At 59.3% G+C, this 922,746-nt stretch carries 802 protein-coding genes, 2 tRNA genes, 36 pseudogenes and 2 riboswitches (2 of these 842 cut by a window edge); of the genes and pseudogenes, 376 read left to right on the top strand and 464 right to left on the bottom strand.

Annotated features, from left to right (window positions below; translation table 11 throughout):
- The 13 genes from J5274_RS23265 to eis form a co-directional block, all read right to left on the bottom strand.
- Positions 1-429: the 5' portion of an ABC transporter ATP-binding protein gene (locus J5274_RS23265; RefSeq protein WP_219275287.1), read on the bottom strand. It extends 573 nt beyond the left edge of the window; the window shows 429 of its 1,002 coding nt (coding positions 1-429); it begins with the start codon at positions 427-429; its stop codon lies off the left edge, out of view.
- 27 nt (positions 430-456) lie between these two features.
- The gene (locus J5274_RS23260) at positions 457-1,275 is read right to left on the bottom strand and encodes a carbohydrate ABC transporter permease (RefSeq protein ID WP_219275286.1); all 819 of its coding nucleotides are present in this window, start codon (positions 1,273-1,275) and stop codon (positions 457-459) included.
- On the bottom strand, positions 1,272-2,156 hold the full coding sequence (locus J5274_RS23255) for a carbohydrate ABC transporter permease (protein WP_219275285.1): 885 nt from the start codon (positions 2,154-2,156) through the stop codon (positions 1,272-1,274). Before J5274_RS23255 ends, J5274_RS23260 begins: the two co-directional genes overlap by 4 nt.
- A gap of 59 nt (positions 2,157-2,215) precedes the next feature.
- Entirely contained in the window at positions 2,216-3,547 is a 1,332-nt protein-coding gene (locus J5274_RS23250; RefSeq protein WP_219275284.1) for an extracellular solute-binding protein, read from the bottom strand.
- Between the two features lie 29 nt (positions 3,548-3,576).
- Positions 3,577-5,109, bottom strand: a complete 1,533-nt coding sequence (locus tag J5274_RS23245) for a putative N-acetylmannosamine-6-phosphate 2-epimerase (protein ID WP_224129128.1) — start codon at positions 5,107-5,109, stop codon at positions 3,577-3,579.
- Entirely contained in the window at positions 5,106-5,861 is a 756-nt protein-coding gene (nagB, locus tag J5274_RS23240) for a glucosamine-6-phosphate deaminase (RefSeq protein WP_219275283.1), read from the bottom strand. Before nagB ends, J5274_RS23245 begins: the two co-directional genes overlap by 4 nt.
- A gap of 11 nt (positions 5,862-5,872) precedes the next feature.
- On the bottom strand, positions 5,873-6,973 hold the full coding sequence (locus J5274_RS23235; protein WP_219275282.1) for an ABC transporter ATP-binding protein: 1,101 nt from the start codon (positions 6,971-6,973) through the stop codon (positions 5,873-5,875).
- Complete coding sequence (locus J5274_RS23230; RefSeq protein ID WP_219275281.1) at positions 6,970-7,779, bottom strand: carbohydrate ABC transporter permease; 810 nt, start codon at positions 7,777-7,779, stop codon at positions 6,970-6,972. Before J5274_RS23230 ends, J5274_RS23235 begins: the two co-directional genes overlap by 4 nt.
- Positions 7,779-8,651, bottom strand: a complete 873-nt coding sequence (locus J5274_RS23225) for a carbohydrate ABC transporter permease (protein ID WP_219275280.1) — start codon at positions 8,649-8,651, stop codon at positions 7,779-7,781. The genes J5274_RS23230 and J5274_RS23225 overlap by 1 nt, the downstream gene beginning before the upstream one ends.
- 59 nt (positions 8,652-8,710) lie before the next feature.
- Positions 8,711-10,003 carry a sugar ABC transporter substrate-binding protein gene (locus J5274_RS23220; protein WP_219275279.1) on the bottom strand — a complete coding sequence of 431 codons (1,293 nt, stop codon included), beginning with the start codon at positions 10,001-10,003 and terminating at the stop codon, positions 8,711-8,713.
- 53 nt (positions 10,004-10,056) lie between these two features.
- A complete protein-coding gene (locus J5274_RS23215; RefSeq protein ID WP_219275278.1) occupies positions 10,057-11,070 on the bottom strand; it encodes a Gfo/Idh/MocA family protein in 1,014 nt (337 codons plus the stop codon).
- Positions 11,071-11,443: 373 nt separating this feature from the next.
- Positions 11,444-12,226 carry a MurR/RpiR family transcriptional regulator gene (locus tag J5274_RS23210; RefSeq protein ID WP_257625741.1) on the bottom strand — a complete coding sequence of 261 codons (783 nt, stop codon included), beginning with the start codon at positions 12,224-12,226 and terminating at the stop codon, positions 11,444-11,446.
- Between the two features lie 67 nt (positions 12,227-12,293).
- On the bottom strand, positions 12,294-13,442 hold the full coding sequence (gene eis / locus J5274_RS23205; protein WP_219275277.1) for an enhanced intracellular survival protein Eis: 1,149 nt from the start codon (positions 13,440-13,442) through the stop codon (positions 12,294-12,296).
- On the opposite strand from eis, the gene J5274_RS23200 reads away from it, so the two are divergent.
- Entirely contained in the window at positions 13,442-13,678 is a 237-nt protein-coding gene (locus J5274_RS23200) for a hypothetical protein (RefSeq protein WP_219275276.1), read from the top strand. The two genes, eis and J5274_RS23200, sit on opposite strands and share 1 nt — an antisense overlap.
- Before the next feature lie 400 nt (positions 13,679-14,078).
- On the opposite strand, the gene J5274_RS23195 is transcribed toward J5274_RS23200, so the two are convergent.
- The 4 genes and pseudogenes from J5274_RS23195 to J5274_RS23185 form a co-directional block, all read right to left on the bottom strand.
- On the bottom strand, positions 14,079-14,225 hold the full coding sequence (locus tag J5274_RS23195) for a DUF1127 domain-containing protein (RefSeq protein WP_164049362.1): 147 nt from the start codon (positions 14,223-14,225) through the stop codon (positions 14,079-14,081).
- 128 nt (positions 14,226-14,353) lie between these two features.
- Positions 14,354-14,548: pseudogene (locus J5274_RS29020) on the bottom strand (hypothetical protein); the annotation flags it as partial.
- Positions 14,549-14,602: 54 nt separating this feature from the next.
- Entirely contained in the window at positions 14,603-15,220 is a 618-nt protein-coding gene (locus J5274_RS23190) for an RES family NAD+ phosphorylase (protein WP_219275275.1), read from the bottom strand.
- Positions 15,221-15,883, bottom strand: coding sequence for an XRE family transcriptional regulator (locus J5274_RS23185; protein WP_219275274.1), 663 nt, complete (start codon positions 15,881-15,883; stop codon positions 15,221-15,223).
- A 258-nt stretch (positions 15,884-16,141) separates the two neighbouring features.
- Here J5274_RS23185 and J5274_RS23180 point away from each other — a divergent pair, with 258 nt between their 5' ends.
- Positions 16,142-16,600: a VOC family protein gene (locus J5274_RS23180; protein WP_224129134.1), complete on the top strand. Its 459-nt coding sequence runs from the start codon at positions 16,142-16,144 to the stop codon at positions 16,598-16,600.
- Positions 16,601-17,019: 419 nt separating this feature from the next.
- On the opposite strand, the pseudogene J5274_RS23175 reads toward J5274_RS23180, so the two are convergent.
- The 7 genes and pseudogenes from J5274_RS23175 to J5274_RS23145 form a co-directional block, all read right to left on the bottom strand.
- Positions 17,020-17,196, bottom strand: a pseudogene (locus J5274_RS23175) (aldehyde dehydrogenase family protein); the annotation flags it as partial.
- Positions 17,148-17,651 carry an aldehyde dehydrogenase family protein gene (locus J5274_RS23170; RefSeq protein ID WP_224129177.1) on the bottom strand — a complete coding sequence of 168 codons (504 nt, stop codon included), beginning with the start codon at positions 17,649-17,651 and terminating at the stop codon, positions 17,148-17,150. The gene J5274_RS23170 and the pseudogene J5274_RS23175, both read right to left, overlap by 49 nt.
- 287 nt (positions 17,652-17,938) lie before the next feature.
- Positions 17,939-18,988, bottom strand: coding sequence for an ABC transporter ATP-binding protein (locus J5274_RS23165; RefSeq protein ID WP_219275271.1), 1,050 nt, complete (start codon positions 18,986-18,988; stop codon positions 17,939-17,941).
- A 9-nt stretch (positions 18,989-18,997) separates the two neighbouring features.
- A complete protein-coding gene (locus J5274_RS23160; RefSeq protein WP_219275270.1) occupies positions 18,998-20,512 on the bottom strand; it encodes a DUF4038 domain-containing protein in 1,515 nt (504 codons plus the stop codon).
- Positions 20,509-21,375, bottom strand: a complete 867-nt coding sequence (locus tag J5274_RS23155) for a carbohydrate ABC transporter permease (protein WP_219275269.1) — start codon at positions 21,373-21,375, stop codon at positions 20,509-20,511. The genes J5274_RS23160 and J5274_RS23155 overlap by 4 nt, the downstream gene beginning before the upstream one ends.
- Positions 21,372-22,271, bottom strand: coding sequence for a carbohydrate ABC transporter permease (locus J5274_RS23150; protein ID WP_219275268.1), 900 nt, complete (start codon positions 22,269-22,271; stop codon positions 21,372-21,374). Before J5274_RS23150 ends, J5274_RS23155 begins: the two co-directional genes overlap by 4 nt.
- Before the next feature lie 61 nt (positions 22,272-22,332).
- On the bottom strand, positions 22,333-23,571 hold the full coding sequence (locus J5274_RS23145) for an extracellular solute-binding protein (protein ID WP_219275267.1): 1,239 nt from the start codon (positions 23,569-23,571) through the stop codon (positions 22,333-22,335).
- Between the two features lie 231 nt (positions 23,572-23,802).
- Here J5274_RS23145 and J5274_RS23140 point away from each other — a divergent pair, with 231 nt between their 5' ends.
- The 8 genes from J5274_RS23140 to J5274_RS23105 all read left to right on the top strand — a co-directional run bounded on the left by J5274_RS23140 (position 23,803) and on the right by J5274_RS23105 (position 30,282).
- Positions 23,803-24,999 (top strand): ROK family transcriptional regulator, encoded by a 1,197-nt coding sequence (locus J5274_RS23140; RefSeq protein WP_219275266.1) that lies wholly within the window; start codon positions 23,803-23,805, stop codon positions 24,997-24,999.
- 161 nt (positions 25,000-25,160) lie between these two features.
- Entirely contained in the window at positions 25,161-25,361 is a 201-nt protein-coding gene (locus J5274_RS23135) for a type II toxin-antitoxin system VapB family antitoxin (protein WP_142831764.1), read from the top strand.
- Positions 25,358-25,741, top strand: coding sequence for a type II toxin-antitoxin system VapC family toxin (locus J5274_RS23130; protein WP_219275265.1), 384 nt, complete (start codon positions 25,358-25,360; stop codon positions 25,739-25,741). Before J5274_RS23135 ends, J5274_RS23130 begins: the two co-directional genes overlap by 4 nt.
- 459 nt (positions 25,742-26,200) lie before the next feature.
- Entirely contained in the window at positions 26,201-26,776 is a 576-nt protein-coding gene (locus tag J5274_RS23125; protein WP_257625694.1) for an alpha/beta fold hydrolase, read from the top strand.
- Positions 26,777-27,270: 494 nt separating this feature from the next.
- On the top strand, positions 27,271-27,618 hold the full coding sequence (locus J5274_RS23120; RefSeq protein ID WP_111217014.1) for a transposase: 348 nt from the start codon (positions 27,271-27,273) through the stop codon (positions 27,616-27,618).
- 62 nt (positions 27,619-27,680) lie between these two features.
- The gene (gene tnpB / locus J5274_RS23115) at positions 27,681-27,962 is read left to right on the top strand and encodes an IS66 family insertion sequence element accessory protein TnpB (RefSeq protein WP_257625801.1); all 282 of its coding nucleotides are present in this window, start codon (positions 27,681-27,683) and stop codon (positions 27,960-27,962) included.
- 77 nt (positions 27,963-28,039) lie between these two features.
- The gene (locus J5274_RS23110; RefSeq protein ID WP_142832615.1) at positions 28,040-29,698 is read left to right on the top strand and encodes an IS66 family transposase; all 1,659 of its coding nucleotides are present in this window, start codon (positions 28,040-28,042) and stop codon (positions 29,696-29,698) included.
- On the top strand, positions 29,698-30,282 hold the full coding sequence (locus tag J5274_RS23105; protein ID WP_219271068.1) for a plasmid pRiA4b ORF-3 family protein: 585 nt from the start codon (positions 29,698-29,700) through the stop codon (positions 30,280-30,282). Before J5274_RS23110 ends, J5274_RS23105 begins: the two co-directional genes overlap by 1 nt.
- 277 nt (positions 30,283-30,559) lie before the next feature.
- Here J5274_RS23105 and J5274_RS23100 read toward each other — a convergent pair whose 3' ends face one another.
- Positions 30,560-30,769, bottom strand: a complete 210-nt coding sequence (locus J5274_RS23100; protein WP_143123367.1) for a hypothetical protein — start codon at positions 30,767-30,769, stop codon at positions 30,560-30,562.
- A gap of 56 nt (positions 30,770-30,825) precedes the next feature.
- Positions 30,826-32,847 (bottom strand): methyl-accepting chemotaxis protein, encoded by a 2,022-nt coding sequence (locus J5274_RS23095; RefSeq protein WP_219275263.1) that lies wholly within the window; start codon positions 32,845-32,847, stop codon positions 30,826-30,828.
- Positions 32,848-33,536: 689 nt separating this feature from the next.
- Between J5274_RS23095 and J5274_RS23090 the strand changes: the two genes are divergently transcribed.
- Positions 33,537-33,962, top strand: a complete 426-nt coding sequence (locus J5274_RS23090) for a low affinity iron permease family protein (RefSeq protein ID WP_219275262.1) — start codon at positions 33,537-33,539, stop codon at positions 33,960-33,962.
- Between the two features lie 335 nt (positions 33,963-34,297).
- Here the strand turns inward: J5274_RS23090 and J5274_RS23085 are convergent, their stop codons facing one another.
- The 3 genes from J5274_RS23085 to J5274_RS23075 form a co-directional block, all read right to left on the bottom strand.
- Positions 34,298-35,716, bottom strand: a complete 1,419-nt coding sequence (locus tag J5274_RS23085) for a cytochrome c (RefSeq protein WP_219275261.1) — start codon at positions 35,714-35,716, stop codon at positions 34,298-34,300.
- A 2-nt stretch (positions 35,717-35,718) separates the two neighbouring features.
- Positions 35,719-37,359 carry a GMC family oxidoreductase gene (locus tag J5274_RS23080; RefSeq protein ID WP_142832260.1) on the bottom strand — a complete coding sequence of 547 codons (1,641 nt, stop codon included), beginning with the start codon at positions 37,357-37,359 and terminating at the stop codon, positions 35,719-35,721.
- Positions 37,360-37,502: 143 nt separating this feature from the next.
- Positions 37,503-38,048: a sorbitol dehydrogenase family protein gene (locus J5274_RS23075; RefSeq protein WP_142832259.1), complete on the bottom strand. Its 546-nt coding sequence runs from the start codon at positions 38,046-38,048 to the stop codon at positions 37,503-37,505.
- A gap of 480 nt (positions 38,049-38,528) precedes the next feature.
- Between J5274_RS23075 and J5274_RS23070 the strand changes: the two genes are divergently transcribed.
- The gene (locus J5274_RS23070; RefSeq protein ID WP_219275260.1) at positions 38,529-39,467 is read left to right on the top strand and encodes a hypothetical protein; all 939 of its coding nucleotides are present in this window, start codon (positions 38,529-38,531) and stop codon (positions 39,465-39,467) included.
- Here J5274_RS23070 and J5274_RS23065 read toward each other — a convergent pair.
- The gene (locus tag J5274_RS23065; RefSeq protein ID WP_219275690.1) at positions 39,361-39,600 is read right to left on the bottom strand and encodes a DUF4113 domain-containing protein; all 240 of its coding nucleotides are present in this window, start codon (positions 39,598-39,600) and stop codon (positions 39,361-39,363) included. The two genes, J5274_RS23070 and J5274_RS23065, sit on opposite strands and share 107 nt — an antisense overlap.
- Before the next feature lie 75 nt (positions 39,601-39,675).
- On the opposite strand from J5274_RS23065, the pseudogene J5274_RS23060 reads away from it, so the two are divergent.
- The 16 genes and pseudogenes from J5274_RS23060 to J5274_RS22990 form a co-directional block, all read left to right on the top strand.
- Positions 39,676-40,416 (top strand): annotated as a pseudogene (locus J5274_RS23060) (IS110 family transposase); the annotation flags it as partial.
- A gap of 359 nt (positions 40,417-40,775) precedes the next feature.
- Positions 40,776-41,065 (top strand): annotated as a pseudogene (locus J5274_RS29015) (IS21 family transposase); the annotation flags it as partial.
- A 581-nt stretch (positions 41,066-41,646) separates the two neighbouring features.
- Positions 41,647-43,992 (top strand): LuxR C-terminal-related transcriptional regulator, encoded by a 2,346-nt coding sequence (locus tag J5274_RS23050; RefSeq protein WP_219275258.1) that lies wholly within the window; start codon positions 41,647-41,649, stop codon positions 43,990-43,992.
- Between the two features lie 312 nt (positions 43,993-44,304).
- Positions 44,305-45,864 (top strand): ABC transporter substrate-binding protein, encoded by a 1,560-nt coding sequence (locus J5274_RS23045; RefSeq protein WP_219275257.1) that lies wholly within the window; start codon positions 44,305-44,307, stop codon positions 45,862-45,864.
- 121 nt (positions 45,865-45,985) lie between these two features.
- The gene (locus J5274_RS23040) at positions 45,986-46,990 is read left to right on the top strand and encodes an ABC transporter permease (protein WP_224129383.1); all 1,005 of its coding nucleotides are present in this window, start codon (positions 45,986-45,988) and stop codon (positions 46,988-46,990) included.
- Complete coding sequence (locus J5274_RS23035; RefSeq protein ID WP_219275255.1) at positions 46,990-47,880, top strand: ABC transporter permease; 891 nt, start codon at positions 46,990-46,992, stop codon at positions 47,878-47,880. Before J5274_RS23040 ends, J5274_RS23035 begins: the two co-directional genes overlap by 1 nt.
- Entirely contained in the window at positions 47,877-48,719 is an 843-nt protein-coding gene (locus tag J5274_RS23030) for an ABC transporter ATP-binding protein (protein ID WP_219275254.1), read from the top strand. The genes J5274_RS23035 and J5274_RS23030 overlap by 4 nt, the downstream gene beginning before the upstream one ends.
- On the top strand, positions 48,716-49,624 hold the full coding sequence (locus J5274_RS23025; RefSeq protein ID WP_219275253.1) for an ATP-binding cassette domain-containing protein: 909 nt from the start codon (positions 48,716-48,718) through the stop codon (positions 49,622-49,624). The genes J5274_RS23030 and J5274_RS23025 overlap by 4 nt, the downstream gene beginning before the upstream one ends.
- Positions 49,605-51,152: a hydantoinase/oxoprolinase family protein gene (locus J5274_RS23020; protein WP_219275252.1), complete on the top strand. Its 1,548-nt coding sequence runs from the start codon at positions 49,605-49,607 to the stop codon at positions 51,150-51,152. Before J5274_RS23025 ends, J5274_RS23020 begins: the two co-directional genes overlap by 20 nt.
- Positions 51,142-52,245: a DUF917 domain-containing protein gene (locus J5274_RS23015; protein WP_219275251.1), complete on the top strand. Its 1,104-nt coding sequence runs from the start codon at positions 51,142-51,144 to the stop codon at positions 52,243-52,245. Before J5274_RS23020 ends, J5274_RS23015 begins: the two co-directional genes overlap by 11 nt.
- Positions 52,246-52,256: 11 nt before the next feature.
- Entirely contained in the window at positions 52,257-53,345 is a 1,089-nt protein-coding gene (locus tag J5274_RS23010; protein WP_219275250.1) for a DUF917 domain-containing protein, read from the top strand.
- 454 nt (positions 53,346-53,799) lie between these two features.
- A pseudogene (locus tag J5274_RS29010) lies at positions 53,800-53,898 on the top strand (TetR family transcriptional regulator); the annotation flags it as partial.
- Positions 53,896-54,333, top strand: coding sequence for a TetR/AcrR family transcriptional regulator C-terminal domain-containing protein (locus J5274_RS23005; RefSeq protein WP_307877646.1), 438 nt, complete (start codon positions 53,896-53,898; stop codon positions 54,331-54,333). The pseudogene J5274_RS29010 and the gene J5274_RS23005, both read left to right, overlap by 3 nt.
- Positions 54,334-54,390: 57 nt before the next feature.
- Entirely contained in the window at positions 54,391-55,005 is a 615-nt protein-coding gene (locus tag J5274_RS23000; RefSeq protein WP_219275248.1) for an O-methyltransferase, read from the top strand.
- 373 nt (positions 55,006-55,378) lie between these two features.
- Positions 55,379-56,100, top strand: a pseudogene (locus J5274_RS22995) (alpha/beta fold hydrolase).
- 694 nt (positions 56,101-56,794) lie between these two features.
- Positions 56,795-58,009, top strand: coding sequence for a diguanylate cyclase (locus tag J5274_RS22990; protein ID WP_219275247.1), 1,215 nt, complete (start codon positions 56,795-56,797; stop codon positions 58,007-58,009).
- A 400-nt stretch (positions 58,010-58,409) separates the two neighbouring features.
- On the opposite strand, the gene lhgO is transcribed toward J5274_RS22990, so the two are convergent.
- The 3 genes from lhgO to J5274_RS22975 all read right to left on the bottom strand — a co-directional run bounded on the left by lhgO (position 58,410) and on the right by J5274_RS22975 (position 61,580).
- Complete coding sequence (lhgO, locus tag J5274_RS22985; protein ID WP_219275246.1) at positions 58,410-59,615, bottom strand: L-2-hydroxyglutarate oxidase; 1,206 nt, start codon at positions 59,613-59,615, stop codon at positions 58,410-58,412.
- Between the two features lie 247 nt (positions 59,616-59,862).
- Positions 59,863-60,702 (bottom strand): SDR family NAD(P)-dependent oxidoreductase, encoded by an 840-nt coding sequence (locus J5274_RS22980; RefSeq protein ID WP_219275245.1) that lies wholly within the window; start codon positions 60,700-60,702, stop codon positions 59,863-59,865.
- A 23-nt stretch (positions 60,703-60,725) separates the two neighbouring features.
- On the bottom strand, positions 60,726-61,580 hold the full coding sequence (locus tag J5274_RS22975; protein ID WP_219275689.1) for an NAD(P)-dependent oxidoreductase: 855 nt from the start codon (positions 61,578-61,580) through the stop codon (positions 60,726-60,728).
- A 217-nt stretch (positions 61,581-61,797) separates the two neighbouring features.
- Here J5274_RS22975 and J5274_RS22970 point away from each other — a divergent pair, with 217 nt between their 5' ends.
- The 8 genes from J5274_RS22970 (at position 61,798) to J5274_RS22935 (ending at position 69,655) form a co-directional block, all read left to right on the top strand.
- The gene (locus J5274_RS22970) at positions 61,798-62,805 is read left to right on the top strand and encodes a BMP family protein (RefSeq protein ID WP_142831234.1); all 1,008 of its coding nucleotides are present in this window, start codon (positions 61,798-61,800) and stop codon (positions 62,803-62,805) included.
- A gap of 128 nt (positions 62,806-62,933) precedes the next feature.
- Positions 62,934-64,463: an ABC transporter ATP-binding protein gene (locus J5274_RS22965; RefSeq protein WP_142831143.1), complete on the top strand. Its 1,530-nt coding sequence runs from the start codon at positions 62,934-62,936 to the stop codon at positions 64,461-64,463.
- A gap of 50 nt (positions 64,464-64,513) precedes the next feature.
- Positions 64,514-65,560 (top strand): ABC transporter permease, encoded by a 1,047-nt coding sequence (locus J5274_RS22960; protein ID WP_219275688.1) that lies wholly within the window; start codon positions 64,514-64,516, stop codon positions 65,558-65,560.
- Positions 65,548-66,495: an ABC transporter permease gene (locus J5274_RS22955; RefSeq protein ID WP_209186048.1), complete on the top strand. Its 948-nt coding sequence runs from the start codon at positions 65,548-65,550 to the stop codon at positions 66,493-66,495. The genes J5274_RS22960 and J5274_RS22955 overlap by 13 nt, the downstream gene beginning before the upstream one ends.
- A 15-nt stretch (positions 66,496-66,510) precedes the next feature.
- Positions 66,511-67,515: a nucleoside hydrolase gene (locus J5274_RS22950; RefSeq protein ID WP_142831140.1), complete on the top strand. Its 1,005-nt coding sequence runs from the start codon at positions 66,511-66,513 to the stop codon at positions 67,513-67,515.
- Between the two features lie 7 nt (positions 67,516-67,522).
- Positions 67,523-68,455, top strand: coding sequence for a nucleoside hydrolase (locus J5274_RS22945; protein ID WP_374108299.1), 933 nt, complete (start codon positions 67,523-67,525; stop codon positions 68,453-68,455).
- Between the two features lie 27 nt (positions 68,456-68,482).
- Positions 68,483-69,124 carry a cysteine hydrolase family protein gene (locus J5274_RS22940; protein ID WP_142831138.1) on the top strand — a complete coding sequence of 214 codons (642 nt, stop codon included), beginning with the start codon at positions 68,483-68,485 and terminating at the stop codon, positions 69,122-69,124.
- Positions 69,125-69,127: 3 nt separating this feature from the next.
- Complete coding sequence (locus tag J5274_RS22935; RefSeq protein WP_142831137.1) at positions 69,128-69,655, top strand: MarR family winged helix-turn-helix transcriptional regulator; 528 nt, start codon at positions 69,128-69,130, stop codon at positions 69,653-69,655.
- Between the two features lie 76 nt (positions 69,656-69,731).
- On the opposite strand, the gene J5274_RS22930 is transcribed toward J5274_RS22935, so the two are convergent.
- From J5274_RS22930 to J5274_RS22915, 4 genes are read right to left on the bottom strand one after another with little or no spacing between them, the layout of a single operon-like run.
- Entirely contained in the window at positions 69,732-70,316 is a 585-nt protein-coding gene (locus J5274_RS22930; RefSeq protein WP_142831136.1) for an amino acid synthesis family protein, read from the bottom strand.
- Positions 70,313-70,897 carry an amino acid synthesis family protein gene (locus tag J5274_RS22925; RefSeq protein ID WP_142831135.1) on the bottom strand — a complete coding sequence of 195 codons (585 nt, stop codon included), beginning with the start codon at positions 70,895-70,897 and terminating at the stop codon, positions 70,313-70,315. Before J5274_RS22925 ends, J5274_RS22930 begins: the two co-directional genes overlap by 4 nt.
- A gap of 26 nt (positions 70,898-70,923) precedes the next feature.
- On the bottom strand, positions 70,924-72,684 hold the full coding sequence (locus tag J5274_RS22920; RefSeq protein WP_142831134.1) for a hydantoinase B/oxoprolinase family protein: 1,761 nt from the start codon (positions 72,682-72,684) through the stop codon (positions 70,924-70,926).
- Complete coding sequence (locus J5274_RS22915) at positions 72,681-74,753, bottom strand: hydantoinase/oxoprolinase family protein (RefSeq protein WP_142831133.1); 2,073 nt, start codon at positions 74,751-74,753, stop codon at positions 72,681-72,683. Before J5274_RS22915 ends, J5274_RS22920 begins: the two co-directional genes overlap by 4 nt.
- A 459-nt stretch (positions 74,754-75,212) precedes the next feature.
- Between J5274_RS22915 and J5274_RS22910 the strand changes: the two genes are divergently transcribed.
- Positions 75,213-75,719 (top strand): MarR family winged helix-turn-helix transcriptional regulator, encoded by a 507-nt coding sequence (locus J5274_RS22910; RefSeq protein WP_142831132.1) that lies wholly within the window; start codon positions 75,213-75,215, stop codon positions 75,717-75,719.
- Here J5274_RS22910 and J5274_RS22905 read toward each other — a convergent pair.
- On the bottom strand, positions 75,675-75,998 hold the full coding sequence (locus J5274_RS22905) for a hypothetical protein (protein WP_142831131.1): 324 nt from the start codon (positions 75,996-75,998) through the stop codon (positions 75,675-75,677). The genes J5274_RS22910 and J5274_RS22905 overlap by 45 nt on opposite strands.
- 49 nt (positions 75,999-76,047) lie before the next feature.
- Here J5274_RS22905 and J5274_RS22900 point away from each other — a divergent pair, with 49 nt between their 5' ends.
- The 7 genes from J5274_RS22900 to J5274_RS22870 all read left to right on the top strand — a co-directional run bounded on the left by J5274_RS22900 (position 76,048) and on the right by J5274_RS22870 (position 83,312).
- Positions 76,048-77,358, top strand: a complete 1,311-nt coding sequence (locus J5274_RS22900) for an ABC transporter substrate-binding protein (RefSeq protein WP_257625693.1) — start codon at positions 76,048-76,050, stop codon at positions 77,356-77,358.
- Positions 77,359-77,507: 149 nt separating this feature from the next.
- Complete coding sequence (locus J5274_RS22895; protein ID WP_142831130.1) at positions 77,508-78,431, top strand: sugar phosphate isomerase/epimerase; 924 nt, start codon at positions 77,508-77,510, stop codon at positions 78,429-78,431.
- Positions 78,432-78,443: 12 nt separating this feature from the next.
- On the top strand, positions 78,444-79,349 hold the full coding sequence (locus J5274_RS22890) for a carbohydrate ABC transporter permease (RefSeq protein WP_224129379.1): 906 nt from the start codon (positions 78,444-78,446) through the stop codon (positions 79,347-79,349).
- A gap of 2 nt (positions 79,350-79,351) precedes the next feature.
- A complete protein-coding gene (locus J5274_RS22885) occupies positions 79,352-80,263 on the top strand; it encodes a carbohydrate ABC transporter permease (RefSeq protein ID WP_209186046.1) in 912 nt (303 codons plus the stop codon).
- Between the two features lie 16 nt (positions 80,264-80,279).
- A complete protein-coding gene (locus J5274_RS22880) occupies positions 80,280-81,368 on the top strand; it encodes a Gfo/Idh/MocA family protein (protein WP_142831128.1) in 1,089 nt (362 codons plus the stop codon).
- A 119-nt stretch (positions 81,369-81,487) separates the two neighbouring features.
- Entirely contained in the window at positions 81,488-82,510 is a 1,023-nt protein-coding gene (locus J5274_RS22875) for an ABC transporter ATP-binding protein (RefSeq protein ID WP_219275244.1), read from the top strand.
- A gap of 43 nt (positions 82,511-82,553) precedes the next feature.
- Complete coding sequence (locus J5274_RS22870) at positions 82,554-83,312, top strand: hypothetical protein (protein ID WP_219275243.1); 759 nt, start codon at positions 82,554-82,556, stop codon at positions 83,310-83,312.
- A gap of 309 nt (positions 83,313-83,621) precedes the next feature.
- On the opposite strand, the gene J5274_RS22865 is transcribed toward J5274_RS22870, so the two are convergent.
- Complete coding sequence (locus tag J5274_RS22865; protein WP_219275242.1) at positions 83,622-84,926, bottom strand: folylpolyglutamate synthase/dihydrofolate synthase family protein; 1,305 nt, start codon at positions 84,924-84,926, stop codon at positions 83,622-83,624.
- Positions 84,927-85,099: 173 nt separating this feature from the next.
- Between J5274_RS22865 and J5274_RS29420 the strand changes: the two are divergent.
- Positions 85,100-85,159 (top strand): annotated as a pseudogene (locus J5274_RS29420) (hypothetical protein); the annotation flags it as partial.
- Positions 85,160-85,218: 59 nt separating this feature from the next.
- On the opposite strand, the pseudogene J5274_RS29000 reads toward J5274_RS29420, so the two are convergent.
- A pseudogene (locus J5274_RS29000) lies at positions 85,219-85,452 on the bottom strand (exonuclease); the annotation flags it as partial.
- A 391-nt stretch (positions 85,453-85,843) separates the two neighbouring features.
- Here J5274_RS29000 and J5274_RS22855 point away from each other — a divergent pair.
- The gene (locus tag J5274_RS22855) at positions 85,844-86,467 is read left to right on the top strand and encodes a plasmid pRiA4b ORF-3 family protein (protein WP_219275686.1); all 624 of its coding nucleotides are present in this window, start codon (positions 85,844-85,846) and stop codon (positions 86,465-86,467) included.
- Positions 86,468-86,595: 128 nt separating this feature from the next.
- Here J5274_RS22855 and J5274_RS22850 read toward each other — a convergent pair whose 3' ends face one another.
- Complete coding sequence (locus tag J5274_RS22850) at positions 86,596-86,862, bottom strand: hypothetical protein (RefSeq protein ID WP_142832153.1); 267 nt, start codon at positions 86,860-86,862, stop codon at positions 86,596-86,598.
- 686 nt (positions 86,863-87,548) lie between these two features.
- Here J5274_RS22850 and J5274_RS22845 point away from each other — a divergent pair.
- On the top strand, positions 87,549-89,369 hold the full coding sequence (locus J5274_RS22845; RefSeq protein ID WP_219275241.1) for an ABC transporter ATP-binding protein: 1,821 nt from the start codon (positions 87,549-87,551) through the stop codon (positions 89,367-89,369).
- A gap of 142 nt (positions 89,370-89,511) precedes the next feature.
- On the opposite strand, the gene J5274_RS22840 is transcribed toward J5274_RS22845, so the two are convergent.
- Positions 89,512-90,360 carry a LysR family transcriptional regulator gene (locus J5274_RS22840; protein WP_219275240.1) on the bottom strand — a complete coding sequence of 283 codons (849 nt, stop codon included), beginning with the start codon at positions 90,358-90,360 and terminating at the stop codon, positions 89,512-89,514.
- Between the two features lie 93 nt (positions 90,361-90,453).
- Here J5274_RS22840 and J5274_RS29415 point away from each other — a divergent pair.
- Positions 90,454-91,421: pseudogene (locus tag J5274_RS29415) on the top strand (quinone oxidoreductase).
- Between the two features lie 70 nt (positions 91,422-91,491).
- Positions 91,492-92,412, top strand: a complete 921-nt coding sequence (locus J5274_RS22825) for a DMT family transporter (protein WP_219275237.1) — start codon at positions 91,492-91,494, stop codon at positions 92,410-92,412.
- Positions 92,413-92,426: 14 nt separating this feature from the next.
- Here J5274_RS22825 and J5274_RS22820 read toward each other — a convergent pair whose 3' ends face one another.
- The gene (locus J5274_RS22820) at positions 92,427-93,371 is read right to left on the bottom strand and encodes a LysR family transcriptional regulator (RefSeq protein WP_219275236.1); all 945 of its coding nucleotides are present in this window, start codon (positions 93,369-93,371) and stop codon (positions 92,427-92,429) included.
- Between the two features lie 84 nt (positions 93,372-93,455).
- Between J5274_RS22820 and J5274_RS22815 the strand changes: the two genes are divergently transcribed.
- From J5274_RS22815 to trpS, 3 genes are all read left to right on the top strand, one after another.
- Positions 93,456-93,761 carry a YciI family protein gene (locus J5274_RS22815; protein ID WP_224129375.1) on the top strand — a complete coding sequence of 102 codons (306 nt, stop codon included), beginning with the start codon at positions 93,456-93,458 and terminating at the stop codon, positions 93,759-93,761.
- A 1-nt stretch (position 93,762) separates the two neighbouring features.
- A complete protein-coding gene (locus J5274_RS22810) occupies positions 93,763-94,536 on the top strand; it encodes a sulfite exporter TauE/SafE family protein (protein WP_219275235.1) in 774 nt (257 codons plus the stop codon).
- A 242-nt stretch (positions 94,537-94,778) separates the two neighbouring features.
- Entirely contained in the window at positions 94,779-95,798 is a 1,020-nt protein-coding gene (trpS, locus tag J5274_RS22805) for a tryptophan--tRNA ligase (RefSeq protein WP_219275684.1), read from the top strand.
- A gap of 14 nt (positions 95,799-95,812) precedes the next feature.
- Here the strand turns inward: trpS and J5274_RS22800 are convergent, their stop codons facing one another.
- Positions 95,813-96,619 carry a helix-turn-helix transcriptional regulator gene (locus J5274_RS22800; RefSeq protein ID WP_219275683.1) on the bottom strand — a complete coding sequence of 269 codons (807 nt, stop codon included), beginning with the start codon at positions 96,617-96,619 and terminating at the stop codon, positions 95,813-95,815.
- Positions 96,620-96,727: 108 nt separating this feature from the next.
- Between J5274_RS22800 and J5274_RS22795 the strand changes: the two genes are divergently transcribed.
- From J5274_RS22795 to J5274_RS22785, 3 genes are all read left to right on the top strand, one after another.
- Positions 96,728-97,558 carry an SDR family NAD(P)-dependent oxidoreductase gene (locus J5274_RS22795; protein ID WP_219275234.1) on the top strand — a complete coding sequence of 277 codons (831 nt, stop codon included), beginning with the start codon at positions 96,728-96,730 and terminating at the stop codon, positions 97,556-97,558.
- Positions 97,559-97,587: 29 nt separating this feature from the next.
- The gene (locus J5274_RS22790; RefSeq protein WP_219275233.1) at positions 97,588-98,304 is read left to right on the top strand and encodes an SDR family oxidoreductase; all 717 of its coding nucleotides are present in this window, start codon (positions 97,588-97,590) and stop codon (positions 98,302-98,304) included.
- Between the two features lie 151 nt (positions 98,305-98,455).
- Positions 98,456-99,022 (top strand): RES family NAD+ phosphorylase, encoded by a 567-nt coding sequence (locus tag J5274_RS22785; RefSeq protein ID WP_219275232.1) that lies wholly within the window; start codon positions 98,456-98,458, stop codon positions 99,020-99,022.
- Positions 99,023-99,079: 57 nt separating this feature from the next.
- Here the strand turns inward: J5274_RS22785 and J5274_RS22780 are convergent, their stop codons facing one another.
- Both J5274_RS22780 and J5274_RS22775 read right to left on the bottom strand, forming a co-directional pair.
- Entirely contained in the window at positions 99,080-99,781 is a 702-nt protein-coding gene (locus J5274_RS22780; protein ID WP_219275231.1) for an IS6 family transposase, read from the bottom strand.
- A 47-nt stretch (positions 99,782-99,828) separates the two neighbouring features.
- The gene (locus J5274_RS22775; protein WP_224129372.1) at positions 99,829-100,194 is read right to left on the bottom strand and encodes a group II intron maturase-specific domain-containing protein; all 366 of its coding nucleotides are present in this window, start codon (positions 100,192-100,194) and stop codon (positions 99,829-99,831) included.
- Between the two features lie 244 nt (positions 100,195-100,438).
- Here J5274_RS22775 and J5274_RS22770 point away from each other — a divergent pair, with 244 nt between their 5' ends.
- Together J5274_RS22770 and hisN are read left to right on the top strand one after the other, a co-directional pair.
- Positions 100,439-101,242 carry a DeoR/GlpR family DNA-binding transcription regulator gene (locus tag J5274_RS22770; RefSeq protein WP_219275230.1) on the top strand — a complete coding sequence of 268 codons (804 nt, stop codon included), beginning with the start codon at positions 100,439-100,441 and terminating at the stop codon, positions 101,240-101,242.
- 59 nt (positions 101,243-101,301) lie between these two features.
- Entirely contained in the window at positions 101,302-102,081 is a 780-nt protein-coding gene (hisN, locus tag J5274_RS22765; RefSeq protein WP_219275229.1) for a histidinol-phosphatase, read from the top strand.
- 87 nt (positions 102,082-102,168) lie between these two features.
- Here hisN and J5274_RS22760 read toward each other — a convergent pair whose 3' ends face one another.
- Positions 102,169-102,840, bottom strand: a complete 672-nt coding sequence (locus J5274_RS22760; RefSeq protein WP_219275228.1) for a DJ-1/PfpI family protein — start codon at positions 102,838-102,840, stop codon at positions 102,169-102,171.
- 74 nt (positions 102,841-102,914) lie between these two features.
- On the opposite strand from J5274_RS22760, the gene J5274_RS22755 reads away from it, so the two are divergent.
- Complete coding sequence (locus J5274_RS22755) at positions 102,915-103,880, top strand: GlxA family transcriptional regulator (protein ID WP_219275227.1); 966 nt, start codon at positions 102,915-102,917, stop codon at positions 103,878-103,880.
- 173 nt (positions 103,881-104,053) lie between these two features.
- Here the strand turns inward: J5274_RS22755 and J5274_RS22750 are convergent, their stop codons facing one another.
- The 9 genes from J5274_RS22750 to J5274_RS22710 form a co-directional block, all read right to left on the bottom strand.
- Positions 104,054-104,503, bottom strand: a complete 450-nt coding sequence (locus J5274_RS22750; protein ID WP_219275226.1) for a HEPN domain-containing protein — start codon at positions 104,501-104,503, stop codon at positions 104,054-104,056.
- Entirely contained in the window at positions 104,493-104,882 is a 390-nt protein-coding gene (locus tag J5274_RS22745; protein ID WP_224129370.1) for a nucleotidyltransferase domain-containing protein, read from the bottom strand. Before J5274_RS22745 ends, J5274_RS22750 begins: the two co-directional genes overlap by 11 nt.
- Positions 104,883-105,417: 535 nt before the next feature.
- Positions 105,418-105,828, bottom strand: coding sequence for a DUF3830 family protein (locus J5274_RS22740; RefSeq protein WP_142831211.1), 411 nt, complete (start codon positions 105,826-105,828; stop codon positions 105,418-105,420).
- A gap of 163 nt (positions 105,829-105,991) precedes the next feature.
- Positions 105,992-106,720 (bottom strand): amino acid ABC transporter ATP-binding protein, encoded by a 729-nt coding sequence (locus tag J5274_RS22735; protein WP_142831210.1) that lies wholly within the window; start codon positions 106,718-106,720, stop codon positions 105,992-105,994.
- Positions 106,717-109,635: an FAD-dependent oxidoreductase gene (locus J5274_RS22730; protein ID WP_219275225.1), complete on the bottom strand. Its 2,919-nt coding sequence runs from the start codon at positions 109,633-109,635 to the stop codon at positions 106,717-106,719. The genes J5274_RS22735 and J5274_RS22730 overlap by 4 nt, the downstream gene beginning before the upstream one ends.
- 11 nt (positions 109,636-109,646) lie before the next feature.
- Positions 109,647-110,537, bottom strand: a complete 891-nt coding sequence (gene dapA, locus J5274_RS22725; RefSeq protein ID WP_219275224.1) for a 4-hydroxy-tetrahydrodipicolinate synthase — start codon at positions 110,535-110,537, stop codon at positions 109,647-109,649.
- A 17-nt stretch (positions 110,538-110,554) separates the two neighbouring features.
- Positions 110,555-111,247 carry an amino acid ABC transporter permease gene (locus J5274_RS22720; protein ID WP_219275223.1) on the bottom strand — a complete coding sequence of 231 codons (693 nt, stop codon included), beginning with the start codon at positions 111,245-111,247 and terminating at the stop codon, positions 110,555-110,557.
- A gap of 70 nt (positions 111,248-111,317) precedes the next feature.
- Positions 111,318-112,154, bottom strand: a complete 837-nt coding sequence (locus J5274_RS22715) for an ABC transporter substrate-binding protein (RefSeq protein WP_219275222.1) — start codon at positions 112,152-112,154, stop codon at positions 111,318-111,320.
- A 107-nt stretch (positions 112,155-112,261) separates the two neighbouring features.
- Complete coding sequence (locus tag J5274_RS22710) at positions 112,262-112,915, bottom strand: GntR family transcriptional regulator (RefSeq protein ID WP_219275220.1); 654 nt, start codon at positions 112,913-112,915, stop codon at positions 112,262-112,264.
- Between the two features lie 178 nt (positions 112,916-113,093).
- Between J5274_RS22710 and J5274_RS22705 the strand changes: the two genes are divergently transcribed.
- Entirely contained in the window at positions 113,094-113,711 is a 618-nt protein-coding gene (locus tag J5274_RS22705; RefSeq protein ID WP_219275219.1) for a GntR family transcriptional regulator, read from the top strand.
- A 199-nt stretch (positions 113,712-113,910) separates the two neighbouring features.
- Here J5274_RS22705 and J5274_RS22700 read toward each other — a convergent pair whose 3' ends face one another.
- The 5 genes from J5274_RS22700 to J5274_RS22680 all read right to left on the bottom strand — a co-directional run bounded on the left by J5274_RS22700 (position 113,911) and on the right by J5274_RS22680 (position 118,517).
- Positions 113,911-114,327 (bottom strand): DUF3830 family protein, encoded by a 417-nt coding sequence (locus J5274_RS22700; RefSeq protein ID WP_219275218.1) that lies wholly within the window; start codon positions 114,325-114,327, stop codon positions 113,911-113,913.
- Between the two features lie 5 nt (positions 114,328-114,332).
- A complete protein-coding gene (locus J5274_RS22695; protein ID WP_111223089.1) occupies positions 114,333-115,412 on the bottom strand; it encodes an IS630 family transposase in 1,080 nt (359 codons plus the stop codon).
- 68 nt (positions 115,413-115,480) lie between these two features.
- Positions 115,481-116,254 (bottom strand): amino acid ABC transporter ATP-binding protein, encoded by a 774-nt coding sequence (locus J5274_RS22690; protein WP_219275216.1) that lies wholly within the window; start codon positions 116,252-116,254, stop codon positions 115,481-115,483.
- Positions 116,211-116,735, bottom strand: coding sequence for an amino acid ABC transporter permease (locus J5274_RS22685; RefSeq protein WP_224130333.1), 525 nt, complete (start codon positions 116,733-116,735; stop codon positions 116,211-116,213). Before J5274_RS22685 ends, J5274_RS22690 begins: the two co-directional genes overlap by 44 nt.
- A 285-nt stretch (positions 116,736-117,020) precedes the next feature.
- Positions 117,021-118,517, bottom strand: coding sequence for an MFS transporter (locus J5274_RS22680; RefSeq protein ID WP_307877641.1), 1,497 nt, complete (start codon positions 118,515-118,517; stop codon positions 117,021-117,023).
- A gap of 145 nt (positions 118,518-118,662) precedes the next feature.
- On the opposite strand from J5274_RS22680, the gene J5274_RS22675 reads away from it, so the two are divergent.
- Entirely contained in the window at positions 118,663-119,592 is a 930-nt protein-coding gene (locus J5274_RS22675; RefSeq protein ID WP_219275215.1) for a LysR family transcriptional regulator, read from the top strand.
- Positions 119,593-119,982: 390 nt separating this feature from the next.
- Here the strand turns inward: J5274_RS22675 and J5274_RS22670 are convergent, their stop codons facing one another.
- From J5274_RS22670 to J5274_RS22645, 6 genes are all read right to left on the bottom strand, one after another.
- Positions 119,983-120,792 carry an ATP-binding cassette domain-containing protein gene (locus J5274_RS22670; RefSeq protein WP_219275681.1) on the bottom strand — a complete coding sequence of 270 codons (810 nt, stop codon included), beginning with the start codon at positions 120,790-120,792 and terminating at the stop codon, positions 119,983-119,985.
- 53 nt (positions 120,793-120,845) lie between these two features.
- Positions 120,846-122,810 carry a Fe(3+)-hydroxamate ABC transporter permease FhuB gene (gene fhuB, locus J5274_RS22665; protein ID WP_224128898.1) on the bottom strand — a complete coding sequence of 655 codons (1,965 nt, stop codon included), beginning with the start codon at positions 122,808-122,810 and terminating at the stop codon, positions 120,846-120,848.
- A gap of 11 nt (positions 122,811-122,821) precedes the next feature.
- Positions 122,822-123,706, bottom strand: coding sequence for an ABC transporter substrate-binding protein (locus J5274_RS22660; protein ID WP_224128896.1), 885 nt, complete (start codon positions 123,704-123,706; stop codon positions 122,822-122,824).
- A 6-nt stretch (positions 123,707-123,712) separates the two neighbouring features.
- Positions 123,713-126,178, bottom strand: coding sequence for a TonB-dependent siderophore receptor (locus J5274_RS22655; protein WP_219275211.1), 2,466 nt, complete (start codon positions 126,176-126,178; stop codon positions 123,713-123,715).
- A 92-nt stretch (positions 126,179-126,270) separates the two neighbouring features.
- Positions 126,271-127,215, bottom strand: coding sequence for a FecR family protein (locus tag J5274_RS22650; protein ID WP_224128894.1), 945 nt, complete (start codon positions 127,213-127,215; stop codon positions 126,271-126,273).
- A gap of 49 nt (positions 127,216-127,264) precedes the next feature.
- Positions 127,265-127,777, bottom strand: a complete 513-nt coding sequence (locus tag J5274_RS22645; protein ID WP_219275208.1) for an RNA polymerase sigma factor — start codon at positions 127,775-127,777, stop codon at positions 127,265-127,267.
- A 19-nt stretch (positions 127,778-127,796) separates the two neighbouring features.
- Here J5274_RS22645 and J5274_RS22640 point away from each other — a divergent pair, with 19 nt between their 5' ends.
- Positions 127,797-128,051 carry a hypothetical protein gene (locus J5274_RS22640; RefSeq protein WP_219275206.1) on the top strand — a complete coding sequence of 85 codons (255 nt, stop codon included), beginning with the start codon at positions 127,797-127,799 and terminating at the stop codon, positions 128,049-128,051.
- Between the two features lie 109 nt (positions 128,052-128,160).
- Here J5274_RS22640 and J5274_RS22635 read toward each other — a convergent pair whose 3' ends face one another.
- From J5274_RS22635 to J5274_RS22595, 9 genes are all read right to left on the bottom strand, one after another.
- Complete coding sequence (locus J5274_RS22635) at positions 128,161-129,234, bottom strand: porin (protein ID WP_219275204.1); 1,074 nt, start codon at positions 129,232-129,234, stop codon at positions 128,161-128,163.
- 483 nt (positions 129,235-129,717) lie between these two features.
- Positions 129,718-130,491: an SDR family oxidoreductase gene (locus J5274_RS22630; protein ID WP_219275203.1), complete on the bottom strand. Its 774-nt coding sequence runs from the start codon at positions 130,489-130,491 to the stop codon at positions 129,718-129,720.
- A 37-nt stretch (positions 130,492-130,528) separates the two neighbouring features.
- Entirely contained in the window at positions 130,529-131,323 is a 795-nt protein-coding gene (locus J5274_RS22625; protein WP_219275201.1) for an SDR family NAD(P)-dependent oxidoreductase, read from the bottom strand.
- A 189-nt stretch (positions 131,324-131,512) separates the two neighbouring features.
- Positions 131,513-132,403 (bottom strand): LysR family transcriptional regulator, encoded by an 891-nt coding sequence (locus J5274_RS22620; protein WP_219275199.1) that lies wholly within the window; start codon positions 132,401-132,403, stop codon positions 131,513-131,515.
- Positions 132,404-133,004: 601 nt separating this feature from the next.
- A complete protein-coding gene (locus J5274_RS22615; protein ID WP_219275197.1) occupies positions 133,005-133,811 on the bottom strand; it encodes an inositol monophosphatase family protein in 807 nt (268 codons plus the stop codon).
- A gap of 17 nt (positions 133,812-133,828) precedes the next feature.
- Positions 133,829-134,266, bottom strand: a complete 438-nt coding sequence (locus J5274_RS22610; protein WP_219275195.1) for a hypothetical protein — start codon at positions 134,264-134,266, stop codon at positions 133,829-133,831.
- Between the two features lie 20 nt (positions 134,267-134,286).
- A complete protein-coding gene (locus J5274_RS22605; protein WP_219275194.1) occupies positions 134,287-134,904 on the bottom strand; it encodes a uracil phosphoribosyltransferase in 618 nt (205 codons plus the stop codon).
- Positions 134,864-136,198: a 4Fe-4S cluster-binding domain-containing protein gene (locus J5274_RS22600; RefSeq protein WP_219275192.1), complete on the bottom strand. Its 1,335-nt coding sequence runs from the start codon at positions 136,196-136,198 to the stop codon at positions 134,864-134,866. The genes J5274_RS22605 and J5274_RS22600 overlap by 41 nt, the downstream gene beginning before the upstream one ends.
- A 696-nt stretch (positions 136,199-136,894) precedes the next feature.
- Complete coding sequence (locus J5274_RS22595; RefSeq protein WP_224128892.1) at positions 136,895-138,295, bottom strand: IS1182 family transposase; 1,401 nt, start codon at positions 138,293-138,295, stop codon at positions 136,895-136,897.
- Between the two features lie 117 nt (positions 138,296-138,412).
- Here J5274_RS22595 and J5274_RS22590 point away from each other — a divergent pair.
- Together J5274_RS22590 and J5274_RS22585 are read left to right on the top strand one after the other, a co-directional pair.
- Positions 138,413-138,940: pseudogene (locus J5274_RS22590) on the top strand (AAA family ATPase).
- Positions 138,867-139,061, top strand: a complete 195-nt coding sequence (locus J5274_RS22585) for a hypothetical protein (protein ID WP_219275701.1) — start codon at positions 138,867-138,869, stop codon at positions 139,059-139,061. The pseudogene J5274_RS22590 and the gene J5274_RS22585 overlap by 74 nt, the downstream one beginning before the upstream one ends.
- 190 nt (positions 139,062-139,251) lie before the next feature.
- Here the strand turns inward: J5274_RS22585 and J5274_RS22580 are convergent, their stop codons facing one another.
- The gene (locus tag J5274_RS22580) at positions 139,252-139,722 is read right to left on the bottom strand and encodes a VOC family protein (protein ID WP_219275188.1); all 471 of its coding nucleotides are present in this window, start codon (positions 139,720-139,722) and stop codon (positions 139,252-139,254) included.
- 100 nt (positions 139,723-139,822) lie between these two features.
- On the opposite strand from J5274_RS22580, the gene soxR reads away from it, so the two are divergent.
- Together soxR and J5274_RS22570 are read left to right on the top strand one after the other, a co-directional pair.
- Complete coding sequence (gene soxR / locus J5274_RS22575; protein ID WP_219275186.1) at positions 139,823-140,272, top strand: redox-sensitive transcriptional activator SoxR; 450 nt, start codon at positions 139,823-139,825, stop codon at positions 140,270-140,272.
- Positions 140,273-140,796: 524 nt separating this feature from the next.
- Positions 140,797-141,102: a hypothetical protein gene (locus J5274_RS22570; RefSeq protein ID WP_219275185.1), complete on the top strand. Its 306-nt coding sequence runs from the start codon at positions 140,797-140,799 to the stop codon at positions 141,100-141,102.
- A 124-nt stretch (positions 141,103-141,226) separates the two neighbouring features.
- On the opposite strand, the gene J5274_RS22565 is transcribed toward J5274_RS22570, so the two are convergent.
- Positions 141,227-142,441, bottom strand: a complete 1,215-nt coding sequence (locus J5274_RS22565) for an IS701 family transposase (RefSeq protein ID WP_142832624.1) — start codon at positions 142,439-142,441, stop codon at positions 141,227-141,229.
- A gap of 113 nt (positions 142,442-142,554) precedes the next feature.
- On the opposite strand from J5274_RS22565, the gene J5274_RS22560 reads away from it, so the two are divergent.
- From J5274_RS22560 to J5274_RS22550, 3 genes are all read left to right on the top strand, one after another.
- Positions 142,555-143,333 (top strand): IS5 family transposase gene (locus tag J5274_RS22560; protein ID WP_374108320.1). Its coding sequence is split into 2 segments (ribosomal slippage): positions 142,555-142,897 and positions 142,897-143,333, totalling 780 coding nucleotides; the frame shifts between segments, so codons are not numbered across the junction.
- Between the two features lie 45 nt (positions 143,334-143,378).
- Entirely contained in the window at positions 143,379-144,593 is a 1,215-nt protein-coding gene (locus tag J5274_RS22555; RefSeq protein WP_142832624.1) for an IS701 family transposase, read from the top strand.
- A gap of 161 nt (positions 144,594-144,754) precedes the next feature.
- A complete protein-coding gene (locus J5274_RS22550; protein ID WP_219275183.1) occupies positions 144,755-145,186 on the top strand; it encodes a hypothetical protein in 432 nt (143 codons plus the stop codon).
- A gap of 401 nt (positions 145,187-145,587) precedes the next feature.
- Here J5274_RS22550 and J5274_RS22545 read toward each other — a convergent pair whose 3' ends face one another.
- The 3 genes from J5274_RS22545 to J5274_RS22535 all read right to left on the bottom strand — a co-directional run bounded on the left by J5274_RS22545 (position 145,588) and on the right by J5274_RS22535 (position 147,234).
- Positions 145,588-145,923: a lysozyme inhibitor LprI family protein gene (locus J5274_RS22545; protein WP_219275182.1), complete on the bottom strand. Its 336-nt coding sequence runs from the start codon at positions 145,921-145,923 to the stop codon at positions 145,588-145,590.
- 238 nt (positions 145,924-146,161) lie between these two features.
- A complete protein-coding gene (locus J5274_RS22540; RefSeq protein ID WP_219275180.1) occupies positions 146,162-146,572 on the bottom strand; it encodes a hypothetical protein in 411 nt (136 codons plus the stop codon).
- 98 nt (positions 146,573-146,670) lie between these two features.
- Entirely contained in the window at positions 146,671-147,234 is a 564-nt protein-coding gene (locus J5274_RS22535; RefSeq protein WP_219275179.1) for a GNAT family N-acetyltransferase, read from the bottom strand.
- Positions 147,235-147,609: 375 nt separating this feature from the next.
- On the opposite strand from J5274_RS22535, the gene J5274_RS22530 reads away from it, so the two are divergent.
- Positions 147,610-148,890 carry an MFS transporter gene (locus J5274_RS22530; RefSeq protein WP_219275178.1) on the top strand — a complete coding sequence of 427 codons (1,281 nt, stop codon included), beginning with the start codon at positions 147,610-147,612 and terminating at the stop codon, positions 148,888-148,890.
- A 229-nt stretch (positions 148,891-149,119) separates the two neighbouring features.
- On the opposite strand, the gene J5274_RS22525 is transcribed toward J5274_RS22530, so the two are convergent.
- From J5274_RS22525 to rtcR, 6 genes are all read right to left on the bottom strand, one after another.
- Entirely contained in the window at positions 149,120-149,362 is a 243-nt protein-coding gene (locus tag J5274_RS22525) for a DUF1127 domain-containing protein (protein ID WP_219275176.1), read from the bottom strand.
- Positions 149,363-150,037: 675 nt separating this feature from the next.
- Positions 150,038-151,081: a DUF1963 domain-containing protein gene (locus J5274_RS22520; protein ID WP_219275174.1), complete on the bottom strand. Its 1,044-nt coding sequence runs from the start codon at positions 151,079-151,081 to the stop codon at positions 150,038-150,040.
- A 624-nt stretch (positions 151,082-151,705) separates the two neighbouring features.
- A complete protein-coding gene (locus tag J5274_RS22515) occupies positions 151,706-152,644 on the bottom strand; it encodes a LysR family transcriptional regulator (protein WP_219275173.1) in 939 nt (312 codons plus the stop codon).
- A gap of 245 nt (positions 152,645-152,889) precedes the next feature.
- A complete protein-coding gene (locus J5274_RS22510; protein ID WP_219275171.1) occupies positions 152,890-153,261 on the bottom strand; it encodes a DUF4440 domain-containing protein in 372 nt (123 codons plus the stop codon).
- Positions 153,240-153,776: an HIT family protein gene (locus J5274_RS22505; protein WP_219275170.1), complete on the bottom strand. Its 537-nt coding sequence runs from the start codon at positions 153,774-153,776 to the stop codon at positions 153,240-153,242. The genes J5274_RS22510 and J5274_RS22505 overlap by 22 nt, the downstream gene beginning before the upstream one ends.
- Before the next feature lie 336 nt (positions 153,777-154,112).
- Positions 154,113-155,720 (bottom strand): RNA repair transcriptional activator RtcR, encoded by a 1,608-nt coding sequence (rtcR, locus tag J5274_RS22500; RefSeq protein ID WP_219275169.1) that lies wholly within the window; start codon positions 155,718-155,720, stop codon positions 154,113-154,115.
- Between the two features lie 211 nt (positions 155,721-155,931).
- On the opposite strand from rtcR, the gene J5274_RS22495 reads away from it, so the two are divergent.
- Both J5274_RS22495 and J5274_RS22490 read left to right on the top strand, forming a co-directional pair.
- The gene (locus J5274_RS22495; protein WP_219275167.1) at positions 155,932-157,488 is read left to right on the top strand and encodes an RNA-binding protein; all 1,557 of its coding nucleotides are present in this window, start codon (positions 155,932-155,934) and stop codon (positions 157,486-157,488) included.
- Positions 157,489-158,279: 791 nt separating this feature from the next.
- The gene (locus J5274_RS22490) at positions 158,280-159,698 is read left to right on the top strand and encodes an RtcB family protein (protein WP_219275165.1); all 1,419 of its coding nucleotides are present in this window, start codon (positions 158,280-158,282) and stop codon (positions 159,696-159,698) included.
- A gap of 103 nt (positions 159,699-159,801) precedes the next feature.
- Here J5274_RS22490 and J5274_RS22485 read toward each other — a convergent pair whose 3' ends face one another.
- Positions 159,802-160,563, bottom strand: coding sequence for a metallophosphoesterase (locus J5274_RS22485; protein ID WP_219275164.1), 762 nt, complete (start codon positions 160,561-160,563; stop codon positions 159,802-159,804).
- 691 nt (positions 160,564-161,254) lie between these two features.
- Between J5274_RS22485 and J5274_RS22480 the strand changes: the two genes are divergently transcribed.
- On the top strand, positions 161,255-161,869 hold the full coding sequence (locus tag J5274_RS22480; RefSeq protein WP_219275163.1) for a LysE family translocator: 615 nt from the start codon (positions 161,255-161,257) through the stop codon (positions 161,867-161,869).
- Between the two features lie 50 nt (positions 161,870-161,919).
- Here the strand turns inward: J5274_RS22480 and nadE are convergent.
- The 4 genes and pseudogenes from nadE to J5274_RS22460 form a co-directional block, all read right to left on the bottom strand.
- Positions 161,920-162,750, bottom strand: a pseudogene (nadE, locus tag J5274_RS22475) (ammonia-dependent NAD(+) synthetase).
- Positions 162,751-162,873: 123 nt separating this feature from the next.
- Positions 162,874-163,209, bottom strand: coding sequence for a hypothetical protein (locus tag J5274_RS22470; RefSeq protein WP_219275161.1), 336 nt, complete (start codon positions 163,207-163,209; stop codon positions 162,874-162,876).
- Between the two features lie 226 nt (positions 163,210-163,435).
- The gene (locus tag J5274_RS22465) at positions 163,436-163,966 is read right to left on the bottom strand and encodes a LysR substrate-binding domain-containing protein (RefSeq protein WP_219275159.1); all 531 of its coding nucleotides are present in this window, start codon (positions 163,964-163,966) and stop codon (positions 163,436-163,438) included.
- Positions 163,967-164,142: 176 nt separating this feature from the next.
- Positions 164,143-164,835: a YafY family protein gene (locus tag J5274_RS22460; RefSeq protein WP_219275157.1), complete on the bottom strand. Its 693-nt coding sequence runs from the start codon at positions 164,833-164,835 to the stop codon at positions 164,143-164,145.
- Positions 164,836-164,940: 105 nt separating this feature from the next.
- Here J5274_RS22460 and J5274_RS22455 point away from each other — a divergent pair.
- The 3 genes and pseudogenes from J5274_RS22455 to J5274_RS22445 all read left to right on the top strand — a co-directional run bounded on the left by J5274_RS22455 (position 164,941) and on the right by J5274_RS22445 (position 166,942).
- Positions 164,941-165,404: pseudogene (locus tag J5274_RS22455) on the top strand (hypothetical protein).
- A complete protein-coding gene (locus J5274_RS22450; protein ID WP_224173207.1) occupies positions 165,404-166,324 on the top strand; it encodes a DMT family transporter in 921 nt (306 codons plus the stop codon). Before J5274_RS22455 ends, J5274_RS22450 begins: the two are co-directional and overlap by 1 nt.
- 231 nt (positions 166,325-166,555) lie before the next feature.
- On the top strand, positions 166,556-166,942 hold the full coding sequence (locus J5274_RS22445) for a VOC family protein (protein WP_219275153.1): 387 nt from the start codon (positions 166,556-166,558) through the stop codon (positions 166,940-166,942).
- 482 nt (positions 166,943-167,424) lie between these two features.
- Here J5274_RS22445 and J5274_RS22440 read toward each other — a convergent pair whose 3' ends face one another.
- The 7 genes and pseudogenes from J5274_RS22440 to J5274_RS22410 form a co-directional block, all read right to left on the bottom strand.
- On the bottom strand, positions 167,425-167,673 hold the full coding sequence (locus J5274_RS22440; protein WP_219275151.1) for a 2-hydroxycarboxylate transporter family protein: 249 nt from the start codon (positions 167,671-167,673) through the stop codon (positions 167,425-167,427).
- Positions 167,674-167,943: 270 nt separating this feature from the next.
- Positions 167,944-168,396, bottom strand: a complete 453-nt coding sequence (locus tag J5274_RS22435; protein ID WP_219275149.1) for a plastocyanin/azurin family copper-binding protein — start codon at positions 168,394-168,396, stop codon at positions 167,944-167,946.
- A gap of 36 nt (positions 168,397-168,432) precedes the next feature.
- Positions 168,433-169,311: a DUF4142 domain-containing protein gene (locus J5274_RS22430; RefSeq protein WP_219275148.1), complete on the bottom strand. Its 879-nt coding sequence runs from the start codon at positions 169,309-169,311 to the stop codon at positions 168,433-168,435.
- Positions 169,312-170,056: 745 nt separating this feature from the next.
- Positions 170,057-170,346, bottom strand: a pseudogene (locus tag J5274_RS22425) (DDE-type integrase/transposase/recombinase); the annotation flags it as partial.
- Positions 170,339-170,599, bottom strand: a pseudogene (locus J5274_RS22420) (IS630 family transposase); the annotation flags it as partial. The pseudogenes J5274_RS22425 and J5274_RS22420, both read right to left, overlap by 8 nt.
- 84 nt (positions 170,600-170,683) lie before the next feature.
- A complete protein-coding gene (locus tag J5274_RS22415) occupies positions 170,684-171,793 on the bottom strand; it encodes a hypothetical protein (RefSeq protein ID WP_219275146.1) in 1,110 nt (369 codons plus the stop codon).
- Between the two features lie 86 nt (positions 171,794-171,879).
- Entirely contained in the window at positions 171,880-172,605 is a 726-nt protein-coding gene (locus tag J5274_RS22410) for a hypothetical protein (RefSeq protein WP_219275144.1), read from the bottom strand.
- 181 nt (positions 172,606-172,786) lie between these two features.
- Here J5274_RS22410 and J5274_RS22405 point away from each other — a divergent pair, with 181 nt between their 5' ends.
- The 8 genes from J5274_RS22405 to J5274_RS22370 all read left to right on the top strand — a co-directional run bounded on the left by J5274_RS22405 (position 172,787) and on the right by J5274_RS22370 (position 187,602).
- Positions 172,787-173,872 (top strand): helix-turn-helix transcriptional regulator, encoded by a 1,086-nt coding sequence (locus tag J5274_RS22405; protein WP_219275142.1) that lies wholly within the window; start codon positions 172,787-172,789, stop codon positions 173,870-173,872.
- Positions 173,873-174,398: 526 nt separating this feature from the next.
- On the top strand, positions 174,399-179,318 hold the full coding sequence (locus J5274_RS22400) for a glycosyltransferase family 4 protein (RefSeq protein ID WP_257625739.1): 4,920 nt from the start codon (positions 174,399-174,401) through the stop codon (positions 179,316-179,318).
- 465 nt (positions 179,319-179,783) lie between these two features.
- Positions 179,784-181,445 carry a VPA1262 family N-terminal domain-containing protein gene (locus tag J5274_RS22395; protein WP_219275138.1) on the top strand — a complete coding sequence of 554 codons (1,662 nt, stop codon included), beginning with the start codon at positions 179,784-179,786 and terminating at the stop codon, positions 181,443-181,445.
- Entirely contained in the window at positions 181,442-182,872 is a 1,431-nt protein-coding gene (locus tag J5274_RS22390; protein WP_219275136.1) for a hypothetical protein, read from the top strand. The genes J5274_RS22395 and J5274_RS22390 overlap by 4 nt, the downstream gene beginning before the upstream one ends.
- 339 nt (positions 182,873-183,211) lie before the next feature.
- Positions 183,212-184,342: a CBASS cGAMP-activated phospholipase gene (locus J5274_RS22385; protein WP_219275134.1), complete on the top strand. Its 1,131-nt coding sequence runs from the start codon at positions 183,212-183,214 to the stop codon at positions 184,340-184,342.
- 170 nt (positions 184,343-184,512) lie between these two features.
- Positions 184,513-185,430 carry a cyclic GMP-AMP synthase DncV-like nucleotidyltransferase gene (locus tag J5274_RS22380; protein ID WP_219275132.1) on the top strand — a complete coding sequence of 306 codons (918 nt, stop codon included), beginning with the start codon at positions 184,513-184,515 and terminating at the stop codon, positions 185,428-185,430.
- Positions 185,430-187,145 (top strand): ThiF family adenylyltransferase, encoded by a 1,716-nt coding sequence (locus tag J5274_RS22375; RefSeq protein WP_219275130.1) that lies wholly within the window; start codon positions 185,430-185,432, stop codon positions 187,143-187,145. The genes J5274_RS22380 and J5274_RS22375 overlap by 1 nt, the downstream gene beginning before the upstream one ends.
- Positions 187,135-187,602, top strand: coding sequence for a Mov34/MPN/PAD-1 family protein (locus J5274_RS22370; RefSeq protein ID WP_219275128.1), 468 nt, complete (start codon positions 187,135-187,137; stop codon positions 187,600-187,602). Before J5274_RS22375 ends, J5274_RS22370 begins: the two co-directional genes overlap by 11 nt.
- Here the strand turns inward: J5274_RS22370 and J5274_RS22365 are convergent.
- On the bottom strand, positions 187,599-188,075 hold the full coding sequence (locus J5274_RS22365; protein ID WP_219275126.1) for a hypothetical protein: 477 nt from the start codon (positions 188,073-188,075) through the stop codon (positions 187,599-187,601). The two genes, J5274_RS22370 and J5274_RS22365, sit on opposite strands and share 4 nt — an antisense overlap.
- On the opposite strand from J5274_RS22365, the gene J5274_RS29410 reads away from it, so the two are divergent.
- The 4 genes and pseudogenes from J5274_RS29410 to J5274_RS28985 form a co-directional block, all read left to right on the top strand.
- Positions 187,975-188,703: a hypothetical protein gene (locus J5274_RS29410; protein ID WP_224128883.1), complete on the top strand. Its 729-nt coding sequence runs from the start codon at positions 187,975-187,977 to the stop codon at positions 188,701-188,703. The genes J5274_RS22365 and J5274_RS29410 overlap by 101 nt on opposite strands.
- A 186-nt stretch (positions 188,704-188,889) precedes the next feature.
- Positions 188,890-189,180, top strand: coding sequence for a hypothetical protein (locus tag J5274_RS22355; RefSeq protein WP_219275122.1), 291 nt, complete (start codon positions 188,890-188,892; stop codon positions 189,178-189,180).
- A 327-nt stretch (positions 189,181-189,507) separates the two neighbouring features.
- A complete protein-coding gene (locus tag J5274_RS22350; protein WP_219275120.1) occupies positions 189,508-189,900 on the top strand; it encodes a hypothetical protein in 393 nt (130 codons plus the stop codon).
- Positions 189,901-190,077: 177 nt separating this feature from the next.
- Positions 190,078-190,379, top strand: a pseudogene (locus J5274_RS28985) (integrase); the annotation flags it as partial.
- Positions 190,380-190,418: 39 nt separating this feature from the next.
- Here J5274_RS28985 and J5274_RS22345 read toward each other — a convergent pair.
- From J5274_RS22345 to J5274_RS22330, 4 genes are read right to left on the bottom strand one after another with little or no spacing between them, the layout of a single operon-like run.
- Entirely contained in the window at positions 190,419-190,760 is a 342-nt protein-coding gene (locus J5274_RS22345) for a hypothetical protein (RefSeq protein WP_209206969.1), read from the bottom strand.
- Positions 190,757-200,815: an S-layer family protein gene (locus tag J5274_RS22340; protein WP_257625691.1), complete on the bottom strand. Its 10,059-nt coding sequence runs from the start codon at positions 200,813-200,815 to the stop codon at positions 190,757-190,759. The genes J5274_RS22345 and J5274_RS22340 overlap by 4 nt, the downstream gene beginning before the upstream one ends.
- A gap of 2 nt (positions 200,816-200,817) precedes the next feature.
- Positions 200,818-202,572, bottom strand: coding sequence for a ShlB/FhaC/HecB family hemolysin secretion/activation protein (locus tag J5274_RS22335; protein ID WP_209206971.1), 1,755 nt, complete (start codon positions 202,570-202,572; stop codon positions 200,818-200,820).
- A 20-nt stretch (positions 202,573-202,592) separates the two neighbouring features.
- Complete coding sequence (locus J5274_RS22330) at positions 202,593-203,369, bottom strand: invasion associated locus B family protein (RefSeq protein WP_224128879.1); 777 nt, start codon at positions 203,367-203,369, stop codon at positions 202,593-202,595.
- 621 nt (positions 203,370-203,990) lie between these two features.
- Between J5274_RS22330 and J5274_RS28980 the strand changes: the two genes are divergently transcribed.
- The 5 genes from J5274_RS28980 to J5274_RS28960 are packed head-to-tail and all read left to right on the top strand — an operon-like array spanning position 203,991 to position 205,645.
- A complete protein-coding gene (locus J5274_RS28980) occupies positions 203,991-204,164 on the top strand; it encodes a hypothetical protein (protein WP_224128877.1) in 174 nt (57 codons plus the stop codon).
- An 18-nt stretch (positions 204,165-204,182) separates the two neighbouring features.
- Complete coding sequence (locus J5274_RS28975) at positions 204,183-204,311, top strand: hypothetical protein (protein ID WP_257623461.1); 129 nt, start codon at positions 204,183-204,185, stop codon at positions 204,309-204,311.
- A gap of 20 nt (positions 204,312-204,331) precedes the next feature.
- The gene (locus J5274_RS28970; RefSeq protein ID WP_257625481.1) at positions 204,332-204,730 is read left to right on the top strand and encodes an SNF2-related protein; all 399 of its coding nucleotides are present in this window, start codon (positions 204,332-204,334) and stop codon (positions 204,728-204,730) included.
- Positions 204,615-205,514 carry a DEAD/DEAH box helicase gene (locus J5274_RS28965; protein WP_307877435.1) on the top strand — a complete coding sequence of 300 codons (900 nt, stop codon included), beginning with the start codon at positions 204,615-204,617 and terminating at the stop codon, positions 205,512-205,514. The genes J5274_RS28970 and J5274_RS28965 overlap by 116 nt, the downstream gene beginning before the upstream one ends.
- Positions 205,511-205,645 carry a hypothetical protein gene (locus J5274_RS28960; protein ID WP_257623463.1) on the top strand — a complete coding sequence of 45 codons (135 nt, stop codon included), beginning with the start codon at positions 205,511-205,513 and terminating at the stop codon, positions 205,643-205,645. The genes J5274_RS28965 and J5274_RS28960 overlap by 4 nt, the downstream gene beginning before the upstream one ends.
- Positions 205,646-206,294: 649 nt before the next feature.
- Here J5274_RS28960 and J5274_RS22320 read toward each other — a convergent pair.
- Positions 206,295-207,707 (bottom strand): annotated as a pseudogene (locus J5274_RS22320) (IS701 family transposase).
- Between the two features lie 1,002 nt (positions 207,708-208,709).
- On the opposite strand from J5274_RS22320, the pseudogene J5274_RS22315 reads away from it, so the two are divergent.
- Together J5274_RS22315 and J5274_RS22310 are read left to right on the top strand one after the other, a co-directional pair.
- Positions 208,710-208,980: pseudogene (locus J5274_RS22315) on the top strand (WGR domain-containing protein).
- A 1,017-nt stretch (positions 208,981-209,997) separates the two neighbouring features.
- Complete coding sequence (locus J5274_RS22310; protein ID WP_219275116.1) at positions 209,998-210,276, top strand: HU family DNA-binding protein; 279 nt, start codon at positions 209,998-210,000, stop codon at positions 210,274-210,276.
- A 45-nt stretch (positions 210,277-210,321) separates the two neighbouring features.
- Here the strand turns inward: J5274_RS22310 and J5274_RS28950 are convergent.
- A pseudogene (locus tag J5274_RS28950) lies at positions 210,322-210,492 on the bottom strand (DUF736 family protein); the annotation flags it as partial.
- A 210-nt stretch (positions 210,493-210,702) separates the two neighbouring features.
- Here J5274_RS28950 and J5274_RS22300 point away from each other — a divergent pair.
- Entirely contained in the window at positions 210,703-213,144 is a 2,442-nt protein-coding gene (locus tag J5274_RS22300) for a DEAD/DEAH box helicase family protein (RefSeq protein WP_219275114.1), read from the top strand.
- Positions 213,145-213,180: 36 nt separating this feature from the next.
- Here the strand turns inward: J5274_RS22300 and J5274_RS22295 are convergent, their stop codons facing one another.
- From J5274_RS22295 to J5274_RS28945, 5 genes and pseudogenes are all read right to left on the bottom strand, one after another.
- On the bottom strand, positions 213,181-213,480 hold the full coding sequence (locus J5274_RS22295; RefSeq protein ID WP_024318408.1) for a DUF736 domain-containing protein: 300 nt from the start codon (positions 213,478-213,480) through the stop codon (positions 213,181-213,183).
- Positions 213,481-214,117: 637 nt separating this feature from the next.
- Positions 214,118-214,372, bottom strand: a pseudogene (locus J5274_RS22290) (transposase); the annotation flags it as partial.
- 33 nt (positions 214,373-214,405) lie between these two features.
- A complete protein-coding gene (locus J5274_RS22285) occupies positions 214,406-214,585 on the bottom strand; it encodes a hypothetical protein (protein WP_219275112.1) in 180 nt (59 codons plus the stop codon).
- Between the two features lie 165 nt (positions 214,586-214,750).
- Positions 214,751-215,151 (bottom strand): annotated as a pseudogene (locus J5274_RS22280) (type II toxin-antitoxin system HicB family antitoxin).
- A gap of 5 nt (positions 215,152-215,156) precedes the next feature.
- Positions 215,157-215,351: a type II toxin-antitoxin system HicA family toxin gene (locus J5274_RS28945; RefSeq protein WP_224128903.1), complete on the bottom strand. Its 195-nt coding sequence runs from the start codon at positions 215,349-215,351 to the stop codon at positions 215,157-215,159.
- 228 nt (positions 215,352-215,579) lie between these two features.
- Between J5274_RS28945 and J5274_RS22270 the strand changes: the two genes are divergently transcribed.
- On the top strand, positions 215,580-216,398 hold the full coding sequence (locus tag J5274_RS22270) for an alpha/beta fold hydrolase (RefSeq protein WP_209206983.1): 819 nt from the start codon (positions 215,580-215,582) through the stop codon (positions 216,396-216,398).
- 685 nt (positions 216,399-217,083) lie between these two features.
- Here J5274_RS22270 and J5274_RS22265 read toward each other — a convergent pair.
- The 3 genes from J5274_RS22265 to J5274_RS22255 all read right to left on the bottom strand — a co-directional run bounded on the left by J5274_RS22265 (position 217,084) and on the right by J5274_RS22255 (position 220,758).
- Positions 217,084-218,034 carry an ABC transporter permease gene (locus J5274_RS22265; protein ID WP_224128902.1) on the bottom strand — a complete coding sequence of 317 codons (951 nt, stop codon included), beginning with the start codon at positions 218,032-218,034 and terminating at the stop codon, positions 217,084-217,086.
- Between the two features lie 55 nt (positions 218,035-218,089).
- Positions 218,090-219,625 carry a sugar ABC transporter ATP-binding protein gene (locus tag J5274_RS22260; RefSeq protein WP_209229082.1) on the bottom strand — a complete coding sequence of 512 codons (1,536 nt, stop codon included), beginning with the start codon at positions 219,623-219,625 and terminating at the stop codon, positions 218,090-218,092.
- A 155-nt stretch (positions 219,626-219,780) separates the two neighbouring features.
- Entirely contained in the window at positions 219,781-220,758 is a 978-nt protein-coding gene (locus J5274_RS22255) for a sugar ABC transporter substrate-binding protein (RefSeq protein ID WP_142831633.1), read from the bottom strand.
- 303 nt (positions 220,759-221,061) lie between these two features.
- Between J5274_RS22255 and J5274_RS22250 the strand changes: the two genes are divergently transcribed.
- The 4 genes and pseudogenes from J5274_RS22250 to J5274_RS22235 form a co-directional block, all read left to right on the top strand.
- On the top strand, positions 221,062-222,090 hold the full coding sequence (locus J5274_RS22250; protein WP_142831584.1) for a LacI family DNA-binding transcriptional regulator: 1,029 nt from the start codon (positions 221,062-221,064) through the stop codon (positions 222,088-222,090).
- A gap of 117 nt (positions 222,091-222,207) precedes the next feature.
- Complete coding sequence (locus J5274_RS22245) at positions 222,208-222,900, top strand: GntR family transcriptional regulator (protein ID WP_219275110.1); 693 nt, start codon at positions 222,208-222,210, stop codon at positions 222,898-222,900.
- A 146-nt stretch (positions 222,901-223,046) separates the two neighbouring features.
- Positions 223,047-224,192, top strand: coding sequence for a Xaa-Pro peptidase family protein (locus tag J5274_RS22240; protein ID WP_142831586.1), 1,146 nt, complete (start codon positions 223,047-223,049; stop codon positions 224,190-224,192).
- A 22-nt stretch (positions 224,193-224,214) separates the two neighbouring features.
- Positions 224,215-224,973, top strand: a pseudogene (locus J5274_RS22235) (dihydrodipicolinate synthase family protein); the annotation flags it as partial.
- A 91-nt stretch (positions 224,974-225,064) separates the two neighbouring features.
- On the opposite strand, the gene J5274_RS22230 reads toward J5274_RS22235, so the two are convergent.
- Complete coding sequence (locus J5274_RS22230) at positions 225,065-226,066, bottom strand: LacI family DNA-binding transcriptional regulator (RefSeq protein ID WP_224128873.1); 1,002 nt, start codon at positions 226,064-226,066, stop codon at positions 225,065-225,067.
- Between the two features lie 172 nt (positions 226,067-226,238).
- Here J5274_RS22230 and J5274_RS22225 point away from each other — a divergent pair, with 172 nt between their 5' ends.
- The 5 genes from J5274_RS22225 to J5274_RS22205 all read left to right on the top strand — a co-directional run bounded on the left by J5274_RS22225 (position 226,239) and on the right by J5274_RS22205 (position 232,455).
- Positions 226,239-227,486, top strand: a complete 1,248-nt coding sequence (locus tag J5274_RS22225) for a sugar ABC transporter substrate-binding protein (RefSeq protein WP_219275108.1) — start codon at positions 226,239-226,241, stop codon at positions 227,484-227,486.
- A 106-nt stretch (positions 227,487-227,592) separates the two neighbouring features.
- Positions 227,593-228,504 carry a carbohydrate ABC transporter permease gene (locus J5274_RS22220; RefSeq protein ID WP_209186183.1) on the top strand — a complete coding sequence of 304 codons (912 nt, stop codon included), beginning with the start codon at positions 227,593-227,595 and terminating at the stop codon, positions 228,502-228,504.
- Positions 228,501-229,370: a carbohydrate ABC transporter permease gene (locus tag J5274_RS22215; RefSeq protein ID WP_209186140.1), complete on the top strand. Its 870-nt coding sequence runs from the start codon at positions 228,501-228,503 to the stop codon at positions 229,368-229,370. The genes J5274_RS22220 and J5274_RS22215 overlap by 4 nt, the downstream gene beginning before the upstream one ends.
- A 30-nt stretch (positions 229,371-229,400) precedes the next feature.
- Entirely contained in the window at positions 229,401-231,347 is a 1,947-nt protein-coding gene (locus J5274_RS22210; protein ID WP_219275106.1) for a glycoside hydrolase family 127 protein, read from the top strand.
- Positions 231,348-231,357: 10 nt separating this feature from the next.
- The gene (locus J5274_RS22205) at positions 231,358-232,455 is read left to right on the top strand and encodes an ABC transporter ATP-binding protein (RefSeq protein ID WP_142831592.1); all 1,098 of its coding nucleotides are present in this window, start codon (positions 231,358-231,360) and stop codon (positions 232,453-232,455) included.
- Positions 232,456-232,959: 504 nt separating this feature from the next.
- Here J5274_RS22205 and J5274_RS22200 read toward each other — a convergent pair.
- From J5274_RS22200 to J5274_RS22175, 6 genes are all read right to left on the bottom strand, one after another.
- Positions 232,960-233,829 (bottom strand): sugar phosphate isomerase/epimerase family protein, encoded by an 870-nt coding sequence (locus J5274_RS22200; protein ID WP_143123092.1) that lies wholly within the window; start codon positions 233,827-233,829, stop codon positions 232,960-232,962.
- Positions 233,830-234,024: 195 nt separating this feature from the next.
- Entirely contained in the window at positions 234,025-234,879 is an 855-nt protein-coding gene (locus J5274_RS22195) for a sugar phosphate isomerase/epimerase (RefSeq protein ID WP_142831594.1), read from the bottom strand.
- A 4-nt stretch (positions 234,880-234,883) separates the two neighbouring features.
- On the bottom strand, positions 234,884-235,879 hold the full coding sequence (locus tag J5274_RS22190) for an ABC transporter permease (RefSeq protein WP_219275104.1): 996 nt from the start codon (positions 235,877-235,879) through the stop codon (positions 234,884-234,886).
- Positions 235,876-236,877 carry an ABC transporter permease gene (locus J5274_RS22185; protein WP_219275103.1) on the bottom strand — a complete coding sequence of 334 codons (1,002 nt, stop codon included), beginning with the start codon at positions 236,875-236,877 and terminating at the stop codon, positions 235,876-235,878. Before J5274_RS22185 ends, J5274_RS22190 begins: the two co-directional genes overlap by 4 nt.
- Positions 236,870-238,384: a sugar ABC transporter ATP-binding protein gene (locus tag J5274_RS22180; protein WP_219275101.1), complete on the bottom strand. Its 1,515-nt coding sequence runs from the start codon at positions 238,382-238,384 to the stop codon at positions 236,870-236,872. Before J5274_RS22180 ends, J5274_RS22185 begins: the two co-directional genes overlap by 8 nt.
- 84 nt (positions 238,385-238,468) lie before the next feature.
- Complete coding sequence (locus tag J5274_RS22175; RefSeq protein WP_209206999.1) at positions 238,469-239,458, bottom strand: autoinducer 2 ABC transporter substrate-binding protein; 990 nt, start codon at positions 239,456-239,458, stop codon at positions 238,469-238,471.
- A gap of 230 nt (positions 239,459-239,688) precedes the next feature.
- On the opposite strand from J5274_RS22175, the gene J5274_RS22170 reads away from it, so the two are divergent.
- Together J5274_RS22170 and J5274_RS22165 are read left to right on the top strand one after the other, a co-directional pair.
- On the top strand, positions 239,689-240,747 hold the full coding sequence (locus tag J5274_RS22170; RefSeq protein ID WP_209186134.1) for a LacI family DNA-binding transcriptional regulator: 1,059 nt from the start codon (positions 239,689-239,691) through the stop codon (positions 240,745-240,747).
- Positions 240,748-242,282: 1,535 nt separating this feature from the next.
- Positions 242,283-242,799 (top strand): annotated as a pseudogene (locus J5274_RS22165) (SDR family NAD(P)-dependent oxidoreductase); the annotation flags it as partial.
- Positions 242,800-243,135: 336 nt separating this feature from the next.
- Here J5274_RS22165 and J5274_RS22160 read toward each other — a convergent pair.
- Positions 243,136-244,050 carry a LysR family transcriptional regulator gene (locus tag J5274_RS22160; RefSeq protein ID WP_219275679.1) on the bottom strand — a complete coding sequence of 305 codons (915 nt, stop codon included), beginning with the start codon at positions 244,048-244,050 and terminating at the stop codon, positions 243,136-243,138.
- Positions 244,051-244,222: 172 nt separating this feature from the next.
- On the opposite strand from J5274_RS22160, the gene J5274_RS22155 reads away from it, so the two are divergent.
- The 6 genes from J5274_RS22155 (at position 244,223) to J5274_RS22130 (ending at position 250,054) form a co-directional block, all read left to right on the top strand.
- On the top strand, positions 244,223-245,503 hold the full coding sequence (locus J5274_RS22155) for a serine hydrolase (RefSeq protein ID WP_209186133.1): 1,281 nt from the start codon (positions 244,223-244,225) through the stop codon (positions 245,501-245,503).
- 30 nt (positions 245,504-245,533) lie between these two features.
- A complete protein-coding gene (locus J5274_RS22150; protein ID WP_209186132.1) occupies positions 245,534-246,415 on the top strand; it encodes an NmrA family NAD(P)-binding protein in 882 nt (293 codons plus the stop codon).
- A 71-nt stretch (positions 246,416-246,486) separates the two neighbouring features.
- The gene (locus J5274_RS22145) at positions 246,487-247,314 is read left to right on the top strand and encodes an aldo/keto reductase (RefSeq protein ID WP_209186131.1); all 828 of its coding nucleotides are present in this window, start codon (positions 246,487-246,489) and stop codon (positions 247,312-247,314) included.
- Positions 247,315-247,536: 222 nt separating this feature from the next.
- Positions 247,537-247,965, top strand: a complete 429-nt coding sequence (locus J5274_RS22140) for a hypothetical protein (protein WP_219275099.1) — start codon at positions 247,537-247,539, stop codon at positions 247,963-247,965.
- 379 nt (positions 247,966-248,344) lie between these two features.
- Positions 248,345-249,019, top strand: coding sequence for a permease (locus J5274_RS22135; RefSeq protein ID WP_224128900.1), 675 nt, complete (start codon positions 248,345-248,347; stop codon positions 249,017-249,019).
- Positions 249,020-249,358: 339 nt separating this feature from the next.
- Positions 249,359-250,054 carry an alpha/beta fold hydrolase gene (locus tag J5274_RS22130; protein WP_209207002.1) on the top strand — a complete coding sequence of 232 codons (696 nt, stop codon included), beginning with the start codon at positions 249,359-249,361 and terminating at the stop codon, positions 250,052-250,054.
- Positions 250,055-250,322: 268 nt separating this feature from the next.
- On the opposite strand, the gene J5274_RS22125 is transcribed toward J5274_RS22130, so the two are convergent.
- The 7 genes from J5274_RS22125 to J5274_RS22095 form a co-directional block, all read right to left on the bottom strand.
- Entirely contained in the window at positions 250,323-250,613 is a 291-nt protein-coding gene (locus J5274_RS22125; RefSeq protein WP_219275098.1) for a hypothetical protein, read from the bottom strand.
- Between the two features lie 71 nt (positions 250,614-250,684).
- A complete protein-coding gene (locus J5274_RS22120; protein WP_209186127.1) occupies positions 250,685-251,113 on the bottom strand; it encodes a type II toxin-antitoxin system VapC family toxin in 429 nt (142 codons plus the stop codon).
- On the bottom strand, positions 251,110-251,349 hold the full coding sequence (locus tag J5274_RS22115; protein ID WP_209186126.1) for an Arc family DNA-binding protein: 240 nt from the start codon (positions 251,347-251,349) through the stop codon (positions 251,110-251,112). The genes J5274_RS22120 and J5274_RS22115 overlap by 4 nt, the downstream gene beginning before the upstream one ends.
- A 255-nt stretch (positions 251,350-251,604) precedes the next feature.
- The gene (locus tag J5274_RS22110) at positions 251,605-252,321 is read right to left on the bottom strand and encodes an IS6 family transposase (protein WP_219275096.1); all 717 of its coding nucleotides are present in this window, start codon (positions 252,319-252,321) and stop codon (positions 251,605-251,607) included.
- Positions 252,318-252,608, bottom strand: coding sequence for a hypothetical protein (locus J5274_RS22105; RefSeq protein ID WP_219275095.1), 291 nt, complete (start codon positions 252,606-252,608; stop codon positions 252,318-252,320). Before J5274_RS22105 ends, J5274_RS22110 begins: the two co-directional genes overlap by 4 nt.
- A gap of 484 nt (positions 252,609-253,092) precedes the next feature.
- Complete coding sequence (locus J5274_RS22100; protein ID WP_219275093.1) at positions 253,093-253,338, bottom strand: hypothetical protein; 246 nt, start codon at positions 253,336-253,338, stop codon at positions 253,093-253,095.
- A gap of 371 nt (positions 253,339-253,709) precedes the next feature.
- A complete protein-coding gene (locus tag J5274_RS22095; RefSeq protein ID WP_219275091.1) occupies positions 253,710-254,723 on the bottom strand; it encodes a LacI family DNA-binding transcriptional regulator in 1,014 nt (337 codons plus the stop codon).
- A gap of 124 nt (positions 254,724-254,847) precedes the next feature.
- Here J5274_RS22095 and iolG point away from each other — a divergent pair, with 124 nt between their 5' ends.
- From iolG to J5274_RS22075, 5 genes are all read left to right on the top strand, one after another.
- Positions 254,848-255,855 carry an inositol 2-dehydrogenase gene (iolG, locus tag J5274_RS22090; RefSeq protein ID WP_219275089.1) on the top strand — a complete coding sequence of 336 codons (1,008 nt, stop codon included), beginning with the start codon at positions 254,848-254,850 and terminating at the stop codon, positions 255,853-255,855.
- Positions 255,856-255,888: 33 nt separating this feature from the next.
- Complete coding sequence (locus J5274_RS28940) at positions 255,889-256,122, top strand: hypothetical protein (RefSeq protein WP_257625690.1); 234 nt, start codon at positions 255,889-255,891, stop codon at positions 256,120-256,122.
- 39 nt (positions 256,123-256,161) lie between these two features.
- A complete protein-coding gene (locus tag J5274_RS22085; RefSeq protein WP_257625689.1) occupies positions 256,162-256,800 on the top strand; it encodes a TIM barrel protein in 639 nt (212 codons plus the stop codon).
- A gap of 51 nt (positions 256,801-256,851) precedes the next feature.
- Positions 256,852-257,997, top strand: a complete 1,146-nt coding sequence (locus tag J5274_RS22080; RefSeq protein ID WP_219275087.1) for a Gfo/Idh/MocA family protein — start codon at positions 256,852-256,854, stop codon at positions 257,995-257,997.
- Positions 257,998-258,068: 71 nt separating this feature from the next.
- Positions 258,069-259,124, top strand: a complete 1,056-nt coding sequence (locus J5274_RS22075; protein ID WP_219275085.1) for a Gfo/Idh/MocA family protein — start codon at positions 258,069-258,071, stop codon at positions 259,122-259,124.
- Here the strand turns inward: J5274_RS22075 and J5274_RS22070 are convergent.
- The 19 genes from J5274_RS22070 to J5274_RS21980 all read right to left on the bottom strand — a co-directional run bounded on the left by J5274_RS22070 (position 259,121) and on the right by J5274_RS21980 (position 279,227).
- Positions 259,121-260,011, bottom strand: coding sequence for a MurR/RpiR family transcriptional regulator (locus J5274_RS22070; RefSeq protein WP_219275083.1), 891 nt, complete (start codon positions 260,009-260,011; stop codon positions 259,121-259,123). The two genes, J5274_RS22075 and J5274_RS22070, sit on opposite strands and share 4 nt — an antisense overlap.
- Complete coding sequence (locus tag J5274_RS22065; RefSeq protein WP_219275081.1) at positions 260,008-260,397, bottom strand: tautomerase family protein; 390 nt, start codon at positions 260,395-260,397, stop codon at positions 260,008-260,010. Before J5274_RS22065 ends, J5274_RS22070 begins: the two co-directional genes overlap by 4 nt.
- 22 nt (positions 260,398-260,419) lie before the next feature.
- Positions 260,420-261,232, bottom strand: a complete 813-nt coding sequence (iolB, locus tag J5274_RS22060) for a 5-deoxy-glucuronate isomerase (protein WP_219275079.1) — start codon at positions 261,230-261,232, stop codon at positions 260,420-260,422.
- Positions 261,229-262,158: a myo-inosose-2 dehydratase gene (gene iolE, locus J5274_RS22055; RefSeq protein WP_219275077.1), complete on the bottom strand. Its 930-nt coding sequence runs from the start codon at positions 262,156-262,158 to the stop codon at positions 261,229-261,231. Before iolE ends, iolB begins: the two co-directional genes overlap by 4 nt.
- Positions 262,159-262,185: 27 nt before the next feature.
- Entirely contained in the window at positions 262,186-264,021 is a 1,836-nt protein-coding gene (gene iolD, locus J5274_RS22050; RefSeq protein ID WP_219275075.1) for a 3D-(3,5/4)-trihydroxycyclohexane-1,2-dione acylhydrolase (decyclizing), read from the bottom strand.
- Between the two features lies 1 nt (position 264,022).
- A complete protein-coding gene (gene iolC / locus J5274_RS22045; RefSeq protein WP_219275074.1) occupies positions 264,023-265,960 on the bottom strand; it encodes a 5-dehydro-2-deoxygluconokinase in 1,938 nt (645 codons plus the stop codon).
- Positions 265,961-266,036: 76 nt separating this feature from the next.
- Positions 266,037-266,822 (bottom strand): TIM barrel protein, encoded by a 786-nt coding sequence (locus J5274_RS22040; RefSeq protein WP_219275072.1) that lies wholly within the window; start codon positions 266,820-266,822, stop codon positions 266,037-266,039.
- A gap of 8 nt (positions 266,823-266,830) precedes the next feature.
- Positions 266,831-267,841, bottom strand: coding sequence for a Gfo/Idh/MocA family protein (locus J5274_RS22035; protein WP_219275070.1), 1,011 nt, complete (start codon positions 267,839-267,841; stop codon positions 266,831-266,833).
- 1 nt (position 267,842) lies between these two features.
- On the bottom strand, positions 267,843-268,745 hold the full coding sequence (locus tag J5274_RS22030; RefSeq protein ID WP_219275069.1) for a sugar phosphate isomerase/epimerase family protein: 903 nt from the start codon (positions 268,743-268,745) through the stop codon (positions 267,843-267,845).
- A gap of 43 nt (positions 268,746-268,788) precedes the next feature.
- Complete coding sequence (locus J5274_RS22025) at positions 268,789-269,709, bottom strand: substrate-binding domain-containing protein (protein WP_219275068.1); 921 nt, start codon at positions 269,707-269,709, stop codon at positions 268,789-268,791.
- A 71-nt stretch (positions 269,710-269,780) separates the two neighbouring features.
- The gene (locus tag J5274_RS22020) at positions 269,781-270,791 is read right to left on the bottom strand and encodes an ABC transporter permease (protein WP_219275678.1); all 1,011 of its coding nucleotides are present in this window, start codon (positions 270,789-270,791) and stop codon (positions 269,781-269,783) included.
- A 34-nt stretch (positions 270,792-270,825) separates the two neighbouring features.
- Positions 270,826-272,364, bottom strand: a complete 1,539-nt coding sequence (locus tag J5274_RS22015; RefSeq protein ID WP_219275066.1) for a sugar ABC transporter ATP-binding protein — start codon at positions 272,362-272,364, stop codon at positions 270,826-270,828.
- Between the two features lie 68 nt (positions 272,365-272,432).
- The gene (locus J5274_RS22010) at positions 272,433-273,359 is read right to left on the bottom strand and encodes a sugar ABC transporter substrate-binding protein (RefSeq protein WP_374113765.1); all 927 of its coding nucleotides are present in this window, start codon (positions 273,357-273,359) and stop codon (positions 272,433-272,435) included.
- A gap of 280 nt (positions 273,360-273,639) precedes the next feature.
- Positions 273,640-274,668: a substrate-binding domain-containing protein gene (locus J5274_RS22005; RefSeq protein WP_219275064.1), complete on the bottom strand. Its 1,029-nt coding sequence runs from the start codon at positions 274,666-274,668 to the stop codon at positions 273,640-273,642.
- 600 nt (positions 274,669-275,268) lie between these two features.
- Positions 275,269-277,119, bottom strand: a complete 1,851-nt coding sequence (locus J5274_RS22000) for an ABC transporter ATP-binding protein (protein WP_219275061.1) — start codon at positions 277,117-277,119, stop codon at positions 275,269-275,271.
- Between the two features lie 2 nt (positions 277,120-277,121).
- Entirely contained in the window at positions 277,122-277,517 is a 396-nt protein-coding gene (locus tag J5274_RS21995; RefSeq protein WP_219275060.1) for a glyoxalase superfamily protein, read from the bottom strand.
- Positions 277,518-277,613: 96 nt separating this feature from the next.
- Positions 277,614-278,030 (bottom strand): hypothetical protein, encoded by a 417-nt coding sequence (locus J5274_RS21990; RefSeq protein ID WP_257625687.1) that lies wholly within the window; start codon positions 278,028-278,030, stop codon positions 277,614-277,616.
- A 63-nt stretch (positions 278,031-278,093) separates the two neighbouring features.
- The gene (locus J5274_RS21985) at positions 278,094-278,849 is read right to left on the bottom strand and encodes a dienelactone hydrolase family protein (RefSeq protein ID WP_219275058.1); all 756 of its coding nucleotides are present in this window, start codon (positions 278,847-278,849) and stop codon (positions 278,094-278,096) included.
- A gap of 168 nt (positions 278,850-279,017) precedes the next feature.
- Positions 279,018-279,227: a hypothetical protein gene (locus J5274_RS21980; RefSeq protein ID WP_219275056.1), complete on the bottom strand. Its 210-nt coding sequence runs from the start codon at positions 279,225-279,227 to the stop codon at positions 279,018-279,020.
- Positions 279,228-279,492: 265 nt separating this feature from the next.
- Between J5274_RS21980 and J5274_RS21975 the strand changes: the two genes are divergently transcribed.
- From J5274_RS21975 to J5274_RS21965, 3 genes are all read left to right on the top strand, one after another.
- Positions 279,493-280,209: a Crp/Fnr family transcriptional regulator gene (locus J5274_RS21975; RefSeq protein WP_219275055.1), complete on the top strand. Its 717-nt coding sequence runs from the start codon at positions 279,493-279,495 to the stop codon at positions 280,207-280,209.
- 178 nt (positions 280,210-280,387) lie between these two features.
- The gene (locus J5274_RS21970) at positions 280,388-281,158 is read left to right on the top strand and encodes a hypothetical protein (protein WP_219275053.1); all 771 of its coding nucleotides are present in this window, start codon (positions 280,388-280,390) and stop codon (positions 281,156-281,158) included.
- Positions 281,159-281,169: 11 nt separating this feature from the next.
- Positions 281,170-282,945 (top strand): HWE histidine kinase domain-containing protein, encoded by a 1,776-nt coding sequence (locus J5274_RS21965; RefSeq protein ID WP_257625686.1) that lies wholly within the window; start codon positions 281,170-281,172, stop codon positions 282,943-282,945.
- Positions 282,946-283,376: 431 nt separating this feature from the next.
- Here the strand turns inward: J5274_RS21965 and J5274_RS21960 are convergent, their stop codons facing one another.
- Positions 283,377-283,898, bottom strand: coding sequence for a DinB family protein (locus J5274_RS21960; protein WP_219275051.1), 522 nt, complete (start codon positions 283,896-283,898; stop codon positions 283,377-283,379).
- Between the two features lie 100 nt (positions 283,899-283,998).
- Between J5274_RS21960 and J5274_RS21955 the strand changes: the two genes are divergently transcribed.
- Complete coding sequence (locus J5274_RS21955) at positions 283,999-284,655, top strand: TetR/AcrR family transcriptional regulator (protein WP_219275049.1); 657 nt, start codon at positions 283,999-284,001, stop codon at positions 284,653-284,655.
- On the opposite strand, the gene J5274_RS21950 is transcribed toward J5274_RS21955, so the two are convergent.
- The 3 genes from J5274_RS21950 to J5274_RS21940 all read right to left on the bottom strand — a co-directional run bounded on the left by J5274_RS21950 (position 284,601) and on the right by J5274_RS21940 (position 287,089).
- A complete protein-coding gene (locus tag J5274_RS21950; RefSeq protein ID WP_219275047.1) occupies positions 284,601-284,954 on the bottom strand; it encodes a VOC family protein in 354 nt (117 codons plus the stop codon). The genes J5274_RS21955 and J5274_RS21950 overlap by 55 nt on opposite strands.
- Before the next feature lie 163 nt (positions 284,955-285,117).
- On the bottom strand, positions 285,118-285,852 hold the full coding sequence (locus J5274_RS21945) for an LON peptidase substrate-binding domain-containing protein (RefSeq protein WP_257625685.1): 735 nt from the start codon (positions 285,850-285,852) through the stop codon (positions 285,118-285,120).
- A 538-nt stretch (positions 285,853-286,390) separates the two neighbouring features.
- Entirely contained in the window at positions 286,391-287,089 is a 699-nt protein-coding gene (locus tag J5274_RS21940) for a DJ-1/PfpI family protein (protein ID WP_219275046.1), read from the bottom strand.
- 50 nt (positions 287,090-287,139) lie between these two features.
- Here J5274_RS21940 and J5274_RS21935 point away from each other — a divergent pair, with 50 nt between their 5' ends.
- Positions 287,140-288,132: a GlxA family transcriptional regulator gene (locus J5274_RS21935; protein ID WP_219275045.1), complete on the top strand. Its 993-nt coding sequence runs from the start codon at positions 287,140-287,142 to the stop codon at positions 288,130-288,132.
- Between the two features lie 54 nt (positions 288,133-288,186).
- Here the strand turns inward: J5274_RS21935 and J5274_RS21930 are convergent, their stop codons facing one another.
- The gene (locus J5274_RS21930) at positions 288,187-289,011 is read right to left on the bottom strand and encodes a dienelactone hydrolase family protein (RefSeq protein WP_219275044.1); all 825 of its coding nucleotides are present in this window, start codon (positions 289,009-289,011) and stop codon (positions 288,187-288,189) included.
- A 72-nt stretch (positions 289,012-289,083) separates the two neighbouring features.
- Positions 289,084-289,458: a hypothetical protein gene (locus J5274_RS21925; protein WP_219275043.1), complete on the bottom strand. Its 375-nt coding sequence runs from the start codon at positions 289,456-289,458 to the stop codon at positions 289,084-289,086.
- Between the two features lie 369 nt (positions 289,459-289,827).
- Between J5274_RS21925 and J5274_RS21920 the strand changes: the two genes are divergently transcribed.
- The 5 genes from J5274_RS21920 (at position 289,828) to J5274_RS21900 (ending at position 292,156) form a co-directional block, all read left to right on the top strand.
- The gene (locus J5274_RS21920) at positions 289,828-290,127 is read left to right on the top strand and encodes a hypothetical protein (protein ID WP_142831621.1); all 300 of its coding nucleotides are present in this window, start codon (positions 289,828-289,830) and stop codon (positions 290,125-290,127) included.
- Positions 290,127-290,558: a type II toxin-antitoxin system VapC family toxin gene (locus J5274_RS21915; RefSeq protein WP_142831622.1), complete on the top strand. Its 432-nt coding sequence runs from the start codon at positions 290,127-290,129 to the stop codon at positions 290,556-290,558. Before J5274_RS21920 ends, J5274_RS21915 begins: the two co-directional genes overlap by 1 nt.
- Before the next feature lie 359 nt (positions 290,559-290,917).
- Positions 290,918-291,232 carry a helix-turn-helix transcriptional regulator gene (locus tag J5274_RS21910; RefSeq protein WP_142831623.1) on the top strand — a complete coding sequence of 105 codons (315 nt, stop codon included), beginning with the start codon at positions 290,918-290,920 and terminating at the stop codon, positions 291,230-291,232.
- Positions 291,233-291,234: 2 nt separating this feature from the next.
- A complete protein-coding gene (locus tag J5274_RS21905) occupies positions 291,235-291,699 on the top strand; it encodes an SRPBCC family protein (protein WP_219275042.1) in 465 nt (154 codons plus the stop codon).
- Between the two features lie 40 nt (positions 291,700-291,739).
- Positions 291,740-292,156 (top strand): GFA family protein, encoded by a 417-nt coding sequence (locus J5274_RS21900; RefSeq protein ID WP_142831625.1) that lies wholly within the window; start codon positions 291,740-291,742, stop codon positions 292,154-292,156.
- Positions 292,157-292,492: 336 nt separating this feature from the next.
- On the opposite strand, the gene J5274_RS21895 is transcribed toward J5274_RS21900, so the two are convergent.
- Genes J5274_RS21895 through J5274_RS21880 form a run of 4 tightly spaced genes read right to left on the bottom strand, consistent with a single transcriptional unit; the run spans position 292,493 to position 297,701 of the window.
- Positions 292,493-293,920 (bottom strand): arabinose isomerase, encoded by a 1,428-nt coding sequence (locus J5274_RS21895; protein WP_209188196.1) that lies wholly within the window; start codon positions 293,918-293,920, stop codon positions 292,493-292,495.
- Positions 293,921-293,945: 25 nt separating this feature from the next.
- Positions 293,946-294,950 (bottom strand): ABC transporter permease, encoded by a 1,005-nt coding sequence (locus J5274_RS21890; RefSeq protein ID WP_219275041.1) that lies wholly within the window; start codon positions 294,948-294,950, stop codon positions 293,946-293,948.
- Positions 294,947-296,509, bottom strand: coding sequence for a sugar ABC transporter ATP-binding protein (locus J5274_RS21885; protein WP_219275040.1), 1,563 nt, complete (start codon positions 296,507-296,509; stop codon positions 294,947-294,949). Before J5274_RS21885 ends, J5274_RS21890 begins: the two co-directional genes overlap by 4 nt.
- A 22-nt stretch (positions 296,510-296,531) precedes the next feature.
- A complete protein-coding gene (locus J5274_RS21880) occupies positions 296,532-297,701 on the bottom strand; it encodes a sugar ABC transporter substrate-binding protein (protein ID WP_209188198.1) in 1,170 nt (389 codons plus the stop codon).
- Between the two features lie 185 nt (positions 297,702-297,886).
- On the opposite strand from J5274_RS21880, the gene J5274_RS21875 reads away from it, so the two are divergent.
- Complete coding sequence (locus J5274_RS21875; protein ID WP_219275038.1) at positions 297,887-298,774, top strand: AraC family transcriptional regulator; 888 nt, start codon at positions 297,887-297,889, stop codon at positions 298,772-298,774.
- 326 nt (positions 298,775-299,100) lie between these two features.
- On the opposite strand, the gene J5274_RS21870 is transcribed toward J5274_RS21875, so the two are convergent.
- The 9 genes from J5274_RS21870 to J5274_RS21830 form a co-directional block, all read right to left on the bottom strand.
- Positions 299,101-299,523 (bottom strand): type II toxin-antitoxin system VapC family toxin, encoded by a 423-nt coding sequence (locus J5274_RS21870; RefSeq protein WP_142831626.1) that lies wholly within the window; start codon positions 299,521-299,523, stop codon positions 299,101-299,103.
- Positions 299,520-299,774, bottom strand: coding sequence for a type II toxin-antitoxin system Phd/YefM family antitoxin (locus J5274_RS21865; RefSeq protein WP_142831627.1), 255 nt, complete (start codon positions 299,772-299,774; stop codon positions 299,520-299,522). Before J5274_RS21865 ends, J5274_RS21870 begins: the two co-directional genes overlap by 4 nt.
- Positions 299,775-300,287: 513 nt before the next feature.
- Complete coding sequence (locus tag J5274_RS21860; RefSeq protein ID WP_142831628.1) at positions 300,288-302,420, bottom strand: bifunctional diguanylate cyclase/phosphodiesterase; 2,133 nt, start codon at positions 302,418-302,420, stop codon at positions 300,288-300,290.
- A gap of 1,161 nt (positions 302,421-303,581) precedes the next feature.
- The gene (locus J5274_RS21855; protein WP_219275036.1) at positions 303,582-303,977 is read right to left on the bottom strand and encodes a RidA family protein; all 396 of its coding nucleotides are present in this window, start codon (positions 303,975-303,977) and stop codon (positions 303,582-303,584) included.
- A 62-nt stretch (positions 303,978-304,039) separates the two neighbouring features.
- Complete coding sequence (locus tag J5274_RS21850; RefSeq protein WP_219275034.1) at positions 304,040-305,842, bottom strand: ABC transporter ATP-binding protein; 1,803 nt, start codon at positions 305,840-305,842, stop codon at positions 304,040-304,042.
- Between the two features lie 2 nt (positions 305,843-305,844).
- Positions 305,845-306,708, bottom strand: a complete 864-nt coding sequence (locus tag J5274_RS21845) for an ABC transporter permease (protein WP_374108599.1) — start codon at positions 306,706-306,708, stop codon at positions 305,845-305,847.
- The gene (locus J5274_RS21840; protein WP_219275676.1) at positions 306,705-307,646 is read right to left on the bottom strand and encodes an ABC transporter permease; all 942 of its coding nucleotides are present in this window, start codon (positions 307,644-307,646) and stop codon (positions 306,705-306,707) included. The genes J5274_RS21845 and J5274_RS21840 overlap by 4 nt, the downstream gene beginning before the upstream one ends.
- Before the next feature lie 23 nt (positions 307,647-307,669).
- Complete coding sequence (locus J5274_RS21835) at positions 307,670-309,187, bottom strand: ABC transporter substrate-binding protein (RefSeq protein WP_219275033.1); 1,518 nt, start codon at positions 309,185-309,187, stop codon at positions 307,670-307,672.
- A 64-nt stretch (positions 309,188-309,251) separates the two neighbouring features.
- Entirely contained in the window at positions 309,252-310,733 is a 1,482-nt protein-coding gene (locus J5274_RS21830; RefSeq protein ID WP_219275031.1) for a M81 family metallopeptidase, read from the bottom strand.
- A gap of 756 nt (positions 310,734-311,489) precedes the next feature.
- On the opposite strand from J5274_RS21830, the gene J5274_RS21825 reads away from it, so the two are divergent.
- On the top strand, positions 311,490-312,353 hold the full coding sequence (locus J5274_RS21825; protein WP_143123079.1) for a MurR/RpiR family transcriptional regulator: 864 nt from the start codon (positions 311,490-311,492) through the stop codon (positions 312,351-312,353).
- A 148-nt stretch (positions 312,354-312,501) separates the two neighbouring features.
- On the opposite strand, the gene J5274_RS21820 is transcribed toward J5274_RS21825, so the two are convergent.
- From J5274_RS21820 to J5274_RS21780, 9 genes are all read right to left on the bottom strand, one after another.
- Positions 312,502-313,608: a branched-chain amino acid ABC transporter substrate-binding protein gene (locus J5274_RS21820; protein ID WP_142831701.1), complete on the bottom strand. Its 1,107-nt coding sequence runs from the start codon at positions 313,606-313,608 to the stop codon at positions 312,502-312,504.
- Between the two features lie 288 nt (positions 313,609-313,896).
- Complete coding sequence (locus J5274_RS21815) at positions 313,897-315,624, bottom strand: peptidase M14 (RefSeq protein WP_219275030.1); 1,728 nt, start codon at positions 315,622-315,624, stop codon at positions 313,897-313,899.
- Positions 315,625-315,628: 4 nt separating this feature from the next.
- Positions 315,629-316,477 (bottom strand): ABC transporter permease, encoded by an 849-nt coding sequence (locus J5274_RS21810; protein WP_142831703.1) that lies wholly within the window; start codon positions 316,475-316,477, stop codon positions 315,629-315,631.
- Positions 316,478-316,482: 5 nt separating this feature from the next.
- Positions 316,483-317,406 carry an ABC transporter permease gene (locus J5274_RS21805; protein ID WP_143123076.1) on the bottom strand — a complete coding sequence of 308 codons (924 nt, stop codon included), beginning with the start codon at positions 317,404-317,406 and terminating at the stop codon, positions 316,483-316,485.
- Between the two features lie 118 nt (positions 317,407-317,524).
- Positions 317,525-319,060: an ABC transporter substrate-binding protein gene (locus J5274_RS21800; protein WP_219275029.1), complete on the bottom strand. Its 1,536-nt coding sequence runs from the start codon at positions 319,058-319,060 to the stop codon at positions 317,525-317,527.
- Between the two features lie 40 nt (positions 319,061-319,100).
- A complete protein-coding gene (locus J5274_RS21795; protein WP_219275028.1) occupies positions 319,101-320,921 on the bottom strand; it encodes an ABC transporter ATP-binding protein in 1,821 nt (606 codons plus the stop codon).
- Complete coding sequence (locus tag J5274_RS21790) at positions 320,918-322,696, bottom strand: biotin carboxylase N-terminal domain-containing protein (protein ID WP_219275026.1); 1,779 nt, start codon at positions 322,694-322,696, stop codon at positions 320,918-320,920. The genes J5274_RS21795 and J5274_RS21790 overlap by 4 nt, the downstream gene beginning before the upstream one ends.
- The gene (gene pxpB / locus J5274_RS21785; RefSeq protein ID WP_219275024.1) at positions 322,696-324,297 is read right to left on the bottom strand and encodes a 5-oxoprolinase subunit PxpB; all 1,602 of its coding nucleotides are present in this window, start codon (positions 324,295-324,297) and stop codon (positions 322,696-322,698) included. Before pxpB (J5274_RS21785) ends, J5274_RS21790 begins: the two co-directional genes overlap by 1 nt.
- A gap of 50 nt (positions 324,298-324,347) precedes the next feature.
- Complete coding sequence (locus J5274_RS21780) at positions 324,348-325,115, bottom strand: LamB/YcsF family protein (protein ID WP_142831709.1); 768 nt, start codon at positions 325,113-325,115, stop codon at positions 324,348-324,350.
- A gap of 390 nt (positions 325,116-325,505) precedes the next feature.
- Here J5274_RS21780 and J5274_RS21775 point away from each other — a divergent pair, with 390 nt between their 5' ends.
- On the top strand, positions 325,506-326,117 hold the full coding sequence (locus tag J5274_RS21775; protein ID WP_244615512.1) for a GntR family transcriptional regulator: 612 nt from the start codon (positions 325,506-325,508) through the stop codon (positions 326,115-326,117).
- 215 nt (positions 326,118-326,332) lie between these two features.
- On the top strand, positions 326,333-326,455 hold the full coding sequence (locus J5274_RS28930) for a hypothetical protein (protein ID WP_257625683.1): 123 nt from the start codon (positions 326,333-326,335) through the stop codon (positions 326,453-326,455).
- 147 nt (positions 326,456-326,602) lie between these two features.
- Here the strand turns inward: J5274_RS28930 and J5274_RS21770 are convergent, their stop codons facing one another.
- Both J5274_RS21770 and J5274_RS21765 read right to left on the bottom strand, forming a co-directional pair.
- Positions 326,603-327,097, bottom strand: a complete 495-nt coding sequence (locus J5274_RS21770; RefSeq protein WP_257625682.1) for a GntR family transcriptional regulator — start codon at positions 327,095-327,097, stop codon at positions 326,603-326,605.
- A 122-nt stretch (positions 327,098-327,219) separates the two neighbouring features.
- A complete protein-coding gene (locus J5274_RS21765; protein WP_142831711.1) occupies positions 327,220-327,930 on the bottom strand; it encodes a GntR family transcriptional regulator in 711 nt (236 codons plus the stop codon).
- Between the two features lie 166 nt (positions 327,931-328,096).
- Between J5274_RS21765 and J5274_RS21760 the strand changes: the two genes are divergently transcribed.
- The 5 genes from J5274_RS21760 to J5274_RS21740 are packed head-to-tail and all read left to right on the top strand — an operon-like array spanning position 328,097 to position 333,853.
- Entirely contained in the window at positions 328,097-329,119 is a 1,023-nt protein-coding gene (locus tag J5274_RS21760) for an amidohydrolase family protein (RefSeq protein ID WP_142831712.1), read from the top strand.
- Entirely contained in the window at positions 329,116-330,006 is an 891-nt protein-coding gene (locus J5274_RS21755) for a VOC family protein (protein WP_143123075.1), read from the top strand. Before J5274_RS21760 ends, J5274_RS21755 begins: the two co-directional genes overlap by 4 nt.
- A 46-nt stretch (positions 330,007-330,052) precedes the next feature.
- Positions 330,053-331,615, top strand: coding sequence for a bifunctional 3-(3-hydroxy-phenyl)propionate/3-hydroxycinnamic acid hydroxylase (locus tag J5274_RS21750; protein WP_219275022.1), 1,563 nt, complete (start codon positions 330,053-330,055; stop codon positions 331,613-331,615).
- Positions 331,616-331,669: 54 nt separating this feature from the next.
- Complete coding sequence (locus J5274_RS21745; RefSeq protein WP_142831715.1) at positions 331,670-332,980, top strand: MFS transporter; 1,311 nt, start codon at positions 331,670-331,672, stop codon at positions 332,978-332,980.
- Between the two features lie 30 nt (positions 332,981-333,010).
- Positions 333,011-333,853 (top strand): fumarylacetoacetate hydrolase family protein, encoded by an 843-nt coding sequence (locus J5274_RS21740; protein ID WP_219275020.1) that lies wholly within the window; start codon positions 333,011-333,013, stop codon positions 333,851-333,853.
- A gap of 687 nt (positions 333,854-334,540) precedes the next feature.
- Here the strand turns inward: J5274_RS21740 and J5274_RS21735 are convergent.
- Positions 334,541-335,548, bottom strand: a complete 1,008-nt coding sequence (locus J5274_RS21735; RefSeq protein WP_142831744.1) for a LacI family DNA-binding transcriptional regulator — start codon at positions 335,546-335,548, stop codon at positions 334,541-334,543.
- A gap of 186 nt (positions 335,549-335,734) precedes the next feature.
- Here J5274_RS21735 and J5274_RS21730 point away from each other — a divergent pair, with 186 nt between their 5' ends.
- The 9 genes and pseudogenes from J5274_RS21730 to J5274_RS28925 all read left to right on the top strand — a co-directional run bounded on the left by J5274_RS21730 (position 335,735) and on the right by J5274_RS28925 (position 346,071).
- Positions 335,735-336,763 (top strand): ABC transporter substrate-binding protein, encoded by a 1,029-nt coding sequence (locus J5274_RS21730; RefSeq protein WP_219275018.1) that lies wholly within the window; start codon positions 335,735-335,737, stop codon positions 336,761-336,763.
- A gap of 70 nt (positions 336,764-336,833) precedes the next feature.
- A complete protein-coding gene (locus tag J5274_RS21725; protein ID WP_219275016.1) occupies positions 336,834-339,074 on the top strand; it encodes an iron ABC transporter permease in 2,241 nt (746 codons plus the stop codon).
- Positions 339,071-340,135, top strand: a complete 1,065-nt coding sequence (locus J5274_RS21720) for an ABC transporter ATP-binding protein (protein WP_142831719.1) — start codon at positions 339,071-339,073, stop codon at positions 340,133-340,135. The genes J5274_RS21725 and J5274_RS21720 overlap by 4 nt, the downstream gene beginning before the upstream one ends.
- Positions 340,136-340,184: 49 nt before the next feature.
- A complete protein-coding gene (locus tag J5274_RS21715) occupies positions 340,185-340,985 on the top strand; it encodes an inositol monophosphatase family protein (protein ID WP_219275015.1) in 801 nt (266 codons plus the stop codon).
- Between the two features lie 532 nt (positions 340,986-341,517).
- Positions 341,518-342,828 carry a sn-glycerol-3-phosphate ABC transporter substrate-binding protein UgpB gene (ugpB, locus tag J5274_RS21710; RefSeq protein WP_219275013.1) on the top strand — a complete coding sequence of 437 codons (1,311 nt, stop codon included), beginning with the start codon at positions 341,518-341,520 and terminating at the stop codon, positions 342,826-342,828.
- 63 nt (positions 342,829-342,891) lie between these two features.
- Positions 342,892-343,774 (top strand): annotated as a pseudogene (gene ugpA / locus J5274_RS21705) (sn-glycerol-3-phosphate ABC transporter permease UgpA).
- 9 nt (positions 343,775-343,783) lie between these two features.
- The gene (gene ugpE, locus J5274_RS21700) at positions 343,784-344,632 is read left to right on the top strand and encodes a sn-glycerol-3-phosphate ABC transporter permease UgpE (protein WP_219275011.1); all 849 of its coding nucleotides are present in this window, start codon (positions 343,784-343,786) and stop codon (positions 344,630-344,632) included.
- Entirely contained in the window at positions 344,632-345,687 is a 1,056-nt protein-coding gene (locus J5274_RS21695) for a sn-glycerol-3-phosphate import ATP-binding protein UgpC (RefSeq protein WP_219275010.1), read from the top strand. The genes ugpE and J5274_RS21695 overlap by 1 nt, the downstream gene beginning before the upstream one ends.
- Positions 345,688-345,783: 96 nt before the next feature.
- The gene (locus J5274_RS28925; RefSeq protein ID WP_257625681.1) at positions 345,784-346,071 is read left to right on the top strand and encodes a hypothetical protein; all 288 of its coding nucleotides are present in this window, start codon (positions 345,784-345,786) and stop codon (positions 346,069-346,071) included.
- Between the two features lie 248 nt (positions 346,072-346,319).
- On the opposite strand, the gene J5274_RS28920 is transcribed toward J5274_RS28925, so the two are convergent.
- Together J5274_RS28920 and J5274_RS21685 are read right to left on the bottom strand one after the other, a co-directional pair.
- A complete protein-coding gene (locus J5274_RS28920) occupies positions 346,320-346,574 on the bottom strand; it encodes a plasmid stabilization protein (RefSeq protein ID WP_257625738.1) in 255 nt (84 codons plus the stop codon).
- Positions 346,575-346,891: 317 nt separating this feature from the next.
- Positions 346,892-347,689, bottom strand: a complete 798-nt coding sequence (locus J5274_RS21685) for a transporter substrate-binding domain-containing protein (RefSeq protein WP_142831727.1) — start codon at positions 347,687-347,689, stop codon at positions 346,892-346,894.
- A 172-nt stretch (positions 347,690-347,861) separates the two neighbouring features.
- Between J5274_RS21685 and J5274_RS21680 the strand changes: the two genes are divergently transcribed.
- On the top strand, positions 347,862-350,159 hold the full coding sequence (locus J5274_RS21680) for a bifunctional diguanylate cyclase/phosphodiesterase (RefSeq protein ID WP_219275008.1): 2,298 nt from the start codon (positions 347,862-347,864) through the stop codon (positions 350,157-350,159).
- Positions 350,160-350,562: 403 nt separating this feature from the next.
- On the opposite strand, the gene J5274_RS21675 is transcribed toward J5274_RS21680, so the two are convergent.
- Entirely contained in the window at positions 350,563-351,657 is a 1,095-nt protein-coding gene (locus J5274_RS21675; RefSeq protein ID WP_219275006.1) for a GSU2403 family nucleotidyltransferase fold protein, read from the bottom strand.
- Between the two features lie 151 nt (positions 351,658-351,808).
- On the opposite strand from J5274_RS21675, the pseudogene J5274_RS21670 reads away from it, so the two are divergent.
- Positions 351,809-352,355, top strand: a pseudogene (locus J5274_RS21670) (ABC transporter ATP-binding protein); the annotation flags it as partial.
- Between the two features lie 228 nt (positions 352,356-352,583).
- Here the strand turns inward: J5274_RS21670 and J5274_RS21665 are convergent.
- A complete protein-coding gene (locus tag J5274_RS21665) occupies positions 352,584-353,486 on the bottom strand; it encodes a LysR family transcriptional regulator (protein WP_219275004.1) in 903 nt (300 codons plus the stop codon).
- A 132-nt stretch (positions 353,487-353,618) separates the two neighbouring features.
- Between J5274_RS21665 and J5274_RS21660 the strand changes: the two genes are divergently transcribed.
- The 3 genes from J5274_RS21660 (at position 353,619) to J5274_RS21650 (ending at position 357,844) form a co-directional block, all read left to right on the top strand.
- The gene (locus tag J5274_RS21660) at positions 353,619-354,806 is read left to right on the top strand and encodes an HlyD family secretion protein (RefSeq protein ID WP_219275002.1); all 1,188 of its coding nucleotides are present in this window, start codon (positions 353,619-353,621) and stop codon (positions 354,804-354,806) included.
- Positions 354,807-355,127: 321 nt separating this feature from the next.
- On the top strand, positions 355,128-356,747 hold the full coding sequence (locus tag J5274_RS21655; RefSeq protein WP_219259030.1) for an MDR family MFS transporter: 1,620 nt from the start codon (positions 355,128-355,130) through the stop codon (positions 356,745-356,747).
- Between the two features lie 161 nt (positions 356,748-356,908).
- Complete coding sequence (locus J5274_RS21650) at positions 356,909-357,844, top strand: NADP-dependent oxidoreductase (RefSeq protein ID WP_219275000.1); 936 nt, start codon at positions 356,909-356,911, stop codon at positions 357,842-357,844.
- A gap of 132 nt (positions 357,845-357,976) precedes the next feature.
- Here J5274_RS21650 and J5274_RS21645 read toward each other — a convergent pair whose 3' ends face one another.
- The 3 genes from J5274_RS21645 to J5274_RS21635 form a co-directional block, all read right to left on the bottom strand.
- A complete protein-coding gene (locus J5274_RS21645; RefSeq protein WP_219274998.1) occupies positions 357,977-358,342 on the bottom strand; it encodes a response regulator in 366 nt (121 codons plus the stop codon).
- Positions 358,343-358,402: 60 nt separating this feature from the next.
- Positions 358,403-359,422: a sensor histidine kinase gene (locus tag J5274_RS21640; RefSeq protein WP_374113764.1), complete on the bottom strand. Its 1,020-nt coding sequence runs from the start codon at positions 359,420-359,422 to the stop codon at positions 358,403-358,405.
- A gap of 302 nt (positions 359,423-359,724) precedes the next feature.
- Positions 359,725-360,126, bottom strand: coding sequence for a YciI family protein (locus J5274_RS21635; protein WP_257625679.1), 402 nt, complete (start codon positions 360,124-360,126; stop codon positions 359,725-359,727).
- Positions 360,127-360,128: 2 nt separating this feature from the next.
- Between J5274_RS21635 and J5274_RS21630 the strand changes: the two genes are divergently transcribed.
- From J5274_RS21630 to J5274_RS21605, 6 genes are all read left to right on the top strand, one after another.
- Positions 360,129-360,587: a metalloregulator ArsR/SmtB family transcription factor gene (locus J5274_RS21630; RefSeq protein WP_257625678.1), complete on the top strand. Its 459-nt coding sequence runs from the start codon at positions 360,129-360,131 to the stop codon at positions 360,585-360,587.
- A gap of 28 nt (positions 360,588-360,615) precedes the next feature.
- Positions 360,616-361,077, top strand: coding sequence for an SRPBCC domain-containing protein (locus tag J5274_RS21625; protein ID WP_209183078.1), 462 nt, complete (start codon positions 360,616-360,618; stop codon positions 361,075-361,077).
- A 169-nt stretch (positions 361,078-361,246) separates the two neighbouring features.
- Positions 361,247-362,011, top strand: a complete 765-nt coding sequence (locus J5274_RS21620) for a VOC family protein (protein WP_209183079.1) — start codon at positions 361,247-361,249, stop codon at positions 362,009-362,011.
- Positions 362,012-362,022: 11 nt separating this feature from the next.
- Positions 362,023-362,517, top strand: a complete 495-nt coding sequence (locus tag J5274_RS21615; RefSeq protein WP_209183080.1) for a VOC family protein — start codon at positions 362,023-362,025, stop codon at positions 362,515-362,517.
- A complete protein-coding gene (locus J5274_RS21610; protein ID WP_219274997.1) occupies positions 362,510-363,166 on the top strand; it encodes a dihydrofolate reductase family protein in 657 nt (218 codons plus the stop codon). The genes J5274_RS21615 and J5274_RS21610 overlap by 8 nt, the downstream gene beginning before the upstream one ends.
- A complete protein-coding gene (locus tag J5274_RS21605) occupies positions 363,160-363,819 on the top strand; it encodes a glutathione S-transferase family protein (protein WP_209183082.1) in 660 nt (219 codons plus the stop codon). Before J5274_RS21610 ends, J5274_RS21605 begins: the two co-directional genes overlap by 7 nt.
- Before the next feature lie 512 nt (positions 363,820-364,331).
- Here J5274_RS21605 and J5274_RS21600 read toward each other — a convergent pair.
- Positions 364,332-366,401: a DUF4139 domain-containing protein gene (locus J5274_RS21600; RefSeq protein ID WP_219274996.1), complete on the bottom strand. Its 2,070-nt coding sequence runs from the start codon at positions 366,399-366,401 to the stop codon at positions 364,332-364,334.
- Between the two features lie 1,173 nt (positions 366,402-367,574).
- Between J5274_RS21600 and J5274_RS21595 the strand changes: the two genes are divergently transcribed.
- From J5274_RS21595 to J5274_RS21580, 4 genes are all read left to right on the top strand, one after another.
- Positions 367,575-368,741 (top strand): Toxic anion resistance protein (TelA), encoded by a 1,167-nt coding sequence (locus J5274_RS21595; RefSeq protein WP_219274994.1) that lies wholly within the window; start codon positions 367,575-367,577, stop codon positions 368,739-368,741.
- A gap of 16 nt (positions 368,742-368,757) precedes the next feature.
- The gene (locus J5274_RS21590; RefSeq protein ID WP_219274993.1) at positions 368,758-369,453 is read left to right on the top strand and encodes a TerD family protein; all 696 of its coding nucleotides are present in this window, start codon (positions 368,758-368,760) and stop codon (positions 369,451-369,453) included.
- Between the two features lie 104 nt (positions 369,454-369,557).
- The gene (locus tag J5274_RS21585; RefSeq protein WP_219274992.1) at positions 369,558-370,463 is read left to right on the top strand and encodes a hypothetical protein; all 906 of its coding nucleotides are present in this window, start codon (positions 369,558-369,560) and stop codon (positions 370,461-370,463) included.
- 2 nt (positions 370,464-370,465) lie between these two features.
- Positions 370,466-371,242, top strand: a complete 777-nt coding sequence (locus tag J5274_RS21580) for a VWA domain-containing protein (protein WP_209183086.1) — start codon at positions 370,466-370,468, stop codon at positions 371,240-371,242.
- 191 nt (positions 371,243-371,433) lie between these two features.
- Here J5274_RS21580 and J5274_RS21575 read toward each other — a convergent pair whose 3' ends face one another.
- On the bottom strand, positions 371,434-374,031 hold the full coding sequence (locus tag J5274_RS21575; RefSeq protein ID WP_219274990.1) for a heavy metal translocating P-type ATPase: 2,598 nt from the start codon (positions 374,029-374,031) through the stop codon (positions 371,434-371,436).
- A 291-nt stretch (positions 374,032-374,322) separates the two neighbouring features.
- Here J5274_RS21575 and J5274_RS21570 point away from each other — a divergent pair, with 291 nt between their 5' ends.
- The 3 genes from J5274_RS21570 (at position 374,323) to J5274_RS21560 (ending at position 378,793) form a co-directional block, all read left to right on the top strand.
- A complete protein-coding gene (locus J5274_RS21570) occupies positions 374,323-374,946 on the top strand; it encodes a DUF433 domain-containing protein (protein ID WP_219275672.1) in 624 nt (207 codons plus the stop codon).
- 114 nt (positions 374,947-375,060) lie between these two features.
- Positions 375,061-375,321, top strand: coding sequence for a hypothetical protein (locus tag J5274_RS21565; RefSeq protein ID WP_142831734.1), 261 nt, complete (start codon positions 375,061-375,063; stop codon positions 375,319-375,321).
- Between the two features lie 1,042 nt (positions 375,322-376,363).
- Positions 376,364-378,793, top strand: coding sequence for a bifunctional diguanylate cyclase/phosphodiesterase (locus tag J5274_RS21560; protein ID WP_142831735.1), 2,430 nt, complete (start codon positions 376,364-376,366; stop codon positions 378,791-378,793).
- A 225-nt stretch (positions 378,794-379,018) separates the two neighbouring features.
- Here the strand turns inward: J5274_RS21560 and J5274_RS21555 are convergent, their stop codons facing one another.
- From J5274_RS21555 to J5274_RS21530, 6 genes are all read right to left on the bottom strand, one after another.
- Positions 379,019-379,771, bottom strand: a complete 753-nt coding sequence (locus tag J5274_RS21555) for a hypothetical protein (protein ID WP_219274988.1) — start codon at positions 379,769-379,771, stop codon at positions 379,019-379,021.
- A gap of 447 nt (positions 379,772-380,218) precedes the next feature.
- Positions 380,219-380,569 carry a hypothetical protein gene (locus tag J5274_RS21550; protein ID WP_142831737.1) on the bottom strand — a complete coding sequence of 117 codons (351 nt, stop codon included), beginning with the start codon at positions 380,567-380,569 and terminating at the stop codon, positions 380,219-380,221.
- A 744-nt stretch (positions 380,570-381,313) separates the two neighbouring features.
- Complete coding sequence (locus tag J5274_RS21545) at positions 381,314-382,084, bottom strand: MBL fold metallo-hydrolase (RefSeq protein WP_219274986.1); 771 nt, start codon at positions 382,082-382,084, stop codon at positions 381,314-381,316.
- Between the two features lie 69 nt (positions 382,085-382,153).
- On the bottom strand, positions 382,154-382,957 hold the full coding sequence (locus J5274_RS21540; protein WP_209183089.1) for an alpha/beta fold hydrolase: 804 nt from the start codon (positions 382,955-382,957) through the stop codon (positions 382,154-382,156).
- Positions 382,958-383,006: 49 nt separating this feature from the next.
- A complete protein-coding gene (locus J5274_RS21535) occupies positions 383,007-383,681 on the bottom strand; it encodes an alpha/beta fold hydrolase (RefSeq protein ID WP_219274985.1) in 675 nt (224 codons plus the stop codon).
- 53 nt (positions 383,682-383,734) lie between these two features.
- The gene (locus J5274_RS21530; protein ID WP_219274984.1) at positions 383,735-384,418 is read right to left on the bottom strand and encodes an HD domain-containing protein; all 684 of its coding nucleotides are present in this window, start codon (positions 384,416-384,418) and stop codon (positions 383,735-383,737) included.
- Positions 384,419-384,649: 231 nt separating this feature from the next.
- On the opposite strand from J5274_RS21530, the gene J5274_RS21525 reads away from it, so the two are divergent.
- Positions 384,650-385,618, top strand: coding sequence for a GlxA family transcriptional regulator (locus J5274_RS21525; protein ID WP_142831742.1), 969 nt, complete (start codon positions 384,650-384,652; stop codon positions 385,616-385,618).
- A 335-nt stretch (positions 385,619-385,953) separates the two neighbouring features.
- Here J5274_RS21525 and J5274_RS21520 read toward each other — a convergent pair whose 3' ends face one another.
- The 6 genes and pseudogenes from J5274_RS21520 to J5274_RS21495 form a co-directional block, all read right to left on the bottom strand.
- Complete coding sequence (locus J5274_RS21520; RefSeq protein WP_219274983.1) at positions 385,954-386,889, bottom strand: helix-turn-helix domain-containing GNAT family N-acetyltransferase; 936 nt, start codon at positions 386,887-386,889, stop codon at positions 385,954-385,956.
- 1,006 nt (positions 386,890-387,895) lie between these two features.
- A pseudogene (locus J5274_RS21515) lies at positions 387,896-388,502 on the bottom strand (IS3 family transposase); the annotation flags it as partial.
- Positions 388,503-388,807: 305 nt separating this feature from the next.
- Positions 388,808-390,079 (bottom strand): type II toxin-antitoxin system HipA family toxin, encoded by a 1,272-nt coding sequence (locus J5274_RS21510; RefSeq protein ID WP_209188287.1) that lies wholly within the window; start codon positions 390,077-390,079, stop codon positions 388,808-388,810.
- Between the two features lies 1 nt (position 390,080).
- The gene (locus J5274_RS21505) at positions 390,081-390,395 is read right to left on the bottom strand and encodes a helix-turn-helix transcriptional regulator (RefSeq protein WP_142832375.1); all 315 of its coding nucleotides are present in this window, start codon (positions 390,393-390,395) and stop codon (positions 390,081-390,083) included.
- 532 nt (positions 390,396-390,927) lie between these two features.
- Positions 390,928-391,896, bottom strand: a complete 969-nt coding sequence (denD, locus tag J5274_RS21500; RefSeq protein WP_209188288.1) for a D-erythronate dehydrogenase — start codon at positions 391,894-391,896, stop codon at positions 390,928-390,930.
- 732 nt (positions 391,897-392,628) lie between these two features.
- Positions 392,629-393,602 (bottom strand): annotated as a pseudogene (locus tag J5274_RS21495) (DUF932 domain-containing protein); the annotation flags it as partial.
- Positions 393,603-394,209: 607 nt separating this feature from the next.
- Between J5274_RS21495 and J5274_RS21490 the strand changes: the two are divergent.
- The 3 genes and pseudogenes from J5274_RS21490 to J5274_RS21480 all read left to right on the top strand — a co-directional run.
- Positions 394,210-395,592, top strand: a complete 1,383-nt coding sequence (locus tag J5274_RS21490; protein ID WP_219259052.1) for a Fic family protein — start codon at positions 394,210-394,212, stop codon at positions 395,590-395,592.
- Positions 395,589-396,251, top strand: a complete 663-nt coding sequence (locus J5274_RS21485) for a hypothetical protein (protein ID WP_257625677.1) — start codon at positions 395,589-395,591, stop codon at positions 396,249-396,251. The genes J5274_RS21490 and J5274_RS21485 overlap by 4 nt, the downstream gene beginning before the upstream one ends.
- Positions 396,203-396,617 (top strand): annotated as a pseudogene (locus J5274_RS21480) (SDR family oxidoreductase); the annotation flags it as partial. The gene J5274_RS21485 and the pseudogene J5274_RS21480, both read left to right, overlap by 49 nt.
- 19 nt (positions 396,618-396,636) lie before the next feature.
- Here the strand turns inward: J5274_RS21480 and J5274_RS21475 are convergent.
- The 4 genes and pseudogenes from J5274_RS21475 to J5274_RS21460 form a co-directional block, all read right to left on the bottom strand.
- The gene (locus J5274_RS21475) at positions 396,637-397,401 is read right to left on the bottom strand and encodes a sensor histidine kinase (protein WP_219275700.1); all 765 of its coding nucleotides are present in this window, start codon (positions 397,399-397,401) and stop codon (positions 396,637-396,639) included.
- Positions 397,334-398,365: a sensor histidine kinase gene (locus J5274_RS21470; protein ID WP_219274982.1), complete on the bottom strand. Its 1,032-nt coding sequence runs from the start codon at positions 398,363-398,365 to the stop codon at positions 397,334-397,336. The genes J5274_RS21475 and J5274_RS21470 overlap by 68 nt, the downstream gene beginning before the upstream one ends.
- Before the next feature lie 77 nt (positions 398,366-398,442).
- Positions 398,443-398,877, bottom strand: a complete 435-nt coding sequence (locus tag J5274_RS21465) for a PAS domain-containing protein (RefSeq protein WP_219274981.1) — start codon at positions 398,875-398,877, stop codon at positions 398,443-398,445.
- A 236-nt stretch (positions 398,878-399,113) separates the two neighbouring features.
- Positions 399,114-399,517: pseudogene (locus J5274_RS21460) on the bottom strand (SDR family oxidoreductase).
- A 673-nt stretch (positions 399,518-400,190) separates the two neighbouring features.
- Here J5274_RS21460 and J5274_RS29405 point away from each other — a divergent pair.
- The 5 genes and pseudogenes from J5274_RS29405 to J5274_RS28915 all read left to right on the top strand — a co-directional run.
- Complete coding sequence (locus J5274_RS29405) at positions 400,191-400,568, top strand: Abi family protein (RefSeq protein ID WP_374113752.1); 378 nt, start codon at positions 400,191-400,193, stop codon at positions 400,566-400,568.
- A 495-nt stretch (positions 400,569-401,063) separates the two neighbouring features.
- The gene (locus J5274_RS21450) at positions 401,064-401,405 is read left to right on the top strand and encodes a helix-turn-helix domain-containing protein (RefSeq protein WP_209186906.1); all 342 of its coding nucleotides are present in this window, start codon (positions 401,064-401,066) and stop codon (positions 401,403-401,405) included.
- Entirely contained in the window at positions 401,395-402,678 is a 1,284-nt protein-coding gene (locus J5274_RS21445) for a type II toxin-antitoxin system HipA family toxin (RefSeq protein ID WP_219274979.1), read from the top strand. Before J5274_RS21450 ends, J5274_RS21445 begins: the two co-directional genes overlap by 11 nt.
- Positions 402,679-402,893: 215 nt before the next feature.
- Positions 402,894-403,097, top strand: a pseudogene (locus tag J5274_RS29400) (hypothetical protein); the annotation flags it as partial.
- A pseudogene (locus tag J5274_RS28915) lies at positions 403,052-403,246 on the top strand (SDR family NAD(P)-dependent oxidoreductase); the annotation flags it as partial. The pseudogenes J5274_RS29400 and J5274_RS28915, both read left to right, overlap by 46 nt.
- Positions 403,247-403,506: 260 nt before the next feature.
- On the opposite strand, the gene J5274_RS21430 reads toward J5274_RS28915, so the two are convergent.
- Positions 403,507-404,199 (bottom strand): Crp/Fnr family transcriptional regulator, encoded by a 693-nt coding sequence (locus J5274_RS21430; protein WP_209186903.1) that lies wholly within the window; start codon positions 404,197-404,199, stop codon positions 403,507-403,509.
- Between the two features lie 572 nt (positions 404,200-404,771).
- Here J5274_RS21430 and J5274_RS21425 point away from each other — a divergent pair.
- Positions 404,772-405,302, top strand: coding sequence for an ROK family protein (locus tag J5274_RS21425; protein WP_209188295.1), 531 nt, complete (start codon positions 404,772-404,774; stop codon positions 405,300-405,302).
- Between the two features lie 64 nt (positions 405,303-405,366).
- Here the strand turns inward: J5274_RS21425 and J5274_RS21420 are convergent.
- Positions 405,367-406,136 (bottom strand): annotated as a pseudogene (locus tag J5274_RS21420) (SDR family NAD(P)-dependent oxidoreductase).
- A gap of 840 nt (positions 406,137-406,976) precedes the next feature.
- Between J5274_RS21420 and J5274_RS21410 the strand changes: the two are divergent.
- Positions 406,977-407,606, top strand: a complete 630-nt coding sequence (locus J5274_RS21410; RefSeq protein ID WP_219274978.1) for a recombinase family protein — start codon at positions 406,977-406,979, stop codon at positions 407,604-407,606.
- 366 nt (positions 407,607-407,972) lie between these two features.
- Complete coding sequence (locus tag J5274_RS21405) at positions 407,973-409,922, top strand: nucleoside-diphosphate sugar epimerase/dehydratase (RefSeq protein WP_219274977.1); 1,950 nt, start codon at positions 407,973-407,975, stop codon at positions 409,920-409,922.
- Positions 409,923-409,967: 45 nt separating this feature from the next.
- Here J5274_RS21405 and J5274_RS21400 read toward each other — a convergent pair whose 3' ends face one another.
- The gene (locus tag J5274_RS21400) at positions 409,968-410,792 is read right to left on the bottom strand and encodes a glycosyltransferase family 25 protein (RefSeq protein ID WP_219274976.1); all 825 of its coding nucleotides are present in this window, start codon (positions 410,790-410,792) and stop codon (positions 409,968-409,970) included.
- Positions 410,793-411,319: 527 nt separating this feature from the next.
- Here J5274_RS21400 and tauA point away from each other — a divergent pair.
- The 4 genes from tauA to J5274_RS21380 all read left to right on the top strand — a co-directional run bounded on the left by tauA (position 411,320) and on the right by J5274_RS21380 (position 414,335).
- Positions 411,320-412,291: a taurine ABC transporter substrate-binding protein gene (gene tauA / locus J5274_RS21395; protein ID WP_374113763.1), complete on the top strand. Its 972-nt coding sequence runs from the start codon at positions 411,320-411,322 to the stop codon at positions 412,289-412,291.
- Between the two features lie 58 nt (positions 412,292-412,349).
- On the top strand, positions 412,350-413,141 hold the full coding sequence (locus J5274_RS21390) for a taurine ABC transporter ATP-binding protein (RefSeq protein ID WP_219274974.1): 792 nt from the start codon (positions 412,350-412,352) through the stop codon (positions 413,139-413,141).
- Positions 413,138-413,992, top strand: a complete 855-nt coding sequence (locus tag J5274_RS21385) for an ABC transporter permease subunit (RefSeq protein ID WP_142831689.1) — start codon at positions 413,138-413,140, stop codon at positions 413,990-413,992. Before J5274_RS21390 ends, J5274_RS21385 begins: the two co-directional genes overlap by 4 nt.
- A 187-nt stretch (positions 413,993-414,179) precedes the next feature.
- Complete coding sequence (locus J5274_RS21380) at positions 414,180-414,335, top strand: hypothetical protein (RefSeq protein ID WP_219274973.1); 156 nt, start codon at positions 414,180-414,182, stop codon at positions 414,333-414,335.
- 70 nt (positions 414,336-414,405) lie between these two features.
- Here the strand turns inward: J5274_RS21380 and J5274_RS21375 are convergent, their stop codons facing one another.
- From J5274_RS21375 to J5274_RS21335, 9 genes are all read right to left on the bottom strand, one after another.
- Positions 414,406-414,597: a hypothetical protein gene (locus tag J5274_RS21375; protein ID WP_142831688.1), complete on the bottom strand. Its 192-nt coding sequence runs from the start codon at positions 414,595-414,597 to the stop codon at positions 414,406-414,408.
- 168 nt (positions 414,598-414,765) lie between these two features.
- A complete protein-coding gene (locus J5274_RS21370) occupies positions 414,766-415,515 on the bottom strand; it encodes a VOC family protein (protein WP_219274972.1) in 750 nt (249 codons plus the stop codon).
- Between the two features lie 54 nt (positions 415,516-415,569).
- Positions 415,570-416,172 (bottom strand): alkylhydroperoxidase domain protein, encoded by a 603-nt coding sequence (locus J5274_RS21365; RefSeq protein ID WP_142831686.1) that lies wholly within the window; start codon positions 416,170-416,172, stop codon positions 415,570-415,572.
- A gap of 9 nt (positions 416,173-416,181) precedes the next feature.
- Entirely contained in the window at positions 416,182-416,829 is a 648-nt protein-coding gene (locus tag J5274_RS21360; RefSeq protein WP_142831685.1) for a CMD domain protein, read from the bottom strand.
- A 27-nt stretch (positions 416,830-416,856) separates the two neighbouring features.
- Complete coding sequence (locus J5274_RS21355) at positions 416,857-417,906, bottom strand: putative FMN-dependent luciferase-like monooxygenase (RefSeq protein ID WP_219274971.1); 1,050 nt, start codon at positions 417,904-417,906, stop codon at positions 416,857-416,859.
- A 4-nt stretch (positions 417,907-417,910) separates the two neighbouring features.
- On the bottom strand, positions 417,911-419,605 hold the full coding sequence (locus J5274_RS21350; protein ID WP_142831683.1) for an ABC transporter ATP-binding protein: 1,695 nt from the start codon (positions 419,603-419,605) through the stop codon (positions 417,911-417,913).
- On the bottom strand, positions 419,602-420,510 hold the full coding sequence (locus J5274_RS21345) for an ABC transporter permease (protein WP_142831682.1): 909 nt from the start codon (positions 420,508-420,510) through the stop codon (positions 419,602-419,604). The genes J5274_RS21350 and J5274_RS21345 overlap by 4 nt, the downstream gene beginning before the upstream one ends.
- Complete coding sequence (locus tag J5274_RS21340; protein WP_209187807.1) at positions 420,507-421,451, bottom strand: ABC transporter permease; 945 nt, start codon at positions 421,449-421,451, stop codon at positions 420,507-420,509. Before J5274_RS21340 ends, J5274_RS21345 begins: the two co-directional genes overlap by 4 nt.
- Positions 421,452-421,504: 53 nt before the next feature.
- Complete coding sequence (locus J5274_RS21335) at positions 421,505-423,136, bottom strand: TIGR04028 family ABC transporter substrate-binding protein (RefSeq protein ID WP_374109208.1); 1,632 nt, start codon at positions 423,134-423,136, stop codon at positions 421,505-421,507.
- Between the two features lie 430 nt (positions 423,137-423,566).
- On the opposite strand from J5274_RS21335, the gene J5274_RS21330 reads away from it, so the two are divergent.
- Genes J5274_RS21330 through J5274_RS21320 form a run of 3 tightly spaced genes read left to right on the top strand, consistent with a single transcriptional unit; the run spans position 423,567 to position 426,164 of the window.
- Positions 423,567-424,538 (top strand): aliphatic sulfonate ABC transporter substrate-binding protein, encoded by a 972-nt coding sequence (locus J5274_RS21330; protein WP_374113751.1) that lies wholly within the window; start codon positions 423,567-423,569, stop codon positions 424,536-424,538.
- A gap of 16 nt (positions 424,539-424,554) precedes the next feature.
- On the top strand, positions 424,555-425,400 hold the full coding sequence (locus J5274_RS21325; protein ID WP_142831678.1) for an ABC transporter permease: 846 nt from the start codon (positions 424,555-424,557) through the stop codon (positions 425,398-425,400).
- Complete coding sequence (locus J5274_RS21320) at positions 425,400-426,164, top strand: ABC transporter ATP-binding protein (protein ID WP_209185840.1); 765 nt, start codon at positions 425,400-425,402, stop codon at positions 426,162-426,164. The genes J5274_RS21325 and J5274_RS21320 overlap by 1 nt, the downstream gene beginning before the upstream one ends.
- A 31-nt stretch (positions 426,165-426,195) precedes the next feature.
- On the opposite strand, the gene J5274_RS21315 is transcribed toward J5274_RS21320, so the two are convergent.
- Complete coding sequence (locus tag J5274_RS21315) at positions 426,196-426,777, bottom strand: alpha/beta hydrolase (protein WP_142831697.1); 582 nt, start codon at positions 426,775-426,777, stop codon at positions 426,196-426,198.
- Between the two features lie 222 nt (positions 426,778-426,999).
- Positions 427,000-427,170 carry a hypothetical protein gene (locus tag J5274_RS21310; protein WP_153816604.1) on the bottom strand — a complete coding sequence of 57 codons (171 nt, stop codon included), beginning with the start codon at positions 427,168-427,170 and terminating at the stop codon, positions 427,000-427,002.
- A 148-nt stretch (positions 427,171-427,318) separates the two neighbouring features.
- Here J5274_RS21310 and J5274_RS21305 point away from each other — a divergent pair, with 148 nt between their 5' ends.
- The 8 genes from J5274_RS21305 to J5274_RS21270 all read left to right on the top strand — a co-directional run bounded on the left by J5274_RS21305 (position 427,319) and on the right by J5274_RS21270 (position 435,911).
- Positions 427,319-428,074 (top strand): ABC transporter substrate-binding protein, encoded by a 756-nt coding sequence (locus tag J5274_RS21305; protein ID WP_244615510.1) that lies wholly within the window; start codon positions 427,319-427,321, stop codon positions 428,072-428,074.
- A 215-nt stretch (positions 428,075-428,289) separates the two neighbouring features.
- Entirely contained in the window at positions 428,290-429,711 is a 1,422-nt protein-coding gene (locus J5274_RS21300) for an LLM class flavin-dependent oxidoreductase (protein WP_219275671.1), read from the top strand.
- On the top strand, positions 429,711-430,478 hold the full coding sequence (locus J5274_RS21295) for an ABC transporter ATP-binding protein (RefSeq protein WP_142831675.1): 768 nt from the start codon (positions 429,711-429,713) through the stop codon (positions 430,476-430,478). Before J5274_RS21300 ends, J5274_RS21295 begins: the two co-directional genes overlap by 1 nt.
- Positions 430,479-430,487: 9 nt before the next feature.
- On the top strand, positions 430,488-431,369 hold the full coding sequence (locus J5274_RS21290; RefSeq protein ID WP_142831674.1) for a branched-chain amino acid ABC transporter permease: 882 nt from the start codon (positions 430,488-430,490) through the stop codon (positions 431,367-431,369).
- Positions 431,370-431,371: 2 nt separating this feature from the next.
- Positions 431,372-432,424, top strand: a complete 1,053-nt coding sequence (locus tag J5274_RS21285; protein WP_224128293.1) for a branched-chain amino acid ABC transporter permease — start codon at positions 431,372-431,374, stop codon at positions 432,422-432,424.
- Between the two features lie 86 nt (positions 432,425-432,510).
- Positions 432,511-433,851 carry an ABC transporter substrate-binding protein gene (locus J5274_RS21280; protein ID WP_142831672.1) on the top strand — a complete coding sequence of 447 codons (1,341 nt, stop codon included), beginning with the start codon at positions 432,511-432,513 and terminating at the stop codon, positions 433,849-433,851.
- Between the two features lie 19 nt (positions 433,852-433,870).
- On the top strand, positions 433,871-434,641 hold the full coding sequence (locus J5274_RS21275) for an ABC transporter ATP-binding protein (protein ID WP_142831671.1): 771 nt from the start codon (positions 433,871-433,873) through the stop codon (positions 434,639-434,641).
- A 37-nt stretch (positions 434,642-434,678) separates the two neighbouring features.
- Complete coding sequence (locus tag J5274_RS21270; protein WP_142831670.1) at positions 434,679-435,911, top strand: acyl-CoA dehydrogenase family protein; 1,233 nt, start codon at positions 434,679-434,681, stop codon at positions 435,909-435,911.
- Positions 435,912-435,945: 34 nt separating this feature from the next.
- Here the strand turns inward: J5274_RS21270 and J5274_RS21265 are convergent.
- From J5274_RS21265 to J5274_RS21250, 4 genes and pseudogenes are all read right to left on the bottom strand, one after another.
- Positions 435,946-436,167, bottom strand: a pseudogene (locus tag J5274_RS21265) (VIT1/CCC1 transporter family protein); the annotation flags it as partial.
- Between the two features lie 430 nt (positions 436,168-436,597).
- Positions 436,598-439,699, bottom strand: coding sequence for an efflux RND transporter permease subunit (locus J5274_RS21260; RefSeq protein ID WP_219274970.1), 3,102 nt, complete (start codon positions 439,697-439,699; stop codon positions 436,598-436,600).
- On the bottom strand, positions 439,696-440,829 hold the full coding sequence (locus J5274_RS21255) for an efflux RND transporter periplasmic adaptor subunit (protein ID WP_219274969.1): 1,134 nt from the start codon (positions 440,827-440,829) through the stop codon (positions 439,696-439,698). Before J5274_RS21255 ends, J5274_RS21260 begins: the two co-directional genes overlap by 4 nt.
- Entirely contained in the window at positions 440,826-442,427 is a 1,602-nt protein-coding gene (locus J5274_RS21250; protein ID WP_219275670.1) for an efflux transporter outer membrane subunit, read from the bottom strand. Before J5274_RS21250 ends, J5274_RS21255 begins: the two co-directional genes overlap by 4 nt.
- Positions 442,428-442,580: 153 nt before the next feature.
- Here J5274_RS21250 and J5274_RS21245 point away from each other — a divergent pair, with 153 nt between their 5' ends.
- Together J5274_RS21245 and J5274_RS21240 are read left to right on the top strand one after the other, a co-directional pair.
- A complete protein-coding gene (locus J5274_RS21245) occupies positions 442,581-443,264 on the top strand; it encodes a response regulator transcription factor (protein WP_209185833.1) in 684 nt (227 codons plus the stop codon).
- Complete coding sequence (locus tag J5274_RS21240; RefSeq protein ID WP_209207080.1) at positions 443,264-444,529, top strand: HAMP domain-containing sensor histidine kinase; 1,266 nt, start codon at positions 443,264-443,266, stop codon at positions 444,527-444,529. The genes J5274_RS21245 and J5274_RS21240 overlap by 1 nt, the downstream gene beginning before the upstream one ends.
- Positions 444,530-444,599: 70 nt before the next feature.
- Here J5274_RS21240 and J5274_RS21235 read toward each other — a convergent pair whose 3' ends face one another.
- Positions 444,600-446,009: an amidase gene (locus tag J5274_RS21235; RefSeq protein ID WP_219274968.1), complete on the bottom strand. Its 1,410-nt coding sequence runs from the start codon at positions 446,007-446,009 to the stop codon at positions 444,600-444,602.
- Between the two features lie 124 nt (positions 446,010-446,133).
- On the opposite strand from J5274_RS21235, the gene J5274_RS21230 reads away from it, so the two are divergent.
- Complete coding sequence (locus J5274_RS21230; RefSeq protein ID WP_142831664.1) at positions 446,134-446,700, top strand: TetR/AcrR family transcriptional regulator; 567 nt, start codon at positions 446,134-446,136, stop codon at positions 446,698-446,700.
- 140 nt (positions 446,701-446,840) lie between these two features.
- Here the strand turns inward: J5274_RS21230 and J5274_RS21225 are convergent, their stop codons facing one another.
- The 5 genes from J5274_RS21225 to J5274_RS21205 form a co-directional block, all read right to left on the bottom strand.
- The gene (locus J5274_RS21225) at positions 446,841-447,119 is read right to left on the bottom strand and encodes a hypothetical protein (RefSeq protein ID WP_142831663.1); all 279 of its coding nucleotides are present in this window, start codon (positions 447,117-447,119) and stop codon (positions 446,841-446,843) included.
- Between the two features lie 9 nt (positions 447,120-447,128).
- The gene (locus J5274_RS21220) at positions 447,129-447,428 is read right to left on the bottom strand and encodes a DUF982 domain-containing protein (RefSeq protein ID WP_142831662.1); all 300 of its coding nucleotides are present in this window, start codon (positions 447,426-447,428) and stop codon (positions 447,129-447,131) included.
- Between the two features lie 74 nt (positions 447,429-447,502).
- A complete protein-coding gene (locus tag J5274_RS21215) occupies positions 447,503-447,976 on the bottom strand; it encodes an Hsp20 family protein (protein WP_219274967.1) in 474 nt (157 codons plus the stop codon).
- 259 nt (positions 447,977-448,235) lie between these two features.
- Positions 448,236-448,526 (bottom strand): hypothetical protein, encoded by a 291-nt coding sequence (locus J5274_RS21210; RefSeq protein ID WP_142831660.1) that lies wholly within the window; start codon positions 448,524-448,526, stop codon positions 448,236-448,238.
- Between the two features lie 95 nt (positions 448,527-448,621).
- A complete protein-coding gene (locus J5274_RS21205) occupies positions 448,622-448,894 on the bottom strand; it encodes an usg protein (protein WP_142831659.1) in 273 nt (90 codons plus the stop codon).
- Positions 448,895-449,164: 270 nt separating this feature from the next.
- Between J5274_RS21205 and J5274_RS21200 the strand changes: the two genes are divergently transcribed.
- The 3 genes and pseudogenes from J5274_RS21200 to J5274_RS28910 form a co-directional block, all read left to right on the top strand.
- A complete protein-coding gene (locus tag J5274_RS21200; protein WP_142831658.1) occupies positions 449,165-449,479 on the top strand; it encodes a co-chaperone GroES in 315 nt (104 codons plus the stop codon).
- 53 nt (positions 449,480-449,532) lie between these two features.
- Positions 449,533-451,161 (top strand): chaperonin GroEL, encoded by a 1,629-nt coding sequence (groL, locus tag J5274_RS21195; protein ID WP_209187797.1) that lies wholly within the window; start codon positions 449,533-449,535, stop codon positions 451,159-451,161.
- 195 nt (positions 451,162-451,356) lie between these two features.
- Positions 451,357-451,575: pseudogene (locus J5274_RS28910) on the top strand (type II toxin-antitoxin system VapC family toxin); the annotation flags it as partial.
- Positions 451,576-451,675: 100 nt separating this feature from the next.
- On the opposite strand, the gene J5274_RS21190 reads toward J5274_RS28910, so the two are convergent.
- A complete protein-coding gene (locus tag J5274_RS21190) occupies positions 451,676-452,779 on the bottom strand; it encodes an alanine racemase (RefSeq protein ID WP_374113762.1) in 1,104 nt (367 codons plus the stop codon).
- 105 nt (positions 452,780-452,884) lie between these two features.
- Here J5274_RS21190 and J5274_RS28905 point away from each other — a divergent pair, with 105 nt between their 5' ends.
- From J5274_RS28905 to J5274_RS21165, 6 genes are all read left to right on the top strand, one after another.
- Positions 452,885-453,016 (top strand): hypothetical protein, encoded by a 132-nt coding sequence (locus J5274_RS28905; RefSeq protein WP_257625674.1) that lies wholly within the window; start codon positions 452,885-452,887, stop codon positions 453,014-453,016.
- A 128-nt stretch (positions 453,017-453,144) separates the two neighbouring features.
- Positions 453,145-454,284, top strand: a complete 1,140-nt coding sequence (locus tag J5274_RS21185) for an ROK family transcriptional regulator (protein ID WP_219274966.1) — start codon at positions 453,145-453,147, stop codon at positions 454,282-454,284.
- A complete protein-coding gene (locus tag J5274_RS21180) occupies positions 454,281-455,051 on the top strand; it encodes an ATP-binding cassette domain-containing protein (RefSeq protein ID WP_111221690.1) in 771 nt (256 codons plus the stop codon). The genes J5274_RS21185 and J5274_RS21180 overlap by 4 nt, the downstream gene beginning before the upstream one ends.
- A gap of 32 nt (positions 455,052-455,083) precedes the next feature.
- Positions 455,084-456,124 carry a sugar ABC transporter substrate-binding protein gene (locus J5274_RS21175; RefSeq protein WP_142831655.1) on the top strand — a complete coding sequence of 347 codons (1,041 nt, stop codon included), beginning with the start codon at positions 455,084-455,086 and terminating at the stop codon, positions 456,122-456,124.
- Between the two features lie 62 nt (positions 456,125-456,186).
- Complete coding sequence (locus tag J5274_RS21170; protein WP_142831654.1) at positions 456,187-457,182, top strand: ABC transporter permease; 996 nt, start codon at positions 456,187-456,189, stop codon at positions 457,180-457,182.
- Entirely contained in the window at positions 457,179-457,949 is a 771-nt protein-coding gene (locus tag J5274_RS21165; protein ID WP_142831653.1) for an SDR family oxidoreductase, read from the top strand. Before J5274_RS21170 ends, J5274_RS21165 begins: the two co-directional genes overlap by 4 nt.
- Positions 457,950-457,976: 27 nt before the next feature.
- Here J5274_RS21165 and J5274_RS21160 read toward each other — a convergent pair whose 3' ends face one another.
- The 3 genes from J5274_RS21160 to J5274_RS21150 form a co-directional block, all read right to left on the bottom strand.
- Positions 457,977-458,588 carry a TlpA disulfide reductase family protein gene (locus J5274_RS21160; protein WP_142831652.1) on the bottom strand — a complete coding sequence of 204 codons (612 nt, stop codon included), beginning with the start codon at positions 458,586-458,588 and terminating at the stop codon, positions 457,977-457,979.
- A complete protein-coding gene (locus tag J5274_RS21155) occupies positions 458,581-459,093 on the bottom strand; it encodes a hypothetical protein (protein WP_257625673.1) in 513 nt (170 codons plus the stop codon). Before J5274_RS21155 ends, J5274_RS21160 begins: the two co-directional genes overlap by 8 nt.
- 121 nt (positions 459,094-459,214) lie before the next feature.
- On the bottom strand, positions 459,215-459,655 hold the full coding sequence (locus J5274_RS21150) for a DoxX family protein (RefSeq protein WP_142831651.1): 441 nt from the start codon (positions 459,653-459,655) through the stop codon (positions 459,215-459,217).
- Positions 459,656-459,770: 115 nt separating this feature from the next.
- On the opposite strand from J5274_RS21150, the gene J5274_RS21145 reads away from it, so the two are divergent.
- Together J5274_RS21145 and J5274_RS21140 are read left to right on the top strand one after the other, a co-directional pair.
- On the top strand, positions 459,771-460,664 hold the full coding sequence (locus tag J5274_RS21145; RefSeq protein WP_142831650.1) for a LysR family transcriptional regulator: 894 nt from the start codon (positions 459,771-459,773) through the stop codon (positions 460,662-460,664).
- Positions 460,665-460,856: 192 nt separating this feature from the next.
- Positions 460,857-461,333 carry an Hsp20 family protein gene (locus J5274_RS21140; protein ID WP_142831692.1) on the top strand — a complete coding sequence of 159 codons (477 nt, stop codon included), beginning with the start codon at positions 460,857-460,859 and terminating at the stop codon, positions 461,331-461,333.
- Positions 461,334-461,394: 61 nt separating this feature from the next.
- Here the strand turns inward: J5274_RS21140 and J5274_RS21135 are convergent, their stop codons facing one another.
- The 8 genes from J5274_RS21135 to J5274_RS21100 all read right to left on the bottom strand — a co-directional run bounded on the left by J5274_RS21135 (position 461,395) and on the right by J5274_RS21100 (position 474,064).
- Positions 461,395-462,201, bottom strand: a complete 807-nt coding sequence (locus J5274_RS21135; protein ID WP_142831649.1) for an ABC transporter permease — start codon at positions 462,199-462,201, stop codon at positions 461,395-461,397.
- Positions 462,198-463,067: an ABC transporter permease gene (locus J5274_RS21130; RefSeq protein ID WP_142831648.1), complete on the bottom strand. Its 870-nt coding sequence runs from the start codon at positions 463,065-463,067 to the stop codon at positions 462,198-462,200. Before J5274_RS21130 ends, J5274_RS21135 begins: the two co-directional genes overlap by 4 nt.
- 59 nt (positions 463,068-463,126) lie before the next feature.
- The gene (locus tag J5274_RS21125; RefSeq protein WP_374113750.1) at positions 463,127-464,302 is read right to left on the bottom strand and encodes a PotD/PotF family extracellular solute-binding protein; all 1,176 of its coding nucleotides are present in this window, start codon (positions 464,300-464,302) and stop codon (positions 463,127-463,129) included.
- A gap of 67 nt (positions 464,303-464,369) precedes the next feature.
- Positions 464,370-465,428, bottom strand: a complete 1,059-nt coding sequence (locus J5274_RS21120; protein WP_142831646.1) for an ABC transporter ATP-binding protein — start codon at positions 465,426-465,428, stop codon at positions 464,370-464,372.
- Between the two features lie 2 nt (positions 465,429-465,430).
- Positions 465,431-467,488 (bottom strand): hydantoinase/oxoprolinase family protein, encoded by a 2,058-nt coding sequence (locus J5274_RS21115; RefSeq protein ID WP_219274964.1) that lies wholly within the window; start codon positions 467,486-467,488, stop codon positions 465,431-465,433.
- Complete coding sequence (locus J5274_RS21110; RefSeq protein ID WP_142831644.1) at positions 467,485-469,179, bottom strand: hydantoinase B/oxoprolinase family protein; 1,695 nt, start codon at positions 469,177-469,179, stop codon at positions 467,485-467,487. The genes J5274_RS21115 and J5274_RS21110 overlap by 4 nt, the downstream gene beginning before the upstream one ends.
- 109 nt (positions 469,180-469,288) lie before the next feature.
- On the bottom strand, positions 469,289-471,862 hold the full coding sequence (locus J5274_RS21105; protein ID WP_257625672.1) for a LuxR C-terminal-related transcriptional regulator: 2,574 nt from the start codon (positions 471,860-471,862) through the stop codon (positions 469,289-469,291).
- A gap of 501 nt (positions 471,863-472,363) precedes the next feature.
- A complete protein-coding gene (locus J5274_RS21100) occupies positions 472,364-474,064 on the bottom strand; it encodes a PAS domain-containing methyl-accepting chemotaxis protein (RefSeq protein ID WP_142831642.1) in 1,701 nt (566 codons plus the stop codon).
- A gap of 380 nt (positions 474,065-474,444) precedes the next feature.
- Here J5274_RS21100 and J5274_RS21095 point away from each other — a divergent pair, with 380 nt between their 5' ends.
- The 7 genes from J5274_RS21095 to J5274_RS21065 all read left to right on the top strand — a co-directional run bounded on the left by J5274_RS21095 (position 474,445) and on the right by J5274_RS21065 (position 480,954).
- Positions 474,445-476,187 (top strand): diguanylate cyclase, encoded by a 1,743-nt coding sequence (locus J5274_RS21095; protein ID WP_161990999.1) that lies wholly within the window; start codon positions 474,445-474,447, stop codon positions 476,185-476,187.
- Positions 476,188-476,353: 166 nt separating this feature from the next.
- The gene (locus tag J5274_RS21090) at positions 476,354-476,962 is read left to right on the top strand and encodes an outer membrane protein (protein ID WP_219274962.1); all 609 of its coding nucleotides are present in this window, start codon (positions 476,354-476,356) and stop codon (positions 476,960-476,962) included.
- A gap of 150 nt (positions 476,963-477,112) precedes the next feature.
- Positions 477,113-477,586, top strand: a complete 474-nt coding sequence (locus J5274_RS21085; protein WP_209187785.1) for a hypothetical protein — start codon at positions 477,113-477,115, stop codon at positions 477,584-477,586.
- A gap of 2 nt (positions 477,587-477,588) precedes the next feature.
- Complete coding sequence (locus J5274_RS21080) at positions 477,589-478,032, top strand: hypothetical protein (RefSeq protein WP_219274961.1); 444 nt, start codon at positions 477,589-477,591, stop codon at positions 478,030-478,032.
- A gap of 94 nt (positions 478,033-478,126) precedes the next feature.
- A complete protein-coding gene (locus tag J5274_RS21075; protein ID WP_219274960.1) occupies positions 478,127-478,849 on the top strand; it encodes a response regulator in 723 nt (240 codons plus the stop codon).
- A complete protein-coding gene (locus tag J5274_RS21070) occupies positions 478,846-480,174 on the top strand; it encodes an ATP-binding protein (protein ID WP_142832607.1) in 1,329 nt (442 codons plus the stop codon). Before J5274_RS21075 ends, J5274_RS21070 begins: the two co-directional genes overlap by 4 nt.
- Before the next feature lie 123 nt (positions 480,175-480,297).
- The gene (locus tag J5274_RS21065) at positions 480,298-480,954 is read left to right on the top strand and encodes a DUF3313 domain-containing protein (RefSeq protein ID WP_142831001.1); all 657 of its coding nucleotides are present in this window, start codon (positions 480,298-480,300) and stop codon (positions 480,952-480,954) included.
- 101 nt (positions 480,955-481,055) lie between these two features.
- On the opposite strand, the gene J5274_RS21060 is transcribed toward J5274_RS21065, so the two are convergent.
- From J5274_RS21060 to J5274_RS21000, 13 genes are all read right to left on the bottom strand, one after another.
- Complete coding sequence (locus J5274_RS21060) at positions 481,056-483,509, bottom strand: ATP-binding cassette domain-containing protein (RefSeq protein WP_203452799.1); 2,454 nt, start codon at positions 483,507-483,509, stop codon at positions 481,056-481,058.
- Positions 483,510-483,623: 114 nt separating this feature from the next.
- Positions 483,624-484,691: a substrate-binding domain-containing protein gene (locus tag J5274_RS21055; RefSeq protein WP_142830999.1), complete on the bottom strand. Its 1,068-nt coding sequence runs from the start codon at positions 484,689-484,691 to the stop codon at positions 483,624-483,626.
- A 25-nt stretch (positions 484,692-484,716) separates the two neighbouring features.
- Positions 484,717-485,712 carry an ABC transporter permease gene (locus J5274_RS21050; protein WP_219275640.1) on the bottom strand — a complete coding sequence of 332 codons (996 nt, stop codon included), beginning with the start codon at positions 485,710-485,712 and terminating at the stop codon, positions 484,717-484,719.
- A 154-nt stretch (positions 485,713-485,866) separates the two neighbouring features.
- Entirely contained in the window at positions 485,867-486,016 is a 150-nt protein-coding gene (locus J5274_RS21045) for a hypothetical protein (RefSeq protein ID WP_153816488.1), read from the bottom strand.
- Positions 486,017-486,332: 316 nt separating this feature from the next.
- Complete coding sequence (locus J5274_RS21040; RefSeq protein ID WP_219275639.1) at positions 486,333-487,391, bottom strand: ketopantoate reductase family protein; 1,059 nt, start codon at positions 487,389-487,391, stop codon at positions 486,333-486,335.
- A 104-nt stretch (positions 487,392-487,495) separates the two neighbouring features.
- Positions 487,496-487,795: a Dabb family protein gene (locus J5274_RS21035; protein WP_219275638.1), complete on the bottom strand. Its 300-nt coding sequence runs from the start codon at positions 487,793-487,795 to the stop codon at positions 487,496-487,498.
- Positions 487,796-487,812: 17 nt separating this feature from the next.
- On the bottom strand, positions 487,813-488,892 hold the full coding sequence (locus J5274_RS21030; protein WP_219275637.1) for a maleylacetate reductase: 1,080 nt from the start codon (positions 488,890-488,892) through the stop codon (positions 487,813-487,815).
- Between the two features lie 2 nt (positions 488,893-488,894).
- Positions 488,895-489,809: an intradiol ring-cleavage dioxygenase gene (locus J5274_RS21025; RefSeq protein ID WP_219275636.1), complete on the bottom strand. Its 915-nt coding sequence runs from the start codon at positions 489,807-489,809 to the stop codon at positions 488,895-488,897.
- A gap of 93 nt (positions 489,810-489,902) precedes the next feature.
- A complete protein-coding gene (locus tag J5274_RS21020) occupies positions 489,903-490,886 on the bottom strand; it encodes a zinc-binding dehydrogenase (protein ID WP_219275635.1) in 984 nt (327 codons plus the stop codon).
- A gap of 13 nt (positions 490,887-490,899) precedes the next feature.
- Positions 490,900-491,913 carry a Gfo/Idh/MocA family protein gene (locus tag J5274_RS21015; protein ID WP_219275634.1) on the bottom strand — a complete coding sequence of 338 codons (1,014 nt, stop codon included), beginning with the start codon at positions 491,911-491,913 and terminating at the stop codon, positions 490,900-490,902.
- On the bottom strand, positions 491,910-492,194 hold the full coding sequence (locus J5274_RS21010; protein ID WP_111221658.1) for a YciI family protein: 285 nt from the start codon (positions 492,192-492,194) through the stop codon (positions 491,910-491,912). Before J5274_RS21010 ends, J5274_RS21015 begins: the two co-directional genes overlap by 4 nt.
- 145 nt (positions 492,195-492,339) lie before the next feature.
- On the bottom strand, positions 492,340-493,413 hold the full coding sequence (locus J5274_RS21005) for a 2,3-butanediol dehydrogenase (RefSeq protein ID WP_142830992.1): 1,074 nt from the start codon (positions 493,411-493,413) through the stop codon (positions 492,340-492,342).
- A gap of 107 nt (positions 493,414-493,520) precedes the next feature.
- Positions 493,521-494,309, bottom strand: coding sequence for a glucose 1-dehydrogenase (locus tag J5274_RS21000; RefSeq protein ID WP_143123102.1), 789 nt, complete (start codon positions 494,307-494,309; stop codon positions 493,521-493,523).
- Positions 494,310-494,657: 348 nt separating this feature from the next.
- On the opposite strand from J5274_RS21000, the gene J5274_RS20995 reads away from it, so the two are divergent.
- On the top strand, positions 494,658-495,560 hold the full coding sequence (locus J5274_RS20995; protein WP_161990975.1) for an NAD(P)-dependent oxidoreductase: 903 nt from the start codon (positions 494,658-494,660) through the stop codon (positions 495,558-495,560).
- A gap of 96 nt (positions 495,561-495,656) precedes the next feature.
- Positions 495,657-497,363, top strand: coding sequence for an extracellular solute-binding protein (locus J5274_RS20990; protein WP_142830989.1), 1,707 nt, complete (start codon positions 495,657-495,659; stop codon positions 497,361-497,363).
- Positions 497,364-497,597: 234 nt separating this feature from the next.
- Here J5274_RS20990 and J5274_RS20985 read toward each other — a convergent pair whose 3' ends face one another.
- The 7 genes from J5274_RS20985 to ltnD all read right to left on the bottom strand — a co-directional run bounded on the left by J5274_RS20985 (position 497,598) and on the right by ltnD (position 505,296).
- On the bottom strand, positions 497,598-498,623 hold the full coding sequence (locus tag J5274_RS20985; RefSeq protein ID WP_142830988.1) for a LacI family DNA-binding transcriptional regulator: 1,026 nt from the start codon (positions 498,621-498,623) through the stop codon (positions 497,598-497,600).
- 118 nt (positions 498,624-498,741) lie between these two features.
- Positions 498,742-499,635, bottom strand: a complete 894-nt coding sequence (locus J5274_RS20980; protein ID WP_142830987.1) for an NAD(P)-dependent oxidoreductase — start codon at positions 499,633-499,635, stop codon at positions 498,742-498,744.
- 47 nt (positions 499,636-499,682) lie between these two features.
- Positions 499,683-501,185 carry a sugar ABC transporter ATP-binding protein gene (locus J5274_RS20975; RefSeq protein WP_142830986.1) on the bottom strand — a complete coding sequence of 501 codons (1,503 nt, stop codon included), beginning with the start codon at positions 501,183-501,185 and terminating at the stop codon, positions 499,683-499,685.
- Positions 501,186-501,246: 61 nt separating this feature from the next.
- Positions 501,247-502,173 (bottom strand): sugar-binding protein, encoded by a 927-nt coding sequence (locus J5274_RS20970; protein WP_142830985.1) that lies wholly within the window; start codon positions 502,171-502,173, stop codon positions 501,247-501,249.
- Positions 502,174-502,240: 67 nt separating this feature from the next.
- Complete coding sequence (locus tag J5274_RS20965) at positions 502,241-503,251, bottom strand: ABC transporter permease (protein ID WP_142830984.1); 1,011 nt, start codon at positions 503,249-503,251, stop codon at positions 502,241-502,243.
- Between the two features lie 355 nt (positions 503,252-503,606).
- A complete protein-coding gene (gene otnI, locus J5274_RS20960) occupies positions 503,607-504,380 on the bottom strand; it encodes a 2-oxo-tetronate isomerase (protein WP_142830983.1) in 774 nt (257 codons plus the stop codon).
- 1 nt (position 504,381) lies between these two features.
- Positions 504,382-505,296: an L-threonate dehydrogenase gene (gene ltnD, locus J5274_RS20955; protein ID WP_142830982.1), complete on the bottom strand. Its 915-nt coding sequence runs from the start codon at positions 505,294-505,296 to the stop codon at positions 504,382-504,384.
- Positions 505,297-505,554: 258 nt separating this feature from the next.
- On the opposite strand from ltnD, the gene otnK reads away from it, so the two are divergent.
- From otnK to J5274_RS20940, 3 genes are read left to right on the top strand one after another with little or no spacing between them, the layout of a single operon-like run.
- The gene (gene otnK, locus J5274_RS20950; RefSeq protein ID WP_142830981.1) at positions 505,555-506,838 is read left to right on the top strand and encodes a 3-oxo-tetronate kinase; all 1,284 of its coding nucleotides are present in this window, start codon (positions 505,555-505,557) and stop codon (positions 506,836-506,838) included.
- The gene (gene otnC / locus J5274_RS20945) at positions 506,831-507,472 is read left to right on the top strand and encodes a 3-oxo-tetronate 4-phosphate decarboxylase (RefSeq protein WP_142830980.1); all 642 of its coding nucleotides are present in this window, start codon (positions 506,831-506,833) and stop codon (positions 507,470-507,472) included. The genes otnK and otnC overlap by 8 nt, the downstream gene beginning before the upstream one ends.
- A 33-nt stretch (positions 507,473-507,505) precedes the next feature.
- Positions 507,506-508,399, top strand: a complete 894-nt coding sequence (locus tag J5274_RS20940; RefSeq protein WP_142830979.1) for an NAD(P)-dependent oxidoreductase — start codon at positions 507,506-507,508, stop codon at positions 508,397-508,399.
- Between the two features lie 62 nt (positions 508,400-508,461).
- Here the strand turns inward: J5274_RS20940 and J5274_RS20935 are convergent, their stop codons facing one another.
- The 5 genes from J5274_RS20935 to J5274_RS20915 form a co-directional block, all read right to left on the bottom strand.
- Positions 508,462-509,091 (bottom strand): isochorismatase family protein, encoded by a 630-nt coding sequence (locus J5274_RS20935; protein WP_142830978.1) that lies wholly within the window; start codon positions 509,089-509,091, stop codon positions 508,462-508,464.
- Positions 509,088-510,452 (bottom strand): amidase, encoded by a 1,365-nt coding sequence (locus tag J5274_RS20930; protein ID WP_142830977.1) that lies wholly within the window; start codon positions 510,450-510,452, stop codon positions 509,088-509,090. The genes J5274_RS20935 and J5274_RS20930 overlap by 4 nt, the downstream gene beginning before the upstream one ends.
- Positions 510,449-512,020, bottom strand: a complete 1,572-nt coding sequence (locus J5274_RS20925; RefSeq protein ID WP_219275633.1) for an amidase — start codon at positions 512,018-512,020, stop codon at positions 510,449-510,451. The genes J5274_RS20930 and J5274_RS20925 overlap by 4 nt, the downstream gene beginning before the upstream one ends.
- On the bottom strand, positions 512,007-513,089 hold the full coding sequence (rutA, locus tag J5274_RS20920; protein ID WP_143123104.1) for a pyrimidine utilization protein A: 1,083 nt from the start codon (positions 513,087-513,089) through the stop codon (positions 512,007-512,009). Before rutA ends, J5274_RS20925 begins: the two co-directional genes overlap by 14 nt.
- Positions 513,090-513,359: 270 nt before the next feature.
- Positions 513,360-514,118 carry a GntR family transcriptional regulator gene (locus tag J5274_RS20915; RefSeq protein WP_219275632.1) on the bottom strand — a complete coding sequence of 253 codons (759 nt, stop codon included), beginning with the start codon at positions 514,116-514,118 and terminating at the stop codon, positions 513,360-513,362.
- 187 nt (positions 514,119-514,305) lie between these two features.
- On the opposite strand from J5274_RS20915, the gene J5274_RS20910 reads away from it, so the two are divergent.
- The 7 genes from J5274_RS20910 to J5274_RS20880 all read left to right on the top strand — a co-directional run bounded on the left by J5274_RS20910 (position 514,306) and on the right by J5274_RS20880 (position 521,688).
- Positions 514,306-515,526: an MFS transporter gene (locus J5274_RS20910; RefSeq protein WP_143123106.1), complete on the top strand. Its 1,221-nt coding sequence runs from the start codon at positions 514,306-514,308 to the stop codon at positions 515,524-515,526.
- Positions 515,527-515,820: 294 nt separating this feature from the next.
- The gene (locus J5274_RS20905; protein WP_161991070.1) at positions 515,821-516,921 is read left to right on the top strand and encodes a sugar ABC transporter substrate-binding protein; all 1,101 of its coding nucleotides are present in this window, start codon (positions 515,821-515,823) and stop codon (positions 516,919-516,921) included.
- A gap of 28 nt (positions 516,922-516,949) precedes the next feature.
- Positions 516,950-518,497, top strand: coding sequence for a sugar ABC transporter ATP-binding protein (locus J5274_RS20900; RefSeq protein WP_219275631.1), 1,548 nt, complete (start codon positions 516,950-516,952; stop codon positions 518,495-518,497).
- Positions 518,494-519,504, top strand: coding sequence for an ABC transporter permease (locus J5274_RS20895; RefSeq protein WP_143123109.1), 1,011 nt, complete (start codon positions 518,494-518,496; stop codon positions 519,502-519,504). The genes J5274_RS20900 and J5274_RS20895 overlap by 4 nt, the downstream gene beginning before the upstream one ends.
- Positions 519,504-519,707: a hypothetical protein gene (locus J5274_RS20890; protein WP_143123110.1), complete on the top strand. Its 204-nt coding sequence runs from the start codon at positions 519,504-519,506 to the stop codon at positions 519,705-519,707. Before J5274_RS20895 ends, J5274_RS20890 begins: the two co-directional genes overlap by 1 nt.
- Positions 519,704-521,122: an amidase gene (locus J5274_RS20885; RefSeq protein WP_219275630.1), complete on the top strand. Its 1,419-nt coding sequence runs from the start codon at positions 519,704-519,706 to the stop codon at positions 521,120-521,122. Before J5274_RS20890 ends, J5274_RS20885 begins: the two co-directional genes overlap by 4 nt.
- 53 nt (positions 521,123-521,175) lie before the next feature.
- A complete protein-coding gene (locus tag J5274_RS20880) occupies positions 521,176-521,688 on the top strand; it encodes a flavin reductase (protein WP_142830967.1) in 513 nt (170 codons plus the stop codon).
- 17 nt (positions 521,689-521,705) lie between these two features.
- Here the strand turns inward: J5274_RS20880 and J5274_RS20875 are convergent, their stop codons facing one another.
- Positions 521,706-522,629, bottom strand: a complete 924-nt coding sequence (locus J5274_RS20875; protein WP_143123180.1) for an SMP-30/gluconolactonase/LRE family protein — start codon at positions 522,627-522,629, stop codon at positions 521,706-521,708.
- Between the two features lie 305 nt (positions 522,630-522,934).
- Here J5274_RS20875 and J5274_RS20870 point away from each other — a divergent pair, with 305 nt between their 5' ends.
- A complete protein-coding gene (locus J5274_RS20870) occupies positions 522,935-523,924 on the top strand; it encodes a LacI family DNA-binding transcriptional regulator (protein WP_142831010.1) in 990 nt (329 codons plus the stop codon).
- Between the two features lie 7 nt (positions 523,925-523,931).
- Here J5274_RS20870 and J5274_RS20865 read toward each other — a convergent pair whose 3' ends face one another.
- Both J5274_RS20865 and J5274_RS20860 read right to left on the bottom strand, forming a co-directional pair.
- Positions 523,932-524,963, bottom strand: coding sequence for an L-idonate 5-dehydrogenase (locus J5274_RS20865; RefSeq protein WP_143123112.1), 1,032 nt, complete (start codon positions 524,961-524,963; stop codon positions 523,932-523,934).
- A 28-nt stretch (positions 524,964-524,991) separates the two neighbouring features.
- Positions 524,992-525,933 carry a 2-hydroxyacid dehydrogenase gene (locus tag J5274_RS20860; protein WP_142830965.1) on the bottom strand — a complete coding sequence of 314 codons (942 nt, stop codon included), beginning with the start codon at positions 525,931-525,933 and terminating at the stop codon, positions 524,992-524,994.
- A 133-nt stretch (positions 525,934-526,066) separates the two neighbouring features.
- Here J5274_RS20860 and J5274_RS20855 point away from each other — a divergent pair, with 133 nt between their 5' ends.
- The 7 genes from J5274_RS20855 (at position 526,067) to J5274_RS20825 (ending at position 532,813) form a co-directional block, all read left to right on the top strand.
- Positions 526,067-526,831: an SDR family oxidoreductase gene (locus tag J5274_RS20855; protein ID WP_142830964.1), complete on the top strand. Its 765-nt coding sequence runs from the start codon at positions 526,067-526,069 to the stop codon at positions 526,829-526,831.
- 49 nt (positions 526,832-526,880) lie between these two features.
- Positions 526,881-527,777, top strand: a complete 897-nt coding sequence (locus J5274_RS20850) for an NAD(P)-dependent oxidoreductase (protein WP_142830963.1) — start codon at positions 526,881-526,883, stop codon at positions 527,775-527,777.
- Between the two features lie 111 nt (positions 527,778-527,888).
- On the top strand, positions 527,889-529,385 hold the full coding sequence (locus J5274_RS20845; RefSeq protein ID WP_142830962.1) for a sugar ABC transporter ATP-binding protein: 1,497 nt from the start codon (positions 527,889-527,891) through the stop codon (positions 529,383-529,385).
- A gap of 18 nt (positions 529,386-529,403) precedes the next feature.
- Positions 529,404-530,444, top strand: a complete 1,041-nt coding sequence (locus J5274_RS20840; protein WP_142830961.1) for an ABC transporter permease — start codon at positions 529,404-529,406, stop codon at positions 530,442-530,444.
- Positions 530,445-530,495: 51 nt separating this feature from the next.
- Complete coding sequence (locus tag J5274_RS20835) at positions 530,496-531,593, top strand: substrate-binding domain-containing protein (protein WP_142830960.1); 1,098 nt, start codon at positions 530,496-530,498, stop codon at positions 531,591-531,593.
- A gap of 91 nt (positions 531,594-531,684) precedes the next feature.
- A complete protein-coding gene (locus tag J5274_RS20830) occupies positions 531,685-532,023 on the top strand; it encodes a hypothetical protein (protein ID WP_143123115.1) in 339 nt (112 codons plus the stop codon).
- A 43-nt stretch (positions 532,024-532,066) separates the two neighbouring features.
- Positions 532,067-532,813, top strand: coding sequence for an SDR family oxidoreductase (locus J5274_RS20825; RefSeq protein ID WP_143123181.1), 747 nt, complete (start codon positions 532,067-532,069; stop codon positions 532,811-532,813).
- Positions 532,814-532,931: 118 nt separating this feature from the next.
- Here J5274_RS20825 and J5274_RS20820 read toward each other — a convergent pair whose 3' ends face one another.
- From J5274_RS20820 to cydD, 3 genes are all read right to left on the bottom strand, one after another.
- Complete coding sequence (locus tag J5274_RS20820) at positions 532,932-533,696, bottom strand: hypothetical protein (RefSeq protein WP_153816487.1); 765 nt, start codon at positions 533,694-533,696, stop codon at positions 532,932-532,934.
- Positions 533,697-533,890: 194 nt separating this feature from the next.
- A complete protein-coding gene (gene cydC, locus J5274_RS20815) occupies positions 533,891-535,624 on the bottom strand; it encodes a thiol reductant ABC exporter subunit CydC (protein WP_219275629.1) in 1,734 nt (577 codons plus the stop codon).
- The gene (cydD, locus tag J5274_RS20810; protein ID WP_219275628.1) at positions 535,621-537,372 is read right to left on the bottom strand and encodes a thiol reductant ABC exporter subunit CydD; all 1,752 of its coding nucleotides are present in this window, start codon (positions 537,370-537,372) and stop codon (positions 535,621-535,623) included. The genes cydC and cydD overlap by 4 nt, the downstream gene beginning before the upstream one ends.
- A gap of 184 nt (positions 537,373-537,556) precedes the next feature.
- On the opposite strand from cydD, the gene J5274_RS20805 reads away from it, so the two are divergent.
- From J5274_RS20805 to hemN, 4 genes are read left to right on the top strand one after another with little or no spacing between them, the layout of a single operon-like run.
- The gene (locus J5274_RS20805; RefSeq protein ID WP_202617192.1) at positions 537,557-539,122 is read left to right on the top strand and encodes a cytochrome ubiquinol oxidase subunit I; all 1,566 of its coding nucleotides are present in this window, start codon (positions 537,557-537,559) and stop codon (positions 539,120-539,122) included.
- Positions 539,123-539,145: 23 nt separating this feature from the next.
- Complete coding sequence (gene cydB, locus J5274_RS20800; RefSeq protein ID WP_142830955.1) at positions 539,146-540,294, top strand: cytochrome d ubiquinol oxidase subunit II; 1,149 nt, start codon at positions 539,146-539,148, stop codon at positions 540,292-540,294.
- A 12-nt stretch (positions 540,295-540,306) separates the two neighbouring features.
- Positions 540,307-540,447 carry a cytochrome bd-I oxidase subunit CydX gene (cydX, locus tag J5274_RS20795; RefSeq protein ID WP_143123119.1) on the top strand — a complete coding sequence of 47 codons (141 nt, stop codon included), beginning with the start codon at positions 540,307-540,309 and terminating at the stop codon, positions 540,445-540,447.
- Positions 540,444-541,787 carry an oxygen-independent coproporphyrinogen III oxidase gene (hemN, locus tag J5274_RS20790; RefSeq protein WP_219275627.1) on the top strand — a complete coding sequence of 448 codons (1,344 nt, stop codon included), beginning with the start codon at positions 540,444-540,446 and terminating at the stop codon, positions 541,785-541,787. Before cydX ends, hemN begins: the two co-directional genes overlap by 4 nt.
- A gap of 28 nt (positions 541,788-541,815) precedes the next feature.
- Here the strand turns inward: hemN and J5274_RS20785 are convergent, their stop codons facing one another.
- From J5274_RS20785 to J5274_RS20775, 3 genes are all read right to left on the bottom strand, one after another.
- The gene (locus tag J5274_RS20785) at positions 541,816-542,370 is read right to left on the bottom strand and encodes a hypothetical protein (RefSeq protein WP_142830952.1); all 555 of its coding nucleotides are present in this window, start codon (positions 542,368-542,370) and stop codon (positions 541,816-541,818) included.
- 94 nt (positions 542,371-542,464) lie between these two features.
- Positions 542,465-544,381, bottom strand: a complete 1,917-nt coding sequence (locus J5274_RS20780; protein ID WP_219275626.1) for a PAS domain-containing sensor histidine kinase — start codon at positions 544,379-544,381, stop codon at positions 542,465-542,467.
- Between the two features lie 16 nt (positions 544,382-544,397).
- On the bottom strand, positions 544,398-545,138 hold the full coding sequence (locus tag J5274_RS20775; RefSeq protein ID WP_224128394.1) for a helix-turn-helix domain-containing protein: 741 nt from the start codon (positions 545,136-545,138) through the stop codon (positions 544,398-544,400).
- 133 nt (positions 545,139-545,271) lie between these two features.
- Here J5274_RS20775 and J5274_RS20770 point away from each other — a divergent pair, with 133 nt between their 5' ends.
- On the top strand, positions 545,272-546,003 hold the full coding sequence (locus J5274_RS20770; protein WP_142830950.1) for a response regulator: 732 nt from the start codon (positions 545,272-545,274) through the stop codon (positions 546,001-546,003).
- 37 nt (positions 546,004-546,040) lie between these two features.
- Here J5274_RS20770 and J5274_RS20765 read toward each other — a convergent pair whose 3' ends face one another.
- Together J5274_RS20765 and J5274_RS20760 are read right to left on the bottom strand one after the other, a co-directional pair.
- Positions 546,041-548,413, bottom strand: coding sequence for a phosphoketolase (locus tag J5274_RS20765; protein ID WP_257625736.1), 2,373 nt, complete (start codon positions 548,411-548,413; stop codon positions 546,041-546,043).
- A gap of 128 nt (positions 548,414-548,541) precedes the next feature.
- Positions 548,542-549,723, bottom strand: a complete 1,182-nt coding sequence (locus tag J5274_RS20760) for an acetate/propionate family kinase (protein ID WP_219275625.1) — start codon at positions 549,721-549,723, stop codon at positions 548,542-548,544.
- A 282-nt stretch (positions 549,724-550,005) separates the two neighbouring features.
- Here J5274_RS20760 and fdhA point away from each other — a divergent pair, with 282 nt between their 5' ends.
- The 9 genes from fdhA (at position 550,006) to J5274_RS20715 (ending at position 562,578) form a co-directional block, all read left to right on the top strand.
- Positions 550,006-551,190, top strand: coding sequence for a formaldehyde dehydrogenase, glutathione-independent (gene fdhA / locus J5274_RS20755; RefSeq protein WP_142830947.1), 1,185 nt, complete (start codon positions 550,006-550,008; stop codon positions 551,188-551,190).
- Between the two features lie 249 nt (positions 551,191-551,439).
- Positions 551,440-553,458 carry a protease modulator HflK gene (hflK, locus tag J5274_RS20750; protein ID WP_219275624.1) on the top strand — a complete coding sequence of 673 codons (2,019 nt, stop codon included), beginning with the start codon at positions 551,440-551,442 and terminating at the stop codon, positions 553,456-553,458.
- Positions 553,455-554,480, top strand: coding sequence for a protease modulator HflC (gene hflC, locus J5274_RS20745; RefSeq protein WP_219275623.1), 1,026 nt, complete (start codon positions 553,455-553,457; stop codon positions 554,478-554,480). The genes hflK and hflC overlap by 4 nt, the downstream gene beginning before the upstream one ends.
- Before the next feature lies 1 nt (position 554,481).
- Positions 554,482-555,522 carry an SPFH domain-containing protein gene (locus J5274_RS20740; protein WP_219275622.1) on the top strand — a complete coding sequence of 347 codons (1,041 nt, stop codon included), beginning with the start codon at positions 554,482-554,484 and terminating at the stop codon, positions 555,520-555,522.
- A complete protein-coding gene (locus J5274_RS20735; RefSeq protein ID WP_219275621.1) occupies positions 555,519-557,492 on the top strand; it encodes a heavy metal translocating P-type ATPase in 1,974 nt (657 codons plus the stop codon). The genes J5274_RS20740 and J5274_RS20735 overlap by 4 nt, the downstream gene beginning before the upstream one ends.
- 131 nt (positions 557,493-557,623) lie before the next feature.
- Positions 557,624-559,252 (top strand): Na+/H+ antiporter, encoded by a 1,629-nt coding sequence (locus J5274_RS20730; RefSeq protein WP_219275620.1) that lies wholly within the window; start codon positions 557,624-557,626, stop codon positions 559,250-559,252.
- A gap of 97 nt (positions 559,253-559,349) precedes the next feature.
- Complete coding sequence (locus J5274_RS20725) at positions 559,350-560,012, top strand: DUF2161 domain-containing phosphodiesterase (RefSeq protein WP_219275619.1); 663 nt, start codon at positions 559,350-559,352, stop codon at positions 560,010-560,012.
- A 121-nt stretch (positions 560,013-560,133) separates the two neighbouring features.
- The gene (gene rsgA, locus J5274_RS20720; RefSeq protein ID WP_257625735.1) at positions 560,134-561,147 is read left to right on the top strand and encodes a ribosome small subunit-dependent GTPase A; all 1,014 of its coding nucleotides are present in this window, start codon (positions 560,134-560,136) and stop codon (positions 561,145-561,147) included.
- 186 nt (positions 561,148-561,333) lie between these two features.
- On the top strand, positions 561,334-562,578 hold the full coding sequence (locus J5274_RS20715; RefSeq protein WP_219275618.1) for an MFS transporter: 1,245 nt from the start codon (positions 561,334-561,336) through the stop codon (positions 562,576-562,578).
- A gap of 114 nt (positions 562,579-562,692) precedes the next feature.
- Here the strand turns inward: J5274_RS20715 and J5274_RS20710 are convergent, their stop codons facing one another.
- The 3 genes from J5274_RS20710 to J5274_RS20700 are packed head-to-tail and all read right to left on the bottom strand — an operon-like array spanning position 562,693 to position 565,695.
- Positions 562,693-563,334: a ThuA domain-containing protein gene (locus J5274_RS20710; RefSeq protein WP_142830939.1), complete on the bottom strand. Its 642-nt coding sequence runs from the start codon at positions 563,332-563,334 to the stop codon at positions 562,693-562,695.
- Between the two features lie 17 nt (positions 563,335-563,351).
- On the bottom strand, positions 563,352-564,452 hold the full coding sequence (locus J5274_RS20705; protein ID WP_219275617.1) for a Gfo/Idh/MocA family protein: 1,101 nt from the start codon (positions 564,450-564,452) through the stop codon (positions 563,352-563,354).
- Positions 564,453-564,489: 37 nt separating this feature from the next.
- On the bottom strand, positions 564,490-565,695 hold the full coding sequence (locus tag J5274_RS20700) for an ROK family transcriptional regulator (protein WP_142830937.1): 1,206 nt from the start codon (positions 565,693-565,695) through the stop codon (positions 564,490-564,492).
- Positions 565,696-565,901: 206 nt separating this feature from the next.
- Between J5274_RS20700 and J5274_RS20695 the strand changes: the two genes are divergently transcribed.
- From J5274_RS20695 to J5274_RS20680, 4 genes are all read left to right on the top strand, one after another.
- Positions 565,902-567,212: an ABC transporter substrate-binding protein gene (locus J5274_RS20695; protein WP_142830936.1), complete on the top strand. Its 1,311-nt coding sequence runs from the start codon at positions 565,902-565,904 to the stop codon at positions 567,210-567,212.
- A gap of 72 nt (positions 567,213-567,284) precedes the next feature.
- Positions 567,285-568,223: a carbohydrate ABC transporter permease gene (locus J5274_RS20690; RefSeq protein WP_209186416.1), complete on the top strand. Its 939-nt coding sequence runs from the start codon at positions 567,285-567,287 to the stop codon at positions 568,221-568,223.
- Positions 568,216-569,064, top strand: a complete 849-nt coding sequence (locus J5274_RS20685; protein ID WP_142830934.1) for a carbohydrate ABC transporter permease — start codon at positions 568,216-568,218, stop codon at positions 569,062-569,064. Before J5274_RS20690 ends, J5274_RS20685 begins: the two co-directional genes overlap by 8 nt.
- Before the next feature lie 25 nt (positions 569,065-569,089).
- Complete coding sequence (locus tag J5274_RS20680; protein WP_142830933.1) at positions 569,090-570,160, top strand: ABC transporter ATP-binding protein; 1,071 nt, start codon at positions 569,090-569,092, stop codon at positions 570,158-570,160.
- A 46-nt stretch (positions 570,161-570,206) separates the two neighbouring features.
- Here J5274_RS20680 and J5274_RS20675 read toward each other — a convergent pair whose 3' ends face one another.
- The 7 genes from J5274_RS20675 to J5274_RS20645 all read right to left on the bottom strand — a co-directional run bounded on the left by J5274_RS20675 (position 570,207) and on the right by J5274_RS20645 (position 578,070).
- Positions 570,207-571,265 carry an ABC transporter ATP-binding protein gene (locus J5274_RS20675; protein ID WP_142830931.1) on the bottom strand — a complete coding sequence of 353 codons (1,059 nt, stop codon included), beginning with the start codon at positions 571,263-571,265 and terminating at the stop codon, positions 570,207-570,209.
- A gap of 5 nt (positions 571,266-571,270) precedes the next feature.
- Entirely contained in the window at positions 571,271-572,101 is an 831-nt protein-coding gene (locus J5274_RS20670) for a carbohydrate ABC transporter permease (protein ID WP_142830929.1), read from the bottom strand.
- Between the two features lie 4 nt (positions 572,102-572,105).
- Positions 572,106-573,041 (bottom strand): carbohydrate ABC transporter permease, encoded by a 936-nt coding sequence (locus J5274_RS20665; protein WP_142830927.1) that lies wholly within the window; start codon positions 573,039-573,041, stop codon positions 572,106-572,108.
- Between the two features lie 93 nt (positions 573,042-573,134).
- Positions 573,135-574,394 (bottom strand): sugar ABC transporter substrate-binding protein, encoded by a 1,260-nt coding sequence (locus J5274_RS20660; RefSeq protein WP_219275616.1) that lies wholly within the window; start codon positions 574,392-574,394, stop codon positions 573,135-573,137.
- Between the two features lie 40 nt (positions 574,395-574,434).
- On the bottom strand, positions 574,435-575,601 hold the full coding sequence (locus tag J5274_RS20655; protein ID WP_219275615.1) for a PLP-dependent transferase: 1,167 nt from the start codon (positions 575,599-575,601) through the stop codon (positions 574,435-574,437).
- Complete coding sequence (locus J5274_RS20650) at positions 575,598-576,293, bottom strand: FadR/GntR family transcriptional regulator (RefSeq protein WP_143123140.1); 696 nt, start codon at positions 576,291-576,293, stop codon at positions 575,598-575,600. Before J5274_RS20650 ends, J5274_RS20655 begins: the two co-directional genes overlap by 4 nt.
- 184 nt (positions 576,294-576,477) lie before the next feature.
- On the bottom strand, positions 576,478-578,070 hold the full coding sequence (locus J5274_RS20645) for an ABC transporter substrate-binding protein (protein ID WP_142830919.1): 1,593 nt from the start codon (positions 578,068-578,070) through the stop codon (positions 576,478-576,480).
- Between the two features lie 171 nt (positions 578,071-578,241).
- Here J5274_RS20645 and J5274_RS20640 point away from each other — a divergent pair, with 171 nt between their 5' ends.
- The 3 genes from J5274_RS20640 to J5274_RS20630 all read left to right on the top strand — a co-directional run bounded on the left by J5274_RS20640 (position 578,242) and on the right by J5274_RS20630 (position 582,876).
- On the top strand, positions 578,242-578,898 hold the full coding sequence (locus tag J5274_RS20640) for a TetR/AcrR family transcriptional regulator (protein WP_142830917.1): 657 nt from the start codon (positions 578,242-578,244) through the stop codon (positions 578,896-578,898).
- Between the two features lie 118 nt (positions 578,899-579,016).
- Positions 579,017-581,431: an FAD-dependent oxidoreductase gene (locus J5274_RS20635; RefSeq protein WP_219258346.1), complete on the top strand. Its 2,415-nt coding sequence runs from the start codon at positions 579,017-579,019 to the stop codon at positions 581,429-581,431.
- Between the two features lie 56 nt (positions 581,432-581,487).
- Complete coding sequence (locus tag J5274_RS20630; RefSeq protein WP_209187744.1) at positions 581,488-582,876, top strand: dipeptidase; 1,389 nt, start codon at positions 581,488-581,490, stop codon at positions 582,874-582,876.
- Between the two features lie 38 nt (positions 582,877-582,914).
- On the opposite strand, the gene J5274_RS20625 is transcribed toward J5274_RS20630, so the two are convergent.
- From J5274_RS20625 to J5274_RS20585, 9 genes are all read right to left on the bottom strand, one after another.
- Positions 582,915-583,682: a transporter substrate-binding domain-containing protein gene (locus J5274_RS20625; RefSeq protein WP_374113761.1), complete on the bottom strand. Its 768-nt coding sequence runs from the start codon at positions 583,680-583,682 to the stop codon at positions 582,915-582,917.
- Positions 583,683-583,842: 160 nt separating this feature from the next.
- Entirely contained in the window at positions 583,843-584,229 is a 387-nt protein-coding gene (locus tag J5274_RS20620; protein WP_209187743.1) for a RidA family protein, read from the bottom strand.
- Positions 584,230-584,263: 34 nt separating this feature from the next.
- Positions 584,264-586,564: an acetamidase/formamidase family protein gene (locus J5274_RS20615; protein ID WP_219275614.1), complete on the bottom strand. Its 2,301-nt coding sequence runs from the start codon at positions 586,562-586,564 to the stop codon at positions 584,264-584,266.
- 98 nt (positions 586,565-586,662) lie between these two features.
- The gene (locus tag J5274_RS20610) at positions 586,663-587,904 is read right to left on the bottom strand and encodes an acetamidase/formamidase family protein (protein WP_209186407.1); all 1,242 of its coding nucleotides are present in this window, start codon (positions 587,902-587,904) and stop codon (positions 586,663-586,665) included.
- A gap of 46 nt (positions 587,905-587,950) precedes the next feature.
- Positions 587,951-589,567, bottom strand: a complete 1,617-nt coding sequence (locus J5274_RS20605) for an ABC transporter permease subunit (protein ID WP_219275613.1) — start codon at positions 589,565-589,567, stop codon at positions 587,951-587,953.
- A gap of 64 nt (positions 589,568-589,631) precedes the next feature.
- The gene (locus J5274_RS20600; protein WP_161990976.1) at positions 589,632-590,495 is read right to left on the bottom strand and encodes an ABC transporter substrate-binding protein; all 864 of its coding nucleotides are present in this window, start codon (positions 590,493-590,495) and stop codon (positions 589,632-589,634) included.
- A gap of 350 nt (positions 590,496-590,845) precedes the next feature.
- A complete protein-coding gene (locus J5274_RS20595) occupies positions 590,846-594,241 on the bottom strand; it encodes an acyl-[ACP]--phospholipid O-acyltransferase (protein ID WP_219275612.1) in 3,396 nt (1,131 codons plus the stop codon).
- Positions 594,242-594,333: 92 nt separating this feature from the next.
- Positions 594,334-594,615, bottom strand: a complete 282-nt coding sequence (locus J5274_RS20590; RefSeq protein ID WP_142830901.1) for a YiaA/YiaB family inner membrane protein — start codon at positions 594,613-594,615, stop codon at positions 594,334-594,336.
- A 30-nt stretch (positions 594,616-594,645) separates the two neighbouring features.
- On the bottom strand, positions 594,646-595,332 hold the full coding sequence (locus J5274_RS20585; protein ID WP_219275665.1) for a PspA/IM30 family protein: 687 nt from the start codon (positions 595,330-595,332) through the stop codon (positions 594,646-594,648).
- A 110-nt stretch (positions 595,333-595,442) separates the two neighbouring features.
- Here J5274_RS20585 and J5274_RS20580 point away from each other — a divergent pair, with 110 nt between their 5' ends.
- A complete protein-coding gene (locus J5274_RS20580) occupies positions 595,443-596,048 on the top strand; it encodes a TetR/AcrR family transcriptional regulator (RefSeq protein ID WP_142830898.1) in 606 nt (201 codons plus the stop codon).
- Positions 596,049-596,178: 130 nt separating this feature from the next.
- Here the strand turns inward: J5274_RS20580 and J5274_RS20575 are convergent, their stop codons facing one another.
- Positions 596,179-596,433, bottom strand: a complete 255-nt coding sequence (locus tag J5274_RS20575; RefSeq protein ID WP_142830897.1) for a hypothetical protein — start codon at positions 596,431-596,433, stop codon at positions 596,179-596,181.
- Between the two features lie 127 nt (positions 596,434-596,560).
- Positions 596,561-597,025 carry a DUF3828 domain-containing protein gene (locus J5274_RS20570; protein ID WP_219275611.1) on the bottom strand — a complete coding sequence of 155 codons (465 nt, stop codon included), beginning with the start codon at positions 597,023-597,025 and terminating at the stop codon, positions 596,561-596,563.
- 268 nt (positions 597,026-597,293) lie between these two features.
- Between J5274_RS20570 and J5274_RS20565 the strand changes: the two genes are divergently transcribed.
- The 8 genes from J5274_RS20565 to J5274_RS20530 all read left to right on the top strand — a co-directional run bounded on the left by J5274_RS20565 (position 597,294) and on the right by J5274_RS20530 (position 605,606).
- Positions 597,294-598,319: a LacI family DNA-binding transcriptional regulator gene (locus J5274_RS20565; protein WP_143123151.1), complete on the top strand. Its 1,026-nt coding sequence runs from the start codon at positions 597,294-597,296 to the stop codon at positions 598,317-598,319.
- Positions 598,320-598,464: 145 nt separating this feature from the next.
- A complete protein-coding gene (locus J5274_RS20560; protein WP_142830891.1) occupies positions 598,465-599,739 on the top strand; it encodes a sugar ABC transporter substrate-binding protein in 1,275 nt (424 codons plus the stop codon).
- Positions 599,740-599,806: 67 nt separating this feature from the next.
- Positions 599,807-600,700, top strand: a complete 894-nt coding sequence (locus tag J5274_RS20555) for a carbohydrate ABC transporter permease (RefSeq protein WP_142830889.1) — start codon at positions 599,807-599,809, stop codon at positions 600,698-600,700.
- A complete protein-coding gene (locus J5274_RS20550; protein ID WP_219258351.1) occupies positions 600,697-601,521 on the top strand; it encodes a carbohydrate ABC transporter permease in 825 nt (274 codons plus the stop codon). The genes J5274_RS20555 and J5274_RS20550 overlap by 4 nt, the downstream gene beginning before the upstream one ends.
- Positions 601,522-601,529: 8 nt before the next feature.
- The gene (locus J5274_RS20545) at positions 601,530-603,803 is read left to right on the top strand and encodes a glycoside hydrolase family 2 protein (RefSeq protein WP_219275610.1); all 2,274 of its coding nucleotides are present in this window, start codon (positions 601,530-601,532) and stop codon (positions 603,801-603,803) included.
- Entirely contained in the window at positions 603,800-604,882 is a 1,083-nt protein-coding gene (locus tag J5274_RS20540; protein ID WP_142830883.1) for an ABC transporter ATP-binding protein, read from the top strand. The genes J5274_RS20545 and J5274_RS20540 overlap by 4 nt, the downstream gene beginning before the upstream one ends.
- Before the next feature lie 72 nt (positions 604,883-604,954).
- A complete protein-coding gene (locus J5274_RS20535) occupies positions 604,955-605,230 on the top strand; it encodes an AbrB/MazE/SpoVT family DNA-binding domain-containing protein (RefSeq protein WP_111218560.1) in 276 nt (91 codons plus the stop codon).
- Positions 605,217-605,606, top strand: coding sequence for a type II toxin-antitoxin system VapC family toxin (locus J5274_RS20530; RefSeq protein WP_209186397.1), 390 nt, complete (start codon positions 605,217-605,219; stop codon positions 605,604-605,606). The genes J5274_RS20535 and J5274_RS20530 overlap by 14 nt, the downstream gene beginning before the upstream one ends.
- Here the strand turns inward: J5274_RS20530 and J5274_RS20525 are convergent, their stop codons facing one another.
- The 3 genes from J5274_RS20525 to J5274_RS20515 all read right to left on the bottom strand — a co-directional run bounded on the left by J5274_RS20525 (position 605,607) and on the right by J5274_RS20515 (position 608,764).
- The gene (locus tag J5274_RS20525) at positions 605,607-607,229 is read right to left on the bottom strand and encodes an ABC-F family ATP-binding cassette domain-containing protein (RefSeq protein ID WP_111218564.1); all 1,623 of its coding nucleotides are present in this window, start codon (positions 607,227-607,229) and stop codon (positions 605,607-605,609) included.
- 184 nt (positions 607,230-607,413) lie between these two features.
- On the bottom strand, positions 607,414-608,133 hold the full coding sequence (locus J5274_RS20520) for a hypothetical protein (RefSeq protein WP_219275609.1): 720 nt from the start codon (positions 608,131-608,133) through the stop codon (positions 607,414-607,416).
- A 163-nt stretch (positions 608,134-608,296) separates the two neighbouring features.
- The gene (locus tag J5274_RS20515; RefSeq protein ID WP_209186497.1) at positions 608,297-608,764 is read right to left on the bottom strand and encodes a MarR family winged helix-turn-helix transcriptional regulator; all 468 of its coding nucleotides are present in this window, start codon (positions 608,762-608,764) and stop codon (positions 608,297-608,299) included.
- Positions 608,765-609,044: 280 nt separating this feature from the next.
- On the opposite strand from J5274_RS20515, the gene J5274_RS20510 reads away from it, so the two are divergent.
- Positions 609,045-609,878, top strand: coding sequence for an alpha/beta fold hydrolase (locus J5274_RS20510; protein WP_224128462.1), 834 nt, complete (start codon positions 609,045-609,047; stop codon positions 609,876-609,878).
- 74 nt (positions 609,879-609,952) lie between these two features.
- On the opposite strand, the gene J5274_RS20505 is transcribed toward J5274_RS20510, so the two are convergent.
- Positions 609,953-611,635: a phosphoethanolamine transferase gene (locus tag J5274_RS20505; protein ID WP_142830873.1), complete on the bottom strand. Its 1,683-nt coding sequence runs from the start codon at positions 611,633-611,635 to the stop codon at positions 609,953-609,955.
- A 317-nt stretch (positions 611,636-611,952) separates the two neighbouring features.
- On the opposite strand from J5274_RS20505, the gene J5274_RS20500 reads away from it, so the two are divergent.
- Positions 611,953-612,261: a hypothetical protein gene (locus J5274_RS20500; protein ID WP_209187737.1), complete on the top strand. Its 309-nt coding sequence runs from the start codon at positions 611,953-611,955 to the stop codon at positions 612,259-612,261.
- A gap of 103 nt (positions 612,262-612,364) precedes the next feature.
- Entirely contained in the window at positions 612,365-612,544 is a 180-nt protein-coding gene (locus J5274_RS20495; protein ID WP_111218572.1) for a hypothetical protein, read from the top strand.
- Between the two features lie 10 nt (positions 612,545-612,554).
- Here J5274_RS20495 and J5274_RS20490 read toward each other — a convergent pair whose 3' ends face one another.
- A complete protein-coding gene (locus J5274_RS20490) occupies positions 612,555-614,243 on the bottom strand; it encodes an FAD/NAD(P)-binding protein (RefSeq protein ID WP_209207133.1) in 1,689 nt (562 codons plus the stop codon).
- A 229-nt stretch (positions 614,244-614,472) separates the two neighbouring features.
- Here J5274_RS20490 and J5274_RS20485 point away from each other — a divergent pair, with 229 nt between their 5' ends.
- The gene (locus J5274_RS20485) at positions 614,473-616,017 is read left to right on the top strand and encodes a DHA2 family efflux MFS transporter permease subunit (RefSeq protein ID WP_374113760.1); all 1,545 of its coding nucleotides are present in this window, start codon (positions 614,473-614,475) and stop codon (positions 616,015-616,017) included.
- A gap of 33 nt (positions 616,018-616,050) precedes the next feature.
- Here the strand turns inward: J5274_RS20485 and J5274_RS20480 are convergent, their stop codons facing one another.
- Positions 616,051-617,607: a bifunctional diguanylate cyclase/phosphodiesterase gene (locus J5274_RS20480; RefSeq protein WP_219275607.1), complete on the bottom strand. Its 1,557-nt coding sequence runs from the start codon at positions 617,605-617,607 to the stop codon at positions 616,051-616,053.
- 542 nt (positions 617,608-618,149) lie between these two features.
- Complete coding sequence (locus tag J5274_RS20475; RefSeq protein ID WP_142830867.1) at positions 618,150-619,268, bottom strand: porin; 1,119 nt, start codon at positions 619,266-619,268, stop codon at positions 618,150-618,152.
- A gap of 486 nt (positions 619,269-619,754) precedes the next feature.
- On the opposite strand from J5274_RS20475, the gene J5274_RS20470 reads away from it, so the two are divergent.
- Genes J5274_RS20470 through J5274_RS20460 form a run of 3 tightly spaced genes read left to right on the top strand, consistent with a single transcriptional unit; the run spans position 619,755 to position 624,506 of the window.
- Complete coding sequence (locus tag J5274_RS20470; RefSeq protein WP_202617190.1) at positions 619,755-621,467, top strand: RimK family alpha-L-glutamate ligase; 1,713 nt, start codon at positions 619,755-619,757, stop codon at positions 621,465-621,467.
- Between the two features lie 34 nt (positions 621,468-621,501).
- Positions 621,502-623,046, top strand: coding sequence for a hypothetical protein (locus tag J5274_RS20465; protein WP_143123157.1), 1,545 nt, complete (start codon positions 621,502-621,504; stop codon positions 623,044-623,046).
- Positions 623,046-624,506 carry an aminotransferase class V-fold PLP-dependent enzyme gene (locus J5274_RS20460; protein ID WP_219275606.1) on the top strand — a complete coding sequence of 487 codons (1,461 nt, stop codon included), beginning with the start codon at positions 623,046-623,048 and terminating at the stop codon, positions 624,504-624,506. The genes J5274_RS20465 and J5274_RS20460 overlap by 1 nt, the downstream gene beginning before the upstream one ends.
- Positions 624,507-624,607: 101 nt before the next feature.
- Here the strand turns inward: J5274_RS20460 and J5274_RS20455 are convergent, their stop codons facing one another.
- From J5274_RS20455 to J5274_RS20430, 6 genes are all read right to left on the bottom strand, one after another.
- Positions 624,608-625,492, bottom strand: a complete 885-nt coding sequence (locus J5274_RS20455) for an MBL fold metallo-hydrolase (RefSeq protein ID WP_219275605.1) — start codon at positions 625,490-625,492, stop codon at positions 624,608-624,610.
- Positions 625,493-625,596: 104 nt separating this feature from the next.
- Positions 625,597-625,815: a hypothetical protein gene (locus tag J5274_RS20450; protein ID WP_143123160.1), complete on the bottom strand. Its 219-nt coding sequence runs from the start codon at positions 625,813-625,815 to the stop codon at positions 625,597-625,599.
- A gap of 22 nt (positions 625,816-625,837) precedes the next feature.
- Positions 625,838-627,781 carry a hypothetical protein gene (locus J5274_RS20445; RefSeq protein ID WP_219275604.1) on the bottom strand — a complete coding sequence of 648 codons (1,944 nt, stop codon included), beginning with the start codon at positions 627,779-627,781 and terminating at the stop codon, positions 625,838-625,840.
- Positions 627,782-627,950: 169 nt separating this feature from the next.
- Entirely contained in the window at positions 627,951-628,739 is a 789-nt protein-coding gene (locus J5274_RS20440) for a transporter substrate-binding domain-containing protein (RefSeq protein ID WP_219275603.1), read from the bottom strand.
- Between the two features lie 96 nt (positions 628,740-628,835).
- Complete coding sequence (locus J5274_RS20435) at positions 628,836-629,495, bottom strand: amino acid ABC transporter permease (RefSeq protein ID WP_142830853.1); 660 nt, start codon at positions 629,493-629,495, stop codon at positions 628,836-628,838.
- Between the two features lie 2 nt (positions 629,496-629,497).
- Entirely contained in the window at positions 629,498-630,352 is an 855-nt protein-coding gene (locus tag J5274_RS20430; RefSeq protein WP_142830851.1) for an amino acid ABC transporter ATP-binding protein, read from the bottom strand.
- Positions 630,353-630,710: 358 nt separating this feature from the next.
- Between J5274_RS20430 and J5274_RS20425 the strand changes: the two genes are divergently transcribed.
- Entirely contained in the window at positions 630,711-631,889 is a 1,179-nt protein-coding gene (locus J5274_RS20425; RefSeq protein WP_219275602.1) for a M24 family metallopeptidase, read from the top strand.
- A gap of 54 nt (positions 631,890-631,943) precedes the next feature.
- On the opposite strand, the gene J5274_RS20420 is transcribed toward J5274_RS20425, so the two are convergent.
- From J5274_RS20420 to pxpB (J5274_RS20390), 7 genes are all read right to left on the bottom strand, one after another.
- Positions 631,944-632,357, bottom strand: a complete 414-nt coding sequence (locus tag J5274_RS20420) for a VOC family protein (RefSeq protein ID WP_142830847.1) — start codon at positions 632,355-632,357, stop codon at positions 631,944-631,946.
- A gap of 41 nt (positions 632,358-632,398) precedes the next feature.
- Positions 632,399-633,565 (bottom strand): Xaa-Pro peptidase family protein, encoded by a 1,167-nt coding sequence (locus tag J5274_RS20415; RefSeq protein WP_219275601.1) that lies wholly within the window; start codon positions 633,563-633,565, stop codon positions 632,399-632,401.
- A 74-nt stretch (positions 633,566-633,639) separates the two neighbouring features.
- Positions 633,640-634,275 (bottom strand): GntR family transcriptional regulator, encoded by a 636-nt coding sequence (locus J5274_RS20410; RefSeq protein WP_219275600.1) that lies wholly within the window; start codon positions 634,273-634,275, stop codon positions 633,640-633,642.
- A complete protein-coding gene (locus J5274_RS20405) occupies positions 634,272-635,219 on the bottom strand; it encodes an NAD(P)-dependent oxidoreductase (RefSeq protein ID WP_219275599.1) in 948 nt (315 codons plus the stop codon). The genes J5274_RS20410 and J5274_RS20405 overlap by 4 nt, the downstream gene beginning before the upstream one ends.
- Complete coding sequence (locus tag J5274_RS20400) at positions 635,216-635,860, bottom strand: GntR family transcriptional regulator (RefSeq protein WP_219275598.1); 645 nt, start codon at positions 635,858-635,860, stop codon at positions 635,216-635,218. The genes J5274_RS20405 and J5274_RS20400 overlap by 4 nt, the downstream gene beginning before the upstream one ends.
- A complete protein-coding gene (locus J5274_RS20395; protein WP_219275597.1) occupies positions 635,857-636,828 on the bottom strand; it encodes a biotin-dependent carboxyltransferase family protein in 972 nt (323 codons plus the stop codon). The genes J5274_RS20400 and J5274_RS20395 overlap by 4 nt, the downstream gene beginning before the upstream one ends.
- Positions 636,825-637,538 carry a 5-oxoprolinase subunit PxpB gene (gene pxpB / locus J5274_RS20390; protein ID WP_219275596.1) on the bottom strand — a complete coding sequence of 238 codons (714 nt, stop codon included), beginning with the start codon at positions 637,536-637,538 and terminating at the stop codon, positions 636,825-636,827. Before pxpB (J5274_RS20390) ends, J5274_RS20395 begins: the two co-directional genes overlap by 4 nt.
- 183 nt (positions 637,539-637,721) lie before the next feature.
- Here pxpB (J5274_RS20390) and J5274_RS20385 point away from each other — a divergent pair, with 183 nt between their 5' ends.
- Together J5274_RS20385 and J5274_RS20380 are read left to right on the top strand one after the other, a co-directional pair.
- Positions 637,722-638,495 carry a LamB/YcsF family protein gene (locus tag J5274_RS20385; RefSeq protein ID WP_219275595.1) on the top strand — a complete coding sequence of 258 codons (774 nt, stop codon included), beginning with the start codon at positions 637,722-637,724 and terminating at the stop codon, positions 638,493-638,495.
- Between the two features lie 14 nt (positions 638,496-638,509).
- Positions 638,510-639,364: a D-amino-acid transaminase gene (locus J5274_RS20380; protein ID WP_374113759.1), complete on the top strand. Its 855-nt coding sequence runs from the start codon at positions 638,510-638,512 to the stop codon at positions 639,362-639,364.
- Positions 639,365-639,426: 62 nt separating this feature from the next.
- Here J5274_RS20380 and J5274_RS20375 read toward each other — a convergent pair whose 3' ends face one another.
- The 5 genes from J5274_RS20375 to J5274_RS20355 are packed head-to-tail and all read right to left on the bottom strand — an operon-like array spanning position 639,427 to position 645,389.
- Positions 639,427-640,941, bottom strand: a complete 1,515-nt coding sequence (locus J5274_RS20375; protein ID WP_209207146.1) for an ABC transporter substrate-binding protein — start codon at positions 640,939-640,941, stop codon at positions 639,427-639,429.
- Positions 640,942-640,960: 19 nt separating this feature from the next.
- Positions 640,961-642,664: an ABC transporter ATP-binding protein gene (locus J5274_RS20370; RefSeq protein WP_219275594.1), complete on the bottom strand. Its 1,704-nt coding sequence runs from the start codon at positions 642,662-642,664 to the stop codon at positions 640,961-640,963.
- Positions 642,661-643,512 carry an ABC transporter permease gene (locus J5274_RS20365; protein WP_219275593.1) on the bottom strand — a complete coding sequence of 284 codons (852 nt, stop codon included), beginning with the start codon at positions 643,510-643,512 and terminating at the stop codon, positions 642,661-642,663. Before J5274_RS20365 ends, J5274_RS20370 begins: the two co-directional genes overlap by 4 nt.
- Positions 643,509-644,447: an ABC transporter permease gene (locus J5274_RS20360; protein ID WP_219275592.1), complete on the bottom strand. Its 939-nt coding sequence runs from the start codon at positions 644,445-644,447 to the stop codon at positions 643,509-643,511. The genes J5274_RS20365 and J5274_RS20360 overlap by 4 nt, the downstream gene beginning before the upstream one ends.
- 51 nt (positions 644,448-644,498) lie before the next feature.
- Positions 644,499-645,389, bottom strand: coding sequence for a proline iminopeptidase-family hydrolase (locus J5274_RS20355; RefSeq protein WP_219275591.1), 891 nt, complete (start codon positions 645,387-645,389; stop codon positions 644,499-644,501).
- 124 nt (positions 645,390-645,513) lie between these two features.
- Between J5274_RS20355 and J5274_RS20350 the strand changes: the two genes are divergently transcribed.
- The 4 genes from J5274_RS20350 (at position 645,514) to J5274_RS20335 (ending at position 648,788) form a co-directional block, all read left to right on the top strand.
- A complete protein-coding gene (locus J5274_RS20350) occupies positions 645,514-646,296 on the top strand; it encodes a LuxR family transcriptional regulator (protein WP_219275590.1) in 783 nt (260 codons plus the stop codon).
- A 53-nt stretch (positions 646,297-646,349) separates the two neighbouring features.
- On the top strand, positions 646,350-647,264 hold the full coding sequence (locus J5274_RS20345) for a proline iminopeptidase-family hydrolase (protein ID WP_374113758.1): 915 nt from the start codon (positions 646,350-646,352) through the stop codon (positions 647,262-647,264).
- Between the two features lie 181 nt (positions 647,265-647,445).
- Positions 647,446-647,522, top strand: a tRNA-Pro gene (locus J5274_RS20340).
- Between the two features lie 300 nt (positions 647,523-647,822).
- A complete protein-coding gene (locus tag J5274_RS20335) occupies positions 647,823-648,788 on the top strand; it encodes a dihydrodipicolinate synthase family protein (RefSeq protein WP_219275588.1) in 966 nt (321 codons plus the stop codon).
- Positions 648,789-649,039: 251 nt separating this feature from the next.
- Here the strand turns inward: J5274_RS20335 and repC (J5274_RS20330) are convergent, their stop codons facing one another.
- The 5 genes from repC (J5274_RS20330) to J5274_RS20310 form a co-directional block, all read right to left on the bottom strand.
- Positions 649,040-650,362, bottom strand: a complete 1,323-nt coding sequence (repC, locus tag J5274_RS20330) for a plasmid replication protein RepC (protein ID WP_219275587.1) — start codon at positions 650,360-650,362, stop codon at positions 649,040-649,042.
- Positions 650,363-650,559: 197 nt separating this feature from the next.
- The gene (gene repB, locus J5274_RS20325) at positions 650,560-651,579 is read right to left on the bottom strand and encodes a plasmid partitioning protein RepB (protein WP_219275586.1); all 1,020 of its coding nucleotides are present in this window, start codon (positions 651,577-651,579) and stop codon (positions 650,560-650,562) included.
- Positions 651,576-652,754 carry a plasmid partitioning protein RepA gene (repA, locus tag J5274_RS20320; RefSeq protein ID WP_257625731.1) on the bottom strand — a complete coding sequence of 393 codons (1,179 nt, stop codon included), beginning with the start codon at positions 652,752-652,754 and terminating at the stop codon, positions 651,576-651,578. The genes repB (J5274_RS20325) and repA (J5274_RS20320) overlap by 4 nt, the downstream gene beginning before the upstream one ends.
- Positions 652,755-652,996: 242 nt before the next feature.
- Entirely contained in the window at positions 652,997-655,207 is a 2,211-nt protein-coding gene (locus tag J5274_RS20315; protein WP_219275585.1) for a bifunctional diguanylate cyclase/phosphodiesterase, read from the bottom strand.
- 296 nt (positions 655,208-655,503) lie between these two features.
- Entirely contained in the window at positions 655,504-655,722 is a 219-nt protein-coding gene (locus tag J5274_RS20310; RefSeq protein WP_219275584.1) for a hypothetical protein, read from the bottom strand.
- 254 nt (positions 655,723-655,976) lie between these two features.
- Between J5274_RS20310 and J5274_RS20305 the strand changes: the two genes are divergently transcribed.
- On the top strand, positions 655,977-656,543 hold the full coding sequence (locus tag J5274_RS20305) for a DUF4337 family protein (RefSeq protein ID WP_219275583.1): 567 nt from the start codon (positions 655,977-655,979) through the stop codon (positions 656,541-656,543).
- 89 nt (positions 656,544-656,632) lie between these two features.
- On the top strand, positions 656,633-657,334 hold the full coding sequence (locus J5274_RS20300; protein WP_219275582.1) for an ROK family protein: 702 nt from the start codon (positions 656,633-656,635) through the stop codon (positions 657,332-657,334).
- Positions 657,335-657,435: 101 nt separating this feature from the next.
- Here the strand turns inward: J5274_RS20300 and J5274_RS20295 are convergent, their stop codons facing one another.
- The 8 genes from J5274_RS20295 to J5274_RS20260 all read right to left on the bottom strand — a co-directional run bounded on the left by J5274_RS20295 (position 657,436) and on the right by J5274_RS20260 (position 666,155).
- Entirely contained in the window at positions 657,436-658,182 is a 747-nt protein-coding gene (locus J5274_RS20295) for an outer membrane protein (protein WP_219275581.1), read from the bottom strand.
- Between the two features lie 243 nt (positions 658,183-658,425).
- On the bottom strand, positions 658,426-658,749 hold the full coding sequence (locus J5274_RS20290; RefSeq protein ID WP_219275580.1) for a hypothetical protein: 324 nt from the start codon (positions 658,747-658,749) through the stop codon (positions 658,426-658,428).
- 56 nt (positions 658,750-658,805) lie between these two features.
- Positions 658,806-659,177, bottom strand: a complete 372-nt coding sequence (locus J5274_RS20285) for a response regulator (RefSeq protein ID WP_219275579.1) — start codon at positions 659,175-659,177, stop codon at positions 658,806-658,808.
- 185 nt (positions 659,178-659,362) lie between these two features.
- Positions 659,363-660,715, bottom strand: a complete 1,353-nt coding sequence (locus J5274_RS20280; protein ID WP_219275578.1) for an LLM class flavin-dependent oxidoreductase — start codon at positions 660,713-660,715, stop codon at positions 659,363-659,365.
- Between the two features lie 1,051 nt (positions 660,716-661,766).
- Positions 661,767-662,786, bottom strand: coding sequence for a LacI family DNA-binding transcriptional regulator (locus tag J5274_RS20275; RefSeq protein ID WP_219275661.1), 1,020 nt, complete (start codon positions 662,784-662,786; stop codon positions 661,767-661,769).
- A gap of 114 nt (positions 662,787-662,900) precedes the next feature.
- Positions 662,901-663,911: a zinc-dependent alcohol dehydrogenase family protein gene (locus J5274_RS20270; protein WP_374113757.1), complete on the bottom strand. Its 1,011-nt coding sequence runs from the start codon at positions 663,909-663,911 to the stop codon at positions 662,901-662,903.
- A gap of 42 nt (positions 663,912-663,953) precedes the next feature.
- Entirely contained in the window at positions 663,954-664,724 is a 771-nt protein-coding gene (locus J5274_RS20265) for an L-iditol 2-dehydrogenase (protein ID WP_219275577.1), read from the bottom strand.
- A gap of 117 nt (positions 664,725-664,841) precedes the next feature.
- On the bottom strand, positions 664,842-666,155 hold the full coding sequence (locus J5274_RS20260) for a sugar ABC transporter substrate-binding protein (RefSeq protein WP_219275576.1): 1,314 nt from the start codon (positions 666,153-666,155) through the stop codon (positions 664,842-664,844).
- 312 nt (positions 666,156-666,467) lie between these two features.
- Between J5274_RS20260 and J5274_RS20255 the strand changes: the two genes are divergently transcribed.
- Complete coding sequence (locus J5274_RS20255) at positions 666,468-667,457, top strand: sugar kinase (RefSeq protein ID WP_219275575.1); 990 nt, start codon at positions 666,468-666,470, stop codon at positions 667,455-667,457.
- A complete protein-coding gene (locus tag J5274_RS20250) occupies positions 667,457-668,761 on the top strand; it encodes a D-tagatose-bisphosphate aldolase, class II, non-catalytic subunit (protein ID WP_219275574.1) in 1,305 nt (434 codons plus the stop codon). The genes J5274_RS20255 and J5274_RS20250 overlap by 1 nt, the downstream gene beginning before the upstream one ends.
- 86 nt (positions 668,762-668,847) lie before the next feature.
- Here the strand turns inward: J5274_RS20250 and J5274_RS20245 are convergent, their stop codons facing one another.
- Complete coding sequence (locus tag J5274_RS20245; RefSeq protein ID WP_244615553.1) at positions 668,848-670,119, bottom strand: dicarboxylate/amino acid:cation symporter; 1,272 nt, start codon at positions 670,117-670,119, stop codon at positions 668,848-668,850.
- A 289-nt stretch (positions 670,120-670,408) separates the two neighbouring features.
- Here J5274_RS20245 and J5274_RS20240 point away from each other — a divergent pair, with 289 nt between their 5' ends.
- Positions 670,409-672,268 carry an ATP-binding protein gene (locus J5274_RS20240; RefSeq protein ID WP_257625730.1) on the top strand — a complete coding sequence of 620 codons (1,860 nt, stop codon included), beginning with the start codon at positions 670,409-670,411 and terminating at the stop codon, positions 672,266-672,268.
- On the top strand, positions 672,265-673,614 hold the full coding sequence (locus J5274_RS20235; RefSeq protein ID WP_219275572.1) for a sigma-54 dependent transcriptional regulator: 1,350 nt from the start codon (positions 672,265-672,267) through the stop codon (positions 673,612-673,614). The genes J5274_RS20240 and J5274_RS20235 overlap by 4 nt, the downstream gene beginning before the upstream one ends.
- Before the next feature lie 9 nt (positions 673,615-673,623).
- Here the strand turns inward: J5274_RS20235 and hydA are convergent, their stop codons facing one another.
- From hydA to J5274_RS20210, 5 genes are all read right to left on the bottom strand, one after another.
- On the bottom strand, positions 673,624-675,033 hold the full coding sequence (hydA, locus tag J5274_RS20230) for a dihydropyrimidinase (protein WP_219275571.1): 1,410 nt from the start codon (positions 675,031-675,033) through the stop codon (positions 673,624-673,626).
- A 17-nt stretch (positions 675,034-675,050) separates the two neighbouring features.
- Entirely contained in the window at positions 675,051-676,313 is a 1,263-nt protein-coding gene (locus J5274_RS20225) for a cysteine desulfurase-like protein (RefSeq protein WP_219275570.1), read from the bottom strand.
- A gap of 30 nt (positions 676,314-676,343) precedes the next feature.
- A complete protein-coding gene (locus J5274_RS20220; protein ID WP_278333507.1) occupies positions 676,344-677,081 on the bottom strand; it encodes an amino acid ABC transporter ATP-binding protein in 738 nt (245 codons plus the stop codon).
- A complete protein-coding gene (locus J5274_RS20215; RefSeq protein ID WP_219275569.1) occupies positions 677,078-677,752 on the bottom strand; it encodes an amino acid ABC transporter permease in 675 nt (224 codons plus the stop codon). The genes J5274_RS20220 and J5274_RS20215 overlap by 4 nt, the downstream gene beginning before the upstream one ends.
- Positions 677,753-677,820: 68 nt before the next feature.
- Positions 677,821-678,618 (bottom strand): ABC transporter substrate-binding protein, encoded by a 798-nt coding sequence (locus J5274_RS20210; RefSeq protein WP_219275568.1) that lies wholly within the window; start codon positions 678,616-678,618, stop codon positions 677,821-677,823.
- Positions 678,619-678,791: 173 nt separating this feature from the next.
- Between J5274_RS20210 and J5274_RS20205 the strand changes: the two genes are divergently transcribed.
- A complete protein-coding gene (locus J5274_RS20205) occupies positions 678,792-679,481 on the top strand; it encodes a FadR/GntR family transcriptional regulator (RefSeq protein ID WP_219275567.1) in 690 nt (229 codons plus the stop codon).
- Between the two features lie 204 nt (positions 679,482-679,685).
- Positions 679,686-680,042: a universal stress protein gene (locus J5274_RS20200; protein ID WP_257625729.1), complete on the top strand. Its 357-nt coding sequence runs from the start codon at positions 679,686-679,688 to the stop codon at positions 680,040-680,042.
- A 24-nt stretch (positions 680,043-680,066) separates the two neighbouring features.
- Here the strand turns inward: J5274_RS20200 and J5274_RS20195 are convergent, their stop codons facing one another.
- Complete coding sequence (locus tag J5274_RS20195; RefSeq protein ID WP_219275565.1) at positions 680,067-680,699, bottom strand: TetR/AcrR family transcriptional regulator; 633 nt, start codon at positions 680,697-680,699, stop codon at positions 680,067-680,069.
- 288 nt (positions 680,700-680,987) lie between these two features.
- Between J5274_RS20195 and J5274_RS20190 the strand changes: the two genes are divergently transcribed.
- The 6 genes from J5274_RS20190 (at position 680,988) to J5274_RS20165 (ending at position 687,342) form a co-directional block, all read left to right on the top strand.
- A complete protein-coding gene (locus J5274_RS20190; protein ID WP_219275564.1) occupies positions 680,988-682,565 on the top strand; it encodes an ABC transporter substrate-binding protein in 1,578 nt (525 codons plus the stop codon).
- A gap of 130 nt (positions 682,566-682,695) precedes the next feature.
- The gene (locus tag J5274_RS20185) at positions 682,696-683,643 is read left to right on the top strand and encodes an ABC transporter permease (protein ID WP_219275563.1); all 948 of its coding nucleotides are present in this window, start codon (positions 682,696-682,698) and stop codon (positions 683,641-683,643) included.
- A 1-nt stretch (position 683,644) separates the two neighbouring features.
- Complete coding sequence (locus J5274_RS20180; RefSeq protein WP_219275562.1) at positions 683,645-684,490, top strand: ABC transporter permease; 846 nt, start codon at positions 683,645-683,647, stop codon at positions 684,488-684,490.
- Positions 684,491-684,675: 185 nt separating this feature from the next.
- Entirely contained in the window at positions 684,676-685,494 is an 819-nt protein-coding gene (locus tag J5274_RS20175) for an ABC transporter ATP-binding protein (protein ID WP_219275561.1), read from the top strand.
- Positions 685,491-686,261 carry an ABC transporter permease gene (locus J5274_RS20170; RefSeq protein ID WP_219275560.1) on the top strand — a complete coding sequence of 257 codons (771 nt, stop codon included), beginning with the start codon at positions 685,491-685,493 and terminating at the stop codon, positions 686,259-686,261. Before J5274_RS20175 ends, J5274_RS20170 begins: the two co-directional genes overlap by 4 nt.
- Positions 686,262-686,310: 49 nt before the next feature.
- A complete protein-coding gene (locus J5274_RS20165) occupies positions 686,311-687,342 on the top strand; it encodes an ABC transporter substrate-binding protein (protein ID WP_219275559.1) in 1,032 nt (343 codons plus the stop codon).
- Positions 687,343-687,429: 87 nt separating this feature from the next.
- On the opposite strand, the gene J5274_RS20160 is transcribed toward J5274_RS20165, so the two are convergent.
- Both J5274_RS20160 and J5274_RS20155 read right to left on the bottom strand, forming a co-directional pair.
- Positions 687,430-689,592, bottom strand: a complete 2,163-nt coding sequence (locus J5274_RS20160; protein ID WP_219275558.1) for a malate synthase G — start codon at positions 689,590-689,592, stop codon at positions 687,430-687,432.
- Positions 689,593-689,702: 110 nt separating this feature from the next.
- Positions 689,703-690,599 carry a LysR family transcriptional regulator gene (locus tag J5274_RS20155; protein ID WP_219275557.1) on the bottom strand — a complete coding sequence of 299 codons (897 nt, stop codon included), beginning with the start codon at positions 690,597-690,599 and terminating at the stop codon, positions 689,703-689,705.
- Positions 690,600-690,780: 181 nt separating this feature from the next.
- On the opposite strand from J5274_RS20155, the gene J5274_RS20150 reads away from it, so the two are divergent.
- The 4 genes from J5274_RS20150 to J5274_RS20135 all read left to right on the top strand — a co-directional run bounded on the left by J5274_RS20150 (position 690,781) and on the right by J5274_RS20135 (position 695,489).
- Complete coding sequence (locus J5274_RS20150; protein WP_219275556.1) at positions 690,781-692,220, top strand: FAD-linked oxidase C-terminal domain-containing protein; 1,440 nt, start codon at positions 690,781-690,783, stop codon at positions 692,218-692,220.
- Entirely contained in the window at positions 692,217-693,413 is a 1,197-nt protein-coding gene (locus tag J5274_RS20145; protein ID WP_219275555.1) for an FAD-binding protein, read from the top strand. The genes J5274_RS20150 and J5274_RS20145 overlap by 4 nt, the downstream gene beginning before the upstream one ends.
- Positions 693,414-693,444: 31 nt before the next feature.
- Positions 693,445-694,788, top strand: a complete 1,344-nt coding sequence (glcF, locus tag J5274_RS20140) for a glycolate oxidase subunit GlcF (protein WP_219275554.1) — start codon at positions 693,445-693,447, stop codon at positions 694,786-694,788.
- A 161-nt stretch (positions 694,789-694,949) separates the two neighbouring features.
- Positions 694,950-695,489 carry an RES family NAD+ phosphorylase gene (locus J5274_RS20135; protein ID WP_142832234.1) on the top strand — a complete coding sequence of 180 codons (540 nt, stop codon included), beginning with the start codon at positions 694,950-694,952 and terminating at the stop codon, positions 695,487-695,489.
- 406 nt (positions 695,490-695,895) lie between these two features.
- On the opposite strand, the gene J5274_RS20130 is transcribed toward J5274_RS20135, so the two are convergent.
- From J5274_RS20130 to J5274_RS20080, 11 genes are read right to left on the bottom strand one after another with little or no spacing between them, the layout of a single operon-like run.
- A complete protein-coding gene (locus J5274_RS20130) occupies positions 695,896-696,315 on the bottom strand; it encodes a heme-binding protein (RefSeq protein WP_142832233.1) in 420 nt (139 codons plus the stop codon).
- A gap of 53 nt (positions 696,316-696,368) precedes the next feature.
- Complete coding sequence (locus J5274_RS20125; protein ID WP_209186308.1) at positions 696,369-697,454, bottom strand: ABC transporter ATP-binding protein; 1,086 nt, start codon at positions 697,452-697,454, stop codon at positions 696,369-696,371.
- Complete coding sequence (locus tag J5274_RS20120) at positions 697,441-698,478, bottom strand: ROK family protein (RefSeq protein WP_219275552.1); 1,038 nt, start codon at positions 698,476-698,478, stop codon at positions 697,441-697,443. Before J5274_RS20120 ends, J5274_RS20125 begins: the two co-directional genes overlap by 14 nt.
- On the bottom strand, positions 698,475-699,200 hold the full coding sequence (locus J5274_RS20115) for a ribulose-phosphate 3-epimerase (RefSeq protein WP_142832230.1): 726 nt from the start codon (positions 699,198-699,200) through the stop codon (positions 698,475-698,477). The genes J5274_RS20120 and J5274_RS20115 overlap by 4 nt, the downstream gene beginning before the upstream one ends.
- Positions 699,197-700,027 (bottom strand): alpha/beta fold hydrolase, encoded by an 831-nt coding sequence (locus J5274_RS20110; protein ID WP_219275551.1) that lies wholly within the window; start codon positions 700,025-700,027, stop codon positions 699,197-699,199. The genes J5274_RS20115 and J5274_RS20110 overlap by 4 nt, the downstream gene beginning before the upstream one ends.
- Positions 700,024-700,845 (bottom strand): sugar phosphate isomerase/epimerase, encoded by an 822-nt coding sequence (locus J5274_RS20105; RefSeq protein ID WP_142832228.1) that lies wholly within the window; start codon positions 700,843-700,845, stop codon positions 700,024-700,026. The genes J5274_RS20110 and J5274_RS20105 overlap by 4 nt, the downstream gene beginning before the upstream one ends.
- On the bottom strand, positions 700,845-701,921 hold the full coding sequence (locus J5274_RS20100) for a Gfo/Idh/MocA family protein (protein ID WP_142832227.1): 1,077 nt from the start codon (positions 701,919-701,921) through the stop codon (positions 700,845-700,847). Before J5274_RS20100 ends, J5274_RS20105 begins: the two co-directional genes overlap by 1 nt.
- A 12-nt stretch (positions 701,922-701,933) precedes the next feature.
- The gene (locus tag J5274_RS20095) at positions 701,934-702,752 is read right to left on the bottom strand and encodes a sugar phosphate isomerase/epimerase (RefSeq protein ID WP_143123346.1); all 819 of its coding nucleotides are present in this window, start codon (positions 702,750-702,752) and stop codon (positions 701,934-701,936) included.
- Positions 702,753-702,755: 3 nt separating this feature from the next.
- Positions 702,756-703,592 (bottom strand): carbohydrate ABC transporter permease, encoded by an 837-nt coding sequence (locus J5274_RS20090; RefSeq protein ID WP_142832225.1) that lies wholly within the window; start codon positions 703,590-703,592, stop codon positions 702,756-702,758.
- Positions 703,589-704,521, bottom strand: a complete 933-nt coding sequence (locus J5274_RS20085) for a carbohydrate ABC transporter permease (protein WP_142832224.1) — start codon at positions 704,519-704,521, stop codon at positions 703,589-703,591. The genes J5274_RS20090 and J5274_RS20085 overlap by 4 nt, the downstream gene beginning before the upstream one ends.
- A 1-nt stretch (position 704,522) precedes the next feature.
- Positions 704,523-705,869: an ABC transporter substrate-binding protein gene (locus J5274_RS20080; protein ID WP_142832223.1), complete on the bottom strand. Its 1,347-nt coding sequence runs from the start codon at positions 705,867-705,869 to the stop codon at positions 704,523-704,525.
- A gap of 177 nt (positions 705,870-706,046) precedes the next feature.
- Between J5274_RS20080 and J5274_RS20075 the strand changes: the two genes are divergently transcribed.
- Together J5274_RS20075 and J5274_RS20070 are read left to right on the top strand one after the other, a co-directional pair.
- Positions 706,047-707,195, top strand: coding sequence for a Gfo/Idh/MocA family protein (locus J5274_RS20075; RefSeq protein ID WP_219275550.1), 1,149 nt, complete (start codon positions 706,047-706,049; stop codon positions 707,193-707,195).
- 14 nt (positions 707,196-707,209) lie between these two features.
- Entirely contained in the window at positions 707,210-708,163 is a 954-nt protein-coding gene (locus J5274_RS20070; RefSeq protein ID WP_142832221.1) for an alpha/beta hydrolase, read from the top strand.
- 15 nt (positions 708,164-708,178) lie between these two features.
- Here J5274_RS20070 and J5274_RS20065 read toward each other — a convergent pair whose 3' ends face one another.
- A complete protein-coding gene (locus J5274_RS20065) occupies positions 708,179-709,213 on the bottom strand; it encodes a LacI family DNA-binding transcriptional regulator (RefSeq protein WP_142832220.1) in 1,035 nt (344 codons plus the stop codon).
- Between the two features lie 321 nt (positions 709,214-709,534).
- Between J5274_RS20065 and J5274_RS20060 the strand changes: the two genes are divergently transcribed.
- Complete coding sequence (locus J5274_RS20060; protein ID WP_142832219.1) at positions 709,535-712,060, top strand: HAMP domain-containing methyl-accepting chemotaxis protein; 2,526 nt, start codon at positions 709,535-709,537, stop codon at positions 712,058-712,060.
- A gap of 148 nt (positions 712,061-712,208) precedes the next feature.
- On the opposite strand, the gene J5274_RS20055 is transcribed toward J5274_RS20060, so the two are convergent.
- The 10 genes from J5274_RS20055 to J5274_RS20010 all read right to left on the bottom strand — a co-directional run bounded on the left by J5274_RS20055 (position 712,209) and on the right by J5274_RS20010 (position 723,821).
- Positions 712,209-713,783 (bottom strand): amidohydrolase family protein, encoded by a 1,575-nt coding sequence (locus J5274_RS20055; RefSeq protein ID WP_142832218.1) that lies wholly within the window; start codon positions 713,781-713,783, stop codon positions 712,209-712,211.
- The gene (locus J5274_RS20050; RefSeq protein WP_142832217.1) at positions 713,780-714,829 is read right to left on the bottom strand and encodes a questin oxidase family protein; all 1,050 of its coding nucleotides are present in this window, start codon (positions 714,827-714,829) and stop codon (positions 713,780-713,782) included. The genes J5274_RS20055 and J5274_RS20050 overlap by 4 nt, the downstream gene beginning before the upstream one ends.
- Before the next feature lie 16 nt (positions 714,830-714,845).
- On the bottom strand, positions 714,846-716,504 hold the full coding sequence (locus tag J5274_RS20045) for a CocE/NonD family hydrolase (RefSeq protein WP_142832216.1): 1,659 nt from the start codon (positions 716,502-716,504) through the stop codon (positions 714,846-714,848).
- Between the two features lie 2 nt (positions 716,505-716,506).
- Positions 716,507-717,325, bottom strand: coding sequence for a creatininase family protein (locus J5274_RS20040; RefSeq protein ID WP_142832215.1), 819 nt, complete (start codon positions 717,323-717,325; stop codon positions 716,507-716,509).
- Positions 717,322-718,836 carry an NAD(P)-binding domain-containing protein gene (locus J5274_RS20035; protein ID WP_209188174.1) on the bottom strand — a complete coding sequence of 505 codons (1,515 nt, stop codon included), beginning with the start codon at positions 718,834-718,836 and terminating at the stop codon, positions 717,322-717,324. The genes J5274_RS20040 and J5274_RS20035 overlap by 4 nt, the downstream gene beginning before the upstream one ends.
- Positions 718,833-719,630: an ABC transporter permease gene (locus J5274_RS20030; RefSeq protein ID WP_219275549.1), complete on the bottom strand. Its 798-nt coding sequence runs from the start codon at positions 719,628-719,630 to the stop codon at positions 718,833-718,835. The genes J5274_RS20035 and J5274_RS20030 overlap by 4 nt, the downstream gene beginning before the upstream one ends.
- Positions 719,627-720,505 (bottom strand): ABC transporter permease, encoded by an 879-nt coding sequence (locus J5274_RS20025; protein ID WP_219275548.1) that lies wholly within the window; start codon positions 720,503-720,505, stop codon positions 719,627-719,629. The genes J5274_RS20030 and J5274_RS20025 overlap by 4 nt, the downstream gene beginning before the upstream one ends.
- Entirely contained in the window at positions 720,505-721,587 is a 1,083-nt protein-coding gene (locus tag J5274_RS20020) for an ABC transporter ATP-binding protein (RefSeq protein WP_219275547.1), read from the bottom strand. The genes J5274_RS20025 and J5274_RS20020 overlap by 1 nt, the downstream gene beginning before the upstream one ends.
- A gap of 2 nt (positions 721,588-721,589) precedes the next feature.
- Positions 721,590-722,672 (bottom strand): PotD/PotF family extracellular solute-binding protein, encoded by a 1,083-nt coding sequence (locus J5274_RS20015; RefSeq protein WP_224129452.1) that lies wholly within the window; start codon positions 722,670-722,672, stop codon positions 721,590-721,592.
- A gap of 138 nt (positions 722,673-722,810) precedes the next feature.
- Positions 722,811-723,821, bottom strand: a complete 1,011-nt coding sequence (locus J5274_RS20010) for a LysR family transcriptional regulator (RefSeq protein WP_142832292.1) — start codon at positions 723,819-723,821, stop codon at positions 722,811-722,813.
- Between the two features lie 318 nt (positions 723,822-724,139).
- Here J5274_RS20010 and J5274_RS20005 point away from each other — a divergent pair, with 318 nt between their 5' ends.
- The 8 genes from J5274_RS20005 to J5274_RS19970 all read left to right on the top strand — a co-directional run bounded on the left by J5274_RS20005 (position 724,140) and on the right by J5274_RS19970 (position 733,651).
- Positions 724,140-725,783 carry an ABC transporter ATP-binding protein gene (locus J5274_RS20005; RefSeq protein ID WP_257625728.1) on the top strand — a complete coding sequence of 548 codons (1,644 nt, stop codon included), beginning with the start codon at positions 724,140-724,142 and terminating at the stop codon, positions 725,781-725,783.
- A 287-nt stretch (positions 725,784-726,070) separates the two neighbouring features.
- The gene (locus J5274_RS20000) at positions 726,071-726,556 is read left to right on the top strand and encodes a MarR family winged helix-turn-helix transcriptional regulator (RefSeq protein WP_142832293.1); all 486 of its coding nucleotides are present in this window, start codon (positions 726,071-726,073) and stop codon (positions 726,554-726,556) included.
- Between the two features lie 24 nt (positions 726,557-726,580).
- Positions 726,581-727,279, top strand: coding sequence for an SDR family NAD(P)-dependent oxidoreductase (locus tag J5274_RS19995; RefSeq protein WP_143123356.1), 699 nt, complete (start codon positions 726,581-726,583; stop codon positions 727,277-727,279).
- Position 727,280: 1 nt separating this feature from the next.
- Positions 727,281-728,612 carry an FAD-binding oxidoreductase gene (locus J5274_RS19990; protein ID WP_142832295.1) on the top strand — a complete coding sequence of 444 codons (1,332 nt, stop codon included), beginning with the start codon at positions 727,281-727,283 and terminating at the stop codon, positions 728,610-728,612.
- Between the two features lie 87 nt (positions 728,613-728,699).
- A complete protein-coding gene (locus J5274_RS19985) occupies positions 728,700-730,376 on the top strand; it encodes a peptide ABC transporter substrate-binding protein (protein ID WP_142832296.1) in 1,677 nt (558 codons plus the stop codon).
- A gap of 96 nt (positions 730,377-730,472) precedes the next feature.
- The gene (locus J5274_RS19980; RefSeq protein ID WP_142832297.1) at positions 730,473-731,423 is read left to right on the top strand and encodes an ABC transporter permease; all 951 of its coding nucleotides are present in this window, start codon (positions 730,473-730,475) and stop codon (positions 731,421-731,423) included.
- A gap of 10 nt (positions 731,424-731,433) precedes the next feature.
- Positions 731,434-732,318: an ABC transporter permease gene (locus J5274_RS19975; protein WP_142832298.1), complete on the top strand. Its 885-nt coding sequence runs from the start codon at positions 731,434-731,436 to the stop codon at positions 732,316-732,318.
- Between the two features lie 10 nt (positions 732,319-732,328).
- On the top strand, positions 732,329-733,651 hold the full coding sequence (locus J5274_RS19970; protein WP_142832299.1) for an FAD-binding oxidoreductase: 1,323 nt from the start codon (positions 732,329-732,331) through the stop codon (positions 733,649-733,651).
- Between the two features lie 39 nt (positions 733,652-733,690).
- Here J5274_RS19970 and J5274_RS19965 read toward each other — a convergent pair whose 3' ends face one another.
- The 7 genes from J5274_RS19965 to J5274_RS19935 all read right to left on the bottom strand — a co-directional run bounded on the left by J5274_RS19965 (position 733,691) and on the right by J5274_RS19935 (position 742,468).
- The gene (locus J5274_RS19965; protein ID WP_142832300.1) at positions 733,691-734,689 is read right to left on the bottom strand and encodes an ABC transporter permease; all 999 of its coding nucleotides are present in this window, start codon (positions 734,687-734,689) and stop codon (positions 733,691-733,693) included.
- A 3-nt stretch (positions 734,690-734,692) separates the two neighbouring features.
- A complete protein-coding gene (locus J5274_RS19960) occupies positions 734,693-735,715 on the bottom strand; it encodes an ABC transporter permease (RefSeq protein ID WP_142832301.1) in 1,023 nt (340 codons plus the stop codon).
- A complete protein-coding gene (locus J5274_RS19955; protein WP_143123359.1) occupies positions 735,705-737,249 on the bottom strand; it encodes a sugar ABC transporter ATP-binding protein in 1,545 nt (514 codons plus the stop codon). The genes J5274_RS19960 and J5274_RS19955 overlap by 11 nt, the downstream gene beginning before the upstream one ends.
- 70 nt (positions 737,250-737,319) lie before the next feature.
- Positions 737,320-738,333 (bottom strand): sugar ABC transporter substrate-binding protein, encoded by a 1,014-nt coding sequence (locus J5274_RS19950; protein ID WP_219275546.1) that lies wholly within the window; start codon positions 738,331-738,333, stop codon positions 737,320-737,322.
- Positions 738,334-738,465: 132 nt separating this feature from the next.
- Positions 738,466-739,881 (bottom strand): LLM class flavin-dependent oxidoreductase, encoded by a 1,416-nt coding sequence (locus J5274_RS19945; RefSeq protein WP_142832304.1) that lies wholly within the window; start codon positions 739,879-739,881, stop codon positions 738,466-738,468.
- Positions 739,882-739,931: 50 nt separating this feature from the next.
- The gene (locus tag J5274_RS19940; RefSeq protein ID WP_142832305.1) at positions 739,932-740,990 is read right to left on the bottom strand and encodes an ABC transporter permease; all 1,059 of its coding nucleotides are present in this window, start codon (positions 740,988-740,990) and stop codon (positions 739,932-739,934) included.
- A complete protein-coding gene (locus J5274_RS19935; RefSeq protein WP_142832306.1) occupies positions 740,987-742,468 on the bottom strand; it encodes a sugar ABC transporter ATP-binding protein in 1,482 nt (493 codons plus the stop codon). The genes J5274_RS19940 and J5274_RS19935 overlap by 4 nt, the downstream gene beginning before the upstream one ends.
- Before the next feature lie 240 nt (positions 742,469-742,708).
- On the opposite strand from J5274_RS19935, the gene J5274_RS19930 reads away from it, so the two are divergent.
- The gene (locus J5274_RS19930) at positions 742,709-743,755 is read left to right on the top strand and encodes a substrate-binding domain-containing protein (protein ID WP_209186280.1); all 1,047 of its coding nucleotides are present in this window, start codon (positions 742,709-742,711) and stop codon (positions 743,753-743,755) included.
- Positions 743,756-743,823: 68 nt separating this feature from the next.
- The gene (locus J5274_RS19925) at positions 743,824-745,035 is read left to right on the top strand and encodes an acyl-CoA dehydrogenase family protein (protein ID WP_219275545.1); all 1,212 of its coding nucleotides are present in this window, start codon (positions 743,824-743,826) and stop codon (positions 745,033-745,035) included.
- 126 nt (positions 745,036-745,161) lie between these two features.
- Here the strand turns inward: J5274_RS19925 and J5274_RS19920 are convergent, their stop codons facing one another.
- On the bottom strand, positions 745,162-746,379 hold the full coding sequence (locus tag J5274_RS19920) for an SfnB family sulfur acquisition oxidoreductase (protein WP_209186279.1): 1,218 nt from the start codon (positions 746,377-746,379) through the stop codon (positions 745,162-745,164).
- 375 nt (positions 746,380-746,754) lie between these two features.
- Here J5274_RS19920 and J5274_RS19915 point away from each other — a divergent pair, with 375 nt between their 5' ends.
- A complete protein-coding gene (locus J5274_RS19915; RefSeq protein ID WP_219275425.1) occupies positions 746,755-748,182 on the top strand; it encodes a mannose-1-phosphate guanylyltransferase/mannose-6-phosphate isomerase in 1,428 nt (475 codons plus the stop codon).
- A 573-nt stretch (positions 748,183-748,755) separates the two neighbouring features.
- Positions 748,756-749,670, top strand: coding sequence for a recombinase family protein (locus J5274_RS19910; RefSeq protein WP_257625737.1), 915 nt, complete (start codon positions 748,756-748,758; stop codon positions 749,668-749,670).
- A gap of 960 nt (positions 749,671-750,630) precedes the next feature.
- On the opposite strand, the gene J5274_RS19905 is transcribed toward J5274_RS19910, so the two are convergent.
- The 4 genes from J5274_RS19905 to repA (J5274_RS19890) all read right to left on the bottom strand — a co-directional run bounded on the left by J5274_RS19905 (position 750,631) and on the right by repA (J5274_RS19890) (position 756,539).
- Positions 750,631-750,942: a KTSC domain-containing protein gene (locus tag J5274_RS19905; RefSeq protein ID WP_143123450.1), complete on the bottom strand. Its 312-nt coding sequence runs from the start codon at positions 750,940-750,942 to the stop codon at positions 750,631-750,633.
- Between the two features lie 2,025 nt (positions 750,943-752,967).
- The gene (repC, locus tag J5274_RS19900; protein WP_219275544.1) at positions 752,968-754,182 is read right to left on the bottom strand and encodes a plasmid replication protein RepC; all 1,215 of its coding nucleotides are present in this window, start codon (positions 754,180-754,182) and stop codon (positions 752,968-752,970) included.
- Between the two features lie 153 nt (positions 754,183-754,335).
- Positions 754,336-755,373: a plasmid partitioning protein RepB gene (repB, locus tag J5274_RS19895; protein WP_219275543.1), complete on the bottom strand. Its 1,038-nt coding sequence runs from the start codon at positions 755,371-755,373 to the stop codon at positions 754,336-754,338.
- A complete protein-coding gene (gene repA / locus J5274_RS19890; RefSeq protein WP_142832361.1) occupies positions 755,370-756,539 on the bottom strand; it encodes a plasmid partitioning protein RepA in 1,170 nt (389 codons plus the stop codon). The genes repB (J5274_RS19895) and repA (J5274_RS19890) overlap by 4 nt, the downstream gene beginning before the upstream one ends.
- A gap of 495 nt (positions 756,540-757,034) precedes the next feature.
- Here repA (J5274_RS19890) and J5274_RS29290 point away from each other — a divergent pair.
- Positions 757,035-757,843 (top strand): annotated as a pseudogene (locus J5274_RS29290) (type II toxin-antitoxin system HipA family toxin); the annotation flags it as partial.
- Between the two features lie 132 nt (positions 757,844-757,975).
- On the opposite strand, the gene J5274_RS19880 reads toward J5274_RS29290, so the two are convergent.
- The 8 genes from J5274_RS19880 to J5274_RS19845 form a co-directional block, all read right to left on the bottom strand.
- Positions 757,976-758,437, bottom strand: a complete 462-nt coding sequence (locus J5274_RS19880; RefSeq protein ID WP_142832362.1) for an MEKHLA domain-containing protein — start codon at positions 758,435-758,437, stop codon at positions 757,976-757,978.
- A gap of 322 nt (positions 758,438-758,759) precedes the next feature.
- On the bottom strand, positions 758,760-759,173 hold the full coding sequence (locus J5274_RS19875; protein ID WP_143123453.1) for a curlin: 414 nt from the start codon (positions 759,171-759,173) through the stop codon (positions 758,760-758,762).
- Between the two features lie 169 nt (positions 759,174-759,342).
- Positions 759,343-759,741 carry a curli-like amyloid fiber formation chaperone CsgH gene (csgH, locus tag J5274_RS19870; RefSeq protein WP_142832364.1) on the bottom strand — a complete coding sequence of 133 codons (399 nt, stop codon included), beginning with the start codon at positions 759,739-759,741 and terminating at the stop codon, positions 759,343-759,345.
- A 61-nt stretch (positions 759,742-759,802) separates the two neighbouring features.
- Positions 759,803-760,240 carry a curlin gene (locus J5274_RS19865; protein WP_142832365.1) on the bottom strand — a complete coding sequence of 146 codons (438 nt, stop codon included), beginning with the start codon at positions 760,238-760,240 and terminating at the stop codon, positions 759,803-759,805.
- 252 nt (positions 760,241-760,492) lie between these two features.
- Positions 760,493-760,942 (bottom strand): thioesterase family protein, encoded by a 450-nt coding sequence (locus tag J5274_RS29395; RefSeq protein ID WP_209186270.1) that lies wholly within the window; start codon positions 760,940-760,942, stop codon positions 760,493-760,495.
- Positions 760,943-761,029: 87 nt separating this feature from the next.
- The gene (locus tag J5274_RS19855; RefSeq protein ID WP_224128747.1) at positions 761,030-761,887 is read right to left on the bottom strand and encodes a DUF3313 domain-containing protein; all 858 of its coding nucleotides are present in this window, start codon (positions 761,885-761,887) and stop codon (positions 761,030-761,032) included.
- Between the two features lie 72 nt (positions 761,888-761,959).
- Complete coding sequence (locus tag J5274_RS19850) at positions 761,960-765,064, bottom strand: efflux RND transporter permease subunit (protein WP_219275542.1); 3,105 nt, start codon at positions 765,062-765,064, stop codon at positions 761,960-761,962.
- Positions 765,061-766,137, bottom strand: a complete 1,077-nt coding sequence (locus J5274_RS19845; RefSeq protein ID WP_143123455.1) for an efflux RND transporter periplasmic adaptor subunit — start codon at positions 766,135-766,137, stop codon at positions 765,061-765,063. The genes J5274_RS19850 and J5274_RS19845 overlap by 4 nt, the downstream gene beginning before the upstream one ends.
- 216 nt (positions 766,138-766,353) lie before the next feature.
- Between J5274_RS19845 and J5274_RS19840 the strand changes: the two genes are divergently transcribed.
- On the top strand, positions 766,354-767,100 hold the full coding sequence (locus tag J5274_RS19840) for a response regulator (protein WP_224128743.1): 747 nt from the start codon (positions 766,354-766,356) through the stop codon (positions 767,098-767,100).
- Complete coding sequence (locus J5274_RS19835) at positions 767,093-768,418, top strand: ATP-binding protein (RefSeq protein WP_209186265.1); 1,326 nt, start codon at positions 767,093-767,095, stop codon at positions 768,416-768,418. The genes J5274_RS19840 and J5274_RS19835 overlap by 8 nt, the downstream gene beginning before the upstream one ends.
- Before the next feature lie 442 nt (positions 768,419-768,860).
- Here J5274_RS19835 and J5274_RS19830 read toward each other — a convergent pair whose 3' ends face one another.
- From J5274_RS19830 to repA (J5274_RS19815), 4 genes and pseudogenes are all read right to left on the bottom strand, one after another.
- On the bottom strand, positions 768,861-769,199 hold the full coding sequence (locus J5274_RS19830; RefSeq protein WP_219275541.1) for a hypothetical protein: 339 nt from the start codon (positions 769,197-769,199) through the stop codon (positions 768,861-768,863).
- A 239-nt stretch (positions 769,200-769,438) separates the two neighbouring features.
- Positions 769,439-770,422, bottom strand: a pseudogene (gene repC, locus J5274_RS19825) (plasmid replication protein RepC); the annotation flags it as partial.
- A 156-nt stretch (positions 770,423-770,578) separates the two neighbouring features.
- Positions 770,579-771,556, bottom strand: coding sequence for a plasmid partitioning protein RepB (repB, locus tag J5274_RS19820; RefSeq protein ID WP_142831346.1), 978 nt, complete (start codon positions 771,554-771,556; stop codon positions 770,579-770,581).
- A 75-nt stretch (positions 771,557-771,631) separates the two neighbouring features.
- Positions 771,632-772,828: a plasmid partitioning protein RepA gene (repA, locus tag J5274_RS19815; RefSeq protein ID WP_142831347.1), complete on the bottom strand. Its 1,197-nt coding sequence runs from the start codon at positions 772,826-772,828 to the stop codon at positions 771,632-771,634.
- Between the two features lie 303 nt (positions 772,829-773,131).
- Between repA (J5274_RS19815) and J5274_RS19810 the strand changes: the two genes are divergently transcribed.
- Complete coding sequence (locus J5274_RS19810) at positions 773,132-773,917, top strand: SDR family oxidoreductase (protein WP_143123302.1); 786 nt, start codon at positions 773,132-773,134, stop codon at positions 773,915-773,917.
- Between the two features lie 5 nt (positions 773,918-773,922).
- Here J5274_RS19810 and J5274_RS19805 read toward each other — a convergent pair whose 3' ends face one another.
- Positions 773,923-774,564 carry a GntR family transcriptional regulator gene (locus J5274_RS19805; protein ID WP_142831444.1) on the bottom strand — a complete coding sequence of 214 codons (642 nt, stop codon included), beginning with the start codon at positions 774,562-774,564 and terminating at the stop codon, positions 773,923-773,925.
- 361 nt (positions 774,565-774,925) lie between these two features.
- On the opposite strand from J5274_RS19805, the gene J5274_RS19800 reads away from it, so the two are divergent.
- From J5274_RS19800 to atzF, 10 genes are read left to right on the top strand one after another with little or no spacing between them, the layout of a single operon-like run.
- Positions 774,926-776,056 carry a BMP family ABC transporter substrate-binding protein gene (locus J5274_RS19800; RefSeq protein ID WP_219275540.1) on the top strand — a complete coding sequence of 377 codons (1,131 nt, stop codon included), beginning with the start codon at positions 774,926-774,928 and terminating at the stop codon, positions 776,054-776,056.
- 23 nt (positions 776,057-776,079) lie between these two features.
- The gene (locus J5274_RS19795) at positions 776,080-777,210 is read left to right on the top strand and encodes an ABC transporter permease (RefSeq protein ID WP_143123300.1); all 1,131 of its coding nucleotides are present in this window, start codon (positions 776,080-776,082) and stop codon (positions 777,208-777,210) included.
- Entirely contained in the window at positions 777,210-778,136 is a 927-nt protein-coding gene (locus tag J5274_RS19790) for an ABC transporter permease (protein WP_219275539.1), read from the top strand. The genes J5274_RS19795 and J5274_RS19790 overlap by 1 nt, the downstream gene beginning before the upstream one ends.
- A gap of 10 nt (positions 778,137-778,146) precedes the next feature.
- Positions 778,147-779,163: a formamidase gene (locus J5274_RS19785; protein ID WP_142831352.1), complete on the top strand. Its 1,017-nt coding sequence runs from the start codon at positions 778,147-778,149 to the stop codon at positions 779,161-779,163.
- Between the two features lie 10 nt (positions 779,164-779,173).
- Positions 779,174-779,875, top strand: a complete 702-nt coding sequence (locus J5274_RS19780) for a cysteine hydrolase family protein (protein ID WP_219275538.1) — start codon at positions 779,174-779,176, stop codon at positions 779,873-779,875.
- Positions 779,875-780,933: a ring-opening amidohydrolase gene (locus J5274_RS19775; RefSeq protein WP_219275537.1), complete on the top strand. Its 1,059-nt coding sequence runs from the start codon at positions 779,875-779,877 to the stop codon at positions 780,931-780,933. Before J5274_RS19780 ends, J5274_RS19775 begins: the two co-directional genes overlap by 1 nt.
- Positions 780,930-782,483 (top strand): ABC transporter ATP-binding protein, encoded by a 1,554-nt coding sequence (locus J5274_RS19770; RefSeq protein ID WP_142831355.1) that lies wholly within the window; start codon positions 780,930-780,932, stop codon positions 782,481-782,483. Before J5274_RS19775 ends, J5274_RS19770 begins: the two co-directional genes overlap by 4 nt.
- Positions 782,483-783,151 (top strand): cysteine hydrolase family protein, encoded by a 669-nt coding sequence (locus tag J5274_RS19765; protein WP_142831356.1) that lies wholly within the window; start codon positions 782,483-782,485, stop codon positions 783,149-783,151. The genes J5274_RS19770 and J5274_RS19765 overlap by 1 nt, the downstream gene beginning before the upstream one ends.
- Positions 783,144-783,500, top strand: a complete 357-nt coding sequence (locus J5274_RS19760) for a cupin domain-containing protein (protein ID WP_219275536.1) — start codon at positions 783,144-783,146, stop codon at positions 783,498-783,500. The genes J5274_RS19765 and J5274_RS19760 overlap by 8 nt, the downstream gene beginning before the upstream one ends.
- Positions 783,493-785,301, top strand: coding sequence for an allophanate hydrolase (gene atzF / locus J5274_RS19755; protein ID WP_142831358.1), 1,809 nt, complete (start codon positions 783,493-783,495; stop codon positions 785,299-785,301). Before J5274_RS19760 ends, atzF begins: the two co-directional genes overlap by 8 nt.
- 27 nt (positions 785,302-785,328) lie before the next feature.
- On the opposite strand, the gene J5274_RS19750 is transcribed toward atzF, so the two are convergent.
- Positions 785,329-786,108: a TfuA-like protein gene (locus J5274_RS19750; protein ID WP_224128731.1), complete on the bottom strand. Its 780-nt coding sequence runs from the start codon at positions 786,106-786,108 to the stop codon at positions 785,329-785,331.
- 45 nt (positions 786,109-786,153) lie between these two features.
- Here J5274_RS19750 and J5274_RS19745 point away from each other — a divergent pair, with 45 nt between their 5' ends.
- Positions 786,154-786,441, top strand: coding sequence for a hypothetical protein (locus J5274_RS19745; protein ID WP_142831359.1), 288 nt, complete (start codon positions 786,154-786,156; stop codon positions 786,439-786,441).
- Between the two features lie 620 nt (positions 786,442-787,061).
- Here the strand turns inward: J5274_RS19745 and J5274_RS19740 are convergent.
- The 13 genes from J5274_RS19740 to J5274_RS19680 form a co-directional block, all read right to left on the bottom strand.
- Entirely contained in the window at positions 787,062-790,139 is a 3,078-nt protein-coding gene (locus tag J5274_RS19740; protein ID WP_142831360.1) for an efflux RND transporter permease subunit, read from the bottom strand.
- 10 nt (positions 790,140-790,149) lie between these two features.
- The gene (locus tag J5274_RS19735; RefSeq protein ID WP_209188009.1) at positions 790,150-791,253 is read right to left on the bottom strand and encodes an efflux RND transporter periplasmic adaptor subunit; all 1,104 of its coding nucleotides are present in this window, start codon (positions 791,251-791,253) and stop codon (positions 790,150-790,152) included.
- 459 nt (positions 791,254-791,712) lie between these two features.
- Positions 791,713-795,252 carry an urea carboxylase gene (gene uca / locus J5274_RS19730; RefSeq protein ID WP_219275535.1) on the bottom strand — a complete coding sequence of 1,180 codons (3,540 nt, stop codon included), beginning with the start codon at positions 795,250-795,252 and terminating at the stop codon, positions 791,713-791,715.
- Positions 795,253-795,255: 3 nt separating this feature from the next.
- Positions 795,256-795,906: an urea amidolyase associated protein UAAP2 gene (locus J5274_RS19725; protein WP_142831363.1), complete on the bottom strand. Its 651-nt coding sequence runs from the start codon at positions 795,904-795,906 to the stop codon at positions 795,256-795,258.
- Between the two features lie 12 nt (positions 795,907-795,918).
- Positions 795,919-796,737 (bottom strand): urea amidolyase associated protein UAAP1, encoded by an 819-nt coding sequence (locus tag J5274_RS19720; protein WP_219275534.1) that lies wholly within the window; start codon positions 796,735-796,737, stop codon positions 795,919-795,921.
- 2 nt (positions 796,738-796,739) lie between these two features.
- Positions 796,740-797,567, bottom strand: a complete 828-nt coding sequence (locus tag J5274_RS19715; protein WP_142831365.1) for an ABC transporter ATP-binding protein — start codon at positions 797,565-797,567, stop codon at positions 796,740-796,742.
- Positions 797,564-798,382, bottom strand: a complete 819-nt coding sequence (locus tag J5274_RS19710) for an ABC transporter permease (protein ID WP_209207194.1) — start codon at positions 798,380-798,382, stop codon at positions 797,564-797,566. Before J5274_RS19710 ends, J5274_RS19715 begins: the two co-directional genes overlap by 4 nt.
- 62 nt (positions 798,383-798,444) lie before the next feature.
- Positions 798,445-799,518, bottom strand: a complete 1,074-nt coding sequence (locus tag J5274_RS19705) for a putative urea ABC transporter substrate-binding protein (RefSeq protein WP_209188004.1) — start codon at positions 799,516-799,518, stop codon at positions 798,445-798,447.
- Positions 799,519-799,591: 73 nt separating this feature from the next.
- Positions 799,592-799,701: riboswitch (guanidine-I (ykkC/yxkD leader) on the bottom strand.
- A 131-nt stretch (positions 799,702-799,832) separates the two neighbouring features.
- Complete coding sequence (locus J5274_RS19700; protein ID WP_209188003.1) at positions 799,833-800,819, bottom strand: GTP-binding protein; 987 nt, start codon at positions 800,817-800,819, stop codon at positions 799,833-799,835.
- Positions 800,812-801,144, bottom strand: a complete 333-nt coding sequence (locus tag J5274_RS19695) for a hypothetical protein (protein ID WP_219275533.1) — start codon at positions 801,142-801,144, stop codon at positions 800,812-800,814. Before J5274_RS19695 ends, J5274_RS19700 begins: the two co-directional genes overlap by 8 nt.
- Before the next feature lie 15 nt (positions 801,145-801,159).
- Positions 801,160-802,041: a polysaccharide deacetylase gene (locus tag J5274_RS19690; RefSeq protein WP_209229747.1), complete on the bottom strand. Its 882-nt coding sequence runs from the start codon at positions 802,039-802,041 to the stop codon at positions 801,160-801,162.
- Between the two features lie 82 nt (positions 802,042-802,123).
- A complete protein-coding gene (locus tag J5274_RS19685; RefSeq protein ID WP_111221423.1) occupies positions 802,124-802,846 on the bottom strand; it encodes a response regulator transcription factor in 723 nt (240 codons plus the stop codon).
- Positions 802,843-804,096 (bottom strand): sensor histidine kinase, encoded by a 1,254-nt coding sequence (locus tag J5274_RS19680; protein ID WP_142831371.1) that lies wholly within the window; start codon positions 804,094-804,096, stop codon positions 802,843-802,845. Before J5274_RS19680 ends, J5274_RS19685 begins: the two co-directional genes overlap by 4 nt.
- Positions 804,097-804,344: 248 nt before the next feature.
- Between J5274_RS19680 and J5274_RS19675 the strand changes: the two genes are divergently transcribed.
- The 5 genes from J5274_RS19675 (at position 804,345) to J5274_RS19655 (ending at position 809,721) form a co-directional block, all read left to right on the top strand.
- Positions 804,345-805,361 (top strand): ABC transporter substrate-binding protein, encoded by a 1,017-nt coding sequence (locus J5274_RS19675; RefSeq protein WP_143123288.1) that lies wholly within the window; start codon positions 804,345-804,347, stop codon positions 805,359-805,361.
- Positions 805,362-805,433: 72 nt separating this feature from the next.
- Entirely contained in the window at positions 805,434-806,900 is a 1,467-nt protein-coding gene (locus J5274_RS19670) for an ATP-binding cassette domain-containing protein (RefSeq protein WP_142831373.1), read from the top strand.
- Complete coding sequence (locus tag J5274_RS19665; RefSeq protein WP_209188002.1) at positions 806,897-807,844, top strand: ABC transporter permease; 948 nt, start codon at positions 806,897-806,899, stop codon at positions 807,842-807,844. The genes J5274_RS19670 and J5274_RS19665 overlap by 4 nt, the downstream gene beginning before the upstream one ends.
- Complete coding sequence (locus J5274_RS19660) at positions 807,841-808,791, top strand: ABC transporter permease (RefSeq protein WP_142831375.1); 951 nt, start codon at positions 807,841-807,843, stop codon at positions 808,789-808,791. Before J5274_RS19665 ends, J5274_RS19660 begins: the two co-directional genes overlap by 4 nt.
- Positions 808,792-808,806: 15 nt before the next feature.
- Positions 808,807-809,721 carry an SMP-30/gluconolactonase/LRE family protein gene (locus J5274_RS19655; RefSeq protein ID WP_142831376.1) on the top strand — a complete coding sequence of 305 codons (915 nt, stop codon included), beginning with the start codon at positions 808,807-808,809 and terminating at the stop codon, positions 809,719-809,721.
- A gap of 17 nt (positions 809,722-809,738) precedes the next feature.
- On the opposite strand, the gene guaD is transcribed toward J5274_RS19655, so the two are convergent.
- The 6 genes from guaD to J5274_RS19625 form a co-directional block, all read right to left on the bottom strand.
- On the bottom strand, positions 809,739-811,109 hold the full coding sequence (gene guaD, locus J5274_RS19650) for a guanine deaminase (RefSeq protein WP_219275532.1): 1,371 nt from the start codon (positions 811,107-811,109) through the stop codon (positions 809,739-809,741).
- A 10-nt stretch (positions 811,110-811,119) separates the two neighbouring features.
- The gene (locus tag J5274_RS19645) at positions 811,120-811,971 is read right to left on the bottom strand and encodes an aromatic ring-hydroxylating dioxygenase subunit alpha (protein ID WP_219258514.1); all 852 of its coding nucleotides are present in this window, start codon (positions 811,969-811,971) and stop codon (positions 811,120-811,122) included.
- Between the two features lie 109 nt (positions 811,972-812,080).
- Positions 812,081-813,016, bottom strand: a complete 936-nt coding sequence (locus J5274_RS19640; protein ID WP_142831379.1) for an ABC transporter permease — start codon at positions 813,014-813,016, stop codon at positions 812,081-812,083.
- An 11-nt stretch (positions 813,017-813,027) separates the two neighbouring features.
- Complete coding sequence (locus tag J5274_RS19635) at positions 813,028-814,071, bottom strand: ABC transporter permease (RefSeq protein WP_209187999.1); 1,044 nt, start codon at positions 814,069-814,071, stop codon at positions 813,028-813,030.
- 1 nt (position 814,072) lies between these two features.
- Entirely contained in the window at positions 814,073-815,647 is a 1,575-nt protein-coding gene (locus J5274_RS19630; protein WP_209207200.1) for an ABC transporter ATP-binding protein, read from the bottom strand.
- Positions 815,648-815,721: 74 nt separating this feature from the next.
- Positions 815,722-816,843: a BMP family ABC transporter substrate-binding protein gene (locus J5274_RS19625; protein ID WP_142831382.1), complete on the bottom strand. Its 1,122-nt coding sequence runs from the start codon at positions 816,841-816,843 to the stop codon at positions 815,722-815,724.
- A 385-nt stretch (positions 816,844-817,228) separates the two neighbouring features.
- Between J5274_RS19625 and J5274_RS19620 the strand changes: the two genes are divergently transcribed.
- From J5274_RS19620 to J5274_RS19565, 12 genes are all read left to right on the top strand, one after another.
- Complete coding sequence (locus J5274_RS19620) at positions 817,229-817,468, top strand: hypothetical protein (protein ID WP_224128722.1); 240 nt, start codon at positions 817,229-817,231, stop codon at positions 817,466-817,468.
- Positions 817,469-817,481: 13 nt separating this feature from the next.
- Positions 817,482-818,144 carry a Rieske (2Fe-2S) protein gene (locus J5274_RS19615; protein WP_142831383.1) on the top strand — a complete coding sequence of 221 codons (663 nt, stop codon included), beginning with the start codon at positions 817,482-817,484 and terminating at the stop codon, positions 818,142-818,144.
- Positions 818,144-818,776 (top strand): glutathione S-transferase family protein, encoded by a 633-nt coding sequence (locus J5274_RS19610; protein ID WP_142831384.1) that lies wholly within the window; start codon positions 818,144-818,146, stop codon positions 818,774-818,776. The genes J5274_RS19615 and J5274_RS19610 overlap by 1 nt, the downstream gene beginning before the upstream one ends.
- 33 nt (positions 818,777-818,809) lie before the next feature.
- Entirely contained in the window at positions 818,810-819,739 is a 930-nt protein-coding gene (locus J5274_RS19605) for a LysR family transcriptional regulator (RefSeq protein WP_224128719.1), read from the top strand.
- A gap of 96 nt (positions 819,740-819,835) precedes the next feature.
- Positions 819,836-820,336 (top strand): thiamine pyrophosphate-binding protein, encoded by a 501-nt coding sequence (locus J5274_RS19600; protein ID WP_111222304.1) that lies wholly within the window; start codon positions 819,836-819,838, stop codon positions 820,334-820,336.
- Positions 820,333-820,941: a thiamine pyrophosphate-dependent enzyme gene (locus J5274_RS19595; RefSeq protein WP_142831385.1), complete on the top strand. Its 609-nt coding sequence runs from the start codon at positions 820,333-820,335 to the stop codon at positions 820,939-820,941. Before J5274_RS19600 ends, J5274_RS19595 begins: the two co-directional genes overlap by 4 nt.
- Positions 820,942-820,958: 17 nt before the next feature.
- On the top strand, positions 820,959-822,527 hold the full coding sequence (locus J5274_RS19590; protein ID WP_143123286.1) for a GMC family oxidoreductase: 1,569 nt from the start codon (positions 820,959-820,961) through the stop codon (positions 822,525-822,527).
- 40 nt (positions 822,528-822,567) lie between these two features.
- Positions 822,568-823,950, top strand: a complete 1,383-nt coding sequence (locus tag J5274_RS19585; protein WP_219275531.1) for an amidohydrolase family protein — start codon at positions 822,568-822,570, stop codon at positions 823,948-823,950.
- Between the two features lie 8 nt (positions 823,951-823,958).
- Entirely contained in the window at positions 823,959-824,828 is an 870-nt protein-coding gene (locus tag J5274_RS19580) for an aromatic ring-hydroxylating dioxygenase subunit alpha (protein WP_143123284.1), read from the top strand.
- 2 nt (positions 824,829-824,830) lie between these two features.
- Entirely contained in the window at positions 824,831-827,977 is a 3,147-nt protein-coding gene (locus J5274_RS19575) for a molybdopterin cofactor-binding domain-containing protein (RefSeq protein WP_219275530.1), read from the top strand.
- Complete coding sequence (locus J5274_RS19570) at positions 827,974-828,492, top strand: (2Fe-2S)-binding protein (protein WP_209187992.1); 519 nt, start codon at positions 827,974-827,976, stop codon at positions 828,490-828,492. Before J5274_RS19575 ends, J5274_RS19570 begins: the two co-directional genes overlap by 4 nt.
- The gene (locus J5274_RS19565) at positions 828,489-830,003 is read left to right on the top strand and encodes an aldehyde dehydrogenase (protein ID WP_209187991.1); all 1,515 of its coding nucleotides are present in this window, start codon (positions 828,489-828,491) and stop codon (positions 830,001-830,003) included. Before J5274_RS19570 ends, J5274_RS19565 begins: the two co-directional genes overlap by 4 nt.
- 50 nt (positions 830,004-830,053) lie before the next feature.
- On the opposite strand, the gene J5274_RS19560 is transcribed toward J5274_RS19565, so the two are convergent.
- The 3 genes from J5274_RS19560 to J5274_RS19550 are packed head-to-tail and all read right to left on the bottom strand — an operon-like array spanning position 830,054 to position 832,675.
- Entirely contained in the window at positions 830,054-831,073 is a 1,020-nt protein-coding gene (locus J5274_RS19560; RefSeq protein ID WP_209188032.1) for an ABC transporter substrate-binding protein, read from the bottom strand.
- A gap of 19 nt (positions 831,074-831,092) precedes the next feature.
- Positions 831,093-831,881 carry an ABC transporter ATP-binding protein gene (locus J5274_RS19555; protein ID WP_219275529.1) on the bottom strand — a complete coding sequence of 263 codons (789 nt, stop codon included), beginning with the start codon at positions 831,879-831,881 and terminating at the stop codon, positions 831,093-831,095.
- Positions 831,878-832,675 (bottom strand): ABC transporter permease, encoded by a 798-nt coding sequence (locus J5274_RS19550; protein WP_143123279.1) that lies wholly within the window; start codon positions 832,673-832,675, stop codon positions 831,878-831,880. Before J5274_RS19550 ends, J5274_RS19555 begins: the two co-directional genes overlap by 4 nt.
- Positions 832,676-833,084: 409 nt before the next feature.
- Here J5274_RS19550 and J5274_RS19545 point away from each other — a divergent pair, with 409 nt between their 5' ends.
- The 3 genes from J5274_RS19545 to J5274_RS19535 all read left to right on the top strand — a co-directional run bounded on the left by J5274_RS19545 (position 833,085) and on the right by J5274_RS19535 (position 835,399).
- Positions 833,085-833,858, top strand: a complete 774-nt coding sequence (locus J5274_RS19545; RefSeq protein ID WP_142831395.1) for an amino acid ABC transporter substrate-binding protein — start codon at positions 833,085-833,087, stop codon at positions 833,856-833,858.
- Positions 833,859-833,960: 102 nt separating this feature from the next.
- On the top strand, positions 833,961-834,641 hold the full coding sequence (locus J5274_RS19540; protein ID WP_111221433.1) for an amino acid ABC transporter permease: 681 nt from the start codon (positions 833,961-833,963) through the stop codon (positions 834,639-834,641).
- Positions 834,638-835,399, top strand: coding sequence for an amino acid ABC transporter ATP-binding protein (locus tag J5274_RS19535; RefSeq protein WP_209187989.1), 762 nt, complete (start codon positions 834,638-834,640; stop codon positions 835,397-835,399). Before J5274_RS19540 ends, J5274_RS19535 begins: the two co-directional genes overlap by 4 nt.
- Before the next feature lie 19 nt (positions 835,400-835,418).
- Here J5274_RS19535 and J5274_RS19530 read toward each other — a convergent pair whose 3' ends face one another.
- The 3 genes from J5274_RS19530 to J5274_RS19520 form a co-directional block, all read right to left on the bottom strand.
- Positions 835,419-836,318 carry a bestrophin family protein gene (locus tag J5274_RS19530; protein WP_142831397.1) on the bottom strand — a complete coding sequence of 300 codons (900 nt, stop codon included), beginning with the start codon at positions 836,316-836,318 and terminating at the stop codon, positions 835,419-835,421.
- Positions 836,319-836,471: 153 nt separating this feature from the next.
- On the bottom strand, positions 836,472-836,876 hold the full coding sequence (locus tag J5274_RS19525) for a type II toxin-antitoxin system VapC family toxin (RefSeq protein WP_219275528.1): 405 nt from the start codon (positions 836,874-836,876) through the stop codon (positions 836,472-836,474).
- On the bottom strand, positions 836,876-837,121 hold the full coding sequence (locus J5274_RS19520) for a type II toxin-antitoxin system VapB family antitoxin (RefSeq protein ID WP_142831399.1): 246 nt from the start codon (positions 837,119-837,121) through the stop codon (positions 836,876-836,878). The genes J5274_RS19525 and J5274_RS19520 overlap by 1 nt, the downstream gene beginning before the upstream one ends.
- Before the next feature lie 198 nt (positions 837,122-837,319).
- Between J5274_RS19520 and J5274_RS19515 the strand changes: the two genes are divergently transcribed.
- Positions 837,320-838,039, top strand: coding sequence for a tellurite resistance TerB family protein (locus J5274_RS19515; protein WP_219275527.1), 720 nt, complete (start codon positions 837,320-837,322; stop codon positions 838,037-838,039).
- Positions 838,040-838,317: 278 nt separating this feature from the next.
- Positions 838,318-840,402, top strand: coding sequence for a carboxy terminal-processing peptidase (locus J5274_RS19510; RefSeq protein WP_142831401.1), 2,085 nt, complete (start codon positions 838,318-838,320; stop codon positions 840,400-840,402).
- Between the two features lie 81 nt (positions 840,403-840,483).
- Here the strand turns inward: J5274_RS19510 and J5274_RS19505 are convergent, their stop codons facing one another.
- Entirely contained in the window at positions 840,484-840,750 is a 267-nt protein-coding gene (locus tag J5274_RS19505) for a hypothetical protein (protein ID WP_142831402.1), read from the bottom strand.
- A gap of 119 nt (positions 840,751-840,869) precedes the next feature.
- A complete protein-coding gene (locus tag J5274_RS19500; protein WP_209229710.1) occupies positions 840,870-841,694 on the bottom strand; it encodes a metallophosphoesterase in 825 nt (274 codons plus the stop codon).
- A 295-nt stretch (positions 841,695-841,989) separates the two neighbouring features.
- Here J5274_RS19500 and J5274_RS19495 point away from each other — a divergent pair, with 295 nt between their 5' ends.
- The 4 genes from J5274_RS19495 (at position 841,990) to J5274_RS19480 (ending at position 845,333) form a co-directional block, all read left to right on the top strand.
- Positions 841,990-843,102 (top strand): ABC transporter substrate-binding protein, encoded by a 1,113-nt coding sequence (locus J5274_RS19495; RefSeq protein ID WP_219275526.1) that lies wholly within the window; start codon positions 841,990-841,992, stop codon positions 843,100-843,102.
- A gap of 7 nt (positions 843,103-843,109) precedes the next feature.
- Positions 843,110-844,015 (top strand): ABC transporter permease subunit, encoded by a 906-nt coding sequence (locus J5274_RS19490; protein ID WP_257625721.1) that lies wholly within the window; start codon positions 843,110-843,112, stop codon positions 844,013-844,015.
- A gap of 1 nt (position 844,016) precedes the next feature.
- Positions 844,017-844,766 carry an ABC transporter permease gene (locus J5274_RS19485; RefSeq protein WP_209207211.1) on the top strand — a complete coding sequence of 250 codons (750 nt, stop codon included), beginning with the start codon at positions 844,017-844,019 and terminating at the stop codon, positions 844,764-844,766.
- A 162-nt stretch (positions 844,767-844,928) separates the two neighbouring features.
- Positions 844,929-845,333: a host attachment protein gene (locus J5274_RS19480; RefSeq protein WP_142831405.1), complete on the top strand. Its 405-nt coding sequence runs from the start codon at positions 844,929-844,931 to the stop codon at positions 845,331-845,333.
- A 93-nt stretch (positions 845,334-845,426) separates the two neighbouring features.
- Here the strand turns inward: J5274_RS19480 and glpK are convergent, their stop codons facing one another.
- From glpK to J5274_RS19405, 15 genes are all read right to left on the bottom strand, one after another.
- Positions 845,427-846,920: a glycerol kinase GlpK gene (gene glpK, locus J5274_RS19475; RefSeq protein WP_219275525.1), complete on the bottom strand. Its 1,494-nt coding sequence runs from the start codon at positions 846,918-846,920 to the stop codon at positions 845,427-845,429.
- Between the two features lie 141 nt (positions 846,921-847,061).
- A complete protein-coding gene (locus J5274_RS19470; RefSeq protein ID WP_142831407.1) occupies positions 847,062-848,786 on the bottom strand; it encodes an ABC transporter substrate-binding protein in 1,725 nt (574 codons plus the stop codon).
- A 75-nt stretch (positions 848,787-848,861) separates the two neighbouring features.
- Positions 848,862-849,149 carry a DUF2160 domain-containing protein gene (locus J5274_RS19465; protein ID WP_142831408.1) on the bottom strand — a complete coding sequence of 96 codons (288 nt, stop codon included), beginning with the start codon at positions 849,147-849,149 and terminating at the stop codon, positions 848,862-848,864.
- Positions 849,150-849,151: 2 nt separating this feature from the next.
- Positions 849,152-850,000 carry a carbohydrate ABC transporter permease gene (locus tag J5274_RS19460; RefSeq protein WP_224128692.1) on the bottom strand — a complete coding sequence of 283 codons (849 nt, stop codon included), beginning with the start codon at positions 849,998-850,000 and terminating at the stop codon, positions 849,152-849,154.
- A 1-nt stretch (position 850,001) separates the two neighbouring features.
- Positions 850,002-850,868, bottom strand: a complete 867-nt coding sequence (locus J5274_RS19455) for a carbohydrate ABC transporter permease (protein ID WP_142831409.1) — start codon at positions 850,866-850,868, stop codon at positions 850,002-850,004.
- Complete coding sequence (locus J5274_RS19450) at positions 850,865-851,941, bottom strand: ABC transporter ATP-binding protein (RefSeq protein WP_142831410.1); 1,077 nt, start codon at positions 851,939-851,941, stop codon at positions 850,865-850,867. Before J5274_RS19450 ends, J5274_RS19455 begins: the two co-directional genes overlap by 4 nt.
- A 10-nt stretch (positions 851,942-851,951) precedes the next feature.
- Positions 851,952-853,028, bottom strand: a complete 1,077-nt coding sequence (locus J5274_RS19445; protein ID WP_142831411.1) for an ABC transporter ATP-binding protein — start codon at positions 853,026-853,028, stop codon at positions 851,952-851,954.
- A gap of 58 nt (positions 853,029-853,086) precedes the next feature.
- On the bottom strand, positions 853,087-854,583 hold the full coding sequence (gene glpD / locus J5274_RS19440; RefSeq protein WP_247750599.1) for a glycerol-3-phosphate dehydrogenase: 1,497 nt from the start codon (positions 854,581-854,583) through the stop codon (positions 853,087-853,089).
- A gap of 121 nt (positions 854,584-854,704) precedes the next feature.
- Positions 854,705-855,475: a DeoR/GlpR family DNA-binding transcription regulator gene (locus J5274_RS19435; protein ID WP_142831413.1), complete on the bottom strand. Its 771-nt coding sequence runs from the start codon at positions 855,473-855,475 to the stop codon at positions 854,705-854,707.
- Positions 855,476-855,586: 111 nt separating this feature from the next.
- Complete coding sequence (locus tag J5274_RS19430) at positions 855,587-856,669, bottom strand: DUF2218 domain-containing protein (protein WP_142831414.1); 1,083 nt, start codon at positions 856,667-856,669, stop codon at positions 855,587-855,589.
- Positions 856,666-857,517: an ABC transporter ATP-binding protein gene (locus J5274_RS19425; protein WP_143123275.1), complete on the bottom strand. Its 852-nt coding sequence runs from the start codon at positions 857,515-857,517 to the stop codon at positions 856,666-856,668. The genes J5274_RS19430 and J5274_RS19425 overlap by 4 nt, the downstream gene beginning before the upstream one ends.
- Positions 857,514-858,557: an iron chelate uptake ABC transporter family permease subunit gene (locus J5274_RS19420; RefSeq protein ID WP_244615489.1), complete on the bottom strand. Its 1,044-nt coding sequence runs from the start codon at positions 858,555-858,557 to the stop codon at positions 857,514-857,516. The genes J5274_RS19425 and J5274_RS19420 overlap by 4 nt, the downstream gene beginning before the upstream one ends.
- A complete protein-coding gene (locus J5274_RS19415) occupies positions 858,554-859,597 on the bottom strand; it encodes an iron chelate uptake ABC transporter family permease subunit (protein WP_142831416.1) in 1,044 nt (347 codons plus the stop codon). Before J5274_RS19415 ends, J5274_RS19420 begins: the two co-directional genes overlap by 4 nt.
- Entirely contained in the window at positions 859,597-860,610 is a 1,014-nt protein-coding gene (locus J5274_RS19410; RefSeq protein ID WP_219275524.1) for an ABC transporter substrate-binding protein, read from the bottom strand. Before J5274_RS19410 ends, J5274_RS19415 begins: the two co-directional genes overlap by 1 nt.
- Positions 860,611-860,661: 51 nt before the next feature.
- Positions 860,662-862,818 carry a TonB-dependent siderophore receptor gene (locus J5274_RS19405; RefSeq protein ID WP_244615491.1) on the bottom strand — a complete coding sequence of 719 codons (2,157 nt, stop codon included), beginning with the start codon at positions 862,816-862,818 and terminating at the stop codon, positions 860,662-860,664.
- 115 nt (positions 862,819-862,933) lie between these two features.
- Between J5274_RS19405 and J5274_RS28890 the strand changes: the two genes are divergently transcribed.
- Complete coding sequence (locus J5274_RS28890) at positions 862,934-863,068, top strand: hypothetical protein (protein WP_257625455.1); 135 nt, start codon at positions 862,934-862,936, stop codon at positions 863,066-863,068.
- A gap of 45 nt (positions 863,069-863,113) precedes the next feature.
- On the opposite strand, the gene J5274_RS19400 is transcribed toward J5274_RS28890, so the two are convergent.
- Positions 863,114-863,935, bottom strand: coding sequence for a phosphodiesterase (locus J5274_RS19400; RefSeq protein ID WP_142831418.1), 822 nt, complete (start codon positions 863,933-863,935; stop codon positions 863,114-863,116).
- Between the two features lie 251 nt (positions 863,936-864,186).
- Positions 864,187-864,415: riboswitch (cobalamin riboswitch) on the top strand.
- A gap of 180 nt (positions 864,416-864,595) precedes the next feature.
- On the opposite strand from J5274_RS19400, the gene J5274_RS19395 reads away from it, so the two are divergent.
- The 5 genes from J5274_RS19395 to J5274_RS19375 all read left to right on the top strand — a co-directional run bounded on the left by J5274_RS19395 (position 864,596) and on the right by J5274_RS19375 (position 870,361).
- On the top strand, positions 864,596-865,612 hold the full coding sequence (locus J5274_RS19395; protein WP_142831419.1) for an ABC transporter substrate-binding protein: 1,017 nt from the start codon (positions 864,596-864,598) through the stop codon (positions 865,610-865,612).
- Positions 865,609-866,652 (top strand): iron ABC transporter permease, encoded by a 1,044-nt coding sequence (locus J5274_RS19390; protein ID WP_142831420.1) that lies wholly within the window; start codon positions 865,609-865,611, stop codon positions 866,650-866,652. Before J5274_RS19395 ends, J5274_RS19390 begins: the two co-directional genes overlap by 4 nt.
- The gene (locus J5274_RS19385; RefSeq protein ID WP_143123273.1) at positions 866,649-867,413 is read left to right on the top strand and encodes an ABC transporter ATP-binding protein; all 765 of its coding nucleotides are present in this window, start codon (positions 866,649-866,651) and stop codon (positions 867,411-867,413) included. Before J5274_RS19390 ends, J5274_RS19385 begins: the two co-directional genes overlap by 4 nt.
- A 168-nt stretch (positions 867,414-867,581) precedes the next feature.
- Complete coding sequence (locus tag J5274_RS19380) at positions 867,582-868,649, top strand: glycosyltransferase family 2 protein (protein ID WP_143123272.1); 1,068 nt, start codon at positions 867,582-867,584, stop codon at positions 868,647-868,649.
- 23 nt (positions 868,650-868,672) lie between these two features.
- A complete protein-coding gene (locus J5274_RS19375; protein WP_143123304.1) occupies positions 868,673-870,361 on the top strand; it encodes a hypothetical protein in 1,689 nt (562 codons plus the stop codon).
- A 203-nt stretch (positions 870,362-870,564) separates the two neighbouring features.
- Here the strand turns inward: J5274_RS19375 and J5274_RS19370 are convergent, their stop codons facing one another.
- The 12 genes from J5274_RS19370 to J5274_RS19315 form a co-directional block, all read right to left on the bottom strand.
- Positions 870,565-871,083: a DUF992 domain-containing protein gene (locus tag J5274_RS19370; protein ID WP_142831423.1), complete on the bottom strand. Its 519-nt coding sequence runs from the start codon at positions 871,081-871,083 to the stop codon at positions 870,565-870,567.
- Between the two features lie 82 nt (positions 871,084-871,165).
- Positions 871,166-871,429, bottom strand: coding sequence for a BON domain-containing protein (locus tag J5274_RS19365; protein ID WP_209187976.1), 264 nt, complete (start codon positions 871,427-871,429; stop codon positions 871,166-871,168).
- An 83-nt stretch (positions 871,430-871,512) separates the two neighbouring features.
- A complete protein-coding gene (locus J5274_RS19360; protein WP_111221490.1) occupies positions 871,513-871,692 on the bottom strand; it encodes a CsbD family protein in 180 nt (59 codons plus the stop codon).
- A gap of 119 nt (positions 871,693-871,811) precedes the next feature.
- Entirely contained in the window at positions 871,812-873,362 is a 1,551-nt protein-coding gene (locus J5274_RS19355) for a helix-turn-helix transcriptional regulator (protein WP_219275523.1), read from the bottom strand.
- A gap of 168 nt (positions 873,363-873,530) precedes the next feature.
- Positions 873,531-874,382 carry a formate/nitrite transporter family protein gene (locus J5274_RS19350; protein ID WP_247750598.1) on the bottom strand — a complete coding sequence of 284 codons (852 nt, stop codon included), beginning with the start codon at positions 874,380-874,382 and terminating at the stop codon, positions 873,531-873,533.
- Between the two features lie 315 nt (positions 874,383-874,697).
- On the bottom strand, positions 874,698-875,597 hold the full coding sequence (locus tag J5274_RS19345) for a homocysteine S-methyltransferase family protein (protein ID WP_142831426.1): 900 nt from the start codon (positions 875,595-875,597) through the stop codon (positions 874,698-874,700).
- Positions 875,590-876,282 (bottom strand): GntR family transcriptional regulator, encoded by a 693-nt coding sequence (locus J5274_RS19340; protein ID WP_142831427.1) that lies wholly within the window; start codon positions 876,280-876,282, stop codon positions 875,590-875,592. The genes J5274_RS19345 and J5274_RS19340 overlap by 8 nt, the downstream gene beginning before the upstream one ends.
- Positions 876,283-876,291: 9 nt before the next feature.
- Positions 876,292-877,065, bottom strand: a complete 774-nt coding sequence (locus tag J5274_RS19335) for an ABC transporter ATP-binding protein (protein ID WP_219275522.1) — start codon at positions 877,063-877,065, stop codon at positions 876,292-876,294.
- A complete protein-coding gene (locus J5274_RS19330) occupies positions 877,062-877,748 on the bottom strand; it encodes an ABC transporter permease (protein ID WP_142831429.1) in 687 nt (228 codons plus the stop codon). Before J5274_RS19330 ends, J5274_RS19335 begins: the two co-directional genes overlap by 4 nt.
- Entirely contained in the window at positions 877,748-878,467 is a 720-nt protein-coding gene (locus J5274_RS19325) for an ABC transporter permease (RefSeq protein WP_219275521.1), read from the bottom strand. Before J5274_RS19325 ends, J5274_RS19330 begins: the two co-directional genes overlap by 1 nt.
- Before the next feature lie 7 nt (positions 878,468-878,474).
- Entirely contained in the window at positions 878,475-879,332 is an 858-nt protein-coding gene (locus J5274_RS19320; RefSeq protein WP_142831431.1) for an ABC transporter substrate-binding protein, read from the bottom strand.
- A 40-nt stretch (positions 879,333-879,372) separates the two neighbouring features.
- Positions 879,373-880,530, bottom strand: coding sequence for a M20 family metallopeptidase (locus tag J5274_RS19315; RefSeq protein ID WP_202617206.1), 1,158 nt, complete (start codon positions 880,528-880,530; stop codon positions 879,373-879,375).
- 308 nt (positions 880,531-880,838) lie between these two features.
- On the opposite strand from J5274_RS19315, the pseudogene J5274_RS29390 reads away from it, so the two are divergent.
- Positions 880,839-880,961: pseudogene (locus J5274_RS29390) on the top strand (IS110 family transposase); the annotation flags it as partial.
- 95 nt (positions 880,962-881,056) lie between these two features.
- Here J5274_RS29390 and J5274_RS19310 read toward each other — a convergent pair.
- Entirely contained in the window at positions 881,057-881,431 is a 375-nt protein-coding gene (locus J5274_RS19310; RefSeq protein ID WP_219275520.1) for a hypothetical protein, read from the bottom strand.
- Between the two features lie 426 nt (positions 881,432-881,857).
- The gene (locus J5274_RS19305; protein WP_219275519.1) at positions 881,858-883,330 is read right to left on the bottom strand and encodes a sensor domain-containing diguanylate cyclase; all 1,473 of its coding nucleotides are present in this window, start codon (positions 883,328-883,330) and stop codon (positions 881,858-881,860) included.
- A 325-nt stretch (positions 883,331-883,655) separates the two neighbouring features.
- Between J5274_RS19305 and J5274_RS19300 the strand changes: the two genes are divergently transcribed.
- Both J5274_RS19300 and J5274_RS19295 read left to right on the top strand, forming a co-directional pair.
- Positions 883,656-884,249, top strand: coding sequence for a hypothetical protein (locus tag J5274_RS19300; protein WP_142831435.1), 594 nt, complete (start codon positions 883,656-883,658; stop codon positions 884,247-884,249).
- 640 nt (positions 884,250-884,889) lie between these two features.
- Positions 884,890-885,561, top strand: coding sequence for an MFS transporter (locus J5274_RS19295; RefSeq protein ID WP_257625720.1), 672 nt, complete (start codon positions 884,890-884,892; stop codon positions 885,559-885,561).
- Positions 885,562-885,776: 215 nt separating this feature from the next.
- On the opposite strand, the gene J5274_RS19290 is transcribed toward J5274_RS19295, so the two are convergent.
- From J5274_RS19290 to J5274_RS19265, 6 genes are all read right to left on the bottom strand, one after another.
- Positions 885,777-886,277, bottom strand: a complete 501-nt coding sequence (locus tag J5274_RS19290; protein ID WP_219275517.1) for an NUDIX hydrolase — start codon at positions 886,275-886,277, stop codon at positions 885,777-885,779.
- Between the two features lie 142 nt (positions 886,278-886,419).
- On the bottom strand, positions 886,420-887,307 hold the full coding sequence (locus J5274_RS19285) for a glycerophosphodiester phosphodiesterase family protein (RefSeq protein WP_257625719.1): 888 nt from the start codon (positions 887,305-887,307) through the stop codon (positions 886,420-886,422).
- Between the two features lie 30 nt (positions 887,308-887,337).
- On the bottom strand, positions 887,338-888,198 hold the full coding sequence (locus J5274_RS19280; RefSeq protein ID WP_219275516.1) for an ABC transporter permease: 861 nt from the start codon (positions 888,196-888,198) through the stop codon (positions 887,338-887,340).
- The gene (locus tag J5274_RS19275; protein WP_219275515.1) at positions 888,195-889,055 is read right to left on the bottom strand and encodes an ABC transporter permease; all 861 of its coding nucleotides are present in this window, start codon (positions 889,053-889,055) and stop codon (positions 888,195-888,197) included. The genes J5274_RS19280 and J5274_RS19275 overlap by 4 nt, the downstream gene beginning before the upstream one ends.
- Entirely contained in the window at positions 889,052-890,092 is a 1,041-nt protein-coding gene (locus J5274_RS19270; protein ID WP_219275514.1) for an ABC transporter ATP-binding protein, read from the bottom strand. The genes J5274_RS19275 and J5274_RS19270 overlap by 4 nt, the downstream gene beginning before the upstream one ends.
- A 98-nt stretch (positions 890,093-890,190) precedes the next feature.
- On the bottom strand, positions 890,191-891,414 hold the full coding sequence (locus J5274_RS19265) for an extracellular solute-binding protein (RefSeq protein ID WP_142831440.1): 1,224 nt from the start codon (positions 891,412-891,414) through the stop codon (positions 890,191-890,193).
- A 137-nt stretch (positions 891,415-891,551) separates the two neighbouring features.
- On the opposite strand from J5274_RS19265, the gene J5274_RS19260 reads away from it, so the two are divergent.
- From J5274_RS19260 to J5274_RS19250, 3 genes are all read left to right on the top strand, one after another.
- The gene (locus J5274_RS19260; protein WP_142831441.1) at positions 891,552-892,700 is read left to right on the top strand and encodes an ROK family transcriptional regulator; all 1,149 of its coding nucleotides are present in this window, start codon (positions 891,552-891,554) and stop codon (positions 892,698-892,700) included.
- A gap of 467 nt (positions 892,701-893,167) precedes the next feature.
- The gene (locus tag J5274_RS19255; protein WP_209229665.1) at positions 893,168-894,262 is read left to right on the top strand and encodes a porin; all 1,095 of its coding nucleotides are present in this window, start codon (positions 893,168-893,170) and stop codon (positions 894,260-894,262) included.
- A 227-nt stretch (positions 894,263-894,489) separates the two neighbouring features.
- A complete protein-coding gene (locus J5274_RS19250; protein ID WP_219275513.1) occupies positions 894,490-895,275 on the top strand; it encodes a class I SAM-dependent methyltransferase in 786 nt (261 codons plus the stop codon).
- A gap of 106 nt (positions 895,276-895,381) precedes the next feature.
- Here the strand turns inward: J5274_RS19250 and J5274_RS19245 are convergent, their stop codons facing one another.
- The gene (locus J5274_RS19245) at positions 895,382-896,359 is read right to left on the bottom strand and encodes an acyltransferase (protein WP_219275512.1); all 978 of its coding nucleotides are present in this window, start codon (positions 896,357-896,359) and stop codon (positions 895,382-895,384) included.
- 414 nt (positions 896,360-896,773) lie between these two features.
- On the opposite strand from J5274_RS19245, the gene J5274_RS19240 reads away from it, so the two are divergent.
- Positions 896,774-897,436: a helix-turn-helix transcriptional regulator gene (locus J5274_RS19240; protein ID WP_219275511.1), complete on the top strand. Its 663-nt coding sequence runs from the start codon at positions 896,774-896,776 to the stop codon at positions 897,434-897,436.
- Positions 897,433-898,788, top strand: coding sequence for a HipA domain-containing protein (locus J5274_RS19235; RefSeq protein WP_219275510.1), 1,356 nt, complete (start codon positions 897,433-897,435; stop codon positions 898,786-898,788). The genes J5274_RS19240 and J5274_RS19235 overlap by 4 nt, the downstream gene beginning before the upstream one ends.
- A gap of 997 nt (positions 898,789-899,785) precedes the next feature.
- Here J5274_RS19235 and J5274_RS19230 read toward each other — a convergent pair.
- The 8 genes from J5274_RS19230 to J5274_RS19195 form a co-directional block, all read right to left on the bottom strand.
- A tRNA-Val gene (locus J5274_RS19230) sits at positions 899,786-899,861 on the bottom strand.
- Positions 899,862-900,083: 222 nt separating this feature from the next.
- Entirely contained in the window at positions 900,084-901,364 is a 1,281-nt protein-coding gene (locus J5274_RS19225; RefSeq protein WP_142831335.1) for a TRAP transporter large permease, read from the bottom strand.
- Positions 901,355-901,930, bottom strand: coding sequence for a TRAP transporter small permease (locus J5274_RS19220; RefSeq protein ID WP_142831334.1), 576 nt, complete (start codon positions 901,928-901,930; stop codon positions 901,355-901,357). The genes J5274_RS19225 and J5274_RS19220 overlap by 10 nt, the downstream gene beginning before the upstream one ends.
- 98 nt (positions 901,931-902,028) lie before the next feature.
- Complete coding sequence (locus J5274_RS19215; protein ID WP_142831333.1) at positions 902,029-903,003, bottom strand: TRAP transporter substrate-binding protein; 975 nt, start codon at positions 903,001-903,003, stop codon at positions 902,029-902,031.
- Positions 903,004-903,179: 176 nt separating this feature from the next.
- The gene (locus tag J5274_RS19210) at positions 903,180-904,061 is read right to left on the bottom strand and encodes an amidohydrolase family protein (protein WP_219275509.1); all 882 of its coding nucleotides are present in this window, start codon (positions 904,059-904,061) and stop codon (positions 903,180-903,182) included.
- Between the two features lies 1 nt (position 904,062).
- Complete coding sequence (locus J5274_RS19205) at positions 904,063-905,199, bottom strand: mandelate racemase/muconate lactonizing enzyme family protein (protein WP_142831331.1); 1,137 nt, start codon at positions 905,197-905,199, stop codon at positions 904,063-904,065.
- Positions 905,200-905,203: 4 nt separating this feature from the next.
- A complete protein-coding gene (gene kdgD, locus J5274_RS19200) occupies positions 905,204-906,109 on the bottom strand; it encodes a 5-dehydro-4-deoxyglucarate dehydratase (RefSeq protein ID WP_219275508.1) in 906 nt (301 codons plus the stop codon).
- 69 nt (positions 906,110-906,178) lie between these two features.
- Complete coding sequence (locus J5274_RS19195) at positions 906,179-906,916, bottom strand: FadR/GntR family transcriptional regulator (protein WP_142831329.1); 738 nt, start codon at positions 906,914-906,916, stop codon at positions 906,179-906,181.
- A gap of 143 nt (positions 906,917-907,059) precedes the next feature.
- Here J5274_RS19195 and J5274_RS19190 point away from each other — a divergent pair, with 143 nt between their 5' ends.
- The 12 genes from J5274_RS19190 to J5274_RS19135 all read left to right on the top strand — a co-directional run.
- Positions 907,060-907,857: an NAD(P)-dependent oxidoreductase gene (locus J5274_RS19190; protein WP_142831328.1), complete on the top strand. Its 798-nt coding sequence runs from the start codon at positions 907,060-907,062 to the stop codon at positions 907,855-907,857.
- Between the two features lie 398 nt (positions 907,858-908,255).
- Complete coding sequence (kdpF, locus tag J5274_RS19185) at positions 908,256-908,345, top strand: K(+)-transporting ATPase subunit F (RefSeq protein ID WP_111221508.1); 90 nt, start codon at positions 908,256-908,258, stop codon at positions 908,343-908,345.
- Between the two features lie 33 nt (positions 908,346-908,378).
- Positions 908,379-910,082, top strand: a complete 1,704-nt coding sequence (gene kdpA, locus J5274_RS19180) for a potassium-transporting ATPase subunit KdpA (protein ID WP_209187955.1) — start codon at positions 908,379-908,381, stop codon at positions 910,080-910,082.
- Positions 910,083-910,092: 10 nt separating this feature from the next.
- Positions 910,093-910,248, top strand: a complete 156-nt coding sequence (locus tag J5274_RS19175; RefSeq protein ID WP_162854780.1) for a hypothetical protein — start codon at positions 910,093-910,095, stop codon at positions 910,246-910,248.
- A 43-nt stretch (positions 910,249-910,291) separates the two neighbouring features.
- Positions 910,292-912,358 (top strand): potassium-transporting ATPase subunit KdpB, encoded by a 2,067-nt coding sequence (gene kdpB / locus J5274_RS19170; RefSeq protein WP_142831326.1) that lies wholly within the window; start codon positions 910,292-910,294, stop codon positions 912,356-912,358.
- A 55-nt stretch (positions 912,359-912,413) separates the two neighbouring features.
- A complete protein-coding gene (gene kdpC, locus J5274_RS19165) occupies positions 912,414-912,980 on the top strand; it encodes a potassium-transporting ATPase subunit KdpC (protein ID WP_209184750.1) in 567 nt (188 codons plus the stop codon).
- Positions 912,981-913,030: 50 nt separating this feature from the next.
- Complete coding sequence (locus J5274_RS19160; protein WP_219275506.1) at positions 913,031-915,742, top strand: sensor histidine kinase KdpD; 2,712 nt, start codon at positions 913,031-913,033, stop codon at positions 915,740-915,742.
- Positions 915,739-916,431: a response regulator transcription factor gene (locus J5274_RS19155; protein ID WP_209187952.1), complete on the top strand. Its 693-nt coding sequence runs from the start codon at positions 915,739-915,741 to the stop codon at positions 916,429-916,431. Before J5274_RS19160 ends, J5274_RS19155 begins: the two co-directional genes overlap by 4 nt.
- Before the next feature lie 210 nt (positions 916,432-916,641).
- On the top strand, positions 916,642-918,399 hold the full coding sequence (locus J5274_RS19150; protein WP_219275505.1) for an alpha/beta fold hydrolase: 1,758 nt from the start codon (positions 916,642-916,644) through the stop codon (positions 918,397-918,399).
- 68 nt (positions 918,400-918,467) lie between these two features.
- Complete coding sequence (locus J5274_RS19145; protein ID WP_219275504.1) at positions 918,468-919,622, top strand: glycosyltransferase; 1,155 nt, start codon at positions 918,468-918,470, stop codon at positions 919,620-919,622.
- 4 nt (positions 919,623-919,626) lie between these two features.
- The gene (locus J5274_RS19140) at positions 919,627-921,819 is read left to right on the top strand and encodes an exopolysaccharide transport family protein (RefSeq protein ID WP_219275503.1); all 2,193 of its coding nucleotides are present in this window, start codon (positions 919,627-919,629) and stop codon (positions 921,817-921,819) included.
- Positions 921,819-922,746: the 5' portion of a glycosyltransferase family 4 protein gene (locus tag J5274_RS19135; protein ID WP_209187948.1), read on the top strand. It continues 206 nt past the right edge of the window; the window shows 928 of its 1,134 coding nt (coding positions 1-928); its start codon is at positions 921,819-921,821; its stop codon lies beyond the right edge, outside the window. Before J5274_RS19140 ends, J5274_RS19135 begins: the two co-directional genes overlap by 1 nt.

The following is a 922,746-nucleotide window of genomic DNA, read 5'->3' as shown; positions in this document are numbered from 1 at the left end:
CGCGACCCGCTGCCTCTGGCCTCCGGAGAGTTGTGCCGGCCTACGCTCCAGGAACCTTGTGAGATCGAGTATTTGGGCTGTCTCATCGATCCGACGGACGATTGCTTCCTTGGACTCCCCGGCCATTTCTAATGGAAAGGACATGTTCTGGCGGACCGTAAGATGCGGATATAGCGCGTAGCTCTGAAATACCATCGCAAGGCCGCGATCGCCGCAGGGAACATTGGTGACGTCCCTTCCCTCGATGCTGATTTTGCCCCCGCTTGCTTCCTCAAGACCGGCGATCAGCCGGAGAAGCGTCGACTTGCCGCTCCCCGACGGGCCGACGAAGACCACGAACTCGCCCTTGCCGATCTCAAGATCCAGCGGAGGTATCACAGTGGTGGCGCCGAAGACCTTGCTTGTCTTCTCAAGTCTGATCTGTGACATTGTCACTCCCATTCAATTGCTTGCCAATTAACCTTTGACTGCGCCAGCGGTGATGGATCCGGTCAGTTGTCGATAGATGAGGCATCCGAGGATCGCCGGCGGCAAAGCACCGAGGATCATGACGGCAGACGCAGCGCCCCACTGGATACCGCCGCCGCTGGCGGAGAAGAAGAACGAAGCGCCGACGGTGATCGGCACTGCCTGTCTCGTCGTCATCATCAGGCCGAACAGGTATTCGTTCCACGCCGCGATGAAACCGAAGATCAGGGCCGTGACCATCGCTGGCCTTATGACGGGGGCGACGATCCTCCGGAGGATTGCGAAGGCATTCGCCTTGTCCATACGGGCTGCCTCGTCGATCTCGCGTGGAATCTCGACGATCGCGTTGACCATCATCATCAGGCTTAGCGGCAGGTTCACGATCGTGAGAATGAGACCGAGACCGGTTCTGGTGTCGAGAAGTCCTACGAACTGGAACATCATGTATAGCGGGATCGCGAACACGACGAGCGGAACGGCACGCAGGTTGGCGACGATCGGCAACAGGTGTTTCGTGCCGACGTCGGTCTTTACGATAGCGTAGGCCGCAGGCAGACATAAAAGGAGTGCCAGGAATGAGGCAATGAAGGCCGCTACCGTACTGTTGAGCAGAAAGGCGTAGATATTGAAGCGGCTCGTGTCAGTCAGCACCTTGGCATAGTTGGCGATGGTTGGAGCCTGGAGGATCAGACCAGGGTTGGTGGCAATCTCTTTGGCGCTTTTGAACGAGGTGATCAGGGTGACGATCACAGGGAAGTTCATGGCGAAGGCCGCGATGGCGAACACGATCCAACGTAGGATGTTCATGCGGCAAGCCTCCGGCGTTCAAGGTAGGATTTCAGCATTCCGCCGCCGTAGACCACAATGAGCGAGGCGAAGAAGAACAGAGCAGAAGCGGCGACCGCACGCCCGATCTGGCCTCCATTGAAAAATGCCTGATAGATATAGATCGACAGCGATGTGGTCGATCCTCCAGCGCCCGCCCCTGTTAGGGTGAAGACGTTGTCGAACACGCGGAAGCCGTCGATGAAGCGGATGCCGAACGCGATGGCGATCGTCGTCTTCATCATCGGCAGCTCGATGCGCCACAGACGTCGCCAGACGCCAGCCTTGTCCATAGCGGCAGCCTCCCGGATTTCCGACGGTATCGAGATGTAGGCGACGTGGAAGAGCAGGAACGCGAATGGCGTCCATTGCAATGTCTCCACGACCGTCAGCGTCCAGAAGGCATGATCGGCATCGAGAAACGCAGGACTGTTTCCAAACCATAGCGTCAGATAGTAGGGCAGCGGGCCAGCGAACTCATGCAGCACCAAACGGTACATGAGACCGACCATCGACGGTGCGACCATCATTGGGAGCATCAGGACAGCGGTCGTCCAACCGTGTCGCTTGACGATGGGCGACAGAAAGATCGCAAGCGAAAGACCCAGGGCACATTCGAGCAGAGCGGTCAGCAGACCGAATCGCAGCGAGAACCAGCATGCCGACCAGAATTCCGGGTCGCCAATCACTGCCGAAAAGTTCCCGAGCCCTATAAGTTGCGGCGAACGCATCGTCTGGAAAGTCACGTCCGACAGCGCATAGACGATATCGACCAACGCCGGAAAGCTCAGGAACACGAGCAGGAAGACGACGAGCGGCATAACAAGGAGCCTGCCCTCGCGCTGTTGGTGTGTCATTCGCATGTTAAGAAATTCCACAAATGGGATGCCCAGGCGCGTCATCGCGACCAGGCACGCTCGTTTTACTTCAGAAGTTCTGTCATCGATTGGGTGGTAGCCGACAGCGCGGCATCCAGGGTCTTCTGACCGGCCCAATACGCCGTGAACTCCTTGGCCTGCGCCTCGTAGACCGACAGCGCCTTGGCGGACGTCGCACCACGCATGACGTAGCCGTAGCTACCCGCGAACTGTCCGAGCTGGACGAGATCGGGCCGATCCTTTGCAATCTTCTCAACCGACGACGGCGACAATCCAGGCGAACCGCCAGCCTTGGCGTAGGTCAGCGCGGCATCCTCAGTTGCCAGCCATTTGAGAAACTTGGTCGCACCCTCCTTGTGCATGGAGCTCTTGTTAAGGCCGAGGCCAAGGCCATGGATGTGATCCTTGCGACCATCGGGGCCGGCAGGCGGGGCGACGATGGCAGTGTCTTCCGCGACAGCCGGATCCTTGTCGGTGCTGGTCAGCTCGCTCGCAGCCGCATTCCACTGCAGTGCGGTTGCCACCTGGCCTGATTCCCATGCGGCGTTCGTTTCCGGATACTCGTAGCTCAGCGAATCCTTCGGCGTCGCGCCAGCGTCGTACAGCTTCTTGTAGAGCTCGAGACCAGCCCGGTAGGCTTGGGAGTCGACGGTGACCTTGCCCGATTCATCGGTCCAGTCGGCACCATACGAGCGCGGAAGCGACTGGAAGACCATCATGTTGAACAGCAGGTTCTTCATCTGAAGAACTGTCCCATATTTCACCGGGCTGCTCGGGTTCACTGACTTGGTGAAATAGAGCGCCGTCGCTGCCCAGTCGTCCCAGGTCCAGCTATCCGGATCCTTCGGCTGAAGCGACTTGCCGAGATACTTCTGGGCGATATCACCGTAGGTTTTCTTCGCCGCATCGTCCTTCATCAGGGCGTCGGTAAGATCCTTACGATAGTACATGAAATGCAGCGACAGATCGGTCGGCACGCCATACTGCTTGCCCTCGAACTGCATGGTCTCGAGAACGGTCTTGCCGAAAACCTTCTCCGCGTCGGCACCGAGATCGACAGGCTCCATGAAGGGCGCGTATCGGCCGATCGAATAGGTCGCAATGAGGTTAATGTCGAATGCATCCGAACCGGCTGCGAGGTCTGCCTGGAGCTTGTCGTAGAAACCGTCGCGGTTGAAGAACAGGAGCTGCACCTTGTCGTCAGAAGCGGTGCCCGAAAGCGCGTTGTAGGCGTCGACCGAAGCGCGAAGAGCGGTTTCTTCCGAACCGCCCGGCCAGCCGAGAACCGTGACTTCTGCCGAGGCGATGCTCGGCAGAGCCACGAAGCAGAATACAGCCGCCACACTGGCGGCAAGTACGTTATGCAATTTTGTCATTTTACGTTTCCCTTCTGGATTTGTGATTGTTATTGTCTGCCTGCCAAGTCTGCGATCCCGACAATCCCTGCCCTTGGCCCCAGGATTGCCGCGTGTAGTTCGGGCACTGCGGAAGGTTCGAGGGCTCCCACCTCTTTTGTGACTCTGTCGAGGAAGCCGGTTGCAAGGCCGACGCCTCCGCCTATGACGATCCTTGCGGGATCGATCGCCAACTGGATGTCGCAGCACAGGCGCGCAAATCGCTTGGCGAGGCTGTCGATGATCCCGACGGCCCAGGCATCGCCGGCGTCGGACGCCGCGAAAACTTCCTTTGGCTCGCAAGCGTGTCCCAGACGCTTGGCCTCGGCCGCGATCCATGGCCCGCAAAGCTGGCTTTCCACCTTCGATCCGCTGGCATTCGACATCTGACCGAAATGTCCGGCAACGCCGCGCATTAGCCGGCCATCCGCGACGATGCCGCCGCCAAGCCCGGTCGAGACCGTCATGAATACGAGGTCAGAACGGTCGGACGATGCCTTGAACTCGCCCCATGCCGCAGCCTGGGCGTCATTGGCCACCACGACCGGCACGCCGAGGAGTTCCGCGGCCCGCTGCTCAAGTGGAAACTCGCCCCCGATACCGAGCGTCGCCTTGTTCATCGCACGCCAGTGACCGTCCCGCACAGCACCCGTGACCGCGATCCCAGCGGCCGTGTAGCGACCTTTCCATTGAGCCGTCGCTTCAACGATAGAGGCGAGCCAGCCTTCGGGAGATCCCGATCGGTCGGTGGCGAACACTGCCGTGTCGAGGACCTCGCCGGACTGCACGAGCGACGCCATGATCTTCGTGCCGCCCAGATCGACGGCCAGGACGACCGGAGCCGCCGCGTAGGCCTCGTTCAGCGCATTGCGGAACCATGTGGTCACATGCTCTGTGCGGGTGATGGCGGATCCGACCACGACGCAGGCCGCACCTGCCCGTGCCGCTGCCTGTGCCTGTTCAGTCGTCCGGATACGGCCCTCCGCGATGACGAAGGGTGTCAGCGCGCGAAGCTCGGCGATGAGGGCGATGTCGGGATCGACTGGCTCAGGGCCGCCGGTATAGCCGGACATCGTCGTCCCGACGAAGTCAGCACCAGCGGCGAGCGCCCGGCGGGCGTCTTCGACGCAGCTGCAGTCGGCCATAGAGAGCTTGCCAGCATCCCGGACAGCCTGGGCCAGCGCTTCAAGCGTTACCGGCCGGACGCGGTCCGTGGCGTCGAAAGCAATGATATCCGCCCCGGCCTCAGCAAGGGCTTGGACGTCATGCAGAAATGGTGTGATGCGGACCGGGCTGTCGTCCAAATCACGTTTGATCAGACCGATGATGGGGGCATCAGTGGCCGCACGAACGGCGGCGACGTAGCGCGCGGACTCGATGCGCAGTCCGGCAGCACCCGCGGACAGTGCCGCAAGTCCAAAGCCGACGACATACTGGCTTTCGTCCATCGCGCCGCCCGGAACGGGCTGGCAGGAGACGATCAAGGCGCTCTTGAGAATATCTTTTAGCACGTTCCTACCATTGTCCCTGGATTGTTGTGTCATGCCCGTAGCTCCACAGGCTGAGCGATGCCGAGATCTCTGGCGGCGGCCCTGTCGAGCACGATAGTTGTATTTGGATGGTGGCTCAGCGCAGAGCCCGGCACGGCCTCGGATGCAACCCCGTTCACGCTCGCAGCCACGGCCTGGGCCTTTTCAAAGCCGGTCGCTAGGACAACGATCCTTCGGCACTCCAGGATGGTGCCAATGCCCATCGTGATCGCGTGGGTCGGCTGCGTTACGCCGGGCGCAAAGTAGGCCGCATTCGCAGCGAGTGTCGATTCTGTCAAAGCTACGCGGCGTGTCTTGGAGTCGTGGGCCGATCCCGGCTCGTTGAACCCTATGTGAGCATTGCGGCCGAGGCCGAGCAGCATGAGGTCGATGCCTCCGGAGGACGCGATCAGAACCTCGTAGCGCTTTGCCTCAGCATCGGCGTCGGAAGCCCAGCCGTTCGGAATGTTCGTCCGGCTGTAATCGATGTCTACGTGCTCGAACAGGTTCTCGCGCATGTAGCGAGCGTAGGACGCCGGATCATCGGACGAAAGCCCAATATATTCGTCAAGGTTGAATGTCGTGATCGATCTACAGGATCCATGACCCTTTTCGAATTCCTCCCGGAGCCTGGCGTAGACCGGAAGCGGCGTGCCACCGGTCGGAAGCCCGAGAATGCTGTCCGGCTTTGCACCGATCTGCTGCAACAGGATTTCCGTGACCGCAGCGGATGCCTCCGCAGCCGTGTCCTTGATGATGATCTTCATGTCTGTTCCGTTCAGTTTATGCGTTTTCCGCTCGCCGCATCGAAGAGCGAGACCTTGTCTGTGGCGATCTGTACTTTGACCGTCTGCCCGCTTTTCGTAACACCGGTCTCAAGACGTGCCGTGACCTTCTGACCGTTGACGGACAGCGTCACGTTATCCTCGGGCCCAGTCGACTCGACTAGGTCTACCAAGGCTTCATGACCTTCCTGATCCGACGGGACGAGCTTGATGTGTTCCGGTCGGACGCCCAGGATGACATCTGTGCTGCCAATGGCTGCGAGTTCCGGAAAGGGCATTGGAAGCGTCCAGTCCTTGCCGTCGGTGAAGCGCACGCCAGAGCCATCCTTGAGAAGGCGTCCGGTGATGAACTGCATGGACGGCGATCCGACGAAGCGGGCAACGAAGGTGTTCGCCGGCTTGTGATAGATCTCGTAGGGCGTGCCGATCTGCTGGATGTCGCCCTTGTTCATGACGACGATCCGGGTCGCAAGCGTCATGGCCTCGATCTGATCATGGGTCACGTAGACCATGGTCTTGCCGGTGCGCTCGTGCAGTCTCTTGATCTCCGCGCGCGTCTCGACGCGAAGCGTCGCATCAAGATTGGACAGCGGTTCGTCGAACAAAAAGACCTTGGGATCGCGGACAAGGGCTCGCCCGATGGCCACTCGCTGGCGCTGTCCGCCCGACAGTTCGCGGGGCTTGCGATCAAGGAGCGGCTCGATCTGCAACAGGCGGGCGACCTCTGCGACCTTCTTCGCAATCTCCTGCTTGGACAGCTTGCGCATCCGGAGGGGAAATCCGATGTTCTGCGCCACCGACATGTTGGGGTAGAGCGCATAGCTCTGGAACACCATTGCGACGTCGCGCTCGCGTGTCGGGGTATCCGTAACCGTCTTGCCCTGGATCACGATGTCACCGGAGTCGATCGGGTGAAGTCCGGCGATCGCATGCAGAAGCGTGGACTTGCCGCAGCCTGAAGGTCCGAGGAGAACGATGAACTCGCCTTCCGAAACCTCGACGTCAATGCCCTTGAGGACAGAGATCGGACCATAGGATTTGGTGATCTTGCGCAGGGATAGTGAACTCTTGATCGCTGAAGTCATGCCGATCATCCTTTGATACTCCCAAGAGACATGCCGCGCACGACCTGTCCTTGAACCAGCATGCCAAGCACGAGCATCGGCAGCATGACGAGTGTTGCGGCCGCGGTAAGTGGTCCCCACTGGACGCCTTGGAACGTCAGGAACGAGGTGATGCTGACGGGCAATGTCTGGGTGTCCCGTCCTGTCAGGACGAGGGCGATGAAAAACTCATTCCAGGTGAACAGGACGCAGAGGATAAGCGTAGCGACAATGCCGCCCTTCGCGACCGGCAGGAACACGTTCCAGAAGATGGTGAGTTCACGTGCCCCGTCGACCCTTGCGGCATCCCGCAACTCTTTTGGAATGTCCTCGAAGAAGGTCATGAGCAGCGAGATCGCGAACGGCACGTTGACGAACGCGTAAACAGCGATGATGATCCAGTGATTGTTGAGCAGCTTCAACTGCGCTGCCAAGAAGTAGGTCGGGATAATGAAGATCAGCGGCGGCGCGATACGCAGGCTAAGCACGAACTTCTCATTCTTACGACGGACAGGTTCTTCCTGTGCCACCAGGCCGTAGGCGGCCAAAGCACCCACAGCCACGGAGATCAGACTGGCACTGAACGAGATGACGACGCTGTTGAAGAAAGCGCGGATGAAGCTGCCGTTGTTCAGGACCCGCTGATAGTTCTCCCAAGTCGGCTCGAAGAACCACACCGGTGGAATGGCAAACGCGTCCTTGGTCGATTTGATTGAGGTCACAAACACCCAATAGAGCGGGAACAGAACCACGATCAGCAGGATTACCACGGCAAAGTAAAATATCAGCTTGCGCATTAGGCGGCTCCTCCCGCTGGTGCTTTGAAGGCAAGGTTGTAAAGCAGGAGCAGCGCGACGTTGGTGAAGATGGTCAGCACCATCGCGATCGTGAGCGAATAGGAGATGTCGAAGTTCGTGAAGGCCGAGATGTAGCCGTAGAGATTGAGCGTCTCGGTCGACAGCGCCGGTCCGCCGCGGGTCATGATGTAGAAAATGTCAAAGGTCTTCACACTGTCGATCGCCCGGATGAGTGCGACGACCATCAAGGCGCGCTGGAGGGCCGGTAGGGTTATGTGCCAAAGCACCTGCCAATCGCGAGCACCGTCGACACGGGCCGCATTCTGCGGGTCGCCTGGCAGGGATTCCAGGGAGGCCATGGTCAGGAGCACGACGAACGGCGTCCATTGCCAGATATCGGCGATCATGACGGAGAAGATCGCGACGTTCGGATTGCCGAGCCAGTCTACGGGACCGAGGCCGACTAGGGACAGTAGGTAGTTTGCCATGCCGCTCGACGGGTCGAACATAAAGCGCCAGGTCAGCCCGACGACGATAGGTGTCATGACGATAGGAACCAGCATGATGGCCCGCGCAATTTTCTTGCCCAGGAACTCCTTATCGAGGAGCAAAGCGATTGTGAGACCAAGTGCAAGCTCGATAGCGGTCGCAACCGTGGTGAAGAGGACAGTTCGCCAGAGCGCATTCAAACCGCGGGAATCGAAAAAGAGATGCGTGTAGTTTGCAAAACCGACGAATTTCTCGCCACCCGGCCGCATCAGGTTGATATTGTGCAAGGTGAGCCACAACACGTAGACAGTGATCACCACCGACACCGCGCTGAAGAAAGCGATGACCGGCTGATAGAATAATTTTGTTGCGTCTCTGGACATTATGATCCCCGGATTTTGGCCACGTCCGGGTTGCGCCGGGACGTGGTATCGCTTGCGTTTTAGCGTGCAAGGGCTTCGTCGTTGGCCGCGTTCGCTTCAGCGAGCGCGTCCTTGGCCGACGCCGTTCCGGCGAGCACTTTCGACACCGCGATACCGGCGTTGTTGATGATCTCGTTAGCGGCCTGCACGGTTGGAAGATACTGAGGATTCCCCTTGGCGATCGATGCGAGCATCGCCTCCTTGAAAGCTCCGTAACGCTTGTTGAATTCTTCGGAATTCATCGCGCCCTGAGAGGTCACGCCGGAGTTCGGAGCTATCCCGAAGGACTTGAGCTGTTGTTCCTTGGCGGTTGCCCAGGAAGAGAACAGCCAGGCAGCCTCTTTCTGCTTGGATGCCGACGTCACATACAAGCTATGCACGGCCAGCGACGAGGAGCCACCCTTGAGCTTGTCGCTCTGAGCGGGAACTGGAACGTACCCGACCTTACCGACGACGGAAGAAACAGACGGATCTTCGTTAAAGGCACCGTTGACAGTGGCATCCATGGTCATGCCGGCCTTGCCCTGCTGGAACAGCGTGTGGTTTTCTTCCCAGCCGAAGTTGGCGACACCAACGGGGCCGTAGCTACGGAGCAAGTTGGCGAAAGCATCCAGCGACTTGGCAGCCTCATCCGAACCGAGAGCCGACTTACCATCTTTCGAGATGAATTCACCGCCATAGCCCCAGAGCCAGCCTGCCCAAACGTAGACGTTCTGGATACCCTGAGCGCCTCGCATCGTAATCCCGACGGTCTTGCCGTCAGACTTTTCCTTGATGGTCTTGGCGGCAGCAGCGACGTCGTCGAATGTCTTTGGCGGCGTGATGCCGTACTGATCGAAAAGATCCTTCCGGTACATCAGGAAGGTGCTCTCACCATAGACGGGCAGACCGTAGAGCTTGCCATCAACGACGTTCGTGTTCAGGTAGCCTGGAACGAAGTCGGTTTTGTCGTAGTCCTTCGGAAACTTCTTGGCGAGATCGTCCAGCGGGTCGATAAACCCGGCCTTCACGAAGCCCGGAATGAAGATAATATTGTTCTGGACGACGTCGTAGCGACCAGAAGCCGAGGAGAATTCCAGGAGCTCTTTCGCGGTGATGTCGGATTCCGGAATGATCTCGAGGTTGACCTCGATACCAGTCTCCTTCGTGAATTCGGGAAGCAACGCCTGAATGCCGTCCGTCGTCGGATGACCTTCCATCAGCACTGCAAGCGTCGTTCCAGCGTACGGCTTGGCTGCGTCCTGCGCGAAGGCAGGAAAGGCGGCGGAGGCCGAGAGTGCGATCGTCAACACAAGTAGGTGTCTTCTTTTCATGTTATTCCCCTTTTCAGTTACCGTGAGCTGCGTTTGAGTTGCTTGGACCAGGTTTAGAGCTTGATAACCTCGCCGGTTTCAGCGGAGCGAATGAGTGCGCGTGTCAGTTCGAGCGACTGGACGGCTTCTGCACCGCTCGCAACCTGCGAAGGACCGCCGTCGAGCCACTCGAGGACGCTGGCAAGCTGCAGCTTGAGGTCGCCGCCGACGCGGCCTTCGATAATCGGCCAATGCTGGGTGTCGATCTCGCGGGAGGTCTGGTTGTCTGCGAAATAGAGGCCGCTGTCGCCACACTGGACCTCGAAGGAGCCTGCAGTGCCGATCATCTCCATGCGGGCGTCGATCATGTGTCGCGCGCCACCGGGAAGAGACCACGCGCTCTCGAAGTTTACGACTGTGCCTCCTGAGAAGCGGACGATGCCGGCAATTGTGTCCTGAGTACCGATCGAGCCAAGGAGGATATCAGTCTGCTGGGCATAAACGCTGACGGGCTTCTGTCCTTCGAGCATCCACAGGACCATATCGACGTCGTGCACGGTGACATGGAGAGCGAGTGGCAACGTTCCGGCGTAACGCTTGGGTCCTTCCGTGCGCGCGCTATTGCGACGAGCATAGATGTGGATCGGAGTGCCAATCTGACCCGACGTGATGAGTTCGCGAGCCTTGTAGTAGCGTGGATCGAAGCGCAGCAGATAGCCGATGCCGAGCTTGACGTTCGCGGCCTTGCACGCGTCGACTATCTTCTGCGCGTCCTCAATGGTGGAAGCGATCGGCTTCTCGACGAACAGGTTGACGCCCTTGGCAGCGATAGCGAGAGCTGGCTCGAGGTGAAGATGGTCAGGCGTGCAGATGCTGACCAAGTCCAGCTGTTCAGCGGCAAGAAGGTCCTGATGGGTGGCATATGCCTTGACGCCCTTGCCGAGCTGGCCGGCAAGTTCCTTGGCTCGGTCGATGTTTTGGTCGACAACGGCCACGAGTTCGGCACGCGGCTCGTTCGCGAAGATCTGTGCGTGCATCGAGCCCATGAAACCGGCTCCGATGACTGCTACGCGAAATTTGCTGCTCATTTCATTTCTCCCTTTTGGTGTGGGTCAGGCTGCGATGCCGGCAACGGCATCAGCAAATTAGACGTGTGATCACGTCAGGACAGGTAATGACGGAACTACCCTTCGATGCGAACGAGTTTCACCATCCATGATCGGAGCACGCGGCAGCGCGACGATGCGTCTCACGCAGCAGACTGTCTTCAATTGCCTGACAGGACACAGCTAGGCCGCCCCGTAAGTCTTCGAGGATGTCGATCATTGGTAGTTCCCGTTTTTTTGTTAGCGGGAAGCTAGGCGCAGTGACGGTATCCGTCAAGATAATTTTCTTGATGAAAATTTCCGTCAAAACAGAAATCTGTTTACCCGGCTTTGAAATACGTCTGGGAAAAATGGCTCAGATACTGCGATCAGTGACGCTTTGGGCGGTCTCGCGGACGATATCGATACGCTCTGGAGCGGCCTTCGTAATGTAGGTTGCCAGTGCATCGACGATCAGGAGTTCGCTGATCTTTGATGGATAGGCGCCACCGGTGAGCGGCGTCTCGGGCCAAGACGCGAGGAGGATATAATCGCAGACCGCGGCTAGCGGGCTCTTCACGCGGCTAGTGATTCCTACGACCCTCGCCCCTCGTTTATGGGCCCGCTCCGCAATCTTGACTGTATCAATCGTCGAACCCGAGTTCGAGACCAGGAAGTACAAGTCCGAAGGTCCCGAGGTAGCGGCCGTCATGATCGCCAGATGGGCGTCACGGGCTATATGCGAGTGGAGGCCAAGTCTCGCGAGCTTATACTCGAGATATTGCGCGGTGATGGCAGACGCGGCAACTCCGAAGATTTCGATATGGGTTGCCTTTAGCAATTCGCTCGCGACTGCCTCGATGGTACGCCGGTCCAATAGTCTCTCGGTCTCGTTCAGAGCCATTCGAGCGGTCTCGATCAGGTCCAGCACGGTATCGCCTTTCCCGCTGCTTGCGTTCGGCGGCTGCTGGGTGGCGAGTTCCTGGGCCAACGCCAGCTTGAAGTTCTGGAATCCAGCGAACCCGAGCTCGCGACAGAAGCGCATGACACTCGCTTCCGACGATTGGGAATCCTCAGCCAGCTCGGTGATGCTCTTGTAGAGAACGGCCGAAGGGTCTTCGAGAGCGTAGTTCGCGACGCGCTCCAAGGCGCGCGTCATGTTGGGAGCGCGCGATCGAATGCTCGCAATGAGCGCCATCTGGGGTGCGGGATCCAAGACCGTATCCTTAAAAATGTTCGCCGACCCAGGGAGCCGGGCCGCTAAAAATGTCATTACAGCGCTTTATTGCCTCCGCGTCGCCGATAATCCAGCCCGCCTTGTGAAGAAAGTACGACGAACGGAAGCCCGTGAACAGCGTGGCAAACTGTGACAGCCCGACCGTGATGTCGACCTCTCCCGCAAGGTCCTCTTGGCAAGTGGCCTTGCCGTCTTTGACGGTGAGGAGCAACGTTTGATTCTCGGGCGCTCCAACGACGTGGATTCTTAGGTTTCCCGAGGCATGGCCATAGCCTCTGGCGGCGAGTGCCTTCTTAGGAGACAGCACACGCATTAGAAATTCCTCCTGATGCACGAGCCGCGATCCCTTGTCCGGCAGCGCAAAAATAAGTTGATCGGATGGGCTGCCGTGCCACCGAACACGCGGATAGACCGTCGAAAACGTCCCCAAGAATTTCAATATTTCGCGGGCAGCTTGCCCCGAAAGCGCGACCCAGTCACGGAGCACCAAGCAATCCTGATTACCTGTGTCCAGCACGATGTAGCCGACATCTTTGCCGTCGGCTTCAAATACGAATGTAGAAAGTTCCTCATCAGTTGCCCGGAGCAGCACGTTCCAATGAGCAGCATCACGTGCCAGAACGCCATTCTGATCCCAGGAGTGCTCGCTATAGATGTCACCCAATGTCGATCGCGCGCTCTCGCTCGCGAGACGGCGGCATTTGAAATTCGCCTTGATCTTGTAGAGCTCGGAAGTGTCTGCCTCGTAGATCATTTCCGAGCCTGCCAGCTCGAAGCCTGACTTGCGATAGACCGGTCGGGTCGATGCGAAGAGACTAGCGACTGCGGCACCTCGTCGCAACGCATCGTCGCAGGCGAAGTCTAGAATTGTTGCCGCAAGGCCGGAGCCCCGATGCTCCGGACTGATTGCGACGTGGGCGATGTTGCACGCCGGCACGACTTTGCCACCGAACCAATGTCCCGTCTCAACAAGCGCAAACACGGCCGCTGATCGGGTTCCCTGCTCGATGATATGAAAGTTTGGGAGCCCGGTGTCTTCTATGTAGTCAACGGTGCGTTTTCGGGTGAAAGCGAACGCAGACGCGTATGCCCGCGCGATGAAGTCCACGTCACCCCCAACCGCTTCACGCACACTCATTGATCACCTTTGAAGATTATCGCCAGAAAATTCTGGCCTATGGTGATATTTTTTATGCGGATCGCGGCGCGATGTCGAGTGCGAAATTTGCCGGCAAGTTTCAGCCCTATGATCGTCCCACTTGTCTTGCGCCGATCCAGGGTGCTGGAGATTGCAGAGACCCTGCTCGCCTCGTGTTCCCGTTCAAAAGTCCAGTGCGTCTCTTGGGGGCCAACCTTTCGTCGCTCAACACCTAAGAGAGAGGATAAGAACTGCAGCTCGATCTAGGACTTTGATGAATCCGGGCCTTAAACTGAAAAAGCCTGCCGCGGGAGGAGGTGCGGCAGGCTTTCCGAAAAGAACCGAACAACGGCTGGGAGGAGGAGTGCCGCTGTTCCGACAGACGCCCCTTGGGAGGAGGAGTGGGCCGTCTGAATTCGAAGCTCTGCGGGAGGAGGTGCGTCGCTTCGATGGGACCAACATACCAATTCTCTCCGCACATTAAATAGACTTTGCTGCAGAACAGCTATGCGGAAATGCACGGCCTCTTTCCGACGAAAGCAATCCCCAGCCCTGGGTTTCGTCGCAGGCCAAATATAGAAACGCCCGCATCATCAGCGGGCGTCTTGTCGATCACATTGGCTTGGAGACGAACGCTTAGCGAGCAACCGATGCGCGGGCTACGCTGTGAATGTCGGCGCGATCGATGCCGAGGTCCTGTAGCTCACGCGAGCTCATGCGGCCGAGTTCGGTTACGGTTTGACGATACTTGCGCCAAGTGTTGAAAGAGCGTGCTACGTTCATGATCATCCCCTTTCGTGAGGTCTCTTGACGCCAGCAACCCTACTTGGTCCCAACGTCGTTTCGATGATTGAAATATAGGCCCTTGCGCGCCCATAGATAAGACGCAAAGACTCAGGTCGGCCATGCACTCAAAGCATGGGTCCGATCATAAGATGGGCAGAAATGGCTATCGGGCCCGGAACCAGTCGGAGGCAGAAGGGGCGTTTAACGGGAGGATCGGCGTCTGAATAGCGATGGATTTCGGTTCTCAGATAGCGGAGCTCATCATCGAGCGCTTCCTCGTCCACCTCGATCCACCGGGATTTCAGGCGGCCGTCAAGACCGAGGGCCCGAAACCGAGCAGGGAAATAGCGACCGGCGCCCATATCAGCAAAGCTTCAAGGGAAATCGACGAGGCTCACCCGCAGGTCATTGATGACTACGGCGAGGCCTGGTGCGCCGATCAATGGTACGACCCGTGCCGGCGCCAGCTTGGAGACGGCACGCCCAAAGACGGCAATGTTCGTATGCCCGTTCAGGCGAGATGGATAGATGATACCGTCGGGAAGCGACTGGTGTTCGTGAAAAGCCAGCGCCCAGGAGCGCGCAAGGCTCTGACGTGATGATTTCGTCACGTCAGTCGGAACCCCCATCCTGATCGGGTGATCGTCACGCAGGTCAACAAGGCTGAGGTCTGCGATCGTCTCGACCTCAGCGTAGCGCCGCGCATAGATCTCTTTCTCATCGATCGGAAGATCGCCGACAAGACCGTCGCGGCGATCACGCAGAACCGCCTCTAGGAAGCAGACCTTGAGTGTTTCGCCGAGATAAAGAACGCCGAAGCGCTTCGTTGCATCACGTCGGCGCGGGTCGCTGAAACGGCTCGGCGTTTTTCCAAATCCTAACGGGTCCGAAAAGACGCTTGCGTAAATCCGGCCAAAGCGACGCCCTGAAGGAACCGTTCCGATATCGAGCGGCTGACGTTCGAAACAGGCAGGCGGTTTGATACCAGTCATTTAGCGGAAGTCACCGCGGGCAATGCCCTCGGCTGCGGCGATCACGTCGCCATCCTGGCCCCGCTTCAGGGCGTCGAGCCCGGTGCGACCGTCAAGCGCACTGTGGGGCGAAACAAGGAAGCGGTAAACGGCCCAGGCACCCGTCAGGATCTCGTGCAGTTTTGGAAGCGCCGCATAGGGTCGGCCGTCCTGGTCAAGCTGCCACGCCGGGAAACGGAACCCTCGCTTGGCGCCATCCAGGCCGAGCACCTGGCCGTTTTGACGCTTTGTATTGACCGTGACCCGCGAAACGCCAATAAGATCTGAAAAGGCGTTGGCTCTGAGCATATCGTCTTCGCTGAGGATCTCTGCAACACGGCGATGGCCGCGCGCTCGTGCGGAGGACAAGGCTGCCATCAGTTCGTCGTCCGGTTCGCCAGCCTCTTCGACCGGAAACGCACCGTCGCCAATCAGCGGGTCTTTCTCGACAATCGAAATTGTTTGCGCTCCGGCGCGCGGATCCACGACGACGCGGAAACTCACCTGATGGCCCGCCTTCTGGCTCAGTTGCACTGCCATGGTATACTGATTGAGCAACGCTTTTTCGAAATCGGCCTTGCGGGGCAGCTTCATCGATAGCGCTATATTTGGAGTTTCGCTTGCTGACGTTTTCGTGACGGGCATGACAATCAACCTTTTGAGAACAACATAGCCAGCCATTGTCATTTCGTCAAGTTCGTTAAGTTAGTAAAGGCAATCATCCGAGTTATCAATTCCTGTGTGTTTCACACAGAGCCTATCGCTGTGAGGGGAATCGAACCGGAGCTTAAAAAAATGGCTAAAGGGATTGCAAGTGCTGTGAGTTGTTAGGCGAGTGGCTTACTGTAGCGTGACGCAACTGTTCGATATGAGAGGATTAAAAAAATGGCCGAAAATGCGGGCGTGATAGCTGTGGACCATACGGGGTTCTCGGTCGCCTCGTTGGAGGAGGCGATCCAGTTCTGGACTGAGGCGATGGGTTTCGACCTTGCTCGGCGAGGAGAGATGGGTGTGGAGTTCCTACGGGAGGCCACGGGGGTTGACGATCCGCGTTGCCGAATGGCGCTGGTGACGGCTCCTAATGGCTACCCTATCGAGCTTCTCGAGTATTCGACAGGCCGTACGCTGGGCCAGACACCTCGTAGCGCGGGTGCGATCGGCGCCGCGCACATCGCCTTCACGGTTACGGATATCCGCTCGGCCATCGCGCGGGTTGAGACGGCGGGGTGGGCAGTGAAGGGTTCGCCGCAGCCGATACCAGCCGGCCCCCGATGCGGAACAATGGTCGCGTACATCTCCGGCCCGGATGGTATCACGATAGAGCTAATGCAGCCACCTGTTGAATATTCTCGCGTCGTGTAACACCCCCCCGGTCCGGGAAAGCTGAACCTTGTGAGGGTTTCCGTTCCATTGCTACTAGCCCTCTACGCCTACTGGGGTTTTTCGCGGCAAGATCGATCCTGACGAAGGATACCACAAATGATGCCCTTCCGTTAAAAGCGACTATAATGGTTCGTCGGCATCCGGCTGGCGAGCTTGCTCTTTCTCAGTGTTCCCTCATTCGCGATCAGATTAGATGATCTCGGGAGAAGGCGTTATACACGTGTTGAAGTGCTTTTCCAAAGGGAATCACCGGAGCCCACTCCCGATTTTTTGGACACGTCTGTTTAAAAACAGTTCGACGCTGGTGTTCTTGGGCCTACGGCGCGATCGGTGCCCGGAAACTCTGGGCACCGTCACCTATGTTTCCAGCTTCAGGCCGTCTTGGCGGTAATCTTTGCTTACCAAGAGACAGCGATATATTTGGTTTCACAGAACTCCAGAATTCCGTGGTGAGCGCCTTCCCGTCCAAGGCCGCTTTGTTTGGTCCCGGCAAACGGTGCCGCCGGATCGGAGACTAAGCCACGATTCAGACCCACCATGCCGCTGTCCATTTTCTCCGAGACGCGTAGACCCCGACCGGCTGCATCGAGACGAACAGACGGCTATCGGGCTTGTGGCTCGGTATCGTCTCGCCATATGCCCGTTCGCCCTCGGCCGCGAACCATTCGATAAAGCCGACGCCGTAGAGGATCTCTGCCTCGGCTTCGAAAAGAGGCTTACCCTGTTCGGCGGTCAGTATCGTGGCAAGATCGCCAGCATGCAGGCGGATGAGTTTTGCCCAATTTAGCATGATCCTGCCCCGATCACGCGGAAGGAGCGCCCGCCAGAATGGGAAAGCGCGTTGGGCAGCGTCAATAGCTCGATCAAGCATCGTCAGATCGCAATCGCCGACGCGGGCAATTTCGTCATCGCTTGCAGGATCGGCGACACCAGTCGCACTCCTCGATATCTGCCACTGCCCATCGATAAACGGCTCAGACCTTAGAAGGCCTTCATCGTTCAGCTGTTTTAGGGCGCGCGCTGCGGTCATCGCTACATCCAGCATGTTCCAATCCCCATCAATTCAATAAATCTTAGGCCTTTTTGGCGAAGTATTTCCTCGAGATTATTGCATCGACGCAGTGATCCTGCTTTTTAAGCAGCTGAAAAGGTGGAGTACAAATTGATGCCAGACAGATCTGGTCAAAAGTGACAGCCGTCGCCTTGAGCGGAATCGAACCTGTGACCTGCTATTGCCACCGTTTAGCCGAGTAGTATATTGCAGTTGCAATCTAGCACGACCTAGTGGCTCCGCACTCTCCCTAGTCTCCAAAAGTCTCAGACGCGTGCGCCGCTTGCGGTGTCGAATGCATGTGCCCTTGGTGAGCCGAGGTCGACCAGCAGTTGTTCACCTGGGCGTGTGCTTAAGCGGTCTTTGGATATGATGGTAAGCTCGTGCCCGGCCAGGCGAGCCGTGATGTGCGTTTCCGAGCCTGTCGGCTCGACAACGAGGACGTCGACGGGGACGGCTCCGTCCCCGCCGATGACGATGTCGTCAGGGCGTATGCCGTATGAAATATCGCTGCCCGCGGCGAGGTTGAGCTTGTTGGCGACTTCGGCGACACCCGCTATTTTCACTCCGGTGTGGGTGACTTCCGCGGGGAAGATGTTCATGGCCGGGCTTCCCATGAAAGTCGCGACGAACAGATTGTCGGGGCGGTCGTAAAGCTCCAGCGGCGTACCGATCTGCTCTACCCTACCCGCGTTCATTACGACAATCGTGTCTGCCATCGTCATGGCCTCGATCTGGTCGTGGGTAACATAGACGATGGTGGTTTTTAGACGCTGGTGGAGCGCCTTGATCTCCGCGCGCATCTTGACCCTGAGCTTGGCATCCAGGTTTGATAACGGCTCGTCGAACAGGAAGACTTTTGGATGCCGCACGATTGCGCGGCCCATGGCGACGCGCTGTCGCTGGCCGCCCGAGAGCTGCGCCGGCTTGCGGTGCAGAAGAGCCACCAGTGACAGGATTTCGGCCGCCTTTTCTACTTCCGCCTTGATCTCTGCCTTGCTGCGGCCGGCGAGCTCGAGAGCAAAGCCCATGTTCTGGGCCACCGTCATCTGCGGATAGAGCGCATAGTTCTGGAAGACCATGGCGATATCCCGATCCTTCGGCTCCAGATCATTGACCCGGCGTCCGTCGATGGCGATGTCCCCCGAGGTGACCGTTTCCAGCCCGGCGATCATCCGCAGCAGGGTCGACTTGCCGCAACCGGAGGGGCCCACGAGAATGACGAATTCGCCGTCGCCGATCGGCACGTCGACCCCGTGCATAACAGGAACCGCGCCGTAGGACTTCTTCACATTTGATATTTCGACGGACGCCATGAGATCACCTCAGCCTAATTTGCGCACACGTAGTGCGAGATGGGGTTGGCCCGGCAGTTCGATGCCGAATACCGCGTCTGCCTTGCCGCCGCGGGTGATGCTGCCGTGGCGCTGGGGATGGGGGACGAGAGCCGCGATTCGCTTGGCAGGCGTGACCGTCATGTTCCATGTGTCGATGAGATCGACCTCGTAGTCGCCATCATCGGTGGGCAGGCCCGTGGTCCACTGGTTCGGCTGGTGTTCGCCGAAATAGATGTAGCTGACCTTGCCGCCCACGTCGCGGGCTCCGGACACGCGGCTCCAGGGCCATTGGTCGTTCATGCCCATCGGCTCAAGACCCTGCAGGCCATCTTCCTGCATTAGGCGAAGCAGGAAGCCGATGCGTGGCCAGCTCGTACCATGCAGCTTGCCGCCCTTCGCCCACCAGATGAGATCTTCGGGGTGGGCGTATGTCTCGCCGTGACCGGCATAGCCGCCGCGCGTCACAGTGATCCAGAAGCGGCGCACCAGCTCCTCAGCGGTGATGTTGCCCCAGCACGGATAGATATTGCCTTCGTATTCCGGCTCGTCGTTGACGACGGGCTTGCCGTAGGCAACGCGCCATTCCGGCGTCCGCTTAACATCCCAGTTCTGGATGCAGACATGGGTGATCCAGGGCTTGCGGTGGTCGAAATTCATATTCTGGTCGCCGTTGTGGATCGACCGCAGGTGCTGCACGGGGTCGTTCTCCTCCAGGATGTGGCAGAAGCGGTCCCACGTCGCGACTGGAATGGTGTCGAGCAGGAAGTCGTACTCGTTGGCCAGCGCCCACCAGACATTCCGGAAGGCGGACAGGCGCGCAGCGGCATACTCGACAAAGCGCAGGTTCTGTTCCTCGCTCATCGTCGCATAGCCCCATCGGTCGTAAGGATGGAAGAGGATTAGATCCGCCTCGATGCCCAGGTCACCCAGCTTGACGATCTGCTGTTCCAGGTGCTGGAAGGCTACCGGATTGGGCTGATCGAAATCGAGACCACCTTTGCCATCTTCCATAAATATTGGCTGCAATGGCTCGTTGGTATTAAATGGATAGTCCTTCGGAAAGACGGCCATCCTGATTTTGTTGAACCCGGCCATCTCCAGGCTCTCGAGCGTCTCGGCCTGCATCTCGCGGGGCTGATGTGTCCACGCATAGCAGGTGGTACCGAACGGATAGTAGGGCGTGCCGTCATCGTAGGCGAAGTGGAACCGATTGCGAACGCGAACGGGACCGTGCACGCCGCTGCGGGCGTCCGTCACCGTCAGCGTGCCGGCCTTGCCGTCGAGTTCCGGCGCCGACGAAGTCGTCGTGTAGTCCCACTCCCCAATTGTATCCGGCATGAAACGGAGCAGGTATTGGTTCGTGCCGTCGTGAAAGCCGGTGACGCGAACGGAACGATTGCCCTGTTTGAAGTGCGCGTGCAGCGTGACGTCAAGATAAGGATTGCCGGCGGCAGGACCGTCGAGGCGGATTTCGTGGATGTCGTAGAGATGGGTCATGGTCATTCCTTGACCGCCCCGGTCGTAAGGCCGGCGACGAAATAGCGTTGGAACATGAGATAGACAATGGCGGCGGGAAGCACGGTCATGATGATCGCAGCATTGAGTTCGCCGTAGTTACTCTGGAACTGGCTCTGGAAATTCATCAGGCCCAGCGGCAGCGTCCACATCTTCGGGTCCTGGAGGATGACAAGCGCCATGGCAAACTCGTTCCATGTGGCAACGAAATCGAGAATCAGCAGCGCCGACAGGACGGGCAATGAAACCGGCAGAAATATCCGCCAGAAGATCGTGAAATGGGATGCGCCATCGATGCGAGCCGCTTCCGAGAGCTCTTTGGGTATTGCCAGGAAGAACCCGTACAAAATAAAGACCTGGTAGGGTATGCCAAAGGCCAGATAGGGCAGGATGATACCGGGATAGGTATTGATTAAGCCGAAGGCGTTCACCTGCCGAAAGATCGGTGCCAGCATGACCTGGAATGGCAGCATCGTGCCAAACACGAACAATGCGAAAACGACCTTGTTCAGCCGCATCGGTACTTTGGCAAGCGCATAGGCCGCCATGGCCGAAATGAAGAGCCCGAGCGGTACTTTGATCACAGTGATGACGACGCCGTTGAAGGCAGTGGTCGAAAAGTTGCCGCGCTTCCAGGCCGAGATGAAATTGTCAAAGGCAAGGTCCGTTGGCAACGAGAACGCACTCGAATTCATCACCGACTCGCTCGATTTTAGCGCCGTAAAGACGATGAAGACGAATGGGGTGATCCAGATCAGCGCCAGCACGATCAGCCCGATCCAGAGGGCAATGAGCATTGGGTCGGCCTTGCTCGAGCCGATCGGCCGGAAGGCCTGCGAGAATATCGTCATCGTTTCATCTCCTCGCGCTTGAACATCCACCGCATGTAGGGGATCACGATCGCCAGGGTGATCAGCAGCAGGACGACGGAGACTGCAGCACCTCTGCCGTAGACGCCTAGCTGCATGGATTGCGTGTAGGCCCACATGGCCAGCATCTGGGTCGACTGCGCCGGGCCCCCGCCGGTCATCCCGTAGATGATGTCGAAGGCTTTCAGGGAATTGATCAGCGACAGGACAAGTACGACGGTGATCGTCGGGCCGAGTGCCGGCACCGTCACATATTTAAATACGCCCCAGCGTCCCGCGCCATCGATGCGCGCAGCCTCGATCAACGTCGCCGACACGCCCTGCAGGCCCGCCAGGAACAGCACCATGGAAAAGCCGACCGACTGCCAGACATGGGCGACAAGGACGGACCAGAGGGCCACCTTCTTGTCTCCGAGCCAGTCCATGATCCAGTCGACAAAACCCCAATAGGTCAGGATGGTGTTGAACAGGCCGAAGAAGGGATCGTACATCCACTTCCAGATCGTCGCGACCGCGATCGACGCGATGATCACTGGCAGGTAGAAGATCACCCTTAACGAAGACTTGCCCAGAATGTTCTGGTTCAGCGCAAGTGCCAGACCGAAACTGATCAGCGTCGGGATGAGAACGGCAAAAAAGGTCCAGGCAAGCGTATTCCAAAGCGCGCCCCAGAACACCGGGTCCTGGGTGAAAATTGCCCGGTAATTCTCGACACCGACAAATTTGGCTTCGGGCGCGAGACCATTCCACGACGAGAACGACATCCTGACGACATCGATCATCGGATAGACGGCAAACAGCAGGTAAACGATTAGGGCGGGCACAAGCAGGACATAGCCCTGCATGCTTGGCCCCAAAGACAAGCGCGTTCTGGACATGGTTTCTCACCGAGGTCGGCGCGGGGTTCCGAAGCTGCGCCCGGAACCCCGCCTTGGGAGGTTAGCCTTTGTTGGCAATAAACGTCTGCAAGGTCTTGCCGCCGTCCTCGGGCTTGATATCGCCCGACGCCACGTTGTTGATGACGCGGAAATACTCCGTCGTCACGTCTAGCGGGAATGCCTGGTCGCCATTGACGAACACCTTGCTGTATTTGGCGAAAATATCGATCCACTTCTTGTCGAGCGGATCGACCTTGTCGTACTTGACGTTGGCATTGACAGAGATCGAGCCGAACGCACCGAGATTGTCCTGCTGGACTTTGTCCGAAAGCAGATAATCCAGGAACTTTGCCGCGTCGTCCGGATGAGCGCTCTTGCTCGAAACATAGAGATATTCGGCAAACCCGTAGAGCCGATCTGCCCCGGTTGGAAGCGGGAAGACATCAAAGTCATCCATTCGCTTGGCAGTGCGCAGCTGGCCGACAAGCCAGTCGCCTTCAAGCATCATCGCCGCACGGTTGCCAAGGAACAGCTTGAAAGCCTGATTATTGTCGATGCCCATGAACGGCTTGAGAATGTAATTCTGCGACCAGTCGCTCAGTTCAGTGAAGCTCGCACTGGCGCAGGCCTCCGCCGACCAGTCCGCCTTCATGGTCATCAGCGCATCATGCTTTTCCGGACCGCACTTCGCCTCCAGAATGAAATCCATGAGCCGCATCAGATGCCAGTTGACCGTTCCGCCGAATGTCATGGCCGGGATGCCAGCTTTCTTGAGCTTGGCGGCATCGGCTTTCAGTTCATCATAGGTGGTTGGCGTCGCTGTGATGCCCGCCTTCTGGAACAACGCCTTGTTGTAATAGAGCCCTTCGCCATGGAAGGTATAGGGCACGCCCTGGCGGCCGCCCTCATAGACTTTGGAAAAGCTCGCCGCCGAAGCCGTCAGGCGCTTGTCCCAATCATATTTATTGTAATAGTCGTCGAGCGGCTTCGACAGGCCGGCTTTGACGAACTCGCCGCCAAGACCAAGCCCTGCCCACATGAAATAGACGTCCGGCCCCTGGCTGGACTGCGACGCGACACGCAGCGCCGCCTTGTGCTCGTCGACCGAGCGGCCCTCGCGCGAGATCGTCACGCCCGGATTGGCCGCATCGAAATCCTTGACGATCTTGTCCCAGGCGACATTCGCGGCATCATTGTCGAACGTCAACGTCCAGACCTTCAACTCCTCCGCAGAAGCGCTGGCTGCAAGTCCTAACGTCGCCGCTAACAGCGTAGCAGCAAAAACATTGCTCTTTCGCATTTAATCCTCCCTGACGCGGTCCTCCCCGCGACCTGAAATTCGCGGACGCACCAAGCTTTGTCAATTCCTTTTTTCATTCATGAATTAAGGCGCTTGCAAGACTAATAAAAAATATCGCTTTTTTTTCGTATTCAGATTGATTGCTTCCTCTAGGCGATTGGAGTGCTTCTCATTTTATTCTATTGCGCTTGTCTTGGAGATTTGCCTAAATGCGTCGCGAAGGATGAAGCCATGCAGGACATTACGCAGCTGTTTCTGGATAGGGAAGCGCCGTCGGGACGGATCGTGCGCGCCATCGCCGCAATAGGATCAACCACGGCTATTCAGCTGGTGCAATCGACGGGGCTTGCGCGCTCCACGGTCTCGACACTTCTTTCGGAGTTGAAAGATAGCGGAATCGTTCTCGATCTCTCAACCAAAAGCAATGGTTTTGGTCGCCCGTCGCAATTACTCTCTCTCAATCCAGAAACTGGACGCTGTGCCGGAGTCCTCTTGGGATTAGGCGAAATCCGTATCGTCATCTGCGATCTTGCGCATTCGGTGCTTTCGGATGTCTGGTTCGAAATGCCGCGCGACTACGCGCCAGAAGCTGCAGCACAGCAGATCAAGGCTAATCTTGCGCGGGAATGCGCCTTGCTTGGCTTTGCCATCGCCGATCTTCTTGGGGTCGGCCTGGCGATTTCAGCGCCCCTCAGCTACGATGGGAGGGTGCTCAACGGGGACGTCTTGCCCACTTGGGGTGGCGTCAATATCGCGGCCTTATTTTCGGATTATCTTGACTGTCCGATACATGCGGAAAACGAGAGCCACTGCGGTGCTTTAGCAGAAATGACATGGGGGGCCGCGATTGGCGAGAAAGACTTTGTCCTCATCAAGTTCGACCTTGGCGTAGGTGGGGCGATTGTGCGGGACGGCGTGGTTCAGCGGGGCTTTACCGGGAGTGCGGCTGAATTTGGCCATCTCGTTTTGGATCCCAATGGCACTCTTTGCCGCTGCGGAAATCGGGGCTGCCTTCAGACATTTGTCGGCGGCTACCATCTCATCCGGCACGCTGAAGAGTTTACTGGCTACCCCGTCACTATTGATCAGTTTGTCGAGCACGCAAGGGATGGTCGGCTTGGTTACCGGCGCTTGATTGCGGACGCAGCGGAGAAAGCTGGCTGGGGTATAGGCATTGCCGCCACCATCCTCAACCCGCCACTGTTCGTCATTGTCGGCAAGCTGGCCGCAATCGGCGAGGCTTTCCTAATGCCCATGGAGCGCAGTTTTTCGCGCCACACCCTCCCGCCGCCGGACCAGCTAATTGAAACAACTAGACCACGCTTTGTCGTTGGGAAGTTTCTGGGCAATGATGACACAGTCCTTGGTGCAGTGGCACTTGTGCTGCATCAACACGGCCGAGTAACCGGTTTTTCAGCGCGTAATTAGATTTTCCGAATTCAACGTGAGTATCACACGCCTTGTAGCGATCTGAACTCACGGCGCCGGAACAGTTTTGATAGAACATATTTTGGATTGGCGCATTAGCGAGGCATGGATTTTAGCACCAAATGGTGCTAGCCAAGCGATCTGAAGGTAGGAGTCTTCGCATGCGATCCACTATCAATCTCGATGACAACCTCATGGAACAGGCGAGATCCTTGACTGGAACAAAGGAAACAGCTGCGCTTGTCCGCCAAGCCTTAGAGACACTTGTGAGGGTCGAATCCGGAAAGCGCCTCGCTGCGCTCGGAGGTACCATGCCAGACGCAGAGGCAGCCCCTCGCCGCCGGAGCGAAGCGGCAAAGTGATACTCGTAGACACCTCGATCTGGATTGATCACTTCCGCCATAGTGACGCGGACTTGCGCAAAGTTATCGCGGACGACCGGCTACTCTGCCACCCCGTCGTTATCGGTGAACTGGCGCTCGGCAGTCTTCGCGACCGCGGGGTTGTCATGGCATTCTTTTCGGCGCAGCGAGAGGCACTTGTCGCTAGCCATGATGAAGTAATGAAGATGATCGATCGGCACTCGATTTTCAGCATGGGGATCGGCTACACGGATGCACATTTGCTGGCTTCGACACTGCTCGACAGGCGATCGTTGTTATGGACCAGAGACAAGCGCTTAGCTGCCGCGGCACAAAAAGCGGGTGCTTCGCTGTATGCACCCACCATCGCGCCAAACTGAAGCCTTGAAGGATGGCATTCAAATCCATCGTCTTGATGGCATTCGAACCGCCGCCGGCGGATCGTCAAGTATCTAAATCATTGATATTATTAGGCCTCTAAACAATTTTGTTGCATTTAGATCCATGAATGACGGTGATTTCCGCCGGACCGCCCGACCGGTTAAACAACGCCACCACGATTAACGATCCGCGCGCCAAGCCCCCGGCTAATGTCGAGGCTGTCTCGTCGCAAGGGAGCATCACCACATTACGCGCGCACGCTTCGAAGATTGCTGACACAAACTGTCAGCACCACAACATAACGTATCGCTATGTTTCCTCAACGAGACCAATTTCCAATGACCCCAATCGTTATGATTCCTGGCTTGCTGTGCTCCGCTGAGCTTTACGCTCCCCAGATGGCTGCGCTGTGGCCGTTCGGCTCCGTTACGGTAGCATCGACACTATCCGGGACAACCATGTCGGAAATCGCTACAAACATTTTGAGAGACGCGCCACCGAGCTTTGCACTCGTCGGTCTATCGATGGGCGGATATGTCGCCTTGGAGATCATGCGTCAGGCACCGGAGCGGGTCAGCAAACTGGCATTGCTCGATACTTCTGCTCGGCCGGACACCCAAGAGCAAGTTGCACAGCGGCGCGGCATGTTAGCTCAAGCTAAAGGTGGCGATTTCAACGAGCTTTTGAGCCAAGTAATGTCGATACTCTTGCACCCTGCCCATCGAGATGATCAGCATTTGCTGGAGGTCAATATTCGCATGGGCTTGACGGTTGGTGTTGAGGGATTTGAACGGCAGACAGAGGCAATCATTGGACGCGCCGACAGCTGTCCGCATCTCGCTGATATAACCGTTCCAACCCTCGTTCTTGTTGGCGACTGTGATTCCATCACACCTCCCTTTCTGTCAAAGGAAATTGCAGCGGCCATCCCCGACTCCAGCCTCGTCATCATTCCGAAGTGCGGTCACGGGTCAACGCTTGAACAGCCAGAGGCAGTAAACCGGGCGCTTGTTACATGGTTGGAAGGCGCCTAATCGGCCTATCCAGACCGACGTCGTCCGCTTTATCTCGTTCATGGCTGGAACATTTATTTCTGGGGTCAGCTCGTGCTCGATGGCCGCTTAAAAAACGTTGACGATCGGCATCGCCATGTTCGCCCATCTAGAAGAAACCGATCGAGCCGAGCCTGGGGATCGCTAATGGCGACAAACCTGCTTTTGGTTGCGCCCGTCCTCGTGCTATTGCTGTCCCCCAGCGCTGTCCAGTCGAGGCGCTCGCACCGGGTTTTGCAGATAATTAACGGCAGGCTTCATGTATCGCGTCATCGTCATCGGCGGGGTCAATCATGACCGCATCTGGCAGCTCGATGCATCGCTGACAACGGGAAAACGCCTGCAATATTCGCAACGGGTGATACGCATCGGCTGCGGGGGCTTCGTATCCCTACGGCGTGGACCGCCTTGCGAGTTTTTTGCGATATCGTGATTTTGCGCTCTTGAGAGTGGAATTAAGAGCGCAATGAGGAACTATGGCACAGGCCATTTTGCTGACGGGTCAAGAACGGCGTCGTCGTTGGTCACCGGCTGATCGGCTGGAAATTCTGGAGGCAGCATTCGCGCCGGGTGCAAATGTGTCGGAGGTAGCGCGTCGTTTTGATGTTTCGACGGGGCTGCTCTACACGTGGCGCCGCCAGGCGCTGTCGGCTGCGGTGACGGATGGTCCTGCCTTCGTGCCCGCGACGGTCGTGGGTGCCGCGGGCGGTGGCGATGTCGTTGCGGCGACGATCGCTGTGGACTTTGCGAACGGTACCAAGGTGAGGATTTCGTCCGGGGCACCTTGTGATCTTGCCGCAGCAGTAATGCGAGCGCTCAAATGATCCCGATCAGTTCGAGCGTGCGTGTTTGGATTGCGAGCGGCCATTGCGATATGCGCAAAGGGATGCAGGGTCTTGCTCTGATCGTGCAGGAAGGTCTGGGCCGTGATCCGTTCAAGGGGGACGTTTTTGTCTTCCGGGGGAAAAGTGGCCGGCTGATCAAGGCTCTTTGGCATGACGGAATTGGCCTTTCGCTATACGCAAAGCGGCTTGAGCGCGGCCGTTTCATTTGGCCGGCGACGGAGGGTGGAGCGATTGCGCTGACGGCTGGCCAGATGTCCTATCTGCTTGAGGGAATTGACTGGCGAAACCCGCAGCAGACATGGCGCCCGACGAGCGCGGGATAGCGTTTTTTTGGCGGGATTGCGTGCGGCAGCACCAAGAAAAGCTATACAAATCAGTGGTTTTGTGATTCACTTCGAGCATGGAAACCGGCTCGGGAAATCACCGTGATCATGCTGCAGCCCTGGAAGCAGAGCTAGCGATTGCGCGGTCGGAACGGGCTACTGCTTTGGCCGAATTGGCTGTTGCCAAGGCCAAGGAGGCCGACGATCAGGCCATCATTCTTCGCCAGAAAGTCTATATCGAAAAGCTGCAACGGGAACTGCGCGGTCAGAAGTCGGAACGGACAGCGCGGCTGATCGCGCAGATGGAGCTGATGCTTGAGGACGCCGAAGCGGCGGCGACTGAAGATGAGCTTGCCGCCGAAATGGCCGTTGCTGCAGCTGCTGCGATTGCGGTCACCGGCTTTACGCGCAAGCGGCCCGTCAAGAAGCCTTTCCCGGAACATCTTCCGCGTGAGCGTGTCGTGGTGCCTGGTCCGGTTGCCTGCAGCTGCTGTGGCGGTGAACGGCTTCGCAAGCTCGGCGAAGACATCACCGAAACGATGGAGAGCGTACCGCGTAGCTGGAAGGTCATTCAGACGGTGCGGGAAAAGTTCACCTGCCGTGACTGCGAGAAGATCAGTCAGGCACCTGCACCCTTCCATGTCATACCGAGAGGATGGGCGGGTCCGAGCCTTTTGGCGATGATGCTCTGCGACAAGTTCGGCCAGCACATTCCCCTCAATCGCCAGGTCGAACGTTTTGCCCTGGAAGGTGTGCCAGTCAGTCTGTCGACAGCAGCAGACGCGATTGGCGCGTGCTGCCAGGTCCTTGCCCCGCTTGTGAGGCGGATTGAAAGCCATACGTTCGCGTCTGAACGGATCCACGGTGATGATACGACCGTGCCGGTTCTCGCTCTCGGCAAGACCGTCACCGGTCGGATATGGAGCTACGTCAAGGACGATGCTCCGTTTGGCGGAACGGCGCCTCCGTCGGCGATGTTCTATTATTCCCGGGACCGGGCCGGCGAACATCCACAGGCGCATCTGGCCAATTATAGCGGCATCCTTCAGGCGGATGCCTATACGGGCTATGGCCAGCTCTATCTTCCTGATCGAAGTCCGGGCCCGATTCATGAGGCGGCGTGTTGGGCGCATGCGAGGCGACCATTCTTTGCGCAAGCCGATTTGGAGGCCAACGCGCGCCGAAAAGCGCAGGGTAAAAATGCCGCCGTCATCTCGCCGGTCGCCTTGAACATGGTGCAGCGGATCGACGCACTGTTCGAAATCGAGCGCCATATCAATGGCCGTACGGCCGATGAGAGAAAAGCAATCCGCCAGCAGTTGTCAAAACCGCTGATCGACGACATGGAGATATGGATACGCGAACACCGCGCCAGGTTGTCGCGCGACAATGACTTGGCAAAGGCGTTTGACTACATGCTGAACCGCTGGGAATCCTTCATTCGTTTCCTCGACGACGGGCGCATTTGCCTGTCGAACAATTGTGCGGAGCGATCTCTGCGCGGTGTGGCGCTCGGTCGGAAAGCCTGGCTATTTGCCGGTTCCGATCGAGGGGGCCAGCGGGCGGCGGCCATGTACAGCCTGATCGTCACCGCGAAAATGAATCGCATTGACCCACAGGCCTGGCTTGCCGATGTCCTTGCCCGCATCGCCGACCATCCAGTCAGCCGTCTTGATGAGCTTCTCCCCTGGAATTGGCGGGAAACCACAACATCGCCACTGAGGCAGGCGGCCTGATGGCAGGTCCTCTCGTTCGCTTAAAGATCACGCTCGATGACGTTGATCCCTTGGTGATGCGGCGCGTTGTCGTCCCATTCCGCATTCGGCTTGACCGGCTTCATGAGGTTCTTCAAGAGGCTTTCGGCTGGACCAACAGCCATCTGTATGAGTTCAGGATCCGTGACATCGGGTTCGGCGTGCCTGATGGCGGCTTTGATGGTCCCATCGATGCACGCAAAGAAACGCTTCTTGCTGCCATCGAAGATATCGGCGCGAAATCATTCAAGTATCTCTATGACTTCGGCGACGGCTGGACGCACACCGTGAAAATCGAAAAGGTTTTACCGGCGACCGCCGGCTTCGGCGATCCCTTCCTGCTTGACGTTGTCGGACGATGTCCACCGGAGGATGTCGGCGGTCCGTGGGGTTATGAAGAGTTCCGCGAGGCCATTGCGGACACCAACCATGAGCGTCACCACGAACTTGTGGAATGGTGGGGCGATGCGCACTACGATCCTGGCGATGTCGACGCCGCCAATCTCCGCAAAAACGTCGAGGCCTTAGCTGCAAAATGGAAGCGCCGATCGCGAAAGAAAAGCTGAACCTGCGGTCCTCGGCGAATGCATACGGGGCTTCTACACCGCTCTGCAGCTTCTCGATCTTGGAGCGGAAATCGCCCTCGTCATCCGTCTGAGGTAGGACGGTACGGCCTTTCTGCGCTGGAAATGCTGGAAGAGATGGAATGCGAACCGGCGACACCCTACTCGAATGAGCGACGTAATTGATTGAATAGGACTTCGCGCAGCGTAACACCGATTGATGGAACATTTTCACATATTGGGTGCAAGTGTATTCAGATCTATGCCTGACGCGGTTGACTCAAAGCTTGTCAAAAAGAGACTTGAGCTCCGCAAAATCGATCTTCGACCGTAACGCCATTGGCTTGGCATTGGCCATCATGCCAACCACATGTATCCAACATCCATTGCGACTGTTTCGAATGCCGCAAATTTGGTGGATTGGAATAAAATACGTCTCGACAAGATCGCCTTTGTAACCAAACGATTCAACCTCCACGAGGGTGCTCATTAAAAATCTCTACCCATGCTAATTGCAGGAAATTTAGCCAATCTTACACCCGCCTGCTAGAACTCCTCCCAGTTCTCGCTGGCCGTGGCGACTGCCTGAGTGCCGCCGTTAAAGGCACCGGCAAGTTTCGAGCGCATGGATCGCGCCGGGGACGCAACGGGTGACACTCCCGCATGAGGGGACCTCACCTGAATGGCACGAACAGGGGAGTGAGTTGATGCAAGGTGAGGAGCTGAGCGGCTCGTGCCCCTAGCGGTCGGCGATGCATTCGCAGCGAAGCCTCCTGAGCTGGTTCTCAGGTTGAATTGGCCCAGCAGGTCGTTCAGCGCGGCCACCTCCTTGGTGAGGCTGTAGCTGGCGGCCGTAGACTGCTCAACCATCGCCGCATTCTGCTGGGTGCCTTGGTCGATCGTGTTCACGGCCGTGTTGATCTCCGCCAGCCCGGTCGATTGTTCGCGTGCCGCTTCCACGATAGCACGGACGTTTTGGTCGATTTCTTCAACTTCCTTGACGATCTGTTCAAGCGACTGACCAGTTCGTCCCACAAGTTCGACACCATTTTTAACCTGAGATCCAGATGTCGAGATCAGCGCCTTAATTTCCTTGGCTGCTTGGGCGGAGCGCTGCGCCAATTCGCGCACCTCCTGGGCAACAACGGCAAAGCCCTTACCGGCCTCACCTGCTCGTGCGGCTTCCACACCGGCATTGAGCGCCAGTAAGTTTGTTTGGAAGGCGATCTCGTCGATTACGCCGATGATGTTGGATATCTCGCTTGAGGACTTTTCGATGCCCTGCATGGCGGCAACTGCGTCGCGCATGACTTCGCCCGACTTCAGCGCACCCAACTTCGCGCGCCCGACCAGTTGCCCCGCATCTTCAGCGCGTTTGGTGGAATCTTTCACCGTCGTCGTGATCTCCTCCAGTGCGGCGGCGGTCTGCTCCACGGAGGCTGCCTGCTGCTCCGTGCGCTTCGACAGATCATCAGCTGCCGCACGGATTTCGTTGGCGCCGGAATCGATTGCCTGAGCATTTTCGGCGACGGCTCTGAGAGTGTGCTGAAGCTTGTCCATCGAGCCGTTGAAGTTCTCCCGCAACCCGTCGAGATGGGAAACGAACGGGGTCTCAATGCGGTAAGACATGTTGCCGCTGGAAAGCTCGCCCAATCCCGTTCCCAAGCTGTCGACGGCCAGGCGAGTGGCTTCGGCGTCGTGCGCTTTCTGCGCTTCTCGCTCTGCTCGCTCCTGCTCTGACAGGGTGCGGTTGGATTGCGCCTCCCGTTCAAGGCGTATGCGCTCAATAGCGTTGTCGCGAAACACGGCGACGGCTGCAGCCATCTGGCCGACTTCATCACCTCGTTCCAGCCCAGAAATAGGCTCTTCAGTTTCGCCACGCGCCAGAGCTTCCATGCGGCTCTTCAGTTTGACAATGGGCGTAGTAATGCCGCGCGATGAAACAACAATCCCTGCAGCAAGCGCAGCTGCAAAAACTAGCCCGAGTATCGCCAACGTATAGAAGATAGTTCCTTCCGTGACGGCAGTCAGCTCATCGCTTTGCTCTTCAACACTCTTACTTTTGTGCTCAATCCAGGCTCGAACGTTCAGGATCTCCTCTTTGACTTTCACGTCCGCCTGCTTCAGCAGCGACTTCGCTCTATCATTGTCGTCAGCCAAACCCGCCTTCACAGCCTCGTCCGTAATGGCAACAATTTCGTTAGCGGCACGCACGAGAGGATCCACGCTCGGGGCGTCTTCCTGTGCGTGCTCCTTGGCTACGTCGAATAATTCGAAGAGCGTCTTTCTATTCTTTATATAGTCGTCATTTAACCCTGCCATCTCCGGATCCTTCGAGCTGTATGCGAGGATCTGATAGGCGTTGTAGCTAATGGCCGCGACTCTTTGGCTCGCTCGAGCCATCGCGACCGTTGCTACTTCATCTTGCGAAATTAGGTCTGAGTAGTGGTCATCGGCTTTTTGGAAATTGCGTGACATCGTCAGCACGCCGGCGGCGGCGATTACGCATATTGTAATCAGCACTGACAATATCTTGGTTCGGATTTTCGCATTCTGAAGGAAGGACATGAGTGTTATAAATCCGTTGATCGCTTGTTGCATATGATGGCACAGGTACTACGTGCGAAAACCCTAGAACCAAAACGTGATAATTTAGTAAATAACAGGATATAACCTTAAGCTATTCGAAAGTAACAACAAATATGGCAGCTTTGGAGAAGTTTAGCTGAGCCGGAAATAAAATATGAATATTTAATTTCGTTCCTTAACCGGCGGGAGCCGGTGACTGTCTATTCAGTGGAATTAAAAATTGAAAATGTTGATTGTTCTGGAAGCGCCCGAAGCTGAAGACCCCTTTGAGGCGCGAAGTCTGTCAGAGATCAGGTATCGTTGCTGTCAGCCGGGTGAATGCTTGTCGAAAACGGCTGCTGCTTTCAGTTTTACATCAGCTTAGCCTGATATTTTGTGGTGTCCGTGAATGCCCCACATGATCGGGCGCAACTATTGCACATACTGACCCACTAAAAACCCTGAACGCCATGACAGCGTTCAGGGTCTTTTGCTAAAGTGACTCGGCTAGGGGTCCAGATGCCGAAACACATGATATGCGCTTGTTATTCGTAACGTTGATAGGGTCATTTCTGTCTATCGGATCACAAGCATCATTTTCGCCTCATGTATGACGAGTATTCACGCTGCGGTTGTAATATAGCACACTTCGCGCCTAAATATCATCGCTTCGACTGGAGGTTCATCAATTGGCCAAAAAGAAAGGCTTCTTTTCCACCTTCGCCAACGTCGTTGCCGACTGGTCAGGGAAACCGGTGGCGTTTGTCGTTGCCTTCTTCCTCGTGTTGGCCTGGGCGGCGACTGGTCCGATCTTCAACTGGTCGGAAACGTGGCAGCTGGTAATAAACACCTCGACCACAATCGTAACGTTCCTGATGGTTTTCGTCCTACAGAACTCTCAAAACAGGGATGGCAAGGCGCTCCAAGCGAAACTCGATGAGCTAATCCTCAGCAGCAAGGCTTCGAACAAGTTCGTTGGCGCCGAGAAGCTAAGCGAAGACGAACTCCGTGAGATGAGCGATAAACTTGAAAAGGACGCCGCACTGCTTGAGGAAAAAGCGGCTGAGAAGGCGCTGGGAAAGTCCGTCAGTTTGCATCGGCACAAGGGCGACTAAATCCAACCGGTAAAAAGCCATACCAAGCCGGCTATTGCGGCCCGAAATAGCCGTTGAGGCCGAGGAAAGTGAGTGGGCGCCAGCCACCGTGCGGCGCAGCAATGGCCCATAGTCTTTGATCGGCGCGATGTTGGTCTTGAATGAATGTGACCGTATTGGTGGCTAATACGAACGTTTGGAACAGACTGAGATCATTCTCCCGCCTTGAGGGGATCTTAACCAACGACACTTCTCTAGTGAGCTAAGTTTTTGACGAAACAGACTTGTCATAGCTGCTTGCGGCTACGACACCAATATTGCTGATGCGCGCGCGACAGAACCGGCTGAGATGCCGGTCAAGCCGCCTTGGCCCGTCGCGGCCACCAAACAACAAGCAGCAGTACAATCGCGAAAGCCACAGCGACAGCCACAGCAATACCAATGCGTGCCAGAAGCAGGAGCGAAGACGCCGGACCACCAGCACGCACCTGGGCGACATCCGAAGACATGACCGGCGTGCCGGACCGGCCGTAGTTATCAATCACGTAATTTGCCAACGTGGCGACTTGGCTGTCATTCAATGCATTGATGTCATTCGCCTTGCCGCCGAATCCGGGCATGAATGCCTGGCCTTTGGGCGTAGTCCGGTCAACGCCGTTTAGAATCGTGGCAATCAGATTGATGTGATTGGCCGCACCTGTCGCCGAATTGTGAAATAGGCTCGGATAATAGGTATCTTTGCTGCCTTGGCCGGAAGGTTGGTGGCACGAGGCGCAATTGCCGTAGAACAGTACCGCTCCGCTGGCCTGCGCGTCCGTATCCGAGCGGAGCGGGTTCGCCCCGCGCAAGCTTGCAAGCTGCGAGACGGGTTTCCCATAGCCAAACCGCGATTGGTCGTCCGACGCATCGTGCAGCGGCGGCACGGTTTTGATATAAGTGGCGATCGCCGAGATATCTTGCTGGCTGAGCTTTGAAAAGCTGTGCTCAATTGCCTCCCCCATGCTACCCGCAGCCTGGGCCCTACCGGGCAACGAGCCCGTCGACAGATAGCGAGTGAGGTCGTCCTTGCTCCAGCTCCCAATCCCACTGTTGGTATCCGAGGTGATGTTTGGCGCGTACCATTGGCCGACTTGGGCACCACCCAGATGATGCCCAGACAATTCTTGCATTAGAAAGCCGCGCGGCGTATGGCAGGTGCTGCAATGCGCTGGCCCGTCGACAAGATACTTGCCGCGATTCCAATCAGGCGATTGTGTAGCATCGGTCTCGCTATGACCGTCGCCGAGGAACAAGAGATTCCACCCCATCATCGATAAGCGGACATTCATCGGAAACGGCAGTGCGGTACGCGTCGGCACCGTATCGACGGGCGAGACGCCGTGCTGAAAGTAAGCGTAGAGGTCGTGTATATCTGCGTCCGTCAACACTTTGTATGATGTGTACGGCATTGCTGGATAAAGGTTTGAACCATCGGCTCGAACGCCCGACCGCACGGCCCGGGCAAATTGCGCTTCCGTATATTGCCCTATCCCCGCAGTCTTGGAAGGCGTGATGTTCGTCGTAAAAATCGTACCCACCGGGGACACGATGGGCAGCCCCCCGGCAAATGGCTTGCCACCTGGCGCGGTGTGGCAGGCGGAACAGTCCGAAGCGGTTGCGATATAGGCCCCCCGCTTAACTGAGGCGGCTTGCTCGTCATCGTCAGCAGCGAAGGCCACCGAGCTCGCAGACATAAGACAGATTGCAGCACCGAAAAGCCGGAGGAGAGTGTCCATGCTCAGCCCCGCTTCAACTGGTCAACGATGGCATCGGCGGCCTTCATGGCCAAAGCCGCCATGGTGATGGTGCTGTTGCCGCATCCGCCCGTCGTCATCGCCGCGCCACCCGGCAGAAAAAGATTCGGATGATCATGCGCGCGACAATCGACATCGACGACTGAGTCGGTGGGATCGGTGCCCATGATGCAGCTCCCCATCATATGGTCGCTATTGGTGAACGTCGTGGCGATGTTGCTTTCGACGGCGCCAAGCTCCGCGATCAGTTTCTTCAGCAGTGGCAGGGTATATTCCTGATGGCTGCGGCGGACGTATTCGCCGACATCATAGTAGATGTTGGGCTTGTTGAGGCCTAGCCAATCTTTCTTATCCGACAACGTCAGCCGGTTATTGGGATCCGACAGGATCTCGTGCTCAATCGTCAGCCGCGCGGTGCAGGCCGAGAGCCTGCGGATCTCGGCGTCCAGCGCTTTGCCAACCAGTCCCTTGGCGAGCGCAGCCTGACCGCCCACGGCACTGAGAGCGGCATTTTCGCAGCGAAGCATAGCGCCGGCATGTTGGCTTCGAAAATCGCCCTGCCCTGTCATCATGATGCTACTGCCCTGGACCGGGCCGACGCCCGTCCACATGGGCTCTGCGAGCACCATCTGCGCGCTGATCTTGGGCTGGTCCATCAGATTGCGTCCGACCTGATCCGAATGGTTTGCAACGCCGTTCGGGTTACGCTCGTCCTTTGACATCAGAAGCAGTTTCGGCGTCTCTATGGCATTGCAGGCAATGACGAAAAGCCTGCCGACGACCCTTTGCGATTCCTTGTTGGGATTGAAGAAATGAACTGCTTGGATGTTTTGCTTTGCGTCCGTCTCGACCCGGTATACAACCGCATTCGCAAGTATCCTGCCACCCTTTGCTTCGATCCTTGGCAAGGCCGAGGCCGCATCGTATTTCGCGGAGATCGGACAGACCGGGAAGCAGTTGTTGTTGCCGCAACAGGGCGGTCGTCCATCGTAGGAAACTCCGCTATTGCGTGCCTGCGGGGCAGGAAGATTGGTGATGCCAACTCGTGCAGCAGCCTCCGTAAACCGTTGCTCTCCCTGGCCAAAAGGAATGCGGCCCATTGGATAGGGCTTGGAGCGCGGCAGCGGAGGCCATTGCAAGTCAACCTCGGACGGACCGCACACTCCCAAAGCGTATTCGGCGCGGGTGTAATACGGTTCAAGCGTGTCGTAATTAAACGCCCAGTCCCGGCCAACGCCGTAAAGGCTTTTCATCCGCATATCGTCGGGATGCAGACGCCAGCAGATGCCCGCCCAATGCCACGTAGCGCCGCCAGCATAACGCACATAACCCTGCCGATATGCACGCCCGTTCGGCCCCTGTAGCTGCAGGTAGTCGGTCGTGGCGTCTGCCAGCTCTGATTCAATATGCGGTGCCCAGGGTTTCGCCGGATAAGGCGCATTCCAATTCTGCTTAAACCGAGGCGGTACGTTGCGATAGTTTTCAACAATCTGCCAGCGCTCGACGCGAGGGCCAGCTTCCAGCATGAGAACAGACAGGCCTGCGTCCAGTGCCTGCTCGGCGACGAGGCAACCTACAACCCCTGTTCCAACGACAATGACGTCCGCACTATAATTGTTTGCCATCTGACTAATTCCAACTATCCAAGGATCCGAGTAGGTACGTCAACCCCGCCTAACCCTGTCAAAGGGCTCTGTCCTCGAGAGGGCTTCTTGCTCGACTTACGTAAAAGCCGCCAGCGGCGGTCTCATGCAAGTGGCGGCTTTTGTTAGAATGTCGGCATGTCGCCGAGCGGCGGGGCCTCCGCATTCCATCCATTCGGACCGGATATAGCGTAGGTCGGGATTGTCATGACGTCATGGGTCGGCTGGTACATAAGCGCCGTCTCGAAGGCAAAGACCTCCGCGTTAGCTGAATTTTCCACTACGCCCGTATACCAGGCCGAAATGATGGCCAAGGCGCTATTCTTGAGGCGTCCATCCGGGATATCCGCGAAGAAATCCTCAACGATCTTGGCATTCTTTTTCTTTGCGATGTCAATAATCGCCCCAATATCCTGCGCAATCTCTGAATTTATACGCAGCATGGCCGCAGCCATGCGTCCACCGACCTCAGGATCCAAACGATGGTCGATCAGAAGAGACGACACCTCCATGAATTTTGGCGAAAAATCCGGCGTGCTCACATCTAAAGATTGAGCCAAAACCTCCGGGGGCAGCAACACGCCTCCGGCGAATAGAACGCCACCCACCATCAACTTCCGACGGGTAAGCCTGAATTCCTCGGGACAGTCATCGTGAGATGTGTAAGTCATTATCTATCCGCCTCATTCAGCCATTCGCTGCAGGGCAAAGGACTTGATCTCTTTTGGAGGTTGACTGCCAAGTAACATTGATACCACACGTCAAATTGGCCGGGTTTGCCGCGGGTTGTCAAGGACGTTTGCATAATGCGGTTCACTTATTGGAGAGCGTTCGCAATCCGGCCCGCAACGCTGAGGCTGATGAGATCCATACCCTGTCTGTGGCGGACTTCTGCCATCCCCAAGAAGAACGTGCTGCCGGCGAACCACGAGGTGAAGTCGCTCATGAGCGGCCAGCACCTACCGTTCGCCGTGCCTGCTTGCCGCAACGGCGAACTCCAACTCCGCATGAGACCGGAGCACTTCACGGAATCCCTGCTCTTTTTGCGCTTGAAGAGATGCGAACTACCGACGCGTACAGAAATTAAAAACGTAAGTAAAACGAAACGCCTAAAGCGTAACCGTAATTTATGGAACTGACGGTGATTGCTGATGGCTTACACGCTTGGAACAAAAACTATCTGGCGGGGTGAAATGGAAGTAGACGAAAAAACGTTGGATCCCCAGGAAGTGCTGACTGGTGAGAAGCTAGCTCGTCTAGCGGCTGCTGATTTCGAGAGCTTTTTTCACCCTGACGGTAACGTACTGGTCAAAATCGTTGTGGAGCCTGCTCACAGCGCGTGCATCCGTGGCACTGGCGCTAACGCACGCATTGTAATCACGCCAGATATGGCCAGCGAGGTAATTGTTGGCCCCGACCGCCTTCATCTACACCTACTAATCATCGGTCATGAGATTGCGCACCTTGTTCATCGGCACCTCGAGGAAACTCCAGATCCCGCCGACAACCAAGCGCTTGAATACTGGGCTGATTTCTACGGTGCCAAGGTCATGATGGCACTTGTTACATTCGGAACACACATTTCGTCGATTTACATGAAGTATTACCCAGAGGAGCGCTTCCACGGCGCAACGCAAAGCATAGGCAATGCAATTGGAACAATGATCGAGGGGGTATACAATACTAATAAAAAATATCCCGCACCACTCGCGCGGGCAGGATTGACAGCTAATGGAGTAATGTCTTTTCTCCGGAGGTTCATGCTGGCGAACAATGTCGATATTCTTTGGATGCTATCCGCGATGATGCGCCTTTTGTCGGCGGACCAGACCAAGAGGTTGATGAACACTGATCCCACACAAATTGACGACCTCTTCACTCCACTTGAGAGAGTACGTCTTTGGCATCTTAACAGGCAGAACCTACATCCTCCGATCGAACAATGGTTGCATCCAGCCATCCTGCCCTTCCTCACTACGAGATTCACAGAATCAGATTCAGAGATAGCTCTGTCGACTGCGGAGAGACGTGAAGAGTTGCGCCGACTTGCCGAAGCGATGGGCGAACCCGAGCTTTTTGACGACGACTAAACTGTGCGCGAACGACCGGAAGATCGGTAAGCCGGGTCGTGTACCTGGGCGAACGCATCTGCGCCTTGGTCTCGAAGGATCGCTTGAGGCCCTCGGACGCGAGCCTGCGCTTGCAAACGAAAGCATCGTCGATGTGTTTTCAGAGCTATACGATATACACCAACTCATGTCTCACAAACACGAGCCGCACAACGCAGATAGGATCCTCAAGGCTGTCGCAGAAGCTGCGATGCGCCCGACAATGAGAACCGTTGCTGTAAAGACGTCTGAGCAGCAGGCGCGGGCCATGGTTTTCCGGACGCGCGACCTGCTCGTTGGTCAGCGTACGCAGATGGTCAACGCACTGCGTGGGCATCTGGCTGAGCATGGAATTATAGTTGGTAGGGGTCTCGATAAAGTCGATCGCCTCACAGCCCTGATCACGTCGGCTAATCTCCCCGAGCTGGTGCAGAGCATGGCCCGGCTTTATCTAAGCAAGATAGAGCAGTTACATAGCGAAATCGACGAGATCGACCGTCATATTGCCGCTGAAGCACGTAAAAGCGATGTCGTTCGTAGATTACAAAAAATGCCAGGTATCGGGCCGGTATGCGCGATGGCAATCACAGCCTTTGCACCCTCGATGCAGGAATTCCGGTCTGGTCGCGATTTTGCTGCTTGGCTCGGTATTGTTCCGCGGCAGCACTCGAGCGGAGGTAAGCAGAAGCTCGGTCACACCTCTAAGATGGGGCAGCGAGACATCCGGCGGCTGTTGATCATCGGCGCTATGTCCGTAGTACATTGGAAAGGACGCGGTGGCGGCAGACCGGGTTCGTGGCTCTCAAACATGCTGGCGCGAAAGCCGCGCATGCTGGTGGCGATTGCTATGGCAAACAAAATGGCACGCATGATCTGGGCCATGCTTGCACGCAACGAAGATTATAGAGATCCGGCTGGGGCGGTCTGCTAACGGAGACTCCTCAATTCGGAGAGACGGCGATGTGAGGAGGACATAAACCGCATGGGCAAATGATCGAACAGATCGGGATTGGGCAAACCAGTACTTCTCAGGGAGCTTCTAGCTCGTTCCACTGATTTGGAGTCCAGTCCGCGTATCACCATACCGGCCCGCGGCATGTCACGGCCGCAATATGAGGTCTGAAACATGTGCGCACCCCGATCAGTCGCTCTAGCGGTAGAAAAGTCCTTGCATCGAAAGGGGCATCCAAACATGAGAAGTGACCCGGCGGCACAGGATATTTCCATCGAGAAGTGACCTATGTTTGAACCTTCCCTCGTGTTTACAGCGAGGGCTATGGAGTGATCGACATGGCATTATTGAGCGTGATCCGACACTGGCATTTTCGAGACCATCTATCGATCCCGGAGCTTTGCCGCAGGACGGGCTTATCCCGGGACACTATTCGCAAATACCTGCGATTGAACGGCCTAGAGCCGTTGCTTCAGGTTCCCGAGCCGCCGAGAAAGCTGGACCCGTTTGCTGATCGGTTGTCAGCTTGGCTGAAGGCGGAGTCCAAAAAGAACCGCAAACAGAGCGGACCCTGAATCAGTTGTACGGCGAACTGATGAGCCTTGGTTACGAAGGCTCGTACAATCGGACAACTCCAAAAACCTCCCCATTTTCCGCGTTTCATGATTCTCAATCCGGCCAGTGTGATTTGCTGGAAGCGGATGAGGCGTGGGCAACCGGGCTTTTGGGATTTGGATGATCGTTGCGAACGGCTGAGTGCCGTCGGCGATCCGCTGGAGAAGCTCAACAGCATTACATGGTCGGTATTCGAAAAACCTTTAGCGAGGGCGCCAAGCGGTCCACCTGATCTTCGGCAGTATCAAATAAGAACTTTGGGAGAGAAGCATGGGAAGCATTGCCTATGCTTCGGGGACGATCCAGACGCCGGGGTGCAGCATAAAAGGCTTGATTAGCCCCCATTCTCGCTCCGTCATATTTCTTGCACAGCTTGCCGTTCGTCGGGCATATTGCAGAAGGTAATTTTGGCTCAGTTCACAGAGATGCCCATCGAATCCTTGCAAATCCGAAAGAACCAAAACCTGCTAAGACAACCACCTCATTTGAGGCAGCCTCTACGCTGACTATCGCACTTCTGATGGCATAGTAGACCGTAGTGACAACCGCGTTTCTTCGCCCCAGTCAGTAGCAACATTTCGACGTGGTTAGTCTATGAACGATCTCTTCCTCCGATCCGCAATTCTCATAAAACTGTTGGATCGACAAGAACCGGTGGTAGTCTTGTCAGCGCCAGCTGGGATGGGGAAATCGGTCATTCTCGGCCAAATCGCAGCGGAGCTCGGCGTTAATGTGCATATCGGAGACGCGCCTGTAGCCGCTGGGCCGGGTGATGTTATCATTTGGGATATCCCGCCTTACCTTGAACCGGCTGAGCTTCCCGAAATTTTCGTATCGGGCGCCGCTCGAATCTTTATTGCCAAAAGGGCTGAAGTCGTATTGCCCGGTCTCTCCCGCGCAATCGCCTATGGCAAAGCCTATGTCGCCGATCCGAAGATCTTGCTGGTGTCAAATGAGGAACTGATTGCCGCTTTCGGAGGCTTGACCGAAGTGCAAGAGCGCATAGGCGGTTGGCCCTTGGTCGCGTTCAATGCTCATTTAAGCGGTGACGCGCTGATCTCCTTCCTTGTAACGGACATGTTGCGACCAATGCCGGCTGCTGCTCTCGTCGATATGCAGTTGCTGTTGCAGGGACGTGGGATCCGGCTAAGCGAGCAAGATTCATTGCTCCCGTTCGAAAACGGCGGCTGCCTCAATACGCCTGCCATAGTTGACGAGTTGGACGAGGCGCTTGAAATGGCAATCAACGAACGCCTCCACGTTCCGGCTGAATCCAAAGCCATTGCGGAGGCATTTGAAAGACGAGGCTGCCCCGTGGAGGCAATCTTGATGTTCCAACGCGCTGGTTTCTTCGACAGCGCGCTGCGTGTTTTCAACGACGAACATGGAGATTTTTTCCTCTATTTCCATGGTCCCGCTGCCTTCGCGAGGGTACTCGACGGCTTTCCACGTAGTTTTGCGCTACAGACAGAGACCCTCGTCTTGTCGATGGCATTGCAAGCGCTGAAGACGGGCGATGTGTCCAGAGCACGGCACTTGCTTTCCGACCGGTTCGGCGATCTCGCCAACGATCCGGAAGCAGTGTTTTCTCCGCGGTCGGTTTTCTCAAGAGAGTTTCGCGCATTCCGTCTGTTGATGCTGATCTATGAGGACTATTTCTTTTCCGAAGAATTGCTGCAGCGTTGTTTTGCGCTCGTGGCCGAGTTTCCGCTCGATGAGCATCTCTTTCGCGGCAGTTTCTACAACTCGGTTCTTGAATTCTATATCCGCAACCGGCGCTTTGCGGAGGCAGAAGATGTTGCGCAGCGTGCCATGTACCACTACGAATGCGCCAAATCGCCAATGCTCTGCTTTTATATCAGTCTGCACAGGGCGCTGATCCGCCTCCTGACGGGCGATGTGCTGGCTGCGCGCAAATATACGGCGCTTTCGGCCAAGTGCCTTGTTGATATTCCATTCGAAAGCCCGAGCGATGCGCGCTTGCAGGCGCTGCTCGAAGCCTGCGTCGACTACGAGACCGGCCGTGCCGAGCCGCTGGCGAGGTTTCTAAGCCTGGAAATCGACGATTTCTCACATGGCGAAATCTGGCCGAGCCTGCTTGAGCTTGCCTTGCACTACGGAAGCCAGGCGCTCGGCGACCATTTCTCGACGATCGCGGCGCGCAGCTTTCTTGATCGCTGGCGTGTCTACCAGGTGTCGAACCGGCAATTTCAGATCATGATCGAAATCCGCGAGGCGACCATTCTACAGAACGCCAATCGTTGGCAGGAGGCTGCCGAGCGGTTGAGTGCGATTGACTCGCGTATCGATCGGAACTGGGTGCTCGGATCCTCGGATCATACGCTCGCGCAGATCGGTAACCGGGATGACATCGCCTTGGCCTTAGCCTGGATGCGCCAAGTGGTCTACGAGCAGCCCGGACGCAAGGGCTTGGACGATCTCATTGCCGGGATCATGCGCAATCTCAGCCTTACCGATCGCCAGCGGATCGGCGTGGAGATCTGGCTTGCCTATATTGCAAAGCGTCAGCGAAATCTGACCCGTGCTCGTGCCCTCCTTCAAAAAACATTCGAGGATTGCGCGCGGCTCGGTGCGATTGCGCCTTTGTCCGAAGAGCGAGTGATGCTGGACGAATTGATTGGAAACGAGCGCATCGGCGCATTTCTGTCCACATCGCTCGCAACGAAACAGATCATCCGAAAGCTGAAGGACAGCGGGCGGCTCTCGACCGGTTCGGGCAAGCGCAATGACTTGTCCCGGCGGGAGAGCAAGATCCTGATGATGATCTCCGAAGGCGCGGCCAACAAATATGTTGCGCACTCGCTGGGCTTGAGCGAAGCGACTGTGAAGTTTCACCTGGGAAATGTCTATCGCAAGCTTGGCTGTCGCAACCGCCAGGAAGCCATCGGTTCTGCGCGTGCGCTGGGTATCGTGAAGTAGCGGCGCAAAGATGAGGCCGACGCCGTCGCCTCGATAAAAAACCTATACCATTTATTCAAAAACCTAGACCTTGCGCTTATTGGCAGGCAATTTTCCCTATGCAATCTTTCTCGCGGGCCTTCCCGGGCAGCATGGCAGGGGAGACCTGGCGAGCGTGATTGGCGCGGCCGGCGACCTGATCGCCGTCCATGACCCACGTCCCGAAAGTGATTTTAGATGGTCCATTCCACAGGCACGGCAAGATGCCGGAACAAACCTCAATGAATAAAGCGGCCCCAAGGCCGCGCAGGGAACCTTGAACCGGGAGATACCATGAGCAAGTCCAGACTGATTGCTTCAACCGCGCTCGCCGCGCTCATTGCCGGTATCGCCGGCACCGCTGCGGCGAAGACTGTCGTTACCATGAACACCGTGCAGATCTTCGGCACCATCGATCCTGCAAAAATCTCCGACTACACCGACTACATGGCGGCCGTGAACCTTTACGATGGTCTGATCACCATCGACTCCAAGGGCAAACTGCAGCCTGAACTCGCCCAAAGCTGGACAATTTCACCGGATGCCAAAGAGGTGGTCTTCAAGCTGCGCGCCGATGCACACTTCACCGACGGCTCGCCGGTCAAGGCATCCGATGTCGTCTATTCCTTCGAGCGGCTGCTGAAGATAAATCAGGGGCCCTCCAACCTCTTTGCGGGCGTGCTGAAGCCCGAATCGGTGACCGCCGTCGATGCGCATACGGTCAAGTTCAGTCTGGCCAAGGCATTCGCGCCTTTCCTCAGCACCGTTCCGGCCGTGTTCATCGTCAACGCCGATGTCGTCAAGGCCAATGCCGGCAGCGATGACGGGCAGACGTATCTCGCCACCAAGACGGCCGGCGCCGGTCCCTACACGCTCACCAAATGGGACCGCGGCGCGTCGATGACCATCGAGCGCGATCCGAAATACTACAAGGGTTTCGGCCCCGGCCCGATCGACGAGGTCCGCTGGATCATTACCAATGACGAAGCAACGGTGCGCTCGCTCGCCGCGTCTGGCGAATTGACCATGAGCAGCCAATATCAATCGCCGGAGACCTACAAGGCGCTGAAGGAGATGGGCCGCTTCAACATTGTCAGCGAAGATACGACGATCGGCTTCTACCTGAAGCTCAACACGAAAGTGGCGCCGACGGACGATATCCACATCCGCAAGGCACTCGCCCTTGCCACCGATTACGATACGGTTCGCAACGTCATCGTACCCGGCGGCCCGTTGAACGGCCCGCTGCCGGCAGGTTTTGCCGACTTCTATGCCAGCGACCTTCCGGCACCGAAGTTCGATCTGGAAGCGGCGAAGGCCGAAATCGCGCAGTCGAAATATGCCGGCCAACAAATCCCGATCACGCTCGGCTATGTCGCAGGCACGAAGTTCGAGGAAGAAATCAGCCTCCTGATGCAGTCCAATCTCGAACAGCTCGGCTTCAAGGTGACGCAGCAAGCCGATCCATGGAACCGCATTACCGAGATCTCGACGAAGGTGGACACCACGCCCGCCGTGAACCAGATCTTCTTCGGCCCGACCTATCCGTCGCCCGACTCTATGTTCTTTACGCAGTATCATTCGAAGGCGGCCGGCACCTGGGCGTCTGCCGAATGGCTGCAGGATCCTGCCATCGACGCCCTGATCGACAAAGCGCGGGAAACCACCGACGCCAAGCAGCAGGCCGATATCTACAAGGAACTGCAGCACAAAATCGTCGACCTGCAGCCGGATGTCTTCCTCCAGACGCAGACCGTCCAGCACGCCATGGACAAGTGCCTGGAAGGCTTTCACGCCGTGCCGATGCAATCCTTCGACTACAAGTTCACGCGCTACAGCTGGACCTGCAAGTAGCAGTGGGCGTGTCTTTCGAGCAGTTGCCCCTCTGGACCGCTTGAAACAGGACGGCCTTCGGGCCGCCCTTACTTCTTCTCTCATGTGAGACAAGGCCGAAACATTGGAATTCCTCCTCTTCATGATCAGGCGCGTGCTTTGGTCGCTGCTGGTCCTGTTTGGGCTCTCCGTGGTGATCTTCACGATCGCCCGCGGCATGCCCGGCGATCCCGTGCGCCTTGCGCTCGGTCCCCGCGCCAGCACGGAGCAGGTCGAGCAGCTGCGGGAAACCATGGGTTTCAACAAGCCGTTGATCGAGCAGTACGGGATTTATGCCCTCGGATTGGCGCGGGGCGATCTCGGTCTCTCGCTGCTGACGAAGCGCCCCGTTGCGAGGGACATCAGCGAGACGTTTGCCGCGACCTTCGAACTCGTCCTGACGACGATCACCATCGCCTTTGCCCTCGGCGTCCCGCTCGGCGTTGCTGCTGCCCGATGGAAAGATCGCTGGCCGGACAACCTTGTTCGCCTGATTGCCATCTTTGCGGCCGTGACGCCGAGTTTCTTCCTTGCGATCCTTCTCCAGATCCTTGCCGGCTATATTCTGCACATCCTACCGACGACCGGTCGGCTGCCGCCGGATCTTGTTTTCAAGGCCGATATCACGGGCCTCATTTCGATCGACTCGCTGCTGCGCGGTCGCCCAGACGTGTTCGGAGAAGCATTCCGCTATCTCCTGCTGCCGTCTCTTGCGCTCGCTGCGGCAACCATGGGTCAGATCGCCCGGATCACGCGATCCTCGATGATCGATGTCGCGAGCCAAGACTATATCGAGGCGAGCCGCGCATTCGGTATTCCTGAGCGTGTCCGCGTCTTCAAATACATGCTGCGCCCGAGCTTCGTGCCGCCGCTGACCATCTCCGGCCTCGAATTCGCATCCCTCATCGGCAATGCCTTCGTCGTCGAGCTGGTGTTCGCCTGGCCGGGGATGGCGGCCTATGGCGTGCGCACGATCATGCAAAAGGACCTCAATGCCGTCATGGGCGTGGTCATCGTCTCCGGCGTTTTCTTTGTCGTCGTCAATCTCGTCATCGATGTCCTGGTCGGCATCGTCGACCCGCGCATCCGCATCAGGGGGAGACGCTGATGTCCGATGCATCCCTAGAAACGCGCGGTCAGCCCGCGCGCCTCTCCAACGCCTACCAGAATTGGTATCGTTTCTCTCGCAACCCGACAGCTGTCATGGGCGCCGTGATCGTCATCGTCTGCGTGCTTGGGGCACTACTGGCACCCTGGATCACCCCGCATCCCGAACATGTGGGTGCAACGGTAAACTTTCGAGCCCGTCACCTGCCGCCATCGACCGATTACTGGTTTGGGACGGACAATGTCGGTCGCGACATCTTCACGCGCGTCGTCTTCGGCATGCGCATCTCGCTGCTGCTGGCGCTCGTCGTTCTCGGCACCGCCGTTCCCGTCGGCACCGTGCTCGGCATGCTCGCCGGTTATTTCGGTGGCTGGGTGGAGGCGATCATCATGCGCCTGACCGATATCGCGCTGGCCATTCCGCCGCTGGTCATGGCGCTTGCCGTCGCTGCGGTGCTGTCGCCGAGCCTGGTCAATTCTCTGCTGGCGATCTCGGCCCTGTGGTGGACCTGGCATACCAGGCTGATCTACTCGATCACCAAGCAGATCCGCAGCCAGGAGTTCATCGAGGCTGCAGAGACGCTTGGGGCGAGCAAGTTCCACATTCTCTTCCGCGAGATCCTGCCGAACTGCGTTTCCGCGATGGCGGTCAAGACCTCGCTCGATTGCGGCTTCGTGATCCTGGTCGGAGCGTCGCTCTCTTTCCTCGGCCTCGGTATCCAGCCGCCGACGCCCGATCTCGGCACCATGGTCGCCCAAGGCGCCGCCTTCCTGCCCGATTATTGGTGGGAGTCGGTTCTGCCCGGCAGCGCCATCCTCTTTGTCGCCCTCGGCTTCAACCTTCTCGGTGACGGTCTGCGCGATCTGTTCGATGTGCAGGAGGTCCGATGAGCTTCCCCCTTCTCCGCGTCAAGGATCTCTCGGTGTCTTTCTCGACCTACGGCCGCACCAGCCAGGTGCTGCACAATGTCAGCCTGGATGTGCCGGCACGCTCGCAGGTCGCCCTTGTCGGCGAGAGTGGGTCCGGCAAGACCGTGACGATGAAGGCCATCATGGGGCTGCTGCGTCAGCCGCCAGCCCGTATCGTCAGCGGCGCGATCTACTATGACGGGGCCGATCTGCTTACCATGCCCGACAGCGAGCGCCTGCGGCTGCGGGGCACGGCCATGTCGATGGTGTTCCAGGACCCGATGAGTTCGCTCAATCCGGTATTCACGATCGGCGACCAGATGGGTACCATCCTGAAATATGCGGACAAGCGCCTCGGTCGCGCACGGTCGCGGAAGGACCGCACTGCGCGCGTCCACGAGGTTCTCGAACTGGTCCGCATGCGCGATCCCGAGCGGATCTCGCGCGCCTATCCCATCATGTTGTCGGGCGGCATGCGTCAGCGTGTGCTAATCGCCATGGCGCTCCTGAGCGAACCACAGCTGCTGATTGCCGACGAGCCCGGGACTGCGCTCGATGTGACAACGCAGGCGCAGATCCTCAAGCTGCTGAAGGATCTTGTCGAGGAGCGCGGACTGGCACTGCTCATGATCACCCACAATCTCGGGGTAGTGAGAGAGACGTCGAACTATGTCTACGTGATGAACAAGGGCATCATCGTCGAGCATGGCGAAACCGCCGGCCTCTTCGAGGCGCCGCGCGACCCCTACACGCAGAGCCTGATCGAAGCAGTGCCGCGGCTGACCGGCTGCATGCGCTTCGGCGGGGAGGTAACACCATGAGTGCGCCGATGCTGGAAATCGTCGACCTTCGCAAATCCTTTCCCATCCGCAATGCTTTCGGCCGCAAGACCGGAGAGATGAAGGCTGTGGACGGTGTCTCGTTTGCGATCGAAAAGGGCCAAGTCTACGGCCTTGCCGGCGAGAGCGGATCCGGAAAATCGACAATCGCCCGGATGATCATGGGCCTCGAAACGCCCGACGGCGGAGAGATTCTCATCGATGGCGAAAGCCTGACGAAACGGTCGCGTCGTCACGTCAGGGATGTTCAGATGGTTTTCCAGAATCCGGGTTCATCGCTCAATCCGCGCCGTACCGTCGGCCAGTCGATTGCCGTTCCGCTCGATGCGCACGGATATGCCGGCAACAGGCGCCAGCGCGTTTCGGACCTGCTGGAGATGGTCCAGTTGCAGGCGGATTTCGCCGAGCGTTATCCGCATGAGGTTTCCGGAGGTCAGAAGCAGCGCGTTGCGATCGCCCGGGCCTTGGCGGTCGAGCCGAAGCTTCTGGTTCTCGATGAGCCGACCTCGGCGCTCGATGTCTCGGTCCAGGCCCGCGTTATCGATCTGCTGGCCGATCTCGGTCGTCGAATGGAGCTCACCTATCTCTTCATTTCCCACGATCTCAGCCTGATGCGCAACTTCGCCCGCAGCGTCGGCGTGCTCTATCGCGGCCAGATCGTCGAAACGGGAGCGGCTGCTGCCGTTTTCGAGCATCCGACCCACGATTACACCCGGCTTCTTCTCGCCTCCGTTCCCGTCATCTCGAAGGAGGAAGAAGCGATGCGTCCGAAAATTCCATTGATCGACGGAGAAATTCCAACAGCCGAGAAACTGCTCGCGCTGCGGCAGGCCGGTCAGCAGCAAGTCAAGAACGAGGTTAGGACTGATGATAAGAATTGGTATTGACGTTGGGGGCACCAACACGGACGCCGTCATCATGAATGGGCCGGAGGTCGTTGCCGGCGTGAAGTCCGCAACCACGGCGGATGTCATGAGCGGCGTCGTCAATGCGCTGCGCGATGTTCTCGCCGCCTCCGACATGGAAGCATCAGCCGTCGATTTCGTCATGATCGGCACGACGCACTTCACCAACGCCGTCGTCCAGCGTCGTGACCTGGCGCAGACGGCTGCCGTTCGCCTCGGCCTGCCGGCGACGGCCTCGCTGCCGCCGATGGTAGACTGGCCGGAAGATCTCAAGCAATCGATCGGCAATCACGCCTATCTCGCCCATGGCGGCAACGAGTTCGACGGCCGCGTGATCTCGCCGCTCGATGAAGACGAGCTTCTGAAGATTGCCGAGGACATCAAGGCGAAGGGCATCAACACGATTGCCATCACCTCGGTCTTCTCGCCGGTCAGTGCCGATTTCGAAAAGCGTGCGGCGGCCCTGTTCGAGAAGGCCATCCCCGGTGTTCATATCACGATGTCGAGCGATATCGGCCGCATCGGACTTCTCGAGCGCGAAAATGCGGCGATCATGAACGCGTGCCTGCGCGATCTGTCCGCCCATGTCATCGATGCCTTTCGCAAGGCGATCGTCGAGACCGGCATCAAGGGCAAATTCTTCCTGACGCAGAATGACGGAACGCTGATGGATGCGTCTTTTGCCGAGAAATTTCCGGTCCTCACCTTCGCCTCCGGCCCGACCAATTCCATGCGGGGCGCCGCGTTCCTGTCCGGTGTGAGCGATGCGATCGTGGTCGACATCGGCGGCACGACCTCCGATGTCGGCTCGTTGCACAAGGGCTTTCCCCGCCAGGCGACGGTCGCAGTCGAGGTCGGCGGTGTGCGCACCAACTTCCGTATGCCGGACGTGTTCTCGATTGGACTTGGCGGCGGTTCGCATGTGGTAGACACGGATCAGGGGCTGAAGATCGGCCCGGTTTCGGTCGGCTACCGCATCAAGACGGAAGCTCTGGTCTTCGGCGGCCGGACAATGACCACGACTGATATCTCGGTCGCTGCCGGTCATGCAGACCTTGGTGATGCCTCCAAGGTCTCGCACCTGTCGAAGGACCTGCTGGAGCGCGCCGAGGCGAAGATCCATGAGATGCTGGAGGACTGCGTCGAGCGGTCGCGCCTGTCGCCGGATCCCTTGCCCGTCATCGTCGTCGGCGGCGGCTCCATCCTGGTCACCCGCTCGCTTGCAGGGCTCGAAGTCATCAAGCCGTCTCATTTCGGCGTGGCCAACGCCGTCGGCGCTGCGATTGCCCAGGTGTCGGGCGAAGTCGACCGGGTCTATGCGCTGGCCGAGCTCGGACGCGAGAAGTCGCTCGAGGATGCCAAGAGCCGCGCCATCGATGCGGCTGTCGCGGCCGGCGCCTCGCGCGAGTCGATCGAGATTGTCGATGTCGAGGACGTGCCGCTCGCCTATCTGCCCGGCAATGCCACGCGTATCCGCGTCAAGGCCGTGGGAGAGCTCAATGCCCGCTGAAGGCTACCTGCTGAAAGAAGAAGATCTCCTGCCCCTGTCGATCGGCGCAGCACTGCTCGGCACCGGAGGCGGCGGCAATCCCTATGTCGGCATGCTGCGCGCCAGGGAGCTGTTCCGCAAAGGGGCTCAGGTCCGCGTCATTCCGCTTGAAGCGCTGGAAGACGACGCCTGGATTGCCGAGGTCGGCGGCATAGGCGCGCCTGTCGTCGGCGTCGAGAAGATCGAGGAAGGCGGAGAGTGCTACCGCGCCATGCGTGCGGTCGAAGAGACGGCCGGCGTTAGGGTGTCTGCCGTCATCTCGGCCGAGATCGGCGGAGCGAACTCCATCGAGCCGATCATTGCCGCCGCAATGGCAGGCCTGCCGGTCGTCGATGGCGATGGTATGGGCCGCGCCTTCCCGGAAGTGCAGATGACGACCTACATGATCTATGGCGCCGATGTATCGCCTGCCGCCATCGCCGATGAAAAAGGCAATGTCGTCGTCTTCAAGGATATCGTCGACATGTTCTGGCTGGAGCGTTTCGCGCGCGATGTGGCGGTGGCGATGGGTGCCGGCGCCGGCTTTGCGGTGGCGCCGATGCGCGGCGATTTCGTCAAGCGCACAGCCGTCCCGCGCACCGTCTCGCAGGCGCTCGAGATTGGCCGGACCGTGCTCGATGCCCGCGCGAAACGGCAGAACGTCGTGGAGCGCGTTGTCGAGGCCACCGGTGCCAGGCTGTTCTTCACCGGAAAGATCATCGACATCAGGCGTGAGCTGACCGGCGGTTTTGCGCGCGGTCATGCCATCATCGCCGGCACGGGAGACTGGACCGGTGCGCAGGCCCGCATCGCGATCCAGAACGAGAACCTGGTGCTCTGGATCGACGAGACGCCCGTCGTCATGGTGCCGGATCTCATCATGAACCTCGAAATCGACACCGGTGAGCCGATCACCACGGAAATGCTGCGCTACGGCCAGCGTGTTGCGGTGATCGGGCTTCCGGCCCACGCCCTCCTGAAAACGCCGCGTGCCTTAGAGATCGTCGGGCCGAAGGCGTTTGGCTTTCCGGAATTGACCTTCGAACCGCTGACCGTGCATCAGGCTGCAGAATAAAGGCTATGCCAATGAAGATCCTCAGAACGATCCACGCCGAAGATCTCGAAGACATCGCGATCGGCGGCGCTATCCTCGGAACCGGCGGCGGCGGCGACCCCTATGTCGGCAAGCTGATGGCGCAACAGGCGATCCGCAAGCACGGGCCGGTCAAGCTGGTGGATGTGGAGGAACTGCCCGACGATGCGCTCGTCGTTCCCGTCTGCATGATGGGCGCACCGACAGTCATGACGGAAAAGTTGCCACAGGGTGACGAACTGGTCTTGGCGTTCCGAAAGCTGGAGAAGCTGCTCGGGCGCAAGATCGACGCAGTTCTTTGCGGCGAAGCAGGCGGGGTGAATTCGACGATGCCCTTCGTCGTTGCCGCAGCGACCGGTCTTCCACTGGTCGATGGAGACGGCATGGGCCGCGCCTATCCGGAGCTGCAGATGGTGACGTTCACGTTGCACGGCGTGTCCGCAACGCCGATGGTGCTTTGCGACGACAAGGGCAACTCGCTCGTTCTCGAAACGGTGAGCAACGGCTGGACAGAGCGATTGGCACGCGCTGCAACCGTGGAGATGGGTGGCTCGGCCTTGCTTGCCTTCTATCCGATGAGCGGCGACGTGGCGAAAAAGGCGGTCGTGCGCGGCACGCTGTCTCTCTGCGCCAATCTCGGGCGAACGCTGCGTGAAACGCGGGCAGCCCATGGCGATCCCGTGGGCGCCATCACCAAGATGCTCGGCGCTAGCGTCGTCTTCACCGGTCGCGTCAGGGACATCGATCGTCGGACCGTCGGTGGATTTGCCCGAGGCAGCGCCCGGTTCGACGGACTGGATGACTGGAAGGGGCATAGTTTCAAGCTGGATTTCCAGAACGAGTTCCTGATGGCCGAGCGGGACGGCACGATGATCTGCACCACGCCTGACCTCATCACGCTGCTGGAGGCCGAAAGCGGCAATCCTGTCACCGCCGATTCGTTGCGATACGGGCTGCGGCTGGTGGCTCTGGCATTTCCGTGCAATCCGCAGTGGCAGACGCCAGCGGGTATTGCCCTCGTTGGACCGCGGTATTTTGGCTACAACGCAGACTATACCCCTTACACGTTTTCCTTAATGTAAGATTCAGATGTTTGATAACGTCGTCACCCTGTTTAAGGCGCGCTCACAGCTCGCTGTCGTCTAGCATTGTGGGCGAAAAGCACGCTGAGAGATGTTATTGATGAGACTTGAACTGCGGAACCTTGTGCGGGCGGCAATGATCTAAGCTTGATCACCGTTGCCGTCGGTCGCCTTGAATGGATCAGGACCGTCAACCCCGATCTCGTAAAGAGTCGGCAGCGGCGGTTACGAACTAGATCACCACCAAAGCTTAGAATTCCAACCGATCCTTATAACTGGTATCGAACACTTCTTTAGGTGGCGAAGGAACAATATTCGCTTGGATTATTTGTATGGGCATGGAAAATTCCGAATGGAACGTGCCTGTTGTTCTCCTACCCAGTGCTCAAATCTCAAAAGAGCGCATAATATTTGATGCACGTGATGCTGCTCAAGTTCTCAGGAAGCTTTCGTTGAACTCGGCTTCGCCCGAACGACGACACAGGTGATTGCGGCCAAAGCAAAGGTCTCGAAGCGATCGATCTATGAAGTCTTCACCGACAAGACGGCAATGTTTGCGGAGGTCATTCGGAACGAGGGCGCGATCTTTCTTGACCTGCCAAGAACCTCCCGAGAGCAGTTGCCCCTGCTCGACACCCTGATGCGACTATTCCGGCTCGATATCGATGAAGCCGCAGAGCTTCGTCGAGAGGCGCTGCTGCACCTGATCATGCGTGAATCGTTGCAATTCCCCGAGTTTTGCGATTACCTGTACGACAACGGCATCATCTGCGCCCGCGAGGATCTGATCGAGTGGCTAAGGTCCCAGAACGAAGCCGGCCGTTTGACAATCGAGGATCCAGCAGTCTGTTCGGGAATGCTGATGGACATCGTTTTTGGTGCATTGTTGCCACGCCGGCGCCTGAAAGCGGCGGCGGACCGGGAGCTTCGAAAACTGCATATCAAAAAGCGATTGGAAATTTTCCTGAATGGAGTGAGGCGAGCATGAAGATGTTCGAAGTGCTGCGGCGCTGCTTGTGGTACCGATATTTATGGAGAAAAAGATATGGATGATAAAGTCCGGGCTGCCCTCGACCACTATCACGAAGTGATCCGCAAACAGCAGAACGAGCCGCGCGAAATGCCTCCGGGCGGGCGCGATGGTGGGCTGGACCAGCGCATGCGCGCTGTCGGGCCTGCAACCGGTCAACTGCTGAACGTCCTTGCGAAAAGCATCAAGGCACCGACCATTCTCGAAATCGGCACGTCCTTTGGTTATTCCGGCATCTGGCTCGCAGAAGCAGCGAGGGCTTCCGGCGGCCGGCTTATCACCATGGAACTGCACGCATACAAGACCGACTATGCGCGCAAGATGGCCGAAAGGGCAGGACTTGATAGCTTCATCGACTTCAAAGTCGGCGATGCCATCGAGATGATTTCGCAGCTGCCTGACGGGATCGATTTCATACTGCTGGATCTTTGGAAGGATCTTTATGTGCCCTGCCTGGAAGTGTTCTATCCAAAGCTCAATCGCGGCGCGATCATTGTCGCCGACAATATGGTGCGCGGTGGCGACGGCAATATGAAGGAATATGCAGCCCGCATCCGTGCCATGCCGGGCATCAGTAGCGTGATGCTGCCGGTCGGCAGCGGCCTCGAAGTCAGTCGCTACGACCCGTGAGGCACATGACGCTTTTTAGCAAGTCGTGACGCGGTGCTGGCGCTGAAGCCAGCCATGGCTGCTGCCGTCTCGTTGCGATGCGTTTTGGTCAATCCCATGTACAATCCTGCTTGCTGGTTAGTGATCGTTTGCCGGGCATCCAGGGTCCTCTGCTGGCGTTTTCTCGCCGGTACGACCAGTGCTTATGCCTGTCTCGAGATTTGATATGCGGGTTACGGATATTATCACGTTCGCGTGACGGAGTAACGAACAGCAGGTGCGCTCCGAATACCATTATTGGAGTATCCCACTCCATGTGACTATAAGGATCAGTTCATTGAAATCTTGGATCAAAATAAACCGCTTCGTCGCTTCGACAGCCTTTGTCGCGCTCATGGCGGTCCCGGCCATGGCCGAAACAAAGGCTCCTATCAAGGCTCACAACGTCGTTCTTGTGCATGGACTCTATGCCGACGGCTCAAGCTGGTCCGAGGTGATCCCGCTTTACAGAAAGCAGGCCTGCACGTTACTGCGGTGCAGAACCCCCTCACCTCGTTCAAGGACGACGTGGACGCAACTGATCGCATTCTAGCACAACAGGATGGCCCTACGGTACTCGTTGGACATTCCTATGGCGGGGCTGTTATCAGCGAAACTGGGGATGATCCGAAGGTCAGCGCGCTTGTCTATATCGCTGCTAGAGCACCGGAAGCTGGCGAGGACTTCGCTGCATTAGGTAAGACTTTTCCGGCCACTCCAGCGAGCCAGGGTACGATCCATGAAGGTGGGTTCGCGCAGTTGAGTGAAAAAGCGTTTATAGAAGACTTCGTCGGTGATTTACCCGTTTTGCAGGCAAGAGCTCTTTACGCAGTACAGGGACCAGCTTCGGATTCTCTTTATACGGTTAAGACGACAAAGGCTGCTTGGCACAGTAAGCCTAGTTGGTATGCCGTTTCTCAAAATGATAAGACGAGTTCGCCAGACCTCGAACGGTTTCTTGCTAAGCGTATGGGCGCAACAACGGTTGAATTAGCCTCCAGCCATGTCTCAATGCTGTCACATGCCCAGAGTGTCGCAAACCTCATTTTGGAAGCGGCGGGCTATCGGACGAAATAGCGGCTTCCCCGCCTTTGTGGTATGCGAATGATTGACAGCGGTTTGTTTGCCTGTCGAAAGGGCCGATCAGTCACTCAAGCGAGGACTACGATTTGCCGGAACATGTGGTGATTTTGAAGCCACATGCGATCGAACATTCACGGGAGAACTGGCTGCCAATCTGGCATGTCTCGGCAAATCGCTCTACGTTGCATCAACAGACCCGTTATCTATTTCGCCAGCATTTTTGCCGCTTCAACGTCCGGCTGATCTGTAAATTTCTTTGAGAGGACAAGTAGAAGATGAACTTGCCGGCCACCCAGTATCCGTGAGTCAAGGATTTGCTACGATATCCACCACGGCGTATTTGCGTCTACCTTTATATCGGTTGGCTCCGGCGCCTTCGCCTACATCGCCTATATTCAATCGTGCCTACAGACGTTGCGAACCGCGACATGGCCCATTGCTTGTGAATACGGTTTATAAAAATACGATAGCGCATGAACGACAGAGATGCGCTTCCAGACCTTGAACCGCTGCAGCTACCGTCGCATTCGATCGGCCGGCAAGCCCTTTCGCGGAACGCACCCCAGATTTAACGCCGGCACTCAACAGCATGCTTAAGGTTGCGCCAACCATATCGGCGAAATCAGAGGCGACGTAAAGAATCTTATAAAGACCACCCTTTAGGCTTTGAAGTAAGGCAGGCAGAGCAATGCAGATCGATTTACAAACCCTTTGGTACTTAACCGTCGGAACGCTGCTGGTGTCAGCGTCGCTTCTCCTTTGGGAAAGGCAGGCACATCCAGGTCGCGCACGTGTGCTCGGTGTTCTGGCCGCGGCACTTTTCGCGTTCGTTCTCGGGTGCGTGCTTGCAATGAACCGGAGCCACTTTCCGGTCGCGCTCGGCATGGGGGCGGTCAACATCCTAATGATGTTGGGCTACCTTTTGGTCCTTAACGCGATCGCCGGCCTCGACGGTCACCGCTATCTCTGGTCGTCCGTCGCAGCCCTGAGCTTCCTATCCATCGCCTGGGCGATCGCTGGCACGCACTTCCCGGCCGCCTTCTGGAACCATGTCTCGTCTATCCCCATCGCGCTGACCTGCGGCCTGACAGCATGGATAATTATGCGCAGTCGCACGGCCCAGCGATTGCGCTCACGTCCGATCGCTGTATCGATCTCGGCCGTCCATGCCGTGTTCTACCTCGGCCGAGCGTTCATTGCCCCTGTTCTCCTTCAGCGGTACGGGCAAGATATTATCTCCATCGTTGGGAAGGCGACGATGTACGAGGCCGTCTTGTACTCGGTAGCGATGCCGATGTCCTTTCTGATGATTATTCGAGAGGAGGAAAAGCTCCATCTGCTCCGCATGTCACAAACCGATCAGTTGACCGGGCTTGCAAACCGTCACGCCTTTTTTGAGCAGGCATCTCGGATCCTCCGGGAGCGGCATGGAGACCCAGTCTCCCTGCTCGCCTTCGATCTCGACCACTTCAAGGCGATCAACGACCGTTATGGACATTCAACCGGAGATAAGGTTTTGCAGTTGTTCGCCGAAACCGCCCGCGAACAGGCGGGGCCAGACGCGCTTATTGTCCGGCTGGGCGGTGAGGAATTCGCTGCGCTTCTGCCTCGTTGCGACCATTCCCAGGCTCTCAACCGCGGCTCGGCGATCGCAAGCCGGTTCGCCGAAGCAGCCGCTCGGGCAGAGGGTTTGAAAACCGGGGCCACCGTCAGTATCGGCCTTGCTGCACCGGACTGCCACGACCTCGCCGGGATGCTCGCAAGCGCCGATGGCGCGCTGTACCGGGCGAAATCCCTTGGGCGGAATCGCGTTGAGACCGCACTGCCAAACGAATTGCTGCTGCACCCCTCAGCAGATCCCTTGCATCATCAGTTGCGGGTAGTGACGATGGGCGCGTCCTGATTCGATGTAGCGTTTTTGGACAAGAGCGCTCTTGATGAGATTCGAATTTGCGCCACCTGTTCATACGGAAATAATTTCCGCGTGTAGCGGCCAGATGGTTGGGCGTGAACGGGTTTGGATCTTCGATCGGCAGGCGCCACATATCCGCTGACATGGAATAGGTCGCGATATCTATCGGTCAGCATAACTCATTTGGAGTAAACAATTTCCGTTAATCCTCGCCTTGAACCGTATTGAACCCGCGACCGGCTGGCCAAAATTACATAAGCGTCTGAAAAGGCGCGCTTTTTGCGCGTAATGCGCATTTATGGAACCTCATGAGTTCGAAAATCGAGTTGAGATTCGGTCATCAGGGACATCGACTGGCTCAACGCTAGTTGCCAGACCAAATTTATGAACCCTATTGGAATGCCCAGATCTCTTTCGCGATGTGCTCGGCAATTGCTAAGGATGATGTGGCGCCGGGCGACGGCGCGTTGCGAATATGGGTCACATATCGCGTCTTGCGGATAACAAAATCATCTACCAACCGGCCGTCGTTCTTCATAGCTTGGGCGCGGATACCTCGGGTAGCGGGCACTACCTTTACGTCTGCAAGGGACGGAACATATTTCGCCGCTTCAGCCACGAAGGTGTTCTGGCTGAGGACGGTCTTCAGTTCTCGGATGGCCACCGCCTTGTTGCGGGCCGCAAATTTCCAGAAGCCGGGAAAGGTGACGAAATTGGCGATGTCGCGCAGGTCGAAGCGGCGGCCGGAATAGTTTTCGCGGCCGAGCGAGATGAAGGCATTCGGGCCGATAGTAATCTCGCCGTCGATGCGCTTAGTGAAGTGCACCCCGAGAAAGGGAAAGCGCGGATCCGGAACCGGATAGATCAGCCCCTTTACGTGCTTTCTGAAGGCGGCGTCGACGACGTAGTAGAGGCCGAAGAACGGCACGATGCGCGGTTCATCCCCGTCACCCGAGGCGCCCGCCAGGCGATCCGACTGCAAGCCTGAGCAGGCGATGACATGGTCGTAGGGCTTGTCGTCGAGCCGCCCTTCGGCACCCTCGACATAGGCGCCGTCGCTGCTTTCGGTGATCTTGGCGACCTTCGTCCCGAGCCTGAGGCTGGCGCCCCACTCCTTGATTTCGGCGGCGATGCGCCTGGCTACCGCCTCGTAGCTGACTATGGCCGTGCGCGGCGAGTGTAGCGCCCGGATGCCGACGCCGTTCGGCTCGATTTCGCGCATCCGCTCAGGCCCGATCAGGCTGACCCCAGGCACGCCATTGGCGATCGACCGCCTGTGGATCGCCTCCAACCGCGGCAGTTCTTCGTCCTTGAGCGCCACCACAAGCTTGCCGCATTCGTCATAGGGCAGCGCGTGGGCGACACAGTAGTCGCGAATTAGTTCGGCGCCGCGGGTGCAAAGCCGCGCCTTCAGGCTGCCCGGCTCGTAATAGAGGCCGGCATGCACGACGCCAGAATTGTGGCTCGACTGGTGCTGGGCAACATTCGCCTCCTTTTCGAAGACGGTGACGGCAATGCCCGAATGATCCAGTATTAGCTGTCGGGCCACGGCAAGGCCGTTGATGCCCGCTCCGATCACTGCAATTCGCCTGGACATGGTCTTCTCCGGTACGTCTTCTGGTGGTGGTTCGAAAAACATGCGTTGCCTGCCCCCATCGAAAAGATGCAGCCAAGCCCAGAGTTACGTGTTCGATGAACAGCTCATCCGCCTTATCTACGGAACAGCGCAGGCGCGGCTAACTCTCTGTTTCACCGCAATTCATAGCGGAATTCAGAGTTAAATTCTCCGAGCTCTTTTCACCACCTACTTTGAGCTAATGGCCCCAGCAGCGTTATCGATCAATCTAGTCATCCATCGACCTGATCCGCTTTGGATACACGCCCTTTGTCGGCGCATTTGAGAAGCTTTGCAGCGTCTGTCCACCATCCACCAGCCACGCCGCGCCACTGACGTGGCGCGCCCCATCCGAGGCCAAGAACAGAACGATTTCTGCCACGTCTTCCGGCTGACCGATCCGCCGGAGCGGAATCCGCTCAGCGAAATGCTCGACCGCCGATTTAATGTCTCCATCCCCTCGCATGCCGGGCACACCGAGCGTCGTCTCAATCACACCGGGGCATACCGCATTCACTCGTATACCATAGCGCGCCAGATCCAGGGCGGCGACTTTGGTCAGGCCGACGACGGCGCTCTTGGTGGCGGCATAGCCAGCGCCTCCAGAAAGGACGTCCCATCCAGCCATTGATGATCCCATGTTCACGATCTTGCCGGCAATCTGCAGTTTTACCATCGCCGCTGCCGCAAACTTCAACACAAGAAACATGCTACGAAGATTGGCGTTGACAATGGCGTCCCAGTCCGACGCCTCGAGCAGATGTACCGGCGCGACGATGCCCGAAATGCCCGCATTGTTGAAGACAACGTCGATACGACCGAATGTTCTGAGAGCGAGATCGACCGCTCCCTTCGCCGCGGTCTCGTCGGACAAGTTGCCAGCAACAATTGCCAGTCGGTCCCCGACCCCGAACATTGACGCCTTACTTTCCAATGTCTGCCCGTCGATATCTGCCAGCACGACGTTCGCGCCGCGCTCGAGAAACATCCTGGCGGCCGTACTGCCTATGACCCCGCCACCGCCGGTGACAAGCACTGTCTTGCCCGCAAAATCCTGTCCGAATGTCATTTCGATGCACGCCTCTTCTTGATTCAGATCTCGTGTGCAACCAGCGGGTCAGGGTAAGAACGCCAGGAATAACGTGGTTGAAACCCCAGAAGATCCTTCGCCAACGCATTCGACAGGAGGCTACCGTGATCATCCAGATATTCCCGCAGTTCCACATCCGGATAGTGCGTCTCGAGCAGTTGATGTGACGGCGTTTCACTATAGGTATCGTCGGCCGAAATGAAGATGCGTTCATGACCTGTCGCCTCTGCTCTGGCAGCCCGGACGAAAGCCTCTGCGGCATCCCTTGCGTCGATATAGGCCCAAAGATCCAGAGGCGCATCAGAGCTCTGGCGGCGCGGCCCGACATCCCGGAAGAAACTCTCCGGTGTTTGTATCCAGGGCATCCGGATGCTCATTGCCGTCCCGCCGGTGCGTCTGACCCAGGCTTCAACCATCTCCTCACCCAGCCATTTTGTCACGGCATAGATGTCCTGCGGCTGGGCTCTGTGGGACTGGTCGATTGGCAGAAAATCGAGCTGCACCGGAGCCGGCGCAAACGGCAGGCCGATGATGCTAAAGGATGAGGCAAACAACAGTTTCTTTATGCCGGCCGTTTCCATGGCGGTCAGCACGTTGAACATCAGGGCCATGTTCGTTCTGAAGACATCATCTGTCGCGTAGCCTCCGGGGCGCGGTATCGATGCGATATGCGCCACGCAATCAACGTCCCTGATCAGTGCCGTCGCTGTAGGAAGGTCGCAAAGGTTGGCCCCGACTATATCGCCGCTTTCGTTGCCGACGATGTCCATGGCCGTAACGGCAAAGCCGGCGGCACGATAAGCCTCCACCACATGGCGGCCAAGCAGTCCAGCAGCCCCCGTCACCAAGATATGCATCCCTGCATTTACCTCCGCCGACCCCGCGTCGCAGAGCAAGTTAAGCGAAAAATCCGTCCGTAGTCCAACAATATTTCTGATTGCACCCTGCTTGACAAACGTTGAATTTGCGGCTCAGTTTAGTTCGTCCACGAACTATATAGATCGACCTGCGCTGACTGGGATGCGCTTGAAACGGCAGTTCGGGCTAACAAACAACAACAGAGTGGGAACGATCATGATTTCGATTTTCAGGAAAGTGCTTGCCAGTTCGGCGATGATCGCCACTCTGGCCTTCGGAGCAACGGCTGCGGATGCCGCTCAGCTCAAGGTCGCGGCGATTTCGGGATATTTCTCGCAGGGCTTCGGCATTTCGATCGTCAATGGCTTAGACAAGGCCAAGAAGGATCTCGGCATCGAGCTGAAGATCGTTGACACCGGTAATCGCGCGCTCGACTATGAGGAGCAATTCAACAACCTGGCCAAGGATGGCAATTACGATGTCATCTTCGTCATGGGCTGGGAATTGGTCGACGCGCTCCAGAAGTCGCATGCCGCCTACCCAAAGCAACGCTTTGTCTTCATTGATGGCGTGCTCGATAGCCCGACGATGACCTATGTCAAATTTTCAGAGGAAGAGGGTTCATACCTCGCGGGCGGCCTTGCGGGCATGTTGACAGCGGAAAAAGTTGACGGCTTCGCCGACTCTTCGCAAGTCGGCTTCATCGGCGGCCGCGACATCCCCGTCATTCATAACTTTCTTATGGGTATGGAGCAGGGCGTCGCCAAAGCTTCCAAGGACGTGAAGGTCAACAGTGTGTTTGCTGGCACCTTCGACGATCCGGCCAAGGGCAGCGAAGTGGCGATGGCTATGTACGGTCAGGACATCGATATAATCTACCAGGCAGCGGGGCCGACTGGTGAGGGTGTTCTTCAAGCCGCCAAGGCCGCCAACAAATACGCGATCGGCGTTGACATCGACCAATGCGCCACCGCACCGGGCAACATCTTGGCATCCATGATGAAACGTGGCGACATCGCAGTCTACAACATGATCAAAGGCCAGGTCAGTGGCGACGATCCTATTAAGGACGGCTCCGTACTCTACGGCATCAAGTCAGGCGGCGTCGAGCTGAAGGTTTGTGATCAGGTCAAGGACAAGATCCCGACCGATGTCATGACCAAGCTTGAAGCTATGCGCAAGGGCGTCGCCGACGGCACGATCTCCGTGGCTCTAAACAAGTAGAGCAAAGCCCAGGGTCTGATCGGGTCTCCAGTTCGGAATCTTGGTCCAACTTGGCGCGGCGATTCTATTCGCGCCAAGTCCCTCCTTTTTGATTTAGGTCAATGGCCGTTGAAAACGATGAGAGCTTGATGGCTTACGCGATCGAAATGTCCGGCGTCACAAAACGCTTCGGCCCGCAGACGGCCAACAGCGACGTCAATCTCGCGGTTCGCAAGGGCGAGATCCATGCGCTGGTCGGGGAGAACGGTGCTGGAAAGACGACGTTGATGAATGTCCTCTTCGGCCTCTACCAGCCAGACGCAGGGGTTCTGAGCATTGATGGTGAACCGGTGGTGATGGATTCGCCGCGCAAGGCGATCGCGCTCGGTCTCGGCATGGTGCACCAGCACTTCAAGCTGGTGCCGTCGCTGACCGTTGCCGAAAACATTTTTCTCGGCATGGAAATCACCAAAGGCGGTCTCATCGATCGCAAAGCGCAGAGCGCACGGGTCCGCGAACTGTCGACAGCCTTCGGCCTTCAGGTCGATCCGGATCGTCGCGTTGCAGAGCTCTCGGTTGGTATCGAGCAAAGGGTCGAGATACTCAAAGTGCTCGCCCGCGGTGCGAAGATTGTCATTTTGGACGAACCCACAGCCGTACTGACGCCGCAGGAAAGCCGGGACCTATTCCGAATCCTGCGATCCTTTACGGAAAAAGGCATGACGGTGATCTTCATCTCGCATCACCTGTCGGAAGTGATGGAGGTCTCCGACACGATCACGGTGCTTCGCGACGGCCGCGTGGTCGGCACCAGGCCGACCAGCGAAGTCTCGGAAGACGAGCTCGTCCGGATGATGGTCGGCCGGGCCGTCAATTTCGATCGCCGGCCGCGAGGCGCGGTGACGGGAGAGCCGGTGCTTGATCTGCGCGAGGTCTGTGCCCGCGACGATCGCGGCCTGCCGACGCTGAGCGACATCAATTTCAAGGTCAGGGCCGGCGAGATCATCGGCATCGTTGGCGTCGATGGCAATGGCCAGACCGAACTGGCGGAAGTGATTTCAGGCCTACGCCAACCGAGCCACGGCGTCATCCAACTATGCCAGACGCCCGTGCAGGGGCAGGATCCGCTAACCGTTCGCATCGCCGGGCTCTCGCATGTGCCAGGTAACAGATTGGTGCGCGGCGTTGATGCCTCGGCTTCCATCGCGTCGAACATCCTGATGGGACGGCAGCACTCAGCGCCGTTTGCCAAGTGCGGCTTCATTCGCTGGACGCATGTCAAGCAGCAAGCCGAACGGCTGATCAAGCAGTTTGACATCCGTGCGACCGGCCATCGAGCCGCGGTCAGGACGCTATCCGGCGGCAATATGCAAAAGGTCGTGTTGGCCCGTGAATTCTCCCGTGGAGCACCCTTCCTGCTCATTGATCAGCCGACACGCGGCGTGGACATCGGTGCCATGGAAGGAATCCACGACGAGATCATCCGGCAACGGCAAATCGGCGCCGCAATACTGCTGATCTCCGTGCAGCTGGACGAAGTTCTCAAGCTGGCCGATCGTATCCTGGTGATGTTTGCCGGGCGTATCGTCGGAGAAGTCGATCCGGACAACACGACCGAGGACGAGATCGGATTCCTGATGGCCGGACGCCAGGCCGGTGAAATGAAGGTGGCCTCATGACCGCGAGCCGCGACGACGCACAAACGGTCCTGGTCGCACCAAAGCGCCGTATGAAATTCCCCGACTGGGCCGAGGGCATGTTCGGCCAAATGCTGGCTATCGGCATCTCGCTAATCGGCGGTGCGATCATCATCATTGCCGTCGGCGAAAATCCCACGCATGTGTTCGCGACGTTATTGCGCGGCGCGTTCGGCAATAGCGAACGCATCGCTGGCTCGCTGCTTCAGGCGACCCCCATCATCATCTGCGGTGTGGCAGCCTGCATTGCCTTGCGTGGCGGACTGTTCAATATCGGCGTCGAAGGCCAGCTCTATGTCGGTGGTTTTGCCGCCGCCTGGGTCGGTTTCGGCTTTACTCTGCCGCCGGTCATTCATTTGCTGGTTGCGCTGGCGGCAGCCGTCCTTGCGGGTGCACTCTGGGTCGCGATACCGGCCTTCTTCCGGGCCCGCTACGGCACCAACGAGGTCGTCTCGACCATCCTGGCCAATTACGTTGCCGTGCTGTTGACGTCCTATCTGACGATCAGCGTCTTCAAGCGCCCGGGCGGCTGGTCGGAAACGGCGCCCATTGCAGCCACCGCCGAGCTGCCGCATCTGATGAACGATTCCCGTGTCAATCTCGGGCTGTTGATTGGCATCGCGCTTGCCTTTGGCCTGCAGCTGTTCCTGAAGCGGACCAGCGCCGGCTACTCGATGAGCGCCATGGGGGCCAATTTGAAGTTCGCCGAATATGGCGGCGTTAAAGTCAAGCGCAACATCCTCGTCATCCTTTTGGTGTCAGGCGCAGTCGGCGGGCTGGCCGGCGGTGTCGAGACGCTCGGCGTGCACCATCGCTTCATGGAAGGCTTTGCGCCGGGCTTCGGTTTCGATGGCGTGATCGCCGCCCTTCTTGCCAATGGCAGCCCGATCGGCATGGTCGGCGTGGCGCTATTCTTCGGCGCGCTCAGGGCAGGATCGCTGCTGATGGAGGTGGAGACGACGGCGTCGCGCGAAATCATCACGGTGATCCAGGCCTTGATCATTCTCTGCGTTTCGGCGCAGATTCTAGTGCGCCGCCGCCGCGACAGCCGTCAGGGAGAGCGTCGATGGAAATTCTAGAAAAGATCTTCAATCTGGCGCTGATTGCCGCAACCTTGCGCACGACCGCGCCCATCCTGTTGGTCGCGCTCGGCGGCACCTTCACCACCAAGGCCGGCATCTTCAACATCGGCCTTGAGGGACAGATGCTGATGGGTGCCTTCTGCGCCGTACTCGGTTCAATCTGGACCGGCTCGGCGCTGGGCGGCGTGCTATGCGGCGTGCTAGCGGCCGTGACCATGGCCGGACTGTTCTCGCTGCTGGTCGTCACATTACGGGCCAACGAGGTTGTCGTCGGCCTGGCGCTCAACATCCTCGCCGGCGGCCTGACGATCTCGCTCACCAAGGCGATCTTCGGCGTGCGTGGATCAATTGTCCGCGGCGACATTGTCGGGCTGCCGCGGATCGACATTCCTGGCATCGCCATGCTGGGCCAAGTTGGCCGCGTGCTGTCCGGTTACACGCCACTCGTCTATTTCGCCTTCATCGCCGTCTTCCTTGTCTGGCTGATCCTCTATCGCACGCGTCTCGGCCTCTATATCCGCGTCGTCGGCGAGAAGCCGGAGGCAGCCGAGGCGATCGGCATCCCATCAGCGCGGATGCAGCACATTGCTTCGCTGCTCTGCGGCGTGCTCGCGGGCCTGGCCGGTGCGCATCTGTCGCTCGGCTATATCACCATGTTTGCCGAGAACATGTCGTCGGGCCGCGGTTTCATGGCCGTCGCCGTGCTGATCTTTTCAAATGGCGACCCGCTGAAGGTGCTGTTCGGCTGCCTGCTGTTCGGCTTTTCCGACGCCGCCTCGCTGCGGCTACAGACCTTCGGCGTCTCTTCCTACCTCGTGCTGATGGTGCCCTATCTGGTGTCGCTGTTGGCACTGTTCGGGCTGACCTACCGCCAGCGGCCAAAGGTCGTCCGGGAAACGCTTGAAAGCTTCTCTCTTCTCAAACGGGCGTAAGGCCAAGGAGCCATGATGGAACGAATAATTTTGGATGTGGACTCGGCCGGTGACGACATCCTTGCCATCCTCTTTGCGCTCGGATGCGAAGGTATCTCACTGGAGGGCGTCACTGCCTGCACCGGGGCGGCCGGCGACATCGAGCAGGTTACCAACGTCGTCCTCAACACGCTATCGCTGGCAGGCCGCGACGATATCCCGGTCGCCGCTGGCGCCTTCCGTCCAATCGTCGGCAATTCGGCCGCTGACATGCTGGCGCCCGTGAATTTCGAAAAGCAGTTGCAGGCGCGCTTTGGCGACCGGCTGAGGGACTTCAATCCGAAGGCCCCTCCCCCGAAACGCCAGGCGATGCAAAAGCACGCCACGGACTTCATCATCGATACCGTGCGGGCCAATCCCGGCGAGATCTCGATCGTCGCAACCGGACCACAAACGAATGTTGCCCTGGCGCTGCGTATGGCCCCCGATATCGCCGGTTTGGTCAAGCAGATCGTCGTCCTCGGCGGCTGCTTCCAGACGCCCGGCAACATGACACCGGTCTCCGAATACAACATCTGGGCCGACCCGGAAGCGGCACGCGTGGTGCTTGCCAGCGGCGCGCCAGTCATCCTCGTCCCGCTCGACGTCTGCGAGGACAACCGCGTCGCTGCCTCCATGCTGACGCGCGACGACCTGAACGATCTCGGATCGCTCTATCCCGACAGCACCGTGGTGTCCTACGTCCAGAGGACGTTTCCGATCTACATCGACATCTGGCGGGAGTTCTTCAAGCTCGTCGGCTTTCCGCTCGATGACGCGATCGCGGTGAGTGCAGTGCTGCATCCAGAATTCTTCTCCATGACAGAGCCGCTGTTCGTAGATGTTGCCCTCAGCGAACGCTTGGTGCGCGGCCAAACGGTGGCATTCCGCGGCCGACAGATACTGCCGTTTTCCGGACCTGCGACGACCCGCATCTGCCAGGACCTCGACGGCAAGAAATTCCTGAAATTGTTTAAGAGCGCCATTGGCGCATTGGCATAGGAAAATGATGATGAAGAAAATCCCTGTGCTCATAGACTGCGATCCAGGTCATGACGACGCCATCGCCCTGGTCATGGCGCATCGCTCTCCAGCCATCGACCTTCTCGGGGTAACGACGGTCTGCGGCAATGCCACCCTTGACCGCACCACCACCAATGCGCGGAGGATTCTCGAGTTCATCGGCGCGACCGATGTGCCGATCGCAGCCGGCTGTGTTTCGCCGCTGGCGCGCTCCCTCGTGCTCGGCACAGCTGACGGGCCGAGTGGCCTCGATGGCACGACCTATCTGCCCGAGGCGTCGATGCCGCTCGTCGACATGCATGGCGTCGACTTCATCGCCAAGGTGCTGTCCGAGGCGGAAGAACCGGTGGTTCTGGTGCCGACGGGACCCTTGACCAATATCGGTATGTTTCTGCTGAAATATCCGCAGCTGAAGCACAAGATCGCCAGGATCGTGCTGATGGGCGGCGCCTTCTACCGGCGGACGGAATACATCACTCCGACCGAGTTCAATATCTTCTGCGACCCCGAGGCCGCTAGAATCGTGCTGGAAAGCGGGCTCGACATCACCATGGTCGGTCTCGACGTCACTATGCACGTGCTGGTCGAAGAGGAGCAGTTCGCCGAGTTGCGGAAAATCGACACCAAGCTCGGTGAGGTCGTTCTGGACTGGCTGAAATTTTATGAGAAGCTGCATCGCGGCCAGATGGGCGTCGGCGGCGCGCTACACGACCCGCTGGCGCTGGCGGTGGTCATCGATCCGACCTTGATTGAAACGCGCGACGCTCATGTCGAGATCGACCTGACCGGGACGCATACTTTCGGCGCCACGGTTGCCGACTACTGGAACCTGCGCGGACTGGGGACCAACTGCAAGGTGGCCAGCCGTGTCGATTCAGACCGCTTCTTCGAACTGATGTACACGCTGCTGCGCGACTGACCCGCCACGAACCACGGAGTTTTTCGGATGACCGACGTATTTTCCGCCCACCGCCACGATGACGCAGCGATACTCGACCCGACCAAGACGGCAGTCATCGTCATCGACATGATCAACGAGTTCTGCAAGCCCGGCGGACGGATGGTGTTGCCCGGCTATGAAACACTGATGCCGCAGCAGAAGGCACTGATCACTGCTGCCCGAGCCAATGGCGTGCCGGTGATCTTCGTCGTCGATTCCCATCGCAAGAACATGCGGCGAGATCGCGAATGGGTGAAGCGCACGCCGCATGGCGTCGAGAATACCTGGGCGACGCAGGTCATAGACGATCTCGAAGTGCAGGACGAAGACATCGTCGTCGTCAAGCACCGCTATTCGGCCTTCTTCCAGACCGACCTCGATCTCGTGCTGAAAGACATGCTGATCTCGCAGCTCGTCGTCTTTGGTGTCGTCACCAACATCTGCGTGCGATCGACAGTGCATGACGGCTTTTTCCAGGGCTACGATATCGTCGTGCCGCACGACGCCTGTGCCGCGACCGGACCACGCGAACATGTTTCGACGCTTTACGATATTGCCACCCATTTCGGCACGGTCTCCGACACCGAGACGGTAACCGCGGCCTTGGCCGGTAAAATCGCGATTTCCAACCAGATTTTCGAAGCATAAGCGATGGGAACCCTCGAGACCCAGGATCGAACTCCGAAGGGTGGCAAGTGTTCGCGCGAGCAACCCGCGGATAACGCGCCGAGATCGCGGGAGGCGATAGACCTGCGGCTCGCCGAAATCGGCTACAAGCTCGAGGAGCACAATGCCCATATCATCCGGCTCGCGCATCAGAGAGCCACGGCGATCTTCCAGAAAGCATTCGAAGGTTATGCGCTGACTCCACCGCAATCGGCGATCCTCGCGACCCTTTTGCGCTATGGACCGATGTCGCAGATCAATCTCGGCCGCCTGACGGCGATCGACACTGCGACATTGAGCCCTATGCTGCAGCGACTGCAGGATCCGGGCCTCCTGCAACGCGTCCCATCGGATGAGGACCAGCGTGTCAATTTGGTTGCCCTCACCGAAAAGGGTATCGATTTCGCATTGGAAACCTTGCCGATCGCAAAGCGGGTTAGCGACGAGGTGCTGGCACCGCTGAAACCCAGGGACCAGCGACGATTCCTCGCAATGCTGGCACTCCTAAAGTGATCCTGGGTTATTTCCTTAAGGATTGACGACCGTTCGATAAAAAACCGGCGCTCAACAGGTCGACCAAAGACTTGCGTTACCGCAGTCCATCCTTTCCTATTACGTCCGCGCGCTGCAGCCCACCGACACGTGGCAGGGGCCGCCCACCGGTCGTCAAGGCGATGGCGATGACGATCTCATTGGCCTTCGGTGCACCGGGTATACGGACCTCGACGCCGTCGAAGTGACTGCGGACATAGACCGCATCTTTGTAGCCAAGCGGAATGTCGAAGATGGCGCCCGGACCTGCCCGCTTCTTGGAGGACGGAATGATAGACGCGCCGCCAGCCAGTGCAGCGCGGATCGGTGCCCCAAGCTTCGGGTGCAGGAAGGCCGCCGCATGCTCCAGCTCGCCATCCTCGCCAACGGCAGCCGCTTTGCCAAAACTGTGGATGGCTGAGGCAGGTACACCGAGCAGAGCAATTGTCCTTTGCACCAGCATCTCACTAAGCGGCGTCGCCAGGTCATAGAGCGGAGATAGGTCGGCGACGAAGGCGCCGGCATAGGGATTTTTGACAACCGCGGCAGCAACCGCGCGCCGGACGGGCGGCTGTACCACTTGCCCCTGCTCGCTCAGCGTCTCCTCGACGAAGGTGACGATCCGCCTGATCTCAAGGTTCATCGCAGCCCATCCTCGCCCTTGATGTCGGCAACTGCCAAGCCGCCAAGCCGCGAATGAACCCGGGGACCCGTCGTCATGGCAAGGACGAAGACGATCTCATTGCGCTTCGGGGCGTCCGGGATGCCTACTTCGATTGCGTCAAAGTGGCTCCGGACATAGGAGGCATTGATGTGAGTGATCGGCACGTCGAGCCTTGCTCCCAGCCCGCCGACCTTCTTGGCCGAAGGGACGATTGCCTTCGCGTTGCCCAGAACCTCACGCATCGAATAACCGCCAGGCACATGCCAAAGGGCGCCGTGCTCCAGCTCACCGGCCTCACCGACGATCGAGCCTTTGCCGTAACCCTCGATAACCGCGACATCACCGCCAAGCGCTGCCAGCAGGCGCTGTGCCATATCGAGGCCAAGAGGCTTCAGCGTGTCCATGTAGCCGGTAATATCCTCGACATATCCGCCGGCGAACGGATTTGCGACGACCGCCATGATGACGCCGCGCCGCGGCGGCGTGTCGGCCACCGGGCCACCGTCATGGAAGATCTCCTCGATCTGAAGGTAGAATTTGCGAACTTCGACGGGCAGCATTCAATTTTCTCCTGTTTCTGATCCTGTCAGGCGACGTGGCGGGTCGGGTTGCGAAGTGCCTCTGTCTCGTCGGCAACGACTTTTCCGGTCGAGGGGTCGATGACCACCCGAAACAGCTTCCGCACGTCTTCTATGCTGTAGTAGCCAAGTCCGACATCAGTCAGCACATCGGCGACATCACGCTCGAATGGCGATCCGTAGCCACCGCCGCCGGGTGTCTCCACACGCACGCGGTCTCCCTTGCGCAGCGCAATGTCCTGCTCCTTGGTGATGTGCGGCGGTCGATATTCGACGCCGTTCCGGATGACGACGATGCTGCCTGGTTCGCCATCGCGACCGCCGAGGACGCCCTGCGGTCCGACGCGTCCGTGATCCATCACGAAGGAGGCGCTAGCCTCGCCGCGCAGCAATTCTACCTCGTAGGTCAGGCCAAAGCCGCCGCGGGTCTTGCCGGCACCGCCGGAGGCCTCGCGCAGAGAATATTCAGTAAACAGCACCGGGAAGACCTGTTCGGTGATTTCAACGGGCGGCGACTTGGAAATCCCGATCGTCGAGCAGCCATTCGTCAGCCCGTCGCCGGCGATGTTGCCGCCATAGCCACCGCCCGAAATCTGGTACATGACATAGTCGCGACCGACCTCCGGATCGTGGCCGCCGAGGGCGAAATTGCCGCTCGAGCCGGCAGGCGCTGCTGTCACCAGCTCGGGCAGCGCGTGCACTAGCGCCGAGAACACGGCTTCAGCAATGCGTTGGGAAACTTCTGCCGCACAGCCCGAGACCGGCCGCGGGTATTTCGCGTGCAGAAAGGTTCCGGCCGGATCCTTGATGATCAGCGGCTCGAAGGCGCCCGCACTCAAGGGAATGTCCGGAAAGATGTGACGGATCGCCAGATACACCGAGGAATGCGTCGTCGCCAGAACGCAATTCATCGGGCCCTTGCAAGGTGGGCTTGATCCTTCGAAGTCAAAAATCAGCGTGTCGTCGTCGGTCTTGGTGACCAGCAGCGAAATCTTCAGCGGCTCGTTGACGATACCATCGGAATCGATAAAGGCGGCGCCGCGATAGGTGCCGGTGGCGATCCTGCGGATAGAGGCGCGCATCTGCGCGGCAGAGCGAACGCGCAATTCGGCTATCGCATCGATCACCGTTTGATCGCCATAGCGATCGAGCAGTGCATGCAGGCGCTCGGAACCGACCCGCAAGGCTGCGGCCTGCGCCCGGATGTCACCTATCCTTTGATCGGCGATGCGGATGTTGGAGCAGATGATCGCATAAATCTCCGAATCGAGCATACCCTTCTTGAAGAGTTTCACGGGAGGCAGACGCAGACCTTCCTGCTCGACGGATGTCGCCGACGCGGAAAACCCCCCAGGCACAGCACCGCCGATGTCCGGCCAGTGGCCGATGTTGGAGAGCCAGCAGAAGATCTTGCCGTTGCGGTAGAAGGGCATCGCGAAGCGGACGTCCATGAGGTGCGTGCCGCCAAGGTAGGGATCGTTGACCACATAGATGTCGTGCTCCTCCGGCGGCAGACAACGGCCGTCGCGGATGAACTCGATGATCGTCTTTGTCGATGCCTGCATGGTACCGACGAAGACCGGAAGGCCGCCGATGCCCTGGGCGATCAACGAGCCGTCGTCGGCGGCATAGATGCCATCGGAACGGTCATCAGCTTCGGAAATGATCGGCGAGAAGGCCGCGCGCGAAAAGGTATGATCCATCTCGTCACAAACCTGCTGCAGCCCGGCCTGGATGACAGTCAGGGTGATGGCGTTGATACCGCTCATGCTCGTTGCCCCACGGTGATGATTATATTGCCTTGCGCGTCGCCTTCAGCGACATCGCCGGGATTGATGACGGTTGTGGCATCGAGCTGCTCAAGGATGGCCGGACCCTCGATCCGAGCGTCAATCGGCAACTTCTCACGCCCGTAAACCGGCGTCTGGCGCCATGCGCCGCCAAAACGGACCGGCCGCGTTTCCACCAGTGCCTCTTCCACTGTCGCCGCTCTTCCTGCCATGGGGATTAGGTTCTCTAGGCTGACCTCACGGCGGATGCCGATGACCGAGGTGTTGATGCTGACGATTCTTGCCCGGACTTCCGGAAGGCGCACGCGGAAGCGATCGTAATAGGCTTCCTCGAACAGCAGCTGCATTGTCTGCATGTCTGCGGCGCCCTCCGGCAGCTTGACGCGGATCAGATGCGTCTGACCGGAGAACTGCATGTCGGCGCTGTGCTCGACGACGATCTGAACCGGCTTGACGGCTTCCCTGCCAATCGCCTGCAGTCCCATGGCCGTCCGGCTTTCGACCAGCTCGTCGATCAGTGCCGGATCGGTCTCGACAACCAAGCGGTTGACCGTCGTCACGTAGTCGTGGCGAAGATCTGCGACGACACAGCCGATGGCATTGGTCAGGCCCGGCCTTGCCGGCACGAATACTTTCGGGATGGAAAGCTCGCGGGCAATCGCCGAGGCGTGTAGCGGACCGGCACCACCGAAGGCAAACAGTACGAAATCGCGCGGATCGTTACCCCTGTCGACAGACACCATCCTGATGGCGCCGGCCATCTTGAGATTGGCGATCTCGACCACTGCTTCAGCGGCCTCTATGGCATCAAGCTCGAGTTTGCCGCCCACCTCGGCTGCAAAAGCACTAGCGATCCGCTCCACCGAGACAGGCTGATCCACCGCGAGAAGCTTCTTCACGCTCAAGCGGCCAAGCAGTAGATTGGCATCGGAAATGGTCGGCCGCGTACCGCCGCGACCGTAGCACATCGGCCCCGGCCAGGAGCCCGCACTCTGTGGCCCGACCTGCAGCAGCCCTGCGTCATTGACGGCGGCAATCGAACCGCCACCGGCGCCGACCGTATGGACATCGACCATCGGCACATGGATCGGCATCGCATATTCGATATCGATCTCGTTGGACACTAGTGGCTTGTTGTCGCGGATCAGCGCCACGTCTGTCGACGTGCCACCCATGTCATAGGTGATCAACCGGTCATAGCCGGCGCGCTTGGCGGTGTAGGCGGCGGCGATGACGCCGGACGCTGGACCCGACATGACAGTCTTGGCGGCTTCCCGGGTCACGAGACGTGACGAGATCGTCCCGCCATTGCCGTTCATGACTAGCAGATCCCTGTCATATCCGCTGTCCTGCAGCGCCGTGCGCAGACCTTGCAGGTAGCGTTCCAGCACCGGCTGGACTGCGGCGTTCACCGAGGCCGTCACCCCGCGCTCGAACTCACGGGCTTCGGACAGCAGGGCGTGGCCGCTCGTCACATAGACATTCGGCCACAGGGAGTTGGCGATTTCCACTGCACGCTGTTCGTGGACCGGGTTCTTGTAGGAATGCAGGAAATGGATGACCAGAGACTCGCAGCCGGCGTCAATCAGGGTGACGATGGCATCGCGCAGTTGCTCCTCGTCGAGCTGTACGCGGATCTTGCCGCTGGCCTCCATCCGCTCATCAACTTCGAGACGCAGGTCGCGGGGAATGAGCGGCACGAAGGTCCCGAACAGGCCATAGGGCGTCGGACGGGTGCGGCGGCCGAGCTCGATGACGTCGCGAAATCCACGGGTGGTGATCATTCCGACCTTCGCGATGCGGCGCTGCAGCAGCGCGTTGGTCGTCACCGTTGTACCATGCACGATCATGTCGATTTTCGCGATGGGATAGCCCGCCTGCGCCAACGCATTCAACACGCCCTTAGACTGGTCCCCCGGCGTTGACGGGGTTTTCGCCAAGACGACCTTGCCCGCCTTCTCATCTATGATGATCAGGTCGGTAAAGGTGCCGCCAACATCGATCCCGGCGACAATCCGGTCATTCAAGGTATTCGCTCCCGGTGCCATAGGCCCCCCTGACTGGTCGTATTGGAATGAGAATGGAAATCGGCGACGGCAGTCTACGCGCCGTTGCAGGTAGGGCCTTGCACTTCCAGGCCCGCGATCTGGCAGTGGCTCACCACAGCGGTCGCAAGAACGCACCCCAGTAAGATGTTCGATCCGACATCAATGACTTCCATGCACGACTTCCTTCCGGCGCGGCGACGACAATCTCCGCTCCGGCCACAGAAATTGAATGGCCAACTCGAGAAGTTTGCGCCCACCCGGCTGCAAAACTCGTTGATACTCATACAATCCAATCTAATTGCTGGCCTTTGTCAATAAGCCATTTTCATATTTCGATAGATCGCAATTCTCGATTTCAATTGCCGGGTTCTTGCTGTAGCGCTCTTCACAGAAACGGCTTTTGATGGCTATTCCATCGACAGAGTTGGTCGTGATGTGCATGACGGAGGAGGATCGCGGATGGCATCGGTAAGGAATGACAAGACGAGCGCAAATGCGCCGCAGCCCCATTCACCGCAGGAGATCGCGGCGCTTTACGATGCGTCGGGCTACGATCTCGATACCCATCCGGCCCATATGATCCGTCGCGCCCATCAGCGCGCGACGACCTGCTTCCAGAATGCCATGACAGGCTACGATCTGACGCCGACCCAGCACGCAGCCCTTGCAACGCTGCTTAAACACGGCGAATTGTCGCAAAACCATCTCGGTCGCATCACCGCGATGGATCGCTCGACCATCAGCATTGTCGTACGCAAGCTGATGGAGAGCGGCCTCGTGCAAAGCTCGCCGTCCAGCACCGACCAAAGGCTGTCCGTGCTAAGCCTGACGCCTGTCGGCATCGAATACACCCTGCCGCTGCTTAAGCTCAGCATCGACTCCGTGGAGCAATTTTTGGCGCCGCTGTCGTCGCGAGAGCGATCAACTTTTGTCAAGCTGCTTGGAAAACTGACGGACGCAGAGTGAAATCAAGCAGCGCATGCCAGCATGGCAGCAGCACGATTGATCCTGGCAACGCCTTGAAATATCGTTGACAATCGAACGAGTCTGAAGAGCAGCGGCGGTAGCGGCGCGCGTGGATTCTTGCAAGCTGACATGCGAATCGCCAAAGGCTTGCACATCGATAAAAATCTTAGCTTCGAAGTGCTTGACAAGTGCAAACGCTTGATCCTTATTTGTATGACCATCAACGATATGGTCGAGATGCAAAGGCATCGAAATAAAGCAAAAAAGGGGTTCTATCATGCTGACTTCTTTGCATTCTTCCTATTTTATGACGCACCGAAATCGGAAGTTGACGGCGCGTATCCTTAGCGTCACCCTCAGCCTTTCCGCTATTGCTCTTCCGATATCCGCCGAGGCGGCGGGCGTCACGCTGAAAGTATTCGGCGGCTCCTCCCTTGACGTTTTGGCGCCTCGAGAAAAACCTGAGGTCCAGACCAAGATCCGCGACGAAATCATCTCCGGATTCCTCAAGGCGCATCCGGAAGTAGCCAGCATCGAATGGGATGCGCAGGGGCCGCAAGCCGGTTCGCTGCAGCGTATGATGACTGCCAAGCTGTCGGGCCAGGAAATGGATCTGGTTGCCTGCTCGGCCTTCTGGGTCAATGGAGCCTATGTACGCCGCGGTCTGCTGAAGCCGATAACCGACGATGTGAAGCCGTTCGCCGCCAATGTCGACGCCACCAGCTTTGGAGCATTTACGGTCAACGGCAAGATCTACGGCGTGCCGATCAGTTCGCTGTCAACATCGACGATCTTCTACAATGTCGGTCTGTTCAAGAAGCTCGGCATTCCGACGCCTCCGACCTATGAAGACCTCAAGGCGGCGGTGCCGAAGCTCAAGGCAGCCGGCGTCATCCCGCTTCTGCACCAGGGCGCCAATTCGGTCATGTGGCCGATGTGGTATTTCGAGACCCTGTCTCAATCGAGCGGCGACGCGGTGAGCCTCACCCAACAGCAACTCGAAGGCAATGAACCGTTCGATGATGCCAAGAGCATCGAAGCCTTTCAGTTGATCAAGCAATGGACAGACGACGGCATTCTGTCCAAGGATTCGCTTTCCGTCGACATGGAGGGCATGAGGGCCGCTTTCGCCAGCGGCAAGAGCGCGATGTATTATGGCGGCACTTGGGAAGTTCCGTCCCTAAAAGATAGCGTCAAGAACTTTACCTGGGGCGTCTTCCCCTTCCCGAAGATGCCTGGAACGCCCGGGGCGCCTAAGCATGGCGGCGGCGCCGACAACGGCATGTGCCTTAGCGCCTCCATTCCGGACGAAAAGGTCAAGCCTGCACTCGACTTCATTGCCTATCTGACAAAGCCTGATATCGCAAAAATCTATCTGGACGCAGACCAGCCGATCGCCACATCGATCAAGGGTGTCGATGGCGTTGACGAACCCTATGCCAAGGAACTGCGCGCGAACACGTTCCCCGATACTGTCAAATTCCTCGACTGGGTCTGGCCGAGCGAAGTCACGAGCGCCGTGGCATCGGGTATCGCCGGCGTCGTAGGCGGCACCACGACGCCCCAGGACGCGGCAAAGAGTGTCGAGGCGGCCTTCAAGCAACTGGTGGATGACGGCAACTGGCCGCCGAAGGACTGACACACGTCCCGAGCATGCGAACGGCGCGGGATCTCTTCGCGCCGTCGCCCTCTTCCTGCAGCCGCGGCCTGACACGGCGCCGTTGCGCATCTACGCACACTCTCGTCGCAGTGACGAGCCTATCCGCCTTAGCACGAAAGGCCCAGGCCATGACCCGTTCCGCCAGACAGCGTTTTTCCATCGGTTATCATCTCAACAGCTGGGACCTCACCGGTCAGCCTCTGCGGCCCGCGCTTGAATTTCTAGCCGGTCAAGGTTTCAACTGGTTCGAGATCCTCGCTTTCACCAGCCTGTCCGATCAGTTCGCCCGGAAATACATGCAGCTCGGCAACCTTGCCCCTCCCGGCGTGACCACCGATACCGACATTTTGCGCCGTTATGCGCTTCTATCCGAGGCGCAAAGCGATCTCGGCATCGGGCTGTCGTCGCTCTATGTCAATGCCACCTTCGTCAACCCGGTGCTGTGGGAATACGAACGCGGTTGCCTGATCTCGCTCGCTCGCATTCTGAAAGGCTTCGGTGCACCGGTTCTCGTGCTCGGCGGCGGGCCATCCGAGGCATCGGGCAACAAGCACACAGCGGATGACTACAAGGCGTTTTGCCGAGCCCTCGAGGATATCGGGCGGCGAACGGCCGATCTCGGCATCGCCACGGTCTATCATCCGCATCTCGACACCTTCATCGAGCGTCGCGATCAGCTCGACCGGATGATGGACGAGCTGGATACGCGACACGCCGGCCTTTGCATCGACCCCGCCCACCTAGCCCAGACGCACTCCGATCCGGTGGACGCGCTAAAGACCTATGTGTCGGCGGTGCGCTACATGCATCTCAAGGACACCAAGGTCGACGACAGCCTCGTCGGCCCGGAGCGCTACGCTGCTTTCTGCGAGTTGGGCGCCGGGGTCGTCGATTTGCCCGGATTGGCCGACGTCCTGATCGACGCCGACTATGACGGCCTCGCCATCGTCGAGCTGGATGCCTCGCAGAAGACCGCCGAGCAGAGCGCCATCGAGAGCATCGCCTACCTCACGGAAACGCTCGGCCTTTCTCTCAACCCCCTCAAGGGCTGAGGAAGAAGCGCCGTGGCCACCTCGCCCAAACGACGCATCCAGCTCGACAGCGACCCGATCGTGGCGACATTGATGCTGGTGCCGGCAGTGGCGCTGCTCGGGCTGTTCTTCATTTGGCCATTCTTTCGGGGCCTGTGGATCAGCCTGACGCGCTGGGATGGTTTTTCCAATCCGACTTTCGTCGGTCTGACCAATTACCTCAGACTGCTGCACGACCACGTGTTTCTCGGCGCTATCGAGAACAACCTGATCTTCGTCGTTCTGATCCTGATCTTCAAGAACACGCTCGGTCTAGGCCTGGCTATGCTGCTCGATAGAGCGATTTTTCTGCGCGGACCAATCCGCGCAGCCGTGTTCATTCCCGTCACCCTATCTTTCGCGGCAACCGGGTTGCTCTGGTCGTGGATCTACAATCCGGTTTTCGGCCTTCTCAATGCCGCACTCGATCTGGTCGGCCTTTCCTGGCTTAAGCAGTCGTGGCTCGGCGATGCGGATATCGCGCTCTACTCGATCGTCGCGGTCGATATCTGGAAATGGCTCGGCTTCCATGCGGTGATCTATCTTGCCGGACTGCAGACGATACCGCAGGAGCTCTACGAGGCGGCCCGCATGGATGGCGCCAAGGCATTTTCTCGCTTTCGTCACCTGACCCTGCCGTTGATGATGCCGGTCGTTCTGATTAACGTGATCCTTGGTCTCTCCGGAGCCTTCGTGCGCAACTTCGACATTGTTCAGGTTCTGACGCAGGGCGGACCAAATCATGCCACGGAGGTCGTCATGACGCTGATGGTCAAAACCGCTTTCCAGGATGGCAATATGGGCTACGCCAGTGCCATGGGCTATGCGCTATTCCTGATCGTAGCACTGGGCTGCGTCGCACTTCTCGGACTAATGCGCCGCGCAAAGGTGGACATGTGACCATGACCCTCGATCCAGCCATTTCTCCCGATATCGATGGCGAAAGCCGAAGACGGACGCGGCATCTGCGCTGGAGGGAGCGCCTTGCCGGTCGGTCGGTCGCCGAACTGGTCTTTGTCTATGGTGTACTGGCCATCGTTTTGGTGGAAACGCTCTATCCCCTGGTGTGGGTGCTGTTCGGCTCATTCAAGACCAAAGACGAGGTGATCGCCAATGTCTGGGGACCTCCATCCAGTTTCATCTGGCAAAATTATGTCGAGGCCTGGCGCGTCTCCGGGATGGGCGACCGCATCCTTAACAGCATCATTGTCACCGGTGTCGCACTTGTGGTGCTGCTGATGGCAGCGACGCCTGCTGCCTATGCCCTGTCACGGCTGACATTTCGCGGACGCAACCTCATCCTCGCGCTGATTGTCTTGGCGATGCTCGTGCCGCCGCAGGTCATGGCCATTCCGCTGTTCATGACAGCGCGCGATCTGGGCTTGATCAACAGCCGTCTGGGCGTGGCGCTTATTCATGCGGCAGCTAATCTGCCGCTGTCCATCTTCATCCTACGCAGCTTCTTCCTGTCGCTCCCGATTGAACTCGAGGATGCGGGGCGCATGGATGGTGCGAACCGCCTTCAGATCCTTTGGTTGATCATGCTACCGCTGGTGCGCCCCGGCCTGGCGCTGGTGATCATCTTCGGCTTCATCGAGATCTGGAACGACTTCTTCCTCTCCTTCCTGCTTCTGCGTGAGCCTGCAGTACAGACCATTCCGCTTGGGCTTGTGGCATTCTTCCAGCAATACGGCTCGATGTGGAATCTCTATTTTGCCGCCCTGACGATCACAACCCTGCCGGTGATCGCCGTCTTTGTGCTGATGCAGCGGCAGTTCATCGCCGGTCTGACCGCCGGCGCCGTCAAGTCCTGAGAGAAAGTCCATATCAATGAGCTCACCTTCTTCCAAAGTTCCTATCGGCGTCGGCGTCATCGGTTGCGGCGAGATCGCCCAGCTCATGCACCTGCCGATTCTCCAGGAACTCACAACGCTGAAGATCGCCGCGATCTGCGACTTGTCTCAGACGGTGCTGGATACGCTCGGAACGCAGTACGGCGTGGCGGCACGTTACCGGGACTATCGCGACCTTTTGAACGACCCGACCGTCGACGCGGTAGTCATCTGCACCTACGATCATGGCCCTGTAGTATCGGCGGCCATCGCAGCCGGTAAGCATATTATAGTTGAAAAACCCTTGGCCTTCACCGCGGAAGAGGCCCGCCCGCTTGTCGCGGCGGCTGAAGCCAGCGGGCTTGTCGCCATCGTCGGCTACATGAAGCTCTATGATCCGGGCTACCGGATCGGCCTCGAGCAGCTTGCCCGGATCGGTCGGCCGAAGATGATCCACATGCACGACTTTGCCGGTCGTTTCGATCGCTACCAGCAACTTTATACCCAAGTTCGGGGCAAGGACGTCGACACGGCTCTGATCGCCAAGACGCAGTCGGATGTCGCCTCTGACGTCCGACGCTTCCTAGGCGAGGATCATGCTGCTTATCATGATCTCTACATGACGCTGCTTATGCTCGGCAGTCACGATCTTGCAGTCCTGCGCGGCGCCTTCGGCGTCGCAGAAGCGGTGGACTATGTGCAAGCGGTCGGCCCTACTCACATCATGGCCGTGCTCGGCTTTCCCGACCGCGTCCCGGCTCTGCTGGAGGTTGCCTTCGGTGCACAGTACGAATGGTGGGACGAGTGGATGACAGTCCATGGCGAAGCCCACGAGATGCGCATCGAGTTCCAGAACCCCTATGTCAGGAATGCTGCAGCCACCGTGCGCCTTCGCGAGGCGTCCGGCGAAAATTCGAGCGAGAGAATATTGCCCGGCACCCCCGACACCGCGTTCCGCAAGCAGTGGCAGCACTTCGTCGCCTGCATCCATGACACGGCAACCCCGATAACACCGCTCCAGGGCGGGTTGGACGATCTGGAGTTGGCGGAAAAGATCATCAAAGCGCTGCCGCGAAAGACGGCCTGACGCCGCGGGCTGGTTGCTGACTGAAACACCGGGATTGGTTATCGGCGCCGTATGTTTCCGAACATTTTGATTGATGCGTTCAGCGCCGCGCGCTCAAATAAGATATCTGGGAGAGAACCATGGGCAGCATTACCCTTCAGAAGGTTTCGAAGGTCTTTGGCGAAGCCCAAGTCATTCCTTCCATCGACCTTGAAATCAAGGACGGCGAATTCGTCGTTTTCGTCGGCCCGTCCGGTTGCGGCAAGTCGACGCTGCTCCGCCTGATCGCCGGTCTCGAAGATGTCTCCGGCGGCAAGATCATCATCGACGGCAAGGACGGCACGAGCCTCGGCCCTTCCGAGCGCGGTCTTGCCATGGTGTTCCAGTCCTATGCGCTCTATCCGCATATGAGCGTGCGCAGCAACATCGCCTTCCCGCTGAAGATGGGCGGAATGGCCAAGGACGAGATCGACCGCAAGGTGGCGGAAGCAGCCCGCGTGCTGAACCTTACCGATTATCTCGACCGCAAACCGCGCATGCTGTCCGGCGGCCAGCGCCAACGCGTCGCCATCGGCCGCGCCATCGTCCGCCAGCCGTCGGCCTTCCTGTTCGACGAACCCCTGTCGAACCTCGATGCGGCGCTGCGCGTCAACATGCGCCTCGAGATCAGCGAGTTGCATCAGCAGCTGAAGACGACCATGGTCTACGTCACCCACGACCAGGTCGAAGCCATGACCATGGCCGACAAGATCGTCGTGCTCAACCGCGGCAACATCGAGCAGGTCGGCTCGCCGATGGAGCTCTACAAGAACCCGGCCAACCTTTTCGTTTCCGGCTTCATCGGCTCGCCGAAGATGAATTTCGTCACCGGCGTCTATGCCGAGCCCTACGGTGCGCCGACGGTCGGCGTCCGGCCGGAGCATATTCTGCTGTCGACGGAGAGCGGCGTGTGGCAGGGCAAGGTCATCGTCGCCGAGCATCTCGGCTCCGACACCTTCCTGCATGTGGATGTCGAGGGCATCGGCCACATCACCGCGCGCGGCACCGGCGAATTCCCGGTCAAGGCCGGCGAGACCGTCTACATGACCCCGGACCGCAGCCGCGTCCACCGGTTCGACGACAAGGGACTGGCGATGTCTATAGGTGGTCTTGATGCGATCTGAACCCTTGACCACTCACGCTGTGAGACGTTTTCCAAGCAATATCATGAAGTTGGCGCGTAAGGGTGATTTATGGAACTTCTACCGATCTAAAGGATATGACGCGGAGAAAAGCAGTCGTGAATTTCAAGCTGCAATTAAAGCATCGACAGTAAACATGCGGCCACCAGTGCACGAGTGGTCGCTGGTCGCGATTTTCCGAATGCGGCCTTTCGATAATTTACGGCCCATGCAATTCTATCTCGAGTGTGTTGTGCGCAAGGGCTGGGGCATGAAAAGTCGTAGGTGGAGATGGTTCTGGCTTCTCGCTGTCGTTGCTGGCAGTGCGCTGATACCTCCTATCCTATTTGGTCAGCCACGCGTCACAAATGAGGTGATCGGCGGCGACCCCTGGCGCAATACCATCTTCGACTTCCAAACACTTCTTACTGGCTTGGCTGCCGTCGCCGCCGCGAGCTGGACGGTTTACACAATGGAACGGACTGTCGTCCGACAGGAGCGACGACACCGTGAGCTTGTAAGCCTTGCTATCCGTGCTGATCGTCTTCGTGCCGATCGCGCAGTTAACCCTCAATTGGATGACTTTGAGAATTATGTCGATGAGAACATTGCTCAGTTGAAACACATTTTCGGAAGTGACGAGAGTGCAATCAACCAATTCGATGCTGGTACGCGAGATTATCTGGACCTGGGGGTAAGGATCGAGACTTTTTCAGACGCGCTGGATTCGAGGAGGCCCGCGATCTCTTTGACGGCCAGATGGCATATTCGCTCGCACGCATCCGCGACTCAATACAGGAAATGACCCAAACTTGGCATAGTGCGGAACGGTATTCTCCTCCTCCTGGGATGATGCGGATACATCTGACCCTCACCGAAGAAGAGCGGGCAGATGCCATTGTCACTTGGCGCGAAGCCGCCCGCGTTACCCGCGGTCACATTATGACTCTTGAGGAATTCACATCTGCCTTTTACGGAAGCTTGCTGGAAATGAAGAAAACCTATGAGCCTTGAGGATACGCTCCTGCTGGAACATTTGATAACAGCGGTGTCTGGTCGGCACCCGCAGCGGGTAAATCCATATCATATCTTTTACTGGGGGCGCTGGGCTGCGTCATTCAGTGAGCTCGCGCACCTCAGCACGCAACTCGCCGACCAAATGAAGAGAGCCTGTCACAAGGATCCATCCATGTGAGGTTTGGATCGCTTCAGCAAGTGCGTCGGGCGCATTATCGACAGCGCTGCACACTACGCCATAGTCCTTCGCAATCAGCGTCAATGCCTTTGGATCGAAAGCAGGAGGGCCATTCTTGGCTTTCGTAAATATGATCCGCTCCGCGCGCTGTGCCAGTAGGGCAATGAGGTCGCTGGCTGCCTTGTCGGACGCAAATCCCGCTACGACTGTACATGGCCCCGACAGAATGGGCATTGCATTGAGATCGGATAAGACCTGTTCGAGGTTGAAGGGCACATGCGCGCCATCCAACACCACCGGGAGGGGAAAGGGTTTTCGGATTGTGAATATTTCCATCCTTCCAGGTAGTACCGATGCCTCGCGTGCCTGCGCATCAATCACCCATCCTCCGACCGGATCATTCGGAAGGTCATCAGCGCGTGCCCTGACACCACGCTCTCCTATTTGATGGAGCACCGCTTCCGCCAGAGCAAGATTGCGATGGGCAATCGTCTGCCCCGTTGACAGATCGACGAAGACTTCACGCGCCTGCATTGAGGCAGCGATTTCGTGAACGGCCTGTCCCTCGGCACTCATGCGTGGAACGCCGGTGACGAAGGTCGATCCTCTCTTGATAATCCCCGCTTTGTTCGTTGCGATTGCTGTTTTGGTATTTCCCAACACTGCGGTGTGTTCTAGATCAACATTTGTGAGTACTGCAATTTCCCCATCAATCGCATTGGTAGAGTCGTTTTTACCACCCAAGCCGCACTCCAAAACGACCCATTCAAGCTCCAAAGTCGCAAAGCCTAGAATTGATGCGAGCACCTCGATATCAAACCGAGTCACCTCCCCACCGACCCGCCCCTTTTGCTGAGCCAGCAGCCGCGCTTCTAGTGCCCGACCAATCATCTCTCCTAAAAGAGAGTCGTCGAACGGCGTGCAGGCCAAAGTAAATCGCTCGGTGTACCGCTCGACGTGAGGTGAGGAGAAGCGACCGACGCGAAGGCCCGCGCGACTTAGACCAGCTTCGATCAGTGCCCCAACAGAACCTTTTCCCTTTGTTCCAGCGATATGGACCGTGCGAAAACGCTTTTGCGGCTGACCAAGAAGGTCCAACAGGTCTGAAAGCGGGTTTACGGCGACGTCCATTCCGCCACTGCGATCTGCTCTCTCCCAATCCATCAACCCATCGAGATTAGAAATCTGGCGCTGAAGCGTGGCGGCGTAGTGCTGTCCTGGCATGGAAGCCTCGTATGACGTTGAAGACAAGTTCGCAATGCCAGTTAAAAAAAGAATGATGGCTTTATAGCGTCACGCCCAGGACACCTACCTGTTCAATGCGACATTAGTATCGGCCTTCGCGCAACCCCGGCAATCAAAGGCGTTACCCGCGAGAGGTTTTACGCCTTAATGCTATCATCAAAATCGCCCAGCAGGCCGGCATCCCGCTGGCCGAAATTCGTCATGCGTTATCTTCTCTGCCAAATGGACGAACGCCGAATGCGGAAGATCGGAAAAATCTGGCGGGTTTGTGGAGGCCGGTCAGTTTAATGAAGAACGGATCGATTGCATACCTGTTGCCAAACCTGTCGATCGGCTGGACATATGCCTTGTATGTCCCCATAATCGGAAATTCACCTTCAAGCCCTAGCCTGACCGCCCCGATCTGCGCGATCACGGGATCCGGATCGTGGGCTGCACACCAAAACCGACGTTGCGATCCTTCCAAGCAAAGAAACTCGCAGTCAAATATGATTGCCGTTTTCATACGTCACCGTTTCTCTGCGTTGACGAGTGCTTCTCATTACGAGAAAGATAACTGCACTTTCGGATATAGGACAAGCCTCCCTATAGCATTCCCCATGAACCCGCCCGATTTACAGATTCATTGCGGCGCCAACGCTGCCGAGGGTTGTCCACGAGATTAAGCCGGTCACTAGAGCGGTATATCCGCTCACGGCTACATCGGACGCCCATCGCCGGATGGAGGCCGGTGGCTTGTCGGGAAGGCAGTTCTGGCTGGTTTTCATGAAAGAGGCACGCATACGGACCTATCAACTACCCTTGATGTAAGACGAACACATGCCGCCGCAAAACCTCCCGGCATGCCGCACCCCGACCGACTTGACGATCTTTCGTCTATCTTGTTCATTCGGGGAATGTTCAAAGCCGCAAATGCTGTCCAGATCAGAGTTTCTATCGATGAGATCGAACCAGACGTCTGGCGCCGGCTGGTCCTGCCGGTCCAATGGACCCTAGAGCATCTGCATCTTGGAATTCAGGCTGCATTCAACTGGTGGAACTATCATCTCTATGAGTTCCGGATCGGTGGTCTGCGGTATGGGGAAGTCGAGACCCTGACGGAGGATGCCACCGACGACGATCCTCGGGTCTTCGATCAGAGAGAGGTCCGTTTGCTGGACTTCGAGCAAGGTTCCGTGTTCAGCTACCATTATGATTTCGGGGACGACTGGCAGCACACCGTCGTGGTTGAAGAGTTCTTGACGCTCACTGCTACGCCGAAGCACGGGAGCTGTGTCGCAGGCGCAAGGGCGCGACCACCGGAGGATGTCGGCGGCGTGTCGGGATATGAGCGGTTCCTGGAGATCATCGCCGACCGGGAAGACCCGGAGTATGATGAAACCATCCGTTGGTGCGGTGGCTACTTCGATCCGGTATGGTTTGACCTTTCGACTGCCGACAAGGATCTGCGCAATGCGTTGCGCTCCAACGTGAAACGGCGCTTGTATCAACCGAAGCCGAAGTCTGTCCCAAAGAAATGAGTTAGCTGGGTGCGAGGCGGCGGTCCTGATGGAATACGTATTCTCGCCAACTCCGCCAGGCAACGACAGCCTGTCCCTCTGTAGTAAGACCTTCGGGCACCGACTGCTGCGTCCTTTAGGACGACGGTTCAAGCGTTCTGACTTCGATGACCAACGCCTTTTAACGCCGGAGAGTTTAGAAGCGTCAACGATACTGCTCGGTGGGTTGTCGGCGGCTGATTCTCGCTGTGGCATTGCGCCAACGTCTCAATCCATGTTGCGATATCACCCGGAATGGCGACTTCTCCCGACTCCAGCGCCTCGATCCAGGCAAGGTCGCAATGCAGCGAGTTTACCAAATCAATCGATGTCCAGCGGATGAGGTTCAGGCATTCTCTGAAACGGTCGGGCGTCATGTTGACCACTCCTAGTCCTCAAAGTTCGAACGACTCTGTTGTGCCATTATACCCTCATTGCCGAGCCTCGAGCGGGAGCCGCTCGCGTCTATCCTGAGACGCGAGATTTCTAGCCCGCGCGGCGTTTTCCATGATCTTCGCAAATTCACCCAACGGCACGTGATCAGCACGAAGCATGAGCCGGATCACCGGATCATGGAGAACTTCCGACATCGTCAAATCATCGTGGCACATGCGATCACCCTCTTTTTTGTGAGGTTGATAGCGCTGGTCTGTGACGCCAACATGATGAGAGCGAGGCTAGATTTGGGCCTGCCTTGACAGCGCGGCCGGCCATGGAAATCCGGAATGCATCGAGAGCAGGTGCCGCCCGCGATCTGTTGCAACTTTGCCGCATCTCAAAGATTAGCCAAAAATCTAGCCGAGTTCGACTTGGCCTGCGTCCCCAATCGATCTAGGATTGGCAATCATCAACACGGTTCTAGGGAGTTTTCGATGGCTAATTTTCACAACTCCCGAGCAGCTTACGCGAAGTTCGCCTGAAGCCTGCAGCGTTTTTTCGACGCGATAGAACCTGATTGGCTGGTGCCACCCTCCCGTCGATCATTCCTCACAAAACCGTTTCGCGCGTTTCTGCGCGGACATCCTTTTCCCTGTGAAGGAGCCGGCGTGAGCCGGATATATCAATGGCTTTTGGTATCAAATCCCGCCGCAGCGGGGCTTTTCGCAGCGTCTTCCGTTTTTGCTGGGCTCATTGGAAGCATCAGCCGGGCCGTGCGCTTTTCATGTTGTTTACTGTCATGCTCTCGACGCTTGCGGATGTGCTGACACCTCTGTTCTCCGGTCGGCTGGTCGATGCCGTGGTATCCGGGCAGGCGAGCGATGCCACAACATGGAGCAATGCCATCAACGCCTTTTGTTGGCTGATGGGACTGTCGATCGGCGCCGTCATGCTACGGCATGCGACGTTCACTGCCATTATAGGCTTCACCCTGAAGTCGATGTCTGAGATTGCCGCGGACTCTTTCGCCCATATTCAGCGGTTTTCGAGCGAATGGCATGCCAACAGCTTCGCCGGCTCTACCGTGCGCAAGGTGACGCGCGGCATGTGGGCGCTTGACGTCCTCAATGACACCGTCTTCGTAGCGCTATTCCCGTCGCTGGTGATGCTCATCGGCTCAACGATCCTGATGACTTGGTACTGGCCGATGATGGGAGTGCTGGTCGGCGCCGGTTCAGTCCTCTTTATTGTGTTCACTGCGGTGATGGCATTGCGCTATGTCGCGCCGATGGCCAGCATGGCCAACAGTTGGGATACGCGTCTTGGAGGCGCGCTCGCCGACGCGGTGACGTGTAATGCGGTGGTTAAAGCCTTTGGTGCCGAAAGCCGTGAAGACGAGCGCCTCTCCCTCGTCACTCGCAAGTGGCAAGATCGAACACGACGGACCTGGACGCGGGGCACCCTGAACGGCACCTCGCAGAATGCGCTGCTTAGCCTGTTGCGTGGGTGCGTGCTGGGCCTTGCCCTCTGGCTCTGGGCCAATGGCAAGGCCAATGCCGGCGACATCACCTTCGTCCTGACCGCGTTTTTCATTCTACAGGGCTACCTGCGCGAAATCGGCATGCATATCCGTAACCTCCAGCGCTCGGTCAACGACATGGAGGAGCTTGTCACCATCCATGCCCAGCCTTTGGGGGTCGAAGACGTTCGCGGGGCACCTGCGCTCCATGTGGAAGCTGGCTTGATCACCTTCGATCGTGTCACCTTCCACTATGGCAACCACCACGCCCCGCTCTACAAAGATTTCTCGGTCACCATCAAGCCTGGCGAACGGGTGGGCCTCGTCGGCCATTCTGGCTCTGGAAAGACAACCTTCATCAAACTGATCCAGCGTCTGCATGATATCAACGGTGGGATAATCTTGATCGACGGGCAGGATATTTCCAAGGTGGCTCAGACCTCTCTTCGCCGCCAGATCGCCATTGTCCAGCAGGAACCCATCCTGTTTCACCGCTCGCTGGCGGAGAATATCGCCTACGCAAGACCAACCGCTACGCAAGCAGAAATCAGAACGGCCGCGCGGCTCGCCAGCGCCCATGACTTCATAGAGGCGTTGCCAAAGGGCTATTCGACACTAGTCGGCGAACGTGGCATCAAACTTTCCGGTGGCGAACGGCAACGGATCGCCATCGCCCGGGCATTCCTGGCTGACGCGCCCATCCTGATCCTCGACGAGGCGACCTCTAGTCTCGATTCAGAGTCGGAGATGCTCATCCAGGAGGCAATGGAGAAGCTAATGGAGGGCCGTACAACACTCGTCGTCGCTCACCGGCTGTCGACAGTGCGGGCGCTTGATCGGCTGCTAGTCTTCAAACACGGACATATTGCCGAGGAAGGCACCCATGCTAGCCTGATCCGGCGCGAGAGCGGTATCTACCGGGGGCTTTTCGAGCGCCAGGCACTGGATCTGACGAAGGGCATCGCGAGCGGAGGGCTGATCGGCTGACAAGAGGCAATAGCCAGCCTACTCACCAGAGAATGGGGCCACCGCGACAGGCTAGGTGGCCCCTCGCCTTGAAAGGATATGAACTTCTGACCCACGATTGAAAAGCGGCAACGCTTTGGACTACCGCGACAACTGATTTTGTTCATGATCCTGCAAAGACTGCAACCAATCGTTTTGAAATGACTTGGATCGGCGCTGCCCGCTTCAGATCTGAATGCACCACGAGCCATATGTCGCGAGAGATCAGCAGCCCGCCGGAAGGGACTGTTGCCAACGCTGCATCATGTTCTCCCATGAAGTCTGGTAATGCGGCAATGCCTCCACCGGACCGCGCTGCAGCCTGCTGCAGTTCGAGGTTGCTCGCGTAAAATGAAAATGATCGCCCCTTTGCAAACGCTTCGATTGCTGCCTGCTGGGGAGCACGAGCAAATGGCTCGTCATAACCAATGAAGCGCCAGTTTTCTTCAGTCGTGACCGCCAGATAGCTTGGGGTGGCGTAGAGCCGGAAGTCCATCTTCCCCAACTTTGTAATTGTCAGATCGCCTGAATCAGGCCGAGTCAGCCGAATTGCAATGTCTGCCTCTCCTCCATAAAGAGAAGCAGTGCGTGCCTCGCCAATAAGCCTGATTGTCAAACGTGGATGACGATTTTGCAACTCTACTAACGGCGCTGTGAGAAGATACGCGGCAAGGGCGGGCGGCGCGCTGATTGTGACTGTTCCGGACAATTCGGAACGAGCGCCATCGGCAGCTCTCTCGACAGCTCGTGCTTCGGCCTCCATTTTGTTGGCAATAGCGGCTATCCGCTCGCCTTCCCCTGTTAAAGTCCAGCGGCGGCCTCGCCGGTCAACAAGCGGGATTCCAAGAAACTCTTCCAACGTTGCAACGCGTCGTGCAACGGTGGCATGTTCGACCGAAAGCATCCGCGCGGCGGCGGACAGGGAACCGGCGGCGGCCAAGGCTCGGAAGTGGCGGAGATTGTCCCAATTCATCGGTTAAAATATTCACATTGGAGGTTAGTATTTGGGGAATATTATATCACCTTTCTATATGCAAAGCTTCTCTCGAACTTGGGAGACGGTAAAATGGACAAGAAAATTGAATTGATTGCCACGGGCGGTGTCGATGGGCTCAGAGTCAGCGCCTGCCCACCGCTACAGCCTGCCCCTGGCGAAATTCGCATTCGCCACGAGGGGATCGGCGTCAACTTCATCGACATATATCAGCGTATTGGCCTTTATCCCTTGCCGCTGCCTGCTGTGCTTGGCGTGGAGGGCTCAGGTGTTGTCGAGGCAGTAGGCTCCGAAGTTGACGGTATCAATATCGGTGACCGGGTTGCCTACGCAGGTAGTGTTGGCGCATATGCCGCGACCCGCCTTCTGCCAGCTTGGCGTGCCGTAAAACTACCTGCCGGCATCAGTTCTAAAACAGCAGCCGCCTCCTTCTTGCGAGGGTTGACAGCGCATATGCTATTAACCCGTACCTACGCGGTCGGCACGGGACGACCTTGCTGGTTCATGCCGCGGCTGGCGGCCTCGGTACAGTCCTGACCCGCTGGGCAAAACAACTCGGCTGCACCGTTATCGGTACGACGGGAACGTCCGAAAAGGCGGACATTGCCTACGCAAACGGCGCAGACCATGTCCTCGTCGGTCGCGATACGGACATCATCACGGAAGTTCACCGGCTGACGAACAGCAAGGGTGTCGATTTCGCGATAGATGGTATCGGCGGTGAAACGCTGCGGAAGACCCTTGGCTGCGTCAAACGGTTTGGCGTCGTCGCCTCAATCGGGCAAGCGGCTGGTCCGATAGCGCCCATAGCTGTCGAGGAACTGGGGCCGATACGGTCGCTTTCCGTCGCACGGCCCAGCGTCATGGCCTATGCGGCGGAACCAGAAACCTATCGCCTGGGGGCGCAGGCCGTACTTGCTGCGATCCGCAGCGGGATCTTATCCAATACTTCAAGCGAGTACCCGCTGACTGAGGCAGGCAACGCGCAGGACGCGCTAGAACATGGAGAAACGACTGGAACCCTCGTGTTAGTCCCGTGAAGCCACTGATTGGCTCCCATCAACTCCACCTACGAACATTTGAGGCAATCTTGAAAACGGGACCAGGACGATGGCCAGCTTCCTCCTTAGACGGCTAGAAAAGCACAAATCTCGTAGAACGGGTCTGGCTTTTGCTGCGGTTGCCATCTCGGTATTGTCCTGGTCTTCCGCCTTTCTCGTCATTGCATTTTCGCTAAAGGAAATGCGGCCTATTCCTCTGGCCACAGCGCGGTTCGCAATAGCGGGTCTTATCGCGCTCGGTTGGCTGCTCTGGAGGCGCCCGCAGCTGCCATCCTTGCGGCACATGGTCCGTTTTGCCATCTGCGGCCTGTTCGGCTTCACGCTATATAGTGTTTTTCTGAACACGGGTCAGACGACGGTCTCCGTCGGTGCGGCCAGCTTCATTGAAAACGTCATTCCCATTTTGACGGCCTTGCTCGCCTGGATGTTGCTTGGGGAGCGTTTCAGACTGGTCGGCTGGCTGGGTTTTCTTGTGAGCTTTACTGGTGTCAGTATAATTGCCATGAACCAACCGGGCGACCTGACTTTTGGGGCCGGGTCTACATTCATTCTACTCGCGGCGCTGTGTTCAGCCGTCTACTTCGTTATGCAAAAGCCGTTGGTGCTGATTTACGGAGCACTCCCCTGCACAGCCTACACTATGGTCTTCGGGGCGCTGTTCCTCCTGCCGTGGTCGAAAGATGCAGTCACGGAATTTATGCAGGCTTCGCCTTCGACGATGATCGCTGTGACAGGCTTGGCGATATTTCCGACAATCATCGCCTACCTGGCTTGGAATTATGCCTTGGGTGAATTGCCTGCCGGAGTGGCCGCAAACTTCATCTACCTGATAGCGCCATTTGCAACCTTACTGGCCTTTATTTTTTTCGGCGATGAACCGCCTATGGCAACAGTAGTCGGCGGCGTTATGACAATGCTAGGGACGATTATTGTGGCCAGATGGGGAAACGCTTCATCGCAGAAATCTTGATTTTACGCCAAACTTTACTCAGACTCGGAAGTCAGACGAAATTCGGGATTCGCAAACCCCGGTTCCTTTGCAACCATGGATGCGAGCTCCAGCTTCCGGATCGACGCCTCTATCCAGGCAAGGACCGCGGCTATACGCGCAAGGTGACGCAGATCAGGATGGCTCAACAACCAGATTTCGCGTTCAGGAAATGCCGGTTCATCGAGATGTATGCGCCTTAGGCTCGAAATCTGATCTGCCACGATACAAGGCAGCAGTCCGCGGCCAAGCCCAGCTTCGACGCCTTGAAGCATCGCTTCGGCATCATTGACCGCAAGGGGCGAAGGTATGCCGTCCTTCTCCATTGCTTTCGCGATCCAACGGGCCTGCGGCAAATGTGCCATTCCCTCCTCATACGTAAGCCAAGGTAGTTTTTCCGTGCCGGCATCAACATCATTCGCGACATAGGCTGCGTAAGCAAGCGTGCCTATGCGCTTGGAAAGCACCCTATTGCCAGTATCGCCGGTGGGCCTCGCAAGTCGAAGCGCAATGTCGGCTTCGCGCCGGGTAAGGTTGAGATCACGGGATTCCGCGATCAATTCGACGCGTAGCTGTGGATGCCGGGCCATCAGTTCAGCCGCGGCTGGCACCAAGACCCGGTTGATCAGAAGCGGGACGGCCGTCACACGCACCGTGCCGCTGGCTAAGGCATAGGCTCCCTGCAGCGCTTCCCTCAGCCCACCAAGCTCGGCCTCGACGTTCTCCGCGCGCCTCGCCGCCATCTCGCCGGCCTGGTTTAGACGCATACTCCCGTCCGCACCGCGCTCGAACAGAGACGCTCCAAGTACTGTTTCAATCGCCCGCAACCGGCGAGCAACCGTGGTCGGATCGACGCGAAGCTGCCGGGCGGCCGCAGCTTGTGATCCTTCCCGCATAAGAGCGAGGACATACCGAAAATCGTTCCAATCGAGTGCCTGCATTTTTGCAGCCTATCCCGGCAATAGTTCGGTGTGAAGCGGCAAAAATACCGTTGTAAGGTGGCCGCATCGCAGGGAGATACGATCATGCTTTTCGCCGTTCTGTTTGAAGATGATGCCAACCGCGCAGACGACATCCGTCGAAAGCACATGCCCGCCCACCTCGAGTTCCTGGAACGCAACGCTTCCGTCATCAGGGCAGCAGGTCCGCTCAGGGATGCCGACGATACTCCGGCCGGTGGCCTCTGGGTGGTGCAAGCCGATGACCGAGAGCAGGTGGAGACACTTGTGCAAGTAGATCCCCTCTGGCTGACAGGTTTGCGTCGCTCCGTACGGGTGCTTGCCTGGACGCAGGTCTTTGCCGATGGCGCCCGTGGCGGGAGACAAGACTAGGATGGAGACCGTCACCAACCTGGTTCTGGCAAACCTGTCTGGGAAGCAGTTTCTGTTTCTGCTGGCATCGGCTCTCGTCGCCGGGCTCGCAAGGGGCTTTTCCGGCTTTGGCACGGCTTTGATCTTCATGCCTTTGGCAAGTGCCGTCATTGGTCCTCAGTCAGCGGCACCGCTTCTCCTGATCATCGACGCAGTGACCGCGGTCGGACTCATTCCGGATGCATGGCGGCGCTCAGATCGCCGGGGCGTCTGGACGATGGCCGTCGGAGCAGCGATGGGAGTCCCACTTGGCACCGCTATGTTGACGATGATTGATCCGCTCGCGGTGTGGTGGATCATCGTCCTGGTCGTTGTGCTGCTCCTCATTCTTCTGGTCTCTGGTTGGAGATACCACGGTCGACCATCAGCTCCGCTGACAATTGGCGTCGGAGCAGTTTCCGGCATGTTTACGGGAGCGGCCCAGATCGGTGGGCCGCCGGTGGTTGTCTACTGGCTGGGTGGGTCGATCCCGAGTGCGATCGTACGGGCAAACATCGTGCTGTATTTTGCGATCTCCACGGTGCTGACCGGAGCGAGCTACGTTATCGGCGGCCTGATTACCGAACTTGTCGTGGTTTTCGCGTTGACGACGGGGCCGCTTTACGGATCGGGCCTATACCTCGGTTCGCAACTTTTTGGGCGGGCGAGCGAGACCGTTTTCCGCTGGATTTGCTATGGCCTTATCTCGGCGGCAGCCGTATTCAGCTTGCCGGTCCTTGACCAAATCCTGCGGTAATGAGTTCTTGCAATTTCTTAAGTTCACGAACCTCGTAAAGGCACTTGCGAGATATCGGCGTCATGTGGCATTAATCTAGCATGATAGATCTTGCCAATATCAGCCTCAGCATTTGGTGGCGCTCCTTTTAGGAGCGGCATTTCGTCATTTTCTTAAATGGACCTTTTGCCGCCGTGATCCGGCAGGCATGGTCATTTCCCGATAGTCTTTCCGATCACGGCGGCTCCCTTATGGAGCCCATTATGCCCAATGTTACAAATAAACGCCCGGTCATTCTGACCGGGGATCGAACGACCGGCCCTCTTCATCTCGGCCACTACGTCGGATCTTTGAAGAACCGCGTCACGCTTCAGCATACCCACGAGCAATTCTTGCTTCTCGCGGACACACAGGCTTTGACCGACAATGCTCATGATCCAGAGAAGGTACGGCGCAACGTGCTCGAAGTCGCCTTCGACTATCTGGCTGTGGGCATCGATCCTGCCCTGACGACGATCTGCGTGCAATCGGCCCTGCCGGCACTGGCCGAGTTGACCATGCTTTATATGAATTTCGTGAGTGTCGCCCGGCTGGAGCGAAATCCAACCATCAAAACGGAAATCCAGCTTCGCGGCTTCGAACGCGACGTACCGGTCGGATTTCTCTGCTATCCCGTTGCACAGGCGGCCGACATCACCGCTTTCAAGGCAACGCTCGTCCCCGTCGGTGCGGACCAGGCTCCACTCATCGAGCAAACCAACGAGATCGTGCGGCGGCTGAACCGGCAGATCGGTCATGAGCTCTTATCGGAAGCTCAAGCCATGATCCCGACCGTTGGCCGTCTGCCGGGGATCGATGGCAAGGCAAAGATGAGCAAATCGCAGGGGAATGCTGTCCTGCTTTCCGCCTCGCCGGATGAAATCCGTGATGCCGTTCGGCAAATGTATACGGACCCCAATCATATCCGCCCTGCTGACCCCGGAACGGTTGAGGGCAATGTTGTCTTCACCTACCTGGATGCCTTTGGCGACGATCCGGGCGCTATACAGGAGCTAAAGACCCGATATCGTCGGGGTGGACTGGGCGACATGGTCGTTAAGCGGCAGCTTGAGGAAATCCTACAATCCCTGCTCGCTCCGATCAGGAAGCGCCGCGCTCGCTACGCCGCCGAGCCTGCTTATGTTATGGATATGCTGCGAACAGGAACCGCCGCCGCGAAAAAGATAACGGAGGCAACTCTCCAAGAGGTTCGGGACGGCCTCGGGTTGTTCAGCTTTGCGTAGTCGTCGCAGAATTACTAAAATTGCCTCGGCGTACAAACGACAAAACGCATACCCGGAGATTCACTCACGTCGAGGCTCATATATTCGAATTCGAGTTGCCCGGCTGAAGGGTGGCGAATGCGTTTCACGGCGGAGGGCTGAAGCAATACATCGTGACGTGGCCACCATGCGCGGAACTCGGGACTGTCCTTCATCAGAAAGGCAATCAGCCGCTCGAAATCCGGGTCGCCCGCATAACGGGCACTGTCCGCCCGGAACATCGCCAGCGATAGCGGCGCAAGATCGTCCCAATCCGCCAGAAGCCGCCGATGCGCTTCGTCCGCGAACATTAGGTGGATCATGTTGCGGGCATCGCCTTCGAGGCGTTCAAAGTCGCCGAACATATCGATCGCAGCTGCGTTCCATGCGAGCACGTCCCAACGGCGACCCAGCACATAGGCCGGCTGTCCGGTCATGCTATCGAGCATACGAAGGAGCGCGCCAGGCACCTGTTCTGGGCCATGGGAACGGGTCTGTGGCGATGGGCGATCAGCCAGCGTATACAGATGCTGGCATTCGGCCGGATCGAGCTTCAAGGCATCGGCAATCGCATTGAGTACCTCCGCCGAAGGCCGCACGTCGCGTCCCTGTTCCAACCATGTGTACCAGGTGGTGCCGACCCCGGCGAGAAGGGCAACCTCCTCACGGCGGAGACCCGGCGTGCGCCGCCTGAAGCCGTTGGGAAGGCCAACGGCAGAGGGCGTCAGCCGCTCGCGGCGGGAACGCAAGAAATCCCCGAACTCTCGTCTCCGCGCGTCAGTGTGGTCAGCAAGAACATCCATCATTCAATCATCATAGCAGTATTGATACCAGGATAATATCAGAACTGTTTGCCGTTTTCGATTCGGTGAAAATCACCTTCAACAGCGATTTACGTGGAAGGCGATGTCATGGCGGAGACAACGAGAACGATCCTAATCACGGGTTCAACCGATGGCGTTGGTCGCCGAGTGGCCGAACGGCTGGCGGCCCCATACACAACGACACTGATCCACGGCCGCGACCGGGATCGTGGCGAAAGCCTTGTTCAAGCCATCATCAAGTCCGGAGGGAAAGTAGCATTCTATTCTGCCGATTTATCAGCCCTCTCTGAAATCCGCGAGTTGGCCGACACCATTCGCCGCGATCATTCCTGTCTCGATGTGCTGATCAACAATGCCGGTATAGGTGTTGCCGGCGCTTATCCGAGGCGCTGCGAAAGCCCGGACGGCTTCGAGCTGCGCTTTGCAGTCAACTATCTGTCAGGCTTCCTTCTAGCGCGGCTGCTGTTGCCGTTGCTGAAACGCAGTGCGTCGGCACGCATCGTCAACGTCGCCTCGATTGGCCAACAGGCGATCGATTTCTCCGACGTGATGTTGACGCGTGGCTATAGCGGTCAGCGTGCCTACTGCCAGAGCAAACTCGCGCAAATTCTCTTCACCTTCGATCTCGCCGAAGAACTGAAGGGAACGGGCGTCACCGTGAACGCCTTGCACCCGGCAACATACATGGCAACGGCCATGGTGCGCGGCGACGGTGTGTCACCCGTAAGCAGCGTCGATGAAGGCGCGGATGCGATCCTGAATCTGGCCATCTCACCCGATCTCCAAGATAAATCCGGGCTGTATTTCGACGGTCTGCGACCCTCTCGCGCCCAAGGCCAGGCCTTTGACGCCGACGCGCGGCGTCAGCTTCGGGCGCTCAGCTTCGAACTCACGGGGCTTTCACACCCTGTCGTGTGACCATTTTCAACCCAACGAAAGGAACTCCCATGTCTTCCCAACATATTATCATCGTCGGCGGATCGTCCGGCATTGGTCTCGCCACCGCCCGGCTACTTCTCGGCCAAGGCCACAGGGTCACGATCACCGGCCGGAGCGCCGAGCGGTTGGACGCAGCCCGCACTCTCCTGAGCGGCAACCTTGATACACTGGTCATGGATGCAGCCGAACCGGCCGGGTTGCCCGGAGCTTTCGAGCGAATCGGCCGCTTCGACCATCTTGTTCTCGCGCTTGGCAGCGGCAAGGGTGCGGGTCCCTTTGCGTCCGTACCGCTCGCTGATGTGAAGGCCGGCTTTGAGGAAAAGGTCTATGCGCACTTTGCCGTCGCGCAGGCGGCACTTCCCCATCTTGCCAAGGATGGCAGCCTGACTTTCATCTCGGCGGTGACCGCCCATGCTGCGATGCCCGGCACCGCTGGCATTGGTGCCGCCAACGCCGCCGTCGCTGCGCTCGTGCCGATCCTCGCTGCTGAACTTCGGCCAATGCGCGTCAATGCAGTGTCGCCGGGCGTTATTGACACGCCCTGGTGGGACTTCCTCACGGACGAACAGAAGGGCACTGTGTTTTCCGACTTTGCCGCGAAGACTCCCGTCGGACGCGTCGGAAAGCCCGAGGACATTGCGCAGACTATCGCCTTCCTGATCGCTGACACGTTCATTTCGGGCCAGACGATCATTTGTGATGGCGGATTACGGCTGACGGCATAGCGTTCTCCGTTCGCGAATGTCCTAATTTTGCAGCGCTGCAAAAGTCGGGCTAAGATTTCGAGCAAATGTCGAGATTTCCGCGAAAGGCTCCCCCGCGTTTGGCCCACAGGGGCCGTCACGTCGATGTCATGAAGTTTTCATACACGCATAAATGATCCCCCGAGAAAGACTCGCAGCGATGGCCGAAGCCTGTGTCGTATTCAAGAAGATTTCCGGTACGTTCTACCGCTCCGTTCTGACCGAGAGGCTTCAACAAGTATTGGACCCACCGGGACCAAACAGCGCGGGACGCTATCATCGTCCTGGTGAGCCGACGCTGTACACGAGCGCAACGCTAGAATGGTCCATAAGGGCAATAGCTGGCTATATGCGCGAAGACGGCCTCCCGCGAGTTGTCGTTCCACTCAAGGTCGGTGACGCGATGGTTCTTGACCAGCAAGACGAAGAGGCTTGTAAGCAGCTTGTGATAAATCGCGATCTGTCCAACGAGTCTTGGCGGACAGCTTTATCGGAAGGCCGAGAACCTGCTTCGTGGCGAACTGTCGATATCGCGCGAACGGCGGGTGCAGACGGCATCATCGACAGGTCTCGCATGATACCAGGCGGGTGGCATCTCAACCTATTCCGCTGGAATGAGAGCGGCGGCCCTCTAGTGGAGGTATGCGGTGATCCGGTTGAGATTGTCCTGACGCCTCACGGACCAAAGTGGGGCCTGTAAATAGGGTGTTGTCACGTTAAGTTGCGCAGGCCGAGAATGGGCTGACGCTCTCGGATTTTAGGCGAGGCATGCAGCAGCTTTCCATGCGTCGAATGCTTCGAGGCGATGGTATCGAATTGTTGGTGCCGCGCGGCGGCGGCAGGGAACAGAAAAGCAATTGCGGGTCGCTGAGTGCATGGAGACTAACCGTTGCAATGCTCCCGGCGATCGGTGACCCTGCATGGTTCGTTCTCGTTTTCGAAACGGCAGATGGCTGTTCTCGGCCCGATTATTGAGGCCCTTGTGCGACCAATGATCAAGGCCGGGAGCCACGTCCGCCTTTGCCGCACGGTAGGAGCGGAGCTTATCAGTGATGATCCGTCTGGGAACAAAGCCATAGCGCCTCATCAACGCCACCAGCAGACGCTTGGCCACCCTTTTGTCACGCCGCTCCTGTAATATTTCTTCGAGAACGGCGCCGTGCTGATCGACTGCGCGCCAGAGACAGAATTTTTCTCCAGCGCATTTCACAGCGACTTCGTCCAGATACCAAACATCGCCGGGGGGCGCCTGCCGACGCCTCAAGTTGCGGGCGATCTGGGGTCCAAACTTGGCGATCCAACGGCGGATCGTCTCATATGAAATGTCTATCCCACGCTCGAGCAGCATTTCTTCAACTTCACGCAGGCTCAGGTTGAACCGCAGGTAAAGCCAGACCGCGTGAGAAACGATCTGCGGCGCAAAACGGTGACGTTTGAAACTGATATCCGGTGTCTGCATCGCCGAAATCTATGCGCAACACGTCGGGCAGGCAACCCCCAGCCCGCTTAACTTGACAACACCCGTTCCCCCATTGCCGCCAGAGACATGCGTAGTCTTCGGCGGATCCACGCTTCCAGGTTGGTGAGTACTCGAGGCGTCTGGCAGAAGCCGAAGTAGCCGCGCCAACCGATGAGGTATGGCTTCAGCTCTTTGACTAGCTGCGGCAGACTGAGGCCCTGGGTCCGGCGTGTCATATCCCGGATCAGCGTCTTGAACTTGCCGAGAGCTTTTGGCGCGATGCGCCGCTCGCTCCCGTCATTTGAGATGCTGAACCCCAGGAACTTCCGCTCCTCCGGTCGCGCCACCGCGCTCTTCGCCTCGTTGACCTTCAGCCGCAGCTTCTGGGTCAGGAACCGGCTTACAGAAGCCATGATGTCGCCTATTGGCGCTCCTTGGCAATCGGCCAGGCCGGAGAAACTACAACATTGAATCGATCGTTTGCCAAGACGCCCGCCCGAGCCTTGCATTTGCTTCGTCCGTACCTCCGTGAGCATGGAGCAGTGATCTGGGTGTGATGCTGGCTCACCAACCACCTTTCTCGAACGCGCATCCACATGCACGTTGATGAGCGTTTACGCCTATTGACGTGCATGTTTATGCACGATACCATTCGCTATGGACATCAAGCTGCCTCTCTCTCGACGGGATATCATCGCCAATCGGCTTGCAGGCGGCCAAGCTGTCTCGGCATCTCAGCTTTCTGTCGAATTTAATATTTCTGAAGATGCCATACGGCGTGATTTGCGTGCCTTGGCAGCTGAAGGAAAATGCCGACGGGTCTACGGAGGTGCCCTTCCACTTCGTTCCCTTCCCGAGCCGATGGCGGTTCGGATAGAAGCTGCTCCCCAGCGTAAACGGCTTCTCGCGGAGGCAGCCGCGAGGATGATTCTGCCCAACGAATTCGTATTTCTTGATAGCGGCTCGACAAACCTCGCAATCGTTGACCTTGTTCCCGCTAACCTCAAGATTACTATCGCTACAAATTCCATAGATATTGCGGCAGCGGTTCTGCGGCGCGGCAATGCCCCGCTAATCTTGGTCGGCGGAATGGTCAACCCACATGTCGGTGGAAGCGTGGATGCCAATGCCATGGCCTGCGTAAACGACATGAACATCGATAGATGTTTTTTGGGCGCATGCTCCGTCTCCGCGACGACCGGCGTGAGCGTTGAGGACTACTCCGACGCCATGTTTAAGAAGGCGCTTGCGAAGCGCAGTTCCCAATTGGTGGTCCTCTCGCTCTCGGAGAAGTTTCAGGAGCTCGCGCCGCATATTGTATGCGGAGCCTCCGATGTCGATTGCCTTATCGTCGAGGGTAACCTTTCTGCTGATCGGGAGCATGAGCTTTCATCTGGAGGTTTCGCAACCCTCAGGGCTGAGCGCGACCCGGCGGACACCCCGGCAGTTGACGAGCCGTAGCCCGATCGAGAAGCCTCGGCAACTGCAATCAAAATGTGAAACAAGGAGCGATCAGCCCGATGAATTACCCGGACGAACTGTTCTTCCATCGCCTTGCTGACGCTGCCGATAGAGAGACGATGTCGAGGTTTCGAACATCGCTCGCAACTTCGTCAAAGCTGAAGGAAGGTTTCAGTTTTGACCCAGTGACTGAGGCGGATCGAGAGGCTGAGCGAGTTATCCGCGCTGCAATCCAGGACCAATTTCCGGATCAGGCGATCTTGGGTGAGGAGTTCGGGGCCACGGGTTCTGGGCCGATCCAGTGGGTTCTCGATCCCATCGATGGCACCCGCCCGTTCCTTCTTGGATTACCTGTATGGGGCACGTTGATCGGTCTATACGAGGAGGGCCGCGCGATCATGGGTATGATGAGCCAACCCGTAACTAAAGAGCGCTTCTGGGCCGACCGGTCGGGAAGCTTCCTCCTTGCAGGAGGAAGTAGACACCAGCTACGAACACGATCGACGACCGATCTCACCGACGCTGTTCTGCACACGACATCGCCAGAGGACGTCACCCGCCACCCCGGATTTCGGTTCTCAGCTCTTTCGCAAGCGGTGAAGATGACGCGGTATGGGGGTGAGTGCTATGCGTTTGCGATGCTGGCCGCCGGACAGATCGACATTTGTGTGGAGTTCAGCGTCCAAGCTTATGATGTTGCTGCAATGATCCCAATAATAGAAGGCGCAGGCGGTGAATGCTGCACGTTAGACGGCGGCCGCCCAGAACAAGGCGGGGCCGTTATCGCAGCCGGCAATAAGCACCTCTTGAAGAAGGCTCTGGAAATACTGCTGCAGTGAGGATAGACAGTCCCTGTCGAGACCAGTGCGGCTGAAATTTTCTGCAAAGGTGTCAGGCAGGGCGCTGTCAGGTCCAGAAATCTGCTTTTACATAGACGTGCCGGCGAGCAACGCCTCGCGTTCCGCTCGCGATCCCGCCATACGGGCTCGCGCTGCCGCAAGCACGGACGACGAGGCGGTTTCTGGCCCGCCCGAGCCGAAGGGCGGCTCCGGCGCGTATTCCAGCGAGAGCTGGATCGTTTCCGCCTCCTCGCGCCCCAGAAGTTCCGCGACGACGGTGAGACCGAAGTCGATGCCAGACGTTACGCCGCCCGCCGTGATCAGGGATCCGTCCCGGACCACCCGTTCTTTTACTGGCAACGCTCCGAAGTGCTCGAGAAAGTCGAGCGCGTTCCAGTGGGTGGTGACGCGGCGCCCCTTGAGGAGCCCAGCTTGGCCGAGAACGAGCGATCCCGTGCATACCGACGTCACAAAGCGAGCCCTTGCTGCCTTGTCCCGCACAAAGGCCAGTGTCTCCTGGTCGGAGAGCAGCGCGTTGACACCAGCTCCGCCGGGCACGCAGAGAACATCGAAATCCGGCGCGTCAGCAAAACGCGTGTCGGGTTTTAGCCAGAGGCCAGTCGAGGACCTCACGGGTTCGAAGTCCTTCCACACGAGATGCACCTCGACGCCATCAGCGGAGGCGAAGACCTCGTAGGGACCGGTCAGGTCCAACTGTTGGACCGCGGGGAAGCACAGAATACCAAAACGAAACTTCATGGACCAACTCCTGTCTTGACGGACAGACTTTAACGCGCAATGACTTGGCCTTTGTGCCAATCATCGCTCGTTTCATGCCAAACGCTTCGCCTCATCGCATCGAAATCCTTGCCTTTGCGAATGCTCAGCTCCTGGACATCACAGGGCCGGCGCAGGTCTTTGCTACCGCCAACGACCTCACCCCGTCTGGCGCCCCGAAGCCTTATGCAATCACCATCGTCTCGGCTGACAGCGACGTCGCTACGAGTTCCGGCATCGTCCTGCGATCAGAGGCACTTCCGCAGGCGGCGAGCGACCCCGGAACCCTGATCGTCTCTGGCGGCTACGGCGTCAATGCTGCCTGCCGCGACCCCGCCCTTCTCGACTGGATCCGTCGACGCGCCGTCTCGGCGACGCGAACCGCGTCGGTTTGCAGCGGCGCCTTTCTGCTGGCCGAAGCCGGGCTTCTCGATGGTCGCCGTGCTGTGACCCACTGGGGGCGATGCGCCGAGTTCGCCGCACGCTTTCCCGCGGTTAAACTTGATCCCGATCCTATCTTTGTCCGTGACGGACCGATCTGGACCTCCGCGGGCGTTACGGCAGGCATCGATCTGGCGTTGGCGATGGTGGAAGCCGACCAGGGGAGACCGTTGGCGCTTGCCATCGCGCGCCAGCTCGTCGTGTTTCTCAAACGGCCGGGTGGGCAGGCACAGTTCAGCGCCGCTCTCGCCCTGCAAGAAGCCGACGAAACATTCGAGCGGCTTCATGGCTGGATCGCGAACCATCTCGATCGCGACCTGTCACTCGGTGTTCTGGCCGACCAAATGGGCATGAGCCTTCGTTCCTTCTCCCGCCACTATAAAAAATGCACCGGCCGCACGCCGGCGGAAAGCGTCGAGACTATCCGCGTCGAAAGCGCACGCCGGTTCTTCGAGGAGGGTGCGAGCGTGATACGAACCGCCACGAGGTGCGGCTTCGGCTCGACCGAGACCATGCGGCGCGCCTTTCTCCGACATCTCGGCGTTGGCCCCAACGCGTATCGGAACAGGTTTCATGGGTGAACTGGGCTGCGGCACCGTCAGGCATACTGCCTTTTGCCAATGGGGTCTTGAAGGCATAGGAACGAACGACCCGTGATCTAGCCGCAGCCTTTTACCCTGAAAACCATCGAAAAAATGATTTCTCCCTCCCTCGTCTGGTCCTTTGCCTTCTACCGGTTTGATCAGCAGCAGGCCTATATCCTCGGCGGGATAGTTCGTTGCGCAGGCACACGGTCGGAGTCGGTCAATCCCACGCCGAAGTGGGCAGCGGCGTCCGCCAAAATCACTTGCAGCATCTTCGCGGCAGCTTCAATTTCATCCTTTTCACCTCTTTGAGGCAAGCGACCGGCATCCTTTGGGTAACGGTAGGTCGTAGCGTAGACAGTGAGGAAGGTGATCGGAGACATTCTTGCCTTCAACGCATTCTCGTTGGGCAGGAGATCTCTTAGGACGTCAAGCCGATGCGAGTCTCTACGCTCAGCCTTGATATTTTCCGAGTTGAGGAGCGCCAGAAGGATTTTCTCGGCAGCTTGCTGCAGATGGTAGACGTCGTTTCTGTTGTCTATTGCTGAAAGGGCCTGAGCTGCAACTAAATCTTCATGCGCCAGCCGAAGATAATTTGCGATGTGGAGATCAGCCGACATCAAGAACGACGCCGTCTACGACGATATGGCTGGATGCGGAGTTCGCAACGGCCAGGTCAGCGTGGAATTCTGAAAGCCTGATGCAGGAGACATCTGCGTAAACGCCCGAGCCTTCCTGAATGCGCCAACCAGACATGGGCGAAAAAAAGCGTTCCGGCGCCTCGTCGGAAACGATCACTTTCAGGTCCCAATCGCTCTGGCTAGTCGCTTCCCCGCGGGCGCGGCTGCCATAGAGGACGACATCGATCGGGCTGTATTCTGCCTTGATACGAGCAAGCAGCGTTTCCAACTCCGGAAACCGACCGGGAGAAGCAACACGTCCACAAAAACTTTCTGCAACAACAGTCATTTCCGTCCCATTACATCGCTCTTTCACCACATATAGCCGCTCTCGACAGGCATTTCTACTGGTTCGATATCAGGGTAAGCTACAGAGGTATCGCCTTCGCCCCGAAGGCTCGGCGCAACCGGCACAACCATGGCGCCTGGAAAGGTGGCGGCGCACGTAGAGATGTCGAGCGCAATACCTCGCCTTGATAGGATTTGGACCTGCGACCCGCGAATGACCTCAATGTGAAGCTATTGAATTATCGCGGTTTCGCGAGGTACATCTCCCGACTGGGGTGCCAGCAGTCTTTGGAAGACTGACCGCGAAGTGACTACGCGGCCAATTCCGGGCATCTCACAACCTCGTGTGCCTCGACATAGAGAAATGATACTGCGCAAGCTAGCGAGGCTATCTAAATGCCGCTCATTTTATGCCTCAGTGCAGTCTAAACCACAGTCTGCTAGGTGGCGCCCACCGGGTATGAACGACTGCCACCGATCAAAGCATTTGCAAGTCGCAATTCACTGGAAACTCGGAAATCCGATGATGTCCGACACGCTGACGGTAGCGTGTCGGTTTGCCCATTCTACGCAACCTCAAACTTGATTGCCTGGGCACCCCGCCAAAGCGTCATTACGCCCAGTTCAGCGAGCTTGTCCAAATCAGAGGTGATGGTGATGAAGTGGTTTCCGGCAAGCTGGCCCATTTTTGACGAGAAGTCGACACCGCCATAGGCAAGCAGAATTTCCGTCTCGCTGATCCCACCGGGATACAGAATGATATGACCAGGGGCGGGATGGCTCGTGTGGTTTTCATAGCCGACGCCGAAGTCCTTGTCTCCGAGCGGAATCCAGACGCCCTCGCCCGACCAGCGAACGTGCACAATCTCCCCGCTGAAGGGCAGGTGCTTCAAGAACGCCTCCGCGGTTTTCGGCGCTTTCTCGACCTCCAGCTTGGCATCGAAAGTGAACGGGCCTGCGGTAATTTTCAGTTTCATTGTCGATCTTTCTATTTTTCAGTTGTGATAATCTTTTTCGGCTGGCCGAGTTGCAGATGGCCGGTATTTGTCCCGCTCTTTTACATCGCCCAGGAACAGTGCGACGCGGTGGCCACGTTGGCGCTTTTGATGACGAGATCGAGTTCGGGCATGGCAACGCCTTTCAATGCTGAAGAATCTTGCCGAGAAACGCTTCCGTCCTTGGATTGTGTTTCCCCGAAAAAAATTCTTCGCTCGGGCAATCCTCAAGGATCTCGCCCTGGTCGATGAAGATGACTCTGGTGGCGACTCGGCGGGCGAAACCCATCTCGTGCGTCACCACCATCATCGTCATTCCGTCCTTCGCGAGCCCGGTCATCACATCGAGAACCTCCGAAATCATCTCCGGATCGAGTGCCGAGGTCGGCTCGTCGAAAAGCATGGCGAGCGGATCCATGGCCAGGGCACGGGCAATCGCGACACGTTGCTGCTGGCCGCCCGAAAGCTGGCTAGGATATTTCTTTGCTTGTTCGACCAAACCGACGCGATCGAGAAGCTCCATAGCCTTCTTTTCGGCACTGACTGCCGTACGACCGAGGACGATCTTCTGGGCTAGCATGATGTTCTCTATGATCGTCAGATGCGGAAAGAGCTCGAAATTCTGAAAAACCATCCCGACGCGGGTGCGCAGGTTTGGCAGATCCGTTTTCGGATCCCCGACTTCGATGCCGTGGACACGGATCGAACCCTGGTCAAAGGGCTCCAGGCCGTTGACGCATTTAATGAGCGTGGATTTGCCGGATCCTGAAGGCCCGCAAACGACGATGACTTCGCCTCTTTCCACCTTTACGGAACAGTTCTTCAGCACCTCGAAGCTGCCGTAGAATTTTGTGATGCCTGTGATCTCGATCATGATCGACCTTTCGAGAAGCGGGATATGGAAAAAGGCTGCAGCGCCTGACCGGTCTCGCGCCCAAGCACCAGCTGAGCCGTGAGATGTCCGATCAGCGGGCCGAGTGTGTAGCCGTTCGATGTGACCGCGTTGAAAAACCCAGGCTGCGACGGGTGCTCTCCGAGGATCGGGGCGCCATCGATATTGATGTTCATCGCCGCCCAGCTGCGAATGACGTTCAGCTTGCGAAGGGCGGGCACGACATGCTGGGCAACCCAAAGATTGCCTTCAAGACTGGAAAACGACGGTCGGGGGTGCTGGTGAACCGGATCGAGACCTGCGGTCCATCCGCCGCCGATGATGAAGTTTCCGTTGAACGCTTGCTTCAAGGTCAGATGCCGATCAGCATGCGCGACGAGGCAGGTGATAAGGGGCGCTGCTGCTTCGGTCACGACCATCTGCAATGGCGCGCCGAACACGGGGATATCAAGACCAAGCATTGCGCCGATGCGTGAGGCGAACGCGCCGGCGGCATTGATGACGCGTTTTACTCGAATGTTGCCGCGCGACGTTCTCACGTCGAAGCCTCCGGAGGCTACCGAGGCGATGGAGAGGACCTCGCAGCGCTCGAACACGTGGGCACCTTGCTGTTGCGCCGCTTCGAGAACGTATTGCGTGGCAACGAGCGGATTGATCTTGCCTTCCTGCGAGCAATAGGCTGCACCGACGAAGTCCGGCGACAGATGCGGCTCGATATGGCGAAGCTCGTCACGGTCGATCAGTCGACTGTCGATGCCAGCTCCACGTTCTGCCGCCACCTTGGCCGCAAGAAAGCGCATATGCGCGTCGGTCTCGGCAACCATGACGCCGCCTGTCACTTTCATTTCGAAATCCCGGCCGAGTTCCTTCTGCAAGTCGGCCCACAGGCGAATGGAATCGCGCTGCAACGGCAAAGTTTGCACTGCAGGCCCTCCCCCGGCCTCGGCGCGGCTGCCGTGATCGAAGGAAAGCAGTTGGGCGTGAAGACTGCCCGCGTTGCCGCCCGACGCCAACGAGTTAGGGAAGGCGCGTTCGACGATTGCGACATCTTCGCCGGCTCTGGCAAGAAAAAGCGCCGTGGACAGGCCTGCGATCCCTGCCCCGATGACTAGCGTCGAAATGCTCGATATGGGTAAAGGCACAATCTCGACATGGGGTGACCTCTCTGGCAGCATGGCCCTTTTATGACCACCCCATTCCGGTTTCTCGACCGCAAGTGCTGCAAGCGGAAGAGGACGAAGTGGCATCTGAGGGGCAAGGAAACCCTGAGTTTCGCTGCCTCGACGAGTCTCGCCCACTACGTTCGCCACGCGCTTACTACAGTAGCGTCCTTGGCAACGACCCATACCAGCACGTGACAGCCGCTTCACCGTCGCGACGTCATTTGCGCTACGCGCGCTGATTGCCTGCAATGTCCCTAGAGTGACACCTTCGCAGCGGCAGACGATGGTCTCCGGCGGCTGAATTTGTACCGCATTCTCGATTGGCGCGAACAGGTTCCAGAGTGCCTTCTGAAATGCGCGATGGCGACCGAGTTGTCGCTGCGCCTTGATATCTGGCGAGGCATCCAGACCGAGCTTTTTCGCAACGGCCAAGCCCGCTAGACGCCCTTCTGCCATTGCAACATACGCCCCACCGAAGCGAGCAGCTTCACCGATGACGTGGATACCTTCTATCGTGGTCTCGCCACCCTCGCCGCAGATCGCGGACAGCTCGCCATCGACGACTTCATGGCCGCATCCAAGCAGTCGGGACAATTCGTTGGATGGGGTGAAGTCGCCGCCGATCAATACAGCGTCAGCGTCTATAGTTCGCTCACCCTTTGGCCCCGAGATGGTGACGCTCTCCACCTTCTCACGCCCGTGAATCGCTTTGAGGGTGGTCTCCCAGAAGACCTTCGTTCCGGCAGATCGCAACGCCGAGAGTTGACGACAGCCCAGTAACGCAAGCGTGGCATCGGCAGCAAAGAGTTGCGCGCCGGCTCCGGGCGACTTCCACGGTGGCGCCGCCGTATCGGCAAGAGCGACAACTATACCGCCCGCCTTGCGGATCTCGTTTGCCACCTGAATGTTCAAAGGGCCATTCCCGGTGACGACGATCCGCTTTCCCGGAACGGTCGCATAGCTTCTGAGCAGCGTCTGTGCCGCACCTGCTGTCATCGCACCAGGCAAGGTCCAACCCGGCACGGCGGCGGGTCGTTCGTAAGCACCTGTCGCTATGATCAAAAATTTCGGCTGGCAGTAGAATGCACCGTCAGGCCCGAAGCATCCGATAGTCGCTTTACCATCCTCGTTCAGCTGAGCACCCCAGACCATGGTACCCCTGAGAATGGCGACGCCGCTTTTCTCGAGCAAGCGAATTAGATCGGCACCCTGGCTCGCCTGCGCGTCACCACGCAGATGCTCTTTCGCATGGTCGCTCGACGGTTGCTTGAAGTATTGGCCACCGGGCGTGGCTCGCTCGTCTACAATCGTGACGCTTGCGCCCGCCGCGACAGCCGCTTGGGCAGCGGCGAGACCCGCGGGTCCCGCCCCCACCACCAGCATGTCCATCACGCGCGTAGGGAGCGACGAAGGGACGTCGCAGAGATCGGCGATGCCCGACGACGAGATCTCAGCCCGAGGTGAAGGGCGTTCAATGCGCATTCCGTCCGCGACGATCGTCATGCATGCCCGCTGGCTCAGTCTGCCGTCGACCGCGACGAGGCAGTCCTGACACGCGCCCATGCCGCAGAAAAGACCGCGCGGCTCTCCCTTTAGACCTCGGGAAAATCCGTGAGAGCCCGATGCCTCGATCGCGGCTGCTACAGACAGGCCCTTCTCGACGGCGATGCCGACGCCATCTACAAAGAGGTTGATCAGCCCGACTTCTGGAGTTTGGGTGAGAATGTCGGGCATGCAGTCGTCCCTTAGGCGTGGAAGCTGAGGCAGAAGTCGGCAACCATCTTCTTTATCGCAGCATCCTGTGCAGCCGGCAACGGCAGGCGCGGCGGCCGCGGCTGTCCCGCTCCGAATCCCATGTGATTGAGAAGCGACTTCGATCCTGCAACGTAGGCCTGACCTCCGACGGCCTGGATGACCGGAAGCCACTTCAGATAAAGCGCTCTTGCTTCGTCGATGTTCTTCTCGTCAACAACCAGCTCGAATATCCGCGCCATCGGCCCCGGAGCGACGTTCGAGGCGACGGCAACCCAGCCCTGCGCGCCAAGAACGAAGGACTCGAAACCCAGGATGCCGCCAAATACGGTCATGTTGTCACCGGCCAGACGGATAATGTCACGGACACGGGTGACCTCCAGTGTCGACTCCTTTATGTAGTCACAGCCTTCGATCGCCGCGATCCGCTTCACCAGTTCTGGCTTGAGATCGACATTGGCGGTCGCCGGATTGTTATAGACCATGATCGGAATGGAGATCGACGATGCGACAGTCCTGTAGTGATGGACGATCTCGTCATCGGTAGGCGTAGAATAGAATGGCGGGATGATCATTACCCCGTCCGCACCCATCTCTTCCGCCTTCTTGCTGAGCCGGACACATTCCCTGGTGTCCTCCGCGCCAGTGCCGATCAATACCGGAACACGCCCCGCGGCCGTCTCGATGACGGTCCTCGCAACACCATCCCGCTCGTCTTCGCTGAGAGACAGGAACTCGCCCGTGGAACCAAGGGGAATGAGACCGTGAATGCCTTCGCGGATCTGCCAGTCGGTAAAGGCGGCGAGTGCCGTCAGATCAACAGCACCGTCTTCGTCCAACGGTGTAATCATCACGGTGTAAACGCCGCGAAATTTCGAGGTCATGTCTTGAATTCCTGAGGTTAGCGTCGTTGGTTCGCCGATAGCCGCGATCCGGCCTGGCCCAAGCGCTTTTCGATGTGATTCTGGAAAAAATCCCAGAGGGTGGTAAGAAGGAGATAGTAGATCGCGGCGACGGCGAAGAGCTCGAGCACCATAAACCGCTCCTGGATCAGGACCTGCGTCCTCCTTAAAAGCTCCTCGACCGAAATGACCGAGGTAACCGAGGTTGTCTTGAGAAGGCCGTTGACCGAATTGCCGAGCGGCGGAATGATCACCTTGAAGGCCTGCGGTATGACGATGTAGCGCATGATCTGTCGCTCCGTCATACCGAGCGCCCGCGCGGCTCTCGTCTGTCCGTCCGGCACGGCCTCGATGCCTGCGCGTATGATCTCTGCCAGGTAGGCGGCCTCGTTCAACGCCAGTCCGATGAGCGCCGACTCAAGCACCGTGAACTTGATGCCGAAGAGCGGAAGCGCGGTGTAGATCGCAATCAATTGGACCAGAAGAGGCGTCCCGCGGAACAGCCAGATGTACGCCTTGGCGAGGTAATAGAGTGCCCGGACCTGCGACCGCCGCATCAAAGCAAGCGCAAACCCGATTATCAAGCCGGCTATCAGCGAGACGACGGTCAACCAGACCGTGGTGAATACGCCGCCGAGAATGAAGGGATTGACGAGGTACCCGAAGAAGCCGGACCAGTTCCAAAGCGTCATTTGCAAGACTTTCCTGAAAAGGACGGCGCAGGAAGAGCCATCCCGTTCTTAAACCAAATCGCGCGTTGGATCAGCGACCAGGACCCTTTACGGAATAGTCGCTTGAGACCATCGGCAAGCCGTACTTGTCGAAGAGGGTCTTCAGCGAGCCGTCGGTCTTCATTTCCTTCAGCGTTGCGGAGACGGCGTCGGCAAGGGTGGGGCTTTTGAATGCCAATGCGACCGGAGCTGGGTATAGGCCGCTGATCGCGCGCTTGAAATCACCACGGGAGTCATAGTCCTTGGCGACCGCGTCGATCGACACGACTCCCTGGACTTGGCCAGCGCGCAAAGCTTGATAGGCCAATGCGAAGTTGTCGAAGGTCTGGATCGTGAGACCTTTCTTGCCTGCATCACGAAGCTCCTTGTCGAGCGCATGGGTCTTGGTTTCTTCAAACCCACCGATTTCGACGCCGACAGTCATGCCAGCGAGATCGTCCTTTGTCGTGACCTTCTTGTCGGAACCCGGCGCTACAGAGACGCTGATCGCCTGATCTTCGTAAGGGATCATCTGCATGATCTTGGTTCGCTCGTCCGTGAAGAAGATCCCGGTATTGATCATGTCCCAGCGGCCGGCCTGCAGGCCGGGAACCATCGCGGAAAACTCGATCCGGACATATTCGGGCTGGAGGCAGAGACGCTTTGCGATTTCGGTGCCCAGCTCGATGCGCATCCCCTTGAGGTCGCCGGTGGAATCGATGAACTGGAGTGGCGGCAGCGTTGGGTTGGTCGACATGACAAGCGTGCCCGGCTTTAGCAGCTCACCTGCGGCGACCTTGGGCTGGCAGGATTGCGCGAACGCGATCGATGCGGTGATCGAAAGAACGGATGCCGCAAGAATGCAGCGCTTGATGTGAGAATGGAGCATATTGTCCTCTGGAGTTTTGTTATCTTTGGTTCCCAGGCTTGCATTCATATGGGATCCCACTTTTATACAAAAAAATTTTGGCGATGCAAGCGCGATGTTCCGATCATTCAGTAATTCGAGAGAACGCCTTGCCTGACCACCTCGAGATGATTGATCATCGCCAGCCGGGCTGCATCGCCGTCGCCCTTGGTAAGGGCTTCGAGTATTGCGCGGTGCTCGCCGACGCCGGGCTTCGCCCGAACCACGGCCATCTGCCTTTCGAAAATGGTCGTATAGCGCCGCATCTCCGCGATGGCGGCGGACATAAATGTATTACCGCTCTCAGTAGCGATGTAACCGTGCAGTGCATCATCGAATTGCCATACGATTTCGGGGTCAGGATCGGCATTTGCTTCGATCGCGTCTAGCATGGCGGAGAGCGATTCAACGCGATCTCGACGACCGTGCAGAGCCGCCTGGACAGCGGCTGTCGGCTCAAGAAGGGCGCGCATCGCCAAGCTGTCGAGATAGTCTTTGAGGCTGATCACCCGAACAGACAGAACTCCCTTTTCGTCGCGAACAAGGAGCCCCTCGCCTTCCAGTCTCCCCAGTGCATGGCGCATTGGCGACCGTGAAACCGAGTGCTGCACAGCCAGTCTTCGTTGTTGCACGACCGATCCGCCGACAAGTCTGGCGGCAAGAATGTCCGCCAGCACGCTGCGGTATGTATTATCCGCAAGACTGGTATCGACCTGCTCATCAAGTTCATTGTCACGAGGCAATTATGTTGGTCCCTTTTCGATATCGGTTATCATATGCAACAAGAGCCATCTTGAAGGAAGTGGCGCGTCGCACGAGAGATCGGGCGGAAGCGGATTGGAGATTGACAGGACTGTGACAAACGTTTCAGGCGGGCGGGTGGAGACCGCCCCAGACAAGAGCGCGCATAATCTCGCATCCATGGCCTACAAGGCCATATCCGACATGATTAGGCATCGCAGGCTGAAGGGGGGCCATGTCATCGTGGAAGCTCGGCTTGCCGAGACACTTGGCATCTCGAGAACTCCCTTGCGGGAAGCCCTTCAACGCCTTGAGGGCGAAGGTCTCGTTCGCAAGGGCAATGGCCGGAACTACGTAGTTCGTCATGTGGACATCGGCGAGTATTTGCAAAGCCTGAGGCTTCGCCTGCTCATCGAACCCGAAGCCGCAGTCTTGTCCATAAAAGCGATCCCCCGTCGCCAACTCATAACAGTCAGGAGAGAAGTTCATGAACTGCTTGGGGCCACCGCCTATCATACCGATCAGCACTGGTTCTCAGACGACAACCTTCACAACATGATCATCGACAATTGCGGCAATGCGGTGATGGCAAAGGTCCTGCGGGAACTTCGGGCGACGACGCGGTTGTTCGAAATCGATCGGCTAAAGGACCGCCTCCGGCCGGATTCGACCGAACATCTCGTCATAATCGAAGCGATCGAGCTTGGAGATGAGAAATCTACCCGGGATGCGGTGGCTGGCCACATCGTCAGCCTGATAGAGTTCGCTCGAAGACATCTGCAATCGACGGAAATCTGACCTTGGATTGGTTTGCTTTTTGCTGGGATAAGAGCGTGAGATCACCAAATAGAGGGCGCTCTCAGAAGTTTAGCGGTGCTAAATTTCTCTACGGAGGTGCCGGACGTTCCCACCGGTTAGGATGAGAACGTCATAAAGGCAAGTACTTAGCGAGCGCTCCAGCTGACCCTTTGCTATCCAACACCGATAAATCGCCGTTTTAATCCTCTACCACTTCGAAAGTAATAGGCTGCGCGCCTTCCCACAGAGTCTTGCGGCCAAGCTCATACAGCTTATCGAGGTTCGACGTGATTGTTATGAAGTGGTTGCCTGCAAGCTGACCGACCTTCGAAGAAAATGCCACGCCGCCGTAGGCGATTAGTATTTCGGTTTCACTGATACCGCCGGGGTAGAGAATAACATGGCCTGGCGCCGGGTGACTTGTATGGTTTTCATAGCCAACTCCGAAATTGAAGTCCCCAAGTGGTATCCAGACGCCCTCGCCGGACCAGCGCACATGGACGATCTTCCCTTCGTAGGGCATGCGCTCCAGAAACGCTTTCGATGTCTCGGGGGCTCGTTCGGTCTCAAGCACAGCACTGAACACATAGGTTCCAGCAGTTATCTTTAGTCTCATTATATCTAGTGGATGGAATCTAACGCTTGGTGCCCGCGTTTAACGGCGGCGATGATTTTGTCGGGATCGGCGGTCCAAGTGAAGGGCTTTGGCTTTTTGTTGTGCTCAACGAGGAAACGGTTGATGGCGGCCTGGAGATCGACGACGGAATGGAAAACGCCGCGTTTCAGACGCCGCTTCGACAGCCTGGCGAAGAAACCCTCCACCGCGTTGAGCCATGAGCTTGAAGTCGGAGTGAAGTGGAAGGTGAAACGCTCGTGACGGTCGAGCCAGGCTCTCACCTTGGGATGCTTGTGGGCAGCATAGTTGTCGAGGATGACGTGGACGGCCTTGTCGTCCGGCACCTGGGCGTTAATGGCGTTGAGGAAGCGGATGAACTCCTGATGACGATGACGCTGCATGTTGCGGCCGATGACGGTGCCGTCGAGCACGTTGAGGGCGGCAAACAGCGTGGTTGTGCCGTGCCGCTTGTAGTCGTGGGTCATGGTGCCGAGCCGACCCTTCTTCATCGGCAGGCCCGGCTGGGTGCGGTCGAGCGCCTGGATTTGGCTTTTCTCATCGACCGACAACACGACGGCGTGGGCTGGCGGATCAACATAGAGGCCGACAACGTCTCGCAGCTTGTCGACGAATTTCGGGTCGTTGGACAATTTGAACTGCCGCCACCGATGAGGTGCGAGGCCATGCGCTTTCCAGATACGCCTGACTGCGCTGGCGCTGATGCCGGCGGCCGTCGCCATCATGTCGGCCGTCCAGTGCGTCGTCTCGCCCGGCGGATCAGCCAGCGTCAGGGCCACCACACGCTCGGCGACATCGGGTCCGAGCCGCACAATACGCGACGGCCGCGTCTTGTCGCGCAGGAGACCCTCGACGCCTTCTGTGGCGAAGCGCTCTTGCCAGCGCCATACGCAGGTCTTCGATTTGCCGGTCTGGCGCATAATCTCGACAGTTCCGACGCCATCGGCACTCAGCAGGATGATCTCGGCCCGCCAGACGTGCTTTTGGGGCGCATTGCGATCCCTGGTCAAGGCCATCAGGCGTTGGTGATCTGTTGGCGAAACGGTGAACGATATTCCTGTGCGCATGCGCCAGACTCGCATGCCAACCCAGCAAATGGAATCCCATACAGGACTCTTATGTCAGGCGGTAACCACTAGATCTCCATGGATGGGGCAATAAAATCGATAGGTGCGGGCCGTGCAATTTTACCGATAAAGTCGCGGGTGCGCTGAACTTGAGGCGCGTCGAATATCTGCTTTGGAGGCCCTATTTCCTGAACCCGGCCGTTTGCCATGAAGACCACACGATCGGATACCTCTCGCACGAAACTCATTTCGTGCGAGACGATCAGCAGGGTGATGTTTTCGGAAGCGATGAGCTTGATCGTGTCGAGCACCGCGCTCACCCGCTCGGGATCAAGCGCGGACGTGACTTCGTCGAGCAGCAAAATTTCCGGTTTGAGGCAAAGAGCGCGCGCCAGCGCCACACGTTGCTGCTGGCCGCCCGAAAGCTCGTCCGGATAGGCGTTCAGCTTGTCGCCGAGACCAACCTTGTCGAGCCAGATCTTAGCTTCGGCCTCGACCTCGCGTTTGTCGCGCTTGCGGATTTTTGCCGGCGCAATCATGACATTGCCGAGCACGGTCATGTTGCCGAAAAGATTGTATTGCTGAAAAACAATCGCCAGCTTTTCGCGCGCAGCCTGGAGCGAGCGCCGATTTGCGTAGTCTATCCTCTCGCCATCGAGAATTATGTCGCCTCGCACCGGCTTGAGCAAACCCGTGATGACGCGCAAGAGCGTGCTTTTCCCGGACCCAGATGGTCCGATCAAGCTGACGATCTCGCCGCGCTCCACCGTCAGGTCTATACCGTCCAGAACGGTGAGATCAGCGTAACGGGCTGCGAGACCGCGAATGTCGAGATGCGCCAATATAGCTCTCCAGATAAGTCCCTAGCCGAGCCAAGGGATAGGAAATCAGAAAATACAGAACCAGGATGGTCGTGAAGACCAGCAGAGCCGAAAAACCCTTGGTATTGAGAATTTTGCCGGCCTGGGTCAGCTCGAGGACGCCGATCTGTGAGGCTAGCGCAGTGTCCTTGATAAACAGCACGAAATACCCGAAGACCGGCGGCAGTATCAGTGGCCACGCCTGCGGCCAGCGGACATGGTAGAGAATTTGCCACGGCGAAAAGTTCATCACCGCGGCCGTTTCCAACTGGCTCGGGCTGACGGCGGCAAGAGCTGCGCGGATAATCTCGGCGACGAAGGCAGTGGAAATGACCGAGGTGCTGATCACGGTGATGGCAAGCGGCGACAGATCCAGTCCGATCACCTGCGCACCGAAGAAGAACATCAGCAGCGTCACCAGGAAAGGTACGCGCCGGAATACCTCGACGTAGATGAAGGCCAAGGCCTTGAAAACCGACCGACCATTGAAGCGATGGTTCCAAGATCTGAGAGATCGTCGGCCGAATGCCTATGTCTTTCCGAAAGCATGAGCCGGCGCCTATCCCGCTCACGCGTGACGCAATGCCTTGACCTCGCTGTCAAGGCTGCCGGTCGAGCCGTTCCATCGGTCGGCTCAAAAGCAATATCGCCACATACCTTCTGGCACTCCACAGCGAAACGAGCGTGACGATGCGATGATCTCCTCAATAACAACTACACCGCGCCATCGACCTGAGGTTTGAGCGCGTCATGCGCCTCTGTCTTCAGAAACAGGAACACCACGAGCGCCGTAAGAAGGGTGATTGCGGCCAGCAGAAGAAGAAGATCGCTGAACGCATCCGAATAAATCGATACCAAGCACTGCCCGCTCCGTACCGGGCATGGCGCTGGCCGCCATGACAACATCACCGGCGGCGAGCCTCTGGGCGGAAACGACGATACTGCCGCGCTCGGCTAGCCCATGCATCCTGCCAGCAATCAGCAGCGAGAGGATCGCGCCGACGACCGCAAGGGCCACGCCCTCACCTGCCACACGTGTGGTGCTGAAGATGCCGGTTGCCATGCCGGCGCGTTCTTTCGGCACCACGCTGACCGCCAGCCCGTCCATCAGTCCCCATGGCAGGCTGATGCCCGTACCTATCACAAGCATTGGCAAGGCTGTCGTCCAGACAGGTGTCCCGACCGGGATCTGCCCGAGCCAGAACAGACCGCCTGCCGAAATCAGCAGCCCCGTGCCGCAGAGCGTCGCTGGGTGGAACCAGCGTGTCAGCAGTCCGGCCGCAACGGGCAGGATCAGCAGAGGCGCAGAGAGCGCAATCATCAATGTTCCGGCCGCAACCTCACGCATGCCCTCAATACCGATGAAGCGTGCCGGAAGCAGGATCAGCAACACGACGAAGCCATAGGCGGGAGCAGCCGCCAGCAATTGCACGCCAACGAAGCGTGGATAGGCGAACAGGGAGAGGTCAAGCATTGGTCGGCAGACCCGACGTTGAATCACGACAAACAGGATGAGGAACAGCGCGGCGCCGATAAGCAGCCCGACGACCCTGCCATCGCCCCAACCGAGATCGGGCGCAAGCAGAAGACCATAGGTGAAGAGACCGAGTGCCGCCGTGAAGGTCAGCGCACCGCCCCAGTCGAGGCCACTTGCATCCGGGTCCCGGCTTTCCTTCAGCGTACGCCAACCGAGAGCAAAGGCGAGAACGGCGAAGATCACCACAGCCACAAAGATGCTGCGCCAGCCGAAGGCCTCGATCATCAAGCCTGACGCGACCGGGCCGAGCGACAGGCCGACGCCGAAACTGGTGCCGACAATGCTGAAGGCGCGAAGCCGTGCGGGACCGTCGAATTCCTGCGCCAGCGCCGCCATTCCACCCGAAAAGGCCGCTGCCGCCGCAAGCCCCTGAGCCGCGCGCAGCAGGTCGAACAGCAGGATGTCAGGTGCTGCGACAAGCGCCAGCGAGAACACTGCAAACAATCCAGTCCCGGTCAGAAAGATCCGCTTGCGGCCATAGCTGTCCGCCAGCGCTCCCGCCGCCATCAGGGTCGATCCGAAGGTGAGCATGAAGGCGTTGGTCACCCAGGCGATCGCAACGGGGCTGCCACCCAGCACCCGGCCAATGGAGGGCAGTGCCACCGCCGTGCCTGTGAATGTCAAAGGCATGGCGGCAGCGGCAAGGCACACCGCGAGCAGCGCGAGCCATTTCGCGGCTCGCTCAGATGGTTTGGAATGCGGGGACATGATTGCTCCTGAAGCTGGAAACAGCCGCAAGGACGGCTGCCTGTTTCCATCTCAGTATATCTGTGCTTGAATGCGGAGGAATATCGCCGCACTTCCATTCATAACGGAGCATTACGCTCGAATGGATTGAACTAGACCTCTTCCCATGGACGGACTATCTGGCCTGATGGCCTTCGTTCGCACGGCCGATCTCGGCAGTTTCGTTGCCGCCGGGCGCGTGCTCGGCCTGTCGCCGTCTGCCGTTGGCAAAGCCGTGACAAAGCTCGAAAGCCAGCTTGGCATCAGACTGTTGCAACGTTCGACCCGCAGCCTGCGTCTGACGGAGGAAGGTCGGGCGTTTCACGAGCGATGCCGTGGCATTCTCGACGATCTCGACGATGCGCAGGAGACGCTCCTGCAAACCCGGGGAACCCCGCGCGGACGCGTCAGGGTCAGTGCTCCGATCGTCGCCTATCATCTGCTCTTGCCGGTGCTTTCCGAATTCCTGCAGCTTTACCCGGAGATCGAACTCGATCTGGATTTCAACGACCGCATCGTCGATCTGATCGACGAGGGCGTCGATGTCGCCATCCGAAGTGGACAGATGCCCGATAGCCGCATCATGATGCGCGCGTTGCGGCCGTTCCGGCTGCTCCTTTGTGCGTCCCCCGCCTATCTGGAGCGAGAGGGTACACCGACATGCCCGCGAGATCTCTCATCCCATGTCGGGATCGGATTTCGCTTTCCCAATAGCGGGAAGGTTCAGGAGTGGCCGCTCGTTCTTCCTGCGGACGAGCCGGAGGTCCGGATCCGCCATATTCTGACCTGCAACAACATGGAGGCCTTGCGTGGCGCGGTGCTGCGCGGCCTGGGCATCGGCTGTATGCCCGATTTTCTGGCGGCAGCGTCTCTGAAGACGGGCGAACTGGTGCCGCTGTTGGTCGATCACCTCGATCTGCCCGGCCAGTTCAACCTGATCTGGCCCTCGAGCCGGCATCTGTCGCCCAAAGTCCGGGTGTTCGTCGATTTCATCAGTGCGCGGCTGTTTTCAAGCGAATGTCAGCTGCCACCTGTACCGCAAAGCCCTGAGCCGTAGCGCGAAGTTGCCGAGACCCCCCTCACCTGTGCGGATCGCGCAAGAGGTTGTCGGCCATAAAGGATACAAAGGCCGACACCTTCGGTGAGGGGTGCCGGTTTGCGGGCCGGCAAAGGCGCTATAGCCCTTGACCGGGAGATTGCCTTTGAAAGACCGTGATACTCGGGCGCTACGTTGCAAGATTATCGCCTTGAAGAAGTGTGAACCACTGATCCCGCAAAGAACCTGCTTTTCCCGAACGAATTTAATGACTTGAAAATTCCGTCGAAAGCCGATTAGGCTGCCGGGACTATGTTAACCTAATTGCATCAAGCCGAATGCTTCATTGTGTGTGCATACAGCCGCCTGCACGCAGAGCCGTGATTTCCGGGCCAGGCGTCAGAAAATTGCTTATCGGACGTAGGCAAGTGGAATGCCGGTGTCGGGATGGCGCATTACCCCCATTTCGATACCGTAAATGGCCTGTAGTTGGGTTGGCACCACGATTTCTTCGGGCGTACCGCGTGCGATGAGCCGCCCTGAATGAAGGGCCAGAATCTCGTCGCAAAAGCGGGCTGCCATGTTGACGTCATGGAGAACCATGACGACACCCAGTCCACGCTGCTCTGCGAGCCGTCGAACGAGCGAGAGCACTTCGATCTGGTGCGCGACGTCGAGCGCCGAGATCGGTTCGTCCAGAAGCAGGCATTCGGTCTCCTGCGCGACCAGCATGGCGAGCCAGGCACGCTGCCGCTCCCCGCCCGAAAGTGTATCGACGAGGCGGTCGCGGTAGATGGCAACATCGGCCAACTCCATCGCCTCTTCCACCATGCAGCGGTCGTGCTGTCCAAAGCGGCCCAGGGCGCCGTGCCAAGGATAGCGCCCGAGCGCCACCAGTTCGCTGACAAGCATGCCGGAGGCGTTCGGTGTTTGTTGCGGGAGATAGGCTACCTTGCGGGCAAACGGCCGGTCTGCCCATTCCTTCAGGCTCTTGCCTTCAAAGCAAATTGTGCCCGTCGACGCCGCCTGCTGGCGCGCCAGCAGCTTCAGCAAGGTCGATTTGCCAGAGCCGTTATGGCCGATCAGGCCAATCAAACGACGGGTTGGCATATCTATCGTCAATGGTTCCAGCAGGGGGCGCTTATCGATGAAGAAACCGGCGCGATCGAGCGTGAACAAGGCGGAGGTTCCCGCACGGGCAAGGAACGGTGCCGCCGACATCGCATCGCTCCCATGATCTTCGCGTCCGTCAATCATCACGTATTCCTCTTTTTTCATGAACGGGACGCGGCTCTGCCCTGCCCACGGATGACCCACAGGAAGTATGGTCCGCCGATGAACGCCGCCATCACGCCTGCCGGGATTTCATAAGGGAAGTCGGCAGATCGACCCAGCCAGTCAGCCGCCACCATCAGCGTTGCGCCTATCGCGCTCGCCGTCAGAAGCAAGTGGATCTGGCCACGTACGCCGGCCATCCGCGCCATGTGCGGCGCCATCAGTCCGATGAAGCTTAAAGGCCCCACCATCATCGTCGCTGCACCCGTCAACGTGGCGACGAACAGCAACAGAACGGCGCGCGACCGGCCCGGATTAATGCCGAAAGAGCGTGCCGCGCCATCGCCGAGTGGCAGGACTTCCAGCCAGCGGCGAAAGAGCGGTGCCAAGGCCAGCCCGACGATGGCAAAACCGGCGGCGATCAGTGCGACAATGCCCGTGGCGCGAAAGGTTGGCCCCATGGTCCAGGCGAGGATGTAACTTGCACGCGGATCGCCGCTGGCAACGATGAAGGAAATGATGGCGCTGGCGAGTGCGCCGACGGCGATGCCAGCTAGCAGGACCGGTCCCGGCGCATAGTTCCTTTGCCGTGCAACCGCCAGCACGAGGGCGAATGACAGCATTGCGCCAACGATACCCCCTGCGAGCGGCACCAGTGGTGATGCCATGCCGTCGAGGAAAAACGCGGCGATGATCCCCAGCCCCGCGCCGGCGCTGACCCCGAGGCCCTCGGGGCTTGCCATCGGATTGCGCGTCGTGACCTGGATTACGGCGCCTGCAAGGGCAAGCATGGCGCCTGCGCTGGCGGAGGTGAGAACACGTGGCCATCGCCCTGCGAAGAGAACCGTCGGATCGATGCCGTGTGTGAAGATTTGCTCGGTCAGCGAAAAGATTGCGATCGTCACGGCGATGACGAGGCAGGCAGGTATGAGGAAACGGCTCGATAACAAAGGCTGCGCATGGATGCTTTCCGCCGGGGTCACCTCGTCCATGGAGTGCGGCACACCCTTGAGAAGGAAGAGCATCAGGATAGCACCGGTGATGGCTGTCACCGTGCCTGTCGGGACCTCTCCAACAAATGGAGCGCTGACAAGAACTATGCCATCGGCCAGAGCCAGAAGCAGGGCACCCATCAGCGACCCCCAGAATAGCCGCTGCCGGAAGGTCCTCGCGCCTGCAATCCGCGCGACGCTGGTTGCGGCGAGGCCCACAAATGCGATGACGCCCACCCGGGCGACGACGACAGCTGAGAGAATGGTAGCAATCAAGAGTACCGCTGCGCGTAGAGTACCGGACGAAATGCCGAGACTGCGGGCATTCGCATCGTCGACGCCGGCGACAGCAAGCGGTCGATAGAAAAGCAGCAACGCCGGGATGAGCACGACCAGGCGCAATGACAGGGCCTCCGCGTTGGAATAGTCGTTCTGGATCAGCGAACCGCTGCCCCAGATGAATACGCCCCGCAGATATTCGTGATGAAACAGTGCCAGGATGACGGAGGCCGATCCGGCCGAAAAGCTTATGATCATACCGCAGAGCAGCAGTGTCATCGGTGCGAAATTCGCCTTCTTCGCAAGGCTGGCAACAATCGCCACGGCTGCGAGACCGCCCGCAAGACCGGCTATTTCGCGCTCGCTTGCCGATACGGTGACGGCTAACAGCGAGACGACGGTGATGGCGAGCTGCGCGCCTGAGAGGATGCCCAGCGTCGACGGTTCGGCGAGCGGGTTCTTCAGGAGTTGCTGGAAGATCGTGCCGGCAAAGGCGAGAGAGGAACCGGCGAGGAGGGCAACGATCATCCGCGGCAGAAGCGAGAAGTGGACATAGACCTCGCCGAAGGAGGCGGGGTCTGGCTGCCAGAGCGCATGCTGGAGGTCGGTAACCGGAACATAGCCAAGTATTGCACTGACGTAGAGCAAAAGTGCTGCCAAGGCGATTATGAGGCTCAGGCGGGCAGGTGTCATCAGGGGAGATATCATGCGATGCAGATGCTTTGCTGAATGACCTCGGCAAATCGCATCGCCGACGGAAATGCTCCGAAAACCCAGGTGGGTGGCAGCATCGCGACATGGCCCTTCTGCACCGCCGGCAGGGATTGCCACAGCGCACTGTGCAGCAATGTTCCGGGCGGTCCCGGCTCGATGATGATCACGCGTGCATCCGGATATCGGGCAATCGCCTCCAGCCCCGCCGTGGCAAAGCCCCAGTTGTTTGTCGGGCCGTCCCATGCATTTTCGATGCCGATATGTTTCAGCACATCGTCGAACAGGCCGCCGGCGCCATAGATGTCGACAAGCCTGTCGTCGGCGAACTTGACGATCAGCAGCGGCCGTCCGTCGTAGATCTTTGCCTTCAGCGCTATGGCGTCCAGCCGGGCATAGCAGCGCTGCAGGTAATCCGCTGCAATCCGGTCTCTGCCGATATGCGCGGCGACTGTGCGGAGGCCAGTCTCGGCGGCCTTCAATGGCTGGCGCCCGGCGCTGTAGAGCGGCATGGCAAGAGTTGGAGCAATGTCATTGAGGCGTGCAGCGGAGGCGCCATAGCCGGCCTGGGAAAGGATCAGGTCGGGCTTGAGGGCGCGGAGCAGCTCCATGTTGGGCCACGACCTCAAGCCGAGGTCGATCGTCACATCCGGGAGTGTCGGCACGACGACGCGGGCGCCGTAGAGCGGCGCCTCTGCCACTGCGAACGGCGGAAACTCGAGGGCGAGAAGGCTTTCCGCCCATCCCCAGTCCAGCGCCGCGATCCTTGGCGCCGTTGGTTCCGCCATCGCCTGGGCTGGCAGAAAGGCAGCCGTCAACGCAGCGGCAAACTGCCGCCGCGTCAGCCAGTGGTTATTGTGGTCGGACTGGTATGCCAAGGCTTTTTACCAGCTGTATTTGAGGGTTGCATAGACGCTACGGCCTTCGCCCCAGTAGCATCCCGTGGCCGCGATGCAGGTCGAGACATACTTCCGGTCGAACAGGTTGCTCACGTTCAGCGATGCCTTCAGGCCCTCCATCTTCGGGTTGGCCTTGCCGAAATCATAGCGCACGGCGGCATCGAAGACTGTGTAGGAGGGTATGTCGAACAGGTTGGCGTTGTCGCCATATGTCTGTCCGGTATAGCGCGCGCCGCCGCCAAGGCTGAGGCCATCCCAGGTTGTAGATGTCTGTAGCGTATAGTCGAGCCACAGCGAGGCCTGATGGCGCGGCACGAAGGCAAAGCGATTGCCCTGGTTGCTGACGCCGGCAGCGTTGGCGTTGGCCTTGGTGATGTCGCTGTCGGTGTAGGCATACGATGCGAGAACTGAGAAGGCATCGGTGAGCTCTGCCTTGCCCTCAAGCTCGATGCCCCGCATCCTGACCTGGCCGGTCTGAACGTTGAAACTGGTATTTTCCGGGTCCGGCGAAAGAACGTTGTCCTGCGTCAGGTCGAAGGCCGAGAGGGTAACGAAACTGTTTCGGCCGACCGGCTGGTATTTGACGCCGACTTCGAACTGTTCGCCGGTGGTGGGGTCGAATGCCGTGCCTGCGCGGTCCGTGCCACTGGCAGGATTGAACGACGTCGAATAGCCGGCATAGGGCGAAATGCCATTGTCGAAATTGTAGACAAGGCCGGCGCGCCAGGTGAAATGGCCGTCCCTCTGGTTGATACCGTTGTCGGATACGCTGGTGCGGGTTCTGGTGTCGGTATTCGCCCAATCGTATCGGCCGCCAAGCGAGAACACGAAACGATCCCACTCGACCTGGTCCTGCGCATAAAGTCCGGTCTGACTGCGCTGCTGGTTGATCTTGGTGGCAATCGCAGGGCGGGTAACGCTGGTAGCCCCGTAAACGGGATCAAATCCATTGAAAAGTTTAAAGATCGGCGACAGCGCGGATTCTTCGTACCGGCTGCTTTCGTAGGAATAGTCGAGACCGAAAAGGGCCGTATGCGCCAGATCTCCGGTCGAGAAATGTCCCACGGCCTGGTTGTCGACCGTGACGGCTCGAGAGCTTTCCGGAAATGCCCAGGCGTAACGGTAGAAGCCCGCAGGGTTGCAAGCCGAAGGGCAGTAGGGCTGGACGCGCTGGGTGTCCGTGCTGACATAGGAATAGCGAAGGTTCTGCCGGACGGTCCAGGTCTCGTCGAGTTCGTGTTCGAGCTCGTAGCCCACCGAGGCCTGCTCGCTTTTGTAATGGTCGTATCCCGGCTCCCCGGGGAATGTGCTACGCGGCAGTTCCGGATATTTGCCGGTATAGAGCGTTCCATTGGCCGGAAGTGCCGGTGCGCCGCCACCGCCGGGGGAATCGATCCGCTGGTAGCTGCCGTAGATCGTGAGGGATGTACCCTCGTCCGGCTTGAAGGTGAAGGATGGCGCGATGTAGCCTTTCTTCTCCTTCACGAAGTCATACTGCGTGTCGGTCAGGCGGCCGACGCCGACGAGGCGGTAGAGAAGGCTGTCGTCGTCATTGAGGTTGCCGTTCAGATCGAATGCAGTCTGGATGCGATTATCGGTGCCGAACTGTGTTTCCACCTCGTTCTTCGCAGTGGCGCTGGGGCGCTTCGAAACCATGTTGATCAGGCCGCCGGGCTCGCTCTGACCATAGAGAACCGAGGCGGGACCTTTCAGAACTTCGGCGCGCTCGAGGCTGTAGGGCTCGACACGTGGCTGGGCATAGCCTCTGGCTCCAAACGGCAGCCGGAGGCCATCGAGATAACGGCCGGGGCGAAAGCCGCGAATTGTGAACCAGTCGTAACGGCTGTCGTCGCCGAACTGGCTGATGACGCCGGGCGTATACCGGAACGCCTGGGTCAGCGTGGCCGATCCCTGTGCCGTCATCTGGTCGCGTGTGACGACATTGATTGCCTGTGGCGTGTTTTTGAGCGCGGCGTCGGTTTTCGTGCCCGTTGCGCTTTGCGTGGCAACAAACCCCACGACCGGCCCTCGGCCTCGCTCCCCCTTGAGAACGATGGGTTGCAAGGATGTGTCACCGTCCGCTGCCGCATCCGGAGAGACTGCCTTTGAATTGACAAGCAGTGCCGTCGTCGGCGTCGTGAAACGGTACGTCAGGCCAGTCCCGGCCAGCAAGCGCGACAGCGCGGCTTCGGCGGGGAGATTGCCACTGATGCCGCTCGTGCGCAGATTGGCGGGCAGATTACCGTCGAACGCGACGTCGATGCCCGTTACGGAGGAATAGCGGACCAGTGCGGCGGAAAGCGGCTGGCCGCTGATTGTGAAAGCGTAACTCTTGCCGCTTTCGGCTACCGCATTTGTCGATATGGAAAGCGGTGCGAAGCCGACGCAGGCTACCAACAGCACGCTGCAAAGTAGCCGAAGACGACTGCCGCCGATTTGATTTTCCGTCATTCGCATTGCCCCCTGCAAACGCAATTCGGCCCGGGCATTTCCGGGCTTCTGAAAAGGGGACGCATCAGGTCGCAAAAAACCTCGGTCGTTTTTCAACTTTTTTCTTGCGGATAGATCAATGTCAGCCAGGGAGAGTAGCGGGCGATGCGGATGGGAAGGCCGTTTTCGAGGTTCTCGAGTATGCTACCGGCTCGTCGAACATCGACGATGATGCTGACCGGCCGGCGCGCCAAGGCCCTGTCCATGACGATCATCTTGCCGTGACGCCATCTGGAAAGTGCGGTCACCACATTTTCAAACGGTGTTGAAATGAAGACCAGCTTTCCATCACGCCACGAAAGCTGTGAACCATCATCCATGCGCACCGGGCTGGATATTCTGTCGCGGGCATACAGAACTGACTGTCCCTCCTGGACAACCTGCTCCTGCGTCGGAGACGATACCCTGACTGAATGCTGGGCTACCGCCACGACGATGCCTCGCTCCTCTATTCCGACGGAAAACTGCGTCCCCAGCGCCGCACTTCTCAGCAATCCGCAATCGACGACGAACGGTCGCTGCATGTCCGGAGCAACCGTGAAGAATGCCTCGCCTTCCAACAAATGCACCTGCCGTTGCCCGGGTGTGAAGTCCAGCGATATGGCTGTGGCGGTAGAAAGTTCTGCAACAGTACCGTCGGCAAGGGTGATACGGGCAGTTTCTCCGACGCCCGTTCGGTAGTCTGCCGCGACCGACCGCAGATAGGCATTGGCACTGAGCCCAGCCGTGGCAAGCACCAGCAATGCGCCGCCGGACTTAAGGAGGTTCCTGCGTTTGATGGACGAGGGCGCCGGGACCTCGGGGAGTGCCGAAGCCCCCTCCCACAGACGCTCGAGTTCGGAATAGGCTTTGACATGCTCGGGGCTGCGCTCCAGCCAAGCCCTGAATGATGCGCGGTCGTTGGCGGTGGCGCTCTCATCGAGAAGCCGCGCAAACCATTCGGCCGCGCACCGCGATACGTTCGCATCTTCGTCAGGACAGTTTTCTGTCCGGGACATGTCCTGCATTCGCCGCCTCGCTCTGAGAAAATAAAGCTGCAGAGAGCATTCAGCCCTGTGCCTTCATCTCCGCCCGCAACCGTTCAAGCGCGACGACCATGTGACCGAAGACCGTCTTCGGCGAAATGCCGAGACGATCGCCGATCTCGACGTAGGTGAGGCCATCGATGCGTGAAAGCAAGAAAACCTGTCTGGCGCGAGGCGGCATGCGCCCGAGTGCCGCCTGCACGCGCCGCAGTTCCTGGCGGTTGATCGTGGTCGCTTCAACGGATTGCCTGGGATCGGATATGCTTTCCAGACCGTCGATGCCGTCGACAAAGGGCGCCAGTTTCTTGCGGCGCTGATGGTCGAGGGCGAGATTGCGGCCTGTCGTGACGAAATAGCTGGCAAGGTCGGCAACCTCGCGCAACAGGCCCGGTCGTTCCCAGAAACGCAGGAATGTGTCCTGCAGAAGATCCGCCGTCGTCGCTGAACATTGCACTCGACGGTAGATAACGTGTGCCAGGCGAGAACGCACGTCCATGAAGGTACCAAGTATGTCTGGGTGATCCGCGCTGTCCATAAATTGCTGCTATCATCGCATGGCAACCGGGCGCAAGAGAAAAGATGATAATAATTATCACCTTTTAAATACTGCCGTCGCCTGCGTTTTTACACCCGTCAGCTTCTTCGACATTGAACGGGCCGAGTCCGCAGCCCGATCCAGCAACTGCTCACGTGCGGCCTGGACACGGCTTGCGAGCAACTGGCGCCGGCTGGTGCACATCATCGCCTTGATAGGATTTGAACTGCTGACCTCATCAGCCAACGCACGTTTCTCTGACAATATCAAATGATTGAAGCGTAAAGCCTATTTATGGAACTTCAGCTAGATTTTTGAAGGTCACACTGGTACAAGCTCGGTTCGAAATCCGGGCTTGTACCGTATGATTAACTCAGTTTGGGTCAGAATGTACGCTGGAAACGCAGTACGCCCGAGAACTTATCGCCGTGATCGACGCCGCCGCCGTCGAACTTGACGTAGGTGATTTCAGGGTTGATCTTGAAGCCCTTGGCAATGAAGTAGTCCACGTTCGTCGTGGCTTCGAATAGATGACTATCCGCGTAAGCGACCTGTGTGTTCCAATCAAGCTTGTCGTTGATCTGGACCGTCGTGCCGCCCCAAACGGTGTAATCGCCTGTAGACACATTGATGTCGCCAGCCAACTCGCCGTTGGCGTATCGGTTGATCTTGCTGCCATCCGTATTCCAAGCGCCCATCAGGAAGGCCTTGAATGTGCCAAAGTCAACGTCGAGGCGCGCTTTGATAGCACCTTCCTGAACGACTGAATCATACCCGCCAACAACCTTCAGGCCGAACGCGCCAGCCTTATAGCCAATACCAGCAACTGCGTCAGGGGCATAATGATCCGACTCATCACGACCATTGTTTGGATCAACTGCACCCGCGCCGGACTGGCTATCTTCAACTGAGATAACGCCAGTGAGGCCGGTGCCGCTGTCGTAAAGATAGCTGAGCTGGTTGAGTTCGTAAGGTCCATCGCCGATCACGTCATCGTTGATGACGTTACCGGCATAGCCGATCCACTGGTTGTACTGCGAATCGGTCTTACCAACGATGAACCCGCCCAGGCTGATGGTTGCCCAGAGAACCTTGGACTGGTTGGTACCCTCGCTCGAGTCGAAACGATAGATCATGTCGGTCTTTAGCGGACCGTATTCGGTGTCCGTTGCAGTATCGACGTTCAATTCAGCGCGCGTGTGCCACTCTGTGCCGTTCTTGACGCCTTGCCCAACGACGTAGGGGTCATGGAAATAAGCTTCGGTACGAACCATGCCGCCGATCTTGAGGCAGGTTTCCGTGCCTGGGATGTAAAAATAGCCCGCGCCGTATGCATCGCATATGCGAACGTATTCAAGCGGTTCCGGCTCAGCAGCAACGATAGCATCTGCAGCGTGAGCACCGGACACCATTGCGAGGGCAGCAGCGGAGCCGAGAAGTAGACTTTTGATGTTCATAATTTCCTCCAGTAAAAACGTTTCGGTCGGGTCTGGAATTTAGCCCGAAGGCGTTCTCCTCCCATTCCCGTGTCTTAAGAAGACGACCCACCCCCGCTTCCGTGACAGAAAATATGCTGCTATGTTAATCTTGCAATCGCGATGTTGTCATTTTAGCCGTAGGAATTGAACGACGGATACACTCTGTTGCTCAAAGCACACAGATGCCACGGCACCTATTGCACCAGCACTGGTTACTAACGAAGGAGAACAATGGCGGTTGGCTATGTCACCAATTCAAACACCCGTTTATCAACGCGATGTGATTGCCTTTTGCGCCAAGAATTCCAAATTGCGTTCACAGAAGCCGGCATTTATCCGTTTGCACTCTTCATTTCTCGCCGGAATTCAATGTAGCTTGCGCGCTACCGTACTGATGCATATTTTTTATTCGTATTTAATAAATTATGTTGAGTTGCGGACAGGTCAGATGTCAGGTGGAGCTCAGAACTGCCAATCGACAAGCTGCTCTCCTCCAGAGACCTCAAGCACCGTGCCTGTAACGTAGGGGTTGGTCATCAGGAAGACCGCGGCGTGCCCGACGTCGGCTGGATGACCGATCCGGCGCGCTGGGAAGTTCGCGCGCACCTTCTCGCGGACGTCCGCGGCGTCTGTCGGGGAAAGGAAGTTCCAGAGGTCGGTATCGATGAATCCGGGCCGAATGGCGTTCACCCTGATCGGGCCGAGTTCGAGCGCGAGCGAGCGTGCCAACGCCTCCACGGCGGCAAAAGTCGATGTGACGCTCGTCATGCCAATCTTCGAACGAGCCGCGATCCCGCCTGTAAGAAAGGTGATAGAGCCGTTGGAGGTAAGTTTTGGAGCAGCATAGCGTGCGCATGCCCAGGAGCCGAGAAACTTGCTGTTGCCGTAGCTGCGCGCGCCCCGCATGTCTTCGTCCATGAATGCACCCCAGCTGCCATCGGTCGGACCCGCGGCGACGAGCAAATGATCCAGACTTTCAATGGTATCGAAGGCAGCCCGAACGGCGTCCTCATCGCCGATGTCCAACACCAGCTGCTCGAAAGACGCTAGCTCCGGATGGTCTGCTGCGGGAGCCGAGCGCCGGCTGGCAACCGTGACGCTCGCGCCCGCTGCTTGGGCTGCCTGAGCGATGCCGAGCCCTATTCCTGTTTTGCCGCCGACCACGAGCACGCGTTTCCCTGTGAGATCGTAGGACGGCGATTGTGGACGCTTCAATTCATGCTGTGCTGTTGTCATGACAAGTCTCCTTCAACGGTTGCAGATTAGGATGGAGCTATGCGATCTGCCTCAGCACACCGCCATCGACGCGCATGGCGGACCCGGTCGTGCCGGATGCCTGCTCCGAGCATAGGTAGACGACCATGTTGGCCACCTCCTCCGTGCTGGTGAACCGATTGATGAGCGTCGTCGGGCGCAGCGTCTTCAGGAATTGCTGTTCGGCCTCTTTCTGAGTAATGCCCTGCTCCCGAGCGGTTCCCGCCATCCAGTTGGACATGATTTCTGAATTCGTCGGACCGGGAAGCACCGAATTGACCGTCACCCCCGTTCCGGCCACCGTCTCGGCCAAACCTCGGGATATGGCCAGCTGCGCCGTCTTGGTCATGGCGTAGTCGATCATATCCTTCGGAATTGCGAGTGCGGATTCGCTGCTGATGAACACGACCCGCCCCCAGCCCCGCTTTGTCATCCCCGGCAAATAATGGCGTGCCGCGCGAACGCCACTCATGACATTGAGCTGAAACATGTCCAACCAGTCGCCGTCGGTGAGTTCGGCGAACGGTTTGGGGTTGGCCGTGCCTGCATTGTTGACAAGAATGTCGGCATCGGGCGCCTGATCAGCAAGAATCGCGCTGCCTTCCTTGGTGGCCAGATCGGCAGCGACGCCAGTGATCTCGACATCCTGGAAGAGCGCCTTCACCTCCGCCACCGCGGCTGCCACCCGCGCCTCGCTGCGGCCATTGATGACGACGGATGCGCCGGCCCGCGCCAAGCCCTCGGCGATCGCCCGACCGATGCCAGCAGTGGATCCGGTGATGACCGCTTTGCGGCCTGCAAGTGAAATGTGCATGATCGTATTCTTTCTGAACTGTGACGATCATTGCTTGTAACGCATGTTGAAAATGGCGATAATATCGCAATTCATCATGATATTAATGCGAAAATGGAATAGGTTCCGGCACTTTGCGGTTTGTACTTTGACCGTTTGGCGAAACTGGAAGGCCAAATCGTTGGCTGGCAAGGCAGGCAGCGAGCCGCGTCAGACTCGCCCTTCGAGCGAGGCGGCCAGGAAGTCGGTGACGCGCCGAACCCGCGCGGAAACCAGCCGGCGCTTTGGCCAGACGAAGCTGATGTCCCTGGTATCCCGGACATAGTCATCGAGTATCGTGACCACGTCAGAATGTGATAGCTCCTCGACGAGAGACGCCCGGGTAAACATGCCGATCCCGACGCCGGCAAGCACGCCGGCGCGGATGGTCTCGATGCTGTTGGAGGAGAGGTTGCCGCGCACTGATATACTGAAACGACCTTGCGGGCCGACGAATGGCCAGTTTGCCGTTTCCTTGAAGCCCGCATAGACAAGGCAGTTGTGATGAGCGAGCTCGGCGGGCTGTTTGGGGATACCGTGCTTTTCAAAATATTGCCGGGATCCGACGCACACGAGCGGGGTCCTTGTCAGCCGCCTGACGACAGCATCGGGCTCCTCGACTGCTCCTACCCTTATCGCCAGATCGACCCGGTCCTCGACCATGTCCCGCGTGAGATCCGACAAGACAAGGTCCAGTTGGAGATTGGGATACTCGGACAACAGGTCCGGCACGATGGGCAGGATATGAAGTCGACCGAACGTGGTGGGCACTGCAATGCGTATCGATCCCGACATGTCGACCGCGCTGCCCATGACCTCGCGGTTTGCGTCGTCGATCTCCTCGATGAGAGGCTTCATCCTATCGAAGTAATTTTGCCCCTGATCGGTCAGCGTGACGTTTCTGGTGCTGCGATTGAAAAGTGCGACGCCAAGCCGGTTTTCGAGTGTACCGATTGCTTTGCTGACAGCGGACTGCGAGGCACCGGTTCTGCGACCGGCTGCCGTGAAACCGCCCGTCTCCACCACCGCAAGAAACGCCTCAAGCTCGGTAAGCCTGTCCATCCTGTTGCCCCATGTGATAAACGGTGAAGTGTCTATGCCGAAATTGTTGCATGTTTCGTTACGACCGGCCCCAATATCTCAGCCTCATCCGTTCGAGGCCACCCATCAATCCTCTGCAGACACGCAGGTTCGTCGACGAGGCAAGGATGCGATGGTATGTCGATGCTATCAATCGCGCGTTTCGATAGAGCGGACGGTTGCTTCAAGCTTTTATGCGTCAACAAAACACCGCCCAGTGTGAATAGGGTAAGGCAGCGCTCATGGCGGCGGCTTTGGCCCAGGGATTCGTTGCTTGAAATGGCCAGTGCGAATGGGCGAGCTGGGCGAGGACGACCTTAAGGGGGTTGATCCGATGCTCCCTGCGCCACCCGTCGGAGAGTGCATTATTCGTCGCCTTGAAAGGAATCGAACCGGCGACGGGTTGATCAGATAGCTTAAGTTCCTGAAAAATGTACTTCGTAACACAACGCTTTATGAAAAGTGGCGGTAACTGGCTGGTTAAGCTCCAGAATGCGTAGCTGAGGCTAATCGGTCCGCGGGAGACCGCTACAGCGTGTCCGAGAGTTTACCAAGGTTCATCTAGGCAGTCAAAAATCGAAACTTAACGATGGTCTATAGCGAGAAGCTCACGAAGGTTATTGAAAGCGGAATGACTTCTCGCCGCAATAATAGGCAGATCATTTCCACCTGATAATCGGAACCTTTCGCCTGAAAGGCTAGCATTATAGCCTCCCGCTTCCCTATGAAGAAGAAGGCCGGCCGCATGGTCCCATGGATTTTGCCAGGTAAAGACTGCAGCGTCAGCTAGGTTCCTAGCGAGATCGACGTATTCCAAACCGGCTCCGCGAGCGTGCAGCTTCATCGATTGGTGGCGGTCCAACGGTGCAAGCATGCGATCGTCCTCAGCATTGCGGTAAGCTGGGTGAGTTGTCACTATTCGGCCTACGACGTTCTCATTAGGCGTGATTTTCAGTTCCTTTCCATTCAAACGCGCACCGTTTCCGGCGACCGCTTCAGCCATGAGCCCAAGAATGGGTGCAAAAATCCAGCCACCAACTGTTTTTCTATTTAGGACAAGGGCAACCATCATCGAAAAATCCGCTTCTCCGCGTATAAAATTGGAAGTGCCATCAATAGGATCGATGATCCATACGGGCGCGTCCTCTTCCAATGATGCCATAATCCCAGGATTCTCGTGAACTGCTTCTTCCCCAAGGCAGACGGACCCGTTTAAGAGTGCTTTTAGTCCCGAACCTAGTGCCATTTCTGCTTTACGGTCGGCAGATGTCGCGTAATCATTTTCAGATTTATTGAAGATTTCCTCTGGCCGAAGTCGGTTGAACCTAGGAAGGATTTCAGCCAGAGCCACGGCTTTCATCAATGCCTCCACCCCCGAAAATTCTTTCATCGAACACCTCTCAAGCCCTAGCTTACGGTGACGAACACAACACCCGCGATTATCAAAGCGGTCCCTATCAGCAGCCGGACGCTATTGACGTTTTCGACGTCGCCTAAAAGCAGCCCCACCGCCACGGTTACGAGTACGTTGGTACTTAAAATAGGGGCCAGCCTGGAAATCGGAAAGTTGTATTTCCAAAGCGCCATGCCAACCAAACCAGTTCCCGCCGCAAAGCCCGCGCCCGCCATGATTGCGTAGGTAATCGCACCCAGTGATGGGACTGACTGACGGGGCTGGAATGCCAAGGAAGCCAGGCCGGCAGCAAAAATCGAAAGTCCGAAGATAGCCAGATAAACAGATGGACTTGCGCCAGACATACTGCTCTGCCGCTGTAATATCGACGTCATTCCCCACAGGAACGCTGGAATAGCCCCTCCAACGATGATCGGAATAATATTTGCCACTCTTGCTTCCTATCGCTCAGTCACTGTGCCGCCGTTGCAAGATCTAGCGTTGGTGAAACCTGTGCACGGAAAAAAATATCGCCTGCGTCCATCTCACCAAAATCTGGCGTCACGACATTCCCCTTCATGTTCTCACGGAGACTAAAACCTATGACGCCGATCCCGCTGTCATTTAGAGCTCGGCTTCCGACAGCGGAGGAGCAAATGACCGCGGCAAGCCGTGCTTCTGTATCGCATCTGGTTTGAAGAAATCGGCTCGCCTCAAGAATCGTCCCACCGGTAGCCGAGATACAGTCGAGAAAAATTATCGAGTCATAATGAGACGATTCCAGCGGGGAGCAGTATGTGCATTTCGCTTCACCCTGCCCTCCGTCGCCTCTTTGCAGGCCCAACATGCAAAAATCCGCCTCAACGAATTCCGAGAGAAAGCCAGGATAAAGCATGCCACCGCCCCTAAGGATCACGACGCAAAGAACTCGTTGGGGTGCGGGAAGCTGGGCCATCACAATCACCCGGGTCTGTCGTGCCAGGCTGAATCCCAGATCACTGAGGTTTTCCCGCATCCCGATCCGAGATGGCACTCCAGACCTGACGGCCTTATACAACCCGCGTCGATCTTCTATTTCGACTGACAACATCAAATGGCTCCTTCCGTGAAAGTTCTTCTGTCAGACGCGAGAGCAGATCCTCCTCGCGCGATTTGCAGAGTGTCGAAATTATCGGCAAAGAACTGCCGCCGGCATCGCCACGATCAATCATCCGTTTGAGAATCCAGACAGTGACCGCAAGGCGGATCCGCGCATTTGCCAACAGATCCTCGACAAGAAATGCTACGTCATTTTTCAAAAATGCCCGGTCATGCAGTGCGAGATCAAGGCGCTTCACCATTTCGGCGAGAGCCCATATGCCGTCGTCGACCAGAAATCTGGTGATGGGGTCTTCGAAAAAATACGCGACGGACTCCTGAAACGACAACGTCCCAAGTTTGAGTTTTCGCTCGGGCGAAGTGCCGCTGAAAATCCAGTAAGTTCCGTCGGAATTGAGCGTAATGGCCACTCCTTCACTGACGGTGTAAGTGCTTTTGATTGCATCGTTTACTGTTGTCGCGAGGTTCAGCCTACCGGGCGCTCGTTCGAATGGGGTGTAGTATTCCTTGATAGTCATTGAATTCGTTGAGAGCTCTTCGCTGTCGTGGAGATCCTCAGCCTTGCCGCTAAATCTCATAACGTTGAAAGTAATCGGAAGCCGCTTATTGTCGCCGAACACGATCACGTGGTTCCAGTCGTTGACGACCTCAGTGTGTCCCCCCAGCAGTTGAGCTAGCGCAGCGTCAAGAACACCTCGGTCAGGTTGTATGCTGCGAAAGCCAAGGCCTATGAATTCCGAATTACTAGCCCAAGCGCGTGCCGCATTTGCGTAGTATTCGAGGAGAACAGGACGAGGTGCACCAACATGGTACCTATCGAGGCTGAGCCTCAACCTTAGTTCCCGCAGTTCACCGTTGCGTTGCCCTGCCTCGCCGAGTTGACGAAGCACAGTTGTTGCGCGCTGTTGGGTTTTTGCCCAATGTCCTGCGGTTACGATTTCGATGACTGGAACTTTAGCTGCTTCCACAAGGCGAAGGATATTGCCAAACTTGAGAAAGGGTTCGCCTCCTCCCGTGATATTGAGCTTTTGGGAGTGGCTCTCGTCGATGAAGCACAAAGCATCTTCCAGATCCTCTTTATCGAGTGCATCCTTCAAAGACTTTGAAGTAAGATCCGACGAGTACATGCAGTGCTCGCATGCAACCGGGCATAATTCCGAAAGATGGATAAAAAAACTCGATCCGGAGAACGGAATTGGAGCCTTAAACGGACCCAGCGAACGAATAATTTGCTCGCGTGCTTTGACAGGTTCGGCGAAAAATGCCGCAAGCGTTTCAAATGCCATGTGACCACTCCGGGTATATCCCTGCGAATGCTCACCGGCACGTAAATCCTGTCCGGTCACAGCTGGAAAGCTGAAATGTCGTTATGAGATCTTATTATGTGGGTGATCGGTGCCACCCTTAAGCGTCAAGCTATGCCTGACGAACCGCAAACGCAAGCTGAAATTGCGTATAATTTACTCTTATGGATTTTTTTAGAGGCAGGCTTTTGCATCTTCAGCCATCTCCCCGTTTATTAGGTTTACGACAACCGCGTGCTCTATTAATGCGCGCCGGTGAATACACCACCATCTAGACTTGTCTATTCGATCGCGTTCTCATTGCCGGGAGCTGATGGGTGCGCAATTGCGCCCAGGCAACTACTGCCTCGACGGTGACGTTTGGCCGAGGCGGGAAGCGCAAAACGAATAATTTCGGATTAGGAGAACTTCGACAAAAGGGAAGCAAAATTTCTGTTTGAACGCGCTTGTCGCGAAAATACCGGATTTTGTTCGACATGTTATCCGGACTTTTGCAGCGTTGCAAAATTAGGCAGACCGTGTCAAAACTCGTGACGCGATGAGTTTTAGCGCTTGCGCGGTCGTTGCTATGGAAACTTTGGTGCGTCGGCTCCTGCTCGTTTGATATTCCGTTTCTGACGGGATCAGATCGACTCTTTAAGGGGAAAGATACTGCTTTTCGGGTTGCTGAGCTTCCCCTCAAGCCCTGATAGCGGCTATCAGGCCGGTGACGCCGACGAGGGTGATGGCTCTTCGAATGTTGTAGGCGAGTGCCGTCAAGCTGAACTCGCCGCGCACATTTTCCAGCCGCCGCATCAGGAAAGCACCCTGATACATCCATTGTTTTATGGTCCCGAACGGGTGCTCAACGCTTTCGCGTCGCTGGTCTAGGACTTCTGGTCTGGCGGCAAGGCGCGCTGCCATCCGGTCTAGCACCGCCTCGTTCTCGACACGCCCAACCCTTCGGTACCCGTGTGTACAGTGAGGTTTCAACCCGCAGGACCGGCAGGCATCACGGTTGCAGTATTCGACAAGCTTCAGGTCGCGCGTCTTTTTCTCATAGCGTGGAGAAAGATGCTGTCCCGCCGGGCAGACATAGACATCCTTCCCGGCATCATAGCGGAACTCATCCTTGGAGAAGAAACCCTCGCGGACAGCGGCTCCTCGCAATGGCTTGGGGACATAGGCGGTGATGCCTGCCTTCTCGCAGGCCTCGATGTCCTCGACCTTGAAGTAGCCGCGATCGGCAACCACCTCGATCTGCCCGACGCCGAGCGTGTCCATCGCCGCCTGCGTCGTCTGTGTCAGCAGTCCCATGTCGACGACCTGGCTGCTGACCTCCTGTTCGGCGATCAGCTTGTGCTTCACGTCGACGGCAAGCTGGATGTTGTAACCGACGCCGACCTTGGTCATGCGCGCCGTAGCGCGGCTATCCGGATCGGTGAGCGATATCTGGTCTTCGCCGGTGCGATCCAGCTCATCAAGCAGGGCCTTGTGGCGATCACGCTTGCCTTTGATCGCAGCGATCTTCTCGGTAAGGTTTTTGGCCCGCGGTCCGCCGCTGCCAGTATTTTTTTCCTGTGCATCGCCGTCATCGAGCCGCTTCATATACTCGGTCAGCCGTTCGTCGGCCTCGCGGATGAACTTTGTCAGCGCCGCCCGCGTGAAATTACGATCCTTGTTGTTGACCGCCTTGATGCGCGTGCCGTCCACCGCCAGCAACTCCCGCCCGAACACATCGAGCTGTCGGCACACGATGACGAATTCGCGGAACACCTGGCGAAACGCGGTATGGTTCACCCGGCGAAAGTTGGCGATCGTCTTGTGGTCGGGCTTCAGGTGGCGCAGCAGCCAGATCACTTCGATGTTGCGATGTGTCTCGACTTCAAGCCGGCGGCTCGACCTCACCCGGTTCAAATATCCATAGAGGTAGAGCTTCAGCAGATCGGCCGGATCGTAACCGGGACGACCCGTCCCCTTGGGCTCGACGCGGACAAATCCGGAGGCCTGCAAATTCAGCCCGTCAATGAAAGCTTCGATGAATCGGACCGGGTTGTCTGGGCCGACGTAATCGTCCACCACTTCTGGAAGAAGCAGCATTTGCGAGCGGTCTGTTCCTGATAAATGTGCCATGGCAGAATATACCATGAGATTTTGCTATCAGGAATCCTCCAGTCGGGTTCCCAGCGCCCATGAGCACACGGAAGGTCAGTATTCATGCTTATTACTTTTGGCGGCTTGCCGGGCACCGGAAAAACGACGATTGCGCGTGCTTTGGCGAAGGAGCTCGGGGCGAGCTATGTCCGCGTCGATACGGTCGAGCAAAATATACGAGCTTCTGCCGTCTTGAAAGCGGACGTCGGCCCAGCGGGATATTTGGTCGCCTATGGAATCGCGGAAGACAATCTGGCGCTTGGCAATACGGTCATTGCGGATTCTGTGAATTGCTTGGAGGTCACGCGAGATGCCTGGCTATCGGTTGCCACGCGCTCGGCAGTGCCATCAGTTGAAATATAGGTTATCTGTTCCGACAAAAATGAACATCGCCGAAGGGCGGAAACGCGGGCAACAGATGTTCAGGGGTTGATAAAGCCAACCTGGGAAGAAATTATGGCCCGACACTATGACGATTGGGGGCAAAGGCCACTCGTTGTCGATACTGCGGCGCAGGATGTCCGGCAATCAGTCGCCGAATTGGTTTCAAAGCTTGCGCTTGGCAGAGGTCAGCCAGGCCGGGACTTTTGACACGGTCTGCCCGATTAAAATTTCAATTTCGCGACTGAGCTTTGCGCCGCTGCAGAATACCGACTTTTGCGCCGGAATCCACAGCGCGGTCGCCGGCGCATTGCCGGCCTTCTATATCTGATAATTTTCGTTATCGCATAAACTAATACGTTAGGCGCGGCCCTGTAGATCGCGTGTGTACGCCTTGATAGGAACCGAACCATTGCCCCCTTCTCATAGAGTGCCTTTTCCAACGAAAACAACGGATCGAGGCATTTTTGAACAGCAATATCCCCTATTTCGTTCAGACGCTATGTTCCCCAGAGCATGCTTTATCCTTTGTCATCGCGTGGTCGATTCCATTCCGAGAGCGTAGTTATACCGGGTATGTCCGCCCTAGCCTGTCTCGGCAAAATTGCAATATATTCGAGTGAGTGTTCGTCAGGATCGTTGAAGTAAACGCTGGCGGCTGGCATCCAGGGAAACACGATGGGCTCCCGGATTTCGTCTCCTGCGCCATTTCGAGGAACGATGCCCTTCGAGCGCAAGTAGGCGGGCGCTTTGGTGACTTGGTCGATCGTCGTCCGAAAAGCGATGTGCAGCTTCATTCGTAAGGGAGAGCTCTGGATCGACCAGAGACCGAGCATGGATCGTTCACGCCCGCCGATCCACAGGAACGCCACGTTTCGCTCCGGGATAGTGTGCGCCAATTCCAGACCTACGATATTTTGGTAGAAATTAATGGAGCGACCAAGATCCGAAACGGTCAGGTGGGTTTCATAAAGTCCTTCAATTGAGATCATGGATCAACTCCTTGTCGGTCGTACTGAACGCCGTTGCCGACGCTTGATTGATGAGCTGATACGGTTCATACGACCTCAACTATGGTTGAGGTCAAGAGCCATGACGACACAAATAGATGTTCATCGGGAGCTTGCGGTGGGCGAGGTTGCCAGGCGCAGTGGCGTTGCCGTGTCCACCATACATTTTTATGAGGCGAAAGGGCTGTTGTCGGCTTCGCGCAACCCCGGCAATCAAAGGCGCTACCCACGAGAGGTTTTGCGCCGCGTTGCCATTATCAAGATTGCCCAGCAGGCGGGCATCCCACTTGCTGAAATTCGGCATGCGTTGTCTTCGCTGCCAAATGCACGAACACCGAATGCGGAAGATTGGAAAAGTCTGGCGAGTTCGTGGAGAGCCGCGCTTCAAAAGCGGATAGACAAGCTCACGCAATTGAGAGACGACCTTGAAGGATGTATCGGGTGCGGGTGCCTGTCCGTCAAGGACTGTCCTTTGCGCAACCCAGGCGACATACTCGGCGCCAGCGGCAAAGGAGCAGTCCTCCTTGAATAGGAGAGTCGAGCCACTGAAGCGCAAGTTCGCGGCATTCACGGTCGGTATTTCCGCAGGAGACGAGCTTCGTTCGGCCCCGAGGGCGCCGCCAATATATTCGCCCCCGTAGATGAGGGCCCCTTTCACGCCACGCTTTCAGGGCATTCCATGGTAGACCTGGAATGGAAGCGGAGGCTTATGGGGCCCCGCATGGTTTTGCTTTCAGAGTGCGTCGACACGAACGACGCATCGATGGAGGCGGCTACGTCGCCCGGCATCCCCTACCCGCCTCATCTAACGCATGCGCGGCCCACTATCTAACGGCTTAAAGCACTCGCCGCGCTCAAGACAGCTTTTATGGATGCGGTCGAGACGTCCGTGTCGATGCCGACCCCGAATACATGCGCGCCCGTAGACGCGACAAGCGCGTGCATCGATCGCCAATTTTCGTCGTTGCTGTCAGGATAAGAGTTCAAGAACCTTCCAGCTATCGTAGAATTCGCCAGGCTGCTAGAAAGCGTATCGCAACGATGTCCGGAGTTTCCATGCGCAGTTCAGCCCTTAACTGTGTCTTTGTCCTTTTCGCCGCCTCAAATGGCGCAGCGGCTGAGGCTGTGACGTATTCCGGTACGATCGGAAGGCTTTCCGTCATCGTCGAGTTGGCGACGGGAAAGAGCGGGACCTTTGAAGCGGGCCGTTACGCCTACATGAGCAAAGGCACCGACATCTCTCTCCACGTCAAAGCCGGAAGCAATGACGCGCTGACGATCTCGGAGGAAAAGCCCTGCACCGAAGCTCTTTGCAAAGGATCCGATGGCAAGCATTACAGTTGCAATTTTGATTTCAGGTGAGCGCGTTGGGCGGCAGCTTGATGCGCTCGTCTCCAACATGACCATGCGATGATGTGGGCGGGCTTTATACGCCGCTGGGCAAGCTTATTCGCAATGCGTCGGACCTCTTGGATGGACCAGCGGATCAGATCGTGATGGTCGGCATCCTCGGTCTTTTTTGGGGTGCCGCATTATTGGCGCGATATCGGATCACAGCCATCATTGCGAAGGCGAGCATGACGAGCGAGACATGGCGATGCCAGCCATGCCACGAGCGGGTCTCGTTATGATCGAGGCCGAGTTCGTTCTTGGCTGTCTCGAAGCTATCCTCGATTGCCCAACGGTGACCTTCTACGGATACGAGCGTCTGAATGCCTGTTCCGGCCGGGCACCAAGTCGTGAAGAATGCGAGGTCGCCATCGCTGATATTGCGCCGGATCAACAAGCCACGCGTCCAAAGCCCGGTTTGCGTATCACTGTATTCGTCGGCATCGATATCGGCCAGTTCGCAGTAGGCCCAGTCATGAAGCCGCGCGCCTTTTGTGCCATCGCCAGCGGAAAGGCGATGCCATGCAGCCGGATCGAGATCACGGGCAATCTCAAGAGCGGTTCCTGCGACGAAAGGCTTACCAGACCAAGCGCCAAAATGATGGTCGGATTTAACCCCAAGAACGTAACCTTTGCAGGCTCGGCGCAGCGCTCCTTCGACGTCTCCGACGCCATACACCGCATCTGCTGCCACCCATGAAAACGGCACTTTGGCTGTCAGCGCCCGCCGAATCATATCGACAGCGAGGGCAGGCTTGGTAGCGAAGGCTACAGCTTCAGGAACATGAGCGGCGGCAAGCCTTGCCGGATCGCTGGTCCAACTCTTTGGCAAGTACAAGGCTCGATCGATAAAGGCATGACCACGATCGGAAACATAGGCGGTGAACACACCGATTTGGCAGTTCGTTACCTTGCCCGCTGACCCTGTATATTGACGTGAAACACCGCAAGATGTCTTGCCCTGCTTGAGGAAGCCGGTCTCATCAATGACCAGGACCGCATCATCTGTGGCAAGGTGCTCCACAACATACTCGCGCACAATGTCGCGAAGTCCGTCTGCGTCCCAGCGTCCACGACCCAAGATGGCTTGCTGTCGCCACGGACCAGGATCGCCAGCCGCCTCAGCGCGCATCCAACCTGTCTTACGGCGCTCATCACCTAACAAGCCGTCCAGGAAAAGGTTTGCAGATGCTGCAACGCGCTCCTGCGTAAACAATCCGCGCATACGCGCCTTAACTTCACGCAGCGACGATGCCCAAAGTTCCAACGTTGTCTCGATCGATGCACCCATCATCCATGACCTCCGAATCATGGAGGCCTATAGATTCAGAACTTGTAAAAATACGCAACTGTAATGCTAGGCAGTGTCCCCATAAACGGGGTTCATCTTATTGACGGTGTATGATTCAATCTCCTTGAAAGGAGATTGCTATGCGCCGTCACGAATTGAGCGACGAAGAATGGGCTATCATTGCACCTCTGTTGCCGAACAATAGCCGTGGAATTGAACGTGTCGATGACCGCCGGGTGATCAACGGCATCCTCTGGCGTTTCAGGACTGGTTCGTCTTGGCGAGATGTGCCGGAGCGTTATGGCCCGCGCACGACGCTTTACAATCGGTTCTCCCGATGGCGCAAGGCGGGCGTCTGGGATCGTCTTCTGGACGCCGTTTCAAAGCGTTACGATGGAGACATCGTGATGATCGACAGTTCTTGTGTTCGCGTTCACCAGCATGGTGCCAACGCTAAAAAGGGGGATCTGCCGATCCTTGCATGGGACGTTCGCGCGGCGGCCTGACGACAAAGATCCACGCTCTTGTCGATGCAGATGGCAGACCGGTTCGGCTCGAACTCACCGCCGGCCAAGCCGGCGATGCACCGATGGCTGAAAAGCTGTTGAGCGACCTGCGGCCCGGCGCGACGATCCTCGCCGACAAGGCATATGATACCGATGCAATTCGTAACTTTGCCAAGCAACGCAAGTGTTGGGCGAATATCCCTGCAAAGGCCAATCGAAAGCAGACATTCAGCTTCAACCGCTGGGTCTACCGTCAACGCAATCTCGTGGAACGGTTCTTCAACCGTATCAAGCAGATGCGAGGCCTCGCGACGCGATACGACCGGCGCGCTGATAATTACATGGCCGCCCTCAAGCTCGTCGCGACGAGGATATGGATCGCCTCAACTAATGAGTCCGTGGCCTAGCATTACAGTTGCGTATTTTTACAAGTTCTGAATCTATAGGCCTCCATGATTCGGAGGTCATGGATGATGGGTGCATCGATCGAGACAACGTTGGAACTTTGGGCATCGTCGCTGCGTGAAGTTAAGGCGCGTATGCGCGGATTGTTTACGCAGGAGCGCGTTGCAGCATCTGCAAACCTTTTCCTGGACGGCTTGTTAGGTGATGAGCGCCGTAAGACAGGTTGGATGCGCGCTGAGGCGGCTGGCGATCCTGGTCCGTGGCGACAGCAAGCCATCTTGGGTCGTGGACGCTGGGACGCAGACGGACTTCGCGACATTGTGCGCGAGTATGTTGTGGAGCACCTTGCCACAGATGATGCGGTCCTGGTCATTGATGAGACCGGCTTCCTCAAGCAGGGCAAGACATCTTGCGGTGTTTCACGTCAATATACAGGGTCAGCGGGCAAGGTAACGAACTGCCAAATCGGTGTGTTCACCGCCTATGTTTCCGATCGTGGTCATGCCTTTATCGATCGAGCCTTGTACTTGCCAAAGAGTTGGACCAGCGATCCGGCAAGGCTTGCCGCCGCTCATGTTCCTGAAGCTGTAGCCTTCGCTACCAAGCCTGCCCTCGCTGTCGATATGATTCGGCGGGCGCTGACAGCCAAAGTGCCGTTTTCATGGGTGGCAGCAGATGCGGTGTATGGCGTCGGAGACGTCGAAGGAGCGCTGCGCCGAGCCTGCAAAGGTTACGTTCTTGGGGTTAAATCCGACCATCATTTTGGCGCTTGGTCTGGTAAGCCTTTCGTCGCAGGAACCGCTCTTGAGATTGCCCGTGATCTCGATCCGGCTGCATGGCATCGCCTTTCCGCTGGCGATGGCACAAAAGGCGCGCGGCTTCATGACTGGGCCTACTGCGAACTGGCCGATATCGATGCCGACGAATACAGTGATACGCAAACCGGGCTTTGGACGCGTGGCTTGTTGATCCGGCGCAATATCAGCGATGGCGACCTCGCATTCTTCACGACTTGGTGCCCGGCCGGAACAGGCATTCAGACGCTCGTATCCGTAGAAGGTCACCGTTGGGCAATCGAGGATAGCTTCGAGACAGCCAAGAACGAACTCGGCCTCGATCATAACGAGACCCGCTCGTGGCATGGCTGGCATCGCCATGTCTCGCTCGTCATGCTCGCCTTCGCAATGATGGCTGTGATCCGATATCGCGCCAATAATGCGGCACCCCAAAAAAGACCGAGGATGCCGACCATCACGATCTGATCCGCTGGTCCATCCAAGAGGTCCGACGCATTGCGAATAAGCTTGCCCAGCGGCGTATAAAGCCCGCCCACATCATCGCATGGTCATGTTGGAGACGAGCGCATCAAGCTGCCGCCCAACGCGCTCACCTGAAATCAAAATTGCAACTGTAATGCAAGGTCGTGGACGACGCGCCCATAGGGGCAATCTGGACCCTTAAGGCAGGTAAGAACGAGCTCTCAAGCGAGTGGGTGGACAAGGAGAGCGGCAAATCGCTACCGATCCGACTGCAACCAAAAGGCAATCGCACCATCCAAGACGATGGCGACATCTTCGACGCCATGTCACCGGATGCGGCAGGCTCAGGACGACCCGAGCCGCTTGTTTTAAAGCCAGCCGACCTGCCCTATGACTTTCTGAAAATGGACAATCCGCTCAAGCTGGGTGCGGTCACTAACATCGGTGCGTTAAGCTATCGGATGGATCAGGACGCGCGGATTGGCGGACTTGAATATCCCACGGTGCTGACTGTCGGCGCAGGAAACCGTGCTCCGATAAACCGGTACCTTGCACAGCAGCGCCTCCAGTTCGAGCTTTCCTCGTTCAGTTGCTGACGATAGCGAACGGGACTGCGGTCGCGATGATCTTATCGGGCAAAATCTCGGTATTTATTTCACACAGGACAGCCTGGTGTTCATGCTACAGGGTCTACCGCATGTAATATTTGCATGCTCTTACGATATGATCACTGTACCCCTGAAGGAAGCGCGTCCATTGCTAACGGCGAAGGGCGCCTCTTATTTCGAAGTGCTGGACCGGTAACAACTCTAATCTTTTATGGCGCCACCCGTAGCGCGCTTGATATGAACTGGTGACGCACGATAGCAATCACAAAGCATCTTCGAAAGTTGTAATTTATAATGGGCCGAATTTTTGATCAGCCACGCACCTGCTAAGCGTGGAGATCTGCAGCGTATTGATACCCCTCGAGCCTCGATTTTCAATCGATGTCTTTTCACTGCCCGTCAATTTTGAGGATCCGCAGATATTGCTCGAGAAGAAGGGCACGATCTTTTGTTAAAGTCGTCTCGGCGTCTGACTGCATAGGGGCGTACATCGTCCCCTGCATAGCGTTGAACAGCGCGCTCCGTGCTTGGGCCTCCTGATCTCGGTAAGTGATCCAGGTGCGCTGTGCTGCCTTAAGATCATTTGCGGTTCCGGCTGGAAGACTTTTGAGCAGCCTGGAATAGGCGTAATTCATGCGTTTGTCGTAGGATTTCAGCGCCGCCGTCTCGCAATCATCTTGGTCACCCGTTGAGGCGTGGTCCGGATCGTTCAGGCATTTTGTCAACTGTTGCTCAGTCGCACCGAGCCCGCGAACGCACGATCATTGAGGCACAACAACATAGTTGGAAGGAAAATATAAACTGCCATTCTCAACTTCAAAATTTGGCTCCTTAATTTGCTCCTGCCCCCATGATGGGCTCCACCACGATGCTTATGCTCCGTCAAACTGACGGGACATTGAGCGTCTCATCAGATCCGACACAAGACAAAATCGGCGACGGACGCGCTTGATGTCCATCGGTCTACGATTTGCGGATCGCGGCGATTATTTCTGAGCCTGAAAACACCGTGGTTGCGGGTCCGATGGCGGTGAGCATGCTTGATGGCAGATCGGTTACGATCATTGGATCGGCGACGACAAGGCAAGGGGAAGCATCCGCCCAGTAAAGAACGGCACCCACGTCTCTCATCAGTTGGAAGAGGTCATCGAATAGCTGCGTCCCGCCCGGCCTGTTTACTGTAAAGCCGCCGATCTCCTCACAGTGGTCTATGTAGACGTCCCCGCCCCCGCCGTCAGGGTAGCCAAGAGTTATGCATCTATGGACGGTGTCGCGCGCAACCAGGCGTTCCGCGAAGATGCGGTCAAAATGGCGACGTGAGAAAGTGGATTGTGAACCGGCATGGAAGCGCTGCACATAAACGTCAAAGCTCATCTTACCGCCTTCTCGTTGCTACTGTACATTGAGCTACAGCCACAAGGCGCACCTCGCTCCGTCTGTCTTTCACCGGCGGCGAAAGGACGTTCAGCATCTTAGGGTCTTATGGACAGCTCCGCTGCTGTTCGAAGTGCGCGGGCAGTGGGCCATTGGTAGCGTACAAAACGCACTTGCGGCTGTCGGGTCATAACGTTCTGCCTCTCCTCAACCATCCGCCCGCTCAAACGCTCGTAGAAAGCGCGCGCCTGATGATTTTCGCCGATTGTAAGCAAATGGACTGACTGTTCCAGGCGCTCCTCCGAAAAACCATTGACGCCGGCGGCCAACAATCCACGAGCGACACCTTTCCCTTGATGGGAAGGTGCCACATAAAGATTGTGGAGATACGTCCCAAAATCCGTTTCGTCATCAAACACGAAACATGCAAATCCTGCCAGGGTCGATCCTTCCTCTGCCAGAATGAGGGCCAGTCGAGCAGGGTCTATGCCCTGTGCAAGGCGTCGCTCCCAGAGCTGGGTCTTTTCTTCCGGCATTCGGTCGGTCAGGTAGTCCGCCGGGAGGATGCCGGAATAGGTTTGCTTGCTTACAGAAATATGAAGCGACGTGATCGCCTCACGGTCTTTTGACGTAGCGTTTCTAAATTTCACCGATCTGACCATGCTTGAATTTCCGCATTCGGGCCATTGAAATTTGGAATGTTTTCTTTTCAATGGTCGAGCCTAGTCAAAACCAACCGCCACGACCAACATTGCTTGTCCACATTGCCATCAATCCGGACATTGTCCGATTTGTCGTTACATGGCAACGTTGCGAGACTGGACTTTGGGAGGCCAGGAACCGGTCATTAGACGGAACGCGCGCATTGATGGAATGCTTCCGGCGGTTATCCAATTTTTTTCGGTATGCCAGTTCATTGAGGCGATGGGGCATCAACTGATCAAATTTTCGAATGGCTGACATAATGGAAAAAGGATTTACTTCTCAGATTGGTCAATCGTAGTGTTGTCGAAATACAATGTCTATAGGCGAACCAAATGGCGAGATTTGGAGGTATTAGCGAAGCCCTCGCCGACAGAAATTTCCGCATTTATTCGGTGGGCTCCATCGTTTCGTGGATCACCTTTTATGTTCAGCAGATAGCCTTCTCGTGGGCCACATGGGAAATGACGCATTCATCTGCGTGGCTCGCGATTGTCGCGTTGCTGACCATAGTCGCTAACGTGATGTTCCTGCCGCTCGGCGGCGTTTTGGCCGATCGCACCGATCGTTTCAGGATGGTGATGGCCGCGAACGCTTTCGATTTCCTGAAGGCCTGTGCACTAACTATTCTGACCTTCAGCGACCATCTTACGCTTGCGGTGATCTGCGTGTGTGCGGTTCTCCACGGCATAATCCATGCGTTCAGCGTGCCAGCCTCCTATGGCATGATGCCGCGCTTCATAGCGCGCGAGCGCCTGTCTTCGGCTATCGCAGTCAGTTCCTCCTATACACAATTCGCAATCTTTGCCGGTCCCGCGGTCGCCGGGTGGATTCTGGTCCATTGGGGTATCGTGGCGGCGTTCGCCGCTAATGTCGCCGGATATATAATCTATTTTGCCGCTTTCGGCCTGCTTCGCACGCCGGATGGCTACGAGCAGCGCAAATCAGAGAACACCTCATTCTTGCGCGATGTTTCGGAAGGGCTCCGGTATATCATCGGCCACAAAGGCATTCTTGCGCTATTGCTGATGATGCTGGCTGGCGATGCGCTGGTCGCGGCCGTATACCAACTCATGCCAGCTTATAGTGACACCGCTCTCGCGGCCGGTGTCGGAGGGGTTTCAATTTTGCTCGGTGCAGGTGGTTTGGGCGCGACCACTGCCGCCCTCTGGCTTGCTCATGGAGGCGCAAACTTGGCTACGCCGCTCCGTGTTTTATGGGCTTTTTTGAGCCTCACGGTCGCGGTTTGTGGGCTTGCAGCTTCACCGAACCTCGCCACCGCTGCGATAGCGATGCTCGCCTTTGGCTTTGCCGGCGAAACAGCGCGGACTGCGACAGTTACCATTTTACAGGTTGGTGTCGATGATGCGCGGCGGGGACGAGTGATGAGTACACGCTTCTTGTTCCAGCAGGTGGCCGGCGGGCTTGGCACCCTGGCGATAGGGATAGGGGCTGAACATATCGGCTTGCGGCTGTCGCTCTGTTTCGCGGCTGCGATCGCCTTGACCGCTTGGGTGATTGCCGCCTTCAACCGTTCTCGGATTCTGGCCTCATTTCACTCTGCCGTCGAGGGGGAACCGCGTGAGGACGTTGATCCGACCGGTGCTACGGCCTGAGCGATCTATGTCGAGTGTTCTGGTCAGTGCTCTGATTGATCCATACCAAATCGGTGAACCCCGCAGACTACCCAGCATTTAAGGCGCGTTCAGAAGGCAAGTTAGATAACACCGTTCGCGGTGACCGGCGCTCGGAACGTCTGGACACGGCGAACGACATCGACCCGACAAGCGAAAGGCGCGCTTCGCTCACCTTCCGCCGTCGCCGCTGCCTGGCATCGCTGGGTTCCTAAAGTCGGATATCCCAAAGATGAAATCTGGTTTCCGACAGAACTTCCTCTTGCTCCGGGAGGCCTATATCGCGTCGCATACGATTTGACAGCTCAGTGATCTGGTTCTTCATTTGACGATGTCTCCAAGCGGCAAAAAGTAGCGCGCGTGCAGTTTTCCAAACGCCGAACTTTTGGCACAGTTCATCCAGAATTGCCGCAGCCGCAGGTGTATCGACAGCTAAAGATTGTTTATTGCGCATGATTTTCCGTCCCGGTGCAACAAAGCAACCAGGTCCTCTCGAAGGTAAAATGACGGACGGAGGCGGACGTGGAAAAACGAATAGTCGTTCCGTCAGCAAGTCACGTCAGGTCAAGTTGGGGATATGCCGAATGGCAAAGATCCTCGGCTCAGAAGCCTCGGTAGCAAATTCAGCTATTGGTAGATGCGGGTCGCATCGAAGCCACAATAGCTGTTCCACCAGAGAGGCGCATAAACACTTGAATAACATTCATCTTACGTCTCCTCTGATTTGAATTGCGGGTAGAGCCAAAATACACGACGTTAATTGATCGGCAAGGTCACAAATTCGGCTTGTAGAAATCCCAGAGAGGCCGTGGCAACAGAGCAACACTGTGTTTGTTAACTGGGGAACTCGGCCCCAGACATCTCGCTTTCGCTGCCGGGGTTTGCGACATTTTCCTGCTTGACGAGACGGCACGGATGTCCTCGCAATGTTCTGCGAGAGGATTGCTAAAGCAAACCGACGAATTAAACTCCGTCATCGTCAGAGCCAAGGCTGCCAACTACGTAGGGAACGGTACGCCGGCAAAGTTCAGAAGATTAGGGTCCCATGATCTCACGTGGACTGAAGGTGATTGGCTCTATTCGTTCGAACGACGGGGCCTGAGAAAAGCAGGCGACGTATCACCCGCCCTCAGGTTTGCTGGTATACGGCGACGACGCGTTCGAACGCCCGGTCTTGAAGATCCTTATCGCGGATCAGGAAATAGACGGTGCCCTCCCCGCTGTCCTGCATCCAGCCGGGCACGCTGAGCTGCAGCAGAAGCCGCCAGTCCTTTGCCGTCTCCATCACCTTGGTCCTGTTCTTCGCCCAGTCCTCACGGGAGAGAGATTGCGTGTTGTAGTCGCTGACAACGACCGCATCGTAACGGGGATCGTCCTGCTCAGGCACCGGCGCGCCGAGGAGCAGGGTTTCCCGGTCGGCCTCTCCCGAAAGCGCGTCATAGGCCTGGCTGAACGCCTGGGCTGTGCCGATCATCGCTTGATCCGCGGAATAGTTCGTGACCAACCGGCCGGACGCCTGGAATTCGAGGCTGGAAAAGGATGGCAGCTGTAGCGCAGCCTTCAGAGCCATCGGTCGGGAAGGGCCGCCATAGGGTGTGCCCGGCAAACGCGCACCGGCCGGGCGAGCGTCCGGCTGTATGCCGTATTGCCGGTTGGTGTTGTCAATCATCGTGCGATAGGCAGAAGCGGCGGTGACAAGACTTTCCGGCACCGCGGCATGCGCAAGCGCGTCGGTCGGGCTGCGGTCCCAGATCACCCTGGCCGACTGCTCGCCTGTGTCGAACGGGCCGGCAATCATGTCGTAGAAGAACAACAACCGGCCCGCATCGGGCAAAGATTTCGCCACATCGCCTAGACCCGCCGCCTCGCCCAGATCGACCTGCGCGATGAACGCATAGGGCAGGCTTGCGGCAAGATGCCGACGTAAATCCGCGTCGAAAGGCTCGCCCGCGCGGTTAGCAATCTCATCGATATCGTCGGGAACCGGTCGCCGCGGCCACTCGATCAACTTGGGCAGATCCGGCGTACCACCAATCCGGCTGCCGCCAAGCTTGTCGTCATTTTTCTCTGAAAACACCACGGCCGGTCGCAGCGCGCCCGCCACCATCTCGACCATATTGGGAGCAAACCGCTCCTCGATTACCTGATGCGCTTGTGCCGGCGTATCGAACATCCCTTACCCCTCGCATATGCATTACGAGGTAAGATAAAGTCTGGAACCGAGACGGCAAGTGCCGATGAAGGTGCCAACCCGACCAAGTCGTCCGGCTCGAAACCGCCCCACGTCCGTTGAGCGTAGATGGCTTCCCTTGCCCCCAGCAAGCTGGAACGCAACGATGGCGATCAGGTAAGCGGCGTTGGCGCCGCCTTCGGCCGAGGGGCGTCGGGCGCCTCGAGACAGGTCGCCGCCAGAAGTCGAGCGGCGTCTGGCCGAGGAGGCACACGAGTCCCTCGGACCAGAGATGTGCGATCCGCGTGCGGCCTTCGTCGTCGAGCCAGAAGGCAACATGGGAGTCGTTGCGGTCAATTCGACATGCTTAAGACCTCGCTTCTCGCCAAGTTTACGAGCAAGCGTGGATTTCACCCCCTGCATTTCAAAGAATAACGATCCTCGACATCGGCTATTGCCCCAAAAATCCCGACGAAATCTTCAATTCTACCGACGACTCTTGGATCATCGCAAAATGAGAAGTTTCGCTCCATAACCGCAAGTCCGCGTTCGGCGCGAAGCGGTCGAGAGCATCGTCGAGAGCCGGCCCAAAGCTGTCATTTGCCCCTAAATCAACGAGCGGCATAACTAGCCGGCTTGCTCGCGCAGCCACGCGACGAACATCGTCGCTGCTGGCCGGAGTGCCACGCCACTCCTATGCACCACGTGATAATTGTTGTCTGCAGGCAGGCTTTCAATCACCGCCTTTACCAGTCGCCCGGATGCGATGTCGTCAGTCACCAGCATCGTTCGAACGAGGGCGAAACCTTCGCCACGTCGGCAGGCGGCCAGCATATCCTCGAAACTTTGCAGAACGACCATATCCGCCAACCGATCTTCGATCCAGCGGCTACCCTCGATGCCAAAAAACTCGGAATTCCAACGGCGCCAGTCCAAACTGGTATGGTAGGCATCGGAATGCGACAGGAATGGCGCTGCGGAGAACGCTTGGCGCGCAGGCAGACGCCGTTTGAGATCGGGGGAGCAAACCACGAATTCGTCGTCGAACAGCAAGGTGAACCCGTCTTCCTGCGCCATCGGCCGTGCGAGCCGGATTTGCAGATCGGCGTCGCCGTCCGAAAACACGTCACGCCGATAATCCTGGCTCACCCGCAATGCCACATGGCCATGCGACGCCACAAAGGCGTCGAGACGACTGGCAAGCCAATAGCGAAAAAATTCCGGCGCCACGACCACGTGCAAGTCATGCCGGCCGGCCTGGGGACATGCGGCTTCTATCGTCTCCGACAACATGCGGAGCTGATCGCACAATTGTCTCGCCAGCATCTGAGCCTTTGCGGTCGGCCTCATCGTTTTGGCTGATCGCTCAAACAGCCGCTCGCCGACAAACCGTTCCATCTGAGCGATGTGGTGGCTGACGGCGCTTTGCGTCAAGTTCATGCGATCGGCCGTCTTCGTCACGCTGCCGGATGCGGCGACTTCCACGAAGGATAAGAGAACCGGCCACGTCGGCAGCCCACGCTGCATCCATCGATTTTCATCATGGGTTGGATGATCAGACTTCATTTCCATTTTCCGTCAAAGCCCACGAAAGTTCCCTTCTTTAACAAGGTAACGCCGGTACAATCATGCGACTTTTTCATGGGTTGATGCAATGGTGGCAGTGGAAGCGGCCTCCATCGCCGCCAGCTTCTCTTTACCGCGACATTGGACTCGATCCGGCTCCCGTACCGGTCGATTGGCGGCGCCTGGATCGCTGGTAGCCACGGCCCCCGTTTGTCGCGAATATAGTGTATCGCTGCCAAAGACGTTCATGGCGAAGGATGTTGACTGAGATGCTCATGGACGATCTTCCATGTGTCCCGCTCCTTTCCGAGGATCGTCGTGCCTCGCCCGCCGCCCGATAAAGTCATTCCTTCGATCGTGGCTCTCCATCGGAAATGATAGGTGCATACGGCGGTGACATCGCCCATCTCGAGCCAGTTCGTGTCTTCAAGCCAGTAGTCTTCCAGAGGAAATTTACGCCACGTTGCCTCAAATGCTTTGCGGATATCATCCAGGCCGACATGCGAGCCATCGTTGAACCAGAATATTGCGTCTGGTGAGATCAAGGGCACCAGCTGGTCGAAATCGTGCAGGTTGATCCGGGCTTCATACTGCTTCAGCGTCTCTTCCGGTTGCATCTCATCATCTCCTGATCAGGCAGGGCCGGGGATGAAAGGCATACCACCTCTCGCAACAATCCCACGACCTCTGACACCGTTGGCCCCTCAATCGTGGGCGGCGCCGCACGCTCGCAAAACTCTCGCCATACAAACAGCGTGAGTTCAGCACCATCCGTCACGGTTTCCCCCGGTCCTTCCGCGAAGTTGCCAAGCAGACGATATCTCTCGTCCTTCCAGAACAGCGCCTCAACCCAATCATAGATCGGGATCACATGGAAATGGATCGGATAGCCGGGTGAATGACCGTAGCGGCCGATGTAGACCCGTTGGGCATGCAATTCCTGTTTCAATGCCCTTTGCGCCACCGCCAGCAACGGCCCAAGTTCGCAAAGCGCGCCTTCCGACAACTCGGACAAATCATCAGTGTCAGCCTTTGAACTGACCATGAGATAGCCGGGAAGCGCGGAGTTTATCCTGTGGCTTACAAGCCATCCGATAGTCTCGAAGATGTGAAAACGCTGAGGTATTTCCAAATTCTGCCTCCGGTGTCGCTTTTGAAAACTTCCGACATTCGCTCGGATTTTATAACCGACTTTGTATGGTGCGGCCAAAATCAGTGGTTCCGCGACGGTACAAGCGTCCGCTCTACGAACTCATCAAAGAGAGTGGCCACGGCAACAGCGTCGGAGGTGTCCACTACCCTCACATCATAGTTCCTGGCCGCCACATGCATTTCCGAATTGTCGCGCAAGTATCGGTCTTTAAATTTGCCGATTATGCTGCGCTTATCCTCATCAGCTTGGTCATATTTCGCCGCGGATCGCATCCTCTCTCGAAGAAAATCGTTGTCGGCATAGAGGAATAGAAGGTCAGATTTTTACTCTAATATCCTCGAATCTGAGCCCGAAGCGAGCAAGATATTTGGTCAAACGATCGGCATCGTTGCTGCTCTTCTTCTCTAGTCGCGAGTTCGCGAACAGGGCTCTGCCGGCAGCGCTGGCTGTAGGATTTTCTCGGCAGGATTGAAGGACAGTGGCAAGTTGCGCTACGTCAAATCGATCGAGGCGAGTGGTTGCTTCGACGCCTAGCAGCTCTTCAATGATCGCATTTGGCGTCTCATCGTCATTTGAGCTGCGCCAAAACGAATTCAGCCGTCGAACTTCATCGTCGACAACATCGGTGGTGATGCGCCCATGAGGTGCGAGCGTCGCCATGCGGGTAACCGAGGCCGACAGATCACGGAAGTTGGCGCTCCAGATGGCTTGCGGGCCGGTGGCGAACGCAAGATACCGATCGCGGGCTTCCTTGTTAAAGGTAACATTTTCGCCTTCGCGTTCCAGATAGCGCCTGAGTTCGAAGTCGAGATTGGGCTCAATGTCCTCTTTGCGTTCGCGCAGGGCCGGCAGCTGGAAAGTCCAGAGGTTGAGCCGGGCATAGAGATCTTCGCGAAACCTGCCCTTACGGACATCTTCACCCAGATCGCGATTGGTGCCGGCAAGCAGTTGAAAGTCCGCAAAAGCCTCACGATCGGCGCCTACGGGTAGGAACCTCTTTTCCTCGATTGCCCGCAGGCACATGGCCTGTTCATCAAGGCCGAGTTCACCAATTTCGTCGAGGAACAGCGCGCCCTTGTCGGCGGACTTGAGCAAACCGGCACGTTCGCCGGCCGCGCCGGTAAACGCGCCCTTCACGTGGCCGAACAGGGTGGACATGGCCTGGTCGCCGCGAAGGGTCGCACAGTTGACCTCCACGAAGGGACCGCTGATTTTTCGCTGGCTTTTCTTTAGCTCGTAGATCCGGCGGGCTAGCTGCGACTTGCCTGCGCCGGTCGGCCCGGTCAGGAGAACGGGCGCCTTCGAGCGGATCACCACTCTCTCGATCTCGTCGATCATTCTGTTGAAGGCGGCGTTGCGGGTCGAAATCCCGGACTTCAGGAAGGAGGCGGCGTCTTCCCGCTCGGACGCAAAGCGTTTGGCGATCTCGTCATAGCGCGACAGGTCGAGGTCGATGATCCGGTGCGAGCCGGCGAAGTCCTGCTCTGGCTCACGATCGCGAGGCGGCGAGAGCTGCAGTAACTGACCAGGAATTATGCGGGCTTCGGTCAGCAAGAACCAGCAGATCTGCGCCACATGGGTGCCTGTGGTGATGTTGACAAGATAATCCTCCGTTTCCGGGTCGAAGCTGTAGCCGCGGGCAAAGTCTCTGAGATTGGTGTAGACCTCCGAAAAATCCCAGGGATCTCGGAAATTGATGACGTTACTGCGCACCTCCGTGGCCGGCGCGACTGTCCCGATGTCGGCGACGACGCGGTGACAAAGCGCTTGCGAGTGGTTGTCATGGATCAGTTCCAGCCGGTCGATGAACATGCCCGACTGTTGACAAAGCGCGACATTGGGCCGCCATCGGCTCCAGCGATTTTCCCACTTCCCCGCATCGAGAGTGGTTCCCAACATGCTGATGGCGACGCGGCGCTTCATGTGCTATCCAAAATTATAAATCTCTATCTCTTGAGATAATATAATCAGGGCCGTGATTTTTAGCAATTCACGATTGCCGCCGATGGCGTGAAAAAATCCTCCATAAAAACAGATAATTGAAGGAAAATTGCCAGCGTATCGAATTGATTTCCCAGAACTGGCACGCAACTTGAATTGTAGCTGGCACGAACCAACAAAAAGGAGTGCCGTTATGGTCAATAAGGCAATCTTCAAAACTTACCTCGGAAAACTGCTTCCGGGAACGGACACAAAAAATCATGCAGGTGCGCCGGCCTATCGGCTGACGCCGCGTGAGGCGCTCGCGCAGTATGCTGTGACCGGGACATTCAACGGCACCTTCTATGCAGATGGAGCCGAACAGCTTGACGCGGTAAAGGAGCTTGCCCTCCAGGTCGAGCCGGAGTTTCTCGCGAAGGTGGCGGTCTATGCGGCTGAGCGAGGTCACATGAAGGACATGCCGGTGACGCTGCTCGCCATGCTCTCTAGCCTTCAGAGCGATGCTTTTGCCAGCGCGTTCCCGCGGGTGGTGAAGAGCGGCAAGATGCTGCGTGGCTTCGTGCAAGTCATGCGCTCTGGCGCTACCGGCCGTAAGTCGCTGGGAACACGGCCGAAGAAGTCGGTGCAGGCGTGGCTTGAACGGGCAAGCACAGAGCAGATCCTTCGTGCGATGGTAGGAAACGACCCATCCCTTGCCGATGTCATCCGCATGGTCCATCCTAAGCCGGCCACGGAAGAGCTCAAAGCCCTCTATGCCTGGGCAATCGGTAAGCCGCACGACTACTCTGCGCTGCCGGATCTCGTCAAGGCATTGGAAGCGTTCCGACGTGACCAGACGGTGCCGGTGCCGGACGTGCCGTTCCAGATGCTGACCTCGCTGCCGCTGACGCGGACGCATTGGGTCGAGATCGCCCGCAGGGGCAGCTGGCAGATGGTGCGGCAGAGCCTCAACACTTTCGCCCGCAACGGCGTCTTCGAGGTCGCGGGTTTTGCCGAGGCGCTGGCGACCCGGCTTGCCGATCCGGAGGAAATCCGCAAGGCGAAGGTCTTTCCCTATCAGCTGATGATGGCGTGGAAGATGGTCGATGGCCAGGTTCCGGATGTCGTGCGGGATGCGCTGCAGGATGCGATGGATATCGCCGTCTCCAATGTGCCGTCCCTGACGGGCAACGTGGTGCTGTGCCCCGACGTTTCGGGTTCCATGGGCTCGCCAGTGACCGGTTACCGCAAGGGCGCGACGTCCGCGGTCCGCTGTATCGATGTCGCCGGCCTGATGACCGCGGCGTTTCTGCAGCGCAATCCAAAGGCGAGGGTGTTGCCGTTCGAGAATGACGTGGTGAACGTCAGTCTCAACCGGCGAGATTCGGTGATGACCAATGCCGACAAGCTGGCAAAAATCGGCGGCGGCGGAACGAATTGCTCCGCACCGCTAAAGAGGCTCGCAAACGAGAAGGCCAAGGTTGATCTCGTGGTGTTCATCTCGGACAACGAGTCCTGGGTGGACGCGCGCAAAGGTGGCCAGCCGACTGCTGTGATGACGGAATGGGCGAGGATCAAGAAACGCAATCCGGCTGCAAAGCTGGTTTGTCTCGATATCCAGCCCCACGCCTCGACACAGGCGGTGACGCGAGAGGACGTGCTCAACATCGGCGGGTTCTCGGATGCCGTCTATGGGGTCATCAACGCTTTCGCGGCCAATAGGAATGGATCGGCTGGCTGGGTAGAGGCCATCGAGGCGATTGAGCTCTGACCGGTTCACACAAAGCAATACCCCCGCGCCGCCGTGAACGGCGCGGGGAACCGTGACGAATGCCGGATGAAACTACAGATCGTTAATCTCCGGGTCGCGGGTTCGAATCCCGTCGTGTCCTCCCTTTATGGATGCGTAGCTCAGCGGATAGAGCAGGACGTTTCACCAGACCTCGTCGTCACGGACGAATGGAATGACATGGCGAATGCGGAGGAAACTACATTGGTTACCCTTCGGGAAGCGGGTTCGAACCCCGCCCTGCTGGCGATCCCTAGAGGAGGACCAGCAGGTTGTTTCTTCAATACTGGTCGCCATGGCCAAATGCAGCGGCGAATGCCGGACGGAACTACAGCCACCACAGTTGGATGGTCTGGCAGGTTCGACTCCTCCTGGGCATACGCTCTCTGGCACGAGCGGGGCCATCCGGTTTCGTCCATCCTCGTCGCCGCTGCATGGCATACAATACCCCTGTTCCACCGGGGCGGAATAACCCGGCGAATGCCGGCAGGACTACAGGGAAAGAGCGGCCCGCCGGATTTTTGGTGGGCAGGTCGGATGTTCAAGCCATCCCGCGCTTCGATGGAGCGCGTAGCTCAGTAAATTGTCCTGCCACATCTTGTCGCCGGAATGATGAAGAAGGCCCTGGGCGAATGAAGTGATGGCAACAGGGGCCGCATAGCGCCATGATTGTGGAATGCGTCCGGCGCGATGGATCTCCGCTAATGCTTCTCGCCCAAGGTGGAGTGAAGAAGACCAACGGAACAAGAAGGACTGCAGAGGCAGAAAAGACAATGATAACAGTAGTGAGCGGACAGGATTTGATCGACGCCGGCATTAGCCAGGGGAAGTGGTTCCGCCCGGCACTTGAGGCGGCAAACACAGTTTTGAGCAAGGGTGGCTCGGTGACAGATGCCCTGGAAGCGGCAAAGGCATTCGAGCCGGGGCCAACTCTAGCCTTGAGGGCAGATAACGATGTCGAGATCTATTCCAACATCCGCGCTGAGAACGCCTTCGAACAGGACAATGTCGAGAAGGTGAACGCGACGATGCGCGCGCTGGTGCGCACGCCGGTCGTTCGGGCCGCGGCGATCATGCCCGACGCCTGCCCGGCGGGTCCTGTCGGGACGATCCCGGTTGGCGGCGTGGTAGCATCCGAAGCGATCCATCCGGGCATGCATTCGGCCGATATCTGCTGCTCCATGGCGATCTCGATCTTTCCCGGCACAGACCCGAAGTCGCTGCTGGACGCCGTGCATGCCGTGACGCATTTCGGTCCCGGCGGTCGTCCGCGCGGAAGCCAGCTAAAGCCTTCCGACGCAACGCTTTCGGCTTTTGAGCAGAACCCATATCTGCGAGATGGTGCTCTGAGTGTTGGCATTGAGCATTTCGCGACCCAGGGGGACGGCAATCATTTTGCCTATGTCGGAACGATGAAGTCGACCGGCGAAACGGCACTTGTGACCCATCACGGATCGCGAGCACCGGGTGCACGACTCTACGACAAGGGCATGAAGGTCGCCAACCGATTGAGGGAGCAGATCTCGCCAGAGACTCATCGGGAAAATGCCTGGATTCCGGCAGACACCGCGGAGGGCGACCTCTATTGGTCGGCGTTGCAGACCATCCGCCAATGGACGAAGGAAAACCACTATGTCCTTCACGACATGGCGGCAGAGAAGCTCTCAACCAAGGTTGCGGATCGCTTCTGGAACGAACATAATTTTGTTTTCCGCAAGTCGGACGGGTTGTTCTACCACGGAAAGGGTGCGACGCCCGCCTTTGACAACTGGGCTGACGATGCGACCGATCTGACCATCATTCCGCTCAACATGGCGGAGCCGATCCTGATCGTTCGCGGCACAAACGCTGCAAATGGTCTCGGCTTCTCGCCCCATGGTGCCGGCCGCAACTTCTCGCGCAGCGCGCATATGAGGCAGTTGTCTGCGGAATATGGTGCCGATTCGCGGGGGCTTAGCCCGAACAACATCGCAGCTATTCTCGAGAAAGAGACAAGTGGTCTGGACGCGCGCTTCTTCTCCGGTTTCGCGGATGTGTCGGAACTACCGAGTGCCTACAAGAGCGCTGCGAACGTGCGGGCACAAATTGAGCATTTCGGACTGGCTGAGGTGGTTGACGAGGTGATCCCCTACGGGAGCATTATGGCAGGCGACTGGCAGAAGAATGCACCCTGGCGCAAAAAGCGTCAATAAACACGAGGGAAGGCGGCAAGCTCGCCTTCCCTCGACATGTAACATGCCGACACCAATCGACCCATTCCAAAAGCAACCACGGAAAATTGGTCTCCCCTATCCATTAACCGGGCTGCCACTCACCAACGTGGATCGCACCGGTGTCGGTCAGTTCGGTGCATACGAAGTGTGAAAGCGCATCTCGCCTGATCACTGCCGCGCTCAGCCGTCCAGTCCGATACGCGCCGGTGTCCAAAGCTATGCGATTTGCATAAACTTCAGGCCGCAGCGACTTCGTGATCGTGTGACCATGCAAAACGACATGACCAAAGACGTCCATGTGGTCGAGGAAGCCCGTCCTGATCCAGCGCAAGTCGTATTCGTCCTGTTTGGCGAGCAGAATGCCGGGACGTATTCCAGCGTGAACAAAGCAGAAGCGCCCCATTTCTTCGAATGTCAGCGCGTTTTCCAGCAAGTCCACATGATGTGGGAAGACGCGGCGGATATCGGCGGCGATGTTCTCAAAATCTGGCACCGGACAACTGGAATAGGCGCTCACTGTCGCAACGCCTCCCCAATCCATCCAGTTGACGGCGTCCTCCTGGGTGAGAGTACCGCGAAGGAGCTCACGCAGGTAAAAATCATGATTGCCGAGAATGAGCCGGGAGCCCGGATAGAGATCGAGTGTCGAACAAACCTGATCAAGTACCTTCGGACTGTCTGGGCCTCGGTCGATCAGATCGCCCAGAAAGATCACGACAGGCTTGGATTGATGATCATCCGAGGCAGCTGCGATGTAGCCAAGCATGGCCTCAAGAAGGTCGGCGCGTCCATGAATATCGGCAATGGCATAGATGTCGGACGATAAACTCTGGGTCTTAGTCACTATTTTTCCTGCAGACAAACATGGTGCGTGAAATCATCCCTGGTGCTATGCAAGGTATAGGGACTTAGAGCGACGAGCAAAGGCCCAAGGCAAAGCCGGATGGTCGCAGTTCCTATAGGCCATCCCGGGAGTGACGCGCCACAAGAAATTGACAACGAACGATTGGATTTGAACGGAGTTAAACCGTCGCTTCCAAGCCCACGACTTCTTTGCCACCAAAAGTGCTGCTAAATTTTACACCACATGACTGTCGTAGTCACTCAAGGGCCTGTTACGGCTTTACATAATTCCGAGTTATGTGAATTTCAACTCCCGCCATGGTTATCCGAACTGTTGTCGATTGCAACTTGGAAATGGCCAGCAGCTAAACAAATGGCTGCAATTTTGGGCTGTACGAACGCAGCTCGAGGCAAAATGCCAAAGCAGGGCCAACGGCTGGGTCTGAAGGTGCTGGAGGATATTTCGGCAATTTCGTCCTCGTAGTGAAGGGGTTTGCAATCCACGAGCGTGGCTTTGCCTGACACGGTTTGGCGGCAAGCCTCTCTCTCGGAAGAGCCGGATGCGTGGCGAAACCTGTTGCTGTATTTCGAGCATGACAAGGTAGAGATTACTTTCGAGAGCATCCCCTTTCGCATCAAAGGAAAATGCGTATTCTGAACACCCGAGAGCGATCATAACCTTCGGGGGTTCCATGGATTATTCGACACGGCTTGCCTTCGCAGCGGCCTTTTTCGTGTTCGCCGCCAGTCCCGGCCCGGACAATATGACGATCGTTGCCCGCACGATTTCCAACGGCGCCGCCTCTGGCATCGCCTATGGTGCGGGAACCGTCGTCGGCATCCTGATCTTTCTGACCCTTGCAGCCTTTGGCCTGTCGATTATCGCGGCTGAAATGGGTGTCGTTATGGCGATCCTTCGCTATGCAGGTGCTGCCTATTTGATCTGGATGGGTGTGAAGCTCTGGACGGCAGAGCCCGTCGTTCCCGACTTGCAGCCCGTCACCGGCCGGCGCGGGCTGCTTTCCGTCTTTGCAACTGGTGTCGCCCTCAATCTCGGTAATCCGAAAATGCCGCTGTTCTACGTCGCGCTTCTGCCTAACGTGGTTGGCGCATCGCTCACCCTCGGTCATGTCGGCGTGCTGTCGGCTGTCATTCTTGCTGTCGAGGTCGTGGTGATCGGCGGACATGTCATCCTCGCCAGTCGGGCGCGGACGCTGTTGCGGAGCCCTCGCATCGTTCGCAGAGTCAATCGTGCTGCCGGTGGCATTATGGTTGGCGCTGGCGTAGCCGTGGTTGCAGCTCGATGAAAGTCTTGCAACAGTAGCTTGTTCGGGCGGTTTGCGGCAACTCCGCGGAATTAGCCACTCGCAGCGACAGGAAGTCCTCGTTTGTGGGACGTGATCCTATACGTGGAGAGAACTCGGCTCAGCGCAGTTTCGTCGATTGGCTTGCCTTCAAGGAAATCATCGATCTGATCATAGGTGACGCCATGCGCGTCCTCGTCGGGGCGCTGTGGCCTTTTGTTCTCCAGATCGGCGGTCGGAACTTTGAACACCAAGCCGTCCGGTGCCCCTAATGTCTTTGCAAGAGAACGGACCTGACGCTTGGTAAGACCCGCCAGCGGCAGAATGTCAGCGGCGCCATCACCGTGTTTTGTGAAGAATCCCATGACGGCCTCTGCTGCGTGATCCGTCCCGATGACGAGGCCGCGCGAAGCGCCAGCAAGCGCGTACTGTGCAATCATCCTTTGGCGGGCTTTGATATTCCCGAGAATGAAGTCCTCTTGCCCTTCATCCGCAAACACAACGCCGCCGAGCTTCGACGCATTGAGAGCGGCGTCGGAGGCATCCTTGATGTTGATTGTCACCGTTCGATCCGGTTGAATGACAGCGAGAGCTTTTTGTGCGTCGCCTTCGTCGGCTTGCACACCGTAGGGCAATCGGACGGCGATGAATTCGGCGCCTGTGATTATGTTGCGCAATTGCGTAACCGCCTCTTGTGCCAACAAACCGGCGGTGAGGGAATCGACGCCACCGCTAATTCCCAGGACGTAGCTTCGCATGCCCGAGGCGACGAGATAGTCTCACAAAAACGCGACGCGACGCTCGATTTCACGTTCAGGGTGGAAGTCCTTGCTGACGCCGAGATCTCGAATGATGCCTTCTTGGGTTTCAGGTAAAGGTGTCATTTCAAATCCTTTTTTGAAATCAACAACTGCGGAAGAATGATGGAAAGTCTCACGTTGCTCCATGTCTGCCCGTGTCGCAAGACCTTGTGGTTGGGCAAAACATCAGTCGTCGAATTGACGCTATCAATAAAAACCATCCGGGAGCAGTGCACCGAGGTGGTAGTCCTTGGTTTTTCCTGACATCACCGTTGAAACCCAGGCGCGTCGTTCAAAATCGATGGGAACGAGTTCGTAGGCACATGCCATAAGATCCGGCTCGGCCGGAGCAAATGCGGGAGATCCCGACAGATCAGAATAGGCGACATGCTGTCGGCAGATGCACTCATCCGTCCACCATTGGGTCAATAGCCATTTGGCCGCACTTCCGTGATGCAAAATGACAAATCCGACAGAATAGTGCGGAGTGTTATTCATTGTAGAAAGATTGGCCTCTACGAACGTGCGGGCTTCTGCGACCAACCGCGGATCGACAGCCCGCTCCCGACATGGAGCAGCTATCAAAATTCCATAACCTTAAGTGCCCAATCAGAAATGCGCCACGTATCCAAATATCCGAAATATCGGGGGGTATATGTGGGAACTAGCACGTTGTATCTCCGCCATCGTCAGGCTGCACAATTCCTGAGAATGGTGCGCCACACAAGTAGTCATAGCAATCGCGACAACACTGACACTGCGCGACCTGTCACAGCTTCCTTGCGGACAGCGACGCGAGCTCCAGCTTCCGGATCGACGCCTCTATCCAGGCAAGGACCGCGGCTATACGCGTGAGATGACGCAGATCAGGATGGGTCAGCAACCAGATCTCGCGTTCAGGAAACGCTAGTTCATCGAGATGTATGCGCCTTAGGCTCGATATCTGATCTGCCACGATACATGGCAGCAGACCGCGGCCGAGCCCGACCTGGACGCCTTGAAGCATTGCCTCGGCGTCATTGACGGCAAGGGGCGAAAGAATGCCGCCGCTCTCTGCCACTTTCGCAATCCAGCGGGCCTGCGGCAAGTCCGCCATTCCCTCCTCATACGTAAGCCAGGGTAGTTTTTCCGTGCCGGCATCAACATCATTCGCGACATACGCGGCGTAAGTCAGTGTCGCTATGCGCTTAGAAAGCACCCTGCTGCCAGCATCGTCGGTGGGCCTCGCAAGTCGAAGCGTAATGTCGGCTTCGCGTCGCGTGAGATTGAGATCACGGGATTCCGCTTTTTGGGCGGGCAAGCGAGACCGTTTTCCACTGGATTTGCTATGGCCTTATCTCGGCGGCAGCCGTATTCAGTTTGCCGGTCCTCGACCAAATCATACGATGACAAATTCGCGGGATCCCTGACTTTGCAGCGCCGCAAAAGTCAGGCAAACATAAAAGGCAAAAATCCGGGATTTCGCGACAAGCAAGGTCAAGGATTGGAAAACAGCTCGTGCCGGGCACGCCAATCAGACCGCAGCCCCTCGCTCTGGCCGGCAAAGAAGTGGCCGGTGGTGGCGCAGGCGCGCATGCGGTCTGCGCGGAAATGGCGGAAATCCTGCCGTAGTTCACACCAGGCTGCGAGAAGGATGTTGTCGACATAATAGACAAGCGCGATTGGCCTGACGATGCGATCGGTGCATCGCGCTTCCGCATCCTGATATTCTAGCTGAAGCTTTCGTTCTTCCCTGATCGCCTCTCGTATCATCCCATACTCCACCACTGAAGCGGGAATGGCATTCCAGCGCGACACGTGAAGGGGCGATCCCTCAAGCGCACGGTTATTTACGCCAGGAAGAACATCAGCAATTTTCAAGCTCACGCGGGAAGCGGCATTTAGAAGATCGGCATCGCCAGTGCGACCGATCAATGAGAGGCCAACCACAATGGCCTCGACCTCTTCTGCCGAGAACATCAAAGGCGGGAGATCAAAGCCCTCGCGCAGGACATAGCCGACGCCTGCCTCGCCGTCGATCGGCACCCGCATGGCCTGCAGCGTGACGATGTCGCGATAGACTGTCCTCTGACTCACCTCCAGCGCGTCCGCAATCGTATGAGCAGCTACCGGTGCTCGCGCTCGCCGGAGAACTTGGATGATCTCAAACAGTCGGCTCGATCGCCCCATCCTGCTCTTCCTCGGAAATAGGCCACTGTCGTCGATGATGCTGACACAGGATGTCAGCATAGCCTCAATTATGCTGATCGTCATTTCAATCATGAGGGTAGGAAAATGATCATGCAAGGATTTGAGACTCGGTCGGTGCGCATGGAGCGGCTGAGCCTACTGACATTTCAAGCGCCGGCCGAGGATGTGGATCGCATAATGGAAGCGGTGGTCAAGGTCGCTCCCCTTGTCATGGGGAATTACGACAGCAACGCCTATCATCCGGGTTGGGTATCGAACGATATCGCCCGCTCGAGGGGGCCGCCGCAGGTGCGGAAACGGAAATCCGCAAGCGCCCCGGAACGGTTGAAGTATCCTTCGAGCTTCCTGACAATCCGCGGCTTGTCGAACAGGTAATCGAGACAATCTTTCAGATGCACAGCTATCAGGAGCCGGTTATCAGGATCCAACCCATCCTGGCCAGCCGCTCCAAAGGGCTCGACGATACCGCCAACCCGAACCGCTGGTGGAACACGACTGGCGACTGGAAAAAGAAGGGCGAGGAAACGAACATGAGTGTTTCTTCGTGATGAACGTCGGCGAATATCGGGCGGGTCTGCTGCTAGTGACCGCGTCGGCCGTCGCGTGGAGTACGGCGGGATTCTTTACAAGGCTCATCCCGCTGGACAGCTGGACCATGCTTGCTTGGCGAGGCATCTTCGGGGCACTCGGCATCGCAATCGTGATCCTTGCTTCAGAGGGTCGAAGCGGGTGGCACAGGGTTTTGGCGATGGGTTTGCCCGGTTGGTCGTTTGCCTCCGTGTCGGCGCTCGGCATGGTATTCTTCATCACCTCCCTCCGGCACGCGACTGTCGCTCATGTTGCGGTAATCTATGCGACAGTCCCGTTCTTCGCCGCCGCTCTCGCCTGGTTGATAATGCGGGAACGGCCGTCGAGAAACGCCGTCATCGCCAGCTTTGCCGCCCTAAGCGGCATTGTCGTGATGGTCAGGCTCAGTGTGGAAGGAAATCTCTTCGGCGATCTTCTGGCGTTTGGCATGACAGTTTGCCTTGCCATCATGATGGTGGTTGTCAGACGTTTCAACACTATTCCCATCCTACCGGCCGCCTGCGCGTCCGCCCTGCTCAGTGGGTTGGTGTGCTGGCCATTTGGAGAGCCGCTCGCGGTGTCCGCGCATGACCTCTTCCTACTGAGCCTGTTTGGCCTGGTGAACTCGGCCATCGGTCTCGTCCTATTCACGATCGGCGCCAAGTTGCTTCCGGCGATTGAAACAGCTCTAATCGGCTCACTCGACGCCCCACTCGCGCCCTTCTGGGTGTGGGTGGCATTCAACGAAACGCCAAGCACCAGCACGGTTGCTGGAGGGCTAATGGTATTCTCGGCCGTTACCCTTTACATCGTTGTTGAGGCGCGAAAAGGCAGAAGCACAATTTCAGAAAAAGTGACGGGGTCGGGAGCGCCGTCGCAGAAGCCGCGCAGACCGTCATAAAACTCGAAATAATCTCAGCAGGGTAGAATTTGATTCTCCGCATATTTTGCCCGGCCTTCGCTAAGGAGGCCAAGAAAATAGATGACGCTTTAGGGTCATTTTCTAACGAAATTTCCTGAACCGCGTCTAAGGACGGTCTGCCTTATTTCCTATATTGCAGCAATCTGCGTATATTCAGACGTCCGATTGAGAAATCAGCTATCTCGACGTCGTGTAAGAGGAGGTGGCAAGATGAACCTGAATCAGGTAACCGTTACAATGCCAGATTTGGATGACGGATGGAGCTTCTACTGCACCCTCGGTCTAGTGCCCGTTGTAGATGCGAGGCCCGAGTACGTCCGCTTTGTCTGCCCTGATGGCGGCAGCACGTTCTCTTTACACCGAGGGGCAGAGGTCGACGGGGGCACAACGGTGTACTTCGAATGCGATGATCTCGATGCTACATTTCAAAAATTGACGGCAGCCGGCATTAAATTTTCGACACCTCCTGAAGACCGAAGTTGGCTCTGGCGGGAAGCGGAGCTGTTTGATCCGGGCGGCAACCGGTTGCTCTTGTACTTTGCAGGCTCAAACCGAATTGATCCTCCTTGGCGAATTCAGGCAAAAAATCGTGAATAAAGCGATGGAAACGAAAGTGAAGGCCGGATGAAGTTCGAATTCTGGCCCTGCTGGCATAAAACCCAACCGCATATAGAACGTCTTGGAAATTGAACGGGCCATCACACCAAATTAGCGAGGCACCGCCTCGCAAACATGGGCATGTCTCCGGTCGGATTATATTTGGGCCCGTTCAACGAGGGAAATGGAATGCATACCGCCGAGCAGACGACGCGAGAACGCGCTACGGTCGAGTGGTTACGTAGCAAACTTACATGTCCGATCGATTGGAAAACTGAAATCGGGATAGAATCCGATCTCGACGTCTCGCTCGACCTTCATGTCGCCCGTCTGACGGCGACATCTTATTGATTTTGGTGCTCATCGAAGACGATGCGGGCCCAAAGCGTTTAGCGTGTTAGGTAGGTCTTTGAATTCGGGAGCGCTTAACATCAGCAGGAAGACGTCTTGTTGCCGTCTCCCTGCTGATTTGCACATCGCAATCAATACCCCAGCTTCATCGCAAATGTAGCAATGACAATCATGATAGCTCCGCCGACACGCGTGGAGATCTGGGCAAAGGCCATGAGGCTCATACGGTCTGCAGCACCCAGGATCGCAACATCGCCCGTACCACCCAAGCCCGAATGACAGGCGGTCACGATAGCCGCCTCGATGGGATACATGTTGAGCCAACCCCCGACGAAGAAGCCAGCGAGAACGGTTGCCAATACCGTGGACGTGCAGATCATGATGTAGCCTAAATTAAAGGCGGCGATCAGTCGACGTGGTCTGCCAGCCCTTCGACCGCGAGACCGCCGTCAATGAATGTCCCCGGAATACTTCAGAAGAAACCATGGAACGGGAATCTCATAATCCGCGCCCATTCTCTCATTTCATCCTGCTATGATGAAGCTTGCAGAGTTCTAGTTCTGACCCTGCCGATCCCGGCAGGAACGCGGCTCCCCTGCGGTAGCCGACGCCGGGTAGACATCAGCATCGGCAGACTCAAGCAAAAACCGCTAGGCTTTCGGTGTGCGGTGAATTCGCCTCGGAGCGGACGGGTGTATCGGCATATGCATCGCTTCAGGCATGGACGCCGCATTCGCCGCAGTGCTTGGTTGCTGCTGCGGGTTCGCGGAAGTTCGTGGCGGCTGTGGCTGCTGCGCGTCGTCAGCCTGAACTGTCAGAGTTCCGACCATGCCGGGATGATAGGTGCACAGGTAGGATATCTCGCCCGGCGCTTTGAATATGAGAGCCTTCGCCATGCCCGGCTGGATGTCGCCGAGATCCCACGCGCCGTTTTCGGCGGTCACCGTGTGCGACACGATGTCCTCGTTGTCCCAGATCACCTTGTCGCCCACGTTGATCCTGGCGTTCGCCGGAATGTAGTCCATTCCGGAGATGATGATTTTCACGGTCTTGTGGGTCAGCGGCCGTTCTTGCGCCACTGCCATATTGCAGGAGATGGCCATACATGCCACCGCTGCGACCAGCAAGCTCCTCACATCTCACTTCCCGGCGAACTTGGGCTGGTTGACAAGGGCTTGGGCCATCTGGAGATGACGCGTGAATACCTTGATCGACATGCCGATTTCGGTGGCGACTGCGGGCGAGGTGTCATCCGGCTTGAAGGCATTAAGGTCGGCCAGAATTCTCTTGTGAAGTGCCAACTCGCCTTTGAGATATTTCTCGTCCTCGCCCTTGGTCATCTTGGAGAGCTCGGGCGTGACTTCCTTGAAATGGTTGACGTACCACTGGCTGGTTTCGCTCGGCGTCGTCTTGTAGGCAAACTTCTTTGCGATATCTTTCTTCACGTCGCCGTGGTCCTTTATCATGGCGTTCGCCATATCGCGGACCTCGGCGTCTTTGCCGAGCCAGATCTCGATGCCGCCGACCTGGATTGCACCTTCATTCACGGCGTTAAGCAGTGTTAGGGCCTTCATGTCGTTCACGGAAAGATTGCTGAGCCTGACCGGCGGCTTGGGTGATTTCATGTCGACAGTCGGTGTTGCCATATCCGCCATTGCGTCGGGAGTGGCCTGCGCGGGCTGCATCCCTGTGTCGGGAGAGGCCGCGTCGGCCGTGGCAGCGCTCGGATCTGGCTTCTGGTAGCTTCCAGAAGCGAGCGCCTTCAATATCATGCGTGACGTATCGTTCTGGAACTTCGCCGAGTAGGATTCAAGACACGCAACCTGAGTTCCGCATTCCGACGACATCTGCTGGTAAAGGAGGCCGAGCCGTTCGTTGAGCTTGTCCTTCAAGGCGTCGGGTATCGACTCGTCGTTGATCATGTTGATGATGGATACGAGATTGATCTGAACAATACCCTTCGGATCCGCGCATATCGCAAACTGCGTCGGGGTCTGGGCATCAGCATTGTCCGGCATGCAGAATGGTGCCTTTGTCAGTGGCTCCGCACTTTGACCATAGCTGGAATGGCAAGCGAAAACGGCGACGACAAATGCCGCGCTTGTTAGCAAACGGATAAGGCGCATTCTAAATTTCCCCCTACGCAAAACCCTATTATGCGGCATCACCGCTATTCGGTCTGCGTCAACAGCACCAACTACAACAGTGTCAACCGAAACGAGAAAGGCTCTGATGCATCTTCTTGAGGCTATGCTCTTGAAAAGAGGTGGATTTTGGCGCGGCAGAATTCCATCACTACTTCTTCACAAGTAGCTTTGGTGCCGTCTTTAACAATTTCTAAAATTCCACGGTGGGAGCGGCCGGAAAAATATACATCCTGAGCGATATCGTCGCGTATTCTCCAATTAACCAACGGTATTGCGCAATACTGATAGCTTGAGCCTACATCATGGACATCTACCAAACGATAGATGAGATCAGATTTGCGCCGTAGATAGCGCAAGAGACGGGCCGCATCTTTCGGGATGAAGAGCAGTCGTTCTTCTATCGTTTTGGTGCAAGCTGGTGCGGTGAAAGGTCAGCGTATGATGCGCAAGGGACACGAGTGACCGTCAAGCGGCAAAGGACAGCGCTGAAGGTTCGTGCATCAGTTATCTTTACATAATGTGCCGCGCCGCCTTGTCTTCGAATAAGATGCCAAGGTGGCATCAGCTTAATGGAAGTCAGAGTACCAAGGGTCGAGCTTTGGGTTATTGATACGCAGATCGATAGTGCGAGCTCCCGCCAGGTGGCGATGGCGTGGGCACGAAGTTCGCTGTGATCAGCGGCGGTCAAGCATTTGCGATGAAGAAAAAACAGATTGGCGATCTGGCTGTGTTGAGGCGAAACGCTGACATTGTCGCGTGGACTTGAAGCGCATCATTTACCGTTTTCTGCGCCGCAGCGGAAGATGGGAATTTTCGACGCGGTTGTTCAAGCCCTGTGCGATCGATGCTTTACGCCGGCATCAATTCAGCTTTCGCGGCCGAATAGTAACGAAGCTCGCCGGTCAACCATTTCGTCGAGCGTCACATCCTCACGGTCGTTGATCAACGCGACAACGAATTCTTCGTGGGCATCCACTGCCGATGGTCATCGCCAGCCCTGTGGCCGACGCGTTAACGCAACTTCCTAGGCTCTCGCGATCAAACGGATCGCTGACGAAATGCCAACACTGAAACTAGCCGCAGCCTGACGTGTCGACATGCGCGACGCAGACGCTTTCAAAACCCGTATTCGCAAATCATTACCCGGGGCCTGTCCCATCATCCACGTCTCCGCTATAAATAATGGACTAGCTTCCAACCACGCTGTCACCTCACAATCGATTCATCCGTCGCAGCACGTGCTCTAGTGCAACGCCTTGCACGTGATGGGGTCGTGAACGACCATTGCACCAGGGCAATGGTCCGGTACGCTGAACGACGAACCTTTTGAGGGCTGGTAGACGGGTGCAATGGTTCTTGCCGGCGCCGGCGCCGCATAATGGACCACCGGCGCCGGCGGTGGCGGGTAGACGGGCCTGTTCAGACGTGCGGTGGCGACGCCGGTCAGCCCGCTGACAAGCGCCCCAATAAATGCCTCGCCCTCACCGCTAGTGTTAACGGTCGGATAAGATCTGGCGGGCTGCGTATAGACCGGAGGATGCGCCGCGGCGGCCGCGCGGGCATAGGCCTGCTGGCGCGCCAATTGCCGCCTTCTCTCCTCGGTCTTCCTCGCTTCCTGCTGCCTGCGCTTTTCCGCCTTGGCGGCGGCTACCCGCTCGTGCCGCGCGCGCGCGGCCCTGATGATGTCCTCCGTCGGCGCGGCAAGGGCCTTGAGCTGCTCGACCGTCTTGTCGCCGTCCCCCACATCGGCACTTGCCGGCTCGTCACCGGCTCCCTCGGCCTGCAACTGTCCTAGGCCGCCTGTATCTGCATCGTTGGACATGTCTCCGGCGTCGGCGCTGGCGCCAGGAGCCACATAGGACTGCCCCGGTGCCTCTCCTCCGTCGTTGATGTCTGTTGCCGGAACAGCGACGGAAGGCGCAGCAACGAGAGCGTTTCCGGCTGTCGTATCCATTCCACCCATGTCGGCTGTGGTGCTGGCGGCGTTATCCGGCGGCGTTTCGGTCGATACGTCGTCGCTCTCGGGGACGGCGTGGACCGGAATTTCCGCATGTGTCTGGTTGCCCGCCGCGCATACCGTACAAAAATCGACCACCGGCACAGCATCGCTCTTGAGATCGGCAGTTCCACTGGCGTTCTTGATCGTCACGGTCGCGGACTGGCCGCCAAGGTGATAGGTAATCTGTGAGCATTGCCGGGTGTTGGACGTGAACTTAATCAGCGCACCCGCAACTTGAGCGCCGCCGCTGCACCATCCCTTCCTGATTGCGCAATTGCAGCCGATCTCCGCCGCTTGGCTCAGGTCGGCAACACACAGGAGCAGGGAGGCGCTGATCAATGCTAGCCGTTTCATGAGACGCCCTCGTTTTTAGAAAAAGTGATTGTTAGCGAAATCGATCCGGCGTGATTGTGGTGTCTTGATTTCCACCAGCAAATCCGTCAGTTCATGCAACTCTGAGACGCCGTGGCGTCGGATTGCGTGGCCGCCGCATCCATGTTCGACGCATTTTGGTTTTGTCCGCAGCGACGGTATGCGGTGGCGGCCTGCCGCAACACCACCGCGTACTCTCGAGCCATCTGGCAAATGCCGAGGCTGCTCGCCCTCGCCTGCAGGGCCGCGATCTGAGACTGGACGTTTGCGTCGTCGCAGGCGCCGGAGACGCCATACGTCGTTCCGGCGCCTGCGTTGTAGGAGACCGGCGGTGCCACACGGGCACCGTTGGCCGCCGCAAGCCCCGTGGCCAGGCCGGTTATCATCGCGGCTGCCAACTCATCTCCACCGTTGCTGTTGTTGCCTTGGCCCCCGCCTGCGTCCGGGGCATGCCCGCCGTTCGCATTCACGCGACGCTCCCATGGCGAAAAGCCGCCGCCGGATTCGTAGTAGACGAAGCAGCGCTGATACTGCTTGCGACAATCCGCAAGGGCACGGGCCGCCGCTGCCTTTCCCGATGGTTGCGACCAAGCCCAGAAGCAGCTGGTGCGATCTCCATCAACCCCAGCCACCGCGGCTTTCGGTTCGGGCTTATAGTTGATTTCATTGTTCCAATGCGTCGTGCAGGCGTCGTAAGCCCGTTGAGTTTCGCTCAGACCGGAGATGCAGGACGAAAGAATAAAGATGCAGTAACAAAGCGCTAAGGTGAGAGTCTTGGAGGCCGTGTTTCTCAAATGTTGCTCCCGAAGAAGGGACCCGTAACCCTAGCTAGCCTTTCAGGATTGCGGTGGCATCTACCACTTCATAGACGAGCACGACGATTGCTATTGCAGCGGCAGGGGGCCTGTGGTGTGTTACTTAACGACAGCAGGTAGAGATGGCCGGGCTAGGTCCGACGCTCAGTACAGGAAAGGTATGACCTTGGAATTCGTCGATGAAATATACGAGGCGGCGGCAATTCCGGAGCGTTGGGCCGGAGCTGGTATCCTGGATAAGCTTGCTGGCATCGGCCAGTGTCGCGATGGAATTCTCTTCGCCATCGATCCGTTCGGACAGGTCAGGTGGGTCAGCAATGACGCCGCGGCCGGCAAGATGGAAGTATATGTTCGAGACAATTGGGTTGCGCTCAATCCATATCTCGAGACCGTCGCCCGCATAGAGAAATTCAAGGAGCCTCGTTTCGTCATGGATACGGAAGTGATGTCCGCGGATGAGATGGAAAACGCTACCTATTATCGCGATTTCATGCGGCCCTATGGCTGCTATTGGCACACTGGGACCTCTATCAGCGCGCCATCTGGCGACGTGATAAAGTTGTCTGTACATCGAAGCTATGATGAGGGACCACTGCCTCGATCGGCGACCGAGCACCTAACGGCCCTTCGCCCACATCTGGCGCGCGCGGTGCTAATCGCCGCGCGTCTCCGGTTCGAACAGGTCAAGGCGACGGTAGACGCGCTCGACACGATCGGCTTTGCCGCCGGCGCCGTCAAGAACGGAAAGCTGGTGGCCGCGGGCGCCGGCTTCCAAAAACTGATTCCGGCGGTCCTTCAGGATCGGCACGACAGGCTCACCTTTATGAGCCCATCCGCGCAAAAGTGCTGGCAACGGCTGAAGAGCCCCGACCTGATGCGCCTTGGTGGCTCCTTCCCGATCGAGGCCTCGGAATCACAGGCGGCGATGGTCGTACACGTTTTGCCGATCGCTGGGGCGGCGCACGACATTTTCGGTGCTGCCGACCTGCTTCTTGCGGTCACCATCGCTTCGAAAACGTCGAGCATCAACGACAGCATTCTCATGGCGCTCTACGATCTGACACCGGCGGAATCGCAAGTCGCCAGGGAAATCGCCCTGGGTCGTGATGTGAAAACAATTGCAAAGTCGCGAACCGTATCGATTGGAACCGTCCGAACCCAGCTCCATTCGATTTTCGAAAAGACCGGCGCACAGCGGCAGATCGAACTTGCAAGGCTCGTCTCCGGATTGTCAAAAATGAATTGACGTTTTCCTGAAAGAGATCGAACCGTCGACTTTTCATATAGTGAACGCCATTAAAAGATCAGAGCCCGTGTGTAGGATTGCAAGATATATTCGGTTATTCGGTAGCGCTTCAGAATATATCGCCTTGAACGGAATCGAACCATCGACTTACTACATCTAATCGATAGGTGTCTGAAACCTCGGCCATTTCTTTCAGGCACATCGTCCGTCAGCCCACGAGATTTATGGGACTTTTTCCCAAAAACTAATGCCAGTGCCTTCCGAGAGAAGTTAGAGCTCAAAGATCAACACGGTGGAAGAAACGTCAACCGTATAATACTGCTTTGCGTATCTTGGGATGGACATCTCTTCGCCGTGTATCGAAACCTGCGATCTCTCGTGGGATGGGATACACTGTGTTCAGCGCAACCTAGTTGCGCACTGATTATGTCTGCCCCACCACTTCGTGGGAAATGAAAAGACTCGTTGTATCAAGCGGATAGATGACTATTATGATTTAGCTATTTCCTTGAGGTGTTTGAAGTTGGTGAATATCGGCGAACGTACAGATTTCCTCTGCAACCGCGAATGGTTTCCGATTCCCTCCAATCATGAGGTCGACACGAGCGCTCCGCGCGATGACACAAAAAACAAGTCTGATCCGGTAGCGCTGCTCGATGTTGCGGACACCCCTTGCCTAATTCTCCTGAGCGAACCAGGTATGGGAAAGTCGTGGGAGTTAGATGCGCTGGCACGATCACTCCGTGATCAAGGTCGTCAAGTCGATTTGATCTCAGTTCGCGGCCAAAGCTTTCCCGACACCCTCGATACCCTGCTTTTGTCCGATCACGCGCGAGGTTGGATCGATGAAGATCGGGAGTGGCATATCCTGATCGACGGGATCGATGAACTAGGTGGCGGGCTCGATCCGAAACTCGTCCTCGAGGAGTTTCTTGATCGCCTCTTCGGACTCAACAAGAAGCTCGGCAGTCTCAAAGTCGCCTTCACGAGCCGGACTGCAGCGTGGACGGACCAGTTAGATCAAATGGTCGAAGATCGATGGCCGCCGCGTGCATTCAAACGGATGTTGCTTCTACCTTTGACTGATATTCAAATACAAGCAGCTATCGATCATTCCGACGTGTCTGCGGAAAACAGATCGATCCTGGAAGTTCACCTATCGGATAAAAAGATGCGTGCGGTCGCGGGTCGACCGATCCTGCTGGCAATTTTATTGGAACAATATCGGACTGGGACTTCCTCGCCCGGCAGACAAATTGATTTGATCAACTCCGCAATTGTCGCATCCCTTGGGTCTATAGAAAGCTTGTCAATTCAGATAAAAGTGGCGATGGCCGCCCGGCTGGCTGCTGCTTGCACTTTCTCGGACACGCGCAGGCTCACGACCACAGTTGGCTCTTCCGAAATCGACGCCTTGTCTGTTTCCAGGATAGCCGGAGGTCTCGAGCCAACCGCAGACGGACCAATAATTGCGACACCGAAACTATTCTCATTGTGCCTACAGTCGCCCCTCTTTGTCGAGGTTGCGCCAAAGGTTTTCGAATGGTCGCACCGAATATTCAGCGACTTCCTAGCGGCACGTTATCTGGCCGAGCGTCAGTTATCAGTAGAGGAAATTCTCTCGCTTCTAGTCGTGCCTGAGGTTGGCGGCCCAGGTGGCGTCGCGCTTCACCTCTCAGAGGTCGCGGGATGGACTGCCGTGATGATTCCCGGCCTTTTCAACGCGCTACTCGACCGACAACCCGATGTGCTGCTCCAATCGCAGGCTTTGGCCATTGAACCCACCGATCGGGCCCGGGTTATCGAAGCTTTGCTTGACCGTTTCGCCAAAGAGGATCTGGTTGATCGGTATGACGAGATAATCCCGCTCCTTGGGCGGCTTGATCACGACGACTTGGAAGAGCAGCTACTTCCTCGGATCTTGACCGACGATACCCCGCTTTTCGAAAGGAGGGCAGCAATCGACCTTGCTGCGGAATCCGGAAAAAAGTCTTTCATTCCCGCGATTCTTAAGGTGGCCGCCGCTCCTCGCGTGGACGGGATCCTGCGGACAATTGCGGCGCGAGCCATCCGGAAAATCGCTGGCCCGGAAGCCGGCGCACTATTGGCTCCACTTCTTTCGTCTGATCTCACGAGCGATAACGACGATCGCCTCCGCGGCACCATTTTGCAGATCTCATGGCCCGGCGCTCTCTCGTTTAACCAGTTGCTTTCGTCTTTGTCGGCTCCCAGGCGAAGTAATCTGATCGGGCCATATCAACTGTTTCTATCGCGGTTCAAAGCGCCAGAGCTGACGGTCGAGCAAGCCCTCGAGACAGTTGAATGGTTGCAGCTACGCCTTGATGACGATGACGACAGGGGAAGCTATCTCGAGAACGTTGTCGCACGGTTGTTTTGTGCTGCGTCCAACAAGGTGGAAGCACCTGAGGTAGCCGATGCGGTTGCCGCGCTCGTTGTAGATGCGGATCGCAACTTAGCGGGTTTCATCGTCGAACGGGGTGAAAAGACCGGACATTGGCCAAAGAAATCCGTAGCGCGTGCAGCTGTGGCAGAGAAGATCCTTCAGCGTAGCCAAGACCCGCTCCGCAGCGTGGCACTCATGCTACAAACCCTCCCGGACCTCATTGTAGCAGATGATCTCGGCGAATATCTTAAGAAACTTACCCTTGTCCGCGATGGTCCCCTGCGCGCGGCATTATCTCGCATTATCGTAGAACTCACCGTACAGCTTCCGATCGATACGCTCAGCGACGTTTGGAACATCGCTTCAGAAATTTCGATTTTGCAAGACACGCTGTCGCAGCATTACTCAGTCGAGCTGGGTTCTCCAGCGTCCGACTTCATGCGGCGCAGATTTGAAAGGGAGCGCGATGCAGCGCGGCTAAGCGCATCAGCAGAAGTGGCAGCAGCCACTTGGCGAGACGGGGTCGAAAGTCTTCTTTCCCGAATTGAAAAGGGCGACTCGCAACTTTGGTGGCAACTCAATCTGCAGCTCTTCTACGAGCAAACGGGCAGCTACGATCAGCAATTTGAGTTCGTATCGGACATCACAAAGACGCCCGGTTGGTCAGCACTTAGTGCCAGCCTGCACGAAAGAATTATACGAACTGCCTTAGAGTATCTGCTGATAGCGCCGCTCGCTGACACGAGCTGGCTTGGCACGAGCACGAGCCATCGACCGGCGAATGCTGGAGTCCGAGCCCTCAGGCTTCTTTTGGAGCATGATCCTGAGGCGTACGCTCAATTGAGCGACGAAACCTGGTCCACTTGGGCTGCAGCAACGGTTGGCTTCACTGGCAATGATTTCTACGAAGATGACGCGCAGCGCCATCTCGTCAAGGACGCATATCTAAGAGCGCCGGATGCAGTTGTGCGCGCGGTCAAGCAGATTGCCATTGGTAGCGATTCGCGAGGTATTACGTCTCGTCTGTTAGACCTGCTTGAGGGGGCACTAGATACCCGCATGGCAGGCGTTTTGCGTGAACTCGAGCAATCGCCCAGTTTCAAGCGCGAAGGTAATAGTCCTTCGATACTAAGTTATCTCGCCCGCAACGGTGACCCACAAGCAAGGGCGGATGTCATTGGTGCGCTTGAAAAAGATCAGAGTGGCGAGCTGCTGGAGCGGCCAGATGCGGACACGACCGCGGAGGCTACTGTCGAGCTGCTGTTTCGCGAACCGCAGGAAATCTGGCTGAAGCTCCTGGAATTACGAGAGAAGGATTCTGGCCTAGCTAGGACCGTATGGGCGAAGTTTGCAGAACAGGTGGCTTATGATCGCCCGGCGAAGTTTGACGAGCTTTCCGAATACGCACTCGCCCAAGCCTATATCGATCTAGTCGCTCTTCTTCCAGAGCGTCCTCTCTATGAAACAGGAGCGCGTATTTTGCGCGCGCCAGATTTTGTCGACCAGCTCCGCAGTGGTCTGCTCCGCAACCTCGTGTCGCGTGGAACAAATGCCTCGCTTGAACAACTGCACCGCATCAAGCAAACCACACCCGATGGCCAAGAAGCCTTGCAATGGTCAATTGAGCAGGCGCGACGAAACGTGCGTGCCAACTACGTTCGGTTAGAGGATCCAGCAGATGTTCTTGCCCGCATCGCGAGTATGGGGCTCGCACCAGTATCTAAAGAACCACCTCCCCCTTCGGAGCATCCTGGCTCAGACAGCTTGGCGGACGTTGGACCAGACACTGATGTTCCGACGCCCAAAGCCAGCAAGCCAGGCCCACTTCCGCAAGCAGAGTGGAAGACCATATTAGCTGTGGCCACAGAATGGTTGTCTCATCACGGGGGCATCTCAACTCTCAATCGTGAGCTTTGCAAGGCTTTGGCGGCCTTGGGGCACACCGTTATCTGCTTGGTTCCGAATGCACTGGAGTCCGACGTGAATGACGCGAGAAGTGTTAAGGTCACCTTGGTTGGGTGCCCAGAGTCGGTTGGTATTGCAGGCATGGACCGTGCGCTCCTCTGCCAAGCCTCCGATATCGGAGGACCGCCTGAGCTGATCCTTGGGCACGATCATATCACTGGCCGCTTTGCACGAGCGCTCGCGAAGCGTTTTCAAGCTAAGTACGTTCACTTCCTGCACACGATCCCTCAAGAGAACGAAGGCTTGAAACGTCCGCGGTCTGATCGTCCACTCAACGTTCTAAGGGGTGAAAGCAAGCTCCAGGACCAGTTAGACCTTGCCAGCGCATCCGATCTCGTTGTGGCCGTTGGCCCGCGGATTGAGGCCCGTTTTATTGCAGAAGCAATTGACCCTCCGCGGGTCTGTGTTCTAGTGCCCGGGCTAAACTCGGATTTGCTAGCGCTCAATCCGGATCTCACCAGCTTGCGTGTCAACATGTGCGTTATGTCAGCACGGATGGAGGATGCAGTCGCTAAAGGTGGCCTGTTGGCGTGCGACGTCATAAAGATCGTCGGCCACGGCCGAACCTGGACAGCGCCGGGGCCTCCGGTGCTGATAATGCGCGGTTTCTCGGAGGACGCAAATACAGAATTCTCACATATTGGCGACTACTCGGACTATGCCCAATTTGTGCAGCTTCGATCGTTCACTGCAGACCCTTTGAAATTGGCCAGAGGCTACCTTAAGGCGGCGTTGATTTTGATGCCCTCGGTGGCAGAGGGGTTTGGCCTAACAGGACTTGAGGCGATCGCGGCCGGTGTCCCGGTGGTGATTTCAGACGCAAGTGGCTTAGCCGAATATCTTCGGGCCGCCGCCAAATACGACGGGCTACCTTCAGAGTTAGTGGAGTCATGTATTGCGCCGGTTCACCTTTCCCACGCGGACACAAGGAGCGCTTGGGCAGAAAAAGTAGATTCAGCGCTATTCGATCGCGAGTCCGCGTTCGAGCGTGCGGCCAAATTGCGAAGAGCATTGACCCCTCGCCTGACTTGGGAACAAGCCGCGCGAAAACTCTCCAGTGAGTTTAGCACGTTGTGAGAAACTATAAGTCGATCAAAGAGAGGCCTGACTTTATCTACGTCTCGGGCGCCGCTGATGAAGCGACGCTTGGCGTATTCCCATTCTGCTTTTTTCTTGCAGCGCACTACGCGCGGACGAAGCAAATGCGGAAGGCAGTATGCGCGGCCATGCTACCTCATGGTCTCGACCTCGATAGAGTCTGGTCAGTGAAGAGCCACCTCACAGGTAATCTGCGAGGTTTCCTCGGAAACAGCCTTGGAGGGGCGCTTTAATGATCCTTCGGTCATCTATTGGAACGCGGGACCGCCTGACCAGGCCTTCAGTTAGGCTTAGGGTGAGACCCCAAGTGGGATCGCCTGGAAACAACCTCAGCTCCGATGCTGCCCGAATTTTCCGAGTACTCCTTGAGATCCGGGTTGAATTCTACCGGTTGGATCGCGTCCCCTCTGCCTTCGGCACTTCTCCTCTCTTGTGGAGACACACGTGAACGTAGATACCAACGTCAGCGCTACCACCTTCCAAACCATCCGAGACCGACTTCGCACGCTGATCAGCCCCGGGAACGTTGGGTGTTTTGACCACGTCGAGCTTCTCGAAATTTTCGGAACGCCGCCCAAGGCGCGGCCGATCAACATTTTCTCCATAGCCGTGCTATCCGAAGGGAACCCACATTTGAAGCCGCTTGAGCCCACCGGTCTTGTCTCTCTCTCGAGCAAAATAGATGGTTTCGCGGGATGGAGGTTCGGTCTTAAGCGAAGCTACAAACCGGTTGCGGCGCTCGATGATGCTCTTGCGACATTGCAGGACGAGGGAAAATGGGTGCTAGGTGGGGAGGGGCTTCAGACAGGGGCCCTTCATCCCGAGCAACCGCTGTTCGTCCCACCGGACGGAACCGCCAGAGTACCGCTCAACCGCGTGTTGAAGAACAATTTCTGGGCTGGCTCACACGTGTTGAGGCTCTGCGACCGCGAAAAGACTGCCCACAGGCAATTCTTCTCCGACAGGCGGCGGCTCCAGTCGCTCTCGACGGAGCTCTCGAAGGTGGTGCCATTGGAGATCGCCGGGCTTTCCGACCTTCTCGGTGACGTCATAATCCAGGTCCCGGTGGAAATTTTCAACCCGGATGTAAGTTCTCGCCGTGATGGGCAATCCACGAAGATTGAAAGCAAGTGGCGTAACGATGTCCAGCCGCGTAGTCTACATGTTGCCGCGAGAACCCGATGGGACGGGACTTTGACGGGTGCTTCAGCGAGCGATCTGCCGGGCAACGACGCCCAGCTCGCAGCCAATAATGCTAAGCAACCCATTGAGATGGAGATCTGGGATTCCGGATCTGGCATGCTCATAGCCGCTACCGCGCCAACATCGTCCATCCGAGCGGTCGAATTGAGTTTCAACGAGTTGCGACCAGAACCCCGTGTGTTCAATTCCCCAAGCCCGAACGGTTCGATTACCAGTCATAGGGTCTCGCTCATAAGTCACAGATCTACGCTTGTAGGGGAAGCGGCGGAAAGCGGTCCTGAGTACTGGCTGACACGACGGGAAAATATCGAAGAGAGGCACAGGCTTGATCAGACCCGGGAATTCGTTCAATACAGGCCAACGCCGGGGTCGACCGAAGAGCGGACCCGGGCGCTCGACGACGTGCGCTTTCTGATTGGAAAACATGGAGTACTTGGTGTAGATCTTTGGGATCCATATCTAACTGCGGAGGATCTCCTCAAAACGTTGTTCTGGTGTCCATTCGCAAATGTGTCACTACGTGGACTGACAGACGGCCAAGATCAGCCTGCCGATCATTCCGTCGAAACGTCGCCACTTTTGGTGCCAGTGGCGGCGACGCCATCTTTCCCCGACCGTCAGCGCGCCATGATCGCCCGCCACGGGGGAAACTTAGAGCAATTGAACATGGAATACCGGACCCGCAGGGGACCGAAGGGATGGAGCTTTCATGACAGGTTTCTGATCTTCCCGAACGCGAAGCACGGTCCTCTCGTATGGTCGCTGGGGACATCCGTGAACAGCCTCGGCAAGAAGCACCATATTTTGCAAAAGGTCTTGAATCCGGAACTGATCGCCGGGTCGTTCGAGGATTTGTGGAATGAACTGGATGAGCCTCAGCATCTGATTTGGAAGTCATCATGATCGCCAAGGCGTCTATCTTCAAGGAACTCCTGTCTCGTTGGGACGGCGCGACCCTATCGTCGCCAGGCCACGTCATGTCTGTCGTGGATCGCGCCGCCGGAGGGGATGACACAGGTTACTGGGACGATTTAGAGACCGCTGTCCAAATCGACTTCGACGATGTCCGCCGGGAGATCGCAAACCTCTCCGTAGCCCCGTCCGATCGCGCAAGCAACCTTGTGGAGAGGCTCGCGTGGACGTTTAAGGTGTTTCAGGATTGGGATCCTCAAAAGGATCCCAAAGGCTTCCTTTTGCAAGCCGCGCTCGTGTCCGTTCAGTCATGGGACTTCAACGGACGCTTCTGGGAAGCGTTGAAGGAACGGCTCAATGAACCTAGAATGGCGGTTGCGGGTTTCGAAATCGTCTTCCGGCATCGGGGCGTTCAGGCGGAAAATGTCGAGAGCGCACCAATCTGGGAACGTGAGCACCTAGCGGCCCTCCGGGAGGCGGAAGCTTCCGGGGATTGGCAGGCACTCGGTGATAGAGCGGCCGCATTTCAGCACCTTCCGGTCATGGACGTGTGCGGCAGGCAGGCGGCGAGAGCAATCGCGTGCCTGGATTTTCCGCGCTACGTGCGTATCTCCAATGGTTGCGAGCAGTGGCTCCAAGCACATCAAGTTATCGAGCCTTTATCGCTGCTGGATGCAATTCGATTGGGAATTGCGACCACGAGCTCGCACCTGCGCTTTGCTGTCCTGGAGCGCGTGTCCCGACGCGAGCGTAGGGTATTGATGCCGCTCGAGGAGAAAGCCTTGGCTGTCTTCCTGATCAAGCTTTCGAAGGACGACGCCGGGTGGCCTCGATGGCTATCCATGTTCAATCGCTATCCGGTCCGTTGTCCACACATGCAATCGGCAATCGCCAAGGCACTCTCGCGGTGTTCGAATAGGGCGATCGAGGCCTATGTAAAGAGCTTCGAATTGAACATCACTAACGATCAAACGCGCGCCGTTGTTACCCGGTGTTTCATGGAATTTCGGAAACATGCCGATTTGAAGCATCGCAAGACATTATGGTCCAGCGCTTTGCGACGGTGGGGAGAGTGGAATTTCGGTAGTGATTCTGGGGAAGGATTGATCTCCTTAGCGCGTACCGCTTTGGACTACGGCGTCGTCGGCGCCCTCGTTGAGGGCGATATGGGTGCCCTTCTTGACGATATCGAGAGTGACTTTCAGGGTAGGTTCGAATCTTTGAAAAGACACTGGCATCCCTCTGTTACCTCGGCGACTTCCGGCTTTTTGAGGCTAATCTCACATTACCAACTCCTAGCTCACGCAATCAGACAAAAAGCGGACAGCGCCGAGTGGCTGCCAGGCCAGCAGCTATACATACCGAAAGCCGCGGAAAGTACTTATGTTCAGAAGCGATATGGTTGGACTTTGTCGTAAGCCGCCGTGGAGTTGTTAGGGCTTCAGATTTGAGTAACGCTTGGCGAAGCGGGTCTGCTGTTTTTTGATTCGATTTTGACACTTAATGTGCGATTGGCGGCCGCATAAAGGATGGGTGCCTGCGGCCAAGCTTCAAGCTTGCTCGGACTGGCCCGTCTGGCGCTGAAGTGAAGTTCCACTTAACGACAATCACGACGCCGCATAACGAAGGGACTGGCGTCTACCATTGCGATTAGACCTGCTTATATTTTGGGTTGTAAAATAACTTCAAAAGCACTACATCTGGTAGTATCGCCTTGTTCTAGCAGTAAGTGTAGATTTATAGGTTTTGAAACGACGATGAGCAATGCAGTTCCTTCGCCTTTCCGAGTACTGAGCCTTGATGGCGGCGGAATGCGCGGAACCTATACGGCGACCTATCTGGATCGAGTAGCTGCGTCGTTCGCAAAACGCAGGGGCGAGCAGTCGCTAGATATCGGAGCGGCCTTCGATCTCATTGTCGGAACAAGCACCGGCGGCATTGTCGCCTGCGCCTTGGCAGCGGGAATTCACCTGTCGGAAATCGTGGACCTTTATGTGAAGCACGGTCCCCTTATTTTCTCTCGGCCGCTGCCTGACGGAATAGTGAGCGCTGGCTTGGACCTCCGTAATAGGCATACAGCCCTCGCCAAAGGTACCGACGCGCTCCGCGCTGCTCTCGTAAAGCAGCTAGGCACCACCACTATCGGACAGATCTACGAAAGGCGCGGGATTGCGATTGCCATTCCAGCCGTGGAGATGAGCCATCATAACGCCTGGGTCTTTAAGACCCCTCACCTTACAGAGACGACAAATCATCGCGACGACGACTATAGTCTGGTCGATGTCTGTTTGGCGACTTCGGCAGCACCGATATATCGCTCGATGGCTGTAGTAGATCACCCAGACGGCGGATCCAATGGGTTCAACGTGTTTGTCGACGGCGGCCTCTGGGCGAACAATCCGATATTGGTCGGCCTCATAGATGCTCTTGATATGACTGTCCCTGGGCAGGAAATCCAAATTTTCAGCCTAGGCACCTGCCCGATGCCTGCGGGCGAGGCCATTCCAAGACATGCGGTCAATCGTGGTTTGGGAGAATGGAAGTTTGGAGGTGAGGCAGCGGGCTTGGCAATCGACGCACAACAGTTTGCCTACGACCACATGGCCAAGAAACTTGCGCGTCATGTGAACCGAAAATGTTCAATCGTCCGCTTTCCCAGCGAAAAGGTCCCAGCTTCGTTGATCCCATATCTAGGTCTTGATGAAACTCGGGACGAGGCCATGCAGGCTCTCATCAACCAAGCTCGGACCGACGCTGATATGACGAACAGCAAATGCGCTTACGCAGATACCGATGCTGAAGCCGCACTCATTCGCGACCTGTTTATGCAAGCGCCGCCTCGAATGGAGCCGCTCGCTTCACGTCGTAATGAAAGCAGTCAAAAGTAAATTCAACGATCGTTATGAGGTGACAAATGCATAATTGCGCCAACGACATCCTCGCCTACCACGATGAGCAGGCTACGCTCCCGCGATCAGAACGAACCCATATGCGTGAGAGGCGAGATGCCAATAGGGAACGCTTGAGAAAGGGTTTGCTCAACGGAAGCAAGCCTGCCGTGCGCGAATTTGCCAGTCAGGGCAGTTATGCCATGAAGACGATGACCCAACACCCCGCCCTTGATTACGACATCGATGACGGCGCCTACTTCGATAAGACAGTCCTTGTTGGAGAGCGCGGCGCGGAAATGACTGCCCTGCAGGCACGGCAAATCGTGCGCGACGCTCTCGATGATGGTTCCTTTACCACGCCACCCGAGGCGAGGAAGAACTGTGTGCGTGTCTATTATAAGGTCGGCTATTGTGTGGACGTGCCGGTCTACAGGCGCGTGGTCACCAAAGATATCTGGGGTGGTGAGACGTACCACCATGAACTGGCCAGCAGTGACTGGAAACGCTCCGATGCTCGTGACGTATCCAAATGGTTTGAAGAGCAGAACAACGCGAAGAGCCCCGACACCGTAAATGGCCGACAGCTACGCCGAGTTGTCCGAGTTCTGAAGAAGTATTCTCGAAGCCGGGATAGCTGGTGCGGGCAAATACTAAGTGGCTTTGCTATCACCAAACTCGTCACGGAGTGCTTCCAAGGCGATATTTGGCGGGAAGACCGGGCGTTGTTCAACACCATGAAGGCGATCCGCGATCGACTGGAATGGAACTTGGTGATTGCCCACCCCGTCACACCGAATGAAACTATCACAAATGGAACGGACGACCCTAAGGCTCGCTTCTTCCGCGCCCGCCTAGCCGAGGCGCTCGTCATTCTGGAACCGCTTTTCGAGAACGACTGCACTAGAACGACCGCACTGAAGTGCTGGGACCGGGTCTTCGCGTCGACGTTCTTTAGTGACCGCGACGATGCCGCCCAGAAAAAGTCAGCCAGCCTGCTCCGGGCGGCGTCGACCGCTCCTGCTGCTGGGGCATTCTCGTTCCCAAACGCCCCTCGTGCTGACGACAAGCCAAGAGGCTTTGGTTGATGTGGTTCATTCTCGATCCAGAGCGCTTAAAACGGGAAGTCGAGGGCATTGAACGCCTCTCTACTGAAGTCGAGTGGTTATCGTCGGTTAAGCCTCGCGTTTTGCCGGGCATTAAGTTCGCAGTCGATTTAGACGTCCTTGTTGACCATGAGATCATTCCGCTGACGTTGACGTACCCCAACTTTTTTCCCCAAACGCCGCCTTCCATTCTGCCACGCGACGGAAAGCGGCATTCATCCCACCAGTGGGGCGAAGACGGCGAGCTGTGCCTGGAATATAGAACCGATAACTGGGACCCCTCAGTTACCGGCGTCATGATGGTTGAAAGCGCCTATCGCCTGTTTTCCGGCGAGCACCCCGCGAATAATCAGCTCGCGGTAGTTCCGAGTGCTCATCATGCGTCGTTGGGACAACGGCTACGGGGCAGTAGTACAAGAGGTTTTTCAACACCCGGGCTCCGAGCTCAAATCTCCAATTTGCAGACAGGCTTCAACTATCCATGCTCCGTCAGTGAGACCAGCGGTCCCAAAAGAACCTGGGCTGCCTATGTTGCATCGATCGGTCCGAAGGATATGCTTCTCTGGCAAGAAGATATCATCCCGGCGGGCGTCGGGCATAAACACGTTGGTACCTTAGTCAGGGTACCCGCCGTTAAGGAGATCTCGATTACCAGCCAGGAGAATCTGGACGAGGTCGTCGGGAAAGCGATCATCACAGAGCCGGTCCAGCTCGACCAGACCTCGCGGTTCACGGTTTTGGCCGACCTAACCACAGTTAGATATTTTTTTTCGTACCTCACTGAAGGCGTTTGGAAAGTCATTGCCTATCATACCATCGAGATCGCAGAGGAGCCGTCTTCAAGATTACCTGCGGGCCACGCCACGTTGGCGTGCAAAAAGGTCGGCATCGTCGGATGTGGATCACTCGGATCCAAGATTGCCGTCAGCCTCGCCCGGAGCGGTGTCCGGAACTTTCTACTGATAGATGACGACATTCTCAGCCCAGGAAATCTCGTAAGAAATGAATTGGGTGCGGAAAGCCTGGGCGTTCACAAGGTTGAAGCACTGGAAGAACGCCTCCTGTCTGTTGCACCCGGTGTTGAGGTCAGCGTCTCCCGTGTCCACTTGGGCGGGCAAGAGGCATCCGGAAGCACAGCTGCTGTCCTGGAAAATCTAGCGCTTTGCGACTTGATCATCGATGCAACCGCAGACGCTCAGGCATTCAATTTCATCGCTTCAGTCGCGAGGAGATCACTGAAGCCGATGCTCTGGGCGGAAGTCTATGCTGGAGGCATTGGCGGTTTTGTGGCGCGGGTGCGCCCAGACATCGAGCCCCCACCACACACTGCTCGCCGCCAATATCTCGCATGGTGCCGAGATCAGGGCGTACCTTGGCTAGCCGACGCTGTCGATTACTCTGCCGAGATCGCAGACGATGTCCCTCCCTTGATCGCTGATGATAGCGACGTCGGCGTTATTGCCGCGCATGCAGCTCGCATGGCCGTCGACGTACTTGTTAAGGGCCCCGCGACTGACTTCCCCCACCCCGCTTACGCGATCGGTCTGTCGGCAGAGTGGATTTTTACGGAGCCATTTGACACGCGCCCCGTCGACTTCACACCCGAAGGTGAGTGGCGCTCGCCATTAGTTGATGGAAACGCAAAGGTTGCTTTGGAATATTTGACGAAGATTCTGGAAAGCAACAATGCGAATTGAACTGGGGGCCGGTGTCGAAGCACGATTGCGGCGGAGCCTTAAGGAAGCCCGGAACCGCGAAATTGGTGGAATGCTGTTTGCCGAGCAACTTAGCCCTGGAATCTTTAAGATCGTCGACTTCTCGGTGGACCCCAACTCTGGTTCGAACGCTTTTTTCGAGCGGGATCCGGTCCAACATCGAGATGCACTCAACGGATTTTTTGAGAAGACTGGTCACGACTATCAACGTTTCAACTATCTTGGCGAATGGCATTCCCACCCGTCGTTCTCTGTCCGACCAAGCACCCGGGATATAGAAACAATGACCGAACTGGTTTCGGCTGCGGGTTCACCCATAACCTTCGCCCTGCTACTGATCGTTCGGCTGCGATATTTTGGCAGCATTGATCATTCAATGTTTGCTTTTGCACGCGGTCAACAGCCTTCGAAAGCGCGGCTACGGGCGCGCTGGATCTAAAAATTCCGGTCCATGGCCCAATCGACCGCCGCCAATCGCTGGCCGCCAGCAAACACGAACAAGTCTTTCTCGGAAAAGATGCAGCATAGGTCGATGTTGGGCTCAGCAGACAGCGACACTGCGCTATTAAAAGCAGAACCGCGGTTAGGCTCTGTCTCTTGAGGTGAAAAATTGCTGACAATCCTCATTGACCAGGCACTTAAAAAGTAACGGGCAGCCTTCTGTTCTCGCGTAAAAATAATTGCTCCGTCGTGAATACTCGGATTGGTTGAAATTGCTTTTGCAATCACTTGGATAATTTCAGACGAAAATTCTTGACCGGTCTCGGGTCTTGGATCCCTAGCCATAGGCACGCATTCGCTGTTAGAAACGATGCCTGTTGAGAATACTAAGATAAGAGGGTGGAAGGGTAGCTTCCTTTCCCTTAGTTGTAGCAGGATCGATCGCAACTCATCGAACTGTAACGAGGGCATTTTGGTTACTCGCTTTTCAATTTCAGTTCTTCTTGTCGTAGCTGTGCTTGTTTGGGGCACCTCTCTTTGGATGATGGGTATCGAACTTACGTGGCAGCTTGTAAAGCCTTACTCTCTTACACTGTTTGTTCTGACGACGGGCTGGGCGGCGTTCAATCGATACCTCTGGAAACAGTGGCCCGTTTCAATATTTTGTGGAGTCCCCAACTTGAATGGAACCTGGCGGGTAGAACTTCAATCATCTTATCGCGACCCCATCTCGGGAGCCCCGGCCGGCGTGACATACGGATACGCAGCAATAAGGCAAAACTTTTCGGCCCTATCTATTAGATTAATGACTGCGCAAGCTGAGTCATTTCTCGTGACATACTCATTCACCCGCCACAACGACGGCTGTTTCCGCTTATATGGGGTTTATCAGAGCGATCCAGAGATATTGCAAAGAGGCGCGGCCAGCCAAATCCATTACGGCAGCTTTCAATATAAAATATTGAAGGATAGTAGGCAGATGTCGGGATACTACTGGACAGACAGAAATACCAACGGCTCTATAACTCTTCATAACAAAGTTGGAGCGTATTTCGATAGCTACACATTGGCTGCGGCTGATATCGGAAAGACCTCATAGAGCGTGGCCGCCGGCCGTTTGCGGCGACAATAATTGTCGTAGATTAGCTGCCATTCGCCGTCGACGAGGGCTGTCGTCTGCGCCTCCTGCAATTTGAAATTACCAAATCCTGTGAATTCCGTCCACCCTCCGAGACTCTTCCCCAAGTCTGAGCTAACCTTCATCAACGCCTGAAGGGACAGTCGTATGAACACGATCGGCACCGACCAACTGGAACCGAACCGCTTCTATTGGGCGCGTCGCCTGTCGGTGGAAGGTGGGTCGGTTGCAGAGCCCCGCGACACCGAGGTCGTTCAGGTGTCGACAGTGTTCGGTGCGACGTCAGAATTCTGGACGGTCGCGGTAGTGGGCAGCGACGAGCATTTTGATCTCGCGGCCTACGAATTCTTCCACAAGGTCCCCTCCCCGCACATTTCCGAGGGTCGTCACCCGAATTCAAACGTCATTTACGCGAATTCCCGGCGCCTAGTGATTTGATTTTACAAGACACATGTCATTTGGCGGCACCGAACCCGGCATTCACTTCTGTAATCAATTATTAATCATAACTACTCTAGTCACCTTCGATAAGTATCCCTTATCGGAGGTGACGCGTACAGGTTGCTTGTACGCGCATGTCGGTCGCCTTGGATGACCGGAATCGCCTGGTTGGGGTCGGTTCAGGCTGAGGGCGAAATGACACTCTAACGAGCGAAGTCAGCCTTTGGCCCGAAGCGGTCGTTCGCTGTCATAGAACTTTCATGGTGTGCGTCGTATTCCGCATCCGTTGCCACGCCCATTACTTCTCTCATAAGGGAACCATCAATGAAGTGCCTGCGCATCTACGCCTCAACGGATGGTGAGTCTCATTTCGATGAGATCGATTTGCCAACGACCGCACGGCCTGTTCACCCCGACGCTGTACCCTTCGATGTCACAGCCAGTTACCCGGCCTCTCGGGTGCGCATTGCCCATATTCCCGCAGGGATGCGAGAAGTCGCGTGGCATGGAGTACCGGAGCCTGTGTTGACAGTACGGCTTGATGGTTCTGTGGAGTACGAGACCAGCGATGGCGAGGTGCGCCAAGTTTCGGCGGGCAGCTTCGTGCTTGTCGCGGACACCCACGGCAAGGGACACCTCTCGCGTCACTCGCCAGAGGCGCAGACCGTTATTTGGATTTCACTGCCGAACGGCCTTGAACTACCGCCTAAAGAATGACCGCTTGTGGCGCGAAGCGGCCAAATGCGAGCTGTCCCAGATAAACTAAAGTCTGTTCTGGACAAAAATCGACCCCTGCAAATCAAGGGCTTCCGGCACCAAAATACACGAGGGTTCAATTGGGACATCGCAGTTGGCCTTACGGGGTCATCTCGCCCCGTACCGGAACCGACCCCCGTCCTGCCGATGGGGCGACGGGACGAGCTCGCTGAAATCCTCTCGGATGAGGACTTCAATACTCTTCGCCATCTGGTCAATGAAGGGATGGGTGCCAACTCCTTGCGCGCCCTCACCTCGGATCTCGACTATCTGCAGGCTTGGTCCCTTGCTGCGCCGACAAATCCCGCCCTTGGCCAGCCCCAGAGGCATTGCTACTAAAATTCGTCGCCCATCCTCTTTGGGATCCGGAAATTATACTGAGCGATCCACAGCATGGCATGCCGGGTGCGGTTGAGCGGAGCCTTAGGACCAGGGGTTTTTGCGGGTGACTGGGCCGCTCTTGGCATAGTGAATGTATTTCATGGCTTTGGCGCCTTTATCAAAGGTGTGCGCTTGCCAGGATAGACCTCATCCAGGGCTTCATGTTCCCGTTTCACAAGCCAACTGAGAGCTTGTTTTGCAATTTTCTGGGTTTCCGCAAGCTGTTCATCGTCATTTACGGTGAATTTAATTAGTTCTAATCGCCCTTCGAGGTCAGTGAGAAATTCACGGATATCGCTTTCTTCAATGGCAACAACTACCATTTCTCCCTTTTGGATCGCCCGTTGCAGTTCATCAGCGGAGACCTGCCCCTCTAGGTGCTTGGAGCATGCGGTCTTCAACTCACTTATTGTGGCTGGATAAATTAAATTGGAGCTCATCGCGAGCTATTCCTCAAAATAGTAACTATTGTTCTAGAATTATCTTCAGTCACGACCGTAACATTTCCAGATGTGTATGTTGTGCGGAGAACGCCATTTACAGTAGTGCTCAATCTGGAGCCGCCGGCGATAACCTCCTCAACCATGTTAGGGGTAACGTTTCGGCCCGGACCGTCGGAGCCTACAGGTGTACCAAGCCCACTTGGTTGCATTCGATCAACAGCATGACGCGTATAAAGGCGGTCACCAATCTGCGCATATTCTCTCCCCTCTACTGTCACTTTAGGGTAATCTTTCCAGCTTGCCCAGAGGAGCTTCCCACCGTTATTGGATGCAACCGCCGCCCTCTGAGCAGTAGCAACATCAGTATAAATCGCCCCGTTCGGTCCCGCGATGGCGATATTGCCTGCATCATCAACGACCCTGACAAAACCTTCCGGAAGACCCCCCACATCATTGGCGGCTCCAGCAGAGGTCAGCGGCCTATATCCAGCAGGAACGATAACAGTTGTGCCATCAGATGCGACAATCGTACGGGTGCCAGCCGCTTTTGCTGCAGCGGCAGCAGACTGCTCAAGCTCGCCGGCGACTTTTGTCGCCGCTGTAGCCGATAAAACACCCCCGGCGGTGCTCGTGCAGGCGATGGTTGCCGTACAATCCAGAAGCTCCGTGACCGTGTTCGCGCATGCGGCGCTATTCGCTGCGCAGTAGGCATACACCTCCGGACCAACCGTAACGCCCACAGCAACGAGCACGGCCAGAGCAGCCACTCCAGTTGTTATCTGCTGGTGCGTAGTCAGCGCCTGTTGGTATTGAGCGGCAATTTGATCGGATGCAATATGGCCTGCGGCCACATCGCTGAGCACGCCGAGCAGCAAAGCATCCGGCGTATTGACAGAGCTTGTGCCAAGAACGTGTTGCTGGAGCCCTGATTCCTCGTCGACAGCGTTTGCAAGATCGGCTCTGCCAGCTACGCAGGCTGCACTGGAAAAGGATGCCGCGCAGGCCTTTACTAAGGACGCGTTATTGGCGTCAGAGAGCTGCCGGTAGTAGGCTATGCTGAATTGCAGGTTGTCTTCGAGACCAGAAAGCGTTTGAGCCGAGCAGCCGTTGCCCAAGGATGCTTGGCAATCGGCAATCTTCTTTTGAAGGTCAGCACGCTCTTTGTTGGCCTCATCAAGTTCCTTGTGCGTGAGATAATTAAATTGATACTGCGCGCTGCCGTATGATGCTCCTTCTCCGCCGCCGACGGCGCCAGCAACCGCTGAACTGAGGCTTGTTCCGATCAGATTGGCAAGCGTCTGCTTGTCTTGATCCGACAGGGTGCTGTCCTTCAGCATACCCTCGACGAGGGCGGCGATCGCCGGTGTAAGCATTGACGAAGTTCCTGCACCGAGGGCACCCTTGATTGCCCCCTCCCAACCATTCACTCCGCCGAGGATACCGCCGCCGATCGCATGTAGCAGCGCGCGGCCTTCGCCACCTTCCTTCCAAAGATCAGCTGCGGCGTCGTCTCCACGTTGGAGAGCCTGCTTGTACAGCTCGCTGGAAATATCCCCGACTAGCCCAGCCATTGTGGCTTGAGCAGCCTGCAGGTCAGCCTGGGTCTTGTACTGGTCGCGCAGGATATGCTCGAGGTCCGGCAGGCCGGGCAGAGAGGTATTGGTGTTGTCGGTATCGCGACGGATCGTGCCGATATCCTGTGTCTGGCGCGCCGGATCGGTGATGGTGATCGGGATATTGCCACCGATGGCCGAGAGTGCCTGACCAGTCTTATTCTCGCTGGCCTTCACCGGCGGCGCTGGCACTATGCCGCTAGTACCGATCGAGCCGCCGTAGGTGTCGGCTTTCCAGGTTGAATGGGTATCTATATCGGCGACCGTAAGTGTCCCGGTCGAGAAGCTGTTGCGTCCTTCCCCGGCCTCACTGGTGATCAAACCGCCAATGAGCGACGTATGACCGCTGACATCAATATCGAGGCCACCTGCCCCGGCGTGAATGCCGGACTGCTCGGTGACCACAACCGCGTCACCGCTGGCCTTCTGGGTAACGCCGGAGACACTAGTCGAGCCGAAGCCGGTCTGGGCCGATAGACTGAGTTGGTCGGCCTTGGCCTTGGCGGTGTCTACCTGGCTTTCGATCGTGAGGTTCTTGACGTCGGCGGTGACCGAATTACCGGTGATCGTGGCGCCGCGCAGCGTCAGGTCATTGGTGACGATTGTGATGTCGCCAGTGCCATTGACGTGAGTGTTCGTGTGGCTGAGGCCGCTGGTATCGGCGCTGCCCTTACCGTAGCCCGCATTGGCAACCAGACCCAGATCTTTGGTGCCTTTGCCTCCGCCGCCAAAAGTCGCACCGACACCGACCGCAGCACTCCAGGAGGAGTTGCTGCTCGCGCTGTCCGTCGTGCCTGTCGCGGCGTTGAGATTGATGTCGCCGTTGGTCGCCGACAGAAAGATATCGCCAGTGAGAGGGTCTCCGGATATCGTCGGGATGCCGTTCTTGTCGTAGCCGGCCAGGATCTGCGCACCATCGCTTGTGATCGAGCCGTTCTCTGCCTCCATCGAGATCGACCGACCAGCACGAATGTCGGTGATGACGGGTGTCGAGGTGGACGATGAGGACTGGCTTTCCTGATGGTTGGCCCCGACCGTCAGAGTGACGTTAACACCGATGTCGCCGGACTTTTGATATTGGCTGTAGACACCCGTCAGATCCTTGTAGGCTTGGTAAAAGCCAAGGCTGGCGATGGCCGTGTTCGTCACCGCATTGACGCCGCCGCTGTCCGACAAACGTTCGGCCGAGTTCATAATGCTCTGAGCTGCCTGGCCAACCTGGCTCGACACCGTGAGCGTCACACCGGCAAAGGTCTTCTCATGCATCTCCTCATAATTGGTGACATCGTTGGCCGAGAGCAGGTTGATGTCGTTGCCGGCAAAAAGATTGACGTCACGCTCGGCAGACGCGCTGGTCGCCTGCAGGTTGACATTGTTGCCGGCCGAGATGTTGAGGTCGCGACCTGCTGACAGCGCCGACATGGCATTTGTGTCGGATTGCTGGGCCGAACTGTCCTTGGTCGACTGGGCGCCGATGCCGAGCGAGAAGCCGCCATTGCCGGACGAGAAGGCGAGACCAAAGCCGGATTTCTTCTGCTGTTCGGATTGCGCCGCACTTTCTGCCCCTGGCGTGACATTGACGTCACGGGCCGCCGACAGGTTGATGTCACGGTCGGCGGTGACCTGCGAACCCATGATGTTGAGATCGGTGGCGCGCGCCGTCAGGTTGACGTCTTGCCCGGCCGATAGCTTGGAGCCGACATTGTCGGTCGAGGATTGTGCGCCCTGCTTTTCGTTCTTGCCGTAAAGCGAGATGAAGCCGCCACCTGAACCGACGAAGAGGCCGGAGTCCTTGCGCTGGCTGTCGGACTGATGGTTCTCCTGAGCCCCGATGATGCTGACGCTTTCGCCGGAAACATTGAGCGACCCATTGGCATTGACCTTCGAGCCGACGATGACGGCCGCCTTGCCGGCGTCGAGATTGACATCGCCGGAGGCGGAAAGCTCAGAGCCGACCGTCGTCTCGTTATAGGCGTCATAGCTGGAGCTGCCCTTGCGCAAGAAACCCTTGCTCTTCGAACTATCATGCTCGGTCTCGGTATCCTTGGCCGAGGTGACGATCAGGTTGCCACCGGTCTGGATATTAAGATCCGAGGCATGGGTGGCATCACCGGCGGTGACCTTGGATGCCGACACGGTGGTATCGCCGCCGGAGAGGATCGTCACACCATCCTTGCCGGAGAGGGTTGAGCCTGCCGCCGTGGTCGTCTCAAGATGGCCGCCAGCGTCCTTCTTGGTCGATCCGAAGAAGCCGCTCTTCTTGCTGGAGCTCTTGGTGTCGAGCGTATAGCCATCGGTGGCTTCGGCGATGGTGACGTTGTTTTTCGCCTGCAGGCCGAGCATGCCGTCGGCTGCCAGCGTCGAGCCGATGACGTTGATGTCGTTGTTGGATTTTGCGACGAGATCACCACCGGCGGTGATGGTGGAGCCATTGTTCGTGATCGACGATGACGAATTCTTTCCGAAGACAGAGGCACTCTGGCTCTGCGCGGTGGTAACGTTGATGTCGCCGTTCGAGCTCAGACCGACATCACCCTTGGCCGACAGATCCGAGCCTGAAATCAGGACGCCGGTGTTGCCGCTGATCCCGAGATTGCCGCCGGCCGTCAGCTGCGACGCCTGCTGATCGGTCCCGGAGGCCTTGGTGTAGCCATCGTTCGTCTTGCGCGCGACATCGGTCGAGACGACGTTGACGGCGCCGCTCGCGGCCTTGATATTGAGATCGCCGCCGGCCTTGGCAGAGGAGCCGATGACATTGACATCGTTATTAGCGGCAATGGCAAGATTGCTGCCAGCGGTGACCCGTGCACCTGTGGCATTTTGTTGCCCGCCATTATCGACCTTGACCGCAGCGAGGTTGACATTGTTGCCGGAGAGCTGAGCCGATCCGCCAGCTTTGACGCTGGCGCCATTGACATTGAGATCGCTGTTATTGGCGGCGAGCAAGAGATTACCGCCCGCCGAAACCCCCGCATTCGTGTTGACCACGTTCTGGCCGCCGATGGTCATCGTCTGGGCGGCAAGCGTGATGCCGTTGGAAGCGGTCAGGTTCGCGTTGCCACCGGCATAGAAGGTGCCGGTGGATTTGATCGAGCTGGCAGCGATGCTAAGGCCGCCGGCGGCGGCGACCGCGCCGGAATTGTTGAGGTCGCCGACGTTGAGATTGACGGAGTTGCCAGCGATCATCGCGCCGGCGCCAGACCCTGCCTTGGCCCGGTCGGCAGCCGACAGGTAGACGACGGGAGCCAGCACCTGGGCCCCGTTCACGGTCTGCGTCTGGTAAAGCACGATGGATTGCTGCAGATTGGCCGCCTGCTCGGTCGTCAACCCCTGGCCGAAGGCCAGACCATGGGCCTCGGCGTAGGCAGCCCCATTGTCGAGCAAGGTCTTCATCTGCTCGATGGCACTGTTGCCTGGAATGAAGGAACCGTTTCCGAGCCCGTCGCCGACCAACTGGCGCAATTGCGTGTCTATCAGCTGGTTGTCGAAATAGGCGTCGCCGAGGAACGGAATACTGGTCTCGGGGTCGTAACCGGCCCGACTGATGAAGTAGCTCGATCCGTAGAACTTCGAGACGTCGAGGAAGGCTGCTCGGGTCTCGAAGATGAAGGCCTGGCCGGGTATCGTGCCGCCGACACCACCGGATTGCGGCTTTGCCAGTGCAGCGAGCTGCGCGACATTTGCTGGCGAGATCTGGGTGAGGTTGCCAAGCGCGGCGGTCAGGCCGCCACCGGCGGTCGGCACGCTGTTGCCAGCCACATTGGAGAGCGCGCTATTGACCGTGAACAGCGCGCCGCCTGCAGTCAGGCCGCTCAAGGCAGATAGCGGATCGCTCGATGTCGAAGGCGTACTGACGGCCGCGCTGCCGCTGGTCGAACCAAGGGATGTGTTGTTGACCGTGCCAAAGTTGAGGGTCAGCGCGCCGGCTGCCTTCAGGGTACCAGCCGCACCGCCAATGACCTGCGAACCCGATACGACAGATGATCCGTTGGCGATATCGCGCGATGGATCGGCCGTGCCATCGGCATTGTAAGCTGTACAGGCGCTCTGGGCGTTGCAGGTCGTCATCGTGGTGCGATTGAGGACGACCCCTTCGTTGGTGAGTGTCGACCCTGAGAGCGTCGCGTTGCCACCCGCTTCGATCCTGCTGTAGGAATTGGTGAGATTGGTCGCATCGATGGTCAGATTGCCACCGGATCGGATCACCGCTTCGGGGGTTAGCGTGCTCGTAAACCTGTCTTCGTAAACCGACTGGCTGAGATTGCTGGTCGGATCCCAGGTATAGGTCGTGCTGGTGTCGGCGACCCCGCCACGAATGACCTGGTCGACGATGAAGTACTTGGATGGGTTGGTGGGGTCGAGGACCGGGGTGCCGTTGGCATCGACCGGGACACGGGCCTTGATCCAGTCGTAGATCGGTCCAACTGCGGTCGGCCCGTTGGCGGAGGTCCAGGTCCAGGCATGATAGCTTGTGCCATCCGCAAGCGTCGCCTGAGACCAGAGCAGCGGCTCGTAGTCCTGCCAGGCCGGCGGATCAACACCGGGGTAAAGCTGGTGGATATTCTGGTCGCTGGTTTCGAGATAGGCAAACGGCTTGCCGGCGACATCGGGGTTGAGCACGAAGGTGCCGACGACATTGCCCGATGAGACCAGCTGACCGGTTACCCAGGTTGGTGTCGTCGACCGCTTGTTGACGAGATTGGAGGTCAGGATAGACATGTCACCACCCGCCTGGATGAGGCCGGAGATGTTGGTGGTGGCAGCGTTGCGTTGGCTGAGGTTACTTCCCGCAATCGTCAGGTCATTGCCAGCGAGAATGGCGCCCTGATCGTTGGTCAGCGCCCCCGCGACAAGGAGAGAAGCGTCACGACCGGCATAGAGAAGACCGGTCGATGTATTGGTCAGATCGCCGCTGGTATTGATCGTCAGATTGTTGGCAGCGGCAATTTGTCCGCTGTTGGAGAGGGTGGGAAGGGTGAGCGTCAGGTCATGGGCGGCCAGCAGCGTCGTCGTGTCGCTGATGGCAAGGCTGCCTGCAGTGATGGCAATATCGCCGGAGCCGCCGGCATTCATGGCCGTCTTCACGGCCGCACCGGTCAAATCAGCCTGGCCGCTGAGGTCGAGCGCCAGTCCGCCGAGGACGAGGCTGCTGCCGGTGAGGTTTGCGGATGTGGCCGTGATCGACAGCGTGCCGCCGACAGCCAGCTTGGCGCCGCGTGTTCCCGAGAGATCGATCGTACCGGTATTTATCGTAAGGTTGCCGGTGACGTTGCTGTTGTTCGTGTAGGTGATGGTGCCCGGCGCGCTCAACGAGGCGTTGGCAAGGCTTTGCAGCAGCGCATAGCTGATACCGCCGCTCGTCGTTGCCGAGAGGTTGCCACCGGACAGCAGCGCATTGCTGGCGGTTATGTCGCCATTTGTGGCCGTGAGTGTCATTGTGCCTGATTGGGCATTGCCCTGTTTCAGCATCAGCGCGCCGGTGCTTGAGGCACGCGTCGCAGCGAAATCGACGCCTGACACCAGGCTAGCGACTGAGATCGACTGACCTTGCAGGTTGACACTGTCTGCTGCCATGGATTGGCCGGCCAGAGCGATTGTGCCGCCGGCGGTCATCGTCAGGTTCTGATGGGCAATAACGTTGACGGGCGTTATATTACCGATGTCACCGCTCGCCGTGGCGCCGATCCCGCCGGCCGCCAGCAGATTGGACGCGTTGATATTGCCTGCGGTGGCTTCTAGGGTGAGTGTGCCAGTTGAGCCGAGCACAACGCTACCGTCCGTAGATTGGTTTGTAGCGACAAAGTCGACGCCAGAGACAAGGCTGCCCGCCGTGATGGACGAGCCGGTGATTGCGACATTGCCTGCTGCCAGAAGCGTTCCAGAAACATTGGCGGCGGCATCGACGGTGACGGCACCATGACCGGTGACGTTGGACGCTGCGAATGACCCGGCCGTGATATTGAGATCGCCGGCGACCAGCAGCGCCCCGGTCGTGGCGCTGCCGAGACTGCCATTGGTGGCGCTGACGGCATTGATCGTCAGGTCACCATCTGAGCCGATGACGATAGCGCCGGTCGAGGATTGCGCCATCGCAGCAAAATCAACACCCGTCACGACTTGGCCGGTCGAGATCGTGCCACCCGACAACGAAACATCGTTGGCCCCGAGGGTTTGGCCAGTGACGGTCAGGTTGTTACCGCCCGAAAGCGAGACGTCGTTATGCCCTGTTACAGTGCCGAGGCTGAGATCCGCGGCTGTCGCCGTGATGGTTCCGGCCGCAAGCAAAGCATTTGCCGAGAGCTGACCGGCGGCCTGTAGAGACAGGTTACCGGTCGTGCCCAAGGTGACATTGCCGCCATTGGCTTGTGTTGCGGCAAAGTCCAGACCGCTGATGACTTGATTGAGGGAGACCGAGCCGCCAGAGATCGAGACCTCCTTTGCTCCGAGAAGCTGGCCGGTGGCCGTGAGGCTGGAGCTGCCGGACAGGGTGACGACTTGGTGGCCGGTCACATTCCCGACGTTGAGATCTGCGGCCGTGGCAAACATCGTTCCTGCCGCAAGCAGCGTATCTGCTGACAGACTGCCAGAGGCCTGCAACGTCATATCGCCGGCATTGCCAACCACAAGATTGCCATTGGCCGCAGCGGTTGCCGCAAAATCCACGCCGGATACGATGGCGCCGGCTTGAATGGTGGCGCCCGAGATCAGGACATTGCTGCTCCCAAAGATCTGGCCGGAAACGTTGGTCGATGCATCGACAGTGAGCGTTCCGTGGGAAATCACCGTGCTTGATGTCAGCGACGTCGCAGCCACCGTCAGATCGGTGGTCGACTGAAGGCTGCCGGCCGTCATGGTGCCGGCCGCCGTTGAAGTGAGCGCTCCGGCAGACAGAAGGTTGCCCGTCGCGATATTGCCGCCTGTGGCCGTCAGGCTGAGATTGCCAGCGGAGCCGAGAACCACGTTGCCGTTCGAATCGGCACTGGTAGCATCGATATCGATGCCCGAGACGACCATGCCCGTCGAGACTGACCGACCGGCGGCAGTGAGATTGCGCTCAGCCAGCACGTTACCGGCGACAGCAATATCCAGCCCGGCATTCAGCGCGATGTTGCCGTTGCTTAACAGGGAAGCGGCCGACAGCGAGCCAGCCGTCGCGGTCAGAGTGAGATCACCGACGCTGTTGGCAGCACCTGCGATCACGATATCGCCGGAGGTGGCGACAAGCGTTGCCGCACCATTGCCAGCGGTGACGCTGCCGGCAGCAATGCCGCCGCCGGAACTCATCTGCACGGCCGTGCCGCTGGTGACGTCTTCCACCACGCTTATGAGGCCGGCTCCGCTCACCAGGGCAATATCGCTGTCAGCCGCAACCGACTGCAAGGTGATGCCCTCGTCGGCCTGGACATTGACCTTTTGCTTCGATGCAACCTTTGCAGCGGTGACCCGGTGTTTCGAGGTGATGGTCACGCCATCGCGTGCCGACGCATTGCCGATCGAGATCTTGCCGTCAGCCGAGAGGGACAGTTCACCGGCATTGGCGGCCATGTCGCCGCTCATCTTGACGCCGGCACCCTTCTCGGTGACGACGATCTTGATGCGGTCGGCCTGCATGGCGCCGAGCGCCGAGCCATCGATCGCATATTCCGGTGTGCCGGAGGTCGCCGTCAGCGCGGTTGCCTCGCCTGTGGCGTAGTCGTATTTGCTGGCGCCGCCCGTCAGTCGGATTGTCTTGCCATAAAGCGGCGCGTTGACGTGGATCTGGCGCGAGACGACGTCGAACAGGTCGACGGCACCGGGGGCAGCCGCAAGATTTGCCCCTGCCCCTTCGAAGGTGACATCGCCGCCATTGACGGTGAACCCTGTCAGACGACCGTCAGCCCCGATATCTGGAACCCCGGTGGTGAGCGTCGCGCGCGGGGTGTTGATGAAACCGCAGCCCGAGCACGTGATCCCGTTCGGATTGGCGATGATCACATCCGCCCTGCCGCCGAAGATTTCGGTCGGACCGTTGAGCGCCGAGCGATTGCCGCTCGTCACCTCGTTGAGGATGACGGAGGCCGGACCGGAAGTCTTCAGGTTCGGATTGCCCGGCGTGACCCCCCCGAGGTTCGATGTGCCGACCTCGCCATTGAAGTTGTTGAGGATGAGGCCAGGCGTGCCGACATTGTAGTTGTCGTATTTGTTATGGGAGAGACCGGTCCCGTTCGGCGTGACGATATCGACGAGCGGGACACCGTTCGGCGCTGTCCCGACGCCGGGCTGATTGGCTGCGGGGGCTGATCCTGCAGCGGAGACAGACTGGGCATTGGCCAGCATCGGCTGGAAAACCAGCAGGCCGCTCAAGAGCATCGCAAGCGATCGTCCGGCGATCACACGAAAACCTTGCCTGGTGCGCTTTGAAAAGCCAGCGCTTCCCAAAATCTTGATGCGATCAGTCATGGTCACCACCTCACGGATGTGCTGGCGAACAGAAGCCCGGCGTTGTGCCGGTCAACCGTTCCGCCGAATATGTCCGAATAGCCGATATCGAAATTGACATGGCCGCCAGCGAGCTTGGCGCCCACCGTCCAGCCAAACATGTCGCCACCCTCGATGCGGTAGCGTGATTGCGAAGGGATGCGCCCATAATCAAGACCGACATAGGGACGAAACTCGCCAAATAATTTTACAAGCTCCGCATGACTGGCGAAGGGCTGTGTGCGCCAGGCCAGATCGTTGCGGACGAAGAAGCCGTTATTGCCGTAAAGCATGGTCTCGCGCGTGCCACGCACGTTGGAATATCCGCCAATCGAGAATTGTTCGGCGCCGAACAGATTGTCCGGGGAATACTGTCCAGTGATGATCGAGTTGACCTCAAAATGCTGTTCGGCGAGCTCAAACGGCTTGGTCATCGTGATGGTGCCGGTAAATTTGGAAAACCGGGGATCTGCGTCCCCTGCCCCGACGTCGCCCGGCCCTACGGCGTCAAAGAGATTGAGCCCCTGGCTGTAGGACAGGTCGAAGACCCAGAGCCCTCCCAACATTCGGCGCGAATGCGAAATACCGAGATCGCCGACCGTATATCTGCGGCTGCCGACCTCGATCTTGTTTCCGAGCAGGAAATTATTGGTTTCCTTATAGGTCAGGCCGCTATTGAACGTCGTGATCGAATCCTTGTCGCGGAAAATCACCCGGTCTGCGCCGATGCCGGCCTGTTTGCTGGTACCAGACGTTTCCAGCGGACCGAAATTGCCGGGGACGGAGCTGTCGTAACCATACCAGGAACCGTTCAGCGACAATGTCCAATAGCCGTAGGGGACGCTGACATTACCGGAATAGCTGTTGCTCCGGCCCTGACCGTCATCAGGCCATGGATAGTCCGGGCCACTATGCTCGTAGGAAAAGTTCCATTGATCGTTGATGCCAAAAAGGCTGTCATAGCCGACCGTGGCCGATGACTTGGAATATCCCGTCTGCTCCTGGCCGAGATTGTTATTGCCGAAGGACAGGTGCCAGGGATGGTCCGGCTTGTTCTCGATATTGAGGATCGTGGTTCCATCCGTCTTGCCCGGCAGCATGGCTGTCTTGGCGTTGTTGGACGGGAGACGGTTGATCTGGTCGAGACCCTGCTCGATATCACGCAGGTTGGTGATCTTGTCCTTCATGCCGGGAAAGGCAGTCGCCAATACGCCGGAGCCGGGGGCTGGTTTGCCGTTGATGTAAATATCCGACAGCGTACCTTCGACGGCGACCAGACGCAGCATCTTGGTCCCGGCGATATCCTGTGCGGGCACGTAGACGCGCGAGGCTACGAAGCCCTTGTCGAGGTAGAGATGCGTCAGGTCGCGCAGCAGTCCGTTGATCTCGCCCATGCCGACACAGCGGTTCGCATAAGATGCCGTGACCTTGGCAATGGCAGCAGCAGAAAATTGCTTCACTCCATCCACCTCGACATGGGTGATCGCAAAGCACGGTCCAGGCTTCTGACTGCTGGATGGTGTTGGTTGCTGAGGCCCTGCCGGCGCGGGCTTCGGCGTCATCTGTCCCAAGGTCTCCAGGCGCTTCTGTTCAGCCTCTTGCGCTTGCCGGCGCGCAAAGTCGTCATTGGGCGTCTGGGCGGCGACCGGCGATACGGCAAGAGCTGCCGTCAGCAGGGCGCTGGCGGTCAAAACGAGATTGCGGCGGTGAGCAGCTGGTGGGGGCCGGGCCGACTTCATAACTCTGTCTGCCTCTTGCCTTAGGGAGTATCAGTCTTCTGCAAAGCATCCAAAGCCGCCGACAATCCTTTCAGCGAGAATTTGATGTTGACCTTCTGCCCATTCATCATCTGCACGTGCCCGGTTCCATCGGCTGCCTTGGAAAACGCCGCGATCATGCGGGCGTCCAATTTCTGCTGAGACCAGCAGCCGGCCTGAGTGCAATTGCGGTAGGCGAGTTGCACCACAGGCTTGTCGGCCGCGTCGATGCTTAGCCCAGAGGGCAGATACATGTTGAGCGGCACAAGGGCGGTGAGAACGAGATCACTTGCCGGCGGCTTTGCACCCTTTTTGCCTGATGTGGCCGGTACATCTGCCTTGGCGATGGCAAGCGTCAGTACGTTAACATCCTGGTCGCCCTGCTTTACCGTCGCAATCTGCGCGACCTCACAGTTCGTTGTCGCAGCGCCATCGGCAGCCTTGCCGTCGATGCAGCGGTAATACCAGTCGTCGAATTTCTGGACGCGGGCCTGGGGCGCGGGTGCCGGCTGTGCAGGTGGGGCCGCAGTGGTCGTCTGCTGGCCATTTGTGTTTGCCGGAGCGGCCTGCTGCTCCTGCGCGAGGCTGGAATACCCGTATAAGGTTGATGAAAACAGCAGCGTGGATGCCAACGCCCGCACTGAAAATGCTCTATTTAAAGCCGTTAAAGTCATGCAATCCCCATCAGCAATGCATTTGAATGTGCAAGTCGACCCGATCAATCGACTGTCCATCAAAGTTTTAAAAATACAGGTTTTTAGAAATACGAGGCCACTCATTGGCTGCGTCCGAGATATCAGACTAAAAGCACTATGGGCACACTGAGTCTTTCGCGCGCCGTTGTATTTGCAACGTTTCTGACGAGACGTGCTAATTCTACATCACCGACCCCTGCAGATTGATGGTAAATCCCGCTGCCGTTCTCGCTGAGTGCACCCTGCGATGTTTAAAGCATAGGGCCGGACAACCCGGTTCGTTTCATCGAAGCTTTTGTTGACGACATTGATCTTACGACACCAGCTTCGTTCAGGCGGCAGCCAAGGACACGGGTCGGCCAAGCTTTGATCCGCCCAATTGGACACCTCTATTTTCCGGGTGCGGTGGGCCAAATGGCCCCGTGGATGCATCATCCGCGATGAACTCGCGCGGATGACCACTCATCTTTTGTGATGATTGCCGCATCTGCCGCATACATTTCGGCCTTCCGGCCAGCTGCGCGTTATGCGGTCCGTGGTTTTCCAGTCAGCGTTGGATCTCCTGGGAGAGCATGAGCCGCTGTTCCTGCCGCTACAAGGCGGCAAGGTGCTGGCTGCTCCTGTCGGCAGCATACTGCCACTCATCAGGACGTTGTTCGATCTGTTCAATCTGGTTGGAGGTGTGGTGCGGACGGGCGACTGCGGTTGTCGTCGCTTGATGCTGCAAGCCTTGCCGATCTGGAGGGAGCCGCCGGCGCCGGCGCCGTCTGGCAGGGCGGTCAAAGAGTGCTTGCGCTGGAGAAAAAGCTACGCGGCCACGACGGCATTCCTGATGTCGACCTGCCGCCGTGGCTTAATGCGACATTGCGGCCCTATTAGGCGCACGGGCTGGCATCGTTGGCGTTTCTCAAGGGTGTTGGGCTTGGCGGCATGCTTTCGGGCGATATGGGTTTCGGAAAAACGGTCCAGGCGCTGGGCCTGATCGCCATCGAGAAGCCACTGGGCGACTATCGACCCGCGTTCTAGTCGTCGCTCCCACCAGCCTCATGGTCAATTGGGCGACGGAACCCGAAAAATTTGCGCCGGGATTATCCATACTCGTTCTGCAAGGTGCCGACCGCAAGGAGCATTTCCAAAGCCTTGAGGCTGTTGATCTTATGCTAACCACCTATCCGCTGCTGGCACACGACCAAGCCATCCTTGCCGAGCGCGGTTGGCACATGATCTTCCTTGATGAGGCGCAGGTCATCAAGAACGCAAATGCCGCGACGACGAAGCTGGTACATGGGCTAAAATCGCCGCATCGCTTTTGCCTAAACCGGGACGCCGCTGGAAAATCACCGCGGCGAAGTATGGTCGCTGTTTCACTTCATTGCTCCGGGGTTTCTCGGCGATTTGAAGAGTTTTACCCGTCAGTGGCGGACGCCGATCGAAAAGAAGGGTGACACGGCCAGCTCGCGGCTGTTAGCAACCCGTATCAAGCCCTTTCTGCTGCGGCGAACGAAGGAAGAGGTGGCGGCCGAATTGCCGCCAAAAACCGTTATAACCGAAAAAGTAGAGCTTTCTGCAGGTCAGCGGACGTTTTACGAATCCATCCGGCTAGCGATGCATGTAAAAGTTCAGGCGGCAATCGCCGAGAAAGGGCTCGCCCCCAGCCATATCGTCATTCTGGATGCCCTGCTGAAATTGCGTCAGGCCTGCTGCGATCCGCGCCTCTTGAAACTGACGCAACCGAAAAAGCTATCGGCAAGTGCCTTTGAGTCGGCCAAGCTCGAACAGCTGATCGAGTTGGTCGCCAATCTGATCGATGAAGGCCGCAAGTCATCGTATTCTCCCAGTTCACTTCATGTTGGAGTTGATCGGGAAGCGACTAGACGACGCGGGCATCGCCTATGCCTTGCTCACCGGCGATACCATCGATCGTGCAGCGCAGGTAATGTCGTTCCAAATGAAAAAATGCCTGTCTTCTTCATAAGCTTTAAGGCCGGCGGTGTCGGACTGAACCTGACGGCCGCTGATACAGTGATCCTCTACGATCCCTGGTGGAACCCGGCGGTCGAGGAACAAGCTCTCGACTGGGCCCACAGGATCGGCCAGGCTAAGCCGATCTTCGTCTACCGGCTGGTTGCCGCCGACCCGATTGAAGAAAAAATGGACGTGCTCAAAGACAAAAGCGTGCGCTGGCCGCCAGCCTCTTCGACCATGACTGCCGCCCGACACTCGCGATGACCGAGCCGGATCTCGACTTGTTGCTCGGGGTAGCTGATCGGGGGGGTGAGTGGATTATGGTCGCAACGCTTAATCTCACCCTGGATGCGGACCTCACCGCCGGCGTTTTCCGTCCCGCCGAGTTTAAATGACGTCTTCCCAGAAATCGCCCGTCAATCCTCAGCTGTAAATCTGGACACCAATGTTTCGTTGTCGAAGCTGTATCATAAACTCCATTGCGGGAGACGGCGAAATTCTTCGCGCTTGAGCCGCAAGTCGCAACTATGGCCGAGACCGCCTCTTTGCCTGCACAGAAGTTGCTCCGAGCGCAGCAGCGGGCCCGCCAACAGCGCCCGACCCAAAGCCTTTGTCATCTGAAACTATTAAGGCTGCTTATTTCAGACTTAAGTCGCTGTTTCTCGGCTGCCGAACAAGCGGTGGGGTATACGTCGCAAACAGCCAGGGTTTCTTCAGCATCGGTACGCCTTTGGGCTTGCTCGTGGTTGAGGTCATTAAACTGGTACCATGCTTGTGTCGCCGGCCTCGGCATGGTGCTGGCGCCGACTTTGCTGAGCGGCCGGGAAATGCGATCCGGCGTGATTGTAGCGCTCTCGGGACATGAGCCTGTCGAAACCGGAACTTATCGGTACTAGCGTCGCTCGGAATCGCGCGGTCCGGCAATTCTGCGGCAGGGTGGGTGCCGAAATGCGGCGACTGGAGTGAGAGCAGGTTACGATGACGCACCCGCGCCGAAAATTCAGGGATGTCATTTTAGCCGATAAATTGAAAACGCTCGACGTCTTAGTCGCCCAAACTCTCTTTCGCGCAAGGGCGATTTTGCTTGATCGCCGATTCGCGCACTAGCACTACTTTGGCAGAACTGGTTCTGCGGTTCGAATGTGCGCTTTGCAGTGGGGACATCGGATTGTGGTCATGGGCGTGGCGAGTGCGCTGATGACGGCTCGACGGATAGCAGGCAGGGTGGGTTCAGGCGGCCCCTTGCGTGCTTGTCGCTTCTTTTTTTTCCCGCTTTGCAGTCTGCAATCTCTGGTGCTGGAGGAAGGCGTAGGCGATCATCGTCATCAGAGCGTGCCGATGTAGCCCTTGCCATGATCGGCCTTCGAAGTGGTCGAGGCCGAGTTCCTCTTTCATCTGCTGATGCGCTTGCTCGCAAACCCATCTCGCCTTGATGGCGGCGGCCAGCGCTTTCAACGTGGCGTTAGCCGGCAAGTTGGACAGGTAGTATTTACGCTCGTCGTTTGATCGCCATTCGCCAACCAACCAGGCTTCCTCGCCCGGCATGTGTTGCTGTCCCTTATCAAGAATGCGTTGCGGCGTGCCGTCGGCGATCCGGACGCGCAATGCTGCAAAGCGTGCCGTCAGGCGGCCCTTTGTGCCACGCCGCCAACTGACCTTCTTCCAGCTTGCATGCGTCAGGATCGTCTCCGAGGCAACCGACAGAATGTCGGGGATCGGATGCTTGCGTGGGCGACCATGACCGGAGATGGGAAAGATCAATCCGACATCATCGGGATAAACCTTCTGATGCTTGGGGATACCGACCGCCCAGGTGAGGCCACGTTCACTCAGCCCCTTTCGGAACGTAGCCGACAGGCCGTAGCCTGCATCAGCCAGCACTGTGCCAAACCGGACACCAGCCACGATCAACCGATCGATCTCGTTAAGAGCGATCTCCGGCTTGGTGCGCGGTTTGCGTATCGGCTCGGGAACGCCAGCTTTTGCCATTCGATCCTCGTCACTGGTCCAGCCCTCGGGCAGGAACAGACGCAAGCCAACCGGAACAGGAACCTCGTCTCGGGCAAGCGTCACCGACACCAGCGTCTGGCAATTTGCCCTCTTGCCCAGCATCGAAGCGTATTGCGGCGCGACGCCGACTGAGTGGTCGCCTTTCTTGGGAAGGCCGGTATCATCGATCACCAGAAACGCATCTAACGCGCCAACGATCCTGTCTGCCTGTCGCGCAAGCTCAGTCTCAAGAGGAACAGCATCCCAAAGGCCATCGGAAATGAAATGGTGCAGGCGGTCGTACTGGCCTGGAGCAAACCGTTCCGCCATCGGCTCGATACTCTTGCGGTCACCCGGTCCAATGAGCCCAGAGACGTAAAGCGGGCACATCTGTCGTCGCTTCTTGTGTTCGAGCTTGTCCAGAAATGGCTGCAAAAATGCTGAAAGCTCCGTATCCCAATCTGCCATATCGCGCTCCCAACGAAGAGAGCACAATCATCTCAAACCAGCCTTGCCCCAATCTGCCAAAGTAGTGCTAGCCGATAGACTCTTTCGGGGACAGGAAGGTTTGCGCAATCGTATAAATCGCGGTCTACACAATGGCCTTTCCGCATCACCGATTCGCTTATTCGCCAAAAAACCCGTTCGCTTAGAAATGGATACGCCTGTCACGACTGACACCGGATTGCCATCTTGCTGCTCAGCCCATTCGCCTATTCCCAAATCGGTTGTTCTGACGCACCAGGACGCGCCAATGGCGGCGATGCCCTTCCTTTGCGGTAAGGCATCTGCGTACAAACGGGCGGTATTACCGTCGATTTTTCCCCAACTGATCGCCAGCGTACGTCCGCCATATTGAGCATCATCGCCGCGCCAAAGCGACTGCGCCCCGCGGGCGAAACGGCACGGTATACCGTTAGCCTATCCTGCTCTCGGACCAAATCAGTTTGACCACCTATGCTAACGCGCAACTGCTATAACATGGCGACCAGACCGATTTCGTGGAAGATGCTGAAGCGGGCCGTCGTCGTGAGGTGTCGGAATGTCGGTGACCGAAACGGTGAGATATCAATAACATCCGAACGAGGCAACGGCTAGCGCAACGCAGGAGAGGATTACCACCCTCAGCGCATGCCCGAAGAATGCGGGCATAGTGCAAAGCGTTCCGCCTCTCCGTCGTGTTTGAGGAAGTCGGGGCTGCGTCCGCCAACCGGCCAGACAGGCCGGGCGGGTGTCGGATAGATCTTGATGCCGTCGCAGTTTGCCGACAATACGCAGCGCTAATCAACGCCCTCGACGCCAAGCGACGACGATGCATCGCTGCCAGAGCATCGTCACCGGGAACGGCGGAGACCCGCTTGCGGGCTTCGTTCGCGAGGTGAATTGAGACGTCCGCCGCAGGCGGATCGCCCGGATCATCGGTCTGCCATCCCATCTAATATTAATCCGCCGTGTCCGGTTCTGCCTGTCATTATCATCCAGCCAAATCAGCTCTACGTCGAACGCAGGGCCCCCATCAAAAACATGGCCTGTTACTATTCTATGTCGATTGAGCCGAATCTGTTCGGCGAGGTCTGTCTTATCCGCCGATGGGGTCGCATTTGGCACCGGTGGTCATAGCCGAGTGCATCATTTCACGCCGGAGGAGGAGGCTGGCAACCTCTTCCTTGAACTGCTGCGAAAGAGGCGATCTCATGGATACGAACCGAAGCCCCATGGCCGCCCGGAGAGCGTCATCTGATCGGCTGCGAGAGGAGGACCGCCAGGGCGTGCCTTCCGGTAAACGTGAGACGGGGTCTCGCCCATTGGATTCAAACGTGATCTTGATCTCGGCGAAGAACGGACTGTTGATCGCGAGCTTCAGGCCAAATTTGTCGTTGCGGAATAACGGGCAGTCCGCGAAATAGGACCGTAGTGCAAGCGTAGGACGCGACGCCAATGGACGGTGAGGAAGTCGAAGACGCAGGAAACTCTATCGGCGTCGCGTTGCGGCACGACGTCCGGCAGCGCGGTCTTGATTTCGATCACAGAGCGTCGAAAGGCGCCGTGTGGGAACTGATCACTTCCGTGACCGACAGGCGGAACGGGTCTTGGTCGTCATGGAGCTTCCAGTCTATCATGCCGGTCGATCCGGCAGGGTGGCCTTGGCGATATGGTGAAAGCCACCCTCAAAAGGGCGGCTCGGCGCTGAGTCTGACTTCCCGTTCGGCCATCAGGACTTCGCGCCCAGCCAGCGCCAGGTCGAGTTCCGCCTCGATCCGGCGACGTTCGTCCGGGTGTACGTTCGTCCGGGTGTGCGTTCCGCAACTCGGCCTGCAGTTCCACGATGCTCCGTTCCAGTTCGTTTGCCATCGTCGTCTCCTTGACGTTTGTTAAAGACGACGCCCGCGGTCATGGAGGGATGGAGGGGTCAACGGTCGCGATAGAGACCGGCGGAGCCGGCAGGGTGAGCCGAACTTCTGTGGTCGGGCCTCAGGATCGGGCAAGAAATTTCGGGGACCCGCTCGTCCTAGGCCTTCATGCCGCCATGGCATCCTCGGTTGGACGCAGCAGACATTCCCTCTCCGTACTGCCCATTGATCCGCAAGTGGGCTCGATGCCCGCGTGCGGATCCACCAATACAGATGCACCGTGATGCGCCAAATACGCGGTAGCTGTGGAAAAATCAGCAAATCGCTGCTCTTGGCGGGGTGGGTCGATGACAGGGCTGTGATCCTCTGTCAGGGATTTTCGCACGAATGACAATGGGGAGAACGATATGACGACCACCAATGAAATTGCCGACAAGATCGCCGACGAGCACAGTCTCACGAAGGCCCAGGGAAAGGCGATCGTCGAAGCGGTGATTGCATCGATCATAGACGCAGCGATTGCCGGCGACGAAACGAGCCTTCCCGGCTTCGGAAAATTCAAGGTGAAAGATACACCGGAGCGCGAGGCGCGCAATCCCGCGACCGGAGCGGCCATCAAGGTCGCCGCCGCCAAGAAGCTGGTGTTCACACCAGCCAAGGCGCTGAAGGATGCGCTCAACAAGTGATCTGAGGAAAGCCCCGCCCGGATCGAGCGGGGCTTCGATGTCTGATCAGCGGCGGGTGTTGCGCGACCAGATGAGCTGCAGTCCCTCGTGTCCCTGGATTTCACTGAGCGTCGCGTAGATCGGGGCCGGAAAACTCGGATCGTCAAGTTTGACCGAGATGCAGGCGCGCTCGGTTTCCCGGGCCTGCTTCTGCCAGCCTGCGCCGAATTCGACATTATGCGGTGCACCGCATAAGGTCGATTATGCATAGAGCGTGATTATGCGGAGCGTTGGTCGCTGAAGCCTGCTTTTGCCGATGCTCGCGGTGGATTTTACTCCGCATAATTCCGGAGCCTTCTGTGCCGCTGCGATGGATAGTGCGTGTTAAAATGCGGACGTCTTTGGCCTATGCTGATCCGCATGATCATTTAGGCGGAAGCTTCAAAGTTGGCGGAAAAGAATGATGCTTGGGAGAACATTGCTCGCATTCGACGGCGGTTAGCCGATCTGAATGAAGAGCGGATGGCGCTTGAGCGTGAGCTGGAAGTGTTTGAGCAACAGCTGATTTCCGATAGCCAGATTGCCGCCGAAAAGCCAGCCTTCACCGATGCCCCTGTTACCAACAGCTCGCCGTCGATGGAGAAGGTGGAGTTATTCCGGCAGTTGTTTGCCGGGCGCCCCGATGTCTTTCCGGTGCGATGGGAAAATAGAAAGGATGGACGCACCGGCTATTCGCCATCCTGTTCCAACGAGTGGGCGAAAGGAATCTGCGGCAAGCCGAAGGTGAAATGTGGGGACTGCCCGCATCAGGCGTTCATCCCGTATTCCGAGGATATCATCGAAAAGCACCTTCGTGGCGGCGATGCCCGTTCAAGCGACTTTGTTGCCGGCGTATATCCATTGCTGCAAGACGAAACATGCTGGTTCCTTGCTGCTGACTTCGACAAGGAAAGCTGGGCGGACGATACCAGAGCGTTGCTGGCAACCTGTCACGCAAAAGGAATTGCCGCAGCCCTCGAACGGTCGAGGTCGGGAAACGGCGGCCATGTCTGGATATTCTTCTCCGAACCCGTTCCCGCGAAGGTCGCCCGACAACTGGGGGCCGCACTGATCACAGAGACGATGGAGAACCGCCCCGAGATCGGCTTCACGTCCTATGACCGTTTCTTTCCCAACCAGGATACCATGCCACTTGGCGGCTTCGGCAATCTGATCGCGCTTCCCCTGCAAAGGAAAGCTCGCGAAAATGGAAACAGCGTTTTTATCGATGGCGACCTGCAACCCTACGATGACCAGTGGGCATACCTGTCGTCTTTACCCAGGTTGTCGGCGGACGAAGTCTTCAGGATCGCCGACGAAGCCGAATTGTCGGGGCGGGTCTTGGGCGTCCGGATGCCGGTCGATGACGAACATGCCGATGAGCCGTGGATGATGTTGCCGTCACGTCGGAGCGAGCCGCGGCGAATTGAGGCTGCGATCCCGCAAAGCATCAAGGTCGTGATCGCCGATCAGGTTTATATCGATAGGACCGAGCTTCCGTCCGCGCTGATTGCGCAGTTCGTGCGCCTGGCAGCATTCCAGAACCCGGAATTTTATCGTGCGCAAGCAATGCGATTGCCGACATTCGGCAAGCCGCGGATCATCTCCTGTGCCGAGCTTCATCCACGCCATGTCGCGCTGCCACGAGGCTGCTTCGACGAAGCAATTGAGCTCGTCAAGAGCCATGGCGCGACCGCCATTTTGGAGGATCACCGCGAAGACGGAGATGCGCTACCCGCCGGCGTCTCGTTCCAAGGGGAACTGCGACGGCCACAATCGCGGGCCTTTGCTGCTCTTGTCGCCAACGACAACGGCGTGCTCGCCGCGACGACCGCCTTCGGCAAGACAGTTGTCGCTGCTGCACTCATTGCACATCGAAGCCGCAACACGCTGGTTCTTGTTCACCGCAGGGAGCTTCTCACCCAATGGGTAGAGCGTCTGAGTTCCTTCCTGAGCATCGACCCAAAGCAGATCGGCATCATCGGTGGCGGGAAAAGGAAGCCAACAGGGATCATCGATGTGGCGCTGATCCAAAGCCTGGTTCGCAATGGCGAGGTCGATGACATCGTGGGAAATTACGGTCATCTGATTGTGGACGAGTGCCACCATCTGTCCGCTGCAAGTTTTGAACTTGTCGCTCGCAGATCCAAGGCGCGATACGTGGTTGGCCTATCAGCGACGGTCGCCCGAAAGGACGGCCATCATCCGATCATCTTCATGCAATGCGGTCCCGTTCGCCATCGGGTCGATGCAAGACTTCAAGCTGCCGAGCGTGGTATGCGCCACCGTGCCCGCGACCGTTCGACGAAGTTTGAGTTACCAGCGTCACTCGTCTCGGCAGAGCGCCCGTCAATGCCAGCGATCTATGCGGCCCTTGCGCAGAACCAAGGCCGAAATGACCTGATATTCGATGACGTGTTGAAGTCCCTCGAGGCCAAACGTTCGCCCATCCTGCTGACGGAGCGTAAGGATCACCTTGATTATCTGCAGCAGAAGTTCTCACCGTTTGTAAAAAATCTGGTGGTGCTACGTGGCGGCATGTCGGCGAAGGATCGCAAGCAAGCCAACACGGCGTTGAATGTCGCAGACGATGATGAGCGTCTGATACTTGCGATAGGCCGCTATATCGGGGAAGGCTTCGATGACGCCCGGCTCGACACGTTGTTCCTCACCATGCCGATCGCCTGGAAAGGCACTTTGGCGCAGTATGTCGGACGTCTGCATCGTCAGCATGACGGTAAGAAAGACGTCTTGGTCGTCGATTACGTCGATAGCACCGTTCCCGTTCTGGCCCGGATGGCGGCAAAGCGACGAGTGGGTTATCGCGCGCTGGGCTATGTGATCGAATGAGGGCGCCCCGCTGTGGGCGGAGCGCCGTGTTTCTGGTCAGCGGGACCAGATGAGCTTGTGCTCGCCTTTGTCGCCCTGGACGAGGGAGGCATAGACCGGAGCTGTGAAGGACGGATCGTCGAGCTTGAGCGAGAGGTATTCGGCGCCGGTTTCCCGGGCGGTCCGGCTCCAGCCGGCTCCGAACTCGACACCCGTTGCTGTGACCCGGAAGTCCGGGGCGCGATCGTTGTCGCGGTCGCAGGGTTTGATTGATGCCTTGACGTTGAGGGTGAGGGTCTTGATGGTACCGTTGTAGGCGCCGGTTTCGTCGCGGGTGAAGGTGCCGATCTGAGCCATTGTCGTTCCTCCTGAGAGTTGTTCGAAGCCGCCCGATGCGGCCTCGATGGCGGTCGAGAGGCGACGGGTTGGCCTGCTGCATCCAAAGGACCACAGCGCCAGCGGAGGACGGCGGTAGCCGAGCTTGTTGGCTCGCGAGGAATGGCCGCTTGCGGTCAGGGGAAGAAGGTCGGCGAAGCCGTTGCAGGCCAAGGCCCGACCGGCGCCAGACCAGCCGAGATGAGAGGCCGTATCGGGGCTTCGCGGCATTGTCGGCCGAGAACGACGTGGATGATCGCCTCATCATCAGCAGGAACACCGCTGTCGCAGCGTCATCGCCCCTACCGATGTCATTGCCATTGCCATCATCTTGAGGACCGGCAGCAAGACACGTGGGCCTGTGAGGCCAAACTCGCCGTGCCGATAACGGATGAGCTGCATACCGACTGCTGGAATGGATTTTAAACCTCCGATTTGTTCAATACGCCGGACTTCTCCGGCGCCGACAAGCAACTGGAGGTAATAGTGACAAAGCGAAAGTACAGACATCGCCACAGTAACTGATGCTCGCCATCAACACGTACTTTGCCCAGACTTTCGGCGGACTGCGACAGACGCGAACACAAGTACTGTCGACCATCACTATGTCTCCATCTTAACGCTTTGAAACGGCGTCCGGAAGACGATCCCAGACGCCCGCCTTGCGCCATCGGGAGAACCGATTGTAAAGCGTCGTGCGCGGGCCATAACGCTCCGGCACATCTCGCCAAGACGAACCAGTCCTGAAACGCCAGAGGATACCGTTGATGACCCAACGGTCATCGACACGTTCAATTCCACGGCTGTTGTTCGGCAGCAGAGGTGCAATGATAGCCCATTCCTCGTCGCTCAATTCGTGACGGCGCAGAGCAATCTCCTTTCAAGAAAATGAGAATCTGCAATGAGCTCAGCGCAAAGCACGGCCTCGTGGTTTTCCATCCAACGCGCAGCTGTTGATCGGCGCCCACGGCATTGCGCCGGCAACGAACAGCGCGCGAAAGGTCTCCCCCTTGTCGACCGACCGTTCCGGCCCGATGTCGTCGGCCTTGTTTTGGCTTGCCAGCATGACATGGAACTTGCCGGTCAATTCACTGCCGCCATCGAGACACTGAAAACTGATGGCACGCTGCAGGCGGTGAGCCTAAAATGGTTTGGAACGGATCTCGTGTCAGATTGAAGTGGTGGCTCATGCCGCAAGTCCGCAAAAAAGGGCCGGCGGCGGGCAAGGTGGCCTTATATCTGAAGGATATCGCTAAGCCGCAATCTTCCCGATTTCCCGCTTTGATGCCTGAACGAGAAATCCTGACCTGGTCAAACCATGTGCTTCTGCGTAGGCATCCACCTCCTGCAAGACATCCTCGGGCATCGTGATGTTTACGCGGATGGCCTTTTTCGTTTCTTTTTTAGCGAAACAAGAATGGCGGCACCTGAGGAATTATGAGGATCAGCCATAATGTCGGTGAGGGAAGATGCTTCAGGGACAGCCTCTCCATCTTCGACAAGACCGTCGACGTGAAAAGCCAAAGCCTCTTCGGCCATGCGACGGGCGTCAACCAAATCAGTGCCGGCTGTTACGACACCTGGGAAGTCAGGAAAGGAAACACCGTAATCGCTTTCGGCTTCCTTGTGGATCAGTCCGATATAGTTGCGCATAGTGATTACCTCAGTTTTAGCCCAGATTGCTTTTCGATGCTCTTGAGCGTCAACGGGATATCTTGCTTAGGATGAGGAACGGTTACCCGGCGTAGCTTTGACGGGTGTTTGAATTGGACGTGGCTGCCCTTCTTGGCAGCCTTAAACCATACATCAATCGTCAAGGCAGAGTTAATATCGACGCTCTTCGGAGAGAGAATACACACACGAAATGTGTATAAATCAAGATTGCACAGCGTCGCTTGGAATTTACGGTAAGGCGAGAGCCATTCCGCGAACAAAGCGTGATTGGCGGCGTCCCGGACGAAATGCAGGGTCGCCGCCTGCCACGGCGTGGTGGAACGCCCGCAAATTGGCGTTAGCGGCTGAGGATACAGGAACATGTCAAGCTCCCAACGGTTTAACCCCGTCAATTGAAGGAGTTCTAAATGGCATTCGTCAAAGCAAAAGATGGTACGCAATTGCATGTCAAAGATATGGGCCAGGGACGTCCTGTCCTTCTCATCCATGGATGGCCACTGACAGGCGACATGTTTGAATACCAGACGCTGGCACTTCTGGAAGCCGGATACCGGGTCATCACCTATGACCGGCGTGGTTTTGGTCAGTCAGGCCATCCGGCGGACGGCTATAACTATGATACCTTCGCCGACGATTTGGCGAGTGTCCTGGAGGAACTCGACCTACAGCAGGTCTCGCTGATCGGGTTTTCGATGGGTGGTGGCGAAATTGCCCGCTATCTCAGCCGCCATGGTGTGTCACGCGTTGCAAAGACGGTGTTGGTTTCTTCTGTTGTCCCGTATCTCCTGAAGGACGGGAGCAATCCCGATGGCGTGGATGCAAGTGTATTTGAGGATATGAAGGCACAGATTCGCAAGGACCGCTTCGCCTTCCTGCAGGCCTTTGCGAAAACTTTTTACGGGGTCGGGATGCTGACCAATCCGGTTAGCGAGGGTGTGCTCGATTGGTCGTTTGCGCTCGGCATCATGGCAAGCCCCAAAGCCACGATCGAGTGCATCGATGCGTTCGGTAAAACGGATTTTCGCGGCGATCTCCCAGCGTTTACCATGCCGACGTTGGTCATTCACGGGACGGGCGACAAGACAGTCCCGATCGGTCCGTCGGGTCGTGCTGCTGCAGCCGCTATTACCGGGGCGACCCTAATTGAGTATGACGGCGAGCCTCACGGCCTGTTCGCGACGGTCCCCGAGCGTCTCAACAGGGATCTGCTCGAGTTCTTAGCTTAGCTGTCGGGATGCGTGAGTAGGTACAGCGAAAGGCGGGCTGGTCCCGCCTTTCGTATTTTTCATGAAAATATTTTGATCAGCAACCATCCTCGCCCGCAAAGGGAAGCCTCACGGAGGTGCGACCTCACCGACTTTGGACTTGCAATGCCGAGGCGGAAGAAGGCCCACGTACTTTTAATTCGTTGGGGGACGGAAGGTGGGGGTGGTTGCTCCATCAACAGGAGTTGGACAGGATCAAGGTTCGTTAATTGAGTAATATAATGCGTTTCCCTCCCCCCGCCATTTCCCGAGTCCGCCTTGAGCAGTTGCTTTCTCTCAACGCTCAATCCAAGCCGATTTCGCCTGAAGTCAGGCTGGGAAGCCCCGCGCCAGAGCAGGCAAGCCTAGATCTTTCCCGGCCAACGGGAGGTACCTCACGCCGAGAGCCAGAAGAAACTTTTTTACATCAATGACTTGGAAGAGATTGCGTCATGCGACTTATGGAATCTGGGGTTTTCATAGCGCGAAAAAAAAGAATTTTACCTAATCGCTTGAATGTCAGCGCTCACCGTCGGACAGCTTCGCTCTCAATCTTAATCAGAGTGGTCTGAATTGATTGCCACCATCAATTGCTTTTGATGGCTCGAACCTGTCTCACCCACCACTCCGGATAAAATCTAGAAGAAAATGATGAGCCCGACGGCTCTCACCGCATTTCCAGAATACCCAAGAGCTTACCACGATAGCTATCGCCGATCACAGCGAGGACGATAACGGCACCGATCACGATAGGTTTGACATTATCGTCGGCGCCCAGAAGTTGCAAGCCGGTCGACAATACCTGCAGAATGCACGCGCCGACCAGTGTTCCGACAATTGAGCCTTTGCCACCCGAGAGACTTGTCCCACCGATGATGACGGCCGCAATTGCATTTAGCTCATAGCCAATCCCTGCGACAGGACTGCCGACGTTCAGCCGGAGCAGATAGACCATAGCGGCTATCCCGGCAGTCAGCCCCGAGATTGCAAAGACTGCAATTTTGTAGCGCCGCGGCGTATGGCCGGAAAGGCGCACGGCCTCTTCGTTGGTGCCGATGGCAAACACGAAGCGCCCGAAAACCGTATATTTCAGGATGAACCATCCGATGAGAACGACGACGATCGCGATCAGGAAGATCGACGGCAGCACGCCCCAGAAGATGAGATTTCCGAAATCGACGAATGGCTGCGGCAGGCCCGTAATCGTGGAGTTATCGCTGACCACGCGCGCCAGACCGCTGGCGACATTGAGCATTCCTAGCGTGACGATGAACGAGGGAAGCTTCCACCTCTCGCAGATCCAGCCGTTGAGCCCGCCGAGAATGAGGCCAACGCCCATGGAGGCAACTGATGCCAAAACGATCGCTTGCCAAGGGGACAGACGGGGATCGATCATGATGGTGGCGCCAACCACCGTGCAAAGTGCTAGAAGCGAACCCACCGAGAGATCGATGCCCCCGACGAGGATGACGAAGGTCATGCCGGACGCCAGGACGGTGTTGATCGCCGTCTGAACGAAAATCTTCAGGAAGTTCTCGGGCGTCGCAAAATAGGGGGCTGCGGCCGAGAAGAATATGACGAGGACGACGAGTGCAATCGCAACACCGGCTTCCCGCATTGAAATACGCAGGATGGTATCAACGAGGCGCACCCGTTTCACGTCACTCGTGGTTTCAGTGTTCTCGGACACGACTATACTCCTTGTAGGCCAGTGAGAGGATCTTGCTCTCGTCAAACTCTTCACGTGTAACTTGACCAGCAATCTTTCCGGCTGAAAGAACGATGATGCGGTGGCAGATGCCCATCAGCTCAGGCAGATCGGAGGAAACCACGAGAATGCCCTTTCCCGTGGCAGCCAAGTTCCAGACAAGCTCATAGATCTCGGCTTTGGCGCCGACATCGATCCCGCGGGTGGGCTCATCGAAAATGAGCACCTTCGGTCCGCGGAAAAGCCATTTGGCGATAACCACCTTTTGCTGGTTGCCGCCGGAAAAGGTTCTGACGACCTGTTTGATCGAGGGCGTCTTTATGCGCAGTTCCTGCACCAGACGCCTGGCATTGCTGTCTTCCACCGTCTTCAGGATCAGTCCGTTGCGGGAGATCTTGCGCAGGTCGGTTATCGTCGAGTTCTGGGCGCAGGTCATGTCGAGCATGAGCCCCTGTGTTTTGCGGTCTTCGGTCGCAAGGCAAAGGCCCGCGTTCACCGCATCCTTCGGGGATCTGATCTCGACCACTTTTCCATCGACCCTGATCTCCCCGGCGGCTTTCAGATCGGCTCCGAAAATGGCTCGCACGGCCTGCGTGCGGCCGCTGCCGACAAGGCCGGCGATGCCGACGATCTCCCCGCTAGCAACGGAGAACGACAACTCCGGGCTATCGCGGCTTACCCTGAGACCCGACACTCCGAGCGCTTCGCCATAAACGGGGCTGTCTTTGCGGAACACGTTGAGATTGGCAATCGTTCGGCCGACCATGAGCTCAACGATTTCAGGAATGGCAAGTCCGGCGAGCGGCCGGGTAATCACGTGCTGGCCATCGCGCAATATGGTCACGTCGTCGCCGACTTCAAAAATCTCTTCGAGACGATGAGATATGTAAAGCGTTGTTACGCCGCGGTTTCGCAGGCGTCTGAGAATTTCGAAGAGGCGATCGACCTCCTTCGAGGTCAGCGTCGCAGTCGGCTCATCAAGCACAAGGAATTTGCTTTCGTAGCAAAGCGCCTTTGCGATTTCGAGCAATTGCAACTGTGCGACACTCAAGCGGCCGGCCTGCATTGTTGGCGCTATGTCGAGGCCGACTTCGGCGAGCAGTTCAGCCGCGCGTCTGTTCATCTGCTTGTAGTCGACCAGTCCGTGGCGGCGCGGCAGGTTCTCGAACAACAGGTTTTCAGCAACCGTCAGATTCGATAGTGGATGGAGTTCCTGATGGACGATGCGGATGCCGGCGCTGAAGGCCTCAAAGGGCGACTGAGGCTCATAGCGCCTGCCGTCGAACCAAATCTGCCCGTCGTCGGGTTTGAACACGCCGCCGAGAAGATTAATGAGCGTAGATTTTCCGGCGCCGTTTTCCCCAAGCAGCACATGTCCCCTGCCGCGGGAAATTTCGATGGAAACGTCCTTGAGCGCCACAACGCCGGGAAACCGTTTGCCGATCCTGTCCAGCCTCAAAATCGTTTCTTCGGTTTCATGTACCAAGTCGATCTCATGCATCGTTCGATCCGGATGAGGGTCAGCAGCACTTCGACGGTTCTAAACAATCGACGCGGCTAGTCATAAGCGGGAATTTTTGCAAATGCCTGCCGGGGAGATGATGCGCCAGCCATGAGCCAGCGCATCCGGTTTTGTTTGGACTACAAAGTGACAAGCTACTTCGTTATGAGCTTGATGTCAGTCTTGACCCAGCCGGTGAACTTCTCGCCCTTCATTTCACGAAGACCGTAATCGATGCCCATGGCAGCCATCTGGGCACCATATTGCTCAACGGTTGCCAGCACCTTGCCATCTTTGATCAAAGGTTGAACGGCTGGAATATTGTCGAAGCCGACAACTTTGATCTTGCCGCTCACGCCAGCCGCATCAAGCGCTTTCACAACACCAAGCACCATCGAGTCGTTGGCAGCCATGACGCCCTGAATGTCATGATATTTGGTCAGAAAATTCGTCATGACAGTGTTAGCTTCTTCGGTCTCCCAATGCGCGGTTTTGCTGTCGAGAAGCTGCAGACCACCGGCCTTGATCGCGTCGGCAAAGCCTTTCGCCCGCTCCTTGGCATTATCGGCTTCCGGGTTGCCTTCCAGGACGACGACCTTGCCACCCTTACCGAGATCCTTAGCAAGAGCATCGCCGGCCAGCTTGGCGCCATCCCTGTTGTCAGGACCGAAAAAAGCGAGATCGATACCGGCGGCCTTCTTCGCACCCTCATCGAGCGCAACATCAATATTGATGACCTTTACGCCCGCTTTTACCGCCTTGGCCAGCGGTGTTACCATGGCCTTAGAGTCTGCCGGAGCAACGACGATGATGTCGTACTTCTGCGTCACAAAGTTTTCGACGGCATCGACCTGCGATGCGAAATCACGCTCGTCTTTCATGCCGACGGCCTTGAAGTCGAACTTGTCCTTATTCTTGGCGGCGTAATCGTCGGCGCCAGCCTTCATCTGCTTGAAAAATTCGTTGGAAAGCGACTTCATGATGAGGCCAACTTTCGGCTTGTCAGCGGCGAAGGCCGGAGCAGTGCTCATCGACAATGCGACGGCCACAAAAAGCGAGCCAGCCGCACTGAGTTTCAGCACGTTGCGACGGGTTTTGATATGAAAAGCACTACGAATTCGTAGATTCGACATTTTAAACCTCCCCAATGTCTTGGAAACCAGGGCCTCCTCGCCCGTATGAACCGTTTCCAATCGTCGACGGATACCAAGTCATATATACGCTGTCAATGCCGTATCCTCGCGCAGTTATGCAACTTGGAGATGTATCTGGCCAGGAAATTGACAGCGTGACATGAACCGGTTCTATATTGCGCGAAGCAAAGTTCGCTCTCAAACTCAGGTCAAATGACGGCTATTGAGCGCGCGGATCTCCATCGATATGAGACAGGGTAAATCGGACGTTCGGTCTCCGAAGCACATAGGCAGAGCCTGAAAATGAAGAAGGTCGGGATACGAGACGTTGCCAAGCGCGCCGGGGTCGCGACTGGGACTGTTTCCAGGGTGCTGAATGGCCACGCTTCCGTGGCGCAGGACGTGCGCGACAGCGTTGATAAGGTCATTGCGGAGCTTGGCTATCGACCGGACCCCCATGCTCGCAGCATGCGAAGCAGAGTGAGCAGGCTGATCGGAATCGTGATCCCGAATTTGTCCAACCCTTTTTTTGCCGAAGTTGTGCAGGGTGCGGAGCAGGCCGCAGCATCGTTCGGCTACAATGTCATCTTCATGACCTCGCTCGATGACGTTGCAAAGGAAGCAGACCGGCTGGAGCAACTGGTCGGACGCAAGGTCGATGGGATCATCCTTGTTCCCAGTGACGGCTTTCACGCAACGAAACCTCCTCTTGGTTTGCCGCTCGTCGTGCTCGACCGGCTAATTAAGGATTATCCGGGCGTTGCTGCCAACCATCGTCAGGGCGCGAGGCTTGGCGCGGAATATCTTTTGAATTTGGGCCATCGCAGTATCGGTATCGTATCCGGGCCGTCCGACTCTGTCCCTGCAAATGATCGTCTCAGTGGCTATCTGGAGGCCGTTGAGGTTTTCAACGGCAGCAGCGGCCAATCGTGTAGTACCATGGTCGTGGAGGCCACATTCGATTATGAAGGTGGCTTGCGGGCCGGGAGTTATTTGCTGGCACAGGCACGCAACGAGAGGCCGACGGCGATCCTGGCGAGCTCAGATCAGCAGGCAATCGGCTGCATGCGGGCTGCCTACGACCTCGGCATTCCCATACCCGCTGCCCTTAGCATTGTCGGGTTCGACGGCATTCCTCTTTCTTACATGACGACGCCACGATTGAGCACTATCCGACAGCCGATAGCGGCGGTCGCTGCCGCGGCGGTGGAAATGATCTTGGGCCGCCGCGAGTTTTCCGAAGCCGATAAACCCCTTCTTCTGAAGTGTGCGCTCCTTGAAGGTGAGACCGCATCATCGCCTAGCCAGGTCCCGATGCTAAGAAATACATAAATCAAAAAGCATGTGCTGGACGTTTAAACATTTCCATATTAAATACCTGTCGACAGATTGCACGCAGATTGCCACTGATCGCATTCTCCGGCTGCATTGACATAACGGGAACGCTATATGGAATTGGTCCGCACACGCGGTTCTGGCACCCAGACAGTCTACGCGACCATCAGGCAGGAGATTCTTGCCATGACATTGGCGCCCGGCTGTCCTCTCGACGAGGTCAAGTTGTCTGAGCGCTTTGGAATGTCGAGGACGCCGATCCGGGAAGCCCTTTTGCGGCTGTCTGCCGATGGACTGATCACCACCTTGCCGAACCGCAGCACCATTGTCGCGGCCATCGATTTCGCGACGCTTCCCACCTATTTCGAAGCACTGACATTGATGTATCGCGTGACGACACGCGGTGCCGCCGACAAGCGCAATTCTACCGCCATGGCCCACATCCGCGCGTGCCAAGCGGATTTCGCTCAGGCTGTGGCGTCCAGGGATGCCTACGCGATGATCGAGGCGAATCGCGACTTTCACGTCGCAATCGCGGAACTGGCCGGCAACCACTATTATACGACCTTCTTCTCCCGGCTGCTGGATGAGGGACGCCGTATCCTGAGGCTCTACTATTCGACGTTCGACGACCGATTGCCACGGCAATATGTCGATGAGCATGAGGAGACGATCGCCACGATCGAGGCCCAGGACGTCGAGAAAGCCGATGCGCTGGCAACCGGCCACGCGGACCAGATTGTTGCGCAGATCCAGAAATATGTTGCCCGCGATGCCGGCAACGCCCGTCGCATCACGATCGTCTAGCGTCACCCGCCGCACGGGTGATCCGCGTGTCGAGCGCTGCCGAAAACCCGTTTCGGACTGGACGCTTTTCGTAACGGTCCATTCCAAACCGCCATTACCACCACGTCTTCAAATCATTGATTGCCGAACGCTGCAGGAGCCCACACATGGAATGGAATTTCCCCGTCGCAAGGATCGATGACCCGGAGCGCTTGCAGCGGGTTGGGCTATTGCAACAGGTGCTGGCGGCTGCCGATTGCGGCGGCATCCTGCTCGGCCCGACAGAAAGTCTGCGTTATTTTACCGGCCTGGTGTGGCATCAGAGCGAGCGTTTGCTGGGAGCGCTGGTGACGCCCAGCGCTCTCTACTACATCGTCCCAGGCTTTGAGCTTGGCCGGGTGGAGACGTTGGCGAGGTTGCCGGGCGAGGTCGTCGTATGGCAGGAGGAGGAAAGCAGTGCCGCCCTCATCAGCGCGTTGCTTCCTCCGAACAGCCGCCTGGCGCTCGACGACGCCTTGCCGCTCTTCGTCTATCACGCGCTTGCACAGAATCTTGGTGCGGAACGCCTCGTCGATGGCGGGAGGATGATCCGCGACCTGCGCCTGTGCAAATCCAGCGCCGAGATCGACCTCATCCAGTTCGCCATGAACCTGACGCTCGAGGTGCAGCGACGCGCGAATGCCTTCATCAAGCCGGGCATCCGCGCCTCGCAGGTTGTGCAATATATCGATGAGCAGCACCGGGCGCTCGGTGTCCCCGACGGATCCAGCTTCTGCATCGTGTCCTTTGCCGAGGCCACCTCCCTGCCCCACGGCGTCGATGGAGACCAAGTCTACCATGCCGGCGACGTCGTCCTCGTCGATACGGGTTGCCGCATCGACGGCTATCATTCGGACCTGACGAGAACCTACGTCTTGGAAGACCCGGACGAAGACTTTGCCCGGGCCTGGACAATCGAGCGGGAAGCGCAACAGGCGGTCTTTGATGCCGCGAAAATCGGCGCGGCGTGCAGCACGCTCGACGACGCCGCGCGCGCCGTACTGTCGAGATATGGTCTTGGCCCCGACTACCGGCTGCCTGGCCTTCCGCATCGCGCCGGCCATGGGCTTGGGCTGGACATTCATGAAGAGCCCTATCTGGTCCGTGGCAATGCGACCGTTCTCGCACCTGGAATGTGCTTTTCTAACGAGCCAATGATCGTCTTTCCGGAGCGCTTCGGTCTCCGGCTGGAGGACCACATCTACATGACGGAAACCGGGCCGCGCTGGTTCACGACCCCCGCAAAAGGACCGGCCGAGCCATTCGCCAATTGACAGCAATCGTCCATGATCGCCGGCCGGCCTGCGGGTGATTGTCGGCACCGGCGCCGTCAACACCAAGATCGCCGCCGAGCATGCGGCCCACGCCCAAAAGGTCGGCGGGCATGGTCTGATGGTCATTCCAAGGGTCCTGTCGCGCGGCACCTCGGCGTCTGCCCAGCGCGACCATTTCAAGACCATCCTGTCGGCGGCACCCAACCTTCTGGCGGTGATCTACAACAGCCCCTATTATGGCTTTGCGACCCGCGCCGAGTTGGTCTTCGATCTTCGCAACGACCACAAGAACCTGATCGGCTTCAAGGAATTCGGCGGCCCCTCAGACCTGCGCTACGCTTCGGAAAACATCACCAGCCGCGACGATCAAGTGACGCTCATGGTCGGTGCCGATACGGCTGTGTTCCACGGGTTCGTAAACTGCGGCGCGTCCGGCGCCATCACCGGCATCGGCAATGTTCTGCCCAAGGAAATCCTGCATCTGGTCGCGCTCGCCCAGGCGGCGGCAGGGGGCGATGCGGTTGCCCGCGCCCATGCGCTGGAACTCGAAAGCGCCCTCGGCGTGCTCTCTTGCTTCGATGAAGGCCCGGATCTGGTGCTCTATTACAAGCACATGCTCGTTCTCACCGGCAATCCCGAATTTACGCTGCATTTCAACGAGACCGACAGCCTGTCGGACAGCCAGCGCGATTACGTCGAAAAACAGTTTGCCCTGTTCCAGGCCTGGTATGCGGATTGGTCGAAGCAGTTCGCGTCGCTGGAAAAATCCAAGGCAGCGTGAGGCAGTAGAGCCAAGCCGACGCGCAGGACACCGGATCGAAGCGGCCAGAGTCGCTTTGATCCCATACCACAAGAGCGGGACGGCCTAGCCTTCAGTTTCGGCCGCTGCTTTGACGAACGACGAGCCGGCAGGCAATGCCCCGCTCACCGGGCGCAATCGCCTCGCCCTTGGTGAGGCCCAGAATGGCAAGGCCCGCCCGCCGCCCGAGCTCCTTCAACTCCATGTCGATCGTCGTCAGGGCCGGCCGCGTCTGCTCGGCAATGACCTCCCAATTGTCGAAGCCAACGACCGCGACGTCCTGGGGAACACGCACCCCGCGGTCGCGCAAGGCATCGATCACCCCGCGGGCGATCTGGTCGTTGCCACAAAAGATCGCATCGGGCGTCGCGTCTCGCTCGAAGATCATGTCGATCGCCGCGTGCCCCCACTCCTCCGTCCAGTCGCCGAACAGCACTTCCGCCCCCGCGCCATAGCTATCCCGGTAGGATCTGGCGCGTAGCCGGGCCGCCAGATAATCCTCGGGACCGGTGATGTGGATGATGGTCCGTCTCGACAACCCCACCAGATGGTCGACGGCAAGTCGCGCGCCTTGCACGTCGTCGGGCAGGAATGACAGACTTCCGGCCGGACCCTTCGCAAAAGCATAGACGACCGGGATCGAAAGATTGAGAAGCTCGACTGGCGGAACGACATCCAGCCGGGTCGCCGTGAAAATGATGCCGTCGACATGCTTGTCCAGCAGCGCTTCGAGATGAAGTTTCGCAAGAGCGGGGTCGTTGTTGGTGGCGCAGAGAAAAACCGAAACGCCCTGGCTGACAAGCGCCTCCGACACACCTGCCGTCATCGGCAACGTCAAGCGGCCATAGGTGTCGTTCGTCAACATGCCGATCGTCGAGGTTCGCTTGCTGAGCAATCCCCTCGCCAGCGAACTTGGGCGAAAGCCGATCTCGGCGGCTATCTGCTTTACCCGTAGGCGCGTTTCCTCGTTCACGCGGCCGGTGTCGTTCAGCGCATTCGAAACGGTCGAGATGCTAACGCCGGCGCGCTTGGCGACGTCTCGGATGGTACGGCGGCGATGGGCGAGGCTTGTCAAAATAGGGGTCCCGGATTTTCGTTGCCAAAAGGTTTTAGCAAAGGACATATACTTTGCAAAAAGGTTTTTGCATATTTTTGCACACACAATGTCGACATACCGATTTTTCTCGAATAGCGTCATGGCAACGTCAAACAAAGGTGCTTGACGGCAACGAAAAAAGGGAACGCTTATGCACAAAATCAAATTGGCGCTCATAGCACTTTCGCTTTTGGCGAGCACGTCGCTTGCAAGCGCCGAAGACATCACCCTCTGGGTTAGGACCTCGTCCGGCGCCGTGCTTCAGGCGCTTGCCGACCACTACAACGCGTCCCATGCCGACAAGGTCAACGTCACGCAAATCACCGCCGAGCAGATGGTGCCGAAACTCGGCGCCGCCATCGCCGGCGGCGCTGCCCCCGATGGCGCTGTCCTCGATTTGATCTACCTGCCGACATTCGCGGCGGCCGATAGCCTCGAAGACATCAGCGACTTCGTCAAGTCCGCCCCTTACGCAAGCGCCATGAGCCCTTCGCATATTCGCCTGGCCACCTATAACGATAAGGTCTACGGCGTCCCGGCCCTGCCCGACGCCTCGATCATCGCCTACAACACCGACCTGTTCACCAAGGCCGGCCTCGATCCGTCCAAGCCGCCGGCATCGCTCGACGAGATCGCTGCGGATGCCAAGAAGATCACGGCGCTCGGCAACAGCACCTACGGCTTCTATTTTGTCGCCAATTCCGGCAGCTGGCTGATCTATGACTTCCTGCCGCATATCTGGGCGGCGGGCGCCGATATCCTGAGCGTCGACGGCAAGACCGCCACGGTCGACACACCGGCCATGCGCGAGACCATCGCCGCCTACCGCGACATGTGGAAGGCCGGTGCCATCCACCCGACCTCGCGCTCGGGCAATGGCAACAACGCCGTCGAAGCCTTCGCCTCCGGCAAGGTCGGGATCCTGATGACCGGCTCCTATATCGTCAATCTGCTGACCAGCAAATATCCTGACGTAAAGTTCGCGGTGGCGCCGATTCCCGGCCCGAAGAACGGCGCGTCCAGCTTTGCCGGCGGCGATACCTTGGCGCTGATGAAGGGCATCGCTCCTGCGAAGAAGAAGGTCGCCCTCGACTTCGTGAATTTCTACATGCAGCCGGACCAGCAGGTGTTCATCACCCAGGAATCCGGCATGCCGTCGCGCACCGACCTTGCCAAGGAAGCCTATGCCAAGTTCGACCCGCGCAACCTCACTGCCTATGATGTGCTTGCCAAGGCCCGGACGCCCTACACCTTCTCGTCCGACGAACTCTTCGTCAGCCGCACGGGGCCGTTCGTCAACCTGATCCAGGGCGCGATCTTCGGCGATGACGTCAATGGTTCGATCGCCAAGACGCAGGACGATTTCACGAAAATCCTGAAGCGCACCAACCCGAACTGATGTTCCAATCACAGGCGCAGGGCGGCACCCTCCGTCCTGCGGTAGCACACCATCCCCATTGAATGCTCTCAACGAAGCGGAAACTCAGTTGTCTTCAAACCCAGGCATGCGGGCATCTGCAGATCACGGACGCGCCAACAAGCCCGAGCCGACGGGTTGGCTGGGACTGCTGTTCATCCTACCAAGCACGCTCTTCATTCTGCTGCTGTTCATTCTGCCGTTGATCATGACGGTCTGGATGAGCTTTTATAACTGGCCGCTACTCGGTAGGACGAAGTTCATCGGCCTTGCCAATTACATCGAGCTCGCCGGCGATACCCAGCTCTGGCATTCGCTCGGCTTCACCATGCTGTACACCTTTCTGGTGACGACAGCCCTTTTCTTGGTCGCCTTTCCGCTGGCGCTGCTGGTCGATCGCCCGATGCGGATCGCCGGCTTCTTTCGCACCATCTACTTCCTTCCCGTGGTCATCGGCTTCGGCGCGGCATCGACGCTGTGGATGTGGCTCCTCAATCCAGACAATGGCGTTTTCGCTGAACTCCTGCAGGCCGTCGGCCTGGTCAACAGCGCGCCAAGACCATTGGAAAGTTTCTGGACAGCGCTTGCCGTCATCATCCTGATGGTCGTGTGGAAAACGGCGGGCTTCACCATGGTGATCCTGCTGACGGGGTTGCAAGGCATTCCCGACGATATCATCGAGGCAGCAAAGATCGACGGCGCCAGTCCTTTCAGCCGCTTTCGGCGGATCACCCTGCCGCTGATGCGCAATTCGATCATGCTGGCGTTGATCCTCAACATCACCTCGTCGATGCTCGCCTTCGATCAGTTCTTCATCATCACCCAGGGCGGGCCTCAGAACAGCACGATCTCGGCGGTCTACTCGATCTATCTGGCATCCTTCTCCTCCTACCGTCTCGGATACGGCTCGGCGATCTCCTTCTCGCTGCTGGTCGTGCTGGTGGCGATCAGTTCCATCCAATTCGTGTTCCTGCGCCAACGTCCGGAGGGCGAGCGATGACCCCGGTGCCTTCGACCGTTGCGCCGAGGCGGCGCGCCGACGGGACCGCGAAGCTCGCCTTTCTGGCTGTCTCGATCGTGTTTTCGATCTTCTTCATCATGCCGATCGTCTGGTCCTTCGCCAACTCCTTCAAGCCGGCGGCAGAGGCGCTTGCCCATCCGGTCGCGCTTTTTTCCAAGGCTTTTTCGCTGGAGAACTATCGTCGTCTCGAACATGTCGGCGCCGGCTGGTATGTCTACGCTCTCAACTCCGTCGCCATCGCCATCGGCACGGTGGTGCTGACTGTGCTGATATCGGTGCCGGCCGGCTACGGCTTTTCGAAATTCCGCTTTCCCGGCCAGTCGCTGATCTTCATCATGGTGATGGCGACGATGATGATCCCGTTTCAGTCGATCCTGACGCCGCTGTTCCTCATCCTGAAGGTCATCCACCTGCAGAACAGTTTGGTCGGCCTGGTGCTTATCTATGTGACCTTCCAGCTGCCGTTCTCGATCTTCATGATGCGAAATGCTTTCGATGCCGTACCACAGGCGCTGATCGAGGCCGGCCGCATGGATGGCGCGTCGCAGACCACCATCCTGCGGCGGATCATGCTGCCAATCGCGCTTCCGGGCGTCGCGACCGTCGCGATGTTCGCCTTCCTCAATTCCTGGAACGAATTTCTGGCGGCGCTGATTTTCCTCTCGGACCAAAACAAGTTCACGCTTCCCATCATGCTCGTCAATGTCTCCTCTGGGATGTACGGCATCATCGACTGGGGCGCCCTGCAGGCCGGCATCACCGTGACGATGATCCCCTGCCTTCTGCTGTTCTTCCTTCTTCAACGCTATTACGTGCGCGGCCTGACCGCCGGCGCCGTCAAGTAAAGTTCGCGGCTTCCCCCGCCAGGAGTTTCCATGTCAGTTTCCGACAAGACAACCGCGTCCGAGCCAGACGGCCGTCCAGCCCGCTTCGTTCCCGCCGACCACAGCCGCGTCGAATTCAGCGGCGGCTTCTGGCAGAGCTGGACGGAGACCGTTCGCAGCGTCACCATTCCGTCCCAGCACGATTGCCTCGAGGAGGAAGGATTTCTCGAGGTTCTCGACTTCGGAAAGCCGCCGGGTCCCCTTGCGCGCCCGATCCAGCCCAGCGGCCTGTCGATGCAGCATTTTTTCGATTCCGACTTCGGCAAGTGGATCGAAGCCGCCAGCTACACGCTCAAGGCTCATCCCGATGTCGAGATCGAGGCGAAGATCGAAGCGATCGTCGAAAAACTCGAACAGGGCCAGATGGCCGACGGCTATCTCAACAGCTGGTTCATTCGCCGCGAACCTGAGAAGCGCTGGACGAACCTGCGCGACCTGCACGAGATGTATTCCATGGGCCACCTGTTGGAGGGGGCCGTAGCCTATTTCGAGGCGACCGGAAAGCGGCGCTTTCTCGACGTGATGATCCGCGCCGTCGATCATATCATCGACACTTTCGGCCCCGAGCCCGGTAAACTGCGCGGCTATGACGCGCATGAGGAGATCGAGCTTGCGCTGGTCAAGCTCTACCGCGTCACCCGCGACCCCCGTCATCTCGACCTTGCCGTCTACTTTGTCGACGAGCGGGGCGCCATGCCGTCCTATTATGACGAGGAGGCGCGCAAGCGCGGTGAAAACCCCGACGACTACGTCTATCAGACCTACGCCTACAGCCAGGCGCACATCCCCGTGCGCGAGCAGACGCAGGTGGTCGGCCATGCCGTTCGCGCCATGTATCTGTTCTCGGCCATGGCGGACCTGGCGCATGAGAACAACGATCCCGCGTTGTTTGCCATTTGCGATCGGCTCTTCGACAACCTGACCAGCCGCCAACTCTACGTCACCGGCGGGCTTGGACCATCGGCATCGAACGAAGGTTTTACCCGCGAGTACGATCTTCCCAATGAGACGGCTTATGCAGAGACGTGCGCCGCAGTGGCCTTGGGGTTCTGGGGCCATCGGATGGCACAGATCGACCTCGACAGACGGTTCACGGACAGTCTCGAAACCGTGCTGTTCAACGGCGCTCTCTCCGGCATTTCCCGCGACGGACAACATTATTTCTACGAGAACGTGCTCGAAAGCCACGGCCAGAACCGTCGTTGGAAATGGCATTATTGCCCATGCTGCCCGACGAACATTGCCCGTTTCATCACGTCGCTGGGCCAATATTTTTACTCTGCCAGGGACGGCGAACTCGCGGTTCATCTCTATGGCGCCAATACCGCGGAATTGTCGGTCGGGAATGCTTTCGTCCGTCTCAGGCAGGAAACCCGCTATCCCTGGGATGGCGACATCGGCCTGCGTCTTGGGCTCGAAAACGCCACGCCGCTGACCGTGAAGCTGCGGATTCCGGGCTGGTGCCTTGACGCGACCATCGCCGTCAACGGCGAGCCAGTCGATCTTCGAGCGTGTGTCACCAAAGGTTATGCGTATATCGCCCGGGAATGGCGGGACGGCGACGAAATTCGCCTTTCGTTCGACATGCCGGTGCAGCGGCTCTATGCCCATCCGGCGGCAAGCGAAGACAGCGGTCGCGTGGCGCTGCGGCGCGGTCCCGTTGTCTATTGCGTCGAGGAAACCGACATCGGCGGTGAACCGCAGCGGCTTCGTCTGCCTGCCGATGCGGTGATCGGTACGCGTTTCGAAGCGGAGCTTCTCGGCGGCGCCATGGTGCTGGAAGGCGAAGCGCTGGAAGCGGACGCCAGCGACTGGAGCGACAGCCTCTACCGTACGTCGCCGCCAGCTTTGGTTCCGAAACCATTCAAGGCAATTCCGTATCATCTCTGGGCGAACCGCGAGCCGGGTGCGATGCTCGTTTGGCTGCAGGAAAATTAGGAGAAGAGCGATGGCAAGGCTTCAACTCAAAAGCGTCGTCAAATCCTACGGTATTTATGAAGCCGTGCGCGGCATCGATCTCGATATCGAGGACAACGAGTTCGTCGTCTTCGTCGGCCCTTCCGGCTGCGGAAAATCGACCACGCTCCGGATGATCGCCGGGCTGGAGCACATCACCGCCGGCGATATCGTCATCGGCGACCGTGTCGTCACCAATCTCGGTCCGGGCAAGCGCGATATCGCCATGGTGTTTCAGAACTACGCGCTCTATCCGCACATGTCGGTCCGGGAGAACATCGCCTTCTGTCTGCAGCAGCAGAAACTCGCAAAACCCGAAATCGAGGCCAGGATCAGACGCGCATCGGAAACGCTGCATATCACCGAACTCCTGGATCGGCGGCCCGGCCAACTGTCCGGCGGTCAGCGTCAGCGCGTCGCCATGGGCCGGGCGATCGTGCGCAATCCGAAGGTGTTTCTGTTCGACGAGCCGCTGTCGAACCTGGATGCGAAGCTCCGCGTCCAGATGCGCACCGAAATCAAAAGGCTTCATCAGATCCTGCCGACGACCACCGTCTACGTCACCCATGACCAGGTCGAAGCGATGACGATGGCAGACCGTGTCGTGGTGATGAATGCAGGACTTGTCGAGCAAGTTGGACCGCCGCAGGAGTTGTACCACAGCCCGGCGAGCCTGTTCGTCGCCGGGTTCATCGGCTCGCCATCGATGAACTTTCTTGAAGCAGAACTCATCGACCGCGACGGCGTCCCGGCCGTGCGGCTGGCGGATGGTACGCTGCTGGCGATACCGGCACAACGTCTGGCCGGCTATGCGCCGCATGTCGGGAAAGCCGTTACCTTCGGTATCCGTCCCGAGTCGATATCCCCTCGACAGGAGCGCGAGGGCTTTGCGAGTATCGACGTGATGGTTGACCTGGTGGAGCCGCTGGGACCGTCGACGATGATCTATTTCGATGTAGCAAATATCACGCTCTGCGCCAGCATCAGCCCTGACAGCGGTGCGCGGCCCCAGACGACGATGCCGATCTCGGTGAATATGAACCAGATGCATTTGTTCGACCGGGAAAGCGGACGATCCTTGCGTACCTAAACGAGGCCGCACTGTCGCCCGTGTCTACTACTTGCGCTTGAACAGATACGAACTGCCGACCCGCAGAAAATAAAAAGGCAAGCAACATGAACGGAGTAAGCTACGCCCATTTATGAAACCTACCTGGGCGGTGCCGCTACATCAAAGACGGTCAGGGCGCGGAGATCAAAGGACCTTCATCGCAAGTTGAAGGCTAAGCTTTTCAACACGGCCAAGCGCTAAGCCTAGATTAGCGCGTACTCAGCCGCGTAGATATCATGTTCGTCTCAAGGCAGTTGCGAGTCAATTAACAGCAACGTCTATCAAAAACCACCCGCGCATCGAACGCGTCTAGCGTAACTCGCCCTCCTCACTCGCGCCGCTATGATTTTAACTTAAATCTGATACTTATCTGATCAGCAGGCGTGTGTTTTCTTGCAGGTTTGAAGCGCCATTCGGGCCCGGAGACGAAGCATAGGCCTGAATGGCATTCTACATGATCAACTGAATATGCGACCAGATTCGTTAAGAGCCGAGAACGAAACGAGAAAATGCGAGTGCATTTCGCGCATCTTCATCCATTTTGGCTTCGTCTGCACCATCGCTCAGATCGCGCCACACCCTGATGTCGGAGCCTATCGTTCCACCCGTTTTGACAAAAGGCTCCATCACGACGGCACCAGTGTAATTGATGTCGCGCAGTGCGAGACTGATCTCATGCCAAGGTAGTCGGCCTTTGCCCGGGACACGGCGATTGCTTTCGCCGGTGTGGAAATGCCCGAGGAGCGGGCCCGCGGTGCGGATGGCATCGCCAAAGCTGTCCTCCTCGATGTTCATATGGAATGTATCAAGCATCACTTTGACATTGGGCTTGCCGACATCGTTGATGAAGGCCACGCCTTCTGCCGCGGTGTTGAGAACGTGGTTCTCGAAGCGATTCAGCACCTCGATGCAGAGGTTTATGCCCAGGTCGTTGGCAAAGTCCGCGATACCGTGAATGCCCTCGACCCCGCGTGCACGGTCGCCTTCCTTGTCGACAGGCGTTGAATAGTCCACCGGCCAATAGGAATGGAGCGCACCGCCGATTGTCTTGATATCAAGCTTTGCGACGTTCTTGAGCGTTTGCTGGAAAAATACCTTACCAGCTTGCCGCACGGCAATATCAGGGGACGACAGGTTCTTGGCCTTGGAAGGCCCAATGCCGGCGGTTAGAATGATACTGTTGTCTGCCGCGCTCTGTTTGATCAGGGCAAGATCTGCGTCGCTATAGTCGTTGATGTGGTGCGCAGCCACTTCGATGACATCGAAGCCAAGCTTCGCAACCTTCTCGATGTATGGAGCAAAACTGGCGCTCCACTCATGTTCCCAGTAAGAATAGTAAATTCCATGCTTCATTGGAGCCTCCTTGAGTTTTCAGATGCAGATGTTCAGAACGACCAGCCGTCGAGAAAATTTGATCGGGTTAATATTCGTCGTCTCCTCCTTGCGAATGGAATTACCTCCCTGCCTAGAAGCGTCGCATGACAGCCGGACCGTCCGTCTTTGCCGGAGTGCAAGCTGCGATCGCCGGCGGCAAATGCCGGCTTGACTTCAACGGGAGAACAATCCGTATTGCGCGGCCTTACCGCGCAGAAAAGACAAACCGTCGCCCATCACCTGTTCAACGTCGCGCGCGACCGGGCGCCATGTCGATATGTCACCCGCCATGTCCGCTGGCATGCCGACAAAACTTTCCAGCGTCAGGACTCCCTTGAAATCGACCGCGGCGAGAGAAGCGAAAATAGGATCCCAAGGAACGTTTCCGTAGCCGGGCGTGCCTCTGTCGCTCTCCGACATATGCATGTATTTCAGATGATTGCCGGCGTTCAGGATGCCGTTTCCGGCGCCCTTCTCCTCGATATTCATGTGGAAGGTGTCGAGATGGATGAAGACGTTGTCCAGACTGATCCGTTCGACCAAGGTGACCGCCTGCTCGGCGGAGTTTATCAAGTGGCTTTCATAGCGGTTCACCGCCTCGACACCAAGCTGGATGCCATGAAGCTTCGCATGGGTGCCGGCGGCGTGCAGGGCGCGCACCAGATTGTCATATTCGGCCTGCGTCGGGGGCAGCCCGGTCCGCTCGTTGGTACCACCGTATGTCACACCAGTCAGCGCTTCGCCCCCCAGCGCTGCCGCCGTGTCAATTGCAATCTTGAGATGTTCGATCGCCGCATCCGGTCGAACCGAAGCCCATGCCGCCTGCGGCAACACCAGGGAGCAAGCAGCGCGCAGGGAATGTCTATCGAGAAGTTGGCGCGTGTGTCTTGCATCAACCGACGTCGCGTCCAGTAGTGGTATTTCGATGAAATCCAGCCCGTACTCGGCCGCGCCGGCTATCGCTTTCTCCGCACCGGGGCGGTCCCACTTCATCGTCCATATGCTTGCATGAATGCCGAACCCTTGCATATGCCTAACCTCTTCTGCTGCTGAAAACTTTGTACTGCGATGCGGCCCATCGAAGGATCATGACGCCGACAAGCAGCAGGCCCCAGACGGCGGTTGCCAGATGCTGATTTGCGCCCATCAGGTTCAGGCCAGAAGACAGAAGCTGTAAAACGACGAGAGCGACGAAGACTGGAATGACCCGGCCGAAACCGCCGAATGGATTGATGCCGCCGAGAAAGCATGCAAGCACCGTAATCAACAGGTAAGATTCACCATGTCCGACCCGGACGGAGTTGAAACGCGCCATCATGACGATACCGGCGATGGCACACATCGCTCCGGACAAGGTGTAGACCAGGATAACCACCCTGCGCGTGCTGACGCCGGAATAGCGGGCGGCCTCGATATTGGAGCCAATCATATAGGTGTTGAAGCCCAGCTTCGTGCGCGTCAGCAGCACGTGCCACACCAGCACGCAGCCGAGCAAGACGATCAGCGGGATGGGAATCCCAAGCCAGCTGCCGTGACCCAGCGGCTGAATAAAATCAGGAAAGCCAGAAACATCGCCACCGCGCGTGAGGAATTCGCCGAGGCCCCGAACGAAGATCATCATGGAAAGAGACACCAGGATCGGGTGCGCCCGCGTGTATGCCACGACGACGCCCATGATCAAGCCGGTGGAAGCGCCGGCTACGACCGCACATAGGCAGCCGACCGCGAATATGAAGGGGCTGGCATCCACGCCGCCATTGGCCTGCAGGATCCAGGCGACGGTCAGCCCGGCGAAGTTAGCGGTGAACGTGACCGCCAGATTGAGCCCACCGGTCAAAACCGGCAAAAGCATCGCCAATGTTAGCAACCCCAATTCCGGCAGTTGGAACGCAACGGAACCGAAGGTCGCCTGGCTTAAAAACTGCGGCGACGCGATGCTGAAGAACAAGAGCACGGCCATCAACGCGAGGAAGGGTCCAACCATCTCCTTGCCGAAGCGCCTATGGAAAGTTTCAACGATAGCGGTCATTGCGTTTTACCCTCCTTGCGAAGGAACGGCATGAGCCGATCGATGCGCGTGTTCGACACGGTGATGGCTACCAGAATGATGGCGCCAATGATCATCTTGAAGGCGAAGGGCGACACGCCCATCAGGTTCAGTCCGTTTTGTATGATGGCGATCATCAGGATCCCCAGCACGCAGCCAAGCACCGATCCTTTTCCGCCACCAAGGCGCGCGCCGCCAAGCACAACCGCCGCCAGCACATCGAGCTCGCGGCCATACAGAGCGTTCGGAACCACTTCTTGGGCGTAGTGCGCCTGGACAAGGCCGCCGATGCCGGACATAAGCCCCAGCCAGCCGAAGGCGATGAACTGCATCGCTCCGACATTGATGCCGAACCGTCGCGCGCCCTCCGGGTTGTCGCCAAATGCGTAGAGTTGGCGTCCGATCGTCGTGCGGGTGATCAGCAGCCAGGTCGCGATGACGCACAGCACCATGACGAGAACCGGAAGCGTGATCTCGATCCAGGTACCATTGGGCATCTCGTGTTCGAAAAGCACCACCCGGCTGGTCAGCCAATCCGGCAAATTGTAGATCGACACGCCGCCGGTAAGAAACATCAGCAGGCCAAAATAGATATTGAAGGTTGAGATCGTCGCAACGATGGAAATGATGCGGAAGCGATGGATCAGAAAGGCATTGAGCGCGCCCAAGAGAATTCCGACCGAACCGGCGATAATGAGCCCAGACACCCAGCCGCCGCCGCCAATCCAGCCGAGCGCGATGACGGTGACGTATTGCACGACGGACGCACTAACCGCGAAGGATATGTCGATGCCACCGGCGATCAGGACGACCAACAGGCCGACCGCGAAGATGATGTTGACCGAGCTTGTGTTGAGCAGATCGAACGTATTGCCGAGCGAGAAAAAATTATCGGTGGCGAACGACAGATAAATGCAGATGACGGCAATGACGCCGATGAGCGCACTTTCGGTCGCGTGAGTACGAATAAAACTACGCATAAACAGCCGCCTCGATTTCCTGGAGTGAGCAATGCCGCGGATCGAACGAGCCGACGATCTCTCCTTTCGCCATGTGCAGCACCCGGTCTGCGTTGAAATAAACCTCCGGCACCTCGTCCGAAATCAGAATGATCGCCAGTCCGGTCTTCGCCAATTTGGCGACGATCTCGAAAATTCCGGCCCGAGCGCCGACATCGACACCAACCGTCGGCGAATCGAGAATGAGCAGCTTCGGCTCGGTCGCCAGCCACTTGGCAATCGCAATGCGCTGCTGGTTACCGCCTGAGAGCGTCGAGATCGCGTCTTCCTGAAGCCCTATCTTGACACCGAGTTCGCGGATCCATCCAGCAACGAGATCGTGCTTCTTTTTGTCCGAAAGAAATCCGCCGGATCGGATTTTGTAGAGTGACGAGATCACCAGATTGTCGGCAATCGACTGCGGTTGAATGAGACCAAGAGACAGACGGTCCTCCGACAGATAGGCAATTCCAGCATCGATGGCGTCCCGATTGGAGGAAAACCGGACAACCGAGCCTTCGAGCGTCACCGTGCCGGAGTCTGGCCGGTTCATGCCGAACAATGCGAGCGCCAATTCCGTCCGCCCGGCGCCCAAAAGCCCGGTGATGCCAAGCGTTTCGCCGCGTCGAACGGTGAGCGAGATATTCTCGAACTGACCGCGACGACTAAGCGACTTGACCTCAAGAACGGTCGGCTGGTCTTCTTTCAAGGTGGCCCGAAGGTGATTGTCGAAATTCTTGCCCGTCATCAGTTCGGTGATGCGAGACTGGGTCATGCCCTCCGTCGAGTAGGCGCCGACCAGGGCTCCGTCGCGAAGGACGGTCAGGCGGCTCGAAATCTCCAGCACCTCGGCTAGGCGGTGACTGACAAAGACGACGGCAACGCCGTCGGCGGACAGAGTGCGCACAATATTCAGAAGATGATCGGTCTCCGATTGCGTCAGCGACGCGGTTGGTTCGTCCATGAAGACGATCTTCGCCTCGCCGACTAGGGCGCGGGCAATCGCGACGATCTGTCTCTGCGCTATGGGAAATTCCTTGAGCGGCAGATCGATATTCAAATCGACTCCAAGCCGCTTGAGAGCGCTCAATGCCAGCCGCCGCATGTGGCGATAATTGACGAATCGAGGCCAGCGACCGAGAACGGTCTGGAAGGCAATGTTTTCCGCGACGGTCATCTCCGGAAAAAGTGCAAGATCTTGCCAAATGACCTGGATGCCCTTTGTCTGTGCCGTGACCGGCGACATATCCGGGTAGGCCTGACCATCGAATTCAATGATTGCCCCAGGCGCCGGACGATATACTCCAGTGATGATTTTGATCAGGGTGCTTTTGCCAGAGCCATTCTCGCCGGCAAGGCAATGGACTTCGCCCGGCAGCACATCAAAGGAGACATTCTTCAACGCATGGACGCCGCCAAACGTAATATTGATGTCGCGCAGCGACAGCAGCGGTCGGCTGCCCGCAGTCGCACTATCGATCTCATGCATTCAGATGTGCTCGCCCGTTTTGGTGGATGGTCAACGAGCCGGGCCAGCCCAAGCAGGCCCAGCTTGCTGGGAGGAACAAGTGTCCTAGAGGCCCATGGCGGCCAGACCAGCGACCGTGTCCTTGTTGATCTGGACAAGCTGGTCGACTATGATGTTGTGGTTGGTGAAATCAGGATGGATGACGCCGAGACCCTCGATCGTATCGCCGTCCTTCAGTTGCTCGCCCTTCATCAATTTGTCGGCGAGCGTCACGAAAACTTCGCCGGCTTGCTTCGGATTCCACATAATCCCGCCCGAGATCGCATCCGATTTCAGTAGCTTCTCGCCCTGACCGGGCGAGAAGGGACCCAGGACAAAAATCTTGCCGGTCTTGCGCCGCTCTTCAACAGCACGGCCGGCGCCGATTGGCCCTTGGCTGCCGAAAGCCAAGAAACCCGTCAAATTCGGGTGTGCGGAGATCAGATCCAAAGCGGTGCTGCGACTTTTGTCGACATCCTCAGCCACGCCGTAGCGATCGCCGACCAGCTTCATGTCCGGATTATTTTTCTTCAGATAGGCAATGGCCGCATCGGCCCAGGCATTGTGCAGGGGAACCGTCAGCGAACCGACAAATACCGCGTATTCGCCTTTTCCGCCCATCTTGTCGGCGAGCAGCTTTCCGTAAGCCTCGCCGAAGCCCTTCGAAGAGGCGAGTTCGAAGTCCCAATCGGCGCCTTTCTGACTGGGCGACTCATGGGTGATGACGATGATGCCCTTTTCTCGCGCCTTGGTGAGTACCGGCTCCAGAACCTTAGCGTCGTTCGGCACCACACCGATGACCTTCACGCCCTGGGCAATCAGATCCTCTATGGCGCGAACCTGCAGTGCGGGGTCAGAACTCGTTGGACCGACCATCGTCGCATCAATACCGAGCTTCTTGCCTTGTTCCTTAATGCCGGCTTCCATCGCATTGAACCACGGGATGCCGCCAATCTTGACGACCACGCCGACTTTGCCGGCGTCAGCGGCAAAGGCGGCTGCAGCCGTTGAAAGCGCCAGCGACGCGGCCAGCGCGGCAACGATAAATTTGGTCATGATTTCTCCTCCACAGTTCCCGCAGGAACATGCAGACGCCCACGAAGGCGCCCTCTCCTCATCCCTGACGACGGCCGAAGCCTTCGCCACCTCATTCCCCACTTCCCGATGGGGCCACCAGAAGCACAATCGATATTTCTTTTTGCACAATCGATGGTGCAAATATCATCTATCTAATGTGGGCTTTCGTCAAGAGGGGACGGAGGATAAGAGAAAATTAAGGAGCGACCATGAAAGACGACAGCAAGAAAAAGGCCACGATTTACGATCTCTCTGTGCTTTCGGGAATCTCCGCCTCGACTGTCAGTGCGGTTCTCAACGGCACGTGGCAAAAGCGGCGCATCAAGGAAAGTACGGCGGCGCTCATTCGCGGCCTCGCCGACAAGCATCAATATACCGCCAACCGCCAGGCACGAGGCCTTCGCAGCTCCAGGTCCGGCTTGGTGGGCCTTATGCTTCCGGTCTACGACAATCGCTATTTTTCGTCGATGGCCCAGGCATTTGAAGCGCACGTGCGGCAACGGGGCCAATGCCCGATTGTCGTAAGCTCGGGTCGCGATCCTCAGGAAGAACGCGAGACGGCAGAGGATCTCATATCCTATTCAATCGACGAGCTGTTTATTTGCGGTGCCACCGACCCTGATGGTGTGCATGATGTCTGCGAAGCCGCAGGGTTAAGACACGTCAATATCGATCTGCCCGGGTCGAAGACCCACTCGGTGATCAGCGACAACTATCAGGGTGCGAGGACGCTTACCGAGGCAATTATTCGGCACTTCCCTGCGGACGATCCGTTGCGAGCTGACGAGATCTTTCTGTTCGGCGGGCGTGACGATCACGCCACGCGTGAGCGTATACGAGGGTTTCGAGATGCTCGCGGTGAACTGCTCGGCGTTGGAGTGGAAGACGGAACCCAATCTACCGGCTACTCTCCGAACGCAATGCGGATTGCCTTTGAGTCATATTTTCAGCGTACGGGGAAACTTCCAAGGGCATTGTTCGTCAACTCTTCTATCAACTTCGAGGGTTTGCTGCGTTTCATGTCGGCTCACCCGCACGAACTTTTCGCTGATTTGGTGGTCGGGTGCTTTGACTATGACCCCTTCGCTTCATTCCTTCCTTTTCCGGTGTTCATGATGAAGCAAGATGTAGAAGGGATGCTTTCCAAGGCCTTCGAGCTCATCAAACAGCCTTCTACCCACCCGTTGATGCATCTCGTTGCATCGCAGTTAGTTCCTCCGCGTACTGCACTCCTTGGCCCATTGGACAACCTCAAAGATGCTCTCTGAAAAGTCGCCAAACCTTGTTGTCGAGTTTGGCGGCTTTGAAATTACCTAGAAACGCACGCCTTTAAAGGATTCGAACTGGCGTGCTTGTAGCGAGAGAAGCTAAAATATTGATCTTTTGGGTTGCGCGGCTCTCCAACTCGATCGCTCAGCTGATGGATGGAGCGGGAGAAAAGGCCAATACGGGAAACGCCAAGCGTTACCAGCTCACGAACCCATTTGGGGTTATCACACCCTTGCCTCTGCGGACAACGGTCGATAAACGAGCATCCAGCGGGCAGGTGTCGGTTGCTTGGCAATTGGCCTGTCTCGGCATTCGGCCAATCACCATGAGGCATCGCAGATGCGTGACGTTATCCACGTGGCCAATCAGTTTTAATCCAACGCTTGCAGATACCGGTGAAGTTGGATCGTGACGTATCCGGATAGAAGGGTTGCTGGGAGCACTTGTTGCGCGAGATATACGATGAATTGGCCCCACACAAGTGGGGCCAGCCGCGCATCAACAATCGCCTGGGGGCGGTGGTGCAAACCCCGGCGGTGGCCGTGGTGGTGGCCCGCGCCTGAAACCAGGCAGTGGTTCGTCGTCATAGCCGTTCCAGTGCCGCCGCGGCGGGGGTGGTGGCATACGATTAAAATAGCACGGCCCGTCAGGACCCAGGTGTCAGCCTCGCCCGAAAGCATAGTCTACATGCAGCACGAACAATGACACGCCCGCTGGGCTAACGGTACCAGGCACCGCCACTGAAGCGGTCGAAGCAAGGCCTTATATGGTCAGTCCTATAGTCAAGAACATTGTTTTCATAAGGTGTTCACATAGGTTTTGAGGTCCAAACGACATGATGGAAGAAGCCGCTCGGTGTCTGGCCCCGACTAGGCGGGGCCATCTCTTTTAGTTGTCGTCGCCGGGTGGCGGCGGCGGTGGTGGCAAGCCACGATCATCGCCAGGGCGCGGATGGTTGAGATGGCGACGCGGCGGTGGCGGTGGTGGGCCATTCCGAATGCAACGGCCGTCGCGTCCAAGATGGCGACGCGGGCCACACTCACGGTCAACCAAAACAACCGAGTTCGATTGAGCGACCGAAAGACCGGCCGCAGGCATGGCGTAACTGGCTGAGGCGGACATACAGCTGGTTATAGCGGTGAACACCAATATTAGCTTTTTCACTTTCTCTCCTAAACTGCCCCACGTCGGATCAGTTAGCGCATCCCGGGTGAATATCCAGTGGATCATAGAGACAACTAGAGGAGCCCTGGTGGAACGACCTCGTTTCGATCTCGCGGCCCCTGCTATCGAGATGACCCCACAGAACTGGAACTGTGAGGATGTGGACGATTGCAGTCACAAAAAAATGCAGCCTCCTCGTCGCCGAGCACGCATCCGGACAGCAAGCTCGGCTCATTCTTGCTGTCATTGTCGCGCCATAACTCGGGAGCCCCTTCAAGAACATCCTAAAATACCCTCGAGCTTCCTCGAACCTGCCGTATGGCCGGGTTGGCTGTGACGGCAGAAGTCAGTTCCGGCATTGACTAAGGTCAACTTTGGCCTCCTCAACGTAACCCGCGCCGTCCTGCCCTTCATGCGCCGGGCACGTTCCGGCCGCATCCTGAATATCTCGTCGATCGGCGGCTATCGCGGCGTCGCTGGCTTCGATGTTTACCCAACGAAATTCGCGGTCGAAGGGCTGAGCGAGGCTCTACATGACGAACTTGCACCGCTTGGCATTCAAGTCACCGTCATCGAGCCGGGCTATTTCAGCACCGACTTCCTCGACAGCTCATCCTTGTCCGTCAGCGGTAATATCATCGGCGATTATGCAGACACTTCCGGCAAGGTGCGAACCATAGACCGCCGGTCTCAGCCATAATCAACCCGGCAACCCTCAAAAGCTGGCAGAGGCGCTCATCGCCTTCACTGACGCCCCCAATCCGCCGGTCCGCCTGCCGCTCGGTAGCGACACGGTCGCCGCGATCGAGAAAAAGCACGCACAAGACGCTGCCATTCTCTCCGAATCGCGCACCGTCTCGTTCTCGACCGACTTCGCCGTTGACTAACGACGGCGCTCGTCTGATTAACTTCGTGAAATGGGAGGCCGCTTTCGGGGCCTCTCATCGCCTTAAAAGGTATCGAACCGCGTTTTTCAATTCTCGGCGATTTAAGAGACTGAAGACCCTTCCAGTGACTAAAAAACCCCGACTTAAGGATAGTGCCGTACTGAACTGAACCGTTGCCAACGCCGCGCCGCATACGCCGTATGTGGCCACAGCTGCGTATCCCCGGGCAAATATTTCAATTCATCTGCGTGAAAATCAGGGTCCGCAGCTCTGACCGCACCGTGTTGTGCAAAAACAAGGATTTCTCTAACAGCCCCCGCAATCATCTTCTTTCGCTCAGCCGTCGCGCGCTTTCTCCTTGGCGACCTGCTGCACAAAATCGAGGAAAGCTCTGACCTTTGCCGGCGGCAGATGGCGCGCTGGATGGTACGCGTAGAGGGGATAATGTTCGTCCGACCAGTCTTTGAGAATTTGTCTTAGTCCGCCGCCTTTCAGCCAGGGATCCAAACCGATCTCCAGGCTCTGAAAGATACCTTGGCCGGCAATGCAGGCGGCGATCGCGGCGGATGGGTCGTCAAAAATTATCCTGCCGACGACTTTTACGCTGACAACTTCACCACCTCGATGAAATTCCCAAGGGAAAGCTCGGCCGGTCTCGGGGTCTCGGAACAGAATAACTTCGTGTCCACCTATCTCCTCCGGCCGGACCGGCTCGCCGAATTTCTCGAGATAGGCGGGGGCCGCGCACGTGATGACGCGGATATCCAGAAGCTTTCTTGCGATGAGTGACCCGGCATTGGTCGATCCAAATCGGACGGCCACATCGAACCCGCTCATCATGTCGTCACGGGCGTTCGTCGTCATAAGATCGATTTTCAGATCCGGATATTTCTCGGTGAACCGCGGAAGCTGGGGCGCTAATACCATCCTTGCAAACCAAGGGTCGATCGATACGCGCAGCCTCCCGCCGACCGCTGCTGCCGATCCCGAGGCGGTCGCAGCCGCTTCTTCCAGGCCCGCCACGAGCGGCACCGCTTGTAGACGAAACAAACGACCCTCTTCGGTCAGCGCGACAGAACGGGGTGTGCGGTCGAAGAGACGCACGCCCATCCTTGTTTCCAGTCGTCCGATTGCTCGGCTGATGCCGGAAGGGGTCACTCCCAATACGTCCGCGGCCTTGGCAAAATTGCCGGCGTCGGCAACTGCCAAGAATACACTTACCCCAGTAAGAAGACGTCCGTCGAACCTCATGACAAAGCTTTCGCATTCCGGGAAAACGAATAACAGTGATTTTTTGTCATTTTGAATATGACTATTATGATCTTTTAGCATGGCTCGGCTGTTGGTAGGTATTCGCCGTCAGCCTTTCGAAGGCGAGCGGTTTACCAGACCCGCGATCCGTCTGGATTCAAGGTAAACAATCATGAGTGAGATCACGAGAAGAGCGGTGCTGACACGCGGCACCATGGCCGCCGCCGCGGCATGTCTTGGGGCAAGCGCTGTTCAGGCGGCCAGCCAAAGCCCGCGCCTCAAAAATGCGAAGTTTAACTCGATCGATGCCGCGATAGAGAAGGCAGTCAATGACCGCACGGTCGCTGGTGCGGTCGCTATGGCTGCAACGCAGAAGGGAATCGTCTACGAAGGCCTTTTCGGCAAGGCAAACGTGGACACCGGTACCGCAATGCGGCCTGACACGGTCTTTTGGCTTTTGTCGATGACGAAGGCGATCACAGCGACAGCATGCATGCAGCTGGTTGAGCAGGGCCGCCTCAAGCTGGATGATGACGCATCGAAATACCTGCCGCAGCTTGCTGCACCCAAAATTCTGGTAGGTTTTGATGCCAACGGTCAGCCACAGCTGCGTTCCGCCAAGAACTCAATCAAGGTTCATCACCTTCTGACGCATACCTCCGGCTACACCTATGCGAACTGGAGCGATGTGATAGTGCGCTACGAGACCGCCACCGGTTTACCCGATATCGCAACCTGCCAGAACGCCGCCTTCAATGTGCCGCTCGAATTCGAGCCGGGGGAACGATGGCAGTACGGCATCAGCATGGACTGGACTGGTAAGCTGGTCGAAGCTGTCAGCGATCAGTCGTTGGAAGTCTATTTCCGGGAGAACATTTTTGCGCCTCTCGGAATGAAGGATTCGGGATTTCTGATCAGCAGCGAGCAGAAGCGCCGTGTCGCGACATGTTTCAGCAGAGAGACTGATGGCGGCTTGAAAGCAATGCCGTTCGAGATGCCTCAGAGGCCGGAATTTTTCATGGGCGGTGGCGGCGCATACAGCACCCCGCAAGACTACATGATGCTCCTTCAGGCATTGCTCCATGGAGGCAAGTTGAACGGGGTTCAGATCCTCAAGCCTGAGACCGTCGCGATGATGATGCAGAACCAGATCGGGGATCTGAATGTTCGCAAGATGGAGTCGGCCGCACCGGCCTATTCGAACAGCTTCGATCAGTTCCCGGATCAGAAGCACAAATGGGGCTACTCTTTCGACATCAACACTGAGGCTGGGCCACACGGCCGCTCCGCAGGCAGTGCATCCTGGGCTGGGCTACTCAATTGCTACTTCTGGATTGATCCGGTTCGCCGGGTGACTGGGTCCCTCTTTACGCAGCTTCTTCCTTTCTATGACGACCGCGTCGTTGCTCTCTACGGCGACTTCGAACGCGGGCTCTATGACGGGCTCGCTTAATCTCTCCTCTTTCTGAATGGAAAATCAGACATGTACGCAATCACTGGAATCACCGGCAAAGTCGGCGGCGCTCTTGCGCGGACTCTGCTCGCCAACGGCAAAGCCGTCCGTGCGATCGTTCGCGATCAGGCCAAGGGCACTTCGTGGGCCGCTCTCGGCTGCGATGTCGCTCTAGCCGAGATGGAAGACGGAAAGGCGCTTTCGGCGGCCTTTGCCGGCACTGAGGCCGTCTTCATTCTTCCGCCGTCCGAGTTCGACCCTGAGCCTGGCTATCCCGAGGCGCAAAAGGTGATCGACAGTGTCGTCGCCGCTCTAAAGACCGCACGCCCGAAAAAGGTCCTCTGCCTGTCGACGATCGGCGCAGACGCGAAAGAGGACAATCTGCTGTCCCAGCGCACGATGCTGGAAAATGCCCTTAACGAGCTTGACCTGCCTGTCACCTTCCTCCGACCCGCATGGTTCATGGAAAATGCACTTTGGGACTTAGGCACGGCCCGCGACACTGGCATTCTTCACAGCTTCCTGCAGCCCGCGGACAAAAAGTTCCCGATGATCGCAACGAAGGACATCGGCATCCTGGCGGCAGAGCTGATCCAGCAGGATTGGACCGGAAAACGCGTCGTCGAGTTGGAGGCTGCTCAACGGGTATCGCCAGATGACCTCGCGCAAGCCTTCGCAGTGGCGCTCAACAGGCCGGTGAAGGTCGAAATTGTCAACCGCGCAACTTGGGAGGAGCTGTTCCGCTCGCAGGGGATGAAGAACCCGACGCCGCGTATTCGCATGCTCGACGGCTTCAATGAAAGCTGGATCGAGTTCAAGGACAGCGGTCGCCTGGCGGAAAAGGGAAACACCTCGCTGCAGCAGGTCGTGGACGCACTCGTGGCCGGTGACAACACAGACGATCGCGCCTGATCGAACGATTAGGATGCAGGGGGGCGCCCACCTGCATCTCCAGCTTTGTTGTTGTGGAAGGAAAATATCCAATGGACACGATCGAAACGCAAGGTGTGACGATACCTCGTCTTGGCCTCGGAACGTTCCGGATGCCGGGTGCCGGCGCGCAACCGGCGGTGGAAAGCGCGCTTTCGCTCGGATATCGGCATATTGATACCGCGGCAATGTATGAAAATGAGGCGGCGGTCGGTACGGCGATTGCAGGCTCAGGTATTCATCGCCGCGAACTCTTCGTCACGACCAAGGTTTGGCACGATCAACTGGCGCCGGGTGCTTTGCAGCGAGCCTTCGCGACTAGCCTCGAAAAGCTGAAGATGGACTATGTCGATCTTTTTCTCGTGCATTGGCCGTCGGCGGACATGGACATTGCGGCGACCCTGACTGCCATGGGCCGTCTTCGTGAACATGGCTTCGCGAGAGCAATCGGCGTGTGCAATTTCAACATGCCAATGATCCGGCACGTTGTGGAAGACATACAGGTTCCGATCGCGGTTCATCAAATCGAGTACCATCCGTATCTGTCGCAGGCGCCCATGCTTCAGTACCTGCGCGCCAAGGGAATTGCGCTGACCGCTTATGCCCCTTTGGCGCAGGGCCGCGCGGCGAGCGATCCGACCCTGCAGTCGATTGGCCGGAAACACAATGTTAGCGCGTCGCAAGTTGCTATCGCCTGGCTCCTTGGCCAGGACGGGGTGATCGCGATCCCGAAGGCTGGACGAACCGAGACCCAAAAGGCCAATCTCGCGGCGGCATCGATCCGGCTGGATGACGAAGACCTCTCTTTGATAGCCTCCCTCCCCAAGGACCAACGCTTCGTCAATCCCCCGTTTGCGTGTGACTGGAATGCCACCGACTGAAGACTGGGCGATTACTCAGGAGCGCTGTCAGGCACGGCAGTGAGCGAGCAGCGTCTCCACCACAGTGATTCGTGATCGCCGCGCCATGGTGGCGGGGCTGTAGCAGGCGCGATGTCCAAAACGTGGTCGCGTTTCGGCGGAGGCTTCACTGGGTCAACTGCAATCCAAGCACTTTCTTACAGCCAATAAGAATCCGATGACGAGAATGAAAGGGATAGCGTCTTGGATACCGATTTCGACGTAGCGCGACCGCTTGGCGTCGTTGAGGACTTCTTCTGGCTCTTCGATCATAGTTGTCCCAAGCATTTCTGTATCGTCGCAGAGATAAAAGGTCGAACTCTCGTGACTGATTGGAAGGCGGCGGCGGATGCATTGCAGGCACGTCATCCAATGCTATTTGTCTCGATCGATTGTACGCGACAGCGAATACCCCATTTCTACAAAGGCTCTCGGCGCCCCATCCCGCTGCGCGTCGCGCCTTCTGGAACAACTTGGGGGAGAGAAGCGGAACGTGAGATCAGTTCGCCGTTTGATCCGACGGAGGGGCCGCTTGCTCGCGGCTTGTCATCAATCTCTTTGCTGCGCGATTTACTTTCGGCAATTTCGGGGCAGCAACTGGATCCCTATGAATTCCCGCCCTCGATCGACTAGAAATTGGATGCTCCTACGCGACCATCATCGGCACCTGGCAAGAAACTCTCGCACACGCTCGCTGTCGGATGCTTGAAACAGCCAGCGGTTACCCGACCGAGCACTCAACACTCTGGTAGCCTTTGAGCTTCGACGTAGTGGTGGAGCCTGACGAGCCACTGGAGAAATGCACGGTTGCGCGTCTAACCTCGTCGGCAACCGCAGGCACAGCAGCCAACACCGCAAGACCAAACATCAGATATCCGATCATTCGCATTGCAAAGCCTTTCCGGGTTGATATTGGCAGAGGGAATTAAAGACTGGATCTGCGGCATTAGCAAAGCCGACGAGACGAGCTATCAACATGACTATAGCCGCACAGGAGGTCGCCTTGGACTTTATGAAACTGCTTAAGTCGCTCGAAGAGCTCCTCTATGAGCTGGTGTCGTGGCTAGTGTTTTACCCGCTCACCATGTGGCGCTCTGTCGTCAGACCCCTCACCATGATGCGTTATGCCGATGCTGAACTCACTGACGAGCCTGCGGATCAGTACGAAGATACACTGAGCCCACCTCTCTTTCTTCTGATCACGCTGCTGCTGTCACAGGGCCTATCAGCCGCCTTTCCGTCCATATATGACACGGCGACTGCAGCCAAGGAGCTGGGCTCGGGATCAAACCTGCTTATCGCCCGCGGCGTGGTCTTCGGGATCTATCCGCTTTGCATGGCAGTCACAGCGCTGCGTCATCAGTCGACAAAGATTACCCGGAACTCACTGCGTCCACCGTTCTTCAGCCAGTGCTATGTCGCAGCGCCCTTTGCGTTCATGATTGGCTTGGCGTTCGACTTCATGTTCATGCCCCACGAACAGGGCCTCACCATCGGGGTCCTGACGATCGCGTCGGCTACACTCTGGTATGCGCAAGCCCAGGTAAGATGGCTTATGCAGGATCTCAAAATCGGAACACTGAGAGCGACGGGTGCTTTCGTTATCGCTTTCGTCTCTGCGAGCGTCGTCGCGCTTGTACTGGCGGTCACAATCGCCCTAGAGGCCAAAAACATAGCAGCCAGCTAAATCTCGATAATCTCTTTGCGCTGTTGGACGCCTTGATGGCATTCGAACCGCAGCCGGATGATAATCAAGTTTCTAAATCATTGATACGACAAGGCTTCTAAACAAATTTACTGCATTTGGATCCATGAATGACTGTGATTTTCGCCGGACCGCTCGACCAGTCAAACAACGCCACCACGATTAACCATCCGCGCGCCAAGACCCCGGCTAATGTAGAGGCTGTCTCGTCGCAAGGGAGCATCACCACATTACGCGCGCGGGCTTCGGAGATTGCTGACACAAACTGTCAACACCACAAAATAACGTATCGCTATGTTTCCTCAACGAGACCAATTTCCAATGACCCCAATCGTTATGATCCCTGGTTTGCTGTGCTCCGCAGAGCTTTACGCTCCCCAGATGGCTGCGCTGTGGCCGTTCGGCCCCGTTACGGTAGCATCGACACTATCCGGGACAACCATGCCGGAAATCGCTACAAACATTTTGAGAGACGCGCCGCCGAGCTTTGCACTCGTCGGTCTATCGATGGGCGGATATGTCGCCTTGGAGATCATGCGTCAGGCACCGGAGCGAGTCAGCAAACTGGCATTGCTCGATACTTCTGCTCGGCCGGACACCCAAGAGCAAGTTGCGCAGCGGCGCGGCATGTTAGCTCAAGCTAAAGGTGGCGATTTCGAAGAGCTTTTGAGCCAAGTAATGTCGATACTCTTGCACCCTGCCCATCGAGATGATCAGCATTTGCTGGAGGTCAATATTCGCATGGGCTTAACGGTTGGTGTTGAGGGGTTTGAACAGCAGACAGAGGCAATCATTGGACGCGCCGACAGCCGTCCGCATCTCGCTGATATTACCGTTCCAACCCTCGTTCTTGTTGGCGACTGTGATTCCATCACACCTCCTTTTCTGTCAGAGGAAATTGCAGCGGCCATCCCCGACTCCAGCCTCGTCATCATTCCGAAGTGCGGTCACGGGTCAACGCTTGAACAGCCAGAGGCAGTAAACCGGGCGCTTGTTACATGGTTGGAAGGCGCCTAATCGGAATATCCAGACCGACGTCGTCCGCTTTGTCCTTCATGGCTGGAACATTTATTTCTGGGGTCAGCCTGTACCTCCTGTTTCGCCCCCGTTGGATTCCAGAAAGGCAACGAAGATGAGCCTGCCTTATCCAGAACAATCGCAATGCTCCGCTTCGCTCTCGTAACTGCGACGTAGAAGCTGGAAGCGGAATTTGCCTCTAGATAGGCACCAGATGCGATGAACTTAGCGATGAGCGCGGTCGGGACTATCAGGACGCGTTCATATGTCAGTGCTTCACTCCATCCAACCTCTGCATAATCCCTAGAACGATCCCCTCGATTTGATCGTTGTGAAGCCCCGGATGCATTATCTCGTCGCAAGTTACGGTGTTGTAGAACAGCGCCGAAAGGCCGTGTTCTACGATGTGCTTTTGGATTTCTTCTCGAAGAACGTCCAGTGACAGACGATAGACCCCAAAGTCCCGCGCGAGATCACTTTTATAGAATCTGTTGAAGAAGTCTTTGATGTTGTCTCCATCCCTGAGATTCTTCACCCCGATGATGCTCGAATCGATCATGGTCTATCCCCGAATCTTTGCGCCGCACTGTTGCGCGTCATGCCGCCGCTGGATCGGAAGGCGTTAGTTTTTCAGCCATTAGATGCCTCCCACGGATTGATGACAGTCAGGCCGGCGGCCTCGAAAGGGCTGGTGTCGCGGGTGGCGATCATCAGACCATTCGCCTTGGCCGTGGCAGCGATATAGCCGTCTGAATCGCCGATCGCCTTGCCCTTCTTCGCCGCTGCGGCCCGCAGCTCGGCATAAGCCTGGGCGGCGGCTTCATCGAACGGCATGATGCGGCCCCGGAACAAAGGCAGCATCAACCGATCAAGCTTTTCCTGCACGGCTTGTTTCTTCTTGCCGTCAGGATGCACGGCGATGCCGTAGCGCAATTCCGCGAGTGAGATCGCAGCGACGTAGAGGGTTTCGACGGCCTGCGTATCGATCCATGCGGCCACCCGTGGATCGGGTTGCGACTTGAGCGGCTCGGAAATGACGTTGGTATCGAGCAGGATCATTCAAAGCTCACCGGCGGCGACGGGGTGCGGTCTCGCTCGATCGTCAGATCGAAGCCGCCGACTTCCTGGCCTATTTGTGTGAGCAGGCTGCCGAGTTTGACTCGGCCTTCCGGCTTGGCGGCCTGTTCCAGGATGATGCGAATTTCCGCCTCGGCGCTGCGACCGTGCTGAGCAGCGCGCACCCGAAGCGCCCGATGCACTTCGTCGGGCACGTTTCGGATCGTGATAGATGCCATGGTATTGCACCTCCTTTAACTGCTGCGAATGATATCAGTTCTTATATATGCAAGCAAGGCTGCCCCTCCCTGTCGAGACAAAAAAGCCGGCCGGAGCGGGGCAAATCATTGGGTGATGCCCCGGAACGCCGGGGCGCGGGCACTGTAGCTGGTGGCGGCTGAACTGCTCAAAAACCCAATGACCCGTTTTTTGCACATCTGTCGGCACCGTAAAGTTAAAGGGCTGCGGCCAAGATTGGCAAGTGCCGTTTCCTCTCACGCAGCTTGCAGTCGCGCGACCTCACTCCACATTTGCATGGCTGCGGTTCTCAGTTCACGGTGATGGTGGGACGGGATATCGTGGCGTGGAATGTGGAAGAGATTGGCGACCGGGTCATGGATGGAGACGAAACGCTGGAGATGTCGAGCTGACTTGAAGCCCTTCATGATGCGCTCTCGCCGTCGTGTCGGCTGATGTGAATTCTCCGCCCGGTTGTTCAATCCCTTGTGCGAACGGTGTTCGACGCCGGGCATGATGTCGCGTTTGGCCGCGCCGTAGGATCGGAGTTCGTCGGTGATCATCACACGGGGTGCGTGACCGTGTCCTTTGAGAAGCTTTCGCATAAGACGTTTGGCTGCCTTGGTATTACGGCGGCTCTGCACCAGCACATCGAGAACAAAGCCATCCTGATCAACGGCCCGCCACAGCCAGTGCTTCTTGCCGCCGATGGAGATGACGACTTCATCGAGATACCATTTGTCGCCAAGCTTTCCGGCTGACCGACGCCGGATTTCATTGGCAAAGTGGCGACCGAATTTCTCGACCCAAAGGCGGACTGTCTGGTGCGAGACAATGATCCCGCGCGCCGCCAGTAAGTCTTCGACCATCCGCAGACTGAGCGGAAAACGAAGATAGAGCCAGACGGCCTGGGCAATCACTTCAGCCGGGAACCGGTGGCGGCGATAAATGGGATCACGAACGGCTTGGGTCATGCCGCAAAATCGCACAGGCAAATCGCCGCGCGGTTAACGTTACGACGCCCGGTTGGCGCATGTAGCCTCCTGGCCCACCGGTAGGCAAAGGCGGTGAAATCGAGATCGTCCTCTACCGCGAAGCTATGGCCATTTTCGGAAAGAAATCGAGCGTCGTGGGCGCTGAGCTGGTCATACGCATACCGTTCTAGGAAAGCTTCGTCAGACCTGAAGTAGGCGCCGGCATCATCTGCGAACAACAAGCCCTCGCCTGCAGCGTGCCGGAATCTCAACGGAAACACCGTCATTTGCCCATCACACCTTCCATGACCCTTGTCCGAAGCGCAAGATTGTCGCTGTAGACCTTTTGCCGATACAAACCGAAATTTAAATCGCGTCGGATCGCGTTAGCATCCTCTGTGGGGCATTCGATCGCTACTTGGTTTGCTTCAACGAAGAAACGGGCCGCCGGATACAGGAACCCGAGACGGACTATTGTGTCTGCCAAAAATTGGAGAAACGAAGTTGGAACATTGATGTCCAGCTTTACGTATTCCTCGCTCCGAACGTCCACGACGTACCCCCAACCCTGACGCTCAATCGCGTCACCACCCTTGGCGGCACACTATCAGGTTGTTGACAGGTTGTTGAGAAATCTTGCCGGACTTCGAGGAAAAGTTCGTGCCGAAACATTTTTTTTAGGCCCGATTGACTCTCTCAGCGGCAGGGAACAAAATAGGAACATATTCCGCGATTGGGATTGTGTCTTACATTTTGGGGAGTGCCGACGTGTCAGCTATTGGTTGCCATGAAGATATTGATTTGTCCGAAGAATGCTTGGTGAGAGACTTGGTTGCCGCTTACGGGCGGGATGCGATCGCTGCGCTTCGCGCCGTGATTGAGGACGCCACGTTCGAACAGAACGAGCTTCCGACGGCGCCCGGCATCCTCAGTAGCTTTTTCGCTCAAGGATGGCAGCCCCACTTCCAGCGGGAGGCTTGAAAATGAGACACCGTCGCGGCGTTGAGTTGGCGCCATTTCAACCTGCAATTTTTCGGGAGTTCGATGGCTACGATTTTGACACCATCCGGATCTTGAAGGAATGGGAAGTGCTGGGAGCCAAATGCGGAATATGCGGGAAGACTGTTTGGCTGGACAAAAGCGCATTTATCCAACGCTATGGGAATCAATACCTTAGGTACATGGGTAGCAAGCTCCGGTGTACCTGCGGCAACCGCGAGGGTAACCGTGTGCTGATAGGGAAGCTTGGAAGAGACTGAGATCACTACTTGCGTTTGAACGGATCTGAACCGCGACCCCGTAATTGCCGAGGGGCGTAACGCCCATTTATGGAACCTTCCGTCGCTTATTTTCTGATGGCTATGATGGTCCGCCGCCGATGAACGTTCTCACAAACTTTCGATCATGAAAATTCTTGTATCTGTCAGGATCGATGCGGGCGGCGCTTCCCTACGACCGAAATGCGCGGCCAACACCTCGATCGCTGTACTTACTTCGAGCGCTGGGTTCTGGTCGAGGATCACGTCGATCAGGCCCTGGCGCATTAGAGAGCGGCGATCTTCCGTTAACTCATGCGTCACGAAGACGACATCGTGGATCTTGTTTAGCCTCTTCATGGCATTAACAACGGGCTGCGCGCCTGCCGACACATTGTAGATGCCTCGAATGCGGGGATTGCTCTTGAGTGCGTTAAAGACGAGATCGCCGGCTTTTTCCCCGTGTTCCATGCTCTCCAGAACCTCGGCGACATGGCAGGAGGGGTACCGCTCGCGCAGCACGGCACGAAACCCCATTTCACGCTCCTCATGGCCAATCATCGAGAGCATGCCGGCAATGACGACTATCTCGCCACCTTCCTTTCCCAGCAGCCGGCCCATGAGGTCACCTGCGAGGCGCCCAGCCTTTCGGTTGTCTGCACCCACGTAGGCGAGACGCTCGGTGTTGCGCAAATCGGTCGCCAACGTCAGAACAGGTTTCCCGCCCCTGCCGAAAGCCCTCAAAGCTGCAGCTATCTCTTCGTTTTGCCGGCTGATGATGACGAGTGCATCGCAACGAAACGACAGTGCGGTAATAAGCACTGCCGTGGCTTCAGGTCGCGACGGATCTATGTGATAAATCTGGAACTGAAAATTATATTGCGCTCGTTCACGGTTCGCGGCTTCGAAACCATCCTGTACTGCTGCATGATAAGGGTTGACGCGAGACTGGAGCAGCACAGCGATATGCAGCGTTCTCGCGGACTGATGGTTAAGCACTCGGTCGATCTTCAGCTTGCGCGCCCAGAGAAGCACGCGCTGCTCCTTGTCTTCACTGACACCACCACGGCCGTTGAGAACACGATCCACGGTCGAAAGCGAAACGCCGGCAGATGCCGCTAAATCACGAGCCGTTACCTTGCCCACTATGCCTCCCGAGTTTGAAGAAATCTCGTCAAGATTGACGTTTTTTCCCCATTAGCAGCGCGCTACAGTTTGCGCAACGGGATGGAGGCGGTGCAACCGCTTCGCTAACACTTGGGAGGAATAAATGACCAATCTCGCCGTATTTGGTGCGGGTCGGATAGGCCACGTGCATGCGATGAACGCGGCAGCCCTCCCATCGATAAATGTTAAGTATCTGGTCGATCCGGTTGAAAGCGCACAGCGGACCGCCTTAGCGACCCGGCTCTCTGCAAAGATCGTCACTGAAGAGACCGTGTTTTTAGATCCTTCAATCAACGGAATTGTTATCGCGAGTTCCACCGACACGCATGCAAACCTACTGCTTAGAGCCGCGCACTCCGGCAAAGCTATTTTCTGCGAAAAGCCGGTCAGCCTCGATTTTAAAACCGTGGAAGCAGTCACGCAGGCAGTGGAGGCGGCTGGCGTACCGTGCCTACTTGCATTCCAAAGGCGCTACGACCCAGATTTCCGCTATGTGCGCGAACGGATCGCCAGTGGCGAAGCTGGCAAACTAGAACACATTGTCATGCATACCCGCGACCCTTCGCCGCCATCGCGCGAATATGTCGAGCGGTCTGGCGGCATGTTCCGCGATCAGGCGATCCACGACTTTGACATGGCCCGTTACATTTTGGGGGAGGAAATCGACACCGTTTATGCGGTCGGTAACTGCCTGATCGATGCGGGGATCGGCACTGCCGGCGACATCGATACGGCCATGGTGACGCTCACCTCCGTCTCTGGACGCTTCGTGCAGATGATCAACTGCCGCCGCGCGCCTTTCGGCTACGACCAGCGGCTCGAAGCGCTTTGCAGCAAGGAAGTTCTCTATGTCGAGAATCGCCCACAACGCGGCGTCACCATCGCGGATGCACATGGCTTTCGCGCCTCGGGCCCAATGAACTACTTCATCGAGCGCTTCGCCGACGCCTATCGCAACGAGATGGCGGCCTTCATCGCGCTGCTTGAGACCGGACTATCCCCGCTCGCCACCATTCGCGACGGGCTTGAGGCACAGCGTATTGCCGAGGCCGCCATTGTCTCCATGACAAGCGGCCATCCCGTCCGGATTGGATCGGACTGGCGCCCTTGAACATCGCCCCCATCCCTTTGGAGACAAACCATCATGAACGACAGATTGACCACTCTTCCCGATGGCGTTCGCCTTGCCGTCAGCCCGCTCTCCTGGGCCAATGATGTTCTGGAAGATCTCGGCGCCGATATCCCGCTAGAGACATGCCTCGACGACGCCGCTGCTGCCGGCTACCAAGGGGTAGAGCTCGGGAGAAAGATGCCGCGTCGGCATGAATTGCTTGCCCCGCTCCTTGAGAGCCGCAGCCTCGCGCTTGCTTCAGGATGACATTCCGGACAGCTGGCTCAAGCTGACGTCGAAAGCGAAATGGCGGCTGTAGCTGCCCATGCTTCCCTCCTGCGCGCCGTGGGCTCGGCGGTCCTTGTCTATGGAGAGACAGCGATGATGGCGTCTGGCGCGCCACTGGACGTCGCAATGTCGTCCCGCGTTGTCATGCCGAAGGAGGAGATCACCGCCTACGCAGCGCGTCTGACTGAATTCGGCAGGCGGCTAAAGGGAGAATACGGACTGACGCTCGCCTACCACCATCATCTGATGATGGTGGCCGAGACCTTCGATGAAATCTCCGCTCTTTTCGACAGAACGGGACCGGAGGTCGGGCTGTTGCTCGACACCGGTCACGCCGCGGCGGCAGGCTTCAACTACGTGCGCCTCATCGAGCGTTTCGCGGAGCGCATTGTGCACATCCACCTAAAGGATATCCGCGCTTCGGTGATGGTCGCCGTGCGTGACGGGGACCTGAGTTTCAATGATGCCGTCCGCAGAGGCATGTTCACCGTTCCGGGGGACGGCATGGTCGATTTCTCCCCGCTCGCTGCCTACGTCCGGAAAAGCGGCTATCGGGGCTGGATGGTGGTCGAGGCGGAGCAGGATCCGGCCGCCGTACCGCCTCTTCCGGCCGTCACGGCCGCCATCAATCACATCGCCAAAATATTTTCAGCCTGAACATTGTAACGAAGGAAAAATCCAATGGGCAAGAAAACCCTCAATATAGGCTTGATCGGCTCGGGATTTATGGGTCAGGCTCATGCGGACGCCTATCGCCGTGCCGCCATGCTCTATCGCGACCTTCCTGCCGTTCCCCGCCTCGTCCTCCTGGCAGATGCGACGGAGGAACTGGCCGCCCAGGCCGCCGCCCGGTACGGCTTTGAGCGCAGCACCGGTGACTGGCGCACGCTTGTTACGGATCCCGAAATTGACGTCGTTGATATTACATCGCCCAATGCCATGCACCATGAAATGGCACTGGCCGCGATTGGTGCCGGCAAACACGTTTATTGCGAGAAGCCGCTGTCGGTCACTCTTCAGCAGGCGAAGGAAATGGCCGCGGCTGCGAAGATCAAGGGCGTTAAGACCATGGTCGCTTTTAACAATATCAAGACGCCTGCTGCCATGTTGGCAAAGATCCTGATTGACAGAGGCGATATCGGCATACCGATGCGGTTCCGCGGCTGGTTCGACCAAGGCTTCTTCAACGATCCAGATCTACCGTTCTCCTGGCGCTGCACGCGTAAGGAAGCGGGCTCCGGCGCGCTCGGCGACCTCGGAAGCCATGTCATCTCGGTCGCACAGTATCTTATGGGCGATGTCGAATCGGTTATCGCGCAGACCCAGACTTTTTTTCCCACACGGCCGGTTCCGCAAGGTGGATCCGGTTATGGCGCGACTGCTGTGAGCGACGCACCGCGTGCGGTTGTCGAAAATGAGGATCAGATTCAGACGCTCATCCGTTTCAAGAACGGCGCAGGCGGGACGATTGAAGCCTCGCGCGTCGCAGCGGGCAAGGTTTTTGGCGTCTATTGGGAAGTATCGGGAACGGAGGGCACGATCATCATGGACGGTGAGCGGTTCAACGAACTGAAGATCTCGCGCTTCAACGACCCGAAGCCAGACCGCGGCTTCAAGACGATTTATGCAGGCAGTCAGGTGCCGCAGTTCTCGGCCTTCTTCGGGTTTGATTTTGCAGGCGGTGGTCTTGGATATTTCGACGTCAAGGTTATCGAGGTCCGGGACCTCATTGAAGGAATTGCCAGGGGGACTGACTGCTTCCCCAACTTCGAGTTCGGCCTTGCCAACGAGCGGATCATCGATGCCATGGAACGGTCTGTTGAGACGGAACGCTGGCAAAAGGTCGCCGGTTGAGCGAGAGGCGCAGTACGATCTGCAAGTCCAGATCGCTGATGTCCTCGCCTGCATCTTAGAGGAACAAAATCATGTCGTTTCCAAAAAACCTGCCTGCCGCACGGACCCTGCCCGCCATGGATGCGCCGCCGCTGAGGTGGGGTATTCTTGGTTCTGGCTGGATCGCTGAGACCTTTGTAAGGTCGGTCAAGGCGCACACGCGTCAAAACATTGTTGGCATTGGCTCGCGATCGCTGGGTACGGCGGAAATCTTCGCGGCAAAATGGGGAATCGAGCGGGTCTTTGATAGCTACGACGCCCTTGCCAACGCCGATGATATCGATGTGATCTACATCGCCACACCCCATAACCTGCACCACGATCATGCCCTCCTCGCTATCAACGCAGGAAAGCATGTCCTTGTCGAAAAGCCGATTGCGCTCAATCTGGAACAGGCAGACGCCATGGTGGCCGCAGCGCGCCGGAAAGGCGTTTTTTTCGCCGAAGCGTTATGGACCTACTTCCTGCCGAAATTCGACGTCTTGCAGCAGGTGCTCGACCTGGGGATGATCGGCGACATTTCCTCTGTCTTCACCGAATATGGCGAATATTTGCCCCGCGATCACCGGATATTCGACGCGCGGCTTGCCGGCGGCCCGCTCCTTGATCTCGGTACCTACCCCGTATCACTGTTAACGAAGCTGCTCGGCGTTCCCCAGAAGATTGTCGGTCTGGCCGTACCAGACCGCGCAGGCGTCAACGGACAACTCTCCGTGGTTTTAGCCAACCATCAGGGAGCACTCGGAACAATGTCGACCTCGCTTTACGGATTTACGCCCACTAACGCCGCTATTATCGGTACGAAGGGGTCAATCCGGTTCGAAACGGAGTTTCACTTGCCCGGTGCCTTCGAGGTCTGGTCGCGCGACGGTACTATCCGGCTGCGCTACGATGAACCGCGCGGCGCGCATGATGAGGGGATCTTCTATGAGGCCGCGCAGGTGGCATGGGCAATTACGCAAGGCAAGCTCGAATGCTCAGCGCGCCCACTTGACGCATCGCTACAGACTATGCAAACGCTCGACGGGATCAGGAATGCTCTCAACATTACATTTCACGAGGCGGGCCTGGTCGAGAAGCCCAACTAGCGCCTCTCATCCACCCTGCGCTGCGGAACATTGCCGGTGGACATCGCCAGAGCCTCGCTAAGCGCTATCGCCGCGGTGATGCGAAGCACCCCCCCTTCACCGGCCTCGATCACGTTGAAGCTCACTGAGGCCATTGCCGCGAGCGGCGAAAACTCCGAATCGGTAAAAACTATCAGTGGCAAGGCAAGCTGCTTTAGTTTTCGCACGTCGCTTGTTCCTTCCGCAAATTCGCCGCGACCAATAGCGATAGCTGCATCGCGGTTGGTCGCGAAATCGATCACGTCGTTGGTTCGTCCATCTTCCACAAGAACGGAGCGAATCTGTACGCTTGTCAGACAATTTCGGATGAATGATGCAACCGGAAGCATACCTTTCCCGACGAAAATAAAAATGCAGTTGGCGTCAGTCAAAATGCGTGACGCGGTTTCAATTTCATCTGCACTGATGCCTTCCGACATAGTTTCCAGCGCTAGATGGCCTGCAGCAATGGCGTCGTGGAGAAGACGTTTTCCAGGCTCCGACAGCTCTGTTTCGGTCTTGATAGACCTGGAGCTAAGACGCGAGGTTAACTTTCCTCTGACAGCCTGCAGTACAATCTCCTGCAGCGCACTAAAGCCATCGAATCCTAAAAGTTGCGCAAAACGAATTAGGGTTGAAGGCGCCACCTGCGCAGATGCTGCTATAGAGGCAACTGAGCCTAGAGCTACCTCAACCGGACTGTCCATTATCTGGCGAGCGACACGCGCCAAACGCTTGGGCAGCTTTTCATACTGGCCGGCGATAGCCTGGCGGAGTTCTTCCAAATCTCTAGGTGGCCGCTGGCAGGATGCCAACGTGGAGGTAATTCTCTCTGCTACAGGCTTGTTGATGCCGGCCTGGGGCGTCAAAGATCTCCCGTCACGAACTGAGCGACGCCTCCTCCGAAAGACCAATCCTCATCGCTGTTCTCAACGAACGACACCATAAGATCGGATGTCGGGATGCCACAGCGCTCTGACAACTGAACGCCGAGGTTCTCATAAAATGAAAGCTTTTCGACGCGCGGTCTCGGCCGCGACACGACCTCAATAAGGACGAAGCGATCCGTTCGCGTAAAGCCGAGGCCGGTATCCAGCGCGCGGAAATGTGTGTCCTCGTGCTCGAACACAATCTGGTAGCGGTCCCGTTCCGGCACACCGAACGCGTCCAGCATGACCCTGTGCACGGTGTCGAGAAGCAGCGTGATCTCGGGCTCCGACCTGCCCTTGCGGATATGAAGCTTGATGAGCGGCATGATATGTCCTTTCGCCAGGCGGTCACGCCTTAGTGTCGCGATCGATGATCCACTGGACGGCAGGGTCGGGGATGAAACGCCAGTTTCGTAACGGACCTGCCATGACGTTGAGGTAGTACATCTCGAAGCCGTAGGGCGCGCCGCAGGGGTGATGGCCGCGCGGCACGAGGACGACGTCGTGCGACTTCACGGCGATCGTTTCGTCCAGCGCACCATCTTCCGTGTAGACCCGCTGGACGCCAAAACCCTGTTCGGGATTGAGCCGATGATAATACGTCTCCTCCAGATAGGTGATCCGGGGGAAATCGTCCTCGTCGTGGCGGTGGCTCGGATAGGACGACCAGTTGCCGGCGGGCGTGAAGACCTCCGTGACCAGAAGGCTGTCGCAATAATTGTCTGCCTCCATGGCGATGTTGTTGATAAAACGCTCGTTCGCACCTACCCCACGCGGCGTGAGCGCGATTCCATCCGGACCAATCCGTCGGGCTTTGTGGCCGCCCTTGCCGGGGGCATGGCAGACGCCGATCGTGCAGTCGGTCGTGGCGCGCGCTTCCCAGTGCTCGCCGTTCGGCACATAAAGGCAATGCGGCGGGGTCTTTTCGAAGACGTTCATGCGGTCGCCGAGTTCGCCCCAGTCGCTGCCTGCCGCGGTGAAGCGGGCCTTGCCCTCGACCATCACCAGGATCGCTTCCCGGTCGCCGGTCGCCTCATCGATGGTTTCGCCTTCCCGCAGGCGATAGAGGCAGAAGCCGACATAGCGCCAGCCTGCCGATTGGGGGGTGATTTCATGGACCTTGCCGTGACTGCCGAAAGGTTTGCGCCGCAAGATGCTCACTGTAGCTGTTCCCCTTGGATGCTGACAGTGGACCTGTCGAGGCCAATCTCTCGCGAAATCGCCTTCAGCGCCTTCAGGCCCATGTTCTGGAAGAGGAACGGCTCGCGGACCGCGCTGTCCTGTTCGGCCTCGATGACGAGCCAGCCCGAATAGTTGTGATCGGCCGCAACCTTGAGGACCGGGGCGAAATCCACACATCCCTCAGGATCTCCCGGAACGGTGAATACGCCAAGGCGCACACCGTCGAGAAAGGAGAGATTTTCGGAGCGCACCCGTCTCATAATGTCCGCGCGAATGTTCTTGGCATGGATATGCGTCACGCGGTCCATGTACTTTGTCGCCACCTCGACTGGATCGGCGCCGCCGAAGGTACAATGACCCGTATCCAGAAGAAGCCGCGTATAGGGACCGGCCATGCTCATGAACCGGTCAATATCAGCAGCGCTCTCGATGATCGTGCCCATGTGATGGTGGTATCCCATCTTGACGCCCTGCTCGGCGGCAAATGCGGACAGCGCCTCGTAACCTTGGGAAAAACGCGTCCATTGCTTTTCGGTCAAGATCGGACGGTCGTTGACCGCCGTGCCGTCGCTGCCGTGGACGGTGTTGGAGCATTCGCAAGCATTGATGTGGTCGCCCCCGGCTGCCTTCGTCATGTCGATGAAGGCCTGCAGTGCCGCCTTCTCGGTCTCCACGTCGTTGACGAGAAGATTGGTGGAGTGCCACCCGCCGACGAAGCGTAGGCCGAATGCGCCAAGCGCGTCTTTCAGCGCACCGCCCTCGCTCGGCATCTTATGGCCCTTCTCGATGCCGTCGAACCCGATCTTGCGGCAGTCCGACAGGCAGTCCTCGAGTGTCAGATGCGCGCCGATCGTCTGATCGTCGTCATTCGACCAGGCAATGGGGTTTGTTCCGTAGAGTATCATGGTCGTTCCTTTCGGCCTGTCGAAATGTCAGTTAATGCGCTGGCGAGCGGTATTGGTCTCGTAATGGGCGCGGGCTTGTCTCAGCTTGTCCGTATCGCCGACTGCTGGGACGGAGACATCCCACCATGCACCGCCGATACCCGGACCAGTTTCCGCTTCGGTGTCGATGACGATCACGGTCGGGATCCGTCGATCGCGGGCGAGCACGATCTCCTTCTCGAGCCCGGCAATACCGTCCACCTTCAATGCATGCGCACCCATCGAAGCGGCATGGGCCACGAAGTCGATCTCGGGCTGCACCTCGATGTTGCTGTCCTTATACATATTGTTGAATTCGGCGCCGCCGCACTCCTGCTGGAGCCGATTGATGCAGCCGTAACCGCGATTGTCCGTGAGCACGATCGTGAAGGGGACGCGCATCATCACGGCCGTCGCGAGTTCCGAGTTCGCCATCATGTAGGAGCCGTCGCCGACAAAGCAGACGACCTCCTTGTCCGGTGCCGCCAACTTGATGCCGAAAGCTCCGGCGACCTCGTAGCCCATGCAGGAATAGCCATATTCCATGTGATAGCCGCCGGCCGCCGACCTCCAGAGGATCTGCAAGGCACCCGGCATGGTTCCGGCCGCGCACATGGCGACAGTCTGTGCTCCGGCGACCCGTTGCACTGCGCCGATAACCTGGGCATCCGATGGCAGCACATTTTCGCTCGTCTGCGCCGGGGCTGCAGTTACCTGATCGGTCGCCTTGAACCAGGCATCACGGGCGGCAAAGTCCGGATCGGCAAAACGATTCTCGCCAAGACCCTTGGAAATTCGCTCCAGCGCCACCTTAGCATCGGAAACCAGCGGAATGGCGCCATGCTTGGCTGCATCGTAGCCGGTGAGGTTGATGGACACGAGCTTGCGGTCTGCTTTGCCGAAGATCGTCCAGCTTCCCGTCGTGAAGTCCTGAAAGCGCGTTCCAACTCCCAAAATCAGGTCGGCCTTCGCAGCGATCGCGTTACCGCAATCCGTGCCCGTCACGCCAGGAGAGCCGAAGTTCAGCCTCTCCTCCCAGTCGATCGCCCCTTTGCCCGCCTGCGTCTCAACCACGGGGATGTTGTGCTTGCGGGCAAAGCCCAAGAGTTCTGCATCGGCGCCGGAATAGAGCACGCCGCCACCGGCGACGATGATCGGGTTCTTCGCAGCCTTAAGCGCCGTCACCACATCCTCGACCTCGCGCATATCCGGCTCCGGTCGCCGAATGCGCCATGTCTTCGTGTCGAAGAAGGATAAAGGATAGTCGTAGGCTTCCGCCTGAACGTCCTGGCAGAAGGCGAGCGTGACGGGACCGCATGTGGTCGGGTCCGTCATCACCTGCAGGGCGCGCGGAAGTGCGGTCAGAAGATGCTCCGGCCGGGTGATCCGGTCGAAATAGCGGCTGACCGGACGGAAGCAGTCGGTGACGCTCATCGTGCCGTCGTCGAAATCTTCGATCTGCTGGAGAACCGGATCCGGCCGGCGATTGGCAAAGACGTCTCCAGGAATGAAGAGGACAGGCAGGCGGTTGACATGGGCCAACGCTGCGGCCGTCACGAGATTGGTCGAGCCGGGGCCGATGGAAGACGTCACCGCCATGGCTTTCCGGCGGCGCTTCGTTTTGGCATAGGCGATTGCGGCATGCGCCATCGTCTGCTCGTTCTGTCCGCGCCATGTCGGCAACTTTGCACCAATACCATGCAGGGCCTCGCCGATGCCGGCGACATTGCCATGGCCGAAGATCGCCCACACACCCTCGATAAAGCGGTCCCCGTCTTCGGTCATCTGCACGGAAAGCCAGCGGAACATGGCTTGTGCCGCCGTCAGGCGAATGGTGTCGATCATGTCAAAGTCCTCCCTGCGACGGAGCCGCCGCTTCGTTTACTTGCGCCGCCGTCCGCGCTGTGTCCCAGAGGACGCAGAGGCGACGGTAGCGCGCTTGCATATCCTGTACGGCTTCCACATCGCTGATCTCACCGGCAAGCCATTCTCGGGCCGCCTTCGCGAAGATCGTTCGCCCCACCGCAAAGCCCTTCACCAGCGGGAAGCTTGCCGCGATCTTGAAACTCGCGGCCAGCTCGTCCTCCGGCGCATCAAGGCCGAGGACGACAATGCCGCGTGTGTTTGGGTCGTTGTCGGTGATGGCGCTACAGGCATTTTCCCAGGCTTCCCCGCTTGCCATCGGCTCCAGCTTCCACCAGTCGGGATAGATGCCAATGCTGTAGAACCGGCGGATCAATGCCGCATTGGTGTTGTCATCAACACCGCCCACCTTCGACGGAATGATCTCCAGCAGAAACTCCAGGCGGTTTCGCCGCGCGGCGGCGAAAAGCCTTTTGATCGTGTCTTCCTGGGCGTCCCGCACATCGGGGGCATCGTCTGGATGGCAGAAACACAGAACCTTAACGACATTGTCCAGTGGCCATTCATCCAGCCCACCAAAGTCGGGACCGATTTCAGGCTCCAGGGTCAAGGGACGGGAGGCCGGCCATTCGACGGGCCGACCGATCCAAAGACCCGTGCCGGATGCCGCCTGAAGAGCGCGGCGCCCAAGCCGATTGTCACATAAAATGCCGTAGCCGGACTGTCCGTTGTGCACTTTGAGTGCCGCCTGAAGGCACAGTTCCTTAAAACGGCTGATTCTTTGCGGTGTGGCACCCTCCATCACTTCCAGTTGGACACGGTGATCGAAGGCGAAAACCCGCATCGTCGACCAGTCATTATGACGGTTGGTTGCCCAATGGATCTGCTCCAGCTCGGAATCGTGGCGCAGCGCCCTGTTCGTGACACCGCGTTTCAGGAAAAAATCGAGCTCCTGCAGAGAGGGATATGCGGGTGTGCAGCCGTGGCGGCTGACCGCGAACGCGCCGCAGGCATTGGCATATTGCAGCGCTCGGGGCCACGGTGCGTGTTCCAGCCACCCTTTAATGAGACCGGACATGAAACCGTCGCCCGCACCCAGCACGTTGAAGACCTCGATGGGGTAACCCGGACCGCTTTCGCCTTCGTTGAGCGTATTGGGGATGGCGCCACTAAACGCGACGGCCCCATCGGCACCGCGCTTGCAGACAAGCGTTGCGCTCGACACACTGCGCACCGCACGCAAAGCCTTGATTGTGTCGGTCGAACCGCCTGCGATATGAAACTCTTCTTCTGTCCCGACAATGAGGTCGAAGAGGTGAAGCGTCGCCTGAAGCTTGGCCGTAACAGAACCACTTTCAACAAAACGGCTCTCGCCGTCTCCATGGCCCGCCAGGCCCCAGAGGTTCGGTCGGTAGTCGATATCGAGCGCGGTTCGCGCGCCGTGCTTTCGCGCCAGCTCCAGAGCTTTCCGCACAGCCTTTTCGGTTCGCGGATGGCTCAGATGGGTGCCGGTCGCGACCACCGACAGTGAACGGGCAATCAGCGCCTCGTCAATGTCGTCTTCGCAAAGCGCCATGTCGGCGCAATTTTCACGGTAAAAAATAAGTGGGAATTTTTCTTCGTCACGAATACCCAGCAGAACCAGCGCCGTTAGCCGCTCTGGGTCTGTCTTCACACCCGTGACATCGACACCTTCGCGCTCAAGCTCCTCACGAATGAAACGCCCCATATGCTCATCACCAACCCGTGTGATCAGGGCAGAACGCAGACCCAAGCGCGCGGTGCCAGCAGCGATATTGGTGGGGGATCCGCCGAGATATTTGTTGAAAGACCCCATATCTTCCAAGCGGCCGCCGATTTGAGCCCCGTAAAGATCGACGGAAGATCGTCCGATCGTGATGACATCCAGTGATTTGTTCATACTATTCTCCGGCATCGCGGCAGTTCGTGGGCATACCCGTGCCAGCACGTTTCGCGCAGGCACGGGCGTTGTTGGATCAAAGCTGAGACGATACGTAGTCCATGCTTTCGCGAACGGACGTCTCGGGATCAGAGAGCTGGTGGACCTCCTCCGCAAACGGCTCAAAACTATAAGGGCCTTGGTATCCAGCGGCTATGAGGGTCTTGATCTGCGCAATGTTTTCCAACCGGTCATGTGAATCGACCAAGACACGATGTGCATCAAGCATGTCGTCTACCCGAACGCTTGGATCGACGACGCCCGAGATATGAACGAGACCCGTCCTGTCCGGGAAGAACTCGGTTTCACCCGCGAGATGATGATGAAACGTATCGTGCATAAGTTTGTAGACATCGCTGCCTTCGGCAGCATCGATGGCACGCAAGGCCTCCTTCTTGGTCCGAAGCGATGAGATCGGGAAGCCAAGAGGCTCGACGAGCCCGGTCAAGCCGCGCTCTTGCAGGATGGGCTTCATGGCTTTCAGCGCTGCGACGAGATCATCGAAGGACACCTTGGTGCCATCGTTCAAGGGGCACATGACCAGCGCCTTCGCACCGCTGGCTGCCGCATAGTCGGCAAGCGCCAAAGCTTTAGCGGGCAGGTCCCCCGACCATACGTTAAACGGGTAGAGAGCGTTGATCGAGACGATGTCGACGCCAGCCTTTTTTGCTGCCTCCTTGACGTCGGCGGGATCCATAGTGTTGACGACATCCGGAATGTCGTTGCGGATTTCGACCTCCGTCAGACCGAGACGACGGGCTGTGTCAAAGAATTCCCCGAGCGGAAGCTTTGGAGCCGTGATGTGGTTGATTGCAAAGCGCATGGAAGACCTCAGTTATAAAGGGCCGGACGGGCGGGAAGGTTGATGGCGATGGCCGTACCTTCGGCTTCCTGCGCGCTGACGCAGGCATCCGATGTGATCGCGGCGACGTAGCCGTCCCACGAAGTCGGACCGGAGGCGGTCCCTTTGGCGGCCGCATGGATGAAATCCTGTAGTTCAACATCGTAGCTGGCGATGAAGCGATCCTTCCAGTCCGTCAGGATCTCGCTCTGCTGCTTGGCGCCGAGACGAATGGGAATGGCCATCGGATCAGGCAAGTTCGCGATGCCGTCCTCGCCAACCACTTGGCACTGGATGTCGTAGCCGTAGTGGCAGTTCACGAAGATCTCGACGTCGATGATTGTGCCCTTGGCGGTTTCGAGGATGACGATCTGGGGATCGCGAAGCTTTGCATGGCTACGGGCGGAGGCCCGCGGAAAAAGAACGCGGGCAGAAACGTAGTCGTCGTTGAGCAGCCACCGCAACACGTCGATCTCGTGGATCATTGTGTCGTGGATCGCCATCGGGGTTAGGTATTGCTCGGGCACGGCCGGGTTCCGGTGCGCTGCATGGACCATGATCGGCGCACCGATCTGGCTGTCGACCACCTTCTTCAGGGCGACGTAGCCCGCATCGTAGCGGCGCATGAAGCCGACCTGCACCAGACGTTTTCCATGGGCGACTTCCGCATCGACGATGCGCTTACCGCCATCGGCGGTCGTGGCCAGAGGCTTTTCGCAGAAGCATGGCTTGCCGGCAGCGATCGCTGCCAGAACGTATTGTTCATGCGTTGCGCCCCAGGAAGTTACGAGAACGGCATCGACATCCGGCGACGCAATCAATGCCTCGCCTGTATCGAAGATCGCCGCATCCGGCGCAACGTCTGCCTTGACTGCTTCCGCCGACGCCCTGTTGACATCACTGAAGGCGACGATCTTTGCCCCACCGAGGACGTGATTGATCCGACGCGCGTGGTCACGCCCGATAGCACCCGTCCCGATAACCCCAATTCTAACTGTCATTTCAGGCATCTTTCCAGTATTTGGCTACATAGCGCCGGGTTTCGTTGAGCATGAAGCGCGCGCTCTCATCAACGCGGTCTTCCCATGCGAACACGCAGTTGGAGAGGACACCGTCGAATTTCATGTCTGCGAGCGTCGCGAAGAAAGTATCGAAATTGATCTCGCCCTGACCAAAGTCGGTGTGTTGATGGACGCGCACCTTGGAACCCGGAGGGTTGACGATGTAGCGGAGCTCCGACGACTTGTTGTGGTCGTAAGTGTCTGCCAGCCTGACATGCACCAGATGCCCCTCTGTCGCGCGCAAATTGGCGACCATGTCGGGACCGTAGAAGAACGTGTGCGGCACGATGAACGAGGCTTTGACAGACGGCGAGTTGATCGTCTTGATGATATCGACGGCCGGTGCGATCTGTTCGATCCAATCTTCCGGATGCGCTTCCAGCGACAGGGTAAGGCTCTCCTTTTCGAGGAGCGGCACAAGAATATCCATGGCGCGGAAGAACTGAGCCTCGCAGGTTTCGGGACGATGAAGACCGGAGCGGTCGTTCAGGCTGCGGTCCGGCGAGCCGCCGCGACCGAACTCAGAAACGAGCATCGGGCCATCCATCTCGACCGCGATCTCGATGACGCGCTTCCAGTTGTCGATCGCATTATCCCACTCATCCTGATAGGGGCTCGCCCAGCGGTACATTGGCTGGAGCGTCGCAAGGCCAACACCGTGATCCTTCAGCGCCTTCTTGAAGCTGGCGACGCGCTCCGGATAAACCTTCGGCCTTGTCCACCAGGAAAGGAAATCGGGACGGGGCGACAGTTCCACGTAGTCATAGCCGAGATCGGCAACTTTCCTGCAGGTGTCTTCAAGCGACAGATGCCGGAACATATGGGGGTCGAGTGTGTGTTTCATTGAAAGCTCCCGTAGGTCGACGGTAGGTTTGAACCTTGCCGCATTACTTGTAGGTCGGCAGGTTTTCGGGTGTGACGAGTTCGAAGGGCACCCAGAGCGTCTTCTCAACATCTTCGCCGGCTGCCATTTTGGCGGCAGCTTGAATCGCGACCTCGCCCTGCCTCGTCGCATTCTGGTAGACGGTGATGTCAATATCGCTGGCCTTCATAGCCGCGAGACCATCCGGCGTCGCGTCAATGCCTGCGATGACGACATCCTTCATATCGACGCTGGCAGCCTTCAATGCTTGTGAGGCGCCAATGGCCATTTCATCATTGTTGGCAATTACAGCGTCGAACTTCACGCCAGCCGTAAGCCACGAGGAAACCAGATCTTTGGCCTGTGTTCTGTTCCAGTTTGCAGTTTGCTTTTCTGCCACCTGGATTTTGCAGTCAGGGCTAGCGAAGATGCCCTCGACATCCTTGGTGCGAACCAGAGCCGCATGGTTTTCGAGTGGTCCCATCAGGATAACGGCCCGGCCCTTGCCGCCCATGAGCTTGCAGGCCGCCTGTGCCTGCATGGTGCCGGAATCCGTTTCATTGGAGCCAACAAAGGCTGTGCCTGCGGGCAGACCGGAATCGAGTTCAGCCGGCGGATGGTTCACATAGACGAGCGGTATCTTGGCGTCAGCAGCCGCCCGCGTAATCGCCGCCGTCGAGTCACCGTCAACGGCATTGACGATGATGGCATCGACCCCGTTTGCAATGAAATTCTGCACCTGGCTTAGCTGCTTTGCAGGGTCTAACTGCGCATCTTCCGTAACCAGATTGATGTTCCCGGCGTGCTCTGCTCCAGAGCGGATGCCGTTCAATAGGATTGCCAGGAACGGGTTATCGAACGACGTCATGCTGACGGCGACCCGAGTCTCGGCCATGGTAGGAAGACCGATCAGGCAAAGTGCTACCGTTATCAAAAACTTCTTCATTGAATTACTCAACAGATCTGATTTTCAGATTTACCAAACATCCCGGCGAAGGGGATTGATGGGGTTAGGTGTCAGGATTTCAAGCGCTTGCGTTGCCTGTACATGTCAGCCACCACGGCTGCGACAATGATCACGCCCTTGAGCATTTCCTGGTAGTAAGCATCGAGCCGCAAGAATGTGAAACCGGAGATAATGACGCCGAAGATGACCATGCCGATCAATGTTCCCAAAACCGATCCTCGTCCGCCTGACAACGAGACGCCCCCGATCACGGCCATGGCAATGGCGTCGAGTTCGTAGCTGATGCCCATACCTGCCTGCGCTGTCAGGCCGCGTGATGCCACGACGATCCCCGCCAGCCCCGACAACAGACCGGCCACCGCGTAGACCTTTACGATATGGCGTTCGACGTTGATGCCGGATACGCGTGCGGCCTGCGAATTGGCGCCGATCGCATAGGTAAATTTTCCATACCGGGTGTAGCGCAGGACGACGTGCATGATTGCCGCGACCGCCAGAAAAATCGCAACGGGCGCCAAACCCTTGCCGATCGCTGCGAAACTATCCGTTGGGAAGCTGATGGGCTGGCCTTTGGTGTACCATTTGGCAAAGCCACGCGCCGTCACCATCATGCCCAGGGTTGCAATAAAGGCAGGGATCTTGGTGTAAGCGATCAGCAATCCATTGATCGCACCGCAAATAAGACCGACGAGCAAACCGGCCACGATAGGTACGATGACGGGAAGATCAGTCAGGCTGGGGTATAGCGCTCTTTCATACGAGCCAACTTGCGCCAGACTCATAGAGATCATCGCCGTTGCCCCAACGATTGAACCAGAGCTAAGATCGATGCCGTTGGATATAATGACTTGTGTAACACCAATTGCGATGATCCCGATGACCGAGACCTGCAAGATCATGATCGACAGGCGCTGTGTGTTTCCAAGAAAGCTCTGTCCCTGCAGGATCCAGCCGAGAAGTTCGAACGTCAAGGAGATACCAATAAGGACGAGAAGTATCGTCAATTCGGGCGGCAACCGACGCCGGGCTGGCGCGTCGTGGGCACTGGTTTGTGTCGTCATATTCATAATGCAATATTCCTCCCACGGTGCACGACTAGCGTGCAGCTAGGTCCATTATTTTGACTTGAGATGCTTCAGCGCGATCGAGCACGCCTGCGACGCGTCCTTCATGCATGACGACGATGCGGTCACTCATTCCCAGCACTTCCGGAAGTTCTGACGATATCATCAGGACAGCGACCCCCTCAGCTGCCAAACCGGTGATGAGTCGATGTATTTCCGCTTTGGCTCCCACATCGATGCCGCGGGTCGGTTCATCAAGAATAAGAATGCGCGGCTTTGTCAGCAGCCATCTCGCGATCAGCAACTTCTGCTGGTTTCCGCCTGACAGGTTCTCAACGGCTTCATAAAGGTTCGGGGTTTTTACCCGAAGCGTTGCCGCCATGTCCTCGGCGAGCTTTGTCACCGTCGCCTGGTCGACAAATCCCGCCTTGACGTGGGAGCGCGTGATCAACGCGGATTGAATATTTTCAAGGCAATTCAAGATCAGGAAACAACCCGTTTCCTTGCGGTCCTCCGTCAGAAACGCAAGACCCTGTGACATCGCGGCGCTGGGACTGTCGATGCTGACCGGCTGGCCTTCAATTAGAATTTGGCCCGATGTCGCTGGCGTAACCCCGAAGATGGCTTCAGCGACGTTCGATCGTTTGGACCCGACCAAGCCCGCCAGACCCAGGATTTCACCTCGTCTTAGAGTAAAGGAGATATCGTGGAAGACGCCAGGGATTGTAAGGTTTTTCACTTCGAGGATCACATTGCCAATGGGGCAATCGATCTTGGGGAACATATCAGTGATGTCACGGCCGACCATCATACGGATGATATCGTCGCGATTAACATCTTTCGAGAAATGTGTACCGACGTATTTGCCGTCACGGAAGACCGTAAACTCATCGGCAATCTCGAACAACTCGTTCATCTTGTGCGTGATGTAGACAATTCCAATGCCGCGTTCACGCAAGCTGCGGATGATGGAAAAGAGGTGCTCAACCTCACGGTCGGTCAACGCCGAGGTCGGTTCGTCCATGATAAGGATAGATGACTCGTAGCTCACGGCGCGAGCAATCTCGACCATTTGCTTTTGCGCCACCGTTAGCTCCGACACTTGCGAACGAGGATCGAGTGAAATGTTCAAACGACCGAAAAGCTCCTCCGACATCTTCACCATTTTGGAATGGTCTATGAGGCCGAAACGGTTTTTGGGCTCCCGCCTTATCCAAATGTTTTCGGCCACGGTCATCCAGTTCATCAACTGAAGTTCCTGGTGGATCATCGCGATGCCCTGCTCAAGTGCATCGAGCGGCGATTTCAGGACTGTTGGGACGCCACGAATGCGGATTTCACCGGCATCAGGCTGGTATATTCCCGCAATGATTTTCATGAGCGTTGATTTGCCGGCACCATTTTCGCCCATAAGGGCATGGACCGTTCCGGGTCGAACACGCAGTTGAACATTATCCAGTGCAACAACCCCGGGGAATTCCTTGCGAATTCCTTCGATTGAAAGCAGACCATCAACTTCGGTAGCGTCGAGCATCCGTTTGATAGCCGCCGCTGTTGTGGGACTGACCATGGCTTTTCCTCCGTCACTCCGTCCCGAAGGAGAAGGCATAGCCATCCCCTCCGTTACGCAGAGCTATTTTAGTTCTTGGCCTGGTAGTTCTTGAGATTTGCCGGGGTAACGAGTTCGAATGGAACGTAACCCTTCTTCTCGATCGTCTGGCCGCCAGCAAGCTTAAGCGCAGCATCGACGGCGCCCCTCCCCTGCCCGGCAGCATTTTGGAAGACGGTGACATCAAGATCGCCTGAAGCTACGGAAGCAAGGGCATCCTGTGTGGCGTCGATGCCTGCGACAACAACAGACTTCATATCCTTACCAGCCGCTTTCAGCGATTGGATAGCCCCAATTGCCATCTCATCATTGTTAGCGATGACGGCATCGAATTGAACTCCAGCCGACAGCCAGTTGGTCATAAGATCGGCGCCCTGGGTGCGTGACCAGTTGGCCGTCTGCTCTTCAACAATCTTGATGAAGCTGCAGTCCGGTGTCGCAATCACGTCCTTGATGTCTTGGGTTCTGGTACGAGCTGCCTGGTTGGACAGTTCACCCATCATAACGACAGCTTTGGCTTCCTTCTTGCCGGCTTCCTTCAGAATGCGACAAACTTCTTTCGTCTGCAGAGTTCCAGACTGTTTTTCGTCGGACGCCACGAATGCCTGTTTTTCAGGAAGCTGATCGACATTCACCGGCTGTCGATTGACATAGACAAGCGGAATACCTGCGGCGGCAGCTGCCTGCGAAATTGCCGCAGTTCCATCCGTGTCAACGGGGTTGACAATGATTGCGTCCACACCAGAAGCAACAAAATTCTGGACTTGGCTGAGCTGCTTGCCAACGTCGTTCTGCGCATCTTCGACTTGGAGGGTAACACCGTCCTTCTTTTTCGCGTAGTCCGTCATGCCATTCCGAAGAACGGTAAGAAAGTTATCGTCGAAAAGCGCCATAGAGACGCCGATTGTTTGGGCAGAAGCGGATGTCGCCAGCAGTGTTGCAAATGCGACGACCATGAGATGCTTTTTCAATTGAAGTTCCTCCTCAAAATGTCACCAGTCACCATCGCTCTTTAGAAAAGACAGCACTACTCCTCCTCCGATTTGCAACGGTCAGCAGGAATCGGAAACGTGAGCGATACTTTACTTGTTGAGTTCTGGGCGACGGCCTCCTGTCTCCGCCGTCGCAAGGCACAATTGTCTGAGAGAGATGATGTGGTCAACAGCTCCTTGACAGCTATATCTTTCAGCCGTGATAGAATCAGACAGTCAGCGCCTGCCATTATCTATCAAACTATCATAGACTTTCAGGGACCCATAAATGGGCAGGGAAAAATCGCTGCCCCGGACTTTCCGCCATGCCGTGCTCTATGGTGTGGATCATCGTAGAAATCAGATCGCTGCATAAGTCGCGCAGCGGGGTTTGAAAAACACCGGAAATTCTGCGCTCCAGCAGTGCCTGTCTGGACTGCGGTGTAAGTTCGTTGACAAGGCAAGCGATCTGTTCGGAGCGCGGACTTTGATTGAGGGCTTCGATGACGCCTTCCATACCGCCGCCAATGCAATAGACTCCGATAAGGTCCGGATGACGTGACAGCGTATCCATCATCATCTCATAGGTTAGGTGACGCGTTTCTAGATTAATAAGTGCGTCCAATACCTGAAAATCTGGGGCGAATTCACGCATGTAAGCCCGAAATCCCATTTCTCTCAGAGAATGTCCATGGAAACGGTGACCACCCAGGAAAAGGAGAACTTTGCCGGGGCTTGGTGAGAGTTTTGAGATCAGCCACGCGGCGCTACGGCCGACCTTCATGTTGTTCGTTCCGAGATATGCTTCTCGAACCCCTTGAGCGAAATCCGTCAATAGAGAAAATGTGGGAATACCTTTGGCCTTCAATGCAGAAACGGCGGCGGTTACGTCGTGATGGTCTGGACCCGTAGCCGCAATGGCAGATACCTTTCCAGACAAGCCCAGCATCATTTCCGACAGTTCTGTCGGCTCGCCTGTTTTCAAATACTGTATTGTGATTTGGATGTGGCGATCCTTGACTGCGGCGGCGGCCATCTGGAGTTCAGAGGCAAACAACTGGTAGAACTCCTGCCGTTCCTTTCTAAGGACAATGCCGAAGGAGTACATCGGCAAATCAGCCATCATCCTTTGACGAATTACATTCGTTGCATGAAAGCTCAGGCGCTCTGCAGCGGCGAACACTTTTTTTGACGTCTCTTCACGGACAGGCAAGCGGCCGTTCAAGACGCGGTCTACCGTCGCGACACTCACACCTGCGGCTTTGGCAACATCCGTGATAGTGGGGCGTTTCATTCCTACCTCGCGGCATAATCGTTTCATTTGTGCTGGTTTTCTGCCAGCCGATGAGAGAACACAATCATTTCAAATCGGTGTTGTCGATGATATTCTCGAATTGGAAGGTCGTGGCCGCGCATCTCCGCTGCTCAGCTTCCCTCATCGTTGCCGCGGTGAAGAGCTATGTCGCCGAATTAGGAGGACGAGGCATCTTGGAGGTCTCAAATCCCGGCATTGCCGCAAAGCAATTCCCGGACCTGATCGATGAGGCCGTGCTCTGGATATGAGCCATGGGCGATGACGCGGCACCCATGCCTGAGGAGATAGATGAAATTGTTGAGAGCGGGGTTGTGATGTTCCTGAGATTCTAGCGGGCAACCTGATCCTGACGAACGGCTGCGTCTCCTGTTGGGGTCGGTACCCGTAAGGGAGGAGTGAGGTTAAGAGGATCGCACATGTCGCTCGCGCAAAACGCTGCGGCATGAGGCGCGAGTAGTTGCCCTCCATTATTCATGTCTCTTCGAGATTTGCCGTATCGTGGCGGAATTCTGTCGCCATATGGAGGCATGGCTGCCAATGCAATCTTTTTGCAGCGAGATTTTCAATCGACTGGGCTAGCTATTCATCCTCTGGAATGAAGCCACCTGTCTGGCGCTTCCACAGACGGGCAAACAAGCCATCGCTCATTATCAGCTCCTCGGGCCTGCCCTCCTCCACGATACGGCCATGGTCGAGAACAACGATCCTGTCCATCATCGCAATTGTCGATAGCCGATGTGCGATGGCAATGACCGTCTTTCCCGCCATCAGCAGTTCGAGCTTTTCCTGGATGGCCGCCTCCGATTCACTGTCGAGGGCGGATGTTGCCTCATCCAGCACAAGGATGGGCGCGTCCTTTAGCAATACTCTGGCGATGGCCACGCGTTGCCGTTGACCGCCGGAAAGTTTGATGCCGCGGTCGCCGACGAATGCCTCGTAGCCCTTGCGCCCTTCGCCATCTGTGAGATCGGCTATGAACATGTCAGCCCGCGATGTCTTTGCCACTTGTTCAATCTGTTGCTGCGTCGCCTCTGGGCGGCCGTATCTGATGTTATCACCAACAGAACGGTGCAATAGCGCGACATCCTGCGCGATCACACCGATGTTGCGGCGAAGGCTTCCTTGGGTGACCTCGCTGATGTCCTGTCCGTCGATCAGGATTGCGCCATTCTGGATGTCATAAAACCGCAGCAAAAGGCTTACAAGTGTCGTCTTGCCGGCGCCGGAAAGGCCAACCAGGCCGATCTTTTCGCCAGCCTGGATGGTCAGCGAAAGATTATCGATCACGGGTTTTCCAGACTTGTAGGTAAAGGACACGTTTTGAAACCGAATTTCGCCGCGATCGACCACCAGGTCAGCAGCGTTGAGCTGATCAACGATTGTGGGTGGCGTCGTCATGACCGGCATCGCGTCCTTGATTGTGCCAACTGCCTGGAAGATCTGCTGGCCCATTTGCAAGAAGACGAAGATCTGCGTGGAGAGTCGCTGAAGAATATAGACGGCGCCGACAAACTGGCCGACCGAGAGGAAGCCCTTGACCAGCCCGGAAAATCCGATCGACAGGATGCTTAGCCACAATAGCGTGTTGAGAATAACCACAGCGAGTTCGGAGGTGCGGTAAATGCGCTGTTCGCTCTGTTGCGTTTGGACGGACTTCTGAATGGTGCGACGGATCGCGCCTGCCTCGCTGTCTTCGGCCGCGAACTGCTTGATCATCTGCATATTGGTGTAGAGATCGGTCAGGGCGCCAGCAACCAGGCTTCGCTGCTTTGCAGTGCGGCGAGAGCGCTCTGCAAAAGTGGGGACTGTTTTGACGGTGTATGCCACGTTGAGCGCGATCCAGATGACAACAGGCAGGGCGAGTTGCCAAGACAGAGCGCTGAGCAAGACCACGGAACCGATCATCTGCAGTAAGAAGCGCGGAACAGTCTGGAAGGCAGCAATGATCTGCTGCTGAACTGCGGAAGATACCTGCTGCAGACGTGAGGCGACCTGTCCGGCAAATAGCTCGTGGAAGAAAGCCAGATCCTGCCCCTCGACCGCCTTGTGGCCCTGCCATTGGATCGCCGCAGGCATGCCGATACCAAGTGTATGCGATTGAAGCGTGTTGAGTAAGAACGAGGCGATCGGCATTGCGGGGAAGATCAGGAGCCCCAAAAAGGTCAGCAACGGCCATTCATCGGCCAGGAAGGCGGAAGCACCCTGCCTGGTTACGCCATCGACGATGACCGACAACCCCCAAACGATCGACAAGTTGATCGCTTCCATCGCCATCGCGGAAAATGCTAGTAGCATCAGGACGCCGCGAAACATTGATATGAAATGCAAGAGAACCGCGACAGGCCCTGTGGGTGGAAGAGGTCTATAGGGTATATCTAACGGGCGGATCAAATTTTCGAACGGACGATAGATTATGTCTGAAATTGACACGGCTATCCCCTCTTCTCGCAGAAGCGGATGCGATTTCCAAAAGGATCGTGGACTTCGAGTTGTTCGCCCCAAGGCAGGTGATCAATGCCGGGGCGCCCGTAGCGGTATTCCTTCGATGCCAATTCGGCATGGTAGGCGGCGATGCCAACCGTCCATACGAAAGTGGTGGAGCCTGGACTTGCATCGCCATGATGCTCGGACAGATGGAACTCGAGCCCTCCTCGCTCCACAGCCATGTAAAGCGGGAGCCCCGGCTCGAAACGATGCTCCATAGTCACCATGAAACCCAAGAAATCACAGTAGAACTCGCGCGCCTTCGCAACGTCGAACATCCGCAGAATTGGAATGGGCCTTTGGAACATTACGCCCGAAATCGGAGTCGAAGCGGCTGTTGTCATTTCCATCTCTCACGAATTGTCGGCAAGCTCGAGCTCGAGCACCTTCTTGATAATGATCTCGAGATCGGCATCCGGCCGCTGCAAAATTAGAATGATTCATGCGACAGCGCCGCGACGATCGGCAATAGCTTGCTCAATACCGGGCGCTGCATGGGTGCCGAACCATTGAATCATTTTCTGGATATTATCTTCGGCAGGCGACGTTTCGCCAGCGCCGATGAGTTCAGCGCTAGCCTGTGCCGTCGCAATCAGAACGCGGGCCGTTTCTGGAACGTAGGCGAGTTCCATTGCTTCCTCGTGGCGCTCGTGGATGATCTGATAGCGGAGGTTCTCCGGTAGCGTCCAAGCACTGACAAGGAAGTCATGAACACTGACTTGCTGCCCTCCAACATCTATGGGCGCGTCTCGGTCGTTCTCAATGTAGCCGGTCGACTCGATCCGTTCACAAGCATCAATCGCCGCGCCCATCATTTCCCGGATCAGGTTCCAATCGGTCTTCGTGTGGCTCTCCAATTCGCAAATACACCTGCGGTAACCTTAGCAACTATCACTCCTGCGACGAAACCGATTTCAGGACTATCGCAACAAATCCGATGCTAGAAAATTGGCTGCGCTCCGGTAAGCCGCGCTAGCGTTTCGGGTTCCCGATTTCAAGAAAAAGTCGTGCGCTCCGCCCTCGTAAACATCAAGGGCAACAGGTCCGCCAAGCCGCTGCGCTTTCCGTTGCAGCTCCCGGCCGATCGATAAGGGAAAAGTCTGATCGGCGCTGCCCCAAATCAAATGCAGGGGTGGCAACGAGCGAACAGGCTGCGAATAGTCGTTCGGGAAACCGCCATCGACCAGCACCAGAGCTTCGATGTCGCCTCGCCCAACCGAAACTGCCGAAGCGATCTGCGCGCCTAGGGAGATCCCGAGAACACCCACCTTCCCGCCATGGCGAGGTTGCCCCTTGAGACGGGTGGCCACGCCTTGAACGGCGGAAGTCCAGGAAGGCAACCGCTGCGCATAGTAGGCTATGCGCGCCTGCGCGCTGCCTGCCATTGCAATGGCGGCGATGTCGTCCGGCGACAGGACATGAACGAGGTAAGCGTTCAAGCCCGCCGCACGGAACGTCTGCCCGAAGTCGTCGTAAGCAGGTGCGCCAAAGCCCTTGCTGCCGCTCAAGATCAAAACAGCCGGGCAGGTTGCGTTCGCGCAGTCTCCGAAGCTCTCGACCAGAACCCCGCCGCCGACGGTTGGTACGGTGAACTTTTGCCGAGCCGATTGAGCGTTGGCCACCCCTGGAAGAAAGAAAACTGCTAAGGCCGCGATGATGATATTCAACAGACGCATGAATCCACCTTGTTTTTGTCGGAACGATCCCGAGTTTTTTCTCAACTTTGCGCCCGAGTGCGCCGCCTCAGAATAAGGACATTGCGGTGGTTGCGATCTGAACCTTCGTCCACTCACGCTATGAGACGTTTTGCTAACGGAATGATGGAATCGGCGCGTAAGGTCAATTTACAGAACTTTTGCCGCTTTGATAATCGCTCGGATCAAATCCATGAGGTCTTTTCTGTATTCGAGATGGAGCGAGTCGAGTAAAAAACCCGTTTGAATAGTGGGGCAGCCGGAAATTTCGTTGTCTTCACTGCCATGTCGCGTGGCGCGGATGGCTTTTGGATGCCCGAGCTTTCCGACTTCTGCGCCGCCCCCACCGAAGCCGTGCATCGCATAGCCTTGGGTTTCTTGGAATCAAAGCTTACGGTCTCAATGGCTGCGGAGGTTTTGGGATTGCTCTCAAATGGAATTTAGGCACCTCTGATAATGGCGTATTCCTGAAAATTGATTGAGTAGATGAAAACCAGCGATTTGCGAAATCAGATCGCTATTGGCGTTGAGAAGATGCATATGGTGGCACCCCTATTGCGATTAGCGCTGTCGCTCTGACGCAATTAGAGGCTGAGGGCAGGCTCTTCCCTGCGGAAGGTCCTCCATGTCCGATTTCGCCCAATATGCGGTGACAAACCGTCTTCTGAAGATGATGCCCGCTAAAGGCTTCGACCGCATTCGGCCACATCTGAAGACGGTCGGTCTCTCTCTGCGAGATAGCATCGTGCGGCCAAACACGGAGACCACACATGTCCACTTTTTGGAAAGTGGTATCGCTTCCATTGTAACGACCGCAGATCTTGAACATGAGGGCATCGAGGTCGGGCATATTGGCTGGGAGGGCATGACGGCGGCGCACGTCATTCTGGGTTCATTTCAGACGCCAAATGGCGCGCTCATGCTGGCGGGCGGAACAGCGCTTCAAATGGACGCAAGTCAATTTCTTCGATCATTGGAGGATGTGCCGAGCCTTCACTGGTTCCTCCTGCGCTATGTTCAGTACTGCGAAATTCAAATCGCCCAGTCGGCTTTGGCAAACGGCCGCTACTCCGTCAGAGAGCGTCTCGCTCGGTGGCTTCTGATGTGCCACGGCCGCACCGATGGCGATAATCTCGAGCTGACACACGAATTTCTCGCGATGATGCTTGGGGTACGGCGCACCGGCGTAACAGAGGCAATTCAAATCCTGGAGGGTGAGCGCTTAATAAAAGCCACACGAGGGCATCTGCGTATTCTCGATCGGGAAAGAATGCTTGAGATCGCAGGTGGCTGCTACGGGGTGCCCGAGCGTGAGTACGAGCGTCTGATGGTGACGAGCTAACGCCGCGTCAATCTTACGTTGCTAATTTTCAAATATTCAACTTTTTGCATATGATCTCGGCTATTGGTGTTTCTCGCTCTCTCCAGGAAAACGGACACTGCGGCTTGTACCGGTTTGGACAGAAATCGCGCAGGAAACCAGCTGTCAAATTCTTTAGCCAGTGAGCGCGTATTCAAACATGAACAGCGTTGCCCAGAACGTGGATTTGACCAACTGCGACCGCGAGCCGATCCATATACCGGGATCGATACAGCCGCACGGCGCACTGCTCGTTGTCGATCCGGCAAGCCACGTTGTCATGTACGCTTCCGCCAATACGGCGGATTTCATCGAATTGCCGCCTGGCGAAGCGGTCGGTCGCGCCCTCCCTTTTGTTCTTGGTCCAGAGCTGGCCCACCATATCGTCAACGTCGCCGCTCGAGCTGGCGGCACCCAGGCAGATGGCGTGATGGTCAACATCCCTGTCGGGACCGGCGACACGTTTGCGTTCATCACGATACACCGATTTGGCGAGCGCCTCATCCTGGAGTTCGAGAAGCCCGCGTCTGGCGCCGACACTGAAGTCGCTCTTAGTCTGACGCAGGCGCTTGTACGGAGGCTCGACAAAGTGAACGAGCTCGGCGATCTCGTTTCATCCGTCGCGAGGCTTCTACGGGCAACGCTGGGCTACGACCGTGTAATGATCTATCAGTTCCTCGCAGACGGCGATGGCAAGGTTGTCGCCGAAGCCAAATCAGTGTCTATCGAGAGCCTCCTCGGTCACCACTTCCCCGTTTCTGACATACCCGCCCAGGCGAGACAGCTATATCTCGAAAACTGGGTCAGGATCATTGGCGATCCAGACTACACACCCGTTCCGCTGATGCCAGCTCTGGACGAGGGCAACTTCCTGTTGACCTGTCTTTTGCGCATCTTCGCAGTGTCTCTCCCATCCACTGCCAATACCTGAGGAACATCGGCGTGGCGTCATCCATGTCGGTTTCGGTCGTTGTCAACGGAGCGCTGTGGGGCTTGATCGCGTGCCATCACAGCACTCCGAAGGTTCTCTCCGTCCCGTTGCGTGTCGCGACCGAGTTGTTCGCCCAGTTTTTCTCACTTCAGGTTGCCGCCTCCGAAGCACGATCGATCAAGCGCGCCGCAGAATACGCCCGCCGCCGGATGGCCGCCATTATCAACGGCATCGACGCAAACGACGCCGTCGAGATCCTGATGCAGCAGCGCATTAGGGAATTCGCTTCTCTCATTCCAAGTGACGGCGTCGGTGTATGGGTTGACGGGGCGTGGACGTATCGTGGCTCGGTCCTTGGGAGCGACGACACTTCGGCGCTCCTGTCCGCCGCCCAGAGCACTGCCAGTCCCTATGACATCTGGGAAAAGCATTGTCTCGGCTCCCACCTCGACGAGACCGATGTCATCGGCCGCACCGTGGCCGGTGCTTTGCTCATTCCCTTATTGTTGCGGCCAATGACCTACCTCATCTATTTCCGTAGCGAACGAGCACATGAGATCGAGTGGGCCGGTAATCCCAGGAAATCAGAGACAGGCGGCGCGCTCCCCGGCGACCTGACGCCTCGCGCAAGCTTTCAGACCTGGAAGGAAAACGTGAGGGGGCGATCATTGCCATGGACCGAGGCTAACCTCACCGTAGCAGCAGGCGTGCGCAGCTATTTCCGGGACCTCATTCTCTTCCACCGTGATGCCAGCGAGGAGCAGCGGGCGAGAACGGAAGCCCAGCGCGAGTTGCTGAACGCCGAACTGAACCATCGGGTCAAGAATGTTCTCGCACTCGTCAAATCGATCGCAGCACAGACAGGCATCCATTCGAAAAGCATCGAGGAATTTGCGACATCGTTCAAGGGCAGGCTACGCGCGCTTTCCTTCGCCCACGACCAGTCCTATGGCGGACGCGACGGCGGCGAGCTTCGGGCCCTGATTGACGCGGAAGCCAGCATGCATCGCTTTCAGCAACTGCCTGAGCGCTTTACAATCAACGGGCCCGCCGTTGGATTGTCTGAACGGGCCTTCGGGGTCTTCGCGCTCCTCCTGCATGAAATGATGACCAACGCCGCCAAGTACGGGTGCCTGTCCCAACCAGGAGGGACCCTGGCGGTTGAATGGCTTCTTGACGATAGGGGGGACTGCAAAATCCATTGGAAGGAAGACGGGGGACCGCCAGTTTTCAAACCGACGCGCAAAGGGTTCGGGTCGAGCTTGATCGACAGAACGATATCCTCTGACCTTGGAGGCACTGCCGACCTCGACTTCCATCCCTTGGGACTACAAGCGCAGTTCACTGTTCCGGCTGTCCATCTCCGCGCGGTGGTCCCTGCACCTTCGGTAGAGGCGATCCCTGGATCAGTCCCAGCGCTCCTGACCGGGTTGAAGATTCTTCTCGTCGAGGATCAGTTTCTGATAGCGATGGATGTCGAGGAAATGCTGCGGGAACTTTCATGTAACGAAGTTACGAGCGCACTTCGGGTATCCCTGGCCATCGCGATAATCGCTGCCAACTCACCCGATCTGGCCATCCTCGACTTTAATCTTGGCGAAGAAACCTCCGCGCCTATTGCAGACGAGCTTACCCGCAGATCAATCCCGTTCATGTTTGCCACAGGGTATAGTGATGAGGCCCCCGTACCGACTAGGTTTTCCGGCGTGCCGGTCGTCAACAAGCCCGTGTCGAAGGAGTCTATCTCGCATGCATTATCGACCCTTATGGTCAAACGGCCTGTCTGATTTCTGGCTCGGCACACACGTCCATAGTTTTGCGCGCTACGATCCCGCTGGCGTGCACCGAGCAAGACTCAGCGCCAGATCCTTGGTCCAAAGTCGTTCCTAGCGTCATCGTGAAACGGAAAGGACTTGAGAGGGATAAACAGAGGCTTCTCTGCCCGTTACATCGTGGTCGGAGTGCACCTTGCTCACCTCGAATGGAGATGAACCTACGCCCACGTATTAGCCGTCGGATTTGCAACAAACTCCTAATCCCAGTAGCTATTTGCTATCCGAAACCCTATGCGGCTGGAACCGATCGTTGGCTGCAGGAGATTTCTAATATTGGCGACAGATCGGTTGCCGATGAAATCAAAGGAGGTTTTCTGTCGCAAAAGTCAAAGTTCACGACCGAGTTCTGCGATGGTTTTCGTCTGGTGAACAGTCGTTTTGATCTAGGCGGAAACGAGCGCGCCGTTGCTCTGTCGCCGTCGCGCTGGTTCGGCCTGGTGAACATAGACAGCGAAGGTGTCCCAGGGTGGGGTTATGGCAAGTTGCCAGAGAACGCGGCCAACCTCGCCCCGGTGATAGCCTCCATGCAAGGCAACATGGGCCAGCATTTCCTCGCGCGTCATATAGCCCTTGTCGCCATCGGTGAAGCTGAAGGCCACTGCCTCGGAGAGCGTAATGGGAGAGACCGTGTCAAGGTAGTTGAGATACCATTGGTCAGAGGACATGACGGCGGCCCGCAATTCATCCAACGCCATCTCTTCGAGATTGTCCGACGTGAAGCCATGCGGAACGCCTTGCAGATGGCCGGCGAATATCCGTGAAACCACATAATAATGGCTGATCAGCCCGAGAGCGGTTCGCAGCTCCGCCCCATTCTTCTCAGGGTCAATGCTTTCCAGCTTGTTGAACAAATCGACATTGGCCCAGGCGTGATAGCCATAGAGTGTTTGGAGCAAGGTGCTCATTGCCGTGGATCCTTTCGAGGTTTAGAAATGTGAGCAAGTCTTTCACATTGTCTACGGGGGGTAGTTTTTGTCTACTCGCATTGCAAAGCGGCAATCCGTAATGCGCAAGCAGCCACGACAGGCTCGTTCCCGCGCAACAGTCGAAACGATCGTTCAGGCCGGCGCTCGCATTCTGAGTGATGAAGGCTGGGCCGGGTTCACGACAAACAGGGTAGCGGAGCTGGCTGGCGTCAGCATCGGGTCCCTCTATCAGTATTTTCCCGACAAGCTCTCCCTGGTAGATGCAATCCGCCACCGCCATCTGGATGACAGCATGGCGGTCATGCGACGAGTCCGCCCGGACGCGGTATCGCCGGCAGAGTTTGCGGCGCAACTGGTTCGGGCCGTGGTCGCGGCACACAGCGCCTATCCGGGTCTGCACAGCGTGCTGCTAGACGAAGCGCCCAGCTCCGAAGAGTATCGAAACCCGCACAGCGAATTCGAGATTGAATATCTTGCCTACTACGCGCAGGCCATCGCCACGTACCGGAAGCGCCAGCCCAGTCCGGCGGATCATGTCGCCGCCCGCGTGATTTCGGACGCGATTGATGGGGTGATCCATAATGCCGCCCGGCGTGGTGCCATCGACGACCTGGCGATGCATAGAGAGCTGGTCCGCTTGATCACCCTATACCTCGGAGAGCCGGGCCAGATCCGCGAGTATCAGGCATTGTGCGACAGGATGTTTATTACCTTGCCCAAGGGATCGCGGACGTAGAAGCGTCGAACGCCCCAAGGCTCGTTCGACAGTTGATAGACGATCTCAAAGCCCTCGCATTGAGCGCGTTCGTAGATTTCATCGACATTGTTGACCTCAATTGACAAATCGGGAACTGAGGTTCCCGATCCCCCCTCACTTGCGACACTGACCTGCGGTCGTTCGTCTCCTTTACTAGCAAACGTAAGGATCCAGCCGTGATCCATGACAATATCGAGGCCCAAAAGTCGCTCATAAAACGAGCGCGCAATCTGTGGGTCAGCAGCAGCAAGATTGGCGACTATCCGCAATACGGCCATGTTCTCTCCATTTCGCAAAATTACCGACAGTTGCTCGATTTCTATAGCTGATTATGCCGCGTCCGAAATTTAGTATTTATCCGACCGCTTTGTGGCGGCCAGCGCTCATCAACTCTATGAGTCTTCCGAGATGGGTCACAACGTTTCTGGTTTCCAGGCGTTGCTACTTCTGCTCGATACCGGTCGATAGCAGCGGTGCGACTGTATCGGCTAACAGGCCCGGATCGCCGATCGAAGGCAGGCCAAAACGGGCTTTTGATCCCGGCGGAAGCGCGGAAAAATCGACATCGGCGTAGGTCTGATAGGCATTAAGAACCGCATTCGAGAGAGCGGCGGCCTCCTTCGACTGGCCGCCCTCCTCTTCAATCGGCGCAACCTCCGCTGCCAGGAACTCGCCATCGGTAAGGCGGACGATGCCTATTCGCTGAAGCCCGCAGACGGTGACCTTGAGAGCCCCGTCCACCTGTGTCTGGCGATCGACCACCTTTGCAATGACGCCCACCGGATAGAGAGCATCAAGAGTGCTGGGACGATCGTCGGCATCACGCCTCTGGGCGACAACGACGACGCGCCGATGACCGTTAAGGGCGTGCTCCACGGCTTGCCGAGTTTTGTCGCGCGCGACGAAAATCCGCGAGATCATGTGCGGAAACAGGACCATGTCCCGCATAGGAACGATGGGAATATCCGCTCCGGCTGGAAAAGGCGTTTTAGGGTGCACCGAAGCCGCAGACAACTGGGTCGCTTGGATACTTGCGGCCAATACGTTCCAGTCTCGATAGCCAAGAATTCGAGCAACGAGTTCCTGGCTCTCACTGTTGCTAAAGGTGACAGATTTGGCGTGAAGTGCTTCACGTAGCGTTTTCGCCATAGCTTTGGCATTGCGGAAATCGCGCATGAGATAATCCTTTGCATAAACGAACGGAAAGCGTCAGGGGCTTGCGTTGCTGACCCGTTCGTTCGGGCAAAGGGAGCCATAAGTGGCTCGATACATTCACCGTACCCCTACGGGGCGCAAGCAGCAGGCTGTATCTACCGAGCACCAATTGTGCGCAGAAGCCTTTTACTTGTCAATCTCAAGCCTGACGAGACTCATCTTGAGGACTGGAAGACAAACCCGCCAAGCTGGCGCGGAAGGACCGCGACGCGCGATGGATCGGGAAGTATTCCAAGTAGAAACGTCAGACGTAGACATCGTCATCCCGATGTTCGGCGACAAAGACCATGCCGGTGTCGACCGGGCCCGTATTGTAAAAGGCTTCAAATGTCAGCTGACCAACGGACGTCATGAACCAGCCGATTAGACGTGAGTCCGGTTGCGGCGGCGGCAACGACTTAACATATTACCAGGGATGGCTAATCGAAGAGGAAAACGTTGTATTCTAACAGCATCGATCCCCAATCCGGCTTGCACAATCAGTTCCGTACCACTCGCCTCAGGCTCGGGATGAAAGATCCCTTGCCGCCTGCTCTATGACGGCTCGGCGCGGCGGCATGGTGGTGGCAATCCGTGCGATGACAATCTCGCGTACGGCTGCGGAAGCCGTCTCCGGCCGACCCGGGGCCACACCGAAGGGGGGCTCGGGCGCGTATTCGAGCCCGAGTTGCACAGCTTCTGCCATTTCCTGGCCGGCGAGTTCGGCGATGACGGCAAGCGCGAAATCGATGCCCGCGGTGACCCCGCCGCCCGTGATGATCGTGCCGTCGCGCACCACGCGACCAGGGTCGGGGATAGCGCCGAATAGCGGTAGCATATCGCGGAACGCCCAGTGGCAGGCCGCGCGCCTTCCCATAAGCAACCCGGCAGCGCCCAGGATCAATGATCCCGAACATACCGACGTGATATAGAGCGCGGTTGCCGCCAGTCGCTTTATTTCGGTCATGTAGCGTGGGTTGGCGATGGCTTGTGTGCAACCGTTGCCACCGGGAACACACAGCAGATCACATGCTTCTAGGCCACCCAAGTCGGCCAATGCCGAGAAGGTCAGACCATCGGCCGATACCGCCTGGGCATCGACAGATGCCACTATGACCTTGGCGCCTGGCAACCGTGAAAATAACTGATGCGGGCCCGTGAAGTCGAGCTGCGTGACCCCGTCATAGATGGGCATCACGATGGTGATGGGAGCGTTCATGGGTCATTCCTTTCCTTGACACTCGACAGATATCACGGGTAGCTAGGGGCATGAATGACATAGTTCCCTCAATTCACGCCAAGCCATTAGTGATCGGCTTCTTCGTCTTTCCGCGCTTTCAGTTGCTTGACCTTTCGGGTCCACTCGCGGCGTTTCAGATGGCCAATGCCGCTTCGGCGACGGAGCTCTACGAGATGATCGTTCTCTCCCGCACCGGTGACGCGGTTGCGACAACGGCTAGCATCGATATCTCGACAACGCGGGTCGACGCGGAGGCCGTGCGGCTCGATACACTCGTGGTCGTCGGCGGCAGCGGCGCAAGGGCGGCCGACCTTGCCGAGCTCGATGCTATCAGCGGCCTCGTCCGGCGCGCGCGCCGGATTACGAGCGTCTGTACAGGAGCGTTCCTGCTGGCGGCGACCGGCCTTCTCGATGGCCGGCGCGCCACAACACACTGGCGCCATGCAGCACGGCTACAGCGTGACTATCCGCGCATCCGGGTCGAGGCAGACCGCATCCATGTCGAGGACGGCCCCGTCTGGACATCGGCAGGCATCACCGCTGGCATCGACCTCGCGCTTGCGCTAATCCAGGCTGATCACGGGATCGCGCTGTCCAAGGCGGTCGCGCGGGAGCTGGTGGTGGAACACCGGCGCTCGGGGGGCCAATCGCAACATTCCGAGATGATCGCGCTCGACTCAGAATCGGAAAGGATCGGGCGTGTGCTGGCCTATGCTCGGTCGCATCTCGATCGCCCGCTTTACGTCGAACATCTCGCGAAGCAGGCATCGCTCAGCCTACGCCAGTTCAACCGCCTGTTCCGCGCACAGACGGGCGAAACCCCGGCTAAGGCGATCGAGCGCCTGCGGGTCGAAGCCGCAAAACCCCGCATAGAGGCGGGCATCGAGCCGGTCGAAATGGTCGCCACCGCCGTGGGCTTTACCGACCCAGAGCGAATGCGCCGCGCCTTCATCCGCCGATTCGGCCACCCGCCGCAATCGCTGCGCCGCGCAGCCCGAGACCAGTGGCCGGGGTCAGAGTAACAGCGCTACTCAGACCCCGGCCCATCATCTCCCGGATTAGGTTCCAATCGGTCTTCATGTGGCTCTCCACTTCGCAAATACACCTGCGGTAACCTTACCCTGTGACGGAACCGATTTCAGGGCTGTCGCGACAAATACGAGGCCAGAAAAATTGGCTGCACTACGATGAGCTGCGCGAGCGTTCCGGGTCCCGGATCTCAAGAAAAAGTCGTGCGCTCCGCCCTCGTAAACATCAAGGGCGACAGGTCCACCAAGCTGCTGCGCCATCCGTTGCAGCTCCTGGCCGATCGGCAAGGGGAAAGTCTGATCGGCGCTGCCCCAAATCAAATGCAGGGGCGGCAATGAGCCGACAGGCTGCGAATAGCCCTTCGGGAAACTGCCATCGACCAGCACCAGAGCATCAATATCGCCTCGCCCTACCGAAACCGCCGATGCGATTTGCGCGCTAAGGGAGATTCCTAGAACACCAACCTTGCCGCCATGGCGCGGTTGTACCTCAAGACGGGCGGCCACGTCTTGAACGGCGGAAGTCCAAGTCGGCAACCGCTGCGCATAGTAGGTGATGCGCGCCCGCGCGCTACCCGCCGTGGCGATGGCGTCGATGTCGGCCGCCGACAGGACATGAACGAGATAGGCATTCAAGCCCGCCGCCCGGAACATCTGCCCGATGTCGTCGTAAGCAGGCGCTCCAAAGCCCCTGCTGCCGCTCAAGATCAGAACAGCCGGGCAGGTTGCGTTCGCGCAGTCTCCGAAGCTCTCGACCAGAACCCCACCGCTGGAGGTTGGCAGGGTGAACTGTTGCCGAGACGATTGAGCGTTGGCCGCTGCTGGAAGAAAGGAAATCCCTAGGGTCGCGATAATGATATTGAATAGACGCATGAACCAATCTCGTTTTGTCGCAGAACTCCCGAATTTTATAGCTAACGTTTGCAGCGCGTGGCGGCGACTAGGTCAGCCGTCCCACTGGCACAAATGCAGCAAGACCCCGGCCGGGTCGTGAACGAAGACCACGGCCGCACCGTAGGCTTGCCTTGATGCTGGTTGCACCCGTGCTTCCGCGAAGCTTTCGCCGTTTAGCACTGCCGTAACGTGCGTATGCCAAGCAAGGGCGTCATCGATCGTGATGTGGAGCATGGTGTTCTCTGCGACATCTTTCAGGTAGTAATCCTGAATGTAGAAATGCTGTTTGTCACCAAGTGTCACCAGCGCCAGTTTCGGCCCAACATCGCGGGTTTCCCACCCCAACGCTGCATAGAACCGTTTGGACAAAGCGAAATCCTTCGCGGGAATGAACGGACGAATGTCTGAGACGCTCAACTTGTGCATGACGGTCTCGATGAACTGGGGGGCTGGAGCTAGACGGGTGAACCTACCTTGTGTTCCTTGTCGCAGAACTCCCGATTAAAATTTCAATTTCGCGACCGAGTTTTGCGCAGCCGCAGAATACCGATTTTTGCCCCGGAATCTATAGCGCGGTTAGCGGCGCATTGCCGACCCTCTCATATATGATAATGTTCGTTATCACATAAACTAATACGTTAGGCGCGGCCCTGTAGGTCGCGTGTGTACGCCTTGAAAGGAATCGAACCATCGACCGGGAGATTCGCCGGCTTTCAAATCTTAGCCAAGTCCAGTACTGGTCTTGTGCGCTGAGGTCTTTCCAGCTATATTACCGGGAATAGCTAGGAGGTCAAAATGTCTAGTTCCCAGACCCGCGCAATTCAAAACTACAGATCCCGCTTGAGTGACCGTGGGCTCGCTCGTTTCGAAGTCATGGGCCGCGACGCCGATCGTGACCTCATCAGAATGTTAGCGCGCCGCCTCGCAGAAAATGGCCCGGAGTCCGTCAAACTACGTGCGGCTTTAAATGATACCATCAATGGTGAACCGCCAAAAAAAGGCGGAATTCTCGCAGCGCTTCGCCGCTCTCCACTTGTCGGCGCTAACCTTGAAATCTCTCGTCAACGTGAAGAAGGTCGTGAGATCGATCTTTAATGCGCTACCTTCTCGATACCAATATCCTGAGCAACATCACAAAGCCGGAGCCATCGGTCGCTTTGATGACATGGATGGCCGATCAGACCGACGATAGTCTTTTTATCGCTTCCCTTACTGTGGCTGAAATCCACAAAGGCATCTTGGAGAAGCCCGCCGGCAAGAAGCGTACTTCTCTCGAGAGCTGGTTTGTTGGTGATGAGGGGCCGCAGCGTCTCTTCGCCAATCGTATCCTACCCTTTGACGAAACGGCAGCTCTCATATGGGCGCGATTGATGGCCGAGGGAAAAGCAATCGGGCGATCACGCGGTGGCCTTGATACCATCATAGCGGCCACCGCCCAGGCGAACGGATGCATCGTCGTGACCGACAATGAGAAAGACTTTTACGGCATAGAGATAATCAACCCGCTTCGCATCGGCAAAGGCTGAGCACGAACTACTCGCCTTGACGGGGCTCGAACCGCCGACCCCATCGTTGGCCCATTCGTTCGCGCCGAATTTCGGTGTGCGGGCAGCTATTTGCTTTCGGAAATGGCTGACAGGGGCCGCTTCGCGACTGTCCGGCTTTGGTGGTCTAGGCTAAAATAGCTGCCAAAGAGCGCGAGCTGCATCTAGGCCTGCTTCCGACTTCATCCCAGTCATAGCCGACAAGTGACAATCTCTCCGTAAGCGGACACTTGTATCTGTAGTTGGAAGTTCACGAGTGCGGATCGGGCGCATGCTCCCACCCGCCCCTTGACATGCAGGTATTTACCTGCATATTCATGCACTCGTACAGATTGAGACCAATGCACGCTGACAAAGTTTTCAAAGCGCTGGGCGACCCGACACGCAGAAAGCTGCTCGACCTTCTCTGCGAGAGGAACGGGCAGACGCTCAGCGCGCTCTGCGAAACCCTGGACATGGCCCGGCAATCCGCCACGCAGCACCTCGGTATATTGGAGGATGCTAATCTGGTGAGCACGGTCAAGCGTGGGCGCGAAAGGCTGCATTTTATCAATCCAGTGCCGCTGCACGAAGTCTACGAGCGGTGGGTGCAGAAATTCGAACGCCAGCGGCTCAGCCTGCTGCACGACTTGAAGAAAGAACTGGAAGGAGAGTAGCAATGACCAGAGAGACGACCAGCTTTGTTTATGTAACCTATATTCTCTCGACGCCCGAAAAGGTGTTCGAGGCAATAACGAAACCGGATGTCGCAAGCCGTTACTGGGGCCACGAGAATATTTCCGACTGGAAGATCGGATCGAAGTGGGAACACATTCGTGCCAATGATGAACGCTCCGTCGAACTTGTCGGCAAGATCATCGAGATCTCTCCGCCGACCCGTCTAGTCATGTCCTGGGCGAATGCTTCGCAGGCTACCGATCCGGCCAGTCACAGCCGTGTGACCTTCGAGATAGTAGAGTATGACGATATGGTCAGGTTGACTGTCACCCATGACGACCTAATTGCGGGCAGCGGCATGGCGAACGGCATCAGCAAAGGCTGGCCAACCGTCCTCTCCAGCCTGAAATCCCTTCTCGAAACCGGCAAGGGTCTGGACATCTTCGCCAAGCCAAAGGCGGCCTGATTTCAGGCGGCGTCAAATCTCACTCTCAGAAAGAATAGTCATGACCAAAGCCTATACCGGCGGCTGCGCCTGTGGTGCAATCCGCTATGAAACGGCGGGCGAACCTATCTTCGAGAATCACTGCCAATGCGGCGATTGCCAGAAACGCAGCGGCACCGGGCATGGATCCTATCTGACGTTCGCGCAGCGCGCCGATGTGGCAATCTTGGGCGAGGCCAAAAGCTGGCGGGTTGCGGGCGAAAGCGGAAATGAAAAGATACACGCCTTCTGCCCGGCCTGCGGAACTCCAGTTTACCTGACATTTGCCGCGATGCCGGAACTGATAGTGGTACACGCTGCCAGTCTCGACGATCCAGGCAGGTTCAATCCGCAAGTCGTCACATATAGTGTCTGCGGCCAAGTGTGGGATAAGATAGATCCTTCGCTACAGGCATTTGAGCGAATGCCGCCCTCATAATTTTCGCCGAAATAGCCCGAATTCGCAACTGTATTAACGGGTCCGATAAGAGCTCGATCGGGACATCTAGTCATTAAAATGAAAGTCGGCTTTTCAGGAACGACTAGCAAAAGACGACAGGCCGATTCCGTGGACCGTCAGCTTATAGGAGATCGAAAAGCAGCTCGAATGGCCAAAATGACGGCGCAAAGCTGCCATGGAGAATGGGTCGCAGCCACTATTGAGCACAAAGTCGAACCGATATTTCAGGTCTTGAAGGGATATGAACGTCCGGCTCGCTATTACGCTTGTGCGGACAGAATATCGCAATATCAAACAGAGAGGCTGAGCCAACGCTCAACAGACCTTTACGAATGGAATGTCTAAAAGCTCTGCCAGCTTTTCAATCTTACCGCCGATGTGGCCGACACCGACGGCACAATGGTGTGCTGGCCCTTGCGCGTTCCAATTCTCCGTAAACGCTCGTGCGCCAATGGAGAATTGATATCGGCTGTTGGTGTTTCCGATTTCCAGGATAGGACCCTCGACCGAAAAGCCCTCAGCGCAAAGCAGCTTGAGCGTGCCCGCGATTTCGACCACGGAAAGCAATGTGACTGGTCCGTGCTTGACGGACATTTCAACGCTGACGCCCGAGCCGACTTTACCGTGGAAAACTTGGAGGGGCCGTATCTTCGTACGGCCTTCGGCTATCTTCGTGTGACCTGGGCCATCATGGCCCATGAGGACGACGTCAGCCTTGAAGTCCATTGCGTAGTACTCTGTGAACGATCCGCCAGAGCCGAAACTGTCCATAATCTTCATCGCCTGAGCGTTCTTGATCTCGTATTCACCAGCAACCGGAATACCCTCGGCCGTCAACATCGAGCACCCGACGATAACGGATGTGATAATGTTCTCGTATTCATGGCCGGGAACGGATTCGTAGTAGTAGGCCAGAGAACCGATGCGCTTGAGTTCCACGAGCTTGCGGAGGGCAACGGCGGTCTTTGCGGCCCGCGTCAGTTCCTCTTCGTCGCAATCGGCCTGCACATCGAAATCGGACTTGATCTTAGCGAGGCATGCCAGGATTTCGCTGTCGGAGACTTCGCGCCTCAAGCGCGCCAATTCGTCGATTTCCAAAACCTCGATATGCGTGCCGAACACGGCGCTTTGCGCGGTGAGATCGGAGTAGATATCGAGCATGCCGTTGTAGTAACGCCCCATCACCCCGAGCCTGTTGTGCGCCATGATATGAGCAACGCGGGCCGCCTCGATCCATTCCTCGATCGCGTTTTCGACGATGGGGTCATCCTCGAGGACGCCGGTAACCTGGTGGAAGCGAATACCCGCCCGAGTGAAGACGTTGGCGATCTCCGGCACCGGGCACGCCGCGCAATGGGCAAGCCACTCGCCCGTCATAGCCGTCCTGTCGCCGAGTGCGTTGAAGGATGCATAGTCGATCGCAGCCACCGGTTGTAGGTTGAGAATGATGACCGGAACTTTGGCGCGGCGGACAACAGGCAGCACCGTCGAAGACAGCGCGTAGGTCGTTATAAACAGGAAGATGATATCGACGTCAGCCTCCCGGAACGCATGACCGGCGTCCAGAGCCTTTTCCGGAGTATCGATCAGACCGAGATTCACGACGTCCACGCCAGGGCGCTCGAGCTTCGAGGCAACGACGTCGACATATCTGCGTAACCGTGCCTCGAGCCCTTCGAATTGCGCCCAATAGGCTTCTAGGCCGATGCCAAACAGGCCAGCCTTCAAGGGACGCTCAGACATTCTGGTTCTCCGGAAAAATGGGGTTTCAGCCTTGCAGGCGGACGCGGAGTTGATCGAGACCAACCGCCAACAACAACACGACGCCGCGCGTCACATCCTGCCAGAAGCTCGACACATTCATGAGCGTAAGGCCGTTGTTCAGCGTTCCGAGGATCAACACGGCGATCAGCGTGCCCCATACGCTGCCGCGCCCGCCGAACAGGCTCGTGCCTCCCAGGATGATAGCCGCAATGATGGTCAGCAGATGCTGACTGGCGGCATTCGGCGCTGCGGCACCGAGCATGGCTGACAGAATGATGCCAGCAGCTGCTCCAGAAATGCCGGAGACCACGTACAGGATCAACTGCGTCCGCTCGACAGGTACGCCAAGAAGGCTGCTTGCCTCCGGGTTGCCCCCGGTCGCATAGACGAAACGACCGAACGGCGTCTTTGAAAGCACCAGCCAAAGAACGACGAAGACGACCAGCATCAGGATGACGGGGAACGGTATCGAAAGAACACGACCGGACCCCAGCCAGTTGAATGCCGGAACGAATAGCGGCTTGCTCAGGCCCCCCGTCATGACCATGGATATCCCGGAGAAGATGCTCATCGTTCCCAATGTCACGATCAACGGGTTGAGGCGCAGCTTGGTGACGATCAGGCCGTTCAGGACGCCGACCCCTGCGCCGACGAATAAAGCCGCCAGACACCCGATCCAGATGTTCATACCGTTCGCATGGATCAATGCGACGATGACACCTGCGAGACCCGCGACGGCTGCGACCGAGAGATCCAGTCCGCCACCGATAATGAGCGGCGTGCCCGCTGCGGCCATCAACCCGATGAAGGCCATGTTGGTACCGATGTTTGCAAGATTGCTGACTGTAAGGAAATAGGGCGACAGCAGCGCGAAAGCGGCGAGAATGACGACGTAAAATACCAGCAGCACGACGATGCCCGCGGCCGGCCGTGCCAGACCGTCCGCCAAAGAGGGACGCCCGGGCTTCTCCGCTGGCCCATGTTCCACGATCGAACCAGACTTGCTCATGCTTTCTCCAATTCATTCGAGGCGCTCGAAACGGACCTCGTTTCTGCCGCCTGCATCAGATCCGCCGCCGATGCCTGTGGTCCGAGGACTGCGACGACTTTTCCGTCTTCAAAAACGAGGGTCCGGTCTGCGAGGCCGGCAACCTCTTCGGCGTCCGACGATACGAGAAGTATCCCCATGCCGCCGACCGCAAGGCGTTGGATTTCGTCGTAAATCTCCCGCCTTGCGCCGAGATCGACGCCGCGTGTCGGCTCCTCGAGGATTAGAAGCTTTGGGCTGCCGAGCAGCCAGCGAGCAAGACACAGCTTCTGCTGGTTTCCGCCCGACAACAGGCGTATCTCCTGCTCCGGTCCCGTGGTCTTGACGCGAAGGGTTTTGATCCAGTGCTGCGAAATCGCACGCTCTCGCGCGGTGTCGACCACTCCAAAACGTGTGAAGGATCCAAGGTATGGGAGAGTCGTGTTCGTCCGGACCGTGAGATTGCCGATCAGACCTTGCCGCTTGCGTTCCGCCGCGACAAAACCGATGCTGTTTTCGATGCTTTGTTTCGGACCGGAGAGTTTGATCTCCTTGTCAGCCATCCGCAGGGATCGCGCCCTTGCAGATGGTTCCGCGCCGTAGACGGCTCTCCCCACTTTCTCGATACCGGAGCCGATCAGGCCGAATGCGCCCAGGATTTCGCCGCGTCGCACCGAAAACGAAACGTCCTCAAGCCAACCGGGCAGCGAGAGCCCGTCGACCGTAACGACGGTCTCTTCCGGAAGAGCGACGGATTTCGGAGGAAACAGGTCACCGAGGTCACCACCAAGCATCGCCCTGAGTACTTCCTCATGGCTGGTGTCGGCGGTCCGGAATTGCCCGCGCACTTCGCCGTCTCGCAGCACCACGATCCGATCCGACAGCCGGAAGACTTCGTCGAGATAATGCGAGATATAGATGACCGTCACGCCGTCTGCGCTCAGTGCATCGATCACACCGAAAAGCGTTTCGGCATCAGCCTCTCCCATTGAAGCCGTCGGCTCGTCCATGATCAGAATTCTGGCTTTCCCGGCCAACGCTCTGGCGATCTCGACGATACGCTGCTCCGGCAGAGAGAGGGATCCCATCCTGCGATCCGGTACGATGTGGGCGAGACCCAATCTCGAAAGCAGTGCCAGGGCCTGGCTTCGCATGGCGTTCCTATCGACGAAACCAATCCCGGCCACCTTCCGTAAGGGCATCGACCCTAGAGCGATGTTTTCCGCAACCGACAGGTCCGGATGTACCGAAAGTTCCTGCGGCATCAAGCGAATGCCGGCGGCGATGGCAGCACGAGCAGACGTGATGTCGACGGGTATGCCATCGATTTCGATGAGGCCCGCATCACAGGAATAGACACCGGACAGGATTTTCATCAAAGTGGACTTGCCGGCGCCATTGGCTCCGAGCAAGGCCACGACTTCTCCTGCGTCTGCCGAGCAACTGACGTTTTTCAGCACCTGCACGCCGGAAAATGCCTTTGTGACATCGGTGATCCGGAGCCGCGGTGCGCGGGTCCCTATGACTGGTTGCGTTTGCATACCTCTCTCCTCCGCTCTCATCCTATTGTTGCGGGAGGATCGCCTCGTAACCCTTCAGCCAGTCTTCCTTCTTCAGACCCGCGAGGTAACTTGCAAACTCTGCCTCAGGGAAGACATAGCCGTCGGCTTCCCCTGCACATTCGAATTCCTTGTAGAATTTGCAGATGTTGGCCTTCGTAACCATCTGATGCGTAACGAATATAGCTTCCGGTACGGGTTTTCCCGCAAGCGCTGAAAGCGCGATCGGGATCAGATAGTTGCCGTAGCTGCCGGGAAAGGACCCTGTCGCCGCGATCAGCTTCGGATCGGTGGCGAGCGCCTCGGCTTCATCAGCACCATTGCCGACCGCAATGGCCTGGTCGACGCGACCCGCTGCACGCACGGCTTGCAACATGCCCATTGTCGCCTGGTCATTGATACCGATGATCATGATAGGCGCTTCAGGTGGAATGCGGCCAAGGACATTGTTCATCTGCGTGTAGGATTCCTGCAAGGTATTTTTCGTATCGATCTCGATGATATGATCGGCTGGAAAAGCCTTGCTCAGTGCCAGGAACCCGGCGCGCTGCCCTTCGGTGCGCATCCGCGGTATGACGCCCGATTGCGGCAAAGCGCCTATGACGAGGTAGCCCTTCTTCACGCTATCGGCACCGAACTGCTTGTCCGCCGCCTTCGCCAGATAAGATCCGCCCATGAAGCCAGATCTCGGATTGTTCACACCGAAGAAATTTGCGCCGGGCATCGGGATGTCGATCGCGGTAACCTTCGTGCCGTCCTGTTTGAATACGTCCATGACCGCCTGGCCGAAATTGGCGTCGGTCTGGAATTCGATGATGTAATCGACCTTGCGCTCGGCAAACGACTTGGCGTTGGCAAGCGCTGTCGGTCCGTCGAGACGATTATCGGCGATGACCAGTTCCACGCCGGCCGCATCCGCATTCTGCTGTATTCCTTTTTCGACAAGGACGCCAAAGGCGATGTCTCGCTGAAGATTGGCGAAGCCGATACTGTATTTGTTACCATTCTTCGGTCGCGTGACCTTGGATGCATCCTGAACCATGGCCTTCAGGGTCTCGGCAGAAAGCATGTTTCCGTCGAATTTCAACGGGTCGAAACCGTGGAAATCGTCGGCGTAGGCAGCAGATGCTAAAAGGCAGGATACCGCTGCGAGCAGTCTGATTGGGGTTCTCATGTTCCTCTCCTCCCGTCCGCTACCCTCCCCGGCAGCGGCTAAATAACAATTTTGCCCATGGCACCATCGCATCGAGTTGCCCAGCAACCACAACGCTAGCATTGCCAAAGCGTGTTGACACGCCGGAAAAAACCGCAAAAGTGACTTTTGCATACAAAAATTGATCTTATCTCTGAGGTCTTGAAATGGCGGATAATTATTTTGTCTACATGCCTGAAAACCGAATATCCGATGCTTGGGGATGCACTGCAGTTTCGACCGGATATTCGGTTATAGCGCCACACTCCAGCTATCCTCCGAGCCGCCATCCAGACGACCATCATTTCAGCTGGTCGCGTGGCCGTATCCTTCACGCGTACCAAATCGTGTTCATCAGTAGCGGGATCGGAAAGCTCGAATTCGGGAAATCGCGGCGGAAGATGAATGTGACGGAAGGGTCGGTATTCCTCCTTTTTCCCGGAGAATGGCATCGCTTTGCCCCCGATCGGCCGAGTGGCTGGACGGAGCACTGGATAGAGTGCCGTGGAAACGCTTTCGACTTTGCGCTACACACGGGTTTGCTGAATAAAGAGCGGCCAATGAGCCCCGCAGGAGACGAAATCGCGGCAGTGTTCGCCGCGATCCATACTCTCGCCCGCGAAGATGCCGTTTTGCACCAATTGGTAATATCGACCCTCGGCTTGCAGCTGCTTGCATTGCTAAGCCGGTCATCAGGCCTTGCGGCCGAGGCGAACTCGCGTTTGGTGGATAGGGCTCGTGCAATTCTCATGGAGCGCTGCGGGGACGGCCAGTCGGTTGAAGATTTGGCGGCGGAGCTGGGTATCAGCTATCCGTATTTCCGGCGGATTTTTCGCGAGAAGACGGGAATGTCTGCCAAACAGTACCAGATCACCGTCCGGATCCAGCGGGCTCACGACTTTCTCTCCAATACCGACAAATCGATCAAGGAGATCGCCGGGCTACTAGGCTTCAACTCAGCCTTCCATTTCTCCAATCAGTTCAAACAGTCAACAGATCTCTCCCCAAGCCAATTCAGGCATGCCGTGGGGAACGCTCAAGCTTCACGAAAGTGACCTGATGAAGAATGAAATCGGACAATTTTCTCCGAAAGGAGTGCGAAAACAGGGCTCCGTAAAGTAAACCTTCCGGCGGTCGAGTTGTGCGATGTTGCAGGATAACCCAGTCGCTTGTGCGGCAACCGGGAGGGTAACCGTGTGCTGATAGGAAAGCTTGGAAGAGACTAAGATCACTACTTGCGCTTGATCCGATATGAACCGCCGACCCTTCTTGCGCCGCCAAAGATATTGAAAAATCAGCTCCCGCCGCTGCCAAAGGCTTTGATTTGGAAGGGAACGCGGCTATTTGCCACCATAATGCTGTGTTGCAGAATGTAAAATCGTCAGCCCAGCCACGGATCAACGACAATCGCGCCGGTTCCGGCAAAATCTTGAACGTTACGCGTTACGACGGTCAAGCTATGAACCAGCGCAGTCGAGGCGATCAAAGCGTCAGCCTCGTTTCGACGATCTGGGATATGAAGATGAGCGCAACGCGTCGCAATCGCATCATCGATCGAGAGAATACGGCCCTCGAACTCAGGGCGGACGCGTCTGTCCATCCATGTCCGCAAGAGAGCCGCCTGAGACCGATCGCGACGTTGAAGGAGCAATATCCCTCGCTCAATTTCGAGGATCGTGATAGCAGAAATAAACAGATCGCTCGAATGCTGCGAGTTGAGCCAACGCGTAACGTTTACATCTGCCTTGCCGTCTCCGGCCTTACGCAGTTCGGAGACGACGTTGGTATCGAGCAGGTATTTCAAAACAGGTCGACCTCGCGGGTCACGATTTCTGCCCTCGGCGGATCCAGGTCGACCACCGAGAGACCGGGCATTGAAAGCGCGTCAACGAGGCTCCGCCGTTTTCCCGTCAGACGCTCGAACTCGCTGTAGGTCATCAACACATGCGATGGCTTACCACGGTCTGTGATGATAACGGGCCCCATCTGGGCAGCTTTCTTTGCCTTGCTAACGTCGTGATTAACCTCACGGCTGGACAAACTCGTCATACTCATCGAAAGCCTCCTAGTAGGTAAGTAGGTAGGTACGTACCTACATATAAGAGAGATTCGGCTTGGTAGCAACACTTTACGCGACTATAAACCCGGCGCCGTTTAAGTTTGATCGCCGACGTGGTAAAGTGATTCATCCAAATCAAGTGCTTATTCTGGCTCGGGCAAGCTCTTGTATGGGCGATGCCGTCGGCTGTTGCCGCCGCACCTTCGGTCTGATAGCGGCCAAACATCAGGCACAGGTCGAGCGCATGCCACGCGGTGTGTGCTCAAAACTCACGCAAAGGCCGCGCAAGGGAGCGCAACGCAATGAGCGGCAAAGCCGCCAAAGAGCCGAGTCCCATCGCGCTAACCGTCGGCGTGTGCTCGACAGCGACCGGATGGGCGGCCGACAGTCTTGCTATCGGATTGGATGTTGGCTCGTCTGTCGTACGATCATCACCGAGAAACCCAAGATTAGGAGAGTTCGCTTTTTTGAAAGTTCGACGCAAAGATTGGATATCCATTCCAGGATTGTCAGGCAGCGGCCGGCGAGCTCAAAGGCCGCGCGTTCGCGTTCGTTCTGAAACGGGATAACTCTTCCGCGGACATCGGGCGCCCTACCATATATCCCTGAAGCTGGTCACACCCGGCATCTCGAAGAAAGTCGGCCTGCCCTTCGTTTTCAATCCCCTCTGCTGTGACGGGGATTGATAGTGCCGCGGCGAGCGCGATCGTCGCCTTCAATATGTCTCTTCCACGCCCATCGTCGAATGCCCAAACCAGAGACCGATCGATTTTCATGCTGTCAAAGCCAAATTGTCTAAGCGCTCCGATACTGGCATAACCGCAGCCAAAATCATCGAGAGAAAACCGGACACCAATCTTTTTAAGCTCATCGATAGCCCTTTGCGCGTGGGTCGGGTTCGACATTAGGACACCCTCGGTAATCTCCAGGGTCAGCCGAGTGGGTTCAAAGTTCTCTTCCTTTAAGAGGCTTGCAACCCGGTGTGCGAACGAGGCATTGCACATTTGCACCGGAGAAACATTGACGGACAGCCCAAGCTCCGGCCAGTCGGCAGCCGCTCTTACAGATTGACGTAAAATCAACATGCCCAGTTGATCAATCAGGCCAGAGCGCTCTGCCAAGGGGATGAATATTTCAGGGCTGATTGGACCCGTCGGGCTCTGCCATCGAGCGAGCGCTTCTACACCGTTCAATTTACCGCTCCCTGAGGCGACAAGCGGCTGATAGGCAACACCGATATCGCCATTGACAACGGCACGTTTCAGCTCGTTTTCAAGCACGGCCATCTCTTCGCGGTCGCGGTCGAGTTCCGGCCGATACCCCACGGCCCTTCCCTTGCCGTCGTGCTTTGCCCGATAAAGAGCTAAGTCGGCACGGCGAAGCAATTCGAAGGAGTCGGTGACGTTGACCGAACGCGCGCTGCCAATGCTAACACCAACTTCTACTGTTCGACCTTCGATTTCGAATGGCTTTTCGAAAATCGACAGAACCCGCGCGCAAAAATTCGATGAAGGACCGTGGTCGCACTGGACAAGGGCAAACTCATCGCCCCCCAATCGCGCCGCGGAGACAATTTGCGGGTGGCACTGAGAAATTGTGTTAGCAACTTTTTGGATAAGGACGTCGCCGATCTGATGACCCCAGGTGTCGTTGACCGCCTTGAAGCCGTCAAGATCCAGGAGATGAAGTGTAACATCGTCCCCGTTTTCGAGTGCTTTATCCAAATCCGCCAAAAGCCCGTTTCTGTTCAAAAGGCCGCTGAGACCATCGTGGCTCGCTTCATATCGAGCCAACCGCGCCATTCTCGCCATCCGCCGGGACTCTGCACCTCCGGCAGTTACCACCACGACAAGGAAAACGACCAAGATGACGCCGGCGGCTAGTACTTCATTTCTGACCTCCTGATACACTCGGGTGCCCGGTCGAAGTCTATTCCATCCCAGGTAAGCAACGGGTAGGCCTGAGGCACTCCTCAGCGCGACGACGAGCATATTGCGAGGTGCTTCCTCGTAAAGACGCAGGCCCTCAAGCTGATATTGCTCCGCAAGCAAGCCAAGGTCAGAATCCCGCACGTGCCTGAAGAGCGACAAAACCGCATAAGGGGTACTAATTGTCGTGCCGCCGTCTGGATGTATGATTGTCGATGCCAGGATATCAACACCATCCCACGTCTTGACGAATTCGACGAGCGGCTTTCCCTCATTCTTCAGAGCTGCCGAAGCTTGCGACTGGAGAGTACCTCGGAAGCGAGTCGAGGGATCGAAGGTTGAGCCTTTGTAGCTCGCCATAGCGGTCGCACCGCTGCGCGTCGTTACGATCGCTCCATCGTAGATAGATGCGGCTCCGCTCGTTCCGCGCCATTTCTCAATGGCCCATCGAGAGAATTCCCCCGCTTGCGAAACCTGGTAAGCATCACTCGAGCCGGCATTGTCGAGAAGTGTCATCGAAACCCGGTCTTTGAGAGACCGGATTGCCGACTGGGCTGCTCGAGACGCACGCTCGTCATCACGGATATCTGCAGAGCGGCGCATGGTTGTGATGACATTTGTTGCCAGAGCGCCCAGAGTGACAAGTACTATAACAAACAAGGCAGTGGAGAGAGCAACAGGCCACTTCGAGATGTTGGTCTTCGTTATTGGCATTGGCCTCTCCCCCAGATAAAAAATATAAGCGATATTTTGTAGTTGAATCTTTCCTCGACTTTGAAAACTAACTCAGCCTTATTATCATGTGACTTACGCTTGTGGTTAAAAGCCAGTTAACTTAAATGAACTTGCAACTACTTAACCGGCGTCGGCATCTCGAATATTGGGCGTTGGTTTGTGAAGTACGTCCGGAAAGTTGCGCGGTTGCGTTACTGGCCTACAGTCGAGGGAAGGTATAGATCGAGGCTCGATCTCTTCTTTGCTAACACGAGCATGAATTGCCTTGTCGTGTCTGCGGTCTCCCACGTGACCACTTTTGACGCAGGGCATCAGATTTCGTTGGCATTTGGAATGCTATCCATGCCTTCCCTGGCCGTGACGATGAAAAGGCATCGACACTCAAGCGGGTTTGCTGCAACACCTTGGCATCAAGCCGTGCGGGCGGATCGACGTCGACCAGTTGCCAGGCGGCAAGCTCCGGGTAAAAACGGCTTTACCAACCGGCACGGCACAGCCGGCAGTGAGCAAAGCGATCCGTACGCTCGAAAATCATCTGGGGGGTTGCACTCTTCAAATCGAAGCACGCCGAACGCCACCTTGACGGATCAAGGGCAAAAAATATTTCGACAGAATGAAACCACTGCTCAAGGCGATCGAAGCTACTGATCGAGAAGTTAAGGGCAGCGGCGCCGACATGTCTGGGTCGATCCGCATTGCAGCCCCTACCACATTCGGTCGACTTCACATTCTGCCAACCATTCCGAATTTGCTGGCCGAATATCCTCATCTCCGGGGGGGGATCTGGTTTTATCGCAGCTTCGGCGGGACATGATCGATGATCGGGTCGATCTGGTGATAAGAGGAGTTGTCGAGGAGCCCGATGCCGTCGCCAGGCGCGTGACAAACCTTTCTCTGGTATGCGTAGGATCTCGCCAATACCTCGAAAAGCACGGCGTCCCGACCCTGGCTGGGTCGAACCCGAGAATCGACGCGCGGACCACTCGGCTCAGCGCCGATTTTTCCGCCAGGCCGTCCTCGTGATCACAGGATGCTTTCTGACATGCAGCCCGCCCGACATGCAGCCCGCGGCGAGGGACTTCAAGGCAGCCTCAGGCGCCACAAAAGACGCATGAGGTTGCCTGGCCCGGCGAGACCTTGTCAATCCAGCGGATTGTAGGCAATGACGTCCTTCTCTACCTTGACATCGACCATCATCGGCGATTGGACGGTGGAGCGTGCCGGCGGATGATCGATGAAGTGTTTCTGGAAAACGGCATTAAAGCTGGAGAAATCGCGGGCGTCGTCGAGCCAGACATTAACCTTGACCACATGTTCGAGCGTGCAGTCGGCGAGCGCCAGGACGGACTTGATATTGGCGACCACCTGTTCGGTTTGAACAGCAATATTGCCGACTACGACCTCGCCATCGATGGTTGGCACCTGACCGGAGATGTAGATGAAATCGCCCGCGCGCACGGCCTTGGCGAAAGGTCGGCTCTGGCCGCCTGCCTGGGCGTCGGCGATATCGTAACGAATGATCTTGTTGCTTGTCATGGAAGTGTCTTTCAGTTTTATTTTACAATGCGAATTTGAACCGTTGCCCCTTGGGAGTGGCATCAGTGCGAATCCTGGATGAAATGGCCGGGCGAGACTTCCCGAAAAATGCGCTTCGGCGGAACGTAATCGAATGGACGGATAGGGCTTCTGATCTCTTCAGTCGAAGGTGGTACAGTCCGGCCGCGGCGTGCCGGATCGGGAATAGGCACCGCAGAGATCAGACGGCGGGTATAAGGATGTTGCGGGTTGTCGAAAATTGCCGCCCGCGGACCGATCTCAACGATTTCGCCGAGGAACATCACCGCGACGCGATGGCTCATCCGCTCGACGACGGCCATATCATGGCTGATGAAGAGATAGGCAAGACCATGCTTTTCCTGCAAGTCGAGCAGGAGGTTGAAAACCTGTGCCTTAACTGAAACGTCGAGCGCCGAGACAGCTTCGTCTGCGACGATGAATTTCGGATCAAGTGCCAAGGCACGGGCAATCGAGATGCGCTGCCGCTGGCCGCCGGAAAATTCATGCGGGTGGCGCTCCGCCATCGCCGCCGACAGTCCGACCTGTTCCAGCAGTTCGACGACGCGCTCCTTGGCATCCCGCCGTCCCATCAGCCCATGGGCGAGGATCGGTTCAGCAATCGCCGAACCGACGGTGAGGCGCGGATTGAGCGAGGCAAAGGGGTCCTGAAAGATCATCTGCGAGGTGCGACGCATGGTGCGCAGCTCCCTTGTGCCGGCTTTCGTCACATCCTGGCCGCCGATGACGATCGAGCCTTCGGACGGATTGATAAGCCGGATGATGGCACGGCCGGTCGTCGACTTGCCACAGCCGGATTCGCCCACCAGCGACAGCGTTTCGCCAGGGCGAAGATCGAAGGACACGTCTTCGACCGCATGGACGCGGCCGGTCGGCAGGTCGAAGCCCACGGACAGACGATCGACCTTGAGGATCGGCTCGACGCCCAACGCAACGGCAGACATCTCGCGGCCATCGTTTGCCACGCCGGTCGACGCATCGACCTCCGGGAAACGCTTTGGCGCGACCGCGGCTCCCATGGTGCCGAGACGCGGGATCGAGGCGAGCAGCGACTTGGTGTAAAGCGCCTTGGGAGCGGCGAAGATCTCCTGCGTCGGCCCTGTCTCGATCGTGTCGCCGCGAAACATCACAACGGTACGGTCAGCGATTTCCGCCACAACACCCATGTCATGGGTGATGAACAACACGCCCATGTTTTCGTCCTGCTGCAATTCGCGCAGCAGATGAAGGATTTCAGCCTGGATCGTAACGTCGAGCGCGGTTGTCGGTTCGTCGGCGATCAGAAGCTTCGGGCGACAGGCAAGCGCCATGGCGATCATCACGCGCTGGCGCATGCCGCCGGAGAACTTGTGTGGATATTCGTGGAGGCGTGCCTTTGCCGCCGGGATCCGCACCCGCTCCATCAGCCGCACGGTCTCGGCCTCGGCTTGTGCCCAGGACAGGCCGCGATGCAGGACCAGCGCTTCCGCGATCTGGTTGCCGATGGTAAAGACCGGATTGAGCGACGTCATCGGTTCCTGGAAAATCATGCCGATCGAGCCGCCGCGCACTTTGCGCATCTCGGCTTCGCTTGCAGCAAGCAGGTCCTTGCCATCGAGAAGAATACGGCCTTCAGTGCGAGCCCGACCGGCCGGTAGAAGCCGCATTGTCGATAGCGCGGTGACACTCTTGCCCGAGCCGCTCTCGCCAACGATCGCGACCGTCTCGCCGGCATCGACATGCAGGCTGATATTGCGGATGACGGCCTTCCAGCCTTCCGGTGTCTTGAAAGAGGTCGTCAGGCTCTCGACTGCAAGGACCGGCTTGTTTGTGGTCGCGTCGGTCATGATCAGCTTTCCTTGGCGAGACGCGGATCGACAAGATCGCGCAGGCCGTCGCCAAGCAATTGCAGGGAGAGAACGGAGAAGACGATGGCAAGGCCCGGAAACACCATCAGCCACGGTGCGTTGTTCATATATTCGCGCCCCGACGCCAGCATCGTGCCCCAGGTCGGCATGTCGGTGGAAACGCCGACGCCGAGGAAGGAGAGGCTTGCCTCCGCGAGCATCGCCGAGGCAAAGACGAAGGTCGACTGCACGAGGATGGGCGAGGCCAGATTGAGCAGCACGTGACGGACAAGGATCTGCCAGGTTGGGAGCCCCATGGCGACGGCTGCCTCGATATAGGGCAGTTCACGCAGGACCAGCGTCGAGCCACGGATAATGCGGGCCAGGCGTGGCGCATAGGTGATGCCAAGCGCCAGGATGACGGTGGTGAGCGACGGCCCGAGCGCTGCAACGAGCGCGATCGCCAGCAGGATGTCCGGGAAGGACATCATTGCATCCAGCAGGCGAGAGATCGGCGCATCGAGGCCGCGAAAGAACCCGGCCGCAACGCCGAGGATCACCCCGAGCACGGTCGAGATGAAGACGACGCCGAGGCTGACCAGAAGCGAGATGCGGCCCGCAAAGATGGCGCGGGAAAAGATATCCCTGCCGAATTCGTCGGTTCCGAAAAAGTGGACCATGGATGGCGGCTTCAGCTTGTTGACAATCGACAGCTTGTTCGGCGCATAGGGCGCGACAAAGGGGGCCAGCAGCGCTGCGAAGACGACGACGACCAGAATGATTGCGCCGAAAAGCATGGCTCGGTTGCCGAGCAGGCGGCGTAGGCCGGAGGACAAGGGCATGGAGACGGAAGCCATGGTGATCATAGGCGCACCCGTGGATCGACGACGATATAGAGCATGTCGACGATGAAATTGATGAGAACGTAAATGGCGGCGACTGTGAGCAACGCGCCCTGAATGACCGGATAGTCGCGGCGCAGGACAGCCGAGACCACGACATTGCCGACGCCAGGCAGACCAAAGACGGTCTCCGTGACAACCGCACCGGCGACCAGCATGGCGACCGACAGGCCGATGACGGTGATGATCGGTATCATCGCGTTTTTCAACGCGTGCTTGAGGACAACGCGACCTTCCCCGGCGCCCTTGGCACGGGCGGTGCGGACATAATCCTCACCGAGGACATCAAGCATGGCAGCGCGGGTGAAGCGGGTGATCAGCGCCGAATTGACGATGCCGAGTGCGACAGCCGGCAGCACGAGATGATGCAGCCGTTCGAGAAAGGGTGTCTCGGGGCCGCCGTAGCCGGAGGCCGGGAACCAGCCCTGACCGACGGCGAAGATCTGGATGAGCATCAGCCCGAGCCAGAAGCTTGGCACGCTGGCCGCAACCATGGTGAGCGTGACGACGATCTGGTCGAAGATCGTTCCGCGCTTGACCGCCGACAGGATGCCGACAGGCAAGGCTATGCCGACCGCGATCAGGATTGAGAAAAGCGTCAGGAAGAAAGTCGGCTCGGCACGCGAGGCAAGTGCCGTCGTCACCGGCTGATTCAGGAAGATCGACTGGCCGAGGTCACCATGCAGTATGCCCAACACGAACTGGCCATACTGGACGATCATCGGTGCATCGAGCCCCATCTTGGTGCGCAGCTGGGCGATGTCCGCAGGGGTCGCATCCGACCCCAGCATGACTGCGGCCGGATCGCCAGGCGTCACGCGAACGATGATGAAGACCACCGTTACGACGAGGGCGAGCACGACGGCCATGCCCCCCAACCGTGTTAAAAGTGCCTGTGCGATCGTAGCCATGGTCGTTCCAAGCCCTACTTCTTCGGATTGACGTTCCAGAAATGCGGCCAGTAGGTTGGCTCGTATCCGGAAACGCCGTTTGCGAGACCGGAAACTGCATTGAAGTTGCCGACTTTAAAGAGCGAGGCGTCATCATAGATGGCTGTCTGGATACCGTCCCAGGCCTTCTTCTTGGCATCATCGGTGGTTGCATCCATGTAAGCTGCAACAGCCTTTGTCTTCTGGTTGGAAACGTACCAGCCCGGATAGCTGTCGGTGATGGTGTTGATCGTGGTAGGGTCGCCCGGAAAGTTGGAATGGGTGATGAAGATGTCCCACTCCCTTGGATCGGCGCGCCGGGTGGTCAGCGTTGCCCAGTCGACAACCTGCAGGTCGACCTTGAAACCGGCAGCTTCCATATAGGCCTTGGCGACTTCGCCGATTTTGTAGTGGAATTCGTACTGGCGGCTGGTCATGAGGCGTAGCGGCGTGCCGTCATAGCCGGCTTCCTTTAGAAGCTTGCCAGCGGCTTCCTGATCGCCTTCTCCGTACCGGGCAACGCCGGCTTCGGTGTGCCAGAAGGAGCCCTTCGGGAAAATCGAGCCATCGACGCTGAGGAAGCGGTCATCGGAGAAGGCGGCCAGCATCATGTCATTGGCGTTGAGGGCTGCTTGCACCGCCTGACGCAGCTGCTTATTGACCAGAAGGCCCTGCTTCATATTCATGTTCATCGAAGCCCAGCCGGCATTCTTGAAGATCACGGGTTTGGCGTTGCCGCTCTTTTCGACACGCTCGTAGGCGCTGACAGGCAACGAATCCGCATAATCGAACTGCCCGGAAATCAGGCCTTCGACGCGAGTGTTGGCATCTGGAACAGGAACGAACCGGACTTCCTTGGCGATCGCCTCTCGCTTGCCGGCATAGTTGCTCGGCGTGCCCTGCGGCGACTTGTAGCCGTCGAAGCGGACGAGCTGGGTGTACTGGTCGGGCTTGCGCTCCTTCAGTTCGTAAGGGCCGGTACCGATGAAATCGGTGAGCGTATCCTTGACCTTTTCGGAGGGCATGATCACGCAGGCCTGCGACAGAGTGGCCAGCAGCGGCGCATAACGCGATTTCAGCTTGATGATGACGGCATGATCGCCGTCTTCTTCAAGGCTGTCGATGATGGCGGCAACCTGCTTGCCCTTCGAATTGATCGCCATCCACCGCTTCAGCGAGGCGGTCACGTCCTGGGCGTCGAAGTCGCTGCCGTCGTGAAACTTCACGCCTTCGCGCAGCGGGATCCTGTAGGTCATGCCGTCTTCGGAAATCGTCGGCATGGCAGCGGCGAGCAGCGGAACCGACTTCCATTCTGCGTCATAGGTATAGAGCGTCTCGAAAATATGCTGGTCGATGGTCAGAACGATATCGGTCGGCGTCTGCATGACATCGAGCGTCGGCGGCTCGCCGATCGTGGCAACGGTCAAGACGCCGTCGCTTTTCTGAGCCAATGCCAGATTGCTCGTACCGGCCAATGCCGCAAGCGTCATCAAAACAAATGCACTGTGTTTCATCGTCATCCCCTTGTTGTTTTCGGTTCGGCCAGTTCTTTCGGCGCGGTTTCTGCCGGTCGAGAATTCAGCTATCCAGCCCCAGCGGATCGGCAACGCGCGGCCAGAGTTCGAGGCTCGCCTTGCGATAAAGCGTCGTTGCAGGATCGGTCGGATAGGAAGTCGGCGCGGCGATATAGACGATGTCTGACGAGACGGGTTGAAAACCGGCATAAAAATGATTGGTCGACTTGATCAGGAGCCAGCACTTCCCGGCGAAATCGATACCCTGGTTGGAGAAGATATCCGGCTCGTAGGTCTGCGTCCGACTTGTGATCAGGACGATATCGATGCGGGTACCGACCGGCCTGATGAGCGCGGCACTGCCGAGCGTGACGCGCGAATTGCGGAAACTCTGCCAACCGGCATCGAAGACTTTTTGCACGGTGACGCGCAGGTCGAGCGGTTCGCCTCCCTCCGGGCCGGATTTGCCGCCGACGCGCAGAGAAAGTTCGGCGCCCTCGCCCGCTGCATGGCAAAAGGTGACGGCGATGGGGTCCCAGATCGTCGCAACGGCGAAATTGTCCATGCCGCGTTCCATCATCCGGCGCAGGACATGGGTGGCGTCACCAGCGACGCCACCGCCGGGATTGTCCCAGACGTCTGCGATGGTGACCGGCTTTTCAAGATGGGCGGCGCGGATGGCGACCGCCTTGTCGAGGCCCGCCTCGGTGTCGACCATCGGCATCGCGGTCTCGCGGCGAAGGCCGTAGAGCTCGCGACCAAGGGCTGCCGCTAGTTCGTCGCCCTTTTGCCTGTCATTGTCGGTGACGACGACGATGCGGGTTCCCATATCGGGCACGTCGCCGGCCATGAAGCCGTGAATGACCGAGGCCGATAGGATGCCGTCCTTGCCCTCCATCGCCTGCATCTGATCGACGAAGGAGCGCATCGGCTCCCGGCTCGTCGGGAAAATCGTGATCATACGGCAGTCGAAGGTAGAGATGACCGGCTTGATCTGTCCGCGTAGGGCCTGGAGCGCAAGCTCGACGACATGTTCCCCGCGCTGTTCGAAATCCGTATGCGGGAACTCCAGGAAGGCGGCCATGAGATCGAGATTAGCAACACGAAGCGCCGTCAGATGGCTGTGCGGGTCGAATTCGGCAGCGATGAGGACATCCGGGCCGACCATGTCGCGAATATGCGAGAGGAAATCGCCCTCCGGATCGTCATACCCTTGAGCGGCCATTGCGCCATGCAGGCCGAGCACCACGCCATCGACCGGCAGGGTTGCCTTCAGCTCGGCGAGGATCTGGTCGCGCAAGGTCTCGTAGGTCTGCCGCTGGATGAGACCGGCCGGTTCCGCCCAGCATGACGTGCCTTCGATGACGGTGAAGCCTTCCTGCTTGCCGCGGCGGCGCAGGATCGGGACAACGGCGGAGCAGAGCGTCGGTGTGTCCGGATGTTCGCCTGGCCCGGCATAAAATGCCGCCTTGAAGGCGTTCATATCCGTTGGCACGGGAGAAAAGGTGTTCGTTTCAGTCGCCAGCGAGGCGGTGAAGATGCGCATGTCTGTCGCCTAAATACACGCCGGGCTCCGAGCCACCGCAAGGGGGCAGGTACCGACGTTAGATTGTCTATCTGTCTAGTTCCCGCCTGCCGGGCCGCCGTGCGCGACCGTCAGAACTGCAACTATCGAAGTGCCCCCGGACATGGGATTCCCTGTTTTCTGTAAAATTCCCACTCACCGTTTCGGTGTAATTTATTTTCTCCAATATGCGTCAAAGCCGTTTGAAGTCAATTGACGATCTGATTTTTTGGTTATTTCTGTAATTTATTTTCTAGACAGGGGAAAACTTGGAAAAATTCTCAGACCGCGCTCGCGGCCGCAGAAACGGACATGGCGCTTCGATATCTGCGTCCTATTTTGAATCAACAGGTTCTGCCATTCGCGATAGTCTGTTGAAGAGGGCGCCGATTGACCGAGAATGAAAAGGCCACCAGCCTAAAGCATCTGATTGTCATCACTGAGCCGAGGCTGGGCTCTGGCAGGAGCTGGATGGGGGGATTGGGCGTGGGACGCTTCGCAGACCTACCCCTGCACTGAGAGCCCAAGCGGCTGGTTCCGGCTACGGAAAACGCCGCGGCAGCAAACGCTGGGAATGCACGCGCGCAACGGCCGGCGATAGGCGCCTGCGTTTATTATCGCCAGGCTGCCGAGTTCGATTGATGCCTACCGACATCATGCTATGAAAAATTCGCGGCGGTGAAACTGATTTTCATCGATGCCTTCTGTTTCCCTGTGGCGTTTCGAGGAAAAGACCCAATGGACCTGTTTCACGCTCTTTCCGATGAAAATGGAAAACTCTCGGGCCTGGACGCCAGGCTGGCGAAATTCTCGCTGGAGAATGTGGATGCCGTCGTCAATTTCTCGATCATCGAGCTCGCAGCACGCGCGGGCGTGTCACCACCGACCGTGACGCGGTTTTGCCGACGGCTGGGCTGCCAGGGCTATTCCGACTTCAAGGTACAACTCGCCAAGATGGCCTATGTCGGCTTGCGATACCTGAAGCCCGATGCACCGACGGCGACCGTTGAAGAGGTTGCACACGATATCGTCTCGAAGGCCCAGAATTCGCTGTTCGAGCTTCATCGGCAGCTTGACCTTGCCGCCATCGAGAAGGCGGCTCAGATGTTGCGGGCTGCCGAGTTCATCCAGGCCTTCGGTGCGAGCGGCAATTCGGCTATGATCGTCAACGAATTGCACAACCGCCTGTTTCGTCTCGGCTGCCGCATCCATTCATCCAACGACCATGGCATGAACCAAATGATCTCTGCCTCGGCACAGCCGGGCACCGTCGTTTTCGGCTCGTCGTTCACCGGTCGCGACATGGAGCTTGTCCGCTGTCTGGAGCTTTTGCGGGAGCGCTCGATCCCGACCATCGCGATGACGCAGGGCGGTTCGCCAGTCGCTGCTGCGGCCGACGTGGTGATCGCGATCGAAATGCCGGAGGGCAAGAACATCTTTCGCCCGACCTCCACCCGCTATGCCTATCTGGCAGCGATCGACATCCTGGCAAACATGGTCGCCTATGCCGACCGGACCACGGCCCTGAAGTCGCTGCGCGCGATCAAGGAGCAACTGGTGCGCAATCGCGACGGCGACGACCGCCAGCTTCTGGGCGATTGAAAGCGGCAAGGTAGACTGACCGCTGACGGCATGCTGGAGCAGCCTGACCAGAACTGATTCAGATATCCGACGCTCTCTCGCCGCGGCGTCGAACATTGTGTTCAGGAGGACCGATCGGGCCTGCAGGGGCCCGATCGGCAACGCTTATTTATTCCGCAGCGACAATCTTGCCGCCGTCCCACTTGTAAAGGGAGAAGCTTTGCGAGGTGAGGTCGCCTGTCTCGCCGTAGGTCAGATTGCCGATTGCGGTCGCGATAGGCTGACCGGACTTGATGGCCTTTGACACCGCATCGACGTCTTCGGCACTGCCGGCCTTCTCGATGCCTGCCTTCAGAACTTGAACGGCGGCGTAGGCGTTCAGGGTGAAGGCCTCGGCAGGAATGTTCTTGGCCTTGAGCGCATCGGATGCGGCCTTTGAATCGGGGCTCCTGATTGCGTCCGCCGCATTCGTGAAGATCGTGCCAGCGGCAGCCTCCGTGCCTATCTTCCAAAATTCCGTGTTGGAAAGGCCGTCGCCGCCGATCAGCGTTGCCTTGACCGACAGATCGGCTAGCTGCCGGACAAGCAGGCCGCCTTCGGGATGGTATCCGCCGAAATAGATCACGTCGATCTTTTCCGACTTCAGGCGCGTGGTCAGGGCCGAGAAATCCTTATCGCCCGGATTGATGGCATCATCGATGACTTCCTTGGTGCCGGCCGCATTTAGCGTCGCCTTAAAGGCATCCGCCAGACCTTTGCCATAGGCACCCTTGTCGTTGATGATGGCGATCCGTTTGCCGCTGAAGTTCTTAAGGACGTAGCGGGCTGCAACTTCGGCTTGCTGGTCGTCGCGTCCGCATGTGCGCAGGACATTCGTCAGGCCACGCTTTGTCAAGTCGGGTGCCGTTGCGGTCGGCGTGACCATCAGGACGCCGTTTTCGGAGAAGACGTCGGAGGCAGGGATCGCAACGCCCGATGTGACCGGACCGACGACGAAATGGATATCCTGGCCGACGAGCTGGTTGGCGCCGGAAACACCCTGCTTGGGTTCGCCCGCGTCGTCAGCGGTTTCCAGCACGACTTTCTGGCCCAGAATGCCGCCGGTCTTGTTGATCTCTTCGATAGCGGTTTCAACACCGTTCTTCACCTGATCGCCATAGGCGGCGACGGGGCCGGTCAGGGGCGCGATCAGTCCAATTGTTACGTCTGCGTGGGCCAGGGGCGCAAATGCAATCGAAGCGGCGAATGTCGCTCCTGTCAAAGTCTTGAAACCCATTACTCTCTCCTTGGGAATATGATTGCCGAGTTCGAGGCCCTGGCGCTGAAACGTCGAGCGTCGGAGCCAGCGACCGGTCAACGGTCGTTGCGGCCATTTTTGGCTTCGAAACGTCCATGCGCGTTCTATGGCGCCGGTCGGATTTGCGCAAGAAGTTACCCATTCGAATGAATGGCATATATTCAGCGCTTACGAAGGAATGCGACGCGCAACCGGAGGGCAGTGCGGTTAGGGAGCCGAGAGCTTCATCCCTGAGCTTCGCCTTGGGACGTGGAGCACACGAGGCGTTCAGACCGTCTCGCCCGCCCCCATCTCTTGCCAGGCATCGTAGCAAGACAGCACGGTTTCCATCTGCGCCGTGTGGCCGGCGATGAAATCGTCACCATAGATGGTTTCGTCGGGATATTCGGTGATCAGCGTCATCGGTACGGTGTGGCGGTCGTCGACCGAGCACAGGCAGGGAAAGCCGTTGATAATCTGAAAGCCGGTTTCGCCGGCATGGATCTCGTAGAGCGCAATCTGCCGGTCGTTATACGCCAGTAGGCCTGGGATCTGTCCGAGATGGCGTGTAACCCGATCCAGCAGAATTTCAGAGCGCTTTTCCCACTCGGGATGGTGGCGCATGATGAGGAAGAACCCCTTCGGCAGTGTCCACATGCCAAAGCCGCGCGGCACATAGCCGGAGAGCGGCCTTGTCCATTCGTGGCTCGGATAGCCGTGCAGGTTGACATGCAACTGAGCGTTGCTCAGCGCCTGCGCTTGGATCCTGATCTGCTTCTCATTCAGATGGGGGCCGGCGGTTTCCACCGTGCGGTATTCCAGATCGTCACCGAGTGCCGTGTAGCGGGCAGCGTGATGCATGTGGCAGGGATTGTCGTGCCGCAGGCGTTGATGCACCGCGTAGCCATCGGGGTTTTCGAGGGGAGACAGGGTAAAGTGGGCACCTCGACGCGCCTGCAACCGCGCGGCTGCGCGCAGCGCGCCGACGATGCCGGATGTCTCGTTCGGATGCTGGCCGGCACTGATCATGACAGGCAGATCGCGACCCTGGATATATCGCGCCGACACCGCGCGGCCGGAGCGGGCGAGTGCCGCAAACGCCTGCCCTCCAATCGCCTCCAGTCGGTCGGCGATTTCGCGTGCGGCCAGTGGTTCCCGCGCGCTGTCGATCGCCTGATCGGCCCCGTCTTGAAAATCCGTCGACAAGGAGCGCGTCGAGATCGTCACGGAAATAGCTCCCTTGCTTTTGACGATTTCAGGGACGATCTGGCCGGGCTTCAGGCCCCGGTCGCCAAGCGTGCGGCCGGACTTCTGCTGAAAGAACTCCAGCAGGGAAAAATAGAGATCCTCGTGCAGCGCTTCGCGAAGGCTCAGAACCTCGTGGCTGATGTGGAGCGGCTCGTCCTCGGCCGGATGGTCGACGCGGATATTGAGCTCCTCGAAATAGGGCTCTTCCACCCCCCAAGCATGCCCGGTGACGGCGCCGACAGCCGCTTCGAACAGTACCTCGTAATCGGTCTCCAGCCGCTCTCCCGGGTCGGTGCCGGCGTGACGCAGCCAGCCGGTTGGCGACAGGTTGGTTTCTCCCACGGTGTCGCGGTGGACGCGGTTCGGGGCGAGCACGCGGTGGGTTTCCGTCTTGCCAGCGCGCAGCAGCGTGACATTGTAGGCAAGGGTGTCGTCGGTGCTCGGGATGAAATCGATCTTGGCATCCCCGACCAACGCCGCCAGCGGATAGGCTTCCAGCCGAAAACGGTTTTCTGGCGCTGCCGGATGCACGGGGTAGCGGATCTCTATGCTCTCGACGCCGGAAAGATCGACGTCCTCGAGAAAGAATGTGAGCAAGGGCTTGTAGGCACTGCGGATGCGCGCGGTGACGCCCAAGGCGGACAGCCGTGCTTCCTCAGCCCTGCGGCTTTTGGCATCGTCGAAGGTCCAGGCCTCGTAGCGGGCGCCGGGGGTTGCGGGAAGCCGGTCCAGCGTGCGCATGATGCTGTGCTTAAAAATTTCGGTCATGGTGCTACCTCGAGGTTCTGCCGGTCGGATCCAGGCTGTCGCGCAGCCAGTCGCCGAGAAGGTTGAGGCCAAGCACCGTCAGCAAAATGGCAAGGCCGGGGAAGACGCTGACCCACCAAGCGGTCTGCAGATAGGTGCGTCCGTCGGCCAGCATGCCACCCCAGCTCGGAATGGTCGGGTCGACGCCGAGGCCGAGGAAGGTCAGGCTGCTTTCCAGAAGAATGTTGTTGGCAACATTGAGCGTGGTGAGCACGATCACCGGGCCGACCAGGTTTGGCAAAAGGTGCTGGAAGATGATGCGCCAGTCGGCGACCCCGATGGCGCGGGCCGACAGGATGAACTCCCGCTCACGCAACGTCAGCACGGAGCCGCGCACCAGCCGGGCATACTGCACCCATTGCGACACGATCAAAAGGACGATGGTGTTGGTCAGGCTACCGCCGACGATTGCGATGAAGGTGATGGCGAGCAGAATGAACGGCAGGGCCAGCTGGATATCGGCAAAGCGCATAACGAGCATGTCCCAGAAGCCGCGATAATAGCCGGCCACCAGCCCCATCACCACGCCGATGACGACGGCGCCGGCGACTGAGGTAAAGCCGACCAGCAGCGAGATCTTCCCGCCGGCCACGACCCGGGCAAGGACATCGCGCCCCAACGGATCGGTGCCGAAGGGGTGGGCCAGGCTGACAAAGGGCCTCATCAGGCGCGCCATCAGGTCGAGGCGGTCGGCACCACCGGGAAAGAGCACGTCGGACAACAGCACGCAGACGCAGATGATCAGCGTCAGTGCGGCGCCGAGAATGAATTCGAGGCTGGCGAAACGCGAGCGGCGAGATGTGGCGGTGGCCATCTGAATTACTCCGTACGGATGCGCGGATCGACAAGCCCATAGGCGATATCGACCAGGAGGTTGATGCCCACGATCAGCAGCGACAGGACGGTGATCACGGCCTGCAGGACCGGGTAGTCACGGGCCGACACCGCATCGAAAGCCAGCGTGCCCAAGCCCGGCCAGTTGAAGACCCGCTCGATGACGACGATGCCGCCGAGAAGGCCGCCGAACTGCAGACCAAAATAGGTGATCAGCGGGATGGCGCAATTGCGCAGCGCGTGCTTGTAGAGCACCTTGGTTTCGCTGAGGCCCTTGGCCCGCGCCACCATGACGTATTGCGACTGCAGCGTCTCCAGCATCGAGGTGCGCACAAGACGCACATTGGTCGCGGTGAGGATAATGCCCATGGTGAGCGCCGGCATCACATAGCTTGCGGCCCCCGACATGCCGCTCGGCGGCAGCCAGCCCAGCGTGATGGCAAACAGCAAGACCATCATGGTCGCCAGCCAGAAGTTTGGAAACGACAAGCCGATCAACGACAAGATCCGGATAGCCTGGTCGGCGCCCCTGCCCTTGGCAGTGGCCGCCTTGATGCCCAGCGGGATCGACAAGGCGATCGAGACGGCCATGGTGATGAAGGCAAGCAACAGCGTGGCCGGCAAGGCATTGCCGATCAGAAGCGAGACCGGCGTGCCACCTGTAAAGCTGCGACCGAAGTCGAGCGTCACCAGGCCCTTGAGGAAGTTCAGATACTGGACGATGAACGGCTGATCGGTGCCGAGTGCTGCCCGGATGCGTGCCAGATCTTCGTCGGTCATGCTGCCACTTCCCTGGAACATCATCGTCGCCGGATCGCCGGAGAGGCGAATGGCGAAGGAGACGATGAGCGTGATGGCAATCACGACGAAGATCGCCTGCAGCACACGCTTGATAAGGAAACTGGCCACGATTTCTGTCCTTCATGGTAAGCGGCAGGGTGCCACCCGGATCTGGGCGACACTTGGACATCGCTGCCGAGATCCCGATGGATCTTTCTGCAGGATGTCCATCTGCCAGTGCGTCAAACTACTCGACGGTGACGTCGGTCAGTTTCAGGCGGTTGTCTGGCGGTGCAATGAAACCCTTTACGCGCTTGGAAATGCCGTAGATGGACTTGCTGTTGTAGAGCGGCAGTTCAAGCGCCCGGTCGGCTGCGTAGTTTGCTACTTCCTTCAGGATCTTTTCGCGCGCGGCCTTGTCGATCAGCGGGCGCTGCGATTCCAGCAGCTTGTCGAGGGTTGCGTCCTTGTCGTAGGGGTTCCACTTTTCGCCCGAGTGGTACATCGCATAGGCCGTGTTGTCGAAATCGAAGGTCCAGCCTCCCCACTTCTGCTGGAACATGCCGCCGGTCTTGCCCTGCGGGATGATATCGTTCAGCAGCACGTTGGTCTCGTACGGCTTGATGGTGGCGGTGATGCCGACCATCTGCAGGTAGCTGGCGACGACCTGCGCCACTTCATTCATTGTCGTGTCATTGCCGCGTATATCGATCTGCAGCGTGGCACCCGGCTTCACGCCAGCCTCTGCAAGGAGCTTTTTAGCGGCGGCCGGATCGTAGGGGAGACCCTTCAGGTCCTTGTCGTAGCCGAAGGAGAGCGAGCTCTGGAAGCTGACGATCTCCGAGGCCTGGCCGGCCAGAATGGATTTCACGATGGTCGAGCGGTCGACGGCCATGATGATGGCCTTGCGCACCTTGGGATCGGCGGTGACGCCGTCACGGGTGTTGAAACGCAGCGCATCGACGGTCGGGCCGGGAACGCTGACGACTTCCAGCTTTGGATCACCTGAAATCACCGGGATCATGCCGACTGGGATGGTCGGCGGAATGACGAGATCGACGCGGCCGGCCTGCAGTTCGGCGACGGCGGTCGCAGGCTCCGAGATGAAGCGGAATTCGAGCTGAGACAGTTTGGGCGCGCCGCCCCAGTAGTCCGGATTGGCTTCGAGTGCTATGTTGACCTTCGGCTGGTAGGAGACGAACTTGAACGGGCCGGTGCCGACCGGGTGGGTATTAAAGTTGTCCTCGCCCTTTTCCTTGATGTACTTCGGCGGCACGATCATCGCGCCATAGCCCGCAAGCTTTGTCAGCAGCACCGGATCGGGGGATTTCAGCTTCATGTCCACCGTGTCGTCGTCAACGACCGTGACGCTGTCGATGGAAGTGTAGTTGGACCGCTGCGGACCCTTGGCACCCTGCTCGCCCAGCAGGCGCTCGAAGGTGAATTTCACCGCTTCTGCATTGAAGTCTTCGCCATCGTGGAATTTCACGTTGTGGCGCAGCTTGAAGCGGATGCGCTTTCCCCCGTCGAGCTCTTCCCAGGATTCGGCAAGACCGGGGACGACCTTGAGATCGGGGCCGCGATAGGTCAGGCCGTCGAAGATGTTGGTGGCGACCGATGCCCACTGCACCAGGAATGTATCGATCGGATCCCAGCTGCCCGGATCCTGCGGCGACGAGATCGTCATCTTGCCGGCGGCCGCCGCCGGCGCGGCGTAGAAGGCCGTTCCGCAAAGGGCAAGGGCCATGAAGGTTGCGGTCAGGCCGCGCGTGAGACTGTGCATATGCTGTTCCTCTTCAGATGCTTTCAATTGTTCGCAGGTTTCAGGCCTGTCTCGCGATGAAATGGCCTGGGCTTATTTCCTCGTGGCGGAAGATGTCGGGTTCCTCGTCGATCCTGTGGACAGGATTGGGAATTTCTCCCTCGATCAGTGTGGTGCTGCGGCCGCGCCCTGGATCGGCAACCGGCACTGCCGACAGCAGGCGGCGGGTGTAGTCGTGCTGCGGCGTTTCGAACACCTGCCGGCGGCTGCCTATTTCCATGATCTGCCCGAGATAGAGCACGGCCACCCGGTGGCTGATCTCCTCCACGACGGCCATGTCGTGACTGATGAACAGATAGGCCAAGCCCCGCTCGGCCTGCAGGTCCATGAACAGGGCGATGATCTGTGCCTGGATCGACACGTCGAGCGCCGACAGGGCTTCGTCGGCGATGATCAGCTTGGGGTCGGAGGCGAGCGCACGGGCGATGCAGACACGCTGGCGCTGGCCACCGGAGAACTCGTGCGGATAGCGGTCCGCATGGGTCGATGTCAGGCCGACGCGCTCTAGAAGTTCGTCCACCCGCCGGCGCACGGCCTTGCCGGACAGCACCCCGTGAGTGTTGATCGGCTCGGCAATCGAGAACCCGACCGTCTTGCGCGGATCGAGCGAGGCGAACGGATCCTGGAAAATATATTGCACATCCTTTCGCAGGCGAAAGCGTTCCGCTGCCGACATGCTCGCGAACGATTTGCCATTGAAGGCGATATCGCCAGAGCGGCTTTTCTGCAGCTGCTGGATGGTGCGCCCGATGGTGGACTTGCCGGAGCCGGACTCGCCGACCAGCGCCAGCGTCTCGCCGGGATAGATATCGAAGCTGACCTTCGACACGGCGTTCAGCCGATGCGTCACCCTGCCGAGCATCGTCCGGCGGATATCGAAGGTGACAGAGAGATCGTTGACCGATAGGAGCGGCGGTTCGTCGTAGCGCGCCGTGTCCTGCACGCGCTCAACGCCGACGAGAACGGGCTTGCCGTCCTCAAGCACTGTAAACGGCATGCGCTTGGGGAAATCCTGGCCCGCCATGCTGCCCAGACGCGGCACGGCGGCCAGAAGCGCGCGGGTGTAGGGATGCTTGGGATTGGCGAATATCTCGGCCACCGGGCCTTCCTCGACTTTCCTGCCCTTCCACATGACGACGACGTCGTCGGCCATCTCGGCCACCACGCCCATGTCGTGGGTAATGAAGATCATTCCCATCCCCAGCTCCGACTGGAGATCGCGTAGGATGGTGAGGATCTGCGCTTGGATGGTGACATCGAGCGCCGTGGTCGGCTCGTCGGCAATCAGCAGTTTCGGGCGGCAGGCGAGCGCCATGGCAATCATCACCCGCTGCCGCATGCCGCCGGAAAGCTGGTGTGGATAGCGCTTCAGCATCTGCTTGGAGTCGGGCAGCCGGACCCTATCGAGCAGGCGGCGCGCCTCTGATGTGGCTGCCGTCTTGCTCATGTTTTCATGCAGCAGCAGCACTTCGCAGATCTGGTCGCCGATGGTGAAGACCGGGTTCAGCGAGGTCATTGGCTCCTGGAAGATCATGGCGATCTCCTTGCCGCGAATGCGCCGCATGTCCTTGTCGGACGTCTTCAGCAGATCGCGCCCGCCAAACAGGATGCGGCCTTCGGGAAACGTCGCGCCCATGATGTCGGCAAGTCGCATGATCGAGAGAGAGGTGACGGACTTGCCGGAGCCCGATTCACCGACCACAGCCACGGTGCGCCCGGGCGAAAACGCGAAGGAGACGTTGTCGACGACACGGTTGCCGCCGAATTCGACGCTGAGTCCTTCGATCGAGATCAGGGGCGGGCCCGCATTGGTCGGTGTCATGTCAGCGCCTCCGGCCGGGAGCTGGCATCGGGTGGAGATGAAGCTGCGGCCGGGCCCGGCGTTATATGCGCGAGGATGGTTCCGGCGGGCTGGAAGGAGCCGGCTTCGACAGCAATGGTGAGAATGCCGGACCATGGCGCAGTGACGGCGGTTTCCATCTTCATCGCATCCATCATGGCAACCACGCTCCCCTGTTCGACGTGTTCGCCGCTCGACACCGTCCAGTGGACGAGGTTGCCCGACAGGGGGGCGAGAAGGGCCGTTTTGTCCGCCGGGTCTGGTGCAGGATGTTTGCCGTTTGCCGGTGCGCGTCCGAGGAGGCTGAGGAACGACGCAGGCAGACGCAGTTCGACGCGCTTGCCGTCGATCTCGACATGACCGCTCAGCGTTTCCTCAACAGCGACGGGCGCTGGACGGCGCTGGCTTTCCAGATTACCGGCGAAATCGGTCTCAATCCAACGGGTGTGCACTTTGAAATCGGCTCCGGCGAAATCCGGATGCTCCAGAACGGCGCGGTGAAAGGGCAGCACCGAGGGCACGCCGTCGATCGCAAATTCCGCCATTGCGCGGCGGGCCCGGGCAATCGCCAGCGCACGATCCGGCGCCCAGACGATGAGCTTTGCCACCAGTGAATCGAACATGGCAGCGACGTCCGCGCCGCTGGAGACGCCGGTGTCGAGGCGGACGCCTGGACCGGAGGGCGGTGCGAACCGCGTGATCCGGCCGGCAAATGGCAGGAAGCCCCGCGCGGGGTCCTCGATGTTGATGCGAAATTCGATGGCATGGCCCCGCGGCGCCGGCATCTCTGACACCTCCAGGGGCTGGCCTTCTGCAATGCGAAACTGTTCGAGAACGAGATCGAGACCGGTGGTCTCCTCGGTGACCGGGTGTTCCACCTGCAGGCGCGTGTTGACCTCGAGGAAGGAAATGATGCCGTCGGCGCTCAGCAGAAATTCCACCGTGCCGGCCCCGACATAGCGGGCTGCCTGGCAGATATCGCGCGCGGCCTTGTGGATGACATCGCGCTGTGCGTCGGAGAGGAATGGAGCAGGCGCCTCCTCGAGCAGTTTCTGGTTGCGGCGCTGGAGCGAGCAATCGCGCGTGCCGACCACGAGCACGGTTCCGTGGCGGTCGGCCAAAACCTGCGCCTCGATATGGCGCGGGCGATCAAGAAACTGTTCGACATAGCATTCGCCGCGGCCGAAGGCGGCAACGGCCTCGCGGGTCGCCGAATTAAACAGGTCTTCGACCTCGTCAAGATGCCGTGCGATCTTGATCCCGCGTCCGCCACCACCATGGGCGGCCTTTATCGCGATGGGCAGGCCGAAGCGGAGGGCAAAGGCCCGTGCCTCGAAAGCACTGGAAATGGCCCCGTCGCTGCCGGCCACCAGCGGCGCTCCGACGGAGCGGGCGATGTCGCGCGCCTTCAGCTTGTCGCCGAGCGCCTCTATGACATCAGGGTCCGGGCCGATCCAGGTGAGCCCGGCGGCCATGACGGCGGCGGCAAAGCGCGCGTTTTCCGACAGAAAACCGTATCCCGGATGCACCGCATCGGCACCGGCACGCCTGGCTATGGCGATCAGTTTCTCGCTATCGAGGTAGCTGTCCCGGGGGCTCGATCCCTGAAGCGCATAGGTCTCGTCCGCAAGTCCGACGAACAGCGCATCGACATCGACATCCGCATAGACGGCAACCGAGGTAAGGCCGTAGTCGCGGCAGGCCCGGATGAGGCGCACGGCAATCTCGCCGCGGTTGGCTATCAACACCTTCTTCATCACTGCTGTCTTCCTGCTATGGGCTGCGTGGCAAACGGAGCGGACGCAACAAAGCGGATGCGCGTACCGACTGGGATCTGCCCTGCAAGATCGAGATGATAGCCAGCGATATTGGCAATCACCGGATAACCGCCCGTCAGCGGATGATCGACGAGGAACAGAACCGGCTGACCGCTCGCAGGCACCTGAATGGCGCCGCGGATCGTCGCCTCGCTCGGCAGTTCCTTGACGATGGACCGCTCCAGCGCGTCGCCCTCGAGGCGCATGCCGACGCGGCTCGATTGCAGCGAGACGGTCCAGTCCTGCGCGAGGAAGCTTTCGATTGCGTCAGGCGTGAACCAGTCCGTGCGCGGGCCGAGCACGACGTCGAGGCGGACCGTTTCGCCAGCGCGAGGCATGGCAAATTCCGGCTCCTGGAGGAGTGCAACCGCAGAATGAGAGCCAGCCTGCACATTGGATATCGAAATGAACTCCCCGACCCTCAGCGGTTCCGGGCCGATCTGCGCCAGCATGTCCGTCGCGCAACTCTTCAGAACGGGGACCACATCGAAGCCGCCTCTGATCGCCAGATAGCTGCGCATGCCGGACGTCGCGATGCCGAGCGTCACCAGGTCGCCATCCTCGACGGCAAAGGCACAATGATGCGGAGCCTCGATCGCCGCTCCCTCAGCCGTCGCGACGGAGACCCTTGCCTGCGCGCCTGTCATCGCCATGACGCCTTGGCCGTGCATGCGGAAGGACAGCCCGCCCAGCGGGATTTCCAGCGCGACCGTATGGTCCGGATTGCCGACAAGGCGATTGGCTGCTGCAAAACTTTTCCGATCGGCGGCACCGGAGCGGCCGATGCCCTGGTGTACCAGCCCCGAACGTCCGAGATCCTGAAACAGAACGGGAAGTCCGACGGAGACGATCTCGATGGCGGTCTGGCCATCCGTTGGAACGGTTGCGGGGCGTGTGGCAAACGACGGACCGGAAGACCTGGTCTGAATGGTGTAGGCGTGGTCGGTAGCCATGTCGCAAAACCGCACGCGCTGACCCGGCTGCAGCAGCGAGACCGGCTCGCGGGCAATGTCGAACATGTCGAGAGGGGTTCTCCCGATGAGTTGCCAGCCGCCTGGGCTCGCCTTGGGATAAACGCCGCTGAAGGCGCCTGCGAGGCCTACGGAACCGGCGGGAACCAGCGTACGCGGCGATTGCCTGCGCGGCACGCTAAGGCGCTCGTCGCCCTGGGTGAGATAGGCAAAGCCCGGCGCAAAACCGGTGAAGGCAACCAGATAGTCATGTCCGGTATGCAACCGGACCACCTCCTGCGGAGTCATGCCCAGCAGGGCGGCGACTTCCGGCAGGTCTTCACCCTCGTAACAAACCGGGATTTCCAATAACGGACCCAAGGCGGGCCCGGTCCTCGACAGGTCCAGGTCGGCGATTGCAGCATTCAGCATCGCGGTGGAGAGAACCGACGGATCGAACTCGATCATTAGCGTGCGCGCCGCCGGAATGAGTTCGCGAATCCCCAAAAGATTGCGGCGCAGAAGAGCATCGTAAAGGTCCAGTGCCGCTTCCAGATCGACGAGTTCGACAAGTACGCAATCGGCCCGCATGGGCAAAATCTGTGCATCGCAGGCTTTCTGGGGATCCGCCCCTCCCCTGATCATGCGGCGCCCGTAAAGGCGCGCACGGTCAGGCCCGCTTCTTCCAGGCGCCGACGCAGGGTCCTTGCCATCCGCACTGCGTCGGGGCTGTCGCCATGCACGCAGATACTCTGGGCCTTGATCCGCGTGGGCTTGCCGTCGATCGAGTCGACGACCCCTTCGCGAACGAGCCGCACCATGCGTTTGGCGACCTCTTCGGCATCATGTAGAACGGCGCCCGCTTGCCGGCGCGAAACGAGATGGCCATCGCAGGTGTAGGCACGGTCGGCAAAAGCTTCCTCCACCACCCGCAGCCCGGCGGCTTGCGCCTGCGCCACCAGGGGCGCGCCTGCCAACGCCATCAACACCAGTTCCGGATCGACCGCGCGGATCGCGGCAATCACGTCGGCGGCCTGCCGGGTGTCGGTGGCGATGGTATTGTAAAGGGCGCCGTGGGGTTTGACATAGCTGACGCGCGTTCCGGCAGCTTGGGCAAGACCCTTCAGCGCACCGATCTGATAGATGACGTCTCCGATCAGCTCTTCGCTCGTCGGGTCCATATTGCGGCGGCCAAAGCCGACAAGATCGCGGTAGCCGACATGGGCACCGATCGCCACGCCGCGCGCGGCGGCAGAGCGCAGCGTCCTTAGAATGCCGGCCGGATCGCCGGCATGAAAGCCACAAGCCACGTTCGTGCTCGTCACGACTTCGATCAGGGCATCATCTTCGCCCATTTTCCACGGGCCGAAGCTTTCACCGAGGTCGCTGTTGAGGTCGATTGCCCACATCCGACAAACATTTCCATTGAAAACTGACAGGAGGCTATCAAGTGAGGACAATTCTGTCCAGAGTGTTGAACAATATCGATGCATTGCCCTACAGATAGCATATTGCCCATTTGTTGTGCAGCGCATCGGCGTGTCTTTTCCATTGATGTTTTCGCGTGAAAGAGCCTAAGCAGTGAAGACAGGCAGCGACTGACACATGCGTTCCGGCACGAGAACTCAACTGCTGAGAAATGGCAACGCCGCATGGGATGCGCGACAGATAGACGAGACGAGATGAAGGTGATCAGCCAAGCAGCAGACGGGACATCCGGATTGCCAAACGAGCAAACGTTGGGGCCGATATCCAGCCAGCCGGCCAGCCAGACCTTGGCAGAGGCGGTCGCGGGCCGCATGCGCGAGCAGGTAATCTCAGGACGCCTGACGCCGGGTAGCCATCTGTCCGAACTGGCGCTGAGCGAGGAGATGCAGGTATCGCGCAACACGCTACGCGAGGTTTTCCGCATATTGACGAAAGAGGGCCTGCTGCGGCACGAAGCCAATCGCGGCGTGTTCGTGACGACACCTAGCATGTCCACGATCATCGACATCTACCGGGTCCGCCGCATCATCGAGTGTCCCGCACTTGCCCAGGCGCACCCAAGCCATCCCAGTGCCCGAAAAATGCGTGTCGCCGTCGAGGCCGCCCGCCGCTGCCGCTCGGAGGGCGACTGGTTGGGCGTTGGCAGCGCGGATATCGCCTTTCACGCTGCGGTGGTCGACCTGGCCGATAGCCCCCGCCTTTCGGCATTCTTCCGCGAAGTATCGCTGGAACTGCGCCTGGTATTCGGGCTGTTGCGCGACCCCGAGTTCCTGCATGCTCCCTTCGTTGATCAGAACCTCAAGATCCTGACCGAATTTGAGGAGGAAAAACCCACACAGGCTGCCGCCGCCATGGAAATATATCTGAACCAGGCGGAGCGCTTCATCATGGGCGCCTATGGTCGCCTGTCCGGTAAACCCTGAGGCCAGTGGACACAGGCCTTGGAAGAGTCCCTGCTATCCAGCCCGCAAGCCGGTCTCGATGAAGGCCAATCTCTCCCGGTCCTTTGCATGGACTATTGTGCGGACAGATGGTTGCGGCGCGTTGGTAGAGCCGGTCTCCTGAGCTGGCCAACATGGGCTGGATGCGGCATCCCGAGATGGGCGCGTGCAGACAACCGGGCCAGTAGGAGACCTTCATGCCGCCCGCGTCACGCGCCTCCGCAAGCGCGGCCGGCCTGTCGCCGCGCTCGCTGGCGTTCTTTGCCATCAGCGGCCTGATCTCCTTGCCCGCCCAGGCTGTTTCCTTCTGGCGGCAGTAGAGCATTCCGTCCTCGAGAAAATAGACCTTCTGGTGCGAGCTGCGGGGCTGGAGGAACGGGCCGGCATGATAGGAGGCGGCCAGATTGATGGTGTTGAGACCGGCGCGCTTACGCAGCTCGGTGCTGGCTTGACCGAGCGTCGAAGTCTTAAATCCTTATATATGTGGGGAACTCTGAGGAGATCACATCGATTATGGAAAGCGTAGCGCACAGGTGCTTTCGCAAAGCCATCTCAGCATGTGCAGGTCGTCCTGAAGCGATGGCGTCCACGATTGCTTCATGTTCAGTAAGCACGGTTTGCATCTTCCCAGGCATAGGTAGGTGAAGTCGTCGGAGCCTGTCCAGATGGACACTTTGACGTCTGACACTAGCCCAAAGCTCAAGGATGCCGGTTTTCTCATAAAGTTTTCTGTGGAACTCACGGTCGATGCTGTCGAATACGTCGTCGGTTTCCTGTGTCGCAACCGCAGCCTGCCGTACCAGCACCTCTCGCAGATCCTTTGCCGTTTCGGCCGACGCATCTGCCGTCAAGCGTCTCACGGCTTCAAGCTCGATTGAGAGCCGCAAGAACTGCGCCTGCCTGGCATGATCAAGGTCGATTTTGGCTACCACCGTGGCATACTGGGGATAAACATCAACCAAGCGTTCCTCTTGCAGTATCGAACTTCCGTCAGGGTAAAGTAATGCGGTTTTGACGGCGGCCTCCGGTTGAACCCTTCCGATTGTCTGTGCCCAATCTCCTCTATATTTGCCCTTTCGAGGCTTTAATAACCTTGCTCAGAACCAAACTGCTCAAGATCACCAACAATAGCTTCAGCCGTCCGTTTGTAATGCTTCTCCAGAAGTTCCGACGCCGTATTCACATTGCCCTTCAGCACTTCCTTCAGGATCGCCTCGTGCTCATCGGTCACGTGACGGGTCCGGAACACCTTCCTGATCGACATCTGGCGGTATCGGTACAGGCGGTCTGCAAGTTGCTCGGCGAATGCAATCAGCGGTCTCGAGCCACAATTGGCAATCAGGACTTGGTGGTAGCGACGATGTGCCCGTTCCCACTCCGGATTGTCTTCGAATTTATCTTCTCTAAGTGAGCGCGGAGTTCGGTCGAGCCGATGATGGGCAACGACAAGGTCTTCTTCCCATTGCGGTGTGCGGTTCGCCATCGACTCGCGCAGGGCGAGCCCCTCCACCCAGCACCTCGTCTTGGTCAACTCCACGAGCTCCGCCCTGCTGACAGGCTGAACGAAGAAGCCGCGCTGATCTCTTCCTTCAACTAGTTCCTCCGACGCCAGACGGTTCAGCGCCTCCCTTAGCGGCGTTTGGCCCGCGCCATAGTGGTCCATCAAAAACCGCAGCTGCAGTTTGCGACCAGGCTCCAGCACTGTGGTGAGAATGTCCGATTTCAGGCGCTCGTAGACGGAGCTGGCCTGTGTGGATGCCGACAAGGCGGGCTTCGTGACTGCAAGAGTATTCATTGGCGATTTTCCCCGACGATGCCGATGTGGGTATTTATATAACGCCGGTCGTCTTGGTGCAAATTTATAAATTATTGCTTACAGAGACTCTATTGTATAATATCCATTTGATGACGATGACATTTCACTGGGAGGGTGCGATGGTTTCCACGCAAAGAGGCAGGCTATGACGAGGCTATGCGGGTGCCGCGGCATCGACGTCCATTGCCATGTCGTACCCTCGGAGTTTGCGCCCTATCTCAAGGGGGCACCGCCTTCGAACTGGCCTTCCATGATGGCCCGGGACGCCTGCCACAGGACGATCGTGATCGACGGCAAGAACTATCGAACCGTCAGCGATGCCTGCTGGGACTCACAGCGTCGCATGGACGACATGGATCGAATGGGCATCAAGACGCAGGCGCTGTCGCCGATGCCCGAATTGTTCAACTACTGGATGGATATCGACCCAGCCAACGATCTTATCCATTACTTGAACGACACCATCGCAACCATGGCAAGCACCTCCGGCGGCCGGTTTGTCGGTCTCGGTTCGGTTCCGCTCCAGGATGTTGACAAGGCAATCGACGAGCTTCGCCGCTGCATGAGGGACCTCGGTTTCTCCGGCGTGGAGATCGGCAGCAACATCAACGGCATTCCGATCGGAGACCCGCGATTCTTGCCTTTTTTCGCCGAAGCTGAAGCGCTGGGTTCTGCGGTGTTCGTCCACGCGGTCAGACCGACCGGAATGGACAGGCTGGTCGGTCCCGGACAGTTGCAGCAAGTGCTGGCCTATCCGACGGACGTCGGATTGGCAGCCGCCTCTGTCATCACGGCGAACCTGATGCTCAAGCATCCAAGGCTGCGCCTGGCGTTCAGTCACGGCGGAGGAACACTCGCCTCGTTGTTGCCTCGGCTCGATGAAGGCTGGAAGGTCTTTCCGGCTCTGCGCGAGACGATCCTTGAGGAACCGTCCATCCAGGCCAAACGCCTCTACTACGACGCCCTGGTGTACGATGAGCCGACACTGCGGCACCTCGTTTCGATGTTCGGCGACGAGCGAGTCATTCTCGGTACCGACTACCCCTTCAACTTCCACGAAAAAGCCCCCCTCGCCCGGATCGAGGCCGCCTTCGGCGACGACCTTACCCGGGATAGACTGACTTTTTCCAATGCCGAAGCATTCCTGGCACTCGAGGCACAGTCATGACACAGTTTCCCGTGACCGCTCTAAAAAGCGTCGAACTTGGCACCCCGGATCTGAACCGTTCGGAAGAATTCTACACTGCTGTATGGGGACTGGAGGTCGTCGCCCGGCAGGGCGGCAAGGTGTTCCTCGCCGCTTCCGGCGACGATCATCACGTTCTCGAGTTGATCGGCAGCGACAGGTCCGAACTGCGCAAGATCACCTTCAGCGTCGGCAGCGCCGATGATCTCGGCCGACTGTCAGCATCAGCCGTGGCGCTTGGCTGCCAGTTGCTGCGTCCTGTCGAGCAAAGCCCCGGTCCCGCCGGCGGCCAGCGCTTCGTCATCCGGGAGCCGCAGGGAAGCACGCTCGAATTTGTCCACGGCGACATGACCAAGACCGGCGCTGCGGTTGCCAACCGGCCGCTTCGACTGGCGCATGTCAACATCAACAGCGCCGACGTCGATGGCCTATCGCGCTTCTACGAGCAATTGCTGGGTTTTCAGCTCACTGACCGATCGAAGATGATGGCCTTCCTGCGCTGCAACGACGATCACCATGCCGTCGTGCTTGCCGAGGCGAACGTCAATGGCCTGAACCATATTGCTTTCCTGATGCCGGATACGGAGTCCGTCATGCGCGCCTCCGGCCGCATGGTCGACAACGGCTATCCGATCGGCTGGGGTGTCGGCCGGCATGGTCCGGGAGACAATGTGTTCGCTTACTTCCTCGATCCGCTGGGCGTCGTCATCGAATACACATCCGATGTTCTCCAGGTGGATAACACCTATCAGCCAAAGGGCCCTGAGCAGTGGACATGGCCGCCCGGCCGCACAGATCATTGGGGTATCGCTCCACCAAAAAGTGACGTGGTGAAAGCAGCTCAGCTCGCCATCCCCTTCAAGGCGTGATCATCCGAACGGGCATTCCATTGCAACTTTGAAGCGGCTCAGAACAATGACGAACACATCAGAACATTACGACGTCGTGGTCGTAGGCTTTGGCCCGTCCGGCGCCGTTGCGGCCTCGCTGCTTGGCAGCCGGGGCATTCGCACACTCGCGATCGACAGGCAGGAGGACGTCTACGACAAGCCCCGCGCCATAGCCATCGACCACGAAATTCTTCGCCACCTGGACAATCTCGGCATTGCGGATGCGATCAAGCCCCATATCGCGGCGTTCCCCGCATCCGAGCATTTCGGCGCAAAGGGGCAGCTGATCCGCCGGATCGACATGGTGCCCGAGCCATATCCCCTCGGCTACATCCCGACAATGGTGTTTTCCCAGCCGCCCGTCGAAGCCATTCTGCGGGCCCATGCGCAAACCTATCCTTGCGTGACCGTGCAACTAGGCACGGAGCTGATCAGTCTTGCGCAGACGGAGGCGCAGGCGACGCTGCATCTGAAGGAGAAGGACGGCACCGCTCGAACCGTCACGGCCTCCTATGTGATTGCCTGTGACGGCGCGACGAGCGGCGTCCGACAGGCGCTGGGGCTCACGCTGGAAGACCTTGTCTTCGACGAACCCTGGTTGGTCGTCGACGTCATCGTCAACGAGACTTCTCTGGAAAAGCTGCCGAAGACCGCAGCGCAGTTCTGCGATCCGGCCCGGCCGACGTCCTTTATCGTTGGCCCCGGCACTCATCGGCGCTGGGAGATCATGCTGCTGCCCGGCGAGGACGCCAGGGAGATGGAAAAGCCTGCGAATGTCTGGAAGCTTTTGTCTCGCTGGCTGAAGCCGGAAGATGCGACACTCTGGCGGTCGGCGAGCTATCGGTTCCATGCGCTGGTGGCGGCCAATTGGGAACTCGGTCGTGTGTTCCTCGCCGGAGATGCCGCCCATCAGCAGCCGCCATTCATCGGCCAGGGTATGTGCCAGGGACTTCGGGATGTCTCGAACCTCATCTGGAAACTTGACCATGTCCTGAAAGGTCGGACGAACCTCGAGCTGCTCGACAGCTATCAGGTCGAGCGGAAGGCGCATGTCACGGAACTGACGACGCGCATCAAGGCGATAGGCCACGTCATCTGTGAGCGCGATCCGGCCGCTGCGGCCGCGCGCGACGAGCGGATCCTCGCCGAAGGCGGGGGTACGGCCCGAACTGTCACCCGTCAGGAAATCGTGCCGCCGCTTCGCGATGGTTTTTTTGCTAAACGAGCCAATCCGGCAAACGGAACGCTCGCGCCCCAGCCCTGGATCTACGGTGAGGAAGAACCCGTCCTTCTCGACAAGCTGACCGGTGCCGGCTGGCGCCTGATTGTGGATGGCCGCGCCGGCGACATCGATCCAAACACGCTCGAACGGCGCGAGATCTCCGTGGCGCAGGTCGGCCGGCGTAACGGCGGCGCTTCATCGACAGACAAGGGGCTCGTCGAGAAGGACGGGGTCATGGCAGCCTGGTTCGATAGCCACAAATGCAGTGCCGTTCTGGTGCGACCCGACCATTACGTCTTCGGGACCGCGAAATCGGCAGACGAAATTCACGCACTTTACGCAGAGCTGGAGGAAGCGCTCGCCTGACGGCGTGGCGTCACGCGATGCGGGGTAATCGAGGCACGTCATGGGGAGGAAAACATGACCAATTCAACGAGCGCAAGTCACGCCGGAAAATGGCGTCCATACACAGTCTTGATCATGCTCTTTCTGTTTCAGACGCTGAACTTCTTCGACAAGCTTGTCTTCGGCCTGTCCGCCGTTCCGATGATGAAGGAACTGTCGCTGTCGCCACAGCAGTTCGGCCTGATCGGCAGCAGCTTCTTTCTGCTGTTTTCCATCTCCGGCATTCTCGTCGGCCTGTTCGTCACCGGCCGTGTTCCGGTCAGGTGGATCTTGGCTATCCTGGCTCTCATCTGGTCCGCAACGCAAATTCCGATCTTCTTCAGCACGTCGATCACCGTTCTTATCGGCTGCCGGATCCTGCTCGGTTTCGGTGAAGGACCGGGCCTGCCAACGGCGATCCACGCCTGCTACGACTGGTTCTCGACCGAGAAGCGGAGCGTTCCGAGCGCAATCATCCTCCAGGGCATCAGTGTGGGCTTGCTGGTTGGCAGCCCGCTGCTGACCTATGTGATTGTCTCCTATGGCTGGCGCAGCGGCTTTCTGTTCTGCGGCGTCTTGGGTCTGGTCTGGCTCGCTGCCTGGCTCTTCATCGGCGGAGAAGGTCCCTATGCCGTCAAGACCGTGGATCATGGCGTGGTCGATACATCGCCCCGCATTCCGGCAACGAAGCTGTGGCTCGATCCGACTGTCATCGGCGTCATCATCATGTCGACGATGTCCTACTGGATCGTCGGCATGTCGGCGACCTGGCTGCCGCCCTACCTGCAACAGGGTCTTGGATATTCCCACAGTGAAACGGGGTGGATCATCTCTGGTGTCTATATCTTTCAGTCGCCCCTACTCCTCGCAGGATCGTGGCTCGCCCAGCGGATGCTGAACGCCGGCTGGAGCAGACGCACCACGCTTGGAAGCGCTTCGGGATGGGCTCTGCTCGTCAGCGGCGCCGCCTTGGTGCTCGGCGTATATGCCTCAGGTCCCCTTCAGCTCGTCCTGATTGCCATCGCCTTCGCGGCGCCGAGCCTGACGACGATCTACGGCCCGGTCACGCTCGGTGCCATCGCCCCTGCGGCCCAACGCGGCAAGCTCATCATCGTCATCTATTCGGGCAACGCTGCTTCCGCGCTCGTTTCGAACGCAGTAACCGGCAGCATCGTGCAGGCATCCGGCTCCGACGGGCCCGGCGGTTATGCCAATGCTATGCTGTTCACCGCCGGCATCCTTCTTATTGGCGCGATCGCCGCGTTTGCACTGATCTTCCCCGAGCGGACGCTCAGTCGGTTTTCAAGCATCCCCGGCCTGAAGGGGCTGGGTCTTCGTCAAGCATAGGGCAGCGCCCGCCTCCAAGGAGACCACAAGATGAAACTCTCAACATTCAGTCACGACGGCCAGACGAGCTGGGGCGTTGTCCAAGACGACCGGGCCTTCGACGTCGGAGCGGCCTTGGCGTCCCGCTACCCCGATCTCAAGGCAGCGATATCGGCTGGACTGGACGGAATCAGCGCCGCGCTCGAAGGCGCAAAATCCTATCCACTGTCCGAAGTGATGTGGCTGCCGGTGGTGCCGAACCCGGACAAGATCCTCTGCGTTGGATTGAACTACGAAATGCACCGCAAGGAAACCGGCCGCAGCGAAGTCGAGCACCCGACGATTTTTGCTCGCTATGCCAACAGCCAGACGGGCCATCTCGCGCCGATCGTCCGTCCGAAAGTTTCGGCCGAACTCGACTTCGAAGGCGAACTGGCTGTCATCATAGGCAAGGCCGGGCGATATATCACTCGCGAGGACGCGATGTCGCATGTTGCGGGCTATGCCTGCTACAACGACGGCAGTGTGCGCGACTTTCAGCGCCATACCATCCAGTTCACGCCAGGCAAGAACTTCCCGGATACCGGTGCCTTCGGTCCCTGGATGATGACGCCGGATGAACTGGGCCCGCTCGGCGACCTTCGCATTCAGACACGCTTGAATGGTCAGGTCGTGCAGGAAGCCAAGTTCGACCAGATGATTTTCGATATCCCGAAGCAGATCGAATATATCTCTACGTTTACCCGCCTCGAGCCTGGCGACGTGATTGTCAGCGGCACCCCTGGGGGCGTCGGAGCGAAGAGAAATCCGCCGCTCTGGATGAAGGCCGGAGATGTGATCGAGGTGGATATAGAGGGCTTGGCCGTCCTGAAGAATGCCGTTGTCGATGAGTGATTCTGCGCTCGGTCTGTTTTAAGGCATGAATTGAAGCTCGGAGTATAGTGTGAACTTTCCACACCGTACTCCGTTCAAACTATTCGGTGCCTTGATGGGATGAGAACAGTTGACCTGCTGCTTCTGCCACAGAGCCGAGTGGTAAATTTGTGATTGCAATCTAGCATGAAATAATTGTTGCACGCTCTCCCAATTTCTCCTGGGTATAATCACAAACGCGCGCGCCGGTTGCCGTATCAAATGCATGTGCCCTTGTTGAGCAGTTGCTAGCTTGGGCGCGTGCTCAGACGGTCCCTGGATATGATGGTAAGGTGGTGCCCGGCCAGCCGAGCCGTGACGTGCGTTTCCAAACCCGTGGGCTCGTGCGAACGCTTCATCCGCTTGCGCAAGCCTCTCATTAGAACCGCAACCCAGGACGGCTCAGCGGTACTTGGTGTTGATGAGTGTCACAAGAGCAATGAGACCGAAAGGAAATGCCATTCTAGCCCTCTTCTGAGAAACCCAACCAGGCAAAACCGGAAGGCTTTCCCGATCGGCTTTCTGTTAGCCGACTATGGTTTCCAACCTTCCTCGATAAAGCAAGCGCCATTGTCACAAAACGTCATATATCCCAATTTCTCTCGTTTAGACAGATAGTTGACCGCGATCGACATTTTGCAAGCCCAGTCTTGAGGGGCGACTGAACGACTACCCCGCTCGGACGGATCCTCTCCACACGAATTCGGCATGCAGTCGTTTTGATGTCTGATCGGGGTCGCCTGACGGCTCCGCCGACAGCCATTGGACGGCCTCGCTTGCAATTGCCATCACTGGCTGCGCGAAGGTGGTCAGCTCGTAGGAAGACCATGACGCTTGTTCGATATCGTCGAAGCCAACAATGCTGAGGCTCTCAGGAACCGAAATCGAAAACTGATGACGGGCAGCATCCATAAACCCGCACGCCAACAGGTCAGTCGCGCAAAACACGGCGTCAGGGCGCTCGCTTTTGGTAAGCAGTCGTTGTGCCAGCACCTTCCCGGATTCATATCCGGTGAGACCGTAACGCTCGACGGTGACATCCAGTCCCTGCGCCTTCGCTGCGGCAACGAAACCCGTCTCACGCGCCATCAGACTTGGCGTGCCCGCGTCGGAATTGGCAAATGCAAGCCGTCGGCATCCCGCCCGCACGAATGCGGTTACGACCCTTTGCGCCGCTTCGGTATCATCTAGATTGATCCGCAAGGGGCCCGGCTGGTCGTCGTCGCGATTGATCAGCACAAGCCTTTGGCCGCTGCGCAAACAGAGCTGGGCGATCGACTTGTCGGGTAGACCGGACATGATGATCGATGCATCGGCTCGATATCGGATGGCCTGTTGCAGGGCGCGATCAACGCTGCCGTCCGATCGATCCGTATTGACAAGCATGGCGACCTTGCCTGCCAACTGGAGCTGCTGCGTCAGCTCCCGCAAAAGCGCCGACCGATAGGGTGTGGCGACATCAGAAACGATGAGGCAAACAATCCCACTTTCGTTGCGCATCAGGCCACGGGCAAGATGATTGACATGATAGCCAAGTTCTTCGGCAGCCTGGACCACCTTTTGACGCGTCGATGCCGACACGGACGCGCCAGGTGTAAACGCCCTCGACACGGCCGAGCGCGACACCCCTGCCCGCTTGGCGACCTCGTCCGCACTGACGAAGAGTTTTTGAGACACGCACCTAGCTCCCTGTGTTTTGCACAGATTCATGCACCTTTTTGCAAAGCCGTGCAAGAAGCGTGCTGTCGACTTTAATGGTATTTTTATGACAAACATGTTGACAGGCTTAGTATTCGCAGGCAGCATTTGCACACGCTTGCAAACAGCGAACGGCGTGGAGGCGTCGTATTAACGGAGGAAACTATGCGATCCATCAAATTGGCCGCGGCATTGCTTGCCACGGGTGTGTCCCTTTGCGCCTATTCGGCCCATGCGGCAGGCGACCTCAACATGATCTGCTCGGCGGACCCCGAGGTTTGCGACGTTATGAAGAGCCTGTTCGAGAAGCAGTCGGACATCAAGGTGAACATGGTTCGCCTCTCCGCAGGCGAGACCTACGCGAAAATCCGCGCCGAAGCCCGCAATCCGAAGACCGACATCTGGTGGGCGGGGACAGGCGATCCGCATCTTCAGGCCGCCGCCGAAGGTTTGACGCAGGAATACAAATCACCATTGTTCGATCAACTTCAGGATTGGGCCAAAAAGCAGGCCGAAACCTCCAAGTTCCGTACGGTCGGCGTCTACGCCGGCGCACTTGGCTGGGGCTACAATACGGAGCTCTTGAAGAAGAAAGGCTTTAAGGAACCGAAATGTTGGGCTGATCTTCTCGACCCCTCCTACAAGGGTGAAATCCAGATCGCCAATCCAAACTCGTCGGGGACATCGTACAACAGCCTTGCCACGGTCGTGCAAATCATGGGTGAGGATAAGGCCTTCGAGTATCTCACCAAGCTGAACGCAAACATTTCCCAGTACACGAAATCCGGCTCTGCGCCCGTCAAGTCCGCCGCGCGCGGTGAAGCGACGATCGGAATCGTATTCATGCACGATGCTGTAGCCCAGACGGTCGAGGGCTTCCCAATCAAGACAGTCGCGCCCTGCGAGGGCACGGGTTACGAAATCGGCTCGATGTCGATCGTAAAGGGCGCGAGGAACCTGGAAAATGCCGAGAAATGGTATGACTGGGCTCTGTCGGCAGAAGCGCAATCGCACATGAAGGACGGCAAGTCCTATCAGCTTCCGTCCAACAAGTTTGCCGAGGTGCCGAAGGAAGCGCCGAAGTTCGACGACATCAAGCTCATTGATTACGACTTCGCCAAATATGGCGATCCGACTGTCCGCAAGGCCTTGCTCTCCCGCTGGAACAAGGAGATCGGCGCCAAGGCTAACTGAGCCCCAGTGCCGTTGGCTGCCGAACTGATCTTTGGCAGCCTTCACAAAACTTGAGCGGAGATAAATAGACATGACACAAGCCAGTCGCAGGCAGGATGTCGCATTCATTGTCGGACTTTTGGCCATGATCGTGTTGCCCTGGTACGGGATCGAGGGCGGCTTCTACAGTTTTGGTTGGCTCTCCAGCTATCCGAATGATCTGGCAATAGCCCCTGCGGCTCTGGAAATATTTGAGTTCGGGCGTTGGTGGCTGCTGGTTGCGGCTGTTCCGCTTCTGGTGGCGGGCGCATCGCGCTTCATCGGCGCGCCTGAGCGTCAAGGGCTCGTCCTTGCCTGGGCGGGTGCAATCGGCGTCGCCTATCTGATATTCCAAGGCCTTGCGATCAACTTCTCCGGCTGGAGCTGGTCCGTCAGCGAAACTCTGTTTGGCCCCATGTCGGACGGGCAGCCCTCGATGGGCGCCGGCGCCATTGTCACAGCAATCGTGTTTGTCCTGCTTTTTTCGTTCGGCCTTGCGAAACGCGGTGTGATGAAGGGCGATGCGTTTGTCATAGGCTCGATCACCATGTTGATCTTCCTTGTGGCCATCTTTGTATTCTACCCGGTCGGCAGCATGTTCGTCGGGGCCTTCCAGTCTATCGACGGCTCATTCGACGCGACCGGCTTCATCTCCAATATCCAGGATCCTTCGGTCTGGAGCCTGAGTTGCCTTGTCGGTGGCGACAGTTGCGGCGTCGCATGGCGGACGCTTTGCCTCGCGATCCTGACTGCGACGGGAGCAACCCTGCTTGGGCTCTGTTTTGCCCTTGTTGCCACCCGCACCCGATTTCCTTTCAAAAAGGGTCTGCGGCTGCTGACTATCCTACCGATCATCACGCCGCCCTTCGTCATCGGTCTGGCGCTGATTCTGCTGTTCGGACGCTCCGGTGTCGTCACTGAATGGGTGGGCAGCTTGACCGGTGCGGAACCCAGCCGTTGGCTCTATGGCCTAACAGGGATCTGGATTGCTCAGGTGCTATCCTTTACCCCGATTTCGTTTCTGGTGCTGATTGGTGTCGTCGAAGGTGTAAGTCCTTCGATGGAAGAGGCCTCGCAAACATTGCGCGCCAATCGCTGGCGGACATTCTGGCGGGTGTCGCTGCCGCTGATGACGCCGGGTCTGGCAAATGCATTCCTGATCGGATTCATCGAAAGCATGGCGGATTTCGGCAATCCAATGGTGCTAGGCGGGAGCCACGGCGTGCTGTCCACGGAAATCTTCTTCGCTGTGGTCGGCTCGCAGAACGATCCGTCAAGAGCAGCCGTGCTTGCGATGATCCTTCTGGTGTTCACGATGACAGCCTTCATCACGCAGCGCTTCTGGCTTTCCGGCAAGAGCTTTGCCACCGTGACCGGCAAGGGTGATTCGGGTGCGCACATTGCCCTGCCGAAAGGCCTGTCGATCGCCGTCCACGCCATGGTTATTCCGTGGATTGCATTCACGCTCGTCGTTTACGGTATGATCCTGTTCGGTGGCTTCGTGAAAACATGGGGGCTGGATAGCAGCCTGACCATCGAACACTACATCAAAGCGTTCTCCATCGGCTTGCGCAACGACGGGGGGCTGGAATGGTCCGGGGTTGCCTGGAACTCATTCTGGACGACGATGGAAATCGCTCTGATCTCCGCACCCTTGACGGCCGCTGTCGGCCTGCTGACCGCCTATATCATTGTTCGCCAGCGGTTCGTCGGCCGGAACATCTTCGAGTTCGCACTGATGATGAGCTTCGCTATTCCGGGCACCGTCATCGGCATCAGCTACATCATGGCATTCAATCTGCCGCCACTGGAAATGACAGGCACCGCGCTGATCCTTGTTGCCTGCTTCGTCTTCCGCAACATGCCGGTCGGCGTCCGAGGCGGCGTTGCCGCCATGAGCCAGCTCGACAAGAGCCTCGATGAGGCATCCCTGACGCTGGGCGCCACCAGCTTCCGGACGATCCGAAAGGTTATCCTTCCCCTCCTTCGCCCTGCCATCACGGCGGCACTCGTCTATTCCTTCGTGCGCGCCATCACATCGATCAGCGCTGTCATCTTTCTCGTCAGCGCCCAGTACAACATGTCCACCGCTTTCATTGTCGGCTTGGTCGAAAATGGCGAATACGGCGTCGCCATCGCCTACTCCTCGGCGCTGATCGTCGTGATGATCGCCGTCATCACAGGCTTCCAGTTCATCGTCGGTGAACGCCGTCTGCGACGCGAGAACCGCGTTACGATCGCCGCCCCCGTCGTAATCGCACCCACGCCGATCGGTCAGGAGAATCCAACATGAGCATGATCAAACCCGGTTCCGTGGTTTTCCAGAGTGTCAGGAAGATCTTTGGCGCCTTCACCGCCATTCCGGATCTGTCGTTGACCATTGCGCCTGGGACGCTGGTGACGCTCCTCGGCCCCTCTGGCTGCGGCAAGACGACGACATTGCGGATGCTCGCGGGTCTCGAGCATCCGTCCTCTGGCCGCATCCTGATTGCCGGCAAGGATGTGACGATGCTGCCCGCCAACGAGCGCGATGTCTCCATGGTTTTCCAGAGCTACGCCCTGTTTCCCCATATGACTTCGCTCGACAATGTCGCCTATGGTCTGGAGTCTTCCGGGTTGAAGAGGAAGGAAGCGCGTGAGCGGGCCGAAGAGGGCTTGAAGTTGGTCGGGCTTGGCGGCATGGGCAAGCGGCTGCCAGCCGAACTCTCCGGCGGCCAGCAGCAGCGTGTCGCTGTCGCCCGCGCTCTCGTTCTGGAGCCACAGGTTCTGCTCCTCGACGAGCCGCTCTCCAATCTCGATGCGCGACTGCGCAGACGGGTGCGGACGGAAATTCGCGAGTTGCAGCAACGTCTAGGCTTTACGGCCGTCTATGTTACCCACGACCAGGATGAGGCGCTGGCCGTGTCTGATCAGATTATCGTCATGAAGGATGGCGAGATCGCCCAGCAAGGCGCACCGCGCGATCTCTACGAAACACCTGCCTCGGCCTTCATTGCCGACTTCATGGGGGAGGCGAATGTCGTTCCCTGTGATGTGATCGCAATCGAGCCTGGCCACGCGGTGATCAACGTCGAGGGTCTGCAGCACCGGATGCCAACCTTGAAGGCCGCAAAGGGCCCAGCCCAGCTCGCCGTTAGGCCGAACGCCATAACGCTTTCGCCGGGTGCCTCGCCCGGCAGCTTCAGCGGCCACATCATACATGCAGCATATCTGGGAGATCACGTCGAATATGAGGTCAAGACGCGGTCGTCGACGCTGTTCGTTATCGACAGTGCGGTCGAAAAGCCTCTTCCGTCTTCGACCGAGGTGACAATCGGCTTTCGGGAGCGGGGCATCGCCATCATCGGCGCATGAAGCATGCCGCCGTTTCAATTCCGTGCAGTATCCCACAAGGAAAATCGCAATGACCTCCCAAACCGTCTCCGGCCTTGAAGGGCGCTTCACTCTAGCCCAGACCGTTGCCCTTGAAGCTGGAAAGCTCGCGTTCGACTATTTCAACCGTCGCGAAACGCTTGTGATCGAAACGAAGCGCGACCTTCAGGACGTCGTATCGATCGCCGATCGTGAGGTCGAAGAGCTAATCCGTTCCCGTTTCGGCGAGGCATACGGCGCGGATGGCGTGTTGGGAGAGGAATACGGCCTTCAGGCTGGAACCTCTGGTTATACCTGGGTCGTCGATCCTATCGATGGGACGAGCCCGTTCGTCAACGGCATGCCAAACTGGTGCGTTTCCATCGCCCTTCTTCATGACTGTATCCCTGTCGTCGGGGTAATTTACGCTCCCTGCTTCGACGAAGTGTACGCGGGCTGCCTCGGGAGAGGTGCGACACTAAATGGCAAGTCACTCTCGCTCGACGCAAGCCGCACTATACAGAATGCGGTGACAGGGTTTGGTGCCAACAGCCACGTGACCCCCGCCTCCGTGGGCAAGATTGTCGAAGGCATCCTCGAAGCGGGGGGTAATTTCATCCGCAACGGCTCCGGCGCGCTGATGCTCGCCTACGTCGCGGCAGGTCGCCTCGTCGGTTACTATGAGCCCTACATGCACGCCTGGGATTGCCTGGCGGGCTATTGCCTCGTGAAGGAAGCCGGCGGCTGGTACCACCCCTTTCCGACAGAAGGCGAGCGTCTGACCAGGGGCTACCAGGTCCTTGCCGCAGCCCCGGGCGCGATTGATGATCTCAAAAAGATTGCTGGCTTGTAAATCAGGACTAGGTTGATTGGAACATGATGTACAGGAGATACCGATGATCTTGCAATCGCGACCTCCACAAGTCAGAAGCGAACTGCTCGTCTGTCTGACGAAGACAGGTCTTTTGCAGGAGCAACTGATGCGCCTCGCCGATTGCGCGCTCGGGCATCCAGACAGGAGGGCATTCGGGTCATACAAGACCGTCGCCTTATCTGCAGGTGTCCCTACCAGTGCGGTATCGCGCCTGGCAGTCGGGCTTGGCTTGTCCTCGTTTCACGAGTTGCGGGACAATTTCCGCAATGAACTGAGAGGTATCCCGCAATCCAGGCATGTCGGCGCAAGTGTCCGGGATTGGCCAAGAACGATAGCTGGCTTATAAATATCTCCCTCCATCTGGACGGAGAACCACGCTGCTCTAAATCCCGTGAACGCCTTTGCATCCAGAGCGGAAGCACTGGGATTTTGGAGAGCGTACGGCAGTTGCAATGGTGATCTGGGAGGGTCGCCGTTGCATGTGATTGAAGATGAAGGACAGGGAGGAAACATGACCAATCGTTTCATTATAACATGCTCCATCGCGGCAATGGCTTCGATAGCAGGCGCCCCGCACACGTTTGCAGCGACAGAGCTTCAATGGTGGCATGCTATGTCGGGCGCCAACAACGAAGTGGTCGACAATCTCGCCAAAGAATTCAACGAGAGCCAAAAGGATTTCAAGGTGGTCCCTGTCTTCAAGGGCACCTATCCGGAAACGTTGAACGCAGGTATCGCAGCATTCCGCGCCAAGCAATCGCCGGCAATCCTGCAGGTCTTCGATGCGGGTAGCGGCGTCATGATGGGAGCCGAAGGAGCGATCATGCCGGCGGCCGACGTTCTGAAGAAGGCAGGCTACGAGTTCAACAAGGCAGACTACCTGCCGGGGATCGTCTCCTATTACTCGAAGCCGGACGGTACCATGCTGTCCTTCCCGTACAATTCCTCCTCGCCAATCCTCTACTACAACAAGGACATCTTCAAGAAAGCCGGCCTGGATGCGGCGATCCCGCCAAAGACATGGGCACAGGTGTTCGACGCTGCAAAGAAGATCAAGTCGAGTGGCGCCGCAAATTGCGGGCTGACCTCGACCTGGCTCACCTGGATTCAGACGGAAAATTATGCAGCCTGGAACAACGTGCCCTATAGCACGAATGAAAATGGTCTTGGCGGCACGGACGTCAAGCTGGAGTTCAACTCGGCACCGTTTGTCCAACATTTCCAGGCAATCGCCGATTTGGCGAAGGATGGAACGTTCCGTTATGGCGGCCGCACATCAGAGGCCAAGCAACTCTTTACATCTGGCGAATGCGGGATCCTGACGGAGTCTTCTGGCGGCCTTGGTGATATCGTCAAGGCCGGCATTGCCTATGGCATTGGCCAGCTTCCCTATGACGAGGGAGATGGTCGTCCGCAAAACACCATTCCCGGCGGTGCGAGCCTCTGGGTCCTCACCGGCAAGACCGATCAGGAATACAAAGGCATCGGTGAGTTTTTCCACTTCCTGTCGCAGACCAAGATCCAGGCCCGTCTGCACCAGGTCTCCGGCTACCTGCCGGTGACGATGGCCGCCTATGCGGAAACGAAGAAGTCCGGCTTCTACCAGAAGAACCCCGGCATGGAGACGCCGATCCTGCAGATGATGGGCAAACCGCCGACGGCAAACTCCAAGGGTGTCCGCCTCGTCAATCTGCCACAGGTCCGCGACATCATGAATGAGGAATTCGAGGCGATGCTTGCCGGCAAGCAGGACGCAAAGACGGCCCTCGACAAGGCCGTGGAACGAGGCAACGCAGCGATCGCACAGGCGAACGGTAACTGAATGCAGGAAGCCATGGTCCGCGCGCCCTGTTCGCGGACCGCCCTCCCCTTCGAGGAGATCGCCGTGCAAAACGTCGTCTTTCCAAACAAGATCCTGCCCTACCTCCTGGTTGCGCCGCAGATCATCCTGACGGTGGTGTTCTTCTTCTGGCCGGCCAGCCAGGCACTCTACCAGTCACTCCAGCGTGAAGATCCGTTCGGCATGAAGAGTGGATTCGTCGGTCTGGCGAACTTTTGGCAGGTCCTCGGCGATCCGAGCTACCTCCATTCGCTACAGGTGACAGTCGTCTTCAGCGTGGCGACTGCGGCACTCTCCATGATCGCAGCCATTGCATTGGCGACAGCAGCCGACAAGGTGGTGCGAGGCAAGACCCTCTACCGGACACTGCTGATCTGGCCCTATGCCGTGGCGCCAGCCGTCGCCGGCATGCTCTGGCTTTTCATGTTCAATCCCGCCATTGGGTACGTTCGCATACCTGCTTCGTCGCAATGGGTTTGCCTGGGATCCGTTGCTAAAAGGCGACCAGGCGATTTCGCTTGTCGTCGTTGCCGCGGCCTGGAAACAAATCAGCTACAACTTCCTGTTCTTTGTCGCGGGCTTGCAGGCCATTCCCAAATCCTTGCTTGAGGCCGCGGCCATCGACGGCTCTCGTGGCGCCCGACGCTTCTGGACTATCGTGTTCCCGTTGCTGGCCCCGACGACCTTCTTCCTGCTGGTCGTCAACACTGTCTACGCGTTCTTCGACACCTTCGGCATCATCGATTCCGTCACTAAGGGTGGCCCGGCCAAGGCGACCGAGACCTTGGTCTATAAGGTCTACAATGATGGCTTCGTAAATCTCAACCTGGGCTCATCCGCTGCCCAATCGGTAATCCTGATGGCAATCGTAATCGGGCTGACAGCTTTCCAGTTCCGCTTCGTCGAACGGCGGGTGCACTATGCGTGAGATTCGCTCATGATCGAAAAACGTCCCATCGCCAATCTTGTCGGGCACCTGATGCTGATCCTTGGCATTATCATTGTCGCCTTTCCGATCTATTACACCTTCGTCGCATCAACGATGACATCTGCGGAAATCTTGAAACCTCCGATATCGCTGCTGCCCGGCAGTCACTTCCTGGAGAACTATGGCGACGCTCTTTCGGGCGGCGTCGAGAAAGTGGTTGGCGTCAGCCTGGAGCGAATGCTCTGGAACACTATCCTCGTCTCGGTCGTGATTGCCGCAGGTAAGATCGTCATCTCATTCCTGTCAGCCTACGCCATCGTGTTCTTTCGCTTCCCGCTTCGCATGGTGTTTTTCTGGATGATCTTCATCACGTTGATGTTGCCGGTCGAGGTCCGCATCCTGCCGACCTACAAAGTGGTCGTCGATCTCGGAATGATCGATAGCTATGCCGGCCTTACCTTGCCGTTGATGGCGTCGGCCACTGCGACCTTCCTGTTTCGTCAGTTCTTCCTCACGATCCCCGGCGAACTGCTCGAGGCCGCGCGGATCGACAATGCCGGGCCGTTCCGCTTCATGCGGGATATTCTGCTTCCGCTATCGAGCACCAACATCGCAGCCCTCTTCGTCATCCTGTTCATCTATGGCTGGACGCAGTATCTCTGGCCGCTCCTGGTCACAAACGACGCCCAGATGACCACGATCATCATCGGACTGCGAAAGATGGTCGATTTCACCGACGCATCGACACCGTGGAACCTCGTCATGGTGACAGCGATTCTGGCAATCATTCCCCCCATACTCGTCGTGGTGCTGATGCAGCGCTGGTTCGTCAAAGGGCTCGTGGAGACTGAGAAGTAATGGCTGCAATCACCCTCAAGAATGTCCGCAAGACCTATGGCAAGACTATCGAGGCCATCTCCGGCGTTTCGCTGGAGATCGGGGACGGCGAATTCGTTGTTCTGGTCGGCCCGTCGGGCTGCGGGAAATCGACGCTGCTGCGAATGATTGCCGGCCTGGAGAGCGTATCCTCAGGCGAGATCTCTATCGGCGGCCGTGTCGTCAACGAACTCGAGCCCTCCGAGCGCGACATCGCCATGGTCTTCCAGAACTACGCGCTCTATCCGCATATGACGGTGCGCCAGAACCTCGCCTATGGGTTGAAGAACCGCAATATGCCCAAGGCCGAAATCGATAGCCGCATCCAAAAGGCCGCATCATCGCTGGAGATTGAGACTTTTCTCGAAAGAAAGCCGCGGCAACTATCCGGCGGCCAGCGTCAACGTGTTGCCATGGGCCGGGCAATCGTGAGAGAGCCGGCAGCCTTCCTGTTCGACGAACCGCTATCGAACCTGGATGCAAAGCTGCGCGTCCAGATGCGTGTCGAGATTAAGAGCCTGCAGTTCTCGCTAAAAACGACGAGTGTCTATGTCACGCATGACCAGATGGAGGCGATGACGTTGGCAGATCGGCTGGTCGTGCTCAACGCCGGCCGGATCGAGCAGGTGGGTTCGCCCATCGAGCTTTACGAGAAGCCTGCCACGACCTTCGTTGCCACCTTTATAGGCTCTCCATCAATGAACCTCCTGAACTGCGTCCCGGAAAATCCGGACTTCCGTCTTGGAGATAGGCTCGCAGCCAAGCAGGTCACAACGATTGGCATAAGGCCGGAAGATTTCTTGGTGACCGATGCTGAAGGCCAACAAGCGTTTCGTGCGAAGGTTCGCGTCCTTGCGGTCGAGCTGGTCGGGGCGGAAAGCTACGTTCATGCAGTCTTGCCAGACCGTCAGGCAATCACGTTCCGTGTACCGGGACGTTCCGCCGTCAGGATCAACGATGAAGTCGTGATCGCGGCCCCGGAGACGGCCCTTCACTTCTTTGACCACCAGGGAAAGCGTTGCGAGACGTTATCCTGACGCAACCGCATTTGTGACAAGCGCGAACGAGACCTGCGTTGACATCGAAGATGTTGCCGCGAAAAAAATGGCAGGGTTCAACACAAGGAGGAATGCATGAGGAAAAGACAGATCCACCGCTACGCCGCAAGTACTGCGCTTCTGCTGTTCCCTGGAACTTTGGACGCACCGTTCGTATCGGCCGCCGATCTGGTCGCAACACAGGCCAACGACAATCTCAATGCGGTTCTGTGGGACCAGACGTCGGTCGAGTCGAAGGGCAACGCGCTTGGAGCCTATGCGCTCGGGCAGGTACGGCTGGATCAGGCACTGGCTGACAAAACGTGGACGGCGGTTACAATAGCCTTCCCATATACCCGAGCGCGCACCAGGAGTTCAAAATAGAGCTGTGAAGCCGCTAGATTGAATGCCAGTATGCGCTCTGAAAGTGCATCAGCACCTCTCCTTCAAGGCGATCTCGGAGAATGGATTGCCGCTTCCCTAAGGGCATCGCAGCAATCTGAAGCGTAGCTCAGCAATTGTTATCGCTGAGAGAAACAGTGTCTAAATAGCTTTGGCATCTAACCATGCGACCACCGCCAGATCGGGAACCGGCTTCCATGGCTCTGAAATGACGTTCGTATCCAACAAGATCATTCGAAAATCATCGGTTCAGCAGGTCCGTTATCGCGACTTTTCTGCAGTGCCTCAACATCGCCCTTAGCAAGCCCGGTATCACGACCAATCGCAGCTAGGAGAGAACCAAGTTTGAGGCGCTCAGAGGGACGTACGGCGGCCTCTATGATAGCACGTATCTTGGCTTCAGTGCTTCGGCCATGATGAGCCGCCCGCACCCGTAGGGCATGATGCGTTTCGTCAGACCGATTTCCGCTAGTGACAGCAGGCACTGACATCACCTTCTCAAAAACGATGGCGTTGATATCAACACTGTCAGAATGATGCCATCTTTCAAGTAGATTTTATGAGGGCGAAAATCCCTCTTGTCAAAGATTTACGTCTATAAGGGGCTCGTCTCGGTGACCAGCAAAGGGCCTGTGTGTCTGTGTATAGCGCAACACCATTTTATGGAATTCAGGTCCAGTTTCACGGGCTAACGGGCTAAATGTATGTTGTGACAGGCGAGCTACTATTTGTGGTCGTGTCTCCGTGTCAATGTCAACTTCGAAAATGCGTCGGCATCCTAGTAAGATTTCTTCAGGTAGCGTTAGCGTATGCTGAACGGGAAGTATTTGGCATTAATAGTATCGTACGTATCGTCCGCTTCGATTACCTCAATCGCAGAATTCAATTTTTTCAGCAGTTCCGTGTCGGAAGGGCGCACCGCAATCCCCGCGCCATCGCCAAAATACTCCGTATTCTTTATATCGGATCCTTTATACTCGCAGCAACTACCTGCTTTTGTGTTTGCCAGCCAATCGTAGATTGCCAGTTTATCCTCAATAATTATATCCACACTTCCATCGACAAGCGCTTTATAAAGGTCTGGCGATGCATGAAACTCAGTAGTAGACACACCCGCGTAAAACCGTCTCGCATAAGCTTCTTGTGAAGTGGCTGCCGTCACGCCTAGCCGGAGCTTCTTTAAGTCCTCCATGCCTGTACCCGCAATATTGCTCCCTTTTCTAACGATGAATACCGATGGGCTGTCATAGTACTTCTGGGTGAATGCAACGCTTTTTCGTCTTTCCGCGCTCATCGACATGGACGAGACAATTGCGTCAAAGCGATCCGCTAGCAAATCAGGGATCATGGTTGTCCATTCTTGCACAACAAACTCACACTTCAACTCCGCAACCTTGCAAAGCGCTTTTCCAATGTCGACATCGAAACCTTGAAGTTGATTGTTGGAATCGACATAGTTGAACGGCGGAAACGCCCCCTCAACGGCGATCCTGATGCTTTTGGAATCTGAAGTTTCTCCAGCGAGGCCAACGCCCGCGGCGAATAGACATCCGAGCGACGTCAGACACACAAATCCCAGTAAGATTTTTATAAAATTCATGTCTCACCAATGCTGATGCGCTCGGCAGTGTTGCCAAGACCTGACATCGCTTTGGTCATACATATCATGCAACTATTAAGGAGCTTTTTCGCCTGTATGCTAATTTCAGCATGACTTGAAAAGCAATTCGTAATCAATACAAGTCAATGTCCAGTCGACTGGGGGAAGTCGCGTGCTTGGCAATTCGATCCAAAATCTATTTACTTATAGAGTGACGCGGACATCATCTGGATCGATATTGATTCTGCTCGCTGTTAGCGCGCTCGGGATCCTTGCGCTAGTATTCTTGGCTGCCGTTTGGGCCGGTTCGGAAAGCGATGCTGCAGCCCTTGATCGTCAGCGGCAACTTGTTACCGGCCGTTTGAGTGATCAGGTGACGCGTGTCTCTCAAGAAATGCAACTGATAGGCGCTGGCTACGCTTCCTTTTTGATTGGCGATACGGTTTTAGCGAAGGGCGATACTGGTCTTCCAAGCGAAGGCCGTAAACCCGCATCTGCAGAAACCTTCGGAAGGATTGCTACGACAGCCTTTGGTTTCAATGCCGCTTTTCTAACTACCGCCAAGGGAGAGCTTGCCCTCACCTCGGACCCAGAAGCAACGCGCCGTTTCAAGTGGGTCAGGCCGCTGCTCCAACCGCTTGTCGTCGATCTGGAAAAACGGTTGGTGCAACATGATCCGCTAACTGCCTCTGGACGCGTTGGTTTGATGCGACTTGAGGGCCGCCCTTCTGTCGTGGGCGTGATCCCTGTAGTAAGTTCGACGACCGCCAGGGATGAAGAAGGAGAACACTTATATCTCTTGGTCGTTCGTTTCCTCGATGGCGTCACGCTCGACACCCTCAGTCGCGAACAAGGCTTGGCCGGCGCCCGGTACGCGCGTAGTGCGGATCAGGATTCCACTGAAGTTGCTTTTGAAATAGATGCGACGGCAACAGGTGAACCTATAGGCTTCATCATTTGGAAGCCCGACTTGCCAGGTTCAAGAGTTCTAGGACGCCTGATCCCTGTACTCTCCATTGCGGGATTGATTATCGCAGGTTCGTTTTTTGCATTGATGGGGCGCTTGCGCGGAAGCCTGAATGAGTTGAGTGCTAGCGAGCACCATGCAAAACATCTCTCGCTTCACGACGTGTTGACCGGACTTCCCAATCGAGCTTTGTTCACCTCTCGCTTTGAGGCGTGTCTTGCCTCGATGAAGGCCGATCGTAGCACCGCTGTTATCGCACTCATCGATTTGGACAGATTCAAACAAGTAAATGATACATACGGACATGCCACCGGTGACGAACTTCTGCTTGCGGTCGTCGCAAGGATTTCCAACCTGATAACTTCGAGTGACACCCTCGCCCGTGTTGGCGGAGACGAGTTTGCGTTGCTAATGCCTAAGCGTGGAGGAGATGCTGATCATCAGATCGTCTTTTGTGAAAAAATCATCAGGGCCTTGAGTGATCCCTTTCAGCTTCGCGGCGGCGACATCGTTGTTCGCGTAGGAGGCTCGATTGGCGTCACGACGTTCGATGATGACAGACAGACGCTCGATGAGTTCCTTCGCCGCGCAGACGTTGCGCTTTACCAGGCGAAGACGGCCGGTCGAGGCAGAGCTGTTGCCTATGATCATTCAATGGACAGCATAGTCGAGGCACGGGAGGCTCTCAAAAGGGATCTGCGTCTCGTCCTGGAAGGCAGTTCGTCTGCCTCCGTGGAAAGCGGCCGGCCAGACATCGATAAGGGCAATCTGGAGGTTTATTTTCAGGGAGTGTATCGTTCCGACCAAATTTGCGAGCTTTCAAGCGCCGAGGCGCTCGTCCGGTGGAACCACCCGACGCATGGGCTGCTAACGCCTGATAAATTTATTTCGATTGCTGAGGAAGCCGGTATTATCAATCAGCTCGGCGCATGGGTCTTGAGAGAGGCGGCTGAAGCTGCATCAAACTGGCCAACAGAGATATCCATCGCAGTCAACGTTTCGCCTTCGCAAATGCGGCATCCCGAATTTGATCGTCATGTGCTTGAAATACTCGCTGTGACAGGGTTATCTCCATCCCGGCTGGAACTAGAGTTGACAGAAGCAACACTGTTCAACATCAACGAGAACGCTTTGGCCGCGCTAACGCGGCTACGGGCTCACGGTGTTCGTATCGCCCTCGACGATTTCGGCACAGGGTTCTCGTCACTCAGCCACGTCATTCAATTTAACATCGACAGAATTAAAATCGATAGATCTTTTGTCAGGCTACTCGGCACGCGCGCCGAGGGTGCGGCTATCATATCCGCGATCGTCGGCCTGAGCCGTACATTGGGCAAGGAGACTACAGCGGAAGGTGTCGAAACTCAGGGTCAACGGGACTTCTTGATCGCAGTGGGCTGCACCGATTTGCAAGGTTTTTTGTTTTCTAGACCTGAGCCCTTGAGTGACTTTAGATCACGGATAATACATCCCATACAAAAGGTTGCTGCTCCCCTCGGCTGATGAGTGCCGATTCTGATGAAGCACGCCCCGTTGTTCCGAGATGCGCCCACAGGTCGCACGTCATATGGCGCTCCGGATGACTCAGCTGCTTCGGCAAACAAGGAAGGTGTCGACACCGAGGATTGCCTTGAGGAGAAACGCGCTTTCCATCAAGACGGTGGAGGCTGCACGGATCACCGATGCAAGCCGTCACACCATCAAAGATCACCTCAAAGCACTCGTGAATCAAGGGCACCTCGTCCTGCACGGTGCCGGCCGCGGCGCCTGGTACGGTCTTTCCTAATGGATGGGATGTCAGGCCTATCTGAATGTGTGCGCTTGAAAGGAACCGAACCCTCGGCACTATATTTTTCTTATTCACGTCGAATTAAGTCAACTGCTTGGCTTTCGAGTGGTGGATACCCTATTCTCCAAACGGAAGCTTGATTTCTTCCCTATTTTTCTTTGCGCCGTCGATCAGTACCGTTTCAAACCGCTCGGCATCTTGTTCTTGCAGCATGCCCGCCCCGGACCGAATTCCTTCTTGCCAAGCAGAGCCGCGCTTCCACGCTTCATTGTACACAAGCGCCAGGTCGGCGGATCGCCTTGTCTGCTGCAGGGCTTCGAGAAGCAGCGCAGCTTGGCGAACTTCTTTTTCCCGCTTCGCCGGCCCCTGCCCATCGGTGTGCCGGCGGCTAGCGACGATGAGCTTGTGGATCGCGTAGCGGCATGGATCGGGGACGACAACTGGCACACCGCTTCGGTGGAGCAGCATTGTCCTGAGAGGTTCCCTGATGAGGAAGTCGAGAAAGCGTAGTGGGTCCGCGCTGGCGCCGCCCAAGGCGGGCATCTTCGCCGGCAGGTCGATGTAGTCATCCGAAGCACGGTTCGATGTCAAGAATTCAACCCGGTAGCCGTTGGCATTTTGAAACGCCGACGATGCCGCAAATCCTGATCGATGGGGAACCGGTCGGAAGCTGGCGTCGACGCCCCGCAGCAGCTCAAGGACAGGCGGCAGGCTGTCCTCCACCTCCGGGCTGATGGCATAATGCTGTGCAATGTCCGCATCGCCGGTCAGGATCGATGCCATGGGAAGGCGGACGCCCAGTAGTCCTGAGTAGCATTGAAAGGCCACCGTACCAATGAGAACACCGCGGAGCCGGAAGAGACCGCCGTCTGCCAGAGCCTCGACAATGTCACCTGACATGGCGTCGGGAGCGATCATTCCACCTTCGCGGGTCAGCGTATTGACCATGCGCCTGCGAGCACGCAGATCGTCCTTGTCCCGCTTGTGTTCGCCTACACGCCGTGCGACATCCGGGTCGTCTGCAGGGCCGACGTAGCGACGTTTCGTGCCGCCATGCCCATCAGGTATGTCGAAGTACCAATACCTCCGCCCCTTAACGTTCGCGGGAGTGAACCGACCTTCCGATGGAAAGTCGGCTGTCCACGCGGCATCGAGCGAGCGCTGGCCTAATTCGGCGAGGATTGTCTGGTACATGAGGTCGATGGACTTCATAGGCTCGACTCCACGGTTATACTGTTTTTCAAAAAAAGTATAACCGACGTGCCGGCAGGGTACAACGTGAAATGGTCGCCTATCGCCAGCACCGAGACCCGCAGCCCGCCGAACCCAAAACCTCAAACCTCAAACGACATCGCAGACAAGCGGGACCATCCGTCTTAACGATCCGGATGTGGGCGCCGTCAGGCCGCGTGACCGCGATCTTGCAATGGTCTTCCAGTCCTATACGCTTTATCCGCATCTAACCGTGGAACAGAACATCGAAGTGCCTTTGACCATGCGCCGCCTGAACTCCATCGAACGCCTGCCGTCTCTCGGGCGTCCTCTATCCGGGAGCGGCTGAACGATTGCGCGACATCGATAGCGAGGTGGCGCGGGGTGCATCCCTGTCGATCGAGGTATTGAAGCAGCCAAGCCGGCGGCGCTCTCGGGCGGTCAACGGCAAAGGGTGGCGCTGGCGCGTGCCATGATGCGAAACCCGAGCGCCTTTCTAATGGACGAACCGCTCTCCAATCTGGATGCCAAAATGCGCGTCCAGGCACGCAGCGAAATTGCACAGCTCCACCGCGCGCTGGGCGCGACCTTTATCTATCTCACCCATGACCAGGCCGAGGCCATGATGATGTCCGAACCGTATTGCGGTGATGATGGACGGGGAATTGCTGCAGGTCGGCACGCCTGACAAGATCTACTACAGGTGGTTCGATCCGCAGCAAGGTTGATAGTGCACCCGTCTGCATCTACAAGACGGGTGAAAATTTCTTTGAGTTGCCTGGCTCGAAGCACAGCATCAGCAAGAAGGCGCGCAAGAAAGTCCTAGCCAGCCTGCTTGCAGTCTTCATCGTAGGTTCCGATCACAACAACCTGACGGAGCCGGATGACTGATAGCCCCCCTGCAATGAAGGGCCGGAACTCCCTCGTCAAGTCATCCACTTTCGATGCTCTGCGAAACGATCCGCAAGCAGATCGATGAACAGGCGAACCTTAGTCGGGAGATGGCTGCGGTTAGGGTAGACCGCGTTGATGGTGAACTCGACCGCATTCACGTCAGGCATTATCCGGACAAGCCGCCCCGAAGCTAGATCGTCGAAGACAACAAAACTGGGTGCCAGAAACACGCCCCGCCCTGTCGCCGCAAGGTGTCGGAGCGTTTCGGCGCTGTTCGATACCACGTTTCCTGAAATCTTGACGATCTGGTGACCTCCGTCGGGCCCTTCGAAACGCCATTCCTCTCCGTAAGGGTAATAGGCATAACGAAGACAATTGTGTGCCGTTAAATCGGCCGGACTTTCAGGCTTCGCATGCGTCTCCAGATAGGACGGCGAACAGGTGAGAATGTGACGCCAGGGCGTTAGCTTCCTGACAACGAGGCTTGAGTCCGGCGGCGGTATGGTTCTTATCATCAGGTCGTAGCCGTCTTCGACCATGTCGATCGCCTGTTCACCGATCTTCAAGTCAAGTGAAATCGACGGATAGAGCTCCATGAATTCGCTGACGACGGGCAGAAGAAATCGCACAATCGCTGTGCTGGTATGGACTTTCAGCGTGCCGCGGGGTGTTGTGTTCAAGGCGCCGGCGGCGCGATCGGCGTCGTCGAGGTCTCCCAGTATTTGGGTCGATCGTTCGTAGTAGAACTTGCCGGTCTCCGTGAGGCTGACCTTGCGGGTGGTGCGGTTTAACAACCGCACGCCGAGGCGCTCTTCAAGTGATTGCACATGGTTGCCCACCATCGTCACCGACATGTTGAGCTTGCGCGCAGCCGCCGAGAATCCCCCGCAATCGACCACACGACCGAACACGATAAGGCTTGTTAGCCTGTCCATTCATACCCCCGATTATCCGCTGAGAGTGGATGATCCTTCCCGATATCGACAGATTATCACAAGGCATATTGCGGGGCATTCTCATTCTCATCGAACAAGCCGGCCCAATGGCCGAAAATGAGGAGAAGGACAATGGTCGAAATACCCCGCGCAGCGGCTTTTGAAGCAGCCAACCAGACGAGCATCGCGAAGGTTCAGGATGCACCATCGGACAGCGAAAGCAACAGTGCTCCTGTCCAACCTGCACAGGTCCCGGCAAAGCCAGGAAATGGTCGCAAGATCGCCAAGCGCGGCCTCATCCTGGCTGCTCTCCTTGCCGGCGTCGCCTTCGGGGCGGATTTCGGATACCATTACTGGACAGTTGGACGCTTCATCGAGTCCACCGACGACGCCTACGTCAAGGCCGACTACACGACCATCGCTCCGAAGGTTGCCGGCTATATTGCCACCGTTTCCGTCAACGACAATGATATGGTTAAGGCCGGCCAGGTTCTGGCACGGATCGACGATCGCGACTTTCAGATGGCGCTGGCCCAAGCAAGAGCGGACGTCACGGCAGCCGATGCCGCCATCTCCAACCTCGACGCCCAGATAGAACTGCAGCAATCCGTCATTGGCCAGGCGAAGGCCACGATCGACTCGTCTCAGGCTTCGCTAGACTTCGCACGCTCTGAGGCCGCGAGATCCGCGCGGCTGATCAGCAACGGCGCCGGCACCCAGTCCCGTGCCGAACAAAGCCAGTCGCTGAGCCAGCAGGCAATCGCCGCACTGGAACGTGATCAGGCGGCGCTCGTCGCCGCTGAGAAGAAAATCCCGGTGCTGCAGACCCAGCGTAAACAGGCAGTCGCGCAGCGCGATCGCTCTGCCGCCGCCGCGCAACAAGCGAAACTCAATCTCTCTTATACGACGATAACAGCGCCGGTCGACGGCATCGTCGGTGCGCGGTCCCTGCGTGTCGGCCAATATGTGACCTCAGGCACCCAGCTGATGGCGGTCGTGCCGACCCATTCCGCCTATGTCGTTGCCAACTTCAAGGAAACGCAGCTGACGAATGTCCGCGCCGGACAGCCGGTCGTCATCAAGATCGATAGCTTTCCCGACCTGACAATCAGGGGTCACGTCGACAGCGTCTCGCCCGCGAGCGGTCTCGAATTCTCGCTGCTGCCGCCGGACAACGCGACCGGCAACTTCACCAAAATCGTCCAGCGTATCCCGGTCAAGATCGTCTTTGACGATAACAGTCTGGCTGGTCTGCTTCGCTCGGGAATGTCGGTGGAGCCGGACATCGACACCAAGCTGACCGTTCTGGGCGGCAAATGAGCGCCGGAGCGACATCGAATGGAGTTGAAACCATGCTTGACATCGTTTCCTTGAAGCCCATCGTCGGCGAAAGACCTCCCGTCGGTCAGCGTCGTCGCCTTCGGAACCGCGCAAGCCGGCGGCTTCTTGCCGTCGCAATGTCAGGTCATCCACCGCATGCTTCCAGCACTGCGCAATGCCTGGGAACTCCAGGCCCTTCGGCTGGAGGATCTCAGCCTGATCGGCGATTGACCCGTCTGGCTTGATGATCCTTCCAATCTTTCCGCAATTATCGCGAGCGCCATCCTGTGAGACTGTCTCGGCATCAGAAGGAGAACGGCAATGGCAACGCTTCAGATCGCAGTGAACAACAATTCAGCTTCGGGGCCCTCGGCAACGGCCGCCCCGCCTACCCATGCGATGAGCCCACTGCGCATGTGGAGCGCCGTCATCGGCTCGACCCTCGGTGCATTCATGGCCGTCCTCAACATCCAGATTGTCAACGCATCGCTCGCCGACATCCAGGGCGCGATCGGTGCGGGTTCGGATGACGGCGGCTGGATTTCCACCTCCTACCTCATCGCCGAAATCGTGGTGATCCCGCTTAGCGCCTGGCTCGCCCGTGTGTTCTCGGTACGCGTTTATCTCTTGACGAATGCCGTCATCTTCCTGCTGTTTTCGGTCGCCTGCGCCTTTGCCGCCGACCTTCAGCAGATGATCATCCTGCGCGCCATTCAGGGCTTTTCGGGCGGCGTGCTTATCCCGATGGCTTTCACGATCATCATCACGCTTCTGCCCAAAGCCAAGCAACCGATCGGCCTCGCGCTTTTCGCCCTGTCCGCAACCTTCGCCCCGGCCATCGGACCAACGATTGGCGGATACCTTACTGAGAACTGGGGTTGGCAATACATATTTTATGTCAATCTGGTACCAGGTGTACTGATGCTAGGCATGCTCTGGGCTTCCCTCGATCGGGCACCGATGAACCTATCCCTGCTTGCCAAGGGCGACTGGCCGGGTATCATCACTATGTCCGTCGGCCTTGCCGCCCTGCAGACCGTACTTGAAGAAGGCAATAAGGAAGACTGGTTCGGTTCCGACTTCATCCGTCGCCTGTCGATCATCGCGGCCGTTTCACTGATACTGTTCCTCTATATCGAGCTGAAGTCCGCCCATCCCCTACTGAACCTGCGCCTTCTCGTTCGTCGCAACTTCGGCTTCGGCATTGTTTCCAACTTCATGCTCGGCGTTGCTCTCTACGGCTCGGTCTTCGTCCTGCCGATCTATTTGACCCGGATACAAGGTTATAATGCAGAGCAGATCGGTATGGTTCTCGCCTGGACCGGCCTCCCACAGCTGCTTCTCATTCCGCTCGTGCCACGACTGATGAAACTGGTCGATATCCGGCTGCTCATTATTGTCGGCTTCGCCCTCTTCGCAGTATCTAACTTCATGAACATCCACATGACTGGTGACTATGCCACCGACCAGCTGTTCTGGCCGAACATCGTACGCGCCGTCGGTCAGGCTCTCGTCTTCACACCGCTGTCCGCAATCGCTACATCGGGGATAGAGCAGGAAAACGCAGGCTCGGCCTCAGCTCTCTTCAACATGATGCGCAATCTTGGCGGCGCCGTCGGCATCGCAGTCCTGCAGACCTTTCTCACCAAGCGTGAGCAGTTCCACTCAAACATTCTCACGAGTTCTGTCTCGGTATTCCAAGATGCGACCCGGGACCGCGTGGCAAAATTGACGGCCTACTTCATGAGCCATGGCGTCAGCGACCAAGCACTTGCCACACACAAGGCCGTGGTCGGGATCGCTCTGAAATTACGTAAACAGGCTAATATCCTTGCCTTCAGCGATACTTTCTACCTGCTCGGGGTAGCCCTTGTGATCGCACTGCTTGCATCACTCCTTTTGAAGAAGCCTGGTCAGGTGTCCGGTGGAGGCGCGCACTAACGCGTCACTGCAACCACTTCGATTTTGTCCCAATCAGTCCATCCCAGACCCGATGACAAAAGATCCACTCCATCGGTCCCGCTAAAAATGCAGCCAACTGAAGTTGCTGGAACCAACTCAAACCCACCTTGAAAAACAGGAGAACTGAAATGAGCAACACAATGAAAGCCTACCGCGTCCATGAGTTTGGCGGCCCGGAAGTCATCCGCGCGGAGCAGATAGAGCGTCCCGCTCCTGAAGCGGACGAAGTGCTGGTGAAGGTGCACGCCGCAGGTGTCGGTCCTTGGGACGGGTGGATCCGCTCTGGGCACAGTGCGCTTCCACAGCCCCTGCCCCTGACACTCGGATCGGATATCTGTGGCGTCGTCGAAGCCGTCGGGGAAAACGTTCGCTCCTTCAAAGCAGGCGACGCTGTCTACGGCGTCACGAACCCCCGCTTCATCGGCGCTTACGCCGACTATGCCATCGCCAGCGCTACCATGATCGCTCTCAAGCCGAAGACAATCGACGACATCGAAGCTGCTTCGATTCCGGTGATCGCCGTCACGGCCAAACAGGCTCTGTTCGATCAGGCCGGTTTGAAGCAAGGAAACAGTGTCCTCATCCACGGTGCTGCCGGCAACGTCGGCGCCTACGCGGTCCAACTCGCGCACAAAGCGGGCATCAGGGTCATCGCAACAGGAAGTGCCGGGGACGTCGATGAAATCAAAAGTCTGGGAGCCGACCAGGTCATCGACCATCGTGCCAGTCGGTTCGAAGAGCAGGTATTCGAGGTGGATGCCGTCATCGACCTCGTCGGAGGTGAGACCCAGACCCGATCTTTCGCTGTCCTGAAAAAAGGCGGGAAGCTTGTATCTGCAGTGTCCAAGCCCGATCAGGAGCTTGCATCAAAACACGGTGTCACCGCAGCGTTCTTCCTGGTCGCAGTATCGACAGCCGAATTGAATGAGATCGCCGCAATGGTCGATGAAGGATTTCTAAAAACCAACGTCGGCGACGTGCTGCCACTATCAGACGCGATTGCTGCGCATGAGATGTTGGAGGGAACAAGAGCTCGAAACAAAGGGAAGATCATCCTTAATGTCTTGAGCGACTAAGGCAGTCAGTAAATAGCTTAGCAAAGGGAACGCTTTATCAACTCCAGTGGCGACTCAACTGGTCGCCGCTGTTCTATGTACACGCTGTGTGACTTGCGAATTTCCGCGATGGTTTTAGGTGATCTATGGAACTTAGGCTGCCATTAGTTGATGAATTGATTCAACGACATCAGCTGTGTGATACGGCTTTGCTAGGAATAGCCCTTCGACCGGCAACGTGCCTGGCTCAATGGCGTGATAGCGAGACGTCACGATGATCTTTATCGGCGGCCAACCGTCGCTGATTGCGGCAGCCAGCTTCAACCCATCGATGCTACCAGGCATCTCGATATCGGTGAACACCACTTGAATGTTCGTGTTTAAGATCAGGCAATCGATAGCCGTGTCGGCATTTTGGGCGTCAAAGACCTCAAATCCCGCGTCTTCCAGCGCGCTCACAAGCGCCATCCTGATGATAGCCTCGTCTTCCACCACAAGAACCACAATACGATCTTCCATTTTATTGCTTTCCCATTCATGTCCGGCCACCTCAAGCAGAGCGGCTGTGAGTTAGGCTGATTACATCACTTGACAGGCGACGCTCGCCCTTGACCCAGGATGATTATCGGTGACTGTGAATTTAGCCTGGAGCTGTTTAGCCATCGCCTCGACGATGCCCGTGCCAAGGCCAGGTTTGGATACAACGGGATCAAGTGACATCCCGACGCCGTCGTCGTCCACCGACAGCACCCATCCCGCTTGATTGGCGCGATAGGCCACTATGATCTTGCCCCTCCGATGGTTTGGAAAGGCATGCTTCAAAGCGTTGATAACCAATTCCGTAACGATCAGACCTAGACTCACAGAAACGGTTGCCTTGGCGACACTGCCGTCAACGTCGACGTCTATCGTGATCTCCTCAGGATCGAGGATCATGGAGGCGCCAAGGCTGTCGCAAAGATGGGTAAAGTAGGTTCGTAGATGGACGTCGCCTGTGTTGGTCGACGCGAGCTGTCGCTGAACCGCAGCAATCGACATCACCCGGCCATGAGCGAGCTTCAAATGCGAGCGGCTTTCGTCGGAATTCACCCGCCGGGTACTCTGCAAGAGAATGCTAGCGATGATCTGCAGACTGTTGGCAACGCGGTGTTGGACTTCCTGCGGTAGCACAGCCTTCTCCGCAATCAGCTCGTCCTTTTGCTTTTCGGCAAGCCGGGCATCGGTGACGTCAAGGATTGAGAGCAATAGGCGTTCGTTTTCGAGGTCTCCGTACGCCAGCTTCTGGGCATTTAGAACCAGGCATCTCGGCAGCTTTCCGTCTCGATGGAGAGTAATTTCGTACGCTTGAACGGCTGCACTGCCCGACGCCGTTGCTTCCAGCAGCAATGACAGCGTTCGGAAGTTCCATTCGCCGTGACCAATTTCGGCGAAAGGCTTGTTTAAAATTGTGTCGGCGTCGATTTCAAACTCACCGCAGAACGAGTCGCTAGCAGCGACGACCGAAAGCTTGAGGTCCAACAGTAACATCGGCGCGTTAGATGACGCGACAATAGCAAGACCGAGGCTCATCGCGCCCTGCGGCGGAGGAGTTGCAGCAATTGTCATTAGAAATTGTCCTTGAAAACCCGGAGGCTCGCACAGCGAAAGCCTTTCCCGGCGTGGACGTCGGTAACTGAGCAACAGAGCTTCAGTCCCGTATCGAAGCCTACCACGTATTCGAGAGCAGCCTAATGAAATCGTGTAGCGCTCCAACGGTTCGTCTCAAAGACGCTCAACAGATGGGCATACTAGGTTCCTATAGCTGCCAAAGACGCTGAACCTGGACGGCTCTGCGTCGGATACGCGTCCGGCATGACGTTGGAATAACGTCCGGTCTCATTGAACAAATCAGTACGACGCGATCACTCGTCTTGCAGCGGCCACACTTCAACGACGCCGTGGGCCACGGCACAAGGCGCTTTGGATACCATCTCGATAGCCTCTTCAAGATCTTTTGCCTCAATGACGGCAAAACCCGCAACTGGAAGGGAAGAAGCCATATAGGCTCCATCTTCTGTTTCGACTCTTATGGCATCGGTGTTGCGAACTCGAACGGGCTGGCCGGCGATGCCGATCAACGCGCCCATGCGGCGCAGGGAGGCATCATGTTCACGCGCCATGTCTCGGGCAGCGCGCGGGGTTCGATCGTTACCGGCCTGGTCGCCATAACCGATTGTGACAAACTTAGGCATATTTTTCTCCTCAGGTAATTGCGCCGTTTCGGTAAGCACGCCTGAAGATGCAGAATTTCCACGAGCTGTCATGCGTGAACGTCGGCCTTATTGATATGCACGCGACTGTCGCGGACCCTTATCCCGATATTGACAAGCGATCCTCCATCAATCTATACCACTCGGTAAATATAGCAAATGGTTTACATATGACCGATCCTCTAAGTATGAAATTTGCAGCACTTGCTGACCCGACACGCCGCGCAATGCTGGCCCGCCTTGCACTCGGCGAGTTGACCCTTGCTGACCTCGCAAGACCTTTGCAGATGACGGTTCCAGCCGTTGCGAAGCATTTGGCCGTCCTGGAACGCGCGGGCTTCGTCACGCGCAGTCAGCCAATCAAGTCGATCGCACGACCGGCAAAGCTTCAAGCATCTGAATTTGCTGAAGTGACCGATTGGATCGAGAAGTGCCGTGTTCATTGGGAAGGGAGTTTTGATCGCCTGGCAGCCTATCTTGAAACGCCAGAGGCCCAGGCTTCAAAAGATGCGTGAGCCTAACGAGAGTATCGGAGACAGAGCTGTGCTGCGTCCCTTGACGATAATTCGGGACTTTGCTGCCCCGCGCGAACAAGTATGGAGAGCATGGACACAGCCGGATGCGCCGATCCGATGGCACGGCCCGCACTTTTATCGTGCCGCCGAATTCGATGCGGATGTCCGGGTAGGAGGAGCATGGCGGGCCTGTCTCAAATCAGACAATCCTGAAGACATCCTCCTTTGGCAATCAGGTAGATATCTCGTCGTAATGCCGCCTGAGCGTTTGGAATTCACCTTTGCCTGGGAGACTCCGAACCACGAAGATGGTCCTGACGTGCAGACCCACATCGTTGTCCGCCTCGAGGAATTGCCGAATGGAGGAACGCGAATGCACTTTAGCCAGACCGGTTTTAAAACAGTACAGAGCGCAAAAAGTCATTCAATGGGTTGGAACAGCACTTTCGATAGATTGGCAGAGTTTCTTATTCACCAGTCGGCCAGCTAGATCGTTGCTGAGCCATCTGATCAGACCATTTTGATCAGATGGCAGTCTTCGATGGTAGACCTCAGAATGTCGTCAAGCGGAAGACCATGCTGCTCGACGACTAGCGCCTCGTTTAGGCGGCTTTCGTGCGACCGTTGATCAATCATCATCCAGCAGAAGGACCGACGAAATGACCAATCCAGCAGGCACTCCGATCTGGTACGAACTTATGACCACCGACGCCGACGGCGCGCAAACATTCTATGCCGATGTCGTCGGCTGGAGCATCGCTACTTCAGGAATGGAAGGCACCCGCGACTACCGCATTCTGACTGCGCCAGACGGACAAGACGTGGGCGGCCTACTGACGCTACCGGAGGGTACCCCGATGAAACCCGGCTGGTTTTGCTACATCGGGGTTCAGGACGTCGATGGTATAGCTGAGAAAGCCAAGTCGCTCGGCGGCAAGGTTCTAATGGGCCCGCAAGATATTCCCGGCGTCGGCCGTTATGCGATGGTCGCCGATCCGCAAGGGATGGTGTCCTACATTATGCGCGGCGACAGTCAGCAGGCGTCCCGGGCGTTTCACGCTAGCACGCCTGGGCATTGTGGCTGGAACGAGCTTGTTACCAGTGACCACAGGGCCGCGCTCGCCTTCTATGGCGAATTGTTCGACTGGGAGAATAGCGAAACGATGCCGATGAGTGAAATGGGCGAGTACTGCTTCATCGATCATGCCGGCCATAGGATTGGTGCTGCGATGACCGCCGGCGCCGGCTGGCCGACACGCTGGAGCTATTATTTTAACGTTCCCTCGATCGAAGCAGCCCAAGGGCGGATCGAGCGGGGCGGTGGTACAGTGACGATGGGACCCCATGAGGTGCCGGGCGGCATGCACATCATCATGGGCAATGATCCGCAAGGCGCTGCTTTTGCGCTGGTCGGCGGCAAGTAGGAAGAGAGACAATGGCGAAGATCACCACCTGTTTATGGTTCGACCACGGCAAGGCCCGCGAGGCGGCCGAATTTTATGCGAGCGTGTTCCCCAACAGCCATGTCGGCTCGGGGCAAGACTCCCCTGCGGACAATCCCTCGACTAAGCGTGGCGAGGAGATCACCGTCGAGTTCACTGTCCTCGGCCAGTCATTCGTTGGACTGAACGGGGGCGCGCGCTTCAGCCCCAACGAGGCGGTCAGCTTCCAAGTCTTCACTGACACTCAGGAAGAAACCGATCGCTACTGGAACGCGATCGTTGGAAATGGCGGTACAGAGAGCATGTGCAGTTGGTGCAAGGATCGATGGGGCTTTTCGTGGCAAATCGTACCCCGCGCGCTGATGGACGGGATGGTCGACCCTGACCCCGCTGCTGCCAAACGCGTGATGGAAGCGATGATGAAGATGCGCAAGATTGACATCGCCAAGATCGAAGCGGCGCGGGCTGGGGAGACGCGCGATGCGTAAGATTATTGGCGGCATGTTCGTCTCGCTCGATGGGGTCATACAAGCACCGGGTGGCCCGACGGAAGACCCCACAGGCGGGTTCGCGAATGGCGGCTGGATGTTTCCCATCGCAGACGAGAAGGTTGGTACCGTGATCGGCGAGTTTTTTTCGCAGCCATACGATCTGCTGTTGGGGCGGCGGACCTATGACATCTTCGCCGCTTATTGGCCTTACGCCGACGGCGAAGCGATGGGCAAGGCCTTCACCGCCGCGAACAAATATGTACTGACAAAAGGTGGCCAACCGTTACCATGGGCAAACAGCCATCGGATGGGCTGCATCGATGACGTTGCGAGGCTCAAGCAGGGCGATGGCCCTGATCTGTTGATCCAGGGATCGAGCACGGTCTATCCCGCGCTGCTCGCAGCGGGCCTGCTCGACCGACTGGTGTTGTACACCTTTCCGATCGTGCTTGGCAGCGGCAAGCGGTTGTTCGGCAACGGCACGTCGCCAGGCACGCTCCGGCTGGTCGATCATCAGGTATCGCCTGGCGGCACCGTCATCGCCACTTACGAACCAGCGGGTCCGGTCGAAACGGGGTCTTTCGGCGCGATTGAGAGCGCGCTTGAGGAGGAGCGACAGGCGAAAATAAAGGACGGCACATGGTAATCCATCTCTTCGGTCATCCATTTTCGTCCTATACTTGGAAGGCGCAGATAGCATTCTACGAGAACGACACGCCGTTCGAATTCAGGATGATCGGTCCTGATCATCCTAAGAATAGTTCCGAGCTTTCCCGTCTCTCGGCGGCTGGCAAGTTCCCACTGCTTGTCGACGGCGATGACGCGGTGTTTGAGGCAACGGCAATTGTTGAATATCTCGAGTCGGTCCGCCCTGGTCCTGTGAAACTGATACCCGACGATCCCGCGGCGGCAGTCAAGGTGCGGATGATGGACCGCGTATTCGACAATTACGTGATGAACGTTATGACAGTGATCGTTGGCAACGCGCTGCGCCCCGAGGAACACCGCGACCCATACGGTGTCAAGCGGGCCCGCGCCGATCTGGACAGGATCTATACCTGGCTCGACGGCGAACTGGCGGGCCGAGAGTGGGCGTGCGGCGGAGATTTCACCCTTGCCGACTGCGCCGCCGCCCCCGCGCTGTTCTATGCCGACTGGACGAACCCGATCGCGGATAAGCACGTTACGCTCAAAGCCTATCGTACTCGCTTGCTCGCCCGCCTTTCGGTCGCGCGTTGCGTTGAAGATGCGCGACCCTACCGTAGTTATTTCCCCCTGGGCGCCCCCGACAGGGATTGAGAGAAGAATCTTATGACGAAAAAGCTTAAGTCTAAGCAAGACCAGCGTTGTGTGGCATCTGCGGCGGCTTGCGGCACGTGGTAGTGCTGCGGCGGCGCCTGTAGATAGAGTTGGTTCACGGACCCAGCCGCGGCCTGACAGTTGTGGCTCTGACCAACATTGCATCCGACGGCATTTTGGGAACAGGCGGTTTTCAGCAGTCCTCGGTCGGGCGATCTATCCAACTATTGGAAACCCGTCGTGAATGAGAGAGGGGCTTGCGGTATACTCCTCAAGCGATTGAATGCAGAGCTCTTGGTTCTTGAAGAGATACCAACGGCCGACACAAACAATAGCGAAAAATGTGAGTAAACTCAAATTCTTAGAGTAACAGGCATTCGTGAAACACGTTGTAGAGCCGATCCCGGTTAGATCTCCGCCTAGAGCTGATTTAGCCATCGAGCTGCTAGCAATTCAAAATATAGATTCTTCTTCGCGCTTGATGGGATCCGAACGGTGCACCCCAGACATTTTCAAAATGATCTGATAATGGCCGCAACCTTCGCGTCTGCGGTTTGGGCGACTTTTCGCTGTTCAGCCCGAGCTAGCTCGATCTTCTCCAGCTTGTCCTCCGTTCCGTTCAGCAGCTTCTCGAACCTTGTCTTGGTGTCGCCGCTGCCAACCGATTGCAGATTGGACCTGGCCCGCTGCTGATCCGCCTCAACCAGCGCGAACTGCTGGTTCAGTTCCTCAAGCGTCTTCCTTGCCGCATCCTGCGCAGCCTTCGCCTTCACGAGGTCATCGAGTTTTGCCCGCATCGCAGGGTCGATGGCTGCGTCCTGCCACTGGGTCAATTCATCCGATCCAGCATCCGCCAAAGCAAAGCCTTCCTGATTGACGATTGACAGCGTGGACGTCACCACTTTGGTTTCTCCTGCCTTCACAACTGTCTTGATGCGGTCCTTTGTGGGTGTGTCATCAGTCATGCCGTCCGCTTTGAAGGTCCAGCCCGGCCGCTTGATTTGCTCGATCAGCACAACTCTTGATGCGTCACTGGCACCCACGATCCGGTAGACCGTATCCTCGCGGGTCATCGACGAGGTGTTGATGATGCCATCGGCCACCTTGATCTGGGTGATCGTCGTTTCGGACCGGGGTTGTGAAGTGATGGAGACCTTCTGGTCGAGTGCGAAGCTGACGGCCTGCTTCTGCCCTGTCGGCAGTCCCATGGTCTTAGCGTCACCGACATATCCTTGTTTGCCGTCATAAACGGTCACGATGCCCGGAGGCAGGCTGATGCCGCTGTCGTTGTCGATCACGGCGGCGGCGGTCGGGTGCTCACCCCCCGCTTCAGCACGGTAAAGTGACACCATCTCCGCCTTCACGCCTTGGTCCAGGATCGGAACGGACAGCGTGTCGCCATTCCTGACGTCGTAAGTGCCCGCGAGCGCGAAGGTCGAGGTGACAGAGCCCTCCCCCGTCAGGACGGGATCAGCCGGTTCTGCCATCGAGGCGTCGCTGCTCTTTTCCATCATTGGCGCCGGAGGCGGTGCCGCTATGGCCATCGCTGGAATACTTTTCCTGGCCAGTGGTTTGGCCGCCATGGCCTGATTGACGGCCACAGAGGTGGTGTCAACGGATACCTCCGTGCGCTGCTTCCAAAACAGGCTATGCAGCCGCTGCCTCAGCGTGACCGGCTTGCCGGATGACAGGGTGATTCCGACGCCATTCCAGTCTTCGCCCGAGGCATTCTCGAAGATGGCCCACGCCTGCAGCCGGACTGTACCATCCTGGCCGGGAACCAACCTGTAGGATGTCTTCCAGATCGGAGCGGGAACCACATAGGAAATATCGACATTGCGGCTCGCCGGTCCGTCCAGCTGGATACTGATAGTCCGAGCATTATCGGCGCTTGCTTTCGAGATGACGGCCATCGCGCTTTTGAGCTTTTCCTGAATGGCCGGATCGATGATCGTGATCTGGGTTCCCGGAATCGGGACCATCGAGATCGCGCCGTCGTCGCGCAGGAATGACAGCTGCCAACTCAGTTGCGTCTGGGCATTGCCTGGGATTTCAGTAACGCCGAGCACAACACCTTGCTGCTCACCGGCCTGGATGCGACCGCCGTGGATCGAATTTAACAGTGCCGGCAGGGACGTCAGGTCGGATGGCTTGAACGGCAGCGTTTTAAAGGTCTCATCGACCGGAGTAGGGCCAGCCAGAGACAAGCTCTTTACGTGGCCTTTGTTGTCGCGAACGATGATGCTCTTGAGGATGTCGTCAACCTGGTCCAGCGGGACGTCGATGTTGATCCAGGCATTCTGACCGACTGTGGCAGAACGAACGATCTCTGCCAAGCCGCCAGAAGATAGGGTGACGGACTTGACCGGGTCGCTGGTCCCGGCAAATGCGGTTGAGGCTGCGAGGGACAGGAAAAACGCTGACAAAGTCGCGATCGAAACAGACATGATTCTCCCCACAAATTCACCGCAAGCGCCCTTTAGCAATCCACGGGCGCACTTACGATCTAGATCAACCTCTAAGTTCAGGATAATTGTAGCAAATTTGGGGTGGATAGCCGAACTCATCGGCAGATGGTTCATATATCGAAGCACCTCATGCAATCTAAACCATCGGCCACTCAATGTAGTAACTTCCTGTGCGGCTGAACGAGCTAGGATCGCAAGGCCCGGCTCACCAATGTCCGTGCTCGCATCGCTGACCTGCCTGCTTCTCGCCTCCTTGGGCCGTTGCCATCAGGAATGGAAGCGTCGTCGTCAGGCAGAAGACCCGCCTCATCCGCGGCATCCTGCATCCACATCCTTTCATCATAGCTCAGATCAACGTCGCCCACACAGCTGGATCTCCGGAAGGTTCACCGTATAGTGTCCTATCTCAAGGCTCACTCGATTGACGAGGATCCACAAGGCCAACTGAGGAGATGCCAACGGTGACTTCGGGATGCAAAGAAAGCTTATGCGTTTGATCACCCTATAGCTTATATCTTGCGGTGCCGCCCCAAGTTCAAGACTGTTCCGCTGGCGGTTCGCTCACTCATCCTTCCGCAAGAGGAGGCCCCTTCGATGAAGAGTTGCGATAACTGCGAACGAGAAATCTCTGATTACCTTGCAGTCTGCCCGTATTGTCACAGGTTTCAGATGTCCGCTGATCAGAGGATTAGCCAAAACAGGAGGGTGCTGCTCGTGGCCATATTGACCATCATGCTGTTTAGCGGTTGGGCGCTTTTTCGGTATTATTCACGCGGTGTCATACCACATCTATAATGAAGTCGGTTTGGAGTATGGCGCATAGCCGCGACGTCGTCCCCGTCAATGCAAATTTGGCAGCGGCCGGAAGGTCGTCGCGCTCAAACGAAGGAACGGCTTTGACGCTATGGCGTCGCCGCGGAGATTTGCCTTGAAAAATTGTGATCCGTGAACTCTACTGTTCAAAAAAGAAGGTCTTTAAAGGGTCTGAACGGCCGCCCCCTTCGGATTCGTTTTAGTTGCGAGAAATAACAAAAAGTGTGTGGCAGCGAATTTTCAGTTATCAAGACGCCGGTGACCATTGTGAACGAATATACGATGATCGGCCGTCTGCGCGCCTCGAACCACGAGATTGCCTTACGAGTAGTGGCAGCCTCGCTGCGCTGATAATTCTCCTCCCACACGCGTCCGCAGTCTGCTTGTCGTCCGTTGCATGATGGCTAGCCCGGTTAAGATCATTGCCTCGCAAGCCCTCCTCCGTTACATTCTGCGACCAGCCCAGAGGAGCATATGGCCATTCCCGACGACCTTCCAGCAGCGACAGGCACGCAGAACCAGCTCGCATTCCCGGCAGGCGGGCCGCTTGCCACCGTCAAGGTGACGCTGCCCCCGGAACGGGTGGCCGAGGCCGAAGTCATCGCGCACCGGATTGCCTTGGATGCGATGGAGGCCAGCACCCTTGTGACGTTCGGCCACGAGGCGGTCTTTGGGTTCGGCGCCAAACTCGACGCGATCCTCGATCAGATCACAAAGGCGCAGTCTCCCGTACTCTTCGAACTGTTCCGGACGATCCGCGACGGGGTCAAGGGGGCCGATCTCGAGACCCTTGAGGCAGACATCCGTGAAAAGCTCAAGAGCGGCTTCATCGAGAGGCTCCTCAACGCCATAGGCCTTGGGGATCCCGCAGAGAGGTTGAAGCGGGTGTCGGACGAGGTCCGCGGGATGCTTCAGAGTAAGGCGAAGTCCCTCTCCGACCTGGTAAAGCCCATGGAGGCGAAGGTTGAAGAGGAGAGCGCTAAGCTCGTTGGCGAAGTCTCCCGCATGAGCCAGCTCGCGGATGCCTACAGGGAATCGATCATAGCGCTGGGCGTTTTCGTGACGGCGGGACGTAGGATTGTCGAGACGGCCGAGGCCAACTTGGACCGGCTGACCCGCGAAGCTGCAACAGGCGACACTCTTCTCGTCCAGACGGCGAGAGATCATGCCCAGAAGCTCGACATCTTCCGCAACCGCCTCCTCGTTCTCGAGACTGCCTACGCCAAGGCGCCCGCCGACCTAGACTCGATCGGGATTGCCCGTGGGGCGGCACTGGCAACACTGGCGGAGACAGTCTCTGCGGCGAATGCGGAATTCAACGACATCAAGTCCGTCCTCATCCGGCTCCATGTTCTTTTCCAGATGCAATCGATCCAGCAGATGAACGACATGCGCCGCCAACTCAGGTCTTCGCTTCAGAAATACGGTATGAACGTCCTCGAGGACGTTTCGGTGAACGCCGCCCGCGCGTCCGGCGAGAACCGTCTGGAGGATGCAGAGCTGGTGCTGGGCACGGCGCAACGTCTTCGCGCGATCGCCGACAAGGTCGTCGCTGAGGGAGACAAGAACAAACAAAGATTTGCCGAGGCGCGCGCAAAGCTCGAGCAGGCACGCGTGCTCGTCACCGACAGACCGATCTGAAGAAAGCGGAGCAGGCATGGCCACGTTCAACCTCTCGAAGGGGCAGTCTTTTCAAATAGAAAAAGCAATGGAGCTGGTTCACTCCGGTCTCGTCTGGGATCCGCCGGAGGGCTCCGCCCCTGCCTTCGACCTCGACGTCCATTGCTTCGCCCTCGTGCATCCGGGCGGTGATCCTTCGCGCGCGCGTCTCTACAACGACGGCTCGCATGCGCTTTGCTACGCTTTCGTGCGCGGCCCGTCGAATATCGAAGGTTCGCTGAAGAAGAACCCCGACGGCTCCTTCCAGACTGAAGACGGCTCGATGTGGCACGAGCGCGACGACCGGACAGGCCGCGGCGGGGGCCCCGCGAAGCATGACGATGATGACGGCGACGAAAAGGACGGCCATCACGGCGAAGGCTTCCGCGAGGAGTTCAAGATCGTCCTCGGCGATCTCCCGGCCGAGGTCGCCGAACTGGCCGTCTGGTCGACGATCCACGACGCGGAGCGCAAGCGACAGGACTTCGGCAAGGTAAAGAACGCCTATATTGAGGTATGCGACGCGATGGACGACGAACTTTGCCGCTATCAGCTCACGTCGGAGTTCGCGGGGATGACGACCATACAGGTAGCCTCCTTCCTGAAGCAGAGGGACGGGTCGTGGAAGTTCCATGCGGTCGGAGCGGGCTCGAACGCCGGGCTGGGCGAAGTCATCAACGCCTATCTGGCCTGAAGGTGGCTCGCGTGCCCCCGGCCGACGATGATACTCGCTCAGGCCCGAGGGTGCCCTTCGGTCGGGACTCGGTGCAACCCGCGCCGAGGTCTGCTTCGGGTCCGATGGTACCGTTCGGCGCGGCACGCGTTCCCCGCACCCTCGACGACGGTCCGCGGATCGTCGGCGGCGGCATCGTCAGGCTCAGGATATCATGCTCCATCGATGAACTTCGTACCCTCGATCCGGCGGTATCCGACCCGGTTCTGCGGCAGGCCAAGAGAGTCGTCGATGCGGTTAACTTCGACGATCACGAATTTGACGACGTCGTGCGTTTCGGTGCGCCTCTGCAAGAGGAGCATGGGAGGCTTGCCGAGGACCAGCTTGCATTGGCAGGCGACGCACGCCTCGAGGAGGCGAAGCGTCTCTCCTCCGACCTCCTCGCACAACTTTCCCAACTCAATCCGGCATCCCTGTTCGATCGGGATCGAGGCCTGATCGGTGGCATGAAGGCGGCGCTCTCCCGGTCCGCCGAACTCGAAAGCTTTCAGCAACGTTCGGCAGCAGTTTTGCAGACCGCCCGTCAGATCAAGGAACGTAGTCAAGAGTTCGCCGAATTCGAACGTCGGGCGAACCTTCTGATGAAAAGATGGATCACGCTCGGCGTCGGACTGGACGCTCACCTCCTTGCTGGCAGGTTTCTGACGAGACACATCGCAGAACATCCCCTACCCGACCCCGGAGCTGCGGCGCATCGCCTGTCACAGACAGGCGCGCTGGAAACGAGGCTCGCGTCGCTTGCATCGACCGCGTCATCGGTAGCCCTTGGCGAACGCGTCCTGCAAGCGATCATTTCCACGATTGGCGGCGCACGGACGTTTGCGGAGGACATGATCGACAGCGACCTGCCCGTCTGGCAGACCGCATGCGCTGCCGCGCTGATTGCCAGATCGGAGGGCCGGTCCTTTGACGCGTCGCCCATTCGAAGCCTTTACGAGAAACTTGTGAAAACGCTGACACGGAGGAATTGAACATGACGACATTCAGACTCGAAAAGCCTGAAGAAGAGATTCGGAGGGTTGGCTTCGTGCTTGAAAAGCAGGGAATACACGATCGCATTCCCGCGCAGGTTGGACTGAACATCGATGTGTCAGGGTCGATGAAGGGTCTTTACGATGCAGGTGTGGTCCAGTCGGCGCTCGAGCGTGTCCTCCCGGTAGCGCTTTACTTCGACGAAGACGGCCGCATCGACACATGGGTGTTTTCTAACGATGAAAAGACGGCGTCGCTTACGCCGGTAACGGCTTCGACCTACGACGGGTACGTCGAAAGGGAGATAACCGGAAATATCGCCTTGCAGCGCATCCTGTGGGGCGGCACCGATTACGAACCCGTCATCCGTTCCAACCTCATGGCCTACGGTCTGCTCGAGGAGCGAAACGCCGGAGGGCTGCTGGGAATGATCTTCGGGCAAAAGCGGGACAGCTTCGGCGAGGAAACGCGGTCAGGCATTCCGGCGATCAACTACTTCCTAACGGACGGCGTGAATTCGGACCACGACAAGGCCTGGCGGCTGCTTTCGGAGGCAGAGCATGCTGAATCGCAGATCTACTACGTGATGGTCGGCATCGGGGACGAGGACTTCGTGTTTCTGCGGGAAGCCGCGACGGAATTTCCAAACGTTGGCTTCGTCAGCGCCAGAGACCTTGGGGAATTCGTCGGCGGAGACGACGCCTATGAGAAGCTATTGCCCGCCGAGCTGTGCTCATGGCTCAAGCATGAGCATGAGGGCGAGGACGACCACCACTGATCTCAAAACCGTCGCGGCCCGTCAGATGGCTGACGGGCCGGAGAAGTGCTCCGAACCCAGCACGGCGGAGGGTCTCGTGATCGATGAGTGCGGATGTCAGTCCGTCCACACAGCAATCACGCCGAAAAGGCAGAACTAGATCAACGCGGTGACCAGGACGATGATGCCGCCGGACCCGGCCCTTCTGTGCATCACACTCCCCGGATCGGACGCAGCAGGCGCAGAGCGTTCAGGGTTACGAGAACGGTCGCTCCCGTGTCGGCAAGGATCGCTGGCCACAGGCCTGTAATGCCGAGAATTGTGGTCACAAGGAAGACCACCTTCAATCCGAGGGCAATGGTGATGTTCTGGAAGATATTGCGCATGGTCCGCTTGGAAAGGTCGATCATAAGGGCAACGTCGCCCACCCTGCCATGCAGCACGGCAGCATCGGCGGTCTCAAGTGCGACGTCCGTTCCGCCGCCCATCGCGATCCCAACGTCGGCTGCCGCCAGCGCAGGCGCATCGTTGATGCCATCGCCGATCTTTCCGACGACGTAGCCTTCCTTCTTCAGTTCGCCGACGATCCTCTGCTTGTCCTCGGGCATCAGCTCAGCGCGGACCTCTATGCCGAGCTGTGCGCCGATGGCCGTGGCCGTCCGCTTGTTATCGCCCGTCAGCATGACCGTCTTGATGCCAGCGTCGGTCAAAGCCTTGAGGCCCGTCACGGCGTCGGCACGCGGTTCGTCGCGCATGGCGATGGCACCTGCGAGAACGTCGCCTATCACAAGTACGGAGACGGTCTTTCCCTCATCGTTAAGCAACGTGATCGCCTTCGAATGCGCCACCGGCATCGTGACCCGCTCGGCTGCGGCCTTCGGCGAGCCGAAGAAGACCTCGACCCCGTTTATCACGGCGGTCACGCCCTTGCCGCCGAGCGCCTTCGCATCGGTCGCGACTGGAACGTCGATGCCGTCCTCCTGCACTTTGTCGAGAATGGCGACAGCGAGCGGATGGCTCGACCCGATCTCGAGCGCGGCGGCGTAGCGCAGGACCTCATCGACCTTTCGGACGAAAGGCACCACGTCGGTTACCTTGGGTTTGCCTTCTGTGAGTGTACCCGTCTTGTCAAAGGCGATCGCAGTAAGTTTGCCGAGTCCTTCGAGGACGGCTCCGCCCTTGAGAAGAAGGCCGCGTCGCGCGCCGGAAGACAGCGATGCGGCAATCGCGGCCGGTGTCGAGATAACCAGCGCACAAGGGCACCCGATGAGGAGGACCGCAAGGCCCTTGTAGACCCACTCGCTCCAGACACCGCCCCCGACGAGCGGAGGAACGACGGCCACCAATGCGGCCACGAGGACGACACCCGGCGTGTAGTAGCGTGAAAAACGGTCGATGAAGCGTTCGGTCGGAGCCTTTGATTCCTGGGCCTCCTCCACCAGCCGCACGACGCGGGCGATGGTGTTGTCGGCGGCAGCGGCCGTGACCCTCACGCGGAGTGCCGCGTCGCCGTTGACGGTGCCTGCGAAGACGGTGTCATTGACGACCTTGCGGACCGGCACGCTCTCCCCTGTGACAGGGGCTTCGTCTATCGAGCTCTCTCCTGCAACGATGATTCCGTCGGCAGAGATACGGTCGCCGGGGCGAACCAAGATGATGGAACCTACCGCAAGGGTCTCGGCCGGAACTTCGCGGGTCTTACCGCCCTCCTCCAGCAGCGCCGTTTTAGGCACGAGCGCCGTGAGGGATTTGATGCTGTCGCGCGCCTTGCCTGCGGCAACTCCCTCTAGCAGTTCACCAATCAAGAACAGAAATACGACCGCCGCAGCCTCCTCGGTGGCGTTGATGATCACTGCGCCGATAGCGGCTATCGTCATGAGCATCTCAATCGAGAATGGGGTTCCCGCACGTGCCGCCATGAAGGCCCGGCGGGCGATCGGAACGAGGCCGACCAGCATGGCGACGATGAAGGCGTAGGTCGCGATGGCCGGGAACAGATGACCGATGCCGTAGGCGGGTACAAGCGCTGCGCCCGCCATGAGGGTCAGACGGCCTTTCTCGCTGTTCCACCATGGGCCTTCGGTCGGACTATGGTCGTGGCCATGAAGGCCTTCGATCTCCGCACCAGACGAAGCGGATCCGTGATCATGGCCCGAATGGGGGCCGCTCTGGCCCGCTGACGGCGCCGCCTTGAGGATGGGGACAATCGAATAGCCGAGACCTGAGACCTGCTTCTCGACGGCTTTCATGTCCGCCGACTGGCGATGCTTTACCGTCATCGTCCCCGAGGTGACCGAGACGGACACGTCCTCGATATCGTCTATGCGCCTGACAGCCGTGTCGATCTTTGCCGCGCAGGATGCACAGTCCATGCCGCCAATCCGAAAGCGGGCTTGCAGGGTTCCGGGCGCCGTGTCCTGTGGCGGTGCGTTCTGGTCAGGTCCATAGCCATCGTCGGCATGATTATGACCAGAATGATCGTGATGATGGTCATGGTCCGAGTGGTCGTGGGAGTCGGCATGTTGATGGTCGTGCGCGCAGTCCGAACCATGGGCATAGACGGGTTCCGCAGCGACTGGTTTGGACTTCGTCGGAATAGGTGTCGCTTTGTAGCCGAGACCGAACAGTTTCTTTGGAATCGCGTCGAGATCGCTGGTGTCGTCGTGTTTGACCGTCATCGTTCCGGCAGTGACCGAGACGGACACGTCGGTGACGCCGGGGATGCGCCTCACGGCCGTATCGATCTTGGTGGCGCAAGACGCACAGTCCATGCCCCCTACCCGAAATTTCGTCTGCAGCAAATCGCTCATCTCGGAATCCTCACTATCACCGTGAGAGTTCTACGACCTCTAGCGACTAGAGGTGCAAGGGAAAATCTGGCCAATCGATGCGAAAGACTGATACCCCTTATCCCGAGGGGCATTTCGAATTGAACCCATCAGCATCGCTCACTTCCAACTCCGCATCACTATCGCCAAAAGGTGCCAATCCATCGCCTCCTGGCCTTGGATGAGTGATTGAAAAGAGATTGCAGAAAACTCGAATATGAGGGCTTTACCACCAGCATTCGTCGCATCATATCCTTCTCCAAAAGGAGAATGATTATGGCTGTTTCACGCGCCTATACGCCGACTGAAGCTGCAGCTCTGAGCGAGATCGCAGTGAAGTCGGTGCACAACGCGATCGACAAGCAAATCATTGCGCAGTTTATCGGGGGCGAAGGGCGTACGCTCAATGATGACGATCTGTTGCGGCTGAAGCTTTGGTATGGGGTAGGGTCAATCCTATCTGCCAAGCGCCGCAAACGACTGTTCGACACCATCGAACAGAACCCCGACGCGGATACGGTACGGGCGGACGACTATCTCATCGTGGATGTTGCGCGCGCCCGTAAACAGTTAGCAGCACGGGCTGAATCACTGAGGCAGGCAGAGCAGGTGATACAAATCGTCAAGGGAGTCATGGGTGGAGAGCCAGTTTACAAAGGGACCCGCATTCCAGTGAGAATGATCGCCGCGATGAAAGCTCAGGGGGCTAGTACATCGGAAATTCTTGAAGGCTATCCGTCTCTCAGCCCAGGAATGGTTGAGTCTGCTGAAATCTGGGCTGCCGCCCATCCGGCAAGGGGACGGCCGCGAAAGCTGTCTGAACTCGGATTGAAGGCGACATCCACAAAGCGTTTGCGTGTTGGGACGACTTCCAATTCGTCCGGCTCGGCATCGTGAAATTTATGATCGACGAATGCCTTCACACGTCGCTCGTTGCCGTGGCCCAAAGTGCCGGCCACGACTGCTCCCCTGTCAACTGGCTGGGTTTGAGCGGCGAAACGGACTGGGATAATGCCGCGGATCGTGGCCGAGGATTTCACATTCGTAACGAACAACACTCGCGACTTTCGCAAGCTCTATGCAAAAGAAGAGTTTCATGCGGGCTTGGTGATCATTGTTCCGCAGGTCCTACCGGCCCTACAACAGGAATTGTTCGCGCTCATTCTGGAAGAATTCGTCGTGGGGCAGGACTTCGTCAACGAAGTCATCGAAGTGACTATTGAGGGCGAAGACAGCGCGGTGCTCACCTGCTATTCGCTTCCGAAAGTCTGAGCGCAACCTCCGCCACAGTCCGCCAATCCTGAAGAGATCGATAGGCATCCCGACCAAGGGGTAAGGGTCCTCGCGACGCAACTGTCTCTCTGATCTGGCTGCCTTATATCAAAAAACCTTACCGAAATGCGTAACGCACGATTATGGGTTTCATACCAGTCCCACTCGAAGTTTACAGTTTCGCCTTTGAATACAAGTTTGCCCGACCATGCTGCTAGAAAAGAATATTTCTCTCCGGCGATCACCATGACGTGTTGGTGCCAGGCGCGCTTGTTGCCGCCGCGACTCGGTGAACGCGATTTATCTTTTAGATAAACGCCGTAGCTCTCAATTTCGGCTTTCTCAAGACCCTGACACCTAGTATCCGGAACCCGAGGGACGCTTATATCGACTATTCCTACTATAGCAACCTATACGACAAACCTCCGTTCAGGAATTGCCGTCGAGCCTCACATTGCGACAGGGTTTGTCGTGCAAAAAATGACCCTGTTGCATGGCGAACTTTGCCCCGCGACCGACCTGAGCGGAAATCATGGGTAGCAAGCGATTTTTACGCTCTCTGCCCCTTCGGCCGCACGACGAAGGCGCTTTGCCGCAGAAAGCTTTCTGTGAAGGTCCTAAAACGCACTTGGAACAGCGGGGTTACTGACGCTCATTGTTTATACAGAAAACTATAGGGCTGATGGGAGGACGCACGACGGTGAGCCAACAGACACCATTAGACACCAACAACCAGTCGATGCCGCAACGGATCCTCGGCTATGCTCGCGTTGCGAGGACGAGCAATGTGAGGACACACAATTAGCTCGGGACAAGTACGTGTGGCACCGTGAGGAAAACGTGCGAACCAGCAGTGCCAGTTCCGTACAGCGGCATGGGACGCCTGCGCAGTAAAGCTTCACGCCACAGGTTCTATTAACGATGTACAAAGTAACATCGCGCAGTGGGGGTTTCCCTTTGCGTGAGTGCTGAATATTTCATATCTCTTGGATAAATTTTGCAGATGGTAAACGGGCAATACTACTGTCGTTAGGTGATCCAGGTGAAAGCCACGAGATTGAAAACACTCTTCGCGCAAGAAACCCTTCCGCCGTCTATTAAAAAGTCTTTCGTCGACACACTTTTCATGCAGACAGAGACGCTGGTCACGGGCTGGGTTTCGCAATGCGCGGTCTGTCTGCTCGGCTACTTCAACCTTGGCCGCAGCGAATTCCTATATCTGATCGCTGTCCTAACTCTCATTCTCGCCGTGCGGATGTGGGACTCGTCCAACTTCAATAGGCAGATGGCCCGCAAACGCGGGTATGAGGTCACGGACGCCCAGATCCGTATCTGGAGAGCCCGCTATATCATCGGTTCCTGCTCCACGGCCCTTTGCCTGGCTTTTATCTCCTGTTTTACCGTCTGGATCGATCCCGGTTCCCTTGCCACGCTCGCTGCAATTGGTCTGGCGCTCGGGACATTGAACTCGGTGGTCGGCAAGAACTTCGGCGACAAGTTTAACATCGACGCTCTCGTCTTCATCACCTGCGCGCCCATGATGTTAACTTTGGCACTCAAGGGTGTCTTGGCGAATGATAAAATCATGGTCGTCACGGCCCTTCTGCTCCTTCCCGTCATGCTGATTGCACGCCAGATGGCGCGCCAGGTCCGTGGAATCCTGTACAGCAGTTTGACCAACCTTCATCACGCCAATGCTTTTCGGAAGCTGTTCGAAGCGGCTCTGAACTATATGCCTGGCGGCCTCATCATGATCGACGACAACGACAAGGTCTCCATCATGAACTTCAAGGCCGCAAGAATGTTTGGCATCCCGGACCAGGCGGCGGTTGTGGCCAACAGGACGCGCCTTTTGCGACTGGTCACCCTTGGCATGGTCAGCAATCAACTGACCCGTGGCGAAGCGTCCGAGTTAAGGGCGGCAATTGGCGACCTCATGGGTGGCGACTCGGCCTCAAAGACGGTCAACATCGGTGACAAGCATATCCAGTTGACCGTCAACAAACTACCAACGAGAACCCCGAAAGAGGATGAGGCCATTGGCGGTGCCGTCCTTATTTGCGAGGACGTAACACTGAGGGTCGAGGCCTATGAGAGAGCCAGGCTCAATGCGAACTTCGACCACCTGTCCGGGCTGCCAAACCGCCGTTACCTGATCGAACAGATCAACGAAGCCGTGCAAGGGATGGGCGATGAAGAATTGATCGCCATCGGGCAACTCGATATCAACAAGTTCAAGCTCATCAATGACAATTTTGGCCACGCGACGGGCGACGCCGCCATTCGCAGTGTTGGCCAGGCGATCAACGCGCTCGAGACCGAGCGCATGCTGCGCGGGCGCTGGGGCGGCGACGAATTCATGATCGCGATTTTGGGCCTCAAGGATGAGCGCCATATCAAGGAGGAGCTAGACAAAATCTTCACGCGACTTTGCCGCCGTTATGAAATTGCGGACGATGGCGACAATGATGACGGTGTCGTCATGCAGCGCGTGAGCAAGCTTGATATCAAATGTTCGGGCGGCGTGGTCATCTGTAGAAAGGACTCGTTCGTCCTCGAAGATGCTATGAAAAAGGCCGATGTCGCGCTTCTGACAGCCAAGAAAGAGCCTGATATCGGCTGGTTGCAATTCGATGAGGCGATGGCTGCAGAGTATCACAAGGAACAGAAGCTGAAGGATGACTTCAGGATCGCCCTGCGCGAGGGTTACATCACGCCAGTCTACCAGCCAATGTACACGCCCGACGGCGCCAGGCTGGTCTGCTGTGAGGCGTTGGCGCGCTGGCACCACCCGGAACTCGGTAGCATCGTGCCGGCGCGATTTATTCCCATCGCCGAGCAATACGGGTTTATTCACGAGCTGACAGTGTCCATGATGAACCGTGCCTGCAGGGATTGCGCCGGGTGGCACGACCCGACCATATGCGTGTCGGTCAACCTGAGCGCCGTTGACCTTGCCAACCACAGGATACTCGACGTCATAAAAATTGCGCTTACCAGTGCTAAACTTGACCCGCATCGACTGCAAATAGAGGTGACAGAAAGCGTTTTCGTAAAGGACCGCGGCCAAGCCGCAGGCGTCCTGCGCAATCTGCAAGATATGGGGATCAGGATCGCCATTGATGATTTCGGAACTGGGTATTCCAACCTGGCGCTCATCAACGACATGCCACTTGATAAACTGAAAATAGATCGGTCGTTTGTCGAGAACATTGTCACGGATCAGCGTGCCAGAACGTTTTTCACCTCGATGGTCACCTTTACCAAATCCCTTGGGTTCGGGATCGTGGTTGAAGGGGTGGAGACGCTCGAGCAGCTTAATATTATACAGATGTCCAATGTCGATCTCATTCAGGGCTATTTGTTTGGGCGGCCGATGGTGAACGACGACATCAATGCGCGCATAGATGAACTCCTGGCGATTGACAAAGGGCAGACGGGAAAGAAAGTTGTTCGGATCAAAAAGCCTTGATGCCGCCATCGGTGGTCGTATTTGCTCAGATGCACGCACTCGCCTGCCATGATTGAGCGAAGAGAGGTCCGGCCAAAGGCGGCATAAAAAGCCTTATATTGCGTCCGATTGACCTTTTGTCAGACACGATATCGGGGCATCCACGATGACGCGATTTGCCTGTTAGAACAAAAAAACCGACCTGTGCGGTTAACGGGTGTCGCAGGCAATGTTGGAACGAAAGATCTAACGCGCGATCAAAATTGCGGCTTCAGCCGACGGAATGACCGAAACGGATTCCACACCCTCCGGCGGCGTGCTGAAAAGGCGTTTGCGTTCTGAGCTCAGGGATCTGAAGAAAGGAAGTCGACTCAGGATGGAATCGCTGTTTTCGAGTTTTCCATTGGCGTAGAGATCCACTTCATGGGCGAACCAGTCGACCTTCTGGCTGCCTCTCCATTTTTTCATGCCGTAGTAACGCTTATAAAAGCCTGCATGCTCCGGACGAATAACGGACAGCGTGAAGTCTGCGTCGAAAAAGATGCATGCCATCGCCGTCAGCCGTATCGTCATGAAGGGCAGAAATGGAAGGATACCGGACAGGTATGAATCGGCGCAAAAGCGACTGGAATCGATAAATTTGAAACCTCTGTCAAAATGGGACTCCAGAGCGCCGGGAAAATGCGAATTCGTTGGACAAGTTCGCTCTGTGGGTGTCGCGAAATGAATGCGAAGCGAGCTCGCGAGACGATCCTCGAAATAGAGGCCGAAAATCTGGGCATTCGGCGAACTGTCATAGGCGTCCGCGCTCTGATGGGACGCATCGGACTCGATCAGTTCTTCGCGCCGATAGGCGTTGTATCGCAGGCGGAAAATCTCTTCGAGATCGTTACCGGCGACGACGCGTCGGTATTCAATCCGATTGAGTGCGGCAAGTCCTTGAGCCGCAAAGCTTGTCGTGGCAGCCAGAGGGTGTAAAGATTTATTGCGCACCGTCATCGTCTTTTCCTTTGCCCCCAAAAGATCCTAACGATTTATTAAAATCATAACAATCCTCGTCGCGATCGATCGCCTCCACCGTTCACAATATGGTTAATTTGCAAAGGGCCGCGAGCCCCTCGCCACGCAACTTTAGGTTGGCCGCCGGCGTCGATGGCTTGCATTTCTGCTGGTTTCGCAGTGAACGGGCGGCAACAGCAAAACGAGGGCTGCGAGCCGTGCGGGCTTCCACCAGTTTCACACTCTGGTTGTCGCGCGACGGAATAGACGTGCGCCCTATGTACCGGGAACGTTGATGTGGCCGAGTTGGATACCATTCAACACGTGTCCAGACCCGCCAACATTGGCAAAGCGAGATGGCAGTCGCGGTCTTCACACCGCCGATCTTTTGACATGCTTTTTCGACGGAACGGAAATTCCGGCAAACTGTGGGAAAGGTACGGCGACCTATTGAAACTGCTTGTATTCGATCCTGAAACGATCCGGGACTGTTACGGGAGAGCTCTGTCTTATGATATCGAACACCGCGCCATAACCGCTGTCGCAGACGATCCTCTCGAGCTCCGCATTGGCAAGCATGGCCATGGTCGCCAAATCGCTTTCCGTAACCAAGGCCTCGTCGCTCAGCTCCAGGAATACCACGCAGTCTCCAAAGCTCTCACACCTGAACGTCGCCACCGCCTCTCGCGAATCCTCGGACAGCTGATAGTCGACGCGATCGACATGGGCAGCGTCCGCATAGGAGATCAGTCGCAATTCAATGTCGACGTTCCTGCCGGCTTTAAAACAGGCGCTCATAACTGTCCTTGTGTATCAAAGATGGTGTCGACAAGATACAGGCGTATCCTGCTAAAAACGACGATGCAAGCTCGAGTATTTTTCTAGCAGCTAATACTAAGCGGACCAATAAGAGCGCCGGCCCTTATTCGCCCTATAGTTAACCAAATATTACTCGATGATACAACTGTTCACAAATCGAACGGCCGTTGCCAATTAGTCTTGACGTCATTCGCAGTCACGAACCCGATCTCCGATGCCGCTGAAGACTGATAACGTCGAAATTGTTTCGCGCCGGGTTGCAAATGTCGTCAACCCTCGTCCCGCGCTCTCCGTCTCATAGCGCCAGGCAGGGTGCCAACGCGTCGGCAAAGCTCTCTTGTTTAACATGGAAGAGCATCGTCCATTTAAGATCTGCCGAGGCCGACAGACGAAACACACACCTAAGACGTGCAGGCATGGCAAATTGTGACTGACGATCACGCTGATTGAGACGTTGAGGCAGCATCAGATCGCTGCCCTGACTTTGCGGGTTGTCGCAACCGCTGTCCGCAAGAGCGTCCGCATCAGGGATTTTCCCCTATCGATCGCCGTCACCCTTTTAGGTTGTCTATCCTCCGGTGTGAGTCAGAGCCCAGAAATGACCCTATCAACGTGAGGAATAACAAGCGTTTATCATGCGTATCGGCATCGGGACCCCTAGCCGATTTACAGCCTGACTGCGCTGCGCTGCGCTAGACACGCTACCTTGAAGCAACCTCATCACTATAGCCCTTCTAGGCGGGTATGATTGCAGTTGCCATGCTGGCCGCATTGAGATGCAGTATGCGACAGTCGTTTTGTATGGCGCAAAACTTCCTCTGGTCCAAGCGGGCCGCCATGGCCCATATAAAAGCGCCTCTTCCCGCCCTCTACCATACGGTTTAATTCTCGGGCCACTGCGTGTGGATCGTCTTCGAAAGGCGGACGTATCGCACGGCCCGTGAACGCCACGCCTCCTATGAGAATTCCAGATGCGAGCAGGTCTCCGACCAGGACGTCCTGCGACCCCAGCTTCACAGAGATCGAACCTGCGGTGTGACCTGCCGTGTGGCGTACCAGTCCGTCGACGCCAAAGTTCAGGAGATTTACCGTCTCGCCGTTGGTCATCAGCATGTCGGGCTCGAAGCCTTCATAGGGCTGATGAGGGGCAGGCGTCCTAAAAAACAGCTTTCCCACCAGACCGGTCGGACAGTAGGTCATGGGACGCCGGCGGGTGTAGAAATCGACATCGTCCGCGTGCGCGAGGATTGGCGCACCTGACAGCGCCCGAAGGCGGGCGGCGCTCCCGGCGTGATCCGTATGGGCATGGGTGACAACTATCAGCTTGATGTCACGAAACGACAATCCGTGCCGGCCGAGAACCTGGCCGATCTTGCCCTCCGATCCGGGTATTCCGGCGTCGACGAGGATGCACCCGGCCTCGCAGCGAATGACGTGCGCATTGACCATCTTCAGGGGCAGAATGGGAATGCGGATAATCTCTGTTTCGAACATGGTGGTATCCTCGTGGTCGCTTGCCTAGCCCCAACAGTCGACGCGGCTGGGTCGAAAATATCTGCATGATCAAAACAGCGAACGGATTGGGACCTTGGCCATGGCAGTAGCAAAGGTTCGGATCAATCCGGCCAGCTCCCGCGGCGCTTCCAGCGGAGAAAGGTGACCTACCCCCGGAAGAATGTGCAATGTCGCTTGCGGGATGCGCGGTAGCAGTTCCCTCTGCAGGACGGACGGAGGGTCAACCTGATCGAGTTCACCGGAAATTACCAGCGTCGGGACCGTCACATCGACAACAGCCTTCGTGATGTCCTCCTGGCTGGCGGCGAGCGGCCACGCCGCCTTGGCGGCCGGAGCGCCGCGCATGCTGTCGGCGATCACGCGGACGAGATCGTCAGGATCAAGCGGGCTGCCTGCAAGGACTTGCTCGACCGTTGCGATGACGCTCTCGCGGCTTGTATACGCACCGACCATCCCCTCTCTCACTTCCAGCGGCAGGCCGAGTGGCGACGGCGGCGATGGGGCGACCAGTATCAATCCGACCAGCCCTGTTGGCTGGCGGGCGGCAAGAAGCTGCGCAACCTTGCCGCCCATGGAATGTCCCACCACGATGTATCGATCGAGGCCCAGCACATCGATCACACCAGAGGCATCGTTCGCAAGGTCTTTCAGGGCGTATCCGTCATCGGGCGCATCCGACTCGCCCCAGCCGCGCTGGTCTATCGCGACCGTGCGATAGCCGGGTGGCAGAGCGTCGATGACGTGCCGCCACGTCCGCGACGAACCGCCCCAGTAGTGCAGAAAGACGAGAGCCGGTGCACCTACACCGCGGTCCTCGACATGGAGTCGTATGCCGTTCGAATGGATGTCCATTGCAATAGTCCTTCTATCTGAGGTCGAGCGCCGTCGCGGAAGCCTTCGGTTAAGCGGCAGCCTTGAGGGTGAAGTTGGCCACGACGTCCGGATGCGAAAGCATCGGCACATGGCTGGCATCGACATGGGCAACAGTGGCGTTCATACGGGCCGCCATTCGCTCCTGTTCCACGGGCAGGATGGCCATGTCCTGGTCACCGATCAGGTAGTAGGTCGGCCGGGTGCGCCATGCGGCCTGGGTCAGCGTCCCGCCAAGCGCTGCACCGTTGACCGGTCCCTGGGTGGCATATAGAAGCGCCTGCTCTGCGGCATCGAGGTCCTGTGCGAAGAGCGTCGAAATGCCCACTTGCGTCAGTTTCAGGAAGCCTTCCGCGTCCGGACGGATTTCACCGTTCAGCGGCGCTGCTTCGAACTGTGCGAAGAGCGAACCGGCGGATTCCCCGCCGTCGGGCGCGAATGCGTCGACGTAGACAAGGCTCGCCACCTTCGGATCGTTCCCGGCTTCGCCAATGACTGCGCCGGCATAACTATGGCCGACCAGTATGACCTCGCCGTCGGCCAGTGCAATCGCACGGCGGACTGCTGCGACGTCTTGTTCGAAGCTTGTCAGCGGAAGCTGCACGGCCGTAACCGTGCGATTAGTAGCTGCCAGCAGCGGGATGACCTTGTTCCAGCAAGAACCGTCTGCCCATGCGCCGTGAACCAGAATGACGTTGGAAACCATTGTATTTCTCCGTGATGATTTGGGTATGGATTTGAGGTTGAGGATGGGTGCGATCAGGCATTCCAGCCTGAGCACCGGATGACGGAGCAGAAATTGCCGCGGCGAAAGTGCGGCTCCTTGTCGGCAATGACGTCCGCCTTGACGTTGCCGAAAGTCGTATCGGGTTTATGTTTGATGCCGTCGTAGAAGGCCTGAATGATATCTTCCTTGAAGGCGGGTGTGCGCGGAAACGCGGCGACTACGGCTTCGCGGATGTCGTCGGCATACTGGTCGTAGGTCAGACCGAGGACGTCCATCTCGACACCCGCCGTAGTCAGCGCAATGACGGGGTGCATGAACTCGGGCACGCCCGGTGTCGTGTGCAGGGCGATGCCAGTCCAGACCTTCTCGATATCGGAAGGATCGACGTTGTGGGCCGTCAGAAAATCGCGGGCAGCGTTTGCGCCGTCAACTTCGAACCGTAGGTGAGGGCTACTGTGCGATGGCATCAGACCCACGTCGTGGAACATCGTCGCGGCATAGAGTAGTTCGCGATTGACTGTGAGACCGCGCTTTTGGCCGGCGATCGCGCCGAAGAAGTAGACGCGGCTTGAATGGTTGAACAACAGTTCGGTCTCGGTGTCCCTGACGAACTCGGTGACGGCGCGGCAAAGCGCGCTGTCGGGAATCGAGACCCCGTCGATCTCCGGCTTCGAGAAAAGTGCTTCTGATATCGTCGACGTTTTGCCTTGTGCCATGTCTTCTCTCCGTACCTGCAGACACGCCTCCGCCATCCCAAAATCGGGGTGGTTGCGAGCCTTGCGATCGTTTGTTCGTTGAACGCCTTGTCAGGGCTGGGGCGGCGTTGTGTTCCGCCCCTCCTTGATCGCAGATGGGCGTTCTGACCGCAACGACGGCGGACATTGAGAAACTGCCAACTGTGTGTGATAACCTGCCTCAGCGTAAAATTTGCGATCGGATGGTAGGCCATGGCAATAAGGGAGGTGGCAGTGGTCATTCATGACGGCGTTCAGGCGTTGGACGTCGCGGGACCGCTCGATGTGTTCGCCGCAGCCAATGGGTTTCTTCCGGCTGAAGACCACTATCGATGCCTGCTGGTGGCTGGGAGCAAGACACCTGTCCAAAGTTCGAACGGCATGTGGATGATGCCCGATCTCGACTACGAAGAAGCCAGTCGCGAATTCAATACGGTGCTGGTTGCTGGCGGACCCGGTCTTCCCGGTAGAGCGCCAGACGACGCTATGTCGGCCTGGCTCCAAAACTGGGGAACACAGGCCGAGCGCTACGGCTCCATATGCAACGGCACATTCGCGCTCGGGCACGCCGGTCTTATTGACGGCCGGACGGTGACCACCCACTGGATATGTTCAGCCCAGCTTGCAGCCATGTTCCCGACTGCTCGTGTGGAGCATGACCGGATACACGCCCGTGACGATCGCCTCGTGACGTCGGCAGGTGTCACGGCAGGGATAGACCTTAGTCTTGCTCTCGTCGGCGAAGATCACGGATCTGCGGTATCGCTGGCATGTGCCAAAGGCCTCGTCGTCGTGGCTCAACGCCAAGGCGGCCAGTCCCAGTTCAGTCCGCTGCTGCGAGCGCCAGGCGAGACGGTCACGCCACTGGCCAAGGTCCAGGCTTATGTCATGGAGCATGTCGGCGAGGCTTTCCCGGTCGAGCGGCTTGCTGAGATCGCAGGTGTCAGCTCGCGCAGCATCGCGCGAATGTTCGTACGGGAGATGGATATAACGCCCCACGACTTCGTGGAGGGCATTCGAATAGATCAGGCGCGGAGCCTGCTCGAGGCAACCGACTATCCGCTCAAGGTCGTGGCGTTCGACTGCGGTTTCGGCAGTCCAGATCAGATGCGTAGTGCTTTCCAGCGCAAGCTCGGTGTGACGCCCCTACGATATAGGGAGAGTTTTAGGATTGCGTCATAAGAAAATTGACTTGAACTTTCCTCCAGGGTTCGCGTCGCTAGAGTGCGATGAAGGGCGACTAACGCGACAAACCTTGCGACACCCCGACAGCGCTCGCTATTCGGTCCTAACTGCCGCTAGAGCGATCGCCACCTGAAGACCCTGACACCTAGTATGAGGAGCCCGAAGCACGCTCATATCGACTATTTCTACTATAGCAACTTATACGACAAACCTCCGTTCAGGAATTGCCGTCGAGCCTCACATTGCGACAGGGTTTGTCGTGCAAAAAATGACCCTGTTGCATGGCGAACTTTGCCCCGCCATCAACCTGAGCAGAAATCATTTGTTTCCCGTCACGGTCTCGCCCTGACAAAGCGTTGCTCGCAGACCTCGCTTCCCCATTGGTTGCCGGCCCGCTCCTCTATGAGCGAGAACCCATAAGCTTCATAAAGATGCCTGGCCGCATCGAGCCCTCCAAAGGTCCAAAGATGAGTTTCGACGAATGCCTGAGCGTCTACGAAGTCCAGTGCTGCAGACAACAACTTTCGCCCGGCGCCGGTACCACGTATGCCATCATCGATGATGAACCAGCGCAGATGGGCGATGCCCGCCCCCAGATCTTCTCCGTCGATTGCGACCGATCCGACGATCTCCCCGTCTCGCAAAACTGTCCAGATCGCATTTTGCGGATTGTCCAGTCTGCCACAGAACTCAGCGAGACCACTCGCCACGACGCTCTCGAACCGCTGTCCGAAGCCCGATGTCCTGGTATAGTAGAGGGCGTGCATTTGCGTGATGCGGGCAATGAGACCTGGCTGGTATCCAGCGGCGATCCCAATGACTGGAGCGGGCACGGTCTTCCCGAGCGCCGCGGCGTAAAGTCGCAGCCCGTCCAGCACGATGCGGGCCTGTTGGGGGCGAAGATGGGCAAGAGCATCCGACACTTGCGCCCGCGCAAACGCATGGATGGCCGCAACGCGCTCCCTGCCCAAGGGCGTCAGTGACAGAAGCTTCACTCGCCCATCATCTCTTCCAGGATTCTCGCCCACCATGCGCGACACGATCAGCTTGCGCAGCAGGCGGCTCACGCTCGACTTTTCCAGCTTAAGAGCTTTGCCGAGTTCGACTGCGGTGGCGTTTCCTTTCTCAATCTCGATCAAGGCGTGCACCGCAGACGGAGGGAGTTCAGTACCGGCGAAAGACGCCCCCGTAAAACCCAATTCACGCACCAGATCGCGTGATGCCGCACGAACAGGATCAACAAGAGCAGAATGCTGAAGGGATACCATAGTCACACTCAAACGGTTGCGTCATACAACTATCGTAACGTCCTAGGGTCGATTGTCAATGATCGCGTGCCCTGCAGTTGTGCACCTATTGTGCGTCTGCTCACACGGACGTCGCTGTCCATCTCGGCCGAACCAAGACCTCGGGGGCCGACCAGATGAAATCGTCTATCGAACTTGTCGGCCGGTCGAGAGCTCGGCGGCTCAGCTCCAGATCATGATATTTACCCTGCAGTTGTGAACGGTCGTTGAGAAGTGCGGGTATTCGGTGCCGAGCCGCCCATGGCGGTTTTTCGTGACTTCGGAGTAGACGTTCGACGGATTGCCTGGCCCTGACTTGCCTGCGCGCAGGCAAGTCAGGGCCAGGCCGTCGAGAAGTATACCGGAGGGGTTTCTGGTGATGGGGGTGAGGACTGGTACAGGCGCTGCGCCTGCCGTAATCTTCGTGATGATCGATGAAGGCAGGCACAGCGCCGACTGAACGGCTAATTCTACCCGGCGGCGCGCCCTACACCGTGCGGAACACGAATGCCGGGTTATTATGGCGCAGACGGGGCTTCACGTCCATGTCATGGCAGCTGCCATGGAGCAGATGAACACGATACTGGACGCTTTTTTCTGTGCGAGCGTTGCCGGGGACAAGTGCTGATCTGCCGATGCTGCGACCGCGGACAGATTTATTGCGCCGGAGGCTGCGCGCGTGTCGCCCGTGCCGAGCGGCGTCGGGATGTCGCCAGGCGTTATCAGACGAGCCGGAAGGGCCGCTTTGCTCATGCAGCCCGCAGCCGCCGATATCGGGCCCGCCACAATAAAGTGACGCACCATGGTTCACTCGCCAGCGATGCCGATGTTGATGTGATAGTGGCTTCGGTGACGACACCGAACGAGGCATCCGACCCTGCTGACACGCCGCCTTTGACCGAGCCTGCGATCCTTGAAGGATTGCCGACCGGCATTCTGGGGCATCATTGTCACTGGTGCGGCCGCTGGTGCTCACCTTTTGTCCGCAGTTTGGGCGGCGATAGATCGCCTCGATGCCCATCTTCTTCATCAGCGTGGCGATGTGCAGCCGCCCAGCTTCCAGCCCTTCTCCTCTCAAGAGCCCTTGCAACATCCGACTTCCGGCAAACGGGTGATCGAGATGCAGTTCGTCGATCCGGCGCATAAGGGCCAGATCACCGTCACACACCGGACGAGAACGATAATAGACGCTGCCACGGCTGAAGCCGAAAAGCTTTGCCTGGCGTGACACGGAGAGTTTGTGCTCGCGGTCGATCATTTCTTTCCGCCCAGCAATCCCGCCTTGCCAAGCGCACCGGATAAAAAAATCGTTCTCCAGTGTCAGCTCGCCGATCTTGGCGTGTAGTGTTTTGACATCGCCGGTTGGACCCGCCGGTTCCGCCTTAGCTTCATCACCGAAAACTCCTGTCGCCCCCTCAAGGAGCTGGTCTTTCCACTGCTTGATTTGGGTGGCGTGCACGTCGAACTGTTGGGATAATTCCACCAGCGTCTGCTCGCCTCGGATTGCGGATGGCGGCGAGCGCCACCTTTGCCTTGAAAGCCGGGCTATGGTTCCGGCGCGGTCGTCTTGTAATGGTCTCTCCTGTTCCCGACATCTAAGCCGAAGTCAGGCAAAAATTCCACTTATCCCACTGTGCAGATTTCCCGAGCCAGCTCTGTTCCCGTGTCTCATTTCTTCGAAGTAAGTGAGCCTATAATCGGAAAGCCGCTTAGCGAGAAAGACGAATTATTCCATTTTGTGGGTACTATCGAAGGTCTCGATCTCAACAAGTCCTTTGCCCAGATTGTCAACGAGCACGTTCGCTGGAAAATCCTGTCATTGGTAAAGGCAATCGCGAACGCCGAAAAATGCGAAATTAGGTAGCAAATGCCACCAAGTGAAGCCCGCGAGAGCGCCAGCCTAGGGACGACATCCGTCGTCCGGATCATCAGATGAACCGATATTCGACGGCTCAATTGCCTCCCGGCGATGCTCGAGTATCGCCGGTGAATCCAAGATGTCGCCAAGGTAGTCGATGTCGCCCTCTGTGACACCGCATTCTGAAAAGATGTCACGCCATCTTCCTATCCATCCGGCCATCTGGTTCCATTCGTGCCGGGCATCCTCTTTGGACATGCCGAAGTGCGGCGCTGCCGCCACGGCGTGTGCGATGCTAAAGTCGTTCCGGAACTTCGGACTCGAGGAGATCTGGATCGCCTGCTGGCCGAGACCGTTCATCTGGGTCGGAATGTCGAAAGCCAGCGACAGCAGCCATCCATCTTCGGCATGAAGAAAGGCATGGTTCTTCGTATGATCATCAGTATTGTCTATCATGATGTTGAATGCCATTCTGCGGAACAGTTCACGCTGCATGCAATGAATGCGGTCGGGAACGCCATGCCGCCGGATGATCGCAGCAATGGTGGCATAACTATCGTCCGCCTCCGGAGACAGCAGCGTGCGCGCTGAAACGGCATGCACGCGCTGGTCGTCTACACGGTCAAACCGACGAACCATCAGAATATGGTCGATCCCGCCGGGAATAACCCGTGACGACGCGACATGTAGGCCAGCTCGGCGGCCCAATTCCATGCAGGCATGCTCGACAAGGAGTTGATCCACGTTGCTGCCACGCGGAAATTTGGCGATCCACTCTCCTGCATCGTCTTCGATTAGCATCTTGGGATGGGCACCGCCCATGCTGCCGGCGCTCGCAATGAGTTGCCTTTCACGTTCGGTGAGAGGTTCACGTTCAAGGACGCGTGCAAATAGTGCCTCCGCCTCTTGGAGGGAATCCACACTCATCAGTGGCTGTTCGTTGACAGGGCGATACTCGTCGAAGCTGGAAGACATCCCAAGCGCACCAAAACGCCGGTCGCCCGCATACCAGAGCTTGTCGAGAGGACTCATGCGCGATGGGCGCGAGACGACCCTGATCATGCGCTCACCCCAGCGATCCGGCATGGCGTCTTCGATTGCTCCAGGAGCCACCATGTCCTTCAATGGTGCATGCACCTTCTTGTCAAGGGTGAGGTCTGGAGACAGAGGAAATCCCGAACGCCTCCACTCGTCATCCAGTTCAAGAAGGCATCTCCGATTGCTCGCCTCAAGCTTCACCTGCCCAACAAGGCGCGGATCGAGCGGATTTTCAAGATACCAGACCGCAAGAGAATTTCCTCGGAAGTCGCCCATGCTACCCTCTCTTTCGGCTTGCCCGGTTCACGTCGATCATTATGGCGTACTCGTCCTCGCCAGGCTCGAGAAGCTCGGAAAGCTTTTCGGACTTTCCAAAAATCCAAAGCGCCACAGCATAAACACCTATAGACACCCTTGCATCGCCCGCCTCCATCCTGCGCAACGTGGGGATAGAAGTCCCCATTCGTGTAGCCATAGTCTTCAGACTGTCTCCTCTGCGCTCGCGGGCGATGCGCAGGTGAGAGCCAAGCGTCTCCAGCGCAACCAATGTCGCGTCAGTCAGGATCTCAAGCGACGCGGAGTTCTTTGACATGAACTTATATTTCCTCTTTAGGGTGATTTTATGAAAAAATATGTTCTTTTGGGCGAATACAAGAGCTATCGCTCATTCCGTCATTTGAACGGATTCCGACACGGCCTCATGCATTCCACAATACTACTTGTCGGCCATGTTGGTCAGGTCATGGAGCGGCTCGCACGCTCTAAGACGATCCCAAGGAAGTCGATGAGATTGTCGGTGGCAGTTGCTACCTAACACCGGAAAAATGAGCCATTTTTCACGCGAGGAATAGTCAGGATAGAGGCTATAATCTCTTGGCTATCTACCCAAATCTGGGTCCGAAAAGAATATGCTGCCGCAAGCAAATTAAAATGTCCTGAGCCGAACGTCTTGGTTTACAGCGTGGGGAACCGAAAATCGCCGATATGGAGAGAAATTATACCGGAGCTGCTGGGAGTGAATACATGGATCACGATTTTGCGTTCGTAATTTCTGGCGGCAAAGTCTATAGCAAAGCGGCTCGGCCGAAGTACCTCTGCTATGCGGATAGGGCCAACACTGTGTGTCAGCCGCACTTGAGTTCATCACGGCAATAGATCTGAACGATCTCATCGAAACTGGCATCTGGGACAAAGCCAAGATCCAGAGCGAGGCGTGCGTCAAAGGATTTGGGCCAGGAGCTGACAATCATGTGAATCGCCGGATCGGGCTCTTCGCGAATGAGGGCCACTGCATCGTCACCGGCAACCTTCCGCAAGGCTTCGATTTGGTCTTCCACCGACGCTGAGACGCCAGGCATCGTCAACGCCCGGACAGTGAGGTCCGGGCCCGCAACCTCTGCGGCCCTGATGAGGAAATCTACCGCCTTCCGCGGTGAAGCGAACCAATGGCGAATGTCGCGCGATACGGGGAGGACGGCTTCTTCGCCGTTCAGGGGCTCGCGGATGATGCTCGAATAGAAACTTGACGCCGCCTTATTGGGTTTACCGGGTCGCACGCAAATCGTCGGGAGGCGTATACTCAAGCCATCTATGATCCCGCGCCTGGCATAGTCGGCGACGAGAAGCTCCCCCATCGCCTTTTGTGCGCCATAGCTTGATAGGGGACGCGGGAGATAATCATCTGGAATGACATCCGGAAGTGGTGCGCCGAAAACCGCAATCGAGGATGTGAACACGAAACGCGGTCGGTAATCTTGTCCGATCGTGCGAACGGCATTGAGTAGCGCGCGGGTCCCCTCTAAGTTGACCCGGTAGCCTTTCTCGAGGTCGGCTTCCGCCTCTCCCGATACCACCGCAGCAAGATGAAAGATCACGTCAGGACGATACAACAGGATACGCTCTGCCTCTCCTTGGTCCGAAAAGTCAGACGTCAGAACATCGACGTCAAAGTTACCGTTTACACGCGCCGCCGGCACAATATCGTGAAGGGTAAACGCCGTGATGGCCTTTCCAGCAAGCTCTCCTTCGGCCGCAAGGCGCTCGGTCAGTCTTCGCCCGAGCATTCCAGCTGCTCCCAGGATGGCAATACGCATGACTACACTCCCATATAAAGTATCATGTTCGGCAACGGGTCGTAGCTCTTTGCCCATCGCCCATGCACACCTTAGTGGTGAAAGTGACACGTACACGCGCGTTTTCTCACGAGCTCTAATGTCTACTGCCCCGCGCAAACTCAGTTTGCGCTTATCCCCGCCGGGGCTGCCGCTACTTTTCTAAAGTACTTTTTCCTCAGCGACAACTTGGCAAACGCAATCCACAGCGACAATATCGCCCACGGTTCCCGTTTGTCGACATTCCAGCTTCATTTCGCGGTCGCGAGTCGCCAAGCTTGCCCTAGACGATTGCACGAGAAGACATTGCATCGGAATTCGTACGAAATTAAATCTTGGGGACTGGGGGTTGTGGTCTGGAGCATGGCAGCAAGAGGGCTGCGATTGGAAAGAATTCAAAGGTGTTTCCTTGGTGATTGCCGCCTCTACCTTCCGTCAGGTAGTTGATGACCGATACCTACGCCTTATTGTCCGTCGACGTTGTAGCCGCGATGTGGGCCACATCACGCGCGCTGTCTCGGGCGCTCTTCTCGGATTCCCGCGCGCTCTTTGCCGCGTTACGCGACAATTATCCGGGCGGGGATCCCTACGTTAATTACGAACGCAAGCGTGTGCTGCCAATCTCAACGTTATGGGCCGCTAGGACAAAGTCCGGTCTGAAAAAATCATCGAGAGGAAGGGCGACGATTGCGCCAAGCCCGCCTACGCCAGTGGGCGCGCCACGATCCGTTTGCGCGCCGCCTTGATCCCGTTGACGAAAGGCACTGGCGAGGAATTGGCGAAATTCTGCAGCGCCGGGGCGGCCTCATGGGCGAAACGGGAGGCGGCATATTTGCTGTGACGGATGGTGATCTCTTCGAAATCCTCCACGCCCCATAGATTGCGGTTCTGGCAGACCGCTCGAAGGTAGAAGCTCGCCATGCCGAGCGTTTTGGCACCAACCTCGCTGTTCCAGGCATAGAATCCTCGGAAGAACAGGTCGGGCGACCCACCGGGCAGCTCGCCAGCCTCGATGGGGTTCAGATCGTCGACGAGGAACAGGAACACGTCGCGGTCGCTGGCATAGGCGTGGTGGTGTCCTTGGTGATATTGACGCGCGGGTTATAGATCCCGGTCGACCAGTCGAGCACACCCGGCACCTTCCAGCGCGTGTAACCGGTGCCATTGCAGGCGATGCGCTGAACCGCTTCGACGAGTTCGTGATCGTAGATGCGACCGTAATCGACACCGGTTGACGCCCGCAGCTCGACGCGACCACCATCGGTTTCGAGCGTCTTGATCTGCTCGGCCCGATGCGAGGTCAGACGGTATTGCAGATTGATCCCGGCGAGCGCGGCGGGGAGTTGGCGCAAATAGGCGGCCGGCGCACCGACCTGGGCAGCGAGCTGTCCAAGACTCCAGTGCGTCGGCGCGATGGGCGCGTCTGCACCGGGGAGGATCAACTCCAGGCGCTCGGGATTGGTGCGGCTCGCCTCGACATGGATGAGCGCGCTTTGCACAACGCGGGTCCGGCTGCGTTCGGCACGATCACGCACCATCCGAGCCAGTTCGCCAAGCGACAGGAAGCGCTCGTCATGAGGGCGGGAATACCATTCGGATGAGACGCGACCGACCTGTCGGCCACGGCTCTGATCAACCTTGAAGCCACCACTCTGATCACGGGGGGTGTCCAGTACCTGAATGTTCATAGGATCTACTCCAGGACGGGTGCCGGAAGCCTCTCTCTCGGCCCTCCCACGTCCACGAAGTGAGACGCCGCCTCTTACTCTGGAGGGATAGCGCACGACCGAAACGGACAAATGGAGAAGCCAAAGACATGAAGCCGGCACAACGTCCTTGGATAAACTTCGGTCCTCCGGCGACATTGAGAACCAAACCTGCATGGGGTCAGCACGTAAAGTCGCAACCGACCGCAAGAGCATTTCTCCAGGCCTGCGTTCTCCCCTTGCCGTTATTGCCCCGCCTGCCCGAGTTTTTAGCGACGAAACGAGAAACGACGCTTCCACATTTTCCGAGCCAGGGACATTTGCCGGCAAGGACGAAGGCTTTCGCGCGAGTCGCCAGTCCGGCCCTATGGCCACGCTGGCGGATGCGTTTCATCTCAACACGCGCAGTCGATCATGTTCTCACCGACGGCGGTGACGGACAGGGTCGCAACGCGCTTCAGGTTTATGACGTTATGCTAACGAAGATTCCGCCGGATAAGCGCAACTATGATTGCGCATAGACTTGATATTTGCGCGTATCTGGGCATTCTTGCGCCTACTCCGTTAGGCGCAAGAAAAGCAACGAATCGTGGCGAACCAAATTCCTGAGGACGCATTTGCTGCGATCGAAGAGATCGTAAGCCAGCACACAGGTGCTATTCCAGCATCAGAGATTCTTCGCGCTCTGCAAACGCCTATCCCCCAACGCACCCTGCAATACCGGCTGAAACGGCTGGTATCGGATGATCGCTTGATTATGGAGGGCGAAGGCCGCTGGGCAAAATATCGCCTGCCCGACCACGCTTCGTCCCCTCCATCACCTGGCGAGGACAGGGTTTTCGACATTACACTTTCCGATGCAGCCAAATCAGTGCGCGATTATGTTCGACAGCCGTCCGAAGCCCGTAAGCCGGTCGGTTACAATCGCGAGTTTCTCAACAGCTACCGCCCGAACGTTACCTTTTATTTGACCCAATCCGAGCGCCTCCATCTGACGTCGGTCGGGCGGCTACAGGTCGCAGAGCAGCCAGCAGGAACCTATGCCAAGCATATCTTGAGCAGGCTTCTGATCGACCTTGCCTGGAACTCGAGCCGGCTTGAGGGCAATACCTATTCGCTGCTCGACACCAAGCGCCTCATTGAACTCGGTGAAGAAGCCGAGGGCCGAGCCCATCTCGAAGCGCAGATGATCCTCAACCACAAGGACGCAATCGAGTTCCTGGTCAGCGCAGCCGATGACATCGGCTTCAACCGCTACACGATTCTCAATCTACATGGTCTGCTAGCCAATAACCTGCTTGTCGATCCATCAGCTGTGGGAAGGTTACGCTACATAGCGGTCGGAATTGAGCGGTCAGCGTTCCACCCTCTGGAAGTGCCGCCGCTCATTGAGGAATATTTCGATCAGATCCTGGCCACTGCCGACGCCATCACCGACCCGTTCGAGCAAGCATTTTTCGTTATGGTGCAATTGCCCTATCTTCAGCCCTTTGACGATGTGAACAAGCGCGTTTCCCGCCTTGCCGCGAACATCCCGTTTATCAAGCATAACCTCTCGCCGCTCTCCTTTGACGACGTACCACGGCAAGCCTACACAGAGGCGGCACTCGGTGTTTACGAGCTAAATCAGATGGATCTGCTCAAGGACCTCTTCTTGTGGGCCTATGAACGCTCGGCTGCGCGCTATGCCGCTGTTCGCCAATCGCTGGGCGAGCCCGATCCATTCAGGCTTCGCTATCGCGCCGAATTGCGCGAGCTCGTCGCGACCCTCATCCGAGGGTGCACCCGACGTAAGGAGATCGCCCAACGCATCGCAGCTTGGGCGGCAGAGAAAGTCGATCCCGCCGATCGTCGGCGCTTCATCGAGATTACCGAAGCCGAAGTAACGGGACTGCATGAAGGCAATTTTGCGCGCTATCAGATCCGACCCTCGGAGTTCGCAGACTGGCGCAAAGTCTGGGAGGCGGAATGACCGACAGCTCTTACCCGATTATCGCCGCCGACGACTTCGCAAGCCGATTTTCAATGCGGCCAGGTGGCCTAATGTGGCTACTTGGGGCTGGAGCGTCTGCCGCGGCCGGTATTCCCACGGCTTGGGACATGATCTGGGAATTCAAACAGCAAATTTATGTAAGTCAACGTCGCGTCTCGCCAAAAACCGTAGCCGACCTGGCAAATCCGGCGGTCCGTCGCTCATTGCAGAGCTTTATGGACGGCCTCGATCGGTTTCCACCAACAGGGGCTCCCGATGAATATGCGGCGTTGTTCGAAGCGGCCTATCCAAGCGAAAACGACCGCAGGACGTACATCGCGGCCAAACTCGCCGGTGCAAAACCGTCTTACGGCCACATGGCTCTGGCGACCTTCATGAGAGCAAGCCGCACCAAAATCGTATGGACCACAAACTTTGATCCGCTTGTCGCCGATGCATGTGCCAAGGTCTATGACGGGACGGGGCATCTGACCACCGTCGCGCTCGACGCTCCCGATCTCGCGCGAGACGTAATCAACGGCGAGCGCTGGCCTGCGGAAATCAAGTTACACGGCGATTTCCGATCGGCAGTAAGGATGACCGCTCGACTGCTGCCCAATGGGGAAGAATTATCAACATATCCAGCATGGCGGCATTGATGACTCCTGCGAAAAGACCCGACTATGGTGCCGCAAAGGCCGCGATGGATTGCGATGACAGCCTCTTTGGCGAAGGAGGTTGCGATGGATGGCATCACAGCCAACACGGTATCGCCCGGAACAATTAAAAGCGGCAGGCTAGACGAAGGCTTCCGCAAGGTAGCCGCCGCGCAAGGCCTTGCGCTGGACGCACCATGGACCGAAATCGAGAAAATAGTGCTGCCGATGTTTGCCCAAGTCCCCATGGGAAGGGTTGGAACACTTGAGGAGATCGCCGATGCCATCGCCTTCCTCGTTAGTCCACGCGCCTGCTATATTACGGGAGCGAACCTGCGACTTGATGGCGGCATGTGGCCAGGCCTTTGATTGTCGAGGCCTATCCGAACTACGAGCCGATATCTTGTACTGCTGCCATCGGCGCTCTGAACGTCGCCGTGAACCCCGAAGGGAGATAGGACTTCTCGGCGTGTCCCGTCCCCGCGATCCCCATGCGGATCAGCCTCGAGCCGAACCCGCGCCTGATCGGCTCAGATATCTCCGGCCCGCCGCTTTCGGTCCAAACCATCGACAGGGTCGGGACACCGTCAAGATCATCGACCGACCACTTCACAGAAACCCGGCCCGACCCGTTCGAAAGAGCTCCGTACTTGATGGCGTTGGTGGCCAGTTCGTGGAGGAGAAGGGAGAGCGATAATCCAGCCTTGGGACCAAGGGTAACCTTTGGGCCGTCCAGGTCCCGACGCGTCCCGTCGGCGTGAAGGGTGAGCACGCTGAGCATCACGTCACCGATCTCGGCCGACGACCAATTCTCCCGAAGCAGCACGTCGTGTGCCCTGCTGAGCGCCTGAAGCCGACCCGTAAACGCATCGACCGCATCGCGCTCAGTCACGTCTTTCAATGCCTGGGCAGCGATCGCCAGCACCATCGACAACGTGTTCTTCATGCGATGACTGAGTTCGGCGGTGAGAAACTTTCGCTCTTCCTCCGCCTGTGCCATGGCTCTCGTTTGTGCGAGCATTTGTTCGCTCAAACTGCGTTGAACCTCCGCCTCTTCCGATTTCTCCCGCAGGGCCTTACGCAGTTCAAGCTGTGCCATGACCTGCCGCGCGAGCAGACGGAGTGTGTCCTGCTGCAACTCGTCGAGGACCATCGGCTCGTACCCGAGAACGCATACTGTACCGATAGGGAGATCGTCTTCCGTCTTGAGGATCGCGCCAGCGTAGAAGCGAAGATGCGGCTCGCCTGTGCATGAAGCGATAGCCATCAGGAGCATTGGCCTCTGCGACAACACCGCCGAGCTGGGAAGCCATGGTGGCTATCAGTCTACCCCCCAGTTCGTCGGACCCCATTGGCGAGGCCACGTCCGACCCCGACACCGTTAGTTCTATCCGACCTTCGGCAGTGGTCTTCAGTGAAACGGTAATCGGATTTTGCTCGTCGGCCCCTCTCAACGCCCCGGCCAGAAGCTCGTTGACGATGACCGATATCGGTATAGCGCGTTCGGTGGGCAGCTCCAACGCGTCGGCATCGACGATGATCGCCCTGGGCCCGTCGCCCACGAGATCAAGGCAGAGCTTTGACAAGTGGTCAGCCATTTCCACGCTGAGCGAATTATGGTTTCGATAGAGCCGTTCGTGTACGGATATGATGGCTCGGACGCGCGAAATCGCCCGGGCGAAGGCTTCGTTCGTGGCAGGGTCCCGTAGTTTTCGCGCCTGCAATCGCAATGTGCTGATAACCAGCTGAAGGCTGTTCTTCACGCGGTGGTTGACCTCGGCGAGAAGAAGTTCCTTCTGCTCGATCAGCTCCCCCTGTGCGGCGAGGGCGGCGCTCAATTCGGCCTCTCTGAGACGGTCTGCGGTGACATCCATCAGGACACCGATCATGCGTACCTTTCCCGTTGAGGTCCGCAAAACCTCGCCTCTCGACGTGACGTGCCGCACTTCCCCGGACGGCAGGAGGATACGGTAATCGAACTTCATCGCCGTTCTATCCGGGCACTCCATCACGTCGGCGACGACCTTCTTCGTGGAGAGCAGGTCGTCGGGGTGCATCCTGGCAAAGAACGGCGCCGCGACGGGGCCGCCCTCGCCGGGCTCGAAACCAAAGATCACGTCGACCGAATGGCTGCGCCTCCAGATATCGGTCTCCGGTTCGTATTCCCAACTAGCGTGGTCGGCGGCGTGGAGCGCTACGCGAAGACGGCGTCAGCCTCCTTGGCCTTCAGGACGCTCTCGGTGACGTCCATGGGATTCTGGATGATGTATTCGATCTCGCCGTCGTCACCGAGGACCGGAGTGTGGACAGGGGTCCAGAACTTCTGCGTGAATCGCCCGCCAGGTTGGGGGATGTCATACTGGATGACCGCCATCTCATGCGGCTTGCCGGTCTCTATGACGTGGCGCAGAGAAACTTCGAGGGGGCCCTGTTCGACAGTTCCCTCGGCATCGGGGTTTTCGGGGAATGCCACCAGGATATTCTGACCGACGATATCGGCCAGGCTGCGGTCTGTCAGCGCCAGGTATGCGTCGCTGGCTCCGACGATCATGAGGTCGGTGTCGAGAACCAGATATGGCTGAGGCATTCCCTTGAGGATGGCCGCGAAATTCGTGTTGGACATGGACATTTAGAGCGGCACCCAATATTCTTTTCCGTCATGACAGACCATCAGGCGTTGAAGTCCTTTCAATAAACCGCTCCCGGAAATAGAGCGGCGATCTCGGAGGGCAAGTCGTAAGGCTCTGTGTTGAAGTACCTGGACCTGTCAAACAGCGATGGTCTCGTACGTGAATATAAGCGATCCGACAGACGGCTCAACCTTCTTCGTCTTTTGCTTTCGAGGGGACCATCCCTCGGCGGTCGTCATAGGGAATTTTCTCCTGGCGATATCCGCCGTGATCGGCCTGGCTTCAGTCTTAGCGCCGGCCGCACGTTCCAAATTGCTGACCTCCCGATCGAAGCCCCGCCGTCGACATGCAAGGTCTGTCCGGTGATGAACGCGGCATCGTCGGAGAGCAGGAAACCGATCACGCCGGCTACTTCCTCGGCCTGCCGAAGCGGCCCATAGGAATCGCTGATAGGTATCGCGCTTCACCGTTGCTTCCGATAGGGTTATTTGTACGGAACAATTCGGTCTCCGTGGGTCCAGGCGAAATTGCATTGACGGTGATGCCGTCCATAGCGAGTTCCAGCGCCCAACTCCGGGTGAAGCTGACAAGTGCTGCCTTGGCTGTGGCGTAACTCGTCCGCTCAACGTCGCCGAGCACCGTGAGACTCGAGGTATTGACAACCCGGCCCCACCCGCATGACTTCGTCGAGCGTCTCGACGGCGATGTCGCCGACAGGTTAGACAGCTTTTCGCCTTGATAGGATACGAACCGAAAGTCACCTGCGCGAATTGCTATGTACCTACCAATGCTCTTCTTTTTGTGCGCCCGTGGCGCTGGCTCTTTCGATGCTTTACGTCGTTAAAACTCGGAATTTGCCGAGATAATGGTATGCATAATTTTTGCGAGCCCGCATGTCCAAAAAATCGTGATTCTGATCCGTGACTTGGTCCGGTTCGGGCAAAAATGGGTACTTTTTTGCCCAGCCATTGTTGCATTCTTAATGGGAGTGCTCCATATCAATGATCAACTACACCCGCTACGCTTCGGACGGAACCTCGGTTTCGAAACTTCGCACGCCAGCGGTTTTTTTGTTTTCTGGCGGTTTCGAATCCGCCTATGAGATGGTTGAAGTTTTAAAAGCCATCCGTTTCTATTCCCGATCAAATTGCCTGGCTCGAAGCAAGGGGAATGGCCGTTCCGGATCTAGGCGACGCAGCCCATGCTCCAGCACATAAGCTACTACCCGCTACGGTACTACTGGCTTCCGTTCGAGGGTATCCCACACGCGACTGGCGAACATAGGTTTTGATATACAACATCCTTCGACGATGTGTTGGAGCTACACATTCTCGATAGGCGCCTTCGACTACTCGTGATGGATGCGATCGAGAGAATCGAAGTGTCTTTGCGAGGCGGTTGGGCGCATCACGTCGCGATGAAATACGGGCCGCACAGCTATCTTGATCCTGGCCTCTATCACCGAGCAGACCGATATGCTCAGGCCTTCTTGAAGCTAATTGAGGATCTGCGTAGGTCGAAGGACACTTTCATCCTCCATTATAAGAATAGATATGACGATCCTGAACACCCGCCGGTCTGGATGACAGCCGAGGTAATATCGTTAGGGCAGTTTTCGATGTGGTACAGCAATCTAAAGAATCGATCCGACCCGCCAATTACATGCAAGGTGGCCGATGTCTTTGAATGAACCACAAGCCCTTAAAAAAGCACTCATACGGTTCACCGGATACGTTGATCTGTACTACAATTTATGCGTAAACCCTTAATGGTGCAACGTTGGGATGCAACCGGCTTAACAGGAGCTGCAGGCAGTTAAAGTTGCACCGATTGCTTTGATTGGCGACGACGGCGCAGCTTGATTTGTATGCAGCTACGGATGTCAACTGAAACATTGTCGGTTTTTGGCCGGGGCCGCGGTTGCTTTCAAGAAGCGGTGTATGAAATTCTCGTCCAGGGGTGTCCCGTACTCACGCGATGTACGTTCTTCGGTTGGCAATTCAGCGAAATGCACCACATTCACGTCTGTCTTGGCGCCCATTGACCGCCATCTCAATGTTTGTCTATTTTAGTAGACATTGTCGTTTACAATAGCTTCTAAAATAGACAAAACTGCCGGCATATTTGCCATTATTCTCCGATGTGATATATCCTAAAGTAGATATTAACGTCACTTGTGTATGCCATGGCAGAGAATGCGAATTCCTTTTTGTCACTTTCGCTAACGAGTCGATCAGCGTTGCAATTGCTTGCGTCCGAGATTCAGGCAGCTCGAAAGCTTCGCGGCTGGACAGAGGCCGATCTCGCCAAACGAACCGGATGTTCGCGGCTGACGATCCGCGCGATAGAAGCCGGCAAGCCAACCGTTGCAGTCGGATACATCTTCGAAGCAGCAACGATGGTCGGGTTGGCCTTGTTCGGAGGCCCCTTTGAGACGAAAGCCCGGCTTTCGGAAACTAAGACAAAACTCGAGCTTCTGCCAGCACGTGTCCGATATCAAAAGCCGGAGCTGAAAGATGATTTCTGATCCCAGCGAACTTTACGTCTGGATATGGTTGCCGGGAGAAATCGAGCCAGTCGTCGTGGGGCGCGTAGTCCGTGAGAGGGATCGCTATTTCTTCAACTATGGTCGCAGCTACCTGGAGAGAAAAAAGGCAATCGCCATTTTTGATCTCGACCTGCCGCTCGGCGCGGGCGTCATCGAACCTCCGGCCGATCATTTTCTCGCACCATCCCTGCGCGACGCATTGCCTGACCGATGGGGCCGTCGCGTTATAGTCAATGAATTGTTGGCACTGAAGCAGGACGCGATCGACGAGGACGCCTTTGGCGAGATGACATTCATGCGCCATTCCGGTTCAGACAGAATCGGTGCGCTGGATTTTCAGGAGAGCGCGACGGAGCACATTGCTCGCGAGGGTGACCATGCGACGCTGACGGAGTTGCTGAGTTTCGCCGATAAGGTGGAAGCCGGGGAACCGGTCCCCGAAGGCTTGCACCGTGTCATCCTTCATGGCAGCTCGATCGGCGGTGCGCGCCCAAAGGCGCTCATCAGTGACCACCAGGCGGGGAAACCAAGGAAGCTGATCGCTAAATTCTCGGCCACGAATGACACATTCGCGATGGTCAAGGCGGAATTTGCAACCATGCGCCTGGCAGCATGTGCTGGTATGTCCGTGGCGCCGGTAGAAATAGATAGAGTCTTGGATCGCGATGTCCTTCTCGTCGAACGGTTCGACCGCATTTCCGTCGAAACATCATGGCAGAGGCGTGCAATGGTCTCCGCCCTGACATGGACACAGGAGAATGAACTCGCTGCCCATCATATCTCGTATCAGATGCTCGCGGAGATCATTCGAGCTCGGTTTTCCGAACCATTGGAAAACCTGACCGAACTTTTCTCGAGACTTTGCTTCAACATTCTCGTTGGAAACACCGATGACCATGCAAGAAATCATGCAGCCTTCTGGGATGGGAAGACACTCAACTTGACGCCCGCATATGATATCGCCCCGCAACGCCGGGGAACACCAGAAGCCAATCAAGCAATGATTGTCTCTGGAGGAAGTCGCGCTGCGAAGTTGATGAACGTCTTGGCTGTCGCGCCGTCGTTTTTGCTATCAAAGGCGCAAGCTCGCACGATTATCGATGATCAGACCGCCGCAATCATCGCCAACTGGCAACTAATCTGCGAGGAGGCTGGCATGACGGCAATTGAGCGACGTTTTTTTGAGGGGCGCCAGATCCTCAACGGCTATGCCTTCGACGGCTACGGCCGCGCCCCAAGGCTTGGCGAATGAGAAATGCGGCCCAGACTTCGTTTTCGGATATACCCGTTGTGGTGTGAGTATCCAAGACAAGTGCCTCATGTCTGCAAATCAAAAAACCGCCACGCGAAACCGGAAGGCCACTGTAGTTTGTGAAATTTTGCCCTCAGCCAAGCCCTGCTCGCCTTTTGGTGACACGGTTAACGCAGACGTCTCGGCAGAGGAACGTTTCTCCCTGGCAATGATCGATACCATCCGCCCGCGCACTTATGATTGAAGTTGTCGCGGAGGGAGCGGAAACACCTAAACATGCCGATGTCTTGCGCGATCTTGGTGTCGATGTCTTGCAGGGCTATGCGCTCAATCGACCTGAGCCTTGGGGTGTCGTAACCCGCAGACTGTCGCTGCAGGATATGACCGTGAGGGAGCACTTAAGGAATCGCCTTGTGTAGAGATGCCGCGTCAGTTCCAAGCCAATCTCTTCGATGCCGTTTCAGTCACCCAGGCATTCCTGCCTCATTTTCGCTGACGGCTTAGTGGCTTTGTCGTCAACGTGACGTCGATGGGCGGAATGATCACCATTCCTGGGATCGTCCACTTTCAGCTTGACGCTGGAAGCCTCTTTACCTGCTGCCTCGCGAGAACAACCGCTGGAAAGAAATCCTTCAAGACACTTCTGCAGTGTTTCGACATCTAGAAAGCCAAATTCTATTTGGTCGCGGGACGGATCTGGACGCATTTTCCGCTCCTGCATCGGTCACCATCTGATCGTAGCGCAACGAAGGCCCGATGCAACCGTTCGTCCGCCCGCGGACAGAGGCGCCGGGAATGTGGAAAAGTGCTGATCGTGGCGTAGGGTTGCTAGCCCATCGATCCTATCAAGCGACAGAATTCGGTCTCAGCAAGGCCGTATGCCTCACCTGCGAACGCCTCAAGTCGTTTGCGGTCCCGGATCGTTACGAGGCCTCGCGAACTGTAGACCAGGTGATCACCCTCAAGCTGATGGAGAGACGTCGTCACGCTCTGCCGCCTTACGTTCAGCATTGCGCCTAGGAATTCGTGTGTCACAGGCAGCTCGTTTCCAGCCGTCCTGTCATGCACCATCAAAAGCCATCGAGCGAGCCGCTTTTCGACGGAATGCGTCGTGTTTGACAGTGCGGTGAAACTGGTCTGGACGAAAAGGGCCTGCGCGTATCGACTCAAAATCTTTCGAAGTGCCCTACTCGCGGCGAGCGCCTCAAAGAGATGGTCGTTCAATATTCGATTGCCCTTGCCCTCCACCTGCATGAAGACCTTGAACGGGGCCTGGTCGTCCTCGAATAGACTATTTGGTGGCGACATGCCTTCCCGACCGAAGATCGCAACTTCGACCTCATGTCCAGCTGGCGAGACAGCCACCACCGATCCAATGCCCGACTCCAGAAAGAAGCTGTATTTTGCCGCTTTGTTCGGTTCCGCCATCTCGAACAATCTGGGGAGTTCGACCGGCTCGAAGTTGGCAACTAATCTTTTCCTGTCCGGCTCTTCCATTAAGGCTATCAGACGATTGAACATTATTTGGTTCTCCGTGGTGGTCTGGAGAAATATGTTTCGTGACGGCATTCTGACAAGATCGCTCTTACTACTCCGAGACGAAAACCAATAGTGAAGCAAAGGGACGCTACCTTAACGCCCGGAAAAGGGCTGAGCCCGCCTCAGTCTTTAAGTTGTGTCATTGTGCGTCGCTCCAGCTGTCACTCGTTCGGCAGCAGCACTAACCCGCGGCTGGCTGACAAGGCAGCCAGAAATTTGGCGGCGATGTCGCCCACCAACAAGCGTTCACGGTTCTTGCAAACACGATGACGGCCCAGCTCGGCGCGTCAATCGACATGCCGTTCAATCATCTAAACAGCAGGTTATCCTCCATCTGCTCTATGAGCTAGCGCTCTGAGCGGATCGTGTGGGAAGCCTGAAACAACAGCGCACGCAGTAGCTATTTCGGCGGGATGGACGGGCGGCCGATCGCTGAAAACATCGCTTCAAATCAGGCAACAAACTTTCCGACGGCTGGTGTAACATCGCGCGGATTGCGGCAGCGGATCGTTTTGGCGGGACGCGTACCTCGCAGCTCGCATAAGAAAACAGACTTGCTGTCTGGACATCACTGCCTCGCATGTCTTCAGACATTTGTCGGCGGGTACCAACTCGTCCGGCACGCTGAAGAATTTGACGGCTACCCCGTCACTATTGATGAATTTGTCGAGCACGCAAGGGATGGCCGGCTTGGATATCGGCGCTTGATCGCCGATGCAGCGGACAAGGCCGGCTGGGGTATGGGCATCGCTGCCGCCATCCTCAACCCACCACTGTTCGTCATAGTTGGCCAGCTGGTCGCAATCGGCGAAGCCTTCCTGACGCCGATGGAGCGCAGTTCTTGCGCCACACCCTCCAGCCGCCGGACCAGCTGGTTGAAACAACGAGACCCCGTTTCGTGGATGGGAAGTTTCTGGGTAATGATGACACAGTCCTTGGTGCAGTGGCTCTCGTGTTGCATCAACACGGACGCGTCACCGGCTTTTCATAGCGGAGTTAGGCTTCCCAAATCGAACGTGACGGTCGTAGCGCTTGATGGGATGCGAGCCGTCGACGCCGTGCTTATCGCCGCTCTAAACAATTGATCAGAAGCGATCCAGTGACTGGGAACATCAGGCCATGGCCCTAGATTTTCTTAGGTCTGCGCGACTACATTGCTGTATAGCCGCCATCGATGGTCAGCACCGTGCCGGTGAAGTAACTCGATGCGTCAGTGGCGAGAAAGAGAACGGCATTGGCGATTCGCGCGGCTCGCCGAGGCGACCCATCGGCGTCATGTGCATCCATGTGTCGAACCACTCCGTGTTGCTACGGCCGCGCAAGGTCAGCTCGGTGGCGACATAACCGGGTGCGACGGCATTGACGCGCACACCACTCCTTGCCCATTCGACCGCCAGCGACTTGGTCAACAGATTCACGCCGGCCTTGGCAGCGTTGTAGGATACCTGCGGCTGGGGGAAGACGGTGACCTCGCCACAGATGGATGAGATGTTGACCATCCAGCCGCGCCCGGCAGCCACCATGCGGCGCCCGAACGCCTGGGCGCAATGGAAGACACCGCCGAGATTGATATCAAGCACGGACTGCCAGTCGTTTCGGCTCATGTCGAGAGCCGGCGCATTGCGCACAATACCGGCATTGTTGACCAGCACATCAACAGAACCATGCTGCGCATAGATTGTTTCCACGACATCTGCGACCATCGCGGGTTTTGTGACGTCGAGCGCGACGAAGGCAGCCGCACTTCCGGACCTGACGATCGCACGGACGACAATGTCGCCCTCCGTCTGATCCAGGTCGGCGATGACGACACGGGCACCAGCATCGGCCAGCCGTTCGGCGATCGCCCGGCCGATGCCGCGCGCTGCCCCCGTGACAACGGCCGTCTTGCCGTCGAGGCGGAAATCGGCATCACCCATGCCGTGTACCTCCCTGTTCGAGAACCGATTTCAGCACCGGATAGAGTACCCGGTACTGCTGATAGAATTCATTGTAGAGTGCCATTTCGCGAGGCTGCGGCTCAATGCGTTTGCCAGGGCGCACCCAACCTCTCGGACCTTTTCAAAAGCGATATCATATTGCTCTCTGCGGGCACTGCGAAGGTGAACGCCACGCGCGCGATCTTGAAAGCTGGGTTTATAACAGGCCTCGTGATCGACGCCGATAGCGCGCGACAATTGGATGTAATTTTGCAGCGCTAACGGCAGACCTATCTAGGACACGGTCGACGTTCCAACGACATAAGCGGCGGGCATTAGCCTCGAACCATGACGAACCACGGACCTGTCGTGAAACTCCAGCTCCGACCGATCGTCGCCAGTCAGCCTCGGATCGAAGCCATTTAGATGAATGGTCGATCGCTTCGTGATCAATCACTCAATATCTCGCTACCCTCCCCATCTACATTTCTGCAGCGCTGTCTCAGGAACGGTGTCGGCAGCCAAAGTCCAAGCCGCTCTGCGCGGTCGCGCGCCATGCATCGCAGAACAGCACGACGCTGCCTGTTTGGAGGCACGGTGCGATTGTACCGGCGGCATAAGAACAGTTTATGGTTTCAGCGCATCCCACCTTATCGCTCAAAGCATTAAACGTCTCTCTTTCACGTCTAATTATGACAATAAAAGCATATCGTACCGCTCTTGGCCATTGCGTATCTTTCTGAGCCGAAATATTATTCCCACACACAAAGGGGAAACGCCCGTTCTTGAGACCAAAAATATACTACATTTCAAAAATAGCATCTCGTGAGCAGCTGTCTTATGGCCATACATGCCTACCTGCAAAAAAACATTGGTAAAAACGAGGTGACAGACGTCCAAGAGATGCTGGCAAAGTTTGCTGGCGAACGAAACTGGACGATTGCCACCACCAGCGTCGAGACCGAGGGCGGCGCGACATACAACTGTCCGGGCCTTTTCCACCTATTGGCAATCTGCAAGCCCGGCGACATCCTCCTGATCGCCCAAGTTGACCGTCTTACTCGTCTGAACGTCGAAACCTGGGATCAGTTGCGCTCCGAAATCAACGCCCGTGGTGTTCTCGTGGTATCTCCGGCCCTGCCGACAACGTGGGCTTTCGGATCGGCGGAACCGACTGAGCTCTGGGGACCTGTGAATCAGGCGATCAACAGCACCCTTCTCGACGTCCTGGCCACCGTTGCGCGTAAAGCGCAAGAAAATAAGCGCTGGCTTCAGCGTCAAGGTATCGCCGCTACCAAGGCGGCCGGTGGTTATCGTGGCCGTCCGGAGAACACGCGGCGCAACGACGAGATCATAGCGATGCTTCGAAGTGGGAGGACCTGGGAGAGCGTGCGGAATAAGGTCCGATGCTCGAACTCCACAATCGCGCGAATGGCAAAACGCATAAAGACCGAGCCGGTGGACGAATGACCGTCCTCGGCTGCCGCTGAGGCCAAAGCCTTTGGACTGTGGGCGTCCGCCATTCGGGCTTTCGGGGCAGGTGTCAGCGGCGGTGCCGTCGCAAATGGCATCCCCGTGCTCCACCGACCGGACCATCTGCAGTAGGTAGGAATAAGCCGCACCTGATGTCCTGGTCGTGACCGCCGGTTATTGCCCGTCCCCGGATCATCGGTGCAATTGCGCTATAGCGGTGTGAAAAACGCAGCGCGGCTGTCTCGCGCAATTGCCTTTTGCTGTTGGAAGCAGCAAGACATACTAGGTGTGCTGAAGATGGCCGATGCGCCGTGCAGGAATATGAATGCGGACTGGGATGACCGGCGCCTGAGGAAATTGTTGATGGTATCTGCCGATCGGCTCGTTCTGCCCTTTTTGGCTTTGCCGCGCGTAACAAAGCGCGCCTTTGCACTTCTGGTCGACTCCAGCCTCTGTGTCCTTACGGTGTGGTTTGCCTATTGCCTGCGGCTTGACGGGTGGGTGATCCTCGAGGGCGTCGAATGGGTCCCTGCCTTCGTCTCGCTCCTGCTCGCGATCCCGATCTTCATCGTGCTGGGGCTCTACCGCGCGATCTTCCGCTATGCCGGCCTCTCGGCGTTCATGACGGTGGTCAAGGCGGTGGCGATATACGGCCTGGCCTTCATGACGATCTTCACCGCGATCAGCATTCCAGGCGTGCCGCGCACCGTCGGCATATTGCAGCCGTTGCTGCTTCTGATCGCCGTCGGGCTGTCGCGCATGTGGACCCGCTATTGGCTCGGCAACGCTTACCAGCGGCTTCTGAACCGCAATTCGCTGGCAAAAGTTTTGATCTATGGCGCCGGTGCTTCCGGGAGGCAGCTCGCCGCAGCTCTGTCCAATAGCTCGGAGTTGAATGTCGTAGGCTTTCTCGACGATGACAGGCACCTGCATGGCAGTATCATGGCCGGGCTGCCGATCTACGATCCCGCAGACCTGCCGGCACTTGTTGCTACCGGCGAAACACGCGATGTATTGCTGGCGCTGCCGAATGCCACAAGGCAACGCCGCAACGAGATCCTGGAGGCGATCCGCAAGGCCCGCGTCACTGTCCGGACGATGCCCGACCTGACCGCCTTGGCGCAGGGGCGTGTGGCCGTCTCCGACTTGCGTGAACTCGATATCGAGGATCTTCTTGGCCGCGATGTCATTGCGCCCGACCAGGCTTTGCTCGACCGCAACATCCGAGGAAAGGTCGTCATGGTGACCGGTGCCGGAGGCTCGATCGGCAGCGAGTTGTGCCGCCAGATCGTCAAGAACCGCCCCTCGATCCTGCTGCTGGTGGAGCAGAACGAATTCGGCCTCTATCTCATCTTGGGCGAGCTCGAGAAGGCGGCGCTGGCGATCCAGGATGCCGAGATCCGCATTATCCCTTTTCTTGCCTCCGTTCGCGACGGACCGCGTCTGGAGCAGATCATGACGGCATGGAAGCCGAGCACCGTCTACCACGCTGCCGCCTACAAGCACGTGCCGCTCGTCGAGTATAACCCTGCCGAAGGTATCAAGAACAACGTCACGGGGACCGTCGCCGCAGCCACGGCAGCGCAAAAGGCGGGCGTCGAGAATTTCGTCCTCATCAGCACGGACAAGGCGGTTCGCCCGACCAATATCATGGGCGCGAGCAAGCGACTTGCGGAGATGGTGCTGCAGGCCCTCGACGCCGATCGCGTCACCAGCGGCACGACCACGAGTTTTTCGATGGTCCGCTTCGGCAACGTGCTGGGCTCATCGGGTTCCGTCGTGCCGCTGTTTCGCCAGCAGATCCGTGACGGTGGCCCGGTTACGCTCACCCATCCGGAGATCACCCGCTATTTCATGACAATCCCGGAAGCCTCGCAGCTGGTCATCCAGGCCGGCGCCATGGCATCGGGCGGGGATGTCTTTCTGCTCGACATGGGAGAGCCGGTTCGCATCGTCGATCTCGCCCGCCGTATGGTTGAGCTTTCAGGTTTCAGCGTTCTGGACGACGACAATCCGGAGGGCGATATCGAACTGCGGATTACCGGCCTGCGTCCCGGCGAAAAACTCTTCGAGGAACTGCTGATCGGCGACAACCCGCAGCCGACGCCGCATCCGCGGATCATGCGGGCTCGCGAGGATTTTCTTAGGTGGCCGGAATTGTCCGAGCGCCTAGCGGCGCTGGAGAAGGCTTTGGATGAAAATGACATTCCGCTCGCCCAGAGCATCCTGAAGATGCTGGTCTCCGGCTATGCTCCGAACGGAGATGTGGTGGACCTGGTGTTTCGCGAACGCGAGGGAGAGGCCGCCGCATAGACCTGCTCGCGGTCTTTTGTGTTTTCTTTGAGCGCCTGAAAACTTCTAGCGGCTGATCCGCTGGCATCCCCATGTCGCATAGAACCACCGTCGCAGCTGGTCGTGAGCGCGGAACCAGTGGGTTGTCATGCGCAGCATGAAGTGTCGCTTGGCAGCCCTGTAATGCGACCTCTTGCCGATCGTCGTATCTCTTCGATGCGGACTGAATGTCACGAGATTGTCTTCTGTCGAAAACGTCTGGACACCAGTCGACCAGCCGCGTTCGAGAGCGACATCGTAGGGCAACAGAACCGTATTCAACGTCTTTGCCAATTGCAGTGCCGCCTGGCGCGTGACGATATAGCAAGCAGCTGAGCCCTGGGGACCGTGCAGGCAGCGGCCGACGACATCGCCGAGGGTGGTCATAGCGACTGGTCTGAAACCGACCTTTCGGTGATTTGCGAGCTTGATGACGCTGCCCTCGGTTCCAGGCACGGCCGCCACGGCCGCCATGGCCCGCGGGATAAGTGCCGCGTTGAGGTCGACATCATCCTCTATGATGAGGGCCATCGCGTCGCCACTGGCAACGAAGGTTTCAAGAGCCAGCAGGTGGCTTCGATAACAGCCGTATTCGCCGGCGAGGATCGTGCGGCCGTTGTGATAACTGAAGGAGCGGGGATGAAAGCCGACCCGCTCCTCCGCGAGCACAGATTGGCCGTCTACGGCTGCGACCCGAACGAGGTTCAGGCCATGCTGGACGGCCTGGGTGCGGAGGCGATCCCAGCGCTCGATGCAGCGATCCAGATTGATAACGTAAATGAGGAGCGGAGACGCGGGGACAGCCCTGTCAATTCCGCGACAGGCATCCATTCGCTCGACCCGTTCAAGCATTCACTCAACTCCCGACAGATCAGCACGACTAAGGTCGCAACATCCAAAGAAGACGTATAAGTCATAGTGCATAGTGACCCCGATTGCGAGTCCTGGCGTCGTCTCATAGTCGACGCTCCAACGAAAGCTGCCCCGACAGCGTGGGGCGACCGGAGTTGTCACCGCAGGGCACCGCAAAGCGGACCCCGCCGTCGAAAGCCTAATCCATAGCCGGCTGTCATCTGCGAACACCACTTAGGTTTGACGAAAGAACAGATTCGATCTGTCGGCTAACAGCCGACGTCGTCAAGCAGTCATCCGCATCCCCCTGCGTGTAAAGATGCCGGATGCAGCTTTGACAGGAAGCTATTTCCCGACTCATCTTGAATTTTAGTATATTTGAACTGTAAATGCTCAAAGCCCCTGCTTAGCCTATAGTCGCCGGCGTCACAAAAGGCGACGGCTCAAGAAACGGCGACGTGCGCCACATGGGTAGGGACGGGACAATGAAACTCCACAAGGGACTGCTTGCCAGCTTGTTCGGCGCAATGACACTGGTTGCTGCCTTCGGAGCCAGTGCGGCCGACAAAAAGGTCGTCGTCGGCTATCAGACGGATGCCTTGCCGTCGTCGGTCGGCATCGCTAACGGCGCCTTTGCCAAGGCGACCGGCTATGACATCGATTTCCGTAAATTCAATTCTGGCGCCGATATCTTTGCCGCCATCGCCTCCGGTGACGTGCAGGTCGGCTATGTCGGTTCCAGCCCCTTTGCAGCGGCGACTTCGCGCGGCCTGGCCGTCAGGGCCTTCTACCTCTCGTCGATTTCGGGCATCGACGAAGCGCTTGTCGTGCGCAATGGCTCTGGGATCAATACGCTGGCGGATCTGAAAGGCAAGAAGCTGGCGGCCGCTCCGGTCTCGACTGACCACTACCAGCTTCTCGCTCTCATCAAGAGCCTCGGCCTGACCGAAAAGGACGTTCAGGTCTTCGCCATTCCCCAGCCGCAGATCGTTGCGGGTTTCGCGCGCGGTGATATCGATGGCGGCTTCGTTTGGGATCCAGCGCTGACTGAACTGAAAAAGAACGGCAAGGTACTTATCACCTCCAAGGAGGTTGCCGACAAAGGAGCGCCGACCTTCTCCGCCTGGGTCGCCGCTACCGACTTCGCCGACAAGAACCCCGGTTTCCTGAAAAACTTTGCCGGCGTTATCAACGCGTCCTATGCTTCCTTCGCCAACGACAAGGCCGCCTGGGGGCCGGACAGCGACAACGCCAAGCTGCTGGCCAAGCAGCTCGGCGGCACGGCGGAACAGCAATCTGCCGCACTGAAGAACCTGACATTGCTGACACCTGAAGTTCAGGCTTCCGATGCCTGGCTCGGCGGTGGTGAGAAGTCCGGTGCGGCCAAAATCCTCAAGGATACGGCAACGTTCCTTAAGGACCAGGGCAAGGTCTCGGACGTCCTGCCAAGCTACGCCGCCTTCGTCACGCCGGACGCCGTAGTCGCGCCGAGTAACTGATAGCAACTGTGCCGCGCTGTCGTTATTCGCAGCGCGGGAAACGTATTGGATTTCACATATGCTGAAAGTCGAACGCGCCTCCGTCTATTTCAAAGCGCGGGATGGCCGCACCGTGCATGCTCTGGACCGGGTGTCTCTCGACATCCCCGACCAGGGTTTCGTCGTTGCACTGGGTGCTTCCGGCTGTGGCAAGTCGACCTTGCTGCATGCCATCGCCGGATTTCTGCCGCTGTCGGAAGGAAAGATAACCCTGGACGGCCGGCCGATAGAAAAGCCCGGTGCCGACCGTGGCGTCGTGTTTCAGAAAGATACGCTCCTGCCCTGGAAGTCGGTCCTCGACAATGTTGGCCTGGGGCTGAAATTTGCGGGCGCCGGAAAATTCGAGCGCCGCGAGAAATCGGAGGAGCTGCTGCAGCTGGTTGGTCTCGGCGAGTTCGGCAACGCCCTGCCTCATGAGCTCTCCGGTGGAATGCGCCAGCGCGTCGGCATCGCCCGGGCACTGGCGACGGAGCCGGATATCCTGCTCATGGACGAGCCGTTCGGCGCGCTCGACAGTCTGACGCGCGAGCAAATGCAGGAGCTTCTGGTGTCGATCTGGCACCGGTCGCGAAAGCGCATCTTCTTCATCACCCATTCGATCGAGGAGGCGCTGTTCCTTGGCACAGAACTGATCGTCATGTCGCCGCGCCCAGGCCGGGTCGTCGCTAGATTCAGCCTCGATTTCGTCAAGGATCTTGCCAAAAGTGGCGATGCGCGGGCGATCAAGACATCGTCCAAATTTGCCGATCTGCGCGAAGAGATCCGCACCATCATCCACAGCACCGACGACGTCAGGAGCGCTGCCGAATGACCGAACTGACAGAAGCAGCGAGCATTCTCCATCCCGAGGCGGAGGCGACCCATCGCCTCGTCAAGATGCGCACCTTCGGCATAGGCGAGCGATCGACTGCACCGATCAGCATCATCACCGGTATTTTGCTCTTGGCCGCCTGGTGGGGCGTGGCGAAATCTGGGCTCGTCGCCCATCTCTTTCTGCCGACGCCGGAAGAAGTCGTGAAGCAGGCAGTCGCCGTCTACAATGACGGCTATGCTGGCGCATCACTCTGGGAGCATGTCTCGGCCAGCCTGTTTCGAATTCTCTCTGCCGCGTTCGTTGCCTGTCTTTTCGGCGTGCCCGTCGGGCTGGCCATGGGATTGAACCGCTGGGCCAAGGGCGTACTCGACACGCCCATCGAATTCTACTGGCCGCTGCCGCCACTCGCCTACCTGCCGCTGATGATCATCTGGCTCGGCATTGGCGAGACGTCTAAGATCACCCTGCTGGTTCTGGCGATGTTCGCGCCAATCTGCCTGTCTGCCCAGGCCGGTGTGCGGTCCCTACCGATCGAGCGGGTCAACGCTGCGCTGTCGCTGGGCGCCAGCCGCTGGAACCTGTTTTTCGACATCGTTTTGCCCTCGGCATTGCCGGAAATCCTGACGGGCATCCGCATCGCGCTCGGCGTCGGCTGGGGAACGCTTGTGGCGGCCGAATTGATCGCGGCAACCCGCGGAATTGGGTTCATGATCATGTCGGCCTCGCAATTTCTGGCAACGGATGTGGTATTCGTCGGCATCGGCATCATCGCCGCTTGCGCGTTTGCCTTTACGCTGGTGATGCGTGCTTTGGAGGCATGGCTCGTGCCCTGGAAAGGCAAGAGCTGACGCTCCTGTCAGTCGAAACCTCCGCGGAACAAAAGAGAGTAGGTCACCATCAGGAAGCTGGCTCAAGATGCGCGAGTTTCGCCCACTTGACGATCTCGTGCGGCTTTGCAGTTCATTGGCAGAGGTCGCCGAAGAGGGCTATTTTCTGCATTGGGTGCCAGGATCGAAGTAGCGAGATACTGTTGCAATGAGGTCATTGCTGCTGCTCGATGAGCCGACCTCGGCGCTGAATGCGTCCGTCAAGGCCGGCATTCTCGACCTGCTCAACGATCTCGCGGTATCGCATGACATGACGCTGGTCAGCCATGATCCCGGCGTCATCGGACATATGACCAGGCCATAACGATGGAGAAGGGGCGCATCATCGGCGACGCCGACCACGCTGCGCTCGTCGCGCAGGCATCGGCCGTGCGTTAACGACGCCGCCGATAGCGCAGAGAAGACAAGCTGCCGTCCAGTTCGGAAATCTGCGCTAGCAGCTCGTCGGTGGTGCCGTCCTCGCAATCGTCACTTCCAAAGCAGCGGCGCGCCTCGTGCAGATTCAGCCTGTCTTCCAGACTGTCGCGGCAAGACCGAAGGCGACCGAAATAGCGCAGGACGCTCATAGCGTTCTCCATGTCAGACGTGGATGTCTCCGCGGAAACGGTTCTGTCAAATTAGTCTATCCAGCGAGTAGACTAAAGAAATGCAGCCCCGCTCCTGTCGCAATTCTTGAAAAAGATGACCACCGGGTGCCAACCCTCGGCTCTAGATCATCCGGCAACGACCCGCCGCTAAGGACGGATGCGCAGGACGGCGCGATGTGAGCGGCCGATGTCGAGATCCGCGGCGACGCCCCCATGCAGATCGATTGAGGAGACGCCCTCGCCACGCGTTTGCAGACGGCCCTGCTCCGCGCCATGGTCTGGCCCGACGAGTTCGATAATCGACGTGCCGATGGCGATGCGGATATCCTCGCCGGATCGCGTGACGGCATCGTCGCCCAACAGCGCGCGATAACGGCCGGCGCTCGCCGCAATGTCAGCGACATCGACACGAACGACGGCGATGCCCTCAGCGCGGTTGGCGTGCTTGCGGTGCTCGCCTAGAGGCACGCGCAAATCCCGCGCGGTGACATCGCCGCACCAGAAGGGCAGGTCGCGCGTTTCCGGCCGAACGATCTGCCAATCTAGCCTTACGCCATCCGGCCGCACGCGTCCGCCGGAGGCGGGCTCTGTTAAGCTGAGGCCCCGCGCCCGGGCGGCGGCGATACCCGCCTGCGTGTCGTCGGGAGCAAGGGCGAAGTCGACAAAGCCCTCGCCGGCCTCAGCAAGCAGCGTCCACCACGGATTGCCGGGATCGGGCCGATGATAGGCGATGAGCTCGAAATAGGCGCCATCGGCAAACACCACCAGCGCATTATGCGATACGCCGCCATGATGCACGCCGCCGGGATAAACCGTGAAGCCGAGTAGCCGGTAATCCGCAACGGCCCGCGCCAGATCGTTGACGGCGATGACAATATGGTCGAGGGCAAAAGCCATGGCTTGGTTTCCTTTGCGGCAGGATCGTGGGAGAGGTCGGACGCGCAAGCCCCTTCAGGCCGCAGGCGTTGGCTCTCCGAGCGACAGCATCAAGCGGTTGGCCCAGTTGAAGAATGCTGCGCCATGGATGACGTCGGAAATTTCCAGATTGTCCAGCCCCTCGGTCCGCAAGCGCTCAATTTCGGCAGCTCCAAAAACGGAGGGCGTGGCCGTCAGCGCCACGGAGGCGGCGACGATGGCATTCCAGCGGCTGCCGAGATCGGCATCGGTGCCCTCATCGAGAAGCCGCTGCACATCCTCCGTTCGCCTGGAAAAATGCGAGGCAAAACGGGCATGCACCGAGGCGCAGAAGATGCAGCCATTGGAGCGCGATGCGGCGGCGGCGGATAGTTCGCGCTCGGCGCGCGGCAAGCCGGACCTGGTGTTGTAGAAAATGTCTTTGTCCGCCTTGGTGCGGGCGCCCAAGATGTCGGGATCACGGGCAAGCAGCATGAAATAACTTGATTTCGCGCGGGCCGCATCGACGAGGCCGGCCCAATGCCGTTCGGTCAGGTCGGCCTCTTCCAATGGCTGAAGCCAGGGTGTCCAGCCGATCTCGGCCTGGGTAAAGGCGTTCGGGCGATTGTCGATATCGGTGTGGATGATCGTCTCGGTCAAAGTTGTCTCCTACGTGTTCACGGTTGCCGTCGTGTTTGGAGCAGCCAGTCGCTTGGTGCCGGCAGCGGCCAAGGCGGTCAGACCGCCAACCACGCGGATCTGGAAGGCCAGGAAGGCGACGATCTGCGACAGTGTGACGATGGCCGTCGTGCTCCAGCCGGCATCCAGCAGCCTCTGCAACGCCGCGGGGCCGGCCTCGCGCGGCCGGAACACCAGCAGATGGCTGTGCTGCAGCGCTGCCGTCAGCGTCTTGCCAAGCGTCACGGCGTTGAATTCTGAGATGGCGAAGGCCGGCCCCGGCTTGTCCTCCGCCGAAAGCGGCCCGCTCGGGAAGCGTCCGTAAGGCCCTTGCGTCCGTCCCTTTTCAACCTCGGCCTTGATGGCGCCGAGAAGCGACGCGCCGCCAGGAATCTCGGCCAGGCCCGAGGCATAGAAGTCCGCCACCGCATCGGCTCGATGCAGCCCCGCGACGAAGGCGGCCACCGTCAGGCGCTCAGTCCGACTGACATCGCCCGGCTCGGTTGGCTCGAACAGCTCTAGATAGCTCTTCTGGGCATTGGCGCGTGTTTCAGGTCGCTCGCTGCGAATGCGATCAATCTTGGACCCGGAGCTTATTCTGGTCAGGAGGTCGATGACGTCAGGTGTTGACGATGTCATGGGAATACCTTTCTGTTGAAAACGCGATCACATGGTTGCCACACTGAGGCGCCCAAGCGGTCGAATCGACTGCCCGCTCCAGCCTAGCGCCGGCGCGACTTCGCTGGCGATCAGCTCGAGCGAGCGCAGGATATAGGCGTGTGGTGGATCGACGGAGTGCGCCTGGAAGACAAGATCGGTGACGCGCGACAGCGCCGTGTCGGCCTTTAACGAGGCAATGACATCATCCGGCGTCCCGACATGCACGTCGAAGGCCTTGATCAGGCCGGCGGTCGTCCGGTCGGCGATGACATGGCCGCTAGCGACAAAGCGCTCGACGCTGCGCTGAAGGCCGATTTCCGCCAGATGCAACGCCTCTTGCCGGTCGTCGGCGACAAACAGGCTGCGAGAGCCGAGAATGCGGGGTGCACGCCCGGTCGGCAACGCCGCAAGATAGGCGTCGATGATCGGGTTCTGCAGGTCCCAGAGGGTTGCAGACGGTGCCTCCTCCGGTCGCGGTTGGGTGCGCGACAGCATCAGGCCGTCGCCATCGCGGCCGGCCCTCTCGCCGCCGCCGACAGAGAAGGTCGCCTGCCAGACGCGATCCCCGAGGGTCGGCGCCCCCGGATAGAGCCTGTTGCCCCCCGGCAACTCGCCGCCGCTCCAGGCATTGCGGATGGTGGCGAGGTGGCTGGCATAGACGGGTCCGCGTTCGGCGCTTTCAAGGCCAAAGGGCAAGAAAGCTTGCGGCGTGCCACCGGTGCCAAAGCCGACCTCCATCCGACCACCTGACAAGAGATCGAGCACGGCGGTGTCTTCGGCCACCCGCACGGGATTTTCCATCGGCAGGGTGATGACGCCGGTGCCGAGCCGGATGCGCGAGGTCCGGGCGGCAATATCGGCGAGCAGAATGAGCGGCGCCGGCAGGCCGCCTTCCTCCCCGTTAAAGTGGTGTTGCGCCAACCAGGCGCTGTCGAAGCCGAATTTCTCGGCATGGATGATCTGTTCGCCGACAAGGCGATAGCGGGTTTGTGCGTCCGTCTGGTCGAGTACGCGGCTGAAGAAGCCAAGGCGCTTTGGCTGAGAGCAAGCGGTCATGGGATTATCCTGCACTGGTAAGGGCGGCGCGCGTCAACAGCTGGTAGCGCTTGCCCGGAATGGCTTCGAGCAGCTCGCGGGTGTAGGCGTTTTGCGGATTGCCGAAAACGTCTTCCACCGCGCCATCCTCGACCAGCCTGCCGTTGTTGAGCACGGAGACGGTGTCGGCGATTTGTCGGACGACAGAAAGATCGTGTGAGACGAACAGATAGGTGAGGCCGAGATTTTGCTGCAACTTTTCCAGCAGCGTCAGGATCTGTGCCTGGACGGTAACATCGAGGGCGGACACAGCTTCGTCGAGCACAAGAATCTGCGGATCGAGGACCAGCGCCCGGGCAATGGCAACGCGCTGCCGCTGGCCGCCGGACAAAGCCCGCGGCTGGCGCTGCAGCACATCGGCCGGCAGGCCGACCTCTTCCACCATCGCCGCAACTCTGTCGAGCCGCTCTGCCGGCGCGATCCGCTCGAAATTCAAAAGTGGCTCCTCGACGATCCGGCGGATCGTCTGGTGCGGATCGAGCGAGCCGAACGGGTTTTGATAGACGAGCTGGATTTTCTTGCGAAAAAGCCGCAGCGTCTCGCCCTTCAGCGAAGCGAGCTCCAACCCATCGATGACGATCCTACCCGTCGTCGGGCGCTGGAAGCCGGCGACGGCGCGGATGGTCGTGGTCTTGCCGGAGCCGGATTCGCCGACAATGGCATGGGTGGTGCCGCGCCGGACGCGGAACGAAATGTCGTTGACAGCCCGAAAACCCGCACCCCTGCCCTGTCCAAACTCCTGGACGAGGTTTTCGACGACGATGATGTCCTTCGAGAGATCGTTCGCCGGCTGCGTATCGTCTGTCTGCTGCGCGGCAATGGCCGCAAAGAGCCTTCGTCTGATGTTAAGAGACGGCGCATCCGCCAAGAGCTGACGGGTATAGCTGCTTTTCGGCTGCCGCAGAATTTGGGCGGTGCGGCCCTGCTCCTGGATGACGCCGTGCTGCAGGACGACCAGCCGGTCGGCGCGGTCGACGGCGACCCCGAGGTCATGGGTGACAAGCAGCACCGCCGTCCCCGATTCCTGCCGCAGCCTGTCGATCAGCTCGAGGATGTGCCGCTGCACTGTGACATCCAGCGCGCTGGTCGGCTCATCGGCAATGATCAGCGATGGCTTGAGAGCGATGGCGATGGCGATCAGCACCCGCTGCTTCATGCCGCCGGACAGTTCGTGGGGATATTGCCCGGCGCGAAGTTCGGGCTGATTGAGGCCGACCCGATGCAGCAGTTCGATGGCGAGCTTATAGGCCTGCGCACCCGAGGCCTTGCCGTGGATGGTGAGGATTTCTGCCACCTGTCGGCCTATTGTCTTGACCGGGTTGAGCGCATTGCCCGGGTCCTGAGGGATAAGGCTGACGACCGAACCGCGAATACCGTTCAATCGCTTCTGCGGCCATCGTGCAATGTCCTGGCCATTAAGGCGGACGCTGCCGCCTTCAAGCCGGCCGTTAGAGGGCAGCAGCCCGATGATAGCCTGCGCCGTGGAACTCTTGCCGGAACCGGACCCACCGACCAGCGCCACAACCTCGCCGGCGGCGACGGTAAAATCGATGCCATGAACAGCGGTGCGCCATCCGTTCCGGTCCTCGTAGCCGACCGTTAGGCCGGAGACGTCGAGGGCATGCAAGGCGGCGTTGTTAACTGTCTGAACGATGGTCATATCCGCGCCCTCCCAATGGCTTGGCTGACACGATTGACAGAGAGTACGACCAATACGACGACGATGCCGGGTGCGGCCGTCAGCCACCAGGCGGTCGCGATATAATTTCGCCCCTCGGCGATCAATAGCCCCCATTCGGGTGTCGGCGGCGGTGCGCCGAAACCGAGGAAGCCAAGCGTTGCCAGCTGCAGGATGGCCCAGCCGATCTGCAATGCCGTAAACCCGATGACGGATGTCAGGGAGTTCGGCAGGATATGGCGCCAGAGCACCTGTAGGAAAGTGCCGCCACTGCCGAAGGCGGCCTCGACATAGTCGCTGCGGCGGACGGTGACGACCTCCGAGCGCACCAGCCGGGCAAAGCTGGCGATTGAGGTGACGCCGACGGCGATGGCGGCGTTGGTCGTACCGAAGCCAAGTAGCGCGATGACGCTCAGCGAAAGCAGCAGCGCCGGGATCGACAGCAGCACATCGACGAAGCGCATGATGGTGGCATCAACCCAGCCGCTGAGCGAGCCGGCGAAAATACCCATCGTCGTGCCGACGACAAGCCCAATGGAGACGGCCGCAAGCGCGCCTGACAGCGAATTGATCGACCCATAGACGATGCGACCGTAGACGTCGCGGCCGAGCGAATCTGTGCCGAGCAGATGCAGCGCGCTCGGTGCCTTGAGCTGCTGGCCCGGCTGGCCGGCAAAGGGGTCGTAGATCGTGAACAGACCCGGCACAATGGCCCACAAAGTGACGACGGCAAGAACGATGATGCCAAGGATCAGGCCCGGTTGGAGACGACGGATCAACCCGCGAGAGCGTCGATGTTCGGGCAGCAGGACTGGTGCTGGCGCAGCTGCGCCAACGCCGGTTTCCGCTGTTTCGACGGTATGTCCGGCTACATCGAGAAGGCTCATCGGATCCCTCCAAAAGCAACTCTCAGCCTCGGGTCGAAGACTGGATACAAGAGGTCAACGACGAGGTTGATGACCACGAAGGCGGTGGCGGAGATAACGACGATCGCCTGCAGCACAGCGACATCCTGACTATTGACCGCCTGTTCCGTCAGGCTGCCGATGCCATTCAGCCCGAAGACGGTCTCGGTAACGACGGCGCCGGCCAAAAGTTCGCCGAACAGTACGCCAGCGACGGTCATGACGGGAAGCGCCGCGTTTTTGGCGACATGCCGCCAAAGCACCCAGGCATGCGACGCACCCTTGGCACGGGCCACCGAGACAAAGGGCCGCGTCAAGACCTCATCGATGTTTCGCAACAGGATTTGCGCCATCGGCGCCGAGATCGGCACGGCAAGTGTCAGCACCGGCAGGATCAGACCCTGCCAGGGGCCGGGGTTGATTACCGGGACGAGGTGGAAGCGAAACGAAAACAGGTGAATGAGCATGATCCCAAGCCAGAAGGCCGGTACAGAGATGAAAAGCGCCGGGATCGACTGGATGAGGGTGCGCAATCGTCCGAAGCCGGCGATGTTGGCGAGCACGGCGATGACCATGGCAAACAGCGTTGCGGTCGCAAAGCCGAGGCCGGCAAGCCACAGGGTGGCCGGTAGATTGGTGGCAAGCTCGGAGCTGACCGGAACGCCGGCCTTGAACGAATAGCCGAAATCGCCCGTCAGAAACTTGCCTATGGCGCGAAAATATTGCTGCAATATCGAGCCATCAGCAGCGTAGGCGGTACGGAGCTCCGCCAGCTGGTCGGGGCTGAGGCCATAGTCCGGATTCTGAAATTTGATCAGCACCGCATCTCCAGGCATCGCCTGCAGCAGCAAGAAGGAAACCGTGAAGCTTACCCAGAGTACCAGCACCGCCTGCCCTACTCTGAACATGATATATCTTGGCATGACAGACCTCATCAACTGCATTGGCCCGGACGTCTGGCCGGGCCAGATATGTTTCAGTGTTCGGCAAGCCAGGTGTCGTAGAAGCTTGGACGGCCGACGGATTCAAAGGCAATGCCGCGGACATAAGGCGCGCTGGCAAAGACTTGCGGCTCTTCGAAGATCGGGATGACATAGGCCTGGTCGAGCAGATATGCCTGCGCCGCCTTGGAGGCGGCAAAGCGTTGGGCGCTGTCGGTTCCCGACGCAACGCTTTCCAGGAGTCCGTTCAGCTTGGCATCGACGAAGGTCGCCTTGGCGTTGAGACCGCCCTTCTGCAGCAATGCATCGCGGTTGAGCGGGTAGAACTGGCTTTTGATCACATCGGGATCGGCGCGGCCGACTTCGGCAACCACCAGCGGCGTTTTATCGGGATTGACGGTGTCGACGACGACATTGCCCGAGGTGCCGGCCAGCACTTGCAGCTTGACACCGACCTTTGCCCACTGCTGCGCCACGAGCTGCAGCACAGCCTTGTTCTGCGGCTGCGGCAGGGATTCGTAGACGGCCAGCGTTAGTGGCTTGCTGTCCTTCTGGCGAACGCCGTCTCCCCCCTTCGCCCAACCAGCCTCATCGAGAAGTTTTTCCGACAGCGCCGGGTCGTAGGATAGCTTATCGGACAGATCCTCATAGGCCGCGGCGGATGACGAAATCACGGATTTGGCAGCCGGGTAGTTGGCAGAAAACAGGGTCTCGACGATCTCCTTGTTGTTGGTCGCATGCAGAAGCGCCTGGCGCACCCGCACGTCGGCCACCAGCGGGTTCTCCGGTCGCAAGGCAATGCTGTCGTTGACGCCGCGGGTCGGCGCGGCATAGATCGGGAAGCTCTGGTCGCTGACCTGCTTTTCGTCATAGGCTTGCAATTGGCGGATGAAATCCGCTTGCCCTGACAGCAGCGCGCCGATGCGAACGCTGTCTTCGCCGGTAATTATGTATTTGAGGCTATCGAGATAGGCGCGCCCCTGATGCACGAGCTTCTGAGGACCCCAGTTGTAATCGCCGCGTGCCGTCAGCGTCAGATCCTTGCCGATGGTCTCGGCTGCGACCGTGAAGGGGCCGGAACCGATGATTTTCGTGGCGTCGCCGAGTTGCTCGAAGGGCAGGCCTAGCGTCTTCAACGACACCAACCCGGAGCCGATCACAGAGGTCCCCTGCAGGAAGCCGGGCGCCGGTTTCTTGAAGACAAATTTTACCGTTTGCGGATCGATAACTTCGCTGTGGTCATAATTGTTGATGACTTCGGAAACCGGCTGCTTCAGTGCCTTGTTGCCATGTCCAAAAGTATCGAAGTTCCTGGCCACCGCGTCGGCATCGAGCGGCGTGCCGTCGGAGAAGGTCACGCCCTTGCGCAGCTTGAAGACATATTCGGTGGCATCGGTGTTTACAGTCCAGGAGTCGGCTATCCACGGCTCGATCTCCAGCGTCTTTGGGTTCTGGTAGGTCAGCTTGTCAGTGATCTGGTTGAGGATGCCGCCGTTCGGGTAGAAGCCGCCGGCCGGCGGATAGAGATTGGTGTGGGCCTGCTGCTCGAGATAGACCAGCGTGCCACCTGGTACCGGTTTCGCGACATCCGCCGTAAAGGCAGTCGATGACAGCAGCGATGCGATGCCGGCGAATGTTGCGGCCATGAAGGTAGTCTTGTTGCGCATGGGAGAGCCCTTGATGTGAATTCCTCTCAAGGGTACGGCATGCGGCTGCAGGCGCAATATTCTCTATTAAATTAGTGTGCTATTTTTGTCGGTATATGCAAAACAACCGACGCGTAAGATCGTCTTTCCTTGCAACTTGTCTCCGATCCCATCCGCAGACCCTGTCTCGCGGCTCGTTCGGTATACAACTGCGACATCGGCCAGCACTTGCCCGTGGCATTGTCGCCGTGAATGCGGCACGCGGCCTAGACATCAGTTGGCCTATCCCCACCGCTCGGGATGTCCACTGCCATCGGCACAGCTATTCTCGAAAAATTATTCCTGTTGAGGCAGCCGAATGAGAGAAATCTGCGTCCCGCATCGGGGTGCCTTCTCTTACGATTGCGATAAGACAATTTTTTCGTCAAATCAAAAACAAGAGGCAGCCCAGATGATGTCGACGATCAGAGCTACATTCTTGGGAGTTGCAGTCGCCGTCGGCATGGTCGCCGGGTCTGCAGGGGCGGCCCAGCTTTCAGAGATCCGCATCGACTGGGCTACCTACAATCCGGTAAGCCTGCTTCTCAAGAAGGAGGGCTTGCTGGAAAAGGAGTTCAAGAATGACGGCATCAAGATCACCTGGGTGCAGTCGGCCGGATCCAACAAGGCGTTGGAATTCCTTAATGCGAGCTCGATCGATTTCGGCTCGACAGCCGGCGCCGCGGCGCTGATTGCCCGTGTCAACGGCAATCCGGTCAAATCGATATATGTTTTTTCGCGGCCTGAGTGGACGGCTCTAGTCACCCGTGCAGACAGCCCGATCAAGTCTGTAGCCGACCTCAGGGGCAAATCCATCGCAGTCACGCGTGGCACCGATCCACACATATTCCTCGTGCGCGCGCTGGCAGATGCCGGGTTGACAGAAAAGGATGTCAAGCTTGTGCTGCTGCAACATGCCGACGGTAAGCTCGCCCTATTGCGTGGCGATGTTGACGCCTGGGCGGGCCTCGACCCCCTGATGGCATCGGCCGAGGTCGAAGAGGGCGCGAAGCTCTTTTTCCGCAAGCCCGAGAACAATACCTGGGGCGTGCTGAACACCACGGAGACGTTCGCTGCAGAGCATCCAGACATCGTGAAGCGCGTGATTGCGGTATACGAGCGGGCACGCCAAGATGCCCTAAAGCACCCTGAAGCGCTCAAGGCGGCGCTGGTCGAGGCAGCGAAGCTACCGGAAAACGTGATCGACAAGCAACTCGAGCGCACCGACCTCACCAAGCCGACCATCGGTACAGCCCAGAGGGAAACCGTTGTCGCGGCTGGAAAGGCATTACAGAAGGCCGGAGTCATACAGGCAGGGGCGGATGTCGAGAAGGTGGCAGGTGAACTAATCGATACGGACTTTGCCGTCACAGATACTCGGTAGGGTTACGGTTCACTCCATGACGGATGCAGCCGAAGTCAGGCAGACTATCGATAAGCAAGCCGCGAGCGCCCGCAAACGACGGGCGCTCGCGGCTTTTTCCGTGCGCATTGCCAAGGCAATTATCATTCCCGCTGGTCTACTCATTTTCTGGGAAGTGGCTGTCGATCTCGGCTGGATGGGTGGACGGTTGATGCCGCCGCCGTCGATGGTGATGAAGACAATCTGGGCACTGTTGCAGAGTGGCGAGTTGCTGACACATGTGTGGATCACGACGCTTCGCGTCCTGCTGGGATTCTGTATCGGAACCGTGGCTGGCACCATTGCCGGCGCGCTGACGGGCTATTTTCCGCTGGCTCGCCAGTTGCTCGATCCGACCCTGCAGGCGTTAAGGGCCATCCCCTCAGTCGCCTGGGTGCCCTTGTTCATCCTTTGGCTCGGTATCTTCGAGACATCAAAAATCGCGCTGATTGCCGTCGGCGTGTTCTTTCCTGTCTATCTTGGCTTTTCCGGCGCGCTGCAGTCGGTCGATCGCAAGATCGTTGAGGTCGGCCGCATCTTTCGGCTGTCAGGTTTTGCGATGGTCGGGCGCATTTTGCTGCCAGCGGTGTTTCCTGCCTACGTGATTGCATTGCGGGCTGGTCTTGGACTTGGCTGGATGTTCGTTGTCGCCGCAGAGTTCATGGGCGCTTCCGAAGGACTTGGCTACCTGCTCGTCGACGGCCAGCAATTGGGGAAACCGGCGCAGATCATGGCGGCTATTGTCTGTTTTGCAATTATCGGCAAGGCAACCGACAGCTTGCTGGTCTTGGCCACCGCCCCTTTGCTTCGCTGGCAGGACACTTTCAACCGGGGGCAGAGCTGATGTTGTCGTTGCAGGGTCTTTCAAAAACATTCGCCGGCGGCATGCACGCTCTTGAGGGAGTTTCACTGCGGGTGAGACCCGGCGAGATCGTCGCCGTGATCGGCGGCTCCGGCTGCGGCAAGAGCACGCTGCTGCGTCTAGTTAGCGGCCTTGATCACCCAAGCCGTGGCCGTGTGATGCTGGGCGCAGAAACGATTTTGGAACCGCACCCTCGCATCAATCTGATTTTCCAGGAGCCGAGGCTGCTGCCGTGGTTGACGGTGGCGGGCAATGTGGGCTTTGGATTGCCGAAACAAACCGCTATCAACCGGGTTGGCCTTGTAAATGAGGCGCTGGAGAAGGTCGGCCTCTCATCCTATGCGGCGCGGTGGCCGAAGGAGCTTTCGGGTGGTCAAGCGCAACGTGTGGCGATTGCGCGTGCCTTGGTGACCCGCCCAAAAGTCCTGCTTCTCGATGAGCCGTTTTCGGCCTTGGACGCATTTACCCGAATAGATCTGCAAGACCATCTTCTCGATATCTGGGATGATACGCGGCCGACGCTGATCCTCGTTACTCACGACATCGAGGAGGCAGTAGCGTTGGCAGACCGGGTCGTTGTCATGCGCCCACGTCCTGGTCAGATACTCGATGAGGTTGCGATCCAGCTGCCAAGAAAGCGAGACAGGACAGCCCCCGCCTTTGAAGCTAAAAGACGCGAAATCCTGGCGCTTCTGAATATGTCGTTACAATCTGCAGCGTGTCAGATGACCGCAAGTCGATCGTGATCAGTGTGTTACCAGTCGGACATCGCCGACGTCACCGAACCGGGCACGTCGGCAGTTCGGCCACTGACCTGCGACGGCGGGTGCGTGACTTCATACCTTCAAGCAGCTGATAACCGCCGCTCCATCGACCAAAGCCACTGGCCGTGTTGATGTGTCCGGCGTTACCGATATTCTTTATCTCTGCGCCCCAGCAACGGCCGACCAGCGTCAGGCGGTCGAGCGACATGTAGCGGTCGTTGAGGCTGCCAACGACTTTAGTGGGAAAAGGCAATTGCCCCATCGGCATGTCGCCGAAGAGGACTTTCCCGGGGTGAAGAGTGTGGGTCGGCTCTAGATCACAGGGCGCGACGAGCAGCGCGGCCTTGACCTGTCTGGCGGCGCCTCTCCCGGCGAGGTGTGCGGCGAGCAGGCAGCCAAGGCTGTGGGCAACGATATAAGCCTCGCCGACAGCATCGAGCGCCTCTTCCAGACGCAGCATCCAATCACTGAGCCTCGGATTGTTGAAATCATCCTGAACGACGCATAGGCTGTCAGGCTGGTCCCGCAACCAATGCTGCTGCCAGTGTGCCTCATCCGATCCGAATAGCCCCGGCAAGATTAGGACTGCGGTCATGACCTGATTTTCTCCCTCAAGAGGATTCTGGGACGCGAACAATCCCTGGTCCTGCTCGTTGAGCTCCCCTCAGACCAGTCCCGCGACAAATGCGAACAGGAACAGGAATGCGAAGACGACCGCCCCCGTCTCAGCGCAGCGCGCTAAGCTGCGCCTCAGATCGACCGGCTGAATAAGCTGCAAATGCCAAGTGTATCCAATGACATAGCTCATATATGGGCCTCAATACCACGGTGCAGGGCTGAATCCCCAATAGTACATCTCGTATTCACTGGTCGGGCGCTCGCGCTCGTGCTCTGGAAACACCTCAGGGGTGCGCAATTTCTGCCGCTGTCCACGCTCGAAAAGAGTGGCGAGACGCAGTGTCAAATGTCCAAAAAATTTTGGCTTCATGCTGATCCCCTTCTGTCTATTGAGCATTTGAATGATCCTATCGTCGACGTGGTATCTGCGGCTTGCGGGTGCCAGATACAGCCCGGTCGGCCGCCACATACCAATATTGTCGATAGAGTTAGTAGATTGAAGAAATGAACGCCTAACCTTGAACCTGAGCCCGAAAAATTCGCCTGCGCGCACTGTCTTCGGCGCAACGCTTCCGTATCCGCATCAATTCAAAGAAGCCGCCATTCGACAATTCGGCGCTGCGTCAGCGCCGGTCTATGCCATCGACAAGGACGGCATAACACAAGGTATTCTCGACGGCCTCAACAAGCCGCTTGCGCAGATGGTGACTCCGGCGCATTTCGACTGGAGCGACAGTGTTTCGGGCCTTGAATACGATCTCGACAGAGCCACGGCGCTGATCGCCGCAGCCGGCAAACCCCTAAAATTACACCTGACGACTGGCGCGTTCTTCGACCAACGCGTTGCTGAAGCTATCCTGCAGGAATTGCAGGACCTAGGTTTCGATGCCGATATGGTTCAGGTCGACACCCCGCCTTTCTGCAGCTTATCCAGAAGGGGACGGCAGATGGCCCCACCCTCGCCATCAGCGCGTTCTCCTGCGCATGCCGACGACGCCCTCTCCTCATTGTTCCACCCCGGCAGCAGCTGGACAGTCGCGAAAAGGCCGGAAATCGGCAGCCTGGTCAACAAGGCTGGCTCGTCCTCAGACGACAAGCGCCGCCTCGCCGACTCGCAAAAAAGTCTCGAACTGGATCGCCAAGGGCATCCCCACTGGGCCGCTTTACCAGATGGTGGCAATCTACAGCGCAGCGAGGCCCTTAAATTTCAAACCGACGCCGAACGAAAGCTTCTCGATCAACCGCATGAGTGGCGATGGTTGATTGGATTATAGCGGGCTTGAAGCGCTCGCTAGCCAATGTGTGGAAGGATTATAGTCAATGGAAAATAATTCGAGCTCACGGCTGACCAAGTGTCAGAGATGACCTCCGGCAGCGCAAAAGGAGAAAAAAACTCTACGAAGTACTCTATTAAAAATATATACTAACTATGCATTTGGAAAGCGGCCGATTAGATTCTCGTTCAGTAAAACGAGCAGCCGGAGCCGCCATGTCGCGTTCAATTCGCTTCAATGCCTTTGATATGAACTGCGTCGGACATCAGTCTCCCGGCCTATGGAAACACCCGCGTGATAGGTCCTGGAAATACAAAGACTTAGATTACTGGCAGGACTTGGCTAGAACACTTGAGCGGGGAATCTTCGATGGCATCTTCATTGCCGACGTGATCGGTTATTATGACGTTTATAAGGGTTCGAACTATCACGCCATTGAGCAGGCGGCACAGATTCCAGTCAACGATCCTCTGCAGTTGGCGGCACCCATCGCGCTTGCGACCGAACACCTGGGCATCGGCATCACCGCATCGACATCGTTCGAACATCCCTACACCTTCGCGCGCCGCCTCGCGACGGCCGATCACCACACTAAGGGGCGCATTGGCTGGAACATCGTGACCTCGTATCTTGAAAGCGGTGCGAAGAATATTGGCCAGCTTGGTCTGAAGGGGCATGACAACCGCTATGAAATCGCTGCCGAATATGTTGAGGTCCTATACAAGCTGTTCGAGGGCAGCTGGGAGGAAGGCGCAGTTCAGCGCGATGCGGTTCGCGGCATCTTCACCGACCCCAGCAAGGTGCACGAGATTGGCCACAAAGGCAAATACTTCGATGTCCCGGGCTATCATCTGAGCGAGCCCTCGCCGCAGCGTACGCCCGTCCTGTACCAGGCTGGCGCCTCAGGGTCGGGCAAGGCTTTCGCCGCAGCACACGCGGAATGCGTCTTCGTTGGCGCGCCGACCAAATCATTGCTCAAAGCCTATGTCGCCGAGATCCGCCAGCGGGCTGCCGATGCCGGTCGCGATCCACGCAAGGTACTGATCTACAATCTCTCAACGCTGATCATCGACGAGACGGACGAGAAGGCACGAAAGCGCTTCGAGGAATACCAGGCCCATAGCTCTTATGACGGTTCGCTGGTGTTCATGTCAGGCTGGAGCGGCATCGATTTTGGCCAGTACGCGCCGACCGATGCTTTGAAGAAGGTCGAAACCAATGCGATCGTTTCGATGGTCGAGCATTTCGCTGGCAAGGACAAGGCGTGGACCGTGGAGGAACTCGCCCGCTGGGGCGGCATCGGCGGTGTTGGGCCAGTCTTCGTGGGTTCGCCGTCGACTATCGCCGACATCCTGCAGGAGTGGTCGGAAGAGACCGATGTCGATGGCTACAATCTTGCCTACGCGGTAACGCCCGAAAGCTTCGAGCAGGCCGTCGATCTGCTCGTACCGGAATTGCAGAAGCGCGGGGTCTATCCAACCGCGTACCGGCCGGGAACGTTGCGGGAAAAACTGTTCGGCGAAGGTCCATATCTTGCCAAATCTCATCCCGCAGACGCATATCGCGACATCGAGGCTTTCAAGCGCCGCCAGACTGAACGGGCGGCAACGCAACAGCTTAGAACTGCGGGCTTGTAATGTCGGCGCTTCTGGAACTGCATCACGTCTCACTTTCCTTCAAGGGCGTTACTGCGATCAGCGCCCTTAGCTTCTCGGTGCAGCCGGGGGAAATCTGCGCCCTGATCGGGCCGAACGGCGCAGGTAAAAGTTCGCTGCTAAACGTGATCAACGGAGTCTATCATGCCGATTCAGGCGACGTCGTCTTTGACGGCCTGCGCTTCGAGGCAATCCGGCCGCAAAAGGCCGCGCGTCTCGGCATCGGGCGAACCTTTCAGCATAATGCTCTCTTTCGTAGGCTTTCGGTCCGCGAGAACGTGTTGGCCGGTCTTTCACGGCATGGCAAGGCAAGTTTTGTCGAGAACATCCTACGCATCGGGCGCGATTGGGAGGAGCGGCGGACATTCCTTGCCCGCGCCGAAAGTATACTAGCCTTCCTCGGCCTCGAGCGGCATGCCGAGACCATCGTCTCGACCCTGCCCTACGGCTTGCAGAAGCGGGTCGACCTTGGTCGTGCCCTCGTTGCTGATCCCAAACTTCTTCTCCTCGACGAGCCGATGGCCGGCATGAACCAAGAGGAAAAGCATGAGATGAGCAGGATCATTGCGGAGGTCAACCGGACCTTCGGGACGACCGTCGTGCTGATCGAGCACGATGTCGGCATCGTGCTCGACCTTGCTCATCATGTCGTCGTTCTAGACTACGGCCGCAAGATCGCCGACGGCCTTCCTGCTGAAGTGCGCGCCGATCCAGACGTCATCGCGGCCTATCTCGGCACGGTTCATTGAGGAGAGCCCATGTCCTTTTTCTTTGAAACCTTGGTCACCGGACTGTTTGCGGGGCTAATGTACGCGCTCGTCGCCATCGGTTTCGTGCTGATTTACAAGGCCTCCGGCGTGTTCAATTATGCCCAGGGATCGATGGTGTTCCTCGCCGCCCTTGCCTTTGTCACGCTTGTCGAACATGGGGTAAATTTCTGGATCGCATTCGTGCTGACGGTCGCGCTGATGATAGCTGCGGCTGTCCTGATTGAGGCGACGGTTCTGCGACCCTTGCGCAACCGTGATCCGTTGACGTTGTTCATGGCGACGCTTGGTCTGAGCTTCGTGGTTGACGGCGCCTCGCAGTTCTTTATGGGCACCGACGTCCATATGCTCGACATCGGTGTCGAGGATATCGCCGAGAGTTACGGCGGCATCCTCATCAGCCAGTTTGACATCGTCGCGTCGTTCATCGTCGTTGCATTGGTGGCAGTGCTGGCCTTGGTGTTCAACAAGACCCGCATGGGGATCTCGCTGCGGGCTGTCGCCGACGATACGCTGGCAGCGCAATCGATCGGCATCCGCTTGCCCGCTATTTGGCGGATCGTCTGGAGCGTTGCAGGAATCGTCGCCCTTGTCGCCGGCTTACTTTGGGGCGCACGCCAAGGGGTTCAGTATTCGCTGTCCCTCATTACGCTAAAGGCGCTACCGGTACTTATTATCGGCGGCTTTTCGTCAATCCCGGGAGCTATTGCGGGCGGTCTGATCGTCGGCGCCAGCGAGGCGCTGGCCGACATCTACATAGGCCCGCTAGTCAACGGCAGTGTCTCCTCCTGGTTCGCCTACATTCTCGCCATCGCCTTCCTCCTCGTTCGGCCCTCAGGCTTGTTCGGCGAGCGCGAAATCGAAAGGGTGTGATGATGACCGCATTTCAATATACAAGCCTTCCCACCAGTGGGCGTATTGCGCCCAATGCGCGATACCTCCTGATCGCCGCCGGCCTAGCCGTCGTTTTCGGACTCATACCGGCAATCGCCAATGACTATTGGTTGAGTTCCATCATCATCCCGACGGTCGTCATGGGACTTGCCGGCATCGGCCTCAATCTTCTGCAGGGCTATACAGGGCTGGTGTCGCTTGGCTCTGCCGCCTTCATGGCCATCGGCGCCTTTTCCGCGTACAATTTCATCCTGAGAGTTCCTGGCATGCCGCTGCCAGTCGTCCTCTTGGCCTCGGGGCTCGTTGCTGCACTTGCCGGCGTTGTCTTCGGCCTGCCTGCGTTGCGCATCAAGGGTTTCTATCTTAGCGCTTCAACGCTGGGTGCACAGTTCCTTTTCGAATGGCTGTTCAGCAACTTCAGCTGGTTCTCCAACGACAGTCAGTCGCTGACTATTTCGGCGCCGCGTCTGACCCTGTTTAACTACGACCTGCAAACGCCGCTGGGCCGTTATTTGCTGGCCACCGGCGTCACGACCCTTTTGGTCGGTCTCGCCCTGCTCATCGTCCGGAGCCGCCTGGGGCGCGAATGGATGGCTATCCGCGACATGGAGACGGCGGCATCGGTGCTCGGGATCAAGGTCGCGCGGCGCAAGCTGCAAGCCTATGCTATCAGTTCCTTCTTTCTTGGCATCACCGGCATTCTCTGGGCATTCGCTTATCTCGGTACGTCGGACGCCCACACCTTCAGTCTCGACAAGTCCTTCCAGATCCTGTTCATCGTCCTGATCGGAGGCGTTGCGACCATCTTCGGCAACTTCCTCGGCGCCGCCTTCATTGTCCTGACGCCGATCCTGCTCGATCGCGTCGTCCTGGCAGCCCACCTGTCCTTCATCGGTGACCAAGGCGCCCTGACAAACCTGCAGCGCATCGTCTTTGGCGTCATCATCATCGTCCTGCTGATCAAGGAGCCGGACGGCCTGACGGCGCTCATTCGCCGCGCGGTCGGCATGTTTAGGGCAAAAAGGTCCGAATGAAGCCTGTTGGCGACAAGCGCAAATGGCGGTCGCCCCGATCAATCATTCTCATCGCTATCCTTCAACCACCGCATCAAGGGGTTACCATGTCTCTTTTTTCTAAGACAATCACGCTCAGCGCCACAGCATTGATCGCTTTATCAACTCTCGGCGCAGCCGCACACGCGGAAGAGGGAAGTGGCCAGCAGCTCTTCCCCCTGTTTTCCTACCGCACCGGGCCCTACGCGCCATCCGGCATTCCGCAGTGGGCCGGCTATCGGGATTATTTCAACTATATTAATGCGAACGGAGGGGTAAACGGCGTCAAGATCTTCGTTCAGGAATGTGAAACGGCGTATACGCTCGAACGCGCATTCGAATGCTACGAGCGCTATAAAAATGGATATGCCGGCGCTCCGGTTGCTGTGCTCTTCACCACATCGAGCGGCTTCGACGCCGCCGTCTCCGACAAGGCCCGCCAAGACAAGCTGCCGATCGTGTCGGTCGCCGGCGGTCGGGGCGATGCCGTCGATGGAAGCGTCTTTCCCTATCAGTTTCCGCTGCTATTCGACTACTGGACCGAGGCTTCAATCGTCGTCGAGCACATCGCCAATACGGTGGGCGGCTATGACAAGCTGAAGGGACTGAAGATTGCCACCCTTTACCACGACTCGGGTTATGGGCGTGAAACCATCCAGCCCATGGCGATCCTCTCCAAGAAATACGGCTTCGAAAATATCCAGATCCCCGTTCCGGACCCAGGCCAACAGCAGCAGGCGCAGTGGCAGCAGATCAAGCGCGCCGGCGTCGATTGGGTTTTCTTCCGAGCCTGGGGCGTGATGTCGCCGGTTGGCCTGAAGACTGCGGCCCGCGTCGGCTTCCCGGCCGACCACATCATAGGCGATATATGGACCGGATCGGAAGAAGACGCGCGTCCCGCCGGACCAGCCGCCAAAAATTATCTGGCGGTCTCCGTGTTCCCGTCTGGGACAGATTTCAAGGTCAGCCAGGAGATTAAGAAGAACATCATCGATGCCGGCAAGGGAGATCTGAGCGACGGCTCGAAGTTCGGTTCGGTCTATTACAATGCCGGCCTGCTGCAGGCGATCCTCTACACCGAGATCCTGCGGACGGGACAAGCCAAGTACGGAAACCGGCCTTTGACTTCAGCCGAAGGGCAGTGGGCCGTTGAACATCTCAACCTGACCGCCGAGCGTATCGAGGAACTCGGTGCCACGGGCCTCATAAGCCCAATCAAGGTGACGCCACAGGATCACGAGGGCAGTCCCGCTGCCAAGATCGTCCAGTGGGACGGCACGAGATGGACGGCAAAAACCGATTGGCTGAAAGGAGATCGACCGCTGTTCAAGGATGCCATCTACGCCAGGGCCGCAGCCTACGCGAAAGAAAAAAGCATCACGCCCCGTCCGTCCGACGCGGTCAACTAACACTAAAAGGATATGTAACATGGCCACACAGGCGGAAGGGTTTCTCGAAGTCAAGGAGATAGAGGCCGTCTACGGGCAGGCCGTTCTCGCCGTGCGGGATGTGTCGCTTTCGGTCGGGGAAGGCAAGATAGTTGCCCTCCTCGGCGCGAACGGCGCCGGTAAGACGACAACCCTGAAGGCAATCTCCAATCTCTTGGGCTCCGAGCGCGGTAAGGTAAGTCGTGGCAGCATCAGTTGGCGCGGCCAATCCGTTAGTACGTCGTCAGCTTCAAGGCTGGTGGGCAAAGGACTCGTTCAGGTTCTGGAGGGTCGCCATTGCTTCCCGCAACTGACAGTCGAAGAGAACATTCTCGCTGGCGGATTTGTCCGAAAACCGTCGCGCCGGGCGTTACTCGACGATCTTGAGCAGATCTATGCTTGGTTCCCGCGTCTTCGCGACAAGCGTCGAACAAAAGCTGGCCTGACCTCGGGCGGCGAGCAGCAGATGGTGGCAATCGGTCGAGCATTGATGACAAAGCCCAGCCTCGTACTGCTGGACGAGCCGTCAATGGGCCTGGCACCGATTATCGTCCAGGAGATATTCGAGATCATCCGGGCGCTGAACAGACAGTCTGGCGTCAGCTTCCTGCTGGCTGAGCAGAATGCCAATCTCGCGCTCAAATACGCCGACTACGGCTACATCTTGGAAAATGGGCGCATCGCCGTTTCGGGGACTGCAGCTGACTTGCGCGCTCGCGAGGATGTTCAGGATTTTTATCTTGGCGGCGCGGCAGCAGTCACAATTAACTGACGGTTCCTTTAGATCCAAAACTGACAAGGACTTCATGATGACCACCCAGATAGATCTTGCATGGGGTGCAGGCCCAACCGAACGCTATGAGGAACTGGCTTCGAGCTTCCGCCCTCTGTTCAACGATATTGCCAAAGGCGCGCTCGACCGCGAGTTGATGCGTACCTTGCCACAGGCCGAGATCGACCGGTTGAAGCAAGCGGGACTGGGCGCACTGCGCATACCGGTCGCCGAAGGCGGAATGGGTGCGAGCTTGCCGGAACTGGCCAACATACTGATCGAGCTTTCCAACGCCGATTCAAACATTACCCAAGCGCTGCGCGGGCATTTCGGATTTGTCGAGGATGTCGTTAACAAGGCGCCCGGCGGGTCTCGCCAGCGCTGGGTCGAACGCATTGTCCGAGGCGAGATAGCTGGCAATGCGTGGACGGAGGTCGGGGCCGCCAAGCAGGATGCCTTCTCGACGCGGGTCTCGCGCAAGGACGGCGGGCTCGTCGTTAACGGCACCAAATACTACACCACCGGATCCATCTTCGCCGACTGGATCGACGTCGGCGCGACAGGGCTGGAGGGAGAGGGCGTCTCGCTACAGGTTCGGCGTAACGATCCCGGCGTCAACGTTGTCGACGACTGGGACGGTTTTGGCCAGAAGCTGACGGCGAGCGGCACGACCGTCTTTACGGACGCGGTTGTCGATCCCGGTGACATTGTCGTCGACGACGACAAGTTCCGCTACGGCGCCGCCTTCTACCAGCTAGTCCATCTTGCCACTCTCGCAGGTATCGGCCGTTCGCTCGCTAACGAGGTGGCGCAGGCTGTAGCGGCGCGCACTCGCCATTATTCGAACAGCGCCGCGCCGCGCTCAAGCCAGGACCCACAGGTCCTGCAGGTAGTCGGTCGCTTGCGGTCCAACGCTTATGCCGCAAGTGCGATTGTGCTGCAGGTTGCCGCCGCCGTGGAGCGGGCCCATAAGGCCCATTTTGCCGGCGATCCAGAGGCCGAGGAGAGGGCCAATGCCATCGCCGAGCTGGAAACCTCGCAGGCCGTCACCGTCACAAGCAATCTCGTTCTCGAAGCCGCAACGATTGCCTTCGACGCGCTTGGGGCGTCCGCCACCCGGATTTCAGCCGGCCTCGACCGCCATTGGCGCAATGCCCGGACGCTGGCATCACATAATCCACGCATTTACAAAGATAGAATCGTTGGCGATTTCGCCGTGAACGGCACGCCGCCGCCTTATCAGTGGCGGATCGGATTGGCCCCGACCTGACCTGGCCAGAAGAAGCTTGAACTATGCAGTGTTCACGCTGACTGACGGATACATACTTGCCAGCCGCCATCGACATTGCACCCGCCACCATGCCGGCAATGGCGGCCACGAGTATATCCGAAGAAGCAGTGGAGGTGGACGCTACACCAACGATCAGGCTCGCCGTCGCGACGATACCGTCATTTGCGCCGAGAACCGCGGCGCCAAGCCAGCCGATGCAAGAGACAAGATGGTTTTCTACGTGCAATCGCTGAATGAGAACAGCCAATTCCGGATTGAGACAATTCAAGATTCAAAAAGACCGCATCCAGAGAGCTTATGAGGTCATAATACAGGAACAGGACGGAAAGAACGAGCTCGTTGCGCAGAATGTCCAGGACCTAGGCGTCTGTGTCCCCGAATAAGCGGTCAAGACCAAGGTCAGCCGAGCGTTAGTCCTCCAATCGGAAATCTCCTCGGCCCATAGCGCGTCATTTAGAGGGTGACGGGTGCCGAATTGAAGGTTAATCGGCTGCAGCGAGTCGTCGGCGCGCGCAAAGCCGCCAGCGGGCCGATGCCCGTTCCGACCCGATGAGAATGACCGGCTTGCGGTTGCATAGGGGCGAAAGGCCGGCTTTGGACGCACGAAATCGGCGAGGGGCTTTTACCGTCGAGCCGAAGTCCTCCCGTGACTGGGATGATCCAGATCATTTTGTTGCCGTTGCCGTCGTCATTTGCAGGCCCTCTGCCGACTGCTCCGCCTTGCTTGCGAACAGTCGTTTTAGCAGGCCGACGAGGTCGTCCACGAAGGTGTAGACGGTCGGGATGATGAGCAAGCTGAGGAACGTAGATGTAATCAGGCCTCCTAGGACCACGATCGCCATCGGCTGGCGAAAGCTCGAATCGCCGCCACTCAGGCTCATGGCGGCCGGCATCATGCCTGCTCCCATGGCGATGGTTGTCATGATGATGGGCCGGGCTCGCTTGTGGCAGGCGTCGACCAGTGCCTCGAAGCGCGCCATGCCGTTTCGGCGGGACATGATCGCGTACTCGACGAGGAGAATCGAGTTCTTGGACACCACGCCCATCAGCAGGATCAGCCCGATAATGGCTGGCATGGAGAAGCTCGTTCCCGTGATGAGGAGCGGTGCCAATGCACCGCCGAGTGCGAGCGGAAGCGCCATCAGGATGGTGACGGGCTGGAAAAAGTCATGAAAGAGCAAAACAAGGACCGCATAGATGCAAAAGATCCCGATGCCCATTGAGGTCCCGAAGCTGGTGAAAAGCTCGGAACTGCGCTGCAACTCCCCCTGCTCCACCTGGTGAACACCCTGCGGAAGCTGGCGAAGTGCGGAGAGCGCCTGGGCCTCCTTGTTCACGTCCCCCAGGATGCGCCCGTTCAACTCGATGGACAGCGTGATGTTTCGGGCCCGATCGATCCGATCGAGCTCGGATGGACTGCCGCCGATCGAAATCGCGGCGATGCTTCCGAGCGCGACCTTGCCGTTCGCGCCGGCCACCTGCAGCTGCGATATGGCATCGATATCCTCGCGGGAGTTGGCATTGAAACGCACGCGGATTGGAATTTGGCGTTGCGGCAGATTGAGTTTGGCCAGTGCGTTGGAGTAATCGCCATTGGTGGACACCCGGACCGCCTCGGCGATCGTTTCCGATGTAATCCCCAGCGCCGCAGCCTTTGCGAAATCAGGCCTTATCTGGATTTCTGGGGCTTGCAGCGATGCACTCGAGGTGACCGCACCGATGCCCTTGAGTGTCCGGAGCTGTTCCTCGAGCGCACTTCCCGCCTGCTCCAGGCTGGTGGGATCATCACTGGCCAGCGTCAACTCGAGCTTGGTGCCATTACCGCCGGTCCCGACCTCGACGCGCACGCCGGCAAGAGAGGAGAGCGCGTTACGGATGTCGCTCTCGATCGCAGCCTGCTTTCTGCTGCGCTTCTTGATGTCGGTCAGGTTCACGACGAGGGTCGCCTTCGTCACATCCGCCGTTGTCGTGGAATCTATCCCGCTGCTGCTTGAGGAACTGCCGACGACGCTGAAGACCTGCGTGACATCGGTGAGTTTGGAGACGATGTCGCTCGCACGTCTCGATACGGCATCCGTCTGGTCCAGTGTGCTGCCGGGTTGAAGCGTCAGGGTGACCTGCGTTTGGGCGTCGTCCGAGGCGGGGAAAAAGCCGGTTTGCAGGAACGGGATGCTCGACAAGGACAGGACAAGGAAGATGCCGGTCACAAGCATCGTCATCTTGCGATGGTTGAGGCAGGTTTTGACCAGCGCAATATAGGCCCCCATGATCCGGCCGTCTGCCGCTTCAGCCTGACCCGGCTTGAACAGATAAGCGGCCATCATCGGCGTCAGAAAGCGGGCCACCAGAAGTGAGGATAGCACGGCGACGGAGGCAACGATCCCGAATTGCCGGAAAATCAGACCGGGAATGCCGCTCATGAAGGCCGTTGGTAGAAAAACCGCAACAAGGGTAAATGTGGTTGCGATGACGGCCAGACCGATTTCGTCGGCAGCTTCGATCGCCGCGTTCATCGGCGTCTTGCCCGCCTGGAGATGGCGGGAAATGTTCTCCACCTCGACGATCGCGTCATCGACCAGAATGCCGACCACCAGTGACAATGCTAAGAGTGTAACGGTATTGAGGCTGTAGTCGAAGAAATGCATCACCAAGAAGGTGGGGATGATGGAAAGCGGCAGGGCTATTGCGGACAGGCATGTTGCGCGGAAGTCCCGCAGGAATAGCCATACCACAATGACAGCGAGAATGGCGCCTTCGTAAAGCATCTCCATCGAGCCGTCATAATTTTCGACGACGGGATTGACTGTCGTATACGCATCGACGATCTCCACTTCGGGATGCTGCGACGCGAACGCCTTCATCTCCTTTTGAATATCTTCGGCAACGGCCGTGTCCGAAAACCCATTGGATCGCTTGATCTGAACGGCAATCACCCGGTCTCCATTCAGATAGGCAAGGGACGAGCGCTCCGCAAAGCTGTCCGTCACTTTCCCAAGCTCGTCGAGCCGGACACTCTGTCCCGTCGAGAGGGGGATCGCCAACGTCGCTATATCCTCGACGGACGGAACGGCACCGAGCGTGCGAATGGTCTGACGCGAAGAGCCGATGTCGCCGCGACCGCCGGACTTGTCCGACTGCACAGATTTAACCCGTCCAGACACATCCGATGCGGTCACCCCGAGCGAGGTCATGGTGTTGGCATCGAGGTCGATATGGACCTCGCGATCAACCCCGCCCAGCCGATCGACTTCCCCTACTCCGCCGACCGACAGGAGCGCCTTGGTCATGTCGTTGTCGACGAACCAGGAGAGCTCGGTCTCGTTCAATTGCTTCGAGCGCACGGCGTAGGCGACGAGGACGGATGATTGGACCGTAACCTTCGAGACCGTTGGCGAATCCATTTCCGACGGAAGATCGCTCTTGGCGCTGTCGACCGCGTTGCGCACTTCGTTCAGTGCGCTTTCGCTGTTTTTTTCGAGCTTGAACGAGACGCTGATGGCGACAGACCCGTCGGTGATCGTCGTCGTTATGTGATCGAGAAGGCTCAGGGTCGCGAGCTTGTCTTCGATCTTCCGTGCCACCTCCGTCTCGAGCTGGGTCGGCGCCGCGCCTTCCAGCGATGCGGCAATCTTGATGGTGGGAAGATCCATGTCCGGAAAATTCTGGACCTGCAGCTTGGAGAACGCCAGCAGCCCACAAACGGTCAACAATGCGAAAAGCAGGATTGGCGGGACAGGGTTGCGGATGGACCATGCGGAAATATTCATTGTGCCGCCCCGTCAACCTTCACGAGCGCGCCTTCCGACAGGAAAGCACCGCCAGACTGAACAATTGCCTCATCGCCCTTCAAGCCAGAAGAAATTTCGACCCGGTTGTCCCTGCGGCGACCGACATCGACGCGTGTCCGGTGAACCTTGTGCGCCTGATCGATTGTGAAAACGTAATTGATGCCGTCTTTGAAGACCAAGCTGGATTCCGCCACAGTCAGGGCGTCCTTGTTGCCGATATCGATTGTGCCCGACACATAGAGGCCCGACCTGGGCTGCGGCTCCTTGGGCAAGGCCACGTACACGATCGAGCGACCCGTATCGGTGCTGACTGTCGGCGCGATGAGCCTGACGGTACCCTTGAAAGTTGCGCCGTCGGGACGTCTGATCTCCGAGGTTTGCCCCTCTTTGATTTTCATAAGATATTGGGTCGGAATCTCAGCCTGCCACTCGATGCGTTGCTGACGCGTGAGACGAAACAACTCCGTTCCTGTGGATACCACGGCACCCAAGGACGCGGATCGCGACGTGATGATGCCGTCATCGACGGCGGCAATCGTGGTTTGCGCAAGTTTGATGCGCTGGCTTGTAAGCGTAGCCTGTTCGGAATCGAGGTCCGCCTGCGCACTTTGTTCTGTCGTGAGATATTCAACTTGCTTCTGATCGGAAAGTGCTCCCGAACCGCTCATTTGGCGGGCCCGGTCAGCATCCGCTTTCGCCTTTGTCAGGGATGCCTGCTTGGATACGACAGCGGCTTCCTCCTTGCGCAGATCCGCAATTACTGTCTCCTGGTTGAGCCGAACCAGAATGTCGCCCTTTTTTACAACGCTGCCGACGTCCGCCAGGACCTCGGTGATACGCAGCCCACTCGTTTCGGATTCAATGACGGCTTCATGCCACGGCTTGAGCCAGCCGGTCGCCGGCACGGTTTCGGGCCAGTCCTTGGTTTCCGGGTTGACCGCGACCACCGTCAATGCAGCTGCTCCCTCGGTCTTTGCCTGTTCTTCCGCCGAGACCTGTGCCACGCCTACCCAACAGGTGACGATGGCAGTCGCCAGCACCCGATGAACGAGACGGTTAGAGCGATGTCGGGAATTTTCAGTCGGTTCGATTTGGCGCGAATTTGTCATTGGGCGATTGGCTTTGCTCGTAGGTGCGGCGCTTCGACCAGGTCGCGCGCGGCAGGCTGTGAAATGTCAATTGGGCCGGTCCAACCGCCCCCGAGGGCTTTGTTCAGCGAGACGTAGTAAGTGGCGATATCGGTCCTGGTCTCGATGAGGTTCTGTTGAGCGGAGTACAGCGAGCGCTCGGCGTCCAGCACATCGAACAGATCGCCTTCACCGGATGTCTTGAGCTTTTTGGAGAGATTGGCGGCCGTGCGATAGCCTTCGACAGCCTTGCCGAGGTCCACCGACCGGGCACGCGATCGATTGAGGGAAACGATGGCGTTTTGAACGTCCTCCAAAGCGGAGAGGACGGCTGACTGATAAGCGAACACGTATTGGTCGCGCTGCGCCTTGGCGACATCGACCGCTGCCTTCAACTGGCCACCCTTGAAGATTGGGATTGTAAGCGACGGCCCGAACGACCAGCCGATCGTGGATTTCTTTCCGAGCTCCGAGACGCTCGCGGCAGATGAATTGATGGATCCGGTCAGGCTCACCGAGGGATACCGGTTGGCCTCAGCCTCACCGATCTTTGCGGTCGCCTGGGCCAGTTGCCGTTCAGCCTGGCGGACGTCGGGTCGGGTGTTCAAGATGTCAGCGGGTATTCCGACCGATAGCCTCGGAGGAGGCGCTGGAAGCCTCGATTTCTTGCCAAGAAGGCCGTCAAGCCGGAGCGGGGACTTGCCGAGCAGCACACCCAACCTGTTGACGGACTTGGCATAGGAGATTTCATAGGTCGGGATATCGGCATGGGTGGAGGCAGCCTGCGCCTCGGCCTTGGAGACATCCACCATCGATGAGCCGCCCGCCCCATATTCCGTCCGTGTGAGCGATGCAGTCTGGCTCTGGGATTTGGAAGAATCGCGAGCCAGTTCGGTGAGCTGCTGGTATTCCCGTGCCTGAATGTAATAGGTGGCAACGTCCCCGATCAGGGTCACGAGCGTATCGCGCAATTCCTCGTCTGCCGCATCGACCCCGTATTTCGCGGCTTCCGCCGCGCGCTTGTTGCCTCCGAACAGATCGAGTTCCCAGCTTGCATCGAAGCCCGGCTGGTAATTGTTGTAGATCGTCGCCGGCGCGCCGGCGGCAGCGGCGGTGCGATTGCGCGTCGCAGATGCCGTACCCTCGAGCGATGGAAGCAGTGTGCCCACCTGCTCTCGATAGCTGGCACGCGCTTCGCGCACCTTGGCCTTTGCGGTGGCAACATCTAGGTTCGCGGCAACGGCCTGCGCGATGAGATCGTCCAGAATTGGGTCCTTCATTTGCTTCCACCACTCAGCCAACTGAGGCGGCTTATCGGCATGGACGGCCGCCTTCCCGCTCCAGCTTGCAGCCATAGGGAAGCTTGGCTTCTGGTAGTCCGGACCCACGACGCAGCCACTGAGCCCGCCGGCGACCAGAAGCAGCGCGCACAACTGGCGGGGCGCTCCGTTAAGGCCTGCCCAGAGACGATGATGTCGGGCAACATGGAAATGGCGGTTGGCCGGTAATGCGCCGTTGGACCTGGGAGGAGCATTTTCACGGACGCTCGGCCAGAGAAACCGGGCTTGGGCTATGGTCATCTTGGTCAAACTGGCTCCGAGGCAATTGCCGACGGATCTTCTGATAGCGACTGCGATGTTAAGCGCCGTTAAGGAAGTGTAAAGTTGTGTAAAACTTCTACCGGTTCGCCGTCTTCTGTATATTCGTTTATCTCTGACAACGTGGAAGCCAAGATGCCGAAAGTTCTTCTCATCGACGATGATATCGAGCTGACGACGCTTCTCAGCGAATATCTCGTGGAAGAGGGATTCGACGTCGAAACATCGACTGACGCCCGGGTCGGCATCTCCGGTGCCGCCGACCAATCGGTCGACATCATCGTTCTCGACGTCATGATGCCGAGAATGAACGGCATCGATGCGTTGCAGCGTATCCGCCGCCTTGGCAATGTTCCCGTCCTGATGCTCACGGCGAAAGGGGACGACATCGACCGGATTTCCGGCCTTAACCTCGGCGCCGACGATTATGTCGCCAAGCCCTGCTCTCCGGGTGAGCTTGTCGCGCGCATCCGCGCCATCCTCCGGCGAGCCGGAGGCCGACTTGATGAACAGGATATTCTTCGTGTCGGCGACCTGATCCTGAATTCTGCGGGCCGAGCAGCGCAATGGCAGGGAAAGCCGCTGGAATTAACGGGTGCCGAATACAATATTCTCGACGTGTTGGCGCGCAACGCCGGACAGCTTGTACCGAAACAGGAAATCTCCCGGCGTGCATTCGGTCGACCGCTGACGCCGTTTGACCGGCGCATAGATGTGCACATCAGCAGCGTCCGTCAAAAGCTCGGTGTTCGTGCTGACGGCACCTCGTGGATCCGCGCGATCCGTGGGCAAGGATACCAGCTGGTGCAGGCACTCTGATGCGGAGGCTCTTCTGGAGAATTTTCGCGATTGTCTGGCTGACGATGGCGGCGTCGCTTGCGCTATTGTTCGTCATCAATTCCGTTTTCGGCGTATTACCCCTCCCCGAGGAACTTCGCGATCAAAGAACAGGCCTGGCACTTGATACAGCCGCAGTGCTCTTGGCGAAAAACGGTGTTGGGATAACACAACAATACCTGACGGCAGTCGCCACGACACCCTCACCCGTTCATCTGAGCCTGGCGGTCATTGGAGATTCCATGGCATGTGCAACAAAGGTTACGGGTCAATTCGAGCGACGTATCCTCTATGGTGGCCAGTGCTATCAAGTGATCGCAGTCACAACAGAAATCGATTTTTTGGCGCGCAATCTGCCAAAGCTCGTCCCCTGGTCGTCGGCAATGCTCGCTGCTGCGGTTACGGCCTATTGGCTAGCCCAGTATCTGACACGACCGGTAGAGCAGTTGCGAGGCGGTCTTCGCGCACTTGCGCAGGGTCACTTCGATGTCAGGATTGGCGGCGACACCAATCTGAAAAGAGACGAGATTCAAGCGCTCGCCCATGACTTCGACGTGACAGCCGCCCGTCTTCAGGATTTCCAGGATATCCAGCGACGTCTTTTCCACGACGTGTCTCACGAGCTTCGGTCGCCCCTATCTCGACTTCAGGCGGCCGTGGGGCTGCTGAAGCAGAATCCCAGCCGGTTGCAGGCTATGGCCGAGCGCCTTGAGCGAGAGATCGCGCGGATGGACGACCTCGTCGGTGAAGTTTTGACGCTCGCGAGACTGACGGCGAGCGACAAACAGCCAATGGAGCGGCAGACTGTCGATCTGGTCGATTTGCTTCAGGAGATTGTCGATGACTGCGCTTTTGAAGGCGCCTCCCGCAACATCCACGTCACCTACGAAGGCGCGAAATCTTTCGTCACATCGGTAAATGGCGAGCTTATTTACAGGGCTATCGAAAACGTCGTGCGCAATGCCGTAAAATACGCGCCGCCGGATTCAAGGGTTGTCATTTGCGCAGAAAGAGCCGGCCAAAACTTCGTCATCACAGTCCTCGATGAAGGACCCGGCATAGCGAAAGACATCCTCGCCGCCATATTCCAGCCGTTCCGCCGTGGAAACGATGTGCCTGAAGGTACCCCCGGCTTCGGACTCGGATTGGCAATCACCAAACATGCTTTCGCCAGCCACAGCGGCCATGTGGAAGCGGAGCTTCCTGCCAAAGGCGGTCTGCTCATGCGGATGACACTTCCCGTTTGACCTGTCTTCTTGGAATGACAGCAGGCAACTGAGCACCGCGGTTATGCCGGAGTGCTCTGGTTGCGTCAATTCAGACGACGGGCCGCAGATCGCGAACCGTACTGACCGATTCCAGCAGTGCAGCAAGGTGCAGGATCGTCGTTTCTGCCTGCCACCTTGAAACCAACTGGATGCCGATCGGCATGCCGTCGTGGCTGGTACCAAACCGCATTGTCAAACCCGGCAGGCCAGTGACGTTCAGGGGCACGGTCGAGCCCTGGAGATAGGTCGCATCTACAGTCTGGCCGTTGATCAGGAACTCCGTAGTGCCATGTTTCTGGGCCGGGATTGGCTGCACAGGGGTGATCAGCGCATCGTAGCGCTGGAAATAGTCGGCAAAACCATCCCTCAGGCTCTCGGCCGCCTGCTCGGCTTCAATATAGTCCTTCATAATGGTGTCGGGCGCAGCAAGCATGGCTTTTGCCATCATGTACAATTCGTCCTGGCCGCGACCGGCCGTCGCCTCCGCGAAATCGGGCTTCATCTCCATCACGTGAAGGCGGTTGAACACATCGAGCGCAAAATCCTTCTCAAGCGCCGGAATACGAACCTGCTCAATGATCGCGCCCTGGCCTTCGAGCGCTTCGGCGGCGGCCTTAACGGTGGCGGCCACCTCCAAGTCGATCGGACCAAATCCAGGTTCGACCAGCCAGCCAACACGGATCGGACGATCTGGCGACGTCCCGACGCCCGTATCGAACTGGGCCGTGCTCGATGCAAAGCCATCCGCCCCGTCCGGCCCAACCATCAACGAATAGGCCAATGCGACGTCGCGAACGCTACGGGCCATCGGACCGACATGCCAGAAGCGGCGAGGTGCCCGCGGCCAGATCCCCGTCATGGGGATGCGGCCATGGGTTGCTTTCATCGATGTGATGCCGGTCTGCGCCGCCGGTCCACGGATGGAGATCGCCAGATCGGTGCCCAGACCCAGCGGCGACATGCCGGCGGCAATTGCAGCGGACTCGCCGCCACTCGACCCCCCAGGTGTGCGGTCGAGGTTCCAGGGGTTGTTCGAGCGGCCCGTAAGCAGGTTGTCGCTTTCGATCCAGTAGGAGAATTCCGGAAGATTGGTCTTTGCCAGGAGGATGCCGCCAGCCGCCTTCATTCGGGCAACACTTGTGGCGTCGGCATCTGGAGTGCGGCCCCTGAAGATGGGCGAACCGCGCTGCGTGAGGACACCTGCTGTGTCGATTGAATCCTTGACTGTGAATGGGACGCCATGGAGTGGGCCGAGCTTTTCGCCGGCGAGGACGGATGCCTCTGCTGACCTGGCAGCGTCGAGTGCGCCTTCTGCCAGCGAGACGATCGCATTGACCTTTGGGTTGACTGAAGCGATCCGATCCAGGTGCGCCTGGACGACTTCAACGGGCGAGATATCCCTGGTGCGGATAAGTTCGGCCAGTTTGGTGGCATCGAGATTGGTGAGAGTTGTGCTCATGTGAGGCTCCTTTGAGATTCGCTTGTATATCTACCTAACGTTTGGTAGTCAAAAGCTAGAGCGTAAAAATTGGTTGGTCAAGCCCCTTCCTGCCGCTAGAACGAAACCGGAAGCGAGGTAGACAATGAGTTCGGATTCTCGAGAGAAGATTTTGCTGGCAGCCAGAACAATGGCGCAGGCGCATGGTTACGGAGGACTGAGCGTCCGCGATCTGGCGGCGGATGTTGGCATCAAGGCCGCAAGCCTCTACTACCACTTCCCGAGCAAGGCGGATCTCGCGACCGCCGTGGCGAAGCGATACTGGGAAGACTCGGCCGAATACCTTGAGGGTCTGCTGGCAGAGACGCCGCACGATCCGGGCCGCTCCCTGCATCGATATCCTGAGACATTTCGTTGGGCGTTGCAGAACGACAACCGCATGTGCCTCTGCAGCTTCATGGGTGCCGAGTACGACGACTTGCCTGAGGCGCTAAAAAAAGAAGTGCAGACTTTCGCCGATGTCAACGTGGCGTGGCTGAGCAAAACCCTTTTTGCTGCAGGGATTGTCGGCCATGAAGAGAGCGAAGCACGAGCTCATGCCATCTTCGCCGCCGTGGCCGGCGCCCAGCTAATGGCAAGGAGTCGATCAGACATAACACTCTATGATGCCTTGATCGACGCCTATCGCATTGCCGGGCTCCTTCCGGCATAGTGACAACAGAGTGCCCGGCAGTGGGGTCCCCAAATGTCTTGCTAACGTCGTATCGCCCCCTGAAACCCGTGAGGTGCCGATGCGACGGTCAGCGGTCGCTCGAACAGGCGATCAAGCAGTTAGCCTGAACACGCAACCCATCAGATCCCATACCGCCGATCGAGCTCTTCGAGGCCAGATTGCACTTCATCGATCGCGATTGGCTCTGGCGTTCCTGGCAGTTGACGAAGGCCGGGCTTTGAGTCGATCGCATAGAAATCCGACGCCCACGCCGCGAGGATAGCGCGCTTGTCATCGACGGAAAGAGTCGGCGCTCTCACCACGTCGATCGGCCTCCGAAGCTTCATGCCCTGAATAAGAACCGACGGCCCCATCGCCATTGCATTGTTGGCGGCCTGCTGCAACATTGTGTGCATCATCGGTCTACCTCATCGTACCTGAGGATCCCGGTCACGCCGCTGGCGTGACGGGGCGATCACGTTTGTTTCGGGCGCCAGCAGATCGTGTTTCTCGGCAAAGGCGGCAAACAGTCCCCGCACGGTCTCTGCTTCGATCTCACCCCGCAACGCGGCATTGCATGCCTTGAGCACAACCGAATGGGCTGGGTCTCTAAGTGAGGCAGGCCATTCGATGAGATGCCGGTAGGCGTCCATCACGCCGCATACTTCCGTCGGAAAGCCAAGACCGACAAGAATGGAAACGGGCTGTCTGAACATATCGGATTTCATAGCTCTCTCCTTTCCAACCCCGAATGTTGATGGGCGCCGCTACAACTGCGCCCGGTTTAGCCAAGACGACAGAGTCAAGCAGCCTTGCGAGCTTCGATCTGCGCGTGAGCGGCAGAGGTCAAAGCGGCCTCGTTTTGGATTGAGATTGTGCGCGGCTTTAGGGCCTCTGGGATGTCGTGAATGAGATCGATCGACAGGACACCGTTGCTCAGATCTGCTCCGTTCACCCGGACATGATCGGCAAGCTCGAACCGGTGCTCGAACGGACGGGCGGAGATACCGCGATGCAGGCAGCAATCGGTGGATGCTTCCTGCTTCCTGCCAGTGACAGTCAGCAGCTTGGACTGTAAGCTGATGTCGAGGTCGTCCTGGGCAAAGCCAGCCACCGCGATCGATATCCGGTAGGTGTCGTCATCATTCTTGACTATGTCGAAGCGCGGCCAGTCGTTGGTCAAGCGGGCGCGCTCAGCGTTTTCCCGAAGGTTGAGCACCCGATCGAAGCCGACGCTCGAGCGGAACAGCGGTGCATAGTCGTAAGATGTTGCCATAGCCATATCCTCCTCTAAGCAGCATGGTTACGAAAGCGCCAAAAGGCAGCGTCGGACCGATGTCGGACCTGTCATCAGCGGCTGACCTCATTCGAATTGGTTTTTGCAATTTTTAGGTTCAAGGGCCATTGTGAAAAAATTCGCTCGCCTTGTCCCGGACAAGAACTTCTCGAATGACACGCAGCCTGAAACACGCGGCAACGACCGCGCCGATCGTCCTTGTGAAACGGTCGGTTGGTCCGATTGTCTGCCTCGCGGCTTAATGTACAGAGCGGCTGATAACACGATGCGGATAAGCTGCCTTGAATTGCGATATCATCGCAAAGGCCTGCTGCAAGACCCGCTCGGCAACCTCGGGCCTGTCACGAGCAAGTTCATCGGCATTGATGCGGATTGCTTCTGCCATATTGGCCGACAGTATCGCAAAACGTCCCTCGCCATACACCACAGCCTCCTGTGAGGCGGTCTCAAGCCAACGGGCAAAATCGACGATGATCTCCTCCCGCTCGGGGATGCTTGCGCTTTTGATGATATTGATGTTTTCTTCCATGCGGCCTCACTCCATACAAACGTGGACAAGTCGGCAGAGCTCATCAAGCCTCGGCCGCCCGATGAGCTAGGAAGTGAGGAAATCAGCTTCAAGCCTCAGTGGAGTTGGAATTCCCCGTCGACGCGCCGCCACTCATTGGGGCCGATCAGGCGCTGGTGGCTATAACGCACCGAATGCAGCGGCCCATCGAGGGAAGCCTGCCAGAAATCCAAGAACCTGCGCATTTCGGGAAAGTCAGGGGCGAGATCGTAATCCTGCCAGACGTAGGTCTGCAGGACGGATTCGAAATCCGGGATGCGATAGAGAATATGGGCGGTTGTCAGCCCATAGCCTTTCAGCTGGCGCTCCAGATCAGATGAAAAATTCATGCTTTCATCTCCGTTTTGTGACATCAGGAGGATGCCTCAACTGTCTGCGGTCATCAACCTTTCCAAACGAAAAAATGATATTATCATGCCTTTCCAGAGTGTTAGCAGCCGTCAAAACCGAGTGCTAATTTTTCTCCGATACCCTCTTGAAATCAAAAAAATAGGAAAATAGATTTTTTGCACGAAACGCTCAAAGAGGTTTCGTTCCCGCCCGACTGTGGCAATCCGGCCGGGCAACAACGTCAACATTGTTTGTCCATGGAGGAAAACATGTCGTTTAGACCGCTTCATGATCGCATTCTCGTCCGTCGCGTCGAATTTGAAGAGAAGACCAAGGGCGGCATCATCATCCCCGATACCGCCAAGGAAAAGCCGCAGGAAGGCGAAGTCATCGCCGTCGGGCCCGGCGCGCGGAATGAAGCCGGTCAGATCCAGGCGCTCGACGTCAAGGCCGGGGACCACATCCTGTTCGGCAAGTGGTCCGGCACCGAAATCAAGATCAACGGCGAAGACCTGCTGATCATGAAGGAAAGCGACGTCATGGGCGTTATCGAGGCCCAAGTCGAGCAGAAGAAGGCCGCCTGAGCCTGACCTGTCTAACCATCAGTCAAATAGCTGCCTATTGAGGAGTTAAAAAAATGGCTGCGAAAGAAGTCAAATTCAACACCGATGCCCGTGAACGCATGCTGCGTGGGGTCGACGTTCTGGCGAATGCCGTGAAAGTCACGCTCGGCCCGAAAGGTCGCAACGTTGTTATCGACAAGTCGTTCGGCGCACCGCGCATTACCAAAGACGGCGTATCTGTCGCCAAGGAAATTGAGCTTGAAGACAAGTTCGAAAACATGGGCGCACAGATGCTACGCGAAGTGGCGTCAAAGACCAACGATCTCGCCGGCGACGGCACCACCACCGCGACTGTTCTGGCCCAGGCGATCGTCAAGGAAGGTGCCAAGGCGGTGGCATCCGGCATGAACCCGATGGACCTAAAGCGGGGCATCGACATCGCCGTCGATGCGGTCGTCAATGAACTGAAAGCCAACGCTCGCAAGATCACCAGCAATTCCGAAATCGCCCAGGTCGGCACCATCTCCGCCAACGGCGACGAGGAGATCGGCCGGTATCTTGCTGAAGCAATGGAAAAAGTCGGTAATGAGGGCGTTATCACGGTCGAGGAAGCCAAAACGGCTGAAACCGAGCTGGAAGTCGTCGAAGGCATGCAGTTCGACCGCGGATATCTCAGCCCCTATTTCGTCACCAATCAGGACAAGATGCGGGTTGAGCTTGAGGATCCCTACATCCTCATCCACGAGAAAAAGCTTTCCAACCTGCAGGTGATGCTGCCGGTTCTGGAATCGGTGGTGAAATCCGGTAAGCCGCTGCTGATCATTGCAGAAGACGTCGAAGGCGAAGCGCTTGCAACCCTCGTCGTCAATAAGCTGCGTGGCGGCCTCAAGATTGCCGCGGTCAAGGCTCCGGGATTTGGTGATCGCCGCAAGGCGATGCTTGAAGATATCGCCGTCCTGACGGGCGGAACAGTCATCTCGGAAGATGTCGGTATCAAGCTTGAAAACGTCACGCTGAATATGCTCGGCCGCGCCAAGAAGGTGGCAATCGAGAAGGAAAATACCACCATCATCGATGGCGTTGGCTCAAAGGTCGAGATCGACGGTCGCGTTGCGCAGATCCGCGCTCAGATCGAGGAAACCACCTCGGACTACGACCGCGAAAAGCTTCAGGAACGTCTTGCCAAGCTCGCTGGCGGTGTGGCCGTGATCCGTGTCGGCGGATCGACCGAAGTCGAAGTAAAAGAGAAGAAGGACCGCGTCGACGATGCGCTGCATGCGACCCGCGCCGCCGTCGAAGAAGGTATACTACCCGGTGGAGGTGTGGCACTCCTGCGCGCGGTCAGGGCCCTGGATGGCCTGCCTACAGCCAATGACGATCAGCGCGTGGGGATTGACATCGTTCGTCGGGCGATCGAGGCACCAGTGCGCCAGATCGCGGAAAACGCCGGCGCCGAGGGTTCGATCATCGTCGGCAAGCTGCGCGAAAAGACCGATCTATCCTTTGGCTGGAACGCCCAGACCGGCGAATACGGCGATCTTTATGCCCAGGGCGTCATTGATCCCGCCAAAGTGGTGCGCACCGCGCTGCAGGATGCAGCCTCCGTCGCCGGCCTGCTGGTCACGACAGAAGCAATGATTGCTGACAAGCCCAAGAAGGACGCCGCACCGGCGCTGCCTGCCGGCGCTGGTATGGACTTCTAGCATCACGGAGGCCCGCCCGTGTACGCGGGCGGGCCTCCAGGGACGATCCCGAGCGGATTGACCTTCGGTGTTGAACTTGGAAACACGCCAAGCAAACCGAGATGGTGGATCGATGCCGGGCCGTTACCGATCTAGGACGCCAGCCAAAGCCTTCTCTCTTTGAAAACCAAGGTGCGTCGCGGGCGAAGGGGCACAGCTCAACGCGAAGCAATGATCGCGAGCCATGCAAGAGGTAATGACGATAATTGATCGCCATTCGATATTCAGCATGGACTTCGGTTACAACGACGCACGCTTGTTGACTTCAACAAGCTCGACCAGGGGTCGCGCTTGTGGACAAGAGATAAGCGTCTGACGGCAGCAGCACAAAAAGTTGGTGCGACGCTTCATCCGCATGCGCAAGCCTCTCGTTAGAACCGAAACGCAGGACCGGTCGGCAATATTTAGCTCTTGATGAGAGCCAAAACTCGACCCTGCTCTTTCGCTTCACGGAATAGCGCCAATTTTCGGAACCTCACCAGACCATGCCGCGGGCGGCGATGTCTTCGGTGCGGGTGACGATGCCGTGGCGATGGAAGATCATGGTGTCGAACATGTTTGTCACGACGCAGGTGTGGTTCGGGATGATGCGGATCTTTTCACCGATGGCGGGAAAGGTGTCGCTGCAGGCGGAGATGTCGATGACGCCGTGCTCCTCGGAGAGCGCCTTGATGACGGCATCCGGAAAGTCGACAATGAGGCCGTAGTCGGAAAAGCCGAGCAGATCGCTGGTGAGAACCTTCACTCCAGCATCGATCACGGCGCGGCCGGGTGCCGGGCGTGAAACGACGGTGGCAAGAATGGTCATGGCGCAATCGGCCTCGGTGCAGTGCCCGGCGCGGATCAACGAGCGGTCGTTATAGACGTAGGTGCCTGCCCTGTATTCGTTTGCCGCCTTCACATCGTGACCATCGAACAGGCTCGGCGTGCCGCCATGGCTGATGACAGGGCATGGGATATCGGCATCTGCCAGCAGCATCGCAGCACGGGCGAAATAGGCCTGGACCGCCTGCGCCGAATCCGGCTTTGGATAGGTCAGCAGCCCGCCGAAGACGAGCCCCGGGCTCTCATGGATATATCGCGCCAGATCAAAGGCTTGATCAGGATCGGCGACACCGCAGCGACCGGCACCGGTGTCGCATTCAACCAGGACATTCAGCGTCTTCGAACCGTTGAAACGGCCCGATAGTCCGTCGACCGTTATCCGGCTGTCGGCCACGACCTTGAGGCTCGATATGCGCTCGTTGAGGGCGGCCAGGCGATCGAGTTTCTCGGCGCCGAGGATGTTGAAAGTAATCAGGATATCGTCGAAACCCGCATCGGCGAAGACTTCCGCCTCGGTGACCTTCTGGCAGTTTATCCCCTTGGCGCCGGCTGCAACCTGCTGTGCTGCGACGCTAATCAGCTTATGTGTCTTGATGTGTGGGCGAAAATCCAGTCCGTGGCTATCCGCATAGGCCTGCACCCGCTCGATGTTCGCCGTCATCCTGTCCTCGTCGATGACCGGTCGCGGCGTTGAAAGGTCGGCAATCGCATCGCCCGGCTTGGGCATCATTTCGAAGGGGCGGGCATGCAGCATCATCTGTACTCCTGGCGCTATCGGCAACTGGGTGGCGACTCGTCGCCTCGCACGCGAGCGTCCCCAAGGCTGGACGGGCTGTCAACCGAAGATCACACAAGAGCGATGTTCCGAGCATCTCTGACCGTCCGCCAGACAATGGATGGCGCCGAACTGATCGCTCACGGGGCCTGGGGCCTGCTCGACCATTTCCCCTCCAATCCATCGGCGCGCCATGCGGCGAGCCTGGGATCATGATGGTTCGGTGCGTTAATATTCGATTTTTTGCCTAGGAAACCGGCAGAAGCAACAGTCATCATTATTTATGAAAACCATTTGACTAAATAGAATTGTGCTGCCATCCTGAGCTTGCATGGAGTTTTGGGATGGCATTGCGGGGCACCAATCAGGAGTCGGGAAGGCCCTACAATAGGCGGATCGTGCTTGAATCGATCCGGCTTCTGGGTCCGACCACCCGTGGCGATATCGCCACTCGAGTAGGACTGACGGTGCAGACCGTTTCCACCATCGTCCGCGAGCTTGAGGAACAGGGTCTCATCCTGTCCGTAAAAGAGGAGCCCCGGGGACGCGGCATTCCGCCCTCGACGCTGACCATCAATCCCGACGGCGGGCTTTCCATCGGGATCCACATCACACAGCTTTTCATCGAAGCGGCGCTGGTCAACCTGCTCGGTGACGTTGTCGACAGCCGCCATCGCGTCGCCTTGAATCCAATTCCGGACGACGCTTTCGCGCTGATCGAAGAGATGATCTCCGAGCTGAAGGCAGGCCTTCGCGGCGGCCGTTTGCTGGGTGCCGGCCTGGCGCTGCCGGGACCCTTCGACGTCGAATCCATGAGCTTCGTCGGCTCCACGACGATGATCGGCTGGAAGAACGTCGACATCCGCCAGCGCCTCGCCGATGCCACGGGCCTGCCTGCGTTCTTCGAGAACGACATGGCAGCCGCAGCGCTCGGCGAGCAGCTTTACGGCCTCGGGCAGCAGCTTTCGGATTATTACTACCTGTTCTTCAGCGTCGGCCTCGGCGGCGCCATGATGCATGACGGCCTCGTTATGCGCGGGGCCTGGGGGAATGCCGGGGAAATCGGCCACATGCCGGCCGTCCCCGACGGCGAGCCTTGCCCGTGCGGCAACCGCGGCTGCCTGGAGCGCTATCTGTCCCTCGATGCCTTCAACAGGCGCGGGCTGTCGGAGGCCGACTGGGTGCGCGAGATCGCGCCGATCTTCCGCAACACGATCCGCACCATCGAGAACCTTTTCGATCCCGAAACCGTCGTCATCGGCGGGCTAGCACCACAGCCGCTGATAGACGAGCTGGCGTCGCTGGTCGACGGGCTCAACAGCTCGGTTTCCGACCGCTCAGACCGCGCCCATCCACGCGTGATGGTGGCGAGCGATTGCCAGCATTCAGCGCTCCGCGGTGCGGCGGCGCTTGCGGTCTTCGGGGCGCTCTCGCCACGCTTCGGCCAGATGTTTGAAACTTCAGAAAAAGGGATTGCCGTATGACTGAGAAACTGCTCGTCCTCGATGGTGTTCGCAAGAACTTCGGCGCGATCGAAGCCCTGAAGGGTATCAGTTTCTCGATCGGCAAGGGCGAGGTCGTCGCCCTTCTCGGTGATAACGGCGCCGGCAAGTCGACACTGGTGAAAATCATCTCCGGTGGCCTGCAGCCAACTGCCGGACACATGCTTTTCGAGGGCAAGGAGTTCCAGGCCAAAACCCCCGCGGAGGCAAAGGCAGCCGGTATCGAGACCGTCTACCAGGACCTGTCCCTTTGCACCAATGTCGATGTGGTCGGCAATTTCTTCATGGGTCGCGAGATCACCCGCAAGTTCGCCGGCATACCGTTTCTTGACGAGAAAGCGATGGAGAAAATCACCAGCGAGGCGCTGTCCAGCGCCGGAACGCGCATTCCTTCCATGCGCACCAAGGTCGAGCACCTGTCCGGCGGCCAGCGCCAGGCGATCGAGCTCAACCGCTTCGTCCACTGGGGCGGAAAGCTGGTGCTGCTGGACGAGCCGTTCGCAGCGCTTGGCGTAGAACAGACGCGGCGCGGGCTCGACATGATCCGCCACGTTGCCAACCAGGGCATCGGGGTCGTCATCATCACCCACATCATGCAGCAGGCCTTCCAGGTCGCAGATCGCATTGTCGTCATCCGCCACGGCGTCGTCGCCGGCGATGTCGAATGCAGCAAGACAAGCCCGGATGCAGTGATCGAGATGATCACAGGGCAAACTCTCGCCGGAGCCGGACCGGTGGGCAGACAATGAAAGGGGTCCGGCTCAAACTGGAGAGAACGATCATGAAGCGAATAATGCTAACCTTGCTGAGCGTGATGGTGCTCGGCTTGTCCATGCTCACGACAGCCGCCGCCGAAAGCAAGGGCACCGTTTATTACCTCGTGCCCACCCTGCTCGACGAATTCCAGACCGGCTCGGTCAACGCCCTGCAACTGTTCCTGAAGCAGGCCGGCTATGACATGAAGACACTGAATGCCGACAACAAGACTGACGCCCAGCAGTCGCAGATGAACGACGTCATGGCGCTGAAGCCTGCGGCGATCATTCTCGCTGCCGTCGATTTCAACGCGCTGAAGCCCTCGATTGAATCAGCCCGTGCTGCCGGCATTCCTGTCGTCGAATTCGACCGCCAGATCACCTCGACGCCGTCTGATTTCACCTCCGTGGCCGGCACGGTCGAGATCGGCCATATCGCCGGAGATCAGGCCGAGGCGATGCTGAAGGCCAGGAAAGGTGACGTGAAGGGCAAGATTCTGCAGGTCCTCGGCGACCCTGGCGACCCCTACACGCTCGATATCCAGAAGGGCTTCGAGGAAAAGATGAAAGCCTTTCCCGGCGTCAAAATCATTTCGGTTCCCGCCATGCAGTGGGAAGCGAGCAATGCCGGTACCATCGTCTCCGACCAGATGCTCGCCAATCCCGATATCGACCTGATCTTCCTGCATGCCGCCCATCTCTCGGTGGCAGCGGTGGCTTCGCTCGAGGCAGCCGGCAAGAAGCCGGGCGATGTCATGATTATGAGCTCGAACGGCGCTCCCGTCGGTCTCGACCTGATCCGCAAGGGCTGGCTCAATACCGAAGTCGAGCAGCCGCTCTACGCCCAGGCCGCCGCCGTTGCCATGTTCATGGACAAGGTGGTCGCCAAGCAGGAGATCAAGGCCGGCACTTATGACGTGCTGGGTCTGAAGAGCGAGGTAACGATCGAGCCATGGGGGCCGAACATCAAGGTCCCGGGCTCCGCAATCACCAAGGCCAATGTCGACAACCCCGCATTCTGGGGCAACCTCAAGCCACCTGCTGGAACGATTGAATCCGTAAAGTAGTCGGACTTTCCGTCCGGGGTCACAGTACCCCGGACCCCTCCCCTCCAATTCGGATTTGCCTGATGACGCCTCGTACACGCAAAACCCTCGAATACGTTCTCGATAATCTCGTCTGGTTCATGCTTATCCTCGTGCTTGCCGTATTTTCGGCGGTGATCCCGAACTTCTTCCAGATCGGCATCTTTACCAACATCATCGAAGCGTCGAGCGTGCTCGGCGTCATGTCGATCGGCCTGGCGCTGGTGATCATCACCGGTCACATGGACCTCTCGGTTGAATCAGTGGCCGCACTCTCGGCGATGGCCGTTGGTATCCTCTTCTGCTCTGCCGGCATAGGTCTCGGCATCAAGCTGTCGCCCGAATGGCTCATGGTCCCCGTTTCCCTGCTGATCGCCTGTTCCATCGGCGGGCTGATCGGGCTCCTCAACGGAGTGCTGGTCGTCAAGCTGAAGATGAGTGCCTTCATCATCACGCTGGCGTCGTTCATCTGGGTGCGCGGCATCGTGCTTGCGATCTCGGGCGGACGATCGGCCCAGGACCTTGCGCCGGCCATCCGCTGGTTCGCCATCGAGCGTTTCCTCGGCATTCCGCTTTCGGCCTGGATCGCCATCTGCTGCTTCCTGATCTTCTCGGTTATGATGTCGAAAACGAAATTCGGTCGGCATCTGGTCATGATCGGCGGCAACGAAACCGCGACATACCGGGCCGGCATTCGCGTTACCCGCAACCTGATCCTCGCCTTCGTCATGGCAGGTGCCATTGCCGGGCTCGCAGGCTGGTTGCTGGCCATCCGGACATCGGGTGCCACTGCCAACCTCGGCGTCGGGCTCTTGTTCAATGCCTTTGCAGCGGTGGTGATCGGCGGCGTCAGCCTCAAGGGCGGCGTCGGCGGCCTGCCGGGCGTCTATGCCGGCGTGCTGCTGCTTTCCTCCATCAATACCGCCATCAACCTCATGGGACTGCCGGCAAACTACACCCAGGTCATCCACGGCTTCCTGGTACTCGCCGCAGTTCTTCTCGATACATTCAAACAAAGACTTCGCCAGAGGCTCGCATGACAGACAGACTGAAAGACAAGGTGGCATTGGTCATCGGCGCATCGCGTGGCATCGGCAAGGCCGTCGCCCTGCGGTTCAAGGAAGAGGGTGCGAAGCTCGTGCTCGCCGATTTCGAAGAAAACGAGGGCGAGGCAACCGCCAGCGAACTCGGAGCAGATTTCATTCGCACCGATGTCTCATCGATGGAGGAGACTGTCGCTGCCGTCTCGCTCGCCATCGAGCGTCATGGCCGCCTCGACATCATCGTCCAGAACGCGGGCATCTATCCCTGGCAGTTGATCGAACACACCACGCCCGACGACTGGGACCGGGTGCTGGCCGTCAACCTGCGCGGTTGCTTCAACGCCGCGCGCGCAGCCCTTACGCCAATGAAGGCGCAAGGGTCAGGCACCATCCTTTTCACCTCGTCGATAACGGGGCCGCATGTCACCAGCCCGGGCCATGGCCACTATTCGGCCAGCAAGGCCGGCATCAACGGCTTTATCCGCTCGGCCGCGCTGGAATTCTCGTCCTACGGCATCACCGTCAACGGCGTCGAGCCGGGCAATATCCTGACCGAGGCCGTACAGATGCACCGCAGCGCTGCCTTCATCAAGAACATGGAGGATTCGATCCCGCTCGGCCGTCTCGGAACACCCCGGGATGTCGCCAACGCCTTCCTGTTCCTCGCATCGGACGACGCGAAATACGTGACGGGCACGACGATCGTCGTCGATGGCGGACAGCTGTTACCGGAAGGCGCCGACTTCAAGATCCTGCCGACCTGACCGGATTTGCGGACCGCGGGCTGACAGCTAACTGTAATAGGAAAGCAGGTCCTGGCCCGGTTTGCTTAGCCAGTCTGCTGTCCCTGCGATGTAACCGGCTATGTGCTGATCAGGGGTTACCAGATAGGTAATCGGCATTCCGTAAAGCGGAAACTGCTGGCCTGAGGCAGCATCCGTTCCCGCTACTGTACCGTTCGGATCCAGGTAGATCGGCAAGCCCGCGACGGAGAGATCGGAGAGGAAGAGCTTGACGTCTCCGCGATCGCCCTTGTCGATTGAAACTGCGGCGACGTCGATCCGCTTTCCCATGGAAGCCTTCAGTTTCGCCAGGGCAGGAATATCCGTCTTGCAGAAGACACACCACGTCGCCCAGAAGCTTACCAATGTTACTTTGCCACTGGCTGGCTTCAGGATTTTTGGCTTGCCGTCGAGGCCAGACAGCGTCGTCGGCGCCATGACAAGCGATGGCTCCAGAATGGTGAACTGGTGATGGTCAGAATAAAACACCGGCGGATTGTCAAAAGAGCGGGCCGGCGCAACGTGCGGATATGCAAGGGTCGCTGCCGCGCCAAGGCCGCCTGCAACTACGCTCCGCCGCGTTACCGGATTGCGCAGCCCGCGCGTCGTCAAATCATGCATGAATATAGCTCCATCCGGCTTCCTGGAGATCGACCAGTCTCCCTACACCATAAGGGACGACCTTCACGCCCTCCAGTAGAGTTATTTCCTGCCCCTCCTTTTTCTCGGCAATCGCCTTCGAGGAACCACAGACACTGAGCGTCAGCCCGGGGATGAGTTCCCGCAGCGCGCGGATGGGATCGGCAAGGGGAGATTTGTCGGCGCGAAACATCGCGATGCCCGCGGCGTTTGCGACGATCTCGATCAGCGGTGGCTCGCCCTTGTCGCCATAGTATCGGCTCAGATTCATGGAGCCGCCGATCGCGTGACCCATGCTTGCCTCATCGCTGCTATCGACGTGGAATATCACGCGGTGAGGCTTCTTCCATTTTGCGGCGGGCGTTATGGTGTGGCTTGGCTGGGACGCCAAGGCAGGCCTTGCGGTGGCAAAGCCGACGAGCCCAAACGACATCATCGTCATCACGCTACGCCGCAGGAGCCGAAAACGATCCTCCTCGAACTTCATAAGATTTGCTTTCTCACACTATAGGCGACCGCTTCGGTTTCAACGTAGGTTCGAAGGGTGTCGTTTTGCACATCATGGGTAATATCGAGGAAGGACTGCACAGCAAGCAATCCTCGCTCCGTCAGACCTGGTCTGTCCGAGACACAATCGGAAAGCGCTGTGTGCGACCCCAGAGAATGAACAGGCAGAGTGCCAGCAGAACGACATTCAGCGGCAACACCGCGAATTCGCCACGGGAAATGTGGAACGCTGAGGCACAGATCTGCAGCGCTGTGCAGCCAAATGCTGCAGCCACGGTGAGACGGGGCCGGATTCGGGTCAGCGCTGGGATGAAGATGCCGATGCCGCCGGCGATATCGATGAGCCCCATCAGGCGCACGAAGCTGGAGGGAACGGCACCTGTCCACGGCATCATGCCGGCCAACTGGGAGATCGGTGTGGTCAGCTTGGTCAAGCCGAAGAAACAGAAGCTCGCGAAAATCAGCCCCTGAGCCACCCAAAGCGCGCCCTTGAGCAGCTTGTGACTATTTCTGGTCTCGATGCCGATTGCGGAGGGGATCATGTCGTGCCTCTTCACATCTCTGGTGAATTCGTCTGCTCCGCGAGAACCTGCCCTCGCCGTGCGTGAAATGAAATAGGGATAGTTTCGAAGGAGACGTTCGCATAATCTGAACGGTATGAACGCTGCATCCTTCGACCAATTCGCTGTTTTCGTAGCCATCGTTGACGAGGGCAGCTTCGCGGCGGCAGCCAAAAGCATGAACCGGGCGCACTCGGCGATAACCTATGCCATCCAGAAACTGGAGGACCAGACGGGCGCGCTGCTCTTCGACCGCTCCGCTTACCGTCCGGTGCTCACCGAAGCGGGCATTGCGCTTTTGCCGCGCGCGCGAAGGATCCTCGATGTCGTCGCGGAATATCATCTCGTTGCCACGGGATTGGCAAAAGGTGTGGAGACGGAGGTCCGGCTCGTGATCGATCCGTTCATTCCGATGGACCTCGTGACGACGATCCTAAAGGCTTTTCACGAGACCTTCCCGACCCTGCAGGTGCGTCTGATGGTCGAGCCGGTCGAGACGTCTGTCCGGGCGTTGATGGATGGTTGGGCAGATGTCGCGATAACCGTCGATTATTTCCCCTTGACCAACCAGCTGGAACGCAGTGCGTGCGGATTGATCGAACTCGTTGCAGTCGCGGCACCTGCACATCCTCTTGCCAGGATCGCCGGCCCCATCGAGCCTGAAGTTCTGCGAGATCACCTGCAGCTCATTCTTGCAGCACGTCCCTCCGTTTCGACAAAGCAGGATCACGGGATCATCGCCGTCAATCGCTGGTATACGACCGAACTCGAGACCAAGCACGCTATGCTGCTTGCCGGCCTCGGGTGGGGTAGCATGCCACGGTCGCGAGTGGCAGCAGATATCGCAGCGGGCAAGCTCGTCGAGCTCCATCCGACAGAATGGGATGGACTGGACAGGATGCCGCAATTTCCCTTCGTTGTTGCACGGAGAAGGGGCACGGCCCTGGGCACAGCGGGTCGCTGGCTCGTGGAGAGGCTGTCGGAGAAATGACACCGGGTGCAGCGCGGCGAGACCACATTCAGTCCGTCGGAAGCCCTCACTTTTTTTTGCAAAACAACTCTTGAAACCGAATTTTTGGAAAACCAGATAATTGTTGCTGGATGCCAGAAAGGGCCAGCGATCACCGAGGCGCCGGTTGCTTCGGCGTCTTCGTACCCATGTTGCTTCAAGGAGGATATGGCTATGGCAACATCTTATGACTATGCACCGCTTTTCCGTTCGAGCGTCGGTTTCGACCGCGTCTTCAATCTTCTCGAAAATGCTCAGCGCGCGCGTTCGATCAGCGACTGGCCGCCTTATGACATCGTCAAGACGGGCGACGATACCTACCGCATATCGGTCGCAGTCGCCGGTTTCTCGCAGGACGAGCTGAGCCTGACGTTCCAGTCGAACCTGCTGACGGTTACCGGAAACAAGGCGGAAACGCAGGGGGAAGGTTATCTGCACCGCGGAATTGCCGGTCGCCCGTTCGAGCACCGCTTCGAATTGGCAGATCATGTCCGCGTCTCCGGCGCTGGTCTGTCGAATGGCCTGCTGTCCATCGATCTGGTCCGCGAAATTCCGGAAGCGATGAAGCCGCGCAAGATCGAGATCCAGACAGGCCCGACTTTGGCCGCGAGCACGACCGCTCCACAACTTGAAGCCAAGAAAGCTGCCTGAGGATGTCAGTGAACATATGAGCATTGGGGGGCGCTGGCTTCCAGCGCCCTTTCCGGCGCAATCAGCCGGTCGCCGGTTCTGACCTGCGAATGAGAGAGCGGATTGCGATGAGCGTGACGCAGGCGACCGACACCAGGAATATGGCGCCGGACATCGCGTAGATGACTGGCGACGCACCGGAATTCATCTTGCCGAACAGCACCACCGGAAGCGTGTTCTGGCGGCCTGCCAGATAGAAGGCCCGGGTGAATTCGTTCAGTGAAAGCAGGAAAGAAAATATGAAAGCGCTTATCAGGCCCGGCCGGATAAGCGGCAAGGTGATATCGATGAACTGGCGCCAGCGGGTGGCGCCGAGATCGGCGGCCGCGACGAGATAGGACCGGCGCACGGCAGCAAAGCTCGTCAGGATAACGACGAAGGCGAACGGCATCGCCCACAGCACATGGCCTGCGATGACCGTCATGCTCGACGCCTTGATACCGGCGCGCGTGAAAACGGCCGACAGAGCCAGCCCCTGGATCACGCCCGGCACGAACATCGGCAGGATGACGGTCAGGAACCATGCCCGCCGCCGGGCTCGCAATTCGAAATAGGCAAGGCCTGCGAGCAGCGACATCCCTGTCGCCAGAACCGCCGTGACCGTCGCAATGATCAGGGACTGCTCCAACGCCGATATCAGCGCTGTTTCCTTAGGCAGCGCGAGGTACCACTGAAGACTGAGGTTGGAGAGGCTCGGAAGACCCGGCTGCAGCGCCGGATTGAACGACACGGCAAGCAGATAGAGTGGCGGCGCGTAGATGACGAGTAGTCCCGCAATGGTGACGACCCAGAGCAGGATGCGGTTGGAAAGTCCTTCACGGATCATCATGGCGACTGATCCTCGAAGAGCGAGGCAAGGTCGAAAAGCCGGTTGCCGACCAGCACCAGACCGAAGATGACAGCAAGCACCACCGTCGAAATTGCAAATGCCAACGGATAGTTGGCGACACGCATGACGTCGTTGATCATCACAGAAACGATGGAAGCGCCCGCGCCGCCGAGCATCTGGACCTCTGTCGAAGACCCGACCACCATGACGAAGACGAACAGGAAGCCGGCAAAGATGCCCGATAAGGTCAGGGGAATGAGGACGGTCGCAAGGCTTCTCCAGAAGCCGGCGCCGAGATCCTGAGCAGCCGCCAGCAATGTCGGATCAACGCGCCGCATCGACAGCAGCAACGGAAAGATCGCGAAAGGCAGATAGGACGCAACAAGCCCCACCACGACCGCGAAATTGCTGAAAAGCAACCAGTCGAGGGGTGCGTGGGTGATGCCGAAATCCTGCAGCAACGTGTTGATCACACCCGTGCGCCCGAGCACCAGCCGCCAGGAAAAGGAGCGGATGAGGTATGACGTGAAAAAGGGAGTGGTGATCAGCGCCAGAAGCAGGATGCTCAACCGCCGGCCGGCGAGGAAATGGATCGCATAGGCGGTGGGATAGGCAATCAGCAGACAGAGGAATGCCGTGGCAAAAGCCTTCACCAGCGTCGAAACGATGACAGTCCATCGGCCCGCGTCCAGAATGGCCTCGTATCCGGCGGGGTTCAGATCCGGTTTAATCCAGTAGGTCTGCGGATCCCAGCTCCAGAAACTCCAGACGATAACGACGGTCAGCGGCACCAGCCCAAGCGTCAGGATCGCCAGGAGCGGCGGCGTCATCAGCATCGACGATAGGGGCAGGCGCAATCTGACCATCGGCATCTCCGGGGTTCGGTGGCAGCGGCGGTGAAAACGACCGCTGCCGATTGTGGGGCTCAGGCGTTGCGCAGCTTCTGCCACCACTCTTCGTAGAGTTGGAAATTATCCGGCCGGGCGTTCTGCCAGTAGATCTTGCCGGCGAACTTGGCTTTCACGTGTTCCGCCAGCTTCTCCACCTCTTCCGGCTTGTACTCCTCCGGATGCGCCTTGGCATAGGCGACATTGTTGTCGGTCGGCACGAGATAGCCGCGCGCCTGGCCGAGCTCGCAGCCGTAGAGGCCGCCTAGCAGGCCATTGACGAAGCCATGCGCAGCGTCGGCTACACCGCGATCTGCAGCCCCCTTGAGGAGAACGGTGTTGTTGCCCCAGCCCTCGTATCCTTCGACGGGGGCGGCATATTCCACCTGGAGCCCGCGCTTGCGACCTTCATAGACAATCGGCTCCCATCCGGTCATCGCGTCGACCTCTTGGTCGGCAACGAGTTGCACACCCTGCTCCCAGCCATTCCAGAACGTGCGGAACTGGCCGTCGGTCTTGTGCTTGATCAGGAACTCCATGACCATTCCGAGTTCGGACTCGGTCAGGTTGCCGGGATCAACGATCGGCTTGCTTTCGCTTTCCTTCAGGTACATGGCAGTGAAAATGGCGCTGTTGATCCACGCATCCTCCATCGCAACGCGACCTTTCAGCTTCGGATCGAAGATCGCACCGTAGCTGTCGATCTTGCCCAATTTGTCGGGCCGGTAGATGATCGAGTCGGCGTTGACCACGGTCGGAATGCCGTACTGCTTTCCGTCCTGCTTCAAGTAGGGGATGTTCTTTGCCCACTGCCACAGGCTCTCATAGTTCGGGATCTTTGCAAGGTCCCAGGGAACGATGACGCCCTGGCGTGCAAGTTCCTTTTCGGCGCCGCCCTGGAAGCCGCCGACATCGAAGAGATCGTTGGCATTGCCGGCCGCGAGGCGGGCGATCACCGGGCCGAGGTCGTTGCCGTTGTCGGTAAACTCAGGCGTCACGCCGCTTTGCGTGGCAAACGCCTGCCATTTGTCGCCGATGTCCAGCGTTGCCGTAGCCCAGAAGGCAACCGTGCGAGCCTCTTGTGCGGCAAGACGCGAGGCGAAACCCAGGCCGCCGGCAGACAGTGCAGCACCTGCGCCCATCATCTTGAGGAAATCGCGGCGCTGCACATTGCTGTGCCGATTGGATGAAAGTGGTCTGTCATGGATCGTCATTGTCATTCCCCTTTTTTTGTTGGCATGCATTGCTCGAGCAGCCTGCGAAACCGTCAGGCGGCAGTCTCTAACTTGCAATCAGAACGGCAGCATCGGGCTTCAGGCCGACCGAAACCTCCTGCCCGATCGCGAGATCCGCACGATCAGCATCAATCGCAATCATCAGCGTCTGCCCATCGGCAAAGGCGAGTTTCAGATCGCGGTGCAGTCCCCTGAATGTCGTGCCGACCACGGTGAGCCGCAGCGACGGGGACGCGCCCGACGGCGCCACAAACAACCGGTCCGGCCGGATGGCAACGACGCTTGCAGTTGTGTCCAAAGGTCCGGCCATGCGCACGGGCATCATCTGACCGGCGATAGACGCCTGCGCATGATCGCCCGCCGACATCACCGCCTCCGGCCGCAGGACCGTGTCGATGCCGACAAAGCGGGCGACGAAGGCATTGGCGGGCGCCTCGAAAAACCGCGCCGGCACGTCGACCTGCTCTATGCGGCCGCGATGCATGACCGCCATGCGATCAGAGAGGCTGAGGGCCTCATCCTGATTATGTGTGACCAGAATGAAGGTTGCGCCGGTGCGCTTGTGCAAGCGTCCGAATTCGTCGCGCATCTGCTGGCGCAAGCGTTCGTCCAGCCCAGTCAGGGGTTCGTCCAGAAGCAGGATCCCCGGCTCCATGACCAGGGCGCGGGCGAGCGCCACCCGTTGCCGCTGGCCGCCGGAGAGCAGATTGACGTCGCGTGGGCCGAAGCCGGAGAGTTCGACAAGATCCAGCGCATCGTCTACTTTTGCCTGAAGTGCGGCATTGGACATCCCCTTCAGACGAAGCCCGTAACCGATATTCTGGGCAACGCTCATATGCGGAAACAATGCCAGGTTCTGGAAGACCGTATTGACCGGCCGGCGATTGGCCGGAACATCGCCGACATCCTTGCCGTCGAACGCAATACGACCCGAGGTCTGGCGGTCAAAGCCGCCGATCAGCTTCAAGAGCGAGCTTTTCCCGCATCCGGAGGATCCAAGCAGCGTGAAGAATTCACCCGCCTTGATCTCGAGCGTCACGTCGTCTAGTGCCCTGACAGGTCCATACTCCCTGCTGACATGATCGATCTGGATGGATATCGCCATCTTTACCCTGCCCTGGCGCTGGTTTCGCGAACAATCAGAATACCATTATCCGTGACGTTCAATGTCTGATTTTCCTGGATCAAGGTCGTTGCCGTCGCCTCCTCCACGATAGCCGGCCCTTCGATCTGCTGGCCGCCGCAGAGCTTGTCACGCGCATAGACGGGGCAACGGATCCATCCCTTCGGACCGCCAAAATAGACATTTCTCTGTCCGCCGGGCGCGACGCGCTCGACGGCCGACTTTATCTTCGGCAAGGCGATGACCGTTCCGTTCAGGACCGCTTCGAGGTGCAGTGTCGTAATCTCGATAGCCGCATCCGCGAGCCTGAATGAATAAGATCGTTCATGCGCCGCATGGAAGCGTTCCGCAAGGCTGTCGACGTTGTCTTCGCGCTGGAATTGCACATAGACGCCATGCTCCTGTCCGCGATACCGCGCTTCGAGCTGATAGGTGAACCTGATATTGGCCTCCTGGCCCTTGGCGAAGTAGGCAATGGCCTCCCTCTCCAGGCTCTCGAACCGTGGCGCCAGCTCTGCCAGAGCGCCTGCCGACAACTGCGCGAACCAAGTGCCGCGAAAATCCGCCCGAGGTTCTGCCGCCAGCATGCCCCATGCGGAAAAGATCCCGGGATGCGGCGGGATGATCGTCGCCTTGACGCTGAGATCGCGGCCGAGACGGGTCGCGAGCGCAGGTCCGGCACCGCCGCTGACAACAAAGACGGCGTCGCGCGGATCGTGACCGCGCTGGACGGTCACCAGCTTGAGGGCATTGATCATGCTCGCATGGGCAATATCGATGATCGCCAGTGCTGCATCCTCGATGCTCAGCCCCAGCGGCCCAGCCACAGTCGCGATCGCTTCGTCCGCCTTCCGTTTGTCCAGATGCATGCTGCCGCCGGCAAATGTTGCGGGATCGAAGATGCCTATGGCGAGGATGGCATCGGACAATGTCGGTTGCGTGCCGCCGCGCCCGTAGCAGGCTGGACCCGGTGTCGAGCCGGCACTTTGCGGACCCACGATTAGCGCGCCGCGATCGTCGATGCGCGCAATTGAGCCACCGCCGGAGCCGATTTCGACGATATCGACGACCGGGACCTGGATGGCATGGCCGGGCGCGATCCGTGTATGTTCCAGTTTGTATTCGACATTCAGGGTCGGGCGGCCATCGTGGATCAGCGAGCATTTTGCCGTCGTGCCCCCGACGTCCAGCGACAGAACCTCACTTTCGCCGATGGCGGTACCAATACGTGCCGCACCGGCGACACCGCCCGCCGGTCCCGACTCCACCAAAGTCAGCGGGCTGTTGACGGCCTGGTCGAACGTCGAGATCCCGCCGTTCGATTGCATCGCGTAATAGGGGCAGGTCAGGTTACGACCCGTCAGAGAGCTTTCCAGCTGGGCAAAGTAGTTGCGAATGATTGGCTGCACATAGGCATTCAGCACGACTGTGTTCGAGCGCTCGTACTCCCGCCACTGCCGCGAGACCTCATGGCTCGCACAGATGGTCGTAAATGGCAGCGCATCGGCCAGAATATCGGCACACAGGATCTCGTGCTCGGGGTTCGCGTAGCTGTGGAGAAAGAGAATGGCGACAGCATCGACATCCTCTTCAAGGCATTTCGCGATGATCGGCCGCAGGTCGTCGCATTCCAGCGGCATGAGCACCTTGCCGGAAGCATCAAGGCGTTCCCGAACCTCGAAACGGAGATGCCGGGGGACGAATGGCTCGGGGCTGTGAAACTGGAGGTTATAGAGATCGGGCCGGTTGCCGCGGCCGATTTCCAGAACGTCGCGGAAGCCGGCAGTGGTCACCAGCGCAGTACGCACGCCCTTTCTCTCGGTGATGGCATTGATGACCGTCGTGCCGCCATGGGCAAAAAATGTCACGTCCCGCGTGCGCAACCCGTCTTTCGCTTCGGCAGCAGCGATGGCGTCGAGTACGCCGATCGACTGGTCGTCGACAGTCGTCAGGCTCTTGGCGGTGAACAATTCGCCACTCTGCTCGTCATAGCCGACGAGGTCCGTGAACGTGCCCCCCACATCCGTTGCAAGTCTGATCATCCCGCAATCCTTCTCTTGTATCCGTAAAGCCTGGACGCGTCGGCCTCCGTCAAAAATCCGTCCTGCAGATCCTGTTCGATCTTGAAGGTTTCGCGGTCGCGCGCGTCTCCCCATCCGCCGCCGCCGCCGGTGACAACCCGCAGGATGTCGCCGGTCGCAAGATCGATATGGGCGACGCGGCCATGCGATTGCGGCGCACCTCGATCTGCCGGCGCAATCTGCAGCACATTCGCAGTGCCGCTTCCGCCGCCATCCATGCCCCATGGAAGGGTGCTGGTGCGTCCGAAGCTGCCGTAGGCCGATGCACCGCCGCTCAAGATCTCGTACTCACGCACGATGCCGAAGCCGCCGCGTCGGCGCCCCTCGCCGGTTCCACCCTCGACGTTCAAGGCATAGCGTTTGACGCGCAACGGGAAACGGGCTTCGATCAGCTCGACAGAATAGTTGTAGGTGTCGCCGTCGGTGAGTGCGATGACAGCATTGGCGCCATCTCGATGCTCACTGGCACCCCAGCCGCCGTGATGCGGCTCGATATGGATAAACGGTTGCCCGTTGGCATCCCTGCCGGAAATATAGACGACGCAAAGACTGGAATAGGAACCGGCGGAAAATCGCGACGGCACCAGGGCGGCGAGCGCCTTCCAGACCAGCTCCGATGCATGCACCGATCCCTCGTAGTACCAACCCGTCGGCGAGGGTTTTTCAGCCGTAAACAGCGTACCGGACGGCGCGATCACCGTCAGCGGCCGGAACCAGCCTTCGTTGGAGGGCTCCTGCGGCCCGACCATTGCCTTGACGATGGTCTTGACTGCGGACTGCAGCGCGCCGCGTGCACAGTTGATAGGTCCGGCCACGGCCGGCGGACACCCGGTGAAATCGGCTGTAATGCTGTCCCCGGAAATCGTCACGGCAACTTTGACGAAAATAGGCGCCGAACTGACGCCGTCGCCATCGATGATATCGGTTGCCTCGTAACAGCCGTCGGGGATGAGGGAGATGGCAGCCCGGCTGCGCTTTTCGCTGGCATCGAGCAAACTGGTGAACGCAGCACGAACCGTTTCGGAGCCGTATTTCGCCGATAGCTCCATCATCCGCCGCGCCGCCACACGCACCGTCGCGACCTGCGCATTGAGGTCACCAAGCGCGATCTCGGGCAGGCGGACGTTTTCACTGATGATGTGGAGGATTTCGTCGGAAAACACGTCCGAGCGCACTACCTTAACGCCGGGCAGCCGCAGGCCTTCCTGAAAGACCGAGGTGGCATCCGGCGCAAGGCTGCCGGGCACCGATCCACCGACGTCGAGATAGTGGGCGACGTTGATCGCATAGGCGACGATCGTACCATCGGCGAACAGCGGCTTGACGATGGCAAAGTCGCAAGCGTGCGTGCCGCCGGCGTAGGGGTCGTTCGAAAGCAGGATATCGCCATCGACAAGATTGCCGTCAAATCTACCGATCAGCGCCTTTACCTGGACGCCAAACGTGCCGGTAAATAGGGTGATGCCATTCATCTGGGCAACGAGTTCCCCCTCAGCCGTCAGCAGGCCGCAGGCAAAATCCAGCACCTCGTAGATCACGGGGCTCATGCTCGTGCGCGCCATGACGATCCCCATCTCGTCGACGGTCGCCATAAGCTTACCTTCGATGATCTCCTGAGTAACGGGATCGACAGTCATGTTCCCTGGGGTCATTTTCTACCCTCATCATTCATATTGAGGGCAGATTAAGCGACCTCGCGCATTGCGGGTAGCCTGCCATATGGGTGGGCTGCCTTCGCGGCACCCCACCCATATGGATAGGTCAGCGGTGCCTGATCGCCATCACGGCAGCGGTGCGTGTCGTGACATTGAGCTTGGCGAAGATGTTGCGCAGGTGGAATTTGACAGTGTTGTCGCTGAGGCTCAGCTGTCGGCCGATTTCCTTGTTGCTCAGGCCTTCGCTGAGTAGCTGCATGACGCCGCGCTCACGTTCCGTCAGTCCGCCCGGCTCGACCTTGGCAATGACAGCCACCTCCTCTACCGGCGGATCGAATTCGGGCTCGAGTTTCAGAGCGTCGGCAAGTCGTTGCGACACGACGTCGGGCACGTCCATTGACGCCGCAAGGCCAACCAGCTGCTCGGCGAATTCCGCACCTTCCACCAGAAGTATGGCGCGGTAGTCGAAGACCGGCAGCGACAGCAGCATGTCCGATAGTTTCGCCGCTGCCTCGTGCGGCTTGTCTTCGGCAAGCAGGAGGCGGATATCGAGAAAGCCGAGCTCGATACGGCGGGGGATGTGCGGCTTTGCTGGCTGCTGGGCCATCAGCCGCTGAAAACCTGCGCGCGCTGCCGCGATTTCGCCGCGCGCCGCATCGATACGGGTCCATAATAACGCCGGCACGGCTCCCCGCAGATGGTAGGCGAACATGTTGAAACTATCGGTGGCAGCGCTTTGCCGGCTCATTCCCTGGACCTCGGCAAATCGGGCTGCTTCGTCGACGTGGCCTGAGGCGATCAGCAGAGTGACACGCTCGCCGTCGATCAGCCGCGTCAAGCGGTCAAAGCCACGACGGGCAGCCACCGCGCGAGCGCTGTCCATGGCGGCGTGGGCCGCAATGATGTGACCGTTCAGCCGGTGCACGCGCTGCTGCGCCATGAAACCAGCGGCGAGCAGGTCGAACCAGGTGTCGTGGCGCTCGAGATGCGGCAGAGCCCAGGATAGCGCCGATGACGCGGCCTGCCGCTCGCCGCGCATGGAGAGTATTTCGCTTTCCAGCACCTGCCCGACGGCATCGAGATCGCTTCCCTTGCCAATATGCGTCTGCGCCTCGACGATGAGGTTACGATAGGCTTCGGCGGCGCCTATGATGTCTCCGCTGAAAAACGACGCCTGACCGATATGCGTGTAGAGGTGCATCGCCCCGAAATCGGCGCCGCCATCGCGGAAAGCCCGAAGCGCGAGTTGCCCGTAATGCAAGGCTCGATCGAGCTCGGTCCGGATCAGGAAATTGTAGGACAGCATGTTCAAGGCCAGGGCGCGATGGATAAGCTCCATGTCGCTAGCCTGCGACAGATCCGCTTCCAGAGCCGATAGATCGCCAGCACTTGCCCACCGGTCGGTGTAGAGCGAAAGAAGCACCCGGACGACCCGCAAGTCGCGGGACAATTCCCCTTCACCACAGGAGCGCTCGGCCAGCGTCAGGTAGTGATTGGCCGTATCGAGCTGTCCGGCCTTGGCGCTGATGACGCAAAGCCCGAGCGTCGTCAGTGGGAATGCCGAGAGATTGATGCACGGAGCCTTTTCGATCAGCGCCTGAAACAAAAGTGCGCCGCCTCGTGTCGTCGCATACACCCGCCGCCATCCGCCGGCAGCCTCGATGATCTCGGCCGCCAGCGCGATATCGCCCGCCAGCATTGCATGCCGGACGGCCGCGTCGCAGTCGTTAGATGCCTGGAACCACCGTGCCGCCTTTCTCAGCACTCGACCTGGATCGATACCGATCCGGGCAGCCTCCTCCTTGAGGAAACCGTTGAACACCGGATGATACCGGATCCATGCTCCATGCCTATCGAGCACGGCGATCGGCAGCGCAAAAGTGCCTAGCCGATTGAACAGCCCGACGGCATCCGGCAGATCGCAAACGGCGGCGACAAGCGTCCGGCCGATAACCGGAAGCGTGGCGGTCTCGATCAGAAACCGCTGGATGTCTTCCGGCAAGCTGGAGAACACTTGCTCCGACAGGTATCGCCCCATCTCAACATTGCTGCCATCGAAAGAATTGAGGATCGCGGCACTGTCGGCGGTATCGTTGACGAGGACCCGGACCATCTGCAGGGCGACGACCCATCCTTCGGTCCGCTTGTTCAACTCGCCGACCTGCCTGCTCGTCAGCAGCGTCGAGCGACCCGCAAAGAATTCCTGCGCTTCGCAGTCTGAAAAGCTGAGATCGGCAACGCCGATCTGCCTGAGTTCGCCGTTGAGGCGCAGTGCGGACAGCGGAAACCGGGGCGCGCTGCGGGAGATGAGAATGAAGCTGATATGGGTGAGATCGGCTGCGGCAAGCAGTCTTGCCAGAAGTGCTTCCGTCGTATCGGTCTGGGCGAAATGATAGTCGTCGACGAACACAGTGACCGGCATCTCGATTTGGCGCAGCCGCGTGATGAACACCGAGAGGACTGAGGGCACGGCCATGCTGCTGGCATCGAGCCCCCGCCCTTCGTCCGGCAAGAGCGGCGCAAGCGCATCCATCAACGCCAGTAGAAACCGACGCTCGTCGCAATCTTCGGCATCAAGCGTCAGCCAGACCGGCCGCTCACCCTCGCTTTTCAAGAGTTGGTACCACTGTGCGGCAAGCGACGTCTTGCCGTAGCCAGCCGGAGCAATGATCGTCGTCAACCGCCGCGATCCAGAACGCTGCAACTGCGTCAGAATATCCCGACGCACAATGTCTGCGTGATTGCTCGCTGGTGGCTGAAACAAGGGTCGGTCGATTGTCATTCCCCATGATTGCTGGCGCCAGCGCCAGTTGCAAGTCGAGGAAGCAAAATGACGCGTTCTATCTACGCAAATGAAACCAGCGAATGGTTAATCCGCCGGGCATTGGGAACTGAAACTGATCAACAAAGGCGCATGATCACGCTGCCGGCAGCATAGTCCGATTGGGGTGCCGGGAGGGGTCGCCAACCTCCCTTTCGCCGCCTCCGACCAACCGGACACTTGCGCACTGGGGCACAATCTTTACAAAACAGGATCCCAACAAAAGATCGCAGGCCGCCAGCACCGGCATTCAAGGCCCGAGCACACGGCCTTGCAGCCGTGTCCTTGTCCGCTAGATGCCTGGCAGCGGGCTGACAGCAGGCCGGATCACCGACCTTTCGGGCATGTTTCAGAAAGCGATCATGCCACCTTTCGGAGAGCGGCAGTCGTGGGATAGAGCTGCGACTTGGCCGTGGCAGCGTCGGCAAATCTGAACTGGTCGAGCAGGCTGAAGAGTGCTGATGCTTCGCTGGCAAGGCTGTGGCTTGCAGCCGTCTGCTCCTCGACCATTGCCGCATTCTGCTGCGTGCCCTGATCGACCGTATTGATGGCGCGATTTATCTCCATCAGGGCCGTGGACTGTTCCCTGGAAGCATCGACGATTGCCGAGATATCGGCATTGATGTTTTCGACATGCTGCGCGATTTCCTGCAAGGCGCCGCCGGCCTTGGTGACCAACGCAACGCCATTGCCAACCTGGACACTGGAGGCTGTAATCAATGCCTTGATTTCCTTGGCCGCCGTTGCCGAGCGTTGCGCCAATTCCCGCACTTCTTGTGCGACGACGGCAAAGCCCTTGCCCGCCTCGCCGGCTCGAGCCGCTTCCACTCCGGCATTGAGGGCCAGAAGGTTGGTCTGGAACGCGATTTCATCAATGACGCCAATGATATTGGAGATCGCCCGCGATGAGTTCTCGATCTGGTCCATCGCCCCGATTGCCTCGCGCACAACTGCGCCGGAATGGTGCGCATGTTCCTTTGTACGGGCAACCAGCTGTCCGGCTTCCTCTGCGCGTCGGCTGGAATCCTTGACGGTCGTGGTGATCTCCTCGAGAGCTGCCGCCGTCTGCTCTACGGATGCCGCCTGCTGTTCGGTCCGCTTGGCCAGATCATCGGCGGACGAGCGAATTTCGTTGGATCCCGCAGAAATCGCCTTTGCGTTTTCTGCGACGGTTCTCATGGCTTCCCGCAGCTTTGCGGAGGCGGCGTTGAAATCGGCCCGCAGCTTCTCCAGCGAGGAAATAAAGGGGGTGTCGATCCGCTGCGAAAGGTCGCCTGACGCAAATTTCGTCAGACAATCGGCAAGCTTCTCGACGTTTTCAACGCGTTGGGTGACATCCGTAGCGAATTTCACCACCTTGATCACATTTCCCTTGAGATCGAAGACCGGGTTGTAGGACGCCTGAATAAAGACCTGATGTCCCGACTTGCTGACACGGGTAAACTCGTCCGCAACAAAGTCTCCGCCTCGCAGACGCGTCCAGAACTCCGCATATTCGGCGGAATTGGCTTCGGCGGCAGAAACGAAAAGCCGGTGATGTTTGCCGACGACCTCTTCGAGAGTGTAGCCGAGCGCCTTCAGGAAATTCGCGTTCGCCGAAAGGATTTTTCCGTCGGGCGTGAACTCGATCATTGCCTGCGCACGAGACATTGCGGTGATCTTCGCGGCGCTGTCGAGTTCGTGGATCTTGGTCTGGGTAATATCGTTGGCGAATTTTACGATCTTCAGGACTTTACCGCGACTGTTCTTGATGGGGTTGTAGTTTCCCCGAATGTAAACCTCGCTGCCGTTCTTGGCGAGGCGCGTGAATTCCCTGCAATCGAATATACCGTTCTGGAGCCTTTTCCAGAATGCGACGTATTCGGCAGAGTCCGCGTACTCCTTGTCGAGAAAGATCCGATGATGCTTCCCGATAATTTCCGACGGCGCATACCCCATCAGATCACAGAAATTCTTGTTGGCTGCCAGAATCTTTCCATTGATGTCGAATTCGATGACGGCAAATGAAAGATCAAGGGCGCCGAGCACTTGCTTGGAATTTGAAGAAAGAAAATTTACCACCGCGCGGCTCCAAGGATGTCAGTGTTAAGATGCTGGCCCAATTGTCTGACATCTTGCTTAAAAAGCGATTAATTGTGAATGCCAGCCCTTCGTGCTGCTTAAGATATTTGGCCGGATCAGTACCGTCTCGACAGCATTCACAGCAATTTGCCGCAGGATGGCTATGGACCTGTAACAACGAACGTCCCAATGTGGACATCGGCGACGTGTCATGCGTGCATCAATTTTAAATGGTTGTGTGGTTTCTGTCGGTCAGCCTCGTCAAAACGGGCGTTAATTCTGGAGGTGGGTTTCTTGCAGGCGAGGTTTTCAACGTGCATGTTTCGCTAGGCAGTTGGTCTTTCCAAAGTCTTCGCGACCGGTTGACGATCAGGGCACAGATGGCACTGCTGACAGCGGTTACCTGCGTCGGAGCCGTTGGCATTGCTGCTTCCGGCGCTGCAATTCTAGCACGGCAGAACGCGGTCTCCAGCGCAAACCAGGAGTTGCTGACCCTGGCACGCCACATGGCAGAACGTCTCGACCAGCACATGTTCGAACGCTACCGGGAAATCCAGAATATCGCCAACCTTGCACCGCTTCAGCCGATCTGGGGAAGCGAACCCGATGCGGTGCGCGTCGTTCTCCAGCGGCTCCAGGAGAGCTTGTCGGAATATGCCTGGCTGGGCTTTGCATCGCCGGACGGGATCGTGCGGGCTGCCACCAAGGGCATGCTCGAAGGTCAATCCGTGTCTGCACGCCCCTGGTTTGTAAATGGCCTGAAAGCGCCCACTGTCGAGGACGTGCACGAAGCAAAACTGCTTGACAAACTGCTGCGCTCCTCTTCGACCGACGCCCCGTTTCGCTTTGTCGACGTTGCCATGCCTGTGCGGGACCGGCAGGGAACGCTTGCCGGCGTGCTTGGCGCCCATATGAGCTGGACGTGGGCGGACGATGTGCGACGGACCGTTCTCAGCAACGAGGATCAAGCCTCGCCTTCGGATCTCTGGGTCGTCGGGCGTGACGGTTCGGTTCTAATCGGCGATAATTCGGCGAAGATCGACGTTTCCCGTCTCGGGGCCGCCGGGACAAGCCGGGGCACGGTCTTCATCGATCACGCGGACAGCAAGGACATGCTAACCGCGCTGGTTGCGACCAAGGGATATGGAGACTACCCGGGTCTCGGCTGGACAGTCGCCGCCCGCAAGCCGGTCGATGTGATCTATGGGGCGGCGAACAAACTGGTGCTGCAGATTTTGCTGGTTGGCCTTGCAGTGGCCGGCATTGCCTCCTGCCTCGCCTGGGTGCTGTCAGGCGCTGTCACAAGGCCGCTGCAAAACCTGGCCGAGAGCCTCGATCTCGTCGGACGCAAGACAGATGGCACGACTGTGGAGCGTGAACACGGGTCTTTGGATATTCTGCAGCTTTCCGCTGCGGTCCGCTCCCTGCTGCGAAGACTAGGATCTGCCGAAGCCGGCCAGCAGGATGCCCACAGCACGATCGATACGCTGCAGCGCGAAGTGGAGGTTCAAAAGAGAACCAACGAGGAGAAGATGCGTCGGTTCGGGCAGGATCTCCACACCCTTCAGGTCCTCGCCGATACGGACGGCCTCACCGGCCTTCTCAACCGGCGGGCCTTTCTGGAATTTGCTGAAGACGCCTGGAATTACTACAAGAAGAGCAATGGCACCTTTAGCATTCTCATGTTCGACATCGATAATTTCAAACGAATAAACGATGCGTTTGGCCACTCGGCGGGTGACTATGTCATCCGCACCATGGGCAATATCATCAGCGCCGGTATCCGCTCCACCGACAAGGTCGCACGGTTCGGAGGTGAAGAATTCGTGGTGCTGCTTCGCGAGACCGACGAAGCGGCGACTGTTATGCTCGCAAATCGTCTTCGGGAAGAGATTGCAGCGACCATGGTCAACACCGGCGCTCACAGAATCACTTTCACAACCAGCGTCGGATGCGCCATTAGCACGCCGGTTGCCCGCGATCTTGAAGACGTCATCCACAGCGCCGACAAAGCACTCTACGCCGCGAAGACGAGTGGCCGGAACTGCGTTACGTTCGACAGCCGGGTGACCCCGAACCTACAGACGGCAGATTCCGGTGCTTCAGGGTCAACGCAACATTGAACGACGAGACGGCGCGCGAACGAAAACGGTCGTCTCGTGCGTGCCGCAACATAACTTAATACAAAAAGACACTCTGCAATATTGCTCTCCGGCATAGTGCAATGCGAACCGGCCTCCCGTCGTGGGGTCAGCCTCTGCATCCATTTTATGAAAGAGAGTTATTCCCTTGCACATCAAGTCATTCGTATTTGCCATTATCGCTATTTCGTCGGCAGCGCCCGCAATGGCTGCGGACCTGTCCGTTGTTCCGGAGGCCGCGCCTGCTGCCCATTCAGCCTATGACTGGTCAGGTTTCTACATCGGCGCCCAGGGCGGCTATAGCTGGAATCAAACGACCGTTCTCGGCACCAAGGAAGATCTGGACAACGGCTCCGCAGGCATTCACGCCGGCTATAACTTCCAGTCGGGCAGCATCGTCTACGGCATCGAGAACGACTTCAACTACAACTTCGCCAAAGACAAGGACACCGACCTTGAATGGGATGCATCCGGACGCGCTCGTATCGGTTATGCCCTCGACCGAACGCTGATCTTCGCAACTGCCGGCGTCGCGGCGACAAGCGGCAAGCTGGACCTGCCCGCCATACGCAAGAAAGACGACATCCTTATTGGATGGACTGCGGGTGGAGGTGTCGAACACGCTATTACGGACAACGTCCTGGTTCGTGGCGAATATCGATATTCGGACTTCGGCAAGAAGGATTTCGGCGCCGGCGTCGGCGACTTTGGCGCCACACAGAACAAGGTCATGATCGGCGCGAGCTACAAGTTCTAGCCGCGGACAGGATGGCCCGGGAAGCACAAAGGCGAGACTTTCTCGGCTCATCCGGGATGGTCTCACCTGCCTCCCGCCGCCAATCGCAGCTCGGCAATAGAGACGGAACAAAATCCAACTAACAGACGGATCAAGCAAGGAGACTTTGCCGTGAGCGGACCTGCGAGCAAAAATAACAGACGACCCATTCTTGTCTTTCTTCCGGCCAACGCGGCAAACACCATCGTCGCCAAGCTCGAACTTGCGGGCTATCCCGCCGTGGCAGTCACGACAGTCCCCGACCTGTTCGACGCGCTTCGTACGGATGCATTCGCGCTGGCAGTCACCGTCCGGCCGCAGATCGATATCGTCCGAAACATCATCACAATCCCGGTCGTCAACCTCGAGGTCTTCTTCCATATGTCGCTCACAGCCGACAGCGGTGAGATCAGCAGCAAGCAGTTCGACGTCAATGCCTTCGTCAACCGCATAAAGACGCTCACTGCGCCCCGATCAGGACGGGAGCCTGAGAAAGTCACGGAGTTCGGGCGCAAGCCGACTGGAGCGAACCCCGCCTACGCGGGATGGCGCAAAGCGGCGGCGCACTTTTTCAAAAGCCGCTCCATGGCGAGGATGGACGTCTGAGCGTGCTTATTTCCGATCTCTCTTGCCATCGTCCGGGTTTCATGACGCGTCATGGGAGCGCAGACCCGATGTTTTGCATTGGTCGCCTGAAAACTTTGGCAACTGGCCGAACCGCTTTTACCTGGCTCTCCCAGGGATTGGATCCTGCACAGGCCGCCGCGGTAAAATGCGAACTCCTCTTCTGGATAGGGTCTCTTTTGATGTTGTGGATAATTGGCGCTGCCTCGGTCAGCGGTTTCGTTCTGACAGCCTTCTTTTTCCTTCTGACTTTTGCGAAGGTTCTGAGGATAACGCTCATGAAGATCATCGAAGGCATGCCGAAGTATTCCCGTGGGCGCCACTACGCGACACTCACTCTTGGAATTGCCTTTTTTGTCCTGGTTGCGGCACGCGCCTGCTATATCTCGATGATCATTGTCGATACGGGGATGTCCGGTGGGATATGATCTGGAGCTTGCAAAAAAGACCGGAGCGGATAAATCCAGCAATCGGCTTGCAACTGCGATAAGACTGGCCTCTGAGATCGGGGAGCCCGCCGAGATGACATTTCAAGACCAAGCTCACATCCTCATCGTTGAAGATGACACCGAAATCGCCGGAATGCTGGTCGATCTGGCCTGCGCCAATGGCTACAAGGCGACGTCGGCCGACAGCGGTGCGGACATGGACCGCCTTCTGGCGCGCTACAAATACGACCTGATCGTTCTGGATGCGATGCTCCCTGGAGAAGACGGCTTCAGCATTTGCAGAAGGCTGCGCTCCTCCGGCACCATCCCAATCATTATGCTGACGGCGCTCCAGGAGGATATCGATCGTATTCTCGGCCTCGAGCTGGGAGCCGACGACTACGTCACCAAACCGTTTAACTCGCGCGAACTCATTGCCCGCATCAAGAGCATACTGCGTCGGGCTTCCTATGTGCGTGAACAGGATGGCGGGCTCGCTGCCCTGACATTTTCCGGCTGGCGTATAGATCCAAACAGTCGCCAGCTGCACGACGCCGAGGGCGCGCAGGTGTCGATGACGACTGCCGAATTCGACCTGCTACTGGCCTTCTGCCAAAATCCCAACAAGATCCTGACGCGGGAACAATTGCTGTCGATGACCCATGCGGGCACTGCGGGACCGATCGAGCGCAGTATAGACGCGCACATCAGTCGGGTTCGCCAGAAGATCGAGCCGAACCTCAAGGAGCCGACGTTTATCAAGACGGTCCGGCTCGGCGGCTACATGTTTGCCGCAAAAGTGGAGCGGATATTGTGATATCGCTGCGTTCTGCGTCCCTTCGTATACAGATACTCCTGCTTGCCATTCTCCTCGTTGTTCTCGTATCCGCTGTCGCGACGATTACCGAGCCGTTCATCTATGGCCGACATGACAAGGGGATCGAGATCGGCTTGTTCGCCGGTCGCGTGGAGACGGTGCTGCAGCAATTCAAAAAGGCCAGTTCCCGGGCAGACGAGGATGCAGCACTTGCCAATGCGGCCGCCGTCGGGCTCCGCATGGGGCGGGTCGATCCCAGGCAGTTCGCCGACGCAGCCGCCGTCGTGCCGATCCAGGCAGACGTTCGCCCGGGCATTCGCAGGCTATTGGACAAATCCTTTGCCGCGGAGATCGGCGAAATCTTCTCGCACGCCAGTCCCCGCCATAGCCTTCTCGTCATGCTCGACAACAACAACGCGCTTGCGATTGAAGCCCCTGCGTTTCCGAAATATCTCTGGTTTGCTCCAGCTGTTGCCAGCGGGCTTTTGAAGATCATCATTCCCCTGGCGATCATGGCCTATCTCAGCAGCCGGCTGATAACCCGGCCGTTGGAGCGCATCGCGACGGCGGCCCAGCGAGAAACGGTCCTGAACGAAACCTATGCGGAACCGTTCACGGTCGAGGGTGCGAGCGAGATCCGAATTCTCGCAAACTCTCTCAATACCATGCGCAGCCGTATTCAGCAGATGACCGTCGATCGCACGAGGCTGTTGCGTGCCATCAGCCATGACCTCAGAACGCCCCTCACCCGGCTTCGCATGAGAGCCGAACGGCTGGCAGATTCCGACCTCAAGGATCTGATGCTGAGAGATGTCACCACTCTCGGCTCGATGATCGACGAAAGCCTCTCATTCCTCAACGACAAGGTCGAAAACACCCGCAAAGTCGATCTGTCGAGCCTCCTCCAGACCGTCGCCAGCGATTTCGCCGACACTGGCGTCAACGTTACGTTCGAAGGTCCGCGACGTGTCGTGTACATCTGCAAGCCGCAAGGCCTGACGAGAGCCGTGAGCAACCTGGTGTCGAACTCCGTCCGTTATGCGGATCAGGTCTGCATAACGCTGGAATGCCTGGACGACGGCAGTGTCCGGATCGCAGTGAAGGACAATGGGCCGGGCCTTCCCGACGAGATGAAAATACGCGTGCTCGAGCCGTTCTTCAAGGCGGATGCATCCCGGCAGGGCGGAGCGATGGGGAGCGGATTCGGCCTTGGCCTGACGATCACGAAGGGCATCGTTGAGAAAGGTCACAACGGCACGTTCCAGTTGCTCGACAATATGCCGAAAGGACTGATGGCCGATATCCGGCTGCCGCCCGCAACCTGACAGGCTTGCAGCGCCCCGTTTGTTCATTCGTGGCTGCGAATATTTCAGAACATCAAAGAAGACACGACAATACACAAATGTCGGATGGTCATTCCTGAATCTTAGCTCGGAGACTATCTTTCTATGCCAACAATCAAAACCTTTTTCGCGATTGCATTTGCGTGTGCAGTGACTGCCGGATGTACGACGACCGGTCCTGTCGTCTACGACGGGCTCGCCTCAGCGTCGGTGCTGAAACCCAATCCCAATGACCAGAATGGTCGCGAACCCTTTGTTTTCCGGGGCGACATCAGCTTTCGACAATACACTAGAATGATCGTTGACCCCGTGACTGTCTATGCTGGCGCCGACGCTCAGTTTGGCAAGGTTTCCGCCGAAGACAAGCAGGCTCTCGCGCGCTACATGCAATCGGAATTCACCGACAAGCTGAAGACGCGGTTCTCGATCGTGACGGCTCCGCAGCCGAACACACTCAGGCTGCACCTAACGCTCACCGGCGCGAAAGCAAATACCCCCGTGCTCGGCACGCTTTCCCATTTCGACGTCGCGGGCGGCGTCTACAACGGCGTTCAGGCAGTCCGAGGGGGCGAAGGATCGATGACGGGATCGGTCAACTATGCGGTCGAAGTCTACGATGCAACAACGAGCCGCCTGCTGCTTGCCTATGTCAGCAAACAATTTCCGGGAGCAATGAATATCGGCGCTAGCATGGGATCGATGCAAGCTTCGATGGTGGGCGTTGAAAAAGGTGCGGACGCGCTGCTGGCCAAACTTCGCTAGTGCCGAGCACCCTCAACTAGCCCCGACCGAAGCCTTTGCCCCCGGCAGGGTCAAAAACCGGATCCTAGCCGTAGCCATCGGCGAAAAGCGTATCCGCTATCTCAGTTGGCGGCGCGTCGGCGAACACCGGAATAGATGAGCGCAGCCGCGACGACCAGCAGACCCTGGAAGAAATACTGGAACGTTTGGCTAAGCCCGAGGAAAGTGACTGCGTTCAGAACCTCGGTGAGCAGGACCGCACCCAGCAAGGTTCCGATAAACGTTCCCCGGCCGCCGGTGAGGCTGGTGCCGCCAAGGACCACAGCCGTGATGCTTGAGAGCGTATAGTTGATCCCCTGGCGTGGATCTCCGACGCCAATTTGCGTCATCAGCATGATTGCGCCGAGGCCGGTGAGCAGCGAACAGGCGATATAGCCAGCAATGAACGTCAGGTCGACACGGATGCCGGCCCTGCGCGCCGAATGCTCGTCAGAACCCACGGCACGCAGCCGCCAGCCTGCCTTTGTCTGGCGCAGCACATATTCGCCGCCGACCGCGATTGCAACCAATGCGAGGAAGGCGACCGGGAAAGGCCCCCACTGCCAATTGACCCAATCGGTGACGGTCGCGCTGATGTAGCCATCGGGATTGTCGCGCAGCAGGAAGCTCAGCCCCTGTATGGCAATATACATGGCCAACGTGGCTGCGATCGGCGTAAAATTGGCAAAGCGGATCAACAGCCCGTTGATCGTACCGGTGATGAAAGCACCGGCAAACATCAGCACGAAGCCCGCCAGCATCATGACGGAGGATTTATCGTCATTGATGAAGAAGGAGGCCACGACGACGAGGAAGCCGGCGAGCGGGCCGACGGAAAGATCGATGCCACCCATCAGCAGCGCGACGGTCTGCCCGAGGGCGATGAACCCAAGCGCCGTTGCGAGAAGAAAGATATTGTAGATGTTGTAGATCGAAAAGAAGTTGTCGTTCTGGCTGTAGACATAGAGCCCGAGCAGGATTGTGACGAGCGCAAGTGGCACAGCAGGTGCGTTGTCAGACTGCAGGAAATGACGGAATGCACTGGTCTTTTCAACAGCCTTGGAAACGCTGGCGCCTCCATGGGTACTGGCATTGACGGCAGCAGCAACGATGCGTCCTTCGGTGACGTCGTCGCCGGTCAACGTCGCAACGAGATGGCCACGCGACATGACGATGACCTTGTCACACAGCCCCTCGAGTTCGACGGCATCCGAGGAGTTGACGATGACCGGTGTGCCGCGGTCGGAGACTTCGCGCAGGATACGGTAGATTTCGAAGCGGGCACCGACATCCACGCCTTGCGTTGGCTCGTCGGCAATGATGAGGCCGGGATCGGATAGCATTGCCCGAGACATCACAACCTTCTGCTGATTGCCACCGGAAAGCGACAGGATGGGCGCCTCCAAGCCGGGTGTCTTCACCGCAAGCTCGCTGAAAATCGCGTTGACCTGCTCGAGTTCCTTTTTGCGGCTCATGACGCCGCCGACAGAGAATTTTTCGAGAGCCGAGAAGGTTGCGTTCTCGCGCACCGTGAGGCTGCTTGCCACCCCTTCCACATGCCTGTCGGATGGCATGAAGGCTGCTTCGCGCAGCAATTCGCTCTGCGTCAGCTGCCGACCACGCAGCGTGATAGTCCCTTCCGCTACATGCAACCCTGCAAGTACGCGCATGAGTTCCGGCTGGCCGTTACCAGCCACGCCGGCGACGCCGATGATCTGGCCGCGCTGCATGTTGAAACTGATGTCTGTCAGCTCCTTTGAGCTGATGCCGCTAACGGAAAGGCTGGTTTCGTCCTCTGCCCGCTGCGACTTTGGGGGAAAGGCCGATTTCAGTGTGCGCCCGACGATCATGTTGACGAGATCACCGTCGCTGATGTCCCGCACCATTTCCGCACCGCGCACCTTGCCATCGCGCAATACCGTGACACGATGGGCGATCTGCCGAAGTTCTGCCAGGCGATGGGTGATATAGATGACCGCTGTGCCGGCGCCCGCAATTTCGCGGATACGTCCGAACAACATGTCGGTCGAATCCTGGTCGAGGGAAGCCGTCGGCTCGTCGAGGATGAGAACCCGTGGCTTCAGCGCCAGGGCCTTGGCGATTTCAAGCAGATGCTTCTGCGCCACCGTCAGGCTATCTGCACGCATGACAAGCGGCACTTGAAGCCCGACCGTATCGAGAACCTCCTGTACGACCTCCTGCGGCGACCGGCCGGCAAAAACCGAAGACGGAAGCGCCACACGCAGATTTTCCATGATTGAAAGATCTTCGAGAATGGCCGGATGCTGGAAGCAGATACCGATCCCCAGCGACTTCGCAATCTCGGGTGTCAATTGCTGGAGCGGCCGACCCTCGAAGCTGATTTCGCCGTCGGTCGGGCGCAACGTGCCGGAGATGATATTCATCAGCGTCGATTTGCCGGCGCCGTTCTCTCCGAGAATGGCGTGAACTTCGCCCTTGCAGAACTCGACGTTCACATCGCTGAGTGCGGGGATGGCAGAGAAATACTTGGAGATACCGGAGAGACGGATAATCACGTCTCTTGTCTCCGCCTCGACCGCTTTAACGCCTGTTTGCAACATCTGTTATCCGTCCTCGAAAACTTGCCCCGGAGAGTGTTCTCTCCGGGGAAATCCATGCCTGTTCGTCGGTTACTTGGTGACCGCCTTGGCCTGGTCTTCTGCCGAAAGTGCGGACGACAGATAGATTGAGCCAGGCAGGTCCTTGCGGCACTTGACGGGGTTCGGCGTGCCGGAGACCGAGTCTTCGAATGCGGGGGCCTTGAAGATTTCGTCCTTCGGCTTCTCTCCGCCGGTTGCAAGCGCAATGGCCCATTCTACGGCAAGCCGCACGTTGTCGTTGCCGGTCGCGACCGTGAACAGCTTGAAATCAGGGTTCTTGGCCTTGCTCTCATCGAACAGGCAACCCAGCGAATTGCCGTCGGATGTTGCCAGCGCCGGGATCGACTTGCCCTGCTTGGTGAATGTCGGCAGCGCACCTACCAGCGACGGGCCGAAGTCCGACACGATAACGTCGATCTTGGCATTCTTGGCAATTTCCGCCGTCAGAACCTTCTGGGTCAGAGCCGGATCCCAGTTGGTGACCGCGAAAGGCTGCGGGTTGACGAAGACATATTCCGGACCGAGAACGCTCTTCAGGCCCTTGAGTTCATCGAGACCCTGGCTGTTGCCTGCCGGACCGCTGAGGAACAGCAGGTTACCGCCCTTGGGGAGGATACCCTTGATCCAGTTGCCCCAGGTCACGCCATCGTTCTCGAACGACGAGCCGATGAACTTCGAATAGTTGACGCCCTCCTTGCCGCCAACGGCGACCCGGTACGGCACGATGACCTTGCCGGACTTGTAAACGCTGGTGATGGCCGGAAGCACGGCAGGGCCGGCGTCGCCGAACACGACCAGTGCGTCGATACCCTTGGCCGCCATGCCCTTGATGTCGGAAATCGACTTTTGCGTATCACCTTGGCCATCTGCATATTCATATTTGGTAATGCTCGGGCAGAGATCGACGACCTGCTTGCCCGATGCCGTCGTCACCTGACGCCAGCTATTGCCTCCGTAGCCGTCGAGCAGTGCCAACGAGGCCTTTTTCGGGCCGCACCACGAGGGCGTCTCGGCCTTGGCAAGACCCGCGCTGCCAAGCGCCATGACGGCGGCGGCAACGGAGAGCGCAAAGCCCTTCTTGAATGTCGAATGTTTCATGTTTTTCTCCTCCACAGTTTTTCGTTCAGGTCGTTTTTCTTACGTTTCTTCGCCAACGCAGCGAGTAAACACCGATGCCAAAACCCAGGGCCAGCGCCTGGATGATGGTCTGAGCCGAATACGGAACCCCCACTGACAGGGCGAATTGGCTCAATTGATTGAGAAAGAAGGCCGCGATGACAGTCGAGATCGGGAAGCCCCGTCCACCCAGCAGCGAAGTGCCTCCCAGCACGACGACCGCGACAGACGGCAGCAGAAGCGTGTCTCCCTGAAACGCGGTTGGCTCGCGGGTGATGCCGGCGATCAGGATGCCGGCCGTGCAATAGAGCAGCTGCGCGAAGACATAGGCCATCATCTGGTGGACACGAACGCGAAGTCCGGCGGCACGACCGGCCGGCGGGCTGGCCCCGATGGCCTCGAAGCGGCGCCCGACCAGTGTTTTCTTGAGCATGAACGAAACAACCACGGTGGCGGCAAGCGCGAAATATACCGCATTCGGAACCCGGAAGGTCTCACCACCGGCAATCTCCGCAAGGAGGTTCGTCGTGATCGAGGGAACCCCGCCCGAGGTGGCAAAGACTGCGCCGTAAAGCAGCGCATTGACACCGATCGTCGCAATGATCGAGTTCAACCGGAAGAAGCTGACGAGGATTCCGTTCGCGAAACCTGCAATGAGGGCCATCCCGAGCGCGATCAGAACTGCCTGATAGAGCAGCGCATCGTTCTGCTGAGGATAGTGGGTGGCAACCACGACGGCAAGCGAGACGGAGCCGGGAAGTGAAAGGTCGAATCCGCCCTGCTGCACTACGAGCAGCTGCCCGAGACCGACGACCGCGATAATCGCTGCGAACGGCAGGCTTCCCGACAGCGCTCCCCACGAGACACTCGAGGGCGCGAATACCTTGCACACGACCAGCAGCAGGACAGTCGAAAAGACGACCGTCATGAAGCTCCGCGCCATCGGGATCCGAAACAGGCTTTGCTTCTGCAAGCTGGTCGATGTCATCGAGCTTGAGTTCATCTCAGCTCACCTTTCTTGGAATCGCTCACGAAAAACACCTCTGCTGCCCGGGCGGCCTCTGGTCGTATGCTGAAAAACTCGGGCACCCGGGATACGCGGATGCGCCATGCCGGAACGACCACGCATGAGCCCACGCGCCTGACACTACCCGCGGTTACTCGTGGGCATTTACTGCCAATCCTGAATTTTGTACTTCACGCGCCTGAGCGGAAATGTGCCTATCGCTCGAAAGCACGGTCATTACCTGCAGTTTCAATTGTCCGGCGCAATTGCAGGCAGGCGAATTGTAGATTTGGTCGTCCATATCCATGCTCCTCCAAGCAACTGCAAAATAAAGTCACAGAACAAGAGACCTTCCCTTTCGAGAAAGCTACGGCTTCGATCTATTTGTTGAGGTAAGGGCACTCCTCCCAACTCCTCGCCTCCACCTTTATGCATTTTGAAGCGCGAGAAAACATCGAAGATGTCCGGATTGGATAAGGCGCATTTTCAAAGCTTGATCGCTGGAATTTCATGGAAAGAAATCAAAAACTTGGGTGCATCTCCGCCTGCGTATCGAGGCGGCACAAACCCGACCATCTGGACTGTTTCATCAATAGACTTGCCCTGGTCGGCAGCTGTCATCTCTTGCCGGCAGCCTCATAGGCCTCGATCAGCAGCTTCGAATTCTCCGGCCTAGCTTCGAGCGTGCCGTTTTCGATCTCGTAGGCGATTTCCATGACGCGCTGGTTCACCGGAGCCGGCCGGCCGTGCGCTTTCAGGATGTCCACGACCCAGCCGTTGACCTCCTGGATCTCGGCACGACGCCCTTTTCGCCAGTCCTGCAACGACGTCGTCAACGTGTCGGCCTGCGAGAAGACCGTCAGCACTTCTTCGAAGATTTTGTCGACATAGCGCTCCGGGTCGTTGGTCGTGACCGGCGGCATGCCTATGATGGGCACGATCCTGGCGCCATCGGCGAGCGCCGCATGCATGGCCTCGTAGCCGGCGGCACGCATCGTCTCCAGCATGCCGGGAGTTCGTGCTGCGTCTCCGAGCGGCAGATTGATGATCGCCGAAGGAATAAGTTCGGCCGCGTTGACGACGAGCTTCATCCATTTCGCCGAACGGATATCGTCCGTGACCTCGACCGTGCCTGCATTGCGCAGCAGATCGGCAACGGCCTCGACCCTTGGCTGCGTTTGCGGATCGAGCGCGCCGAGAGCGAACCAAGAGGTGTCGTGGTCGTTCTGACGGTTGGTGACACCGGGCACCCACATGTTCGAGGCGATCTCGATCACCGCGCCGATGGTCCGCTCCCGGCCGACGATCGCAGCAATATCCTCATGGGTCATGCCATTCTGCAGGCCGACAACCAGACCGTCTGGCGCAAGGACCGGCTCAATGAGCTGGCAGGCCCACTTCGTATCGTAGGCCTTGACCACCAGGAAGACGACATCGAAGGGTTCCTTGATTTCCGCTACCTGGCAAAGATGCAATGCCGGAACTTTGGCATTGATCGTTCGCGTCGGCAGGTTGACGGTGATGCCATGCTCGCGGATTGCGGTCACGTGATCCGGCCACTGTTCGATGAAGGTAACGTCCAGGCCCGCAAGCGCGAAATCGGCGCCGATGGAAGCGCCTTGCGCGCCCGTGCCCAGAAACGCGATCCTCGGACCGCCCTTTTTAACCCAGCTCATGCGGTATCTCCTTCGGGTATGATCGCGCCCGGTCGTCAGCGCACGTGAGAGAGTTCATGTGCAGTCCGTCGCGAGAGGCAAAGATGAGGTGCCAACGCTTCGTCTCAGGGGATGTAGTCGACCTGATAACGGTCCGTGCGGACCCCCTCGAGCTCGTTTCTGACCTGCAGGTGGGCCGGATGCTCCGCGTATCCCTTCAGATCGGCCTCGCTCTCGAATTCGGAATACAGCACCACATCGCAGGCGTAGGAAATCCGGCTGATATCGATGCCGATCTCCAGCGTCCGCAAGCCCGGGATCTGGCCGACCAGATCCTCGAACTTGCGCTTGACCTTCCAAGCTGCCTCTTGCTTTTCCTCCGCCGTGTCACCGCGGACGTTCCACATGACGATATGTTTGATCATCGTTTCTGTTTCCCGGGTCAGCTTGACGACGCAGACGCGCCTGCTGGCCTTGCGCCCTCATAGGCGCGAGACAGCAACTGATGGAGACCATCCTTTTCCAATGTGCGCGGGTTCCAGTAGGCATTGGACATCGCCTGCTCCACTGCCGCATCGATCCCATCGCCGGGCATGCCCAGTGACTTGAGGGCCATATCCGCACCGAGACCGGAGGCGAGATCGAAAAGGCCGGTCGCCGCATCATCAGTTCCGAGCGCTTTGGCAATCCGCGCCATCGCGTCCGGTACCGCCGGCGCGTTGTAGGCGACGGCGTGCGGCAGGACAGCGGTGTGCATTTGCGCATGCGGCAGGTTGAACATGCCGCCGAGGGTGTGGCAGAGCTTGTGGTGGAGCGCCATGCCGACGGAACCCAGGCAGACGCCGCAAAGCCACGCTCCGTAGAGCGCATCGGCTCTTGCCTCGGGATCTTCCGGGTTTTTGGCGATAACCGGCAGGGCGCGCGAGAATGCCGCGATCCCCTGCTCGGCCAACAGCGAAATGATCGGATTGGTTTCGCGCGCGTACAGTGCCTCGACCGCATGGGCCACGGCATTGAGGCCTGAAGTGACGGACATCGAGACCGGCAGTGTCAGGGTAAGATCGATGTCGTAGACGATCACCTCAGGCAGAATGCGCGGGTCTGACTTGGTGACCTTTCGACCATTCTCCGTTTCGCCAAGGATCGGCGTCGCCTCGGAGCCGGCATAGGTGGTCGGCACCACGATCTGCGGAATATCGGTGCGAAAGGCGATGGCCTTTCCGAGCCCCGTCGTCGATCCGCCGCCGATTGCCAATACCGCGTTGGCCTTCAGCCGCTCGACTTCACGCATCGCATCGACGGTCACGTCGACTGGCGTGTGCATTTGCGCCCTCGTATAGATGCCGGCAAAACGCGGTCCGAGATGATCGGCCACGGCCCGCGCCTGTTCGGCCTGCTCCGGCGTCGACAGAACGAGAACCTTGTCCGCCGACAGACGGTCCGCCTCTTCTCCAAGCCTTGCGATCGTGCCGTGCCCGAATATCACGCGCCCAGGATTGGCGTTATAGGTGAAGGCCTGCATCGCTATGCCTCCAGCTTCTGCTGCGGCGTGACCAGCACGAAGTCACAGGTCACGGCCTCGAACGGATTGTCGAAGCCGAGCTCAGCAGCGCGCTTCGGATCGTCCAGCTTGCCGAAATCGGCAATCAGGTCTTCCTTCACCCCGAAAACCGCATCCGAATGAAGGTAGGGGCAATCGGGGGTAAAGATATGCGTTGTGATGGGCTCGAAGCCGGCAGCCCCGACGATGAAGTGGATGTGGGCTGGCCTGAACGGATGGCGCCCCATCTGGCCGAGCAGCTTGCCAACAGGGCCGTCATCGGGGATCGGGTAGAATTTTGGTCGCACCGACTTGAACCAGTACGAACCGTCGGCATCCGTCTTGAAGATGCCGCGCAGGTTCATCTCGGGCTGCAGGCCCTTCTGCTGGACGTCGTAGAAGCCCTCGTCGTTGGCTTGCCAGACATCCAGCATCGCGCCGGCGATCGGCTTTCCGTCGGTATCGGTAACGCGCCCCCTCACCAGCAGCGGTTCGCCCTTGCCATCCAGACAGATATTGGCGCCATTCTCGTATTGCGGTGCGTCCATGACATGGAACGGACCGAGCACCGTAGTCTCGGTCGCCCCGGATGGCTTGCGGTTGTTGATCGCATCGACCAGCATGGAAACGCCCAGAATGTCGGAAAGCAGGATGAACTCCTGCCGCCATTCGTTGCAGATCTGGCCGGTTTCGGTCAGGAAATCGATGGCCCTGCCCCATTCCTGCTGATTGGGCTCCACCTCCTTGACGAAGGCATGCAGGTGGCGGATTGCTGCGCTCATGACCTCGCGCAGACGCGGATCGGTTTTACCGGCCATCCGTGCCAGGACCACCTCGACCGAGCTCTCCTCGGAGAAGTATCCGCTCTCGGCGTCGTGTTTCGTCTGCTGGTCAGTCATTTCCGTTGTCCTTTCCCATGAGCCCCGCGGTACGATCCGGTCGCATCCGTGAGGGTTTGGTCGTTCCCTGATCGCCGCATCGCGAGGCGGCGGTCAGTTGTTCAGGAGGGTGATCTTGATGCTCTTGGTTGCGTCCTTGCCGAAGCTGAAAGCATCGACGGCGTCCGTCAGCGCATAGTCGTGGGTCTGGATCGGCGAGAGATCGATCCCCGTGCGTTCGAGAAAACGGATTGCTGCAGGCCACACGCCCGGCGAACCGATGCATCCCCTGACGGTCAGGTTCTTCATCTGGATCTGGCCGATGACGACCGGCACCTTGCGCCCAATATTGATCCCCACCATCGACATGCGGCCGTCTTCCCGTGCGTAGTCGAATGCCGCAGCCAGCGATGCATCGTGACCGGATGCCTCGACAACCAGGTCGGCGCCGTGACCGCCGGTCATTTCGCGGATACGGTCAGCAGCTCCTCCATCGGACGGATCAAGCGCGGCGTCTGCCCCGAGCCTCAGGGCCACGTCGCGGCGGGCAGCCAGCGGGTCGACCACGATGACGCGTGCGCCCATGCCGATGGCAGCCGCTGCGGACACGAGGCCGATAGTGCCGCCGCCAGAAACGACCACGGTCTCGCTGGCATTGGTGCCGCCCGAGCGCAGCACCGCGTAAAAGCCGCATGTAAAGGGCTCAATCAGCGCCGCCTTCTTGTCATCGACGGCATCCGGCAGCTTGTGCAGCCATTCCGGATTGACGTTGAAGAATTCGCGATCGGCGCCGCTCATCGAAAATCCGAAGTGATGGAGGCGCTCGGGCGTACGCACGACGCATTCGCCGACGACGCGGTCGCCGACCTCGAAGCCGGTAACGTTGTGCCCGACCTCGACGATCTCGCCACTCCACTCGTGCCCCGGCGTCACCGGATAGGAGATTGGGATGATGTAGCGTCCCGCGAGCAACTCGTAGTCCGAGTGACAAATGCCGACAGCGCGCGTGCGGACGAGCACTTCGTTGGCAGAAACCTCCGGCATCGCCACATCGACGATTGCCGGCCTGTCAGGGGCCTCGAATACCAAAGCTTTCATGACACTCTCCCTGTCAAAGTTGCTCTACGACGCCGGAGCGTGCGGAGCGGATAATTGCTTCGAGAAGCGCGATGTTGTTGATCATCTCCTCGCCGCTGATCGGATATGGATTGGTGCCGCGCACGGCTCGGGCAAAAGCTCGCAGGTTGTCGCGAACCGGCTCGGCCGGCGCGACTTCGCGCACAGTGATGGGCTTGCCCTTCCAACCCTCGGTAACGATCCAGCCGTCCGGCGACTCGACGTGCGCCTTGTCGCGCACCTCGATCCAACCGAGCGTCCCGAATACCGCAAACCGGGATATGAAGGGTGTCGCCAGCGTCGCCGAAACATAGGCCGAACCGCCGTTTTCGAAGCGGATATGGGCGCTCATCGTATCCCCCTGCGGGATCTCCGAAGCGAGGTTCTCGCAGATGACACGGACATCTTTTGCGGGCCCCATCAGCTTCACCGATAGGTCGGTCAGATGGATGCCGGTTGCCGTCATGCCACCGGCAGGCGCCTGCTCCGCGTTCAGCCGCCAGTTCGACGGGTCGAGCGTGAGGAACTTGTCGTGGCTGAAATTGGACTCGATCTGCAGCAGACGACCGAGCTTGCCGCTATTTGCCGCCTCGAGGATCTCGGCAATCGGCGGCTCGAAACGACGCTCGTGGCCCATACCGAGAACCAGCCCGGCATCCCGGCACAACGCCACAGAGGTTTCGGCATCCTTCCTGGTCATCGCCAGCGGCTTTTCGCAGAACACGTGCTTGCCGGCAGCCACTGCCTCGGCAATCTGCTTCTGGTGTAGGGAGTGGGGCGTTGCGAGGACAACAGCCTCGATGTCGGGATCAGCCAGAGCATCGGCGAGATCCGGGGAGAATTGCAGGCCCATTTCGCCGGCGAAGCTTTCTGCCTCCGGGCTCGGATCGACAGCACGAACGAAGTGCATTTCCGCACCCCCGGCATTGACCAGTGTCGCCATCTTCTTGCCCCACCAGCCGAGGCCGACGATGGCCGCAAGCACCGGCTTGTTTTCGATCATTGTCATCTGTTGTCCACCCGCTTGCTGAAGGGATGGATATTCACCGACTTCCAGACGCCGGCTGCCGTGAACGGATCGGCCTTGTTGAAAGCCACGATCTCTTCGATGGTGTCTGCCTCAAACAGGAACAGCGAACCGATCATCGTTTCGTTGTCATCGGCGAGGAGAGGCCCCGAAATGATTGTCTTGGTCTTTGCGGCCCCGAGATAGGCCTTGTGCGCTTCATAGTTGGCAAGCCGCTTTTCCACGGCGCCCGGATGGTCCAGGCAGTGAACGATATAGTGCATGACAAAACCTCTTCGTTGTTCAGGCGATCGAATAGCCGCCGTCTATCATCGGAAATTGACCCATAACGCGGCCGATGGCTTCGGCAGTTACCAATGCGACCGCCTCCTAAATGCGGCCGCCGAAATCCAATGGTCAGTGCTCCGGTCAAGCCTTCATGTTGACGAGTATCTTCATGTGGGACGCATTGGGATCGAGCAGCGCCTCGAAGCCCTTTTCGACGACGTCGTCCGGAGAAATCTGCGCGGTGACGATCTGCTCGACCGGAAAGATGCCGGAACCAATCATCTGCGCGATCCTTGGCCAGATCGTCACTGGGTAGCACCAGGTCGCCTCGACGGTGATGTCCTTCAGGGCCCAAAGCATCGCATCGATAGCCGCCGGCTTGACGTGCAGACCAACCTGCACGACCGTACCCTGACGCTTGACGGCCCTGGCACAGAGGTTAAGCGAAGCCTCCGCCCCGACACATTCGAGCGCCACGTCGACGCCGACGCCTTCCTCGGTGTGCTCGCGGAACAGCGCCTCGGCATCCACTTCGCGCGGATCGAAGACGATCGCTTCCGGCACCAGCTTCTTGGCAAGGGCGCGGCGGTTCGGGTTTAGTTCGGAAACGAAAATGGTCGTCGCACCGGCTGCCCGCGTCGCAAGCAGCACCAGCGCACCAATCGGGCCGACGCCGGAGACCAGCACAGTGCTGCCTGCCTCCACGCCGCCACGATCGACGCCGTAGAGAGCAACCGCTGCAGGCTCGATCATGGCTGCCTGCACATCGCTGACGCTGTCCGGCACCGGAAAGACATTGTAGCTGTTGACGACCGCCTGTTCCCCCATGCCGCCCCATTCCCAGGACAGGCCGAAGCAGGCCATTTTCTCGCTGAGATGATATAGTCCCCGGCGACCGTAATAGTCGTCGCGGGGCGAGATCAGCGGCTGGATCGAGACGCGCGATCCCGGCGCGACGTGCGTCACGTTCTTGCCGACAGCCAGGACCCGGGCAGACAGTTCGTGCCCGAGGATCTGCGGCAGGACCGCGCCGGAATAGACGTGCGGCGTGCTCGGCGTGACGATCGGTCCGGCAATATATTCATGCAGATCGGTTCCACAGATGCCGCAAACCAGCGGCTCGATGAGAACCATGTCATCGCCCAGCGGCCCGGACGGAGCGGGTACGTCTTCGACGCGAATGTCTTTCTTCGAATAGTATCGAACGGCTTTCATACGGAAATCCTTTCCAGTGGGGGCGGCGTTGAGGTAATCTCTCGAGGAGCTCTCGCTGCCAGCATTCAGGTGGGAGCAGCGGGTGGCGGCCGCACCTCCCGATATCATCAGATCAGAACCATTCCTCCGTCCACCATCACCGTCTGCCCGGTGATGTAGTCGGATCCGGCCGAAGCCAGGAATGTGGTAACGCCGGCGATATCCTTCGGCACGGACACACGCCCAAGCAAGATCGACTGCGAGAATTCGTTGATGGCCTGATCCGGCTGGGATGTCAGGCCATGCTCCATGAACTCCCGGTCCAGCTGCTGCCAGAGTTCCGTCGCAACAACGCCCGGACCAAAACAGTTGACCGTGATTTTGTGCTCTGCAAGTGCCCTTGCTGCGGCCTGCGTGATGGCCACCACCGCGAACTTCGATGCGCAATAATGCGCAAACAAGGGATAGCCCTGCTTACCTGCGATAGAGGCTGTGTTGATGATTTTACCGCCTGTACCTTGGGCTATCATCGTCTTGGCAGCCTCTTGCGTGCCGATCAGAACACCGAGACCATTGACCTTCATGATGCGGTTGAAATCGTCTTCGGTGACATCGAGGAAGGGGCATGTCTGGCTGATGCCGGCATTGTTGAACATCACGTCCAGCCGGCCGAAATGCGATACGGTCCGGGCAATCAATTCCTTGACACTCGAGCGGTCCGAAACGTCCACGGCAACACCGAGCGCATCGCCGCCTTCGGACCTGATAGTGGCAGCAACGGCATCAGCGGTGGCTGCCACAAGGTCTGCAATGACGACTTTCGCGCCCTTGGATGCCAGGTCGCCGGCAATACCGGCGCCGATGCCCCTGCCGGAACCCGTGACGATAACGACCCTGCCCTCTAGCGATTCAGTCATCCAATCCTCCTCCTCCAGTCCCGAATATCGACGACAGGCAACGGTGCCGCATTACCGAAGTAAAGCGCGCCAATTTGCAAAATTGTCGGTTCGTGTTCCTCCCGGGAACGGCTGACCATCCTGTCACGAAGCTAGTGGATAAACACGATGTCCGACAAACCTATATTTGTCCGGATTGGATATTTTCTGCCAAGCATTCCATCCCGACTTCGTCCTATTAATTTCTCCGGGAGGACGGAGACAGTTTATGCGGTCGAATGCCGAGCATCGGTCGACACGCACGTTCCCCCCGCAGGCAAGGGATCGGCAAACCGGCGCTGCTGGTCGTCGGGAATAAGGGAGAGGTCGATGAGCGAGAGATTTACAGTAGGCTGGGCAGGCATAGGTAAAATGGGTGCCCCGATGAGCCGCCGCGTTCTCGATGCCGGCTATGCCTTGCACGTCTACGAGCCCTTGCCCGAAAACCGCGCCACCATCGTTGCCGAGGGCGCCAATGTGGCGCATTCGCTTGAAGATCTGGCAGCCGCTTCCGACGTCATCGTCCTGACAATCCCGAACGATGCCGTTCTGCGGGAGCTCGTTTTCTCGCCGGGTGGCCTGGCCACCACGATGAAGACCGGACAGATCCTGGTCGAAATGAGCACGGTGTCGCCGGCAATTTCTACGGAAGTCAACGAGGCAATGTCGGCGCTTGGCGTTTCCTACCTGCGCGCACCCGTTTCCGGCAGCACCGCGACCGCATCGTCCGGAACTCTGTCAGTCATGGCCTCGGGGCCTGAGGAGGCCTACAAACGCGTGGAGCCGATGTTCGAGTGCTTTGCGTCCCGCCGCTTTTATGTCGGCGAGGCCGAGGAGGCACGCTACCTCAAACTCGTGCTCAATGCTCTCGTCGGCGCAACGTCAGCGCTGCTCGGGGAGGCCCTCACCCTCGGGTTGAAGGGAAATCTCACGGTCGAGACAATGCTTTCGGTGATTTGCGAGAGCGCCGTCGCCTCACCGCTGATCGCCTACAAGCGGGACTTGCTGGTCAACCGCAATTTCGACCCGGCGTTTTCCGTATCCCAGATGATGAAGGATTTCGACCTCATCCTGGATGCGGCAAGAGCCGATCACACTCCGATGTATCTGGCATCGATGATCCGCCAGCAATACGAGGCGGCCTACGCCGGCGGCCAGGCCGACAAGGACTTCTTCGTGCTGTTCGAGCAATCGGAACGCCTCGCCGGACTTGCTCCCCCTTCCGAAAAATAGCCATCCGGCATTGGTTCCGAACTGCACCGATCCTAGCCAAAAGGATCAGGTAGAGCTACGACCATATGTCATGACGCGACGGGCGGGAGGGCCGACGTGAACGAATACGAAATGCTGCGCGTGATCGAATTTCTGGAAAGGACCCGCAGGCCTTTCCAGGACGTCGTCGTCGGTTTTGACGAAGATCCTGTCTGGAGGATCGTCATGTATCTCATCAAGTCCCACATCCACAGCCAGACGGTGTCGATCTCGACGCTGGGCCAGGAATCCGGACTGCCCTATGCCACGTCCATGCGTCTGATAAACCGGCTCGTCGACAGCGGATATATTCTCAAGGTCGCCAAGGGAACGACGGGCAAGAGCTTTGCGCTGCAGCCGAGCGACAGCTTGCTGAAAGCGTTCCAGGTCTATGCCGGCAAGACCAAGTCCCTGCTTGCGCAGACGCTCGGCCTCAGAAGCGGCGAGCAGGAGGACGACTACTATTTTGGCGGCACCCCTCTCGGCTCACACATCATTCCACCGATGCGGCTCATGCAGAAACGTGCCGAATCCCAAATCGAACTGCGTTTCCTGCTCAACAATGACAATTATTTCTCTGCGATGCGCAACATGTGGGCCGATTTCCGCAATAACCTTGCCTCCCGGAAGAGCTTCGATCTCCTGTCGCTTCCGGATCTGTACAACAGGGCCCTGGAAAACCGGAAGAAGAGAGTCTCCGAATACGATGTGATCGCCATCAACATGCCATGGCTCGGCGAGTTCGTCGAAAAGGATATCATTCGCCCAATCGACGCACTGGTCCAGAAGACCGGCATCAATCCCCTCGATTTTCACCCGTCCATCTGGTCGACGGCGAGATGGGACGGGCAGGATTATGGCGTTCCCGGCTACTGCACGGTCGAGATTCTGGCGGCGCGCAAGGACCTGTTTGCCGATGCAGGCCTAGATTTCCCGCGCAATTTCGAGGACGTCATCGCGGCCGGGCGCCATTTTCACGCGCCGAACCACGGCATGTACGGTGCAGTGTGGGACGGTGCGCGCGGCATGCCGATCGCTTCAAGCTTCATGTTTTTCCTCGGCGCCTGCGGCCAGCCGACAATCTCGCTTAGAAAGACCCGTGCCGGCTTTACCCTGGAAGGTGTCGATCTCGAACAGTTGCACTGCACGATTTCCTCCGATTCCGGTTTGGCGGCCCTGGATTTCATGCGCCGGCTGATCGAGATTTCACCGCCGGATATCCTCAACATGGCTTGGGATCGGACGCTCGACGTGTTCATGACCGGCAAGGCCAGTCTCGGTTATTTCTGGACGATGCGCACCGCGCGTTTCGAATACGATGTCCATTCCGTGGTCAAGAGACGGGTCGAATATCTGCCCCAGCCCGCTGGTCCCGGCGGCACGCGCGCCTCGCCCATCGGCGGGTTTCTATTCTGCATTCCAACCAACCTGCCGGAAGAGCGGGTTGAGCTTGCCGCCGACGCCATCGCCTGGATGGCATCGCGCGAGGCGATGAAGGCTCACGTCAAGAACGGCTTTCCCATCGCGCCGCGTTTTTCCGTCAGCGCCGACCCCGAGGCGGCGGCGAGCTCGCCAATCGTCAGGTTCGTCGACCAGCTGGCAAAAAAGAACCTTCTGCACACCTGGCAGCGACCAAATATCCCTCAGTATACGGCGATAGAGCGGATCCTCGGCGAAGAGATCCACAACGCCCTGTCGGGGGTCAAACCCGACAGGGTGGCACTCGATGACGCTGCAAGACAGATAGACCTGCAGCTCCGTGCAAGCCCTGGAAGTCGCCGCTGAAAAGCGTTTGCCGCACCGATCCATGGCGAGGAGGGACATGGACAGACTCACACGGCAGTCCCTCATGCATTTGAGCAAACTGAAACACTAGAAGCAGGGCATCATGGCTCACCGGACCGCCAAAAAGCGGTAAAATATCATGATTTACATCGAGTTAACTTGATTTTGAGGTTGAGTGCGCCACGAATGTCGCGTGTGATGAGACCGCCGGCCAACGCGAGGCGATTACACGCTTCAGGCCGTGGCGCCAGGGAAGATCTCAAAGCCTGTGTCGATGACAACCGGACGGGTGCATCGCTCCGGCGATTCCAGGATAGCCTCGATCGCCTTCTTGCCGATCATGAAACGGTTCGAGCGCAGCGTCGAGAGTGGCTGCGGCAGTTCGCGGCCGATTTCGAGACCGTTGAAGCCGAAGATCGCCATGTCGTCGGGCAGGGAAATGCCGGCGCTCAGGCAATGAAAAACGCCCCCCACGGCCATGTCGTCATTGGAATAAACCGTCACGTCGATTTCGGCAGACGCCGCACAAAGATGCCTGGTCTGCTCGCGACCGGTGCCGACCGAGCTCGGACCATCCGCAATCGCATGCGCCTCGATCGACAGGCCAGCCTCAGCCAAGGCTTCCCTTAGCCCATCGTAGCGAAGCCGCGCGCGGCGGTCCGCCGCCCAGTCATGGCCCACATAGCCGAAATGACGGTAGCCTCGCGCGATCAGATGCTGCCCTATCGCGTAACCCGCCCGGCGGTGCGACATGCCAACTGCGATGTCGATCGGCGCACTGTCGATATCCATCAATTCGACAACGCGCACGCCGCTCTGATCCAGCATCCGTCGCGTCGCCATGGTGTGATCGAATCCTGCAATAAGGATCGCAGCAGGCTTCCAGGCCAGAAGGCCACGCACCATCACCTCTTCCCGGTCGATGTCATATTCCGTGGTGCTGATGACGGCCTGGAAATCCGAGGATTTCAGAGCCTCGTGCACGCCCTGGATGACTTCCGGAAAGACGATATTCGACAGCGAGGGAATGACCACGCCAATCAGATGGGAGTTAAGCGACGCAAGCGAACCTGCGATCCGGTTCGGCACATATCCAAGCGCCCGTACGGTTTCCATGACCTTTTCGCGTGTCGCGTCGGCGACCAGCGACTGGTTGCGCATGATGCGGGATACGGTCGATTCGCTCACATCGGCCCGCAGCGCAACTTCACGCAGGGTGATCTTGGACTTCCTGTCGGGAAGGCGGCGCCGTGTTGTCATTATGCGGATTCCCGTTTCGGCCATGGTCAGGATTGGCCAATCGAGCGACCATCAAGCTCCTTGTTCGCACGGTATTTGGCCGAGGCTAAAAATGCAAATCAGCCCCGGCCGGATTAATTCAGCGCTTCACATAATTCTTCCACGGGTGCGCTTCCCGGAAACCGAGGACATCGCGAGCCTTGCGGTTGGAAATCGGCGCTTCGTCTCTTCCCATCTCACGCTTTACAGGAGTTTGCGGGCAGTATTTGGCAAGGAACTCCGAAGTCGGCAGGTCTGCGGTAATGGTGTCGTTGACCGCATTGAAGACCTGATAGCCGAGGCCGTCCTTCTCGATGCAAAGATGGACAATCTCGCCGAGATCGCGGGCATCGATGTAGCTCCAGGCGTTACGTTTGCGCGACATTGGGTTGTCGAGGTAGGCCGGGAAATTGGAATACTCATGCGGCTCGATGACGTTGCCGATGCGCAGGGCGTAAATGTCGGCGTTGTAGCGCATCGAAAATGCCCGTGCCGTCTTTTCGTTGACGACCTTCGACAGGCCGTAGCTGTCCATCGGGTCGCTGTCGTAGTCTTCTTCCAGCGGGAAACTGTGAAAATCCTTGTCGCCTTCGGCAAAGCAGACGCCGTAAGTGGTCTCGCTCGATGCGATGATGACCTTGCGGACACCCAATTTCATGGCCGCCTCGATGACGTTGTAGGTTCCAACGACATTGGCCGAAAACGTCTTGTTGTCCGGCTCGATCATGACGCGGGGAATGGCGGCAAAATGAACGACAGCATCGGGGGCAGACGGTGGGGCGCCATCGTCGTAGCCGTCAAACCCGAAGTGCGTGGTCAACGCGTTGAAGACCTGGCCGCTATCGGTGATGTCGGTAATCAGCGTATTAACGCCCGGCAGGTCGAGAGGCTTCAGGTCGACATTGAGAATGGAATATCCCTTTTCCAGCAGATGGGGAACGGCGTGACGACCGGCCTTCCCCGTACCGCCTGTAAACACAATGCGTTTGGTCATTTTGTAGATCTCCTTTTCGTTGAAAAATGTGCGCCGAAACCAATTCGTCAAGCTGTCGCGGCGAGCATGATGCGCTCCTGCGTCGCCTCGCTGCGCTCGATCTTGCCGGTGATGCGGCCCTCCTTCAGCACGACGATTCGGTCGCTGATGGCCAGGATCTCTGGCAAGTCGGAGGAGACGACGATGATTGCAATCCCCTGCTTTGCAAGGCTGTTGAGAAGCGTGTGAACCTCGGATTTCGCACCGATGTCGATGCCGCGCGTTGGCTCGTCGACAATCAGGATACGAGGATGTCGCGCCACCCATTTGGCGATGACCACCTTCTGCTGGTTTCCCCCGGAAAGATTCAGCACCTTCTGCTCCGTCGACGGCGTCTTGATACCGAGAGAGCGGATGAACGCAGCGCAGGCACTGGTCTCCCGCTTCTGGTTGACGACATCCAGCGTACAATAGTCGGACAGATGCGTGAGACTGAAATTTTCACGTACCGACATGCCGAGCACGAGCCCAAGTTCCTTTCGGTCTTCAGAAACGAAGCCGATACCGAGATCGATGGCATCAGCGGGATCTCGTATCGTCACTGTCGCGCCTTCTATTATCACATCGCCGACGCGCGGACGCCAGCCAAAGATCATCTCCATGATTTCCGTACGACCGGACCCGACGAGCCCGAAGAAGCCCAAAATCTCGCCTTTGTGCAGGTCGAAAGAAATATCCTCCACCTTGGCACCATGCGCGGTCCTGCTCTTCAGGCCCAGTCCGCGGACGGAAAGCAGGATGTCGGATGTGGCGTAGGACTGATGCTCGCCGAACAGTTGCGACAGGTCGCGATCGACCATCTTGCGCACCAGCAACTCACGGGTCATTTCGGCAATCGGCCGCGTATCGACCGTCTGGCCGTCGCGCAAGACCGTGACCCGGTCGGCAATCTCGAAAATCTCGTCCATGCGATGCGAGATGTAGACGATACCGATCTGCTGCGCGACGAGCTTGCGGACGATCCGCATCAGGGTGGACGCTTCGTGATGGCTGAGCGATGCGGTCGGCTCGTCCATGATGATCAATTTCGAGCGATACGAGATCGCCCGCGCGATCTCGACCATCTGTTTCTGGCCGATGCTGAGATTGCCGACACGCGTCGTCGGCTCGATGGTCATCTCCAGTTCGGCGAGGACGGCCCGTGTTTCGGCATTCATCCTGCGCGTATCGATGAGACCGCCGGGGCCGAGAGGCTCGCGGGCCAGAAAAATGTTTTCGGCCACGGTGAGATTATTCACCACCGCAAGCTCCTGATAGATGATGCTGATGCCCAGCGACCGTGCGTGGACCGGATCGCTGATCGTCACCTCATGCCCCTCGACGCGGATCGAGCCGCCCGGATCGGCGCGGTAGACACCCGTCATGATCTTCATCAGGGTACTTTTTCCCGCGCCGTTTTCTCCGGCGAGCACATGGACCTCGCCGCTGCTCAGCGAGAGATCGACGTTTTTGAGTGCGTGGACACCGGGAAAAGTCTTCGAGATGCCGCGCATTTCGAGAAAAGGCGTCATGATAATCTCCACATCAGGATGCTGCCGACGGCGCCGGTTCCGGCGCCGTCGGCCTTGACGCCTACTTCGTGTAGCTGCCGAGATTGGAGGCGTTGACAACAGTCACGCCGGTGTCGATATCCTTGCTTTCAGTCTCCGTACCCTTGATCTGGGCGACCAGGTGCTCGACGGCAAGCTTGCCCATGGTGACAGGACGCTGGACCATGATGCCGGCAATGTAGCCGTTTTTGACACCCTTGATCGTGTCGGGCAGGTCGTCGAAGGCGTAGACCTTAACGCCCGCCTTGCGATCGGAGAATTCCTGCTCTGCCAGGACCTTGGCAGCGGCGGGGCCGCCGACTTGGCTGACGCCGATAATGCCGGCCAGCTTGGGGTTTCCGCGCAGCAACGCCTCCGTCACCGAGACGGCCTTTGCGAGGTCGTCTTCGGTGCCCTCGGTAGCGACAACCTTGATCTCGGGAAACGCCTTCAGCGCTTCCTTGACGCCGTCGATCCGCTCGTTGAGATTGGAGGCGCCGAGCTGGCCGGTGACGATGGCAACCTCGCCCTTGCCGCCGAGCGCTTCGCCCATGGATTTGCCCATGGTGACGCCCGCCTGCTTGTTGATCGTGCCGATATACATGCTGCGGCCGCTCTTGGCGCTGTCGCTATCGAAGGTCAGGACCTTGATGCCGGCCGCCATGGCCTGCTTGATGATCCCCTCCACCGACTTCGGTTCGTTGACCGAGACGGCGATACCGCTGACGTGGCGAGCAATGAGATCCTCTATGATTTTGACCTGTGTCGACCCTTGGGTGTTCTGCGGAACAACCCACTGATAATCGACTCCTGCAGCCTTGGCCGCTTCCTGCGCGCCCTTGTTACAGTCGTCGAAAAACGGCACCGCCACTTTTGGCACCACAGCGATGGTAATGTCCTGAGCCACCGCGCCGCCGACCGCCGTCATCGATAACAATGCTGCAAACACTGCTTTTTTGAACTCGTTCATCTTTCCTTCTCCTCCTCACCCGTACGTCCTCCGCCGGGTATCTCCATTGAAACTTGCAGCCTCCGCGTTATCCGCGACCTCCCGAGAGCCGATTTCTCAAAACGTCCAGGCTCACGGCAATGAGGATCACCCCGCCCGTGATGGCCTGCTGGGCATAGGTATTGATGTTGAGCAGCACAACGCCATTGGCGATGACGCCGACAAGCGCTGCGCCGATGACGGCCCCGGAGACGCTGCCAACCCCACCGGCAAGGCTGGCTCCGCCGATTGCGGCAGCAGCGATCACATCGAGCTCCGATCCAAAGCCGGACGCAGGTTCGGCGGACAGGTATCTGGAAAATGCAATGACGCCGGCTGCCGCCGCGATGGTTGAAGACAGCACGTAGACGGCCAGTTTCACCCGATCTACCTTCACACCGCTCAGGCGCGCCGCATTTTCGTTTCCACCTGTCGCGTAGATATGCCGACCGAAGCGCGTGCGGCGCATGATCAGCGCGAATATTGCCATGAGGACCAGCATGATCACGACGGGCACCGGCACCGGGCCGAGATAGCCCTGGCCGAGAATGGAGAAAGCATCGGGCGGCGTCGGCGTGACAGGAACCCCGTGGGTGATCATGTACATAAGGCCACGCCCGATGCTGAGGGTTCCAAGCGTCGCGATGAATGGCGGCAGCCCGATCATGGTGATCAGTGCGCCATTGATAAACCCGAACGCCACGCCGACCGAAAGGCCGGCAGCGACACTGCCGCCGGTCGAAAAACCGGCTTCGAAGCACAGGGCGGTCACCAGCGAGGCGAGACCCATTGCCGAGCCGACCGATAGATCGATGCCGCCGGTGATGATGACCATAACCATGCCGATGCTCATGATCGCCGTCAGCGAGAATGCGCGAAATACGCCCATCAGATTATTGGTCGTCAGGAAATACGGCGTGTACAGGCTGATGAGCGCGCCGACGACCACGAGGGCGACGAGCACGTTGACCTCTCGCACATGACGCAATTTTGCCAACTGGGCAAGAAAGCCCGATGACGAGTTACGGGGCGACGGTTCGTCATTGACGAGTCCGGACATGAAATCTCCTCCCTATCGCCGCTGCTCGCGTGAGCTGTCAGCATATCCGTTGTCTATCGTCACCACAGATCGCAACCTCCAGATGCTTTCGGCGGTGATGGGGTACGCAAGGCCAGCTATTCAAAGACTACCTTGAAATGTTATGGCAGCGCTGCCATAACTTCTGCCAATTCCGCCATCTGTCAAGCTCGTTTTCGATTTTATGTAAGATGGAACGAATTTATCAGTGTTATGCGGTCAAGATGGAAGTGTGCTCAGTCATTCCCCGCGTCTGCAAGTGCATTAAACGCACAGAATTTCTCTGTTGAATGGCAGCGCTGTTAATCAGCATGTCGGCTATTAACTGACTGCATCCCTACTGGCGAAAGGTCGCCAGCCATCCGAGGCCTTCGATCGTGCCGCGTGCCGGACGGTACTCGCAGCCGACAAAACCGTCATATCCCAGCCGATCGAGTTCACGCAGGACGGTAAAGTCATCGAGCTCTCCCGTTCCAGGCTCGTGGCGGAGGGGTACCGATGCGATCTGAACGTGGCCTATGATGGGCATCATCGTTCGCAGCCCAGAGAGCACATCGCCATGGATGATCTGGCGATGGTAGATATCGAACTGTAATTTCAGGTTTGGATAGCCAAGATCTGCGATCAAATCCGCTGCGAAATTGAAATTATTGAGGAAATATCCGGGCATGTCGCGCCCATTGATCGGCTCCAGAACAATATCCAGCCCGGTCTCGCCCGCCTTGTCGCATGCGTAGGCGATTGACTGGCGATACGCGGCGACGGCGGCCGGGTCCGACCGCTCGGCCAGACCGCTCATCACGTGCAACCGCTTCACGCCTGTTGCCGCAGCATATCTGAGCGCTGTCTCGACAGACGCGCGGAATTCATCTTTCCGCTCTGGCAGCGCTGCGAGACCTCTCTCGCCCGATGCCCAATCGCCCGGCGGCAAATTGAAAAGCGCTTGCGAGAGCTTGAGTCGATGCAATCGCTCGGCGACATCGGCTGGGTCGAAATCGTATGGGAACAGATACTCCACCGCATCGAATCCGGCCGCAGCAGCAGCAGCGAACCTGTCGAGGAAGCCGACTTCTGTGAACATCATGGTCAAATTGGCCGCAAAACGTGGCATATCAGGCCTCCAGCCCTGGAAGATCGAGCCCCGTTAGGTTCGCGATCATACGCGCGATCGATGCATCGTCGTCGCGCCCCATGCCGGCGGCAGCCGTCATGACGAACATCTGCAGGGCAGTCGATGCTATGGGCGTGGGAAATTTGAGATTGCGGGCGATATCCGAGACGATGCCGAGATCCTTGGTGAAGATATCGACAGCACTGCGCGGACGGTAATCGCCCTCCAGGATATGCGGAACCCTGTTCTCGAACATCCAGGAATTGCCGGCGGAGGCCGAGATCACCTCGTAAACCTTGGCAATATCCAGGTCCATGGCCTTCGCGAAGGTCACGGCCTCGCAGGCAGCGGCGATATGCACGCCGGCCAGCAACTGGTTGACGATCTTGAATGCTGCACCGACCCCTGCGGCCTCGCCGAGTTCGTAGACCTTGGTGGCAATGCAATCGAGGGCAGCACGTGCCGAGGCGAAGGCCTCTGGCGCACCGGATGCCATGATCGTCAGCTCACCAGCGGCAGCACGCATGGCGCCGCCGCTGATCGGGGCATCGATGTAAAGTAAATCAAGAGCTTGGGCGCGACGCTCAAAATCCCGCGCAGCCTCCGGCGACATGGTGGCACAAGACAAAACGGTGCCGCGCTTGCCCATTTCGGTCACCGCGCCATTCTCACCGAATAGGACGGCATCGGTCTGCGCCGCGTTGACCACGACCGAAATCACGATCTGCGCGTCCCGCCCGGCATCGATCGGCAGTCCTGCAACCCTGCCGCCGAGCGCCTCGAACCGCGCCATCGCGTCCACACTGACATCGCAGCCGACGACATCGAAGCCGCCGCGAAGAAGAGAGGCCGCTATCCCGAACCCCATGGATCCCAACCCGATCACGCAGGCAGTCTGTTGAGGTTTTGTCGTCATCTGAGCTTCCTTGCCGAATGGAGTGCGGCCGATACCGCAGGATTAAACACGCGCTTGTGCTCGTCAAATTCAAATGATAGCGTTGCCATAAACACAGTTAGCGCGCGTCGGAAAAGCAATGCAAGGGCTTTTTGCGCTGAAGCAACAACAGGGTCGAGCGCGAAAGGGACGGCGCGGAGTAAATTCGATGCTACCGTCGGATGTATCCTCGCTTACACCCTGGGGGCAGCATACCGGCTGGAAAAATGAGGAACGAACGTGCTGATAGGCGCAATTGCGGACGACATTACCGGCGCTACCGATCTCTGCCTGATGCTTTCGCGCGCGGGTCTGCGAACGGTGCAGCGCATCGGCGTACCCGCGCCGGGTGAAAAGTTCGCCGATGCCGATGCTGTCGTTGTTGCCCTGAAGTCACGATCGATTCCAGCCGATGAGGCGGTTGATATGTCTTGCGCCGCAGCCCGGGCCCTGCTTGCTGCGGGGGCGGAAAAGTTTCTATTCAAATACTGCTCGACCTTCGACAGCACGGACGAGGGTAATATCGGGCCGGTCACCGAAGCGCTGATGACGCTCCTCGATGTCGATTTCACAATCGCCTGTCCATCTTTTCCGGCAGCGGGCCGGACCGTTTACAAAGGCCACCTGTTCGTCGGAGATCAGCTGCTGTCGGACAGCCCCCTGAAAGATCATCCGCTGAACCCGATGACCGATGCAAATATCGTGCGGGTGTTGGGCCGTCAGACGTCGCTGGCCGTAGGACTGGTCGATATCAATATCGTAAGGTCCGGACAGGACGCGATATCAGGGGCCTTCGCAGCAGAAAAAGCAGCCGGGCGCCGGATCGTGATCGTGGACACCCTTGCAGACACCGATCTGCATGCCATCGGACAAGCGTGTGCGGAGATGCGGCTTGTAACAGGCGGCTCAGGCATCGGCTTGGGCCTTGCGGAAGATCTCGTTACCAAGGGCCGCGTCGCACGCCGGCAGGAACAAGTGCAAATGGCGGCGCCAGCGGGTCGGGCAGCCATTCTGGCAGGATCCTGCTCGGTCGCAACCCGCGGCCAGATCGAGGCGGCGCGACACAGCGGCATGCCGACGCTAGCGCTCGATGTAAACGCAATTTCGGACGGGAGGCAGACGGCTTCGGAGATAGCAGACTGGGCTCTTGCGCAGGACAGCTCTGCGCCGGTGCTTATCTATTCGAGCGCAGATCCGGCCGCCCTTGCAGACATTCAGGCATCGATGGGCAGGCACCAGTCCGGCGCATTGGTCGAAACGACGCTGGCCGAAGTCGCAAACCATTTGAAGAACAGAGGATTTACGAAGTTTCTGGTTGCCGGTGGCGAAACATCCGGTGCTATCGTTGCTGGGCTGCAGGTGGCGATGCTCGAGATCGGGCCGGAGATCGATCCCGGCGTCCCCTGGACCCGCAGCATCAACGGCCCGGACTTGGCATTGGCGCTGAAATCGGGAAACTTCGGTGCCGAGGATTTCTTTCTGAAGGCTTGGCATCTGTTACGAGCGGAGCACGGGAATGCGTGAGATCAACAAAGCGCGCGACGAAATCTGCCGCGTCGGCGCCTCGCTGTTCAATCGCGGCCTGACAGCCGGCTCAAGCGGAAACATCTCGGTGCGCCTTGCCGATGGCGGATGGTTGATGACGCCGACGAACGCCTCGCTGGGAAACCTCGAGCCAGATCGGCTTTCACATTTCGACGCATCCGGCCAGCTCTTGTCGGGAGACAAGCCGACCAAGGAGGCCTTCTTGCATTTTTCAATGTATGATGAACGGTCAGAAGCGGCAGCCGTCGTCCACCTGCATTCGAGCCATGCCACAGCCGTCAGCATCCTTGCCGACGTCGATCCCAACGATGTGCTTCCAGCGCTGACGGCATATTATGTGATGCGCATCGGCCGCTTGCCGCTGGTGCCCTATTTCGCGCCGGGAGATCCGGAATTGGCGCACGCCGTAAAGGCGCTGGCCGGCAAGCATCACGCGGTGCTTCTGGCAAATCACGGTCCTGTCGTCGCCGGAACTTCGCTTGCCAACGCCCAGTATGCCACCGAGGAGCTTGAGGAAACAGCCAAGCTGTTCCTGATGCTGCAAAACCACGTGTTGCGCGCGCTGACGCCGCAGCAGATAGACGAGCTGCGCAGCAAATTCAATTTGTCATGATCGCCGACCATTTACGTTCAGGGAGAGAGTAAAATGAGCAATACCACTGAGACCATCGGGTTTGTCGGCACCGGGCTGATGGGCCATGGCATGGCAAAGAATATCGTTGAAAAGGGCTACGCGCTGCAGGTCGTCGCCCATCGAAACCGGGTGCCGGTCGACGATCTGGTTTCAAGGGGAGCCACCGAGGCAAAGTCTCTCGATGAACTGGCCCGTCACTCCACCATCGTCTTTCTTTGCCTGACCGGCTCGCCGGAAGTTGCCGCTGCCGTCGCGGCCATGAAACCGGGCCTTGCCGCAGGGACCGTTATCGTCGATTGCTCGACCGGCGAGCCCACGGTGACACAGACGCTGGCCGCAGAGATGGCCGAGATCGGCGTTCTCTACGCCGACGCCCCCTTGAGCCGCACGCCGAAAGAAGCGTGGGCGGGTACTCTCGATTGCATGGTCGGCGCCGATGCGGCGGTTTTTGAGCGCATCAAGCCGGTGATCTCGACATGGGCGGGCAAGATCGTCCACATCGGCGGCGTCGCCGACGGCCATCGGATGAAGCTCCTGAACAATTTCATCTCGCTCGGCTATGCCGCGCTCTATTCCGAGGCCCTGGCGCTGTCGAAAAAAGTTGGCATCTCCATAGAAACATTCGACCAGGTGATCCGCGGCGGACGCATGGATTGCGGCTTCTATCAGACTTTCATGGGCTATGCTCTGGAAGGCAACCGCGAAGCCCACAAGTTCACCCTCAGCAATGCCTACAAAGACATGCGCTACGTGGAATCGATGGCAAATGCGGCGACAGTCACCACCACAATGTCGAGCGCGGTGAAGAACTCATTCGCCGTGGCGATGGCGAATGGCGGTGCCGGAGCAGAAGACTACGTTCCGCACCTCACCGACTTCATAGCCAAGGCAAACGGCGCCAGCTAAGCCTGAAATGACAATGCTTCGGCGGCCGTGTGGTCGCCGGGCACTTGCTGGCGACGACGGGGTTAGTCGAGGCCATCGATAAACGCCAGGATCTCCGCCTCGGAGACGACGTCGGCATATTTTGCGTTCATATCGAAAAGATTGGCCTCGTGCGGAGCCGGATGACGGTCGCCACAGGCGTCGCGCACCACCGTCGTGATGAAGCCATGCGACATGGCATCCACGCAGGAAGCGCGCACGCAGCCGCTGGTGGTCAGCCCGGTGAGGATGACGTTGTCGACCCCCATCGCGGTCAGCATCGGCGCCAGAGACGTGCCGAAGAACGCGCTCGGATACTGCTTCGTCACAACAAACTCGTCAGCCCGTGGCTCAAGCCCCTTCGGCCAGGCGCCGAGAGGGTTGCCGGCGGTAAAGCTCGCCAGCGGCTTGGCCTTCTGGAAAAACCGGCCGCCATCCAGACCGCTCGAATGCAGGACGACGCCGGTCAGGATGACGGGAAGGTTCTTCTCATGCGCTGCGGCACGGATGCGCAGGGCACTTTCCAGCGCCGCATCGACACCTGCGAATAGCGGGCTGTCAGGCTCGAAATAGGCCTGGACGAAATCGACCAGCACCAGGGCAGGCTTCCTGCCGAAGCCGATGCGGTTGTCATAGGCTTTGGCATAGTTCGCACGCAGGTCGGCTTCGCTCACGGACGGCTCCCTCGAAATTCATGGACGGTCTCGACGACAGGGGCTTTCGGACTCAGGACTGCGGCAATCCGGTCGGCATGGGCGAGAAGATGGCTGTCGGCAAAACGCGGCGCGATCACTGTCACCCCGATCGGCAGCGACAGCCCGCCGGGAGATGCCGGCGGCGGCACTGGAATATTCACGCAGGGCACGCCGAGCAGCGTCCACGAGGCATTGAACACGGGATCGCCGGGTTTGCGGCCGACGGGTGCAAACCCGGCAGCGCTCGGCGCGATCACCACATCGTAGTTGGCTGCGATCTCGTCGAACGCGATCCGCGCCAGCCCCATGCCGTCATAGGCGTCTCTCAGTTCGGCAAGCGTCGTTCCATCGCGATTTTCCACCCGGTGGTGGAAATCGTCATGCAGGGCGGCGCCATGTCGACGGGCAAGATTGCGAAACGCCGCCTGGCCTTCGCGATGCAGAATGACCCGGTGATAGCGATCGAGCGCTTCGAAGGCCGGCGGAAGTTCGAGCTCATGGACCTGATGACCGGCCTGTCGCAGGCTGTCGGCGGCCGATGTCATTGCCCGCAGGCTTTTGTCCTGCAGGCGGTCATGGTAGGGGCCGGTGGTCACGGCCATCCTCAACGCATCCGGGCGACTTTCCGGCCCGAGAGGTTCGTCCAGACCGAAGACATTCGCCAGCAATGCGAGGTCCGCAACCGAACGGCCATACCAGCCCACAGTGTCAAAGCTGATGGAATAGAGCCTCACACCCTCCCGGCTGACACGACCGTAGCTCGGCTTGAAGGCGTAGACGCCGCAGAAGGAAGCCGGGCGAATGGTCGAGCCGCCGGTCTGCGTGGCAAGCGCCAACGGCACGTGGAAGTCGGCGACGGCTGCCGCAGAACCGGCAGACGAACCGCCGGAGGTGCGTGCGAGATCGTACGGATTGCCGGTTTTGGCATCCTGCCCGGCGGCGGCAAATTCCGTCGTGTCGGTCTTGCCGAGCACGATTGCACCTTCCGCGCGCAGCAGATCGACGGCCGCAGCATCCGCCGCAGGCTGGAAACCACCATAAAGCGGCGAGTTGTAGGTCGTCGGCAGGTCGTGGGTGTCGAACACATCCTTGACAGCAATCGGCAGGCCATGCAGCCGGCCACGCTTTTCCCTCGGCAAGGCATCCAGACGGGCGGCCTCGGCCAGTGCCTGCGGATTGACGGCGAGCCAGGCCTGCACATCGCCATCCCGCAGGCGGATGCGCTCAAGGCACGCTTCCACCACATCGCTAGCGCTCAACTTGTCATCGGCCAGCATCGCCAGCAAATCCGTGGCAGTCAGCTGGTTCGGCAGGGGCACAGACGGCGTTTCAGCGCTCATATCGCCAGTCCCGGCGGCATCATGTCGTGGAACTCGGTCGCGCGCTGAAAAGCGGCCCCCAGGGAAAGGCACATCGCATCGGCCTGGGGCCTGCCGACGATCTGTATACCGGTCGGCAGACCGGTGCGACCGAGGCCGGATGGCAGCATCAGGGCCGGCAGGCCGGTGACGTCGAAAATCATCGTGTTTCGCGAAATCATCGACTGGAAGGTATGGGAGATCCCGTTCACATCGACGGTCAGCCCATCGAGCACGCCAGCCTCGCCACCGATGCCGGGCGTAACGACCAGATCGACGTCGGCCATGGCGTCGAGGAAGCCGCTTTGTGCCTCGGCGCGCGTCTGGAGCGCCCGCCCGTAATCGACCGCAGAATAGGCAAGGCCGTTCTTCAGCCTGTGGACGAGGCCGGCATCGAACATCTCCGCCCGATCGAGACGGGGAAAATGCAGCGTTGCCAGTTCGCTCTGGAGGATGACCCAGCCGGCCTCATGCCAGGGGGCGATATCGATGGCAGGCAGCGGAATGCAAATGCATCCGAGCCTCTCCATCGTCGCCAGCGCAGCCTCCCAATTGGCAAGAACGGCGTCGTCGACAACATCCGTGAACCAGTTGACGGGCACGCCGATGCGAAGGCCCTCGAAAGTCTCTTCCGCCAGAATGGCAGCACATTGCGCAGCCAGGGCTGGCTCCGGCTGGGCGGTGATGAAAGGCAATACGCGGGCGATGTCCCTTGCGGAGCGGGCCATCGGACCGACATGGTCGAGTGTCCAGGACAGGGGCGCGACACCTTTTCGGGACACGCGGTCCCGGCTCGGCTTCAGGCCCGTCGTGCCACACCAGCAGGATGGGACCCGGATTGATCCACCGGTGTCCGTGCCGAGCGCCAGCGGCATCAGACGCGCGGCCAGTGCTGCAGCGGATCCCGTCGACGATCCACCCGTCCAGCGGCTTTGATCCCACGGATTGCGCACCGTACCGAAGCGCGGGTTGTGCGGTGAACCGGTGGCGAACTCGGTGGTCGCCGTCATGGCAAAGGGAATGGCGCCGGCGCCACGCAAGGCGGCCACGACATCGGCATCGGCCGGTGCGACGCGATCGCCGGTAAAATGGGAGCCGGATGTGGTGATGGTATCCGCGACATCGATGATGTCCTTGACGCTGAACGGAATGCCTTCCAGCGGCCGCGCCGTTCCATTGCGCCAACGCTCGTCGCTTTCACAGGCGGCCTTTTCAGCCTGCGGTACGAAGCGAAGGATAGCCTCGCCACCTGCGGTGCAGGATCGCGACGCACTGATAAGCGAGCGCAGGGCGTGCGAAGGCAACAGTCTCCCTCCGGCATACGCTGAAAGAAGCGCGTCTACGCCGGCGGTCCTTATTTGCAAATCTTCGATCGCGGGCTCGACATCCAGGCTTGGCAACGGCTTGCCTGGGGGTGCAAAGCGGGCGTAGGGGCGATCTGCAAGGCCGGGGTCGACCAGCGTCAGTGGATCCAGGAGGTCGCGGGGGCCGACAAGCGGTGCTGCGGCCCCGGCATCTGGCAGAAGGAGATGCACCTTATTCGGCCGCAATCTGGCTCGGCATGCGCGACGCCATCAGCGGCTGGATGCGCTCGCCAAACTTGTCGAGACCGACCAGGAAGTCGTCGAAGGTCAGCATGATGCCCTTTGTCCCGGGAACGCTGCCAGCTTCCTCCAGCATCCGTGCGACGCTGGCATAAGAGCCTACCAGGGTCCCCATGTTGAAATTAACTGCGCCTTCCGGCAGGTTGATGTGCTTGGCGGTCGAGTTGCTGTCGGCAGTCGCATCCTTGCTGCCCTGGTCCGCCATCCATGCGAGGGCGTCGACATCCGCCCCTTCGCGGTAGCTCTCCCACTTTGCCTTCGCCAGCTCGTCGGTCTCTTCGGCGATCACCATGAACAGCACGTAGGCGCCGACATCGCGGCCGGTCTTGGCAGCGGCTTCAACCAGCTTTGCATTGTTCGGCGCATAGGCGGTCGGCGTGTTGATGCCCGAGCCCATGACGAAGTTGTAGTCGGCGTATTCCGCTGCGAATTCCATCCCGCGCGGACTCTGACCTGCTGCAACGATCTCGATCTTGTTCGCCGGCATCGGCTTCATCATGCAATCCTTCATGGTGAAGTGCTTGCCTTCGAAGGAGCATTCGCCCTTGGCCCAGAGCTCTTTCATGATGTGGACGTATTCGGTCGAATAATCGTAGCGGTAGCCGAAATAGTCATTTCCCGGCCACATGCCCATCTGGTCATATTCCGCCATCTGCCAGCCCGACACGATATTGACACCGAAACGGCCGGGCGCCACGCTGTCGATCGTCGTCGCCATGCGCGCGACAATGGCCGGCGGCAGAGTCAGCACGGCAGTCGAGGCAAACAGCTTGATGCGCTTGGTGACAGCCGCCAGGCTGGCCATAAGCGTGAAGCTCTCAAGATTGTAATCCCAGAACTCGGCCTTGCCGCCGAAGCCTCTCAGCTTGATCATCGAGAGAGCAAACTCGAGCCCGTATCCCTCTGCTTTCTGGACGATCTGCTTGTTGAGCTCGAAGCTCGGCATGTAATGCGGCGAGGTAGTGGAGATCAGCCAGCCATTGTTTCCGATGGGAATGAAAACACCGATATCCATGTGGTTCCCCTTTTATCTGATGGACATGCAAGGCAGTATGTACGAACTAATGCAAAATTTTTCGGGCCTGTAAAGCCAAAAATGACGCATCTTTAGGCGCGCCTATTTATTAATCAAACGGCTGATTTGCACGCAGAAGTTTGGCGCCGGGAAATTATTCAAACGGCGAATGACGAGGCAAAAAGCCAATCAGAAAGGCAATTACAGGCGGAATGGGCAGACGAATCATGGCGCCGGCAAAGGCGGGAACCATTCACGCGGCTGTCAGCCTCAGCTCTCGGCGCGCAGTGTCGTGGTGAAGGTAAAGCGCTCTGCCGGCAGAACCTGGTAAGCATATTCCAGCAGGCGGCGACCGGAGCCGTAGTAGCGGCGCGTGACGACGAGCGCGAGATCGCCCGTGCTGACGCCAAGCTTGCCGGCGATCACCCCATCGAGCGCGATAGGCTTGATTTCCTGCTGGATTTCCTGGATTTTTTCGCCGGTAAACTGTTCGATATAGTGAAAAATAGCACTTCTGGCGACCGTGATGTCCTTCACGGCGCCGGCAAGCCTGGAATCGACGTAGACCTCGTTCCACGAAAACGGCCTGCTGCGATTTCCGGGATAACGGATACCGGCCATGTGGAAGAACTTTCGGCCAGGCCGGCAACCCAGCTCGATCGCAAGTTTCCCCTGCGCCGAGACCTCCTCCTTCGTGTCGATCACAAATTCGGTCTCGGCGGCGATTTCAAAAAGTTCGGAGCGCGAGTGGGCGATGAAGCGTTTGCGTTCCGGGTCGAAGCCGGCCTCAACACGGGTGCCTACGCCCTTGCGCGCCGAAAGACGCCCCTTGTTGCGCAGGGTCCCGATTGCCTGACGTACGGTCTGGCGACTGACGCCCAGCGCTGCGGCAATCTCGTTCTCTGTCGGCAAAAGGGTGCCGACCGGGTAGTCGCCATTGCTGATGCGAGACTCCAGGTGATGGGCGACCTGCAGATAGAGCGGCGCCGTATCCAGCTCCGGCTTCCAATGATTGCTTTTCTGATCCAAGCACCCCACCCCTTGCCAGCTAAAATCACCGGCACATCTCCGTTGTAAAGGTTTCAATCGTCTTTCCCGGCGAAAGGCAATCGAATTTCAGCATGTCCGCAAACGCATCCTGACCCGCTTGTGCCAGCAAAGCAAATCTATTAGTACGTACATATCCCAGCTATAATTTCCCAGGATATTGAGACGCATGTCGGACCTGATTGCCGGAGAGGCCACGCAAACGCGCCGAGCTTCTTCGCTGATGCAAACCCTTGTGGCGGCAACGCTGATCCAGATCGTGGCGACCGCGAGCGTCCTTGCACTCACGGCCATTGCGCCGACGGTGGCAGCAGATCTCGATATCGGCGCCTACTGGATCGGCTATCAGATCAGCCTGATCTATGCCTCTGGCATGTTCTCCTCTGCAATCGCCGGCACGCTGGTCCAGCGCTTCGGGCCGATCCGAATTGAACAGGCTGCTCTTGTCTGCTGCGTGATCGGTTTTGCCGGCATTGCCACCGCCAGTATTCCACTGATCGTCATTGCGTCGCTTTTTATCGGCATCGGCTACGGCCTGAACAATCCGGCATCTTCCGAAATGCTGAGCCGAGTCACCCCGCAGAACAAGCGGAACATCGTATTTTCGCTGAAGCAATCCGGCGTCCCGCTGGGCGGCATCCTCGCAAGCTTCGCCTTCCCCTATCTCTCCCGCTATGTCGACTGGAATATCGCACTGCTGATCGGGGCGGCCGCACCGCTGTTGACGATGGGGTTGCTGGCGATGACGCACGCGGCTGAACCCGTCGTAGTCAGCAAGCGCCGATCCCTGTTGCGCGGGTTGATCGAGGAACAATCGACGATCTGGCGCGACCCGCGTCTGCTGGCGCTGAGCGGCCTGGGCTTTGCCTATTCCGCCATGCAACTGTCGGTTTCCGCCTTCGCTGTGGTTACGCTTGTGCACGACGCCGGATGGTCCTTGCTGGCCGCAGGGTCCGTTGCCGCGGCCATGCAGTTCGCTGGCGCCTTCGGTCGCATCTTCTGGGGCGTGGTCGCCGATCGCATCGGCGGCGGCTTCATCACCCTGTCACTGCTTGGCCTGCTCGGCGGCGCCGGCTATGCCTTGCTCTACTGGCTGCCCGGCCTGCCACCGGTCGCGCAGGTCGCTCTTTTCGTCTGCATGGGCGGCGTGACGATTGGATGGAACGGCGTGCTGCTCGCAGAGGTGGCCCACAATGCTCCGGAAGGCAGAGTCGGCGCGATCACCGGGGGCGTTCTGGTCTACACCTTCATCGGGGTCATCGTCGGTCCGTCGTCCTTTGCCAGTCTTTATGCTTTGACCGGCCACTATGGTGCGAGCTTCATGGTCTTTTCCCTGTTCGGTTTCGGCGGCATGATCATCGCATGGCGAGCCCATCGCTCAAGCCACTGACCTGAAAATCTGTCGATATGTACTGACATACTGAAGGCAAACGCATGCGGCGCAACTCTGCTGCAGACGCTCTGCTATAGGCCGGTGATTGGCTCTAATGTGCAATTGAACACGATTCAAGCGCCTATCTGGCATGGTTTTTAGCAATCGCCGCATAAATGTGCAGTGCAAAAAAATAGGCAAAATCCGGTTGACGTTTCCTTGTGTATGTACGTACTTTAAGTTCAGATAGTTGATCGAAAGCTACGTTGTAAGACCCCGGTCAAACCGGGATCACAGAGGGGAATGTTGATCATGCGCCTGCTTTTCGTGAGTACAATGCTGGCGGTCTCCGCCTTCGCCAGCCTGTCCACAACCGCGATGGCCGACCCCATGGAGGATGCCAAGGCGATCATCACGCAGCACCGCGCCATGCCGGTATTCACGCCCCCGGGCGAACCGTTCAACGCCAAGCAGTGCATGGCCGGCAAGAAGGTTTTGTCGATCCCGATCTCGATGACCATCCCGTTCAATGTCGAATTGCAGAAGGCAATGGCATCGGCTGCAGCCGAAGTGGGCTTCACCTACACCACCTGGGACAACCAGTTGAAGATCGACCAGTGGGTGCAGGGTATCTCGCAGGCGATCAGCCAGAAATATGACGCTCTCGACCTGGCGGGCGGCCTGAACCCACAAGTTCTCGGTCCGCAACTGGGCGAAGCGCGCGCCGCCGGCCTGAAGATATCGACGACGCATTTCTACGACGTGACCCAGCCGGCAATCGACACCGTCGACTATTCCGGCAAGATCGACTTTAGCGGCGCCGGCAAGCTGCTGGCAGCCTGGGCCTATGTCCAGACCGAAGGTAAACCAAATGTACTGATCATCGGCTCCTCCGACGTCCTCCCCTCGATCCCCTTCGTCAAGTCGATCCAGGATGAACTCAAAACGCTTTGCCCGAGCTGCAAGATGAAGCATCTGGACGTGCCCGTTTCCGAATGGGCAACGAAGATCCAGTCGGGCACGCAATCCGCTCTGCTGGCCGATCCCTCGATCAACTACATCCTGCCGATCTACGACTCCATGTCGCAGTTCGTCATCCCGGCGCTCCGCATCACCGGCTCGGAAGGCAGCGTCAAGCTTGCCAGTTTCAATGGCACGCCATTCGTTCTCGACATGGTGCGCGGAGGCCAGGTGCAGATGGATGTTGGCGAAAGCCTCGGCTGGGCCGGCTATGCGGCGATCGACAACATCATGCGGATGCTGTGCGGCAAGCCTGAAGTCGCCAAGCTCAACGTGCCGCTGCTGGTCTTCGACGACACCAATATCCAGACCGCCGGCACACCTGCCAATTTCAACGACGGCTATGGCGACGCCCACCTCGACGGCTTCCGCAAACTCTGGATGATGAAGTAGGTCAACGCGAACGCAGTAGGAGCGCCTCATGGTCGAAAATGCCGTCCTCACCATGAACAACATCCGTATGCGCTTCGGGAGCTACTATGCGCTCAAGGGTGTTTCGCTGTCGATACGGCGGGGCGAGGTATTCGGCCTTCTCGGCCAGAACGGCTCCGGCAAATCCACCATGATCAAGGTGCTGGCCGGCTTTCACCAGCCGGAAGAGGGCAGCGAGGTCATCCTCTGGGGGCAGAAAATGTCTCTGCCGCTCGATCCGATGGAGATCAAGAAGCGAGGAGTAGCTTTCGTCCACCAGCACCTCGGTCTCGTGCCATCCCTGACGGTGCTCGAGAATATGCGGGTCACAGCGCTTGGCCAGAAGACGCCTTGGTTCGTCAACTGGAAGAAGGAAGCAGCCGCCATCTCCAGGCTGTTTTCCGAATTCGACCTGTCGATCGATCCGTTCCAGACGGTGGCGAACCTTGCGCCGGTGGAGCGGGCCTTTGTCGCCATCATCCGTGCGTTCGAGGACCTCAGGGCGTCCGATGCCGGCTATGGCGGCGAAGGCATCCTGGTCCTCGACGAACCGACGCCATTCCTGCCGGCCGACGACGTGCTGCGACTTTTTGCGCTGATCCGTTCCATCGTCAAGACCGGCGCCTCCGTCGTCATCGTCACGCATGATATCGACGAGGTCCGAGATATCACCGACCGTGTCGCGGTGCTGCGCGACGGAGAGCTGGTCGATATCCTCGATACCCGTACATCACAGCGGCAGTCTATCCTCGACACCATCGTCGGCTCGCGGATCGACGCGTTCGAAAAGAAGCGCATGGCCAGGACAGGCGTGCCGGCGGCGGTCAGCGTGCGCGCTATTTCCAATGGCACCACCGCACCTTTCGATTTCGAGATCAGGGAGGGCGAGACGCTGGGTGTGACTGGCCTGATCGGCTCCGGCTTTGCAGCCCTCCCCTACCTGCTCTATGGTGCGAGACGGGGCAGCGGTGAAATCACCATCGGGGGCAAATCGGCGAAGGTCAGCGCGGTGACGCCGCTTGCTGCGCAGAAGCTGGGCATCGCCTTCCTGCCCGGAGATCGCCTGGGTGCTGCCGGCATCGGCACACTGTCGGTGACAGACAATATCACGCTCCCCATGCTGGATGGCCTCACCAGGCCTTACGGACTCGATCGTCCCGGAATGACGCGTGCAGCGGCAGCGCTCGTCCAGAGTTACGACGTCAGGCCAGCCAATCCGCATCTCCCGCTCGGCTCGCTGTCCGGAGGTAATCAGCAAAAGGTGCTGCTGGCCAAATGGCTGCAGACTAAGCCGAAGCTTCTGATGCTCGACGAACCGACGCAGGGCGTCGATTTCGGCGCTCGCCAGCAGATTTTCAGGGCGCTGGACCGGGCGGCGGCGGGTGGCACGGCGATACTTTGCGCCTCGACCGACAATGAACAACTCGAACAGATCTGCGACCGCATTATCGTCTTTTCGCGCGGTCGCCCGGTGATCGAACTCAAGGGCGCCGAGATCAGCCGCAAGGCAATCACCGAAGCCTGTTTCCACAGCCATGATGCGGAGGCCGCAGAATGACGACGCTGGATATGCCGACGACCAAGACCTCGATGCCGGCAAGGAGCCGCTTCACGATAAAAACCGAGGGCGAGCGCTTCGCCCTTGTGGGCGCATGGTTGCTGCTCATCGTGATTTTCGGAACGCTGATGCCGGATTCGTTCCTGAGCTGGCGAAGCTTCTCCACCCTGTTCGGCTCACAGGCCGTGCTCGTGGTGCTGACGCTTGCCATCATCATTCCGCTGACATCGGGCGATTTCGACCTGTCTGGGGCCTCGACCCTGACGATGAGCACCATGCTGATCGCCGTGCTCAACGTCAAATTCGGCTGGCCGATCGTCCCCGTGATCGTCATCGCGCTAATGAGCGGTATCGTCATCGGCGCGGTCAATGCATTCTTCGTCCTCTATTTCCGCATCCATTCGCTGATCGTCACGCTCGGTGTCGGTACGTTCGTGAACGGGCTGATCCTCTGGGTCAGCAATTCGCAGACGATATCAGGCGTCTCCATGGGCCTGGTTAAATGGGTCATCATCAACCGGCTGTTCGGCATTCCCCTCGCCTTCTTCTATGCCCTAATCATCGCCGTCATTCTTTGGTATGCGCTGGAATTCACCATTGCCGGCCGCAAGCTGCTGTTCGTCGGCCGCGGGCGCGAAGTGTCCCGGCTGAACGGCATCAATGTCGACAGGGTGCGCGCCACCTCCTTCGTGCTCTCCGGGCTGATCTCCGCCTTTGCCGGCATGCTCTATGCCGGCATGACAGGATCAGCCGATCCGCTGTCCGGCCTCAACCTTCTGCTTCCGGCGTTCGCCGCAGCATTCCTCGGCGCAACGACAATCTCGCCCGGCCGCTTCAATGCCTTCGGCGCGGTGATCAGCGTTTATTTCCTCGTGACCGGCATCACCGGCCTGACCATGCTCGGGGCGGATGCCTATGTGCAGAACCTGTTCTACGGAGGCGCCCTGGTCATCGCCGTGTCGCTCAGCCAGCTCGTGCGCAATCGCCAGCCACAGGATTTCAGCTGATGGACCTGATGAAGATCATGGCTGCCCTTGCCGAGACCTATTGGGATCGCCCGGCCGACGAGGCGGAGCTTGTGGCCATGGCCGGTGAAGCCATGCGCGACAAGACCAGCATCGCCAAGCCACTTACCGATAAGGCAGGCGCGTTGTTCAACACCGAACCAGCCCATTTCGAAGCTGTCTTGCGCGTTGAGGCCGGACGATGAGCCTCGATAACCCGACCACGCTCAAGGAGGCTGCGGAGGCGATCCTCGCCGGCCGGATTACTTCCGTCGAGATGACAACCGCCGCACTCGCCCGCGCAAAGTCCAGCCACGAGCGGCTGAACGCCTTTATCGAGATCGAGGAAGGCCCCGTGCTCGAGGCAGCCCGTGCCGCCGATGTTGCGCTTGCCGCCGGCCGGACGGTAGGGCCGCTGCATGGTGTGCCACTCGCCCACAAGGATATGTATGACCGCGCCGGCTTCGTGACCGGTTGCGGCTCGAAGATCCGCAAGGGTCATGTGGCGACCTCGACGTCCACAGTCATGCAGCGTCTGCAAGCAGCGGGTGCGCTCTCCATCGGCCGGCTCAACATGAGCGAATTCGCCATGGGACCGACGGGGCACAATTTTCACCACGGCAGGGCGCTGAACCCGATCGATGCTGCGCGGATCACCGGCGGCTCTTCCTCCGGGTCCGGATCTGCCGTTGGCGGCGGGGTGGTGCTGGCGGCTCTCGGCTCAGACACGGGCGGCTCCATCCGTCTGCCGGCCGCCTGTTGTGGCACGGTCGGGATCAAGCCGACACAGGGACGCGTCAGCCGTCATGGGGCGATGCCGCTGTCATTCTCGCAGGATTGCGTCGGCCCTCTGGCGCGCTCCGTCGCAGACGCCTACCTGCTGTTGCAGCTGATCGCCGGCCCGGACGGACACGACACGACCTGCATGGATGCAGACAAGCCCGGTGCGCTGCTTTCCGACCTGTCATCGCTGCGGATCGGAATTGCCGGCGGTCCGTTTGCCGACGGACTGGAAAGCGACGTTGCAGGCGGGATGGAGACGGCAATCAGGGCTTTGTCGCCAGATGTAGCCGGCATCGCTGCTGCACCCCTGCCCGATCTCTCCGCCATCGCTAAACTCGCCAATGCAGTGGCCATGGCAGAAGCGGGTACGGTGCATTTCGACTGGATGCGCGAGCGTCCGGAAGATTACGGCCCGCAGATCCGCATGCGACTTTCGCAGTCGCTGGCGATCCCGGCGCCGATCTATCTGCGTGCCCTGCAGATGAGGTCGGTGATGCTGAGAGAGTTTCTCGAGACAACCTTTGCCGGCATCGATGTCCTGATTGCGCCGACAATGCCGTTCATTCCACCGCTGTCCAGCGAGGTCGACGTCGGGACGAGCCCGACGATGAACGCTGTCGTCAGCGCGATGACCGCGTTCACGAGACCGTTCAGCTATCTCGGCCTGCCGGTGGTCACCGTGCCGGTTTCGATGTCCGCTGGCGGGCTACCCATTGCGCTGCAGATCGTCGCGCGTCCATGGCGCGAGGATCTGGCCGCCAGCGTCGCCCTGAGGCTCGAACGAGCAGTTGGCCTGACGGCCTTCACCGACCCATCGCTTGCGCGGCCGGCCGCCTGAGCAAAACATGCAACCCGCCGGAACGGGCGGACACCCCATGAAGGATCATACCGATGGACGCCACGACCCAGATCGAAACCATTGAAGACGTAAGCCCGCAGGTCTTTCGCGACGCAATGGCGAAGATGGGCGCGGCCGTGAACATCATCACGACGGATGGTCCGGCCGGCAAGGCAGGCTTTGCAGCGACCGCTGTCTGCAGCGTCACCGACAGCCCCGCCACCTTGCTCATCTGTCTCAACCGGACGGCGTCGGTATTCAATGCGGTCATGGGCAACAAGGCGCTCTGCGTCAATGTCCTGACCGCCGGGCACGAAGGGCTTTCAGGCCTGTTTGGCGGCAAGACCCCCGTCGAACAGCGCTTTGCCGCAGCCAACTGGCACTATGGGGTTACGGGCGCTCCGGTGCTGGAGGATGCCATGGTATCGTTCGAATGCGTGCTCACCGACATGGTCGATGTCGGCACCCACCGGGTGCTGTTCTGCTCGGTAAAGGCTATCCGCGAAAGCGCTGCGGAAAAGGCGCTGGTCTACTACAAGCGTGCCTACCACCATCTCGGCGCCTGACGATGGCAGGCCTTGCGTCAGCCCAGTTTCACTCCGTTCGCCGTCACGTAGACCGCGTATAGCGATGTTGTTCCGGTGATGAACAGCCGATTGCCTTTCGGACCGCCGAAGGTGAGGTTGGACACGCCTTCGGGGATCCGGACCTTGCCGATCAGGTTGCCGTCGGAATCGTAGACGTGAACGCCGTCACTCGCACTGGCCCAGATACGGCCCCTGCGATCGACCCTGAAGCCGTCGAACAGACCTGACGTGCACTCTGCAAAGACGCCGATATTTTCGAGCTTGCCATCGGCGGATACGGCAAGTTTACGGATATGACGCGGTCCGCCGCTGAGATGCGAAACGCCGGTGTCGGAAACGTAGAGAATGGATTCGTCCGGCGAGAATGCCAGCCCGTTCGGCTTGACGAAATCGGCGGCGACACGACGCGTTCCGGTCTGCGGATCATGGCAATAGACGTGGCAACCGCCGATCTCCTCCTCGCCATAATCACCTTCGTAATCGGTCAGGATGCCGTAGGTCGGATCGGTGAACCAGATCGTGCCATCCGACTTCACGGTCACATCGTTCGGAGAATTCAGACGCTTGCCGTCGACCTGATCGGCGATGACAGTAATCTTGCCGTCGAAATCCGTCCGGGTGACCCGTCGCGTCAGATGCTCGCAGGTCACGAGCCGACCTTCGTTGTCGACGGTATTGCCGTTGGAATTGTTCGATGGCGACCGAAATACGGAGGTCTGACCGCTGGCTTCATCGTAGCGCATCATCCGATTGTTCGGAATGTCGGAGAACACCAGGTAACGTCCGGGGGCAAACCAGGCAGGCCCCTCCAACCAGCGGCCTCCTGTCCAGAGCCGCTCAACCCGCGCATGGCCGACAAAGCAGGCCTCGAAACGAGGATCGATAACTTCAAAGCCGCTGCCTTCGATTTCACCAAACATCGTCACCTCCATCTGCATTTCGGTTATCGATATCATTTTCTCCCGTTCAGCCAAGACCCTGACGTTGTTGGCGTCAAATTAGTTTGAGACAGATAACACACGACCCTCAGAGATAGCCCTTTTGGCAATGCGCGCAGCGCGAGAGTGCGCAACTTTGCGATTGTGCGATGGTAGCGATAACTTTATTGGTGAACCTTGCTCGAAGCCGCGCGGTGTTTGGGGCAACCGATACGTATGGGGACACAGTGAAAAAACCAGCCGGGGGCAGGCCGAACGGCGCGCCGCGAGACATCCAGAAGCTGACGATGGCCGAGGTCGCCAAATATGTCGGCGTATCCGCGATGACAGTCTCGCGGGCTTTTCGGCAGGATGCCAGCGTCTCCGAGGAAACGCGCAAGCGGATCATGGATGCCGTCGATGCACTCGGCTACGTGCTTGACCAGTCGGCCGGCAGCCTGTCGTCCCGGCGCACCGGCTTCATTGCGGCGCTGGTGCCATCGATCAACAATTCCAACTTTTCCGACACCGCGCGGGGCATCACCGACGCGCTCGAAAATACCGGCCTGCAGCTGCTTCTCGGCTACACCGACTACGCGGCGGACAAGGAAGAAAAGCTTATCGAGGCGATGCTGCGCCGGCGCCCGGAAGGCATCATCCTGACCGGTGGATCGCACACGATGCGCGCGAGGCGCATGCTGGAAAATGCCAATATCCCGGTTGTCGAGACCTGGGAAATCCCGGAGAAGCCGCTCGGCCATGTCGTCGGTTTCTCGAATGGCGAGGCCATGTCGATGCTTGTGCGCGCGCTCGCCGACAAGGGTTACCGCAAGTTCGGCTATATCGGCGGCACCACGGCGCGCGACACGCGCGGCAGCCAGCGGCGCAGCGGATTCCTGAAGACGGTCGAGGAACTCGGGCTAGGACCTGGCCGCGTCATCTCCTTCGGCGTCCCGCCGATCACCATGCAGCAGGGCGCGCAGGCCATCGTCAGCATGCTCGAAAGCTGGCCCGACACGGAAGTCGTACTGTGCGTTTCCGACCTGTCGGCCTTCGGTGCGATGATGGAATGCCAGCGCCGCGGCATGCGCGTACCGGAAGACATTGCCATCGCCGGCTTCGGTGACTACGAGATCTCGTCGATCTGCCACCCGCGCATCACAACGATCAATGCCGATTGCTATGGCATCGGCAGCCAGGCGGCGGCAAAGCTGCTCGAAGCCATCCAGGGCGGAGAGCCGAAGGGCGACGAGATCACTCTCACCAGCTGCCGCGTCGTGTTGCGCGAAAGCGCCTGAGGCAAATCTAGAAGGCGATCTGCACCTTCATGGCCTTGCTTCGATCGTTCGCCGCCTCGAAGGCTGCCACCGCATCCTCGATCGGGAAAACCGCCGTCAGCAGCGGCTTCAGATCGACGCGCCCGCTGTTGATCAGATCGACCGCCAGAGCGAACTCCTCGTGGAACCGGAAGGTCCCGCGTATCTCGATTTCCTTGGCGACGATCATGTTCTGTGGCAGCGAGATGTCGCCGCCGAGGCCGAGCTGAACCAGCACGGCGCGCGGCGCCAACGCCTCCAGCCCCGCCCTGACCGCCCGTTCATTGCCGGACGCTTCGAACATCACATCGAAATAACCCTTGTCGGCACCATAGGCGGACAGATCTTGCGGGTTGGAAGCGACATTGATCGTCCGGTCAGCACCGATGGTCCGCGCCAGATTGAGAACATTGTCGACGACATCGGTGACGACGATTTCGCGGGCGCCGTGTGCCCGTGCCGCAATGATTGCGAGCGCGCCGATCGGTCCGCAGCCGGTCACCAGCACCCGCTTGCCGAGCAGCGAGCCTGCGCGGTTGACCGCATGCAGGACGACCGCGAACGGTTCGGCGAAGGCCGCTTCCTCAATGGAAACGTCGTCCTTGACCTTGTGGCACTGCCAGCCTTCCGCCACCAGTTGCTGGCGAAAGCCGCCCTGGATATGCGGCATCGGCATCGCGCTGCCGTAGAACTGCATGTTGAGGCATTGGTTCTGCTGCCCCTTGAGGCAATACCGGCAATGATTGCAAGGTCTGCTGGGCGAAACGGCGACGCGGTCGCCGACAGAGAGGCCAGTCACTCCTTCGCCGATGGCGTTGATGGTGCCGGCAATCTCATGCCCGAGGATCATCGGTTCGCGCAGCCGCACGGTGCCGAAGCCACCGTGATTGTAATAGTGCAGGTCGGAACCACAGATGCCGCCGGCCTGAATGGCAATGCCCACCTGTCCCGGCCCCGGCAATCCCGCCTGTACTTCCTCGATCCGAAGATCCTTGGCGGCGTGAATGACAAGTGCTTTCATCGTCTTACCTCAAACAATGGAGTAGGCCTCAAACAACCGGGGTGAGCAGTGTTGCGCCGGAGAAATGCGCCGCGAGATTGTCGCGAACGAGTTGGCCCATCGCCTGCCGCGTTTCCACCGTCCCGGACCCATGATGCGGATGCAGGACGATATTGTCGAGCGTCATGAAACGCGCGTCGATGTTGGGCTCGTTCCAGAACACATCGAGGCCCGCGGCCTGGATGGTTTTTTCCTGCAAGGCAGCAATCAAGGCCGCCTCATCGACGGTGGAACCCCTTGAGACATTAACAAGTATCCCTTGAGCTCCGAGGGCTGCCAGCACCGCGCCATCGACCAGATTTCGGGTAGCCTCCCCACCGGGAACGATGACCACCAGGAAATCGGCCCATTTCGCCAGCGCGATCAGGTCCGGTTCGAACGCGAAGGCAACGTCCGGGCGCTGGTTACGGGAAAAGTATGCGATATCGCAGCCGAAGGCCGCGCCGCGCCGGGCGATGGCCTGGCCGATGCGCCCCATGCCGACGAGACCGAGCTTCTTGCCCGACACCCGCGTCACCAAAGGCATCGCGCCGTTGCGCCAGTCTCCGGCGCGCACGAACACATCTGCTTGCGCGATGCGCCTGGCTGCGGCCAGCAGCAATCCAATGGCAATATCGGCGACGTCATCGGTGAGAACATCGGGCGTATTGGTGACGCGAATGCCGCGGTCGCGGGCATAGGAAAGATCGATGGCGTCGGTGCCGACGCCGTAGCACGACACGATCTCGAGGTTCGGCAACGCCGCCATGAGTTCGGCGGAGGCGCCAAGCTCGCCCTTGGTGGCGATGGCACGAATGTCCTTGCCGACAGCCTTCAGCAGGGCCTGCCTGTCTTCGGCCTCCCACAGCCGATGGACGACATAATTTTCCTCCAGCGCCGTCATGTCCCAATCCGGATACACGCCGGTCATCAGGATATCTGCCTTCGGCATGTCTTGTCTCCCGTGAATTGTCGATTGATTATGTTATCGATAACATATAGTTCGGTTGGTCATGTCAAGGGATGATTTCTGCCCTGTCGATGCTAAACATTTCCAGATGACCGCAAGAATTGAAGGAGACGAGATGAGGAACCTGTTCGATCTGACCGGCCGGCGCGCGCTGATTACCGGGTCCAGCCAAGGCATCGGATACGCCCTGGCCGAGGGCCTCGCGAGCTATGGCGCGGAGGTGGTGATCAACGGCCGGACTTCATCGGCAGTGGCTGCCGCCGTCGAAACTCTGAGGGCAAAGGGCTTTGTTGCCCATGCATCCGTCTTCGACGTCACCAAAAAGGATGCGACGGATCAGGGCGTTGCGGAAATCGAGGCTGGCATCGGCGCCATCGACATCCTCATCAACAACGCCGGGATGCAGTTTCGCTCGCCACTGGAAGAGTTTCCGGCCGACAAGTGGGAGCTTTTGCTGGCAACAAACATTTCCAGCGTCTTCTACGTGGGCCAGGCGGTCGCCAAGGGCATGATCGCGCGCAAAGAGGGCAAGATCATCAACATCGCTTCGGTCCAGAGCGAGCTGGCAAGGCCCGGTATCGCGCCCTACACCGCAACCAAGGGCGCCGTGCGCAACCTGACGAGAGGGATGTGCGCCGACTGGGCAAAGCACGGCCTGCAGATCAACGCCATTGCCCCCGGCTACTTCAAGACACCGCTGAACCAGGCGCTGGTCGACAATCCGGAGTTCACATCGTGGCTCGAAAAGCGCACGCCGGCCGGACGCTGGGGCGATGTCGAGGAACTGATCGGCGCTGCCGTGTTCCTGTCCGGCAAAAGCTCTTCCTTCGTCAACGGCCACACGCTCTATGTCGATGGCGGCATCACCACTTGCCTTTGAGGTGAGGTATCGCCTGTAGAGGCAACGACGTTGGATTGCAAAGGAGGACATGATGGATAGTGACAGGGCAAGCGTTGCAGTGATCGGCGCCGGCATCATGGGAACGGCGATCGCCACCCGCCTGCTCGAGACGGGCCATGCGACATCTGCTTTCGATCTCAATCCTGATAAAGTCGCGGCCCTCGCAGACAAGGGCGCAACTCCCGCAAAGTCTGTCCGGGCCGCCGTCGAGACGAGCGCATTCTGCATTCTCAGCCTCAACCACGCCGACATCGTGCGGTCCGTCGTGTTCGGCGAGGACGGCGTGGCTGCTGCCGCCAGTGCCGACAAACTGGTGATCGACATGTCGTCCATCGACCCCGCCGAGACGACCTCGATAGCAACCCGACTGCGAGATGAGACAGGCATGGGCTGGGTGGACTGCCCGCTGTCCGGGGGGGTGCCGGGCGCGCTATCGGGACGGCTGACGATCATGGCGGGCGGCAGCGAGACCGATTTCGAGCGGGCCCGCGTCGTCATGCAGCATCTGGCTGCCAACTATACGCTGATGGGCGGATCAGGAGCCGGCCAGACAACGAAGCTCATTAACCAGCTCTTCTGCGCAGTGCTTTTCCAGGCCGTCGCGGAGGCTGTGAAGCTCGCCGAAGCCGGCGGAGTCGATCCGGCGGCAATCCCTGCGGCGTTGGCAGGCGGCAGGGCGGACAGCCGCATTCTGCAGGAATTCATGGGCAAGTTTGCCCAGCGGGATTTCTCGCCGACCGGGCGGATCGACAATATGTTGAAAGACCTGGATTCGCTGCAGGCCTTCGCACTGAAGACGAAAACACCCCTTCCGATGACGGGCGCTGTGGTGGAGATTCACCGGCTGCTGTGTGCCGCCGGTCTCGGCAGCCGCGACTCCGCAGAGATGATCCGCCTGCTCGACGGCTTCTCCGCCGCACCGTAAATTTCCACGCCGCAGGACGTTTTCCGTCGAGAACGGATTTTCGCTTGACCGGCTATCGATGTTATCGATAACATAAAACTCTGCATACGCGTGGCTTTGGGAGGAGCATCGGTGGAAGCGAAAAAACTACTGGAGTTCCAGACGATCACCAAGACGTTTGGCGGAACCCAAGCGCTCTGTGACGTCTCCTTCGATTTGCGCGAAGGCGAGATCCTGGCCCTGCTGGGCGAAAACGGCGCCGGCAAGTCGACGCTGATCAAGACGCTCGCCGGCATCTACAAGCCCGATACCGGCGACATCCTCTTTCGTGGCGAAAGCTATCATCACCGTCCGTCGCGGCCCAACCAACGCCAGCCGGTCGCCTTCATCCACCAGGATCTCGGCTTGATCGAGTGGATGACGGTCGGCGAGAACATGGGCCTGGCGCAAGGGTTCTCCATGCGTCGCGGCGTGATCGACTGGAAGCGGACGCAGGCGCGCGCCGAGGATGCGCTGAAACTGGTGGGCTGCCACTTCGATCCGACGACCCGGGTCTCGTCCCTCAGCAGGACGGAGAAGTCCCTCGTGGCGATTGCCCGCGCCCTTGCCGTCGAAGCCGACGTCCTTGTGCTCGACGAACCCACGGCAAGCCTGCCGGCAGACGAGGTCGAGCGGCTGTTCGACGCCATCAGGCCCCTCAAGGAGCGCGGCGTCGGGATGATCTACGTCTCGCACCGGCTGGACGAGATTTTCCGCATTGCCGACCGCGTCGCCGTCCTTCGAGATGGCAAGATGGTCGGCCAGAAGGCTGTCGCCGACACGACGCCCGACGAGCTCGTAACGATGATCATCGGCCGCGCCAATCACGACCTGTTTGCCAAAAAGCCGGCCGTCGCCGGCAAGGCGATCGTCAAGGTCCGCGACCTCGCCTGCGCCGGCACCAGCCCGGTCTCTTTCGATATCCGTGAGGGCGAATTGCTCGGGCTGGTGGGATTGCGGGGCGCCGGACAGGAGTTGATCGGCCGCGCGCTGTTTGGCTGCGAGGGTTTTGCCGGCAGCGTGCTGCTGCATGACCAGACACCCGACCTGTCGAGCCCCCGAAGCGCCATGGCATCCGGAATCGGCCTGATCGCCCGCGACCGGACGGAGGAATCGGTCGCCATGCCGTTATCGGTGCGCGAAAACACCTACCTCAATCCCGGTGCATCCGGCCGGGGATTGCGGTCCTTTCTCTCCCCCCGACGCGAAGCCGATCTTGCCTCGGCCATCGGTCGTTCCGTCGGCCTGCGACCCAACGATCCCGACTTGCCTGTCGAAGCTCTATCCGGCGGCAATCAGCAGAAGGTCGTCGTCGCCCGCTGGCTGGCGACCGGGCGTAAGTTGCTGGTTGCCGAGGATCCGACCGCTGGTGTCGATGTCGGCGCCCGTGCCGATATCTACCGCCTTATCACCCAGGCGCTGGATGCCGGGCTTGCCGTCGTCGTCGTTTCCACCGATTTCGAGGAAATCGCCCACATCTGCCACAGAGCCCTTGTCTTTTCGCGCGGCAGGATCGTCAGCGAACTGGCCGGCAATGCGCTGACGACGGAAGCGGTCATCACAGCTGCGTCCGCGTCCGAAGCCGCATGAACATTCAGGAGGAAAGCCATGCAATCCATTGAATCAACCGCGCTGGAGCCGACTAAGGGCGAAATGGCGGGATTGTCGACCAGCCAGAAGATCGGCCGGCTTATCCCCGTCTACGGACTGGTAATCCTGACCGTCGTGCTGATCCTGCTGTTCTCGCTGCTGCTGCCGGCGACTTTCCCGACACTTCTCAACGTTCGCTCCATCGTGTCGGACAAGGCGATCATCGCGCTGCTGTCGCTGGCCGCGATGATCCCGATGGCGTCGGGCCGCATAGACCTGACCGTCGGTTACGGCATCGTGCTCTGGCACATCCTTGCCATCAGTCTGCAGACCGCCTACGGCCTTCCCTGGCCAGTGGCCGTCCTCATCGTGCTGGCGCTCGGCACCATCACGGGCTTCCTGAACGGACTGCTGGTGGAGGTCGCCAAGATCGACAGCTTTATCGCGACGCTCGGAACAGGCACCGTCCTCTACGCGCTGGCGCTTTGGCACACCGGCGGCCGCCAGGTTGTCGGCGTCCTGCCGCACGGCTTTTATGCACTGAACGGAACGATGCTGTTCGGCCTGCCGATCACTGGCTTTTACGTCCTTGGCATCGCCATCTGCATGTGGGTCGTGCTCGAATACCTGCCGGTCGGGCGATATCTCTACGCAATCGGTGCCAACCCGAAGGCCGCAGCCCTCAATGGCATTCCGGTGCGCAAGTTCGTGATCGGTGCCTTCGTGACGTCGGGACTGTTGGCGGCGCTCACCGGCGTACTTCTGGCCTCGAAGCTGCGCATCGGCCAGGCGAGCGTCGGGCTCGAATATCTGCTGCCGGCCCTCGTCGGCGCCTTCCTCGGCTCGACGACGATCAAGCCCGGACGCGTCAACGTCTGGGGGACGCTCATCGGCGTCATCATCCTGGCGGTCGGGATTTCCGGCATCCAGCAATTCGGCGGCTCCTTCTTCATCGAGCCGCTCTTCAACGGGGTCACCCTGCTTATTGCCATCGGCATAGCCGGTTACGCCCAGCGCAAGCGCGGCGCCGTGAGGAGGATCACGCCCGCGCCCAAGTAGACTACGCCGGGATCAACACCGGTACATCAAAACCAAAATGGAGGAGTGAACATGAAGCGTAGAACGATGTTGCAGGCGACGGTCGCAGCGCTTGCCCTGATGACCAGCCTGCCGGCGCTTGCCGACCCTATGTCCGATGCGAAAGCGGTCGTCGACAAATATGCATCCAAGGCGAGTGCATGGGATGGCCCGACCACCGGGCCCAAGGGCGCAGCCGGCAAGTCGATCGTCATCCTTGCCGGCGACATGAAGAACGGCGGCATTCTCGGCGTCGTCAACGGCGTCCAGGAGGCGGCAGGATCGCTCGGCTGGAAAGTGACCGCGCTCGACGGCGCCGGCTCGATCGGCGGCCGGACGGCAGCCTTCGGCCAGGCGATGGCGCTGAAGCCGGATGGCATCATCATCGACGGTTTCGACGCTATCGAGCAGAAGCCGGCGATGGAGCAGGCAAAGGCTGCCGGCATTCCGATGGTCTCCTGGCATGCGGCATCGAATGTCGGTCCCGTCCCGGAAGTCGGCGTGTTCGCCAATGTCACCACCGACGCCATGGAGGTCTCCAAGGCTGCGGCCGACTGGGCATTCGTCGATGCAGGCGGCAAGCCCGGCGTCGTCATCTTCACGGACAGCACCTATGCGATTGCCATCGCCAAGGCCGACCGGATGAAGAAGGAAATCGAGAGCCTCGGCGGCACCGTGCTCGAATATGTCGATACGCCGATCGCCGAAACCTCGCAACGCATGCCGCAGCTGACGACATCGCTGCTGCAGAAATACGGGGAGAAGTGGACGCATTCGCTGGCGATCAATGACCTTTATTTCGACTTCATGGGTCCCTCGCTGGCATCGGCCGGCATCGAGGGAGACGGCAAGCCGGTGAATGTCGCCGCCGGCGACGGCTCGGAAAGCGCCTACCAGCGCATTCGCGCCAAGCAATACCAGGCAGTCACGGTGGCCGAGCCGCTCACCCTGCAGGGATGGCAACTGGTCGACGAACTAAACCGCGCCTTCGCCGGGGTCGCATGGTCCGGCTATGTTTCGCCGCTGCATGTGGTCACGACAGCCAATGTCGAATTCGACGGAGGCCCGAAGAACAGCTTCGATCCCGACAACGGCTATCGGGATCACTACAAGGCAATCTGGGGCAAATAACGTCGCCATGCGGGGCGCGGCCGATGCCTGCGCCCCGCGCTCCGGGCACAGACGGAGCCGCGCCCTCACATCAACCAATTTGGAAAAGTCGATGATCGTTCGATATGCTTTGTTCGAAGGCGAAATCCATGCCGGCAAGGAGGCCGAATTCCGTGCCTTCGTGAAAGAAAAACTGGTGCCGCTCTGGACGCAGTTCCCGGGCGCCAAGGAAGTTCGCGTCCTCGATGGCTTCGATCGCGATGAAGGGGCGCCGGTCTATGCAATGGCCCTTGCAGTTCGCTACCCCGACATGGATGCCGTTGATGCCGCACTTCGCTCGGATGTCCGCTACCAAAGCCGCGAGGTCAGTGGCGAACTTCTGAAGATGTTCACAGGCCGGGTACACCACCACCTGTTTACCGCAAACGATTATGCGCCAGCGGGCCTTTGAGCTAACATGACACATACCGCATCGTTTACAGGATGAAAGCATGATGGATGGCCGGGTTGCAGTTGTCACGGGCGCAGGTTCAGGGATCGGAAGAGCGGTAGCGCTGGCGCTCCTGGGGGATGGCTACGTCGTTGCGCTCGCCGGTCGCCGTGCGGAGCCGCTGGAAGAAACAGCCTCTCTGGCCATGGCGGGCATACCGTTGATCGTTCCGACAGATGTCACCGACCCGGCGTCGGTCGACGCGCTCTTTGCCGAACTGGAGGCTAAGGCAGGGCGGCTGGACGTGCTGTTCAACAATGCCGGCGTGGGTGCGCCCACGACGAATTTCGGCGACGTGACGTTCGAGCAATGGCAAGCCGTCATTTCCGTCAACATCAACGGAATGTTTCTCTGTGCCAACCGGGCCTACCGCATGATGCGCGACCAGACGCCACGGGGCGGACGCATCATCAACAACGGCTCGATCTCGGCCCACACGCCGCGGCCAGGCTCAGCACCCTATACGGCCTCCAAGCACGCTGTGACCGGCCTCACCAAATCGATCAGCCTCGACGGGCGCATCCACAACATCGTTGCCTCGCAGATCGATATCGGCAACGCCGCCACGGATATGACGACGCGCATGGCCAAGGGCGTGCCACAGGCGGATGGCACGATTGCTGTCGAACCCACCATGGACGTCGCAACCGTGGGTGCCACCGTCCTCAATATGGCGAAAATGAGCCTCGACGCCAACGTCCAGTTCATCACCATCATGGCCTCGAGCATGCCGTTCATAGGGCGGGGATAAGGCTCGGAACCCTCCGCACCTGGGTCGATGGTGACGGGATACGACTGCCAGCAAAAAAGATGGCGCCATGTTTTCACACAGGGCGCCATCGTGTTTTAGGTTGGTAATCTCGGGAGACCTAGCGCGCGGCGATTTGCTTCAGGAGCTTGCAGAGAGCAGCCAGACCGGGATCGGCATTTCCGGCTCCGAAGGTCTTGCAGCGGGTGAGGACGAGCTTCTGCTGAGTGGGCGACATCCCCTGGTACGCGATAGCAGCGCGTCGGGTTGCCGCCCGACCGCCCAGACCCGAGCCTACACCTGCATTGTTGCCAGATCCAAGACCAGTCCCGCTGGTGTTGCCGCCGCCGATGGATCCGGTGCTGCCACCGCCGGTGGATCCGTTGCCGCCGCCGCCGGTGGATCCATTGCCGCCGCCGGTGGATCCGTTGCCGCCGCCGCCAGTGGATCCATTGCCGCCGCCGCCGGATCCACCAATTGACGCTCCGACACCCGCGCTGACGCCATTGCCGCCTCCAACCGACGCACCGACACCAGCATTGACACCGCTTGACCCACCAATCGAGGCAGTTGCTCCCGCGTTCACGCCTTGCGCACCACCGATCGATGCTCCGGCTCCGGCATTAACACCATTGGAACCGCCTACATTTGCGCCGACACCGGCATTCACACCGGTGGAGCCGCCGACGTTCGCACCGACGCCGGCATTAATGCCGCCGACGGAAGCGCCCACGCCGACGCCCAGTCCACGACCTCCGCCGAGTGATACCCCGCCGCCGAGGCCAAGGCCTCCGCGGTTGGAGCCGCCCTGTTGGGCCTGTACGGATACCACAGTTGCCGCAGATAGAAGAACGGCAAGCGAAATGCTCTTTCTGAGATTCTGCATGATTATCATCCTCGTTGGTTTAGCCCGTGACTGATGTCACTGGCGGGACTAGGTCGAGGAGCGCGCGCTTCCTGTTGAAACGGACTGATAGCGGGTGCTATCGATCCGTCACAATGTAAACGTGTTATGCATTACTAATGTTTCACTCTCTTATGGACCTGAGAGCGCTTCAGTCGATCATGGTGAACTCAGCATTAACAGTCCTTCGGAACGCTCCAGAGTGGGACGTTCTCAACACTTGGCCCTCGCGGCTCCTCTGTGGCGGTTGCCCCAGATACCGCCAGCTTTCCGGCCGTCATAACGTAGCACTGGTCGAAGACGCCCGACGGCGGCTTTGCGTGCGTGGCAAGGATGACCGTTTTTCCTGTCGCCAGATTGCAGAGATCCTCGAAAAACGCGCGCTCTGTCTCCGGATCGAGATTGGACGTCGGTTCGTCCAAAACGAGGATTTGAGCTTTCGAGAGAAGCGCGCGCGCAAGACACAGGCGACGCGCCTGTCCGGCGGACAGTGTCCAGCCCTTTTCGCCGACATAGCCATCCAGCTGGTCTGGCAGCCGCCGGACGACGTCGCCGAGGCGGACCGCGTCGAGCATGTGCCAGAGACGCTCGCTGCTTGCGCCGGGATCGCCCATCAGCAGATTGTCTCGCAGGCTTCCCATGAAGACTTGCGTATCCTGGGTCAGAAGCGCGATGCGCCGATGCAGTTCGTCCTGCCTCAGCCAACGAAGATCGACATCGCCGAGTGTGATCGTGCCAGCCTGCGGATCGAAGAGGCGAAGCAGCAGCGCCATCAACGTCGACTTGCCGGAGCCGCTGGCACCGAGGATCACGACGCGGGACCCTGTGGCGACCTTAAAACTGACATCCACCAGGATCGTCCTGTCGGCATGATGCCCGAAACGCACGCCGTGGAAGGCGATGTCGTTGCCTTCCGGCATTGCCACCGGTCGCCCGGGATCAACCACCGCAGGCGGGCTGTCGGCGACTGCCCGTATCTGTTCGGCCGCAGCAATAGAGGAGCTCAGGCGCGAGACGCTGCGAACGATTGCACCGGTCGCCTCGAAGCTTGCAAGCGTCGCCAGCAGCAGACCGACCAGCAGCGGGCCGCCGATATCGCCACGCTGAAAGCTCTGGATGCCGAACCACAGCACGCCGACCAGCGCCGTGCCGGCCAGAAGCTGGACCATGGCGCTGGCAATGCTTCCCCGTAACGCGAGACGCCGCCGCGCCGATCCCACGGCGTTCGCGGCATCGTCGAACTGCTTCTCTGCCATGGCGATCTGGTCGAAGACGATGAAGTCCGCCAGCCCGTCCATGCTTTGCAGGGCGGCGCTGCGGACTGCAGCCGATGCCGCGATCACGGACCGCCCCTGCGCCAGCGTCGCTCCAACGAGGACGGCGGGCACCGCCAGGGTCGCAGTTGCAAGCGTCACCGCATAGACCACTGCCCCCGCGGGTATGTACCAGCCGAGGATCGCACTCATCGTCGCCCCGAGCACCAGCGCCGTCAGCATCGGGCCAATGGCCACCAGAAACGCCGTGTCGAGCGTATCGATGTCGGCCGTCAGCCGGCTGACGAGGTCGCCGTGGCTGATACCGGTGTCCTTGAGCGGCATACGGGGTATCAGCCGCGAAAACAGCCAACCCCGGAGATCGGCAAGCAGCCACAGCGTTGCATCGTGACCGACGAGCTTTTCTCCATAGCGGGCGCCGATGCGGATCAATGAAAAGCCGCGGATCAGCGACGACGGCCCGAACAGGTTGAAACTCGCAGCTGCGGTCGTCAGGGCAGCCGCAGTCAGGAACCATCCGGAAACGCCAAGCAGTGCCATGCCGGCAACGAGCGTCAGCGCACCAAGGCCGAAGGCGAGGCCGAACCGCAGTGCCCGGGTGCGAAACAGCGGCAGGAAGGACATGAGGGCTATCATGCGGCATTCTCCTCGAACGCGAGCAATACCTTCGGCCTTGGCTTTACGACTGGCACGATATCGCCGCCGGCGACGCGGAATACATGGAAGAAGCGCTCGGCCACGGCGAGCGAATGGGTGGCGACCAGCAGGGTTCGACCGCGTGCAAAGACCTGCAGCGCATCGAGAACGCGGCTCTCGGTTTCGCGGTCGAGATGCGCCGTCGGCTCGTCGAGAACAATCAGGCCGGGGTCGCGCAGGAAAATCCTTGCCAGAGCGATCCGCTGCGCCTCGCCGCCGGACACGCCCCGCCCGCCCGCGCCGATTGCCGTATTGAGCCCGTCGGGCAGGGCGTTGGTGAATCCAAGGACGCCCGCGAGTTCTGCCGCGCGGGAAAGATCGCTTTCGCTTGCCAGTCGCGCGCCGAAACGAATGTTATCGGCGATTGTCCCCGCAAACAGCATAGGCCGCTGGCCAAGGAAGGCCACCGCATTGCGCAGCCCGGCGGGGTCAATAGACTGTAGCTCATGTCCTTCAAGACAGATGCGTCCCTCGAAGGCCCTGAGCCCGACAATGGCTTCCAGTAACGTCGACTTTCCGATGCCGCTCTCGCCGAGGAGCGCCGCATGGCTGCCGGCAGCAAGGGACAGGGTGGCATTTTCAAGCAGCCGCCGCCCGCCGTCCGGGGTGGCAAGCCCGAGATGGGAAGCGGCAACAGCGATCGCCCCTCCCGTCAGCGGCATCGAGGCCGGCCGGCTGGATGTTTCGACGCCGTTTTCCGGGAGATCGCCAAACAGCGCGGCGATCTCGACGATGGCCGCCTCGGCGGATTGCCGGTCGTGATAGTGGGCAGCGAGCAGCCGCAGTGGCTGATAGACCTCGGGCGCCATCAGCAGACAGAACAAACCTGCCTGCAGCGTAAAAGGCGACACCCTGATATGGACGAAGCCGAGATAGCTGAGGCCGACATAGAGGGCGACGCCTGCGACGCCGAGCGCCGCAAAGAATTCCAGCACAGCCGACGAAAGGAACGCGATGCGCAGCACGCGCAAGGTCCGCAGCCGCAGGTCATGGCTAGCATCCAGCACCTTCGTCGTCTCACTCTCGGCCCGGCCGAACAGTTTGAGCGTCACGATACCGCGCAAACGGTCGGCGAAGAAGCCGGACAGGCGGGACATCGCCTGCGCCTGGGCATCGGTGGCTGCCTGCGCGCCCCATCCGACCAGTGCCATGAAGATGGGAATGAGCGGCGCAGTCAGCAGGAACAACAGTGCCACGATCCAGTCGACCGGCATGACGGCCATGGCAAAGACGATGGGCAGCACAGCCGCCTGGATCATCGCCGGGACAAATCGGGCGAAATAGCCATCCAGCGCATCCGTCTGGTCGATGACTGCGGAACTGAGTGCACCCGAGGAGCGCAGCGCCATCCAGTCCGGCCGCTGATCGAAGATGTGGCGATGCAGCAGTCGGCGCAGATACAGCTTGATACGTTCGGCGGCGACGATACCGGCGCTCTCGGCGCCGAGCCCCAGCCCGATCCGCGCGATGAAGATGCCGATGAACAAGCCGACAGCCGGAAGCACCTCCGTGACAGACTGCCGCGACACGATGACCCGACCGAGGATCTCGGAAAGCAGCAGGGCCTGCCCCACCAGCAGCATCCCGGATAACATCGGCAGGGCACAGGCAACCACCATGGCCTTGCCGCCATGCCGCTGAAGCCGGGATAACCACTGTCTTTGATTGATACCGTGTTCTGCCGTCATCGCTGCCCTCAACCGCCGCAGCAGGCTCTCTATCCTGCGAAGGCCATGCCGTTTTCACTGTCACAGTCAGTGCCCGAGCCGCCGGGGGGAGGCATTGACATAAATCAATGCGTGTCCTCGGGGCTGGGCGTAGCAACCTGCAGGCCCGGCATCCGGCCGGCACACTGATAGGAACGCGCGCATGATCGACTTCACCGTTGTGGATTTGGCACGCCTGCAATTTGCGGCGACCGCACTTTACCATTTTCTCTTTGTCCCGCTGACGCTGGGACTGTCCTTCCTCATGGCGATCATGGAAAGCGTCTACGTGATGACCGGCCGTGAAGTCTGGCGGCGCATGACGCTCTTCTGGGGCACCCTGTTCGGCATCAACTTTGCAATGGGCGTCGCGACAGGCATAGTCATGGAGTTCCAGTTCGGCATGAACTGGAGCTATTACAGCCATTATGTCGGCGACGTCTTCGGTGCGCCGCTTGCCATCGAGGGGCTGATGGCCTTCTTCCTGGAGGCAACCTTTATCGGCCTCTTCTTCTTCGGCTGGGACCGTCTGCCGAAGGCCGGCCATCTGGTCGTCACCTGGCTGGTCGCGCTCGGCGCCAATTTCTCGGCCCTGTGGATCCTGATCGCCAACGGCTGGATGCAGAACCCGGTCGGCTCCACCTTCAATCCAGACACGATGCGCATGGAAGTGTCCGATTTCGCCGCCGTGCTGTTCAATCCGGTGGCACAGGCAAAATTCGTTCATACCGTCAGTGCCGGCTATACCACGGGGGCCATGTTCGTCATGGCTGTCAGCGCCTGGTTCATGCTGCGCGGCCGCCACCTCGACCTTGCCAAGCGCTCCATGGCCGTCGCCGCCAGCTTCGGCATCGCCTCGGCCTTATCGGTCGTCGTGCTCGGTGACGAAAGCGGCTATGTCGCCACAGAACACCAGAAGATGAAGATCGCCGCCATCGAGGCGATGTGGCACACCGAGCCTGCACCGGCCGGCCTCACCCTGTTCGCGATACCCGGCAAGGACGGCAACCGCTTCGAGGTCAAGATCCCCTGGGTGCTGGGGCTCATGACGACGCGTAGCCTCAATACCGAAGTCCAGGGCATCCTGCCGCTGGTCGACCATGCCAAAGAGCGTATCCGCAACGGCCTGCTGGCGTCCGCCGATCTCGACGCGATCCGCAAGGATCCGAAGGACCAGGCCGCACGGGCAGCCTTTGCCAAGAACTGGCCGGATCTCGGCTATGCCCTGCTGCTCAAACGCTACCGCGAGGACATCGTCAACGCCACGCCCGATGAGATCGACCAGGCCGCCCGCGATACCATCCCCGACGTCGGCACGCTGTTCTGGACGTTCCGCATCATGGTGGCGCTCGGCCTCTACATGATCGTGTTCTTCGCCACCGCTTTTGTGCTCAGCAGCCTCCACAAGCTTGGAAACAACAGGACGCTGCTCAGGATAGCGCTCTGGAGCATGCCGGTCCCGTGGCTCGCCATCGAATCCGGCTGGCTGGTGGCGGAATATGGCCGTCAGCCCTGGGCTATCGAGGGTGTGCTGCCGACATTCTATGCCGCCTCGGGTCTCAGCGTGATCGACATGCTGATCAGCCTCGGCTTCTTCCTGGTCCTCTATACCGCCCTTCTGGTCGTCATGATCATTCTGATGCTGAAGACCATCAAGGCCGGCCCCGGGGACTACGCCATGCTCGACGGATCCGCCGAACCAATTCAGATGCCTAAAAGCGCGGCCGCCTAACCTCAAGCGCAGAGAGAACGATGATGAACACGATTCCCCTCGACTATGAAATACTGCGAATGATCTGGTGGGCCCTGCTCGGCATCCTGTTGATGGGCTTTGCCATCATGGGCGGCAACGATCTCGGCGTCGGCGCCCTGCTCCCCTTCGTTGCTCGCACGGACGAAGAGCGGCGCGTCGTCATCAACCTTCTCGGCCCGACCTGGGAAGGCAACCAGGTCTGGTTGGTGCTGGGTGGCGGCGCCATCTTCGCCGCCTGGCCGGCCCTCTATGCCGTCTCCTTCTCCGGCTTCTATCTCGCCATGATCGCTATTCTTCTGGCACTCATCCTGCGTCCGGTCGCCTTCAAGTTCCGCGGCAAGATGAAAGATCCGACATGGCGGGCAACCTGGGACTGGGCTCTGTTCATCGGCGGCTTTGTGCCGGCGCTGATCTTCGGCGTGGCCGTAGGCAATGTCCTGCTCGGCGTCCCCTTCGACCTCGACGGAACCCTGCGCGCCAGCTACACCGGCAACTTCTTCGGGCTGCTGCGTCCCTTCGCGCTGCTCGCTGGCCTGCTTAGTGTCTCCATGCTGGTTGCCCATGGCGCAGCGCTCATCACGCTGAGGACAGAGGGCCAGGTTGCAGAGCGGGCGCGCCTCTATGGTCGTGCGGCTGCGCTGGCAAGCATTGTGCTGTTTGCTATGGGCGGTCTCTGGGTTGGCATTGGTATGGATGGCTATGTCGTATCCAGCGTCCAGGATGCGCTTGGCCCTTCCAATCCGCTGTCGAAGACGGTCGTCCTCGTCTCGGGCGGCTGGCTCAGCAACTACGGCACTCATCCCTGGATGATTGCGGCCCCCGCCCTTGGCTTCCTCGGCTCCCTGCTGGCACTCGTCTGCCTTTCCGGTGGAGCCTTGAAAACAGCATTGCTGGGCACGACAATCGCCATCGTCGGCATCATTTCGACGGCCGGCCTGTCGCTTTTTCCCTTCCTGCTGCCAAGCTCCATCCATCCGGCAGCCAGCCTGACGGTCTGGGATGCATCGTCGAGCCACCTGACGCTGTTCATCATGCTGATCGCCACGATTATCTTCCTGCCGATCATTCTCATCTACACGGGCTTCGTCTTCCGCGTCATGCGTGGCACGGTGACGACAGCCTCGCTCGGCCGCAACCCCAACGCCTACTAAGGAGACAACGATATGTGGTATTTCACCTGGATCCTCGGCGTCGGGCTGGCCTGTTCCTTCGCGATCCTCAATGCAATGTGGTTCGAGATGCGCGAGGATCGTCAGCTCGCGCTCGTCCCCGTCAAGCCTGACCGGGACCGCGACGTAAAATGAGCAGCGGCGACGATATCGTACGGCGCTATGCAGCCCTTGCCGTGCCGCGCTACACATCCTATCCGACGGCTGCGGAATTTTCAGCGGCCGTCACTCCGGATCACCACGCCCGCTGGCTCGGGCGCGTGGGTGCCGGTCAACGAGTATCCGTCTACCTGCACGTCCCCTATTGCCGCGAGCTTTGTTTCTATTGCGGCTGCCATACCAAGCTTACCCGCCGCGAGGATGTCATCGACGCCTACAGGCAGGCGCTGGAGACGGAAATCGAGACGGTCGCCGGTCATCTCGGCGGCAGACCCAGTGTTGTCCGGTTGCACTGGGGCGGCGGCACACCGAGCATTCTCGGCGCGTCCGGCATGAAATCCGTGCTGGACGTCCTGCACAGCCACTTCACATTCGAAAAGGCCGGCGAACACGCGATCGAACTCGACCCACGCTATGTCGACCAAGCGCTGGCTGCCGACCTTCGTGCGATGGGCATCAACAGGGCCAGCCTCGGTGTCCAGGACACCGCCCCGCAGGTGCAGGCCGCGATCGGGCGCATCCAGCCGATCGAAACCGTGCAGTCCGCCGTCGCCCATCTGCGGACCGCTGGAATCGACCGACTGAATTTCGACCTTATCTACGGCCTCCCAAAGCAGACGGTATCCTCTTTGACGCAGACCTGTCAGGCAGTCGCCGAACTGCGTCCGGATCGCATCGCATGCTATGGTTACGCCCATATGCCGGACCGCCGGGCCAACCAGCGCCAGATAGACGGCAGCGCCCTCCCCACTTCGGCCGAGCGCATCGAGCAAGCGGCAACCGTCTTCTCGGAACTCCTGCGGCATGGCTATGAGGCAGTCGGGCTCGACCATTTCGCCAGGCCGGATGACAGCCTTGCCATCGCGTCCCACGGGCAGCGGCTGCACCGCAACTTCCAGGGCTGTACCGATGACGACTGCCCGATGCTTCTCGGCTTCGGCGCCTCGGCGATATCGAGGCTTCCGGATGGATACGTCCAGAACATGGCGGACAATCCGCGCTATTGTCGAACGGTGGGAGAGAAAAAGCTGGCCAGCATCCGTGGCTGCCTGATGGACACCGATGACCAGGTACGGGCGAAAATCATCGAATCCCTGATGTGCAATTTTCGCGTCGACCTTGGCAAGGTCGCTGGCGGAAAGGATTTCGCGGACGAATTCACCGCACTTCAGCCAATGATCGACGACGGACTGGTCGTTGTGCAGGAGGGTGTTGTGGCAATGACCGCAGCAGGACGCGCTGTCGTTCGTGTCGCGGCAGCGATCTTCGACCGCCACCGATGGGACACGACCGGCCGCTTCAGTCTTGCAGTCTGAGGTCCGGGCACAGCATGCGGGTCTCTCGTCAGAATGGCTGGGCTGACGCTGTCTCTGCGGTCTGAGGGGTTTGGCCGCTCAGGCGGCCCATGCACTGGACGAACTCCGGATAAAGCGTCTGCACGCGCGACATTGGCACGGTCCAGTCCGGCTCATTTCCGGAAAACGTCAGCTGCACGTCGGGCCTGCCCTGAAACGCATCGGTGACCAGCCGCCTGATGGGACCGTCGCTGGTCTTGCCATCCTTGGTCCAGACCTGCAGCGTCCTGGCATCGAAGAAGGCGGCAGGCGCGACGATGCGTCGGGTGCCATCGACAATGGTGACGGTGGTCTTAGTTCCTGCGGGGATGGACCAGCCATCCCTGGAGACGAGCCAGCGCGTCGTATCGCGGCTAGCGCGGAATTCCACGGTCTTGCCGAGGTGACTGTCCCAGAGAAGCCGACAGTAAGGCGCATCCGTTCCGACGTCGAAGCCGACGGACCACTGGTTGAGCTGTGCCGTCCACTGGGTCTCAGCGGCAGCGAGGCCCGGAAACACAAGCGACGCGATCATCACGGCATAACGGTAAAGGCGCATCGACATGTCCGGCTCCAGCGTGGTTTCGGGCAGGCTAGCGCAAAGGGGTCAACGTTTTGTCAATTCGCACCGACAACGTCCGTCCAGCACCCCGCCGGTATCAGTCGAGCAATTCCCGCAGTCGCACCGCAAGTTCGCGTGCCGTGTAGGGCTTCTTCAGCCAGCTGGCGTCGTTCGACATTTCGCCCTCGGCGATTTGCGGCGACGCATAGCCGGAGGTGAACAGGATCCTGACGTCGGGCCGCAGCAGGCGCGCGCGCTCCGCCAGCTTGTCGCCCGTCATGCCACCCGGCATGGCGATATCGGTCAGGATCAGTGCGATCTCGGGCGTCTTTTCGAACAGGGTGAGCGCATCCGGGCCGTTTGCAGCCTCCAGAACCCGGTAACCGGCCTCCTCCAGCCGCGCCACGACGATGCGGCGCACGCGCGGATCGTCTTCGGCGACCAGGATAAGTTCGCTGCCGCGCGGGCCATCGCCGACCTCGGCCGCGACGGCCATCTCGGGAGGCTGAGCATAGCGCAAGACGGGAAGGAATATCCGAACATTGGTGCCGGACCCCTCGATACTTTCAAGCTCGACATGCCCGCCCGACTGCTTGGCGAAACCATAGACCATGCTGAGGCCGAGACCCGTCCCCGCACCCATGGCCTTGGTCGTGAAAAACGGCTCGAATGCATGCTTGCGGATATCTTCTGGCATTCCCTCGCCGGTGTCAGCCACCGAGATCAGCACGTAATCGCCTGTGCGAACATGGGGATAGCGTGTGACGTAGTCTACATCCAGCCGGACGCGACTGATCTCGATCGTCAGCCGCCCGCCTTCGCTCATTGCATCCCGGGCGTTCAATGTCAGGTTCAAAAGCGCATTCTGCAGCTGCGATGTATCGACCCGCGCCAGATTGGAAGACCCGGAGACGACGGTGCGCAGTTCGACGGTTTCGCCGAGCGTCCTTCGCAAGAGGTCGGAAAAGCTGCCGACCAGCTTGCCGATGTCGGCGGGCTTTGGATGCAACGGCTGCCTTCGACCGAAGGCAAGCAGTTGCGCCGTGAGCTTCGCGCCGTCCTCGGCTGCATACTGCGCCTCGCGCAACAGCGACAGCTGCCCCTCGTCGTGCAGCTTGGCTTCCAGCATTTCGAGATTGCCGCTGATCACAGTCAGCAGATTGTTGAAATCGTGGGCAAGGCCGCCTGTCAGCTGCCCGACGGCTTCCATCTTCTGCGCCTGGCGCAATTCTTCCTCAATCCGGTGCCGGCTGGTCAGGTCGCGGATGAACCCGGTAAAAATCCGCTCGCCGTTCGAAATGGCCTCGCCAACGGAGAGCTCCATCGGAAACATCGTTCCGTCCTTGCGCTGGCCGGTGACGACGCGCCCGTAGCCGATGATGCGCCGCTCGCCGGTGGTCATATAGTGAGACAGATATCCGTCATGGGCGTTGCGATCGGGCTGCGGCATGAGGTCGCGAACGTTCCGCCCGCAGATCTCTGCTGCTCCATAGCCGAAAAGGCGCTCGGCAGCGGCGCTGAAAGATGTGATCTTCCCGACGTCGTCGATGACCACCATGGCCTCCGGCACCGTCTCCAGAATGGAGCTGAGATGGACCTCCCGGCTTGCAAGCTCGCCCTGCGCATGGCGCAGGGCCGTAACGTCGTTGTTAGTCTGGAAAATGACGCGCGTGCCGTCGCCCTCCCGCACGGCGATCACGCAGCGACTTGCGACATGAAGCACCTGTCCGTCCTTGCGCCTCTGCCTGACTTCGCCGGTCCACACGCCGTTGGCGAGCAGGTCACGTTGCACCTCGTCGGCCGGGACTGCGAATTCCGTCGCCAGCAGTTCATGGACAAGCCGGCCGAGCGCCTCCTCGCGCTTCCAGCCGTATAGCTCCTCGCATCCGCCGGTCCAGCGGGTAACGACCCCATCCAGTCCGTGGACGATGATGGTTGCGCCGTCGAGGATGCGCTCGATCTCGCCTTTTCCCAGATCGTCGGAACCGCGATGTGCCGTGAAACTGTCTATCATGCCTCTATCCCGACGGTCAGCAATTGGCCAACTGGCGTCTCTTGTCATCCGGTGTGTTGTTATTGTCTGCATCGCAATCTCCCGCAAGCAAGGAAAGCCTGTTCAACCTCACTTCAATGCTGTGCCTGCCAACCGGACTGATGACGCCTGCTATCGTCAGTCTGGTGATGTTGCGCGAAACGGTCTCGATCGTCAGGCCCAGGAAGTCGGCTATGTCCTGGCGGCTCATGGGCAGGTCGACTGTCATTCTGGACTCTGCAGCGCGCTCGTGCCGGCGGGCCAGCATCAGGAAAAAGCTGCAAAGGCGCTCCTCGGCGGATTTCCGACCGAGCAGAACCATGTGATCCTGCGCTGCCGCCATTTCTTCGCACAACTTCGCAAACAGCTTCGGCTGCAGTCCGGCGTCCTCGTTGATTGCCTGCTGGAAATGGAGCCGCGAGCAGCGGCGTACCCTCGCCGATGTCACGGCCTCTGCCGTATACAGATAGAGATTGCGAAACGAGAGGCCGATGATGTCGCCGGGGAAGAGAAATCCGGTGATGATGCGACGGCCATCGGCAATGATCTTGCAGACCCGAAACAGACCCTCGGTCACCTCGAAAATGTGGCTTGCCTTGTCACCCTCCCAGAACAGGGCATCGCCGGCATCGAGCATTTCCTGGGGCCGCCACTGGAAGGCGCAGGAGAGTGTCGAGGGGCCGCCCGGCGTCATTCGGACTACGTTGGTCGAAAGATGATGAGCACTTTCCGAAAACATGGGTCAAACCTCTGTTCATTTCACCAGAGCAATTGACCCGTCGCCCGTTACGTAGGAACGATGCCGCTGTGATAAACAGTGCCAAATTGTAACGGACTGTAACAGCCGCCCCGCGTTTACGATCGGCGACGCCATGCCTGATGATTTGATTTCGAAAATTCATATCCTTGTCGTCGATGACGACCCGCGAATTTGCCAGATGCTGCAGCGGTATTTCGAGGAAGAAGGCTACGGGGTCACCGTTGCCCATGACGGCAAATCGATGAAGCGGGCCATGACGACGATGGCATTCGACGCCATACTTCTCGACCTCGTGCTGCCCGGCGACGATGGACTGACGCTGGCGCGGGATATCCGGGCCGGCTCCGACATTCCGATCATCATGCTGACCGGCCGGGACGATGTCATCGACCGGATCGTCGGACTGGAGATCGGTGCCGACGATTACATCGCAAAACCCTTTCACCTGCGGGAAGTCCTTGCCCGCGTCCGGACGATCCTGCGCCGCCGTCGTCCAATGCCGGCAGCCCCGGTAGAGGTGAGGGAGCTGATCCGTTTCGACGGCTTTACACTGGACATCGACCGGCGCGTCCTGTCCTCGAGCGACCATGCTAACATCGAGTTGACGACGGGTGAGTTCGACATGCTCGCGGTTCTGGCGAGAAGCCCCCGACGGGTCCTGACGCGACAGGCCCTCATGGACATGACCCGGGGCCGCAATCTCGAAGCCTTCGACCGGACGATCGACGCCCAAATCGCCCGTCTGCGCAAGAAGATCGAGCGCGATCCGAAAAAGCCGGAAATTATCAAGTCGGTGCGGGGCATCGGCTACGTGTTCAGCGGCCGCGACGACAGCAGCGAATGAGGGCGACGGTCATTCGCTGCCATTATCTTGATGACTGCTAGTCCGACCAGACCCAATCCTTGATCTCGGGCAGGTCGTCGAAGTGCGCGCGGATATAGCGATCGTGCTCTTTTAGCATCTCGGTGCAGAGGGTCGCAATTTCTCCATGCTCGATCAGCGCGCCCGGCACATAGCGCAGGACATCCAGGCAGAGATGCAGCCTGCTGATCCTGTTCAGAACCACCATGTCGAATGGCGTCGTCGTCGTTCCCTCCTCGAGATAACCGCGAACGTGGAAGCGATCATGGGCGTCACGTCCATGCAGCAGATCGTGGATGACGCCGGGGTAGCCGTGGAAGGTGAAAATGACCGGCGCCGTCTGCGTGAAGATGTCGGTGAAATCGGCATCCGTCATGCCATGGGGATGGCGGTCAGCCGGTGACAGCCGCATCAGGTCGACCACGTTGACAACACGCACCTTGAGGGCGGGCGCGTGCTTCCGGAGCATCCAGGCAGCGGCTATCGTCTCCTGCGTCGGGATGTCGCCGGCGCAGGCCAGCACGACATCCGGTTCGTCCGGCTGGTTGCTGTACATGTCCCAGACGCTGGCGCCCTTGGCACAATGGACCTTGGCTTCGTCTATCGTCAGCCATTGCAACTGCGGCTGCTTGTCGATGACGATCAGGTTCAGGTAGTTGACGCTTCTGAGGCAATGATCGGCAACCGACAGCAGGCAATTGGCATCGGCCGGCAGATAGACGCGCGCTACGGTCGGCTTGCGGTGGATGACGGTATCGATGAAGCCGGGCCCCTGATGGCTGAAACCGTTATGATCGTTGCGCCAGCAGGTGGAGGTCAGCAAGTAATTGAGCGACGGAACGTCGGCGCGCCATGGCACCCGCTTTGCGTGTTCGAGCCACTTGCCGTGCTGCATCGACATGGAATCGACGATCATGGCGAAGGCCTCGTAAGTCGCAAACAGGCCGTGACGGCCGGTCAGCGTGTAGCCCTCCAGCCAGCCGTGGCAGCAGTGCTCGCTGAGTACTTCCATCACCCGCCCATCATGCGACACGTGATCGTCACCGGGCAGGATCTCGCTGACCAGGCATCGGTCGGAAACGTCGAAGATGGCGCCGAGCCGGTTCGAATTGGTCTCATCGGGGCAGAACAGCCGGAAATTATGCGGGTTGTCCTCGTAGATATCGCGCAGATAGTTGCCGAGAACGCTGGTAGAGCCGATGCGTTGGCGGGCACGCTCCTCGAACTTGAACTGATAGTTCTCGAAATCCCGTAGTTTCAAAGGCACCGTCAGCAGGCCGCCATTGGCGTTGGGGTTGGAGCCCATGCGGCGATTGCCGGCAGGTGCAAGATCGGCAAATTCCGCGCGGAAGCATCCCGCGTCATCGAAAAGCTCCTCCGGCTTGTAGCTGCGAAGCCAATCATCGAGGATTTGAAGATGCTCCGGCTTGGTCAGGACGTCCGAAACGGGCACCTGATGGGCGCGGAACGTGCCTTCGATCTGCAGGCCGTCGACAACCTTCGGTCCCGTCCAGCCTTTTGGCGTCCGCAAGACGATCACCGGCCATTGCGGTCGCCCATGCGAGGCACCGCTGCGTGCCTTCGACTGGATCTCGCGGATCTCCAGCACTGCAGTTTCGAGCACCGACGCAAATGCCTGGTGGACTTTTTCGGGCACATCGCCCTCGACGAAATAGGGCTCGTAACCCTGGCCCTCGAAGAATTTGGTCAGGTCCTCGTCGCTGTGCCTGGCCCAGACCGTCGGGCCGGAAATCTTGTAGCCGTTGAGATGCAGGATCGGCAGCACCGCGCCGTCACGGGTGGGATTGATGAAATCGATGCTCTTCCAGCTGCCCGCAAGCGGCCCGGTCTCGGCTTCGCCATCGCCGACGACGGCGGCGACCAGCAGGTCCGGATTGTCCATGACGGCGCCAAAAGCGTGCACCAGCACATAGCCGAGTTCACCGCCCTCGTGGATCGAGCCGGGCGTCGGGACGCTGACATGGCTCGGAACGCCCCCGGGCGTCGAGAACTGCCGGAAGAGCCGCAGCATGCCTGCTTCGTCGCGGGTAATGTCAGGATAGAACTCCGTATAGCTGCCTTCCAGCCAGACGTTGGCGATCAAGGCAGGGCCCCCATGGCCTGGGCCTGCCATATAGATCGTGTCCAGATCGTATTTCTTGATCAGCCGATTGAGGTGGACATAGATCAGGTTGAGGCCGGGCGACGTTCCCCAGTGGCCGAGCAGCCGCGGCTTGATATGGTCTACGGTCAGCTCTTCGCGCAGCAGGGGATTTGCGGACAGGTAGATCTGACCGATGTTGAGGTAGTTCGCCGCCCGCCACCAGGCATCCATGCAGTGAAGTTCTTCGGCACTGAGCGGCATTGCTACCGACTTTGTGTTCCCGTCCATCGTGATCCCTCATGTCGATTGTACACATGGCCTGATAATGACGACCGAAGCGGTGCAACCGCCGGGCCCACACGGCTAGGCTTCGTCCGCGATACTAACGCAACCGGACGTCAATAATCTGACATGGATCAAATTCGGCCGATAATCGACAAGGCTTCGTCGGCGATTACCTGCTCCTCGTTGGTGGCGACGACATGGATTGCGATCCGGCTTTCGGCTTTGCTGATGACGAACGCGTTCTCTGCATTGGCCGACTCATCGATCAGCGCTCCGAGCCAGGCAAGACGCGTGACGATTTTTTCCCGGATGGCCGCTTGATGCTCGCCGATGCCGGCCGTGAACACCAGCGTATCGACACCGCCGAGCGTCGAGGCCATCCTGCCGATCTCGCCGGCGATCCTCAGCGCAAAGAGATCGATGGCCTCGGCTGCCTGCGGTCGGTCGTCCGCCAGCAGCGCCCGCGTATCGGCACTGGTGCCAGACACACCGAGCAGGCCGGATCGATGATAAAGCAGATCCTCAACCTCGGCATAGGCCATCTTCTTCTGGCCGATCAGATGCAGCACGACTCCAGCGTCCAGCCATCCGGGCCGGGTTGCCATGGGTATGCCGTCGAGGGTGGAAAAGCCCATGCTGCAATCTCGGCTGACCCCATCTTCCAGCGCGCAGAGGCTCGCGCCACTGCCGAGATGGGCGATCACGGTTTTGCCGACCGACTTTTCGGCCCGACGGGAAAGTTCCGCGGCCACGAATTTGTAGGAGAGACCGTGGAACCCGTAACGCTTGATGCCCTCGTCATGCAGCGCGCGCGGAATGGCGAGGCGTCGCACAAGCTCGTCCTGCGTCCCGTGGAAGGCCGTGTCGAACGAGGCCGATTGCGCCAGGTCTGGGCGCAGATGCCGGACAGCGCGGATGAAGCGCAGTGCCTCCGGCTGGTGCAGCGGTGCCAGCGGGGTCAATGCCTCGATGGCATCGATGACGCTGTCGTCGAGCTTGACGGCTTCGAGGAACCTGTCTCCGCCATGCACGACGCGGTGGCCGGCGGCAACCATGGCATCCATCTCGAAATGGCCGGCCAGGATTTTAAAGGCTTCGTCGATGACTTCATGCAGATCGGCCGTCACCGTGCTTTCCATCTCGGCCGCGAAGGGCTCGGGACCCTGGCTGACCTCGAACACCAGCGGTTTTGCCCTGAGGTCGATGACGGCCTTGCCGATCATCCTGGCGGTTGCGTCTTCGATCTCGAAAATGCCGATCTTGACGGACGACGAGCCCGCGTTGAACGTGAGGAGAATACCGGGTGACGCCATGTTCGACATGCTCCATTGTCGACCCAAGGCCGATGCTGTCGTCACGGTAGCAGATGACGGGCCTGCGCGGTGAGAGATCGCGCATATCGGTGTATCGGAAAATTGCGCGCCTTGCCCTGTGCGAGACAGCCGACGTCGCAGGCCGGTGGCCCGCGGAGCGCTGTTCAATGGAATAATGTCCACGCGACCTCGAACATTGGCAACCCAACGGACGAAAATCGCGCTACGATCACTTGCCTGCGTCGAGAGGAGTCGATCAGGCAAACAATGGAGGAGATCATCATGAGCAAGAACAGAGGCGTGGTCTATCTGAACCCCGGCAAGGTAGAGGTCCGGGATATCGACGACCCCAAACTCGAGGCCCCGAACGGTCGGCGGATCGAGCACGGCGTCATCCTGAAAGTCATCTCGACCAATATCTGCGGCTCCGACCAGCATATGGTACGCGGTCGCACGACCGCCCTGCCTGGCCTGGTCCTCGGCCATGAAATCACCGGCGAGATCATCGAGAAGGGCATCGATGTCGAAATGCTCGAGATCGGCGACATCGTCTCTGTGCCGTTCAACGTCGCCTGCGGCCGCTGCCGCTGCTGCAAGGCGCAGGACACCGGCGTCTGCCTGACCGTCAATCCGGCGCGTGCCGGCGGCGCCTACGGCTATGTCGACATGGGCGGCTGGATCGGCGGGCAGGCCCGTTACGTGACGATCCCCTATGCCGACTTCAACCTTCTGAAGTTTCCGGACCGTGACAAGGCCATGGCCAAGATCCGTGATCTCACAATGTTGTCCGATATCCTGCCAACCGGATTTCACGGTGCCGTCAAGGCGGGCGTCGGGGTCGGCTCGACCGTCTATGTTGCCGGTGCCGGACCGGTTGGCCTCGCAGCCGCAGCCTCTGCGCGTATTCTCGGCGCCGCCGTCGTGATGATCGGCGATTTCAACAAGGAGAGGCTGGCGCACGCCGCCAAAGTCGGCTTCGAGCCGATCGATCTGTCCGCCAGCGACAGGCTGGGCGACATGATCGCCGAGGTGACCGGCAGCAACGAGGTCGACAGCGCGATCGACGCCGTCGGTTTCGAAGCGCGCGGGCACGCCGGTGGCGAACAGCCGGCCATCGTCCTCAACCAGATGATGGAAATCACCCGCGCTGCAGGCTCCATCGGCATTCCCGGGCTTTACGTGACGGAAGACCCCGGCGCCGTCGATAGCGCCGCAAAGCTCGGCAACCTGTCGATGCGGTTCGGATTGGGCTGGGCGAAGGCGCAGTCCTTCCACACAGGCCAGACACCCGTCATCAAGTACAACAGGCAGCTGATGCAGGCGATCCTGCACGACCGACTGCCCATCGCCGATATCGTCAACGCAAAGATCATTTCGCTGGAAGAAGCAGCGCAGGGCTACGAAAGCTTCGATCAGGGGGCGGCACAGAAATTCGTGCTCGATCCCCACGGAATGCTTGCCGCCTGACCGGCATGTGAGGGACATGCGGGCAACACTCGCGCGCATGTCCCGTTTGCCGGGCGAACTGTCTATCCCTTGCACCCGCCATGGGGGAATGTGGCTTCGCATCGACCTTACTGCCGCGAAATTGAAGCGCTACACGCGACAGGCTCTAGCATCGGGGTCGGAAGGCGCCTAGTAATCTGGCTGCCGATCGGGTCATCCTGCCGGTCCAATGTCTTCAGATACACGCGGCGTCGTGCTCGAACAGTGCAGATGAACAAATCCTTCGGCAGCCCGGACAGCGATCCGGACACATCCCCGCGATATCAGCGCGCTGCAATCCAGGCCCGTGCCCTCTCGACGCATGTCGGGCGGGTATGGCTCGCTGCGGCCGTCTTCCTCATTGCCAGTTGGGCAACCGGCGCATTTGCCCCCGCATCGATCTGGCCGACCTTCTTTGGCTGTAACGCCGCAGCCCTGATGCTGTTTGCGACCGGGCTGCGATCCGCCATCGAGGTGGCCGATTGGCGTCGGCGAAAGGCCGGGCTTTCGAGCCTGGCAGCACCGGCGTGGTCGCAGCATCTGCGCGGCCTACTACTACGACCATGGAACACGACAGAGCCCGGCGACGGCCCGTCGCAGGATCGTATCGAGCGTCTCAGCGGCAAGATCGCCATGCTCGCCGCCTCCTCCATACACCGCCTCGGTGCACGCGCAGCATCGCTTGCAGCCCTTGCTATTCTTTCGATGCTCGTTGCCTTCAACACTCTCTCCTGGGTCGCCCAGCCGTTTTTCCTCGGCCCCATGGCCTGTACGATCAGCGGCCTCTGCCTGGTTGTCGCCTTCGGACTGCTGGTGGTCGAGCGCGGCTTTGCCGCCGCCGATGCCGACGAATGGCCCGAAGCCCAATCGCTGATGCTCCTCGCCCGGCTGCCGATCGTCACACTGGCGCTTTCGGCATTTTCCCTGCTGCTGGCGGGCTCCGGCTATCTCTGGGCCGTCAAGGTGCCGGCCCTGCTTGCCTGCCTGTCGATACTGGTGGGACTTGAGTTTGCCGTGCGCGCCGTCGTTGCGATGTTTGGCCCGCAGAGCGATGAACGGCCGCCACAATTGCTTGCCGAAAGCCTGTTTGCCGGCATCTTGCGCTGGCCGCCCCGCCCGCTGACGGCATTGCAGACGGAATTGCGCACCCGGCATGGCATCGATCTGCGGCAGATCTGGGCATTGACCTTCATCGGCAGGACTTTCCCGGCCGTCGCGTTGGCGATCGCCGTTGTCGGCTGGCTTCTCAGCGGCGTGACCGCCGTGCCGATGAGCGGACGTGGCATCTACGAGCGCTTCGGGAGACCCATCGCGGTCATCCATCCCGGACTGCATGTCGGGTTGCCCTGGCCCTTCGGACGGATCGTCCCTATCGAAAACGGCATTGTCCACGAACTCGCAACCTCCGTGGTCAGCGACGGCGGCGATCCTTCGGCGCCCGATGCCGAGGGACCGGCACCGGCAAGTGCCAACAGGCTGTGGGATGGAACCCATATCAGCGAGAAGTCGCAGATCATCGCCAGCCGGTCCGAGGGCAAGCAGAGCTTCCAGATCGTCAACATGGATGTGCGCTTCGTCTACCGCATCGGCCTGTCCGACCGGGCAGCCCTCGACGCCGCCTATCACACGGCCGATATCCCGGCGCTGATGGAGGCGACGGCCAGTCGCGTGCTGGTGCATGATTTTGCCGTCCGGACCCTCGACGATGTGCTGGGCTCAGGTCGGCTGGAGATGGCGGACGAAATTGCCGCTGCCATCCGGACGGACCTCGATCATCTTCAGAGCGGCATAGAAGTGCTGGCAGTGGTGGTCGAGGCCATCCACCCGCCGGCAGGGGCCGCAAATGCCTACCACGCCGTCCAGGCTGCAGAGATCACCGCACAGGCGCTGGTCGCCCGCGAGCGCGGCTTTGCCGCCCAATCGGCCAATGAGGCGCAGCGCATCGCCAGCCTCGGGCGCGACAAGGCCACCGCCACGGCGCGTGAAAGCGTTGCTGCGGCAGACGTCGCCAGGCTGCGGTTCGAGGCCGAGCAGACCGCTTACCGTAACGTCGGACAGGTGTTCCTCGACGAGGCCTATTTCACTCAGCTGACATCGGGCCTGGGCCAGGCGAAGGCGCTCATCCTCGACCATCGCATCGGCGGAGAGATAGCGCCGACCATCGATCTCAGAAGCATGACGATGCCGATTGACCCGGACGCAGCCCCCAAGGCCGGCGCCCCCGCAGCAAACGACGAGGTCGAGCCATGACCCATGTGCATCAGCACGACGATCACGATCACAATCATCACCACGACCATCATGAGCACGGCAGCGAGGCGATGCCCTTCCGTTGGTATCGGGTCGTGCTCGCCGTCGGACTGGCGCTGATCGTCGTCGCAGCGGCCTGCGTCGTCCAGGTTCGCTCCGGCGCAGCGACGATCATCACCCGCTTCGGAAATCCGACCCGCGTCCTGATCGAGCCGGGGCTGGCGTTGCGCTATCCCCTGCCCTTCGAAACGACGATCGATGTCGACCTGCGCGCCAAGTCCACCTCGAGCGGGCTGCAGGATGTCGGCACCAGGGACGGGTTGCGCGTGATTGCCGAGGTCTATGCGATCTGGCAGGTGCCGCCGGATGGGGAAGACGTAAAGCGCTTCGTTCGCTCGGTCGAGAACCAGCCCGACCAGGCTGCAGCCCAGATCCGCACGTTTCTCGGTTCGTCGCTCGAAACCGTGGCTGCCAACTACGACCTCTCGGCGCTGATAAACCCGGATCCTTCAAAGCTACAGATTTCGGCTCTGGAATCGCGGCTGAAGGACCAGATTGCCCAATCATTGCTTGATACTTATGGCGTCCGCGTTGTCGAGGTCGGTATCGAGCGCCTGACGCTGCCATCGGTCACGCTGGATGCGACCGTCGACCGGATGCGCGCCGAGCGTGAAACGATAGCAACCGAGCGGGCTGCGGTCGGCAAGCGACAGGCAGCGGAAATCCGCTCTGCAGCGGAACGGGACGCACGGGTGCTGCAGGCCGACGCCTCGGTCAAGGCGGCCGGTATAGAAGCCAGGTCCCGCGTCGAGGCTGCCGAGATCTACGGGGCGGCCTACAAGACCGCGCCCGAACTCTACGAGATGCTCCGATCCCTGGATACGCTGGGAACGATCGTCAACGCCAACACGCGGCTGATCCTGCGCACCGATGCTGCGCCGTTCCGGGCCCTGATAGACGGACCGCCGCTCTCGGCTCCACGAGCCCCAACACCGCCTTCGCCAGACCCCGGGAAGCAGTAACATGTCCGGCATGCGAAACACCAAAGCGGCGCCGCATATGCAGGCAGTGCGGCTCGCCTTCATGGCAATGTTCGGCATCATGCTGATAGCCGCGATCTCCTGGGCGACATCGAATATCCGCCAGATCCCGCCCCAGAGCCGCGCTGTCGTGATGCGTTTCGGCGCCTTGAACCGCGTCCAGAACGCCGGCCTGACGCTTGCCTGGCCACAGCCTTTCGAGCGGGTTTTGCTCGTACCCGATGCTGCACAGGTGATTGAGCGCAAGGTCGAAGGTCTGCTGAGGTCACCGACAGCCGACCTCGTAACTTCCAATACAGGTCTCCAGAGCGACGCGGAGGCCGGATCGGGCTATCTGCTGACCGCCGATGCCAGCGCCGTTCATCTCGATGTGAGGGTCTTCTATCGCGTCACCGATCCTGTTGCCTACGTCCTCCAGGGCGCTCACGTGATACCGACGCTGGACCGGCTTGCGACACGCAGCGCGGTGATGGTCTGCGCCTCCCGCGATCTCGACAGCATCCTGGTCGCCAGGCCCGAGCTGGTCGCCGCCGACAGCGGGGTTGCCGAGAGGCGCGAACGGCTGCGGGCCGACCTGGTCATCGGCATCAACGACGGCCTTCGCGCGCTGGCAACGCAGGGCCTCGGGCTCGGCATCGAGGTTGAACGTGCAGACGTCCAGTCGTCATTGCCAGCTTCAGCGATTGCAGCCTTCGACGGCGTCCTGACCGCCAGCCAGCAGGCGGAGCAGGCCATCGCTGCCGCCCGTAACGATGCCGCAAAGCAGAACCAGGCGGCTGCGCAGGCCGCCGATCTCGTCGTCAAGCTGGCCCAGGCGCAGGCAACCGAGCGGGTGGGCAAGGCCCGCACCGACACAGCCACGATCACCGGTCTTGCGACCACGCAAAGCAGCAACAGCGACCCAGGCCTGCTGCAGCGCCTCTACCGCGCAAGGATCGCAACCATCCTGTCGCAAGCGGGCTCCATCGTCACCATCGATCCGCGCGACGATGCCCGGCTCATTCTGCAGGGGGTAGAAAAATGAGCGAGGCATCCGGACATTCCCATCATGGTCACGGGTCCCATCACGGCCACGGGCATTCGCACGCGCACAGCCATGTCTTCGGCACCGGCCTGCTGACAGCGAACGAAAAGAAGAGCGTCGGTTTCCAGCTGCTGCTGGCCATGGTGGCCGTCGGGCTGCTGGTACTCGGTCTTGGCTGGCGCTGGCTGCTGCCCGACGAGGCCGGCATCGGCCAGCTGTTGTTTGCCGCAGCATCGATCATCGTCTCCGTGCCTGTCATCCGCTCGGCGTGGCACAGCCTGCGCCATCCAAGCCTGCACGGCATCACCGACCAGCTGATTGCGCTGGCGATGCTCGCCGCCTGGGCCACGGGCGACCTTCTGACCGCAGCATTGCTGCCGATCATCATGATCTTCGGCCATGTGCTGGAGGAGCGAAGCGTCATCGGATCGAAGGAGGCGATGGACGCCTTGGCCCAGCTAACCCGCAGCCTTGCCCGCCGGGTAACTTCCGATGGCAACATCGAGGAGATCGACAATGCGTCGCTGAAGCCCGGCCACATCGTGGAAGTCAGGGCCGGCGACCGCGTTCCGGCGGATGGCCGCGTCGTCGAGGGCCAGGCCAGTCTCGACACCGCGCCGATCACCGGCGAAGCGGTGCCTGTCGAAGTCAGTCTCGGCATGGACATTTTCGGCGGCGTAATCAATCTCGATGGATTGCTGCGCCTCGAGGTGACGCGCACCGGCGAGCAGTCGACCCTCGGCAAGGTCATCGCCCTGATGCAACGCGCCGAAAATGCCAAGCCGCCGATCACGAGGCTGCTCGAGCGCTATGCCTATCAGTATCTTTCACTGGTGCTGATGATTGCTGCCCTTGCCTGGTTCCTCACCTATGACGACCAGATCATGCTTGCCGTGCTGGTTGCCGCCTGCCCTTGCGCCCTCGTCCTGTCCGCTCCGGCCACGGCCGTTGCCGGCATTGCGGTGGCGGCAAGGCACGGCATCCTCATTCGCGGCTCCGCCTTCCTCGAGGAACTGGCCGACCTGACATCGGTGGTAATCGACAAGACGGGAACACTGACCTACGGGCAACTGCGTTTGCAGCAGATGAATGCCGTTAGCGACGCGGAACGACCGACCCTGCTGGCTCTTGCCGCCTCGCTCGGCGCTGCCAGCAGCCACCCTGTCAGCCGTGCCCTCGCCTCGCTCGTGCCGCAGGCGAGCTACCTGCCGCTGACCGGCCTGCGCGAGGTCCAGGGGCTCGGTGTCGTGGCGATGACCGAAGGCGGCGAAGCGGCCCTCGGCCGGGCGGAATTGTTTACCCGGCTTTCGGTCGCAGCACCCCCGCCGCCCGACCACGACGGCCCAATCGCCGGCCTGTCGCTCGATGGACGCTTTGCCTGCTGGCTGCTGCTGTCGGACACCATCAAGCCGGAGGCCTCCGTGGCGATGGCCGATCTGCGTGACCTTGGCCTAGCCCGGCAATTGCTGCTGACAGGCGACCGTCGGTCGGTGGCAGACACCCTGGCAGCCGAAGTCGGCATCACCGATGTTGCGGCGCAGGCACTGCCGGAAGACAAGCTGACACGGGTGTCGCGCGAAATCAGCAGCGGTTTCCGGCCGATGGTCGTTGGCGATGGCATCAACGATTCGCTTGCCCTGAAGGCGGGTGTCGTCGGCGTGGCGATGGGGGTCGGCGGATCGGACATCGCGCTTGCCTCGGCGGATATCATCCTGATCGGCAGCGATCTGCGCAGGCTCGGCACGTCAGTCCGCCTAAGCCGTCTTTGCCGCCAGACCCTCCAAACCAATGTCGTCATCGGCCTCGGCTGGACGGTCGCCATCGTCATCCTTGCAGCCCTTGGCCTTCTCGGCACGGAGGGCGCCCTGGTGGCGGCCATCCTGCACAATGTCAGCACCCTGCTGGTGCTTGGCAATGCCGCCCGGCTGATGCGGTACGACGAGCCGCTGGCGGCTCTAGAGGCAGCCTGATCTCGCGGCCAGCGCCACGGTGCTAATGAATTAGTTGCAGAATTTCAGCGCAAGCGAATTGCAATGCAGTTGCATTCGTTGTTTTTGTTCGTCCCGACGTGAATAGTGCAGAATCGAAGGACGAGCATCTCTTGGACGTCATCACCACCGCCCTCGTTTTGTTGCTGGCCATCGTCGTCAGCGGCCTTGTATCCCGGGTTATCCCGATAACACTGCCTTTGCCGCTGATCCAGATCGTGCTTGGCGCAGCGATCGGCCTGTCGGCAAATCTCAGCGTCACGCTGGAACCGGATATCTTCTTCCTGCTGTTCCTGCCGCCGCTGCTGTTTCTCGACGGATGGCGCATTCCGCGCGAGGAATTGGTACGGGACCGGAACATCGTTCTTGAATTGGCGCTCGGGCTGGTCGTCTTCACGGTTCTTGGCGTCGGACTTTTCGTCCACTGGCTGATACCTGCCATGCCGCTGGCCGTCTGCTTCGCGCTCGCAGCCGTTGTGTCTCCGACCGACCCGATTGCCGTATCGGCCATTGCCAAGCGCGTGAAGATCCCGCCGCGGATGATGCATATCCTCGAGGGCGAATCGCTTCTCAACGACGCATCCGGCCTTGTATGCCTGCGCTTTGCCATCGCTGCCGCCCTGACCGGCACGTTTTCGCTCTATGACGCAACGTTGAATTTTCTTTGGGTGGCGATTGGCGGGGTGGTGATCGGCATCGCGGTCACCTGGTCGATCAACGCGGTCAGCACGCGCCTTTCGCAGCACTACGGCGAGGAAAGCGGCTCGCAGATCCTGGTGAGCCTGCTCATGCCGTTTGCCGCCTATCTACTCGCGGAGCATCTAAAGTGCTCCGGGATCCTCGCTGCAGTCTCGGCGGGGGTAACGATGAGCATCGCGGAGAATTCGGGGCGGGCCATGGCCATCACCCGCGTTCGCCGCAGTGCCGTGTGGGACATGATCGCCTTTGCCTTGAACGGCACCATCTTTGTCCTCCTCGGCGAGCAACTGCCGGGCATCCTGTCGCGCGCCGACCAGACGGTACAGCTGACCGGCCACGATAACCCGTGGTGGCTGCTGGCCTACGTCCTCGCCCTGACGGTCAGTCTTGCCAGCCTGCGTTTCGTCTGGGTCTGGGTTTCGCTGCAACTGACGCTGCTTCGAGACAAGCGGCGGCACGATTCGACGAGTTCGCGCATTGTCGCGGCCTTTTCCGTCGCCGGCGTGCGAGGCGCCCTGACGCTGGCCGGCGTGCTGACCCTGCCCTTGACCATGAACGACGGATCGATTTTTCCGGGACGAGACCTTGCGATATTCCTCGCCATGGGGGTCATTGTCTTTTCGCTGATCGCCGCCACCGTATTCCTGCCGCCGCTACTGCGAAACCTCGAGCTACCGAAGGAAACCAAGCGGGAAGAGGATGAGGACGCAGCCCGGGTCGCTGCGGCGCAGGTCGCCATGAAGGAAGTCGAGGAGGTCCAGCACAACCTTGCCAAGGGCAAGGACGACACGGATCTCTATGTCGAGGCCGCAGCGCGGGTGACCGAATTCTATCGGCGGCGACTGGAAATCCATACGGGTGCCGAAGATGCGGCCTCGACGTCGCGCGAGATCGCCAAGATAGAAATGCAGTTGCGGCTGGCGGCAGTCCGGGCAGAACGCAGCGAGATTTTCCGCAAGGTCCGCGCCCGCGAGCTCGGTAGCGCGACCGGGCGGAAACTGGTTCAGGAGCTGGATCTGCTCGAAGCGCGCTATCTCAGCTAGCAGCGCCTCGAACGTGGCATCGGCCTCCGCGGGCATTGCGAAGCAAGCCATGGCATTGCAAAAGAAGAGAGACAGAATCACTTAGGTCGGACCCAGCTTGGAAAAAACGCTTTATCTTCCCGTGAAGGCCTTTCTGGAAAGTGCCGGCTACCGGGTCAAAGGCGAAATCGGCGGCTGCGATGTGGTGGGGCTCGGCGGCGACGACCCTGACATCGTCGTCATCTGCGAACTGAAGCTGACGTTCAACCTCGAACTCGTCCTGCAAGCCGTCGACCGGGCGTCCGTCTGCGACGAGGTCTGGATTGCCGCCCGCATTTCGGCCAAGGGCAAGGGCCGCGAATCCGACAGTCGCTATCGCGATCTCTGCCGGCGGCTGGGCTTTGGCATGCTGGGCGTCTCGGATGCAGGCGTGGTCAGCGTCATCGTCCAGTCGGTAACGCCGATGCCGCGAACCAATTCCAAGCGACGCTCGCGGCTGGTCCGGGAGCACCAGCGGCGGCGCGGCGACCCTATGCTCGGCGGCTCGACCAAAATTCCCGTCATGACCGCCTACCGCCAGCAGGCACTTGCCATCGCCGCAGCGCTCGAGGCCGGGCCTCTCCGACCGAAGGATATGAAACTGGTAGCACCGCAGGCGGGAACGATCCTGCTGCGCAACGTCTACGGCTGGTTCGAACGGGTGGAAAAAGGCGTCTACGCGCTGACAGAGGGCGGCAGGCAGGCGTTGCAGCAATGGCCGCAAGTCACGGTCGTCGATTAGTTCTGGTCATTGTCGCCGCCAAAGTGATTGCCCTTTCGGCGACCGGTCTGCTATCAGCGTCCATGCCCGTATCAAAGAGGAGCTGGCCGATGACTGCAACGCCAAGCCCCGGGGGCAGCCTGTGACGGATACAGCATCGCTTGCAGCACTCGGCTGGTCTGAGTTTTTCCAATCGCAGATCGAGGATGCCGACGCCGGACTTGAACCGCGCCGCATTTCCGGCGTTCACCGCACGCGTCTCGCTGGCATATCAGAGCATGGGCCGGAGCAGCTCGTTCTTGGGCCGCACGCAAATACCGGCGAGTTCGCCGTCGGCGACTGGGTGCTTGCAGACCGCGAGACCGATATCGTCGTCCGCCGCCTGGACCGCAAGGCGCTGCTGCAGCGCCGCACGGAAGGCAAGGACAATCAGCTGGCTGCCGCCAATGTCGACACCCTGTTCATCGTCACATCCTGCAATGCCGACTTCAATCCCTCGCGGCTCGAGCGCTATCTGGCGCTTGCCAACCAGGCGGGAACAGAGCCGGTTATCCTGCTCACCAAGGCCGATACCGTCGACGACGCCGAAAGCTACAGGCAGCAGGCGCAGGCGCTGCAGCGCGATCTCGCCGTCGTCGTGCTCAATGGCCGCTCTCCGGATGCAGTCGGCGCACTGGCACCGTGGTGCGGAGCTGGCCGCACGGTGGCGCTGGTCGGTTCTTCGGGCGTTGGCAAGTCGACCCTCGTCAATACGCTGGCGGGGCCTGATCGCGAGCAGACCCAGGAGACCGGCGGCATTCGCGAACAGGATGCCAAGGGCCGTCACACCACCACTTCTCGCTCGCTGCACGCTATCGCCGGCGGCGGCTGGGTGATCGATACGCCCGGCATGCGGACGCTCTATGTCAGCGACGCCTCCTTCGGCATCGAAACGCTGTTCGCCGAGATTACCGATCTGGCTCCCTTCTGCCGGTTCCGCGATTGCACCCATGCGCACGAGCCCGGTTGCGCCGTCCAGAAGGCGGTCAAGGAAGGCACGCTTTCGGCCGAACGGCTGGATCGCTGGCGCAAGCTTTCCGAAGAAAATGTCCAGAACACCCCGGTGCAGACGGGGCCGCGCGGCAACAAGGTTCCGGGTCGCAAAAAGAAATACTAGGGGAATTCCGTTTTCACGGAGACGTGAAAGCCTCTATCCCTTTGTTTTTACGCATTCCGGACACCAAATCGCCAGGCACTTTTGCAGGAATTGCGCGGATGCGACGGATAGAAGCCCAACCCGGCTTGAGCCAGTCCCGACCCGGCGCTACTTGATCAACCTCAAGTGGACAAACGGGAGGCTGACATGACCGACACAACCGCGAGCACAGCAACGCCGACTGCCGAGGAAACGGTTTTCGGCATCATCATGGCGGTCAGCTTCTGCCATATGCTCAACGATACCATGCAGTCTCTCATCCCGGCACTCTATCCGATGATCAAGGATAGCTACGGGCTCGACTTCACCCAGATCGGCTTCCTCGGCCTGGTCTTCCAGGTAACGGCCTCGCTGCTGCAGCCGCTCATCGGCATCTATACCGACAAGCGGCCGCTGCCATATTCGCTGACGGTCGGCATGGGCTTTACACTGATCGGTCTGCTGCTGCTGGCGTTTGCCCATGCCTACTGGGTACTGCTTGTCGGCGCCGGCGTGGTCGGGCTGGGTTCTGCCGTGTTCCACCCCGAATCCTCGCGCGTCGCGCGGCTTGCCTCCGGCGGACGTCACGGGCTGGCGCAATCGCTGTTTCAGGTCGGCGGCAATTTTGGCTCGGCCATGGGACCGCTGCTGGCAGCCTTCATCGTACTGCCGCGCGGACAGGTCAGCGTTGCATGGTTTTCGCTGGTCGCCCTGCTCGGCATGATTGTCCTGTGGCGGGTCGGCGTCTGGTATTCCCGCCACCGCATTGCCAACGCCAAGCGCAAGGTGGTCGCGGCCGTCGTCGCCCTCCCGCGCGCAACCATCGTCAAGTCGATTATCGTGCTAGTATTCCTGGTCTTTTCCAAATTCATCTACATGAGCAGCCTGTCGAGCTACTACACGTTCTATATGATCGACCGCTTTGGTGTGTCGGTGCAGCATGCGCAGATTCTGCTGTTCGTGTTCCTCGGGGCGGTTGCGGTCGGCACCGTTGCCGGCGGCCCTGCTGTCGACTGGTTCGGCACCAAGTTCGTGATCTGGTTCTCCATCCTCGGCACCTTGCCGTTCACCCTCGCGCTCCCCTATGCCAACTATGAGGTCACGGTGGTGCTCACCGTCATCATCGGCGTCATCCTCGCCTCGGCATTTTCAGCAATCATCGTCTTTGCGCAGGAACTGGTGCCCGGCAGGGTGGGCACGATCGCCGGACTATTTTTCGGCTTTGCCTTCGGCATCGGCGGGATCGGCGCTGCCGGGCTCGGCATTGTCGCCGACCACAAGGGCATCGCCTACGTCTATAGCATCTGCTCCTACCTGCCGCTCCTAGGGCTTCTCACCGTCTTCCTGCCAGATATAGGCAAAGGTCGCCGCCACCGCGCAAGGCAGGCGGAGGAGTTTAGTGCCGGCATTTGACGGATTGGATGAGATCGACCGTCAAACCCGGTTCCCTTATTCGCGCTGTGCGCCCTGTTCAACTTTCCCTATGGCGCTCGCCCGAGCGCCATAGGGCAGCATTCAGTCCGCCAATCACCTTGCCGCCCAATTCATGCCGCGATGGAAAATCGTTCTCATCTGCGACACCGAAAACTCCTTGGCCTGGTGCCCGAGCGACGAATAGAAGACCCGGCCTTTGCCATAGTGGCGTTTCCAGGCGACCGGCATAACGACACCGTTGATCCAGTAGGCATGCTCGCCGGTAAAGGTGGTCGTTGCCAGCACCTCGTTCGATGGGTCGACATGCATGTAGTATTGCTCGGAGGTGTAAGGAAAGTCCTCGATCCCCTCCATGATCGGATCGTCCGGCTTGGTGATATTGACGGTGTAATCGATGATGTTACCGGGATGGGCCACCCACTGGCCGCCGATGATGAACTGGTAGTCGACGCTATCGCGAAAGCTGTCGCCCGCACCGCCGTGATAACCGGCGATACCAACACCGCTCTCGACAGCAGCGGCCAGGTTCTTTACCTCCTCCTTCTCGATCTTCGACATCGTGACGATCGGCACGATCAGGCTCAGGTCGTGGATGGATGGATCGGCAAACGCTTCCGTGCTGTTTTCCAGATAGACCTTGAAACCATCCTCTTCGAGAATGTCGCGGACGATATGGGCGCATTCCTGCGGCTCGTGACCGCTCCAGCCGCCCCAAACGATAAGTGCTTCGCGCATTGTACTGTTCTCCTGTTTCATTGCCCGATCAGCCCGTCCACAAGGGATTCGGACAGGGAAGCGGGACGCCCGGTCTCAGTGGCGATGCTGACCGTACGGCCGGTATCGGACGCGGTCTGGAAGGCTTCCATCACCTCCAGCACATGCAGCGCCAGGCTTGCGCTGGCGCGATGCGGTCGGTTCGAGCGAATGGCATGTGCCATGTCAGCAACCCCGAGCGAGCGGTAGTTGCCGTCTGCATAAGGTCCTGTAATCTCGCGGGTCTCGAACTCGCCGCCCTTCTTCAGATATTCCACCGATCCGCCGAAGTGGTTCGGATCGGGCACGAGAAGCGTGCCTTCCGTCCCGTAGATTTCGATCGGAACATGTTTGTGGCCAGCGACATCGAAGCTCATGCCGATCTGTACGATGGCGCCATTTGCGAAAGCCATGACGCCGGCGACATGGGTCGCGACATGCACGGGGATATACTGGCCGTTGCGCGGCGCGCTGGTGATGATGCGCTCCTTGCGCGGGGTCGTGGCGAAGCCGGCCACCTGCGAGACCGGACCGAGCAGATTGACAAGATCGGTGATATAATAGGGTCCCATATCGAGCATGGGGCCGCCGCCGACCTCGTAATAGAAATCCGGGCTTGGATGCCAGCGCTCGTGGCCGGGGCACATGAAGGTCGCGGTACCACCGACCGGCTGCCCGATGGCGCCCTCATCGATGATGGCACGCGCCGTCTGGTGGCCGCCGCCGAGGAATGTGTCCGGCGCAGCACCGATCCTCAGCCCCTTCGCCGCGGCAGCATCGGCAAGGCGTTTGCCCTCATTGAAGTTGATGCCGAGCGGTTTTTCCGAATAGGTGTGTTTTCCCGCATCGAGCGCTTGCAGGGCGACAGCCACATGGGCCTTCGGGATGGTCAGGTTGACGATGATCTCAACCGCCGGATCGGCGAAAAGCTCTGCGATGTCGACCGCTTTCAGGCCGAATTCCGCAGCCTTTGCCTCCGCCAGGTCGCGATTGAGGTCCGCCACGCCTTTGATATCGAGAATGGGGAACGATCTCATGGCTTTCAGGTAGGCGCCGGATATATTCCCGCAGCCGATAATGCCGATTCCAACTTTTTCCATAACTGCCTCCTCCAAGACCGGTTCGAATTTTTGTGGGTTAGTGCGCCGGCGCGGGCCCTGTCGTGCTCCAGGGCGATTCGTAGAGTTCGCGAAGGGCCACGACCGCTGCTCCCTGTGCCCAGGTCTCATCGGTCGATTGGTCGAAAACAAGTTCGGCGACGCCCCGGATGGAAGGCGGAATAGCCGCCGCATAGGCATGACGCAGGCTATCGAGAAACGGCGCTCCCAGCGCAAGTGTCGATCCGACGACGATGACGCGGGGCGGTGCGAACAACGTGACGATATTGGCGACGGCCATGCCGCAGGCCTCGCCGGCGCGGGTGGCAGCGACGATCAGTCCATTGTCCTCGCCAGCAATGAGTGTTTGCGCGTGCGCCATGCCGCGCCCAAGCCGGACGGCTTCGGCAAAGCGTCCGCCACTCGAATGTGCACCGAAGATGGCGTTTTCCCCCGCCTGGCTGGAGAGACGGATGGCCCCTTCCGATCCCATGCCAATGACGAGATCTCCGAGGTTATGACTAAGACCGCCAGCGCCACGAAACAGCTGGCCACCATGCAGGACGCCGAGACCAAGAGTTTTCTCCAGCGAAACCACGACGACGTCATCGAGCTCGCGGGCGTGTCCAAACCAGTGATGCGCCAGAGTTATCGCATGGGCATCGCTCTCGACGATCGTGGTAATGCCCAGCCGCTCGGACATTTCCCGGGCGAAATCGACGCCGGTTTCGCGAAAAATCGGGCTGGTGCGGACATGCCCGGTGCGGTGTTCGATCAGCCCGGGCAAACCGAGGCAGACGAGATCGATATCATGGATCGACAGATCCGCATCGATAACGCAACGACGGACCCCGTCATCGATAAGGTCGGCAATGACGCTGATCGGCTGCCGATCGACGCGCAGCGCCATCGTCTGTCTCGACAGCACCTCGCCGCAAAAATCAGTCACCACGAAGATCATCCGATCGGCAGCAATCTTTGCGCCCACGACGCGCGCGGCAGCCGGATTGAGCTCCAGCGCCACCCTCGGGCGACCTCGCGCTGCGGGATTGCGAAGATCGCCCTCGTGTCGCGCCAGGATCAGACCATCGTCCAGCAGGGCTGCCGTGATGGCTGACACCGTCGTCGTCGACAATTGCGTGAGTTCGCTGATTTCGATCCGCGCGATTGGCCCCGCGCGCCGGATCGTATCAAGGATACTGAAACGGTTGATCGCCCGCATCAGCTCTGGGTCGGCAGTTTTCATTGAGACAAAGCAACCTGTTGGACCAACTATCCCGCCGTGGAATTTAGGCCGGATCATGAATTAAATAGAGACCCCACGTTGAAGACTGTCAAGCCTTGCTGCCTAAAAAACAAGTTTAGCGATTGACAACTGTGCAATTTTCCGATGACTTAATCCGCATAAGGGAAAAATAGTGAGGACTTGTCATTCCCTTGGGAGGAGAAATGATGTTTCAGATCGTCGGGGCGAAAGCCCTTCGCGGTAAGCGGACAGCTATGCTTGTCGCTACCACCGGACTTGCCATGATGCTCGGTGCGGCCAGTGCGATGGCCGATACCACCGTCAAGTGGCTGCACCTTGAGCTTGATCCTGGCTATGTCGCCATCTGGCGCAAGATAGCCGATACCTATGAGACCCAGCATCCCGGCGTCAAAATCCAGATGCAGTTTCTGGAAAACGAAGCATTCAAGGCCAAGCTGCCGACGCTGCTGCAATCGAGCGACGCCCCGGATTTTTTCTATAGCTGGGGTGGCGGCGTCCTGAAGCAGCAGATGGCAACTGGCGCTCTGCTGGATCTGACCACTGCAATGAAGGCCAATGACGGCGCGTGGCTGAAGAGCTTCAATCCTGCTGCCGTCGAGGGCCTGACCTTCGACGGCAAAATCAGCGCCGTACCCTTCAAGCTCGGCACGGTCTCGTTCTATTACAACAAGGCGCTGTTCGCCAAAGCCGGCGTCGACGCGACCGCCATCAAGAGTTGGGAAGACTATCTGGCAGCGGTCAAGAAGATCAAGGCTGCCGGTATCGTGCCGATCGCCGGGGGTGGCGGCGAAAAGTGGCCGATCCACTTCTACTGGAGCTACCTCGTCATGCGCGACGGCGGCCAGAAGGTGTTCGACGCCGCCAAGACCGGACAGGGTGAAGGCTTCAACGATCCCGCCGTCATCAAGGCCGGCGAGCAGCTTGCCGACCTCGGCAAACTCGAACCGTTCCAGCCGGGGTATCTCGGCGCGACATGGCCGCAGACCCTCGGCGTATTTGCCGACGGCAAGGCGGCGATGATCCTTGGCTTCGAGAATACCGAATCCAACCAGCGCACCAATGCCGGCGACGGCAAAGGCCTCGCCAGCGACAATATCGGTCGCTTTGCGTTTCCGGCAGTAACGGGGGGTGCTGGTGCCGCGACGGATACGCTCGGGGGACTGAATGCCTGGGCGGTGTCGAAAAAAGCGCCCCCGGAAGCGCTGGATTTCCTAGCCTATCTCAACAATGCCGACAACCAGCGGGCGATGGCGAAGGCCGGTATGATCATTCCCGTGGCGGTCGGCGCCGAGGATGGGGTCACCAATCCGCTGATGAGGCAGTCCGCCGAACAACTGGCCCATACCACCTGGCACCAGAACTTCTTCGACCAGGATCTGGGACCGTCCGTCGGGCGTGTAGTCAACGATGTTTCCGTTGGCATTGTCTCCGGCCAGCTGACGCCGAAGGATGGAGCTGCGCAGATCCAGGAGGCTTTCGAGCAGGATCAACTCTGAAGCCTGTGTCCGGCGGCAGCACGCGTTGCCCGCCGCCGGCCGCAACCTCGAATCTCGAGACAGGCAATCCCTATGACTGATATCAGCGTCACATCGACCGTCAGTGCGGCGGCACGGCCCAAGCCTGTTGTCCGGCGAAAGAGCTCGGCAAACCACGGCCGCCTGCCGGTGCTGCTCATCTTCCTGCCACCTGCCCTGCTGCTTTTCACGATCTTTGTCATCCTGCCGATGGGAGAAGCGGCTTGGTACAGCCTCTATAAATGGAGTGGCTACGGCGCACCGACGGATTTTGTCGGCCTGCGGAATTTCCAGGTCCTGTTCAACAACCAGGCCTTTCTGACATCTCTGAAAAACAACGCGTTGATCATTGTCGTCTCGATCATCGTGCAGATTCCGTTGGCGATCTGGCTGTCGACGATGCTCGCCAACAGGATTGCCGGCGTGGTGATGTTCCGGCTGATTTTCTTTCTGCCCTACGTGCTCGCCGAGGTGGCCGCCGGCCTGATCTGGCGCTTCGTCTACGATGGCGACTATGGCCTGTTCGCGTCGCTGGCGCACCTGTTCGGCGTTGCGACGCCCTATGTGCTTGCCGACAAGGACCTGGCGATCTACGCCGTCCTGGCGGTCATCGTCTGGAAGTATTTCGGCTTTCACATGATGTTGTTCATCGCCGGGCTGCAATCGCTCGACAAGAGCATTCTGGAAGCCGCCGAGATCGACGGTGCTACGGGCTGGCAGAAATTCCGTTATGTTACGCTACCCCTGCTTGCCTCCACACTGCGTCTTTCCGTCTTCTTCGCGATCGTCGGCTCGCTGCAACTGTTTGACCTGATCATGCCGCTGACCGGTGGCGGACCGTTCAACTCGACCCAGACGATGGTGACTTTCCTCTTCAATTTCGGCGTCACCAGGATGCAGGTCGGCCTCGGCAGCGCCGTCGGGGTGGTGCTGTTCGTGATCTGCGTCACCCTCGCCTTCGGTTACAAACGGATATTTATGCGCAATGACTGATATGGCCACATCCATTCGCGTCAGCCCCGGCACCAGGGCCTACCTGTACCTGTCGCTGACCATCATCGCAGCCATCGTCCTCGTGCCACTGCTGACAACCGCGCTCGGCGGCTTCAAGTCGCTCGGCGATCTCAGGGTCAATCCTTTCGGCCTGCCAGCGGAATGGCATGTCGAAAACTACACCGACATCCTGTTTGGCGATCGCTACTGGCGACAGATGATGAATTCGCTGATCATCGCCCTGCTGACGGTGTTCCTGACCGTCAGCGTCTCGGCGATGGCCGCCTTCACCTTTGCCCACGTGCGCTTCTTCGGCTCGGATTTTCTGCTGAATTACTTCCTGATCGGCCTGATGTTCCCGGCGGCAACAGCCATACTGCCGCTGTTCATCCGCATCCGCGATCTTGGCCTTCTCAATACCTATTGGGGCGTCGTTCTGCCGCAGGTCGCGTTCGGACTTGGAATGAGCATCCTGCTCCTGCGGAATTATTTCAAAAACCTGCCGGAGGAATTGTTCCAGGCAGCGCTGGTCGACGGCTGCGGCTACATGCGCTTCTTCTGGTACATCACCCTTCCGCTTTCGCGACCGATCATCGCCACTGTCAGCATCATTTCCTTCGTCGGCAGCTGGAATAGCTACATCCTGCCGCTGATCATGCTGAACTCGGAATCGATCTATCCCTGGCCACTCGGGATCATGGTCTATCGCGGCGAGTTCGGGACACAGTGGCAGCTGGTGCTGGCCTTCATCACGCTGACCATCCTGCCGACCATCATCGTCTTCTTCCTCGCGCAAAAACACATCATCGCTGGCCTGACAGCCGGTGCGGTGAAGTCCTGACAGGCGCAACTGGAGCATCCAAAGCATGGCATCCGTCGAACTTCAGAACCTCCGCAAATCCTATGGTGCGCTCGATGTCATTCATGACATCTCGCTCTCGATCAGCGACGGGGAATTCATCGCTCTGGTCGGTCCATCCGGTTGTGGCAAGTCGACATTGCTGAGGATGATCGCCGGGCTGGAGGAGGTTACCGGCGGCGATGTGCTGATCGGTGGCGACATCGTCAACGCGCTGACGCCCCGCGAGCGCAACATTGCCATGGTGTTCCAGTCATACGCGCTCTATCCGCACATGACAGTGGCGCAGAACATGGCATTCAATCTCAAATTGTCAGGGCAGCCGAAGACTGTGATCGACCAGCGCGTCAACGAGGCGGCACGGATGCTGGATCTGACCGCGCTTCTTGAGAGGAAACCGGCCCAGCTCTCCGGAGGCCAGCGCCAGCGGGTGGCCATGGGCAGGGCCGTCGTGCGAAATCCCTCCGTCTTCCTCTTCGACGAGCCCCTGTCCAATCTCGACGCCAAACTCCGTGTCCAGATGCGTGCCGAGATCAAGACGCTCCACCAGAAGGTCCAGACGACGTCCATCTACGTCACCCATGACCAGATCGAAGCCATGACGCTTGCCGACCGGATCGTCGTGCTCAACCAGGGCAGGATAGAGCAGCACGGCACGCCCCTGGAACTTTACCGAACCCCCGCCAACCTGTTCGTCGCGGGCTTTATTGGCTCGCCTGCCATGAATGTGCTCGACGGCGTGGTGGAGGGTCTGGCGGGCGAGCCAGTTGTCCGGCTGAAGGACGGGACTGCGCTGCGCATTGCCGCCGAGAGGCGGGTCACGTCGGGACAGGAGGTTACGATCGGCTTGCGTCCAGAGAACTTGAACCCGGCAGGAAAGGGATCACCACTCAGCGGTCGGACCCTGCTTGTTGAACCAACCGGTGCGCAGACACATGTGTTGTTCGAGATTGCCGGCCAACAAATGACAGCCGTTGTGGATGGCGAGTTCCCTGTCAGCTACGGCGCCGCGCTCAACGTCAACATCAACCCTGACCAGGTTTACGTCTTCGATCGCATCAGCGGGATCGCGCTTTAAGTCGTTGACACAGCAGCGCCTTCTCGGATTCCGGCATAACAGCCGATCAGGTCGCTCTGTTTCCTTCGCCGTCAAACACATGCAGATGCTGGGTCGGGAAGGCGACGGAGACTTTCGGGCCCATCGACATGGTTTCGCGATCGAGTGTGAAGATCTTGAATGGCAGGCCGTGCAGCTTCAGGTGGAGGATAATACCGAAACCGGTCGGCTCTATCAGGTCCACGTCGGCACTGATACCAGATCCATTCCGTGTCACGACCACGTGTTCCGGGCGGATGCCGAGCGTTGCCTTTTCGCCGGTCGTGACGATTGGTGTTGAGGCAAGCGGAACTGGAGTGCCATCCCCGAGGATCATCTGGTGCCCGTCGTAGCTGGCCTCGAGAAAATTCATGCCGGGAGAGCCGATAAAACCTGCGACGAAAAGATTGGCGGGGCGGTCATAGAGTTCGAGCGGGCTTCCGACCTGCTGGACAACGCCTCCATGCATGGCGACGATCCGGTCCGCCAGCGTCATCGCCTCGATCTGGTCATGGGTGACGTAAATCGAAGTCGCTTTCAGATCGGCATGCAGTTTCTTGATTTCGGCACGCATCTGTTCGCGCAGACGCGCATCGAGGTTGGAGAGCGGTTCGTCGAAGAGAAACGCCTTTGGCTCCCGCACGATTGCCCGACCCATGGCGACACGCTGCCTCTGTCCGCCGGACAGTGCCTTGGGGCGCCGCTCGAGGAGCGGATCGAGACCCAGCTTGGAAGACGCCAGCGACACCGCCGCGGCGATCTTCTCCTTGGCGATCTTCCGGATTTTCAGGCTGTAGCTCATGTTGCCGGCGACATTCATGTGCGGGTAGAGAGCATAGGACTGGAACACCATGGCGATGTCGCGGTCCTTCGGGTGCAATTCGTTGACCCGGCGACCGGCGATCCGGATTTCACCACCGGTGACGTCCTCGAGACCGGCGATCATGCGCAGCAGCGTGGACTTTCCGCATCCGGAGGGACCGACCAACACGATGAATTCGCCGTCCTCGATCTGCAGGTCTACGTCGTGCAGCACCTGCACATGGCCGTAGGCCTTCCTGACGTTCTGGATATCGATCGATGCCATGGTGACTATCCCTTGACCGCGCCGGCCGTCAGGCCCTGGACGAGGTAACGTTGAATGAGCAGGAAGAACAGCCCGGCCGGAATGAGTGCCATGACGCCCGCCGCCATCATCTGACCGAAATCGACCGAGAATTTGGAAACGAAGGTCAAGAGCCCGACCGGGAAGGTGGCCGCCTGGTTGCCGTTGATCAGCATCAGGGCAAAGAGCAGCTCGCTCCAGGCTGCGGTGAAAACGAAGCCGAGCGTTGCCGCAATGCCGGGCAAGGTCAGCGGCAGGATGATCTGCCGGAAGGCGATGAATTGCGTTGCGCCGTCGATCATCGCGGCTTCTTCTAGTTCCTTCGGAATGCCGTCGAAGAATGACTGCATCAGGAAGGTCGCGAAGGGCACGTTGAAGGCCGTGTAGACAATCACCAGGCCGGTCAGGCTGTTTGTCAGGTGCAGAGGCGAGAGGATCTTGAAGATCGGCGCCACCAGCATGACCAGCGGAAACATCTGCGTCAGCAGCATGAGCGCCACGATCCAGTATTTGCCCCGAAAATCGAAGCGGGACAGCGCATAGCCGGCCAATGACGCGCAGATCGTCACGGCAATGGCGGTAGAGGCCGAGACGATCACGCTGTTTTTGAAGAACGTCGGAAAATCGCTGTGCTCCAGCACGAACGCGTAGTGCTCCCAGGTCGTGCGCGAAGGCCACATCCGCACCCCCTCGGTATAGAGGAGGTCGTTCGGCGTCAGCGAAACTTTCAACAGCCAGAACAGCGGAAACAGGGCGAATACGATGTAGACGAGGATAGCGAGCCGATGGGCGATGATGGGCAGGAAAGATCGTCTCATGGGCCTAGTCCTTGTTCAGCAATGTCTGCCGGAGCAGAATGATCACCATCGAATAGGCGAGCAACAGCACCAGCAGCACCAGCGCGATGGCCGACGCATAACCAAAATCCAGCCGCTTGAAGGCCTGGGTGAAGATGTAGCTGGCGACGATCTGCGTACGATCAGCAGGGCCACCGCCGGTCATGACGACGATGAGGTCAGCGAAATTGGAGACCCAGACCGTTCGCAGCAGGACGGTGATGGCGATGGTCGGTGCCAGGAATGGAAGCGTGATCGATTGGAACCGCTGGAACCAGCTGGCCCCATCGATGGAGGCCGCCTCGTAGAGATCGCGCGGGATTGCCTGCAGCGCGGCCAGAAGCGTGATCGCGAAAAACGGAATCCCCCACCAGACATTGGCAACGATCGGCCCCCACATCGCATAATGCGGGTTGGACAGGATGTTGTCGGGCTGATCCATCAGGCCGAGTGCGAACAGCCAATGCGGGATCGGTCCGATCACCGGATTGAAGAGCCAGGCCCAGTTGAGACCGGCCAGAAAGGAGGGCACGGCCCAGGGCAGGAACACCAGGGCCTGAACGAGGCCACGCCCCCAGAATGGCTTGTCCAGCAGCAGGGCAAGGATCAGCCCGAAGGCAAATTGCAGGACGACCGATGCGCCGGTCCACCACAGGGTGTTTCTCAGCGCGCCGTAAAAGGCTGCATCTTTGGAAAGATCGCGAAAGTGATCGAGGCCGATGAAGCCGCCGGAAAACGGTTTCAGCAGCTGGACATCCCGGAAGGCATAAGAGACGCCAATCACCAGCGGCACCAGCATGACGGCGACGATCAGGATCAGTGCCGGTGCACTGTAGAGATAGGGTTCCGAGGCATCGGCGAGCCGCTTTTTCCAGGGCCTGCGGTCTCGACGCCTGTCATCGGTATAGGCGGTCATGGTCATCGGCCAAAGGTCCGTTCAGGTTTGCAGCGGCAATGCGGCTGGCAACAGTGTGTGCGAAAACGGCGACGGATTGCTCCGTCGCCGCATCAAGCCCTATTTCTTGGAGAGAAATTTCTGCTGCGCCTTGGTCAGATAGTCGGCCCATTGATCAGCAAGATCCTTGGCGGAGATATCGCCCAGCAAAGCCTGCTGCGAGGTCTTGATGGCCAGCGAATCCTTGAAGAAGGCAAATTCCTCCAGATAGGTCGGCATGACAGTCGGCACCGTGTTCTTGTCGGCCAGTTCCTCGAACCAGCCCTTGAACTGGTCACCGGCATAGAACGGATCCTTCTCTGCCGATGTATAGGCCGGCAGCGCACCGATCTTCTTGTTCCATTCGAGGTTGCCTTCCTGGCCCTCGAGGGTGGCGATCAGCTTCCAGGACAGGTCCTTGTTCTGGGTGGTCGCAAACATCGACCAGCCAGCATAGCCGATCGTCGGGAAAGACTTGCCGGACGGTCCCTTCGGCAAGGGCGCGACGCCGAAATCGTCCTTGCTCATGCGCTCGGCAACGGCGATCAGTGCATCCGGATCCTGGTCGAGGAAGGCGCAGGTGCCCGAATAGAAGCCGGCTACGACCTCATTGAAGCCCCAGTTGACGCTATCCTTTGGCACATATCCCTTCTTGTAGAGATCGACCATCCACTCGATGCCCTTGGCCCAGCCTTCGTCGTTCATGGTCGACGTGCCGTCCGGCTTGAAATACGTGTTGTCGCCCGCCATGGAGGCCGCAAAGATCATCCAGCCATTAAGGCCGCCGGGGCCGCCGCGCATGCAGTAGCCGTATTTTCCGGGGATCTTCGAGACCGCCGCGGAGGCTTTGACGAAATCGTCCATGGTCTTCGGTGGCTCGGAAATGCCGGCCTGTGCCAACAGCTTCTTGTTGTAGAACATCGCGCGCAGGTAGAAGCCGTAGGGTAGCATGTAGGCGGTGTTCTTGACGTCCCGGCCGAGTTCCAGCGCACGTGGCGTCAGTTCCTTGGTGTGCTCCCATTTCGCCAGATAGGGCTCGAGGCTTTCGAGCATACCGTTATTGCCATAGAGCGACAGCCAGGTATCCGGCATCTCCATGACATCGGGCGTATCGCCGGCCGAGACCATCGTTGCGAATTTCTGGAAGGCTTCGTTCCAGGGCAGCGAAATGATATCGACCTTTGTACCGGGGTTGGCCGCTTCGAACTTGCCAACGAGCGATTTGAGCGTCTCGGTACGCTCGGGGCTGGTGATGACTTCGACGAGCTTGAGTGTCGTATCGGCGAACGCGGTTCCCGCCATCATCGCGGTAAAGAGTGCCGCTGTTATCAGTCTATTCATGCTATTCCCCCTTTTCGGTTTTTCTTCCTGTTGATGGTTCCTACGAGGCTGCAGCGATTGCTTCCTCGATATCTCTCCACAAGGCCTGGGTTCCTTCGAGACCGACATGCAGGCGGACGGACCGCGCGCTGATCCCGAAGGTGTGCGCGGAATTGGGCTGGGCCTTCTGCTGCAGGACGACTTCGCCGGGCACGATGAGGCTCTCGTGGCCACCCCAGCTCACGCCCAGCTTGAAAAGCCTGAGATGGTCGGAGAAGGCCCGGATATCGACGCCCTCGCGGAAAATGAAAGAGAACAGGCCGGACGTGCCGTTGAGGCCTGCCGGCAATCGGTTGGCAAGGCCGGGATGGCAGACCTCCTCGACGACGTCGAGGTTCTGCAGCCGTCTGGCGATCGTCATGGCTGCGGCTTCGTGCGCCTTCATGCGCAGCGGTAATGTGCGCATGCCGCGGATGAGCAACCAGGCATCGAAAGGCGAAAGCTTGCCGCCGAGATAGGGGTAGGCCTCGGCCTTTATCCTTGCGATCAGCGCCTTCGAGCCCGCGACAACGCCAGCGACGACATCGCTATGGCCGCCGAGATATTTGGAGGCGGAATGAATGACCAGATCGACGCCCAGCGTCAGCGGCTGCTGGAAAAAGGGGCTGGCCCAGCTGTTGTCGATCATCGAAACGACACCGTGCTGCCTGGCGAGCGTTGCAAGGGCGCCGACGTCGTGGGCTTCCATCACCCAGCTGGTCGGGCTTTCCATGTAGAATACCTTGGCGCCCGGAAGCGCCTTTGCGACGGCCTCCTCGTCGCGACCATCGACATAGGTCACCTCGACCTTCATGCGCTTGAGGATCGTGCCGAACAGGCGAAAGGCATCGGGGTAGATATGCTTGACGGCGACGATCCGGTCGCCCGGTTCGACGAATGTGAGCACGGCTGACGAGATCGCCGACATGCCGCTGGCAAATCCGAGCGCATCCTCGGCCGCCTCGAGCTTGGCCAGCATCTCCTCGAACATCCGGACCGTCGGGTTCAGGCCGCGGGTGTAGATGGGCCGGACCTTTTCGCCGCGATAGGAGGCGATCATATCGTCGTAATCGGAGAAGGTGAAAAGCGATGTCTGGAAGATCGGAGGCACCACCGCTTCGGCATAATTGCCTTCGTCATGAGCGGTAATCAGTGATGCGAGATCGAATGGCCCGAGCTCTGCGGTCATTTTGACATTTCCTTGATGTCTTCCTCGACGACGTCGAGAATCTTCAATGTTTCGAGGCGCGCTGCCTCCGGATCCTGTGCCACGATCGCGTTGAACAGGGTGCGGTGGAACGGAAACGACCGACGCGCAAAGTCTTCCCGGTCGAAAGGATGGGTCCAGAAGCGCTCGAAGGTGCCACGCATCTGCTCCAGCAACTGCTTGAATAGTGGATTGTGGGTGGCGTCATAGACGGCGAGGTGAAACGCCAGGTCTTCGGGGCCGGAGGCGCCCTTGGCGATGTGGACGCGCTCCATCTCGTCGAGCTTTTCCTCGATGATCGCAAGATCTTCCGGAGTGCGCTTCCTGGCAGCCACCATCCCAGCTTCGCATTCGATACCGCGCCGAACCTCGAGTGTCTGCAACAGGACGTCGCGCAAATGCGTGGTGTCCATTGACAGCGGCATATGGATCGTTGCCTTGGAAACCGGCTTCAGCAGGTAGGTGCCACTCCCCTTGCGCGTCTCTACGACCCCAAGCGCCTGGAAGTGGGTCATGACCTCGCGAATGGTCGAGCGACCGACGGACAAGGCACCCATCATCTCGCGCTCGGTCGGCAGTTGGTCGCCGGATTGGAGGTTGGTTTTCTCTATGAAATCGGACAACGCATCGATGACCTGGCGCGTCCGATCCTGAGTAGGCAATGGTGTCAGCAAACGTTCGTTCCCTCGTTGCCGATAGATTGGTCTGACATCTGCTATCAGGTCAATCTTTTTTTCGTGCGACCCGCGGAAAGCCACAGCAATAGAAATTCGTCGTCCGCTGAGAGGCGAACGCGGAAGTATTGCGGGATGAACGGTCGGCGCGATAATCGATCAGACAACGATCACGCCGATTGCCTCAGCTCTCCAGCCAGACGCGTGATGCGATGTATCCGTTGCTGAGATCGTTGCCGACGTCCGGTACGAAGCCCTTCAGGGCGGGGCTCGACGCATTCAGGTAGTTGTTGAACACGGGAATGATCGAACCCGACTCGTCGCGCACGAGGAGTGCCATATCACGGTACATCTCCTTGCGCTTCGCTTCGTCTGCTTCGGCCCGTGCGGCCAGCAGCAGCGTGTCGAATTTCGCATTGTCGAACTTCGACTCGTTGCTTGCTGATTTCGAATAGAATTCGAGCGAATAGATCAGGTCCTGCGTCAGGCGCGTTCCGAAAAACGAGACGCAGAAAGGCTTGTTGCGCCAGACGCCGCTCCAGTAGCCGTCCGTCGGAACGCGGTTGACGGCGACCTTGATGCCGGCCTTCGCCGCGCCATCCCGCAGGATGACCGCCATATCGACGCCGCCCTGCATGACGTCGGCAGCATAGATTGGAACGGCCCCGTCGAAACCGGATTTCTTGTAGTGGAAGGCAGCCTTCTCCGGATCGAATTCACGCTGCGGAATGTCGCCGGGAAACATGTCGAAGGCAGCATTCACAGGAAAGTCGTTGCCGAGCGTCCCGTATCCACCAAGGACCTGCTTCAGCAGAAATTTGCGATCGATGGCGTATTTCAAGGCAAGGCGAAGATCGACGTTGTCGAACGGTTTCTGGTCGACCAGCATGGGCATCGTATAGTGGCTGCGCCCGGGCGTGTTGTGAATGGTGATATTCTTCATTCGCCCCAGCAGTGGGATCGTATTGGGGTTGATTGCATTGATGAAATGAACCTGCCCCGAGGCCAGAGCGGCCGTTCGCGCCGATACGTCGGCAATCGCCAGGATCTCGACACTGTCGACCCAGCCACGGTTGGGATGCCAGTCGTCCTTGTTCTTCTCAAGCAGGATTTGGACGCCGGGATTGTTGCGGACGATCTTGAAGGGACCGGTGCCGATACCGGCATTGGGATCGCCCCTGCCACCGTTCGGCTGGATGACGAGGTTGTAGACGCTGAAGATCAGCGGCAGGTCGCGGTTTTGCTCGGTCAGCGTCACGACGACATTCTCGCCCGAAGCCTCTACGGACTTGATGCTGGCGAGGTAGCCGAGCGCGCCTGATTTGGAGGCTTTGTCGCTGTGGCGGCGCAGCGTCTCGACGACGTCCTCGACTTTCAGCGCATCGCCATTATGAAAGCGCACGTTCTTCCGGATCTTGAACGACCAGGTCGTTCCGCCATCGGTCGTCTCCCATGATTCAGCCAGAGCCGGAACCGCCTTGCCGGTCGTCGGGTCGGTCTCGACCAGGGTATCGCCCCAGCTGCGGGCCAGCACAAATTGCAGGGCGCTGATGTAGCTTGCGGGGTCGAGTGCATCGGTCGACGCGCCGCCGTTCATGGCGATCTTCAGATGGCCGCCGCTCTTGGGTGTTGCAGCCTGTGCAAATGCGCCGCTGCCCGTAAACATCAATGCGGCGCCTGCGAGCGAACCCTGCAAGACGGTACGCCTAGTCACGCCTTCGGCAGACTGAACCGTCGAAAGGGGGTCCCGGTTCTCATTTCCAAACTTCGACGTCATTCGGCATCCCCTTTTCGATAAAGTGCACAACGGACGGATCATCTCTAGACGAGCAGCTTCCATAGACACTAATGTCCATTTTAACGGCTCGTCAATCCTGCATTTCGCCAGAACTTTATCCGGCGCATGGGCTATTTGATAATGAGCGAAGATGAAACTACGGGTGCAGGCATGAGTAGCAGCAACACCAGGGTAAAGGCCGATGCCCCAGAGAGGGTTGGCCGCACGACGAAGGAGGAATGGCTCGACCTGTCCATCCAGGCGCTGATCAGCGACGGGATAGATCGTGTCAAGGTTCAGATCATTGCCAAGACACTCGGCGTGTCCCGCTCGAGCTTCTATTTCTTCTTCAAGAACACCAAGGACCTTCACGCCCAGATGCTCGATTTGTGGCTCCGCAAGAACACGGGCCCGATCATCGAGCGTGCCATGCGACCGGCAGACACGATAACGCAGGCAATCCTCAACGTCTTCGAATGCTGGGTGGACGCCAGCCTTTTCGACTTCCAGCTCGATATGGCGGTGCGGTTTTGGGCTAAGCGTTCCTCGTCCGTGAACGCCGTGGTGGTACAGGCAGACGATCAGCGCGTAGACGCTTTACAGAAGATGTTCATTCGCCACGGCTACCCCGCCAAGGAAGCTCTTGTTAGGGCACGGGTCCTCTATTTCACGCAGATCGGTCACTATGCGCTCGATGTACCGGAGAGCATGAAGGTCAGGTTTACCTATGTGGAATCCTACGTCCTGGCGTTCAGCGGACAGCATGTGACGGAGGATGAGATGGAGGCCTTCAGGCGGTTCGCTCGTCGCTTTCACCCGGACGTCTGAGCAGCCGAGCGGCTAGGCAGAGAGAAATTCAAGCCTTGAAATTCATAGACATTAGTGTCCATTATTGGCAGGTTGGAAATAGAGAACGTTGCCCGCCAACATGGAAAGGACCGGACCCATGCAAAGCCATTACCGAGTTGCCATTATCGGTGGCGGGGTTGTCGGCGCCTCTGTGGCCTATCATCTGGCGAAGCTCGGCTGGACGGATGTGGCGCTCTTCGAGCGGAACGTACTGACGGCGGGATCGAGCTGGCATGCGGCGGGTGGCTTTCACGCCCTCAATGCCGATCCCAATATCGCTGCGCTGCAATCCTACACGATCGACCTTCTGTCGGAGATAGAGGCTGAATCGGGCCAGAATATCGGCATGCACATGACCGGCGGCATTTCCATTGCGTCCGCTCCCGAACGCTGGGAATGGCTGCAATCCACTTACCGCGTCTTCCAGACCATGGGCATATCCGACGTCCACCTCGTCGGCCCCGAAGAGATCAAGAAGCTTTGCCCGATCGTCAGTATCGAAGGCGTGCTGGGTGGCCTGTATGCCGGGCGCGAGGGGCATATCGACCCGTCGGGCGTTGTGCATGCCTATGCACGCAGCGCCAAAAAACGCGGCGCCACGATCATCGAGCACAACCGGGTGCTGGAACTGACGCAACGTCCCGACAAATCCTGGAACGTCGTCACGGAAAAAGGAACCGTGATCGCCGAGCATGTGGTGAATGCAGGCGGTCTCTGGGCCAAGCAGATCGGCCGCATGGCCGGCATCGACCTGCCGGTGACGCCGATGGAGCATCACTATCTGGTCACGGAGTCTATCCCGGAAATTGCGGCTCTCGACCACGAACTGCCGATGATCGTCGATCTCGAAGGCTTCACCTACATGCGACAGGAGCAGAAAGGCCTGCTACTGGGGATATACGAGACCGACTACCGGCACTGGAACATGGACGGCGCGCCATGGGATTTCGGCATTGAGCTTATTCAGGAGGATACGGACCGCATTGCCAGCGAGCTGACACTCGGCTTCGAGCGTTTCCCGTGCCTGCAGACGGCAGGCATCAAGCGATGGGTCAACGGCGCCTTCACCTTTTCTCCGGACGGCAACCCGCTTGTCGGGCCGGTGCGCGGCGTGCCGAACTACTGGGTTGCCTGCGGTGTGATGGCGGGCTTCCTGCAGGGCGGCGGCGTCGGCAAGTCGCTGGCCGAGTGGATGGTGCACGGCGAGCCCGAGGCGGACATCTTCGGTATGGATATCGCCCGGTACGGCGATTTCGCCTCCAACCGCGAATATATTCGCCAGACGACAGGACAGTTCTACTCGCGCCGCTTCGTCATGAGCTACCCGAACGAGCAATTGCCGGCCGGAAGACCGTTGCGCACGCCACCCGCGTTCGACGCGATGACTGCGGCCGGCGCCCGCTGGGGCAGCAGCTGGGGCCTTGAAATCCCGCTTTATTTCGCCGACCCCGACTTCGTCGAAAAACCAAGCCTCAAGCGCTCCAACGCAGATGCCATCATCGGCGCCGAAGTCGCTGCCGTCCGCCAGAAAGCGGGGCTCCTGGATACGTCTGCTTTCTCGCGCTACCGGGTATCGGGTCCGGGCGCGCAGGGCTGGCTCGACAGGACCTTCGCATGTCGCCTGCCCAAACCGGGGCAGGCAAGGCTTGCACCGATGCTCTCGGACAGCGGCAAGCTGAAGGGCGACCTGACGCTGTTCAACTGGGGCGATGGCAGCTGGTGGATCATGGGCTCCTATTACCTCAGGCACTGGCACATGCGCTGGTTCGAGAGCCATCTTTCCTGCGACGTGACCGTAGATGACATCTCGGACGACTTCACCGGTTTCGCGCTATCCGGTCCCGCCTCCCGGGAGATCCTGCAAAGTCTCACCCATCAAAATATAGCGCGCTCCGCGCTGCCTTTCATGGGCTGCGATACAATCGATATCGGCCTTATTCGGGCCCGGGTGGCAAGGCTCTCGATTACCGGCGAACTGGGCTACGAGATCAACTGCCGGGCCTTCGAACACGCCACGCTCCGCCGCATCCTGCTGGACGCTGGCAAAGATGCCGGCCTTCGCGAGATCGGCTATGGCGCGACAAATGCCCTGCGTCTGGAGAAAAGCTTCGGCATCTGGTCGCGCGAATTTACCCAGGCCTACACGCCTTCAATGACCGGGCTGGAGCGCTTCATAGCGTTCGACAAGGGTGATTTCGTCGGCCGGGAGGCGGCGCTGGCGGAGCGTAACGCCGGTGGAGCTGCCAGGGTGCTCGTCACGCTCGAAGTCGACGCGACCGATGCCGATGCCAGCGGCTACGAACCGGTCTGGAAGGAAGACAGCCTGATCGGCTACATCACCTCCGGCGGCTACGTCCATACACTTGGAAAGAGCATCGCCCTTGCCCTCGTCGATCGGCAGTTTGCAGCCGAAGGCATGAAGCTTGTGGTCCACGTCGTCGGGCAGCCCCGCGCGGCGCGGATCATTCCCAACTCGCCTTACGATCCAGCCGGGCGCGCGATGCGCAGCTGATGCACACACCCCGGCTAACGAGCGAATGACAGGCATACGTGAAGGTGGAGCAAAAAATGATGGACTGGTCGTCCTACCTCGATCAAGAGCAGTCTCGTTTTATCGACGAACTCACGGAGTTCGTGCGCATTCCGTCCGTTTCGGCCAAGCCGGAAAACACGAGCGATGTCTATCGCGCCGCCGAATGGGTCGTCTCCCGCCTCAAGGCGGCAGGTGTCGAAAAGGCCGAGGTGATGCCGACCAAAGGGCACCCCGTCGTCTATGGCGAATGGCTGGATGCGGGTCCGGGAAAGCCGACAGTATTGATCTACGGTCATTTCGACGTACAGCCTGCCGAACCGCTGGATCTCTGGGACAACCCTCCCTTCGAGCCGACGCTGAGAGACGGCAAGCTTTGGGGACGTGGCGTATCCGACGACAAGGGTGGCATGCTGACCCCGATCCTCGCGGTCGAAGCCATGCTGAAGACCACCAACACCCTGCCAGTGAATGTGAAATTCCTGTTCGAAGGCGAGGAAGAGGTCGGCTCGGCTTCGCTGCGGGCATTCATCGCGGAGAACGCTGCGCGTCTTGAGGCCGACATGGCGTTTTCGGCCGACGGCCTGCAATGGGCACCGGACCAGCCGCAGATCATGCAGGCGATGAAGGGAACGCTGGCTTTTGAAATTAAGGTCACCGGGCCGAAGGCAGACCAGCACTCCGGCTTGCACGGCGGCGGGATAGCCAACCCGGCCATGGCACTGGCGCAGATCCTGTCAACGATGAAATCACCGGATGGGCTGGTGACGGTCGAAGGTTTCTACGATGACGTCGTTCCCCTGACGCAGGAAATGCGGAACGCCATAGCCTTGTTGCCCTACGACGAGCATGACTATCTCGACGCAACGGGCGCCCCTTCGACCCACGGGGAGCCCGGCTACTCCGTGCTGGAGCGCATCGGTGCACGGCCTATGCTGGATGTGAATGGCCTGACATCCGGCTGGCAGGGCGAAGGCGCAAAGACCGTCCTGCCTGCCTCAGCCAGTGCCAAGCTCACCTGCCGGATCGTTCATGCACAATCGTCGGAGAAACTTACGGAGGCGATCCGCAAGCATGTCGAAGCCCATTGCCCGCCGGGGGTTGCCGTGGAGTTCTCCGCGACCGAGCGGGAAGCCCGCGCTTTCAGCATTCCGGACATCCACCCTGCAAGCGTACTGGCAGGGGATGTGCTCGAGGAAGTCTATGGTAAGGCCCCCTACCGTATCTGGGCCGGTGGCTCGATCCCGGCATTCTCGCCATTTGTCGATATTCTGGGGCTACATGCGGTCATGCTCGGCTTTTCCCACGGCGACGAGAACCTGCATGCCCCTAATGAATTCTTCCGCCTCGACGTTTTTCGCCGAGGCCAGCAAGTCTATGGGCGGCTTTTTGAGAAAGCCCAGAACTGGACCCGATCTTCTTCGTAAAACAGGCAAACGTGGGGGCGAACTTGCATCGCCTTTGCCTACATGGCGGCGTCAAGTTTCTGCTTCCATGCTCCGCTCGCCAGTTCCTTGTTTACAAAAGCATCGACAGCCGCCTTCAACTCAGGATCTTTGCGCAACAAATAGGCGTTTTGAAAGTGCGTGAAAGGCTCCTTGACTGCCGCCGGGCAAAGGACGCCGCTGTGTAATTTCGATTGCAGGTCGGCTTCAATTCCGTCCGTTACCATGACATCGGCCTTGCCGGCAGCAATCTCATCGAAAATCATTTTGTTGTCGGGAAGAACGTCAATCGCGGCTTTGGTAAAGTGCTCATGGGCGAATTTGTCATTGGTGCCGCCGGCATTGACGATCACCCTCACCGAAGGCTGGTCGATGGCTTCGATCGTCGTGTATTTGTCCTTGTCGGCGCAACGAGCGATGGGTCGCTTGCCGTCGCTGACGTTTGGCAACGAAAAGTCGCCCACCTCGGCGCGTGCCGGATTGACGGTAATGCCGCCCACGGCAACGTCGAACTGGCCCGCCTTGAAGTCGTCCAGCATGGTTTTCCAGGTGGTCGTCACGAATTCCACCTTGACGCCGAGGCTTGCCGCCAGGTCCTTTGCCATGGAAATATCGGCACCGACCAGCGCGCCATCCGCACCCTTGTAGCTGAACGGCTTATAGTCGCCCGTCGTACCTACCTTGAGCACACCAGCCTGCCTGATGGCAGCCAATGCACCATCCTGCGCATGGCAAACAGGCGCCGCCGCCATCAGGCCGACAAAAGCCATCGCAATCGAAAACTTCATAAAATATCTCTTCCCATCAATTTTGGTGCTCGAGCAAAGAGGTCGGCACCTGATGACGGATGACGATGCAAGATTCATTCCAATCAATGAAGGGAATGGTCTGTCACCCTGTTGCATCACATGTAGGTAGCCCCCTACCCCACCCTCCTGCGCTATCCCATCAAGACGGCCGCTTGGCGACGAGGTCGATCTCGATGCGGGCGTTGTAGGCGAGGCCCGTCACGCCAACGCATGTTCTGGCGGGAAGGCGGCCTTCTGGAAAATAGCTGCGATAAACCTCGTTCATGGCGGCATAGTCGTCGTCAAAATGCGTCAGGTAGATGCGCGCCATCGCAATGTGCTCCAGACCGAGACCGAGGCCGGAGAGGACGGTGAGCAGATTTGCCATGACGTTGCGTGTCTGGGCCTCGATGCCCTCCGGTAGCTGGCCGGGCGTTTCCGGCGTGTCGGGCATCTGCCCTGTTACGTACACCGTGCCATCGACTTCGACGGCATGGCTAAACGGTGCAACGGGCTTGGGGCCGCCGGCTATCATGTGGAACTGCATGATCGATTTCCTTTATCCTTGAAGACTTTGAAATTTATACCTTGAAGAGGGATTTCCTGATGATTGCATGGACAGCCCAGTTGCCGTCGACGACCTGTGTCACGCCGAAATCGACCCCTGCAGACATCAGAGCGATCGCCTCGTCTTCCGTAAGTCCCTTGCTTTCCATGAGAAAACGCCGGGCTTTTCGGAACGCGTCCTTCATCGCCAGATCGAGCGAAGAGTTTGCGTAGACCTCTCCCTGTCCCTTCTTGCCGAATTCCGCGAGGTAGTTCGGGTGGCTGAAACCGATCAAAATCCATTCCGTCGGCGTTTCGAGCAAGGGATAGCTCAACTCCACAAAGAGCTCGCCCTTCTTGTGCAGGATGACGGTGACGTCGCCGGTCATCGAGCACTCGATGGCTGTCCCGCCAAGTTCGCCATCGCCCTGCGCCGCATGGGGATCGCCGATCGACAACAGCGCACCCGGCACCGATACCGGCAGGTAGACGGCGGATCCTTGGCCGAGCCGCCAATTGTCGAGATTGCCGCCGAAATAGGAGGGTGGCACGGAATCGACCAGCTCCGCTTCGCGTGGTGCCACTGCGATTACGCCGAAATGCGGCCTGAGCGGGATGCGGACGCCCTCCAGAACAGGCGAGCAAATCTCGACCGAGCTTCGATCGACCGGAACGCCCGGATAATCATAGGTTCGGTGAACGACCCCGAAGGGATCGGCCTGCGGCTGCCAGAGATAGGAATACAGCGCCTCGGCATAGCCTTCGTCTGCGAAGACTTCGTAGATCGTGATATTTTCACGCGCTTTGGGCTCCTGAATGAACTCGTTATAATGGTAACCCCACCAGGCAGCGACGCTGCTGCCGAAAGCTCGTCCTTCATAGCCGGGGCTGTTGGACGGTCGTGGCGAAATCGAATTGATGCGGACCTCGATGACGTCGCCCGGCTCCGCGTCCTTCACATAGATCGGCCCCGTGCAGATATGGACCCCGAAGCCTTCGCCCGCACCGCGGCCGTAAATCGAGGCGTCGATCGGACCCGCACCCCGGCGATCTACGGACTTTTTCTGGGCAGTCCAGTAAAACACGTCCTCGGCCCCCGCATCCCCGTGGATCATCAGTTCCGGCGCGTCGGAGGCGTGCTGCGTCAACGTCTGGATTTCAACGGTATCGCCCGAGCGGATCTCGAGGACAGGCGGCAGCGCCCGGCTGAAATAGCCCCAGTGCACGGTCGCAGCAGAGGCGGCGAGAACGTGATGGACCGATGAGCCTGCCTCGGCCTCGCTGCCATCGCTATCGGCAAATGCATCGCCCGTGTCGATAGATCGTTGCTGGAGCCGCTTGGCGACCAGCGCGCTCAACGGCCAGCCACGCTGCTCTGCATTCGTGTTGGCAGCCAGCTTCTCCAGGTGCCGGCTGCGAAATGCGCCCGGCGGCAGGCCGAAGCGCTCCTTGAACAGACGGTTGAAATTGGCTGCATCTCCGAAACCGCAGCTATAGGCGATTTCGGCAATCGGCAGACGGATCTCGCCGGGGGCGACGAGCGCTGCCCTCGCACGCTGGAGACGGCGTTCACGAATATAGTTGCTAACGCTTTCGCCGTTCTGCAAGAACAGCTTTTGCAGGTAGCGTTCCGAAATGCCTTCGAGGCGCGCAATGCGCAGTGCGGTCAATTCCGGCTCGTGAAGATGGCGCTCGATACCCAGCGTGACGCGATGAAATAGCGCCGCTGAACCGGGGCTTGCGGCGGCGTCATGTGTCTCGGCCTGCAGGACGATGGCGACAAACAGATCCGCAAGGGCGCCTTCGAGCGATCGCCATTCCAACTCCGAAACGCTATCCATCTCGCCAGCGGCCGTCTCGACAGTCTTTATGAATATTGCCGCAATCCCTGTGGCCACGTAATGCCGCGGCGCCTTCAAGGTCTGCAGGCCGGCCTTGTGGCCGGGAAACAGGCTGTCCGCAATGGAAAGAACGATCATCCGGGCGCTCTTGCGAAGGCATAGCTGCCACTCGCCGACAGCCGGCACGATCACCAGACTACCAGCCTCGATCAACAGCGTCTCGCTGCCGAGCCGCATCTCAAGGCTTTCGTCGAGGGAGATCAGTGCAATCGGGCCGCCGGGTCGCCGGACGAGCGGGGACAACGTCTGGTCGCCGGCGGTCAGGCGCGCCAGGAGCAACGACTGACGATCGCCCCTCAGCGAGGCCGTGGCAAAGCTTTCCAGCCCCTGATCGGCAGCATCGGATCTAAGGCCGAACTCGGACAGGATATCCTGCCACGCCCCTTTTCGAGAGCGTGTCGGATAGGCTTCGCTGAGAAATTGCCTAATGGTCATCCCTTGATCTGCAGTGGCGGCAGGGTCTGCAACAGCCCCCGCCTGGATCCCTTCGGATCCATATTGCACATGCGAAGAAGAGAATGCCAGCCTGCTCGTCATTTGCTGGCGAACACGCATTTCCGGATCGAACCGGTGACCCCCCAATTGGCATCGACGACCTGCGTCACCGAGAAATCCGCAGCCACCGACATCAGCGAAATTGCCTCGTCCTCCGACAGATTATGCGCCGTCATCAGGAAGCGGCGGAGCTTGCGAAAGGCATCGCGCATGGCGAGATCGAGGCTGGACCGCTTTAAAATTTCCTGTTGGTGATCGGGACCGAGCTCGGACAGATAGTTGGCGTAGCTGAAACCGTAGACCGACCAGACGTCGTCATTCTCCAGCAGCGGATGGTTCAGCCCCTCGAGCACGGTGCCGGGCAGGTCTGCCTTTTTATGCAGGATGAACTCGAACTCTCCCGTCAGCGATATCTCGACCGCGGTGCCACTCAACTCGCTATCGCCTTGTGAGGCATGGGCATCACCGACGGAGAACAGGCCGCCGGGCACCGCGACCGGATAATACATCCGAGCGCCTGAGGTAATCCGCCAATCGTCCATGTTGCCGCCGGTATAGTTCGGCGGGATCGTGCTGACGAAATCGGCTTCGGCCGGAGCCAGCCCCATCGTGCCGAAATGCAGGCGGGCCGGCACCTTGATACCTGCGAGAACCCCGTCTTTCTTGACAACGGTATTGTGGTCCACCCTGACGCCAGGATAATCGATCGTCGCATGGACAATGCCATCCGGATCGGTCTGCGGCGTCCAAAGGTAGGAGTATACGGCCGAGACGGTGGCGGGCTCCTTCATATCGAGCTCGTAGATCGTCACCACTTCCCGCTGCTTCGGCTCCTCGACCAAATCATTGTACTGAAAGCCCCAGTTTGCCGATGGGTTGGAGCCGAAATAGCGGCCTTCATAGGCGGGGTTGGCGCTGGGTCGTGGATAGGCATTCAGGATCCGGACTTCGATCACATCGCCGGGCTCTGCACCCTCGATGGCAATCGGACCCGTCAGCAGATGCACGCCGAGGCCTTCGCCGGCGCCATGGGTGAACGGACCCTCGGTAGCGCCGGCGCCACGACGGCCCATGGTCTTCTGCTCGCTCGTCCAGCGAAAAATCTTTTCTGCCTCAGCATCTCCGGCAATCATGCGATCATAGTCGTCATTGGCATGGTGGGTGATGGTTTCGATGGTGGCGCGGTCATGGGATTTCAGCGTCAGCACGGGGGCAAGCGTCTTGCTGAAATAGCCCCAGTGGACGGTGGAAGACGTCGCTGGCAAATGATGGTTCGTCATGGAAGACCTCTTTGAGAATACAGACTGGAAGGCAGGAACCGCAGGTTCACTCGCCTTCCATCTTACTAAGGAAGCGCGCCGTCAGCGGATGCCGGGGCCTGTTCAGTATTTCCTCGGCCGGTCCTTCCTCGACGATGGAGCCGCCGGAGAGAAAGACAACGCGATCTGCGACTTCGGCAGCAAAACGGAGCTGATGGGTGGAGATGATCATCGCCAGGCCGTCTTCGACAGCAAGGCGGCGAATGACTTCGAGCACTTCGTTGACCAGTTCCGGATCGAGTGCCGAAGTCGGTTCGTCCAGCAGAAGGACGGTCGGACCGGGAGCAACGGCGCGGGCAATGGCGACACGCTGTTGCTGGCCGCCGGACAGATGGCGCGGCAGGGCATCGGCTCGGTGTGACAGACCCACTCTCTGCAGCAGCGCTTCGGCCCGACGATTTGCGTCGAGGCGTGAAAGCCGCTGAACCCATTGCAGCGGATCGGCGACGTTCTCCCTGGCCGTGAGATGGGCGAACAAATTGAACTGCTGGAACACCATGCCGACACCGACACTGGCCCGCATCTGCGCGATTGCCCGTGGCGACAGGGTCCTGCCGCTTTCATTCAACGCCAGAGACCTTCCCCCGACCTCGATGGAGCCCTCCTCCCAGCCTTCGAGACGGTTGATGCAGCGGAGCAAGGTGCTCTTGCCGGAGCCGCTTGGTCCGAGCAGGGCCACGACTTCGCCGGCCTTGACTGTCAGATTGATGCCGTCGAGAACAACATTCGGGCCATAGGCCTTGTGCAGGCCGCGCACGTCCACCGCGACCTGGTTTCCGGCCAGCCGTGCGGCGCGGGCCTGTCGATCGATGCCGCGCGCCGCCGCCGTCACTTTCGGCGAGGCCGGCGGCAGCGGATCGCGTTCCGCTGCCGGAATATCCGTGCCCACAGCAGCCGGCGTCGCGGTGGTGGCTATCACAGCGCGGCCCGGGGATAGCGCGCGGAAAAACCGTGCTATCTGTTCCTTGGGTTTGGGGCGATCGAGATCCAGAAGCATTTCGACGACAATCTGGATGATCGCAATTGCGCCGGTCAGTATGAGGTACATCAGCCCGGAGGCGCAGAAGATCGAAAAGAAGTCGAACGTTGCAGACGCCAGCTGTGTGCTTCGAAGCGTCAGTTCTTGCACGGAGACGACAGAGGCAAGCGACGAATTCTTCAGCGCGCTGACGGCTTCGTTGCCGAGCGCCGGCACCATTGATCGCATCGCCTGCGGCGCAATCACGCGCCACATGATGGCACCTGGCGTCATGCCCAAGGCCTGCGCGGCACTCACCTGGCCGCGATCGACGCCGATGACATTGGCCCTGATGATTTCGGCGATAAACGGCGCTTCATTGAGAGCAAGGGCAAGGCTGGCTGCCTCGATGGCCGTCAGCTTGATGCCGACCATCGGCAAAACGTTGTAGCAGAAGATCATCTGCAGAATGAGCGGCGTGCCGCGGAAAATGATGGCGTAGGTGCGGGAAAGCAGCGAAAGGGCGCGAAACCGGCTCAATTGCATGCCGGCCAGAAGAAGGCCCATGACCAAGCCGCCGGCGAGACCGAAAACCGTGATCAGGAGAGTGTAGACGATCCCGGTCATGAGGTAGGGCTGGCTGAGATAGTGGAGGAAAAGATCCATGATGGCCTTCGCAATGTCCAGGGAAAAGCGGCCGGGCCAATGAGCCCGGCCGGGAGAAGGTGCATTAGTCGGCCAGAATGAGCGAAGGCGCTTCGATCTGGTCTGCCGGCAGGCTCCACTTCTTCATCAGCTCCAGCTGCAGGCCCGACTTCTGGATCTCCGTCACGGCCGCAACGACTGCATCGCGAAATGCGACATTGTTGCGCGGCACAGCGATGCCGACCGAATAGGGCAGCGTCACTGCGGTGGCCTTGCTGAGCTTGTCCGGATAGGCCTTGACCGCGCCATCGACGGTGTTGGCGTCGTTGATGTAAGTATCGGCACGGCCGGCGAGGATCGCCTGGATGCAATTGTCGTTATTGTCGTAGAGCTGGATTTCAGGCGCCGGCTTGCCGGCAGCCTTGCATTCTGCTTCCAGCGCCTGGATGAGCGGCACCTCGACATAACCGGTGTTTTCAGCCGCGACCGCGCCGCACAGCGAGATATTGATGCCGGTGATCTTCTTCGGATTGTCCTTGGCGACGAGCACGCCGTCGACGACCTTCAGGTAAGTCACGAAGTCGGCGGCCTTGGCACGGTCCTTCGTTGCGTAGATGTCGGAGATGACGATATCAGCCTGGCCGGCCTGGACCGTGGTCAGCAACGCGGCAAAGGTCACCGGCTTGTAAGTCAGCTTGAAGCCGAGGCAATCACCGATGGCTTCGCCAAAATCGACGTCGAAGCCGATATAGGCGTCCGGATTGTTCGGGTCGATCGTCTCGTAGCCGGGCGTATGCGGATTGATGGCATTGACGAGCGTCTTGCCTTTCAGGGCCGGGTATTTGGCTTGCAGATCGGCGCAGGCGGCAGGCGTCGCGGAAGCCGCCTCGGCACCTCCCATTGAAACCAGCGTTGCGCCGGTCACCGTCGCTACAAACAACTGCGCCATGATGCACAGGCCCAGCCATGGCTTCAGTGCCTTGCGGCTCCCATTTTTCAGCTTCATCATTTCCCGCTCCGTTCTTGTGAGTGGTGCAGTGTTCTGCACTCGACGGAGGGAAGCTTAGCGATGTTGCCGATGGGAGCGATTGTCGCAAGCCACACGATTTATTGTAGATTTATGCCGAAAAAATCGCGCCTCTCATGTTGCGCATATTATTTAGGCGATGCATGGCCGCTAATTAGTCGTCCTGACGCCGTTTTACGCTCTTCGAATTTGCGGCTTCAAATCAGTGGGCAGGATGTGCGGGACAGGAGTGAGCCCTGCCCCGCGTCTTCACTGGAGGGACGAATGAGCAGCTAAGCGACCTGCTGCGGCTGTGACCTCTGCTCGGCAAGCTTCCGCGCGGACACGAAATCGACTTTTCCGGAGCCCAGCACCGGGACCACGCCGATGGTGACTTCGGCGGGAACCATCATGTCCATTGCTCCTTTGGACTTCGCGAACGCCGAGAAGGCCGATCGGCTGGCGGCAGGCGCATCTGTCAGCAAGACCAGCCGTTCTCCTTTCTTCTCGTCCGGCAGCGCCGAGACAACGGAAAGCGCGGTGGGCCACAATTCTCCGGCCAGTGCTTCGACAGCCGCCAGGGAAACCATTTCGCCGGCGATCTTTGCAAAGCGCTTGGCGCGGCCGCGGATCCTGACGAAACCGTCGTCGTCGATGGTGACGATATCGCCGGTATCGTGCCAGCCGTCCTTCAGGGGCTCGAGGACACCGGGGTTTTCAGCCCTGAGATAGCCGGCCATGACATTGGCGCCGCGCACGTGAAGACGGCCTCCCTCGTCGATGCCGGGAACAGGCTCCAGTTTCCATTCCATGCCGGGGAGGATTTTACCGACCGTTCCGGAGCGATTGTACATCGGGGTGTTCAGCGAAATCACCGGTGCAGTCTCGGTGACGCCGTAGCCTTCGAGAATCCGGAGCCCGAACTTCTCGGTATACGTCTCGCGGGTCGAAGGCTTCACCGGTTCTGCCCCGGAGAAGATATAGCGAATGGACCGGAAATCGTAGGGATGCGCCGTTCTGGCATAGCCGTTGAGAAAGGTATCGGTGCCGAAGATGATCGTGGCGTTGGAGACGTAGACCAGTTCCGGCACGATCCTGTAGTGCAGCGGCGACGGGTAGAAGAACACCGGTACGCCGGAAATCAGCGGCAGCACGGTTCCCGCCGTCAGCCCGAACGAGTGGAACATAGGCAAGACATTGAAAACCTTGTCGCCCGGGTGGAAGTCGATGCGCGCTGCTGCCTGTGCTGCGTTCGACAGGATATTGCGGTGAGTGAGGACCACGCCCTTCGGCGAGCCCTCAGAGCCCGACGTGAACAGGATAACGGCGTGGTCTTCTGGCGAACGACGGACGAGCGGGCGATATTTGTTGAACAGCCCACGGATTTTTTCGAAGGTTGAAATCGTCGTGCGGAGTTCGTCCAGCCAGACGAACTTCACCTCGCGCTGCATTTCCTCGACGAGGGCGCCGAGCTTGCCCTGGGTTACGAAGGCCCGCGAACAGAGCACGTGTTTGACCTCCGCAGCCTTGCAGGCGGACAAGACATTAGCCGCACCCGCTGTAAAGTTCAGCATGGCCGGAACCTTGCCCGCTGACATGACGCCGAGCAGGGTGGCTGCCGTGCCGTTGGCGTTGGGCAGCATGATGCCCAGCGTAGTTTCATTCGGAAACATGGTCTTGAAGCGCGCACCGAGAACGGCAGCCCCCGTCAAAAGCTTGGAATAGGAAAGCTTTCCAGCTATCGGATCCTCGACCGCCAGCGTCTTTCCGCCCATGGTGATTGCTGTCTGGATGACGCGTTCGATAAGCGTAGCATCCGTATTCGTCGTGCGAAAAATCAGCGTCGACATGATCTGATAGAGCGCCGCACCAGCAGCAACGCGGCGTTTCTTGCCTTTGAGATCAGCGGCGACTTCAAGCTTCACCGGCTCCAGAATGGTCACCTTGACCTTCGGGAAGAGACGGCGGCGGACGTGGTTGTCCTTCATGTAGGAGGCGTAGCTTTTTTCGAGGCCATCGATGCGCACGGGCACGATCATCGCCCCGGTCTTGTCGGCCACCATGGCGGCGCCGTCATAGACCTTCATCAGGCTACCGGTAACGGTCAGCCGACCTTCGGGGAAAATGCCGATCGGGTTGCCGTCCTGAACGACCTTGATGAGCGACCGCGTCGCCATTGGCTTGGTCGGGTCGAGCGGCAGGAACTTGCACATTTTGAGGAATGGCTTCACCCACCACACTTGGGCAATATTGGTATCGATAGCAAAGACAGGTTCCTCCTCGGTGATGGCAAGCGCCAGGGCGCCGTCGAGCAGGCTAACATGGTTCAAGGCGATGATCGGCGCGGGTCCAGCCTTCTTGATGTTCTCCAGCCCTTCGACCTCAAGGCGCATGAAGGCACGGAAGAGGATTGAGATCAAATCCCGAAAAGCGTTGGTGGGCAGCGTTCTAAGCATCACCCAGGCAACGCCGGCGTTGATGACCGACAGCGTCAGGATGATGGCCGGGATCGACATGCCGACCACCTGCAGGAGGGCAACGAGTCCAAGCCCGACGACGATGAACAGCGCGGACAGCACATTTGCAGCCCCTATGACGCGGGCACGGCGATGTTCGTCTGCCCAGCTCTGCATGGCGGCAAAGGTCGGAACAGCGAGGAAGGCACCGCCGATTGCCATGCCGGCAAGATCGATGGCCACGCGGATGGTGTGCGGCCCGGCGAAGAATGCGGAAATCGTCTCGGCCTGGGTGATGGAGGTGAGGCCCCAGAGGTTCCATGCGAGATCGAGGCCGAACAGAGCGATGATCAGCGTGCCGATCGGAGCCGGCAAAAGGACCACGCGGCCGGCCGACATCCAGCCGGCAATAGCGGAGCCGATGGCAATGGAGATTGCAAAGACGCCGAGATAGACCGGAACGATAATTTCCGACCCGCCGAGGATCTCCTTGATCATGACCGGCAGCATCGACATGACGAAGGCGCCGACAAACCAGAACCAGCAGTTCATCAGGGCGGAGCGCCAGATCCGTGTATCTCCGCGCAGTTCGTTGATCAGGCGGATGCTCGAGCGCAGGACATTCCGGTCGACAACCAGATCCGGCGCCTTTGCCCCTGTTGGCGGGATGAGGCGGGCGCAAAACCAGCAAAGCAACGACAGGCCCATCATCATCGGCCCGAACACCCAGACATTATCGCCCTTGGTAAAGGCGAGCGCCGCAACGATGGTGCCGGTCAGGATGGCGATAAAGGTGCCGCCCTCGATCCAGGCGTTGGCCTTGGGCAAATCGTTGCGATGAAGATGATCGGGCAGAATGCCGTACTTGATGGGCCCGAACAGAGCTGAGATGATGCCGAAGCCGAGAAGGGCGATCATCAGGATCGAGATCGAGGAGAACGCAATGCCGACGACCGAGATGGCAGCGACGGCAATCTCCCAGCGTTTCAGAAGCTCCGCCATTTTCGCCTTGTCGTATTTATCCGCCAGTTCGCCGGCAATGGCGGAAAGCAGCAGGAACGGCACGATGAAGATGCCGCCGGCCAGGGTGACCAGCGAGGCCCCCTCTGCCGCCATCTGCACGAGGATCACGAAAACCAGCGTCTGCTTGAGAAAATTGTCGTTGAACGCGGTCAGGAATTGCGTCCAAAAAAGTGGCGCGAATTTCCTTGAGGTCATCAGATTGCGTTGCATGTCGGTACTCCTGGAGATGAGTGGAGAGAGGGCCACAGAGTTGTTACGCAACGGTTTCCGCACCTAACAACTCTGTCGTGTAGTTAACGAAACTAGTTCTCGCCAGACCGGTTGAAATTGACCAGGAGCTTCTCGGTGCGGGCATCCTCGACCTTGCGGATCAGCTTTTCAGCTTCGGAATTGTCGCGGAGGGTCTTGGTGATGTTGACGGTTGTCTGGACCAGCATGACGATACCCATCGTCAGGTATCCCTTCCCCCAGAGATCGAGGGGCATCATGTAAAGCCCGACCGCCAGCATGATGGCAGCAGAAGCGAATGAGACATAAGAAAAGCTGATCCAGCTTGACGAGTGCTTCTGGAAACTGTCGTTCATTGTCGTCGTCCTTTGTCAGTTGATGTTGATCTAAGCGGCGGAGTTCATGCGAGTGCGCAGGCGGCCCAGTATCTCGTCAGCGGAAACACGCAGCGGCGCGCCGCAACCCGCATCCGCGAGTTTTTCGAGGACAGAAGCGGTGTTTCTCGTGCCATCCAATTCCCGCAGGACCGAGGTGGCGATGTCATTCCGCATCTGGCGCTCGCTGAGCCGGGCCAGCGTCTGTTCGGCCTCGTCGAGCGAGGCTGAGCCGACACCATGGATCAGGCTATTGAGTTTTTGCACTTGGCCTGTCGCACGTGTGATGCGCTGGCCGCGCTGCAGTTCCTGCAACCTCGCTTCTGCCGCCCGGACCAGGCTCTTTAATTTGCCGATAGAAGCTGTGAACTGGGCTTCGGCCTTTTCTGATGTATCCCTGTCCGCTTCCAGCTGGATGATCGCCTCGGCCGCTTCCCGGGCCAGCACATCATGCCCCTTTTCAAGAGCAGCCATGGTCCGCGCCTCGAGATCGGCGATCCGCGAGACGACAACTGCGCGCCGGCTCTTCTCCTGCTCGTTCTGGGCGGTGGCAACCGCCACGGCCCGCCGTGCTGACTGGATGTCGCCTGCCGCATCCCTTATCTGCTGGTCCAGCAACACCGCTGCATTTCGGTCGACGACAGCCTCTTGTGCTTCGAAAAGCCTGCCGCGGATCAAGGTACGAATTTGTTTGATCATTTTCACGCTCCCGTTTATGAACAATGTTCATGAATACCTATGTGACACATACATGAACATTGTTCAAGAATAAAAATGAACGTCGTTCACTTTTACAGAGAGATAGTCGCTTGGCCGGCAAAAGAGAGATGAAGCGCGAGGATTTGAAGGTGCGGCTGATAGAGGCCGCAAGGCGCCGGATCGAAGCGGAAGGGCTTTCAAACCTGCGGGCCCGCGATGTCGCTCTCGATGCAGGCTGCGCGCTCGGTGGTTTATATACGGTCTTCAAGGATCTGGACGACCTGGTCATCCACGTGAACTCCGCGACCTTGCGGATGCTTGAGCAGACTTTGGTCCTTGGCGAAGTCGGGGATCGCTCTCCGACGGACCGGCTGCGCAACTTGGCGCGAGGCTATCTGAAGTTTGCCGTCGCCCATCGCAATCTCTGGAGCGCGCTCTTCGACCATGTTTTTGCCGATGGACGCCTTGCCCCGCAATGGCATCTCGACGAGCACCTGGCCCTGATGGAAGTCATCGCCGAACCGGTTGCCGGACTCCAGACCGGTTTGTCGGCGGAAGAAAGATCGATCCGGGCGAGGACACTCTTCGGCGCCGTTCACGGCGTCATCAGCATCAGCCTGGCAGGCCGCTTCGTCGGCCTCCCACTCGAACGCCTCGAACGCGAGGTCGACCAGTTCGTGCTTACCATCGCAGCGGGAACAATACGGACGAGTTGAATTTCCGAGCGACCCTGCAACTTCGCCGGCAGGCTTCCCACTGTTTGAACACGAGAACAGACGGGCCCGTAGTTTACAACGCTATCCGCCATCGCCCACGCGATTGCCTTTTTGGGGTCGAGCGAAATTGCTAGGATTTCGAGCGACGGGGCGGGCGTAGAGCGTCTATCAGGCGGTGGACCTTGTCAGTCGCGTAGACAATGTCTTCCTGCGGCAGGTGGACTGTGATCTCGACTTCGTTCCAGCGGCCGGCATTTTCCTTGGCGTACCTGACGGCCGCCTTCAGGCCACGGAATTGCACGGCCGTCGCGCCCGGAACCCAGAACTGCACGGAGCAATCGGCCATGGCGTAGTCGTTCAGAACTTTGATCGGGTCCAGAGCCATCGCGGCCTCCTTGTTTTGGCGCCATGATATCGCACGGCTGACCGGCGGCATCCAGCGTGGCGAACGGCATGACTGATCGGCGTGCCGACTTCAAGCTGCGATACACATCTGGGTGGCGCCCGAGATGCTATTTCGCATCCGCAAAGATAGCGCTGACCTTCCAGGGAAATTGCGCGCCCTTGTCCTCGATGTCGTCGACCTTCCAGCCGTCGGCCTGGTGAACAAGGCTGTAGTACAAGGTTACGGGCACGCCGTTGATAAACTTGACCAAGACCGTCGCCCTGTCGCCCTTGATGTCCGGCTTGCCGATCTTCAGGTGCTCGGCCTCCCCGTCCTGACCCGCAATGACGGGATCGAAGTCTAGAGACAGCGAATCCCCGGGGTCGGTCTTTGCCGCATCGGCCTTGAACAGGCCGTTCAGATGATCCGAAAAGTAGTCCTGGTACCGGGTCACGGAGGCGGGATCCGACGAGCCGACCTTGTCGTCATAGAGCGCCTTCAAAAGCGACTGCGGTGTTTCAAAACTGCTAGCAAAGGCTGGACCGGCGGCGACGGCAGCAAGAACGGCGAAAACGAAGGCAGGCAGGCGCATGAAGGACTCCTCTCGAGACAGGGAGCAGGCTAACGGAAGAGAAATCCGATATCCAGAGTTCATTCCTGGGTTGCTAGCCTGCCGGCGATTGTCGCCCGCCCAAAGCCGCGCGGAATAAAATTCGGACCTTGCTGCATCGCACCCCATACAGGAAGTAAAAATTTACTGATGGAAAAGGCTTCCCATTGCGGTGCCGCAAGCGCAAATATGAATATAATCTTGGGGCAGACTCGGCACTGCGGCGCTGCAGTGATAGGCAATCAGTAGAATGGTGACGATCAAGGAAATAGCAAATGCGGTCGGCGTCTCCTCGGCTACGGTTTCCCGCGTCCTGAACTACGATGCGACCTTGTCGATTTCCGCGTCCAAGCGCCAGGCCGTCATCGAAACCGCCGAGGCATTGAACTACGCGACGCCGCGCAGCCGCAACCGGGCAAACGGCCTCAATGGCGCGCAAGCACTGGTCTCCGGTGCGGGGCGGATTGCCCTCGTCCACTTCCTGCGGCCGCCGCAGGAGCTGACAGATCCCTACTATATCGGCGTTCGCCTCGGCATCGAGAACCGCTGTCGCGCGCTGCAGATCGATGTGGTCAAGGTCTACCACGCCGACAGCCTGCCGGATGCCACACTCCTGCGCGAGGCCTCGGGCGTCATCGCCATCGGCCGCCACACCGACGAGGAGGTGGAATGGCTGCGCGAACACAGCCGTACGGTGGTTTTTGCGGACTTTTCACCGCAGATCGACCTCGAGGACAGTGTCGAGAGCAACATCCAGCTGGCCATGCGCAAGCTGCTTTCGGCACTCCGCGACCGCGGCTACCGGCGCATCGGCTTCATTGGCTGGCTCGAACATATCAACCAGGTCCCCAATCATTTCACCGAGCGGCGCTGCAGGACCTATATCGAGTGGATGAAGCAGCACGACCTTTTCGACCCGGAGCTTTGCGTTACCGAACACCTCACCCCCGACAGTGGCTACACCCTTGCGAAATCCCTGATGCAGATCGCGTCGCCGCCAGACATCATCGTCGCCTGTAACGACAACATGGCCATCGGCGCATACCGGGCAATGCTGGAACTCGGCCTCAAGATCCCGGACGATGTGGCTATTGCCAGCTTCAACGACATTCCGGTGGCGCAGCTGCTCAATCCGCCGCTGTCGACCGTGCGTATCCCGGCCGAACTGATCGGCGAGACCGCTGTCGACCTGCTGCTGGAGCGGTTTGCCGGCCGCGATATCGTCAAGACGGTGATCTTATCCACAGACATTATCTGGCGGGAAAGCACGCGTTGACGGGCCAAAACAGTGCCGACAAAGGGGCTCTTTGTGCAGCGCAGTAAAAATTTACTGAAAATATTGCTTCTTTTTCTTTTATGAGGAATACTGCGTTTCGGAGACAGGAGGCTTGTCTCGTCAACGTGACTTCTGGGAGGAAGCAATGGATAATTTTCTGCGCGCCCGCGCGCCGCGCATCATCGCTCTGGCTCTGGCCGGCGTCAGCCTTTTGGCGGTTACAGCCGCCGAGGCAAAAGAAATCACCGTCTGGTGCTGGGATCCGAACTTCAACGTCGCAATCATGAAGGAAGCCGGCGCCCGCTACACCAAGACACACCCGGACACCACCTTCAACGTCGTCGACTTTGCCAAGGCTGACGTCGAGCAGAAGCTGCAGACCGGCCTGTCGTCGGGTGCTGGCGGCGGCCTGCCGGATATCGTCCTCATAGAGGACTACGGCGCACAGAAATATCTCCAGTCCTTCCCGGGTGCATTTGCGCCGATGTCTGACAAGGTCGACTACAAGGCGTTCGCCCCTTACAAGGTCGAACTGATGACGGTCGACGGCAAGGTCTACGGCATGCCGTTCGATTCCGGCGTGACCGGCCTCTACTATCGCAAGGACTATCTGGAAGCCGCTGGCTTCAAGGCAGAAGATCTCAACAACATCACCTGGGACCGTTTCATCGAGATCGGCAAGCAGGTCGAAGCCAAGACCGGCAAGAAAATGATGGGCACCGACCCGAACGACGCCGGTCTCGTCCGCATCCTGATGCAGTCGGCTGGTGGCTGGTATTTCGACAAGGATGGCAACCCCAACATCCTCAACAATCCGGCGCTCAAGGCATCGCTTGAAACCTTCGGCAAGATCATGGCCTCGGGCATTGCCAAGCAGGCTGTCGGCTGGTCGAACTACGTCAACACGTTCACCTCGGGCGATGTTGCCTCGACAGTGACCGGGGTGTGGATTACCGGCACAATCAAGGCCCAGAAGGACCAGTCCGGCAAATGGGGTGTTGCCCCGATCCCGGCATTGAACGTCGAGGGCGCAACGCATGCATCGAACCTCGGTGGTTCCAGCTGGTACGTTCTGTCTGCGTCCAAGCAGAAGGACGAGGCGATCGACTTCCTCAATGCGGAATACGCAAAGGACATCGATTTCTACCAGAAGATCCTGACCGATCGTGGCGCTGTCGGCTCACTGACGGCCGCCCGCACCGGTGCTGCCTATGAACAGGCCGACGCGTTCTTCGGCGGCCAGAAGGTGTGGCAGAGCTTTGCCGATTGGCTGGCCAAGGTTCCCCCGGTCAATTACGGCATCTACACAAACGAAGTCGATGCGGCTGTAACGGCGCAGATCCCGGCGATTGCCAAGGGCGGTTCCGTCGACGAAGCGCTGAAGGCCATCGACGCCCAGGCAAAGACCCAGATCCAGTAGGACTTCCTCCCCGAAGGGGCGGCTTTCGAGCCGCCCCCATCTCTTTCTGCAGCTTCGAGGGCGATCGATGGCTTCTGCGCGTCCCAGCGGCGTTCGCCGCTTCTATAATGTCAACGGATGGCTCTTCATTGCCCCGGCGCTGGTGCTGATCGGCCTGTTCATGGTCTATCCGATCCTCTGGTCACTGTTCATGTCGTCCCAGTCCGGCCGCGGAGCGATGGTAAAATTCGTCGGTTTCGGCAATATCGTCCGCCTCGCCAACGATCCGGTCTTCCTGCACGCGCTGACCAATACGGTGACGTTCTTCATCATCCAGGTTCCCATCATGATCCTGCTGGCCCTGTCGCTGGCGGCCGTGCTGAACATGCCGAAGCTCGTCGGACGGGGCCTGTTCCGTACCGCGATCTTCTTGCCGTGCGTCACCTCGCTGGTGGCCTATTCCGCGCTTTTCAAAGGGATGTTCGCCGAGCAGGGCGTGGTCAACAGCACGCTGGAGGCCATCGGCATCATCGCGTCGCCGATCCCGTGGCTGACCGACGGTTTCTGGGCCAAGGTGCTGATCATTCTTGCCATCACCTGGCGGTGGACCGGCTACAACATGATTTTCTACCTCTCCGCCATGCAGAACATCGACAAGTCAATCTATGAGGCGGCGCGCATCGACGGAATCAATGCCTGGGGACGGTTCGTCTACATCACCATCCCGCTGCTGAAGCCGGTTATCCTGTTCACCTCAGTAATCTCGACCATCGGCACGCTGCAGCTGTTCGATGAGGTGATGAACATCACCCAGGGCGGTCCTTCGGATTCGACGCTGACCCTGTCGCTCTACATCTACAACCTGACCTTCAAGTTCATACCGAACCTCGGCTATGCCGCGACGGTCTCCTACGTCATCGTCGTGCTGGTGGCGATGCTGGCCTTCGTGCAGTTCTACGCGGCACGGGAGAAAGACCAATGAGCGGCGATCGTTTCAAGGCACTCGCCATCCAGGTTTTCACCTATGGCTTCATCGGCGTCATGTCGTTCATCTCGGTCTTCCCGTTTCTCTGGATGATCATTAGCACCAGCAATTCTTCGATCGACATCGTCAAGGGTAGCGTGACCATTGGTTCGGCTTTCTGGATCAACGTGCAGGGCTTCTTCTCGCAAGTCGACGTGCCGTTGATCTTCTGGAACTCGGCCAAGATCGCCATCCTCAGCACCGTGCTGACGCTCGCCATCTCTTCCTGTGCCGGCTATGGCTTCGAGATGTTCAAGTCAAAGGCTCGCGAGCGGGTCTACAGCGCCATCCTCCTGACGCTGATGATCCCGTTTGCCGCCCTTATGATCCCGCTCTTCGTGCTGATGGGCCATGCCGGTCTTATCAACAGCCATATCGCTGTTCTTCTGCCGACAATCAGCTCAGCCTTCATCATCTTCTATTTCCGCCAGAGCACGAAAGCCTTTCCGTCCGAACTGCGCGATGCCGCCAAGGTCGACGGGCTGAAGGAATGGCAGATCTTCCTGTTCATCTACGTGCCGGTGATGCGCTCGACCTATGCGGCCGCCTTCATCATCGTCTTCATGACGGCGTGGAACAACTATCTCTGGCCGCTGATCGTGCTGCAGTCGAACGACACCAAGACCATCACGCTGGTCGTCTCGTCACTGGCTTCCGCCTACTACCCCGATTTCGGTGTCGTCATGGTCGGCACCGTGCTTGCGACGCTGCCCACGCTCGTCGTCTTCTTTCTCATGCAACGTCAATTCGTCCAGGGCATGCTGGGCTCCGTCAAATAGGAATGAAAATGCGTTCTGTTGTTTCCTTCAACGATACCTGGACCTTTCACGAGGGTTTCGCCCCTGGTCTCACCGAGGCCCTGACCGCCGGCCAAATGGTCACCCTGCCGCACAATGCGGTAGACCTGCCGTTCAACTATTTCGACGAGAAATCCTATCAGCGCGCCTTCACCTACCAGGCCGTCCTGAAGTGGCAGCCGGAGTTCGACGGTCGCGAAGTGTCGCTGGTATTCGACGGCGCCATGGCCGACTCCGTCGTTTATCTCAATGGCAAGGAGATTGTCGCCCACAAGGATGGCTACACGCCCTTCGAGGCGCGCCTGACCGACGGTCTGCATCAGGGCGACAACCTGATCACCGTCAAGATCGACGGCAGCGAAAACCCGGAAATCCCACCCTTCGGTGGCCGAATCGATTATCTCACCTATGCCGGCATCTATCGCGATGTCTGGCTGAAGGTCACCGATACGGTGTCGATCGGCAACATCAAGATCGAGACCGGCCATGTGCTCAGCGAGGCAAAGTCGGCGACGGTGCGTTGCGACTTCTCCAATCCACAGGGTGTGGCGTTCAACGGCACCGTGACCGCCGTCATCACCGACGCCGCAGGCAAGGAAATTGCCACGGCCTCGTCCGAAACGACAGGCACAAGCGTGACGCTGGCCTTCGCCAACCTCACAGGCCTGTCGCTCTGGGATATCGACGACCCTGTCCTCTATACCGTCGCCGTCTCGCTCGAGAGCGACCAGGGCTCGGACCGGCTTGCCTCGCATTTCGGCTTCCGCACGGCCGAATTCACGACCGAAGGCTTCAAGCTCAATGGTCGCAAGCTAAAGATCCGCGGCCTCAACCGTCACCAGTCCTACCCCTATGTCGGCTATGCCGCCGGCCGCTCCGCCCAGGAGCTGGACGCCGACATCATGAAGAACACGCTGAAGTGCAATCTCGTCCGCACCTCACACTATCCGCAGTCCAAATGGTTTCTCGATCGGTGCGATCGCATTGGCCTCTTGGTGTTCGAGGAAATCCCCGGCTGGCAGCATATCGGCGGCGAGGAGTGGAAGCAGGAATCGATCCAGAACGTCCGCCGCATGATCGAGCGCGACTGGAACCATCCGTCGATCATCATCTGGGGCGTGCGCATCAACGAATCCAAGGATAGCCACGACTTCTATCTCGAGACCAACCGGCTCGCCCATGAGTTAGACAGCACGCGCCAGACCGGCGGCGTCCGATTCATCCTCGACAGCGAATTCCTCGAAGACGTCTTCACGATGAACGACTTTATCCTCGGCAACGAGGAGCTGCCGGGCAGCAACCGCCCGCGCACGGCGCTGAGAAGCCAGCAGGAATGCACGGGCCTGCAGAAGGTCGTGCCATACCTGATCACCGAATTCGGCGGCCATATGTATCCGACGAAAATCTACGACCAGGAACAGCGGCAGGCCGAGCATGTGCGGCGCCATCTGGAAGTGCTGAACGCTGCCTATGGTGATCCCAACATTTCCGGTGCCATCGGCTGGTGCATGTTCGACTACAACACCCACAAGGACTTCGGCTCCGGCGACCGGATCTGCTACCATGGCGTCATGGACATGTTCCGCGAACCGAAATTTGCAGCCTATGTCTATGCCAGCCAGTGCGAGCCATCAGAAGAAGTGGTGATGAAACCAGTCACCTTCTGGGCGCGTGGCGAGCGCAACATCGGCGGCGTGCTGCCACTGATCATCCTCAGCAACTGCGACGAGATCGAATTGCGTTACGGTTCGCTGGTCAAGCGCGTCGGTCCTGACCGCGAGACGTTTCCACACCTGCCGCACCCGCCCATCGTCGTCGACCATCGTCATTTCACCAAGGACGAACTCGGCGTCTGGGGCATGCAGTGGGAAGACGCCCATTTCACTGGATTTGTCGCCGGCGAAGCCGTCGCAAAACTGCACATGGTCGCCGATCCGCTGCCGACGACACTGCAGGTCGAAGCGGACAGCAAGACGATCCGTGCCGAAGGGCGCGACAGCACCCGCGTTATCGTCCGCGCGCTCGATCAGGTCGGCTCGCGCCTCCCGTTCATCAACGATGTCGTGACACTAAAGGTGTCTGGTCCGGCAAAGATCGTCGGCCCCCACGTCATTCCGTTCCAGGGCGGCACGACCGGCTTCTGGCTGGAATCGACAGGCGAGAGCGGCGATATTACCATAGAGGTCACCTCGCCCCGCTTTACCGGCACCACGGTAGAACTCACGGCGGTCAACTCGACCCAGCAGGAAGCGGTAACCCCATGAGCGAAGTCTCTCTCCGCAATATCCGCAAATCCTTCGGCAGCCTCGACGTCATCAAGGGCGTTGACCTTGACGTCCAGTCCGGCGAATTTGTCGTCTTCGTCGGGCCGTCGGGCTGCGGGAAGTCGACCCTGCTGCGGATGATCGCCGGCCTCGAGGATATCACCTCGGGGACGCTGTCGATTGCCGGCAAGGAAGTCAACGATGTCGATCCGTCAAAGCGCGGCATCGCCATGGTGTTTCAGTCCTACGCGCTTTATCCCCATATGACAGTGCGCGAAAACATGGGCTTTGCGCTGCGCTTCGCCGGCGTCGCCAAGGCCGAGGTTGCGCGTCAGGTGGAGGAAGCAGCCCGCATTCTCGAACTGGAGCCGTTGCTCGACCGCAAGCCGAAGCAACTTTCGGGCGGCCAGCGCCAGCGCGTCGCCATCGGCCGTGCCATCGTCCGCCATCCCAAGGTGTTCCTGTTCGATGAACCGCTGTCGAACCTCGATGCAGAATTGCGCGTGCATATGCGCATCGAGATCGCCCGGCTGCACAAGAAGCTGGCGACGACCATCATCTATGTGACGCACGATCAGGTCGAGGCGATGACGCTGGCCGACAAGATCGTCGTCTTGCGCAGCGGCACGGTCGAGCAGGTCGGCGCGCCGCTCGATCTCTACGACGATCCGGCCAACCTGTTCGTCGCCGGCTTCATTGGCTCGCCAAAGATGAATTTTTTCAAGGGCGTGCTGGCTCGAAACGCCGATGGCCGCTGGTCTGCAAAGCTCCCGGAGCTTGGCGACACCACCATTCCGCTGGTGATCGGCGCCGACAAGGCAGCAGAGGGAACACCGGTGACGATCGGCGTCCGGCCTGAACATTTTGACGAGGTCGGGGATGCGTCACTCGATATGGTCGTCGACATGCTGGAACATCTGGGCGGCGAAACATACGCCTTTGCCCGCTATGGCGAAGGCGAACTCGTCACAGTGCTGACCCGCAACGGCCGCGGCCTGAAATCAGGCCAGACCATCACCGCCCGCTTCGATCCGGCTAAGGCATTGGTGTTCGACGCTGCCGGCGAGCGGTTGCGCTAGCCCCGCGCTATCGTCCGATTGGCATTGGCGCCCTGCCGTGCTATCTTACCTCCGTCTTACAAGGAGCTTGTGATGGCCGTGCCGGAAAAACTGACAACCGTCGTGTCCACCAAAGGGCAGGTCATCCTGCCCAAGGCGGTGCGTCTGCACCAGCAGTGGGAGCCGGGCACGCGCCTGGTGGTCGAGGAAACCGCCGACGGTGTGCTTTTACGCGCGGCACCGCATTTCGCAGCCACCGAGCCAGACGAGGTTTTCGGATCGCTTGCCTATGCCGGCACCTCGAAATCGATAGAGGATATGGACGCGGGCATCATCGCCGAGGCAAGGCGTCGCCATGCTGGCGATTGATACCAATATCATCATTCGCTACCTCACCGGCGATCATCCAGAGCAATCGACGAAAGCACGCAGCCTTGTCGAGAATAAGGATGTGTTCGTGGCAACAACTGTCATGCTCGAATGCGAATGGGTCCTGCGGAGCGTCTACAGTTATCAGCCGCAGCAGGTTTGTGCGGCGCTCCGGGCCTTCGCCGGCCTGCGTCGGGTGACGCTAGAAAGTCCAGCGCTGGTGGCGCGGGCGCTCGATCGCACCGAGCAAGGCATGGATTTCGCCGATGCCCTCCATCTGGGCAGAATCGGCAGCTGTGAAGCCATGATGACGTTCGACCGCAGGTTTATCAAGGCGGCCCAAGCTGCCGGCTCCCACGACGTCCGCGAACCCTGATCAGCCGTGCAGGCCGGGGGCCTCGTGGCCGGTGCGCGCCACATATTCCGTGTAGCCACCGCCATATTGCTGCACGCCATCGGGCGTGACTTCCAGCACGCGGTTCGACAGGGCGCCGAGGAAATGGCGGTCGTGCGAGACGAACAGCATCGTGCCCTCGTACTCGGACAATGCCTTGATCAGCATTTCCTTCGTGTCGAGGTCCAGATGGTTGGTGGGCTCGTCCAGCACCAGCAGGTTTGGCGGGTCGAACAGCATCGCTGCCATGACAAGGCGGGCCTTCTCGCCGCCTGACAGCACCCGGCATTTCTTTTCGACATCGTCGCCGGAAAAGCCGAAGCAGCCGGCCAGCGCCCGCAAAGGCCCCTGCCCCGCCTGCGGGAAGGAATCCTCGAGCCACTGGAACACGGTACGCTCGCCATCGAGCAGGTCCATGGCGTGCTGGGCGAAATAGCCCATCTTGACGCTGGCGCCGAGTGCAACCGCACCCTCGTCCGGATCGGTAGAGCCGGTAACCAGCTTCAGCAATGTCGATTTACCGGCACCGTTGATGCCCATGACACACCAGCGCTCGCGCCTGCGGACCATGAAATCGAGGCCGGCATAGATGCTGCGGCTACCGTAGCTCTTGTAGACGTTTTTCAGGTTCACCACGTCTTCACCGGAGCGGGGCGCCGGCGCGAAATCGAAGGAGACGACCTGCCGGCGCTTCGGCGGCTCGACACGGTCGATCTTTTCCAACTTTTTCACCCGGCTCTGCACCTGCGAAGCATGGGAAGCGCGCGCCTTGAAGCGTTCGATGAACTTGATTTCCTTGGCAAGCATCGCCTGCTGGCGTTCGAACTGCGCCATCTGGTGCTTTTCATTGAGCGCCCGCTGCTGCTCGTAGAAGGCATAGTCGCCGGAGAACGTCGTCAGCGTGCCGCCGTCGATCTCGATCAGCTTGGTGACGATGCGGTTCATGAACTCGCGGTCGTGCGAGGTCATCAACAATGCGCCCTCGTAGTTCTTGAGGAATTCCTCCAGCCAGATCAGACTTTCCAAATCCAGATGGTTGCTCGGCTCGTCGAGCAGCATCACGTCGGGGCGCATCAGCAGGATGCGACCGAGCGCCACGCGCATCTTCCAGCCGCCCGACAGCCCGCCGACATCGCCGTCCATCATTTCCTGGCTGAAGCTGAGGCCAGCCAGCACTTCCCGGGCGCGGCCTTCCAGCGCATAGCCGTCCAGCTCTTCGTAGCGCGCCTGGACTTCTCCGTAGCGTTCGATGATTTCATCCATCTCGTCGAGACGATCGGGATCGACCATGGCAGCTTCGAGTTCGCGCAGTTCGCCGGCGACGATGCTGACCGGGCCGGCACCTTCCATAACTTCGGCAACGGCACTGCGACCGTGCATCTCGCCGACATCCTGGTTGAAATAGCCGATGGTCACGCCCTTATCGACGGCGACCTGACCTTCGTCGGGATGTTCCTCGCCGGTGATCATACGGAAGACCGTGGTCTTGCCGGCGCCGTTCGGCCCAACCAGCCCAACCTTCTCACCCTTGTTGAGGGCGGCAGATGCCTCGATGAACAGGATGCGATGGCTGAGCTGCTTGCTGATATTCTCGATACGTATCATCGTCGGGCAAAGTCCAGAGAGTGCTGCGCCGGATGGCACGGTTGTGAAGAGGCTGTTGCAGGTTTTCAGTTTCCGCGTCAACCGGGAAGGTTGAGGCACACCATCCAGAAAACGCCGAGGCCACCGGCGCTGCATAGGAACTATGCTTTGCCGGTGGCCTCTTCGATGGTCATATATGAGATGCTCAGGCGATCGGATCCTTGTCCGACGGCTTGACGGTTTTGGCTTCGATACCGCCATTGCCAAACAGCGGCGTCACGTTTGAGCGCCCGGTCGAGGCATTCTTCTGCGACTTGCGACGGCGATCCGTGAAGTCCACGGCCAGTGCGACACCTTCCTCGAAGGTCGCGCGCGGATCGTAGTAGAGAGGACGCTCAGGCGCCTCGATGCCATATTCGGCACAGAGGGTGTCGATGATATCCATCGCACGCAGGCCGAGCTTCGAAAAATCCGCTTGCCGATGCAGGAAAAAGTCGTCGAATTCGGGCGCGTTGACGTCGAGCGATTCCAGCGCGTCGAGTATGTTGCGCAGGCGGTTCGGCATCCAGAGGACCTCCTCGGCCAGCTCTGGAGAAAGGAGGCTCCAGTCAACATCCTTCGGCAAGATCAGGCGTGGATCCTCCGTGTGCAGGACGAAATCGCCGGCATCGGACGGGTTGAATTCAGGTGCGTCTATTGCTGCACTGTGGCAGCCGCCGACCAGATCGTCCAATGCGAGCACGACCCGCATGGCCAGCATACGTTCCTCCCGCCTGCGGTTGACCCGCTGCGGGCGTCGGATACCCGCCCATAAGAGAGATCTGGAAAGCATGACGCCTTTTGCAATACTACCGGCGCCCAACAGGACACCGAGGATGATGCTGCCCTGCGTAGTCTGAAAGAACTGCCACAAATCAAACCTCATTCATTTCTTCCACCATATTACAACGAAGAACGACCGTTGGGTGACAATTTTTGTTTCAGCGCAGCCGTCAACAGGAAAGATTGAAAATCGTCTTCCGGAAGGCTCTGCTATTTATATAGTGCAATGCACCGCTGTCACAATATTCCCACTGAAGTCATCATATTCACTGCGAGCCTGTGCCGAGCTGTTCCTCTGCCTCCAGTGCGGCGCGCAAGGTTCGAACCTGCCGGTTCAGAGCGTGCACCTGCTCAAGCGTCATGCCCGACTTCCGCAGGAGCGTCTCCGCCAGACAGCTGCATCTTTTCAGCAGCGCCTGCCCCGCATGGGTGAACCAGACATGGACCTGACGCTCGTCAACCTTGCTGCGCCGGCGCTCCACAAGGCCTGCCGCCTCGAGGCGCTTGACGGGCGGGGTGATTGTGCTGGAATCCAGCCCCAGCCGCTCGGCGATCGCGCCCACCGTCAGGCCATCCTCCTGGCCGAGCGCGCTCAGCACCAGATATTGCGGGTATGTAATGCCCATGGAATCGAGCATCGGCTTGTAAGTGCGGTTGACAGCAATACTTGCCGCATACAGCGAGAAACACAGCTGGTCATCCAATGGCAGGAGCGCTTGGCTCAAAGTCGTCATCTCCCGTTTATAAGCAAATATCGATATCATTAAAAATAATGTCGCGATATCGATTTTGACTGGACTAGCCAAAATTTTTTATCTACGAATTCGTTATCGCGATAAATATTTTTGCGATCTCACTTATCAGGAGAGCAGAACGATGGCTTCGAATAATCACACGACACGCCGTGGCGTGATGACCGCCGTGTTGGGCCTTGCCGCTGCAGCAGCGACCATGCCATTGGTTGCAACTGCAGACGCAGCAACACCCAAAGCTTCACAACCGAAGGGAACGACCATGAGCAGCAGCATCTTCACGACCAAGGACGGCACGCAGATCTACTACAAGGACTGGGGCACGGGTCAGCCGATCGTGTTCCACCATGGTTGGCCCCTCAGCGCAGACGACTGGGATGCCCAGATGCTCTACTTCCTCGGCCAGGGCTACCGGGTCGTCGCCCATGATCGCCGCGGCCACGGCCGTTCCAGCCAGACGGATCACGGCAACGAAATGGACACCTACGCTGCCGACGTCGCAGCGCTGGTTGCACATCTCGACCTGAAGAACGCCATTCACATCGGTCACTCCACCGGCGGTGGCGAAGTCGCCCGCTATGTAGCAAAGCATGGCGGAAACGGCAGGGTCGCTAAGGCAGTGCTCGTCGGTGCCGTACCGCCGATCATGCTCAAGACCGAGAACAATCCCGGCGGCCTGCCGATGGAGGTCTTCGACGGCTTCCGCTCGGCACTCGTTGCCAACCGGGCCCAGTTTTACCGGGATGTTCCGACCGGCCCGTTCTACGGCTTCAATCGCGATGGCGCCAAGACCTATCCCGGCGTGATCGACAACTGGTGGCGTCAGGGCATGATGGGCGGGGCAAAGGCCCATTATGATTGCATCAAGGCCTTCTCCGAGACGGACTTCACCGATGACCTGAAGAATATCGACGTTCCCGTCCTCGTCATGCATGGTGACGACGACCAGATCGTGCCGATCGCCGATTCCGCCATGCTGTCGGTCAAGCTCCTGAAGAACGGTACGCTGAAGGTCTACAAGGGCTTTCCGCACGGCATGCTGACGACGCACGCCGACGTTCTCAACCCCGACCTGCTGGCCTTCTTCAAGGCCTGAGCCACCCCCCAAAAGGCCAGAAACGCCCACTGTCCGTGGGCGTTTCTCTCTGTGCTTTGCCTGCCACTGAGCTCTCATCCAGCGCTGGCGAGCGCGCCGGCGGGCCGGCGGCATTGGGAAAAAACATCCATCTTCGCATTGTAGACCTTGGTGGAGACATCCATAAGGCCGAGGATCGAATGGAAGAAATTGTCGTGCGAATACTGCCCGTCGGCGTGCTGCCCGAGGCATTTCATATCGAAGCCGGCAGATTTCGACAGGTCGTCCGATACCCAGGCCAGGAACGGCACGTGCGTCTGCTGCGTCGGCGCGATGAAGTAGGGCGTGCCGTGCAGGTAGATACCATTCTCGCCGAGTGACTCTCCGTGATCGGAGACATAGACGACGGCACCATCCAGCTTGGCAGCGCGCTGCTTAATCTTGTCGATGACGACCGAGACGACGTGGTCCGTATAGAGGATCGTATTGTCGTAGGCGTTGGTGATCTCCTCCGGCGTACAGGCACCGAAATCGTTGGCGCGGCAATCCGGTGTGAAGCGTCGGAACTCCTCGGGATAGCGCTGGAAATAGGCAGGTCCGTGGCTGCCGAGCTGGTGGAGAACCAGCACGCTGTCACCTTTGACGTGATCGAGCCAGGCATCGACCTTGTCCAGAAGGATCGCATCCAGGCATTCGCCATCCTTGCAGAAGCGCGGATCCTTGGAATTCGGCAGGTATTCGTAGGCCACCCTGTCGGTGACGTTGTAGCTGCCGGTGTCGTTGTCCAGCCAGGAGACGTCCACCTTGGCATGACTGAGGACATCCAGAAGATTCTGGGTCTGCAGCCCCTTGCGATGGGTGTAGTCGGCGCGCGGGTAGATCGAGTACATGCAGGGAATTGACGTCGCCGTCGCCGTGCCGCAGCTGGTCGTGTTGGGGAAATAGACGACGTCCTGCTTCTTCATCTCGGGATTGGTATCGCGGTTATATCCACCGAGCGAGAAATCCGAGGCGCGCGCGGTTTCGCCGGCAACGATGATCGTCACCCGAGGCTTGCCGGAGGGATCGATGTTGACCCGGTGGGCGTCCGTCCCCAGGGGCTCGGCGACGACATGCGCATCCTTCTGTGCCGACACGACGTAGCTGACGGCATTATTGATCGGCATGAACGGGTTGAGGGTAGCCAGGATATCGCGGTGGGCGCGCCCGACGCCGGCAAAGACCTTGTAATAGCTGATGCCGGCGCCGGCAAAGATAGCAAGGCAGCCGAGGATGATCGCCGTGTTCTGCGCCAGCTTCGGCAGGATTGTCCGGTGGCGGATACGCACCCAGATTATCAGCAGCGACGGCAGCAAGGCTGTCAGCAGTAGATGAAGGGCAAATCGGAAGGTAATGAGGTGCCCGGCCTCGGCGCCGGTCGAAACGGCCGCGTTGCGGATCATGTCCTTGTCGATGACGACCCCGAACTGGTCGTTGAACCAGGAACAGGCGGACGATACCAGGACAAAGAAGATCAGGATCGGCTTCGTGACATATTTCGCCGAGAACAATGTGACGACGGCCATGAAAAGCGCGGAGATGCCGATGACAAATGCGGTGAAGGCAAGCGCATTTCCGGTCAGGTAGCCATGGGCCTTTTGCCAGAACGTCCAGTTTGTGACGACCAGCAGATAGAGCGTCGTCAGGAAGCAAAGCGTCACGCTTCCCAGCACGGGCCGACCGAAGGGCCGCGCGTTTTCGGTGTTACGATCGTTCAAAGAAGGTCTCCAAAATGGCATGCCCGGGCGTGCGGTACGAGGCCGGCTGCACCCTGGCAATGCAGCAGAAAACAGTGTGCGATTTTCCTGACATCTACCTGAACGAAGGCATTCTTGGGACGAGCGCCAGGGTCCTATATACCTCGGAGCAGACGATGAAAACCGATGGGCACTGGTACGCCTGCCGAACGGTCAAGATGGCCGGAACGCTTGCCCCCGTGTTGCGGATCGCTCCAGGCTTCCTACATAGGGACTACCCTGATCCGGGCCCCTCTGGTGCAAGCTTTTGGCTGCTTGTGCGATGTCGGATCGCACGTCACGGCCAACTGGAAACCAAAATGCTCAGCGCCCTCGTTTTTTATTTCGTGCAGCTCCTTATCCTCGACCCGTTTCAAACCGAGATTACCAGCCGCCTTGCAAAGGCCAACGTGCCTTACGAGGTCGTTGCCAATGTCAGGGCCTGCACGACCAGCGCCGGTCAGGTGATCACCGACCACGCCACCACAAATCCTTTGCCGCTCGTATCCATGGCATTCGACATCTGGGTCCTCGGCACCGCACCCGATCGCATCCTGTCGGACGCAGTGCCAAGCTGCCGCCCGGCAATCGAAACTGCAAAATCCTTCCTGGCGCAGCAGTCGGCATAAGGCCTTCCAGCCTTAAGACCGGCTTGCGAAACGCCTGCTTCGGCATGCATTGACATACCTCGCGAAAAATGAGAACATAAAGAGAACAAATGGAGACGTGCAGATGGACAGTGCCAACCTCGTCATTCAGAAGACTCTCGAAATCGTCGCAAAATCAAGAGCTGCGCGCGAGCATGCCGAACGACAGCGCAAGGAAACCTACTCCCGCCTGCAATTCGGTCGTTCGCTCGAGCACTATCTTGAAAAGCCGGGACAGCAACTGAAGCTCCGGCTCGACTCCTGACGCTGGAATGTCAGCCAGCGGCCAGCAGCTCCGGTTTGGCGCTACCCGGCATACTGTCGGCCAGTATGGCAGCGGAGACCACGCCACCGATATCGTTTGCGCTGGTAATGCCCTGGACGAAGGGTAGCTTGTGCAGCAGGAACGAGATTGCGGCGCAATAGAGCTTGTTCGATACCGGGCTTTCGAATTTCGGCCGGAAAGCATCATCCAGGTCGATGCCGCCGGTCCGCACCACGGCCTGGTGACCGTCCGGCATGATGATCGATGACGCGGCACTGGTGGCTGCCTTGCGAATGACGCCCTGCTTCAGGAGGGTTGGAAACGGAATGTCCCGTACCGACAGCGGATGCTGCCCCGTCGCGTCGATGAAGGCGCCGAAGGTTAGTGTCTTGCCGTCGTAGGTGACCTCTGCTCCGCGCTCGACCCGCTCGTTGTCGATTTCGTAGTCGTCGCCAAGGGCAACGATATCCAGCTTTCCCGCGCGCCGCAGCGCCAATATCCTCTTGATGGATTCATGCGGCACGGTGGCATAGTCATCGATAAAAATGCTTTTGAAGTGCTTGTGAAACCGCTTCAGGTCCTCGCTGTCCAGCTGCGGTACCGCGCGGGCAATCGCCTCGTGCATGCGCAGGATCGCATAGCGCCATGGCACGGTATGGCGCTGCTGCTTGTTGCGCGCCGCTTCGGCAAGGTTCAGTGCCGCCCAGGCGAAAGGATCGCGGGATTCGCGCTCTGCGAAATAAGCGGGTCCGATGGTCTCGATCGTCCGCAGCGACAGGCCGATACTCGCCGAATACTCCGGATCGTTGGCGAGCAGTTCGGCCTTGAACAGGTCGAAGATATCGTCGAGCAAGTTGCCACGGCCCGTCGCCAGCAAGGCGTCGATCGCTTCATTCGTGCAGAACTGCAAGGGAAGGTAGGGGATCTCGTGATAGAAGTCGGCTTCCGGCAGAAGCCCCTTGCGGGACATCATGGTGATGCTGAAGCCCTCTGAATCGGAGGCCTGCTGGTATTCGAGCAAACCGCTGGCATCGACATAGAATGCGCCATGCGCCGTCGCCACGGTCACCATTGCGTCGATTGCACTCAGCGATGTCCCGAGGATGCCAACGGCGCAATTGCCGATCGACTTCAGATTGACTGCCGGCCAGGGCGACATGAAATATCCCGGCTTGATCTCGATGTTGTCAGGCCAGTCGTGGCCGGTCGCCATGACGACGTGGTCGAACCCGTAATCGGCCTGCGTCCCATCCGGCCGCTGAGCCACGAGGGCGATGTCGTCAACCTGCAACGCGATGTCGATGACGCGGTGGCGCGGCTTGATGTCGATCCTATGCCCCCGCTCCTTCCCCGCCTGCACGAGCTGCGAAAACTGGGCCTGCAGATACTCACCGAGGACCACGCGCGGATAGAATTCGCGCTCGTCGATTGCGTCTCGCGACACGTGCAGTCTCTCCAACCCAGCGTCGCTCTGACGCCGAAGCCAGGCAACCAGCGTCTCGCAGATCGGCGGCAGCTCGATGCTCGCGATATTCGACAGCATCGCTTGGTCGTTCAATGCCGGATGATAGGGCGTTCCCTTGCCCGGATCCGGCTCGATCTCGAAGATGGTGATGGACAGCGGCTCGGGCGAGCCTACCAGACCCTTCAGCGTATAGATGCCGGTCGGGCCGGAGCCGATAATAGCGATGCGCGTCATGGAAGCTTTCAACGGCGAACGCTGATAAAATGGTTCGCGAACTTGACGATATGGAACGACGACCGCCGTTAGCAAGATTGAAAATCAAATCCGTCCGCCACCGGACGTAGCCGTAAGATAGCCCGGACCCCGTTGACGCGTCAGATCGCCATCGCCGCCCCTCCATTGCCAACGGCCATGATCCGACCATATCAATCATCGCGCACGAACGGCGTGCGGAGGATCGAAAGTGAGCCAATCTCAAGTGACTGCAACCGGCACGGCCACCTGGCTGGGCTTTATCGTCATGTGTGTCGGCATGTTCATGGCGATCCTCGATGTCCAGGTGGTGGCGACATCCCTGCCGACCATCCAGAGCGCACTCGATATTCCTCAGGATCAGATGAGCTGGGTGCAGACCGCCTATCTCATCGCGGAGGTGATTGCGATCCCGCTGACCGGCGTGTTGACGCGTACCCTGACGATGCGCTGGCTGTTCGTGCTTGCCGTCACGGTGTTCACGCTCTCCTCGGCCGGTTGTGCCGCCAGCGACAGCTTTTCGGAGTTGATAGCCTGGCGGGTGCTGCAGGGTTTTTCCGGAGGCACGCTGATTCCGGCTGTTTTTTCTGCCGTCTTCATCCTGTTCCCGGTAGCGCGGCAGGGTATAGCCACCACCATCGCCGGCGTTCTTGCCGTTCTCGCCCCGACGGTCGGCCCGGTCGTCGGCGGCTGGATCACCGAAACATATTCCTGGCACTGGCTGTTTCTGATCAACATCATTCCAGGCATCCTGTCGGCCGGTATCGCCGGCTTCCTGCTGCCGAAGTCGACGATGCGCTTGGGCACGTTGAAAACTCTGGACCTCGTGTCGCTGCTCGCGATGGCCGTGGCACTCGCGGCCCTCGAAATTGCCCTCAAAGAAGCCCCGCAGCGCGGATGGCTGTCCGGCCTCGTGCTGGGCCTGCTGGTGCTCAGCCTCGCCAGCCTTTCGATGTTCGTGCGCCGGACATTGAAAGCCGGGGTGCCCATCGTCTACCTCGGAAACTTCGCCGACCGGTCGTTCCTGGTCGGCTGCATCCTGAGCTTCGTTCTCGGCATCGGACTGTTCGGATCGGTTTATCTGATGCCGGTGTTCCTGGCGTTCGTGCGCGGTCACAATGCGCTCGAAATCGGCACCATCATGCTGGTCACCGGTGTGGCCCAACTGCTGACAGCGCCGATCGCCGTCTTTCTCGAGCAGCGCGTCGGGGCGCGACTTCTCTCCGCAGCAGGGTTCACACTGTTTGCCGTCGGCCTCGGGATGAGCGCGTTCCAGACACCCGACAGCGATTCCGCCGCGATGTTCTGGCCCCAGGTCATCCGTGGCGTGGCGATCATGTTCTGCCTGCTGCCACCGACGCGCCTTGCCCTCGGCAACCTGCCCGAAAGCCGCGTTCCCGACGCCAGCGGTCTTTTCAATTTGATGCGCAACCTCGGCGGCGCTATCGGCCTCGCTTTGATCGACACGGTGATCTACGGCCGCTCGCCGGGCCACGGTACGGCATTGATGGAAAAGCTTGCCGCCGGAGACGTAGCCACGGCGACCTATGTCGGCATACCGCTCGACATGTTCACCTCTCGCCCGTCAGGACCTATCGACGACGCCACCCGATCCATGCTGCAGCCATTGGTCGAGAAGGCAGCCCTCACCCAGTCCATCAATGAGGCATGGACAATGGTGGCGATCCTGACCCTCGCCGCCCTGGCCTGCGTACCCTTTGCCATCAGGGTGCGCTCGGAGACAAAACGGAGCTAGAAGCATAACCCCGTCGTGCCCGTGAGATCGTACTCAGAAGTCAGCGGGAGGACGATGTCTGCGGCCGCTCGTTTGGAGGATGAGGTTAGGCTGGGCTATCGCCTGCGGCTTGCCTAGCAGGTAGCCTTGGCCGATGTCACAGCCCAGGGCCTGCAGCCGCTGGAGCTGGCTCTCCTCCTCGATGCCTTCCGCCGTGATCTTGACGCCGAGCCCGCTTCCCAGCGAGATGATTGCCCTGACGACCTTGTCCTGCTTGTCGCTGTTTTCGAAGGTCGCGACGAAGCTCCTGTCGATCTTGATCTTGTCGAACTGAAATGCGGACAGTTGGGATAGGCTGGAATAGCCGGTGCCGAAATCATCCAGCGCGATTTTGATGCCGGCCTTGGTGAACTGATCGAGGACATAGCGGGCCGCCTCGGGATCCTGGATGAGCGCGCTTTCCGTCACCTCCAGTTCCAGCCGGTGGACGGGAAGGCCGACCTCTCCTAGAACTTGCATCAGGCGAAGCCCCAGCAGCCTGTCGCTGAGCTGGACGGGAGAGATGTTGAACGACAGCACGGTATCAACGGGCCAGGACAGAGCATCCCGGCAGGCCGTTCGAAAGAGACTGTCGGTCAGTTCGACAATCAGGCCGCTATCCTCGGCGAGCGGAATGAAGTCGCTGGGCGGAATGAATTGACCCGGCGAGACCTCCCATCGCGCAAGCGCCTCGTAACCGACGATCTCCCGGGTCTTGAGATCGACCAGCGGCTGGTAATGCGGACGGATTTTTCCCGCCTTCATGGCGCGCTTCAGATCGGCTTCCATCTGGACGCGCTTTTCAAGCTCCGTCTGCATGGCGGGTACGAAGGTCCTGACGCCGTTGCGGCCTGCTTTCTTCGCGGCATACATCGCGCAGTCGGATTGCTGGATAGCCTCCGCCAAGGTGGCGCCGTCCTCGGGGATCCGCGCGATGCCGACGCTGGCACCCACGTCGACGTTTGCAGCGTTGATTGATATCGGCTTCGAGATATTGCTGACGATGCGGTTTCCCACCGCGATAAGATCGGGATTTCCCATCCTCTCCGTGATGACAAGGAACTCGTCGCCGCCCAGGCGATAGACGTTGGCATCCGGAAAAATGTAGCGAAGCCGCTCCGCCACGATCTTCAGCACCTGGTCACCGTAATCGTGGCCGAGAAGGTCGTTGATCTTCTTGAAGCCATCGAGGTCGATGCTGAAGACTGCGTATCCATCCTTGCAGGCAAGGTTTTCTCGTGTCGCCGCATCCGCGCCGAGAAAACGCCTGTTGGGGAGCTCGGTCAGGGGATCGTGGCAGGCAATCCAGTCGACATGTCTCTCGGCGGCATGTCTCCGGCGAATTTCTTCCGCCATGTCCTTTATGCGGACCAGCGAATAGATCAGACCCAGGGCGCCGCCGATATTCAGGGCCGTAAAGACCTCATCGAAATCGTATTTCTCGTTTTCGCGGAAAAATGTATCGAGGGCCTCGTGCCCGTTGTAATGAACGGCCAGCCCGTAGATCACCAGGAATGTCGCAATCCAGAGGATTGCTTCGACCTTGGCGCGATTTCGGCGCAGTGATTGCACAGAGCTACTCCCGGAGACGGAAAATGGCTTCATGCCGATCGTCGGAATACATCTCCCGCCGCTGTTTATGCATTTTGCCGAATATATATTGCAGCGGGGTTAAAGTGTTTCGTCGGAGAAAGATGGTCATTTCCGGCGCAAGCTGATCGCCGATAGCCAACAACCGTTGGAGGCAGCTTTGCAGAAGGCCCGAGGTTCACCCGGATCTAGCGGGGAGAAAGAGGCCTGGCCAGGGAGACCAGGCCTCCGCCATTGGAGGTCAATCCAATTGGTGTGCTACGTTGAGCGGCAGGGAATGTCGCGCGTAGCATCGTTACTGTTAGCCTAGCATAAGTTTTCGGCAACGCATTCCTGCGCTAGCAGCACGACCAGGATCACATCTTCTGCGAGACGTGGCTGCTTGTGCACATTAATAAAACGGCGTGCGTCATGGCGTTCAGCAAAGCCGCCGCGGTGGCACGCCGGTCATGCGTTGTGAACCACAAAAAACATGGCCCGACAAAAGCCGGGCCATGCTCAGACTGCTTTAAAGAAGCTGTCTATTAGAAGCTGCGCTGGAAACGCAGGATACCAGCCCAGGAGTGTTCGTTTGTCGAATCCCAGTTGGTGTATTCGACTTCAGGCTCGACGGTCAGGCCCTTGACTGGCTGGAACTTGACGTTTGCAGCAGCGGCAAAGATCTTCGAGTCTGTGTAGGCGACCTGAACGTTGGCCTTGAGCTTGTCGTTGATGGTTGCAGAACCACCGCCCCAGACTGCCCAGTCACCCCAGCCGCAAAGCTCTTCCTTGTTCGCAGGGCAAGCACCGTCGGTAACATAGCCCGAAGCGTACTTGTTGAGCTTGTCGCCGTCTGTGTTCCAGCCGCCCATCAGGAATGCCGAGAAGGTGCCGAAATCGGCATCGACGCGAGCCTTGATGGCGCCTTCTTTGACGATCGAGTCGTAGCCGCCGACAACCTTGATGCCCCATGCGCCCGACTTGAAGCCGAAGCCCAGAACGCCGTCTGGAACGTACTGGTCGTTCTTGGAGATCTGCCAGCTTTTGCCGTTGCTCTGGGTGAAGCTGGAGTCGTAGTAGGTGTCGCCGCTCGAATTGCTGTCTTCGATCGAAGCGAGAGCCGTGAAGCCATTGCCCGGATCAAACGTGTAGGTCAGCTGGTTGAGTTCGGTGTTCGTCGGTCCAGGGCCGTAGGAAACCACGTCGTCCTGGATGATGTCGCCAGCATAGCCCGGATAGGACGAGAACTGCGAGTCGGCCTTGCCGACGAGGAAGCCGCCGAGGCTGATGTTGGCAAACAGCAGCTTTGTGGAGTTGTCGCCTTCCTGCGAATCCCAACGCATGACCATGTCGGTCTTCAGCGCGCCGTATTCGGTGTCGCTGGCAGTGTCGAGGCTGAGTTCAGCGCGGGTGTGCCAAAGCGTGCCGATCTTGTGATCAGGCTGGTAGGCATCTTTCCACTCGCCTTCGGTACGAACCATGCCACCGATCTTCAGGCAGGTTTCCGTGCCTGGAATGTAGAAGTAACCGGCGCCGTAGGCATCGCAAATGCGAACATATTCGAGCGGTTCCGGCTCAGCTGCAACAATTGCGTCCGCTGCATTGGCAGCCGAGAATGCCGAGAGGGCGGCAGCCGATGCAAGGAGAAGACCCTTAATCATCATCTTTAAAATCCATTTCTTCGGTGCAGGTCGCTTGTATCGAGAGGGTCGATACGGTCTGAAGCCTGCTAGGTGGGAGCCTGTTTTATCCGGAACTTTCGCCCGTGGACCAAGGCTATGGCGAAAGGGTGCGGCCGCACAACTTCCGTCTCGCCAAACGGGGCCGCTGGAAGAGCCGATTTCCGGCGACGCGGCTGTGAAAACACATTTAGAAAACGGCTAGCACGACTACGTTTTGTAATAGTCACCCGGAAGACGCATTTCGGGCCCTTGAGCCCTCCGACCGGACATGGGGGGAAGGCCGTCCTTGCGAATCGCGAACGAGCAGAGCGCGCGCTTTGAAACGCGGCGATCCGATCGTTCGTCAGCTCAGGCAGCCCGGACAAGGCTCGCGCAAGCGCTGGGAGCGAATATCGTGACAACATGTATCTGAAAGCGGAACCACGCCGGGCAAGGCGGGGCGCGCCGCATAGTGGAAGGCTTGAGAGTTTGATTGGTGCAGCGGCCCAGATCCAGACATTTGCGGACCCCAACCTGATCATCGGCAAGGCGCCGATCGTGCGGGCGATCTATGAACAGAGAGACATCACGCCCCTCTGGAACCAGCTGCTGGAGCGGGCTTCTGCCGATCTCGGCGACGCTGCCGCCTTCATGGATGCCTCGATCGTCCTGCATACGGTGGGCGAGAAGGAAAAGGCCGTCATCAGCCAGAAGGCTGCCCTCGATATCAGCCGCCAGTACCGGATCCAGAATGGCAAGGGCACAGGCCTGGACATTCTGGTGTTCATGACGGCTGGCGATTTCATGGCAAATACGCCGATCGAGTTTCTGCTCGAGCATTCGGATACCAACCTCCTGCTCTATTACGTCGACGCGGAAACACGGGATCTCTCCGATATCCCGGCACATGACGTCGCCTTCGTCGCGGTTGGTGAATCCACGGACAATCTCCCGGTCCTCGAAAACCTCAAGCGGCTTTTGCGCGACTGGTCGGGACCGATCCTGAACAATGCGCCGCAGTCCATCATGGATCTTTCCAGGGATGGCGTTTCCAATGCCTTCAGGGACGAGCGCTGGGTTCTCGCGCCTGCAACCGTTCGCGTCGATCGTCAAAAGCTTCAGCGGCTCGCTGCTGGCGAGATCGAACTGGGCTCCATCCTCGACGCAACGAGCTTTCCGATCATCGTCCGGCCACACGGCACGCATGCGGGCAAGGGCATGGAGAAAATCTCGGCCCGCTGGGAGCTTTCGGGCTATCTCGCCGCGCACGCCGACACCGAATTCTACCTGACGCCCTTCATCGACTACAGCGACGAGGACGGAAAGTTCCGCAAACAGCGCATCGCGTTCATCAATGGCAAGGCCTATGCCAGCCACCTGGCGATTTCCGACCACTGGATGGTCCATTACCTCAGCGCCGGCATGGCTGAGCATGCGGAGCGTCGCGAGGAAGAAGGCCGCTGGATGGCCAATTTCGACACCGACTTCGCCGTCCGCCACGCAGCAGCCTTCGACGCCCTGCATCGCCGCTTCGGGCTTGACTACTTCGCCATCGATTGCGCCGAGTTGTCGGACGGACGTCTGCTGATGTTCGAAGCCGACGTCGCCATGATCGTCCACTCGATGGATTCCGAAAAGGTCTTCCCCTACAAGAAGCAGGCGACGACCAAGCTATTCGCAGCCTTCGAAGGCGCCCTGAGAGATCGCATGCTGCGCGCGACCTCCGCCTCCGACGTCACCTGTGCCCATACGGGAAAACCGGCTGTCTACCAAAGGACTGACGACGACTGCCTGATCTGCGCGCTGGCGATGTTTACCGGCAGGACCTACGAAGACATCCAGGACATGGCGATAAAAAGCGACCCCCGGTTCCCTCTGGGCGGGCCCATGAGCCACTCCATCATGCGCGGCGTCGCCAACGCATGCGGCCTCGTGCTGCTCAGTGGTATCTACATGCTGTGGGACAAGCCCGGGATCATCGGCGTCGTCTCACCGACGGTCCCCGACACCGGGCATGCGGTCTTCTGGGACGGCGAGAAGATCATCGACCCCGGCTCGAGCGCACGCGTCGACCGCGCATATGTCGACCGTTGCGGGCTGGAGTTCACCCAGCGCGCCCGTGATCTTGCGCCGCTGATCCAGCACGAAATGCAAATCTCCTATATCGCCGGCGCCGTGGCGGTCGACGAGCCGATCCTCTGAAGCCGTCGTTCGCAGCCAAATTACGGAGACCATCATGGCTGCAAGTCAGCGTCTAATCCTACCGATGCCAGTCGACCCGTCATCGACGCCGGCTAAAACAGCGCTTCTCGGGCAGTCGCTCGCCTCCGTTCCGCTGCTACTCGGGGCTGGCGGCGACCAACGCATTTCGCCCGATCCCGTCCATCGACGGAACCGCTACGGCACACTGACGACGCCCGCCGAGCACGAAATTTCGTTCTCGTCGACGACGGCCAGCAACGTATCAGGCGACGGGTTCCGCGCGGCCGGGATCGCTCTCGAGCGGCTCGTCGATCGCCAGTCAGCAGATCCGGTTGCGATCGACCGATGGTTTGCCGATATCCGTAAGGGCATCGCCACCAGCCTTGGCTGCACCGACGCCACGATCATTCTGGCAGCCTCCGGGACAGACGCGGAGTTGATGGCCCTTTGCCTGTTTGCAGGGCTTTCCGCGCGTCCCCTCACCAATATTCTCGTTGCGCCGGAAGAGACCGGCAGCGGCGTGCCCCGGGCTGCATCCGGATGCCACTATTCGGATCTTGCTGCCCTCGGCAGCACCGTCGAAGCCGGAAAGCCGCTGGAAGGCCTGGATCCCGAGCGGATCGAGGTGTGCACCGTGGCCATCCGCAACGGCGAAGGCGAACCGCGTCGTCAGGAGGAGATCGACGATGCCATGATCGCCGCCGTCGAACGGGAGCTGAAACGCGACCGCGACGTGCTCGTCCATGTGCTCGATACATCGAAGACAGGCCTGTCCGGCGTGACGCGGCAGGCAGCCCGGCATGCGGCTTTGCTTGCCCCCGGCCGCGTGCATGTGATCGTCGATGCCTGCCAGTTCCGCTGCTCGGCGTCCGATATCCGGCAGGATCTTGCCGACGGTTTTCTCGTCGTACTGACTGGCTCGAAATTTGTCGGGGGCCCACCCTTTTCCGGCGCTCTCCTCGTGCCGACGTCTCTCGGGGAGGCCCTCGCCACCAGAAGCGCTATTCCTTCCGGCCTCTCGGCCTACACGGCAGCCCATGACTGGCCATCGGCACTTCGGGAAAAGATGGATTTCACATTCGGCTCGCACTTCAATCTCGGTCTCGGCCTTCGATGGGTGGCGGCCTCTGCCGCCCTCGATCGCTACGCCGTCATCCAGGACGACGAGCAGGCGCTCATCAAGGCCCATTTCGTGAAACTGGTGCGCGCCCGTATCGACAGCGTCGCCGGTATCCGCCTGCATGCCAACGATGAGGGCGCCCATCTCGACGCAAGAACGATCGTGCCCTTCACGATCTCCAACCGCACCGGCGGCTTTGCCTCCTTCGAGCACTCGCAGATGATCCACCTGCTCATGCGCGAGCGCGACGACGGTCCGGTTTGCCATCTTGGCCAAGCCGTCCGGCTTGGATCTCGCACGGTCCTCAGGGTCGCGGCTTCAGCGGCCGACGTGCTTGATGTCTCGGCCCGCATGGCAGCTGCTCTGCCGTTGCACCAGGCATTCCATCCGGTGGAATCGCGGCTCGATGCGGTGTTCGACAAGCTGGCGGCCGTCCTTCACCATGTCCGGGCTCTCTGATGCCGGAAGCGGATACGCGCGGCGATAGAACGGCTGAGCGCTCCAGCCTCGACCCGCTGGACTGGAGTGAATTTCGCGCGCTCGCCCACGGCATGCTGGACGACATGATCAGCCATATCGAGACCGTCCGGCAGCGACCGGTTTGGCAACCGCCGGCAGCCGAAACGCGCGCCCGGTTTGCCCGTCCGTTGCCTGCAGACCCTCGCGAACTCGGCGACATCCTCGATGACGTGCGCACCCACATCCTTCCCTTCGCCACCGGCAACCTGCATCCGCTGTTCATGGGCTGGGTCCATGGCGCGGGTACGCCCGTCGGTATGGTGGCCGAGATCGTCGCCGCCGGAATGAACCTCAATTGCGGCGGCCGCGACCATATCGGACTGGAGGTCGAGCAACAGATCGTCCGCTGGATGAGCGAGGCCCTCGGCTATCCCCAAGGCGCCAGCGGCCTGTTTCTCACCGGCTCTTCCATGGCCAACTTCCTGGCTGTGATCATCGCCAGAACGGAGGCGCTCGGCCATTCCGTCCGCCAAAACGGCTTGCGGAATCGGGACCGACAACTCGTCGCCTATACCTCGAGCGAAGCCCATGGCTGCATTGCCCAGGCGATGGAGCTTTCCGGCATAGGCTCGGCCAATTTGCGAACGGTGACTGTCGACGCTGACGGACGAATGCAGACCAGCGTTTTGCGCACCATGATCGGCGCCGACCGGGCCGCCGGACACCTGCCGTTTCTCGTCGTCGGCACCGCAGGCACCGTCAATACCGGGGCCATCGATCCGCTTTCTGCCATAGCCGACATCGCTGTCCAGGAAAATCTATGGTTCCACGTCGACGGCGCTATCGGCGCTTTGGCAGTGCTTTCGCACGATCTGCGAGAGCTGTTTGCGGGCATCGAGAAATCAGCCTCTGTGGCGCTGGACTTTCACAAATGGGGCCATGTTCCCTATGATGCCGGGTTTCTGCTGGTCAGGGACGGCGCCGCCCACAAGCGGGCCTTCGCCCAGCCGGCGGCCTATCTCCAGCGCGCCGATCACGGCCTTGCGGCCGGTGAGACCTGGCCCTGCGATCTCGGCCCCGATCTGTCGCGCGGCTTTCGAGCGCTCAAGACCTGGATGACGATCGAAACGCTCGGCACGGAGCGCATCGGCAGTTCCATTGCGCATACCTGCGAACTCGCATCCCATCTTGCCCATCATATCGAGCGGCACACGCTGCTGGAACTCAGGGCACCGGTCGCCTTGAACATCGTCTGCTTCGGTGTTCGCGGGGCAGGTTCCGATTTTGTCCGGGATCTGGTGCTCGACCTCCAGCAATCCGGCCTGGCTGCCCCGTCCTGGACGACGGTCGGCGGCGAGCTGGCAGTGCGCTGCGCAATCGTCAACCACAGGACGACATCCGCCGATATCGACGCCTTCATCGACATCATCGACAGATACCTGGCCGGCAAAGGCTACTGAAACGGCTGTCTGAGCGAGGTGGAATGCAGGAAAGTGCCCGCATTCCAGACCACGCCGCCTCGGCTTTTGGTAAACCTAGGCGTGGAGCCGGCTAAACATGTTTACTTTTGCGGCTTCCAGGCGAAGTGATCGCCTACCGCCACGATGTGGCCGACACCGGGAAACGGGAAGTGGGGTGCAAAGATCAGCTCGTCATCCTTGGCGAGTTGCGACAGGATTTCCCGGCGGCTGACCTTGCCCTCGACTGCATCGTTGTCAAAGCCCATCGCCCAATCGGGCTCGGCTAGCGATACAATGTAGCTATGGGCTGTGTCACCGATGTCCAGAAGCCGTTTCTTGCCGGAGACGATCTGATAGCCGACATGACCCGGGGTGTGTCCTTTGATGGGCACGGAGGTGATGCCCTCGGCAACGCTGTCACCAGGCGCGAATGTCTTCACCTTGGGCGTGATGGCGGTCACCAGCGCGGCCATCTTCGGCTGGGTCTGCAGCCACGTCCAGTCGGGCGCCGAGATGCGGATCGTCGCGTTGGCGAATGCAAGAGAACCGTCCGCCTTTACCAGTCCGCCGACGTGATCGCCGTGAACGTGGGTGATCAGCACGTCGGAAATATCCTCCGGCTTGCTCCCGGCCTTGGCGAGGCTTTCCAGCAGAACACCGTGCGCCGATGGCCCAAGGCCGGTATCGATCAGGATTTTCTGGCTGCCGGACTGCACAAGAAGCCCGTCGACACTGAGCGTAACGCGGTCCGTCGGCTGTCCGGCTGCCTTCAGCACCTTGGAAACGGCCTCCGGTCCGATCCCGACGCCAAAAAGCTTGCCGTCATTGGCTGCAACGAACTGAGCATCCCGCAGCGCGGTCACCTTGATGCTGCCGATGGTGAATGTCTTGGCCGCAGGTTCGGCCGAAACCGGCCCGGTCTCTATCGCAAAGGCTTGTCCGGCAACGGAGGCGCTCAACATTGCCAGGAGTGAAAGTGCTTTCATCGGTGTTCCCCTCTTTACGAATGGCCTATTCAAGGCTTGCAGCGTGTGATTGCCTGACTGTGGTAGCCTCTGCCACCTCGCCGCGCAACCCGGGAAACGAGGCCCTAGCCGTCGAGGAAACCGGAGGCCACGTCGGCCGTGCTGCTGACGGCAACAGCCAGATCGACCTCTTTTACGACCGTTGCGCCGGCCGCCCTAAGATCGTTCGCTTGCTTGAGCGCTCCGGAAGTCGGTGCGGCAAGAGCGGTCACTGTCCCCGCAGCAAGATCCGCGATCCACAAGCCGTCTTCTCCTGGCAGTCCGATTACAACCACTTTCGCCATCGATGTCCCCTCTCGTGTCTGCTTAAAATCCAGCCTTTCGCAGGCCTTCGCGATACAGATCTTTCTGCCACTGTTCTTTCATGGCGATGACTGAAAGCCACTTATCCACATCGAAATCAGGATTGCTCTGCCGCGCCTTGCGCACGAAGGAACGCGCCTTCCTGATGTCGCCGAGCATCGCCCAGCAGGCCGCAGAGAGCCTATTGGTAAGGCTCTTGTCGTGCGTCATGGCGATATAAGCCAGGGCAGCCTCGAAATTCCCGAGGCAGTAGCTGGCACCGGCGGCAGTCCAAAGGTAGGTGTCAGGTGTCAGCGGGTTGAGGTCGATGGCATTGACTATTTTTTCCATCGCCGCCGCCGGCTGCGAATAATGAACCAGCGTATCGGCATGGTCGGCGATAATATCAGCATTGTGCGGGCTGAGCTTCTCGGCAAGCTTCATCGCCTCGACGCTCTCGTCGAGGTCCCCCTGCAGCAGCCTGACCACTCCCAACTCGCGATACCCTCCGCCGAGATCTGCACCGGCAGCAATCGCCTTGGTGGAAAACTCCGCAGCCGAGGCCAGCAATTCCTGGTCGCCGCGCGCCGTGAGCAACCACTCCTTGGAATAGGTGCGCGCTATACCGCTCAGCGCCGGAGCAAAATGCGGGTTGGTTTGCAGCGCGGACCGGAATTCCCGACGGGCCCGGCGCAGATTCGGCAATGTCAGATCCTTGAGATGACGCTGCCCAACCAGATAGCTGTGATAGGCCTCCGGGCTGGCCTCGAAATAAGCCCGTGACAGCTCGTCCCGCTCAATCTGCGAGGCAACGGTCACCGCGATACGCTTGGAAATTTCCCGCCTCTGGCGCGTCAGGTTGGAGGCATCGAGGCTGAAACGTTCAGCCCAGACGATCTCGTCATTGGCAAAGGAAATCAGCTGGGCAAAGAGCGAAACCTCCTCATCGTAGCTGATCCGGGTGTCGAGGATGTAGGAAATGGAATGGCGGGCGAATGTAGCAGCCTTGTCCGGATCGCGGGAAAACTGGCCAGCCGTGTGGGGTGCGATCACGCGCACGCTTTTCAGGGCGCCGAAACCGATCGTGATGTCCTCGATCAGGGAGGCCGCAAGCAGCGTCGCGACAATATTTCCGCTGTCGAGTTGCGGCGGCAGAAGTGCCAGACGCGGCAGCTTGAGATGGCCGCCGCCGTAGGGAGACAGGAACGGCGACGGGCGAGCCAGCAGCAACGCGCGGGCCTCCGCAAACTGCTTGTTGAACATCCGGCCCGCCAGATCCAGCGAAATCAGGTCTTGCCCCGCATCCGCAGAGCCGGATGGCGTCTCCTCCTTCAGGCTCGCGCCGGATGACAAACCCTCCAGGCTACCCTCGCTCCCCGAGCATTCGAGAAGGAAGCGCTGGACCTCTTCGTCCTGAGGGCAGAGCGTGAATAGGCGGAGCGCGGCTGTCCGCATCGCGTCGTCGCAGCCCCGGGCCGAGAGCATCGGCAAGGCGCGTTTGAACGCCCGCAGCAACCGGTCTGAACAGCCCTTGCGTTTTTCCTCGACCCAGGCGTCGAGCAGCGTATCCATGGGCACGAAGTCCTGGAGAAACTCCGGACCAATGACATTCAACATCCGGTGCAGGGAGCGGACCGCGTCCTCGTCTTCCAGAGTGTCGATGGATGTGAGGTCGAAATCGAGCGAGCCGATCTCCACGCGAATTGTCTTGTCGGTAAACGTCAGGAATTCGACACCGAGTTCGAGCTGCCTGTCCTTGATCCGGGAGATGAGCTTGCGCATGTTGGCGAGCAGGCCGGATTGACTTGAGCCACTCCACAGTAACGCGGCCACATCTTCGCGCTTTGCTTCCATCTGCTTGGTATCAAGAAGATAACAGAGCGCTAAAAGAGCTTTTTCAGGAAAAGAAACATCACCGATGCGATCAACAAGTCTTAAGCGACCGAAGGTATGCAGTTTGAACTTCATGGTTGCTTTCCACAGCTCTCTGTCTGTCAGGATATATAACCTGTTCACACGATACGGCTTTCAAGGCAAGGTAATGATCGATCTCTTTTGTTTTAAATTATTGACGATAGAGATCGCTGCTACGGCAAAACCGCTGCAGCGACCTGCTAGGCGATGTCGGCAGTGAGCCTTACTGGATAGTCCTGATGGGATTCTTCGGCGCTGGATCGAAGCCGACGAGATCTGTCGTCAGCTTGGCATAGGTGCCGTCGGCAACCATCTCGGCCAGAGCCTTGTTGACGGCCTTGACGAGTTCAGGCTTGCCTTTCTTGACCGCAAAACCCTTCTGGATATGGCTGATGGCTTCCGGAAGCACCTCGAGCGGCATCTTCGCCGACTTAATCATGTAGCCGGCCCCGATGGCGTCGGTGATCTCGGCGTCGATGTTGCCGTTGAGGAGATCCTGGATGCCGTCCGTCTCGGCCTTGTAGGCCTTGACCGTGGCGCCCTTGTCTTCTGCCAGCTTGGCGAAGGTCGAGGATGCCAGCGCCCCGACGGATTTGCCCTTGAGATCGGCAGGCGTCTTGATGGCGGAGCCCTTCGGAACGACCACAGCCGCGCCGGATTCGAGCCAGCCATCGGCAAAGACGACCTGCTTCTGGCGCTCGGGCGTGATATCCATGGCGTCGCTGGTGATATCATACTGGTCGGCCTGCAACCCGATCAACAGCGATTCCCACTTGATGATGACCGGTGTGTATTCGAGACCGAGACGTTTGGAAATCTCCTTCATGACGCGGATTTCCAGGCCGTCGAGGCTGCCATCGGCACCACGCATGCTGAACGGCGGAAAGGTGCCCTCGGTAGCCACCAGCAATTTGCTGGGTTGCAGCAGTTCGAGATCGGCGGCCGAAGCCGGAGCGTGAGTGGAAAAGGCGGCCGCTGCGGCAAGCGCAAGGGCGATAAGCTGGCGTTTCATGACTGTTCCCTTCATTTTTCTTGATCGATATCCCCTGTCGTTTGCAACCGGGGTCAGTTTCTTCGGGCATGGCGCACGAGGAATAGGCAGGGTGCCTCAGCTGTTCACCGCGTAGCGGCGCTCCAGCCAGGCGGCAAGCTGGGTCAGGATCGTCGTCAGCAGCAGGTAGATGACCGCAACCGCAATGTAGAAATCGAACGGGCGGAAGGTCATCGCGATCAGCGTCTGGGCGTAGAGCGTCAATTCCACAACCGTAATTGTCGACAGCAACGAGGTATTCTTCAGCGTCGAGATCGCCTCGTTGGTGAGCGACGGCAGAACGATGCGGAAGACCTGCGGCAAGACGATCGTCCGCATCGTGGCAGCCTGGCTGAAGCCGATCGCCAGTGCGGATTCGGTCTGCCCGCGCGGGATCGCCATGAGGCCGCTGCGGATGATTTCAGCCACATACGCGCCGCTGTTTATGCCGAGCGCCAGCACGCCGGCGGTAAACGGCGACAACCGGATCCCGACCTGCGGAAAGCCGAAATAGACGATGAATATCTGGATGATCGTCGGCGTGCCGCGAATGAACCAGATGTAGAAGGCCGTGACCGAGCGAACGGCACGCCATTTCGACCGCTGGCCGAGGGCTGCGAGCAGACCGCAAATCCAGCTGACGACAATGGTGAGGATCGTCAGCCAGAAGACGGTCCAGGATGCCATCAGGAAGCCGGATCCGTAAAGACGGACATCCCCCAGGAAATCAGCCAGCATCATCATGCTCCCTCGATAGTTTCAGCAGGCGCGGAGCCATAGGCCAGGCCATCGTGAAGGATGCGATGGAGGAACTGCCGCAGCCGGTCGCTGCCGGGGTTGCGCAGAATATCGCGCGACCCCGTTTCGGCGATAACGCCCTTGTCGAAAAACAGGACGCGGGACGACACGTCGCGCGCAAAGGCAATCTCGTGGGTCACCAGGAGCATCGTCATGCCCTCGGCGGCAAGCGAGGCCATCAGCACGAGAACCTCGTGCACCAGTTCGGGATCGAGGGCCGAGGTCACCTCGTCGAACAGCATCAGACGCGGTTTCATCGCCAGCGCCCGGACGATGGCGACGCGCTGCTGCTGGCCGCCGGAAAGCCGGGACGGATAGCTGTGGCGCTTGTCGTAGAGACCGATGCGCGACAGCAGTGCCTCCGCCTCTTCGACGGCCTGTGCCTTGGGAAGCTTCAACAGTTTCATCGGCGCATGGATGACGTTTTCGAGCACCGTCATGTGCGGCCAGAGATTGTAGCTCTGGAAGACCATGCCGACGCGGGTCCGCAGCGACTGCATCTGCGCCGGAGTCGGAAGAAAACGCGATTCCGTGCGGAAATCGAAAGACAGTTCCTCGAACTTCAGGAAGCCGGATTGCGGCATCTCGAGGCCGTTGATCGAGCGCAGGAAAGTGCTTTTGCCGGAGCCGCTGGCGCCAATGATCGAAACCACCTCGCCGGGCTCGACCGCAAGCGAAACACCCTTCAGGACCTCGTTGTCGCCAAAGCTCTTTCGGATGTCCTTGAGGACCAGAAGCGGTGTCGTGGGGGGCGGTGTAGCTTGGCCAGCAATTGCCGTCTCGGAAATGTCTGTCATCGTTCGGTTACCCAATACTCTCACCCCGGGAATGGCTCTAAGCCTGTTGCCGGGATTGCCTTTGCCTTACCGCCCACAGGAAGGGTATTCAGTATACCGCTGGAATTCAAGAACTGATTTCATACATTTACCAGCCGGCCCGTCATCAGACTGTTCTGATTGATTAAAATTTCACCCGGTCTATTAAATAATCAATTGCCGGCAACCCGACATTTGACTTGGGAACACGCTTGGTGTACCGAAATTTCCGTAAGCGCGAAGTTGGGGCATTTTGACAATCCGTCGCTGCCTCGAATGCGTAGGATCTGCAAAAGCAGCCGCTGGCGCTTGACCAGAATCCGCCGACAGGAGTTTGACGATGAGCCGCTATTTCCCGCTGGACGAATATCAAAGCCGGTGGGACAGGGTGCTGGAAAACATGCGGTTGCATGGCTTAGAGACGGCCGTCGTCTTCGGACGTGGTGGCGGCACCACCGATAATTGCGGCGACATCCTCTATCTTTCGAACCACTACGCTATCAGCGGCGGCACGGATTCGCTGATCTGGTCGGCGCGTTCGTTCTCGGGCATCATTCTTCAACAGGGCAAGGAGCCGCAGCTCCACATCGACGAACCCGAGGTTCGAACCGATCTCGTCTCCATCTCCGACGCGCATTGTTCGAACCATCCCTTCCGCAGCGTGGCGAAGGCGTTGAACGACAGGGGCATCACGGGCCGCGTGGCGCTGGTCGGTACACAGTTCATCCCGATGAAATTCTACCAGCAACTGCTCGAGGAAGCGCCCGGTATCGACTGGGTGCCCGCAGACGACCTGGTGCGCGCCGCGCGGCGGATCAAGAGCCCGCTTGAGCTGGAGTGCTATCGCATCGGCGGCGAGACGGCCACGGCCGGGCTCAATCGCCTGATGGAGGGTCTGACGTCGGGCCTTTCAGAGCGGGAAGCGGCCGGCGAGGCAGCCCGCGAAGTGGTGCGGCGAGGCGGCCGGCTGCAGATGATCGGCACCAACCACGGCGAAACCCTCGGCTTCGACCAGCGCTTTCCGTTAACAGGCTACAGCGCCGATACGCCGAAGCCGGGCGATATCGTCACCGGCACGCTGCACGGCGCCTTTTACCAGGGTTACTATCTCGACCCCGGCCGTACTGGCGTGCGCGGCAGGCCGACCGCCGACCAGCGGAGGCTGATCGAGGCAGCGGCAAACATCGTCCATCGCCTGTCCGACATGATGCGCCCCGGAACGAAGCTTCTGGACGTCGCTGCCGAAGGCGACCGCCTGACAGCTGCCTTTGGCGGATCGGTCTCGCCGATCATGAAGAATTTCCCGTTCTACGGGCACGGGATAGGCCTCGGCTTCGAACAGCCGCGGATCTCGACTGTCATGTCGCAGCCGGACGATGTCGTCGACGAAAACATGGTGTTCGGTGTCGAAGCATTCCTATCACTCGATGGGGTCGGGGCCGCGTTCTTCGAAGACATCCTGATTATCGGCGGACATGAAAACGAACTGCTGACCCGCTCGCCCGCATATTGGTGGTGAGCGCCTAATGCAATGACGGAAGAGCCGGCGGCCGGAGCCGCCGGTGGCTTGGCCTCAATGGGCGAAAACGCCGTCGAAATCCTTGAACCCCTTGACCTCGATCGGATTGCCGCTCGGATCGAAGAAGAACATCGTGCGCTGCTCGCCCGGCTCGCCTTCAAACCGTATGACCGGCGGTATGTCGAAAGCAATGCCCGCATGCTGCAGCCGTTCGGACAGCGCAAGCCAGGCATCGAGCGGCAGGACGACGCCGAGATGCGGCATCATTACCATGTGATCGCCCACCTTGCCGGTGCGGGTGACCTCGAACGGCTTGCCGAGATGCAGTGAAATCTGGTGTCCGAAAAAGTTGAAATCCACCCAGGTGTCGGTGGACCGGCCCTCTTCGCAGCCAAGCACGCCGCCATAGAACTGACGCGCCTCATCGAGATCGGTGACATGGTAGGCGAGATGGAAAAGCGAACGCATGGAGATGTCCTTTTCAGTGGTGCAACGGGGAGGAACCGGCTTTACCGGATGGTTAGATCGCGTGACAGGGTAGACAGAGGTTCGCAGCCTTCTTCGGTGACGATGACAGTTTCGGAAGCGCCGACCGTCCAGACGCCGTAGCTGCGCAAGGTCGCCGGCAGGTGAAACACCATGCCGGGCTCGATGATCCGGTCAACGCCGGAAAACAGGCTGAGCATGCCGCCCTCCCCCCAATCCGGCGCAAAAGCGACGCCCATGGAATAGCCGATCCGCTTGCGGAATGCAGCGGTGTAGCCGCCCTCGTCGATGACACGCTGGGCTGCCTCGTGCGGCGCCGAGCACAGTCTACCCGGCCTGACTTCATGCAGGGCCGCTTCGAGCGCGTGAAGCGAGCAATCCATCATCCGCCGGGCCTCAACGGGTGGCCCGCCGATCCACACCGTTCGCATCAGCGCGGCGTGATAGCGGGCATGGCTGCCGGCCAGTTCGAGGAACACCGGATCGCCGACCTCGATACCGCGGCGGCGCCACGTCATGTGCGGTAAGCCACTGCGCGGCCCGGACGACACCAACGGCTCCATCGCCATTGCCTCGGACCCTGCGCGCGTGGCCGCATCGAGCATGGCAGCGGCTACGGCGTTTTCATTCGTCCCTGCCCCGCAGGCCGCAATCCCGGCCGCAATCCCGGCCTGCGCGTAGGTGGCAGCCAGCCGGATGGCGGCAAGTTCCGCAGGCGACTTCACCGCCCGGAGAGGGGCAATGATGCCGGAACCGTCAATGAGCGCGTTACCACCGGTCCGGAGTGAGATCTCGTCTGCCAGGACAGGCGGCAGGAACCAGCCGCCGAGTTCGATAGCAGGCCGGTGGATGCCACGCTCGCGCAGGACCTCAGCCAGGACAGCCGCTGGCGCCTCGCCGTCCTGGTAGACGACGATGTCGTTGAGCCAGGTGTTGGCGATCGATCCCACCAGTTCAAGCTGACGAACCAGCAGTGTCGCCTCCCCCTCGACCGGCAGGACCAGCGCCTGGAAGGCAAAATAGCCCGCCGTCTGGCGGCCGGTCAGCCAGTAGATGTTCTCGGGCGTCGTGACGATCAGCGCCCGGTGGCCGGCAGCAGCGATGGCAACCCGGGCCCAGTCCTGCCGCGCCTTGAACTCGCTCTCGGGGAACGAGGCCTCGCAACCTCGGAATTCGGCATAGTCGTGCATATCACGTTACTCGGTTCAGGCATGTCGTCCCGGGATCGGGACGGAAGAACGGATGGTCAGACAGTGATGAACGCTCAGCGCGCGAGCCATTTCAGAAACCGGCTGCGGACGCTGTCGAAATGCGCCTCCATGGCAGCGGCGGCGGCAGCGGCATTCTGCGCCTCGATGGCGTCGATGACAGCGATGTGCTCGGCAGCCTGTTCGGCGAACCGGTCATGGGTGCGGGTGATCGTGCAGCGTCGGGCGATGCTGCGCATCTCCTGCAGCATGCCGGGCAGAAGATGCAGGCCAGCGGCCTCGGCGACCGATTCGTGGAATGTGTCGTCATCCATCCAGAAACGATCGAAGGCGACATCCTCGGCCTCGACATAGGCGCGCATGACCCGGCGCGCCTCGACAAGTGCCGCCGTCATCGGCCGCCCCGCCGCACGGGCTGCAGCGGCCCCTTCGAGAAGACGGCGTATCTGGACGATCTCCAGCAATTGCTCGACGGTGACCGGCAGGATCATCAGCGTGCCGTTGGTCAGGCGCGAAACGACGCCTTCCTTCTGAAGCCTTGAGATCGCGGCCCTGAGCGGCGTGCGGGAAATACCGGAGTCGACCGCCAGCGTCCGCTCGGTCAGGAGGTCGCCAGCCTTGATCGCGCCTTCGAGGATGCGCTGCTTGATGTCCCGGTAGGCCTGCTGCGCCAGTGTTTCCTTGTCGCTCATCGGGATATCCTCAAGGGATCGTTGAGGGCGGTCGCCGGCCGCTCGCCGGAGAGCGCAGTCAACACATTACGGGCGGACCCAACGGCCACGCGGCGCAAGGCTTCTTGCGTCGCGCCACCGAGATGCGGCGTGAAAATCACCCGGCCGGTCGACGCAAGCGGCCCCAACGGTGCATCATGGCTGTAGACATCCAGACCGGCTGCCGACACGCGGCCGGCATCGATGGCAGCAGCAAGCGCGCCTTCGTCGACAAGCCCGGCGCGCGCGGTGTTGACCAGAATTGCGCCATGCCTGACGAGCGAAAGCGCCCGTTCGCCGATGAGGTGCTTCGTCTCCGGGCGCAGTGGCGTATGGAGCGACACGAGGTCCGCCTGCTGCAATCCCGCCTCCAGCGTCGCCACACGCTCGAAACCAGCGATATCAGCCACCCTTGGCGAATAGACCAGGACCCGCATGTCGAGTGCCCCCCTGAGCATATGGCCAAGGCCGGCGCCTGTGGCACCCCACCCAATTATCAGCGCGGTCTTGCCGGAAAGCTCGGTGAACGTCTCGCGCTCGCGAAAGCCATGGGCGCCGCCGCGTTCGCTGCGGTCGGCTGCTGGAATACGCCGGGCGGCAGCCAGCGCCAGCGCCAATGCCAGTTCGGACACCGACCGCGCATTGGCGCCCGGTGTGTTGCAGACCAGGATGCCCTTCTCGGAGGCTGCATCCTTGTCGACCGCATCGTGGCCGGCGCCGTGCACGACGATGACGCGCAGGACGTCGCTGGCACCGATGGCCTCAGCCGTAAGGCCCGCGTCGCGCGTGATCGCCGCATCGCAGCCGGGGATCATCCGTGAGACCGTTTCCATGTCCGGCTTCGGGCAGAGAACGGGTTCGACGCCGGCGCGGCGCAACAAATCCAGTCCGTCCGCATGGACCGGCTGAACGACAAGGCATCTCATGCGCCGGTTCCTCCAGGGGGCAGCGCGAGCTTCTCGAGTACCGCATCGCGCGCGTGCGTGACATGCTCGGCCATCAGCCTTGCTGCGCGGTCGCCATCGCCGCTGTGCAAGGCGGCAAGAATTCCCAGATGCTCCTCGCAGCTTTTCAGGAAGCGGTCCGGCAGATGGGTGTGGTCGAACATGCAGGTCCGGCGGCGCAGGTCAGCAATTGTGGACACCATCATCTCGCTGCGGCTGGCCTCGGCGATAACCCGGTGGAGGTCGTCATCCACCTGTCGCTGCTCGTCGTCTTCGCCGGGACCTTCGTCGTGCAGGCGGCGCACCCGCGCCTCCAGCGCCTCCAGCACAGCAGGTGGCACCGCGACGGCCTGCTGGGCACAATGGGATTCAAGCACCCGGCGCAAGAAGAAGATTTCCTCCACTTCGGCCGCCGTCAGCCTTCGCACCTTGAGGAAGCGACCATCCTGCACCGCGAGACCTTCGGCCTCGATACGCTTGATCGCTTCGCGCACCGGCGTCCGCGACATGTCGAGCGTTTCGCCCAGCTTCGCTTCCTGCAGCGCATCGCCCGGCGTCAGCGCGCCGGACAGGATCATCTCGATGATTTTACCATAGGCCCGTTGGGCAAGCGGCTGGCTCATGGCACTCTGCCTCCTGGTCGATCGCTGCTCTCGGGCTTGACGGCGAGATTGTCGAGAATGCCCCGTAGAAGATGTCTTTCCGCGATGAGCAATTCCTCGGCCTCTTCCTGCGGGATGCGGGCAAAATGGATGGACCGGCCGCTGACCACCTGCGCCAGGCCAGCCAGGTCGACGGAGGCCACCGTGGCAATCTTCGGATAGCCACCGGTCGTCTGTCGCTCCGCCATCAGCACGATCAGCCTGCCTGACGACGGCACCTGGATCGAGCCGGCCGAGGTACCATCCGAAACGATGTCATGCCCGCCGTCTGCTGCAATTGGCGGCCCGTCGAGCATCTGGGCCATGCGATCCCGCGCGGCCGACACCACGAACGATGCCTCGAGAAATGTCTCCGCTGCGGCTTTGGAGAAATAATCGTCCTGCGGGCCGCAGACGACGCGGATCGGGCCGCCACTGCGACGAAAGGGCTGCCGGAGGGCGCGGTTGGGCAACGGGGCAGCGTCGCCGAGCGGCAACCGGTCGCCAATCTCCAGCCGCCGGCCTTCGTGACCACCGAGCCCGGTGCGCAAATGGGTGGAACGCGATCCGAGAACCGGAACGGTATCTATCCCGCCCGAGATCGCCAGATATCCCCAGACGCAATCGCGGAGCGCGCCGATGGCGAGCGTCATGCCGGGCAACAGGTGATGGCTTTCCCACGGGTGGACCTTGTTTCCATCGATCCTGACATCGACATCGCCACCGGTGACGGCAAAGCGAACAGGCCGGGTGACTGTAAAACTACCGCCGACGGCAGCAAACTCGAGCGCAGCCGATGTCGCGGGATTGCCGACAAGGGCATTGGCGATACGAAACGACGGCCCGTCCATAGGGCCGGCACCGGAGACGCCGGCATGCTGCAGGCCTTTCCGTCCGAGGTCCTGGACGGTCGTCATCGGTCCAGTGGTGTGGATTTCGAGAAAGCTCATGGCGTCGCCCCCTCCCCCGCAGCCGGGGTCCGATCGAGCTGCGATGCCTCGTCTTCGTTGACGGGCCGGAAGCGGACCCGATCGCCCGCCCCGAGCAGGAAGGGTGCGGCCCGGGAGGCGTCGAACAAACGAAGTGGGGTCCGGCCGATGAAACGCCAGCCGCTCGGCCCGGGAACGGAATTGATGCTTGCCTGCTTGCCACCGATGCCGATGGCGCCGGCCTCTATCCTCTGGCGGGGCGTGGGCAGTCGCGGCGTGTGCAAAGTCTCCGGCAGGCCGCCGAGATAGGCAAACCCTGGCGCAAAGCCGATCATGTAGACCCGGTATTCGACGGAGGAATGGAGCTCTATAAGCTGGGACACCGTCATCCCCTTCATGCCGGCAAGTTCCTGCAAATCCAGTCCCACCGCACCGCCATAGACAACGGGGACGTCGAAGCGCTGCGGGTGGACGCTGCCGACTTCCAGCGCATCCAGCCGCTGCTGCAACGTCAGCGCCAGGCTGCTGCCGCGAACGACGGCGGGATCGTAGACCACCATCAGCGAGCGATAGGTCGGCACCAGTTCCTCGACGCCATCCACCGGGCTGTCGGCCATGCTCGCGGCCAGCGCGATCACCCGTTCGCTGACGGCTTCGTCAATGGTATCCGCGAGTTCAACCGACAAGGCGCTATCGCCGCAAGCAAGAATGCGGGGAAACGTCCTCACCATTGTCTGCGGTCCCCTTCCGTCCATCCGAGTAAGGTGCGATTGTCGGTTGTCATACTATGTTGCTATTTCAGTATACCAACTGTATGTCAACCGAAAGTGCTTTTTTGCGCGAGCGCCCGGTCGTAAACTGCGCATGACATCAGTCTGCTGGCCTGACGCCTATCCTGCAAGGAGATCCCAGCCATGGCAACCGTAGACCTCAATTGCGACATGGGCGAAAGTTTCGGAGCCTACAAGATCGGCGACGACAGCGCTATGCTGGAGGTGATTTCGACCGCCAACATCGCCTGCGGCTTTCACGCCGGCGATCCCGTAGTGATGCGCGATACGATCCTTGCCGCCAAGGCGCGGGGTGTGGCTATCGGCGCCCATCCGTCCTTCATGGATCTCTACGGCTTCGGCCGCCGTCGCATCTCGGGCGAACGGCCGGAAGATCTGGAAGCCCAGATCATCTACCAGATCGCCGCGATGCAGGGGATGGCAAGAGCGCTGGGCTGGCCGATGACCCACGTTAAGACGCATGGCTCGCTCGGCAACATGGCGGCGGAGGATGCGGAGCTTGCGGGCGTCTGCGTGCGCGCAATCAAGGCCGTCGACCCGTCGCTGGTGTTCGTCACGCTTCCCTATTCCGAGACGATGAAGGCGGCGGAAGCCGTCGGCCTGCAGGTTGCCTGCGAGGTCTACGCGGACCGCACCTACGACGATACCGGCATGCTGACATCGCGGCAGAAGGAGGGCTCGGTCATCCACGACCCGCAACAAAGCGTCGACCAGGTCCTGTCCATGGTGCGGGATGGATTGATCCCCACCATCGGCGGCAGGATGCTGCCGGTCGAGGCCGCAACGATCTGCGTCCATGGCGACAACCCCAGCGCCGTCGCCATGGCCCGTGCCTTGCGCGCATCGCTTTCGGCACACGGCATCGATATCGCCCCTTTCGCAAAACCCGCTCTCTGACCGAGGACCTGAACTTGACCCGCATTGTTTATCTGAATGGCGACTGGATTGCTGAAACCGACGCAAAAGTCTCCGTGTTCGACCGAGGCTTTCTGTTCGCCGATGCCATCTACGAGGTAACTGCCGTGATCGGCGGCAAGCTGATCGACTACCAGGGCCACTCCGCCCGCCTGCAGCGCTCGCTGTCCGAACTCGATATCGCCTGCCCGCTGTCCGAAACAGCACTGCTTTCCGTGCATCGTGAACTCGTCAGCCGGAACGGGCTCGATGAAGGGCTGATCTACCTGCAGATCAGCCGTGGTCCTGCCGACCGCGATTTCGCCTTTCCGGCCAAGCCGGAGCCGACCATCGTGCTCTTTACCCAGGCAAAACCGGTGCTCGCCAATCCCCGCAACGAAACGGGGATCGCCGTTGCCACTGTGCCGGACTGGCGTTGGGAGCGCCGCGATATCAAGACCGTCCAGCTGCTCTACCCGTCTATGGCAAAGATGGAAGCGATGCGGCGCGGCGCCGACGACGCCTGGCTGGTGGAGGACGGGCTCGTCACCGAGGCCAGCTCTGCAACGGCTCATATCGTCAAGACCGATGGCACGCTGGTAACCCGTGGCCTTTCCCACGCGATCCTGCACGGAATTACCCGCGCAAGCATCCTCGACCTTGCGCGCGGCGCAGGCATTGCCGTCGAGGAACGCGGGTTCAGCGTCGAGGAAGCCAAGCAGGCCGCAGAGGCCTTCGTGACATCCGCGACCAATTTCGCCACGCCGGTGGTCAGGATCGACGACACGACGATCGGCGATGGCAAGCCCGGCCCGATCTGCCGGCAGCTGCGCGACCTCTACACGGCAAGCCGCCTTTCCAAGGCGATCTGACAGTCATTCAACCGAAAAGGCTGCCGCGATCGCTCGCGGCAGCCTTTTCGTTTTCGAAGGGCTCAGTTCTTGACGGTGTCTTCCAGGAAGAAGCGTCCGAGCGGGTTCTGGTAGAAGTTGTCGATATTCTTGCGCGAGACGTTGATGTAGGGGCTGTAGTAAAGGTCGATCCAGTTGACATCGTCCTTGGCGATCTTCTGGAGATCGACATACATCTGCTCACGTTTTACCGGATCGAGTTCCAGGCGAGCGGCAGCCACCAACGCCTTCACCTTCTCGTTCTTGTAATGGGTCGAATAGTTGTTGTTCGAGTCGTGGCCGAGCACGAATGTCGTCTTCTGGTCCGGATCGAGGATGTCGTTTGTCCAATAATTGACCGACACATCGTAGTCGCCGGCAACGATCATGTCCCACTCCTGGCTGGCATCGACTTTCTGTAGGGTCGCGGTGATACCGGCCTTCTGCAACTGCTGCTGCAAGAGCACGGCAATCTGCTCGTCGACCTCGTCGCCGGCACGCACGAGATAATTAAGTTTCAGGTCCGAGGCTCCCGCAGCAGCCAGCATCTGCTTTGCCTTTTCCGGATCGTAAGGGCGCTGCATGTTGTCGGCGTAATAATAGAGTGCGCCCTTCGGAATGTACGAATTGGCGACGGTTCCCTGGCCGAAGGTCACAGCATCGACGATTGCCTTCTTGTCGATGGCCAGATCCAGCGCCTGCCGGACCTCCTTCTTGGCGAGGGCGCCATGCTCGTGGTTGATCAGCAAGTGGTCTTCACGGGTGGACGGGTCGATATCGACGTTGAGGTTGGCATCCTTCTTCAATTCGGCGACGCGGGAGAAGGGAACGAAGATCGCAGTGTCGAGCTGGCCGGCCTGCACGTTCAGCATGCGGGTGTTGTCGTCGGGAACCGAAATCCATTCCACGCCATCGAGCTTGACGCGATCGGCCTGCCAGAAATACGGGTTCTTCTTCAGGATGACGCGGTCGCCGCGACGCCATTCGTCGACGACGAAGGCACCGGAAGCAATTGGCTTCTCGGTGTAGCCATCCGATCCGAGCGCCTCCATCCCCTTCTTCGAAATCACGGAGGCGTTGGGCAGAGCCAGCGTCGACAGGAAGGGCGCGGACGGGTTCTTGAGCTTGATCGTCATGGTGCGGGGGTCGGTCGCGACTGCGGTGTCGATCACCTTGAACGAGTCGCCCCAGAGCGATGCCTTGTCGTCGCGGATACGCAACAGGCTGTAGGCAGCATCTTCAGCCGTCAGCGGCGAGCCGTCTGAGAACTTGGCGTCGCGGATCTTGAAGACGTAGGTCAGTCCGTCCTCTGAGATCGTCCAGCTTTCGGCCAGTCCCGGCTCCAGTTTCGTGCCGGTCTTGTCGACGCGGACAAGAACGTCGTAGACGTTGGAGAACACCCAGTTGTCGATATTCTGGGCCGTCTTGATCGGGTCGAAGGTGGTCGAGTCCTCGCGGCGGCCGATGGTCAGAACGCCGGCCGCTTCTGCAAAGCTGGCGCTGAGGGTGAGGCCCGCGACGATGAGCGCGAGGCCAGCAGTCTTCCATTTCCTGGTCATGATATCGTTCCCTTTTTTGTTATGACAGTCGTTCGAGTGAAGGTGGTAGCGTCAATCGCTGCTCGCAGGCGATGTCGGCAAGCAAGGGCTTGTCCGGATCGATATCGGGAATCGCCGCGATCAGGGCTGCGGTGTAGGGATGCTTCGGCCGGGCGAAAACCTCTGCGCAGAGCCCCTCCTCGACGATCTCGCCGCGATACATGACGACGACCCGGTCGCAAAGATTGCGCACGATGGCGAGGTCATGGGCGATGAAGATCAGCGTCAGGTTCATCTTCCGCTTCAGATCCCGGAACAGTTCGATGATCTGCGCCTGGATCGTCACGTCGAGGGCGGCGACGCATTCGTCTGCGATGATCAGTTTCGGATCGACGGCCAGCGCCCGGGCGATCCCCGCCCTCTGGCATTGCCCGCCGCTCATGCTGCGCGGCCTGCGGTTGGCAAACTCACGCTCCAAGCCGACAAGGTCCAGAAGCTCGGCGATCCGCGCCGGAATATCGGCGGCAGAGGTCTTGCCCTGCACGCGCAGCACTTCGGCAAGCATGTCGCCGATGCGCAGCCGGGGATTGAGTGCGTTGTAGGGATCCTGAAACACCATCGCCGCCTCATGGCGCAACTTGTCGAGGGCGGCGCGCCTCTGCTGGGCAAGATCGATACCCTCGAACGAGACATGGCCGGAGGAGATCGGTGTCAGGCCGAGAATGGCGCGGGCGAGCGTGCTCTTGCCGCTGCCGGATTCGCCGACCACCCCGACACTTTCGCCGGGCATGATCCGCAGGCTCACGCCGGAAACCGCAGTGACAGTTTTCGCGCCAGCCTTGAACAGCCCACCGCCCAGGGCAAAGCGCACATAGAGGTCGTCCACCTCGAGAAGCGGCCGCTCAACCGGCTTTGCGGCGCTGACGCATCCGACGGAGAACGGCGCCTCTTCGACGATAGAAGGATGGCTGGCGATCAGGCTGACAGTATAGGGATCGCGCGGCGCGGACAGGACCTGGCGCTTCGACCCCGTCTCGAGCAATCGTCCGCCACGCAGCACGGCGATCCGGTCGCAGGTCTGGGCAACGATGCCGAGGTCATGCGTGATGAGAATGATCGAAAGGCCGCGTTTGTCGCGGATGTCCATCAGCAGCCGCAGGATCTGCGCCTGGATGGTGACATCGAGGGCAGTCGTCGGCTCGTCGGCAATCAGGATCTTGGGATTGCAGGACAGCGCAACCCCGATCATTGCGCGCTGCCGCATTCCGCCGGAAAATTCGTGGGCGTAACTGTCGTACTGGCGGACTGGATCGGGCAGCCCGACCTGGCCCAGAATGTCGATGGCTGCGGCCTTCGCGTCACGCGGGCTTGCATCCTGATGATAGCGGATACCTTCGGCAATCTGATCGCCGATCCGCATGACGGGGTCGAGGTGGCTCGTCGGGTTCTGGAAGATCATGCCGATCTCGGCCCCCCGGACCTTCAGCATCTCGGCGTCGCTGATTTCGGTCAGGTCGCGGCCATCCAGCAGCACGGAGCCGCTGTCGATCTTCAGGCGCGACGACGGCATCAGCCGCACCAGCGAGCGGCAGAACAGGCTCTTGCCGGAGCCGCTTTCGCCGACGAGCCCGACAATCTCGGCCTTGCCGACATCGAGCGAGACAGCATCGATGAGCGTCCTCTCCTCGCCGAGGCCATGCAGCCTGACGGTCAGATCCCGGACAGAGAGAATGGGACTGATCATTCCTGTACTCCGAAGAGATCGCCAAGCGCATCGCCGAGCATGCTGAAACCGAAAGCCAGGAAGACGATGGACAAGCCGGGAAACAGTGTGATCCACCAGGCCGTCGTCAGGAAGCTCTGTCCCTCGGCCACCATGACACCCCATTCGGCCAGCGGCGGCTGCACGCCGAGGCCGAGATAGCTGACTGCGGCGCCGCTGAGGAGAACCAGCACTGCATCCGACATCGAGAACACCAGCGATCCGGCGATAGCATTGGGCAGCAGATGCCGGAACATGATGCGCGGGCGGCTGAAACCGAGGCTGACGGCCGCGACCGCGTAGTCGCTGCTTTTCAGCACCAGCATCTGCGCACGGATGAGCCGCGCGTAGGACACCCATCCCACCAGCGCCATGGCGATATAGAAGCTGCCGAGCCCCGGCCCGAGGATGGCGATAATCGACAGCATCAGCACCACAAAAGGGAAGGCAAGGATGATATCGACGAGCCGCATGAAAACCGCGTCGACCGGCCCACCGAAGAAGCCGGCGATAGTGCCGACCGTCGTGCCGATCATGAAGGGAAAGAGAACCCCGATCACCGCAATCTGTAGATCGATCCGCGTACCCCAGATGACGCGGGACAGGATATCCCGCCCGAAATTGTCGGTGCCGAAGGGGTGCAGCAACGTCGGTGCCTGCAGACGCACGTCGGCGGCCTGCAGGATCGGGTCGTAGGGCGCAATCAACGGCGCACCGACGGCCACGAGCACGAAGAAAAGCAGGATGCCCGCACCGATGGCTAGGGTCAGCCGGCCCCCGAAGACGCGGCGCCAGCCGAACGCAGTCGAAAACGCCAATGGTACACTCATAGCCGCACCCTCGGATCGACCATCACCGTCGCGATATCGGCAATGAAGTTGATGAACACCGTGGCGCATGCAAAGACCATGGCGACACCCTGGACCACCATGTAGTCGCGGGAGAAAATGGCGCGGACCAGCAGTTGCCCCATACCGGGCAGGGCAAAGACGGTTTCGACGACCACGGTCCCGCCGATGAGCCATCCGATGTTGACGGCAAGCAGGTTGATGGTCGGCAAAAGAGAGTTAGGCAAGACGTGGCGCCAGAAGACGGTGCTTTCCGGCATGCCCCTCGCCCGCACCGCAGTCGCGACGTCGGATTTCAGACCTTCGATCATCGCGGTGCGCAGGCTGCGGGTGAGAACGGTGGAGAGCGACAAGGCAATGGTCAGGCTCGGCAACAGCAGATGAGCGGCCTTTTCGCTGAGCGTATTGCCGTAGCCCGAAACCGGCAGCCAACCGAGATCTACGCTGAAGAGGATGATCAGCATCAGCCCCAGCCAGAACGGCGGGAAGCCGATGCCGAACGTCGAGACGACGCGAATGATGTGGTCGGGCGCGCGCCCATTGCTGCGCGCTGCAATCGCTGCCAGCGGCACCGCAATCAGCACCGACAGGACGACGCTCGTCGCGACCAGCGCCAGCGTCGGCTCTATACGGGTGACGATGAGCTTCAGCACATCGATCTTGTAGAGGATGGATTTGCCCATTTCGCCATTGGCGAGATTGCGCAGGAAATAGAAGTACTGCACCCACATCGGCTCATCCAGGCCGTACTGGGCGCGGATATTGGCGATGGCACTGGGCGTCGCGCGGGTACCGAGAATATTGCGCACTGGATCGCCGGGAATGAGACGGACGAGGATGAAGGTGATGACGCTGATGCCGAACAACACCGGCACGAACTGCAGCGGCCGGGTCAGGATGAACTTATAGCGATGCATCGTGGCGCATGCCCCCTCGCTCCAGCCGGACTTCTTTGTACTCACATGGCATCAGACAGCCTTTTGCCGGGTGAGGAAATCGAGAAGCGCCGGGTAGTAGTCGCCAGGATTTTCGTAGAACGGCATGTGGCTGGCGTTGGAGAAAACCTTCAGCTCCGCATTCGGCAGGGCCAGCTTCATGCGCAGGGCACAGGCCGGCGTCAGTTCGTCGTGCTCGCCTACCGTGATCAGCACCGGCAGCGTCAGGCGCCCCAGATCCGGGATGCGGTTCCAATCCTTGAGATTGCCGATATAGAGGAACTCGTTCGGCCCCTGCATCGCCATGTAGGGTGCCATGTTCCAGTCATCGAGCGAGCGGCGGACAGGCGCCGGCCATTCGGCAAGCCGGCAGACATGGCGGTAGCTGAGGATCGTCAGCGCCGCCTGGTATTCGGGATGTTCGTAGGTCCCTTGCGCCTCGTGCTTCTGCATCATCGCCACGGTCTCGGGCCCGAGCGCCGCCCGCAACCTGTCCAGTTCCTGGATCAGATGCGGCATGTCAGCGACAGTGTCTTCGAGGATGAGGCTAAGGAGATTGTCCGGGTAGCGCAACGCATAATCGATGGCGAGCCAGCCGCCCCAGGAGTGACCGAGCAGATGCACCTTGCCGAGGCCCAGCGCCTGGCGGACCGTCTCGGTCTCCTCGACATAGCGCTCGATTGTCCATAGCGCGGCGTCGTCCGGCCGATCCGATGCCCCCGTCCCCAGCTGGTCGAAAGTAACGACCCTATAGCCCTTTTCGGCAAGGCAGCTGTGCGCTTCACGAAGATAGTCGCAGGCAAGCCCCGGTCCGCCATTCAGGCAAAACACCGTTTCACTGCCGCTGCCAACGCTGTAAGCCACGACCTTGAAGCCGTCGAATTCGACCTCGTAGCGGGCGTCCGGCTGCATTTCATGCCACATCGATGGGGCTCCAGGAAGATTTCTCTTGCTCAACTTTTGGGCATGACTAAATTTTTACCGGAAACCGGCTGCGTTACCAGCTATAAGAAGTGATAGGTCGCGGTTCGATGACCGGGGAACAGCGATGCTCGATGAGATTGGGACGATCCGACGGCAGTTCACTGCCCACAACACCCTCGACGGGCGCATCGACCACGCGTTCGAGGCGATCAAGAAGCTCGGCTTCGAGGCGCTGATCTACGACTACACGCCGGTGCCCTACGACCTCGACGGCGGCATCATGCTTCCCTCGCTGCTGAAGCTGCGCAATATCTCCGACGACATGCACGAATACTGGTTCGACCGCGGTTATTTCCGGCTCGACCCGGTACAGCAGGTAGCATTGCGCACCTCGACGCCATTCTTCTGGGACTACGACCGGCGCGCCGGTACGGTCATCAACAGGTTCATGAGCGAAGCCAGCGAACCCGTTGCCCGCTATCTCAGCGAGCACGACATGTCGACGGGCGTCACCGTGCCGGTTCACATGCCGCGCGGCGATTATGCAACGGTCACCGGCATTAGGTTCGGGCAGAACGGCGACTTCGAGAAACATGCCCTGCGTTACATCGCCGACTTCGGGCTGCTTGCCCATGTCTTCCACGAGGCGGCCTATTGCCTGTTCGACAACGCTGCCCTGACGGTCGCCAAGATGCGATTGACGGAGCGGGAGCGGGAATGCCTGCGCTATTCCGCGGAGGGACTTTCGGCCAAGGAGATCTCGCGGATCATCGAGCGCTCCGTGCCGACCGTCGTCATGCACCTGAATGCCGCTGCCCGGAAGCTCGGCGCCAGGAACCGCACCCAGGCCGTCGTCCGCGCCACCCATTACCGGCTGCTGGAAACCCCGCCATCCTATAACTTGTGATAGCTGCCGGTGGCACGCCTCCGCCTCTATGCTGCTCCCGATAGTTCATCGAGATGGAGACGCAGGTGGCCGACGTGACCTCGAAAGAAGATTATCTGCCGTTCCGGACCTACCGGACCTGGTTCCGCATCACCGGATCGCTCGATAGCGACCGGCTGCCGCTGGTGGTGGCCCATGGCGGTCCCGGCTGCACCCATGACTATGTCGATGCATTCAAGGAGATCGCGGGCCTCGATGGCCGCGCCGTCATCCACTACGACCAGCTTGGCAACGGCAACTCGACCCGCCTGCCGGATAAGGGCCCGGACTTCTGGACGCCCGCCTTGTTCCTCGAGGAACTCGACGCTCTTCTCACCCATCTCGGCATCCAGCACCGCTATGCCTTTCTCGGGCAGTCCTGGGGCGGCATGCTCGGCGCGGAACACGCGGTGCGGCAACCAGACGGCCTGAAGGCGCTCGTCATCGCCAATTCGCCGGCCAACATGCACACGTGGGTATCGGAGGCCAACCGCTTGCGGGAAGCATTGCCACTGGACATCCAGGACACCCTGCTCCGCCACGAACTCGCAGGCACGCTTACCGACCCCGAGTACATCGCCGCTTCCCGCGTCTTTTACGACCGCCACGTCTGCCGCGTCACCCCCTGGCCTCCCGAAGTGGCCCGGACCTTCGAGATCATGGAAGAAGACAGCACGGTCTACCGCAACATGAACGGACCGACCGAATTCCACGTCATCGGCACCATGAAGGACTGGACGATCGAGGACCGGCTGGGCCGGATCACCGCCCCGACGCTGCTGATCTCCGGAAAATACGACGAAGCGACGCCGCTCGTGGTCAAGCCTTATGTCGACCGGGTGCCCGATTGCCGATGGGTGCTGTTCGAAAATTCCAGCCATATGCCGCATGTCGAGGAAAAGGATCTCTGCATGCAGACGGTCTCCGCATTTCTCTGCGCGCACGATTGATCCTAAAATGCAGGGCTGACGGCATATGTCATCAAGACAAGCCGCCAGCCGGCGCTGAACAAGGGGCAGTACGGGCCGCAATTTGTGGGGCGAAGAGGAAAATCGGCCTGCAACGGCAATGCCGGCACATTTGCTGTTGCAGGCGGGGAGTGAATTGTGTATCCCCGCCTCACCAACGGTTCGGAGTGTAGCGCAGCCTGGTAGCGCATCTGGTTTGGGACCAGAGGGTCGGGAGTTCGAATCTCTCCACTCCGACCAACTTCAGCTTTTAAAGCTGACTTTCCCCCTTTTATAATTTGTGTTGTTGTAGTGCGGCGCCTGCCGCATGGGCTTTTGCGTTCTTGGCGCGAACCGCGAACCCTTCGTCGCTTGCCGGGCGTCTTGGGTGACATTCCCACGCCTTGTTGCCACCCCTTCCCCGCTCCGTTTTCCGACCAAGGCACACGGCCGACAATCCATAAGCCGCTGCAAATTCGCCATCGACATTAAAATACAAACTGTATACAAGGAAACATCGCCGCGACACCGCTGCTGACCGAACCCATGATGGAGAGTGCAATGACTTCCAATATTTTCACCGGCTGCATTCCGGCCCTGATGACGCCATGCAATGCCGACCGCAGCCCCGACTTCGACGGTCTCGTGCGCAAGGGCAAGGAACTGGTCGCGGCCGGCATGTCTGCCGTGGTCTATTGTGGATCGATGGGCGACTGGCCACTGCTGACGGACGAGCAGCGGATGGAAGGCGTCGAGCGCCTGGTGAAGGCAGGTCTTCGCGTCATCGTCGGTACCGGCGCCGTCAACACCCGGATGGCAGCCGCTCACGCTGCCCACGCCCAGCGCGTCGGCGCCCACGGCCTGATGGTCATCCCGCGCGTGCTGTCGCGCGGAACGTCGGTTTCGGCCCAGCGCGCCCACTTCAAGACGGTTCTCTCGGCTGCCCCAGAACTTCCGGCTGTCATCTACAACAGCCCCTATTACGGCTTTGCCACCCGCGCCGACCTGTTTTTTGAGCTCCGCAACGAACATAAGAACCTCATCGGCTTCAAGGAATTCGGCGGTCCGTCCGACCTTCGCTATGCGGCTGAAAATATCACCAGCCGCGACGACGGCGTCACATTGATGGTCGGCGTCGATACCGCGGTCTTCCACGGTTTCGTCAATTGCGGCGCGTCTGGCGCCATCACCGGGATCGGCAATGTTCTGCCCCGCGAAGTCCTGCATCTCGTTTCCCTGTCCGAGGCCGCAGCCGCCGGCGATGCAAAGGCCCGCGCCCACGCTCTGGAACTCGAAGCGGCGCTTGGCGTCCTGTCCTCTTTCGATGAAGGCCCGGATCTGGTTCTCTACTACAAGCACATGCTCGTGCTCACCGGCCATCCCGAATTCACGCTGCACTTCAACGAAACGGACAGTCTGTCCGACAGCCAGCGCGGTTTCGTCGAAAAGCAGTTTGCCCTGTTCCAGACCTGGTATGCCGATTGGTCGAAGCAGTTTGCCGCGGTCGGCGAAAGCAAGGCCGCCTGAGGCTGTAGAACTTCGAAACGCATTGCCAAGGCTCAGCAAGAAATTGCCGCGAGCCTTGGCGACCTCTTGACCCGATGCCCGAACTATTTACCTCGAAAAACTATTTTTACGAACTGTTAACCATCTGCAGTAATTAGCAGTCGGCAGTTTACCGGTAGTAAAAGGGCACAATGCTTCCGGTGCTCAGACCTCAGCGTGGCCGAATTGACACCGAGAGTATCCTATCGAGCAAATCGGCAGCTACAATCCCCTCACCCTGTCCGCTCGCGTCTGCCTGCATTGGCCCTTGCGAGCGACATCAGCATCGGACCGATGGCGAACTCGCCGCGCTCCGTCCTGCGAGTGAGGTCGCGCAGATATCCGCCGGCCGAGGTGATGCTGCCGGCTCGTTCCAGCACGCAGGCCATGACGGTCGCCGCATTCTCGGGCCCCATGATGGCGCAGGCCTCCTCGTAGGCGCTGGGACTGACCCCCAGCATGGAGCGGACGACGACGGCCGCCGCCATCAGGTCGCGCCAGCTGCCGATACTGCCACCCGGGCCGTAGGACAGGATTTCCGGGCAGGCCTGCAGCACAAGCCCGAGCGGAAACGCCTTCAGACCCGGTTGATCTCCGCCGGCCATCGCCATCCTTCGCGGTTTCACCGGACGGCCATCCGTCACGCTTTTGCGCTCGCCGCTCTCATCCGTTGCAGTGGTGCTTGCCATCGGCATATCCGGCGCCTGTGGTTGGATTGCCGATGTTTCGCCCTGCTTCTTATTCGAAGCTGGTTCAAGATCAGAATTAGATTTGGGATTTGAATTCTGTATGTGACGCTCAGCTTGGGACTCATTGCCGTGCATATTTTGAACATTTATACGAACTTCCAACAGGTTGAGCACTTCCTCGCGCAGCATCTCCATCTCTTCGACAATAGGCGTGATGTCATGGATGTCGGGTGAGCGCGGGATCCGGGCCACGAGATCGCGGAAATGGCCATGCACCATCGTCCAGTCGCCCGGCACACCCTCTTCCAGAGCGGTCTCGATCAGCTTGGCAATGTCACGCCGGCAGAGCGACAGACGCTCGCGCATCGCCCTGAACTGGGCGCGGTCGACGGTGACCTGCGCTGCCAATGCCTGGATCTCATCGGCACGCGCAATCAGCGGGGCGATATTGAAGCCATAGGCCTGGTCGACCTCCCCCTCCCCGTCCCGGCGCGCAAAGCGCTTGCCGTTCGGGCTATCCTTGCGCACCAGCAATCCGGCCTCGACCAGGGCTGCCAGATGGCGGCGCAGGGTCGCTGGAGCAATGCCGTGGGCGCGGATCGATAGCTGGGCGTTGGAGGGAAAGACCACAAGGCCGTGCTTTGCACTGAGCTCATTGCCCGGATAGAAGCTGAGCAGCGCGTTCAGCACCGCCAGCGCCCTGTCGGAAAGACCGAGCAGCGGCTTTGCTTCGCACAGCGCGCGAAAGATCTTCCACTTGTCGACTGACTGTTCCGGCGCGATGTCGTTGGCCTTGTACTGGCTTGCCAGCATGCCAAGCGTCATCGGCCGCCGCCCAAAGGGCGTCGTCACACTTCCTGTCTGCATTTTCTCGTCACCTTCAATAAGGCAATAGAAATGTGCTCACCAAACGGCGCCAAGACTCTTGACAGTGATTCCGGGAAATGCGATTCTCAAGCTGCGAGACTTAGAGAAAGCTTCCGTTACGGCAACGTTCGGGGGCTTTTTTCTTTTGCGGTATAGTCCTCTCTTGCTTCGTTGAAACGGTTTCGCGATGCTGGGGCTTAATCTGCCTGTCGCTCCGCGAGATAGGATTGATGCAGCTCCGCTAGCCGCGCGGCGACGTAATCGGCAAAAGCCGGTGCTGTCTTTTCGTCGAACACCATATTGATCTTTGAACCTCCGCGCTCGAGCGTCGCCAGCCGAACACCGGCACTGCTTTTCACAGCCTCGGGCTTCTTGCGCGTCTTCTGGACAGCCAGAGATTCCATCACTTGGCCGAAACGGCTGTCGCTGTCGGCATCCCTGAATGCCCGGCTATCGAGCAGGCTTTGCAGCGCGGAACCCTGCTTTGCATCGGCGAGACGTTCTGCAAGTGCCACCCATCGCGGACGACCGGCCTTCGGTGCCGAACCGATCGCTTCGATCAGCGACCGCGGCACCGAATGGGCGACGCTCATCAGCTTCGACAGCTGCGTCTTCTCCATACCGAGCGACGACATGATGACGCGACGGTCGAAGCCGCGTTCTTCCAGTGCAAGAGCAAACAGTCCGCGCTCGATATAGCTGAGGTCGGCACGCGCCGAATTTTCCTGCCCCTGGATAACCACCAGCTCTTCATCGCTGAGGTTCTGCACCACGGCCTTCACCGGCAGCTTGAGGGCCGCCATGACGCGTACGCGGCGATGACCGAAGGCGATCTGGTAGCTGTCCGGCTTGTCAGGGTGAGGGCGAACGAGGATGGGGCTTTTCTGGCCGGATTCGCGAATTGCATCGGTGAGACGGGCCAGATCGACACCATCGTCAGCGAGGCGATCCGAAATGAAGGAGGCTTCGATTTTTTCCGTCGGTATTTCGACAACAGCAGCGCCAGCTGCGATCAGCGCTCTCGCCTGATCGGCAGCGCTGGCGATATTGCCGAGGGAGCGACCCATGGCACCCACGGCACCGGAGCGTATGTGATGAAGCTTCTTTTCCGCTGGCAGTTCGACCTGCGGGGCAGGGTCACCAGCCGTGGAGTTGCCAGCTGGCAACTCCTGTTCACGGCGCGAAAGCATGGCCTTGAGAGTGTCTTTTCTGCTCATGCTGCCCTCCCCCAGGCCTGCCTGATCAGGCTTTCGATTTCACCGTTGACTGCATCCAGAGATTCGATGGCGCGGTCATAGGTGTTCTTGGAAAAGTTCTCCCGGCCTACCTCGTAGAGCGTCTGCTTGGAGAGACCGGCATCCGACACCGCCGTCGACTTCAACATGACATTCGTGAGCACGCGTTCACGGAACAGCGACCGCATGAATCCGACCATCTGCGCCTGCGGCGCATCGGAGGGCTCATAGCGCGTCACAACATAGCGGATGAAATCATAGTCGAGATCCCCGCCGGACTCCTGGACGACGCCGAGAAGATCGGATGCCATCAACAGGAACTGGCACATGGACATCACGTCGAGCATCTGCGGATGAGCCGTGATCAGCAGGCCGGTCGACGCACACAGGGCTCCGAGCGTCAAGAAACCGAGTTGGGGTGGGCAGTCGAGGACCATGACGTCGTAGTTGTCCGCAACTGTCCCCAGAGCCGATGCGACACGCCCGAAAAACGGTTCTGCAGACCGCTCGGCAAGAGCGCGCGGCGTATCGTGTTCGAACTCCATCAGCTCCAGGTTACCCGGCACCAGATCGAGACCCGGTATATAGCTGCGGCGAATGATGTCGGTGAGCGGGCGCCGATCGCCATCGTAGCGGACGGCGCCGTACATCGTCTCGTTAGGGCCGATATCGTATTCCGGCTGATAGCCATGCAAGGCAGTCAGCGACGCCTGCGGATCGAGGTCGACAGCAAGAACGCGGTATCCCTGCAGGGCGAGATATTGCCCAAGGTGCGCTGCAGTCGTTGTCTTGCCGCTGCCACCTTTGAAATTGACCACCGCCATGACTTGGCAATGCTCGCCCTCGCGACGACGGGGCACATAGTGCTTGCCCTTGGAATTCTCATCCAGCACAACGCGGATCTCGTTGATCTGATCGAGCGTATAGGAGCGACGACCGCCGGCGGTGATTGTCGGCTGCGGGCCTTTGCCATTCAACGAAAGCTGGCGAAGATAAGCGTCGGCAATGCCGATAAGCTTTGCCGACTCGACGGAGGAAAATGACCGTAAGGTTTTCTGCGATACCGGCGGGAAAAGCGCCTGACGCATCGCCAGCAGCTCCTGCGATAAAGCAGCGCCATCGGCCGCAATGACTTCCGTCATTGGACGCCTCGGCATCAGGGTATCCCCAAGCTGACTACGGGCCTTCGTCATAACTACGCATTTTCTCCAAGCTATCAGGATTATCCGTAGGCGAGGATGCTCCGAGTCGCAATGCTTGGCAAGAAAATAAGGGTTAATGACCGGTTAGCGCCGGAAGATCCGGGTGGCGCTGGTCTGACGAAGTTGCCACCTGGCAACTTATCAGCGCCATATCCTGAAACGACTTGCCCAAGGCAAGCGTATTGTTACGACAATCTCTATGATTCGGCCATGCGGGCCACAAGGGCAGGGTTGTCACTGCGGGCCTCATTGGCGAGGTAGCGCTGCTCGAAGGCATCGACGGTCATCGGCCTGCCGTAGAGATAGCCCTGCCCCTCGTCACATTTGTAGTGCTGCATCAGCATTTCCTGTTCCGACGTTTCGATGCCTTCGGCAATAACCTCGAGGCTGAAGCCGTCGGCCAGTTTGACGACGGCCTCAATGATGGCCCCGTCCTTCTCGCTGCGATCGACACCGCTGACGAAGGAGCGGTCGATCTTCAGCCGGCTGACCGGATAGTCCTTCAGCAGGCTGAGAGATGCAAAGCCGGTCCCGAAGTCGTCGAAGGCAATACCGACACCGAGTGCCCGCAGGCGACGCAGCGGCTGCATGATCCGTTGCTCATTCTGGAGAATGATGTTCTCGGTGATCTCGAGTTCGAGTGCAGCCGGCGGCAGGTCGAACTCTTGTAGGATCGCCTCGACCACCTCCGCAAAATCTCGGGTGCGAAACTGGGCTGCAAAGAGGTTCACGCCGATGCGAAAATCCGCAATCCCGGCACGCCGCCAGCGGGCCGCCTGCCGGCAGGCGGAGCGCAGGATCCATTCGCCGACGGGCACAGCAAGAAGGCCGACCTCCAGCACCGGCAGGAAAGCAGACGGCGACACCACTCCGAGCGTCGGGTGGTTCCACCTTATCAGCGCTTCGGCGCCGGTCAGGCGCCCGTCGGTAAGGTTGACCTGGGGCTGATAGTAAAGTTCGAACTCCCGGCGCTGCCATGCCTGGCGCAACGACGAGCTGATCGCACCCTTGCGCGAGGCGCTCTGGCGTAGTTCGGGCGTAAACACCCGGACCAGATGACGTCCGTCGCCTTTAGCCTGGTAGAGCGCAAGATCGGCGTTGCCGAGAAGTTCTTCATAGTTGCAATCGCCGGCAATCGTCACGGCGATCCCGATGCTGGCACCGATGTGGATCGGCTGGTCCTCGAATTCGATCGGCTCCTCGATGAGGGCGATCAGCGACAGTCCGAGATTGGCAGCCTTGAGTGGATCGGCCGTACCGGTGAGAAAGATCACAAACTCATCGCCGCCGAGACGCGCCACCATCTGGTCCTCAGCGGTCGCCTTTCGCAGCCTTTCGGCAACGACTTGCAGCACGAAGTCTCCAGCCGAATGTCCAAGCATATCGTTGACGTCCTTGAATCCGTCGAGATCGATCAGCACCACGGTGGCGTGGGCGCCCGACGAACAGGCCCGGTTCATCTGGCGATTGAGGCTTGGGCGGTTGGAAAGGCCGGTAAGATGGTCGAATTCCGCAGCGAGCTTCATCTGGCGTTCCGCCTCTGTCCGCAGCGTGATGTCGCGAATGATCGCGCCGAAGAAACGCTCGCCGCTCTCGGACCACTGGGAGAGGGAGAGTTCGATGGGAAACTCGGAACCGTCGCGCCTGCAGGCGGTGAGGTTCACCGACGTACCGATGATGCGGGCAGGGCCGCCAGCGGCCACGCGCGCCAGTCCGGCACCGTGTCTCGCATGCATCGCCTTCGGCACGATGATGTCGAGGGACTGTCCGAGCGCCTCATCGACGGTGTAGCCGAACATGGCCTCGGCTGCGCCGTTCCACGAGGTAATGCGATTGTTGCTATCGGCGCAAATAATGCCGTCCGGAGAGGTCGAAGCGATATTGCGGAAGCGGCTGCGGCTTTCCCTGTCGGAACACTCCAGACGGCGGAACTCCATCCGATCCAGCACCATGGAAGACAGATCCTGGAGCACCCGCCTGTCCCGCTCGGAGAAATCAAGCCTCGGTTTATTGTCGATCAGGCAAAGGCTACCGATACCGTGACCATCCTTGGTCAACAGCGGCGCGCCGGCATAGAAGCGGATATGGGGAGAACCGGTGACCAGTGCATTGTCACTGAACCGTGGGTCCAGGCTCGCGTCGGGAACGACGAAGACGTCTGCCGCCATGATCGCGTAAGTGCAGAACGACACGTCTCGTCCGGTTTCGCACACATCGAGGCCAACTCGCGCCTTGAAGAATTGCCGGTCGCGGTGCACCAGCGAAACCAGCACGATCGGAACGTCGAATATCCGCGAGGCCATCTGCACAATCTGGTCGAAATCTGGATCCGGGGACGTATTCATCTGCCCGAATGAATCCAACGCCCTGATGCGATCTTCTTCGTTGTCGGCGAGGGGGTAATTCATCTGGATGCTCACGGCCATTCACGTCAGGGATCGTTTATAACACTAGACCCTTAATTAGCTGACAAAACGCAGCTACAATTTTACCGACAGGTATGTTTTTCGATGCCTGAGACTGCCGTGGCGAACTCATTCGAAGGCGGCCAAGCTGCATGCGATCAGATTGGCCGACGATGACACGGCGGCGATGCGGGGGAACGTGCCGGCACGACAGCCGAAGGCGCGCCAGTGATCGCGCGGAAGCGCAATTCAGTGCTTAGAACTATAGGATTGCGGAGACGTGTTAGTGGCTGCAAGCCTCAGGCAGCGTGAAAAACTTCATCTGTCAGGAGCAAGAGGAAATCTTCGCCCTCGAGCTTGTTTGCCACCTGTCCGTCTTCGGTCATATAGTCGAATACCGGCTCTATCGGCTGGTTGGCAAAGGCAAAACGCGGCCATTTCTTCTGCTCGATAATGACAATGTGACGCCCGGCATCGTCCCGGCACTTTATTCTTCTGGTTTCTTCGAACCGCGTCATCTTTTCGCCCCTTATCTTTTGCAGCCAAGTTTAGAGAAGAAGCAACCGGAGTCAATCCAGCTTACGAGATTGTCGGAATCGACGTTAATTCACCGTTATATTACAGCAACTTCGCAATCTGGCGGCGATGACTCTTAATAAAGTATGCGTTGCAGAGCGGGCTTCAGTCTAAACGATGCTGCCAACACAAAATTGCCTTGGTGAACGACTTTGACTGCGGCCCCGAACCATGCAGTCAACAATTGGAAACATTGATGGAAAACGACGCCACGGAAGCCTTCGAGCATACCGAGCATGCACAGCACGCTGCCCATAGCGGCAATTCCTTCCTGTCGAGGGTTGCCGTCAGCATTGCCATTCTCGCCGTCCTCGCTGCCAGCGCCGGCAGTCTCGAGACCATCGAGAGCGGGGCTGCGACGGCCGCTCGCTCCGAGGCGGTGCTCTTCCAGAACAAGGCGACCGACAACTGGAATTTCTTCGAGGCGAAGAGCCTGAAGAAGAACATGTATGACATCGCTGCGGCCCAGGGCGGGGCGGCAGCGGCCGATTGGCAGGCGCAGGCGAGGCGCAACGAGACCGAAAGCCAGGATGCCGCCAAGACCGCGAAGGAATTCGAAGTTCGGTCGGAGCAATCGAACGTCGAAGCGACACACCATGAGCACCGCCATCATTTCCTGACGGTCGCTACCACCTTTCTCCACATTGCCATCGCCATCGCCACGATTGCCATCATCACCGGCGGCCAGCGCTGGCCGTGGTATGCCTCGCTGGCACTTGGCGTGGTGGGAACGGCGATTACCGCCGTCGCCTATCTGCCGTAATCTCCGACGAGGTCACGGCATATTGCTTTTGTCTGATGCCTCACCGAGATATAGCGATATTCCAGAAGCTGAAGATACAGGAAACAACGATGACGAAAACCAAGAGCCACAGCGCAGACAAGCCGCAGGTCGTGCTGTCGATCGATGTCGGCGGGTCGCATGTGAAGGTGATGACCAGCGCTGGCACGCCGGAGCGGAAAATAGAATCGGGAGCGTCCCTGACGGCGACAGCCATGGTCAGCGCTGTCGAGACGCTCGTCAGCGATTGGGAATTCGATGTGATTTCGATCGGCTTTCCCGGTCCTGTTCGCCGCAATTTCGCAATCGAGGAACCGGTCAACCTCGGTGACGGCTGGGTCGGCTTCGATTTCGCCCACAGCTTCGGCAAGCCGGTCAAGATCGTCAACGATGCGCTGATGCAGGCTATCGGCAGCTACGATGGCGGCCGCATGCTTTTCCTCGGGCTCGGTACCGGGTTGGGATCTGCCATGGTCATCGAGAATGTCGCTCAACCGATGGAACTGGCCCATCTGTCGCACAAGAAAGGCAAGAGCTTCGAAGACTACCTCGGCGAAGCCGGCTTGAAAAAGCGTGGCAAGAAGAAGTGGCGCGGACACGTCTTCGATGTCGTCGATCGGATGAAAGCAGCCTTGCTGCCGGACTACATCGTCATCGGCGGCGGCAATGTCGACAAGCTGGACGAGCTTCCAAAATCCTGCCGTCGTGGCGACAACACCCTCGCTTTCGAAGGCGGCTTCCGCCTCTGGCGCGATTCCACCTTGATCGTCTGAACCGGAAACGGTTTCGAAAACACAATACCAGTCGAAACGAAAACGGCCCCGGCATATTTGCCGGGGCCGTTTGAAGAAGCTTTTGAGGTCCGAAGCAGATCTTAGAACTGCTTGCGGAGACCGAAGGTAACAGCGTTGCTGCGGTAGTCGGTGCTGGATGTCGAACCGTCGCGCGCCGTGAAGTCGAAGTTGTCGGCTGCAGTGTAGCGATAGCCGATGTCGAGCGTGGTCTTTTCGAACAGCGACGAACCGGAGAAAATCGGCTGCAGGTTGATGCCGACGCCGGCGTCGAGGTGGTAGGCGAATGCCGTGTTGCTGTCGTCCATCAGCGTGCCAACGCCGCCAACGCCCTGCTTGCGCAGCTTGAGGTTCATCGCACCGACGCCGCCGCCCACGTAAGGCGTGAAGACCGAAAGCATGCCGGTGTCGCCAGCCGGTGCCAGCGGAATGTCGAGGTAGCCGTTGACGAAGCCCTGGATGGTGTTCGCGTCGCCGTAGGAGTTGATCGAGCCGAAGCCCCCGAAGCCCGTCAGCTTGTGTTCGTCTACCGATGCCGTGCCGTAACCAACTTCGAGTTCGACGCGCGGTGCAACGAAGCCCATGGAGCCGAAGTTATAACCGCCGCGCAGTGCGCTGTAGAAGCCGGTGTCGTACTTGGTGTCGATGTTGAGACCAGCGACGTCGAAATCGGTGTGCTTCAGGAAGGAAACCGAGCTCAGCGAGCCGATGTAAAAACCCATGCCGTTGTCAACGGCAGCTGGTGGCTGCATCGGTGGCGTCATGTCAGCAGCGGCTGCGACGGAAACCAGCGAGGTTGAGACCAGGGCCGCGAGGAGGAGCTTCTTCATTTGATTTCCTTGGACATTTTTTAAGGTGTTCGGTTCAGACTTCTTCAATGAATAATGCATATAGGCGCATGTTAGCGATTTGCATTGCTTCTATTTATGTTTTTAGGGTTTCAGCCTGAAGCTAATGACATACCGTTGCGAACTTGCCACAATCCCTGCACCGCCCTCAACCAGAGAAAGGCAAGGCTTCTGCGGCATGCAACTCCGGCAAGCGCTGATAAGCTTTTCGAGAGCAAAAGCGGATCATTGGCCGCTGTTTTCGGGCTTATCGGACAGCAGCCTTGCCACTTCTTCCAGCAACTCATGCCGGTCCATGAGCCGGTGGTTATCTTCCAGGCTGAGCGGATCCTTGGCTTCATCGCCACCCGCAACCTTTGGGTTGGCGCTCAGCCGTTGTTTCAGCAGGTCCTGGTAGCGCTGCGCAATGTCGGACATCTTCAAACCGCCATCGACCCAGGCTTCCAGCCAGCCGCGCAGGATGGGATCGGCATCGATGGGAACACCGGCCCCCCGGAATTTTTCGAGAGTGTTCGCCAATATGTCGGCACGTGTATGCTGCGTAGTCATAGATGCGTTTCAAGCCTGTCATGAGATTTGCGGCAGATGAATCGAAACAGTTCTGCCTAGGATGCGCGCGCGCGCCGCTTGCCCTGTAGGATGGACAAGGACTTCAACAAAGCCGCCTCTATCTTCCCGAGGCTCTGCGGTTTCGGCACGACGCAGACGGCGTCGGAGAAATCAGCGACCATCTCCGGATTGCCCGTCATGAAAATCACTTCGATCCCGTACCGATCGATCAGTTCGCGGGCAATTTTGGGGCCCGTCGGACCATCCGCGAGCTGTATGTCGACAAGGGCAATGTCGGCTTTGGGCGCCAGAGCCAGCGCCTCGACCTGTGTGCGCGCCAGCCCGGCAATCTCGAATCCATTATCGAGGACGAGATTTTCGAGGTCGAACGCGATGATCGGTTCGTCCTCAACCACTAAAACTTTCATGTCTACTCCACCCTAACGATCGCTGCCGAAGTAGGCATCCTCAGGGACACTTCAAGACTTGATAACGTGTTGTTTATGTGCAGCCTCACGCCCGGTCCGAAAGCGGACGGTGGGTCGGCGGTCATCCCCCGCCGTTCGGGTACAGGCGCCGAGGCCCCGGCAACTGGGGCTGTGGCGCCCCTCGCTCAACCCTTGTTGCGGGCCGCCGTGTAGCGGTTGACCGGCATCGACAGGCCTAGATTTTCGCGCAGCGTCGTGCCCTCGTATTCTTCCCGGAACAGGCCGCGCCGACGCAATTCCGGCAGCACCAGCTCTGTGAAGTCGGCGAGGCTGGACGGCAGTGTCGGGAACATCAGGATAAAGCCGTCGGCCGCACGTGTCTCGAACCATTCCTCCATGAAGTCTGCAATCTGGGTCGGCGTGCCCGTGATCCCGTTGCCGGTATGTTTCTCGGCATAGTGGCGCACCAACTCGCCGACGGTATGACCCTTGTTGACGAAATCCACCAGTTCGTCGAACAGCGCCTTGGAGCCGCGCGGCGTTGTCGGCAGGCGGTCCATGGGGAAGGGCTGGTCGAGCGGCACGCCGGTGAGGTCGGCCTCGAGAAATTCGGACAGCATCAGCCGGCCGACATCGGGATGCAGCTTGTCGATCATGAAATCGACTTTGGCCTGCGCCTCGGCCATGGTCGCGCCGACATTCAGCACCACCCCCGGCATGATCTTCAGGTCGTCCTCGCTGCGTCCATAGGCGGCCATGCGACCCTTGACGTTCTTGTAGAAGGCGCGGCTACGGTCGATGTTGGAGGCAAGGCCGAACACCACCTCGGCGGTGCGGGCAGCGAGATCCATGCCGGCCTCGGAACCGCCGGCCTGTGCGATGACCGGGCGGCCCTGCGGCGAGCCGGCGATGTTGAGCGGCCCGCGAACCTGGAAATGCTTGCCCTTGTGGTCGAGCGTATGCAGCTTTTCCTTGTCGTAGTAGATGCCGCTTTCCCGGTCGCGCAACAGCGCATCCCGCTCGAAACTATCCCACAGGCCGAAGACGACATCGACGAACTCCGTCCCGCGCTCGTAGCGCACCTCATGCGGATCGAGGCCCTCGCGGTTGAAATTATAACCGGTTTCGTTGTGGTCGGAGGTCACGACGTTCCAGCAGGCGCGACCCTTCGACAACTGGTCGATGGAGGCGAAGATGCGGGCAACGTTGTAGGGCTCGTAATAGCTGGTGGAAACCGTTCCCACCAGGCCGAGATGGGTGGTGGTGACAGCCAACGCCGAAAGCAGCGATGTCGGCTCGAAGCGGTTCATCTTGGTCGGCTGGCGCGCCAGCGCATCGGCATCGCCGACTGCCGAGGCAGCGGAATCGGCGAGGAACATGAAATCGAACTTCGCCGCTTCCGACAGCCTCGCGATGTTGAGAAAATGGCTGAACTCATTCGCACCGTTGACATCGCTGTCGGGATGCAACCATGCCGCGGGATGAAATCCAAAAGTATAGACAAATGTCCCGAGCTTCAGCTTATCGTCACGCACCATCGATTCTGTTCCTTGCATGGTAAAGCCTGGCCTGCAGACCGCAGGGACCCCGATGCTATTGCCGCCCGCACCATTGAACAAGCCGCAAACCGCGCGCCACCCGCATTTTCTCCACACTTTCCCCCGGCAGGGCGAGAGAGCAGGGGAGGGGCGAGTGTGACAGGTCAGGCACGAGGGAGCGGGACGCATATCGAGCAAGGCATCGGAAAATGAAGCGTATCCAAGCGCCCGAACCCAATGAAACATATATCCATAATTGCCGAGCCCTTGAAGGCCCAACCCGCCTGGGATGCCCACCACACCCTCTTCCTGTGCTCGTCACAGGAATCCAGTCACGGCGCGTCTGCGCCGTGAGAGGGCCCTCTGTTGATGGGGAACGTGCTTTTGCCCAAAGACTTGGGCGGCTGGATTCCTGTGACAGACACAGGCACAAGGAAGGTCGGGGGTGGCTCTTTCCGGTTTTATGATCTTTCTGACCTCACACGCACGCACACACTCTCTCTATCTCTCGCACTCTCTCCTCTCGCTTTACTCCCTCGCCCCTGCTCGCAGCACCTCACGGGGATAAACCGTTGGGATTTCCGTTTGGAAACAATGCCGGCATCATAATTTCATCCCCATGCTTTCGACCCGATCTATAATCACCCCGTTCCGCCATTGGATACACCGGTCTGCGTTGCCGGCGAGGTGGGACCGGGTCTTGGAGGGGTTGCCGTCTACGCAGGCGACGTCTTCGAGGGTCCGCAGAAAGTGGATCCCTTCGAGCCCCTAGGCTCGGCGTGCCTGTGTGGCATAACTCCGGCAGCTTTTCCCCGAAACGGGACCTGGGTCGGAAACAGAGGATCCGGAGTTGCGGATAAAAACTGTCGAACGGGGCACATCTGGTGTCACTTAACTAAAAAATCATCAGGCACTCGGTGTGCCCCGGCCATCAGAATTGTCATGACACGGACCGAACAGGTCGCGTGAACGGGGAGGCGTGGGCCAATCTACGAGAAGCCATGCAGACGACAACCGCAGGCAACCAACCCCTTGGATCAGAGCGATGCCATCAGGCGGAACTGCGCAGCATGAGTTCGGCATTGAGCAGGATGCGTTCCTCGACGGTAGCCGACGGCGTGGCGGCGGTGGATTCGCCGAGCTTGTTGAGCAGGAGCTCGATGGCGAGCTTGCCGATCTCGTTGTAGTTCTGGGCAACCGTGGTGATCGGCGGACAGGCGTAGCGCGAAAGCGGATGATCGTCATGTCCGGCGACGCGCAAATCGCAATCGGCGCCGTGCCCGACCCGCAGTCCCTTCTGGTAGGCGGCGGAAATAACGCCGAAGGCGACGCGGTCGTTGGCGCAAAGGATGGTCCTGGAGGGAAAGCCGGATGTCGACGCCAGGATACGGTTTGCCTCCTCGAAGCCAAAACGCTCGAAATCCCAGCTGGCAACGGAGGACAGCCCGACGAGTTCGGGGGTGAGGCGGAATTGCTCCATCGCCTCGATATAGGCAAGGCGCCTGGTCGCGGCATTGGTGTTGACGTCAGGCATTCCGAAATAGCAGGGCGGCTCGCCGGAGCGGCAGAGGTAATCGACGACGAGGCTGAAGCTCTGGCGGTTGTTGGTGCCGACAAAGGCAGAGGTCTCGTCGAGCGGCGAGTCCACATAGACGAGGGGAATGCTCTGGCCGAGCTGCTGCAGCGTCGCATGGTGCGATTCTATCCCGAGAGGCGCGATGATGGCGCCGGCAACATTCAGCGACTTGAAGGTCTTGATCGCCTCGTCCTCCATTCCGGCCTTGCCATCCGAGGACAGCACGAAAGCCAGAAATCCGGCCTCGTTGGCGATGAGCTCGATCCGGCGGGTGAGCGCCATATAGAACGGATCGGTCGAATTCGGGATGATGACGCCGATGATATTGCTGCGCCGGCGGTTGAGGTTGACGGCGAACATGTTGGGACGAAAGCCGGATTTCTTCAGCGCATCCTCGATGAGATCCCTCGTCCTGCGGCGCACCGAGCTCGGATCGTTGAAGTATTTCGACACGGTCGGACGGGACAGGCCGACGAGTTCGGAAAAATCCTCCATCGTCCTTATCGGTTTCGCCACCTTGTCTCTCCCATCGGTCAGGAGTTCACCTGTAGATCACTCGTCTCCGGGCGAAAAGCCGGAATCCGCGCGCAATCGATGCCGGAAATTCACTTAGTCGGCGACATATTGTACCTTCATGGTCGCCGCGTCCTTCGACTTGCTGGTCAGGAACGGCAGCACCTCGGCGAGAGGCAGCCGGTGCGACACAAGCCGCCCCATCCGATCTGCATCCCGCTTCAGAATCGCAAGTGCATCGGGAATGGTCCCGTTCAGCGAATGGGAACCGACAAGCTTCAATTGCCGCCTGAAAATCTCGAACGGCGCGATCGACACCCGGGCATCCGGCGCGCAGACGCCGAACACCAGCATGGTGCCGCCATCGGCGGTAAAATCGGCCATGCCCTCGACGACAGCGGGAATTCCCGTGGCATCGGCGACGAAATCGAATTGGCGCCGGCAGCCGGCCAGATCCGCCGACCCAGAGACCGCGGTGCCAAGGCCGAGGCTACCTGCAAAGTCGAGACGACGTTCGTTGATGTCGGCAATTGTCACGGCGGCGACGCCCTCGGCCTTCAGCGAGAGGGCGAGCAGCAGCCCGATCGGCCCGGCACCGAAGACCAGTGCCGTCTGCGTGCCGTGGGCACCGGTGACAAGGTTGGCACTGCGCAGACCGTTGAGGACGCAGCCGAGCGGCTCGGCAAGTGCTGCGAGCTCGAAGGGCATGTCGCCGATCTCGTGCAGGTGCCCTGCGTCGACGGCGCTGTAGGCTGCGAAACCGCCATTGTGGGTGACCCCGTACGCCTTCAGCGTCCCACAGAGATTGCCGAGTCCCTTCAGGCAGGCGTCGCAATGCCCGCAGGTGAGGTTGGGATCGACGACTACACGGGCGCCGACCTTGATCGACTGCACATCGTCCGCGACGGCCTCGACGACGCCCGCATATTCATGGCCGGGGACGACTGGAAAATGCCCCTCGCCGTAGCGACCATAGAGAACGTCGATATCCGTGTGGCACAGACCGGATGCCTTGACCCGGATCAGCGCCTGGCCGGGCAAAAGCGCCGGCATCGGCAGGTCGGCGATATCGGCAACGCCGAGGGCCTTATAATTGATGGCTTCCAAGACGTCCTCCCGCACGCTTTCAGACGATGGCCGACCGTAAGGTCAGCTCATCCAGTTTCCGCCGTCGACATTGTAGGTCTGGGCAAGAATGTAGTCGCTTTCGGAGGATGCGAGAAAGACAGCGATACCCTTGAGATCGTCGGGTGTCGCGAAGCGGCCGATCGGCACGGACTTGGCGACGGCTGCCTTTTTCTCGCCGGGCTGCAGGCCTTCCCACTTGGCGAAGCTGGCGTCGACGACATCCCACATTTCGCTGTCGACGACACCGGGGGCGATGGCGTTGACGTTGATGCCGTGCTTGACGAGGGCGAGCGCCGCAGACTGGGTGGCCGAGATGATCGCGGCCTTGGAGGCGCAATAGAGGGTCACCAGCGCTTCGCCGCGACGACCGGCCTGACTTGCCATGTTGATGATCTTGCCGCCGCGACCGCGTGCGATCATCGCATTGGAGACCGCCTTCATCATGAACAGCGGCGCCTTGAGATTGATGTCGAAGATACGCTCGTAGCTCTGCTCGGTGATCTCGTTGATCGGCGCCATGTCGAAGATGGCGGCATTGTTGATGAGGATGTCGATGCCGCCGAACTCCTGGTCGACCGACTTGACGACGCTCTCGATGGCCGAAAGATCGGTGACGTCGAGCTTTACGGCGCTGGCGCGATCGCCAATGACAGCGGCGGCCTTGGTGGCACGGTTGATGTCGATGTCGGCGATGACGACCCGCGCACCTTCCTTGACGAAGGCTTCTGCAAAACCGAGGCCGATGCCGCGCGCACCGCCGGTAATCAGGGCGACTTTGTCCTTCAATCTCATAACACGCTCCAAATTCTAGATATTGACGAATGTCTGCCGGAAAGCCCTGACCTTGGGAAGGTTAAACTTCGAACGCCCGGGAGGGTGCTCGCGGCGGCAAGCCGCGAGCGGTATCGATCATTTCGGATAGCCGGCCTTCTTCATGTCGCGCTCGACCTGTTTCTGGGCATTGTCGAGGGCGGCGGTGACGGTCTGCTGACCGGCAAGCGCGGACGATATCTGCTGGCCGACGATGGTGCCGATGCCCTGGAACTCAGGAATGGCGACGAACTGGACGCCGGTGTAGGGAACCGGATCCTTCGTGGCCTTGGTCGGATCGGCCGACAGGATGGCCTTCAGCACGGCGGCGGCAAATGGCGCTGCCTTCTGGTACTCCGGCAGGTCATAGGTCGATTTACGCATGCCCGGCGGCACGGCGACCCAGCCTTCCTTCTCTCCCACCAGCTTCACATAGTCCTTGGAGGTCGCCCATTTGACGAACGACTTGGCGGCCTCGACCTTGGTCGATGTTGCCGGGATCGCCAGGTTCCACGACCACGACCAGCTGGCGCCGTGCGGGGTGACCTCTATCGGGGCGGCCGTGAAAGCGATCTTGTCGGCGACCTTGCTCTGCTTCGGATCGAACACGCGGCCGGCGGCCGACGTCGCGTCGATCCACATGGCGCAATGGCCGGTCGCAAACAACGCCTGGTTTTCATTGAAGCCATTCGATGTCACACCGGGAGGACCGTATTTGGTCAGCAGCTCGACGTAGTCGGTAACGGCCTTCTTCCAGGGCGCCGAATTAATCTGCGGCTTCCATTTCATGTCGAACCAGCTGCCGCCATAGGTGTTGATCATGGTTCCGAGGAACGCCATGTTCTCGCCCCAGCCCGGCTTGCCGCGAAGGCAGATACCGTACTGCTCCTTCGACTTGTCGGTGAGCTTGGCCGCGTATTCCTTGATCTGGTCGTAGGTCGGCTGCTCCGGCATCTTGAGACCGGCCGCATCGAACAGGTCCTTGCGGTACAGCGTGAACGAGCTTTCGGTGTAGAACGGTACCGCGTAGAGCTTGCCGTCGACTGTCAGGCCGGCCTTGATCGGCGCCAGAAGGTCGTCGTAGTCATAGTCGCTGCCGAGATCGCCGACCGGCTCCAGCCAGCCGGACTTGCCCCAGATCGGTGCTTCGTAGCCACCGATGGTCATGATGTCGAACTGGCCGCTTTTCGTGGCAATGTCTGTGGTCAGCTTCTGGCGAAGGACATTTTCCTCGAGCACCACCCAGTTCAGCTTGTTGCCTGTCTTCTTCTCCCACTCGGGCGCCAGCTTCTGCATGATGATCATGTCACCATTGTTGACGGTGGCAATCGTCAGTTCCTCGGCCTGGGCCATTCCCGCCATCAGGCCGATGCCGACGGCGGATGCGGTCAGCGTGCGAATAATTGTTGTCATGACTTCGTTTCTCCTCCCGAAAGAAAACCTACGCATAAAATTACATGCGTAAAGTTTTATTGCAACGAAGCGTCCTGCTGTCAACCGATCGGATATGACCGCTGCCGAATTTCCAGTCATATCTCGAAAATCATATGGCATAATGGCTGTTTTATTTGCTTGATTACGCTTACCTGCACACGAGATAAGCAATCCGCAAGGCATGCGCTAATTTACTCGCGTCAAATTCTGTTGACTCGCGATTTCCCTTTCTTTAGCCAAGACGGACCGCCGCATTGCATTATCCGTCCTTGGCGGGGCGAGGGAGGTAAGATGTCTGCTTTACAGACCGGAGGGCTTGCGCCTGAAGCGCTCGGGCCGACGATCACGATGGGCGAAATCCTGGTGGAGATCATGGCAACGACGGTCGGCCACGGTTTTCTGGAGCCGCAGGCCCTGATCGGCCCCTTTGCCAGCGGCGCGCCCGCGATCTTCATCGACCAGGTCGCGCGCATGGGCGGATCGGCTGGCATCATCGCCAGCGTCGGTAACGACGATTTCGGCAAGCTCAATATCGACAGGCTGCGGCGCGACGGTGTCGACGTCTCAGCCATATCTGTCATCGGCGATCTCCCAACGGGGAGCGCTTTCGTACGTTACCGGCCGGATGGCGCCCGCGATTTCGTGTTCAATATCGCCAGCTCCGCTGCCGGCCGGATCCAGCTGACGGCGCCTGCAACGGCGCTGATCGAGCGCAGCGGCCACTTGCATGTCATGGGATCGGCTTTCGCCATTCCGGGCGCCTCCGACATCATCCATTTTGCTGTCTCGGCGATAAAGGCCCGCGGCGGCTCGGTATCCTTCGACCCTAATGTTCGCAAGGAACTGGCGAATGGCGGGGAGGGCAGGCAGCTGCTCGACGATATGCTCGCCGTCACCGACCTCCTGCTCCCGTCCGACGACGAACTGCTGATCGCAGCCGATACCAGCGACGAACCGACGGCCATCGACAAGCTCCTTGGTATTGGCATTGGCGAGATCGTGCTGAAGCGCGGCCGCCATGGGTCTTCCTGTTTCGCACCCGGCTCGCCGCCGCTTCATGCAGCCGCCTTCGCGGTTTCCGAAGTCGATCCGACCGGCGCCGGCGATTGTTTCGGCGCCACCTATCTTACTGCCCGGCGAATGGGCTCGACGCCGGAGCGTGCGCTGTTGCTGGCCAACGCCGCCGGCGCCCGCAACGTCACGCGGCAAGGGCCGATGGAAGGTGTCTCCAGCCTTGAGGAACTGCAGGAATTTGCGCGAACCACACCGAGGGTGATCTGATGAACCAGCTGCTGACACGCCTCGCTTCTTCCCGGCAAGAGGGCTCGCCGTTCGGCATCACCTCTGTCTGCTCCGCCCACCCGACGGTGCTGCGGGCAGCGTTGCGCCGCGCCAGAAACAACGGCCGGCAGGTGCTGATCGAGGCAACGTGCAACCAGGTCAACCAGTTTGGCGGCTACACCGGCATGACGCCGGCAGACTTCATCGGCTTCGTCTGCGGGATCGCCGCAGACGAAGGCCTCGAGCGCTCCCGCATCCTTTTCGGCGGCGATCATCTCGGTCCAAACCCCTGGAAGAAAGAGACTGCCGAGGCGGCCATGTCGAAATCTGAGACGCTGGTCCGACACTACGTTCTGGCAGGCTTCAGCAAGATCCATCTGGATACGTCAATGGCTTGCGCGGGCGAGCCAGCGAGCCTCGGCGACCGGATCATCGCCGAGCGGGCAGCCCGCCTTGCCGAAGTCGCCGAGCAGGCCGCCCGGGCCAACGGCCTCGCCATGCCGGTCTACGTGCTCGGCACCGAGGTACCGACACCCGGCGGCGCCGACCACGCCCTCGATACAGTGGCGCCGACTTCAGCCATTGACGCACGTTCGACCATCGAGATCCACCGCGAGGTATTCGAGCGGGCAGGACTTGCCGATGCCTTCTCCCGGGTAATCGCCTTCGTCGTCCAGCCCGGCGTCGAATTCGGCAATGCCAACGTGATCGCCTACAGGCCAGAAGCGGCATTCGATCTCGGCGCTGTCCTCGACGCGGTCCCGCAATTTGTCTTCGAGGCCCATTCCACTGACTACCAGACCGTCGAGGCGCTGTCGGCTTTGGTGCGCGATGGCTATCCGATCCTGAAGGTCGGACCGGGCCTAACTTTTGCCTACCGCGAATCGCTGTACGGGCTCGACCTGATCGCGTCGGAACTGGTCCCGGGCTATGGCGACCGGTCGCTTATGCGAGCCATGGAAGACACGATGCTCGCCGATCCCGCGAACTGGCTTGGCCATTATCATGGGGAGGGGAATGCGCTGAGAGTGGAGCGGCATTACAGTTACAGCGACCGGATCCGCTATTACTGGGGCAAGCCACAAGCGACGGAAGCAGTGGAAAATCTGCTGCTGGCGTTGCGGGGGGTCGTCATCCCGGAAACCGTCGCCAGGCAGTTCCTACCGAGCCTTGTCATTCCGTCGGGCCGGCCGATAGATGCCGAACTCGTTCTCATCCAGTCTGTCGATGCCGTCCTTGAGACGTACGACGCCGCGTGCCTGGAGCAACCGACGTCGGCTCGATGCGGCGGAGACATCGCTTAGCGCATCGGCGGATAGGTGATTTTCGGGGGGGGGGGCATGGCGATCGAGGTGCGAGCGCCATGCCGAAGATCAATAGATGCCTGGGATCACTCTGCGGCCTGCAACGCGGGGATCTCGGGGGTACCCGAAAGCTCCCCCCTCATCGCGGCCGCAAACTGGACTTCGTCCAGCTCGTTTTCCCAACGTGCCACGACCACAGTCGCGACCGCATTGCCGACCAGATTGGTCAGCGCACGGCATTCCGACATGAAGCGGTCAATACCGAGGATAAGCGCCATGCCGGCGATCGGCACAGAGGGGACAACCGACAGCGTTGCGGCCAGCGTGATGAAGCCCGCGCCGGTGATGCCTGCAGCGCCCTTGGAGCTCAGCATCGCCACTGCCAGGAGCAGGAGCTGGTCGCCGAGCGTCAGCGGTGTGTCGGTTGCCTGGGCAATGAACAGTGCCGCCAGCGTCATATAGATATTGGTGCCATCGAGATTGAACGAATAACCGGTCGGAATGACCAGCCCGACGACCGACCGCTTGACGCCGGCCCGCTCCATCTTGTTCATCAGGCCCGGCAAAGCAGCCTCCGAGGACGACGTGCCGAGCACGAGCAGAAGCTCTTCCTTGATATAACGGATCAGGTTGAGGATCGAGAATCCGTTGTACCAGCCGACGGCCCCGAGCACGACCAGCACGAACAGGAGCGACGTCAGGTAGAACGTCCCGATCAGGAAGGCGAGATTGGCAATGGAGCCGATCCCGTATTTGCCGATGGTAAAGGCCATGGCACCGAAGGCGCCGATGGGCGCAAAGCGCATCAGGATGGCAACGAGACGAAAGATCGGGGCCGTAAGGGCCTGAAGGAAATCCGAAACCACGCGTCCACGCTCACCGACGGCACCGAGCGCGATGCCAAAGAACACCGAGAAGAACAGCACCTGCAAGATATCGCCCTTGGCAAAGGCGCCGACGATGGTATCGGGGATGATGTTCATCAGGAAGCCGATGATCGTCGCATCGTGCGCCTGGGCGGCATAGGTGTTGACCGCCTTGGTGTCGAGAGTGGCCGCATTGATATGCATGCCCGCGCCGGGCTGCAGGACATTCGACACCACGAGGCCGACGACGAGAGCAAGCGTCGAGAAGATGAGAAAGTAGAGCAGCGCCTTGCCGACGACGCGACCGAACTTCTTCAGGTCCGACATGCCGGCGATACCCGTCGTCACCGTCAGGAAGATGACGGGGGCGATGACCATGCGTACAAGCTTGATGAAGGCATCGCCAAGCGGCTGCATGGAAGCGCCGACCTGGGGATAGAAATGGCCGAGCAGAATACCGGCGGCAATGGCCGTCAGTACCTGCACGTACATCTGTCGATAAAAGGGAAGTTTGCCCTTGGTCGGGCTACCAGCGTCAGGAATTATCACAAGATCCTCCTCTTCGCCCAAACCGATCTCTCGGCCCTCCGGGCTGCAAATGACAAGCAGCCCTCCGACTGCAAGCTACATGACTTGCAACATCCATGCCAAACTCCGCAAGCGTCATAAGTGTTTGCGTAAAATAGACTTTGGTGAAAGCCGTTCGGCCAATTGGGCGCTTGTAGTGCGGAAATCCGCACAAAACCATTGAGGTCTGGCCGGGATTATGCACAGATGCAGCATGCTTCATCGCCCCCAACCTCCCAACCAGACGCCTCTGGACCTTGCCAAGCGACACCGCCGCGTATGGCTTGCCTTTGCTGCTACCAGCGCGCTGGTCCTGACCGTTGTCCTTTATACGGCCGGCGTCTATGGACGGTCGGTTGCAGTACATGCGCTGGCAGACCAGGGGCGGACCGATGCCAATCTGAAAATCGCCTTGCTGCGGGCAGTCCTCGAGCGGCCACGCGCCCTGCCGTTGCTGCTGGCCGACGACCTGCAGGTTCGCGACGCCCTTGCTACCGCAGACGACCAGCCCGTGCGGCTACTGGATCGCAAACTTGAAAGTCTTGTCTCCGGCACCAAGGCCTCCGTGCTCTATGTCATCGACCGAAACGGCATCGCGATTGCCTCCAGCAACTGGCAGGACCAGCTGACATTCGTCGGCAAGGATTACTCCTTCCGCGACTATTTTCGCCGCGCCATTGTCGACGGAACGGCCGAACATTTTGCCCTCGGCAACACCAGCAATCGGCCCGGCCTCTATATCTCCCGCCGCGTCGGAGACCCTCGGTCACCCATCGGCGTGGTCGTCGTCAAGATGGAGTTCGATCAGCTGGAAGCCGACTGGCGCGAGACGGCGCGCCCTGCCTATGTCACCGACGACCGGGGCATCGTCCTTGTGACCAGCATCCCGTCCTGGCGTTTCATGACGGATGCACCGCTGGCAAGCGACCGCCTGTCGGCCATCCGCCGAAGCCTGCAGTTTGGCGACGCGACGCTCACTCCCCTGCCGATCACCGCGCCGGTGGCGCTCGATGCGGATGCCTCGATCGTCCGCGCCGTGCTGCCCGGCACCAACACCGGCGAATATTTGCGCCTGAAAGCGCCGGTGCCCTCGACGCCGTGGACGTTGAACTACCTCGTGCCGACGGACGCTGCGATTGCGACCAATATCCGCGAGGATCGCTTCATCGCGCTTGCCATAGTGCTGCCCGTTCTGGCGCTGGCCGCCTTCCTGTTGCGTCGCCGGCATGTCTCGGCGATGGAGCTTGCCGTCGGTCGTGTGGCCCGCGAGGAGCTGGAGCGGCGGGTGCTGGAGCGCACCGACGATCTCAGTCGTGCGCGCGACCGTCTCGAGGCAGAGATTTCCGGCCACCGAACGACGGAGGCCAAGTTGCAGGTGGTCCAGCAGGAACTGGTCCAGGCGAACCGGCTGGCGATCCTCGGCCAGGTGGCGGCCGGCGTCGCCCATGAAATCAACCAGCCGGTTGCCACCATCCGTGCCTATGCCGACAACGCCCAGATCTTTCTGGAACGCCATCAACCCGGGCCGGTCAGGGAAAACCTCAGCCTGATCGCCTCGCTGACCGAGCGGATCGGCACGATTACCGAGGAGTTGAAGGCCTTCGCCCGCAAGGGCCGGACGTCGCCCGTGCCGGTCGATGTCCGCGGCATCATAGAAGGCGCCGTGGTGCTGCTCCGCAGTCGCTTTGCCGGGCAAATCGAGGCGCTGGCGATCGAACTGCCGCCCCGGGGCATGATGGTCATGGGCACCCGCGTCCGCCTCGAGCAGGTGCTGATCAATCTTTTCCAGAATGCGCTGGAAGCGCTCGAGGGGCGCAACGACGCGCGGGTTGCGGTATCGGTCTGCGAGACAGCGCACGAAATCGCCATCAGCATCGCTGACAACGGGCCGGGCATCGCGCCGGAAATTCTCGATTCGCTGTTCACCCCGTTCAACACTTCGAAGCCCGGCGGCCTTGGTCTTGGCCTCGTCATCTCCAAGGACATCGCGGCCGATTTCGGCGGTCGCATCGATGTCGACAGCGGCGAGACCGGCACGCGCTTCGTCCTCCATCTGCCAAGGGCATCCTCATGAACGAAGTGCCGCTCATCCTGCTCGTCGACGACGATGCCGACTTGCTGCGGGCAACGGCCCAGACACTTGAACTTGCCGGCTTTTCCGTCACCGCATTTTCGCGGCCACGCGATGCGGTCGAGGCCCTCGACATCGCTGCCGTCAGCGTCGTCGTGTCGGATATCCGGATGCCTGGCATGGACGGGCTGGAGCTTTTTGCCCGCGTCCAGCAACAGGACGACGACCTGCCGGTGATCCTGATGACCGGCCACGGCGATATCCCTATGGCGGTGCAGGCCATCAAGGACGGTGTCTACGACTTCATCCCGAAACCCTTCGCAACGGACAGGCTGGTGCAGAGCGTGCGGCGGGCGGTGGAGAAGCGGCGTCTCGTTCTCGACAACAGGAGGCTGCGCGAAGCAACCGACCAGGCGCAGGACGGCTTGCCGCTGATTGGCCAGACACCGGCGATGGAACGACTGCGGCGCACCCTGCGCCAGATTGCCGATACCGACGTGGACGTGCTCGTTACCGGCGAGACGGGCAGCGGCAAGGAAGTCGTGGCAAGCCTGCTGCATCGCTGGAGCCGCCGTGCGAAGGGCAATTTCGTCGCGCTGAATTGCGGCGCGCTGCCGGAGAGCGTCATCGAGAGCGAGTTGTTCGGTCACGAGGCCGGCGCTTTCACCGGTGCCCAGAAGAAGCGCATCGGCCGTATCGAGCACTCCGGCGAAGGCACTTTGTTTCTGGACGAGATCGAGAGCATGCCGCAGTCGGCGCAGGTGAAGATGCTGCGGGTGCTGGAGATGCGCGAAGTCACGCCGCTCGGCACCAACGACATCCGGCCGGTCGATCTTCGTGTCGTCGCCGCCGCCAAGGTCGACCTGAGCGACCCCGGTCAGCGGCAGGGCTTTCGCGAGGATCTTTTCTATCGGCTCAACGTGGTCACCATCTCCATTCCGCCGCTGCGCGACCGGCGCGCCGATATCCCGCTGCTTTTCGGCCATTTCGTGGATCGCGCCGCCGCGCGGTTCAACAAGCAGCCACCGGCCGTGCCGCCGGATGTGCATCGCTATCTCCAGGCACACGAATGGCCGGGCAACGTCCGCGAACTGGCGCATTTTGCCGAGCGCTTTGTCCTCGGCCTCGCCGACACCGGTCCTGCAACGCCTGGAGCCAATGACGCAGACAGCCCGATCATGTCGCTGCCTGCTCGAATGGAGCAGTACGAGGCCGATCTGATCCGAAGCACTCTCCGGGAACATGACGGCGACATCCGCCTGACGATCGAAGCCCTCGGCATCCCCCGCAAGACGTTTTACGACAAGCTGCAAAGGCACGGTATTACACGCGGAGACTATGTGAAATAGGGGCGGGCCTCAGGCGCGCTCGGCGCTGACACCACCCGGACGCTGGAGATAGCGGCCCATCTGCTTGGTGCCTTCCATTCTATCGCCGTTGACGATGGTCTTGCCCCTGAGGATGACGCGCACCGGCCAGCCGGTGACCTCGAGCCCTTCATAGGGCGTGTAGTCGGCGCCGTGATGCAGGATGTCGTTGCTGATCGTTACCGACCGCAGGGGATCCCAGAGGGCGATATCGGCATCCGAGCCGATGGCGATGGTGCCCTTTTGCGGATACAGGCCGTATTGTTTCGCATGGTTGGTCGACGACAGCGCGACAAAGCGGTTGAGATCGATCCGTCCCTTGGTGACGCCTTCTGAAAACAGGATGGGCAACCGCGTCTCGACACCCGGAATGCCGTTCGGTATCCACCGGAAATTGCGCTTTCCCTTCTCATTGAGCTTGCCCTGGTCGTCGTCGTAGCGAAAAGGGCAATGGTCCGATGAGAACAGCTCGAAAGTCCCGTTCTGCAGGCCCTCCCAGCAGGCGATCTGGCTTTCAGCGTCGCGCGGCGGCGGCGAGCAGACGAATTTGGCGCCTTCGAGCTCTGCCGCATCGAGATCGTCAGCGGTCAGCATCAGGTATTGCGGGCAGGTCTCGCCGGCAACATTGACACCACGCGAGCGCGCCCGCTGGATCTCTTCCATCGCCTGTCGGTTGGAGACATGCACGATGACGATCGGCGTCTCGACGATCTCGGCCAGCGACAGGGCGCGATGGGTGGCTTCCCGCTCGGCGGCTATTGGCCGGCTGGAGGCGTGATATTTCGGCGCAAGCTCGCCTTGCGCCTCGTGCTTGCCGATCAGAAACTGGATCGCGTCCTCGTTCTCGCAATGAACCATGACAACAGCGCCGGACCGTCTTGCGGCGTCGAGCGTATCGAGGATCTGGTCGTCGCGAAGTCGCAGGCTTTCATAGGTCATGAACACCTTGATCGAGGTGTAGCCGTCATTGACCAGCGCCGGCAGCTCCTGGCCGAGCACGGCGGCAGTCGGATCGGTGACGACGAGATGGAAGGCGACATCGACGTAGCATTCGCCATCCGCCTTGGCATGATAGACCTTCAGGCCTTCGCGCAGGCTGGTGCCCTTTTCCTGCATGCAGAATGGCAGCACAGTCGTATTGCCGCCAAAGGCCGCTGACAACGTGCCGCTGGCAAAATCGTCGGCCATGACAATACCGTCACCGGAAGGCTGGGCGAGATGTACGTGGCTGTCGATGCCTCCTGGCATGACATAGAGCCCTGTCGCGTCGATAATCTCGGCGGCATCAGCGAGACCAGTTTCGAGCGCTGCGATCCGGCCATCGATAATGCCGACGTCGCATGCTAACGTTTCGCTCTCGGTAACGACTGTCCCGTTCCTGATGATCGTATCGAACCGCATGCTGCACTCTCTCTTTTTCAGGCTGTTGCGCTAAGCATGCCGACGTCGCTGCCGAGGATCGCGTCAAGCGACGCAATCAACCGGTCGACTTCCTCCAGCGTGTTGTAGTGGACCATGGAGACGCGCACCGCCCCGTGATATTGCGGCAAGCCGATGTGATCGCCAAGCCGTCGCGCGTGGAAATCTCCGAAGCGGATGGCGATCTTGTGGGCATCCATGGCCTTGCAGATGCTTTCGGAATTGCGCCCCTCGAAGGCAAAGCTGATGGTCGGTATGCGGCTCCCGCGCGCATTGTCGCGTTCGCCGAATATGCGGCAGTCGTTGCGGCTGCCGAGGTAGCCGAGCAGCCGATCCGCCAGCGCGTTTTCCTGCTTCGCTATGACGTCGAAGGCCGCGACGATCTTTTCACGCAGGCTGCCGCTTGAGCCGGCGCGTTCACCGAGTTCGGCCAGATAATCAACGATGCCGGTCAGCGAATAGGCGAGTTCGTAGTTGGCATTGCCGGGCTCGAGCTTGCCCGGCACTTTGTCCCGCCCGTAGAAGAAGTGATAGAGCGGATCCAGCTCGAGCAGATGATCGTATTTGCCGTACATCATCGCGTAGTGGGGACCGTAAGTCTTGTAGAGGCTGAAGACGTAATAATCGACATCCCATGCCTGCACGTCGATGGCGCGGTGTGGCGCGTAGGCGACGGCGTCGACGCATATACGGGCGCCGCGTGCATGGACGAAAGCGGCGATCTCGGCGATTGGATTGATCGATCCGAGAATATTCGAGACATGGGTGACGCAGACGAGCTTCGTCCGCTCCGTCATCAACGGCGCGAGATCGGCCATGTCGAGCACGTAGGTCTCGGTATCGAGCGGCCAGAACTTGAGAACGATGCCGGCATCCGTCAGACCTTCCCACGGGCCGATGTTCGATTCGTGGTCGGAGATCGTGACGATGATCTCGTCGCCCGGCTTCAGCTGGCTGCGCATGCCCTTCGCCAGGTTCTGCAGCAGCACAGTCGTCGAGCCGCCGAAGACGATTTCCTCGGGACGCGCCGCATTGACCAGATGCATTGCCGCCATTCGCCCGTCCGCAAGCGCCTTTGCCGCCTGCAGCGAGACGTCGTAGCTGCCGCCGATCTGGACGTTCTTGTCATAGAGGAAGCTGGTCATGCGATCGACCGCCGGCTTTAGGATTTGCGAACCACCGGCGTTGTCGAAAAATGTCCATCCGTTGCCGAGCCCTGGAAATTGGCTTCTGGCAAAATCGATGTCGAGGGGGCGTTGCATGAGCTGATCTCTCCCGGAATATTTTGTTTTTCAGTGATTGAGCACGGCGCGCAGGAAGCTCTTGGTGCGCTCCTGTTGCGGCGCGTCGAATATCTCCGCCGGCGTGCCGGCCTCGATGATGCGCCCGCCATCCATGAAGATCACCCTATCGGCCACCTGGCGGGCAAAGCCCATCTCGTGGGTGACGACGATCATCGTCACGCCAGTGCCTGCAAGCTTGCGCATGACGTCGAGCACCTCACCGACCATCTCCGGATCGAGCGAGGAGGTGGGCTCGTCGAACAGCAGGACCCTCGGCTCCATGGCCAGCGCCCGGGCAATGGCGACGCGCTGCTGCTGGCCGCCGGAAAGCTGCTCCGGATATTTATCCGACTGCTCGGAGATGCCGACGCGGGTCAGCAACTCGCGTGCCTTGCGGGCGGCATCTGCCGTTGTCGTGCCGCGCACCCGCATCGGCGCCAGCATGACGTTTTTCAGCACGGTCAGGTGCGGAAACAGGTTGAACGACTGAAACACCATGCCGACTTCGGCGCGGACCTGCGCCAGCGCCTTGCCGCGCTCGACCTTGATGCCGTCGACATGGATTGTGCTCTCCGGCGAAAATGCCTCGAGATGGTTGATGCAGCGGATCAGCGTCGACTTGCCGGAGCCGGATGGCCCGATGACGCAGACCACCTCACCTTCGCCGATCTCGAGATCGATGCCGTGTAGCACCTCGAAATCGCCGTATGACTTCTTGAGGCCCTGGATGCTGATGATCGGTCTCATGGGCGCCTCCCGACATTGAAGCGTTTCTCAAGGCGGGCAACGATGGTCACCAGCGGCCAGAGGAAGGCGACATAGATTATGGCAGCGCCGATCAGGGGGGAGGGGTTGGCCATCAGCGCCTGTGCCTGTGTCGCCTGCTTCAGCAGATCCGGCATGGCGACGACGGAGGCGAGCGCCGTGTCCTTGATGACATTGATGCAGTTGTTGGTCAGCGGCGGAATGACGATCTTGATCGCCTGCGGCAGGATGACGTCGATCATCATCGGCCGATACGAAAGACCCAGCGCCTCGGAAGCCTCGAACTGGCCACGGGGGATGGCCTCGATGCCGGCGCGAAAAATCTCCGCAGTATAGGCAATCGACACCAGCGTCAGGGCTGCCACGGCCGAGAAGAACGGCGAAAAGCGGATGCCGACGAAGGGCAGGGCATAGTAAACGATGATCAACAAAACGAGCAGCGGGATGGACCGGAAGAAATCCGTATAGATCTTGGCGATCGCCCGCACCGGTGCCGGAGCGTAGAGGCGAAGCAGCGCCAGGAACATGCCGCCGACAAGGCCGGCGATAATGCTGGTGATACCGATCTCGAGCGTCACCCAGAGCCCCGATATCAGAAGTGGAAACGCCCTGATGAGGACAGGAACGTTGAAGAATGTCGTGAAAATATCCATGAAACCGCCGGTCAGATCGTCGGGAAAAGGATGGCGACATCAGCCGCCATCCCCGTCGGGCTAGCCGGTTACTTGGCGGCCGGCATATCCATGACCTTGACCGTCGAGGTCGTGTCTTCGGCCTTTGCGCCGAACCATGTCTGGTGCAGCTTGGCGATATAGCCTTCGCCCTTCAGCGTGGTGATGACGTCGTTGACCTGCTTGGCAAGAGCATCGCCCTTGTTGAACATGATCGAATACTTCTCGCCCGTCGGAATACGCTCGACGACTTTCAGGTTCGGCTTGTCCTTGACGTAATACTGCAGCGCCGGGATGTCGCTGATGTAGCCGTCGATGCGGCCGGCAACGAGATCGAGCATCGCAGGCTGCAAGCCTTCGAAGCGGCGGATTTCGCCGAGGCCGTATTTGCCGGTATTCTCGGTCGCCCACATGTCGCCGGTGGAGCCGGTATCGACACCCACGACCTTGCCCTTCATCCCGGCAAGATCGGCAATGCCGCTGGCTGCCGTCACCGTCAGCGACTGGTCGCTATCGTAGTAGGGCTGGGCGAAGGTGACTGATTCGAGACGCTTGGGCGTGATGGTGATCGACGAAACGGCCATGTTGATACGGCCGGATTGCACCGCTGAGAAAAGCCCGTTGAACGGGATGTTGACGAACTCGACAGACTTGCCGAGACGCTTGGCAATCTCGGTGACAAGATCGACTTCAAAGCCGACAGTCTTGCCGGTATCGTCCTGGAACTCCCAGGGGACATTGCCGATGTTGGCACCGACCGAGAGATCGGCTGCGAAAGAGATCGAAGATCCGGCAAAGGCCAGGATTGCTGTGAGAACGGTTGTTTTCAGAAATGACGGAGTGCGCATGGGTTCCCCTTGATTTATTTTACCCATCAGTTTTATGTGGTCGAACTGGTCAGACCAGTTCGACCAATCAAGCATGGCGGCCTGGCATTTGCAAGACGGCAATAAAGTAAAATAGAGTTCACGACATCAGTGGCCCGACAGCATCGGCCGCGCCGGCACAAAGAAGACGTTGAATGCTCACCAGAACACTCGTTCCCCAATCGGCCGCCCGGATTATCCAGGATATGATCAAGGCCGGGGAGTTGAAGGCAGGGCAGAAGATCCCCTCGCAGCGGGAGTTTTCCGTTCGACTCGGCATCAGCCGGGCATCGCTGCGCGAGGCGCTGCTGACGCTCGAAACGCTGGGCCTGCTCAAGACCGAGGCGGGCAGGGGCACCTTCGTGGCCGGCAACCGCCCGTCGGCAACCAACGCCATGGCACCGTGGCGCTACGCCGACAGCTATTCGGTGTTCGATGTCTTCCAGACGCGCATCATGCTGGAAGGCAACATTGCGGCCCTTGCGGCTGGACGGCTGACGGGAGGCCAGTTGCAGGCAATGGAGGACGCGACCAGAACCATGGAGGAGTGCTGGGCCAGCGAGGATCTGCTGACGAATGTCGAAGCGGATCTCGAATTCCACGGCATCATCGCGTCCGGCTGCAGCAATGCAATGCTGCGCGCACTCTACCAGACCGTCCGCGAGCAACTGACGGAAACGCAGCGCCAGCCAATCCCGATCACCGAACCCTCGCGCATGCTGGCATCGGTGGCCGAGCATCGCGCCATCATCGCGGCGCTGAAATCCAACGATGTCGAACGTTCCAGGCTGGCCATGGAAACCCATGTCCGCAACACCGCGCGCTGCGCCGGTCTATTTCCCTGAAATGCCACATGACCAGGCTTATGCTGCCGACTATATAGTAGAACGACCAAAACTTTTATTCCGGTTGATCTTTGTCAAAGCCAAGCCGAGGGTAGAAGGTCCAAGTAATCTTGGACGGACCAACTCTCTCTCGGTGGTAAAGACAGCATGTATTCCAGGATAATTTGCGCCATAGGACTAGGCCCGCGTGAAAAGGCGGAACACATGTTGCGTCGCGCATCCGCGCTGCTCGACAGTGACGGCGAGATCATCGCGCTGCATGTCGTGGAATCAGTTCCGCATTACACACCCCAATCCGCGCCATCGAGCGCCGATATGGACTGGATGAGCGACGTGGAGGCAAAGTTGAAATCCCTCTGCTCGCGCCTCAACATCGAAGCCACCTACCTGATCAAGGCCGGCCGCGTTGCCCCGACGATCCTCGATGCGGCCCGTGAGCGCAATGCCGACCTCGTCATCGTCGGCACCCATGTGCAGGACATCACGGATGCCCTTTTCGGGTCGATTGTCGACCGCGTCACGCGCGGGGCCAGTTGCTCGGTGCTTGTCGATCGCCACTGAAACGACGACCTGAGTTGCCTGCTGTCAGGAGACGGAAATCCCGCGGCAGAATATCGTTACGAACTCCCTGAGGTAGGGCACCCGCGTCAGGGGACCGACCACGGCCTCGGATCGGTTTGGCGGATAGCCCAGGGCGACGTTCATGAGCATCTGGGCGATCATCGTTGCATCGTCGATGATCAGCCGTCCTTGCGCCTGCTGCTGCAGCAGCCAAGCCGTCAGCCGCTCGGACTCCTTGCTAGTCGTGCACCGGTAGATCTCCCAGAGCTCGGGATGGTCCTGTCCCTGGGTATAAACGATCCGGAGGATGGCATCCCGGTCGTCCAGCTCAGACTCATGACCGTCGGACGGTGGCAGAAGGATCGTCTCGAGGGTCTTGGCAACCGAGCCACCTTCGATTTCATCCGGAATTTCCAGGCGGACGGCAACCTCGACCACCGATGTGAAAAGGTCCCGCTTGCTCGAAAACGCACTGTAGAGCGTGGCCTTGGAGATTGCGCAGCGTGCGGCGATCATTTCCATCGTCGCGTCGACGAAACCCACCTCGATGAAAACCCTGAGGGCGGTCTCGACGATACTTGTCTTGCGGAGATCGGGATCCAGGCGGGGTCGGCCGCGAGGCAAACGGTGAACGGTTTCATTTTCAGTGACAGACATATCTGTGCCGCTTAAATCTTTATAGCGTGAACGCCGTCACGCCGACGGAGCCGAACAAGCCTGCAAATGCAATGACCCACAAAAGCCATACAGTTAAATATCGAACCGAACCGTACAGTTCGATATACCATCGCGGAGGGGGTTGCAAGTCACATCCTTTCGCGGTGCAGCATGGGAACGGATGCCTCCAGGATGGCATGGCGCGACCTCCCGTGTGTCAGCGGACTTGCATCGACCCGCAAATTCCGCTGTAGCTTTCCAGATATCGCCGTCAAGGAAAGAATCTCCATGAGGAATTGGACGAGAGCAAGGCGCGACGCGTGTGCAGGATCGCATCTGAAGACGGTCCCGCGAGCATCGTTGATTCGACCGGCTCGACGTCTGGCAATCTGGGGAGCAGTTTCCACCAGCCTTCTTATTTTCGGTCTTGCGCCTGCAGAGGCGGCGAAAAACTCGCTCGATCTCGGCATGACGATCGAGCCTTCTGGCCTCGACCCGACCATCGCCGCTCCCGTCGCCATCGGCCAGGTCAGCTGGCAGAACATCTTCGAGGGACTGGTCGCGATAGACGAGGCCGGCAGGGTGCAGCCGCAGCTGGCCAAAGGCTGGGAGATCTCGCCGGACGGCCTGACCTATACGTTCCATCTGCAATCCGGCGTCAAATTCCACGACGGCCAGCCATTTGATTCGACAACCGCCAAATTCACCCTGGATCGCGCCCGTGGCAGCAGCTCGGTCAATCCGCAAAAGCGGTTTTTCACCACCATCGCCTCAATCGACACGCCGGACCCGCAAACCCTTGTGCTGCATCTGTCGGCACCGACGGGCAGCCTGCTCTCCTGGCTCGGCTGGCCGGCTGCTGTCATGGTGGCACCCAATTCGGCCGCAGACGACAGGACCCGACCGATCGGCACCGGCCCGTTCAGGTTCGTCAGCTGGGCGAAGGGCGACAGGGTCGAGCTGGAAAGGAACGACAACTACTGGAACAAGGCGGTGTCTGTGAGGCTGGACAAGGTGACATTCCGGTTCATCTCCGATCCGCAGGCCCAGGCCGCGGCGTTGAAATCCGGCGGCGTCGATGCCATTCCGGAATTTGCGGCACCGGAGCTGATGGCTTCCTTCGCAGGCAACGAGGCGCTTGTGACCAGGATCGGCAACACCGAACTCAAGGTCGTGGCCGGCATGAACAACAGCCAGAAGCCCTTCGACGACAAGCGCGTCCGGCAGGCGCTGATGATGGCGATCGACCGCAAGACGGTCGTCGACGGCGCCTGGTCTGGCCTCGGCACCCCCATCGGCAGCCACTACACGCCGAACGATCCGGGCTTTCTCGACCTGACCGCCAGGTGGCCATACGATCCGCAGAAGGCGAGGGCGCTGCTCGCCGATGCCGGCTATGGCCAGGGCTTTTCCTTCACCATCAAGTCGCCGCAGATGGCCTACGCTTCGCGCAGTGCGGAGATCATCCAGGCGATGCTGGCGGACATCGGCGTGACTGTCACCATCGAGACCACCGAATTTCCGGCCAAGTGGGTGCAGGATGTTATGCAGGACCGAAACTACCAGATGACCATCGTCGCCCATGCGGAGCCGATGGACATCGACATCTATTCGCGCGATCCCTACTACTTCAACTATCGAAACCCGGCCTTCGACGCCTTGATGAAGAAGGTGCAGGAAACCACCGATCCCGCCGAACAGGCCGAGATCTATGGCAAGGCCCAGACCATTCTCGCAGACGATGTGCCGGCGCTCTTTCTCTTCGTCATGCCGAAGCTCGGCGTCTGGAACAGGAAGCTCAAGGGGCTATGGGAAAACGAGCCTGTCCCGTCGAACGTTCTCACCAATGTTTTCTGGGAAGAGTGAGAGCAGGCGTGGCCCAAACCGGCATCAGGACGCTTGAACAGCCGATGGTATTGCCATCCTCATCGCCGAGCGTATCGGGGCCAGATGGCACACCGTTGCTCGCCCACCCACGCCGGCCGGGAGTGACCGCTTGATCGCACTCATTGCGCGGCGCCTTGCCGGCCTCCTCGCGACCCTGATGATTGTCTCGCTGCTGCTCTTCACCGTGGTCGACCTCATGCCGGGCGACCAGGCCTCGATCATGCTCGGCACCTCTGCCTCGCCGGAAACCCTTGCCTCGCTGCGCCACCAGCTTGGCCTCGACCAGCCTCTGCCGCTCCGCTACGGCCATTGGCTGGCCGGCGTTGCAACGGGGGATCTTGGCCAGTCCTCGACCTACGCTGTCCCCGTCGCCGGCCTCATCGTCGAACGACTGGCCGTCACGTTGCCGCTGGCACTCGGTGCCATCCTCATCTCCATGACCATCGCCATTCCGCTCGGCGCGCTCGCCGCATCGCGCCGGGGTGGGCTGTTCGACTGGCTCGCCTCTGTTATCGCCGAGGTCAGCATCGCCGTACCTGCCTTCTGGGTGGCGCTGTTGCTGATCATGCTGTTTTCCACCACGCTCGGGCTGATGCCGTCGGGTGGCTTTCCCGGTTGGAACGGCGGCTTCTGGGCTGCCGTCAAGGCACTGCTGATGCCGGCCGTTGCCCTGGCGCTGCCGCAGGCGGGGGTGCTGACCCGCGTCACCAGAGCAGCTGTGATCGAGACCACGCACGAGGATTTCACCCGGACGGCAAGGGCAAAGGGCCTCTCCGACAGCGCCGTGCTCTGGCGACATTCCGTGCCGAATGCGATGATCCCCATCCTGACGGTGCTCGGGTTGCAATTCACCTTCCTGGTGGCGGGTGCCGTTCTCGTCGAAAACGTCTTCAACCTGCCGGGCCTCGGAAGGCTGGCGTTACAGGCTCTATCGCAACGCGACGTCATCGTGCTGCAGGATGTCGTGCTGTTCTTTGCAACGCTCGTGATCGTCATGAACTTCCTCGTCGACCTCTCCTATCTGGCGATCGATCCTCGCCTGCGAAAAAGAGGCTGAGATGGTGGCCGCCTTTTTCCAGGAAACAGGCCCCTACCGCCGGCGAAAAGCTCTCGTTGCCGGCGCCACCCTTGTTTTGCTGCTGATTGCGGTGGCGCTCTTGTCGCTTGTCTGGACACCGGCGTTGCCAGCCAAAATGCAAATCGCCCACAAGCTGCAGCCGCCACTCGCCTACGGCCTGCTCGGCACCGACCAGTTCGGACGCGACGTGCTGTCGATGCTGATGGTCGGCTGCTGGAACTCCCTGTCGATCGCCATCGTCTCGGTCGCCATCGGCGGCACGCTCGGCTCTGTCATCGGCATTACCGCGGCGGCCCTGCGCGGCGCCTTCGAATCCGTGACGATGCGGGTGTGCGACGTGGTCTTCGCCCTGCCGCCGATCCTGTCGGCGATGCTGCTCGGGGCTTTTCTCGGACCCGGTCGTTTGACAGCGATCCTGGCGATCGCCACCTTCATGATCCCGGTCTTTGCCCGCGTCAGCATGGCAGGCGCCCTGCAGGCCTGGAGCCGGGATTACGTTCTCGCCGCCCGCGCGCTCGGCAATACCCGCCTGTCCATCTCCCTCCGGCACGTGCTGCCGAATATCGCCAGCCAGATCATCGTCCAGATAACCATCCAGCTGGGCCTTGCGATCCTGACCGAGGCAGGGTTCAGTTTCCTGGGGCTGGGACTTTCCCCGCCGGCCCCGACGTGGGGGCGGATGCTGGCCGACGCGCAGACCTATCTGGCGCTGGCCCCCTGGCTTGCCATCCTCCCCGGCCTTGCCATCGCCCTATCCGTATTCGGCTTCAACATGCTCGGGGACGGCCTACGCGACCTGCTCGATCCACGCAACGCAAGCCGCTGATGCACGAGAAAGCGCCTTTCTTCTGCCTCGCTACCACGGGATAGAGCTGACATAATTTGCCAACAATGTCTCGGCTATGGTCCGCCGACGAGCTTGACGGCAGAATGGGGCTTTGATTTCATGAAGCAAATACGCGCGCCAAGTTCCTGGAACGCTAAGCGGCAGTCGAGAGAGGAACTCATGGCATGACGTCAGGGACCCCGAGGGCAGTCAGTCTGAAGAACGTGGCGATTTCGTTTGGCCACGTCGGCAAGAAGCAATACGAAGCCGTCGCTCAGACCAATCTCGACATAGACGAGCATGAATTCCTGGCCATCGTCGGACCGACGGGATGCGGCAAGTCCACGCTTCTCAACGCCGTGGCCGGCCTTCTCGCGCCTGCCTCGGGATCGGTGGAAATATTTGGAAAACCACTGAAGGGCCTGAACCGCGAAGCAGGCTATCTCTTCCAGCAAGATGCCCTTATGCCATGGAAGACGGTTCTCGAAAACGTCGCGATCGGCCAAGAGGTTGCAGGTATACCCTCGAGCGACGCCCGGCGGATGGCGCTCGAATGGCTGGAGCGCGTCGGGCTCGGTGCTTTCGCCGACCGCTTCCCGGCAACGCTCTCCGGCGGCCAGCGCAAGCGCACCGGCCTGGCGCAGGTCCTGATCCGCAACCCGAAGATCCTGCTGATGGACGAGCCCTTCGGCCCGCTCGATGCCCAGACACGCCTGATCATGGGAGATCTGCTGCTGAAACTCTGGTCGGAGGATCGCAAGGCTGTCTTGTTTGTCACCCACGATCTGGATGAGGCGATTGCCCTTGCCGACAGGGTGTTGATCATGTCGGCCGGCCCACGGTCGCGGATTATCGGTGATTTCAGGGTGCCGCTCGCCCGCCCGCGCGAGATTGCCGATATCCGCCACGACGCGACGTTCAATGAGCTTCACCGCGAGATCTGGGAGGCGCTGCGCGACGAGGTCATGACTGCCTACCGGCAGACGAGCGGGGCTGGCCGATGAACCGCGTGCTTCTCTTCTCCCTGCAGGTACTGGTCGCCGCCATCATCCTGGCGACCTGGCACGTGGCAACCACCACAACGCTGTTCGGAAACCCAAAAACGATGGCATTTTTCTTTGCCGATCCGTGGAAAGTGTTGTTGCGCATAGTTGATTGGTTTGCGAGCGGCTCGATCTGGTACCATCTCTGGATCACGCTATCTGAAGCCACGCTTGCCTTTCTGCTCGGCTCTTTCGGCGGTGTTTTTCTGGGCTTCTGGTTTGCCCGGCAACCGATGCTCGCTGCGGTCTTCGATCCCTATGTCAAGGCTGCGAACGCCTTGCCCCGCGTCGTGCTGGCGCCGATCTTCGCATTGTGGTTCGGTCTCGGCATCTGGTCCAAGGTGGCGCTTGGCTTCACCCTGGTGTTCTTCATCGTGTTTTTCAATGTCTATCAGGGCGTCAAGGAGGTGAGCCAGCCGATCCTCGCCAATGCCCGAATGCTCGGCATGAACGAACGGCAATTGCTTCGCCACGTCTACCTGCCCTCCGCCCTGTCATGGATGTTCTCCAGCCTGCACACCTCGGTGGGCTTCGCTGTGGTTGGCGCAGTTGTCGGCGAATATCTCGGTTCATCCGCCGGCCTTGGATATCTGATCCAACAGGCCGAGGGGGTGTTCGACGTGACCGGCGTCTTTGCCGGCATGTTCGTGCTGATGGCGTTCGTCTTGATCGTCGACGGTCTGGTGACTGTCGTGGAACGCCGACTTTTGGCCTGGCGGGGCCAATGAGTTCAATTTCCGCCTACCGCTGTAGCGAAACCGAAACCAAGGAGCAGACATGAAACGCAGGACTTTTCTGATCGGAACGACGGGGGCGATATTCGGCGCATCTCTCAACGGCATCCCCTCGGCGATGGCACAGGACGCCAAGCCTGAAAAGACCGACGTATCTATAGGGGTGGGCGGCAAGCCGCTGTTGTACTACCTGCCGCTGACAATTGCGGAACGCAAGGGCTTCTTCAAGGAAGAAGGCCTGAACGTCACGATCAATGATTTTTCGGGCGGCTCGAAGTCTCTCGAGGGTCTGGTCGGCGGTTCGCTCGATATCGTCGCTGGTGCCTACGAGCACACGATCCGCATGCAGAACAAGGGACAGGATATCGTCGGGATCTGCAATCTCGGCCGCTTCCCCGGTATCGTCATTGCCGTGCGCAAGGATCTCGCCGGCGAGATAAAGTCGATGGCCGACATGAAGGGGCGCAAGGTCGGCATCACCGCGCCCGGCTCCTCGACAGCGCTGATGTTCCAGTACGCGATGCTGAAGAGCGGATTGAAGGCCGACGATGCCTCGCTGATCGGGATCGGCGGAGGGGCAGCGGCACTCGCAGCCTTCAAGAGCGGTCAGATCGATGCCATATCGCATGTCGATCCTGTCATCGCGCAGCTGCAATACGACAACGACATCGCCATTCTCCTCGATACGCGCACAGAGGCCGGCACCCGGTCCCTGTTCGGCGGCCCCAACCCGGCTGCGACTGTCTACCTCAAGAAGGACTTCGCCATTGCCAATCCGGTGACGACGCAACGCACCGTCAACGCGTTTATGAAGGCATTGAAATGGATCGGGCAGGCCAGCCCCGAGGATGTGGCCAGCGTCGTGCCAACGGAATACCAGCTGGGTAACCGCGATCTGTACATGCAGGCCTTCAAGAACTCGAAGGAGATGTACTCGCTGGATGGTCTGGTCACCAAGGAAGGCTACGAGTCGATGATGGGCGTGCTGAAGACGCTCGATCCAGGACTTGCCAATGCCGATGTTCCCTTCAGCAAGACCTTCGATCCGACATTTGCCAAGGCGGCGAAGACTTGACCGGCCCGGAGATCATGGAACGTTAGCCTGAAGTGAATGCCAGAGTGGAGCAGAAACCCACCGCCCACTCTGGCAGCAGCTATGGGATCACGCGGCCTTCAGCGCGATCCGCCGGCGGTGCAGGACAGGCTCGGTGTAGCCGTTCGGCTGAGTGCGGCCTTCGAGCACCAGTTCAAGCGCCGCCTGGAACGCGATGGAGGCATCGTAGTCCTTTGCCATCGGCCGGTAGAGCGAATCGCCTGCATTCTGACGGTCGACGACTTCAGCCATCCGCCGCATGGTCTCAATGATCTGGCTCTCGCTCACCACCTTGTGGTGCAGCCAGTTGGCCATGTGCTGGGCGGAGATGCGCAGCGTCGCGCGATCTTCCATCAGGCCGACATTGTTGATGTCGGGCACCTTCGAGCAGCCGATGCCCTGGTCCACCCAGCGCACGACATAGCCGAGGATGCCTTGAGCATTGTTGTCGAGTTCGTGCTGAATTTCCTCCGGCGTCCAGTTCGGCCTGACGGCGACCGGAACGGAAAGGATATCGGACAGCTTGGCGCGGGCGCGCTCCTTCAGTCCTTGCTGGACGGTTGCGACATTGACGCGATGGTAGTGCGTGGCATGCAGCGTGGCGGCTGTCGGCGATGGCACCCAGGCTGTGTTGGCGCCGGCCTTGGGATGGACGATCTTCTGCTCTAGCATCGCAGCCATCAGGTCCGGCATGGCCCACATGCCCTTGCCGATCTGCGCATGGCCGGACAGGCCGCAGGCAAGACCGATATCGACATTCCAGTTCTCGTAGGCGGCGATCCAGGCGGCCTGCTTCATGTCGCCCTTGCGGATCATCGGGCCTGCTTCCATCGAGGTGTGGATCTCGTCGCCGGTGCGGTCGAGGAAGCCTGTGTTGATGAACACCACGCGCTCGCGGGCCGCCCGGATGCACTCCTTCAGATTGATGGTGGTGCGGCGCTCCTCGTCCATGATGCCCATTTTGATGGTGTTGCGCGGCATGCCGAGCACGTCCTCGACGCGCGAGAAGATCTCGGCGGCGAAGGCCACTTCTTCCGGCCCGTGCATCTTCGGCTTGACGACGTACATGGAATCCTCGCGCGAATTCTGGTGCCGTCCGTTGGGGCCGATGTCGTGAAGGGCGATCAGCGCTGTGATGGCGGCATCCATGATGCCCTCCGGGACCTCGTGCCCGTCGCGATCGAGAATGGCCGGATTGGTCATGAGGTGGCCGACATTACGGATCAGCATCAGCGAGCGGGCGTGGACGAGGACGCCTGTTCCATCCGGCGCCGTGTAGGAGACATCCGGGTTGAGCCGACGGGTGAACGTCTTGCCGCCCTTTTGCACCTCTTCGGTGAGATCGCCCTTCATCAGCCCCAGCCAGTTGCGATAGACAGCCGTCTTGTCCTCGGCGTCGACGGCGGCAATGGAATCCTCGCAATCCATGATCGCAGTGATCGCCGATTCCAGTCGGACATCGGAGATGTGGCCGGCGTCGCTCTTGCCGATCGCCGTCGTCGCATCGATGACGATCTCGATGTGGATGCCGTTGTTCTTCAAAAGCAGGTGGGTCGGCGCGGCGCTGTCTCCGAGATAGCCGGCAAACTGCGCGGCGCTGGCCAGCCCAAGCGGCTTTCCACCGGCCGCTGTAACGCCAAGCTTTCCGTCGACGACGGCGAACCCCGTGACATCCTTCCAGCTGGCACCGGAGAGCGGCACGGCCGCATCGAGGAAGTCACGGACCCAGGCGATCACTTTGGCACCGCGCGTTGGATTGTAGCCCTTGCCCTTGTCGGCCCCGTCGCTCTCCGGGATCGCATCGGTGCCGTAGAGAGCGTCGTAGAGCGAGCCCCAGCGGGCGTTGGCAGCATTCAGCGCATAGCGTGCGTTCATGACCGGCACGACCAACTGCGGCCCGGCGATGGTGGCGATCTCCGCGTCGACGTGGTCGGTGGAGACGGTGAAATCCGGACCTTCCGGGAGCAAGTAGCCAATCTGGCGCAGGAAAGCCTGGTAGGCCTCCATGTCGGAGGGCGCGCCGTTCTTGCGATACCACTCGTCGATCTGAAGCTGCAGTTCGTCGCGGCGGGAAAGCAGCGCCCGGTTCTTCGGGGCGAGATCGTGGACGATAGCGGAAAAGCCGGCAAAGAACGCATCGGCCGCAACGCTTGAGCCGGGCAAGGCCTCGTCGACCAGGAAATCGTGCAGCGCTGCATCGATCTGCAGTCCGTTCTTGTCAATCCGCTTCATGTCGCTCGCTCCTGAAATTCGCATGGAGCGTAGTTAGCGGCGACGAACTCACCTAGTCAATTCGGCGATAGTGAATAACATTTATGCCATCTGAGAAATAACGGCCCGGGCTAAAGCTCCCAGTAGGGGAAGGGGCCATAGAGGTCGGCGAGAAAGTCGATGAACAGGCGCACCTTGGACGGAAGATGTTGGCGGCTGGGGTATACGGCGGAAAGCGCCACATTCTGCGATCCCTCGAACTGCGGAAGGACCTGCACGAGCCTGCCCTGCTTCAACTCCTGACCGACATCCCATGTCGAGCGCAGGGCAATCCCCAGCCCGGCGATCACCGCCTCGCGGATCACCTCGCTGGAGTTGGTATTGAGCATGCCCTCGGGTCTCAGCGTCACATGCCCGTTCGGCCCCTCGAGCCGCCAGGCATCGTTGTTATGGGCGGGAATGCAGGTATGGCGGTCGAGATCGTCGATATTGGATGGCGCGCCGTGTTCGGCGATGTAGGCCGGCGAGGCGCACAGCACTCGCCGCACCGGTGCCAGCCGTCGTGCTACGAGGCTGGAATCGATCAGCTCCGCGATGCGGATGGCAACATCGAAACCGCCACCGACGATATCCGTCATCTCGTCGGTCAGGACGAGGTTTATCGCCAGATTGGGGTATCGGGCCATGAAGGCCTTTAGGTTCGGCGCGACATGCATGCGGCCGAAGGAGGTCGGCGCCGAAATCTTGAGGGTGCCCTGTGTTTCCGCAGAACGACCGGCGATGTAGGACTCGGCATCCTCCAGCCCCGCCAGGATTGCGAGCCCCCGGTCGTAGAAGCCTTGGCCTATCTCCGTCAGCGACAGCTGCCGCGTTGTCCGCTGCAGCAGCCGCGTTCCAAGCTGGTCTTCCAGCCGTTTGATGCGTTTCGAAACCACTGCCGGCGAAAGCCCATGCGCGCGACCGGCATCGGACATGCTGCCGCTCGAGACGACTGCAATGAAGATCTGAAGGTCATGGAGATTGATCATTCGGAGATCGCCGTCCTATCCTGTTCGTGCCCCCGACGAGCCGGAATTTCCGGGCGTGCGAGGGCTTCTTCGATAGGACATTTGTTCCGCCTTTGCAAAAGTCCTTTGCACTATTCACCGCTTGGCAAGAATGTCGGATATGCTAGACATGAAGCTTCTGGGTGTCGCTGAGGAGGGCGCCATGACTGATGCGATCGAGTTCCTGACGCTGCGGCCGGATGTCCTGGCCCGACGCGCGGAGATCGTTGCCGAGCTCGTCGGTCTCCTGCCGCCGGAGTGCCTCATCCACGAGCCGCGCGAACTCATGCCCTTCGAGACGGACGCCTTCGTTTCCTACAGGCGCATGCCGCTGGCCGTGGCTTTGCCGCGCACGACTGACGATGTGGCCGCCGTGCTCGCCTACTGCCACCGAAACGGTATCCCGGTCGTGCCGCGCGGCGCGGGCACCTCGCTCTCCGGCGGGGCCATTCCGCAGGAAGACGCCGTCGTCATCGGCCTGTCGAAGATGAACGCCATCCTCGATATCGACTTTGACAACCGCACCGCCACCGTCCAGGCCGGCGTCACCAATCTCAGCATTTCCGAACGCGTCTCCGGCGACGGCTTCTTCTACGCCCCGGACCCGAGCTCGCAACTCGCCTGCACCATCGGCGGCAATATCGCCATGAATTCCGGCGGCGCGCACTGTCTGAAATACGGCGTGACGACCAATAACCTGCTCGGCGTCACCATGGTGCTCGTCGATGGCACCGTCATCACGCTCGGCGGCAAGGCGCTCGATGCATCCGGCTACGATCTCCTCGGCCTCGTCTGCGGCTCGGAAGGCCAGCTCGGCATCGTCACCGAGGCGACGGTGCGGCTGATTGCCAAGCCCGAGGGTGCGCGGCCCGTGCTGTTCGGCTTCGACACGTCGGAACATGCCGGGGCCTGCGTTTCCGAGGTCATCGCGTCAGGCATCATCCCCGTTGCCATGGAATTCATGGACAAGCAGGCCATAGAGATCTGCGAAGCCTTCGCCCATGCCGGCTATCCGCTCGATGTCGGGGCGCTGCTGATCGTCGAGGTCGAGGGATCGGAGGCCGAGATGGATCTGATGCTGAGGAGCATCGTCGAGATCGCCGGCCGGCATCAGGTGAAGACGGTCCGGGAATGCCAGTCGGCCACCGAAGCGGCGTTGATCTGGAAGGGCCGCAAATCGGCTTTCGGCGCCACGGGCCGCATTGCCGACTATATCTGCATGGACGGCACGGTGCCACTCAGCCAGTTGTCCTACGTGCTGCAGAAGACCGGCGAGATCGTTGCGCGCTACGGCCTCAGGGTCGCCAATGTCTTCCATGCCGGCGATGGCAACATGCATCCGCTGATCCTGTTCAATGCCAACGACCCGAAGGAATCCGCCGACGCCGAGGCGGCCGGCATGGACATCCTGAGGCTCTGCGTCGATGCAGGCGGCTGTCTGACCGGCGAGCACGGGGTCGGCATCGAGAAACGCGACCTTATGCGGCATCAATATGCCGAGGTCGACCTCGCCCAGATGATGGCAGCCCGCAGCGCCTTCGACGAAGGCTGGCTTCTCAACCCCTCCAAGGTCTTCCCCCTCGATGGACGCGCCGCCCGATGACGCTTATCCCGACCACGGAAGAGGAAGCCGCCACCATCATCCGCGACCACGCCTCGCAAGGCCATGCACTGGCGATCGTCGGTGGCAACAGCCGCGCCGGTTTCGGCAATGCATTTTCCAGCCAATCAGTACTGACGTCGCGCGGCATGACCGGCATCGTCGCCTATAATCCCGGCGAGATGGTGATGACGGCGCGTGCCGGCACTCCGGTCGAGGAGATCGAGGCGGCGCTGTTTGCCAGCCACCAGATGATGGCCTTCGAGCCCATGAACCATTCCCCCCTGATGGCAACTACCGGGGTTCCGACCATCGGCGGCATCTTTGCTGCCAATGCGTCCGGCCCGCGTCGCATCCTCGCAGGGGCCGCCCGCGACAGCCTGCTTGGCGTGCGTTTCATCAACGGCCGCGGCGAGATCGTCAAGGCGGGCGGGCGGGTGATGAAGAATGTCACCGGGCTGGATCTTCCGAAACTGATGGCGGGGTCGCACGGCACGCTTGGCCTTCTGACCGAGATCACTTTTCGCGTACCGCCGAGCCCCAAAACGGAGCAGACGCTCATTGTTTCCGACCTCACGGATGAAGCAGCGACCAAGGCGATGGCCGCCGCCATGGCGCTGTCGGTCGAGGTATCGGGCGCCGCACATCTGCCGGTCACGGTCGCCTCGAAATTCGCGCCCGCCGCCTGGTCAACACATTCCGCAATGGTATTGCGCATCGAGGGCCTCGCCGCATCCGTCGACGTGCGGATGGAGAAACTCAATCGCGCCATGGCAGGCTTCGGCCCCGTCAGCCAGATGCAGGAAACCGAAAGCAAAGCCTTGTGGCGCGCGATACGCGATGTCCTGCCCTTTGCCGACGGCACGATGCGGCCCGTCTGGCGTGTCTCCGTTGCCCCCAGCGCCGGACATCTGCTGGTCGCGGCTCTCAGGCAGGAGGCCGGAGTCGATGCCTTCTACGACTGGCAGGGCGGCCTGGTCTGGCTGCGGATGGAAGCCGAGCCGGATGGCGCCGTACTGCGCCGTCACATCGCCAATGCCGGCGGCGGTCACGCGACATTGCTGCGCGCAACGGCGGAGGCCCGCGCGCAAAACGCCGCCTTCGAGCCGCAGCAGCCAGCGGTGGCGCTTCTCTCGGCGCGTATCAAACAGAAATTCGATCCGGCAGGCATATTCAATCCAGGGAAGATGGGATGAGCGGTGACGTTCCCCATCAGCGAAAGATCCGATGCAGACCAATTTCACCGCCGAACAGCTGACAAATCCGAGCGTTGCTTTTTCGGAGCAAATCCTGCGAAAATGCGTCCATTGCGGCTTCTGCACCGCCACCTGTCCGACCTATGTGACGCTCGGCAACGAGCTCGATAGCCCGCGCGGCAGGATCTACCTGATCAAGGACATGCTGGAAAACGGCCGGGCTGCCGACGCCGAAGTGGTGACCCACATCGACCGCTGCCTGTCGTGCCTCGCCTGCGTCACCACCTGTCCGTCCGGTGTCGACTATACCCACCTTATCGACCACGCCCGTGCCCATATCGAGGAAACTTACAAGCGGCCGCTGATGGACCGGATGATCCGCAACCTGCTGGCATCCGTCCTGCCTTACCCCCGCCGCTTCAGGCTGGCGCTCGGTCTCGCCAGGCTGGGGCGACCGTTTGCCTCGCTGCTTCGGCGCGTGCCGGCGCTGCTGCCTTTTGCAGCGATGCTCGACCTCGCACCCCGCGCCATCCCGCCGTCCTCGTCATTCGCAAAACCCGGCACCCATGTCCCAAAGGCTGAAAAGCGCGGTCGCGTGGCGATCCTGACGGGATGTGCGCAACCGGTGCTCGATCCGGCGATCAACGCGGCGACGATCCGGCTGCTGACGCGGCTCGGCGTCGAGGTCGTGGTACCAGCCGGCGAGGTATGCTGCGGCTCGCTTGTCCACCATATGGGCCGCGAGCATCAGGCGCTGGTGCAGGCGCGCGCCAATGTCGACGTCTGGGTCGGCGAAATCGACCGGGGTGGCCTCGATGCCATCATCATCACCGCCTCCGGCTGCGGCACGACGATCAAGGACTACGGCCATATGCTGCGGCTCGACCCGGCCTACGCAGAAAAGGCGGCCCGGGTCTCGGCGCTGACCAAGGACATCACCGAATATCTGTCAGGGCTGGATCTCCCGCGACAGCAGCCAAAGGGCATCGCCGTCGCCTATCATTCCGCCTGCTCGATGCAGCATGGCCAGAAGATCACCACCGCGCCGAAGCTGCTGCTGAAAGCTGCTGGCTTTACCGTGAAGGATCCCGCCGAAGGTCATCTCTGCTGCGGCTCGGCCGGCACCTACAACATCATGCAGCCCGTCATTTCCGGCCAGCTCAAGGCCCGCAAGGTGCGCAATCTCGAAGCCACCCGCGCCGATATCATCGCCACCGGAAACATCGGCTGCATCACCCAGATCGCCACCGGCACCGCAACCCCGATCCTGCACACGATAGAACTGCTGGACTGGGCCTATGGCGGCGATGTCCCGCAAAAGCTGCGAGGGTTGGCTGGACTGGTAGATCAGGTTCAAGGGCCGCTTTCGTCATAGGTTTAGGGCGCAATCGCGTGAAAGGTCACACGCGAGGACCGACAGCAGGGCCATTTTGGATCACATGGTAGATATTGGGCGCTTCTACGCGCGTCACTCGACCGTCTTAATCTCGGGATAATTCATCGGTTTGCCGTCGGTTGGCTAAAATGAGTAACGGCATGATCGAGATCCAAGGTCACTTTAGGAAGATTTCCGGACGCTTCTTCCGTTCTGTTTTGTTGGATCGTGTTGACCACGTGCTGGAACCTCCCATTGGGACGCATGCAGGTCGTTATCACCGGCACGGAGAGCCAACACTTTATACGAGCGCGACCTTCGAATGGGCCGTTATGGCGATAGCCGGATACATGCGTCAGGACAGTCGGCCACGCGTCGTTGTCCCGCTTCACGTCGGCGAAGCTCTTGTGCTCGATCAACATGACGAGAATGCTTGCAGTCAGCTTGGTATCGATCGAGAATTGTCAAATGAGTCCTGGCAAACTGCGTTGTCGGAGGGTCGGGAGCCACCCTCCTGGCACAACGCAGACATAGCCCGGCGCGCCGGAGCTGATGGAATTATCGACAGATCGCGCCTTATCCCGGGCGGGTGGCACCTGAACCTGTTCCGCTGGAATCAACTCGGCGGCCCCACTGTTGACGTCTGTGGTCCGCCGGTGCCTATTGAGCTCACTGCCGATGGACCCGTTTGGGGTCTTTGATCACAAGCGGATGCCCCGTTGATGTCCTCGACCCGCCGCTAGGGCCTGGGAGCGATCATTCGCCTGTCGGCAAAGATAAACTCAGTTTGCGCAAGGTTCTACGCCGGCTTTCCCGTCCTTGCCATTTCGTCCGGAGACACCGCACCTGATACCGATGTGCGCCGACTGATCCCGGGACGCAGCGGCGGACGTGCTCGCGGCACCTTGCTTTGGCGGTCGTGGAATTACTTTGACCTCGTTAGCAGCGGCGATACCCCAACTTACGAGAAATAATGCCGAGACAGCTACGAACGTCATCCGGCGCGAATTGGAAGCAAACATGTCGCAAACTCCTCGCCATCGGTCGTGCACCGCGTGACGGCGGTCTGCGTTAGCAGGTCTTTCAGCTGCTAACGCCAGCAAATCCTCAGACCGGATCTGCGCCGATGGCGGCGAGCGCGGCGCGGGCGACTTCGAAATCCTGGTCGCCGCTGCCGGAACCGATGCCGATGGCGCCTGCAAGCTTGCCGGCGAAACGGATCGGCAGGCCGCCCGGCAGGTGGGTGACGCCGCCCTGGGAGGCGATGCCGGCGGCGGCCCCGAATTCAAAGGCCATGCCGCCCGTCGGCGCGTTGATCGACGCCGCGGTGCGGGCCTTGGCGCGGGCGGTGTGCATGCTGAGATATTTGGCGCCGTCCATGCGCAGGCTGGCGATCGTCTCGCCGCTGGCATCGACGATGTGGATGCACTGGGGCACGCCCATCGCGACGGCCTTGTCGACTGCGGCCGATACGGCCTGCAACGCGCCGGCATGGCTGAGGGTCAGGGTTTCGCGTGTGAATGTCATGTCTCTTACCTCGATTTCGAAGGAATGACCGATCGCATGGCGAGCGGTCCTTGTCAGTTCAACTTGGCGAGAGCCTTCCCGGCCTTGTCGAAGAGATGGCAGTTGTGCGGCTCTATGCCGAGCTTGATCGGGGCATGGAGGGCGGTTTTGTCAGCGCCATCCGTCTGTACCACAAGTGATATGTCAGGCGAGATGTCGACGTGAAAGACCGTCAATCCGCCAAGCCGTTCGGCAAGGATAGCCTTGCCGTCGAACTGACCGGTCTCGCCGATACGGATATGCTCCGGCCGGATCCCGAGCGTGATTTCATCGCCAACCTTGATCTCGCCAGGGGCGACAGCGACGGGTATCTCAACACCGTCCAAAGCAACCACCGTCACGCCAACCGGACCAATGGCATCGACGCGGACCGGCAGCAGGTTCATCTTCGGCGAGCCGATGAAGCCGGCAACAAAGATATTGGCCGGGTGATTGTAGAGATCGAGCGGCGATCCCACCTGCTCGATGCGGCCGGCATTCAGCACGACGATCTTGTCGGCCATGGTCATCGCCTCTATCTGGTCATGGGTGACATAGATCATCGTCGCTTCCAGCGTCTGGTGCAGACGCATCAGTTCGAGACGCATGTTGACGCGCAAGGCGGCGTCGAGATTGGACAGCGGCTCGTCGAACAGGAAGATCTTCGGGTTGCGGACGATGGCCCGGCCGATGGCAACGCGCTGGCGCTGCCCGCCGGACAGATCTTTGGGTCGCCGGTCGAGCAGGTGCGAGAGCTCCAGGACCTTGGCTGCCGCGTTGACCTTGGCGTCGCGCTCACTGACCGGGATGCCGGCGATCCGGAGTGCAAAGCCCATGTTTTCCGCCACCGTCATGTGCGGGTATAGCGCATAGGACTGGAACACCATGGCCAGCCCACGCTCGGAGGGATCGATATCGTTCGCCCGGACACCATCGATGACAAGATCGCCGCCGGTGATATTCTCGAGACCGGCGATCATCCGCAGCAGGGTGGACTTGCCACAGCCCGATGGCCCAACGAACACCACGAATTCGCGGTCGACGACGTCGAGGTCGATGCCCTTGATGACTTCGACCGCACCATAGGCCTTGCGAGCGTCGCGCAGTTTAAGATTGGCCATGACGAGCCTCCGTTGTGCTGGCGGGACTGTCCCCGCCTGAATTGTTCGGTTGGGCCGCAAACGTGGCGGTATCCCTGTCCTCGCTGTGCAGGACCAGGCTCGCCGCCCCGATCAGCCCGGCGTGACGACCGAGTTGGGCCGCGACAATCGGAACGTCGCGGTAGGCGGACATGGCACGCTCGGCGACCGTGGCCTTGATCTGTGCATGCAGCATATCGAAGCCGTGGGAGATGCCACCGCCGACGACAATGATGTCCGGCGAATAGAGGTGCAGCAGATTGGTGAGACCGATGCCAAGCCAGCGAGCTTCGACCGCCAGCATCTCCAGCGCCTGCCGATCACCCCGGCGTGCCGCATCGACGACATGCCGGCCGGTGACATCGCCATCGGCCGACAGCGCCCGCATCATGGATCCGTCGAAAGGCCGCGTGCCGGTGGTCGCCCTTCGGCCGAGCGCGGTGCCCGAGGCCAAGGCTTCGAAGCAGCCGATCGCGCCGCAAAAGCAGCGCGCTCCCTCGTTGGTGATCGTCATATGGCCGATTTCAGCCGCAAGCCCCCGTCGCCCGTGCAGGATACGGCCATCGGCGATGACGCCGCCACCGATACCGGTCGAAACGGTGGCAAAGACCATGGAGGCCGCGCCTCTGCCGGCGCCGTATCGCCACTCGCCCAGAGCGGCGGCGTTGGCGTCGTTCTCGAGCCAGACCGGCAGCTTGAAGTGCTCCAGCAGGATGTCTGCGAGCGGCACGTCATGCCAGCCGGTGAGGGTCGGCGGCGCGATGACGATGCCGGAAACGGGATCGAGCGGCCCGGGAGCACCGACACCGACGCCGATCGGTTCGATGTTTGGCGTTTGCCCCCTGATCTCGGCGGCTAGCGCCTGCATCTGTCCGATGACGGCACGCGGCCCGTCCGCTGCCAGCGTTGGCACCGACAGGAATGACAGCAGGTCGCCCGCGCGGTTCACCATCGCGGCCCGCAGCTCCGTTCCACCGAGGTCGAATGCGAGGGCGGCGTCTGTCACTGGGCGTGGCTTTCCAGGGCATGCAGCCATTTCATCCGGGCGGCCAGATCCTTGTCGCCAAAGGCCAGCGACCCCAGGACGACTGTCTCGGCGCCAGCAGCGCGCAGAAGCGGCACGGTCTGTTCGCGAATGCCACCATCTGCGGCAAGGACGATTTCGGCTTCACGACCGGCAGCGCGGATGAGCGCGCGCGCCTCGATCAGCCGATCACATGCCTTTTCCGACAGGCTCTGACCTTTCACGCCGATGGACGTTCCGAGCAACGTCACGAAGGCAACATGCGGCAGGAACGGCTTGACCGCTTCCACCGGCGTCTCCAGCCGCAGGACAACACCGCCGGCTGCGCCCATTTCCTTGGCGATCGCCAATGCCCGAAGACCGGCCTCGCCGTTTTCCGCATGGACGCTGATGAGGTCGGCACCGGCCTCGATGAACTGACGGGTCTGCTCCTCGACGATCTCGGCTTCGACCATCAAGTGAACGTGGATGGGCTTTGCGGTGGACTTGGCAATGCGGGCCACGAGATCGGGGAAGAACAGGAAGCCCGGGGTAAAGCGCGCATCCGCAACGTCGATATGATGCAGGTCGACGTGATCCTCGATCCGTTTGAGATCGGTTTCCATGTTTATAAGATCGGCCGACCAGAGTGAGAATTCGCCGAGCAGGCGGTCGCGGGGGAGGGCGGCGATGGCGGCGGGGCCAGAGAGGGTCTTCGTGATCATGATGCGAAACGGCTCCGGAGGGTTTCAGAGGAGAGGAATTGCGAGATGGCGCTTTGGGTCTCTGCGAAATGACGGGCCTTGTCGGCAGCCTTGGCGGCGACCTCGACGAAGGCGGCGCCTGGAATTGTGGCCGCAAGCGTTTCGGCTGATGACAGCGGATGGATAGCGTCCTGCCGGTTGCCGATGACAAGCGTCGGAACGTCAAGCGCAGCGGCCGAGGTCTTGGTCACGTCCGGTCCGTCGCTTGCGATATCGACGAGTACCTTTGCGAAGGCGGCAGCGTCAGGTCGATCGAAATAGCCGAGCAGGGATGCGAAATTGTCCGGCGCGTCCCGTTGAAGGTCGGACCCCGTCTCTGAGGCGACAAATAGGTCGCGTGCTTGCTCGAGCGGATGAGTAAGGATGAGTTTGCCGACAGTGCGGATCGGCGCCATGTTTTCGGGCGCGGCATCGAAGGTCCAGGCTGGCCGCACCAACACCAGAGCTGCGATGCGGTCCTTGTGGAAATGGGCCAGATGGAGCGCGATGGCGGCGCCCATGGAAATACCGCCGACGGCGAGGCGCTCGATGCCGCACCGATCGGCAGCCGCGAGAACGTCGTCGGCAAACATGGCGATTGAAAACGGCCGCCGGCTGCCGAGCGACGAGCTGCCATGGCCGCGACATTCCACAGTCAGGCGCCTGAAGCCGCGGCCGTCGGGAAAGGCCTGCGCCACCTGCGCGTCACTGCCTCCCAGCCCGTGCTGGAAGAGCACCGGCGGACCGTTGCCGAAGTCGAAGACGGCAAGCTCGGCATCGTCGCGGGTGAGATAGACTGGCTCGCTCATCCGACCATTCCCTTCAGGAAGGCTGCAACGCCGGAGGCCTCATCGGCCGCGAGCCCATGGGTAACGAGGGCCCCGTCGAAGCCGGAGGCTTTAAGGCGGGCGAGGAAATCGCCGAAATCCACGACGCCCTTGCCGGCAGTGGCAAAGCTACCATCCGCATGGCGGTCCTTGGCGTGCGCCATGGCGACGTGTCCGGCAGCCGTATCGACCGCTCGCGCCACGATGGATCGCGCCTCGTCAGGCGTGGCCGCCTCGAACAGGTTGGCGGGATCGAGGACGATGTGCAGCTTGCGCGATCCCATCTCGGCGATCAGTCGCATGGCATCTTCTGCCGAGGTCACGATGTTCGCCTGCTCAGGCTCGATGCCGAGCATGACGCCATAGCCTTCGGCCAGTGCCAAGGCCTTGGCCATCTCCAGGGCCATGTCGGCCCAGGCGGAAGGATCGGCATTGTCCGGGTGGTGCGCCCACTGATCGACAGGGTTGCGGCTGCCTGTGCAGAGCGTGACCAGCGGAATGGCAAGCGCCGCAGCAGTTCTGATCACGACCTCCAGCTGCCTCAGCCCGGCCTGTCTGACGGCAGGGTCCGGATGGGCCATGTTATAGGTCCCGGACAGCGCCACCAGCGAGACGCCACTCGTCTCGGCAGCCGTCCGGATGGCGGTGATAGTGCTCTCCGGCACGGCGTCCGGCATCGATGGCAGGCCGCAGCAGGCAAGATTGAACTGCGTCGCTGAATAGCCGTTGCCGGCGACCGCCGACAGGACGGCAAGCGGATCTGTCCCCGGAAAGGTCTTGGCGAAGATACCGACCTGCATCAGACCGATCCCGTCACGGATGCGATTTTGACGCGTTCGCCGGTTTCAACCGAACGGGCAATGGCGACCATGGCACGGATCGAGGCAATGCCGTCATCGACATTGGCGCCGCGCATCGGAGCCCCGGTCAGAACCGTATCGGCGAGACCCTCCAGCTGGCGGCGGAAGAAATGCCCATCGGCGCCCAGAGGCCTGCGGGTGGTCGCGTCCTTCTCGTGGAAGATATCGACCTCGCTGGCGCGGAAATACCAGGGATTGAAGGTCTTGGCGAGAACGGACCCGTGCTCGCCATAGAGCTGGAAGCCCTCGTGCCAATCCATCCTGACGGCAACGGTCAGATCGAGATGGCCGAGCGCTCCGTTGGCAAATTCGGTTTCGACGAACCAGCAATAGGCACCGGCTCGCTCCAGCAGGCGTGCCCGGACCGCGACCAGTTCGCCGCAGAAAAAGCGCGCCGTATCGACCAGATGAGAGCCGTGCGCCAGCATGAAATACTGCCGAAGATCGGCCTTCGGATTACCGCCCGGCTTGCGTGCCAGCTTGCTGGTTACCGGCAGCGGCTGGACGGCGTCGGTGTTGGTGTAGCGGTGCGTGGAATCGCAGTACCAGGCCTTGAGCGCGAAGATCTGGCCGATATCGTCGCGCACGAAGTCGCGCGCCGCTTCCAGAGCCGGATCGAAGCGCTTCATGTGGCCGACCTGCAGGATCTTGCCCGAGCGCTTCACCGCATCGGCCAGCTGCTGGCCTTCCTCGACGGAAACGCCGATCGGTTTTTCGCAGAGAACATGCTTGCCTGCGTCGAGAGCCTTGATCGACATCGGCACATGGTAGGCATCGGAGGTGGCGACGATCACGGCTTCGAGCTCGGGATCGGCCAGCATGGCGTCGTAGTCGCCGTACATCTTCTGCGGCTCGTAGGTCGCACCCATGCGCGCCAGGAGATCCGGTGCTGCATCGCAGATTGCGTAGAGATCGGCGTTACGCGCTTTCACACAAGATTCGAGATGGGCAAATTGGGCAATCGGCCCACAGCCGAGAACGCCCACCCGCAATCGACGCTGTTCTTTCTCGATCATTGCACTTCTTCCTTATGCACCATAGCCGCGCATTGTCTGGCGGTTGAGTTTCACGGCAGCAGCGGGATCGCGCCCCGCCGTCTCGGATTCTTCCTCGAGCACCAGCCAGCCGTTGAAGTTCGGCGCCTTGCCGACGATGTCGAGCACGGCCGGCGTGTCGAGCACGCCCTCGCCAAGCATCGCCCACTGGTCGTTGGCATCGACATCCTTGAGGTGAAGGTAGCGGATGCGGGCCTGGTAGGTTTTGAGAGTGTCGAGGATGTCGTCGTGACCGCGCAGGATGTGCCCGGTATCCGGGATCCAGCCGACCAGCGCGGGATCCAGCAGCCCAAAGATCGTGTCGTAATCGGCCCGGTCGAACAGCAGAGTGTTATGATGCGAACTCGGATGCACCGCCACCGTGACGCCCGATGCCTGGCCGAGGGCCGCAGCACGATTGTAGAACTCGGCGGCGACTTTGAATTTCTCCCCGCGTGGGCCGTCCGATACGACCGTGGCAGAGCCGATCGACACCAGTGCGCCCTCGAAATGGGAAGCGAAATCGACCCAGCGCTGCGCGACGACCAGATCGGCGTCAATGTGGTCGGCAACCGTGAACCCCGTCTGCGAGCCGAAGGCGAAGGACACCAGGTGCAGTCCGTGGTTGGCCAGCGCCTTCTTGAAATCGGCAGGCTTGTCAGCATAGCGGCCGATCATCGTATCGGTGATTTCGATGCCCTCGTAACCGCCGGCGGCGATTGCTGCCAACAGGTCATCGGCGGTCCCGCTCCAGCCGGCGCCCAGCATCTCCCATGTAAACGTCTGGCAGCCGACCTTGAAATCCGTGGTCATTGTCTATTCCTTGATTCCGCCTTGCGTCAGGCCTTCGATGATGTGTCGCTGGAAGACCAGCACGAGTATGATGAGCGGCACGGTGACGACAGCCGACGCAGCCGCGATATCTCCCCAGGGCACGTAGTACTGGTTCGTGAAGTTGGCGATGCCGACGGGAATGGTCTGGCTGTCGGGATCGGAGGTGAAGGCCAGCGCGAACAGGAACTCGTTCCAGGCGGTAATGAAGGCCAGCAGCCCTGTCGTCACAAGGCTCGGCAGCGACATCGGCAGGATGATGTGCCAGAGGAGGCCGACGACACCGACGCCATCCATCCGCGCCGCCTCGTCGATTTCGCGCGGCAGGGTTTCGAAATAGCCAAACAGCACCCAGGTCACCAACGGCAGACCCAGCGCAAGATAGGTGATGATCAGAGCGGTATGGGTGTCGAGGAGACCGAGATCCGAGGCCAGCAGATAAAGCGGGCCGACAAGCGCGATCTGCGGGAACATCGACACCGACAGGATCACCATCAGGATCCCGAACCGGCCCTTCACATCGAGCCGCGACAGCGCAAAGGCCGACAGGGAACCGACGATCAGGCAGAGCGCCGTGGTCGACAGCGAGACGATCAGCGAGTTCAGCACATAGTGATGCAGGCCCTTCTCGACGAACGCATTGTAGTAATGCTCCAGCGTGAAGGGATGCGGAATGAGAGACGGCGTGCCTTCGGTCAGCGCCTTGTCGAGCTGCAGCGAGGTCGAGAACTGCCAGAGGAACGGCCCGGCCGACCATATCAGGATAAACAGCGCACCGGCATAGATCACAGTACTCTGGAGAACGGAGCGGCCCTGGGTCATGTCGTCTTCCTTATCTGCCGGACGAGGAAGAGGCAGAACACCACCGCGATCACGCCTTCAGTCAGGAACATCGCCGTGGAGACTGCCGAACCGTAGCCGAACTGCAGGGTCGAAAAGAGGATCTTGTAGGACAGCGTCGACAGCGTTTCGGTGGAATCGGCGGGGCCGCCGCCGGTCAGCACGTAGACAAGGTCGAAGATGCGGAACGCGTCCAGCGCACGGAACAGTCCGGCGATCAGCAGCGTTGGCAGCAGCAGCGGCAGGCGGATGTTCCAGAAGATCACCCAGGCCTTGGCGCCGTCCATCCGCGCCGCCTCGATCAGAGACTTCGGAACGGTCTGCAATCCGGTCAGAAGCAGCAGCGCCATGAACGGCGTGGTCTTCCAGACGTCGGCAAGGATGATGGTGAGGAGGGCGGTGTTCGGCGATCCGTACCAGTTGACGTTCTGGTCGATCAGCCCGAGATGCAGGAGAATGAAATTGATGATGCCGTGCTGGCCATCGAACAGCCATCCGAACATCTTGGAAGTGACCACGGTCGGCATTGCCCAAGGCACGAGCATGGCCGCCCGGATAATCCCGCGTCCCCCGAAGGTTTCACAGAGAATGAGGGCCATGCCGAGACCGATCAGCGTTTCCAGCACAGTGGATGCGACGGTAAACCACATCGTATGGCGCCAGGCATTCCAGAACGCCGGATCGTTGAACAGTTGCACGTAGTTGGCAAAGCCGACGAAATCATTGTCCTGGGTGATCAGCGAGCGGTTTGTCAGCGACAGATAGAGGCCGTTGACGATCGGATAGAAGGACACAGATGCAAGCGACAGGAAAGCCGGCAACAGCAGGAGCCATGGCCAGAGGGCGCGTGGCAGCGCCCTCCTTGCTTTGCGTGACTGCCCCGTTGCCGGGACTGTGGCTGAAACCGCCATGTCAGGCGACGATCTTGTTGATTTGCGCAGCGGCAGCTGCGAGCTCGGTCTTCACGTCGCCGCTGACCAGGGCTTTGGAGATACTCGACTGCAGCGCCAGCGTGACCTTGGCATATTGTGGCGTGATCGGCCGTGGTGTGGCGCCGGTGAAGACGCTTTGCAGGCTCGCCATGAAGGGCTGCTCGGCCTTGAGCTTGGCATCCTCGAAGATCGCCGGACGCGAAGGCGCCAGACCGAAATTCAGTGCCAGCCGGGTCTGGGTTGCCGGCGACGACATCCAGGTCAAGAACTCGATCGCGGCTTCGCGCTTCTTGGAGTTGGCGTTGACACCCAGCTGGTAGCCGCCGAGGCAGGCCGCGCTCTTGCCGCCGGCAAAATGCGGCAAGGGCGCAACCGCCACCTTGTCGACAACCTGCGAGGCCTTAGGATCCTGGGCAATCGGATAGACGTAGGACCAGTTGCGCATGAACATCGCTTCGCCGGACGTGAATGGCTGGCGCGAAGGCTCTTCGTCCCAGGAAAGAACGTTTTGCGGGCTGATCTTGGTCTTGTTGATCGTGTCGTGGAGGAACTGGATGGCCTCGACCGCGGCCTTGTCTCCGACCACGGAGGATTTCCCGTCCGGCGCCAGTATGGAGCCCCCGTTCGAGGTGATGATCTCGACTGCATCGCAGATCAGCACTTCGGCCTGCTTGCCCTGCCAGAGGTAGCCGAACTTGGCATCGCCGGCCTTCTGGGCGGCCGCCGCCATCGTTGCCATCTCGTCCCAGGTTTCAGGGACCTTGCCGCCGTGCTTTTCGACGAGGTCCTTGCGATAATAGAACATGCCGGAATCGACGAACCAAGGCAGCGCCGTCAGCTTCTCATTATAAGTGCAGGCAGCCACCGTGCCGGGGAAATAGTCGGTGCGCTTTTCCTTGGGGAAATACTCGTCGAGGGGCAGCGCCCAGCCTGCGGCGGCAAAACCTGCAATCCAGACGACGTCCTGCGTGAAGACGTCGGGCGTCCCGTTGCGGCGGGCCAGCTGCTGGATCAGCCCTTGATAGACTTCGGTCGACGAACTCGGTGGTGGCAGTTCGATGAACTTCACCATGATGCGGTCCTGCGACTCGTTGAACGCCTTGACGAGATCGCCGAGGCCTTCCTTGCCGAAGAAGCTGGCGCTGGCAAAGCTGATCTCTGTCCGGTCGGCGGCTCGGGCCGAGCGCACGCCCAGGCTCGAGGTGACGCCAAGGGCAGCGGCACCGACCGCAGCCCCGGCCGCCCCGATAAGAAGCCGGCGGCGATCAATCATGTGCGAATTTAAAGTCGAATTCGAGCGCGAAGGCTCGTCCTTAACATCAGACATGTTTTCCCTCCCAGGAAGACTGGCAACCTCCAAAACTCCGCGCCAGCATTTCCGCATGATTTATAAAAATTTGTCGCGCGTCAAGAAATAAAATGGTTTAATCCGGCAATCAGTCGCTGGTGAGGAGGCCGTATCGAGGTGCGGCAACCAGCGAAAGCAATGGGAGGAGTGGGCTTTATGACCAGAAAGAACAACGCAAAAATCGGCCTCGGCGTAATTGGTTGCGGCAATATTTCGATGACCTATTTGCGCAACGCAGCCCTGTTTGCCGGTGTCGAGTTGAGAGCCTGCGCCGATATCTCGCCCGATATGGCAGCCTTGCGGGCCGGCCAATACAATATCCGCGCGCTCACCGTCGACCAGCTGCTGGCCGACCCGGAAATCGATCTTGTCCTCAATCTCACGATCCCGGCAGTGCATTTCGATGTGACGATGTCAGCGCTTTCGGCCGGCAAACACGTCTTCACCGAAAAGCCGCTGGCCACATCGGCGGTGGACGGACGCACTCTGGTGGCAGAGGCACGGCAGCGTGGACTTCTGCTCGGATCTGCACCCGACACTTTTCTCGGTGCGGCCGGCCGGCGGGCGCGGCGCCTGATGGAGGAAGGAGCCATAGGCCGTCCCGTCAGCGGCACCGCCTTCATGATGGGCCGCGGCATGGAGCACTGGCATCCCAATCCGCAATTCTACTACCAGCCGGGCGGCGGCCCCGTTTTCGACATGGGACCCTATTACCTGACGATGATGGTCAACCTGCTGGGCCCTGTGGTCCGCGTCATGGCGATGGCCACCAAGGGGCAGGAGGAGCGACTGATCACCGCTGAAGGCCCGTTCCAGAACACCACCTTCACCGTTGGCACGCCGACCAATGTCCTCTCGCTTCTGGAATTCAAATCCGGCGCGACGGTGAATTTCGGCGCCTCCTGGGATGTCTTCCGCCACTCCAATCATCCGATCGAGTTGCACGGCACGGAAGGTTCGCTGCGTCTGCCGGATCCCGACACATTCGGCGGCACTGTGTCCCTGTCCGAGCACGGCGCCGAGTGGCGGGACTTCGATAGCGACGGCGAACTCTATGGCGCCAGAAACTGGCCATATGCCGCACCGGACAGGGCAAATTACCGGATGCTTGGCGTCGCCGACCTCGTCCGGGCGCTCGAGGAAGGCAGGGCGCCGCGCGCCTCCGGCGATCTTGCGTTGCATGTTCTCGACATCATGGAAGCCATCCTTGCATCCGGAGAGAGCCAGCAATCGATCACAATCGACGGGACTTTCCAGCAGCCACCATTGCTCGGCGAGGATGAAGCGCGCAGCTTGCTCGCATGACAGGAGAGGGGAGGATGACTGGCAGAATCGATGCCGGAGCCCAGCGGGTGCTCGATCTCGGCAGGGCCGCAAGATCGAGGCCTTTCGAGGACGGCACGCCGGAACAGGCCCGTAAAGATTACAACGCGGGAGCGCCCGCATTAAAAGGCGATCTGCAGCCTGTCGCCTCTATTGAAAACCGCACGATCACGGGACCGAATGGCCCTATCGACATCCGGATCTATCGCGGCCTCGGTGCACCGGAGAGCGGCGGGCGCGGGCTGCTGTATCTTCACGGCGGCGGATGGGTGATCGGCAACCTCGAGTCCCATGATGACATCTGCAGGTGGTTTGCCGACAGCGCGGCCTGCACGGTCGTCTGCCCCAACTATCGCCTGGCGCCTGAACACAAATTCCCCGCCGGGCTTGAAGATTGCCTCGCGGCGCTGGCATTTATGACCGGAGAGGCTAATACGCTCGGCATCGACCGAGAAAAAATCGCCGTGGCCGGAGACAGCGCAGGCGGCAACCTCGCTGCGGTGGTGGCACTGATGTCCCGGGTATCCGATCAGCCGCCATTGACAGCGCAACTGCTGCTCTATCCGAATACCGACGCTGCCCAGACCGCAGACAGCTACCGGCGCTATGCAAAGGGCTTCGGCTTGTCGGCCTCGACCATGCACTGGTTTCGCGATCATTATATTCGCACGCCGGACGATATCGACGATTGGCGCGTCTCGCCGCTTAAGGCAGAGAGCCTCTCAGGTGCCGCCCCGGCATTTATAGCCATCGCCGGCCACGACATCCTCGCTGACGAAGGTGTCGCCTATGCCGATCGCCTCAAGGAAGACGCCGTTCCCGTGGTCCTGCGCCATTGGCCGACGCAGATCCACGGCTTCGCTTCCATGGGCAAGTACATCCCGGAAGCACGCGCGGCCATCGATGAGGCGGTGATTGCGTGGAACAGCTTCGAGACATCAACTCCATAGTAAGTGGACGGTGGATCAGGCGGACTGGCGCATCACAAGGGTGCCGTCCGAGCGCATGGCATGGACGATAGCGCCTGTCGTCGTCTCTCCTTCGCCGAGAAGGGCGAGCAATGTGTCGACGCTGTTGGCCGTCATTGCCGCGAAATCCTGCGCCATTGTCGTCAGCGGCGGCGATGCATATCGGCTGAGGGGATGGTCGTCATGGGCGGCGATCCTGAGATGAGCGCCCTTTCGGCGTCCGACCTTCTGGTTGTTGGCAAAGGCTGCCGCCATCACACCGAAGGCCAGGCGATCGTTAGCACAGAGGATCGTCTTGCTCGGCAGGGACTTCCTGCGCAGCATATCGTCCATCTGTTCATAGCCGATCCGCTCGAAATCCCAGGTATAGTCCGCGCTCGTCTTGATCACCCGCGGCTCGAACCCGGCCGCCTCGACGGTGGCGACATAACTTGCCAGCCTTTCCGGCGAATTGTGATTGATATGCGGAATGTCGAGATAGGCCGGCGCGTCGCCGGACCGGCAGAGATAGTCGACGATCGTCGCGACGCTCTGGCTGTTGTTGTTGCCGACAAATGGCGTGCTGCCTTCGATGAAGGTGTCGAAATAGACCATCGCCAGGTTCTGGCCGAGTTTCTCGAAGACGCGCGGATCGGACTTGAAGCCGAGGGGTGCCACCAACGCCCCGGCCACCTTCAGCGACAGCATCGTTTTGACGGCCTCGGCCTCCAGTTCCGGCAAACCATGCGATGAAATCACGATCGGCCAGTAGCCGCTGGTGCGCAGGCGGAGTTCCAGCCGGTTGACCATTTCAGCATAGAAGGGGTCGCCGAGAGCAGGCACGAGAATGCCGATGTTGCGGGTGCGCTTGCGGTTGAGATTGCGCGCATAGAGATTGGGCTGGTAGTCCGAAGACCGCAACGCCGCCTCGATCAGAGCACGGGTGGCTGGCTTTACGCTGGTCGGATCGTCGAAGAACTTGGACAGGGTCGGACGCGATATCCCGCTGGATTTCGCAAAATCCTCCATCGTCCGGTGCGTCAGCTTTTTCATCGATATGCGACGTTCCTGTCTGCCAGAATGTGCAGAGGTGGAATTATGCGTTGTTAATCAACGAAGTGCAACCGCTGACCGGAAATTCGCACAACCGTCCCGGCCCGCCAAAAAGATCGCCGGTGACAACTTTTAAAATGACGTACGACTATAGAGCTTCCGGCTGAAGATCGTGCTCGCAACGTCGAACGAATCCGACTGAGCACGGCGCAAGTAAAACGGGAATAAGGCCGCAGGTTTCCAGTATGCTTAACGGCAATTTTATAAACTCGTGGCACCTTGAGCGACAATGAGACGGGGACGGTCGGGAAAATGAAAAATATGATGGACAAAATGATGTCGCGGGTGCGGATCCAGACAAAAGTTCTGGTGCTCGTGACACCGTTCATTCTGTGTATCGGCGCGGTCGGCCTGACGGGCTATTATGCCTCTCGGTTGCTCGAAGGCAGGATGGAGGTCTCGAACAGCGTCCTGCAGTCGCTCAGCGGCTTCAAGCATGTGTTCGCCAGCATGAGCACCTTCCTGATGCAGCCTTCGCAGGAAACGCACGACGGTGCTGCGGCCCAGGCCCGCGACCAGCTCGGCCTCCTGAAGCAGACCACCGAAGGTTTGCGCGCCGGAACGGATGTCTCCCTGCTGGACCAGTCTCTTTCGGAATCCGCAGCAATTCCCGACAAGATCGAGGCAATCTGGCAGCTCCAGCTCAACCAGCAGAAGATCTGGGATGACATCGTTGCGAACTCGGCAGCGCTGCTCGATCTGCAGGGACAGATCGGCAAGCGCTCCTTCATGCTGATGGCGGCGGCGAAGAAAAAGGACAACACCAACAAGGCCGGCTTGAAGACTTCGGTGGCATTGGGAACGGCAGCCTCGATGATTGCCGACCTCGAAAAGGCCTATGCCGAGGCAGCGCTTCCCGATGCCAAGATTGCGGCGCTGAAGAAGCTCGTGCCGGACCTGGTCACCGCGGTCTCGCTGCTTGCCGACGCGCTGCCGGATGACCAGAAGAGTGTTGCAAGCGACATCCAGGCATCTGTCGCTGTTCTCGATCAACAGAGCAAGGCGACAAGCCCGGACGCCGCAGTCGCGCTTGCCGACCAGGCACTCCTCGCCCTCCAGGCGCCGACCGCGAAACTGAAGGCGACCGGTGACGCATTGATGCGCCGTTCGGTGCTCGATCTCGCCACCTCCGACAAGGAAATCTCCATGGCAGAAGCCGTCGGCAACAAGCTGCGCGGCATCGTCAACATCAACAATGAAATCCGCGTCGTCTTCGCCGAGCTCGTTTCCAAGCCCGACGAAGAGAGCGTCAAGAAGGTCCAGCAGTCGCTCTATATGTACGCCAACGAGGTTGCAGCCCTTGCTGCGCTGATGAGCGACGACCCGGTCCTCTCGGTGCTTCCGGCCAAGGTCAAGCCGGTGCTCGACACGCTTGCCTCCAAGGCTGCCGACATCGCTGCCAACTCCCTGGAAAAGCAGGCGCAATTTTCCGCCGCCGCCAAGTTGATCGACAGCACCTGGAACCTGCTTACGCAGTTTGCGGAAAGCCAGAAGGCAAATGCCGGTGTCGAACGCCAGCAGGCGAACACGATCTCCATCGGCGCCATGACCATAGGCGTCCTCGTCGCGATGTTGGCTGGCGCAGCCCTCGTGATGACGCTGAAGGGACCGATCGCCCAGATCACCATAGCGATGCGCAAGCTCGCCGAAGGCAAGCTCGACACCGCCATTGCCGGCGAGGGTCGTCCTGACGAGATCGGCGACATGGCGCGCGCGCTGATGGTCTTCAAGGACAACGCCACATCCCGCTTGGTCATGGAAAAGGAGGCCCAGAGCGCGAGAGAGCTCTCCGAGGCCGAGCGCGTCAGAAATGACCGCGAGCGCCGTGAGGCACGCGTCCAGGTCGACGGAGCGATCGAGGCTCTCGGACTGGCGTTGAAAAGGCTCTCCAAGGGCGAACTCGATTTTGCGATCGACGTGCCGTTTGCACCCCATCTCGATGGGCTGCGCGACGATTTCAACCAGTCCATCGAAGGCCTCAGGGCGACGCTGGTCGACATCCGCGGCACAGCCGAGATGATCTATGACAATGGCCGGCAAATGGGGGAAGCCGTCAACGATCTGGCAATGCGCACCGAAAAGCAGGCCGCATCGCTGGAGGAGGCCGCTGCCGCCGTCGAACAGATCGCCGCCACTGTGGATACCTCTTCGGATCGCTCCGGCCTTGCGCTAAAACTGGTGCAGAACACCAAGCAGCGCGCGGAAAACTCGGCCAGGGTCGTGCAGAACGCCGTCTCGGCTATGGCAAGGATCAAGGAATCCTCCGACAGGATCTCGAACATCGTCACCGTCATCGACGGCATCGCGTTCCAGACGAACCTGCTGGCGCTCAATGCCGGCGTCGAGGCTGCAAGGGCAGGCGAGGCCGGCAAGGGATTTGCCGTCGTCGCCCAGGAAGTCCGTGAACTCGCGCAACGCTCGGCAAAGGCCGCCAAGGAGATCGCCCAGCTTATCAATACCTCGGTCAACGAAGTCGCCATCGGATCGCAATATGTCGAGGAAACCGGCGGCGCCCTTATCGGAATCTCGGGAGAAATCGTCGATATCTTCGGTCACGTCGAGCGGATCGCCTCTTCCGCCCAGGAGCAGGCGCAGTCCCTGCGGTCAGTCACCTCGTCGGTCAACGAAATCGACCGCATGACCCAGCAGAATGCCGCCATGGTCGAGGAAACCAGCGCCGCGACACGCCAGCTCTCGGACGAAACCCACGCCTTGACCGAACTCATCGGCCGCTTCAGCCTGGAAAAGAACCCCAGCTTCACCAAACCCGCCAGCCGCGCCGCCTGACCAGGCGTTGCGCCTGGATGGGTGAGATGAACCTCGGCTGACGTTTTGCAGCCGAGGGGACACGCGAAGCATTTTGAATTTACGCTATTGTTATTTTCTCTTTTCCCGGACGGCGTCGCCTGAAAGTGCCGTGCAACCCCTATCTGCCCTAATCCATCCCGTCCGCCATCGCATTGTATCGATAGGGGCGATATCCTGGCGTCGGTGTGAACTGACGGTGGTGCGCCTCGAGATGCGGCATGAGGGCGTTTATCGCCTCCCAGGCTTGGCTCTCGCTTGGCGTTTCCGGACGCTGCAGCCGCTCGCCGATCTCGGCGAGAACCGCGTCGCGATCGATGGTTGTGACCTTTCCCTCGTCGACCACCAGACGACCGCCGACGAAGACCTGGCTGATCGCGTGGCGTCCACCCCGGTGCAGGACGCTTTCGACGACCGGAGTGCGCGCGCTCACATGCGGCCGGCCGATCTTTCGCCTGTCCATCAGGACGATATCGGCCTGTAGCCCGGGTTCGAGCCTGCCGGTAAAGCCACCGAAACCGACAGTTTTCGCGCCATGTTCGGTGGCCATCTGCAGCACCGCGCCGGCATCCGGCCGTTCGTTCCAAAACCCGGTTTCGCGATGCAGCGCCCAGACCAGCTTCATTTCGAGCGTCATGTCGCGGTCGTCGGCAATGTTGGACTGGTCGATGCCAAGCGCCACCGGAATGCCGCGACGGCGCATTTCGTTGACTGGGGCGATGCCACTCCCGAGCCTGAGGCCCGAGGAGGCGTTATGGCACAGGCTGCAGCCGCATTCTGCTACGATGTCCATATCCTCGCGGCTCATCCAGTTGCCGTGCCCGAGCGTCACATTTGGCCCGAGGCATTCGAGCGCTTTCAGATGCTGGACGGCGCTGTGGCCGAATTTGTCGTGCGCGAAATGCGACTGCCGTTCGGTTTCGAGAAGATGCATGTGAACCTGGGCGTCGGCTTGCCGCGCCGTCTCGAAGATCGCCTGCAGGCATGCGTCCGAGCACCAGTGCAGGTTGGCCGGGGCAAGATTGATGCGCACATGATCCGGGCGGTCCGCAAGCCAGGCTTGCCGCAGCTCGCGGTAGAAGCCGAGAAGCTCCGGGACCGGTATGTTCGATGCCGCAAGTCTCGGCGCGATCCAGCTGCGAACGGTATCCGGAAGGGCGGCCAGCACCTTGGCGTCGTCATCGTAAGTCAGAATATTGCGGTCACGGATCATGAAGGAAAAGCCGGCCCGCATGCCGATCTCGCCATAGGCGTTGAGCGTCGCATTCGCAGCAGCCATCCAGGCGTCCGGCGCGCCGGCCATTCCGCTGTTGATATGCTGCACCGTCGTGGTGCCACTCTCCAGCATCTCGATGGCGGAATAGAGCGTATCCAGCCGCGTATCGACCTGGCGCATCGCCCGAAACTGCGGCAGCCATAATTCCAGCGGCGCGAAGGGCACGCCCTGCATCAGCGGCGTGACGCCGAAATGATGATGGCTATTGACGAGCCCCGGCATGGCAATCATCTCGGCAGATCCGAAACGGGGCAGATGGTCGTTGCCGTATGTGACGGCTTCCATCGCCCCGATCTGCGCGATCATCCCGCGATCCACCCGGATGCCGACGTCATGGCGCATCGACATGCTGCCATCCGGCATAAGCCCCGACAACACTGTCCCGGCCTCAATGATGCAATCGCCTGTGATGGATGCGTCCGGGCTCATTTGGTATAGTCTCCGATAAGCCCGAGTCGACGGGCGACAACAACGCGATAGAGCGGATCCCCGTAGACCTTCATTTCTTCGCTGGCCGAAAAAGCAAGACTGATATCGTGTTCGTCGTAACTGCGCGCGGCGATCGCATGCAGTTCGGGCCAATCCGGCACTTCGATATGACGCCAGCGATCAAGCTGGCTCGCCTCCGGAATTTCCGGAAAACCAAGCTCACCCATGAGCGCGGCGATCCCTTGCCAGAACACCCGCAACATCCGGTGGAACGCGGCCTCGTCGCAATGAGGCTCGAGGAGACGGATCCAGTGCAACCCGGTGATGATGTGAAGTGCCGCAAAATGCTGGGTTGCCGCAAAGACGGAAAGCGCCGTGGCCGCCATTTTTTGCAGTGTGCCAGGCCCGATATCAAGCCAGTCCACCACGGGTGCAAACTCGGGAACGCTGCTGGCATCGCGCATATTTTGCCACAGCAGGTCGTGAAGCTGCATCCCGTGTAATGGCGTGAGACTTGCTGTCAGAACGAGAACTTCGGCTGGATCGGTCGTGATTGGGTGCGCTCCCCTGGCCGCCGGAAGTGGCAGATAGGTTGCCGCCCAGTAGGCAAGCGCAATTGCGATATCGGTGTTGTCGTCCCGAAGCACGCCGTAAGCCGTTCGCATCAATGCGTGAAAGGCGCTGGCTGCGATGCCGTCGGCAAGATCCGGTAGATAGAGCTGCAAAGCCTCATGAATGCCCAGGCGCGCCAGTTCGCCGGTAAAGAAAATTCGCAGATCCGGTTCCCGTTCGCGTATCCCGATCGCAGTCTTCCAGCTGTCGCGGTTGAGTGGCTTCAGAGGCAACGCGAATGGCAGCAGTTGCTTTGTATCTCTGTAGTGGTTGAAGAAGCGCCGAAGCTGAGACGGCGTGCCGCCTATCCGGTCCAGTGCGACGAGTACCATGGGAGCATGATTGGCGAAGGTGCGTGAGAACTCCGAGCCCCATGCCGGCATGTCGCCCATGACAGCCTCCAGTCCTTCGGATAGGTTTTCTGTTGCAGTCATTGATCAAACTTCTCTTTTACGATGCTGTACCGCCGGCAGTGGCCTGCGACAGCATCGGTAAGCGCAAGACGGAGGGGTAGCCGTCGCCGGAGCGGAGCATGAGGGTCGTGACAAGCCGATCCGTGACGCTCGCGTCCTGGGGGCGTGCGCCGGTGCCCGGATTGACGGGGAAGGCGGGGAAAGAGGCTGACTGGATCGACAGGCGCAGGCAATATCCCGCCGGGATCGTCAGATACGTCGGCCGTAACCTCAGCAGAACGGCCAGTCCATCTTTATTCGCCGTTATTGTCTTATGTGTCGACGTCAAGCAAATTACGGCTCCATCCGGGGCCACTGTGCTCAACGTGCAATCGAGGTCGAAACTCGGCCTGTCGGCAGTGACGAAAAGATCGACTTCCGCCACTCCACTCAGCAGAACCGGGAGGGCGAAAGGTTTCGAGGTATAGACGAGCACATCGGCCCTATCGTCGACGTCCGACCTGTCGGCAAAATCGGCAGGCGTTCCGAGATGAAGGCCCACGCTCGGTGCTGGCCGCCATGGATCGTGCACGAGGTGGTCAATTCTCGAAGGCCCTGGCGTTTCAACAAGCGATCCATCCGTGCTCGTTGCCGCTGCACGACCGTCAGATGCGAGATGAAGCACAAGTGTCTGCGCGTCCGGAAGCCGCTCGAAGCCGGCCCAGGCCTTGTCGAAGACGTCATAAAGCTTGATCTTCGGTTCGATATTCTCGCGGCCTTTGAGCACTTCGTCGAAGAAGCCGACGATCTGGCGGTCTATGCCGTCTGCAGCCTCCGCCCCGGCATCGAGGGCGCCGACCCGTCGGCCCCAGGGAATGTGCGACCAGGGTCCAACACACAGTCGCTGCAGACTGCCGCCAACGGAAAACTCCTCGAAGGCTGCGAATGTGCCTTCGAGCATAATGTCGTTCCATCCACCGACATGCAGCACAGGCACATCCAGCGTCATACCTTCAAGAAGCGATTTTGGCGACCTTGAACCCCAATAGGAGGGATCGTCGGTCAGCCAGTCCTGGTAATGCGTGTAGCGTGCTGCCTGCTGCAAAGCCTCAGGCTTTCCCGAGAGAACACCGGAATGCAGGGACGGCTTTGCGGCATGTAACATGTGAGCGGTGGCAAGATCGCCGGCCCGCCTGGCGTTTTCGACGGCCATCTGGCACGCCCACATCTGGTTGGACTGAAGCCGAAACCCATCGCCTTCGAATGCCCAGTGATTGCGGACATCGAAAGCCGCCATGGCGATGGCCATGGCATCGGGCAATTTTCCGCCGGTCTTCTTGGCGCCGGCAAGGGCTAGGAACTGGTTCATGCCGTGGTAGCTGAAGCCGTAGCTCGCCACCATGCCGTTGCAACCGTCGAGATCGGCCGCCAGCGACAGCGTCTGCGCGCCGTCGGCAACATCGTCTTCGAGTACCCTGAATACACCCTCGGAATCACCCCGGCCACGAACATCCTGCACCAGCACGATGTAGCCTTGCGCCGCATACCATGCGGGATGGGCAAGGACGACAGTCGAGGCAACTTTACGCCCATAGGGAAGGCGCATGACCAGAACAGGATAGCGTTCGGGGCCCACAGGACGATAAACGTCGGCCGCCAGGTAAAGACCGTCCGCCATAGGCATCCGAAGATTTTCGATGTCGCGAAGTGCCAGCATGGTTATCTCCCGGCCGAAAAGCGGGTTTCGGAGGTAAGCCTCTCCATGTCAAAATCGCCCGTTGCCGCAATCAGGCGCACCAACCCCGCGGCCGCCCGGTCAAGCACGAGAGCGCCCTTGGTGGCGTCGGCATTGGCGGCATTCCCGCTGACACCTGCCGGGTGAAGGTCCTGCGCCTGCCAGCCAAAGCCGACCGCGCCTTCAGCAGTCAACGGGCTGCCGGACTTTTCGATTTCCACGGTCAAGGGTACGAAATCCTCTGCCTTGTCCATGGCCACCAGCTCTGGCGCGATGGCTAGCATCATACTGGTCTCGATATCGCCGCCGTGAATGCCGTGCGTGATTTCCGCGGCCGAAAACAGGTCATCGACCTCTGCGATCCTGAACCAGGAGCAAGCGACCGCAAGCATATCGAGCTCTACACGGATATCCCGGCAGGTCATTTCCATGAGGGAAATCTGGCCGCCATGCGAATTGAACAGGATGATTTTGCGCGCACCGGCGCGTTTTACGCTTCTGGCCACATCGAGCCAGACGAGGCGAAGTGTCTGGGCCGATACGGTAAGCGTACCGGGATATGCCAAATGCTCGTCGGACTTGCCGATGCCGATCGACGGCAGGATCAGGACGTCTGCGTTCGTGTCGAGCAACCGCACCATGCGGTCCAGGATGGCAGCGTTTATGGCCGCATCCACCTGCACGGGAAGATGCGGCCCATGTTGCTCGACAGCTGCGATCGGCAGGATAACGACAGTCTCGCTCAAATCGCGGGCTGCAAAGTCGGCGGTCGAATGATCCGCCCAATAAAAGGATTGGGTCACGTGCCACTCCGCAAATCGGATCTGCCGGTTTCAAGCAAACTAGCCGCTTGCCGATTGGCCTCGGCTACCACCGTTTCGAAGTCATCCGGTACAGGGAGGTCCGCCGAGACGTAGGAGACCAGCTCCGGCAATATCTCCTTTTCGCGATCGAGAAGCAGCCGGCGCAGAACGCCGCGCACCAGCCTTGGCACCGCATGCTTGTGCCCACTGATGGAGGTGGAGTGAGGGCCGTGACTGACAAAGCTGCTGCTGTTGAACGCGAACACCCGGCTGACCCATGTCTCATCTGGATCCCTCGGGATGAATCCGTAGAAGCCGTCGAGGTAGGGGAAACGCGCAAGTCGGGCATCGGCGCTGCCGTCTTGCGGGGTATAGCGGTCGCCCCAGAGAGCAACCCGGTCGTGAAGGGTTTTAAGTTCAGGTCTTGCGGCGAGATCGACATCCATGCCCGTGGCAAGAAGCAGGTGATCGAACTCCAGGATACCGTCGGGGGTCGTTACATGGATTGCATCGGCCTGCTGAGAGACGTCCAGCCAGGGCGTGGCGGGACGCAGCCGGAAATTGTCGAGGCTCATCGCCGTCTCGAAACTACGCACCGGCGGTGGCTGATCGGCACTGCGGAAGAACCTGGCTATATTCCAGCGCGTGGTTTCGGAGAGATCGGGGTAATGCGTCATCATTCCGGGCGTCTCGACAGCGCGGTGAGGATTGGTGCGGGGCAGTCGCGCACGCCGGAAGCAGAGATCGACGGAGGCAGCACCTGCTTCCAGTGCCTTGATGGCATTATCGAATGCAGAGGCCCCATGGCCAAGCACGCCGACGCGCCGGCCCTTCAATGCTCCGAAATCGACCGGACCGTTGGTGTGATCGAACCTGTCTGGCGCAAGCGAGCCAGAGACGATTGCCGGCACCCTCCATGCGCCGGCGCCATCGTATCCGGTGGCCAGCACGACAGTTCTCGCCAGGCATTTTTCAACCCTGCCGCTAATGCTGGTGGTTACCGCGATGAGGTCGCCGTCCGGCGCAACATCCAGAACCGTGCAATGGTTGGTGATGGCGATCTCGAATACGTCGGCATACCAGTCGAGATAGGCCTTCCAGTCCGTGCGCGGAATGCGCGGCAGTTCCGCCCAAGCTTGCTGCCCGTAGCGTGTTTCGAACCAGCGGCGTACGGACAGGTTGACGACGTTGAACTCGTTGCCGACCTGAGTTTTCGGCGTGCGCAACTCTTCCATGCGCGCAAACGTCAGCCACGGACCCTCTGCGCCCGGTGCACTGCTATCCAGCACGCGGATACGCCTGAGCCCGTCCCATTTCAGGGCGGCCGCTATCGTGACGCCGGACTGGCCACCGCCGACAACGATGACATCGGCAATCTCTGCGGCGTCGGGCCTTGGTAGATCGCTGAGCCACGGCGCGCTCGGATAGCCAAGTGCTGCAAGATCGGCAAGCGCTGCCTGCTTCAAGTCGTCAAGGGCCGTCCCTGGGATATCGACGGGGGAAATCATCATAGCTGGTCTCGCAAATGCGCCATACGGCCACGCAAGCGGCGGCGGCGATTGAGTTCGGTCAGCGCCACGATCAGAGCCGTCAGCACGAGTACCGCAACTTGCATGGCATTGAGGTCGGGTTTGAGTTCGCGCCGGAACTCCGATGCGACGATCAGCGACAGGGGCTGCGTTCGTCCGGCAAGGAACATGGAGATGGTAAGATCGGCCAGGGAGAGGATGACGCCGATGGAATAGGCCGCACTCAGCGCGACGCTCAGCTGCGGCAGCAGGACACGCCGGAAACTTTGCCACGGCGTTGCGCCGAGATCTCGCGCTGCTTCCTCAAGACGCGGGTCGAGACGAACCATCACAGCGGCAAGTATGGTGGTGGTGAAGGGAACGACGACCAGAGTCTCAGCCAGGATCAGCGCAGTCGCACCGCGACCCAGCCCCACCCAGCTCATGAGCATGGCCTGCGCGATCGAAAGGACCGTCTTCGGCACCAGAAAGGGCACGATAACCAGGATAGCAAATGCTGCCCGAAACTTCATGCGTGGCGATGTCAGGGCCAGTGCGGCCATGAGGCCAAGGAGAGCACCCAGCAAGCCCACAGGCTGAGCGATCAAGAAGCTGGTGGCAAAGCCGCCCCGAAAGGCGTCATTCCCCAAAAGACTGCCGTACCAGGAGAGGGTGAAGCCGCTCAAGGGGAAAGCCATGGTGCTTGCGGCGTTGAAAGAGAATATTCCGAGAACGACGATCGGAAGATAGAAGAAGCATCCGGCGAGCGCGAGCGTGAGAATGACCATACGGTTCATCTTGCACCCCATCGAAACACTGCCTTGGCGCCACTAACCCGCAGAAGGATTGTTAAAAAGCCGCTGGCAAGCACGAAAAGAACGATGAGAAGGCTGAGGGATAGCGCCGATGCCAGCGGCCAGTCGAAGGCGGTTCCGAACAAATTGTCGATCATGGCCATCGGAGTAGCACCAGACGTTCCCCCGAGAAGACTTGGCGTCATCATGTCACCTGCGGCAAGTGCAAAGACGGTAAACACGCCGACAGCCAGTCCGGGCGTCGTCAGGGGAAGGATAACCTTGAAAAACGCGTCCAGAGGGCGGGCACCCAGATCCCTTGCCGCTTCTATCAGGCGATGGTCGATCAGTTCAGCCGAAATCCAGATTGCCAGCACCATGAAGGGCAGGTTGTTGTAGAGCAGCACAAGATGCGTGGTGAACGGTGTAAACAACAGGAACTTCAACGGTTCACGGATAATGCCGACCCATTGCAGAGCGGCGTTGATCAGGCCTTCCGAGCCGAGAACAACCCGCCAGGCATAAATGCGGACAATTTCGCCGGTATAAAGCGGCGTCAGAAGAACGATGCTACCGATCCCTTTCCAGAGAACCGGGAGGCGCGTCATCGAAATAGCGATCGGGTAGCCGACAGTGGCGGCCAGCACGGCGGTGCCTGCGCCTGAGACAACAGCCTTGCCGATCAGAAACGCAAAGACCGGATTGCTAAACATCTGCGCCCAGCTTTTCCCGGAAAAGGCCGGAACGAGCGTGAAAGCATCGAGATCCACCTCGAAGACGCTGAACACCGCCAGCAAGGCGAGCGGCAAAATGCATCCAACGATCAAGAGGCAGGCGACCGGCACGGCAAGCTGCGCCCGATGAAATACCGGATCCATCAGTCGATCCTCGTGATGAAGGCGCGCTGCCGATCGATGACCAGGGCGACATCGGCTCCCGGCATCATCGGGTGATCGGCCATGTATCGCACCGCAACGCCGTTCACGATGGCTTCGACGAGGTATCGGTCACCCTTGAAGACCACGTGCTGGATGGTCGCGCTCAACCCGTCTGCGCCGACAAGGACGTGCTCCGGCCTGATCGCCAGAATTGCCGTGTCGCCCTGCGACAGGCCATCGATTGCCGGACATTCGAAAACACCGATCGCCGTGCTGATCGCGGCCGATCCGGGAACTGAACCGTTCCCGACGATCTCGCCGGGAACAAGTGTCGCTGCGCCGATGAAGTCAGCAACGAATGCGTTTGCTGGGCGGGTGTAGATCGTCAACGGTGGTGCCTTCTGAACGATGCGGCCCTTGTTCATCACGACGACGATATCGGAGAGCGCAAACGCCTCCTCCTGATCGTGGGTGACATAGACAAAGGCGATGCCGAGGCGCCGCTGCAGGTCTTTCAGCTCGATCTGGAGATGTCCGCGCATCTTCTTGTCCAGCGCCGACAGGGGTTCGTCGAGGAGAAGCAGGTGAGGTTCGGCAATGATGGCCCGCGCCACGGCGACCCGCTGCTGCTGGCCACCCGAAAGCTGGTGCGGATATCGGTCCGCAAATTCTGCCATGTGGACGGCGTCAAGAGCGCGTTTCACGCGGGCTGCCACATCGATATTGCTTCGACGCAGCGTCAGCGAGAAGGCCACGTTTCCGAATACCGTCAGATGCGGAAACAAGGCGTAACTCTGGAAGACCGTGTTGACCGGGCGCCGCTCCGGCGGCACGCCGGAAAGCGACCTGCCATCCAGCACGATGGAACCTGCATCCGGCTTCTCGAAACCTGCAATCATCCGCAGGATTGTCGTTTTGCCGCAACCGGAAGGGCCGAGGAAGGTGGTGAACGCCCTTTCCGGGATGTCGAGATCGATGCCATCGACCACCCGCTGCCTGCCGTAAGTCTTGGTCAGGCCGCGGGCCGAGAGCAACAACCCCGCTCCCAGCAGATCAGGCGCCCTGTCAGGCGTATTCACCATGATCAGCTTGCCTTGACTTCATTCCAGACCTTCAGCCACTCTGAGTAATTCTCAGGGGCAACCGGCCACATGAAGGACTTCATCACGTCCATGTCGTCTACGAAGATCGCTTCCTGCTGTTCCTTGGACAAGGTGTCACGGATGACGGAGGAGGTCGTGGCGTAATTGCCGATCTTGGCGATCTGCGTTGCGAATTCCGGACCGAGCAAATAATCGATGAACTTGTAGCCGATCTCCGTCTTTTCGGGAGACAGGGTCGCCGGCATGGCAAAGCAGTCGCACCATCCCATGATGCCAGCCTTGGGCTTTGCCATGCCCAACGGCAACTTGTCCTTCAGGGTATCGTAGGGAACACGCCATGAAAATGCGCAGGAAACCTCGCCCGTGGCGAACAGGTTGGTGAGATCTCCGATCGTCTGCCAGTAAGTCCGTAGTAGCGGCTTTTGGGCAATCAGCAGCTTCTTGGCTTCCGCAAGCTCCTTGGTCTCCATGAAAAACACCTTGTCGCGCGGGATGCCGGCAACCAGGCCCGCGATACCGATCGATTCCAGCGCATAGTCGCGCATGGCGAGCTGGCCCTTGTACTTTTCGTTGAAAAGCGTCGTGTAGTCTGGCTCGCTTTCGAATTTGTCCTTGCGGTAGACGATCGGGTTTAGACCCCAGAGGTAGGGAACTGCAAACTGCTTGCCGGAGGCATCGAGGACCTTGGGTGTGGTCTTGAAGACATCGTACATCTTGGCGGAGTTGGGGATCTTGGCCATGTCGATTTGTTCGAGCAGCCCCGCTTTGATATAGCGCCAGCTTCCGTTCAGCGATGGGTTGATCATATCCCAATCCGAGGCAGTGCCGGTTTTCAGCGCCGCAAACTGCGCGTCTTCGCTGGAGAGATAGGACAACTTTACCTTGACACCGGTCTGCGCTTCGAAGGCTGCGATGTATTCAGGATGGCCGTTGGAATCCCAGGTTGCCCAGACCATCTCCGACACGGCAGCCCGCGCGCTGCTCAACGAGCCGAAAGTTCCTGCCGCCGCGCCAGCGGCGATACCTGCAAGTATTTCACGTCGGGTAATTCCTGAACCTGCCATCGTGCTCTCATCTCGTTGCGAGGAAACTGAGAGGAGTGTGGTCTGTTTGGTCAGGAAAGCCTATAACCGATACACAATAGACTATATTGCGCTTTGCCAGTTTTGTGCGGCCGGACATTCTGAACGGAAGCGGTCCTTTCAATTGTAGAGCGATGCGTGAGGAAGAAGGGCTTTGGGTGACAAGGGGCCCGTCGGATCGCAGGCGCGAATGTCGGCTGCAACCGACTTGATCATCTGTCTCAGCCAGAGGTGATCGGGCGACTGATGCTTGCACTCGTGCCACAGCATATAGAACTGCATCTGCCCGAGGTCCCTTGGAGCCTCCCTGACGACCAACGGAAACGACTGGGCGATCTGCTCGGCAAAAATACGACCCGTGGTAAAGACAAGGTCGGATTGGGTCAGCACGTAAGGTGTGATCGCATATTCGGGAACCGAGACGGCTATATTGCGCTTCAGGCCGAGTTCTATCAGCCGGCCGTCGATCGGGCTGAGATGCGCACGTTTGTCCGATGTCGGCGACAGATGCTTCTCTTTCAGAAACTCGTCCATGGTGATCGGCTTGTGCTGGCTGGCAAGCCGGTGGCTTGGGCGGAAGACGCAGACGATGTCGGTCGTCAGCAACGGGGACATCCGCAGGTATTCTGGCGGGTGTGGCCAGTTGCCAATGACCGCGTCGATGGAGCCGTCTGCCAACTGGCTTATCAGATCCTCGTAGCTCGGCATATGAGATGCATCGACACCCACATTGGGCGCCTTTTGCGCAATTCTGCCGACGAGTTGAGGCAGAAACACTGCTCCAAGGCAATTATCGGCAATGATGCGGAAGTTCCGCGCTGCGGTTTTCGGGTCGAAGGTTGCATCTGGAGAAAGATGAGCGTCGATCTGGCCGAGAATGTCGCGCAACGTCTGCTTCAGCGCAAGGCCCCGTTCCGTCGGCACAAGTGTGCTGCCAGACCTCACCAGCAGCGGGTCGTCCAGCATTTCCCGCAGCCTTTTCAGAGTTAAACTTACCGTTGGCTGAGCCTGGCCCAGAATATCGGCCGTTCGAGAGACACTGCATTCCGTCAACAAGGTCAACAGCGTCCTCATCAGGCGCACATCCATCATACCGTTTGCCTGTCGCGTCATGACTAGCCTTCTTCCCATTTGGAATGTGACAGGCTGGTGAGAAGCATGTTTTATGCCAAGCCGTGTGCCGCAACCTGGCGAGACGTTCGCCGCATCGTCTTCGATATTGATGCTGCAGACCATTATCCGACGTAACGCCGATCCCACTGACCGGGTGAGACGATACGGTTCACTTCAGTTTTTAGAGTTAGAAATGCGGTCCGCTCATCCGATTGTCCCAGCCGTAGTATCATCAACAAGGGTGCTTCGGCATTCGCCCGCACGGAAACTCCCGATATTCGGCATCATTCTTGCATAACCCCAAGCCTTCGCGAAAATCGGAAAGGGCCCGCCATCATGCAGACTGAAACTATGCCACTGGAAGCTGGCGGAGATGTTGCTCTGTCCGTCCGGCAACTGACCGTCAGTCTTCCGAAGAACATGGAGCGCCCGCATGCGGTGAGTGACATTTCCTTCGATCTGAGATCGGGGGAAATTCTCTGCATCATCGGCGAGTCCGGGTCAGGAAAGTCGGTGACGGCCAATGCAATCATGGGGCTGTTGTCACCGGCCATCACCGTCACGCATGGCAGCATCTGGTTCAAGGGGCGGGACCTGATCCAGGCGGATGAAAAGACTTTGCGGGCGTTGCGCGGCCGCGCCGTCTCGATCATTTTTCAAGATCCGCTTTCGGCCCTCAATCCGCTGATGACGATCGGCGATCAGATCGCCGAGGTGATGGAAGCGCACAAGGTGGGGACGCCGGAAAGCCGTGCTGCCAAGGTTCTCGGTCTTCTCGACGAGGTTGGTCTTCCCGACCCAGGCCTGCTTCAGCATCAGTATCCGTTCCGTCTCTCCGGCGGACAGCGTCAGCGTGTGATGATCGCCATGGCGCTCGCGCTTGATCCCGATGTCTTGATCGCCGACGAGCCGACAACGGCGCTGGATGTCACGACCCAGGCGCAAATTCTCGAATTGATCCGCAAGATCCAGCGTCGGAAGAACATGAGCGTGATGTTCATCACCCATGATTTCGGCGTCGTCGCGGAGATTGCCGATCGGGTGATCGTCATGGAGAAAGGACATCTTGTGGAGCAGGGGCCTGCCGATATCGTCTTGAACGCGCCCGAGCATCCCTACACGAAACGCCTCATTGCCGCCGTTCCGCGCATGACCGCGCAGGATCGGCAGGGAGCAGCGGATACGCCCGTCGTGCTTGAGGTATCTCATCTCAGTAAGACCTACCACACGTCCGGCGGGTTCTTTACCAAGGGTCGAACTGTGCGCGCCGTCAACGATGTCAGTTTTTCGATCCGCAAGGCGCGAACCCTCGGCATCGTCGGCGAATCCGGTTCCGGAAAGTCGTCGCTCGGCCGGGTTCTGGTGAAGCTTATGAATTCGGATAGCGGCCAGATCCTGTTCGACGGTCGCGATATCGCACCGATGTCGAACGACGCATTCCGATCGATCCGACCCTATATCCAGATGATCTTCCAGGATCCGTTTGCCTCCCTCAATCCGCGTCATACCATCGGCAGGGTCCTGACCGTCGGGCCCGTGGCGCATGGGATGTCCATCTCGGAGGCGAAGGCCAAGGCGCTTCGAACGTTGAAGCTCGTCGGGTTGGACGAGGGTGCCTATGACAGGTTTCCGCATGAATTTTCCGGCGGCCAGCGGCAGCGGATCGGCATCGCCAGGGCGCTGATGTTCGACCCTGTGCTGTTGGTGGCCGATGAAGCGGTGTCGGCCCTCGACGCGTCGATCCAGGCGCAGATTCTCGAGTTGCTGACGCGAATCCAGAAAGAGACAAAGGTGGCAATGATTTTCATCACCCATGATCTGAGGGTCGCGAGCCTGATCTGCGACGAGGTCGCCGTCATGTACCGGGGGGAAATCGTCGAGTATGGGCCACCCTCGCAGATTTTCCGCGCGCCGGGCCACGATTATACCCGCAAGCTTGTCGCGGCGATCCCCGGTGCCGAGTGGGAGCCGGCCGCCTGAGGCGCCCATAAACTGATCCCGTATAGCGTGGCCGCCCTGAACCCGTGTCAGGGCGGCTTTTTGTCGTTTTGCCTCATATGAATATGCGTATCCGCCCAATAAACGGGCAATTCATAACGGTGAATAAAATATCGGCGAACTCATCAGAAAATAGTTGCAATTATCCACTATCTGGCAAATCATGACCTTGGAAGACTACTCCTATGTCTCTCGTTCCGAGATCGTAATAGCTAACCTTATCAGAAAGGATAGCTTGGTATCGCTTTGCTTTTTTGAGGCTTTCGACTGTGCCAGAACGAAGAAAGACGCCACCCGTTTCGCTTGAGGACATCGATCTTGATGTGCTGGAAGATACGCTGAGCTTCTACATCCGCACGGTCAATATCGCAGTCTCGCGCGATCTGGATGAGCGCCTTGAGGGATACGATGTCGCCAAGGGGACCGGAAAGATCACTACCTTGCTCATGGTCGACAGTCATCCGGGAATTCGCCCGTCTGTGATCGCCCAACTCATTCTTAAGGATCGTTCCGCCATGGGCCGCCTTGTCGAGCAGATGGAAAGCCAGGGGCTTCTGACCCGCGAGACGTCGGTAGACGACAACCGCGCACAGGAACTTTACATCACCGAGAGAGGCGCAGAGCTGGCTGTCGAGGTGCGCGCCATCGTTACCCGGCAATCCAGGGACTTCTTCGACTTCGTGCCGGAGGGCGACCGGCAGCTGTTGATGGACATTCTGCGCAGAACCTACCGGCGGATCGCCGGCCTGTCCTGATCGTTGTTTTCGAAGGATCATGCCATGATGGCAGAGCGTGTAGCGTTGATATCGGGTGCCAATCGTGGCATCGGCGCGGCAGTCGCGGTTTTTCTGCATGAGCAGGGATGGCGCCTGTCGCTTGGCATGCGCACGCCGGCGCTGCCTGCCTGGGCCGATCCACGGCGCGTTCATGTTCACACCTACGATGCATTTGAAGAAACTGCCGAGCAGACCTGGGTCGATGCGGCAGTCGACCGTTTCGGCCGCATCGATGCTATCGTCGCCAATGCCGGGATCATGGTTCCGAAATCGGTCATAGAGGCCGATGAGGTGGACATCGACGCGATGCTTGCTGTCAATGTCAAGGCGCCGCGCCGGCTTGCCCGGGCTGCATGGCCGGCTCTCAGCAAAAGTGGCCGGGGCAGGGTTATCATTCTCGGTTCGTTGTCCGGCAAGCGCGTGAAGTCGGCCGGCGCCGGTTCGTATTCGATCTCCAAGTTTGCAGCTGTTGCCCTTGCCCACGGCATCCGCCATGCGGGCTTTGATCTTGGTATACGCGCTACCGCCGTCTGCCCGGGTTTCGTTGCGACAGACATGGCGCTCGGTATCACCGACCGCGCCGCCGAAACGATGACCGACCCGCGCGATCTTGCCCGGATCATATCCATGCTGCTGGACTTGCCAAACGAAGCCAGCGTCGCCGAATTCAACATCAATTGCCAGCTCGAGGAATCCTACTGAAATGCCCGGACCCTATGTCGTTCCCGTTCACGGCGATGCCGACCTGCCTGCCGAAGTCGATATCGTCGTCATCGGTGGCGGCATCATCGGCACATCAACAGCGCTCGAACTTGCCGAGCGCGGCCTGCGCGTTGCCCTTTGTGAAAAAGGTGGGATCGGTCACGAGCAGTCGAGCCGCAACTGGGGCTGGGTGCGTATTTCCAGGCGAGATCCGCGCGAAGTGCCGCTAATGGCGGAAGCCCTGCGGCTGTGGAGCAATCTCGACCAGAGGATCGGTCGTGCGACCGGCTACAAACGCGCCGGCATCCTGTTCACCTGCGCCAGCGATCAGGAGTTTGCCGATCACGAGCGCTGGAACCGTAACCTCGAAGGCTACCAGCTGGATTCCAGGATGCTGAGTGCCGGCGAGTTCCGTGCGATGTTCCCAAATGCGGATATGGACATCAAGGGTGCGCTCTACACCTCCGCGGACGGACGTGCCGAACCGCAGGTCGCAGCCCCCGCAGTTGCCGAAGCCGCCCGCGACAAGGGAGCGACGATCCTGACGGAATGCGCAGTGCGCGGCATCGAAACGTCCGGCGGCCGGATCTCGGGCGTTGTGACCGAGCGTGGCCCGATCGCCTGTTCGGCAGTGGTGCTCGCCGGCGGGGCCTGGTCCAGCCTGTTTTCCGGAAATTTCGGCATCGACCTGCCGCAGTTGAAGGTGATGAACTCGGTCCTGCGGACAAAACCGCTGGAAGGTGGGCCGGAGCAGGCAATCTGGTCGCAGGGTTTCGCCGTGCGCAAGCGCCAGGATGGCGGCTATACGATTGCCTCCGGACATGAGAACGTCGTCGATATCGTGCCGAAATCCTTCCGCTATGCCCGCGACTTCATGCCTGCTTTTGGAAAGGAATGGCGCTCGCTGAAATTCCGGCTGGGCGGGCGCTTCCTCGACGAGGCGCGTATCCCCAATCGCTGGTCCATGGATGAGGCAAGCCCGTTCGAATACAATCGCGTACTCGACCCGAAGCCCGCCAACAAACTGTCCGACCTGGCGCTTGCCAACCTCAAAAAGGCATTTCCGGTATTCGAAAAGGCAGAGATTGCCCAGCGTTGGGCGGGTTATATCGATGTGACGCCGGACGCCGTGCCGGTGATTTCAGCTGTCGATCAAATCCCCGGCTTCCATATCGCGACCGGTTTTTCCGGCCATGGCTTCGGCATCGGTCCTGCCGCAGGCAAGTTGATGGCCGACATCGTTACCAGCAGAACGCCAGTGGTCGACCCCACGGCTTTCCGCCTTTCCCGCTTTTCCGACGGCTCGAAAATCGAGCTGATCAGCGGTTTCTAATTCTGCCCGGGCAAAGAAGGCAGATGACATGACGTGCCGAAAAACAAAGTGGAACAGTGACTGAGCAACATCAAAGGGGAAAAGCCGATGTCTGACGAAACCAAGCATGCAGTCTTCAATCCGACGCGCCGCCAGGCGCTCACCATGATGGCTTTGGCCGGTGCATCCGGCTTGATCATGCCCGGCCTTCTCGGCCGCGACCAGGCCCTTGCAGCGACGCCGCCAGCAAAGCCGACAGGCCAGATGATCGTCGGCTTCTCACAGGAGCCGACCGTCTTCAATCCGCATATGCTGCATATCGAAGTCGACGAAGGTATCCATTTCAGCCTGTTCGACCCGCTTTTTGCCATCGACCCCAAAGGCAAGTTCACTCCGGCGCTGGCCGTCGAGGTTCCCAGCGTTGAAAATGGCGGCATCTCTGCCGATGGTCTTTCCTGGAAGGTCAAGCTGCGCGACGACGTCAAGTGGCATGACGGGTCGCCTTTCACTGCCGAAGACGTCAAGTTCACATTGGAACTGATGGTCGATCCAACCTTCCTCAGCTGGCGCAAGACCGGCCATGAACTGGTTCGGGACCTGACTGTCGTGTCGCCGACCGAAATTACCTGGAAGATGGAAAAACCGTTCGCCCCCTATCCCTCGATCCTCGCCTCGACCTTCATAGTGCCCAAGCACATCCTCGGCGCAGAGAAGGACAAAAACAACGCTCCGTTCAACCATGCGCCCATCGGCACCGGTCCGTTCAAGTGGGTGGAGCGGGTCCCAGGCGATCACATCACCCTTGAAGCCAATACCGGTTATTTCGGTGACGGCCCCTACCTCGAGCGCATCATCTACAAATACATTCCTGACCTGACGGTTCTCTACACCCAGTTCAAGACCGGCGATATCGATGTCGCGGGCCTGCAGTGGATCACGCCGGACCACTATGAAGAAGCCAAGGCGCTGGATGGCAAGACTGTGCTCGTCGTGCCGGGCTCGACAGTCGAATCCGTGACCTTCAACATGGAGAGGCCGCAGTTCAAGGATCTTGCGGTTCGACAGGCGCTCTATCATGCGCTGGACAAGACGACGATCATCGACACGCTCTATTATGGCCTGCCGACACCCACGGAAAGCTATATGCCGCAGCAATCCTTCTATGCCAATCCGGATCTGCCCAAGCATGAATACGATCCCGAAAAGGCCAAGAAGCTCCTGGACGATGCAGGCTGGGTGCCCGGCAGCGACGGCATCCGCGCTAAGGGTGGCGTCAAGCTTTCCTTCTCGAATTCGACCACGGCCGGCAATCATATCCGCGAACAGGTGCAGCAGTTCATGCAGCAGTCCTTCAAGGATCTCGGCATCGAAATGACCATCTCGAACCTGCCGCCCGCCGTGATGTGGGGCGAATACTGGTCGAATTCGAAGTTCGACAGCGTCGTCGTCGGCCTCGACTTCCTAACAGGCGCCGATCCCGATACGTCTGACTATTTCAAGTCGACATCCATTGTTGCCAAGGGCGGCTCTGGCCAGAACACCTGGCAGTATGCCAATCCCGAGGTGGACAAGCTGCTGACCGAGGGCGGCCAGACCTTTGTGCCGGAAGAGCGCAAGAAGATCTACCTTAAGATCCAGGACATCATACGCGCCGATCTGCCGTTACTGCCCATCTTCCAGTACGCCACAGTGCGCGGCTACAAGAAGGGTGCCGAAGGCATCGCCTACAATGTCAACGTCCGCATCGACAGCTGGAACCCCGGGAGCTGGTACTGGGCATCCTAACGCCGATCCCTTACCCGCCCTTTCCTTTTGCGGGAGGGGCGGGAGAGGCATTCGACGTCCGGGACTATGCGTCCCGCAATCATCGGAGAGACCGCGATGCTGCACTATCTTATGGGCCGTTTATGGCAGAGCCTGATCCTTCTGGTTCTGGTGTCGATGATCGGCTTCGCCGTCCTCAATCTTGCGCCTGGAGGGCCGTTGTCGCAATACGCGCTCACCCCCGGGATGACCAAGGAAACGCTCGACCGCATCTCCGAGCAGATGGGCCTGAACCGGCCGCTGCCGATCCAGTATCTCGATTGGCTCTGGCATCTTCTGCAGGGTGACTGGGGTCACTCCTATCGCGACAGCCAGCCGGTGCTCGGCATCATCACCGGGCATCTCTTTGCCACGCTGCTGCTGATGGGCTCATCGACCGTGTTGTCGATTGCCGTCGGGACCTGGGTCGGCATCAAGGGCGCGACCAAGCGCTATTCGATCTTCGATTATTCCGCCACCGTGGGTGCCATGGTCGCCCTGTCGATCCCGACGTTCTGGTTCGGACTTGTCGCGATCTATCTGTTTGCCCTTAAATTGCGGTGGCTGCCAGCGGGCAACATGTACACGATCGGCAACGGCTCGGTCAGTGACTATGCCATCCACCTGATCATGCCGACGGTGGTTCTGGCGCTCGTCAACGTCGCCGTCTGGAGCCGCTACATGCGCACCGCGACGCTTGACGTCATCCACCAGGACTTTGTTCGCACCGCAAAGGCCAAGGGGCTGTCGGAACGGCGGGTCCTGATGAAACACGTCATCGGCAATGCACTCCTGCCGATGATCACCCTGGCGGGGCTGCAGCTTCCGACCATTCTCGGCGGAGCGCTGGTGACCGAGACCGTCTTCACATGGCCTGGCATGGGGCGGCTGTTTCTGGATAGTCTCGGGTACAACGACTATCCGGTTGTCATGGGTCTCCTGATGTTTTCGGCGATACTCGTGCTGTTCGGTAGTCTGATCGCCGATCTCCTCGTTGCCTTCGTCGATCCGCGCATCCGGCTGAGTTAGGAAAAAGATCATGTCAGCAATCGCTTCCATACCCCGCTCCAGCAAATCCCATTGGTGGCAGAGCCGCACCTTCCGTCGGTTCGCGCGCCACAGGCTTGCCATGATCGGCCTGATCATGATCACGCTGCTGACGCTTGCCTGCGTCATCGGTCCCTATCTGCTGCCGTTCAACGAACTCTACATCGACCTTCGCGCCCGCTTTGCCCCACCGCTGACCGGCTACCATATCTTCGGAACCGATCCGCTTGGCCGCGATCTCGCTGCCCGCCTGTTCATGGCCGGACGCATTTCGCTGCTCGTCGGTTTTTTCGCCATGGTGCTCAGCACGATCTTCGGCACCGTCATCGGTGTCTGTGCCGGCTATTACGGCGGACGTATCGGTGCGGCGCTGATGCGGTTCGTCGATGCCTTCCTGTCGTTTCCCAGTATCTTCCTGCTTCTGGCGCTGGCGGCCTTCATCAAGCCCAGCCCGTTCATGATCACCGTTATCATTGCAGTCACAAGCTGGATGGAGATCGCCCGTATCGTCGAAGCCGAGGTGCGCTCGCTGCGCGAGCGAGATTTCGTGCTGGCTGCCCGGATGCTCGGCCTTTCCAACCGCTGGATCATGTTTCGCGAACTCCTGCCGAACGCCATCGGCCCGATCATCGTCGCCGCCACACTGACCGTCGCGCGCGCCATCCTGCTCGAAGCCTATGTCAGTTTCCTCGGTTACGGCATCCAGCCGCCGCTGCCGAGCTGGGGCAATATGCTGAACGGTGCGCAGCAATATCTCGACCGCGCCCCGTGGCTCGCGATCGTACCGGGCGTGGCGATCACACTGGCGGTAACAAGCTTCAACTTCATCGGAGACGGCCTGCGCGACGCACTTGACGCGCGCAGCGATGCAAACTGAAGGGCGCGATATGACCCGGTTTTCTCCGTTCAAGACGACCTTGTGGTACGAAACCGCAGCGCCTGCTGTCGAAACGAAAGAGCTGGAGGGCACGCTCAAAGCCGATGTCTGCATCGTTGGCGGGGGCTACACCGGGCTGACCACGGCGCTCGACCTTGTCAGCGACGGCATCAGCGTATTGCTTCTGGAGAGGGAAGAGATCGGCTTTGGAGGTTCTGGGCGCAACGCCGGCCATTGCACGCCGACGTTCACTCATTACAGCCTGCCGGAGTTGCGCCGGATGCTCGGCGAGCCTTGGGCAGAACGGCTGATCGCCAGGCAGACTCGCGCCAACGACCGCGTATCCGCCATGATCGAGCGCTACCAGATCCAGTGCGAATGGCAGCAGCACGGCTATGTCATGGGTGCCGCCTATCCCGGCATGATGAAGACAATCGAAGAGAAGGTGCGCACTTACAACGCCGTCGGCGCGAAAACCCGGGCCCTGGACAGGGACGAGGTGGCGACGATTACCGGTAGCCCGCGCTTTCACGGCGGCTGGCTGCATGAGGAGGCTGGGCACCTCAACCCTCTCGGTTATTCCCGCGGCCTTGCCCGAGCGGTCATCCAGGAGGGCGGAATTATTCATACGCAATCGCCGGTGACCGGTTGCGAGCGCGACGGAACCGCCTGGGCGATCCGCACGCCCAAGGGAAAAGTCGTTGCAGACAAGGTGATCTTCGCCACCGGGGCCTATACGGTTGGCGGATGGCCGAAGCTCGACCGGACCTTCAGGATCCAGAAGGTCTTTGTCGCGGCAACGCAGCCGCTATCGGAAGACGAGCGCCGCTCGATCCTGCCACGTAATACCACCGTCCACGATGGTCGCGGCGATATCTATGTCTACAAGTACAATGCCGAGGGGCGGATCGTCGCGTCGATGTTTCCGATGGGGCGGCGCGGCCGAGACATGGAGTATACCCGCAGGGTGATGAGCAACAGGTTGAAATGGCTGCACCCGCAAATCAGGCAGGAGATCCGATGGGAGTATTTCTGGTTCGGCGAGCTCGACATGCAGTACCGCACCGTGCCGCGTCTTTACGATCTGGCACCGGGCGTCGTTGCGCTGACCGGCCTTTCGGGTCGTGGCGTGCCGACCGGCAGCATGCTGGGCGGCATCCTGTCTGACTGGGCAAAAGGCGTTCCGCAGTCAGATCTTTCGCTCAAGCTAGAACCTCTGACAGCGGCACCTCTTTACATGAAATACGGACCGCCGCTTACCCTGCGATATTACCGTGTTGCCGACTGGATAAAGACGAAACTCGCAGGCGCCGCCTTACCGCCGCATGCCTGATCTGGCTCAACATCGCGTGGTCAAACGCACGGCGCCACGTCAAGCGTGCGCTTTCCTGCTGGCGAAGCTTACGGCAAGAACGGCGAAGATGAGCGTTCCTGTTCCGACCTGCTGCCAGTAGAAATTCAGGTCGCTGAGCAGCAGGCCGTTGGCAACGATGGCGAGCAGGAGGACGCCGAGAACTGTGCCGGGGATGTTCGGGCGGCCGCGTGGACTGAAGGTAGTGCCGATGAAGGTTGCGCCGATGGCGTTGAGCAGGAACGCATTTCCGGACGAGGGGATGTAGACGCTGACGGTCGCGGTCAGGATCAGCCCGGCTGCAGCAGCAATTGTCCCGACCAGGATGAAGACGAGGGCGACATGGGCGCGGATCGACAGGCCGGAATAGCGCACTACGCTGGGCTGGATGCCGGATGCCAGCAGCACGCGTCCGAACCGGCTGCGGGAAAGTATAATAGCTGCAGCCACGATGATGAGGAATGCGACGAACAGCGGGGTCGGCACGCCGGCGATCGTGCCATGGCCGATAAAGCGGAAGGAAGCGGGCACGCCGTTCGGGGGAAGATAGACCGGGTTACCGCCATTCGTGAGCATCTGCTGGATGCTGCGGCCGATGAACAGCGTTCCCAGCGTCGCCAGAAACGGCGATATGCCGATGCCGGAAATGAGCAGCGCGTTGAATGCGCCGACCAGCCCGCCGGCGACAAGCCCAGCAAGTGCGGCAATCGCCACTGGCTGGCCCGCCAGCACCACCGAGACGAAGGCAAAACTTGCCATGTCGACCGCCGTGCCGACGGATAGATCGATGCCGCCTGAGGCGACTGCGAAGGTCATGGCCACGGAGACGATAGCGAGCAGCGTGAAATTGTTGACGAGTACGCTCTGCAGGTTGGCGAAGGTCAGAAAGGTCGACGTCGTTAGGCTGAAAATGGCAAAGACGACGATCAGAGCCAGCACCAGTCCGTAGCGACCAAGGTTATGCAGGGTGCGGTGGGCTGATGCAGCGTCTGTAACTGGCAAGGGTGCGGTTAGGGACATCGATCAATTCTCCTGTCGACGCAGCAATGTGGTCGCGGACACGACGATCAGGATCAGCGCACCCTGGACGCCGCTGACAAGCGTGCTCGATATATTGAGCAGTTGAAAGCCGTTGACCAGGAACCCGACCAGCAGCGCCGAGAGCAGCGTTCCCGGGATGGTCGGCACGAGGCGACGGGAAAAGACGGATCCGAGCAGCGCAGTCACTACGACCGGAAGCAGCATCTCGCCAGCGCCCGTCGTGCTCCCGCTCAGATAGGAGACTGAAAGAATTCCAGCCAGGCCGCCGCAGACGCCGCTGGCGACAAATGCTCCCGCCACCAGCCGCTTGAGGGGTAAGCCTGCAGCGCGCGCCGCCTCGGCAAATTCACCGACGGCGTAAAGGCGTAATCCGAGGGGTGTAAATTGCACGATGCCGGTCACCAACAGTGTGAAGCCGAGCAGGACATAGGCGAGAACAGGGATGCTGAACGGGTCGGTGGCCGAGAGGAGAGAAAGAAACGGCGTCGATGCCGGCAGCACGGTGTTCTGCGTCAGTACCAGTTCCAGGCCCCCGACAACATTCATCACCGCCAGCGTTGCCAAAAGCGGCACGATACCCGCAAGGACGACCGCCGCTGCATTGACAGCACCGATCAACGCCCCGGTCGCGATGGCGGCCGCGATGGCCGTTGCATCGCCGAAACCGAACTGGATCAGGCTGGCATAGACTGCGGCGCTGAGACCCATATTGGCTGCCAGCGACAGGTCGATGCCACCCGTCACCACATTCGATCCGCCGGCAATGAGAACGAGGGTAAGCCCGATCGCCAGAACGCCCGATATGGCCGATTGGCCAAGCACATTGCCGATATTGCCGACGCTCAGAAAATAGGGAGCGGTCAGCGAAAAGATCACTAGGATTGCGGCAAAGGCCAGGAGCGAGCCGCCACGAAGGGCCGCAGTCGTGAAATTGCGACCGAGCCTCGGGCGAATGTCTTGCGCCGGTTCGAAATCGATACCCGCGTAGTGAGCGTCAGCCGACATGGCGCAGTTCCTCCTTCGAGCCGGTCGATTGGGCAAGCACCGCATCGGGCGTGGTCTCGCGCGACGCGAATTCGCGCACGATGCGGCCTCGGAAGAAGACGAGGATGCGGTCGGTTATCCCGACCAGTTCGGGCAAGTCCGAGGACAGCACGATAATGCCGGCGCCCCTTTCGGCGAGGTCGCCGATCAGCGTGTAGATCTCGACCTTGGAGCCGATATCGACGCCGACGGTCGGCTCGTCTAGGAGGTAGATTTCGGAATGCCGGCTCAGCCATTTGGCGATGGCGACCTTCTGCTGATTGCCGCCGGAAAGCGTCCGAACCAGCGCCTCCCGTCCTGCGGTCTTGATCTCGAGCCGGTGGATCAGCCGCTCCGTTTCGGATGCCTCCCGGCTCCGGTCGATCAGTCCAAACCGGGTGAAACGCGGCAAGGAGGCCAGACTGATGTTCTCGCCGACATCCAGATCGAGCGCCACTCCATTGATGCGGCGGTCCTCTGGCACCAAGGCTATTGCGCGGTCGGTGGCCTCAGACGGATCGGCAGGCTGTATCGTCTTGCCGAGGACCGCGATGGTGCCGGCGGTGGCGGTCTCAAGGCCGAACAGTGTGCGGACCAGCTCCTTCGCGCCAGAACCGAGCAGCCCCGTCAACCCGAGAACTTCTCCACGCCGGAGTGTGAAAGACACATCGGCATATTTGCCGGGTGATGTCAGATTTTCCAGCTGCAGCAGGTCCTCTCCGACAGTCACCGCTCGCTTTGGAAACATGTCTTCGATGTCACGCTCGATCATCAGCCGCGCAATCGCGTTGGCGGAGGTGCTCGCCATCGGTAGCGCGGCAACGGTACGGCCATTGCGCAAGACAGTGACATCGTCGCAGATAGCCTCGATTTCGTTGAGGTAGTGCGAGATATAGATGATTGTCACGCCTTCATCGCGGAGGCGGCGGATCAGCTGGAAAAGGATTTCCGCTTCCCGGTGCACGAGCGCGGCAGTGGGCTCGTCGAAAACGAGGATCTTAGGCTGGTTGAGCAATGCCCGGGTGATCTGGACGATCTGCTTTTCCGCAGTCGACAGTTCGCTGACCAAGGCGCCGGTGGGCAAGTTGATGCCAAAATAATCCTCGAGTATTGCGGCCGCGCGACGCTGCATGGCACGGCGATCCAGAAACGGCGTTCCAGCAATACGCGGCTCCCGCCCGAGGAAAAGCGCCTCGCCGACGGTAAAGGTCGGAACCAGCAGGCGGTCCTGGTGAATGAAGTGGATACCGAGCTCTTCCACCAGATGTGGCGTCAGCTTTTCGAATCTCTGGCCGTCGATGACGATGCTCCCGGCGTCCGGCTGGTGCAGTCCCGCCAGCAGCTTGATGAGCGTCGACTTGCCGGCCCCATTCTGGCCCACCAGGCCGTGAACGGTACCACGGCGAACCGCGAGCGACGCACCGGACAGCGCCTGTGCCCCACCGAAGTGCTTGTCGATACCTTCGAGGCGGATGATATCGCGATCCCCGGGCGGAGGTGTGGATGTAATCGTCATGGAACCCTCGCGCGGCGCGCAGCATCGGGAGCGATCTGCGGCCGGGCCGCAGACATTGATGACCCCGAGATCAGCCGATGCCGAGCTTCTTGGTGACTTCGTTGACATTGGCCTTATTGGCGAGCAGAGCCGGGACGTAGGTTTCGCGCGGCAGGGTCTGGCCGGCGAGCAGCTTTGCAACATTGTGGATGGCTGTGCGTCCTATCTCCGCCGGTTGCTGCGCGACATCGGCGCCGGCCGGCGAGTTCGGATCTGCGACGAGCTGCAGCACTTCCGGGCTGCCATCGACCCCGTAGGTCCTGATTTCCGTGCGGCCTGCAGCCGCCAAAGCCTGGGTGGCACCGAGTTGCGGGATATCCCATGCCGACCAGATTGCCTTGATCGATCCCTTTTCCGGAAACTTGTTGAGCAGCGCGGTGATCTGGGTGAAAGCATCCTGCACGGTATTGGGGATGACGTCGCGCAGTTCCGGCTGGAGGATTTTCACCTTCGGGAAATATTTAACGACATTGACCAGCTGGTCGTAGCGGATGGCGCAGGGCGTGACACCGTAAAAGCCGTTAAAGGCGACGATGTTTCCTTCACCGCCAATATCGGAAATCAGCTGCAGTGCCAGATCCTTGCCGATCCCCCAGTTGTCCGACGTCGTGTTGTTGAGCGAGTTGGTGGAGCCCACATCGATCGTCAGCACCGGTATGCCGGCATCGCGAGCCTTCTTCAGCCATGGATCGATGACGCTGAGCGTGCCGAGAATCTGGACGATCGCATCCGGCTTCTGGGCAATCAGGGTTTGCAGCTGCGACACAAGCTTGCCGTCGTTGCGACCGGCATCGACGGCGATCGGCTCGCCGCCAAGGCGCTTCACTTCGGCAATCTGGGCGTTATAGGCCTGAAGGTCGAAGAAGTGATCCGTGCCCGTAGCACTGATCGCGATGCGTTTGCCCTTCAGAGACAGTTCACCATCGGCGGCAGATGCGGGCGCCCGCCCGGCCAATGTTGCTCCCGCCACCGCAGCGCCAGCTATCGCCGACAGCTTCAACAGATCACGCCGGCCAATTCCACCCTTAGAACGCTCGTATTCCATGTCCCTCTCCTTTAATAAATAATGTCGATAGAATAAGTATTCTAACGATATAGACGAGGAACAGCTTTTCAAATTTCTGCGGAACCGGGCAATGTCCGCATCGAATTTCGCCCCGGTTTCAGCGTATTACGCTCATACCCGGACACGGTCCCAGCCGCTCGCCCGCAGTTGTTCGAAGTCGCGAACGAGATTGCGATATCCGGCCGCCGGATGGGGTGCTGTCAGTCGCGGTCCCCGGGCGCCGAGTTTCTCGCGCAACGTCCCGGCCTTGTATTCGGTTTTGTAGACCCCGCGCTTCTGTAACTCAGGCACCAGGAGGTCGACGGCATCCTCGAAGCTCTCCGGTGTGACGGCGTAGGCAAGGTTGAAGCCGTCGACATCGGTGTCCTCGACCCACTCCTGCAGGAGGTCGGCGACTGTCTGTGGCGAGCCGACAAACACCGGACCGAAGCCGCCGATGCCAACCCAATCGGCCATCTCGCGCACCGTCCAGACTTTGTCGGGATCGATGGTGGTAAAGGTTTCGACGGCCGATTGAACGGCATTGGTATAGCGATGCCGCAGCGGCTCGTCGGGGCCGAACTGGCTGAAGTCGATGCCGGTCCAGCCGGAGATCAGCGTTAGCGCACCCTCGTAGGAGACGTATTTGCGGTATTCGTCGAACTTCTTCTTCGCCTCGGCGTCGGTTTCGCCGAGGATGACAGTCTGCAGGTTGAAGGCGAGGATCTCGCGAGGATTGCGGCCGTTGCGCTCGGCCGCCTCCCGGACATTGGCGACGTAGCGCTTGAGCACCGGCTTCGATGGCGCAGCCACGAAGATGCATTCGGCGTGTGCCCCGGCAAAATCCTTGCCTCGGCTGGAGGCGCCTGCCTGGTAGAGTACTGGTGTGCGCTGTGGCGATGGCTCGCTGAGATGGATGCCGGGCACGGTGAAGTGCTTGCCGGCATGGCCGATCGGGTGGACCTTCTCGGGGTGGGTGAAAATCCCCGTCGTGCGGTCGCGGACGACGGCGTCGTCCTCCCAACTGCCCTCCCAGAGCTTGTAGCAGACTTCCAGATATTCCTCCGCCAGGTCGTATCGGTCGTCGTGCTTGGACTGGGCCTGCTGGCCGATGTTGAGTGCGCCGCTGTTCAGATAGGAGGTGACGATGTTCCAGCCGACGCGGCCCTTTGTCAGATGGTCGAGCGTCGAGATGCGGCGGGCGAAGGTGTACGGGTGCTCGAAGGACAGCGACGCCGTCAGGCCGAAGCCGAGATGCTCGGTGGCATGGGCCATGGTCGGAATCAGTTGCAGCGGATCGTTCACCGGCACCTGTGCGGAGTGGCGCAGCGCCGCATCGACATTGCCGTTCAGCACGTCGTAGACGCCGAGCACGTCGGCGATGAACAGTCCGTCGAACTTGCCGCGCTCCAGCGTCTTTGCCAGATGAACCCAGTAGTCGAGATCCTTGTATTTCCAAGACTGGTCGCGCGGATGGGTCCAAAGACCTGGCGACTGGTGGCCGACGCAGTTCATGTCGAAAGCATTCAGCCTGATTTCACGGCTCATGATATTGGTCCTTTCGCAGTAAAACGATGCTACCGCAGCATCTGATGGCCTCAGGCATTGCCGCGGTTGAGGCCGTAGGTAAGGGCGAGGGCACCGACCAGCACGGCGCCCTTGACGAAATCCTGCGTGTAATAGGGAGCATTCAGCATGGTCAGCCCATTGAGCAGCACACCGACGAAGACGGCACCGGCGATGGTGCCGAGCACGTTCGGGCGGCGCAGGGCCAGCACTGCATAGCCTATCAGCGAGGCCGCAACGGCGTCCATCAGCAACGATCCGCCCGAAGACACGTCACCGCGGCCAACCCGGGCCGCAATGATGATGCCACCGAGCGCGGCGAGTGTGCCGGAAATCACGTATGCCAGCGTTTTCAGCCTAAGCGTGGAGGCACCGGCCAGCCGTGTCGCCACCTCGTTGCCACCGGTAGCAAACAACAGCCGTCCGATGCGGGTCCTCTCCGTCAGCACGTAGAGAGCAAAGGCCACCAGCGCCATCAGGACGACGGAGACCGGTACGATGCCGAACAGGCTGTGGCGGCCGATCAGCAGGAAGGCGGGATCGTAGGCACCCGATGCCTTCGATCCATCCGGTAGGACCAGCCCTGCCGAGATCGATCGACCGGCCGTCGGAATAAGCTGCAGGCCGGACAACAGGAACATCATGGCCAGCGTCGCCAGCAGATCCGGCACCCTCAGCCTGACGATCAGCAGCGCGTTCAGCAGGCCGACAACAGCGCCGAGCGCCAGGACCAGAGGGACGGTCTCGTAGACGTTGAGCCCCCAGACGATCATCGCATAGCTGGCGGCCATGACGCTCGAGGCGGCAACGGCGCCGATCGAAAGGTCGAAGCCGCCGACCGCAAGTGTCACCGTGACGCCGGCGCCGAGGATGGCAACGACGGAAACGGCCTGCAGGATGCTCATCAGGTTGCCGAGGTTAATGAAGGCCGGCTGGGCACCGGTGAAGATGATGACAAGCGCTGCCAGAAGGATGAATACGGCGCCAGCGCGCACGAATGAATGGAGGCTGGCGATCCACCCACGACCGCCGATGCGAGATGGCGGGAGACCTTTTTCCGTTTCGAAAGATCTGCTGTCGGTGGCGCTCATGCCGGTATTCCTTCTCGGGTATCTTCGTGGCGGTCTGGCTTCAGCGACTGCAGCCCGTGGCGATCCATGACGAGGATGCGGTCGGCCATTTCAATCGCTTCTTCAGGATCGGAGGTGGCAATCAGCGTGGCGCGATCTTTGCGGCTGCGGATCGCCTGGATGATGTCCTGGCGTGCACCGACATCGACCCCCTGGAAGGGTTCGTCGAGAAGCAGCAGGCGGCTCGGTTCGGCCTCCCAGCGAGCCAGCACCACCTTCTGCTGGTTGCCGCCCGACAATGTCCAGACGGATGATGAGGGTCCGGTCGCCTTGATCCGCAACCTGTCGATGGCCTTTTCACCCTCGCGACGCTCGCGGGCGCTATCGAGGAACCCATGCCGGGACCACTTGGCCAGATGCGGCAGGCCGATGGTTGCGGCGATGCTATTGCCGGGCCAGGAGGGCGGCATCAACGACGAGCGATGCCGGTCCTCGGCTGCCATGGCGACGCCGGCGGCAATAGCGTCGGCAGGACGTTTCGGGCGGTAGGGCAATCCGCCGAGCGTCATCTCGCCAGACGTCAGCGGCAGTAGGCCGAAGATCGCCGACAAGAGGCGGCTCTTGCCGGAACCAAGGACGCCGGTTATGGCGACAACTTCTCCGGGCGACAGTTGAAGATCGAAAATTGGGCTTCCGGGTAAAAGGCACGCGCCCCGCATCGTGAACACAGCTTCGCCTTGCGCCACCCCCACGCCCGGACGCATCGAGCGAAGCGGGCGGCCGATCATCGCCTCTACAGCACGGTCAAAATCGATCGGTTGACCGAAGGCGCCGACGATGACACCGCCGCGCATGACCAGCGCCCGGTCGGCAATAGCCTGCAGATCCGCCGTGCGATGGGAAATGTAGAGGATTGCGAGCCCCGTCCGCCGGGTTCGCCGCAGGATATCGAACAGCCGGTTACTCTCGCTCGCCGACAGGCTGGCCGTAGGTTCGTCCAGGATCAGCAAATCTGCCCTGTTTGCCACGGCTCTCGCAATCGCCACGAGTTGGCGTTCTGCGGCCGACAGCTCACCAAAATCTCGGTCAAGCGGCAGATCGAAGCCGGCAATGTCCAGGATTGCCTGCGCCTGTCTGCGAATGCTGGCTCGCGAGACGAAAAAGGGCATGCTGCCATCGGCGAAGCGGTTGAGCAGAAGCGCATCAGCCACCGTTTGCCCTGGTGCGCCGACAAGATCGGTCGATTGGTGCACCGTCACTATACCGGCCATTGCCGCCTCGGCCGGGCTGCCGGGCGCAAACTTCTGCCCCTTGAGCCGCATCTCGCCGCCATCGGCCGGCAGCACGCCGGACAGTATTTTCACCAAAGTTGATTTTCCGGCACCGTTCACTCCCATCAAAGCGACGATCTCGCCGGGCTCGATGGACAACGAGGCGCCGCCGAGCGCCTTCGTCTCGGCAAAGCTGCGGCGGAGGTTGAGGACATCCAGTAGAGGCACGGTCGAACTTTCGTTGTTTCGACAATTCTGCCAGCTGCGATGCCGATGAGACAGGCAAAGCCTTGCTGCCGAGAGGCTGTCCAGGAAACAAACAATCTCCTTCAACCGGAAACAACGCATCAAACAGTCTACAAATTCAATAGGGAATTATATCTACTGAAATCGCGTCGCCAGGGCGGTCAAACGGTCTGTCGCACGACGCCCCGATGGACCCGACAGACATGCAAAAGGAATGCGAACATGAGATCTTATCTACGGCTCGCCGCCGGCGCCGCCATCCTTCCGCTGCTGATGAGCCAGGCCGCTGCGGCCGGTGGCATTACGGGCGCTCCGGCGCCCTTCGACAAGGGTGGCGTCAAGCTGGCCCTTATCAGTTACATCTCGGCCGGTGATTTTTTCCAGGCCTACCAGGCCGGGGCAGTCGCCCAGGCCAAGGCGCTCGGCATCGACCTTCGTGTCTTCCCGGGACGACAGGATGCGTCGGAACAGCGCGAGCAGATCCTGCAGGCGATCAATCTTGGCGTCCAGGGCATCGTCGTCGACCACGGCCTGCCCGAATCGCTCACCGACGTTGTGCAGCAAGCACTCGACAAGGGCGTCAAGGTGGTTGCCTTTGACGTGAACCTCAACAATCCCAAGATCCCGCAGGTAGAGCAAAGCGATCATGCTCTCGCCAAGCAGGCACTTGAACAGGCCGCAAAAGAAAATGGCACCGCGTTCAATGCGGCCTACGTCTATGTTGCCGGTTTTGCGCCTCTCGACCGCCGTAACGAGGTCTGGGAAAAATTCAAGGCCGACAATGCCGGCGTCGTCGAGAAGGCGCGTTTTGGCAATGTCAGCGATACGACGGCGACGACGACCGCTGACCAGGCAAAGGCGGCCCTGACGGCAAACCCGGACATCAAGGTGGTCTTTGCGCCCTACGATGAATTTGCCCGTGGCGTGAAGCTGGCGGCCGGCGATCTCGGCATCAAGGACAAGATCCGAATTTATTCCGCCGACGTTTCGACGGCCGACATTCAGGAAATCACCGAAGAGGGTAGCCCATGGGTTGCCACCGTCGCGACCAACCCGGCAGTCGTCGGAGCGGTTTCGGTCCGCGCGGCGGCCCTGGAGATCGCCGGTCAGCCCGTCCCCCACCAGATCACGGTCGAGCCTACCCTCCTGACCCAGGCGGCTCTTCGCGCCGCCGGCGTTAAGACAATCGAGGACCTCGCCGCCAAGCTGCCCGCCTTCAATACAAGCGGCGCGGCCACCGCCAGCTGGATCCCGCAGGCATTATTCTGATCATCTGCGGTGAGGGCAGGGCGTTTCGTACGCCTTGCCCTCCGCACTTTTCAATTGGAGGATTTGAGATGAGCCAGTCGAATGTCGTCTTTGCAGCAGCCCACGGCATCGGGCGCGAAGCGCTATTTTCAAGGGCATTAGAGCTGTCCGCAGATTTCGCGCGTCGCGGTGCGGAACTTGATCGTGATGGCCTGCCGCCTATCCCTGAGATTGTCCGGTTAAAGAACGCCGGTCTTCTCAATGCGCCGCACGCGGCCGAGATCGGCGGGGGCGGGCTCGACTGGATCGATGCCCTGAAGCTTGTGCGGATCGTTGCTCGTGGCGAAAGCTCGCTCGGCCAGCTGCTTGGTTACCACTACGTCAACAGCCAGTCGATCTACTGGTCCTTCGCCGACCAGTCGCGCGCCAAGGCGCTCGGCGCCGAGACGGTTGCGCGCAGCCTCTACTGGGGCGCTGCCGTCAATCCGCGCGATCCGGGGCTGGTGCTCACGCAACGCGGCAACGGCTATGTGCTAAACGGCCGGAAAACGTTTTCGACCGCTGCCCGCGTTTCCGACTACATCAACGCCAACGCGCTTCTCGACGGACAGATCGTCAACTTCGCCGTTCCGACCGACCGGCCCGGCTATATCGCCAATGACGACTGGGACAATATGGGCCAGCGATTGTCGGACAGTGGCAGCGTGGAGTTCCGCGATTTCCCGGTCTATGAGGGCGATTTCGTCGCGCCGCCTGCGGATGCCGATGCGCCGCCGCCCGTGCTCGCTACCTTCAATACGCCGCTCATTCAGCTGGTGTTCGTGAATTTCTACCTCGGTACCGCGGAAGGAGCATTGGCTGCGGCGCTGGATTATGTTCGCACGACCACGCGTCCCTGGATCACCTCCGGCGTTGCTCGTGCCGCCGACGATCCCTATATCCTGGAGCGGGTCGGCGAGTTCACAGCATCCCTGAAAGCCTCGGCGGCTTTAGCCGATCTCGCCGCAACCGCTGTCCAGGCAGCCCTGTCGCGCGGCCACGATGCAACCGCCCGTGAACGCGGTGAAGCGGCGGCTGAGGCCTATGCTGCCAAGGTTCACGCAACGCATGTTTCGCTCGACATCACGTCGAAAGTCTTCGAGATCATCGGCGCGCGCGCAACGGCCTCGAAATATCGTTTCGACCGCTACTGGCGCAATGTGCGGACCCACACCCTTCACGACCCAGTATTCTACAAGGCCAGGGAAGTCGGTGAATTTGTACTCAACGGGACCATCCCGGAGGTCAGCCTCTACAGCTGATCGATAGTCTAGGAACAGCCGGAAGGCCTCGTTCGGTAAAGCGAGCGAGGCCTTTTCAGATGAACGCGGTCCGCTATCCGTAGAACTTCCCGCAAGACTGCGAGGACGTTTGTATCCGGAACTTCTCTATAGCGCGCCGCTCCTCGGCGGCTTGACGCCGTTCAGATGGTAATTGCCGACGACGTGATATTTCCAGCGGACCGGGTCGTGGAGAGTATGGGTGCGGGCGTTTCGCCAGTGGCGATCCAGATTGAGGCCTGCGCGCGTCGAGGACGTACCTGCGAGCTCAAACAGCGTCGTCGATGCCTCCAGGGCAATTTCGGAGGTCAACACCTTGGCTGTCGCGACGGCCAAGGTCGCATCTATGGCATTTGCTTCCGTAGGATCGACCTGGGCGCTGTCGATCTTTCGCCCGGCCCGCTCGACGACGGCAGACGCAGCCTCGATGCGGATCGCGATCTGGCCCAGCTTTGCAATTGTCAAAGGGTCGTCCGATGCCCGGTCGACACCGCTGTTCGTCCATGGGCGTGACTGGCTATTGACGAACGCGATGGTGTCCTGGAAGGCAGCGCGGGCGATGCCGAGATCGATGCCGGCGTGAATGATCTGGCCGACAGAGCCGATCGTGGTCGCCCGTTCGAAACCTTTGTGGTGCGCAACGACGGCATCGGCCTGCACATAGACATTGTTGAGGATAGTGGTGCCGCTGCCGGTGGTTCGCTGGCCAAAGCCATCCCAGTCATCGATAATCTCGATGCCTTCCGTGCCCCTCGCCACGAATGACATCGTCAGCCTGTCGTCGGCATCAAGTGCAAAAATCGTAACCCAGTCGGCAAAAAGGACGCCTGTCGAATAGAACTTGCGACCGTTGATACGATGGCCGATGCCGTCCCTGGTGATGCGGGTATTGTAATGGCCGACCGTTTTGGTGCCCTTTTCCGATAATGCATTGCCGAACCGGTCGCCTGACAGCGCCCGACCGAAGAAAAAGCGTTTCTGCTCTTCGCTGCCGTCGACGCGCAGCGCTTCAAGAATATAAAAATGGTTCTGGGGGATCTGCCCGATCGACGCATCCGCTTCTGCAAGGATGGCGGTGACCTCGGCCAAGACAGCATTCGAGACATCGAGACCGCCATACTCGGATGGCACGGTGATCGCGAGCAGTCCGGAGCGCGACAAGGCATCCATCTCGGCGAAAGGCATCGTCCGCTCCAGATCTCGCGCGGATGCCGTTTGGGCAAACACCTTTGCAAGCGTTCGCGCAGTCGAGATCGCGTCTTCCTCGCTCTTCAGCGCAGGCACCGGGTCCCCATTGTCTCGATTAAGCAGCCGTAGTTCGCCCATAAGCTTTCCTCCCGTCGCATCTGCGTGCAAAGGTACGGACCAGCCATTCGCCTTAAAAGTTAAAACCACCTATTTTATAGACGTAGTGGAGAAATTCTGACTTCATTGTGCCGGCTGCCCATTGGGTTCAGCGGGATGACATAGATAGCGTAAGCTCCACAAGACCGGACTGCAGCCTTAACCTTGTGTCTCATTTGATCGACAAATAGACAATGAACGATTGGAGAAAGCGGAAGACACGATACAGTCGTCGTGCTCGCATGCTTTTGACGAGCGACACAAATCAGCGTTCGTAGATGCCGGAGCCAGACAGCGGCCAGGGCGGCCTCGCCTGCAGAAATTCATCGACGACAAGTTTTAAAGAGGATCGAATTCATGGCAGCAAAAATCGTCCCGGTCATTATGGCCGGTGGCAAGGGAACTCGATTGTGGCCGCTGTCGCGCGCCACGGCGCCAAAGCAGTTTATCCAGTTCGTGGGAGACCAGACACTGTTTCAGAACACCCTGTCGCGCGTTTCCGACAGGGACCTTTACGAAGCGGCCATCGTCGTCACCAATGAGGAGTTCCGTTTCCTCGTGGCCGAGCAGGCCCGCGAACTCGGCATCGAACTTGCAGCCGTGCTGCTCGAGCCGGTTGCCCGCAACACGGCCCCCGCCGTCGCCGCCGCAGCCGCTGTAGCGAGCGATCTTTTCGGCAAGGATACCATCATCCAGGTTCTGGCCTCCGACCACGAGATCACGGCAGACGCCACCTATTTCGATTGCATCCGCATCGCCCGTGCCACGGCGGCAGAAGGCAAGCTGGTCACCTTCGGCATCACCCCGACAGAGCCTGCCACCGGCTACGGTTATATCGAAGTCGGAAAGTCCCTTGCCTCTGGCGCGCATGCGGTCAAGCGCTTCATCGAGAAGCCACCCGTGGACAAGGCCGAAGCGATGCTCGCTGCCGGTGGCTTTTACTGGAATTCCGGCATCTTCGTTTTCCCGGTGACGCCGTTGCTGGCGGAGCTGACCGAATTTGCACCGGCCGTGGTCAAGGCAGCCAAGGAAGCCCTTGCCAAGGGCGTTCGCGATCTCGACTTCACCCGTCTCGACAGCGAGGCCTTTTCCAAGAGCCCCGACATCTCCATCGACTATGCTGTCATGGAAAAGACCTCCAATGCCGCCGTCGTGCCTTCGTCCTTCCTGTGGTCGGACCTCGGCAGCTGGGATTCGGTGTGGAAGGTCGGCAAGCAGGATGAGAACGGCAACGTGTCGGCCGGCAACACGACGCTGGTCAACACCCGGAACTCTCTCGTCATGACCCACGGTACTCATCTTGCCGTGCAGGGTCTCGAGAACGTCGCCGTCATCGCATCCGAAGATGCCGTCTATGTCGGACATCTGAAGGACAGCCAGGATGTCGGCAAGCTGGTCAAGCTGCTGGCCGGCCACAAGAAGACCGCGACACTCACCGAAACCCATCCCACGTCCTATCGCCCCTGGGGCGGCTACACGTCGCTGATCAAGAGCGACCGCTTCCAGGTGAAGCGCATCTTCGTGACGCCTGGCAAGAAGCTGTCGCTGCAGAAACACCATCACCGCTCCGAGCACTGGATCGTCGTCAAGGGAACGGCTGAAGTCACCATCGGCGACAAGGTGCAGGTCGTGCGCGAGAACGAGTCCGTCTACATCCCGCTCGGCGAAGTCCACCGCATGGCCAATCCGGGCAAGATCCTGCTGGAGCTGATCGAGGTGCAGACCGGCTCCTATTTCGGCGAGGACGACATCATTCGCCTTAACGACGAATTCGGCCGCACCTGATAGAAATATTTTGCGATCGTCGGTGGCGGCGTGAGCAATAGCCTGATGGCCGACCCGTAACCACGGGACCGGCCGGCGCTTGGCCAGAGGGAACGGGCATCGAGACGCTCTCGGTAGAGAGCCGTCTGAGGCGCCCTTCGTGCCTTGATCTCCCTTTGCACATCGCCAAGCGTCGAATGACGCTTGTATGTCCCAGGCGGCGCTCGCAATGTTTTCCCGCAACGACCCCGCGCACTGCGTCGACTTCTGCGTCAAAGCAAGATGACGGCGCGGCGCCGCCTGTGAACAATCAGACCTGGTCACCATTTGCCAAGCTGCCGTCATTCCTGTGGTTCAAGCAGCATTGCTGACTTGGTATCACCCTGATGCGTTCGCAAAGTCTTAGGCGCGAGTTTCCTCACAAGCCGTCACCAGGCGATTTTATGCCCTTTGCTTCTCCACGCTTCACGACAAAGGCGTTTTGCCGCTCAGGAGGCCGTATACGAGTATCAAAAACTTACTTGTAATGGGGCGGTTACTGATCCACATTGTTTGTACAGTAACGCATCGAGCCAATTGGGAGGACGCACGACTGTGATCCAACGTGCATCCAGCGACCTGTTGAAGCGGCAACGGATCATCGGCTATGCCCGCACTGCGAGCGATGAGCAATTTGAGGACACACAGCAGGCGGAACTGCTTGCAGCGGGTTGCGAGCGGATCTTTGATGAGCGTCCGTCTCATCCCTCTCACGGTCATCCCGTCCTGACGAGACTGCTCGGCGAGCTTCGGGCTGGCGACACCCTCGTCGTCGTGCGCCTCGACCGACTGGACCTCTCGCCAAGCTCCTTGCTGCTACTGATGGAGGACTTCGAGAAGCGTGGCGTTCATCTGCGCTCAATGATAGATATGATTGACACTTCTCCTCCCCATGGCATTGCGTGTCTTTCAATTGTTCGGGCGTTGGTCCAGCTTGAGAAACGGCGTGGCAGCGAAAAGACCAAAGCTGGCATAAGGGCCGCAAAGAGCCGAGGAAAGCTAGCTGGAAATCCGGGTCTACGGGATCGGCGGCCGGAGGCGATCCAAGCTGCATCGAAAGCACGCGATAAAAACTATCTTTCCCAGTTGGTTGGCTCGGCAGATGTCTGGCTGCCGACAGTCAAGAAGCTTCGACCGGATCACAGTTGGGATAATGTCGTTCGCGTGCTCAACCGTCGTGGCATGGACTGGACTGTCGAGCGCCTCCGGCGCGCTGTCCACAGGATGGCCCGGGCCAATCTCGCCGATTCGGCCTTGCTCACCCGGTCACCACGCCGCACGCCGGACGATCGCCTCATGACGCTCATTGCTGCAATAGCGATTGCCGATCCGACCTTATCGCTTCGAGGGATTGGGGCTCAATTGGAATTGCTCGGCGAGACACCGCCCCGCGGTGGCCGAAAGTGGCAACCATCCTCGGTTCGTCATTTTCTCGACGAGGCCCGCAGGTTCGGGCTGATACGCGACTGAGAGCAAAAAGGAGATACCGGATAAGCACCTTCGCCCTTACCTCAGCATCCAGAAAAATGAATTTTCACTTTGTCGCACCCGCCTTCTTGCAGGTATCAAATTCATCCACGCAAGTTCCCAGACATCTCATATGCTGGTCGTCATCTTTCTCGGAGTCGCATATATCGAAGCAAATATCTGCTCTGATGCGACATTGATTTTCGATCTGTAGGCCGCCACTCCGTGTTGACTTTGGAGTAACGGTCGTATCGGCATTTGCGCTCAAAGCAGAAAGGCTCACTACCAGAATCATACAGGCAGTACGAAATTCTGTTCTTAACATCCGTCGGCACCCGCTGGTACATTCTCAACTCAACGAAGATCATCGTCCGGGTCGGAATGTGTTGGCATCATCTTCCCTAATCCAAACCAATTGGCAAGAATTAATAGTAACATCAACTGGCATTCAAAATTTATCGGCGGTTGCCGATAATCGCACCGACTATTGGAATCGAGAAAACATTTCAATTTGACTGCGCGACGTTGGCGCCATTTACTTGTGATGCATTGATTTTTAATGCGGCGGTATTTTCCCATTTTTTTTAAACAGGAAGTACCAAAGGAATGTCCGCGGGACTACAACAACTAAAATGCAATACGCGCAGATGATGCTTGATGCAGCATACTGCCAGCAGTCAACTTGTCGGAAGATGGACAATCTGGATAACGCCGCCGGAAGCGGATTGGCGTCGAACTCAAGGTTGGTGGATATGAGGGAGGGTTGCCCACCAGCATTGCCACTGGGCAACAAGTGGGTGGGGTTACCGAGGCGACATCACCATGGTCGAGTATAAGAGCGATATACCTCGAGGTACATTGGATGGTTCAGCGCAACACGTGGACGTGCCGGCCTGACATTTCGCGGGATGCATCGAAAAGACATGTGGCCAGCCTGTCTTTTACATCAATGCACATCGCCAGCTAGGAATAGACCGTCAGGTTAACATCAGCAGGCGAGGTCGTTTCAACACGCTTGATACGCCTGAGCAACACGAATTTGACGAGCAAGTTGGACAAGAGTTGCGGCCTGAGCGCCGCCCTTAGATATTTCTCATAGAACACGCCAGGCGTCGGATGCTCCGCAAAGGCCTTCACAAGCTCAAATGGTATGCTGCCGTAAACGCGGGTCTTGCCGTGCGCCGTGATAACTACAAGTCGGTTGCTCGCGAATTCATAGTGAACCGTCCGTACCGCTCTCGACTTAAAGTTAACTGTCAGGATTTCTGCGTCCATTGGATAAACCCCCTAGTATCGACTTATAATGCACTGCAACACAGAAAGTTCAAGTGTCATGAAATGACGCCAAGGGCTCGGTGCGCTCGAATCCAATGGGCCCGCGGGAAAAAGCAGGGGTCTCACCGCGCTTTACTCTGCCTTCACTGGGAAAATAGTGTCTTTATTTATGGCAATTATCGACTTTAACGCTCCATCCCTTGTTTATTGACTCAAACAACTGGAAGCTATTTAAAACCTTATTTCGAAGCCCTCACAGGCTGTGAGCAACACCGGTACTTTTACCCAATGCCGGCGTTTCAAGGCGTTCGATGACAGTGAGAGCCGGTGTAATTTCAAATCTCGAACTTCCACGACTGGAGAATGCCAAAACTAGTCCCATTGCAGTGGCGTTACTTGGAACGAAACAACCCGATCGGGTGCCTCCTCAAGCAGATTGTTTAATTCCCCAAGCGGCGATCTACGGCGTCCACTGCTGCTACCCGCGCGAAATAGGCCGGGAAACCTCACACTAACGCCGCGGGATTATTTCAAGAGGTCAGACCACGGCCGCCAGCAACCCATTCGCAAACTCGCGTCGGGGGTTTGTGTTCTTCGGCTTCGTGTCATTTCTGCCAATGAAAATTCCCCTCCATCTGGCAGACAAGCCAAATGCTGGGGCGCTCGTTTCTGGTCATCAAGTTGAATGCCGCCTTTCCTTGGGAGTTACGTCCTCTCTGTTCGTCATGCAACCGTCCGCTTGACAAGGACAGTGCTCTGGAAAAGCGGAGACCGACAGAAGCGCCGCACGAACGTAATGAATGCTGGCGGGAAGGAGCAGTCAAAAGAGCGTCCAGCATCCTCAGAGGACCGATCTGTCGGGCACCGGCTCCGCGCTTTGGCCGTTTTACCCTCGGTTGCGTATCGACTTCAACCGTCATGCGAACGTGGCGGCGCACGTGAGAGCAGTAACGTAACGCTCATAGCGTCACCCACACTTGTCTAGTTTGCGTCACAATCCCGAGGCGTCGCCACCCAACAAGACCTGCTTGGCACTAGCTACCGTCTTTCGGCCGAAACAAGGAAACGTCTGGCGCTTATCATTTTCCCTGGCGCTCATTGCTCCTAGCGTGTGCGGCTGCAAGGCAACACTTTTTTGGTGCCTTGCGCTTTCAACTTCACCGGCCTTGCCAGCTGGCTGAGAGCGTTGCTTGTTTCGTAGGAACATGAAATTGCGCAGGAACTCTCTCGCCGTCGTGGGGATGAAAAAATCCTTGCGTTGGACGACGATGTCGTTGTCTGCATTTTATGGCCCGCGGAGCAGCGCAGTCCCAACTTAACACGGCGTCCACACGCCAATGCGTGAAGCACACATGTCTCCTCCCGAGAATTTGCCCACAGGGGGAATGCCGCTTACCGCGAGGCGGCTGCAAAGGTATGGGTGAAGAATTGCGATGCAATGTCGAACAGTCTCCGGCTTAGCCGCTGAGTAGAATGAATTTAGGCTTCTTGCTGGCCGCTAGTCTAAGGCCTGTCGAACGGCGCCGTCTGACCAAGGGCGTGTTGCTGGCCAATAGGTGCTGCAATATGGAGTTCCGAAACTGCGCGGAGCGCTTCTTTCGCACGTCTTATGGAGGTTCAGTGGGCACATGCTTGGGGTTCTGCCTGTAACTCTCTCAACCGATCGGGAAATCCTATTCTTTCGGCTGACTGCACACTGTGTAGGACCAGTCTGGTTTCTATTGCGTTGTCGGCCTTTCGGAGCCTCGTTGGGGTCCAGTCATGTCGCCGTGCGATGTTCCGGCGTTCACATTGGTTACCCATGCTGTGGGCACGGGATAAGCTCGTCTTGGCATTCCGATCGTGCCTGTGACCCTCTTTGTTTCGTGGGACGAGGGGGTTTTGAGAAGTCACGGGACCGTTTAAATCGCGATTGACTGTCCCTTGGGCTGATGAAATGCGCAGTTTGCCGCGGCAAACTCCTAAGAGGGGAAAGTTTGCCGCGGCAAACTCCTAAGAGGGGAAAGTTTGCCGCGGCAAACTTTGCTAACCAAACGAGTGTTCCTCGCCAATGCTGGATTTAAGAAGCGCCATAATCATGGGACCGAGGGAAAATCGCCCCTCTCTCGCCCGCCCGGTTAGACTTCGAAGGTATCCGCCCGCAGAAGTAATAAAATTTGTGCGCTGTAAAATGCATGAAATCGTTGCAGCTGCGTTTTCTGGTCCCATAAGTTCGCATGCGTCCCGATAAGCAGACGGGCTGACTCCCAGCATAGACTTGACGACGACGGCCGCATTCATAAGCTCACGCCAATTGTTGATGGTCCCTCCTGGGCCATAGTCCGAGATAAGTGGGCACGCTCGCAAAATTGTTTCCAAAGGATACATCGCCCGTGCATCTCTTGGCGTGCTTTCGCTTCCAATGGGACGCCGTTGTGCGGTCTGTTTCACAGGCGGTTCAAATTCAATAGCAGAGTCAGGATCTGAATTCTGTTTATGCCGGTCATTTTGACTGTCATTGCCGTTCATTTTTCCAGGATTAACCAACAAATGCAGACGGTTGATAAGATCGGCCTCGAGCATTTCCATCTTAGCTAGAGAAGCCTCTATTTCTGTAATCGTGGGTGAACGGGACATGCGGCGGACAATACCCAGATAGGTGTTTTCCATCTCATACCAATTCCCTTCTGCGCCTTCTTCGATCGCGGCTGTGAGGATCTTACGGACGTTACGACGGCATATCGTCAAGTCGGCCTTTGCCTTTCGCAATGCGTCTCGTTTGGCGGCCACTTCCTCGGCCAAACACAGAAACTCATCGGCTCTGGCGAGCAATGGGGAGAGATCGAAGCCGAACGCAGATTCTATGGCGCCGGATCTGTCCTTGCGGGCGTAGCGCTTGCCGTTGGCGCTGTCCTTGCGGATAATCAGACCCTTCTGGACCAAGGCGGCAATATGTCGGCGGATGGTTGCATCGGACATCTGATGGGCGCGCAGGGCAAGTTGAACGTTCGAAGGGAACACAACGAGCGCTCCATCCTGACGCAACTCTGCGTCAGGATGGAAGCTCAGCAGCGCGTTCAGAACTGTAAGGCTGCTAGATTGAAGGCCAAGCAGTGATTTTCCTGCCGCAATGTCGCGAAACACCTTCCATTTGTTTGCTGATTTTCCTGGTTTGATTTCCACAGCCGCCATCTGCCGTTTGATCAAGGCAAGCGTCACTGGCCGCCGCCCAAAGGGCGTCGTTACGCTTTCTGTGTGCATTATCTCTTACCTTTCGATAGGCAAAAGAAATCCGCTCACCAAAATGGTGCCGAGACTCTTGACTGTTTTTCAGGGAAGTGCGATTCTGTGTTTGCGGACTACAGAAGGGGCTTCCATGACGGCAACGTTTTGGGGGCCTTTTTCTTTTCCGGTCTACTCTCCGTTGCGTTGATGTTCGGCACTTTTCGATTTAAATTCATCGTAGAGTGCAGGTACTTGGTTCAGCAAGAACGCGGCGAAATCGGGCGCGTCTTTCGTGCTTATTGAGATATCCAGCGTGGCTTTGCCGTGTTTAATTAGCCCAAGACGATGCTGCCGGGGGCTTGTCCAAGGCTCTGATGTTTGCCGCTCCGCGTTGGGCCTCAATTGTTTCAAAAGAGCCTTGAACCGCTCGTCCGATGGCAGACCCCGCACATCTTCGCTTTCGCTGATATCGATTGCCCTGTCGAGGTTGTTTCCTACGGTCAAATAGTCGGCAAATTCCATCCAACTACGACGACCTATGCCCGGAGCGGGACCGATCGCATCTATCAGCTCTCCTGGTATCTTGGCGACCACGGACAGCATGACCGACAGATCCCCCTTCTGAACAGAGAGGGCTGACATGATCACGTCCCGGGCAAAGCGCGCCTTCAAGCGATCAGCAAACCTAGCTTTTTCAATGTAGGTGAGATCCTGGCGCTCATTGTTTTCTTGTCCCTGCGCAACCACAAGCTGATCGTCGCTGAGATCGCGGACGATTGCCTTGACCTTCAGTCCGAGTTCTGCAACGGCACGAAGGCGCCGATGGCCAAACGCGACCTGGTATCGGCCTGGGACATCGGGGTGAGGGCGCACAAGAATGGGTACTTGTTGCCCTTGCTCACGAATTGAGACCACTAGCCCATCTATGTCGCCGGGCATTCGGTCTTGTAGAAACGATGCGTCAATTGTACTGGGATCCATATCAATGACCGATTGGCCGGCGAGCAGGCGCTTCTCGATATCGTCGGCACGCGCCTGACGCTCGCGTTCCAGTTCAAACGTCGAGCCGACCTGTTTGACGATCTTGTTTTCTGCTTTCGGCTGCTCAACGAGAGACAGCCTATCTTGCGGCTCGGGCATGAGTGGCAAAGTGCGCGGTTTGGCCTGGCGCGTTGTTTCGACGCGGCCAATGTTCTGCGGAATTGGCAAGATGTCTTTACGGCTCATGCTGCCCGTCCCCATGCTTTCCTGATGAGAGATTCAATCTCTCCGTTTACATTGTTCATCGCCTCCATGGCCCGATCATACGTCGCCCGCGTAAACGCAGCGCGCTCAACCTCAAACAGCGTTTGATTGGTGAGGCCAGCATCAGAGACAGCTGTGGTCTTGAGCATGGGGTGGATCAGCACGTTGTCGCCGAACATGGCGCGAAGATAACCGACCATTTGGTTTTGCGGCCCATCGCTCGGTTCGAAGCGCGTGATGAGGTAACGCATCCATTTGTAGTCGAACTCCGCGCCGTGTCCTGCGATCTCGCGCAAAAGATCGGACATCATCGATAAGAACTGGTTCATCGACATCACGTCCAGCATTTGCGGGTGAACGGTCACCAATAATGAGGTCGCGGCGGCGATTGCAGACAGTGTGAGATAGCCAAGTTGCGGCGGACAATCCACGACGACAACATCATAGTTGTCTTTGACCGAGGCGAGGGCTGCCTTCATCCGCTGGAAGAACATAACATCGCCGGGCTTTCGCTTCATCAGCGCACGCGGGGTGTCATGCTCGAATTCCATGAGTTCGAGGTTGCCGGGTACGAGATGAAGATCGGGAATATACGTCCCCCTGACGATTTCGTGCATGGGCCGAGGGGCCTCGTAGCGCAGCGCACCGTAGAGCGTCTCTCCCTCGCCGACATCCGTCTCGGGCTGAACCCCTAGGAGGGTGGACAAGCTTGCCTGCGGATCGAGATCGATCGCAAGAACGCGATAGCCCCGCAACGCCAGATATTGTGCGAGATGCGCGGCGGTCGTGGTCTTGCCGGAGCCACCCTTGAAATTCATAACGGAAATGACCTGTAGATCTTCTCCGTTGCGACGGTGTGGAAGATAACGCCGACTTCCGCGGCCGACCTTGTCCAAATGATTGCGGATTTTATGCATATCCATCGCTGAATATGATCGCCGGCCTGCTGGGCCGGTGCTAACGTCGAGATCGTCGGCTAAGTCGTTCGCAAGAGTTCTCAGGTACACCTCTTTCACACCGATAAACCTTGCGGCTTCAGCCGGCTGAAAATAGCGGATCGTTTTATCCGCATGGGGCGGAAAGACGCTTAGATGATGGGCCTGAAGCTGACTTGACAGCGTATCGGAATGCCGCTCGATAAGCCCCATGAGACTTTCGTCTGCGGGCGGGATGTTACCAATGAGTTGAGCCATTTCAGAAGCCGATTATCCTAAATAGCGTTGCCAAGCGGAAATATGGCGTTGCTCCGATGCTTGCACTAAGCAGCGATTCTGGACGTGCTGCAACCGCATTTTGGGTAACGAGACGTTAACATCACTCGCGTTAATCTCAAATGGTGTTATCTTTCATAGCCTTAGTGCCTGTAGATAATTTACAGCGCTCAGGTGAAACTCGGTCATTTATCTACGTTATAGGACCCTAAAACAGGCCCGCGAGATGCGACCCACCGACTCAGCGTTGCAGTTGAGGCCTCTGTAGCCTCCTTCCGTCGTCGTCGATCACGCTTACATTGGATGCGTTACGTCTGCCGGTTGGGGTGAAAATATAGATGCGGTTGCCACCTTGAGGGACGGCCAGGCAACTGCGCGCGCGCAGACATGGTACGAGATGAGCTCGCCGATCGCGAGCAGCCTCTCTAGGCAGCCTTGCGGTTTTCGCTGGCCGGCGTGCAGCTGAAATTCTCGGGATTCTGGAACACGGGAAAGGCAGGTGGCCTGACCATACCGGCTGACGGGCTGGCGGTTCATGGATCGTGAACTGCCGTCGCAACAATATAGCGGCGTTCCCGAGAACGAGTTCGCGATGATGACGATCGCCGGTATGACGGGGATGAACGTACCCGAGATTCAGCTGGTCGATCTGGAAGCCGTCAGCGGCCTACCGCAAGGTCTCAGTGAGTTGCAAGGGTAGGCGCTGGCGATAAGGCGCTTTGATCGCACAACGCACGGGCCGGTCCATATCGAGAATTTCGCACAGGTGTTCGGCGTAAAACCCGACGATAGGCACAGCAAAGGCAATTACCCCAGCATCACGCGCATGCTGGGAATCTCGTCGCCGAGTTCATACGGCGGCTCGTATTTAGTACGCTGATATGCAATGGCGACATGCATCTGAAGAACTGGTCGCTGATCTATCCCGACAGACGAACACCGGCGCTTTCACCCGCTTACGACCTGCTATCGACGATACCCATATCGAAGGTGAGGATACGGCGGCACTAAACTTCTCGAGGACGAAGAACATGGCCGCGTTGTCAATGGACGAACTGGCGCGTCTCGCCGCCAAGGTGGAATTGTCCGAAAAGCTGGTGCTCGACACCGCACGCAAGACAGTCGAACGTTTCCGCGCAGTGTGGGACGCGGAGAAAGGCCACCTGCCGATAGCAGCCAAGGTCCGCAATATGATTGATGGGCATGCCGCCTCGACTGAGCTGTACCGTGAACCTGCATAAGCAGCGCTGGATCGACAGGATCGTCGATAAGCAGAAAAGACGGAAGCGATAGGGCGTCAGGCGTAGGCGTTCGCCGGGCGAGCGGTGCTCAACGACCAGCCCCACTTTCGTGCGCGTAAATTAGCAGACCGCCTAGTCTGTGATCGAAAATGTTGCAGCTTGCCCGTACGTCAGACCGTCTTGCTCGGTCAACTGCCAGACACAGCCATCCTCGATCCAAAAGCGACGCCCAGACTTTGCTATCCGAGCGCCCCTGTACCCGGAAGCATGCCCGTCGCGTGCAACTGTCTCCAAAAGCAGTTGTCGGTCAGCACGATTGGGAACTTCGGCGGAAAGACGGGATGGTAAGGACGTAAACTCTTGCCAGTCATATTCAAAACAACGTTGAGCTGACATATTCGCATAGATGAAGAGCGGATCTGGATCGGTGTTGTGAGCGACCACAGCGAATGGGGCGTGATGATAGAGCCAATGCGCATCGCTGTCATCGGGCACCAGCGCCTTGCCGACAATGCGCCGGTAACTGTCAACCAACAGATAAAACAATGCTTTGTCGTACCAGGGTTCAAGGACGATTCGGTCGGTTGATGGCATGCACTTTCCTCAATTGTTTGGACTGGATCAGGCGCCCAGTTGGACAATTGAGTGAGCCCATTTTGGTGCCAGCCGCATCCGAACTTCAAGTTACACAACGGCGCGCTTTCTGTGCGTGTCAGCTCTCTTAGCGCAGCAATTAGTCAACGGCAAATGCCGCGTCGTTCCCGGTCGCCAACGTATGCGTGGCCGCATCGCCGTTCTCCTTGCGCACCAGGCTTTCTATCGACCTGCTGACCGATGCACGCAAGCGCCGCGTTGTCCTGAGTAAGGTGACGCGTATGACCGACCTCGACCGACCTCTTTACATTGATGAACTGCGTTACCAGCCGTAGCTAAAGGTAGCACCGCTGCCGTTGTTCCCGTCCTGGACCACGTCGGTTCGAGCATTGCGCCCATATTGAAATATACCGTAGGCGTTGTTGTCGCCATTCTGCCGCAAGGTTGCGGAATGACCGTTGCCGTGTTGCTGGATGAATCCAAGATTGCCGCGACCCGCCTGAGCGATGCCAGCCACATTCCCCCGGCCCAGCTGGCGGATGTCAGCACCTTTCAGGCCGCGGAAGAGCGAATAGACGCGCAGTCCTGTTGAGAAAAGACCGCTATCCTCAGCATTGTCCGGCGCGAGATTGAAAGAGATCTGGCCGCCGGCATAGGCTGGCACAGACAAGGCTACTTGCCCGATGCTCCCAGCAAGAAGAGCGACGGTAAGGATTTTAATCACGTTGCGGGTCATCCTCGTCTCCATTCATCGGCTACCTCGGCCGTTGATCAACTTTCGCATCCTGTCGCTGAACCAGATTGGAATTGCCCGTTCACTTGTCGTTCAGTGGTGTGGTGTTGGTCGAAAGCAAAAAGGGCGCCAAAACGGCGCCCTTTTTCAGGGATTGCAGAGTGCTGAGCCTTTAGCTGCCGGGGATCTGTTTCGAGCAGCTGAAACTCTTGTCCCCGATCAGAACATCCAATGTGGCTTTGTATTTGATGCCTCCAGTTTCGAGGGAGACGGAGCTGAGGATTGTCGGATGTCCGACTGTCGCATCAAAATCGCCACTCTGATTAGTCGTAGAGATACCGCCGTTCCCCGTCTTCTCGACACGGAATGTGTAGGTTCCGCTGACATGCTTATCGACGTCGACACGCGCGTCCAGTTTCACCACACCTGCTCCGGGCGATACTTCGATGCGGCAAAGCTGCGCCGCGTCAGGTTGCCCAGCCGTCATCATCGCCGCGACGGCGGTCACGGGAAGCAGGGCCAGCGCAAGAATTGTCATCAGACGGCGCGGATATTCAACGCTATTTGGCATGGGTCATTCCCTATTGTCTGCGGTTGCGAACTTGACCTCTTCGACGTCATCGAGCCGCAGCTTACGGGCAGGTCTGGACGAAGGCTGCGACGTTGCCGTTGCCGCCCTGGCTGACATTTGCGCTGCAGCCGCTACCGACCTGGACGCCGGCTGCGATATTGCCGTTGCCATCCTGGGTAAGGATAGTCGTGTGATTGGAGCCAAACTGGCCAATACCAGCTACGTTGCGGTTACCGTTCTGATAGGTGGCGCCGTAATTGCCATTGCCCTCCTGACCGACAGCCGAAAGGTTATGACGACCGTATTGATGGCCGACAATCCGGTTGTAGCCACCGTTCTGATAGGTCCTGATCCTATTTTCGAACCCTTCCTGCGCGCCACCGGCAGAATTCGACCAGCCATATTGTTCGATACGCACATCGTTGGCCATGGCAGGGGCTGCGGCGGTAAGACCAACGAGAGCGACGAGTGCGGTTGCAATGAAAGACGTGCGGATCATGACTTTGTCTCCTCAGGCGGATAGGACCGCGGTTGAACACCCCTTTTCTAGACGCCAGCTTTGGAATGGAAGCTGAAGACACTATTCAGTCAGCGTTCACTCTCAGAGGCCGCCGCCAATGTTGTCACGGCCAAGTAACTGCTTTGAAAAGCGAAGGAATTGAAAAAACGCGCTTTAAGATTTGGGGTAACTTGGCCGGACCGCGCCAGATCGCTCGATTGATAACGCCAGTCGTGAGATTTACTCCCTCTGTCACGCAGGCAGGAAGGCCCTTATGATTTCCCTTGCCAGTCGATGGGGACGCCTTGTCGAGGCGTCGATGCAGCACCAGGAGCTTTCTATTTCCGCGCAAAGCTCATCGCGACGCTTCACCAGCGTTGTGAAGGATGCCCGAGGTCCAGACGCGTGGGTCGCGGTCACCAAAGCACGGATGGGATCGCCCAGGAGCACCGGCTTTCTATATCGGATGTGATGAGCTAGTGCGACCCAAACCAGATCGCTCCGGGCATCGGTTGGTGCGATGTGGTGCCAGTAGCCGAGGACGGCTTTCTGCACCCACTGAAGATAGATGGAATTGTTGACGTGCCCCTGCTCATCGATGTCGGTCGGCGAAACGACGATTGCAAGATCGAACGTTGGCGCGAACGAAGGAAGAGGCGAGGTCTCAGGTAGCTGCCTTTTATCAACTGGTTGAAATATCAATGGTCCTGCTCTCGGTATTGGGACGCAGCTTGGCTGCAGCGCGTCAGGAAAGGGCTCTGCCTCTTTGAAAGATGCCGTGGCCAAGCGCTAAAGCTTAGGGCCAGAATCGCTCCAGGATGGTGGCGTGCCAAGAAGGCTCAGGGCCAATCCGGAGACACCGGGTGCACGACCGTAAGCTTCACAGGCAGCGTTCTTTGGTGCCCCACCGAGTTGTGACCGCAATTTCTGCCGGGATGGGAGCGACACGTGTAAACCAGAGGTGTTCTTTCCTTTCACAAGCATTTCTGCGAATTGACCGGCAAAGGCAGAGGCAAGGCCGTAGGCGTCTCCGACTTCGGAGACCCTCGCTTGATTGGTGATCGAGTTCGCGCCGCGGGACCAAACGATGGCTGCCCTCTGCATGCCGTCCTTGTCGAGGGCTTCCGCTTCCACCGCTAGTCCTCCAAGGCCAATGGGGAGGCGAGGCACGCCAACGGGCAGGACGACCGAGCTTCCCAGACTGACGGCCGTCGATAATCCGGCCGCGAACTTGCCGGTTGGCACGATGTCCGTGATGACGGCCTTGACGGTGATGTCGGCGGGCTCGCCGGGACCAACGATGTTGTATCGATCGCTGAGGCCGATGCAGAGCGCTCGATCAAGGGCATTGGAGACCAGACGCCCGTCGCCAGTATTGTGAATGCTCGAGGAGGCCTGAGGCGACAAGCGTGTCGAAGAAATTGCAACTGTAGTCGCAGCCAGCAATGCTGGTGTATCTACGTAGGAGCGGGACTTGCTAAAGCGCCCTTCGCTCGCTCCCAGACTGCCGTATGACGTCAGCGCCCCGGACTCGGTCAGCGGAACCGAGCTGCAACTTGCAAGACTGAGCGCGACACAAAGTCCGGCCGCCTTCCAGATGACGAGATGGGTTTTGAAAACGGTCTGGCGCAAGTCTTTGATCGTCATAGCCATTAAAGTCCAATTTTCAGGGAGATACACATTGTCGTGGAATCGGGTTGCCGTTGCGGCTCGCCTCCGTCAACCCAGGTCTACAGCGCTCTGCTGCGATCGCGCGGGAACGGCCCGCCTGGCTTCTGCCGCAAGCAAAAGCGACATCGCTGAGGGCAGGAGGGTCAGGGTCAGGAGCGTGGCAACCGCGAGCCCGCCGATGATCGCCGAGGCCATCGGGCCCCAGAAGATCTCGGAGGCGATCGGGATCATGCCAAGGATGGCAGCGCAGGCTGTCAGGACGATCGGTCGTGCACGGTGGAGGGATGCCGCGATGATCGCCTCGTCGGGCAGTTGTCCCCGCGCAACATTCTGGTCGATCTCCTGAATGAGGATGACCGCGTTGCGAATAATCATGCCGGCAAGGGCAATCACACCGAGTTGCGCAACAAAGCCCATTGGCGTGCCGGTCGGCAGCATCGCAAGAACCACACCGACAAGCCCGAACGGAGCCATCAGGAGAGCAAGCGCCATGCGCGTGAAACTCTGCAATTGGATCATGAGGAGGGCGACGATGACGAATATCATGACGGGAACGACCGCGAAGATGGAGGAATTGCCCTTGTCGGATTCTTCCGTGATACCGCCTGCGGTGATGGTGTAGCCGAAGGGAAGATCCTGACGCAGCGCGTTGAGCTGTTCGTCGACCTTTCCAGCGACCGTTGCGGCGAGGGCGCCATTCTGGACGTCCGACTGCACGATGATCATCGGTTTGCCTTGCCGCCTCCAGATGATCGGGTCTTCCATGCCGTAGGCAACGGTCGCCACCTGACGAAGCGGCACATGGCTTCCGTCGCCGGTACGAAGCTCAAGATTGCTCACCTCGGCAACGGACGTGCGGTCAGCCTCGGTGCCCTTGACGACGACATCCACCAGCCTATTCCTGTCGCGGATCGTGGTGACGGTCGATCCGGAAAAGATCGCTGTGATCTGGTTAGCGATCGATTCCGAACTCATGCCGAGCGCCCGGGCCTCGGTCTGGTTCACCAGAATGGTCACGCTCTTTTGCGGCTCTCCGGCGGTCATATTGACGTCGCAGGCATCCGGATTGCTGCCGATGATGGATGCGACTCTTGCCGACAGGACGCGAACCTGCTGATAATCGGGCCCGGACACCCGAAATTTCAGAGGCCAACCGACGGGAGGCCCAAGTTCGAGCGGCGAGACGCGCGTCACCAGATCCGAGAACTTGTCGTCCAGCGCAGTTTCAATTCTCTGGCGGACGGCGTCCCTGGCCTCGACGCTCTTGGCGACCACAACGGTTTCGGTCACGTTGTCGTTTTCGAGTTGAAGGTCCATCGGAAGGTAGAAGCGGACAGACCCCGATCCTACATAGGTGGTGTAGTGATCGATGTCCGGGTCCTTGGCGAGAACATCCTCCAACTGCTTGGCGCGGATCTCTGTTGCTGCCCGCGACGCGTTCTGGGGCAGGGTCAGGCCAATTAACAGCTCCGGCCTGTCGGATGCCGGGAAGAACTGCTGCTCGAGGCGACCGAAGCCCGCAACCGACAGGCCGAATGCCACAAGCGAGCAGATGATCGTCAGCCAGCGATGCCGCAGCGTCCAGGCCACGCTCCTGCGATAGAGGGTCGATATCCGGCCCGCTTCGCCGTGAGAGTGAGCCAGTGCCTTCGGCAATATCCACGTGCCGAGAAGGGGCGAAAAGAGAACCGCCACGATCCAGGACGACGACAGTGCGATGAAGATCACCATGAACAGCGAGAATGTATATTCTCCGGCACTGGACGCCGCAAAGCCGACGGGAATGAAACCGGCGATCATGACCGCTGTGCCGGTCAGCATGGGGAAGGCGGTTGTCTCGTAGGCGTATGTCGCGGCAACGGAGCGCGACTTGCCATTCTCCAGGCAGGAGACCATGCTTTCGACGGTGATCATGGCATCGTCGACCAGCAGACCCAAGGCAATGATGAGAGCCCCCAAGGAGATCCGCTGAAGACCGACGCCGGCGATTTCCATACCGAAAAATGTCAGGGCCAGGACGAGAGGTATGGAGATCGTCACCACCAGGCCGGCCCTTGTGCCCAGCGACACAAAAGAAACGGCAAGGACGATAATGATCGCTTCGACCAGGACTTTCGTGAAGCCGTCGACTGCATCCTCGACCACTGTAGACTGATCCGCGACCTCGCTCATTTCGATGCCGGCTGGCAGCTGGGAGGCAATGGCTTTCATCTGCGTTTTCAGGGCCTGGCCAAAGGTCAGGAGGTTGCCGTCCTTCGCCATGGAAATCGCAAGTGCGATCACTTCCTTGCCGTTGACGCGCACGGTTGGTGCGGGCGGGTCAACGCTGCGTCTCGAGATGGTCGCTATCGAATCGAGCCTGAAATAGCGACCGCCGAGCTTCAGCGTCATGTCCTTGAGAGTGTCCTCGGAAGCGAAAGCCCCGCTGACCCGGACAGAAATCTTTTCTTCCGTCGTCTGGATCAATCCGGCGGGACTGACGGCGTTTTGGGCGCGGATCGCTTCGATTGCGGCAGCCGGATCGATCCCGAGACTGGCAAGCTTGCCCGGCGAGAACTCGATCAGAACCTGTTCTTCCTGGGTGCCGAGAAGATTTACCTTGCCGATATTGGGTAGCGAGAGAATTGCCTCGCGGATTGCCTCGACGCGATCCCGCAGTTCTCTTGGGCTAAATCCATCGCCATGGAAGGCATAGATGCTTCCATAGGTGTCGCCGAATTCGTCGTCGAAGAAAGGCCCGGAGACGCCTTCCGGTAATGTCGATGAGATATCCGACACCTTCTTGCGAACTGTGTACCAGATTCCATCGACCTCTGCGGGCGGGGTGTCGTCGCGCAAGTTCACCATGATCACGGCTTGGCCGGGACGCGTATAGCTCTGCGTATAATCGAGGTGTGGCGTTTCGGAGAGTTTCTTTTCAAGCTTGTCGGTCAGCAGACTAACAGTTTCGTCGACGTTCGCGCCGGGCCAGCTCGCGCTGACGACCATCGTCTTGATGGTAAACGGAGGGTCCTCGTTACGAGACAGCTTCAGATAGCTCAACACGCCGCCTGTGATCGTCGCGAGCATCAGGAAAATCACCAGTGAGCTATGGGTGATCGCCCATCTGGACAGATTGAAGCGGTTGCCGGAGGTGCTTGGGTGAGGGCTCATAGACGGTCGTCTTTCTCGACGGTGACGGCTTCGCCGTCACGCAGCTTGGTGACACCGGCTGTCGCGACAAGATCGCCGTCGCCAAGGCCGTCGGAAACAAACATGCTCCTGCCCGCGTACCGCTCTATCTTGACGGCCCGCGCATGAACGGTTTTGCTCTGGGGCACGTAGACAAAGACGGCCTGATCCTGGCCCAGACGGATCATCGCCGACGACGGAACCTCGAACAGGCGCGTTGGCGAAAGGATCACCTTGCCGCTGACGGCAGCCCCCATCGGGAAGCCCTGGACCGGGTTTTGCAAGGTCACCCTGACGCGATAGGTTCGGGTTTTTGCATCAGCCGATGGCGTGACCTCCCGCACCTTTCCCGTTGCGGTCTTGGTCGGGTCGGATAGGAGCCTGATCTGGATCTCGGGGTCGTTCAGGTTCTCGTTCCACAGTTGCTCGGGGATATCGAAAACCGCATCCAGTTCCGCGTTCGAGCTCAGCGTCATTACAGTCTGGCCGGAGGTAACGACCTGGCCCACACCAGCAGAGACGCCGGAGACTATGCCATCGCGATCGGCCCTCAGGTCGGTGTAGGAGAGAGACTGTCGGGCGCTGTCCAGAGCCGCGTTTGCCGCCTCGAGCTTTGAATTTGCGGCGTGGAGATTGGCGTCACCCTGCTGAACCTGCGCGCGCGAAATGGCATTTTTTGAAAACAGTTCCCAATTGCGCGCTGCGGTGAGCTCGGCGAGCCCTACGTCGGACTTTGCTACATCGACTTGCGCCGACGCGGACGAGACGTTGATAGATGACGGGATCTTGTCGACACTTGCGAGGACATCGCCCGCTTTGACGGAGGTGCCGTTCTCGATCCGAAAGACAATCTTGCCCTCCAGCCGGAAGCTCATCGGGATCTGATAGCGTGGCTGAACCTCGCCGGTTTGACTGAAGGCTTGGCCAATAAGATGCGATTGAACTGTCACGACCATGACAGTGCGCGCCCTCGGTGGGGGCGCCGCATCGTCCGAGCAGGCAGTTAGTCCTGTTGCGCACAGGGTGGCGCAGCAGGCAAGGATACGGCTGAGCATAGGCACTCCAGTAGGGCTGCATGCCGCTCGACAAAGCGACGCAAATTCAGTGCCTGATCTCTGCCACATGGGTTTCGGGGCGTGCATTGCATTGTGTTAAGTTTTGTTTCAGCCGAGGAACCGACCTTGCCCGCCAGCAACAAAACTTAATCTTTCTCATCCCCAGGTGCGCGCAGTACCGTGGTATGAGAGACCAAATACGGGAGACAATTGCTCATGGAGCCAGCCTGCACCCCCATGTCCAATGCGCCGAAAATCCTCATTGTCGAAGATGATGCCCAGATTGCAGGTCTCGTTCGGGACAGTCTCGTGGAGCAGGGAATGGTGGTCGATATTGCGGCAGACGGTGCGGCCATGGATGCAAGGATGAGAGCGGATGACTTCGATCTCGTCGTTCTCGATGTGATGCTTCCTGGTGAGGACGGGTTCAGCATATGCCGGAGGCTTCGCGGGGCCGGCGATATTCCCATCCTGATGCTGACATCCGTCAGTAGCGATATCGACAGGGTTGTCGGGCTCGAGATCGGTGCGGACGACTACGTCACCAAGCCCTTTGTCCTCAGGGAACTCGTTGCCCGCATCAAAGGGCTACTCCGCCGATCGAGACTCGCCTCTCCCCCGATCGAGGTTCGGCGAAAACGCATTTTCCGTTTCGACAACTGGCGTATTGATCCGATCCGGCGGCAGGTACACGACCCGAGCCATGCGCGCGTCGCCATGACAACACATGAGTTTGACCTCCTGATCGCTTTTTGTCAGAACCCCGGTCAAGTGCTGACCAGGGAACAGCTGCTGGCTCTCACCCACGCGGGTCTGGCCGGCCCGATCGAACGCAGCATCGACGTTCATATAAGTCGCCTGCGGCAAAAGATCGAACTCGACCCTCGCGATCCCTTGATTGTCAAAACGGTCCGGATGGGTGGCTACGTCTTCACGGCGGCGGTGGAGGAGGTCGATGCCTAAGACTGCCACCAGCATCCCCAAAACCCTTCGTGGTCAGATCACGCTCATCATTCTGGTGGCTTTGGTGACGGTCATTGTCTGTGGGCGGGCGCTGGAAAACCTTGCCAAACGAGACTTTACCGCACCCAACCTCGAAAGGGCTGTCGAGCAGGTGAAGACCCTGGCGATGCTTCTGTCGCAGACCCCTTCAGCGGATCGTCCCGCCATTGTTGCAACTGCCCGACGTGCAGGACTGGACGTCTCGCTCGCACCGATTTCGATGGTTTCGCAATTCAAGGGCTCGTCCGAACTCCAGAGCGTTGCCGAGACGTTTGCAGACTTGCTGTTTCCTCCGGACGGCGAGCCGCCTCTCGGCGGATGGCGAGCGCTGCTAGATGGGCGACGGGTCATTGCGGAGCGGGTCGACGAGGAAAACATCGTCGTGTCCTTCGGTTTTCCGGACACGATCATAACGAGCTCATTCCTCAGCCAAAGCACGTATTATTTCATGGCGGTCATCGTGCTCATCGTCTTCTTCTTCATCTTCGCGATTCGGACGGTGACAGAACCCATCAAGAAAATCTCCGAAGCAGCAACGCTTTCGGACATCAGCAGCGGCTCGCGTATTTTCGAAGAGCGCGGCAGCGTCGAGATTGTCTCTCTGGCGCGCGCGCTCAATGGCATGCGAAACCGGATCCATCTCATGGTCGAGGGCCGCACGCAGATGCTGAGAGGCATCAGCCACGATGTGCGCACGCCGCTGACGCGGCTCAGATTGCGGATCGAGCGTATGGGCGACGGCTCTACGCGAGACGCGCTGCTGACCGATATCGACCATATGGACAGGTTGCTCACAGAAAGTCTGAACTATCTTCGCGATGACTACGCCACCGAGGAGGTGGAACGGGTCGACGTCGCCAGCATCCTGCAGACCGTGTGCAGTGATTTCTCAGACGTTGGGTTCAACATGACCTATCGCGGGCCCAATAAAATGATTGCCAATTGCCGTCCGCTTTCCATGATGCGCGCTGTTACAAACCTCTGTGACAATGCCTCGAAGTTTTCCAACTCCGCCTGTGTTGAACTCCGGCAAACCGCAACCGGCTTTTCCATCTCGGTCGCCGACGACGGGCCGGGAGTATCCGAGGAACTCCGCGAAAAGGTGCTCCAACCGTTCTTCAAAGGAGATCCGTCACGACGCGGCCAAGCAGGCTTCGGTCTCGGCCTGTCTATTGTGGCCGACATCGCCCGCTCCCACGGCGGCAGCATCTCCTTGTCCTCCAATCAGCCCCACGGTCTGATAGCGCGGATCAGCGTACCTGATGCTAGACATGATTGAAGCGAAACGGAGACTTCCACGAAGGCGAGCGGCGTGGATACAGGAAAGCGATTAGTGGCGTCGGTGACGAATTCGCTTGCCCCTCAAGGCTGGTGATCACGGCGTCTGCCGAATTGCTGACTATCCTGTCCCCTGCCTTTGTAGTGACTTCGGCGCAATGAGGTTCGAGCTCTGCTTGCACATGAGGGTGTGAGTCTAGACTATGCCATATGCCATGCTTATCCGGCATTTGGCGCTGGCGTCGAGACGGCGTGGATTGAGGCGTCGCCTTACCGCCACATGCCTGATCTGAATGCGTACGGCTGGCTTTTGACGGCGCTGGAAGGATGTGGTCACCTCGGCATCGCGTGCTCAGACGGACAGCGTCACGTCAAGCGTGGGCCTTCCTGCTGGCGAAGCTTACGGCAAGGACGGCGAAGATGAGCGTTCCTGTTCCGACCTGTTATCGGCTGCCGGGCTTCGTGAAGGGCACCACGCGACCGTCCTTGGACTCCCCCTCATCCAGAGTATGCCGACCGATCAGCTTGACAAGAGTGGGTGAGACGTTCCAGTGCTTTTCGTCATCGGTATGGATCGTGACGGTTTTACGATTTCGACGGATGACGATCCCCGTAATCGTTTTGCCGTCGGTCGCCTCGAACATGACGGCACTGCCAATCTTAATCTGCCGCAATGCTTGATCTGTTTTTTGCCGATGGAGAAGATGAAGCCGCTCGACGATACGCTCGTTCAATGCCAGCAGTTCGGCCTCATCGAGCGTGTGGATATCGCTATCGGTCATGGCGCAGCTTCATCCCTCAATGACAGTTTTCTTCAAGGACCATTTCGATTATGATGTAAGCTGCACACCGACACAATTGCCTGACAAACCGGAGCCGCGATAAAATCTGCCCATATACCCATTTTACAGCTCAAGACTTCGACGAATTTCTAACGATTAACTCTATATTTTATTTGCATTTTGTACTCATAACGGCACCCAAAGGGAGCCAAATTTCCGCTGCATCTACCACTCCCGCACCCTGTCTCTTCGCGTCTACCGGCATTGGCCCTTGCGAGCGACATCAGCATCGGGCCGATGGCGAACTCGCCGCGCTCCGTCCTGCAGGTGAGGTCGCGCAGATATCTGACGGCCGACGTGATGCTGCCGGCCCGTTCCAGCACGCAGGCCGTGACGGTCGCCGCATTCTCGGGCCCCATGATAGCGCAAGCCTCCTCGTAGGCGCGGGGGCTGACCCACATCAGGTCTCGCCAATTGCCGATACTGCCGCCCGGGCCGCACTGCAACACAAGCCCGAGCGGAAACGCCTTTAGGCCCGGTTGATCTCTGCTCGCCGTCGTGGTTTCACCAAACGGCCATCCGTTAGGCTTATGCGCTCGAAAGCCTCATCCGCCGCAGGGGCCTCATCGATCTCTTCGACAATAGGCGTGATGTCATGGATGTCGGGCGAGCGTGGGATCCGGGCTATGAGATCGCGGAAATGCCCATGCACCATAGGCCAGTCACCCGGCACGCCCTCTTCCAGCGCCGTCGCGATCAGCTTGGCAATGTCACGCCGGCAGAGCGACAGGCGCTCGCGCATCGCCCTGAACAGGACGCGATCGACGGTGACGTGCGCTACCAGTGTCTGGATTCATCAGAGCGGGCAATTAGCGGGGCGATATTGAAGCCATAGGCCTGGTCGACCTCCCCCTCCCCGTCCCGGCGCGCAAAGCGCTTGCCGTTCGGGCTATCCTTGCGCACCAGCAATCCGGCGTCCATCAGCGCTGCCAGATGGCGGCGCAGCGTCGCTGGCGCAATGCCGTGGGCGCGGATCGACAGCTGGGCGTTGGAGGGAAAGACAGCGAGGCCGTGCTTTGCACTGAGCTCATTGCCCAGATAGAAGCTCAGCAGCGCGTTCAGCACCGCCAGCGCCCTGTCGGAAAGACCGAGCATTGGCTTGCCAGCAGGCCACGCGTCATATCCCGCCGACCAAAGGGCGTCGTCACACTTCCTGTCTGCATTTTCTCGTCACCTTCAATAGGGCAATAGAAATCTGCTCACCAAACGGAGCCAAGATTCTTGATGGTGTTTCCGGAAAATGCCGATTCATAGTCGGCTATAATTTCGAGAAGCGCTTCCACATCCACAACGTTTTGCGGGCCTTTCTCTGGTGCGGTTCAGTCTTTTGCTTTATTCGCGTCACGGCTGGAAAATGAGTGGTAAAGCTGTTCCAGATTTTCCGACAGATACTCTCCGAACGCCGCAGCATCCTTGGATTTCAGCGCCAGCGAGAATATCTTACCATCATGCTTTGCTGTGACGCTGACACTTTTGTTCGCCAGCGACCATGATTTTTCCTGAACCTTGCGCGCGACGCGCTTGCTCTGCTTGAGGTGTGACATGAGCCTTTGAAAGCGCTCGTCACTGGTCCCCTCCGCAAATTCAGGGCTGACAATGAACGTCATCGCCTTGTCCAGACTGGATGGCTTCTCCAGTAAGATCTTCAATTCGTACCAGCGATCTCGGCCGATCGACTTCGCAGTCCCGATAGCTTCCAGTATCTCCGGTGGAATGCTTGTGACCGCCAGCATTTTTGAGAGCGTCGCACGATCAAGCGACAGCGCCGTCATGATGATGTGGTTGTCATTGTCGTAGTGAAGACGCGACAGCTCACCGGCAAAGACTGCGCGTTCGATGAAAGAGAGGTTGGCACGGGCAGAGTTCTCCTGTCCCTGCGCAACGACATGCTCGCGATCTTCCATATCCTTGACGACGGCACGGACCTTACGCCCCAACGTCTTGGCCGCCCTTAGCCGCCGGTGGCCGAAAACCACCATGTAGCGACCGTCGGTCTTGGGATGCGGACGGACCAGAATGGGACTATCCTGTCCCCTGTCCCTGATGCCGTTCACCAGCTCCTCGAATTCCTTGGCATCGTCTTCGAGGCGATCCCTGATGAAGGAAGCATCTACGACATCGGGATCGAGTTCGACAATCGTTTGTCCTTCGAGCAATTTGTCTGCACGGCTGGCGAGCTCATCGATGGAATTCAAAATCGACCTTGAAGCGCCCTTGACGGTATAGTCGAGCAGCGGCCGGGTTTCATCCGAAACATGGTCGTCCATGACATGGGCAAATGGGTTCTTACGCGCCATCTGTGTTACCCTCCAATTGCACTAGACCCTTGAATAATATTGAGAAATCCTTGCTTTTGACGGCAGTCAACATCGTCACATCCGCCCCCACGCACGGTGAATCAAACCCTGGATCTCGAAATTGACGGCATCCATGCATTCGATGGCGCGGTCATAAGTCCCACGCGTGAAATTCGAGCGCTCAACTTCGTACAAGGTCTGCTTCGTAAGACCCGCATCTGAGATCGCCGTGGTCTTGACCATCGGGCTTTTCAAGATCTCCTCTGCGAGCATCGATTGCATGAATCCGAGCATCTGGACCTGCGGCACGTCTGTCGGCTCGTATCGGGTGATGAGATAACGCAGCCAGTCCATCCGCACGTCCGCACCCGCCTTCTTGATCGTCCGGGTGATATTGCCGAGCATCAGCAGGAATTGGCTCATTGACATCAGGTCGAGCATTTGCGGGTGAACGGTGATGAGAACGGATGTCGCAGCAGTCAAAGCGGTCAGAGTCAGATAGCCGAGTTGCGGTGGGCAATCGATCACCACGACATCGTACCTGTCGTCGACTTCCAGCAGGCCCTTGCCCAGACGCGTGAAGAAACGCTTCCCCTCGGTGCCGACCTGCATCGCCAACGGCGTGTCGTATTCGTATTCCTGCAGCTCAAGATTTGCCGGAATGATGTCGAGGCCCGGGAAGTTGGTCTGCAGGATCACGTCGCTGATCGGCTTGCGTTCGTCATCATAACGGATCGTGTCGTAGAGCGACGGGTTCTTGTCCAGCTCCGGCTGAAATCCGTGAAGCGCCGAGAGCGAGGCCTGCGGGTCGAGATCGATTGCAAGGACCCGGTGGCCGGTCAGGGCAAGATGCTGGGCCAGATGGGCGGCCGTCGTAGTCTTGCCTGACCCGCCCTTGAAATTGACGACGGCCACCACTTGCAGTTTGTCGCCTGCCTTGCGATGCGGCACATACTTCTTGGCTTCGGCCTTTCCGGTCTTATCCAGCAGCAGGCGAAGTTCCGACATCTGTTCCGCAGTATAGAGACGCCGACCTCCGGACGAGGTCTCGGGGACCGGGCCCTTGCCTTCCAGATGCAATCGCTTCAGATTGTTGGGGCTTACACCGAGATAATGCGCCACCTCCGCCATCGAAAACTTGCGCAGCGTCTTGCGTGCATTGGGCGGAAATTTCTCGAAGCGGAGCTGATCCAGCTTGCGCGAGATTTCTGCTCCCTGCTGCAGGATTTTATCGTCGAACTCAAACGACGGCAGCGGGGTGAAAGCATTCATGTCAAAGGACCATTCTGGCGATATTTTTCGGTGTATCGATGAATTGCCGCCATTATCTCCTTTTCTTTGATTCTGACAAGCAATTTAGAAGTCTGGCAAAGGGTAAAAGGTGCTGGGGCGCGCGCATCTCGTATCGACGGAGGCTTTTACCGGGGATGGGAGCAACCATCATGAAAACGTGAATGGTTTCTCGTCGCTTCAGGCGTAATGCTCGAGATGGTGGCCTGCTAGTCTGGCCGCCGCGCTCTGGTTGCGCTGCCTGGCGAACAGGCTCTGCGACCGGTCGGGGGATATAGACAGGAGATGGATGTGCATACGAAAAGCTTCAACGACAAGATCGTTCTCGTTACCGGCGGCTCGAAGGGTATCGGCTTGGCATGTGCCAAGCAATTTGTCGGGGAGGGGGCCCGTGTCGTCATCAGTTCTCGCTCGCAAGCCAATATCGACGAAGCGCTGAAAATGCTGCCGGGTGCAGTCGGCTTTGCCGCCGATCTCTCCGATGGTGCGGCTGCAGCGGCGTTGGTCAAACGGGTAGGACTGGATGTCGGTCCTGTCGACGTCCTCGTCAACTCGGCCGGTGCAGCCAAGCGATCGCCACCGGAGGACCTGACGCCCGCCTTCTGGCGCGCAGCCATGGATGCAAAGTTCTTCTCGACCATCAACGTTGTCGATCCCATCGTCAAGGCGATGGCTGCGCGGGGTCATGGCGTCATTATCAATATCATCGGCGCTGGCGGCAAGGTGGCGAGCCCCATCCATCTTGCGGGCGGTTCGGCGAATGCGGCGCTGATGTTGGCGACTGCTGGTCTCGGCAATGCCTATGCCGCATCCGGAGTGCGTATCGTCGGCATCAGTCCCGGTCTGACGCAAACCGGGAGAGTGGCGGAGGGAGTTGCAGCGGATGCGCGCCTTGCCGGCATCACCATCGAAGCCGCCATCGAGAACAGCGTTAAAAAGATCCCGATCGGGCGTATGGCGCTGCCGGAAGAAGTGGCCGACCTCGCGCTCTTTCTGGCCTCGGACAAGGCACGCTATATCACCGGCATCACCATTACCATGGATGGCGCCCAGTATCCTGTGGTCGTGTAGGAAGCCTACTCCTTGCTCGACGCCTGGTTATCGCTATCGCGGGCAAACACCAGACTGGCGTCGCTGACCGTGGCGACGTGCGCGTGGGCAGCGCGGCCGGCGAGCGCCGCCTCGCCGCGCAGGATGGCCATGACGATGGTCTCGTGTTCCTCAAAGGACCTCACCATGCGCCCGGAGAGCCTGAACTGCGCCCTTCGAAACGGCGCAAGTCGCGCGCGGGTCTGGGTTACGAGCTCGTAAACGTGGTCGTTGTGCGCACCGCGATAGAGGCGCGTATGAAATTCGGTATTATGCGCCGCATATTCCTCTTCCCCGCCGAGATGTACAAGCCGCGCCGATGCGCGGTGCTCGAGCTCCAGCTGGCGTCGTTCATCGACGGTCATGCGCTCGGCGGATAGCCGGGCGCAGATGCCTTCCAGTTCGGCCATGGCCTCGAACATCGATACGAGATGCTGTTGTGTCACCCTCGTGACCACGGCGCTGCGGTTTGGCTGGCGGCCAACAAGGCCAATGGCGCAAAGCTGGCCCAGCGCTTCGCGCACCGGTGTCCGCGAAACCTCGAAACGTCCCGCGAGAGACACTTCGTCAAGCTTGTCGCCGGGTTGCATGGCGCCGGTGATGATCATGTCGGCGATAGCGCGGACCATTTGCTCGACGGTGGTCCCGGCGCGCACGACTGCTTTTTTCGAGGGCGATTTCACACGTTGTCTCTACATCTAAGACGTACTGCATACAGATGCATCGAGAACAACAGGATGTCAATGTTAGCACAAGCCATTGTTATGAAACATTATTTTTTAGAGTTTGGCGATCGACCCATTCGGGAGCTCGCAGAAATCCGAAAAGCCGATAATATATTCATCAGCTCAGAAAAAGTGCATACAGTTTGTGCTTATCCCATGTCGGCATCTCATAAAGCATTGATATCATGATACTTTCAAAGTGGCATGGCAGTTGCTTCAAGACTTTCGTAACCTGTTGACCCGGCAATGCCGCGAGGAGATCACCATGACCAAACTCCTGCCAATGAACCGCCGTACATTTCTCCAGACGACCGCGGGGGCCGGCGCGGCCCTCGGCCTCTCGTCTTCCCTTTTCGCGACCGGTGCCGCGGCGCAAACCGCGCTGACTGTGGGCTTCATCTATGTCGGCCCCAAGGACGACTACGGCTACAATCAGGCGCACGCGGAAGGCGCTGCTGTCGTCAAGGCAATGCCCGGCGTCACTGTCGTCGAGGAGGAGAATGTACCGGAAACCGTCGACGTCCAGAAAACAATGGAATCGATGATCAATCTCGATGGCGCAACGCTGATCTTCCCGACCTCTTTCGGCTATTTCGACCCCCATATGCTGGCAGTTGCAGCAAAGTATCCAAACATTCAATTCCGCCACTGCGGCGGTCTCTGGCAGAAGGACAAGAACCCGATGAACACCGGGTCGTACTTCGGCTATATCGGCCAGGGGCAGTACCTGAACGGCATCACGGCAGCCTACGCGTCGAAGAGCAAGAAAATCGGATTCGTCGCTGCAAAGCCGATCCCGCAGGTGTTGCAGAACATCAATTCCTTCCTGCTCGGCGCCCGCTCGGTTGATCCAGCCATCACCTGCCAGGTCATCTTCACCGGAGAATGGTCGCTTGCCGTCAAGGAGGCCGAGGCCACCAATGCTCTGATCGACCAGGGCGCCGACGTCATCACCTGCCACGTGGACAGCCCCAAAGTCGTGGTCGAGACGGCCGCCGGGAGAGGCGCGTTTGTCTGTGGATACCACGCCAACCAGAGCCCGCTTTCGCCCGAAAAATATCTGACCGGCGCCGAGTGGGCCTGGGGGAATGTCTACACCAACTTCGTCACGGAAGCCCAGGCCGGCAAGCCGCTTGGAAACTTCGTGCGCGGCGGCCTGAAGGATGGTTTCGTCAAGATGAGCCCTCTTGGACCCGGCGTGTCGGCAGAATCCCGCACTAAGTTCGAAGCAACGCTGGCATCGATGAAGGCCGGTGGCTTCTCGGTATTCAAGGGGCCGCTGAAGGACAACAAGGGCAATGTCGTCGTGACCGCAGGGCAGTCTCTTGCCGAGGACGCCATTGAGCTCGAAAGCATGGGCTACCTTGTCGAGGGCGTCGTCGGCTCGACGGCTTGAGCGTGAAGAGGGGAGGGCAGGTCATGGCCGCCGAGATCGAAACGTCCACGATATCGTCGCCGGCAGCGCGAGCCGCGTCATTCAGGCCGGCACTGGGGTGGTTGGCGCGTCGCGCCGAGCCGGTTGCGATTTCGTTCGGAGCGGTTTTTGCGGGCCTGGCTCTCTTCTCCCTGTTCATTCTGGCGGTCGGCAAATCGCCGGCCGTCCTTTTCCAGTTGATGTATGCCGGTGGCTTCGGCAGCTGGTTTTCAATGCAGAATGCGCTCAGCCGGGGAGCACCGCTCCTGTTGACCGCGCTCTGCGTGGCGCTGCCGGCGCGGCTGGGGCTGGTCATTATTGGCGGCGAGGGCGCGGTTGTTCTTGGTGGCGTTGCGGCGGCTGCGATCGCCCTGCCGCTCACCGCAACCCTGTCGCCGGTCGTTGTCGTTCCTCTGATGGCGCTTGCCGGCATGCTGACCGGCGCCATCTGGATCGGCTTTGCCGGATTTCTGCGTCACTACAGGGGTGTCAACGAGACAATTTCCAGTCTCCTGCTTGCCTATATCGCCATTGCCTTGATGAACCACCTTATCGAGGGACCGCTCCGGGACCCCGCCAGCCTCAACAAGCCCTCGACCGCGCCTCTGCCGGCAAATTTCATGCTTGGTCATATCCCTGGCATGGACGTCAACTGGGGTCTTGCCATCGGCGTCATCGCATGCATCCTTTGCTTCGTTCTGATCGAGGCCACCAGCATCGGCTTTGCCGCCCGCATCGCCGGCGGCAATGTCCGCGCGGCGCAAGTCCAAGGATTGCCCGTGGGCCGCCTGATGGTCGGCTTTACGGCCCTGGCTGGAAGCTTTGCCGGTCTGGCCGGCATGGTGCAGGTCTCGGCGGTGCAGGGCACGGCCAATGCGTCGCTCGCCTCCGGCTATGGCTATACTGGCATCCTTGTCGCATTTCTCGCGCGCCACAATCCGCTGGCAATCATACCCGTCGCCATCCTTCTCGGCGGCATCGATGCGTCGGGCGGGTTGATCCAGCGACGCATGGGCCTGCCGGACGCGACCGTACTTGTGCTGCAAGGCACGCTCTTTCTCTTCATCCTGTTCTGCGAGACCTTTTACGGCCGCTTCAAGATCTTCAACCCCGACCTCTGGAAGAGGAGCGCCTGATGGACGACACCGCAATCGGTCTTTGGGGCGTACCGCTGGCCATTTTCGCTGGCGCGATCCGTGTCTCGACGCCATTCATCTTCGTCAGCCTCGGCGAATCGATCACCGAGCGCTCCGGCCGGATCAATCTGGGCCTCGAGGGGACGCTGGTGTTCGGCGCAATGACCGCCTACGCTGTTGCCGTCATGAGCGGTTCGCCCTGGCTCGGCGTGCTCGCGGCGATGGCGACCGGGGCAGTCTTCGGCCTCGTGCACGGCTTCATCTGCAAATTCCCCAAGATCAACGATATCGCGATCGGCATCGCGATGATGCAGTTCGGCCTGGGCCTTGCCTTCTTCCTTGGCAAGTCTTTCATCAAGCCTGCGGCACCGCACCTGCCATCGATCCCGCTCGGCGGCTGGTCGCGCCTGCCGCAGATCCAGGCGGCGCTGAACATCAACGTGCTGTTCGTCATCGGCGCGCTTTTGGCGGTGGTGCTGTGGTGGGGCTTCCGCAACACACGCCTCGGCCTGATCCAGCGGGTGGTCGGCGATAGCTCGGATGCCGCCCGCGCCATGGGTCTTAACCCCGATACCGTCCGCCTGCTGGCAACTGCCGCCGGAGGGTCGCTTGCAGCCATCGGCGGCGCCTATCTGTCGCTGTTTTATCCCGGCTCCTGGAACGAGGGCATTTCATCGGGACAGGGGCTGATGGCGGTCGCACTGGTGATCTTTGCGCGCTGGAACCCGATCGGCTGCTTTCTCGCCGCATTGCTGTTCGGCGGCGCCGGTGCGCTCGGTCCTTCGCTGCAATCTGTCGGCGTGACGCAGGGCTACTACCTGTTTTATGCGGCGCCGTATGTACTGACGCTCGTCATCCTGATCGCCACATCCTCGCCCACCCGGTCGCTCTCAGGCGCGCCCGCCTCGCTATCGATAACCAAGTAAAGGACACGCCATGAACGGTCTCGGAGGACTGAACATCTCGGAAAACGGCGTCGGCATCGGCCTGGTTCAGCTCCAGTTGCCGGTGACGGTGACGAAGGACGACCTGGCCCGCCAGACGCAGGTAATCGTCGACCTCGTCGGCAAAGCGCGGCGCAACCAGTCCGGCATGGATCTCGTCGTCTTCCCGGAATATGCGCTGCACGGACTGTCGATGGACATCAACCCGGACATCATGTGCCGGATGGACGGTCCGGAAGTGGCCGCATTCAAGCAGGCCTGTCGCGACAACCATATCTGGGGATGCTTCTCGCTCATGGAATTCAATCCCGGTGGCATGCCCTACAACTCCGGCATCATCATCGACGACCAGGGTGAACTCAAACTCTATTATCGCAAGATGCATCCGTGGGTGCCGGTCGAGCCGTGGGAACCCGGCGATCTCGGCATTCCGGTCATCGACGGCCCCAAGGGCGCAAAGCTGGCACTGATCATCTGCCATGACGGCATGTTCCCGGAAATGTCTCGCGAATGCGCCTACAAGGGCGCCGAGATCATGATCCGCACGGCCGGCTACACCGCCCCGATCCGCGAAAGCTGGCGCTTTACCAACCAGTCGAATGCCTTCTGCAACCTGATGGTGACAGTCAGTGTCTGCATGTCCGGCTCCGACGGCAGCTTCGATTCCATGGGGGAGGGGATGATCTGCAATTTCGACGGTTCGATCATCGCCCACGGAACATCCGGCCGCGTCAACGAGATCATCACCGCCGAGGTGCGGCCTGATCTCGTCCGCGAGGCACGGCGCGGCTGGGGCGTTGAAAACAACATCTACCAGTTCGGCCATCGCGGCTATGTGGCCGTTGCCAGCGGCGCCGGCGATGCGCCCTACACCTACATGCACGATCTGATGGCAGGGCAGTACAAGCTGCCTTGGGAGGATGAGATCAAGGTCAAGGATGGAACGACTTGCGGCTTTGAGAAGCCGACGAGGTCCTATCGCGAAACACGCAAGATAGCCGGCGAATAGGAGGCCTGATATGGATTTGCAGACGGAAACCAAGGGACGCTTCATCACGTCCGATCCCTATCCCTGGCCCTATAACGGCGCGCTGCGCCCCGATAATACGGCGCTTATCATCATCGACATGCAGACCGACTTCTGCGGCGCCGGCGGCTATGTCGATCATATGGGCTATGACCTCTCGCTGGTGCGAGCGCCGATCGCCCCGATCAAGGCGGTGCTGACAGCCATGCGCGCGAACGGCTATCACATCATCCATACCCGCGAAGGCCACCGGCCTGACCTTGCAGACCTGCCGGCCAATAAGCGCTGGCGTTCGCAGCGCATCGGCGCTGGCATCGGCGATGTGGGCCCCTGCGGCCGCATCCTGGTACGGGGCGAGCCCGGCTGGGATATCATCGATGAACTCTACCCCATCGCCGGCGAGACGATCATCGACAAGCCCGGCAAGGGCTCGTTCTGCGCGACCGACCTTGAGCTCATTCTTCACCAGAAGCGCATCGAGAACATCATCCTTACCGGTATTACGACGGACGTCTGCGTCCACACGACGATGCGCGAGGCGAACGACCGCGGGTTCGAATGCGTCATGCTGGAGGATTGCTGCGGCGCCACCGACTACACCAACCACCTCGCCGCCATCAAGATGATCAAGATGCAGGGCGGCGTCTTCGGCGCCGTCTCGACATCGCAGGCGATCATCGAGGGGATCGGCTGATGTCCTCCCGCCGCGCCTTCGTCGCTCGCATCGCAGCAGATGGCCCCAATGATATTGCCGGCGTCGAGGCCTTGTTCGATGCTGCCCTGCCACCTGGCGATCTCGTTGCCATTCTCGGCAAGACCGAGGGCAATGGCTGCGTCAACGATTTCACGCGCGCCTTCGCCACGACGAGCTTCGAAACGCTGTTTGCAAAGCACGGCATATCCGGCGCCTCGATCGTGATGTCCGGCGGCACCGAAGGCGCGCTGTCGCCGCACTGGACAGTTTTTGGTCGGCAGCAGGTGGCGGATGAGGGAACCGGCGCACTTGCAATCGGCGTTGCCCGCACGTCTGGATTGCCGTGGCAGCATCTCGGCCGCAGGCAACAGGTGCTGAGCGTGGCAGAGGCGGTACGCGCGGCGATTACCGATGCCGGGATCGACACGTTGGAAGACGTGCATTTCGTGCAGATCAAGTGCCCCCTTCTGACCCAGCGACGGGTCCTCGAAGTCGAGCACGCCGGCGGCACGACAGTCACCCGCGACGCATTGAAATCCATGGCCTATTCCCGTGGCGCATCGGCGCTGGGTGTGGCGGTGGCCCTCGGCGAACTGGATCCGGGCACGATTTCGGACAGTGATGTCTGCACCCGGCTCGACCTCTTCTCCGGCCGTGCCTCCACATCCGCCGGCGTCGAACTTGAGGACCACGAGATCATCGTGCTCGGCATGAGTCCCCGCTGGTCCGGCCCGCTCGCCATCGACCACGCCATCATGGGCGATGCGATCGACACAGCCGGTGTAAAGGAAGCACGCGACCGCCTCGGCGACGCCACTCTCGTGGCGGTACTCGCCAAGGCCGAAGCGGACCCTTCCGGTTCTGTCCGCGGTCGCCGGCATACCATGCTTGACGACAGCGATATCTCCTCCACCCGGCATGCCCGCGCCTTCGTCGGCGGCGTCCTTGCCGGCCTGTTCGGGGCGACGGACCTCTATGTCTCCGGCGGCGCTGAACACCAGGGGCCTCCCGGCGGCGGACCCGTTGCCGTCATCGTTGAAAGGCAGGAACTGACATGATCCAGATCCGCGACACACCACTTCCGGCTCGTGGCAAGGCCGTCGGCATCCAGACGCACGACATGACCATGCGCTTCGGCAGCTTTACCGCGCTCGACCACGTCTCCATCGACGTTCCTGCCGGCTCCTTTCACGCGCTGCTCGGCGAAAACGGCGCCGGCAAATCGACACTCGTGAAATGCATCATGGGCTTTTACCACCAGACATCCGGCTCGCTGTCCGTCGGGGACAGGGAGGTCGCCATTGGCTCGCCCAAGGATGCGGCAAGCTACGGGCTCGGCATGGTCTACCAGCACTTCACGCTGGTGCCATCGCTGACGGGGGCGGAAAATCTGGTGATCAGCCGCGCCCACGTGCCGGCCGTGATCAATTGGGCCAGGGAGAACCGGGATCTGGCAAAGTTCATGGAGACAATGCCTTTCAAGATCCCCCTCGACCGTCCGGTTCAGGAACTGGCCGCCGGCGAGAAGCAGAAGCTGGAAATCGTCAAGCAACTCTATCTCGGCCGGTCCTTCCTGGTGCTCGATGAACCGACATCGGTGCTGACACCGGCAGAAGCCGATGAGATGCTCGCCGTCGTGCGCGGCATGACGGAGCGCGGCGAACTCACCGTGCTGATGATCAGCCACAAATTTCACGAGGTAACCAAGTTTGCCGATTCCGTCACCGTCCTCAGGCGCGGCAAGATGGCAGGCGGCGGCAAGGTGGCAGATCTTACCACACAGGAAATGGCTGCGATGATGATCGGCGACGTCAAGCTGGCTGAACTCGACTCGCGATTGCCGGTCGCCAATACGGCAGACCCGGTTCTGGCCGTCAGCGGCATCCGGGCACGGGATCGCTCCGGGTTGAAGAGCATCGATATCGAAAATCTCGACGTTCGCGCCGGCGAGATTGTCGGCATCGCTGGCATCTCAGGGAACGGACAGAAGGAACTGGCCGAAGTGCTCGCCGGACAAAGACCGCTCGAGGCCGGCACGATTACAGTCAAGGGGAGGCCATACGGTGCCACGCGGAAGGAAACGCGCGCCAACAATGTCCGCTTCATTCCCGAGGAACCGCTGACGAATGCCTGCGCGCCCAGAATGACAGTGACGGAAAACCTCGCGTTCCGCACGTTCGACGTCAAGCAGAAGACCGGGCGCAAGGTCTCTTGGCTCGACAAGACATCGATGCGCCGGCGCGCTGAGGCGCTGATCGCCGATTTCAAGGTGAAAACCGCCTCTGCTTCCTCGCCGATCGCCTCGCTCTCCGGTGGAAATATCCAGCGCGCGGTGCTCGCCCGCGAACTGACGGGCGAGGTCGATCTGCTGATCGTCTCCAATCCCTGCTTTGGCCTCGACTTCTCGGCTGTCGCCGAAATCCGGGCACGGATCATGAGGGCGCGCAACGCTGGCACCGCCGTGTTGCTGCTGTCCGAGGATCTCGACGAACTCCTGGAGATGTCGGACCGCATCATGGTGATGTCAGACGGCAAGCTCGTCTACGAAACACCGATCCGCAACGCGGATGTCGGCGTCATCGGCGCGCATATGGCGGGACACCAGTGATGGCCGGGATCAAAGCACAGCCATTCGCCTTTCCACTCAAACGAGACAGGATTGCGCTCGTCGTCATCGACATGCAGCGTGATTTTGCAGAGCCCGGCGGCTTCGGCGAGAGCCTTGGCAACGATGTCGGCCGCATCACCCGCATCGTCCCCGATGTCGCAAGGCTGATCGCGGGCTTCCGCGCGGCCGGGCTGCCTGTCGTTCACACCATGGAATGTCATCGGCCTGATCTCTCCGATCTGCCGGCTGCCAAGCGCAATCGCGGTAATCCGGCACTGCGTATCGGCGACGAAGGACCGATGGGACGGGTTCTTATATCGGGCGAACCCGGCACTGCGATCCTCGAGGCGGTCGCGCCGGTGGGCGGTGAGGTGGTGATCGAAAAGCCCGGCAAAGGCGCTTTTTACGCCACGCCCCTCGGCGACATCCTGAAGAGCAGGGGCATCGAGCAGCTGGTGTTTGCCGGCGTAACGACAGAGGTTTGCGTCCAGACGACGATGCGCGAGGCAAACGATCGCGGCTACGAATGTCTTCTCTGCGAAGAAGCGACGGAAAGCTATTTCGAGGACTTCAAGCGCGCTGCCATTGCCATGATCCGCGCGCAAGGGGCGATCGTCGGCTGGACCGCGCATCTCGACGATATTCTGGAGGGACTGGCCGATGCCTGAGACGACGCGCGAAAACCTGACATCGGGCGGCTGGAAAAGCCTCGAATTCGGCCCTTTCCGGCCCGGCGTCACCCTACACTGGCTCCAGAATTTCGAAGACGACCAGCCGGGCGTCGCCCTGCTGAAATACGAACCCGGCGCCGCCGTGCCCCGCCATCGGCATATGGGGCTCGAAACCATCCTCGTGCTCGATGGCGTCCAGTCGGACGAGGCCGGAGACTATGGTCCGGGCACCGTGGTGATCAACAGGATAGGGTCCGAGCACGCCGTCTGGACAAAAACAGGGTGTGTCGTTCTCATCCAGTGGGACCGGCCGGTAATGATTTTGGAAGAGAGTAACAATGATTGACGGACAAACATTCGACATCGCCTCCCTGCACCGGGCCTACGCTGGCGGCTGGACCGTCGCCGAGATGGTCGACACGGTTTTTGCCCGCATTGCCGATGTCGACGACCCCGGCATTTTCCTGCATCTGGCGGACCGTAATGCGCTGCTGGCGCAGGCGGCAACCCTCGGGCCATTCGACCCGGTGGCAAAGCCGCTCTGGGGCATCCCCTTCGCCGTCAAGGACAACATCGATGTCGCCGGCATGCCGACCACGGCGGCCTGCCCGGATTTTGCCTTCCACCCGGATGTAGACGCAACCGTCGTTCGCCTGTTAAAGGAGGCCGGCGCACTGGTTATCGGCAAGACCAATCTCGACCAGTTCGCCACCGGCCTCGTCGGCGTCCGCACACCCTTTCCAGTGCCCCGTAATGCCATCGATCCGACACTCGTGCCGGGCGGATCGAGCTCCGGTTCGGCCGTTGTTACGTCACACGGCATCGTTAGCTTTGCACTCGGGACCGATACCGCTGGTTCCGGCCGCATCCCCGCCGGCCTCAACAACATCGTCGGCCTAAAGCCGAGTGTCGGTGCGCTTTCGACATCGGGCGTACTGCCGGCCTGCCGTACGCTCGACTGTGTTTCGATCTTCGCCCTGACGGCTGACGACGCCTTCAAGGTATTCTCGGTCGCCGCCAGATACGATGCAGCGGACGCCTATTCGCGAGCGATCCAGGTAACAGGATACGGCCCACTGCCGCCGGTGCTCACCATCGGTGTGCTTGCACCGGAAGACAGAAAATTCTTCGGCGATGCGGCAATGGAGGCATCCTATGAGGATGCGCTTTCGATGCTGTCAACGCTCGGGCACAAGCTTGTCCAAGTGCCGTTTGCAGACTTCTACAAGACGGCCGATCTTCTCTACGAGGGTGCCTGGGTGGCGGAACGCTATGCTGCCGTGAAGGATTTCTTCGATGCCCGCCCGGAGAGTTTCCACCCCGTGACTGCCAAGATCTACGGTGGCGCCAAATCGCTGTCGGCGGCGGATGCCTTCAACGGGCTCTACGCATTGCAGGCTCTGAAGAGATCGGTCGCACCGCTGATCGCATCGGTCGATCTTTTCTGTGTCCCGACAGCGCCGCGACACTACACCCGCGCTGAGCTTGAAGCCGAGCCGATCCGCGAGAACAGCCGGCTAGGAACCTACACCAACTTCGTCAATCTGCTCGACATGTGCGGCATCGCGGTGCCCACAGGCACCCGGAGCGACGGACTGCCGGCAAGCGTCACACTGCTTGCGCCTGCAGGCCGGGATGGCCTGACCGCAGCGCTGGCGGCCGATATCCATGCACGAAGCGGGGTGACCCTCGGTGCCACCGGCTGGGCGCAGCCGCCCCAACCCGAGCTCCCGCAGATTGAAGAACCTGGCCAGATCGACGTCGTGGTTGTCGGCGCGCACCTTTCCGGCATGCCGCTCAACATCCAGCTCCGCGATCTCGAAGCCCGTTTTGTCCGCACGACTACGACCGCCGCCGACTACAAGCTTTTCAGCCTTGCCAATCAGACGCCGGCCAAGCCCGGCCTCATCCGATGCGCTGAAAACACCGGCACGAAGATCGAAGTCGAGGTCTGGCGGCTTTCGGCAGCCGGCTTCGGAAAGTTCGTCGCCGCCATTCCTCCACCGCTCGGCATCGGAACCATCATGCTCAGCGACGGCAGCCAGGCGAAGGGCTTTCTGGCCGAGTCGGTGGGTCTCGAAGGCGCAGAGGATATATCCTCCTTCGGCGGATGGCGGGCTTTCGTCAACAGATCGACGACGACTTGAAAAATTGCCGTCCTTCCGGCTGCTTGCCTAATCTCCGGCAGGCTTGACGGGTGGCATCGATTTCACGTCACCGCAAAACTGGGTTTCCCAGAAGGAGGTGGCGTGAAACCTCCAGTCGAACTGCGGGGAGAAACGACGATCCGGCGTCCCGATCACCCTGTCGATGAGGCGCAGGGCATCCTGAAGCTTGGGATTGACGGCATTGGCACGCAAATGCGCCAAGACCGTTGACGCTCTTTCGACATCCGAAATGGCGTCCCGCACCAGCTGCCGATAGGTCCTGTTTTTGAAGAAGGTCTCCTCGGCAGTCCTTTGCAGGCGGGCTTCCTCCTCGAGCGTGACGAGGGCCAGATGCCGGCACTGCGCAAGTGTCGCCCTGGCATTGACGAGTGGGACACTGAGCGGCAGGTAACCGAGATCGGCCGGCGCGTGCGATTGCGCCACGTCAGCATCCTCCTCCAGCAGGCCGCTGGCATATCCCTCGTAGATTTTGCCGATGCCGACCATGCCGAATGGCGCACACTCGGCCGCCCTCAGCGCGCCGATGCTTGCGGCACCGAACATGTGAACGCCCTGAGACAGGCCATACAGGATTTCTTTATGCCATACTGCGGGGACGGCATCATAGACACCGTCGATCAGCCCGATCACCGTGGCGCCGTCTTCCACAGCCCTGTGGACATCGCCTTGGCCGGCAGGTGGCCGAAGCTCGTAAGCACCGTCCGTTCGCAGATCTGCACCGTGGACCGTGGGGCCCGCAAAAATCACCCGCATCTCGATCTCGCCTTTTGCCACTGCACTGTGCATTGCCGACGGCGTGGCGCCTGCGCTCTTTTGGCATCGAAGCACCGCTTGCAACCCATGACAGATGGCGTAGATTTACAACAGTGCCTGGACATCATTCCTTCCGCCCTATCTTCGTTCTTCCCCGATCTAAAGGATGAGCAGATGTTTCGCGACCTCAATGCCTATCAGCCGAGACGAGAGCCTCCGCCCGAAAGAAAATACAAGCAGCTCACGCCGAAGCAGGAGCGTATCCTCCTCATGGCCATTGCCTTCAATCTCGTAATGGCGCTGTTCGCGCCGTTTTGTGGCTCGACGCTTTTAGACGGCGTCGTTTCCCTCTTCCGTCTTCTCTAGCGCCAGCAGCTCTAGGCCGACCTCAAGTCGGTGTTCAATTGATACGACTGGTTTGCGCCAATTGCAGCGATTGACCCTGTTCATTCGGTAAAGTCGCCGGTCCATTCGGCATGATCATCGCGCAGTCCGATTGACGCCCACCTATCCAGGGATGCGTAAACGGCAGTCTCAGGCCATCGTGCATCACCTTCCTCCGCTTGCGTCCACGTGAGATGAACTTTTGCCATGCTTCCTCAGACAGCTGAATAAGAGCATCGTCGCAGTCATAGCGGCGGGCGATGAGCCTCACTCTCAGACCATATAGCTCAGGGGCCGGTACCGGCTCCTTGTGGAACTCCACCTCCCAGCCTTGCCAAAAAGAAGCCGTGCCGTCTTCGATTTCCTCTAGCGGTTCCCCAAGGCTCAAGCCAATTCATGGATAATACCGTCCCATCAATGGGACGCACACCGGGTCCATTGTCGCTAAACCGATGTCGACAAGTGGTAGCAAACGAATTCGAACCGATGATTCTCCTTTTTGCACGGCAGCGCTGTTTTCCTTGCTCATTGCGCAAGTGTGACAGACGGCCCTGAAAGCGACTGCCGTCACCTTAATGGCAATGCACGAGCCACCAAGGCGGCTATGTGAGTGTCGCAGCACTAACCTCTGCTTTGAGCGGCGTGACTTCCTGGTGAGACATCCTGCGACCCGCAAACGTATACACCATCGGTACGACGAAAAGCGTCAGCAACGTGCCCAGCGTCATGCCGCCGACGATGACATAGCCGATTTGGTGGCGACTTTCGGCACCGGCGCCCTGGGCGATGGCGAGCGGCACGGCACCCAGCACCATGGCACCTGTCGTCATCAGGATCGGCCGCAGGCGCATGACAGCGGCATCGATCACTGCCGAAAGCCGGTCGTGCCCTGCCTCCTGCCGCTGGTTTGCAAATTCGACGATGAGAATGCCGTGCTTGGTGATGAGGCCGACCAGCGTGACAAGTCCGATCTGCGAATAAACGTTCAACGAGCCGCCGCCGAGCGAAAGCGCGGCCAGCGCGCCGGTCATCGACAGCGGTACCGTCACCATGATGATCAGCGGATCGCGGAAGCTTTCGAACTGTGCGGCAAGCACTAGGTAGATGAAGCCGAGCGCGAGGACGAACACCACGAGCAGGCTCTGGCCGGAAGCGCGGAATTCGCGGCTTGGGCCGGATACGTCGGTCTGTACTGTGTCCGGCAGGACCTCCCTGGCTGCCGTCTCCATGAAGAAAAGCGCTTCGCCGGTGGATACGCCAGCGGCAAGGTTTGCCGACACCGTCACCGACCGCAGCTGGTTGAAACGCTTCAGCTCCTGCGGCGCGACGGTTTCCTTGACGCCCACGAGGTTCGACAATTGCACCATCTGGTCGGTCGGCGACTTCAGGAAGATCGTCGAGAGGGTCGATGGTGCAGTGCGGTCCTCCGCTGCCAGCTGGACATAGACATCGTACTGCTCACCGTCATTTTCGAAACGGGTAACCTGCCTGCCGCCGAGCAACGTCTCGAGGGTCCTGCCGATCACAGATATGTCGATACCTAGGTCGGACGCCTTTTCGCGATCGATATTAATGGTCATTTCCGGCTTGTTGAGCTTCAGGTCGCTATCGATGTTGGTGAGACCGGGAAATTCAGAGATTCGCTCCATGAAACGACGGGTCACCTGGTCGAGCTCCTCATAGGTGCCTGAACTCTGCAACACGAATTCGATCGGGCGGGCATTGTTGGAGGTGCCGAGCGAGGGGGGATTGCTGGCAAAAGCAGTGACGCCGGCGATGCGGCGCAGGGCCGGGAGCAACTCTGCCACCAGCTCTTGCTGGCGACGGTCGCGGGCATCCCAATCGCTGAGGCGGCCGATAACCTGGAAGCGGTTCACCTCGGGCATGCCGTTGATCGTCTGGACGCTGCCGACTTCAGAGATCGGCTTGAGAAGGGCTTCCACCTGCTTGGAATAGCGTTCGGTATAGGCAAGCGTCGAGCCCTCCGGCGCCGTGCCGACCACGCGGATGATGCCGCGGTCCTCAACGGGTGCCAGCTCCTGCGGCAAGCCGACATAGAGGAAGGCGCTGCAGGCGGCGACGACGACAGCCGCCAGCGCGACAAGGCGGCGCATGCCGAGCGAGGTCGCCAGCAGGCGACGATAGCCGTTCTCAAGGCCGCTCAGCCCCCGCTCGATGAACGCCGATATTCGCCCCGGTTCCTTCTCGTGTTTCAGGAGCCTGGAGCACATCATCGGCGTCAGCGTCAGGGCGACGAAGCCCGACACGATCACCGCGCTTGCAAGCGTCAGCGAGAATTCGAGAAACAGCTTGCCCGTTCTGCCGGTGGCAAAGGCCACGGGCGCATAGACGGCGGCGAGCGTCAGCGTCATGGCGATCACCGCAAAGCCGATTTCCCGCGTTCCCTTGATGGCCGCCGGTATCGGCGCCATGCCGTCCTCGATATGGCGGAAAATGTTCTCGAGCACGACGATGGCATCATCGACCACCAGACCGATGGCGAGAACGATGGCGAGCAAGGTCAGGGTGTTCACGCTGAAACCGAGCGCATACATGATCGCGAAGGTGGCGATCAGCGAAATCGGGATGGTAACGATCGGAATGATGGAGGCCCGCCACGAGCGCAGAAAGACGACGATGACGATCAGCACGAGGACGATGGCCTCGACGATTGTCGCGTAGACGGCCCCCAGCGCCCTGTCGATGAATACCGAATTGTCGTTGCCGACAGCACCCGTCATGCCTTCCGGCAGATTGGCGTTGATGTCTGGTAGGATGGCATTGATGCCGGCGGAGACATCGAGCGGATTGGCGACCGCCTGCTTGATAATGCCGACCACGATGGCGTTTTCGCCGTTGAAGCGACCGGCGCGACGCTCGTCGGCAGCGCCGAGCTCAACCCGGGCAACCTCGCTCAGGCGCACCAGCACGCCATTGCCACGCTTGACGATGATGTTTTCGAACTCGCTGACCGTGCCGATCGCCGACTTGGAAAGGACCGTAAACTCGCGGTCGTTGCTCTCCAGTCGGCCGGCGGGGATCTCGACGTTCTGAGCCCGCAGCGAATCCTCGATTTCCTGCACCGTGAGGTTCAGGGCAGCAAGCCTCTGGCGATCGATCCAGATCCGCATGGCGTATCGCCGCTCGCCGTATATCTGCACGTCGGCAACGCCGGTCACATTCTTGAAGCGGTCAACGACATTGCGATCGACATAATCGGTGAGTTCGAGGGGGCTCATCCGGTCGTTGCGAAAGACAACGAAGACCACCGGCTGGGCATCGGCCTCGACCTTGGAAATAACCGGCTCGGTGATTTCGTCCGGCAGACGCTGACGCACCCGGCTTACCCGGTCGCGCACATCGCTTGCGGCGACGTCCGGCTGGATCTCCAGGCGGAAGCGGACGGTGATGCGGCTCGATTCCGAGCGGCTGGTCGATTCCAGCACGTCGATGCCTTCAATGCCGGCGATCGATCCTTCGAGAATCTGGGTGACCTGGCTTTCAATGATGCTGGCGGAAGCACCCGGATAGGTCGTGACGACGGAAACCACGGGCTCGTCGATACTGGGATACTCGCGCACCGCCAGTCGGTCATAGGAGACGATACCGACCAGCAGCATCAGCAGGCTGAGGACGGTCGCAAACACCGGCCGGCGGATGCACAGTTCCGAAAAACCCATCAGCCTCTCCTCATATCGCCGGCTCGGCTGCCGCGCTTTCAACGATATCGACGACAGATCCGTTTCGCAGGCGATTGTGTCCGGCGGTCACCACCGTCATGTCGCCGGAGATTCCTTCGAGTTCGGCCATGCCGGCCTTGCGCGCTCCAAGGCTCACCTTGGTTTCCTGGGCCTTGCCGTCGACCACGGTCCAAACAAACCGCTCCTGGCCGCGCGCCACGATCGCAGCCTCCGGCACGGTGACAACCTGGCGCTCCTTTAGACCCTTGACGACGACGCGGGCAAAAAGGCCCGGCCGCAACACAAGATCGGCGTTCGGAAGCGTGGCCCGGATACTGATCGCCCGCCCGTTGACGTCGAGCATCGGATCGATCGCATAGATCGTGCCCGTGAATTGCCGGCCGGGGATGGCATCGACGACAACCTCGATATTCTGTCCGACGCGGACCTTCTGCAGGTTTGCCTCAGGGATTTTGAAGTCGACCTTGAGCACGTCGATCTTTTCGAGATTGACCAGCGTCGTACCGGCACCGACATAGCTGCCGGTCGAGATGCGGCGAAGGCCGACCGTTCCGGTAAAGGGTGCCAGGATATCGAGCTTGGCAAGCTGGGCGCGCTGGGAATTCAACAACGCCTCGGCCGTGCTCCGCTCGGCAAGCGCGACGTCGAGTTCGCGGCCGGTGCCGCTTCCCGTTCCGGCGAGACGTTTCGCACGATCGTAGCTGGTTGTCGCAAGGTCGAGGCGAACCCTCATTTCCTCTTCGGCTGCTCTGGCCAGTGTATCGTCAAGCCGGACGAGGACCTCGCCAGCCTTGACCGGCCTGCCTTCCTCGAATTTGATTTCGACGATGCGCCCTGCAATTTCGGGGGCAAGCTGGACGGACTCGTCGGATTGCAGCGTGCCAATCGCGTTGATGTCGCTGGTCGACAGGACCTGTTTGGCCTTCGCCACTTCCACGGCTACAGGCCCTGCCGCGCGGGCAACGGGTTTGTTTTCGGATCGTTGGATAAAAGCCAGACCGGGTGGTGCATCAATCCACCGCCAGTTTATCGCCGCCACACCGACTGCGGCGACGGCGACAACCCCCAATGCTGCTGCTGCAAACTTGTTCATGACATGCCCCACCAATCTCTGTCGCGCCAGGAGACCCCGTCCAGCCTTACGTCTCGATCGGTCGAACGGATGTTTTCCAGCCGATGCCGGTTTGGGACGGCGGATAGTCGGCAGAGACCATCGGTCCGTCATGAGACCGGCCTGCAGGGTGCGGTGGGAAAAGAGACATGTCCCTCGGTCCTAGTCCGGCATCGTCTGTCGGGAGGGTCCGACATCACAGACGCGCCGGAAGCGACTGCCAGAGGGGCCCGGACCATGGGTTGATCCTCATATGAGGCAGTGCTCACCAAGCTTCAAGGGCGTGGCATTGCGTTCTTGCACCTCTTTTTACGACCGATGGCGCGCGCGCCCTCGCATGCCGGCGCACACTCAGTCGATCAACCTTGGGGGGACACCAGCATCAGACTGCCGCGACGTCTCGGTCTCGGCGGTCCCCGTCCCCGGTGCAGGCAGCCTTGGTCAGGGCTCCTCCAGCACAATCAGGAGGTCTCCGGCCTTCACCGTACGCCCCGGAGCCGCCCGGAGTTCACGCACCCGCCCAGCCACGTGGGACGTGACGTTGATCTCCATCTTCATCGACTCGATGACAGCAACGGTATCGCCCGCCGACACATGGGAACCGGGCTCTACCAGCAGTTTCCAGATATTGCCGGGTACACTGCTGGCAACGCCGAAGCAGCCCTCGGGCACATCTCCATCCAAGCTCTCTCTGCCGCCATCGTCTGTCACGAAGCTGTCGAGACCTTCGGCTTTCCAGCGCTGCCTCTCGGTCTCGAATGCCGCCTGCTGCCGGTGCTTGAATGCTTCGATGGACTGGGCGTTCTTGCTCAGTTCGAGCGCGTAGTCGGCATAGGAGAATTCGGTCTCCTCAATGCGGATCGGGTAGCCGCCGTGAGGGAAGGCGGCTCTCGCCTCGGCCAGTTCCTCGTGGCTGACGGGGAAGAAGCGGATCTGGTCGAAGAAGTTCAGAAGCCATGGCTTGCCCGTGTCAAAGACAGGCGTCTGCCGCCAGGTATTCCAGACCTGTATCGTGCGGCCGAAGAGCTGGTAGCCGCCCGGCCCCTCCATGCCGTAGATGCACATGTAGGCGCCGCCGATGCCGACGGCATTTTCCGGCGTCCAGGTGCGCGCCGGATTGTACTTTGTGGTCACGAGGCGGTGCCTTGGATCGACCGGCGTTGCCACCGGCGCGCCGAGATAGACATCGCCCAGCCCCAGTACGAGATAGCTGGCATCGAAGACGATGTCCTTGACCGCCTGCTCGTCCGCCAGCCCATTTATCCGGCGAATGAACTCGATGTTGGAGGGGCACCAGGGCGCATCCGGCCGCACGAGCTCCTGATATTTGCGCATCGCCAGCTCGGCGTCCGGGTCATTCCACGAAAGTGGCAGATGGACGATCCGGCTTGGAACCGTGACCTGTTCGGCCGGAAGAAGCCCGGCTTCGAGATTCGCCAGCAGGCCCAGCAATCGTCGACGCGTCAGCGTCGAGCCGTCATAATGGATCTGCAGGGATCGAATGCCCGGCGTGAGATCGATCAGGCCGGGAAGGCGCGCGTCCCTGACGGCGTTCATCAACAGATGGACGCGCAGGCGAAGCGCGATGTCCAGCTCCATGGGCCCGTATTCGACAAGGAGATTGTCGTCCCCCTGCCGGCGATAGACGACCGTCACCGGCGCTTTGTCGAACGTACCGACGATGGCCGATCCCCTTTCGGTCGCGCCGGCCAGCGCGGCCGGTGCGGTCAGGGGATCGTCAGGACGCACCACCGGATGGAAACGGATGGTGTCGCCCGGCTTGAACTGGCCCATCTTCCATTGTTCGTCGCGCGCGATCACGGCGGGGCATACGAAGCCGCCGAGGCTCGGTCCATCCGGACCAAGGATGATCGGCATGTCGCCGGTAAAGTCTATGGCGCCGATAGCATAGGCGTTGTCATGCAGGTTGGAGGGATGCAACCCTGCCTGTCCGCCATCGGTCCGTGCCCATTTTGGCGTGGGGCCGAGGAGCCGGACCCCCGTTCTGGCGCTGTTGAAATGCACCTCGTAGGGCAGGGAAAAGAGCGCGTCGATATCGCCCGGCTGGAAGAAATCCGGCGCCCCGTGCGGGCCGTAGACCACCCCGACATTCCAGGCGTTCGTCAGCTCCGCCGGCGCCTCCGCACGCTTGGGCGCCTGCGTCTTTTCATGGCGGGCGAGATGCAGGACATGCCCGGTCTTCAGCGCGCCGGTCGCATTGCCACCGAACTGGCCGAGCGTGAAGGTTGCGCGCGAGCCAAGCACTGTGGGCGCCGCAAAGCCTCCGGCGACGGCCAGGTAGGCGCGCTGACCGGGGCCGCTGATGTTGCCGACGGTCAGGACGGCGCCTGCAGGAATGACGACCCGCTCACCATGCGGCAAGGGCGTGCCGTCGCAGCTCATGGCCATTTCTGCACCGGCCAGGGCTATCGACGTCTGCGTAAAAAAGCGCAATGTCGGTCCCGAGACCGTCAACTCCAGCGCGGCCGTGTCGTCATGGTTGCCGACAAGCCGGTTTGCATGCCGGAACGAGCGCTCGTCCATCGGTCCGCTCGGCGGCACCCCGACATGCCAGAGGCCAAGGCGGCCCGGCAATTCTTGAATACTGGACTGGGCGCCGGGCACCAGCACCTCGATGATATCGGGGATGAAGGCGAAGTCACGCAATGCGGTTGTCGCGACATTGCCGCTGGCCAGCAATTCGGAGGCGGCGATTTTTCGCAGATAGTCGAGATTGGTCTCGATGCCCCAAATCGCGGTTTCCGAAAGCGCGGCCTTGAGCTTTTCGATGGCCGTCTCCCTGTCATCGGCGGCAATGATGAGTTTTGCCAGCATTGGGTCGTAGAAGGGGGTGACGTCCGTTCCGGTCTCGATCCAGCTGTCAACGCGCGCATTGGCGGGGAATGCCACCTCGGTCAAAAGGCCGGCGCTCGGGCGGAAATCCGCATGCGGCATTTCGGCGTAGATCCGCACCTCGATGGCCGCCCCCTTCGGGCGCAGATCCATCGCCTTTGACAGAACATCTTCGCCGGCTGCCTGCCGGATCATCCATTCGACGAGGTCGATGCCGAAGACGGCTTCGGTCACGGGATGTTCCACCTGCAGGCGGGTGTTCACCTCGAGAAAATAGAATTCCTGGCGGCGTGGATCGTAGATGAACTCCACGGTGCCGGCGGAAGAATAGGAAATGGAAGCACCGAGGTCGACAGCGGCCTTGTGGAGGCGCGCGCGGACATCTGCGGAAATGCCGGGGGCAGGGGTCTCCTCGACGACCTTCTGGTTTCGCCGCTGCAAAGAGCAATCGCGCTCTCCGAGAGCGACGACGTTCCCCTTGCCGTCGCCGAAGATCTGCACCTCGATATGTCGAGCGTTGGCAACGAAGCGTTCGATATAGACGCGGGCATCGCCAAAGCTGGCATTGGCGGTACGACGCACCCCTTCGAAGGCTGCCTTCAGTGCGGCCTCGTCGTGGCAGAGCTGCATGCCGATACCGCCGCCACCCGCCGTGCTTTTCAGCATGACGGGATAGCCGATCTCGGCTGCCTTGGCGCATGCCTCTTGCAGGCTTTCCAGCAATCCGCTGCCGGGCAGCAGCGGGACCCCGCTTGCCTGCGCCAGCGCTCTTGCCGTGTGTTTCAGGCCAAAAGCCGACAGGTGCTCCGGCCTCGGCCCGATAAACGCGATGCCTTCTGCTGCCAAGCGCTCGGCAAAGCCGATATTCTCCGAAAGAAAGCCGTAGCCCGGGTGGACAGCCTCAGCACCGGTCTGCCTGCAGGCCGCAATGACGGCGTCGATGTTGAGGTAGCTGTCCGTGGCCACGGCCGGCCCGAGCCTGACGGCTTCGTCGGCGACACGCGCGGCCAGGGAGAACCTGTCCGCATCGGAATAAACGGCGACGGATGCTATTCCCATTTGCTTGAGTGTCCGGATGATCCGGACGGCGATTTCGCCCCTGTTGGCGATCAGGACTTTCTTGAACATGCGTCAGACCTCGGGATCCCAGACGAGGACACGGATGGGCGTCGGGTCGAAGCCGTTGCAGGGATTGTTGACCTGAGGGCAGTTTGAGATGACGCAAAGGACGTCCATCTCGGCCACTAGCTCGACATAATCCCCTGGCGCCGAAATGCCGTCGACGATGGTCATCTTGCCATCGGGCGATATCGGCACGTTCATGAAGAAGTTGATGTTCGGGACGATGTCGCGCTTGTCCATGCCATGCTTCGTCACCTCCAGAATGAAGTTGTCGCGGCAGGCGTGGAGGTATTTGGTGCCGTGACCGAAGCGGACCGTATTGCTTTCGCAGGAACACGCACCGGCGGACGTATCGTGACGACCACAGCTGTCAGCCGTCATCGTCAGCATCACGTTGCCTTCGCTGGAAACGATCCGGGTTCCGACGCTGACATAGGCGGCACCCTGGGTGCGCATCGTATCCTGGTTGGAATAGCGCTCAGAAAAATCATCGGCACGATAGAACAGGGTGTCGATGGCCTGCTGCCCGTAGCTGTCCTCGATGCGAATTGTCTGTCCCTTGCGCACGATGCCCGACCAGGGTGCCTCGGCGGGGATGCGATGATCGGCGACGGCGTTGTCGATCGTGCGGGCGATGGAGGTCTGGATAAAGTCTGTCATGGTCGCGCTCCCTCAAGCCTGCATCATGGCGTTGTTCTCGAAGCCACGGATGGCCTCGGCAGTTGCCGTTCTTGCCAGATCCTCACCGGTCGGTTCGGGGGCGCGAAACCGGGTGATGGTCACGGGTGTGGACGCATAGCTGGGGTTTGGGTCGAGCGGATGGGGGCAGTTGGAAAAGCCGACGAGAAGGTCCATTTCCGCCCGCAACTCGGCATAGTCGCCGCTGTTCGAAAGCTTCTTCTGCCAATGGACCCCCCCGTCCTCGTCGAGCCTGACCGGTGCGAACAGGTTCAGCATGCCGGGAATGTCGCGGCGCTGGAGGCCGAGCTTGCCAGCCAGCAGAACGAGGTTGTCTCTGGTGTTGCGTGTCTTGACGCCCGAATATTTCATCGCATTCGAGGCGGCGTTCGAGCCGCCCATCAGGCAATCATGGGTACCGGCGCTATCTTCGGTGATCGAAAACATCACACGGCCCATGTCGGAAAACAGCACGCGGCCTTTGCTAAGCGCCGTCGTCCACTGGATTTTGGCTGTGTCGACAAGGTTCAGGCGCTCGCTGGTGTCGGCAGCATTCCAGGCAACGAGGGCGACTGTCGACGCGCCCTCCTTCTGGTCGATCCTCAGCCCCTCACCACGCTTGAGCAACGTGGACCAGTACCATCCGCCCGGAATGACCTCCTGATGGATGATCGTGTTAGCGGGAATTTCCGGGGCCGGCACCGGGCTTGGCGCCGGCAGGGTCTTTGGCGCAAAGTCGAGGCCGCGGCGCTGGTGCTCTTCGTAGCGCGCCCGGTCTGCTGCTATTTCGTCAGTCGTGCGATGGATGTGCATGGCTATTTCTCCTCTGTCTCACGGATTGCCAGGTCGTCCTGGCGAGGGCCCAGAGAGGGAACCGGGCCGTCCCGGTCAGGGCTGGACGCTATCGATGATCCGGCGCGCCGCGGCGGCCAGATCGAGATGTCGTTGGTGATCGTCGCGCCGTAGCGGATTTTCTCCTCCGGCCGATCGCGCGGCCGCTCGAAGGCAATGACTCGCGTGGCGAGCGTGAAGGCCTCCCGCATGTCGTGGGTCACCATGACGACGGTCATCTGCGTCTCATGCCAGAGGCGCTTCATCAGCGTGTGGATTTCCGCGCGGATGCCGGGATCGAGCGCGCCGAAGGGCTCGTCGAGAAGCAGCACCTTCGGTGTCATGATCAGCGCCTGCGCAAGGGCGAGGCGTTGCTGCATGCCGCCGGACAGCTGGGCTGGATATTTGGTTTCCGATGTGGAAAGCCCGACTTCCGCGATCAGCGCCCGTGCCTCCTCTATCGCCCGCCGGCGCGAGGCGCCCCTGAGCTTTGCCGTGAGCGGCGAGGCGGTCATTTCCTTGCCGAGGAGCACGTTTCCGAGCACGGTTAGATGCGGGAAGACCGAATAGCGCTGGAAGACGACGCCGCGATCGCGTCCGGGTTCAGACGGCAGCGGCGTTCCATCCAGCAAGATGCGTCCGCGCGTCGGCTGCTCCTGTCCGAGCAGCATGCGCAGGAACGTGCTCTTGCCGCAGCCGGACGGGCCGACAAGGGCCACGAAGGCGCGCGGCTCGACCGTCAGCGAGACGTTCTCCAGGACGATCTGATCGCCGTATTCTTTCCAGACGTTTTCGATGACCAGTGCGCTCATCCCTGTTTCTCCAGTGCGGACCAGGGAAAGACGGCGATGCGGATCTGATCGAGCAGGACATTGGCGATGACGGCCAAAAGCGTGATCCAGACGACATAGGGAAAGATCACATCCATCGAGAGATAACGGCGCACCAGAAATATCCGGTAGCCGAGCCCGGCATCGGACGAAATCGCCTCGGCAGCGATGAGGAACAGCCAGGCCGGGCCGAGCTGCAGCCTGATGCTGATGATCAGGCGTGGCAGGATCTGCGGCAGCACGACGCGCAGGGCGATCTGCCAGGACGAGCCCCCGAGCGTCTCCGCCTTGACGATCTGCTCGCGGGGCAGCTCGAGCGCATGGAGGGCGAGGTCACGGATCATCGTCGGCGCGATCCCGATCACGATGAGGGCAATCTTCGACGTTTCGCCAAGCCCCAGCACAATAAACAGGATCGGAAGCAGCGCCAATGGCGGCACCATGGAGATGACGGCGACGAAGGGCGAAAGCAATGCGCGGAGATAAGGCAGCATGCCGATCGCCATGCCGATTGCCAGCGCAATCGCCGTCGCAATCCCCAGGCCGGCCAGAAGACGCTCAAGGCTTGCGGCGGTATCGCCCCAGAAGAGATAGTCGCCGGTGCGCGTATCCGGCAGAAAGGCGATCCGGTTTATCGCATCGGCAAATTGCGTAAGGCCGGGCAAGAGCTTGTCATTGGCATTCTCGGCGAGCCGCGCAACCGACCCTACGGTATAGGCGACCGCAAGCAGGGCGAATGGCAGCAGTGTCAATGCCAGCCGGGCACCCGGGCTGGGCTTGGTGTTGATCCATCGCAAGGCGTTGGCTCCGCGTTTCGAGTGGACGGGAGCGGCACGGGCGCGCCGCTCCTGCATGGCGGTCAGAGCGCGCCGTCGGCCGCGGCCTTCATGTAGGTTTCGGTGAAGCGGAGCTTGACGTTGCCCTTGTCGCCGAGCACCTTGCCGTCCGGCATTTCAATGCCGATAACATCGGCGGATGCCGCACCGCTGCCCAGCAGGCCCTTGGTGAAGAGGAAGTTGCGGACGAGATCCATGGTCTTCGGCAGGGTGGCCGAAGCCGTAAAGGTCACCGCGTCGGAAGGCTTGGAAAAGAGCTTGGTGGCGGAAAGTTGCGATTCGAAGCCCTTGAGATCGGTGCCGGACGCTGTTCCCATCGCGAGACGGGCTGCCTTTCCTTCGTCGCTTTCGGCCGTCATCAAGGCTGCCGTTTCGTACCAGATGCCAGCAAGAGCCTTGCCGAAATTCGGGTTTTCCTTCAGCACGGTGGAGTTGGCGACCATGAGATCCATGATCTCGCCCGGGATCTGCGAGCTGTCGAAAACCTTCTTGGCCGTCGGGTCTTCGAGAATGGTCGAGACCAGTGGGTTCCAGGTGACAACTGCCGAGACGTCGGCTGTCTTGTAGGCGGCAACCATATCGGCGTCGGAGGTGTTGACGACCTTGATGTCCGCTTCCGTCAGGTTGAGGCTCTGCAATGCGCGAGCCAGCAGATATTCGGAGACCGAGTACTGGACGAGATTGACGGGCTGCCCCTTGATGTCGGCGAGCTTGTCCTTGCTTTTGAGGATAACCGCGTCATTGCCGTTGGAGAAGTCGCCGACGATGACAGCCGTAGTGTCCACGCCGCCGGCGGCCGGGATCGACAGGCCGTCCATATTGGTGAGGGTGACCGCATCGAAGGCGCCTGCGGTGTACTGGTTCATCGATTCGACATAGTCGTTGAACTGCGTGACATCGATCTTGATGCGGTATTTGTCGGCCCATTTCTTGACAATGCCGTGATCTGCCGCATAGCCCCACGGCATCCAGCCGACATAGATCGACCAGGCGACCTTGAATTCTGTTTTCGGAGCGGCAGCCGCACCCTGTGCAAGGCCGATGGCCAGAGAGGCAGCCAAGGCCGCGACGGAAAATGCTTTCGAAATGCTCTGCATGACAATTCCCCTTTTGCTTTAACTCAAAAAGGGATTGGCACAGACTCACGCAGCCAATCCCTTGGCTAACGAGGTCTCCCGGGCTTTTCTCCCGCCGTGCACCCGGCGGGATTTCTCTCCCGACCGGTGGTAGCTCTCGGACCAGCACGCCATGATAGCGCCGGAACCCTAGCCACCAACTCTGAAATAAGACAAGCAAACCCCGTGCCAGTTTTTTGGGGTTGAAATCTCTGGGTTATTTGGATCAGCAGTCAAAACTGCACACAGTTTCGGTGGCAGATGACGATTATATGGGCAGGCGAGACGATCAGGCGTCAGCCGAGGGCATTGAAGGCTTGGAAGGATCGAACGATCAGAGAAGGGTCGATGCCGTCGACGATGAAGACAACGGCCGAATGACGGTCCTGCGAGGGCCAGGCCTGCATATGTGTTGGCGGATGCACGAGATACTGGACGCCGTGGATGGCGACGGGCCGGGGCTCGCCGGCGACATTGAGGATGCCTTTTACCCGGAGGATCCTGTCCCCATGGCGATTGAGCAGCATCGTCAGCCATATGCCGAAGGCGGTCCAATCGACTGCGGTCTCTGCCTTAAGAACGAAGGATTGGATCTTTCCCGTGTGGATCGAACCATCGCCGACCAGCGGCTCGTCGCAGCGGAACAGGCTCATCTCTCCGCTGGCATCATCGACCAGCAGACGTCGTAGATCGAGATCGTCACCAGCGCCGCGCAGGATCGTCGCATCCGGATTGAGCGCGCGGATGGCCGCAACCGCACTGTCTTCCTGTGACAGTGATGAAAGGTCGGTCTTGGTGAGCACGATACGGTCGGCAACCGACACTTGGCGCGCGAATTCCGCACGGCTGCGCTGCACAGTCGCGTTAACGGCATCGACCGTTGCGATGGTGGTCGCTGCCTTGAAGTGATGGCGCAGAACCGGGTCGGCCTTCAGAGTCGACAATACGGGAAAGGGATCGGCAAGGCCGGTGCTTTCGATGACGACGCGGTCGAAGGCGGGCACGAGACCCTCGTCTCGCTTGGCGTGGAGGTCGCGCAGTGCCTCGGCCAGTTCGCCGCGCACGGTGCAGCAGAGACAGCCCGATTGCAGCAGCACCATGGTCTCGTCGATCCGCTCGAGCAGGTGATGATCAAGGCCGATTTCGCCGAATTCGTTGATCAAAACGGCGGTGTTGGCCATGGCCGGATCCCCCAGCATACGGCGAAGCAGTGTGGTCTTGCCCGAGCCCAGAAAGCCGGTCAGGAGATTGACCGGCGTGAAGGCGGGGTAATCATCAGCCATTCGCCTCCGCCTCCAGCCTGTCGAGCAACGGTAGCGCCAGCGGATCGAGCGGCCTGCCCGCCAGCGTCTCGGCTGCCGGCCACAAATGGCCGAGATCCTCGATGATCTCGGTTTTGCCGGTCCGGGTGGACAGCAGAAACGATGTGCCCTGCCAGTCCGAGAGGGAAAGGCCGAAGGCCGCCAGCACGCGGTTGGCGATGCGCACGCGCGCCGCCCTTTCCCGCCGCCGATCGATGCGCTCGGTGTTGCGCGTGTAGACGCCGGGACGGGCAATGGCATCGGCCCAATGCTGGTTGCCCCCGAGAATGCCGCAAAGCGAGCACATCGATCTGTCCGCCTTCTAGGATTTGCGCGGAAAGCGGGCCGCGAAATCGTCGGCGATCTCGTTCATGGTGACGAATTTGACGCCGGGGTGCTTGCTCATATGGGCAAACAGGCGCTCCAGCATCATCAGCACCTGAGGGCGCCCGGCGACATCGGGGTGAATGGTGATCGGAAAGACCGCATAGTCCATCTCGCGGTAGACCCAGTCGAACTGGTCGCGCCACATTTGCTCGATGTCGTGCGGGTTGACGAAGCCGTGGCTGTTGGGCGACTTCTTGATGAACATCATCGGCGGCAGGTCGTCGAGATACCAGGAGGCGGGGATCTCGATGAGGTCGGTTTCCTGGCCGCGCTTCAATGGTACCATCCACTCCGACGGCTTCTTCGAGTAATCGATCTTCGTCCAGCTGTCGCCGACGCGGACGCGATAGGGTGTAAAGTCGTTGTGCATCAGGGAGTGGTCATACTTGATACCGCGCTCCAGCAGCAATTCGTTGGTGACGTTGGAGAATTCCCACCATGGTGCGACATAGCCGGTCGGTCGCTTGCCGGAGAGCTTGGTAACGAGATCGATGCAGTGGTCGAGCACCTCGACCTCCTGCTCGCGCGTCATGGCGATCGGATTTTCATGGGTGTAGCCGTGGATGCCGATCTCGTGGCCGGCATCCGCGACGGCCTGCATCTGCTCTGGAAAGGTTTCGATGGAATGGCCGGGAATGAACCAGGTCGTCTTGATGCCGAACCGGTCGAACAGCTTCACAAGCCGTGGGCTGCCAACTTCACCGGCGAAAAGCCCGCGCGAAATATCGTCCGGCGAATCCTCGCCCCCGTAGGAGCCGAGCCAGCCGGCGACCGCATCGACATCGATGCCGAAGCTGCAGAAAATTTCCTTTGCCATTTTATAACTCCTTGTCTTCAGACTTTTACGGCGCGAGGCCATCGGGAATTGCCAGTCGCTCAGATGATCACTCCGGCGCGGCTCACAGGGAGGCAAGCCATTCGGAGAGTTCCGTCTCTGCGCGCTCCAAGGCACTGTAGTTCAACAATTTGCGCAACATTGCGACGGTCACCGCCCTGGCCCTCAGATTGAAGCGACCATCCTCATGATCCTCGGCGGAATTTTGGTAAACCTCAAGCTTTTCGTAGAGTTGCTGCAGCCTGTTCTGGACGCTGCGCAGCGATAGGTTTCGCCGGCGGGCGATCGTGCGGTCGGTCAGCCCCAAAGCTATGTCCACCAGGATCTCGTATTCCGTATCGCTGAACCCCTTTGCTTGGCCGAGGCTCTTCTGCTGCATGCCGCGAACCTCGCGGTCGATGACGCATTGCGCCTCGATGAAGATGCTGCGCAACGCCAGCCTCAGACGTTCGTCGGAGGCCGACTTGAGAACGTAGCCATAGGCGGCTCCATCCGGCACGATACGCGATACGCCGCGCACATAGGCCTCGTCGGAATAGTTCGACCAAAAGAGGATGCGCGTGTCCGGTCGCTCGTTCCAGATCGTTCGCGCGGCTTCGATGCCGTTGCGGTTGTTCATTTGCAGATCCATGACGACATGGGCGGATTTGTTTTCCCGCGCCAGCTTCTCGCCCTCCTTGCCGTTCTGCGCCTCCAGGATTGTTTCGCATTCCGGCAGGGAGGCGCCGATTGCCTCGTGGAGATAGGAGCGATGCAGGGGATCGTCCTCGACAATCAGAACTTTCATGCGTGCAGCCTCGATTTGCCGTCACGAGGGGACGGCTGTTCTGCGATGGGCAGGTGGATGGACACGACGGAGCCGCGGGCTTGGCGCCCGTCGCCGACGGAAAATCCAGCGGAAATCAGCTGCGCGCGCGTCTGCATATTGTCGATGCCGGCGCCACGGCGGCGGCCCGGCCTGTCGATACCGATGCCGTCATCGCGTACCTCGATGGAAATGCCGTCCGCCCGGCCCGTCAGCGTTACGGTGATGTGGTCGGCCTGCGCGTGACGCACGGCATTGTTGATGGCTTCCTGCACGATCCTGAACAGCGCTATGCTAACCGTCGGCTCCAGTCTGTCGATTACCCCGCCGGTGTTGTCGACGAGCTTTTGGGCTATTGACAACCCGCTATCCCGGATCGAACGATCCAGCTCGTTTTCGACTGCCTGCGCAAAACCGAACAGCTGCAGCACGGAGGGCTTGGCCTCCTCGATGATCTGGCGAAGGTCCTGCATGCAATGCTGCAGACTGCGGGCCAGCGGCTCCAGCGCCTCGCCGGAGATCTTCTGCTCGTGGGTCAACCTCTCCAGGCGCCGCGACAGTCGGGTCAGGTCCGCCAATGTCTGGTCGTGAAGATCCATGCCGATCCGCTGGCGCTCCAGTTCCAGCGCCTCGGTCAACTTGAGCGCGCCGAGCCGCAGGCCCTCTTCGCGGGCTCGCGCTTCCGCCTCGACGATCGCCCATTGCTGGGCCTGCTCGGCGGCGCGCAAGGCGAAGAAATAGGGCGACAGCAGGTCTGCGATCGACCGCGCATTGGCCACGTCGTCGAGGCCATAAAGTGCAACGGCGTGCGCCGAGCAGCTGAGCGCGCCGATCACGTCACCCTCGACCTTGAGCGGAACATGCAGGCGGCTGCGCAGGGCTTGGTCGAAGATTGGGCGCACGAAGGCACCGTCGAAGTTGAAGCGCGGATCGACGCAGGCATCGTCGGTCAGGAGGTAGCCGACCTCGCCCCAGAGAAGGCTGCGGATGGGGCTTCCCGACACCAGCGCCGGCGGGTTGTTGCCCCATGCGGTTTCAATGCCGGTCTCGTAGGCGGTGTGATACTTGCCGCCATGCATGATGATGCAGACGTCCAGATGATCGTGGGGAATGATATGGGAGATCTCCGCTGCCACCGCGCGAATGGCAGAGCGGAACTCCAGCTGTCCCGCCAGCACGCGGGAAATTCCGAGATAATGGTCGAGAAGCGCCGAGGGCGCCAACTTGAGCATGGTTCCTCCTCCAGCCGTTCCCTCCCAGGTCGCGGCTCAGTCCGTTCTGCCCAGTAAGCGCCAGGTGGTGGCACCCCGTCCTGCAGGATCCCGCAGCAATTACAGGAATTGCCGCAAATGCAATGCCGCATTGTTACTATACAACCCCGCCAATCTATAACATCCTGATGGGGTCGAGAGGAGGAACTCGACGTTTGACACAAACTATCCGCCCGGGAGGGGATTTCGGGTCAACAGGGAGAGAGACAATGAATTTCAGAAATCTGCTTCTGACGTCGGTAACGCTTGCCTGCGTGGCGCTGCCCGCAGCTGCCATGGCCGACACGTCCGCCAAGAAGATTGCGCTGTCCAACAACTACGCCGGAAACTCGTGGCGCCAGGCCATGCTGACCAGCTGGGAAAAGGTCACCGGCGAAGCCGTCAAGTCCGGCGTCGTCGCTGCCGCAGACCCATTCACCACGTCTGAAAACCAGGCGACCGAGCAGGCAGCCCAGATCCAGAACATGATCCTTCAGGGTTACAACGCCATCGTCATCGATGCGGCGTCGCCGACGGCGCTGAATGGCGCCATCAAAGAGGCCTGCGATGCCGGCATCGTCGTCGTCTCGTTCGACGGCATCGTGACCGAACCCTGTGCCTGGCGCATCGCCGTCGACTTCAAGGGCATGGGCGAAAGCCAGGTCGACTACCTCGCCAAGAAGATCCCCGCCGGTGGTAACCTGCTTGAGATCCGCGGCCTCGCCGGCGTCTCCGTCGACGATGAAATCTCCGCCGGTATCCATGCGGGCGTCGCCAAATTTCCGCAGTTCAAGATCGTCGGCTCCGTTCACGGCGACTGGGCGCAGGATGTTGCGCAGAAGGCCGTTGCCGGCATCCTGCCGAGCCTGCCGGAAGTGGCAGCCGTCGTGACACAGGGTGGCGACGGTTATGGCGCCGCCCAGGCCTTCGAGGCGGCAAAACGTCCCATCCCGACCATCGTCATGGGCAATCGCCAGGATGAACTCGTCTGGTGGAAGAAGCAGAAGGACGCCACCAAGTACGAAACCATGTCGGTGTCCATCGCTCCCGGCGTTTCGACGCTGGCCTTCTGGGTCGCGCAACAGATCCTCGACGGAAAGACCGTGAAGAAGGACCTGGTGGTGCCGTTCCTGACAATCAACCAGGACAATCTCGAGGCCAACCTTGCGACCACCCCCTCGGGGGGTGTCGCCAATGTCGAGTACTCGCTGGCCGATACGCAGAAAGTCATCGCCGACAGCAAGTAAAACCCATCCTCCCACCGCCTTGCGCCGCCCGATTGACCTCGGGCGGCCGGTCCTTCAGAGGGAGATCCAGTCATGGACGTGAAAACGCACGGCCCGGCCGTCGTTGAGGTGAGCGACGCCAAGGTGCATTTCGGCGCAGTCAAGGCGCTGGACGGCGTAACCATCCGTATTGCCGCCGGCGAATGCGTCGGCCTCGTCGGTCACAACGGCGCGGGGAAATCGACAATCGTCAACATCATCAACGGCGGGCTGACACTGCATTCCGGTAGCGTCAGTTGCGGTGGCGAGAAGATCGAGCGCTACGGTATCGCTGCCGCGCGAAGCCACGGCGTGCGATGCGTTTTCCAGGAATTGTCGCTTTGTCCCAACCTGACCGTCATCGAGAACACCCGCGTCATGCATCGCGGCTTGACCGGCTGGGGTTGGCGCAGGCGTGCCGCCGCCATCATCGGCCAGTCTCTGGATGCGATTTTCCCAGGCCATGGCATCAAGCCGGAAGCCACCATCGGCGACCTCTCGATTGCCGAACGGCAGATGGTCGAGATCGCCACGGCATTCTCCACTATCTCCACTCCGGTCAAGCTGGTGATCCTCGATGAGCCCACCTCGTCACTGGACGCAAGCCTTGCGGCGCAATTGCTCGCCTATGTGCGTGTCTTCGTGAAAAACGGCGGGTCGATCATCCTGATCTCCCATATCCTCGGTGAAATCCTGTCGGCAACCGACCGGGTCATCGTCATGAAGGACGGCAAGGTCGTCGCCGAGAAACCGTCCGCTGCATTCGATCATCACAGCCTGGTGGCCGTCATGGGCAGTGTCGTCAAGGCACGCGACGCCGCGCCGGCGCGCGCCCGGGCACACCAAGCCCCGCCTCTGCTGTCAGCTCCCCCACGCAAAGGCAAGGGATTGCCGTTCAGCGCGTTCCCGGGCGAACTCGTCGGACTGGCAGGGCTCGGGGGCCATGGACAGACGGATATCCTCCTCGAGCTTTATCTGGCGCGCACCGGCAACTGGATGCGGCGGCGCGATGCCGAGGTGACCTTCGTTGCCGGCGACCGCGCTCTCAACGGTGTCTTTCCGCTATGGAGCATTCTGAAGAACCTCACCATTGCCAATCTCAACGACCTGTCTCCGGGCGGAATGCTGCGAGACGCTAAGGAAGAGACGCTCGGCATGTCGTGGAAGGAAAGGATCGAGATCCGCACCAAGGACATGGACAATCGCATTCTGTCGCTCTCAGGCGGCAACCAGCAGAAGGTGCTTTTCGCCCGCGCGCTGGCAACGACTGCGCCCGTCGTGCTCATGGACGATCCGATGCGCGGTGTCGATGTCGGCACCAAGCAGGAAGTCTACGCCATCATCAGGGCCGAAGCGGCCAAGGGACGGACCTTCGTGTGGTATTCGACGGAGATGGAAGAGGTCAGTCTTTGCGACCGCGTTTTCGTTTTTAACGAAGGCGTCATCGTCCGCGAACTCGTCGGCCCCGAAGTGACCGAGGAAAACATTCTGTCAGCGTCCTTCACGGGAGTGGCGGCATGAAGCTTCGCCTGTCTTCGGATACCATCCGCCTCGTCATTCCCGCCCTGTCGCTGACAATCCTGCTCATTTCAGTCTTCTATCTGCAGCCACGTGCGATGAGCTACATCGGCCTGAACCTGCTGTTCAATCTGGCGGTTCCGATTGCACTCGCGACAATCGCTCAGATGCTGGTCATGACCGTCAACGATCTCGATCTCTCCATGGGCTCGTTCGTCAGCTTCATCGCCTGCGTCACGGCGACCTTCCTGCAATCCGAGCCGGCACTGGGCATCGCCATTCTGCTGGCCGCCATCGCCGTCTACGCCGGTCTCGGCGTGCTCATCCACATCCGCGACCTGCCATCCATCGTCGTCACGCTCGGCATGAGCTTCGTCTGGAGCGGACTGGCCATCCTGCTGCTGCCGGCACCGGGAGGGCATGCACCGGACTGGGCGAGGGCGGTTATGACGTCAAAGCCGCCGCTGGTGCCGATGGCCATCGTCGCCAGCGTCATCATCGCGCTGTTCTCGCATTTCCTCATTATGCGCTCCTCGTTCGGCGTCATCCTGCGCGGCGTCGGCGGCAACGCACGTTCTGTCGAGCGCGCCGGCTGGTCGATCCTAGCGGCAAGGGCAGCGACCTATGCGCTGGCCGCCTTTTTCGCCATTCTGGCCGGAATTGCCCTTGTCGGCCTGACGACGTCGGCCGATGCCAACATTGCGTTGCGCTACACGCTGTTGTCGATTGCCGGTGTCATCCTCGGCGGCGGCGAGTTCGTCGGCGGCCGCGTTTCGCCCATCGGTGCAGTCATCGGCGCGCTGACCTTGACACTTGCGGGCTCGTTCCTGTCGTTCCTGCGCATTTCGTCGGATTGGCAGATCGGCGCGCAGGGGGCGATCCTTATCGTCGTGCTCGGGCTGCGACTGCTGCTCAACCGCATGGAAAAAAGGGAGAAGCGCGCATGACAATCCTCACCTCGCTCATGCGCAAGCCATGGATCTGGTCCTTCGTCGCTGCCTTCGTCGTCTGGTTCGTCACCATCCTGTTTACCGGCGGCGCCAGCACATTGGGTCTCAGCCAGGCAGCGCTGACCTTCGCCGCGTTCTCGATCGTGGTCGGCGTCGGTCAGATGTTCGTCATCACCCTCGGCCCGGGCAATATCGATCTGTGCGTGCCCGCAACGATGACGCTGTCGGGCACAGTCGCGCTGAAATTCATGGCGGGCGAAAACGCGCTGATCGCCATGGGCCTGCTGGTGGCTGTCGCCGTCGGCCTAGCAGTGGGGCTCGGCAATTACGCGCTGATCAAGCTCCTAAGGATCCCGCCAATCATCGCCACCCTGTCAATGAGCTTCATCGTGCAGTCGACCGCCATCTGGACGAACCGCGGCCTGCGGATCAAACCGCCGGAGGCGCTGGCAAGCTTTTCGACAGGAACGACGCTGGGCCTGCCGAACGTCGCGCTCCTCGCGCTCGTTCTATCGCTCCTCGCTTATGTGCTGCTGCAAAGAACCGTCTATGGGCGCTGGGCCGCCGCAATCGGCCAGAGCATCAATGCTGCGCGCATGGCCGGCATACCGGTCGATGGCGTCCGGCTGACAACCTACGTGCTCTGTGCCGTGCTCGCCGCCGTCTGCGGCTATCTGCTGGCGAGCTTCTCCGGCGGTGCCGCGCTCAACATGGGCCAGGAATATCTTTTGATGTCGATTGCCGTCGTCGTCATCGGCGGCACGGCGGTTGCCGGTGGGGACAGCAATGTCGCCGGCATATGGGGCGCGTCGCTGTTCATGTTCCTCGTCGTCTCCATGCTCAACACCTACGGCTTTGGCGCGGGCATCCGCCTCGTCATGACCGGTCTCATCATCATCGGCGTCATCGTCGTCGCCGGTGGACGCAGTCTTCGAAATCACTGAACGCGGAATATCCTCATGACCGACGCATCCCCATTCGAAGTTCACGACCCACGCTTTACGGCGCTGTTTGTCGGCAGTGCCCGGCTGGAAGAGCTCTACAGTGGTTGCCGCTGGGCGGAAGGCCCGGTCTGGTTCGACGATGCGCAACATCTTCTGTGGAGCGATATTCCGAACCAGAAGATGATGCGCTGGGTGCCGGATGGCGGCGTCTCGGTTTTCCGTCACGCTTCGAACTTCAGCAACGGAAATACGCGCGACCGAGAGGGCCGGCTGATCTCCTGCGAGCACGGCACACGCCGCGTCACTCGCACGGAGGTGGATGGCAGCATCACTGTTCTTGCCCACAGCTTCGAAGGCAGACGCCTGAACTCCCCCAACGATGTGATCGTCCGCTCGGACGGGACGATCTGGTTCACCGACCCGACCTACGGGATCCTGTCGGACTACGAGGGCTACAAGTCCGATCCAGAGCAGGGCCAGCGCAACGTCTTTCGGCTGGATCCCGAAACCGGCGATCTCACCGCTGTCGTCAGCGACTTCCTGCAGCCAAATGGGCTCGCCTTTTCGCCGGATGAGACAAAGCTCTACATTGCCGATAGCGGGGCCAGCCACGAGCCGTCAGCGCCACGCCACATCCGGGTCTTCGACGTCGTCGACGGCCGCAGCCTTGCGAACCCGAAGGTGTTCTGCCACATCGATGCAGGCATACCGGATGGCATCCGGTTCGATAACCAGGGCAACCTTTGGTCGAGTGCTGCGGACGGTGTGCATTGCTTCTCGCCAGAGGGTGTCTTGTTCGGCAAGATCAAGGTGCCGCAAACCGTTGCCAACCTCACCTTCGGCGGACCACGCCGCAACCGCCTCTTCATAACAGCGACGACCTCTGTCTACGCCGTTTATCTCACGACAAACGGCGCGCAGCGCCCGTAGGGCGAGCCGCTGGCTGATCACCCAGCGGTCAGCCTGTCCAACCCGTCGACCCACACGGCCGAGACGTTTGCCCGTGAGGCCGTGTAGATGATCTTCTGGAGGATCTGCTCACCGTGGTCGAACTCGTCCCAAAGGCGCACCGTCCCGCCTTCGGCCTCGACATCGATGACGACGGCGTCGAATTTGTAGCCGGGCGTGAACTGGCCGATGGGCAGGTCGAGGGCCACCCCACCCCCTGTGGTCGCGATGTAGAATGCATCGCGAAAATCGATCTGTGCGGGACCGAAGGTCGATCGGACACCCGCAGCCAGTGTCGGATCCACACCGCTCTGCAACATACGCGAGGCAAGGACGGCGCCTCGGCAATTTTCAAGCATCGACGCGCTCGGACCGCCAGAAATATCGGTGCCCAAGCCAACATGAACGCCTTTTTCGAGCGCTGCCAGGAGTGGGAAGACGGCGTTGGCGAAATAGGCGTTGGACAGAGGGCAATGGGCGATGGCGGCCTTGCGGACGCGGATTGTTTCGATGTCGTCGGCCGTCAGGAAATTGGCATGGGCGAGAACCGTCTTGCGCCCGAGCAGGCCGAACCGGTCGAGCATGTCGGTGTCGGTAGACCCGTAGCGGTCGAGCACGTAGCCATGCGCCCAGTCGCTCTCGGAACAATGGGTCTGGACATGGCAACCGCATTCACTGGCGATGGCACCGAGCCCCTCGAGCGTCGCATCCGTGCAGGACGGAATGAAGCGTGGCGTCACCACCGGCAGAACGCGATCGGCGCCATTGTCCGGATGGCTGCGGATATGGTCCACCAGCGCCCGCGTGCCCTCCAAAGCCGCCTCGGTCGATGCGTCGCGATAATAGTCCGGGCACTCGTCGGCATTGTCCATTGCGACTTTGCCGATCAATGCCCGCTGGCCTTTCTCCAGGCAGAGATCCACCAGCAGGCGCGTCGCCTCCTGGTGGACTGTCGCGAAATAGAGGGCGGTGGTCGTGCCGTTCGCCAGCAGGTCGTCGACCAGCAGTCCATAGCTGCGCCTTGCAAAGGCCAGGTTCTGGTAGCGGGCCTCGAGCGGGAAGGTATAGGTCTGTAACCAGACCTCGAGCGGCACGTCGAGCGCGCTTCCCAGTTGCGGGTATTGCGGCGCATGTACGTGCAGGTCGACGAAGCCCGGCAGGAGGTAGGCGGTGCGGGAAAGGGTGACGAGCCGCCCGTCGGTCTCGCGGACCCGGCGGATTTCGTCATAACTGGGTTCGCCTGGCCGGACTATGGCATCGATCCGGCCGTCACCGTCGATGTCGATCAAGACGTCCTGCAGGATATCGATGGTGCCGCGTTCCGGCGTGTGAAAACCGCTGGCGCTCAGTGTCCGGTTGCAAAGATCCATGGGTTATGCGCTACGCTGCCATCGCGGAAGTGCCGTAGGTGATGCCCTTCTCCTTCAGCCAGCGACGATAGGCGATGGAGCTGGCATCGGCCCGCGTCGGGATCTCCGAGCGCGCCTCCATCGGCAACAGCACCGGGCGCTGGTTTTCGAGAATGATGCGGTCCTGCAAGAAGATCAGTTGCTGGAAATGCACCAGCTCGGTGGTCGTCGAGACATCGTCGATTAGGAACATGACGGGATGGGCGCGGCAGCGGCCGGGATCGAGCGGCTGGACGAACAGGCATATGACATCCCATCGGTTGGCCGCGTTCGGGCATGTCTTGTAGAGCAGCGTCGCAAACGGGGTCATGACGCGGTAGATATAGTCGGTCATGATGCCGCCAGTAGCGGATAGGGCGGCCTGCGGCTGGAAGAATTGGCAGTTCGTTGCCCAGACCTCGTCGACATCCCGGCGGATCTCGGCATTGTAGTGCATGACTTCGGTGTGGGGCTCGGCGCCCAGAATGTCGGTGTGCACAAACGGAAAATGCGCCATGTCGAGAAAGTTCTCGACAATCCGTAGCCCGGATGCGCGAACCATCACGGAACCGCAGTTGACGACACGACGGTCTTCCTCGTCAGCCTCCGGCAGCGCAAAGAGGCCGCCGGCCGGTTGCCCCAACGTCGTCCAGACAAGGCCGAAGCGTTTGATGATCTGAAGAGCACCCTCTTCTGCCGTAACCGCGATTGAACCGTCCGTCTCTCTCGTTACCACAAGATCGCTGCCAAGCAGGCGGCTCGACGATGTCCCGAAGGGAATCTCCGTCTCCGTATCGAGCGGATACCATTGATCAAGGGCTGCCTGGTCCGAACATCTGCTCATGGAGCGCTCCCGTTTCTCGATCGACTGCCTGCCGCCTCATCTTGATGATCTGCGGGCCATTGGTCCATCGCTAAATCGACAAATACCCGCGTGGTGCATGCCTCCTGCATCAGCGCACATCCCTGTAATAGGGCACGCCGATAGCCGCCGGTGCCGCCATGATCCGGCGCATCCGCTGCCAGGTGAGCACCGGCACGATGATGAAGGCCATGGTGCCGAGATAGGGCAGCATCGACAGAAAGGCCGGCGCAATCGGCCAGCCACGCGCCTGGCCGACGAAGCCGAGTGCCGTGATGAAGCCGAACAGGAGCCCGGACAGGACGGCTGGGATCGGCCGGTAGCCGGCAAAGATTACCAGTGCGACGGCAATCCAGCCGCGACCGGCGACGACGCCATCTGACCACGAGGGCACGAAGGTCAGCGTCAGATAGGCACCGGAACCGGCCGCCAGTGCAGAGCCGGCCGTCACGTAGACGAAGCGGATGAGATTGACGGAAATGCCCGCAGCATCTGCCGCAGCCGGATTTTCGCCGACAGCCCGCATGTTGAGGCCGTGGCGGGTCCGGAACATAAGGTAGCTGAGCCCGACCGGCAGGATGATATAGATGAGATAGACGAGGATGTTCTGCGAAAAGAAGGCCTTCCCGAAGATCGGGATGCTACTGAGAAGCGGTACCTCGATACCGGCAAACACCGCACGGGCGGGCATGCCGGAATAGGCGCGGCCGATCGTGGAGGCGAGACCATTGCCCATCAGTGTCAAGGCAAGGCCGCAGAGCACCTGATTTGCCCTGAGGATCACAGTGGCAAACGCGAACATCATGCCGAAGACAGCGCCGACGCCGAGCGCCGCGAGAAAACCGACCGTTGGCGACGGGAATGACGCGACGGTGGCAATTGCCGTCAGCGCCCCCATGGCCATCAGGCCTTCGACACCGAGATTGACGACGCCGACGCGTTCCGCCAGCACCTCGCCGAGGGCGGCTAGCGCCAGCACGCCGCCGGCAAGAAACGCCGTGGTGAAAAGCCCGGTCAGAAGGTCCATGCTCTGTCTCCTCAAGCCTTGTCGCGGGCGATGCGGTAATGGGCGAGTTCGTCGCCGATCGCGGTCAGAAACAGGATCAATCCGGTGATTGCCAGCACGGTCGACGTCGTCAGCCCCTGCGTCTGCAGGATGATTCCGGAATTGAGGATGAAGGCCATCAGCGCTGCGGAAAAAATGACGCCGATGGCCGAACTGCGGGCGAGAACCGCGACCATGATACCGAGATAGCCGTAATTGTTGGAGATGCCGCCTTGCAGGCGATGAACCGTGCCAGCGATCTCCAACATGCCGGCGAGACCAGCGATGGCACCGGAGAGCAGCATGACGGTAATCAGGTGCCTGCGGACCGGCATGCCCGCATAGCGCGCCGCCGATGGGTTCGAGCCGACGAGGCGCACTTCATAGCCCCAGCGCGAGAACGCCAGCAAGGCCGCGACGGCCAGCGCGACGATCACGGCAATCGGCAGGCCCCAGTGGACTGAGCCCCAGAAGTCCGGGATTTCAGCGGAAAGTCGTTTGGTGGCGGAATTCGCCATCTTGTCGCGCCAGGCGTTCGTCGAGACATAGTAGACGAGCAGGATCGCGACGAAATTGAGCAGTAGCGTCGTGATCAGCTCGTTGACACCGGCATAGGCGCGCGCAAGCGTCGGCACGAGGATCCAGGCGGCGCCGCCGACAAGTCCGGCGACGAACATCATCGGCAGGATGATGACCGGCGGTCCTGGCACGAAGAGACCGACAGCGGCGGCACCGAAGGCCCCCGCGTAGAACTGGCCTTCCGCCCCGATATTCCAGGCGCCGATCTGCTGAGCGACAGCGACCGACAGCCCGGTGAGGATCAGGGGAATGAGCAGCAGCGCCAGATCCTCCAATCCAAAACTCGATCCGAAGCTGGCGCTCAGCACCTGCAGGCCGAGATTGAGAGGATCGGCCCCGGTGAGCGACAGGACGATACCGGCAAAGACGAGGGCAATGACAATGGCTGCGGCGCGCGCCGCAAAGGCTATGACGGGCGACGCGGACGGCAGACGCTGAAGGCGAAGTGATGCAGCCATCTCAGGCGGCCTCGTGGGTTGGTGCGCGGCCGCCCATGAGCAGGCCGATCTCGTCGAGGTCGGCGTTGTCGGTATCGACGATGCCCATGATCCGGCCTTCATAGAGAACGGCGATCCGGTCTGAGACGTTCAACAGTTCCTCAAGTTCTTCGGAAATGAGGATGATACCGGCGCCGGCGTCGCGCAGCTCGACGATATAGCGCAGCATCGTGTTGATGGCGCCGACGTCAAGGCCGCGGCTGGGATAGGCGGCCACTAGCACGCGGTGGGCGATCCGCATTTCGCGACGCGCCACCAGCCGCTGCTGGTTGCCGCCCGACAGGTTGCGGACCGGCATGGCGAAATCCGGAATGGCCACCTCGGCAGCGGCGGCAATTTCCTTGGCCAGTGCCGCTGCCGAGGCCGGGCGGTAGATGCCTCCTGCCGAGATCCGCGGTGTCTTGTATTCGCGCATGACGGCATTGACGGTGATGCTCAGCGCCGGCGCCAGGCCGCTGTGCAGTCGGTCTTCCGGAATGTGGCCGATGCCGCTATCTGCAAAAAATGCCGCATTGCCATTCTCCACCGTGCTGCCATCGATCAGGATGCGGCCTGCGCTGAGCGGGCGAATGCCTGTCAGCACCTGGCTGAACTCGCGCTGCCCATTGCCAGCGACGCCCGCAATGCCGACGATCTCGCCGGCCCGGACGTCGAGCGAGACATCGAACAATGCCTGATTGCCGTTGTCGCCCGAAGCCGAGACGTGCTCAAGGCTGAGCGCCGGTGTCGCCGACATGGCAGCCGCGGTCGGCGAGCGCTGGCGCATGTCGGCAAGCACGATATCGCGACCGACCATGAGCTTTGCAAGCATGCGCGGATTGCACTCGGCCGCCTCGACCGTCGCCATCTTGCGGCCGCCGCGCAGGATGCTGATGCGATCGGAGATTTCCAGCACCTCGTCGAGCTTATGGCTGATGAAGATGACGGCATTGCCGCTGGCGACGAAGTTGCGCAAGGCCTTGAAGAGCTCGCGGGCTTCGGCAGGAGTCAGCACTGCCGTCGGCTCGTCGAGGATCAGCACGCGCGCCTGGCGGGCAAGCACGCGCAGGATTTCGACGCGCTGCTGCTCACCCGTCGACAGGTCGCTCACCCGCGCTCCCGGTCGGGTCTGGAGATTGAATTTTTCGGCAAGCGCCTCAGTCCGGGCTTCCAGAACAGGCGCCGAGGCACGGCGGGGTGTCTCAGACCAGCCGAGATGGATGTTTTCGGCAACAGTGAACGCCTGCACGAGCTTGAAATGCTGATGCACCATGCCGATGCCCGCAGCGATGGCCTGCAGCGGGGTGGCGAACTGCTTGGCGTAGCCGTCGATAATAATTTCGCCCGCGTCTGGCTGGTAGATACCGGTCAGGATGTTCATCAGGGTCGACTTGCCGGCGCCGTTTTCGCCCAAGAGGGCGTGGATCTCACCGGGCATGACATCGAGGTCGACATTCTCGTTGGCGACGACGCCTGGAAAATACTTGGCGATACCCTTCAGCTGGACCAAAGGCGGCGCACCGGCAGGAGCTTTGAAACGGATCGCGTTTTCAGTCATCAATTATGCACCGGAAGGGAAGCAGCGACCCCGGCCGCAAGGCCGGGTCCCGGATTGGCGGTCGTCGACCGGGATCAGCCGGAAAGGCCCGAGACGCCCTCGACCGACCAGTCCCAGTTGTAGAGTTCCAGGTCGGTCATCGTCTGGCCGGCAGCAACCCGTACCTTTCCGCTTGCATCCTTGATCTCTCCGGTAAACGGCGACCAGCCGCCAACCATCTTCTGGCGGACTGCGTCGGCCGCCGCCGCGACGTCGGTCGGAACCTTTTCGCCCCATTTGTCGCGATCGACGCCAGCACCCATAGCAAACAGCTGCTCGGTCGGCGTCCAGGTGCCGGCGAGACGCTTGCCGACCTGGTCGACATAGAATTTGGTGAAGTCGATCAGCACGGACGAGACATAGGAGTTCGGGCCGTAGCGGCGGATGTCGGTGTTCCACATCGCCGCCCAGACGCCACGCTTTTCCGCGACCTGGAGATATCCGGCTTCGTCCATGATGCCGAAGAGGAAGTCGCAGCCGTTGTCGATCAATGCCGTGCCGGCCTGCGTCGCTGCCTGCGGGTCGAACCACGAGTTGATGACGATGGTCTGCAACACGGCGTTCGGGTTGACGCTGCGAGCGCCCATCAGGAACGCGTTGGTCGATGCATAGACGGAAGCGACCGGGAAAGAGGCGATGTAGCCGAGCTTGCCGGTTTTAGACAGATGGCCGGCGGCCACACCGATCACATAAGTCGGATACCAGTGAGCGAGGTAATACCAGCCGAGATTGTCCATCGTCACGCGGCCGTCGCATTCCATGAAGGCGACGTCGGTGGCGCGCTTGACCACCTCATGCAGGAAATCGCCGTTGGACGACGTATCGAAGATGATGTTGGCGCCCTCGCTGACGAACTGGCGATAGGTGCGTGTGGCGTCGGCCGAGTAGGGAATGTTCTCGACCTCGAGAACCTTCTTGAGTTTGGGATAGGCCTTCTTGACGGCCAGCAGACCCTGATGGTGGGACCAGGTCCATCCCTCGTCGGAGATCGGGCCGACATGGCCGAAACCGACGACAGCGTCTTCTTCCTTGATCGGGGGAAATGCCGAGGCGGCCAATGCCTGGCGGGCAAAGCCTGTCGGCAGCATCAGCGAGGCGGCGCCAGCGGCACTCATGTTCAAAAATCCGCGCCTTGAAAGCGTACGCAAGTCCAGCATGGTATCCCCCTTTATAGCCGGCTTCGGCCAGCGTTGATTTATGCGACGCAACAACTGTGCCAGATGACGAGGACCAATTTCCCGGTCGAAAACGGCTCTGGAGCGGCGTAGATCTGCGCGGTTTCGTCCATCTCAATCTTGCAAGAAGCTATCGGCAATCACAGTGTCAGACGGCATTTGTTCGGAATAGTGCCAATATTTCGAAGGCACTCAGGCGCAAAAGGCAACAACTCCGTCACCAAACTGGCTTGAACTCTCCGGCAAAAACCGGATAGGATGCACAAAACTAAGGCGCGATTAAAATTTATGCAAAACGGGTCATTTTCATGCAGGTCAAGGCTACTGGGAGACCGCAGAACGGCACTTGCCCGAGCGAGGTTGAGCGATGATCGAAGCGGCTAGCTTTACCTTTCGCGGTCAGATGATCTGCGACAGCTTCACGGAGTTTGCCACGCATCGCGCCCGCAAGCTGGATCTGCAAATCGACTTCGGCGCCTGCGACAGTGCAGCTGCCAGCCTTTCGGTGCGCGGTCATGGCGATCTCGTCGATGCGTTCGAGATGGCCTGCAGCCTGGGCCCTTACGATTGTATCATCCTGGATATCGAGCGGCGTGCTGCGGCATGAAGAGGAGCGGATCATGAGACTGGAAGCAGGGTGGGTGCCGGTCGGGCTTTCGTCCTCGATCGAGCCCGGAACCTCGGCGGGTGCCGTCGTCGACGAGCAGGAGATCGTCGTCTGGCGCGACAGCAGCGGCATCGTCCATGTCTGGGAGGATCGCTGTCCGCATCGCGGCATGCGGATGAGCTTCGGCTTCGTGCGCGGCGACCATATTGCCTGCCTCTACCACGGCTGGCAGTATGATGCTGCCGGTCAGTGCCGCTACATCCCGGCCCATCCTGCGCTGGACGTGCCTTCGACGATCAAGGTGCCGACATATCTTGCGCGGGAGGACTACGGGATCATCTGGGCGACGGCATCCAGCGAGGCCGTTTTGCCAGATGCCGTGGGTGCCGCAGAATTCGCGCCCGTCCGCAGCCTCTATGTCGATTGTCCGATCAGCGATGTGCTCGCGGCGCTCGATCAGGCAGGAATGAAACATCTGGATGCCAACACCGGACTGCTGGCGGCGGATGGCGACCGGCTGCTCATGGCCGTCCAGCAAGTCTCCCCCGACAAGACCGCCATTCACGGTGTCATTCTCGGCCCTCATTCCCCGCAGGCAAGCGGCAGGCAGGCGCACCACGCCCGCCTGATGGAAAAGATGCGGTTCGAACTCGAGCAAACGGCGGAGATGGCCTGATGCCGGAAATCACCCTCTACGGCTACGAACTCGACGAAAACAGCTACCGCGCTCGCCTTTTGCTATCCATGCTCGGGCTGGATTGGCAGACCGTGGCCATCGACATGTTTCCGGGGCAGGAGCACGGGAAGCCGGCCATGCTGGCTCTCAATCCGCTCGGGACGCTTCCCGTCGTCAAGGATGGCGATCTCGTCGTTTACGGCATGGCGCCCGTTCTTCTTTATCTTGCCCGGGCGCACGACGCGGCGCAACAGTGGCTGCCGCACGACCCGAAGGCCTTCGCCGACGTCGTCCGATGGGTCGGCTTTGGCGACACTGCCCTTGGCCCGGCGGTGGCGGCCCGGCTGCAGGCGCTGTTCGATACGCCCGGTGACGAAACAACGCTTCGCGCCTCGGCCCGCAAAGCCTTCCGGATCATGGACGACCACATGACAATCCGCCATTTCGATGGGCTGGAGTGGTTTTGCGGCAGCGGTCCGACGCTTGGCGACCTCATGCTTTTCCCATCCTTCGCCCTCAGCCGCGATTTCGGCATCGATCACGCGGAGTTCCCGGCGCTGCGACGCTGGATCCGGCATTTCCGCTCGCTCAAGGGCTTCCTGACCATGCCCGGCATTCCCGATTATCACTGAGAGCGGAAAGGCGCGGCTTATGGGCATGTTGGCATGATGGATCCGTTTCGGCTCGGGCTTGTGGCCACCCGTCTCCACTACTTTCAGCTCGTGGCGCGTCTTGGCTCCATTCGCCAGGCAGCCCAGGCCCTGAACGTCGCACCGTCCTCGATCAGCCGTATCCTGAAGCAGCTCGAGGAAGAGCTCGGCACGCCTCTCTTCGAGCGTGTCCGCCAGCGGCTGAAGCTCACCAGCGCCGGTGAACTGATGCTCTATCACGCCCGTCTCAGCCTGTCGGAACTGAAGCGCGCCTGCACCGAGATCAACGATCTCAACGGACTGCATCGCGGTACCGTCTCCGTCGCCATCATCGAAAGCGTCTCGCGGGGATTGATGCCGGACGCCCTGCAGGAATTCTGGAAGCGGCACCCGGAGATCTCCGTCGATGTCAGGGTGATGGGATCGCAGCAGGCCGCCGATGCCGTGGCCGCTGGCGAATGCGATCTTGCTGTCGTGTTCGACGTCAAAGTGGCGCGCAATGTGCGGCGCATTTCGACTGTGCTGTTGCCGCTCGGCGTACTGGCGCTCCCGGATAGCCGTCATGCGCAGAAGAAGGAACTGAAGCTGTTCGACCTTGCCGGCGAACGGGTCATCCTGTCTGACGCCAGCCTGACGCTCGGCGCCTGGGTCGAGGATGCTTTCAGCCGATCTTTCGTCGACCTCACGCCCCGCGCGCGCACCAACTCCATCGGGCTCATGATCGATCTTGCCAAGCGCGACCTCGGCACGGTGCTGCAGACCCGTGTCGGCATCGAACAGGAGATTGCCGATGGGACGCTGACGTTCGTCCCCTTGCACGACGCCAAGGTCAATCCGCGCAAGCTGATGCTTCTCTCGCGCTCGGAGAAGGAAATGTCGGACGCCGCCTCGGCGATGGGCAGGCTTCTGGCGCAGTCGCTTGATGGATCGGAAGATCGAACATGATGACATGTTGCTTTTGGCGCATTGCATGGATCGAAAACAAGACCCTATTCGGAACATCCGGCATTTGTCACCCTGACCGGGAAGAGAGGATGCCCGATGAAAAAATCTGCTGTTGACGCTGTCATCCGTGGCCTGAAAAAGGCCGGCGTGAGCGTCGTTTGCTACCTGCCGGACTCGCTGTTCAAGGAGCTCTACCCGGCGCTTGATGCCGATCCCGATATCCGCACGATCCGCGTCACGAACGAGGGAGAGGGCGCCGCGATCTGTGGCGGGGTTTTTTTGTCCGGCAAACGGGCAGCATTGGTGATGGAAAATTCCGGGCTCAGGGCGTCTGTCGAACCCCTGGCGCGCATGGGCCTTGGTGCCGGCATCCCGGTCGTCATGCTGATGAGCTATCGCGGCGAGCTCGGCGAGAACAACTGGTGGGCGATCCCCCATGGCATAACCATGGAGCCGGTGCTCGACGCGCTGCGCATTCCGTACCGGATCGTGCGCGAGGAAGAGGCGATCGAGCGGGCCATCACCGACGCCTTCAAGTGGTCCTATGCGGCCTATTACCATTCGGCAATCGCGCTTGGCGGGGAGATCGTCCGATGAAACGCTTCGATTGCATGAAAGCCCTTTCGGCCCGGCTGAAGGATGAGCTCGTCATCCTCTCCCTCGGTGGCAGCGTCGACGAATGGTACAACGCGGCGCCGCATATGCGGGAAGCGAGCCTTTTCCAGCAGCAACTCGGCTGCGTCACCCCCCAGGCCTTCGGACTTGCCGCCGGCCTGCCACACAGGCGCATCGTCTCGCTGGATACGGACGGCGGCATGATGTTCAACCTCGGCATTCTCGCGACGCTCGGCAACGAGCAACCGAAGAACCTCCTTGTCGTCGTCTGGGACAACGAGATCTACCAGTCGATCGGCGGCCCGCCGACGCATACGGCCTTCGGACGTGTCGATATCGCTGCCATCGCGCGCGGCTGCGGCATCGAAAATGCCTTCACGGCACGCAACGTGGAAGAGTTCGACGCCCATTGCGCCGCAGGGCTTGCAGCCGACGTCCCCTATGTCATCGTCGCCAAGGTTGCCGGCACGGTGCAGCCGGACATCAAACGCAAGCACAGCGATGGCCGGGAAGACAAATACATCTTCGTCCGCCATGTCGAGGCGAGCGAAGGCATCGTCATCATGGGCCCCAGCGAGCACAACTGAACAGGAACTATCGTTCGATGTCCGCCGTCGCCATTCCCCAGAAGCCGCTTTCCAGGGCCTACGACTATATCGTCGTCGGATCGGGGTCGGGCGGCTGCGCGGTGGCACGGCGTCTGATCGACGGCAGCGACGCGAGCGTGCTCTTGATCGAAGCCGGAAGCTCGGGCTTCGGCATTCCCGAAATCGAAGACCCGGCGGCCTGGGTGCCGCTCGGCCGCAGCCGCTACGACTGGGGCTACGACTATGCGCCGACGCCTGCCGTCAACAATCGCGTCATCGGCATTCCGCGCGGCAAGGTGCTCGGCGGCTCCAGCAGCATCAATGCGATGATGTGGTATCGCGGCCATCCGATGGACTACGATGCCTGGGAAACTGCCGGCGCAAAGGGCTGGTCTTTCAAGGATGTGCTCCCGTTCTTCAAGCGCTCGGAAGACTGGCAGGACGGCGCATCGGACCTGCGCGGTGCAGGCGGCCCGTTGCGCATCGAGCGATGTGCGACACTGCACCCGACAGCCGCGGCGATGCTCGACGGCGCCCGGGCGCTCGGCATTCCCGTCATCGACGATCCCAACGGCCCCGACAACGAGGGTGCTGCCGTTTCCAATTTCAACATATCCGGTGGCAAGCGTTGGAGTTCGGCGAAAGGCTATCTCGAGCCGGTGCTCGACAACGAGCGGCTGACGGTGGCGACAAATTCGTTCGCGATCCGCCTCGGGATCGCAAACGGCCGGTGCGTTTCCGTTACCCATCTGGTCGACGGCCGTCCGCACGAGACCGAAGCAACGACCGGCATCGTTCTCGCCCTTGGAGCGATCGACACGCCGCGCCTGCTGATGATGTCCGGCATCGGCGATCCCGCCGAGTTGAGGCGGCTTGGGATAGACGTCCGTGCCGCACTTGCAGGCGTCGGCCGCAATCTCCAGGATCATCCGCTGGTGCAGGCCTGCGTCTTTCGCGCCAGGCAGCCGCTTGGGCCGACGATCGGCAATGGCGGCGGCACGATGATGAACTGGAAGTCGAGCACTCATCTGCCGCAAGCCGACCTGCATGCCTTTCCCGTCCAGGGCAACAGCGCCGAGCCGCGCATTCGTGAACTCTATGATCTTCCCAGTGACGTCTTTTCGATCGGCTGCGGGCTGATGCGCTCGAAGAGCGTCGGCTATTTGAGGCTGCTGAGCCCGGAGCCGGGCGGCGCGCTGGAAATCCAGCCCAATTACCTTGCTGAACCGAGCGATCTCGACGCCCTCGTCACCTCGGTGGAAATGATAATGGCGCTCGCGGCAACGCCCGCCTATGCGGACTGGTTCGGCGGATACGCAGCCCCGCCGGCGATGCTCGGCCGAAAGGACATCATCGCCTACATCCGCAACGCCTGCTCGACCTTTTTCCATGTCTGCGGAACCTGCGCGATGGGCAGCGGGGAAATGGCTGTGGTCGACAGCAGGCTGAGGGTCATGGGCGTCGCCGGGCTGACGATTGCCGACGCCTCCGTGATCCCCATCATTCCGACATGCAATACCCACGCGCCGGTAACGATGATCGGCGAGCGGGCGGCCGACTTCCTGCTCACCGCAACCGGGACCTGAGCCCTCGGCGCGGGACCGGATAAACGAAATTGGAACCATCATGGCAAGTGCAAGACAGATCATCGCCGGCGACCATCTCCTGACCATGGATCCGGCAAATCGCGTCGTGACGGGTGGTGCCGTGCTGATCGACGGCGGACGCATCGAGGCGGTGGCGCCGCTTGCCGAACTCGTGGCCGAACATCCGGAGGTGTCCGTCAGAAAGATCGAGAATTCCGTCCTGATGCCCGGGCTCATCAATGCCCACGCCCATTCCGGTTTCCTGCGCGGCACAGCGGAGCACCTGCCCGTCTGGGACTGGCTGACCCTGCATATCAACCCGATGCACCGCATGCTGCAGCCGCACGAGGCGGAGGCGGCGTCTTGGCTCTGTTACGCGGAATCTGTCCTCGGCGGCACGACGACTGTCGTCGACATGTGGCGATACATGGACGGCAGCGCAAAGGCTGCGGCCGCCATCGGCAACCGGCTGGTGGCCGTGCCCTATGTTGGCGAGCACCCGGAATATAATTATTTCGACACGCTCGACATGAACGAGGCGATGATCGAGACCTGGCATCGCAAGGCGGATGGCCGCATCAACGTCTGGGTCGGCCTCGAACACCTCTTTTATGCCGACGAGGCAGGCCAGCAACGCGCCATCGCCCTTGCCAAAAAATATGACACCGGCTTTCACACCCATTGCAGCGAAGCAGAGATCGAGCTGGCGGAGTTCGGCAAGCGCTATGGCAAGCGGCCGATGTTTGCGCTCGAAGAGCTCGGTTTCTTCGAAGCACCGCGCACCATGATCGCCCACGGGGTCTGGCTCGATTCGGCAGAGATCGAGCTCATCTCGAGGTACAATGTCTCCATCGCCCATAACCCGGTGAGCAACATGAAGCTTGCAAGCGGCATCGCCCTCGTTGGCGAGATGCTGGCAGCCGGTGTACCGGTGGGGATCGGCACGGATGGCGAGAAGGAAAACAACAACTTCGACATGTTCGAGGAAATGAAGGTCGCCTCCCTGCTCGGCAAGCTGAAGGATCTCGATGCGGCCGCGATGGATAGCTGGGACGTCCTGCGCATGGCGACGATATCAGGTGCAAGCGCCATCGGGCTCGATCACGAGATCGGCTCGCTGGAAGCGGGCAAGCGGGCGGATCTGATCGCCGTGCGCACCGATACGCCGCGCATGACGCCGGTTTTCGGCGAGGGCCCCTATTTCAACCTCCAGCACAACCTCGTCCACGCCGTTCGCGGCGGCGATGTCAGCATGACGATGGTCGACGGGAAGATCCTAGTCGAGGACGGCATGCTGAAGACCGGCGACATGAAGGCAATCATCGCCGAGATCCACCGCATCGCACCGCCGCATTTTGCTCGCCGTGCGGCATGGCTGGCAGAGAACGCCGGCGGCACGGCGCAGTGGACGAAGGCTGAATAGGAGCCTCCATGGCAAAGACATCCGACAGAGCTGCACTGGACGAATGGTACGCTGTCGAGACCGCAGCGGACGTCACCGGAGTGCCCGTGCGGACACGGTTGCTCGGACAGGACATCGAGATCGTGCGCCAGCAAGGCGGGCGGATTGTCATTTGCGAAGTGCATTCCGGCGTGGCGTCTGGCGCACCCTTGCCTGCGCAGGAGAAATACGGTTGCGTCTGGACGACGCTCGGCCATCCGAACAGGGACATCTTCAACATCTCGCAAGCCTCGGAGACCGATCGCCGGTTTGTACCCTGCGGCTGGGTGAGGATGCGGGCATCAGGCCTTCGCGTCGTCGAAAATTTCCTCGACATGGCACATTTCCCGTTCGTTCACACGGACATCCTCGGCTCGGAGCCGCACACCGAAGTGCCGGGCTATCTGAGTGAGGTCCGCCGCGATGTCGACGAGGTCTGGGCGACCAACTGTACCTTCTTCCAGCCGCGCATTGCTGCCACCGAGAGCGAAGGCGCCTTCGTACAACTGACCTACCGCGTGCCCACGCCTTTCTGCGTCATGCTCTATCGCGTCTGCCCGACAGCGCCGGATCGGCTCGACGCCATTGCGCTGTTCATCCAGCCGATAGAAGAGGGTCTCTGTCGGGCACAGCCCGTCATGTATCTGGTCGACAACGCCTCGACGCATACCTCGCTGCTACACTTCGAGCAGATCATTTTCCTGCAGGACCGCATCGTCGTCGAGAACCAGCGGCCGCTTCTGTTGCCACTGGAACCGCGCCAGGAAATCCCGACCCGCGCAGACAGCTCCTCCGTCGCCTACCGCCGCTGGCTAAAGGAAAAGGGTATCCGTTTCGGCACAACGATGGAGGCCGGCTGACGATGACCCGCGCCGCCTTCACCGTGCTCCATCCGTCGTCCGTCGGGAATGCCCTCGGCATGATGCGGGATATCGAGGATGCGCGTCTCGTCGCCGGCGGAACGGCCCTGCAACTCGAGTGGGCAAAAGGTGCGGCGAAACCGGTAAGACTGATCGATCTCGGGGGCATAGGCGAGATGACCGGTATCTCGCTCGACGACAAGATCATCCGCATCGGAGCCCTTACGCCGCTGTCGGCGCTCTTGAGGGATCCGCTGGTTGCCGAGCGATTGGCGATGCTCGCGGTATCGGCAGCATCGGTGGCGGGCCCCGCAGTGCGCAATATCGGCACAATCGGTGGCAATATCGCCGGCCGCAGTGGCTGCCTGCTGCCGGCCCTGCTGGCGCTTGATGCTTGCCTGGAAATCGCCCGCACAGGCGGCACCGGGCGCGAAAGCCTCCGCCATTGGCTATCGCAGCCCGCCACTCCGCATGAAGTAATCAAGGCTGTCATCCTTCCCAAGACGTTCCCTGTCTTTCGCTGGACCACGCGAAAAATCGGATTGCGCGCCGCCTTCACTCCGAGTGTCATCGGCATTTCCGGCCTCATCGGACTAACGGATGGCAGGATCGAAACCGTGCGGCTTGCTGTCGGCGGTGGCATCGTGGCAGCGACACGCCTGGTTGCAACAGAGGCGAGCCTCGGGGGTCTCGCTTGGGCCGATGTCGACTGGGACGCGCTGCACGCCCGGTTGATAGACGAAATATCTGCTCCCGATGATATGTTTCGATCTGGCCGCTACCGCCGCCACGTCGCTGCCAATGCCTTGGTCCATGGCCTGGCCGGGGTGCCCGAATTGCCCGCACGATCCCGCAGGTGCCGGCTGGAAGCGCCGCCGCTCGCAGCAGAAATTCGGCTGAGCCGGAGGGACCAGCCGCAGCGCTGGCACACGCGCCCGGACGTGGAGGCCAAGATCGCTGGCCAGCTGGCCTACCTTACCGACCGAAGAATGTCCGGCATGCTGGTCGGGCGGATCTTGCGCGCTGGCGTTGGCCACGCCCGGATCGTCTCGATCGACACGCGCGATGCGCAGGCTCTGCCGGGGGTTGCTGCCGTCGTCACCCATCGCGACATCAATGGTGTCAACGCCTTCGGTATCGTCGTGCAGGATCAACCGGCACTATGTTTCGACAAGGTGCGGTACAAGGGCGATGCGGTCGCGGCTGTCGCCGCCGTCGACGAAAGGACGGCACAGGCAGCGCTCGATCTCATCAAGGTCGAATATGCCGCACTTCCACTCGTCACCGATCCGCTGCAGGCTCTAGCCGATGATGCGGCCGCCGTGCACGAGGGCGGCAATCTCCAGCGAAGCTTGCATTTTTCACGCGGCAACGTGGTGCAAGGCTTTGCCACTGCGGCCCACATCGTCGAGCGCGTCTATACGACGCCACGGCAGATGCATGGATTCATGGAAACAGAAGGCGGCTATGCGCAGGTGGAGGCGGGCGGCGTTCTGTCGATCTTCGCCGGCGGCCAGCACGGTGCCCGCGACCGCCAGCAACTTGCGCGAATTCTGGGGCGGCCGGAGGAGACGATCCGCGTCGTCACCAGCCCGACGGGCGGCGCGTTCGGTGGCAAGGACGAACTGACGGTGCAGCCGGCACTGGCGCTTCTTGCCGAGAAAACAGGGAAGCCGGTTCGCATCCAGCTGTCGCGCGCAGAATCGGTCGTTGCCGGCATCAAGCGCAATCCGATGACGATCCGCATGCGCACCGCCTGTGATGCCGATGGCCGGCTGCTCGCCCAGGAGGTCGATGTCCTCTCCGACGCCGGTGCCTACGCATCGCTCGGTCCCGGCGTTCTTGAGACCGCGCTCGAACATGTGGCCGGACCCTACATCTTAGAGAACGTCGAGACCCGGGGTCGCCTTGCCTATACGAACAATGGTGTCTGCGGCGCATTCCGAGGTTTTGGCGCCAACCAGATGACCTATGCGATCGAATGCCAGATGGATCTGCTGGCAGACCTCTGCGGCCTGACGCCGGTCGAGATTCGTCGCCGCAATCTGCGCCAGCCCGGCGCGCCCGGCTATCTCGGGCAGATTGTGTCTACCTCAGAGCGGTTGTCCGAGATGCTGGATGCCGCTGCCGCAAGTTCTCTGTGGCAGGAGGCGGACGGGACAGGGCCCGAGGAGATCGTTGGGGTCGGCATGGCGTTGAACTATCAGGGCAATGGTCTCGGCTCGCTGGTTCCCGACCCGGCCGGCGGCAGGCTTGCTCTCTCCAAGGACGGCTTTATCGAAGCGGCCTATGGCCTCGATGAAATGGGGCAGGGCCTGCTGACATCGATCAAGGCAGCCGTTGCCGACCGGCTTGGCTGCGGGCGTGACGATGTCCTGCCGGTGACGGGGGATACCCACCTTGCGCCCGATTCCGGCTCGACCACGGCATCGCGCGGCGGCTATGTCGTCTGGCAGGTGGCCAAGTCCGCCGGCGCGCTGCTGGCGCCACAGTTGCTCGAGGCCGCCGGACTAAAAATCGGACGTCCGGCAATGAGTTTGCGGCTTGCACCCGGTGGCTTTGCCGACGCCGGCAGCAACAGCGGGGACCTTCTCCTCACCTACCGTGAGCTGGCCCGCTCGCTGGGGCCGGACGCGCTGCCCAGCGCGACGGTCGCCTTCGACTTTCCGAAGACGGACTATGAGGCAGGCAACGCCCGCTACATCTTCGCCTTCGGGGCATGTCTGGTGCGGGTTGCCGTCAACCGCGTGACCGGCAGCGTGCGCGTCATGGACATCAGGCAGCACACGGCGGCAGGCCCGGTCATCGACGTCGCCGCCTATCTCGGTCAGATGGAGGGTGGCGCCATCCAGGGGCTCGGGTTTACGCTGACGGAAGACGCCATGATGCACGACGCCACCAACATGAACGGCAATTTTGACAGCTACATGATGCCCGGCATCAGGGACAGTGCTTCAGCAATGTCGGTCTATGCCCTGGAAGATCTGGACGCGGGCGACGAGCTTGGGCCGCGCGGGGCCGGCGAACTCGGCATCGGCGCCATCGCGCCGGCGATTGCCAATGCCGTTGCCGGTGCCATCGGCCACCGGCCGCTCAGCCTGCCGCTTTCCCCGGAGGCAATCCTCGATGCGATGGCGGGGCGGGCATGAGCACCGTGGCGACGACGCACGTCAACTTCCGCCTCAACGGCGAAACGGTCGCCCTCGAAGTGCCGCCGGATATGCGGCTGGCCGAACTGTTGCGCGACGAACTCGGTCTCACCGCCACCAAGATCGCCTGCGGCATCGGCCGATGTGGCGCCTGCACCGTTTTGATGAACGGCCTTGCCGTCAATGGTTGCTTGGTCATGGCATGGCAGTTGCCGGATGCAGACATCGTCACGCCGGAGGGGATCGATGCCTTCGCGATCGCGCGGGTCGTGAAGGCAGCGCTGGCCGAAGAAAACGCCTTCCAGTGCGGCTACTGCGCGCCCGGCTTCCTGATGGCCCTGACGGCGCTGTTCATCGACTTGCCGGCCGCTGGCGAAGCGGAGATTCTTTCTGCGCTCGAAGGCAATATTTGCCGCTGCACCGGCTATCATTCGATCATTCGCGGTGCGCTCAACGCATCGGCGCGGCTTGAAGCTGCTCAATTGGCCTGCGGGCCGGGAGATCCACACCCATGACCATCCCAATCCGCATCTTCGAGCCCGCCAGCGAAGGCGCGCGACGCTTTCTGGCACAAACAGACAAGAAACTGCTGATCGATGGCGCGTGGGTCGCGGCCGCCTCCGGCGCCACGTTCACGACGTTCGACCCAGCCACCGGCAAGTCTCTCGCCGAACTGGCGGCGGCAGGAGCAGCGGATATCGATGCCGCCGTGTCGTCGGCACGGCGAGCATTCGAGGGAGATGCCTGGCGCGGCATGACGCCTTCGGCGCGGGGCAAATTGCTGTGGCGGATCGCCGATCTCATCGATGCCCATGTCGATGAACTTGCCGAACTCGAGACTCTCGACCAGGGAAAATCTCTCAAGACCGGACGCTTCGGCGAGATCCCCGCCTCGGCCGAGCAGTTTCGCTATTACGCCGGCTTTACCACCAAGATCCTCGGCACGACGATCCCGACCTCCATCGGCTACCAGCCGCCGGGCAAGAAGATATTCGCCTATACGACGCGCGAGCCGATCGGGGTCGTCGCCGCCATCACGCCGTGGAACTCGCCGATGCTAATGGCAGCCATGAAGCTGGCGCCGGCGCTGGCGGCTGGCTGCACGGTCGTGTTGAAGCCAGCCGAGGAGACGTCGCTGACGACACTGCGGCTTGCAGAACTGATGCTCGAGGCCGGGCTTCCGCGCGGTGTCGTCAATATCGTCACCGGGATGGGCGAGACCGTCGGTGCGGCCTTGACCGCCCATCCCGGGGTCGACAAGGTCGCCTTTACGGGCTCGACCGAGGTGGGCAAGCTGATCGTCGGCGCTGCACGCGGCAACCTCAAGAAGCTGACGCTGGAGCTCGGCGGCAAGTCGCCGGCCATTGTCATGCCGGATGCCGACATGATGCTTGCCATCCCCGGCATCGCGCGCGGGATCTTTGCCAATGGCGGCCAGGTCTGCGTCGCCGGGTCGCGTGTCTATGGCCACCGATCGATCTATCAGCGGCTGGTCGAAGGGCTGGCGCAAGAGGCGGCCAAGCTGCGGCTCGGCCATGGGCTCGATCCGGATGTGGACCTCGGCCCCCTCGTCGATCGCCGGCAGGCCGATCATGTCGCGCGCTACGTGGCAGAGGGCGCCAAAGAAGGCGCCGAGATCGTCACAGGTGGCGCGCAGGACGGGGAGCTAAAGACCTTCTATCGGCCAACAGTCATGACCGGCGTCCGTCAGGACATGCGAATGATGCGGGAGGAGATCTTCGGCCCCGTGGTGGCTGTCACACCGTTCGATGATGCCGACGAGGCCATTTTGTTTGCCAATGATTCGCCCTATGGGCTTGCGGCCAGCGTCTGGACACAGGACCTTAGTTCTGCCCATCGGCTTTCCGCCCGTATTCGTTCAGGCACCGTCTGGATCAACTGCCATTCGTATTTCTCACCCGAATTGCCGAAGGGCGGCCACAAGCAATCCGGCTGGGGATATGAAAACGGAGCGCCGGGCCTCGAGAACTATCTCGAAACCAAGACGGTCTGCGCCGTGGTCTGAGCGCGCGTCAGCCGGAGTGTCGGGCGTCTCTCCGGCCGGCGACGCGGTGCTCACTTCTTCGGAAGATAATCGTTGGTGACGAAGGTCGAAAAGTCCGGCGCCGAGGTCAGGACCTTGCCGTCGCCATCGACGAGGATCTTGGCCTTCACCAGATATTGGCCAAAAGCATCGATCTTGGCGAGATCCATATTGCCGATGACACCATCGGCGCTGCGCAGGTAATGGCCGGACACCAGTGCCTTCATCGACTGCGCCACAAGGGCGTGGTTGGTGAGCGTGTCCGGATTGGCGGCGATCAGGATGTCCCCGGCTTCCTCGGGATGATCTGCGGCAAAGGCGTATCCTTTCTGAACGGCGGCAAGAAACCCCTTGGCGGTGTCGCCATTGGCCTTCAGGTAGCCGTCGCTGGAGACGATGAAGGTGGTGTACTCGTCAGGCACGCCATAATCGCTGTAGGTGAATTCCTTGAGCTTGGCACCGCGCAGTTCGGCCTCGACGCCTTCCCAGGTGGCCACTTCCAGGGTAAAGTCGACGGAACCGTTGGCGAGCGCCTCATAGGCCGATGTGCCCAGCGTCACCGTCTTGATATCGCCCTTGCCACCATCATGCTTGATGATGTCGGTGATCAGCGCATTTTCCCAGGCACTGCCGAAACCGCCATAGGTGAGGCCGTCGAGATTTTTCGGCGACTGGATGTCGGTGCGCTTGGCATCGACGATCAGCCGACCGGTTTCCTTCTGGACGACAGCATAGACCCCCTTGAGGTCGGCTCCGGCGGCCCTCTGCGAATAGAAGCCGATGCCCGCAATGCCGAAATCCGCAACGTGGTTGCTGACCAGCGTGCCAGCCGCCGTATCGGTGTAGGGCAGGATCTTGACGTCGAGCCCGGCATCCCGGAAGTAGCCTTTTTGCTCGGCCACGAACAACCCGACATGGTTGGTGTTCGGCGTCCAGTCCAGCGCGATATTGACGGTTTTCAGATCCGCCGCCGCAACGGGGCCAATCGAGGCGAGGGCGGTGAAAACGGACAGCGCAAGCCCGAAGGCGCTGCGGCGAGGGAACGAGGGCATGGGAACTCCTGCTGTGATATTAAGAGATGGGATTGGGTGGCAAAAAGGGCGCATTTTCCGGACCGATCAGCGCCTCCAGCAGCGCCGCCTCGATACGGGCGGCAACGGGGGAGGCGAGGTCCGCCAAGGTCCTCGGACGCGGCAGCGGCACCTCGATTTCGGCAAGCACCCGGGCGGGGCGAGCCGAGAGGACGTAGATCCGGTCAGAGAGGAAAATCGCCTCCCTGATGTCATGGGTGATCAGCAGCGCGGTCCACCGGTTCTGGTCCCACATCTGCTCGAGCCAACGCTGCATGGAAATCCGCGTGAGCGCGTCGAGCGCGCCGAAGGGTTCGTCGAGCAGTAGCATCTTCCGTTGCTGGACGACGGTGCGAAGCAGCGCCACGCGCTGTCGCATGCCGCCGGATAACTGGTTGGGGTAATGCCGCTCGAATCCCGCAAGCTCGAAGGTTTCCAGCAGAGGCTCGACCTGCGCACGGGCCATCCTTTTCGATAGTCCCTGCACCTCCAGTCCGAGCGTCGCGTTGTCGATGATCCGGCGCCACGGCATCAGGGCATCGCGCTGCGGCATGAAGGCGAACGTGTCGCTCGCCTGGTCCAACGGCCCGCCGTCGAAGACGATTTGGCCGGCATCGGCGACAATGGCCCCGGTCAGCACCTGGAACAGCGTGGATTTGCCGGCGCCGGAGGGCCCGAGCATCGACACGAATTCGCCGTGCCCGACATGCAGCGTCACGTCCGCGAGCACGTCGAGCGGACCGAAAGATTTGCGGATGCCGGCAAGCGACAGGCGGGCCGGTTGGCTCATGGCTGGCGATCCTTGCGATCCGTATTCCAGGGTGTGGCGAGACGCTCTGCGCCGACCGCCAATGCGAAAAGCAATAGTGTCAGGCAGGAACTGACAGTCACCGCCGCCAGCACCAGGTCCGGCCGAAAATTGTTCTTCGCCGATAGCATGTAGATGCCGAGCCCTTTTGCCGCGCCGGCATATTCCGCAAAGATGGCGCCGACGACGGCATAGGTGATGGAAATTCGTAACCCGGTAAAGAAGTAGGGAATGGCCGACGGCAGGCGCGCCAGAACGAAGACCCGCCATCGGGAGGCACCCATGGACGACAGCAGCCATTCCATTTCGCGGTCGGTGGACTCATACCCCTGAACGAGGGCCACCATCATCGGGAAAAACGTCACGAGCGCCACCAGCAGTATTTTCGGCAGCAGCCCGAAACCGAACCACAGCACCACCAGCGGCGCAATGGCGACCAGCGGCAACGTCTGGCTGACGATGAAGACCGGCACCAGCGCGCGGCGCGCCGGCTGGAAGAAATCGACCACGACAGACATCAGGAATGCCACGGTCAGCGAGAAGCCGAAGCCGGTAAACGTGGCCGCAACGGTCGGGATGGCATTTTCGAGAAGCACCTGCCAGTTGACGACGATCTGCTCGAACACCCGCGACGGCGCAGGCAGGGTCGTCGCCCGGATGCCGGAATAGCGGGCGTAGAGTTCCCAGGCGACGAGCAGACCCGTCATCAACGCCAAGGCCGGCCAGCTTCTTGTGAAGGCGCGAATGACCGGCAGCAGCGCAGGCAGGTTGTTCATCGATCTTATCTACGGGTGACACACTGGATTGAAATCGGGTCGAGGCTTGCAGCCCCGCCTTGGATCTTGATAGCGCCTTTGCATGACACGCTTAAAGCATTAGATCGCAAACATATGAACGTAAACAGGAATTTCGAAGTGTCGCGGACGGTTTTGAAGACAACGATGCGCCTTGCCGGAAATGCCAACGGGCTGCAGGGCGTCGCCCCCAATGATGCGCCCGGAAACACCCACGCTCTTGGCCCCTGGAGGATGATGCGGGCTCTTGGAGACAGATCATCACTGAATGACGCGGAATTGAGAAAATTATTTGCAATTGCTCATTTCCTTCGCAGTTTCCTGTGCATATTTGAGAGACAGTTTCTGCGATCTTTCGCACTCGAACATCAACACCGGGATCGGTACCGACATGACACTGCTGAAATCCATCGCCGCCATCGCACTCGTTCAGGCCGCATTGCTGTTGCCGGCCCATGCTGGCGAAAACCTCGCTGCCATCAAATCCGCCGGTGTCTTCAAGGTCGGGACCGAAGGCACCTACGCGCCTTTCACCTTTCATGATGCCAGCGGCAAGCTCGCCGGCTTCGATGTCGAGATTGCCGAGGCGATCGCCGCCAAGCTGGGTGTCAAAGCCGAATTCGTCGAAGGCAAGTGGGATGGGCTGATCGCCGGCCTCGATGCCAAGCGCTATGACAGCGTCATCAACGAAGTCGGCATCACCGATGCTCGCAAGCAGAAATATGATTTCTCGGACCCATACATCGCATCGAAAGCCGCACTCATCGTCCGTGACAACGACGACAGCATCAAGGGCTTTGCCGATCTGAAGGGAAAGAAGGCAGCGCAGTCTTTGACGAGCAATTATGGCAAGCTGGCCGAGCAATCCGGTGCCGAGCTCGTTGGCACGGATGGCTTCGACCAGTCTATCCAGCTGGTCCTCACCCGCCGCGCCGATGCGACGATCAATGACAGCCTGTCCTTCCTCGACTTCAAGAAGCACAAGCCGGACGCGCCTGTGAAGGTCGTCGCAGAGGAGGCCGACGCCAACTATTCGGGCGTCATCATCCGCAAGCAGGAGCCCGAGTTGCTGGCTGCCATCAACAAGGCGTTGGCCGAGATCAAGGCCGACGGTACCTACAAGACGATCTCCGAAAAATATTTTGGCCAGGACGTCTCCAAGTAACGGAAGGCGAAAGCCGTTTCCAAATCCTGAAAACCACGATAGTGAACGAACGGGCGCTCAGTGATCTTTCGCTGGGCGCATCGCTTTTTAAGGGAGATACCCTTGCCGCACTGGCTTCAATTGATGGCGGATTCGCTCGCGCCTCTGCTCTGGGCAGGGCTAATCTTTACGATACCGCTGACCCTGATGTCCTTTGCCTTTGGGCTTATTCTCGGACTTGTCACGGCAATAGCGCGCCTGTTCGGCCCGGCTCCTGTGGCAGCGATCGCCCGCTTCTACGTCTGGATCATCCGTGGGACGCCACTATTGGTGCAGCTCTTCGTGATCTTCTACGGCCTGCCGAGCGTCGGGATCCTGCTCGATGCGTTTCCGGCAGCCCTGATCGGCTTCACGCTGAACATCGGCGCCTACAGCTCCGAGATCATCCGTGCCGTCATTTCATCGGTTCCGAAGGGACAGTGGGAGGCGGCCTATTCGATCGGCATGAGCTGGCGCCAGGCGATGATCCGGACGATCCTGCCCCAGGCTGCCCGCGTCGCGGTCCCGCCCTTGTCGAATACCTTCATCTCGTTGGTGAAAGACACGTCGCTCGCCGCAGCGATCACGGTGCCGGAACTGTTCCAGGCCGCACAGCGTGTCGTCGCCACCACCTACGAGCCGCTCATTCTCTATATCGAGGCTGCCCTGATCTACCTTGCACTGAGCTCGGTCTTGTCGACGCTGCAAGTGCGACTGGAGCGACGCTTCGCCCGGTATGGTGGCATGATGGAGGCCAACGCATGATCGAGCTTACAAACATCGAAAAGCGTTTCGGCGACCTAGTCGTCCTCAAGGATATCAACATCACCATCCCGGAAGGCAGCGTGACTGCGCTTGTCGGCCCTTCCGGGGGCGGCAAGAGCACGCTGCTGCGGTGCATCAACCTGCTGGAAATCCCGACCTCCGGCGCGATCCGCCTCGGCGGGGAGACGCTGACCTTCGCACCGGGCAAAAAAACCAGCTGGCAGGCGATCCAGAAAATCCGCCGGCAGACCGGCATGGTCTTCCAGAATTTCCAGCTCTTTCCGCATCAGACCGCCATTGAAAACGTCATGGAAAGCCTGGTCACCGTGCTGAAATGGCCGCGTGACAAAGCGCGTGCCAGCGCTATGGATCTTCTGAAGAAGGTCGGTATGGAGCACAAGGCAGATGCGTGGCCCGCGACCCTGTCCGGCGGCCAGCAGCAGCGGATAGCAATCGCCCGTGCGCTCGCTCCGTCGCCCCGCGTCCTGCTTTGCGACGAACCGACATCGGCGCTCGATCCTGAACTTGCCGCCGAGGTTGTCGATGTCTTAAGCAAGCTTGCGTCTGAGGGGACGACCATGGTGATGGCGACGCACGACCTCCGGCTGGCGTCGAAGATCGCCAACAACGTGGTGTTTCTGGAGGCAGGCAGCGTCGTCGAGACCGGCGATGCAAGGCTCCTGTTCACTGCGCCACAGCGCGAGCGCACCAGGCAGTTCATCTCGACCATCAACGCCGCCAACACCTACGATATTTGAGGCGCGGCCGTCTGGCGGTCTACCAGAGGACATTTTCGACTGGTCGGATCGGCTTCGTGGCATTGCCTCCGCCGACCAGTTGCTCGAGGTCGATCTGTATTGTCCGGCAAAGCGAGGTCAGGGGCACGTCGTGGGCACGATTTTCGAACGGATCCTGCAGATCGGAGCCGATGCGATCCATGGCCAGCAGCATGAAACCGACGATGGTCGATGCAAGCGGTGTATAGATCGTTAGGCTATCGACAAGACCGATTGGCAGCAGAATGCAGAAAATGTGAACGAACAGCGTCGGGTAGTAGCCATATTCACGCGGCAGAGGCGTATTCTTGATCCGCTCCATTCCGCCCTGGGCATTGCTCATGTCGACAAGGACGCTTTCGATCTGGATACTACGCATCGAATCGATCCAGCCTTGCTGGCGTGCGTCGGCCAGTAGCGCGGCAGTCTCGTTGAGGATTGCGTTCGGCACATTTGTCACCCCCTTCAACGACTCGAGTTCGTTGTCGCAGAGGAAGGCTCGGATCTCGTCCTCGTTCGGCTGCCGACGCAGATGACAGCGCAGGGCGTTCACGTAGGCGATCTGGCGTCGAACGAGGTCGTGGCGCAGATCGAAGCTTTCGCCGTTTTTGTCGATCAGGTGGAACACCTCTCGCCCATAGGAGCGCGACGCGTTCACCATCGCCCCCCAAAGCGTCCGCGCCTCCCACCAACGATTATAGGCGTTGTTGTTCCGGAAACCCAGAAACAGGGCCAGTGCCGATCCGAGCAGGCTCATCGGCAGCGCTGGCAGATCCAGCCAAGGGTGGGGAAGATAGACATAGGCCAGAGTGATGGCGATATCCCAGAGGAAGAGCAGGGCAAGAGGCCAGCCGATATAGCCGAGCATCCGGTGTAGACGAGCTGACTGGGGCAAAACCATGCAGCGGTTCCCGTTGTGAAAATCGAAGCGACGTCAAATCAGATAGTGTGCGTTGCAGCATTTTGCGAATGAAACACGGCTGCTTTTTGACTGCAGCCAGCGCGCGATTTGCCGCCGAGCTGCTCGCGCGCGTGTCATAGGCGCGCGGAGGCGTCAGGGAATTGTCTGGAGATCGGTTTGACGAAACTCGTCATGCGTCGCGAGCATCGGCACTTGGTAATATCTGGCGCATGCATAATGGAGGCAATCGCCAAGGTTTAGTCTGTTGCGACCGCTACCGTATTTGTCGGCCGCCATCAGTGATAGGGTCGTGGCGCTCTTGCCGGGCGGCAGGTCGTATAATTCGATGCCGCGCGCCTCCAGGAATTCCATCAAGAATGGCTCGATGTCAGCAATCGACCGGTCGAACTTATCGGGCCTTGCCAAGGCCATTGCTGCTTCGAGGACAGCGACGGCGGATGTGATCCGCGTCTTTGCGGACAAAAGGGCATCTGCAACACGCTTGGCTTCAGGTTCGTCAGATGCAAGAGCAATGATGGCGCACGCGTCAACGTACATTATTTCCCGTCCCACATCTCGTCAAAAACCGACCTGGGAAGAGGCTCCTTGCCCCGGGCGGACAAAACGAGGCCGTGCTTGGCGCGCAGCCGCGCAGCCGTTTCCGTTGCGCTCTCCAGATTAAGACGTCGCTCCAGCGCCTCCTTCATGGCGATGACGATAGCATCGGTTATGCTCACACCGGCGACGCTTGCAAACTTGCGGGTCAGAGCATCGGCCTGCGGGTTGTTGACGTTGATGGCCATCGGTATCTCCTTGTAGATCCTCACACCAGAAGATATACATCTTTATACATCTTTCTATCTACATACAATGAGGCCACCTCGCCTCACGACCGCTGATAGGGCCATCACCCTCCCATCCGGGTCCTTTCCGATCTGGCGAAATTTGTATTCGTGTGGACTGCTCCTATCTATCAATCATCATCAAGGAGGCAGTTGACTATGTTCGATGCGAAGAAACTTCTCGACCAGTTCCTGACGTCGCAGGTTCCCGGGCTCGGAGGGACAGTGCGGGACCGGGCGGGAGATGCGATCGGCAAAGCCCGGGAAAACCCGTTGGCAACAAGCGCGATCCTCGGCGTGTTGCTTGGCACCAAGACCGGGCGCAGCATCGCTGGAAATACGCTTGCCGTCGGCGGCCTTGCCGCCATCGCAGGGCTTGGCTACCAGGCCTACAAGAATTACCAGTCGGGCTCCGCGCCGGTGACATCGCCGCAGGTTTCTTCGCAGGGACAACAGCCTGTGCTGCCGCCGCCGGATAATTCCCCCTTCGCACCGTCTTCGCCTGCCAACAGCAACGAGTTCGTGCTGGTGCTTATCCGCGCCATGATTGCCGCTGCCAAGGCCGACGGCCATGTCGACGATGCCGAACGGGCGCTGATCATGGACAAGATTGCAGCGGCCGACGTGACGGGTGAGGCTGCGAATTTCATCCAGCGAGAATTGACCTTGCCAACGGACCTCGACGCCCTGATCGCAGCGGCCGTCAGTGAGGAACAGAAGGTCGAACTCTACACAGCCTCGAGGCTGACGATCGAGCCGGATACTCGCGCAGAGCGAGGCTATCTGGATCTTCTCGCAGGACGCCTTGGCCTTGCCGATGGTCTCGTCGATCATATCGAGGCAATGGTGGTGCAGACGAAGAACGCTGCTCCACAATAACAATCGCGCAAAATTGGCATTCACGCTTTGGTGACGGCGGCAGCCACTGGCTGCCGCTTTCATGCCGGAATTCCCGTTATAAATTCGCTGGAATGGGCACAAGGCCGCGCTCGAGTGGCATCTTTAGCCGAATTCCAGGCCGGCCGTTGGAACTATAGGGGTAACGACGTTTGAGAAACGCCATACGCTTTGCTCATCCCCTTGGTTGCCAAAAGTCTAAAATTGTTCCACCAACGCTAAGCATCGAGACTCGGCATTACGAATTGGATCAAAGCTGAATGCGTAGACTTTCTGGTTTCCTCGGCATCTTTCTGGCGCTTTCATCTTCGGCTTATGCTCTGGAAATGGGACCGCTGCCCGTATTGGCGCCGCTACCGCAACAGGGACAGGCTGCACATCTCAGCGCCCAGTTTCTCACCCGCTTCAGCTACAAGCCGGTTCCGCTCGACGATGCGTTGTCGGTGAAGATAATGGACAGGTTCATCAAGTCGCTGGATCCAGACAGGATGCTGTTCCTGCAGGCCGATATCGACAAGTTCAAGGCTCAGGACACCAAGCTGGACGATGCCGTCAACAAGGAAGACCTGCAGATTCCGTTCTCGATGTTCAATCTCTATGAGCAGCGTGTCGTCGACCGTATGAATTATGCGCGCGACTTGCTGAAGACGAGTTTCGATTTCAGCAAGGACGAGAGCTATTCCTTCCTGCGCGAAGATGCGCCTTGGCCGAAGTCGGAAGCCGAGATCGACGATCTCTGGCGCAAGCGCGTCAAAGGTGATTGGCTGCGCCTCAAACTTGCAGGCAAGGACGACGCAGCCATTCGCGATACGCTCGACAAGCGCTATGAAAATTCGCTGGAGCGGGCCTACAAATACAAGAGCGAAGACGTGTTCCAATCGTTCATGGATGCCTACACCACATCCATAGACCCGCACACGGACTATTTCGGCGCCACCGCTTCGGCTGAATTCGATATCTCGATGAAGCTGTCGCTGGTCGGCATCGGCGCAGTGCTGCAGGAACGCGACGATTACACCACGATCCGCGAGCTTGTTCCCGGCGGCCCGGCGCAGGTGTCGGGCAAGCTTGCCGTCGGCGATCGTATTATCGGCGTTGGCCAGGGCGCCGATGGTCCGGTGAAGGAAGTGGTCGGCACTCGCCTCGACGAGATCGTCCAGATGATCCGCGGCGCCAAGGACTCCATTGTTCGCCTCGATATCTTGCCAGCGGAAGCAGGTGCCGATGGCGCCCATCACATCGTCAGCCTGACGCGCGACAAGATCAGCCTCGAAAAGCAGGCCGCCAAGAAAACGCTGCTCTCCATCAAGGACGGCGATGCGACGCGCAAGATTGGCGTGATTACCCTGCCGGCCTTCTACGAGGACTTCGACGCTCGCCGCAAGGGCGACAAGGATTACCGTAGCGCCAGCCGTGATGTGGCCAAGCTCATCGACGAATTGAAACAGGACAAGGCAGACGGCGTTCTTATCGACCTGCGCAACAATGGCGGCGGGTCGCTGGCCGAAGCGATTGATCTCACCGGTCTGTTTACGGGCAAGGGTCCCGTCGTCCAGCAGCGCGATGCTGGCGGCAAGGTTGCCATTGAGGGCGACGACCGCTCGCCTGCTGCCTGGACAGGTCCGGTCGGCGTGCTCATTAACCGCGGTTCCGCATCCGCCTCGGAGATTTTCGCGGCCGCAATCCAGGACTACAGCCGCGGCGTGATCATCGGTGAACCCAGCTTCGGCAAGGGTACCGTGCAGACAGTGGTCAATCTCGATCAGGTCGCGCACAACGCCAAACCGAAATTCGGCGAACTGAAAATGACGATAGCGCAGTTCTTCCGCATCAATGGGGGCACTACCCAGTTGCGCGGCGTGACGCCGGACATCGGGCTGCCGAGCCTGTCGGACCCGAAGACCTTCGGCGAGGCCAGCTACGACAATGCTCTTCCATGGACGCAGATCAAGCCGGCCAACTACAAGCCGGAAGGCGATGTGGCGGCAAAGATACCGCAGCTGCAGAGCCGCCACGACGCACGCGTTGCCAACGATCCGGATTTCAAGCGTCTGGTCGAAGACATCGCCGAGTTGAAGGCGCAGCGCGAGAAGGGCATCGTTTCTCTCAACGAGGCAGAGCGTCGCAAGGAACTGGCAGCTCAGGCGACCCGTGACAAATCACGCGAGAAGATAAACGATGGCGTCGACCCCGGGGAAGACGATGGCCTGCAGGCAAACGAACGCAGCCTGAGTGCCGATATCGCCATCGAAACCGCCCGCAAGAACGCCAAGGATGTCCTCTTGAACGAGGCGGCATCCATCATGGCCGACGACGCCGGCATAAAGGCGGCGAACTCGAAGTAAAACGAAAAGGCCGCCGGCAAACGACACTGCCGGTGGCCCCAAAACTGTCAGAGACGACAGGACGGCAAAATCCAAAACCGATCAGCGCTGGTCTGTATTCGACCGCAGTGGAAACATGTCTTCGCCGTAGCGATGAAGACGCGTGTGATGTCTGCGGCAAAGCCAGCGAACCCTCAGGGGTTCGTCATACTCGTCGTGATGGGCGTCGACGGCATCGTGACCACAGACTTCACAGCCGAGCTTTTCGAGATCGCCGGCGACGATGGCACGCTGCACCGCGAGATGAGCATTGTACTTCATCGGGTTGGCGCGGCGCCAATCTGCCTGCCTGGTTTGACTTTCTATCATTCTCGCGTTCCGATTGACGTCGTTGACTGCATTGAACTGATGCCCCCGTTTGCCATAAAACGACATCGTTAGCCAGCCACGATCAAAATCTGCAACTGCTATGCCCGCAACGAGGACCGCTATTCCGGTTTCGGATAAATCGAGCCGTTATAATCCTCGATGTAGGTTTCCGAGATTCCCGCAACACTGTCGAAGCGGACCTTGAGCGCGCCGTCGGTAAAGTCGAGTATCGTGATACCGAGGTTTGCCGCGCCCGGCTGTGACGGCATCGACGCATCGCGCGACAGGAAGCTCGTCGCCGCTGCCCAGATCTGGCGGGGACCATCGGCGCCTGGAAGATCGAGGGTCCGGTGGATATGGGCGCTGACGATGGCAGCCGTTCCGGTGCTCTCCACCAGCATCCGCAACCGTTGCCGCGCCGCAGTCGGGATGGCCCAGTAGGGTCGATCGGCTTCGTCCCAGTTCTCTAGAAACAGCGGCATGTGGGTGAGCAGGACAGGGGCGCGCTCGCCCCGTCCGCCAAACGCCTCGTCAAGCCAATGCCACTGCTCGGCTTCTTCAGCCAATCCGGTCGCAAGAACCTGGCTGTCGATGCCGATCAGCCGCCATCCCGGAATATCGTCGCAAATCCAGCGGTCCGCGCCGAGATGCCGGTTCCAGCGCTCCAGTCTTTCGCGGCTTGCCGGCTGACGGCTGGCGCGCGAGATATCGCCCACGTCGTGGTTGCCGGGCAGCACGAGAACCGGCCGGCGGAGTGTGTCGAGAGATTGCCGCGCGAAAGCAAGATCCGCTTCCAGATTGGCGCCATCGAGCGTTAGGTCTCCGAGCACAATCGTGAATGCCACATCGAGATCGTTGACGTGCGCCACCGCCGCATTCCAGTTGGCAACGAAATCATCGGTCTTCGCGCCGATATGGGGATCTGCGATGATCGCAATCTGCATGATGGCCTCTCTGGTTCTGTCCGGTGGCGCGGTTTGTCGGCCCTCCGACGCAAGGGCCGCATTCCCGTAACGGATCGACGCGACAGTCCGGTGACAGCTGCCCGCCATGAGACGCACGCAGAAAGCGAATATATTTCAATCGGATACCGAGGCGCGATATCGCCCGTCACGCTTTTGAAACTTCTTAAATCTGTCAATTGCCTGTCACTGACGATGCCTATTGGCAAATCGCCACAAGCTTTCGACGGCTCTCCCAAACGGCCATCAGGCGATACGCAACCCGAAGGATTTTTCGATGAATTCGTTTCACATCAATCGCAGGACTTTATTGCAGGCGGGCTCGGCGGCGCTCGGCGCATCGCTGCTCAACCTCGGCCCGCTGCGTGCCGAAGCTGCGACCATGCCGGACGGCCTCGTTGCTGCCGCCAAGAAAGAAGGCGCGCTGAACGTCGTAGCCCTGTCGCCGAACTGGGTCTTCGGCAAGATGATGACCGACTTCTCAAAGCTCTACGGGATCGAGGTGAATGCCGCCAACCCGGAGGGTTCGTCGGCCGAGGAACTGCAGGCCGTTCGCAGCCTGAAAGGCCAGGATCGCGGGCCGGACACGCTCGATCTGGCGCCGTCCTTCGCGCTGCAAGCCGTCACCGACAATCTGCTGCAGCCCTACAAGGTCGCCACCTGGAACGATATTCCCTCGGAGGTTAAAAACCCCGATGGCCTCTGGCAGGGCTGCTACTACGGCATCATCTCCTTTGCCGTGAACAAGAGCGTCGTCAAGACCGTGCCGCGTAGCTGGGCTGACCTCCTGAAGCCGGAATACAAGGGCATGGTGTCCATGGGCGGCAGCCCCGTCCGGGCTGGCGATTCCTTCGCGGCCGTGATGGCGGCGGCTCTTGCCAACGGTGGCAGCTTCGACGATATCGCGCCCGGCGTGGAGTTTTTTGGCAAGCTTGCCGCTGCCGGCAACTACAATCCGATACAGAGCGACAAGGGCACCATGATGAGCGGCCAGACGCCGATCGCGCTGCGGTGGGACTACCTCAACCTGACGATTCGCGACGACGAAGCCGGCAAGGTCGATTTCGAAGTCGTCGTTCCCAATGATGGCGCGCCGTTCGGCAACTATTATTGCGAGGCGATCAGCGCCTATGCGCCGCACCCGAACGCCGCCAAACTGTGGCAGGAATATCTGTACAGCGATGAAGGCCAACTGGGCTTTCTTGCGGGCTACGCCCATCCGATCCGCTTTGCCAAGATGCTCGACGCCGGAGTGCTGCCCGCCGCGCTGCTGGCCAAGCTGCCATCTCCGGAAGCCTACAAGAGCGTGCGTTTTGCGAGCCAGGCGCAGATCGATGCCGCAAAGAAGGTTGTCGCCGACATGTGGCCCAAGACCGTGAAGACCAATTAAGCCAGGCATGGTGCAGCCCTCCGACCCCGCCAAGAGACGGTCACGCTCCGGGCACGGCGTCGGTGCGATGCTCAGGCAGTGGGGCCTACCGGTCCTGCTGGTGGCACCATTCCTGCTGTTCTCACTGGCATTCATGGTGGCGCCCACGCTCATGCTTGTCGTCCAGTCGGTCAGCACCCGCACCGGCTTCACGCTGGAATACATCGTTGCTTTGGGTGGCGAGACATTTCGTCTCGCCACCTATAATTCGATCGTGCTCTCCGTTGCGTCAGCAGCGGTTGGCGTCACCTGTGGCGGCGCCATTGCGGCGACCGTCATTCATCGCGATGCCCACCCGGCGCTCGGTGCCATCGCCTCGAGTTTCAGCGCAGTTGCGGCAAACTTCGCCGGCGTCCCGCTCGCCTTCGCATTCATTTCCAGCCTTGGCATGTTCGGCCTTCTCACCCGGGCGCTGAAGGTCTTAGGCATCGATATCTATGCCGCTGGCTTTAGCCTGTTCTCGTTGACCGGATTGACGATCGTCTATGCCTATTTCCAGATCCCTCTTATGATCATCATCATCATGCCGGCCTTGCAAGCCCTTCGCCGCGAATGGGCGGAGGCGGCAGAAAGCCTTGGCGCAACGCCTTGGCAATATGGGCGCCTGGTCGTCCTGCCAATCCTCGCCCCGTCGCTGATATCGGCATTTATCCTGCTGTTTGGATCAGCCTTCTCCGGCTATGCCACCGCCTATGCTCTGACCTCCGGCAATCTCGTGCTGCTGACCACGGAAATCGGTAATGTGCTGTCCGGCGATGTCATGAATTCGCCCCAGACCGGAGCGGCGCTCTCCGTCGCCATGATCGTGACGATGGCGGTCGTCGTTACGACGAGTAACCTGCTGATGCGCCGCGCCCGGCGCCGGGGAATGTGAGATGAACGCCGGTAAGATGCTGCGTCGGCTTATCCTCGTTCTCGCGGCGACATATTTCGTGCTGCCGTTGGCGATGACTGCGATCTTCAGCCTTTGGGAAGGCGGCACCGCCTATGGTGTATCCGCCTATGCCGCCGTCTTCAGCCACAAGGCCCTGCTGCAACCGTTGATCCTGTCGCTGGAACTGGGGGTGGCAACGATAGCAGCGATCTACATCATCCTTGCACCCGCAGTCATCGCCGCACATCTCTACATGCCGCGCATGCGCGGGGTTATAGAGTTCGTGGCGATCCTACCCTTCGTGGTGCCGGCCATTGCTCTTGTCGGCGGTCTTTCGATGCTGGTTACGGGGCCGATGTGGCTAATCGGCTCGCCGTTCTATCTTGTCATTCCCTACTTCTTCCTGGCGTTGCCTTTCGCATTCCGTGCGCTCGATGTCGGCCTTGCGGCGCTCGATATCCGGACCTTGAAGGAAGCTGCGGAAAGCCTTGGGGCCGGCGGGCTGACGACGATCCGGCTGGTCGTGGTTCCCGGCATAGGCGCGGCAATCGTCAACTGTGCGCTGCTGACATTCACAGTCGTCATCGGAGAATTCACGGTCGCCAACATACTGCTGTTTCCAACCTTTCCGGTGGCGATCAATGAGGTCGGCAAAAGCTCGCCGACCCAGGCCGCCGCCCTTTCGATGATCAGCTTCGTGCTCACATGGCTGGCAATGCTGGTCATGATGGCATTTGGCCGGAAGACCTGAGCTGCGGGCCGGCGCCGACAGTCCGGCGCATTGAAAACACAGAGACAAGCACCATCCGAAGCCACGCCCGGGCGGAACAGATAAGCGCTCGAGGGGTTATTAGAGCAGCTGATATCAGTCGGCCAAACCGGCGAAATGCCACTTTGTGAATGGAAATCAGATATGCAAATTCCTCAGCACACCGTCATTGCCGTCGCCGACGGCGAAAAGCTCAACCTCTTCCAGAATGAAGGCGACGCGGCCAACGTCAAGCTGAAGGCAATGCCTGACGAGGCCGTCGACAGCTCTAAGATAGGCTCCGGCAGCCGCCACTCGAGCAGTTCTGCCAACCCCGACGACAGCCAGCAGGACGAAGACGGTTTTGGAGCCGGTGTCGCCGATCTTCTCAACAGAAAGGTGCTGGCGGGCAAGATTAAGAACCTCGTCGTGATTGCAGCGCCTCGTACGCTCGGCGAACTGCGCAAGGGCTACCACAAGACGGTATCCGACGTGCTGATCGGCGAACTCGCCAAGGACCTTACGGGTCATTCGATGCAGGACATCGAAAAGGCCTTGGCTGCAGCTTAACTGGAGCAAAACGAATGTTTGAGTTGCACCGGCCCGTCGCGGCCGGTGTATTTTTTTGGGCGTACCGCACTGAGACTGGGCTCTATGTGAAGTCTACCCTCCCGTTAGCGTGCGTGACACCGCATCGCGCCAGCCGCCTATCTTTGCCTGGCGATTGCTTTCGCTCATCAATGGCTCGAAACGCCGGTCGCAATTCCAGCGTTCGGCGAACTCCTTCTGGTCTGGCCAGACCTTGGCCCTGTGGCCGGCAAGCCAGGCGGCACCGAGTGCGGTTGTTTCCAGTATGGCGGCGCGGTCGACTGACGTCGAAATGATGTCGGCAAGGCGCTGCATCGTCCAGTCGGAGGCTGCCATGCCCCCATCGACGCGCAGCACTGTCTCGACATCGTGGCCGCCCCAGTCGCGTTTCATCGCGAAAAGCAGGTCCATCGTCTGGTAGGCAACCGCTTCCAGCACGGCGCGAGCGATTTCGGCGGGGCCGCTGTTGCGTGTAAGGCCGAAGATCGCGCCGCGCGCCGCGGCATCCCAGTAGGGCGCGCCAAGACCGGTGAAGGCCGGCACGATGTAGACTTGCTGCTCTTCATCGGCAGCATCGGCAAGCTCGCCAGCCTCGGATGCCTTGCCGATGATCCCCAACCCGTCCCTCAACCACTGCACGGCAGCGCCGGCGATGAAGATCGAGCCCTCAAGGGCATAGGTGGTCACGCCGTCGAGACGATAGGCGATCGTCGTCAGCATGCGGTGGGACGAATTGACCCTTTCCACGCCTGTATTCAACAGCGCGAAACAGCCGGTGCCATAGGTCGATTTCATCATGCCCGGTACAAAACACGCGTTGCCGATGGTCGCCGCCTGCTGGTCGCCGGCAACGCCAAGGATCGGGATCGCTGCGCCGAACAGATCTGGCGTCGTTTCACCGAAATCGTCGGCGCAATCCCTGACGTCCGGCAGCAGAGAAGGGGGTATCCCCAGGATGGCGAGAAGTTCTTCGTCCCAACGATTATCGGTAATATTGTAAAGCAAGGTCCGGCATGCGTTGGTCGCATCGGTCAAATGCCTCTTGCCGCCGGTCAGTTTGTAGATCAGCCATGTATCGATGGTGCCAAAGCAGACAGAGCCGGTCTCCGCCTTGTCTCTTAACCCATCGACATTCTCGAGCAGCCAGCGCAATTTCGTGCCGGAAAAATAGGGATCGAGCAGAAGTCCGGTCTTGGCGGAAAACAGTTTCTCGTACCCGTCCGCCCTGAGGCTTTCGCAGATCTCGGCCGTGCGACGGTCCTGCCAGACAATGGCCGGGTGCAGTGGTGCACCCGTGTCGCGTTCCCAGACGACCGTCGTCTCGCGCTGGTTGGTGATACCGATGGCGGCGATGTCGGCGGCTCCAAGCTTCGCCTTCTCCAAAGCCTCGCGAACAACGTCGACCACGGTTTGCCAGATCTCCTGCGGATCGTGTTCGACCCAGCGCGGCTGCGGATAAGACTGGGTAATTTCCCGCTGCGCCGAGGCGACCATTTTCATCTCTCCATCGAAAACGATAGCCCGAGACGATGTCGTTCCCTGGTCGATTGCGAGAACATAGCTACTCATTCATGCGCTCCGATAAGGCAGTAAGCTGCGATCCCGCCGGTCGGCAGGCTGTTAGTGGGATGGTTTTGCGGGCAAAGGCCGCCGGGTGAACCGGCGGCCAAGGGGTGGCTCAGGCCATCGGGCCCGAGCCTGTAGATCCGGCTACTTGGACTGCCAGCTCTTCACCAGTTCGTCGTAGTTTACGGTCTGCGGCTTTTCCTTCTCCTCGGCAATCTTCAGCTGAGGCGCAAGGTTGCCCTTGGAGACGGCATCCTTGTTCCAGTAGGCCAGATCATGCTCTTCGGCGAGTTTGGGGCCGATATCGCCCTGGACCTTGGACCGCTCGATGCGCTCCATGACCTTTTCCTGGGCTTCGCAAAGCGAATCCATCGCCGCCTGGGCCGTCTTGGCACCGGATGCCGCATCGCCGACTGCCTGCCACCAGAGCTGGGCAAGTTTCGGATAATCCGGAACGTTGGTGCCTGTTGGCGACCATTGCACGCGGGCCGGCGAGCGATAGAACTCGATCAGGCCGCCAAGCTTGGGAGCGCGCTCGGTGAAGCTCTTGTCGCGGATGGTCGACTCGCGGATGAAGGTCAGGCCGACATGGCTCTTCTTGACGTCGACCGTCTTCGAAGTGACGAACTGGGCGTAGAGCCAGGCAGCCTTGGCGCGGTCGGTCGGTGTCGATTTCATCAGCGTCCAAGATCCGACGTCTTGGTAGCCGAGCTTCATGCCGTTCTTCCAGTAGACGCCATGCGGGCTTGGAGCCATGCGCCATTTCGGCGTGCCGTCGTCGTTCATGACCGGCAGGCCGGGTTTGACCATGTCGGCTGTGAACGCCGTGTACCAGAAGATCTGCTGGGCGATATTGCCCTGTGCCGGCACGGGTCCGGATTCGGAGAAGGTCATGCCTTGCGATTCCTGCGGGGCATAGGCCTTGATCCAGTCGAGATATTTCTGGATCGAGTAGACGGCGGCAGGACCATTGGTATCGCCACCGCGCGCGACGCAGGAGCCGACCGGACGGGACTTCTCGTCGACCTTGATGCCCCATTCGTCGACAGGAAGGCCGTTCGGCAATCCCTTGTCACCGTTGCCGGCCATGGAAAGCCAGGCGTCGGTGAAGCGCCAGCCGAGCGACGGGTCCTTCTTGCCATAGTCCATATGGCCGAAGACCTTCTTGCCACCGACATCCCGGCCGGTGAAGAATTCGGCGATATCCTCATAGGCAGACCAGTTGACGGGCACACCGAGCTCGTAGCCGTACTTGGCCTTGAAATCTGCCTTGTTCTTCGGATCGTTGAACCAATCGTAGCGGAACCAATAGAGGTTGGCGAACTGCTGGTCGGGAAGCTGGTAGAGCTTCTTGTCAGGAGCGGTGGTGAAGGATGTACCGATGAAGTCCTTGAGGTCGAGACCGGGATTGGTCACGTCCTTGCCTTCGCCGGCCATCCAGTCGGTCAGGTTGCGGACCTGCTGGTAGCGCCAGTGGGTGCCGATCAGGTCGGAGTCGTTTACCCAGCCGTCATAAAGGTTCTGGCCGGTCTGCATCTGCGTCTGGATCTTCTCGACGACGTCGCCTTCCTGGATGACGTCGTGGGTGACCTTGATGCCGGTGATGGCGGTAAAGGCCGGTGCCAGCACCTGCGATTCATACTGGTGGGTGGTCAGGGATTCCGAGACGACCTTAATTTCCATGCCTTTGAAGGGCTTGGCGGCGTCGATGAACCACTGCATTTCCTTTTCCTGCTCTGCCGGCGACAGCGTCGACATGTCGCCGATTTCCTTGCCGAGAAAGGTCTTTGCCTCCTCCATTCCCGCATAGGCAGTCCCAGTTACGGCCAGCAACAAGGCTGCCGTTGTCGTCAGTAGATGCGTTCGCATGATATCCTCCCGAATTGCGATTGCAGTTGTGTCAGTCCCGGAGCGCCGGATATCGGCGACCCGTATCGACTTGCCTCAGACGAAGCGGAATACGCCGACGGCGTAGGCAACGGAGAGAGCAAGAGCCCACCACAGGTTGGGTCCGACAAGACCCAGCCATGCGAGATGAATGAATGCGGAACCGAGCAGCGACACGAAGAACCGGTCGCCGCGGGTGGTTTCGAAATGAAGAATGCCGACGCGCGGATTTCCGCCCGGCGAGACATATTCCCAAAGCCCCATGCCCAGCAGCAGGACGAGTATCACCACGAAGAAAATGATCGTCGGCGGCGTCCATGCCATCCAGCTGAAATCGAGATTCATGATCATACCCTCCCGAGGGCAAAGCCCTTGGCGATGTAATTTCGAACGAAATAGATGACGAGCGCCCCTGGGATTAGCGTCAGCACGCCGGCCGCCGCCAGCAATCCCCAGTCCATACCGGCTGCCGAGACGGTTCTGGTCATCGTCGCGGCGATCGGCTTGGCGTCGGTCGTCGTCAGCGTCCGGGCGAGGAGCAACTCGACCCAGGAGAACATGAAGCAGAAGAACGCAGCGACCCCGATGCCGCTGGCGATCAGCGGAATGAAGATCTTCACGAAGAAGCGCGGGAAGGAATAGCCGTCGATATAAGACATCTCATCGATCTCCTTCGGCACGCCGGACATGAAACCCTCGAGAATCCAAACCGCCAGCGGCACGTTGAAGAGGCAATGGGCGAGAGCGACGGCGATATGCGTATCGATCAGGCCAAAGGCCGAGTAGAGCTGGAAGAACGGCAGGGCAAAGACCGCCGGCGGTGCCATGCGGTTGGTCAGCAGCCAGAAGAACAGGTGCTTGTCGCCAAGGAAACGGTAGCGCGAGAAGGCATAGGCGGCCGGCAGGGCAGCGGCAACCGAGATCACCATGTTCATTACCACATAGATGATCGAGTTGATGTAGCCGGAATACCAGGCGCTGTCGGTAAAGATGATGACGTAGTTGTGCAGCGTCGGGGCGTGGGGATAGAGCGTCATCGAGGAAACGATTTCCTCGTTGGTCTTGAAGCTCATATTGACCAGCCAGTAGATCGGCAGCAGCAGGCAGAGGATGTAGATCGTCGGGATCAGGAAGCCGAAGCGCGATCCCTCTGCCTTGAGGACCGGATTGGCGGATGGAGCGTGAGCGATAGCCATATCAGGTCTCCGCGTCGTAGCTGGTCATCACGGTGTAGAACACCCATGAGAGCAGCAGGATGATCAGGAAGTAGATGATCGACATGGCCGCAGCCGGGCCAAGATCGAACTGTCCGAGCGCGGTCTTCACCAGATCGATTGACAGGAACGTGGTCGAGTTGCCAGGTCCGCCGCCGGTGACGACGAAAGGCTCGGTGTAGATCATGAAGCTGTCCATGAAGCGCAGCAGGATGGCGATGGTCAGCACCCGCTTCATCTTCGGCAGCTGAATGTAACGGAACACGGCCATGCGGGACGCGCCATCGATCTTGGCGGCCTGGTAGAAAGCATCCGGAATGGATACCAGACCGGCATAGCACAGAAGCACAACGAGGCTCGTCCAGTGCCAGACATCCATGACGATAACGGTCAGCCAGGCATCGAGGGGATTGCGGACGTAGTTATAGTCGATACCCATGGAATTGAGCGTATGCCCAAGCAACCCGATATCGCCACGCCCAAACACCTGCCAGATCGTGCCGACGACGTTCCAGGGAATGAGCAGCGGCAGCGCCATTAGTACCAGGCAGACGGGGACCCCGAGACCCTTCTTCGGCATGTTCAGCGCGATGAAGATGCCGAGCGGAATTTCGAGCGCGAGGATGATGAAAGAGAACACCAGGTTGCGCTCGAGCGCGGACCAGAAGCGGTCGGACTTCAACGTCTGGACGAACCAGTCGGTACCGGCCCAGAAGAACTGGTTGTTGCCGAACGTATCCTGGACCGAATAATTGACCACCGTCATCAGCGGGATCACCGCCGAAAAGGCCACCAGCACCAGCACCGGCATGACGAGGAACCAGGCCTTGTTGTTCCATGGCTTGTTCATGCCCGATCCTCCCGGCCGACACGCCAGGAATCGGCGTAGATACTGATGGCGGTGGGATCAAAGGTGATCCGTGGCTCCGATGGGATCTCGCCGTCTTCGGGAACGATGATGGCAATTGGCTGGCCCGCAAACTCGGCGCGGACGATTTTCTGACGGCCGATATCCTCGACCTTGCTGATCGTCACCGGCATGCCGTCGCGGTCGATGCGGATGAATTCGGGGCGAATGCCAAGCTCGGTCTTGGCCGCCTTTCCGGTGTCCGGCGCATAGCCGAGCGCCAGGGTCTGGTCGCCGACATGCACTAAGCTGCCTTCGACGCGCGCCGCCATGACGTTCATGCCGGGCGAGCCGATGAAATAGCCGACGAAGGTGTGACTTGGTCGCTCGAACAGCTCGGCCGGCGTACCGATCTGAACGATCTGTCCGTCGTACATGACCACGACCTTGTCTGCGAAGGTGAGCGCCTCCGTCTGGTCGTGGGTCACATAGACCATGGTGTAGCCGAACTGCTTGTGCAGCAGTTTCAGTTGCGAGCGGAGCTGCCATTTCATGTGCGGGTCGATGACAGTCAGCGGCTCGTCGAACAGGATCGCGCTGACATCGTTGCGCACAAGGCCACGTCCGAGCGAAATCTTCTGCTTCTGGTCGGCGGTGAGGCCGCTGGCCTTGCGGTTCGCCCAGCTCGATAGATCGATCATGTCGAGCGTCTCGCGGACCCGAAGATCGACGTCGGCTTCAGCCACGCCCCTGTTGCGCAGCGGAAATGCCAGGTTGTCGTAGACCGTCATGGTGTCGTAGACGACCGGAAACTGGAAAACCTGGGCAATGTTGCGCTCCTGCGTCGGCAGATCGGTGACGTCCCTGCCGTCGAACAGGATGCGGCCATGGGACGGGCGCAGAAGGCCCGAAATGATGTTGAGCAAGGTCGTCTTGCCGCAGCCGGAGGGTCCCAGCAGCGCATAGGCGCCACCGTCCCGCCACTCGTGGTGGACTTCGCGCAGCGCATAATCCTTGTCTGTCGCCGGGTTCGGCGCATAGGCATGGCGGATGTGATCGAGCGTGATGCGTGCCATTTCCGGTCTCCTATCCGTTCGCCGCGCGGGCAATCGAGTGCCCCGCGGTATCGAAGGCCATCAGGTGGCGGGTATCGACGAACAGGTCGACGATGGTGTCGGGATCGATATCGTGGATGCCATGTTCCAGCATCACCCAGCGCGAGCCTGCCGCCTCCACGTGGATAAAGCTTTCGGAGCCGGCGATTTCGGAGATGATCACCCGCGCCTTGAGGGCTGCCGAAGTTTCATGCCGCCTCGCGACAGACAGATGGTGAGGCTGGAAGGCTATGACGCATGGACCTTCCGGCACGCCGGCGAGGTGGTCCGGCAGCTGCAGGATCGTTTCTCCGTCGCGCTGCAGCGCATTACCGGCGCGCACCAGTGCGATCGTATTCAGTGGCGGATCGGCGAAGGTCCGGGCGGTGACGAGGTCGGCAGGGTTGCGATAGACGTCGATGGTTGGACCGAACTGGCTTATGCGCCCTTCGCTGAGCGACGCGGTGTTGCCGCCAAGCAGCAGGGCCTCGGACGGTTCGGTCGTGGCATAAACGAAGATCGATCCCGAGGCGGCAAACAGGCGAGGCAGTTCCTCGCGCAATTCCTCGCGCAGTTTGTAGTCGAGATTGGCGAGTGGCTCGTCGAGCAGCACGAGGCGGGCGTTCTTGACGATGGCACGCGCCAGCGCCGTGCGCTGCTGCTGGCCACCGGAGAGGTTGAGCGGCAGGCGGTCGAGATAGGGCGTCAGCTTCATGAGCTCGGCGGCCTTGCGCACTTCGCGGTCCACCGTCTGCTTATCCTTGCCGGCAATCCGCATCGGCGACGCGATATTCTCGTATACCGTCATCGCCGGATAATTGATGAACTGCTGATAGACCATGGCGACCGAGCGCTTCTGCACCGGCAGGCCGGTAACATCGACGCCATCGAAGTGAACCGTTCCCGAGGTTGGCTTGTCCAGCCCGGCCATCAGCCGCATCAGAGACGTCTTGCCGGACAAGGTCGGACCCAGCAGGACGTTCAGTGTTCCTCCCTGAAGGACAAGGCTGGAGGGGTGAATATGATATTCACTGCCCGCCATCTTGGCCACATTTCGCAATTCCAGCATTAAATCCCCGTGCCTCCTCCAAACCAGCGGTGATATTGTCCTCGAGCGGCAAACGCTCCTAGTGCGTGATCACCCCGGCGATAAAAGTCTCAAGTTCTGCGGCCTGATCCTTCGACAGATACAGTCCCTTCTTGGTCCGGCGCCAAAGCACGTCCTCCGCGTGCCTTGCCCATTCCATGTCGATCAGCCACCGGACCTCGCATTCGAAAAGGTCGTCGCCGAAATTACGGCCGAGATCGGACGCGTTTGCTGCCTTGCCGAGCAGGAGCGCCGCGTTCGTGCCGTAGAGCCGGACAAGCCGTCGGGCATGGCGGTCGGCCAGAAACGGGTAGGAGCCCTTGAGCTTGGCAACTTCGCTCTCATAGCCCGTCGCGGCAAAGGCACCGCCGGGCAGGCTGCTGCCGGCCGTCCAGACCTTGCCCTTGACACCGATCGCATCGCCGATCTTCTCCAGCGCGTGCTCTGCAAGGCGCCTGTAGGTGGTCAGCTTGCCACCGAAGATGTTGAGCAGTTCACCGCCACCGGGCAGTTCCTCGCGCTTCAGCACATAGTCCCGCGTCGCTTCCTGCGCCTTCGAGGCGCCGTCGTCGAACAGCGGACGAACGCCGGAATAGGACCAGACGATGTCATCAGGCTTTACCGGTTCGGCAAAATATTCGCTGGCGGCGCTGCAGAGATAGTCGACCTCGCGCTGCGTGATTCGGATATCCTTCGGATCGCCCTCGAAATCCTGGTCGGTCGTGCCGATCAGGGTAAAATCCTGCTCGTAGGGGATAGCGAAGATGATGCGATTGTCAGGGTTCTGGAAGAAATAGGCGCGTGGATCGTCAAACTTCTTCCTGACGACGATGTGGCTGCCCTGGACGAGCCGTACATTGTGAACCTGGTTCTTGCCGAATGCACTGGACAGCACCTGATCGACCCAGGGGCCTGCCGCATTGACAAGCATGCGCGCCTGAAAGCTGTCGATCCTGCCTGTTGCCATATCCTGCGTCTCGACAGACCAGGCATTTTTTTCCCAACGCGCCGACCGCACGCGGGTCCGCGGCATGATCTGGGCTCCGCGATCGGCAGCATCCCGGGCGTTGAGGACGACAAGCCGCGCATCGTCGACCCATCCGTCGGAATATTCAAAGGCCTTGGTGAACAGGGATTTCAATGGCTTGCCTGCCGGATCCTTGCGCATGTCGACAACGGACGTCGCCGGAAGCAGCTTTCTGCCGCCGATATGGTCGTAGAGGAAGAGCCCGAGGCGAATGAGCCAGGCCGGGCGGATGCCGCCCTTCTGGTAGGGCAGGACGAAGCGCATCGGCCAGATAATATGCGGCGCCATGGCCCATAGGACCTCGCGCTCCATCAGCGATTCGCGAACCAGCCGGAATTCGTAATGCTCGAGATAGCGCAGGCCGCCATGGATAAGCTTGGTCGATCCGGAAGATGTGCCGGAGGCGAAATCGTTCATTTCGGCCAGCGCTACCTTGTAGCCACGGCCGGCCGCGTCGCGCGCAATACCGCAACCGTTGATGCCGCCACCAATGACAAAAAGATCGAACATTCTATCCCCCACTGCCTCTCCCCCAAGAGCCAGACCTTCGCAATGCACAAATTTATTGCGCTTGCGGTATAGAGACATCTGAAACGAAACCATAACGAATGTCAAACGAAAGTTTCGCGGGTCAGCTCGCTTTCGATGTCTCGATCAGCGCGACGTTGCTGTCGTGGCAGATCGTCCGGATGGCCTCGACGGAACAGTGGTCGGTGATCAATGTCTGGACCTGCGACAGCTGTCCGATCCGCACCGGTGCCGTGCGCTCGAATTTCGTCGAATCCGCCACCAGAATGACGTGCCGGGCATTGGCGATGATCGCCTGTGCCACCTTCACCTCGCGAAAATCGTAGTCGAGCAGGGCGCCGTCGGAATCGATGGCGGAGGCGCCGATGACTGCGTAATCGACCTTGAATTGCCGGATGAAATCGACGGCCGCCTCGCCGACGATGCCGCCGTCCGAAGCGCGCACGACGCCACCCGCAACCACGACCTCGATTGCCGAATAAAGGCGCAACCGATTGGCCACATTGATGTTGTTGGTGATCACCATCAGCTCGTGGTGGGCGATCAGGGCCTCGCTCACCGCCTCGGTCGTCGTGCCGATATTGATGAACAGCGATGCGTTGTTGGGGATGAGCTGGGCAGCTGCGGCGCCGATCGCCTGCTTCTCGGCGGAGGCTATCTGGCGGCGCTGCTCGTAGCGCACATTCGCAGTGCCGCTGGGTAGGCTGGCGCCGCCGTGCATGCGGGTTAGCATCTGCCCGTCGCAGAGATCGTTGAGATCCTTGCGTATGGTCTGCGGCGTCACATTGAACCGCGTCGCGAGATCGTCGACGAGAACGCGGCCCGTCGATTTGGCAAGAGCAACGATCTCGGTCTGGCGATCTGTCAAAAACATCGATTCATCCTTCGCTGGCATCGCGTTTGCGCGAAAGCGAACTTAACCGCAATGAAAGAGAAAACTCAAAGGCGATCTGTCGTGACGGACACGAAACCGAGCGCAAATCCATCACGGCTGATTTACCGCGTCAGGCTTTGGCTTCTCCCAGTACCACGCCGCATAAGTCAACTTGCGATCATGGCCCTTTTGCTTCAGGAGCGCGCGAATGGGGCGCATCTCGTCTCTTTCGCAGGCCACCCAGACATAGGTCTGCGCATCCGCCGCGCTGATCGCGGTCCTGACCGCGTCGCCGAACCGATAACCGGTATCACTCTTGTCATCCTTCCGGTGGAGCCAGCGCACATCCAGAGTTCCCGATGTTGGCAAGGGTTGCTCCTCGCCTGCATCCTCCACCAAGATGATGGCCTGCATCCGGATATGGGCCGGCACTTCTGCCGCGATCCGGGCGATGGCTGGAAGCGCCGTCGCATCGCCTGCAAGTAGCATGGACGACGCCTGCGGAACTCCGCCGCCGCCTGGCCCAAGAAACGCCAGCTTTTGTCCCGGTCTCGCCTTGCGCGCAAATTCGGCACCGGGCGCCGCGACACCGTGCGTAGCATGCTGCAGGAAATCGATCCATAATTCACGGCGTGCGACATCGACGGAGCGGATGGTATAGACCCTCACCGCGAGTTCGTCTTCCCCCTCGGGCCAGCCCGTCCTGCCGTCCGGCAGCAGGGTCGGCCAGACCGGTATGCGTCCGTCAGGCGGCAGCAGAACACGCACATGCATGCCGCCACCGATGAACGGCGCGATATCCTCGCAACTGAATTTGACCCTTCGCATATGCGGCGTGACGTCCGCGGCGGACACCACGGTTACCTCGCGCAGATCGGGCAGGATGCCGGGCGCCGGTGGCGTCGACCAGCTAAGCTCTAAAGGTTCTTCGCCGGCGAAGTAGACCAGATGCTCGGCAATGTTGTTGCAGGTCAGCTGCAGCGCCTGTTCCGTTGCGCAAGCGAGTTCTATGAGCAGGCGGCTGTCCTTTAGGCGGATGGCGACAAGTGCCGTTTCGCTTCTCAGCAGCGCCAGATTGCCCGTCCGCTCGACGCTCGAATGCTCGACGAAATGCTCGCAGATCTCATCCAGCATGCCTGCGGCATCGTGCGGAATTGCGACGCCGCTCAACTTGAATTCCTGCACCTCGCTCATACGATCTCGTCCTTGTCTGCAGCAGAACCGGGGATATCGGCGACCGGCCGGGCTTGCGCTGCCGAGTGGCGCCCGCGCGGCACGATCATCGGGGTTCCCGTCACCGGATCCGGAACGATGACGCAGGCAAGGCCGAAGACGCTTTCGATCAGTTGTTCGGTGACGATCGCTGCCGGCGTGCCTTCGGCAACGATGGCGCCATCGCGCATCGCGATCAGGTGCGTGGCATAGCGGCAGGCATGGTTGAGATCATGCAGCACCGCAACGACGGTGCGTCCGTCGGCGTTGATATCGGCCAACAGGTCGAGCAGGTCGATCTGGTGGGTGATGTCGAGAAAGGTGGTTGGCTCGTCGAGGAGCAGGATTGGTGTCTGCTGGGCCAGAACCATGGCAAGCCAGACCCTCTGGCGTTGCCCGCCGGACAGTTCGTCGACGAGCCGGGTGGCAAGGTCGGCGACCCCTGTGGCTGACATCGCAGACGCGACGGCCTGCTGATCGGCGGCCGACCATTGGCGAAAGATCGACTGGTGCGGATAACGGCCGCGCGACACGAGGTCTTCGACGGTAATGGCGTCAGGTGCGATAGAACTCTGCGGCAAAAGCCCGAGCCGGCGCGCCACGTCCCTGGCCGGCAGACTTCCAATGCTGGCACCGTCGAGGATGATCTCCCCCTGCGTCGGCCGAAGCAGGCGCGACAAGGCCCGCAGCAATGTCGACTTGCCGCAGGCATTCGGGCCGAAGATAACGGTAAATGCGTTATCCGGAATGGTCACCGAGAGCTCGCGGGCGACCGTCAACTCCCGGTAGCGCAAAGTCACTGCTTCCGCGCGCAGTCTGGCCGTCGTCATTTGCGTCCCTCGCTGACTAGCACCCATATGAAATAAAGGCCGCCGATATTAAACGTCATCACGCCGACCGGCAGCTGGAGGCCGAGCGCGTGCTGGGCTGCCCAATCCGAGGCGACGAGCAATACCCCGCCCATCAGCGCCGATGGTACCAGCGCAACCCCGGCCGACCTGGTCACGCGCCGCGCAAGCTGCGGCGCTGCTAGCGCGATGAAGGCGATGGGGCCTGCCGCGGCCGTTGCCACCGCGATCAGGGCCACGCCGATGACGGCCAGCGCCAGCCGGACGCGATCCGGCGACACACCAGACGAAAGCGCCGCCTCGTCGCCGAGTTCGAGCTGACGGAGCGGCCTTGCCAGGGCAAGGGCGATAGGGACGAGCACTGCCAGCGCCACCGATACCGCCAGCAGGCGATCAAGGCCGAGGCCGTTCAGCGAGCCCGCCGCCCACATGGCAGCCGACATCGCGACCTGCAGGTCTGCCTTGCGGATCATCCAGACATTGGCGGCAGACAGCATGGCGGCGATGGCGACGCCGACGACGATCAGCCGAAATCCGTCGATACCCCCTCGGTAGGTCAGCATGTAGACTGCGATCGCCGTTGCCAGACCGCCGATCAGTGCGCCCGTGGCTGTCCCTAAATAGCCCTCCGACAACAGCAGCATCGCCACCAGCGCGCCGGTGTGGGCGCCGGCAGAAAAGCCGATGATATCCGGCGAACCGAGCGGATTACGCGTCAGCGACTGGAAAATAGCACCGCTGATGCCGAGCGCGGCGCCGATCAGCAGCGCAAGCAGGGCGCGGGGCAGGCGCCATTCGAGAACGATCATCTCCTGCATCTGGTCGCCCCGCCCCGAAAGGGTCCGCGCGACATCCGACATTGAAACCGCATAGTCGCCGGAAACCAGCGACAGCAGCACGAGCATGAGGCAGACAGCCAGCATGAAGGCGCAGGCGATAACACTCCGGCTGCGCAACCGCAGCGAAAGCCGCCCACGGGGCGAGCGCAGAACGATGACGCCTGGATCCGCCGCCCGCGTCACAGCCCGCGCACTTTCTGCCGCTGCACCAGGAGGATCAGGACGGGCGCGCCGATGAAGGCGGTGACGATGCTGGCTTCCAGTTCACCCGGGAGGAGAAGACGCCCGATAATGTCGGCCGACAGCAGCAGGATCGGGGCAAAGATCATCGTGCCGGCGAAAATCAGCCGCTGATCGGGGCCGAACAGCCAGCGCACGACATGCGGCGTCATCAGGCCGATGAAGCCGATCGGTCCGACCGCCGCCGTGCCACCACCGGCAAGAAGGGTCAAGGACACAGCCGCCAGGATGCGGCTGCGGACAACATGGGTGCCCAGCGCCCGGGCGGTGTCATTGCCGAGCGCTATCGAATTCATCGCCGGTGCGATGAGGCCCGCGATGCCAAGCCCGACGATAATGAACGGCGCCACCGCAGACACCACCGCCATGTCGCGGCCGCCGAGAGCGCCGATCGACCAGAGACGCATGCTGTCGAAGCCGACCGGATCGAGCAGTACGATGGCTGATCCGAGGCCGCCAAGCAACGCATTGATCGCGACGCCTGCAAGCAGCAGCCGGACCGGGGTCGCTCCGGCGCGACTGAGCGAGCCGAGCACATAGACGATCACAGTGACAACGATGGCGCCGAGAAAGGCAAACCAGAGATAGGTGCTCACCGCCTGCAGGCCGAATACGCCGGCAGCAATCGTCACGAAAAAGGCAGCGCCGGCATTGACGCCGAGCAGACCGGGATCGGCGAGCGCATTGCGCGTGATCGCCTGGATGATGGCACCGGACACACCGAAACCCGCTCCGCATAAAAGCCCCAGCAACGTGCGCGGCAAGCGATAGTCCCGGACCGCAATGTGGTCTGGCAGGCGAGCGTCATAGGCCGTCAACGCATCGAAGACGGTGGAGAGAGAAACAGAACGCGCGCCGACGGCCAGGCTGACCAGGCACAGGACCACCAGCAGCAGAAAGCCCGCAACGGCAACTGCCAGCCGTTGCCGTGCTGTATGGTGCTTTCCCGCTGTGGGCTGCGAGGGGACTGTGGCAGACGGCATCACGGGGCAAGTCCGGCACGGACCGCCGAGGCTACCGATGTCCTGGGGTCGCCATCGAGTGCTGCTGCCATATCGGCCTCGAGTGCAGACAGCACGAAGGGCAACGACAGGACGCTGCCGAAAGACAGCGCGGCTGCGACCGTACCGCCCGCAAAGACTTCGCGACCCTCGGCATGGGCCTTCAGGACACGGCGCATCGGCAGGGCGGCGAGATCGGTAGCGGTTTCGGAGGACGATACCCAAAGGACGAGATCAGCTTCGAGAGCGGACAGGTCTTCCGGTGAAAGTTTTTGATAGAAGCTTTTGGACCCATCGAGCAGGCGGCTGGCGGCTGTGCGGGCAAATCCGAGCTCGGTCAGGAAATGGCCGCGCGTGTCCGAGGATGCGAAAAATCCGGTCTCGCTGCCATAGTGATAGGCGGCGACAGCCGTGAGTCCGCCCCAATCCGGATGTCGCAGGCGCGCTGCCGCAAAGTCCTGGCGGGTCTTGGCAACCAGTTCGTCGGCTAGGCGATCCTTGCCGACGGCGCGACCGATCAGCCGTGTCATCTCATCCCAAGGCATGCCATAGGCCGGAAACGCCTTCGGCTGCATCAGCACGGGCGCAATGCGGGAAAGCCCGGCGTACTCTGCTTCCGATATGCCTGACCCGATGCCGACGATCAGATCCGGCTGCAAGGTAGCGACGAGTTCCAACCCGACATTGCCCTTGATGACAACGGGGCGGGCGTTCTTCAGAAAAGGCTGCGCCCATGGCCAGACGGCAAATGGCTGGTCGCCGAACCAGTCGCGTATCGCAAGCGGGATGACATCGAGCGCGAGCAAGGGATCCTGGGTGAGGTAGCCCAGCGATACGACACGGGTAGCGGGCTTCGGCAGGACGGTCACGCCGAAGGCATGATCGAATTGCAGCGGCCCGTCGGCAGCGATGGCGGGTGTGTGCATCAGCTCCGGCGCCAAGAGAGCGGTTGCCAGCCCGCACAGCAGGTCGCGACGACGGGTAACGAGAGCCATGACATCCATTCCTGTGTTTTGTGGTTGCGCCGAGAGATCGTCGCGCAGGCGCTACCAGGTGTAGCGCAGGGTCGCCCGCACCGCGCGGCGGTCGCCGTAGTAGGCGGCCAGACTGTAGTCGTCGATGCTGGCCACATATTCCTTGTCGAAGATGTTGGTGGCGTTGACGGCGAGGGCAACGCCGTTCTTGAACTTGTAATTGAAAGCCGCGTCGAAGACCGTTCTTGAGGCAAGCGGCAGCGTGTTGGCATTGTCGCCGAAAGTATTGCCGACAAAGCGGGCGCCCATCCCGACGTTGATGTCACCGATCGCGCCTTTGCCGGGAATGGTATAGTCGGCCCAGAGCGTTGCCATGTGGTTGGGAACGAGTTCCGGCCGATTGCCAATCAGCCCGGTGGTCGCGTCGTCCTTGATCCGCGCGTCCCAGTACGAATAACCGGCAGTCAGGTTCAGCCGGTCGGTGAGCGCGACCTTGCTCTCGAACTCGATGCCCTTCACGTTCACCTTGCCCACCTGGTACTGGTAGGAATAGTCCGACGCCCACTGCGCCACGTTTTTCTGGGTCAGGTCGAACAGCGCCAGGGTAAACAGCGCATCCATACCCTCGGGCCGATATTTTGCACCGATTTCGTACTGTGTGCCCTCCTGAGGCTTGGGCGTGCCGAGGAAGGTCGAGCGGCTGGCTGCCAGTGGCTGGAAGGATTCCGAGTAATTGGCGTAGACCGAGAGCTCGGAGGTCGCCTTGAAGGTAAGCCCGGCGCGCTTGGAGAAATTCGTATCGACCGCGTCGTCGCGGATGCCTGAGCTTTCCGACATCGTGTCGGCGTGATCGTATCGGCCACCCAGCGTCAGGATCCAGCGGTCGTCGATCGTCAGCTGTTCCTGGAGGTATGTGCCGGCCGTTGTCAGCCTTGTCCTGGTGTCCACCGGTGCGCCGAACGAGATGCAGCGTGTGCCGCAATAGACGGGTTTGCTGTCATCGAGCACGCCACCGGCCGTCCCGTCGAGGCGACGTTCGCTATTGCTGTCGCGGCCATAATCGGCGCCCAGCAGTGTGCGGCTTTCGAATGGGCCGTAGGTGCCGTCATATTGGAGCTGGTTGTCGATCTGGAACCGCTTGCTATGGCCATAAATTGCCAATGCAGCGCGGCTCGAAGCAGGATCGGCAGCTCCGAGATAGATCTGCTGATAGGTCATGTCGAGATTGGTGTAGCGGGCATTCTGCCGGAACTCGAAACCGTTGCCGAAATCGTGGCGCAGCTGATAGCCGACATTGCGCTCGATGGTGTCGACCCTGTCGAAATCGGGCTCACCGAGATAGGTCTCGGAATCGATCCCAGACTTGTAGGGAATGGCATGGCCAGGGTTGCCGTCGCGCTTGTTGTAATCCGTCAGGATGGTGACGGAGGTGTCGGCATCCGGCGACCAGGTCAGCGCCGGCGCGACATAGACGCGATCGTCGTTGGTATGGTCGATGCCGGCATTGGCATTCTGCCATTTGCCAGTCATGCGGTAGGTCCAGATGCCATCCTTGTCGAGCGCTCCGCCGAAGTCCGTGCCGGTTTCGACATGTCCGTTCCCAACTGTTGTATAGATCTCGCCGAAGTCTTTGTCCTGCGGCACCTTGGTGAGCGCATTGACGATACCGCCGGGGCCGGAAAGGCCGAACAGCGTGGAGTTGGACCCCTTCAGCACATCGATCCGTTCCATGCCATAGGGCTCGAGGCGGCTGGCGGTAAAGGAGCCGCCGACACGCATCGGCAGCCCGTCACGGAAAGTGCCGTCGGTCGTCTGGTAGAAACCGCGGATCAAAAAGTGGTCGTAGCGGTCGTCGGAGCCGTAGATATCGGTGGAGACGCCGGGCGTGTAGGCCAGCGCCTGGTCGAGGTTGGTGACACCGCGCTCCTTCATTTCCTTTGCAGTGACGACGGAAACCGAGGCCGGCGCGTCGAGAAGCGGGGTGTCGGTCTTGCTGCTGGAGCGGGAACTCTTTGCGACAATCGTCTTGTCAATGGTGCCAGCTCGGTCGCCTTGGCCCGCAATGGTGATCTTGGCGAGCGTGGTTGCTTCCGCGTCGCCTGACTGAGCGAAAACCGGGGTTGCGGCAAGCAGCGTCGAACTCGACAGAAACGCGATCATCAGACGTCCGACGGTCGTCGTAAAGGATGTGCCCACCGGCGATACAGTCGTCCTAGCCTCGCGAAACATCACGGCAGCCCCCTGCAATCAATCTATCAAATACCTGAAAAGTCTACGGAATACCGACCAACGACCATGATCAATAAGTTGACTGGTTAACTCCTGTATTGTTTGTTGACTCCCGATGTCAACTATTGCCTACAAATTTTCCGATCTTTCCACCGGTCTTGCCGAGGCGCGCGCGGCAACCGGAGGATGCGCACGTGAAAACACCAACGCTGACCTGCCGGTCAGCGTCGGTGTCATGGAAGCGGCCTAAAGACGAGGCGGCGACGCGGCATAGTCCGACGTCAGGGCATATGTCTCAGTTACCGAGTGCGTCGCTGCCCGATATCGAATGGTTGGACAGTTCGTAATCCTCGACATGAACGAGGCATCCCTGCGGTTTCAGGAAAACGATGCCGTAGGCGCCCGGTTCATCGACGGAGAGGGAAGTATCTTCCGTATCGAATACCATCGGCTGCTGATGGACCGGGCTCTTGAATACCGAGAAAGGTATACCGCGATGGGAGCCGCCAATCGTACGGTGAACATGGCCGGCGAAGATGTGGCGGACATTGCCGTATTCGGCAAGGATATCGTAAAACTCCTCGCCGTTCCGGAGCTTGATCTTGTCCATCCCGGGAAACCCGGTGTCGAGCGGTGGGTGATGCATGAAGATGTAGACGGGCCGGTCGCCGGCACCAGTGAGGTTCTGCTTCAACCAGGCAAGCCGATTGTCGCACAGCACCCCGGCATGAACGTCCGGCGAGACGTAGGGCGGTCCGCAAAGCGTATCGAGCAAAAGCATGACACCGTTTTCGGTCTCGATCCGCTGCTGGATAAAACCGTGCTCGTCACGCGGGCTTTCGGGATAGGCGGCAATGAAGTTTTCGCGGTTGTCGTGGTTTCCGACCAGCAGGTGGACGGGAATTTCGAGCGTGTCGAGCAGTTCGCGCAGTCTCGCATAGGATTGGCGACTGCCGCGGTGCGAGAGGTCACCCGTCATCACCGCAAACTCAGCATCGCGGTGATGCAGGTTGACATGATCTATCCCTCTTGAAAGGCGCTGATAGGGATCGAGGCCGATGATCGTCTCTCCCTCCAGGACCATGTGCAGGTCGGTGAATATAATAATTTTGCTCATGCGCTACTCCTGCCTGCGATTCCCGGAATGCCTTTCGTCGGGCACCTTTCCGGTACGTACATTCCAGACCCTGCACGTCGTTTGCAACAGGTTTGCGTCAGCAGTCTGTTTGTTGGCTAACGCGACAAGACACTTGACTGCCTGCATTTTACCAATAAAGTAACGTTATAACATAATATAAAGCAATGATGGATTTCCGACCTGTGCGAGATTTTGCGAGACCCGCCCACCTTGACCGCCGTTGCAGGCCTGTCATAGATGCCATCGACGGTTCCCTTAGGATGACTCCAAGGGGATTAATAGGGAACACGGTGAGGGCCACCCGAATGGGACCAAGACCGTGACTGCCCCCGCAACTGTAAGCGGATTGCTGCTCATCCCAGGGCCTCAGGGCCATGTCACTGCGAAGGTTTCGCGGGAAGACAGATGATCGGCGCATATCCGCAAGTCAGGAGACCTGCCGTCAAGCGCTATCCCATGAACCCGGGCGGGGATGCCCGGAAAGGAACAGATATGTCTCATTTGAATTTTCGCCATAGCCTGGCGCATCTCCGGCTCGATTGGGCTTCCGACAGTTGACGTGGCAACCGCAGCTTGCCTCGCTGCCGCATACCTGCAGCACCAGGGCACTCGCCTTCCCATAAAATCGAGATATTTTTCATGCGTCAGTTTCTGTCCAGCATTACGCTTGCCTGCGGGCTTCTCGGCATGGCCGCCCCCGCATTCGCGGCAACGGTCTATCCGCTGTCCATAACCAATTGCGGTCAACAGGTGACCTTTGCCAGGGCGCCTTCGAAGATAGTGTCCATCGGCCAGGGGATGACGGAAGTTCTCCTGTCTCTCGGCCTTGCCGACAAGATCGTCGGCACGGCGGTCTGGGTGGGTCCCGTGCTTCCTCAATATGCACAGGCCAACAGCAAGATCAAAAGGCTGGCCGACAACGATCCGAGCTTCGAATCCGTCGTCGGACGCCAACCAGACTTGGTGGCTGCGGAATTCGAGTGGCATGTCGGACCGCAGGGTTCCGTCGGTAAGCGGGAGCAATTCTCCGACCTCGGAATAAATACCTATATCTCGCCGGCTGATTGTGTCGCCAAAGTCAATTCCGACGGCGGAGACGGGGTCCGCAAGCAGATGTTCAGCATGGATCTAGTCTATCAGGAGATCGCCCAGCTCTCCGAAGTCTTCGATATCAAGGACCGTGGCGATGCCCTGATCACCGACCTTAGGAAACGCGAGGCCACCGCTGTGGCATCCGTGGAGGGTGCGGCCGCCAAGCACCTGCCGATCGTCTTCTGGTTCTCGAGCAAAGAGGTCAGGGGCGATGCCTTCATAGCCGGCAAGAACGGTGCCCCCGCTTATATGATGAAGGCCCTCGATGCGCGCAACGTCGTGACCACCGAGGAGGAATGGCCGCTTGTCGGCTGGGAAACAATATCCCAGGCGAACCCGGCCGTCATCGTCATCGCCACCATGGATCGCCGCCGCTATGCGGCAGACGATCCCAAGGTGAAGCTGGACTTCCTGCAGAACGATCCCGTCACCAGCGAAATGGACGCCGTCAGGAACAAACGATTTGTGATGATGGATGCGCAGTCCATGAACCCGACGATCCGGACAATCGACGGCATCGAGGTTCTTGCAAATGGCATCAGGTCCTTCGGTCTGGCCCGGTGAGCAACAGCGCAGTCGTAACACGGCGTAGATGGTGGGCGCTTGCAGCGCTCGCCGTTGCCGCCATCGTCGTCCTCGGATTTTCGATCAGCCTTGCCGTTTCCATCGGGGAAATCTCCATCCCGCTGCAGACGACGGCAGAGGCTGTGTCGAACCGCATCTTCGGCACGGGCTTTGCAATCGACCGTATTCACCAAGGCATCGTCTGGGATTACCGTCTCAGCCGGGCACTGGTTGCAGCCAGTGCCGGAGCCTCGCTGGCGCTCTGCGGCGCCGTGCTCCAGGCCCTGCTGCGCAACCCGCTGGCCGAACCCTATGTGCTTGGCATTTCGGCAGGCGCCTCGACAGGGGCAGTTTGCATCACGATCCTCGGGCTCGGCGCAAACGTTCTCGGGCTGTCCGGCGGAGCATTCATCGGGGCCGTCGTCGCCTTTACGCTGGTGGGCATTCTGGCCTCAGGGGCAGGCGGGTCGGGCGAGCGGATCATTCTCTGCGGCGTTGCCGGATCGCAGCTGTTCAATGCCCTGACCTCCTACATCGTCACGACGTCTGCCAATGCAGAGCAGGCGCGCGGCGTGCTGTTCTGGCTGCTCGGTTCGATGAGCGGCGTGCGCTGGCCCGACGTCTATCTCTCCGCACCCGTGACCTTGGCGGGCTTCATTGTTTGCCTCTGCCATGTCAGGGCGCTCGACGCCTTCGTCTTTGGCGCCGACGCGGCGACCTCCCTCGGCATCCCGGTGCGCCGCGTACAGATCGTGCTCCTTGGCACGACCGCCGTCATGACGGCGAGCGTCGTCAGCATGGTCGGCTCGATTGGTTTCGTCGGGCTCGTCATTCCGCACGCCGCGCGCTTCCTGGTCGGGCCGTCGCACGGCCGCCTGCTGCCGGCGACCGCCCTTGGCGGCGCGATCTTCATGGTCGGAGCCGATATTGCTTCGCGCATCATCATCCCCCAGCAGATCCTGCCGATCGGCGTCGTCACGGCTCTCTTTGGAGCGCCCGCTTTTGCCGTCATCCTCTATCGTGTCCGGAGGACCCCATGAGCATATCCGTCGACGACGTCACCTATGCAGCCGGTAACACGCTCATCGTTGACGGCATCAGCCTGGCGATCGAGCAAGGCAAGGTTCTCGGCCTGCTTGGGCCGAACGGATCGGGGAAATCCAGCCTGCTGCGCCTGATCTGCCGGTTGAGGAAAGTCCGCAGCGGCATCATACGACTTGGAGAACATGATGTGGCTAGTCTGTCGCGCAGCGAGATCTCGCGCCGCATAGGCTTCGTTGAGCAGCAATCGACGACCGACACACCACTGACCGTCGCCGACGTCGTCCGCCTCGGTCGCACGCCCCACAGAGGATTGCTCTCCACCTGGAGCAGCGACGACGATGCCGCCGTCGAGATCGCGCTCGCCCGGGTCGACATGCAGGCCCGGGCAGCCCAACTATGGCAGACGCTGTCGGGCGGCGAGCGTCAAAGGGTGCACATTGCCCGCGCGCTGGCGCAGGCTCCGACCGAGCTACTACTCGACGAGCCGACCAACCATCTCGATATCCAGCACCAGCTGGATATCCTGTCACTTGTCGCCAAGCTGGATATCACCTGTATCGTCGCCCTTCACGACCTCAATCTTGCGGCCATGTTCTGCGACAGTCTCGTCGTCCTGCGAGACGGCAAGGTCGTCGCCGCCGGATCACCGGAAGACGTCCTCACCGAACACCTCATTCGCACGGTCTTCGGAGTAAAAGCGCACGTAGAAAAGTCCGCGATCCACGGCCGCTGCCACATCCAGTACCTGCTGGCCTAGGCCTCGGGCGGCGTGGCAAATGTGTGTGGGGGGCCATCACGGCCAATACACTGCGCAACATACGAATGTCGAAGGATAGCGGTAGCCGTGATTGAGCATTTCTGCTGCTTTGCAAGAAAGTCTTGACCTTTGAAGGTTAGGCTACGAGCTGAAAATTGACGAGCGCATATGACCAATATTTCACCACTCATCCTCTCAATTGTTGCACCCTGCTACAACGAGCAGGAGGGGATATCGGAATTCTGCCGTCGCTGCGTAGCGGCGGCTCGATCGGTAGCCGGTGAGGATTTCGAGATTGTTTTGGTCGATGACGGCTCCAGCGACGAAACTTGGAATATAATTGCTGCAATGACAGCACTCGTGCCCCAGATCCTTGGGGTACGCCTGATGCGTAATCATGGCCACCAGCTGGCGGCTACCGCTGGGCTCGCTGCATGCTGCGGCGAGCGTATCCTCTTGATCGATGCAGATCTGCAGGATCCGCCGGAACTGTTGTTGATGATGATGCCGATCATGGATCGTGGCGCCGATGTGGTCTACGGCCAGCGTTGTCAACGTCAGGGCGAAACGTGGTTCAAGCGTGCCTCGGCTTCGCTTTTTTACCGTCTTCTTTCCCGGCTGGCATCGGTCACGATACCGCGCGACACGGGCGACTTTCGGCTGATGCGCCGCCGGGTTGTTGATATCCTGATGGCTATGCCGGAGCGTGATCGGTTCATACGAGGCATGGTCAGCTGGATCGGCGGGCGACAAGTTGCCTTGCCCTACGAACGCGACGCACGTTTTGCCGGCGAAACCAAATATCCTCTGCGCAAAATGATCGGCTTCGCGTTGGACGCCGTGACGAGTTTTTCGACAACTCCGTTGCGTGTCAGTACTATCCTCGGGCTTGCGACTGCGGGCATTGCATTTTTGCTGCTCATCTTTTCGATCGCACGGTGGCTCTCTGGTGACACGATCGTTGGCTGGTCCAGTATCATGTGTGCCGTCACAGCTTTCAGCGCCATCCAGTTGATATGCATTGGAATTATTGGCGAATATTTGGGGCGATTGGTGCAGGAAAGCAAACGACGTCCAATGTTCATGATCGAGAGCCTGCTGCAAAATGGACGAGATCTGACGTTAACCAGCGATTTCTCAGATTTAGACGCCGCAGGAAGACGCAGGGCAATCGCGTCAGCCTTGCAGGATGGAGGCGAACAGCCGGAGAATGCAAGGGCAAGGGCCGTCCGATGAGGCCCGTCGACCTCGTTGTGGATATGCCCTCAGATCCACAGTCCGAACCCGCACCGAAAGGAACCGCGGATTCGGTCCTGCAGAACACCAACACCTCGATTTTCGCCTTCCTCGGCATTGTGGGACTGATGGTGACGGCGTTCAAGTTCCCGCCGCTCCTCGATTATGCGAACCACTATACACGCATGTGGCTGATCGCAGGCGGCATTACGGAAGTCCATCTCGCGCAAATCTATGCGCTCGACTGGCACGGCACCTTCACAAATCTCGGCATAGATCTTATGGCCCGTTATCTTGGACCGTTGATCGGTGTCAGTATGCTGGCACGCGCTATTCTCTTTGCAGCGATCGTGCTGCCGCCAATAGGCGCCATAATACTGCATCGTAAGGTGTTCGGCGGATCTTACTACTGGCAGATCGCAATGCTCTACCTTGCATGGTGCGCGACGCTTATCGGCGGCTTCATCAACTTCCAGATCGGCCTCGGCTTAGCATTGCTGTTTGCATCGGTCGATCTGCATTTACAGGTCAGGAACAGACGGGCGTTATTCGTCTGGCGACTTCTGGCTTCCCTGCTTTTAACGATAATGCATCTATTCTCACTGGGGTTCTACCTTGCGCTGATCTGCGGTCTCGAAATCTCCCCCCGGTTAGAACTGCGCCGTTCACTGGCCGATTGGAGCAGATTGGCCATTCGGATAGCGCTTGCATTCCTGGCTTGCGCGATTTTCCCGCTTCTGTTGTTTCTGCGGTCGCCGGTCTTACCTGGGAATGCGCTGGGATTGGAGACGATGTGGAACGCCACGCCGACCCGGCAGATGATGAACCTTTTCTCGGCGATTTGGACGTACGTCTCCGTGGTCGATGTGATGCTGCTTATCCCTGTAGTCCTGGTCTGCACCAACGCCGCCCGCACTGGCCGGTTCAGGATGCACACGGGACTTGCGATAGCTGCACTCGGTCTCACCATCGTCGCCTGCCTTTCCCCCCGCAGCATGGTGGGGACCGGCTGGATAAGCTGGCGCTTTCCCATAATGGCCGCACTCACGGGCATGGTGATGTTCTGTCCGCTGCCGAAACTGGCGCGACACGAGGCACGTGTCATCATGCTCGCCTTGACCCTCGTTGTCTTCGGGCGCACCGCATGGATAAGCTACAATTGGTGGCAAGGCGAAAACGACGCCAACGACGTCATATCGGTATTGGCATCAGTCCCACCGGGGTCAGCCATCCTACCTCTCGCTCATCTTGTGCTCGCCGATCCCCTAGGCGGATGGCAGAGACACTATGCCTGGGGCGAAGACACGTTCCGACACCTACCGACATTGGCGATACCCTTCGCACAAGCCTTCGTTCCTGCAGTCTTCACGGCACGCGGCAAGCAGCCTCTCATGGTGTTGCCGCCATGGTCTTCCATTGCGGTGCCAGAAGGTAATTTATCATCGACCGGGGTACTGAGTTGCCCTTCTTGGCTCGAAAGGGAATCCGTCCTGGCGCCGTATCTGTCTAATTGGCGAAAGCGTTTTGACTATGTTCTTGTCATGAACGCAAACCAGCCGGACAAATATGTGGGATATGCACTTCCGGGCGGCTTGAAGTTGATAGGCGACAAACCCTTCGCCCAGCTTTACAAGATTGACGCGATTTTTGTGGCGGATAAAAGCACAACATCGCCTGTAATTTGCCCCGAACCGCTCACCGCTTTTGAGTGACCACGACAGCTGCCACGCTAACAGCGAGGTCGGGAATTTGCACGGCTCGCCTAAATTTCCTGCGGCGGTTTAAGTCGTCCGTACGGGCGTGGAAAATCCGACGACGGTCAAAATCGCGCCGGTTGCGAGGACCTGTGACATGAACGAATTGGAAAACAGGGCCGCCAAGCCCTGTTTTCGGATTTGGTGAAGGCTAGTGGGCCTTAGCTTGCAGGGCGCAGCTGCAGTCGCGAGACGCCGGCGGCGACGTTCAGGCCGGTTCCCACTTCTGCGCTGAGCGGCTGCAGGCCGAAGTTCTTGGAGTTGCCGCCGACCAGTGCATTGGCGCCGAGGCCAAGGCCGACTGAAGCACCTGCCGAAGCTCCGACATAGGTGCCGGCGAGGCTACCCTGTCCGACGCTCGTCGGTGCCGTATTGACGACGACCCAGCTGAGGTAGGACTTGCCTGTGATGCCGACATCGAGACCGAGCTTGCCGATCGTCCCGGTGTAGCGTTCGACCTCACCGGTGCGCTGCTTGAACTGGCAGGTGACTGCCTTGCTTGAGCCGATCAGCAAGCCGATTCCGCCTGCCACTTCGCACGACAGGGTGCCGAGACGTTCCTTCGGTTGCGTTACCACCTGCTTTGTCGGGTGCTTGCGATGGTGGTGCGGGCTGGTGGCCGAGGCCGCAGAGCACAGGGCCAGGCTACCCGCCATGGCGAGGATGAATGCTTTTTTCATGTGATTGATCCTTTTTCAGGTCTCGTTCAGCACCACGAGACGCGATGCTGAGATTTCCTGTTGTTTGCTGAGGATAAGATGTTCAGGGCAAAGATTCGCCCGGGGCGATCTCGATGATGCTGTGCACCGCCATGTGTGTGAACTCGCCCGCAACCTCGACTGCTCTGGCTGCCGCAGTCTGAGAATGGGCACGGCCGCTGAGGGTCACGCATCCGTTGGCAACCTCGACCTCGATCTCGCAGTCTTCGTGACCGAAGGTATAGGCAAGCAGGCACTCGATTGCGATCCGGGTGGAGCAGTCGCTGGATGCACTGGTGGCCAAGGCGGGGTAGGGCAAAAACATCATCTTGAACTCGGCTCCATGGGATTTTCGGCTCGCCAGGTCTGGCGAGCCAAATGATCGTCTCGGTTCGGTGGAGTGGCGGTCGGTTACTTAAGCGCGTCCTTGACGGCATCCTTGCCCTTGCCAACGGTGCTCTGCACTTCGCCGGCAGCCTTGTCGACCTTGCCTTCTGCTTCCAGCCGCTCGTTGCCGGTCAGCTTTCCAACAGTTTCCTTGATCGTGCCCTTGAGTTCCTTTGCGGCGCCTTCGATACGGTTCTTGTCCATTGTACTATCCTTTCATTCGCGTTGTTTATCCTGACCCCGGTCTGGCCGGCGTCATGCAAATGGAGATAGCGCTCCGAACAGGCGTCTTGCAGATTGGAAAATACCAATCCCGCTAGTAGCTAGTGACCTTTTTTCGTCAATTTAGTACTTTTTTTGGCTGGGGTAGCAACGTTAGACTTTGGAGATTTACCCTGGCCCTCGGGCAAACCCTTAAAGCCCCGTTCCCTTGCCCAGATGACCGCTGCCGCCCGGCGGTTGACGCCGATCTTGGCGTAGAGCGAGGCAACGTGGTTTCGGATAGTATTCTTCGACAGGTGCAGGCGTTCTCCCATCTCCTGATCGCTGTGGCCGCTGCAGATCAGCCCCAGGATCTCCCGCTCGCGGTCACTCAGCTCGAACAGTTGCGCCGTCGGCGCGCGGCCGGTCGAACTGTGCTTGAGGGTCGCAAGACGGTCAACGATCGAACGGCTGAACCAGGAGGTATCCGCCATGACGCTTTCAATGGCCTCGACGAGCTCGGCCTCGCTGCGCCGTCGCTCGGTCACGTCCTGCAGGGCCCAGATGACGCATTGCTGGTCGTTGATTTCCACCCGCTCGGCGGAGACGAGGCATTCAGCAGCGCCCCCGGCCTTCTGCTTCATCTGCATCGGCTCGTTTCGAATAATGGTGTTGTCGCGCAGCTTCTGCTCGATTGTCCGGCGCGCGGCGACGTCCTCCCAGAGATGGAGTTCGCCGGCCGTCCGCCCGACGACCTCGCCGGCAGCATATCCGGAGATCTGCAGGAAGGCGTCGTTTGCTTCCATGAAGACGAAGTCGTCGAGCCGGGAAATGGCCGCTGGCGCAGGCGACAGCCGGAAGGATTTCGAGAACCGCTCCTCGCTTTGCCGCAGGGCATTCTGGGCCTTCCTGCGACCATCCAGATCGGCAAAGGTGAAAAGCATACAGGGTTCTTCGACCACCGAAATCGGCTCGCCGGCGACGATCACCAGCCGGTCGCCACCATCGGGCAACGGCACCAGGGCCTCGCGGTGGCGAATGACGCGGCCCTCATTCAGCTTCGTCAATGCATCTTCGCCGGTTTCGCAGTTGGAAAACAGACCGAGGGCCTCGACGCTCTTGCCGACGACATCTTCCTTGGCAAAGCCGGTCATCTCCAGGAAGCCCTGGTTGACGCGGATGAAGCGGTGATCGTCGAGACGGCAGATCAGGCCGGGTGCCGGGTTGGCGTTGAAAGCCCGCTCGAACCTTTCCTCGGCTTCGAAGCGCGGTGTCTCGTCCCGCATGATCAGCACGAGGACATCTGGCTTGTCGCCACCATCCGAGATCGCGAGGCTGCGCACAGTGTGCACCCAGACGAGGTCGAGATCCGAAGACGGTGAGAGCTCCACCGTCACGTCGTCGACCGTCTCGCCCACGAGCAGGCGCTCGATCGGATATTGTCCCTCTTCCAGGGGATGGTTGTTCCGGTACCGCAGCGTGAAATTGCGGCGGTAGCCCTTTGCGTCCTCGCCGAGATCCTTAACCGCCTCGACCCGGTGCATCTTCAACGCTGCTAAATTGGCCCAGGCGATCGAGCCGTCGGGATCGACAAGGATGATGCCGTCGCTCAGCCCGGCGATGAGTTCCTGGAGAATGGAGCGATTTACCCTGGGCGCCGCAACTTCGGCCATATCAACCTCCTCGTTGGAAGTCTGGGCATGTAGGCACTTTTCTTCGGGAGGAAATAGGCAAGGCGCGATCTGCGCGCTAATGCTGCACGCGGATCGAAATTTCGCGTGGCCGGATTGCAATAGGTCCGGCACGGTTAGCCCGCCCGCTGTGCACGCCGATGATAGCGCTTACGTGATTTCGTCGCGAACTTGGCCGTGGGCCACCACCGCAAAGAGGCCTGTACCCCCAATGATGTTGCCGATCAGCGCCGGCAGGATAAACCCGCCGGCAGCCTCCCAGAGCGTCGTCTGACCGCTCAAGAACAGCAGCCATGCTTCGCCTGAGCCAGCAACGACATGGCTGAACCCGCCAATCGCAATGACATAGGTGATGAGCAGGATCACCCAGAACTCGCTGCCCCTTGCATTGGGCAAGATCCATGCAATCGACGCCACCAGGAACCCGGCAGGGGTGGCGAGGAGAAGTGTCGTGACGAAGTCATGTTCAAGAGCCGTTTTCGAAATCTCCAGGGCCGCTGCCAATTGCTCGGGGCCGACAATGATCTGCGACGCGACAAGGGCTGCCACGAAAAATGTGCCCATCATGTTGGCAAGGAATACCGCCGCCCACAGCCGGAGCAGTCGGCCGAGATTGCGAACTGTCGGGTGGGTGGCCAGCGGCAGGACCGCAGTCACCGTCGTTTCCGTGAACAGCTGGAGCTTGCCGAGGATGACGATGACGAAGCCCACGGTGTAGCCGAGCGCAACGACCAGTTCCCGCCACGGTGCATCCGGCAGACGCAAGCCAATGAACGCTTCCGCCAGAGGCGAGATGCTGATCGCCACGCCCGCTGCAAAACCGGAGAACAGCAGCGAGATGATCGGCCGGGCGAGTTCTTCGTCGCCCTGCAGCCGGATCACCTCGTGGACGACCTTGGCCGATCCCGACGTCCGCTCCGACACCGCCCGCTTGTCATCTTCTGAAATTTCTCTGGAAGGCGCGCCCTCACTGGCAGTCCCGTTCTCGCTATCGTTCGACAAACAAATCTCCTGAGGCGCGGTGCAGGCGCGGGTTGGCGTTCTTTAAAGGGGGCAGGATAGTGGAGATCTTCCGACCAGTCACGCTAACTATGTTGAAGCCGCCGAGCAATCGGCCGCCGCTTGCAATTGCACAAGCCATCTCTGTACCGGGCAATGGCGCTTTCCAGAGATGAAAATAGCAATGCACATCCTGTGCAAGCAGCGCAATATCGCCGCGTGACGCAGATCATGGACGTCGTTGGACAAGCAACTGTCGGCCCGCAGCTTTGCATTGCGCCGCTCCAACTGCTTCCACGTTCAGCGCCATCGGTACGTCTACCGCGTTGCTTCACAGACCAAATGGTTTGTCAGGTGGTGGATATGATCTGTTCCTATGCCGCAGCAGCCACCGATGATCGTCGCGCCGGCTTCGATCCAATGGTTGCCCCAATTGCAATAGGATTGTGCGTCAAGGTCAGTCCTCACCGCAGAGACGACCTCGTTGGCAGCACCGTCTTCATCCTGAGAGCCGAAGGCGTTTGCATAGACGCCGAGGGGAAGCAAAGGCACTGCGGCCCGCGCGGCCCTGAGTGCGGCAGCCATTACTTCCGGCATCGAGCAATTGAATAAGAGAGCCTCGGCGCCGAGCGCGGCGGCGAGGCGAGCCGCGTCCGCGACAGTCTGATGCGACCGGAGTTGCGGTTCAGTCATCTCTTCGGACGGAATATCGTCACGCAGCGTGAACGAAAGCCAGAGCGGCTTGCCGGTCTGGCGAATTGAAGTCGCGGCCGCGGTGGCCTCTTCCAGGCTGCTTTGCGTTTCTGCAAGCCAGAAATCGACGTAAGGGGACATCCCGCGAACGAGGACGCCGAGATAATCGGCCGCTAGTTCGGCGTTGAAGAGCTCAGGCTGATAGGATCCGAAGACGGGCGGCAGAGAGCCTGCCACCTTGACATTTGTGGCGCCCGCGGCATCGCGTGCCAAGCGTCCCGCCAACGCGGCAAGCTCCTCGCCGCGCTCGCGAAAGCGCGCTTCGCCGATGTGAAAGGGGACGATGGCATAGCTGTTGGTGGTGATGACCTTGGCACCGGCGCGGATGTAGCTGTCGTGGACCTTTCGGACCATATCAGGTGCCTCCATCAGCGCGAGGGCAGACCATTCAGGCTGACGGAAGGGAGCGCCGATGCGTTCCAGTTCGCGCCCCATTCCACCGTCGAGGATCAAGATATCAGCCATGATGTACTTTCTGTTTTTGGGTGTTGGCTCTCTGAAGTTCATGAAAGCCGGCGATGTCGTCCGCTATCGAATCCGCGATATGATCGCGAACGGCCTTCTCGGCATTCTCCGGGTTCTCCTGCATCAGGGTCTCGAAGAGACGCTGGTGTTCCGCAACGAGCGGCCGCCGACGCGGCCAGTGCAGCTCCGACCAACGATAGAGCCATTCCATCTTGTCGGCGAGCTGGGCGTGGCGGCGCATCAAAAGCCGGTGGTTGGCGGCCTCGACGATGCTGGCGTGAAAGCCGAGATCTGCTTCCAGCCTTGCATCGGTGCCACCGTCCTCCGCGCCACCGAGATTGTCGAAGGCCTCCGTGATCCTCGTCGTGTCGATCGCGCACCACCTTTCTGATACGATGCGGGCTGCCAAGCCTTCGAAGGCAGCCCGCATCGAATAGATTTCAGAGATCTCGCGGGCGTCGAGATGGGCGACATGCCAGCTCGAATAGGGCGTTCGCATCACGAGTTCCTTCTCCTCGAGTGCAAAGAGAGCCGAGCGTACTGTTCCGCGGCCGACGCCGACTTGCTGCGCCAGTCCCTGCTCGGTCAGAGTGGCGCCTGGAAGAAACTCGCCGCGAACGATGGCATCGCGCAGCCAATCCACCGTATTGTCCTGCAGGCTCTTCTTGTCGATCGGTTCGCGCATCACGTACCCTCAGCGATTGCGGTCGAAGTGGCCGCTGAGGAACGAGCGACAGCGATCGGACTTGGGGTTGGCGAAAACCTCTTCCGGCGTACCGTCCTCGGCGATCAGGCCCATGTCGAGGAAGATCGTGCGCGACGACACCTCGCGGGCAAAGCCCATTTCGTGGGTGACGATCAGCATGGTCATGCCGTCCTCGGCAAGGCTGCGAATGACCTCCAGCACTTCGCCGACCAGTTCCGGATCGAGCGCCGAGGTAGGCTCGTCGAAGAGGATGGCGCGAGGATGCTGCGCCAAGGCACGGGCAATGGCGACGCGCTGCTGCTGCCCGCCGGAGAGGTGAGCCGGCCAAGCATCGCGCTTTTCCGCCAACCCGACCCGCTCGAGGAGTGCCAATGCCTCCGCGATACAATCGGCCCGAGGGCGTTTCTGGACATGGATCGGCGCCTCGATGACATTTTCGAGCACGGTCCGGTGCGGCCAAAGGTTGAAGCCTTGGAAGACGAAGCCGAGATGGCTGCGCATGCGCCGGGCAGCCGCCTCCTCATTGCGCGACAGCCTTCCCGCTCTGGGGGAGATGCGGTCTGCCCCGACGGACACCGAGCCCTCATGGGGGATCTCGAGCATCGGAATGCAACGGAGTAGTGTGCTCTTTCCAGAGCCGCTGGCACCAATCAGGGAAATGACGTCCCCGTCATCAGCTGTAAGATCGATACCGCGCAGCACCTCGTTATCACCGAAGCGCTTTCGCAGACCGCTGATGGAAATTGCCGGGAGGGCGGTCATCGGTATGCTCCAAACTGCCAAGGAGAGAGGCGGCGCTCGATCCAGTCGGCGGCCCGCGTCACGAGGAGGGACAGGGCGAGGTAGATCACCGCCGCGCAGAGAAATATCTCGATCGCGCGCCAGGTTTCAGACACCAGCGCACGGGCGATGCCGGTGACCTCCATCAACGTGATGGTGCTGACCAGCGCGGTCGATTTCAGCATTGAAATGACCTCGCTTGAATAGGAAGGCAGGGCCTGGCGGAAGGCGATGGGCAGCACGATGCGTCGGGTGACCGTAAGCCGTGTCATCCCGGAGACCCTGCCGGCCTCGATGAGGCCCTTTGGCACGGCGCGCAGGCCGCCACGAATAATCTCCGTCGTGTAGGCCGCGTCGTTCAGCACCAGCGCCAGCAGGCCACACCAATAGGGTTCGCGAAAGAACGGCCAGAGGAATGTGTGCCGGATCACCCAGAAATGGGCGAGGCCGTAGTAGATCAGGAAGATCTGGATAAGTAGCGGCGTGCCCCTGAACAGGAAGACATAGGCCGAGACGAAGGCTTCACCGATGGGGTTGACGCGAATGAGATTGAAGAACAGCGCCAGGCAACCGCCACCCAGCAGCGACAGGATGCCGAGATTGAGCGTCAGCGGCAGGCCGACCAGCAGTTGCTTCTCGATATCGGCGAGGAACTGGATGTCCATCAGAAGCCTCCTGCCGATTGGCCGTGCAGGCTGCGACGTTCGATGAGGCGAAAGACCTGGCCGGAGATCGTAGTAATGACGAGGTAGACGCCGGCGCCGGCGGAATAGAACAGGAAATCCTCCTGCGTCGAGCCGGCTGCTGCCGAGACTTGGCGCATGACCTCCACCAGCCCGGTCACCGAAACGAGCGCGGACTCCTTGATGACCGACTGCCACTGGTTGCCAAGGCCGGGAATGGCCGTGGTCATCGCTTGCGGTGCAATGACGCGACGAAACAGCAGCCAGTTACCCATGCCCACGACGCGCCCCGCTTCTATCGTTCCCTTCGGGACCGATTGATAGGCGCCGCGAAGCACCTCCGACTGGTACGCAGCCGATATCAGACCGATGGCCAGCATGCCGGCGACGAACCCGCTGATCTCGAAAGGGCCGGCAAAGCCGAGCGCCTGTCCGACAAGCGCGACGATCTGGCGGCCTCCGAAGTAGAAGAGATAGATCACCAGAATGTCCGGCACGCCGCGCATTACGACGGTGTAGGCAACCGCGATCTTGCGCATCGGCCAGCCTCCGGCGACGCGGGCCCAAGCCACCAGCGTCCCCAGCAGCATGCCGACGACAAAGGCGCAGATGGAAACGGCAAGCGTGGTAAGGCCGGCGCGAAACAGCGCCATGCCCCATCCATCGGGCCCAAATCCAAGAAGCGCCAGGTCTGCCTGCATGTCGGCCTCAGAGCTTTGGCGTGATGACCATACCGAACCATTTCTTCGAAAGCTCAGCCAAAGAGCCGTCATCGGACATGGATTTCAGGCCCTTGTCGAGCTTCTGCTGCAAATCCTTGTTGCCCTTGCGGATAGCGACGGCCGACCCTGTCCCCATGACGCCGCCCTTGATCGACGGGCCGGTCTTGACGGCTTCGGCAGCATTCTTTTCGAGAAAGGCAGCTACATTGGTCTCCGCCGCCATGCCCGCGTCGATCCGTCCATTGAGAAGGTCGTGGTAGACATCAGGCCCGTTCGGGTACGTGCGGACCGTCACGCCCTTGTCGGCGAGATATTTGGTGAGAAACGTGCTCTGGATCGTCGACACCTGTACGCCGACAGTCTTGCCGGCCAGGACCTTGGCAATGTCGGCGATCGCTGGCTGCGTCGCTGCATCGTCGGCAAGGTCGACGGACGTTCCGTTGCCGGGCAGTTCGAGACCGCTGTCCTTGGCGACAAAGAAAGTCGAGCCTCCGGTGGTGTAGGGTAGCGAGAAGTCGATGACCTCGCGCCTTTTGTCGGTGACCGAAACGGAATCAATCACGCCGTCATACTTGCCGTCGATCACGCCCTGGATCATTCCGTCCCAAGCCTGGGGAATGATCTTCACATCGAAGCCGGCGCGTTTGCCGATCTCGTTGATCATGTCGATCTCGAAGCCCTTCAATTCGCCCGTGGGAGAGGTCATGTTGAAAGGTGGAAACGCACCCTCGGTCGCGAACACGTAGGATGTTTTGGTCTGCGCGAATGTGGCTGCAGGTGTCATGGCGATTGCGGCGATGGCAGCAAGGCCAAGGCGCAGGAAATGGCTGCGTGTGATGGTCATGAGTGTGATCCCGGATATGTAGGAGGGTATGGAATGGGTGTCAGGTGAGTAGCTCGACAGCCACGCGCGTCAAGGCGATGGCGCTCTGCTTGATGCAGGATTCGTCGGGCTGATAATCGGAATTGTGAACACGGTCGTCACGGCCGGGCTGGCCGGAACCGATGAAGATCTGGATGGACGGAAGGCGTTCCGAAAAGTAGGAAAAGTCCTCTGCGCCGAAGCTGGAACCCTGCTCTACAAGTGGCAGAACGCCAAACTGCATTCCGAGCGCTTCCGTGGCACGATCCACCAGGCGGTCGTCGTTCATCAGCGGCGGTGCGCCGCGCACATAGTCGATATCGACGGATACGTTTAGTGCGGCAGCAGCACCCTGGCAGATCCGGCTGAAGGAGGCCTCTGCCAGGTCACGGGATTCCGGCGACCGGCATCGAACCGTGCCCTCGAACATGCAGCTGTCGGGAATGATGTTCTGTGTCGCGCCGCCTTGGATATGGCCGATCGTCAGTACCGCCGACGTCGAAGGATCCATCTCGCGGGAAATCAGGGTCTGCAACTGGGTGATCATGTGTGCGGCAGCGACAATGGGGTCGATGGCGGCATGCGGGCGGGCCGCATGGCCGGACTTGCCGTGGACAATCACCTTGAACTCGTCGCTGGATGCGGTGCTGGCGCCTCTGTTGAGGACGATCTTGCCAGCTGGAGTTTCCGGACGATTGTGAAAAGCCACCGCCAGGTCGGCACCGTCGGCAGCGCCATCGGCGATCATGGCGGCAGCGCCGCTCTCCTGCGTTTCCTCGGCCGGTTGAAAAATCAGCCTTATCGATCCGGCAAGCTCGGACGAAATCCTTAAAAGCGCGCTCGCAGCGCCAAGCAGCGCCGCCGTATGAATATCGTGTCCGCACGCATGCATGGCGCCGGGGATCGTTGAGGCGAAGGCAAGCCCGGTCTGCTCTGCTATCGGCAGGGCATCCATGTCGGCGCGCAGGATGACGCACGGTCCGGGACGACCGCCGGTAATGGTCGCAACCACACCTGTTCGGCCAACACCTGTCTTGGGATCAAGTCCGAGGGCCCGCAACTCGTCCGCGACGAGCTGCGCCGTCCTGAAGGTGTCGAAGCCGATTTCCGGATGCGCATGGATGTCGCGCCGGATCTCAATCAACCGCGGCTCGAGCGGCTGCAATAGATCTTCGATCATTTTCGTTGGATCGTTGGAGGGGTAAAGCATATTTCGATCCAAATCTGTCGGTTCAGAGCCTTCCCCAAGCATGCGAAAGACGGGGCTCTCTGTCAAGGATCGACAATCGATGCTTCAGCCCGCTAATGCGCAATAAAATTCTATTTTTCTAACCAACGACAGAATATCGTACCGATGATTGTTTTGACAAATTGACGATATGGTCGGTGTGTTCAAAGGGCTTTGTCCTTGCGCCTGATGCCGCAGAAGACGATGTTAGCCATCAACAATTGAAGCCTATGGAAGAAACGCGTCCAACTCTAAGTTATCTGGTGGCCGCTCGCAATCAGCTCCTCAGCATCTCGACCCAACTCAGCAATCAGATCCGCGGCTTAATGAAGACGTTCGGTCTCATCATCCTGGAACGCACAGGTCGGGTATTCGTTCGCGAACATGTCCACGGGATTGGGGTCGCTTAAAGCGATAAACTCACACTATTCGATCGAGTTTATTGCCGCTTAAGCTTGTCGGTGCGTCGCTCCCCCGGTCAGGTCAAATATTGAACGACAAGGTAGAGAGCCGCGGCAATGCCAGTACCGGCGCATAGCAATGTGCTTGTCGATCGAAATGCCGCCCCGCTCTGACCAACGGGGATACTTATCGGTCCCTTGGCGGGAGCAGGGGATGTGATCGCAAGGGTCTGCGTTGCGGTTGACGATGACGTAGAAATACCCGGACGGACGAAACTCGGATCGGTCCCACCGCAGGTCGGAACAATTACTTTCGTGCCGGTGTTCTCATCGGCCTTCACGTTGAAGGTCAGCGTTTCACTTTTGCACATTTCCCCGTAAACTTTTGCCGCAGCGGTCGCTTCGTCATCCGCCTCGATCAACGAGGTATGTGTGACCAGAAAATACGGCATTGCTCACCTGTCGAAATCTGCTCTTACACAGTATGGCTGCGGTCGTACATGTCGAATGATATGCGCGGATTTATTCGGGGCGGACTCGATAGCTACACTATTTGATAAATTCGCAGCCAATTAACGGCCCTCCCCAGTGGAACAGTCAGCCAACATAGAAGGGTGGAAATTAGTAGATCGAAAAGGGCCCGCCGGGCAGTGGATGGCGGGCCCTCTTTGGCACAGACGCGCTACAAATTGTGACATCGGCACTGTAACTTGCGATGGTTAACAAATTTCGGACGACTATTGGGGAAAGCGCTATCGAATATGCGATAGTTACAGCTAGAGCTCGCCAAAGCGCTCAAGCATTTCTCGCAGCTGCTGGTTCTGCTGAACCAGATGCGCCTGTAGCTTCACGGCTGGTTGGCCGGCAACCTGCTTATCTCAGCTATCACGGCTCTGTCGCCCGTCAGCCACGCTCAGTTGGCTCCGAAGCCTTTCGTAATGTGCGCGTTTTGCTTCGTACATCTTGAGGTCTGCGCGTTTAACGACGTCTTCCATGGAGTCGTCGGCGAGACTGGTTGCGACACCGCATGAGATGCTGAGGGGCATGCTGGAATAAAACTGGTTGTTGATCGACAGCAGTTCGTTGATGGTTTCAACGGCTATGCTTGCGGCCTTGGCGTCTGCGCCTGGCATCAGAACTGCGAACTCGTCGCCGCCGATGCGACAGGCATGGTTCGGGGGTGAAATCGCGCCGCTCAGAATTTCGCCGAACCGCCTCAGCAGAGCGTCACCCACGTCATGCCCGTACTCGTCATTGGCGCGTTTCAGGCCGTTGAGGTCGATGATGATGGCCGAGACGGGTTGAAGCGATTTCCGCTCCAGACGGCTCAATTCTTCGCTGTAAAAAGCGCGATTGTAGAGCTTTGTCAGGACATCGTGTTTGCCGAGATATTCGAGATAGGCTTCCGCCTTCTTGCGGGCAGTAATGTCAGCGAGTGCGACCTGCACCCTTGACCAATCGCGTTCGTAACCGGGGAAGACGGAAAAGTGCAGCAGGATGTGACGGGGCGACCCATCGAGCGCATAATTGACGACCTCGCGATGGTGATGCAGGTTGCCATTCCACAACTCCATCAGTTGCTCCCGAAACGGCTTTTCCATATCGTCCCGGAAAATCTCGGTGATCCGCTGAAGAAGTTGCGACCGATCCGCCGCGCAGAAGAGGTCGAGTGTCGCCTGATTGACGTCCAGCACGCGGATCTCGCTCATGCATTGCCTGACGAATTCCGGATGGACGTCCATGAAAGTGCGGAAATCCGTTATCCCGCGATCCCGTATGGTTTCCAGCAATGTCCTGATCTGGCTGAAGTCTTCAATCCAGAGAGATACGGGAGAATGTTCGAAAATCCCTTCGGCGTAGCTGCGTTGCGCAATCTCTGCGCGGCGGGCCGTCTCACGGTCCGTGACGTCTTCAGTCGTCAGCAACACCCTTGAGAGCGTCTCTTCGGCGCCCGGCATAATCATGCCGCGAAGCTGAATATCAAGCCTTCGGCCAGTCAGGGTGTAATTCACCGTCGCGCTTGAAAACGATGGCTTGCCGTCAAAAAGCGCTGCAAGCTCGTTCACATGCGTCTCGAGCATGTCGTCACGAAACACGGTGGCCATATTCGCCCGGAGATGTTCGACGTCTCTGGCCTCGACCAGATCGAGCGTCCACCTGTTGACGTCGAGGAGGCGAATGCGCCTGGAGCATTCGGCGACACGGGACAGATCCTCTTGCAAGAATCCTCGAATATCGGTTACGCCTTCCAATCGCCAGTCATCGAATAGCTTTTTCACCTCGCTGAAATCTTCGATCCACATGGCGATCGGGGCGAGGTTGAAAAGTTCGGAATCAGGCACAGACGACATCACGTGTCCTTAGCGTCAATCGAGTAGGCTTCGTTTTATACAGTCTGCTATTAACGAACGGTTGGGGACGGCACGATGACGGCTTTTTCCACCACCACCGCGCTCTTGGTGTCCGTGGCCGATATCGGCACTCCCGATCGATCCATTTAGGCGGGTCGGCAGCGTTTCCAATGTCAACCGCTTTGCGACGATTTGTATTCCTCAAGAAATTGAGACGCACCCTAGCTCTGGCATGGCCTTTTCAGCGATGCCAGGTGCGCTATGGTAAACACACCCGCATGGACGATAGCCGGGCAGTCGTGCGGCGCAACGAGAGGAAGCGTATATGGCATTGGATGCGGCTGGTATGAGCGCCGAAGGCTTCTCACATGTGCGTGTCATAGTCGGGATGGTTCTTGGCTTAAGTCTGGCGAGATTGGTCAATGGCCTGACGCGCTTCGTGCAGCACCCGGGAAGTATCAAGATCTACCCGATCCATTTGGGCTGGGTCGTTTTCCTTCTCATCACCATCATTCATTTCTGGTGGTACGAATTCAATCTCAGGCTGGTCCCGATATGGACCTTCCCGATTTACTTCTTCCTGATTGTCTATGCGATGCTCTACGCGGCGTTGACAGCCCTGCTTTTCCCCGATCAGATGAGTGAATACAGCGGCTACGAGCAATATTTTGAAGCTCGCAAACGCTGGTTCTATGGCGTTTTCGCCCTGACGTTCATCATCGACCTCGGCGACAGCCTGATCAAGGGATCAGACTATTTTGCAGCCCTCGGAACCGAATATCTTTTTCGCCAGTCCATATTTGCGTTCTGCGCCGTAGCCGCGATGTTCGTGCCTGGCAAAGGTTTCCAGGCACTGTTTCTCATCGTCGGAACGCTCTACCAGATCAGCTGGATTCTGAGAGTTTACGATCTGCTCTAACGGCAATCCTCGTCACGAAAACCCAAGACCACCGCGTTCTGGCCGAGCGGGAGATCATGTCGCAGCATCAGCCTATTTTGATGCCTAAATGTTTGAACTGAAATGCTGCAATCGCCATTCGATCCACGCGCATGGACCGCCCGGGTTTGTCGCAGGACCCACCTCTAGAGACGCAGGGTCTATGTCCCCGCAAGACGGCGAACAAATTTTCTCCTGAAGTCTCCGTGCCGTGCGAACGGTGCCAGAGCAGGTCACATGACGCCCGGCATCCGTCGCAGTGCGCTGCCCTTTCCTTTATCGCAGAATAGATCGGCCGCTCGGCACAGACGCTCAAGGCGTGGACGAAGAAGGCACAGGTCGAGGGAGGCAAGCGGGCAGGCCTGCCAAACGACGTGACCGAGACGGTGAAGGCTCCGGAAGGGGAGAGCCGGGGGAGGTCGTCACGAGAACGAGAATTTGCGCAAAGCCTCTACAAATTTTGGATTGGACCTATCCCCGCAGCCCAGCCTTTGGTCACAATCGGACAATGTTCGATTTTCCCAAGCGGTAAAGCAACTAGATGAGGACATGAAACGGGAAGCTGGGCCCCAGCGACGAAGTCACCGATAAACATCGTCCCCGTCTGTTGAATTTAAGTGAGATGTTGGCGCTCCCTCCGGTCTTTGTCATGACCGGCATGCTCGGACTGGTCGCAGCCGTTCTTTGGGCGACGATCTACAGGGATCCTCGACACTTCAAAGGCACCAATCAAGCCGAACTCAATCTCATCAAAGAGAGGGGAGGGGTGCCGGAACTGAGCGACCGACTACAAAGCGAGCAGGCAGGAAGGAGTGCATTTTCGTGGCACGACCTGAAATTTGTCCTGAGCAAGAAGAAGCTGTGGGGGATCTACATCGGACAATTCAGCTATCTGGCATCGGCCAATTTTTTCTTGACGTGGTTTCCGACCTACCTTGTTCAATATCGCCACCTGGATTTTATCAAGGCGGGATTTTACGCATCAGTACCGTTTCTTGCACGGTTTGCTGGCGTGTTGGTGTCGGGCTTCCTGTCAGATGCGCTGCTTCGGGCAAAATTCAGCCTCAGTGCATCGCGCAAAATTCCGGTCCTCACCGGCATCGCTTTGTCCATACTGATCATTGGTGCTCAGTTCGATGATAGCCCGCCGTTGATTATCCTCTTTTTGGCAATCGTGTTCTTTGGCACCGGCATGGCTTCGATCACCTGGTCTTACGTTTCAGCGCTGGCGCCGGAGCGCCTTGCCTCCATCGAGGCGGCGGCCGTAAAAATGCAAACCCGTCTACTCCGCTAGCGGCATGTCGCTCGAGATAGGTAATCGACAACAGAAACCGGTGGATGCTGACGGCTTTTACCGAATGTCGGATCCGGCTTGCGCCCCTCAGGCGCCGACGGCTGTGATCCGCGAACAATCGCCGGCCCCGAGCACATCAGGAGCCGCGTGGACATCGCTTGCAGTCCAACTGCGGATGTCAAACGTCGGCGGAAGTCAGAAAGTTGGTCAACCAGTTACCAGGTATCGGGCTTGGGGCATATGAACTGGTTTGCCAATTCCCGCACGCTTGAAATCAGGCACTTCAAATCGGGCTCGTGGACGGCTGCCGCGGCTGCGCCGGGGGAAAACCAGCGAAGTTCCCGCTCATCCTTCTGAGGGAACTGGCTGTCCAGTTCGAGAACGTTGAGAAGATGGACCTGAACAACGGTCAGGACGCTCTCCTCCTCGCTCAGCTTTTTCTTGTAGGTGTAGTAGCCGCAAGGCTTCTTGCGAACGCGCCCTCGTACCCCGGCTTCGTGCCATGCCTCACGCTGGGCGACTTCGTGAGGTTTTTTCTTGGCAAAGCCCCAGCCTTTCGGGATGATCCAGCGGCCAGAATTACGGCTCGTAATCAGCAGGACCTGAATGGGCTCTTCCCAGCCGGGCACGAGCCTGAAGCAATGGGCAGCATATTGCTTGTCGGTAGGCGACGATCGCTGCGCGCATCGTCGGCGTTTTTTCTTCTCATTCAGCATTGGTCCGGGAACTCAACGAGAAAGACCTTATCGGCAAGCATCGGATTGCCGGTTGGGACGAAGTCACGGTGCCTGCGCTTAAAAGCGATTGCTTGCACAAAAAGGGTCAATGCACCGACCATGCCTCCGTCCACGATTGCCATCATGCGGGGCCTTGCGCGGCATCGCTTGTCAACCAGGCCTTGAATGCCTCGACTTCGTCTGTCTGGATTGCGCCGACCCCGGCTTCCTTCAGCGCGCCCCAAACCTGACTTGGTTCGCTTAACGCCCGTGTGTCGTTGTAGGCGAGGCAATGGGAGACATCGAGCGTGTTGATCCATAGCCGGATGTTCTGGCGCTCCAGTTCTTCGCGGCCTGCGGCGAGATCGGCGATGTCGGAAAATTTTACTTCTATCATCGGCGCGCGAAGCCGTTCGATACGGCGGAGATCCTCCGCAAATTTGCCGTTTGGACGCACCTGGAACATCGGCATATGTGGAATACGTCCGAACCAGTCCTGGTCGATGAGCGCGAAACGGTCCGCCGTCGGATCAATATCCGTCTTTACCAGAACCTGTCTCTCCATTCCGAGCCTCAGCACCGTATTCATGACGAGCGGCAGATCACGGATGAACTTCGTATCGATATTGATGGCAATGCGTCCGCGCGCTTCTTCGAGCATTTCTGCAAGGGTTGGCACGCACTCTTCGGTGGCGGTTGCATGCGCTCCACCGGCGCCAGCGCGCAGCATGGCGCGACGGAGGGAGGAAAACGGCATGTTGCCAACTTTCCCCGTTGCCGTTGTCGTTCGATCGAGAGTTTCGTCATGAATGACCACAAGCACCCCGTCGGCGGACGACTGGGCGTCGATTTCCACCATCTCGACGCCGAGCGCGATTGCAGCACGAATGGAGGCAAGCGAGTTTTCCGCCGTCGACTTCCAGACGCCGCGATGGGCGATGGTCAGGATCGCGGGGTTGCTGCGCGTCGTCATCTCGAGGACGTCGCCGTGGAAAGCAGGAATACGGTCAGTGGCAGGCGCATGTTGCATAGTTTTCGACTTTCGACAGGTTGGGACGCATCAGATCTTGCCCATGCCCGCTGCCATCAGGTCGTCGCGCAGGATGCGGCCGGCAATGATGAAAACGATGAGCGCAGGCAGGAGGAGGATGAAGGAGATGATAGAGGCCAGCGGGAGCTGTATCGAATAGGGATCGAGATACATGTAGAGCTTGATCGGCAGCGTCTCGACGACCGGCGCGCCGACGATGAAGGACTTGTCGAATTCCTCGAAACTGCCGATGAACGACATCAGTCCACCGGCGAGAAGCCCGGGGACGGCAAGTGGCAGTATGATGTGGGCAACGATGCCGGCAGTGCCCGCGCCAAGCGAGCGTGCGGCATGGATCACGTCGTCAGGAATGGTTTCGAGCGTTGCGCTCATCAGCCGGATCATCAGCGGCAAGGTGCCGACGATCTGCACGAGGACCACGCCTAAGATGGAGTAAGAGAGCCCGAGCGTCATGAAGAGCTTCCCGATGCCGATCGCCACAACGAGGCCCGGAATGATGATCGGCGCAAGAATGAAGATCTCCACCAACCGCTTGAGGCGGAATGGAAAGCGGGCCATCGCCCAAGCCGTGGGGAGCGCCAGGAAGGCGGTTGCCGATGTCACCACCACGGCAATCAGGATACTGTTGATTGCGGCCCGCAGAAGGCCCGGATCTGACAGGATGATCGTCCAGCGGCTTGCGGTATAGTTCCGCGGCACGACAAGCGGCGGCTGCCATCCATCCGCAAGGCTCCAGAGGAACATCAGTGCCAGTGGCAGCGCAATGGCAAGAAAAAGGGTGCTGTAAAGGCCGATCGCCACCGGGAGACGATCTTCCTGTGTGAAGTAGCGGCGACGGCGCGGTGGTGCGGCGGCAATGGAGAGCGTCATTGATGGCCTCCCTTCGCATTTCCGGCGCCGATACGATCGGTCAGCGCGTAATAGGCCATCAGGACCAGAACCGCGAAGAGGCTCAGCAACATGCCCATCGCATAGACCTGCGGAAAATGTCCCTGATTGAACTCGTTGACCATCAGGACCGAGAGCGGCCGGGCAACGGGCGGACCGACGATATCGGGAATGGCATATGAGCCCATCGAGCCGATGAAGGTCAGAAGAATTGCAGCGGTGATACCGGGCATGGCAAGCGGCACCTCGACGAACAGGAACGTCTTGATCCGCGATGCGCCGAGGGTTCGCGATGCTAAACGGATATCTTCGGGAATGGCCGCGAAAGCGCTGGTGATGATCAAGGTCATGAACGGGATCTGTTTCCAGACGCTGGCCAGAATGACGCCAACACCCCAGTCGTCGCGCACCAGCTTGGGAAGACCGAGGCCAAAAGGTGCGATGACACGATCGACAAAGCCGCCGCGTTCGAACATCACGATGACCATCAAGCCGACGATAATGCCGGGCACCGCCATGGGAAGTTTGTACAGGCCGCTGAAAAGCTTGCGTCCGAGAAAGCTCCTGCGGATCAAAAGAGCGAGTGGCACCGACACGAGAATGGAAACGATAACGGGCGCGACGCCGTAATAGATCGACGTCTTGAGGCCGCGCAGCATGGACGGCCTGGTAAATATCCGCACATACCACTGTAGTGTCAACGCTCCGTCGTCATTGAGAAAGCTGCCAACGAAGGTGGAAAACAGCGGCCCGCCAAAGAACAGCAGCAAATAGCCAACGCCCGGCGCCAGCAACAGCGGCACGAAGAAGCGCCGTTCTCGAAGAAGAACGCCCATCATGCCGCTTCCCTTGCTGGCCGGTCATCGAGACGATGGGCGACGTCGGGAAGAGCGAGCGCGACCCTGCTGCCGACCTCGATCAGGTTGTCGGCCCCGGCCTTGCTGACCTTGATCACCTGGCCGGCGATCGAGATGGTGTAGAGCGCGCTGGCACCCAGGAAGGAAAGGGCGGTGACAGTGCCGGGTCCCTCCGTGTCGACAATGATTTTGATATTTTCCGGTCGCACGGAAATCTGGGCCGCGCCCGCAGACCCGGAATCGAGCAACACCGACTGCCCCCAGGGAAGCCGCGCATGTCTGCCATCGGCATGGACGGCGATGATGTTGGTCTGGCCGAGGAAGCCTGCCGTGAATGCATGCCTCGGCGAGCGGTAGAGATCGAGCGGCGTGCCAATCTCCACCACCCGGCCTTCGTTCATCACGACGATGCGGTCCGACATCGCCATCGCTTCGGCCTGGTCGTGGGTGACATAGAGGCTGGTGGTGCCGATGCGCCTGTGGAGTTCGACCAGTTCGTGGCGCAGCATTTCGCGCAGCTTGGCGTCGAGGTTCGACAGTGGCTCATCGAACAGCAGCAAGCCGGGCTGCATGACAATGGCCCGTGCCAGGGCAACGCGCTGCTGCTGCCCGCCCGAAAGCTGACGCGGCATGCGATCGACAAGTCCGGTCAGGTTGCAGATCTCAAGCGCATGGGCAATGCGGCGCTCGCGCTCCCCTGGGGGTACCTTTTTCATCCTGAGCCCGAAACCGAGATTTTTCGCCACGGACATGTGGGGAAACAGTGCGTAGGACTGAAAGACCATCGCTATGTCACGCGCTTCCGGCGGCGCCGTATCGATCCGCCGCCCGGCCAGGTGAACTTTTCCGCTGCTCGGTGTCGTGATGCCCGCCAGAATGCGAAGGAGCGTCGACTTTCCGCATCCAGACGGTCCGAGAATGGTTACAAATTCGCTCCGCTCAACGCTGATTGAAACCGGACGCAACGCCCGGCTCAGGCCGTAGGCCTTGGATATATCGGTGATTTCGAGTTCGCTCATGGCTATCTACTCCGGGCGGGCGCGCTGATGGTCCTTGATCGACGGAGATCACAGCACGGCTGATGGGCCGATCTGAGATGTCTCCGGTCGGTTGGCCGCTACTGGTTGAGCACTTTTTCGTCCAGTGCCTCGCCGAGCGCGGTCGACATATCCCAGAAGGCTGGCACCGAGAGGCGCGGATAGACGCTGGCCGGCAGCATGTGGGTTTGGGCGGATGCGGAGATCAGGTTGTCCGTCACGTCGGTGCGAGGGGACCGCGAGGCCTTGTTTTCCAACTTCCAAAGCTGGAATTCCTTGCTCATCGCCATGTCGACCAGCAGGAGTGCTGCCGCAACATGCTTGGCGTTGGCTGGCACGATCATGGCGTCGCCCGAACCGACCTGGCCTTTTTCCAGCAAGGTGAGGCGAAAGGTATCAGGCAGTTGTTTCGTCGAGAGGAAGGTCATCACCTGGTCTTCCCAGACCGTGCCCATGTACAACTGTTGATTATTGATCAGGTTGAGTGTGTCGGCATTGCCATTGGTGAGTTCGGCGACGGACAGCAGGCGGCGGTAGTAGCTCCACACCGGATCGAGACAATCCGATTTCATAGCCCAATCTTCGGCTTCCTGAGCGGTCTGGGCATAGTTGGTCAATTGCTTGCGGCAATCACCGGTGAGGTAGCTGAGCGCCACGGAGTAGATGAACCCGCTGCCGGATCCACCCTTGGACGGAAGGGTGACGCCAAGACGTTTTGGATGCTTCTCGGCCCACACGAGCAGTTCGTCGAAATTCTTCGGGACTTCCTCCGGCTTGACGAAAGCAGCGTCATAGCCGATCGCCGTCTGATTGAGGTGAACCAACGGAAAGCTGCCGCCGTGCGGTTTGCCGAAAACAGTGTCGGCAAGCGTCGGATCGTAGCTCCTCATATTCGGCAAGATCTTGGTCAGCGCAATATTGCCTATCACGCCTTTCGAAGAGAGAAGCGGAAAGCTTCCCCCTCCTGTGAAATAGGCATCCACAGGCGCATCCTGCCCGGCCTGCTGAACGACAATGAGTTGCTGGTTGGCCTGCTCGCCATTGACGTCGTGATATTCGACGTTGATGCCATATTTGGCTTTGAAGCGGGTGATCAGTTCCTGCCACGTATCGCTGAAGCTGCCAGCGAAATTGTACATCGTTACCGTACCCTCGGCCTTCGCGGCGGGAACAATGATGTCGTAGAAATTGTCGCGGGTCACCTTTGCCAGATCGAAGTCGAGATTTTTCATATTCGTATCTGCTGCTATACAAGGCGAAGCAAACATCGCCAGTAAGGCAATCGCACAGGACTTCAATGACATGGGTTCCCCTCAGCCGCATTGGAAGATGGGGCTAAATACTACACATTAGGTGTAATATTTATGACAGTTTCGTGAAGTCTGCTTGAGAGCGATACTCACCGTTGCAGATAATAAGCCTACCGGTTAATCCAGACGCCATGGTTTCAGCAACAGACGCCTCTTTTGAGCTCGATCGCCGCCCTCTCGCCAGCGATAATGAGCGATTGATACTTGATATCGTCAGACGGCACGGGCCGATCGCGCGTGCGACAATTACTGCGCACACAAACCTGGCCCAGCAATCGGTTCACCGGCTGGTCGAGGGGCTGATTGAGCGCGGGTTGCTCCAGACCGGCAAACCGCTACGAGGCAGCCGGGGCCAGCCAAGCCCGACGATTGAACTGGTCAAGACCGCAGTCTTTTCGATCGGGATATCCATCAATACCGATTCGGCGGTGTTGTGCATCTCGGACTTCGGCTGTGGCGTCGTTGCCCAGGAGAAGCTTTCAATCGCACCGCATGACCGGACGGAAACACTGGTCGCCCTGACCCGGACACTGGATGCGTTGCTTGTGAAGCACGCAATTGCGCGCGAACGGCTGATTGGCCTCGGCTTTTCCATGTCCGGCTTTTTCGTTTCGAAAAACCACATTTTCAATGCACCGGAACCATTGCGGCAATGGTCCCTGATCGATCTTCAGCCGATCATGGAAAGTGCATTCCGATTGCCTGTCTGGTTGGAGAATAATGGAACCACGGGCGCGATCGGCGAGAGCCTTCGCGGCGTCGGTCTGTGGTGCCAGACATTTGCCTATCTCTCGTTCAATTACGGATTCGGCGGCGGCCTCATCCTCGATGGCAAGCCATTCCATGGTTTCTATGGAAACGCTGGCGAATTGAGCGGCATTTACAACGCGGATGAGGCAGCGCGCAGGCCGGCGCTTCAGTATCTCATGCAAAGGCTGCTGGAGAACGGCGTTGATGTCTCGTCGGTGGAGATGCTCTGCGAAACGTTCGATCCGGCGTGGCCGGGCGTCAGCGACTGGCTGACGGAAGTAATGCCGCAACTCAATCGGCTCATCGCAAGCTTGATTGCGGTCATCGACCCCCAGGCGATCGTGCTCGGCGGCCAGTTGCCTCGCGCGCTCGGAAACATGATGATCGAACGCGCCGTCATGCCCTCGACGCGCAAGCACCGCTACGACATTGGACCGCAGGAGGCCAAACTTCTCCTTAGCCAGACCGATGGCGATGCAGCAGCTCTCGGCGCCACCCTATTGCCGCTCAAAGTCCGATATTTCCTTTAGAGACTATCTCAAAGCCTCGAGCATCCCGACCCGCGCCACGTATCTAGCCCGTCAGCGCTGCATGGACGGATAGTCGCTTGCGAACGCATAAAGGACCGCCGGCGCGAGCCAATCAGCGTTCGACGGCAGGCCAGACTCGAAGCCATCTGATGATGGATCGGCCTCATGCGGCCATAAATTGTAGTCCGCTCACCCGTTTCTCGTTGCCTGCCGGGTCGCACGTTGCAAATGAGCAATGTCCCAACATCGCTTTGTACCTAAATTGCATCACCGAGTAAGTCGGCGTATTTTCTGTGTAACGGCTGGCGTTTCAGCGGATCGTCCAATGCCCAAATGCATCCGATATGCGTTGGCGCTCGCGACCCGGTTTGTAATCACTCCCCCGCGCAAATCTGTTTGACGCGCATTTTCACTTGTCGGCAGGCTCATTATTAGCCTGCTACATTTATGGGGGTTGATACGTGAATATGGTAAAACCGCTTCTGGGCTTTGGGTCCGCGCTCTTTGCAATCTCCCTTGCCCACGCTGCCAATGCAGCCGATGCAGCAATTGCTGCAGAGCCCGAGCAGCTTGAATATGTTCGTCTCTGCGACGCCTATGGCGCAGGCTATTTCTTCATTCCAGGCACTGAAACCTGCCTCAAGATCAGTGGCACGGTGCGAACCGAGGGAAAATGGCATAATCCGTATAACCCGGGAACGGGTGGCGACTACGGCACGCTTTGGCACTCGCGCGCCCAGATCGCGGTCGATACCGCATCGGATACCGAATACGGCGCGCTGAAGACAGACAGCATCTACCGCTTCGACTGGCAGGAAGGCGTGACAACCGATAAACTGGTCTGGGCCAATATCAGTCTGGCTGGCTTTACCATTGGCAAGATAGATTCGGCGTATAACCTTTACATGGGTTACGCCGGAAACGTCATGAACGACGATATCGTCTATGACGGCCCGCCCGAAATCAACCAGATTACCTACAACTACGATGCCGGAAACGGCATCACGGCTGTCGTTTCGCTGGAAGATACGAACTCTGGCGCTGACCTGTCCGCCTATAACGGCGCCTGGGTCCAGTCCAAGACCAACGAATATATTCCGAACGCCGTTGCCGGTATTGGTTTTAAATCCGGTGCCTGGCAGATCCGCTTTGTCGGTGGTTACGATGCTATCGTTGAAGAAGGAGCCGTCAAAGCGCGCGTCGATGCAGATTTCGGCATCTTTAAAGCGTTTCTGATGGGCGGTTGGAACACGGACGGCAACAAGCTCAACAAATATGCCGGCTCGAACCTTGATCCGTCGGCTTGCCCGGCTGGCCATGCCGAACTGTGCGGCTGGGGCGACTGGGCATTGTGGACCGGCGTCACTCTGCCGATCGACGAGAAACTGCAGGCAAATGGCCAGGTAGCCTTCACCGACTCGAAAATCCTTCAGGTGACAACCAATATTCGGTGGAGCCCGGTTAAAAACATGCTGGTCGAGCCGGAAGTTACCTATACCAAGTTCGACTCGGTAAATCAGGAGCAATGGGCTGGCATCCTGCGCCTGCAACGCAGCTTCTAGTGCGACGACAATTACTCTGAGACAAACAGGAGAAGCCTGGCATTTCGCCCGGCTTCTCCAACACGCTTCGAGCCTAAGTCTGCAACTTTGTTGTTCTGACCAACAGCGCTCGATGTGCCGCTTACGACTTTCATACTAGTGCCGAGATGGAATGGTAAAACTGCTCTCGGCGCGCAGAGATGCCTACATCCTCTGTTCCTGATGGCTCACCTGAGCGGAGATGCAAAATGAAATCAAATGAAGTCGCCAACTGCTGGGAGGCCAACGCCGAAGCCTGGACCCGGCTGACCCGTGCTGGCTATGATGTCTATCGCGACGTTCTCAATACGCCGGCTTTCCTGGATATGCTCCCTCCGGTGGCTAACCTGAAGGGGCTGGACCTGGGCTGTGGCGAAGGGACGAACACGCGTGCGGTCGCACGTCGCGGTGCACACCTTACCGGGCTCGATATCGCGCCAACTTTCATCCGACATGCCCGCGAGGCGGAGCAGCAGGATCCCATCGGTATCGACTACGTGCTGGGCGATGGCCTGACGATCGATTTTCCGGATGCGAGCTTCGATTTTGTCGTCGCCTTCATGTCGATGATGGATATGGCAGATCAACGAGCGGTCTTCTCCGAGGTGCAAAGGGTATTGAAGCCGGGTGGATTCTTCCAGTTCTCGATTTTACACCCATGCTTTGTACCGCCAACCCGGAAGAATATTCGCAACGAAGCAGGCGAACCCATCGCTGTGCAGGTCGCGGACTATTTTGAAGAACCGGACGGCCAGATTGAGCGATGGACCTTCTCCGCGATACCCGCAGAACAGCGAGTGACGGAGAAGCCCTTCGAGGTACCGAGATTTCATCGAACGTTGACCACTTGGGTATCGATGATCGTCGAAGCCGGGCTGCAAATTGAAGCGTTTGGCGAACCTCGCGCAACCAAACAAGTCGCCAAATCTCAGCCATCTGTGGCGGACACGCGCATTGCCCCACTCTTTCTCCACATCAGAGCACGAAAGCCGTAGGCTCGTCGTTGACCGCTCCTGGGACGAGAACATCAGCACGCCGGATCTGCCTACGGTTTCGCAATGAACCCTCTTGCATGGCGGTGATGCGGCAGGGGCCGTTTCGCTACAAATCCTGCGATTTTGGTCGTTCGAGCTTCGTCCAGCTGGACTTCGAGGCAAGGCGGTTGATCGGGCGTTCCACCAGCAGGTAACAGACTTCTGCGATGGCAAGGGCAGCGACGATTGAAACGATGGCGTTCATGTGGCCCAACCGGTCGAACTTGAGGACGGCGGCGAGCACGATGCCGTGGGTGAGATAGAGCGAATAGGACGCATCGCCGAGTTTCTCCAGAGGCGACAGCAGGCGCGCGGGCCAGCGCCCGCAATCCTCGAGCGCAATGCAGCTTGCAAGCAGCAGCCCGGCGGGTAGCCCCCAGACGATAATGCGGTAGGGCGTCATGTCGATGTGGGCAAAGGCTGTTGCGGCCAGGAGGACGACGCTGCCGGCCAGGCCTATCAGTGCGACGCCAGCGGGGATGGGTTTGCGCAACTGTGAAATGCCGAGACCGAGGACAAACTCCAGCAGCATTGGCGTGGTCCACTGGATCACGGCGGGCGCCTGCCAGCCGTAGAGGCCGAGGGCGACCAGTGCGCAGAGCAGCAGCGAGGCGACGACAATCGGACGGGTGGTGAAAAGTGCCGCCGCAAAGACGGCATAAAAAAGCATTTCGAGGTTCAGCGTCCAGCCCGGCACGAACAGCGGCCAGATGTGACCGCCGGGGTCGAAATGCGGAATGAACAGCATCGACAGGATGATCCGCCGGGCATCGAACGAGAAGTTCGACAGCAGGCCGAAGACCGATGCGCCGCAGACGGCAAAGGTGACGAGCCAGTAGAGCGGGGCTATCCTCAGCAATCTTCTGGCCAGGAAAACACGCGGCGTCTCGCGCGTCCCGACGGTGCCCATGATGAAGCCCGAGATCAGAAAGAAAATGTCGATGCCAGCTCCACCAGCATCAAAAGCGCCGTCGCTTAAATGGTAGAAAAGGACAAGAAGGGCTGCAATTGCCCTCAGGCTCTGTACAGAACGTAATTTTTTCAAAATGAAATCCAGGTACGGTTGCTCTTCAAAGACGACCGATAGCCCCGTGACGTGACCATATTGTGCTGTTCTGTCATTGGGGTGGCGGTGGCTGATTTTGCCACCATCGCCCGTTGCGTCATGCCATCCTCGTTGACGGGTGTAGCATGGTGGTCAGTTTGACCAGCTGAAAGCCTCGCCACGGCTCGTCTTCGAGCCAACTAATGGTCTATCGCGTGATAAACAGTGAGGCGAAGAATAGGCTGTGAAAGCCTGCCTTTCTCACATGACGAGGATGGCATCACACACACCAGATACGTTGTTCGAGTTTATCAAGCTGCTCCCGATCGGGTGCAGACCACTACGGTATTATTCAATTGTGCGACTTATGATCCCGTACAGGATCAATGACTGAGTTGCTCCCATACGGGATCAATGTCCATTGATTTGGCGGACCTCCGCTGCTATGTTCCCGCTCGGGAGCGAAATATGGCAAATAACCCTAAATTTCCGAAGAAACAGCACGCTCTTGTTGGCACTGATAATGTCCAGGATTTGGCGCGACGGCTGGCGGCCGGCGAAGCTTCTGTCGATGTGATCAAACGCATCAACGAAAGTATGGCCGCCCATAGCAGCATCATCAAAACGATATCTTCGGCCGGAGAGATCGCCAAGGTATTATCGCAGATCAGCGAGACCGGGAAGATCATGGAGAGGTTCAAGGTCTCGCTCCCAAAGGTCGATCTTAAGCTCCCCGATCCTTCGCAAAGGATACAGGCCTCGCTACCGCGGCCTCTCGACGACTTGCCGTCGTATATCCCGCCAACTATGGCGGCCACCCGCCCGGACGTGCCTGACTCAAACCTTTCAAGCGCATCCAAGAAAGCCACGCAGATCAACACGCCGGGCGATCTCGGTCAAATGATACGCCGTGCCCGAGAAACGCGCAGGCTTTCCCAGCAAGCGTTTGCGGACCTAGCCGGCGTTGGTCGACGGTTCATTTCCGAACTTGAAAACGGCAAGGCAACGCTTGAATTCGACAAGGTGCTGACGGTGCTGCGGGCCGCCGGCATCTCGATGTTTGCAAGAGACCGATGACGTCGATGGATGTTCTGGCTCTTGATGTTCGCCTCGACGGCTACGACCACCCTGTCGGCATTCTGGTACGCGATCCAAACGGCGCAATCGCATTCGCATATCGCAGCGACTATCTTTCCCGTAGCGATGCCACGCCGTTGTCGCTATCCTTGCCGCTTGGGACAAATCCATTTGAAGATTTGGTTGCTCGGCCATTCTTCGACAATCTGCTGCAAGAGCGGGACAGCGCCTTGTCGGACATCATGGCGCGCGAGGGACTGTCGCGTGACGATGTTGTGGGGCTTCTGTACCATCTCGGCAAGGATTGCGCCGGTGCGCTCTCCATCCTGCCGGCCGGCGCGGCACCGACAAAGGTGCCCGGCGAATACGGAAAAGATTACCTTCCGCTCGACCTCAAGCGCCTTGAGGCGATCGTCGATGCGCTACACAAGCGCAAACGCTTGCCTGCTGGAATAGAAGATCCGTCGCCTCTGGCAGGCATGCAGAGCAAGATCGCTCTGACACTCCTGCCGGACGGATCACTTGCCGAGCCTGTTCCAGGCTCAGGCGCACCGACCACACATATCCTCAAGGTGCCGGACCAAGACCACCTGCAAGACGCCCCTCTTGAGAACGAGGCAATGCGCCTATCGCAGTCGCTCGGTTCCGATACCGCCGACACGGTGGTTTTGCCACTCGGCGGGCTTAATACGCTGCTTGTGACCCGATTTGACCGGGCGCTCGACCAGCAAAACCGCATCGTCCGAATCCATCAAGAGGACTTTGCCCAGGCCTTGGGCTTGCCTGCGTCCCTGAAATACGAAAGACGTGGGGCAGGCAACCGCCGCTTCAACGTGTCTGCGATCCGACGAGTCCTCGAAGCGACGATTGATCCGGCCGGCGCCAAGGAGATTTTCATCCGGGCGACACTGTTTGATCTCCTGGTCGGCAACGCCGACGGTCATGCCAAGAACTTTGCCCTGCTTTACGAGCGGGGAGGTCGCATACGCATGGCGCCACGTTATGACATCCTGCCAACTCGACTGGATGAGGCTTTAACGGATGAGCTCACCTATCGGATCGGCGAAGCGGAGACGCTCGACGAGATAACGACCGACAATTTCGACTTATTCCTCAAGACGCTTGGTGTCGATGGTGCCGCCGCGCGCCGGCGCATCCGCGTCAACTACACCACATCCATTGGCGGCGAGCTTGCCGACCATCTAGACGATCTTGGACATCGCGGCCTGAAACGGCTTGCGGATCTTATCGCATCGAACATCAGGACGCTTTTCGATGCGTTCGGACTGGAGGTTCCAGAGAAAGCGAGGGATCGCGATGCCTTTATCGGCAGACGTGCGGATGGCTGTTAAGTTGATTGCGGCGGCATAGCCTTGACGACGGCGGCGGTGAAGTAGCGTCGTTTCGACACTGGCCAACAAGAGCCTTTGGTAAGCCACGCAGCTCTCAGCTAATCGCTCAGGCGCGCAGGCAGAACTCCGTGACCCGGGATGCAAAACTTTGATGTGTTCGACCAGCCAGGCCTCATGCGGGATTTCGTAGGGGCACCCTTCAGTTCAGTTGTTAAGTGGCATTGGTTTTTCACCCGAAGGCAGTAGACCGAAGAGGTGACTGATTGAGTTCAGGAACGCTCCATACGGTTGGCCGAGCAAGATCATGATCACCGCCGCGCCCAATACCCCTCGCGTCACCGGAAGCGCGACTGGCAACACGAAGGGAAACGGAACTAACGACAGCGGTGGGGCCAACGGTAGCGGCAAATCGCAGGACTGCAACGGCTCCGTGACTAACAAGAACACCACCAACATGAAGTCGGATGCTTCAGGCGCTCAGGCATCGAACTGCCAATAGGTAACCGCCGATTGTTGAGAAGCCGTGGCTTACGTCGGGGCTTTTTCCTTTTGCCGATGATGAACAACAACGAGCAGCCCGAGACGTCTTACAAACAGTACCGATCGCCCTTCATGTTGCATTCGCTTTCATTATCGTGACGATATTCGCAACCTTCGCTCGGATGAACCTGGCTATCCAGCCCACTTTAGCCACGAGTATGGTCATACAGACACCTTGCAAACGCCAGCCATTGAGCAGGAGGGGCCGCCCGGAAACCTTAGGCCGCTCGGGCCGGATGATGAAGCTGGCTGAGAGCGGCGGTGGTGCTTCGCCGTTGATGGCGGTGTTCGGTTGGTTGAACCTCAAAACGGTGGGAGATTACGTTCCACAGGTCTTGAAACGAAAACACGGGCTCGCTTTTCGGGCGTCGGGCAGAGTACGAAAAGACGAAAATTGTCCCACTTTTGGCGGTGGAAAAGCCACATAAAAGTCATAGAAAATATGATTTTGGTTGGATGGTGGGCGATGACGGACTCGAACCGCCGACATCCTCGGTGTAAACGAGGCGCTCTACCAACTGAGCTAATCGCCCGTCGCATTCGCTGGGAAACTTCCAGCTGCGTTCGGTGGCCGCTTTCTAGTCTTTGCGAAAAAAATCTGCAAGAGCGAATGTTCATAATTCTCGGCTTTTTTTCGGGTGGTGACAGCGGTCGGTCGCAAATTCCCTCGCCTGTCAGGGCGACCGTCTATCGCCACTCGGCCGGTCATACAGTGGCCTCCCGATCAGGGGATCCGGTGGTTCCGGCGGCCCACCTTATCGGAAGATATCCTGCACCAGCATGGACGTTTCCGGAACCAGCGTTACGATCATCAGCGTCACCCAGAGTGCGAGCATGAACGGCCAGATCGACTTTACCACCGTGCTGACCGGTACTTCGCCGATGGCGCAGCCGAGGTAGAATGCTGCTCCAACCGGTGGTGTGTTGAGGCCGATGGTCGAGTTCAAGAGTACAATGATGCCGAACTGGACGGGATCCATGCCGTAATGGGTGACGATCGGCAGGAAGATCGGCGTGCACACCAGGATATGGGCGGCCATATCGAGGAAGATGCCGAAGATGAACAGCGCGATGTTGACGAGGATGAAGATCACCCAGGGCTGCGTGCTGATATGGCTGAGCGCATCGCCGGCCATGTCGGCAACGCCGTAGATGCTCATGAGGTAGCCGAACATGGTGGAAATGCCGATCAGAAGCAGCACCACGCCCGTGGTTTTCGTCGCCTTGGCCACCGCCTTCAGGAAGCTCTCAAAGGACAACGTGCGATAGACGAACACCGTCAACAAAAGGGCATAGAGTACGGCGACGGCGCCAGCTTCTGCGGCGGTAAAGACGCCCGAAAGGATGCCGCCGACGATGATGACGATGATGAAGAGGCCGGGCACGGCTGCCGCAAGGCTTCGCCAGACTTCGGTCCAGCCGGGGAAGACGCCCTTGGCATAGCCGCGCGACCGCGCCACGAAGTAGGCGGTCATCAGGTTGGCGATGGTGAGAATCAGGGCGGGAATTGCGCCGGCCATGATCAGCGAATTCATCGAGACGAGGCCGCCGGCCGCCAGCGAATAGATGATCATGTTGTGGCTTGTCGGCATGAGAGCGCCGACGAGAGAGGAATAGGTGGTGACGTTGACCGCATAATCGGCATCGATGCCTTCGCGCTTCATCAGCGGAATGAGCGCCGAGCCCATGGCGGAGACGTCGGCGACAGGCGATCCGGAAACGCCCCCGAACATCGTGCAGGCTACGACATTGGTCATGCCGAGACCGCCCCTGACATGGCCGACCATCGCCTTAGAGGCGCGGATGATGCGGTCGGCAATGCCGCCATACATCATCAGCTCACCGGTGAAGATAAAGAACGGGATCGTCAGGAAGGAGAATGTCCCCATGCCAGACGCCATGCGCTGGAAGACGACCGCCAGTGGCAGGCCCTCGTAAAGCACGGTGGCAATGGAGGAGAGGCCGATGGCAAAGACCACCGGCATGCCGAGTATCAGGCCTACGACGAAGGTCGCGCAGAGAATGATCAATGCCATGAGGGGATTACCTTGATTTTCAGGATGGCGGCGATGATGCGTTCGACGGCGAATAGGGCGATCAAAAGGCCGCCGGCGGCCAGCGGCACGTAACTCCAAGCCTGTGAAATCGGCAGGCCGGCATTGAGGTAGGGTGCCATCTCCACCGCAAGCTCGGCGCCGCTGTAGGCCATCGACAATCCGAAGACGATCATGCCGAGATAGACGATGATCTCTGCAGCCATCCGAAATGGCTCGGGCGCCAGATTGAGCAGCGAATCCATGCCGATATGCCGCCCGTCGCGCACGCCGACGGCCGCCGCAAAGCAGGTGACATAGAGAATGACGACCAGCGCGAAGATTTCGGTCCAGGCCGGCGAGTCGTTCAGCACGTAGCGCCCGAAGATCTGGTAGAGGACGGCCGCAACGATCAGCAGCGTACCGAGCACCGCAAATTTTAGGCAGATCCGCGAGAGCCAGGCGTTGAAGGCGAAGAAGCGGCCAAGCGGGCCCGTCGTATTGACGGTCGTCCGGATCGTCTCGGCACGCGCGGGGTCGATGGGCGGTGCATGCGGATGCGCAGCCATGGGCGGTCTCCTCGGATGATGATCGTCAGGCGGAGTGGATAGCCGTCACCGCCACGCAGTGGTCAGGGCCGACGCGCTGTCACGCGCCGGCGGAGACGTTATTTCGTGGCCTTGATGGCGGTGATCATGTCCTTCAGGGCGGGATCGGTGACGAACTGATCGTAGATCGGCTTCATCGCGGCCTCGAACGGTGTCTTGTCGATGGTGATGACCTCGACGCCGGATGCCTTGACCTTCTCTTCGGACGTCGTTTCCATGGCGTCCCAGAGCTGGCGCATATAGGTGACCGACTGTTTGGCGAGCTGGCGGACCTGCGTCTGTTCGGCCGGTGTGAAGCTGTCGTAGACGCGCTTCGACATCAACAGGACATCCGGGGACATCGAGTGTTCGGTGAGCGAGTAATACTTCGCCAGCTCATAGTGGTGGAAGTTGTAGTAGCTCGGCCAGTTGTTTTCGGCACCGTCGATCAGCCCCGTCTTCAGGCCGGTATAGACTTCACCCGTCGGCATAGGCGTGGCGTTGGCGCCGAGCGCCTTCATCATCGCCACCCAGACATCCGACTGTTGGACGCGGATCTTCATGCCCTTCAGGTCTTCCATCTTGCGCACCGGCTTGGTGGTGTAGAAGGAACGCGAGCCGGAATCGTAGAAGGCAAGGCCGACCAGTCCGTGGGCATCGCAATCGGCGAGGATCTTGTCGCCGATCGGCCCGTCGAGCACTGTGCGCATCTGCGCCTTGTCGTGGAACATGAAGGGCAGGACCGGCACCATCATCGCCGGGCAAATGGTGTTCAGCGTTCCGGCATTGACGCGGATGAAGTCCAGCGCGCCGAGCTTGACCTGCTCGATCGTGTCCTTCTCGCTGCCGAGCTGCGAGTTCGGGAACACCTTGATGGTATATTTTCCGTCCGACGCCTTGCTGAGCGCGTCGCTCATGAACTGCACGGCTTTGACGGTCGGGTAGTCCGGTGCCTGGACGTCGGCCGAGCGGAACTGGCGCGCCTGTGCCGGCGCGAACGTGCCGAGTGCCAGCAGGCCGGCAAAGGCAGCAGTGATGATCTTGCTGTGCGTCATTGTTTCTCTCTCTCCCAGTACGAAACAAAATGGCCGCGCGCTTTGGCTCTGTCAGAGAGCGAGGCGCCGGTTAGGCGTAGAAATCGATGTTGCAGGGGATCGGGACGTTCAAACGCTACTCGACGCCCCGCTGTCCTCCCATGCCGAAGCCGAAACCTCCTCGTTCCGGCAAAACCTCAAGCCACCGTGCCGTTGGCAGGCAAAAATCCAAAAAGCTGCTGCGGATTATCGACCAATGCCAGCTTTCGGGCATGGTCATCCGAAAGCCAGCCAAGCACGGTATCCGCCAGCGCAGCATCGTCAGGATATTGCTCCTGCTCCCGCGCCAGATTGTGCGGCCAGTTGGTGCCCCAGACGATCCGCTCCGGCGCATGGGTTGCGATTGCACGGGCGACCGCCGCGATATCGGCAAAGTCAGGACCGCCGGATTTCGACGATTCATAGCAGCCGGCAAACTTAAACCAGCAACGGCCGCCATCGATGAGCCGCTTCAGCGCTGCGACCTCTGGTCCGTCAGGCGCCGCGCCCGCAAAAAACTTGCCGTGATGATCGAGAACCCACCGTGATTTCAGCGTCGCGAGCCGCGGTTCATGGCTGATGATGTCGCTGCCGTCGAACTGTATCGCCAGCATCCAGCCCCGGACACTTGCCTTTGCGTCAATATCCTCGAGAGCCTCCAGCCCGATCCCCCCGCCAGGCAGATCCATGATCCGCGCTCCCACGACGCCGGCCTTAGCGAGCGCGTCGAGTTCGGCGTCGGTCGTGTCTGCATCGATGACCGCAACGCCGCGAGCACTGCTGCCCATTTCGGCCAGGCAGGCCATCAGGTTGCCATTGGCGCGCTGGTGGGAATTGCCCTGCGTGATCACCACGCGCTCGATGCCGAGCCACCCCATCAGCTGACGATATTGCGATGGTGTCGGCAGGTCGTCGGCGGGCAGAGGCGGTCCGCCGGGAAGTGCCGGGAAGCCGGGCAGGTACATATGCGTCTGGCTGTCGATCGCACCGGCGGGAAGGGCGATGCGCGGCTTGCGGCCGGAGAGGGGACGGACGAGCATGTCAGTCGTCTCCCATGCGGAACTCGGCGAGTGCCGCGCGGTCGATCTCGATGCCGAGCCCCGGACCATCCGGTATCGCCACGACGCCGTCGACGTGTTCGATGGGCGTCGTGATGACGGCCTGGCGGAAAGGATTGTCGGTGCGGTCGAATTCGAGGATCGGCTCGATAGGATTGACCCGCACCGGGTTGGGGATCATCGACGCCATGAACTGCAGTGCTGCGGCGATATGGACCGCAGTGCCCCAGACATGCGGCACGACGCGCACGCCATGCAGCGCCGCCATGTCGGCGATGCGGCGGGCTTCGGTGAAACCGCCGACGCCGCAAAGGTCCGGCTGGATGATGTCGATGGCGCGGCTCTCGATGGGCTCCTGCATGCCCCAGCGCGTGTGCCAGGTCTCGCCTCCCGCAACCGGGATAGGCTGGCCTGCGCGCACCGCGCGATAGGCGCCCAGTTGTTCCGGCACGACGGGCTCCTCGAACCAGTCGATGCCGTGTTCGGCGGCGCGCTTGCCGAGCGACACTGCCTCGATGACATCGTAGCCGTGGTTGGCGTCGATCATCAGCCGGGTGTGCGGTCCGATGGCTTCGCGCACGGCGCGGATGACGCGCAGGTCCTCCTCGACATCGAAACCGATCTTGATCTTGACCGCATGAAACCCTGCCTTGGCATGGGTTCCCATCTCGTTGGCATTGTCCTCAATCCGGTCGACGCCATCGCGTTTGAAGCTGCCGGTGGCATAAGCGCGCACGCTCTTGCGGAAACGACCGCCCAGAAGGGTGGAGATCGGCACGCCGAAATGCTTACCCTTGATATCCCAAAGCGCAATGTCGATGCCGGACAGGGCGGTAATGGAAAGGCCTCGTTGGCCCTGGTCGCGCAGCGCGTTGTAGAGGACCGCCCAGATCTTTTCGGTCTCCAGTGGATCGGCACCGATCAGCCGGCTTGTATAGGCAGCCACAACTGCCGCATTCGGTCGCGCGGGGCCGAGGCATTCGCCCCATCCGATCGTGCCGTCGTCGCAAACGATCTCGACGAGCATATGCGCGCGGCGGTCGAAGCGCATCGATGCACTTTCGAAGGGCACCGGCAGGCGGTATTCGAGCAGGTGCGTGTTGACGGCAGCGATCTTCATCGGCCTAGCGCTTCCAGGGCGAAATGAGCTTCTCGAGCATGGCCTCTTCGTCCCGCGTCAGGTCTTCCAGCGGCGGCCTGACCTTGCCGGCATCGAAACCCTGCAGCCGCACGCCGGCCTTGATGGCAGCGACGGCATAGCCCTTGCGGCGATTGCGGATCGCCATGAACGGATAGAAGAAGTCCTTGAGGATCGTCTCGCAACGGGCGCGATCGCCGGAACGGAGTGCTTTGTAAAAGTCGACGGCAAGATCCGGCACGAAGTTGAAGACGGCCGACGAGTAGGTGGTAAAGCCGGCGCCGAGATAGGCTTCGGCGAAAAGCTCGGCCGTCGGCATCCCGCCGAGATAGGTGAGACGATCGCCGAGGGTCGCGGTGATCTGGCGGACGTTGCCGATCTCGCCGGTGCCATCCTTGAAGCCCACCAGATTAGGGCAAGCATCGCAAAGACGCTGCAGGGTGTCGACCGACAGCACCGAGTTGTCGCGGTTATAGACCATGACGCCGATATCGACCGACTGGCAGATGCGCTTGATGTGGGTGAAAAGACCTTCCTGCGGCGCATCGATCAGATAATGCGGCAGCAGCAGGATGCCATCGGCGCCTGCCTTCTCTACCGCCTGCGCCAGTTCGACGCCGACTTGGGCGCCGAAGCCACAGCCGGAGACGATGGCGGTCGAGCCGGCCGCTTCCTTGGCGGCCTTGACGATTGCCGGAATTTCATCGGGCGACAGCGAGAAGAACTCGCCAGTGCCGCCAGCTGCAAAAAGCACCGGCGCATCGTAGCTGGAAAGCCATTCGATGTGGCGCTGATAGCTTTCCGGCTGGAATTTTTCGTCCGCCCCGAAATGGGTGACGGGAAAGGATAGAAGGCCGGCACCAAGCGCGGTCTTGATTTCTTGTGGTGTCATCGGGTTCCCCTCCAGGCTCCTCCAGCTGCATTTGTCGTATAGGCAGCAGAGCCCATTGTCAACAACTCATCATACAGGTTTGCGTTGCCCGCGCAACAGTGTGCGGTAGCGGTCCTGGCTGCCCCTGAGGTGGCGGCGCATGGCGGCCCGGGCGGCTTCCTCGTCGCCGGCAGAAATGGCGGCGACGATCTGTTGATGCTCGTCGTCGATGAGGAGGATGTAGGTCGACTGGTCGGCTTCGTTCTCTCCGTCACGGATGGCAGCACGGGGAATGATGCGCGGTCCGATCATCGACAGGAATTCGCGAAACCGACCGTTATTGGTCGCTTCGGCGATGGCCAGATGCAGCGCGAAGTCGGCCTCGCTGGTCGGCACCCCGGCGTCGAGACAGTCGCGCACGGCGTGGTGGCGCTCGAAGATAGCCTCTTCCTGGGCCGGCGATCGGCGCAGGGCGGCAAGGCCCGCCGCCTCGACTTCGACGGCGGTTCTTAACTCCAGAAGCTCGATAACCGAGGAAACACGGGCGTGATCGAGGCTGCCGAAGGCCTGGATCTGGGCAGGCGGGTCCAGCACGAAGACACCAGCACCCTGTTGCGCCTCGACCAAGCGGTCGGCGCGAAGAGCAGCGATGGCTTCGCGCACCACCGTTCGGCTGACCCCGTGGGTTTCGGTCAGTTGCGCTTCGCTCGGCAGCTTGCTGCCCGGGGGGAACTGGCCGGCGGCGATGGCGCGGCGCAATGTGTCGCTGAGACGGGCCACCAGGGTCTGCGACTTTGCTTCGGTTTGTGACTTAGGCTGTAGGGCCACGCCGTCGGTTCCTTCGATCTGCAAGACTTCTATCGTGAAAATGCCTATATCATATCGGCGACATAAGCCATGACGAAGCTGCATCGTTGACGCAAATCCACCAACATGTATGATGAGTTGGAATGGGTTTGGAGGAGTTGGATATGAAGAGATTGCTGGTGACCGGCGCTGCCGGCGGTTTGGGCCGGGCAATGCGCACACGTCTGGCGTCGATGGCGGATGTCATCCGGCTGTCGGATATCGTCGAGCTCGGTAAGGCTGAAGCCCACGAGGAAGTGGTGACCTGCGACCTCAGCGATGCCGAGGCCGTCGATCGGCTCGTGGAGGGTTGTGAAGGTATCCTGCATCTGGGCGGCATCTCCGTCGAAGACAAGTTTTCCAAGATCCTGAATGCCAACCTGCTCGGCCTCTACAATCTCTACGAGGCGGCCCGTGCCCACGGAAAGCCGCGCATCCTGTTTGCGAGCTCGAACCACACCGTCGGTTTCTACAGGCAGGATCAGCACCTCGACACAGTCGCGCCGATGCGCCCCGACGGGCTTTATGGCGTGTCGAAATGTTTCGGCGAGGCCCTCGCGCACATGTACTTCGACAAGTTCCAGCAGGAGACTGCCATCGTGCGGATCGGCAGCTGCATGGAAAAGCCATCCAATCATCGGATGCTGTCGACTTGGATGTCCTTTGACGATTTTGCCAGCCTGATCGGCTGCGTCTTTCGCGCGCCGATGCTGGGATGCCCGATCATCTGGGGCGTGTCGGACAATGACAGCCGCTGGTGGGACAATTCCGCCGCCTCCTTCCTGGGTTGGCATCCGAAGGACAATGCCGAGCGCTTTCGTGCCGAGCTGGACGCGGCCGTCGTTCGCCCCGATCCCCGTTCGCCCATGGCCGTCTACCAGGGCGGGCAGTTCACGCAGGATCCGATCTTCGTCGAGGATTGAGGCAACTCTGCCCACCCGCTAAACCCGGCTGCCTCCTCGAGACAGCCCGCAGTCGCGGCCTCTGCTCGCGGCTGTGTCACACGCATGCCGCATTTTTTTTTGCGAGCGCTCTCTGCCCCGAGCCCACGCAGACTGCAAAACCTCCAAATCTTTATAGCTTTTTTATATGGGCCGCCGCGATCACGTCTCGAACGTTTATGCGGATCGGGTGCATATCATTGGTGCGGGAAGCGCGTGCTTTCTCGCCGGGCGTAAGCCCTGTTTCTCCCTGTTTCTCGACAATCTGAAAGGACATGCTCGCGATGGATATCGCCATGCTTGGCATCGTCATCATCTTTTTCGGGCTTTGTTTTGCCTACACCAAAGCCTGCGACCGTCTCTGAAGAGGAATAACACCCATGCTGTTCGACTACATTTTGAGCGGTGCGGTGACCGTCTTCCTGACGGTCTATCTCACCTATGCCCTCATTCGCCCAGAGCGCTTCTGATCCGCCCGGCGCCGGGACCTGAAAGATAACCCCATGACCCTCAACGGATGGCTTCAGATCCTGCTTTTTTGCGGGATCGTCATAGTGCTCGTCAAACCGCTCGGCGGTTACATGACCCGCGTGTTTGCGGGCGAGCGCACCTACCTCTCGATCGTGCTCGGCCCTGTCGAGCGCGGCCTTTACCGCCTTGCTGGCACCAGCGAGCGCGAGGAGCAGCACTGGACCTCCTATGCATTCTCCTTGCTGATGTTCAACCTCTTGGGCGTCGCCGTGCTCTATGCACTGCAGCGCCTGCAGGCCGTTCTCCCCTACAACCCTGCGGGCATGGCTGCCGTGCCGACCGACCTGTCGTTCAACACCGCCGTGAGCTTTGTCACCAACACCAACTGGCAGAACTACGGCGGCGAAAGCACGATGTCGTACCTGACGCAGATGGCAGGCTTCACGGTCCAGAACTTCCTGTCGGCAGCGACCGGCATGGCCATCGCGATGGGCCTCATCAGGGGCTTTTCGCGCGCCTCCGGTAAAGCGATCGGCAATTTCTGGGTCGATATGACCCGCGCCACATTCTACATCCTTCTGCCGATCTGCATCGTCATGACGCTGGTCTTCGTCTATCTCGGCGTGCCGCAGACGCTGGGCGCCTATGTCACGGCAACGACGCTCGAAGGCGCACAGCAGACCATCGCTGTCGGCCCGGTCGCCTCGCAGCTGGCAATCAAGATGCTCGGCACCAACGGTGGCGGCTTCTTCAATGCCAACTCAGCCCATCCGTTCGAAAATCCGGATGCGATTTCCAATCTCATCCAGATGGTGTCGATCTTCGCCATCGGCGCGGCCCTCACCAATGTCTTCGGCCGAATGGTCGGCAATCAGCGGCAGGGCTGGGCAATCCTCGCAACGATGGGCATCCTGTTTGTCGTCGGTGTCGGTGTCACCTACTGGGCCGAGGCTGCCGGTAATCCCTTGATGCATGCCTTCGGTCTTCAGGGCGGCAACATGGAAGGCAAGGAAGTGCGCTTCGGCGTAGTGCTTTCCTCGCTCTTCGCCGTCATCACCACGGCGGCCTCCTGCGGCGCGGTCAACGCCATGCATGGTAGCTTCACGGCGCTCGGAGGCCTTATTCCGCTGATCAACATGCAGCTCGGCGAAGTCATCGTCGGCGGCGTCGGCGCAGGCTTCTACGGCATCGTGCTGTTCGTGATCATCGCCATCTTCGTCGCCGGCCTGATGGTCGGCCGCACGCCGGAATATCTCGGCAAGAAGATCGAGGCCAAGGAAATGAAGATGGCGATCCTTGCCATTCTCTGCCTGCCGACCGCGATGCTGATCTTCACGGCGATTGCCTCCGTGCTTCCGAGCGCCGTTGCCTCCATCGGCACGGCCGGGCCACATGGCTTCTCGGAGATCCTCTATGCCTACACCTCGACGGCTGCCAATAACGGTTCTGCCTTCGGCGGCCTCTCGGGCAATACGCCCTGGTACAACATCACGCTTGGCATCTCGATGCTGATGGGTCGCTTCCTGGTGATCATCCCGGCTCTGGCCATTGCCGGATCGCTGGTCACCAAGAAGCGGGTCCCGTCGTCCGCCGGGACGTTCCCGACCGATGGTCCGCTGTTCGTCGGCCTACTTGTCGGCACGATCGTCATCGTCGGTGGCCTGACCTTCTTCCCGGCGCTGGCGCTCGGACCGGTGGTCGAGCATCTGATGATGATCGCCGGACAGACATTCTGAGGTCTTCCAGATGATCCTGCGACACATGCTGCGCAAACGTACACGCCCTCGCGCCGGTTCGCCGGCACGAGGGCCGGCAGCCACGACCCGCGCCTCGGACGTCATCCTGATGATGATGGCCATCCTGCTGGTCGTGCTTGCCGCTTTCAAAATCCTTCACGGCTGACCGGCCCATCCGATCACGCTTCCTCTTTCGCTGGAGTCTCTCAATGAGCCAGGCAAAATCTGCGAGTATCCTCGATAGTCGCATTCTCATACCCGCCATCGGCGGTGCATTCGCAAAGCTCAACCCGCGTACGCTTTCCAAGAACCCGGTCATGTTTGTCGTTGCGACAGTTTCCCTGCTGACGACGGTGCTGTTCATCCGTGATCTGGCCACCGGCGGAAGCAATCTCGGCTTTTCGCTGCAGGTCAATATCTGGCTCTGGTTCACGGTCCTGTTTGCCAATTTCGCCGAAGCTGTTGCCGAAGGGCGCGGCAAGGCGCAGGCGGCCTCGCTGCGCAAATCTCGCACGGAAACCCAGGCCAAGCTGCTGCAGTCGGGAAGCCGGGATGCCTTCACCATGGTGTCTGGCACGAGCCTCAAGGTCGGCGATGTCGTGCTGGTCGAGGCCGGTGACATCATCCCGTCGGACGGCGAAGTGATCGAAGGCGTTGCCTCCGTCAACGAGGCGGCAATCACCGGCGAATCCGCCCCTGTCATCCGCGAGTCCGGCGGCGACCGTTCGGCTGTGACCGGCGGCACGCAGGTGCTCTCCGACCAGATCCGGGTCCGCATCACCGCGGCTGCCGGCTCGACCTTCATCGACCGCATGATCGCCCTGGTGGAAGGCGCCGAACGTCAAAAGACCCCGAACGAGATCGCCCTCAACATCCTGCTCGCCGGGATGACGCTGATCTTCGTTCTCGCTACCGCCACGATCCCGAGCTTTGCCTCCTACGCCGGCGGCTCGATCCCGATCATCATCCTGGTCGCGCTGTTCGTCACGCTCATCCCGACCACCATCGGCGCGCTACTGTCGGCCATCGGCATTGCGGGCATGGACCGTCTGGTCCGCTTCAACGTGCTCGCCATGTCGGGCCGCGCCGTGGAAGCTGCCGGTGACGTCGATACGCTGCTGCTCGACAAGACCGGCACGATCACGCTCGGCAATCGCCAGGCAACATCCTTCAGGCCTGTGCGGGGTGTTACCGAGCAGGATCTTGCCGACGCTGCGCAGCTGGCCTCGCTTGCCGATGAAACGCCGGAAGGCCGCTCGATCGTCGTGCTCGCCAAGGAAAAGTACGCGATCCGTGGCCGCGACATGACGGCGCTGTCGGCCACCTTCGTGCCCTTCACGGCGCAGACCCGCATGAGCGGCGTCGATGTCGATGGATCGTCGATCCGCAAGGGTGCCGTCGACTCCGTGCTTGCCTATGTCACCGGCGCCGGTGCGTCTTCCGGCAGTGCCGATCATGACGTCGTGCGCGAGTTGCAGGCTATTGCCGACGAGATCGCAAAATCGGGTGCGACACCGCTGGCCGTTGCCCGCGACGGGCGCCTGCTCGGCGTCATCCAGCTCAAGGACATTGTCAAGGGCGGCATCCGCGAACGCTTTGCCGAACTGCGCCGCATGGGCATCCGCACCGTGATGATCACGGGCGACAATCCGATGACCGCAGCGGCCATCGCTGCCGAAGCCGGTGTCGACGACTTCCTCGCCCAGGCGACGCCTGAAATGAAGCTGGCGCTGATGCGCGAGGAACAGGCTAAGGGCAAGCTCGTCGCCATGTGCGGCGACGGCACCAACGACGCTCCGGCGCTGGCCCAGGCCGATGTCGGCGTGGCTATGAACACCGGCACGGTTGCGGCACGAGAAGCGGGCAACATGGTCGATCTTGACAGCGATCCGACCAAGTTGATCGAGATCGTCGAGATCGGCAAGCAGTTGCTCATGACCCGCGGCGCGCTCACCACCTTCTCGATCGCCAACGACATCGCCAAGTATTTTGCGATCATCCCGGCCATGTTCATCGCCTTCTACCCGCAGCTGAAGGCGCTGAACATCATGGGGCTGGCCTCGACGCAGAGCGCTATCCTGTCAGCGATCATCTTCAACGCATTGATCATCATCGCCCTGATCCCGCTGTCGCTGAAGGGTGTCAAATACCGGCCTATCGGTGCCGGCGCGCTGCTCAGCCGCAATCTGCTCATCTACGGTCTCGGCGGCGTCATCGTGCCTTTCATCGGCATCAAGGCAATCGACATGATCGTCACGGCGCTTGGCCTTGCATAACCCGCGTCGCCACCGCCGCATTCTCGCTTTCACCCCAACCAGGGAGTACTCATAAATGCTGAACCAGCTCCGGCCCGCCATTGTGATGATCGTCGTGACCACGGCTCTCACCGGCCTTCTCTATCCGCTGGCAATGACCGGCGCCGCCCAGGCGCTGTTTCCGACACAGGCCGCCGGCAGTCTTGTCGTCAAGGACGGCAAGGTCATCGGCTCCAGCCTGATCGGACAGGCGTTTGCCAGCGACCGATATTTCCACGGACGTCCGTCTGCTGCCGGCGATGGCTACAATGCTGCCAGTTCCGGGGGCTCCAACCTCGGGCCGACCTCGAAGAAGCTGATCGACCGCGTGAAGGCCGACTATGAGGCCGCCAAGGCTACCAATCCGAATGCAGAGGTGCCCGCCGATCTCGTGACCGCTTCCGGCAGCGGCCTCGATCCGGCCATTTCTCCGGAGGCGGCATACTTTCAGGTACCCCGGATTGCCAAGGCTCGCAACTTGGACGAAGCCAAGGTAAAGACGTTGATTGACACTGTCGTCCAGGGCCGCGAACTCGGCATTCTGGGCGAGGCCACGGTCAACGTTCTGGCTCTCAACCAGGCTCTTGACGCCATGGCCACCTAACAGGCCTTGGCCCGCCCCCGGGCATGGGCCAATTGCGAAAGAATGACTTGATGTCTGCAGGCGACCGCGATCAATTGCTGAGACCTTCACCCGACGCCCTGTTGGAGAAGGCCCGGGCGGAAACACGCGGTCGCCTGAAGATCTTTCTGGGTGCTGCTCCGGGGGTCGGCAAGACCTACGAGATGCTTGTCTCCGGGCGAGCCAAGATCGCCGACGGTTTCGACGTCGTCATCGGCGTCGTCGAGACCCATGGGCGCACGGAAACGCAGGCCTTGCTTTCCGGCTTCGAGATTGTCCCGCGCGTCAAGCTGCCCTACAAGGGGCAGCTGCTCGAGGAGATGGATCTCGACGCTATCCTCGCCCGGCGACCGGACTGGGTGCTGGTCGACGAGCTGGCCCACACCAACGCCGAGGGCAGCCGCCACCCGAAACGCTACCTCGATGTCAAGGAGCTGCTCGACCGCGGGATCAACGTCTACACGACCCTGAACATCCAGCACGTCGAAAGCCTCAACGACGTCGTATCGCAGATCACCCGCATTCGCGTTCGCGAGACCGTTCCGGACTCAATCATCGACATGGCCGACGACGTCGAGATCATCGACTTGACGCCGGACGATCTCATCAAGCGCCTGCACGACGGCAAGGTCTATGTCGCCAAGACGGCGGAGCGGGCGCTGACGAACTATTTTACGCCGGGCAACCTCACGGCCCTGCGTGAACTGGCCTTGCGCCGCACTGCCCAGCGCGTCGACGACCAGCTTTTGACGCACATGCAGGCCAATGCGATTGCCGGGCCCTGGGCCGCCGGCGAGCGCATTCTCGTCTCCGTCGATGAAGATCCGCGCTCGGCATCGCTGGTGCGCTACGGGGCGCGGATGGCATCGCGCCTTCGGGCGCGGTGGTCGGCGGTCTATGTGGAGACAAACCGTTCGATCAATCTCTCGGAGACGGAGCGCGACACGATCGCGGCCACCCTGAGGCTTGCCGAACAGCTGGGCGGCGAGGCGATCACCATTCCGGGGCGGGACGTCGCGGAGGAACTGCTGCAGCACGCCGCCAGCCAGAACGTCACCCATATCGTCACCAGCGCACCGCGCAAGCGGCGCTGGCGGGACACCTTCTTGGGGTCGGCATCGGACGCGCTGATCCGGCGCGCCGGCGATATCAGCGTCCACGTCATTTCCGGCAACGACAAGGATGCGCCGGTGGCAGGACGGGGTGTCGCCAGCGCCACAGCCGTTCCGTCGTTCGACTTGAAAGCCTATCTCCTTGCCACCGGTTACGTCGTCATCGCGCTGATGGTCGGCGCACTCCTCGACCAGTTCCTCGATGTCCGCAACCTGGCGCTCGTCTTTCTGATGGCGGTGCTGACCTCTGCTGTCATGCACGGGCTGCGGCCGGCGCTCTATTCGTCGGTGCTCGGTTCGCTGGCCTTCAACTTCTTCTTCCTGCCGCCGCGCTACACCTTCACGATCAGCGATCCCGAAAGCGTGCTGGCGCTGTTCTTTTTCTTCGGCGTGGCGATCATCGCCAGCAACCTAACGGCAACGGTGCAACGGCAAGCCGCTGCCGCCCGCCATCGAGCCCGGACCACCGAAGACCTGTATCTGTTTTCGAAGAAGCTTGCCGGCACCGGCACGCTGGACGACGTTCTGTGGGCAACGGCCTTCCAGCTGGCCTCCATGCTCAAGGTTCGCGTCGTGCTGCTGTTGCCGGAAGACGGCACGATTGCCGTCAAGGCGGGCTATCCGCCGGACGACACGCTGGACGACGCCGACATCGCGGCTGCGCGCTGGGCCTGGGATCATAACCACGCCGCCGGTCGCGGCGCCGATACGCTGCCAGGCGCCAAGCGCCTCTATGTTCCGCTGCGCACCGGCCGCTCGGCCGTCGGCGTGATCGGCCTCGACAGCGATCGGCGCGACGGCCCGCTGCTGACGCCGGAGCAGCAGCGCCTGCTGGACGCGCTGGCGGATCAGGCCGCACTCGCCATCGAGCGCATTCAGCTCGTCGGCGACGTCGACCGCGCCAGGCTTGCGGTCGAGGCGGATCGGTTGCGATCGGCATTGCTGACCTCCATTTCCCATGATCTGAAGACGCCGCTGGCGGCCATCCTCGGTGCTGCCGGGACGTTGCGCGACTATCTGGATTCGATGACTGCCGAGGACCGCGCCGACCTGCTGTCGACCATCGTTGACGAGTCCGAACGGCTGAACCGCTTCATTGCCAACCTTCTCGACATGACGCGCATCGGGTCGGGCGCGATGGAGCCGAACAGTGCGCTGTACTTCATCGAGGATATCGCCGGCAGCGCGCTTCGGCGAAGCGCCAAAATCCTCGCCCATCACCAGACGCAGCTGCAGATCGCCGCAGACCTGCCGATGGTGCGCGTCGATCCGGTGCTTCTCGAGCAGGTGTTCTTCAACCTCCTCGACAACGCCGCAAAATATGCGCCGGAGGGGTCGACCATCAGTATCCGCAGCTGGGCCAATCCCTACAACGTCTTCGTCGAGGTGGCCGACGAGGGACCGGGCATTCCGGGCGATGACCTCGAACGCGTGTTCGATACGTTCTACCGCGTCCGCAAGGGAGACCAGGTGCGCGCCGGGACAGGCCTCGGATTGTCGATCTGCCGCGGCTTTGTCGAGGCGATGGGTGGCACCGTCACGGCAGCAAACCGTATCGACCGGGCAGGCGCCGCCTTCACCATCCGCCTGCCGCGCGCAATCGACGCTCACCCAATGGAAGATCTCAGATGACAGGCGCAGCGATCAAGATCCTCATCGTCGACGACGAACCACCGATCCGTCGGCTCTTGCGCGTCGGGCTGACGGCGCAGGGCTACGATGTCATCGAGGCTGCCGATGCCCTCTCGGCGGCCCGGCTTGTCAAGAACGAGCCGCCTGACCTCATCATCCTCGATCTCGGACTGCCGGACAAACCCGGTCACGAATTGCTGCAGCAATGGCGCGACGAGGGGGTCATCATCCCTGTCGTCATACTCTCCAGCCGGACGGACGAGGGCGGCATCGTCCAAGCGCTGGAAATCGGCGCTGACGACTATGTGACCAAGCCCTTCGGCGTCAACGAACTTGCCGCCCGCATACGCGTCGCTTTGAGACACCGGTTGCAGCAACAGGGCGAGAAGGCCATTTTCCAGACCGGAGGACTATCCGTCGATCTCGTCAAGCGGATCGTGCGGGTGGATGGCGTCGAGGTCAAATTGTCGCCAAAGGAGTACGACATCCTCCGCGTCATGGCGCAATATGCCGGCAAGGTGCTGACGCACCAGTTCGTCCTGAAACAGGTCTGGGGACCTGCCGCCGATGTGCAGTATCTGCGCGTCTATGTCCGCCAACTCAGGCAGAAGATCGAGGCATCGCCCGACCAGCCGGTTTATATCACCACGGAAACGGGCGTCGGCTACCGGCTGCGGGCGCCAGACTGAAGCATTAGCTTCAGGCCGAAGGAACGTATCGGCGCTCACGCGATGAGGGCAGGCCTCGGCGGCTATGTCTGAACTAGATCGCGTCTGCATACGAAATATTTATATTGCTCGACGCTAATGTCCTTCACTGGCGCACCATGCAGATTTTGAACGACTGCCTGGTGGGCCGATCCGTGAAGACATCGTGGGGAAAATACCTTGGATCGCGCGTTGGGAGTACCAGTCACATTCCAGGGATGCGCCGGGTTCATCCATGATGGCAGCGGCAGCACCGGAGTAGTCATGCTTCCCGCCTGGGGGTTCGAGGAACTGACGATCCGGCGCGGCTGGGCCGGGTTTGCGGAGAGACTGGCGAAAGCCGGTTATTGCTGTCTGCGCTTCGATTGGCCCGGCGCCGGCGACAGTATCGGAGATACTAAAGCCGGTATCTCCTTGGCCGACTGGCTGGATGCCGTCAAGGCAGCGGCGAACGTCCTGACCGAACGTTATTCGTTGGAAAGGGTCGTCCTCGTCGGCCATGGCGTCGGGGGGCTGCTGGCACCCCACTGCGCCGATCTCGTGTCTGCCGCCGCCGTCGTTCAGATGGCGCCTCAAAGCGAAGGCAGGACTGGGCTGCGCGAACTGGAAATCCTCGGTCGTCTGATCGGCTCTTTCCTCGGCCTGCCCAATGCCCCCTCGAAGGATACGATAGAGATCGCCGGCCACTCCATCTCCATGGCCCTGGCCAAGGAGATCGCTGCGCTACGGCTCGATGAGAGCACCCATCTCCGTTCGGCAATTCCGCTTCTGTCCGTGTTGAGGCCGGGCATTCCAGGCGCGGCAGACTGGCCGAAGCGGCTTGCCACTGCAGGATTTACAGTCACGGCTGCGACATATACGGGGTCGGAAGGCTTTCTCGCCTATAACCAGGCGTCGGTTTCGCCGCTCGAATGTTTCGAAAATGTTTGCGCGTGGCTGGTGCAGACGGTGCCGCCGGGCACACGGGAGGTCCCCGGGCAACGGCCATTGGCGGAGGATCTGCGAGGGGACGGATACAGCGAGAGGCCGGTGCTCTTCGGGCACGGGGGACGCCTGTTCGCCATCCTGTGCCTGCCGGATACATCGCCGCCGCGAGCAACCGTCATAATGATCAATTCAGGCGACAACTACCACATCGGCTGGGCGCGCATGCATGTCGAGTTCGCGCGGAAGCTGGCGCGGCAAGGCATTGCCAGTTTCCGGATCGACACCGGCGGTATCGGCGACGCTGAGGATATCGATGGGCACGCCTACTACGTCGATGGGCAAACCCGCGACGTGATCGAGGCCGTCACGACGGTCGAGGCGCTCGGTCTCGGTCCCGTCCTCGTATCGGGCAGATGCAGTGGAGGATATGCGGCGATCCAGACGGCGGTGGCAGATCCGCGCATCCGGGGACTGGTCGCCGTCAACACCGTACGGCTCGGACTTTCGCCATCAGAGACGTTCGAGCAGATCATGAGCGGCGGAACATCTTCCGTCGCAAACTATCGCCGGCGTGCATTTTCGACGCAGATCGCAAGGGATGTTCTCAGCGGCCGCAAGTCGCTACTGGCAGTCAGTGCAAAAGGCCTGCGTATCGCCAGGAGACAGCTCTCGGCGCGCCTCCCGCCTTTCGCAGGCGCTCTTTCGAGTGCCGGGAGGCTGACGGCTTCCATCCGCCAACAGGCACAGCAACTACAAGACCGCGGGGTTGCGGTGTTTTTGCTTTATGCCGAGAACGATGGCGGCCTGGACGAGCTGGCTCGCCATTTCGGCAAGCGCCATGCCTCCGAATATGACCATGCGACGATCCGTATCGCAGCCGGTGCGGAGCACAACATGACCGCCCGGTACGCTCGCGACGAAATCCTCAAGGAGCTGGTGGCATGTGTCGAGGCGATTGAGCGCCTCGGCAAGGCAGCTCTCGTGCTGCCGCCGGCTGATATGGCTAACAAGGGCTTAACCTAAGGATGTACGGACTAACATAATTTTAAGCTGTCGGATTGTATGAGGAAGTGGATCAAAGGATTTTCCCGATGCGCGTGGCGATTGTACATGATTGGCTTTACACGATCGGCGGTGCCGAGCGGGTATTGCAGGAGATGCTGCGCTGCTTCCCACAGGCCGATGTCTTTTGCCTCTTCGATTTCCTGACGCAGGAAGACCGTGACCGCATCGGTCTCAAGCAGACCAGAACAAGCTTCCTGCAAAAAATGCCCTTCATGCAGCGGGCGCACCGGGCCTTCCTGCCGCTGATGCCGCTTGCCATCGAGCAGCTCGATCTGTCGTCCTACGACCTCATCATTTCCAGCAGCTATGCGGTGGCCAAGGGCGTGCTGGCCGGGCCTGACCAGCTGCATGTTGCCTACGTGCATTCGCCGATCCGCTACGCCTGGGATCTGCAGCATGCCTATCTCGCCCGCAATCGAAATCCCGTGACGCGGCTTTTGGCGCGGCCGCTCCTGCACAAGCTGCGCATCTGGGATACCCGCACCGCCAACGGACCGGATCTGCTGCTGGCAAATTCGCACTTCGTCGCGCGGCGCATCCGCAAGGTCTATGGTCGCGAGGCGAAGGTGCTCTATCCGCCGGCCAATCTTTCGACGCGCCAGCAAGAGGCGGCGAAGGGCGACCACTTTCTCGCCGCCAGCCGGCTTGTGCCTTACAAGAACATCGAGGCGATTGTCCGTGCGTTCGGCGAGTTGCCCGACCAGCGGCTGATCGTGGCCGGCGACGGCCCCGAGGCGGCGCATCTTCAGACAATCGCTGGAGCCAACGTCACGTTTTCCGGCTTTGTCAGCGACACCGCGCTGCGTGACCTGATGGCCACTGCGCGTGCCTTCATCTTTGCCGCAGAAGAGGATTTCGGCATCATTTCGGTCGAAGCCCAGTCTGAGGGAACGCCGGTGATTGCTCTTGGGCGCGGCGGCTCCTGCGAGACCGTCGTCGACGGCCGGACCGGCCTGTTCTTCGATCGGCCCGAGCCATCCGCCATCGCTGCCAGCGTCCGCTTGTTTCTTGGCCGCGAGGGTGAATTTTCGCCGGAAAACTGCAAGGCGCAGGCCGCGCGTTTCTCCGCCGAGCAATTCCGCTCGGGTCTGCGCGCACATGTTAACGAAACCATTTCAGCGTACAAGTCGTCTGTAGTCGGATACGTTCCCCGCGATAGATTTACGATGGAAGACGGATGACGCAATGATCGACAGGCGTGACATGGCGGAGGATCGGTCGATCGACGCACCGGCTAGCGTTGAGCGCAGCGGTATCGTCGCGACGATATGGCGCCACCGCCTGCTGGCGCTCGCCATCCTTGCGACAGTGGTGCTGCTCTCCGTCGTCGCGACCATCGTCATTCCGCCGCGTTACCTTGCAACCGGCTCGGTCATCGTTGCCGAGGACGATCCGGCCACGCGCACGTCGGATGTCTGGGCCCAGAAACAGGGCGACCCGGCCGATCTGGAAAGCCAGATCATGATCGTGCGCTCCTCGCGGCTGCTGAAGATCGCGTTGGCGCAACCCGGCGTCTATGACGAGGTGATCGCCGAATGCCGCAATGCCGGCGCCCGCTGCGCAACTCTTCCGGCCGATTCCCAGCTGCTGGCCGACACGGTAGCGCAACATTACGCCGTCGCCGCCATCGGCCGGTCCCGTGTTCTGTCCATCTCGTACAATTCCGCACTTCCGGCCACCGCGATGACGTTGGCGAATGCTCTGGTCACGGCCTATCTGGACGACCAGCGCAGCTCTCAATCCAACAGCCGTGAAGTTGCCGCAAAGTATCTGTGGCAGGAGATCGCCAATCTCGACACCGAAATTCGCGACAGCCTTGCCAAGATCGAGGCCTTTCGGCAGCAGAACGGACTGGTGCAGGGATCGACTGCAGCGATCAGCTCCGAAGGCCTGACCAGCGTCAGCCAGCAGCTTGCCGCCGCCGAACAGGCCAAGGCGCAGGCACAGGCCCGCCTCGATGCCATCAAGGACACGCGCAACGGGCAGGATGCCTCGACCATGGCGCTGGAAAACCGCACGGTTGCCGATCTCAGGCAGCAGATGGCGACGATCGGCAACCAGCTGGCTGCCAGCAACACAGTGCTCGGACCGCGACACCCGCAGCGTCGCATGCTCGAAGCCTCGATGGAGCTGCTGCAGAAGCAACTGACCGCCGAGATCGACCGCATATCGGCCAATGCCCGCAAGGATTACGAAACCGCCTCCAGCCTGGTGACAGCGCTCAAGGCACAAACCGCCAAGGCCAAGGACAACGCTGCCGATGCACGCTCGCATGAGGCTTCCATCGAAGGCATGGTTCGGGATGTGGAGGCCAAGCGCCAGCTTTATACGCAGCTCTATCAGCGCGCCAGCGAACTGGAGTCGGAGCGCAGGTCGCTAAACGGCGGTGCCCGCCTCGTCAGCCTCGCCGAAATGCCGACCACACCCTATTTCCCGAAAAAGATGCCCATGGTGGCTGCGGGACTGGCCCTTGGGCTGTTCTTCGCTGGCGCAGGCTGCGTGTTCTGGGACCGCTTCCGTGCAGATCTGCAACCACGGGGAAAAATCGTTCGTCCGTTTGCCAGGACGCGGAAAGAGCCGGCGCCAGATCCCGCTGCCGTGGCTGCAGCACCCGATGCGGTCGTTGTCGCTGAGAAGCTTCCGGTCATCGCCGCACTGCCGGCGTCGGGTCTGGCAGAAAAGCCCGACGAGACGCTTTTGACCATGGCGTGGTGGAGTATGCTGTCTGCCGGGTTCCGACAGAGCGTGCGGCAGATCGCGGCCGACCTCGTCGAAACCTCGGGCGGACGGCCGCTGGTGTTCCTGCCCGTCGGCAATGACTCGCGCAATGCGCCGTTTGCCTGTCTGCTGGCGGGACAGGCGCTGGTGAAGGGCGGGCTCAGGGTCCTGATGATCGAATGCGCGCCCTCGTCTCTGGAGTTTGCAGCTGCGTTCGAACTCCCCGCAGATCACCCGACCCTTGGCGACGTGCTGGCTGGAAAGGTCGAACCTGCGGCCTCTGTCTCCCGGACGCAAACGCCCGGTCTCGATGTCATCCCCGGCAGGCCAGCCGATCTCGACCTTTTTGCCACCGCCAAGCGGCAGGGGCTGACGGCGATGATGGACTGGGCCGGCCACTATGACTTTGTGCTGCTTAGCGGCCCGGCGTTGTTCGATTCCCGCTCCAACCATGTCCTTGCCATGCTCGCAGCCCAGCTGCAAATCCGTGCCGTCGTTTGCGCAGACAGCGGTGGCGAGACCGACAAGGAGCTGGATGAGGCGAGCGCAGTGATGGCGGAACTCGGTCTGCTCAGCGTCGGGGCGCTGCTCTTGCCGCCAATTGGCCCGGACAGACACTCGGCGGATATTCCAGCCCGGCTACAGAGAAGGAGCGCCTGATGGGCGCACCGCGCGTTCTATTCGTGAACCAGGCAGGGGTGATGTCGGGCGCAGAATACGTCCTTGCCAGCCTGACTGTCGGCTGGAAGGACGCTTCCGCATTCCTGCTCGAGGGTGGGCCGCTCGAAGATGTCCTTCGCCGGCAAGGCATCGATGTCTCGGTCGCTTCCGGCGCGAAACTCGGCACGATCAAGCGCGACCAGTCCCTGTTTGCAGCCTTGCCGCTCGTGGCGCGGCTTTTGAGACTGGTCCGCGCGATCGCCGCTGCCGCTCGCCAAAACGACGTGGTCTACGCCAATTCGCAAAAGGCGTTCCTGCTGTCTGCTCTCGCCTCGTTTTTGCTCCGGCGTCCGCTTATCTGGCATCTCCACGACATCATGGACGGTCGCCATTTCGGGTCAATGCAGCGCCGGATGCAGGTCATGCTGGCGACTATGCGGGCAGCCTGCGTCATCGTGCCGTCGCAAGCTGCCGCAGACGCGTTTGTCGCTGCCGGAGGCCGTGCCGGCTCTGTGCACATCGTCCCAAACGGGATCGCGCTCGACCAGCCGCCGACGCTCGACCGCGCCGCGCTCGGGCTCCCGCAGGGCCCACTCATCGGCGTCTTCAGCCGGCTGGCGCCTTGGAAAGGCCAGCATGTGGTGCTTGAGGCCCTGGAAGCTCTTCCCGGTGTTCAGTGTATTATCGTCGGCAGTGCGCTGTTTGGCGAGGATGAATACCGCAGTCGCTTGATCGATATGGTTGGCAGAGCCGGACTGGCGGATCGCGTCCACTTTCTCGGCCAGCGTGCCGATGTGCCCTGCCTGATGCAGGCGGTGGATGTCGTTGTTCATCCGTCCGTCGATCCGGAACCATTCGGGCTGACGCTCGTCGAGGCAATGCGCGCGGGGACTCCGGTCATTGCCACCGACACCGGCGCCTCCGCTG

The sequence above is a fragment of the Rhizobium sp. L51/94 genome (assembly GCF_019355555.1).
Lineage (GTDB): Bacteria > Pseudomonadota > Alphaproteobacteria > Rhizobiales > Rhizobiaceae > Rhizobium > Rhizobium rhododendri.
Note: the sequence above shows the minus strand (reverse complement) of the source record. Positions and strands in the feature narration are given on the sequence as shown.

Bases quoted from the DNA above. Each gene is read 5' to 3' on its own strand.
- J5274_RS20200 (WP_257625729.1), top strand. From the start codon at position 679,686: ATGTTGCGTCGCGCATCCGCGCTGCTCGACAGTGACGGCGAGATCATC.
- J5274_RS22770 (WP_219275230.1), top strand. From the start codon at position 100,439: ATGGACATCAAGCTGCCTCTCTCTCGACGGGATATCATCGCCAATCGG.
- J5274_RS20170 (WP_219275560.1), top strand. From the start codon at position 685,491: ATGAACCGCGTGCTTCTCTTCTCCCTGCAGGTACTGGTCGCCGCCATC.
- J5274_RS21835 (WP_219275033.1), bottom strand. From the start codon at position 309,187: ATGAAACACAGTGCATTTGTTTTGATGACGCTTGCGGCATTGGCCGGT.
- J5274_RS19970 (WP_142832299.1), top strand. From the start codon at position 732,329: ATGACCCGGTTTTCTCCGTTCAAGACGACCTTGTGGTACGAAACCGCA.
- J5274_RS22565 (WP_142832624.1), bottom strand. From the start codon at position 142,441: ATGATTCGGAGGTCATGGATGATGGGTGCATCGATCGAGACAACGTTG.
- J5274_RS22795 (WP_219275234.1), top strand. From the start codon at position 96,728: ATGGCGGAGACAACGAGAACGATCCTAATCACGGGTTCAACCGATGGC.
- J5274_RS22110 (WP_219275096.1), bottom strand. From the start codon at position 252,321: ATGACCCAAGCCGTTCGTGATCCCATTTATCGCCGCCACCGGTTCCCG.
- J5274_RS22125 (WP_219275098.1), bottom strand. From the start codon at position 250,613: ATGATCGATTCGAGCATCATCGGGGTGAAGAATCTCAGGGATGGAGAC.
- J5274_RS22990 (WP_219275247.1), top strand. From the start codon at position 56,795: ATGCAGATCGATTTACAAACCCTTTGGTACTTAACCGTCGGAACGCTG.
- J5274_RS19305 (WP_219275519.1), bottom strand. From the start codon at position 883,330: ATGTCGTCTGTGCCTGATTCCGAACTTTTCAACCTCGCCCCGATCGCC.
- J5274_RS19175 (WP_162854780.1), top strand. From the start codon at position 910,093: ATGATCCTGCGACACATGCTGCGCAAACGTACACGCCCTCGCGCCGGT.
- J5274_RS19795 (WP_143123300.1), top strand. From the start codon at position 776,080: ATGGCCGCCGAGATCGAAACGTCCACGATATCGTCGCCGGCAGCGCGA.
- J5274_RS19300 (WP_142831435.1), top strand. From the start codon at position 883,656: ATGGCATTGGATGCGGCTGGTATGAGCGCCGAAGGCTTCTCACATGTG.
- J5274_RS21585 (WP_219274992.1), top strand. From the start codon at position 369,558: ATGGTACCGTTCGGCGCGGCACGCGTTCCCCGCACCCTCGACGACGGT.
- J5274_RS22600 (WP_219275192.1), bottom strand. From the start codon at position 136,198: ATGGCATTTGAAACGCTTGCGGCATTTTTCGCCGAACCTGTCAAAGCA.
- J5274_RS19765 (WP_142831356.1), top strand. From the start codon at position 782,483: ATGGCCGGGATCAAAGCACAGCCATTCGCCTTTCCACTCAAACGAGAC.
- J5274_RS20565 (WP_143123151.1), top strand. From the start codon at position 597,294: ATGGTGACGATCAAGGAAATAGCAAATGCGGTCGGCGTCTCCTCGGCT.
- J5274_RS21375 (WP_142831688.1), bottom strand. From the start codon at position 414,597: ATGAGCGTCCTGCGCTATTTCGGTCGCCTTCGGTCTTGCCGCGACAGT.
- J5274_RS21135 (WP_142831649.1), bottom strand. From the start codon at position 462,201: ATGATGATCCGTGAAGGACTTTCCAACCGCATCCTGCTCTGGGTCGTC.
- J5274_RS21535 (WP_219274985.1), bottom strand. From the start codon at position 383,681: ATGGTTTCCAACGTCATTCTGGTTCACGGCGCATGGGCAGACGGTTCT.
- J5274_RS22260 (WP_209229082.1), bottom strand. From the start codon at position 219,625: ATGCATGAGATCGACTTGGTACATGAAACCGAAGAAACGATTTTGAGG.
- J5274_RS21015 (WP_219275634.1), bottom strand. From the start codon at position 491,913: ATGACAATGATCGAAAACAAGCCGGTGCTTGCGGCCATCGTCGGCCTC.
- J5274_RS19850 (WP_219275542.1), bottom strand. From the start codon at position 765,064: ATGAGCCCTCACCCAAGCACCTCCGGCAACCGCTTCAATCTGTCCAGA.
- ltnD (WP_142830982.1), bottom strand. From the start codon at position 505,296: ATGACGACAAAACCTCAACAGACTGCCTGCGTGATCGGGTTGGGATCC.
- J5274_RS21985 (WP_219275058.1), bottom strand. From the start codon at position 278,849: ATGCGTCTGTTGAATATCATCATCGCGGCCTTAGCAGTTTTCTTTCTT.
- lhgO (WP_219275246.1), bottom strand. From the start codon at position 59,615: ATGTCCAGGCGAATTGCAGTGATCGGAGCGGGCATCAACGGCCTTGCC.
- J5274_RS19855 (WP_224128747.1), bottom strand. From the start codon at position 761,887: ATGACGATCAAAGACTTGCGCCAGACCGTTTTCAAAACCCATCTCGTC.
- J5274_RS20905 (WP_161991070.1), top strand. From the start codon at position 515,821: ATGCGCCTGCTTTTCGTGAGTACAATGCTGGCGGTCTCCGCCTTCGCC.
- J5274_RS22510 (WP_219275171.1), bottom strand. From the start codon at position 153,261: ATGCAACCGGAAGAGACGCTGAAGCAGTATGAAGCCCGGATCAACCTG.
- J5274_RS19430 (WP_142831414.1), bottom strand. From the start codon at position 856,669: ATGAGCGAGGTGCAGGAATTCAAGTTGAGCGGCGTCGCAATTCCGCAC.
- J5274_RS22850 (WP_142832153.1), bottom strand. From the start codon at position 86,862: ATGACGCCCGACCGTTTCAGAGAATGCCTGAACCTCATCCGCTGGACA.
- J5274_RS22245 (WP_219275110.1), top strand. From the start codon at position 222,208: ATGGAATTGGTCCGCACACGCGGTTCTGGCACCCAGACAGTCTACGCG.
- J5274_RS22270 (WP_209206983.1), top strand. From the start codon at position 215,580: ATGGCATTCGTCAAAGCAAAAGATGGTACGCAATTGCATGTCAAAGAT.
- J5274_RS19190 (WP_142831328.1), top strand. From the start codon at position 907,060: ATGAAGAGATTGCTGGTGACCGGCGCTGCCGGCGGTTTGGGCCGGGCA.
- J5274_RS19665 (WP_209188002.1), top strand. From the start codon at position 806,897: ATGAAGCTTCGCCTGTCTTCGGATACCATCCGCCTCGTCATTCCCGCC.
- J5274_RS20520 (WP_219275609.1), bottom strand. From the start codon at position 608,133: ATGAGGTTTGATTTGTGGCAGTTCTTTCAGACTACGCAGGGCAGCATC.
- J5274_RS20695 (WP_142830936.1), top strand. From the start codon at position 565,902: ATGTTTCAGATCGTCGGGGCGAAAGCCCTTCGCGGTAAGCGGACAGCT.
- J5274_RS20700 (WP_142830937.1), bottom strand. From the start codon at position 565,695: ATGAAAACTGCCGACCCAGAGCTGATGCGGGCGATCAACCGTTTCAGT.
- J5274_RS19775 (WP_219275537.1), top strand. From the start codon at position 779,875: ATGTCCTCCCGCCGCGCCTTCGTCGCTCGCATCGCAGCAGATGGCCCC.
- kdgD (WP_219275508.1), bottom strand. From the start codon at position 906,109: ATGACACCACAAGAAATCAAGACCGCGCTTGGTGCCGGCCTTCTATCC.
- J5274_RS20215 (WP_219275569.1), bottom strand. From the start codon at position 677,752: ATGGATATTTTCACGACATTCTTCAACGTTCCTGTCCTCATCAGGGCG.
- J5274_RS20365 (WP_219275593.1), bottom strand. From the start codon at position 643,512: ATGAGTGTACCATTGGCGTTTTCGACTGCGTTCGGCTGGCGCCGCGTC.
- J5274_RS20085 (WP_142832224.1), bottom strand. From the start codon at position 704,521: ATGGCGGTTTCAGCCACAGTCCCGGCAACGGGGCAGTCACGCAAAGCA.
- J5274_RS19495 (WP_219275526.1), top strand. From the start codon at position 841,990: ATGAATTCGTTTCACATCAATCGCAGGACTTTATTGCAGGCGGGCTCG.
- J5274_RS21205 (WP_142831659.1), bottom strand. From the start codon at position 448,894: ATGAATTTTTCATCTGATCTGGAGCGCCAGCTGAAAGGCTATGGGCTG.
- J5274_RS19460 (WP_224128692.1), bottom strand. From the start codon at position 850,000: ATGGCTATCGCTCACGCTCCATCCGCCAATCCGGTCCTCAAGGCAGAG.
- J5274_RS23230 (WP_219275281.1), bottom strand. From the start codon at position 7,779: ATGCGCAAGCTGATATTTTACTTTGCCGTGGTAATCCTGCTGATCGTG.
- J5274_RS19545 (WP_142831395.1), top strand. From the start codon at position 833,085: ATGACACTGCTGAAATCCATCGCCGCCATCGCACTCGTTCAGGCCGCA.
- J5274_RS23255 (WP_219275285.1), bottom strand. From the start codon at position 2,156: ATGCGAATGACACACCAACAGCGCGAGGGCAGGCTCCTTGTTATGCCG.
- J5274_RS21450 (WP_209186906.1), top strand. From the start codon at position 401,064: ATGGCAGAGAATGCGAATTCCTTTTTGTCACTTTCGCTAACGAGTCGA.
- J5274_RS21180 (WP_111221690.1), top strand. From the start codon at position 454,281: ATGACTGAGAAACTGCTCGTCCTCGATGGTGTTCGCAAGAACTTCGGC.
- J5274_RS23155 (WP_219275269.1), bottom strand. From the start codon at position 21,375: ATGACGATATTCTCGCAGGCCTTCCGGCCGATCGGCTCGAGCAAGGCC.
- J5274_RS19275 (WP_219275515.1), bottom strand. From the start codon at position 889,055: ATGATGGGCGTTCTTCTTCGAGAACGGCGCTTCTTCGTGCCGCTGTTG.
- J5274_RS19205 (WP_142831331.1), bottom strand. From the start codon at position 905,199: ATGAAGATCGCTGCCGTCAACACGCACCTGCTCGAATACCGCCTGCCG.
- J5274_RS21920 (WP_142831621.1), top strand. From the start codon at position 289,828: ATGTCTAGTTCCCAGACCCGCGCAATTCAAAACTACAGATCCCGCTTG.
- J5274_RS19450 (WP_142831410.1), bottom strand. From the start codon at position 851,941: ATGGCACGCATCACGCTCGATCACATCCGCCATGCCTATGCGCCGAAC.
- J5274_RS22195 (WP_142831594.1), bottom strand. From the start codon at position 234,879: ATGCAAGGGTTCGGCATTCATGCAAGCATATGGACGATGAAGTGGGAC.
- J5274_RS21510 (WP_209188287.1), bottom strand. From the start codon at position 390,079: ATGGGCGACTTCCGAGGAAATTCTCTTGCGGTCTGGTATCTTGAAAAT.
- J5274_RS23145 (WP_219275267.1), bottom strand. From the start codon at position 23,571: ATGCGAAAGAGCAATGTTTTTGCTGCTACGCTGTTAGCGGCGACGTTA.
- J5274_RS20255 (WP_219275575.1), top strand. From the start codon at position 666,468: ATGTCTGCTTTACAGACCGGAGGGCTTGCGCCTGAAGCGCTCGGGCCG.
- J5274_RS22905 (WP_142831131.1), bottom strand. From the start codon at position 75,998: ATGATAGAACCCCTTTTTTGCTTTATTTCGATGCCTTTGCATCTCGAC.
- J5274_RS22800 (WP_219275683.1), bottom strand. From the start codon at position 96,619: ATGGATGTTCTTGCTGACCACACTGACGCGCGGAGACGAGAGTTCGGG.
- J5274_RS20930 (WP_142830977.1), bottom strand. From the start codon at position 510,452: ATGAGCGCTGAAACGCCGTCTGTGCCCCTGCCGAACCAGCTGACTGCC.
- J5274_RS23050 (WP_219275258.1), top strand. From the start codon at position 41,647: ATGAACGATCTCTTCCTCCGATCCGCAATTCTCATAAAACTGTTGGAT.
- J5274_RS20535 (WP_111218560.1), top strand. From the start codon at position 604,955: ATGGCCGTGCCGGAAAAACTGACAACCGTCGTGTCCACCAAAGGGCAG.
- J5274_RS21590 (WP_219274993.1), top strand. From the start codon at position 368,758: ATGGCCACGTTCAACCTCTCGAAGGGGCAGTCTTTTCAAATAGAAAAA.
- J5274_RS22580 (WP_219275188.1), bottom strand. From the start codon at position 139,722: ATGATCTCAATTGAAGGACTTTATGAAACCCACCTGACCGTTTCGGAT.
- J5274_RS22615 (WP_219275197.1), bottom strand. From the start codon at position 133,811: ATGAAAGAATTTTCGGGGGTGGAGGCATTGATGAAAGCCGTGGCTCTG.
- J5274_RS21370 (WP_219274972.1), bottom strand. From the start codon at position 415,515: ATGGCTTTTGCCCTCGACCATATTGTCATCGCCGTCAACGATCTGGCG.
- J5274_RS20435 (WP_142830853.1), bottom strand. From the start codon at position 629,495: ATGCTGGCTGATTTCCTGGGGGATGTCCGTCTTTACGGATCCGGCTTC.
- J5274_RS21855 (WP_219275036.1), bottom strand. From the start codon at position 303,977: ATGACAAGCAACAAGATCATTCGTTACGATATCGCCGACGCCCAGGCA.
- J5274_RS19220 (WP_142831334.1), bottom strand. From the start codon at position 901,930: ATGGCTGCGCATCCGCATGCACCGCCCATCGACCCCGCGCGTGCCGAG.
- J5274_RS22190 (WP_219275104.1), bottom strand. From the start codon at position 235,879: ATGACCGCTATCGTTGAAACTTTCCATAGGCGCTTCGGCAAGGAGATG.
- J5274_RS19715 (WP_142831365.1), bottom strand. From the start codon at position 797,567: ATGAGCGCACTGGTCATCGAAAACGTCTGGAAAGAATACGGCGATCAG.
- J5274_RS21155 (WP_257625673.1), bottom strand. From the start codon at position 459,093: ATGAAGTTCGAGGAGGATCGTTTTCGGCTCCTGCGGCGTAGCGTGATG.
- J5274_RS23080 (WP_142832260.1), bottom strand. From the start codon at position 37,359: ATGGCAAACAATTATAGTGCGGACGTCATTGTCGTTGGAACAGGGGTT.
- J5274_RS20135 (WP_142832234.1), top strand. From the start codon at position 694,950: ATGATCGAGATCCAAGGTCACTTTAGGAAGATTTCCGGACGCTTCTTC.
- J5274_RS20660 (WP_219275616.1), bottom strand. From the start codon at position 574,394: ATGAATAGACTGATAACAGCGGCACTCTTTACCGCGATGATGGCGGGA.
- J5274_RS19940 (WP_142832305.1), bottom strand. From the start codon at position 740,990: ATGAGCGCCACCGACAGCAGATCTTTCGAAACGGAAAAAGGTCTCCCG.
- J5274_RS20020 (WP_219275547.1), bottom strand. From the start codon at position 721,587: ATGGTGAATACGCCTGACAGGGCGCCTGATCTGCTGGGAGCGGGGTTG.
- J5274_RS22940 (WP_142831138.1), top strand. From the start codon at position 68,483: ATGACCGACGTATTTTCCGCCCACCGCCACGATGACGCAGCGATACTC.
- J5274_RS22120 (WP_209186127.1), bottom strand. From the start codon at position 251,113: ATGATCCTGCTCGATACCAACGTCATTTCCGAGCCGCTCAAGTCGCAA.
- J5274_RS22435 (WP_219275149.1), bottom strand. From the start codon at position 168,396: ATGGCCATCTCCTGCAATATGGCAGTGGCGCAAGAACGGCCGCTGACC.
- J5274_RS19210 (WP_219275509.1), bottom strand. From the start codon at position 904,061: ATGCTCGTCCGTCCCCTCTCCGGCCGCAAGCCGCGCATCGCCCTTCCC.
- J5274_RS21290 (WP_142831674.1), top strand. From the start codon at position 430,488: ATGTCCTTTTTCTTTGAAACCTTGGTCACCGGACTGTTTGCGGGGCTA.
- rtcR (WP_219275169.1), bottom strand. From the start codon at position 155,720: ATGAAGCGCCGCGTCGCCATCAGCATGTTGGGAACCACTCTCGATGCG.
- J5274_RS22845 (WP_219275241.1), top strand. From the start codon at position 87,549: ATGGCTTTTGGTATCAAATCCCGCCGCAGCGGGGCTTTTCGCAGCGTC.
- J5274_RS20205 (WP_219275567.1), top strand. From the start codon at position 678,792: ATGCTCACCAGAACACTCGTTCCCCAATCGGCCGCCCGGATTATCCAG.
- J5274_RS20635 (WP_219258346.1), top strand. From the start codon at position 579,017: ATGCAAAGCCATTACCGAGTTGCCATTATCGGTGGCGGGGTTGTCGGC.
- J5274_RS22310 (WP_219275116.1), top strand. From the start codon at position 209,998: ATGACGACCACCAATGAAATTGCCGACAAGATCGCCGACGAGCACAGT.
- J5274_RS21075 (WP_219274960.1), top strand. From the start codon at position 478,127: ATGACATTTCAAGACCAAGCTCACATCCTCATCGTTGAAGATGACACC.
- J5274_RS21160 (WP_142831652.1), bottom strand. From the start codon at position 458,588: ATGCATGATTTGACGACGCGCGGGCTGCGCAATCCGGTAACGCGGCGG.
- repA (WP_142831347.1), bottom strand. From the start codon at position 772,828: ATGAATGCTTTCACCCCGCTGCCGTCGTTTGAGTTCGACGATAAAATC.
- J5274_RS20610 (WP_209186407.1), bottom strand. From the start codon at position 587,904: ATGACGAACCATCATTTGCCAGCGACGTCTTCCACCGTCCACTGGGGC.
- J5274_RS22035 (WP_219275070.1), bottom strand. From the start codon at position 267,841: ATGACAGTTAGAATTGGGGTTATCGGGACGGGTGCTATCGGGCGTGAC.
- J5274_RS20975 (WP_142830986.1), bottom strand. From the start codon at position 501,185: ATGACGCCTTTTCTCGAAATGCGCGGCATCTCGAAGACTTTTCCCGGT.
- J5274_RS23170 (WP_224129177.1), bottom strand. From the start codon at position 17,651: ATGACCGCAGCGCGCGCCCTAAAACAGCTGAACGATGAAGGCCTTCTA.
- J5274_RS21620 (WP_209183079.1), top strand. From the start codon at position 361,247: ATGACCAATCCAGCAGGCACTCCGATCTGGTACGAACTTATGACCACC.
- J5274_RS22865 (WP_219275242.1), bottom strand. From the start codon at position 84,926: ATGCCAGGACAGCACTACGCCGCCACGCTTCAGCGCCAGATTTCTAAT.
- J5274_RS20430 (WP_142830851.1), bottom strand. From the start codon at position 630,352: ATGACAGACATTTCCGAGACGGCAATTGCTGGCCAAGCTACACCGCCC.
- J5274_RS19140 (WP_219275503.1), top strand. From the start codon at position 919,627: ATGATCGACAGGCGTGACATGGCGGAGGATCGGTCGATCGACGCACCG.
- J5274_RS21385 (WP_142831689.1), top strand. From the start codon at position 413,138: ATGACCGAACTGACAGAAGCAGCGAGCATTCTCCATCCCGAGGCGGAG.
- J5274_RS20145 (WP_219275555.1), top strand. From the start codon at position 692,217: ATGACGCTTATCCCGACCACGGAAGAGGAAGCCGCCACCATCATCCGC.
- J5274_RS22065 (WP_219275081.1), bottom strand. From the start codon at position 260,397: ATGCCGCTCATCAAGCTTCATATCCGCAAGGGCAGGTCGGAGCCCGAG.
- J5274_RS21475 (WP_219275700.1), bottom strand. From the start codon at position 397,401: ATGGTCCTCGACGAGTTGCAGCAGGACACACTCCGTCTGCTCGCGCGG.
- J5274_RS19880 (WP_142832362.1), bottom strand. From the start codon at position 758,437: ATGCCATCAACCGACCGAATCGTCCTTGAACCCTGGTACGACAAAGCA.
- J5274_RS22910 (WP_142831132.1), top strand. From the start codon at position 75,213: ATGGCATCGGTAAGGAATGACAAGACGAGCGCAAATGCGCCGCAGCCC.
- J5274_RS20835 (WP_142830960.1), top strand. From the start codon at position 530,496: ATGAAGCGTAGAACGATGTTGCAGGCGACGGTCGCAGCGCTTGCCCTG.
- J5274_RS22970 (WP_142831234.1), top strand. From the start codon at position 61,798: ATGATTTCGATTTTCAGGAAAGTGCTTGCCAGTTCGGCGATGATCGCC.
- J5274_RS21900 (WP_142831625.1), top strand. From the start codon at position 291,740: ATGACCAAAGCCTATACCGGCGGCTGCGCCTGTGGTGCAATCCGCTAT.
- J5274_RS21635 (WP_257625679.1), bottom strand. From the start codon at position 360,126: ATGACAGCTCGTGGAAATTCTGCATCTTCAGGCGTGCTTACCGAAACG.
- repB (WP_219275586.1), bottom strand. From the start codon at position 651,579: ATGAGCAGAAAAGACACTCTCAAGGCCATGCTTTCGCGCCGTGAACAG.
- J5274_RS22525 (WP_219275176.1), bottom strand. From the start codon at position 149,362: ATGCGCAATAAACAATCTTTAGCTGTCGATACACCTGCGGCTGCGGCA.
- J5274_RS19740 (WP_142831360.1), bottom strand. From the start codon at position 790,139: ATGGGTTTTTCGGAACTGTGCATCCGCCGGCCGGTGTTTGCGACCGTC.
- J5274_RS23075 (WP_142832259.1), bottom strand. From the start codon at position 38,048: ATGACTTACACATCTCACGATGACTGTCCCGAGGAATTCAGGCTTACC.
- J5274_RS20005 (WP_257625728.1), top strand. From the start codon at position 724,140: ATGCAGACTGAAACTATGCCACTGGAAGCTGGCGGAGATGTTGCTCTG.
- J5274_RS21800 (WP_219275029.1), bottom strand. From the start codon at position 319,060: ATGCACAGTCTCACGCGCGGCCTGACCGCAACCTTCATGGCCCTTGCC.
- atzF (WP_142831358.1), top strand. From the start codon at position 783,493: ATGATTGACGGACAAACATTCGACATCGCCTCCCTGCACCGGGCCTAC.
- kdpA (WP_209187955.1), top strand. From the start codon at position 908,379: ATGACCCTCAACGGATGGCTTCAGATCCTGCTTTTTTGCGGGATCGTC.
- J5274_RS20260 (WP_219275576.1), bottom strand. From the start codon at position 666,155: ATGACAACAATTATTCGCACGCTGACCGCATCCGCCGTCGGCATCGGC.
- J5274_RS19410 (WP_219275524.1), bottom strand. From the start codon at position 860,610: ATGGCTCTCGTTACCCGTCGTCGCGACCTGCTGTGCGGGCTGGCAACC.
- J5274_RS20375 (WP_209207146.1), bottom strand. From the start codon at position 640,941: ATGACCAGGAAATGGAAGACTGCTGGCCTCGCGCTCATCGTCGCGGGC.
- J5274_RS19790 (WP_219275539.1), top strand. From the start codon at position 777,210: ATGGACGACACCGCAATCGGTCTTTGGGGCGTACCGCTGGCCATTTTC.
- J5274_RS22520 (WP_219275174.1), bottom strand. From the start codon at position 151,081: ATGTTCGATACGCCGGCACAAGCGCATCAGGTAATCGAGGAGCGGTTT.
- J5274_RS23150 (WP_219275268.1), bottom strand. From the start codon at position 22,271: ATGTCCAGAACGCGCTTGTCTTTGGGGCCAAGCATGCAGGGCTATGTC.
- J5274_RS22700 (WP_219275218.1), bottom strand. From the start codon at position 114,327: ATGAGACTAAAGATAACTGCTGGAACCTATGTGTTCAGTGCTGTGCTT.
- J5274_RS22430 (WP_219275148.1), bottom strand. From the start codon at position 169,311: ATGCCGGACAATGCTGATGCCCAGACCCCGACGCAGTTTGCGATATGC.
- J5274_RS20105 (WP_142832228.1), bottom strand. From the start codon at position 700,845: ATGCAGGTCGGTATCTTCGCCAAGACCTTTCCGGGGACAGATCCGCTT.
- J5274_RS22705 (WP_219275219.1), top strand. From the start codon at position 113,094: ATGGCCTACAAGGCCATATCCGACATGATTAGGCATCGCAGGCTGAAG.
- J5274_RS20860 (WP_142830965.1), bottom strand. From the start codon at position 525,933: ATGCCGAAGGCAGATATCCTGATGACCGGCGTGTATCCGGATTGGGAC.
- J5274_RS20045 (WP_142832216.1), bottom strand. From the start codon at position 716,504: ATGCTGGCACTTCGCGACATCGAAAATCTTCGGATGCCTATGGCGGAC.
- J5274_RS21280 (WP_142831672.1), top strand. From the start codon at position 432,511: ATGTCTCTTTTTTCTAAGACAATCACGCTCAGCGCCACAGCATTGATC.
- J5274_RS19535 (WP_209187989.1), top strand. From the start codon at position 834,638: ATGATCGAGCTTACAAACATCGAAAAGCGTTTCGGCGACCTAGTCGTC.
- J5274_RS21260 (WP_219274970.1), bottom strand. From the start codon at position 439,699: ATGAATATTTCCGCATGGTCCATCCGCAACCCTGTCCCGCCAATCCTG.
- J5274_RS20830 (WP_143123115.1), top strand. From the start codon at position 531,685: ATGATCGTTCGATATGCTTTGTTCGAAGGCGAAATCCATGCCGGCAAG.
- J5274_RS22040 (WP_219275072.1), bottom strand. From the start codon at position 266,822: ATGCGCTTTGCAATCAACCACATCACGGCTCCAAAGCTTCCGCTCGGG.
- J5274_RS22015 (WP_219275066.1), bottom strand. From the start codon at position 272,364: ATGGTCAGTCCCACAACAGCGGCGGCTATCAAACGGATGCTCGACGCT.
- cydX (WP_143123119.1), top strand. From the start codon at position 540,307: ATGTGGTATTTCACCTGGATCCTCGGCGTCGGGCTGGCCTGTTCCTTC.
- otnC (WP_142830980.1), top strand. From the start codon at position 506,831: ATGCGTGAGATCAACAAAGCGCGCGACGAAATCTGCCGCGTCGGCGCC.
- J5274_RS19365 (WP_209187976.1), bottom strand. From the start codon at position 871,429: ATGATGTTTTTGCCCTACCCCGCCTTGGCCACCAGTGCATCCAGCGAC.
- J5274_RS19520 (WP_142831399.1), bottom strand. From the start codon at position 837,121: ATGGCCATCAACGTCAACAACCCGCAGGCCGATGCTCTGACCCGCAAG.
- J5274_RS28960 (WP_257623463.1), top strand. From the start codon at position 205,511: ATGACCGAGCCGGATCTCGACTTGTTGCTCGGGGTAGCTGATCGGGGG.
- J5274_RS20525 (WP_111218564.1), bottom strand. From the start codon at position 607,229: ATGATACGTATCGAGAATATCAGCAAGCAGCTCAGCCATCGCATCCTG.
- J5274_RS21945 (WP_257625685.1), bottom strand. From the start codon at position 285,852: ATGCGCGATTTCCGCAATGCCAAAGCTATGGCGAAAACGCTACGTGAA.
- J5274_RS21980 (WP_219275056.1), bottom strand. From the start codon at position 279,227: ATGCACGGCTTCGGTGGGGGCGGCGCAGAAGTCGGAAAGCTCGGGCAT.
- J5274_RS19590 (WP_143123286.1), top strand. From the start codon at position 820,959: ATGTCCGCCGTCGCCATTCCCCAGAAGCCGCTTTCCAGGGCCTACGAC.
- J5274_RS21145 (WP_142831650.1), top strand. From the start codon at position 459,771: ATGAACGCTGCATCCTTCGACCAATTCGCTGTTTTCGTAGCCATCGTT.
- J5274_RS20940 (WP_142830979.1), top strand. From the start codon at position 507,506: ATGAGCAATACCACTGAGACCATCGGGTTTGTCGGCACCGGGCTGATG.
- J5274_RS22870 (WP_219275243.1), top strand. From the start codon at position 82,554: ATGAAGTTGGCGCGTAAGGGTGATTTATGGAACTTCTACCGATCTAAA.
- J5274_RS20775 (WP_224128394.1), bottom strand. From the start codon at position 545,138: ATGTTTTCGGAAAGTGCTCATCATCTTTCGACCAACGTAGTCCGAATG.
- J5274_RS19255 (WP_209229665.1), top strand. From the start codon at position 893,168: ATGGTAAAACCGCTTCTGGGCTTTGGGTCCGCGCTCTTTGCAATCTCC.
- J5274_RS22840 (WP_219275240.1), bottom strand. From the start codon at position 90,360: ATGAATTGGGACAATCTCCGCCACTTCCGAGCCTTGGCCGCCGCCGGT.
- J5274_RS19805 (WP_142831444.1), bottom strand. From the start codon at position 774,564: ATGGTCCGCGCTATCGCCGACATGATCATCACCGGCGCCATGCAACCC.
- J5274_RS20875 (WP_143123180.1), bottom strand. From the start codon at position 522,629: ATGTTTGGTGAAATCGAAGGCAGCGGCTTTGAAGTTATCGATCCTCGT.
- J5274_RS20450 (WP_143123160.1), bottom strand. From the start codon at position 625,815: ATGGCGAAAGTGGTTGTAATCGGACTGCCAGGAGAAGACGGCTTGTGG.
- J5274_RS21715 (WP_219275015.1), top strand. From the start codon at position 340,185: ATGACCTCCCAAACCGTCTCCGGCCTTGAAGGGCGCTTCACTCTAGCC.
- J5274_RS20870 (WP_142831010.1), top strand. From the start codon at position 522,935: ATGGCCGAGGTCGCCAAATATGTCGGCGTATCCGCGATGACAGTCTCG.
- J5274_RS19685 (WP_111221423.1), bottom strand. From the start codon at position 802,846: ATGAAAGTTCTGATTGTCGAGGACGATCCCCTGCATCGCTCCTATCTC.
- kdpB (WP_142831326.1), top strand. From the start codon at position 910,292: ATGAGCCAGGCAAAATCTGCGAGTATCCTCGATAGTCGCATTCTCATA.
- J5274_RS20090 (WP_142832225.1), bottom strand. From the start codon at position 703,592: ATGACCCAGGGCCGCTCCGTTCTCCAGAGTACTGTGATCTATGCCGGT.
- J5274_RS21120 (WP_142831646.1), bottom strand. From the start codon at position 465,428: ATGGCGATATCCATCCAGATCGATCATGTCAGCAGGGAGTATGGACCT.
- J5274_RS21220 (WP_142831662.1), bottom strand. From the start codon at position 447,428: ATGAAATCCGATATGTTCAGACAGCCCGTTTCCATTCTTGTCGGTCTT.
- J5274_RS20440 (WP_219275603.1), bottom strand. From the start codon at position 628,739: ATGAAACGCCAGCTTATCGCCCTTGCGCTTGCCGCAGCGGCCGCCTTT.
- J5274_RS19655 (WP_142831376.1), top strand. From the start codon at position 808,807: ATGACCGACGCATCCCCATTCGAAGTTCACGACCCACGCTTTACGGCG.
- J5274_RS22740 (WP_142831211.1), bottom strand. From the start codon at position 105,828: ATGAAACTGAAAATTACCGCAGGCCCGTTCACTTTCGATGCCAAGCTG.
- J5274_RS19260 (WP_142831441.1), top strand. From the start codon at position 891,552: ATGGTTTCAGCAACAGACGCCTCTTTTGAGCTCGATCGCCGCCCTCTC.
- J5274_RS20655 (WP_219275615.1), bottom strand. From the start codon at position 575,601: ATGACCGCAGAGCTCGGGCCATTCGATCTCGCATCACTGATTACCGCT.
- J5274_RS21255 (WP_219274969.1), bottom strand. From the start codon at position 440,829: ATGACAAATTCGCGCCAAATCGAACCGACTGAAAATTCCCGACATCGC.
- J5274_RS21110 (WP_142831644.1), bottom strand. From the start codon at position 469,179: ATGACCCCAGGGAACATGACTGTCGATCCCGTTACTCAGGAGATCATC.
- J5274_RS21795 (WP_219275028.1), bottom strand. From the start codon at position 320,921: ATGACACCGACCAATGCGGGCCCGCCCCTGATCTCGATCGAAGGACTC.
- J5274_RS20385 (WP_219275595.1), top strand. From the start codon at position 637,722: ATGGCAACCGTAGACCTCAATTGCGACATGGGCGAAAGTTTCGGAGCC.
- J5274_RS21150 (WP_142831651.1), bottom strand. From the start codon at position 459,655: ATGATCCCCTCCGCAATCGGCATCGAGACCAGAAATAGTCACAAGCTG.
- J5274_RS21185 (WP_219274966.1), top strand. From the start codon at position 453,145: ATGGCATTGCGGGGCACCAATCAGGAGTCGGGAAGGCCCTACAATAGG.
- J5274_RS23095 (WP_219275263.1), bottom strand. From the start codon at position 32,847: ATGTCCTTCCTTCAGAATGCGAAAATCCGAACCAAGATATTGTCAGTG.
- J5274_RS20855 (WP_142830964.1), top strand. From the start codon at position 526,067: ATGAGGAACCTGTTCGATCTGACCGGCCGGCGCGCGCTGATTACCGGG.
- J5274_RS21320 (WP_209185840.1), top strand. From the start codon at position 425,400: ATGTTGTCGTTGCAGGGTCTTTCAAAAACATTCGCCGGCGGCATGCAC.
- iolC (WP_219275074.1), bottom strand. From the start codon at position 265,960: ATGAACAAATCACTGGATGTCATCACGATCGGACGATCTTCCGTCGAT.
- J5274_RS21390 (WP_219274974.1), top strand. From the start codon at position 412,350: ATGCTGAAAGTCGAACGCGCCTCCGTCTATTTCAAAGCGCGGGATGGC.
- J5274_RS19840 (WP_224128743.1), top strand. From the start codon at position 766,354: ATGGAGCCAGCCTGCACCCCCATGTCCAATGCGCCGAAAATCCTCATT.
- J5274_RS21810 (WP_142831703.1), bottom strand. From the start codon at position 316,477: ATGGCCACCGCCACATCTCGCCGCTCGCGTTTCGCCAGCCTCGAATTC.
- J5274_RS21360 (WP_142831685.1), bottom strand. From the start codon at position 416,829: ATGACATCGTCAACACCTGACGTCATCGACCTCCTGACCAGAATAAGC.
- J5274_RS19265 (WP_142831440.1), bottom strand. From the start codon at position 891,414: ATGTCATTGAAGTCCTGTGCGATTGCCTTACTGGCGATGTTTGCTTCG.
- J5274_RS21505 (WP_142832375.1), bottom strand. From the start codon at position 390,395: ATGTCAAAGAACTCCGCGTCGCTTGAGATCCTGACTGACGCGACATTG.
- J5274_RS20350 (WP_219275590.1), top strand. From the start codon at position 645,514: ATGCTCGATGAGATTGGGACGATCCGACGGCAGTTCACTGCCCACAAC.
- J5274_RS21860 (WP_142831628.1), bottom strand. From the start codon at position 302,420: ATGCCAATAACGAAGACCAACATCTCGAAGTGGCCTGTTGCTCTCTCC.
- repA (WP_257625731.1), bottom strand. From the start codon at position 652,754: ATGCCGAGGCGTCCAATGACGGAAGTCATTGCGGCCGATGGCGCTGCT.
- J5274_RS21115 (WP_219274964.1), bottom strand. From the start codon at position 467,488: ATGATCAGACTTGCAACGGATGTGGGGGGCACGTTCACGGACCTCGTC.
- J5274_RS20515 (WP_209186497.1), bottom strand. From the start codon at position 608,764: ATGACGACTTTGAGCCAAGCGCTCCTGCCATTGGATGACCAGCTGTGT.
- J5274_RS19550 (WP_143123279.1), bottom strand. From the start codon at position 832,675: ATGAACAACCTGCCTGCGCTGCTGCCGGTCATTCGCGCCTTCACAAGA.
- J5274_RS22975 (WP_219275689.1), bottom strand. From the start codon at position 61,580: ATGCATATCTTGGTGACGGGGGCTGCTGGACTGCTTGGCCGCCATGTG.
- J5274_RS23070 (WP_219275260.1), top strand. From the start codon at position 38,529: ATGGCTTACACGCTTGGAACAAAAACTATCTGGCGGGGTGAAATGGAA.
- J5274_RS22460 (WP_219275157.1), bottom strand. From the start codon at position 164,835: ATGGGGCGATCGAGCCGACTGTTTGAGATCATCCAAGTTCTCCGGCGA.
- J5274_RS21295 (WP_142831675.1), top strand. From the start codon at position 429,711: ATGTCGGCGCTTCTGGAACTGCATCACGTCTCACTTTCCTTCAAGGGC.
- J5274_RS22925 (WP_142831135.1), bottom strand. From the start codon at position 70,897: ATGCTGCCCGTCGAAGTTCGCAAATTCTACCTTCAGATCGAGGAGATC.
- J5274_RS20165 (WP_219275559.1), top strand. From the start codon at position 686,311: ATGAAACGCAGGACTTTTCTGATCGGAACGACGGGGGCGATATTCGGC.
- J5274_RS21125 (WP_374113750.1), bottom strand. From the start codon at position 464,302: ATGACGATCCATGACAGACCACTTTCATCCAATCGGCACAGCAATGTG.
- J5274_RS19325 (WP_219275521.1), bottom strand. From the start codon at position 878,467: ATGCAGGCAGACCTGGCGCTTCTTGGATTTGGGCCCGATGGATGGGGC.
- J5274_RS21580 (WP_209183086.1), top strand. From the start codon at position 370,466: ATGACGACATTCAGACTCGAAAAGCCTGAAGAAGAGATTCGGAGGGTT.
- J5274_RS21875 (WP_219275038.1), top strand. From the start codon at position 297,887: ATGGCGGATAATTATTTTGTCTACATGCCTGAAAACCGAATATCCGAT.
- J5274_RS21915 (WP_142831622.1), top strand. From the start codon at position 290,127: ATGCGCTACCTTCTCGATACCAATATCCTGAGCAACATCACAAAGCCG.
- J5274_RS22075 (WP_219275085.1), top strand. From the start codon at position 258,069: ATGTCGTTTCCAAAAAACCTGCCTGCCGCACGGACCCTGCCCGCCATG.
- J5274_RS22895 (WP_142831130.1), top strand. From the start codon at position 77,508: ATGACCCGTTCCGCCAGACAGCGTTTTTCCATCGGTTATCATCTCAAC.
- J5274_RS20880 (WP_142830967.1), top strand. From the start codon at position 521,176: ATGGACGCCACGACCCAGATCGAAACCATTGAAGACGTAAGCCCGCAG.
- J5274_RS20530 (WP_209186397.1), top strand. From the start codon at position 605,217: ATGCTGGCGATTGATACCAATATCATCATTCGCTACCTCACCGGCGAT.
- J5274_RS21380 (WP_219274973.1), top strand. From the start codon at position 414,180: ATGAGGTCATTGCTGCTGCTCGATGAGCCGACCTCGGCGCTGAATGCG.
- J5274_RS20420 (WP_142830847.1), bottom strand. From the start codon at position 632,357: ATGCGTTCGCTTTTCCATCTCGCCTACCATGTCACCGATCTCGATGAG.
- J5274_RS19465 (WP_142831408.1), bottom strand. From the start codon at position 849,149: ATGAATCTCGATTTCAGCTGGATGGCATGGACGCCGCCGACGATCATT.
- J5274_RS19455 (WP_142831409.1), bottom strand. From the start codon at position 850,868: ATGAACAAGCCATGGAACAACAAGGCCTGGTTCCTCGTCATGCCGGTG.
- J5274_RS20235 (WP_219275572.1), top strand. From the start codon at position 672,265: ATGAACGAAGTGCCGCTCATCCTGCTCGTCGACGACGATGCCGACTTG.
- J5274_RS21615 (WP_209183080.1), top strand. From the start codon at position 362,023: ATGGCGAAGATCACCACCTGTTTATGGTTCGACCACGGCAAGGCCCGC.
- J5274_RS20180 (WP_219275562.1), top strand. From the start codon at position 683,645: ATGGTGGCCGCCTTTTTCCAGGAAACAGGCCCCTACCGCCGGCGAAAA.
- J5274_RS19925 (WP_219275545.1), top strand. From the start codon at position 743,824: ATGAGCCAGTCGAATGTCGTCTTTGCAGCAGCCCACGGCATCGGGCGC.
- J5274_RS23260 (WP_219275286.1), bottom strand. From the start codon at position 1,275: ATGAACATCCTACGTTGGATCGTGTTCGCCATCGCGGCCTTCGCCATG.
- J5274_RS22330 (WP_224128879.1), bottom strand. From the start codon at position 203,369: ATGAGTGGCCTCGTATTTCTAAAAACCTGTATTTTTAAAACTTTGATG.
- J5274_RS22915 (WP_142831133.1), bottom strand. From the start codon at position 74,753: ATGGCACCGGGAGCGAATACCTTGAATGACCGGATTGTCGCCGGGATC.
- J5274_RS21190 (WP_374113762.1), bottom strand. From the start codon at position 452,779: ATGCTGCATGCCCGCCCCTTCGAAATGATGCCCAAGCCGGGCGATGCG.
- J5274_RS19990 (WP_142832295.1), top strand. From the start codon at position 727,281: ATGCCCGGACCCTATGTCGTTCCCGTTCACGGCGATGCCGACCTGCCT.
- J5274_RS19695 (WP_219275533.1), bottom strand. From the start codon at position 801,144: ATGTGCTCGCTTTGCGGCATTCTCGGGGGCAACCAGCATTGGGCCGAT.
- J5274_RS19680 (WP_142831371.1), bottom strand. From the start codon at position 804,096: ATGCTCAAGTTGGCGCCCTCGGCGCTTCTCGACCATTATCTCGGAATT.
- J5274_RS21355 (WP_219274971.1), bottom strand. From the start codon at position 417,906: ATGACCGCTTGCTCTCAGCCAAAGCGCCTTGGCTTCTTCAGCCGCGTA.
- J5274_RS21905 (WP_219275042.1), top strand. From the start codon at position 291,235: ATGACCAGAGAGACGACCAGCTTTGTTTATGTAACCTATATTCTCTCG.
- J5274_RS19435 (WP_142831413.1), bottom strand. From the start codon at position 855,475: ATGTTTTTGACAGATCGCCAGACCGAGATCGTTGCTCTTGCCAAATCG.
- J5274_RS20850 (WP_142830963.1), top strand. From the start codon at position 526,881: ATGATGGATAGTGACAGGGCAAGCGTTGCAGTGATCGGCGCCGGCATC.
- J5274_RS21175 (WP_142831655.1), top strand. From the start codon at position 455,084: ATGAAGCGAATAATGCTAACCTTGCTGAGCGTGATGGTGCTCGGCTTG.
- J5274_RS19930 (WP_209186280.1), top strand. From the start codon at position 742,709: ATGAGATCTTATCTACGGCTCGCCGCCGGCGCCGCCATCCTTCCGCTG.
- J5274_RS20550 (WP_219258351.1), top strand. From the start codon at position 600,697: ATGAGCGGCGATCGTTTCAAGGCACTCGCCATCCAGGTTTTCACCTAT.
- J5274_RS20095 (WP_143123346.1), bottom strand. From the start codon at position 702,752: ATGACCACGGATTTCAAGGTCGGCTGCCAGACGTTTACATGGGAGATG.
- J5274_RS22945 (WP_374108299.1), top strand. From the start codon at position 67,523: ATGATGAAGAAAATCCCTGTGCTCATAGACTGCGATCCAGGTCATGAC.
- J5274_RS21935 (WP_219275045.1), top strand. From the start codon at position 287,140: ATGAATGACATAGTTCCCTCAATTCACGCCAAGCCATTAGTGATCGGC.
- soxR (WP_219275186.1), top strand. From the start codon at position 139,823: ATGACGACACAAATAGATGTTCATCGGGAGCTTGCGGTGGGCGAGGTT.
- hemN (WP_219275627.1), top strand. From the start codon at position 540,444: ATGAGCAGCGGCGACGATATCGTACGGCGCTATGCAGCCCTTGCCGTG.
- J5274_RS20070 (WP_142832221.1), top strand. From the start codon at position 707,210: ATGACTGGCAGAATCGATGCCGGAGCCCAGCGGGTGCTCGATCTCGGC.
- repA (WP_142832361.1), bottom strand. From the start codon at position 756,539: ATGGGGCTTATCGAGCGGCATTCCGATACGCTGTCAAGTCAGCTTCAG.
- J5274_RS19270 (WP_219275514.1), bottom strand. From the start codon at position 890,092: ATGAGCGAACTCGAAATCACCGATATATCCAAGGCCTACGGCCTGAGC.
- J5274_RS21485 (WP_257625677.1), top strand. From the start codon at position 395,589: ATGACCGACAGCTCTTACCCGATTATCGCCGCCGACGACTTCGCAAGC.
- J5274_RS21235 (WP_219274968.1), bottom strand. From the start codon at position 446,009: ATGAGCACAACTCTCACCAATCTCGATGCCACCAAACTGGCCGAACTT.
- J5274_RS21740 (WP_219275020.1), top strand. From the start codon at position 333,011: ATGAAACTCTCAACATTCAGTCACGACGGCCAGACGAGCTGGGGCGTT.
- J5274_RS19735 (WP_209188009.1), bottom strand. From the start codon at position 791,253: ATGAACAAGTTTGCAGCAGCAGCATTGGGGGTTGTCGCCGTCGCCGCA.
- J5274_RS22515 (WP_219275173.1), bottom strand. From the start codon at position 152,644: ATGAAGTCTGATCATCCAACCCATGATGAAAATCGATGGATGCAGCGT.
- J5274_RS22935 (WP_142831137.1), top strand. From the start codon at position 69,128: ATGGGAACCCTCGAGACCCAGGATCGAACTCCGAAGGGTGGCAAGTGT.
- J5274_RS23190 (WP_219275275.1), bottom strand. From the start codon at position 15,220: ATGACTGGTATCAAACCGCCTGCCTGTTTCGAACGTCAGCCGCTCGAT.
- J5274_RS20355 (WP_219275591.1), bottom strand. From the start codon at position 645,389: ATGTGGCATGAAATGCAGCCGGACGCCCGCTACGAGGTCGAATTCGAC.
- J5274_RS23235 (WP_219275282.1), bottom strand. From the start codon at position 6,973: ATGATCGGCATGACTTCAGCGATCAAGAGTTCACTATCCCTGCGCAAG.
- J5274_RS22145 (WP_209186131.1), top strand. From the start codon at position 246,487: ATGGACACGATCGAAACGCAAGGTGTGACGATACCTCGTCTTGGCCTC.
- J5274_RS21655 (WP_219259030.1), top strand. From the start codon at position 355,128: ATGGCAACGCTTCAGATCGCAGTGAACAACAATTCAGCTTCGGGGCCC.
- J5274_RS20110 (WP_219275551.1), bottom strand. From the start codon at position 700,027: ATGAGCGAGCCAGTCTATCTCACCCGCGACGATGCCGAGCTTGCCGTC.
- J5274_RS19980 (WP_142832297.1), top strand. From the start codon at position 730,473: ATGCTGCACTATCTTATGGGCCGTTTATGGCAGAGCCTGATCCTTCTG.
- J5274_RS20995 (WP_161990975.1), top strand. From the start codon at position 494,658: ATGAGCGAGAGATTTACAGTAGGCTGGGCAGGCATAGGTAAAATGGGT.
- J5274_RS23245 (WP_224129128.1), bottom strand. From the start codon at position 5,109: ATGACACAACAATCCAGGGACAATGGTAGGAACGTGCTAAAAGATATT.
- J5274_RS21520 (WP_219274983.1), bottom strand. From the start codon at position 386,889: ATGGTATCCCTTCAGCATTCTGCTCTTGTTGATCCTGTTCGTGCGGCA.
- J5274_RS20630 (WP_209187744.1), top strand. From the start codon at position 581,488: ATGATGGACTGGTCGTCCTACCTCGATCAAGAGCAGTCTCGTTTTATC.
- J5274_RS19750 (WP_224128731.1), bottom strand. From the start codon at position 786,108: ATGCACAGTGCAGTGGCAAAAGGCGAGATCGAGATGCGGGTGATTTTT.
- J5274_RS20970 (WP_142830985.1), bottom strand. From the start codon at position 502,173: ATGAACGAGTTCAAAAAAGCAGTGTTTGCAGCATTGTTATCGATGACG.
- J5274_RS28940 (WP_257625690.1), top strand. From the start codon at position 255,889: ATGAACGACAGATTGACCACTCTTCCCGATGGCGTTCGCCTTGCCGTC.
- J5274_RS19320 (WP_142831431.1), bottom strand. From the start codon at position 879,332: ATGACCATCACACGCAGCCATTTCCTGCGCCTTGGCCTTGCTGCCATC.
- J5274_RS19330 (WP_142831429.1), bottom strand. From the start codon at position 877,748: ATGGACATCCAGTTCCTCGCCGATATCGAGAAGCAACTGCTGGTCGGC.
- J5274_RS20065 (WP_142832220.1), bottom strand. From the start codon at position 709,213: ATGAAAAAGCTGACGCACCGGACGATGGAGGATTTTGCGAAATCCAGC.
- J5274_RS20765 (WP_257625736.1), bottom strand. From the start codon at position 548,413: ATGGACGGGAACACAAAGTCGGTAGCAATGCCGCTCAGTGCCGAAGAA.
- J5274_RS19225 (WP_142831335.1), bottom strand. From the start codon at position 901,364: ATGGCATTGATCATTCTCTGCGCGACCTTCGTCGTAGGCCTGATACTC.
- J5274_RS22880 (WP_142831128.1), top strand. From the start codon at position 80,280: ATGAGCTCACCTTCTTCCAAAGTTCCTATCGGCGTCGGCGTCATCGGT.
- otnI (WP_142830983.1), bottom strand. From the start codon at position 504,380: ATGCCACGTTTTGCGGCCAATTTGACCATGATGTTCACAGAAGTCGGC.
- J5274_RS22375 (WP_219275130.1), top strand. From the start codon at position 185,430: ATGTGGTTCATTCTCGATCCAGAGCGCTTAAAACGGGAAGTCGAGGGC.
- J5274_RS22785 (WP_219275232.1), top strand. From the start codon at position 98,456: ATGATCCCCCGAGAAAGACTCGCAGCGATGGCCGAAGCCTGTGTCGTA.
- J5274_RS20625 (WP_374113761.1), bottom strand. From the start codon at position 583,682: ATGAAGTTTTCGATTGCGATGGCTTTTGTCGGCCTGATGGCGGCGGCG.
- hisN (WP_219275229.1), top strand. From the start codon at position 101,302: ATGAATTACCCGGACGAACTGTTCTTCCATCGCCTTGCTGACGCTGCC.
- J5274_RS21950 (WP_219275047.1), bottom strand. From the start codon at position 284,954: ATGGCCGTATTGCGGATAGTCGCCAATCTTGCTGCTGCTGACCCACAG.
- J5274_RS19690 (WP_209229747.1), bottom strand. From the start codon at position 802,041: ATGGCAAAGGAAATTTTCTGCAGCTTCGGCATCGATGTCGATGCGGTC.
- J5274_RS21745 (WP_142831715.1), top strand. From the start codon at position 331,670: ATGACCAATTCAACGAGCGCAAGTCACGCCGGAAAATGGCGTCCATAC.
- J5274_RS19725 (WP_142831363.1), bottom strand. From the start codon at position 795,906: ATGACAGACTTTATCCAGACCTCCATCGCCCGCACGATCGACAACGCC.
- J5274_RS19575 (WP_219275530.1), top strand. From the start codon at position 824,831: ATGACCCGCGCCGCCTTCACCGTGCTCCATCCGTCGTCCGTCGGGAAT.
- J5274_RS20305 (WP_219275583.1), top strand. From the start codon at position 655,977: ATGGAAAACGACGCCACGGAAGCCTTCGAGCATACCGAGCATGCACAG.
- J5274_RS20770 (WP_142830950.1), top strand. From the start codon at position 545,272: ATGCCTGATGATTTGATTTCGAAAATTCATATCCTTGTCGTCGATGAC.
- J5274_RS19620 (WP_224128722.1), top strand. From the start codon at position 817,229: ATGATCGAAGCGGCTAGCTTTACCTTTCGCGGTCAGATGATCTGCGAC.
- J5274_RS21790 (WP_219275026.1), bottom strand. From the start codon at position 322,696: ATGAAGAAGGTGTTGATAGCCAACCGCGGCGAGATTGCCGTGCGCCTC.
- J5274_RS22365 (WP_219275126.1), bottom strand. From the start codon at position 188,075: ATGCCCTCGTTACAGTTCGATGAGTTGCGATCGATCCTGCTACAACTA.
- J5274_RS20425 (WP_219275602.1), top strand. From the start codon at position 630,711: ATGAGCCGCTATTTCCCGCTGGACGAATATCAAAGCCGGTGGGACAGG.
- J5274_RS22670 (WP_219275681.1), bottom strand. From the start codon at position 120,792: ATGTCGGCGGCACCGTTCCTTGCCCGTGCGGGAACCTCCGCCTTGTTC.
- J5274_RS20985 (WP_142830988.1), bottom strand. From the start codon at position 498,623: ATGACAACACGGCGCCGCCTTCCCGACAGGAAGTCCAAGATCACCCTG.
- J5274_RS21000 (WP_143123102.1), bottom strand. From the start codon at position 494,309: ATGACTGAATCGCTAGAGGGCAGGGTCGTTATCGTCACGGGTTCCGGC.
- J5274_RS19950 (WP_219275546.1), bottom strand. From the start codon at position 738,333: ATGGAATACGAGCGTTCTAAGGGTGGAATTGGCCGGCGTGATCTGTTG.
- J5274_RS22620 (WP_219275199.1), bottom strand. From the start codon at position 132,403: ATGGACAGGCTTACCGAGCTTGAGGCGTTTCTTGCGGTGGTGGAGACG.
- J5274_RS21665 (WP_219275004.1), bottom strand. From the start codon at position 353,486: ATGGACAGGCTAACAAGCCTTATCGTGTTCGGTCGTGTGGTCGATTGC.
- J5274_RS23085 (WP_219275261.1), bottom strand. From the start codon at position 35,716: ATGGACACTCTCCTCCGGCTTTTCGGTGCTGCAATCTGTCTTATGTCT.
- J5274_RS19915 (WP_219275425.1), top strand. From the start codon at position 746,755: ATGGCAGCAAAAATCGTCCCGGTCATTATGGCCGGTGGCAAGGGAACT.
- J5274_RS20780 (WP_219275626.1), bottom strand. From the start codon at position 544,381: ATGATAGACAGTTTCACGGCACATCGCGGTTCCGACGATCTGGGAAAA.
- J5274_RS20405 (WP_219275599.1), bottom strand. From the start codon at position 635,219: ATGAGATGCCTTGTCGTTCAGCCGGTCCATGCGGACGGACTGGATTTG.
- J5274_RS21400 (WP_219274976.1), bottom strand. From the start codon at position 410,792: ATGCTTGAACGGGTCGAGCGAATGGATGCCTGTCGCGGAATTGACAGG.
- J5274_RS23125 (WP_257625694.1), top strand. From the start codon at position 26,201: ATGTCGGAAATCGCTACAAACATTTTGAGAGACGCGCCACCGAGCTTT.
- ugpE (WP_219275011.1), top strand. From the start codon at position 343,784: ATGATCGAAAAACGTCCCATCGCCAATCTTGTCGGGCACCTGATGCTG.
- J5274_RS21885 (WP_219275040.1), bottom strand. From the start codon at position 296,509: ATGCAAACGCAACCAGTCATAGGGACCCGCGCACCGCGGCTCCGGATC.
- J5274_RS20155 (WP_219275557.1), bottom strand. From the start codon at position 690,599: ATGATCAATCTCCATGACCTTCAGATCTTCATTGCAGTCGTCTCGAGC.
- J5274_RS21880 (WP_209188198.1), bottom strand. From the start codon at position 297,701: ATGAGAACCCCAATCAGACTGCTCGCAGCGGTATCCTGCCTTTTAGCA.
- J5274_RS22405 (WP_219275142.1), top strand. From the start codon at position 172,787: ATGACCTTGGAATTCGTCGATGAAATATACGAGGCGGCGGCAATTCCG.
- J5274_RS21215 (WP_219274967.1), bottom strand. From the start codon at position 447,976: ATGGCAACATCTTACGACTATGCACCGCTGTTCCGCTCGAGCGTCGGC.
- J5274_RS22415 (WP_219275146.1), bottom strand. From the start codon at position 171,793: ATGAAACGGCTAGCATTGATCAGCGCCTCCCTGCTCCTGTGTGTTGCC.
- eis (WP_219275277.1), bottom strand. From the start codon at position 13,442: ATGAGTGTGCGTGAAGCGGTTGGGGGTGACGTGGACTTCATCGCGCGG.
- J5274_RS20455 (WP_219275605.1), bottom strand. From the start codon at position 625,492: ATGAAAGCACTTTCACTCCTGGCAATGTTGAGCGCCTCCGTTGCCGGA.
- J5274_RS19285 (WP_257625719.1), bottom strand. From the start codon at position 887,307: ATGCAACATGCGCCTGCCACTGACCGTATTCCTGCTTTCCACGGCGAC.
- J5274_RS23035 (WP_219275255.1), top strand. From the start codon at position 46,990: ATGTCCGATGCATCCCTAGAAACGCGCGGTCAGCCCGCGCGCCTCTCC.
- J5274_RS22780 (WP_219275231.1), bottom strand. From the start codon at position 99,781: ATGCAGACACCGGATATCAGTTTCAAACGTCACCGTTTTGCGCCGCAG.
- J5274_RS19240 (WP_219275511.1), top strand. From the start codon at position 896,774: ATGTCCATTGATTTGGCGGACCTCCGCTGCTATGTTCCCGCTCGGGAG.
- J5274_RS19360 (WP_111221490.1), bottom strand. From the start codon at position 871,692: ATGGACAAGAACCGTATCGAAGGCGCCGCAAAGGAACTCAAGGGCACG.
- J5274_RS19425 (WP_143123275.1), bottom strand. From the start codon at position 857,517: ATGACGACGGCCAGACTGCGCGCGGAAGCAGTGACTTTGCGCTACCGG.
- J5274_RS22755 (WP_219275227.1), top strand. From the start codon at position 102,915: ATGCCAAACGCTTCGCCTCATCGCATCGAAATCCTTGCCTTTGCGAAT.
- cydC (WP_219275629.1), bottom strand. From the start codon at position 535,624: ATGATAGCCCTCATGTCCTTCCTGCCGCTGTTTCGCACCCGGGCACTG.
- J5274_RS22240 (WP_142831586.1), top strand. From the start codon at position 223,047: ATGGAATGGAATTTCCCCGTCGCAAGGATCGATGACCCGGAGCGCTTG.
- J5274_RS21775 (WP_244615512.1), top strand. From the start codon at position 325,506: ATGCGCGAGCAGGTAATCTCAGGACGCCTGACGCCGGGTAGCCATCTG.
- J5274_RS22855 (WP_219275686.1), top strand. From the start codon at position 85,844: ATGTTCAAAGCCGCAAATGCTGTCCAGATCAGAGTTTCTATCGATGAG.
- J5274_RS21555 (WP_219274988.1), bottom strand. From the start codon at position 379,771: ATGACGGTGCGCAATAAATCTTTACACCCTCTGGCTGCCACGACAAGC.
- J5274_RS20600 (WP_161990976.1), bottom strand. From the start codon at position 590,495: ATGGCGCAGTTGTTTGTAGCGACGGTGACCGGCGCAACGCTGGTTTCA.
- J5274_RS21430 (WP_209186903.1), bottom strand. From the start codon at position 404,199: ATGTTCAATCGTCTGATAGCCTTAATGGAAGAGCCGGACAGGAAAAGA.
- J5274_RS22355 (WP_219275122.1), top strand. From the start codon at position 188,890: ATGAACACGATCGGCACCGACCAACTGGAACCGAACCGCTTCTATTGG.
- J5274_RS19630 (WP_209207200.1), bottom strand. From the start codon at position 815,647: ATGACTGAAAACGCGATCCGTTTCAAAGCTCCTGCCGGTGCGCCGCCT.
- J5274_RS22215 (WP_209186140.1), top strand. From the start codon at position 228,501: ATGACCCCGGTGCCTTCGACCGTTGCGCCGAGGCGGCGCGCCGACGGG.
- J5274_RS20570 (WP_219275611.1), bottom strand. From the start codon at position 597,025: ATGCGCCTGCCTGCCTTCGTTTTCGCCGTTCTTGCTGCCGTCGCCGCC.
- J5274_RS22625 (WP_219275201.1), bottom strand. From the start codon at position 131,323: ATGCACATTTCACTTGCAGGCCGCAAAGCGGTCATCACCGGATCCACT.
- denD (WP_209188288.1), bottom strand. From the start codon at position 391,896: ATGCGTATTGCCATCCTGGGAGCAGCTGGAATGCTCGGGCGAAGACTG.
- J5274_RS21445 (WP_219274979.1), top strand. From the start codon at position 401,395: ATGATTTCTGATCCCAGCGAACTTTACGTCTGGATATGGTTGCCGGGA.
- J5274_RS21545 (WP_219274986.1), bottom strand. From the start codon at position 382,084: ATGTTCGAAACAGAGATTATCCGCATTCCCATTCTGCCCCTGAAGATG.
- J5274_RS19905 (WP_143123450.1), bottom strand. From the start codon at position 750,942: ATGGACGCAGAAATCCTGACAGTTAACTTTAAGTCGAGAGCGGTACGG.
- J5274_RS22715 (WP_219275222.1), bottom strand. From the start codon at position 112,154: ATGCTCCATTCTCACATCAAGCGCTGCATTCTTGCGGCATCCGTTCTT.
- J5274_RS19395 (WP_142831419.1), top strand. From the start codon at position 864,596: ATGCGTCAGTTTCTGTCCAGCATTACGCTTGCCTGCGGGCTTCTCGGC.
- J5274_RS20555 (WP_142830889.1), top strand. From the start codon at position 599,807: ATGGCTTCTGCGCGTCCCAGCGGCGTTCGCCGCTTCTATAATGTCAAC.
- J5274_RS20025 (WP_219275548.1), bottom strand. From the start codon at position 720,505: ATGGATCCGGTATTTCATCGGGCGCAGCTTGCCGTGCCGGTCGCCTGC.
- tauA (WP_374113763.1), top strand. From the start codon at position 411,320: ATGACACTGGTTGCTGCCTTCGGAGCCAGTGCGGCCGACAAAAAGGTC.
- J5274_RS28930 (WP_257625683.1), top strand. From the start codon at position 326,333: ATGCCGCCCGCGTCACGCGCCTCCGCAAGCGCGGCCGGCCTGTCGCCG.
- J5274_RS20605 (WP_219275613.1), bottom strand. From the start codon at position 589,567: ATGGATCTTTTCCTCCACTATCTCAGCCAGCCCTACCTCATGACCGGG.
- J5274_RS21465 (WP_219274981.1), bottom strand. From the start codon at position 398,877: ATGTCCATGTCCAACACGAATTTCGCGGCCATCCTCAAGGGAATGCCT.
- J5274_RS22005 (WP_219275064.1), bottom strand. From the start codon at position 274,668: ATGAAACGCCCCACTATCACGGATGTTGCCAAAGCCGCAGGTGTGAGT.
- J5274_RS22025 (WP_219275068.1), bottom strand. From the start codon at position 269,709: ATGAAGAAGTTTTTGATAACGGTAGCACTTTGCCTGATCGGTCTTCCT.
- J5274_RS22775 (WP_224129372.1), bottom strand. From the start codon at position 100,194: ATGGCTTCTGTAAGCCGGTTCCTGACCCAGAAGCTGCGGCTGAAGGTC.
- repC (WP_219275587.1), bottom strand. From the start codon at position 650,362: ATGCAGACAGGAAGTGTGACGACGCCCTTTGGGCGGCGGCCGATGACG.
- J5274_RS20590 (WP_142830901.1), bottom strand. From the start codon at position 594,615: ATGAACGACAGTTTCCAGAAGCACTCGTCAAGCTGGATCAGCTTTTCT.
- repB (WP_219275543.1), bottom strand. From the start codon at position 755,373: ATGAGCCGTAAAGACATCTTGCCAATTCCGCAGAACATTGGCCGCGTC.
- J5274_RS20760 (WP_219275625.1), bottom strand. From the start codon at position 549,723: ATGGCGTCACCCGGTATTCTCCTCACGTTCAACGCGGGCTCGTCGTCC.
- J5274_RS21685 (WP_142831727.1), bottom strand. From the start codon at position 347,689: ATGAATTTTATAAAAATCTTACTGGGATTTGTGTGTCTGACGTCGCTC.
- J5274_RS21750 (WP_219275022.1), top strand. From the start codon at position 330,053: ATGACGAACACATCAGAACATTACGACGTCGTGGTCGTAGGCTTTGGC.
- J5274_RS21250 (WP_219275670.1), bottom strand. From the start codon at position 442,427: ATGACCATAGCCCAAGCCCGGTTTCTCTGGCCGAGCGTCCGTGAAAAT.
- J5274_RS20395 (WP_219275597.1), bottom strand. From the start codon at position 636,828: ATGAGCTTTCTCGAAATCCACACCACTGGACCGATGACGACCGTCCAG.
- J5274_RS20335 (WP_219275588.1), top strand. From the start codon at position 647,823: ATGACTTCCAATATTTTCACCGGCTGCATTCCGGCCCTGATGACGCCA.
- J5274_RS21820 (WP_142831701.1), bottom strand. From the start codon at position 313,608: ATGGGTTTCAAGACTTTGACAGGAGCGACATTCGCCGCTTCGATTGCA.
- J5274_RS22730 (WP_219275225.1), bottom strand. From the start codon at position 109,635: ATGCCCGACATTCTCACCCAAACTCCAGAAGTCGGGCTGATCAACCTC.
- J5274_RS22555 (WP_142832624.1), top strand. From the start codon at position 143,379: ATGATTCGGAGGTCATGGATGATGGGTGCATCGATCGAGACAACGTTG.
- guaD (WP_219275532.1), bottom strand. From the start codon at position 811,109: ATGGATCTTTGCAACCGGACACTGAGCGCCAGCGGTTTTCACACGCCG.
- J5274_RS20360 (WP_219275592.1), bottom strand. From the start codon at position 644,447: ATGCATCGCTATAAGTTCATCCTGACCCGGCCGCTGCAGTTCGTGCCG.
- J5274_RS22695 (WP_111223089.1), bottom strand. From the start codon at position 115,412: ATGCGCACAGGAATATCGTTCACCGTTTCGCCAACAGATCACCAACGC.
- J5274_RS20015 (WP_224129452.1), bottom strand. From the start codon at position 722,672: ATGGCAGGTTCAGGAATTACCCGACGTGAAATACTTGCAGGTATCGCC.
- J5274_RS28925 (WP_257625681.1), top strand. From the start codon at position 345,784: ATGAGGAAAAGACAGATCCACCGCTACGCCGCAAGTACTGCGCTTCTG.
- J5274_RS19445 (WP_142831411.1), bottom strand. From the start codon at position 853,028: ATGCTGGAATTGCGAAATGTGGCCAAGATGGCGGGCAGTGAATATCAT.
- J5274_RS20035 (WP_209188174.1), bottom strand. From the start codon at position 718,836: ATGATGATTTCCCCCGTCGATATCCCAGGGACGGCCCTTGACGACTTG.
- J5274_RS20965 (WP_142830984.1), bottom strand. From the start codon at position 503,251: ATGTCCGGACTCGTCAATGACGAACCGTCGCCCCGTAACTCGTCATCG.
- J5274_RS20865 (WP_143123112.1), bottom strand. From the start codon at position 524,963: ATGAAAGCACTTGTCATTCACGCCGCCAAGGATCTTCGGATCGAGGAA.
- J5274_RS23185 (WP_219275274.1), bottom strand. From the start codon at position 15,883: ATGCCCGTCACGAAAACGTCAGCAAGCGAAACTCCAAATATAGCGCTA.
- J5274_RS21960 (WP_219275051.1), bottom strand. From the start codon at position 283,898: ATGAGCACCTTGCTCCAAACACTCTATGGCTATCACGCCTGGGCCAAT.
- J5274_RS29410 (WP_224128883.1), top strand. From the start codon at position 187,975: ATGCCTGTTGAGAATACTAAGATAAGAGGGTGGAAGGGTAGCTTCCTT.
- J5274_RS28890 (WP_257625455.1), top strand. From the start codon at position 862,934: ATGTCAACTATTGCCTACAAATTTTCCGATCTTTCCACCGGTCTTGCC.
- J5274_RS20895 (WP_143123109.1), top strand. From the start codon at position 518,494: ATGACGACGCTGGATATGCCGACGACCAAGACCTCGATGCCGGCAAGG.
- J5274_RS20585 (WP_219275665.1), bottom strand. From the start codon at position 595,332: ATGATCAAACAAATTCGTACCTTGATCCGCGGCAGGCTTTTCGAAGCA.
- J5274_RS22885 (WP_209186046.1), top strand. From the start codon at position 79,352: ATGACCCTCGATCCAGCCATTTCTCCCGATATCGATGGCGAAAGCCGA.
- J5274_RS22150 (WP_209186132.1), top strand. From the start codon at position 245,534: ATGTACGCAATCACTGGAATCACCGGCAAAGTCGGCGGCGCTCTTGCG.
- J5274_RS20115 (WP_142832230.1), bottom strand. From the start codon at position 699,200: ATGATCACGAAGACCCTCTCTGGCCCCGCCGCCATCGCCGCCCTCCCC.
- iolE (WP_219275077.1), bottom strand. From the start codon at position 262,158: ATGATACTCTACGGAACAAACCCCATTGCCTGGTCGAATGACGACGAT.
- J5274_RS21095 (WP_161990999.1), top strand. From the start codon at position 474,445: ATGGCACTGCTGACAGCGGTTACCTGCGTCGGAGCCGTTGGCATTGCT.
- J5274_RS21695 (WP_219275010.1), top strand. From the start codon at position 344,632: ATGGCTGCAATCACCCTCAAGAATGTCCGCAAGACCTATGGCAAGACT.
- J5274_RS19335 (WP_219275522.1), bottom strand. From the start codon at position 877,065: ATGACCGCCCTCCCGGCAATTTCCATCAGCGGTCTGCGAAAGCGCTTC.
- J5274_RS21055 (WP_142830999.1), bottom strand. From the start codon at position 484,691: ATGAAACATTCGACATTCAAGAAGGGCTTTGCGCTCTCCGTTGCCGCC.
- J5274_RS21240 (WP_209207080.1), top strand. From the start codon at position 443,264: ATGCGGAGGCTCTTCTGGAGAATTTTCGCGATTGTCTGGCTGACGATG.
- J5274_RS21850 (WP_219275034.1), bottom strand. From the start codon at position 305,842: ATGACCGACGCGACCACAAACAAGCCGGTCCTTGCAGTCGAGAGCCTG.
- J5274_RS21975 (WP_219275055.1), top strand. From the start codon at position 279,493: ATGTCCGATTTCGCCCAATATGCGGTGACAAACCGTCTTCTGAAGATG.
- J5274_RS20640 (WP_142830917.1), top strand. From the start codon at position 578,242: ATGAGTAGCAGCAACACCAGGGTAAAGGCCGATGCCCCAGAGAGGGTT.
- J5274_RS21660 (WP_219275002.1), top strand. From the start codon at position 353,619: ATGGTCGAAATACCCCGCGCAGCGGCTTTTGAAGCAGCCAACCAGACG.
- J5274_RS21830 (WP_219275031.1), bottom strand. From the start codon at position 310,733: ATGCGCATCTTCACCGCCTCGCTGGCGACTGAAACGAACACCTTTTCT.
- J5274_RS19920 (WP_209186279.1), bottom strand. From the start codon at position 746,379: ATGGGCGAACTACGGCTGCTTAATCGAGACAATGGGGACCCGGTGCCT.
- J5274_RS21955 (WP_219275049.1), top strand. From the start codon at position 283,999: ATGCGCAAGCAGCCACGACAGGCTCGTTCCCGCGCAACAGTCGAAACG.
- J5274_RS22350 (WP_219275120.1), top strand. From the start codon at position 189,508: ATGAAGTGCCTGCGCATCTACGCCTCAACGGATGGTGAGTCTCATTTC.
- ugpB (WP_219275013.1), top strand. From the start codon at position 341,518: ATGACCAATCGTTTCATTATAACATGCTCCATCGCGGCAATGGCTTCG.
- J5274_RS22495 (WP_219275167.1), top strand. From the start codon at position 155,932: ATGGTCAATAAGGCAATCTTCAAAACTTACCTCGGAAAACTGCTTCCG.
- J5274_RS19585 (WP_219275531.1), top strand. From the start codon at position 822,568: ATGGCAAGTGCAAGACAGATCATCGCCGGCGACCATCTCCTGACCATG.
- J5274_RS19525 (WP_219275528.1), bottom strand. From the start codon at position 836,876: ATGTACGTTGACGCGTGCGCCATCATTGCTCTTGCATCTGACGAACCT.
- J5274_RS20840 (WP_142830961.1), top strand. From the start codon at position 529,404: ATGCAATCCATTGAATCAACCGCGCTGGAGCCGACTAAGGGCGAAATG.
- J5274_RS19770 (WP_142831355.1), top strand. From the start codon at position 780,930: ATGATCCAGATCCGCGACACACCACTTCCGGCTCGTGGCAAGGCCGTC.
- J5274_RS19490 (WP_257625721.1), top strand. From the start codon at position 843,110: ATGGTGCAGCCCTCCGACCCCGCCAAGAGACGGTCACGCTCCGGGCAC.
- J5274_RS22255 (WP_142831633.1), bottom strand. From the start codon at position 220,758: ATGTCGAATCTACGAATTCGTAGTGCTTTTCATATCAAAACCCGTCGC.
- J5274_RS23250 (WP_219275284.1), bottom strand. From the start codon at position 3,547: ATGACAAAATTGCATAACGTACTTGCCGCCAGTGTGGCGGCTGTATTC.
- J5274_RS20220 (WP_278333507.1), bottom strand. From the start codon at position 677,081: ATGAGACCGATCATCAGCATCCAGGGCCTCAAGAAGTCATACGGCGAT.
- J5274_RS20295 (WP_219275581.1), bottom strand. From the start codon at position 658,182: ATGAAGAAGCTCCTCCTCGCGGCCCTGGTCTCAACCTCGCTGGTTTCC.
- J5274_RS23215 (WP_219275278.1), bottom strand. From the start codon at position 11,070: ATGAGCAGCAAATTTCGCGTAGCAGTCATCGGAGCCGGTTTCATGGGC.
- J5274_RS20275 (WP_219275661.1), bottom strand. From the start codon at position 662,786: ATGGAGGATTTTTCCGAACTCGTCGGCCTGTCCCGTCCGACCGTGTCG.
- fhuB (WP_224128898.1), bottom strand. From the start codon at position 122,810: ATGACACCTGCCCGCCTGAGCCTCATAATCGCCTTGGCAGCACTTTTG.
- J5274_RS20645 (WP_142830919.1), bottom strand. From the start codon at position 578,070: ATGACGTCGAAGTTTGGAAATGAGAACCGGGACCCCCTTTCGACGGTT.
- J5274_RS23010 (WP_219275250.1), top strand. From the start codon at position 52,257: ATGAAGATCCTCAGAACGATCCACGCCGAAGATCTCGAAGACATCGCG.
- J5274_RS22760 (WP_219275228.1), bottom strand. From the start codon at position 102,840: ATGAAGTTTCGTTTTGGTATTCTGTGCTTCCCCGCGGTCCAACAGTTG.
- groL (WP_209187797.1), top strand. From the start codon at position 449,533: ATGGCTGCGAAAGAAGTCAAATTCAACACCGATGCCCGTGAACGCATG.
- J5274_RS20265 (WP_219275577.1), bottom strand. From the start codon at position 664,724: ATGAGATTGAAGGACAAAGTCGCCCTGATTACCGGCGGTGCGCGCGGC.
- J5274_RS19510 (WP_142831401.1), top strand. From the start codon at position 838,318: ATGCGTAGACTTTCTGGTTTCCTCGGCATCTTTCTGGCGCTTTCATCT.
- J5274_RS20345 (WP_374113758.1), top strand. From the start codon at position 646,350: ATGGAGACGCAGGTGGCCGACGTGACCTCGAAAGAAGATTATCTGCCG.
- J5274_RS20290 (WP_219275580.1), bottom strand. From the start codon at position 658,749: ATGACTACGCAGCATACACGTGCCGACATATTGGCGAACACTCTCGAA.
- J5274_RS21020 (WP_219275635.1), bottom strand. From the start codon at position 490,886: ATGAAAGCTTTGGTATTCGAGGCCCCTGACAGGCCGGCAATCGTCGAT.
- J5274_RS22530 (WP_219275178.1), top strand. From the start codon at position 147,610: ATGGCGAGATTTGGAGGTATTAGCGAAGCCCTCGCCGACAGAAATTTC.
- J5274_RS20445 (WP_219275604.1), bottom strand. From the start codon at position 627,781: ATGAAGTTCAAACTGCATACCTTCGGTCGCTTAAGACTTGTTGATCGC.
- J5274_RS23005 (WP_307877646.1), top strand. From the start codon at position 53,896: ATGTTTGCGGAGGTCATTCGGAACGAGGGCGCGATCTTTCTTGACCTG.
- J5274_RS21045 (WP_153816488.1), bottom strand. From the start codon at position 486,016: ATGGACGACCAAATCTACAATTCGCCTGCCTGCAATTGCGCCGGACAA.
- J5274_RS20540 (WP_142830883.1), top strand. From the start codon at position 603,800: ATGAGCGAAGTCTCTCTCCGCAATATCCGCAAATCCTTCGGCAGCCTC.
- J5274_RS22920 (WP_142831134.1), bottom strand. From the start codon at position 72,684: ATGAGCGGTATCAACGCCATCACCCTGACTGTCATCCAGGCCGGGCTG.
- J5274_RS22595 (WP_224128892.1), bottom strand. From the start codon at position 138,295: ATGCTGCTTCTTCCAGAAGTGGTGGACGATTACGTCGGCCCAGACAAC.
- J5274_RS20125 (WP_209186308.1), bottom strand. From the start codon at position 697,454: ATGGCCAATCTTAAACTGCGCGACGCTCGCAAGGCCTATGGTGCGGTC.
- J5274_RS19635 (WP_209187999.1), bottom strand. From the start codon at position 814,071: ATGGCTGCATCACTTCGCCTTCAGCGTCTGCCGTCCGCGTCGCCCGTC.
- J5274_RS23220 (WP_219275279.1), bottom strand. From the start codon at position 10,003: ATGAAAAGAAGACACCTACTTGTGTTGACGATCGCACTCTCGGCCTCC.
- J5274_RS22825 (WP_219275237.1), top strand. From the start codon at position 91,492: ATGGCCAGCTTCCTCCTTAGACGGCTAGAAAAGCACAAATCTCGTAGA.
- J5274_RS21335 (WP_374109208.1), bottom strand. From the start codon at position 423,136: ATGCGCAACAAGACTACCTTCATGGCCGCAACATTCGCCGGCATCGCA.
- J5274_RS21405 (WP_219274977.1), top strand. From the start codon at position 407,973: ATGGTATCTGCCGATCGGCTCGTTCTGCCCTTTTTGGCTTTGCCGCGC.
- J5274_RS21610 (WP_219274997.1), top strand. From the start codon at position 362,510: ATGCGTAAGATTATTGGCGGCATGTTCGTCTCGCTCGATGGGGTCATA.
- J5274_RS19570 (WP_209187992.1), top strand. From the start codon at position 827,974: ATGAGCACCGTGGCGACGACGCACGTCAACTTCCGCCTCAACGGCGAA.
- J5274_RS23195 (WP_164049362.1), bottom strand. From the start codon at position 14,225: ATGAACGTAGCACGCTCTTTCAACACTTGGCGCAAGTATCGTCAAACC.
- J5274_RS22490 (WP_219275165.1), top strand. From the start codon at position 158,280: ATGATAACAGTAGTGAGCGGACAGGATTTGATCGACGCCGGCATTAGC.
- J5274_RS21565 (WP_142831734.1), top strand. From the start codon at position 375,061: ATGCCGCGGATCGTGGCCGAGGATTTCACATTCGTAACGAACAACACT.
- J5274_RS21890 (WP_219275041.1), bottom strand. From the start codon at position 294,950: ATGAGCAAGTCTGGTTCGATCGTGGAACATGGGCCAGCGGAGAAGCCC.
- rutA (WP_143123104.1), bottom strand. From the start codon at position 513,089: ATGGATATCGGTGTTTTCATTCCCATCGGAAACAATGGCTGGCTGATC.
- pxpB (WP_219275024.1), bottom strand. From the start codon at position 324,297: ATGCGGGCCGATTGCGTACTTGTCGAACTCGTCGATCTGGAAGCGGCA.
- J5274_RS19215 (WP_142831333.1), bottom strand. From the start codon at position 903,003: ATGACGCACAGCAAGATCATCACTGCTGCCTTTGCCGGCCTGCTGGCA.
- J5274_RS22640 (WP_219275206.1), top strand. From the start codon at position 127,797: ATGGCAACCGGGCGCAAGAGAAAAGATGATAATAATTATCACCTTTTA.
- J5274_RS19385 (WP_143123273.1), top strand. From the start codon at position 866,649: ATGAGCATATCCGTCGACGACGTCACCTATGCAGCCGGTAACACGCTC.
- J5274_RS19375 (WP_143123304.1), top strand. From the start codon at position 868,673: ATGCCCTCAGATCCACAGTCCGAACCCGCACCGAAAGGAACCGCGGAT.
- J5274_RS22965 (WP_142831143.1), top strand. From the start codon at position 62,934: ATGGCTTACGCGATCGAAATGTCCGGCGTCACAAAACGCTTCGGCCCG.
- J5274_RS20030 (WP_219275549.1), bottom strand. From the start codon at position 719,630: ATGAACCGTATGGTCATTCTCACGCTCGCGCTCGCCGGATGCTTCTTC.
- J5274_RS20460 (WP_219275606.1), top strand. From the start codon at position 623,046: ATGCCGGAAGCGGATACGCGCGGCGATAGAACGGCTGAGCGCTCCAGC.
- J5274_RS22480 (WP_219275163.1), top strand. From the start codon at position 161,255: ATGGATTATTCGACACGGCTTGCCTTCGCAGCGGCCTTTTTCGTGTTC.
- kdpF (WP_111221508.1), top strand. From the start codon at position 908,256: ATGCTGTTCGACTACATTTTGAGCGGTGCGGTGACCGTCTTCCTGACG.
- J5274_RS20050 (WP_142832217.1), bottom strand. From the start codon at position 714,829: ATGACTGCAACAGAAAACCTATCCGAAGGACTGGAGGCTGTCATGGGC.
- J5274_RS21675 (WP_219275006.1), bottom strand. From the start codon at position 351,657: ATGAAGTCCATCGACCTCATGTACCAGACAATCCTCGCCGAATTAGGC.
- J5274_RS22820 (WP_219275236.1), bottom strand. From the start codon at position 93,371: ATGCAGGCACTCGATTGGAACGATTTTCGGTATGTCCTCGCTCTTATG.
- J5274_RS19290 (WP_219275517.1), bottom strand. From the start codon at position 886,277: ATGCTGAATGAGAAGAAAAAACGCCGACGATGCGCGCAGCGATCGTCG.
- J5274_RS20250 (WP_219275574.1), top strand. From the start codon at position 667,457: ATGAACCAGCTGCTGACACGCCTCGCTTCTTCCCGGCAAGAGGGCTCG.
- J5274_RS20400 (WP_219275598.1), bottom strand. From the start codon at position 635,860: ATGAGCCAGCCGCTTGCCCAACGGGCCTATGGTAAAATCATCGAGATG.
- J5274_RS23020 (WP_219275252.1), top strand. From the start codon at position 49,605: ATGATAAGAATTGGTATTGACGTTGGGGGCACCAACACGGACGCCGTC.
- J5274_RS21815 (WP_219275030.1), bottom strand. From the start codon at position 315,624: ATGACCGAAATTTTTAAGCACAGCATCATGCGCACGCTGGACCGGCTT.
- J5274_RS20080 (WP_142832223.1), bottom strand. From the start codon at position 705,869: ATGTCTGATGTTAAGGACGAGCCTTCGCGCTCGAATTCGACTTTAAAT.
- csgH (WP_142832364.1), bottom strand. From the start codon at position 759,741: ATGCCAAATAGCGTTGAATATCCGCGCCGTCTGATGACAATTCTTGCG.
- J5274_RS19810 (WP_143123302.1), top strand. From the start codon at position 773,132: ATGGATGTGCATACGAAAAGCTTCAACGACAAGATCGTTCTCGTTACC.
- J5274_RS22335 (WP_209206971.1), bottom strand. From the start codon at position 202,572: ATGAAGTCGGCCCGGCCCCCACCAGCTGCTCACCGCCGCAATCTCGTT.
- J5274_RS20710 (WP_142830939.1), bottom strand. From the start codon at position 563,334: ATGCGCGAAGCACTTATCGTTTGGGGCGGCTGGAGCGGTCACGAGCCG.
- iolG (WP_219275089.1), top strand. From the start codon at position 254,848: ATGACCAATCTCGCCGTATTTGGTGCGGGTCGGATAGGCCACGTGCAT.
- nagB (WP_219275283.1), bottom strand. From the start codon at position 5,861: ATGAAGATCATCATCAAGGACACGGCTGCGGAGGCATCCGCTGCGGTC.
- J5274_RS20225 (WP_219275570.1), bottom strand. From the start codon at position 676,313: ATGCAACGCCCCCTCGACATCGATTTTGCCAGAAGCCAATTTCCAGGG.
- J5274_RS20980 (WP_142830987.1), bottom strand. From the start codon at position 499,635: ATGACCAAACGCATTGTGTTTACAGGCGGTACGGGGAAGGCCGGTCGT.
- J5274_RS22390 (WP_219275136.1), top strand. From the start codon at position 181,442: ATGATCGCCAAGGCGTCTATCTTCAAGGAACTCCTGTCTCGTTGGGAC.
- J5274_RS21730 (WP_219275018.1), top strand. From the start codon at position 335,735: ATGCGATCCATCAAATTGGCCGCGGCATTGCTTGCCACGGGTGTGTCC.
- J5274_RS19565 (WP_209187991.1), top strand. From the start codon at position 828,489: ATGACCATCCCAATCCGCATCTTCGAGCCCGCCAGCGAAGGCGCGCGA.
- J5274_RS20055 (WP_142832218.1), bottom strand. From the start codon at position 713,783: ATGAGCCCGGACGCATCCATCACAGGCGATTGCATCATTGAGGCCGGG.
- kdpC (WP_209184750.1), top strand. From the start codon at position 912,414: ATGCTGAACCAGCTCCGGCCCGCCATTGTGATGATCGTCGTGACCACG.
- J5274_RS19660 (WP_142831375.1), top strand. From the start codon at position 807,841: ATGACAATCCTCACCTCGCTCATGCGCAAGCCATGGATCTGGTCCTTC.
- J5274_RS20885 (WP_219275630.1), top strand. From the start codon at position 519,704: ATGAGCCTCGATAACCCGACCACGCTCAAGGAGGCTGCGGAGGCGATC.
- J5274_RS21040 (WP_219275639.1), bottom strand. From the start codon at position 487,391: ATGAGCTGGGTTAAAAAGGGCGGTCCGAGGATCGCGTTTCTGGGCACG.
- J5274_RS19945 (WP_142832304.1), bottom strand. From the start codon at position 739,881: ATGAGCCGTGAAATCAGGCTGAATGCTTTCGACATGAACTGCGTCGGC.
- J5274_RS21725 (WP_219275016.1), top strand. From the start codon at position 336,834: ATGACACAAGCCAGTCGCAGGCAGGATGTCGCATTCATTGTCGGACTT.
- J5274_RS22585 (WP_219275701.1), top strand. From the start codon at position 138,867: ATGTCCGGCAATCAGTCGCCGAATTGGTTTCAAAGCTTGCGCTTGGCA.
- J5274_RS20410 (WP_219275600.1), bottom strand. From the start codon at position 634,275: ATGAGCGACAAGGAAACACTGGCGCAGCAGGCCTACCGGGACATCAAG.
- J5274_RS20245 (WP_244615553.1), bottom strand. From the start codon at position 670,119: ATGTACGTGCAGGTACTGACGGCCATTGCCGCCGGTATTCTGCTCGGC.
- J5274_RS23135 (WP_142831764.1), top strand. From the start codon at position 25,161: ATGCGATCCACTATCAATCTCGATGACAACCTCATGGAACAGGCGAGA.
- J5274_RS22205 (WP_142831592.1), top strand. From the start codon at position 231,358: ATGGCAAGGCTTCAACTCAAAAGCGTCGTCAAATCCTACGGTATTTAT.
- J5274_RS22750 (WP_219275226.1), bottom strand. From the start codon at position 104,503: ATGTCGGCTGATCTCCACATCGCAAATTATCTTCGGCTGGCGCATGAA.
- J5274_RS20130 (WP_142832233.1), bottom strand. From the start codon at position 696,315: ATGACATTCACACGCGAAACCCTGACCCTCAGCCATGCCGGCGCGTTG.
- J5274_RS20740 (WP_219275622.1), top strand. From the start codon at position 554,482: ATGTCCGGCATGCGAAACACCAAAGCGGCGCCGCATATGCAGGCAGTG.
- J5274_RS21645 (WP_219274998.1), bottom strand. From the start codon at position 358,342: ATGGAAGATCGTATTGTGGTTCTTGTGGTGGAAGACGAGGCTATCATC.
- J5274_RS19865 (WP_142832365.1), bottom strand. From the start codon at position 760,240: ATGATCCGCACGTCTTTCATTGCAACCGCACTCGTCGCTCTCGTTGGT.
- J5274_RS21170 (WP_142831654.1), top strand. From the start codon at position 456,187: ATGACGCCTCGTACACGCAAAACCCTCGAATACGTTCTCGATAATCTC.
- J5274_RS21765 (WP_142831711.1), bottom strand. From the start codon at position 327,930: ATGAATACTCTTGCAGTCACGAAGCCCGCCTTGTCGGCATCCACACAG.
- J5274_RS21650 (WP_219275000.1), top strand. From the start codon at position 356,909: ATGAAAGCCTACCGCGTCCATGAGTTTGGCGGCCCGGAAGTCATCCGC.
- J5274_RS22445 (WP_219275153.1), top strand. From the start codon at position 166,556: ATGAACCTGAATCAGGTAACCGTTACAATGCCAGATTTGGATGACGGA.
- J5274_RS22790 (WP_219275233.1), top strand. From the start codon at position 97,588: ATGTCTTCCCAACATATTATCATCGTCGGCGGATCGTCCGGCATTGGT.
- J5274_RS19615 (WP_142831383.1), top strand. From the start codon at position 817,482: ATGAGACTGGAAGCAGGGTGGGTGCCGGTCGGGCTTTCGTCCTCGATC.
- J5274_RS20900 (WP_219275631.1), top strand. From the start codon at position 516,950: ATGGTCGAAAATGCCGTCCTCACCATGAACAACATCCGTATGCGCTTC.
- J5274_RS20210 (WP_219275568.1), bottom strand. From the start codon at position 678,618: ATGCGCACTCCGTCATTTCTGAAAACAACCGTTCTCACAGCAATCCTG.
- J5274_RS20665 (WP_142830927.1), bottom strand. From the start codon at position 573,041: ATGACCATGACCGCCTATACCGATGACAGGCGTCGAGACCGCAGGCCC.
- pxpB (WP_219275596.1), bottom strand. From the start codon at position 637,538: ATGGTGAGGACGTTTCCCCGCATTCTTGCTTGCGGCGATAGCGCCTTG.
- J5274_RS19280 (WP_219275516.1), bottom strand. From the start codon at position 888,198: ATGACGCTCTCCATTGCCGCCGCACCACCGCGCCGTCGCCGCTACTTC.
- J5274_RS19595 (WP_142831385.1), top strand. From the start codon at position 820,333: ATGAAACGCTTCGATTGCATGAAAGCCCTTTCGGCCCGGCTGAAGGAT.
- J5274_RS22960 (WP_219275688.1), top strand. From the start codon at position 64,514: ATGAAATTCCCCGACTGGGCCGAGGGCATGTTCGGCCAAATGCTGGCT.
- J5274_RS19720 (WP_219275534.1), bottom strand. From the start codon at position 796,737: ATGCACATCCATCGCACGACTGACGAAATAGCAGCAGACCGGGCGCGC.
- J5274_RS22875 (WP_219275244.1), top strand. From the start codon at position 81,488: ATGGGCAGCATTACCCTTCAGAAGGTTTCGAAGGTCTTTGGCGAAGCC.
- J5274_RS19835 (WP_209186265.1), top strand. From the start codon at position 767,093: ATGCCTAAGACTGCCACCAGCATCCCCAAAACCCTTCGTGGTCAGATC.
- J5274_RS22930 (WP_142831136.1), bottom strand. From the start codon at position 70,316: ATGAACCTTGAGATCAGGCGGATCGTCACCTTCGTCGAGGAGACGCTG.
- J5274_RS19700 (WP_209188003.1), bottom strand. From the start codon at position 800,819: ATGGCTGATGATTACCCCGCCTTCACGCCGGTCAATCTCCTGACCGGC.
- J5274_RS19470 (WP_142831407.1), bottom strand. From the start codon at position 848,786: ATGCGAACGCATCTACTGACGACAACGGCAGCCTTGTTGCTGGCCGTA.
- J5274_RS20495 (WP_111218572.1), top strand. From the start codon at position 612,365: ATGGACAGTGCCAACCTCGTCATTCAGAAGACTCTCGAAATCGTCGCA.
- glcF (WP_219275554.1), top strand. From the start codon at position 693,445: ATGCAGACCAATTTCACCGCCGAACAGCTGACAAATCCGAGCGTTGCT.
- J5274_RS20415 (WP_219275601.1), bottom strand. From the start codon at position 633,565: ATGCACGACTATGCCGAATTCCGAGGTTGCGAGGCCTCGTTCCCCGAG.
- J5274_RS19845 (WP_143123455.1), bottom strand. From the start codon at position 766,137: ATGCTCAGCCGTATCCTTGCCTGCTGCGCCACCCTGTGCGCAACAGGA.
- J5274_RS21025 (WP_219275636.1), bottom strand. From the start codon at position 489,809: ATGACTGACCAGCAGACGAAACACGACGCCGAGAGCGGATACTTCTCC.
- uca (WP_219275535.1), bottom strand. From the start codon at position 795,252: ATGTTCAAGAAAGTCCTGATCGCCAACAGGGGCGAAATCGCCGTCCGG.
- repC (WP_219275544.1), bottom strand. From the start codon at position 754,182: ATGCACACAGAAAGCGTAACGACGCCCTTTGGGCGGCGGCCAGTGACG.
- J5274_RS19515 (WP_219275527.1), top strand. From the start codon at position 837,320: ATGTTCGATGCGAAGAAACTTCTCGACCAGTTCCTGACGTCGCAGGTT.
- J5274_RS20735 (WP_219275621.1), top strand. From the start codon at position 555,519: ATGAGCGAGGCATCCGGACATTCCCATCATGGTCACGGGTCCCATCAC.
- J5274_RS22105 (WP_219275095.1), bottom strand. From the start codon at position 252,608: ATGACGGTGTTTCCGTTGAGATTCCGGCACGCTGCAGGCGAGGGCTTG.
- J5274_RS22635 (WP_219275204.1), bottom strand. From the start codon at position 129,234: ATGAACATCAAAAGTCTACTTCTCGGCTCCGCTGCTGCCCTCGCAATG.
- J5274_RS21275 (WP_142831671.1), top strand. From the start codon at position 433,871: ATGGCCACACAGGCGGAAGGGTTTCTCGAAGTCAAGGAGATAGAGGCC.
- J5274_RS22185 (WP_219275103.1), bottom strand. From the start codon at position 236,877: ATGCGTAGTTTTATTCGTACTCACGCGACCGAAAGTGCGCTCATCGGC.
- J5274_RS21030 (WP_219275637.1), bottom strand. From the start codon at position 488,892: ATGCAGGCCTTCACCTATAACGCCAATCCTGGGCGCGTGATATTCGGG.
- J5274_RS21410 (WP_219274978.1), top strand. From the start codon at position 406,977: ATGGCCATACATGCCTACCTGCAAAAAAACATTGGTAAAAACGAGGTG.
- J5274_RS22010 (WP_374113765.1), bottom strand. From the start codon at position 273,359: ATGGTCGTCGCATTTGCAACACTGCTGGCGACATCCGCTTCTGCCCAA.
- J5274_RS21035 (WP_219275638.1), bottom strand. From the start codon at position 487,795: ATGATCAAACATATCGTCATGTGGAACGTCCGCGGTGACACGGCGGAG.
- J5274_RS19340 (WP_142831427.1), bottom strand. From the start codon at position 876,282: ATGCGCGAACCGATCGACAAGAAGAGCCTGCAGGACAATACGGTGGAT.
- J5274_RS21140 (WP_142831692.1), top strand. From the start codon at position 460,857: ATGGCAACATCTTATGACTATGCACCGCTTTTCCGTTCGAGCGTCGGT.
- J5274_RS19645 (WP_219258514.1), bottom strand. From the start codon at position 811,971: ATGAGCAGATGTTCGGACCAGGCAGCCCTTGATCAATGGTATCCGCTC.
- J5274_RS22155 (WP_209186133.1), top strand. From the start codon at position 244,223: ATGAGTGAGATCACGAGAAGAGCGGTGCTGACACGCGGCACCATGGCC.
- J5274_RS20195 (WP_219275565.1), bottom strand. From the start codon at position 680,699: ATGTCTGTCACTGAAAATGAAACCGTTCACCGTTTGCCTCGCGGCCGA.
- J5274_RS19705 (WP_209188004.1), bottom strand. From the start codon at position 799,518: ATGCAGAGCATTTCGAAAGCATTTTCCGTCGCGGCCTTGGCTGCCTCT.
- J5274_RS21210 (WP_142831660.1), bottom strand. From the start codon at position 448,526: ATGGAAGAAAACATCAATATCATCAAAAGCGCAAGCATCCCCGAGCGG.
- hflK (WP_219275624.1), top strand. From the start codon at position 551,440: ATGAACAAATCCTTCGGCAGCCCGGACAGCGATCCGGACACATCCCCG.
- J5274_RS21050 (WP_219275640.1), bottom strand. From the start codon at position 485,712: ATGAACTCAAGCTCGATGACATCGACCAGCTTGCAGAAGCAAAGCCTG.
- repB (WP_142831346.1), bottom strand. From the start codon at position 771,556: ATGGCGCGTAAGAACCCATTTGCCCATGTCATGGACGACCATGTTTCG.
- J5274_RS21340 (WP_209187807.1), bottom strand. From the start codon at position 421,451: ATGCCAAGATATATCATGTTCAGAGTAGGGCAGGCGGTGCTGGTACTC.
- glpD (WP_247750599.1), bottom strand. From the start codon at position 854,583: ATGTTCGATCTTTTTGTCATTGGTGGCGGCATCAACGGTTGCGGTATT.
- J5274_RS28970 (WP_257625481.1), top strand. From the start codon at position 204,332: ATGGTCAATTGGGCGACGGAACCCGAAAAATTTGCGCCGGGATTATCC.
- J5274_RS20500 (WP_209187737.1), top strand. From the start codon at position 611,953: ATGCTCAGCGCCCTCGTTTTTTATTTCGTGCAGCTCCTTATCCTCGAC.
- J5274_RS21525 (WP_142831742.1), top strand. From the start codon at position 384,650: ATGGCAATAAGGGAGGTGGCAGTGGTCATTCATGACGGCGTTCAGGCG.
- J5274_RS22680 (WP_307877641.1), bottom strand. From the start codon at position 118,517: ATGTCCCCGCATTCCAAACCATCTGAGCGAGCCGCGAAATGGCTCGCG.
- J5274_RS19610 (WP_142831384.1), top strand. From the start codon at position 818,144: ATGCCGGAAATCACCCTCTACGGCTACGAACTCGACGAAAACAGCTAC.
- J5274_RS21345 (WP_142831682.1), bottom strand. From the start codon at position 420,510: ATGAGCCTTCTCGATGTAGCCGGACATACCGTCGAAACAGCGGAAACC.
- J5274_RS22020 (WP_219275678.1), bottom strand. From the start codon at position 270,791: ATGACGACACAAACCAGTGCCCACGACGCGCCAGCCCGGCGTCGGTTG.
- hflC (WP_219275623.1), top strand. From the start codon at position 553,455: ATGACCCATGTGCATCAGCACGACGATCACGATCACAATCATCACCAC.
- J5274_RS22170 (WP_209186134.1), top strand. From the start codon at position 239,689: ATGAAAGACGACAGCAAGAAAAAGGCCACGATTTACGATCTCTCTGTG.
- J5274_RS22130 (WP_209207002.1), top strand. From the start codon at position 249,359: ATGACCCCAATCGTTATGATCCCTGGTTTGCTGTGCTCCGCAGAGCTT.
- J5274_RS22295 (WP_024318408.1), bottom strand. From the start codon at position 213,480: ATGGCTCAGATCGGCACCTTCACCCGCGACGAAACCGGCGCCTACAAC.
- J5274_RS20370 (WP_219275594.1), bottom strand. From the start codon at position 642,664: ATGATCAGTCCCATTCTCTCTGTCCGGGATCTGACCGTCAGGCTGCAT.
- J5274_RS19640 (WP_142831379.1), bottom strand. From the start codon at position 813,016: ATGGACCTTCTGACCGGGCTTTTCACCACGGCGTTTCTTGCCGGCGGC.
- J5274_RS22735 (WP_142831210.1), bottom strand. From the start codon at position 106,720: ATGATCGAGATCACAGGCATCACAAAATTCTACGGCAGCTTCGAGGTG.
- J5274_RS21225 (WP_142831663.1), bottom strand. From the start codon at position 447,119: ATGATGCACACAATGTTGCAGCAGGCCGCCAACAATGCAATGGCGATG.
- J5274_RS21930 (WP_219275044.1), bottom strand. From the start codon at position 289,011: ATGCGTCTATTCAATATCATTATCGCGACCCTAGGGATTTCCTTTCTT.
- J5274_RS19370 (WP_142831423.1), bottom strand. From the start codon at position 871,083: ATGAAAAAAGCATTCATCCTCGCCATGGCGGGTAGCCTGGCCCTGTGC.
- dapA (WP_219275224.1), bottom strand. From the start codon at position 110,537: ATGACCTCGAAATTTCGCGGCGTTTACACCGTGATGATTACACCGTTG.
- J5274_RS23045 (WP_219275257.1), top strand. From the start codon at position 44,305: ATGAGCAAGTCCAGACTGATTGCTTCAACCGCGCTCGCCGCGCTCATT.
- J5274_RS21600 (WP_219274996.1), bottom strand. From the start codon at position 366,401: ATGAACCATCTGCCGATGAGTTCGGCTATCCACCCCAAATTTGCTACA.
- J5274_RS21300 (WP_219275671.1), top strand. From the start codon at position 428,290: ATGTCGCGTTCAATTCGCTTCAATGCCTTTGATATGAACTGCGTCGGA.
- J5274_RS20300 (WP_219275582.1), top strand. From the start codon at position 656,633: ATGACGAAAACCAAGAGCCACAGCGCAGACAAGCCGCAGGTCGTGCTG.
- J5274_RS19485 (WP_209207211.1), top strand. From the start codon at position 844,017: ATGAACGCCGGTAAGATGCTGCGTCGGCTTATCCTCGTTCTCGCGGCG.
- J5274_RS21925 (WP_219275043.1), bottom strand. From the start codon at position 289,458: ATGCACAAGTTGAGCGTCTCAGACATTCGTCCGTTCATTCCCGCGAAG.
- J5274_RS21910 (WP_142831623.1), top strand. From the start codon at position 290,918: ATGCACGCTGACAAAGTTTTCAAAGCGCTGGGCGACCCGACACGCAGA.
- J5274_RS21065 (WP_142831001.1), top strand. From the start codon at position 480,298: ATGCCAACAATCAAAACCTTTTTCGCGATTGCATTTGCGTGTGCAGTG.
- J5274_RS21605 (WP_209183082.1), top strand. From the start codon at position 363,160: ATGGTAATCCATCTCTTCGGTCATCCATTTTCGTCCTATACTTGGAAG.
- J5274_RS21285 (WP_224128293.1), top strand. From the start codon at position 431,372: ATGACCGCATTTCAATATACAAGCCTTCCCACCAGTGGGCGTATTGCG.
- J5274_RS20505 (WP_142830873.1), bottom strand. From the start codon at position 611,635: ATGCCATTTTGGAGACCTTCTTTGAACGATCGTAACACCGAAAACGCG.
- J5274_RS21550 (WP_142831737.1), bottom strand. From the start codon at position 380,569: ATGAGCGCCTGTTTTAAAGCCGGCAGGAACGTCGACATTGAATTGCGA.
- J5274_RS19760 (WP_219275536.1), top strand. From the start codon at position 783,144: ATGCCTGAGACGACGCGCGAAAACCTGACATCGGGCGGCTGGAAAAGC.
- J5274_RS21530 (WP_219274984.1), bottom strand. From the start codon at position 384,418: ATGGCACAAGGCAAAACGTCGACGATATCAGAAGCACTTTTCTCGAAG.
- J5274_RS20475 (WP_142830867.1), bottom strand. From the start codon at position 619,268: ATGATGATTAAGGGTCTTCTCCTTGCATCGGCTGCCGCCCTCTCGGCA.
- J5274_RS20100 (WP_142832227.1), bottom strand. From the start codon at position 701,921: ATGATCGAGAAAGAACAGCGTCGATTGCGGGTGGGCGTTCTCGGCTGT.
- J5274_RS21760 (WP_142831712.1), top strand. From the start codon at position 328,097: ATGACGAGGCTATGCGGGTGCCGCGGCATCGACGTCCATTGCCATGTC.
- J5274_RS22675 (WP_219275215.1), top strand. From the start codon at position 118,663: ATGGACGGACTATCTGGCCTGATGGCCTTCGTTCGCACGGCCGATCTC.
- J5274_RS22030 (WP_219275069.1), bottom strand. From the start codon at position 268,745: ATGAAACACACACTCGACCCCCATATGTTCCGGCATCTGTCGCTTGAA.
- J5274_RS20465 (WP_143123157.1), top strand. From the start codon at position 621,502: ATGGCTGCAAGTCAGCGTCTAATCCTACCGATGCCAGTCGACCCGTCA.
- J5274_RS21940 (WP_219275046.1), bottom strand. From the start codon at position 287,089: ATGAACGCTCCCATCACCATCGTGATGCCCATCTATGACGGGGTCACG.
- J5274_RS19960 (WP_142832301.1), bottom strand. From the start codon at position 735,715: ATGTCGGCTGACGCTCACTACGCGGGTATCGATTTCGAACCGGCGCAA.
- J5274_RS19875 (WP_143123453.1), bottom strand. From the start codon at position 759,173: ATGACCCGCAACGTGATTAAAATCCTTACCGTCGCTCTTCTTGCTGGG.
- J5274_RS19625 (WP_142831382.1), bottom strand. From the start codon at position 816,843: ATGCTGGACTTGCGTACGCTTTCAAGGCGCGGATTTTTGAACATGAGT.
- J5274_RS22540 (WP_219275180.1), bottom strand. From the start codon at position 146,572: ATGAGCTTTGACGTTTATGTGCAGCGCTTCCATGCCGGTTCACAATCC.
- J5274_RS19555 (WP_219275529.1), bottom strand. From the start codon at position 831,881: ATGAGCCAACCGGCCCGCCTGTCGCTTGCCGGCATCCGCAAATCTTTC.
- J5274_RS20150 (WP_219275556.1), top strand. From the start codon at position 690,781: ATGACTGATGCGATCGAGTTCCTGACGCTGCGGCCGGATGTCCTGGCC.
- J5274_RS20705 (WP_219275617.1), bottom strand. From the start codon at position 564,452: ATGGAAAAAGTTGGAATCGGCATTATCGGCTGCGGGAATATATCCGGC.
- J5274_RS22250 (WP_142831584.1), top strand. From the start codon at position 221,062: ATGAAGAAGGTCGGGATACGAGACGTTGCCAAGCGCGCCGGGGTCGCG.
- J5274_RS21575 (WP_219274990.1), bottom strand. From the start codon at position 374,031: ATGAGCGATTTGCTGCAGACGAAATTTCGGGTAGGGGGCATGGACTGT.
- J5274_RS19155 (WP_209187952.1), top strand. From the start codon at position 915,739: ATGACAGGCGCAGCGATCAAGATCCTCATCGTCGACGACGAACCACCG.
- J5274_RS21995 (WP_219275060.1), bottom strand. From the start codon at position 277,517: ATGACAACAGCCGCTTCGACTCCGATTTCGGGCGTAATGTTCCAAAGG.
- J5274_RS21825 (WP_143123079.1), top strand. From the start codon at position 311,490: ATGGACCTGTTTCACGCTCTTTCCGATGAAAATGGAAAACTCTCGGGC.
- J5274_RS19480 (WP_142831405.1), top strand. From the start codon at position 844,929: ATGCAAATTCCTCAGCACACCGTCATTGCCGTCGCCGACGGCGAAAAG.
- J5274_RS20620 (WP_209187743.1), bottom strand. From the start codon at position 584,229: ATGCAGTTCCACATGATAGCCGGCGGCCCCAAGCCCGTTGCACCGTTT.
- J5274_RS22570 (WP_219275185.1), top strand. From the start codon at position 140,797: ATGCGCAGTTCAGCCCTTAACTGTGTCTTTGTCCTTTTCGCCGCCTCA.
- J5274_RS20490 (WP_209207133.1), bottom strand. From the start codon at position 614,243: ATGACGCGCATCGCTATTATCGGCTCCGGCCCGACCGGCATCTATACG.
- J5274_RS22200 (WP_143123092.1), bottom strand. From the start codon at position 233,829: ATGAAGCATGGAATTTACTATTCTTACTGGGAACATGAGTGGAGCGCC.
- J5274_RS21755 (WP_143123075.1), top strand. From the start codon at position 329,116: ATGACACAGTTTCCCGTGACCGCTCTAAAAAGCGTCGAACTTGGCACC.
- J5274_RS22180 (WP_219275101.1), bottom strand. From the start codon at position 238,384: ATGCATGAGATCGATAGTGCGACTGCGGGCAGCCGACCGCTGCTGTCG.
- J5274_RS19600 (WP_111222304.1), top strand. From the start codon at position 819,836: ATGAAAAAATCTGCTGTTGACGCTGTCATCCGTGGCCTGAAAAAGGCC.
- J5274_RS19400 (WP_142831418.1), bottom strand. From the start codon at position 863,935: ATGAGCAAAATTATTATATTCACCGACCTGCACATGGTCCTGGAGGGA.
- J5274_RS19145 (WP_219275504.1), top strand. From the start codon at position 918,468: ATGCGCGTGGCGATTGTACATGATTGGCTTTACACGATCGGCGGTGCC.
- J5274_RS23100 (WP_143123367.1), bottom strand. From the start codon at position 30,769: ATGAGCACCCTCGTGGAGGTTGAATCGTTTGGTTACAAAGGCGATCTT.
- J5274_RS20510 (WP_224128462.1), top strand. From the start codon at position 609,045: ATGAGCAGCAGCATCTTCACGACCAAGGACGGCACGCAGATCTACTAC.
- J5274_RS20160 (WP_219275558.1), bottom strand. From the start codon at position 689,592: ATGAAGCGGATTGACAAGAACGGACTGCAGATCGATGCAGCGCTGCAC.
- J5274_RS20060 (WP_142832219.1), top strand. From the start codon at position 709,535: ATGATGGACAAAATGATGTCGCGGGTGCGGATCCAGACAAAAGTTCTG.
- J5274_RS20595 (WP_219275612.1), bottom strand. From the start codon at position 594,241: ATGCAACGCAATCTGATGACCTCAAGGAAATTCGCGCCACTTTTTTGG.
- J5274_RS20680 (WP_142830933.1), top strand. From the start codon at position 569,090: ATGGCATCCGTCGAACTTCAGAACCTCCGCAAATCCTATGGTGCGCTC.
- J5274_RS28905 (WP_257625674.1), top strand. From the start codon at position 452,885: ATGTTCCGAGCATCTCTGACCGTCCGCCAGACAATGGATGGCGCCGAA.
- J5274_RS20190 (WP_219275564.1), top strand. From the start codon at position 680,988: ATGAGGAATTGGACGAGAGCAAGGCGCGACGCGTGTGCAGGATCGCAT.
- J5274_RS22225 (WP_219275108.1), top strand. From the start codon at position 226,239: ATGCACAAAATCAAATTGGCGCTCATAGCACTTTCGCTTTTGGCGAGC.
- J5274_RS23120 (WP_111217014.1), top strand. From the start codon at position 27,271: ATGGCACAGGCCATTTTGCTGACGGGTCAAGAACGGCGTCGTCGTTGG.
- J5274_RS22450 (WP_224173207.1), top strand. From the start codon at position 165,404: ATGAACGTCGGCGAATATCGGGCGGGTCTGCTGCTAGTGACCGCGTCG.
- J5274_RS19355 (WP_219275523.1), bottom strand. From the start codon at position 873,362: ATGGCCGAAGTTGCGGCGCCCAGGGTAAATCGCTCCATTCTCCAGGAA.
- J5274_RS20615 (WP_219275614.1), bottom strand. From the start codon at position 586,564: ATGACCATTAGGCAATTTCTCAGCGAAGCCTATCCGACACGCTCTCGA.
- J5274_RS19995 (WP_143123356.1), top strand. From the start codon at position 726,581: ATGATGGCAGAGCGTGTAGCGTTGATATCGGGTGCCAATCGTGGCATC.
- J5274_RS20310 (WP_219275584.1), bottom strand. From the start codon at position 655,722: ATGACGCGGTTCGAAGAAACCAGAAGAATAAAGTGCCGGGACGATGCC.
- J5274_RS21845 (WP_374108599.1), bottom strand. From the start codon at position 306,708: ATGATCACCATGGCTTCCGTCTCCATGCCCTTGTCCTCCGGCCTACGC.
- J5274_RS22370 (WP_219275128.1), top strand. From the start codon at position 187,135: ATGCGAATTGAACTGGGGGCCGGTGTCGAAGCACGATTGCGGCGGAGC.
- glpK (WP_219275525.1), bottom strand. From the start codon at position 846,920: ATGAGTAGCTATGTTCTCGCAATCGACCAGGGAACGACATCGTCTCGG.
- J5274_RS19975 (WP_142832298.1), top strand. From the start codon at position 731,434: ATGTCAGCAATCGCTTCCATACCCCGCTCCAGCAAATCCCATTGGTGG.
- J5274_RS21350 (WP_142831683.1), bottom strand. From the start codon at position 419,605: ATGACCATCGTTCAGACAGTTAACAACGCCGCCTTGCATGCCCTCGAC.
- J5274_RS21780 (WP_142831709.1), bottom strand. From the start codon at position 325,115: ATGTGGGCAATCGACCTCAACAGCGACCTCGGTGAAAGCTTCGGCCCG.
- J5274_RS19560 (WP_209188032.1), bottom strand. From the start codon at position 831,073: ATGCCCTCGTTCCCTCGCCGCAGCGCCTTCGGGCTTGCGCTGTCCGTT.
- J5274_RS23000 (WP_219275248.1), top strand. From the start codon at position 54,391: ATGGATGATAAAGTCCGGGCTGCCCTCGACCACTATCACGAAGTGATC.
- J5274_RS22810 (WP_219275235.1), top strand. From the start codon at position 93,763: ATGGAGACCGTCACCAACCTGGTTCTGGCAAACCTGTCTGGGAAGCAG.
- J5274_RS21540 (WP_209183089.1), bottom strand. From the start codon at position 382,957: ATGGACATCCATTCGAACGGCATACGACTCCATGTCGAGGACCGCGGT.
- J5274_RS19160 (WP_219275506.1), top strand. From the start codon at position 913,031: ATGTCTGCAGGCGACCGCGATCAATTGCTGAGACCTTCACCCGACGCC.
- fdhA (WP_142830947.1), top strand. From the start codon at position 550,006: ATGAGCAAGAACAGAGGCGTGGTCTATCTGAACCCCGGCAAGGTAGAG.
- J5274_RS20545 (WP_219275610.1), top strand. From the start codon at position 601,530: ATGCGTTCTGTTGTTTCCTTCAACGATACCTGGACCTTTCACGAGGGT.
- hydA (WP_219275571.1), bottom strand. From the start codon at position 675,033: ATGCGGTTCGATACGATCATCAGGAACGGGACAGTCGTTACCGAGAGC.
- J5274_RS22630 (WP_219275203.1), bottom strand. From the start codon at position 130,491: ATGACAACAGCACAGCATGAATTGAAGCGTCCACAATCGCCGTCCTAC.
- J5274_RS23165 (WP_219275271.1), bottom strand. From the start codon at position 18,988: ATGGCGTCCGTCGAAATATCAAATGTGAAGAAGTCCTACGGCGCGGTT.
- J5274_RS20175 (WP_219275561.1), top strand. From the start codon at position 684,676: ATGACGTCAGGGACCCCGAGGGCAGTCAGTCTGAAGAACGTGGCGATT.
- J5274_RS19605 (WP_224128719.1), top strand. From the start codon at position 818,810: ATGATGGATCCGTTTCGGCTCGGGCTTGTGGCCACCCGTCTCCACTAC.
- J5274_RS23105 (WP_219271068.1), top strand. From the start codon at position 29,698: ATGGCAGGTCCTCTCGTTCGCTTAAAGATCACGCTCGATGACGTTGAT.
- J5274_RS22115 (WP_209186126.1), bottom strand. From the start codon at position 251,349: ATGGCATCTATCACGATCCGAAACGTGCCCGACGAAGTGCATCGGGCG.
- J5274_RS22100 (WP_219275093.1), bottom strand. From the start codon at position 253,338: ATGGCGCCAACTCAACGCCGCGACGGTGTCTCATTTTCAAGCCTCCCG.
- J5274_RS23040 (WP_224129383.1), top strand. From the start codon at position 45,986: ATGATCAGGCGCGTGCTTTGGTCGCTGCTGGTCCTGTTTGGGCTCTCC.
- J5274_RS22220 (WP_209186183.1), top strand. From the start codon at position 227,593: ATGCGGGCATCTGCAGATCACGGACGCGCCAACAAGCCCGAGCCGACG.
- J5274_RS22265 (WP_224128902.1), bottom strand. From the start codon at position 218,034: ATGCGGGAAGCCGGTGTTGCGATTGCACTCGTCGTCCTCGTCATATTC.
- tnpB (WP_257625801.1), top strand. From the start codon at position 27,681: ATGCAGGGTCTTGCTCTGATCGTGCAGGAAGGTCTGGGCCGTGATCCG.
- J5274_RS19295 (WP_257625720.1), top strand. From the start codon at position 884,890: ATGTTGGCGCTCCCTCCGGTCTTTGTCATGACCGGCATGCTCGGACTG.
- J5274_RS22175 (WP_209206999.1), bottom strand. From the start codon at position 239,458: ATGACCAAATTTATCGTTGCCGCGCTGGCCGCGTCGCTGGCGCTTTCA.
- J5274_RS22210 (WP_219275106.1), top strand. From the start codon at position 229,401: ATGTCAGTTTCCGACAAGACAACCGCGTCCGAGCCAGACGGCCGTCCA.
- J5274_RS19380 (WP_143123272.1), top strand. From the start codon at position 867,582: ATGACCAATATTTCACCACTCATCCTCTCAATTGTTGCACCCTGCTAC.
- J5274_RS22980 (WP_219275245.1), bottom strand. From the start codon at position 60,702: ATGACATTCGGACAGGATTTTGCGGGCAAGACAGTGCTTGTCACCGGC.
- J5274_RS20560 (WP_142830891.1), top strand. From the start codon at position 598,465: ATGGATAATTTTCTGCGCGCCCGCGCGCCGCGCATCATCGCTCTGGCT.
- iolD (WP_219275075.1), bottom strand. From the start codon at position 264,021: ATGATCGACACCATTCGCCTGACGGCGGCACAAGCCATGTTCCGCTGG.
- J5274_RS23110 (WP_142832615.1), top strand. From the start codon at position 28,040: ATGGAAACCGGCTCGGGAAATCACCGTGATCATGCTGCAGCCCTGGAA.
- J5274_RS19670 (WP_142831373.1), top strand. From the start codon at position 805,434: ATGGACGTGAAAACGCACGGCCCGGCCGTCGTTGAGGTGAGCGACGCC.
- J5274_RS21200 (WP_142831658.1), top strand. From the start codon at position 449,165: ATGTCGTTTAGACCGCTTCATGATCGCATTCTCGTCCGTCGCGTCGAA.
- J5274_RS21245 (WP_209185833.1), top strand. From the start codon at position 442,581: ATGCCGAAAGTTCTTCTCATCGACGATGATATCGAGCTGACGACGCTT.
- J5274_RS19505 (WP_142831402.1), bottom strand. From the start codon at position 840,750: ATGATAGAAAGTCAAACCAGGCAGGCAGATTGGCGCCGCGCCAACCCG.
- J5274_RS21330 (WP_374113751.1), top strand. From the start codon at position 423,567: ATGATGTCGACGATCAGAGCTACATTCTTGGGAGTTGCAGTCGCCGTC.
- J5274_RS19675 (WP_143123288.1), top strand. From the start codon at position 804,345: ATGAATTTCAGAAATCTGCTTCTGACGTCGGTAACGCTTGCCTGCGTG.
- J5274_RS20675 (WP_142830931.1), bottom strand. From the start codon at position 571,265: ATGGCATCGATCGATATCCAGAACGTCAGGAAGGCCTACGGCCATGTG.
- J5274_RS20575 (WP_142830897.1), bottom strand. From the start codon at position 596,433: ATGGCTCTGGACCCGATCAAAGTTCTGAACGACTACGCCATGGCCGAT.
- trpS (WP_219275684.1), top strand. From the start codon at position 94,779: ATGCCCAATGTTACAAATAAACGCCCGGTCATTCTGACCGGGGATCGA.
- J5274_RS21230 (WP_142831664.1), top strand. From the start codon at position 446,134: ATGAGTTCGGATTCTCGAGAGAAGATTTTGCTGGCAGCCAGAACAATG.
- J5274_RS22160 (WP_219275679.1), bottom strand. From the start codon at position 244,050: ATGAGGTTCGACGGACGTCTTCTTACTGGGGTAAGTGTATTCTTGGCA.
- J5274_RS20280 (WP_219275578.1), bottom strand. From the start codon at position 660,715: ATGGTGCGTGACGATAAGCTGAAGCTCGGGACATTTGTCTATACTTTT.
- J5274_RS21595 (WP_219274994.1), top strand. From the start codon at position 367,575: ATGGCCATTCCCGACGACCTTCCAGCAGCGACAGGCACGCAGAACCAG.
- J5274_RS20685 (WP_142830934.1), top strand. From the start codon at position 568,216: ATGACTGATATGGCCACATCCATTCGCGTCAGCCCCGGCACCAGGGCC.
- J5274_RS19580 (WP_143123284.1), top strand. From the start codon at position 823,959: ATGGCAAAGACATCCGACAGAGCTGCACTGGACGAATGGTACGCTGTC.
- J5274_RS21130 (WP_142831648.1), bottom strand. From the start codon at position 463,067: ATGGTCAGATTGCGCCTGCCCCTATCGTCGATGCTGATGACGCCGCCG.
- J5274_RS23140 (WP_219275266.1), top strand. From the start codon at position 23,803: ATGCAGGACATTACGCAGCTGTTTCTGGATAGGGAAGCGCCGTCGGGA.
- J5274_RS22385 (WP_219275134.1), top strand. From the start codon at position 183,212: ATGAGCAATGCAGTTCCTTCGCCTTTCCGAGTACTGAGCCTTGATGGC.
- J5274_RS20670 (WP_142830929.1), bottom strand. From the start codon at position 572,101: ATGAGACGATCTTTCCTGCCCATCATCGCCCATCGGCTCGCTATCCTC.
- J5274_RS21895 (WP_209188196.1), bottom strand. From the start codon at position 293,920: ATGTCTGAGCGTCCCTTGAAGGCTGGCCTGTTTGGCATCGGCCTAGAA.
- J5274_RS23025 (WP_219275253.1), top strand. From the start codon at position 48,716: ATGAGTGCGCCGATGCTGGAAATCGTCGACCTTCGCAAATCCTTTCCC.
- J5274_RS19310 (WP_219275520.1), bottom strand. From the start codon at position 881,431: ATGCCGTATTTTCTGGTCACACATACCTCGTTGATCGAGGCGGATGAC.
- J5274_RS19530 (WP_142831397.1), bottom strand. From the start codon at position 836,318: ATGGTTTTGCCCCAGTCAGCTCGTCTACACCGGATGCTCGGCTATATC.
- J5274_RS22440 (WP_219275151.1), bottom strand. From the start codon at position 167,673: ATGATCTGCACGTCCACGGTATTGGCAACCGTTCTCGCTGGCTTCTTC.
- J5274_RS23015 (WP_219275251.1), top strand. From the start codon at position 51,142: ATGCCCGCTGAAGGCTACCTGCTGAAAGAAGAAGATCTCCTGCCCCTG.
- J5274_RS22340 (WP_257625691.1), bottom strand. From the start codon at position 200,815: ATGACTGATCGCATCAAGATTTTGGGAAGCGCTGGCTTTTCAAAGCGC.
- J5274_RS20785 (WP_142830952.1), bottom strand. From the start codon at position 542,370: ATGTCGATGCGCCTTTACCGTTATGCCGTGATGATCGCGTCGCTTGTG.
- J5274_RS20825 (WP_143123181.1), top strand. From the start codon at position 532,067: ATGGATGGCCGGGTTGCAGTTGTCACGGGCGCAGGTTCAGGGATCGGA.
- J5274_RS22955 (WP_209186048.1), top strand. From the start codon at position 65,548: ATGGAAATTCTAGAAAAGATCTTCAATCTGGCGCTGATTGCCGCAACC.
- J5274_RS19955 (WP_143123359.1), bottom strand. From the start codon at position 737,249: ATGACGATTACATCCACACCTCCGCCCGGGGATCGCGATATCATCCGC.
- J5274_RS20315 (WP_219275585.1), bottom strand. From the start codon at position 655,207: ATGAATTACCCCCTCGCCGACAACGAAGAAGATCGCATCAGGGCGTTG.
- J5274_RS20690 (WP_209186416.1), top strand. From the start codon at position 567,285: ATGACTGATATCAGCGTCACATCGACCGTCAGTGCGGCGGCACGGCCC.
- J5274_RS22345 (WP_209206969.1), bottom strand. From the start codon at position 190,760: ATGAGCTCCAATTTAATTTATCCAGCCACAATAAGTGAGTTGAAGACC.
- cydB (WP_142830955.1), top strand. From the start codon at position 539,146: ATGAACACGATTCCCCTCGACTATGAAATACTGCGAATGATCTGGTGG.
- J5274_RS22650 (WP_224128894.1), bottom strand. From the start codon at position 127,215: ATGTCCCGGACAGAAAACTGTCCTGACGAAGATGCGAACGTATCGCGG.
- J5274_RS20075 (WP_219275550.1), top strand. From the start codon at position 706,047: ATGACCAGAAAGAACAACGCAAAAATCGGCCTCGGCGTAATTGGTTGC.
- J5274_RS20890 (WP_143123110.1), top strand. From the start codon at position 519,504: ATGGACCTGATGAAGATCATGGCTGCCCTTGCCGAGACCTATTGGGAT.
- J5274_RS19500 (WP_209229710.1), bottom strand. From the start codon at position 841,694: ATGCAGATTGCGATCATCGCAGATCCCCATATCGGCGCGAAGACCGAT.
- J5274_RS22085 (WP_257625689.1), top strand. From the start codon at position 256,162: ATGGCGGCTGTAGCTGCCCATGCTTCCCTCCTGCGCGCCGTGGGCTCG.
- J5274_RS21720 (WP_142831719.1), top strand. From the start codon at position 339,071: ATGAGCATGATCAAACCCGGTTCCGTGGTTTTCCAGAGTGTCAGGAAG.
- J5274_RS21310 (WP_153816604.1), bottom strand. From the start codon at position 427,170: ATGAAGCCAAAATTTTTTGGACATTTGACACTGCGTCTCGCCACTCTT.
- J5274_RS19965 (WP_142832300.1), bottom strand. From the start codon at position 734,689: ATGTCCCTAACCGCACCCTTGCCAGTTACAGACGCTGCATCAGCCCAC.
- J5274_RS22535 (WP_219275179.1), bottom strand. From the start codon at position 147,234: ATGGTCAGATCGGTGAAATTTAGAAACGCTACGTCAAAAGACCGTGAG.
- J5274_RS21270 (WP_142831670.1), top strand. From the start codon at position 434,679: ATGACCACCCAGATAGATCTTGCATGGGGTGCAGGCCCAACCGAACGC.
- J5274_RS20910 (WP_143123106.1), top strand. From the start codon at position 514,306: ATGTCGGACCTGATTGCCGGAGAGGCCACGCAAACGCGCCGAGCTTCT.
- J5274_RS19985 (WP_142832296.1), top strand. From the start codon at position 728,700: ATGTCTGACGAAACCAAGCATGCAGTCTTCAATCCGACGCGCCGCCAG.
- J5274_RS20010 (WP_142832292.1), bottom strand. From the start codon at position 723,821: ATGGGAAGAAGGCTAGTCATGACGCGACAGGCAAACGGTATGATGGAT.
- J5274_RS21865 (WP_142831627.1), bottom strand. From the start codon at position 299,774: ATGAGTATGACGAGTTTGTCCAGCCGTGAGGTTAATCACGACGTTAGC.
- J5274_RS21970 (WP_219275053.1), top strand. From the start codon at position 280,388: ATGAACAGCGTTGCCCAGAACGTGGATTTGACCAACTGCGACCGCGAG.
- J5274_RS23160 (WP_219275270.1), bottom strand. From the start codon at position 20,512: ATGACCATGACCCATCTCTACGACATCCACGAAATCCGCCTCGACGGT.
- J5274_RS21005 (WP_142830992.1), bottom strand. From the start codon at position 493,413: ATGAAAGCCGTTCGATACTATTCGAAGAAAGACATTCGCGTCGAAGAC.
- J5274_RS20820 (WP_153816487.1), bottom strand. From the start codon at position 533,696: ATGCAGAATCTCAGAAAGAGCATTTCGCTTGCCGTTCTTCTATCTGCG.
- J5274_RS20285 (WP_219275579.1), bottom strand. From the start codon at position 659,177: ATGAAAGTTTTAGTGGTTGAGGACGAACCGATCATCGCGTTCGACCTC.
- J5274_RS23030 (WP_219275254.1), top strand. From the start codon at position 47,877: ATGAGCTTCCCCCTTCTCCGCGTCAAGGATCTCTCGGTGTCTTTCTCG.
- J5274_RS20240 (WP_257625730.1), top strand. From the start codon at position 670,409: ATGCTTCATCGCCCCCAACCTCCCAACCAGACGCCTCTGGACCTTGCC.
- J5274_RS21315 (WP_142831697.1), bottom strand. From the start codon at position 426,777: ATGACCGCAGTCCTAATCTTGCCGGGGCTATTCGGATCGGATGAGGCA.
- J5274_RS22135 (WP_224128900.1), top strand. From the start codon at position 248,345: ATGAAACTGCTTAAGTCGCTCGAAGAGCTCCTCTATGAGCTGGTGTCG.
- J5274_RS21325 (WP_142831678.1), top strand. From the start codon at position 424,555: ATGACGGATGCAGCCGAAGTCAGGCAGACTATCGATAAGCAAGCCGCG.
- J5274_RS19415 (WP_142831416.1), bottom strand. From the start codon at position 859,597: ATGCCGTCTGCCACAGTCCCCTCGCAGCCCACAGCGGGAAAGCACCAT.
- J5274_RS22815 (WP_224129375.1), top strand. From the start codon at position 93,456: ATGCTTTTCGCCGTTCTGTTTGAAGATGATGCCAACCGCGCAGACGAC.
- J5274_RS23225 (WP_219275280.1), bottom strand. From the start codon at position 8,651: ATGTCCAGAGACGCAACAAAATTATTCTATCAGCCGGTCATCGCTTTC.
- J5274_RS22605 (WP_219275194.1), bottom strand. From the start codon at position 134,904: ATGTTGTCAGTCGAAATAGAAGATCGACGCGGGTTGTATAAGGCCGTC.
- J5274_RS21165 (WP_142831653.1), top strand. From the start codon at position 457,179: ATGACAGACAGACTGAAAGACAAGGTGGCATTGGTCATCGGCGCATCG.
- J5274_RS19235 (WP_219275510.1), top strand. From the start codon at position 897,433: ATGACGTCGATGGATGTTCTGGCTCTTGATGTTCGCCTCGACGGCTAC.
- J5274_RS22655 (WP_219275211.1), bottom strand. From the start codon at position 126,178: ATGACGGAAAATCAAATCGGCGGCAGTCGTCTTCGGCTACTTTGCAGC.
- J5274_RS22720 (WP_219275223.1), bottom strand. From the start codon at position 111,247: ATGACGCTTTGGAACTGGTCCGGCTTCTTCGGGTACCTCGTCAATCCC.
- J5274_RS19800 (WP_219275540.1), top strand. From the start codon at position 774,926: ATGACCAAACTCCTGCCAATGAACCGCCGTACATTTCTCCAGACGACC.
- cydD (WP_219275628.1), bottom strand. From the start codon at position 537,372: ATGACGGCAGAACACGGTATCAATCAAAGACAGTGGTTATCCCGGCTT.
- J5274_RS19345 (WP_142831426.1), bottom strand. From the start codon at position 875,597: ATGGCTGATATCTTGATCCTCGACGGTGGAATGGGGCGCGAACTGGAA.
- J5274_RS19780 (WP_219275538.1), top strand. From the start codon at position 779,174: ATGGATTTGCAGACGGAAACCAAGGGACGCTTCATCACGTCCGATCCC.
- J5274_RS19250 (WP_219275513.1), top strand. From the start codon at position 894,490: ATGAAATCAAATGAAGTCGCCAACTGCTGGGAGGCCAACGCCGAAGCC.
- J5274_RS19830 (WP_219275541.1), bottom strand. From the start codon at position 769,199: ATGACCGATAGCGATATCCACACGCTCGATGAGGCCGAACTGCTGGCA.
- J5274_RS19785 (WP_142831352.1), top strand. From the start codon at position 778,147: ATGAACGGTCTCGGAGGACTGAACATCTCGGAAAACGGCGTCGGCATC.
- J5274_RS19405 (WP_244615491.1), bottom strand. From the start codon at position 862,818: ATGTTTCGCGAGGCTAGGACGACTGTATCGCCGGTGGGCACATCCTTT.
- J5274_RS19315 (WP_202617206.1), bottom strand. From the start codon at position 880,530: ATGATCGAAGATCTATTGCAGCCGCTCGAGCCGCGGTTGATTGAGATC.
- J5274_RS21010 (WP_111221658.1), bottom strand. From the start codon at position 492,194: ATGCACTATATCGTTCACTGCCTGGACCATCCGGGCGCCGTGGAAAAG.
- J5274_RS22950 (WP_142831140.1), top strand. From the start codon at position 66,511: ATGGAACGAATAATTTTGGATGTGGACTCGGCCGGTGACGACATCCTT.
- J5274_RS23210 (WP_257625741.1), bottom strand. From the start codon at position 12,226: ATGACGCGCGCCTTGGAGCGCGTCGCGAACTACGCTCTCGAAGACCCT.
- J5274_RS20715 (WP_219275618.1), top strand. From the start codon at position 561,334: ATGACCGACACAACCGCGAGCACAGCAACGCCGACTGCCGAGGAAACG.
- J5274_RS22645 (WP_219275208.1), bottom strand. From the start codon at position 127,777: ATGGACAGCGCGGATCACCCAGACATACTTGGTACCTTCATGGACGTG.